Origin of the sequence: Mesorhizobium sp. 2RAF45 (assembly GCF_052115225.1) — a bacterium.
GTDB lineage: Bacteria > Pseudomonadota > Alphaproteobacteria > Rhizobiales > Rhizobiaceae > Mesorhizobium > Mesorhizobium jarvisii.
Map to the genome: position 1 here is coordinate 1 of NZ_JBFRGG010000002.1, position 900,796 is coordinate 900,796.

Annotated in this window: 895 protein-coding genes, 4 tRNA genes and 14 pseudogenes (1 of these 913 cut by a window edge); 498 read left to right on the forward strand and 415 right to left on the reverse strand. The window is 62.9% G+C overall.

Translation table 11 applies throughout. The features are described from left to right. The 9 genes and pseudogenes from AB4Z43_RS04660 to arcC all read left to right on the forward strand — a co-directional run. Window positions 1–170: pseudogene (locus AB4Z43_RS04660) on the forward strand (5-aminolevulinate synthase); the annotation flags it as partial. A 46-nt stretch (window positions 171–216) separates the two neighbouring features. Then, entirely contained in the window at window positions 217–681 is a 465-nt protein-coding gene (locus AB4Z43_RS04665; RefSeq protein ID WP_441936172.1) for a DUF2267 domain-containing protein, read from the forward strand. Window positions 682–684: 3 nt separating this feature from the next. Beyond that, window positions 685–1,398: a phosphoribosyltransferase gene (locus tag AB4Z43_RS04670; protein WP_441936173.1), complete on the forward strand. Its 714-nt coding sequence runs from the start codon at window positions 685–687 to the stop codon at window positions 1,396–1,398. An 11-nt stretch (window positions 1,399–1,409) separates the two neighbouring features. After that, window positions 1,410–1,859, forward strand: coding sequence for a pyridoxamine 5'-phosphate oxidase family protein (locus AB4Z43_RS04675; RefSeq protein ID WP_038648680.1), 450 nt, complete (start codon window positions 1,410–1,412; stop codon window positions 1,857–1,859). A gap of 93 nt (window positions 1,860–1,952) precedes the next feature. Next, window positions 1,953–3,197 carry an MgtC/SapB family protein gene (locus AB4Z43_RS04680; RefSeq protein ID WP_441937052.1) on the forward strand — a complete coding sequence of 415 codons (1,245 nt, stop codon included), beginning with the start codon at window positions 1,953–1,955 and terminating at the stop codon, window positions 3,195–3,197. A gap of 112 nt (window positions 3,198–3,309) precedes the next feature. Then, entirely contained in the window at window positions 3,310–4,779 is a 1,470-nt protein-coding gene (gene arcD / locus AB4Z43_RS04685) for an arginine-ornithine antiporter (protein WP_441936175.1), read from the forward strand. A gap of 10 nt (window positions 4,780–4,789) precedes the next feature. Next, on the forward strand, window positions 4,790–6,004 hold the full coding sequence (locus AB4Z43_RS04690; RefSeq protein WP_019859862.1) for an arginine deiminase: 1,215 nt from the start codon (window positions 4,790–4,792) through the stop codon (window positions 6,002–6,004). An 11-nt stretch (window positions 6,005–6,015) separates the two neighbouring features. Then, window positions 6,016–7,017, forward strand: coding sequence for an ornithine carbamoyltransferase (gene argF, locus AB4Z43_RS04695; protein WP_019859864.1), 1,002 nt, complete (start codon window positions 6,016–6,018; stop codon window positions 7,015–7,017). A 1-nt stretch (window position 7,018) separates the two neighbouring features. Further along, window positions 7,019–7,921: a carbamate kinase gene (arcC, locus tag AB4Z43_RS04700; RefSeq protein ID WP_441936178.1), complete on the forward strand. Its 903-nt coding sequence runs from the start codon at window positions 7,019–7,021 to the stop codon at window positions 7,919–7,921. A gap of 11 nt (window positions 7,922–7,932) precedes the next feature. On the opposite strand, the gene AB4Z43_RS04705 is transcribed toward arcC, so the two are convergent. From AB4Z43_RS04705 to AB4Z43_RS04720, 4 genes are all read right to left on the reverse strand, one after another. After that, on the reverse strand, window positions 7,933–8,442 hold the full coding sequence (locus AB4Z43_RS04705; RefSeq protein WP_441936180.1) for a hydrolase: 510 nt from the start codon (window positions 8,440–8,442) through the stop codon (window positions 7,933–7,935). 90 nt (window positions 8,443–8,532) lie between these two features. Beyond that, on the reverse strand, window positions 8,533–8,835 hold the full coding sequence (locus AB4Z43_RS04710) for a hypothetical protein (RefSeq protein WP_441936182.1): 303 nt from the start codon (window positions 8,833–8,835) through the stop codon (window positions 8,533–8,535). 81 nt (window positions 8,836–8,916) lie between these two features. Beyond that, window positions 8,917–9,249 carry a c-type cytochrome gene (locus tag AB4Z43_RS04715; protein WP_027047154.1) on the reverse strand — a complete coding sequence of 111 codons (333 nt, stop codon included), beginning with the start codon at window positions 9,247–9,249 and terminating at the stop codon, window positions 8,917–8,919. A gap of 144 nt (window positions 9,250–9,393) precedes the next feature. Beyond that, window positions 9,394–9,804, reverse strand: coding sequence for a hypothetical protein (locus AB4Z43_RS04720; protein ID WP_019859869.1), 411 nt, complete (start codon window positions 9,802–9,804; stop codon window positions 9,394–9,396). 384 nt (window positions 9,805–10,188) lie between these two features. Here AB4Z43_RS04720 and AB4Z43_RS04725 point away from each other — a divergent pair, with 384 nt between their 5' ends. Further along, window positions 10,189–10,722, forward strand: a complete 534-nt coding sequence (locus tag AB4Z43_RS04725; RefSeq protein ID WP_019859870.1) for a flavin reductase family protein — start codon at window positions 10,189–10,191, stop codon at window positions 10,720–10,722. An 87-nt stretch (window positions 10,723–10,809) separates the two neighbouring features. After that, entirely contained in the window at window positions 10,810–11,634 is an 825-nt protein-coding gene (locus AB4Z43_RS04730; protein ID WP_441936184.1) for a universal stress protein, read from the forward strand. A 292-nt stretch (window positions 11,635–11,926) separates the two neighbouring features. Here the strand turns inward: AB4Z43_RS04730 and AB4Z43_RS04735 are convergent, their stop codons facing one another. The 4 genes from AB4Z43_RS04735 to AB4Z43_RS04750 form a co-directional block, all read right to left on the reverse strand. Continuing rightward, window positions 11,927–12,325 (reverse strand): host attachment family protein, encoded by a 399-nt coding sequence (locus AB4Z43_RS04735; protein WP_420871208.1) that lies wholly within the window; start codon window positions 12,323–12,325, stop codon window positions 11,927–11,929. A 152-nt stretch (window positions 12,326–12,477) separates the two neighbouring features. Further along, complete coding sequence (locus AB4Z43_RS04740) at window positions 12,478–13,125, reverse strand: BON domain-containing protein (RefSeq protein ID WP_240565268.1); 648 nt, start codon at window positions 13,123–13,125, stop codon at window positions 12,478–12,480. A gap of 163 nt (window positions 13,126–13,288) precedes the next feature. Next, window positions 13,289–13,462, reverse strand: coding sequence for a hypothetical protein (locus AB4Z43_RS04745; protein ID WP_240565261.1), 174 nt, complete (start codon window positions 13,460–13,462; stop codon window positions 13,289–13,291). Beyond that, window positions 13,459–14,736 carry an NRAMP family divalent metal transporter gene (locus AB4Z43_RS04750; RefSeq protein ID WP_441936186.1) on the reverse strand — a complete coding sequence of 426 codons (1,278 nt, stop codon included), beginning with the start codon at window positions 14,734–14,736 and terminating at the stop codon, window positions 13,459–13,461. Before AB4Z43_RS04750 ends, AB4Z43_RS04745 begins: the two co-directional genes overlap by 4 nt. A gap of 252 nt (window positions 14,737–14,988) precedes the next feature. Between AB4Z43_RS04750 and AB4Z43_RS04755 the strand changes: the two genes are divergently transcribed. The 3 genes from AB4Z43_RS04755 (at window position 14,989) to AB4Z43_RS04765 (ending at window position 17,191) form a co-directional block, all read left to right on the forward strand. Further along, window positions 14,989–15,852 carry a DNA-binding protein gene (locus AB4Z43_RS04755; protein WP_441936188.1) on the forward strand — a complete coding sequence of 288 codons (864 nt, stop codon included), beginning with the start codon at window positions 14,989–14,991 and terminating at the stop codon, window positions 15,850–15,852. Then, window positions 15,849–16,295 (forward strand): DUF3775 domain-containing protein, encoded by a 447-nt coding sequence (locus tag AB4Z43_RS04760; RefSeq protein ID WP_441936190.1) that lies wholly within the window; start codon window positions 15,849–15,851, stop codon window positions 16,293–16,295. The genes AB4Z43_RS04755 and AB4Z43_RS04760 overlap by 4 nt, the downstream gene beginning before the upstream one ends. 356 nt (window positions 16,296–16,651) lie before the next feature. Beyond that, window positions 16,652–17,191 carry an Hsp20/alpha crystallin family protein gene (locus tag AB4Z43_RS04765; protein WP_064982158.1) on the forward strand — a complete coding sequence of 180 codons (540 nt, stop codon included), beginning with the start codon at window positions 16,652–16,654 and terminating at the stop codon, window positions 17,189–17,191. Between the two features lie 143 nt (window positions 17,192–17,334). Here the strand turns inward: AB4Z43_RS04765 and AB4Z43_RS04770 are convergent, their stop codons facing one another. Beyond that, window positions 17,335–17,532, reverse strand: a complete 198-nt coding sequence (locus AB4Z43_RS04770) for a hypothetical protein (protein ID WP_147377460.1) — start codon at window positions 17,530–17,532, stop codon at window positions 17,335–17,337. A 288-nt stretch (window positions 17,533–17,820) separates the two neighbouring features. On the opposite strand from AB4Z43_RS04770, the gene AB4Z43_RS04775 reads away from it, so the two are divergent. Further along, window positions 17,821–18,159, forward strand: a complete 339-nt coding sequence (locus AB4Z43_RS04775) for a hypothetical protein (protein ID WP_441936192.1) — start codon at window positions 17,821–17,823, stop codon at window positions 18,157–18,159. Window positions 18,160–18,177: 18 nt separating this feature from the next. Here the strand turns inward: AB4Z43_RS04775 and AB4Z43_RS04780 are convergent, their stop codons facing one another. Beyond that, a complete protein-coding gene (locus AB4Z43_RS04780) occupies window positions 18,178–18,348 on the reverse strand; it encodes a hypothetical protein (protein ID WP_155249125.1) in 171 nt (56 codons plus the stop codon). A 285-nt stretch (window positions 18,349–18,633) separates the two neighbouring features. Between AB4Z43_RS04780 and AB4Z43_RS04785 the strand changes: the two genes are divergently transcribed. The 5 genes from AB4Z43_RS04785 (at window position 18,634) to AB4Z43_RS04805 (ending at window position 24,519) form a co-directional block, all read left to right on the forward strand. Beyond that, window positions 18,634–19,188 carry a Spy/CpxP family protein refolding chaperone gene (locus AB4Z43_RS04785; RefSeq protein ID WP_441936194.1) on the forward strand — a complete coding sequence of 185 codons (555 nt, stop codon included), beginning with the start codon at window positions 18,634–18,636 and terminating at the stop codon, window positions 19,186–19,188. A 60-nt stretch (window positions 19,189–19,248) separates the two neighbouring features. Beyond that, a complete protein-coding gene (locus AB4Z43_RS04790; protein ID WP_019859884.1) occupies window positions 19,249–19,896 on the forward strand; it encodes a hypothetical protein in 648 nt (215 codons plus the stop codon). 346 nt (window positions 19,897–20,242) lie between these two features. Beyond that, the gene (locus tag AB4Z43_RS04795) at window positions 20,243–20,950 is read left to right on the forward strand and encodes an ABC transporter ATP-binding protein (RefSeq protein ID WP_441936196.1); all 708 of its coding nucleotides are present in this window, start codon (window positions 20,243–20,245) and stop codon (window positions 20,948–20,950) included. 4 nt (window positions 20,951–20,954) lie between these two features. Beyond that, complete coding sequence (locus tag AB4Z43_RS04800) at window positions 20,955–23,318, forward strand: FtsX-like permease family protein (RefSeq protein WP_441936198.1); 2,364 nt, start codon at window positions 20,955–20,957, stop codon at window positions 23,316–23,318. Between the two features lie 4 nt (window positions 23,319–23,322). Next, window positions 23,323–24,519, forward strand: a complete 1,197-nt coding sequence (locus AB4Z43_RS04805) for an efflux RND transporter periplasmic adaptor subunit (RefSeq protein WP_441936200.1) — start codon at window positions 23,323–23,325, stop codon at window positions 24,517–24,519. Between the two features lie 225 nt (window positions 24,520–24,744). Here AB4Z43_RS04805 and AB4Z43_RS04810 read toward each other — a convergent pair whose 3' ends face one another. Beyond that, window positions 24,745–25,581 (reverse strand): universal stress protein, encoded by an 837-nt coding sequence (locus AB4Z43_RS04810; RefSeq protein WP_069092820.1) that lies wholly within the window; start codon window positions 25,579–25,581, stop codon window positions 24,745–24,747. A gap of 163 nt (window positions 25,582–25,744) precedes the next feature. Here AB4Z43_RS04810 and AB4Z43_RS04815 point away from each other — a divergent pair, with 163 nt between their 5' ends. The 3 genes from AB4Z43_RS04815 (at window position 25,745) to AB4Z43_RS04825 (ending at window position 27,545) form a co-directional block, all read left to right on the forward strand. Further along, on the forward strand, window positions 25,745–26,143 hold the full coding sequence (locus AB4Z43_RS04815) for a c-type cytochrome (RefSeq protein ID WP_019859890.1): 399 nt from the start codon (window positions 25,745–25,747) through the stop codon (window positions 26,141–26,143). A 185-nt stretch (window positions 26,144–26,328) separates the two neighbouring features. Further along, on the forward strand, window positions 26,329–26,976 hold the full coding sequence (locus tag AB4Z43_RS04820; protein ID WP_019859891.1) for a helix-turn-helix domain-containing protein: 648 nt from the start codon (window positions 26,329–26,331) through the stop codon (window positions 26,974–26,976). Between the two features lie 53 nt (window positions 26,977–27,029). After that, window positions 27,030–27,545 carry a GNAT family N-acetyltransferase gene (locus AB4Z43_RS04825; RefSeq protein ID WP_019859892.1) on the forward strand — a complete coding sequence of 172 codons (516 nt, stop codon included), beginning with the start codon at window positions 27,030–27,032 and terminating at the stop codon, window positions 27,543–27,545. Here the strand turns inward: AB4Z43_RS04825 and AB4Z43_RS04830 are convergent. The 3 genes from AB4Z43_RS04830 to AB4Z43_RS04840 all read right to left on the reverse strand — a co-directional run bounded on the left by AB4Z43_RS04830 (window position 27,542) and on the right by AB4Z43_RS04840 (window position 29,910). Next, the gene (locus AB4Z43_RS04830; RefSeq protein WP_441937055.1) at window positions 27,542–27,730 is read right to left on the reverse strand and encodes a hypothetical protein; all 189 of its coding nucleotides are present in this window, start codon (window positions 27,728–27,730) and stop codon (window positions 27,542–27,544) included. The genes AB4Z43_RS04825 and AB4Z43_RS04830 overlap by 4 nt on opposite strands. Before the next feature lie 729 nt (window positions 27,731–28,459). Further along, window positions 28,460–28,882, reverse strand: a complete 423-nt coding sequence (locus tag AB4Z43_RS04835) for a hypothetical protein (RefSeq protein ID WP_441936203.1) — start codon at window positions 28,880–28,882, stop codon at window positions 28,460–28,462. Beyond that, window positions 28,879–29,910: an NADP-dependent oxidoreductase gene (locus AB4Z43_RS04840; RefSeq protein WP_441936205.1), complete on the reverse strand. Its 1,032-nt coding sequence runs from the start codon at window positions 29,908–29,910 to the stop codon at window positions 28,879–28,881. The genes AB4Z43_RS04835 and AB4Z43_RS04840 overlap by 4 nt, the downstream gene beginning before the upstream one ends. 91 nt (window positions 29,911–30,001) lie before the next feature. Here AB4Z43_RS04840 and AB4Z43_RS04845 point away from each other — a divergent pair, with 91 nt between their 5' ends. The 5 genes from AB4Z43_RS04845 to AB4Z43_RS04865 all read left to right on the forward strand — a co-directional run bounded on the left by AB4Z43_RS04845 (window position 30,002) and on the right by AB4Z43_RS04865 (window position 36,093). Next, complete coding sequence (locus AB4Z43_RS04845) at window positions 30,002–30,922, forward strand: LysR substrate-binding domain-containing protein (RefSeq protein WP_441936207.1); 921 nt, start codon at window positions 30,002–30,004, stop codon at window positions 30,920–30,922. Window positions 30,923–31,729: 807 nt separating this feature from the next. Continuing rightward, a complete protein-coding gene (locus tag AB4Z43_RS04850; protein ID WP_441936209.1) occupies window positions 31,730–33,379 on the forward strand; it encodes an alpha/beta fold hydrolase in 1,650 nt (549 codons plus the stop codon). Window positions 33,380–33,827: 448 nt separating this feature from the next. Further along, window positions 33,828–34,202 carry a DUF2147 domain-containing protein gene (locus AB4Z43_RS04855; RefSeq protein ID WP_064982223.1) on the forward strand — a complete coding sequence of 125 codons (375 nt, stop codon included), beginning with the start codon at window positions 33,828–33,830 and terminating at the stop codon, window positions 34,200–34,202. A 13-nt stretch (window positions 34,203–34,215) separates the two neighbouring features. Beyond that, the gene (locus tag AB4Z43_RS04860; RefSeq protein WP_441936211.1) at window positions 34,216–35,649 is read left to right on the forward strand and encodes a cryptochrome/photolyase family protein; all 1,434 of its coding nucleotides are present in this window, start codon (window positions 34,216–34,218) and stop codon (window positions 35,647–35,649) included. Window positions 35,650–35,682: 33 nt separating this feature from the next. Then, a complete protein-coding gene (locus tag AB4Z43_RS04865; protein ID WP_441936213.1) occupies window positions 35,683–36,093 on the forward strand; it encodes a DUF2177 family protein in 411 nt (136 codons plus the stop codon). Here the strand turns inward: AB4Z43_RS04865 and AB4Z43_RS04870 are convergent. The 5 genes from AB4Z43_RS04870 to AB4Z43_RS04890 all read right to left on the reverse strand — a co-directional run bounded on the left by AB4Z43_RS04870 (window position 36,075) and on the right by AB4Z43_RS04890 (window position 39,832). Beyond that, on the reverse strand, window positions 36,075–36,605 hold the full coding sequence (locus tag AB4Z43_RS04870; protein ID WP_441936215.1) for a hypothetical protein: 531 nt from the start codon (window positions 36,603–36,605) through the stop codon (window positions 36,075–36,077). The two genes, AB4Z43_RS04865 and AB4Z43_RS04870, sit on opposite strands and share 19 nt — an antisense overlap. A gap of 61 nt (window positions 36,606–36,666) precedes the next feature. Then, entirely contained in the window at window positions 36,667–37,695 is a 1,029-nt protein-coding gene (locus AB4Z43_RS04875; protein WP_069093496.1) for an SAM-dependent methyltransferase, read from the reverse strand. 2 nt (window positions 37,696–37,697) lie between these two features. After that, window positions 37,698–38,522 carry a DUF1295 domain-containing protein gene (locus AB4Z43_RS04880; protein WP_038648736.1) on the reverse strand — a complete coding sequence of 275 codons (825 nt, stop codon included), beginning with the start codon at window positions 38,520–38,522 and terminating at the stop codon, window positions 37,698–37,700. 9 nt (window positions 38,523–38,531) lie between these two features. Next, entirely contained in the window at window positions 38,532–39,185 is a 654-nt protein-coding gene (locus tag AB4Z43_RS04885; protein ID WP_038648739.1) for a ChrR family anti-sigma-E factor, read from the reverse strand. Further along, window positions 39,182–39,832 carry a sigma-70 family RNA polymerase sigma factor gene (locus AB4Z43_RS04890; RefSeq protein WP_120145501.1) on the reverse strand — a complete coding sequence of 217 codons (651 nt, stop codon included), beginning with the start codon at window positions 39,830–39,832 and terminating at the stop codon, window positions 39,182–39,184. The genes AB4Z43_RS04885 and AB4Z43_RS04890 overlap by 4 nt, the downstream gene beginning before the upstream one ends. A 145-nt stretch (window positions 39,833–39,977) precedes the next feature. Between AB4Z43_RS04890 and AB4Z43_RS04895 the strand changes: the two genes are divergently transcribed. From AB4Z43_RS04895 to AB4Z43_RS04910, 4 genes are all read left to right on the forward strand, one after another. Then, window positions 39,978–41,324 carry an NAD(P)/FAD-dependent oxidoreductase gene (locus AB4Z43_RS04895; protein WP_441936218.1) on the forward strand — a complete coding sequence of 449 codons (1,347 nt, stop codon included), beginning with the start codon at window positions 39,978–39,980 and terminating at the stop codon, window positions 41,322–41,324. Then, the gene (locus AB4Z43_RS04900) at window positions 41,321–42,139 is read left to right on the forward strand and encodes a DUF1365 domain-containing protein (RefSeq protein ID WP_083246848.1); all 819 of its coding nucleotides are present in this window, start codon (window positions 41,321–41,323) and stop codon (window positions 42,137–42,139) included. Before AB4Z43_RS04895 ends, AB4Z43_RS04900 begins: the two co-directional genes overlap by 4 nt. Before the next feature lie 191 nt (window positions 42,140–42,330). Continuing rightward, window positions 42,331–42,555 carry a hypothetical protein gene (locus tag AB4Z43_RS04905; RefSeq protein ID WP_441936220.1) on the forward strand — a complete coding sequence of 75 codons (225 nt, stop codon included), beginning with the start codon at window positions 42,331–42,333 and terminating at the stop codon, window positions 42,553–42,555. Further along, complete coding sequence (locus AB4Z43_RS04910) at window positions 42,513–42,701, forward strand: baeRF12 domain-containing protein (RefSeq protein WP_080643791.1); 189 nt, start codon at window positions 42,513–42,515, stop codon at window positions 42,699–42,701. The genes AB4Z43_RS04905 and AB4Z43_RS04910 overlap by 43 nt, the downstream gene beginning before the upstream one ends. A gap of 161 nt (window positions 42,702–42,862) precedes the next feature. Here AB4Z43_RS04910 and AB4Z43_RS04915 read toward each other — a convergent pair whose 3' ends face one another. The 3 genes from AB4Z43_RS04915 to AB4Z43_RS04925 all read right to left on the reverse strand — a co-directional run bounded on the left by AB4Z43_RS04915 (window position 42,863) and on the right by AB4Z43_RS04925 (window position 46,551). Continuing rightward, window positions 42,863–43,939: a histidine kinase dimerization/phosphoacceptor domain -containing protein gene (locus AB4Z43_RS04915; RefSeq protein WP_064982178.1), complete on the reverse strand. Its 1,077-nt coding sequence runs from the start codon at window positions 43,937–43,939 to the stop codon at window positions 42,863–42,865. An 87-nt stretch (window positions 43,940–44,026) separates the two neighbouring features. Further along, window positions 44,027–45,067: a sensor histidine kinase gene (locus AB4Z43_RS04920; protein ID WP_441936223.1), complete on the reverse strand. Its 1,041-nt coding sequence runs from the start codon at window positions 45,065–45,067 to the stop codon at window positions 44,027–44,029. Then, on the reverse strand, window positions 45,064–46,551 hold the full coding sequence (locus AB4Z43_RS04925; RefSeq protein ID WP_441937056.1) for an ATPase domain-containing protein: 1,488 nt from the start codon (window positions 46,549–46,551) through the stop codon (window positions 45,064–45,066). The genes AB4Z43_RS04920 and AB4Z43_RS04925 overlap by 4 nt, the downstream gene beginning before the upstream one ends. Window positions 46,552–46,759: 208 nt before the next feature. On the opposite strand from AB4Z43_RS04925, the gene AB4Z43_RS04930 reads away from it, so the two are divergent. Genes AB4Z43_RS04930 through AB4Z43_RS04940 form a run of 3 tightly spaced genes read left to right on the forward strand, consistent with a single transcriptional unit; the run spans window position 46,760 to window position 49,220 of the window. Further along, window positions 46,760–47,464 carry a phosphatase PAP2 family protein gene (locus AB4Z43_RS04930; protein WP_240565270.1) on the forward strand — a complete coding sequence of 235 codons (705 nt, stop codon included), beginning with the start codon at window positions 46,760–46,762 and terminating at the stop codon, window positions 47,462–47,464. A gap of 13 nt (window positions 47,465–47,477) precedes the next feature. Next, window positions 47,478–48,395: a diacylglycerol/lipid kinase family protein gene (locus AB4Z43_RS04935; RefSeq protein ID WP_441937058.1), complete on the forward strand. Its 918-nt coding sequence runs from the start codon at window positions 47,478–47,480 to the stop codon at window positions 48,393–48,395. A gap of 15 nt (window positions 48,396–48,410) precedes the next feature. Beyond that, window positions 48,411–49,220 (forward strand): metallophosphoesterase family protein, encoded by an 810-nt coding sequence (locus AB4Z43_RS04940; RefSeq protein ID WP_038648749.1) that lies wholly within the window; start codon window positions 48,411–48,413, stop codon window positions 49,218–49,220. A 49-nt stretch (window positions 49,221–49,269) separates the two neighbouring features. Here the strand turns inward: AB4Z43_RS04940 and AB4Z43_RS04945 are convergent, their stop codons facing one another. Both AB4Z43_RS04945 and AB4Z43_RS04950 read right to left on the reverse strand, forming a co-directional pair. Beyond that, a complete protein-coding gene (locus tag AB4Z43_RS04945) occupies window positions 49,270–50,670 on the reverse strand; it encodes a phospholipase D family protein (RefSeq protein WP_441936226.1) in 1,401 nt (466 codons plus the stop codon). 123 nt (window positions 50,671–50,793) lie between these two features. Next, window positions 50,794–51,138: a low affinity iron permease family protein gene (locus tag AB4Z43_RS04950; RefSeq protein ID WP_010915342.1), complete on the reverse strand. Its 345-nt coding sequence runs from the start codon at window positions 51,136–51,138 to the stop codon at window positions 50,794–50,796. A gap of 615 nt (window positions 51,139–51,753) precedes the next feature. Here AB4Z43_RS04950 and AB4Z43_RS04955 point away from each other — a divergent pair. Continuing rightward, window positions 51,754–52,053, forward strand: a complete 300-nt coding sequence (locus tag AB4Z43_RS04955) for a DUF1236 domain-containing protein (RefSeq protein ID WP_038648754.1) — start codon at window positions 51,754–51,756, stop codon at window positions 52,051–52,053. Between the two features lie 306 nt (window positions 52,054–52,359). Next, entirely contained in the window at window positions 52,360–52,563 is a 204-nt protein-coding gene (locus AB4Z43_RS04960) for a hypothetical protein (RefSeq protein WP_441936228.1), read from the forward strand. A 53-nt stretch (window positions 52,564–52,616) separates the two neighbouring features. Here AB4Z43_RS04960 and AB4Z43_RS04965 read toward each other — a convergent pair whose 3' ends face one another. From AB4Z43_RS04965 to AB4Z43_RS04975, 3 genes are all read right to left on the reverse strand, one after another. After that, window positions 52,617–52,826 (reverse strand): hypothetical protein, encoded by a 210-nt coding sequence (locus AB4Z43_RS04965; protein WP_019859928.1) that lies wholly within the window; start codon window positions 52,824–52,826, stop codon window positions 52,617–52,619. A 192-nt stretch (window positions 52,827–53,018) separates the two neighbouring features. Next, window positions 53,019–53,240, reverse strand: coding sequence for a DUF768 domain-containing protein (locus AB4Z43_RS04970; RefSeq protein ID WP_441936230.1), 222 nt, complete (start codon window positions 53,238–53,240; stop codon window positions 53,019–53,021). Window positions 53,241–53,283: 43 nt separating this feature from the next. Continuing rightward, window positions 53,284–53,496, reverse strand: a complete 213-nt coding sequence (locus tag AB4Z43_RS04975; RefSeq protein ID WP_317452354.1) for a hypothetical protein — start codon at window positions 53,494–53,496, stop codon at window positions 53,284–53,286. A 663-nt stretch (window positions 53,497–54,159) separates the two neighbouring features. Between AB4Z43_RS04975 and AB4Z43_RS04980 the strand changes: the two genes are divergently transcribed. The 3 genes from AB4Z43_RS04980 (at window position 54,160) to AB4Z43_RS04990 (ending at window position 60,031) form a co-directional block, all read left to right on the forward strand. After that, window positions 54,160–54,342: a hypothetical protein gene (locus AB4Z43_RS04980; protein WP_010915337.1), complete on the forward strand. Its 183-nt coding sequence runs from the start codon at window positions 54,160–54,162 to the stop codon at window positions 54,340–54,342. A gap of 356 nt (window positions 54,343–54,698) precedes the next feature. Then, the gene (locus tag AB4Z43_RS04985; RefSeq protein WP_019859932.1) at window positions 54,699–55,760 is read left to right on the forward strand and encodes a YihY/virulence factor BrkB family protein; all 1,062 of its coding nucleotides are present in this window, start codon (window positions 54,699–54,701) and stop codon (window positions 55,758–55,760) included. Window positions 55,761–55,870: 110 nt separating this feature from the next. Then, window positions 55,871–60,031: a GAF domain-containing protein gene (locus AB4Z43_RS04990; RefSeq protein ID WP_441936233.1), complete on the forward strand. Its 4,161-nt coding sequence runs from the start codon at window positions 55,871–55,873 to the stop codon at window positions 60,029–60,031. Here AB4Z43_RS04990 and AB4Z43_RS04995 read toward each other — a convergent pair. Continuing rightward, entirely contained in the window at window positions 60,026–60,202 is a 177-nt protein-coding gene (locus AB4Z43_RS04995; RefSeq protein WP_171903309.1) for a hypothetical protein, read from the reverse strand. The genes AB4Z43_RS04990 and AB4Z43_RS04995 overlap by 6 nt on opposite strands. Before the next feature lie 410 nt (window positions 60,203–60,612). Further along, complete coding sequence (locus AB4Z43_RS05000; RefSeq protein ID WP_032920686.1) at window positions 60,613–60,900, reverse strand: hypothetical protein; 288 nt, start codon at window positions 60,898–60,900, stop codon at window positions 60,613–60,615. A gap of 350 nt (window positions 60,901–61,250) precedes the next feature. Here AB4Z43_RS05000 and AB4Z43_RS05005 point away from each other — a divergent pair, with 350 nt between their 5' ends. Further along, a complete protein-coding gene (locus AB4Z43_RS05005) occupies window positions 61,251–61,883 on the forward strand; it encodes an outer-membrane lipoprotein carrier protein LolA (protein WP_441936236.1) in 633 nt (210 codons plus the stop codon). 126 nt (window positions 61,884–62,009) lie between these two features. Further along, window positions 62,010–63,026: an ATP-dependent DNA ligase gene (locus tag AB4Z43_RS05010; protein ID WP_441936238.1), complete on the forward strand. Its 1,017-nt coding sequence runs from the start codon at window positions 62,010–62,012 to the stop codon at window positions 63,024–63,026. 27 nt (window positions 63,027–63,053) lie between these two features. Here the strand turns inward: AB4Z43_RS05010 and AB4Z43_RS05015 are convergent, their stop codons facing one another. Next, window positions 63,054–63,185 (reverse strand): hypothetical protein, encoded by a 132-nt coding sequence (locus AB4Z43_RS05015; protein WP_020628965.1) that lies wholly within the window; start codon window positions 63,183–63,185, stop codon window positions 63,054–63,056. Between the two features lie 144 nt (window positions 63,186–63,329). Here AB4Z43_RS05015 and AB4Z43_RS05020 point away from each other — a divergent pair, with 144 nt between their 5' ends. From AB4Z43_RS05020 to AB4Z43_RS05035, 4 genes are all read left to right on the forward strand, one after another. Further along, window positions 63,330–63,434 (forward strand): SOS response-associated peptidase family protein, encoded by a 105-nt coding sequence (locus tag AB4Z43_RS05020; RefSeq protein ID WP_244748379.1) that lies wholly within the window; start codon window positions 63,330–63,332, stop codon window positions 63,432–63,434. Window positions 63,435–63,609: 175 nt separating this feature from the next. Continuing rightward, window positions 63,610–63,801 carry a hypothetical protein gene (locus tag AB4Z43_RS05025; protein WP_244748429.1) on the forward strand — a complete coding sequence of 64 codons (192 nt, stop codon included), beginning with the start codon at window positions 63,610–63,612 and terminating at the stop codon, window positions 63,799–63,801. Window positions 63,802–63,985: 184 nt separating this feature from the next. Beyond that, window positions 63,986–64,201 (forward strand): hypothetical protein, encoded by a 216-nt coding sequence (locus tag AB4Z43_RS05030; protein ID WP_064982228.1) that lies wholly within the window; start codon window positions 63,986–63,988, stop codon window positions 64,199–64,201. A 376-nt stretch (window positions 64,202–64,577) separates the two neighbouring features. After that, window positions 64,578–64,778, forward strand: coding sequence for a hypothetical protein (locus AB4Z43_RS05035; protein WP_147377461.1), 201 nt, complete (start codon window positions 64,578–64,580; stop codon window positions 64,776–64,778). A 1,042-nt stretch (window positions 64,779–65,820) separates the two neighbouring features. On the opposite strand, the gene AB4Z43_RS05040 is transcribed toward AB4Z43_RS05035, so the two are convergent. Beyond that, window positions 65,821–66,102: a hypothetical protein gene (locus AB4Z43_RS05040; RefSeq protein WP_019859945.1), complete on the reverse strand. Its 282-nt coding sequence runs from the start codon at window positions 66,100–66,102 to the stop codon at window positions 65,821–65,823. Between the two features lie 526 nt (window positions 66,103–66,628). On the opposite strand from AB4Z43_RS05040, the gene AB4Z43_RS05045 reads away from it, so the two are divergent. Next, window positions 66,629–66,820, forward strand: coding sequence for a hypothetical protein (locus tag AB4Z43_RS05045; RefSeq protein WP_027047172.1), 192 nt, complete (start codon window positions 66,629–66,631; stop codon window positions 66,818–66,820). A gap of 632 nt (window positions 66,821–67,452) precedes the next feature. Here the strand turns inward: AB4Z43_RS05045 and AB4Z43_RS05050 are convergent. The 4 genes from AB4Z43_RS05050 to AB4Z43_RS05065 all read right to left on the reverse strand — a co-directional run bounded on the left by AB4Z43_RS05050 (window position 67,453) and on the right by AB4Z43_RS05065 (window position 69,266). Then, the gene (locus AB4Z43_RS05050) at window positions 67,453–67,677 is read right to left on the reverse strand and encodes a hypothetical protein (RefSeq protein ID WP_019859949.1); all 225 of its coding nucleotides are present in this window, start codon (window positions 67,675–67,677) and stop codon (window positions 67,453–67,455) included. 75 nt (window positions 67,678–67,752) lie between these two features. Further along, a complete protein-coding gene (locus AB4Z43_RS05055; protein WP_064982195.1) occupies window positions 67,753–67,974 on the reverse strand; it encodes a DUF768 domain-containing protein in 222 nt (73 codons plus the stop codon). A gap of 69 nt (window positions 67,975–68,043) precedes the next feature. Further along, entirely contained in the window at window positions 68,044–68,820 is a 777-nt protein-coding gene (locus tag AB4Z43_RS05060) for a class I SAM-dependent DNA methyltransferase (RefSeq protein ID WP_064982196.1), read from the reverse strand. A 221-nt stretch (window positions 68,821–69,041) separates the two neighbouring features. Next, window positions 69,042–69,266, reverse strand: a complete 225-nt coding sequence (locus AB4Z43_RS05065) for a hypothetical protein (RefSeq protein ID WP_441936243.1) — start codon at window positions 69,264–69,266, stop codon at window positions 69,042–69,044. Between the two features lie 112 nt (window positions 69,267–69,378). On the opposite strand from AB4Z43_RS05065, the gene AB4Z43_RS05070 reads away from it, so the two are divergent. Continuing rightward, window positions 69,379–69,543, forward strand: a complete 165-nt coding sequence (locus tag AB4Z43_RS05070) for a hypothetical protein (RefSeq protein WP_019859952.1) — start codon at window positions 69,379–69,381, stop codon at window positions 69,541–69,543. 210 nt (window positions 69,544–69,753) lie between these two features. Here the strand turns inward: AB4Z43_RS05070 and AB4Z43_RS05075 are convergent, their stop codons facing one another. After that, a complete protein-coding gene (locus tag AB4Z43_RS05075) occupies window positions 69,754–70,164 on the reverse strand; it encodes a hypothetical protein (RefSeq protein ID WP_019859953.1) in 411 nt (136 codons plus the stop codon). 645 nt (window positions 70,165–70,809) lie between these two features. Between AB4Z43_RS05075 and AB4Z43_RS05080 the strand changes: the two genes are divergently transcribed. Next, entirely contained in the window at window positions 70,810–71,031 is a 222-nt protein-coding gene (locus AB4Z43_RS05080; RefSeq protein ID WP_019859955.1) for a hypothetical protein, read from the forward strand. A gap of 491 nt (window positions 71,032–71,522) precedes the next feature. On the opposite strand, the gene AB4Z43_RS05085 is transcribed toward AB4Z43_RS05080, so the two are convergent. From AB4Z43_RS05085 to AB4Z43_RS05095, 3 genes are all read right to left on the reverse strand, one after another. Next, window positions 71,523–71,822 carry a DUF982 domain-containing protein gene (locus tag AB4Z43_RS05085; RefSeq protein ID WP_064982199.1) on the reverse strand — a complete coding sequence of 100 codons (300 nt, stop codon included), beginning with the start codon at window positions 71,820–71,822 and terminating at the stop codon, window positions 71,523–71,525. Between the two features lie 139 nt (window positions 71,823–71,961). Beyond that, window positions 71,962–72,471 (reverse strand): Hsp20/alpha crystallin family protein, encoded by a 510-nt coding sequence (locus AB4Z43_RS05090; protein ID WP_441936246.1) that lies wholly within the window; start codon window positions 72,469–72,471, stop codon window positions 71,962–71,964. Between the two features lie 79 nt (window positions 72,472–72,550). Next, a complete protein-coding gene (locus AB4Z43_RS05095) occupies window positions 72,551–73,018 on the reverse strand; it encodes an Hsp20 family protein (protein WP_441937059.1) in 468 nt (155 codons plus the stop codon). A 238-nt stretch (window positions 73,019–73,256) separates the two neighbouring features. On the opposite strand from AB4Z43_RS05095, the gene AB4Z43_RS05100 reads away from it, so the two are divergent. Continuing rightward, window positions 73,257–73,508, forward strand: a complete 252-nt coding sequence (locus AB4Z43_RS05100; protein ID WP_120145507.1) for a hypothetical protein — start codon at window positions 73,257–73,259, stop codon at window positions 73,506–73,508. 243 nt (window positions 73,509–73,751) lie between these two features. On the opposite strand, the gene AB4Z43_RS05105 is transcribed toward AB4Z43_RS05100, so the two are convergent. The 4 genes from AB4Z43_RS05105 to AB4Z43_RS05120 form a co-directional block, all read right to left on the reverse strand. Next, window positions 73,752–73,973, reverse strand: a complete 222-nt coding sequence (locus tag AB4Z43_RS05105) for a hypothetical protein (protein WP_064982205.1) — start codon at window positions 73,971–73,973, stop codon at window positions 73,752–73,754. Window positions 73,974–74,491: 518 nt separating this feature from the next. Further along, complete coding sequence (locus tag AB4Z43_RS05110; RefSeq protein ID WP_441936249.1) at window positions 74,492–74,800, reverse strand: DUF982 domain-containing protein; 309 nt, start codon at window positions 74,798–74,800, stop codon at window positions 74,492–74,494. Between the two features lie 223 nt (window positions 74,801–75,023). Further along, on the reverse strand, window positions 75,024–75,293 hold the full coding sequence (locus AB4Z43_RS05115) for an usg protein (RefSeq protein WP_019859963.1): 270 nt from the start codon (window positions 75,291–75,293) through the stop codon (window positions 75,024–75,026). A 23-nt stretch (window positions 75,294–75,316) separates the two neighbouring features. Then, the gene (locus AB4Z43_RS05120) at window positions 75,317–75,661 is read right to left on the reverse strand and encodes a hypothetical protein (RefSeq protein ID WP_020628966.1); all 345 of its coding nucleotides are present in this window, start codon (window positions 75,659–75,661) and stop codon (window positions 75,317–75,319) included. A gap of 340 nt (window positions 75,662–76,001) precedes the next feature. Here AB4Z43_RS05120 and AB4Z43_RS05125 point away from each other — a divergent pair, with 340 nt between their 5' ends. From AB4Z43_RS05125 to AB4Z43_RS05145, 5 genes are all read left to right on the forward strand, one after another. Continuing rightward, window positions 76,002–76,316 carry a co-chaperone GroES gene (locus AB4Z43_RS05125; protein ID WP_441936251.1) on the forward strand — a complete coding sequence of 105 codons (315 nt, stop codon included), beginning with the start codon at window positions 76,002–76,004 and terminating at the stop codon, window positions 76,314–76,316. 55 nt (window positions 76,317–76,371) lie between these two features. After that, complete coding sequence (groL, locus tag AB4Z43_RS05130) at window positions 76,372–78,000, forward strand: chaperonin GroEL (RefSeq protein WP_441936253.1); 1,629 nt, start codon at window positions 76,372–76,374, stop codon at window positions 77,998–78,000. A gap of 58 nt (window positions 78,001–78,058) precedes the next feature. Further along, entirely contained in the window at window positions 78,059–78,289 is a 231-nt protein-coding gene (locus AB4Z43_RS05135; protein ID WP_441936255.1) for a hypothetical protein, read from the forward strand. Window positions 78,290–78,373: 84 nt separating this feature from the next. Beyond that, entirely contained in the window at window positions 78,374–78,694 is a 321-nt protein-coding gene (locus AB4Z43_RS05140) for a DUF982 domain-containing protein (RefSeq protein ID WP_441937061.1), read from the forward strand. 25 nt (window positions 78,695–78,719) lie between these two features. After that, window positions 78,720–78,968, forward strand: a complete 249-nt coding sequence (locus AB4Z43_RS05145) for a DUF982 domain-containing protein (protein WP_081295965.1) — start codon at window positions 78,720–78,722, stop codon at window positions 78,966–78,968. On the opposite strand, the gene AB4Z43_RS05150 is transcribed toward AB4Z43_RS05145, so the two are convergent. Further along, window positions 78,963–79,238 (reverse strand): DUF6538 domain-containing protein, encoded by a 276-nt coding sequence (locus tag AB4Z43_RS05150; protein WP_441936257.1) that lies wholly within the window; start codon window positions 79,236–79,238, stop codon window positions 78,963–78,965. The two genes, AB4Z43_RS05145 and AB4Z43_RS05150, sit on opposite strands and share 6 nt — an antisense overlap. Before the next feature lie 915 nt (window positions 79,239–80,153). On the opposite strand from AB4Z43_RS05150, the gene AB4Z43_RS05155 reads away from it, so the two are divergent. The 5 genes from AB4Z43_RS05155 (at window position 80,154) to AB4Z43_RS05175 (ending at window position 84,924) form a co-directional block, all read left to right on the forward strand. After that, window positions 80,154–80,603 carry a DUF5681 domain-containing protein gene (locus AB4Z43_RS05155; protein ID WP_441936259.1) on the forward strand — a complete coding sequence of 150 codons (450 nt, stop codon included), beginning with the start codon at window positions 80,154–80,156 and terminating at the stop codon, window positions 80,601–80,603. Between the two features lie 224 nt (window positions 80,604–80,827). Beyond that, window positions 80,828–82,273: a site-specific DNA-methyltransferase gene (locus AB4Z43_RS05160; protein ID WP_441936261.1), complete on the forward strand. Its 1,446-nt coding sequence runs from the start codon at window positions 80,828–80,830 to the stop codon at window positions 82,271–82,273. A 380-nt stretch (window positions 82,274–82,653) separates the two neighbouring features. Then, complete coding sequence (locus AB4Z43_RS05165) at window positions 82,654–82,857, forward strand: CsbD family protein (protein ID WP_441936263.1); 204 nt, start codon at window positions 82,654–82,656, stop codon at window positions 82,855–82,857. Window positions 82,858–83,494: 637 nt separating this feature from the next. Further along, window positions 83,495–84,007: a hypothetical protein gene (locus tag AB4Z43_RS05170; protein WP_441936265.1), complete on the forward strand. Its 513-nt coding sequence runs from the start codon at window positions 83,495–83,497 to the stop codon at window positions 84,005–84,007. 677 nt (window positions 84,008–84,684) lie between these two features. Then, the gene (locus AB4Z43_RS05175; protein WP_441936267.1) at window positions 84,685–84,924 is read left to right on the forward strand and encodes a hypothetical protein; all 240 of its coding nucleotides are present in this window, start codon (window positions 84,685–84,687) and stop codon (window positions 84,922–84,924) included. A 140-nt stretch (window positions 84,925–85,064) separates the two neighbouring features. On the opposite strand, the gene AB4Z43_RS05180 is transcribed toward AB4Z43_RS05175, so the two are convergent. Together AB4Z43_RS05180 and AB4Z43_RS05185 are read right to left on the reverse strand one after the other, a co-directional pair. Next, entirely contained in the window at window positions 85,065–85,514 is a 450-nt protein-coding gene (locus tag AB4Z43_RS05180) for a hypothetical protein (RefSeq protein ID WP_441936268.1), read from the reverse strand. 227 nt (window positions 85,515–85,741) lie between these two features. Continuing rightward, entirely contained in the window at window positions 85,742–86,023 is a 282-nt protein-coding gene (locus tag AB4Z43_RS05185) for a hypothetical protein (RefSeq protein ID WP_441936270.1), read from the reverse strand. Between the two features lie 392 nt (window positions 86,024–86,415). On the opposite strand from AB4Z43_RS05185, the gene AB4Z43_RS05190 reads away from it, so the two are divergent. Further along, window positions 86,416–86,673: a helix-turn-helix domain-containing protein gene (locus tag AB4Z43_RS05190; protein WP_441936272.1), complete on the forward strand. Its 258-nt coding sequence runs from the start codon at window positions 86,416–86,418 to the stop codon at window positions 86,671–86,673. A 451-nt stretch (window positions 86,674–87,124) separates the two neighbouring features. On the opposite strand, the gene AB4Z43_RS05195 is transcribed toward AB4Z43_RS05190, so the two are convergent. Together AB4Z43_RS05195 and AB4Z43_RS05200 are read right to left on the reverse strand one after the other, a co-directional pair. Continuing rightward, window positions 87,125–87,328, reverse strand: a complete 204-nt coding sequence (locus AB4Z43_RS05195; protein ID WP_441936274.1) for a hypothetical protein — start codon at window positions 87,326–87,328, stop codon at window positions 87,125–87,127. Continuing rightward, on the reverse strand, window positions 87,325–88,185 hold the full coding sequence (locus tag AB4Z43_RS05200; protein ID WP_441936276.1) for an ATP-dependent DNA ligase: 861 nt from the start codon (window positions 88,183–88,185) through the stop codon (window positions 87,325–87,327). Before AB4Z43_RS05200 ends, AB4Z43_RS05195 begins: the two co-directional genes overlap by 4 nt. Window positions 88,186–88,313: 128 nt before the next feature. Between AB4Z43_RS05200 and AB4Z43_RS05205 the strand changes: the two genes are divergently transcribed. Next, window positions 88,314–88,502 carry a DUF3606 domain-containing protein gene (locus tag AB4Z43_RS05205; protein WP_441936278.1) on the forward strand — a complete coding sequence of 63 codons (189 nt, stop codon included), beginning with the start codon at window positions 88,314–88,316 and terminating at the stop codon, window positions 88,500–88,502. Window positions 88,503–89,006: 504 nt separating this feature from the next. Here the strand turns inward: AB4Z43_RS05205 and AB4Z43_RS05210 are convergent. The 11 genes and pseudogenes from AB4Z43_RS05210 to AB4Z43_RS05260 all read right to left on the reverse strand — a co-directional run. Beyond that, window positions 89,007–89,624 (reverse strand): DUF2062 domain-containing protein, encoded by a 618-nt coding sequence (locus AB4Z43_RS05210; RefSeq protein ID WP_441936280.1) that lies wholly within the window; start codon window positions 89,622–89,624, stop codon window positions 89,007–89,009. A 137-nt stretch (window positions 89,625–89,761) separates the two neighbouring features. Beyond that, window positions 89,762–90,616, reverse strand: a complete 855-nt coding sequence (locus tag AB4Z43_RS05215; protein WP_441936282.1) for a PRC-barrel domain-containing protein — start codon at window positions 90,614–90,616, stop codon at window positions 89,762–89,764. A gap of 365 nt (window positions 90,617–90,981) precedes the next feature. Next, window positions 90,982–91,530, reverse strand: a pseudogene (locus tag AB4Z43_RS05220) (OmpA family protein); the annotation flags it as partial. A gap of 614 nt (window positions 91,531–92,144) precedes the next feature. Next, window positions 92,145–92,621, reverse strand: coding sequence for a YciE/YciF ferroxidase family protein (locus AB4Z43_RS05225; RefSeq protein ID WP_441936284.1), 477 nt, complete (start codon window positions 92,619–92,621; stop codon window positions 92,145–92,147). A 411-nt stretch (window positions 92,622–93,032) separates the two neighbouring features. Next, window positions 93,033–93,284, reverse strand: coding sequence for a GlsB/YeaQ/YmgE family stress response membrane protein (locus AB4Z43_RS05230; RefSeq protein ID WP_025583718.1), 252 nt, complete (start codon window positions 93,282–93,284; stop codon window positions 93,033–93,035). A gap of 128 nt (window positions 93,285–93,412) precedes the next feature. Continuing rightward, window positions 93,413–93,742, reverse strand: coding sequence for a DUF4112 domain-containing protein (locus AB4Z43_RS05235; RefSeq protein ID WP_441936286.1), 330 nt, complete (start codon window positions 93,740–93,742; stop codon window positions 93,413–93,415). Window positions 93,743–93,822: 80 nt separating this feature from the next. Further along, window positions 93,823–94,320: a YidB family protein gene (locus AB4Z43_RS05240; protein WP_441936288.1), complete on the reverse strand. Its 498-nt coding sequence runs from the start codon at window positions 94,318–94,320 to the stop codon at window positions 93,823–93,825. A gap of 301 nt (window positions 94,321–94,621) precedes the next feature. Next, on the reverse strand, window positions 94,622–94,777 hold the full coding sequence (locus AB4Z43_RS05245; RefSeq protein WP_441937063.1) for a hypothetical protein: 156 nt from the start codon (window positions 94,775–94,777) through the stop codon (window positions 94,622–94,624). Between the two features lie 29 nt (window positions 94,778–94,806). Next, window positions 94,807–96,378, reverse strand: a complete 1,572-nt coding sequence (locus AB4Z43_RS05250; RefSeq protein ID WP_441936290.1) for a putative bifunctional diguanylate cyclase/phosphodiesterase — start codon at window positions 96,376–96,378, stop codon at window positions 94,807–94,809. Window positions 96,379–96,444: 66 nt separating this feature from the next. Beyond that, a complete protein-coding gene (locus AB4Z43_RS05255; RefSeq protein ID WP_441937065.1) occupies window positions 96,445–97,323 on the reverse strand; it encodes a GlxA family transcriptional regulator in 879 nt (292 codons plus the stop codon). A gap of 244 nt (window positions 97,324–97,567) precedes the next feature. Next, window positions 97,568–97,669 (reverse strand): annotated as a pseudogene (locus AB4Z43_RS05260) (integrase); the annotation flags it as partial. A 145-nt stretch (window positions 97,670–97,814) separates the two neighbouring features. Between AB4Z43_RS05260 and AB4Z43_RS05265 the strand changes: the two are divergent. Both AB4Z43_RS05265 and AB4Z43_RS05270 read left to right on the forward strand, forming a co-directional pair. Continuing rightward, complete coding sequence (locus AB4Z43_RS05265) at window positions 97,815–98,813, forward strand: L,D-transpeptidase family protein (RefSeq protein WP_441936292.1); 999 nt, start codon at window positions 97,815–97,817, stop codon at window positions 98,811–98,813. 396 nt (window positions 98,814–99,209) lie between these two features. Further along, complete coding sequence (locus tag AB4Z43_RS05270; protein ID WP_025583713.1) at window positions 99,210–99,563, forward strand: metalloregulator ArsR/SmtB family transcription factor; 354 nt, start codon at window positions 99,210–99,212, stop codon at window positions 99,561–99,563. A gap of 109 nt (window positions 99,564–99,672) precedes the next feature. Here the strand turns inward: AB4Z43_RS05270 and AB4Z43_RS05275 are convergent. The 11 genes and pseudogenes from AB4Z43_RS05275 to AB4Z43_RS05325 all read right to left on the reverse strand — a co-directional run bounded on the left by AB4Z43_RS05275 (window position 99,673) and on the right by AB4Z43_RS05325 (window position 110,315). Further along, window positions 99,673–100,307: pseudogene (locus tag AB4Z43_RS05275) on the reverse strand (outer-membrane lipoprotein carrier protein LolA). A 55-nt stretch (window positions 100,308–100,362) separates the two neighbouring features. Beyond that, window positions 100,363–100,626 carry a YMGG-like glycine zipper-containing protein gene (locus tag AB4Z43_RS05280; protein WP_025583709.1) on the reverse strand — a complete coding sequence of 88 codons (264 nt, stop codon included), beginning with the start codon at window positions 100,624–100,626 and terminating at the stop codon, window positions 100,363–100,365. Between the two features lie 138 nt (window positions 100,627–100,764). Then, window positions 100,765–101,067 carry a hypothetical protein gene (locus AB4Z43_RS05285; RefSeq protein ID WP_441936294.1) on the reverse strand — a complete coding sequence of 101 codons (303 nt, stop codon included), beginning with the start codon at window positions 101,065–101,067 and terminating at the stop codon, window positions 100,765–100,767. Continuing rightward, window positions 101,064–101,405, reverse strand: coding sequence for a low affinity iron permease family protein (locus AB4Z43_RS05290; protein ID WP_025583704.1), 342 nt, complete (start codon window positions 101,403–101,405; stop codon window positions 101,064–101,066). Before AB4Z43_RS05290 ends, AB4Z43_RS05285 begins: the two co-directional genes overlap by 4 nt. A gap of 463 nt (window positions 101,406–101,868) precedes the next feature. Beyond that, entirely contained in the window at window positions 101,869–103,944 is a 2,076-nt protein-coding gene (locus AB4Z43_RS05295; protein ID WP_441936296.1) for a response regulator, read from the reverse strand. Window positions 103,945–103,956: 12 nt separating this feature from the next. Then, window positions 103,957–104,664 (reverse strand): response regulator, encoded by a 708-nt coding sequence (locus AB4Z43_RS05300; protein ID WP_441936298.1) that lies wholly within the window; start codon window positions 104,662–104,664, stop codon window positions 103,957–103,959. Between the two features lie 118 nt (window positions 104,665–104,782). After that, window positions 104,783–107,810: pseudogene (locus AB4Z43_RS05305) on the reverse strand (HAMP domain-containing protein); the annotation flags it as partial. Window positions 107,811–108,166: 356 nt separating this feature from the next. Further along, window positions 108,167–108,679: a DUF6894 family protein gene (locus AB4Z43_RS05310; RefSeq protein WP_441936299.1), complete on the reverse strand. Its 513-nt coding sequence runs from the start codon at window positions 108,677–108,679 to the stop codon at window positions 108,167–108,169. 49 nt (window positions 108,680–108,728) lie between these two features. Further along, window positions 108,729–109,388: a hypothetical protein gene (locus AB4Z43_RS05315; protein WP_441936301.1), complete on the reverse strand. Its 660-nt coding sequence runs from the start codon at window positions 109,386–109,388 to the stop codon at window positions 108,729–108,731. Next, complete coding sequence (locus AB4Z43_RS05320) at window positions 109,372–109,782, reverse strand: phage holin family protein (RefSeq protein ID WP_025583697.1); 411 nt, start codon at window positions 109,780–109,782, stop codon at window positions 109,372–109,374. The genes AB4Z43_RS05315 and AB4Z43_RS05320 overlap by 17 nt, the downstream gene beginning before the upstream one ends. 17 nt (window positions 109,783–109,799) lie before the next feature. After that, entirely contained in the window at window positions 109,800–110,315 is a 516-nt protein-coding gene (locus AB4Z43_RS05325; RefSeq protein ID WP_025583696.1) for a hypothetical protein, read from the reverse strand. A gap of 229 nt (window positions 110,316–110,544) precedes the next feature. On the opposite strand from AB4Z43_RS05325, the gene AB4Z43_RS05330 reads away from it, so the two are divergent. The 4 genes from AB4Z43_RS05330 (at window position 110,545) to AB4Z43_RS05345 (ending at window position 112,471) form a co-directional block, all read left to right on the forward strand. Then, window positions 110,545–111,018 carry a VOC family protein gene (locus tag AB4Z43_RS05330; protein ID WP_441936303.1) on the forward strand — a complete coding sequence of 158 codons (474 nt, stop codon included), beginning with the start codon at window positions 110,545–110,547 and terminating at the stop codon, window positions 111,016–111,018. Between the two features lie 89 nt (window positions 111,019–111,107). Beyond that, on the forward strand, window positions 111,108–111,758 hold the full coding sequence (locus tag AB4Z43_RS05335) for a YihY/virulence factor BrkB family protein (RefSeq protein WP_441936305.1): 651 nt from the start codon (window positions 111,108–111,110) through the stop codon (window positions 111,756–111,758). After that, window positions 111,707–112,102, forward strand: coding sequence for a YihY/virulence factor BrkB family protein (locus tag AB4Z43_RS05340; RefSeq protein ID WP_441937067.1), 396 nt, complete (start codon window positions 111,707–111,709; stop codon window positions 112,100–112,102). Before AB4Z43_RS05335 ends, AB4Z43_RS05340 begins: the two co-directional genes overlap by 52 nt. Window positions 112,103–112,177: 75 nt before the next feature. Further along, complete coding sequence (locus AB4Z43_RS05345) at window positions 112,178–112,471, forward strand: hypothetical protein (RefSeq protein ID WP_441936307.1); 294 nt, start codon at window positions 112,178–112,180, stop codon at window positions 112,469–112,471. Between the two features lie 124 nt (window positions 112,472–112,595). On the opposite strand, the gene AB4Z43_RS05350 is transcribed toward AB4Z43_RS05345, so the two are convergent. Both AB4Z43_RS05350 and AB4Z43_RS05355 read right to left on the reverse strand, forming a co-directional pair. Then, window positions 112,596–112,997 carry a response regulator gene (locus tag AB4Z43_RS05350; RefSeq protein WP_441936309.1) on the reverse strand — a complete coding sequence of 134 codons (402 nt, stop codon included), beginning with the start codon at window positions 112,995–112,997 and terminating at the stop codon, window positions 112,596–112,598. A gap of 274 nt (window positions 112,998–113,271) precedes the next feature. Beyond that, the gene (locus AB4Z43_RS05355; RefSeq protein ID WP_441936311.1) at window positions 113,272–115,212 is read right to left on the reverse strand and encodes a PAS domain S-box protein; all 1,941 of its coding nucleotides are present in this window, start codon (window positions 115,210–115,212) and stop codon (window positions 113,272–113,274) included. A 381-nt stretch (window positions 115,213–115,593) separates the two neighbouring features. Between AB4Z43_RS05355 and AB4Z43_RS05360 the strand changes: the two genes are divergently transcribed. The 6 genes from AB4Z43_RS05360 (at window position 115,594) to AB4Z43_RS05385 (ending at window position 118,158) form a co-directional block, all read left to right on the forward strand. After that, window positions 115,594–115,779, forward strand: coding sequence for a hypothetical protein (locus tag AB4Z43_RS05360; RefSeq protein ID WP_441936313.1), 186 nt, complete (start codon window positions 115,594–115,596; stop codon window positions 115,777–115,779). A gap of 103 nt (window positions 115,780–115,882) precedes the next feature. Continuing rightward, entirely contained in the window at window positions 115,883–116,392 is a 510-nt protein-coding gene (locus tag AB4Z43_RS05365) for a pyridoxamine 5'-phosphate oxidase family protein (RefSeq protein WP_441936315.1), read from the forward strand. 26 nt (window positions 116,393–116,418) lie between these two features. After that, complete coding sequence (locus AB4Z43_RS05370) at window positions 116,419–117,294, forward strand: SDR family oxidoreductase (RefSeq protein ID WP_441936317.1); 876 nt, start codon at window positions 116,419–116,421, stop codon at window positions 117,292–117,294. A 93-nt stretch (window positions 117,295–117,387) separates the two neighbouring features. Continuing rightward, a complete protein-coding gene (locus AB4Z43_RS05375; protein WP_441936319.1) occupies window positions 117,388–117,600 on the forward strand; it encodes a hypothetical protein in 213 nt (70 codons plus the stop codon). A 15-nt stretch (window positions 117,601–117,615) separates the two neighbouring features. After that, window positions 117,616–117,822: a hypothetical protein gene (locus AB4Z43_RS05380; protein ID WP_441936321.1), complete on the forward strand. Its 207-nt coding sequence runs from the start codon at window positions 117,616–117,618 to the stop codon at window positions 117,820–117,822. Between the two features lie 30 nt (window positions 117,823–117,852). Continuing rightward, window positions 117,853–118,158: a helix-turn-helix domain-containing protein gene (locus tag AB4Z43_RS05385; RefSeq protein ID WP_441936323.1), complete on the forward strand. Its 306-nt coding sequence runs from the start codon at window positions 117,853–117,855 to the stop codon at window positions 118,156–118,158. 53 nt (window positions 118,159–118,211) lie between these two features. On the opposite strand, the gene AB4Z43_RS05390 is transcribed toward AB4Z43_RS05385, so the two are convergent. Next, window positions 118,212–118,439 carry a hypothetical protein gene (locus tag AB4Z43_RS05390; protein ID WP_441936325.1) on the reverse strand — a complete coding sequence of 76 codons (228 nt, stop codon included), beginning with the start codon at window positions 118,437–118,439 and terminating at the stop codon, window positions 118,212–118,214. A gap of 110 nt (window positions 118,440–118,549) precedes the next feature. Between AB4Z43_RS05390 and AB4Z43_RS05395 the strand changes: the two genes are divergently transcribed. Both AB4Z43_RS05395 and AB4Z43_RS05400 read left to right on the forward strand, forming a co-directional pair. Continuing rightward, entirely contained in the window at window positions 118,550–118,789 is a 240-nt protein-coding gene (locus tag AB4Z43_RS05395) for a hypothetical protein (protein ID WP_441936327.1), read from the forward strand. Window positions 118,790–118,943: 154 nt separating this feature from the next. After that, window positions 118,944–119,318, forward strand: a pseudogene (locus tag AB4Z43_RS05400) (GFA family protein); the annotation flags it as partial. 145 nt (window positions 119,319–119,463) lie between these two features. Here the strand turns inward: AB4Z43_RS05400 and AB4Z43_RS05405 are convergent. Next, entirely contained in the window at window positions 119,464–120,483 is a 1,020-nt protein-coding gene (locus tag AB4Z43_RS05405; protein WP_441936329.1) for an ATP-dependent DNA ligase, read from the reverse strand. After that, window positions 120,480–123,125 carry a DNA ligase D gene (ligD, locus tag AB4Z43_RS05410; protein WP_441936331.1) on the reverse strand — a complete coding sequence of 882 codons (2,646 nt, stop codon included), beginning with the start codon at window positions 123,123–123,125 and terminating at the stop codon, window positions 120,480–120,482. Before ligD ends, AB4Z43_RS05405 begins: the two co-directional genes overlap by 4 nt. 575 nt (window positions 123,126–123,700) lie before the next feature. Between ligD and AB4Z43_RS05415 the strand changes: the two genes are divergently transcribed. Beyond that, window positions 123,701–123,892 carry a hypothetical protein gene (locus AB4Z43_RS05415; protein WP_441936333.1) on the forward strand — a complete coding sequence of 64 codons (192 nt, stop codon included), beginning with the start codon at window positions 123,701–123,703 and terminating at the stop codon, window positions 123,890–123,892. 144 nt (window positions 123,893–124,036) lie between these two features. Here AB4Z43_RS05415 and AB4Z43_RS05420 read toward each other — a convergent pair whose 3' ends face one another. The 3 genes from AB4Z43_RS05420 to AB4Z43_RS05430 all read right to left on the reverse strand — a co-directional run bounded on the left by AB4Z43_RS05420 (window position 124,037) and on the right by AB4Z43_RS05430 (window position 127,011). Further along, a complete protein-coding gene (locus AB4Z43_RS05420; protein WP_441936335.1) occupies window positions 124,037–124,354 on the reverse strand; it encodes a hypothetical protein in 318 nt (105 codons plus the stop codon). Window positions 124,355–124,437: 83 nt separating this feature from the next. Then, a complete protein-coding gene (locus AB4Z43_RS05425) occupies window positions 124,438–125,307 on the reverse strand; it encodes a substrate-binding domain-containing protein (protein WP_441936337.1) in 870 nt (289 codons plus the stop codon). Between the two features lie 300 nt (window positions 125,308–125,607). Beyond that, window positions 125,608–127,011: an ROK family protein gene (locus tag AB4Z43_RS05430; RefSeq protein WP_441936338.1), complete on the reverse strand. Its 1,404-nt coding sequence runs from the start codon at window positions 127,009–127,011 to the stop codon at window positions 125,608–125,610. A gap of 133 nt (window positions 127,012–127,144) precedes the next feature. On the opposite strand from AB4Z43_RS05430, the gene AB4Z43_RS05435 reads away from it, so the two are divergent. The 11 genes from AB4Z43_RS05435 (at window position 127,145) to AB4Z43_RS05485 (ending at window position 140,651) form a co-directional block, all read left to right on the forward strand. After that, the gene (locus AB4Z43_RS05435; protein WP_441936340.1) at window positions 127,145–128,014 is read left to right on the forward strand and encodes a sugar phosphate isomerase/epimerase family protein; all 870 of its coding nucleotides are present in this window, start codon (window positions 127,145–127,147) and stop codon (window positions 128,012–128,014) included. A 41-nt stretch (window positions 128,015–128,055) separates the two neighbouring features. Continuing rightward, the gene (locus AB4Z43_RS05440; RefSeq protein ID WP_441936342.1) at window positions 128,056–129,180 is read left to right on the forward strand and encodes a substrate-binding domain-containing protein; all 1,125 of its coding nucleotides are present in this window, start codon (window positions 128,056–128,058) and stop codon (window positions 129,178–129,180) included. 163 nt (window positions 129,181–129,343) lie between these two features. After that, window positions 129,344–130,876, forward strand: coding sequence for a sugar ABC transporter ATP-binding protein (locus AB4Z43_RS05445; RefSeq protein ID WP_441936343.1), 1,533 nt, complete (start codon window positions 129,344–129,346; stop codon window positions 130,874–130,876). Continuing rightward, window positions 130,873–131,835: an ABC transporter permease gene (locus tag AB4Z43_RS05450; protein ID WP_441936345.1), complete on the forward strand. Its 963-nt coding sequence runs from the start codon at window positions 130,873–130,875 to the stop codon at window positions 131,833–131,835. The genes AB4Z43_RS05445 and AB4Z43_RS05450 overlap by 4 nt, the downstream gene beginning before the upstream one ends. Window positions 131,836–131,938: 103 nt before the next feature. Continuing rightward, entirely contained in the window at window positions 131,939–132,598 is a 660-nt protein-coding gene (locus AB4Z43_RS05455) for a gluconate 2-dehydrogenase subunit 3 family protein (RefSeq protein ID WP_441936347.1), read from the forward strand. Further along, window positions 132,588–134,228, forward strand: coding sequence for a GMC family oxidoreductase (locus AB4Z43_RS05460; protein ID WP_441936349.1), 1,641 nt, complete (start codon window positions 132,588–132,590; stop codon window positions 134,226–134,228). The genes AB4Z43_RS05455 and AB4Z43_RS05460 overlap by 11 nt, the downstream gene beginning before the upstream one ends. Window positions 134,229–134,295: 67 nt before the next feature. Continuing rightward, window positions 134,296–135,462, forward strand: a complete 1,167-nt coding sequence (locus AB4Z43_RS05465; protein ID WP_441936350.1) for a Gfo/Idh/MocA family protein — start codon at window positions 134,296–134,298, stop codon at window positions 135,460–135,462. A 769-nt stretch (window positions 135,463–136,231) separates the two neighbouring features. Continuing rightward, window positions 136,232–136,906, forward strand: a complete 675-nt coding sequence (locus AB4Z43_RS05470) for a helix-turn-helix domain-containing protein (protein WP_441936352.1) — start codon at window positions 136,232–136,234, stop codon at window positions 136,904–136,906. A 503-nt stretch (window positions 136,907–137,409) separates the two neighbouring features. Beyond that, complete coding sequence (locus AB4Z43_RS05475; protein WP_441936354.1) at window positions 137,410–138,078, forward strand: hypothetical protein; 669 nt, start codon at window positions 137,410–137,412, stop codon at window positions 138,076–138,078. 100 nt (window positions 138,079–138,178) lie between these two features. Beyond that, on the forward strand, window positions 138,179–140,098 hold the full coding sequence (gene dnaK / locus AB4Z43_RS05480; RefSeq protein WP_441936356.1) for a molecular chaperone DnaK: 1,920 nt from the start codon (window positions 138,179–138,181) through the stop codon (window positions 140,096–140,098). Then, complete coding sequence (locus tag AB4Z43_RS05485; RefSeq protein WP_441936358.1) at window positions 140,070–140,651, forward strand: nucleotide exchange factor GrpE; 582 nt, start codon at window positions 140,070–140,072, stop codon at window positions 140,649–140,651. Before dnaK ends, AB4Z43_RS05485 begins: the two co-directional genes overlap by 29 nt. Before the next feature lie 108 nt (window positions 140,652–140,759). Here the strand turns inward: AB4Z43_RS05485 and AB4Z43_RS05490 are convergent, their stop codons facing one another. Beyond that, window positions 140,760–141,071: a chaperone modulator CbpM gene (locus tag AB4Z43_RS05490; RefSeq protein ID WP_441936360.1), complete on the reverse strand. Its 312-nt coding sequence runs from the start codon at window positions 141,069–141,071 to the stop codon at window positions 140,760–140,762. Continuing rightward, window positions 141,072–141,983: a DnaJ C-terminal domain-containing protein gene (locus AB4Z43_RS05495; RefSeq protein ID WP_441937069.1), complete on the reverse strand. Its 912-nt coding sequence runs from the start codon at window positions 141,981–141,983 to the stop codon at window positions 141,072–141,074. A 341-nt stretch (window positions 141,984–142,324) separates the two neighbouring features. On the opposite strand from AB4Z43_RS05495, the gene AB4Z43_RS05500 reads away from it, so the two are divergent. The 10 genes and pseudogenes from AB4Z43_RS05500 to AB4Z43_RS05545 all read left to right on the forward strand — a co-directional run bounded on the left by AB4Z43_RS05500 (window position 142,325) and on the right by AB4Z43_RS05545 (window position 148,814). Further along, window positions 142,325–142,978: a BON domain-containing protein gene (locus AB4Z43_RS05500; RefSeq protein ID WP_441936362.1), complete on the forward strand. Its 654-nt coding sequence runs from the start codon at window positions 142,325–142,327 to the stop codon at window positions 142,976–142,978. 499 nt (window positions 142,979–143,477) lie between these two features. Beyond that, window positions 143,478–144,194: a type 1 glutamine amidotransferase domain-containing protein gene (locus tag AB4Z43_RS05505; RefSeq protein ID WP_441936364.1), complete on the forward strand. Its 717-nt coding sequence runs from the start codon at window positions 143,478–143,480 to the stop codon at window positions 144,192–144,194. A 28-nt stretch (window positions 144,195–144,222) separates the two neighbouring features. Then, the gene (locus AB4Z43_RS05510; protein ID WP_441936366.1) at window positions 144,223–144,627 is read left to right on the forward strand and encodes a GlcG/HbpS family heme-binding protein; all 405 of its coding nucleotides are present in this window, start codon (window positions 144,223–144,225) and stop codon (window positions 144,625–144,627) included. Between the two features lie 114 nt (window positions 144,628–144,741). Beyond that, window positions 144,742–145,587, forward strand: coding sequence for an aldo/keto reductase (locus AB4Z43_RS05515; protein WP_441936368.1), 846 nt, complete (start codon window positions 144,742–144,744; stop codon window positions 145,585–145,587). Window positions 145,588–145,762: 175 nt separating this feature from the next. Continuing rightward, window positions 145,763–145,957 (forward strand): annotated as a pseudogene (locus AB4Z43_RS05520) (transposase); the annotation flags it as partial. Window positions 145,958–146,203: 246 nt separating this feature from the next. Further along, entirely contained in the window at window positions 146,204–146,731 is a 528-nt protein-coding gene (locus AB4Z43_RS05525) for an HdeD family acid-resistance protein (protein ID WP_441936370.1), read from the forward strand. A 24-nt stretch (window positions 146,732–146,755) separates the two neighbouring features. After that, the gene (locus AB4Z43_RS05530; RefSeq protein ID WP_240565192.1) at window positions 146,756–147,268 is read left to right on the forward strand and encodes a redoxin domain-containing protein; all 513 of its coding nucleotides are present in this window, start codon (window positions 146,756–146,758) and stop codon (window positions 147,266–147,268) included. Then, window positions 147,234–147,776: a DsbA family protein gene (locus tag AB4Z43_RS05535; RefSeq protein WP_202358436.1), complete on the forward strand. Its 543-nt coding sequence runs from the start codon at window positions 147,234–147,236 to the stop codon at window positions 147,774–147,776. Before AB4Z43_RS05530 ends, AB4Z43_RS05535 begins: the two co-directional genes overlap by 35 nt. 124 nt (window positions 147,777–147,900) lie before the next feature. Continuing rightward, window positions 147,901–148,209, forward strand: a complete 309-nt coding sequence (locus AB4Z43_RS05540; RefSeq protein ID WP_202358435.1) for a putative quinol monooxygenase — start codon at window positions 147,901–147,903, stop codon at window positions 148,207–148,209. Between the two features lie 218 nt (window positions 148,210–148,427). Beyond that, on the forward strand, window positions 148,428–148,814 hold the full coding sequence (locus AB4Z43_RS05545; protein ID WP_240565193.1) for a PRC-barrel domain-containing protein: 387 nt from the start codon (window positions 148,428–148,430) through the stop codon (window positions 148,812–148,814). A 382-nt stretch (window positions 148,815–149,196) separates the two neighbouring features. Here the strand turns inward: AB4Z43_RS05545 and AB4Z43_RS05550 are convergent, their stop codons facing one another. Beyond that, complete coding sequence (locus AB4Z43_RS05550) at window positions 149,197–149,691, reverse strand: hypothetical protein (RefSeq protein ID WP_240565194.1); 495 nt, start codon at window positions 149,689–149,691, stop codon at window positions 149,197–149,199. 527 nt (window positions 149,692–150,218) lie between these two features. Here AB4Z43_RS05550 and AB4Z43_RS05555 point away from each other — a divergent pair. From AB4Z43_RS05555 to AB4Z43_RS05565, 3 genes are all read left to right on the forward strand, one after another. Then, the gene (locus AB4Z43_RS05555; protein WP_240565195.1) at window positions 150,219–150,800 is read left to right on the forward strand and encodes an NADPH-dependent FMN reductase; all 582 of its coding nucleotides are present in this window, start codon (window positions 150,219–150,221) and stop codon (window positions 150,798–150,800) included. A 174-nt stretch (window positions 150,801–150,974) separates the two neighbouring features. After that, entirely contained in the window at window positions 150,975–151,562 is a 588-nt protein-coding gene (locus tag AB4Z43_RS05560; protein WP_441936374.1) for a hypothetical protein, read from the forward strand. A 29-nt stretch (window positions 151,563–151,591) separates the two neighbouring features. Beyond that, complete coding sequence (locus tag AB4Z43_RS05565) at window positions 151,592–152,011, forward strand: DUF983 domain-containing protein (protein ID WP_240565197.1); 420 nt, start codon at window positions 151,592–151,594, stop codon at window positions 152,009–152,011. A gap of 231 nt (window positions 152,012–152,242) precedes the next feature. Here AB4Z43_RS05565 and AB4Z43_RS05570 read toward each other — a convergent pair whose 3' ends face one another. From AB4Z43_RS05570 to AB4Z43_RS05585, 4 genes are all read right to left on the reverse strand, one after another. Continuing rightward, entirely contained in the window at window positions 152,243–153,967 is a 1,725-nt protein-coding gene (locus tag AB4Z43_RS05570; RefSeq protein ID WP_240565198.1) for an FAD-dependent oxidoreductase, read from the reverse strand. A gap of 262 nt (window positions 153,968–154,229) precedes the next feature. Further along, window positions 154,230–156,812, reverse strand: a complete 2,583-nt coding sequence (locus AB4Z43_RS05575) for an excinuclease ABC subunit A (protein WP_441936377.1) — start codon at window positions 156,810–156,812, stop codon at window positions 154,230–154,232. Window positions 156,813–157,162: 350 nt separating this feature from the next. Then, on the reverse strand, window positions 157,163–157,810 hold the full coding sequence (locus AB4Z43_RS05580) for an MEDS domain-containing protein (protein WP_441936379.1): 648 nt from the start codon (window positions 157,808–157,810) through the stop codon (window positions 157,163–157,165). Window positions 157,811–157,937: 127 nt separating this feature from the next. Further along, entirely contained in the window at window positions 157,938–158,528 is a 591-nt protein-coding gene (locus AB4Z43_RS05585) for a GAF domain-containing protein (RefSeq protein ID WP_038655051.1), read from the reverse strand. A 503-nt stretch (window positions 158,529–159,031) separates the two neighbouring features. Here AB4Z43_RS05585 and AB4Z43_RS05590 point away from each other — a divergent pair. The 3 genes from AB4Z43_RS05590 (at window position 159,032) to AB4Z43_RS05600 (ending at window position 164,249) form a co-directional block, all read left to right on the forward strand. Continuing rightward, a complete protein-coding gene (locus AB4Z43_RS05590; RefSeq protein WP_051726998.1) occupies window positions 159,032–160,735 on the forward strand; it encodes a sensor histidine kinase in 1,704 nt (567 codons plus the stop codon). Window positions 160,736–160,741: 6 nt separating this feature from the next. Then, window positions 160,742–161,359, forward strand: a complete 618-nt coding sequence (locus AB4Z43_RS05595) for a response regulator transcription factor (protein WP_202358423.1) — start codon at window positions 160,742–160,744, stop codon at window positions 161,357–161,359. 364 nt (window positions 161,360–161,723) lie between these two features. After that, window positions 161,724–164,249: a sensor domain-containing protein gene (locus AB4Z43_RS05600; protein WP_441936382.1), complete on the forward strand. Its 2,526-nt coding sequence runs from the start codon at window positions 161,724–161,726 to the stop codon at window positions 164,247–164,249. 625 nt (window positions 164,250–164,874) lie between these two features. Here AB4Z43_RS05600 and AB4Z43_RS05605 read toward each other — a convergent pair. Continuing rightward, on the reverse strand, window positions 164,875–165,894 hold the full coding sequence (locus AB4Z43_RS05605; protein ID WP_441936384.1) for a 5'-nucleotidase: 1,020 nt from the start codon (window positions 165,892–165,894) through the stop codon (window positions 164,875–164,877). A gap of 237 nt (window positions 165,895–166,131) precedes the next feature. Between AB4Z43_RS05605 and AB4Z43_RS05610 the strand changes: the two genes are divergently transcribed. From AB4Z43_RS05610 to AB4Z43_RS05620, 3 genes are read left to right on the forward strand one after another with little or no spacing between them, the layout of a single operon-like run. Beyond that, entirely contained in the window at window positions 166,132–166,500 is a 369-nt protein-coding gene (locus AB4Z43_RS05610; protein ID WP_441936386.1) for a DUF3489 domain-containing protein, read from the forward strand. A 5-nt stretch (window positions 166,501–166,505) separates the two neighbouring features. Next, window positions 166,506–167,012, forward strand: a complete 507-nt coding sequence (locus AB4Z43_RS05615; protein ID WP_441936388.1) for a DUF2924 domain-containing protein — start codon at window positions 166,506–166,508, stop codon at window positions 167,010–167,012. Then, window positions 167,009–168,697 carry a recombinase family protein gene (locus AB4Z43_RS05620; protein WP_441936390.1) on the forward strand — a complete coding sequence of 563 codons (1,689 nt, stop codon included), beginning with the start codon at window positions 167,009–167,011 and terminating at the stop codon, window positions 168,695–168,697. The genes AB4Z43_RS05615 and AB4Z43_RS05620 overlap by 4 nt, the downstream gene beginning before the upstream one ends. Before the next feature lie 215 nt (window positions 168,698–168,912). On the opposite strand, the gene AB4Z43_RS05625 is transcribed toward AB4Z43_RS05620, so the two are convergent. Further along, a tRNA-Ile gene (locus AB4Z43_RS05625) sits at window positions 168,913–168,988 on the reverse strand. 135 nt (window positions 168,989–169,123) lie between these two features. On the opposite strand from AB4Z43_RS05625, the gene AB4Z43_RS05630 reads away from it, so the two are divergent. Beyond that, a complete protein-coding gene (locus tag AB4Z43_RS05630; protein ID WP_019860435.1) occupies window positions 169,124–169,834 on the forward strand; it encodes an SIMPL domain-containing protein in 711 nt (236 codons plus the stop codon). Between the two features lie 300 nt (window positions 169,835–170,134). Here the strand turns inward: AB4Z43_RS05630 and AB4Z43_RS05635 are convergent, their stop codons facing one another. Beyond that, complete coding sequence (locus tag AB4Z43_RS05635; protein ID WP_083246865.1) at window positions 170,135–170,521, reverse strand: hypothetical protein; 387 nt, start codon at window positions 170,519–170,521, stop codon at window positions 170,135–170,137. A gap of 205 nt (window positions 170,522–170,726) precedes the next feature. After that, the gene (locus AB4Z43_RS05640) at window positions 170,727–171,173 is read right to left on the reverse strand and encodes a YcgN family cysteine cluster protein (RefSeq protein ID WP_019860437.1); all 447 of its coding nucleotides are present in this window, start codon (window positions 171,171–171,173) and stop codon (window positions 170,727–170,729) included. A gap of 198 nt (window positions 171,174–171,371) precedes the next feature. Between AB4Z43_RS05640 and AB4Z43_RS05645 the strand changes: the two genes are divergently transcribed. Together AB4Z43_RS05645 and AB4Z43_RS05650 are read left to right on the forward strand one after the other, a co-directional pair. Beyond that, window positions 171,372–173,639 carry an OmpA family protein gene (locus AB4Z43_RS05645; protein ID WP_441936392.1) on the forward strand — a complete coding sequence of 756 codons (2,268 nt, stop codon included), beginning with the start codon at window positions 171,372–171,374 and terminating at the stop codon, window positions 173,637–173,639. Window positions 173,640–173,953: 314 nt separating this feature from the next. Further along, the gene (locus AB4Z43_RS05650; RefSeq protein ID WP_441936394.1) at window positions 173,954–174,472 is read left to right on the forward strand and encodes a TIGR00645 family protein; all 519 of its coding nucleotides are present in this window, start codon (window positions 173,954–173,956) and stop codon (window positions 174,470–174,472) included. Between the two features lie 82 nt (window positions 174,473–174,554). On the opposite strand, the gene AB4Z43_RS05655 is transcribed toward AB4Z43_RS05650, so the two are convergent. From AB4Z43_RS05655 to AB4Z43_RS05665, 3 genes are all read right to left on the reverse strand, one after another. Then, window positions 174,555–175,421, reverse strand: coding sequence for an SDR family oxidoreductase (locus AB4Z43_RS05655; protein WP_019860441.1), 867 nt, complete (start codon window positions 175,419–175,421; stop codon window positions 174,555–174,557). A gap of 101 nt (window positions 175,422–175,522) precedes the next feature. Next, entirely contained in the window at window positions 175,523–176,158 is a 636-nt protein-coding gene (locus AB4Z43_RS05660; RefSeq protein ID WP_038648811.1) for a helix-turn-helix transcriptional regulator, read from the reverse strand. A gap of 8 nt (window positions 176,159–176,166) precedes the next feature. Beyond that, window positions 176,167–177,039, reverse strand: a complete 873-nt coding sequence (locus AB4Z43_RS05665) for a S1C family serine protease (RefSeq protein WP_441936397.1) — start codon at window positions 177,037–177,039, stop codon at window positions 176,167–176,169. 225 nt (window positions 177,040–177,264) lie between these two features. Between AB4Z43_RS05665 and AB4Z43_RS05670 the strand changes: the two genes are divergently transcribed. Further along, a complete protein-coding gene (locus tag AB4Z43_RS05670; protein ID WP_441936399.1) occupies window positions 177,265–178,215 on the forward strand; it encodes a S1C family serine protease in 951 nt (316 codons plus the stop codon). Window positions 178,216–178,218: 3 nt separating this feature from the next. Here the strand turns inward: AB4Z43_RS05670 and AB4Z43_RS05675 are convergent, their stop codons facing one another. Next, the gene (locus AB4Z43_RS05675; protein ID WP_064980443.1) at window positions 178,219–178,644 is read right to left on the reverse strand and encodes a VOC family protein; all 426 of its coding nucleotides are present in this window, start codon (window positions 178,642–178,644) and stop codon (window positions 178,219–178,221) included. Window positions 178,645–178,710: 66 nt separating this feature from the next. Here AB4Z43_RS05675 and AB4Z43_RS05680 point away from each other — a divergent pair, with 66 nt between their 5' ends. After that, window positions 178,711–179,316 carry a TetR/AcrR family transcriptional regulator gene (locus tag AB4Z43_RS05680; RefSeq protein WP_027047256.1) on the forward strand — a complete coding sequence of 202 codons (606 nt, stop codon included), beginning with the start codon at window positions 178,711–178,713 and terminating at the stop codon, window positions 179,314–179,316. A gap of 73 nt (window positions 179,317–179,389) precedes the next feature. Here the strand turns inward: AB4Z43_RS05680 and AB4Z43_RS05685 are convergent, their stop codons facing one another. After that, complete coding sequence (locus tag AB4Z43_RS05685; RefSeq protein ID WP_441936402.1) at window positions 179,390–180,349, reverse strand: LysR family transcriptional regulator; 960 nt, start codon at window positions 180,347–180,349, stop codon at window positions 179,390–179,392. 109 nt (window positions 180,350–180,458) lie between these two features. On the opposite strand from AB4Z43_RS05685, the gene AB4Z43_RS05690 reads away from it, so the two are divergent. Beyond that, on the forward strand, window positions 180,459–181,091 hold the full coding sequence (locus tag AB4Z43_RS05690) for an FMN-dependent NADH-azoreductase (protein WP_441936404.1): 633 nt from the start codon (window positions 180,459–180,461) through the stop codon (window positions 181,089–181,091). A gap of 54 nt (window positions 181,092–181,145) precedes the next feature. Here AB4Z43_RS05690 and AB4Z43_RS05695 read toward each other — a convergent pair whose 3' ends face one another. Further along, window positions 181,146–181,445 carry an AzlD family protein gene (locus AB4Z43_RS05695; protein ID WP_441936406.1) on the reverse strand — a complete coding sequence of 100 codons (300 nt, stop codon included), beginning with the start codon at window positions 181,443–181,445 and terminating at the stop codon, window positions 181,146–181,148. After that, window positions 181,442–182,176 (reverse strand): AzlC family ABC transporter permease, encoded by a 735-nt coding sequence (locus tag AB4Z43_RS05700; RefSeq protein WP_019860450.1) that lies wholly within the window; start codon window positions 182,174–182,176, stop codon window positions 181,442–181,444. The genes AB4Z43_RS05695 and AB4Z43_RS05700 overlap by 4 nt, the downstream gene beginning before the upstream one ends. Before the next feature lie 170 nt (window positions 182,177–182,346). On the opposite strand from AB4Z43_RS05700, the gene AB4Z43_RS05705 reads away from it, so the two are divergent. Both AB4Z43_RS05705 and AB4Z43_RS05710 read left to right on the forward strand, forming a co-directional pair. Then, complete coding sequence (locus tag AB4Z43_RS05705; protein WP_064980448.1) at window positions 182,347–182,805, forward strand: Lrp/AsnC family transcriptional regulator; 459 nt, start codon at window positions 182,347–182,349, stop codon at window positions 182,803–182,805. Window positions 182,806–182,949: 144 nt separating this feature from the next. Then, complete coding sequence (locus AB4Z43_RS05710) at window positions 182,950–184,152, forward strand: MFS transporter (RefSeq protein ID WP_064980450.1); 1,203 nt, start codon at window positions 182,950–182,952, stop codon at window positions 184,150–184,152. Between the two features lie 53 nt (window positions 184,153–184,205). On the opposite strand, the gene AB4Z43_RS05715 is transcribed toward AB4Z43_RS05710, so the two are convergent. Both AB4Z43_RS05715 and AB4Z43_RS05720 read right to left on the reverse strand, forming a co-directional pair. After that, on the reverse strand, window positions 184,206–185,339 hold the full coding sequence (locus AB4Z43_RS05715; RefSeq protein WP_019860453.1) for an NAD(P)/FAD-dependent oxidoreductase: 1,134 nt from the start codon (window positions 185,337–185,339) through the stop codon (window positions 184,206–184,208). Window positions 185,340–185,376: 37 nt separating this feature from the next. Beyond that, window positions 185,377–186,045, reverse strand: coding sequence for a peroxiredoxin (locus AB4Z43_RS05720; protein WP_441936409.1), 669 nt, complete (start codon window positions 186,043–186,045; stop codon window positions 185,377–185,379). A 164-nt stretch (window positions 186,046–186,209) separates the two neighbouring features. Between AB4Z43_RS05720 and AB4Z43_RS05725 the strand changes: the two genes are divergently transcribed. Beyond that, entirely contained in the window at window positions 186,210–187,898 is a 1,689-nt protein-coding gene (locus AB4Z43_RS05725; RefSeq protein ID WP_441936411.1) for a BTAD domain-containing putative transcriptional regulator, read from the forward strand. A 49-nt stretch (window positions 187,899–187,947) separates the two neighbouring features. On the opposite strand, the gene mocR is transcribed toward AB4Z43_RS05725, so the two are convergent. After that, a complete protein-coding gene (mocR, locus tag AB4Z43_RS05730) occupies window positions 187,948–189,417 on the reverse strand; it encodes a rhizopine catabolism transcriptional regulator MocR (protein WP_441936413.1) in 1,470 nt (489 codons plus the stop codon). Between the two features lie 118 nt (window positions 189,418–189,535). Here mocR and AB4Z43_RS05735 point away from each other — a divergent pair, with 118 nt between their 5' ends. The 7 genes from AB4Z43_RS05735 to AB4Z43_RS05765 all read left to right on the forward strand — a co-directional run bounded on the left by AB4Z43_RS05735 (window position 189,536) and on the right by AB4Z43_RS05765 (window position 196,441). Beyond that, complete coding sequence (locus AB4Z43_RS05735) at window positions 189,536–190,633, forward strand: Gfo/Idh/MocA family protein (protein WP_441936415.1); 1,098 nt, start codon at window positions 189,536–189,538, stop codon at window positions 190,631–190,633. Further along, window positions 190,630–191,529 (forward strand): myo-inosose-2 dehydratase, encoded by a 900-nt coding sequence (iolE, locus tag AB4Z43_RS05740; RefSeq protein ID WP_019860459.1) that lies wholly within the window; start codon window positions 190,630–190,632, stop codon window positions 191,527–191,529. The genes AB4Z43_RS05735 and iolE overlap by 4 nt, the downstream gene beginning before the upstream one ends. Window positions 191,530–191,786: 257 nt before the next feature. Then, on the forward strand, window positions 191,787–192,743 hold the full coding sequence (locus AB4Z43_RS05745; protein ID WP_019860460.1) for a rhizopine catabolism ABC transporter substrate-binding protein: 957 nt from the start codon (window positions 191,787–191,789) through the stop codon (window positions 192,741–192,743). A gap of 155 nt (window positions 192,744–192,898) precedes the next feature. Continuing rightward, a complete protein-coding gene (locus AB4Z43_RS05750; protein WP_019860461.1) occupies window positions 192,899–193,996 on the forward strand; it encodes an ABC transporter permease in 1,098 nt (365 codons plus the stop codon). Then, entirely contained in the window at window positions 193,996–194,790 is a 795-nt protein-coding gene (locus AB4Z43_RS05755; RefSeq protein ID WP_019860462.1) for an ATP-binding cassette domain-containing protein, read from the forward strand. The genes AB4Z43_RS05750 and AB4Z43_RS05755 overlap by 1 nt, the downstream gene beginning before the upstream one ends. A 114-nt stretch (window positions 194,791–194,904) precedes the next feature. After that, window positions 194,905–195,138, forward strand: coding sequence for a hypothetical protein (locus tag AB4Z43_RS05760; RefSeq protein WP_027047260.1), 234 nt, complete (start codon window positions 194,905–194,907; stop codon window positions 195,136–195,138). Between the two features lie 136 nt (window positions 195,139–195,274). Further along, a complete protein-coding gene (locus AB4Z43_RS05765) occupies window positions 195,275–196,441 on the forward strand; it encodes an extracellular catalytic domain type 1 short-chain-length polyhydroxyalkanoate depolymerase (protein ID WP_441936417.1) in 1,167 nt (388 codons plus the stop codon). A gap of 53 nt (window positions 196,442–196,494) precedes the next feature. Here AB4Z43_RS05765 and AB4Z43_RS05770 read toward each other — a convergent pair whose 3' ends face one another. Then, entirely contained in the window at window positions 196,495–197,097 is a 603-nt protein-coding gene (locus AB4Z43_RS05770; protein WP_441936419.1) for a general stress protein, read from the reverse strand. A gap of 25 nt (window positions 197,098–197,122) precedes the next feature. Next, window positions 197,123–197,872 (reverse strand): DUF4142 domain-containing protein, encoded by a 750-nt coding sequence (locus AB4Z43_RS05775; RefSeq protein ID WP_038648856.1) that lies wholly within the window; start codon window positions 197,870–197,872, stop codon window positions 197,123–197,125. 430 nt (window positions 197,873–198,302) lie between these two features. On the opposite strand from AB4Z43_RS05775, the gene AB4Z43_RS05780 reads away from it, so the two are divergent. From AB4Z43_RS05780 to AB4Z43_RS05790, 3 genes are read left to right on the forward strand one after another with little or no spacing between them, the layout of a single operon-like run. Then, window positions 198,303–198,761 carry a (2Fe-2S)-binding protein gene (locus AB4Z43_RS05780; protein WP_019860467.1) on the forward strand — a complete coding sequence of 153 codons (459 nt, stop codon included), beginning with the start codon at window positions 198,303–198,305 and terminating at the stop codon, window positions 198,759–198,761. 2 nt (window positions 198,762–198,763) lie between these two features. Further along, on the forward strand, window positions 198,764–200,128 hold the full coding sequence (locus AB4Z43_RS05785) for a c-type cytochrome (protein ID WP_441936422.1): 1,365 nt from the start codon (window positions 198,764–198,766) through the stop codon (window positions 200,126–200,128). After that, window positions 200,121–202,415: a molybdopterin cofactor-binding domain-containing protein gene (locus AB4Z43_RS05790; protein ID WP_441936424.1), complete on the forward strand. Its 2,295-nt coding sequence runs from the start codon at window positions 200,121–200,123 to the stop codon at window positions 202,413–202,415. Before AB4Z43_RS05785 ends, AB4Z43_RS05790 begins: the two co-directional genes overlap by 8 nt. Window positions 202,416–202,441: 26 nt before the next feature. On the opposite strand, the gene AB4Z43_RS05795 is transcribed toward AB4Z43_RS05790, so the two are convergent. Both AB4Z43_RS05795 and AB4Z43_RS05800 read right to left on the reverse strand, forming a co-directional pair. After that, complete coding sequence (locus AB4Z43_RS05795; protein ID WP_441936426.1) at window positions 202,442–204,880, reverse strand: GcvT family protein; 2,439 nt, start codon at window positions 204,878–204,880, stop codon at window positions 202,442–202,444. A gap of 129 nt (window positions 204,881–205,009) precedes the next feature. Further along, window positions 205,010–205,300, reverse strand: coding sequence for an HlyU family transcriptional regulator (locus AB4Z43_RS05800; protein WP_019860471.1), 291 nt, complete (start codon window positions 205,298–205,300; stop codon window positions 205,010–205,012). Window positions 205,301–205,668: 368 nt separating this feature from the next. On the opposite strand from AB4Z43_RS05800, the gene AB4Z43_RS05805 reads away from it, so the two are divergent. After that, window positions 205,669–206,322, forward strand: a complete 654-nt coding sequence (locus AB4Z43_RS05805; protein ID WP_441936428.1) for a CmcI family methyltransferase — start codon at window positions 205,669–205,671, stop codon at window positions 206,320–206,322. Between the two features lie 6 nt (window positions 206,323–206,328). On the opposite strand, the gene AB4Z43_RS05810 is transcribed toward AB4Z43_RS05805, so the two are convergent. Together AB4Z43_RS05810 and AB4Z43_RS05815 are read right to left on the reverse strand one after the other, a co-directional pair. After that, window positions 206,329–207,159, reverse strand: coding sequence for a TylF/MycF/NovP-related O-methyltransferase (locus AB4Z43_RS05810; protein ID WP_441936430.1), 831 nt, complete (start codon window positions 207,157–207,159; stop codon window positions 206,329–206,331). Window positions 207,160–207,176: 17 nt separating this feature from the next. Further along, window positions 207,177–207,815: a TetR/AcrR family transcriptional regulator gene (locus tag AB4Z43_RS05815; protein ID WP_069092914.1), complete on the reverse strand. Its 639-nt coding sequence runs from the start codon at window positions 207,813–207,815 to the stop codon at window positions 207,177–207,179. Window positions 207,816–207,994: 179 nt separating this feature from the next. On the opposite strand from AB4Z43_RS05815, the gene AB4Z43_RS05820 reads away from it, so the two are divergent. Continuing rightward, a complete protein-coding gene (locus AB4Z43_RS05820; protein ID WP_069092915.1) occupies window positions 207,995–208,672 on the forward strand; it encodes a PspA/IM30 family protein in 678 nt (225 codons plus the stop codon). A 61-nt stretch (window positions 208,673–208,733) separates the two neighbouring features. After that, the gene (locus tag AB4Z43_RS05825) at window positions 208,734–208,994 is read left to right on the forward strand and encodes a YiaA/YiaB family inner membrane protein (protein WP_019860476.1); all 261 of its coding nucleotides are present in this window, start codon (window positions 208,734–208,736) and stop codon (window positions 208,992–208,994) included. 70 nt (window positions 208,995–209,064) lie between these two features. Here the strand turns inward: AB4Z43_RS05825 and AB4Z43_RS05830 are convergent, their stop codons facing one another. The 9 genes from AB4Z43_RS05830 to AB4Z43_RS05870 all read right to left on the reverse strand — a co-directional run bounded on the left by AB4Z43_RS05830 (window position 209,065) and on the right by AB4Z43_RS05870 (window position 217,850). After that, window positions 209,065–209,739 carry a PadR family transcriptional regulator gene (locus AB4Z43_RS05830; protein ID WP_064980470.1) on the reverse strand — a complete coding sequence of 225 codons (675 nt, stop codon included), beginning with the start codon at window positions 209,737–209,739 and terminating at the stop codon, window positions 209,065–209,067. 220 nt (window positions 209,740–209,959) lie between these two features. After that, window positions 209,960–210,574 carry a GyrI-like domain-containing protein gene (locus AB4Z43_RS05835; protein ID WP_441936433.1) on the reverse strand — a complete coding sequence of 205 codons (615 nt, stop codon included), beginning with the start codon at window positions 210,572–210,574 and terminating at the stop codon, window positions 209,960–209,962. A gap of 101 nt (window positions 210,575–210,675) precedes the next feature. Then, the gene (locus AB4Z43_RS05840) at window positions 210,676–211,068 is read right to left on the reverse strand and encodes a thiol-disulfide oxidoreductase DCC family protein (RefSeq protein WP_027047266.1); all 393 of its coding nucleotides are present in this window, start codon (window positions 211,066–211,068) and stop codon (window positions 210,676–210,678) included. Window positions 211,069–211,081: 13 nt separating this feature from the next. Then, a complete protein-coding gene (locus AB4Z43_RS05845; protein WP_064981625.1) occupies window positions 211,082–212,140 on the reverse strand; it encodes a DMT family transporter in 1,059 nt (352 codons plus the stop codon). Between the two features lie 26 nt (window positions 212,141–212,166). Beyond that, window positions 212,167–212,436: a putative hemolysin gene (locus AB4Z43_RS05850; protein WP_064980474.1), complete on the reverse strand. Its 270-nt coding sequence runs from the start codon at window positions 212,434–212,436 to the stop codon at window positions 212,167–212,169. 102 nt (window positions 212,437–212,538) lie between these two features. Beyond that, window positions 212,539–212,832: a GYD domain-containing protein gene (locus tag AB4Z43_RS05855; RefSeq protein WP_027047268.1), complete on the reverse strand. Its 294-nt coding sequence runs from the start codon at window positions 212,830–212,832 to the stop codon at window positions 212,539–212,541. 183 nt (window positions 212,833–213,015) lie between these two features. Continuing rightward, window positions 213,016–215,040: an RNA polymerase sigma factor RpoD gene (gene rpoD, locus AB4Z43_RS05860; protein WP_019860483.1), complete on the reverse strand. Its 2,025-nt coding sequence runs from the start codon at window positions 215,038–215,040 to the stop codon at window positions 213,016–213,018. A gap of 366 nt (window positions 215,041–215,406) precedes the next feature. Beyond that, window positions 215,407–217,341, reverse strand: a complete 1,935-nt coding sequence (gene dnaG, locus AB4Z43_RS05865; protein WP_027047269.1) for a DNA primase — start codon at window positions 217,339–217,341, stop codon at window positions 215,407–215,409. Window positions 217,342–217,481: 140 nt separating this feature from the next. Next, the gene (locus tag AB4Z43_RS05870) at window positions 217,482–217,850 is read right to left on the reverse strand and encodes an RcnB family protein (RefSeq protein ID WP_441936437.1); all 369 of its coding nucleotides are present in this window, start codon (window positions 217,848–217,850) and stop codon (window positions 217,482–217,484) included. A 387-nt stretch (window positions 217,851–218,237) separates the two neighbouring features. On the opposite strand from AB4Z43_RS05870, the gene AB4Z43_RS05875 reads away from it, so the two are divergent. The 3 genes from AB4Z43_RS05875 (at window position 218,238) to AB4Z43_RS05885 (ending at window position 221,581) form a co-directional block, all read left to right on the forward strand. Then, on the forward strand, window positions 218,238–219,902 hold the full coding sequence (locus AB4Z43_RS05875) for a Na/Pi cotransporter family protein (RefSeq protein WP_019860486.1): 1,665 nt from the start codon (window positions 218,238–218,240) through the stop codon (window positions 219,900–219,902). 131 nt (window positions 219,903–220,033) lie between these two features. After that, window positions 220,034–220,243: a DUF2061 domain-containing protein gene (locus tag AB4Z43_RS05880; protein ID WP_019860487.1), complete on the forward strand. Its 210-nt coding sequence runs from the start codon at window positions 220,034–220,036 to the stop codon at window positions 220,241–220,243. A gap of 153 nt (window positions 220,244–220,396) precedes the next feature. Continuing rightward, the gene (locus AB4Z43_RS05885; RefSeq protein WP_441936440.1) at window positions 220,397–221,581 is read left to right on the forward strand and encodes an MFS transporter; all 1,185 of its coding nucleotides are present in this window, start codon (window positions 220,397–220,399) and stop codon (window positions 221,579–221,581) included. A gap of 2 nt (window positions 221,582–221,583) precedes the next feature. On the opposite strand, the gene AB4Z43_RS05890 is transcribed toward AB4Z43_RS05885, so the two are convergent. After that, window positions 221,584–223,809 carry a heavy metal translocating P-type ATPase gene (locus AB4Z43_RS05890; RefSeq protein WP_441936442.1) on the reverse strand — a complete coding sequence of 742 codons (2,226 nt, stop codon included), beginning with the start codon at window positions 223,807–223,809 and terminating at the stop codon, window positions 221,584–221,586. A 112-nt stretch (window positions 223,810–223,921) separates the two neighbouring features. On the opposite strand from AB4Z43_RS05890, the gene AB4Z43_RS05895 reads away from it, so the two are divergent. After that, window positions 223,922–224,341, forward strand: coding sequence for a MerR family transcriptional regulator (locus AB4Z43_RS05895; RefSeq protein ID WP_019860490.1), 420 nt, complete (start codon window positions 223,922–223,924; stop codon window positions 224,339–224,341). Between the two features lie 62 nt (window positions 224,342–224,403). Continuing rightward, complete coding sequence (locus AB4Z43_RS05900; protein WP_441936445.1) at window positions 224,404–225,435, forward strand: DmpA family aminopeptidase; 1,032 nt, start codon at window positions 224,404–224,406, stop codon at window positions 225,433–225,435. 22 nt (window positions 225,436–225,457) lie between these two features. Here the strand turns inward: AB4Z43_RS05900 and AB4Z43_RS05905 are convergent, their stop codons facing one another. Then, window positions 225,458–226,015: a GNAT family N-acetyltransferase gene (locus AB4Z43_RS05905; protein WP_441936447.1), complete on the reverse strand. Its 558-nt coding sequence runs from the start codon at window positions 226,013–226,015 to the stop codon at window positions 225,458–225,460. Between the two features lie 46 nt (window positions 226,016–226,061). Next, window positions 226,062–226,772: a DNA helicase gene (locus AB4Z43_RS05910; RefSeq protein WP_202361888.1), complete on the reverse strand. Its 711-nt coding sequence runs from the start codon at window positions 226,770–226,772 to the stop codon at window positions 226,062–226,064. Window positions 226,773–227,137: 365 nt separating this feature from the next. Here AB4Z43_RS05910 and AB4Z43_RS05915 point away from each other — a divergent pair, with 365 nt between their 5' ends. Next, on the forward strand, window positions 227,138–228,136 hold the full coding sequence (locus AB4Z43_RS05915; protein WP_441936449.1) for a hypothetical protein: 999 nt from the start codon (window positions 227,138–227,140) through the stop codon (window positions 228,134–228,136). A 40-nt stretch (window positions 228,137–228,176) separates the two neighbouring features. Here AB4Z43_RS05915 and AB4Z43_RS05920 read toward each other — a convergent pair whose 3' ends face one another. Next, window positions 228,177–228,968, reverse strand: a complete 792-nt coding sequence (locus AB4Z43_RS05920) for an alpha/beta fold hydrolase (protein WP_441936451.1) — start codon at window positions 228,966–228,968, stop codon at window positions 228,177–228,179. Between the two features lie 101 nt (window positions 228,969–229,069). Here AB4Z43_RS05920 and AB4Z43_RS05925 point away from each other — a divergent pair, with 101 nt between their 5' ends. Further along, on the forward strand, window positions 229,070–229,993 hold the full coding sequence (locus AB4Z43_RS05925) for a LysR family transcriptional regulator (protein WP_038648900.1): 924 nt from the start codon (window positions 229,070–229,072) through the stop codon (window positions 229,991–229,993). An 83-nt stretch (window positions 229,994–230,076) separates the two neighbouring features. Here AB4Z43_RS05925 and AB4Z43_RS05930 read toward each other — a convergent pair whose 3' ends face one another. The 6 genes from AB4Z43_RS05930 to AB4Z43_RS05955 form a co-directional block, all read right to left on the reverse strand. Next, window positions 230,077–230,784, reverse strand: a complete 708-nt coding sequence (locus AB4Z43_RS05930) for a GIN domain-containing protein (protein WP_038648901.1) — start codon at window positions 230,782–230,784, stop codon at window positions 230,077–230,079. A 48-nt stretch (window positions 230,785–230,832) separates the two neighbouring features. Next, complete coding sequence (locus tag AB4Z43_RS05935; protein WP_441936453.1) at window positions 230,833–231,396, reverse strand: DUF1700 domain-containing protein; 564 nt, start codon at window positions 231,394–231,396, stop codon at window positions 230,833–230,835. Further along, entirely contained in the window at window positions 231,393–231,719 is a 327-nt protein-coding gene (locus AB4Z43_RS05940; RefSeq protein ID WP_027047270.1) for a PadR family transcriptional regulator, read from the reverse strand. Before AB4Z43_RS05940 ends, AB4Z43_RS05935 begins: the two co-directional genes overlap by 4 nt. A 177-nt stretch (window positions 231,720–231,896) precedes the next feature. Next, window positions 231,897–232,661, reverse strand: a complete 765-nt coding sequence (locus AB4Z43_RS05945) for an SDR family oxidoreductase (protein ID WP_441936455.1) — start codon at window positions 232,659–232,661, stop codon at window positions 231,897–231,899. Window positions 232,662–232,754: 93 nt separating this feature from the next. Further along, window positions 232,755–233,588, reverse strand: coding sequence for a helix-turn-helix domain-containing protein (locus AB4Z43_RS05950; RefSeq protein ID WP_441936457.1), 834 nt, complete (start codon window positions 233,586–233,588; stop codon window positions 232,755–232,757). A 31-nt stretch (window positions 233,589–233,619) separates the two neighbouring features. Next, window positions 233,620–234,069: a GatB/YqeY domain-containing protein gene (locus tag AB4Z43_RS05955; protein ID WP_019860500.1), complete on the reverse strand. Its 450-nt coding sequence runs from the start codon at window positions 234,067–234,069 to the stop codon at window positions 233,620–233,622. 271 nt (window positions 234,070–234,340) lie between these two features. On the opposite strand from AB4Z43_RS05955, the gene carA reads away from it, so the two are divergent. Continuing rightward, entirely contained in the window at window positions 234,341–235,546 is a 1,206-nt protein-coding gene (carA, locus tag AB4Z43_RS05960) for a glutamine-hydrolyzing carbamoyl-phosphate synthase small subunit (protein ID WP_441936459.1), read from the forward strand. 2 nt (window positions 235,547–235,548) lie between these two features. Here carA and AB4Z43_RS05965 read toward each other — a convergent pair whose 3' ends face one another. The 3 genes from AB4Z43_RS05965 to ypfJ form a co-directional block, all read right to left on the reverse strand. Next, entirely contained in the window at window positions 235,549–236,469 is a 921-nt protein-coding gene (locus tag AB4Z43_RS05965; protein WP_441936461.1) for an aldo/keto reductase, read from the reverse strand. Beyond that, window positions 236,466–237,731: a TCR/Tet family MFS transporter gene (locus AB4Z43_RS05970; RefSeq protein ID WP_202361879.1), complete on the reverse strand. Its 1,266-nt coding sequence runs from the start codon at window positions 237,729–237,731 to the stop codon at window positions 236,466–236,468. Before AB4Z43_RS05970 ends, AB4Z43_RS05965 begins: the two co-directional genes overlap by 4 nt. Window positions 237,732–237,886: 155 nt before the next feature. Further along, window positions 237,887–238,807: a KPN_02809 family neutral zinc metallopeptidase gene (gene ypfJ / locus AB4Z43_RS05975; RefSeq protein WP_069092933.1), complete on the reverse strand. Its 921-nt coding sequence runs from the start codon at window positions 238,805–238,807 to the stop codon at window positions 237,887–237,889. Window positions 238,808–238,987: 180 nt separating this feature from the next. On the opposite strand from ypfJ, the gene AB4Z43_RS05980 reads away from it, so the two are divergent. Continuing rightward, window positions 238,988–241,057, forward strand: coding sequence for a hypothetical protein (locus tag AB4Z43_RS05980; RefSeq protein ID WP_441936464.1), 2,070 nt, complete (start codon window positions 238,988–238,990; stop codon window positions 241,055–241,057). Window positions 241,058–241,189: 132 nt separating this feature from the next. Here AB4Z43_RS05980 and AB4Z43_RS05985 read toward each other — a convergent pair whose 3' ends face one another. Further along, window positions 241,190–241,378, reverse strand: a complete 189-nt coding sequence (locus AB4Z43_RS05985) for a hypothetical protein (protein ID WP_019860505.1) — start codon at window positions 241,376–241,378, stop codon at window positions 241,190–241,192. 90 nt (window positions 241,379–241,468) lie between these two features. After that, window positions 241,469–241,921 (reverse strand): manganese-binding transcriptional regulator MntR, encoded by a 453-nt coding sequence (gene mntR, locus AB4Z43_RS05990; RefSeq protein WP_019860506.1) that lies wholly within the window; start codon window positions 241,919–241,921, stop codon window positions 241,469–241,471. 229 nt (window positions 241,922–242,150) lie between these two features. On the opposite strand from mntR, the gene AB4Z43_RS05995 reads away from it, so the two are divergent. The 3 genes from AB4Z43_RS05995 (at window position 242,151) to AB4Z43_RS06005 (ending at window position 245,180) form a co-directional block, all read left to right on the forward strand. After that, window positions 242,151–243,515, forward strand: a complete 1,365-nt coding sequence (locus AB4Z43_RS05995) for an Nramp family divalent metal transporter (RefSeq protein ID WP_441936466.1) — start codon at window positions 242,151–242,153, stop codon at window positions 243,513–243,515. A 54-nt stretch (window positions 243,516–243,569) separates the two neighbouring features. Continuing rightward, complete coding sequence (locus AB4Z43_RS06000; protein WP_441936468.1) at window positions 243,570–244,412, forward strand: protein-L-isoaspartate O-methyltransferase family protein; 843 nt, start codon at window positions 243,570–243,572, stop codon at window positions 244,410–244,412. Window positions 244,413–244,529: 117 nt separating this feature from the next. After that, the gene (locus AB4Z43_RS06005; RefSeq protein ID WP_441936470.1) at window positions 244,530–245,180 is read left to right on the forward strand and encodes a dihydrofolate reductase family protein; all 651 of its coding nucleotides are present in this window, start codon (window positions 244,530–244,532) and stop codon (window positions 245,178–245,180) included. A gap of 60 nt (window positions 245,181–245,240) precedes the next feature. Here the strand turns inward: AB4Z43_RS06005 and AB4Z43_RS06010 are convergent, their stop codons facing one another. Then, a complete protein-coding gene (locus AB4Z43_RS06010; protein ID WP_441936472.1) occupies window positions 245,241–246,110 on the reverse strand; it encodes a LysR family transcriptional regulator in 870 nt (289 codons plus the stop codon). Window positions 246,111–246,204: 94 nt separating this feature from the next. On the opposite strand from AB4Z43_RS06010, the gene AB4Z43_RS06015 reads away from it, so the two are divergent. Beyond that, window positions 246,205–246,804: a LysE family translocator gene (locus AB4Z43_RS06015; RefSeq protein WP_441936474.1), complete on the forward strand. Its 600-nt coding sequence runs from the start codon at window positions 246,205–246,207 to the stop codon at window positions 246,802–246,804. A 214-nt stretch (window positions 246,805–247,018) separates the two neighbouring features. Here the strand turns inward: AB4Z43_RS06015 and AB4Z43_RS06020 are convergent, their stop codons facing one another. Beyond that, window positions 247,019–247,813 (reverse strand): SDR family NAD(P)-dependent oxidoreductase, encoded by a 795-nt coding sequence (locus AB4Z43_RS06020; RefSeq protein WP_441936476.1) that lies wholly within the window; start codon window positions 247,811–247,813, stop codon window positions 247,019–247,021. Window positions 247,814–248,024: 211 nt separating this feature from the next. Here AB4Z43_RS06020 and AB4Z43_RS06025 point away from each other — a divergent pair, with 211 nt between their 5' ends. Continuing rightward, window positions 248,025–248,480, forward strand: a complete 456-nt coding sequence (locus tag AB4Z43_RS06025; protein WP_019860514.1) for a MarR family winged helix-turn-helix transcriptional regulator — start codon at window positions 248,025–248,027, stop codon at window positions 248,478–248,480. A gap of 103 nt (window positions 248,481–248,583) precedes the next feature. On the opposite strand, the gene AB4Z43_RS06030 is transcribed toward AB4Z43_RS06025, so the two are convergent. Then, a complete protein-coding gene (locus AB4Z43_RS06030; protein ID WP_441936478.1) occupies window positions 248,584–249,762 on the reverse strand; it encodes an MFS transporter in 1,179 nt (392 codons plus the stop codon). Window positions 249,763–249,968: 206 nt separating this feature from the next. Between AB4Z43_RS06030 and AB4Z43_RS06035 the strand changes: the two genes are divergently transcribed. Next, complete coding sequence (locus AB4Z43_RS06035) at window positions 249,969–250,325, forward strand: ArsR/SmtB family transcription factor (RefSeq protein WP_038648931.1); 357 nt, start codon at window positions 249,969–249,971, stop codon at window positions 250,323–250,325. A 33-nt stretch (window positions 250,326–250,358) separates the two neighbouring features. Here AB4Z43_RS06035 and AB4Z43_RS06040 read toward each other — a convergent pair whose 3' ends face one another. Further along, a complete protein-coding gene (locus AB4Z43_RS06040; RefSeq protein ID WP_441936481.1) occupies window positions 250,359–250,829 on the reverse strand; it encodes a nucleoside deaminase in 471 nt (156 codons plus the stop codon). A 230-nt stretch (window positions 250,830–251,059) separates the two neighbouring features. Between AB4Z43_RS06040 and AB4Z43_RS06045 the strand changes: the two genes are divergently transcribed. The 3 genes from AB4Z43_RS06045 (at window position 251,060) to carB (ending at window position 256,732) form a co-directional block, all read left to right on the forward strand. Further along, on the forward strand, window positions 251,060–251,818 hold the full coding sequence (locus AB4Z43_RS06045; protein ID WP_441936483.1) for a metallophosphoesterase family protein: 759 nt from the start codon (window positions 251,060–251,062) through the stop codon (window positions 251,816–251,818). 182 nt (window positions 251,819–252,000) lie between these two features. Further along, window positions 252,001–252,978 carry an SH3 domain-containing protein gene (locus tag AB4Z43_RS06050; protein ID WP_441936485.1) on the forward strand — a complete coding sequence of 326 codons (978 nt, stop codon included), beginning with the start codon at window positions 252,001–252,003 and terminating at the stop codon, window positions 252,976–252,978. Between the two features lie 250 nt (window positions 252,979–253,228). Then, the gene (gene carB, locus AB4Z43_RS06055; protein ID WP_202361873.1) at window positions 253,229–256,732 is read left to right on the forward strand and encodes a carbamoyl-phosphate synthase large subunit; all 3,504 of its coding nucleotides are present in this window, start codon (window positions 253,229–253,231) and stop codon (window positions 256,730–256,732) included. A 92-nt stretch (window positions 256,733–256,824) separates the two neighbouring features. Here carB and AB4Z43_RS06060 read toward each other — a convergent pair whose 3' ends face one another. The 6 genes from AB4Z43_RS06060 to AB4Z43_RS06085 form a co-directional block, all read right to left on the reverse strand. Then, complete coding sequence (locus AB4Z43_RS06060; RefSeq protein ID WP_441936487.1) at window positions 256,825–257,613, reverse strand: hypothetical protein; 789 nt, start codon at window positions 257,611–257,613, stop codon at window positions 256,825–256,827. A 162-nt stretch (window positions 257,614–257,775) separates the two neighbouring features. After that, the gene (locus AB4Z43_RS06065) at window positions 257,776–258,168 is read right to left on the reverse strand and encodes a RidA family protein (RefSeq protein ID WP_441936489.1); all 393 of its coding nucleotides are present in this window, start codon (window positions 258,166–258,168) and stop codon (window positions 257,776–257,778) included. 175 nt (window positions 258,169–258,343) lie between these two features. Beyond that, window positions 258,344–258,736: a RidA family protein gene (locus tag AB4Z43_RS06070; RefSeq protein WP_032931345.1), complete on the reverse strand. Its 393-nt coding sequence runs from the start codon at window positions 258,734–258,736 to the stop codon at window positions 258,344–258,346. Between the two features lie 252 nt (window positions 258,737–258,988). Next, window positions 258,989–259,534 (reverse strand): DUF4142 domain-containing protein, encoded by a 546-nt coding sequence (locus AB4Z43_RS06075; RefSeq protein ID WP_038648947.1) that lies wholly within the window; start codon window positions 259,532–259,534, stop codon window positions 258,989–258,991. Between the two features lie 124 nt (window positions 259,535–259,658). Next, on the reverse strand, window positions 259,659–260,660 hold the full coding sequence (locus tag AB4Z43_RS06080) for a YihY/virulence factor BrkB family protein (RefSeq protein ID WP_441936492.1): 1,002 nt from the start codon (window positions 260,658–260,660) through the stop codon (window positions 259,659–259,661). Between the two features lie 174 nt (window positions 260,661–260,834). After that, the gene (locus AB4Z43_RS06085) at window positions 260,835–261,578 is read right to left on the reverse strand and encodes a DUF899 family protein (RefSeq protein WP_441936494.1); all 744 of its coding nucleotides are present in this window, start codon (window positions 261,576–261,578) and stop codon (window positions 260,835–260,837) included. A gap of 177 nt (window positions 261,579–261,755) precedes the next feature. Here AB4Z43_RS06085 and AB4Z43_RS06090 point away from each other — a divergent pair, with 177 nt between their 5' ends. Further along, complete coding sequence (locus tag AB4Z43_RS06090) at window positions 261,756–262,094, forward strand: hypothetical protein (protein ID WP_441936496.1); 339 nt, start codon at window positions 261,756–261,758, stop codon at window positions 262,092–262,094. 249 nt (window positions 262,095–262,343) lie between these two features. Here AB4Z43_RS06090 and AB4Z43_RS06095 read toward each other — a convergent pair whose 3' ends face one another. Both AB4Z43_RS06095 and AB4Z43_RS06100 read right to left on the reverse strand, forming a co-directional pair. Further along, window positions 262,344–262,832, reverse strand: coding sequence for a GNAT family N-acetyltransferase (locus AB4Z43_RS06095; RefSeq protein WP_441936498.1), 489 nt, complete (start codon window positions 262,830–262,832; stop codon window positions 262,344–262,346). 5 nt (window positions 262,833–262,837) lie between these two features. Next, complete coding sequence (locus AB4Z43_RS06100) at window positions 262,838–263,776, reverse strand: transglycosylase SLT domain-containing protein (protein WP_441936500.1); 939 nt, start codon at window positions 263,774–263,776, stop codon at window positions 262,838–262,840. A 181-nt stretch (window positions 263,777–263,957) separates the two neighbouring features. Between AB4Z43_RS06100 and AB4Z43_RS06105 the strand changes: the two genes are divergently transcribed. After that, on the forward strand, window positions 263,958–264,527 hold the full coding sequence (locus AB4Z43_RS06105) for a methylated-DNA--[protein]-cysteine S-methyltransferase (RefSeq protein ID WP_441936502.1): 570 nt from the start codon (window positions 263,958–263,960) through the stop codon (window positions 264,525–264,527). Between the two features lie 37 nt (window positions 264,528–264,564). On the opposite strand, the gene AB4Z43_RS06110 is transcribed toward AB4Z43_RS06105, so the two are convergent. Next, window positions 264,565–264,894, reverse strand: a complete 330-nt coding sequence (locus tag AB4Z43_RS06110; protein WP_441936504.1) for a hypothetical protein — start codon at window positions 264,892–264,894, stop codon at window positions 264,565–264,567. A gap of 274 nt (window positions 264,895–265,168) precedes the next feature. Between AB4Z43_RS06110 and AB4Z43_RS06115 the strand changes: the two genes are divergently transcribed. Beyond that, on the forward strand, window positions 265,169–265,381 hold the full coding sequence (locus AB4Z43_RS06115) for a cold-shock protein (protein ID WP_010910991.1): 213 nt from the start codon (window positions 265,169–265,171) through the stop codon (window positions 265,379–265,381). Window positions 265,382–265,855: 474 nt separating this feature from the next. On the opposite strand, the gene AB4Z43_RS06120 is transcribed toward AB4Z43_RS06115, so the two are convergent. From AB4Z43_RS06120 to AB4Z43_RS06130, 3 genes are all read right to left on the reverse strand, one after another. Then, window positions 265,856–266,464 (reverse strand): glutathione S-transferase family protein, encoded by a 609-nt coding sequence (locus AB4Z43_RS06120; RefSeq protein ID WP_038648957.1) that lies wholly within the window; start codon window positions 266,462–266,464, stop codon window positions 265,856–265,858. 168 nt (window positions 266,465–266,632) lie between these two features. Next, a complete protein-coding gene (locus AB4Z43_RS06125; protein WP_064980525.1) occupies window positions 266,633–267,481 on the reverse strand; it encodes an EAL domain-containing protein in 849 nt (282 codons plus the stop codon). Continuing rightward, a complete protein-coding gene (locus AB4Z43_RS06130) occupies window positions 267,478–268,371 on the reverse strand; it encodes an EAL domain-containing protein (RefSeq protein ID WP_038648962.1) in 894 nt (297 codons plus the stop codon). Before AB4Z43_RS06130 ends, AB4Z43_RS06125 begins: the two co-directional genes overlap by 4 nt. A gap of 221 nt (window positions 268,372–268,592) precedes the next feature. Here AB4Z43_RS06130 and AB4Z43_RS06135 point away from each other — a divergent pair, with 221 nt between their 5' ends. After that, on the forward strand, window positions 268,593–269,795 hold the full coding sequence (locus AB4Z43_RS06135; RefSeq protein WP_027047279.1) for a pyridoxal phosphate-dependent aminotransferase: 1,203 nt from the start codon (window positions 268,593–268,595) through the stop codon (window positions 269,793–269,795). 70 nt (window positions 269,796–269,865) lie between these two features. Here the strand turns inward: AB4Z43_RS06135 and AB4Z43_RS06140 are convergent, their stop codons facing one another. Further along, entirely contained in the window at window positions 269,866–271,383 is a 1,518-nt protein-coding gene (locus tag AB4Z43_RS06140) for an MFS transporter (protein ID WP_240564810.1), read from the reverse strand. A 118-nt stretch (window positions 271,384–271,501) separates the two neighbouring features. On the opposite strand from AB4Z43_RS06140, the gene AB4Z43_RS06145 reads away from it, so the two are divergent. Beyond that, a complete protein-coding gene (locus AB4Z43_RS06145) occupies window positions 271,502–272,161 on the forward strand; it encodes a TetR/AcrR family transcriptional regulator (RefSeq protein ID WP_081295864.1) in 660 nt (219 codons plus the stop codon). A gap of 26 nt (window positions 272,162–272,187) precedes the next feature. Here AB4Z43_RS06145 and AB4Z43_RS06150 read toward each other — a convergent pair whose 3' ends face one another. Continuing rightward, complete coding sequence (locus tag AB4Z43_RS06150) at window positions 272,188–272,583, reverse strand: (R)-mandelonitrile lyase (protein WP_019860539.1); 396 nt, start codon at window positions 272,581–272,583, stop codon at window positions 272,188–272,190. 247 nt (window positions 272,584–272,830) lie between these two features. On the opposite strand from AB4Z43_RS06150, the gene AB4Z43_RS06155 reads away from it, so the two are divergent. From AB4Z43_RS06155 to AB4Z43_RS06165, 3 genes are all read left to right on the forward strand, one after another. Then, a complete protein-coding gene (locus tag AB4Z43_RS06155) occupies window positions 272,831–274,360 on the forward strand; it encodes a putative bifunctional diguanylate cyclase/phosphodiesterase (RefSeq protein WP_441936508.1) in 1,530 nt (509 codons plus the stop codon). A 203-nt stretch (window positions 274,361–274,563) separates the two neighbouring features. Further along, window positions 274,564–276,615: an elongation factor G gene (locus tag AB4Z43_RS06160; protein ID WP_441936510.1), complete on the forward strand. Its 2,052-nt coding sequence runs from the start codon at window positions 274,564–274,566 to the stop codon at window positions 276,613–276,615. A gap of 730 nt (window positions 276,616–277,345) precedes the next feature. Further along, a complete protein-coding gene (locus tag AB4Z43_RS06165) occupies window positions 277,346–277,885 on the forward strand; it encodes a methyltransferase family protein (protein WP_019860542.1) in 540 nt (179 codons plus the stop codon). On the opposite strand, the gene AB4Z43_RS06170 is transcribed toward AB4Z43_RS06165, so the two are convergent. Together AB4Z43_RS06170 and trxB are read right to left on the reverse strand one after the other, a co-directional pair. Beyond that, window positions 277,877–278,773 carry a LysR family transcriptional regulator gene (locus AB4Z43_RS06170; protein WP_010911008.1) on the reverse strand — a complete coding sequence of 299 codons (897 nt, stop codon included), beginning with the start codon at window positions 278,771–278,773 and terminating at the stop codon, window positions 277,877–277,879. The two genes, AB4Z43_RS06165 and AB4Z43_RS06170, sit on opposite strands and share 9 nt — an antisense overlap. An 89-nt stretch (window positions 278,774–278,862) precedes the next feature. Further along, the gene (gene trxB / locus AB4Z43_RS06175) at window positions 278,863–279,837 is read right to left on the reverse strand and encodes a thioredoxin-disulfide reductase (protein WP_064980528.1); all 975 of its coding nucleotides are present in this window, start codon (window positions 279,835–279,837) and stop codon (window positions 278,863–278,865) included. A gap of 247 nt (window positions 279,838–280,084) precedes the next feature. On the opposite strand from trxB, the gene AB4Z43_RS06180 reads away from it, so the two are divergent. Further along, window positions 280,085–280,564: an Lrp/AsnC family transcriptional regulator gene (locus tag AB4Z43_RS06180; RefSeq protein ID WP_019860544.1), complete on the forward strand. Its 480-nt coding sequence runs from the start codon at window positions 280,085–280,087 to the stop codon at window positions 280,562–280,564. A gap of 245 nt (window positions 280,565–280,809) precedes the next feature. Further along, entirely contained in the window at window positions 280,810–281,604 is a 795-nt protein-coding gene (locus AB4Z43_RS06185) for a glycosyltransferase family 2 protein (RefSeq protein WP_441936514.1), read from the forward strand. 15 nt (window positions 281,605–281,619) lie between these two features. On the opposite strand, the gene gmhB is transcribed toward AB4Z43_RS06185, so the two are convergent. The 4 genes from gmhB to AB4Z43_RS06205 all read right to left on the reverse strand — a co-directional run bounded on the left by gmhB (window position 281,620) and on the right by AB4Z43_RS06205 (window position 285,083). After that, window positions 281,620–282,273, reverse strand: a complete 654-nt coding sequence (gene gmhB, locus AB4Z43_RS06190) for a D-glycero-beta-D-manno-heptose 1,7-bisphosphate 7-phosphatase (protein ID WP_019860546.1) — start codon at window positions 282,271–282,273, stop codon at window positions 281,620–281,622. After that, a complete protein-coding gene (locus tag AB4Z43_RS06195; RefSeq protein ID WP_064980533.1) occupies window positions 282,266–282,838 on the reverse strand; it encodes a D-sedoheptulose-7-phosphate isomerase in 573 nt (190 codons plus the stop codon). The genes gmhB and AB4Z43_RS06195 overlap by 8 nt, the downstream gene beginning before the upstream one ends. Window positions 282,839–282,845: 7 nt before the next feature. Beyond that, the gene (rfaE1, locus tag AB4Z43_RS06200) at window positions 282,846–284,336 is read right to left on the reverse strand and encodes a D-glycero-beta-D-manno-heptose-7-phosphate kinase (protein WP_441936517.1); all 1,491 of its coding nucleotides are present in this window, start codon (window positions 284,334–284,336) and stop codon (window positions 282,846–282,848) included. A 114-nt stretch (window positions 284,337–284,450) separates the two neighbouring features. Beyond that, the gene (locus AB4Z43_RS06205) at window positions 284,451–285,083 is read right to left on the reverse strand and encodes a LysE family translocator (protein ID WP_441936519.1); all 633 of its coding nucleotides are present in this window, start codon (window positions 285,081–285,083) and stop codon (window positions 284,451–284,453) included. Window positions 285,084–285,214: 131 nt separating this feature from the next. On the opposite strand from AB4Z43_RS06205, the gene rfaD reads away from it, so the two are divergent. From rfaD to waaC, 3 genes are read left to right on the forward strand one after another with little or no spacing between them, the layout of a single operon-like run. Next, the gene (gene rfaD, locus AB4Z43_RS06210; RefSeq protein WP_038648977.1) at window positions 285,215–286,165 is read left to right on the forward strand and encodes an ADP-glyceromanno-heptose 6-epimerase; all 951 of its coding nucleotides are present in this window, start codon (window positions 285,215–285,217) and stop codon (window positions 286,163–286,165) included. Then, window positions 286,138–287,145: a lipopolysaccharide heptosyltransferase II gene (gene waaF / locus AB4Z43_RS06215; RefSeq protein ID WP_069092956.1), complete on the forward strand. Its 1,008-nt coding sequence runs from the start codon at window positions 286,138–286,140 to the stop codon at window positions 287,143–287,145. Before rfaD ends, waaF begins: the two co-directional genes overlap by 28 nt. Then, on the forward strand, window positions 287,142–288,116 hold the full coding sequence (gene waaC, locus AB4Z43_RS06220) for a lipopolysaccharide heptosyltransferase I (RefSeq protein WP_019860551.1): 975 nt from the start codon (window positions 287,142–287,144) through the stop codon (window positions 288,114–288,116). The genes waaF and waaC overlap by 4 nt, the downstream gene beginning before the upstream one ends. Window positions 288,117–288,255: 139 nt before the next feature. Here the strand turns inward: waaC and greA are convergent, their stop codons facing one another. Beyond that, window positions 288,256–288,729: a transcription elongation factor GreA gene (greA, locus tag AB4Z43_RS06225; protein WP_008877613.1), complete on the reverse strand. Its 474-nt coding sequence runs from the start codon at window positions 288,727–288,729 to the stop codon at window positions 288,256–288,258. Window positions 288,730–288,998: 269 nt separating this feature from the next. Beyond that, window positions 288,999–289,535 carry a tetratricopeptide repeat protein gene (locus tag AB4Z43_RS06230; RefSeq protein WP_064980539.1) on the reverse strand — a complete coding sequence of 179 codons (537 nt, stop codon included), beginning with the start codon at window positions 289,533–289,535 and terminating at the stop codon, window positions 288,999–289,001. 142 nt (window positions 289,536–289,677) lie between these two features. Here AB4Z43_RS06230 and AB4Z43_RS06235 point away from each other — a divergent pair, with 142 nt between their 5' ends. The 3 genes from AB4Z43_RS06235 (at window position 289,678) to AB4Z43_RS06245 (ending at window position 292,352) form a co-directional block, all read left to right on the forward strand. Next, on the forward strand, window positions 289,678–290,103 hold the full coding sequence (locus tag AB4Z43_RS06235; protein ID WP_019860553.1) for a DUF3775 domain-containing protein: 426 nt from the start codon (window positions 289,678–289,680) through the stop codon (window positions 290,101–290,103). A 199-nt stretch (window positions 290,104–290,302) separates the two neighbouring features. Then, window positions 290,303–291,352, forward strand: coding sequence for an extensin family protein (locus AB4Z43_RS06240; protein WP_441936524.1), 1,050 nt, complete (start codon window positions 290,303–290,305; stop codon window positions 291,350–291,352). Between the two features lie 193 nt (window positions 291,353–291,545). Continuing rightward, window positions 291,546–292,352: an extensin-like domain-containing protein gene (locus AB4Z43_RS06245; RefSeq protein ID WP_019860555.1), complete on the forward strand. Its 807-nt coding sequence runs from the start codon at window positions 291,546–291,548 to the stop codon at window positions 292,350–292,352. A gap of 7 nt (window positions 292,353–292,359) precedes the next feature. On the opposite strand, the gene AB4Z43_RS06250 is transcribed toward AB4Z43_RS06245, so the two are convergent. Then, window positions 292,360–293,079, reverse strand: coding sequence for a gamma-glutamylcyclotransferase (locus AB4Z43_RS06250; protein WP_441936526.1), 720 nt, complete (start codon window positions 293,077–293,079; stop codon window positions 292,360–292,362). A gap of 110 nt (window positions 293,080–293,189) precedes the next feature. Here AB4Z43_RS06250 and AB4Z43_RS06255 point away from each other — a divergent pair, with 110 nt between their 5' ends. Beyond that, window positions 293,190–293,897: an LssY C-terminal domain-containing protein gene (locus AB4Z43_RS06255; RefSeq protein WP_441936527.1), complete on the forward strand. Its 708-nt coding sequence runs from the start codon at window positions 293,190–293,192 to the stop codon at window positions 293,895–293,897. A 158-nt stretch (window positions 293,898–294,055) separates the two neighbouring features. Further along, the gene (locus AB4Z43_RS06260) at window positions 294,056–295,366 is read left to right on the forward strand and encodes a hemolysin family protein (protein WP_019860558.1); all 1,311 of its coding nucleotides are present in this window, start codon (window positions 294,056–294,058) and stop codon (window positions 295,364–295,366) included. Between the two features lie 71 nt (window positions 295,367–295,437). Here AB4Z43_RS06260 and AB4Z43_RS06265 read toward each other — a convergent pair whose 3' ends face one another. From AB4Z43_RS06265 to AB4Z43_RS06280, 4 genes are all read right to left on the reverse strand, one after another. Beyond that, complete coding sequence (locus tag AB4Z43_RS06265) at window positions 295,438–296,757, reverse strand: HlyD family type I secretion periplasmic adaptor subunit (RefSeq protein ID WP_441937071.1); 1,320 nt, start codon at window positions 296,755–296,757, stop codon at window positions 295,438–295,440. 3 nt (window positions 296,758–296,760) lie between these two features. After that, window positions 296,761–298,506 carry a type I secretion system permease/ATPase gene (locus AB4Z43_RS06270; protein WP_441936529.1) on the reverse strand — a complete coding sequence of 582 codons (1,746 nt, stop codon included), beginning with the start codon at window positions 298,504–298,506 and terminating at the stop codon, window positions 296,761–296,763. 35 nt (window positions 298,507–298,541) lie between these two features. Continuing rightward, window positions 298,542–300,029 (reverse strand): family 16 glycosylhydrolase, encoded by a 1,488-nt coding sequence (locus AB4Z43_RS06275; protein ID WP_441936531.1) that lies wholly within the window; start codon window positions 300,027–300,029, stop codon window positions 298,542–298,544. A gap of 332 nt (window positions 300,030–300,361) precedes the next feature. Next, window positions 300,362–301,309, reverse strand: a complete 948-nt coding sequence (locus tag AB4Z43_RS06280; RefSeq protein WP_202379844.1) for a DMT family transporter — start codon at window positions 301,307–301,309, stop codon at window positions 300,362–300,364. A 235-nt stretch (window positions 301,310–301,544) separates the two neighbouring features. Between AB4Z43_RS06280 and AB4Z43_RS06285 the strand changes: the two genes are divergently transcribed. The 4 genes from AB4Z43_RS06285 (at window position 301,545) to AB4Z43_RS06300 (ending at window position 304,035) form a co-directional block, all read left to right on the forward strand. After that, on the forward strand, window positions 301,545–301,874 hold the full coding sequence (locus tag AB4Z43_RS06285) for a PadR family transcriptional regulator (RefSeq protein WP_441936533.1): 330 nt from the start codon (window positions 301,545–301,547) through the stop codon (window positions 301,872–301,874). A 2-nt stretch (window positions 301,875–301,876) separates the two neighbouring features. Beyond that, a complete protein-coding gene (locus tag AB4Z43_RS06290) occupies window positions 301,877–302,242 on the forward strand; it encodes a DUF1048 domain-containing protein (RefSeq protein ID WP_441936535.1) in 366 nt (121 codons plus the stop codon). Between the two features lie 150 nt (window positions 302,243–302,392). After that, window positions 302,393–302,797, forward strand: a complete 405-nt coding sequence (locus AB4Z43_RS06295; RefSeq protein ID WP_038649000.1) for a YciI family protein — start codon at window positions 302,393–302,395, stop codon at window positions 302,795–302,797. After that, window positions 302,794–304,035 carry an RNA polymerase sigma factor gene (locus AB4Z43_RS06300; protein WP_441936536.1) on the forward strand — a complete coding sequence of 414 codons (1,242 nt, stop codon included), beginning with the start codon at window positions 302,794–302,796 and terminating at the stop codon, window positions 304,033–304,035. The genes AB4Z43_RS06295 and AB4Z43_RS06300 overlap by 4 nt, the downstream gene beginning before the upstream one ends. Before the next feature lie 43 nt (window positions 304,036–304,078). Here AB4Z43_RS06300 and AB4Z43_RS06305 read toward each other — a convergent pair whose 3' ends face one another. From AB4Z43_RS06305 to AB4Z43_RS06320, 4 genes are all read right to left on the reverse strand, one after another. After that, entirely contained in the window at window positions 304,079–305,635 is a 1,557-nt protein-coding gene (locus tag AB4Z43_RS06305; protein WP_019860569.1) for a DHA2 family efflux MFS transporter permease subunit, read from the reverse strand. A 7-nt stretch (window positions 305,636–305,642) separates the two neighbouring features. After that, window positions 305,643–306,746 carry an HlyD family secretion protein gene (locus tag AB4Z43_RS06310; protein ID WP_441936539.1) on the reverse strand — a complete coding sequence of 368 codons (1,104 nt, stop codon included), beginning with the start codon at window positions 306,744–306,746 and terminating at the stop codon, window positions 305,643–305,645. Next, window positions 306,743–307,291 carry a winged helix-turn-helix transcriptional regulator gene (locus AB4Z43_RS06315; RefSeq protein ID WP_027047284.1) on the reverse strand — a complete coding sequence of 183 codons (549 nt, stop codon included), beginning with the start codon at window positions 307,289–307,291 and terminating at the stop codon, window positions 306,743–306,745. The genes AB4Z43_RS06310 and AB4Z43_RS06315 overlap by 4 nt, the downstream gene beginning before the upstream one ends. 244 nt (window positions 307,292–307,535) lie before the next feature. After that, on the reverse strand, window positions 307,536–308,516 hold the full coding sequence (locus AB4Z43_RS06320; protein ID WP_441936540.1) for a quinone oxidoreductase family protein: 981 nt from the start codon (window positions 308,514–308,516) through the stop codon (window positions 307,536–307,538). Window positions 308,517–308,613: 97 nt separating this feature from the next. On the opposite strand from AB4Z43_RS06320, the gene AB4Z43_RS06325 reads away from it, so the two are divergent. After that, window positions 308,614–309,021, forward strand: coding sequence for a winged helix-turn-helix transcriptional regulator (locus AB4Z43_RS06325; RefSeq protein WP_019860574.1), 408 nt, complete (start codon window positions 308,614–308,616; stop codon window positions 309,019–309,021). 70 nt (window positions 309,022–309,091) lie between these two features. After that, a complete protein-coding gene (locus AB4Z43_RS06330) occupies window positions 309,092–309,901 on the forward strand; it encodes an MBL fold metallo-hydrolase (protein ID WP_441936543.1) in 810 nt (269 codons plus the stop codon). On the opposite strand, the pseudogene AB4Z43_RS06335 reads toward AB4Z43_RS06330, so the two are convergent. The 3 genes and pseudogenes from AB4Z43_RS06335 to AB4Z43_RS06345 form a co-directional block, all read right to left on the reverse strand. Further along, a pseudogene (locus AB4Z43_RS06335) lies at window positions 309,902–310,105 on the reverse strand (FMN reductase); the annotation flags it as partial. It lies immediately after the preceding gene. Beyond that, window positions 310,102–311,256, reverse strand: coding sequence for a sulfite oxidase (locus AB4Z43_RS06340; protein WP_019860577.1), 1,155 nt, complete (start codon window positions 311,254–311,256; stop codon window positions 310,102–310,104). The pseudogene AB4Z43_RS06335 and the gene AB4Z43_RS06340, both read right to left, overlap by 4 nt. Before the next feature lie 505 nt (window positions 311,257–311,761). Continuing rightward, a complete protein-coding gene (locus AB4Z43_RS06345; protein ID WP_019860578.1) occupies window positions 311,762–312,367 on the reverse strand; it encodes an NADPH-dependent FMN reductase in 606 nt (201 codons plus the stop codon). 92 nt (window positions 312,368–312,459) lie between these two features. Between AB4Z43_RS06345 and AB4Z43_RS06350 the strand changes: the two genes are divergently transcribed. After that, the gene (locus AB4Z43_RS06350; protein WP_038653238.1) at window positions 312,460–312,828 is read left to right on the forward strand and encodes a winged helix-turn-helix transcriptional regulator; all 369 of its coding nucleotides are present in this window, start codon (window positions 312,460–312,462) and stop codon (window positions 312,826–312,828) included. A 208-nt stretch (window positions 312,829–313,036) separates the two neighbouring features. Here AB4Z43_RS06350 and AB4Z43_RS06355 read toward each other — a convergent pair whose 3' ends face one another. The 3 genes from AB4Z43_RS06355 to AB4Z43_RS06365 all read right to left on the reverse strand — a co-directional run bounded on the left by AB4Z43_RS06355 (window position 313,037) and on the right by AB4Z43_RS06365 (window position 314,771). Further along, window positions 313,037–313,201, reverse strand: coding sequence for a hypothetical protein (locus AB4Z43_RS06355; RefSeq protein WP_019860580.1), 165 nt, complete (start codon window positions 313,199–313,201; stop codon window positions 313,037–313,039). Window positions 313,202–313,328: 127 nt separating this feature from the next. Beyond that, window positions 313,329–313,724, reverse strand: coding sequence for an acyl-CoA thioesterase (locus AB4Z43_RS06360; protein ID WP_010911043.1), 396 nt, complete (start codon window positions 313,722–313,724; stop codon window positions 313,329–313,331). Window positions 313,725–313,829: 105 nt separating this feature from the next. Beyond that, entirely contained in the window at window positions 313,830–314,771 is a 942-nt protein-coding gene (locus tag AB4Z43_RS06365) for a phosphoribosylaminoimidazolesuccinocarboxamide synthase (RefSeq protein WP_441936545.1), read from the reverse strand. Between the two features lie 215 nt (window positions 314,772–314,986). On the opposite strand from AB4Z43_RS06365, the gene AB4Z43_RS06370 reads away from it, so the two are divergent. The 3 genes from AB4Z43_RS06370 to AB4Z43_RS06380 are packed head-to-tail and all read left to right on the forward strand — an operon-like array spanning window position 314,987 to window position 318,728. After that, entirely contained in the window at window positions 314,987–316,603 is a 1,617-nt protein-coding gene (locus AB4Z43_RS06370) for a GMC family oxidoreductase (RefSeq protein ID WP_441936547.1), read from the forward strand. After that, on the forward strand, window positions 316,600–317,814 hold the full coding sequence (locus AB4Z43_RS06375) for a mandelate racemase/muconate lactonizing enzyme family protein (protein WP_019860584.1): 1,215 nt from the start codon (window positions 316,600–316,602) through the stop codon (window positions 317,812–317,814). Before AB4Z43_RS06370 ends, AB4Z43_RS06375 begins: the two co-directional genes overlap by 4 nt. Beyond that, complete coding sequence (locus AB4Z43_RS06380) at window positions 317,811–318,728, forward strand: NAD(P)-dependent oxidoreductase (RefSeq protein ID WP_441936550.1); 918 nt, start codon at window positions 317,811–317,813, stop codon at window positions 318,726–318,728. Before AB4Z43_RS06375 ends, AB4Z43_RS06380 begins: the two co-directional genes overlap by 4 nt. A gap of 93 nt (window positions 318,729–318,821) precedes the next feature. On the opposite strand, the gene AB4Z43_RS06385 is transcribed toward AB4Z43_RS06380, so the two are convergent. Then, entirely contained in the window at window positions 318,822–319,760 is a 939-nt protein-coding gene (locus AB4Z43_RS06385) for a diacylglycerol/lipid kinase family protein (RefSeq protein WP_027047288.1), read from the reverse strand. A 738-nt stretch (window positions 319,761–320,498) separates the two neighbouring features. On the opposite strand from AB4Z43_RS06385, the gene AB4Z43_RS06390 reads away from it, so the two are divergent. The 3 genes from AB4Z43_RS06390 to AB4Z43_RS06400 all read left to right on the forward strand — a co-directional run bounded on the left by AB4Z43_RS06390 (window position 320,499) and on the right by AB4Z43_RS06400 (window position 322,755). Then, window positions 320,499–320,933 carry a membrane protein gene (locus AB4Z43_RS06390; RefSeq protein WP_032931388.1) on the forward strand — a complete coding sequence of 145 codons (435 nt, stop codon included), beginning with the start codon at window positions 320,499–320,501 and terminating at the stop codon, window positions 320,931–320,933. Window positions 320,934–320,939: 6 nt separating this feature from the next. Next, a complete protein-coding gene (locus tag AB4Z43_RS06395) occupies window positions 320,940–322,070 on the forward strand; it encodes a hypothetical protein (protein ID WP_019860589.1) in 1,131 nt (376 codons plus the stop codon). A 163-nt stretch (window positions 322,071–322,233) separates the two neighbouring features. After that, window positions 322,234–322,755: a hypothetical protein gene (locus AB4Z43_RS06400; protein WP_441936552.1), complete on the forward strand. Its 522-nt coding sequence runs from the start codon at window positions 322,234–322,236 to the stop codon at window positions 322,753–322,755. A 5-nt stretch (window positions 322,756–322,760) separates the two neighbouring features. Here the strand turns inward: AB4Z43_RS06400 and AB4Z43_RS06405 are convergent, their stop codons facing one another. The 3 genes from AB4Z43_RS06405 to AB4Z43_RS06415 all read right to left on the reverse strand — a co-directional run bounded on the left by AB4Z43_RS06405 (window position 322,761) and on the right by AB4Z43_RS06415 (window position 325,472). After that, window positions 322,761–323,384, reverse strand: coding sequence for a hypothetical protein (locus tag AB4Z43_RS06405; protein ID WP_019860592.1), 624 nt, complete (start codon window positions 323,382–323,384; stop codon window positions 322,761–322,763). Between the two features lie 18 nt (window positions 323,385–323,402). Beyond that, entirely contained in the window at window positions 323,403–325,025 is a 1,623-nt protein-coding gene (locus AB4Z43_RS06410) for an FAD-binding oxidoreductase (RefSeq protein WP_019860593.1), read from the reverse strand. 204 nt (window positions 325,026–325,229) lie between these two features. Next, window positions 325,230–325,472, reverse strand: a complete 243-nt coding sequence (locus AB4Z43_RS06415) for a DUF1344 domain-containing protein (RefSeq protein ID WP_027047290.1) — start codon at window positions 325,470–325,472, stop codon at window positions 325,230–325,232. A gap of 444 nt (window positions 325,473–325,916) precedes the next feature. On the opposite strand from AB4Z43_RS06415, the gene AB4Z43_RS06420 reads away from it, so the two are divergent. Next, window positions 325,917–326,411, forward strand: a complete 495-nt coding sequence (locus AB4Z43_RS06420) for a YegJ family protein (protein ID WP_064980576.1) — start codon at window positions 325,917–325,919, stop codon at window positions 326,409–326,411. 17 nt (window positions 326,412–326,428) lie between these two features. On the opposite strand, the gene AB4Z43_RS06425 is transcribed toward AB4Z43_RS06420, so the two are convergent. Continuing rightward, window positions 326,429–327,379 carry a DUF3137 domain-containing protein gene (locus AB4Z43_RS06425; RefSeq protein ID WP_167470427.1) on the reverse strand — a complete coding sequence of 317 codons (951 nt, stop codon included), beginning with the start codon at window positions 327,377–327,379 and terminating at the stop codon, window positions 326,429–326,431. A 311-nt stretch (window positions 327,380–327,690) separates the two neighbouring features. Beyond that, entirely contained in the window at window positions 327,691–328,716 is a 1,026-nt protein-coding gene (locus AB4Z43_RS06430) for a CapA family protein (RefSeq protein ID WP_441936556.1), read from the reverse strand. 169 nt (window positions 328,717–328,885) lie between these two features. Between AB4Z43_RS06430 and AB4Z43_RS06435 the strand changes: the two genes are divergently transcribed. Beyond that, window positions 328,886–330,142, forward strand: coding sequence for a hypothetical protein (locus AB4Z43_RS06435; RefSeq protein WP_441936558.1), 1,257 nt, complete (start codon window positions 328,886–328,888; stop codon window positions 330,140–330,142). 106 nt (window positions 330,143–330,248) lie between these two features. Here the strand turns inward: AB4Z43_RS06435 and AB4Z43_RS06440 are convergent, their stop codons facing one another. The 4 genes from AB4Z43_RS06440 to AB4Z43_RS06455 are packed head-to-tail and all read right to left on the reverse strand — an operon-like array spanning window position 330,249 to window position 335,140. Next, window positions 330,249–330,539 carry a hypothetical protein gene (locus tag AB4Z43_RS06440; RefSeq protein ID WP_019860599.1) on the reverse strand — a complete coding sequence of 97 codons (291 nt, stop codon included), beginning with the start codon at window positions 330,537–330,539 and terminating at the stop codon, window positions 330,249–330,251. 33 nt (window positions 330,540–330,572) lie between these two features. After that, window positions 330,573–331,508 carry a hypothetical protein gene (locus AB4Z43_RS06445; protein ID WP_064980582.1) on the reverse strand — a complete coding sequence of 312 codons (936 nt, stop codon included), beginning with the start codon at window positions 331,506–331,508 and terminating at the stop codon, window positions 330,573–330,575. Then, entirely contained in the window at window positions 331,508–334,216 is a 2,709-nt protein-coding gene (locus AB4Z43_RS06450; protein WP_441936560.1) for a hypothetical protein, read from the reverse strand. Before AB4Z43_RS06450 ends, AB4Z43_RS06445 begins: the two co-directional genes overlap by 1 nt. A 54-nt stretch (window positions 334,217–334,270) precedes the next feature. Further along, window positions 334,271–335,140, reverse strand: coding sequence for a protein-L-isoaspartate O-methyltransferase family protein (locus AB4Z43_RS06455; RefSeq protein ID WP_038649039.1), 870 nt, complete (start codon window positions 335,138–335,140; stop codon window positions 334,271–334,273). Window positions 335,141–335,241: 101 nt separating this feature from the next. Here AB4Z43_RS06455 and AB4Z43_RS06460 point away from each other — a divergent pair, with 101 nt between their 5' ends. From AB4Z43_RS06460 to AB4Z43_RS06505, 10 genes are all read left to right on the forward strand, one after another. Next, complete coding sequence (locus AB4Z43_RS06460) at window positions 335,242–335,445, forward strand: hypothetical protein (RefSeq protein WP_147377462.1); 204 nt, start codon at window positions 335,242–335,244, stop codon at window positions 335,443–335,445. Window positions 335,446–335,658: 213 nt separating this feature from the next. Continuing rightward, entirely contained in the window at window positions 335,659–337,287 is a 1,629-nt protein-coding gene (locus tag AB4Z43_RS06465; RefSeq protein WP_441936563.1) for a tlde1 domain-containing protein, read from the forward strand. A 126-nt stretch (window positions 337,288–337,413) separates the two neighbouring features. Then, on the forward strand, window positions 337,414–340,572 hold the full coding sequence (uvrB, locus tag AB4Z43_RS06470) for an excinuclease ABC subunit UvrB (RefSeq protein WP_441936565.1): 3,159 nt from the start codon (window positions 337,414–337,416) through the stop codon (window positions 340,570–340,572). A 312-nt stretch (window positions 340,573–340,884) separates the two neighbouring features. Beyond that, window positions 340,885–341,790, forward strand: coding sequence for a DMT family transporter (locus AB4Z43_RS06475; protein ID WP_441936567.1), 906 nt, complete (start codon window positions 340,885–340,887; stop codon window positions 341,788–341,790). Window positions 341,791–342,038: 248 nt separating this feature from the next. Continuing rightward, window positions 342,039–343,565, forward strand: a complete 1,527-nt coding sequence (locus AB4Z43_RS06480; protein ID WP_441936569.1) for an ABC-F family ATP-binding cassette domain-containing protein — start codon at window positions 342,039–342,041, stop codon at window positions 343,563–343,565. 117 nt (window positions 343,566–343,682) lie between these two features. After that, complete coding sequence (locus AB4Z43_RS06485) at window positions 343,683–343,964, forward strand: type II toxin-antitoxin system RelE/ParE family toxin (protein WP_441936571.1); 282 nt, start codon at window positions 343,683–343,685, stop codon at window positions 343,962–343,964. Window positions 343,965–343,976: 12 nt separating this feature from the next. After that, a complete protein-coding gene (locus tag AB4Z43_RS06490; RefSeq protein ID WP_019860611.1) occupies window positions 343,977–344,276 on the forward strand; it encodes a HigA family addiction module antitoxin in 300 nt (99 codons plus the stop codon). Window positions 344,277–344,409: 133 nt separating this feature from the next. Continuing rightward, complete coding sequence (locus tag AB4Z43_RS06495; protein ID WP_032920719.1) at window positions 344,410–344,592, forward strand: hypothetical protein; 183 nt, start codon at window positions 344,410–344,412, stop codon at window positions 344,590–344,592. A 160-nt stretch (window positions 344,593–344,752) separates the two neighbouring features. Next, window positions 344,753–345,175 (forward strand): VOC family protein, encoded by a 423-nt coding sequence (locus AB4Z43_RS06500; RefSeq protein WP_019860613.1) that lies wholly within the window; start codon window positions 344,753–344,755, stop codon window positions 345,173–345,175. Between the two features lie 91 nt (window positions 345,176–345,266). After that, window positions 345,267–345,620 carry a DUF1428 domain-containing protein gene (locus AB4Z43_RS06505; RefSeq protein WP_038649055.1) on the forward strand — a complete coding sequence of 118 codons (354 nt, stop codon included), beginning with the start codon at window positions 345,267–345,269 and terminating at the stop codon, window positions 345,618–345,620. A gap of 144 nt (window positions 345,621–345,764) precedes the next feature. Here the strand turns inward: AB4Z43_RS06505 and AB4Z43_RS06510 are convergent, their stop codons facing one another. Together AB4Z43_RS06510 and AB4Z43_RS06515 are read right to left on the reverse strand one after the other, a co-directional pair. Next, complete coding sequence (locus tag AB4Z43_RS06510) at window positions 345,765–347,399, reverse strand: tetratricopeptide repeat-containing sulfotransferase family protein (RefSeq protein WP_441936574.1); 1,635 nt, start codon at window positions 347,397–347,399, stop codon at window positions 345,765–345,767. 186 nt (window positions 347,400–347,585) lie between these two features. After that, window positions 347,586–347,810 (reverse strand): hypothetical protein, encoded by a 225-nt coding sequence (locus tag AB4Z43_RS06515; RefSeq protein ID WP_019860617.1) that lies wholly within the window; start codon window positions 347,808–347,810, stop codon window positions 347,586–347,588. 323 nt (window positions 347,811–348,133) lie between these two features. Between AB4Z43_RS06515 and AB4Z43_RS06520 the strand changes: the two genes are divergently transcribed. The 6 genes and pseudogenes from AB4Z43_RS06520 to AB4Z43_RS06545 form a co-directional block, all read left to right on the forward strand. After that, a complete protein-coding gene (locus tag AB4Z43_RS06520) occupies window positions 348,134–348,340 on the forward strand; it encodes a cold-shock protein (RefSeq protein WP_010911078.1) in 207 nt (68 codons plus the stop codon). A gap of 168 nt (window positions 348,341–348,508) precedes the next feature. Continuing rightward, complete coding sequence (locus tag AB4Z43_RS06525; RefSeq protein WP_199644013.1) at window positions 348,509–348,778, forward strand: hypothetical protein; 270 nt, start codon at window positions 348,509–348,511, stop codon at window positions 348,776–348,778. Continuing rightward, window positions 348,775–349,041 (forward strand): hypothetical protein, encoded by a 267-nt coding sequence (locus AB4Z43_RS06530; protein WP_441936577.1) that lies wholly within the window; start codon window positions 348,775–348,777, stop codon window positions 349,039–349,041. Before AB4Z43_RS06525 ends, AB4Z43_RS06530 begins: the two co-directional genes overlap by 4 nt. Window positions 349,042–349,080: 39 nt before the next feature. Continuing rightward, window positions 349,081–349,218, forward strand: coding sequence for a hypothetical protein (locus tag AB4Z43_RS06535; protein ID WP_019860621.1), 138 nt, complete (start codon window positions 349,081–349,083; stop codon window positions 349,216–349,218). Between the two features lie 94 nt (window positions 349,219–349,312). Then, window positions 349,313–349,531, forward strand: a complete 219-nt coding sequence (locus tag AB4Z43_RS06540) for a hypothetical protein (protein WP_441936579.1) — start codon at window positions 349,313–349,315, stop codon at window positions 349,529–349,531. A gap of 67 nt (window positions 349,532–349,598) precedes the next feature. Beyond that, window positions 349,599–350,240: pseudogene (locus tag AB4Z43_RS06545) on the forward strand (EAL domain-containing protein); the annotation flags it as partial. Between the two features lie 53 nt (window positions 350,241–350,293). Here AB4Z43_RS06545 and AB4Z43_RS06550 read toward each other — a convergent pair. Next, the gene (locus tag AB4Z43_RS06550) at window positions 350,294–350,704 is read right to left on the reverse strand and encodes a Kazal-type serine protease inhibitor family protein (protein ID WP_027047293.1); all 411 of its coding nucleotides are present in this window, start codon (window positions 350,702–350,704) and stop codon (window positions 350,294–350,296) included. 496 nt (window positions 350,705–351,200) lie between these two features. Here AB4Z43_RS06550 and AB4Z43_RS06555 point away from each other — a divergent pair, with 496 nt between their 5' ends. From AB4Z43_RS06555 to AB4Z43_RS06565, 3 genes are all read left to right on the forward strand, one after another. Beyond that, a complete protein-coding gene (locus AB4Z43_RS06555) occupies window positions 351,201–351,413 on the forward strand; it encodes a cold-shock protein (RefSeq protein ID WP_006202520.1) in 213 nt (70 codons plus the stop codon). 324 nt (window positions 351,414–351,737) lie between these two features. Continuing rightward, entirely contained in the window at window positions 351,738–351,950 is a 213-nt protein-coding gene (locus tag AB4Z43_RS06560; protein ID WP_008877668.1) for a cold-shock protein, read from the forward strand. 177 nt (window positions 351,951–352,127) lie between these two features. Next, on the forward strand, window positions 352,128–352,571 hold the full coding sequence (locus tag AB4Z43_RS06565) for a BA14K family protein (RefSeq protein ID WP_441936585.1): 444 nt from the start codon (window positions 352,128–352,130) through the stop codon (window positions 352,569–352,571). 88 nt (window positions 352,572–352,659) lie between these two features. Here the strand turns inward: AB4Z43_RS06565 and AB4Z43_RS06570 are convergent, their stop codons facing one another. The 3 genes from AB4Z43_RS06570 to AB4Z43_RS06580 all read right to left on the reverse strand — a co-directional run bounded on the left by AB4Z43_RS06570 (window position 352,660) and on the right by AB4Z43_RS06580 (window position 354,790). Next, window positions 352,660–353,298, reverse strand: coding sequence for an MBL fold metallo-hydrolase (locus tag AB4Z43_RS06570; protein ID WP_027047294.1), 639 nt, complete (start codon window positions 353,296–353,298; stop codon window positions 352,660–352,662). Between the two features lie 141 nt (window positions 353,299–353,439). Further along, a complete protein-coding gene (locus AB4Z43_RS06575; protein WP_019860630.1) occupies window positions 353,440–353,751 on the reverse strand; it encodes a hypothetical protein in 312 nt (103 codons plus the stop codon). Window positions 353,752–353,896: 145 nt separating this feature from the next. Next, on the reverse strand, window positions 353,897–354,790 hold the full coding sequence (locus tag AB4Z43_RS06580) for a branched-chain amino acid aminotransferase (protein ID WP_019860631.1): 894 nt from the start codon (window positions 354,788–354,790) through the stop codon (window positions 353,897–353,899). 261 nt (window positions 354,791–355,051) lie between these two features. Between AB4Z43_RS06580 and AB4Z43_RS06585 the strand changes: the two genes are divergently transcribed. From AB4Z43_RS06585 to AB4Z43_RS06600, 4 genes are all read left to right on the forward strand, one after another. Further along, entirely contained in the window at window positions 355,052–355,585 is a 534-nt protein-coding gene (locus AB4Z43_RS06585) for a MarR family winged helix-turn-helix transcriptional regulator (protein WP_027047295.1), read from the forward strand. Next, on the forward strand, window positions 355,572–356,291 hold the full coding sequence (locus AB4Z43_RS06590; protein ID WP_019860633.1) for a response regulator: 720 nt from the start codon (window positions 355,572–355,574) through the stop codon (window positions 356,289–356,291). Before AB4Z43_RS06585 ends, AB4Z43_RS06590 begins: the two co-directional genes overlap by 14 nt. Before the next feature lie 148 nt (window positions 356,292–356,439). Next, window positions 356,440–357,855, forward strand: a complete 1,416-nt coding sequence (locus AB4Z43_RS06595; protein WP_441936588.1) for an ATP-binding protein — start codon at window positions 356,440–356,442, stop codon at window positions 357,853–357,855. A gap of 255 nt (window positions 357,856–358,110) precedes the next feature. After that, window positions 358,111–359,133, forward strand: coding sequence for a glycosyltransferase family 4 protein (locus AB4Z43_RS06600; protein ID WP_038649071.1), 1,023 nt, complete (start codon window positions 358,111–358,113; stop codon window positions 359,131–359,133). Between the two features lie 181 nt (window positions 359,134–359,314). Here the strand turns inward: AB4Z43_RS06600 and AB4Z43_RS06605 are convergent, their stop codons facing one another. The 3 genes from AB4Z43_RS06605 to AB4Z43_RS06615 all read right to left on the reverse strand — a co-directional run bounded on the left by AB4Z43_RS06605 (window position 359,315) and on the right by AB4Z43_RS06615 (window position 360,847). Further along, window positions 359,315–359,674 carry a tRNA-binding protein gene (locus AB4Z43_RS06605; RefSeq protein ID WP_038649074.1) on the reverse strand — a complete coding sequence of 120 codons (360 nt, stop codon included), beginning with the start codon at window positions 359,672–359,674 and terminating at the stop codon, window positions 359,315–359,317. Window positions 359,675–359,699: 25 nt separating this feature from the next. After that, on the reverse strand, window positions 359,700–360,200 hold the full coding sequence (locus tag AB4Z43_RS06610) for a YbjN domain-containing protein (protein WP_013893499.1): 501 nt from the start codon (window positions 360,198–360,200) through the stop codon (window positions 359,700–359,702). Between the two features lie 344 nt (window positions 360,201–360,544). After that, window positions 360,545–360,847, reverse strand: coding sequence for an accessory factor UbiK family protein (locus AB4Z43_RS06615; protein ID WP_019860641.1), 303 nt, complete (start codon window positions 360,845–360,847; stop codon window positions 360,545–360,547). A gap of 170 nt (window positions 360,848–361,017) precedes the next feature. On the opposite strand from AB4Z43_RS06615, the gene AB4Z43_RS06620 reads away from it, so the two are divergent. The 10 genes and pseudogenes from AB4Z43_RS06620 (at window position 361,018) to AB4Z43_RS06665 (ending at window position 368,937) form a co-directional block, all read left to right on the forward strand. After that, on the forward strand, window positions 361,018–361,278 hold the full coding sequence (locus tag AB4Z43_RS06620; RefSeq protein ID WP_019860642.1) for a type II toxin-antitoxin system ParD family antitoxin: 261 nt from the start codon (window positions 361,018–361,020) through the stop codon (window positions 361,276–361,278). Continuing rightward, window positions 361,275–361,577: pseudogene (locus AB4Z43_RS06625) on the forward strand (type II toxin-antitoxin system RelE/ParE family toxin). The gene AB4Z43_RS06620 and the pseudogene AB4Z43_RS06625 overlap by 4 nt, the downstream one beginning before the upstream one ends. A gap of 102 nt (window positions 361,578–361,679) precedes the next feature. Beyond that, the gene (locus AB4Z43_RS06630) at window positions 361,680–361,913 is read left to right on the forward strand and encodes a BrnA antitoxin family protein (RefSeq protein WP_019860643.1); all 234 of its coding nucleotides are present in this window, start codon (window positions 361,680–361,682) and stop codon (window positions 361,911–361,913) included. A gap of 131 nt (window positions 361,914–362,044) precedes the next feature. Continuing rightward, window positions 362,045–362,905, forward strand: a complete 861-nt coding sequence (gene lgt, locus AB4Z43_RS06635) for a prolipoprotein diacylglyceryl transferase (RefSeq protein WP_019860644.1) — start codon at window positions 362,045–362,047, stop codon at window positions 362,903–362,905. Beyond that, window positions 362,902–363,990, forward strand: coding sequence for a class I SAM-dependent methyltransferase (locus AB4Z43_RS06640; RefSeq protein ID WP_441936593.1), 1,089 nt, complete (start codon window positions 362,902–362,904; stop codon window positions 363,988–363,990). The genes lgt and AB4Z43_RS06640 overlap by 4 nt, the downstream gene beginning before the upstream one ends. Before the next feature lie 116 nt (window positions 363,991–364,106). Continuing rightward, window positions 364,107–364,901: a peptidoglycan editing factor PgeF gene (gene pgeF, locus AB4Z43_RS06645; RefSeq protein WP_441936595.1), complete on the forward strand. Its 795-nt coding sequence runs from the start codon at window positions 364,107–364,109 to the stop codon at window positions 364,899–364,901. Further along, entirely contained in the window at window positions 364,901–366,052 is a 1,152-nt protein-coding gene (locus tag AB4Z43_RS06650) for a M24 family metallopeptidase (RefSeq protein WP_019860648.1), read from the forward strand. The genes pgeF and AB4Z43_RS06650 overlap by 1 nt, the downstream gene beginning before the upstream one ends. A 43-nt stretch (window positions 366,053–366,095) precedes the next feature. Further along, entirely contained in the window at window positions 366,096–366,710 is a 615-nt protein-coding gene (locus tag AB4Z43_RS06655; protein ID WP_019860649.1) for a hypothetical protein, read from the forward strand. A gap of 168 nt (window positions 366,711–366,878) precedes the next feature. Then, window positions 366,879–367,814: a ribose-phosphate pyrophosphokinase gene (locus tag AB4Z43_RS06660; protein ID WP_019860650.1), complete on the forward strand. Its 936-nt coding sequence runs from the start codon at window positions 366,879–366,881 to the stop codon at window positions 367,812–367,814. A 145-nt stretch (window positions 367,815–367,959) separates the two neighbouring features. Beyond that, the gene (locus tag AB4Z43_RS06665; RefSeq protein ID WP_441936597.1) at window positions 367,960–368,937 is read left to right on the forward strand and encodes a Bug family tripartite tricarboxylate transporter substrate binding protein; all 978 of its coding nucleotides are present in this window, start codon (window positions 367,960–367,962) and stop codon (window positions 368,935–368,937) included. A gap of 25 nt (window positions 368,938–368,962) precedes the next feature. Here AB4Z43_RS06665 and AB4Z43_RS06670 read toward each other — a convergent pair whose 3' ends face one another. After that, window positions 368,963–369,841, reverse strand: a complete 879-nt coding sequence (locus AB4Z43_RS06670) for an AraC family transcriptional regulator (RefSeq protein WP_441936599.1) — start codon at window positions 369,839–369,841, stop codon at window positions 368,963–368,965. A 151-nt stretch (window positions 369,842–369,992) separates the two neighbouring features. Here AB4Z43_RS06670 and AB4Z43_RS06675 point away from each other — a divergent pair, with 151 nt between their 5' ends. Next, on the forward strand, window positions 369,993–371,222 hold the full coding sequence (locus AB4Z43_RS06675; RefSeq protein WP_027047298.1) for an MFS transporter: 1,230 nt from the start codon (window positions 369,993–369,995) through the stop codon (window positions 371,220–371,222). Window positions 371,223–371,355: 133 nt separating this feature from the next. Here AB4Z43_RS06675 and AB4Z43_RS06680 read toward each other — a convergent pair whose 3' ends face one another. After that, window positions 371,356–371,700, reverse strand: a complete 345-nt coding sequence (locus AB4Z43_RS06680) for a nuclear transport factor 2 family protein (protein WP_441936602.1) — start codon at window positions 371,698–371,700, stop codon at window positions 371,356–371,358. Window positions 371,701–371,971: 271 nt separating this feature from the next. Further along, window positions 371,972–372,829 carry an alpha/beta fold hydrolase gene (locus AB4Z43_RS06685; protein WP_069092984.1) on the reverse strand — a complete coding sequence of 286 codons (858 nt, stop codon included), beginning with the start codon at window positions 372,827–372,829 and terminating at the stop codon, window positions 371,972–371,974. Window positions 372,830–372,978: 149 nt separating this feature from the next. On the opposite strand from AB4Z43_RS06685, the gene AB4Z43_RS06690 reads away from it, so the two are divergent. From AB4Z43_RS06690 to AB4Z43_RS06725, 8 genes are all read left to right on the forward strand, one after another. Continuing rightward, entirely contained in the window at window positions 372,979–373,407 is a 429-nt protein-coding gene (locus AB4Z43_RS06690) for a MarR family winged helix-turn-helix transcriptional regulator (protein ID WP_019860659.1), read from the forward strand. 288 nt (window positions 373,408–373,695) lie between these two features. Beyond that, the gene (locus AB4Z43_RS06695; RefSeq protein ID WP_069092985.1) at window positions 373,696–374,607 is read left to right on the forward strand and encodes a hypothetical protein; all 912 of its coding nucleotides are present in this window, start codon (window positions 373,696–373,698) and stop codon (window positions 374,605–374,607) included. Between the two features lie 321 nt (window positions 374,608–374,928). Further along, window positions 374,929–375,570: a 50S ribosomal protein L25/general stress protein Ctc gene (locus AB4Z43_RS06700; protein ID WP_019860662.1), complete on the forward strand. Its 642-nt coding sequence runs from the start codon at window positions 374,929–374,931 to the stop codon at window positions 375,568–375,570. Between the two features lie 22 nt (window positions 375,571–375,592). Further along, the gene (pth, locus tag AB4Z43_RS06705) at window positions 375,593–376,315 is read left to right on the forward strand and encodes an aminoacyl-tRNA hydrolase (protein ID WP_038649090.1); all 723 of its coding nucleotides are present in this window, start codon (window positions 375,593–375,595) and stop codon (window positions 376,313–376,315) included. 95 nt (window positions 376,316–376,410) lie between these two features. Continuing rightward, entirely contained in the window at window positions 376,411–377,514 is a 1,104-nt protein-coding gene (gene ychF / locus AB4Z43_RS06710; RefSeq protein ID WP_019860664.1) for a redox-regulated ATPase YchF, read from the forward strand. A gap of 305 nt (window positions 377,515–377,819) precedes the next feature. Next, entirely contained in the window at window positions 377,820–378,794 is a 975-nt protein-coding gene (gene corA, locus AB4Z43_RS06715; RefSeq protein WP_064980603.1) for a magnesium/cobalt transporter CorA, read from the forward strand. A gap of 114 nt (window positions 378,795–378,908) precedes the next feature. Beyond that, the gene (locus AB4Z43_RS06720) at window positions 378,909–379,379 is read left to right on the forward strand and encodes a MaoC family dehydratase (protein ID WP_019860666.1); all 471 of its coding nucleotides are present in this window, start codon (window positions 378,909–378,911) and stop codon (window positions 379,377–379,379) included. Continuing rightward, window positions 379,376–379,849: a MaoC family dehydratase gene (locus AB4Z43_RS06725; protein WP_064980604.1), complete on the forward strand. Its 474-nt coding sequence runs from the start codon at window positions 379,376–379,378 to the stop codon at window positions 379,847–379,849. The genes AB4Z43_RS06720 and AB4Z43_RS06725 overlap by 4 nt, the downstream gene beginning before the upstream one ends. 143 nt (window positions 379,850–379,992) lie before the next feature. Here the strand turns inward: AB4Z43_RS06725 and AB4Z43_RS06730 are convergent, their stop codons facing one another. From AB4Z43_RS06730 to petA, 6 genes are all read right to left on the reverse strand, one after another. Then, a complete protein-coding gene (locus AB4Z43_RS06730) occupies window positions 379,993–380,538 on the reverse strand; it encodes an adenine phosphoribosyltransferase (RefSeq protein ID WP_027047299.1) in 546 nt (181 codons plus the stop codon). A gap of 167 nt (window positions 380,539–380,705) precedes the next feature. Next, complete coding sequence (locus AB4Z43_RS06735; protein ID WP_441936608.1) at window positions 380,706–381,851, reverse strand: alpha-hydroxy acid oxidase; 1,146 nt, start codon at window positions 381,849–381,851, stop codon at window positions 380,706–380,708. A gap of 173 nt (window positions 381,852–382,024) precedes the next feature. Beyond that, complete coding sequence (locus AB4Z43_RS06740) at window positions 382,025–382,720, reverse strand: acid phosphatase (protein ID WP_202361832.1); 696 nt, start codon at window positions 382,718–382,720, stop codon at window positions 382,025–382,027. A 126-nt stretch (window positions 382,721–382,846) separates the two neighbouring features. Continuing rightward, window positions 382,847–383,704, reverse strand: a complete 858-nt coding sequence (locus AB4Z43_RS06745) for a cytochrome c1 (RefSeq protein ID WP_019860671.1) — start codon at window positions 383,702–383,704, stop codon at window positions 382,847–382,849. A 27-nt stretch (window positions 383,705–383,731) separates the two neighbouring features. Next, window positions 383,732–385,033 (reverse strand): cytochrome b, encoded by a 1,302-nt coding sequence (locus tag AB4Z43_RS06750; protein WP_019860673.1) that lies wholly within the window; start codon window positions 385,031–385,033, stop codon window positions 383,732–383,734. A 16-nt stretch (window positions 385,034–385,049) separates the two neighbouring features. After that, a complete protein-coding gene (gene petA, locus AB4Z43_RS06755; RefSeq protein ID WP_010911121.1) occupies window positions 385,050–385,610 on the reverse strand; it encodes a ubiquinol-cytochrome c reductase iron-sulfur subunit in 561 nt (186 codons plus the stop codon). Window positions 385,611–385,925: 315 nt separating this feature from the next. Between petA and AB4Z43_RS06760 the strand changes: the two genes are divergently transcribed. Both AB4Z43_RS06760 and AB4Z43_RS06765 read left to right on the forward strand, forming a co-directional pair. Next, window positions 385,926–386,270: a cupin domain-containing protein gene (locus AB4Z43_RS06760; RefSeq protein ID WP_019860674.1), complete on the forward strand. Its 345-nt coding sequence runs from the start codon at window positions 385,926–385,928 to the stop codon at window positions 386,268–386,270. A 71-nt stretch (window positions 386,271–386,341) separates the two neighbouring features. Next, window positions 386,342–387,226, forward strand: a complete 885-nt coding sequence (locus AB4Z43_RS06765; RefSeq protein WP_441936612.1) for an alpha/beta fold hydrolase — start codon at window positions 386,342–386,344, stop codon at window positions 387,224–387,226. Here the strand turns inward: AB4Z43_RS06765 and AB4Z43_RS06770 are convergent. From AB4Z43_RS06770 to AB4Z43_RS06790, 5 genes are read right to left on the reverse strand one after another with little or no spacing between them, the layout of a single operon-like run. After that, window positions 387,207–387,518, reverse strand: coding sequence for a DUF6665 family protein (locus AB4Z43_RS06770; protein WP_064980607.1), 312 nt, complete (start codon window positions 387,516–387,518; stop codon window positions 387,207–387,209). The two genes, AB4Z43_RS06765 and AB4Z43_RS06770, sit on opposite strands and share 20 nt — an antisense overlap. Window position 387,519: 1 nt before the next feature. Next, entirely contained in the window at window positions 387,520–387,987 is a 468-nt protein-coding gene (locus tag AB4Z43_RS06775) for a GNAT family N-acetyltransferase (protein ID WP_051726863.1), read from the reverse strand. A gap of 4 nt (window positions 387,988–387,991) precedes the next feature. Then, on the reverse strand, window positions 387,992–389,875 hold the full coding sequence (locus AB4Z43_RS06780; RefSeq protein WP_441936615.1) for an ABC transporter ATP-binding protein: 1,884 nt from the start codon (window positions 389,873–389,875) through the stop codon (window positions 387,992–387,994). Window positions 389,876–389,885: 10 nt separating this feature from the next. Further along, window positions 389,886–391,772: an ABC transporter ATP-binding protein gene (locus AB4Z43_RS06785; protein WP_441936616.1), complete on the reverse strand. Its 1,887-nt coding sequence runs from the start codon at window positions 391,770–391,772 to the stop codon at window positions 389,886–389,888. Between the two features lie 30 nt (window positions 391,773–391,802). After that, entirely contained in the window at window positions 391,803–392,198 is a 396-nt protein-coding gene (locus AB4Z43_RS06790) for a hypothetical protein (protein ID WP_080643980.1), read from the reverse strand. A 491-nt stretch (window positions 392,199–392,689) separates the two neighbouring features. On the opposite strand from AB4Z43_RS06790, the gene AB4Z43_RS06795 reads away from it, so the two are divergent. The 3 genes from AB4Z43_RS06795 (at window position 392,690) to AB4Z43_RS06805 (ending at window position 393,999) form a co-directional block, all read left to right on the forward strand. Continuing rightward, window positions 392,690–393,148 carry a tRNA (cytidine(34)-2'-O)-methyltransferase gene (locus AB4Z43_RS06795; RefSeq protein ID WP_038649114.1) on the forward strand — a complete coding sequence of 153 codons (459 nt, stop codon included), beginning with the start codon at window positions 392,690–392,692 and terminating at the stop codon, window positions 393,146–393,148. A 154-nt stretch (window positions 393,149–393,302) separates the two neighbouring features. After that, window positions 393,303–393,746, forward strand: coding sequence for a redox-sensitive transcriptional activator SoxR (gene soxR / locus AB4Z43_RS06800; RefSeq protein WP_019860684.1), 444 nt, complete (start codon window positions 393,303–393,305; stop codon window positions 393,744–393,746). Between the two features lie 43 nt (window positions 393,747–393,789). Continuing rightward, on the forward strand, window positions 393,790–393,999 hold the full coding sequence (locus tag AB4Z43_RS06805) for a hypothetical protein (RefSeq protein ID WP_019860686.1): 210 nt from the start codon (window positions 393,790–393,792) through the stop codon (window positions 393,997–393,999). Here the strand turns inward: AB4Z43_RS06805 and AB4Z43_RS06810 are convergent. Continuing rightward, window positions 393,996–394,253 carry a hypothetical protein gene (locus AB4Z43_RS06810; RefSeq protein WP_023770299.1) on the reverse strand — a complete coding sequence of 86 codons (258 nt, stop codon included), beginning with the start codon at window positions 394,251–394,253 and terminating at the stop codon, window positions 393,996–393,998. The two genes, AB4Z43_RS06805 and AB4Z43_RS06810, sit on opposite strands and share 4 nt — an antisense overlap. A gap of 171 nt (window positions 394,254–394,424) precedes the next feature. Between AB4Z43_RS06810 and hemF the strand changes: the two genes are divergently transcribed. The 4 genes from hemF (at window position 394,425) to AB4Z43_RS06830 (ending at window position 397,623) form a co-directional block, all read left to right on the forward strand. Beyond that, on the forward strand, window positions 394,425–395,339 hold the full coding sequence (gene hemF, locus AB4Z43_RS06815) for an oxygen-dependent coproporphyrinogen oxidase (protein ID WP_019860687.1): 915 nt from the start codon (window positions 394,425–394,427) through the stop codon (window positions 395,337–395,339). Between the two features lie 192 nt (window positions 395,340–395,531). After that, window positions 395,532–395,717: a DUF1059 domain-containing protein gene (locus AB4Z43_RS06820; RefSeq protein ID WP_027047304.1), complete on the forward strand. Its 186-nt coding sequence runs from the start codon at window positions 395,532–395,534 to the stop codon at window positions 395,715–395,717. Between the two features lie 260 nt (window positions 395,718–395,977). Beyond that, on the forward strand, window positions 395,978–396,556 hold the full coding sequence (locus AB4Z43_RS06825; protein WP_064980610.1) for a hypothetical protein: 579 nt from the start codon (window positions 395,978–395,980) through the stop codon (window positions 396,554–396,556). 86 nt (window positions 396,557–396,642) lie between these two features. Beyond that, window positions 396,643–397,623 carry a S8 family serine peptidase gene (locus tag AB4Z43_RS06830; protein ID WP_441936621.1) on the forward strand — a complete coding sequence of 327 codons (981 nt, stop codon included), beginning with the start codon at window positions 396,643–396,645 and terminating at the stop codon, window positions 397,621–397,623. 80 nt (window positions 397,624–397,703) lie between these two features. Here AB4Z43_RS06830 and AB4Z43_RS06835 read toward each other — a convergent pair whose 3' ends face one another. From AB4Z43_RS06835 to AB4Z43_RS06845, 3 genes are read right to left on the reverse strand one after another with little or no spacing between them, the layout of a single operon-like run. Continuing rightward, window positions 397,704–398,966: a CCA tRNA nucleotidyltransferase gene (locus tag AB4Z43_RS06835; RefSeq protein ID WP_441936623.1), complete on the reverse strand. Its 1,263-nt coding sequence runs from the start codon at window positions 398,964–398,966 to the stop codon at window positions 397,704–397,706. Continuing rightward, complete coding sequence (locus AB4Z43_RS06840; RefSeq protein WP_038653270.1) at window positions 398,963–399,595, reverse strand: CoA pyrophosphatase; 633 nt, start codon at window positions 399,593–399,595, stop codon at window positions 398,963–398,965. Before AB4Z43_RS06840 ends, AB4Z43_RS06835 begins: the two co-directional genes overlap by 4 nt. After that, window positions 399,595–400,224, reverse strand: a complete 630-nt coding sequence (locus AB4Z43_RS06845) for a DUF1285 domain-containing protein (RefSeq protein WP_019860693.1) — start codon at window positions 400,222–400,224, stop codon at window positions 399,595–399,597. The genes AB4Z43_RS06840 and AB4Z43_RS06845 overlap by 1 nt, the downstream gene beginning before the upstream one ends. Before the next feature lie 141 nt (window positions 400,225–400,365). On the opposite strand from AB4Z43_RS06845, the gene AB4Z43_RS06850 reads away from it, so the two are divergent. From AB4Z43_RS06850 to AB4Z43_RS06865, 4 genes are read left to right on the forward strand one after another with little or no spacing between them, the layout of a single operon-like run. After that, complete coding sequence (locus tag AB4Z43_RS06850) at window positions 400,366–401,370, forward strand: AAA family ATPase (protein WP_038649127.1); 1,005 nt, start codon at window positions 400,366–400,368, stop codon at window positions 401,368–401,370. After that, window positions 401,370–402,347, forward strand: a complete 978-nt coding sequence (locus AB4Z43_RS06855; RefSeq protein ID WP_038649130.1) for a DUF58 domain-containing protein — start codon at window positions 401,370–401,372, stop codon at window positions 402,345–402,347. Before AB4Z43_RS06850 ends, AB4Z43_RS06855 begins: the two co-directional genes overlap by 1 nt. Then, window positions 402,344–405,163, forward strand: coding sequence for a DUF4159 domain-containing protein (locus AB4Z43_RS06860; protein ID WP_240564788.1), 2,820 nt, complete (start codon window positions 402,344–402,346; stop codon window positions 405,161–405,163). The genes AB4Z43_RS06855 and AB4Z43_RS06860 overlap by 4 nt, the downstream gene beginning before the upstream one ends. Before the next feature lie 3 nt (window positions 405,164–405,166). After that, on the forward strand, window positions 405,167–407,245 hold the full coding sequence (locus AB4Z43_RS06865; protein WP_038649135.1) for a membrane protein: 2,079 nt from the start codon (window positions 405,167–405,169) through the stop codon (window positions 407,243–407,245). Window positions 407,246–407,422: 177 nt separating this feature from the next. On the opposite strand, the gene clpS is transcribed toward AB4Z43_RS06865, so the two are convergent. The 4 genes from clpS to AB4Z43_RS06885 all read right to left on the reverse strand — a co-directional run bounded on the left by clpS (window position 407,423) and on the right by AB4Z43_RS06885 (window position 408,934). Beyond that, window positions 407,423–407,728, reverse strand: a complete 306-nt coding sequence (gene clpS / locus AB4Z43_RS06870; RefSeq protein ID WP_010911143.1) for an ATP-dependent Clp protease adapter ClpS — start codon at window positions 407,726–407,728, stop codon at window positions 407,423–407,425. Between the two features lie 138 nt (window positions 407,729–407,866). Beyond that, window positions 407,867–408,181, reverse strand: a complete 315-nt coding sequence (locus AB4Z43_RS06875; RefSeq protein ID WP_032920723.1) for a hypothetical protein — start codon at window positions 408,179–408,181, stop codon at window positions 407,867–407,869. A 162-nt stretch (window positions 408,182–408,343) separates the two neighbouring features. Beyond that, window positions 408,344–408,598 carry a hypothetical protein gene (locus tag AB4Z43_RS06880; protein ID WP_019860699.1) on the reverse strand — a complete coding sequence of 85 codons (255 nt, stop codon included), beginning with the start codon at window positions 408,596–408,598 and terminating at the stop codon, window positions 408,344–408,346. Window positions 408,599–408,634: 36 nt separating this feature from the next. Further along, complete coding sequence (locus AB4Z43_RS06885) at window positions 408,635–408,934, reverse strand: hypothetical protein (protein WP_441936627.1); 300 nt, start codon at window positions 408,932–408,934, stop codon at window positions 408,635–408,637. Window positions 408,935–409,278: 344 nt separating this feature from the next. Here AB4Z43_RS06885 and AB4Z43_RS06890 point away from each other — a divergent pair, with 344 nt between their 5' ends. Both AB4Z43_RS06890 and AB4Z43_RS06895 read left to right on the forward strand, forming a co-directional pair. Then, window positions 409,279–409,995: a response regulator gene (locus tag AB4Z43_RS06890; RefSeq protein ID WP_027047307.1), complete on the forward strand. Its 717-nt coding sequence runs from the start codon at window positions 409,279–409,281 to the stop codon at window positions 409,993–409,995. Further along, entirely contained in the window at window positions 409,992–411,401 is a 1,410-nt protein-coding gene (locus AB4Z43_RS06895; RefSeq protein WP_019860702.1) for an ATP-binding protein, read from the forward strand. Before AB4Z43_RS06890 ends, AB4Z43_RS06895 begins: the two co-directional genes overlap by 4 nt. Before the next feature lie 6 nt (window positions 411,402–411,407). Here the strand turns inward: AB4Z43_RS06895 and choV are convergent, their stop codons facing one another. The 3 genes from choV to AB4Z43_RS06910 all read right to left on the reverse strand — a co-directional run bounded on the left by choV (window position 411,408) and on the right by AB4Z43_RS06910 (window position 414,513). Then, window positions 411,408–412,589 carry a choline ABC transporter ATP-binding protein gene (choV, locus tag AB4Z43_RS06900; RefSeq protein WP_019860704.1) on the reverse strand — a complete coding sequence of 394 codons (1,182 nt, stop codon included), beginning with the start codon at window positions 412,587–412,589 and terminating at the stop codon, window positions 411,408–411,410. Further along, window positions 412,586–413,440, reverse strand: coding sequence for a choline ABC transporter permease subunit (gene choW, locus AB4Z43_RS06905; RefSeq protein WP_441936630.1), 855 nt, complete (start codon window positions 413,438–413,440; stop codon window positions 412,586–412,588). Before choW ends, choV begins: the two co-directional genes overlap by 4 nt. Window positions 413,441–413,577: 137 nt before the next feature. Beyond that, window positions 413,578–414,513 carry a choline ABC transporter substrate-binding protein gene (locus AB4Z43_RS06910; protein ID WP_020629012.1) on the reverse strand — a complete coding sequence of 312 codons (936 nt, stop codon included), beginning with the start codon at window positions 414,511–414,513 and terminating at the stop codon, window positions 413,578–413,580. 257 nt (window positions 414,514–414,770) lie between these two features. On the opposite strand from AB4Z43_RS06910, the gene AB4Z43_RS06915 reads away from it, so the two are divergent. Continuing rightward, complete coding sequence (locus AB4Z43_RS06915; RefSeq protein WP_019860707.1) at window positions 414,771–415,382, forward strand: thymidine kinase; 612 nt, start codon at window positions 414,771–414,773, stop codon at window positions 415,380–415,382. A gap of 22 nt (window positions 415,383–415,404) precedes the next feature. Here AB4Z43_RS06915 and AB4Z43_RS06920 read toward each other — a convergent pair whose 3' ends face one another. Further along, the gene (locus tag AB4Z43_RS06920) at window positions 415,405–416,301 is read right to left on the reverse strand and encodes a DMT family transporter (RefSeq protein ID WP_441936632.1); all 897 of its coding nucleotides are present in this window, start codon (window positions 416,299–416,301) and stop codon (window positions 415,405–415,407) included. A 99-nt stretch (window positions 416,302–416,400) separates the two neighbouring features. Here AB4Z43_RS06920 and AB4Z43_RS06925 point away from each other — a divergent pair, with 99 nt between their 5' ends. From AB4Z43_RS06925 to AB4Z43_RS06960, 8 genes are all read left to right on the forward strand, one after another. Further along, window positions 416,401–417,258 carry a LysR substrate-binding domain-containing protein gene (locus AB4Z43_RS06925; RefSeq protein ID WP_010911153.1) on the forward strand — a complete coding sequence of 286 codons (858 nt, stop codon included), beginning with the start codon at window positions 416,401–416,403 and terminating at the stop codon, window positions 417,256–417,258. A 111-nt stretch (window positions 417,259–417,369) separates the two neighbouring features. Beyond that, window positions 417,370–417,759 carry a c-type cytochrome gene (locus AB4Z43_RS06930; RefSeq protein ID WP_038649146.1) on the forward strand — a complete coding sequence of 130 codons (390 nt, stop codon included), beginning with the start codon at window positions 417,370–417,372 and terminating at the stop codon, window positions 417,757–417,759. Between the two features lie 309 nt (window positions 417,760–418,068). Continuing rightward, a complete protein-coding gene (locus AB4Z43_RS06935) occupies window positions 418,069–419,157 on the forward strand; it encodes a hypothetical protein (protein WP_027047308.1) in 1,089 nt (362 codons plus the stop codon). Between the two features lie 40 nt (window positions 419,158–419,197). Continuing rightward, the gene (locus AB4Z43_RS06940) at window positions 419,198–420,343 is read left to right on the forward strand and encodes a hypothetical protein (RefSeq protein WP_038649149.1); all 1,146 of its coding nucleotides are present in this window, start codon (window positions 419,198–419,200) and stop codon (window positions 420,341–420,343) included. Window positions 420,344–420,367: 24 nt separating this feature from the next. After that, on the forward strand, window positions 420,368–422,278 hold the full coding sequence (locus tag AB4Z43_RS06945; protein ID WP_441936634.1) for an ATP-binding protein: 1,911 nt from the start codon (window positions 420,368–420,370) through the stop codon (window positions 422,276–422,278). Between the two features lie 45 nt (window positions 422,279–422,323). Next, window positions 422,324–423,631 (forward strand): DUF6638 family protein, encoded by a 1,308-nt coding sequence (locus tag AB4Z43_RS06950; RefSeq protein WP_038649155.1) that lies wholly within the window; start codon window positions 422,324–422,326, stop codon window positions 423,629–423,631. A 105-nt stretch (window positions 423,632–423,736) separates the two neighbouring features. Then, window positions 423,737–424,861, forward strand: coding sequence for a DUF2333 family protein (locus AB4Z43_RS06955; RefSeq protein ID WP_019860715.1), 1,125 nt, complete (start codon window positions 423,737–423,739; stop codon window positions 424,859–424,861). A 315-nt stretch (window positions 424,862–425,176) separates the two neighbouring features. After that, window positions 425,177–426,856 (forward strand): formate--tetrahydrofolate ligase, encoded by a 1,680-nt coding sequence (locus tag AB4Z43_RS06960; protein WP_064980621.1) that lies wholly within the window; start codon window positions 425,177–425,179, stop codon window positions 426,854–426,856. Between the two features lie 69 nt (window positions 426,857–426,925). On the opposite strand, the gene AB4Z43_RS06965 is transcribed toward AB4Z43_RS06960, so the two are convergent. After that, on the reverse strand, window positions 426,926–427,570 hold the full coding sequence (locus AB4Z43_RS06965) for a cysteine hydrolase family protein (protein ID WP_441936637.1): 645 nt from the start codon (window positions 427,568–427,570) through the stop codon (window positions 426,926–426,928). A gap of 125 nt (window positions 427,571–427,695) precedes the next feature. On the opposite strand from AB4Z43_RS06965, the gene AB4Z43_RS06970 reads away from it, so the two are divergent. Further along, a complete protein-coding gene (locus tag AB4Z43_RS06970; protein WP_441936639.1) occupies window positions 427,696–428,682 on the forward strand; it encodes a helix-turn-helix domain-containing protein in 987 nt (328 codons plus the stop codon). Between the two features lie 18 nt (window positions 428,683–428,700). Here AB4Z43_RS06970 and AB4Z43_RS06975 read toward each other — a convergent pair whose 3' ends face one another. Then, the gene (locus AB4Z43_RS06975) at window positions 428,701–429,258 is read right to left on the reverse strand and encodes a sugar O-acetyltransferase (RefSeq protein ID WP_441936641.1); all 558 of its coding nucleotides are present in this window, start codon (window positions 429,256–429,258) and stop codon (window positions 428,701–428,703) included. Window positions 429,259–429,397: 139 nt separating this feature from the next. Between AB4Z43_RS06975 and AB4Z43_RS06980 the strand changes: the two genes are divergently transcribed. The 4 genes from AB4Z43_RS06980 (at window position 429,398) to AB4Z43_RS06995 (ending at window position 433,686) form a co-directional block, all read left to right on the forward strand. Beyond that, window positions 429,398–429,859: a membrane protein gene (locus AB4Z43_RS06980; RefSeq protein ID WP_027047309.1), complete on the forward strand. Its 462-nt coding sequence runs from the start codon at window positions 429,398–429,400 to the stop codon at window positions 429,857–429,859. Continuing rightward, window positions 429,856–431,232, forward strand: coding sequence for an FAD-containing oxidoreductase (locus tag AB4Z43_RS06985; protein ID WP_069093004.1), 1,377 nt, complete (start codon window positions 429,856–429,858; stop codon window positions 431,230–431,232). Before AB4Z43_RS06980 ends, AB4Z43_RS06985 begins: the two co-directional genes overlap by 4 nt. 111 nt (window positions 431,233–431,343) lie before the next feature. After that, on the forward strand, window positions 431,344–432,519 hold the full coding sequence (locus AB4Z43_RS06990) for an MFS transporter (protein ID WP_441936643.1): 1,176 nt from the start codon (window positions 431,344–431,346) through the stop codon (window positions 432,517–432,519). Window positions 432,520–432,630: 111 nt separating this feature from the next. Continuing rightward, the gene (locus AB4Z43_RS06995; RefSeq protein WP_064980631.1) at window positions 432,631–433,686 is read left to right on the forward strand and encodes a succinylglutamate desuccinylase/aspartoacylase domain-containing protein; all 1,056 of its coding nucleotides are present in this window, start codon (window positions 432,631–432,633) and stop codon (window positions 433,684–433,686) included. A gap of 1 nt (window position 433,687) precedes the next feature. Here the strand turns inward: AB4Z43_RS06995 and AB4Z43_RS07000 are convergent, their stop codons facing one another. After that, window positions 433,688–434,458: an isocitrate lyase/PEP mutase family protein gene (locus AB4Z43_RS07000; RefSeq protein WP_064980633.1), complete on the reverse strand. Its 771-nt coding sequence runs from the start codon at window positions 434,456–434,458 to the stop codon at window positions 433,688–433,690. Between the two features lie 318 nt (window positions 434,459–434,776). Here AB4Z43_RS07000 and AB4Z43_RS07005 point away from each other — a divergent pair, with 318 nt between their 5' ends. Together AB4Z43_RS07005 and AB4Z43_RS07010 are read left to right on the forward strand one after the other, a co-directional pair. After that, a complete protein-coding gene (locus tag AB4Z43_RS07005; RefSeq protein ID WP_064981644.1) occupies window positions 434,777–436,966 on the forward strand; it encodes an anthranilate synthase in 2,190 nt (729 codons plus the stop codon). 5 nt (window positions 436,967–436,971) lie between these two features. Further along, window positions 436,972–437,919, forward strand: coding sequence for a cation diffusion facilitator family transporter (locus tag AB4Z43_RS07010; RefSeq protein ID WP_019860730.1), 948 nt, complete (start codon window positions 436,972–436,974; stop codon window positions 437,917–437,919). Window positions 437,920–438,162: 243 nt separating this feature from the next. Here the strand turns inward: AB4Z43_RS07010 and AB4Z43_RS07015 are convergent, their stop codons facing one another. After that, window positions 438,163–439,266 (reverse strand): hypothetical protein, encoded by a 1,104-nt coding sequence (locus AB4Z43_RS07015; RefSeq protein WP_441936646.1) that lies wholly within the window; start codon window positions 439,264–439,266, stop codon window positions 438,163–438,165. 95 nt (window positions 439,267–439,361) lie between these two features. Here AB4Z43_RS07015 and AB4Z43_RS07020 point away from each other — a divergent pair, with 95 nt between their 5' ends. The 4 genes from AB4Z43_RS07020 (at window position 439,362) to AB4Z43_RS07035 (ending at window position 442,181) form a co-directional block, all read left to right on the forward strand. After that, on the forward strand, window positions 439,362–439,799 hold the full coding sequence (locus AB4Z43_RS07020; protein WP_441936648.1) for a DsrE family protein: 438 nt from the start codon (window positions 439,362–439,364) through the stop codon (window positions 439,797–439,799). Between the two features lie 61 nt (window positions 439,800–439,860). Next, entirely contained in the window at window positions 439,861–440,643 is a 783-nt protein-coding gene (locus tag AB4Z43_RS07025; RefSeq protein ID WP_038649175.1) for an SDR family NAD(P)-dependent oxidoreductase, read from the forward strand. A 64-nt stretch (window positions 440,644–440,707) separates the two neighbouring features. Further along, window positions 440,708–441,016: a putative quinol monooxygenase gene (locus AB4Z43_RS07030; protein ID WP_019860734.1), complete on the forward strand. Its 309-nt coding sequence runs from the start codon at window positions 440,708–440,710 to the stop codon at window positions 441,014–441,016. A gap of 67 nt (window positions 441,017–441,083) precedes the next feature. After that, window positions 441,084–442,181, forward strand: coding sequence for an AbrB family transcriptional regulator (locus AB4Z43_RS07035; protein ID WP_064980636.1), 1,098 nt, complete (start codon window positions 441,084–441,086; stop codon window positions 442,179–442,181). Between the two features lie 29 nt (window positions 442,182–442,210). On the opposite strand, the pseudogene AB4Z43_RS07040 reads toward AB4Z43_RS07035, so the two are convergent. Then, a pseudogene (locus tag AB4Z43_RS07040) lies at window positions 442,211–443,111 on the reverse strand (LysR family transcriptional regulator). Between the two features lie 146 nt (window positions 443,112–443,257). Between AB4Z43_RS07040 and AB4Z43_RS07045 the strand changes: the two are divergent. Beyond that, on the forward strand, window positions 443,258–444,790 hold the full coding sequence (locus AB4Z43_RS07045; protein ID WP_441936651.1) for an MFS transporter: 1,533 nt from the start codon (window positions 443,258–443,260) through the stop codon (window positions 444,788–444,790). Between the two features lie 15 nt (window positions 444,791–444,805). On the opposite strand, the gene AB4Z43_RS07050 is transcribed toward AB4Z43_RS07045, so the two are convergent. From AB4Z43_RS07050 to AB4Z43_RS07065, 4 genes are read right to left on the reverse strand one after another with little or no spacing between them, the layout of a single operon-like run. Then, the gene (locus AB4Z43_RS07050; protein ID WP_441936653.1) at window positions 444,806–444,955 is read right to left on the reverse strand and encodes a hypothetical protein; all 150 of its coding nucleotides are present in this window, start codon (window positions 444,953–444,955) and stop codon (window positions 444,806–444,808) included. Beyond that, window positions 444,952–445,119 carry a nuclear transport factor 2 family protein gene (locus tag AB4Z43_RS07055; RefSeq protein ID WP_223217863.1) on the reverse strand — a complete coding sequence of 56 codons (168 nt, stop codon included), beginning with the start codon at window positions 445,117–445,119 and terminating at the stop codon, window positions 444,952–444,954. Before AB4Z43_RS07055 ends, AB4Z43_RS07050 begins: the two co-directional genes overlap by 4 nt. Next, window positions 445,119–445,895, reverse strand: coding sequence for an esterase family protein (locus tag AB4Z43_RS07060; protein ID WP_027047313.1), 777 nt, complete (start codon window positions 445,893–445,895; stop codon window positions 445,119–445,121). The genes AB4Z43_RS07055 and AB4Z43_RS07060 overlap by 1 nt, the downstream gene beginning before the upstream one ends. 4 nt (window positions 445,896–445,899) lie before the next feature. Next, the gene (locus tag AB4Z43_RS07065; RefSeq protein ID WP_027047314.1) at window positions 445,900–447,066 is read right to left on the reverse strand and encodes an ATP-grasp domain-containing protein; all 1,167 of its coding nucleotides are present in this window, start codon (window positions 447,064–447,066) and stop codon (window positions 445,900–445,902) included. A gap of 430 nt (window positions 447,067–447,496) precedes the next feature. Here AB4Z43_RS07065 and leuA point away from each other — a divergent pair, with 430 nt between their 5' ends. The 4 genes from leuA to AB4Z43_RS07085 all read left to right on the forward strand — a co-directional run bounded on the left by leuA (window position 447,497) and on the right by AB4Z43_RS07085 (window position 453,129). After that, the gene (leuA, locus tag AB4Z43_RS07070) at window positions 447,497–449,242 is read left to right on the forward strand and encodes a 2-isopropylmalate synthase (RefSeq protein ID WP_081295866.1); all 1,746 of its coding nucleotides are present in this window, start codon (window positions 447,497–447,499) and stop codon (window positions 449,240–449,242) included. Between the two features lie 253 nt (window positions 449,243–449,495). Next, window positions 449,496–451,271, forward strand: coding sequence for a tetratricopeptide repeat protein (locus AB4Z43_RS07075; RefSeq protein WP_019860741.1), 1,776 nt, complete (start codon window positions 449,496–449,498; stop codon window positions 451,269–451,271). A gap of 239 nt (window positions 451,272–451,510) precedes the next feature. Beyond that, window positions 451,511–452,314, forward strand: a complete 804-nt coding sequence (locus AB4Z43_RS07080; RefSeq protein ID WP_019860742.1) for an alpha/beta fold hydrolase — start codon at window positions 451,511–451,513, stop codon at window positions 452,312–452,314. Window positions 452,315–452,514: 200 nt separating this feature from the next. Then, the gene (locus AB4Z43_RS07085) at window positions 452,515–453,129 is read left to right on the forward strand and encodes a hypothetical protein (RefSeq protein ID WP_027047315.1); all 615 of its coding nucleotides are present in this window, start codon (window positions 452,515–452,517) and stop codon (window positions 453,127–453,129) included. Here AB4Z43_RS07085 and AB4Z43_RS07090 read toward each other — a convergent pair. Continuing rightward, a complete protein-coding gene (locus AB4Z43_RS07090; protein WP_081295907.1) occupies window positions 453,113–454,042 on the reverse strand; it encodes a metallophosphoesterase family protein in 930 nt (309 codons plus the stop codon). The genes AB4Z43_RS07085 and AB4Z43_RS07090 overlap by 17 nt on opposite strands. A 71-nt stretch (window positions 454,043–454,113) precedes the next feature. Here AB4Z43_RS07090 and AB4Z43_RS07095 point away from each other — a divergent pair, with 71 nt between their 5' ends. Then, window positions 454,114–454,608: an NUDIX domain-containing protein gene (locus tag AB4Z43_RS07095; RefSeq protein ID WP_064980641.1), complete on the forward strand. Its 495-nt coding sequence runs from the start codon at window positions 454,114–454,116 to the stop codon at window positions 454,606–454,608. A gap of 95 nt (window positions 454,609–454,703) precedes the next feature. Here AB4Z43_RS07095 and AB4Z43_RS07100 read toward each other — a convergent pair whose 3' ends face one another. After that, entirely contained in the window at window positions 454,704–455,687 is a 984-nt protein-coding gene (locus AB4Z43_RS07100) for a glutathione S-transferase family protein (RefSeq protein WP_441936657.1), read from the reverse strand. A 273-nt stretch (window positions 455,688–455,960) separates the two neighbouring features. Between AB4Z43_RS07100 and AB4Z43_RS07105 the strand changes: the two genes are divergently transcribed. The 5 genes from AB4Z43_RS07105 to AB4Z43_RS07125 all read left to right on the forward strand — a co-directional run bounded on the left by AB4Z43_RS07105 (window position 455,961) and on the right by AB4Z43_RS07125 (window position 459,670). Further along, entirely contained in the window at window positions 455,961–456,485 is a 525-nt protein-coding gene (locus AB4Z43_RS07105) for a GNAT family N-acetyltransferase (RefSeq protein WP_038653290.1), read from the forward strand. A gap of 129 nt (window positions 456,486–456,614) precedes the next feature. After that, complete coding sequence (locus AB4Z43_RS07110; RefSeq protein ID WP_441936659.1) at window positions 456,615–457,376, forward strand: 3-hydroxyacyl-CoA dehydrogenase; 762 nt, start codon at window positions 456,615–456,617, stop codon at window positions 457,374–457,376. A gap of 113 nt (window positions 457,377–457,489) precedes the next feature. Next, window positions 457,490–458,269, forward strand: a complete 780-nt coding sequence (locus AB4Z43_RS07115) for a HugZ family pyridoxamine 5'-phosphate oxidase (protein ID WP_441936661.1) — start codon at window positions 457,490–457,492, stop codon at window positions 458,267–458,269. 155 nt (window positions 458,270–458,424) lie between these two features. Continuing rightward, window positions 458,425–458,769 carry an ArsR/SmtB family transcription factor gene (locus AB4Z43_RS07120; RefSeq protein ID WP_027047319.1) on the forward strand — a complete coding sequence of 115 codons (345 nt, stop codon included), beginning with the start codon at window positions 458,425–458,427 and terminating at the stop codon, window positions 458,767–458,769. A gap of 103 nt (window positions 458,770–458,872) precedes the next feature. Then, window positions 458,873–459,670, forward strand: coding sequence for a TrmH family RNA methyltransferase (locus tag AB4Z43_RS07125; protein ID WP_441936663.1), 798 nt, complete (start codon window positions 458,873–458,875; stop codon window positions 459,668–459,670). A 28-nt stretch (window positions 459,671–459,698) separates the two neighbouring features. On the opposite strand, the gene AB4Z43_RS07130 is transcribed toward AB4Z43_RS07125, so the two are convergent. Together AB4Z43_RS07130 and AB4Z43_RS07135 are read right to left on the reverse strand one after the other, a co-directional pair. Beyond that, entirely contained in the window at window positions 459,699–460,850 is a 1,152-nt protein-coding gene (locus AB4Z43_RS07130) for a hypothetical protein (RefSeq protein ID WP_441936665.1), read from the reverse strand. Between the two features lie 159 nt (window positions 460,851–461,009). Beyond that, entirely contained in the window at window positions 461,010–461,546 is a 537-nt protein-coding gene (locus AB4Z43_RS07135; protein ID WP_223217862.1) for a DUF1134 domain-containing protein, read from the reverse strand. Between the two features lie 414 nt (window positions 461,547–461,960). Here AB4Z43_RS07135 and chpT point away from each other — a divergent pair, with 414 nt between their 5' ends. Together chpT and AB4Z43_RS07145 are read left to right on the forward strand one after the other, a co-directional pair. Next, entirely contained in the window at window positions 461,961–462,590 is a 630-nt protein-coding gene (gene chpT / locus AB4Z43_RS07140; protein WP_019860754.1) for a histidine phosphotransferase ChpT, read from the forward strand. A gap of 225 nt (window positions 462,591–462,815) precedes the next feature. Then, a complete protein-coding gene (locus tag AB4Z43_RS07145; protein ID WP_019860755.1) occupies window positions 462,816–463,184 on the forward strand; it encodes a response regulator in 369 nt (122 codons plus the stop codon). A gap of 100 nt (window positions 463,185–463,284) precedes the next feature. On the opposite strand, the gene ctrA is transcribed toward AB4Z43_RS07145, so the two are convergent. After that, window positions 463,285–463,980: a response regulator transcription factor CtrA gene (ctrA, locus tag AB4Z43_RS07150; RefSeq protein WP_006203583.1), complete on the reverse strand. Its 696-nt coding sequence runs from the start codon at window positions 463,978–463,980 to the stop codon at window positions 463,285–463,287. A 452-nt stretch (window positions 463,981–464,432) separates the two neighbouring features. On the opposite strand from ctrA, the gene AB4Z43_RS07155 reads away from it, so the two are divergent. Then, complete coding sequence (locus AB4Z43_RS07155; RefSeq protein ID WP_027047321.1) at window positions 464,433–464,810, forward strand: flagellar export protein FliJ; 378 nt, start codon at window positions 464,433–464,435, stop codon at window positions 464,808–464,810. Window positions 464,811–464,892: 82 nt separating this feature from the next. On the opposite strand, the gene AB4Z43_RS07160 is transcribed toward AB4Z43_RS07155, so the two are convergent. Further along, the gene (locus tag AB4Z43_RS07160; RefSeq protein WP_038649207.1) at window positions 464,893–465,291 is read right to left on the reverse strand and encodes a winged helix-turn-helix transcriptional regulator; all 399 of its coding nucleotides are present in this window, start codon (window positions 465,289–465,291) and stop codon (window positions 464,893–464,895) included. An 89-nt stretch (window positions 465,292–465,380) separates the two neighbouring features. Here AB4Z43_RS07160 and AB4Z43_RS07165 point away from each other — a divergent pair, with 89 nt between their 5' ends. Next, entirely contained in the window at window positions 465,381–466,307 is a 927-nt protein-coding gene (locus AB4Z43_RS07165) for an NADP-dependent oxidoreductase (protein ID WP_441936670.1), read from the forward strand. A gap of 70 nt (window positions 466,308–466,377) precedes the next feature. On the opposite strand, the gene sciP is transcribed toward AB4Z43_RS07165, so the two are convergent. Beyond that, entirely contained in the window at window positions 466,378–466,653 is a 276-nt protein-coding gene (sciP, locus tag AB4Z43_RS07170) for a CtrA inhibitor SciP (protein ID WP_006203587.1), read from the reverse strand. A 287-nt stretch (window positions 466,654–466,940) separates the two neighbouring features. Between sciP and mnmA the strand changes: the two genes are divergently transcribed. Next, window positions 466,941–468,131, forward strand: coding sequence for a tRNA 2-thiouridine(34) synthase MnmA (gene mnmA / locus AB4Z43_RS07175; RefSeq protein ID WP_019860759.1), 1,191 nt, complete (start codon window positions 466,941–466,943; stop codon window positions 468,129–468,131). A 179-nt stretch (window positions 468,132–468,310) separates the two neighbouring features. Here the strand turns inward: mnmA and AB4Z43_RS07180 are convergent, their stop codons facing one another. Next, complete coding sequence (locus AB4Z43_RS07180; RefSeq protein WP_019860760.1) at window positions 468,311–469,270, reverse strand: Gfo/Idh/MocA family protein; 960 nt, start codon at window positions 469,268–469,270, stop codon at window positions 468,311–468,313. Window positions 469,271–469,511: 241 nt separating this feature from the next. Here AB4Z43_RS07180 and AB4Z43_RS07185 point away from each other — a divergent pair. Further along, a tRNA-Met gene (locus tag AB4Z43_RS07185) sits at window positions 469,512–469,588 on the forward strand. A gap of 306 nt (window positions 469,589–469,894) precedes the next feature. Continuing rightward, a complete protein-coding gene (locus tag AB4Z43_RS07190; protein WP_038653297.1) occupies window positions 469,895–470,086 on the forward strand; it encodes a hypothetical protein in 192 nt (63 codons plus the stop codon). 601 nt (window positions 470,087–470,687) lie between these two features. On the opposite strand, the gene AB4Z43_RS07195 is transcribed toward AB4Z43_RS07190, so the two are convergent. The 8 genes from AB4Z43_RS07195 to AB4Z43_RS07230 all read right to left on the reverse strand — a co-directional run bounded on the left by AB4Z43_RS07195 (window position 470,688) and on the right by AB4Z43_RS07230 (window position 480,202). Next, window positions 470,688–471,236, reverse strand: coding sequence for an invasion associated locus B family protein (locus tag AB4Z43_RS07195; protein ID WP_069093022.1), 549 nt, complete (start codon window positions 471,234–471,236; stop codon window positions 470,688–470,690). Further along, a complete protein-coding gene (locus tag AB4Z43_RS07200; RefSeq protein ID WP_441936674.1) occupies window positions 471,221–471,682 on the reverse strand; it encodes a DUF4189 domain-containing protein in 462 nt (153 codons plus the stop codon). Before AB4Z43_RS07200 ends, AB4Z43_RS07195 begins: the two co-directional genes overlap by 16 nt. 36 nt (window positions 471,683–471,718) lie before the next feature. Then, window positions 471,719–472,387 carry a hypothetical protein gene (locus tag AB4Z43_RS07205; RefSeq protein ID WP_441936676.1) on the reverse strand — a complete coding sequence of 223 codons (669 nt, stop codon included), beginning with the start codon at window positions 472,385–472,387 and terminating at the stop codon, window positions 471,719–471,721. Between the two features lie 13 nt (window positions 472,388–472,400). Next, on the reverse strand, window positions 472,401–472,961 hold the full coding sequence (locus tag AB4Z43_RS07210) for an invasion associated locus B family protein (protein WP_019860888.1): 561 nt from the start codon (window positions 472,959–472,961) through the stop codon (window positions 472,401–472,403). Between the two features lie 7 nt (window positions 472,962–472,968). Continuing rightward, on the reverse strand, window positions 472,969–477,843 hold the full coding sequence (locus AB4Z43_RS07215; protein WP_441936678.1) for a beta strand repeat-containing protein: 4,875 nt from the start codon (window positions 477,841–477,843) through the stop codon (window positions 472,969–472,971). 197 nt (window positions 477,844–478,040) lie between these two features. Further along, window positions 478,041–478,559 (reverse strand): helix-turn-helix domain-containing protein, encoded by a 519-nt coding sequence (locus AB4Z43_RS07220; protein ID WP_019860890.1) that lies wholly within the window; start codon window positions 478,557–478,559, stop codon window positions 478,041–478,043. Between the two features lie 194 nt (window positions 478,560–478,753). Continuing rightward, entirely contained in the window at window positions 478,754–479,689 is a 936-nt protein-coding gene (locus AB4Z43_RS07225) for a helix-turn-helix domain-containing protein (RefSeq protein ID WP_027047349.1), read from the reverse strand. Between the two features lie 318 nt (window positions 479,690–480,007). Beyond that, the gene (locus AB4Z43_RS07230) at window positions 480,008–480,202 is read right to left on the reverse strand and encodes a hypothetical protein (protein WP_069093026.1); all 195 of its coding nucleotides are present in this window, start codon (window positions 480,200–480,202) and stop codon (window positions 480,008–480,010) included. A 304-nt stretch (window positions 480,203–480,506) separates the two neighbouring features. On the opposite strand from AB4Z43_RS07230, the gene AB4Z43_RS07235 reads away from it, so the two are divergent. The 16 genes from AB4Z43_RS07235 to AB4Z43_RS07310 all read left to right on the forward strand — a co-directional run bounded on the left by AB4Z43_RS07235 (window position 480,507) and on the right by AB4Z43_RS07310 (window position 504,042). Beyond that, the gene (locus AB4Z43_RS07235) at window positions 480,507–481,970 is read left to right on the forward strand and encodes a phospholipase D-like domain-containing protein (protein ID WP_441936681.1); all 1,464 of its coding nucleotides are present in this window, start codon (window positions 480,507–480,509) and stop codon (window positions 481,968–481,970) included. Window positions 481,971–482,089: 119 nt separating this feature from the next. Continuing rightward, window positions 482,090–482,890, forward strand: coding sequence for an endonuclease/exonuclease/phosphatase family protein (locus tag AB4Z43_RS07240; RefSeq protein WP_027047350.1), 801 nt, complete (start codon window positions 482,090–482,092; stop codon window positions 482,888–482,890). Between the two features lie 100 nt (window positions 482,891–482,990). Further along, window positions 482,991–483,320 carry a hypothetical protein gene (locus AB4Z43_RS07245; protein ID WP_038649225.1) on the forward strand — a complete coding sequence of 110 codons (330 nt, stop codon included), beginning with the start codon at window positions 482,991–482,993 and terminating at the stop codon, window positions 483,318–483,320. Between the two features lie 137 nt (window positions 483,321–483,457). After that, complete coding sequence (locus tag AB4Z43_RS07250) at window positions 483,458–484,060, forward strand: ANTAR domain-containing response regulator (protein ID WP_027047351.1); 603 nt, start codon at window positions 483,458–483,460, stop codon at window positions 484,058–484,060. Continuing rightward, complete coding sequence (locus tag AB4Z43_RS07255; RefSeq protein ID WP_441936684.1) at window positions 484,057–485,295, forward strand: CmpA/NrtA family ABC transporter substrate-binding protein; 1,239 nt, start codon at window positions 484,057–484,059, stop codon at window positions 485,293–485,295. The genes AB4Z43_RS07250 and AB4Z43_RS07255 overlap by 4 nt, the downstream gene beginning before the upstream one ends. Window positions 485,296–485,622: 327 nt before the next feature. Further along, the gene (locus AB4Z43_RS07260) at window positions 485,623–486,951 is read left to right on the forward strand and encodes a CmpA/NrtA family ABC transporter substrate-binding protein (RefSeq protein ID WP_441936686.1); all 1,329 of its coding nucleotides are present in this window, start codon (window positions 485,623–485,625) and stop codon (window positions 486,949–486,951) included. Window positions 486,952–487,017: 66 nt separating this feature from the next. Next, window positions 487,018–487,914, forward strand: a complete 897-nt coding sequence (ntrB, locus tag AB4Z43_RS07265; protein WP_441936687.1) for a nitrate ABC transporter permease — start codon at window positions 487,018–487,020, stop codon at window positions 487,912–487,914. Between the two features lie 10 nt (window positions 487,915–487,924). After that, the gene (locus AB4Z43_RS07270; protein ID WP_441936689.1) at window positions 487,925–488,722 is read left to right on the forward strand and encodes an ABC transporter ATP-binding protein; all 798 of its coding nucleotides are present in this window, start codon (window positions 487,925–487,927) and stop codon (window positions 488,720–488,722) included. 4 nt (window positions 488,723–488,726) lie between these two features. Beyond that, on the forward strand, window positions 488,727–491,177 hold the full coding sequence (gene nirB, locus AB4Z43_RS07275; protein WP_441936691.1) for a nitrite reductase large subunit NirB: 2,451 nt from the start codon (window positions 488,727–488,729) through the stop codon (window positions 491,175–491,177). Between the two features lie 5 nt (window positions 491,178–491,182). Next, window positions 491,183–491,512, forward strand: coding sequence for a nitrite reductase small subunit NirD (gene nirD, locus AB4Z43_RS07280; protein WP_019860900.1), 330 nt, complete (start codon window positions 491,183–491,185; stop codon window positions 491,510–491,512). A 2-nt stretch (window positions 491,513–491,514) separates the two neighbouring features. Continuing rightward, window positions 491,515–494,193, forward strand: a complete 2,679-nt coding sequence (locus AB4Z43_RS07285) for a nitrate reductase (RefSeq protein ID WP_441936693.1) — start codon at window positions 491,515–491,517, stop codon at window positions 494,191–494,193. A gap of 115 nt (window positions 494,194–494,308) precedes the next feature. Then, window positions 494,309–495,685 carry an efflux RND transporter periplasmic adaptor subunit gene (locus AB4Z43_RS07290; RefSeq protein ID WP_441936695.1) on the forward strand — a complete coding sequence of 459 codons (1,377 nt, stop codon included), beginning with the start codon at window positions 494,309–494,311 and terminating at the stop codon, window positions 495,683–495,685. Beyond that, complete coding sequence (locus AB4Z43_RS07295; protein ID WP_441936697.1) at window positions 495,682–498,816, forward strand: MdtB/MuxB family multidrug efflux RND transporter permease subunit; 3,135 nt, start codon at window positions 495,682–495,684, stop codon at window positions 498,814–498,816. The genes AB4Z43_RS07290 and AB4Z43_RS07295 overlap by 4 nt, the downstream gene beginning before the upstream one ends. After that, window positions 498,813–502,097 carry an efflux RND transporter permease subunit gene (locus tag AB4Z43_RS07300; protein WP_441936699.1) on the forward strand — a complete coding sequence of 1,095 codons (3,285 nt, stop codon included), beginning with the start codon at window positions 498,813–498,815 and terminating at the stop codon, window positions 502,095–502,097. Before AB4Z43_RS07295 ends, AB4Z43_RS07300 begins: the two co-directional genes overlap by 4 nt. A gap of 194 nt (window positions 502,098–502,291) precedes the next feature. Further along, on the forward strand, window positions 502,292–502,666 hold the full coding sequence (locus AB4Z43_RS07305; RefSeq protein ID WP_441936701.1) for a hypothetical protein: 375 nt from the start codon (window positions 502,292–502,294) through the stop codon (window positions 502,664–502,666). A gap of 647 nt (window positions 502,667–503,313) precedes the next feature. Beyond that, window positions 503,314–504,042: a hypothetical protein gene (locus tag AB4Z43_RS07310; protein WP_223217920.1), complete on the forward strand. Its 729-nt coding sequence runs from the start codon at window positions 503,314–503,316 to the stop codon at window positions 504,040–504,042. A gap of 379 nt (window positions 504,043–504,421) precedes the next feature. Here AB4Z43_RS07310 and amaB read toward each other — a convergent pair whose 3' ends face one another. The 9 genes from amaB to AB4Z43_RS07355 form a co-directional block, all read right to left on the reverse strand. Further along, window positions 504,422–505,936 carry an L-piperidine-6-carboxylate dehydrogenase gene (amaB, locus tag AB4Z43_RS07315; protein WP_064981659.1) on the reverse strand — a complete coding sequence of 505 codons (1,515 nt, stop codon included), beginning with the start codon at window positions 505,934–505,936 and terminating at the stop codon, window positions 504,422–504,424. A 187-nt stretch (window positions 505,937–506,123) separates the two neighbouring features. Continuing rightward, window positions 506,124–507,398, reverse strand: a complete 1,275-nt coding sequence (locus AB4Z43_RS07320) for an RNA polymerase sigma factor (RefSeq protein ID WP_064980704.1) — start codon at window positions 507,396–507,398, stop codon at window positions 506,124–506,126. Further along, window positions 507,395–507,769, reverse strand: a complete 375-nt coding sequence (locus AB4Z43_RS07325) for a YciI family protein (RefSeq protein ID WP_064980706.1) — start codon at window positions 507,767–507,769, stop codon at window positions 507,395–507,397. Before AB4Z43_RS07325 ends, AB4Z43_RS07320 begins: the two co-directional genes overlap by 4 nt. Window positions 507,770–507,868: 99 nt before the next feature. Next, entirely contained in the window at window positions 507,869–508,960 is a 1,092-nt protein-coding gene (locus AB4Z43_RS07330; protein WP_064980707.1) for a DNA topoisomerase IB, read from the reverse strand. Between the two features lie 104 nt (window positions 508,961–509,064). After that, window positions 509,065–510,003 carry a glycosyltransferase family A protein gene (locus AB4Z43_RS07335; RefSeq protein ID WP_019860912.1) on the reverse strand — a complete coding sequence of 313 codons (939 nt, stop codon included), beginning with the start codon at window positions 510,001–510,003 and terminating at the stop codon, window positions 509,065–509,067. 110 nt (window positions 510,004–510,113) lie between these two features. Beyond that, window positions 510,114–510,998: a transglutaminase family protein gene (locus AB4Z43_RS07340; protein WP_019860913.1), complete on the reverse strand. Its 885-nt coding sequence runs from the start codon at window positions 510,996–510,998 to the stop codon at window positions 510,114–510,116. A 67-nt stretch (window positions 510,999–511,065) separates the two neighbouring features. After that, a complete protein-coding gene (locus AB4Z43_RS07345; protein ID WP_019860914.1) occupies window positions 511,066–513,477 on the reverse strand; it encodes a circularly permuted type 2 ATP-grasp protein in 2,412 nt (803 codons plus the stop codon). A gap of 6 nt (window positions 513,478–513,483) precedes the next feature. Beyond that, window positions 513,484–516,843: a transglutaminase family protein gene (locus AB4Z43_RS07350; protein ID WP_441936706.1), complete on the reverse strand. Its 3,360-nt coding sequence runs from the start codon at window positions 516,841–516,843 to the stop codon at window positions 513,484–513,486. A gap of 124 nt (window positions 516,844–516,967) precedes the next feature. Further along, complete coding sequence (locus AB4Z43_RS07355; RefSeq protein WP_441936708.1) at window positions 516,968–518,164, reverse strand: acyl-CoA dehydrogenase; 1,197 nt, start codon at window positions 518,162–518,164, stop codon at window positions 516,968–516,970. Between the two features lie 102 nt (window positions 518,165–518,266). Here AB4Z43_RS07355 and AB4Z43_RS07360 point away from each other — a divergent pair, with 102 nt between their 5' ends. Beyond that, the gene (locus AB4Z43_RS07360) at window positions 518,267–519,178 is read left to right on the forward strand and encodes a LysR family transcriptional regulator (protein ID WP_441936709.1); all 912 of its coding nucleotides are present in this window, start codon (window positions 518,267–518,269) and stop codon (window positions 519,176–519,178) included. Here the strand turns inward: AB4Z43_RS07360 and AB4Z43_RS07365 are convergent, their stop codons facing one another. From AB4Z43_RS07365 to AB4Z43_RS07400, 8 genes are all read right to left on the reverse strand, one after another. Then, complete coding sequence (locus tag AB4Z43_RS07365) at window positions 519,179–521,503, reverse strand: Tex family protein (RefSeq protein WP_441936711.1); 2,325 nt, start codon at window positions 521,501–521,503, stop codon at window positions 519,179–519,181. Between the two features lie 128 nt (window positions 521,504–521,631). Next, window positions 521,632–522,813 (reverse strand): serine hydrolase domain-containing protein, encoded by a 1,182-nt coding sequence (locus AB4Z43_RS07370; RefSeq protein ID WP_441936713.1) that lies wholly within the window; start codon window positions 522,811–522,813, stop codon window positions 521,632–521,634. A gap of 33 nt (window positions 522,814–522,846) precedes the next feature. After that, a complete protein-coding gene (locus AB4Z43_RS07375) occupies window positions 522,847–524,043 on the reverse strand; it encodes a serine hydrolase domain-containing protein (protein ID WP_441936715.1) in 1,197 nt (398 codons plus the stop codon). 64 nt (window positions 524,044–524,107) lie between these two features. Next, on the reverse strand, window positions 524,108–525,142 hold the full coding sequence (locus AB4Z43_RS07380; RefSeq protein WP_019860923.1) for an ABC transporter substrate-binding protein: 1,035 nt from the start codon (window positions 525,140–525,142) through the stop codon (window positions 524,108–524,110). A gap of 23 nt (window positions 525,143–525,165) precedes the next feature. Next, entirely contained in the window at window positions 525,166–525,966 is an 801-nt protein-coding gene (locus AB4Z43_RS07385) for an ABC transporter permease (RefSeq protein WP_019860924.1), read from the reverse strand. Beyond that, window positions 525,959–526,879: an ABC transporter permease gene (locus AB4Z43_RS07390; RefSeq protein WP_019860925.1), complete on the reverse strand. Its 921-nt coding sequence runs from the start codon at window positions 526,877–526,879 to the stop codon at window positions 525,959–525,961. Before AB4Z43_RS07390 ends, AB4Z43_RS07385 begins: the two co-directional genes overlap by 8 nt. Beyond that, window positions 526,879–527,973, reverse strand: a complete 1,095-nt coding sequence (locus AB4Z43_RS07395) for an ABC transporter ATP-binding protein (protein WP_441936718.1) — start codon at window positions 527,971–527,973, stop codon at window positions 526,879–526,881. The genes AB4Z43_RS07390 and AB4Z43_RS07395 overlap by 1 nt, the downstream gene beginning before the upstream one ends. A 139-nt stretch (window positions 527,974–528,112) precedes the next feature. Then, window positions 528,113–529,792 (reverse strand): amidohydrolase, encoded by a 1,680-nt coding sequence (locus AB4Z43_RS07400; protein ID WP_441936720.1) that lies wholly within the window; start codon window positions 529,790–529,792, stop codon window positions 528,113–528,115. A 259-nt stretch (window positions 529,793–530,051) separates the two neighbouring features. On the opposite strand from AB4Z43_RS07400, the gene AB4Z43_RS07405 reads away from it, so the two are divergent. Then, window positions 530,052–530,705, forward strand: coding sequence for a TetR/AcrR family transcriptional regulator (locus AB4Z43_RS07405; RefSeq protein ID WP_019860928.1), 654 nt, complete (start codon window positions 530,052–530,054; stop codon window positions 530,703–530,705). 23 nt (window positions 530,706–530,728) lie between these two features. Next, window positions 530,729–531,760, forward strand: a complete 1,032-nt coding sequence (locus AB4Z43_RS07410; protein WP_064980712.1) for a histone deacetylase family protein — start codon at window positions 530,729–530,731, stop codon at window positions 531,758–531,760. A gap of 74 nt (window positions 531,761–531,834) precedes the next feature. Here AB4Z43_RS07410 and AB4Z43_RS07415 read toward each other — a convergent pair whose 3' ends face one another. Further along, the gene (locus AB4Z43_RS07415) at window positions 531,835–533,028 is read right to left on the reverse strand and encodes a TMEM43 family protein (protein WP_441936722.1); all 1,194 of its coding nucleotides are present in this window, start codon (window positions 533,026–533,028) and stop codon (window positions 531,835–531,837) included. 505 nt (window positions 533,029–533,533) lie between these two features. Here AB4Z43_RS07415 and AB4Z43_RS07420 point away from each other — a divergent pair. Continuing rightward, window positions 533,534–534,244, forward strand: a complete 711-nt coding sequence (locus AB4Z43_RS07420) for a helix-turn-helix transcriptional regulator (protein ID WP_441936724.1) — start codon at window positions 533,534–533,536, stop codon at window positions 534,242–534,244. Beyond that, window positions 534,241–535,011: a helix-turn-helix transcriptional regulator gene (locus AB4Z43_RS07425; RefSeq protein ID WP_019860934.1), complete on the forward strand. Its 771-nt coding sequence runs from the start codon at window positions 534,241–534,243 to the stop codon at window positions 535,009–535,011. Before AB4Z43_RS07420 ends, AB4Z43_RS07425 begins: the two co-directional genes overlap by 4 nt. A 184-nt stretch (window positions 535,012–535,195) precedes the next feature. On the opposite strand, the gene AB4Z43_RS07430 is transcribed toward AB4Z43_RS07425, so the two are convergent. Genes AB4Z43_RS07430 through motA form a run of 6 tightly spaced genes read right to left on the reverse strand, consistent with a single transcriptional unit; the run spans window position 535,196 to window position 540,029 of the window. Then, entirely contained in the window at window positions 535,196–535,630 is a 435-nt protein-coding gene (locus AB4Z43_RS07430; protein WP_064980716.1) for a hypothetical protein, read from the reverse strand. Beyond that, complete coding sequence (gene flhB, locus AB4Z43_RS07435) at window positions 535,627–536,709, reverse strand: flagellar biosynthesis protein FlhB (RefSeq protein WP_019860936.1); 1,083 nt, start codon at window positions 536,707–536,709, stop codon at window positions 535,627–535,629. The genes AB4Z43_RS07430 and flhB overlap by 4 nt, the downstream gene beginning before the upstream one ends. A gap of 3 nt (window positions 536,710–536,712) precedes the next feature. After that, a complete protein-coding gene (locus AB4Z43_RS07440; RefSeq protein ID WP_019860937.1) occupies window positions 536,713–537,723 on the reverse strand; it encodes a flagellar motor switch protein FliG in 1,011 nt (336 codons plus the stop codon). Window positions 537,724–537,769: 46 nt separating this feature from the next. After that, window positions 537,770–538,156 carry a flagellar motor switch protein FliN gene (gene fliN / locus AB4Z43_RS07445; RefSeq protein ID WP_019860938.1) on the reverse strand — a complete coding sequence of 129 codons (387 nt, stop codon included), beginning with the start codon at window positions 538,154–538,156 and terminating at the stop codon, window positions 537,770–537,772. Between the two features lie 17 nt (window positions 538,157–538,173). After that, a complete protein-coding gene (locus AB4Z43_RS07450; protein WP_020629030.1) occupies window positions 538,174–539,121 on the reverse strand; it encodes a FliM/FliN family flagellar motor switch protein in 948 nt (315 codons plus the stop codon). A 32-nt stretch (window positions 539,122–539,153) separates the two neighbouring features. After that, window positions 539,154–540,029 carry a flagellar motor stator protein MotA gene (gene motA, locus AB4Z43_RS07455; protein WP_019860941.1) on the reverse strand — a complete coding sequence of 292 codons (876 nt, stop codon included), beginning with the start codon at window positions 540,027–540,029 and terminating at the stop codon, window positions 539,154–539,156. Window positions 540,030–540,191: 162 nt separating this feature from the next. Here motA and AB4Z43_RS07460 point away from each other — a divergent pair, with 162 nt between their 5' ends. The 31 genes from AB4Z43_RS07460 (at window position 540,192) to AB4Z43_RS07610 (ending at window position 568,353) form a co-directional block, all read left to right on the forward strand. Next, window positions 540,192–541,313 carry a DUF1217 domain-containing protein gene (locus AB4Z43_RS07460; protein ID WP_038653309.1) on the forward strand — a complete coding sequence of 374 codons (1,122 nt, stop codon included), beginning with the start codon at window positions 540,192–540,194 and terminating at the stop codon, window positions 541,311–541,313. A 2-nt stretch (window positions 541,314–541,315) separates the two neighbouring features. Further along, the gene (gene flgF, locus AB4Z43_RS07465; protein ID WP_019860945.1) at window positions 541,316–542,041 is read left to right on the forward strand and encodes a flagellar basal-body rod protein FlgF; all 726 of its coding nucleotides are present in this window, start codon (window positions 541,316–541,318) and stop codon (window positions 542,039–542,041) included. 1 nt (window position 542,042) lies between these two features. Continuing rightward, on the forward strand, window positions 542,043–543,443 hold the full coding sequence (gene fliI, locus AB4Z43_RS07470) for a flagellar protein export ATPase FliI (protein ID WP_441936727.1): 1,401 nt from the start codon (window positions 542,043–542,045) through the stop codon (window positions 543,441–543,443). Continuing rightward, the gene (locus AB4Z43_RS07475) at window positions 543,424–544,257 is read left to right on the forward strand and encodes a hypothetical protein (protein WP_441936729.1); all 834 of its coding nucleotides are present in this window, start codon (window positions 543,424–543,426) and stop codon (window positions 544,255–544,257) included. Before fliI ends, AB4Z43_RS07475 begins: the two co-directional genes overlap by 20 nt. Window positions 544,258–544,322: 65 nt before the next feature. Next, window positions 544,323–544,703 (forward strand): flagellar basal body rod protein FlgB, encoded by a 381-nt coding sequence (flgB, locus tag AB4Z43_RS07480; protein ID WP_019860948.1) that lies wholly within the window; start codon window positions 544,323–544,325, stop codon window positions 544,701–544,703. 2 nt (window positions 544,704–544,705) lie between these two features. Further along, window positions 544,706–545,122 carry a flagellar basal body rod protein FlgC gene (flgC, locus tag AB4Z43_RS07485; RefSeq protein WP_010911274.1) on the forward strand — a complete coding sequence of 139 codons (417 nt, stop codon included), beginning with the start codon at window positions 544,706–544,708 and terminating at the stop codon, window positions 545,120–545,122. Further along, on the forward strand, window positions 545,119–545,442 hold the full coding sequence (locus tag AB4Z43_RS07490; protein WP_019860949.1) for a flagellar hook-basal body complex protein FliE: 324 nt from the start codon (window positions 545,119–545,121) through the stop codon (window positions 545,440–545,442). Before flgC ends, AB4Z43_RS07490 begins: the two co-directional genes overlap by 4 nt. Before the next feature lie 10 nt (window positions 545,443–545,452). Then, on the forward strand, window positions 545,453–546,241 hold the full coding sequence (gene flgG / locus AB4Z43_RS07495) for a flagellar basal-body rod protein FlgG (protein ID WP_019860950.1): 789 nt from the start codon (window positions 545,453–545,455) through the stop codon (window positions 546,239–546,241). Window positions 546,242–546,246: 5 nt separating this feature from the next. Further along, on the forward strand, window positions 546,247–546,783 hold the full coding sequence (flgA, locus tag AB4Z43_RS07500) for a flagellar basal body P-ring formation chaperone FlgA (RefSeq protein ID WP_441936732.1): 537 nt from the start codon (window positions 546,247–546,249) through the stop codon (window positions 546,781–546,783). Next, window positions 546,780–548,021 carry a flagellar basal body P-ring protein FlgI gene (locus AB4Z43_RS07505; RefSeq protein ID WP_019860952.1) on the forward strand — a complete coding sequence of 414 codons (1,242 nt, stop codon included), beginning with the start codon at window positions 546,780–546,782 and terminating at the stop codon, window positions 548,019–548,021. Before flgA ends, AB4Z43_RS07505 begins: the two co-directional genes overlap by 4 nt. Before the next feature lie 3 nt (window positions 548,022–548,024). Further along, complete coding sequence (locus AB4Z43_RS07510; protein WP_441936734.1) at window positions 548,025–548,612, forward strand: MotE family protein; 588 nt, start codon at window positions 548,025–548,027, stop codon at window positions 548,610–548,612. Next, a complete protein-coding gene (gene flgH, locus AB4Z43_RS07515; RefSeq protein WP_019860955.1) occupies window positions 548,609–549,316 on the forward strand; it encodes a flagellar basal body L-ring protein FlgH in 708 nt (235 codons plus the stop codon). The genes AB4Z43_RS07510 and flgH overlap by 4 nt, the downstream gene beginning before the upstream one ends. Window positions 549,317–549,337: 21 nt before the next feature. Then, window positions 549,338–549,832: a flagellar basal body-associated FliL family protein gene (locus tag AB4Z43_RS07520; RefSeq protein ID WP_064980728.1), complete on the forward strand. Its 495-nt coding sequence runs from the start codon at window positions 549,338–549,340 to the stop codon at window positions 549,830–549,832. Further along, entirely contained in the window at window positions 549,829–550,560 is a 732-nt protein-coding gene (gene fliP / locus AB4Z43_RS07525) for a flagellar type III secretion system pore protein FliP (RefSeq protein ID WP_019860957.1), read from the forward strand. The genes AB4Z43_RS07520 and fliP overlap by 4 nt, the downstream gene beginning before the upstream one ends. 244 nt (window positions 550,561–550,804) lie before the next feature. Continuing rightward, the gene (locus AB4Z43_RS07530) at window positions 550,805–551,797 is read left to right on the forward strand and encodes a flagellin N-terminal helical domain-containing protein (RefSeq protein WP_019860958.1); all 993 of its coding nucleotides are present in this window, start codon (window positions 550,805–550,807) and stop codon (window positions 551,795–551,797) included. Between the two features lie 280 nt (window positions 551,798–552,077). Next, complete coding sequence (locus AB4Z43_RS07535) at window positions 552,078–553,148, forward strand: flagellin N-terminal helical domain-containing protein (RefSeq protein WP_441936738.1); 1,071 nt, start codon at window positions 552,078–552,080, stop codon at window positions 553,146–553,148. Between the two features lie 131 nt (window positions 553,149–553,279). After that, on the forward strand, window positions 553,280–554,929 hold the full coding sequence (gene fliF / locus AB4Z43_RS07540; RefSeq protein WP_019860961.1) for a flagellar basal-body MS-ring/collar protein FliF: 1,650 nt from the start codon (window positions 553,280–553,282) through the stop codon (window positions 554,927–554,929). A gap of 3 nt (window positions 554,930–554,932) precedes the next feature. After that, window positions 554,933–555,553, forward strand: a complete 621-nt coding sequence (locus tag AB4Z43_RS07545; protein ID WP_441936741.1) for a hypothetical protein — start codon at window positions 554,933–554,935, stop codon at window positions 555,551–555,553. Beyond that, window positions 555,550–556,920 (forward strand): MotB family protein, encoded by a 1,371-nt coding sequence (locus AB4Z43_RS07550; RefSeq protein ID WP_027047355.1) that lies wholly within the window; start codon window positions 555,550–555,552, stop codon window positions 556,918–556,920. Before AB4Z43_RS07545 ends, AB4Z43_RS07550 begins: the two co-directional genes overlap by 4 nt. Continuing rightward, the gene (locus AB4Z43_RS07555; RefSeq protein ID WP_441936743.1) at window positions 556,917–558,290 is read left to right on the forward strand and encodes a chemotaxis protein MotC; all 1,374 of its coding nucleotides are present in this window, start codon (window positions 556,917–556,919) and stop codon (window positions 558,288–558,290) included. Before AB4Z43_RS07550 ends, AB4Z43_RS07555 begins: the two co-directional genes overlap by 4 nt. Window positions 558,291–558,562: 272 nt before the next feature. Next, the gene (gene fliK, locus AB4Z43_RS07560; protein ID WP_236952240.1) at window positions 558,563–559,666 is read left to right on the forward strand and encodes a flagellar hook-length control protein FliK; all 1,104 of its coding nucleotides are present in this window, start codon (window positions 558,563–558,565) and stop codon (window positions 559,664–559,666) included. Further along, the gene (locus tag AB4Z43_RS07565) at window positions 559,596–560,183 is read left to right on the forward strand and encodes a transglycosylase SLT domain-containing protein (RefSeq protein ID WP_019860966.1); all 588 of its coding nucleotides are present in this window, start codon (window positions 559,596–559,598) and stop codon (window positions 560,181–560,183) included. Before fliK ends, AB4Z43_RS07565 begins: the two co-directional genes overlap by 71 nt. Before the next feature lie 223 nt (window positions 560,184–560,406). Next, the gene (locus AB4Z43_RS07570; protein WP_010911291.1) at window positions 560,407–561,075 is read left to right on the forward strand and encodes a response regulator transcription factor; all 669 of its coding nucleotides are present in this window, start codon (window positions 560,407–560,409) and stop codon (window positions 561,073–561,075) included. A 79-nt stretch (window positions 561,076–561,154) separates the two neighbouring features. Beyond that, the gene (locus tag AB4Z43_RS07575) at window positions 561,155–562,411 is read left to right on the forward strand and encodes a flagellar hook protein FlgE (protein ID WP_019860969.1); all 1,257 of its coding nucleotides are present in this window, start codon (window positions 561,155–561,157) and stop codon (window positions 562,409–562,411) included. Between the two features lie 27 nt (window positions 562,412–562,438). Further along, window positions 562,439–563,893: a flagellar hook-associated protein FlgK gene (flgK, locus tag AB4Z43_RS07580; RefSeq protein WP_019860971.1), complete on the forward strand. Its 1,455-nt coding sequence runs from the start codon at window positions 562,439–562,441 to the stop codon at window positions 563,891–563,893. 3 nt (window positions 563,894–563,896) lie between these two features. Continuing rightward, complete coding sequence (locus AB4Z43_RS07585) at window positions 563,897–564,940, forward strand: flagellar hook-associated family protein (RefSeq protein WP_019860972.1); 1,044 nt, start codon at window positions 563,897–563,899, stop codon at window positions 564,938–564,940. A gap of 29 nt (window positions 564,941–564,969) precedes the next feature. After that, entirely contained in the window at window positions 564,970–565,317 is a 348-nt protein-coding gene (flaF, locus tag AB4Z43_RS07590) for a flagellar biosynthesis regulator FlaF (protein ID WP_019860973.1), read from the forward strand. After that, window positions 565,314–565,757 (forward strand): flagellar biosynthesis repressor FlbT, encoded by a 444-nt coding sequence (gene flbT, locus AB4Z43_RS07595; RefSeq protein ID WP_038649334.1) that lies wholly within the window; start codon window positions 565,314–565,316, stop codon window positions 565,755–565,757. Before flaF ends, flbT begins: the two co-directional genes overlap by 4 nt. After that, entirely contained in the window at window positions 565,757–566,164 is a 408-nt protein-coding gene (gene flgD / locus AB4Z43_RS07600) for a flagellar hook assembly protein FlgD (RefSeq protein WP_019860975.1), read from the forward strand. Before flbT ends, flgD begins: the two co-directional genes overlap by 1 nt. A gap of 13 nt (window positions 566,165–566,177) precedes the next feature. Further along, window positions 566,178–566,444, forward strand: a complete 267-nt coding sequence (gene fliQ, locus AB4Z43_RS07605) for a flagellar biosynthesis protein FliQ (RefSeq protein ID WP_010911298.1) — start codon at window positions 566,178–566,180, stop codon at window positions 566,442–566,444. Window positions 566,445–566,709: 265 nt separating this feature from the next. Next, window positions 566,710–568,353, forward strand: coding sequence for an MFS transporter (locus tag AB4Z43_RS07610; RefSeq protein ID WP_019860977.1), 1,644 nt, complete (start codon window positions 566,710–566,712; stop codon window positions 568,351–568,353). Window positions 568,354–568,377: 24 nt separating this feature from the next. Here AB4Z43_RS07610 and AB4Z43_RS07615 read toward each other — a convergent pair whose 3' ends face one another. The 10 genes from AB4Z43_RS07615 to AB4Z43_RS07660 all read right to left on the reverse strand — a co-directional run bounded on the left by AB4Z43_RS07615 (window position 568,378) and on the right by AB4Z43_RS07660 (window position 578,092). Beyond that, window positions 568,378–568,746 (reverse strand): cupin domain-containing protein, encoded by a 369-nt coding sequence (locus AB4Z43_RS07615; protein WP_019860978.1) that lies wholly within the window; start codon window positions 568,744–568,746, stop codon window positions 568,378–568,380. Window positions 568,747–568,749: 3 nt separating this feature from the next. Further along, window positions 568,750–570,135, reverse strand: coding sequence for an NAD(P)/FAD-dependent oxidoreductase (locus tag AB4Z43_RS07620; protein ID WP_019860980.1), 1,386 nt, complete (start codon window positions 570,133–570,135; stop codon window positions 568,750–568,752). Window positions 570,136–570,159: 24 nt separating this feature from the next. After that, window positions 570,160–571,275, reverse strand: coding sequence for an ABC transporter ATP-binding protein (locus tag AB4Z43_RS07625; RefSeq protein WP_441936749.1), 1,116 nt, complete (start codon window positions 571,273–571,275; stop codon window positions 570,160–570,162). Beyond that, window positions 571,272–572,069 (reverse strand): ABC transporter permease, encoded by a 798-nt coding sequence (locus tag AB4Z43_RS07630; protein WP_038649340.1) that lies wholly within the window; start codon window positions 572,067–572,069, stop codon window positions 571,272–571,274. The genes AB4Z43_RS07625 and AB4Z43_RS07630 overlap by 4 nt, the downstream gene beginning before the upstream one ends. Next, window positions 572,069–572,935: an ABC transporter permease gene (locus AB4Z43_RS07635; RefSeq protein ID WP_038649343.1), complete on the reverse strand. Its 867-nt coding sequence runs from the start codon at window positions 572,933–572,935 to the stop codon at window positions 572,069–572,071. Before AB4Z43_RS07635 ends, AB4Z43_RS07630 begins: the two co-directional genes overlap by 1 nt. A gap of 22 nt (window positions 572,936–572,957) precedes the next feature. After that, entirely contained in the window at window positions 572,958–574,034 is a 1,077-nt protein-coding gene (locus tag AB4Z43_RS07640) for an extracellular solute-binding protein (RefSeq protein ID WP_441936752.1), read from the reverse strand. A gap of 39 nt (window positions 574,035–574,073) precedes the next feature. Then, window positions 574,074–574,733, reverse strand: coding sequence for a helix-turn-helix domain-containing protein (locus tag AB4Z43_RS07645; RefSeq protein WP_019860989.1), 660 nt, complete (start codon window positions 574,731–574,733; stop codon window positions 574,074–574,076). A 165-nt stretch (window positions 574,734–574,898) separates the two neighbouring features. Further along, on the reverse strand, window positions 574,899–576,680 hold the full coding sequence (locus tag AB4Z43_RS07650) for a chloride channel protein (protein WP_019860990.1): 1,782 nt from the start codon (window positions 576,678–576,680) through the stop codon (window positions 574,899–574,901). A gap of 154 nt (window positions 576,681–576,834) precedes the next feature. Beyond that, window positions 576,835–577,347: a cupin domain-containing protein gene (locus tag AB4Z43_RS07655; RefSeq protein WP_019860991.1), complete on the reverse strand. Its 513-nt coding sequence runs from the start codon at window positions 577,345–577,347 to the stop codon at window positions 576,835–576,837. A gap of 16 nt (window positions 577,348–577,363) precedes the next feature. Next, the gene (locus AB4Z43_RS07660) at window positions 577,364–578,092 is read right to left on the reverse strand and encodes an NAD-dependent epimerase/dehydratase family protein (protein WP_019860992.1); all 729 of its coding nucleotides are present in this window, start codon (window positions 578,090–578,092) and stop codon (window positions 577,364–577,366) included. A 62-nt stretch (window positions 578,093–578,154) separates the two neighbouring features. On the opposite strand from AB4Z43_RS07660, the gene AB4Z43_RS07665 reads away from it, so the two are divergent. Continuing rightward, window positions 578,155–578,634, forward strand: coding sequence for a MarR family winged helix-turn-helix transcriptional regulator (locus AB4Z43_RS07665; RefSeq protein WP_019860993.1), 480 nt, complete (start codon window positions 578,155–578,157; stop codon window positions 578,632–578,634). Window positions 578,635–578,669: 35 nt separating this feature from the next. Here the strand turns inward: AB4Z43_RS07665 and AB4Z43_RS07670 are convergent, their stop codons facing one another. Beyond that, window positions 578,670–578,969, reverse strand: a complete 300-nt coding sequence (locus AB4Z43_RS07670) for a putative quinol monooxygenase (RefSeq protein ID WP_019860995.1) — start codon at window positions 578,967–578,969, stop codon at window positions 578,670–578,672. A 116-nt stretch (window positions 578,970–579,085) separates the two neighbouring features. Between AB4Z43_RS07670 and flhA the strand changes: the two genes are divergently transcribed. Genes flhA through AB4Z43_RS07685 form a run of 3 tightly spaced genes read left to right on the forward strand, consistent with a single transcriptional unit; the run spans window position 579,086 to window position 582,307 of the window. Then, window positions 579,086–581,173 (forward strand): flagellar biosynthesis protein FlhA, encoded by a 2,088-nt coding sequence (flhA, locus tag AB4Z43_RS07675; protein WP_019860996.1) that lies wholly within the window; start codon window positions 579,086–579,088, stop codon window positions 581,171–581,173. Further along, window positions 581,170–581,922, forward strand: coding sequence for a flagellar biosynthetic protein FliR (fliR, locus tag AB4Z43_RS07680; RefSeq protein WP_019860997.1), 753 nt, complete (start codon window positions 581,170–581,172; stop codon window positions 581,920–581,922). The genes flhA and fliR overlap by 4 nt, the downstream gene beginning before the upstream one ends. A 1-nt stretch (window position 581,923) precedes the next feature. Further along, complete coding sequence (locus AB4Z43_RS07685) at window positions 581,924–582,307, forward strand: hypothetical protein (RefSeq protein WP_064980747.1); 384 nt, start codon at window positions 581,924–581,926, stop codon at window positions 582,305–582,307. A 183-nt stretch (window positions 582,308–582,490) separates the two neighbouring features. On the opposite strand, the gene AB4Z43_RS07690 is transcribed toward AB4Z43_RS07685, so the two are convergent. Then, window positions 582,491–584,044, reverse strand: a complete 1,554-nt coding sequence (locus tag AB4Z43_RS07690; protein WP_032920738.1) for a peroxidase family protein — start codon at window positions 584,042–584,044, stop codon at window positions 582,491–582,493. A 508-nt stretch (window positions 584,045–584,552) separates the two neighbouring features. Here AB4Z43_RS07690 and AB4Z43_RS07695 point away from each other — a divergent pair. Next, on the forward strand, window positions 584,553–585,863 hold the full coding sequence (locus tag AB4Z43_RS07695; protein WP_441936756.1) for a YcaO-like family protein: 1,311 nt from the start codon (window positions 584,553–584,555) through the stop codon (window positions 585,861–585,863). Window positions 585,864–585,886: 23 nt separating this feature from the next. Beyond that, complete coding sequence (locus tag AB4Z43_RS07700; protein ID WP_202379807.1) at window positions 585,887–587,953, forward strand: AfsR/SARP family transcriptional regulator; 2,067 nt, start codon at window positions 585,887–585,889, stop codon at window positions 587,951–587,953. On the opposite strand, the gene AB4Z43_RS07705 is transcribed toward AB4Z43_RS07700, so the two are convergent. Then, window positions 587,915–588,316 carry a hypothetical protein gene (locus tag AB4Z43_RS07705; protein WP_038649365.1) on the reverse strand — a complete coding sequence of 134 codons (402 nt, stop codon included), beginning with the start codon at window positions 588,314–588,316 and terminating at the stop codon, window positions 587,915–587,917. The two genes, AB4Z43_RS07700 and AB4Z43_RS07705, sit on opposite strands and share 39 nt — an antisense overlap. A gap of 2 nt (window positions 588,317–588,318) precedes the next feature. Then, entirely contained in the window at window positions 588,319–590,058 is a 1,740-nt protein-coding gene (locus AB4Z43_RS07710) for a peroxidase family protein (RefSeq protein WP_038649367.1), read from the reverse strand. A 257-nt stretch (window positions 590,059–590,315) separates the two neighbouring features. On the opposite strand from AB4Z43_RS07710, the gene gloA2 reads away from it, so the two are divergent. After that, complete coding sequence (gene gloA2, locus AB4Z43_RS07715; RefSeq protein WP_084791672.1) at window positions 590,316–590,699, forward strand: SMU1112c/YaeR family gloxylase I-like metalloprotein; 384 nt, start codon at window positions 590,316–590,318, stop codon at window positions 590,697–590,699. A gap of 21 nt (window positions 590,700–590,720) precedes the next feature. After that, window positions 590,721–591,407 (forward strand): GNAT family N-acetyltransferase, encoded by a 687-nt coding sequence (locus AB4Z43_RS07720; RefSeq protein WP_441936760.1) that lies wholly within the window; start codon window positions 590,721–590,723, stop codon window positions 591,405–591,407. A gap of 17 nt (window positions 591,408–591,424) precedes the next feature. Here AB4Z43_RS07720 and AB4Z43_RS07725 read toward each other — a convergent pair whose 3' ends face one another. Further along, window positions 591,425–592,465 carry an aminopeptidase gene (locus AB4Z43_RS07725; protein ID WP_441936762.1) on the reverse strand — a complete coding sequence of 347 codons (1,041 nt, stop codon included), beginning with the start codon at window positions 592,463–592,465 and terminating at the stop codon, window positions 591,425–591,427. A gap of 258 nt (window positions 592,466–592,723) precedes the next feature. Here AB4Z43_RS07725 and AB4Z43_RS07730 point away from each other — a divergent pair, with 258 nt between their 5' ends. From AB4Z43_RS07730 to AB4Z43_RS07745, 4 genes are all read left to right on the forward strand, one after another. Continuing rightward, entirely contained in the window at window positions 592,724–593,353 is a 630-nt protein-coding gene (locus AB4Z43_RS07730; protein ID WP_019861006.1) for a rod-binding protein, read from the forward strand. 13 nt (window positions 593,354–593,366) lie between these two features. Further along, entirely contained in the window at window positions 593,367–593,792 is a 426-nt protein-coding gene (locus tag AB4Z43_RS07735; protein ID WP_027047362.1) for a hypothetical protein, read from the forward strand. 124 nt (window positions 593,793–593,916) lie between these two features. After that, entirely contained in the window at window positions 593,917–594,453 is a 537-nt protein-coding gene (locus AB4Z43_RS07740; protein ID WP_019861009.1) for a hypothetical protein, read from the forward strand. A 180-nt stretch (window positions 594,454–594,633) separates the two neighbouring features. Further along, window positions 594,634–594,918 (forward strand): SCP2 sterol-binding domain-containing protein, encoded by a 285-nt coding sequence (locus AB4Z43_RS07745; RefSeq protein ID WP_019861010.1) that lies wholly within the window; start codon window positions 594,634–594,636, stop codon window positions 594,916–594,918. Window positions 594,919–595,003: 85 nt separating this feature from the next. Here AB4Z43_RS07745 and AB4Z43_RS07750 read toward each other — a convergent pair whose 3' ends face one another. After that, a complete protein-coding gene (locus AB4Z43_RS07750) occupies window positions 595,004–595,573 on the reverse strand; it encodes a GNAT family N-acetyltransferase (protein ID WP_441936765.1) in 570 nt (189 codons plus the stop codon). Between the two features lie 97 nt (window positions 595,574–595,670). Then, the gene (gene odc2 / locus AB4Z43_RS07755) at window positions 595,671–596,804 is read right to left on the reverse strand and encodes an ornithine/lysine decarboxylase (RefSeq protein ID WP_064980756.1); all 1,134 of its coding nucleotides are present in this window, start codon (window positions 596,802–596,804) and stop codon (window positions 595,671–595,673) included. A gap of 542 nt (window positions 596,805–597,346) precedes the next feature. On the opposite strand from odc2, the gene AB4Z43_RS07760 reads away from it, so the two are divergent. The 4 genes from AB4Z43_RS07760 (at window position 597,347) to AB4Z43_RS07775 (ending at window position 601,550) form a co-directional block, all read left to right on the forward strand. Beyond that, entirely contained in the window at window positions 597,347–598,543 is a 1,197-nt protein-coding gene (locus AB4Z43_RS07760) for an amidase (RefSeq protein ID WP_019861013.1), read from the forward strand. A 3-nt stretch (window positions 598,544–598,546) separates the two neighbouring features. Continuing rightward, a complete protein-coding gene (locus tag AB4Z43_RS07765; protein ID WP_019861014.1) occupies window positions 598,547–599,446 on the forward strand; it encodes a LysR family transcriptional regulator in 900 nt (299 codons plus the stop codon). 200 nt (window positions 599,447–599,646) lie between these two features. Beyond that, the gene (locus AB4Z43_RS07770) at window positions 599,647–600,315 is read left to right on the forward strand and encodes a DUF1007 family protein (RefSeq protein WP_441936768.1); all 669 of its coding nucleotides are present in this window, start codon (window positions 599,647–599,649) and stop codon (window positions 600,313–600,315) included. Then, the gene (locus AB4Z43_RS07775) at window positions 600,312–601,550 is read left to right on the forward strand and encodes a nickel/cobalt transporter (RefSeq protein ID WP_441936770.1); all 1,239 of its coding nucleotides are present in this window, start codon (window positions 600,312–600,314) and stop codon (window positions 601,548–601,550) included. The genes AB4Z43_RS07770 and AB4Z43_RS07775 overlap by 4 nt, the downstream gene beginning before the upstream one ends. 36 nt (window positions 601,551–601,586) lie before the next feature. On the opposite strand, the gene denD is transcribed toward AB4Z43_RS07775, so the two are convergent. From denD to AB4Z43_RS07795, 4 genes are all read right to left on the reverse strand, one after another. Then, a complete protein-coding gene (gene denD / locus AB4Z43_RS07780) occupies window positions 601,587–602,564 on the reverse strand; it encodes a D-erythronate dehydrogenase (protein WP_441936772.1) in 978 nt (325 codons plus the stop codon). A gap of 12 nt (window positions 602,565–602,576) precedes the next feature. Beyond that, complete coding sequence (locus tag AB4Z43_RS07785; RefSeq protein WP_019861021.1) at window positions 602,577–602,789, reverse strand: hypothetical protein; 213 nt, start codon at window positions 602,787–602,789, stop codon at window positions 602,577–602,579. A gap of 82 nt (window positions 602,790–602,871) precedes the next feature. Then, window positions 602,872–603,843 (reverse strand): cation diffusion facilitator family transporter, encoded by a 972-nt coding sequence (locus tag AB4Z43_RS07790; RefSeq protein WP_441936774.1) that lies wholly within the window; start codon window positions 603,841–603,843, stop codon window positions 602,872–602,874. Between the two features lie 10 nt (window positions 603,844–603,853). Further along, window positions 603,854–604,540 carry a GNAT family N-acetyltransferase gene (locus AB4Z43_RS07795; RefSeq protein WP_027047365.1) on the reverse strand — a complete coding sequence of 229 codons (687 nt, stop codon included), beginning with the start codon at window positions 604,538–604,540 and terminating at the stop codon, window positions 603,854–603,856. Window positions 604,541–604,623: 83 nt separating this feature from the next. Here AB4Z43_RS07795 and AB4Z43_RS07800 point away from each other — a divergent pair, with 83 nt between their 5' ends. Together AB4Z43_RS07800 and AB4Z43_RS07805 are read left to right on the forward strand one after the other, a co-directional pair. Continuing rightward, on the forward strand, window positions 604,624–605,808 hold the full coding sequence (locus AB4Z43_RS07800; RefSeq protein ID WP_064980762.1) for a pyridoxal phosphate-dependent aminotransferase: 1,185 nt from the start codon (window positions 604,624–604,626) through the stop codon (window positions 605,806–605,808). A gap of 149 nt (window positions 605,809–605,957) precedes the next feature. Continuing rightward, the gene (locus AB4Z43_RS07805) at window positions 605,958–606,332 is read left to right on the forward strand and encodes a YciI family protein (protein WP_019861024.1); all 375 of its coding nucleotides are present in this window, start codon (window positions 605,958–605,960) and stop codon (window positions 606,330–606,332) included. 33 nt (window positions 606,333–606,365) lie between these two features. Here the strand turns inward: AB4Z43_RS07805 and AB4Z43_RS07810 are convergent, their stop codons facing one another. The 3 genes from AB4Z43_RS07810 to trhO form a co-directional block, all read right to left on the reverse strand. Then, window positions 606,366–607,121, reverse strand: coding sequence for an SDR family oxidoreductase (locus AB4Z43_RS07810; RefSeq protein WP_010911332.1), 756 nt, complete (start codon window positions 607,119–607,121; stop codon window positions 606,366–606,368). A gap of 300 nt (window positions 607,122–607,421) precedes the next feature. Then, on the reverse strand, window positions 607,422–608,162 hold the full coding sequence (locus AB4Z43_RS07815; RefSeq protein ID WP_019861027.1) for a tellurite resistance TerB family protein: 741 nt from the start codon (window positions 608,160–608,162) through the stop codon (window positions 607,422–607,424). 117 nt (window positions 608,163–608,279) lie between these two features. Further along, a complete protein-coding gene (gene trhO / locus AB4Z43_RS07820) occupies window positions 608,280–609,209 on the reverse strand; it encodes an oxygen-dependent tRNA uridine(34) hydroxylase TrhO (RefSeq protein WP_202361718.1) in 930 nt (309 codons plus the stop codon). A 191-nt stretch (window positions 609,210–609,400) separates the two neighbouring features. Between trhO and AB4Z43_RS07825 the strand changes: the two genes are divergently transcribed. After that, window positions 609,401–610,039, forward strand: coding sequence for a 2-dehydro-3-deoxy-phosphogluconate aldolase (locus tag AB4Z43_RS07825; protein WP_027047366.1), 639 nt, complete (start codon window positions 609,401–609,403; stop codon window positions 610,037–610,039). Between the two features lie 12 nt (window positions 610,040–610,051). Here the strand turns inward: AB4Z43_RS07825 and AB4Z43_RS07830 are convergent, their stop codons facing one another. After that, the gene (locus AB4Z43_RS07830; RefSeq protein ID WP_441936778.1) at window positions 610,052–610,798 is read right to left on the reverse strand and encodes an SDR family NAD(P)-dependent oxidoreductase; all 747 of its coding nucleotides are present in this window, start codon (window positions 610,796–610,798) and stop codon (window positions 610,052–610,054) included. Between the two features lie 130 nt (window positions 610,799–610,928). Between AB4Z43_RS07830 and AB4Z43_RS07835 the strand changes: the two genes are divergently transcribed. Continuing rightward, window positions 610,929–611,822, forward strand: coding sequence for an AraC family transcriptional regulator (locus tag AB4Z43_RS07835; RefSeq protein ID WP_202379802.1), 894 nt, complete (start codon window positions 610,929–610,931; stop codon window positions 611,820–611,822). Window positions 611,823–611,921: 99 nt separating this feature from the next. Here the strand turns inward: AB4Z43_RS07835 and AB4Z43_RS07840 are convergent, their stop codons facing one another. From AB4Z43_RS07840 to AB4Z43_RS07850, 3 genes are all read right to left on the reverse strand, one after another. Continuing rightward, window positions 611,922–612,098: a hypothetical protein gene (locus AB4Z43_RS07840; RefSeq protein WP_019861033.1), complete on the reverse strand. Its 177-nt coding sequence runs from the start codon at window positions 612,096–612,098 to the stop codon at window positions 611,922–611,924. A 178-nt stretch (window positions 612,099–612,276) separates the two neighbouring features. Then, window positions 612,277–614,115 (reverse strand): DUF882 domain-containing protein, encoded by a 1,839-nt coding sequence (locus AB4Z43_RS07845; protein WP_244748361.1) that lies wholly within the window; start codon window positions 614,113–614,115, stop codon window positions 612,277–612,279. Window positions 614,116–614,721: 606 nt separating this feature from the next. Beyond that, entirely contained in the window at window positions 614,722–616,257 is a 1,536-nt protein-coding gene (locus AB4Z43_RS07850) for a sigma-54-dependent transcriptional regulator (protein ID WP_069093528.1), read from the reverse strand. A gap of 159 nt (window positions 616,258–616,416) precedes the next feature. On the opposite strand from AB4Z43_RS07850, the gene AB4Z43_RS07855 reads away from it, so the two are divergent. The 6 genes from AB4Z43_RS07855 (at window position 616,417) to AB4Z43_RS07880 (ending at window position 622,540) form a co-directional block, all read left to right on the forward strand. Beyond that, entirely contained in the window at window positions 616,417–618,255 is a 1,839-nt protein-coding gene (locus AB4Z43_RS07855; RefSeq protein ID WP_441936781.1) for a M3 family oligoendopeptidase, read from the forward strand. Between the two features lie 360 nt (window positions 618,256–618,615). After that, window positions 618,616–619,383 carry an NADH dehydrogenase gene (locus AB4Z43_RS07860; RefSeq protein WP_038649407.1) on the forward strand — a complete coding sequence of 256 codons (768 nt, stop codon included), beginning with the start codon at window positions 618,616–618,618 and terminating at the stop codon, window positions 619,381–619,383. A gap of 157 nt (window positions 619,384–619,540) precedes the next feature. Next, entirely contained in the window at window positions 619,541–620,698 is a 1,158-nt protein-coding gene (locus tag AB4Z43_RS07865; protein WP_420871156.1) for an aminodeoxychorismate synthase component I, read from the forward strand. Continuing rightward, complete coding sequence (locus tag AB4Z43_RS07870; RefSeq protein WP_019861040.1) at window positions 620,647–621,309, forward strand: aminotransferase class IV family protein; 663 nt, start codon at window positions 620,647–620,649, stop codon at window positions 621,307–621,309. Before AB4Z43_RS07865 ends, AB4Z43_RS07870 begins: the two co-directional genes overlap by 52 nt. A gap of 14 nt (window positions 621,310–621,323) precedes the next feature. Then, window positions 621,324–621,611 (forward strand): YciI family protein, encoded by a 288-nt coding sequence (locus AB4Z43_RS07875; protein ID WP_441936784.1) that lies wholly within the window; start codon window positions 621,324–621,326, stop codon window positions 621,609–621,611. After that, window positions 621,608–622,540 (forward strand): heme-dependent oxidative N-demethylase family protein, encoded by a 933-nt coding sequence (locus AB4Z43_RS07880; protein WP_019861043.1) that lies wholly within the window; start codon window positions 621,608–621,610, stop codon window positions 622,538–622,540. The genes AB4Z43_RS07875 and AB4Z43_RS07880 overlap by 4 nt, the downstream gene beginning before the upstream one ends. 4 nt (window positions 622,541–622,544) lie before the next feature. Here the strand turns inward: AB4Z43_RS07880 and AB4Z43_RS07885 are convergent, their stop codons facing one another. Next, window positions 622,545–623,423: a LysR family transcriptional regulator gene (locus tag AB4Z43_RS07885; protein ID WP_019861044.1), complete on the reverse strand. Its 879-nt coding sequence runs from the start codon at window positions 623,421–623,423 to the stop codon at window positions 622,545–622,547. Between the two features lie 108 nt (window positions 623,424–623,531). Here AB4Z43_RS07885 and AB4Z43_RS07890 point away from each other — a divergent pair, with 108 nt between their 5' ends. The 8 genes from AB4Z43_RS07890 to AB4Z43_RS07925 all read left to right on the forward strand — a co-directional run bounded on the left by AB4Z43_RS07890 (window position 623,532) and on the right by AB4Z43_RS07925 (window position 632,911). After that, on the forward strand, window positions 623,532–624,278 hold the full coding sequence (locus AB4Z43_RS07890) for an SDR family NAD(P)-dependent oxidoreductase (protein ID WP_441936787.1): 747 nt from the start codon (window positions 623,532–623,534) through the stop codon (window positions 624,276–624,278). 185 nt (window positions 624,279–624,463) lie between these two features. Then, window positions 624,464–625,909, forward strand: coding sequence for a homospermidine synthase (locus tag AB4Z43_RS07895; RefSeq protein ID WP_027047369.1), 1,446 nt, complete (start codon window positions 624,464–624,466; stop codon window positions 625,907–625,909). A 182-nt stretch (window positions 625,910–626,091) separates the two neighbouring features. Beyond that, the gene (locus AB4Z43_RS07900; RefSeq protein WP_027047370.1) at window positions 626,092–626,469 is read left to right on the forward strand and encodes a hypothetical protein; all 378 of its coding nucleotides are present in this window, start codon (window positions 626,092–626,094) and stop codon (window positions 626,467–626,469) included. A 190-nt stretch (window positions 626,470–626,659) separates the two neighbouring features. Then, a complete protein-coding gene (locus tag AB4Z43_RS07905) occupies window positions 626,660–628,777 on the forward strand; it encodes a 5'-nucleotidase C-terminal domain-containing protein (protein ID WP_441936789.1) in 2,118 nt (705 codons plus the stop codon). A 146-nt stretch (window positions 628,778–628,923) separates the two neighbouring features. Further along, window positions 628,924–629,988: a ferrochelatase gene (gene hemH, locus AB4Z43_RS07910; RefSeq protein WP_441936791.1), complete on the forward strand. Its 1,065-nt coding sequence runs from the start codon at window positions 628,924–628,926 to the stop codon at window positions 629,986–629,988. A gap of 154 nt (window positions 629,989–630,142) precedes the next feature. Beyond that, window positions 630,143–631,354, forward strand: a complete 1,212-nt coding sequence (locus AB4Z43_RS07915; RefSeq protein ID WP_441936793.1) for an NAD(P)/FAD-dependent oxidoreductase — start codon at window positions 630,143–630,145, stop codon at window positions 631,352–631,354. 121 nt (window positions 631,355–631,475) lie between these two features. Continuing rightward, window positions 631,476–632,426 carry an SPFH domain-containing protein gene (locus AB4Z43_RS07920; RefSeq protein ID WP_019861051.1) on the forward strand — a complete coding sequence of 317 codons (951 nt, stop codon included), beginning with the start codon at window positions 631,476–631,478 and terminating at the stop codon, window positions 632,424–632,426. 20 nt (window positions 632,427–632,446) lie between these two features. Further along, entirely contained in the window at window positions 632,447–632,911 is a 465-nt protein-coding gene (locus AB4Z43_RS07925; RefSeq protein ID WP_019861052.1) for an NfeD family protein, read from the forward strand. Between the two features lie 68 nt (window positions 632,912–632,979). Here AB4Z43_RS07925 and AB4Z43_RS07930 read toward each other — a convergent pair whose 3' ends face one another. After that, entirely contained in the window at window positions 632,980–633,981 is a 1,002-nt protein-coding gene (locus AB4Z43_RS07930) for a KpsF/GutQ family sugar-phosphate isomerase (RefSeq protein WP_038649433.1), read from the reverse strand. Window positions 633,982–634,187: 206 nt separating this feature from the next. Here AB4Z43_RS07930 and AB4Z43_RS07935 point away from each other — a divergent pair, with 206 nt between their 5' ends. Beyond that, on the forward strand, window positions 634,188–635,972 hold the full coding sequence (locus tag AB4Z43_RS07935; protein ID WP_441936796.1) for an outer membrane beta-barrel protein: 1,785 nt from the start codon (window positions 634,188–634,190) through the stop codon (window positions 635,970–635,972). A 55-nt stretch (window positions 635,973–636,027) separates the two neighbouring features. Here AB4Z43_RS07935 and galU read toward each other — a convergent pair whose 3' ends face one another. Then, the gene (galU, locus tag AB4Z43_RS07940) at window positions 636,028–636,933 is read right to left on the reverse strand and encodes a UTP--glucose-1-phosphate uridylyltransferase GalU (protein ID WP_010911358.1); all 906 of its coding nucleotides are present in this window, start codon (window positions 636,931–636,933) and stop codon (window positions 636,028–636,030) included. 211 nt (window positions 636,934–637,144) lie between these two features. On the opposite strand from galU, the gene AB4Z43_RS07945 reads away from it, so the two are divergent. Further along, window positions 637,145–638,368: a lytic murein transglycosylase gene (locus AB4Z43_RS07945; protein WP_064981670.1), complete on the forward strand. Its 1,224-nt coding sequence runs from the start codon at window positions 637,145–637,147 to the stop codon at window positions 638,366–638,368. Between the two features lie 124 nt (window positions 638,369–638,492). Beyond that, window positions 638,493–639,722 carry an SGNH/GDSL hydrolase family protein gene (locus AB4Z43_RS07950; protein ID WP_069093082.1) on the forward strand — a complete coding sequence of 410 codons (1,230 nt, stop codon included), beginning with the start codon at window positions 638,493–638,495 and terminating at the stop codon, window positions 639,720–639,722. Window positions 639,723–639,751: 29 nt separating this feature from the next. Here the strand turns inward: AB4Z43_RS07950 and AB4Z43_RS07955 are convergent, their stop codons facing one another. Next, window positions 639,752–641,206, reverse strand: coding sequence for a glutamate synthase subunit beta (locus tag AB4Z43_RS07955; RefSeq protein WP_019861058.1), 1,455 nt, complete (start codon window positions 641,204–641,206; stop codon window positions 639,752–639,754). 143 nt (window positions 641,207–641,349) lie between these two features. Next, entirely contained in the window at window positions 641,350–646,095 is a 4,746-nt protein-coding gene (gene gltB, locus AB4Z43_RS07960) for a glutamate synthase large subunit (RefSeq protein WP_441936799.1), read from the reverse strand. Between the two features lie 497 nt (window positions 646,096–646,592). Here gltB and AB4Z43_RS07965 point away from each other — a divergent pair, with 497 nt between their 5' ends. Continuing rightward, complete coding sequence (locus tag AB4Z43_RS07965) at window positions 646,593–647,645, forward strand: threonine aldolase family protein (protein WP_019861060.1); 1,053 nt, start codon at window positions 646,593–646,595, stop codon at window positions 647,643–647,645. Between the two features lie 85 nt (window positions 647,646–647,730). Here AB4Z43_RS07965 and AB4Z43_RS07970 read toward each other — a convergent pair whose 3' ends face one another. After that, window positions 647,731–648,198 carry an Hsp20 family protein gene (locus AB4Z43_RS07970; RefSeq protein WP_010911365.1) on the reverse strand — a complete coding sequence of 156 codons (468 nt, stop codon included), beginning with the start codon at window positions 648,196–648,198 and terminating at the stop codon, window positions 647,731–647,733. Between the two features lie 481 nt (window positions 648,199–648,679). Here AB4Z43_RS07970 and AB4Z43_RS07975 point away from each other — a divergent pair, with 481 nt between their 5' ends. The 4 genes from AB4Z43_RS07975 to AB4Z43_RS07990 all read left to right on the forward strand — a co-directional run bounded on the left by AB4Z43_RS07975 (window position 648,680) and on the right by AB4Z43_RS07990 (window position 651,166). Then, window positions 648,680–649,657 carry an alpha/beta fold hydrolase gene (locus AB4Z43_RS07975; RefSeq protein ID WP_441936802.1) on the forward strand — a complete coding sequence of 326 codons (978 nt, stop codon included), beginning with the start codon at window positions 648,680–648,682 and terminating at the stop codon, window positions 649,655–649,657. 166 nt (window positions 649,658–649,823) lie between these two features. After that, window positions 649,824–649,979, forward strand: coding sequence for a hypothetical protein (locus AB4Z43_RS07980; RefSeq protein ID WP_019861062.1), 156 nt, complete (start codon window positions 649,824–649,826; stop codon window positions 649,977–649,979). Between the two features lie 3 nt (window positions 649,980–649,982). Then, a complete protein-coding gene (locus AB4Z43_RS07985) occupies window positions 649,983–650,228 on the forward strand; it encodes a DUF1127 domain-containing protein (RefSeq protein ID WP_019861063.1) in 246 nt (81 codons plus the stop codon). A 107-nt stretch (window positions 650,229–650,335) separates the two neighbouring features. Continuing rightward, complete coding sequence (locus tag AB4Z43_RS07990; protein ID WP_064980803.1) at window positions 650,336–651,166, forward strand: helix-turn-helix transcriptional regulator; 831 nt, start codon at window positions 650,336–650,338, stop codon at window positions 651,164–651,166. A gap of 30 nt (window positions 651,167–651,196) precedes the next feature. Here AB4Z43_RS07990 and hisN read toward each other — a convergent pair whose 3' ends face one another. Both hisN and AB4Z43_RS08000 read right to left on the reverse strand, forming a co-directional pair. Then, on the reverse strand, window positions 651,197–651,970 hold the full coding sequence (hisN, locus tag AB4Z43_RS07995; RefSeq protein ID WP_441936805.1) for a histidinol-phosphatase: 774 nt from the start codon (window positions 651,968–651,970) through the stop codon (window positions 651,197–651,199). Window positions 651,971–652,284: 314 nt separating this feature from the next. Then, window positions 652,285–653,226 (reverse strand): N-formylglutamate amidohydrolase, encoded by a 942-nt coding sequence (locus AB4Z43_RS08000; protein WP_441936808.1) that lies wholly within the window; start codon window positions 653,224–653,226, stop codon window positions 652,285–652,287. A 163-nt stretch (window positions 653,227–653,389) separates the two neighbouring features. Here AB4Z43_RS08000 and cpdR point away from each other — a divergent pair, with 163 nt between their 5' ends. Both cpdR and AB4Z43_RS08010 read left to right on the forward strand, forming a co-directional pair. After that, a complete protein-coding gene (cpdR, locus tag AB4Z43_RS08005; RefSeq protein ID WP_006199474.1) occupies window positions 653,390–653,752 on the forward strand; it encodes a cell cycle two-component system response regulator CpdR in 363 nt (120 codons plus the stop codon). A 116-nt stretch (window positions 653,753–653,868) separates the two neighbouring features. After that, window positions 653,869–653,943, forward strand: a tRNA-Val gene (locus AB4Z43_RS08010). A 102-nt stretch (window positions 653,944–654,045) separates the two neighbouring features. Here the strand turns inward: AB4Z43_RS08010 and AB4Z43_RS08015 are convergent. Continuing rightward, entirely contained in the window at window positions 654,046–655,200 is a 1,155-nt protein-coding gene (locus tag AB4Z43_RS08015) for a dihydrodipicolinate synthase family protein (protein ID WP_038649452.1), read from the reverse strand. Window positions 655,201–655,442: 242 nt separating this feature from the next. On the opposite strand from AB4Z43_RS08015, the gene AB4Z43_RS08020 reads away from it, so the two are divergent. The 14 genes and pseudogenes from AB4Z43_RS08020 to AB4Z43_RS08085 all read left to right on the forward strand — a co-directional run bounded on the left by AB4Z43_RS08020 (window position 655,443) and on the right by AB4Z43_RS08085 (window position 671,444). Continuing rightward, window positions 655,443–656,501, forward strand: a complete 1,059-nt coding sequence (locus AB4Z43_RS08020; RefSeq protein WP_441936812.1) for a LacI family DNA-binding transcriptional regulator — start codon at window positions 655,443–655,445, stop codon at window positions 656,499–656,501. Then, entirely contained in the window at window positions 656,498–657,514 is a 1,017-nt protein-coding gene (locus tag AB4Z43_RS08025) for a Gfo/Idh/MocA family protein (RefSeq protein ID WP_441936814.1), read from the forward strand. Before AB4Z43_RS08020 ends, AB4Z43_RS08025 begins: the two co-directional genes overlap by 4 nt. After that, window positions 657,511–659,112, forward strand: a complete 1,602-nt coding sequence (locus tag AB4Z43_RS08030) for an acyl CoA:acetate/3-ketoacid CoA transferase (RefSeq protein ID WP_069093083.1) — start codon at window positions 657,511–657,513, stop codon at window positions 659,110–659,112. Before AB4Z43_RS08025 ends, AB4Z43_RS08030 begins: the two co-directional genes overlap by 4 nt. Beyond that, entirely contained in the window at window positions 659,105–659,881 is a 777-nt protein-coding gene (locus AB4Z43_RS08035) for an enoyl-CoA hydratase/isomerase family protein (RefSeq protein ID WP_441936816.1), read from the forward strand. The genes AB4Z43_RS08030 and AB4Z43_RS08035 overlap by 8 nt, the downstream gene beginning before the upstream one ends. Window positions 659,882–659,895: 14 nt before the next feature. After that, a pseudogene (locus AB4Z43_RS08040) lies at window positions 659,896–661,406 on the forward strand (aldehyde dehydrogenase family protein). 58 nt (window positions 661,407–661,464) lie between these two features. Continuing rightward, the gene (locus AB4Z43_RS08045) at window positions 661,465–662,718 is read left to right on the forward strand and encodes an ABC transporter substrate-binding protein (RefSeq protein WP_027047380.1); all 1,254 of its coding nucleotides are present in this window, start codon (window positions 661,465–661,467) and stop codon (window positions 662,716–662,718) included. A 153-nt stretch (window positions 662,719–662,871) separates the two neighbouring features. Beyond that, window positions 662,872–663,822: a carbohydrate ABC transporter permease gene (locus AB4Z43_RS08050; protein ID WP_027047381.1), complete on the forward strand. Its 951-nt coding sequence runs from the start codon at window positions 662,872–662,874 to the stop codon at window positions 663,820–663,822. Next, window positions 663,819–664,763, forward strand: coding sequence for a carbohydrate ABC transporter permease (locus AB4Z43_RS08055; RefSeq protein ID WP_038649463.1), 945 nt, complete (start codon window positions 663,819–663,821; stop codon window positions 664,761–664,763). Before AB4Z43_RS08050 ends, AB4Z43_RS08055 begins: the two co-directional genes overlap by 4 nt. A 20-nt stretch (window positions 664,764–664,783) precedes the next feature. Beyond that, window positions 664,784–665,899 (forward strand): ABC transporter ATP-binding protein, encoded by a 1,116-nt coding sequence (locus AB4Z43_RS08060; RefSeq protein WP_019861075.1) that lies wholly within the window; start codon window positions 664,784–664,786, stop codon window positions 665,897–665,899. Between the two features lie 5 nt (window positions 665,900–665,904). Then, complete coding sequence (locus AB4Z43_RS08065; protein WP_019861076.1) at window positions 665,905–667,407, forward strand: FAD-dependent oxidoreductase; 1,503 nt, start codon at window positions 665,905–665,907, stop codon at window positions 667,405–667,407. Beyond that, entirely contained in the window at window positions 667,404–668,165 is a 762-nt protein-coding gene (locus AB4Z43_RS08070; protein WP_441936820.1) for a 3-ketoacyl-ACP reductase, read from the forward strand. The genes AB4Z43_RS08065 and AB4Z43_RS08070 overlap by 4 nt, the downstream gene beginning before the upstream one ends. Before the next feature lie 11 nt (window positions 668,166–668,176). Continuing rightward, window positions 668,177–669,805 carry a GMC family oxidoreductase gene (locus tag AB4Z43_RS08075; protein ID WP_202361700.1) on the forward strand — a complete coding sequence of 543 codons (1,629 nt, stop codon included), beginning with the start codon at window positions 668,177–668,179 and terminating at the stop codon, window positions 669,803–669,805. A 13-nt stretch (window positions 669,806–669,818) separates the two neighbouring features. Further along, window positions 669,819–670,136 (forward strand): Dabb family protein, encoded by a 318-nt coding sequence (locus AB4Z43_RS08080; RefSeq protein ID WP_038649472.1) that lies wholly within the window; start codon window positions 669,819–669,821, stop codon window positions 670,134–670,136. A gap of 90 nt (window positions 670,137–670,226) precedes the next feature. Then, window positions 670,227–671,444, forward strand: coding sequence for an MFS transporter (locus tag AB4Z43_RS08085; RefSeq protein ID WP_064980818.1), 1,218 nt, complete (start codon window positions 670,227–670,229; stop codon window positions 671,442–671,444). Window positions 671,445–671,451: 7 nt separating this feature from the next. Here the strand turns inward: AB4Z43_RS08085 and AB4Z43_RS08090 are convergent, their stop codons facing one another. The 12 genes from AB4Z43_RS08090 to AB4Z43_RS08145 all read right to left on the reverse strand — a co-directional run bounded on the left by AB4Z43_RS08090 (window position 671,452) and on the right by AB4Z43_RS08145 (window position 685,926). After that, the gene (locus AB4Z43_RS08090; RefSeq protein ID WP_019861084.1) at window positions 671,452–672,297 is read right to left on the reverse strand and encodes an EamA family transporter; all 846 of its coding nucleotides are present in this window, start codon (window positions 672,295–672,297) and stop codon (window positions 671,452–671,454) included. A gap of 6 nt (window positions 672,298–672,303) precedes the next feature. Beyond that, entirely contained in the window at window positions 672,304–673,212 is a 909-nt protein-coding gene (locus tag AB4Z43_RS08095; RefSeq protein ID WP_441936822.1) for an endonuclease/exonuclease/phosphatase family protein, read from the reverse strand. Between the two features lie 215 nt (window positions 673,213–673,427). Then, complete coding sequence (locus tag AB4Z43_RS08100) at window positions 673,428–674,981, reverse strand: cation:proton antiporter (RefSeq protein WP_441936824.1); 1,554 nt, start codon at window positions 674,979–674,981, stop codon at window positions 673,428–673,430. 228 nt (window positions 674,982–675,209) lie between these two features. Then, complete coding sequence (locus tag AB4Z43_RS08105; RefSeq protein ID WP_019861088.1) at window positions 675,210–676,274, reverse strand: ABC transporter ATP-binding protein; 1,065 nt, start codon at window positions 676,272–676,274, stop codon at window positions 675,210–675,212. 15 nt (window positions 676,275–676,289) lie between these two features. After that, window positions 676,290–677,081: an ABC transporter permease gene (locus AB4Z43_RS08110; protein ID WP_069093093.1), complete on the reverse strand. Its 792-nt coding sequence runs from the start codon at window positions 677,079–677,081 to the stop codon at window positions 676,290–676,292. After that, window positions 677,078–677,995, reverse strand: coding sequence for an ABC transporter permease (locus tag AB4Z43_RS08115; protein ID WP_019861091.1), 918 nt, complete (start codon window positions 677,993–677,995; stop codon window positions 677,078–677,080). Before AB4Z43_RS08115 ends, AB4Z43_RS08110 begins: the two co-directional genes overlap by 4 nt. 64 nt (window positions 677,996–678,059) lie before the next feature. Then, window positions 678,060–679,166: an ABC transporter substrate-binding protein gene (locus AB4Z43_RS08120; RefSeq protein ID WP_019861092.1), complete on the reverse strand. Its 1,107-nt coding sequence runs from the start codon at window positions 679,164–679,166 to the stop codon at window positions 678,060–678,062. Window positions 679,167–679,409: 243 nt separating this feature from the next. Further along, window positions 679,410–680,582, reverse strand: a complete 1,173-nt coding sequence (locus tag AB4Z43_RS08125) for an iron-containing alcohol dehydrogenase (RefSeq protein ID WP_019861093.1) — start codon at window positions 680,580–680,582, stop codon at window positions 679,410–679,412. A gap of 17 nt (window positions 680,583–680,599) precedes the next feature. Continuing rightward, entirely contained in the window at window positions 680,600–681,988 is a 1,389-nt protein-coding gene (locus AB4Z43_RS08130; RefSeq protein WP_441936828.1) for an aldehyde dehydrogenase family protein, read from the reverse strand. An 84-nt stretch (window positions 681,989–682,072) separates the two neighbouring features. Beyond that, complete coding sequence (locus AB4Z43_RS08135; protein WP_441936830.1) at window positions 682,073–683,443, reverse strand: glutamine synthetase family protein; 1,371 nt, start codon at window positions 683,441–683,443, stop codon at window positions 682,073–682,075. Between the two features lie 86 nt (window positions 683,444–683,529). Continuing rightward, on the reverse strand, window positions 683,530–685,086 hold the full coding sequence (locus AB4Z43_RS08140) for an amino acid permease (RefSeq protein ID WP_019861096.1): 1,557 nt from the start codon (window positions 685,084–685,086) through the stop codon (window positions 683,530–683,532). A gap of 21 nt (window positions 685,087–685,107) precedes the next feature. After that, window positions 685,108–685,926, reverse strand: coding sequence for an N-formylglutamate amidohydrolase (locus tag AB4Z43_RS08145; RefSeq protein ID WP_038649489.1), 819 nt, complete (start codon window positions 685,924–685,926; stop codon window positions 685,108–685,110). 136 nt (window positions 685,927–686,062) lie between these two features. On the opposite strand from AB4Z43_RS08145, the gene AB4Z43_RS08150 reads away from it, so the two are divergent. The 3 genes from AB4Z43_RS08150 to AB4Z43_RS08160 all read left to right on the forward strand — a co-directional run bounded on the left by AB4Z43_RS08150 (window position 686,063) and on the right by AB4Z43_RS08160 (window position 691,381). Further along, window positions 686,063–686,890: a MurR/RpiR family transcriptional regulator gene (locus AB4Z43_RS08150; protein ID WP_441936833.1), complete on the forward strand. Its 828-nt coding sequence runs from the start codon at window positions 686,063–686,065 to the stop codon at window positions 686,888–686,890. Window positions 686,891–687,092: 202 nt separating this feature from the next. Beyond that, complete coding sequence (locus AB4Z43_RS08155) at window positions 687,093–688,253, forward strand: efflux RND transporter periplasmic adaptor subunit (RefSeq protein WP_441936835.1); 1,161 nt, start codon at window positions 687,093–687,095, stop codon at window positions 688,251–688,253. Next, window positions 688,250–691,381 (forward strand): efflux RND transporter permease subunit, encoded by a 3,132-nt coding sequence (locus tag AB4Z43_RS08160; protein ID WP_441936836.1) that lies wholly within the window; start codon window positions 688,250–688,252, stop codon window positions 691,379–691,381. The genes AB4Z43_RS08155 and AB4Z43_RS08160 overlap by 4 nt, the downstream gene beginning before the upstream one ends. Window positions 691,382–691,384: 3 nt before the next feature. Here the strand turns inward: AB4Z43_RS08160 and AB4Z43_RS08165 are convergent, their stop codons facing one another. The 6 genes from AB4Z43_RS08165 to AB4Z43_RS08190 all read right to left on the reverse strand — a co-directional run bounded on the left by AB4Z43_RS08165 (window position 691,385) and on the right by AB4Z43_RS08190 (window position 697,296). After that, window positions 691,385–691,795, reverse strand: coding sequence for a GtrA family protein (locus tag AB4Z43_RS08165; protein ID WP_019861103.1), 411 nt, complete (start codon window positions 691,793–691,795; stop codon window positions 691,385–691,387). After that, entirely contained in the window at window positions 691,792–692,610 is an 819-nt protein-coding gene (locus tag AB4Z43_RS08170) for a ChbG/HpnK family deacetylase (RefSeq protein ID WP_441936838.1), read from the reverse strand. The genes AB4Z43_RS08165 and AB4Z43_RS08170 overlap by 4 nt, the downstream gene beginning before the upstream one ends. After that, window positions 692,607–693,587 carry a glycosyltransferase family 2 protein gene (locus tag AB4Z43_RS08175; protein WP_064980832.1) on the reverse strand — a complete coding sequence of 327 codons (981 nt, stop codon included), beginning with the start codon at window positions 693,585–693,587 and terminating at the stop codon, window positions 692,607–692,609. Before AB4Z43_RS08175 ends, AB4Z43_RS08170 begins: the two co-directional genes overlap by 4 nt. Continuing rightward, window positions 693,580–694,746 (reverse strand): glycosyltransferase family 87 protein, encoded by a 1,167-nt coding sequence (locus tag AB4Z43_RS08180; RefSeq protein ID WP_202361690.1) that lies wholly within the window; start codon window positions 694,744–694,746, stop codon window positions 693,580–693,582. Before AB4Z43_RS08180 ends, AB4Z43_RS08175 begins: the two co-directional genes overlap by 8 nt. A gap of 218 nt (window positions 694,747–694,964) precedes the next feature. Beyond that, window positions 694,965–696,002: a zinc-binding dehydrogenase gene (locus AB4Z43_RS08185; RefSeq protein WP_284277813.1), complete on the reverse strand. Its 1,038-nt coding sequence runs from the start codon at window positions 696,000–696,002 to the stop codon at window positions 694,965–694,967. A 52-nt stretch (window positions 696,003–696,054) separates the two neighbouring features. After that, complete coding sequence (locus AB4Z43_RS08190) at window positions 696,055–697,296, reverse strand: acyl-CoA dehydrogenase family protein (protein WP_441936841.1); 1,242 nt, start codon at window positions 697,294–697,296, stop codon at window positions 696,055–696,057. Window positions 697,297–697,410: 114 nt separating this feature from the next. Between AB4Z43_RS08190 and AB4Z43_RS08195 the strand changes: the two genes are divergently transcribed. The 6 genes from AB4Z43_RS08195 to AB4Z43_RS08220 all read left to right on the forward strand — a co-directional run bounded on the left by AB4Z43_RS08195 (window position 697,411) and on the right by AB4Z43_RS08220 (window position 701,741). Next, on the forward strand, window positions 697,411–698,226 hold the full coding sequence (locus tag AB4Z43_RS08195) for an SDR family oxidoreductase (protein WP_441936843.1): 816 nt from the start codon (window positions 697,411–697,413) through the stop codon (window positions 698,224–698,226). Between the two features lie 39 nt (window positions 698,227–698,265). Then, window positions 698,266–698,751 (forward strand): MaoC family dehydratase, encoded by a 486-nt coding sequence (locus AB4Z43_RS08200; protein ID WP_019861112.1) that lies wholly within the window; start codon window positions 698,266–698,268, stop codon window positions 698,749–698,751. Next, complete coding sequence (locus tag AB4Z43_RS08205; protein WP_441936845.1) at window positions 698,748–699,782, forward strand: phosphotransferase; 1,035 nt, start codon at window positions 698,748–698,750, stop codon at window positions 699,780–699,782. Before AB4Z43_RS08200 ends, AB4Z43_RS08205 begins: the two co-directional genes overlap by 4 nt. A 12-nt stretch (window positions 699,783–699,794) precedes the next feature. Beyond that, entirely contained in the window at window positions 699,795–700,571 is a 777-nt protein-coding gene (locus tag AB4Z43_RS08210) for an SDR family NAD(P)-dependent oxidoreductase (RefSeq protein ID WP_441936847.1), read from the forward strand. 96 nt (window positions 700,572–700,667) lie between these two features. After that, on the forward strand, window positions 700,668–701,312 hold the full coding sequence (locus tag AB4Z43_RS08215; RefSeq protein ID WP_019861116.1) for a TetR/AcrR family transcriptional regulator: 645 nt from the start codon (window positions 700,668–700,670) through the stop codon (window positions 701,310–701,312). Window positions 701,313–701,492: 180 nt separating this feature from the next. After that, the gene (locus AB4Z43_RS08220) at window positions 701,493–701,741 is read left to right on the forward strand and encodes a DUF680 domain-containing protein (RefSeq protein WP_441936849.1); all 249 of its coding nucleotides are present in this window, start codon (window positions 701,493–701,495) and stop codon (window positions 701,739–701,741) included. A gap of 48 nt (window positions 701,742–701,789) precedes the next feature. Here the strand turns inward: AB4Z43_RS08220 and AB4Z43_RS08225 are convergent, their stop codons facing one another. After that, window positions 701,790–702,704, reverse strand: coding sequence for an AraC family transcriptional regulator (locus AB4Z43_RS08225; protein WP_051726866.1), 915 nt, complete (start codon window positions 702,702–702,704; stop codon window positions 701,790–701,792). A 103-nt stretch (window positions 702,705–702,807) separates the two neighbouring features. Between AB4Z43_RS08225 and AB4Z43_RS08230 the strand changes: the two genes are divergently transcribed. Continuing rightward, window positions 702,808–703,656, forward strand: a complete 849-nt coding sequence (locus AB4Z43_RS08230; protein ID WP_069093106.1) for an SDR family oxidoreductase — start codon at window positions 702,808–702,810, stop codon at window positions 703,654–703,656. A 42-nt stretch (window positions 703,657–703,698) separates the two neighbouring features. On the opposite strand, the gene AB4Z43_RS08235 is transcribed toward AB4Z43_RS08230, so the two are convergent. The 8 genes from AB4Z43_RS08235 to AB4Z43_RS08270 form a co-directional block, all read right to left on the reverse strand. Beyond that, a complete protein-coding gene (locus AB4Z43_RS08235) occupies window positions 703,699–704,748 on the reverse strand; it encodes a Gfo/Idh/MocA family protein (RefSeq protein ID WP_019861120.1) in 1,050 nt (349 codons plus the stop codon). A 16-nt stretch (window positions 704,749–704,764) separates the two neighbouring features. Next, window positions 704,765–705,550: a ThuA domain-containing protein gene (locus tag AB4Z43_RS08240; protein WP_441936852.1), complete on the reverse strand. Its 786-nt coding sequence runs from the start codon at window positions 705,548–705,550 to the stop codon at window positions 704,765–704,767. 78 nt (window positions 705,551–705,628) lie between these two features. Beyond that, complete coding sequence (locus tag AB4Z43_RS08245; protein WP_027047386.1) at window positions 705,629–705,859, reverse strand: hypothetical protein; 231 nt, start codon at window positions 705,857–705,859, stop codon at window positions 705,629–705,631. Between the two features lie 59 nt (window positions 705,860–705,918). Then, the gene (locus AB4Z43_RS08250) at window positions 705,919–706,503 is read right to left on the reverse strand and encodes a sarcosine oxidase subunit gamma (protein ID WP_019861125.1); all 585 of its coding nucleotides are present in this window, start codon (window positions 706,501–706,503) and stop codon (window positions 705,919–705,921) included. Then, entirely contained in the window at window positions 706,496–709,489 is a 2,994-nt protein-coding gene (locus AB4Z43_RS08255) for a sarcosine oxidase subunit alpha (RefSeq protein WP_064980847.1), read from the reverse strand. The genes AB4Z43_RS08250 and AB4Z43_RS08255 overlap by 8 nt, the downstream gene beginning before the upstream one ends. Further along, a complete protein-coding gene (locus AB4Z43_RS08260; protein ID WP_019861127.1) occupies window positions 709,486–709,782 on the reverse strand; it encodes a sarcosine oxidase subunit delta in 297 nt (98 codons plus the stop codon). The genes AB4Z43_RS08255 and AB4Z43_RS08260 overlap by 4 nt, the downstream gene beginning before the upstream one ends. A gap of 11 nt (window positions 709,783–709,793) precedes the next feature. Next, entirely contained in the window at window positions 709,794–710,216 is a 423-nt protein-coding gene (locus tag AB4Z43_RS08265; protein ID WP_064981676.1) for a hypothetical protein, read from the reverse strand. Between the two features lie 2 nt (window positions 710,217–710,218). Further along, a complete protein-coding gene (locus AB4Z43_RS08270; protein WP_032931625.1) occupies window positions 710,219–711,472 on the reverse strand; it encodes a sarcosine oxidase subunit beta in 1,254 nt (417 codons plus the stop codon). A gap of 215 nt (window positions 711,473–711,687) precedes the next feature. On the opposite strand from AB4Z43_RS08270, the gene AB4Z43_RS08275 reads away from it, so the two are divergent. The 8 genes from AB4Z43_RS08275 to AB4Z43_RS08310 all read left to right on the forward strand — a co-directional run bounded on the left by AB4Z43_RS08275 (window position 711,688) and on the right by AB4Z43_RS08310 (window position 717,914). Further along, window positions 711,688–712,056 (forward strand): YrdB family protein, encoded by a 369-nt coding sequence (locus AB4Z43_RS08275; protein WP_027047387.1) that lies wholly within the window; start codon window positions 711,688–711,690, stop codon window positions 712,054–712,056. A 107-nt stretch (window positions 712,057–712,163) separates the two neighbouring features. Beyond that, on the forward strand, window positions 712,164–712,922 hold the full coding sequence (locus tag AB4Z43_RS08280; protein WP_441936856.1) for an SDR family oxidoreductase: 759 nt from the start codon (window positions 712,164–712,166) through the stop codon (window positions 712,920–712,922). A 111-nt stretch (window positions 712,923–713,033) separates the two neighbouring features. Then, window positions 713,034–713,420, forward strand: a complete 387-nt coding sequence (locus tag AB4Z43_RS08285; protein ID WP_027047389.1) for an SET domain-containing protein — start codon at window positions 713,034–713,036, stop codon at window positions 713,418–713,420. Window positions 713,421–713,596: 176 nt separating this feature from the next. Continuing rightward, window positions 713,597–713,863, forward strand: coding sequence for a 30S ribosomal protein S21 (gene rpsU / locus AB4Z43_RS08290; protein ID WP_010911429.1), 267 nt, complete (start codon window positions 713,597–713,599; stop codon window positions 713,861–713,863). 144 nt (window positions 713,864–714,007) lie between these two features. Continuing rightward, the gene (locus tag AB4Z43_RS08295) at window positions 714,008–714,850 is read left to right on the forward strand and encodes a tetratricopeptide repeat protein (RefSeq protein ID WP_019861133.1); all 843 of its coding nucleotides are present in this window, start codon (window positions 714,008–714,010) and stop codon (window positions 714,848–714,850) included. 208 nt (window positions 714,851–715,058) lie between these two features. Then, window positions 715,059–715,535, forward strand: coding sequence for a DUF992 domain-containing protein (locus AB4Z43_RS08300; protein ID WP_019861134.1), 477 nt, complete (start codon window positions 715,059–715,061; stop codon window positions 715,533–715,535). A gap of 87 nt (window positions 715,536–715,622) precedes the next feature. Next, window positions 715,623–716,108, forward strand: coding sequence for a DUF992 domain-containing protein (locus AB4Z43_RS08305; protein WP_032920750.1), 486 nt, complete (start codon window positions 715,623–715,625; stop codon window positions 716,106–716,108). A 369-nt stretch (window positions 716,109–716,477) separates the two neighbouring features. Beyond that, window positions 716,478–717,914, forward strand: coding sequence for an MFS transporter (locus AB4Z43_RS08310; protein WP_240564531.1), 1,437 nt, complete (start codon window positions 716,478–716,480; stop codon window positions 717,912–717,914). Window positions 717,915–717,936: 22 nt separating this feature from the next. On the opposite strand, the gene AB4Z43_RS08315 is transcribed toward AB4Z43_RS08310, so the two are convergent. Genes AB4Z43_RS08315 through kdpF form a run of 7 tightly spaced genes read right to left on the reverse strand, consistent with a single transcriptional unit; the run spans window position 717,937 to window position 726,105 of the window. Next, a complete protein-coding gene (locus AB4Z43_RS08315; protein ID WP_038649532.1) occupies window positions 717,937–718,626 on the reverse strand; it encodes a response regulator transcription factor in 690 nt (229 codons plus the stop codon). After that, window positions 718,623–721,352 carry a sensor histidine kinase gene (locus AB4Z43_RS08320; RefSeq protein WP_038649535.1) on the reverse strand — a complete coding sequence of 910 codons (2,730 nt, stop codon included), beginning with the start codon at window positions 721,350–721,352 and terminating at the stop codon, window positions 718,623–718,625. The genes AB4Z43_RS08315 and AB4Z43_RS08320 overlap by 4 nt, the downstream gene beginning before the upstream one ends. Before the next feature lie 57 nt (window positions 721,353–721,409). Beyond that, entirely contained in the window at window positions 721,410–721,973 is a 564-nt protein-coding gene (gene kdpC / locus AB4Z43_RS08325) for a potassium-transporting ATPase subunit KdpC (RefSeq protein ID WP_202361682.1), read from the reverse strand. Window positions 721,974–721,984: 11 nt separating this feature from the next. Then, the gene (gene kdpB, locus AB4Z43_RS08330; protein WP_019861141.1) at window positions 721,985–724,078 is read right to left on the reverse strand and encodes a potassium-transporting ATPase subunit KdpB; all 2,094 of its coding nucleotides are present in this window, start codon (window positions 724,076–724,078) and stop codon (window positions 721,985–721,987) included. After that, on the reverse strand, window positions 724,075–724,308 hold the full coding sequence (locus tag AB4Z43_RS08335; RefSeq protein WP_081295879.1) for a hypothetical protein: 234 nt from the start codon (window positions 724,306–724,308) through the stop codon (window positions 724,075–724,077). The genes kdpB and AB4Z43_RS08335 overlap by 4 nt, the downstream gene beginning before the upstream one ends. Then, entirely contained in the window at window positions 724,292–725,995 is a 1,704-nt protein-coding gene (gene kdpA, locus AB4Z43_RS08340; protein WP_441936861.1) for a potassium-transporting ATPase subunit KdpA, read from the reverse strand. The genes AB4Z43_RS08335 and kdpA overlap by 17 nt, the downstream gene beginning before the upstream one ends. Before the next feature lie 20 nt (window positions 725,996–726,015). Continuing rightward, complete coding sequence (gene kdpF / locus AB4Z43_RS08345; protein ID WP_019861144.1) at window positions 726,016–726,105, reverse strand: K(+)-transporting ATPase subunit F; 90 nt, start codon at window positions 726,103–726,105, stop codon at window positions 726,016–726,018. Window positions 726,106–726,537: 432 nt separating this feature from the next. Here kdpF and AB4Z43_RS08350 point away from each other — a divergent pair, with 432 nt between their 5' ends. Further along, the gene (locus tag AB4Z43_RS08350) at window positions 726,538–727,035 is read left to right on the forward strand and encodes a YciE/YciF ferroxidase family protein (protein ID WP_027047390.1); all 498 of its coding nucleotides are present in this window, start codon (window positions 726,538–726,540) and stop codon (window positions 727,033–727,035) included. A 174-nt stretch (window positions 727,036–727,209) separates the two neighbouring features. Here AB4Z43_RS08350 and AB4Z43_RS08355 read toward each other — a convergent pair whose 3' ends face one another. Continuing rightward, window positions 727,210–727,929, reverse strand: a complete 720-nt coding sequence (locus AB4Z43_RS08355) for a Crp/Fnr family transcriptional regulator (RefSeq protein WP_027047391.1) — start codon at window positions 727,927–727,929, stop codon at window positions 727,210–727,212. Between the two features lie 221 nt (window positions 727,930–728,150). On the opposite strand from AB4Z43_RS08355, the gene AB4Z43_RS08360 reads away from it, so the two are divergent. Further along, entirely contained in the window at window positions 728,151–728,387 is a 237-nt protein-coding gene (locus AB4Z43_RS08360; RefSeq protein WP_019861147.1) for a DUF6894 family protein, read from the forward strand. A gap of 155 nt (window positions 728,388–728,542) precedes the next feature. Next, the gene (locus AB4Z43_RS08365) at window positions 728,543–728,740 is read left to right on the forward strand and encodes a hypothetical protein (protein WP_038649543.1); all 198 of its coding nucleotides are present in this window, start codon (window positions 728,543–728,545) and stop codon (window positions 728,738–728,740) included. Between the two features lie 147 nt (window positions 728,741–728,887). On the opposite strand, the gene AB4Z43_RS08370 is transcribed toward AB4Z43_RS08365, so the two are convergent. The 4 genes from AB4Z43_RS08370 to AB4Z43_RS08385 form a co-directional block, all read right to left on the reverse strand. Next, entirely contained in the window at window positions 728,888–729,190 is a 303-nt protein-coding gene (locus AB4Z43_RS08370; protein WP_038649545.1) for a DUF982 domain-containing protein, read from the reverse strand. A gap of 194 nt (window positions 729,191–729,384) precedes the next feature. Next, window positions 729,385–730,659, reverse strand: a complete 1,275-nt coding sequence (locus tag AB4Z43_RS08375) for an acyltransferase family protein (RefSeq protein ID WP_441936866.1) — start codon at window positions 730,657–730,659, stop codon at window positions 729,385–729,387. Window positions 730,660–730,996: 337 nt separating this feature from the next. After that, the gene (locus AB4Z43_RS08380) at window positions 730,997–731,251 is read right to left on the reverse strand and encodes a hypothetical protein (RefSeq protein WP_038649551.1); all 255 of its coding nucleotides are present in this window, start codon (window positions 731,249–731,251) and stop codon (window positions 730,997–730,999) included. Between the two features lie 248 nt (window positions 731,252–731,499). After that, window positions 731,500–733,449 carry a UvrD-helicase domain-containing protein gene (locus AB4Z43_RS08385; protein WP_441936868.1) on the reverse strand — a complete coding sequence of 650 codons (1,950 nt, stop codon included), beginning with the start codon at window positions 733,447–733,449 and terminating at the stop codon, window positions 731,500–731,502. 240 nt (window positions 733,450–733,689) lie between these two features. On the opposite strand from AB4Z43_RS08385, the gene AB4Z43_RS08390 reads away from it, so the two are divergent. Beyond that, entirely contained in the window at window positions 733,690–734,304 is a 615-nt protein-coding gene (locus AB4Z43_RS08390) for an Abi-alpha family protein (protein ID WP_441936870.1), read from the forward strand. Window positions 734,305–735,003: 699 nt separating this feature from the next. After that, complete coding sequence (locus tag AB4Z43_RS08395) at window positions 735,004–735,864, forward strand: hypothetical protein (protein ID WP_441936872.1); 861 nt, start codon at window positions 735,004–735,006, stop codon at window positions 735,862–735,864. On the opposite strand, the gene AB4Z43_RS08400 is transcribed toward AB4Z43_RS08395, so the two are convergent. Both AB4Z43_RS08400 and AB4Z43_RS08405 read right to left on the reverse strand, forming a co-directional pair. Then, window positions 735,861–737,168 carry a DNA cytosine methyltransferase gene (locus AB4Z43_RS08400; RefSeq protein ID WP_441936874.1) on the reverse strand — a complete coding sequence of 436 codons (1,308 nt, stop codon included), beginning with the start codon at window positions 737,166–737,168 and terminating at the stop codon, window positions 735,861–735,863. The genes AB4Z43_RS08395 and AB4Z43_RS08400 overlap by 4 nt on opposite strands. 16 nt (window positions 737,169–737,184) lie before the next feature. Then, the gene (locus tag AB4Z43_RS08405) at window positions 737,185–737,637 is read right to left on the reverse strand and encodes a very short patch repair endonuclease (protein ID WP_441936876.1); all 453 of its coding nucleotides are present in this window, start codon (window positions 737,635–737,637) and stop codon (window positions 737,185–737,187) included. A gap of 467 nt (window positions 737,638–738,104) precedes the next feature. Between AB4Z43_RS08405 and AB4Z43_RS08410 the strand changes: the two genes are divergently transcribed. Both AB4Z43_RS08410 and AB4Z43_RS08415 read left to right on the forward strand, forming a co-directional pair. Further along, window positions 738,105–738,344: a helix-turn-helix transcriptional regulator gene (locus tag AB4Z43_RS08410; RefSeq protein WP_441936878.1), complete on the forward strand. Its 240-nt coding sequence runs from the start codon at window positions 738,105–738,107 to the stop codon at window positions 738,342–738,344. A 3-nt stretch (window positions 738,345–738,347) separates the two neighbouring features. Next, complete coding sequence (locus tag AB4Z43_RS08415; RefSeq protein WP_441936880.1) at window positions 738,348–739,766, forward strand: reverse transcriptase domain-containing protein; 1,419 nt, start codon at window positions 738,348–738,350, stop codon at window positions 739,764–739,766. Between the two features lie 216 nt (window positions 739,767–739,982). On the opposite strand, the gene AB4Z43_RS08420 is transcribed toward AB4Z43_RS08415, so the two are convergent. Both AB4Z43_RS08420 and AB4Z43_RS08425 read right to left on the reverse strand, forming a co-directional pair. After that, window positions 739,983–740,525, reverse strand: a complete 543-nt coding sequence (locus AB4Z43_RS08420) for a hypothetical protein (RefSeq protein WP_441936882.1) — start codon at window positions 740,523–740,525, stop codon at window positions 739,983–739,985. A 1-nt stretch (window position 740,526) separates the two neighbouring features. Continuing rightward, a complete protein-coding gene (locus AB4Z43_RS08425) occupies window positions 740,527–741,462 on the reverse strand; it encodes a hypothetical protein (protein ID WP_441936884.1) in 936 nt (311 codons plus the stop codon). 272 nt (window positions 741,463–741,734) lie between these two features. Here AB4Z43_RS08425 and AB4Z43_RS08430 point away from each other — a divergent pair. The 4 genes and pseudogenes from AB4Z43_RS08430 to AB4Z43_RS08445 form a co-directional block, all read left to right on the forward strand. Continuing rightward, window positions 741,735–742,058: pseudogene (locus AB4Z43_RS08430) on the forward strand (MrcB family domain-containing protein); the annotation flags it as partial. A gap of 39 nt (window positions 742,059–742,097) precedes the next feature. Next, window positions 742,098–742,778: a protein NO VEIN domain-containing protein gene (locus AB4Z43_RS08435; RefSeq protein ID WP_441937078.1), complete on the forward strand. Its 681-nt coding sequence runs from the start codon at window positions 742,098–742,100 to the stop codon at window positions 742,776–742,778. Between the two features lie 269 nt (window positions 742,779–743,047). Continuing rightward, window positions 743,048–743,701, forward strand: coding sequence for a DUF2726 domain-containing protein (locus AB4Z43_RS08440; RefSeq protein ID WP_441936886.1), 654 nt, complete (start codon window positions 743,048–743,050; stop codon window positions 743,699–743,701). A gap of 102 nt (window positions 743,702–743,803) precedes the next feature. Then, window positions 743,804–744,334 carry a hypothetical protein gene (locus AB4Z43_RS08445; RefSeq protein WP_441936888.1) on the forward strand — a complete coding sequence of 177 codons (531 nt, stop codon included), beginning with the start codon at window positions 743,804–743,806 and terminating at the stop codon, window positions 744,332–744,334. 263 nt (window positions 744,335–744,597) lie between these two features. Here AB4Z43_RS08445 and AB4Z43_RS08450 read toward each other — a convergent pair whose 3' ends face one another. The 3 genes from AB4Z43_RS08450 to AB4Z43_RS08460 form a co-directional block, all read right to left on the reverse strand. Continuing rightward, window positions 744,598–745,920 (reverse strand): hypothetical protein, encoded by a 1,323-nt coding sequence (locus AB4Z43_RS08450; protein ID WP_441936890.1) that lies wholly within the window; start codon window positions 745,918–745,920, stop codon window positions 744,598–744,600. 62 nt (window positions 745,921–745,982) lie between these two features. Then, window positions 745,983–746,948: a site-specific integrase gene (locus AB4Z43_RS08455; RefSeq protein ID WP_441936892.1), complete on the reverse strand. Its 966-nt coding sequence runs from the start codon at window positions 746,946–746,948 to the stop codon at window positions 745,983–745,985. Next, window positions 746,938–748,020 carry a hypothetical protein gene (locus AB4Z43_RS08460; RefSeq protein WP_441936894.1) on the reverse strand — a complete coding sequence of 361 codons (1,083 nt, stop codon included), beginning with the start codon at window positions 748,018–748,020 and terminating at the stop codon, window positions 746,938–746,940. The genes AB4Z43_RS08455 and AB4Z43_RS08460 overlap by 11 nt, the downstream gene beginning before the upstream one ends. Window positions 748,021–748,236: 216 nt before the next feature. Between AB4Z43_RS08460 and AB4Z43_RS08465 the strand changes: the two genes are divergently transcribed. Further along, window positions 748,237–748,989: a hypothetical protein gene (locus AB4Z43_RS08465; RefSeq protein ID WP_441936896.1), complete on the forward strand. Its 753-nt coding sequence runs from the start codon at window positions 748,237–748,239 to the stop codon at window positions 748,987–748,989. A gap of 242 nt (window positions 748,990–749,231) precedes the next feature. Here AB4Z43_RS08465 and AB4Z43_RS08470 read toward each other — a convergent pair whose 3' ends face one another. The 3 genes and pseudogenes from AB4Z43_RS08470 to AB4Z43_RS08480 form a co-directional block, all read right to left on the reverse strand. Beyond that, window positions 749,232–750,734 (reverse strand): site-specific integrase, encoded by a 1,503-nt coding sequence (locus AB4Z43_RS08470; RefSeq protein WP_441937080.1) that lies wholly within the window; start codon window positions 750,732–750,734, stop codon window positions 749,232–749,234. A 15-nt stretch (window positions 750,735–750,749) separates the two neighbouring features. Then, window positions 750,750–750,944, reverse strand: a pseudogene (locus tag AB4Z43_RS08475) (DUF6538 domain-containing protein); the annotation flags it as partial. Window positions 750,945–751,029: 85 nt separating this feature from the next. Then, window positions 751,030–751,119, reverse strand: a tRNA-Ser gene (locus tag AB4Z43_RS08480). A gap of 368 nt (window positions 751,120–751,487) precedes the next feature. Between AB4Z43_RS08480 and AB4Z43_RS08485 the strand changes: the two genes are divergently transcribed. The 3 genes from AB4Z43_RS08485 (at window position 751,488) to AB4Z43_RS08495 (ending at window position 753,872) form a co-directional block, all read left to right on the forward strand. Further along, on the forward strand, window positions 751,488–752,207 hold the full coding sequence (locus tag AB4Z43_RS08485; RefSeq protein ID WP_441936898.1) for a hypothetical protein: 720 nt from the start codon (window positions 751,488–751,490) through the stop codon (window positions 752,205–752,207). A gap of 132 nt (window positions 752,208–752,339) precedes the next feature. After that, window positions 752,340–752,663: a hypothetical protein gene (locus tag AB4Z43_RS08490; RefSeq protein ID WP_441936900.1), complete on the forward strand. Its 324-nt coding sequence runs from the start codon at window positions 752,340–752,342 to the stop codon at window positions 752,661–752,663. A 219-nt stretch (window positions 752,664–752,882) separates the two neighbouring features. Further along, window positions 752,883–753,872 carry a BMP family lipoprotein gene (locus AB4Z43_RS08495; RefSeq protein WP_010911449.1) on the forward strand — a complete coding sequence of 330 codons (990 nt, stop codon included), beginning with the start codon at window positions 752,883–752,885 and terminating at the stop codon, window positions 753,870–753,872. 56 nt (window positions 753,873–753,928) lie between these two features. Here the strand turns inward: AB4Z43_RS08495 and AB4Z43_RS08500 are convergent, their stop codons facing one another. Both AB4Z43_RS08500 and AB4Z43_RS08505 read right to left on the reverse strand, forming a co-directional pair. Then, entirely contained in the window at window positions 753,929–754,327 is a 399-nt protein-coding gene (locus AB4Z43_RS08500; protein ID WP_064980860.1) for a hypothetical protein, read from the reverse strand. A 22-nt stretch (window positions 754,328–754,349) separates the two neighbouring features. Continuing rightward, window positions 754,350–754,556, reverse strand: coding sequence for a SlyX family protein (locus AB4Z43_RS08505; protein ID WP_169627215.1), 207 nt, complete (start codon window positions 754,554–754,556; stop codon window positions 754,350–754,352). Between the two features lie 217 nt (window positions 754,557–754,773). Between AB4Z43_RS08505 and AB4Z43_RS08510 the strand changes: the two genes are divergently transcribed. The 6 genes from AB4Z43_RS08510 to deoA all read left to right on the forward strand — a co-directional run bounded on the left by AB4Z43_RS08510 (window position 754,774) and on the right by deoA (window position 761,135). Beyond that, window positions 754,774–756,306, forward strand: coding sequence for an ABC transporter ATP-binding protein (locus tag AB4Z43_RS08510; RefSeq protein WP_284277836.1), 1,533 nt, complete (start codon window positions 754,774–754,776; stop codon window positions 756,304–756,306). Then, window positions 756,303–757,442 (forward strand): ABC transporter permease, encoded by a 1,140-nt coding sequence (locus AB4Z43_RS08515; protein ID WP_038649596.1) that lies wholly within the window; start codon window positions 756,303–756,305, stop codon window positions 757,440–757,442. Before AB4Z43_RS08510 ends, AB4Z43_RS08515 begins: the two co-directional genes overlap by 4 nt. 1 nt (window position 757,443) lies before the next feature. Then, window positions 757,444–758,415 (forward strand): ABC transporter permease, encoded by a 972-nt coding sequence (locus AB4Z43_RS08520; RefSeq protein WP_010911455.1) that lies wholly within the window; start codon window positions 757,444–757,446, stop codon window positions 758,413–758,415. Between the two features lie 168 nt (window positions 758,416–758,583). After that, window positions 758,584–758,976, forward strand: a complete 393-nt coding sequence (gene cdd, locus AB4Z43_RS08525; protein WP_010911456.1) for a cytidine deaminase — start codon at window positions 758,584–758,586, stop codon at window positions 758,974–758,976. Window positions 758,977–759,006: 30 nt separating this feature from the next. Further along, the gene (locus tag AB4Z43_RS08530; RefSeq protein WP_019861159.1) at window positions 759,007–759,816 is read left to right on the forward strand and encodes a purine-nucleoside phosphorylase; all 810 of its coding nucleotides are present in this window, start codon (window positions 759,007–759,009) and stop codon (window positions 759,814–759,816) included. Next, complete coding sequence (gene deoA, locus AB4Z43_RS08535) at window positions 759,816–761,135, forward strand: thymidine phosphorylase (RefSeq protein ID WP_441936905.1); 1,320 nt, start codon at window positions 759,816–759,818, stop codon at window positions 761,133–761,135. The genes AB4Z43_RS08530 and deoA overlap by 1 nt, the downstream gene beginning before the upstream one ends. Here the strand turns inward: deoA and AB4Z43_RS08540 are convergent, their stop codons facing one another. From AB4Z43_RS08540 to AB4Z43_RS08550, 3 genes are all read right to left on the reverse strand, one after another. Beyond that, the gene (locus tag AB4Z43_RS08540) at window positions 761,136–761,699 is read right to left on the reverse strand and encodes a TIGR02281 family clan AA aspartic protease (protein ID WP_019861161.1); all 564 of its coding nucleotides are present in this window, start codon (window positions 761,697–761,699) and stop codon (window positions 761,136–761,138) included. Window positions 761,700–761,820: 121 nt separating this feature from the next. After that, window positions 761,821–762,450, reverse strand: coding sequence for a uracil phosphoribosyltransferase (gene upp, locus AB4Z43_RS08545; RefSeq protein WP_010911460.1), 630 nt, complete (start codon window positions 762,448–762,450; stop codon window positions 761,821–761,823). A 125-nt stretch (window positions 762,451–762,575) separates the two neighbouring features. Beyond that, entirely contained in the window at window positions 762,576–763,550 is a 975-nt protein-coding gene (locus AB4Z43_RS08550) for an adenosine deaminase (protein ID WP_064980866.1), read from the reverse strand. Window positions 763,551–763,684: 134 nt separating this feature from the next. On the opposite strand from AB4Z43_RS08550, the gene ubiE reads away from it, so the two are divergent. The 3 genes from ubiE (at window position 763,685) to coaBC (ending at window position 767,661) form a co-directional block, all read left to right on the forward strand. Further along, window positions 763,685–764,461, forward strand: a complete 777-nt coding sequence (gene ubiE / locus AB4Z43_RS08555) for a bifunctional demethylmenaquinone methyltransferase/2-methoxy-6-polyprenyl-1,4-benzoquinol methylase UbiE (protein ID WP_019861163.1) — start codon at window positions 763,685–763,687, stop codon at window positions 764,459–764,461. Between the two features lie 67 nt (window positions 764,462–764,528). Beyond that, the gene (gene ubiB, locus AB4Z43_RS08560) at window positions 764,529–766,103 is read left to right on the forward strand and encodes a 2-polyprenylphenol 6-hydroxylase (RefSeq protein WP_064981679.1); all 1,575 of its coding nucleotides are present in this window, start codon (window positions 764,529–764,531) and stop codon (window positions 766,101–766,103) included. 91 nt (window positions 766,104–766,194) lie between these two features. After that, complete coding sequence (gene coaBC, locus AB4Z43_RS08565; RefSeq protein WP_441936908.1) at window positions 766,195–767,661, forward strand: bifunctional phosphopantothenoylcysteine decarboxylase/phosphopantothenate--cysteine ligase CoaBC; 1,467 nt, start codon at window positions 766,195–766,197, stop codon at window positions 767,659–767,661. A gap of 115 nt (window positions 767,662–767,776) precedes the next feature. Here coaBC and AB4Z43_RS08570 read toward each other — a convergent pair whose 3' ends face one another. Then, entirely contained in the window at window positions 767,777–768,355 is a 579-nt protein-coding gene (locus tag AB4Z43_RS08570; protein ID WP_027047394.1) for an invasion associated locus B family protein, read from the reverse strand. A gap of 513 nt (window positions 768,356–768,868) precedes the next feature. Here AB4Z43_RS08570 and AB4Z43_RS08575 point away from each other — a divergent pair. Together AB4Z43_RS08575 and AB4Z43_RS08580 are read left to right on the forward strand one after the other, a co-directional pair. After that, on the forward strand, window positions 768,869–769,138 hold the full coding sequence (locus AB4Z43_RS08575; protein ID WP_394811834.1) for a hypothetical protein: 270 nt from the start codon (window positions 768,869–768,871) through the stop codon (window positions 769,136–769,138). A gap of 125 nt (window positions 769,139–769,263) precedes the next feature. Continuing rightward, window positions 769,264–769,740 (forward strand): NUDIX hydrolase, encoded by a 477-nt coding sequence (locus AB4Z43_RS08580; RefSeq protein ID WP_064980868.1) that lies wholly within the window; start codon window positions 769,264–769,266, stop codon window positions 769,738–769,740. An 89-nt stretch (window positions 769,741–769,829) separates the two neighbouring features. On the opposite strand, the gene AB4Z43_RS08585 is transcribed toward AB4Z43_RS08580, so the two are convergent. The 5 genes from AB4Z43_RS08585 to AB4Z43_RS08605 form a co-directional block, all read right to left on the reverse strand. Continuing rightward, the gene (locus AB4Z43_RS08585) at window positions 769,830–770,681 is read right to left on the reverse strand and encodes a citryl-CoA lyase (RefSeq protein WP_019861169.1); all 852 of its coding nucleotides are present in this window, start codon (window positions 770,679–770,681) and stop codon (window positions 769,830–769,832) included. Then, window positions 770,678–771,862: a CaiB/BaiF CoA transferase family protein gene (locus AB4Z43_RS08590; protein WP_441936911.1), complete on the reverse strand. Its 1,185-nt coding sequence runs from the start codon at window positions 771,860–771,862 to the stop codon at window positions 770,678–770,680. Before AB4Z43_RS08590 ends, AB4Z43_RS08585 begins: the two co-directional genes overlap by 4 nt. A 15-nt stretch (window positions 771,863–771,877) precedes the next feature. Then, the gene (locus AB4Z43_RS08595; RefSeq protein WP_441936913.1) at window positions 771,878–773,401 is read right to left on the reverse strand and encodes a tripartite tricarboxylate transporter permease; all 1,524 of its coding nucleotides are present in this window, start codon (window positions 773,399–773,401) and stop codon (window positions 771,878–771,880) included. A gap of 4 nt (window positions 773,402–773,405) precedes the next feature. Further along, the gene (locus AB4Z43_RS08600) at window positions 773,406–773,942 is read right to left on the reverse strand and encodes a tripartite tricarboxylate transporter TctB family protein (protein ID WP_038649623.1); all 537 of its coding nucleotides are present in this window, start codon (window positions 773,940–773,942) and stop codon (window positions 773,406–773,408) included. Window positions 773,943–774,079: 137 nt separating this feature from the next. Continuing rightward, a complete protein-coding gene (locus AB4Z43_RS08605) occupies window positions 774,080–775,057 on the reverse strand; it encodes a Bug family tripartite tricarboxylate transporter substrate binding protein (RefSeq protein WP_038649626.1) in 978 nt (325 codons plus the stop codon). A 181-nt stretch (window positions 775,058–775,238) separates the two neighbouring features. Here AB4Z43_RS08605 and AB4Z43_RS08610 point away from each other — a divergent pair, with 181 nt between their 5' ends. Both AB4Z43_RS08610 and AB4Z43_RS08615 read left to right on the forward strand, forming a co-directional pair. After that, window positions 775,239–776,009 carry an IclR family transcriptional regulator gene (locus AB4Z43_RS08610; RefSeq protein WP_038649629.1) on the forward strand — a complete coding sequence of 257 codons (771 nt, stop codon included), beginning with the start codon at window positions 775,239–775,241 and terminating at the stop codon, window positions 776,007–776,009. 281 nt (window positions 776,010–776,290) lie between these two features. Beyond that, complete coding sequence (locus AB4Z43_RS08615; RefSeq protein ID WP_038649632.1) at window positions 776,291–778,765, forward strand: EAL domain-containing protein; 2,475 nt, start codon at window positions 776,291–776,293, stop codon at window positions 778,763–778,765. A gap of 22 nt (window positions 778,766–778,787) precedes the next feature. Here the strand turns inward: AB4Z43_RS08615 and AB4Z43_RS08620 are convergent, their stop codons facing one another. Next, window positions 778,788–779,327, reverse strand: coding sequence for a GNAT family N-acetyltransferase (locus tag AB4Z43_RS08620; RefSeq protein WP_019861178.1), 540 nt, complete (start codon window positions 779,325–779,327; stop codon window positions 778,788–778,790). 316 nt (window positions 779,328–779,643) lie between these two features. On the opposite strand from AB4Z43_RS08620, the gene AB4Z43_RS08625 reads away from it, so the two are divergent. The 4 genes from AB4Z43_RS08625 to AB4Z43_RS08640 all read left to right on the forward strand — a co-directional run bounded on the left by AB4Z43_RS08625 (window position 779,644) and on the right by AB4Z43_RS08640 (window position 783,413). Then, the gene (locus tag AB4Z43_RS08625; protein WP_027047396.1) at window positions 779,644–780,102 is read left to right on the forward strand and encodes a DUF2214 family protein; all 459 of its coding nucleotides are present in this window, start codon (window positions 779,644–779,646) and stop codon (window positions 780,100–780,102) included. Between the two features lie 251 nt (window positions 780,103–780,353). After that, on the forward strand, window positions 780,354–781,331 hold the full coding sequence (locus AB4Z43_RS08630) for a tripartite tricarboxylate transporter substrate-binding protein (protein WP_441936916.1): 978 nt from the start codon (window positions 780,354–780,356) through the stop codon (window positions 781,329–781,331). A 90-nt stretch (window positions 781,332–781,421) separates the two neighbouring features. Beyond that, window positions 781,422–781,895 carry a tripartite tricarboxylate transporter TctB family protein gene (locus tag AB4Z43_RS08635; RefSeq protein WP_019861180.1) on the forward strand — a complete coding sequence of 158 codons (474 nt, stop codon included), beginning with the start codon at window positions 781,422–781,424 and terminating at the stop codon, window positions 781,893–781,895. Between the two features lie 9 nt (window positions 781,896–781,904). Then, complete coding sequence (locus AB4Z43_RS08640) at window positions 781,905–783,413, forward strand: tripartite tricarboxylate transporter permease (protein WP_441936919.1); 1,509 nt, start codon at window positions 781,905–781,907, stop codon at window positions 783,411–783,413. 12 nt (window positions 783,414–783,425) lie between these two features. On the opposite strand, the gene nth is transcribed toward AB4Z43_RS08640, so the two are convergent. After that, window positions 783,426–784,238, reverse strand: a complete 813-nt coding sequence (gene nth / locus AB4Z43_RS08645; RefSeq protein ID WP_441936921.1) for an endonuclease III — start codon at window positions 784,236–784,238, stop codon at window positions 783,426–783,428. Between the two features lie 22 nt (window positions 784,239–784,260). Between nth and AB4Z43_RS08650 the strand changes: the two genes are divergently transcribed. After that, entirely contained in the window at window positions 784,261–784,755 is a 495-nt protein-coding gene (locus AB4Z43_RS08650; protein ID WP_019861183.1) for a DUF2244 domain-containing protein, read from the forward strand. Between the two features lie 86 nt (window positions 784,756–784,841). Here AB4Z43_RS08650 and AB4Z43_RS08655 read toward each other — a convergent pair whose 3' ends face one another. Further along, entirely contained in the window at window positions 784,842–785,657 is an 816-nt protein-coding gene (locus AB4Z43_RS08655) for a class I SAM-dependent methyltransferase (RefSeq protein ID WP_019861184.1), read from the reverse strand. Between the two features lie 215 nt (window positions 785,658–785,872). Between AB4Z43_RS08655 and AB4Z43_RS08660 the strand changes: the two genes are divergently transcribed. From AB4Z43_RS08660 to AB4Z43_RS08695, 8 genes are all read left to right on the forward strand, one after another. Beyond that, the gene (locus AB4Z43_RS08660; RefSeq protein ID WP_441936923.1) at window positions 785,873–786,751 is read left to right on the forward strand and encodes a methylated-DNA--[protein]-cysteine S-methyltransferase; all 879 of its coding nucleotides are present in this window, start codon (window positions 785,873–785,875) and stop codon (window positions 786,749–786,751) included. Between the two features lie 218 nt (window positions 786,752–786,969). After that, window positions 786,970–787,440 (forward strand): hypothetical protein, encoded by a 471-nt coding sequence (locus AB4Z43_RS08665; protein WP_038649659.1) that lies wholly within the window; start codon window positions 786,970–786,972, stop codon window positions 787,438–787,440. 20 nt (window positions 787,441–787,460) lie between these two features. Then, a complete protein-coding gene (locus AB4Z43_RS08670) occupies window positions 787,461–787,853 on the forward strand; it encodes a hypothetical protein (protein ID WP_019861186.1) in 393 nt (130 codons plus the stop codon). Beyond that, window positions 787,820–788,341: a hypothetical protein gene (locus tag AB4Z43_RS08675; protein ID WP_064980880.1), complete on the forward strand. Its 522-nt coding sequence runs from the start codon at window positions 787,820–787,822 to the stop codon at window positions 788,339–788,341. Before AB4Z43_RS08670 ends, AB4Z43_RS08675 begins: the two co-directional genes overlap by 34 nt. Continuing rightward, on the forward strand, window positions 788,316–788,798 hold the full coding sequence (locus AB4Z43_RS08680) for a hypothetical protein (protein WP_441936926.1): 483 nt from the start codon (window positions 788,316–788,318) through the stop codon (window positions 788,796–788,798). The genes AB4Z43_RS08675 and AB4Z43_RS08680 overlap by 26 nt, the downstream gene beginning before the upstream one ends. Window positions 788,799–789,003: 205 nt before the next feature. Further along, window positions 789,004–789,909: a ribokinase gene (locus AB4Z43_RS08685; protein ID WP_027047399.1), complete on the forward strand. Its 906-nt coding sequence runs from the start codon at window positions 789,004–789,006 to the stop codon at window positions 789,907–789,909. 1 nt (window position 789,910) lies between these two features. Next, entirely contained in the window at window positions 789,911–791,356 is a 1,446-nt protein-coding gene (locus AB4Z43_RS08690; RefSeq protein ID WP_038649665.1) for an amidase, read from the forward strand. 107 nt (window positions 791,357–791,463) lie between these two features. Continuing rightward, entirely contained in the window at window positions 791,464–792,078 is a 615-nt protein-coding gene (locus AB4Z43_RS08695; RefSeq protein WP_019861191.1) for a LysE family translocator, read from the forward strand. 183 nt (window positions 792,079–792,261) lie between these two features. On the opposite strand, the gene AB4Z43_RS08700 is transcribed toward AB4Z43_RS08695, so the two are convergent. Next, entirely contained in the window at window positions 792,262–793,203 is a 942-nt protein-coding gene (locus AB4Z43_RS08700) for a nucleoside hydrolase (protein ID WP_019861192.1), read from the reverse strand. Between the two features lie 256 nt (window positions 793,204–793,459). On the opposite strand from AB4Z43_RS08700, the gene AB4Z43_RS08705 reads away from it, so the two are divergent. Together AB4Z43_RS08705 and AB4Z43_RS08710 are read left to right on the forward strand one after the other, a co-directional pair. Continuing rightward, a complete protein-coding gene (locus tag AB4Z43_RS08705; protein ID WP_013893014.1) occupies window positions 793,460–793,885 on the forward strand; it encodes an Hsp20 family protein in 426 nt (141 codons plus the stop codon). Between the two features lie 64 nt (window positions 793,886–793,949). Continuing rightward, a complete protein-coding gene (locus AB4Z43_RS08710; protein ID WP_032920755.1) occupies window positions 793,950–794,207 on the forward strand; it encodes a DUF1150 family protein in 258 nt (85 codons plus the stop codon). A 71-nt stretch (window positions 794,208–794,278) separates the two neighbouring features. Here AB4Z43_RS08710 and ptsN read toward each other — a convergent pair whose 3' ends face one another. From ptsN to lptC, 6 genes are all read right to left on the reverse strand, one after another. After that, window positions 794,279–794,743, reverse strand: a complete 465-nt coding sequence (gene ptsN / locus AB4Z43_RS08715; protein WP_019861194.1) for a PTS IIA-like nitrogen regulatory protein PtsN — start codon at window positions 794,741–794,743, stop codon at window positions 794,279–794,281. 59 nt (window positions 794,744–794,802) lie between these two features. Beyond that, a complete protein-coding gene (gene hpf, locus AB4Z43_RS08720; protein WP_019861195.1) occupies window positions 794,803–795,387 on the reverse strand; it encodes a ribosome hibernation-promoting factor, HPF/YfiA family in 585 nt (194 codons plus the stop codon). 266 nt (window positions 795,388–795,653) lie between these two features. Further along, window positions 795,654–797,180: an RNA polymerase factor sigma-54 gene (gene rpoN, locus AB4Z43_RS08725; protein ID WP_202361661.1), complete on the reverse strand. Its 1,527-nt coding sequence runs from the start codon at window positions 797,178–797,180 to the stop codon at window positions 795,654–795,656. A 251-nt stretch (window positions 797,181–797,431) separates the two neighbouring features. Continuing rightward, on the reverse strand, window positions 797,432–798,250 hold the full coding sequence (gene lptB / locus AB4Z43_RS08730) for an LPS export ABC transporter ATP-binding protein (RefSeq protein WP_019861197.1): 819 nt from the start codon (window positions 798,248–798,250) through the stop codon (window positions 797,432–797,434). Then, on the reverse strand, window positions 798,250–798,846 hold the full coding sequence (locus AB4Z43_RS08735) for an LptA/OstA family protein (RefSeq protein WP_019861198.1): 597 nt from the start codon (window positions 798,844–798,846) through the stop codon (window positions 798,250–798,252). Before AB4Z43_RS08735 ends, lptB begins: the two co-directional genes overlap by 1 nt. Beyond that, the gene (lptC, locus tag AB4Z43_RS08740; RefSeq protein ID WP_441936933.1) at window positions 798,833–799,546 is read right to left on the reverse strand and encodes an LPS export ABC transporter periplasmic protein LptC; all 714 of its coding nucleotides are present in this window, start codon (window positions 799,544–799,546) and stop codon (window positions 798,833–798,835) included. The genes AB4Z43_RS08735 and lptC overlap by 14 nt, the downstream gene beginning before the upstream one ends. A 357-nt stretch (window positions 799,547–799,903) precedes the next feature. On the opposite strand from lptC, the gene sppA reads away from it, so the two are divergent. The 4 genes from sppA to AB4Z43_RS08760 all read left to right on the forward strand — a co-directional run bounded on the left by sppA (window position 799,904) and on the right by AB4Z43_RS08760 (window position 802,621). Continuing rightward, window positions 799,904–800,860: a signal peptide peptidase SppA gene (gene sppA, locus AB4Z43_RS08745; RefSeq protein WP_441936935.1), complete on the forward strand. Its 957-nt coding sequence runs from the start codon at window positions 799,904–799,906 to the stop codon at window positions 800,858–800,860. Between the two features lie 80 nt (window positions 800,861–800,940). Beyond that, window positions 800,941–801,225 carry an integration host factor subunit beta gene (locus AB4Z43_RS08750; RefSeq protein ID WP_006200394.1) on the forward strand — a complete coding sequence of 95 codons (285 nt, stop codon included), beginning with the start codon at window positions 800,941–800,943 and terminating at the stop codon, window positions 801,223–801,225. Between the two features lie 36 nt (window positions 801,226–801,261). Then, window positions 801,262–801,618, forward strand: a complete 357-nt coding sequence (locus AB4Z43_RS08755; protein WP_019861201.1) for a DUF1049 domain-containing protein — start codon at window positions 801,262–801,264, stop codon at window positions 801,616–801,618. Window positions 801,619–801,655: 37 nt separating this feature from the next. Further along, entirely contained in the window at window positions 801,656–802,621 is a 966-nt protein-coding gene (locus AB4Z43_RS08760) for an ornithine cyclodeaminase family protein (protein WP_038649683.1), read from the forward strand. Here AB4Z43_RS08760 and AB4Z43_RS08765 read toward each other — a convergent pair. From AB4Z43_RS08765 to AB4Z43_RS08775, 3 genes are all read right to left on the reverse strand, one after another. Continuing rightward, window positions 802,618–803,055 (reverse strand): EVE domain-containing protein, encoded by a 438-nt coding sequence (locus AB4Z43_RS08765; protein ID WP_038649686.1) that lies wholly within the window; start codon window positions 803,053–803,055, stop codon window positions 802,618–802,620. The two genes, AB4Z43_RS08760 and AB4Z43_RS08765, sit on opposite strands and share 4 nt — an antisense overlap. Continuing rightward, a complete protein-coding gene (locus tag AB4Z43_RS08770; RefSeq protein WP_032921384.1) occupies window positions 803,052–803,447 on the reverse strand; it encodes a VOC family protein in 396 nt (131 codons plus the stop codon). Before AB4Z43_RS08770 ends, AB4Z43_RS08765 begins: the two co-directional genes overlap by 4 nt. Window positions 803,448–803,524: 77 nt before the next feature. Next, window positions 803,525–804,214, reverse strand: a complete 690-nt coding sequence (locus AB4Z43_RS08775) for a helix-turn-helix transcriptional regulator (RefSeq protein ID WP_038649691.1) — start codon at window positions 804,212–804,214, stop codon at window positions 803,525–803,527. A 135-nt stretch (window positions 804,215–804,349) separates the two neighbouring features. Between AB4Z43_RS08775 and AB4Z43_RS08780 the strand changes: the two genes are divergently transcribed. The 6 genes from AB4Z43_RS08780 to AB4Z43_RS08805 all read left to right on the forward strand — a co-directional run bounded on the left by AB4Z43_RS08780 (window position 804,350) and on the right by AB4Z43_RS08805 (window position 811,419). Then, window positions 804,350–805,429, forward strand: a complete 1,080-nt coding sequence (locus tag AB4Z43_RS08780; protein ID WP_038649694.1) for a class I SAM-dependent rRNA methyltransferase — start codon at window positions 804,350–804,352, stop codon at window positions 805,427–805,429. Further along, window positions 805,430–806,287: a TrmH family RNA methyltransferase gene (locus tag AB4Z43_RS08785; RefSeq protein WP_038649697.1), complete on the forward strand. Its 858-nt coding sequence runs from the start codon at window positions 805,430–805,432 to the stop codon at window positions 806,285–806,287. 13 nt (window positions 806,288–806,300) lie between these two features. Further along, window positions 806,301–806,792, forward strand: coding sequence for a signal peptidase II (lspA, locus tag AB4Z43_RS08790; RefSeq protein WP_064980890.1), 492 nt, complete (start codon window positions 806,301–806,303; stop codon window positions 806,790–806,792). 57 nt (window positions 806,793–806,849) lie between these two features. Beyond that, window positions 806,850–807,839 (forward strand): acrylyl-CoA reductase (NADPH), encoded by a 990-nt coding sequence (gene acuI / locus AB4Z43_RS08795; RefSeq protein WP_069093145.1) that lies wholly within the window; start codon window positions 806,850–806,852, stop codon window positions 807,837–807,839. Between the two features lie 130 nt (window positions 807,840–807,969). After that, on the forward strand, window positions 807,970–810,258 hold the full coding sequence (locus tag AB4Z43_RS08800; protein WP_441936940.1) for an ATP-binding protein: 2,289 nt from the start codon (window positions 807,970–807,972) through the stop codon (window positions 810,256–810,258). 285 nt (window positions 810,259–810,543) lie between these two features. Next, on the forward strand, window positions 810,544–811,419 hold the full coding sequence (locus AB4Z43_RS08805; protein ID WP_441937082.1) for a GNAT family N-acetyltransferase: 876 nt from the start codon (window positions 810,544–810,546) through the stop codon (window positions 811,417–811,419). A gap of 71 nt (window positions 811,420–811,490) precedes the next feature. Here the strand turns inward: AB4Z43_RS08805 and AB4Z43_RS08810 are convergent, their stop codons facing one another. Together AB4Z43_RS08810 and grpE are read right to left on the reverse strand one after the other, a co-directional pair. Next, window positions 811,491–812,123, reverse strand: a complete 633-nt coding sequence (locus AB4Z43_RS08810) for a trimeric intracellular cation channel family protein (RefSeq protein WP_441936942.1) — start codon at window positions 812,121–812,123, stop codon at window positions 811,491–811,493. 109 nt (window positions 812,124–812,232) lie between these two features. Further along, on the reverse strand, window positions 812,233–812,865 hold the full coding sequence (grpE, locus tag AB4Z43_RS08815; RefSeq protein ID WP_019861212.1) for a nucleotide exchange factor GrpE: 633 nt from the start codon (window positions 812,863–812,865) through the stop codon (window positions 812,233–812,235). A 238-nt stretch (window positions 812,866–813,103) separates the two neighbouring features. Between grpE and AB4Z43_RS08820 the strand changes: the two genes are divergently transcribed. Both AB4Z43_RS08820 and AB4Z43_RS08825 read left to right on the forward strand, forming a co-directional pair. Beyond that, window positions 813,104–813,304 carry a hypothetical protein gene (locus tag AB4Z43_RS08820; protein WP_019861213.1) on the forward strand — a complete coding sequence of 67 codons (201 nt, stop codon included), beginning with the start codon at window positions 813,104–813,106 and terminating at the stop codon, window positions 813,302–813,304. 89 nt (window positions 813,305–813,393) lie between these two features. Further along, complete coding sequence (locus AB4Z43_RS08825) at window positions 813,394–814,416, forward strand: fatty acid desaturase (RefSeq protein WP_441936945.1); 1,023 nt, start codon at window positions 813,394–813,396, stop codon at window positions 814,414–814,416. 170 nt (window positions 814,417–814,586) lie between these two features. Here the strand turns inward: AB4Z43_RS08825 and AB4Z43_RS08830 are convergent, their stop codons facing one another. The 7 genes from AB4Z43_RS08830 to cysG all read right to left on the reverse strand — a co-directional run bounded on the left by AB4Z43_RS08830 (window position 814,587) and on the right by cysG (window position 821,993). After that, on the reverse strand, window positions 814,587–815,207 hold the full coding sequence (locus AB4Z43_RS08830) for a DJ-1/PfpI family protein (RefSeq protein ID WP_010911510.1): 621 nt from the start codon (window positions 815,205–815,207) through the stop codon (window positions 814,587–814,589). A 184-nt stretch (window positions 815,208–815,391) separates the two neighbouring features. Continuing rightward, window positions 815,392–816,999 carry a GMC family oxidoreductase gene (locus tag AB4Z43_RS08835; protein WP_019861215.1) on the reverse strand — a complete coding sequence of 536 codons (1,608 nt, stop codon included), beginning with the start codon at window positions 816,997–816,999 and terminating at the stop codon, window positions 815,392–815,394. A gap of 96 nt (window positions 817,000–817,095) precedes the next feature. Then, on the reverse strand, window positions 817,096–817,626 hold the full coding sequence (locus AB4Z43_RS08840) for a DUF934 domain-containing protein (RefSeq protein ID WP_019861217.1): 531 nt from the start codon (window positions 817,624–817,626) through the stop codon (window positions 817,096–817,098). Between the two features lie 170 nt (window positions 817,627–817,796). Continuing rightward, window positions 817,797–818,561, reverse strand: coding sequence for a phosphoadenylyl-sulfate reductase (locus tag AB4Z43_RS08845; protein WP_019861218.1), 765 nt, complete (start codon window positions 818,559–818,561; stop codon window positions 817,797–817,799). Then, entirely contained in the window at window positions 818,536–820,206 is a 1,671-nt protein-coding gene (locus tag AB4Z43_RS08850; RefSeq protein WP_019861220.1) for a nitrite/sulfite reductase, read from the reverse strand. Before AB4Z43_RS08850 ends, AB4Z43_RS08845 begins: the two co-directional genes overlap by 26 nt. Before the next feature lie 45 nt (window positions 820,207–820,251). Next, complete coding sequence (locus tag AB4Z43_RS08855) at window positions 820,252–820,545, reverse strand: DUF2849 domain-containing protein (protein ID WP_019861221.1); 294 nt, start codon at window positions 820,543–820,545, stop codon at window positions 820,252–820,254. Beyond that, window positions 820,542–821,993: a siroheme synthase CysG gene (gene cysG, locus AB4Z43_RS08860; RefSeq protein ID WP_019861222.1), complete on the reverse strand. Its 1,452-nt coding sequence runs from the start codon at window positions 821,991–821,993 to the stop codon at window positions 820,542–820,544. Before cysG ends, AB4Z43_RS08855 begins: the two co-directional genes overlap by 4 nt. Before the next feature lie 383 nt (window positions 821,994–822,376). Between cysG and AB4Z43_RS08865 the strand changes: the two genes are divergently transcribed. Both AB4Z43_RS08865 and AB4Z43_RS08870 read left to right on the forward strand, forming a co-directional pair. Then, the gene (locus tag AB4Z43_RS08865) at window positions 822,377–822,826 is read left to right on the forward strand and encodes a baeRF12 domain-containing protein (protein WP_019861223.1); all 450 of its coding nucleotides are present in this window, start codon (window positions 822,377–822,379) and stop codon (window positions 822,824–822,826) included. Window positions 822,827–823,039: 213 nt separating this feature from the next. Next, window positions 823,040–824,821, forward strand: coding sequence for a cation:proton antiporter domain-containing protein (locus tag AB4Z43_RS08870; RefSeq protein ID WP_019861225.1), 1,782 nt, complete (start codon window positions 823,040–823,042; stop codon window positions 824,819–824,821). Here AB4Z43_RS08870 and AB4Z43_RS08875 read toward each other — a convergent pair whose 3' ends face one another. Next, entirely contained in the window at window positions 824,822–825,628 is an 807-nt protein-coding gene (locus AB4Z43_RS08875; RefSeq protein WP_019861226.1) for an AraC family transcriptional regulator, read from the reverse strand. Between the two features lie 102 nt (window positions 825,629–825,730). Between AB4Z43_RS08875 and AB4Z43_RS08880 the strand changes: the two genes are divergently transcribed. Beyond that, complete coding sequence (locus AB4Z43_RS08880) at window positions 825,731–826,651, forward strand: zinc-binding dehydrogenase (protein ID WP_020629043.1); 921 nt, start codon at window positions 825,731–825,733, stop codon at window positions 826,649–826,651. A 23-nt stretch (window positions 826,652–826,674) separates the two neighbouring features. On the opposite strand, the gene AB4Z43_RS08885 is transcribed toward AB4Z43_RS08880, so the two are convergent. From AB4Z43_RS08885 to AB4Z43_RS08920, 8 genes are all read right to left on the reverse strand, one after another. Beyond that, a complete protein-coding gene (locus AB4Z43_RS08885; protein WP_019861229.1) occupies window positions 826,675–827,427 on the reverse strand; it encodes an SDR family NAD(P)-dependent oxidoreductase in 753 nt (250 codons plus the stop codon). Window positions 827,428–827,516: 89 nt separating this feature from the next. After that, window positions 827,517–829,787, reverse strand: a complete 2,271-nt coding sequence (locus AB4Z43_RS08890) for a transglycosylase domain-containing protein (RefSeq protein WP_441936951.1) — start codon at window positions 829,785–829,787, stop codon at window positions 827,517–827,519. 355 nt (window positions 829,788–830,142) lie between these two features. Then, window positions 830,143–830,523 carry a hypothetical protein gene (locus AB4Z43_RS08895; RefSeq protein ID WP_441936953.1) on the reverse strand — a complete coding sequence of 127 codons (381 nt, stop codon included), beginning with the start codon at window positions 830,521–830,523 and terminating at the stop codon, window positions 830,143–830,145. A gap of 320 nt (window positions 830,524–830,843) precedes the next feature. Further along, on the reverse strand, window positions 830,844–830,990 hold the full coding sequence (locus AB4Z43_RS08900; RefSeq protein ID WP_019861232.1) for a hypothetical protein: 147 nt from the start codon (window positions 830,988–830,990) through the stop codon (window positions 830,844–830,846). A 25-nt stretch (window positions 830,991–831,015) separates the two neighbouring features. After that, window positions 831,016–831,270 carry a GlsB/YeaQ/YmgE family stress response membrane protein gene (locus AB4Z43_RS08905; protein WP_019861233.1) on the reverse strand — a complete coding sequence of 85 codons (255 nt, stop codon included), beginning with the start codon at window positions 831,268–831,270 and terminating at the stop codon, window positions 831,016–831,018. A gap of 108 nt (window positions 831,271–831,378) precedes the next feature. Beyond that, window positions 831,379–831,582, reverse strand: coding sequence for a hypothetical protein (locus AB4Z43_RS08910; protein ID WP_027047403.1), 204 nt, complete (start codon window positions 831,580–831,582; stop codon window positions 831,379–831,381). Between the two features lie 93 nt (window positions 831,583–831,675). After that, window positions 831,676–832,296: a ribonuclease D gene (locus AB4Z43_RS08915; protein WP_019861235.1), complete on the reverse strand. Its 621-nt coding sequence runs from the start codon at window positions 832,294–832,296 to the stop codon at window positions 831,676–831,678. A 77-nt stretch (window positions 832,297–832,373) separates the two neighbouring features. Further along, window positions 832,374–833,759, reverse strand: a complete 1,386-nt coding sequence (locus AB4Z43_RS08920) for a M20/M25/M40 family metallo-hydrolase (RefSeq protein WP_019861236.1) — start codon at window positions 833,757–833,759, stop codon at window positions 832,374–832,376. Between the two features lie 445 nt (window positions 833,760–834,204). Here AB4Z43_RS08920 and polA point away from each other — a divergent pair, with 445 nt between their 5' ends. Then, window positions 834,205–837,168: a DNA polymerase I gene (gene polA, locus AB4Z43_RS08925; protein ID WP_441936957.1), complete on the forward strand. Its 2,964-nt coding sequence runs from the start codon at window positions 834,205–834,207 to the stop codon at window positions 837,166–837,168. Between the two features lie 33 nt (window positions 837,169–837,201). On the opposite strand, the gene AB4Z43_RS08930 is transcribed toward polA, so the two are convergent. After that, complete coding sequence (locus tag AB4Z43_RS08930) at window positions 837,202–837,606, reverse strand: Fur family transcriptional regulator (RefSeq protein WP_027047405.1); 405 nt, start codon at window positions 837,604–837,606, stop codon at window positions 837,202–837,204. A 245-nt stretch (window positions 837,607–837,851) separates the two neighbouring features. On the opposite strand from AB4Z43_RS08930, the gene AB4Z43_RS08935 reads away from it, so the two are divergent. From AB4Z43_RS08935 to amrB, 5 genes are all read left to right on the forward strand, one after another. Then, window positions 837,852–840,053, forward strand: coding sequence for a caspase family protein (locus tag AB4Z43_RS08935; RefSeq protein WP_441936959.1), 2,202 nt, complete (start codon window positions 837,852–837,854; stop codon window positions 840,051–840,053). A gap of 119 nt (window positions 840,054–840,172) precedes the next feature. Then, window positions 840,173–840,553, forward strand: a complete 381-nt coding sequence (locus AB4Z43_RS08940; RefSeq protein ID WP_441936961.1) for a hypothetical protein — start codon at window positions 840,173–840,175, stop codon at window positions 840,551–840,553. Next, on the forward strand, window positions 840,550–841,257 hold the full coding sequence (locus tag AB4Z43_RS08945) for a DUF4760 domain-containing protein (RefSeq protein WP_019861242.1): 708 nt from the start codon (window positions 840,550–840,552) through the stop codon (window positions 841,255–841,257). The genes AB4Z43_RS08940 and AB4Z43_RS08945 overlap by 4 nt, the downstream gene beginning before the upstream one ends. A 68-nt stretch (window positions 841,258–841,325) precedes the next feature. After that, on the forward strand, window positions 841,326–844,292 hold the full coding sequence (locus AB4Z43_RS08950; RefSeq protein WP_441936963.1) for a caspase family protein: 2,967 nt from the start codon (window positions 841,326–841,328) through the stop codon (window positions 844,290–844,292). Next, window positions 844,289–845,974, forward strand: coding sequence for an AmmeMemoRadiSam system protein B (gene amrB / locus AB4Z43_RS08955; protein ID WP_441936965.1), 1,686 nt, complete (start codon window positions 844,289–844,291; stop codon window positions 845,972–845,974). Before AB4Z43_RS08950 ends, amrB begins: the two co-directional genes overlap by 4 nt. A 197-nt stretch (window positions 845,975–846,171) precedes the next feature. On the opposite strand, the gene AB4Z43_RS08960 is transcribed toward amrB, so the two are convergent. Both AB4Z43_RS08960 and AB4Z43_RS08965 read right to left on the reverse strand, forming a co-directional pair. Beyond that, entirely contained in the window at window positions 846,172–847,980 is a 1,809-nt protein-coding gene (locus AB4Z43_RS08960; RefSeq protein ID WP_441936967.1) for an MORN repeat-containing protein, read from the reverse strand. 170 nt (window positions 847,981–848,150) lie between these two features. Beyond that, a complete protein-coding gene (locus AB4Z43_RS08965) occupies window positions 848,151–849,245 on the reverse strand; it encodes a trypsin-like serine peptidase (protein WP_069093158.1) in 1,095 nt (364 codons plus the stop codon). A gap of 401 nt (window positions 849,246–849,646) precedes the next feature. Between AB4Z43_RS08965 and AB4Z43_RS08970 the strand changes: the two genes are divergently transcribed. Next, complete coding sequence (locus AB4Z43_RS08970; RefSeq protein ID WP_441936969.1) at window positions 849,647–850,744, forward strand: S1 family serine peptidase; 1,098 nt, start codon at window positions 849,647–849,649, stop codon at window positions 850,742–850,744. Between the two features lie 89 nt (window positions 850,745–850,833). Here AB4Z43_RS08970 and mgrA read toward each other — a convergent pair whose 3' ends face one another. The 7 genes from mgrA to AB4Z43_RS09005 form a co-directional block, all read right to left on the reverse strand. Next, a complete protein-coding gene (gene mgrA / locus AB4Z43_RS08975) occupies window positions 850,834–851,880 on the reverse strand; it encodes an L-glyceraldehyde 3-phosphate reductase (RefSeq protein WP_019861247.1) in 1,047 nt (348 codons plus the stop codon). A 132-nt stretch (window positions 851,881–852,012) separates the two neighbouring features. After that, entirely contained in the window at window positions 852,013–853,152 is a 1,140-nt protein-coding gene (locus AB4Z43_RS08980; RefSeq protein WP_019861248.1) for a Gfo/Idh/MocA family protein, read from the reverse strand. Window positions 853,153–853,163: 11 nt separating this feature from the next. Next, window positions 853,164–853,910 (reverse strand): sugar phosphate isomerase/epimerase family protein, encoded by a 747-nt coding sequence (locus tag AB4Z43_RS08985; RefSeq protein WP_441936972.1) that lies wholly within the window; start codon window positions 853,908–853,910, stop codon window positions 853,164–853,166. 54 nt (window positions 853,911–853,964) lie between these two features. Next, the gene (locus AB4Z43_RS08990) at window positions 853,965–855,068 is read right to left on the reverse strand and encodes an ABC transporter ATP-binding protein (protein ID WP_027047407.1); all 1,104 of its coding nucleotides are present in this window, start codon (window positions 855,066–855,068) and stop codon (window positions 853,965–853,967) included. A gap of 2 nt (window positions 855,069–855,070) precedes the next feature. Then, on the reverse strand, window positions 855,071–856,006 hold the full coding sequence (locus AB4Z43_RS08995; protein ID WP_019861251.1) for a carbohydrate ABC transporter permease: 936 nt from the start codon (window positions 856,004–856,006) through the stop codon (window positions 855,071–855,073). Further along, a complete protein-coding gene (locus AB4Z43_RS09000; RefSeq protein WP_027047408.1) occupies window positions 855,999–856,892 on the reverse strand; it encodes a carbohydrate ABC transporter permease in 894 nt (297 codons plus the stop codon). Before AB4Z43_RS09000 ends, AB4Z43_RS08995 begins: the two co-directional genes overlap by 8 nt. Before the next feature lie 87 nt (window positions 856,893–856,979). Beyond that, window positions 856,980–858,218 carry an ABC transporter substrate-binding protein gene (locus tag AB4Z43_RS09005; protein ID WP_441936975.1) on the reverse strand — a complete coding sequence of 413 codons (1,239 nt, stop codon included), beginning with the start codon at window positions 858,216–858,218 and terminating at the stop codon, window positions 856,980–856,982. 407 nt (window positions 858,219–858,625) lie between these two features. On the opposite strand from AB4Z43_RS09005, the gene AB4Z43_RS09010 reads away from it, so the two are divergent. Beyond that, a complete protein-coding gene (locus AB4Z43_RS09010; RefSeq protein WP_038649755.1) occupies window positions 858,626–859,678 on the forward strand; it encodes a LacI family transcriptional regulator in 1,053 nt (350 codons plus the stop codon). A 51-nt stretch (window positions 859,679–859,729) separates the two neighbouring features. On the opposite strand, the gene gndA is transcribed toward AB4Z43_RS09010, so the two are convergent. The 6 genes from gndA to AB4Z43_RS09040 form a co-directional block, all read right to left on the reverse strand. Next, window positions 859,730–861,157, reverse strand: a complete 1,428-nt coding sequence (gndA, locus tag AB4Z43_RS09015) for an NADP-dependent phosphogluconate dehydrogenase (RefSeq protein ID WP_441936978.1) — start codon at window positions 861,155–861,157, stop codon at window positions 859,730–859,732. Window positions 861,158–861,322: 165 nt separating this feature from the next. After that, window positions 861,323–862,957: a copper resistance CopC/CopD family protein gene (locus tag AB4Z43_RS09020; RefSeq protein ID WP_441936980.1), complete on the reverse strand. Its 1,635-nt coding sequence runs from the start codon at window positions 862,955–862,957 to the stop codon at window positions 861,323–861,325. Window positions 862,958–863,012: 55 nt separating this feature from the next. After that, on the reverse strand, window positions 863,013–863,531 hold the full coding sequence (locus AB4Z43_RS09025) for a YcnI family copper-binding membrane protein (RefSeq protein WP_441936981.1): 519 nt from the start codon (window positions 863,529–863,531) through the stop codon (window positions 863,013–863,015). 25 nt (window positions 863,532–863,556) lie between these two features. Continuing rightward, window positions 863,557–864,096, reverse strand: coding sequence for a copper chaperone PCu(A)C (locus AB4Z43_RS09030; RefSeq protein ID WP_038649764.1), 540 nt, complete (start codon window positions 864,094–864,096; stop codon window positions 863,557–863,559). A 97-nt stretch (window positions 864,097–864,193) separates the two neighbouring features. Next, window positions 864,194–864,550 (reverse strand): DUF2946 family protein, encoded by a 357-nt coding sequence (locus AB4Z43_RS09035; protein WP_038653373.1) that lies wholly within the window; start codon window positions 864,548–864,550, stop codon window positions 864,194–864,196. Between the two features lie 122 nt (window positions 864,551–864,672). Further along, window positions 864,673–865,575, reverse strand: coding sequence for a GntR family transcriptional regulator (locus AB4Z43_RS09040; RefSeq protein ID WP_019861262.1), 903 nt, complete (start codon window positions 865,573–865,575; stop codon window positions 864,673–864,675). A 253-nt stretch (window positions 865,576–865,828) separates the two neighbouring features. Between AB4Z43_RS09040 and AB4Z43_RS09045 the strand changes: the two genes are divergently transcribed. The 6 genes from AB4Z43_RS09045 to AB4Z43_RS09070 all read left to right on the forward strand — a co-directional run bounded on the left by AB4Z43_RS09045 (window position 865,829) and on the right by AB4Z43_RS09070 (window position 873,478). Further along, window positions 865,829–867,334, forward strand: a complete 1,506-nt coding sequence (locus AB4Z43_RS09045; RefSeq protein WP_064980915.1) for a UxaA family hydrolase — start codon at window positions 865,829–865,831, stop codon at window positions 867,332–867,334. A 62-nt stretch (window positions 867,335–867,396) separates the two neighbouring features. Further along, a complete protein-coding gene (locus AB4Z43_RS09050; protein WP_202361644.1) occupies window positions 867,397–868,395 on the forward strand; it encodes an aldo/keto reductase in 999 nt (332 codons plus the stop codon). Between the two features lie 330 nt (window positions 868,396–868,725). After that, on the forward strand, window positions 868,726–869,721 hold the full coding sequence (locus AB4Z43_RS09055) for an ABC transporter substrate-binding protein (RefSeq protein ID WP_019861265.1): 996 nt from the start codon (window positions 868,726–868,728) through the stop codon (window positions 869,719–869,721). A gap of 157 nt (window positions 869,722–869,878) precedes the next feature. Beyond that, window positions 869,879–871,432, forward strand: coding sequence for a sugar ABC transporter ATP-binding protein (locus tag AB4Z43_RS09060; RefSeq protein WP_069093166.1), 1,554 nt, complete (start codon window positions 869,879–869,881; stop codon window positions 871,430–871,432). Then, on the forward strand, window positions 871,429–872,397 hold the full coding sequence (locus AB4Z43_RS09065) for an ABC transporter permease (RefSeq protein WP_019861267.1): 969 nt from the start codon (window positions 871,429–871,431) through the stop codon (window positions 872,395–872,397). Before AB4Z43_RS09060 ends, AB4Z43_RS09065 begins: the two co-directional genes overlap by 4 nt. A 64-nt stretch (window positions 872,398–872,461) precedes the next feature. Next, a complete protein-coding gene (locus AB4Z43_RS09070) occupies window positions 872,462–873,478 on the forward strand; it encodes a zinc-binding alcohol dehydrogenase family protein (protein WP_019861268.1) in 1,017 nt (338 codons plus the stop codon). A gap of 15 nt (window positions 873,479–873,493) precedes the next feature. Here AB4Z43_RS09070 and phnF read toward each other — a convergent pair whose 3' ends face one another. Beyond that, window positions 873,494–874,243 (reverse strand): phosphonate metabolism transcriptional regulator PhnF, encoded by a 750-nt coding sequence (phnF, locus tag AB4Z43_RS09075; RefSeq protein ID WP_441936987.1) that lies wholly within the window; start codon window positions 874,241–874,243, stop codon window positions 873,494–873,496. A gap of 121 nt (window positions 874,244–874,364) precedes the next feature. Between phnF and phnG the strand changes: the two genes are divergently transcribed. From phnG to phnE (AB4Z43_RS09140), 13 genes are all read left to right on the forward strand, one after another. Further along, on the forward strand, window positions 874,365–874,826 hold the full coding sequence (gene phnG / locus AB4Z43_RS09080; RefSeq protein ID WP_441936988.1) for a phosphonate C-P lyase system protein PhnG: 462 nt from the start codon (window positions 874,365–874,367) through the stop codon (window positions 874,824–874,826). Further along, window positions 874,826–875,437: a phosphonate C-P lyase system protein PhnH gene (phnH, locus tag AB4Z43_RS09085; protein WP_441936990.1), complete on the forward strand. Its 612-nt coding sequence runs from the start codon at window positions 874,826–874,828 to the stop codon at window positions 875,435–875,437. The genes phnG and phnH overlap by 1 nt, the downstream gene beginning before the upstream one ends. Window position 875,438: 1 nt before the next feature. Further along, window positions 875,439–876,551, forward strand: coding sequence for a carbon-phosphorus lyase complex subunit PhnI (locus AB4Z43_RS09090; protein WP_441936992.1), 1,113 nt, complete (start codon window positions 875,439–875,441; stop codon window positions 876,549–876,551). Beyond that, window positions 876,548–876,964 (forward strand): FosX/FosE/FosI family fosfomycin resistance hydrolase, encoded by a 417-nt coding sequence (gene fosX, locus AB4Z43_RS09095; protein WP_441936994.1) that lies wholly within the window; start codon window positions 876,548–876,550, stop codon window positions 876,962–876,964. Before AB4Z43_RS09090 ends, fosX begins: the two co-directional genes overlap by 4 nt. A 274-nt stretch (window positions 876,965–877,238) precedes the next feature. Next, complete coding sequence (locus AB4Z43_RS09100) at window positions 877,239–878,138, forward strand: alpha-D-ribose 1-methylphosphonate 5-phosphate C-P-lyase PhnJ (RefSeq protein ID WP_441936996.1); 900 nt, start codon at window positions 877,239–877,241, stop codon at window positions 878,136–878,138. After that, window positions 878,135–878,911, forward strand: coding sequence for a phosphonate C-P lyase system protein PhnK (phnK, locus tag AB4Z43_RS09105; RefSeq protein ID WP_013892928.1), 777 nt, complete (start codon window positions 878,135–878,137; stop codon window positions 878,909–878,911). The genes AB4Z43_RS09100 and phnK overlap by 4 nt, the downstream gene beginning before the upstream one ends. Before the next feature lie 2 nt (window positions 878,912–878,913). After that, window positions 878,914–879,621 carry a phosphonate C-P lyase system protein PhnL gene (phnL, locus tag AB4Z43_RS09110; RefSeq protein ID WP_038649790.1) on the forward strand — a complete coding sequence of 236 codons (708 nt, stop codon included), beginning with the start codon at window positions 878,914–878,916 and terminating at the stop codon, window positions 879,619–879,621. Further along, entirely contained in the window at window positions 879,618–880,235 is a 618-nt protein-coding gene (locus AB4Z43_RS09115; RefSeq protein ID WP_069093172.1) for a DapH/DapD/GlmU-related protein, read from the forward strand. Before phnL ends, AB4Z43_RS09115 begins: the two co-directional genes overlap by 4 nt. 85 nt (window positions 880,236–880,320) lie before the next feature. Continuing rightward, window positions 880,321–881,031, forward strand: coding sequence for a DUF1868 domain-containing protein (locus AB4Z43_RS09120; RefSeq protein ID WP_027047412.1), 711 nt, complete (start codon window positions 880,321–880,323; stop codon window positions 881,029–881,031). 233 nt (window positions 881,032–881,264) lie between these two features. Next, on the forward strand, window positions 881,265–882,122 hold the full coding sequence (gene phnC / locus AB4Z43_RS09125) for a phosphonate ABC transporter ATP-binding protein (RefSeq protein WP_069093174.1): 858 nt from the start codon (window positions 881,265–881,267) through the stop codon (window positions 882,120–882,122). A 148-nt stretch (window positions 882,123–882,270) separates the two neighbouring features. Further along, window positions 882,271–883,179, forward strand: coding sequence for a phosphonate ABC transporter substrate-binding protein (gene phnD / locus AB4Z43_RS09130; protein WP_441936999.1), 909 nt, complete (start codon window positions 882,271–882,273; stop codon window positions 883,177–883,179). A gap of 55 nt (window positions 883,180–883,234) precedes the next feature. Next, on the forward strand, window positions 883,235–884,206 hold the full coding sequence (gene phnE / locus AB4Z43_RS09135) for a phosphonate ABC transporter, permease protein PhnE (RefSeq protein WP_038649796.1): 972 nt from the start codon (window positions 883,235–883,237) through the stop codon (window positions 884,204–884,206). Between the two features lie 3 nt (window positions 884,207–884,209). Next, window positions 884,210–885,577, forward strand: a complete 1,368-nt coding sequence (gene phnE, locus AB4Z43_RS09140) for a phosphonate ABC transporter, permease protein PhnE (protein WP_441937001.1) — start codon at window positions 884,210–884,212, stop codon at window positions 885,575–885,577. Window positions 885,578–885,625: 48 nt separating this feature from the next. On the opposite strand, the gene AB4Z43_RS09145 is transcribed toward phnE (AB4Z43_RS09140), so the two are convergent. From AB4Z43_RS09145 to AB4Z43_RS09155, 3 genes are read right to left on the reverse strand one after another with little or no spacing between them, the layout of a single operon-like run. Then, the gene (locus AB4Z43_RS09145; protein WP_038649802.1) at window positions 885,626–886,477 is read right to left on the reverse strand and encodes a sugar phosphate isomerase/epimerase family protein; all 852 of its coding nucleotides are present in this window, start codon (window positions 886,475–886,477) and stop codon (window positions 885,626–885,628) included. 42 nt (window positions 886,478–886,519) lie between these two features. Then, window positions 886,520–887,707: a Gfo/Idh/MocA family protein gene (locus tag AB4Z43_RS09150; protein WP_019861283.1), complete on the reverse strand. Its 1,188-nt coding sequence runs from the start codon at window positions 887,705–887,707 to the stop codon at window positions 886,520–886,522. A gap of 54 nt (window positions 887,708–887,761) precedes the next feature. Beyond that, entirely contained in the window at window positions 887,762–888,817 is a 1,056-nt protein-coding gene (locus AB4Z43_RS09155; protein ID WP_064981681.1) for a sugar phosphate isomerase/epimerase family protein, read from the reverse strand. Window positions 888,818–889,219: 402 nt separating this feature from the next. Between AB4Z43_RS09155 and AB4Z43_RS09160 the strand changes: the two genes are divergently transcribed. The 5 genes from AB4Z43_RS09160 to AB4Z43_RS09180 are packed head-to-tail and all read left to right on the forward strand — an operon-like array spanning window position 889,220 to window position 893,484. Next, window positions 889,220–890,107, forward strand: coding sequence for a sugar phosphate isomerase/epimerase family protein (locus tag AB4Z43_RS09160; protein ID WP_019861286.1), 888 nt, complete (start codon window positions 889,220–889,222; stop codon window positions 890,105–890,107). Between the two features lie 60 nt (window positions 890,108–890,167). Further along, complete coding sequence (locus AB4Z43_RS09165) at window positions 890,168–891,337, forward strand: mandelate racemase/muconate lactonizing enzyme family protein (RefSeq protein ID WP_064980927.1); 1,170 nt, start codon at window positions 890,168–890,170, stop codon at window positions 891,335–891,337. Between the two features lie 2 nt (window positions 891,338–891,339). Further along, window positions 891,340–892,059, forward strand: a complete 720-nt coding sequence (locus AB4Z43_RS09170; RefSeq protein WP_019861288.1) for a FadR/GntR family transcriptional regulator — start codon at window positions 891,340–891,342, stop codon at window positions 892,057–892,059. A gap of 2 nt (window positions 892,060–892,061) precedes the next feature. Then, entirely contained in the window at window positions 892,062–893,054 is a 993-nt protein-coding gene (locus tag AB4Z43_RS09175) for a hydroxyacid dehydrogenase (RefSeq protein ID WP_019861289.1), read from the forward strand. Window positions 893,055–893,094: 40 nt separating this feature from the next. Then, entirely contained in the window at window positions 893,095–893,484 is a 390-nt protein-coding gene (locus AB4Z43_RS09180; protein WP_019861290.1) for a hypothetical protein, read from the forward strand. A 15-nt stretch (window positions 893,485–893,499) separates the two neighbouring features. Here AB4Z43_RS09180 and AB4Z43_RS09185 read toward each other — a convergent pair whose 3' ends face one another. Further along, window positions 893,500–894,795: an amidase gene (locus AB4Z43_RS09185; protein ID WP_441937006.1), complete on the reverse strand. Its 1,296-nt coding sequence runs from the start codon at window positions 894,793–894,795 to the stop codon at window positions 893,500–893,502. Between the two features lie 116 nt (window positions 894,796–894,911). Between AB4Z43_RS09185 and AB4Z43_RS09190 the strand changes: the two genes are divergently transcribed. Continuing rightward, entirely contained in the window at window positions 894,912–895,259 is a 348-nt protein-coding gene (locus tag AB4Z43_RS09190) for a GFA family protein (protein ID WP_019861292.1), read from the forward strand. 17 nt (window positions 895,260–895,276) lie between these two features. Here the strand turns inward: AB4Z43_RS09190 and AB4Z43_RS09195 are convergent, their stop codons facing one another. Continuing rightward, entirely contained in the window at window positions 895,277–896,185 is a 909-nt protein-coding gene (locus AB4Z43_RS09195; RefSeq protein ID WP_441937008.1) for an SDR family oxidoreductase, read from the reverse strand. Between the two features lie 98 nt (window positions 896,186–896,283). On the opposite strand from AB4Z43_RS09195, the gene AB4Z43_RS09200 reads away from it, so the two are divergent. Further along, window positions 896,284–896,862, forward strand: a complete 579-nt coding sequence (locus tag AB4Z43_RS09200; protein ID WP_223217855.1) for a TetR/AcrR family transcriptional regulator — start codon at window positions 896,284–896,286, stop codon at window positions 896,860–896,862. Between the two features lie 37 nt (window positions 896,863–896,899). Here AB4Z43_RS09200 and AB4Z43_RS09205 read toward each other — a convergent pair whose 3' ends face one another. Further along, complete coding sequence (locus AB4Z43_RS09205; protein ID WP_441937011.1) at window positions 896,900–898,114, reverse strand: MFS transporter; 1,215 nt, start codon at window positions 898,112–898,114, stop codon at window positions 896,900–896,902. Window positions 898,115–898,297: 183 nt separating this feature from the next. On the opposite strand from AB4Z43_RS09205, the gene AB4Z43_RS09210 reads away from it, so the two are divergent. From AB4Z43_RS09210 to AB4Z43_RS09220, 3 genes are all read left to right on the forward strand, one after another. Further along, entirely contained in the window at window positions 898,298–899,284 is a 987-nt protein-coding gene (locus AB4Z43_RS09210; RefSeq protein ID WP_441937013.1) for an AraC family transcriptional regulator, read from the forward strand. Between the two features lie 47 nt (window positions 899,285–899,331). After that, window positions 899,332–900,303 carry an AraC family transcriptional regulator gene (locus AB4Z43_RS09215; protein WP_441937015.1) on the forward strand — a complete coding sequence of 324 codons (972 nt, stop codon included), beginning with the start codon at window positions 899,332–899,334 and terminating at the stop codon, window positions 900,301–900,303. Window positions 900,304–900,442: 139 nt separating this feature from the next. Then, on the forward strand, window positions 900,443–900,796 hold the 5' portion of the coding sequence (locus tag AB4Z43_RS09220) for a DUF4437 domain-containing protein (protein WP_441937017.1). It continues 78 nt past the right edge of the window; the window shows 354 of its 432 coding nt (coding positions 1–354); the start codon lies at window positions 900,443–900,445; its stop codon lies beyond the right edge, outside the window.

The following is a 900,796-nucleotide window of genomic DNA, read 5'->3' on the forward strand; positions in this document are numbered from 1 at the left end:
TGCGCATCACGCCGACGCCGTTCCATTCGGATGCGCTGATCGCTGGACTGCAGGACGCGCTGGTCGAGACATGGGACGCGCTCGGCATTCCCTACGGCTCGGCAGGACGGCCCTCGGTCGCCAAAAGCGACCGGATCGTTCCGCTGCTGACGGCAACGTCGGGCGGCTGAAATCGACGACGTCGAACTTTGGTCCAGCGCAATGCGCGAAGCTCCAATGGAGGAGAAGGAACCACGTTCAAGGATCGCAGCCATGACACATTCTGTTTCGCACGCTTCAATCACACATGCCGCCGAGCAGGCCCAGCAATGGGTAAACGAGCTCGCCAAGGATCTGGACTGGAACGAACAAAGCGCGTTCCGGCTGTTGAAGGCCGTCCTGCACACCTTGCGCGACTGGCTCTCGCCTGAAGAAATGGCCGATCTGTCCGCCCAGTTGCCGACGTTGATCAGAGGCATCTATTTCGAAGGGTGGCACCCGGCCGAACCGGCGTGGGAACGCAAGAAGCGCGACTTCGTCATTTGCGTTCGCGACAGCTTTGGCTACGAGCCGGAGATCGACGTCGACAAGGCTATTGGTGCGGTGTTCCGACTTCTCGACCGTCACATTTCGCATGGCGAAATCGTCCAGGTCCGAAACTCGATGAAGAAGTCGCTGCGCCAACTCTGGCCGGAGGGATGAGCGATGTTTCGCGATCGGCAGGATGCTGGACAGAAGCTCGGAGCCTCTTTGGAGGCGCTTCAGCTGAGGAATCCCATCGTGCTGGCCTTGCCACGCGGTGGCGTTCCCGTCGCCGCCGAGATTGCCAAGGTCTTGAAGGCACCGCTGGATCTGATGATCGTTCGAAAAGTCGGAGCACCTGGCAATCCGGAACTGGCCGTGGCCGCCATCGTGGACGGAGACCCGCCGGACGTCGTTCTTAACCGTGAGATCGTGGAGGCCTACGCTCTCGGCGACAGCGCATTACGTGTTTTGATCGCGCAGGAACGGCCGGAGTTGGAGCGGCGTCGGGAAATATTTCGCGGAAAAGAGCTGCCCCAGTCGGTGGCCGGCAAAACCGCGATTGTCGTTGACGACGGAGCGGCGACCGGAACGACGATGAAAGTGGCCGTCCGGGCGTTGAAGCGACGGTCGCCGCGACAGATCGTCGTCGCACTTCCTGTCGCGCCGCCGGAGACCGTGGAAGAGCTGGCGCAGGAAGCAGATTTGACGATCTGTCTCATTCAGCCTGCCCGATTTCGCGCGCTCGGCTATTATTATGGCAGCTTTCCGCAGCTCTCCGACAGCGAGGTCCTCGAGATGATGGCTATGGCGCGCGAGGATCGGCGCCATATTGCCGAAAGAAGACACTCCGGCGCAAACGCCGCGGGCAAATCGCGGCACAAAGCCGGCACTTAGGAGTTATACCGATGCAGATCCGCACGCTTTCGACTCTGGAATGCACGAAAATGCTGACGGCCAATCGCGTCGGCCGCCTTGCCTGCGCGAAGGACGGGCAACCCTATATCGTGCCCTTCTACTACGCCCATGCCGACAACCACCTCTATGCCTTTTCCATGCCGGGCAAGAAGATCGACTGGATGCGCGCCAATCCGCTCGTGTCCGTGCAGGTCGACGAACATGGCGCTGCCCGAGGTTGGAAGAGCGTCATCGTCAATGGCAGGTATGAGGAACTTCCGGACCGGATCGGTCACAAGGTGCAACTTGATCACGCATGGTCATTGCTGAGCAGGCACACCGACTGGTGGGAGCCTGGCGCGCTCAAGCCGGCTACGTCGTCGGTCGCCGAACATCTCCCGCATGTGTTCTTCAGGATATTCATCGTGGAAGTCTCGGGCCGTGAGGCGATGGAGGCTTGACTTGGCGCGGCGCGCATGGCGGAAAGCAGGCTGTATGACTGCTGGTCGACACCGGCTGGATGCATCCGCAATCCGGCCAAGGGCATGCCCACCATGGACTCTCTCATAGTCCAACTTGGCGTCGCTTTGGCGATCGGGTTGCTCGTCGGCCTGGAGCGCGGCTGGCAGGAGCGCGACGCGCCGGCTCATAGCCGCACGGCGGGTATTCGGACATTCGGCATTGCGGGACTTCTCGGCGGCATTATCGCGGCGTTGGCCGAAGCGCTCAATGCGATTTCCGTCTTGATCGCCGGCTTCCTCGCCTTCGCCGGGATCTTCGCTTGGTACAAGGCACGCGAAGCCGCGCACGATGAGGATTTCAGTGTCACGACCGTTATCGCGGGCCTGGCTGTGTTTGCCCTTGGCGCGCTCTGCGTGGCCGGCGATTTTCGCGTGGCCGCCGCGGGCGGCACGGCGCTGGCGACGTTACTCGCCAGCCGCGAAATCCTGCATGGGCTTTTGAAACGCCTGACCTGGATCGAGCTTCGCTCGGCATTGGTCCTGGCGGTGATGACCGCCATAATCCTGCCCCTGCTGCCGAACCGCACGTTTGACCCATGGGAAGGCTTCAACCCGCGGGAGATCTGGCTCCTGACTGTGCTGATGGCCTCAATTTCGTTCGCTGGTTACGTCGCCGTACGTGTCCTCGGAAACGCCCGCGGTTTGATTGTGAGCGCGCTTGCCGGTGCAGTCGTGTCATCAACTGCCGTCACCTTGTCACTGGCTCGTACTGCCAGCGCGTCGAACAATTCCTTGTCCCTGTCAGGCGCGGCCTCGCTGGCCGCGATGGTCTCGATCCTGCGTGTCTGCCTCGTGGTTCTGATACTGGCCCCGGGCGTGACCGCGTTCATCGCCTTACCCGCGCTCGCCGCGGCGCTGACATTCGGCGTCTGCGGAACAATCGCATTGGCACTCCCCGGGCAAAAACCGGAAAACCCTGGCGCGACGCGCAATCCATTCGAACTGATGCCGTTGCTGATCTTTGCACTCCTGTTCGCATTCGCCTCGACAGCGAGCGCCGCGTTGGCACTCCAATTCAAGGAACAGGGCCTGCTGGCGAGTTCCGCGATCGCGGGTGCATTTGATGTCGATGCCTCGGTGCTCAGCGCCTTGCGGCTGGCCAAGCACTCGATTTCCATCGAAACCATCGGGCAAGCCGTGCTGACGGCGCTGATGGCGAACGCCATTGGACGCCTGTGCCTGGCGATGTCCGCAGGGCCGGTGAAATTCTGGCTACCGCTGGCCGGCATGACCTTGACCGCTGCGACTGCGGGCTATTGCACCATGCGGTTCCTCTAGGGGGCGCGATTTGCGGTCGGCTCCGGGGCCAATCCAGATTTGACCGGCGTCAAGGCTGCCAGGCCCCATTCCTGTTGAACTGCTCCTATCATTACAAAGGTGGGAGGGCCTCATGGCCACAACAGACCTCGATATCCCTATGCGGGAAGAATCTGCCAGTCCGGCCACGACCAAGCTGCGACTGGGATCGCTAACCGCGCTCGTCATCGGCTCGATGGTAGGCTCGGGTGTGTTCAGCCTGCCCCAGAATATGGCGGCCGGCGCTGGTCCGCTTGCTATCCTGATCGGCTGGACCGTCACGGCCGCCGGCATGCTCGCGCTGGTATTCGTCTACCAGTCGCTGGCGGTGCGTCGGCCCGAACTCGATGCCGGCCCATACGCCTATGCCAAAGCCGGCTTCGGCCCCTTCATCGGCTTCAACAGCGCCTGGGGCTATTGGATCAGCGCATGGGTCGGCAATGTGTCCTACGCGGTAATCGTCTTCAGCGCGCTGTCCTATTTCTTCCCCGCTTTCGGTGACGGGAATACCTGGCAGGCGGTGCTCGGCGCATCGATCCTTTTGTGGATCATTCATTTCCTCGTTCTTGCAGGCATTCGCCAGGCTGCGATCGTCAACACTGTCGTGACCATCGCCAAGATTGCTCCTGTCGTCCTCTTTGTCGGCGTCGTCGCGGTAGCCTTCAAGCTCAATGTCTGGTCGCTCGACTTCACAGGGCTCGGCAACGCCTCTCTCGGTACGATCGCCGCTCAGGTGAAGAGCACGATGCTGGTGACGCTGTGGGTCTTCATCGGCATCGAGGGCGCCAGCGTGTTCTCAGCACGCGCAGAGCGCCGCAAGGACATCGCGACTGCGACGGTGCTCGGCTTCTTCACGTGTCTCGCGCTTTATGCGCTGGTATCGCTGCTTTCGCTCGGCATCCTCAGCCAACCCGAGTTGGCCGCCCTGAAGAACCCTTCGATGGCGGGCGTGCTGGAAGCGGTTGTCGGGCCCTGGGGCGCCGTGCTCATCAATCTTGCGCTGGTCGTCTCGGTCGTCGGCGCGTTCCTGAGCTGGACCCTGCTTGCCGCCGAGATTCCGCATGTCGCCGGCAAGGACGGTACAATGCCGAAATTCTTCGGCCATGAGAGCGAACGCGGCGTTCCCTCGACCTCCCTGCTGATCACCAACCTGCTTGTCCAGGCCTTCCTGGTGATCACACTCTTTGCCCAGAGCACCTACCAGGCGCTTTTCTACATCGCCTCGGCGGCAATTCTCGTCCCCTACATCTTCTCGGGCGCCTTTGCCGCCAAGTTGGCATTGACTGGGGAAAGCTATCAAAGCGGCGAAAGCCGAACGGGACCGCTCGTTGCCGGCGTTCTGGCCACTATCTACGGCCTGTGGCTCGTCTATGCCGCGGGACCGGCGTATCTGTTCATGTGCGCCATCCTCTATGCGCCGGGCATCATCTTCTACGTCTGGGCCCGTCGCGAGGCCAATCAGCGTGCCTTCCACCCGGTGGAGGCCGTCATCGCAGTCGCGCTCGTCGCTGTCGCAATCCTTGCCGTCTACGAGATGTGGACCGGCGCCGTCAGCGCGCTTTGAGAGCCGTCCCATGGCAAATCTGGGGGTTCATTCGGAAGTCGGTCGCCTGCGCGAGGTGATGGTCCACAGGCCGGATCTCAGCCTGCGCAGGCTGACGCCGGACAACTGCAAGTCGCTGCTGTTCGACGACGTGCTGTGGGTGAAGCGGGCGCGCCAGGAGCATGACGTCTTCGTCGATGCCTTGCGTGAGCGCGGCGTGGCGGTGCATTCGTTCGGCGAACTCCTCGCCGAGACGATGGGCATCGGCAAGGCCCGCGACTGGCTTCTCGATCGCCGGGTGCATGCCGGCGTGGTCGGCCTCGACATGGTCGACGAGATGCGGGGCTGGCTGGACGAGATGTCGGCCGGCCTGCTGGCAACCTGTCTGATAGGCGGCATCGCTCGCGCCGAGCTGCCGTTCGAGCCCAAGGGTTTGACTGGAAGAACGCTGGCGCCTCAGGACTTCGTCCTGCCGCCATTGCCCAACCAGCTCTTCACCCGCGACAGCTCCTGCTGGATCTACCGCTCTGTCTCCGTGAATGCCATGTACTGGCCTGCCAGGCGACCGGAAGCGGCCAACGTCGAGGCGGTCTACCGCTTCCACCCGCATTTCCGGGACGGCGGCATTCCGTTCGTATCGCCCCAGGCAGGAACAGGTATCAGCCTGGAAGGCGGCGACGTCATGCCCGTCGGCGGGGGCGTCGTTCTCGTCGGGATGGGAGAGCGCACCACCCCGCAGGCGGTCGGTGATCTGGCCCGCAGTCTGTTCGCAGCCGGCGAAGCCACGCATGTCATCGCGGCGCTGATGCCGCGCGACCGCTCCTTCATGCATCTCGACACCGTATTCACCTTCTGCGACCGGGACCTTGCCACCATGTATCCGCCCGTGGTCGACAGGCTGCGCACCTTCTCGATCCGGCCCGGAGACGGCGATGCGGCGGTCGAGGTCAGGGAAGAGAACGCCCCCTTCACAAAGGTTGTGGCGGAAGCGCTCGGCCTGAAATCGCTGCGCATCATCGCCACCGGCGGCGACCGCTACGAGGCCGAGCGCGAGCAGTGGGACGACGGCAACAACGTCGTCGCTGTCGAGCCGGGCGTCGTCATCGGCTACGACCGCAATGTCTACACCAACACGCTTCTGCGGCGCGCGGGTATCGAGGTGATCACCGTCGAGGGTGCCGAACTCAGCCGCGGCCGCGGCGGCGGTCATTGCATGACCTGCCCCATTGCACGCGACCCGATCTGAAAGGATATCCAATGTCGATCAACCTGCATGGCCGCTCGGTGCTTTCACTGGATGACCTTTCGGCCGAAGAAATCCGCTTCCTTCTGAAGTTGGCCGCCGATCTGAAGGCCGCCAAGCAGGCCGGGCATGAGATACCGCGCCTGGTTCGCAAGAACATCGCCCTCATCTTCGAAAAGGACTCGACGCGCACACGAACCGGCTTCGAGGTGGCGGCCTATGATCAGGGTGCCCACGTCACCTATTTCGGTCCGTCCGGTAGCCATATCGGGCACAAGGAATCCATGAAGGACACCGCCCGCGTGCTCGGGCGGATGTATGACGCCATCGAGTATCGCGGCTTTGCCCAGCACCAGGCCGAAATGCTGGCGGCGCACGCCGGCGTGCCCGTCTACAACGGCCTGACCGATGAAGCGCACCCGACGCAAATCCTCGCCGATTTCATGACGATGCGCGAGTTCACGCACAAGCATCTGTCGGACATGACCGTCGCTTTCGTCGGCGAGGGACGCGACAATGTCGCCCTTTCGCTGGCATTGGGAGCCGCCAAGGTCGGCATCGATATGCGCATCGCCTCGCCGAAGGAGCTCTGGCCCGACCAGGAATTCCGTGACCATGTCAAGGAACTCGCCGAGCGCAGCGGGGGCCGCTTCCGGCTCGATGAAGACATGAAGGGCTGCGTCCAGGATGCCGACTTCATCTACACCGACGTCTGGATGTCGATGGGCGAGGACAAGTCCGGCTGGCCGGAGCGCATCCGTCTTCTGACGCCCTACCGGGTGACGAAGGAAATGATGGCGGCCAGCGGCAATCCGCATGTGAAATTCATGCATTGCCTGCCGGCATTCCACGACACCGAGACCGAAGTCGGCGCCTATATCGCGCGCGAATTCGGCATCGACTGCATGGAGGTGACCGACGAGGTGTTCGAGTCCGGCGCCTCGATCGTCTTCGACCAGGCGGAGAACCGCATGCACACGATCAAGGCGTTGCTCGTCGCCACGATCGGCAACTGAGATGCTGATCGTTGCAGCGCTCGGCGGGAACGCGCTGTTGCGGCGCGGCGAACCGATGACCGCCGAAAATCAGCGCAAGAACGTGAAGCGTGCCGCCTCCGCCCTGGCCGCACTGATTGACGAGGGCCATTCGCTCGTGATCACGCATGGCAACGGTCCGCAGGTCGGCCTGCTTGCGCTCCAGTCGGCGGCCTCGCCTGGCGGCGCGTTCCCGCTCGATGTTCTCGGCGCGGAGAGCGCCGGCATGATCGGCTACATGATCGAACAGGAGCTCGCCAACCTCGCCTCTCACAGACTTTACGCTACACTGCTGACACAGGTGAAAGTCGACCCGTACGACCCTGCATTTTCCAGTCCGACAAAGCCGATCGGCCCGGTCTATGACGAAGCGACAGCGCGGCAGCTCGCAGCAGAGCGCGGCTGGTGCATAGCGCCCGATGGCGATAAATGGCGCCGGGTCGTGCCCTCGCCCCGCCCGATCGAGATTTTGGAGGCATCCGTCATCTCCTTCCTCGTCGACCATGGCGTCATCGTCGTCTGCACGGGCGGCGGCGGCGTGCCCGTTGTCGCGCGCGACGATGGCGCTATGGTCGGCGTCGAAGCCGTCATCGACAAGGACCTAGCCAGCTCGCTGCTGGCGCGCCAGTTGAACGCCGATATGCTGCTGATGCTCACGGATGTCGATGCGGTCTATGTGGGCTACGGCACGCCGGATGCCCGCGCACTGCGCAATGTCGGAGCAACTGAACTTTCGGGAAAGGATTTCCCCGCCGGCTCGATGGGACCCAAGATCGGTGCGGCAATCGAGTTCGTCCAGGCGACGGGCAATCCCTCGGCGATCGGCCGGCTCGAGGACGCGGCGGAGATCGTCAAGCGGCGTCAGGGCACCTGGTTCGAGCCCTAGCCTCGCCGGGCTCAGGAAATCTTGGCTACTCCGACAACGTAGTTCTTGCCGTACGCCGCGGCGCATTTCGGGCAGGTCGTGTAGAAGAAATACACGTCGCTGGCCTTGGGGTTGCGTTGGCGCGCGAGTTCAAGCATTTCCTCGTGCCAGCCCCTTACCTGCTCGAACGCCCCCTCGAACAATTTGGTGACGAAGTCGCCTGTCAGCCTGGTCATTTCCTCCTCGGGCACGGCTTTCGAAACCGAGAAAAGATGCTCGCTCGTCCACGGCGATAGATCGCGGCTTAGGACAATGTATTGACCTTCGGCAGAGGCGCCGGCGCCGTCGATATGCTCGCTGACACGGGCAAAGACGCTGCCCATGTTCACTGGAACATGCAGGACGCTATGGGTTGTCGCCCTCACGAACGGCTTGTCTTTGAAGTGCAACTCCTGATCGTCCCAGCCGCCCGGGTTGAATTTGGGGCAGCAACCCGTGGTGTTCACGCTGGCATCGTAATGCGGTGTTTCGTTGATGCGCATAGTGGTCTCCCGATGCGCGACAAAAGATCAGCCGAGCGCCCGAACGTCATTGATCACGATCAACGCTGCCAGATCTGCAATTGATGCGCATCAATGCCAGTCCGCGGCGGCCCGGCTAAACAGATTGACCATGTTGATATGGTCAGCGCGAAAGACGCTGAAAGGGCAGATCGCGATTGGCAGATCGCGCTGGTACGACAGGAGTCCAGGATGGCAAAGAGAACCGAAAAGATAGAGATTGGCATGGACCTCGCCGCAAGATGTCGCGTTACCGAGTCCTGGCAAGACGATTTCGGGGACCAATGGGTCAAGGTGCTCATCGAGGGCCATGACGTCCCGTTGACGTTGAAGGCGGCCCACTTCTATCCCTTTGACGATCACGACGTTGCGCATACATTCTGAGGAATCCTCGAGAACAAGCCCCTCGGATTGCCAGGACTGGTTTTCGGATTTCAGTCGAACGCGGCAGCCAAATCAACGGTCAAGCGTCCGGATGTAGGCGACGATCGCCCCGATCTGCTGGGGATCGGCGACAAACTCCGGCATGTCCGGGTGACCAGTCGAGATCCCCTCCGCCAGCGCCTCCTCCAAGTCTTCGATCGGGTAGCGCAGATGCAGCATGCGAAAAGGCGGTGCGTCCGGATGTGAGCTAACGCCAGTCCGACCGACTGCATGGCACCGTGCGCAGTTCGCTTCCACTATCCTCCGGCCATGGGAAACCTGGAGATTGTCGTTTGCCCAAGCTGCCGGCGTACCCGCGAGCATGGGCGCAACGATGAAAATCTTCAACAGCGTTTTGCGTTTCATAGTCGTCACATACAGCATCAAGATATGCAGCGCCTTGACTTGGCTCAAACGCCAATGAGCGCTTCCTCCACGATACGCAGACGACTGATAGGAACCTCAGTTCGTCCAGCTATCGATTTCGCCTTCTTGTTTGATTGCAACACTTCAGGGCGTCAGGGTTGCCGCTGCCATGTCGTCGATCGCCGTATCCGCCTCTTTACGGACTTGTCCGGCCGTCTCCATCGCGAGCTTGGCGCCGATGCACGCGAACTCGCCCACCTCCTTCAGATAGTCGGATGCGGCATTCTGCCAAAAATTGGCGAACACGTCGAAGCTATCGGCGAATTCATCGCTATCCCTCAGCGTTTCGATCAGCTTCAGATCGTCCCAAAATCGCCGGCGAAGAAAGGACGCAGCTTCAATCTGGCAGCGGAACAACGCTTTGATGGAATGCATCTGCAGCGCGGTGGTCGCCTCCAACAGCTTCTGCCCTGCCTTGACAGACAGGGACAATTCCGGCGCGCAGAATTCTTCCGCATTCCAAATCATGATGGCCTCCTCGATCTCGGCATTCACTGTCTCATCTTTGGATGGCGCGGCCTTGAGCGGCGGCCAAAGCCATGACTCACCGCACCGAGCTTGCGTCTCTTGGAAGACGCCATTTCGAAGTAGATGCCGACCCCGGCGATCCAAACGAGGCAAAGCAGGATGCCCCAAAAGAGAATGCCTCCAGCGGACATGAACTGATCCTCGTGTGGCTCTAATCGAACATCGCAAGGTCAATTCCGGCATGCATTGATCCCGATCAATCGCCCGCTAGGCGCAAACCTGCGTCGACCTCCTGGATTCCCCTTCTCGTCCCCGCTTCCCGCCTTTGACATTGATCAAGGCGACAAAGGGCATTGCCTGTCACGACATCGCCGGAACAATTGCCTTGTAAAAGGCAGAAACGAGGACGCGATGAAGGAACTGCCGCTTGCCGAAGTCTATCGGCTGATCGAGCCTGGTCCCGTTGTCCTCCTGACAACCAGGTCAAAACAGGGCCGCGCGAACGTCATGACCATGTCCTGGCACATGATGACGAGGATCGCGCCGCCGACCATGGCCTGCGTCGTATCGAGCGACGACTTCTCCTTCTTCGCCTTGCGTCAAACCAAGGAATGCGTGATCGCCATCCCTGCCATTGGCCTCGCAGAAAAAGTCGTCAAGGTTGGAAACTGCTCCGGACGCGAGATTGACAAGTTCGCGACAGCTTGGCTGACGCCGCTTCCCGCCGAGCGCGTTTCGGCTCCCCTGATCGCCGAATGCTTCGCCAATCTCGAATGCCGGGTCGTCGATACACGCCTGGTGAACAGATATAACCTGTTTGTCCTCGAGGTCCTGAAAGCCTGGATCGACCCGGTTCAACCGAAACCGAAGACGATCCATCACATCGGAAATGGCGCCTTCGTTGTGGACGGCGAAGTGGTCCATTTCGAATCCCGCATCCCCTGAGCCGCTACATTTTGATCGACATCAAGGTGAGAACGTTCCTGCAAAACTAGCTTCGGTGCACCGAAACTCTCGAACCGGAAGCGCCCGATGAGCTATAAATCCATTCTCTTGAACCTTGGCATTGATGGCTCAGTCGAACCGCTGACGCGGATCGGCATCGAACTTGCCGAACGTTTCGATGCAAAGCTGATTGGCTTCTGCGCCGCCGACGCTCCAATGCCGGTGACGATGGCGCCGGAGGGCGMAGCGATTGCCGCAGAGATTTGGGAGCAGTCGAGGAACGAGATCCGGCAAAGGCTGAATGATCGGCACTCCAAGTTCGACGAGCTCGTCGTCGGAACGGTCAAGGCGGAATGGCGTGAAACGGTCGAGAACCCAGATCACGTCCTCGCCAGAGCCTCTCTTCTTGCCGACCTTGTGGTCACTGGCGCCTCCTTGGGCGCATCTACGGGTGACGGCTACCGTATGGCTGATCCGGGCAGTTTGGTGCTGCGCGCCGGTAGACCTGTGCTGGTCGCCGCCCGTGGCGCGGCGAGCTTGCCACTTGGCCAGGTCGTCGTCGCCTGGAAGGACACGCGCGAAGCGAGGCGCGCCGTGGCGGATGCGGTGCCACTGATGGCCATAGCCAATGAAGTCACTGTGGTGGCGGTTGATACCAATCCGGATGATTGGATTGGAGACGGCATCAAGGACGTCTCCAGCTTCCTCGCTGGGCACGGCATAAAAGCGCGAACCGAAATTCTAAAGTCGGAAGAGGAAGGAAATCGACTCATAGACTTCTTGGCTTCCGTCAAAGCAGACCTAGTCGTGTCGGGCGCCTACGGGCATAGCCGACTAAGGGAATGGGTGTTTGGCGGAGTTACCCGTTCGCTGTTGGATGAGGTTTGGCTCAATCGGCTTATGTCGAACTGACGCCTAAGCGTAGCAACTTCCAGCGACGATGGTCCTGTACTGCGAATTCCCTTGATCACTGGACAGTTTCTCGTCTTCTTCGGGTCGGACTTCTCTCTCCTTTAGCGCAGGAGCTGTTGGCCATCGGGGCTCCGGCGCTACCGCGGCGCTCTTGACTGAAGATTTCGCGCTAGCACCACTGGCGACAATCTCGGCCGCCGCCGGCAGTGCCCTTCCCAACCAATCTTAGGCAGCGCGAGGCATCCATACCACCCGTGGCGGTCGTCGGTAGCAGCCTGGCTGTGCGGATTGCTCAAGCCGCCGCCAACGTATTTTCGATGGCTTCGACTGAGTGCTTCACGAGATCCTTGCCGAGTTCACCCGCCAGTTTCGCTTTCAGCGAAGGCTCGACGTGCTTGCGCAGTTCGCCCAGCGTGCGCGGATCGGCAACCACCACCACATGCTCGAACGCTCCCGCGAGCGCCTCGCGATTGAGATACTCGGCCACGGCAGCGGCAAAATCATCTTCCCGCAGACGAGAGTCGTCGGGATTGGCGGTGGAACTGCGGTGGCGACCGCCCGAGCCGGTGTTGGCCGCTTGAAGCGTCGGCTCGCCCAACTCAACCAGATCGATCTGGGGTTCGTGGCCCTTGTTGCGAAACAGGCGCAACTTCTCGCCGTCGGTTACCGCGACCAGCGTGCCAGTGGTCATAATCATGTTGTTTCTCCTTTGACATAGATCGAAGGCGTTGCCTCGCCATCATTGGCCGCGGTCTTCACCGCCAGTTGCACTTCGCGGTGGCGCGTGCCTCGGACTATCGACCCGGCGGCCGCTTGAGCCGCCGCGCCGACCATGTCGAACCATCAGACAATCGCAATCCGGTCTTCCACCATCCGGACGCCCGGCGTCGACCAGGCGGCACGTTCCGCTGCCTGGCGCTCGGACCAGGCCTTGACCTTGCCTTCAAGCGTCACCCTGCCATCCCGCACATTGACGCGGATCGCCTGGGCTTCGACTTCCGCATCACGTTTCAGCGCATCCTCGATGCGCTTCTTGACGTCGGGTACCGAGGCACGTGGGGTGATTTCGATCTGATTGGCCACGCCAACGACACCGGCCAGCCCGCGCACAGCCTCGGCCGCCGCGTTCTTCTGGTATTGCCATTCAACTTTCCCGGTCAGCGTGATCCAGCCGTCCTGGACCTTGACCTGCACCTTGTCCCTCGGGATGGACACATTCCAGGTGACCGCATCGACCGCACGCCTGGCGATCTCGTCGTCCGCAGTCCCCTTCTGTCCAATCAGCCGGACTTCGATTTCCTCGGCGATACCCTTCACGCCCTTGACTCGCTTGACCACATTTTCGGCGGTGGTCTTTTCCCAGTAGGAAGAAACATGTCCGGTGAGGGTGACGATGCCCTCTTCCACGGCGACGCCAATGTGGGCGGCGTCGATACTCGGCTCGAACTCCAACTCATCGAGAATGTTCTGACGCAATGTTAAATCCGTCATGATCCGTCTCCTTTTGTATGGGGGCTTTGCACCCCCACCCAAAACACAGCATCCTCGACAGAGCGACGCATTGATCTGGCTCAACAGTCGCCGACTTTCGCTCGCCCTGCTGTCTGCGACGGTGCCATCGGTTGGAGGCGTCGCTGCGCGCAGCCAGCTTTCATCAAGCGGGAACGGCTTTGCATTCAGCCACCGGCTTGCGAACGGGCTCAGAAAGATCAAGCATCATCTGTCCCTCGCGCTTGCCGGCCTTGAGGCTCGCGAAGATCGTATTGATGTCCTCAAGACGCACCTTGGTGATTTCGGCCTTTACCTTGCCTTCAGCGGCAATTGTCACAGCACGAAGAAGCCGATTGAGGCCAGGGCCATGACCGCCGTGGCGAGCGCTCCGCCGAAGACCATCCAGCGCGGCAATGTAAGGTGACCCATGATCCGGGGGTTCGTGGCAATCATCATCATGATTGCCATCAGTGGCGCGGCCAGAACCCCATTAACGACAGCGCTCCAGTAAAGTGCCCTTATGGGGTCCATGCCGACAAAAGTCAGGGACACTCCACCCAGCGTTGCGACCGCAATCGTGCCGTAGAAGGCCTTGGCATCTTGCGGGCGTCGATCGAGGCCTTCGGGCCAACGAAACATCTCGGCAACGGCATAGGCGGCGGAGCCGGCAAGCACGGGGATGGCAAGCATGCCCGTTCCGATGATGCCAATGGCGAAAACGGCAAAGGCAAACTCCCCGGCGATGGGCCTGAGCGCTTCGGCCGCCTGCGATGAGGTTTGGATCTGCGTCATCCCGTTGGCATGGAGCGTTGCCGCCGTGGCTATAATGATGACAATGGCCACCAGGTTGGAGAAGCCCATTCCGAAAAGTGTGTCGCCCCGGATGCGCGACAGCTCCGGCCCGGCAGCGTGAGAGTTGGCGCCCAGTCGTTGACGATGTTGCCGTTGCTGCTCCTCGACCTCCTCCCCGGCTTGCCAAAAGAAGAGGTAAGGACTGATTGTAGTGCCAAGAACGGCAACCAGCGCCATGGCGTGATCGCCGTCGAAGGCGATCTGCGGAACCAGCGTGCCATAGAGCGCCGTGCCCCACGGCACGTGAACCGACAGCACCACCGCGACATAGGCAAGCAAGGACAGGGTCAGCCATTTAAGCACCGTGACGTAGCGTCGGTAGCTCACGAAGACTTCTAGGAAGATGCACGCCAGCGCGAACAACACCGCATACAAATATTGCGGGCCACCTATGATCAATTCAAGCGCCGCTCCCATCGCGCCGAGGTCGGCGCCAATGTTGATAACGTTGGCGACAAGCAGCAGAAGGACGGCGAAACGCAGCAGCCAGGGAGAGTAGTGCCGACGCAGATTGCGCGCGATACCTTGGCCGGTTACCGCGCCGATCCCGGCACTGATCCCTTGAGTTACAGCCATCAGCGGATAGCTGAAGAGCATGGTCCATGCGAGCGAGTAGCCGAATTGCGCGCCCACCTGACTATAGGTGGCGATACCACTTGGATCGTCATCAGCCGCGCCCGTGATTAGGCCTGGGCCTAAGCTTCCGAGAAAGTTGTAGGGTCGGCGGCGTGTGGTAGCCGATGCGTCTGGCGGTTCCATCGAATGGTTCCCCTCACTCTTCTCGTCACGCGAACCGAACTCACCGTTGCCGCGCCGAGTTGCTCCGAACCTTCGAGCGCGAAGAACCATGTGTTTCTTCTATCCGGCTTCGAAGTCCGATGGATTGACGCCGGTCAAGGATACGAGCCAACGAATGGCCTAGGAGGATCGATCGACACTTGAACTCCTGCGCCGAGGAAAGTCATGCCGGAGCCTCTGCAGACCACTACGCCAGCCGCTGGCATGAAGCCAATGACGGCGATGGCGACGACACCACTTCCCGAGAACATCGGGGTCGCGGGAAAATTCCGGGATTTTGCCGATCTCCTCGACAGCCAGGGCGCGGATGGTTTCCGCGCACGGGCCTGCAGGAGGGCGGCGGAGGTCGTGTCCAGACTGGAACGGCCCGTGAGCGAAATCCTGGCAAGGGAGGGACGCGATGGCCTCGTCGTCCTTCCGGCAATCGGAACAGGCCTGGCCGGCGCGATTGCCGAGATCGTTGCGACCGGGCGCTGGTCCCAACTGGAGCGGCTGCGCGGCGAGATGGAGCCGGCGGCTCTGTTCCGCTCAATCCCCGGAATCGGACCACGATACGCGCACCGCCTCGCCGAGGACGGTCAACTCGAGACCCTCGAAGACCTGGAGAACGCGCTTCATAGCGGCGCACTTCATATCAAGGGTATCGGTCACAGGCGCAAGGAGATGCTGGCGGCAGCCCTCGCGGAGCGGCTGGGAAGAGTTCGCACAACAAGGGCCTATCAGTCCCACCCCCTGCCGCCAGTGTCGATGCTGCTCGAAGTCGATCACATGTATCGAGAAAAGGCAGCGGCTGGCGCGCTTCGCAAGATTGCACCGAAACGCTTCAACCCGAAAGGCGAGGCCTGGTTGCCGGTGCTGCATGCGCGCCATGACAACTGGCATTTCACCGCGTTCTTCTCGAACACCAGGCTGGCGCACGAACTGGCGAAGACGCGCGACTGGGTCGTGATCTATTTCCAGGCCGAAGGCCAGCCGGAAGGGCGCTGCACGGTCGTCACCGAGACACGTGGTCCGATGCTCGGCAAACGCGTCGTAAGGGGGCGCGAAAGTGACCAGCAACTGAAGGAAACGGCATGATGAAAAGAGCCGCGAAGAGCGTTGGCAATGGTGAAACGGAACTCGAAGTTCCCCTCTACACCGTATGCTTCATCATCATGAAGGCGCGCGAATTCGATGCCAAGGATCCGGTCACCGAACCCAACCCTGCCTCCAATCCTTCCGACGACCGGTCCGCAGCGATCCTGGAGGATCATGCCGACGACCCGGTTCTTGAAGAACTGCAGTCGCTGATTTCCGAGCTTTCGTTCGACGCACAGATCGACCTGGTCGCCCTGATGTGGCTGGGCCGCGACGACCATTCGGCCGATGAATGGCGAAGTGTTCGCCAGCAGGCAGTCCACGCTCATAATGCGCATGTAGCCGACTATCTCTGTGGGACGCCATTGCTCGCGGACCATCTTGCAGATGGACTGTCCGCACTCGGCTACTCCTGCGCCGAACTTGAGCGCCAGCACCTTTGATCATCGGGCTGCCGCGCGGTGCCGAGGGCGGTTTCAAATCGCCTCGGGATCTTTTGGTCGTCGCGCCTCTAAATTCGAGCTCCGGCGCACGGTTTTTCTCTCGCCATTGATCCCAATCAATGAGCCTCTCTTGTGCAGCGGCTTTGATGCAGTCCTCGTCAGGCTGAGCCGGACTTGGTGACGCGGGCGCGATAAATCGCGGCAAGACCGCGGGTTCGCGCAGCAATGGACCAGTTCGGCGACGACACCCGGCGAGCGGGTTCGTTGACCTCCAGCTCTAGCGCCTCATGGAGACCTAAAGGTGGAAGAGTGGAGGCGGCGATACCTGCCGATCAACTCACCAAAGGAGAAGAACCATGGCTGAAGCTGCCACCAAACTCCCCGTCAAGACAGAGAAGAGCACTGCCCCTGCCCGGTCCGACAACTGGACGGCACCGTTCGAAAGCCTGCGCCGCGAAATCGACCGACTGTTCGACGACTTCCACGCTTTCGATTTCCGGCTGCCCTCGACCCGCTCCCTTTTCGGTCGTGAACTGCCGTCGCTGCGTAGCGCGGACTGGCCGGTGGCGCCGGCGATGGACCTCGTCGAAAAGGACAAGGAGTATGAGATCACGGCCGAACTGCCCGGCATCGACGAGAAGAATGTCGAGATCAAGCTCTCCAACCACACGCTGACGATCAAGGGCGAGAAGAAGGAAGAAAAGGAAGAGAAGGACAAGGACTATTATCTGTCCGAGCGCCGCTACGGCTCCTTCCAGCGTTCCTTCCAGGTGCCTGAAGGCGTCGACACCGGCAAGATCGATGCAAGCTTCAGCAAGGGTGTGCTGACGGTTAAGCTGCCCAAGACCGCCGAAGCCCAGAAGGCCGAGAAGAAGATCACGGTCAAGGCCGCGTAACAGGCGTGGTGACCGCTTGTCTCAGCGCGTCTGTCCAGCGCGCTGAGACCTTCTGTAAAGGACGATATGCCAAGCTGCGTTTGGTTGGTACCTGGTCCGGGTACCGAGACTATTTCGACCCGGGGCCGGTTTGCCGCATCATATCAACGCGATTGTCGGGCGACACTTCCCGGTTTGCCGGCCGCACCGGACTGATCGCTAGCTTGGCTTTCGGCTCTCTCAAGCTTCTTCTGCTCCAACGCCAGCAAATTTTCGATGACACGCCTTTGTTCGGGGTCCGTCTCGCGCGCGAGCAGATCCTGAAAGTGGCCGATGTTGGCACGCGCAATAAAGCGGTCCATGACATTCCTCAATCGCCACGACAGCAACACTCTACACCCATATGCGGGCCGCTTAAAGCCACCGACGCCAACGCAGTTGCGCTGCGGCAAGGCTAGGTGAAATCCCGTAAGGACCAAACCGAATTTCGCAAGGGCAGACATTGCGCCATTGATGTCATCAGAGGCAGATCGTCGTTTCGATCTTGGTGAACCCAGCTCCACCACCGAGAGCATCCTCCAGCGCCTCTCAACGCCAAAGCAGGGAGCCACAATCAATGTGCCGGGCCTGCGTAGCAGGGAGATGATGAAATGGAACGTGGCAGCCCAACCACGGGAAGCGCGACTACTGATCGCGGTTTGGAAGGCATTCACGTGCCCGGCAAGCAAGATACCGGGTCTTTGGATTTGACCTGCGTCAAGGACGCTTTGGTCGTTCCTTCCAAAAATGAATCCATGTGGCAACCAATATCGACCGCCCCTTTTGATCGGGATTTGGAATTGGCCGTCCTGGATGGCGACGGCGTTCACGCCCTCGTTTTTCCCTGCAGGCGCATACTGGCAGGCTGGACCAAGTCGGCCACGAAGGAACGGCTGGACATCTCACCTACCCATTGGAGAACATGGAAACCTGACAAGACAGATGTCTAGCGGAATTGCCGCGTTTTTCTATTTGTTGCTGTGCCCGTTTGTTCCCTTGTCGGCCTCCTCGGCCTTTCGGAGCTTTTCTTCTTCTTTTTCCAGCAGATCAAGCAACGCCTTCCGCTTGAGTTGATCTTGCTCCTCTGCCAAGCGCTGGCGAAAATGCTCGATATTCAGGCGGGCGATCCGCTTATCCACTCATCACATAAGCAGCCGCAGCGGCTTCCCTGTTCGTCCGTGCACCCACATATCACAGCCAAATTGCCCGCGTCTAATCCAGCCGATGCGTCTGTCGCATAAAGGCGTGCTTCAGATGGCGCGGGACGTCCGTAGCTTCAAGCCACTCTCTTACTAAAGCTCTCCCGAGCAATCCACACCTACAGCTAGGGCCATATCGCCGGCGCCCATTGATGCAGGTCAAGGCCTTCAGCGCCGCCGTGTGATCTCTTTGACACTTCGAATCCGCTGTGAAGGAGACGACCGATGTTCGACTTGCGCAGTAGTGTTGCCGCCGGCCTGATGCTGAGCCTTGTCGCGATGCCTGTTGTGGCCGGGGCTGACGAGAACGATTCCGGTTGGTGGCCTCGCTGGGGCTTGGGCCGGATGATGATGGGTCAATGGGGCATGGGCGGCCCCATGGGTGGCTATGATTCAGACCAGATGCTCGATCGGGTCGATGGACGCCTCGCCTTCCTCAAGACGGAACTGAAGATCACCGAGGAGCAGATGCCGTCCTGGGATGAACTTGCCGGTGTCATCCGCAGCACGGCCGAGTCTCACAACGCGTTGATGCAGGACATGCTCAAGGAATTCCAGGACGGCGAGTTCGTGAAGAAACCCCTGCCTGAGCGACTGGCCTACCAACAGAGCCATCTCGAAGCGCGTCTGGAACAGGTGAAGGCCGTGAGGGCGGCAGTCGAGAAACTATACGCAAAGCTGAGCGATGAGCAGAGGCGGGCCGCCGACGATATCGTCCTGCCGATGATGGGCATGGGCATGGGGCGCTCGGGCTTCGGTCCTGGAATGATGTCCAGATAGCCTCCATTGCGTCCTGATCGCGGCGCCGGCTGAGCCGGATAGCGCGGAGAAATTGAACGCATGTTCGTCGCACTTCGCCTTTTGACCGCCTTAACTCTGCTCGGCGCCAGCCAGGGCGCCGGCTCGACGATCTTTCCGACGCGGGTGGCATACAGCAATTGGGCCGACGAGAGCGAAGAAGCACGGGTATGCGAGATCGTCCTAGACGTCAGCAACCCGCCATCGCGGGAAGCCGTCAAGTTCATAACGATTGCCGGTTACAACAAATTCGACGGAACGGTTCTGGCCGGCTTTCTGATGGGCGCGGCCGACCTCACCCCATCAGGCACATATCAAATAGTGCGGATTTCAGAAGCTGCCTTCAGCTCGCGCACATTCAATTCGCTCGGCCATTTGGACTACGAAAACTATGACGACGGTACCGTCATGGCGACGACACAAGACCCTCTTGTCGCCGCGGCTTTCATCAGGGCAGTGATTGCTGGGGTCTATGAGGTGCATTTTGCACGCCCAGATTCAAACACCGAAATGCGGACCTACAAGATTGCGTCCGCGCCAGGGGAATCCGTAATCAGCAATTTCATGCACTGCATGGATGGCCTCGCCGTCGAGTCCCACCGCACTCAATCAGATGCATCGACAAAAGGAAGCCCGCTGCCGGAGGGAGGTGGCAGCGGGCTCAGCATCGCGACTGATCAGGGAGGATAACCCATCGCTTCCCCATGTCAGGGGAGGACATGGGTGACCCGCATATAGGAAAAAAATATCCTATCAAACAAGGCACGGCCGTGAACTACGCAGCCGCGTTTGCAAAGTGCTCGGTTGGGAACCCGTGGAGCATGGACGACATCGTGCGCACGGCGTGGAGCTGGCGTCGACCGCGGCGGCGCGCTGAAGCGCAGACCTCCTCCCGCAGACGACCAAGCTCCCGGCCTGCTTGAGCTGCTCCAAATTCTGTTTTCCATCCGGCAGGCCGTCGGCAGGTTTGACGAGCATCAAGGTCTCCAGTCGCAAATGCCGCGACTGTCGGCGGGACACACAAGGCCCGGGAAGCATGCAGTCTCCGATTTTTTCTGCCCATGGGGTGACCAAGGTCTACCGCTCAGGCGAGGTCGAGGTGTTCGCCCTGCGCGGTGTCGATCTCGATCTCTATGAGGGAGAGATCGCGGTCCTGCTTGGACCATCAGGCAGTGGCAAGTCGACACTGCTCAACATCATGGGCGGGCTTGACCGCTCGACCGCAGGTGAGGTCCGCTTTCGCGGCCAGGATCTGACCGCGTTCTCCGAGAGGCAGTTCACCCGCTTCCGGCGTGACCATGTCGGCTTTGTGTTCCAGTTCTACAATTTGATCCCGAGCCTCACCGCCTGGGAGAACGTCGCACTGGTCACCGAGATCTCGTCCAATCCAATGAAGCCCGATGAGGCGCTGGAGATGGTCGGCCTCAGGAATCGCATGGCGCATTTCCCCGCCCAACTCTCCGGCGGCGAGCAGCAAAGGGTGGCGATTGCCCGTGCGATCGCCAAACGCCCGGAAGTCATGCTGTGCGACGAGCCGACCGGCGCCCTTGATTCGAAGACAGGCATTCTGGTCCTCGAAGCGCTGTCGCGGATCAATGAGGAGATGAAGACGACCATGGCGATCATCACGCACAATGCCGGCATCCGGCAGATCGCGCACCGCGTCTTCACTTTCAAGGACGGTCGCATTGCCGATGCCGCGGTCAACGACCAGCGGGCACGGCCCGCCGAAGTAAGCTGGTAGTGCCGTGGCGGTCCTCGATCGCAAGCTTCTGCGCGATATCCTGCGGATGTGGGCGCAGGTCCTCGCCATCGCGCTCGTCATGGCCTGCGGCGTTGCAACGATCGTCATCGCAGTCGGAGGCTATCGCTCGCTGGAGCAAACCCGCACCGCATTCTATGACCGCTACCGGTTTGCCACCGTCTTCTCGGGGCTGACGCGCGCGCCGCTTCACCTTCGCGCACGCATGGCATCGATCGCGGGGGTCAGCGGCCTCGAACTGCGCATCGTCAAGCCGGTTTTGCTGGATATGCCTGGCATGGCCGAACCGGCAACCGCAATCGCCGTCTCGATCCCCGACCGCGGCGTGCCCGCTGCCAACAGACTTTACCTACGCATCGGCCGGCTGCCTGAACCCGGACGCCCCGGCGAGGTAGCGGTCACTGAACGGTTCGCCACCGCACATCGCATGGCACCCGGCAGCACGTTCGACGCCATTCTGAACGGCCGAAAGCGGACGCTCACCGTCACCGGCATCGTACTCACGCCCGAATACATCTACGCGCTCGGCCCTGGCGACATGGTGCCGGACCCGCGGCGCTTCGGCGTCTTCTTCATGCCGCGAGCCGTGCTTGCCGGCATCTTCGACATGGATGGCGCATTCAACGATGTTGCCATACGCGCCCAGCGTAGTGCCGACGTCCAGGCGATCGAGGACGCGGTCGACCGTATCCTGAAGCCGTTCGGTGGAACCGGTGCGCACGGGCGCGCCGACCAGATATCCCACGCCTTCCTCGACAATGAGCTGATCCAGCTTCGCGCCATGGCCACCGTCATTCCACCGGTGTTCCTGTTTGTGTCGGCCTTCCTGGTCAACATGATCCTGTCGCGGTTGATCGTGCTCGAGCGCGAACAGATCGGGCTGATGAAGGCCGTTGGCTACGGAGCGGGGGCAATCGGCTGGCATTATGCCAAGCTGACGCTGGTGATCGCGTTGATCGGCATCGCCATCGGCGCCGGTGCCGGCAACTGGCTTGGCCACGGCCTCACCAGGCTCTATGCCCGGTTCTTCTCCTTTCCTTTCCTCATCTTCCAGCAAAGCCTCGATCTCTATGCCATCGCCGCCGCCACAAGCGCACTGGCAGCGTTGTTGGGCGCGGCGCGGGCGATCTGGATCGTCGTGACGCTTCCGCCGGCGGTCGCCATGCAACCGCCCGCCCCGGCCCGATACCGGGCCTTCCTCACGAGCGACGGAAATCTCCTGTCGGCTTTCTCGCAATTGACCATCATGGCGTTCAGGCATCTGGTGCGCTGGCCGGTGCGCTCGTTGCTGACGACATTGGGGACCTCGCTCGCCGTCGCTCTCCTGGTCACGGCGCTATTCTCCTTCGATTCCATAGCGTTCATGGTCGACACGGTTTTCTTCCGTGCCGAGCGACAGGATGCGACCTTGTCGTTCGGTGTCGAGCAACCGCCGCGCGCCCTGCAGTCTGTCGCAGCCATGCCGGGCGTGCTGCGCGCGGAGCCGTTCCGGGCAACGGCTGTGATCCTGCACCATGGCTATCGTGAGCGCCGGCTGGTGATCTCGAGTGTTCCCCGACAGGCGGACCTAGCGCGGGTTCTCGATCTCAATCTCGATCCAATCGACCCGCCGCCGGCCGGCCTCATGCTGTCCGAAAGGGTCGCCTCGCTGCTCCACCTGCGTATCGGTGATCTGGCCGAGGTCGAACTGCTCGAAAAGGCGCATCAAGTGGTCCGCGTTCCCGTGACCAGCATCGTCCAGAGCTATGTCGGGCTCGCCGTCTACATGCGCGCCGAGGCGCTCGACGGGCTGGTCGGCGGCGGACCCCGCATTTCCGGGGTCAGGGTAGCGATCGATCCGGCACGCCTCGGTGACCTCTACACAGCCATCAAGCAGACGCCCGTTATCGCTTCAATCGCGCTGCAGGGCATATCGCGCCAGCGCTTCCGCGAGACAATCGGAGAGAACATCACGATCATGACCAGCGTCTACACGGCACTTGCCGTCATCATTGCCTTCGGCGTCGTCTACAACTCCGCCCGTATCCAGCTTTCCGAGCGCGCCCGCGAACTCGCCGGCTTGCGCGTGCTCGGCTTCACCAGGAGTGAAGTGTCGAGTGTCCTGCTCATCGAACTGGCCAGCATTGTCGCTTTGGCGCAACCGCTTGGCTGGATCCTCGGCTATCTCTTCTCGTGGTCGGTCGTCAGGGGTTTCGAGAGCGACCTCTTCCGCATTCCGTTCGTGGTGAACCGGTCCACTTTCGCGGTTGCCAGCCTGGTCGTGCTCGCCGTGGCCACGCTTTCGGCGCTGATCGTTCGGCGTCGTATCGACAGCCTTGATCTCGTGCGTGTCCTCAAGACAAGGGATTAGTCCAATGAAGTCGATCTGGATCAAACGCGTCGGGCTTGCGCTCCTTGCCGTTGCGGTCGTCGCCGGCTTTGGTTGGGCTTTGCGCACGCGGCCGGCGTTGGTGGATTTGGCCGAAGTGACCGCAGCGCCGATGCGAGTCACGGTCCGTGAGGAAGGTATGACGCGCGTGCGCGACGTCTACACGGTATCGGCGCCGATTGCCGGTCATCTGACGCGCACGGTGGTGAACGAAGGCGACTTGGTGAGAGCGAACAATACCGTTGTTGCCGCCATCCATCCGCTCGACCCGCCACTGATCGACCGGCGCGCGGAAGCCGAACTGCTTGCCAGCCGAGACGCGGCGCGCGCTGGTGTCGGTGTTGCCGAGATCGACTTGCAGCGTGCGCAATCGGCATTGAAGCTGGCGGAGGACGAATTGGCTCGGACAATCAAATTGTTCGGGTCCGGTTTTGTCTCGGAGAGCGCCTTGCAGAGGCTCACCAACGAAGTCGACCTGCAAAAAGCCGCTGTCGACGCGGCGAAAGCGGTCATAGGACTCAGAAATGCGGAACTTGCGAACGCCGAGGCCCGCCTGTTGCAGCCCGATCCGGCGGACCCGACCGGTGAAAGCTGCTGCGTCAATCTTCTGGCTCCCATCGACGGAAACGTTCTCTCCGTCATGGCGAGGAGCGAACAAGCCGTGACGGCCGGCGCCAAGATCGCCGAAATCGGCAACGTCCACGATCTGGAAATCGCTGTCGACCTGCTGTCGACTGACGCGGTGCGCATCGCCCCTGGGACAAAGGCTGAGATCAGTGACTGGGGCGGGGATCATGCTTTGCATGCGAGAGTGAGACGCGTCGATCCGGCCGCATTCACCAAGGTTTCCGCGCTCGGCATCGAGGAGCAGAGGGTTACCGTCGTTCTGGATCTGGAAGATACGGATGTCCGGCTCGGCCACGGCTATCGGGTCTTCGTCGAAATGACCGTCTGGGATTGCGTCCGATGCATCCAGGTGCCGATCGGGGCGCTGTTCAGGAACGGCGACCGGTGGAACGTCTTCGTAGCCGATGGCGGCCGCGCCAAACAAACCGAAATTGGAATCGGGCATATGAATGACGATACTGCGGAAGTGCTGACGGGTCTGAAACCCGGCGCGAGCGTCGTCGTCCACCCATCCGACACCCTTGTCGACGATGGCCTGGTGGAGCGACGCGACTGAAGTCCGATGCCTGGCAAAACGGTCGAATGGATGCGGGGTCCCTTTGTGCCGTCCCGATCGACACGCTCGACGAGGGGCGCCAATGAGAAGGAACTGCTCTGGGTCGGATCAATCCCTTGCCGCTATCCTGCACTCGCCTGGTCCTGATGCGAGTAAGAAGAAAGCCGAGGCGGTTCATTGCCAGCAAACGATCCAAGAATGCAGCCGCGACGCCTCGGTCAGACTTCATCGCGCCATCAGGATCGGCAGCGACTGCTCCTCAAGCATCGACCTGGTCACGCCACCGAAGATGCGCTCGCGCAATCGCGAATGGCCATAGGCGCCCATCACCATCAGGTCGGCTGCGATATCGATCGCGTGCTGGCGAAGAACGTCGGCGATGGAATGGTTTGAACTCGGCAGCCGGTCGATCATAACCTTCACCCTGTGTCGCGCGAGATAGGCGGCGGCATCGGCACCGGGTTCCTGACCATGGTGATATTCGTCCTCAACCGGATCGACCATGACCAGGCGCACCTGGTCGGCGCCGATCAACATTTCGAGTGATTCACGGACGGCGCGCGATGCCTCCAGGCGGGCGTCCCACGCGACCAGCACCCGTTTCGGCTTCAGTGTCGCGCGACTCCCCGAGGGAACGATCAGCAGCGGCTTCCCGGACGAAAATAAGGCGCCCTCGATCACCTTGCCTTTCAACGTCTCGCCAGCGAGCAACTCCGGCCCGATCACCGTAATGTCGGCGTAGCGTGCACGACGACCGATTCTTTCGTCAGCCCCGCCAACCTCCGGATATTCGCTGGAGACATCGGCTGAAAGCGCCCTGCCGGCGAGAAAGGCCGACACGGCAGTCACTCGCTTCTTCAGGAGCGTCTCGTCGACCTGCCGCTCCTTCAGCCAGTCTTCCGAAACGATTGCCGCATACTCTCCGACCGGCGGCGGCGCGGCGATGGCAACAGCAAGAACGGCAAGATGGGCACCAATTTCGTCGCAAAGGTCGGCAGCGAGTTTGAGATCGTCGTCGCTCATATGCGGGCCCGTAACCGAAAGGATCGTCTTGAAAGCCATGGCAGTTGCTCCTGTTCTTGGCCAAATTCCGTGACGACGATAGCCAGACCGTTCGCCGCGCTCATTGCGCTGAATCAAGACCACGCGGACGCCCAGTTGATCCGGATCAACATGTCTGCGGATTTACGCGGTAGGCTCAGCCGATCAATCGGCGGATGCGCACATGAGATTTCTGATCGCAGCAGCCTTGGCGACCCTGGCCTGCGAAGCGTCCAGGTCGCAGGAGATGAGTTACGGCCAGGCAGAATATCTGAACTCCTGCGCCGTTTGTCACGGTATCGACGGCAAGGGTGACGGTCCCTTGCGCAACCTGCTGGTCAAGCGACCGGCCGACCTGACGCATCTTTCCCAACGGAATGGTGGGACGTTTCCCTATTCCAGGGTCTTTGCAACAATTGACGGTCGCTATGCCGTATCAAGCCATGGCAAACGCGAGATGCCTGTCTGGGGTCGGGTATTCCTTGAAGACGATGCCAAAACCTACGGCCCTAACGGCGGCGAGGTGGTGACCACCGAACGCATCCACAACCTGGCGGGTTACATCGCGACGCTGCAGCATTAGACCCAGGCACGATAGATCGCCGAAATGACTTGCGGCGCACGTTCGAAGGCATGCACCGGCCATTATCAACGTCTCCGCCTGCCGCCCGGGCCTGGCCTAGGTAGTTTCCCGTAGGGACATAACCGAATTTCGGCGCCCGTCGATTTGCGCGATTGCTGTGCCACGGATCAACCGGGAAGACAGCCATGCAAGCCTATACCTCCTCCAGGATTTCATTGTCGTCGCATCTTGCTCAGCCGGCTCTGCCAGCGACACTCGGTTCCGGGCCGGTCCAGCCGATCAGCTTCTTTCCAGCCGGTTCAGAAATCTATGCCCAGGGCGAGAAGGCTGGTGCCTTCTATCAAGTCGAATTCGGCGCCGTGCGCATCTACCGCCTGCTCGCTGACGGACGCCGGCAGATCAGCGCCTTCCATCTTGCTGGAGAGACATTCGGCTTCGAAGCCGGCGCGACGCACCACTTCTTCGCCGAAGCGATCAATGCCACCGGTGTTCGCGTTTTCCGCCTCAATGCTGGGGCGGACATGTCGCATCAGTTGCTGCCCTTGGCGCTCAAGGGGTTGACCAGAGCCCAGGAACACCTCCTCGTCCTGGGTCGCCAGAACGCCATCGAACGCGTGGCCGCCTTCCTGGTCGACATGGTGGAGCGCCAAGGCGGTCTGCGGCAGGTGGAGCTTCCGATGTCGCGCACGGACATCGGCGACTATCTCGGCCTCACCATTGAGACCGTGTCGCGGGTTTTCACCCGGCTGAAGGACAAGGGCGTGATCCGCCTGCTCAACCTGCGCAGCGTCGAAATCCTCAAGCAGGACGTGTTGCAGACCATGGGCGAATGAGCCCTCCCAAGCAGACAGCGTAACGTCAGCCTCAGATCAGGGACCCTATTGTCATGAACGATACACTTACCACCCACACCGGATTTCGCTTCGAAGTGCGTCGCGCCCGCCCTGAGGACGAGCCGACGCTGGCCGAGTTCTTCACGCATGTCACCCCGGAAGACCTGCGCTTCCGCTTTCTCGGCGCCGTGAAGGAAGTTTCGCATGAACGGCTGGCGGCGATGACGCGTTCAGACGATGCCCACATCCATAATTTCGTGGCGTTCTCGACCGACGGGATGTTGATCGCCGTTGCTACATTGGCAAGCGATCGCGCCGACCGAACCGGCGAGGTCGCGATCTGCATTCGCGCGGATCGCAAGCATCTGGGCGTTGGCTGGAACCTGCTCGCCCATATCTCGAAATATGCCGAAAAACTTGGCCTCGAAGCGATCGAGTCGATCGAGAGCCGTGAAAACCGTGCCGCGATAGAGGTCGAGCGCGACATGGGTTTCACGGTCACGACTGACCCCGACGATGCGACGCTCGTCCTGGTTCGGCGGGAACTAGGGGCGCGCGCAGCCGGTTAGAGGCCTGGTCCATCCTGATTCCACAGAGATCGCAAGATCGACATCTCCGCCGCGACAGCACGTTCCTCATCCGCTGGAATGACCAGGACATCGACGCTGGAATTGGGATTGCTGACAACTTCCTCGCCTCTTCGATTTCGCTCCTCGTCGAGGCCGACTCCAAGCCAGGGCGCGGCGGCGCCGATCCTTTACCGGACCAACGGCGCGTTTTCGCCAATGCCGGCCGTGAACACCAGCGTGTCCAGCGGGCGAAGGCCATCGGCGACGGTGGTCCATGCGCTGTATTCCAGGGCGAAACGAGGTCATGCATGCGGTCGCATCCTCCAGGCTGTAGATGGTTCAACGGGCGGCCGGCCCGGCAGGGCGCAAGGGACCTCTCGCTTACTGTCGAGAAGCCGGGCTTCTTGTCGCTGGCCGCACTTCCGCAGGCATCTGCCCTCGGCATATCCTTGTCCGGCCCAGACCAGCATCTGTGGTGGCCGCAGGTCTCAGAGCTACGTTGCAATCAGGTTCCAGAGACGGTCATCCTGCAATCGGCGCCGGCAGAGCGTCACAACCTGCAAAGTGTCTCGCGGACATAGGCTTCGGCGTCAGCGCACTCGCAACCCTCAATCAAATCCCTAGAATGCTTGAGCGCGGCAGGACAGTCGGCACCGCCTTCAGCCCGGGTTTCCCGCTCGTCCGCCCGCAGCTTGTGTGCCAGCCTGCGCTGAGGATGCGTAGGCCGGGTAATACCCGTCGAGCCGCAAAGCCATCGACGGGGTTTCCAGACGATTTGTGGGCATCCAAACGGGCCATGAACTCCAGCAGTTAGCGGCGTAACTTCGATGCGCAGTGTCTCCGAGGCAGGAAAAACAGCAACCGACCAAATTCGCCCAGCTGGCGCGTCGATTCGATCTTGTAGCCAACGTAACTCAGCTTGTGTGGTCAACGATTGGGTCGTGGAGTGCAGCGAGCCAATGGGCCATCGCACCAAGATCTCCATCGACCCGGATCCGGCCCTGGCGTATAGCCCGGTCGCGAAAAGCTTGATACGCCGGATCGGCGGCGTAAAGCAGGTTCAGCTCGCGGGCCGTAGCGGAGCATACCTCGATCGTCACGTCGCCCCGCTCGTCCTTGTCAACGCCTATTCGGAACGCTGGCACCCCGTTCACAATGTCAAAACGAATGCCTTGAATACGCCCGTCCGGCAGTGTCGCGCCGTCGACATAGCGCTCCACGAGCGACCAATTCAGGTCGGGCGCGAGGTCTGCTCGAGCTGTGGCGGCGCACATCAATGTGCCGACCATTTCGAACCATGCCATGGTGCCGTGAGAGAATTTCGGCGAGGCGCTCACGCCAGTTGACCGCGTGCCACCGTCAGGACGATCTTGCCGCGAATATGACCGGCAGCAGCGCGCTCGTGGGCCTTGCGGGCCTCGGCCAGGGTGAAGATGCTGTCGACTCCAACGCGGATCAGGCCGCTGTCCAGAAGCGGCACAATCTCTGCAAGCTGCGCGCCGTTAGAACGGACCTGAGTCGTCGAGACGGTGACGCCTCGCCGCTTGGCTTCGTCGCTGCCGTCGAAGCCAAGCGGGAAGATGGGGTAAAGAGCGCCGCCCCGTTTCAGCGTTGGCAGGAAGCGGGCCGTCGCTGGGCCGCCGACCGCATCGACGACGAGGTCCACGTCGCCCACCACTTCCTCGGGCTTGACCTTCCCATAGTCGATGAAATCATCGGCGCCGAGGTCGCGGAGGAACGTCTCGTGGATCCCCGACGCCACAGCAATCACTCGCGCTTCGCGCCATTTCGCTAGCTGTACCACAAGATGGCCGACTCCCCCTGCCGCGCCGTTGACCAGCACCGTCTTTCCCGCGAGCGGCACCGGCTCGTGCTGGTGCGGCTGGAGGGGATTGGGCTCGTTGTGCCCGAGGTCGATCAGAAACTGCCATGCGGTGAGCACCGACATCGGCGCGCCCGCCGCGTGAACATGGTCGATGCCGGAGGGCTTCAGAGCAAGTTCCGTCGCCGGCACTGCGACGTATTCCGCATAGGCGCTGCTCTTACCAGCCAGCCCGGCGGGGAAGCGCACCATCGCATAGACTTCGTCGCCGGCCGCGAAGCCCTGCACATCGTCGGCGACCGCGTCGACGACACCTGAGACATCGGTGCCGGGCACGATCGGGAACGAAACTTTGGGCTGCCATTCAGCCGGGAGCATCTTATAGCCCTCGCGCAGGTACCAGTCGGGCGGGTTGAGGCCGACGGCATGAACGCGGACGAGCACCTCTCCGGATTTGAGCGCCGGTTTTGGAGCATCCTCGTAGATCAGTTGTTCAGGGCCACCGAACGCGTGCAGGCGAACCGCTTTCATTATTTTGGTCATGGGAACTCTCCACCGAGTGCATTCACAGGACGTGGACATAGAGGCTCGACTCCAAGTTGATAATTGCCGCCCGATTTGATTTAATTGTTCCATGAAGGAACAAGTCGCACTGGATCGGCTGACGGGTTTGATTGCTTTCGCCCGGGCCGGATCGTTAGGGAGCTTCACGGCGGCTGCCCGCTCGCTTGGAATTTCCCCGTCCGCTGTCAGCAAGAGTGTCCAGCGCCTCGAACAGCAACTGGGCGTTTCCTTGTTTACCCGGACTACCCGGTCCCTCACGCTGACGCCCGAGGGCCGGGAGCTGCATGAGCGGGCTGTAAGGCTGTTGCGTGACGCGGAGGAGATCGAACAGGTCGCCAAAGCCGTTCGCGCTGAGCCGACCGGCACCTTGCGGATTGCAGTGTCGCTGCCGATCGGGCTCCATCTGGTCGCGCCCGCCTTGCCCGCCTTCCGCAAGCTTCACCCCAAGGTGAGCATCGACCTTCGAATTGACGACCGGCTGGTCGACATTGTCGAACAGGGCATTGATATCGCGGTTCGCATCGGAGAACTCGCGGACTCTCGTTTGTTATCGCGCCGGCTTTCCCCGTTGCGGCTTTGCGCGTACGCCGCGCCTGCCTATCTGGCGGCGCGGGGCACGCCTACGCATCCGGACGAATTGGCAGCACACGACACGGTCAATCTGAGGTATCAGAGCAGCGGCCAAGCCTTCCGCTGGCCCTTTCGGATTGGCGAGCGCGAAATTGAGATTGTGCCAACGTCAAGCATCATCGTCGACGCCAGCGAAGCGGTGATGGCAACCCTGGTCGCCGGCGGCGGTATCGGCATCAGCGCAACTTTCGTCGCCGCCCCTTACGTCGCGCGGGGTGAACTGGCCTTAGTACTCGGCGACTTTGCCGTTGAGCGCGACAACATCACCGCGCTGTGGCCGTCGAGCAGGCGAACCAACCCGGCCGTGCGGGCCTTCCTCGAGCATCTGCGCGAGACTGCAGGGGTCAGTCTTGCGGTGTAGCCGGCAATCACGCCATGGTGGGCGAGCTCATCCAAATCGCTGAGACGATCCCAGATCCTGCGATGGAAATCCAGGTCCATGCCGATTTGGGATGAGGAACTGTTTTGCAGCGGAAGTGACGGGCTTCGGCCCGGCCAACAACCTGCCCGCAAGGCCACAAGAGCGCCGAGGATCTCGGCAAAAATGAAGCCTCGGAGGTCGATCATTTCACCCAAAAGGCAGAGATTTACGCGACCACGCTCTATTAAAGATCGAAGAATTAAGCTTAAGCCACTGATTTGTAATAAGTTGGCAGGCCCGGAGGGTCGTCGCTTTCTACCGGAAATCAATACGTTAGCGGGTGGTTCGCCAGCCCATTTCCTTCGTATTCTCTCCGAACGGTGACAGGTCTTATGGCGGCGGGAGGGCTGTCCGTTTCAAGAAGCGGCCGACCCTCGATAGACGCAGGAGCGCCAGAGTGCCCAGACGTATCTGCGCATGTTGTCGAGATGCCATGATCGCTGCGCGATGGGCTTCTTGTTGTTCCAGGTAGCATGCCAGTGCAAGGTCATAACGGGATAACCGAATGTCGCCGGGGGGCTGTTCTACCGTTGACGATCTCCTGGATCGAATGGGCCAATCGGAAAGGCTGGGGCCAAGCATAGCGTTTCCCTTGCGAAGTGTTGATTTGAGAGCCTCTCCTATGGCCGTGAGGGATGCGTACGAAAAACTGTGATTGGTTCGTGAAAAGCGTCTGTCCAGCCAGATTGCAGTTGAAGTCGAACCAGGTCCGGGGAACAATCGAGTGTCCAACATGGCTTGCGAACGGTGGCGCAAACACAACTTCTGTTATTCGGCGGCTTCACTCTTGCTGGAGGCGAGCTTGCCAATGCAGCGCTGAGCCGCAAAGCGCGTGGTTTGGTGACTTATCTCGCACTCAATCCTGGACAGTCCCATGCGCGCGAGAAACTCGCCGCGCTTCTATGGGGCGATACTGGGGAGCCGCAGGCGCGAATGAACCTTAGACAGGCTCTGTCGGCGATCAGGAAGGCGTTGCCATCGGTCGACGGCCGACGCCTTTTGGCACACGGCGACAATGTCACCCTCAAGCTCGACGATCTTGAGATCGATGTGGCACGGTTCGAGCGCCTAGCGTCAGGTATAGCCCTCGAGCAGCTTGAGCAAGCCGTCGTTGTCTATCGCGGTGACTTGCTCGATGGCTTCGCCCTGAAGGAAGAACCGTTCAACGACTGGCTCAGGGTGGAACGTGAGAGATTGAGGACGATTTGGATCGGCGTTCTGGAAAAACTTCTCCATCACTATTCGGTCGAGAACAATCTGGCCGCATATGTCCAGGCAGCGAGGCGCTTGATCGGGTCTGATCCTCTTAGGGAAGACATCCACCGAGGCCTCATGCAAATCTACGCCCGCCAAGGCCGACTGAACATGGCACTGAGGCAGTATGCCCAATGCCGCGAGGTCCTTCGCAAGCACCTCCAGGTGGAACCGGAGAAGGAGACGCGTGAGCTGAACGACAGGCTCCGTGCTAGCCGTTTCGTACCGTCCAAACCGAGCCTAACACCGTGCTTAAGTTATGAGGGAAATCCAGTCGATAACCCGGTGCCAGCCTCGCTGCGCCCAGAAACACACTATGTAAAGTCGGGCGGGGTCAGCGTTGCCTATCAGGTAACCGGCGGGGGGCCGTTCGACCTCGTCTACGTACAGGGCTGGGTTTCCAACCTCGACTATGCCTGGGAATCTCCTCGGCTTACGCATGTGCTGCGGCGGCTTGGGTCATTTTGCCGGCTGGTCCGCATCGACAAGCGAGGCACTGGGCTTTCCGATCGCAACGTGGGCTTTCCAACGATGCAGGAGCGGGCGGACGATTTGCGGGCGGTACTCGATGCAATTGGATCGCGACGGACAGTCTTATTCGGCAGTTCCGAAGGGGGCGTCCTATGCATGCTTTTTGCGGCGACCTATCCCGAACGAACCGAGGCACTCATTCTTCACGGTGCTTATGCTCAAGGACTTTGGTCACCGGACTATCCTTGGGCAAAGACTAGAGAGGACATGGAAGAAGAACTGGCCGAAATCGAACGCAAGTGGGGAGAGCCTTGGGATTTGGGAAGAGGGGCGCCGAGCTTGGCGAACGATGCGCACGAGCAACAATGGTTTGCAGCCTATCTGAGGAATTCGGCGTCTCCTTCCGACGCGATCGCACTATGGCGCTGGGGCGCCGAAGTCGATGTCCGTAGTATCCTCCACGCGATTCATGTGCCCACTCTCATACTCCACAGGAAAGGCGATCGATGGGTCAAGGTCGAAGAAGCACTTTACCTGTCCGAGCGCATTGTTGGCGCCACGCTGATCGAGCTCCCGGGCGATGACCACCTGATCTGGGGCGCCGATTCGGACCGCCTCGTCGACACAATCCAACACTACCTCACCCGTACGTTTCCTTCTAAGGCCGGATAGAGCCGAAGGCTGAACTGTATTCCACCCGCTCATTGACATGGATCATGACGATCAGTTTCGGGAGGATCATTGAAGACCAGCGAAGAACTATGCTGAGTGATGCGCGGCGGCGCGGTGGCCCTCATCGGAAGCACTCACATCCCGGCAGAAGAAAATGCAAACCCGGTTGCTGGCCACGTCACCATTTAGGCCCGTGGCGAAGCTAATCTCTACCCGCGTTCATGGGGCGCTTGGCTAACCGACGGCTGTCGGGCCACAAGCGAAATGTCAGTTCGCAATGTCAGATTGCCGCTAATCTCTCGGCGCTGACCCGGTGAAGTTTCCACCTTTGCCGGAAATGAACCCCGGCGGTCCTTGGTCCCTGGCGCCGCCAATCGGGACCGGTGATCCAAACGTCCCGCAGCAGCGTAGAATCAACAGATCTAGCCAGTTAGTGGAGATTGGGACGATGCAAGGGACAATCGCATTCCTTTGTGCCGTGTTTCTCGGGTCGGCGGCACAAGCCGACGCATTCTCGGACAGCCGCGGCATATGGATGCGAGACGACGGCAACGCCAAGGTCTCAATCGCGCCTTGTGGACAGCAATTGTGCGCGACCAATCTGTGGGTCGGCGACACCAGCAAGGGTGAACAGGCCGGCGACAAGCTGATCATGACGCTAAGACCGGCGTCACAAGGCACGCTGGCCGGAAAGGCTTACGACCCCAAGCGAAACCGTACCTATTCAATGACGTTGACGGTGAAGAAAGGGGGCCTCACCACGCGGGGCTGCATAGGCGCAGGCTTGATTTGCAAGAACGTGCGCTGGACCCCGGCAAAATGATCTGCGAGACGGAATGAGCCGACAAGCCCAAGCTCCCACCATTGTGTTGTTCCGGCGCGACCTGCGCATTGGTGACAACGCCGCGCTCGCGGCGGCAGCCGATCGCGGCGCTCCCGTCGTGGCGCTCTATATCCTGGACGAGACAACCAAAGGTCTAAGGGCCATGGGAGCGGCCAGCCGCTGGTGGCTCCATCACTCGCTCGCGGCCCTTGGCGATCTGCTTCGCAAGGCTGGAGCGAATCTATTTCTGGCACATGGACGCACCGAAGACGCCGTCGCCAAGGCGATCGACGCCAGCGGCGCGAATTGCGTGTTCTGGAACAGGCGTTACGACCCCTCGGAGGCGGGGGTCGATGCCAGGCTGAAAGCCGCCCTGCGCGAAAAGGGGCTCACGGCACTCAGCTTCGATGGCGCGCTCCTGCATGAACCTTCGCTCCTCAAGACTGGCTCCGGCGGCTTCTACAAAGTCTATACGCCATTTTGGAAGGCGATGGCGTACAAGGTCGATGTTCGCGATCCGATCGATACCCCGGGACAGATTGATGGTTGGAGGGGTGAGCTTGGCGGCTTGCGCCTGGACGAGCTTGACTTGCTGCCTAGCAAACCCGACTGGGCGTATGGCTTGCGCGAGACTTGGACACCAGGCGAAAAAGGCGCTCAGGCCAGGCTTGGTCAATTCATTGAGCACGACCTGGCCAATTATGAACGCCAACGTGACTATCCTGGCCAGCCGTCAACATCGCGACTTTCCCCGCATCTGACCTTCGGCGAGATCACGCCATTCCAGATATTCGCCGCGTTGCGCAGATCGAAAAGCTCGGGAACTTCGAAGTTTCGTGCGGAGATCGGCTGGCGGGAATTTTCATATCATCTGCTGTTTCATAATCCCGATCTTTCAGGGCGCAACTTCCGGCCGGAGTTTGACGCAATGTCGTGGCGGGACGACATGCGGGCGCTTCGGACATGGCAGCGCGGCCTGACAGGGTATCCAATCGTGGATGCCGGGATGCGCGAATTGTGGCGAACGGGCTGGATGCACAACCGCGTGCGCATGATCGTGGCGTCCTTCCTCATCAAGGACCTCATGATCGACTGGCGCCACGGCGAAAAGTGGTTTTGGGACACTCTGGTCGACGCGGACGCCGCAAACAATCCGGCCAGCTGGCAGTGGGTGGCCGGATCCGGAGCTGATGCGGCGCCCTATTTTCGCATCTTCAACCCGGTGCTGCAGGGCGAAAAGTTCGACCCTCACGGCGACTACGTTCGTCAGCACGTCCCGGAAATCTCTGCATTGCCCGACCGCTATATTCATCGGCCATGGGAGGCTCCCGCTGCCGTGCTGAAGGACAAAGGCATCGTGCTCGGCAAGACCTACCCCAATCCGATCGTAGACCACGGTGCGGCACGAGAAAGGGCATTGATCGTCTATCAGTCCTTAAAGGATTGAGCCAGTGGATCAAACAACAACGGGAAGGTTTTCATGATGCGGTATGCCGTCGCCTACACAACCACTCTGATCGCTTTCCTGGCCATTGACGCGGTATGGCTCTCGACGATGTCGCAGCGCCTTTACCGCCGCTATGTCGGGGACATACTGGTTGACGTATTCAACCCTGTTCCTGCTGCGGCATTCTACCTGATCTATGTCGTGGGTCTCATAATCTTCGCAACGTCGCCGGCTTTTTCGAGCGGCAAATGGACAACGGCCGCGCTGAATGGCGCGCTCTATGGTTTCTTCACCTACGCGACCTACGATCTGACCAACCAGGCCACGATCCGCGGCTGGCCGACGATCATCACTGTGGCGGATATCTGCTGGGGTTCGCTGCTCAGCGCGGTTGCGGCCACTGTGGGCTTCCTGGTGACCCGCTACTATCTGCGCGGCGCCTGATCGCCAGGCTGTTGCGGGGCCGGCACAGCACCCGACAACAGCCAGCCGATGAAGACGATCAACGTCGCGGCGCTCAAGGCATTCAAGCCGGCCATGGCGCTGTTATCGGCGGCCGTGTAACCGGCCAGCGGCTCGCCGAAAAAGCGATGCGGGATGAAATAGGCCATCGCACTAAGCCCCACCACAAAGAGCCCGATCGCCCGCTCCGACGGCCTGAACAGCGCGGCGCCGATCAGTGCGCAGGGAACCAGGAAAATCTCCACGCCCGATCCAACGCCGAACGCCTTGGTGCTCACGATCTCGTTGGCGATGCCAGTCAGCGGCAGCAGGGCGCGGGCGGCCAGCGCATGCCGTTTGGCAACAGCCGGAACAGCCAGAAAGATCGGCGTTGACATGAACGTGAGAAACGAAGGAGCTATCTTGTCGGCGCCGACCGCCGCCCAAAGGTACAGCGGGTAGAACGGCTGGTTCCAGGCAACGACCAGTGCAATCCAGTTGGCCGCGCTGGTCAAGGGGTCGGGATGCGCCGCGTAACCGGCGACCCGGCGCCATAGCCGTGCAAGTCCTTCCATGTTACCAGGCCGGCCGCAGCAGATAGTGGCTGACGCCCCATTCCCTGCCCTGATCGTGACCGAACAGACCTTCGGTGGCCATATAGAACAGCCGCCAGCGCCGGCGCCAAAGCGCCGCATCCCGCCCGTAGACATCGGCAAGGATCTCGCCGATGCGCTTGTAATTGTCATCGAAGCGCGAAAGCCATTGCTGCGCGGTGCGCGCATAGTGCATGCCGTTCCAACGCCAGTCGCGTTCGATGGCGAAACAGTCCGCAAAGTGACCGATCAGCCCGTGACTCGGCATGATGCCGCCGGTGAAGAAATGCCGTGCGATCCAGTCGGCGTCGTCGCGATGATCGAAGCGGTAGGGACTGTGGCGGTGGCTGAAGACATGGACGAATAGCCTGCCTTCGGGCTCCAGCCAGCTTCGGATACGGGCAAGCAGGTCGCGCCAGTTGGACATATGCTCGAACATCTCGACCGACACGATGCGGTCGAAGCGCTCTCGCGGCTCGAAGCCGTTCATGTCGGCGGTGATGACCTCGACATTGCGCAGCCCGCGCGCCGCCGCTTCCGCTTCGATATGCATGCGCTGCGGCGTCGAATTCGACATCGCCACGATGCGGGCGGCCGGAAAACGCTTAGCCATGTACAGCGTCAGCGAACCCCAGCCGCAGCCAAGTTCGAGAATGGATTGGCCATCGCGAAGGCCGGCATGTTCGACAGTCTGCTCCAGCGCCGCGATCTCGGCCTCGGCCAAGGTCTCGTCCCCATTCGGATAGAGGCAGCAGGAGTATTTCCGATTGGGACCGAGCGTCAGCGCGAAGAATTCGGGCGGAAGTTCGTAGTGCTGCTCGTTTGCGGCTTGCGCGTGCTCGGCGATGGAATAGTCCGCCATGGCACAAGCAAACCGCTTCGCGTCGACCGACCCCGCCTTGGCAAGCCGCCGGCGCGTTTTTCCTACCAGGACGCCGATACCAAAGCGTGTGGCGGTATCGGGAATCGGCGTGCTCTCGACGGCACGGATTGCGGATGAGATCAGGCTCACTGTCATGTCCCTTCCCGGGTTGTTGCCGCCATCGGCACGCCCGGCCAGAACGCGTTTACGCGCTCCTGATAACGGCGGAACTGTACCCCACGCGAGCGCAGCATGTGTGCCTCCAATGGCGGGATGCCGGAGACATGGACCAGCAGCCAGTACATCAATATGGGGCCTGCAAGTGCGGCGAAGCCCCATGGATAGGCCGAGGGGGAGCCTATCGCGAAGGCCATGTATGCCAGCCAGCCCAGCCATTCGAAGAAGTAATTGGGATGCCTGGATAGGCGCCACAGGCCGACATCGCAGACCTTGCCCTTGTTGCGAGGATCGCCTCGAAAAGCATTCAGTTGCCTGTCCGCCAGCGCCTCGCCACCAATCGCCACCACCCAGATCGCAACTCCGATCCAGTCGCCGGGCCCCAGCCCCGGAGCCGGCTTGTGGGCGGCAGCCATGATCGACATTGCAAGCAGGAAAGCCGCGGCCGCCTGGACCTGAAGGAACCAGAACAGCCGGCTTGAGGAACTGGCGCCCCATTGCTGCTTGAGCTGGCGATAGCGCGGATCGTCGCGGCTGTCGCCCATCGTCCTGCCAGCGATGTGAACGCCGAGCCGCAGCGACCAGACCAGCGCCAAAAGCGCGACCAGCCATCGCCTATGATCGTTGTCGCCTTCAACAAATGGGACGAGCGCCAGGAAGGCACCGATGATGCCGACGGCGAAAGACCAGATCGCATCGACCCAGCCGGAGCTGCCAGTCCGTATCGCGACCAGCCAAGCCACCGCCATGGTGGCACAAAGAGCGACCGCCGCTAGAACGATAGCCGAGACGACGCTCATTGCCGGACCTCAGCCGCCGAACAGAGGCTGGATCAGCCTGCCGAAGAAGCCGCTCAGTTTCATCTGCCCTTCGAGCGCGGCAATGCAGATACATTCGCCGTCCTTGTCGACGATCGGCTGATGTTGAACGTCGTCATCGGCCTCGTCGAGATCCCCCGGGCCATAGCGGCCGCGCGCGTCCGAGAAGGCCCCTTTCAGTATGTGGGTGTATTCATAGCCCGCATGCGTGTGCTCCGGCAGCTTGCGGCCGGCCACGACCTTCAGCAGCATGACGTTGGCGCTGTCGTCATCAGGCAGCGTCACGCGGCTCCAGCGCACGCCCGGCCCGATCCAGCGCCATGGCCCGATGCCACAGTCGTCAAGCACCTCAGGCAAGCGGATGCCCACATCGGCGCGCGGAAGCCTCTGAGCCGGCGCGGCCTTGCCGCGACCGGCCTCACCGGTGTCGATCATCGCCATCACATGATCGAGGGCCCCAGCTTCCATGTCCTCCGGCTCGATATCGTGCAGAAGGGAGCCCCCAAGCGCTTCGAATCCGGCAATGCGCTCGGCGCAAGCCGTGCAGGCACCGACATGGACGGCCACGACGATGCGCGGCCCGGATTCGAGCGAGCCGTTGGCATAACGGAAGAGCGTCTCATCACTCGGATGATGCTTGATCATTTGAGATCGTCCAGGATTTGGCGCAGCCGGCCAAGGGCCAGCCGCACGCGTGATTTGACGGTGCCGAGGGGGATGCCGATCGCGTCGGCGATCTCGGATTGCGTTACCTCGCCAAAGAATGACATTTTCAGGATATCGGCCTGTTCCCGCGGCAGAAGATCGAGCGCCTCCCGCACCCGGTCCTCGCGCTCCACCGCGATGATCGCCTGCTCGCCCGAAACCGGCGCATCAGGCTGATCGGACGGATCAAAGGCTTCGGCAATGACCGCCGGCCGGCTTTCGCGGCGCAGCCGGTCGATGCGCGCGTTGCGGGCGATGGTGAAGATCCAGGTCGACACCCCGGCACGCGCGGGATCGAAATACGATGCCTTTTTCCAGACAAGCAGCATGGTTTCTTGCACGACGTCCTCCGCGGCGGACGGCGTCATCCCCGAACGCTTCAGGAAAGCCTTCAGCCGCGGCGCGTAGAAGCCGAACAGTGCCGCGAATGCCACTCGATCGCGGTTCGCCGCGACTGCCGCCATCAAACGGGTCGCTTCCGGCGCCGACAGGCTCCCCTCGTCGCGTATGGTCACCGCCAATCCGCTCTCCGCGAGATCGAAAGCAAGAAGCGCTTTGTCGGCAATGAAATGATGTCCTGCATTCATAAGCCCTGTTACGCGCGGCAATCCCTTTCGGATCACTGGCCGCGCAACGATTGCTGCACACGGTGATCCACAGCCCGCACCGCTGCGTAGAAATTAAACCTAGGGGAGGACGTCAGTCCCTTCCATAGCAAATCGGAGGGCACGAATGACGATCGGCGGCTATTTCGAAGCGGACAAGCCGATGGACATCGCCATCGTCGGCAGCGGCATCTCCGGCCTGTCCGCAGCATGGCTGCTTTCAACGCGCCACAAGGTTTCGCTATTCGAGGCGGACCGGCGGCTCGGCGGCCACAGCAATACCGTCGATGTCGGCGGCACACAGGTCGACACCGGTTTCATCGTCTATAACGAAGTAACCTATCCCAACCTGACGGCGCTGTTTTCGCATCTCGGCGTGCGCACTAAGGCGTCGGACATGTCGTTTGCCGTCTCGCTCGACGGCGGACGATTTGAGTATTCGGGAACCGGATTGGGCGGGCTGCTCGCACAGCCGTCCAATGTCGGTAGGCTGCGTTTTTGGCAAATGCTGAAGGAATTGCTGCGCTTCTATCGAGAGGCCCCCCACGACATCGCGCGTATCGGCGAGATCAGCTTGGCCGAATATCTCGATGCCAGGGGCTACAGTGCCGCATTCCGCGAGGATCATCTCTATCCTATGGCGGCAGCCATATGGTCGACTCCGGCGCTTGATGTCGGCAACTATCCAGCGACCGCCTTCATCCGGTTCTGCCAGAACCATGGCCTGCTGAAGCTGGCAGGCCGGCCAACCTGGCGCACAGTCGATGGCGGCAGCCGCAAATATGTCGAGCAACTGGCGAGGAGCGTCGCCGGCCGTTCATATGCCGGGCGCGGCGTGCGCTTGATTTCCAGGCGCGGGGGCGCGGCTTGGCTTACCGACTGCGAAGGCGTCGAGCACCGCTTCGACCACGTCGTTATCGCCACCCATGCCGACCAGGCGCTGCGCATTCTTGACGATCCGAGCCACGACGAGACGCGGCTGCTCGGCAGTTTTGGCTACAGCCGCAACGAGGCGGTGCTGCATGCAGATGCGCGCCTGATGCCGCGGCGTAAGCGCGCCTGGTCGAGTTGGAACTATTTGACACAGGGCCAGGGTGAAACCCGAAAACTGTCTGTTTCGTACTGGATGAACAGGCTTCAATCGTTGCCCGATGACCAGCAGCTCTTCGTCACCCTCAATCCTGTCGTGGAACCGGCGGCCAATACCGTTCTGCATCGCGAGACCTATGAACATCCGGCTTTCGACGCCGCAGCGATGCGCGCGCAGCAAAGGCTGTGGTCGCTGCAGGGCAGTCGAAGAACCTGGTTCTGCGGCTCCTATTTCGGCGCCGGCTTCCACGAGGACGGCCTGCAGGCCGGGCTTGCGGTGGCTGAGGCGCTTGGCGGTGTACGCCGGCCCTGGAGCGTCGCGAATGAGTCAGCGCGCATTCACATCATCGACGCCGTGGCGCGGCGCAACCTCGAGGCGGCGTGATGCCGGAGCTGAAATCGGCCCTCTACGCTGGCAAAGTAATGCACCAGCGGCTGAAGCCGCGGCGGCACCGCCTTTCCTACCGCATTTTCTTCCTTCTGCTCGACCTCGACGAGATCGATGCGATGAGCAAGCGGCTTCGCCTGTTGTCACACAACCGGTTTAATCTGTTTGGCTTCGCTGACGCGGATCACGGCGATGGCTCGGGCGGATCGCTGAAAGCCTATGTCGAAGATATGCTTGAGACGGCAGGGATCGAGACGGATGCGGGGCCAATCCGACTGCTCTCGATGCCGCGCACGCTCGGCTACGCTTTCAATCCGATCAGCATCTATTTCTGCCATAACCGGCAGGGCGACCTCGTCGCGATCCTCTACGAAGTCAACAACACCTTTGGGCAGCGCCACAGCTACCTGATCCCTGTCGGCGAGCGGCACGACGAGACTGTCAGGCAACATTGCGACAAGCGCTTCTACGTTTCGCCTTTCATGGCCATGGGATTGAACTATCGCTTCCGCATCGGCCTCCCCGGCGAAAACGTCGCGATACACATCACTGCCAGCGACGACCAAGGGCCGCTGATGGTGGCAAGCTTCGCCGGCAAGCGGCGGGCGCTGAGCGATGCCAGTCTGCTGCGCGCATTCATCTCGTATCCTCTGCTGACACTCAAGGTGACCGCCGGCATCCATTGGGAGGCGCTGCGGCTCTGGGCAAAGGGCATTCGGCTTCAGGAGCGCCCTGCCCCGCCCGACAACTCCATCACCCGCGTCGCCATGCATGGACGTTTACAGAGAAAGGCCGAGCCTGATGTCATTTGACACTGAGGCAAGGGCAAAGGTCGATCTGGTGCGGCATTTTCCTCGCTGCCAGGGAACGGACTGTAGAACAAAACAAGACCGGGCTGCCGTCGGAATGAAGGGTAGGACATTGAGTGGCGTTGTTGCCGGATCCGCGGAGGCCAAGGGCCTTCCCACAACACACAATCCACGACCGGTTGGAGTCAGGCCTCATGACCGCATCGAAGCGCCTCTATGACGACGACACCGAAATGTACCGGCTGTTCGAGAACGAACTCTTCGTCAGCGTAGTTGGTGACGTCATGGATACGATCGGGCTGCGGCATCAGTTCCTTCCGCCCGTGTTCAAGCCGGTGGACGAGAAGACGCGGCTTTTGCGGCCGGTACCGCCGATCTGCTCAATCGTCAGGTCCTCGGCGGTCAAATTGCCAATCTGATCGTCATCGCTGCCCCACGCACGCTTGGTGAACTTCGCAAGCATTACCACCAGAAACGTTCGGCCGTGCTGGTAGGCGAGATCCCAAAGGATCTTACGAGGCGTTCAGCACAAGAGATAGAAAATGTAGTGCCGCCACCTAGTTAGCCGCGGCCTGCAGCCGGAGCCACGATATTGACGTCAGGTCCAAGCATGACAGTCGCATGGACGAGCAAGTCGCCATGAAGAGAGCCGCCATCGAAATCGCCTTGCACGGTCGGCGTCTATTTGGGCCGCCCAAGCCACTCAAACCGCAGCATAGAACATCGTCAGCTCGTCGCTGCCGATCGCTTGAAAACGATGGTGACCCTGGTCCCTTCAGTGGCGCTGGATTTGACTTCGAATTGCGCTTTGGCGTTCTCGGTCAAGGAGCGCGCGATGAGAGCACCGAGCTTGCCGGGCTTCGGCCATGTCTCGCCCTCCGGCAAACCAACCCCGTCATCGGCGATGGTGATGCGGCATCCGTCGCCATCGACCACGCTGTGAAGCGTTATCGTGCCGCCTTCTCGTCCCTTGAAGCCGTGTTTGAGCGCATTGGTCAGCAATTCGTTCACAACCAGCCCCGTGGGCATCGCAACGTTAATCGACACGGGATAGGTATCCACCTTCATGTCCAGGCGTATGCCTTCCACCGCATGCGAAGCCATTACCGCGGATGCTATCTGGCTGAGATAGATACCAAGATCGACCTCATCCTTCTGCTCGTCGTTCGACAGCGCCTGGTAGAGTATCGCAAGAGCGTCGACGCGGCCGGCCAACCTCTCGAACCGTTTCTGGTCGGGCTCCGCCGCATTGCGGGTCTCCAGCCGGATGAGTGCGGTAATCATCTGGAGATTGTTTTTTACCCTGTGCTGCAGTTCCCGCAGCAATGTATCCTTTTCCCGGACACGCTCCTCTACCGAGGGCGCCTCCTCGCCGTGAGAGGATACGTCCACCAAGGCGACCAGCCGGAAACAAGTCTTGCCATCATCGTCCACAATCAAATTTGAGTAGGCGTCAACGACTGCCGGTCCCCCGACGCCGCGCTCCAGCCGGAAAGTGCCGACGAAATCCGTTTCATTGATAACGCTCTCGGCCAGCGCCCTGTCCTTCTGCTCACGGATCCCAGTCCCGGACAGCGCTGCCCAGTTTTTTCGCGCCAGGCTGGCGGCCTTCAGGCCGGAGAGTTTTTCGAATTCCGGATTGGCATAAACGACGCGCTCCGTTTCGATCAGGTCCGAAACGGCGATCGCAATAGGCACCTGATCGAGAAATTTCTTGAACTGTTCGCTCTCCAGCGCGGTCGCGAGTTCGGGCGTATCGAGCAGTTGCTCGACCGCCTCGGGCTTCCCTGTATCCGATATCATTTTACGCCTACGCTGTAAGGAAAGGTCATCAGTATCAGCGATGGAGCATATAGGCCACCACCGAAGCGGAGCGCCACCTTGCTGAGGTCAGTAGGCGGGGACAAGCCTCGTGTCGCGTAGCGTCAAGGCCATTGCGAACCGCAGACCGTCAGGATGATAGTTCAACTCAACCTTGGCTTGGCACTGCACGGCGACGACTTTCTCCAGCAACGTCGTACCGAAGCCGCGCCGTCTTGGTTGCTCGACCTTCGGCCCGCCCTTTTCAAGCCAATCCAGATTGAGCATTCGCTCGCCTTCCGAATTGCTCACCGACCACCGGACTTCGAGACGCCCTGTGGGGCGGGACAACGCGCCATATTTCGATGAGTTGGACGCGAGTTCATGAAACGCCATCCCGATCGGGATCGCGATATCGGCGACCAGCGCGACGTTCGGCCCTTCGAGCACTACGCGCGACTTGTCGGTCGTATCGTAGTGGCGCAGTTCCGACTCCAGCAACTTGTGCAAGGAAGCCATCTGCCAATAGTCATCGGTGAGCATCGAATGCGTGTCGGCGAGCGAGACGATCCTGGCAGAGAAATCGCGCACGAAATCATCCACGCTACCACTCGATTTGGCGGTTGCCCCCATCATCGCCCGGACATTTGCGAGCGTGTTTTTGACGCGGTGATGGAGTTCCCTGATCAGCAGCTTTTGACGGTCGGCGACCTCTTGCTTCTGTTCGATATATGACTTGACCTCGAGTTGACGGGCGCGGGCTCGCAAAGCCGAGCGCACCGAATTTGCAAGACTCGACGCCAGGAAAGGCCTCTCGAGAACGATCAGATAGCGATCCAGAAAGGCGAGTCGCTTGTCGATCTCCGTTCCTCGCATCGTCAGTAACACGATCGGAAAATCCGACCACGTCGGTTGATGATTGAGCCACGATGCAAACTGATTTCGATTGGAACTGATCAAGGCTTCTTCTGTAACCAAAAGGCAGTGAGCTTGGTCCAACAGCGGAACTGCTTCGTCGAGCGTGGCGCAGATGTGGGACTTGATGTCGTTCTCCGTGAGGATTGCAGACGCGACCTTCGCGTCGCGCCCGACCGGCGCCAGCACGAGCACACTGCGGTCTGAAGGCATCACGATGACTTGTCTTGCAGCAGGTTGCCTTGCTTACCCTCGTAGGTGGGCACGCCAGTCAGTATCCCTCGGAACTCCTCTAGTGGTTCGCCGACGGCCAGGCCGGTCGCGCTTATCTTGAATTCGCGAATGGTGTCCTCATGCGGCCCGACGCGTTTTTTGACCACGGAAATAGCTCGTCTCAGACGGCCGCCGCTTTCGAAGAAACGCAGCAGCATTACGGAATCGCAGAGATAGGTCATGTCGACGGGGGCTGACATCTGACCGATCAGCCCATGATTGGCCAACAGCAGGATCGTCACAACGCCCTTTTGATTAAGGTATGTCAGGATCTCGTGCATCTGCAGCACAAGATGCTGCTCCTCCGACATGGCATTGAGATACCCGGTCAGGCTGTCGATGACGACGATCCTTGCACTTGAGCGCTCCACAGCCGACTGGATGCGCGACGACAATTCACCAGGCGACAATTCTGCCGGATCCACCTGTTCCAGCAGCAAACTTCCATTGACGGCGAATGGCCCCAGATCCATGCCGAGGCCAGACGCGCGCGCCAGGAAAATCCGCTTGGTTTCATCGAACAGAAGCACCAGCACATGTTCGCCGCGCTTGAGAGCAGCATGGCAATAGCTGCACGCGATGGTCGACTTGCCGACACCAGAAGGTCCCATCAGGAGAGTGCTGGTGCCGCGGTCCAGCCCGCCACCCACGAGTGTGTCGACAGATCCATTACCGGTTGCCGGCGTTCCATGCTCGGCCATCTGATGTTCGGAGGCAACCAAGCGCGGAAACACCATCACGCCGCCCGGTCTAATGACGAAGTCGTGGAAGCCGCCGCGAATTTGAACGCCGCGCATCTTGATGATGCGCAGCCGCCGCCGCTCTCCGCCATAGATCGGTGAAAGCTGTTCCATCCGGATGACGCCATGACTGATCGAATGCAGGTTTAGATCGTCATGTTCAGCGGTGAGATCGTCGAGCAGAAGCACCGTTGCATTGTTGAGCAGGAAAAAGCTTTTCAAAGCCAGGACCTGCCGCCGATAGCGTAACGAGCCCTGCGACAAGAGGCGAATTTCCGACAGGGAATCGAACACCACGCGATCCGGCTTCATGCGCTCGATCTCGGCGAGCGCGGACTGCACGGTCTCACCGAGTTCAAGATCGGACGAATGAACCAGAGTCTGTAACTGCGATGGGTCGAGGCTCAACTCCGGTGGCACCAGCTCGAGGATTTCGATGCCGTCAAGAGAAAATCCATGCCGTTCCGCGACTGAGTGCAGTTCACGCTTGCTCTCGGACAGCGTTATATAGAGGCATTTCTCGCCATCCGACGCGCCTTTGATCAGAAACTGCAGACCAAGTGTGGTCTTACCTGAACCAGGCCTGCCCTCTACAAGATGTGAACGGAATTTTGCGTATCCGCCTCGCAGGACATAGTCGAGGCCTTCCACGCCAGATGATATTGGTGAAGCGTCGTCTTGATCCACGTTGCCCCGCTTGCTTTTCGTGAACACCTCAACGGATAGAATTTTCAATGGTTCCCTCTTGAAGTGAGGCTCTCACGGCCATTCCAACGACGTCGTGTCGGGGCTGTCGCGAAGCGCCGCCGCAGATTTCTGCCGTCCTGACCGCAGTGATGGCTGAGGGAACCTCGTACTCGCGACGCCGTTGTGCCTCACCAATGAGGTCCGGCGCTTGAGCGAACCAGTCCCAGATATCGAGCGCCGGCCCTTCGGGCGTTCTCCGCAAGGCAAGAACAGGCTCATCGTGGGGATGCTCGTTGCATGCCTCGTTCTCGGCTTCGGCGTGCTCGCCGAGGAGGTCCTGGAAGGCGATACGACCAAATTTGATCTGGCGATCATGTCGACCCTGCGTGGGGCCGATCAGGCCTACCCGATCGGTCCGCCATGGCTTCAGGAAGCGGCCAGAGATGTGACCTCGATCGGCAGCGTGGTGTTTCTTGGCTTCGTGTTGATGGCAGGGGTTGCCTATCTGCTTCTTGTCCACAAGCGGGCTCTGGCCATTTGGATGGCAGTGGCGGTGGCCGGCGGGGAACTGCTCGGCACGATCCTCAAGCTAAGCTTCAACCGCCCCAGGCCGGAGATTCCTCATGTCACGCGGGTGTTCACTGCAAGTTTCCCGAGTGGCCATGCTATGCTTTCGGCGATCACGTTTCTGACCGTGGGCGCCCTTCTTTCACACGCAAATCAGGATTTCCGCCTCAAAGTGTATTTCATGGCCCTCGCCGTCTTTCTGACGCTGGCCGTTGGCGTAAGCAGGGTCTATCTCGCGGTCCACTATCCGACGGATGTCTTGGCCGGATGGTGCATTGGTTCTGGCTGGGCGATCCTGTGTTGGATGGTCGCTTATGGTTTCAGGAATGGCCGGAGCGGAGACTGAAGACTTGAAGGTTGTGGCGCTCATCAACAAAAGTGCCGGCGCCGTGGCGCGCAAGGGCGACATCGAGAGAACCGTGCGGGATGGGTTCGCCGAACGTGGCGTCGAGGCCGATGTGCGACTGGTGGAAGGGCGTGAGATCGGAGAGTTCTCTCAGCGCTTCGTTGCCGAAAACAAGTCGAGGTCCGGCCATGGATCGATATTGGTGGTGGGCGGTGGCGACGGCACTCTCGGCAGCGCGGCCTCGGCGCTGGCGGGGACGGATGTGGTGCTTGGCGTCCTTCCGCTCGGCACATTGAACCACTTTGCCAAGGATTTGGGTGTGCCGCTCGACCTGACGGCGGCGATCGATACAATCGCGACCGGCAAGCCTGTCACGGTCGATGTCGCCGAGGTCAACGGCCGAGTCTTTCTCAACAATTCATCGATTGGGATCTATCCGTTCTTTGTTGCAAAGCGTTCAACCGAACAGCGCCGCCGCGGGTTCGGCAAGCTTGCCGCCATCGGACCCGCCCTGATGAGAACGTTGAGATCCGCCTCGTGGCAGGCTGTCCACGTCGCTGCCCAAGGCACCCGCGAGAGGCTGCGGACGCCTTGCGTGTTCGTCGGCAACAATTTCTACGACATCGCCGATCTTGGCCATCGCCGCAGCCTCTCGTCAAAGGAACTCTGCGTTTACGTCGTCAAGCAGCAGTCGTGGTTTGGGCTGGCATTGCTTCCTTTCAAAATCGCGTTCGGCATGATCGACGCGACCCGAGATCTTGAAATTTATCGCGCCAACTCGCTGCAAATCACATCGCATCGCCACGCCATGCTGGTTTCTCTGGACGGCGAAGCCGTCAGCATGGACACGCCCCTGAATTTTCAGGTTCGGCCGGCGGCCCTGAAAGTCATCGCACCAGCCAGAACGAACAAAACCGGCGACCGTAGCTGAAAGCGGAGAACTTCAGTGAGAACCCTGGTCCATCTTTCGGATTTGCACTTCGGAAAGACAGAGAGCCAGCTTGTGGACGCGATCACGGCAGAGGTTCTTGCAGTCGACTCTGATCTGCTCGTCGTTTCGGGGGATCTTACGCAGCGCGCCCGGAAAGACGAATTCCTGCAGGCGCGCGCCTTTCTCGATTCCCTCCCTGGCCCCCGCATCGTAGTGCCAGGCAATCACGACGTGCCGCTCTGGAATGTCTTCGCGCGTGCGGTGACGCCTCTGTCGCGTTACAGGCGCTACATCGAGGCGGACACGGACCCGTTCTACGCCGATAGCGAAGTCGCTGTGGTCGGGATAAACACAGCACGATCCCTGACGATCAAGGACGGCAGGATCAACGTCCGTCAACTCGAGGCGGCGACGGAAAAATTCGCACATATGTCCGATGACGTTACCCGGATAGTGGTCACGCATCATCCTTTCGAAGGGCTAGACCTGGAAAACGACGACGGCATCGTGGGCCGCGCCGATCTGGCAATGGATGCCTTCTCGCGCAACGGCGTAGATGTCATATTGTCTGGGCACCAGCATCTTCACCGCGCTGGTTCGAGCGCACGGCGCTACCTCATCGACGGCTATGCGGCGCTGCTTGTTCAAGCGGGGACGGCGGTTTCTTCGCGGGTACGACAAGCTGCAAATTCGTTTAACATCATTCGCATCGAGCACCCGAGGATCTCTATCGAATGTCGGGCATGGCAGTCTTTGCAGTCCGGGTTCGAAACCTCAGCCAGTTATTCCTTTCGGCAAGGTTCAGGCGGATGGGAACCCGCTTGAATTGCGTTGGGAGAGAGCGTCTACATTTCCAGAATCTGCCGACGTACGGCTAAAGCTGAGATTCGATGGGGAGGTGCCTGACCAGGGCGGCCAGGATGCGGCGGAACCATGCTGCCTCGGGTTCGCGCGTATAGGTTTGCAGTCTGCCTTCATCGCTGCCATGCCAGCGAAGAACCTCGTTCTTCAATTCGAGCCGGTAGCTCGCTTCCGGCGCTATCTCCGATTTGAACCTATGCTGCAGTTCCGCGACCAGATTTTCGTCTTCAAAAAGCACTCCCATTTCCGAATTCAGGGATACGGACCGAGGATCGAAGTTAAAAGATCCGACGAAACCGATCCTGTTGTCGACGCTGAACGCTTTGGTGTGCAGGCTGGCGCCCTTGGATCCAAATACGGAAATCTTGGGCTGCCGGCTAAAGGGTTGGAGCTCGAAAAGCTGCACGCCCATTCTCAGCAAGCGCTTGCGATAGTTGGCGTATGCCCCGTGGACCGCGGCGACATCGGTCGCGGCCAAGGAGTTGGTCAACACAGCGACCTGCACCCCGTCGTCGACGAGGTCGCCGAGGATTTTTGATCCCTTCTTGCCGGGGATAAAATACGGGGACACGATTTCCACACGCTTGCGCGCCGACTGAATGATTGGGAGCAACTCCTTCATCAGCCAACCGCGCGGTCTCCAGCCTCGGACCTTTTCCGGAGGGTCGGAGATCACGCGCACGCGCTCGACCCAATGTACGTTGCTGCTCGCCGATATGAACTCGGCGATGGAGCCCTTGTCCCTGACCCCGCTCAGAAGCGTCGACTCGGTTTTCTCCTCTCTTCCCTCGAAATAGGGGGTATGCGAGCCTGGAGCGGCTGCACCGAGTTCAGCTATTGGCTTCGCGTCCTGGCATACCCAGAAAGTTTGGAAGATCTGTGCGGTTTGCTGGACGGCGGGACCGAGAAGCAGCATGTCGAGGTCACGGAAATTCGTCTCCGCCGCGTCAAAATATGCATCGCCGATATTGCGCCCACCGACAATTGCGATGTTGTTGTCGGCAATCCACGCCTTGTTGTGCATCCGCCTTGTCAATGCAAAAAGCCGCAAGAGGACTTCCGCGCCGCGCATGAGGCCGCGCGCTCTGATGCCGCTCGGGTTGAACAATTTGAGTTCGATGTTTGGATGGTTGCTCAGCGCCAAATAGGCGGCATCGCTCTTGCGCGGATTGACGTCGTCGAGCAGCATTCTGACCCGTACGCCTCGCTGGGCCGCCCGGACAACTTCCTGCAAAAGCAAGCGCCCCGTGTGGTCGTCATGCCAGAGATAGTACATGAGATCGAGAGTGCGAGCCGCGCCCCTTGCCGCCAAAACACGCGCGGCGAACGCATCGTAATTGTCAGAAATCAGCAGCAGGCCGCTCTTACCTGCTTTGATTTTATCGGCCGATGTTTGCGTAATCGAGACGTCCATGAATTGACCGGTTTCGGAGGAGATCGAGGCGCCGTTTCATTAGGTCAAGAACCCGCGAGCGCCGATCTGGTTGCACGAGGGCCTTGAGCCTGCTGATAGTCGAAGAAAGCTGGCGTTTAATATTCAGGTGGCTCGCCCATTTCGTTGCGCTGCTTCTTGTTCGAGCATGGCAAGCTTTTCGCGGATCTCCTCCGGCTCGGCATGCTCCAGGCCGACCACGTCGTTTCTGGTCTCCCTAAGCGAAACGACGATCTCATCGAGCTTAGCGTGAATGGCCGCGGTATCGCGATAGCCCTGTATCAGGACAACACCAGTGATCACGATGGCGGCCACCGAAAGGACATAAGTGACCGCGTTGGTCAGTCCGAATGGCACCAGCGCGGTGCACAATACCATTGCGACCATCATGACGTAGAAGCCTGGCGGCCGGGAAAGGAAGTCGGCCGTCATAAACAGGATCCGGTTCATTCTAACGGCTCCATGATTGTGAAGCCGTGGCTCGTTCCTGCGCCAAACGCCGAAGTGGATACAACCACACCATCATATCCTGGCCAGAGCGAATACGGCTACCAGCGCGGTCAGAGCCACGCAAATGGGCACTGCCAGGAGGAAACCGGCCTCTATGAGGCGAGTCTTTTTGTCATTGAACATCCAACCACCCGTCGCTGGCTAAATTGAAGTTGACGGGTTCGCTCGCCACTAAAGCAGCGAGCGAACCGTTATCAACGCAGGAAGGGACATAGCTGCGCGGATTTTGAAATGTGGACTGTCCAGGTTCAGCCAAGGGATATTCCGATGACGAGCAGGGATATGACCAAGACGAAAACTGGCGCCAGCAACCAACGCGCTTGACCAACACTTCTGTCCATGAATTCTTTCCTTCAGTTCCGTGGCTGACAACTTCCGCGACAGATGACCGTTCCAAGCTGCACCGACGGCAAGACCATTGCGGAATTCGACCGGACTTTGGTCCAACCACCTCCTCCGACTGAAGTCCTCCCAAGGGAACGATTGCATCCACGCCAAGTTGGCAGCTGAGCTTCGACACCACCGATCGGAGCCAATCTCACGAGGAGTAAGATTATGAAATTGCATCTGTCTGCCGCAGCCGCGGCATTTTTTCTGCTCGCAGGCGTCGGCGTCGCGGCGGCCGAGGACATCATCATTCAGCCGGAGCAGGAAACGGTTATCCGTGAATATGTGAAGAAGCAGCCGCTTGCTTCGGTGAAGGTTCCCGGAGTGGAACTCAACATCGGCACGGCGCTGCCTGACACGGTCGAACTTCGCGAAGTTCCCAACGTCAAATACCGCTACGTCGTGATCGACAACCGGACCGTTCTGGTCGATCCAACCACCCACAAGATCATCAAAATCTACGACTGACCGGCCTTGCCGGCCAAAGCCCGTCGCCTCTCCCGGCGACGGGTTCCAACTGACGGTCATAAGATGCAATATCTCATCTTTGGAAACGCCTGCTGCAAAGCTGAGAACAAAGTTCACGGACGTGAACCTTACCGCGGCGACATGAAGGTGTTTCGAAAGGTCGCATCGGTGATGGCGGAGTCTGATTGACGGCGCCGACCTGATCGCCGCCTTTATCTTAATGGCGATTAGCCCATTCCTGGCCATTGGCCTAAGGTGATCCGGTCGCCAGCGGCTATGGCGTCGGGGTTGGAACAAGGAAACGCCATGACTTCGACAGCAGCGCTGATCTGGTATCTGGTAATTGCCGGCCCGCAGGGCGGCATGGCGGTGTTGCCGAGCACTTTCGACAAGCGGGAACGATGCACGGCCGCCATTGCCGAATACCAGAAGCAGCCAACGTCGACGGGCTGGACCCTGCAGTGCGTCCCCAGCGCTTCACCATTCACAATCAATGGATCCTCCGAGTAGCGCAAGGCGGTCAAGGCCGGGCATAGCAACGCCTCCTTTGGCGCGACCTCTGCTTAGGCCTTAGGATCGACGGCCGCTCCGAGCAGATTGATATGTTCGGTCGCAATTTTGAGCAGGGTTTCCGCAGTCTCTTGCGCTGTCCATCCCTGGGCCTCTGATTCAGCCACCAAGGCCGCGAACGCCGCTTCCAGGGCCACCTCACAGTTGACCGCCCGATCCGGACTTCCTTCCGGCAATATCGGCGGTTGAATGGTCTGGGACATGCGCGATCTCTTCCAAAAAGGGGAAGCCCGCGCCTTATCGAAGAATGCGGGCCGATCAAGGTTTCTGGCCCGATCTTCAGCAGTGGCGCGAGGGAGCGTTGCCTGCCGCAATCACCAACCCTCGGAAGTCACATATGTTCCAGACCAGCGGATCGAAAGTCGCACGCATCGACCGCTGCGAACCGTGACGGGTCACTTGGGAAAATCAGGCAAGGGATGCTCGATAGCATTGAGGATCGTGCGGTAAAGACTGTCGACCTCTTCATCGATTTCGGCCCGCTTGATCCCGAGCGACTTGGCGTCCGCTATTAGCTTGTGCGTGAGTTCATCGACCAGGAGGACATCTGCCTTCATCATCCTGGGGACATTGTTAGCGATCCATTGATCCAGAAAGTCGATTCCGCGTGCACTCATGGAGCGATAAGCTCGACCGCAAGGTTTAAGTTCCGCGTTTCCTCTAACGGCCCAACGGTCGCCTGGATAGCGAAACCAGCTCATCCTCATCGACGACGCCTGCCATGTAGTTGCCTATAATTCTGGAGGCGATTGCGTCACGCTCGTCGGGTGATTGATTTTCGAGCTTCAACTGCTCGAACACCCGGCCCAGCAGAGCCATTTCGGCCGGATCAAAAATACCAGCCTCAGTCGCCTTTCTCCGAATTGGCATCATTCTCCTCCCAATAACCCTGCAAGGAAGCGTGCCGCAAAACCTGTTCGCCACGCAAGTGTTTCACCAGAACATTCGCCCGCTGGTCCGCCAGTGTTGCATTGTGGATCCCACGCGACGATAGCCCGAAGCTCGGTCGACGCACGGGCAAATTGGGATTGCGCCCAGTCGCAGCATGAGCCGACATGACCCTCGCAGATCACCAAACCAATTTACGCTTCAGGATGCCGAAACCAGGATCGGTTGCCTCAAAGCTCCTCCCTCCTATGGACCGCTCCCCTGGAGAGCAACTCACGCACCGCTCGTATGTGATCCTAGTTCATAACTCACAGTCATTCCTGCCTGCCTTTGACTTCCCGTCAACCTAGCTGTCCGAAAGGCGCGTCGGTTGGATGGGCCGCTTCAACATCCTGACGTCGCTTTTTGGCTTTCATGCCGGAACCAGTCGGCAAGCGTGAAGTTCCTCCTGTGCCTTGATTGAGAAGGCAACAAACCAGGAGAAGAGGACGCACGTCGCGCTTACCAAGCTCGCGGAGTCGGCGGTCAACGTCGCAGCAGATGCGGCTTAACGGGTTCATCGCGTTGTAGAAGCCTCGGTCAATTGTTCGCCAGGCTCATCCGAACAATCAACGCATCGGCGTCTCAGGGCGCGAACAGGAGTATGACATGGGCTTTTTCAGCAGATTCTTCTCCGGCCTGGGTCGCAAGGCGCCAGCCGACAAATCGAGTGGAGACATGCGCAAGGCAACCGGCGCCGGCCCAGCTATCGCGGCTCATTCCAAGGACGCCAAGACGTCGGCGGCGACCGGTCAAAATCCAGCGGCGGCCAAGAAGAAGTCCGCCAACTGACCGCGGATGTTTCACGCGCCGAAAAAGTGAGCCGTTCGGTTGACGATCTGATCGGTAGCTTCCTCGAGCGCCGCCTCGATGTGAGATCGGCTTCACTCAACGCTTTCAACTTTTTATCCTCTGATGGGCACTTGTTCGAACGTCGATTTGTCTGAAAAAGATGCGCGCCTGCCGAAAATCATTCTGCAGCCCGACGACGTGGTCGCTCTTTGAGGCGTAGCGGGAACAGCTTTGCCGCTCACGACGTTGAGGACATGAGTCAGGGCATTAGGAGGCGAATTGGTGGAAGCGCTCGACCGCAACCCAGGCCCGGGTCGTGGCAGCCCACTGGTCGCTCGCCATCGAGTTCTGGCCGAATGTGGCGCAAAGTGAGGACAGCACCCGGCAATAATGCGTCGTTGATCGACGGAGAAGCCGCAAGTCGCGCTGCATCAACAACTGAACAGAGCAAGGCGGCTCTGAGATCAGAGGATGGCGATCGCGGGCGCGACGCGGCGTGGCCATCCCAGATACCAGCCCTAGGCTGGAAGGATATTTTCTGGCGCCTGTGGGAGGAATTCAACAAGGACCGGGTTCTGCTCGTCGCGGCCGGTGCCACGTTCTACTTGCTGCTGGCGCTCTTCCCGGCTTTGGCTGCGTTCATTTCAATTTATGGCTTTGTCGCGGACCCGGTTACGGTTGCGGACCATGTCGCATATCTCGGCGGATTGCTTCCGTCAGGGGGGCTGGACCTCATTCGAGGTCAGCTGCAAGCCTTGGCCATGCAGAAGCCCGGTGCTCTTGGCATAGGCTTCTTCATCGGCCTTGGTATCGCACTGTGGAGTTCCAACAGCGGCATGAAGGCCCTCTTTGATGCGATGAACATCGCCTATGAGGAACGGGAGAAACGCAGCTTCATCACGCTCAACCTGATGTCGATCCTGTTCACCGTCGGAGCGTTGCTTATCGGCATCGTGCTGCTCCTGACCGTGGGCGTCGTTCCCGCACTTTTGCGCTATTTCTATCTTGATGCGTGGACAGAGACGCTTGTCGCAGTATCCCGGTGGCCGATACTGGTCGCCGCGATGCTGACCGGAATATCCCTGCTTTATCGCTTCGGACCGAGCCGCGAACGCGCCAAGTGGCGCTGGCTGAGTTGGGGCGCCTTGATTGCGACCGCAGCATGGATCGCAGCGTCGTGGCTGTTCTCGTTCTATCTGCAGCATTTTGCCAACTACAACGCCACCTACGGGTCGCTCGGCGCTGTTGTCGGTTTGATGATGTGGACGTGGATTTCCGTCATCATCCTCATTGCTGGCGCAGCCATCAATGCCGAGATGGAGCACCAGACAGCGGTGGACTCGACCACCGGCCCTCCACTGCCCATGGGCAAGCGGGGTGCCGTGGTAGCGGACACTTTGGGCAAAACCGCAGACTGACTATCTAGCGAACACGCACTGTCAGCGAGAATGCGTGTTCGGGTCCTGTCAGCGCCTGGTCTGCTGGGGTCACCTGAGACAACGTGCTTTCAAGGAAAAATTGAACAGCGATGTCGATACCGCGTCTGCTTTCATGCGGCGCCCGCTGCCCTACCCCTTGCCGTGCAACCAAAACCGAGTTCCGCCGTTTTGTCCGGTTCGATATTTCGGGGGACATCTTGGGACCATCCAGCAAGGACAGGGCGAGCGCCGCGTTTCGCAGCGCCGGAGAAATGGCTGAGCGTATCGGTTCGTTTGGTTGGGGCGCTACATCTATCGGGCCGGTCTCTTCATGGCCCACAGAGCTGGAGACACTCGTCGATCTCATTCTAGGCTCTGCACAACCTATGTTTGTCGTCTGGGGCCAGGACCGCATCTGGCTCTACAACGATGCCTTCATCCCTATCCTTGGCCGCAAGCACCCGACCGCTCTCGGGCTGCCCAGCCAACAGGTCTGGGCAGAGGCATGGGAGACGATCGGCCCGATGTTTGATCTGGTTTACCAGGGCCAATCTGTACATATGGACGACATTGAGATCCGAATCGACAAGCACGGTGCGCCGGAAGAGACCCATTTCGCGTTCTCCTACAACCCCATAACGCAGCCGGAGACTGGGACGACCGGCGGTCTGTTTGGCGTCTGCACGGAAACCACGGATCGATTTCTGGCCGAAAAGCGCGAACGCCTCGCTGCTGAACGTCAGATCCATCTGTTCGAACAAGCACCAGGCTTCATCATTATCATGCGCGGTCGCGACCATGTCGTTGAATTCGTGAATGACGCCCATCGCCAGGTTTTCAACAGCGGTGATTGGCTCTCGAGACCCATTCGAGATGCCGTTCCCAGCCTGGAGGGACAAGGTTTCTTTGAACGCCTCGACGACGTCTTCCGCAGCGGTACGACGTTTGAAGCGCAGGGCCTTCCGGTCCGATTTCGCCGCTCGGCGGATAGTCCCGAGGAGACGCGCCACCTGACGTTTATCTACGCTCCCCTCTACGACGGCGGGAACCTCATCACAGGGATATTCTGCGAAGGGTTTGACGTCACCGAGACATTTCGTGCGAGAAAGCGGAGTGCTGCGCTCGCTGAGCTTGGGGACCTCGTGCGGCTGGTCGAAGACCCTGACGACCTGGCCTACGCCGCAGCCGAAATCATTGGGCGGGAACTGGATGTAAGCCGGGCCGGATATGGAACGATCGATCTCGCGAACGAGACCATCTCCATCGAACGCGACTGGAACGCCCCGGGGATCAAGAGTTTGGCCGGGGTGCTGCATTTCCGCGACTACGGCACGTATATCGATGACCTGAAGCGCGGCATCACTGTTGTCCTTGAGGATGCTGACACAGATCCGCGGACAAGCCAGAACCCTGAGGCACTGAAAGCGATCAGCGCTCAATCCCTGATCAACATGCCGGTCACCGAACGGGCTGGCTTTGTGGCCCTGCTCTACCTCAATCACAACAGGCCTAGATCCTGGTCGACAGAAGAGATCGAATTCGTTCGCGAGATGGCGGAGCGAACGCGTACCGCAGTCGAACGACGGCGCGCGCAGGCGGAGTTGCGACAGAATGAAGCTCGCTTGCGCTTCCTCGACGCACTGGGGAAAGAAACCTCGAAAAGTTCGGACGCGGACGCGGTGCTCGAGATCACGACTAGGATGCTTGGCGAGTATCTCGGCGTCGCAATCTGTGCCTATGCCGATATGGAGCCTGACCAGGACCACTTCACGATCCGGGGAGACTGGCACCGGCAAGGGTCTTCGAGCATCGTCGGCTACTACAGTCTTCGGGATTTTGGCCAGCTCGCCGTGGGCAAGCTCCATCAGGGCCTGCCTCTGATCGTCAACGACAATCACGTCGAGTTGCCGCTCGAAGAAGCTGCGACGTTCCAGGACATCGGCATCGCCGCCACCATCTGCATGCCCCTTGTCAAGGAGGGGCGCCTGACCGCGCTGATGGCGATCCACGACAGCGCTCCGCGGGTCTGGACTCAGAATGAGCTTGCACTTCTCACAGAGGTAACGGAGCGGTCGTGGGCGCATATAGAAAGGGTGAGGTCGGATCAGAGCGCTGCCGAGACCGCGGAACGCTTGAGCCTGGCTACCCAGGCGGCCGCAATCGGCATCTGGGATTACGACCCGGTCGCTGACCATTTGCGGTGGGACGCACAATGCCGGGCGTTGTTCGGCATTACGTCGGACGATGAGGTTACCTATGAGGGCTCCTTCATCGCCGGCCTCCATCCAGATGACCGTATCCGGGCAGATGAGGCGGTCCGGCGAGCAATCGCTCCAGACAGTCTTGAAGGATTTAACATCGAGTACCGAACAATTGGCCTGGAGGACAGGATAGAGCGTTGGGTGGCGGCGAGCGGCCATGCCATTTTCGAAGCCAGCAAGGCCGTTCGATTTATCGGCACGGTTATCGACATTTCGGATCGCAAAAAAGCAGAGCGCCACCTCAAGATCATGAACGATACCGGCGCGGCGGTCGCTGCGGAACTCGATCTCGACAAGATCGTGCAAATCACCACCGATGCCGGCGTCGAGCTTTCCGGAGCCCAGTTTGGGGCTTTCTTCTACAACGTGCTCGACGCTCAGGGCGGCAGCTACATGCTCTATGCCCTGTCAGGCGCTCCGCGCTCGGCCTTCCAGAATTACCCCATGCCACGTGCGACCGCGGTGTTCGAACCGACTTTCCTCGGGAAAGGCGTCGTTCGGTCGGACGATATCCTCAAGGATCGGCGGTACGGCAAGAATGCGCCGCACAAGGGCATGCCGGAAGGCCATCTCCCGGTTCGCTCCTATCTGGCCGTGCCAGTCGTGTCGAACTCCGGCGAAGTTCTAGGCGGTTTGTTCTTCGGACACGCGGAGACCGGCAAGTTTGGTCCTGAACACGAAAGTGCCCTTCTGGGCATCGCCGGCCATGCCGCAACCGCGATCGACAATGCCCGCCTCTTCCAGTCAGCCGAACGCGAGCTGTCTGAAAGGCGGCGTGCCGAGGCCGCACTGCAGACGCTCAACTCCACGCTGGAACAACGCGTCATCGACGAAGTGGCGGAACGTTCGAAGGCAGAGGAACAGCTGCGGCAGGTTCAAAAGATGGATGCGGTCGGTCAGTTGACAGGTGGCATTGCGCACGACTTCAACAACATGCTTGCCGTCATCATCGGTGGGCTCAATCTGCTTCAGCGCAAATTGTCCAAAGGTGAGACAGACGTCGGTCGGTTTGTCGAAGGCGCCATGGATGGGGCCCACCGCGCCGCCGCCCTCACCCAGCGGCTGCTGGCCTTCTCACGACAACAACCGCTCAAGCCGGAGCCTATCAACGCCAACCGCCTGGTCGGCGGAATGACCGAGCTGTTGATGCGCACACTTGGGGAAACGATCAAGGTCGAGACGGCGTTCGGAGCCGGCCTCTGGCAGGTCAAGGCCGATCCCAGTCAGCTTGAAAGTGCCCTGCTCAACCTGTCGGTCAACGCACGCGACGCCATGCCCAACGGCGGTAAGCTGACCATCGAGACGTCGAACGCCTATGTCGATGAGCGATACGCTCGTGAGTCCGCCATTGCGGCCGGACAATTCGTGCTGATTGCAGTTACCGATACCGGCACGGGTATGACCACGGACGTCCTCGCCAAGGCCTTCGATCCCTTCTACACGACCAAGGGCGTTGGCAAGGGCACCGGGCTTGGCCTGAGCCAGGTTTACGGTTTTGTCCGGCAATCGGGCGGCAACGTAAGAATATACTCCGAGCCCGGCGTTGGCACGACGATCAAGATCTATCTGCCACGGCATTATGGCGGCACCGAGCAGGATTCTCCCGAGCTCAAATCAAGGTCGATAGATGGCGGCGTGCCAAGCGAAATCGTCATGGTGGTTGAAGACGAGGATCGCGTCCGCGCAGTATCGGCCGAAGCATTGCGCGAACTTGGCTATACGGTCGTCGAAGCCAGTGGTCCTAACGAAGCGATCAAGATGATTGAAGCTGGACAGCAATTGTCCCTGCTCTTCACCGACGTGGTTATGCCGGAGATGTCCGGACGTCAGTTGGTGGATATCTTGCGCAGGGGCAATCCCAAGCTCAAGGTTCTCTACACCACGGGCTACACGCGCAACGCCATCGTTCACAACGGAATCCTCGATCCTGGAACGCAGCTTTTGCCTAAGCCTTTCAGCCTTGAAGACCTTGCCGAAAAGGTGAGGACGATTCTCGACGATCCTTCATAGTGCCCACCAGCCGAGCAGATCTCGAAGCTTGACGCGCTCGGCGCTTCCATGGCCGCCGGCGATCTCCCATTGCCCGAACAGTGCCGGATCGTGACCGAGGAAGCCTGGAAGCTGAGCCAGCTTCTGGAATGTTTGCACAACAGCTTTGATGTCTTGCCACGGGCCCTTCAAGATCTCTGCAAGGCAGTCCTCGTTTCCATCAACCAGTGATCTGGCACGAACGCCTCCGCGGCACCCCCGACGCCGAGTGCCTAATGTTGCAATATTTGAGTGGCCGGAATTGCGTGTGTGACTCGGATATAAAAGGCCGGTCTACGTGGCGGCTCTCCAACGATTTCTGCTGAAACGGTGATCCAAACTGATTGCCCTCGCTTCGGTGGGGGAATCGACAGGAATCTTTGTCTCGGCACAGTTACCGCAGACGGACTTTCGACGCTGCTGTTCATAAGTCAGCTTGTTAAGAGGCCTCCGCGTTTTGGCTCTCCATCATGAGCATCCAAAGTTCGGCAAGAACAGCCTGCGCACGCTTTTCATGTCGGAACCAAAGCGATCGCACAATGTTAAGCTGGCGAAGGGCCGTCTTAATTAGTTGAGGATCTTAAATGAAAGCCGTCATACTTGGTGCTTTGGCACTGTGCCTTCTCGTACCGTCCGTGGCCTCGGCCGACGCGATCGTAGTCCAGACTCATCGACATCACCGACACCATCACTGGAACAATGACCGCGTGGTTGTCTACCGTGAAGGACATCGTCTCCATCACCGCCGCCATGGGGATATTGCATTCTACGACCACGGCCGCCGTCATCACCGCTCCGACGCCGTCATTATCCGAGGGCCGATGGATAGATCGCACCATCGTCACCGCCACGTTGTCATTCAGCAGGAGGACAACAACGGATATTGACCGAAGCCTTTTGGCCCGGCTCTCAAACTGGAGAGCCGGGCATCACGCACGTACGATTTAGTGAGTGGAGCGGCCGCGAAAGCAGCACGAAACCGACTCCATGGCGCTGGTCACCATGTTCTTCGCCGGGAGCTTGGGTGCGCAGCAGGGCGGCGGCTCAATAGGCGGCGGTTGCTGGCGGAGCGGTCCGAGAGCCATCCAGCTGTCTTCGGCACGCCAGCGAAGCCGGGCATTGTATCGCAATCGGCAAGACCAGATTTGCGCTGGAGCCCCATCTGTTTCGATCAAGCACCCGCTTGAAGTTGGATACGTGAATGGAAAAGATCAGGAGATTGCTGGCTTTCTGCTTTGTGGTCGTCAGCGCTAGCGCGATAAATTTCGAACTTACCCCTGCGGTCTCGGCCGCGCCTGTAGATGCGGTGGCGATTGCCGACCACTTCTCATCCGTAAAATCCATGTCCGGGGACTTCGTCCAGTCTGACCCAAGAGGTGAAAAGACCAGCGGTAGATTTTTTCTCCAACGCCCGGGAAAGATTCGGTTCAATTATACCGGCCAATCAGGGATCAGCTTAATCGCAGATGGACAATCCGTCGTAGTCTATAACAAAAAGCTGAAGACATCGCGCCTCTATGCTCTTTCGAAGACGCCGCTCAAGCTTCTACTGGACGACAAGGTCAAATTCTCTGGCAATCGCCTCAAAGGCATCAAAGACGATGGCGCCCAAGTTACCATCAAGCTGGCCGACAAGTCGGCCTTCGGAAACTCGAACATCACTATGGTCTTCGATAGGAAATCACTCGATCTGCGCAGATGGAGCATCACCGACGAAAGAGGACAGAGCACGACAGTCACTCTCTCGAATGTGAGGGAAGGCGTTCGTGCCCCTCCAGGCACCTTCATGATCGACTACGCTGCAAATCGTGAATTCAACACCACAACGAAATAGCTGCTAGTCTTTTGCGCTTGTCACTCCACGTCGATCGAGGAGAGGCCCGCCGAAATCGCTCGACAGCCAGTCAATGGAACGAAAAGCGGGCGTCGGCAACCTGCCCCATCGCAATACGGAAGAGCAATGGTAACGGCATCTGACGTCGAGTTTCCCTTACCCTTGAACACGCAGCCTATGGAGGCACGCACGGCGGAGGCGTTGCCGCGAGAAGACGGTCTCTGGCAGTACGAACCGAAATGGGATGGCTTCCGCTGCATCGGCTTCAAGAGCGGCAAGGCTGTCGACCTCAGGGCAAAATCCGGCAAACCGCTCGGTCGCTATTTTCCAGAACTGATGGCGGCCTTGAGTGCGCTTGCGGCAACCGAATTCGTCATCGACGGTGAAATCATAGTGGAGATCGAGGACCGTGCCTCTTTCGACGCGCTGCAGATGCGGCTTCATCCCGCAGAGAGCCGCATCCGCAAGCTCAGTCGAGAAACTCCCGCGCAGCTGGTCGTCTTCGACATGCTTGTGGCCCCGGGAGGTCGGCTGCTGGTCGAACTGCCATTGCACGATCGGCGCGCAGAAGCTGAAGACTTGGTTGCCAAGGCAAAGACCAAGACCTTGCGGCTTTCGCCGGCCACCACGAGCCTGGCGACGGCGGACAAGTGGTTGAAGGGTGCTGGTACCGGCGGTGCCACGGACGGCGTCGTGGCCAAGCTGCTCAACGATCCCTACAAGCCGGGCGAACGTGCGATGGTGAAGGTAAAGCCCCTGCGCACAGCCGACTGCGTAGTGGGTGGGTTCCGCTATCAAAAGGGCAAACGACAGGTTGGATCGCTGCTGCTCGGGCTATACAATGGCGATGGTCTGCTCGACCATGTCGGCTTCACATCAACCATCGCCAATGACGAGCGTGCGGTGCTGACGCAAAGGCTGGGACATCTGCTTGGCGGATCCGGCTTCACCGGCAAGGCGCCGGGCGGCCCGAGCCGCTGGAGCACCGAGCGTAGTGGCGAATGGGAGCCGGTCAGACCGGAGCTGGTCGTGGAGGTTCGCTTCGACCAGGTCACCGGCAACCGCTTCCGGCATCTAACGAAGCTTTTGCGCTGGCGCCCGGACAAGGAGCCAAGCCAATGTACGTTTGGGCAGATAGAATAGTCGAAGCCTACTCGTGCGCCAGGTGCGCTATCGATGTGGCTGATCTTCGCGCATGGCGTTATAGACAAGCAGGCCCGCGGCTAATGACACGGCAGCGCCGACCATATCGCTGCCCGTCAGCCCTAAATAATAAACGAAAGCGAATGTCAGCTCGGCCATGGGTTCCACCAAAAGGGTTCTCCGAGACAACCCTTAAGGATCGCTAATGTTCCAATCGTTTGAGTCGAGGTCACCGCCGCCGAAAACGGCAGCCATAGCGTGTGCGAGGGCCGCTGGTGGCTTGTTCTGTTCTGGGCAAAGGAGATGCCTAAGGCGGCCATGTTCAACGCCAGGATTGAAGGCATCGATACCGCTGCGGCCTTCAAGTCGAAACGCTGCCTGATCCCTGCCGATGGCTTCTACGAATGAACGATCTCGTTGGCCGGCGGCAAGAAAGATCCTTGGCACATCTACCTGCCGGACTACGCGCCTTTTTCGTTCGTCGGGCTCTGGGCGTATAACACTAATCTCGATGTCGCCAGCTGCACAATCATCCCCAGCCGGCCGGCGAGCCGAATGAAAAACCCACGACCGGCAGCCGGCAATCCTCGACCAGGCCTATTACGACGCATGGCTCGACCCGGGGACGCCGAAGGAATATCTGAAAGATATCCTCAGCCACGACATCGACGGCCAGTTGCAGTTCAACCGAGTTGGGCGCGACGTCAATTCGACCGTCATAAACAGGCAGCCGAATGATCACCCTGCCCTGGTCGGACCGATCAATCCGCTATGAGCGACCCATCAAGCTTGCCGAAGGCATGACGGCGGCGCGGCAAAGTGGACGGATCGAAAATCATGTCTGCGAGTTTGACGTGTGCGGGAAGCGCGCGCCGTTCGGATTTGCAAAGCCGACAACCATCACATTGGTCTGTTTCGAACATCGCGAACACGGCGACAGCTATTTGGCGGGGGGTGAGATGATCAGTCGACCAAGAGAAGCGAACGATTATCCAGACCGAGTCATCGACTGCCAGGAGGCGATGGAGCCCGGCTTCCAGGCCATCGTTGATTGCATGCTGCGGTCACTGAAGCGGCTGATCGCAGCGGACAATATGACTCAGAAAGAGAACGCGAGGACGGAAACACAGCTCGCAATCGCTCGGGCCATGATGCGCGCCGGCAGGCCATTTTAGGGTCCTAATCGGGATTCCGATGAATGGCGGTGGTGCTGGGGTGAGGCTTAGGAAGGAGCCGGGCCACAAGCTTCCCGACGGTGAAGCAGGCATCATCGAAAAATGCGAGATGTAGGCTCGCCGAGAATAACCCCAACGAAATCTCAGCGAGCCAGCCGCCCCGGCATGAGGGACATAACAGGGCGACTAAATTGCTTTACGAGCCCGCCCTCCAAAAAGTTGCCTGAAATCGTCAAGCGCATCCGAAAGGGAGCCTTTAGCTTACCCCCTGGAACATTTCGACGCGTGCTGGATTAACACGGCATCCGTTGGTTGGTGGCAGGACCAGAGTGTGATTTCGATAACCCCCGATGGTTCAGAAGAGAAACCCCCACGGATGGGCATCCTTCCAATCATCGCGGCTACCGTTTTTGTTATGGCGGTGGGATGGTCTGTCTTTGAATTGTTCATCGAACTGCCAAAAACGCAATGGAACAGTCAGACGGAAGAAAGCCCCGGCTCGGCGTTCAATGGCGTACCAAGCGACCAAAACCCTAAGTTCGGCAAAAGTGCCCCTTCAAGGCTGGGCGGCGATTGAAGCTCTTGCCGACGCGGGTGGCCTCGGCCGCATCAGAAACCATACGCGGCGCCGAATGTTCCATCGCGCACCGTCAACGCTTCTTCGGCGTCGGCTTGATCTCCTCGACCCGCACCTGTCGCCGATCTACTTGGCTGGTGCGAGTGCTTGTACGAAAATTCTGATTCCGATGAAACCCATCGGCTCCTCCATTCGTTTTGAGCACCGGTTTTGCCCGAGTGGAAGAGACGAAGTGCCATGCCCTTGTCCGATGAACTGCGCGATGTAGCGATCGAGTTTCACTGTCCGGTCTGTTCATATCCGACGGTGAGAAAGGGATCCTGGCTGAGAACGGTCGGCAGCTTCAAATGCGAAAGCTGCGAGACGAAGGTGAGGATTGGCTACGAAGACAAGCTGGCGATTTTTGAGCGCCACCTGAGAAAACGATAAACCGCTGGTTCGTTGAGATGTTTCTCTGGTTGATTCCTGCTGATCGAAGCCTCCGGCAGTGGTTCGTCCGTGTGGTCGATGGCGACGAAGAACTGACCCGATCATTCGAATTGGATTCGTTCGCCCTGGCGTACGCCGAAGGCCAACGACGACGCCTCGGGCTTCCTGTCTCCGATCGGCTGTAGCCAACGTTGGGGAATGGCCGGTGCGGTGGGGGCGTTGGGGCACGACGGACACCGCACCGGCCATTGCGGTGGGGGCTCGGGTTCCTCCCCGCGTAATTGACTTACCCCTACGTAAGCCATCCCGCAATTAAGCCTGTTGACCTACGCCGCAGGCGGCCGCGCCAGGTCCTGTTCCCATTCCATCGGATGAACGGAGGATCGTCGCCGGTGATACCTTAGGCCGAACCGCCTCCAAACCAGTGAATGAACTCGACTTCCTTGCCGGTCACTTCTCGCACCGTCTTCAACAGAGTCTCATGCAGAACACGCGTTGCCCGGTAGTGATCACATGTAGGCGATATCAGCGGCTTCATGATGCTCTTGTGCAGCGCTTCCTCTGCTATTGCTCGAAGGCGGACCTTGGGCCCGCCTTCGACGTCCGGCTAGATTCAGCCGCCCATCTTCTTTGCCATGGCGCAGAAATCTGCGTGCGACTTGTTGAGCGTGGTATCGCCGCAATCTTTCAACACCGCTTTCTGTTCATCGGGTTTCATGGCCGCCCATGCGGTCTTGAAATCCTTTTCCGTCTTCAATGTTTTCATGCCGGCATCGGTGAAGAACGGCGACATCTTTGCCGGATCGTCGAGTGCAGATGTGTTGCCAGCGGCAAGAGCCGAACCGGTCATCATGGAAAGCGCAATCGCGCCCACTGTGAGCATCTTGATGTTCATCTGAGTATCCTCCTGTCACGATTCAACAAGACGTGACCTATAAAAGAAACGTCCATTTGCCCGAACCGGTTCCCGGCTGCGCCCTTACGAATTGGCAATTACTAATCGCGCCAACGCTTGCCGGTTGGTCGCCGCAGACAGCCGCCTTTAGGTGTCCCCTGTCAAAATCACGCTGAGTTCACGCCAGCGGGACGAAGCTTGATCGTGAAATCGGCCGGCCGGGCCTGCCTTAGAAGCCAGAACGAGCGAGCAGGTCGGATCGAGTGCCCTCGCCAAATGTGGGGTCGTTGAAGCGCGGCGCGTTGCTGGGGTGGAAACTCGCTAAGAAGGCAAAATGGCATGGTTGTCATAGAGAAGCAGTTAACAAGGTCTGGTGTTGCGGCTTTGGTTCCGAGGCGCTGGAACATTAGACCTCGCTAAAGGTTGCCAGAGCGGGCGGCGTTCCAACACTTCAGCAAGTCCCGCGATCCTTGGCCGTCTGCCGCTGCCGTAAAATGGGCGGCGGTTCGTCAATCGGAGAGATGCGATGCCCCTGTCCAATGAACTGCGCGACGTGGCGATAGAGTTTCAATGTCCGGCCTGTTCACACTCGACGAAAAAAATGGGTTCGTGGGTAACAACGATCGGCAGTTTCAAATGCGACGGCTGCAAGGCGAAGGTGCGCATTGGCTACGAATACAAGCTGGCGATGTTCGAACGCCACCTAAGACAACGGTGATTTCACGCCGCCGGAAGATCTTACCACCGCTTAGCCTAGCACTGCCCTGGGCTTCGACGTGATCTCCTGGACCCGCACCTTGTCGCCGATCTCCTTCGCCGTATCGAACGTTGCGGCTTGTCTTGTCGTTGCAGGCTTGTCGACCATCGCTGCCCCGTAACGTCGAAAGCCCGCACTCCTCTGGCGGAGAGAGCGCGGGCCGATCGGATACCGATCTTCGGCAAGAAGGCGATTGAGGGCACCCCACCTGCCGCGCTGATCAACTTTCAGAGACAGCTAATGTTCCCGGAGACGATAGCGCGCCTCATTCGCCAATATTCGAGGGTATGTGTGCCGTGCGAGGGTTCAACCTGCGACGGCTTATTCAGACTTTCTAATTTAATATTTGACCGTCGGCGCCAAGATCGTAGGCGCCACTGTCGTGCACCGAAGGAAAAGCCCGGTTGCGCCCCCCGCGCCGGGCTTTTTCCTCTATCCCCAGAAGAGCGGTGATCTATGGGCAAGACTAAGGTCTTGCTCCTTGCCCAGCGAAGGTCTGACGTTACCACTTTGGTTCCGGTAACATTCGTTGGACGTTCCGTATTTTAGCCAAAACTGATGTATTCTGATTCAAGTGGGCGGCGCTAAAACGCTTAGGCCGAGCCGCCCCCAAACCAGCGGACAAACTCGACTTCTTTCCCAGTCACTTCTCGCACCGTCTTCAACAGCACCTCATGCAGGGTTCGCGTTGCGCGGTAGTGATCGCATGTAGGTGAGATGAGCGGCTTCACGATGCTCTTGTGCAGCGCTTCCGCTGCTACCAGGAAGCTTTCGATTTCAGCTTGGGATAACTGCTTGGAAGGTTTGGTTCTGGCCATTGGCGATCTCCGTTTGAATGAAGGGTCGCCGCAACGGGAGGATTATATTCCTCTGATCGAGCTCTCTGACAAGGGCTAGTCCGTCAGGCCGGGGTCGTAATGCACAATCGCGTCGAGGATAGTGCGGTAGAGGCTGTCGACCTCTTCGTCGATCTCTGCCCGCTTGATGCCGAGCGCCTTAGCGTCGGCGATCAGCTTATTGGTCAGTTCGTCGACCGAGATGACGTCGGCCTTGGTCGTCTCAGGGACGTTGTTGGCCAGCCATTGATCTAGGAAGTTGATTCCGCGCGAGCTCATCGAGAATTAAGCTCGCGAGCGGTCTTCGGTTCCGTTAGTCGATTTCGATGATCTTCCTGGCGCGCTTCACTATCGTTTTCTGGCGACCACTAAGAAATTCTGAGCAAAGCGTGCTGGGACGCCAGCTCTCCTGCATATCGTCTCAACAGGCCCGACCAACATTTCGCAAAGCGTCGGCAACAGCCACCCGGGTCGCGGCAAAAACCCATAACCGATGACCCGTTCGACGACAAACCCGTTGGAAACGAGCATTTGGCGATATGCGTGGATGCTCAACGTACTGCGAACCACGCGCCCCTGAAATCGGTTGAGAAAGCGGTAGACCAGCCCCATCGGCGAGGTTGCGTTCATGTGGATGTTCGAAACCAGCAACCCACCGTCGTTCAAATGCTCATGAATTGCCGACAGTGCGTCCCGCTTAAGAGTGTCTTCAGCGTTCAAGAAGAATCGAAAAGCTGTAACCACGTCGAATCTTCTCGAAAGGGGGGCAACCGTCAGATCGGCTTTCACCAGCTTGACGTTGCCCGGGACCCGCGCGCAAGCAAGCATGGATTGAGAGACGTCAACGCCAACGACCTCACCGAACAATGGACCTGCAACAGCTGCGACGCGGCCCGTGCCGCACGCGAAGTCGAGGCAGCTGCGAACCGGCCCGCCAAGAGGGCTGAGAATGCCTTCCACCAGGGGGCGTTCGATCCGCGACCACAAGGCAGCATAGTAGCCGGAACGGAAGGTTTCGGCGTAATCGGTGCCGTAGCCTGGCTTCTGATGGCTCGATCGGTAATCGGTATAAGCGCTCCCCTCGAGTGACCGCTCGGTCAATACATCACCATGAGAACCGCCCATCACAACAACCTCCGTTTTGGGCTTGCTAATAGATTTCACTCGTCCTGATCGATCGTCATCCGTTCACATGACGCAGACCTTACAAAGATGTAAGGAAAGGGAGCAGAATTCCGACTATGGATGGTGGATCATTGCTACCTCGCGTGCTCATTCCTCCCGAAAGTCCTGCAGCGAGGCGTGGCGGAGGTCGTCTTCCCCCCGCAGATGCTTCACACGGCCGATCAACCCGGCTTAACCCACTGCGTCGCTGGCCGCTTCATGGCCTTTGGCGCCGGCCCTGCGTACTCCTGGACACGTTTCCACAGCCGCTCCCGGATGGCGCGGCTGGAGTTGATGAAAGCCGAGCCGACATAGCGGCCGGTCTTGCGATCGGCCATCAGGGCAAATGCCGGCTTGCCGGCCTCACGCTCGACGCCGAGCAGCTCGTATTCGTCGAGGGTCGGCATCAACGGCGGTATGAACTTCAGACGTATGCACTGACTCGTAAAAGCCGCGATTCAATTAGCATATGCTAAAATGATTCCGGAACTTTTATTGCGACACGAGGTTCGATCGGCCATGACGAAGCTATCAGACCTTGTGCCACTCATTCCCGGCCAGCTGCACGGTGGCGTCCTCATCCGCGAAGAGGGCCATTTCTACAACTGCCCGAACTGCGGCCAGAAGGTCGATCAGCGCGACTTACGCCAAGTCTTCTGGCATGAAGAGGGCACGAGCCTCTAGACCCCGAAACCGTTGCGACGATTCTCGAGTTTTCTCGGAAAAAGTAACAAGCCGGGTACCGCCGATCACAGGGCAAAGAAAGAGCCCGCCCGCAATGGGAACCGAGGGCGGGCCAACAGCTGGCTACGGATCAACCCATCATAGGTCAACGGGCAGCGAAGGGTTGGTTGCCAAAGGGTAGCATCGTCGCTCAAGCCGCTTCTGGCGACCTCAGCGGGTGGCTGGAGATAGCCCCGACACCGATCGCACGCTCGTGCTGGAGAAAACCACAAAGGCAAATATCAGCACAGCAGTAGCCACCATCAGCGAGCCGGCAGCGACGACCGGCTCAAGCGCTGAATACCCTCCATGCAGCATCAGATACAGCGCAGGCAGCATGATCACCAGTCCAACGTTATAGAGACCGTAGTGGATCATTGCGATTTTCCGCTCCGCCTTAGCCGGGTTGAGCGCGTAGTACCCACCGAATATAGCGCTGGTGACCCATCCGAGCAGATTGATGTGAGCATGGGCCGGGAAGGAACCGTGGTCGCCGGAGATTGCCATCTGCAAGCCGGCGCCGATCCCCAGGATAAGCCACACAACGGCCGTTTTAAAAAAGAGATTCGAAACCTTAGGCATGACACTTCTCCCCAAAAAGCGCTGAAAATCAACGCGCGATATTAAGGGGCTACTAAAATAGCAATGCAATCAAAAACAACGCCAATCCGGCGGTGCGTGCTGTTGCGCAACCGCGCCTAGGCCTGTCCAAGCCCCTTCCCTGGCTCGGATGGCTGGAGCAGAGCGCCACCATATTGCGTCCATAGATGTTCGCAGTCCCATACCCTCAAGCTAGGCGTTCCAGGTTCCCCGTACAGGACCATTGCACTGCGAACATCGTAGCCAAGCACGGACGCGTTGGCGACGAATTGGATAGCGCACCCCAAGCTGATGCCGCCGATCCGTGTTTCCTTTTTACTGGTGAGATCGATCACGCCGAAGATTTCCGCATCTGCTCCTTTGCCGGCCAATACAGCCGTCGATCTCGCGTCGTCCAAGGCAAGAAGCATCGCGGAATCCCCCGTAACTACCACCTCCTAACTTGTATGGGCGAAATTTGTTCCGCGCAGGGGTCAGGGGCATCCTCGGGCTCACTTGGTTGACCTGTTTCAGGCTCAAGTGCCACCGCTGGAAATACGCGGGTTTGAACAGCTCACAACGCCACAAATCAACGGAACTGGTTGCTCATAAGCGCGTTCCTCTGAGGGCCTAAACCGGAGAGTAAACATGGACGACGACCTGCGGCTGAAACTCAAGGACTTGAGTGCGAGCATGCAAAGCAGGGCTAGCGAACTAGCGTTGCCCGGTGGGAACACGGATATTTCCGCGCTGATGTCTGGAATCGCAGTCACATTGGAGGCGCTTGTGGTGATCGCCGAAGAAACGCGGGTTCCCCGTTCTGGGCCGAGTTTAGAGCCCGGCGAGGATGGCAAGGTGACTAAGCAATAGGACGAACACCGGTAGGGCGTCTCCTTCAAACACTATAAGCTTGGAATCGCATCCCTGATGGTTGCCGGAAGTCCGCCGATGGCGCTTCCATGAAAGCCATCGAAAGCCGATTGATTGCCGCCTAGTGCAGCCTGTACGACGCATTTCATGCAACAGATACGCAACGGATTGGCTGATTAGCGTTTAAAATCAAAGAATATCAAAACACTCTGACTTCTTAGTCCTGGTCGAATCCAGGTTCCCCAGACTAAATTACACCCAGGCGGTGGTCCTTTGAAACACAAAAACCGCCCCGGTTAGACCGGGACGGTTATAGATTTAGGATAGAATTGGTGGGCTCGGAGGACATATTAAGATCATTGATTTTATTGGCTTTTTCGTGGGCCAAAATCAGAAATCTTCCCGTATCGTTCCGTGTGATTCCGTTATCGACCTCGTCCAGTCTAATTTCACTGGCCTATACGCGCCCTAGAAAAGTCCTGAACAGAAGGTCAGAGACTGCGCCCAGAAACGGACAGCTTTTGATCAGCCCCGGCCAGTGGCGAAAAATCGGATCTGGCCAGCACCCCGGCTATCCTGGCAAAGCTGACAAATGCCTGTCGCGCCTCTTCGGTTGTCATCTGCTCGGCGATTGCGGCGTTGCAGCTCCTCACCGCGCAGTTGTATACCGGCCCCCGACGGGCCGTCGGCCATTGATTCAAGTATACGAGCGCCTCCCGCACCGATCCGATGTCGTGTATCACGTCAGCGGTCTTAACCTGCACGGGGGCAAGGAAAGCCAGACTGGTCATTTGTTAACTCCCTGGGGTTGCAAGGTTGATTCAGCATCCCATGACGGCTCCTTCATTTGAGGCTGTTGGACGTCATTTGACGTTCCTCGCCATCTGCGAGGACCGGGGCTCATCGAGCCCCGGCCTTGCTTCGCGACCGTCATTTGTTGCCGTTGATTGCGATGCGCTTGGTGTTTGCCTGCGCCTTTTTGGACTTGGGCAATGTCACGGTGAGCACACCGTTCTTGAACGTCGCCGCCACCTTGTCGTCTTCAACCTCACGGCCGAGACTAAAGCGCCGCTCAAAACGCCCATAATAGCGTTCGCTGAACTGGCGGTCCTTGTCCTCGGTCTCCGCCTTCTTCTCGCCGCGAAGTGTCAGAACACCATCATCCAGCATGACCTCGACGTCGTTTTCATCGAGGCCAGGGATTTCGGCCGTCACCCGGATTTCCTGATCGGTTTCCGAGAACTCCACGCTTGGCCAAGTGCCGTTGAGAGGGGCCATGGGGCCCAGCGCCGAAGGCGTGTCAAAACCGCGGAACACCTCGTCGAATAGCCGGTTGACATTGCGGTGCAACGACAGGAACGGATCCATGTCGTCACCGCGATAAATGCTCGGTGCCTGGCTGCCGCCACGGCTCCAGGGAATCAAGTCACGTACGCTCATTTGATCCTTCTCCTTTCCGTGTTGGGTCGCACCCGGACCCCACCCACGACAGGACGGGGTGCGGGCCGACCGCCAAAGATCAGGCCGCCGCGCTTTCAATGCGCTTGGACGCCGCCTTCTTGTCGGTCTCGACATTGATCGCGATGCGGCGCGGCTTCATCTCCTCGGGAATTTCTTTCTTGAGGTCGATGATCAGCAGACCGTTTTCGAGCTTTGCCCCGACAATGGTCACATGATCGGCTAGTTCGAAGCGGCGCGCGAACGACCTCAACGCCAAGCCATGATGGAGGTACTGAACCTCGTCGTCCTCTGTCTTGGCGCCCTCGATCACGAGCATATTTGGCTCCTGCGTGATCGTAAGCTCATCTTCCCCGAAGCCGGCGACCGCGAGGACAATGCGGTAGGTGTCTTCGCCGAGCTTGCCGATATCATAGGGCGGCCAGTTGTCCGCGTTCTGTGGCGGGCTGGCGTTTTCGAGCAGGTTGAAGATGCGGTCAAAGCCGATGCTCGACCGATAGAAGGGGGAAAAGTCCAGGTTCGTTCTCATAACTACATCCTCCTTGGAGCAACATAGGTACGAGGGAACGCCAAGAAGCATGGCGCTCCCTGACACATCGGCCCCTTGTGCGGCGACCGACGAGGAATGAGTTGGGAATTGACTTCCGCTGCGTCAAGAGGGACCGCCAAGGCAGTTTCGCGACCGCCTTCGAAATGGCTGGTGGCAAGCGCTCCATCGAATACCCATCTGCTTCGCTGGTATTTCGAACGGAGGAAAAAGGATGCCCATGACACGCCAAGACGTTGTCTCGGTTCTCGGACCCGTGGACAACGCGACGATTGCGGAAATCATCGCGTCCGGTGCCTCGCTTGAGGAGTTGAGAGAGGCATGGGCCTGGGCCTTCGGTGACGAGGCGTTGATGAGCCAGGGACGACCGCTGCCGGGAACACGGGTGGCAGCGCTAATCGACCTGATCGAGCCCGATGACGAAGGCGACGTGGCAGATCCGGCCCGGGCGCATCCGGGCGTCGGTAGTTGATCAGAGATGCATGGATCGCCGCGCTATTCCAACGATTCCAAGCGCGCCGTTTAAGGTCTTGAGGATGCTCGCAGATTTGGACGGCCTCGCCCGACAACGGTGTGTCGTTGGCATGACAGTTCGCGAGGCCGTCGCTGCAAGTGTCTTACCAGCCCTTATTCCTGAAAGACTGCGAAGACGACTATTGGCCGACAGTGTAGGCCGCCCAGGAGCAGGCCAGAGCGGCCCTCACTAGCCATCAGTTCATTTGCAAGCAGCCAGTTCCTTCAATGCCTTTTCGGCATCGGCCTTGCTTGTATACGTCTTATTGCCGGCATCGGTCAGTTTTGTGCCGTCCGGTTTTTTGGTCACCACCTCACACTTCTTGGTCGCCGCATCCTTAGCCACCCAGTACTCCGTGGCTGCAAATGCAGGGATGCTGAAAATGGCGACAAGAGCACTGGCGATTGCGACTTTGCGGATCATTGCTAACCTCCATTCAATGCCAGCCCAAAAAGGGCACATTGCATTTTGATCGCCAACGATTTTGGCGCCATTTTGACATCAAGACCCGACGCATCGCGCAGGCCTCAGGGAGGACACGCCTTGGGGCAACGACCGGAACCATCATGCGCTTCAACGGGAGCGTTTCATCCGTCGCCCTGCCGTGCTGTAGCAGTGGCCTGCCTCGATCCGGCTGGCACTTCAGCAGCAAGCACGATCGCAAGACCAGCTCCTAATCCTTGGTCGGGGGCAGCTTTGGCACACAGTCAACAGGTTCGCCGCAGCGCGAGGTATCGGGCAATGGCGTAGTCTCCGCTCGTGTTCATGAGGCGAAGGGCAAACTGCCGACGAGTTTGGCGAGTTCGCTCAGCTTTCGATGTCCAGCTTCCCTATCGATCGGAGATGCCCACAATCGTCCAGGATCCTGGTCGATTCCTCACCCCGTGGCACCGCTGACGTTATCGATCGGGTGCGCGGCACGACCGCCGCCGCACGCGAGATCAACCGTCAGCGCGATGGCCTGCACCGCCAATCTTGGGCCCTGTCATCCAAGGCGGCGCCGCGGGAACATCCTCAATGACACCGACCCTGCGTGCCCAAGTCGTAAATGTCTTGTGTGCCGCATCGACGGACTTTCGACCATCATATGCGGAGTAGCAAGTGTCACTCGCCGCTGCGTGAAGCAGGCCGCGCCTTTCGAGCGGCCATTCCTCAAGAAACTCTATCGCATCCATGACACAAGCGATCCTTCGGAGAGCGAAGCTATCATCTCGTACGAAGATCGCCTGTTTGAACATTCCATCTTCCATGGTGACCTCCCTTCAAACAGTGTGGCAACCGATCCTGCCTCGCCTCTGCGTGGCAAGGATCCGGCAAGTCGACGAGCTTGGACGCCATAGCAAACAAGACGGAATTCTGCCCGACATCCGCCAAGCTGCGCTCGACATAGAAAGAGATTGGAAAGACCTCTTTTGGGTTCAAGGGGTGTCGGCAGCCGGACGGGTGGCGCTGGTCGCCACTATTGGGCGCCGGCTATTGAATGGTAAAAATGCCGTCTACCGCCTGCCATTCGGAAGGCCGGATCAAGCGGTGATGGGCAACGCGCACGGAATGGAGCGCGCCTTCGAGTTCGCGCTCCCAGTAATTCAGAAACCCTTTCAGAGTGGGGAATTCCGGTGCGAGATCGTATTCCTGCCAAACGTAGAGCTGCAAAAGGCTTGGATGATCGGGGAGATGGTAGTGGATCTCCGCGGTTGTGAGACCGTAGCCCTCCATCTGCAGCCGGAATTCCCTGCTGACCATGCGTCTCTCCTTCCTTGTTGCATTCAGGCGTCAAGGTTTTGCGGGCGTTCTCGGTCCCGCCGTTCCTTGAAGTCACTGGCAAGCTCGGCGCGACTATCGTCCAGTCGGCGAAGTGCATCCATGACGGCGTCGAACGTCACCGGGCAAGGAGCACCCGGTGGCTTTCGCAGCGCGGGCATTGATTCGACAGCGCACGCATCCGATGCCCATGAGGCAAGAATGGCGCGCTTTTCCTGAGTGTCGAGCGTGCGGTCGTCCACCACCTCATCGGGGTGATTAAAGTGCCGCGCCGGAAACAGCAGGCGGTCAAGCGAAGGATCAGAGGCCTCAGGGGCGATCAAGGGCATTTTCGACAAGGTTCGTTCCATCGATGGTCTCCGTTTCCTGACAATCTCCTTGGCACCGTTGGTGTTGCAGTGATCCCTTTCGGGACTCCAACCGCAAAAAATTTCGATGAGTTCGGGTCGAATTTCAAGACCTGAAATCGCGCGTCCCAGAAAAAATAGCTTCATGAATTCATGTCCCTAGCACTCTCGAATGCAGAGCGCCAAAATTTTTCTGGCGAGCCCTTGAAACTCGAAAATTCCAAAACTAGCTCGATATGCGCGCGATGCCTGTGAAAGGGGTCGCGACGCCCTGCACCGGTCCGATATTGCCGGTCCGGTGTGGAGGAACCTCAAAAATCTGTTTGTCCTGAAGGAGAACGACATGACGTTCCGTCCATTGCACGATCGTATCCTGGTTCGCCGCATCGAGGCCGACGAGAAGACGGCCGGCGGTATCATCATCCCCGACACTGCCAAGGAGAAGCCGCAGGAGGGCGAAGTCATCGCCGTCGGCCCGGGTGCGCGCGACGAGAGCGGCAAGCTCACGCCGCTCGATGTCAAGGCCGGCGACCGCATCTTGTTCGGCAAATGGTCCGGCACCGAGATCAAGCTCAACGGCGAGGACCTGCTGATCATGAAGGAAAGCGACGTGATGGGCGTGATCGAGCAGATCGCGGCGGTCAAGAAGGCCGCCTGACCGAGGCTTCAACCGCAATCCAGTCAATGAAGCTGCCTATTGAAGGAGTGATCCAATGGCTGCCAAGGAAGTGAAATTTCATTCCGACGCCCGTGAGCGCATGCTGCGCGGCGTCAACATCCTCGCCGACGCGGTGAAGGTGACGCTCGGCCCCAAGGGCCGCAACGTCGTCATCGACAAGTCGTTCGGCGCCCCGCGCATCACCAAGGACGGCGTCACCGTCGCCAAGGAAATCGAGCTTGAGGACAAGTTCGAGAACATGGGCGCGCAGATGGTCCGCGAAGTCGCTTCGAAGACCAACGACATCGCCGGGGACGGCACCACGACCGCGACCGTTCTCGCGCAGGCGATCGTCAAGGAAGGCGCCAAGGCCGTTGCCTCGGAGATGAACCCGATGGACCTGAAGCGAGGCATCGACAAGGCCGTCGAGGCGATTGTCCAGGAGTTGAAGACCAACGCCCGCAAGGTGACCAGAAATGATGAGATCGCCCAGGTTGGCACCATCTCGGCCAATGGCGATGCCGAGATCGGCCGCTTCCTTGCGGAAGCGATGCAGAAGGTCGGCAATGAGGGCGTCATCACCGTCGAGGAAGCGAAAACCGCGGAAACTGAGCTGGAAGTCGTCGAAGGCATGCAGTTCGACCGTGGCTACCTCAGCCCCTACTTCATCACCAACCAGGACAAGATGCGCGTGGAGCTGGAAGAGCCCTATGTGCTGATCCACGAGAAGAAGCTGTCCAATCTGCAGGCGCTGCTTCCGGTGCTGGAGGCTGTTGTGCAGTCGTCCAAACCGCTGCTGATCATCGCCGAGGATGTCGAGGGCGAGGCGTTGGCGACGCTGGTCGTCAACAAGCTGCGCGGTGGCCTCAAAGTCGCCGCCGTCAAGGCGCCCGGCTTCGGCGACCGCCGCAAGGCGATGCTGGAGGACATTGCCATCCTAACCGGCGGCACCGCGATCTCGGAAGATCTCGGCATCAAGCTTGAGAATGTCACGCTCAACATGCTGGGCCGCGCCAGGAAGGTGTCGATCGAGAAGGAGAACACTACCATCGTCGACGGCGCCGGTTCGAAGGACGAGATCCAGGGCCGCGTCAGTCAGATCAAGGCGCAGATCGAGGAGACCACCTCCGACTACGACAAGGAAAAGCTGCAGGAGCGGCTGGCAAAGCTCGCCGGCGGCGTCGCCGTCATCCGAGTCGGCGGCTCGACCGAGGTCGAGGTAAAGGAACGCAAGGATCGCGTCGACGATGCCATGCATGCGACGCGCGCTGCGGTCGAGGAAGGTGTGTTGCCAGGTGGCGGCGTGGCGCTTCTGCGCGCCGCCAAGGCACTGGACGGCGTGCAGGCCGAGAATGAGGACCAGAAACACGGTATCGAGATCGTGCGCCGCGCGATCGAGGCGCCCGTGCGCCAGATCGCCGAGAACGCCGGCGCGGAAGGCTCGATCATCGTCGGCAAGCTGCGTGAGAAACCGGAGTTCGGCTGGGGCTGGAACGCGCAAACCAACGCCTTCGGCGACCTCTACAACGAGGGCGTCATCGATCCGGTGAAGGTGGTGCGGACCGCACTCCAGGATGCGGCATCGGTTGCCGGCCTGCTGGTAACGACGGAAGCAATGGTTGCCGAGAAGCCGAAGAAGGAACCCGCCGTTCCGGCAATGCCGGCTGGTGGCATGGACTTCTGATGGTAACGGCTGTGTCCGCGCCCGGTGGGCGCGGACACCCTGACAAATGGGTAGAGCCATGAACGTGATGAACTTGAACGTAATCCCCCCGCCGTCGCGTGCGGCCACCGATCTGAACTACGAAGCAGAGCTGAAGGTTGCGCTTGACCCGATACTGGTCGAGTTGCTCGACAGAGCAGAGGCCGCGGGTTGGGACCGGCGCAAAGCGGCATACACGGTGATGTTTCTGGCTGCGCGGAATCTTACCGACAGCAAAGGCCCTCCTGGAAACGGGAGTTCGACAGGCTAAGGCGCGACGCACGCAATCTATCGCGCACGCGCCGTGGGAACGGCTTCCGATCGACTGAGCCAATCACGTGAAACGGAGGAAAGCATGGAACACAATCAATTTCAGCATCCCGTGAGGGTGCTCGTGGGTCTTGGGTTTCCGACCAACATTCAAAGCGTAAAAGACGCCTTTGTCCTGCTGGATGAATGGCCGCCATCGAAGCGAAACCCTGCTCATGGCGTGGCGCTCAATGCCTGTCGGGCAGCCCTCGCCGGCGAGGTGGATGCCGAAACCGCTCGCAGCACTTTTATTGCCTTCGCCCGCCGCATGGATCTGCTTGTACCGGACGCAGGCGACATCGTCGCGGCCAAGGCGGTCGGCGCTTTCGGAGCCGCTTCGACAGGCCTCTACAACAAGTCGATGTAATCGGTCCGTGGGAACGGAGAAAGCTATGAGGGATATTCGATTTTCCGAACCAGTGAGACTGCGCGTGAGACCCTCAAGGGAGCGGGTGGTTGCCAGCAGTTGGGAAGCACTTGAGTGCCTTCATGACCAATGGCCAGAATGGGCGAGAGGACCAAGCTATCGAGCTGCCTGCCGCACTTGCCGCGACTCCTTGGACGGATGGCGGGCTCCGCAACAAGCAAGAAGGGCATTTTTGAAAGCGGCCCGTCGTGCAGGTTTGGTCCAGGCCTCATAGGTGCAGCCGGGCGGCATCGAAAAGCTGTTCGCGCGTGACGCCACGGCTTGCCGCCGCGCTTGGCGCTTTGCCCAGACGCGCATCCGCGAAAATCTTGTCCGTTTCCGCTGCCACCCTTCTCGCCCTGTCGGAAGCGACACGAAAGTCCGTGGTGTTGAGGCTGCGGGTTACCTGTTGCTTGCCGCCCAAGAGCGAACGGACCTCTTCGGGTATTCTGCGCACGTAAAAATAGGCGCTCTTCTTTCGTATCAGACCAGCGACTTTTGCCACCCAAAACCACCCAAATGTTGGAGCCGATGTTGGAACAATACAGGGCAGAAAGCGCTTTGAAAACAGGAGATTGAGGATTTTCAGTGGGTCTAGAGGACGATGGTGGTGGAGGCAGTCTGGAGCGAACCCGTCTCCGCCCAAATTCCCAGTTTTCCGGCCAAAACTGGGAATTTTGAGCCGTTTTCTCCCCTCTTCTTCTTGGTTAATGGCTTTCCACCTAATAAAATCAATAGCTTATGTGGAATGCGCGGCGCGCCAGGAACTGCGGAAACTTCCTTCCGAACTGTGGAAATAGTTTAACGCCATGGGAATTTGGGGCCCGAGGCTTCTCTCGGACTTGCAGAACTCAGATCATCTGATTCGCCAAGCGAGTGCTGAAATTTGCAGTAATGGCCATGTATTAGGAGTCTACAGCTCCAATTTGGCCTAATCCGCTTCATATTTTCTGCGGTGGGTGCGACAAAACGTCCACAATATTCAGTATTTCGGCGAGAAAATGAATATTATTGCGGTGTGTACATACGTTCTATTTGTAAACACTCCAGGCGGAATTCCTCGTTTGGGGACGATTTCGCGAACCAGAGCGAGAGCTGTTTCATGGCGTGGTCGGCTGGCGAACCTTTGTCCGAAAGCGGAAATAGCCTACCCTTTTCAACGGGTTCGATTGCTGGTGTTTCGATGACTGCAAGGGCGCGCTGACCTTGCGTTGCAGTGTGCTGCAATCCTTGACCGTCGGTTGTTCAAACGCTCATAAAAAACTCGCTCGGTGGCAGAAGATCTTCCCTTAGTCAACTGATTTCATTACGATTTTCCTTGCGCTAGTGCTCGACAACGGGATAGCCAGTTTGCGCCGAGGCCATCGCCAAAAGCGTAAGTATCCAACGCCTGCATCACATCGCAACAAGGAATAGAATCATGTCTAGTGACGACATCGCCCGACCCGCATCTTACGATGTCGGCTACGGCAAACCGCCCCGATCGGGCTGCTTCAAGAAGGGGCAACGCGCAAATCCTAGGGGCCGACCAAAGCGATCCAAAAACACGCTGGCCATGATCCAGGAAGAAGCCAACCGTCTGATAACGGTGCAGGAAAATGGCCGGACGCGAAAGATGCCCATACTTCAGGTTGGAGCCCGAGCCGCCTTTAGCAACTTGGTCAAGAAGCCTGACCTGAAGCTGATCATCCAGACCATGCAACTGATCATGTCTATCCAAGGGCCGAACGCCGACTCCGAAAAGGAGAAGATGCCCGGACAAGAGGAAGCCGAAATGCTCGCTGCGCTCATGGAGGAGTTCATGCGCGAGGTGGTTTCATTCGGCGGCGCTGCTGACGCCGGACAAGTGAAATTCCCACTCGATGAATGATTGGTGTCCCGCTGGAAGCCGAAGAATTTCGCTGGCCAACAAGTCCTAGACGACGACCTGTAGTCGTCTAGGGCTCGACGCCCAGTCAGCAGCAACGGCGCCCTGTACAGTCAGTCCATGCTTTTGATCACTGCCATTCAGAATTCGATGTCATCCCATTCGTTGTTCCCACCAACAATGTCCCAGCGGTGAGTGCCCGCGGACGAACCGCCGGAGGCCACCCAATGACAACGCTCGACCAGATCCCCCCTCGCAAACGGACACGGTCAGTCCAGGCCCCGCTTCCGGGTGTCCTCGAACCAGTGACGAAACTTGCAACTGCAATTGAACACCTCGCGATCGATGCGCTCACACCCTATGCAGGAAATGCCCGTAACCACGGCCAGGCCCAGATCACAAAACTGGCCGCGATAATCCGAAAGGTTGGTATGCAGGTTCCGCTGTTGATCGACGACAAGAACGAAATCATCGCCGGACACGGCCGTTTGCTCGCCGCCAAGCATATTGGCATGACCCATGTCCCGATCATTCGCATCAGCCATCTGTCGCCAGACCAGATCAAGGCCTTCCGAATTGCCGACAATCGGCTGGCAGAATTGAGCAGTTGGGACGACGAGGCGCTCGCGGTGGAGTTGAAGCATCTGGTGCTTTCGATCGAGGATCCGGAAATCATCGAGTTGACCAGTTTCGAAATCGGCGAGGTCGACGCCCGCATAGACATATTGGAGGAGGCGCCCAAACAAGACCCAGCCGATGAGATCGTCGCGCTCGCCGAAGGTCCCGCTGTTTCGAAGTTGGGAGATGTGTGGATACTAGGGAACCACCGACTGTTTTGCGGTTCGTCCCTGGAGGAAGCAAGCTACGGCCGTTTGCTTCAAGGGGCAAAGGTACGGGCCGTTTGGAGCGACCCTCCCTACAACGTGAAAATTCAGGGCCATGTCAGTGGTCTCGGCAAGGCTCAGCACCGGGAATTCGAAATGGCTTCCGGCGAAATGGACGAAGCCGGATTTACGGCTTTTCTGTTGCCCTACCTGGCATTGACCAAGGCTCACTCTTTGCCCGGTTCGCTCCATTATTCTTGTATGGACGCGCTCCACACTTTTGAGCTCTTAACCGCGGCACGCACAGCTGGTTTGCGCCTAAAGACGACGTGCACCTGGGCAAAGACCAATGCAGGCATGGGCAGCCTTTATAGGCAGCAGACCGAGTTCGTGCACGTTTTCAAAAACGGCGACGATTCGGTCCCCCATCTGAACAACATCCAGCTTGGACGCTACGGGCGCTACAGGACAACGCTCTGGACCTACGCTGGGGTCAACACCTTCCGACGGGGACGCGCAGACGATTTGCTTGCCCATCCGACCGTAAAACCTTGGGCTATGGTCGCCGACGCCATCAAGGATTGCACCGCTCATGGAGAGAGTGTTCTGGACGCATTCTGCGGATCCGGCACTACCATTATTGCTGCCGAGAAGGTCGGCAGAATCGCCTACGGAATCGAGCTTGACCCACTCTATGTGGATGTCGCGATCCGCCGTTGGCAAAAGCTGACGAAACGTCGTGCAATTCATGCGGAAACCGGCCAGACGTTCGCAGAGACAGAATGCCGAATGAGTGACATGACAACCTTCAAAGGCAAGTCCGCGGGTGAAATTAGCTTGACAGAGTAGCGGCTCGGAGGTTCGCGTCAGCGGATGACATACCAGTGTGAAGTCAGTAGATAGACTGGGTTCCCCTCGCCTTTGGTGAAACTTAATCTGACGCAACGATGACAGTGGCTTGTTTTGCGCCAAAAGCGGAACGTCCGTTTTCGGGATTCCTGAGCCCAATAGCGGCCCCCACGTTACGTTTGAAAGCCCGCGCCTCTTACGTTGCGGAAAGAAACGCGGGCCGATCGGAGGCCCGATCTTCGGCAGGCGATGGAGGGCACCACCTGCCGCACGGCTCAACATTTAGCGACAACTAATGTTCCTTCAGACCACAATCTCCCACCGGAACCTAGCCGGGCTGCAGACGTTTTAACTGCTGTGCAACCAAGGAGGCCAAGGCCATGGATTGGAACCGCGTTGAAGGTAACTGGAAGCAGGTCAAGGGCAAGGTCAAGGAACAGTGGGGCAAGCTAACTGACGACGATTTGGACCGCATCGCCGGCAAGCGCGATCAGCTTGAAGGAAAGATCCAGGAGAGATACGGCATCGAGAAGGACCGGGTCCGGCGAGACATCGATGACTGGTATTCGACGCAAGGGTGGTAGATCGGGTCAAATTCAAAAGCTGGATTTTGAACGGGCGCTTGATAGGCGCCCTTTCATAACGGCGCGGTTGACCCGCTTGCCATCCGTTCGGCCATATAGGATTATAGTCCTCGTTGCGGCGAACCCCTTCAGCGGAGATCGCCAATGGCCAGAACCATACCATCAAAGCAGCTAGCGCAGGCTGAAATCGAGCGCTTTCTGGCGGCTCAGAGGCGCTGCACAAGAGCATCGTCGGCCGCTCCCACTACCAACCGCTTCGTGAGGTCCGGACCTGTTAGTCGATCGAGACTAGCGGGCGCCGTTCATCCCGTGGCTGACTGGCCCTACAGAGCCTCCTGCTGCTGGCTAGCGCCTCTTGCCTTTGCCAGCCGGTTGAGAGCCGGCCTTTGACGGGCTGGCCTCTTTGAGAAACCTCAAGGCTTCCTCGCGAGTGAGGCCGCATCTGCGAGCGTAGAAGTCAGCCTCGGCCACTCTTTCGCGGTCGATTGGTTCTTCTCTGCGTTTTGCCTTCTTACCCACCAAGAGTTCGCCCTGTCTAAGTCCTAAATGATGTGTGACCGTTGCTTGCGGCGAATTCATCAGCTGGGTGAGAGCGCGGCCAGGGACATCGACAGCACAAGAGCAACGATGACAAGCGTTGCCAGAATCCCGGCAGCGATCCAGAACCTTTTGGACTTTGGCACGGTCAAGCACCCTCGCCGCCGGCACGGTTCCGCATTGCCTCGAGGATGACCTCGAAAACGCTTCCGACCTCCTCGCTGATTTCGTCGGCCGCTATGCCTTCCTTGTCGGCTGCCGTCATCGCCTGGTCGGCKAGATCGGTAATGGCCGCCGGATCATCGGTGAAGGCATTCGGCAGGTGCTCTGCCATCCATTTATCGAGGAAGTTGATGCCGCGTGCGCTCATAAGAAAATAAGCTCGCGGCGTTTATTAGGTTCCGCTGATGCGTTTCCCCTGCGTCATAAGGGCGGCATCTTGGTGCGTACAGTTCCGCACGATCCGTTCGAGCATTCCGGGGTCGACCTCATCCTGACCAGTCATCGACCGCACCATCAGCGCGGCGCTGTCACCCCATCTATGTTCTGGGATGTGGTCTTCTATGACCCAGGCTTTGAACGCCTTGCGGATCACATCGCAATCGAAGGCTGAAACGGACTCGCATAAGTGAGTTTGTGCCATAAATGCCCCCGCATTTTGGCGGGAGCACCTGAGGTGGCTACCAAGCGCCCGTTTGCCATTTAGAGGCGGGCGACAAGCGATCTTCCGCCTTCTTAAGGCGCGGCCAAATCACATATGTGAATCCGGACAGAAAAAGCCCGCTGCGGAGGGGCTGCAGCGGGCTTTTCAATGGGAGCGGCTAAATTCCGGGCTGAGGAATCGACCGCCGCAATTACAACCCACGACATGGGCAAAGGTTGCAAACTAAGTCTCCCGCGCCTGCATAGATTAGAAACCAGACTACGGCGTCGGCCGCTCCAGAGCGCTCGGCTCCGGGTTCGTTGGCGGGGGCCATCTTGGAATCCAGCCGAGTAACCCGCTGACTTTGGTCGGCGGGTTTTTTGGTGATGGCAGCGGAATGCCCGCGCTCGCCTCGTGCGAAGGCGGCGCGGGCCTGACCATGATGTTTGGGCATCTTTTGGTCGCCAGCACGGACCGCTGAAAGAACGCGCTGGCAGAGCCTAACCCTCTCAGGTGGAAAGACGTTCCGGTCTCATGCAAAAAAGCCCGCCACCGTCACGTGGCTACGGCAAATCTTTTTTCCTTCCGACACGGAAATTTATTCAGGCCGCCGCGTTGTGGGTGCGCGCGGACAAAGGGGGTTTAAGGTGCAGGTATTTGATAGGCTTGAAGCGTTACTGGATGCGGGCGATCCATCCGCCGCTCTGGAAGAGGCGCGAGCTTCGATGCTTCAGATTGAGGGGCGGTCAAATATAGTCTCGCGCGCGATCGACGATTTTTTGATCGACTTGATGACCCTGGCATTCGTCACCGAAGCCTTTGGCAACCATTTCGCAGATGGGCCCACAAACTCGCTCGGCGAAGGCTCTCAAAAGTCAGACTGCTGACTACCTGACGAGCGCCAGCGCGCGTTCAACCTTGCCCGCCGTTGTGAGCACCGTATGCGGGCCCGTGTGTCTCTTTGCGCCGCTGTGCCTGGAGGCTGCGTTTTTGAACACCATCCCTAAAACTTAGCAACCTTTCGCTTTCAGGGATCGCACCATCCGCACACAACCGGGTCATACGGGACTTTTTCCGACCTGCTGTAATTTATGGTGAAGAGTGCGGCACGGTCGCTGCATATCGCGATAGCGCGGACATATCGAATCTGGCCATTCATAATGCCCGAGTAACTGGCCCACCTCGGGGTGACGCGCCGATAAGTCAGCTTCCAACCAACCTTTTCGTCCTCAATCATGCGGTGCTCGATCTCGGCGGGGAAACTGGCGTTCCCGAGTCTGGCACCCCAGACAGCAAGGAACGCATCGTTTGGACCTTGAAAAGCCGCGCCCTGGTCCGAACGCTGTGTCAGCACAAAACCCGGCGGCACATCGAATGTGAAGCCGAACTGCCTGACACCGAACTGCTGCCACGCTTGGGCCTGAAGAAGCGTGCTGTAAAATAGGACCGGAACGAGGCTCAGCAGAAAACGTACCATGGCGGGAAAAGGGCAGCCCCGCGATTCCGTTCCATTAGCAACTAATTATATTACCAGAACCCTAGGACCGGATCGAGAGTGCGCCCCTAGCAGCCCAGCGACCGAGCTTGCGTCTAACCCTATTTTGCGTGAACCACGATTATTAGTCTGCGGCTCCCGCACCCGCCCTTGGCGCGCTCGAGATCGGACTTGTACCTTGGCTTGGGGGCTTTCCAAGAATTGACGATCTATCTCTTCATTTCACCCTGTGCCAACCCCAGCAGCTTTCCACTTTCTTTCGCGCTGAATCTGTTGGCCATCAGTTTCTTGTAATGCGCCAGCATCTCTGCCGGGACTGCGAAGCCACGCCGAAAGTCTGACGCGGCTTTCTGGGTGCGGGTGATGCCCAACTGGCTGGCCGTAGCCTTGACAGAAGCCACGCTACACCTAAGCCGTGTGGCTATCGCTTTCGGGCTCTCGTCGTTTGCATACCCTTCCTTGATTGCAATCCGCCGTTCTGTCATTTTCATCCGCACTTGCCCGTCTTCCAGTCCACGATCCGGCCGACCGGCCCGCCATACGGTCCCCAAAACCCGCCGCTCCATTCACGGCAGCGGCGGGTCCAGAAGATGCCGGGGGGTTGATGTGACCCGACGCAAACGAACGGTCGAGACGCTCAGATGTTCCGGCGGCTTGAATCCCCAAGGTCATGGGTACTTGCCCAACGCGCGTTCTGTGCTACCGCCCTTCCTACTCCGGCGAAGCGTCGGATGCGCTCCGGCGGCTCGCTGTGGCCTGCGGTTCTGAACCGCTCCCCCAAGAATAGATGAGTTCGCGCTGGACCTACGGCAGCGGCTGCCAATCGACCGGCGAGAAGAAAGGTCACCGGGAACATATTAGCCATATCGAATGTTGAGTGCTCATGAACAGCCGCAAACAGCTCTCAGCAGATGAATTAAGGGCAGCGCGATCCCTACTGAACTGGTCGCGAGTCCGACTTGGCGCAAAGGCCAATCTTAGCGAAATGACGATCAGCGATTTTGAGAACGGCGTTAGGAAACCGCGGCCCCACAACATCGAGGCTGTGCGCCAGGCGTTTGAGGACGCCGGCATTGTATTCACCGCAGAAGGTCCTCCATCGCTGGCCAAGTCTGAAGGTGATAGCGGCCTCGACGCCTGACAGTCGATGCCTCCACGGTCCAGATCGTGACGAAATACTGCCGACCGAGCGAAACGGAGCCGTTGCGGCAGAAGCCAGCATAGCGGGGATGTCGGGTCGCCTTCCCCAGGGTTCTATCGGATCTCGAGGAAGTCGATGCCGCGATTGCTTATCGAAGGAACCAAAAAACGAGCAGAGCGACGGAGGCAAGGAATAGAGTTCCGGCAGCTACCAACACCCCTTTGCTGGCCTCCCGCCGCGGCTTAGGGTCGGGGACGAGCTTTTTAGGATTCGGCTCTTCGTTCATGGGAGCTAAAGTTGCGGCAGCAAATTAGGTTCCGCTAATCCCTGACTGCCCAAGAACCCGCCGCCCCATTCACGGCAGCGGCGGGTCGATCCTGCTTTTTGGGCTGGACCTGCAGCAGGCGAATTTGAGGGAACTGCGCCTGCCGTCAGCACAAACCTTTGACGATCACTTACGTTCCGGATGCATAAGTTCTTGGAACATTGCGCCGATTTCTTCGTCGATCTCTTGGCCCGGAATGCCTTGGATTTCCGCTGCCCGTTTTGCGTCCACAACCATATCTATCATCAGCAGGACCGGGTCAGCGATCGGATCGTCGGGTAAATGGTCCGATACCCAATGGTAGAGAAAATCGCTGCCTCGCCTGCTCATTCCTCCCGAAAATCCTGAAGGGAAGCGTGCCGTAAGTCTGCCTCACCCCGCAGGTGCTTTACCCGGCCGATCAGGCCCGGCTTTACCCATTGGGTGGCCGGCCGCTTCATGCCCTTCGGCGCCGGCCCGGCGTGCTCCTGGACGCGCTTCCAGAGCCGGTCGCGGATTTCCCGGCTGGAGTTGATGAAGGCAGAGCCGACATAGCGACCGGTGCCGCGCTCGGCCATTAGGGCAAAGGCCGGTTGGCCGGGCTCGCGCTCGACGCCGAGCAGGTCGTATTCGCCGATGGTGTAACACTTCGCTTTCAACCAATTGCTCGATTGCCCGCTCCGGTAAACGCTGTCCCTGCGCTTCGAAACCATTCCTTCAAGTCCGGCCTGATCGACAAGATGGAATATTGCCACAGCATCGCCTGGGAGGGACTGGCTGAATTGGATGCGGCGACCCTCTTTGATCATTGCGGCCAATATCTCGCGCCGGTCCTCCAGCAGCATGTCTCGCAAATCGTGGCCGTTGAGGTGGAGTAGGTCGAAGGCGATAAAATACAGATCATGCTGCCGCTGGGTGATCGCCTTGCGCAACGCTGCGAAGTCGGACAGCCCAGCATCATTTAGAACCAATATCTCGCCGTCGATGATGGCGCTTTGCACCTCATCGAGTTCGCCGGCGGCTTTGGCTATGTCGCGATATTTCGCCGTCCAGTCGAGGCCACGGCGAGTGAAGACCCGTGTGCCTTTTTCGTCGATGATGATCTGCGATCGATAGCCGTCGAATTTGACTTCGTGAATCCAGTCGTCGCCTTCGGGAGGCGTGTCTACCAAGGTCGGCAACAAAGGATCGATAAACTTCAAACGCATGAACTATCACCCACAACCCCGGCGATTCAATAAGCTTGAGCTAAAATGGTTCCAAGTCGGAAATCGGCGGCCGATTGCAACAAAACGGCCAGCGTGACGTTGCGGATTCAGAAAACCGGAGGCGCATCATGGCGGACGACAAGAGCAAAACAGACAACAGGGATCGCAGTCAGGTCGCTGGAGACGAAGAGTACGAGGTCGGCTACCTCGCGAGCAAATTTGGCCTCAGCATCCCGGACGTACGCCAGCTCATAGCAAAGTACGGAAACCACCGCGACACTCTGGAGCGCGAGGCAAAGGCTCTCGGGAACAGGTAGCGGAGAAGCGCAATATGCCGGAGTACCAAGTAGAAGAATGGCGTGGAGCTGAGTGTGTGTCCGCTCTGGCCACGAGCGCCGATGATCCGTTATCGGCAGTACAAAAAGTCACGGGCCGACGAGTGTCACCCAGAGCCCTTCAGGAGCACTGGTTTCGTGTGGTCGATGAGGATGCGAGAATTACGCACGAATTCAGTCTTGAAGAACCGTCGGCGGGGATTTCGCAAAATGACCAAACTTAAAGCTCCTCCGCCCGGCCTTAGCTAGAAAGGTCACCCAATGTTTTCCTTTCTACGCGCGACGGCGACGACCTGATTGCGCATCGTTCCTCGCGGATCCTCTTGAATAGCCATACCAACAGGTGCGCAAGAGGCGCACGCTCAGGCCGAGATGCGGGGCCCGCGACCAAGGCGGGACGCGGTCCCGCCAAGTCTTGCGGGACCTTGGCAGCAGTGGGAATCGCTGCGTCCAAGTCCCACTGCAAGAAAAGGCCCCCGTCGCACTTCATCCGCCAGAACGGCGGTGTCGAACAGGCAGAGGGGGCGATAACGCGATGTCTTCCTGCTGAAGGGCCCGGCTCCCCTTTTCGGCCAGTCGCTTGCGCCTCTGTTCGCGGAAGACTGTCATGCCGTAGCGCGTGATACCGTAAAACAACAGGCCAAAAATCAGCCCTAGTGGCACCGCGCCGAACAGCATCGGCTTTAGCACCGGTTCCCACAGTTGCGAAATTGAAAGGGTTTGCAACATCTCACTCACATGGGCGGGCGGGCCGTGATTTCGCAGGTGGTTGTTCAAGATGATATTGCCGGTCTCCCAGGACGCTCCCACAACAAGTGGGAAGGTCAGGGGATTGCCAAAGACAAATGTTCCTAAACCTCCCGCCACCATGTTCCCCGCGATCAGCCAGCACACAAAGGCGGCAATGGCGAAATGGGATCCTATCGGAAAGAACGACGAGAAAACCCCAGCCGCTACCCCAGCCGCTACTGCGTGTGGAGTGGCATTCAGGCGCAGAATCCGCTTGGAGAAATATTGAAGCGAGCGTGAGAAAGAGCGGCGCGGCCACATATAAGTGCGTAAGCGCTCGAAGAGACGGTCAGGATTTCGGCGTCTAAAGAGCACTCTCTTGCTCCCTTACAACGCTGTCTGAAGTTGAACCGATTGATGTCGTGTCTTTCAAAACAAACGCAACCTGTGCCGCTCTTCAGGTACCACCCTGGTGGACGGCCCACGCCGGTTAGGGCGCGGGCCATTTCCAACTATTGACTGATAACAATCCGCTGTTTGTCACGGTTCTGGGCATAGGTGCCCTTGTCATAAGCGGTCTGCGCCTCAAGCTGGTCTTTGGTGAAATTGGTGTAGAGATAGCGATTGCCGTCCTTGTCGGTCATGAACTTCAGCTTCTCGAGGCCCACGGCCACCTGTTTTTCGCCCATGCCGAGGAAGCCGCCGACGTCGACGATCACGGCATCAACCTTCTTGTCTGTGCTTAGAACCACGTCGCCAATCTCGCCGACCTTCGCATCATCAGCGCCATAGACGGTGGTGCCGACAAAGTCATTGGTGCTGATCTTGTCCACAGGCAGCTCGGTCAGCGACGCCTTGTCGATAGCAGCTGTTGCTGTGTTGTCGGTCGTTGTAGCCGCAGGTTCGTTGTTGGCCGAGGCGGCGGCATTCGAAGCCGTCGTGTCGTAAGCCTTCAGGTCAAAATCGGGCTGCGCGGTGAGGTCTTCCTTGCTCGTCTTGGCGACCAGCCAGCGTTCACCCTTCTTCTCGACCCATTCGGCCTTGCTGAAATCGTAAGCGACGTTCTTTTCACCAATGCCCAGGAACCCGCCCACGCCAATGATGATGTACTTGGCTTTGCCGTCCTTGGAGAGGACGATATCTTTGACATCACCGATCTTCGCGGCGTCGTCAGCGGCACTGTCGTAGACGTCGGCGCCAATGATCTTGGTAACGAGGCTGCCGTCTGCAACGGCCGCCGGCGCGGTCGCCGCGGTGGTCGTAGCGGCGGCAGGTTTGGTGACATCTTCAGCCGCGGCCCCTGATACCCACAGGCCAGACGACAAGAGGGTTGCTAGTGCGGTGGTAGCCAAAAGTTTGTTGATCATGGTACGTTTCCTTGTGCGTTAAGTGTTGATGCACGCCGCGTTCGGCCGAACCGTTGCAGGGAGGCTGAGCGCGGCACAGTTTGCCATCTCACAACGGGCCGCACGATGCGAAGTTCCCCTTGGAATTTAGAAGGCGCCTGAGAGGCTAAACTGCTGCGATCGCGCATTTTTTCGAGCTTGCACGGCGGTGCTGCTGGAAGATGCCGAACCGCACTCGGCGCGAGCAGTCGGCTAAAAACCACACGGCAGCCCGCGGGGTCTGAAAGACATGTTTCATCGCTCAACAGCGAAGGCCGGGCCATTGGTATTGGGCTGGTGAGGTTCTCGCGATCCGGTGAGATTTACCGGATCGCGAGATGTCTCGGTCAGTTGGAACTGGCGACAGGCGCCACAAGCGGCGTGATGCGGCGAATGGCGACGCGGCGGTTCTGTCGTTCGGACCCCGTCGTGTTCACCTTAAGATAGCGCTCGCCGTAGCCTTGAGTCGTCAAGTTCTCTGGCGCGATGCCAAAGGCGTTGGTAAGGGCCTCGGCAACTGCCTCGGCTCGCTGGTCGGACAAGGCGAGGTTTGCATTGTCGCTACCGACGGCATCAGTGTGGCCTTCGATCAAGAATGTTTCCGCCGGGTTCTTCTTCAATAGCCGCTCCATTGCGTCCGCAACGCCCTGCAGCTTTTTGACTTCGCTGCCCGAGATCGTCGCCGAGCCGGACTCGAAATTCAGCGTGTCCAGATCCACACGCCGGGCGATGTCGCGCACACGCGCCGAGCGCTTGACCTCGTCGACCGAGTAGAGGCGCTGGACCTTTTCCACCGGCGGTTGCTCGAGGAAGGTGTAATAATCCCCAGCATCCTCTACCAGATCGGACTCCAAGATGTATTGCTTGCGAGGGATGTTGAGCCGCATCGGTGGCAAGTGCAGATTATTCGGAGGAAACCCCCGCAAAACGCGCCTTGCCGAAGCCGCCCGCTGATTGCCCCTGAGTCTTCTTGGTGCCTTGCTAGAACGGAGACCGTAGGAGTGCCCTACGTCACCGGTGACAGCGCGCAGCCTGCGATGCGGGCCCGCGACCAAGGCAGGACGCGGGCCCGGCCAAGTTATGCGGACCTTGGCCAGCAGCAGTGCTGCTGTGTGATCAACCGATGGCCTTATATGCAGTTCCGCTAACACAACAAAAAACCCGCCGGGTGTGAGCGGGCAGTTTGGTCGGTGGTAGCCGGAATCAACCGGCGCGTGTCAACGAACGTTGAAGATGTGATGTCGGTTGGTAGAGAACCTCAGAATGCGCTTTCCGTCGATGCCAAGGGTGGCCATAAAAAAATTTCGACATGCTCTCATGGAGGACGGCATTGAGTCTGCGCCTTCGAGGAAGCGGAGTCCGCACCACGTCTAAAAACCGAGGCGGCCGCCATGACCGGTGGCCGCCTTCCTAGCTGTGGCTTAAAAGGGCGTCTCAACGCGGGTTCACCCCTTGGTCCGCCGTTCAGTACGGTATTGGCCCGTGCGCCTCCAGGCGGCTCGCCGGGGGATCAATTTGTCCTGTTAATCGACGTAACCGCAAGGTTCGTCAGCTTGTTGTTGGTGGCTTTTTCCTGGTCGAGGATCTCGCTGAGCAACTTGTGCGCCTCATCATGCCCAAGATCCTTTGCCCATTCCCGCAGCGAGCCGTACCGGGAGATCTCATAGTGCTCGACTGTCTGACAAGCCGCTAGCAGGCCGGAATCGAGGGCGGTTCCTGACGCTTCCTCCATCAGTCCGTCAGCTTCCTTGATGAGGCCCTCTATCGCGTCGCACTTCTCGCCAGACGCCTTCTTGCCTATCGACTTGAACACCTGCTCGAGCTTCTTGATTTGTCCCTTCGTCTCCTCGAGATGGTCCTCGGCCGCTTTCTTTAGCTTGGCGTCCTTCACGGCCGCAGCCACCTTCGGCAAGGCCTTGGTAATCGCGTTCTCCGCGTAATACATGTCTTGCAGGGTATGCTCGAAAATATCGGCTAGAGTTTTCATTACAATGCTCCGTGCCCGAATTGGCTTCGAGTGAAAGAGCGGGCGAGGCGAAAGGTTCCGTGCCTTTCACTTGGCGTTGGCACGTCTTGCCTAGGTGTCATGCTGGCTTATAGGAGAATCGCGAAAGCTGACCGCGTGGTCAGCGGCGAAGACCTAGCAAACATAAATGCGGTCAGCGCTGCGCTCGCGGGTGTACCGCAACCAGCACAACAACTCCACCAAGGTGAGACTTGGCCCTGCGCGAGCGAGCTACAGGAGGGGCTTAAAAAGCTGGCTCGGACAGCTCAGGAGGACTGCGAAGTCGGCCTCAACCCGAGGGATTGAGCGTCGCAAGAGCGTTGTGAAAAACGCGTGATCCGCAGGACCACGCGCCTCAATCACGAGTAAGAACGGGCAAGCTCGATTATTGGTTCAGCGTCTGATCATTCGGGCCACGGCAATTAAAATGCATGCACCGATGAAGCCGGCGACAAGATAGCCAAGCCAGCCGGCCAACGATACGCCCAGCAGACCGAGAAGGACGTTGGCAACGATGGCGCCAACGATCCCCAGAATGATGTTCATGAGCACGCCCATATTGCTTTTCATGAACATCTCGGCGAGCCAGCCGGCGATACCGCCGATGACGATAGCCGCTATCCACCCGACACCTGGATTTTCCATAGTTTCCCCTTTCCTTGAACCTAAATTGGTTCGGCGAGAAAACGTGCCGGAAGCCCATTAAGTTCCGCGGGTGAATGCTGAGCTGCACTGAGGCGAGTCGCGTCACCGGCCGGCTGCTGGACTCCGGCCTATCGGTGGAGGTGGCGGCGAAGCAGTCTGATGTTGCGATTGTTGGCTTTAAAATAAACATCGAAGATTGAGCCCAGAATAGGGATGCTTCCTACAACGGTATCAAGCAATACGTTTCCCAACATTCTGGCGACCAAGGTCTTCCCAGCACCGCAACTTCGGGCTCGCAATACGATATAAACCGAAACGATGCCTGTGGCCGCATCTCCGAGTACGGGCACCAGGCCCACCAGGGCGTCCAGTCCAAAACGGATTGATGTTCCTGGAATGCGCCAGCGGGAATCAAGCAACGCGGCCAATAAATCCAACTCGACTATTGCTCTTGCCACCTCAGAATCGCGACGGCTCTGCCGGCTCGTGCCAGGCGCCGGGCGTGTGCGGTTTATCAAATCGCCCCGGCCCAGTGGCTCTAGACATCGCTCTGGCCAGTTGAATTCTTGGCATGTGGCCAACGCGTGGGCACGTCATCAAGCAGGGTCGTCTCATTCGAGTCTTGCGTCGGATCAGCGGGCAATTTTCCATCTGGCGTCATCTTGTTGACTGCCTCGGGCAAATCCCGGCTGATCCTGCTGATGAGTTCCTCGCGCGAAAGGCCGGTCTGCATTGAGAGGGACGTCAGCGTGTCTTCGTCTATTGCCGCTTCCACGTCGCTCGGCTGGATTGGTTGGTTGGGCCCGGTGCCAACCCAAGAGTCGACCTTCGATCCCGCCCCTGCCCCCCTGAATCGGTCCAGTATGTCACCGAGGGCTGTCCCCGAGACGCCTTTCGATATCTGATCCAGAATCCCGCCTTGCGGGTCGTTTGGACTACGATTTCCCGCCCCACGGATCATGTCGCCGATCTTGTCGCGATTCTGGTATGCTAGGACGCCAAGCATCGCGATTGCCAGTCTTCCGAGATTCGCCATTGATACCTCCAACGTTCAAAAGGAGAAGGGCTCAACCTCACAAAGGTTCCCCCAGGACGACTAATGCTTGTGATGTGTTGGTGTGTTGGTGAGATCCGCCAAACGGAAACCCATGCAGCGGCCATCGCAACCATTCGCCGACAATTCGTTCGGTGCCAGGCCCTCAAATAGCGATTACCGGGGTTGTGGCCCCGCCGCGCTGGCGCGCCTATGGGAAGCCCGATGGACAGCAGCAGAACTCGTTTATCGGGCCGACAAAGACAAATCTGCTTTTTGACTGAACAGCTAGGGTACCTGCCTTTCAATTGCATCCGCTAGGCCGCTCCCTCATCCGGTTCAGGTTCGCAGCAAAGCTTTCTTCATCGGCGGGAAACCCGAAGAGGTAGCCCTGACCAATAGGACATCCCATGCCGGTCAGTAGAGCACGCTGGGCCTCGGTCTCCACTCCCTCTGCCACAACGGCAAGACCCAACGCGCGCCCGAGGTCTATGACCGCGCGGACGATGACATCTTCGAAGGACTCGCGGAGAGTTCGGCGACGAAGCTCCGGTCGATCTTGATTTCGGTCACCGGAAACGTTTCGAGTAGACGGAGGCTCGAATAACCGGTGCCGAAGTCGTCGACAGCGAGGCCAATGCCGAGATCGCGCAACCGCCGGAACGCCTCCAGCACGCCGGGCGTCTCGTTGAGAAGCATGCTCTCGGTGATCTCCAGGGTCAGCCAGGCCGGTTCAGCACCGGTCTGCTGCAGGACGCGATCCACTATTTCCGCCATGTTGCGGTGCAGGAATTCGGTGGCGGACACGTTCACCGAAAAGCGCAACGGCCGGTCGCGGTGCTCGTTGACGCGCCGGGCGAAGTTCATGACCGTGCAGAGGCCGCGTTCGCCAAGGTCCAGGAGCAAACCGGTCCGCTCGGCCGCTTCCATGAATCTGGCCGGCGGCTGGCTGCCGAACAGGGGATGGTTCCACCGTATCAGCGCTTCCGCGCCCACCCATTCGCCGGTCGAGAGGTCGATCTGGGGCTGGAAGTGGTGGTCGAACTCGTCATTTGCTATGGCGACCTTCAGTTCGCGCGTCAAGCGGACGCGGAGGCGAGCCTCCTGTTGGTCGCGGCCCCGAAACCGGCGAGGCCCGCCAAGCTGATCGGACTTGGCCGCCTGCAGCGCGGTGCCGGCATTTCGCACCAGGGCAATTGTACTACCGCTGGGTTCGCCGATTGCATAGCCGATTGCGAAGCGCAGCGAGACTCTTGCCCCCGGGACCACGAAGTCTTGCTCAAGCGCAACAGAAATGCACCTCACAATGAGCTCGGCGCTCGCTTCATCCGGCAGTTCGAAAGCTAGCGCGAACTCGTTTGCTCCCATCCGGGCGACCGTCGCCGCCCCGGTCTCCCGCAGCCGGCGGCCGGTCTCAAGCAGAAGGGCGTCGCCGACCTCGAAGCCGTATCCGGCGTTAATGTCATGAAAGCCGATGATGTCGAGCTTCACGATAAGCGCCCGGCCGGCAAGCGTGGCGAAGCGTCTTTCCGTCGCGACAATGAACGACTGGCGGTTGAGGCACCCCGTTGCGATGTCAACGTGGGCTGCGCGGTCAAGGTCGATCTCCGTCTGCCGAATGGCCGACACGTCCCGAAGAATGCCGAGGTAAAGCGGTTCCCCCATGAACGCGATGGGTCGGAGGCTGAGGCAGTTCCAGAAGGCCGAGCCGTCCTTCCGATAGTTTCGCAGTGTGACGTCCACCGGCTCGCCGGCGGCAATGGCTTTGCGAATGCGGGCAACTTCCGGCTGGTCGCGATTGTTTCCTTGCAGGTAGCGGCAGTCCTTGCCGAGCACCTCGTGCCTCTCGTATCCCGTCAGCCGTTCGAAAGCCTTGTTGACATAAAGAAGAGGCGAATTTCCTCCTGAAACACGGGCGATGGCGATGCCGTCAGTCAGTTCCTCGACCAGCTTCCGGACGACCAGCCGAAGTACGGCGTCGGATACGGGATCCGCCTGGTTGCCGACCGGCTGCTTGAAGTTCGTGAAATCCGCTGGTGTGAGTTCCCTGAAGTCTTTCATGCCACTAGCAATGAGCCGGTCTCAGCAGCGTGGCAATCTGCGGCTACGACCGTATCGAGACAACCTTCAGTCGTTATCGGACAAACCGGGCCTCGACCCGTCTCCGGACGTTCGGAAGCGTTCCCGGTAGTCGGACGGAATGGCGCCGAGATGCGCGAGAAAAGCACGGCGCATCGCGCGCGCCGAAGCGAAGCCCGCCTTCGTCGCGATCGAATCGATGGGCAGCCGACCGCCTTCAAGGAGGTAGCGGGCGACGTCGATGCGTGTCAGGTCGACGTAGTCGGACGGCGAAATCCCCACGTCCTGCGTGAAGACCCGCGTGAAGTTGCGTCGGCTCATTGCCGCGATCTTCGCCAGGGCATCGACGGACAGATCCGCGGTCGGATGATTCAGGATGTATTGCTGGACGTTGTAGAGCCTGCTGCGGTCCGCAGTTTGCGCGGCCAGATGCACGCTGAACTGCGACTGATCCCCCGGTCTCTTCAGGAACACGACGAGACGGCGTGCGACGTAGAGGGCCACTTCACGGCCGAGGTCCTCCTCAACGAGCGAGAGACCGAGATCGATCGCCGCGCTCGATCCCGCGGATGTGACAAGGGCGCCGTCCCGAACGAAGACCCGGTCGCCTTCCACCATCGCTTCGGGAAAGCGTTCGGCGAGCAGCGGGGCAAACTGCCAGTGCGTCGCCACCCGGCGGCCGCCGAGGAGTCCGGCGGTGCCAAGCAGGAAGGCCCCCGTGCAGACCGAGCCGTAGCGCCGCGTCTGCGGCGCCATCAGGCTTAGCCAGTCAATGACGCCCTTGCCCGGCGCATCGGGGACGCCCACGCTTCCGGCAACTAGAAGCGTGTCTGGGCCGTTCACGATCGCCAGATAGGCCGAGTCCGGCAGGACTCTCAGCCCCGAACTGCAAAGGATGTGGCGGTCTATGTGGAACCTCCAGCTCAGGGCGCGGTAGCCCTATTAACTGTATCACCCAGCCGGCTCAGGACAATCAATGGGCGAGGTCAAACAGGCGGCGAATAGCGCCGTACACATCGAGATGCTCGGGCGCCAGTAATGCGGGCGCCCGCCACAATCTTGTATTTTTGACCAAGAGAACTCAGAGCGGAGCCCAGCCAGCCCAATCCTGCAGATCCGCCGCGCACCGTGGCCATATGGACTTCAATCGTCGCAACGAATGGCGCGAAGGGATCGACGCTTTGGTACGCCGCAGCGAATGCGTGAGATATTCCTGAGGTCGAAGTCCGATCGCAACGACCCATTCATCCACAAGGCGGGCATACCGCCTCGTTTTCGGCCGTCGTCCGATTGAGATGTGGCGGCGGCTACGAGGCTACGTGCTCTAAAACCTTGTATCCCAATGCCTTGCGCCGAGTTTACGGAACCTACTAGGCGGTGGCGCGTCATATAGGCAGGTCCCATCCGGAGTGAACTCGATGATCAGGCTCCTTGTTGTCGCGGCGGCGTTCCTCCTCGCTTGTGGGGGAGCCGAAGCGGCGAAGCAGGATATGGCCGACGTCAACCAGGCGCAATTTGCATCCGACACCCCAAAGGGTTTCAGCCCAGTCGTTCTGAAGGCACAGATTCTCTTGGACCGTGCGCGCTTCTCTCCAGGCCTGATCGACGGCCACCTTGGAGAGAGCTTCACCAAGGCGATCAGCGCCTTCCAGACGGCGAACGGTTTCCCGTCCGATGGCAAGCTCACCCAGGAAACCTGGGACAAGCTTCTGGCTACCTCCGCGAGCCCGGTCCTGATCACCTATGAACTGACACGCAAGGATGTGCGCGGACCTTTTACAAAGCGAATTCCGGCTCGACTGGAGCGCATGGCCCGGCTGTCGAGGCTCGGCTATCACAATGCGGCCGAGAAGCTGGCGGAGCGCTTCCACATCAGCGAACCCCTGTTGCAAAGGCTCAATCCCGGCATCGGCTTGAAAAAGGCCGGCACTAAGTTGCTGGTCCCAGATATTGGTCGGGGCGATCCTGCCGCCGCCATTGCCGAGCTTGAGGTCGACAAGGAGGCTCGGGTGCTACGCGCGCTTGATCCGTCCGGTAAAGCGCTCGCTGTCTACCCTGCCTCGATCGGAAGCGACGAAAAGCCGGCGCCGAGTGGCCAGGCAGAGGTCAAACGCGTGGTGCACAATCCGACCTATCACTACGATCCCCACTTCGCTTTCAAGGGCGTCAAGACCAAGCGGCCCTTCACCATTGCTGCCGGCCCTAACAATCCGGTGGGGTCTATATGGATCGATCTGTCGATCGAAAGCTACGGCATTCACGGCACGCCCGAACCCGGCAAGATCGGCAAGACTTTCTCGCATGGCTGCATTAGGCTGACGAACTGGGATGCCGAAGACCTCGCCTCGATGGTACGAAAGGGCACGAAAGTTACCTTCAAAGGCGAAATGGCCGACCCTAGCGACAAACCTAAGTAGGCACCCACCAATCTTGTCGTTGGCGGATGCGCGGATGGGCGAATCCCGGTTACTTCGCAGACGCTTTGTTGAGCTGCCTGTCCTTGGGTGGCAACCATTTCTGAAACAACTAATCCCACGAGCTATCGGGTGTTGCCTGACGTCCCCGAGCGGCTGCTGAAGACGATCACGAAAGCGCCTTTCATCCAATGGAGTACGACAGGGCCGGTCAAATCCTTGATCCGGTCAATGCCAAGTCGCCTTCGTTGGGCCCTCGGTAAAGTGGCGCAGTCAGCACCACATCCGAGTGTTGCCCTCAAAAGCAAAATCATCGCAGCGGTGCAGCCAAAGTGTTGCTATCGCGTTGGCCTACGGTCCCGCATGAGCGTGACGCGAACGCAAGAGTTTCTCGACTCCATGATTTCAAAAAAGCTTGCAGCCGATGCCGGAGCTGTTGCGGACTTTCTTACCATGATGGGAAATGAGAAGCGGCTTTTGATCATGAACCAGCTGGCCGGCGGCGAACTTTCGGTCGGAATGCTTGCCGGAAAGGTTCTGCTGAGCCAATCAGCTCTTTCCCAGCATCTTGCCAAGCTCCGCGCGTTCGGCCTTGTCGACGCTCGTCGTGACGGCAAGATGGTCTACTATTTCTGCTCGTCTAGCGCGGCACGTGAGCTGCTCGCCATGCTGGATGGCTTCCTGATGACCGAAAGGCTGGGAGCAGGGCCGCAATACGTCGCCGACAGACTGCGCCGGTTGCGAACAGTCTGAGCACTTTGACGCCGACTACATGTGGGTGCCGGGCGACGGCATAGACTTCGGCTCTTACGAAACCGGGCAGCTACCCAAAGTCACCCAAAGGCTGGACGGCGGACGCCCGCTATTTCGCAGGCGTGTTAAATTCACGGTTTGCCGTGTAATCGATCGCGAAGGTCCCCGCGGCCGCGCGAACGCCTTGCTTAACATTCGATATCGTGACCGTTGTAGTCAGCCCTTTGTCGTCGGTAAGAGTCCACCTGCGCAAGTCGAGCGATTGCCTGTCGAACACCATGGAAATGTTCGAATTACCGAAGGCTGACTTATCTGCCAGTTTGATGATTATGTGGGTGCCATCGTCCCTGATGCTTTTCACGCGATTGCCAGAGAAGTCTACCCTATTGTCGAGTAGGAGCCTGAGCGGCGTTTTCGATAGAGCATAGAGGCGCGATGTCTTGAGCTTCCTATTATAAACGACCAACGATTTGCCATCCGAAATTACGCTGACCCCCGATTTGCCTGTATAGTTGAATCGGATCTTACCCGGGCGTTGAAGAAAAAACTTACCGGCGGTCTTTTCCCCTTTGCACCCACCTGAACAAAGTCTCCGGTCATGGACTTTACCGATGAGAAATGCTCGGCAATCGCTTGGGCTTCGACAGGCGCGGCTGAGATCGCGGTCGTAAGTTCGAAGTTTACCGCCATGGCGCCAGCTAGAGCGCACCAGAAAACAAGCAGTCTTGTGACCGTAAATGGCATCTGATTATCCGCATATGAAAAGGCGCGTGATCATACGGGACCACGCGCCTCTGGATCAGTAGCCGTCCGGGCACCGAGCCACGTAAACTCTGCCATTCGCATCGCGATATCTGCACTGGCCGGCTTCGCTGGCATGCCCGATGACCGCCCCGGCTATCGCGCCGACTGCGCCGCCGACAACCGCGCCCTTCACCGGGTCGCCGGCCACCGCGGCGCCTACCGCTGCGCCGCCCAACCCGCCGACAGCAGCACCCTGTTCGGTGCGCGAACATGCTGCGAGCGGGATGAGCAGGCTCAAAATGAGAAGTGTCTTTTTCATTGGGTTTCTCCGTAGGCCATTATTAGCCATAGCTTAAATGCACGACTGGATGTTTTGATCCACCGACACCCACCCCCGGCAAGCGAACCCTGATCAGACACGGAGGTGCCACACTGGGATGCGCAAATGCCGCCTTCGTCAGTCATTTGGGAGGGGTGATTTCATTCGTCTCGCGGCGTCCACCAAGGCGGCGCCGTCTCGTTCGATGGTATCGACAAGTTCGCGGGCCCGATCGGGGTCGATGCCTGTTTCCCTTGACAGGAATAAAACACGAAAAGACTTCTCTTCGGACGGAACAGGCGCAACGAACTCGCGCCTCCCGTCGTATCGATCCTCAGGCCGCCGGTTGGCGCGCTTCCGCGCCGTGCGCTTCTTTTGATCACATGCCATGAGTGGCTCGAGCGACATGGCCTCGTCATCTGCTGAGCCAGAAGCGCTCATGATCGCTGTCCTCGGTTTGCCGCTTCCTCTTCGAGCACGGCAAGCTTTTCCCGGATCTCCTCCGGCTCGGCATGCTCCAAGCCGACAACATCGTTTCTGGTTTCGTGCAATGAAACGATGATCTCATCGAGTTTGGCGTGGATGGCGGCTGTGTCTCGATAGCCCTGTATAAGGACGATTCCCGTGATCACGATGGCCGCGACTGAAAGCGCGTAGGTGACCGCATTTGTCATGCCAAAGGGCACCAGGGCGGTGCATGCCACCATGGCTACCATCAGGACGTAGAAACCCGGGGGCCGCGAAAGAAAATCGGCAGCCACGAAAAGGATGCGGTTCATATCAAGGCCACAGTCAACAAAGCAACTCTCTCAGCGCAGCAAGAGGTCAAGCAGATGTTTGGATCGTCAGCCAAGAGAGACTCCAATCATCAGGAAAGTGATCGCCACCGCAAAAATCGGGGCAAGCAGCCAGCGCGCTTGGCCAACACTTCTATCCATTAACTTCCTCCTGCAATCTGCATCGAACAACGAGCGCAGGCAGTGGCTGTTCCGAGCAGCTTTATCCGCAAGACCATTGCGTCTTGCGGTCGGACCTTGGTCCTAGGTGGCCGACCGAAACCTATGTCTGGGAACGTTTGCAAATCTGACAAAGTTGGATGGGCCAGGCGCCGACGACGAGGGTCGAAGGTTCTCGTTGGATCCGGGCACGGCAAAATCGACGAGGTCTATGACTGAGTATGGCCGGTCGCCTCCCGAAGAGGATCGCGTCTTTCGCTGTCAACCGGTCGGCATTGCCATGGCGCTAGCCCGCCTTGATCTTCTGGGGCTCTGCATTGGCAATAGCGAGGAAGATGCTGTCGAGCAGATCCTTGTCGCGGAAGGGCTTACCGAGCAAGGGCACGTCCGCTGGCCGGTCGGCGATGTCGTCCGCGTCGGCATAGCCCGTGATGATAACCGCCGGCCAATCGGAGCGCAGATTGCGTGCGAAGCGGATGACATCCACGCCGGTTACCAGGGGCATTGCGAAGTCGGTAACGATGACGTCGAACTGACCGGGAGTACGTTCGATCATGGCCAGCGCTTCCGCTCCTCCTCCCGCACACGTAACCTCGAACCCACGTTGGCGAAGCGACTCGGCTGTCAGCTGCCGCAACACGTTGCTGTCATCAATCAGAAGGATCGACGGGCGGCCTGCGGAGGCGTCTGGAAGCGTGTGCCCAATGTCGGCTTCGAGCGAAGGACTGGCCGGCTCTTCGACCGAGCGCGGCAACCACAGCTGCATGGCCGTTCCACGATCGACGGCGCTCTCGATGCGCAGCGTCCCGCCCGACTGCTTCATGAAGCCGTAGACGGTGCTGAGACCGAGCCCCGTTCCCTTCCCCACCGGCTTTGTGGTGAAGAACGGTTCGACAACCTTCGCAAGAATGTCGGGCGCGATGCCGGAGCCCGTGTCCTTGACCGTCACAACGACATAGTCTCCCGCGGGCACGTCTTCCGATTGGCTTCCTACTGTATGGTTTTGCGCCTGGACCGTTATTGTGCCGCCGGAGGGCATGGCGTCGCGCGCATTGAAAACCAGATTCATCAAGGCAAGCTCCAGCTGTCCGGCGTCGACATGCACGGGCCACACCGCGTCATCGATCTGCCAGTCGAAGCGTATAAGCCCTCCCAATACCGGTGCGACCAAGCCGTTCATGGTGTCGCCAAGGGCAGCAAGGCGCATCGCTTCCGGCCTCAGGGTCTGACGCCGCGAGAAGGCAAGCATTCGCGTGACCAAGTCGGCACCTTGTTTGGCAGAACGCCGCATCAGGTCGACAACCTGTCGTGCCTGATCGTCCAGCGTCCCGCGGCGTTCAAGCAATCCCAATCCGCTGAGAATGGCGGCGAGCAAATTGTTGAAATCATGGGCTAGGCCACCCGTCAGCTTGCCGATAGCGTCCAGACGTTGCGATTGCAGCAGCTGATCCTCGAGGCCGCGCCGCTCGGTAACGTCAAGCAGTGTCCCCAGTATCTCTGGTTTGTTGCCATCAGACCCGTCCGACATCACACCTTGGTCAAGAAAGATGCGATACTCCCCGTCGGCGCACATCCAGCGGAATTCGCAGGTGTAGAAGCCGGTATTTTTTGCCTGCAGCAGTGCTTGCTCCAACCTTGAGCGGTCTTCAGGGTGGACCCGGCTAAGGCCGAAGGCCGGATCCGAGGTCAAATCGTCAGGCGAAAAGCCGGTCAGGCGCTCGACGCCTTTGGTTACAAAGCGAGCGGCGAAGGGCGGTTCGGCGGCCCGCGCATGGAAACACACCGGCAGAGACCTCAAAATGGCATCCTGCCGCTCCTCTGAGCTACGCAAGGCCCGTTCCGCTTCAAGCTTGTCCTTCTGCGCCTGGAGCGCCTGCGCCAGCAGTCCCTGCTCGGCCGCCGCCTTTCGCTGGATTTCCAGCGTCTTCTCGTGGAGCTCGACGAACACCGCGACTTTCGAGCGCAGCATGATCGGATCGAAGGGCTTGAAGACATAGTCGACCGCGCCGGCATCGTAGCCGCGCAGCATATGGGCTTCCTCCTTGTTGATGGCGGTGAGAAAAATGATCGGCGTGCGCTTGGATTGTTCGCGCTGGCGGATGAGCGAGGCCGTTTCATAGCCGTCTATGCCCGGCATAAGCACATCCAGCAGAATGACGGCGAAATCCTCCTTCAACAGATAGCGCAGAGCCTCTTCGCCCGATTGGGCGCAGATGACATCGCCGGTTGTGGCCAGCACCTCGCTGATCGCCAGAAGATTGCGTTCATCATCGTCAACGGCGAGTATGCGTGCCCTTGCCGGTGCTTGGGCCGATTGCACGACCTCAAGTTTTCTTGCTCTGTTTCGCGGCAGCTTTTGCATGAGGCCCCGCCGTCAGTTCGCTGCCACGAGTATCTTTTCCGGACTCTCAGCGCGTGATCGGGAACGACCGATCCACACACGAAGCAATGCCAGCAGCAGATCAAGATCGACAGGCTTGGCGATGTAGTCGGACGCACCGGCATCCAGACATTTTTGCCGGTCGCCCTTCATCGCTTTGGCTGTCACCGAAATCAGCGGGATGTGAGCGATAGCGGCCGTGCCGCGGATACGCCGCATCGTCTCGTAGCCATCCATCTCCGGCATCATGATATCGATCAAGGCCGCGTCGACATCGGGCGTCTGTTCCAGGAGCGCGATGCCATCACGGCCGCGCTCAGCATGCAGAACCTGTATGCCGTAAGTCTCCAGGACGCTGGTGAGCGAGTAGATGTTGCGGATATCATCGTCGACGATGAGAACCTTGGCTCCCGCCAGATCCGACCTGCCGGTCTGTTCGGTTTCGGTCTCGCGCGCTTCGCGTCCTTCTCCCGGCAGCGTCGCCGAGATATGAAGCGCCAATTGAGCAAAATTCTCCGCACGCGGCGCACTCGCAAGCGCTGGATTCAGCGCCAGCACCTGCTCAAGCGCATCCGGATGGGGGGCAAAAAACAGCAGTTGCGGCAACGCTTCACCGAACTGGCCAGTGAGTTCGTCCAGCACTTGCGCGTTCTCCTTCGCTGAGCGGCCGAAGCCGAGCACGATGGCATCATAAGAGGCCATGCCGACGTCGTCGGCGTTTGCCGCAAACCGACCGACCGCTGTCACCGAGGTGACGCCGTCGCGGATCGCTTCGACGAGCGATAGCCGACGCTCCGGATCGGGGTCGGCGACCAGAACGCGACACCGTAGCGAGATCGCGCTCGCCTTGCAGCATACGCGAAAACCGGGCGAGATTGGTCTTCAACCAGTCCTGCTCGGCATTCTTCAGCGTTTGATCCTTCAGATTGCGGATCATTTCGTTGATGTTGTCTTTGAGCGCCGCGACCTCCCCTGAGGCCTCGACGCTGATGGAGCGCGTCAGATCACCCTTGGTGACTGCGGTCGAGACCTCGGCGATCGCGCGGACCTGGGTGGTCAGATTGGCAGCGAGCTGGTTGACATTGTCGGTCAGGTCGCGCCACAGGCCGGCCGCACCCGGCACACGCGCCTGTCCGCCAAGTTTGCCCTCGATGCCGACTTCGCGGGCGACATTGGTCACTTGGTCGGCAAAGGTCGCAAGCGTCTCGATCATGCCGTTGATGGTGTCGGCCAGAGAGGCGATTTCGCCCTTCGCGTCGACTGTCAGTTTGCGCTTCAGATTGCCTTGCGCGACCGCTGTCACCACGTCGGCGATGCCACGCACCTGATTGGTCAGGTTTGTCGCCATCAGGTTGACGTTGTCGGTCAGATCCTTCCAGGTGCCTGCGACGCCTTCGACCCGCGCCTGACCGCCAAGTTTGCCCTCTGTGCCGACCTCGCGCGCCACGCGGGTCACCTCGCCGGCAAAGGAGTTGAGCTGGTCCACCATGGTGTTGATGGTCGATTTGAGCTCGAGGATTTCGCCCTTCACGTCGACCGTGATCTTCTTGGACAGGTCACCGCGCGCAACGGCGGTCGTCACTTCAGCGATGTTGCGCACCTGGCCGGTCAGGTTCTCGGCCATGGAGTTCACGTTGTCGGTCAGGTCTTTCCACGTGCCGGCGACGCCGCGCACCTGCGCCTGGCCGCCAAGCTTGCCTTCCGTACCGACCTCGCGTGCCACGCGCGTCACTTCCGACGCGAATGAGTTTAGCTGGTCCACCATCGTGTTGATTGTGTCCTTGAGCTCGAGAATCTCGCCGCGGACATCGACGGTGATTTTCTTCGACAGGTCGCCGAGCGCCACGGCCGTGGTCACTTCGGCGATGTTGCGCACCTGGCCGGTCAGGTTGGCGGCCATGGCATTGACGTTGTCGGTCAGGTCTTTCCATGTGCCAGCGACGCCACGCACCTGCGCCTGTCCACCCAACTTGCCGTCGGAGCCGACCTCACGCGCCACACGCGTCACTTCCGACGCGAAGGAATTCAGCTGGTCGACCATCGTGTTGATGACGTCCTTGATCTGCAAGATCTCGCCCAGTGCATCGACCGTGATCTTCTGTGTCAGGTCACCGGTCGCAATGGCCGTTGCAACCTTGGACACGTCGCGCAATTGCACCGTCAGGTTGCCCGCCATGGCGTTGACGTTGTCGGTCAAATCCTTCCACGTACCGCCGACGCCTTCGACATGAGCCTGGCCGCCAAGCTTGCCTTCCGAGCCCACTTCACGGGCCACGCGCGTGACTTCGGAGGCGAAGGAATTCAGCTGATCGACCATCGTGTTGACGGTCTTTGAGTTCCAGGATTTCGCCTTTGACGTCGACGGTGATCTTCTTCGACAGGTCGCCACGCGCCACGGCCGTCGTCACCTCGGCGATGTTGCGCACTTGCCCGGTCAGATTGGCGGCCATCAGGTTGACGTTGTCGGTCAGATCCTTCCACGTACCGCCTACGCCCTTCACCTCGGCCTGGCCGCCGAGCTTACCTTCGGTGCCGACCTCGCGCGCCACGCGCGTCACTTCCGAGGCGAAGGAGTTCAGCTGATCGACCATCGTGTTGATGGTGTCCTTCAACTCAAGGATTTCGCCTTGCACGGCGACCGTAATTTTCTTCGACAGGTCGCCCGAAGCGACCGCCGTCGTCACCTCGGCAATGTTACGCACCTGCCCCGTCAGGTTTTCTGCCATAGAGTTGACGTTGTCGGTGAGGTCCTTCCACGTGCCGGCGACGCCCCGCACCTGTGCCTGGCCGCCAAGCTTGCCTTCGGTGCCAACCTCACGGGCGACGCGTGTCACCTCGCCGGCGAATGAATTGAGCTGGTCGACCATGGTGTTGATGGTCGATTTCAGCTCGAGAATTTCGCCCTTCACGTCGACCGTAATCTTCTTAGACAGGTCGCCCAAAGCCACGGCGGTGGTCACCTCGGCGATATTGCGCACTTGACCCGTGAGGTTCTCGGCCATCGAATTCACATTGTCGGTCAGATCCTTCCATGTGCCGCCGACACCCTCGACGCGCGCCTGGCCGCCGAGCTTGCCCTCCGTGCCGACCTCTCGGGCCACGCGGGTCACTTCCGACGCGAAGGAATTGAGCTGGTCCACCATCGTGTTGATGGTGTTCTTCAGTTCGAGGATTTCGCCTTTGACGTCGACGGTGATCTTCTTCGACAGATCGCCCGACGCGACTGCGGTTGTAACCTCCGCGATGTTGCGCACCTGCCCGGTCAGGTTCGTCGCCATTGCGTTGACGTTGTCGGTCAGGTCTTTCCACGTGCCGGCAACGCCTTTCACCCGCGCCTGACCGCCGAGCTTTCCTTCGGTGCCGACCTCACGCGCCACGCGCGTCACTTCCGAGGCGAACGAGGCCAACTGGCCAACCATGGTGTTCACGATCTTGCCGATACGCAGGAACTCACCGCGCAGTGGTCGGCCGTCGATTTCGACCATCATGGTTTGCGACAGGTCACCCTTGGCCACGGCGCCGATGACGCGGGCCACCTCGGCGGTCGGCTGGACCATGTCTTCAATGAGGTCGTTGACAGATCGGACACTGGATTCCCAACTGCCGGTGGCGTTTCGAACGCGGCCGCGTTCGCCAATCCGCCCTTCCTTGCCGACCACTCTGCTCAGGCGTTCGAATTCACGCGTGACATGATGGATGAGATCGACGATCTCATTGAAGGTATCGGCGATCTCGGAATCGACCCCTTCATAAACATTGTCGATACGGACTGAAAAATCACCGCGCCGAAAAGCCCTTAGAGAATTGAGAATGCTTCGACGGTCCAATTGTTTCTTGGATGCCTGCACGGTCAAAGCGCCCCTCCCACCTCAATGGAATATGCTTGAAACTGCCCCTGCGGGCTGAATGATACATCCCCCCGCAATCCCGAAACGCCGCATTTGAAGTTTCGTTCCATAGGACGCTGCGCCAGAGCGGCCCCAATCAAGGAGATCAAACCTGGTTTTGAAGCAGAGCGAAGATTTACCCTAGCGTGGGGTTGCCTGGCGGATCTGACCGCAGAGGGCTCATGCCAAATTAAGGAAATATGCGCCAAAGGTCGTCGGCCAACGGGCCAACGCAAAGCCTGCCGCCATTGCGCGATCATTAGCCATCCGATCCCGCGCATGGCCAGCGCTCAGTCCGACCGCAACTGCCGATTACATCAAAGCGGCGTGTTGTCATTGGCCTGCCGGGCGGCTTCGGCCTCGGCAACGTCGATCGAGCAAAGCTCGTTGCCTGCATGGTCGCGCACGCGTATCAGCCATCCGGTCAGATCGTCAGCGCCGGGCTGCAGATCGACCAGCATGTCGATCGCGCAACGAATCGCTTCGGCGCGAGCGGCCTCAAAACTTGGCATCTCGGCAGGTGGAACCTGCCGAGTCTGGTCTCCATCGCGATATTCGAATGTGTAAATATTGCTCTCCGCGGCGTGGACATCGCCGCGTTCCTCAGAACTACCCGGCACGTCGTTACCGTCGACTGGCATCTCGAACGTTGCGGTCTGGACAAGCAGAGCCTTTGCACGCTCGATTGCGCTGAGGGCGCCGTCGGCGTCTTCCCCTCGGGCCATTTCAACGGCGACAGATTCCCCGCCCTCACCTTCAAACACCACTCGAACGAGAGGCAGGCCAGAGGGCGCCGCCGCAGGTCCAATGTTGATCCCAACAATCTGCATGAGAATTCTTTCAATTGTTCAGAAACGGCCAGGCTCTCGCAACTGCCGATCAGCGATTTGGCTGATCGTGGTCTTCATCGGCGCGGCCGAGGTAGTCGCTGGCTGCCGTCAATACGGCCAGGAACGCAGCGGCGTATCTGGCAAACCCGAAGGCCTGTGCAGCGGCCAATTTCGCACCGCGCGCATGTTCAGCGATAAACTTGTCTGCGGTATCCTGAGCTTCAGCTCCAGCCTTGCCAAACAGAGCGCGCTCTTTTGCCGTTGGCTCAAACGCCTTGCCGATAATGTGGCCAAGCAACAAGCCTCCCGCAGATCCAGCAAGCACCTTCGCACGCGCTGAGTTTGTGAGCGCCTTGCGCGTATGGGCTTCATAGCGAATTGACGGCGCGTCCGAATGCGTGGCGTCGGCAGCCAGGTCGACAGCGTCATGATCGGAGCTTGCTGGGCTGCGGGAACTTCGCCTGCCGGCGTCAAACACCGCGATTGCGCCCAACGCGACCGCTGCGGCGGCGCCGCCATTATCCTTCACCGCGTCGGACACACCGCCAAACACCTTCGCAACCTTCCGCTTCGCGTATCGGGTCGACGCATCGACCAGATTTCGGGGCTGCAGCCGCCGGCTTATTTCGCTGACAGGCTCAAACAAGGCCTGCCGTTCTGCTCGGCTTTGCAGCATGATCTCTCGCATCTCTTCACTGGGTTGAGCCAAAACGCATCCCCTGTTTGAGTGCTGCGATATCGGTGCGCACCTGATTGACGGTCTCGACCGGTGTGATGGTCCATCCCACAAGCGCTCGCTTGGCAAGGTAGAGCAACAGCACTCCACCCACCCCCAGCAAGATGGCAACGATAAGACAAGCGATCATCGGACTTACTTCGAAGTGGATCATAGCGAGGATCAGGAACTGGACCATCGCGAACGCTGCCAGAACAAAGAGCGCTAATGCGGCGATGCCGCACGCGCCTGACGACACAATCGTCGACGTCTTGACCTTCATCTCCGCCTGCAGAAGGCGAAGATCGAGGCGCATCAGCGAAGCGAAATGGCTCAGCCCTTCGCTTAACACGCTCCCCAAGGGCCGGCGATCGAAACCATCATCCATTTGGAGTGCTCTTCTTCTCAGGACCGATCTGAGCTTCGCATGATGCGGGTGAGGACCACGCCGGCCAGGATGCCGACGCCGAAAAAGGCGGCCGGTTGGCGCTGCGCGAATTTCGTCACCGAGTCGAGCAATTCGCCCACGTTGCGATCCCTGATATCCGACGAGATCCGTTCCACACCTTCGGCTGCGCTGCGAACCATGCCAGCAACCTGTGGGGATTGTTTCTCTATGCCGTCGGCGGCTTCTTTGACGGAATGGGCGATATTGGCGATCGCGTCGGCGCCAGCGGTCTTGTTCGTCTCTACCGCTTCCTTGAATGCTCCAGCAGCATCCGATGCCACTGAGCCGGCATAATTTTTCGCGTCAGTCGACACGGAGGCGGCGGCGGTTTTGAGATGCCCTGCCGTTTCGGCCGCGCTCGACTTCAACTTGCCGAGTGCTTCCTTGCTGCCGGCCACCTCGGCTTCGGATGTGTGCAACCATCCAAGCTCTGCTGGAGATTCCTGTTGGTCGTTGTTGATTGGCGTGTTCACGGCTTTTCACTCCTGTTGTTGTAAAGTGAACTCTGGGAACAGCGACCAGTTCCTGCCGCCAACGAATTTATCCTGAGCCCCGATTGGTCCCCGGACCGGAGGCGCCCTCAGCTAACTCTGACTTCGTCTCGCCCATGGACAAGCCCGTCGCCCGCCACAAGTATCAAATCCTAGATTGCCATGATGGAAGCGCTCGTCTGCAATTGGGTTCAATCGGAGGGAGCAAGCAATGCCAAAAAATACGATTTGCCTGTGGTATGACAAGGACGCGGAGGCTGCGGCCCGGTTCTACGCGGAGACCTTTCCCGATAGCGCGGTAGGTGCTGTTCATCGTGCACCGAGTGACTTTCCGTCCGGAAAGAAGGGCGACGTGTTGACGGTCGAATTTAGCATCGCTGGCGTTGAATGTATCGGTCTCAACGGAGGCCTAGCTTTCAAACAGAGCGAAGCTTTCTCATTCCAGATCGCCACCGACGATCAGGACGAGACGGACCGCTACTGGAATGCAATTGTCGGTAACGGCGGCCAGGAAAGCGCCTGTGGTTGGTGCAAGGACAAGTGGGGCGTGTCTTGGCAAATTACGCCGCGCACACTGACCGAGGCGATGGCGGCCGGCGGCGACGAGGCCAGGCGCGCGTTTGACGCGATGATGGACATGAAGAAGATCGATGTTGCAGTGATCGAGGCGGCGCGTCGCGGCTGAGGCTGCATCGCGCAGCAACATTGCCAAAGTGCGGGCTCGTTTTCCTCGTCCACAGCACTAGGTTCCCATTTAGGCAAAAGGGGTACCCAATGCGAGTGGCACGCGAAGCCTGGCTTCTTGGCAAGGAGAGCATCCTCGGCTTCATCAACGACAATGCCCTCAGCCACGGTGCGGCCATGGCATTCTATGCCGTTACGTCCCTGGCCCCCATCCTGTTGATCGTTGTTGCGATTGCCGGACTTGTCTTCGGGCATGAAGCGGCGCAATTGGCCTTGTCAGCCGAAATTGCAGGCGTGATGGGCACGCAAACCGGTGACCTTCTGCGCACCACCATTGAAAGCGCGTCTCAAAGGACAGCCGGCACACTTGCCACCCTGGTGGGCATCGCCACGCTCTTCGTTACAGCTTCAGGAGTGTTTGGCGAAATGCAGCTTTCGCTCAACACGATCTGGAAGATTGAGCCTCCAGCAATGTCCCTCTCCCGGTTGGTGCGGGCGCGAGCAGCGAGCCTGGGCCTTGTGGCCGCGCTGGGATTTCTGCTGCTTGTGTCGTTGGCGGCAAGCACTGCCATTTCCGCGCTTGGCGCTGTTATCAATGACCATCTGCCGTTCGGCACGTTCATCCTCGCATCGATAAACGGCATCGTATCGTTCGTGCTGATTCCGCTCTCTTTGCCGCAATCTTCAAAATCCTCCCGGACAGGTCCCTCGAGTGGCGCGATGTCGGAATTGGCGCGGTAGTGACCGCCTTGCTCTTCACGATCGGCAAGTCGCTGATTGGCTGGTACATCGGAACCAGTGCGATCGCATCCTCCTACGGCGCGGCGGGCGCGCTGCTGATCGTGCTGCTTTGGGTTTACTATTCGTCGGAGATTTTCCTGCTCGGCGCCGAGTTGACGCGAGCCTATTCGGTGCGTCTCGGCAGTCGATCGGACCTTCAGCCAATAGTGGAGGCAGGGAAGGCTCCGCCGCAACAGATGTCGAATCCCGCGGCAACTACCGAACACGAGGTCCAGGCCTGGATCGTGATCACGGGTTTGCTGACCGCTGTGGCGACAAGGCTTTTGCAATCGCGGCGGTCTTGATTGCTTTCGCACCAATTCTGTTTCCCTTGGAACGCAAGCCGGACGCGGACATTGCATAGGAAAAGGAGGTTTCCCATGCCGAAATTCCGCTTTGAGACTACAACATCTGGCCAGACTACCGCATTCGAGGAAGAGCTGGACAGCCCGGAGATGGCGAGTCCGAGAGCGATCGAAAAGGCACGCGCAGCAATGGTTGCGGACGGGTCTGATACCGAGCAATCAGGATCGGTTACCAGAGTCTATGATGAAGCCGGATATCTGGTCGCCACCGTCAATTTTTCCGATGTGTTGCCGATTGGCCCGGACGCCGCTCAGCAAGGCATTGGCGATCCGCCTGCCGAAGAGCCAGGCGTAATGCGATCAGGCTGATGGATGCTGATCAACGTTGACGTTCGCGGCGCCACTCACTGCCGATTTCACGTCGCGACTGCCTTCTGGACTTTGCCCTTCGCTTCCCGCTGGCCGCGCGATGCCTGCCATTAAGGTGGCAGGCCTAGTCCTCGGGATCGTTGGTGCTAGGGGCGGGCTGCGCATTCATCAGCGTAGATAGGGCGGTGATGATCTGGGGTAGGAAGAATGGCTTGGTGATCATAACGCTCTCGGGGACGCCCTCAGCGCCCCAATGGATAGCACTATCGCCGCTCATGTAGATCACAGGGATGGTTGAGTTGGCTTGGCGCAAATGCCTGGCTATTTCCCAGCCGGATCTGCCACTACCCAGGCGGATGTCCGTAACAAGACCCTTGAACTTGGTTGGATCCGCGTCGAAGGCCGCCAACGCCTGTTCGGCGTCTTTTACGGCCACGACTTCGAATCCCGCTTCCTGCAACGCAGTCTCAACGTCGAGCAAAATTAGCGGCTCGTCTTCAACGACCAAAACCGCACTGACACTCATTTGTTAAACGCCCCCATTGCGCACCACTACGGTTTAGGCGGGGTTTGGTTCCACAAAGCACACGACATGATCCTCTCCACTGACGTTTGCCAGCTGCATATCCGCAACAAGACCCAAGGAGCGCCCCGCAAAGTACGGCCACGGGTTCACGTTTCGGTTCAGGGGCTAATAGAGCCGCTAGCATGGCGACGACGCTCACGCGTGTCTCGGGGGCTCGCTGACCGCAGCCTCTGACCGCCCGAGTGGGAGCCTTCACTATTGAAGGGAGGGGCTTTCACCGCCGAAGGGCGATATCCATCGCCTTTTCCAGGTCGTCATCAAAGAAAGGCTTAGCCAAGCGGGTGGCAGTTGTCTGTGAGTCGGATGGAAGTTCGGCATAGCCCGTGGCTAGAATCGCAGGAAGATGGGGGCGCTCAGCCCTAGCCAGTTCTATGAGCTCGGCCCCTGTCATGCCTGGCATCGCGTGATCCGTTATCAGCAAGTCCAGCTTCGCTTCACCCTTCAAGATCTCAAGCGCCCGCGTGCCAGAGCTTGCCTCCAACACCGCATGGCCCAGATCCTCCAGCATTGCGACCGTGTTCATCAGGACAAGCGGGTCATCGTCGACAGCCAAGATTGATATCGCATGCCGGTTTGACGTGTCTGGTGGTGGCGTCTGGGCCTTTTCGACCTGAGGCTGAGATGCCATAGCCGCGGGAAGCCAAATCTCAACCGTCGTCCCGGCGCCGAGTTGACTGTGAACGACAAGGCGGCCTCCTGACTGCTCTGCAAACCCCTGCGCCATCGCGAGACCCAAACCCGTCCCTTTGCCGACGCCTTTAGTTGTAAAGAAGGGCTCAGTCGCCCGTGCCAACGTTTCAGCGTCCATGCCTTGGCCCACGTCTTTCACCGAGAAACGGACATAGCGGCCTGCTTTGAGCCTGTGAGGATTGAAAACGTCCAACTCCTCCGCCTCAGCGCTAATGACGAGTGGCCCGCCAGAGGGCATCGCATCTCGCGCATTGACCGCAAGATTCAAAAGCACCGACTCCAGCTGGTTGGGATCAGTCACGACGCTGGGAAGCGACAGGGGAAATTGGGTCAAAACAGGGATAGACGGACCGATAGCCCGTTCAAGCATATCCGTCATGCCACGCACGAGTTCAGGAACAGAGACCGTTTGTTGATCAAGCTCTTGGCGACGTGCAAATGCCAACATTCGCTGGGTTAGCGAAGAGCCCCTCTCCGCAGCGTGCAAAGCGTTGTCCAAAAGCGACACCAGTTTCGGATCGTTGGATAGGCGCCTCCGTATCATCGAGAGGCTGCTCTGGATCACCATCAAAAGATTGTTGAAGTCGTGCGCGACCCCACCGGTGAGCTGACCTATGGCTTCCAGCTTTTGGATTTGGAAGAGTTGTTCGCGGGTTTGCTCCAGCTCTTTCTGAGCCTTGCTGCGTTCGGTCACATCGCGGGTGATTTTGGCAAAGCCAATCAGTTCCCCGCTGTCATTTCGGATTGCATCGATGATCACATGGGCGAGAAACGTCGTTCCGTCCTTGCGCAAACGCCAAGCTTCCCGTTCGAAGCGACCTTCCTTGGCGGCGATCGCAAGGCTCTCTTTCGGAAGTCCAGCTTTTCGGTCAGCCTCAAGATAGAAGCGCGAAAAATGTTCGCCCAGAATCTCGTCGGCCTTGTAGCCTTTGATCCGCTCCGCCCCCAGGTTCCAGCTGGTTACAAATCCCTTCGGATCCAACATGTAAATGGCGTAATCGGCTACGCTCTGAACCAAAATTCGAAACTGTTCTTCGCTGCTTTTCAGTGCCTGTTGAGCGCTTTGTCTTTCAGTCAAGTCGCGGGTGATTTTGGCAAATCCGACCACTGAGCCGTCGGCGCCACGCACGGGATCGATAACCACGTGCGTCCAATACTCCGTGCCGTCCTTGCGAACGCGCCACCCTTCGGCCTCGAACCGTCCCTCGACCGCGGCCGTTTTCAGCGCACGCTCGGGCAACCCTGAGGCTCTGTCCCCATGCCTGTAGAAGACCGAGAAATGTTGGCCGATGATCTCGACTGCGCTGTACCCCATAGATTTTTGCGCGCCCGGGCTCCAGCTGCCGACGATCCCGTTTGCATCCAGAAGGTACACTGCATAATCGGTAATAGAATCGATGAGCACGCGATAGCGGTCCTCAACAGGAAGCGATGAGGTTGGCTGCTCGATTGACAATTTTTGCAAAGTTCCTGCTCCCGTAACAGGTAGAAACGCCAGCACAAACCCTTGGTTCCGCTCTCTCAAGGGTGGCCTATCTTTTGATAGGTTTGGCCGCCGTCGGAAGGTTCGCCATACATCTCGGCGATACCCCAAGCGATGGCCACGAGCGCGCCCAACAAGACGCCCATAACAGGCCGCCCCAATGCGCCCAGGTGGTCTGGAATGTCGTTCGTCTAAAACGCACCTTGGGAGGGGGATGCCCGTGCGTGCTGTCAATGAGGTGGGACCTGCCGGTCAAATACAAAAAAGGGCCGTCGGTGGTCGCGAAAGGAATCAGCTTTGCCGGGGAACGAGATCCTAGGGCAGAAGTTAACCGGCATCGCGGATACGGCAAGGGAGTAAAAAATGGGATTCTTTGGCAAATACTTCTCCGGCCTCGGCCGTAAAAAGCCTGACGACAAGCAACAGAGCGGCGACATGCGCAAGGCTACGGGTGCTGGCACGGCTCTCGCTGCGCATTCAAAGGACGCCACGAGTTCGGCGGCCACGGGACAGAACCCGGCGGCGGCAAAGAAGAAATCGGACACCTGAGCTTGGAGAGCGTCAGGCCCACCTGCGAGAGGATCTTCCGGTGGGAACGTCGCGACGCGACACGAGTTGTGAGCGAACGCATTCAATCGCTGGAGGACACCTGATGGCCAAGCGTCGAGAGCAAGACACCGATCTCACCCCCGCCGAGGCGACGGCTCGTATCTGGGAGCTCGCCAAGCAGATCGATGTCTGCATGTTCGTCACATGGGACGGCGAGTACAACCGAGCTCGGCCGCTTTCTGCGCGCGTGCACCGCGACGAAAACGCGATCTATTTCCTCGTCAATGACGACAGCGCGAAGACCAGGCAGCTGTCGAACTATCCGAAGGTGACGTTGGCCTGGAGTGACAGCAGCCACTACAAATACGTCACCATATCTGGTCCGGCTGCGGTGACCAATGACAGGGGAAAAATTGGCGAGCTGTGGGAAAAGACCGACGCGGCATGGTGGGACAATGCCGATGATCCCGAGATCCGTCTGATAACTGTGAAGCCGGACGAAGGCGAATTGTGGGACAGCCCCGGTCTGGTTGTCGCGACCGCAAAGATGGCCTTGGCTGCCGTGACCGGCGCAAAGCCGAATATCGGCGAAAACGCAAAAGTCGACCTCTGAGTCCTTCTGCATTGCGGAGAAAACAAATGACCAATCCCGCGACCAAATACACCAGCGAGCCGTTCAAGGAGCAGCGCCAACAATGGCCGGCTCTTCAGCGCGACATGGATCCCGTTCCTGACTGCGGTCAGACAAGCTATCGAGGCTCAAACCGGCTGGCTGGCCGCAAGGCTCTGGTTACCAGCGGCGACTCAGGAATCGGACGCGCCGCGGTAATTGCCTTCGCGCGCGAAGGCGCCGATGTGGCGATCAATTACTTCCCCAGCGAAGAGCCGGACGCGCAAGATGTGGCGGACCTGATCCGCGCGGAGGGCCGCAAGGCCATCCTCATCCCGAGAGACCTGACAGACCAAAAATTCTGCATTGAACTGGTCGAGACGGCCCATCGAGAACTCGGCGGCATCGACATTCTGGTCAACAACGCGGCCTATCAGCAGTCAAAGGCTTCCATTGCGGACATCAGCTTCGAGCAGTTTGACCGCACCTTGAAAACCAATCTCTACGCAATGTTCTGGATTACGAAGACCGCCTTGCCGCTGATGAAGCCAGGCGCGGCTATCATCAACACCGCCTCTGTCAACTCATTCAACCCTGGAGAGGAATTGCTCGACTACGCCACGACGAAAGGCGGCATCGCAATCTTCACGAAAGGCCTGGCAAAGCAGGTCGCCAAACGGGGCATACGCGTCAACGCCGTCGCGCCTGGGCCGGTGTGGACGCCATTGCAGGTTGCGGGTGGACAGTTGCCGGGGACATTGCACGAATTCGGGCAAGACACCCCCATCGGTCGCGCTGGCCAGCCGGCGGAACTGGCACCCCTTTTCGTCCTCCTTGCCTCGGGTGAAATCACTTACACCGATGGAAGCGTCTTTGGCGCCAACGGGGGTACGGGCGTCATATGAGGTTGCATTGCCAACCCTTGTCTCTAAACGCGGCCATTCGGAACAAAACGCAGTCTCACCTATTGATGCGTAGCATTCAGTGGGTGACGACAGATGGCGGATAACACAGCACCGGCAGATAGAGGGCATAGAGGGCCGAAGACATTCCTGGGGCGCCTGACCCGGGTTTCCGTGCCCCGTCACGAACTGGAATTCATCAGCAAAGTGGGCCGCCTCAATCGCGAGGAGGCTGTTGCTCTTTTGCACAAGCATATGGGCGATCGCGAGGCCGTCTTCCGGGAGCTGGCATCGCGTCGCAAGGTCTGACCCTCGGAGGACAGCATGGACGATGATTTAAGACAGAGACTGATCGACCACAGCGCCCGCATGCGCACCAGGGCAGCCGAGTTGGCGCTGCCTGACGGCAACAGCGATATCTCCGCACTGATGTCGGGCATTGCATTGACGCTCGAAGCCATGCTGGTCATAGCCGAAGAGACCAAGACGCCACGATCCGGACCAACGGTATACCCCTCCGAACGCCCCTAAAATTAGCCCTGACAGGATGAGGAGGAGTCTGTGGTCCGACTGACTCGCGAACAATGCCGTGCGGCGAGAGGGTTGCTGGACTGGCCACAGGTCAGGCTGGGCGCGAAGTCGAATGTAAGTGAGGGAACAGTTCGTGATTTCGAGAACGGCAAGCGCGTCCCCACTGTCGACAAGCTGATCGCAATGCAATCGGCGTTGGAAGCGGCAGGCGTCGCCTTACTGGGCGATGGCGAGACATCGGAGGGCGGACCAGGAGTTCGGCTCAGGGAGCTACCTGCCTCGCGACCGGTCATTCGAGATGGTGAAGCCGGCATCATCGACAACAGCGAAATGTAAGGATCCGGCGACACGCGACCGCCTTCATCGGGCCTGCTGACGATCGGCGACATTCATGGCCGAGTATCCTTTCCATCGGTCGGCGACGCCTGACTTGGATTTTGACCATCTGACTGGTGCGTCTTGTCATCGACGTCGTTTACAGGACGCGTCAGCCCAATCCCGTCTTTAGGCTTCTTGTTGCCAGCCGCGTCCTGCGAGAACGCGTCCGAAGGGTCCGGGCCGGTCCGGGCCGGATATTTCCTTGCTCCGGTTTCGCGATGGTTTTCGTTGTCGGGCATTGTGATCCTCCTGGCTGATGGATCGATAACCACGCCAGGCGCCAAGGAGTTCCGCGCCTCATGGAACATTCCTCCCGGCCGGTCGTTGGCCAGCAAAGGAGATCGTTGGAATGGCCAGCATCAAAAACCTCAACAAGGCGATCATCAAGGAACCTGAAAGCGCCGGCGCCGAGATCGAACGCAAGAATCCGGGCGACAATGATACCGGCGAAGCTGCGGTTGCCGCCAAGACGGTGAGTGCCCCGAACGGGAAGGCAAGCTCATCTGCCGATCCATTCTCAAACAGGCGCAGCGATGCACGGCCGGTAAGCGGCAAGACACCGCGCCCAACCGAGAAGCCCGGAGAATAGTGATGCCGCCCAAACCAGAGCCGACTGACGACCCGCCGGTAGACGCACCAACCTGGACGCCGGACGTGCATGAACCTGATCCCGATCTTCTTCCAGATGAGCTGCCCGTCCCAAACCCCGATGAAAACCGTGACCCACCAAAGCGAGCTATGACATGACCGGCGATGGCATACACACTGGTGGTTGCCTTTGCGGGGCGGTTCGCTTCTCGGTCAAAGGCGCTCCGCTTCGCGCCGGTCTCTGTCACTGCCAGGATTGTCGGCGCATGAGCGGCAGCGCTTTCAATTTTTTCGGCGTCTGGTCGAGATCTGATTATGACGGAGCGGGAGAGCTCAAGACATTTGAAGGCCGGAGCTTCTGCTCTGTTTGCGGATCCCGTGTCGCATCGCTACGCGATGACGAGGCGGAGATCATGCTCGGCGCTCTCGACCTTGCTCCCAGCGATATCATCCCGGGCTACGAACTCTGGACCGGGCGGCGGGAGCCGTGGCTGATGGACCTGCCATGGGCCGAACAGTATCAACACGATCGCGAGCCGCGCACCATCGATGCTGCGCCAATCGAACCTGACATTCCAGCGCCGGCGCAACAGCCTGAGACTTAGCGTCGTCCTAAGCGGTTGCGGCGGCGCCCTGAGCAGGGACCCGTTTTTCGAGGGGCGACCGGGAGAGGGTTCATGTTTTCAATATTTGCTCGAACGTACACTGCTGTGGGCTCTTGTCAGGGCGCCACCGCATAAGTTTTGTACCATGCCGAAATCGATCGCCCGTGACGTGGTCGAAGCGGACCTCCACTACGAGTTCTGGACGAACGGGCTCCCACTGTCCGCTCCTCTCCGTGCTCCACCGGCTCGGGCCGCCGGGGGCTTTGCCGGTAAATCCCGGAGGTGATCGCAGCGCTTCGAGTTCCCGTGTCAGCTTTGAACGATCTTCCCGGGCGATCGTCGATGTAAATCCCACGTGGTCGAGTTTGCCTTGGTCGTTGTAGAGGCCAAGCAGCAAGGAGCCGACCTCGCGAGAATTGGCCAGATAGCGGAACCCGCCGACCACACAATCGGCGGTGCGCAGCCGCTTGACCTTGACCATGGCGCGCTCGCCGGGCCGATATTCGTCGTTGAGAAGCTTGGCGACAACGCCATCCGTTGAACCCTGACCGGATTCGCTGAGCCACTTCATTGCAGCCGCCAAACTCTTGGTACAGCGCGACAGCTCAAGTCCGCTTTCCGGTTCTGCCCTGATTAAGGCTTCCAGCGCCGCGCGTCGTGCCGACAGCGGTTGATCTATCAAGCTGGCATCGACACTCGCCAGCATGTCGAAGAGGATTAATTTGGCCGGTGTCTCGGCCGACAGTTTCCGAATCCTGCTTTCCGCTGGGTGCAGCCGCATCTGCAGTGCGTCAAACGAAAGGGAGCCGTCGACTTCGATTGTGATCTCACCATCGACCACAAATGCTTGCGCATTCAGGTCGCGCAACATCGCAACTACCTCAGGAAAGTATCGGCCAAGTGGCTTGCCGGATTTCGCCCTTAATTCCACCTCGTCGCCGGCTTTGAACGCCAGGCAGCGAAACCCGTCCCATTTGGGTTCGTACTGCCATTGGCTGCTGTCATCAGGCAGCGCGTCCGCCGACTTTGCCTCCATGGGTTCAGTGTCCAACGGAAGGCCAAAGGACGGTTTCACAAGCGTCGATGTCATGCGGCCAGCTTTGCTGAACCCAGCCGCTTGATGGCGATGGCGATCGACCGTTCGCCATCGTCATAGTCGGTCCAGGCGACGGTCTTTTTCAGGAGGCCGGGCACGGTTCGGACCGTGTATTTCTTCGGATCGAGGTCCGCCTTCACCTGCCCCCATGTCAGCGGCATGGAGACGGTCGCGCCTTCCCTTGCCCGCGGCGACAGCGGCGCAACGGCCGTCGCCATGCGATCGTTTCGGAGGTAGTCGAGAAAGATGCGTGACGTCCGCAGCTTCTTGGCCATGTTGACAAGGTAGAGATCGGGTCGCTCAGCCGCCATCTGCATGCAGACAGCTTTGGCGAAGGCTTTGGCCTCGGGCCATGTCGTCTTGTTACGCTGGCCGGCCAAAGGTGTGACGACATGCAAGCCTTTGCCGCCCGTCGTCTTGCAAAAACTCACCAGGCCCAGGTCTTCGAGGCGATCGCGCATTTCCTTGGCTGCAGTCACCACCTCGGCAAAGGAGACTTCAGGACCAGGGTCCAGATCGAAGACGAGCCGGCCGGGCACCTCCGGATGACCGGGCTGGCAATTCCAGGGATGCAGCTCAAGGCCGCCTATTTGGGCGATCGCTGCCAGACCCTCAACGCGGTCAATCTGCAGATATGGCTTGTGGTCGCCGAAGACTTTCACCAGTTCCAGCAGATTGGACGTGCCCGGCATCGCATGGCGCTGGAAGAACTGCTCGCCCGCGTAGCCATCAGGGGCTCGCACAAGCGAACAGGGGCGCCCTTTGAGATGTTTGATCATCCAAGGCCCCACGGCCGCAAAGTATTCTGCAAGATCGAGCTTGGTGACAGCCTTCCCGTCGCCCGCATTCGGCCACAGCGGCTTGTCGGGTTTGGAAATGAGGACGCCCATGACCACTGGGCTTTTCCCCGTTTTGCCAGTCACCTTGGCGGGGTTGGCAATCTCCGTCTCCTGGGGATCGGCCGGGCGCTCGGCCTCAACCTCTTTAGCCGGCTTGTCTTCGCGCAGGCCCTTGAAGACTGCCTGCCTGACATTGCCGCCACCGGTCCAGCCGGCGAACTCGATTTCCGCAACCAGCTCAGGCTTGGCCCAGAACACGGCCGCATCTTTTTTCGGTGCGCCATCGCCGGTGAATGGCGACTTCGCAGCCTTCATCTCCTTTAGCCTTGGCAGCAGCTGCTTGACCTTCGCCTCGCTGTAGCCGGTCCCGACACGGCCGATATAGGCGAAATGCTCGCCGCGGTTGACACCGACCAGCAAAGACCGGAACTTGCCGTTAGTCGTCGACCAGCCGCCGATGACCACCTCGTGCCCAGCGCGGCATTTCGATTTTGCCCAAGTGTCGGTCCTTCCCGAGACATAGGTTGCATCAGCCTTTTTGGAGATGATGCCTTCAAGCGCAAGTCGGCAGGCGGACTGTAGCACCGCGTCGCCGCCGTTGGTGAAATGCTCGACATAGCGGATGAGATTTTCGTCGCCGCGGTCGACCTCGCCGAGCATCTCCCTGAGCCGCTCCTTGCGCTCAGTGAGAGGCAGTTTTCGCAGATCAACGCCGTTTGCGAAGAGCAGATCAAAAGCGAAGAAAATCAGATCCTTTGTCCGGCGTTCCGAGAGCGCAGCTTGCATTGCGGCAAAATCGGGTGCCCCGTTTTCGCCAAGCGCCACGATCTCGCCGTCGACGATGACGTTGGGAAGGCTTGCAGCCTCGTTCGCGATAGCGCCGAATTTCTCCGTCCAGTCCAGGCCCTTCCGCGTCCTCAGCGTGGCAGCGCCATCTTCGACACGCATCTGGACGCGATAGCCATCGAATTTGATTTCGTGGACCCAGTTCGAGCTGGCCGGCGGCCGGGAGAGCGTCGCGCAAAGTTGTGGCGCGATGAATTCGGGCATCGTCACTGCCGATGCCCGAACGGCTCGCTTTGGAGGTTGAGACGGTTTTGAAGCTTTGGCGGAACGCTCGTCGGCAGCATGACCGCGATTGCTGTCCCACACGGCATCTGCATCGGCCACCGAGGTGCCTTGCAGCATGAAGGGCTTGGGTCCGGCGCCCTTGCCCGCGGCGATCTTATCCATGCTTCGCCCTGAGGCGACAGATCGGTCCTGCGCCAGCACCGCGTCGCCATTGCCATCTGTCGCGTATTTGTCGCGGTGTTTGATCAAAAGCCAGTTGGTTCGCTTCCCGCCATTGCGGTAATGTTTCATCCGCACCAGGACGAAACTGCCGTGCAGGCGCTTGCCGTCGAGCGTGAACTTCAGATCGCCTTTTTCCAGAGCCTGTTCCGGCGACAGTGCGCCTTCCGGCTCCCAATAGCCGCGATCCCAAAGCTGCACGGTGCCGCCGCCATACTGGCCCTTGGGGATCGTGCCTTCGAAGTCGCCATAGTCCAGCGGATGGTCTTCGACCTCGACCGCCAGGCGCTTGTCCTGGGGATCCAGTGATGGACCTTTCGTGACGGCCCACGATTTGAAGACACCTCCGAGCTCCAGGCGCAGGTCGTAGTGCAGACGGGTGGCATCGTGTTTCTGGATCACAAACCGAAGCCGGTCCGAACTCGAGATCGACGTCTCTCCGCTGGGCTCATTTGTCTGCGAAAAATCCCGCTTAGCCCGGTAGGTTGAAAGCTCGCCCTTGCTCATGAAAGTGCCCCGGCTGATCACGCAACGCGCGACTCAACGCCGAGGAGGTCATTCGGTTCATCTCTTGAACAGAAAGCGATGATCGTGTTGCGTGACGGCGCACGTGAGCGCGCACGCCCGCTGCCGGCCGGGTTTCCTCATGGATGGTATGCCTTGAAGCAACCTCAACATTTCAATCGGCAAAAGTGTGCACGCAGCGGAAGAAGCGGTCCGCGAAACGCCCGCGTCAACGATCGAACCACCCCCTAGGGGGTATCCGGTTATCTAGGCTAGGCGGTAGAATACCGCATTCGGCCGAAGCGCGTGCAGCCGCAATTCAAACGTTGACCCTCGCGCGCGCGCTTGCGCGTGCGCCTACTGCGCGAGCGCGCAAATCTGTATTAGCGATAACCGGTAGACTTGGCAGCCGTTGCGGCATATCAATCACCCAGAGATCGGGCATCCTCACGCGTCTGAGGGCACTGGCGGTATGTAGAGTCGACTGGCACAGGTCTTGGTAAGCCCCGAGGGGCAAAAGTGATTTTGTTGTCAGCACCAGGCGGGCTACGTTGCGTCATCCACGAGTGGAGATGACGATGAAAACACTCCTCGCAATAGCCACAATGTTAGGCCTGTCCGTATTCGCCGCCTATGCTGATTGCCCATATCACGAGAAGGTACACGCATCGGTCGACTCGCAGAAAACAGCCAGCGTCGACAAGGTCGATATGTCGAACGCTGCGGACACTCAACCAATAAAGAAAGAAGTGCCGCCAAAGACGGAATAACGGCGTGCTACCGATCCCACGCCCCTGTGCGTATGCTCCGGAAGTGACGTAACATTCTCTGTCGCTGACTAGTAGAGTCTGAAATGGGCCGACTTCAGACGGACGGCTTTTGGCTAGGTCGCTTAGAAAGCCGCCGCGGGCATATTAGGGCCAGCGGCGCTCAGAGTAGCCCGCACTGATGCGGCTGACCTGTTCCGCACTCATCGCTAGTATGGCCGAGAAGACCTCGTGCCTGATCTGGTTCAGGCCATCATTGGGCGCCAGTACGGAAACAATGGGTGCGTTCGGGAACTCGCCGTCACCGGGGAACTTGCGATCATAGCAACTTGCCTTGACGGGTACACTAGGCTGCAGTTCAAGCGGCCCGTCGTAGATGGCCCGAATGGATCCAGTGCCGCGAAATTGTTCTCGACACCCAAGGTCGGATTTGCTCCCGACGAAGTGCCAGACGTCGAAAACCATTCAACCGCGCCTGCATCAAGATGATCTTTCAGGCCATCGACAGGCTTGCATGAGGCGTTCGTTTAACCTCTCGTAACGTCGGCTCAATAGAAATTGGGAGCGCCGCCAACATGCTTGTAGACTTCTGCGACATTACCTGCGGTCACTGCTACCCCCGGCAGCACAATCCACGGCGGCACAGCATTGCCGGTCAGCCCGACAATCGCGGCCGTTGCAGCGATCTCGCCCTGTTCGAAAGGCCGTTGCGCGGCAACACCCTTGACGATCGTTCCTTCAAGAAGGGCCTCAGCGATAGCGCTACCGAGATCCACCGTGGTCATTACCGGAATCCGTGAGCGGCCAGAAAAAGCTGGCAGCGATGCGACTGCTGGCTCGTCCCAGACGACAAACAGTCCATCCAGATCAGGATTGGCATCGAGGTAGAGACCAACCGCGGTGCCGGCATTTGCTGGCACTTCGAATTTCAGCTGCGTCATTGTGATGTCCGGGCGCTCGTGCCGCATCCACTTGCCGAATGCGATCTCGCGCTGCGCCGTCGCGAAGAAGTCGACATTGTAGGCAGCCACGCAGACTGTGCCGTTCTGCCGAATGTGCGGCGAAATTAGACTGGCGGCGATCTGGCCAAGGCCGAAATTGTCCGACGATATGACGCTTACATAGTCGGTCTCTTGAAGGAGGCCGGAAGGCGCGTTGTCGAGTAGGACGAGCTTGATCCCGGCGACCGCCAGTTTGCGGAAAGCTGCAGCCACGGCCGTGCTTCCGACGGGGATGCTGATCACGGCATCGGGCTTCGATTGCACCAGCCGTTCGATCGCCGCGATCTGGGTGGCCGCGTCGTAGCCGCAATCGACGATGTCGACGACGACGGCGCCCGCCTGCTCCAACCCGGCCTTGATGCCCGCGATCTGACGCTGCGCCCAGTCCGAAGCGGTCGTGTGCAGCACGATCGCCACGCGGAAGGCTCGTGCCCTAGCGCGCTCCAGCATCTCGGCAGACGGGCGCAGCAATTCGGGAGATGCCGGCCGTTCGCCATGTGGCCCCAGACCTGCAACCGGTGGACGCGCGACGGACGAAACCGGCAACGCACATCCAGGTGGCATTGCTGCATCAGCTCTCTGCATCCCGTTGTCCCTCCCGCCCGCCACCTCTGCGGGGCAGCTTTATTGGATCAAACCTACCGCAGGGGTCTGGGTTTGCAAGCGCCACGGCTGACCGCGGCGACTTCGCGACGGCCGGTCGGGCGGGCTCCACGCTCAACCCCCTGTCATCGCCGTCTTCTCGGCAACGGCCAACAAATCGGTAACACCGGCGTGGGCAAGCGGCGTGCCAGATACGATCCATTCGCTGAGGAACGCTGGTGCGAAAAGTTCAGTCACGGCGACGGTTGCGGCGCCGACAAGTCCAGCCGACCGCCCCATGCGCGAATGGACAATACTGATATCGCGGCTGATGAGCGGCTGCGCGTGCCGGTAGATACCCTCGCGGATCGCCGCCAGGCAGATTTCCCCCGTTTGGGACAGTTCGCCGCCGAGAACGATCATCGACGGGTTGAGCATATTGGCCAGCGTCGCCAGGACGGTCCCGATCAGCCGTCCGGACTGCGCCAGCAGGTCGGCCGAGAACGGGTCGCCGAGGCGGGCCGCCGTGCCAATGTCGGCCGCAGTCACAGTTCCGGTCGCGGCGAGCGTTTCGCCGAGAAGGCGGCTTCGCCCCTCATGTGCCGCGCGTAGGCCGGCCTGAGCGATGGCATCGCAGCCGGCGACGGTTTGCAGGCAGCCAACATTGCCGCAACCGCAGATGCGCTTGTGCGGCTCGCCGGCGTAAACATGCCCTATCTGTCCTGCTATGCCTTGCGCGCCACGATGCAGGCGCCCGTCGACGACGATGCCGGCGGTGATATCCGAGCCAAGGTCGACGTAGAGCATGTCGCGGCTGGCCTCTGCTGACAAGGCGCTTAATTCACCCATCGTTTCCATCTGCACGGCGCCCCGCACCCAGACTGGCGCTTGGAAACGATGTATCAGTCGTTCCAGAAGTTTCGCCTCGTCCCAAGCAGGCATCGCGCTGAGCTTAGGGATCGCCGGGCTTTTCGAGTCCTTCTGCTCGACCGCGCCCGGCGCTCCCAGACCAATCGCCCACACCGGAGCACCATCCTTGCCGAGCGACCAGTTGAACAGCGCCTCGAGCCGATCGAACAGTGCCTGCGCTGGGGAAGCGGCGTCGAAATCCTCGTAGTGCTCAAGGATGAGCCGCCCGTCCAGATCGGCGAGACCAAGGCCGATGGTGTCGCCGTCGATGTTGGCAACCAGAATGCGCGCGGCCTCCGATCGGAACCGCACCAGACGCGGCGCGCGCCCGCCTATGGAGCGCCCGACACCGCCTTCATCGACAAGGCCGAAGGCAGCAAGCGTCGACAGCCGGTCCGTGACCACGGCGCGGCCGAGCCGGGCCTCTCGTTCGAGGTCTAGACGCGTGCAAGGTTCACTGGAGCGCAGAATGTTAAGAAGCGAAACAAGACTCTGGCGTTCGGCTTCAAGGGCCCTCACGCGGTCGGCCGCCGCTGGAGAACCCGTCTCCCCGGATCGATCTGCAACCGCAACTGCGGTGCCTCCCAAACCAGTCCTTGCCACGGCCGATTGCTCCTTCTTGTCCACCATGGACGAGCGTTTTCGGAAGACGCAATGCCTATTTTGTCGCTGACACAGAAAACTTAATTGACTTTTGCATTTTATCAACTAAAGATGCGTTTGCAAATACAAAAGCGTTTGGGCCGTGTCGGGAGGAGACGCCATGACTGCTTGGAAACTGGCCTATCACGCCAATTGCTGGGGCCCGCTTGGGGGCGACGCCGTTGGTGTGACGTCCATCAACCGTTTGGCCTACCGGACCTTCGGGGACATGGCCGAGGCCGCGCGCGATATCGCAGCAGCGGGCTACGACGGCATTGAGCTCTTCGACGGCAATGTCGTGGAAAGCGAAGGCGACGATTACGCCGCCATGCGCAAGATCCTCGCCGACACGGGCCTGTCGCTGGTCTCGGTCTATGCCGGCGGCAACTTCATCTTCACGGACATCCTTGACGAAGAACTGGCGCGCGTCACCAAGGCAGCGGACGCAGCGCGGGCGCTCGGCGCCGAGCACCTGGTTGTTGGCGGCGGCGCGCGGCGCCACGACGGGACGCGCCAAAGCGACTACGATGCCTTGGCTTTTGCGCTCGACAAGGTGATGGCAATCGCTGCGCAGCACGGCCTGAAAGCTCACTATCACCCCCACCTTTCCACCATCGTCGAGAACCCGGACGAGGTTCGGACGATCTTCGGCAAGACCGCGATCGGGTTCTGTCCGGACACCGCGCATCTGGCCGCTGCCGGAGGCGACGTGGCAGCTATGGTGCGCGAGCACGCGTCACGCATTTCCTACGTCCACCTCAAGGGATGGCAGCGCGATCCGTTCGCCTTCGTGCCGGTCGGCCGGGGCGATTGCGACAACGGCGCCGTGATCCGGGCCCTGAAAGACATCAGTTTCACGGGTTGGATCTGCAACGAACTCGACGCCTGGGCTGATCCCGCCGCCGGGGCGCGGGAAAGCCTCGCCTTTGTCCAGGCAGAACTAGCGAGTCTGAATTTACCGACCGGCATTGACGCCGGGAGGCGCCTGTAGCTGCAACAACGAAAACCAAACAACATCAGGGAGAAACCACCATGCGCATGAAAACCTTGCTTCGTTCGACGGCTATCTGTCTGACGCTCGGCCTCGGCCTTGTCTCGAACGTCGCCTATGCCATCGATCCCGCCCAGGCGCTGACCGAGATCGGCCAGCATGTGATGAGCCTCGGACCGAACGGCGAGAAACCGGAAGCCGCCTCGAGCGTCAAGCTCACCGATGAGGAACTGGCCAAGATCAAGGAGATGCATGCCAAGGCCGCCATAGTCATGCACTATGCTGGCAACGACTGGTCGCAGGCGCAGATCGAAGGCCTCAAGGCGCAGTTCGCCGCCATGGGGATCGAAGTCGTCGCCGTCACCGACGCAGGCTTCAAGCCCGACAAGCAGGTGTCCGACCTCGAGACCGTAATGGCGCAGAAGCCCAACATCATTGTGTCGATCCCGACCGACCCGGTCGCGACCGCAGCAGCCTACAAGGCGGCCGCCGACGCCGGCGCCAAGCTCGTGTTCATGGACAACGTGCCGAAAGGCTTCGTGGCCGGCAAGGACTACGTTAGCTCGGTCTCGGCTGACAACTACGGAAATGGCGTGGCAACAGCGCACCTCCTGGCGCAGGCACTGGGCGGCAAGGGCGATGTCGGACTGATCTTCCACGCAGCCGACTTCTTCGTCACCAAGCAGCGCTACGACGCCGTCAAGAAGACGCTGGCAGAGAACTATCCGGACATCCACGTCGTCGCAGAGCAAGGCATCGGGGGGCCCGACTTCTCAGGCGATGCCGAGAAGGCCGCTGGTGCCCTGCTCGTCGCCCATCCCAGCATCAAGGGTATCTGGGCGGTGTGGGATGTGCCCGCGGAAGGCGTCATCTCCGCCGCGCTCACCAATGGTCGGGACGACCTGGTGATCGTCAATTGCGACCTCGGCGAAAACGTCGCCATCAACATGGCAAGCGACGGCCCGGTAAAGGGCCTGTCGGCGCAGCGGCCCTACGACCAAGGCGTGACCGAGGCCATGCTGGCCGGCTACGGCTTGCTTGGCAAGCAGGCGCCGGCCTATGTCGCGCTGCCGGCACTGCCGGTAACCAAGGCCAGTCTCGCCGATGCCTGGCAGCAGGTCTACCACAAGCCGGTCACCGACAAGATCAAGCAAAGTATGCAGTAGACCTCGCACACAGGTCCTCCCGGTGGCGATGGTTCGGCCGAGTTCGAGCAGAAGCGCAGCGTTTCTGTCCGACAGGCCGAACCATTCCCCCTACCCGACGCAAACCTTTGTTTTCCCTATAGGTGTTGTCATGAACACTGCCAACGCAGCCGAAGCCGTCCGAATGCGAAACGTCAGCATGCGTTTCGGCGGTGTCCGGGCGCTCGACGACGTTCATCTCGACGTTAGCCCGGGCCAAGTGCACGCACTGCTCGGGGAGAATGGCGCGGGCAAGTCGACAATCCTCAAAATTCTCCGCGGCGTACAGCCGCCAACCTCCGGCACGGTCGAGATCGGCGGCGTGCCGCTAGCCACCTTCACCGCCGAGGCCGCGCGCAATGCCGGTGTCGCTATGGCGTTCCAGGAAATGAGCCTGATTCCGACGCTGACGGTGGCGCAGAACGTCTTCCTCAACCGTGAGATCATGACCAGTTCCGGGCTCATCGACGACAGAACCGCGGTGGCCGAATCGCGAAAGCTTTTCGCGCGCATGGGCGTCGAGATCGACCCCACCGCCAAGGTCTCCGACATTCCGGCTGGACACCGACAGCTCACCGAGATCGTCAAGGCGACCTCGCAACCGTGCAAGGTTTTGGTGCTGGACGAGCCAACCACGGCGCTGTCGCAGAACGAGGTCGAGCGGCTGTTCGACTATGTGCGCCAGCTTCGCGGCGAGGGCGTCGCCATCGTCTATGTCTCGCACCGTATGGACGAGATCTTCCGCATTGCCGACCGCGCTACCATCTTGCGCGATGGCAAGCACATCATCACCGCGCCGATGTCAGAATTCACGCTCGAATCGATGATCGCCCATATCATCGGCCGACGCTCTCGCGGCTTCTCCGACGTGGTGCGCGAGACGGCGACTATCGGCGAAGTGCTGCTCGAAACACGCGGCCTTTCGGGCTCTGGCAAGCCTATCGGTATCGATCTGACGCTTCGCCGCGGTGAAGTAGTCGGCGTCGCTGGCCTGCTGGGCAGTGGCCGCTCGTCGTTGGCGCGCGTGCTGGCCGGGGTCCAGCCGATGACTAGTGGCGAGATCCGGATCAAAGGCAAGGTGGTTTCGATCGCTAGGCCGCGAGATGCCATCGACTCCGGCCTTGCGCTGGTGCCGGAAGATCGCGCACGGCAGGGGTTCGTCGCCTTCCATTCGGTGGAAAGCAACATCGACCTGCCCAACCTTGATCGCCTTTCGACGAAGACATGGGTCGATCGCGGCAAGTCGGCGGCACTGGCCGAAAGCTCGATCCAGCGCCTGCGCATCAAGACTGACTCGCGCAAGGCGACCATCAGGACGCTGTCGGGCGGCAATGCGCAGAAGGTGGTCATCGCCAAATGGCTGGCGACCGAACCGGAGGTGCTGATCCTGGACGAACCAACCGCCGGCATCGACATCGGTTCGAAATCGGAAATCGTGACGCTGATCCGCAACCTCGCCAAATCGGGCAAGGCAATCCTGGTGCTGTCGTCGGAGCTGCAGGAACTGCTCGCCGCTTGCGATCGCATCCTGGTGATGTCGGAAGGCCGCATCGTGCGCGACATCGCCCGTCACGACCTCGATGACGCCCCCAAGGCGGACTCGATCGACAGCCTTCAGCACGCCGAACAGAAACTCAACAAATTCATGCAGGAAGCCCGCGGAGGAACCATCCAATGACCGACACGGCCGCATCAGCGAGCAAATTCTCGGCACTGGCCAACTGGCGTGAATACATCATCTATATCGGCTTTGTGGTTATCTTCCTCGTCTTTGCCGCGACGCTGAACGACAGGGGCTTTCTCGACCCCAACAACCTGCTGAACATTATCCGTCAGACCGCGATCATCGCCGTGGTCTCGGTGACGATGACCTTTGTGCTCAGCACTGGCGAGATCGACTTGTCGGTCGGTGCTGTCGCGGGCCTCGCTTCCGTCGCCACGGCAATGGGCATCGACCAATTCGGCATCGCCGGCGGAATCCTTTACGGCTTGGGCACCGGCGTCGTCGTCGGCGCCGTCAACGGCTGGCTGACCACCGGCATCGGCATACCTTCGTTCTTGACCACGCTTGCCATGATGGGCATCGCACGCGGCGTCGCCATGTGGATCAGCGGCACGGCGGCGATCCCCATACTGAGCAAGCCCTACGCGGCGATCTTCGGCGCCGGTAACCTCGGCCCGATACCAAGCCTGTTGATCTGGGTGGCAATCATCGGCATCGCCGGCCACATCGTGCTTCGCCGCACCACGTTCGGGCGGCGCGTGCTGGCCACCGGCGGCAACGAGACATCGGCACGCTACTCCGGGGTCAACACCGCCTCTATCAAGTTCCGCGTGCTGATGCTGTCGTCCGTGGCGGCCGCCTTTGCCGGCATGCTCTATGCGGGCCGTCTCCATTCCGGCCGCTTCCAGTTCGGCGAAGGCGACGAGCTTTCGGTGATCGCCGCGGCCGTGCTTGGCGGCACCAGCCTGTTCGGTGGTGCCGGCACAGTGGTCGGCTCTATCATGGGCGCGCTGATGATCGGCCTGATCAACAACGGCCTCGTGCTGATGGGACTGGAATTCAGCCAACAGCTGATCGCTCGCGGCGCCATCATCATCATCGCAGTCGCCATCAGCCAAACGCGCAAGCGTTAGGCAGAGCGCAGAAGAACAAAGGCGGGGCTTTGCCAGGCATCAAGCTTGCGGCGCGCTGGCTCAACGCGTCGACCCGAAAGATAATTGCAGCAAGGGACATGCCATGTCTGACACCTTCTTCAATCCGCATCAGCGCGCCACGGTGGAAGCCGCGATGGCCCGCATCATCCCAACCGACGACACGCCGGGCGCACGCGAAGCAGGCTGCGTGGACTTCGTCGACCGCTATCTCTCGGGTATCGGTTACATCTTCGCAAAGCCCGACGGCTCCGGCTTCGAAGTTCTCGATGGCGCATCGGCCAAGGCCTGGATGCAGCGCATCGAAATCATGCGCGACCGGTATGTCGCCGGACTGCTCGACCTCGACGCCCGCGCCCGCGAGAGGTTTTCGTCCGACTTCGTGGCACTGGCCCCACACCAGCAGGACGAGATCCTTCACGAGTTGGAGCAGGCCGGCACGGGTGCGCCGACGACGCTCGCCGTCGACGACGCGCTCGCTGGCCCGGTTTCGCCCCAACCCGCGCTGCAGCAGACGTCTACGGAGGTCGATCTCGATTTTCTGCCGCTGCTGATCACCCACACACGCCAGGGTTTTTATGCCGACCCCATCTATGGCGGTAACAGGGACCGGGTCGGCTGGGAGGTGATCGGCTTCCCAGGCCCTGCCTCGCTAAAGGATGTCCACACCGGCCGATACACTACGCTGCAGTATTTCGCCGAGGGCGAAGCCGACAAGGTCAGGGAGTTCCACGATGGCCTATAAGACCAAACCCGCGAGAACCGACGTCGTCATCATTGGTGCCGGCGCGTCCGGCGCCGCCGCCGCAAAGGTGCTTTGCGAGGCTGGCGTCAAGGTCGTGGCCCTCGAAAAGGGGCCGTGGCGGAAGAAGGAAAGCTTTGGCGGCGACGAACTCGCCAACATCAATCGCTACAATCTGTGGCCGGACCCGATCCTCAATCCGCGCACCTGGCGCGAGACTGCCGCCGACGACGCGCGTTCCGAAATGTTCTGCCCGGTGCCGCAGATGGTCGGCGGTGGCACCGTCCACTGGCAGGGCTGGTTGCCGCGCTTCACCGAGAATGATTTCCGCCTGCGCACCGTGGCCGGCGACCTGCCGGGCACCAGCCTTGCCGACTGGCCGATCACCTATGACGAGCTAGAGCCATACTACCTCAAAGTCGAATGGGCGTTCGGGGTATCGGGTCAGCCTGGCGCCAACAAATTCGAGTCACGCCGCTCAGGCGGCTACCCATGTCCGCCTATGCCGATTTCACGCTATGCGCAGAAGTTTATTAAGGGCTGCGACGCGCTAGGTTGGAACGCCTTCCCCACTCCGCAGGCCGCATTGTCGCGCCCTTTCAATGGTCGCAAGGCGACGGTGGTCAGCGCGTTTGCGCAGCAGCACGGCGACCCTACCGGAACGCGCTCGTCGGCACTCAACGTCTTTATCCCGGACGCGGTCGCAACCGGAAATTTTGAGCTGCGACCCAGCTGCGTGGTTCGCGAACTCGTTCTGGACAGCCAAGGCAATATCAAGGCCGCGATCTACTTGGACGCCGACGGCGACGCCATAGAGCAGGAGGCCGATCTGTTCATCCTTGCCTGCGGCGCTATGGAAACGGCACGCCTCATGCTGCTGTCGAAGTCCGGTCGCTTCCCGAAGGGCGTAGCCAATGGGAGTGACATGGTCGGGCGCAATGTTACCTTTCACGAATATTCGGCGGCGGTCGGCACCTATGACGATCCGGTCTATGCCTGGGCCGGCGGCGGGTATGTCAGCGCTTCGACCTTCCAACATTACGAACATGACGCATCGCGCGGCTTCGTCTCCGGCGGGCACATCGCGGTGGCGGGCGTCGGCATCCCGCTGCCCATCAACTGGCGCATGCCGGGCACGCCTTCTTGGGGCGCCGAGGCTAAGAAGAACGACCGCGACCACTTCAGCCATTCGCTGGCGATTGCCATGGTGCTGCACGACATGCCCCAGCACGACAACCGCATAGACCTCGACGAAACGGTGGTCGACGCCTGGGGACTGCCGGTCGCGCGCGTGACACTGAAGCCGCACCAGAACGATCTCGACCAGGGACGCTACCTGATCGATCGCGGGGCCGACATTCTGGAGGCCAGCGGCGCTTTGACCATTCGCAAGGTCTATGCCGACCGCGTCACCGGCAATTGCTCGCACCAGCACGGCACGGCACGGATGGGCGACGACGGGGCGACCTCGGTGCTCAACAGATGGTGCCGGGCGCACGAAGTCGAGAACCTCTACGCAGTCGACGGATCGCCTTTCCCGACCGGCACCGGCGCCAACCCGACGCTCACCATCATGGCCAATGCCTGGCGCGTCGCCGAAAAGATCATCGCCGAACGCGGGGCGGCAGCGTAATGGCGGGCGGGACGCCGAGGTCTGCCGCCCGCAACGTCCCCGATCGATCGCAGCAATGGAGAGCGCCATGAGCGGCAACCGTTTCGCTGGAAGGCGTGGCCGCATTCGTCTCGGGATGGTAGGCGGTGGCGAAGGAGCCTTTATCGGTGCGGTGCACCGCATCGCCGCTCGGCTCGACGACCGCTACGACCTGGTTGCGGGAGCCTTGTCCTCGGACGCGGCGCGCGCAGCGCGATCCGCTGCGCTACTCGGTCTCGACCCGGCCCGCAGCTACGCCGATTTCACTGACATGGCGCGCAGCGAAACCGTCCGCCCCGACGGCATCGAAGCGGTTTCCATTGTCACCCCCAACCACATGCACGCGCCGGCCATCCGCGCCTTTCTCGACGCCGGCATCCATGTCATTTGTGACAAGCCGCTGACGACGACGCTGGCCGAGGCGCTGTCGCTACGGGAGGCCGCGCGGGTTTCTGGGCTGGTCGTGGCGCTGACCCATACCTATATCGGTTATCCGATGCTCCGGCAGGCCCGTGCCATGGTCCGCAACGGCGACCTGGGCGAGATCCGCATCGTCCAGGTCGAATACGCGCAGGACTGGCTGGCGACGAAACTCGAGGACGGCGGCAACAAGCAGGCCGAGTGGCGCTCGGATCCAGCACGATCGGGCGCGGGCGGCTCAATTGGCGACATTGGCACCCATGCTTTCAATCTTGCCGGTTTCGTCACCGGGCTCGAGCCTGACGCACTATGTGCCGAGCTTACCACCTTCGTGGAAGGACGGCGGCTTGACGATAACGTCCAGATAATGCTGCGCTATGAAAACGGCGCGCGCGGCAGTCTCTGGTGCAGCCAGGTCGCCATCGGCAACGAGAATGAGGTCAGTCTTCGCGTCTATGGCTCGAAGGGAGCGCTGGAATGGACGCAGCGCGACGCAAACCAGTTGGTCTGGTCGTCGCTCGACCAGAACCGACAAATCATTACCCGCAACGGCGCCGGCGCGGATGAATCAAACAGACTTGCCTCGCGCGTTCCGGCTGGCCACCCGGAAGGTTACCTTGAAGCCTTCGCCACTCTTTATCATGACGTCGCTGAGGCGATTGTCGCCTTGCGCCTGGGTAGGCCGCTTACGCCCCAAACGCTGTTCCCAACCGTCGACGACGGCGTCAAGGGCCTGGCTTTCATCGAAGCCGCCATTCGTTCGTCGATTGCAGGAGGCGTCTGGACAAGATTGTGATGAGTGCCCTGCGCATCACGGTCAATCAGCGCCATGCTGTAAGAACTAACGGGCCTCCACCGGCTTTCAATCTTCAGAAACCCATATCACGATGTCCGGTTCGGGATTGGGCAGATCGTCCTGACTATGACCGACTTGAGGCGCATTGTGGTTTGGAGGCGTCCGGGCCGTAAGCGGACCGGACGCGTTGGGGCCGATCGTCAGGTAGGGACCTGCCAGCTTGTGGCTGCCAAGAAGCGGCGGCGCGTTCCAGCGAAAGGAACGGTAGTGCAATTGCTTGGCCGCAACGTCTTCAGCACCAGCTCGGTGCCGGCCTACGCTGCACCGCGCCACAGATGGCCAAAGCCGATCATCTTGCGGTCGAGGGTGACCACGCAACGCTGATGGCATGCCGGACTTCCTTGCAATTGGACGTGCCTCAGATTGCGGGTGCCGCGCTCCCGAGCCGCTGCCATCGATAGCCTGAAACTAATCGATGTCGAGCCCAGCAAGCTGGCGACGGTCGCTGACGTTGCAAAATGCGCAGCGACGCCGCCTTGCCGACGAAACCGCCCTTTCGCGAAATGTGCCGCGAAGGAGCATGTTGTTATCTTAGGGACCAATCGCGAGGAGTCCTTGACCGGCGTTCGTGCCGGAGGACAGCGGGGCGCTCGCCTCGGATTAAGGGATATTACGATACGGGAAGTCCCCGAATTTCCTTTGTAAAGATTATTGCCGATCGTGATGCTTCTTTGAGGGTCGCAGGGCCAAGCACAAAGGGACTCGCGCAATGCTTGAGCACCAAAATTCGGAATACACTGGACAGTCACTCGCTTGGCGGGAGCAGCAGCAGAACGACGCTGGCGAGCCGGAGGCGCTTCCTTCCATCGCCCGCGTACGGAGATTTGGGCGCGAGCAGGAAATCTACAGTCAGGAAGATAGGAGCGACACCTGGTACCGCATCGTGTCTGGAGCGGCCCGAAAATATATCATACACGCCAACGGACGCAGGCAAATCGTCGATATCCACCTGCCGGGCGACTTCTTCGGCTTCACCCCCCACAACCGTCATCGGTTCGGGGTCCAGTCCGTAATCGACGGAACATCAATAGAGTGCTATCCGCGCCAGCGTCTCGAGGCGCTAGCCGATGCGAATCCCGCTCTAGCGCGTGAGCTTCGGATGCGCAGTTTCGAAGCAATCGAGAGGCTCCAGGAGCAGATGCTGATCGTCGGCACGATGACCGCCAAGGAAAAGGTGCGCGCCTTTCTCATCTATTTCTGCGAACGGATTTCCAAGGCCCAGAACGAAGGGGTTGCGCTTCCGATCTCGCGCTACGACATGGCGGATCTGCTTGGAATCTCCGTCGAAACGGTGTGTCGTGTTTTTACGGAGCTACAGCAGCGTGGTGCCATTTCCTTGCAAGGCCCGAGGCGGGTGAGACTGACCCGGCGCGTCGATCGGTGATCAGTTGTTCTGCTGCCGATAAAACGAATCTTAACGCTATTCGTCGCCTCGGAACCGGGCCAGCACCAGAAGGGTCACTGCCTGCGGCCAGACTACGCACGCGCAGCCGGCGCATCATGTGAGCGGTGAACTTCGACCATACGCACGCTGATACTAGGTTTTAGGCGATCCGTTTTGGGATGGCGGTGGCAAGCGGCTGTTCGAACGTCGCGCTCGCGCGGGCTCAGCGCTGCGATCTTCGCCGAAGCCTTTCCCATATCGCTATTTGCCAATCTTTGAATCGGCCGCTCCGCGTAGCCGCGAACAGAGCAACCCCCGGTGGACCGGCGACCGTCCATCCGAAGGTCTTCCGCTTATCGCCGAAGTCCCAGGAGTCCTTCGATAGATTTGGGACAATTTTGCATAAGCAAAATGACGACCGTCAAAGCGCGCCGCGCGCTGCTGCCGGAATCTCCTTCGCTAGTTTTACTCAGCAGTCCGCCGATTGATTGGGAGACGCCGCCATGGATCCAAACGACGATGTCATCGCACAACACAAGGTCCGGGAGGTGGCAGCGGTCTTCCAGAGCCAGGAAACACTGGAAAACGCAATCGAGGCATTGCTCCAAGCCGGGTTCGACCGCGGTGATATCGACGTCATGGGCGATATCGAAACCGTTCGGAAGCGACTGGGCTCAGTTTATGTGCCGTCTAACGAAATCGCCGACGTTCCAGGAACGCCGCGGCGCGCCTATATCGCCCGCGACGATATCACGACCGCGACCGCCGGCGTCGCCGGCATTCTGTTCTATCTAGGCGCTGCAAGCGCCGCTATGAGCGTGATCGCCTCGGGGGGCAGCCTGGCGCTCGTCGCCGCTGCAGCAGTCGCAGCCGGGACCATCGGCGCGGGATTCGGCGCGACGGCCATACACCTGCTTGGAAGGAAGCAGGCCGAAGACTTGGAACTGCAGCTTATGTCAGGCGGTATCGTCCTGTGGGTGCGCGTGCGCAACCCCGAAAGAGAGACCGAAGCACAGGACATACTGGCAAAGTTCGGTGGCGAGGGAATCCGCGTGCACGAAATTGAAATCGACAAGCGGCTGGACGACCTGCCGCTCTCGAAATTCAAACCCGACCCGTGGCTTGGCGGCGAACCGTTGGCGCACACTGAGCAAAACCGCATCCGAAACTGACGATCGTCAAGGCCGACATCCGACACGACAGGCAAGAATCTGGATGAAGGCGCGGCAGTCACGCTTGTGCCGAACGACGAGATCCAGACGGAGGCTTGACATGGCAAGCAAAGTAATCGGCATCGATCTTGGAACGACCAATTCGTGTGTCGCGGTAATGGAGGGGACGCAGGTCAAGGTCATCGAGAACGCTGAAGGCGGGCGCACAACCCCCTCCGTCGTGGCGTTCACAAAGGGCGGGGAAATCCTTGTCGGTCAGCCCGCCAAGCGCCAGGCTGTGACCAACCCCGAAAACACACTGTTCGCCATCAAGCGCCTGATCGGMCGCCGCTACGACGATCCGGTCGTGGAGAAGGACAAGAATCTCGTCCCCTACAAGATCGTCAAGGGCGACAATGGCGACGCCTGGGTCGAGGTTCTTGGCAACAAGTACAGCCCAGGCCAGATCAGTTCCTTTGTGCTGGTAAAGATGAAGGAGACGGCAGAAGCCTATCTCGGCGAGAAGGTCAGCGAGGCAGTAATCACCGTGCCGGCCTATTTCAACGACAGCCAGCGGCAGGCGACAAAGGACGCAGGCAAGATTGCGGGGCTCGATGTGCTGCGCATCATTAACGAGCCTACGGCCGCTGCGCTCGCCTACGGTCTCGACAAGAAAAAGGCTGGAACGATCGCGGTCTACGATCTCGGCGGCGGCACCTTCGACATCTCGCTCCTCGACATCGGCGATGGCGTCTTCGAGGTCAAGGCGACCAACGGTGACACGTTTCTTGGTGGCGAGGATTTCGACAAGCGGATCGTCGACTGGCTTGCCGAGGAATTCAAGAAGGAGCAGGGCATCGATCTTCGCAACGACCGCCTTGCAGTTCAGCGCCTCCGCGAGGCCGCCGAAAAGGCCAAGATCGAGCTCTCCTCATCGCTGGAAACGACCGTCAGCCTGCCCTTCATCACGGCCGACCAGAACGGACCAAAGCATCTTGAAATCAAGTTGAGGCGCGCCAAGCTGGAGGATCTGGTCGACGATCTGATCGGCCGGACGGAAAAACCCTGCAAGGACGCGATGAAGGACGCCAAGGTCAAGCCGGATAACATCGACGAGGCGATTGTCGTTGGCGGCATGACGCGCATGCCCAAGGTGCAGGAGACCGTCGCCGAAATCTTCGGCAAGGAGCCCAACAAGAGCGTCAACCCCGACGAAGTGGTCGCGATCGGCGCTGCCATCCAGGCCGGCGTGCTGCAAGGCGACGTCAAGGATGTGCTGCTGCTTGACGTGACGCCGTTGTCGCTCGGCATTGAGACGCTCGGCGGCGTGTTCACCCGGTTGATCGAGCGCAACACGACCATTCCCGCTAAAAAGAGCCAGACGTTCTCGACGGCTGAGGACAACCAGAGCGCCGTCACCATCCGCGTCTTCCAGGGCGAGCGCGAAATGGCTGCCGACAACAAGCTGCTCGGCCAATTTGACCTCGTCGGCATCCCGCCGGCACCACGGGGCGCACCGCAGATCGAGGTGACCTTTGATATCGATGCGAACGGCATCGTCAACGTCACCGCCAAGGATATGGCGACCGGCAAGGAGCAACAGATCAAGATCCAGGCGTCCGGCGGACTGTCGCAATCGGATATCGATCGAATGGTGAAGGAAGCCGAGGCAAATGCGGAGGCCGACAAGAAAAGACGCGCCTTGGTTGAGGCGCGCAATCAGGCCGATGCGCAGATCGGCACCAGCCAAAGGGCGATCGACGACGCGAAGGACAAGGCTCCGACCGTAGACAAGACATCCGTCGAAAAGGCTATCGGGGATCTCAAGTCGGCAATGGCCGGGGAATCTTTGGACGAGATCGAAGCAAAGACGAAGGCGCTGCAGATCGCTTCAGTGAACCTTGGCGCCAAGGTGCATGAAGCGACCGTCGGCCCGGCCGCGTCAGCGGCGCAAGAACCGTCACATGCTTCGTCCGGCGACGATGTCGTCGACGCGGAGTTCGAGGAGATCGATGACCAGGACGGACAGCGCCATGGATAATGCGGGAAATCGGAACGCGGCCGGGATCGAGCACACGGGAGGCAAACCCGATGCGGGTGCCCCGGGCGTTGAAGCCACGAGGAGCGATCAGCCCCGGCAGCGCGTGGAAGCGGAACTCGCGGACACTACGGAAAAGCTGCTGCGTGCACTGGCCGAGCAGCAGAATATCCGGCGGCAGATGCAGCGCGAGCGTGACGAAGCCGTGAGATTTGCCAGCGCGCGGCTGGCCGAAGATCTGCTCAACACGCTCGACAATTTGCGCCGTGCAATCGAGAGCGTCCCGGTGGAAGCTTCGGACCACACGGTGGTGAAGCCGCTTTTGGCCGGCGTAGAAGCGACCGAGCGCAATCTTCTGGAAACGCTTGCCCGGCATGGCGTGCAAAAAATCGACCCGTCCGGCTCGGCGTTCGACCCGCATCACCATCACGCGATTTTCCAGCGCCCCGACGCAACAGCCGCGGAAGGCACTGTCATCGAGGTGCTGCAGCCGGGTTACACGCTCCACGGGCGACTTCTACGGCCGGCGATGGTCGGCGTCGCAGTTCCCGAATAGCACAATAGGTGGTCTGGCCGCACGATGAATTGGCTCTTCTGATTTCCAACGATCAAGGCAGGAAGAGAAGTCGCCTAAGCGGAGGTTTCTTGCAGGCAAGAAGGGTCGTCACCCGCCTTCATCATCATCATAGGGCAGCGCCACCTGCGGCTGAACCTCCAACGCGTCGATCAAGGTGCCAAAGGCAAGGCGCAGGCCGTAAAGTTGGTCGAGCAACTCCAGCACAACGTCGACGCCTTCATCGTTGATGCCCAGTTCGTTGGTGAGATCGGCTACCAGGTTGGCGCGCGCCATGTCGACGTCGCGGAACACCGGGTGGCCGTCGATCACCTGCGGCGATATCCAACCCCGGTCGATGAGAAACCGCAGCCTTTTTGTTTCGATATGAGCAAGTCGGGCAAACTTTCGATAGCCGAGCATTTATACCCCCATCGCTTGCCGTGGATTGTATGACTTGCCGGCCGTCCAGCCGGTAACGAATGCCTTCAGATCAGGATCCGGCTTTTCCGGAAGCACGATCTTTAGGGTGGCAAAGACGTCACCGCGGCCCCCGTTTCGCCGGGCCACACCCTTTCCCTTCAGGCGCAGCGTCCTCCCGCTCGACGAATTTTCGGGCACATTCGCGACCACGGGCCCAGCGGGCGTCGGCACCCTGATCTTGCCACCGAGCACCGCTTCGGTAAGCGAGATCGGCAGGTCGAAGCGGATGTCGTCACCTTCGCGCCGGTAGAAGGGATGAACGCGCACATGGAGCTCGATCAGAGCATCGCCCGTCTGCGCGCCGCCTTCGCCGGCGCCGCCCTTCCCGCGCAGCCTGAGCGTCTGCCCGTCGCGTGCGCCGGGTGGAATGCGGATGTCCAGCGCCTTGCCGTGGGGTAGCGTCACCTGGCGCGTGCCGCCGTTTACCGCGTCGAGGAAGTCGATCTCCATCGAATACCGTACGTCGGCGCCACGCGTGCGGAAATCTTTTCGCCCGCGCTGGGAAAAGAATTGCGTGAAGATGTCGTCGGCGCCGAGATCCGCGAAGCCCGCGCTGTTTTCGTAAGCTCCCGGGTCTGTTCCGGCATCAGCAAAGTCCCGATAATAGCGGCGCTGGGGCTTTTCGGCACCCGTCGCGTTTATCTCGCCGCGATCGAAACGGTCGCGTTTTTCCTCATCGCGCAGAATTTCGTAGGCCGCGGATAGGTCCTTGAAATCCTGTTCCGCCAGCTTGTTACCGGGATTGAGATCAGGGTGGGATTTCTTTGCCCGACGACGATAGGCCGCCTGGATTTCCTTCTGCGAGGCATCGCGTTTGACGCCAAGGAGTTCGTAGGGATCGCCGCCACTCATCGGGATTTCCGCCGGCCCCCTTTTTGAGAGCGCCCCGGAGGTGAAGGCCATTCGAATGGCATCGGAACGCCAACAGGAATTAGCCGAATTCCGTCGACCTCAAACTGACGGTCATCAATGCGCCCACAGCATGTGGATACGTCATCAATAGCACATTGCTTTCCCCTGCCCGCCGCTTCCTACAGCGACGGGCTTTTTCTTCCTAGACGCCCAATGCGACGAACCAGTGAAACTGACAGCCGTCAACGCACGCACCTACACCGGAGATATTCTAGCCGAACTGCGCCAAGCGGATTTGCTTCACGCAGACAGCCCATCAGCCCACAACGGAGGATTGCGACATGAGACTGGATAGCGACATCAAGCATGATGTGGAAAGTGAACTCAAATGGGATCCCGACCTCGACGCCTCCGATGTCGGCGTCGCAGTAAAAAGTGGCGTTGTCACGCTGAGTGGCTTTGTCCGCAGCTACAGCCAGAAATACCAAGCCGAAAAGGCAACCAAGCGCGTCAAGGGCGTGCTCGGCGTTGCCAATGACATCGAGGTTCGGCTGCCGTCCGGCAACGGGCGGACCGATCCGGAGATAGCCCGCGCCGCGGTCGAGGCTATCAAGGACGAGCTTCCCTATTCCCACGAGAATATCAAGGTCGTTGTGAAGAACGGCTGGCTCACACTCGAAGGTAATGCCGAGTGGGAATATCAGCGCACTCGAGCCGAGGCGGCCGTACGGAAGATCAAGGGCGTCACGGGTATCTCGAACCTGGTGATCCTGAAACCGCGCGTCACTCCTTCCGAGATCAAGGCCAAGATCGAGGATGCACTGGAGCGGATGGCGCAAGTCGACGCGGGTCGCGTTACCGTTTCCGCGAGCGGCGGCGAGGTGGTCCTGTCCGGCACGGTGCGTTCCTGGGCGGAACGACAGGAAGCCGAGCGCGCCGCATGGCGGGCGCCCGGCGTCACCAAGGTTGAAAACCGGATCACCATCTCTCCGTGACCCGGAGAAGCCGTCGCGGGCGGCCGGACTGTACTACGGTCCGGCCGGCTCTCGACGAAGGAGAACGCAGCTTGGACCGGAAGACGAGGCAGGATCGAGGTCAGCCAGAAGCCAGGGATGTTGACTTGGTGGCGTTGGCCGGCATGGAGTCCTTCCCAGCGAGTGATCCGCCCTCGTGGACTCCGGTGCGTCTCGGTCGGGCACAAGAAGTGCCCGCAAAGTCAGCGTCCGGGAAAACTGATCCGCCGACCAACGGGTCGTCAGGCCCCGGCCCCACGCTTGATCCAGATACGCCTGACCGCGCGCTCGTCAGAGACGGGCTCGATAAGAATGGATGATATCCTGCTTGCCCAAACTTTGATCCTCGTCGGCGCATAGTGCCAAGTGCGGCATTGTTGGCCTTCTGATGAAACCTACCGCAAGCAACAGGACAGTGGGCAGAAAGATATCTGTCGAGTTTGTCCTGGCGACCCAGGTGATACAACCAATCGAGGTTCCGATGAACATCCTTATGGTTTTGACGTCGCACGACCGGCTTGGCGACACGGGAAAGAAAACCGGCTTCTGGCTTGAAGAGTTCGCCGCTCCATACTACGTCTTCAAGGACGTCGGCGCCAACATCACGCTCGCATCGCCAAACGGCGGACAGCCCCCGCTCGATCCCAAAAGCGATGACCCGGATGCGCAAACGGCGGCCACAGCCCGCTTCAAGCTCGATCAGGCGGCCCAGAACGCTCTGGCCAACACGGTCCGGCTGTCAACCGTCACCGCTGGCGACTACGACGCCGTCTTCTATCCCGGCGGCCACGGCCCGCTGTGGGATTTGGCCGAGGATCAAGACTCGATACGACTGGTCGAGGTCATGTTCGGCATTGGCAAGCCGGTCGCCGCCGTCTGCCACGCGCCAGGCGTCTTCCGTCATGCGCGAGGCCCTGATGGCTCCGCGCTCGTCAAGGGCAAGTCCGTGACGGGCTTCGCCAACACCGAGGAAAAAGCGGTTGGGCTGACGCACGTTGTGCCGTTCCTAGTGGAAGATTCGCTCAAGCAGAACGGCGGCGTCTATTCCAAGACGCATGACTGGCAGCCTTACGTCGTCGTCGACGGCAATCTGATCACCGGTCAGAACCCCGCTTCGTCGGAGGCTGGCGCGAAGGCCCTCCTCAACCGACTCACAGCGTATGACGAAGCGGCCAAGCCGCTCCCGTCGGCGCAGTAAAAACAAAACCCGATAGAAGGAACATCCTATGATCACTCTGAACGAAGCACGCTCAATCATTACCGCAGCGGAAGCGAAGGCCGGTGAGCTCGGCCAGCCCATGAACGTCGCAGTGGCCGACGGCGGTGGGCACCTGATAGCGCACGTTCGGATGGACGGAGCGTGGTTGGGGAGCGTCGATATATCGATCAAGAAGGCGTTCACGGCGCGCGCCTTCGACATTTCGACGCGCGATCTTGCGAAGCTCGCACAGAACGGGGGAGATTTCTTTGGAATAAATACCTCCAACGAGGGCCGCGTGATGATCTTCGCCGGCGGCATTCCTCTTTACCGGGAAGGCCGTGTTGTCGGCGCCATCGGGGTGAGCGGCGGCTCGGGTGCCCAGGATCAGGCGGTCGCCGAAGCGGGCGCCGCGTACTACGCCGCACGCTAGGCTACTTGCGGGAGACCGAGCCCCCTGTCTGGCTCGTCGAGCGCCTCGCCAGACGTGCGGACTAGCCTGCCCGATAGGATCACATCGATTTGCTAGAGCTGGGAAGGAAGCCTTATGCCCTCGATCCTCCGGACGACGCGATTATCAACCGGCGACGAGGTCCCAATTCTCGGCCAGGGTACCTGGGGTATGGGCGAGAAGCCGAATCGTCGCGCCGACGAAGTGGCAGCGCTCAGACTTGGTCTCGAACTCGGCATGTCGCTCATCGACACAGCCGAGATGTATGGCGACGGCGGCGCGGAGGAAATTGTCGGCGAGGCCGTTGCCGGACGACGCGACGAAGTCTTTATCGTCAGCAAGGTTTTACCAACACATGCCTCGCGCCTCGGCGTGGCGACCGCGTGCGCCAACAGCCTGAAACGACTGCGCACGGACCGGATCGACCTGTACCTCCTGCATTGGCGTCTCGGCACTCCTCTTGCCGAGACCGTTGCGGCTTTCGAGTTGCTCAAAGCAGCGGGGAAGATCCGGCATTGGGGTGTCAGCAATTTTGATATAGCCGATATGATCGAATTGGCCGGCGTTGCTAAAGGGAACAGCGTGCAGACCAATCAGGTTCTCTACAACCTTATGAGGCGAGGCATCGAGTATGATCTTCTGCCCTGGTGTCGTCAGCACGGGATTCCGATCATGGCCTATTCGCCTGTGGAACATGGCGTCCTGGCTGAGGACGGGCGCCTCGCAAAGGTGGCCAAGCGGTACGGCGTGAGCCGGTCGCAGATCGCGCTTGCCTGGGTGCTGCGCCAAGAGGGCGTCATCGCCATTCCGAAAGCGAGAAAGCTGGAGCATGTACGGGAAAATCGTGCCGCGCTTGATATTCGACTCATACCCGCGGACCTGCAGGATCTTGATCATGCCTTCCCACCGCCGACGGTGAAGCGCACGCTCGAAATGCTTTAGAGCACGAGCTCGACCTTTTCGAGATTGCGAAAGGCACTCCGAATACCCCGACGAGGATTAACGTTCGGGCAAGCAGGATATCATCCATTCTTATCGCGCCCGTGTTTGACGAGCGCGCGGTCAGGCGTGTCGGGATCAAGCGTGGGCCGGGGCCTGACGACCCGTTGGTCGGCGGATCAGTTTTCCGGGGCGCGGCCTCAAGGGCGTCGAACTGGTCGTGTCCAACGATCACGCGGGCTTGGTCGAGGCGATCGGTGAGTGATCCCGGAAGCGGCCTGGCAGCGCTGCTACCTGCACTTCCTCAGGAACGCGCGATCACTTGCCCAGGATGCACGGCGACGACTGCCTGCAAGAACTGCGCTGGCGCTATCGGACAGCCTGGTCCGCAAAACTGACGGTCATCAACGCCGGGGGAGCGAAGCCTTCCTAACGTTTACCTAAGGCTGCCGGTCCTGACGCAGGACTTGGTCTTCGGCGACGAGCCCAGAAAGGGAGCGGTACGTGATGGGCCGAACGGAAGCAGCCGATTGAGCGGTCTGGCGCGCCTTCAGTCACATAAAGTCGACCATCCCATTGCCGTCGAACGTTGGCAATCAAAGTCCGAAAGGAGAGCACAATGACGATCTCATCGAGCGACAATACGAGAACCGAGGCGATGAACGACGTAGTCACAATGCTATCGCTGGTCGTGGTCTTTGCCGCCTTCAGTTTGATCGACGGCATCTTCGGGATCATCATGGCAGTGCGCGGAGCACGCAGAGGAGAGCATTGGGTTTGGCTGCTCCTCAACGGCATCCTTGGCATCGTTTCCTGCGCCGTCGCCGTCTTATGGCCGGGCATCACAGTGCTTGCCTTCGTCTTTCTTGTCGCGGCCTGGGCGCTTGTCTCAGGCATATTCATGCTGATCTCTGCGTTCCGGCTCAAGATCGACCATGGCCGCATCTGGCTGGCGATCGCCGGCGTCGCAAGCATACTTCTCGGAATAGTACTCACAATCTCGCCGTTTGTCGGTGCGCTGGTCCTCACCTTCTGGGTCGGAGCTCACGCTCTGGTTCTGGGCGTGACGCTGCTGATGCTGGCCTACAAATTGCGTTCGCAACGCACCTCCCGCCCTAGCAATCTGGCTGCCGCCAACGCCGCTTAGATCAATCTTCGAAGGAGCGAACCCATGCCATCAATCCTCGCACCTGCAACGAAGGCACCAGACTTCAATCTTCATGTGACGCCCGGCCAGACCCTATCGCTGTCAGAATTTGCGGGCAGGCGCGTGATCCTGGCGTTCTATCCGGCCGACTGGAGCCCAGTCTGCGGCGATCAGATGACGCTCTACAACCACGTGCTTTCAGAATTCCGCAAAAGGGGTGCCGAGTTAGTGGGAATCTCCGTGGACGGAGCATGGTGCCACCAAGCCTTTGCAAGAGACCGAAACATCCATTTTCCTTTGCTGGCGGATTTCCATCCCAAGGGAGAAATCTCACGCGCCTATGGAGTCTATCGCGACGAGGTCGGTGAGAGCGCCCGCGCACTTTTTATCGTCGACGAAAAGGGCGCCATCGCCTGGAGTTATCTCTCGCCGATCGCAGTCAATCCCGGGGCTGACGGCATTTTGGACGCCCTGGATCAAATGCCAAGTCTGGAGAAGAAAAATGTCGACCCTAAGAGCGCCCGTCAATCAGCGTGACCACGCGCGCGGCGCGCAGAATGCCATCGTTACCCTTGTGGAATATGGCGACTATCAATGCCCTCATTGCGCTGCCGCCAATCCGGTGATGCATTTCCTGGAGGGCCGGTACGGCCAGGCGCTGCGCATTGTCTTCCGGCACTTTCCCCTGGCGGAAATTCATCCTGTCGCTCCGATCGCGGCGGAAGCCGCGGAATATGCCGCCGATCATGGTCTGTTCTGGGAAATGCACGACGCCATTTTTGCAAACCAGCATCAGCTCAGCGTCCGGTTCCTGTTCACCTTGGCCGGGTCCCTGAAACTGCCGCAAATGGGGCTTCGAGATTCGATTGCACGGTCGCTCCACCGCGACAAAATACAGGCCGACTTTATCGGCGGCGTCCGCAGCGGCGTCAACGGGACCCCGACCTTCTTTGTCAACGGGTTGCGCTACAATGGCGGCTACAGCGCACCAGAACTCTCGGCATCGATCCAGACTGTGATGGATGCTCTTGCCCCGGTGCGTTGATCGGAAACATATGGCGCGAAACTGATGGGCGTCAACGCGCCGAGACCAACGGCAATCGACGATCACGGAGCTTGCGAGGCCGAGCAACCCAAATCATCTGCGAACATACCAACAGGAGACCACAATGACAAAGTTTGCGCTGTACGTTCCGATTGTAGCCAAGCCCGGCAAGGAGGAAGAGGTTGCGAACTTCCTGCGATCGGCGGTTCCGCTGGTCAACGCCGAACCAGGAACCATCTCATGGTATGCCATCCAGGGAGGACCCGCCTCTTTCGCGATATTCGATACATTCGACGACGAAGCTGGACGTGACGCGCATCTCAACGGAAAGGTTGCAGCCGCATTGATGGAGAAGATCAAGGCAGGCGACATGTTCGCAGAGCCACCCGAAATTCATAAATTGGTTATCATCGCTGACAAGCCGGCGAAGTGAAGACCCTGCGGCCACTCCCCCTGCTGCCTTGACCAGCAAGGATGGCGCGAAACTTATAGGCGTCAACGCGCCAAGGCAAACGGCAATCGACGATCACGGAGCCTGCGAGGCTGAGGCGGGGGGCATCGTCCCATCGACCGCCAGCGTCGCCTTCCCAAGTCCAGAGGATTCGTCATGAACCAGAAAGCACTTCCGACAAATATTGCGGCCTTCGCCTCATGCTGGCACTCGGCGCGAGCACGCTCCTCACCACCGCCATCTTCCTGCCTTCAGCAACACGGCCGGCTCTCTCGCAGAATGTCGTTGTCTTGGACGTCGATGTAAAGGCAGTGGCGAAAGGCTACCGGGCCTCCGAACTTGTCGGCGCCAAGGTCCAAAACCAGAAAGGCGAGAAGATCGGCAAGATCGACGATCTTCTCGTCGACCGCGAGAAGGTCTTGTTCGCGATCGTCCAGGTCGGCGGCTTTCTCGGTCTCGGGGGCTACCTCGTCGCCATTCCTTACAACGCCTTGGACATTAGCGCTGATGGCTCGAAGATCGAGCTCGCACAAGGCAGCAAGGACGAATTGCAGAAAATGCCGGAGTTCAAATACCAACAGAAATGATTGCCGAAATGCTCCTCGTCCACGCCCCGCTGTCGGCGGGGCGTGCGTTTGTTCGGACAGAAGTCTTTCGAAGAATGCTGAGACCAGTACCGGCATGAGCCTGCTGTCGCCAGTTTTAGACTGACGGTTGTCAAGGCCCGCAGCGTTGCTCCGGCTAGAGTTGCAATCGTGCCGCGCACTGCAGACCCGACCAGGTGAAACCACCGGTTTGTTCCCTCCCCACTTGGCCGGCTCCTGTAAGAGGCGATGACCAGCCTGCGATTCGCGGCTTATTACGGCTACAAAAGCCGCATCAACCTGCAGCCGCTGCCGTCATCGCGACTACACTAGCGCGCGTTCGGTAACGACGATGCCTGAGGATCTTCCCGGCGTATGTGGATTGTCAGTGCAGATACTTCCGGTCGGCCCCCGACTGGACGACGAGGGATCTGTAAAGCAAAGCAAAGCCTTGCATTACAAGCAAATAATCCTGATGCCGCGAAGCGAAGCCATGCGCCATCTGCATGAGCTCCGGATTGGTGCGTTCCAGATCTTCAATGGCTTGCAGTGTAAACCGTTCGGAGCCCTCTTCGTCGATTTCGCGCACGAGCGAAGCGCGCGTTTTCGCCGTCACGCGGGGCAATGGATGCATGATTTGCTTCTGGTTTGTGTCGGACGACGCCGAAACCATGAGCTGATAGAACATGCCAAAGCCAACCATGACTTTCGGGCCGTTGTCGACATCGGCAGCGCACTTGCGCGCCATGTCCAGGAGCTCCGGGTTTTCGCGCGTCAGGCACTCGGTGATTTCTGCCAGGCATGCCTCCGGCCCGAGATCATCAAATTGCCTTGATACAAACTCTCGGGTCCATTCGGTCACACGAGGAAGAGAGCTCATCGGCAGCGTTTCCTTCTGGGACGATTTGGTTTTGAACGGAAACATAGGTGGTGCTGGGTGCAAAAGCAAAATTAAGGATTTGTAACAGGAAAGACCCCGAAGGCGGTCCCGACAACACGCCCGGGACTTTGAGAACGGAAATTCACCACCGTCAACGCGGTGCCGGCGGCACGATGTAAACAGAGTGCTCTACGAAGAACTCCCGTCCTGGGATTTTCTCCCCAAGGAGCAAGGCATGAGCATCAAAAGCATCGTCACGATAGCATCCTCGCGCTCGGTCTCAGCATGAAAGCCGCATCAAGGAGTTCGGCGTTGACATCAGCGGCGCCGGGACCAGCCAAGAAGAGAGCAACGTTGCGAGAGAACCGCGTCCGCAGCACGCCAATGACGCCTTTTGCTTCCACCGCGCAGCCTCCGGGGCGACGCAGGCGACGCCGCGGCCGTTGGACTTTGCAGGCGGTGTCTTTGCCTTTCGCGGTCTTCGCCAGATCGGCATATCGGATGAACGTCCAGGAAAGAGGTGTCCCATGACCGCATATAAGGTTGGCTACTTTATAGGAAGCCTGGCTTCGGCCTCCATCAATCGCAAGCTAGCCCGGGCACTGGTGGCTCTCGCTCCGCCGGAACTCGAAATGGAGGAAATTTCCTTCAGGGACCTACCGCTTTACAGCTACGACTACGACGCCAATTTTCCCCCACCTGCCAAAGCCTTCAAGCATGCCATCGCAGCGGTCGACGCGGTGCTGTTCGTGACACCGGAGTACAACCGTTCAATCCCTGGCGGTCTGAAAAACGCCATCGACTGGGCAAGTCGTCCCTACGGGACAAACTCGTTCGCGCGCAAACCATCAGCAGTAATCGGGACGTCGCCGGGCGCGATCGGCACTGCAGTGGCCCAGCAAAGCCTGCGCAGCGTACTTAGCTTCTGCAATTCACCGCAGATGAATGCACCGGAAGCCTACATCCAGTTCAAGCCTGGCCTCATCACCGATGAAGGCGAAGTTACTGACGAGACGACGGCCGATTTCCTTCGCAGCTACATGGCGGAATTCCAGGCATTTATCACTCGCGTCTACACGGTATTGCCAAGGCCAAGGCTGAACTCTTGATGGAATTGCCACCGAGGCGACGATGTCGTCCTGGTGGACGAATGCGCAAATGAGATCGAAGCGTCGTCTCCGTAGTGCGCCTGTCAATCAGTAAACTCCAACAGGCGGGAAACGGGGCGTACGCACGGAAGGTCGGTCGTGTCACCTGAATGGGTTTCCGCTTGGGCCAATCTAATGACCGGCATGGCGGCCCTTCTGGCTGGCTGGGCCGGGATGCGCGGGCTCAATGCATGGCGGGCCGAAACGGTCGGCAGGCGGAAGGCCGAACTTGCAGAAGAGGTTTTGGCTGGGTTTTATCGGACCAGGGATATTTTGACATGGGCGCGGTTTCCCGCCTCGGATGCCGATCAAGGTGAAACTGTTCGGCCCGAAATCGGCCAGGACGATGATGGGCCCGAAAAGAGCGAGATCATCGCCCCCGTGGACCGCTTGACAAAGGAAAGCCAGGTGTTCTCCGAGCTCCGCGCGAGCCGTTACCGCTTCATGGCTTACTTTGGGGAAGAGGCTGCACGCCCGTTCGATGAGATAAAGGCAATTCACAACGAAATTGTCGATTCAGCCCGCAATTTGGTCCGGACCCACGGCGATGAGTCAGCCGGACGAGAACAGGAACGCGATCAATGGGAGGCCGCGATCGGTTGGGGGGGAACGGAGGGAGACGCTCTGAGGAAGCGGCTTGACCTTGCAGTAAAGGCAGTCGAGCAGACCTGCCGCCCCCTAATCGAGGAACGGCACAAGGCCCGCCGCGACAGTATCTTCTGATGATTTTGATTGCGCCATGGGGTCCGGTCATGACTGAATATAACGAAACCACGAATCCGATCCTGACCGGCTTCAAGGGTCAGTGCCCCAGATGTCAGCAGGGACACCTGTTCGCAGGCTACCTGAAACTTGCTCCAAGTTGTGATGTCTGTGGACTGGATTTTTCTTTCGCCGATCCCGCTGACGGGCCTGCATTCTTCTCAATGTCGATTGTTGCGTTCCCAGCCCTTGCGTTTGCTCTTTGGTTGCAGTTGCGGTTTGAGCCACCTTTCTGGATTCACATTCTCACAAGCCTGCCTCTGACCATCGGGGCATGCATAGTGTTGCTCCGACCTCTTAAAGGATGGCTCGTCTGTTCTCAGTATTTCCATAAGGCAGCGGAAGGTTCGATCGATCGAGATTGGCATGCCGCTGAAGCCGAGCGCCAAAAGCAAGAACCGCATGAATAACGAGATCAGCATCGGTTCATTTCTATACCTAACGCTCGCGTCGGATAGGCGCTGCCGCTCTGGCGCTGACATCAGTCGTTGGTTGCGCTCATGCCGGGCTATCTGCGATGCCAACTGCACGGGTAACTCGCTTCCGTCTCTTTGAGACCCATTGCCAGATCGTATTGCCAGTCGAAGAAACGAACGTGCGTTACCTGGCCTTGATGCGTAAGGCCGCGACAAGTCCGACCATCACCTTGTTGAAGGCGAAGAGACGGGCGGAAGCTCGGTGGCGGACGGGGCGTGAACGGCGGCGCCCTTCGCTATGCTGGCGAGATAGGTATGGAGCTGGGCCACCACTTCGGCTCCTTCGCCGATCGCAGCGCCGACGCGTTTGACAGAACCGGAGCGCACGTCCCCGACCGCAAAGACGCCAGGGATGCTGGATTGCAGTGACAGCGGTTCTGCCCCGTCGATGGCGGTGCGTGTCGCCTGCACGCTCGCACCCGTCTGCACGAAGCCTTTGGCGTCGAGAGAAACGCAGCCGTGCAGCCACCCAGACTCCGGCTCGGCTCCGATGAACAAAAACAGATGCCGAGTCGACCTGTCCGTTTCCTCGCCTGAAACCCGGTTGCGCCACCGGATGCGCTGAAGCTGTCCTTGCGGTGAGCCGGACAGCGCAACCACCTCCGTATTGGTCACCACTTCGATGGTGCTGGTCGCATAGATCCGGTCAATGAGATATTGTGACATGCTTTCGGACAGGCTTGGCCCACGCACGACCAGCGAGATCTTGGCGGCGTAGTCTCGCAAGAACACGGCAGCCTGTCCCGCGGAGTTGCCGCCTCCGACAAGGACGATTTCCTCGCGCTGGCAAAGCCGCGCCTCGATGGGCGAGGCCCAATACCACACGCCTCGCCCTTCGAACTCGCTAAGATTGGGGACGTCAAGCCGACGGTAGCGTGCGCCGGACGCAATGACAACGGACGAAACCTTGGTGCGATCTCCGTCAGCGAGTTCCAGCATCAGCGGATTTTGACCGCAGTCCAGGCGCGCGATGCCGGACGGAATCGCCATTTCTGCGCCGAATTTCTGCGCCTGCACATAGGCACGCCCGGTGAGGTCGCGGCCAGATATGCCAGTTGGGAATCCGAGGTAGTTCTCGATCCGCGCGCTCGCGCCGGCCTGTCCTCCGAACGCGTGTGCGTCGAAGACCACGATCGAAAGCCCCTCGGACGCCGCATAGACCGCGGTGGCAAGACCCGCGGGGCCGGCCCCCACGATGGCGACATCGTACGTCCGATCTCGACCGTCCCTCCGCACCATTCCAAGGGCGCGTGCCAGGTCTGACTCACTGGGATTCTTCAAAATGGTGCCCTTGGGACACACCGCCAGGGGAAGGTCGCTCGCATCCGGCGCATATTTGTTGACGAGATCCGCGGCATCGCGATCACTCGCAGGATCGAGCACCTCAAATGGATAGGCGTTCCGGGCGAGGAAGCCTTGCAGCCGCACGACATCGGGAGCGTCCTCGGGTCCGATAAGCACCGGTCCGCCGGCGCCCGCTTCAATCAGGGAGATGCGTCGCAGAATCAACGCGCGCATGATGCGGTCGCCAATCTCGGGCTCCGCGATCATGACCCTGCGCAGGTCCTCAGCCCGAATGAGAATGGCCTCGATATCGTCGACCGCGTGAACGTCGACCAGCGCCGGCCGACCGGAAAGCTGTTCCACTTCGGCGACGAAATCGCCTGCAGTCACTTCCACGATCGGAGTGAGATGTCCCAGCGGGTCGCGCCGCGTGACCTGGGCGCGACCGCTCTTGAGCACAAACATACCAGGCGCGATCTCTCCCGTCACGAATAGCGGCTGGCCCTTGCTGTAACGCTGGCGGTGGCCGAAGCGACAAAGCCGATCGATTTCCGCCGCCGAGAATTTCGGAAACATCCTCTCATTGCTCGGATCGATCTTCGGCATCAGATATCCTCACGGGTTCTTCTCACGGCCTCGATCGCGCGACCTCTGTGCGACAAGCATTTCGCGAACTTGTCTGCCGTGAGAGCGCCTTGTCGCGAGCATAGTGGAAGCCCACCATTAAGCGCCCGCTGAGCCTTGTCATTGACGACCGTCAACTCGGCAATTACGCAGATCGCCAACGTCGAGCCTCTGGATGTGTCGTGCACGCCGTCCGTGTGCTGCTCATGTTGACAGCCGAGCGCTTGAGCGGATCCCCGCGATTCTACCGAAGTGCTTCAAGGCGATTGGGCGCGAGCCGAGCCCTGAACCGCGACAGATATGGCGCCGTGCGGCTTATGGACGATCCCGCGACCTCGGCTGGCCTGCCGAACGCGACCACACGACCGCCTTCGTCACCTGCCCCAGGGCCAATGTCCATGACCCAGTCGCTGCCGGCGGCGACACGCATGTCGTGCTCCACCACGATGACGGTATTGCCGGATTCGACAAGCCCATCGAGTTGCGCGATGAGCCTCTCGACGTCAGCCGGGTGTAGTCCCGTAGTGGGCTCGTCAAGGATGTAGAGCGTATCGCCGCGCTGCGGCCGCTGGAGCTCGGAGGCAAGCTTGATCCGCTGGGCCTCACCGCCGGAAAGCTCCGTCGCCGGCTGGCCAAGCCGCAGATAGCCGAGGCCAACCTGCCGCAGCACATCGAGGGATCGGCGCACCGTCGGCTCCTCGGTAAAAAAGGCGAAGGCGTCATCGACCGTCATTCCCAGGACCGCGGCGATGTTCTTGTTGCGGTATTCTATCTCCAGGGTTTGCGGATTGAAGCGCGCGCCATGACAACTTGGACATGGCGCATAGACGCTGGGCAGGAACAGCAGTTCGACGCAAACAAAGCCTTCGCCTTCGCAGGTCGCGCAGCGGCCCTTGGCAACATTGAAGGAAAAGCGCCCAGCGTCATAGTGGCGGGCGCGCGCCGACTTTGTGGCCGCGAAAATTTTGCGAACGTGGTCGAACAGCCCCGTATACGTGGCGAGATTGGACCGTGGTGTGCGTCCGATCGCTTTCTGGTCTACGACCACCAGGCGCTTGACGTCCTGCGCCCCGGCCGCGATCCGACCGCCCCGTGTCGTCACTACGGTCCGCTCGAGTTCGTCGCCCTCATCATCGATCGAGGGGATGGGATGGCCGAGCTGCTTTGCAATCAATTCCACCAGGACCTGGCTCACCAAGCTCGACTTGCCCGAACCGGAAACGCCAGTCACGGTTGTAAATCCTCCCAGCGGAAAATCGACATCAAGCCCATGGATGTTATTCCGGCTGACCCCGCGCAGCCGCAACCAGCCCTTGGGCGGGCGCGGCGTTCGATCTGACACGATCGTATCGCCGAACAGGTACCGGCGGGTCTGCGATTGCTCTGCCTGCTCGAACCCTTGCAGCGGACCGCTGTAGAGCACATGGCCGCCTAGATCGCCGGCACCTGGGCCGACGTCGACGATCCAATCCGCATGGCGGATCACATCGATATCGTGTTCGACGACAAACAGCGAATTGCCTGAGAGTTTCAATCGGTCGAGCGCCGTCAACAGCGCCTCCGTATCCGCAGGATGAAGTCCGGCGGAGGGCTCATCTAGCACATAGACGACGCCGAACAGATTGGAACGCACTTGGGTTGCAAGTCGCAGGCGCTGAAGTTCCCCCGGTGACAGCGTCGGGGTGCTTCGCTCCAGTGAAAGATAGCCAAGCCCGAGGTCGAGCAGAACCTTCAGCCGGCCGCTGAGGTCCTCGGCGATCCGCTGCACTACCAACGCCTTCTCCGGATGCCGCGTCTTAAGCTTGGTCAAGGTGGCAGCGGTGGCTTCCGCATAGGGGCGCAAGAGATCAGCGAGTCTTGCCAGCGGGATCCTCGATATATCGGCAATATCGAAACCGGCGAACTTGACGGACAGCGCTTCGCGGCGAAGCCGCTTGCCGTCACAGAGCGGGCACTCGGTGCTCACCATGTAGCGTGCCACCCGCTTCTTGATCGACGCGCTTTCAGTGGTGGCAAAGGTGTTCAGCACATATCGCCTGGCGCTGGAGAAATTGCCGCGGTAACTCGGCTCCTCCTTGCGCCTGATCGCGCGTCGCGCCTCGTCCCGGTCATACCCGATATAGACCGGGACCACCGGCTGCTCGTCGGTGTACAGGATCCAGTCGCGGGCTTCTTTCGGCAGCTCTCGCCAGGGGCGATCGACGTCGTAGCCTAGACTAGTCAGCATGTCGCGCAGGTTGCCGCCATGCCAGGCAGGCGGCCAGGCGGCAATGGCGCGCTCGCGAATGCTTTTGGAATCATCCGGCACCATCGAGCGTTCGGTCGCCTCGTAGACCCGACCGAGCCCATGGCATTGGGGACAGGCTCCCGCCGGCGTGTTGGGCGAGAAAGCCTCGGCATCGAGATGCGCTTGGTGCCGTGGATAGTCGCCGGCGCGCGAGTACACCATCCGCAGGAGGTTGGACAGTGTCGTCACGCTACCGACGGAAGAGCGCGTGGAAGGCGAGCCGCGTTGCTGCTGCAAGGCCACGGCCGGCGGCAGACCGTCGATTTCGTCCACCTCGGGAACCGCCATCTGATGAAACAAACGCCGCGCATAGGGAGACACCGATTCGAGGTAACGCCGCTGCGCCTCCGCGTAGAGCGTGCCGAAGGCCAGCGACGACTTTCCCGAACCGGACACACCGGTAAACACCACAAGGGCATCGCGGGGAATGACGAGATCGATGTTCTTCAAATTATGCTCGCGCGCTCCACGCATGCGAACGAAGCCTTGCGGACGCTCTTCTGCCGCTGCTTGAAATGGAGGCTTGTTGATTTCCAGCATGTGCTTAGACCGGCCAGGTAGAACCCATTGCGGCAGAGCGCCGTCGCGACCACAATGATCGCTATCGATTTGTCCAGCGATCCACCCAGCGCCGGGATCGTACGGGCTGCCCTGTGCCAGCTCACGGCCGGGCAGGCAGAAACATTGGGGGCGATGCGATCCGCATCAATTGATGCCCGTCAATTTGCTGTTAGGTTAGAGCGTCGCCAAAGGCCCACCTTGGCAAAAATTCATCTGAGCCCGCTCGCGTGACCGCCGCTACCTTTCTCTGGAACGCGCCCCGACACCTTCAGCCTGCAGACAGATTCTGATGTCGCGCCGGCATTTAATGGGCTTGGAGCTTCGAAGGGCTATCCCATATAGGATCGCCTCGGTTCGGTTCGCGACTGCACCTCGCGGATGAAGTCCTGCGGGCGCGTAAAGAAGCTATTCTCGACCAGAACGCCCCCGATGATGACCATCGGATGCGTGCGAAGAATATCGAAGGCATGCGGCGCCGTGAGCAGATTGGCGTCGAAGGTGCAAATTACCGGGTCGTCGTAGTTCGGCAGCACGCTATTGAGTCGCATCTCGTATTCAACCCATTCATTGCTGCTCTTCCAGTCGTCTACGGCCGCTTCGGCGTGCGCGATCATCCGCGTCAAAGGGAAGCCGAGCTCGGAGCCGGCCTTCAAGCCCTCTTGGATGAGGACGAGCATCGCGTCCTTGTTGAAGCGTCCGGTCTCGAGATAGGTGTCCTCCGGTAACGCGACTTCGAGTTGGCGGCTTTTCATCGCCTTCTCGACGTCGATGCCGGCGTTGCGCAACCGCTGGAAGTGATCCTCCTTGTGCCTATCAGGGAGGACATGATAGGCGCGCTGGCCGCAGTTGATGCCGTCGCAGATGAACGGCAGCAACGTGTCGTACTCCTCCGCCGCCGAATTGAAGAATGCGCAGACATGCCTGTGCTCACGCAACATGGATCCGCCAAAAGGAATAGGCTGGGTCGTTGATTTCATGTCAGTCCCCAGATCCGATCTTCTGTGCTTTCGTTATCTCAGGCGATTGTCCGCTCATTTCTTTTAGGAGTCCATTCGTCATTCAGCGCAAAAGGCCCTCGATTGCGTTCCGGTGTTGCAGCCATAGTCAGTCTCGCGGTTGAGAGTCCTTTGGGAATTGCCTGCCGTGAAAGCGCCGGCTCGACACCAGGCCCTCTCGTTGCTCCAGGCTGTCCGCGATCTGGGCGGCGAGCCTGTCCAGCGGAGCATGATCGAACTCGCGCTTTGTCTGCGGTTTGCGAAAGTGCGTTGTTAACACTCCCCAGAGGCGGCCGTGGCTGCTGATCAGCGGCGTCGACTGTGCCGCCGCAATGCCGCCGGCACGCAACATATCGAGCTCGCGCGTGCCCACAAAGAGGTAGCTCGTCGTCACATCTTCGACGAACACACGCATGCGCCGCGTCAGCGCGACAGCACAAGTGGTGTTGGTATCGCGACGCACGGTGCCGAAAAAGCTCAGGGCTTCGCTTGAGAACCCGCGGCTGGCAACAATTGTCAGGCAGTCGGTTCTTGCGTCGAAGCGCTGCAGCGTGCCCATGTCCGCGCCGATCATGTCGATCGCGATATCGAGAGCCTGCAGCAGGCCCGCGCCGACATCCGGGGAATCTCTTAGCCCCAGCAGGATAGCGTCGATTTGTTGCCCAGTTGTGGCGTCGAGCGGTTCTGTGAGTTTTGCCATCGATGTGCCCCAGCGCGCCGTAACACGCCAAAATTGTCGCGGCCGAGCGATAGCTGAAATTATAATGGGAGATTGCTGGCGGGCGGATTACGGAATTTTACGCAATCGACTTTTTCGTCACGCCAGCCGGCAACACGTGACTGCAGTGAATGCATTTGCGCGACGTGGCTGTGCCCCCTGCAAGGAGCACTCGCTGGCAACTAAAGACATCTGATAAGCCATTAGCCCGTGCCGGATATGGTTCCTGGGCGCCAGATCGGATTGATCGGATCGGAAATCCGATCTTGGACGGCATTATCGCTGCCCCGAAATCGAGGGTTCCAAACGTTTGAATCAATCCGCTAGGCAATTGGCATAGGTAGTGTATGGTTTTGCTCGGGATGCGGCTGCTACGTGGTCGCAAACGGTCGTCGCCGCGCGGCAACTGCGAAGATGAGCCGCTGCTTCGGCGTTGAGGACAAGCGCTGAAGATCCGATGTACATTATGTATTGGATCAGGCGACATGCCTTGGGTCGATGAGCTTTCTGAGCCGCAAGAGCTCAGGCACTGCATCCGCGATCTTGTCGCGCTTTCGACGCTGCCAGCAATCTGGAAAGACTACAATTTGTGGCAAATCGCCGACAGTGTGGCGGCAGGATTGATTTCGATGCTCAATGCAGACGTCATTTACGTGTCTGCACCGAGGGTGCCAGACGAAGCTGCGGTCGACGTGATGCGCACGAGCCAGGCGGTATCCGCTGGATCCCCTGGTCGCATCGAACGCATCATTCGTGCTGCGTGGCTCGATAGCCGCGAGCAGACATTCGCGATCGACAACCCGTTTGGGAAGGGAGCGTTACAGATCGCTGCCGTACCAATGGGCTTTGGCGGCGACGCCGGAATTATCGCAGGTTCCGTCAACCCGAAATTTCCAAGCGAGACGCATCGACTGGTTCTTGGAATTGCGGCGAGCCACGCAACGCTCGCCATGCAACGCTGGCACGCGGAGGCCCAGCACCGGCGTCTGGTGAGCCTGATAGAGCGCTCGTCCGAGCTCGTTGGTTTCGCCCGATTAGACGGCACGCCGCAATATCTCAACAAGGCTGGCTGCGAGCTACTAGGGCTTTCCGGCATTGAGGAGGTGGAGCGGCTTAACATCGTCGATTTCCTGGCTCCCGATGAGCGGACCCGGGCGCATCGCGAGTTGATCCCACTGGTAATGGGGACCGGACGCTGGCTCGGCGAGCTCAATCTGCGACACTTCAAAACTGGAGAAGACATTCCGTTCCTCGTCGATTGGTTCCGCATCGACGATTTGCGCACGGGTCGCCCTATGAACATGGCGACCGTCAGCCGCGATCTGAGGGGGCAGAAACAACTTGAAGAGAGCCTTCGACGCCTCAACGAATCGCTGGAGCAGCGGGTGGCAGAACGCACATCGGAATTGGCGGACGCGCTCCAGCGGCTGACGCTCGAAGCCGAGGAGCGCATGCAAGCGGATGTCCGATCGCAAGAGCTGCAACTCGAGCTGCTTCATGCGTCGCGGCTGAGCGCAGCGGGTCAGATGGCTGGCGCGTTGGCGCATGAATTGAACCAACCGCTGACCGCGTTCACGAATTCGGTCAACGCTGGGCGCCTGATGATCGCAAGCGGCGCGCATAGCGTCGACACCGTACGCGATGTTCTCGACGAAGCCGCCGACCAGGCGCTCCGCGCCGGCGAGATCATTCGGCGTCTGCGACAGTTCGTTTTGCGTGGCGAGACGGAAATGCGGATCGAAAAACTGCCCGACTTGATCCGCGAGGCCAGTGCTCTTGCCTCCGCGGGAACCGGAGCGCACGGCGTGCGGGTCCGGCTGAGCTTCGATCCGCGCGCCGAAGCAGTGTTTGGGAACCGAATTCAACTGCATCAGGTCTTGCTCAACCTGATACGCAATGCGCATGAGGCGATGGCAGAGACTGAGCGGCGTGAGTTGTACGTGGCCACCGCGCGGCTCGATGAAGAGTTGATTGAGATCGCTGTAGCAGATCGTGGTTCGGGCCTGCCGGACGATATGGCCGACCACCTCTTCGAGCCATTTCACACCACAAAAAGCAATGGCATGGGATTAGGCCTCTCGATCTGCCGCTCGATTGTGGAGGCCCACGGCGGCAAGCTGCGATATGAGCCAAATTGCGGCGGTGGAGCAATCTTTCGCGTGACGCTGCCTGTCCCGTTGGAGCGATGAGCGAAGATGGGCGCCGACCGATGCATTTATATTGTTGATGACGACCAAGCGATCCGCCGGTCGTTGGAGCGGCTACTGGACGCGATCGGTTTCAATGTGGTGTCGTATGCCTCGCCGAAGGCATTCCTCGGCGTCGCGGGCGACTTGGCCGCGGGCTGCGTTCTGCTGGATCTTCGCATGCCGGAGATGGACGGCTTTGAGGTTCAGGCTCGCCTTCAGCTGAAAAACCCGGACTTGCCGGTTATTGTGATAACGGCTCAAGGCGACGTACAGACCGCGGTCCGAGCGATGAAGGCAGGAGCTGTGGACTTCATTGAAAAGCCATATAGCCACGACGCCTTGGTAGCGGCGATTGAGTCCGCGCTGAAGACCGGCACGGCGAAGGGTCGAACCGATGAAATTGCTGGTGCGAAAGCGCTGATCGATACGCTCAGTCCACGCGAGCGCCAGGTTCTCGAGGCGCTGGTAGCCGGGCAGCCAAACAAGATCATTGCCTTCGATCTCGGTATCAGTGTGCGCACTGTCGAGGTTCATCGCTCGCGTATGATGGACCGCCTAGGCGTGCACCAGCTGGGCCAAGCGGTCAGGCTTTCTGTTCTCGCGAGCCTCGCAGAGGCTAGGTGAGCGGGTTCTTGCTGGAGGTGTCTGCTCCAGTACATCGTCACGCTCGATTTGGATGACGTAAGTTCCGGGAAACCGGCGCTCACGACTTCAACCGAGACGGCCAGATGGTCCGCAAAGCGAAAGGCAATAAATACGAGAGAGTTGGCGTTTGGGCGTGCCGGTCCGCCCGGCCATATTTGCCACGCACCTCCCCGAGCCAAGGTCTCGGCGCATGCGGGTGACCTAAGCTCGGCGGGTACCTGGCGCGTTGCTTCAGCGATGGCCCAATTGCATCGCTTCCATCGGGCATTGATGCAACTTGCACGGAATGTCGAACCTTTCGTTAAGCCATGGCGCTCACTGTCCATTCTGTCTGCGAGCAGCGATGAGTATCACGATGGATCACCTCCGGGCCGTTTCTCACAATCAGCTTTCGGCTGTCTTTGAAGACTTGGCCGACCACGCGTTGGTCGGCATGACGATCGTGCTCGACACCCGGTTTCTCTATGCCAACCAGAAATGCTGCGAGCTGTTCGGCTACTTAGAAGAAGAATTCATCCAGCTCTCCCCCTTCGACCTCGTCGTCGATACCGATAGGGAGATGGTTCGGAACCGGATGAACGAGCGCCTCAGCCGCGAGACAACTACCTCGGAATATTCGTTTCGCGGCGTTCGGAAAGACGGCTCGATCATCGATCTGGAGGTGCGGGGATCGACAATCGCCATCGACGGCCGGCCGGCCCTCGCCACTTCTTTTGTCGAGATGACCGACACACGCCGGGCGATCCAGGAGCGTGAACACCAGCGGACGATGGCCGCCCACATCGCCCGTGAACGAGACACCGCCCAGCGATATCTCGATGTAGCTGGGGTAATGATGATGGTCTTCGCGGCCGACGAGACGATTTCGCTCGTCAACCGGCAGGGGTGCGAGGTGCTCGGCTATCGAGCCGCCAACGAACTCCTCGGCCGGAACTGGATCGACGTGTTCATTCCCGCGCCGAAGCGATTAGGTATGCGAGCCGCATTCCATTCGTTTCTCGACGGCACCACGCCGGCTGTCGAGCATTTCCAGAATGAGATCGTTACCCAGAGCGGGGAAGAACGGATCATCAGCTGGCACAACCAGCTCCTTATCGATGAAAGCGGCAAGGCCACTGGTATCCTCAGCTCCGGCGAAGACATCACCGAACGGTGCCGGGCCGAGGAGTCGCTTCGGATCAGCGAGTTGCGCTTCCGCCAGATCGCAGAGAACCTTAGCGAGGTCTTCTGGATCACGAATGCGGACAAGACGAAGGTCGAATATATCAGCCCCGCCTATGAGACCGTTTGGGGGCGGACCGTTGAGGAGGTCTACGAGCGGCCAGTCGCGTACCTCGAAGCGATCGTGCCCGAGGACCGCGAGGCAACGGAAAGGCGGGTTAAGCAGCAGGCCGAGGTCGGCTACGATGTAGAATACAGGATCACACGGCCTGACGGCGCGACTCGCTGGATTCACGACCGAAGCGTTGCGATCAGGGACGAAGCAGACTGCGTCTACCGACTGATCGGCGTCGCCGAGGACATCACGGAGCGAAAAGCTGCCGAGAACCGCCTTTTCGAACTCGCCCATTTCGACCAGCTCACCGGCATCACCAATCGGCTGTATTTCGGCGAGATCGTCGATGCGGCGATCAGACGGAAGGCGGCTGGTGCGGTGATCCTTCTCGACCTTGACGGGTTTAAGAAGGTGAATGATTCCGCCGGCCACGCGGTCGGCGACCTGCTGCTCCGCGCGACGGCGAAAAGGCTGGCAGAGGTGGCCCCTCCAGACGCGACCGTCTCTCGTTGGGGTGGTGACGAGTTTGCTGTCTTCGTACCTGAGGGATCGACGACGGGTTCGCTCGCTGAGTTCATCGGCCGCATCCGGGAAGTGTGCGCAGAGCCTTTTCTTCTGCCGCGGCGAAAGGTGTTCCTGACCGCAAGCATCGGTATCGCCCGGTCCCCGGACCACGGAAGTTCAGCCGCCGAGCTAATGGCCCACGCCGATCTCGCGATGTATCGGGCGAAGGCGGAGCAGCCGGGAACGGAAAGATTCTTTACCCCCGGAATGAAAGAAGAAGTTCAGCGGGAGATCGACCTCGAGGCCGAGCTACGCCGAGCCTTTGCCAACGCCGAGTTCGAGCTGCACTACCAGCCACAGGTCGACCTCGCCACCGGCTGCCTGGTCGGTGCCGAGGCACTCCTGCGCTGGCGGCATCCAGAAAGGGGACTTCTGCAGCCGGCGGAATTTCTCTCGGTGCTGAAGCCGAGTCCGGTGGCGGCGGCGGTCGGTGATTGGACGATCGCCACCGCGTCAGCAGTTGCGTCGCGGCTCCATCGCGCCGGTCGCCCCCTGCGGATCGGCGTCAATCTATTCTCGGCCCAGATGAAGGCCGGAGGATTGACAGAGACGATCGCGAGGCAGCTCCAGGAAAACGAGCTGCCTCCAGAACTGCTGGAGATCGAGATAACCGAGAAGATAATCCTCAACCAAGACCCGTCGACGCTCGTGACGCTAACTAACATTCGTGAACTCGGCGTCGGCATGGCCTTCGACGACTATGGCACCGGCTATGCCTCGCTTAGCATGCTCACCGAGTACCCCCTTACGCGCCTCAAGATCGATCGCGCCTTTGTCGACCGAATGGCAACCAGCGTCGGCGACGCAGCCATCGTCAAGGCAATCGTTGGCCTCGGTCTGGGCTTTGGGCTCAAACTTGTCGCCGAGGGAATTGAGTGCGAAGAGCAGGCAGCGACCCTTCGTCTTCTCGGCTGTCACGAAGGCCAAGGCTACCTGTTTGGCCGGGCTATGCCCACCAACGAACTTCTGATGGCGGTTGAGCGGGCGGCGGGCTGCACCCCATCACCAGGGTTTGTACCGGCGGCATAGGGCGGGGCTTCGGCGGCTGGCGCGCCACAGGACATCGTCAGCGGCCCGGAACGACAGTGAACGTGATCACGCCGCGGAGCGCGACGACTCGACGATTGTTTGCCATATTCGAAATCGGCACCCACGGCATCCTATCGCTTTTTGTTCCCTCTGCACATGCAGACGCCCGGCAGTGCAGGCGTGTGACAGCTTGCCCAGACGCCTTCACGATGGAAGGAGTGGCCCTCCACGCCGACGCAGGGCTCAGGAGGCTGAGCCCGTCGCGAGGCGAACAAGACAAAAAAGGCGCCCCCACACATGCGGCAACTTGGTTTCGACTGAGCTCGTCAGCCGCGCTCCGACTGCTACCCGCTGAACCCGCGCCCATGACTTCGGCAAGTGTGCAGCGGGCGCCGCAATCGCATCGGATCGAACGATAAAGGCTTCCTGGCGCTCCGCCCGTCTCCGGTTATGGCGAAACCGCGAGCTACAGCGTGTTCGCCGACGATGTCTGCTTCTGGGATACGGGAAAGCTGATCGCTACGGCCGATATGAAGGCGCAAAGCCGCCATTCGGCTTTTCATCATGCCTGATCGCTTGCCGTCAGGCTCAGACGTCAAATCGACCGAGATCTAATCCCGAAGAGTCATCTGGCTGGGATTACTGGCGCAGACGGATCGTGAGGTCCGGGAACATGGCCGGCAGGAACCACTGCCGACGCCCCGAGGACGTGCTTCTCTTGGTCATCAAAGAAAATGTGAGCCCCGAGCGCTTTTAGGATGGGTGCTTTCTCACGGCTGCCTACGAAGTGCGCCTCGTCAGCCGGCGTTCCCCATGCTCTCAGCGTCCGAATTACGCGCTCATGCGCAGGGGCGTTCCGGGCAGTCACAAGTGCGATGCGGACCTTACTCACGTTGCCCTCATTAAGGAAAACTCGGCGCAATGCGGATAATTTGTGAAGGAAATTACCAAACGGGCCCCGCGCCATTGGATTGCTTGCGTTCGCGGTCTCATGAGCAAGGAACGCCTCCAGCCCCTTTTCTTTGTAGATTTCATCGGACTCAGGGCCAAACACTACAGCATCGCCGTCGAACGCGACCCGGACCTCGCCCTGGGGTGTTTCTGCACGGTCCTTGGGTGCCAAGCCAAGCCGCGCAGCCGCTGCTCCGCCGTCCACCGCTCCTTTTACGTCCGTGTCCGCGTTTGAGAGAAATAGGTCGATGCCCCACGCAGGGACAAAAGGAGCAAGCGACCGCCCGCTAGTAAAACTGCCTGTCTTGACGACAAGCCCATAGTGATCGATCGACTTGAACGCCCGGAGGGAGAGGTCGGGCGAGTTTTGCGACAGAAGGATCACTTCAACGTACGGAGCAGCCTCAGGATCGTTGAGCGCGAGTAACCGCTCGACTACCTCAAAGCCAGCACCCCTGCGGAGGATCACGTCCTCGCGTTCGAGTTGCATGGCCGCATACGCCATGACGCCGTACCTCTCGAATATACGATGTTCCTCCTCCAAATCAAAAAGAGCGCGCGTGGAGATTCCGATGCGGAGCGGGCTAGCCCTTAGCGTAGACCCTGGATTGCCATTCTCTTCGGCTGCAACCGAGGTTTCCGCGATTTCCATTTGCCCCTCCTCCGATATTAGGCACTCGTAGGCAATGCCCATTCTATATTTGCACAATTTTGGAAGAATTGGAGATCTGCGGTTCATTGCAGATCGGTGTCATTTCATCGCGAAACGATATTCGACTGGACTTCATACGACAACGAAGCATTGGTGTTCCCAGCGCAGCAGAAGTGCAGAGGATTAGGACCAAGCAGAATCTCCAGCCCGCAGGGACAGCGGGCTTCGGTCAGTACTAGCGCCGGAATGGTCCGGGCTTCGAACTGACGGAGATTTGAAATGTCTATCCTCAACAACACCATTGTGAAGGCCGACAATGCGGAAGCCGCTGATCCGGCGTCCACCGTCGACAACAGCACCCCAACCCGGAAGCTCCGCCCAAAATCGGGGGCGACCATCTCGGTCAAGAAAGCCAAGGACGAGGTCCCGGCGGCGGCTACCAAAACCGATATCGTCCTCAAGAAGCTGAAGTCGGCCAAGGGTGTAACCATCGAAGTCTTGATGGATGCGACGGGGTGGCAGGCGCACTCGGTTCGCGGCTTTCTCTCCGGCACCGTCAAGAAGAAGCTCTGCCACGAAGTTCTCAGCGAAACAGGCAAGGACGGACAACGGCGATACCGCATTGTCGAGGCGAAGACCGCCGGTTGACCTCGATGCGCAAGCGGCTCGATCTAGATAGTGAGATCGCCGGGGTCGGCGATCTCACGCGCGACGAACTATCTGCGGCCTGGGCAAAGGCCTATGGCTGTCTCCCACCCAAAGGGGTCAAACGCGGTTTGCTTGAACGATCGGCTGCCTGGCATCTCCAGGCCAAGCGTTTGGGTGGTTTGACTTCGACCGTTAAGAAGACACTGGGGACAGGTAACGCACGAAGGACCAACGTGAATGCTATCCATCCGGGCAATACTGGGTCGGATCGCCAGGACGGAGTTCAATCAGCCCGGCCAACGTCATCGGACAAGGTAGTGGCGTCGCCGCCGCGACCTATTTCACCCAAGGCCGGCTCGCGCCTAATGCGAGAATGGAATGGCCGGACGCACATCGTCGAAGTCGTCGACGACGGCTTCGTGCTCGATGGCAAGACGTACGGATCGCTGTCGGCGGTCGCCCGCCGCATCACAGGCGCCCATTGGTCTGGCCCGAGGTTCTTTGGGCTATGACGGTGACCCCTCGCCTCAACTGCGCCATCTACACTCGCAAGTCGACTGAAGAGGGATTGGAACAGGAGTTCAATTCGCTCGATGCACAGCGCGAAGCTTGTGCGGCCTTCATCGCATCGCAGGTCGGTCTAGGCTGGAAGCTGGTGCCGGGCCACTACGATGACGGCGGGATCTCGGGCGGCACGATGGAGCGCCCTGCCCTGCAGCGTCTCCTACAGGACATCCGGGACAAAAAGGTCGATGTGGTGGTTGTCTACAAGATCGACCGCCTCACCCGGTCGCTGATGGATTTTTCCAAAATCGTCGAGATCTTCGATGCCAGCTCCGTCTCGTTTGTCTCGGTGACCCAGCAGTTCAACACCACGACCTCAATGGGCAGGCTGACTCTCAACGTGCTTTTGTCCTTCGCGCAGTTCGAGCGGGAGGTCACGGCCGAGCGTATCCGTGACAAGATCGCCGCGTCGAAGAAGAAAGGCATGTGGATGGGCGGCGTGGTACCACTGGGCTATCGCGTCGAGTACCGCAAGCTGGTGATTGACGAGACTGAAGCGCAAACAGTCAGACACTTGTTCGACCGCTATCTCACCCTGAAGTCGGTCAGGGATCTCGTTGACGAGGCTGCGAGCGAGGGACTCTCGACACGATCGCGGCAGCGCAAAGACGGATCCGTTGCCGTCACCATGCCGTTTGGTCGCGGCAACCTCTATCACCTTCTTTCGAACCCGGTCTACGTCGGCAAGGTCAGGCACAAGGATCAGGTCTACGATGGAGAACACGAGCCGATTGTCACGTCGGTCACGTTTGAGGAGGCCCAGGCACTTCTCGCCACGCAGGCGCCGCGGCGGCGAAGCCAGTCGAATGGCACGCAAGCCCATTTGCTCACCGGTTTGCTCTTCGATGAAGCCGGCGAGAAACTGCGATCGGTTCATGCCAACAAGCAAGGTGTTCGCTACCGCTACTATGTCTCAAAGCAATTCGTCGACCAGCGCCGAAACGGGTCCGAGGGCTGGCGTCTTCCCGCACCTGCACTTGAATCAGTTGTTGAGCATCGCCTGAATCGGATTCTCAGCGATCAAGCCCAACTGTCTGATTGGATTCGGCAATGGGTAGACGCTGGCGAAATCCAGTCGGCGATGCGGGGAGCCGAAGAGTTGCGGTCGCGCTGGGCTTCAGACACTGCAGACGCGAAGCGATCCATGCTTCAAAAGATCGTTCGCAAGATCACCCTCAAGCCCGGATCATTGACCATCGACCTGGATCGCCGCTCGCTGTCGGAATTGCTTCTCGACCAGATTCTTCCGCCCAACGATGGCGCCTCGGTAGCCTCCATCGAATGTCCCATCGGTATGAAGCGGCGCGGCGTCGAAACGCGGATCTTGCTTACAGACGGATCCAACAGCAGCCAAGAACCCGATGGCGCTTTGATCGACCTTCTGCGTCGAGCCCACTTGTACCTCGGCCAACTTACCGACGGAACTCACCGAAGCCTCACGGACGTTGCCATGCTCAACGGCACCGATACATCCGAGGTCAGCCGCCTCCTGCCCTTCGCATTCCTTGCTCCGAAAATTGCGGCCAACATCGTTGCAGGTGATCAACCTGTTGAACTAACGGCGCACCGGCTATCCCGATTGTCGGACCTCCCCCTTGCCTGGGCTGACCAGGCTTCACTCCTCGGCTTCTAACCATCCGGCGAGCATCTCGCTGATCAGTCGACCATCACTTTGGCAAACACTTGGCTGCGGAACTCGCCCGAAAGAGACGGACGACCAAACGTCAGGTGTTTTGGGCGCTCACTGCGTCGTCTCAGCCAAGTGTTGCCCGCTACCGGGCGCTAACCCACGGAAATGTCGGAGCTATTCTGAGACGGGTGGAAAACCCGGAAATCGGGTGGAATGGATGGTGGGCCCGGAGGGACTCGAACCCCCAACCAAGCGGTTATGAGCCGCCGGCTCTAACCATTGAGCTACAGGCCCCACGTGGGCTGGATTAATGTCTTTCGCTTTCCGGCACAAGGCTTTCCCGACGGGCTTTCGCGGAACGCCCAAATCAACCCATAATCGCGCTCTACGCGAGCTCTTGCGACTGGATCGCAGACCAAGGAGATTTTCATGACCAGACATCTTTTGCCCCTCGCGCTCGCCGCTGCAATCGCTTTTCCGGCGATGGCTGGAGCCGCCGATTCGCCGACGCCCGCCCGCATCATTGTTTCGGGTGAAGGCGAAGCGACCACCCCTCCCGACCTGGCTTTGCTGTCGCTCAGCGTGATGCGCGAAGCCAAGACGGCGCGGGCCGCACTCGATGCCAACAACGACGCCATGGCCGCCGTGATCGCGGCGATGAAGGCGGCAGGCATCAAGGATCGCGACCTGCAGACGGCGGGCATCCAGATCAACCCGCGCTACAACTACACCAACAAACCCGATGGCAGCCAGGAAGGCGAGCTCGTCGCCTACCAGGTGACCAACACGCTTTCGGTCCGCGTGCGCGACATCGACAAGACGGGCGAGATCCTCGACAAGGCTGTTTCGCTCGGTGTCAACCAGGGCGGCGGCATCGCCTTCACCAATGACGATCCGGCGGCCACCGTCACCGAGGCGCGCAAGAAAGCGGTGGCCGACGCCGTGGCCAAGGCCAAGACGCTTGCCGCGGCGGCCGGCGTCAGCCTCGGCAAGGTGCTCGAGATCACGGATCAGAACATCAGGCCGGCACCGATGCCGATCAACGCCAAGGCTTTCGACGCCGCGGCAGGCGCCGCGCCGGTGCAGGCCGGCGAGAACGCCTATAACGTCCAGGTGACCGTCACCTTCGAACTGAAGTAACCAGCTTCGACAATCCATGGCCGGGCTCTTCGCCCAGCCGTGGATTGTCCGCCGGCGCATCCATGAAAAACCCCGCGGGATCGCTCCCGCGGGGTTTTTTCGAGCCGCACCCGCCCGATGGGACAGGGGGCTCCGCTAGTCCAAACTGACCCCGTAGGGGTCATGTCTCCAGGCTCATCTTCGAAGAGATGATGCCTCCAGACCGACCTTCATAGAAGGTCGTGTCTCCAGACTGACCCCGTAGGGATCACGTCTCCAGGCTCATCTTCGAAGAAGATGATGCCACTCCGATTTGCAGCCTCAGCGATAGATAACCGGGCAACCGCGTTGGTTGGCGAACACGACGACGACGCGGTCGCCGTCCTGGCGGCCCATGACCTTGACCACGCGGCGGTTGACGTCGACGATGCGGGCTCGGTAGAGGCCCATGCGCTCCGCCTTGTCGAGGGCGCGATCCGGCGAACAGCCGCGGCGCCAGCCGTCGCGGCGCCAATCGTCACCGCGCCAGTCGTCACGGCGCTCATCGCGGCGATGCCGATAGCCGTCGTCGCCGGCGTAGACGCCGAAGCGCGGATCCTGGTTGTTGCCGAAGCCGAGATAGAGGCTGTCGGCATGGGCGGGAATGGCTGTCAGCGCGCTGAGGCCGACCAGGGCCGAGAGGGCTGCCGTTTTCACCGTGTTGAACATGGTCTTCTCTCCTTGTTGCGGGCTTGTGCCCGTCCTCTTGAAAGCGATGATGGGAGAATGCACCAGCCTGTCTGAACTGTTTACGAACCCGCCGTTCATCTGCGGTTCATATGGCGGGAAAAAGAAATCTTCGCCAGGTTTCGAGCAATGCGCGCTCAAAACGTTGTTGCTCGTATTCCTTGTTCGGAGCTGTGCGGAACGGACCTCAAGGCTCGTGGTCGAGCATATAATCAAAATAATCTTCAGGCTCGGCCAGGTCGGTCTCGCTCGCCTTCACCCGGCCGCGCATCGAGATGCCGGCCTCGTGTACGGTCTCGGCGCTGCCCGACACCAGCCGGTGCCACCAATAGAGATCGCGGCCCTCGGCCACCAGCCGGTAGGCGCAGGTGCTTGGCAACCAGCTGATGGTGCGCACATTCTGCGGCGTCAGCCCAACGCAATCGGGGACGCGCGCCAGCCGGTTGGCGTAGTCTGAACAGCGGCAGGTCTGCGCGTCGAACAGCCGGCAGCCGACGCTGGTCCAGTAAATCTCGCCGGTGTCCTCGTCCTCGAGCTTCGACAGGCAGCATTTGCCGCAGCCATCGCACAGCGATTCCCACTCGGCCGGGCTCATCTGCTCCAGCGTCTTTGTTTTCCAGAACGGCGTTTCCATTTTGGGGATGTGGCCCCAGCCATCGCCAAGGTCAAGCGCGACAACGGTTGAAATGCGGCCGCAACCGGGCCGAATGACACGAAGTTGCCTTCAAAAGGCCGGCCAAACGCCCTTTACGGCGTCTATCCCCGCCAAACTGGAACCAATCGGGCTAAGATCGGTTTCGGCAAGGATGGGACCCCACAAGGAGAGTTTTCGATGAAACGCCAACCACGGATTCTGGCAGGCACCGCACTTGGCCTGTTGATGGCATCCGCGCCGTTGGGCGCGTTCCCGCTTCAGGGAAGTGCCGCGTTCGACCCCACGCAAGGCGGTGGAACGCCGCTGATCCTGGCACAGGACGCACCGACCGACGAGGCACAGCCGACCGACCAGGAGCAGCCGCGCAAGAAGAAGCGCGATCAGCAGGCCCAACAGGCGCCGGCCGAGCAGGCAGCCCCGGCTGCCGAACAGCCTGCTCCACCCGCCGAGGAGCAGCAGCCCCGCAAGAAGAAGCACGAACAGCAGCAACAGGCCGAACAGGCGCCGGCCGAACAGGCAGCCCCCGCCGAAGAGCAGCAGCCACGCAGGAAGAAGCGCGACCAGCAGCAGCAGACAGAGCAGGCGCCGGCCGAACAGGCGGCACCCGCAGAAGAGCAGCAGCCGCGCAAGAAGAAGCGCGACCAGCAGCAACAGACCGAGCAGGCGCCGGCCGAACAGGCGGCACCCGCAGAAGAGCAGCAGCCGCGCAGGAAGAAGCGCGACCAGCAGCAGCAGACCGAGCAGGCGCCGGCCGAACAGGCGGCACCCGCAGAAGAGCAGCAGCCGCGCAAGAAGAAGCGCGATCAGCAGCAGCAGACCGAGCAGGCGCCAGCCGAACAGGCTCCGGCTGGTGAGACACAGCCCGCCAACGACAACCAGCCAGTCAAGCCCGGCAAGAAACACAAGCAGGAGCAGCAGAAGGAGGCGCCTACTGCCCCGGCGGTGACGCCGGAAGCCGCACCCACGCCGAAGGAAGCTCCGGCCGGCCAAGCCGTGACGCCGAAGGTTGAACCCGCGCCTGCCGGCGAACAGCCCGCGACCCAGGGCGAGCAGCCCCAGGACAAGACAAAGAACCACGGCAGGAAGCCCGCGGGCGAACAGCCCGCCAATGGCGAGCAGCCGGCGACAGGCGAACAACCGCAGACGGGCAAGCAGCCCGCGACGGGCGAGCAACCGGCCAATGGCGTGAAGCCGGCAACCGGTGAACAGCCCGCCAATGGCAACACGGCCGCGCCTGCCCAGGGGGAAAACCCCGTGCAGGGCGAAGCGCCCGCCGACAAGAACGCTGCACCCATCCTCGACAGCCAGAAGGATGCCCAGCGCAAGGGCGGCGGCCGCAAGCATGGCGACCAGAACGGCCAGCAGAATGGCGAACAGCAGAATGGTGGCCAGAACGCCCAGCAAGGCGGCGACCAGGGCCAGAAGCCGGTGGTTGCTCCTGTCGACCAGGGTCCGCCTCCAACCGACGACAAGGCAGCCCAGCAGGAGATCAAGCCTGAAAAGCTCGTCCCGGTAACGGAAGAGAAGGGCAAGCGCCTCGACCGGGCGCCCGACGAGAACATCCGCGACCGCCGTCGTCCCAAGGGCGTCGACGTGCTCAAGGAGATTGGCGACCGCGTCATCATCCAGCTCGGCGGCCAGACGATCGTCCAGAGCAATGAGGGCTCGCGGATGAACCGCGGCGCCAAGGACGTCTATTACGAGGATCTGTCGCAGGGCCGTACACGCGAGACGGTCCAACGCGACAATGGCGTCCAGATCGTCACCATCCGCAACCGTTACGGCGATGTCATCCAGCGTTCGCGCATCACGCCGGATGGGCGCGAATATGTGCTGAGCTATGTCGACGAGCGGAACTATCAGGATGACGGCGACTGGCGCGATCCCGGCGACGACCTGCCGCCGATGCGGCTCAACATCCCACGCCGGCAGTACATCCTCGATTCCGAGGATGTCCAAAGCGATGACGACTACTACACCTTCCTCGACCAGCCGCCAGTGGAGAGGGTCCAGCGTCTCTATTCGATCGACGAGGTCAAGCGTTCGGCCCGCGTGCGCGACATCGCACGCCGCGTCGACCTCGACACGCTGAACTTCGAATTCGGCTCCTCCTCGATCTCCGACACCGAGGTGCAGAAGCTCGAGGGCGTCGCTAGCGCCATGGAGAAACTGCTGAAGAAGAACCCGGCCGAGACCTTCCTGATCGAGGGCCACACCGACGCCGTCGGCACGCCGGAAGCCAACCTTGCCCTGTCGGACCGCCGCGCCGAAGCGGTTGCCGAAGCGCTGACCAATGCCTTCGGCATCCCACCGGAGAACCTGACGACGCAGGGCTATGGCGAGCAGTATCTGAAGGTCAACACCTCGGCGCCCAACCGCGAGAACCGGCGCGTCGCCATCCGCCGCATCACCTCGCTGGTGGCACCGGTCGCCAGCAACAATTAGGTCATGATTTCAAAACCATGACCTGGTTTGCGGACTCAAGGCGAGAAGCACCCATCCCCGACTCGATCGGGGATGGGAGAGCTTCGGATCCCGGCACCGGGCTCAAGAAGATTTGTACCGGCATCGGAACCGGCTCATTGAATCACAGACTTGCTGACCCCAGATTCAGGGCTGGGCGTTCCCTGCCCCGTCCCGACTCCAGCGGGACGCATTGAGCCCCGCCGGCCCTCTCCGGCGGGGTTTTTTGCTATCTTGCAAAAAGCATCGGCCTGGCCGAAATACAGCCACCGACCAGGGAACAACCGGAACCATTCATGAAGCGTCTCGAACTCGCCATCGAATCGATCATCCTCGCCTCGCGCTGGCTGCTGGTCGCCTTCTATATCGGGCTCGGCCTGGCACTGGCCGTCTATGCCTTGTCCTTCGGCAAGAAGCTCTACGAATTCATCACCACGGTATTCATGCTCGGCGACACCGACACCATCCTGAAGATGCTCGGCCTGATCGATGCCGCCCTGGTCGCCTCGCTGGTGGTGATGGTCATCATCTCGGGCTACGAAAACTTCGTCAGCCGCTTCGACGACCAGGACGGCGGCGGCGTGCACTGGCTGGGCACGATCGATGTCGGCTCGCTGAAGGTCAAGGTCGCCTCGACCATCGTCCCGATCTCCTCCATTCACCTCCTGCAGGTGTTCCTCAACTCATCCTCCTATTCGACCGACCAGCTGATGTGGCTGACCATCATCCACCTTGCCTTCGTCGTCTCGGCGCTGATGCTGGCCTATATCGACAGGCTGATGGGTTTGAGCAAAGGCAAGAAGGAAGAGGTGTGAGGCTCCCTTCTCGCCCGTCACTATACGGAGTGAAGGTGCCGGCAGGCGGATGAAGGGCAGCGCCGGCAGGGCGTGGTTCCAGTCAGTAAATGCTTCTGACCTTCGTCTCCGAATTCGCAAACACCTCGTCCGGCACGAAAAAGTCACCGGCCAGCGGTCCGGTCGCGCCGGGCGCATAGATTGCAAAGTCGCTGACGCCCTCGGCGCGCAGCACCTCTTCGTCGATGTAGAAATTGCCTGATGTCTCACGCGAGGGCCGCATGAAGATGGCATGCGCGGCGTCGGCCATAATGTCGGGCGAACGGCTCATCGCCGCGACCGTCGCACCGCCGAGCAGGTTGCGCACCGCCGCCGTGTCGATGGTCGAGATCGGCCACAGCGAATTGACCGCGATGCCGTCCTTGGCGAACTCCGCACTCATCCCGAGCGTGCACATCGACATGCCGAACTTGGCCATGGTGTAGGCGACATGGTTCTTGAACCACTTGGCCTTCATGTCGAGCGGCGGCGCCAGATTCAGGATGTGAGGATTGTCGGCTAACTTCAGGTGTGGAATGCACATTTTGGAGACCAGGAAGGTGCCGCGCGTGTTGATCTGGTGCATCAGGTCGTAGCGCTTCATGTCGGTCTCCAGCGTGCCGGTGAGCTGGATGGCGCTGGCATTGTTGACGCAGATATCGATGCCGCCGAATTTCTCGACCGTCTTTGCAACAGCCTCGGCCACCTGCGCCTCCTCGCGGATGTCGCAAAGCACAGGCAGCGCCTTGCCGCCGGCCTGCTCGATCTCCCGCGCCGCACTGTAGATCGTGCCCGGCAGCTTGGGATGCGGTTCGGCGGTCTTGGCGGCGATCGTCACATTGGCGCCGTCGCGCGCCGCCCGCAGCGCGATCGCCAGCCCGATGCCGCGCGACCCGCCGGAGATGAACAGCGTCTTTCCCTTGAGCGACATTCCTTGCGCCTCCCTTGCAACATGGCAGGCGCGAACCTTTGCGCGGCGGGCGACCACAGCGCAAGGCCCGAGATGCCCGGATGTGGGTTACGCAGCGGAGGCTAAACCAGCACCAGCCCCTGCCGCATCGCAATGGCGATGGCGTCGGTGCGGTTGGCCGCCCCCAGCTTGATCAGGATCGCCGCGACATGGAATTTCGCCGTGTGCACGGAAATGTTGAGCCGCCGAGCGATCACCTTGTTGGGCGCGCCTTCGGCGAGCAACGCCAGCACTTCGGCCTCGCGCGGCGACAGCGCTGGACGGGCGGCATGCTCGTCCAGGACCTCATCCTCGAACGGCTCGTCCTGGCCGGCATGGAAATCCTCATGGCGCCCGCTTCTGCCCTCGCCCGTGACGCGATAGCCGGCCGCCGCCAGCCGCACCGCCGCGGCGATCAGCAGATCGTCGGCGCTCGCGGGCATGACCGCGAACACCTCGCCGGCGGGCCGCTCGCCGCCGGTGCGTCCTGACAGCAGCACGCGCGGTATGGAGGCCGGCGCGGCATCTCCGCTCCTGTCATCGATGATGGCGACATCGGCCCTGCCGCCGCCGGCCACCACTGGCAGCAGGTCGTCGCTGGCGGCAAGCGTGGCGGCCAGGCGCTCGGCGCGCGCGGCATCGCCGAGCGCAACCAGTACCACCAGCCGCCGCGAAGCGGCGCTGTTGCTCACGATCCGGTCGCCGGCGAGCGTTTCCATCGATCCTCTCAGCTCAGCGGCTTTTCGCCGATGGTCAATGTCACATCGCGCTGTTCACCGCCACGCACAACGCCAAGCGTCACGGAAGCACCGGCGCTGTCAGGGCCGAGCCGACGGATCAGGTCGCGCGGGCCATGCACGGCCTCGCCGTTCCATGCCACGATGATGTCGCCCAGCGACAGGCCGGCGGCCTTGGCCGGACCGGCGTCGTCGAGGCTCATCACCATCGCACCATGGGCGTCGCGGTCGCGCACCGGATGTAGGCCGGCGCCGAGATAGCCGCGCGCGACATGGCCCTTTTCGCGCAATGTCGCCACTGCCCGCTCGATCGTCTCATAGGGCATGACCAGCGCACGGCCGCGCGGCCCGAATAACAGCATGCCGATCAGCGCGCCCTTGGCGTCCAGCACCGGGCCGCCCTCGAAGCGGCCGCCGGCGCCGACAGCCAGATGTATGCGGCGGTCGATCGTGCCGCCGCGCATCGAGCGCCAGGCCGGGCCGACTTCGCCGACCGAGCCCGACACCGCCAGCGCGGAACCCTGGCTGTTGCCGATGGCAATGGCGATGTTACCCGGCCGAACGGCATCCGCCCTGGTAAGGACAGGCGCGCCGGCCGAATCTGCGGGCTTCAACAAGGCAACGCCCGTCGACGGATCCCGACCGACCAGTTCGGCCTTCACCGTCCCGCCCAAAGCCAGCGTCAGCTCGATCTCCTCGCCGGCCTCGACAGCCTCCTCGGCGGTGACGAAATAACCGTCGCTCCAGTGGAAGGCGCTTGCCGTGCGATGGTGATGGGTGGCGAAGCTCGCCATTGCCGGCGCAGCCTTCCCGGCAAGGTCGGCAACGGCTTGCGAAAACGCATTCAGATTGAAATCACTCATGGATGTCTCCTGGGGTTCGTCATGTCCCAGATATCGCCCGACGGCGCCCCTGGAGGTACTCGCCTGACGGCTAGTTGGCGGTTTGACTGGCCATCTGGTCAGGTCGCGGCGGTTCCGGCCGCTCCGCACATATAGTGCGTGCCACCCAAAAGTGCTCAGCGGTTTTGGGATAACGGCACGAACAGGAAAAAATCACGATCAAGCCTGAAAACACGGAGCCCATCCATGGCCCTCGCCGCCGCCAAATTTCAATCTGACGAGACGTTGCTCGACGCCTATTCGATGACGGTCGCCGACGCAGTCGACCGCATCGGTCCGGCCGTCTGCCGCATCGAGCGCATTGGCGGCCAGGGTGGACATGGCTCGGGCTTCGTCATCGCGCCGGACGGGCTGGTCGTCACCAATTTCCATGTCGTCGGCGATGCCAGGACGGTACGCGTGTCGATGCCGGACGGCGCCTCAAGCGAGGGCCGCGTGCTCGGCCGCGATCCCGACACCGATATCGCGCTGGTGCGCGCCGATGGCAGCTTCACTGACGTCGCGCCGCTCGGCGATTCCAAGCGGCTGCGGCGCGGCCAGATCGCCATCGCCATCGGCAATCCGCTCGGCTTCGAATGGACGGTCACCTCGGGTGTCGTCTCGGCGCTCGGCCGCTCGATGCGCGCTTCGACGGGCCGGCTGATAGACGACGTCATCCAGACCGATGCCGCGCTCAATCCCGGCAATTCCGGCGGGCCGCTGGTGTCGTCGGCCGGCGAGGTCATCGGCGTCAACACCGCCATGATCCACGGCGCGCAAGGCATTGCCTTCGCGGTCGCCTCCAACACCGCCAATTTCGTCATTTCGGAGATCATCCGCTTCGGCCGCGTGCGGCGCGCCTTCATCGGCGTCTCGGCCGACACCACCAATCTGCCGCGCCGCGCGGCGCTGTTGTCGCAAGTATCGACCAGCACGGCCGTGCGGCTGCGCAGCGTCGAAAAGAACGGCCCGGCGGCCAAGGCCGGCCTCAAGGAAGGTGATGTCATCGCGGCTATCGACGGGCGCCCGGTCACCGGCGTCGACGACCTCGTGCGCATGCTCGACGCCGAGCGCATCGGCCGCGAAACGCTGTGCACGGTGGTACGCCGCACCGGCGTCAGCCAGGTGGCGGTGACGCCGGTGGCAAGGGCGGGCTGAGGGTCAAACCCCCGCTGCGCCCTCGGCATATTGCGCCAGAAATTCCTCGCTGGGCGGGATCGGCTTGATGACATCGATCAGCACGCCGTTGGGGTCCCGGGTGATGAAATGGCGCTGGCCGAAGGGCTCGTCACGCAGCGCTCGCAGGATCGGCAGACCAGCGGCGAGGATCCGCTCATAGACCGGATCGGGGTCGCGGACCTCGAAATTGATCAACAGGCCCGAACTGCGCCCCCGCCCCTCCTCCGGGATCGTCTCGTGGTCGCCCTGGACGATGCCGAGATTGACGCGTTTATTATCCACCGATTGCAGGTGCACATACCAGTCGCTTTCGAACAACGGCCGGAAGCCGAAATGCTCGACATAGAAGGCCGCCGTCCCGGCGACGTCGCCGGTCATCAGCACGGGGTAATAGCTCGTGGTCTTCATCTTTCCTTCTCCCTGGACATAACATACAGTCTGCATGTAAATCGAAATAACATACAGGCTGCATGTATGCAACAGGAATCCGCGCGCCGTTCCAACCGCGACCGCACCGAGGCGACGCGCGCCGATTTGATCGCGGCGGCGCGAAAGCTGTTCACGGAAAAATCCTATGCCGAGACCGGCACGCCGGAGATCGTCACCGCGGCAGGCGTGACGCGCGGCGCGCTCTACCACCACTTCGCCGACAAGCAGGCGCTGTTCGCCGCCGTGGTGGAGCAGGAGGCGCAGGCGGTGGCGCAAGAAATCGACCGCGCTTCGCCACCTTCGCTCGAGGCCCGCGATGCGCTGATCGCCGGCTCCGACGCCTATCTTGCCGCCATGCGCGCGCCCGGCCGCACGCGGCTGCTGCTGCTTGATGGCCCGGCCGTGCTTGGCCGTGCCGCCATGGATGCGATCGACAGCCGCCATGGCAACCGCTCGCTGCGCGAGGGCCTCGTCGCGGCGATGCGGGCCAACACGATGACGAGATTGCCGGTGGATGCATTGACCGCGCTGCTTGCCTCCGCCTTCGACCGCGCCGCACTTGCCATCGAGGCCGGCGCCGCGGCGCAGGATTACCGCGCCGTGCTTATGGCGCTGATTGATGGATTGTCTCCGGCTCGTCCCAGCGCATGACCCCGAACCAAAGGTTCGCATCAGCAAAAATCGGAATCGACGTTCGCTGGAGATCATGCGCAAAATCAAGGTTCTACAGCGTCCTTTGCGCGTCCCCAGGGACGCGCGGCGCTGTAGGCACCTCGCCCGGCTTGAACTCGTTGAAGCAGCCGAGTTCGCTTTTGAACCGTTCTATCAGCCAGGCGGCGGCCGGTTTCGGGCTGCGATCGTTGCGATGCATGGCAAACAGTGGCGAACTAATTTCCTCGTAGGGTTCGAGATCAAGTTCCACCAAACGGCCGGTGGCCAGATCGTCGGCGATCAGCCAGCGCGGCAGTCCACCCCAGCCCAGCCCCTCGCGCATCAGCGTATGCTTGGTGCGCATGTCCGTCAGCCGCCAGGTGCGGTAGGCAAACACGCCATAGTCGCGCCCCTTTGTGCGTTCGGACTGATCGGTGACGACAAGTTGCGTGTGCTCGCGCACATCCTCGATCTTCACCGGCTTCGACAGCAGCGCCAGGGGATGGCCGGGGGCCGCCGCCGGCACCATCGACATGAAGCCGATGCGCACGAGATGGACGTCGACCTCGCCCAGCAGACCGCCAATGCCGAGATCGGCCTGTCCATTGACGACGTGGTCCGGGATCAATCCAAGCGAGCCTATATGCAGGCGCATCATCACGGTCGGAAACTGCGCCTCGAACGCCTTCAGCGCCCGCACCAGCACGGGCGATGGCAACGTCGCGTCGACCGACAGCGCCACTTCGGCCTCCAGTCCATGATGATGGCCATCGACGCGCGACCGCATACGCTGCAGCACCCCGATCATGCGCCTTGCATCCTCAAGCATCGACCGACCGATCTCGGTCAGTTGCGGCTCGCGCGTGCCCTCGCGTTCGAACAGCTTCAGCCCCAGCTGCGCCTCGAGATTGGCGATGCCATAACTTATGACGGATTGCGCCCGGTTGAGCCTGCGGCCGGCCGCCGAGAAACTCCCGCTGTCGGCGACGGCAACGAATATCTGAAGCTGGTCGAGTGTCGGGTTGGGCTGCATCGCTGTATCTATTTTGTGGATGGATCGTATATAAAATATACCAGTTTATCTGATGGATGGATATCCCATATCTAGCGGGACAATTCATTTTCCACTGGAGAAACCCGCTATGTCCATTCTTCTCGTTACCTCGAGCCCGCGCGGCGCCGCCTCGCACTCGACCCGCATCGCCACCGAATTCGCCGAAAAGCTCCTCGCCGCCGATCCGTCGAACACGCTTGTCGTGCGTGACCTCGTCGCCAACCCGCTGCCGCATATCGATGCCGACTACGCGACCGGCATCTACACGCCGGTTGAAGGGCGCACCCCGCGCCAGGCGGAAGTCGTCGGCGTCTCCGACGTCGTGCTCGACGAACTGTTCGCCGCCGACACGGTGATCCTCGCCACCGGCTTCATCAACTTCAACATCTCCTCGACGCTGAAGTCCTGGGTCGACCACATCGCCCGCTCCGGCCGGAGCTTTGCCTATGGCGAGAACGGCCCCAAGGGCCTCGTCACCGGCAAGAAGGTCTATATCGTGCTGGCTTCGGGCGGCATCTATTCGGAAGGTGCGGCCGTTCAGTTCGATCACGCCATTCCCTATCTGCGCGGCGTGCTCGGCTTCCTCGGCATGACCGATGTCGACGTCATCCGCATCGAAGGCGTCGGCATGGGTCCTGACGCGGTCACCGCGGCGCTCGCCAAGGCGACCGCCAAGGTCGACGCCGTGGTCGCCAGCCAGCAGGCCGCAGTTGCCGCGTAAGGCTCTCGATCATTTGAACTCGAAAGGCAGGCGTTCGCGCCTGCCTTTTTCATTTTAGCCGATGAAATGCCTGAGCAGCCCCGCCGAAGCGATGCCGATCAGCACGGTCGGCAGCATGGGAAGCCGCGTCGCCGCGATGAAGGTGATGGCCAGCGCCAGAAGGTCGGCGGGATTGCGCGACACGAAGGCCGGCGCGATGACCGAGATCAGCACGCAACCGGGCGCCGCCTCCATCACCGCGGTCGCACGCGCGCTGAGCACGCGGTTGCGCAGCACGACATAGCCGCCGATCCGCGTGAGATAGGTGACGCCGGCCATCAGCACGATGGTGAAAAGCGTTGCCACGTCGATCATGCGTCACCTGCCATCAGCCAGGCGGCAAGCAGCCCCGACACCGCGCCCGCTGCGACATACCAGGCACCAGGAATGAAGAGATAGACAAGGGCAGCAATGACCAGGCTGACCAGCCAGGGCCGCGCCGCCGAAACACTTTTCCACATGCCGCGCATCAGCACCAGGAAGACGGCTGGAAACGCCATGTCGAAACCATAGGTCTCGACATGACCGAGCATCGGGCCGAGCAAGGCGCCAAGCGTGGTGAAGGAAAACCATGTCAGGTACATCGCCAGTGCCGCGCCCATATAGTAGCGCGGGCTGAAGGCCGGCGTGATGCCCGCCGCGGCGCGCTGTTTGGCATCGGCCAGGCCCAGCGCCCAGCTTTCGTCGCACAGGACGAAAAGTGCTGGAAACACCTTGCGTCGCGGCAGATCGCGCAGGAACGGCGCAAGTGCTGCTCCCATCAGCAGATGGCGGCTGTTGACCAGGAAGGTGATGGCGACGATGAGCAGGATATGCGGCGGCGCTGTCCACAACTGGATCGCAGCGAATTCCGAGCCGCCAGCGAAGTTCAGCCCCGTCATCATGGACAGTTCGAGCGTGCTCAACCCTTTCTGGGTTGCCTGCGCGCCAAGCACGAGCGCATAGGGGATGGTGCCCAACAGCACCGGCGCGCAGGACGCCACGCCCCGGCGGAACTCGGATCCCGAACCATCGCCCGCCGCTTCGACTGCCTGTGAAATGCTCATGCTCTGCCGCGGCCGGCCTCGCGGCCGCCGCTTCCCTGGGTTTTTAACTCTCATGATACCGGCGGCAAACATACCCCCACCTCTCCGCAATTTGGTTGCGAAGATTGTTGCAATTCATCCATTTTTGGCACTGAATGTCACATATTATCAAAAATATGGAATCTAGAGCCATGAAACTCGACGACATCGACAGGCGCATCCTGCGGGCGCTGCAACGCAACGGCCGCATGGCCAACAACGATTTGGCCAACGAGGTTGGCCTGTCGCCCTCGCCTTGCCTGCGTCGTGTCAAGCTGCTGGAGGAGGCCGGCGTCATCGACCGCTATGTCGCCGTGCTCAACCCGGCCAGCATCGACAAGGGCCTCACCTTCTTCACCCGCATCTGGCTGAAGACGCAGGACGAGGACACGATCCAGCACTTCGCCACCGAAGTGGCCAAGCTGCCGCAGGTCATGGAATGCTACCTGATGCTCGGCGACTGCGATGCCCTGGTGCGCGTGGTGGCGGCCGACGTCAACGACTATCGCCGCTTCCAGTCGGAGCATCTGAGCCGCATCAAGGGCGTCCAGAACGTCAAGACCGACGTGCCGAGCTGGACGATCAAGTACACGTCGGAACTGCCGATCTGACTGGTGCCACAGAGCGGCCCGCATGCCTGGAGCAGCGTTTCGGACTGGATAAAAAATGCAACCAGATTGTAGGATCGGTTTCGGTGCCATCGTCCTTCGGACGCAAGCAGCGCGCAGCGCTGCCCTCTGGCATGGGAGATTTGCATGGAACTTTCCTATCGTTGGGTCATCGTCGCGGCAGGCGCGCTGATGTCCTGTGTCGCCATCGGCACGATGTTTTCGCTGGCGATCTTTCTCGAACCGATGGCGATCGACACGCAGTGGTCGCGCGCCGGCATTTCGAGCGCCATGACGCTCAACTTCCTGGTCATGGGCCTCGGCGGTTTCGCCTGGGGCGCGCTGTCCGACCGCTTCGGCGCCCGCATCGTCGTGGCGATCGGTGCCGTGCTGCTCGGCCTGGCACTTGTGGTGGCGAGCCGCGCCGGCTCGCTGCTGACCTTCCAGATCAGCTATGGCGTCCTCGTCGGGCTTGCCGCCAGCGCCTTCTTCGCACCGATGATCGCGCTGACCACGGCCTGGTTCGACACCAACCGCGGCCTTGCGGTTTCGCTGGTCTCGGCCGGCATGGGCGTTGCCCCGATGACGATCTCGCCTTTCGCCCGCTGGCTGATCTCGGCCTATGAATGGCGCACCGCCATGTTCGACATCGGCATCATGGCCTGGGTGCTGCTGCTGCCGGCGGTGCTTCTGGTGCGTCAGCCGCCAAAGCCCGCTGTGGCGGGCGGGGCTTCCGCGCCGGTCGCCGAGGGCACCGGCATGAGCGTGGCCCAGGCACTGCGCTCGCCGCAATTCATCGTGCTCGGGCTGACCTTTTTTGCCTGTTGTGCCGCCCATTCCGGGCCGATCTTCCACATGGTCAGCTACGCCATGCTGTGCGGCGTCGCCCCCATGGCGGCCGTCACAATCTATAGTGTCGAGGGCCTCGCTGGCTTGGGCGGCCGGCTTCTCTACGGCGTGCTGGCCGATAGGCTCGGCGTCAAGCCGGTGCTGATCGCGGGTCTGGTAATCCAGGCGATCGTCATTGCCGCCTATCTCTCGGTCAGCCAGCTCGACCAGTTCTATGTGCTGGCCGTCATCTTCGGCGCCACCTATGGCGGCGTCATGCCGCTCTATGCCGTGCTGGCGCGCGAATATTTCGGCCAGCGCATCCTCGGCACCGTGTTCGGCGCCGCCACCATGCTGTCCAGCCTCGGCATGGCGCTCGGCCCGCTCGCCGGCGGCATGGTGTTCGACGCCTATGCCAGCTACCATTGGCTGTTCATCGGCTCGGCCCTTATCGGCCTGGGCGCCGCGGGCATAGCGATCGCCTTCCCACCCCTGCCGCGCAGGCAGTTGCAGTTGGCCTGAAGCGGATGGACGGGCGCTGGTGACAATTCTCCGGCGCCCGCTTTTGTCGAAGCTCAATGCCCGAACCAGCGGGCCTTGCGGCTGGAGCCGAAATTCACCTTGTCGACCCGCAAAGCCTCAGACGGTTCATAGAAAGCACCGGTGGGTTTTGGGCCGGAGAAGAAATCCACATCCACCCTGGCGATCCGGTTGGCACCAAACTCGATGTAGCAGGATCCTGCCCCCGGGTTCTTGGCAGTCGGTTCCTCATGGCGGAGCCTGGCGATCAGGTTCGCAGCAACGGTGCGTGCGGCGCCCTCGGCAAAGACGCCCGCCTTCGGCGCACCCGTATTGGCCAGATCCCCCAGCGCGTAGACGCCGGGAAAGCGGGTTTCGAGTGTGCGCGGATCGATTGTGACCCAGCCACCCTCCGTGATGCCGGCCTCGACGACGACATCGGGCGCGCGGTTCCGGGGCACGCCCAGGAACAGATCGCAGGGCAGTTCGCCGCCATTGTCGAGCGTCACAACCTTGCGGCCCTCGTCCACGGAAACCACCCGGGTGCTGGGGATGAAGGTGATGGCGCGCTCGGCGAAGGCGGCCAGAAGCGCCTTCGACGTTTCGGGAGAAGGCGGCACCGGGCTCGACATTGAGTTCACATAGGTGATCTGGCAGTCGCCCCGGACGCCCCTCTCGGTCAGGTAGTCATGCAGCATCAAGGCGCATTCGCTGGGCGCGGGCGGGCATTTGTAAGGCGCGCCGCAGACGCCGATCACGGCATGACCGTGGGTGAAACCGGGCAGCACCTTGGCCATATGGGCGGCGCCCGGAACCGAGTAGAATTCGTTGCGGCCGAGCGTGATGCCTGGTGTGGCCGAGACATCATAGTCGGCGCCGAGAGCGATCACCAATATGTCCGCCTCATGCACACCTTTATCCGTCGTCACGCGCCGCCGTTCCGGGTCGATGGCGGTGACGGTCTCGCGCTTCATCGTGACGCCAGCCTTGGCATAGTCGGCGTAGGGCAGCCGCACAGCCGCTTCGGTTGCGCGGCCGAACATCAGGTCAAGCTTGGCAAAGCCGAACACGAAGGAATCCGACTTGTCGATCAGGGTGACAGCAATGCTGTCACCCAAAGCTTCGGACAAGGACGTGCTGAGCTCGAGCCCGCCGAAACCGGCGCCGAGGATAAGGATACGGGTTTTCATACTGTCACCTCCTGTTGCCTGATGTCTTTGGCAACGCTCAGGCGTTGCTGTGAGGCTGCGGCACGATGCGGATATAAGGCTTGGGCTGCTTCCAGCCCTCGGGATAGAGCACCTTGGCTTCGTCGTTCGATACCGAACCCGCGATGATCACGTCGTCGCCCTGCCGCCAGTTCACCGGCGTGGCGACGCGATGCTTGGCGGTAAGTTGCATGGAGTCCACCACACGCAGGATCTCGTCGAAGTTCCGGCCGGTGGTCATCGGATAGGCGATCATCAGCTTGATCTTCTTGTCGGGCCCGATGACGTAGACATGGCGCACCGTCTGGTTGTCGGCCGCCGTACGCCCCTCGGCGCTGTCGCCGGCCGTGGCGGGCAGCATATCGTAGAGCTTGGCAATGGCCAGCATCGGGTCGCCGATCATCGGGAAATTCGGCGCGTGTCCCTGGGTCTCGGCAATGTCATCAGCCCATCCGGCATGACGCTCGACCGGATCAACGGAAAGCCCAATGATCTTGACGTTACGCTTGTCGAACTCGGGCTTCAGCTTGGCCATGTAACCGAGTTCAGTGGTGCAGACGGGGGTAAAATCCTTGGGATGAGAAAACAGGATGCCCCATGAATTGCCCAGCCAGTCGTGGAAGCTGATTGCGCCGTGGGTGGTTTCGGCGGTGAAGTCGGGCGCGATGTCGGCGATACGAAGAGACATTTGATCCTCCTGTGAGAGACGGTTGGAATTGACTACGGGTGCAGACTAGGCAACCTATGTTCCGCCAGCGTTCCCCGCCGCGCAGGTGTTTGTGACGGCCGGATTTCGGGCACGCGCGGGCCTCGCATCCTGAAAGGGCCTTTCGATTGCGTGTCCGAATTCAATTGCTTGGCGGCTTCAGCGTCAGTCTGGACGATCAGGTCGTAGCGGCCGCGGCGTGGCGCCGGGATCGAGGCGCCGCGCTGGTGAAGCTGCTGGCCGTCGCCCGCTCCCACCGTATCCACCGCGAACAGGTCATGGAGGCCTTTTGGCCCGATCTCGATCCGGAGGCCGCGGGCGCCAATCTGCGCAAGGCCATCCACTTTGCCCGCCGCGCGCTGGGCGCCCATGACCTCATCGAGCAGGCGGCCGATATCATTGCCCTCGCCCCGGCCGCCGACCTCGAGATCGACGTCGAGACCTTCGAGGCCGCCGCCAGGCTTGCCTTGCGCGGCGAAGATCCCGCCGCCTGTGAGGCGGCCGCCGATCTCTACACGGGAGACCTGCTGCCGGACGACCCCTATGTCGACTGGTTCGAAACGCCCCGCCAGTCCCTGCGGCAGCGCTATGCCGAGGTGCTGCGGGCCGGCAAGCTCTGGCAGCGCCTGATCGCGCTGGACCCGGCCGACGAGCAGGCACAATGCGCCCTGATGCAATCGGCGCTCGACGCCGGCAACCGCGCCGAGGCGATCCGGCTGTTCAACCAGCTGAGCGAAAGCCTGCGGATCGACCTCGGCGTCGGCCCGGGCGCCGAAACCGTGAAGCTGTACGAAAAGGCGCTGGCCGTGCCCTCTGTGGACCCCGTCGGCTTGAGCGACCGCATCCGCGCCTCGCTGGCCTGGGGCCTGCTGCACCTGCAAAGCGGCGACTTCGCCAAGGCCGGCCAGGTTGGCCGGGAAACCCGCGAACTGGCCATGGGCGCGGGGTTGGCCCGCGAGGTTGGCGAGGCCAGCGCCCTGATCGGCCTGGTGGCGCACATGCAGGGCCAGTGGCGCGAACTGTTCAGGGCGGAGTTCATCGAATGGGTCCGCTCCAAGCCAGCCTTCGTCTCCAACGTTTTTGACGGGCATCTGTGCCTGGCCGAATTCTGCCTCTGCAGTGCCAAGGGCCACCACGACATAGCCGCCTCTGCACGAGAGCTCCTGTCGGTGGCCGAAGGCGCCGGCTCGGTCGCCGGGCGCGGCCTGGCCTCGCTCGTGCTGGGCGAGGCAGCGCTCTTCTCGGGCCAACTGGCCGAGGCCGAACGCATGTTGACCGACGCCGAAAGACTCTACGCGCAGGTGGGAACCGTGGCCGGCCGCGTAATGGCGCTCCAGCGCCTGACGGAACTCGCGCTTGCCCGCCACCAGAAATGGCAGGCGGGACGGTTGATCCACCGCGCCACCACCCTTGCCCGTTCTTCCTGGCTGGCGCCGCACCTGCTGATCAGCCTGAAAGGGCTTGAGGTGCGCGCCGCCGCCACCTCCGAGAGGATCGCCGAGACCATTCGCGAAGGTGACCGTATGCTGTCATCGGGCTGCAATTGCCAGCCTTGCTCGATGACCTTCCGTACGGCGGCTGCCGTTGCCCTGGCCGAGGCGGGCGAGATCGAACAGGTCAATCGCCGGCTCGACGAGGCTGAGCGGGTCGCCGGCATGTGGAACGGCGGCCCCTGGGTGGCGGCCGTCTGGGAAGCACGCGGCGTGCAGCGCCGGGCCGAGCGTAACAAAACCCGGGCCGTCGCGGCGTTCGAGGAAGCAGCCACACGCTTCGCTGCGCTTGGCAGGCCGATCGACGAGGTGCGCTGTCGGGAACGGATGGCAGATCTAGGCTAGCACCGCCAGCAGCACGATGCAGGCTTAAAAAGCCCATAATCTCAATTTCTTATCTTGAATTGTTCATTCGCGAAAAATGGCTTTGCAGCACGGTGCGAAACTTTTGCATCGTCTTTTCGGTCGTCTGCGCATCGGCGGCCGCGAAGCCCATGACAAGGCCGTTCTGCTGCGTGCCGTGGCGGTACTGGATCGACAGGGCCGACACGTTGATGCCTTGCTGGAGCGCCGCCTCGGCGACCGCCCTGTCGCTGCATGTGTCGCGGAAAATGCCGACGACCTGGATGCCGGATTCGGTCGCGTGGAAATCCAGCCATTCTCCGAGGTGCCGTTGCGCGCTTTCCAGGAAGGACTGCCGTCTCTCCGCATAGAGCCGCCGCATCCGCCTGAGATGGCGGGTGAAGTGCCCCTCATTCATGAAGTCCGCCAGCGCGGCCTGGGTCAGCAAGGGGGCGAACTGGCCGCTCACGCTCAGCGCCGAGACGATCGTATGGTCGATCGCCTTGGGTGCCACCATGAAGCCCAGACGCATGGCCGGGAAAAGGATCTTGGCGAAAGTGCCGACATAGACCACGCGGTTCGACGCGCCGATGCCCTGCAGTGCCGGAATGGGCTGGCCCTGAAAACGATATTCGCCGTCGTAATCATCCTCGATGATCCACGAGCGCCAGGTCTCGGCCATGTGCAGCAGGTTGAGCCGCTGCTCCATCGGCATGGTTATGCCGAGCGGGTGATGGCAGGAGGGCGTCACGAAGATCATGCGGGGCACGACATCAGGCGGATCGAGATCCCAGCCGGCATTGCTGACACGCAGCGGCGCCAGTTTCGCCCCGGCTGAGACGAAGGCCGAGCCGGCGCCGTAGTAGCCAGGCTCCTCCATCCACACCGTGTCGCCATCATCGATCAGCAGCCGGGCCAGGAGATCGAAAGCCGACTGCGCGCCATTGGTCACGACGATCTGCTCGGCGGTGCACTTCACGCCGCGCGAGGCAGTGAGATAGCGCGCTATGGCTTCGCAAAGCGGCGGATAGCCCTTGACGTGATAGGTGCCAAAAAGATCGATATGGGCGAACTTGGCGCGGCGGCTGAGCAGTTTCGACCAGGTGTTGAACGGAAAATTGTCCGGATCCGGCATGCCGGGATGGAAGGCAAGCATACCCGGCCGGCCATGATGATAGGGTTGGGCAAGCATGGTCTGCCCGCGCCGCGATAGCGGATTGGCGTCCTCGACCGACATTTGTTCCGCAACTGCCGAACGCGTCGGTAGGTCCATCACCACTGAGGGTCTGCGCGGACGTATCGCCAGATAGCCCTCCAGCGCCAGTTGGTCGCAAGCGGCAATCACCGTGTTACGCCCGACATTCAGATCCCGCGCCATGACCCGTGTCGAGGGCAGTGCGTGGCCGCTCGGCAGCACGCGCCGTTCGATCAGGCCGCGTAACTGGACATAGAGCTGCCGGTGCAGATTGGCGGGGCTGTCGCGATCCAGGGCGATGCCGTCGACGGGAAAGCTGGTCTTCATCTGGTTCCCGAAAATCAATAGAATCTGGTTCTAACAATGGAACCAAAGGAGGCCTACCCTCAAGAAAAAAGCGTTCGGGTTCAGATGGGGCTGGCCGATGCAGTGCATAAGGGTGGGAGTGATCGGGGCAGGCGGCGTCGCCCAGGTCGAGCACATTCCGAACCTGCTCAAGCTGCACCGGCAGTTCAAGATCCTTGGCGTCTACGATCCGTCGCGAAAAGTCCGCGCTTTCGTCGCACAGGAATTCGGCCTCGAAACATTTTCCGATCTCGACGCGCTGCTCGCCATGCCGCTTGACGCCGTGGTCATCGCCTCGCCGGATGCGCTGCACCGCGAACAGAGCCTCGCTGCCTTTGCCAGGGGCCTGCATGTCTTCTGCGAAAAGCCGCTTTGCTACGGCGCGCAGGACATCGACGAATTGATCGCCGCCAGGGATCGCGCCGGAAAGGTGCTCCAGGTCGGCTACATGAAGCGTTTCGACCCGAGCTACGAGGCGGCGCTGAACATGCTGCCCGGCACGGCGCGGACGCTTCGCTCCGTTTCGGTCGAGGTCAACGATCCCGACGCCTGGCCCTTCATCCGGCACGCCTCCACTTGCCGGGGTGACGACGTCGCGCCGGAACTGATTGCCTCGACCGAAGCCAGGCAGCGCGAGCAGGTCGACCGCGCGGTGCCCGGGATCGACGATCCCCACGCCTTTCGCGGCTTTGTCGGCGCCTATTCCTCGTCGATCGTGCACGACGTCAACGCCGTCCATGGCTTGCTCGATGCGCTCGGCGTCGCCGATGGCGAAATCGTCGGTGCCTCGCTCTTCGCCAAAGGCGAAGCTGGCCAGGGCACTGTCCGGCTGCTCGGCGGCCAGGCATTGTGGACCATGGCGCATATCGCCACTCCGGGCCTGCCCGATTACCGCGAGCGCATCACGCTCCATTTCGACGACGCCTCGCTCGAACTGGAATTTCCCTCGCCCTATCTCAACCACCAGCCGACGCGGCTGACCGTCCGCACCGGCGACGGCCACACGCTTTCCAGCCGCGACATCCGCAGCGGCTATGAAGAGGCTTTCGTCGAGGAGCTGAAGGGTTTCTGGTCGGCAATCGTCGAGGGTACGCCGGTGCGCAACACCGCCGAGCATGCGCGCCGCGACATGACGCTGCTGGCTGGGCTGACCCGCCACCACCTCGCCCAATCGAAGCAATCAGGAGTTCGCCCGTGACGGTTCGCATCGGCATCAATCCGATCACCTGGACCAATGACGACGTGCCGGAACTCGGCGGCGATACGCCGCTTGAAGTCTGCCTCAGCGAAACCAGGCAGGCCGGCTATGCCGGCACCGAACTTGGCGGCAAGTTTCCGCGCCGCTCGGCCGAGCTGAAGCCGATCATGGACCGCTATGGCCTCGCGGTGATTTCCGGCTGGTATGATGGCCGCTGCGACGAGAAGGACGTCAGCGCGGAAATGGATGCGATCACGCCGCATCTCCAGCTCTTGAAGGATATGGGCTCTACCCATGTCGTCTATGCCGACACCTCGCGCGGGCGCCACAACGCCATCTGGGGACCGATCTCGCAACGCCCGGCCCTGAGCCCGGAAGAATGGCCGGCCTATGGCCGCAAGCTGACGGCACTCGCCGAAAGGATGGCGGATTTCGGCGTGCGCATGGCCTTTCATCATCATATGGGAACCATCGTCGAGACCGATGCCGAGGTTGGCCTGCTGATGCGGCATACCGGCGAGGCGGTCGGTCTGCTCTACGACACCGGCCATTCGATCTTCTCGGGCGGCGACCCGCTCGCCCTGATCAAGGCGCAGGTCAAACGCGTCGTGCATGTGCATTGCAAGGACGCGCGCAAACCCGTGCTCGAGCGTGCCCGCGCCGAGGACATGAGTTTCATGGGCGCCGTCATGGAAGGGATCTTCACCGTCCCTGGCGACGGCTTCATCGACTATCCCGCCATTTTGCGCGTGCTGGCCGATAATGGTTACAGCGGCTGGCTGGTCGTCGAGGCCGAGCAGGACCCCAACAAGGCCAACCCGCTGACCTATGCGACGATGGGATTTAAGAACCTGTCGCGCATGGCGAGGCAAGCCGGATTTACCGTCATGGAATGATCGAGGCCACTATTCGGCCTCCAGGGAACCAGTGCTGAGGAATGAAACAGGAAAAGGTGTGTTGAGATTCAGGTCAGGCCGAGCCGAAAATGACGGCTTTCGAGAACCGGAGCGGAGCGGACATTAGGTCCGTGAGCACCGGAAGCGCAGAAAGCTGCCATTTGCAGGCCGGCATCAGCTGAATATCAACACAGCTTAAAGGGGCAACTGGACTGCCGACCGTAATTGCGGCGGCGGAAAACAAACAGGAGGTTGTTATGTCTGTGCTTGCGAAATTAATAAAGCCTGCGCTCGGCCTGCTGGCCGGCTTCACGATGATGGCGGCGGCCACGACCCTTGCGGCCGCCGACCAAACGCGGGTGGTGTTCGTCACCCATGGCCAGAGCGGCGATCCCTACTGGTCGGTCGTCAAGAACGGCATGGACGATGCCGCCAAGACGCTCGGCGTCAAGGCCGAATATCTGGCGCCCGAGACCTTCGACATGGCCAAGATGGGGCAGATGATCGACGCCATCGCGGCCTCGAAGCCCGACGGCTTGGTCGTCTCGATCCCCGACGCGGCCGCTCTTACAACCCCGGTCAAGAACGCCGTCGCCGCCGGCATCCCGGTGATCGTCATCGATTCCGGCGGCTCGAAGCTCACCCACGACCTTGGCGGCCTGCTGTTCATGGGGCAGGATGAATTCCAGGCGGGCGTCATGGCCGGCGAGCGCATCAAGGCGCTCGGCCTCACCAAGGCGGTCTGCGCCAACCACGAGGTCGGCAATTCGAGCCTTGACGACCGCTGCGCCGGCTTTGCCAAGGGACTGGGCGTCGACGTGCCGGTGATGAACGGCGTCATCGACCCGACCGAAATGAAGAACCGCGTGATCGCCTACATGACCGCTCATGCCGATACACAATTCATCCTCGCCGTCGGCGCCAGCGGCGCCGAACCGACGCTGGCCGCGCTTGATGAATTGGGCCTGTCGGGCAAGGTGAAGACCGGCACGTTCGATCTTTCGCCCACGATCCTGCAGGCCGTCGTCGGCGGCAAGATGGAATGGGGCATCGACGCCCAGCAATATGCCATGGGCTATATCCCGGTCGCGATGTTCGATCTCTGGAAGAAGTACAAGATCATGCCGATCGCCGACTATCCGACCGGCCCAGGCTTCGTCACCAAGGACACCGCCGCCTCGGTCATCGAGCTGTCGAAACAAGGCAAGCGCTAACACAGACGGCCGGGTCCCGCCCCGGCCGTCTCATCAGAGCAATTCCAAGAAAAGTGTGAACGGTTTTCCGTCCGGAATTGCGTCAATGCAAGGAGATAGTCCTGTTCGGCGTTTCCGTGAAACGGTGAACGGCTCTATGTGAAGGGCAAGCAGCCATGGTTTCAGAGATTCGCGACGAGCGGGTCCGGTCCGTCTCACGCCTCAGCCGCCTGCTGAGCAGGCCGGAGCTTGGCGCGGCCGCCGGCACCGTGCTGGTCTTCGTGTTCTTCGCCATCACGGCGGGAAACACGGGACTGTTCAGCGCCAAGGGCATCGTCAACTTCCTCGAAGTCTCGGCCCAGCTTGGCATTCTCGCCGCACCCGTGGCCTTGCTGATGATCGCCGGCGAGTTCGATCTGTCGGTCGGCTCGATGATCGGTTTTGCCGGCATCCTCATCGCCATCCCCGCCGTGTTCTGGGGCTGGCCGATCTGGCTTTCGCTGCTGTTCACCTTCGCCGTCTGCGGCGGCATCGGCGCTCTGAACGGACTCGCCGTCGTCAGGACCGGACTGCCCTCCTTCATCGTGACGCTTGGCAGCCTGTTCATGCTGCGCGGCCTCACTCTTGGCCTCACGCGCGGCATTTCAGGGCGGACCCAGGTGTCGGGCGTGCACGAGCTGGCGCAGAACGATCCGCTCAACAGCCTGTTCTCTGGCCAGGTATTCTCAGGCCTGATCGCCTGGTTGGCCGACCTCGGCCTGATCGGCAAGCGGGCGGACGGAATGCCGTCGATATCAGGCATTCCGGTGTCGATCGTGTGGTGGATCGTGCTGACACTGGCCTGCACCTGGCTCTTGACGCGGAGCCGCTTCGGCAACTGGATTTTCGCCGCCGGCGGCGAAGCCAATGCCGCGCGCAATCTCGGCGTGCCGGTGGCGCGCACCAAGATCACGCTGTTCGTCATGACGGCACTCGCGGCCGCCCTGTTCGCGGCGATCCAGGTGCTGGTCACCGGCTCCGCCGACACGCTGCGCGGCACGCAAAAGGAATTCGAGGCCATCATCGCCGTCGTCATCGGCGGCACGCTGCTCACCGGTGGCTACGGGTCAGCCATCGGCGCCATGTTCGGCGCCCTCATCTTCGGCGTGGTTCAGATGGGCATCTTCTACACCGGCATCGACACCGACTGGTTCAAGCTGTTCATGGGCGCCATGATGGTCATCGCGGTACTGTTCAACAGCTATGTGCGCAACCGCGCCATGAGGAGCCGGTGATGGCCGAGCCCTATGTCGAACTGAAATCGGTCAGCAAATATTTCGGCTCAGTCGTGGCGCTGAAGGACGTGTCCTTCGATGTCTGCCCCGGCGAGGTGCATTGCCTGCTCGGCGACAATGGCGCCGGCAAGTCGACGCTGATCAAGACCCTGTCGGGCGTCTACACGCCGGACGAAGGCGAAATCCGCGTGCAGGGCAAGCCGACGCGGTTCGCCTCGCCCGCCGATACGCGCGACAGCGGCATCGCGACCGTCTACCAGGACCTGGCGCTGGTGCCGCTGATGAGCGTGGCGCGCAACTTCTTCCTCGGGCGCGAGCCGATGCGCAAATTCGGGCCGATCAGCCAGTTCGACGCCGAATTCGCCAACCGCACCGCCTATGACGAAATGTCGGCGATGGGCATCCAACTGCGCGACCCCGAACAGCCGGTCGGCACGCTGTCGGGCGGTGAACGGCAATGCCTGGCTATAGCGCGCGCCGTCTATTTCGGCGCCAAGGTGCTGATCCTGGACGAGCCGACCTCGGCGCTGGGTGTCCACCAGGCATCGGTGGTGCTGAAGCTCATCGTGCAGTCCAAGGCGCGCGGTATCGGCGTCATCTTCATTTCCCACAACGTCCATCACGCCTATGTCGTCGGCGACCGCTTCACGCTGTTGAAGCGAGGTCGGAGCACCGGCACCTACGCCAAGGGCGAAATCACCCGCGACCAGCTGCTCAACCTGATGGCAGGCGGCAAGGAACTGGTGGATCTGGAGCAGGAACTGGCCAAATCGGCCAGGAGCAGCCCGGCCTAGGGCGCGGCGCCGATCGGATCCGTGTGGCTGACCAGTCTGGCCGCTACGCATCGGTATCGGCGGCGCCGCGAATCTGTGCTAAGCCGCCGCCCAATCAACAAGAGGACGACAGCTGTGAGCGAACTGACCGTGGCCGAGGCGACCGAGAATATCTATGCATCGCTTCGGGCGGACAATGCCGACATCGACGCACATATCGCGACACTCAAGGCCGCGCTGACACGCGAGGGGATGAAACAGGCTGTGTTCGATCCGGCCAAGTTGGCGCAAAACAACCGCTCGGGCCGCAAATTGATGCAGGCCTATTTTCGCCAGCGCGGCGTGAGCGTGAGTTTTTCGGACCAGTAGAATCGGAACGGCCTCGAACGGAGCATCCGCCTCTCACCTACCCCTGCGTAAGCTTGTTATTGTGCAGTGCAGCAACGATGTTGCTGCAAGTGCATTGTGCTCGGGCTTCCGCCACTCCGGCGGCTAGGATTTCGATTTGCGGAATATCTCAGATACGATCGCTCGCCTTTCGGCCATGCGAGGCAGGACGGCATTTTCCCAACAAAACCACCCCGACAGTCTGTCCGATCTCGCCGAGTTCGGATCCAATCCGGGTGCCCTGCGGGCGCGTTTGTACGCACCCGAGGACTTGCCGAGGGGAGCAGCCTTGGTTGTCGTCCTGCACGGCTGCACGCAGACCGCGGCGGGCTACGATCACAGCGCTGGCTGGTCGCGCCTGGCGGCCGAAGAAGGGTTTGCGGTGTTGTTCCCCGAACAGCAGCGAGCCAACAATGCCAATCTCTGCTTCAACTGGTTCGTGCCCGAAGATGTAACCCGCGATCGCGGTGAAGCGCTTTCCATCCGCCGGATGATCGAAGCCATGGTGACGAAGCATGGCCTGGACCGAGAGCGCATTTTCATCACCGGTCTTTCAGCGGGCGGCGCCATGGCAGCGGCAATGCTGGCAACCTATCCGGACGTGTTCGCCGGCGGCGCGATCATTGCGGGCCTTGCCTATGGCAGCGCATCGACGATTCCGGAAGCGTTCGATCGCATGCGCGGGCATGGTGGCCCGACTAAGTCGGAACTCCAGCGGCGCCTGGTGCAGGCGTCATCGCACAAAGGGCGTTGGCCGAAGATTTCGATCTGGCAGGGCACGGCCGATCGCACGGTGGCGCCGTCCAACGCGGATGCCCTTGTCGCCCAATGGCAAGGCGTTCACCGCGTCGATGCGGGCCATGGTCGAACGGAGACTGTCGACGGGCAAACGCGACAGGTCTGGTGCGACGCCGATGGCAATGAGGTGATCGAAAAATACACCATTGCCGGCATGGGCCATGGCACCCCCTTGAACACGGTGGGACCGGACGGTTTGGGCCACGCAGCGCCGTTCATGCTGGATGTTGGAATATCGTCGACGAGACGCATGGCGGCTTTTTGGAATCTCGCAGGCGCCGATGCCCGAAGCGAGGCGACGGTTGACGCTACGGCGACGCATCCCACGGCAGCTGCGGCCTTGCGCACCTATGTTGCGCCGGAAAGGCCGAGGCCAGCGCGTGTGGAACCTGTCGAACAACCGGAGGCCGATGGTTCACGCGCTTCTGCTACAGGCGTTGGCAAGGTCATTGAAGATGCGCTTCGTGCGGCCGGCTTGATGCGCTAACCCAAGCTTCGGCAGAAAGGCCCCGCCGCCTTTCGGCAGCGAGGCCCTGTCGATCAAACTCGGTTCACGTCGCGAGCGCCGTCGCGGCCGATTTCATTCGAGCGGTAATTCTCCGCGTCCGGATCGAAGCCGGTCCAACCGTCGGCCTGGTATTCGCCACGCCGTTCCTGGAGGTTGACGGACTTAGCCTGGCCCAGGATCCTTTCGGCCGCCGGCACCAGCTGATCATCGACCCTGGCAGTGACCAGCGTGCCGCCGCGACGCACGCTCTCGGCGTAGACGTGGGCATCATTCTCGGGGATACCGGAATCGGTGAGCGCCCCGACGATGCCGCCAGCCGCGCCGCCAACCACCGCGCCGCCAACGGCTCCAACCGCAGTGGCAGCCAGCCATCCGGCAGCCACCACGGGACCAACGCCGGGAATAGCCATCAGGCCAAGTCCGGCGAGCAGTCCACCGGCACCGCCGATCGCTGCTCCCAGTCCTGCGCCGCCGGCGGCGTCATCCACGGCCTTGGAGCCGTCATCGTCGTGCTGATTGTCGGCATTGCTGGAAACAATGCTGATATCGTCATGCGGCACACCGCTGGCTTCCAATTCACCGACGGCGTCGGAAGCATCGTCATAATTGTCGAACAGTCCGGTTACGGTCTTCATGATTTCGATCTCCTGGATCTTAGTTTCAGTTGGTGCCGGCAACGACGTTGCCCTTGTAGTCCAGCGCCACGGTGGTGTTCTTGCCGTCCTTGTTGGCCTGGCCACGCCAGATGCCCTGGTCGTCCTTGGTCAGCTTTGACACATCGGCGAAACCGGCATCCTGGATGCGGCCCTTCGCCTGGTCTTCGGTGAAGCTGTTTGCACCGGGAAGCGGAGGAGCTTGCTCGGGCTTGTCACCAACCGTGACCTTTGGCGTCTGCGAGCTTGACGACTGGGTGCCCATGGTCGCCGCGATCTTTTCGATCATCTCCTGGTGCATCTTGAGCGTCGGCACGGTCTGCTGGGCGAATGTCTTCAGCTCGACGTTGTCGCCGTCCTTGGCGTAACTCTCGAACAGCTTGACGGCATCGGCATGCGCGTCGCGCTGCATCTGCACATAGGGGCCGTCGATCGGATCCTTGCCGTTCTGCAGAGTGTCGACGTCACCCTTGTGCTTGGCATCCAGCTCCTTCGGAACCGTCAGCTTCTGCTCGCCGGCGATTGTTTCCAACTTTGCGTTGGCGGTGCCGTGATCGTCGATCATCTTGCGGGCGAAATCCTTGACGCTCTTATCCTGCACCTTGCTTTCGGCAAGCTTGCTGGAATCGACCTCGAACATGCCGCCGGCCGCGGCCTTGTCGACGAAGTCCTGTGCGCTGTCGGCGGCAAGCGCGGGCAAGGCAAAAGCCATGGCTGTAGCTGTGGCCAGTGAGGCCAGAAGTAGGCGCGTTTTCATGGGAAGGATCCTTTCATGCACACATGTGCTGGGGACCTAACCTGCGCCAGTCAGCTTTGTTCCGGGCGACCGGAGATTATCCGGCGGTGGCCGGCTTTGGTTTTATCTAACGAGGGCGCGGGGCACTGAAATTGACGTGTGCGAAACTGGTTGGCGCACGATTTTTACTAACGGTCCCCTTCTTGCATTGGTATCAGCTCTGATGGGCCTGGAACGGGAACTGGCGAAGTGGGCCGGAGACGCGCGGCACGGGATAGCAAAAGAACCGCGACTGACGAAGCCAACCCCTCTGCTTCTGCTCGGCCGCCCGGCAGCGGCGATGCCGGAAATGTGTACGATCCGTTCCCTACTTGCCGGCCATCCCTCCCCTATCATTTTGACGAGCAAATCTGTCGTTCGATCGATTACGCCGTCAGCCAGGGATGGACACATGCTCACGCTTACAATCAACGGACAGTCGCGAGACGTCGATGTGCCGGAAGACATGCCGCTTCTGTGGGTGCTGCGCGACCATCTCAGCCTCGTCGGCACCAAATATGGCTGCGGCATCGCCCAATGCGGCGTGTGCACGGTGCATGTGGCCGGCAAGCCGGTGCGCTCCTGCCAGTTGACCGTCGGCGATGTCGGCACCCGCGCCATCGTCACGATAGAAGGGATCGGCAGCACGCCCAACGGCGCCAAGGTGCAGAAGGCCTGGATGGAAGCCGCGGTTCCGCAATGCGGCTATTGCCAGGCCGGCCAGATCATGTCGGCCACGGCGCTGCTGGACGCGAACCCGCAGCCCGACGATGCCGACATCGACGCCGCCATGGCGGGCAATCTCTGCCGCTGCGGGACCTATATCCGCATCCGCCGGGCCATCAAGAACGCCGCCGCCAAGTCGGCCTGACCATGAAGAAAATCATCGGCATCATCGTTGCGGTCATCGTCGTCGTCGCACTTGGTTTCGCGGGCTGGCTTTATCTCGGCCGCGATCCGATGTCCTTTGCCGGCGGCTCGACCGTGGCGTTGGCGGACTACCATGGCGCCGATGTCACCGGCGTCCCGGCTCAGCTTGCCAGCGCCGATCTGGTGAAGCGCGGCGAATATCTGACTCATGCGGCGGACTGCCAGGCCTGCCATACCGCTCCGGGCGGCGCGCCCTTTGCGGGCGGGTTCGCCTTCAACATGCCGTTCGGCACGATCTATTCGACCAACATCACGCCGGACAAGCAGACCGGCATCGGCAAGTATACTGACACCCAGTTTCTCGCGGCCGTGCACAAGGGCATTCGCGCCGACGGCGCGAAACTCTATCCCGCCATGCCCTACAGCTCCTACACCTACATGACGGATGCCGACGCGCTGGCCATCAAGGCCTATCTCTTCACGCTGGCGCCGGTGAATGCCCCGGCCAGGCAAAACCAGCTTTCCTGGCCCTTCAGCCAGCGCAGCCTGCTGGCGCTCTGGAACGTCATGTTCAATCCCGATGAACGCTTCCGCCCCAACACCAGTGAGAGCCCGCAATGGAACCGGGGCGCCTATCTTGCCGAAGCGATGGGCCATTGCGGCGACTGCCATACTCCGCGCAATTTGGCCTTTGCGCTGGACAATCATGGCAAATTCGCCGGCACCCTTACCGCCGGCTGGCGCGCTTACAACATCACCGGCGACAACGTTTCCGGCCTCGGCGACTGGAGCGACGAGGATCTCACTTCCTATCTGTCCACCGGTCATGCCAATGGTCATGGCGGCGCCGCCGGCCCGATGGGTGAAGCCGCCGACGACAGTCTGAGCTATCTCGTGCCGGACGACACCCGTGCCCTGGCGACCTATCTGCGCAGCATCCCCGCCCATGCGAGCGACCTGCCGCGCACCGTCACCACCGCAGCACCTGCCTCGTACAGGGAAGGCGTGGCGGCGGATGCCAATTCGCGGGGCGAAAAGATCTTCGCCGGCGCCTGCGCCTCCTGCCACGACTGGACCGGTGTCAGCCCGGTCACCGGCTTTGCCACGCTGACCGGCGTGCGCGCGGTGAACGACCCCAGCGCCACCAATGTGGCGCAGACCGTCATCAACGGCGTCAACCGCAAGACCACCGACGGCAGGATCTTCATGCCGGCCTTTGGCGCTGGCTATTCGGACGACGACATCGCGGCGGTGGCCAACTACGTCACCGCTCGGTTCGGCGCCAAAGGCGCTGACTTAACAGGCAAGGATGTGAGCGCTTTGCGACAGCAGGCGGCGCAGCAATCCAAGGAGGCACCCAATGGCTGACACACAGTTTGCCCAATCCGACGCCTACCTCTCGGCACTGATACGCGAGGTCCGTTCGGTGCCGCCAGCCGGGGTGTCGCTGACCATGGGACGGCGCACCTTCTTCAAGCTGGCCGGCGCAAGCGCCGCAGGGCTGGTGCTGGGGTTCCGTCTGGGAGGTACAGCGTTCGCCGCCGAAACGGCGAACGTCGATGAGCCTGATGGCAAGGACCAGGCGATGAACGCCTTCATCCGTATCGCTCCGGACAACACGATCACCATCTATTCCAAATGCCCGGAGATCGGCCAGGGCATCAAGACCTCTTTCGGCGTGATCATTGCCGACGAACTCGACGCCGACTGGAACCATGTCGTCATGGAACAGGCCGATATCAATCCCAAGGTCTATGGCAGCCAGGGCGCTGGCGGCTCGACCTCCATCCCGCATGCATGGGACCAGCTGCGCCAGGCCGGTGCCGGTGCCAAGGCGATGCTGGTCGCCGTGGCCGCCGGGCAATGGGCGGTGGATTCCTCGCAGATTACCGCCAGGGATTCCGTCTTGACCCATGCCGCCAGCGGCAGGTCCGCGACCTATGGGTCGCTTGCCGTCGCCGCCGCGAAAATGCCCGTGCCCGATCCCAAGAGCCTGAAGCTTAAGAGCCGCGCAGACTACCGCCTGATCGGCAAGCGCTATCGCGGCGTCGACGATCCCAAGGTGGTCAGCGGCCAGCCGTTGTTCGGTATCGATGTCCAGCTTACCGGCATGGTCTATGCCACCTACACCAAATGTCCGGCTGCCGGCGGCAAGGTCAGGTCCTTCAATGCGAACGAGATCAAGGCCCTGCACGGCGTCCTCGACGCTTTCGCTGTGGACGGCACCGGCATGATGGTCGAAGTGATGCCGGGCGTCGCCATCATCGCCAGGGATACCTGGAGCGCGTTCCAGGCCAAGGACAAGCTTCAGGTGGATTGGGATCTGAGCGAAGCTTCAAGGGACTCAACGTCGCAATTCTCTGCCGAGGCCAGAAAGCAGGCGGCCAATTTCCCGCAAAAGCCCGACGACAACATCGGTGACGTCGACAAATCCTTCGCCAATGCCGCCAAGACCGTGGAGGCCTACTACGAATATCCCTTCGCCGCGCATGTGCCTCTGGAGCCGATGAACACCACCGCGCATTGGCATGACGGGGTGATGGAAATGTGGGTGCCCACCCAGCAACCCGATCGGGGCTTGCCGATAGTCGCCAAGGTGGCAGGCATTGCGCCGGAAAAAGTGGTGATGCACCAGACCCGGGTCGGTGGCGGTTTCGGGCGGCGGCTGGTCAACGACTATGCCTGCGAGGCAGCAGCCATCGCCAAAAGGGTCAAGGACCCGGTCAAGCTGCAGTGGACCCGGGAAGACGATTTCGCCCACGACTTCTACCGGCCCGCCGGTTACCACCAGTTCAAGGGCGCGATCGACAAGGGGGGCAGGCTCGACGCCTGGCAGGAACACTTCATCACCTTCACCGCCGACGGGAAGAAAGAGGCTTCAGGCGCCAACCTTACCGACAATCTGAGATACTCGATCAAGGCGCCGAACCTGCGCCGCGCCAAGACCATGTTCCCGCTGAGGATCCCCACCGGCGCCTGGCGCGCGCCGGGCGACAATGCCCAGGTCTTCGCCGCGCAAAGCTTCATGCATGAACTGTCGCTTGCATCGGGTCGCGACCATGTCGAATTCCTTCTCGACGCGGTGAACCGCGACGTGCCTGAACTGGTGCCCAAGGACAGAACCGTCAACTTCAGCCCCAGCCGGGCCACCGGCGTGATCAAGATGTGCGCCGACAAGGCTGGCTGGGGCAAGACGCTGCCGAAGGGCAGCGGACTGGGCCTGGCCTGGTGTTATTCCCATGCCGGCCATGTCGCGCAGGCGGTCGAACTCAGCGTGGACGCCAACAAGCGGATCAAGATCGCACGCATCCTGGTGGTGCTCGATGTCGGCCCGATCATCGACATGGCCGGATCCGAAGCCCAGGCGCAGGGCGCGTCGACCGACGCGCTCTCGACCGCCATGGGGCTCAAGATCAACATCGAAAATGGCCTGATACAGGAGCAGAACTACAACGCCTATCCGATCCTGCGCATGCCCTTCGCGCCGATGACCATCGATCCTTATTTCATCCAGTCGGACAATCCGCCGACCGGCATGGGCGAACCCGCCTTCCCGGCGCTGGCGCCAGCCCTTGGCAACGCCATCTTCGCCGCCACCGGAGAACGCGTGCGCCAGCTGCCATTGCGCGATCTGGGCTATTCGCTGGCGGTTTGAGGCATCAACGCTTCAGGGCGGGCGCGCTACATCCGCGCCCTGGCCGAGGTGGGATCATAGGGCGAATCCGCGATGACCTCAGCGGTCTTCCATTCTCCCAGGATCGCGACGTCGAGCCTCGTGCCGGGCGTGCCGAGACGTTCCGGCAGCAGCGCCAGCGCCACATCATGTCCGAGCGTGTAGCCATAGCCGCCCGACGTGATGCGCCCGACCAGCTCGCCGCCGATGTACAGACCTTCGGAAGCGAGCGTGCTGGCGCCGTCGGTCTCTATTCTGAGCGTCACCGATCTGCGCTGATCGTTCCTCGCCTTGTATTTCAGGACCGCGTCGCGGCCGACGAAATCGCCCTTGTCGAGACGGATGAAGCGTTCAAGCCCGCTCTCCAGCGCGTTGAGCTCGGGATTCATGTCGCGATACATGGCGCGGTAGGATTTCTCCAGCCGCAGCGATTCCAGCGCATGCAGGCCGACGAGGCGCATGCCATGTTTCTCGCCCTCTCCCAGCATCGCGTCGAGCAATTGCCGCTGGTAGGCCATGGGATGATAGAGTTCCCAGCCGAGCTCGCCTTCGTAGTTGACGCGCAACAGCCGCACGTCGCTGGCAAGCGCCACGCTGCCGCTCTTCACGCCGAACCAGGGAAAGCCCGCATTCGACAGGTCGATCTCGGTCAGCGGCTGTAGAACTTCGCGTGCCTTTGGCCCAACGACCGTGAAGCAGCCGCGCTCGTTGGTGACGTTCTTCAGGCTGACGCTGCCATCGGCGGGAAGCAGTTTTGTGAGATCGTCGAAATTCCAGCGCTCGGCGCGCGGCGTCGAAATCAGGTAGAAACTATCGTCGCTAAGCCGCGCCACCATATATTCCGCCTGCACGCCACCGGCGGCGGTGAGGTGATGCGCCAGAACGGCCCGTCCGGTCGCAGGCAACCGGTTGGCGAGAATCCTGTCGAGCCAGGCGGCCGCACCTGGCCCCGACACTTCGAACTTGGTCATCGGCGTCATCTCGACCAGGCCGACGGCGTTGCGCACGGCCTGCACCTCCTCGCCGACGAACACGCCCTTTTCGGTCCAGCGCCAGCTGTACTGGTCCTTGGCCTCGACGCCCTTGGGCGCGAACCAGTTGGGCATTTCCCAGCCGTTGAGCACGCCCCAGACCGCACCCAGTTCGGTCAGCCGCGCATAGGACGGTGCGGTCTTCTGCGGTCGGGCGGCGGGCATGTCCTGTCCCGGATATTTCTGCTCCGCATGCGTGCCCCAGGCCTCGCGCACCTTTTCGCGCGTCCAGGCCTTGTTGGCGTAGTCGCCGAAGCGGCGCGGATCGAGATCGGAGATGTCGAGGCTGTTGCCGCCCTCGACGATCCGCTCCGACAGATAATAACCGATCGTGCCGCCCCACAATATGCCGCCCGGCACGCCCTCGGCCAGCCAGACATTGGGCAGGCCCCAGGCCGGTCCCATCAGGGGAAGCTCATCCGCCGTCATCTGGAAGGGGCCACGGACATTGGCCTTGATCCCGGCGCGTCCCAGCGCCGGCACGAGCTGCGTTGCCTGCTCCCAGTTCCACGACACCGCCTCGAAATCCTCTTCGACGAGATCGGCGCCGAACCAGGCTGGAACGCCATCCTCGGCAAACAGCTTGAGGTGTTCGGTGCGCTCGTAGGGCCCGAACATGAAGCCGTCGCCCTCCTCGCGCAGATAGCCTTCGAAACCCTCGTCGCGCAGGATCGGCATTTCCGCGCGTCCCTGCTTTTTGCGCTCGACGATCTCCGGCACGGGCTCGGTGATCCAGTACTGGTGCAGGATCGGGATGGCGGGGATGTCGAGGCCGAGCAGCGCGCCGGTCTGGCGCGCGTAATTGCCGGTCGCGCAGACCACATGCTCGCAGATGATGTCGCCCTTGTTCGTCTGGACCCGCCATTCGCCGCCGGCGGTTCGCTGAAAGCCGGTGACCTCGGTGTTCAGATAAATCTTGGCGCCCAGATCCCGCGCGCCCTTGGCCATGGCATGGGTCACGTCGGCCGGCGCGATGTGGCCGTCATCGGGATGATAGAGCCCGCCCAGCATCTGCTTGTTGTCGAGAAGCGGGCAGAGCGCCCTCGCCTCCGCCGGCGACAGCAAATGCGCCCGCATGCCCTGAACCTCGGCCACGCTCATATAGCTCTTGTATTCGTCGAGCCGGTCCCTGGAATTGGCAATGCGCAGCTGGCCGCATTTGTGCCAGCCGACCGGCTGCCCGGTCTCGGCCTCGAGCCCTTCATAGATCTCGATGGTCTTGTTGATCATCCGGCCAATATTGATGTTGCGGGCATAGGACGGGACGAGGCCGGCCGCATGCCAGGTCGAGCCGGCCGTCAGCTGCGTGCGTTCGAGCAGCGCGATGTCGGTCCAGCCGCGCTTCGCCAGACCGTAGAGGATGCCCGCGCCGACGCACCCGCCGCCAACAATCACCACCCGCGCATGTGTCTGCATCGACCCACCAAATCCCAGTCATTTCCCATCTGTAGCGTCGAAGCTACAGATGGCGAAAGACACTGTAACGTCTTCAAAAACTAGGGGTGATGATAAGCTGGATTTATGCTGGCGGCACGTGGCCGAGCCCTAGCCGAACATCCGCTCGCCCTGTTCATCGACCAGCTGGATGCCCTTCTTGATCGAGATGTCGACGGCGTCGTCGAGGCCGGCGAAGCGGTCGGCGCGGATGAATTTGTGCTCTTTCACCACGCCGTCGATCTCCTTGGAGACGATGCCGCACGTCTGGTACTGGCCATCGTTCTTGTAGGGCGTGGCGCTGATCAGGAAACCCTTGTGCTCGACCTGCTTGGCGGGTGCCGCACTCTTGGGCTCGGCCGCTTCACCGCCGCCGCCGAAAAGACGTTTCAAAAAAGACATCGCTCAAATCTCCTTGTTCGCCCTGCAATCGCGGCCTGCCCAGTTCGCGATTCACGGCGCTGTTGTTCCAGCATGCGCGAATGTGCCGCCGCGTTCCAGCCCCCTCTCACTGTTCCGCCCCTGTCCTGGTGACCGGTGTGGGTTGCGGGGGGCGCATGGGAATTCAATCGCGATCGGCAATATACCGCTGCCTGCCATGAATGTCCTTGAATATGGGTGACGATATTTCGTACCAGTAAGCCGTTCATGGCCAACGAGTTTCTTCCGCAACTGCCTTCTGAACCGCCAATCGAAGAGTGTCCCGCTCACGCTTTTTCTCGGCGGCATACCGGATAATCGGGTTTGACGTCGGCTTGAAGGACAACCGTATGATTGAACGTATTGCCACCGGAAGTGCATTGCTTGGTGCACCGCTTGCGCGCATTCAAGACGGCGCGATGCGCTACACTTACAAGGGCGTGCCCACCTACAAAAATCCATTCGATCTGGCGCTGTACCAAATGCTGCTTTGGCAGCAGAAGCCCCGGACATTGATCGAGATCGGCTCCAAATGGGGCGGCAGCGCGCTCTGGTTTGCCGATATCCTGCGCAGCTTCGGGGTCGACTGCGTCATTCACTCGATCGACATCACGCCGCCCTCGATCAGCGTGCCGGACGTGACGTTTCATCGTGGCGACGGTCGCAACCTGGCGGCAACCTTACCGGCGGATCTGATGGAGAACCTCCCCAGACCGATGTTCGTCATCGAGGACGCGGACCATCATTGCGAGACGACGCTCGCCGTGCTCCGCTTCTTCGATCGTTGGTTGGTTACCGGAGAGTATATTGTCGTCGAGGACGGTATTGTCGACGATCTTTATGGCCCTGAATATGTCGCCAGGCTGATGGGCGGCCCGCGCCGTGCGGTCGAGCTGTTCTTGCGCGATCGTGGACAGAACTATGAAATCGATACCGGCCTTTGCGACCACTTCGGCACCAATGTGACGTGGAACGTCAACGGCTATCTCCGTCGCGTTCGCTAACAACTTTCATTCCTTGCGCCACCAGGATCCGGTCCAGTCGACCTCCTGCATCGGTGCCGTGATGCCGTGTCGATCGCGAAAATCGATCACCGCGCGCTGGCATGGATCGAGGGCGCGATCGTCGATGATGACAACACCGCCCCGGGACAATTTGGGGTAAAGGGAATTCAGCGCCACAATGGTCGACTCGTACAGATCGCCATCGAGCCGCAGCAGCGCGAACGGCCCGGCCGACAGCGACGGCAGCGTGTCGCTGAACATCCCTTCCACGAACACGACCTGCTCGTCGAGCAGCCCATAACGTGAGAAATTGTCCTTGACCGTCTCCAGCGAGACTGCCAGCTCCTTGAACACGTTAAGGTTCCATCCGGCATCTCGGGGATAGAGCTCTTCGTTTGGCGCCGGCAGGCCGGCGAACGAGTCCGCGACATAGACCTTGCGGTCATGGATCTGGTTCGCGGCAAGAACCCCGCGCATCAGGATGCAGCAGCCACCGCGCCAGACGCCCGTTTCGATGAAGTCGCCAACGATGCCGTCGTCCAGCACCTGCTGCGATAGATTGCGCAAGCTCTCGAGGCGAGCCTGGCCGACCATCGTGTGAGCCTGGGTTGGCCAATCCTTGCCGATCGCGCGGGTTTTCGGGTTGAACGGCTCGACCACCATCGGACGGACCCCCGGGTTGATGGCGGGATCCTGGTAAATGGTGTTGAGCAATATCCTGACCAGGAGATCAAGATATAATTCCCGCGCTGCTGGGGTAGAATCGTTGACTGTCGTCATCATCCGGCTCTTCATTGCCCCGCTCTGCCACGTTCGCGAATCCGAGCGACGCGTCAACCCTCGACGTCAAGCCACTACGCTGTTGTCCCAGCATGCGCGAATGCGCCGCCGTGCTCCAGCCCCCTGATGAAGACGGCGACCAGCAGCTCGATCTGCTGGTCGATCTCGTCGGCCTGCCGGCGAACGGACCTGCCGGCATAGCCGCTGGTGACGATGCCATGCACGCTTGACCACAATGTGCGGGCCGCGATCCGGCGCGTGTGGTCGTCGAGGTCGAAGTCGCCGCCGGCGAGCACGCCGGCGATGATCTCGAACAGCTGGTCGAGCCGCGCCTCATAGGCATCCGGCTCGGTCAGCGTCGGACGGCGCCTGTTGAAGGCGAGCAGCGCCGGCCAGCTGCCCGGATGCGCCTCGACGAAACGCACATAGGCGCTGGCCAGTGCCAGCAGGCGCTGGCGCACATCGGTGATGCCGCGCTGGGAAAGATCGGCCATCGCCGCCGCCCCTGCCGCGCCCAACCGGTCGAGTAGCCGCATGTTGACGGCACGATGCACTCCGTCGAGGTCGGAAAACAGATTGTAGACCGAGCCGACCGAAATGCCCGCCTGCTCGGCGATGGTCCTGGCCTTCAGATTGTCCATGCCGCCCTCGTTGAGCAGCACCTCGGCAATCGCCAGCACCCGCTCGCCTATTTCTTCCCTGTCCAGTGCCATGCTTGTCCTTATGGATGCCCTTGCCCTCGAACCGGGCTGTTCGAACCACGATCGCCCCTCCGTTTACCACATCCGGGATTTCGTGAACAGCGTTCAAAAATCATCTTGAACAATGTTCATTTCCTGCTACGTTGGCTTCGTGAACATTGTTCACGGCAACACTCGAAGGGAGAAGAACCATGCTTAGCCTGATCAGAACATTGCTCGACGGCGCCAGCGCACGGGCCGAGGACGGCTTGAAGGATCGCTTCGCCATCGACCTTCTGGCGCAACGCATCCGCGACGCCGAGACGGGCCTTGCCGCCGCCAAGCAGACACTCGCCACGCTGATCGTTCGCCAGCGCGCCGAGCAGGCCGGTCTCGACCAGCTCGAACGACGCCACGCCGATCTCGAAAGCCGCACGCTCAGCGCGCTGGCCGCCGGCAACACCGGGCTCGCCGAAAGCGGTGCCGCGGCCATCGCCGAACTGGAGAATGAGCGCGAAGTCCGCCGCGCCACGGTGCAGAGCCTTGGCGAAAAGACGTTACGGATGCGCGTTTCGGTGGAGCGGGCGCATCGCCGCATCATCGACTTGAACCAGGGTATGATCTCGGCCCGCGCCATCGATGCCGAGCGCAAGGCGCAGTCACGCCTCGTCAGGTCGATCGGCCATTCGGCAAGCCTCAACGACGCCGAGGAATTGCTCGCCCGCATCAAGGCAGCCAGCGATCCGTTCGAGGAGGCAGGCATTCTCGACGAGGTCGACGGCGAACTGCGTCACGAAGCGATCCGCGATCGCCTTGCCGATGCTGGACACGGTCCGGCGGTGAGGGTGCGCGCCAGGGACGTGCTCGAGCGCCTGAAGACCATCAACTGAAACCGGTCTTCGCAGACCTGACTCCATCAACCCAACACCATCGAACCCACGGACAACTCCAATGAACGCCAATCAGACCTACATCATGTTCAACACCGCCTCGGTCGGAGCCGCCTATTTCATGCTCGGCCTGTCGCTGTGGCTGGCGCCAGTCGACCTGTCGACCAAGGGCTACTGGGCCATGGGCATCCTTCTGCTCACGGGCAGCCTCGTGAACCTGGTCAAGTACCGCACCGATGAGCGCCTGTCGGCCGAGATGACCGCCAAGATCGAGAAGGCCCGCAACGAAAAGCTGATCAGCGAATATGTCGGCAAGGAATGATCCGCATCTGCGCTGACGCAAAAAAGCCCGGGTCGCCCCGGGCTTTTTTCATGCGTTTGTTGCGCCTGGATCAGCGGTGCGTCAGCGCTTCCAGCGCTTCCGCCGCGGCTTCGAGAATGGCGATCGCCTCGGCCTGCTTTTCGGCCGGGGCATCGACGATGTCGCCCAGCGCAGCGCGCAGGCGGTGGCGGATGGCGCGGAATTCGTCGCGCGTCTCCGAACGCTCGCCACGGCCGCCCCGGCCGCCGCGGCGGTCCTCGCCATCATCGTTCCAGCCGAACCAATCGCGCGCCTTGGCCATCTTGCGGCCAAAGCGCTCGAGGTGGTCGAGCACGCCGTCGATCATCTCGCGATTGTCGGCAAGATGCGCCTGTCCGGCCTCGGTGATGGAAAACACCTTCTTGTTGCCTTCGCTCGACGAGACGGCATAGCCGGCCTCTTCCAGGAAGGTTAGCGTCGGGTAGACCACTCCCGGGCTCGGGCTGTAGATGCCGCTGGTGCGCTCTTCCAGTGCCTTGATGATGTCGTAGCCATGGCGCGGCGCCTCGGCCAGCAGCGACAGCGTGATCAGCTTGAGGTCGCCGTCGGCCAGCATGCGGCCGGCGCGGAACATGTCGCCCGGACCACCGCGTCCGCCGCCACGACCGCCATGGCCGAACGGACCAAAGCCGCCGCCCCCTCTGCCACCGAATTTGCCGGCCATGTGCATGAACATGCGTTCGCCGAAATGACTATGTCTGTGCATGATTGCTCCTTGAGTTCTATCTTACGATATATCTTAATTAAGCAGCTGCCCTCTCGGAGTCAAGATATATCTTACGATGTATCGAGGCATGGAACCAGAGGCTTGCTTTCGCCGGACACGCGGCTAGAAGGCGCTTCGCGGGTCGACGACCATTGCGCGAGCGTCTGACATCGGGCTCGAAGGTACCTTCGGGCCCCTTCGACCTGCGGTGTCGTCAGGTCTATCGTTTCTTGACCGGCTGGCGGATCACCGTTTTCAGTTTTTCTGGTGCCGCCTTGCGGGGGTCACCCAGGTAGATCTCGTGGTGCTTTCCGCTTTCGACGAGACCGTTGGCGGGCAGGAATTCCTCATGCAGGCGCAGGATCGTAGGCCCTTCCGCGCTATAGGGTCCGATATGCATGATCTGCACCGCCAGCCCTTCGTGAAAGGACTGCAATCTGAGACTTTCGGGCGGCTGGCCGAGCTTCGCGCGCGCCTTTTCGAGAGCCGCCTCGAACATTTCGGCTGGGATCCAGTCCGGCTGCATGATCATCATGGTCCACGACCAGAGATCCTTGTCGCCCGTCAGGAAGCTCGACATGTCCTCGGCCCACCAGAGGCCTTCCAACGGGGCCACGCCATAATCCTTGCCGAGTTCCTTTTTCGACATGAACTTCAGTGGATAGCTCACCGAGTAGAGCCATTCGATCGCATGCCGGTATTCTTCGGAGGTATTCGGGTCACCCTTGCCGTCGATCATCACAAACTGCAGCTTGGGAACATCGACCAGGGAAAACACACCGGCAGGAGGCTGCCAGAACGCCTTCATGATTTTTTTGAAGTCGATCTTCTCCATCCCAGACCCTCATCAAAAGTGATGGTTCCATAGTCGGTGCTATCGAGCGGGGCAGCATTGATTGAAGTCAACGCTGCGAGAGGCGACAGGCAAGACAAGGATTACCAGCGGCCCTTGCGCCGGTTCCAGGCGTAGAGCAGGTCGGCGAAGCGATCATAGGCAAGGCGTGTCAGCGGCAAGGCCATCGGATTGCCGAAAAGCGTGGCCAGCCAGCCCTCGCCCGGTGTCGCCCGCCATATGGCAATCGCGACATCGGCGCCGACCAGCAGCCGGCCGGCCGCGTCGGTGGCGTGCAGCCGGCGGCGGATGTCTTCCAGCGAGGCGCCAAAACGGCCAAGCGCCGCCGGCTCCAGATTGATGTCGCGAAACTCGATCCGCCCGGCCTTGACCGCTTCGATCAGCCGCCGCTTTTGCCAGATGATGCCCGCATCGCAGACAGGGCAACGCGTGTTGTACCAGACGGTCAGTTCAGGCTTGGGTGTTTGCTTGAGCATGATCTTGGCATGCTCAGCCGTGGCTATGCCGATGATGCAGGTCCGGATAATGCGGATGCCGGTGGCGCATCGGCGCATGCCGGTGCCAATGCGAATGCGGCTCACTCACAGGCCCGTCATGATCGTGCTGGTGGTGCTCGTCATGCACATGGCTGTGCTCGTGTTCCAGCGCCTCATGGTCATGCTCATGGTCGTGGCGTTCCGACAGATGCAGCCACAGGCCGACGCCCATCAGAAGCCCCGCGATCCCCAGCTTGAGTGTGACGGCATCGCCCAGCATGGCGATGGCCAGCAGCGCACCAATGAACGGAGCCAGCGAATAATAGGCGCCTGTGCGGGCCGTCCCGAGATGGCGCAGCGCCAGGATGAACATCACCAGGCTGACGCCGATGCCGAGGAAGCCGACCGCGGCCGTGGCCGCGACAATGGGCGTCGTGGGAAACGACGCCCCGGAAGCCAGCCCCAACCCGACATTGGCTGCACCCGCCACCAGGCCTTTCAGCATGGCGATCACCACGGGGTCGGTGGCTGAAATCCTACGCGTGAAATTGTTGTCCAGCCCCCAGGCCACGCAAGCCCCCGCCACCAGCAGGGCGCCCGGGTTGAAGGCAACGCCGCCGCCGTCCCACGACAACAGCACCGCGCCCGCCAGGATGGCGAAGGCGCCGAAAAGCAGGCGCCGGTCGACATTCTCGCGGTAGACGAGCCAGGCGATCGCCATCGTCGCCAACCCTTCCAGGTTGAGCAGCAGCGCTGAACTGGATGCCGTGTTGAGGCTGAGGCCGAACATCAACAGCACCGGCGCGAGGATGCCACCCATGCCGATTGCAAGCGCCAGCCAAGGGATATCCCGGGCGGCCAGTTGCGGTTCGCCAGCCGCCGCCTGCTTGCCGCGAAGCAAGCGATAGAGAGCGAGGCCGAGACCGGCGCCGAGATAGAGCAGGCCAGCCAGCATGAAGGGGTTCACGGCATCGAGCAGCAGCTTGGAAAGCGGCGGCGTCGCGCCGAACAGAGCGGCCGAGCCAAGGGCGAGCGGCACGCCGGGCCAAAGATGCGAATGTGTTTCGGACATCATCTCACCCTATGACAGCGCGCATTTCATTTGCCGCCCATCGCCGCCTTTGGCCCGATGCATTTGTTGTCACGAAACAGCGCCCACTCTTCGCACAGGCGCCCTTTGGGGAGCCGGCAAAACCCGTATTCGTTGCCGGCTCTGTCCTTCCTGATCACCAGGCGCCCGCCGATCTCGCCGCAATGGGCGGATGCCGGATTGGCCATGCCGACCGGTTTTTGCGCGGCAGCACCTGCGGCGAAAGGCATCGACGATATCAAGGCAAGGCTGGCAGCCAGTATCGAGACTTTCTTCATCGCGTTCCCCTGGCCGCAGTCTATCACGGCGAAGCGTCCTGTCCTGCGGCAAAGCGCCGTCAGGCCGGATACCCTTGTCATCGCCTTCAAACCTGCCGCTTGCTATCCAAGCGACGAGATGATCTCGCGGTAGGCGAATTCGGGAAAGGCTTTCAGCGTCCGCGTCCGTATGTTGCCGGCCGCCGCAAGCATCAGCGAGAAACGTGCCAGGACGGCATCGTCGGGTGCTTCGACCACCGCCACCATGTCGTATTCACCCATCGTCAGGTAGAACGCCTTGAACGAGCCGCCCATGTCGCCCAGCTGCTTCCTGGCGGCATCGAGCCGCTTCGGCGAATCGCGCACGTTCTTCGCGCCCTGCTCCGTCCAGTTCATCAGCACGATGTAGCTTGTCATGGCACACCTCCCTCCGGGGCCACGGAGCACGGCATCTTCGCCGGGGCGGGCATCCGGGTTGTCGCCCAGAAAATGCATCCGACCTGGAAATTATCCTCCCGAAGGCTGCGAGCTGCAAGAGCGCGCGCCACAAACGAAAAAGGGCGCCAGTGGCGCCCTTTTAGATTTTGCTGTCGGTCTGTCTCAGCTGTCGAGGAAGCTGCGCAGCTTGCGCGACCGGCTCGGGTGCTTGAGCTTGCGCAGCGCCTTGGCTTCGATCTGGCGGATACGCTCGCGGGTGACCGAGAACTGCTGGCCGACTTCTTCCAGCGTGTGGTCGGTGTTCATGCCGATGCCGAAGCGCATGCGCAGCACACGCTCCTCGCGCGGTGTCAGCGAGGCGAGAACCCGCGTGGTGGTCTCGCGCAGATTGGCCTGGATCGCCGCGTCGATCGGGAGGATCGCCATCTTGTCCTCGATGAAATCGCCCAGATGCGAATCCTCCTCGTCGCCGACCGGCGTTTCGAGCGAGATCGGCTCCTTGGCGATCTTCAGCACCTTGCGCACTTTTTCGAGCGGCATGGCGAGCTTTTCGGCCAGCTCTTCCGGCGTCGGCTCGCGGCCGATCTCGTGCAGCATCTGGCGCGAGGTGCGCACAATCTTGTTGATCGTCTCGATCATATGCACCGGGATGCGGATGGTGCGCGCCTGGTCGGCGATCGAACGCGTGATCGCCTGCCGGATCCACCATGTCGCGTAGGTCGAGAACTTGTAGCCGCGGCGGTATTCGAACTTATCGACCGCCTTCATCAGGCCGATATTGCCTTCCTGGATCAGGTCGAGGAACTGCAGGCCGCGATTGGTGTATTTCTTGGCGATGGAGATGACGAGGCGCAGATTGGCCTCGACCATTTCCTTCTTGGCGATCGCGGCTTCGCGCTCGCCCTTTTGCACCTGGTTGACGATCTTGCGGAATTCCAGGATCGAGATCGCCGTTTCGGTGGCCAGGTGCTGGATCTCGGCGCGCAGGTCCTTGATCGCATCCTTCTCGTTCTTGGTGAATTCCTTCCAGCCGCGCGAGGTCAGATTGCCAATCGCGCGCGTCCAGTTGGGATCGAGCTCGGAACCCTGGTATTCCTTCAGGAACTCCTCGCGGCGCACACCATAGCTTTCGGCGAGGCGCAACAGCTTGCCCTCGTTCTGCACCAGGCGTTTGTTGATGTCGTAAAGCTGCTCGACCAGCGCCTCGATGCGCGCCGTGTTGAGCGACAGCGACTTCACCGCCTTGATCAGCTGGTCCTTCAACTCCTTCAGCCGGCGGTCCTGGCTGGGCGACAGCGTGCCGGCGGCGGCCAGACGGTTCTCGACCTGCTGGTCCTGCAGCTTGCGCAGCTTCTTGTAGGTGTCGGCGATGACGTCGAGCGTCTCCATCACCTGCGGACGCAGTTCGGCTTCCATCGCCGCCAGTGACAGGCTCGCCTCGTCCTCGTCTTCCTCGTCATCGTCCCCGATGCCGCGCGTATCGGCGCCGACATTGGTGATGTCGTCTTCATCGTCACGCCCGCGGCGCGGCTTTTCCTCGGCCTTCGGCGCTTCCTCGATGCGCTCGACCACCGGCGCCTGCTTGGCTTCCGGGCCGGCATAGGTCGCTTCGAGATCGATGATCTCGCGCAGCAGGATCTTGGATTCGTTGAGCTCGTCGCGCCAGATGATGATGGCCTGGAAGGTCAGCGGGCTTTCGCACAGGCCCGCGATCATCGTCTCGCGACCGGCCTCGATGCGCTTGGCAATGGCGATTTCGCCCTCGCGCGACAGCAGCTCGACCGAGCCCATTTCGCGCAGATACATGCGCACCGGATCGTCGGTGCGGTCGGTCGGCTCTTTCTTGGTGGTGGTGGCGGCGACCGCCGTGCCGGTCTGTTCGGCCAGCTCGTTGGCGTCTTCCTCGGCGTCAGCCGCGGTGTCGCCGGCCTCGGCCTCTTCGCCCTGCTCGTCATCCTCGACGACGTTGATGCCCATGTCGGACAGCATCGCCATCGTGTCCTCGATCTGCTCGGAGGTCACTTCCTCGGAAGGCAGCACCGAATTCAGCTCGTCCATCGTGACATAGCCGCGCTTCTTGGCGGCCTTGATCATCTTCTTGACAGCATCATCGGAAAGGTCGAGCAGAGGGCCATCGGTGGCGCCTTCGCGTTCGGTCTCGACCTCTTCCTTTTCCTTAGTCGCCATAATTTTTATCTTCTCCTAGCGGCCGGGCATCGGGGCCGCGTAAGCTGTCGGACCAGTCAAATCGGATAGGCTCGTTTCGAAACGCGCTTCACCGGGCCACTAACTTCATTGATCGTTAAGTCCAGATTAACCCTGATATCTGTGGCAGGCGGCCTGCCTGTCCAGTGACCAGTACCTCACATCGCTCATTTCCCGTCGGCGCGGGTGCGGGTTAACGTTTCGAATCGTCCTGATTCCGCCATTCTGTCTGAAGGTCAAGCGCCTCTGGCATGATTCGCATGAAAAAAGCGAATCAATTACCCGACTTAGCGCGCCTTGCTCCCCTGGGAAGCCCGGCCACGCTCTCATTCCTGCACTCAGTTGCACTTAGGCTCGCCCAGCCCTGCCCGACGAAACGCCGAATCCTTCGATCAGCGCTTCCGTCGCCTGTACATCCTGAAATTGCGCCTGAATTTCGATCAGATGGCGGAAGTTTTCGTCCGATGGATCTGCTTCGAGCGCCGCTTCCGCCTGTTTCAGCTCCTTATGTAAGGTGCGCGCGCTGCGCTGCAAGTGCAGCGCCTGGTTCAGAGCGTCGCGGGCGTCGTCGAGTGCTGCCGTCTCCAGCGCCGGCCATTGCCGTGCCCGCCGGATCAGGCCGACGGCGCGCTCCCAGATCTCGGCGCAGCCGGCACGCTCGATCGTCGCCACCACGGCGTGGCGGTCATTGGCCATGTCATGCGCCATCGCGTCGAGGATGGCGGCGTGCAGCCGCTGCAGCTCGGAATTGGCGAGGTCGAGAAATTCTACATGGGCGAAATTCTCGTCGATCAGCGCCGGATGGTTGACCAGCGCCACGATGATCGTCGCCTCGCGCACCGACATGCCCTCGCTGCCGCGCTTGACCAGCGCCGACTGGCCGAGGCTTTCGGTGATCGCCATGCGGCCGCCACCAGGCTTGGCGAACTGCCCACCGGGTGCGGCTGCCTTGCCCTGCCCCGGTTTCCAGTCCTGGCGCCCTTGCCGTGTATCGCGCTGCGAGCCGAAGAAGCTCTTTTCCCGCTCACGCATTTCCTGCTGATAGTGATAGCGCGTGCTTTCGTCGCGGATGCGGCTGGTCAACTCCCGCAGCGTCTTTCCCAGTTCCGCCCGGCGCTCCGGCGTGTCGAAGACACCGCCCGCGGTCTCCCGCATCCACAACAGGTCGACCAGCGGCCGCGCGTCGGCGAGCACGGCGCGGAACGCGTCCGGCCCTTCGGCCTTGACCAGGTCGTCGGGATCCTTGCCCTCCGGCAGCAGCGCAAAACGTGCCGAGCGCCCGGCCTGCACCGACGGTAATGCCAGATCTGCGGCACGCCATGCCGCCTTCAGCCCGGCCTTGTCGCCGTCGAAGCACAGCATCGGCTCCGGCGCCATGCGCCACAACAGTTCGAGCTGGTTTTCGGTGAGCGCGGTGCCGAGCGGCGCCACGGCATTCTCGAACCCGGCCTGCGCCAGCGCGATGACGTCCATATAGCCTTCGACGGCAATGACCGTGCCATCCTTGGCGAGCGCCTTGCGCGCCCGGGCGAAATTGTAAAGCACGTTGCCCTTGTGGAAGAGCTCGGTATCGGGCGAGTTCATGTACTTGGCCAGCGCATCGGGCGCCAGCGCCCGGCCGCCAAAAGCGATGATCTTGCCGCGCGAATCCGGGATCGGGAACATGATGCGGTCGCGGAACCAGTCATAGGAGACCGGAATGTCGTCGCCGTGCCGCACCAGCCCGCAGGCTTCGATATCGGCCTTCGGCACGCCCTTGGCGGCAAGATGTTCCTTGAGCGCGTTGCGGCTGTCCGGGGCGTAGCCCAGCCGGAACGACTGCTGCGTCGCCGGCGTCAGCCCGCGGTCCCTGAGATAGGCGCGGGCCTTTGCCCCCTCAGGCCCCTGCAGCCGCTCCTGGAAGAAGGTGGTCGCCATCTCCATGACGTCGGTCAGGCTGGCGCGTTCCTTCTCGCGCCGCTCTTCCTGGGCGTCGCGCACCGGCATCGGCACGCCTGCCATGTCGGCGATCTTCTCGACCGCTTCGGGGAAACTCATTCCGTCGAGTTCGGTCAGGAATTTGAAATGATCGCCCGAGACCGAGCAGCCGAAACAATGGTAGCGGCCCTTCTTGTCCTCGCAGTGGAAAGACGGGCTCTTCTCGCCATGGAACGGGCAGCAGGCCCAAAAGTCGCCACGCGACGCGTTGGTCTTCCTGCGATCCCACGCGACGCGCTGGCCGATAACCGATGAAATCGGCACGCGGTCGCGGATCTCGTCGAGAAAGGCGGGCGGAAAGCGCATTGAGGGAACTCGTTTCCCCACCATATAATCATGCCAGCGAAATCCGACGACCCCCAATACCGGCCATACCCGGTTTCCACAGGGCAAAAAGAAAGGCGGCCGTTGCGGGCCGCCCTCTTTTCCAGGCCAATGCTGGAAGCTTAATGCGCGGCGATCGCGCCGAAGATGATGCCGGATAGGACACTCACCAGCACATAGTCGTTGCCGACGCGGATCCATTCCTGGCCGCGGCCGGGACGATGCAGGCCGTAGCGGCCATAGTCGCGGATCGGCTGGTGCTGCCTCCAGCCCGAATATTTCTGGCCGTTGCGCCAGTGGTTCCGCTTCACGACGACCTTCTTCTTGAAGACGCGCTTCCTCACATCATTGTGGTGGCCCGGCTTCTGCCAGTCGACCGTGGTGTAATTCGACTGCGGCGCGACCGGCGCGTTCATCGGCGCGGCCTGGCCGGCAAGTGAGGTGGCGGCTAGCATCGAGACGGCGAGGACAGAAAGAACAATGCGCTTCATGAGAAATCTCCTTGGTTGTCGATGCCCGAGGAATAGCGGCCGACGGATGAACTGAAACTGAACGCCGGCATTACAATTGTGTAATGAAATCTTCTGCTTATTGCAGATATTTGAACATCATCGCAAAGACGAGTGTCGGCCACTCGGCAAAAGCAGCCGTTCTCCGGATCGGCCAAAGCCCGGCTGTGCAACCATTTGCGTACCCGTCCATTTCCCGACACGGCCTGTCGCCACGCGGCGGCCTCTTGAAATCGACAAAGTTTTATTATCCGGCTAAAATATTCCCGCTATTGTTCACAGTGTCATGATCATGATTCGAACCCTTGCTTTTCCGCCTGTTCGCCGCGCCGCCCGCACTGCGTGCCCTGTCCTCATGCAGGCGCCGAAATGAGCGGCTCCGTCGTCCTTCTGCATCTGGCCGGCGCCGTGGCGCTGATGCTGTTTGCCACCCGCATGGTGAAGACCGGCGTCGAGCGCGCCTATGGCGATGTGCTGCGCCACAGGCTGCGCGCCACCATGCGCAATCCGATCATGGCGGTGCTGGCCGGCACCGGCCTTGCCATCGCCCTGCAGAGTTCGACTGCCGTGACGCTTTTGGTCGGCTCCTTCGCCGGTTCTGGTATCGTCTCGGGCGCCGCCGGCCAATTGGCCGTGCGCGGCGCCGAGATCGGCTCGGCGCTGGTGGTCAAGCTGCTGACTTTCGACCTCACGCTGCTGGTGCCGCTCTGCCTGATCACCGGCACGGTGATGTTTATGGCCACCGAGCGTCGCGACTGGCGCCAGACCGGCCGCATCCTGGTCGGCATCGGCCTCTTGATCCTGTCGCTGGAAATGATCGGCCAGGCGTCGGAGCCGCTGCGCAACAGCCAGCTCATGCCGGTCATCATCAATTACTTCTCCAGCGATTCCATCACCGCCTATCTCTTGGCGGCGCTGATCACCTGGCTGTTCCAGTCCAGCATCGCCGCGGTGCTTTTGATGGCGACCCTGGCCGGCCGCGGCCTGATCAGCCCTGAACTCGGCGTCGTCCTCATCCTCGGCGTCAATCTCGGCTCTTCCATCATCGCCCCGATGCTGACCCGGTCAGCCGGGCCCGCTGTGCGCGTCGTGCCGATCGGCAATCTGCTGATGCGCGGGCTGGGCTCGCTGGTCATGCTGGTCCTGTTCATGATCGTCCGGCCGCATGTCGGCTTCCTCGGCGCGACGGCGGCCGACCAGATAGTCAACGCCCACATCCTGTTCAACGTCATCATCCTGCTGGCCGGCCTACCGCTGGCCGGCTTCGTCTACCGCGCCTCGGAGAAGATCGTCGCGCTCGGCACCAAGGCAGCGCCGGCCGCCTCGCTCGACGTCATCGAATTGTCCGCTCTCAACGAGAGCGCGCTGGATGTGCCGAGCCAGGCGCTGGCCAATGCGACGCGCGAGGTGGTGCGGGTCTGCGAAACAGTCGAGATCATGCTGAAGCGCATCATCGAGCTCTACGAGAGTGCCGACACCGATAAGATCAAGGCGTTGGCCGCCCTCGACGACCGTGTCGACCGCAAGCATGCGGCGATCAAACTCTACCTCGCCAAGGTCACCAAGAACCCGCTGACCGAGGACGAGGCGCTGCGCTGCCAGGAACTGATCGGCGCCTGCGTCAAGCTCGAGCAGGTCGGCGACATCATCGTGCGCAACATGCTGGTGCACGTGAAGAAGAAGGTCGATCGCGGGCTGGAGTTCACCGACGAGGGCTGGAGCGAATTGTGCGCCTTCCACGGCTCGGTGCTGGCCAATGCAAGGCTTGCCTTCAACGTGCTGGTCTCGCGCGACCCCGAAACGGCGCGTCAGCTGGTGCTGGAGAAGGACCAACTGCGCGACCGCGAGAAGGAAACCAGCGCCAGCCATTTCCTGCGGCTGCGCGAAGGCACCGCCAAAAGCGTCGAGACCAGCTCGATCCACCTCGACACCATCCGCGACCTGAAGCAGATCAATTCACTGCTGGCCTCGATGGCCTATCCGGTGCTCGAAGAGCGCGGCCTTCTCACAGGATCACGACTGAAGGCCAGCTAACGAGAAGGGATTTGCCACGGCGGCGTCAATTTGGGAACAAGCTTGCGTCGTTCCGGCTCGAACGGCAAAATTAGTCTTTGCTCACCCTCCCGCCCGTCGGCTAAGCATCTGATGCCCCCGGGAGGAAATCGATGGACACCCATTCGCGCAGTTTCGCCAAGGCGCTTTCCTGGCGCATAACCGGCACCATCGACACGATGATCATCTCGCTTGTGGTGACTGGTAGCATCAAGCTGGCGGCCGCCATCGGCGTGACGGAGGTCTTCACCAAGTCGCTGCTCTACTATTTTCATGAGCGCGCATGGCTGAAGATCCCTTACGGGCGCAGGACCCCGGTCTAGCAGCTTGCCCGCTGCCGGCATGCACTGCCGATTGCCAAGCCAGCGGCTGACGCGAGGGAATTCGGTCAAGAAAACCTAAAGTCGCGACAAAAATTTCTGGATTGCCCGCGCCGCCCATCCGTGGTTTGACGCCGTTCCAGCCAAGGCTTTCCCATGTCGCTTCCGCTCATTGCCCTGTTCATCGCCGCTTTCGCTTTCGGCACCACCGAATTCGTCATTGCCGGCGTGCTGCCGCAAGTGGCGGAAGGGCTCGGCGTTTCGGTTCCATCCGCCGGCTATCTCGTCTCCGGCTATGCCTGCGGCATCGCCATTGGCGGCCCGCTGCTGGCGCTCGCCACCAAATCCCTACCGCGCAAGACCTTGCTGCTCGGCCTCGCCATCGTCTTCACCATCGGCCAGGCGGCCTGCGCGCTGGCGCCCAACTTTACCTCGATGCTGCTGCTGCGCATCGCCGTGGCAGTCGCGCACGGCGCCTATTTCGGCGTCGCCATGGTGGTCGCCGTCGGCCTGGTTCCCGAGGACAAACGCGGCATGGCGGTCGCGGTCATCCTGTCCGGCCTCACCGTCTCCAACGTCATCGGCGTGCCGGCGGGCACCGCCATCGGCAACATCTGGGGCTGGCGCGCCACCTTCTGGGTGATGTGTGCGCTCGGCGTGGCAGCAACGGTCGCGATGACTGCCCTTCTGCCGCGCACCGCCGGGTATCAGGCCAAGCCCGCCGGCCTGGCGCGTGAGGTCCGCGTGCTGGCGCGCCAGCAGGTCTGGACCTCGCTGATCCTGATGCTCATGCTGATGCTCGGCCAGTTCTGCCTGTTCACCTACATCACGCCGACCTTGCTTGAGGTCACCGGGCTCGACGAAGACCTGGTGCCCTGGGTGCTGCTGCTCAACGGCGTCGGCGCGACGCTTGGCGTCTTCCTCGGCGGCAAGCTGTCGGACTGGAAGCTGATGCCGTCGCTCATCACCATGCTGGCCCTGCAAGCGGTGACGCTGGCGGTCATCTATGCCGTCAGCCCCTACCCCGTGCCGATGATCGTGGCGATCGTCATCTGGGGCGGCCTCAACTTCGCCATCGGCACGCCGATCCAGACCCGCATCCTGGCCTGGACGGCCGACGCGTCCAATCTTGCCTCATCACTGATCCCGTCCGGCTTCAATGTCGGCATCGCGCTGGCCGCGTCGCTGGGCGCCGCCATGCTCAATGCCGGCTACGGCTACCGCAGCTTGCCCGTGGTGGGCGCTTTCGCCATGCTGGTCGCCGTGGTGGTGGCTGCCATCTCCCAGGTCTGGGAAGCGCGCAGCAACGCCACGCCGCCGCTGACGGCACCGGCGGAGTAGCCTCACCCGCGCCAGCGCAACAGACGCATGGCGTTGGCGGTGACCAGCACGGTGGCGCCGGTGTCGGCCAGGATCGCCGGCCACAGGCCGGTAATGCCTGAAATGGTGGTGACCAGAAACACCGCCTTCAGTCCCAGCGCCACGGTGATGTTCTGGCCGATATTGGCCATCACCGCCCGCGACAGCCGCACCATGCGGGCAACGTCCAGGACGCGGCCATGCAGGATCGCCGCGTCCGCCGTCTCCAGCGCCACGTCGGTGCCGCCGCCCATGGCGATGCCGATGTCGGCTGCGGCGAGCGCCGGCGCGTCGTTGATGCCATCACCGACCTTGGCCACCTTCAGCCCCTCGCGCTGCAATTCGCCGACGATGCGCTGCTTGTCCTGCGGCAGCAGTTCCGTCCGCGCCTCGATGCCGAGCGAAGCGGCGATGGCTTGCGCCGTGCGGCGATTGTCGCCGGTCAGCATCACCGCGCGGATGCCCTCCGCCTTGAGCGCCGCAATGCCAGCCGCCGCATCCGGCCGTGGCTCGTCACGCATGGCGATCAGCCCGGCCACCACGCCATCGGCGACCAGCACCGACACGGTCTTGCCCTGGCCGTTGAGGCTGTCGATGGCAAGGCGCTGTGCTTCCGTAATATCTGCGCGTTCGCCCGCCGCCGGGCCTGATCCGAGGAAGACAGCCACGCCGCCGACACTGCCCTCAACCCCCTTGCCCGAGATCGCTCTGGCGGCCAGCGCCGGCGGCACCGGCACCGGCGCCTTGGCGGCGCTGGCCCTGTCCAGGATCGCCACCGCCAGCGGATGGCTGGAGCCTTGTTCGAGCGCCGCCGCCAGCGCCAGCACGCTGCGCTCATCGCGGCCATAGGCAACGATGTCGGTAATGGCAGGCTTGCCCGCGGTCAGCGTGCCGGTCTTGTCGAAGGCCACCGCCGTGATCCGGCGAAAGCCTTCCAGCACCGCGCCACCCTTCATCAGCAGGCCGCGCCGCGCCCCGGTCGCCAGACCGGCGGCGATCGCGGCGGGCGTCGAGATGACCAGCGCGCAGGGGCAGCCGATTAAGAGGATCGCCAGGCTCTTGTAGATCCATTCGCTCCAGTCGCCGCCGGCGATGAGCGGCGGCAGCACGGCCACCAACGCGCCGACCGCCAGCACGCCCGGGGTATAGTATCGCGAGAAGCGATCGATGAAGCGCTCGGTCGGCGCCTTGGCCTCCTGCGCCTCCTCGACCAGGCGCACGACGCGGGCGATGGTGTTGTCGGAAGCCGCCGCTGTCACGCGCACTTTCAGCACGCCATCGCTGTTGATCGTGCCGGCGAAGACGGGTTCCGCGACACCCTTGCGCTTCGGCGTGCTTTCGCCGGTCACCGGCGCCTCGTCAATGTCGCTCGAGCCTTCCACAATCTCGCCATCGGCCGGGATGCGGTCGCCCGGCCGCACCACGATGACGTGGCCCACGGCGAGCTGTTCGGCGGGAACTTCGACCGTGCCGCCTCCCCGCTCGACCAGCGCCGTCTTGGGCACCAGATCGGCCAGGCCCTGTATGCTGGCCCGCGCCCGGCCGGCGGCGACCCCTTCCAGAAGCTCGCCGATCAGGAACAGCACCACCACGGCGGCGGCTTCTTCCGTGGCATTGATCATCACCGCACCAGCAGCGGCAATGGTCATCAGCATCTCGATCGAGAACGGCGTTCCGGCCAAGGCAGCCATCAGCGCGCGCCGCGCGATCGGCACGAGACCGACCAGCAACGCCGCCAGGAAAGCCCAGCGCTCGGCCGAAGGAAACAGATGGCCGATGCCATAGGCGGCGAGCACCGCTGCGGCACAAGCCAGCGTCAGCGCCGCACGGCGGGTACGCCACCAAGCCTGCCCCGGTGCGGGGTGGCTGTGCAGATGGGACGACCCGGCGGCCTCTTTGGTGATTTGTTGGCCGCCGCCATGGTCATGGCCTTCGTGATCATGAGCGGCATAATCATGCGCCCTGGTCTCCGGCCCATCGGTCCTAGCCTCCGCCTTGACGATGCCGTAGCCCAGCCGCGCCACCTGCCGCAGCACCTTGTCGTCGTTGAGCGGCCCGCCATGGCTGACCGTCATGCTGGCGCCGGTCACCGAAACCGAGACATCCGCGACACCGTCGAGACGGCGCACCGCCGTGTCGATCTTGGCCGCGCAGGACGCGCAATCCATGCCGCCGATCTTGAACCGTGTCTGCGTTAGAGGAGAAGTCATGCCATCACCCGTCTGCTTTCTCACCCACGCGGCGTGCCGCCGCACGGGTCTTGAACCCTGATGCCAGCCACTGTAATTGCTCTAGTCACTAGAGCTTCAAGAGGCAAAATGCATGTTTTCGATCGGTGATCTCTCCCGCCGCACCGGGGTCAAGGTGCCGACCATCCGCTATTACGAGCAGATGGGCCTGGTCGCGGCGGCCGAGCGCTCGGAAGGCAACCAGCGCCGCTACTCCCGGCACGAGCTGGAACGGCTGGCCTTCATCCGCCACGCCCGCGACCTCGGCTTCGCCGTCGAAGACATCCGCGCCCTGATCGATCTCAGCGGTCATCCCGAGCAGCCCTGCGGCCATGCCGACAAGATCGCGCAGGAACAGCTGATTTCGGTGCGCGAAAAGATCGCCCAACTGAAGCGGCTGGAAACCGAGCTGGAGCGCATCGCCTCCTGCTGCGACGGCAAGACGGTCGGCGACTGCTACGTCATTCGCGCGCTGTCCGACCATGCGCTGTGTGCGGACGAGCACGTCTCATAGCGAAATCCGGTCCGGCGCGGACCTCGGCTTGGGCGCGTGCGCTCGTGTGACCAGGAGCAGACATGGCGAGCACTGTCAGCGATTTCGGCCTGAGCTGCGGCATCTTGCCGGGGGGCGCGCGCAATGCGATCACCGATGTGCCCGGTATACGCGTCGGCCATTGCACGCTGCGCAACGGCGACACCAACACCGGCGTGACCGCGATCCTGCCGCATGGCGGAAATCTGTTTCGCAAGAAGGTGACGGCAGCAAGCCATGTCATCAACGGCTTCGGCAAGACCATCGGCCTGACGCAAGTGCAGGAGCTTGGCACCATCGAAACGCCTGTTCTCTTGACCAACACGCTCTCGGTCGGCACCTGCGCCACGGCGCTGATCCGCGACGCCATCCGCCAGAACCCGGATATCGGCCGCTCCACCGGAACCGTCAATCCGCTGGTCGGCGAATGCAATGACGGTCCGCTGAACGACATCCAGGCTCTGGCGATATCAGAGGAACACGCCCTCGCCGCGCTGGCGGACGCGCATGAGGGCGAAGTCGAACAAGGCAATGTCGGCGCCGGAACGGGAATGACTTGCTTCGGCTTCAAGGGCGGCATCGGCTCGGCGTCCAGAAGAATCGCGCTCGGCGGCGGCCATCACCTCGGTGTTCTCGTTCTGTCGAATTTCGGCAGACCCGGAGACCTCGTTCTGCCCGATGGGCGCCGGCCGGACCCCGGACAACCGGCCGGGGTCGAGCGCGGTTCGGTCATGATCGTGCTGGCAACCGATGTGCCGCTCGAACACCGCCAGCTTGAAAGAGTGGCGCGCCGCGCCGGAGCCGGCATCGCCAGGCTCGGCTCCTTCTGGGGCCATGGCAGTGGTGACATCGCCATCGCCTTCAGCACCGGCAATCTGGTCGACCACGATGAAAGCCGCGATCTGGTGCCCCTGCTCGCGCTCAATGAGGCGCGCATCGACATCCTTTTTCGCGCGGCGGCGGAAGCCACGCACGAGGCGGTGTTGAACTCCATGCTGTCCGCCGGGGCCTTCACCGGCAGGGCCGGCAAGCATCGCGCATCGCTGGCCGACTGGCTGCGCGGTCAGCAACGCTAGCTAATGTCGCCCAGAAGGCGACCTACAGCTCGATCCGGAACCGCAAACTCTCCACCCCGCCATAGGCGGCGTCCTCGAAGAAGCGCTCGACCAGCCTGCCGCCATTGGCCAGGATCACCTTGTGCGACGCCGGATTGCCCGGCTTGGCGGTGATCTCGACATAGGGCAGGCCGACCGCCCTCGCCTCGTCCAGCATCTGCCGCAAGGCTTCGGTGGCATAGCCGCGCCGTCGCTTCCACGGCACCACCGCATAGCCGATATGGCCAAGCACATGCGAGGGCAGTTCCGCCGTGCCCTTCTGCCAGCGAAAGCCGATCGAGCCCGATGCCTCGCCATCCCAGATCCAGCGGCGGAAGCCCGGCAGGCGCGGCACTTGCGTGCCGTCGGGCAAGGTGATCGGGCCACCCCTGGCCTCGGCATCGTCGAGGCTGGCCAGAAAGGCGACCGGATCCTGCTCTATCGCCGCCAACTGCTCGCGCGCCGCCTCCTGGAGCCGGACATTATCCGGCGACCAGCCGCGCTCGAGCGCCGCCTTGTAGGACGGCAGATGTTCAAGCGCGGGTTTGACGATCTCGATCATGGTCCATACTCCCTGGCGGCAGGCATAGCCGTGGCCAGCGCTGTGCTCAAGCCGCCTGAAAGCGGATCTCGCCCTTGTTCAGGAAGCAGGTCTTGTCGAACAGCGACAGATCGAGCGGGTTGGGCAACCTGATGTCGCCGATATCGGGAACCGGCTTGGTCTCGGGATTGTAGGATCGGTCGATCTGCGAGATGAAAACCAGGATGACGCCGCTGTCGCGCGCGAAAGCCTTCAGTGTGCACACCTGTTCCATCAGGCCGGGGTTCTCACGTCTTTGGTCGAGCAATTGCAGGTAGTCGATGACCGCCAGCGTGCCGCGTGGCGCCGATCGCAAGATCCTGACGATGTAGTCGGCGCTGATGGCATCGGAAGTGTCGAATTCGAACAACTGGTCGAACCGGGCCGGCTCGACGCCGATGGCGCGAAACCGGTCCAGCACATCGCGTTGCGTATATTCCAGCGTGAAGAACACGCTGCGATGGCCTGACTTCATCGCCTCGACCGCGAGTTCGAGGCTCATCAGCGTTTTGCCGTGGCCGGGTCGCGCGCCGACCAGGACCAGGTCGCCGGGTCTCAGTTGCTCGAACAATCCGCCGGCGGGCGCTGCCTCGGACAGTTTGGCCGCCAACAGGCTCCAGCTGGTAAAACCTTGCTGCGCTGCAACGCGATCAAGCGCCTGGTGGAGCGGAATTCCTGCCTGGCGCGACAACAGCCTGGCCTGACGTTTCAGATGGTAGATGGGCGCGGATAGTTTCATGGCAAACCTCCCGATGCGAGCCGTTTTCGCAACCCCTCCTTATGCCTTGCGCTCGAACAGTCGGTTCGGTGATGAGAGTGCCCCGCATGAACTGATGCTTCCCATTGGAGGGAGGAGGCGTGGGCCACGCCAGAATCACATCATAGCTCAACCCTTGCGGATCGAAAATCGCGCATGTCGGTGGAGCCGCAAGCCTTGGACCAGCATCCCGGCCTATGGGCGGTGCGCGCCGGCCCCGGTTCTTCGTGCGGACTTGCGGCGCGCTAAACAAGATGTGTTTCGCCGATTGCCGCGAGACATTTTATGATTGATTGCGGATATAACACCGCAGGGATTCGCATGGCCTCGGCAGGAGACTTGAACCGGTGCGGTTGAGATTTTTCCCTCTGGGTGTGGTCGTCACCCTCAGCTTTCTCGTCATCGTCATTGCCCTGACCGCGACGGCCCGGTCCATTGCCGCGCCCTCGGCCATCCCGGCCTGGTTGCAGGCCCATGTCGGCGACAATGACGGCCAGATCTCGACCGTGGTGCTGGAGCGGGCACGCGCGCTCTACCTGAAAAAGGTGGCGCAAGGGGCGGTCAGGAACGCCTGTTACTTCGCCATGGATGCGACGCGTCCCGGCGACATGGGCAATGGCGTGCTCGGGCGCCGGTACTACGTCATTTGCGAGGCCAGCCAGTCGTTTCACGCCATCTCGTCAGGTCACGGCGGCGGCCGGAATCTGAAAGGCACGGTCGATTTTTCGAACGGCAGGCGGTGCTCCAAGAACTTCGGCAATGCCATGGATTCCGAACTGACCGCCGGCGGCGCCTACATGACCAGCGAGGCGAAAACATCCTTCAAGGGTTTTTATCGCACCGGTGCGAAACAGGACGTGGCTTTCCAGCGCACCTTCATCCAGTTCGACGGCGAAGGCGAAGCCGCCAATGCCAGGCAGCGGGTGATCGGCGGCCATGCGGCGCAGGTGCTGCGCGGCATGTGCATGCGCAAAAGCCCCAACAGCTCCTACGCCGACCATGACGGCCTGGTGCCGTTCGGCAAGCTGGTGGACTATGCCGGCGGCCGCAGCAATGGCTGCACCAGCTGGTCGCCAACGGATGCGCAGCAGATCATCGCGATGGTCAAGGACAATCCGACGACGCTCTACATCTATCCGGAATCACGCGACATCGCCGCCGTCGCGCAGGCGGCAAAAAGCCATTCGCGGTCCGGCGAGGCACCCTATTGGAACGCATCCTGCCTGAAGGAAATCGGCGCGCCGAAATTTTGGCCGCGCAAAACCCTCGAACCGATCATCGCCCAATACAAGCAGGACCACCCGGCATCGCCACCGCAGCCGGTGCCGATGTGCAAGGGGCCGTGAGGTCCGCTCCACAGCAGACCCCACGGGAGTAGACTCTCGGTCAGCGCAGAAAACCGAGCACGGCCTCCATGAACTCCGCCGGATACTCCACATTCGACAGGTGGACCGCCGGCAGCACAATCAGCTTCGCGCCGGGCACGGCCGCTGCGATCAGTTCGCTGTGGCTGGCAGCCGTCACCGTGTCATGCTCGCCGGCGATCACCAGCGTCGGCCGGTTGATCAGCGCCACCGTGCGGCGAAGGTCGGCATCGCGAACGGCGGCGAACAGGCCAGCCAGGCCTTGCCGGTCGATAGCGAGCAGCATCGTGCGAAATTCCTCGATGACCGGTTCGTTGGCCGCCACCATCCGCGCGGGGAACCAGTTGTTGAGGAACATTTCGGCGGTTTCAGCCATGTCGGGCGCCTGTCGGACAACGGCAATCCGCTCGTCGAAATAGCTTGCCGGCGCCAGATGCGACGAGGTGTTGCTCAGGATCAGCCTGTCGATCCGCTCCGGCGCATGGATGCCAAGCCACTGCCCGACGAAGCCGCCGAGCGACAGTCCGAGGAAATGCACCCGCCCAAGACCGAGCGCGTCGAGCAGTTCGATCACGTCGCGGCCAAGCCGGTCGAGCGAATAGGCACCAACCGGGGCGCTTGACCCGCCATGGCCGCGAAAGTCGTAGCGCAGAACACGGAAATGCCTGGACAACTCGCCAGCCTGCCCGTCCCACATGTGCAGCGTGGTGCCGATGGAGTTCGACAGCACCAGCACCGGCTTTGCGGCATCGCCATCGAAGCGATAGGCGATGCGCGTGCGGTCGCCGACAGTCACGAAATTCAGCTCACTCATGATGAAGAGTCCTTCTGGAAGGTTGAATGAGGCGGAACGTAGTCGTGGCGGGCTTTTGTTGATATTACAAAGATAGGACAAACTCTGTAGTTGAATCTGACATGGCCGAATTCACCTTGCACGATTTGCAGTGCTTCGATGCGGTGATCCGCACCGGCGGCTTTCAGCCTGCGGCGGCACTGCTGCATCGCTCGCACCCGGCGGTGTTCGCCGCCGTCGCCAAGCTCGAACGACAGCTCGACCTCGTTCTGCTCGATCGCACCGGCTATCGCGTGCGCCCGACCGAGGCGGGACTGTCGTTCCACCGCCGGGCGCAATCGCTGCTGCGCGAACTGGAAGGCCTGCGCGTCCATGCCGCCCAGCTCTCGATGGGCGAGGAAAGCGAGATCCATGTCGTGATCGGCGACCTCTGCCCGCGGCCGCAGGTGCTGGGCATGCTCGGACGGTTCTTCGCCCAATGCCCGGGCACGCGGCTGCATCTGCATTTCGAAGCCGTCGGCGGCCCTTGGGAGCGGCTTTTCGATGACGAGGCCGATCTGATCCTGCACTGGATCGACAAGGGCGACGCGCGGGTGGAATGGATCGATCTGTGCAAGGTGCCGTTCATTCCGGTGGTGGCGCCGGGCTTCCTGCCCGAGCGCCTCACGCAGCCGATCACACTGGACCAGATGCGGGCGCTCACCCAATGCGTCATGCGCGACACCGCCCGCCATTCGCCACGGCAGGACTACTTCATGGTCGAAGGCGCGCCGCAATGCCTGGTGCCTGACCAGGGCATGAAGAAGGAGATTATCCTGCAGGGCCTTGGCTGGGGCCACTTGCCCCGCTTCCTGATCGAGGACGAATTACACGACGGACGCCTGCGCTCCATTGCCGGCCGCCATATGCCGGGCCGCACCGACGAACTGGTGGTGGCGCGCCGCCGCGACCGGCCGCACGGGCCGGTCGCCAACCGGCTATGGGATCACATCCAGCAGGAAGCGCCGGCCTTGCGCCGCGCATTGGAGCCTCGGAAAATCCCCTGAGAGATGCCGAGCGCTCCCCGGGCCGGGCCCGCAAGCCCTAAAGCCTGTCACGATCCAGCCTTTCGAGGATTGCAGGCCGCCGGCTACGGCACCTGCGTGATGCTGCCGCTGCCTCTGACCTGCGACCGCCGCATGGTCGGGTGCCCATAGAGATCGACGTCACCGCTGCCGGAAATCGAGACATCCGCATCCGCCTGTGCGGTAACCTCCGCGTCGCCGCTGCCGCGGATCTCGACCTGCGCGGATTGGGCGATCAGGTCCTTGAGCCGCCCCGAGCCCGAACCGGAGATCTCAAGATCGACCGCTTGGGTGCTGCCATTGGCAACCACGCTGCCGCTGCCGCGAATTTTCAGCCGCAGCTCGGGCTGGTTGACCTGCGACAGGGTTAGCTCGCCACTGCCGACCAGCCGCCAGTCCGAAATCGCCGGTCCCGAAACGGTGACGTCGAGCCGGGGCGAAAACCAGCCCGTCTCACAATCCAGGCTGAGCTGGCTGCCCTCCATGCGCACATGATCGATCAGCGTGGAATCGCCGCTGACGACAGCTTCGGCCTTGTCGCCCAGCTGGTAGCGGACCGAAGCCGGCAAGGCGATGGTGAAGCTGTCATTGGCGCTGAACGGCAGCGTAACTTGCTTTCTGACGGACGTGATCGCGCCGCAGGTGGATTGGCCGCTGATCCACGATCCTCCCGCGTTGACCCAATCCGGTCCTGCAAGCCCGATGCCAACGGCCAAGAACAGGGCTGCGCCGACCAACCCGGCAGTTGCGACAAGTGCCAGTTTTCCAGTCATGATCCGTTTCCTTCAACGTGATGACGAATTGCAAGCGCTTGGCGGCGCTCAAACGGAGCGGTCTGGCTGGACAATGCGGGAATGCAGCCGGGCACAGCGCCCGACAACCCGTATGCCCGCGCCCATGCCCTCCAGCAGCAAGGCGCCGCCGCCAAGGAAGCCGCTCACCAGTCCAGCGCCGATGAAGAGGCGTCCCAGTGTGAGCGAGAAGGCAGTGCCCGGCTCGAACATCAGCGTGGTGAGAATGATCTTGATGCCGAGCACGCCGATGGCAACGAGCGTGATACCAAGCCCGAGCGCAAGCACGACCGCCGTGATGAGCAACGGCAACAGGAAGACGATGTCGACGAAGGCAAGGCCGGCCAGGGCGATTGTCGCCGCCAGCATGTTCGACACGCTCCAATGCGCTTCGAAACGGCGCAGGCCGGCCTCGGCGCGCAGCTCGCGGGCGATCCTTGTCGGATCACCCAGGGCCGCCGCGACCTCCGCTTCGCCGCGGCCCGAAGCATCGGCGAAATGGGCGGCATAGTCCCCAACGATATCCTCGATCTCCTGCGGCGGCAGGCCGGCGAGTCCCTGTCTCAGCGTGCGCAAGAAGGCATCCCTGGTCATGGCAAATCCTCGAGAAGTTTGTCGACGGCCCCCGCGAAGGATCGCCAGTCGCGGCGGTGAGCTTCGAAAGCCTGCTGGCCGAGTAGCGTGAGCCGGTAATATTTGCGCGGCGGCCCGCTGCTCGACTCGACGATGCGGGTGGCGACCAGCCCGTCATTCTGCATCCGGCGCATCAGGGGATAGATCGTGCCTTCCCCCATGTTCACCGCGGCAACCAGCGTGCTGGCGATTTCATAGCCATAGCTCTCACCCCGCGACAGCACGGCCAGGACGCACAGATCAAGCGCGCCTTTTCGCAACTGGACGAGGATGGAGTCGGTCATGGCAGGCCTCGAATTCGCGACCTGTATATAGCACGCTACCTGTTTATGCAAGGTAGCGTGAAAACACCTATTTGGCCCCGCAACCCTTGTGTGAGGCGGCGAGAGCCAAAGTCATGGTAAGGACAGTCCCTATCGCCGCCGGCGCGGCCGGACAGTACGCATTTCGGCCTGCTGACCCTATCGGGCCAGGTAACCACCATTGATGAAAAGGGTCTGCGCCGTGATCCATTGCGATTGTGGCGAAGCCAGGAACTCGATCAGCGGAACAATGTCTTCGACATGCCCCAGTCGGCCGGCAACGCTGGCGGTCGTTGCCCGGGCAACCGACTCCGGCGTTTCGGCACCGTGATAGAAGGGGTCGTTGATCGGCCCGGGCGCGACCACATTGACGGTGACGCCCCTGCCGCCGATTTCCTTGGCCAGCGCACGGGTGAAATCTTCGAGCGCGGCCTTCGCCCCGGCATAGACCGAATAGAAGGGAATGGTCGCGCCCAGGATGGTCGTGCCCATGTTGATGATGCGGCCATTATCGGCGATGCAGCGTGCTGCCTCCTGCATGACGAAGAAGGCGGCCTTGGCGTTGATGCCGAAGGAGCGGTCGAATTCGGCCTCGCTGATGTCGGTGAACGGCTTCTTGATCACCAGCCCGGCATTGTTGATGACGATATCGACGCGGCCAAACGCGCCGAGGGTCGCCTCGAACAAGTGCTTGACGACCTTGGTGTCGGACAGGTCCCCGTCGACGATGATGGCGCGCGTGCCTTGCTCGCGCACCAGCCGTGCCGTTTCCTCAGCGTCGCTCTTTGAAGCGGTCCCATGGTGATGAACGGATATGTCCGCCCCGAGCCCCGCCAGCGCGACGGCGAAAGCGCGCCCCATATTGCGCGCGCTGCCGGTGATAGCAGCCACCTTGCCTGAAAGGGGAGCATTTGTCGTTGCCATGAGCCAACCCCGGTTCGCGTTGCCAGAATGAATTGCAAGGCACGGTAGGGCGATCGGGCGGACGGCGAACAGGTCGAATCTTGCTGTTTTGAACTAGCTCACGACCTCACTGGGCAGGACGCCCAACCGCGAGCGCATCAGCCCTCGGAAATGGCTGAGATTGGTGAAGCCGCAGCGGTAGGCGATGGACTCCACCGTCGACCTGTTCCCTTCCAACAACAGCGCCCGTGCATGCTCGAGCCGTCTGGCCATCACATATTGGTGCGGCGACCATCCCGTCGTCAGCTTGAACGAGCGCGCGAAGTGAAACGGGCTGTAGGCGGCAACGGCGGCGAGCGATGCTATGCTCAAGCTCGCATCGACATGCGCCTCGATGAATTCCAGCGTGCGACCGAGCCGGCGGCCGTCCAGCGGCGATCCGCGCCAGGCGTCGGCGCGACCGCCAAACTTTGCGCAGTAGACCCTGTTATAAAGCTGCCGCACAAGGCCATCGCGCTCGACATCGGACAAGGCAAGCCGATTTCGTGCAGCGGCGCGAAACCGGTCGAGGATCGCCCATGCATGATGGTCCGCCCAGCCGTGCATGTCGGCAAGATCGGCATGGTTGCCGACACCCAACGCCGTCGCGATCTCGCACCGCAACTCCGGCGATGCGCTGATCTCCAGGATTTCCGCGGACCGCTGCGTTCGCAGCCAGTAGATGGGCTCTGCGCCCGTCAGCCCGATCGTGCCGCGCGGTATTGTGCGGGCGACGGTCCTGCCGTTGGCCAATTGGACCACCGCCTGGCGCTGGCCATTGTAGCCTGTCGCTATCGCGCCCGGCTCCGAAGCCGGAACGAGTTCATGCGCCTGCGAAGGCGGCAGCCGGCAATGCGCGATGCGCACACCGTCCCAGTTCAGGCGGGCGATGTCGACCTCTTTGAACATGGTTCGACGGTTGGATCGTGTCGGCGACGCCCTACTGCAGCAGCCCTTTGACAATGCCGCTGGCCTTGCCGAAATCCATCTGGCCGGCATATTTCTGCTTCAGCGCGGCGATCACCTTGCCCATGTCTTTCTGGCTGGCGGCACCCGTCGCCGCGATCGCCTCTCGGGCCGCGGCCGTGATCGCTGCATCGTCAAGCTGCGTCGGCAGGAAGCCGCGGATGATCTCCATCTCGCCACGCTCCTGTGCGGCCAGTTCCGGGCGCTTGCCGTCCTCGAATGCCTTCGCCGATTCCTCGCGCTGCTTCACCATCTTGGCCAGGATCTGCAGGATCTCCTCATCGCTGGCGGGATCCTTGCCCGACCCGCGATTGGCGATGTCGCGGTCGTGGATGGCGGCCTGGATCAGCCGCAATGTCGGCAGCCGGTGCTTGTCCTGCGCCTTCATCGCGCTCTTCAGGGATTCGGCGATCTTTCCGCGCATCGTGCTCTTCTCCTACAAACGGCGCGGACCATAACCTCGCCGGGAGCACAAGGCAAATCTTGAACTGACCGACAAACCACTGATATTGTTCGACGAAATAAATCGATGCGGGGCCTTGGCTGCATTATTGACCGTTCTGGCACCTTCCCCTATGTACTCGGCCTTGCATAAGACAATGAATTGACGTGCTGAGGCTCGAGAAATCGCTGCCACGCCGTTTGCTGCGCGGATGGTCCGTCATCGAAGCGCACAGCCAGATAGGAGTGCCGCCATGGCCGAGATGACGCCCGCCTGGGCCACCGAAAAGCCGACCGCCCTTCTGGTGCTGGCCGACGGCACCGTCATCAAGGGCCGCGGCCTGGGCGCCACCGGCTCCGCCGTCGCCGAAGTCTGCTTCAACACCGCGCTCACCGGCTACCAGGAAATCCTCACCGATCCGTCCTATGCCGGCCAGATCGTCACCTTCACCTTCCCGCATATCGGCAATATCGGCACCAATGGCGAGGACATCGAGGACCTCAATCCGGCCGCCCGCGCCGGCGCAGTCGGGGCCGTGTTCAAGGCCGATGTCACCAACCCGTCCAACTACCGCGCCGCCGGCCACCTCGACCAGTGGCTGAAGAAGCGCGGCATCGTCGCGCTCTCGGGCATCGACACCCGCGCGCTGACCGCGCTGATCCGCGAAAAGGGCATGCCCAATGCCGTCATCGCGCATGCGCCGGACGGCGTGTTCGACCTCGACGATCTGAAGCAACGCGCCGCCGCATGGTCGGGCCTGATCGGGCTCGACCTCGCCAAGGAAGTCACCTCGGGCCAGTCCTCGGTCTGGCGCGAGACGCCTTGGGTGTGGAACGAAGGCTTTGGCGAACAGGCCGAGCCATCGCTGCACGTCGTGGCCATCGACTACGGCGTCAAGCGCAACATATTGCGCCTGCTTGCCGGCCTCGGCGCCAAGGTGACTGTCGTTCCGGCAAACACCGGTTCGGAAGAAATCCTCGCGATGCAGCCGGACGGCATCTTCCTCTCCAACGGCCCCGGCGATCCGGAAGCCACCGGCGACTATGCCGTGCCGGTCATCCAGGATCTGCTGAAGACCGACATTCCGGTGTTCGGCATCTGCCTCGGCCACCAGATGCTGGCGCTGGCGCTCGGCGGCAGGACGGCCAAGATGCACCAGGGCCATCACGGCGCCAACCATCCGGTCAAGGACCACACCACCGGCAAGGTCGAGATCGTCTCGATGAACCACGGTTTTGCCGTCGACGCGGACTCGCTGCCCGAGGGCGTCGAGGAAACCCACGTCTCGCTGTTCGACGGCTCGAACTGCGGCATCGCACTCACCGGCCGTCCGGTGTTCTCGGTCCAGCATCATCCTGAAGCCTCGCCCGGCCCGCAGGACTCGCACTATCTGTTCCGCCGCTTCGTCAACCTGATCCGGCAAAAGCGCGGCGAGGAATTGCTGGCCGAACGGGCCTGATCCTAAGCCACCGGCCGCCCCTCGCTCGCCTCCAATATGGCGAACCATTGCTGGCGGTCGAGATTGATCTCCAGCGCCTTGACCATGGCCGCCAGCCGTTCCGGCTTCATCGACCCCAGCACCGGCACCAGCCGGGCCGGATGCCGCAGCAGCCAGGCGATGGCGACGGCGGCTAGATCGCCGGCGCCGACCTCGGCGGCGACCGCCGCGAGCGCCGCCCGCACCCTTGCCTCCCGGCCTTCCTTGCCGGTGAACAGCGAGCCGCCGCCGAGCGGCGACCAGATCATCGGCGCGTAGGCCAGGCGCTGCGCGTGGTCGAGGCTGCCGTCGGCCAGTGCGGACGTCTTCAGCACCGACATCTCGATCTGGTTGGTGACGAGCGCGAACGGCAGCCGCGAGGCCAGGAGATCGAATTGCGACGGCGTGAAATTGGAAACGCCGACCGCCCTCGCCTTGCCTGATTTGACCAGCCCGGCCAATGCCGCCGCCGTCTCATCGGCATCCATCAGCGGATCCGGCCGATGCAGCAGCAACAGGTCGAGATAGTCGGTACCGAGATTGGCGAGCGAACGGTCGACCGACGCGGTGATGTGGGCGGCGCTGGTGTCATAATGCTTCAGCCGGTTCTGCGGCCGGTTGGCCGAGGCCAGCATGATGTCGCATTTCGAGATCAGCTCGATCTGATCGCGCTTGCCCTTCCAGCGCGACAGCCCGGCGCCGAACGCCGCCTCCACTTCGTAGTTCCCATAGATATCGGCATGGTCGAAACTGGTCAGGCCTAGATCGACGGCGGTGCCGATCAGCCGCGCGACCTGATCGGCATCCGGGCGGGCGCCGCCGTCGAGCAGGCGCCAGGCGCCGAAGACCAGCCGCGACAGCGATACCCCGTCCCTGGTCAGCGCGATGCGGCCGTCATGGCTCATGCCTGCGCTCCATCTTCCGCGACGACGGTCGTGGCGTTTGTCATCGTCGCCGGCCTCGCCACCTTGGTGACGAAGACGATGAGCGCCAGCACCAGGAAGCACGCACCGACCAGATAGGGCGCGCCGCCGAAAGTCACGGGCGCGCTTGGCCCGGTGAACCAGGAGAAGATCGCCGTGTAGAGCAGCGGCGTGATGATCGAGGTGATCGAGAAGAGCGAGGTCATCGCGCCCTGCAGCTCGCCTTGTGCAGAAGGCGGAACCTTGGCGGCGGCGAGGCTTCTCAGCGGCGGGTCGGCCAGCGCTTCCAGGCAGCCGACGACGATCACCGCATAGATCATCCATCCCTGCGAAGCGAAGGCATAGCCGAAGGCGCTCACCGCCGTGAACGTCAGGCCGATGACCGCCGTCTTCCATTCGCCGAGCCAGGGGATCACACGCGGCAACACGACAGCCATGACGATCGCGCCGCACAGGCCGAAGGCGCCGAGCGAAAAGCCGATCTGCTGCTCGCTCCAGCCGTAGCGGTAGCTGGAGACGAACGACCACACCGCCGGATACATCATGTGCCCGAGCGTCATCAGGAAGAAGACCAGGCCGATCCAGCCGATGCCTTTGTATTGGCGCATCTGCAGCAGCGTGCCGACCGGGTTGGCGCGTTTCCACTCGAAGCGGCGGCGATGCTTTTCATCCAGCGTTTCGGGCAGGAAGACCATCGCGATCAGGAAGTTCACCAAGGCGAGCCCGGCGGCGAAAAAGAACGGCACGCGCGGCCCGAACGTGCCGAGCAGCCCGCCCAGCACCGGGCCGATGACGAAGCCGACGCCAAAGGCGATGCCGAGCAGGCCGAAATTCTTCGCCCGGTTCTCGTCGTTCGAGATGTCGGCGATGAAGGCCGACGTCGTCGAATAGCTGGCGCCCGAAATGCCGGCCAGCACACGGCCGATGAAAAGCATCGGATAGGACCAGGCGACGGCACAGATCAGATTGTCGATGGAGAAGGTCAGCACCGAGGCAAGCAGGATCGGCCGCCGCCCGAACCGGTCGCTCAACCCGCCCATGATTGGCGCGAAGAAGAACTGCATGGCCGCATAGACAAAGAACAGCCAGCCGCCTTCGATCGCCGCGCCGCTGATGCTGACACCGGACAATTCCTGCAAATAGGCCGGCAGCACCGGCATGATGATGCCGAAGCCGATAATATCCAGCAGCAGCGTGGTGAAAACCAGCGCGAGGCCCCGCCTGGCGGTTTTGGGGTCGATCATGATGGGTCAGGCTCCTCTGGTCGCCCGGGGCGCAGGCGGACGAACCTTATAGGCGAGCGCGCAAAAAGGAACAATGCGAGAACAGCCAGGAATCGTTGATCCTGACTCTCCCTGACGACGACTTCGTCGTTAGGCCAGCCCCGTGAGGCGAGTGCCTAGATCGGGCCGCTCAGCGTGTTGCAGTCCGAAAGCTTGCCGCTCTTGTAGCCGCGCGCCAGCCAGGTCTGCCGCTGTTGCGAAGTGCCGTGGTTGAAGCTTTCCGGCACGACATAGCCCTGCGTCCTCTTCTGCAGCGTGTCGTCGCCGATCTGCTTGGCGGCGTTGAGCGCGCTTTCGATGTCGCCCTGCTCCAATATGCCCTTCTGCGCCGTGTAATGTGCCCACACGCCGGCGAAGCAGTCGGCCTGCAGTTCGATGCGCACCGAAAGCTGGTTGGCATCGGCCTCGCTCATGCCTTGCCGCATCTGGTTGAACTTGGACATGATGCCGGTGAGGTTCTGCACGTGGTGACCGACCTCATGCGCGACGACATAGGCCCGCGCGAACTCGCCCGAGGCACCAAATTGCTGGTCGAGTTGCTGGAAGAAGGTCATGTCGAGATAGACCTTGTGGTCGCCCGGACAATAGAACGGCCCGGCCGCCGCAGAGGCAAAGCCGCAAGCCGAGCGAACCTGGCCGGAAAACAGCACCAGCTTGGGGTCCTCATAGGTCAGGCCTTGCGACTTGAAGATACCAGTCCAGGTGTCTTCGGTTTCGGCCAGTACGGTCGCGACGAATTGCTTCATCTCGTCATTGGCGGGTGCCGTGCCGCCGCCCTGGCCGCCGCTATTGTCCGATATCTGGCCACCGCCACCCGGCAGTAGGCCGCCATCGCCACCGCCCAGGATCGCCGAGGGATCGAAGCCGAAATACCATCCCGCGATCACCACCAGGATGACGAGGAGGATGCTGCCGCCGCCACCGGTCCGGCCGCCGATAGGAATTTGGAACCCGCCGCCGCCGCCGATCCCACCACCGCCGCTGTCGCTGCGGTCGTCCTCGATATTGTCACTCTGACGACGGCCTCTCCAGAGCATGGCAACTCCCCGTGATGAACTTCCTCGTTGCTCCGGCAAGGCCGGCTCAACCCAACAAACAATTATCCCAATGGTTGCGCCAAGTCACAGTGTTTTTCGATGCCGGTACCACATGGACATCGCTCTGGCCCCGCGCGCTTAAGGTCTGTAGCATCGTCCACATGGGGGGATGAGCGAGACTTGAGGACGATCGGCCAATTCCTGTCGCTGCTTGCATCGCTGCTTTGCCTTGGCCTCGGGCCGGCCGGCGCCGTGACGCTTGATTCCAGCGTCGCCGTCACCGATCCGGCCACCTTGCAGGCGCTGGAGCGCGGCGGGCTGTCGATCAGCCGCCTGCTCGGCCCCGCGCTCGGCCTCACCCGCGACGTCGACAATCGCGGCCTGTTTTCCGTGCCGGCGCTGGCCACGGTGCGCGACACGGTCAAGCAGGAGATATCGGACGAGCCGAAGACCAGCCCCGACCCCTATGTCGCTGCCATGGCCAAATCGAACGACACCAGCCAGAAATTCAACCCGAAATACATCGACGACGACGGCTCGACGCTGGACCTGACCGGCGTCGTCAACCGCATGGATCGCGGCTATCTCGGCCACACCGAATGCGGCGAGATCAGGCTGATCTACCGCTTCCACTATTCGGTCACCGAAAAGCCGGCCAAGGGCAAGGTGGCGCAGCGCATCTCCTCGCGCCTGCCGCTGACCATGAGCCTGGTCTTCAACGCCAAGCCGAGGCGTGTGCAGGCGCGTGCCTCGAAGGATCTGCCAAGTGCCACCGACGTATCCTGCGCCGACGTCGCCCAACGCTGGCTCGCCGCCGGCCAGAAGGACCTGCCGCCCGAGCAACTGGCCGCCTGGCTGCGCTCCGACGAAGGCCCGCTGTCCGGCGCCATGCTCAATTCCTCGCAGATCATGCGGCTCGAACTCAACATGCAGGTGCTGCGGCTGTCGGCTTCGACACGGCGCGATTTCGGCGGCCATGCCGAATATCTCCTGAAGATCTTCAAATGGGATCCGGCGACCTCGAGCTTCTACGAAGCGAAGATGGAGAACCAGATCGACCGCGCCACGGTGCTGGCCGACGGCAAGTCCTTCGCCAAATGGCTGCTCACCGACCGCAACATCTACGATCTCGACCATGGCCGGCTCGTCATTGACGAAAAATTCCTGGCCAAGAACGCCGTTTCCGTCGCGCCCGGCGGCCTGAGCCGCTCGCAGAACAACATCGCCTATGGGCTGCTCGACGACGCCGACATCGACAAGGCGCTGAAGGACTATGTCGCCAAGGGCAATACCCTGGCCACCATCAAGTCGGTCGCCGGCTTCAATTTGCGGCTGAACGAAATGAGCTGCACCGGCTGCCATCAGACGCATGGCATTGCCGGCTTCCACTACACCGGCGCCGACCCGGCCAGCGAACCGCGCCGCAACGCCGTCTTCGTGCCGGGCTCGGCTGTGTTCTTCGCCGACCTGCCGCGCCGCCGCGCCATCGTCGAACAATTCGCCGCCGGCGGCCATCCCGATTTCACCAGAGGTTTCGCCGCCCGCCCGGACCAGAAATATGCTGAAGCGCTGAACGGCACGGATCTCTACAATGGCTGGGGCTCGATCTGCTATCGCGGTGACGACGCAAGCTTCAAGGACTGGACCTGCGGTGCCGGCCTGCGTTGCGCCGGCGTCCACGAAAGCGCCATCCATCCGGGCTTCGGCACCTGCGTCAGCGAGAAGGGCACCGCGGTCGGCGATCCCGTCGAATTCGGCGAGATCAGAATGTCGTCATGGGGCAACGACCAGTATTGCCGCCTGTCGCCGGCCACCGCCAAGGCCTGCGCCATCGATCCCGCGCGGGACAAGAAACCACTGGTCAAACTCGCCGGCTATGGCGCGGCGCGCCAGCGCTACGACAATCCTGATCAGAAGACCGGCGGCTTTCCCGGCGGCATGCTGCGCAAGGCGAGCTGCGACAAGCTTCCCGACGAGGCGACCTGCGGCCGTCTCGCCAAGACCGGCTTCAACGACTGCATCGCCTCGGGCAAGGACCACAAATTCTGCACCAGGGAATTCACCAAGACCGCCGGCCTGCGCGCCTGCGACAAGGCGCATCCCTGCCGCGAGGACTATATCTGCACCGCCGGCTATGACGATTTACCCCAGGCCAAGCCTGGCGAAGGCACCTGCATCCCGCCCTATTTCATCTTCCAGTTCCGCGTCGACGGCCACCCTAGAAGCTGGGTGCAGGATGTCCGCGAGTGAGGGAACGGTTCGCCGCAGGCAAATTGAAAGGTCCACTGGACCTTTCAAAGGGCTAGAGCATCCGGAGCCATAGCGGAAGGCAACCGGCAGCTGAACAGACGGCTTCCGCCTGCCGCCGACGTCGGCGCGGCCTCAGCTTTTCTGCTTGGCGCCTGCGCTCTTGCCATCGGAGCTTTTCGAGCGCTCCTCGAAACGCGCCGCACCCTTCTTCAGGGGATGGCCGGTCTCGGCTTCGGTCTTGCGCTCGTCCTTCGCCGCGGCCTGCTTCAATCCCTTGGCGGCCTGCTTGCCCTTAGCGGTTGGTGCTTGTTCGACGCCCATTTCTTCCTCCCTTGGTGCGATATCGCGCTATGTCAGGAGCAACGTGCGCAAGGGGCTGCGGTTCCACCTTCCCAGGAACGATCGGGCGCCTCAGCGCAGCGCCGTCATCGCCTTGCGGAACGCTTCCAGCGTCTCGGCACTGACATGGTGCTCGATGCCCTCGGCATCGATGCGCGCGGTCTCGGCGCTGACGCCGAGCGAGCGCAGGAAAGCCTCCACCGTCTGGTGACGGATGCGGCTTTCCTCCGCGACCTTGCGGCCGGCCTCGGTCAGGAACACGCCGCGATAGGGTTTTCTCGACACCAGCCCGTCGGCGCAAAGGCGCGTCAGCATCTTGGCCACCGTCGGCTGCGCGACGCCGAGACGCGCTGCGATGTCGACCTGGCGTGCCTCGTTGCCGTCCTCGATCAAATCGGCGATCAGCTCGACATAATCTTCGACCAGCGCGCTGCGGCGCGCTTGGCGCTGCTGCCGGAACCCTTCCGAATGGACATCGGCGTCGGGCAATGGCTCACGCGGGACAGGTCTGTTCTTCAGCGCCAATGCGCTCCTCCTCGGGAGTTTAGCCGTTCCTGCTTTATAGCACGGGCTCTGATTCTTCAGGCCGTTTATTTGCATTCCCCCACAGGCGCAACCGGCGTTTCCGATTGCGGTTTCGCAAACCCGGCCGAACGTCCGGCAAAAAGCACAAACAATGAAATATAGCATATTGCATAATGTTGAGCCATGGCATAGCTTATGGATATCCCCGGAAGTCTCGGAAAGCCTTTTCATGTCAGACGCAGAAGCCACAGCCCCTCGATCCTCATGGCGGTTCGCCGGACGGGACGAGGACGATCAGCCCAGCCTGCGCGAAGTCAATTCCACCATCGCCGTGCCGAGCTCGGGCGTCTGGTTCCGCCGGCTGTTCGCCTTCATGGGCCCGGGCTACATGGTTTCGGTCGGCTATATGGACCCGGGCAACTGGGCGACCGACCTCGCCGGCGGCGCCCAGTTCGGCTACACGCTGCTGTTCATCATCATGCTGTCCAACCTGATGGCGATCCTGCTGCAGGCGCTGGCCGCCCGGCTTGGCATCGCCACCGGCCGCGACCTCGCCCAGGCCTGCCGCGCCTATTATCCGCGCCCGGTCAATTTCGTGCTGTGGATCGCCTGCGAACTCGCCATCATCGCCTGCGACCTCGCCGAAGTCATCGGCACCGCGATCGCATTGAAGCTTCTGTTCGGCATTCCGCTGATCGGCGGCGCGATCCTCACCGCGCTCGACGCCTTCCTGGTGCTCATGTTGATGAACAAGGGGTTCCGCTATCTCGAAGCCTTCGTCATCGCGCTTTTGATCATCATCTTCAGCTGCTTTGCCATCCAGATCTTCGTTGCCGCGCCGCCGGCCGGCACGATCCTGCACTCGATGTTCGTGCCGTCCTCGGAGATCGTCACCAATCCGGCGATGCTCTACATCGCCATCGGCATCATCGGCGCCACGGTCATGCCGCACAATCTCTATCTGCACTCCTCGATCGTGCAGACCCGCGCCTATGAGCGCACCGAAAAGGGCAAGCGCGACGCCATCAAATGGGCGACGGCGGACTCCACCATCGCCCTGATGCTGGCTCTGTTCGTCAACGCCGCTATCCTGATCGTCTCGGCTGTCGCCTTCCACAACACCGGCCACCAGGATGTGGCCGAGATCGACCAGGCCTTCGAGCTGCTGTCACCGCTGCTCGGCCTCAGCATTGCCTCGATCCTGTTTGCCGTGGCGCTGCTTGCTTCCGGCCTGAATTCGACAGTGACGGCGACGCTTGCCGGCCAGATCGTCATGGAAGGGTTCCTGCGCCTGCGCATCCCCAACTGGGCGCGCCGGCTTCTGACGCGTGGCCTGGCCATCATTCCCGTGGTGGTTGTGACCGCGCTCTATGGCGAGAAGGGTACCGGCCAGCTGCTGGTGTTCAGCCAGGTGATCCTGTCGATGCAATTGCCCTTCGCGGTGGTGCCGCTGGTGCAGTTCGTCTCCGACAAGAAGAAGATGGGCAACCTCGCCATTCCGCGCGGCGTGGCCGCACTCGCCTGGGTGGTCGCGGCGATCATCCTCGTGCTCAACTTCAAGCTGCTCTACGACACGCTGTTCGGGGTCAGCTAGAATTCCGCCAGACAGCGCGACAAACCGCCAAATCGCGCTATCTTTGCTGGCGTCATGAGCAGCATTGAAGACATCAGGAAATTCTACGCCCGGCTGATGGCGGCCAATGCCGCCTCATCGGATCCACGCCTGGAGGAGGTCTTCGCCACTGTTCCGCGCGAAGCCTTTCTTGGCCCGGGACCATGGACGATCGTCGCCGGGAGCGGCAAGGTCACCACGCCGAGCGCCGACCCGGCGCATATCTACCAGAACGTGCTCGTGGCGCTCGATGCCGACAAGGGCATCAACAATGGCGAGCCGTTCCTGCACGCCATGTGGATCGGGAAACTGGCGCCGAAACCCGGCGAGGCCGTCACGCATATCGGCGCTGGCACCGGCTACTACTCCGCCGTGCTGGCCAGGCTGGTTTCACCTCGCGGCACCGTCACCGCCTTCGAGCTCGACGGCAGGCTGGCCGAGCTGGCGCGCAAGAATCTCGAAATCTACGGCAATGCGACGGTGGTCCATGGCGACGCCGTGACCACGCCCTTGCCGCCATCCGACATCATCTATGTCAACGCCGGCGTCGTCGCCCCGCCGGTCGGATGGCTGAAGGCGTTGCGCCCCGGCGGTCGCATGATCTTCCCCTGGCGCCCGTCCGAACGCGTCCCGCTGGCGGTGATGGTGACCCGCACCGAGAAGGGCTTTGCCTGTGATCCCTTCATGCGCTCCTGGTTCATCCCCTGCATCGGTGCCTCGGTTGCGGATCTTGCGGCAAAGATCCCGACACGCGAGCAAGCCATGCGCAGCCGCTCGATCTGGCTGACGGGCGACAAGGCGCCGGATCGCACCGCCACGGCGATCTTCGGCGACGTCTGGTTCTCGACGAAAGACGTCCGTGCCAAACCCGGCAGCTGAGGCATCGATGCGCGGATTTGGCCAAAATTTCTCAGGCCCTGTCGGGGTGGGTGCGGGCCAGCCGTCCTTGGGCCACAATCCGCCCGCGACGGCGTGGATGGAACAAGGGAGAGACCCATGAGAAAGATCATCGCCGCCACCTTCGTCAGCCTCGACGGTGTTATGCAGGCCCCCGGCGGGCCGGAAGAGGATCCGGTCGGCGGCTTCAAGTTCGGCGGCTGGACCTTCCATTACTTTGACGAGGTGGGCGGCGCGGCAATGGATGAACTCTTCTCCAAACCTTTCGCCCTGCTGCTCGGCCGCAGAACCTACGACATCTTCAACGCCTATTGGCCGTACCAGAAGGATCCTATCGCCGATGCCTTCAACCCCGCGACCAAATATGTGGCCACGCATCGGCCTGACACACTCACCTGGCAGAACACGCAATGGCTTGGGGAAGATATCGTCGCGGCGTTGCGCCGCCTCAAGCAGCAGGATGGACCCGACCTGCTCATCCAGGGATCGGCCAACCTGATCCAGACCTTGCTCGCCAACGGGCTGATCGACGAGATCCGGCTGATGATCTTCCCGCTGTTGCTGGGCAAGGGCAAGCGGCTGTTCGGCGATGACGCGATGCCGGCCGCATTCAAGCTTGTGAAGTCGCAGACGTCCAGCACCGGCGTAATCATCGCGACCTACGAACGATCCGGCGAAATCGAGGTCGGCTCCTTTGTCACGGGCGAACCGTCCGTCGCCGAGCTGGAGCGGCGCAGGAACTGGAAGTAGCGGACGGCCTTGGGACCTTTCCTCTCCCTCCGGAGGGAGGAACCCAAGTTCTGCTTGGTCTCAAGCCGCCGCCGGCCGCCGCGCCAGCCCATCCCTGATATGCCGCGCGAACTCCTGCGCGGCCGGGCCGACGCCGTGGCGCGGCAGATGCAAATTAATGGCAAAATTCGGCAGTGGCGGCAGCCCGACATCGAACGGCAAGATGTCGAGATCGGCCGGCACGGTGGAGGCCAGCCAGGTGGTGACGGCAAGATCGGAGCGCACCGTCGCCGTCGTGGCGTCGATGTTGCCGTTCTCGAACACGGTGCGCCATTCCATCCCATGCTCGTTGAGCGCCGCAAGCACCACCGGGCGGAAGGCGCAGGTGTCGGCGACGATCGACACCGGCAGCGGGCGCTTGGCGCGGGCAGTCCCGCCTCTGGCGCCGACCCAGACCAGCCGGTCGATGGCCAGGCATTCGCCCGATGTCGGGCCGACCCGCTCCTCGATCACCGCAAGGTCGATGGTTCCGGCCGCAAGCGCTGACGCCAATTCCGGCGATGACGCGCAGACCAGCGAGATCTCGACCTGCGGATAGGTTTCCGCATAGGTCTTCAGCACCGGCGCCAGCAAGGTGCCGACCAGATCGTACGGCACGCCGAGCCGCACCTGGCCGGCCACGGCCGAGCCCGCCATCTCGGCCCAGATCTCGTCATTCAGGCTGAGCAGGCGCTTGGCCTTGTCGAACAGCCGCTCGCCGGACCGCGTTAGGCGCAGGCCGCGCCGGTCACGCTCGAACAGGCTGCAGCCGAGCGTCTCCTCCAGCCTTTTGACCTGCTGGCTGACGGCGCCTTGCGTCAGATGCAGCGCGTTGGCGGCAGCCGTCATGCTGGCCTTGTCGGCGACGGTGACGAAGGTGCGCAGCAGCGCCGTATCGAGGTTGCGGATCATCTTAGCATTATAGATGCTAATGCCGAATATCGCAAACATTGCATTTACTGATGCCAGAACGGGCCTACCATGGAGCTACGACAAAGGACGCCCCATGCTCCAGCCTATCCTGCCGCTCATCCTGTTTGCCTTCGTGGCCACCGCCACGCCCGGCATCGCCACGACCTTGTCGACCGCCTCGGGCGCGCAGTTTGGTTTTCGCCGTTCGGTTCCGCTGATGATCGGCAGCGCCGCCGGCCTCGCTACGGTGACGGCTGCCGCCGCGGCCGGGCTTGCGGGCCTGCTGCTTGCGGTGCCGTCCCTGCAACTGGCGATGAAGGTGATTGGCTCGCTCTATCTCCTGTGGCTGGCCGTAAAGATCGGCCGTGCCGGGCCACCCAATCTCGACGTGACGATGGCCAAACCGAACAGCTTTCTCGGCGGCGCCGGCATCCAGTGGATGAACCCCAAGGGTTGGGCGATGGGGCTGGGCGCGGCGGCGTCGTTCGCCGCACTGGCCGATGGGCCGGGACAACTCGCTCTGCTGCTCGGCTCGACCTTCGGCCTCACCGCCGCCATCTCTCTGTCCGTCTGGTGCATGGCCGGCATGGTGCTGGCCCGGCTGCTGAAGACCGAATGGCAATGGCGCGCCCTCAACATCGTGCTGGCGCTGGTGCTGGCCGCGTCGATCATCCCGATGTGGCGGTCGGCTTAGAACACCGTCCTAGCAGGACCTGGGCTCCTCGCCCCCGCTAGAGCGGGGAAGAGGTGGCCGCGAAGCTGTCGGAGAGGGGGCGCCAGCGGCTGGAAGGGGCTTCTTGAAGCCAATTCACGGACAGGATTGCGCCAATCCCCCTCTCCGTCTCGGCTTCGCCGAGCCACCTCTCCCCCACATTCGTGGGGGCGAGGAACCCAAGCATGGATAGCCCTCAAGCCGCGTAGCGCGCCGCCGGCTTGTCGGCGTGCAGGCTGCCGTAGAAGGCTTGGCGGGCGCCGAGGAACGTGTCCAGCTTGGCGGCATCGGCAAGTGCCGGTACGGTCACGGCTTCGCCCCTGGCCAGGCCGACAAGCGCGGCATCGACCATATCGTCGGCGGACATGACGATTTCCTTGGGAAGCTGGTCGATATCGCTGCCGGCCAGTTCCCAGAAATCGGTCCGGGTGGCGCCCGGCAGCACCACCTGCACCTTCACACCCGTGCCCGCGACCTCGCGCTGCAGCGCTTCGGTGAAGTTGACGACATAGGCCTTGGTGCCGCTGTAGATGCCGCCGAACGACGTTTCATAGGCGAGCACCGAGGCTATGTTGACGATGGCGCCGCGGTTGCGCGCGAGAAGCCCCGGCAGCACGGCACGGGTCAGGCGGGTCAAGGCGATGACATTGACCTTGATCATGCGTTCGGCCGCATCGGCGTCGGCCGTTGCCACCACCTGCTGGCCGCCAAGGCCGGCATTGTTGACCAGCAGCGTCACGCTGTCGTCGGCCGATATCGCCTGCTCGACGCGGCGCACATCGTCGTCGTCGGACAGATCGGCTGCGATGAAGCTGACCTTGCGATCGTAGGCGTAACGCAGCTTCTCGGCCAGTTCCTCGAGCCGGTCGGCGCGCCGCGCCACCAGCACGAGATCATAGCCCTGCCCGGCCAGCCGGTCCGCATAGACCGCGCCGATGCCCGACGACGCGCCGGTGACGACCGCCGTGCCCTTGTTTGCCTGTCCACTCATTGTCCTGTTCCTTCTATCTCTGTTCGCTTCGACCTGGCCGCCGGCACCGCAGGCATTCGCCTCGGCGCGCCGACATGCCGCCCGATTGATTTAGTGGCATATACCACTTTCGACGAAGTAGGCATATGCCACTATCTTGTCAATGAGTGCGTTCGGGATTATTTGTCGGGCAGCGGCCGGACAGGATTTTCTCCGGCGCCGAGGAACCACCATGCCGAAAGACACCCTGCCCGGGCTGACAGCCTGCAACTACGCCATGCTGCGGCGAGCAACGCGCAAGCTCGGCCAGTTCTATGATGACGTGCAGGCCCCGTCCGGCCTCAAGGCCACGCAGCAGGGCCTGCTCTACCAGATCCACATCGGCGACGAACCGGCCATGGGCGCCATTGCCGCTGCCCTGGTCATGGACCTTTCGGCGCTCGGCCACACGCTGAAGCCGCTGATCCGCGACGGTTTTGTCGAGACCTTCGCCGATCCGGACGACCGCCGCATCAAGCGGGTGCGGCTGACCCAGCAAGGGCGGACCAAGCTCGATGAGGCGATGAAGCTGTGGCAAGCCGCCCAGCAGCGCTTCGAGGATGTGGTGGGCAAGGAAAAGGCGGAACGCCTGCGCGCGGTGCTGGATGACATCAGCGCGCTGGATTTTGATTTGCCGCCGGCTACCTAAGCAATTCCAGGAAAGTGTGAAACGGTTTTCCCGGGAAAGCGCGTAGCGCTTTCCCTTGGGAATTGCGTCAAAATGGATTGGCCGCCGACGGCTTTCGAAGAGACTATTCGGCCGGCATCGCGACCGGCCGTGTCGCCCAGCGGCCGGCCAGCACGATACCCAGCCCGACGATCGGGAAGGCCGCGGCAACCAGGCCGAGATCGACCGGCGAGCCGTAGCGCAGCACGCCACCGCCCACCACCGCGCCCAGCGCCACGCCGAGATAGAGCGCCGAACCGTTGAGCGACAGCACGATCGGCGCGGCATCGGGCGCCAGCTTGATGATGCGGCTGGCCTGCGCCGGCGGGAACGCCCAACCGACGATGCCCCACGGCACCATCATCGCCATCAGCGCCGGACCGGCAATGTGCTGCGGCAGGAAGGCCGGCACGACCGACAGCATCACCAGCATGGCGGCGCTCAGCGTCAGCGACCAGCCGACGGTGCGGGTGGCGCCGAAGCGGTCGGCCGCCTGGCCGCCGGCAATGTTGCCGATGACGGCGCCGACGCCGAAGGCGAGCAGCATGCCGGGCAGCGCGATCTGGCTGAGCCCGGCGCCCTCGATGGCGAGCGGCGCGACATAGGCAAAGACGGTGAACGCGCCGGTCAGCGCCAGCAATGTCGTCACCAGGATCGGCATCACGCCGGGCCGCATGGCGGCCGCCAGCCGGCGCTTCAGCGGCAGCCTTGTGCCGACGATGCCGCGCGGCAGCCGGTACCACAGGATGGCGCCGGCAAGCGCGCCGAGCCCGGCGATTGCATAGAAGGTGCCGCGCCAACCGGCGATCGTCGCGACCAGCGCGCCGAGCGGCGCCCCGACGGCGACGGCCACCGTGGTGCCGCCGACGACGACGGCGATGGCGCGTGCCCGGTGATGGTCATCGACCAGCGCCACCGCAGTGCCCTGCGCGGTCGCGGCGAACAGCCCCGACGACAGCGCCATGATGATGCGCGCGATCAGAAGCACTTCGAAGGAGGAACTCAGGGCGGCGGCGATGTTGCCGATGACGAAGAACACCAGCGTCCACAGGATGACGCGGCGCCGGTCCCATTCGCCGGTCAGCGTCGCCAGGATCGGCGTGCCGATGGCGTAGGCGAGCGCGAAGGCGGTGATCAGCGTGCCGGCGAGTGGAATGGAAATGCCGGCATCCCTGGCGATGTCGGGCAGAAGGCTGGAGATGACGAAGCCTTCGGTCGAGATCGCAAACGATCCGAGCGCAAGCYAGAAGATCCGCTTGTCCATAGCAGGTGTCCTTAGTTCAAAAGTTATTGAACAATTGGACATAGCAGGGCATGATGTCAATGAAGCCAGGGCAAAATAGCTGAACCATCCTGACAGCCCTGTGTCAGCACGGTCGTTCGGCACGGATCGAAATGGAGAAACAGTGTGTACGGGCCAGCGAGGACGGATGCGTTGAAATCGGCCCGAACTGCGCTTAGGTTCCAGCCATGACGCTACCTCATCCCAATACGGACCAGATCAGCCTGCCGATCGTGCTTGGCGTGCTCGGCGATCCGACACGGCTCGCCATCGTGCGCTATCTCGCCAGCAAGGAAGGCGTGGCGCTGAACTGCAGCCAGTTCCTCGATCTCGGCTCCAAGACCAATCTCAGCTACCACCTCGCCAAGCTGCGCGAGGCCGGCGTCACCCGCGCCGAAGTGGTCGGCACCAACCGCATGATCACGCTGCGCCGCGCCGACCTCGACGCCCGCTTCCCCGGCCTGCTCGACAGCGTCATCGCCGCCGCCGTCGACGACCCCGCTCTGCCGGCGGTCGGCGGCCACGATATTGAGGTGCCGGCCTAGATCTGCAGGTTCCAAGCTAAAGCTCTGTCGCCGCTAGCGCTGCCAGAAACCGATATGCGGGGCGAGAAGTTCCTCCTCCATCTCCGGGATGGGGCCGTGGACCTCGACCGGCTTCTGCCCGGAGCCGAGGACCGTGCGTGACGAGAGGTTCATCGTCGGATTCTCGGCGTGGTCGCCAGTCAGCGCGAGAAGCTTCTTCTCTTCGAAGCCGTAGACCAGCCGGCCGATATTTGCCCAGTAGAGCGTTCCGGTGCACATCGCGCAGGGCTCGCCAGTTGTGACCAACGTGCAGGACCAGAGGAAATCCGGCGGATAGGCGTCCGCGGCACGCCGGCTGAGCTCGGTTTCGGCGTGGCGCACGGTGTTGATGTTGCCTTGCCGCATCAGGATGCGATCATCGGGGCCGACGAGCACACAGCCGAAAGGATGGTGCCCGTGCGCGGCGGCCTCGCGCGCCACGTCATTGGCGGCGCGGAGGTGAGCGAACATCTGGTCACGGGTCATCGCCTGTGCCTTCCGGAGCTGTCTACGTAGATAGATGAACTGGGACGGCGTGGACGGTAGCAGATGGAGTGCTACCGCGATAGCCGTGGGCGGGCCGCGCGGGTGCCCCGCTTGCCCCGAACCGTCTCAACGACTTGATGACGAAAGCGGGGACTTGATAACAAAGGCGGCGGGTTGATAACGAAGACGGGCCGGAGTCCCGATGGGGCCGCACCATGGGAGCCCGCCGCATGCGCATAGCCGTCCTCGCCGATATCCACGGCAACGTCCTGGCACTCGACGCCGTGCTCGAGGATCTGCGTGAGCGCGGCGGCGCTGAGCTCACCATCAATCTCGGCGACAGCGTTTCAGGCCCGCTCTGGCCGCGCGAGACGTTTGAGCGCCTGGAAGCGCTGAACCTGCCGACGGTGCGCGGCAACCATGACCGCCGCGTCGCGGTCGATCCGGCCGATGAGACCATGTGGGCGTCCGACGTCTATGCGCAGGAGCGGCTGACGCAGGCGCAGCGCCAGGTGCTGTTCGCGCAGCCGCTGACGCTGGAGATCGCGCCCGGCATCGTCGCCTTCCATGCCCGCCCCGACCATGACGAGAAATATCTGCTCGACGCGGTCGTCGATGGCCAATTGGTGCGCGCGCCGCTGGCGGCGATCAGGCGGCGGCTGAAGGCGCTCGACCCGGCCTGCCGCATCGCGCTGTGCGGCCACAGCCACCGTCCGGAACTGGTCCGCATCCCCGACGGTCCCGTCATCTTCAATCCGGGCAGCATCGGCTGCCCCGCTTATGACGATTCCACCCCGCCGGCGCATGTTTCCGAACAGGGTTCGCCGCATGCGCGCTACGGCATCGTCACCTTGGGCGGCGAAGGCCGGCCCGACCGCTTCGAGACGATCGCCGTCGACTACGACCACGAAGCGGCGGCACGACAGGCCGAACAGGCGGGAAGGCCGGAATGGGCCCATGGGCTCAGGACTGGGTTCATGCCGGGCTGAGCGAAGCTCGTGCCCCAGCGGAATGCCTTGCATGCAGCTCCCCGGCCGAGGGCCGCCTGAAACGCCTTCGCGGCCACACTCAAGGCGTAAAACATCTCGCTTGTAGACACGGCGGCGCAGCGTCGCTTATAAAACCGGCTTCGCGTGCGGCAGCGTTTTGGGTTCTGGCGGTGCCTTTGGGAATGCAATTGATCGCCGACAGCCAAGTGACGAGGCGCCGAATTACGCTGCGGACAACGCTGTTGGCGCTGATGGCCGCTCCGCTGCTGATGGCGGCGTGGTCCACCGTTGTCCCGGCCCATGCCGAAGAGACGCCCTTCATCTCCGTCGTCACTGGCCTCGCGCCTGACGACCTGCTCAATATCCGCGCCAACCCGTCGGCGATCGGCAAGACCGAGGCGCGTCTGGCCGCCGGCGCCAACGTCAGGAACCTCGGCTGCAACGACATTGACGGACACCCCTGGTGCAAGGTCGAGTCTGACAATCCCAAAGCCATCGGCTGGGCTCCGGCGCGCTATCTGGTTCCCCTCAACCCGGCGACGGTGCCCCTCGACCAGGCGGATGCCGGCGATGCGGCGACGCCGCCGGCGGCGGCACAGCCCGACCTGACGGCGCGGCTTGGCGGCGCGGCCCACCCCGTCGCGCCCGAAGCCCCGATGAAATCCACCGCCGAGATCGCCATGCAGGATGCCTATGGCCTGGCGCTGGTGGCGAATGAAACGCCGTCGACTGGAGAAATCCCCACCCTCGCCCAGGATGCGGCCGCGGATAGCAGCTCGGCGGCGGGATCGCTTCCCGTTCCCACGCCGCGTCCCGACGGCGCAGCGCCCGCCGTCGACACGCAGACCGTCGCCGAACTGCCGCCGCAGCCGACCTCCCTTGCCCAGGGCGGTGGCGTCGAAATCCCCTGCGCCCGCTATGTCGGCCAGCCGATGCAGCGCTGCGCGGCAGCCATCGTGCACAAAGGCGCCGACAAGGCCGATATCACCGTGACCTGGCCCGACGGCGGCACGCGCCTCATCTCCTTCTATGCCGGCCTGCCGGCCGGCTCGGACGGCGAGAGCGATTTCCGCTTCACCCGCGAGGGCAGCCTGAGCATGATCCGCATTGGCGTCTCCGAACGCTTCGAGATCACCGACACGGTGGCGTTTGGACGCTAGGGATTAGGCAGTAGGCAGTAGGGAATAGGCAGTAGGGGCGTACGTCCAAGGCGCTTGAAAAGCCCAACTGCCTCCTGCCCAACCCCTACTGCCTATTTCCTGCTGCCTAATCCCGCATTTTCGGGGTTACATCCGCCAAAACTCTTCCCTATAAGGCCCACCTAGCCTGATACCAGAATCGCGAGCACAACCGGCCGGGTCTTCCCGTCCCGGTTTTTTGTGCAAGCCGCCCGCCGAACGGACCTATGACATGCCAAGACGCACCGACATCAAGTCGATCCTGATCATCGGGGCCGGCCCCATCGTCATAGGCCAGGCCTGCGAATTCGACTATTCCGGTACCCAGGCCTGCAAGGCGCTGAAGGAGGAAGGCTTCCGCGTCATCCTGGTCAATTCCAACCCGGCCACCATCATGACCGACCCGGAACTCGCCGACGCCACCTATATCGAGCCGATCACGCCGGAAGTCGTCGCCAAGATCATCGCCAAGGAGCGGCCGGACGCGCTGCTGCCGACCATGGGCGGCCAGACCGCGCTCAACACCGCTTTGTCGCTGCGCCGCATGGGTGTGCTCGACCGCTACAATGTCGAGATGATCGGCGCCGACGCCACCGCCATCGACAAGGCCGAGGACCGCGCGCTGTTTCGCGAGGCGATGAGCAAGATCGGCCTGGAAACGCCGAAGTCGATGCTGGCCAACGCCACCGACGTCAAGAACGCCGACCGCAAGACGCATGAGGCAGAGCGCGCCGCACTGAAGGCCGAGAAGCCGGAAAATCTCGACGCCGAACTCGACGCGCTGGAAACCCGCTGGAACCTCGGCGAAGGCGACCGCAAGCAGCGCTACATCAGCCATGCCATGGCGATCGCCGCCCAGGCGCTCGACCATGTCGGTCTGCCCGCCATCATCCGCCCGTCCTTCACCATGGGCGGCACCGGCGGCGGCATCGCCTACAACAGGGCCGAATTCTACGACATCGTCCAGTCCGGCCTCGACGCCTCGCCGACCACCGAAGTGCTGATCGAGGAGAGCGTGCTCGGCTGGAAGGAGTATGAGATGGAGGTCGTCCGCGACAAGGCGGACAATTGCATCATCGTCTGCTCGATCGAAAACATCGACCCGATGGGCGTGCATACGGGTGACTCGATCACCGTCGCCCCGGCGCTGACCCTCACGGACAAAGAATACCAGATGATGCGCAACGCCTCGATCGCGGTGCTGCGCGAGATCGGCGTCGAGACCGGCGGCTCCAACGTGCAGTTCGCCGTCAATCCGGCCGATGGCCGCCTCGTCGTCATCGAGATGAACCCGCGCGTCTCGCGCTCCTCCGCGCTCGCCTCCAAGGCGACCGGCTTCCCCATCGCCAAGATCGCCGCCAAGCTTGCCGTCGGCTACACGCTGGACGAGTTGGAGAACGACATCACCGGCGGCGCGACGCCCGCCTCGTTCGAGCCGTCGATCGACTACGTCGTCACCAAAATCCCGCGCTTTGCCTTCGAAAAATTCCCCGGCGCCGAGCCGGTGCTGACGACCGCCATGAAGTCGGTCGGCGAAGTCATGGCCATCGGCCGCACCTTCCAGGAGTCTTTGCAGAAGGCGCTGCGCGGGCTGGAAACCGGCCTGACCGGCCTCGACGAGATCGAAATCCCCGGCCTCGGCCATGGGGCGACGGTTGCCAACCACGCCGACGACCGCAACGCCATCCGTGCCGCGCTCGGCACGCCGACGCCCGACAGGCTGCGCATGGTGGCGCAGGCGATCCGCATGGGCACCTCGCTGGAAGACGTGCACGCAATGTGCAAGATCGACCCGTGGTTCCTCGAACAGATCGCCGGCATCCTGGCCATGGAAGCCCGCATCCGCGAGCACGGCATTCCGCAGGATGCCGTCAACCTGCGCATGCTGAAGGCCATGGGTTTCTCCGACGCCCGCCTGGCGTCGCTGACCAGGACCGACGCCGAAGTGGTCACGAAGATCCGCGAAAAACTCGACGTTCATCCCGTCTACAAGCGCATCGACACGTGTGCCGCCGAGTTCGCCTCGCCCACCGCCTACATGTACTCGACCTATGAAGTGCCGTTCGCAGGCAGCCTCGCCAACGAGGCGCAGGTCTCGTCGCGCAAGAAGGTGGTTATCCTCGGCGGCGGACCGAACCGCATCGGCCAGGGCATCGAATTCGACTATTGCTGCTGCCATGCCGCCTTCGCCCTGCGCGATGCCGGCTATGAAGCGATCATGATCAACTGCAACCCGGAGACGGTGTCGACCGACTACGACACGTCGGACCGGCTCTATTTCGATCCGCTGACGGCGGAGGACGTGCTGGAGATCCTGCGCGCCGAGCAGGCCTCGGGCGAACTGGTCGGCGTCATCGTCCAGTTCGGCGGCCAGACGCCGCTGAAGCTGGCGGATGCGCTGGAGAAGGCCGGCATCCCGATCCTCGGCACCTCGCCCGACATGATCGACCTGGCCGAAGACCGCGACCGCTTCCAGAAGCTCCTGCACAAGCTCGGCCTCAGCCAGCCGAAGAACGGCATCGCCTATTCGGTCGAACAGGCCCGCCTCGTCGCCGGCGAGCTCGGTTTCCCCTTGGTGGTGCGCCCGTCCTATGTGCTGGGCGGCCGCGCCATGCAGATCATCCATGACGAGAGCATGCTGCAGAGCTACCTGCTCGACACCGTGCCCGGCCTGGTGCCGGAGGACATCAAGCAGAAATACCCCAACGACAAGACCGGCCAGATCAACACACTGCTGGGCAAGAACCCGCTTTTGTTCGACACCTATCTCTCAGGCGCCATCGAGGTCGATGTCGACTGCCTCTGCGACGGCAAGGCGACCTTTGTGTCGGGCATTCTAGAACACATCGAGGAGGCCGGCATCCATTCTGGCGACAGTGCTTGCTCGCTGCCCGTGCACTCGCTGCCTTCGGAGCTGGTCGACGAGCTTGAGCGCCAGACGGCGGCCCTCGCCCGCGCGCTCAATGTCGGCGGGCTGATGAACGTGCAGTACGCGATCAAGGACGGCACGGTCTATGTGCTGGAGGTCAACCCGCGCGCGTCACGCACGGTCCCCTTCGTCGCCAAGACCATCGGTCGTCCCATCGCGAAAATCGCCGCCCGCATCATGGCCGGCGAAACGCTGGAAGACGCCTTCGCCCATTACGGCGCCATGCCCGACCCCAGAAATCCCGGCCACATCGCGGTCAAGGAAGCCGTCTTCCCCTTCGCCCGCTTCCCCGGCGTCGACATCCTGCTCGGCCCGGAAATGCGCTCGACCGGTGAGGTCATGGGCCTCGACCGCGATTTTGCCCTCGCCTTCGCCAAGAGCCAGCTCGGCGCCGGCGTCGACCTGCCACGCTCCGGCACGCTGTTCGTCTCGGTGCGCGACGAGGACAAGAAAGGCATATTGCCGGCGGTCAAGCGCCTCGCCGGCCTCGGCTTCAAGGTGCTGGCGACCTCAGGCACGCAGCGCTTCCTCGCCGAAAACGGCGTCGTGGCCGAAAAGATCAACAAGGTCCTCGAAGGCCGCCCCCACATCGAAGACGCCATCCGCAACCGCCAGGTCCAGATCGTCTTCAACACCACGGACGGCCAGAAGGCGGTGTCGGACTCCAAGTCGCTGCGCCGGGCGACGCTGATGCAGAAAGTGCCGTACTACACGACGCTGTCAGGTGCGGCGGCCGTGGCCGAGGCGATCGCGGCGCTGAAGGCGGGGAGTTTGGAAGTCAGGCCGTTGCAGGAGTATTTTGCTTAGGGCGACTAGCTCCCTTCTCCCCGTTCAACGGGGAGAAGGTGCCGGCAGGCGGATGAGCGGCGGCGCTCACATCTCAAATTGGATTGGCGAGCCTAGCTCGCAACGTCGGCGACAACTGCTTTCGCAGCCTTGTTCTTAGTCCGTTCCAATTTGTTCAGTGCCTTTCGCATTCTAGCGACGGCCTCCTTTGCCTTGTCGCCTTCGATCGTATCCCGCTTGATTACTTCGTTCTCAATCAACTGAGATAGGTTCTCATTGCCGACCTTGATGTCGGGAAACAGCTTCCGGATTTCGCGACGCACCACCGAAATTACAGCTTCGGAACGGATGATCGCCGAAACCGTAAACTTGTTGAACAACTGGGCCTGCTGATGAAAGGCATCCATCGCATCGGTCGTCAGCCCCTCCTTGGCGTATAGGAAGAGGCACTGCAGATGATCCTCATTCTTGGGATTCATGTCGGCGAGGACGATGCGGCAAACTTCTTCGTGGCTGATCTGATTTGCCACATAGATACGGACCAGTCGCCATTCGACTGCATTGGTCAGGATGACCCAGTGAATGCCTTGGTGAGCCCCGTAGTCGATAACTTGCCTCAGGTGATTATCAGCCAGGCTGCTGCCTGCTGATTTCACTTCGACAAGCAATCGCAGTTTTCCCGCGATCTTGATCGCGAGATCACAGTATGTCGCCTTGATCTGATGTTCCGACGTTAGTTCGTCATATTTATCGTAACCGAAAATGTCGGCCAAGATATCCTTGACCAAGGTAACCGTGTCGGCCTCCGCGACATCGGATTTTTGCTGCGCCAGCGTGATCCGCTGATACTTCTTGAGATTCGACGCAACTCGCTCAATAAATTTCTTCGGTAATTTGTTCAATGACTCGCCCTCCCTATCCCGGAGAGAGTTGAGAGCGAGTTTACTTGAAAGACAAGCAAAAACTTATGTTAGGACGCACCGACCTTCGCAGGCTCAGGGCATTCGAAGCTCGAAAAGCCAAGCAATTGGCCTTTCGTCCGCTGCGCTGACCGCCTCTCACTCTCACCCCACCGCCACACACTCGATCTCGATATCAAACTCCATCGGCCATGACGCCACTGGCACAAACGTCCGCGATGGCGCGTTTTCGGGGAAATACCTGGCATAGACCCGGTTGATCGCGTTGTAGAAGCCGGCATTGACGGCGTAGATGCGCACCATCACCACATTGTCGAGCGAGGTGCCGGCTGCTTCCAGGCAATGTTTCAGCGCCTTCAGCGACGCCTCGGTCTGTACCTCGATGTCGCCCTTGACCAGCCTGCCGGTCAAGAGATCGAGCGGTGGCGTGCCGGAGACGAAGACCAGCCCGGCGGCCCTGGTCACCAGCGACAACGGCACGCCCAGCGCGCGCACCGCCGCCGACAGCACCGACACTTCGACGATTTCCTTGGTCATGACGATCTCCCTGTGGTTACGGCGAGCTTATCTCGCTTCCGGCTGAACACCAGCGCTCGGCATTGTCGTCGGCAAGTCGCCGCTCAATGGAAGCCACGCGTCACCATGAAGCGGCGTTTGCTGGCCCAAAATTTCAGGAAACAACCAGCATGGATGCCGGTTCGAGAGGGAAGACTCACGCCACCGCCACGCACTCGATCTCGATATCGAATTCCATCGGCCACGACGCCACCGGCACAAAACTCCGCGCCGGCGGGTTGGTGGAGAAATACTTGGCGTAAACCCGGTTGATGGCGTTGTAGAAGCCGGAATTGACGGCGTAGATGCGCACCATCACCACATTGTCCAGCGAAGTGCCGGCCGCTTCCAGGCAGTGTTTCAGCGCCTTCAGCGACGCCTCAGTCTGCGTTTCGATGTCGCCGCGCACCATCTCGCCGGTCACCATGTCCACCGGCGGCGTCGCCGAGATGAAAACGAAGCCATTGGCCTTCACCGCCGTCGAACAGGGCAGGCCGAGCGAGCGCACCTTGTCCGACATGACAGGTACTTCGATGACTTGCTTTTTCATGGTGATGCTCCCTGGGTTGGGGGGAGCTTATCGTGGCGGCCAGCGAACGCCAGCGTCGTTCTTCCTTCTCCTCCTTGTGGGGTGAGCAGCCGGATCGCGAAGCGAATTCATCGTGCCAGTGGCACGATGAAAGGCCGGCGAACGCCGGGACGCTGCGAAGCAGCGGGGACCCGGCAGGTGGATCAGCCTCCCCCGGCCCTTCGCATGGCTCAGGGCGTTCGAAGCTCGAAAAGCCAAGGGTCAAGCCGCGCTCTAATGCACCGCCGCCAAATCCTTCAAATGCATCTCGTGCATCTTCAGCGTTTCCAGCGTCTTCTTGGCGAATTCCTTCAGCGCCGGGTCGTCGCCGGATTGCGCATAGGTGGAAACCATCGCCACGGCCTGCTTGTGTGCCTGCGTCTGCAAGGTGATGTATTTGGCCTGGAAGGCGTCGCCGTCGAGCGCCTTGAGTTGGTCGAGCATCGCCTGGTCGTTCGGCTGCAACGGCGGGCCTTGCGGGGTGACGGACGCCGTGGTCTGGCTCTTATCAAGCGCCGCCTTGAAATCTTCGCCGGCCTTGGTGTGATCCTTGACCATCAGTGCGGCGAAATCCTTCACATCGGCCGCGACGGCTTTTTTCTCGGCCAGCTTGCCGCTTTCGATCTCGAAGCGGTTGGCGCTGGCCAGGGTCCTGGTGAAGGTTTCGGTGTCGACCTTGTTCTCAGAAACGGGCGGCACGTCGCTGGACGGCTGTTGGGAAAAGGCTGAAGGCGTTCCGGCGAGAAGGGCCAGCATGGCGGTGGCGAGATGCGGTTTCATCGAAGCGCTCCGTGAGAGGTGTCCTCGAAGGCCCAACGCGGCAGAGGCGGTGAGGTTGCCGACGCGCCGCTTCTCCAGTCCGAAGGATGAAAAGCGGCCTCACGATTGCAGCGTGACCCCTGCTCTACGGGCGACGAGGCCCCAGCAGGAAGGCCGTCATGGTTGCGCTCACGCACGCCACCGCCAACAACGCAACGACGCCCGAAGCTCCGGCCCTGCGGCGAATTGAAACAAGGTTGTCTGAAGCGGGAGCATTGTGAACCAGTCCGTACAAGTCGGACCTGCTGCCATGCCGAACGGAATAGGCGCGGGTCAACTCCGCACCGAGTAGAAAGATTTCTGATGAATAGTAGACCCAGAGCAGTATGACGAGCAGCCCTCCGGCCGCGCCATATGAGGAAGCGATTGCACTTGTGCCGATATACCAACCGATAAGCGACTTCCCCAACGTGAACAGAGCGGCGGTGACGACAGCGCCGATCCAGACATCCCGCCATTCCAAGGCACGGTCCGGCAGGACTTTGTAGATCGCGGCAAACATCACGGTGATCAGGGAAAAGGATATCAGGGTGTTGATCGCGCTCAGAACAAATTCGCCGAACGGCAATTGAGCGCTGATCAAATTGCCCAAAGCCGAGATCGCCGCGCTCGCCACCAAAGAGACCAGCAACATAAAGCCGAGGGCGGCGACCAGGCCAAGACTTGCCGCACGGGCGCGCAAGAGCCGCGACAGCGAACTCCCTTTCGCTTCAACCTTCCATATTGCATTCAGGGCCTGCTGCATCTCGCCAAACACCGCGGAGGCGGTGACGAGCAAAGTGGCCATGCCGATGATGGCCGCCAGGGTCCCCGATGATTTGCTGGATGCCCCTTCGAGCGCGGTTTGAAGGACCGCCGCGCTGTCCGAACCCATCAGCCCCGAGATCTGAGCAGACAAAGCCAATTGCGCTGCGTCATGCCCAAACGCAATGCCTGCTATCGCGACGACAATTATCAGAACCGGGGCCAGCGACGTGGCGGCATAAAAGGCCATCGCCGCGCCGTGGCTAAGGGCATTGTCGTTGACAAAGCCAACCAGGCTTTCTCGCACCAAGTCCCGCAGGCTGCTGACTGTTGTCGGTCGCATTTCGAATCCGTGAAGGGGGTCGAAACCGTCTCCTATCAATGCGGCGGGCCTTCCGATGTTCCGGCCGAAGCAGGCACCAGCCCCGCCTGGCTCGTCGAGCAGGTGGGATAGCGACCACTTGCCGAAAGCCATTCCAAGATGAAGCGCGGCGACTGAAGCCGAAACGTCCTGATGTCAGTGACAGCACGCCTCGCCATACTGCAGCTGCTCGTGCCAATCCGGCCGGCCCTGCGGCGTGAAATCCATCAGGTTCCACAGGATCTCGCAGGTGCCGATGGCGCGCGGGTCCTGGCCGGGCTCCGGCGGCGCGAAGCCGAGCTCGGACGACCAGAAATGGCGGATAGCGTCGCCGTCGCGGTGAAACACCGACAGCAGCGGGATCTGCGCGCCATCGGCGTCCTCGGCATTGTAGTCGCGCTTGAAGCTGTTGGCGGCCGACGACACCAGCCGCATGTTCTTCCAGCCACGATCGCGGCTGAGCGTAACGAGATTTTCCAGCGCGGTTTTCGCCACAACCGCAAAATTGAAGCCGGCGGCTTCGAGATGGCCGACGGCCCCGTCCCACTGGTCGAGCAGCGCCGTGCAGGACGGGCATGGCTGGTCCGGCCGGGCGAGCTTGGCCGTGCCGCCGCTCGCCGCCACGTCGCGCGTTTCCTGGGGATGGCGCGGAAACATCATCTGGTAGAGGATGAGCGAATCCTTGCCCGGCGCGAACAGTTCCGACAGTTTTGTCTTCGCCGGCCTTCCGTCGGCACCGAGCGCATCGAAGACATAGTCCTGGCGGATCAGCCCGCCCGGCGGCAGCGCGCGCCGCGCCTCGGCCACGGCTTCCATGGCGCGGCGCAGCTCGATTTCCTTCTTCAGAAGCTTTTCGCGGGCGGTGCGATATTTCGCGGATTCGTTGGGAAAGGTGATCATGATCGGCTCCCTTAAGTCGGCGCCGGCGTCCCGGCGCTGTTGTTCTGCGACCCAAGGACGTTTGGCGACGACCGGTTCCCGACATTTCTTCGGATGGCGCGGCGATTCATTGCAAGGGAACCTCCCAGGCTTCCCGGCATTCTCACGGCAAGGTAAAGCGAGCCGTGGGGGGACAAAATGCACGAAGCCGACGAGATCGACCTGCGCTGCCCGCAAGTGGTGGCCGACAATGCCGCCAAGGGCTTGCGGCTGCGCGGAGAGTTCAGCCGTGGCGGCACCGAGATCGGCGTGGCGCGGGCGACCGAACTGAAGAACCGCGAGAAGCTCGCGCCGTCCACCATCCGCCGCATGGTCAGCTACTTTGCCCGCCACGAGATTGACAAGCGCGGCAAGAATTACGGCAATGAGGACAACCCGTCGGCCGGCTATATCGCCTGGCTGCTGTGGGGTGGCGATGAGGGCCGCGCCTGGGCGCTGGAGATCAAGCAGAAGATCGGCAACGCGCCGGATATTTAGGGAGAAGATCGCGCATGAAGGCAGGCCCCGAAACCCCAGCGCGGGACCTGCCTTGGAGGCGCCGACACATGCCGGTGCGGCTTCCTCCTGTGCCCAGCTGATCGACGATCCAGATCAGCCGTTTGGCGTCATGACGCTTCGTTAGCATGGACCGACGGCCGCTTATGTGAAGCTGTTCACATTGCGCCGGGTTTTCCGCTCGGCGGCGGGAAAATCGGCCGGCACCAACCGGCAGGAAGCGATCGGCCCTTAGCCTTCCCATGCTACGGGCATCATCCCCGTCCGCTCGTAGAGCCGCACGGCGGCGGCATTCTCGACCGTGTTGGTCTTGAGGTCGACATGGGCCGCACCGCGGTCGCGAAAGGTGGCGAAGGCTTGCCACATCAACGCCTCGCCGATGCCCTTGCCGCGCGCCTCGGGGTGAACGGCGAGATCCTTGATGAAAGCAGACGTCCAGCACAGCGCCGCTGCCGCCAGCCGGCCCTTGCCGTCGATGACGAGGAAGCACAGCGCCGGGTCGAATTCGGGATCATCCGATATGCGTGGCCACCATTCGTCGAACGGGCCGTCGGCGCCGTCGTCGAACACCTCGCTCAGCAGCGCATGAAGGGGTCGTGCGTCGCCTGGCTCGAAGCAGCGCATGGCAAAACCTTCCGGCCAGTGCGGTGCAACGAGCGTCTCGTCGAGGATCTTGCGCAGCCGGATGTCGTTGAGGGCCGGCGGGCGCGGTTCAGGCATCGCGCTCAGGCGTCGGGCTGCGGACGTCGCTTGCGGTCGACACCGAGGCCGGTCGCCTCGAGCAGGCCCTTGCGCTTGGCGTCGAAATAATAGCCGGTCTGGTAGAGCCAGTCGGCCTTCTTGGCGTTGCCGCCGGCCACCAGCCAGGCGCCGCGCAGATATTTGACCGCGTATTTCAGATTGGTCTCGGCGTCGAACAGGCCCTTGGCCGGGCCGTCATAGCCCATGCCGCGCGCCGTCGCGTGCTTGATCTGCATCAGCCCCCAATGGCCATTGTTGTAAGCCTTGGGATTGAAGGTGCTCTCGCGGTTGACGACATGGCGCACCAGATCCACCGGCACCTGGTAGAGCGCGGCGTATTTGACGATCAGACGGTCGACATCGCCACGCATGCCCGTGTGCTCTTCCTGCGCCGGGCCAAGCGGCGCGGAGGGGAACTGCACCAGGGAAGCCGGGTTCTGCGGCACCACATAGGCGACCTGCTGCACCCCTGGCAGTTTCTGGCCGCTGCCGGCGACCGCCGGCACAATGAGCCCGGCGGTGGTGTAGGTCTGAGCCGCCTGAGCCGCCTTGACGGGCTTACCCGCCCTGGCCGGCGGCGGCGCCTGCCAGGCGTTGGCGGTCATGACAGCGGGCACGGCGGGTGCGGCCGGCGTGGAGCCGGCAAAGGCGGCGGTCGCCATGGCCGGCTGGGCGGCGGGATCAAGCGCCGGCGCGGTCGCCGGCGTCAATTCGGCGGTCTGGACGGGCGGAATACCCGAGGATTGCGGCAGCACCGAAACCGTCTCAGGCAGCGCTATGGTGAAGCCGGCATCGCTGCCGGCAACGGTCGCGGTTTCGGTCAGGGACGGCGCAGGCTTCATCTGCGACGTCGAGGTGCAGCCGCTGATGCCGGCTGCCGCCACGATCACGCCGATCGCGATAAGGGTTTGTTTTGCTGGCAAGCCGCGCTCGGGTCCGGTTCGTCGGGGTGTTAAGAAATCCCTTACACCAGCGATTCCAGGGTAGCAATCGGGGCCATCCGGTGGTTTTCGGGTGGCGAGACGCGGGCGGTGATGCCATATTGTTCCTGATATGTACCGGCAGGAATCCCGGATTTCGCCACTTTGCGGAAAGGAGCGCATCATGGAAACGACACCGTCGATCACAGCTGGCCACGAAGTGTTAGAAACAGTGATCGGTTTCATGGGCATCGCCTGGAGCGAAAAGGGCCTGATCCGGCTCTGCCTGCCCGAACGCAGCCGTGAATCGGTGGAACGGCGGCTGATGCGCCATAGCGGTGTTTCCGCCTCCACGGCGCAGCCGCCATGGGTGGTCGAACTCATTGCTTCGATCAAGGCTTACGCCGCCGGCGAGGACGTCGATTTCTCCAATGTTCCGGTCGATCTCGACGGCGTCGACGACTTCCGCCTGGCCATCTACGACGCGGCACGCAAACTCAGCTATGGCGAGACCACCACCTATGGCGAACTCGCCAAGCGCGCCGGTCATGCCGGCCTGCCGCGCGAAACCGGTGCGGCCCTCGGCGCCAATCCGGTGCCGCTGGTCATCCCCTGCCACCGCATCCTGGCGGCCGGCGGCAAGATCGGCGGCTTCTCGGCGCCCGGCGGCTCCGTCACCAAGGAAAAGATGCTGGCCATGGAAGGCGTGCGCGTCGGCCCGCCGCCACCGGCGCAGGTATCCTTCGGCTTCTGAGCCGCCGGCGCGGACGCTGCCCCTACTTGGCGTCGCCCTAATTGTTGTGGAAAAATCGCCGGCGGAAATGCCGGTCATTGTCCGGCCGCTTGCAGTTGTAGACCGGGCAGGACTTGTTGTCGGCGCTCGGCACATAGGCGCGCGTCCGCACCTCGCCCATGGTGCAGAATTGCTGGCTCTGCACATAGCGGTCGTAGAGCGGCAGCCCAGGCACGCGTTTCGACTGGTAGCGCAGGATGACCGCGCCTTGCCTGGCGATCGTCGACTGCAGCTTGCCGCAGCTCATATGCGTCGGGTCATAGCGCGAGATCGCCTGCGCCTCGGCGGCCACCAGCGTCAGACAGGCGGCAAGCACTATGGTTTTCATGGTTTCCTCCCCTGATCCGCCGCCCACGGACAGCGCGATCCGCCGCGACGGTTCCACCAGATTGGGGCGGCCGTTGGGCAGGCCTTCAATCACAGCTTTCTCACGCAGTCTTGTTTTTGGAACGAAAGCAGCCTATATCAGCCCCATTGATATTTCGGCCGATCGATCCGGGCCTCGCGATCTTCGCGTTTGCTGACGTCTATCTCCAAAATCTCGATGCACACCGGCTGGACTTCGGTCCGGTCAAACCAAAGCAAATGCAAGGACTATTTTTATGGCAACTGGAACGGTCAAGTGGTTCAACGCCACCAAGGGCTTCGGCTTCATCCAGCCTGACGCGGGCGGCGCGGACGTTTTCGTCCACATCTCCGCTGTCGAGCGCGCTGGACTGTCGACCCTGGTCGAAGGCCAGAAGATCAACTTCGAGATCGAGCAGGACCGCCGCACTGGCAAGTCGTCCGCTGGATCTCTGAGCAAGGCAGCCTGATTTTGCGAATGGCGCGCGCCGGGCGAGAGCTCGGGGCGCGCGGCAAGTCACGGATGTACTGACGGTCGCGCGAGAAGCGGGCCCGGAGCGGAAAGACCCGACAAGCTGGAACAGCAGATAGCTGCCAGCCCGGACCGGACGCTCCCAATCAGGCTACCAAGCATGGGAAGGCGGGATTTATCCCGCCTTTTTGTTTGTCTGGGTTCAGCCATTTAACTTTGCAACCCCGATGATCGAGGCCGATGCAAAGGCAGGTCGACTGGACGAGTTTGCCAAAAAGGCGTTGGCCGAAGTTCGAGCCGGAAACTTTCGACGTCTTTAGCCGCAGCGCCGAGGCCTTTTCAAGAATTCGCTCTGGCGAGTCAGATAGCGTGGTTTTCGAAAACGGGGGCGGAGCGTACGTTTAAGACGTGAGCACCGGAAGCGCAGAAAACCGCGCTAGGTGGCCGCCGGAGTAGAATAATTGAGAAGGTCTCAACCCACCCACTCGATTGGCACGTGCCCCGGATCCGCCTCGACGCGGCCAAGCCAGGCCACGACAGCCGGATAGGCGTCGAGCTGGAAGCCGCCCTGCTCGGCCGTGTGCGTGTAGGCATAGAGCGCGATGTCGGCGACGCTGAAGGCAGTGCCGGCGAAGAAGGCGTTGTTCTCCAGATATCTGTTCATCACGCCGAGCGCCTTGTGGCCGCGCTCCAGCGTCATCGCCAGCCGCTCGGGCGTCGCATCCCTGGCGCGTTCGGGAAAGGTCAGGAGGGCCTTGCGCACGGCGATATAGGGCTCGTGGCTGTATTGCTCGAAGAACAGCCATTGATAGGCGAGCCCACGTTCATACTTGTCCGCCGGCAGGAAGCGCGTGCCTTCGGCGAGATAGAGCAGGATGGCGTTGGACTCGGCCAGCCGGCGGCCGTCGTCGAGTTCGAGCAGCGGCACCATGGCATTCGGGTTCTTGGCAACGAAATCGGCTTTGCGCGTGTCGCCGGTATGCGAACTCACCTCGATCGTGGTGAAGGCGAGGCCAAGCTTGGCCATCAGCAGGCGCGGCTTGTAGCAATTGCCGCTGTCGATCATGCTGTAGAGTATCATGGATCGGTCCCCAGAGCTGCCCTGACCAGGCGATTATCGCAGCCGCCGTGCCTTCAACCAATGATTTGTTTTGGTGGGACAATCAGCGGCGCTGATGAGAGCATCCTTCTCCCCGTAGAACGGGGAGAAGGACGCTGTGGCACCGCTTTCGCCAGTCGCCGAAGTCGCTTAGCCGAACAGCGGCACGACATTGTTCTCCCTGCCCAGCAGCGCATCGATAACGAGCGGTTCTTCGTTGAAGATGGTGCCGGCCAGCGCCGGCCGTGCGAGAAGATAGCCCTGCAGCAGGTCGACGCCGCCGTCGAGCGCGACGCGCAGATGGACGGGCTGCTCGATGCCTTCGACAAGCACCCTGGCGCCGCGGTCATGCAGGCTGGAGACCAGCGGGCGGAAGAAGCGTTCGGCGGCGGCATGGCGGCAGAATTCCGCGAACCAGCCGCCATCGATCTTGACGATGTCGGGCTGAAGCAGGCTCACCCGCTCCTCGGTCGAATGGCCGGTACCGAAATCGTCGATGGCGATGCGGATGCCGTCGCGCCGCATTTCACGCACCAGGTGGGCCAGAAGCGCTTCGTCCGCCGCCTGTTCGGTGATTTCGCAGACCAGCATGCCGGGGGCGAGGCCGAGTTCGCCGAGATGCCGGCTCATCAGCCTGATCTCGGCCAGCGCCCGCCCGGAATGGTCGTTGACCATCGGATTGTAGTTGAAGAACAGATCGAGCCCGTCGACGCCGATATTGTGGAAATTCCTGAGATGCAGCACCCGGCACATGGTCTCGACAAACACCCGGTCCTCCGGGGCAACGCTTTCGAAGAACGCCCGCGCCGACCCTGCCCTGCCGGCGCGGTGCGGCTCGATCAGGCCCTCGACCGCCACTGCGTGCAGCGAACGCCCAAGCGGCGCGAAGATCGGCTGGTAGGCGCTGCGCAGGCGGAACTCGCCATGGACGCCGTATTCGATGCCGATCTCGTCAACGAAGATCGCCTCGCCGACATTGCGCCGCCGCTCGATCCTCATGGCGCGACCCTGCGCCCGAAGGCTTTTGCCGGCCGCGCCGTACGCGGAGCGACGGTGGAGGCAGTGGACGCATCACTTGCGGCGGCAACCGGGTCCGGAGTTTTCCCGAAAACACGGAAACTCGTCGGCGCCAGTTCCGGCCGCGCCAGCACGAAACCTTGGACCATGGAAGCGCCGGACTTTTCGGCGAGCTCCAGCTGCCACCCTTCCTCGATGCCCTCGAACACCGTGCGGATGCCCTGTTCTTCGAAGCTTTTGACCATCGTCGTCAACAGCGCGAAGCCGGCGCCGGACTCCATCAGCTGCGTGATCCAGGTGGCGTCGAACTTGACGATGTCGGGCCGCAACTCCTTGATGCGGTTGATGTCGGAATCGTCGGCGCCATAGTCATCGACGGCGATGCGAAACCCGTTGCCCTTGAGTGCGGCGACGAAGCTGTGCAGGGTCTCCTGCGATGCCGATCTCTGCTCGGTCACCTCGCACACGACACGGCCCGGATCGATGCCGGCCTCGTGCAGCACCAGCCGCATTTCGCGCAGGGCATTGTCGGCGATCGACCGCTCGGTGAACACCGACGGGTCGAAATTGACGAAGATCGACGCCTCCTGCGGCAGGCAGGCGCCGGCATTGAGCAGATGCAATGTCCTGGTCAGCGCCTCGACATGCAGGCGGTCGGCGGCCGGACAGGTCGAGAAGAAGGCCATCGGCGATTGCGGCTCGCCGTCGCGAAACGGCCGGATCAGCCCTTCGAAGGCGGCAACCGACAGCTTGCCCTCCTTGAACGCGAAGATCGGCTGGAAGGCGCTTTGCAGCGTGTAGATGCCCCAGACACCTGACGAGGTGCCGTCATCATGACGGATGATATGGGCAAGCCCGATGCTGCGCGACAAGGGTTCCCTCGCTCCGCGAAATGGCGGAATGGATTGCGATCCTGCCACTCAAGCCCTTACCGCCCGTTAATGAATTTTTTGTTGCCGCCTACAGGTGGCAATCACGGCTCGGTGAGGCCTGGATCAGCCGACAATGCTTGCACTGAGCGAAATCATGCGACATGAGAAGCGCCGCGGCCGCTCCTGGCCGCGCCGATCTTCCCAAGGAGAGATATCTGGTCATGGCCTTTCTTGCCGACACCCTTTCCCGCGTAAAGCCTTCCGCCACCATCGCGGTGACGCAGAAAGCGCGCGAGCTGAAAAATGCCGGCCGTGACATTATCGGCCTCGGCGCCGGCGAACCGGATTTCGACACGCCCGACAACATCAAGAATGCGGCGATCGAAGCCATCCGCCGTGGCGAAACCAAGTACCCGCCGGTTTCGGGCATTGTGCCGCTGCGCGAGGCGATCGCAAAAAAATTCAAGCGCGAGAACAATCTCGACTACAAGCCCGAGCAGACCATTGTCGGCACCGGCGGCAAGCAGATCCTGTTCAACGCCTTCATGGCGACGCTGAACCCCGGCGACGAGGTCATCATCCCCCGCCCCTACTGGGTCAGCTACCCCGAAATGGTGGCGATCTGCGGCGGCACGTCGGTGTTCGCCGACACCTCGATCGACAATGGCTTCAAGCTGACGGCCGAAGTGCTGGAGAAGGCGATCACGCCGAAGACCAAATGGCTGCTGATGAACTCGCCGTCCAACCCGTCGGGCGCGGCCTACACGCAAGCCGAACTGCGCGCGCTGGCCGACGTGCTGTTGAAGCATCCGCATGTCTGGACGCTGACCGACGACATGTACGAGCACCTGACCTATGGCGACTTCGTCTTCAAGACCATCGCCGAAGTCGAGCCGAAGCTCTATGAGCGCACGCTGACCATGAACGGCGTGTCGAAAGCCTATGCCATGACCGGCTGGCGCATCGGCTATGCAGCCGGTCCGGTCCAGCTGATCAAGGCGATGGACATGATCCAGGGCCAGCAGACCTCGGGCGCCTGCACCATCGCCCAATGGGCTTCCGTCGAGGCGCTCAACGGCCCACAGGACTTCATCGCGAAGAACAAGGCGATCTTCCAGGGGCGGCGCGACCTCGTCGTCTCGATGCTCAACCAGGCCCGCGGCATCACGTGCCCGTCGCCGGAAGGCGCCTTCTATGTCTATCCGTCCTGTGCCCAGCTGATCGGCAAGAAGACCAAGGCCGGCAAGGTGATCGACACCGACGAGGCCTTCTGTTCGGAACTGCTCGAGGCGGAAGGTGTTGCGGTGGTGTTCGGCTCGGCCTTCGGCCTCGGCCCCAACTTCCGCATCTCCTATGCGACCTCGGAGTCGCTGCTGGAGGAAGCCTGCACGCGCATCCAGCGCTTCACGGCATCGCTGACCTGATCGGATCGATCTGGCGACAAAAGAAACCCGGCGCCATCATCGCTGGGTTTTTGTTGGGAGGCGAGGCTGCTTACGCCTGTTGCTTTGCTTGCCTGGCCGAACGCGCCTCGGCCGGCGCTAGGACCATGATCAGCAGAGCGGCGGTGAGGAAGGCGGCAATCGCCGCCGTCAGCATCGCGGCGTGGAAGCCGCCGGCATAGGCGGTGGCGAACAGCCGATGCACGCCACCCGCGCCGATTGCCGCGTCGGTTGCGAAATCATGCCGTGATATGGCGGCACGAGCCACCGCTTCGGCATTGCCGACACCGGCATCGCGGAGATATCCGGTCAACAGGCTCGTCGCCCGCATGCTCATCAAGGCGCCAAGCAGCGCGATGCCGATGGCCAGCCCGCTCTGGCGGGTGGCGTTGATGACGGCCGACACCATTCCGGAGCGCTCGCGTGGCGCGTAGGACATGGCGGCGGCACTGCCGGTCGGGATCGCCAGCGAATTGCCGAGACCGTTGATGATGAACAGGGCGCAGAGCAACGCGTATGGCGTCGACGGCCCGGCCCAGCACATGCCGAGCATAGAAAGCCCGATCAGCACATAGCCCGCCGTCATCAAGAGCGAATGCCCATAGCGGCCGCTCAGCCGGCCGATCCAGGGTGACACGACAATCTGGACAAGGAAGGCCGGCGCCATGCGCAGGCCGGTCTGCGTCGGCGACCAGCCCTGCACCTGCTGCAGGAACATCGAGAAGAAGAAGACGCAGCTGTAGGAGGTGAAGCCGAGTGCGAACGAGGCGACGTTGGCGACGGCAAAGCGCACGTCGCGGAACAGGCCGAGCGGCAGCATGGGCCGTGGCGTGCGCGCCTCGAAGCCAAGGAAGGCCGCCAGGCCAACGACACCGGCAATGATGGCCGTGATGGTCCAGGCATCGCCCCAGCCGTTCTCGCCGCCAGAGATCAGGCCGAAGGTCAGCGCGCCGAGCCACAGGATCGAGAGCGCCAAGCCGACAAGGTCGAGATGGGCATGTTCGGGATGCGCCGTCTCCTCGATCGACACGGCGCCCAGCGTGATGGTGAAAAGGCCGAGCGGCAGATTGATCAGGAAGATGCTCTGCCAGCCGACTGTCTGCACCAGAATGCCGCCCAGCACCGGGCCGACGACCAGAGAAACGGCGGCGAACGCGGCCCAGCCGCCGATGACGCCGGCCCGCTCGCGTGGATCGGAAAAAGCCTGCGTCAGGATCGACAGCGCGCCAGGAATAAGCAGCGAGCCGGCAATGCCTTGCACCACGCGGCCGGCGAGCAGCGCCGGCAAATTGGGCGCGACGGCACAGATCAGCGAACCGGCAACGAAGATGCCGACGCCCGCCAGCCATGAGCGCTTGCGGCCATAGCGGTCACCGATCAGCCCCGACGACAGCATGAAGGCCGACAGGCACAGCGTGTAGGAATCGACCACCCATTGCATGCCGCCGAAATCGGTGTGCAGCGCCTGTTGGATGGTCGGCAGCGCGACATTGACGATGCTGACGTCGAGCAAGGCGACAAACGTGCCGAGATAGACGGCGGCGACGAGCGGCAGGCGGTTCTTCGGCATGGTCTATCCCAACATGAAACATGCAGCCATCTATGCCACTGACCGACGGTCAGTCAATATGGATAAGTTACTTTGGAATCATTATAAAAAGCTTGTCTCGACCGTTAGAAGCAGGTTAATGAAAATCGATAAGCCAGTGCTGCGGAAAGACCCGAACGGTGAGCCGAACCCTATGCCTGTCATTGCCAGGAAGGCACTGAAACCACGCACCAAGCCAGCCGAGGTGCGCCGTGACGATATCTTGCGGGCCGCCACGTCGCTGTTCGTTGCCAAGGGCGTCGGCACCACGACGATCGACGAGATCGCCACCAGGGCCGAAGTCGCCAAAGGCACCTTCTATCTCTACTTCACCTCCAAGGAGGATGTCGTTGCCGCCCTGCGCGAGCGGTTCGTGGCGGGGTTTCGCGCCCGCATCCTGAGCGCCATGGAGGCCTGCCCGACTGATGACTGGACCGGGCGCCTGAAGAGCTTCGTCAGCGCCGGCATCGAGGCCTATCTCGATGACCATCGGCTGCACGACGTCGTCTTCCACGACCATCGCCCCGACCAGCGGCAGATGAAAGGCGACAACCCGCTGCTCGGCGATCTCTCTGCCTTGCTGGCGGCCGGCACGAAAGCCGGCGCCTGGTCCGTCGACGACCAGGACCTCGCCGCGATCGTCCTGTTCAACGGGCTGCACGGCGCAGTCGATCACGCCATCGAAGGTGGCGTGCGCGACGGCAGCGAACTCGCGGCAAACCTTTCCGCGCTGTTCCTGAGCATGGTGCGACCCAAATAGGCCCGCCGTCCGCGGCTGGTCAGGTCTTAGCTGCCATATTGCTCGCCGGAAACCGCCTCCAGCCAGTCGGCATGGACGCCGTCGAGCGCTTCCTGCATGGCAATATGCGCCATCGCCGTCTTCGGCCCGGCACCATGCCAGTGCTTCTCACCGGGCGCGAACCAGATCACGTCGCCTGCCCTGATCTCCTGGACCGGGCCGCCCCATGTCTGGGCAAGCCCGGCGCCCGAGGTGACATAAAGCGTCTGGCCGAGCGGATGTGTGTGCCAGTGGGTGCGCGCCCCCGGTTCGAAGCTGACCAGTGTCGCTCTCAGCCGCGCCGGCGCCTCCGCCTCGATGATCGGCGTCTGCAGAACCCGGCCGGTGAAGTATTTCTCCGGCGCTATGATGGTCGGCACGCTGCCGCAAGCAATGATCTTCATCGTCTGATCCTGAAACTGGTGGTGAAGCGACCGGCGGTAAACGCCGCTGCTCGTCGAGGCAAAAGCATTGTCCGCCGATATCGCCCGAGGCGCAACCGGCCGTTTCGGCTGTCTGGAGGAAGAAGCGGTTTTCTCTCCTTAACCATGAACCTTTCGCGCATGACGGCACGGGGCGAAGCAACGGCGAATTCAATGTCTTCTTAACGGCTCGCCACTAGCCGTGAGCCTGCATTGCGGGGGCCGTCGGATGAGCATACTGGCGACGATCAAGGACCATAGCGGCCGGATCTATCGCGGCATCCAGGCCCTGCTTTTGCTGAGCATCGGCGCCGCCGCATTCGGCGCTTTCGACATCTCGCGCAACCTGCCCTCGGGCGGCGCCTTCGCCGTCTCGAGCCTGGCCACCGGCCTTGCCTTGCTGGCACTGATGTACATGCGCAGCAGCGTCGTCCATCGCTTGCGCTCGGCGGAAGCGGCGGAAGCAGAAAAACATCATTTCCTGACCAGGGACGCCATGACCGGGGCGATGACCAGGCGCTACTTTCTCGAAGCGCTGCGCGATAGCTTGGGCACCATGCGCGACCGGCGCGAGGCGACTTTGCTGTTGATCGATGTCGATCATTTCAAGCAGCTCAACGACACGTTCGGGCACCAGTTCGGTGACCTGGCCCTGGTGCACCTGGTCAAGACGTCGGAACGCGTCTTTGCCGGTGGCATGGTCGGACGGTTGGGCGGCGACGAATTCGGCGTCATCATTCCGCATGGCGACCTCGCCGCCATCAACAAGGACATCAGGCAATTGCTCGATACGATGCGGGCCGGCAAATCGCATGAAGGCAAGACCATTCCGCTCTCCATCTCGGTCGGCGTGGCACTGGCGCCGGCTCATGCCTCCAACACGGCGGAACTGATGCTGGTTGCCGACCTGGCGCTCTACGAAAGCAAGGCGGCCGGCCGTGGCCGCGTCACCGTATTCGATGAGGAGATGCTGTCCGACAAGCGCTACCGGCTCCTGGTCGAGCGGGAGTTGCGCGCGGCGGTCTATCTGGGCGAACTCGAACTGCACTACCAGCCGATCGTCAATCCGGACGGGTCCGCTTATGCTCTCGAAGGGCTGATCCGCTGGCGTCATCCGGTTCGCGGGCTGATCTCGCCGGCCGAGTTCATCCCCATCGCCGAACGCTCGACCCTGATCGACATGCTCGGCGAATGGGTGTTTAAGCGGGCTTGCACCGATGTCGGCCATTTCCCCGGGCGCCGCATCTCCATCAATGTTTCGGGCGAGCAACTGAAGCGCGACGAGATCGTCACCATGTGCGACCGCGTGCTGAAGGAAACCGGTTGCTCGGCGACGCAGTTCATCATCGAGATCACCGAGACCGTGGCGACCGCCGCCACGCCCGAAATCCTGCGGCGCCTCGAAGTGTTGCGCGGCCTCGGCTTCCACATTGCGCTCGACGATTTCGGCACCGGCCATTGCGGCTTCAACTATCTGAAAACCCTGCCCATCGATAGCATCAAGATCGACCGCTCCTACATACACAGCCTTGCCCATGACCAAGTGGCGCAGATCTTCGTTTCGGCGCTGGCGCAGATCGCGCGCATCCAGGACGTCACCATCGTGGCGGAAGGTGTCGAGACGCAGGAAGAGTTCGCGCTGGCCAAGGCCGCCGGCTGCAACCGTTTCCAGGGCTACTTCTTCGGCAGGCCGGCGCCCCGCGACAAGGTGGCGCCCTTGCGCGCCATCGATGCCGAACCCTTGGCGCTGAGCGCCTGAGACCCCCACCGCACGGCAGCGGATTTCTATTTCCCTTGCCCTGCCGGCAAACAAGTGGGACGATGCTTCAGGGCAGGTGGCAACAGGAAAAGAACCCCGCCCGCGACGGTCGAACAGGCCGGCCGCCGCTCAGGACCGATTGACCACGCCTGAACCATGCATGCCAGTCGGTCCCTAGGGAAACGCCTGAGTGGAGGTCAGCCATGGGTACTCGCGCCGGAGGACGACGCACGGGACCGAAATGCATTGCCATAGTCGGTCCCTTTGCAAGCGGTAAGACGACACTTCTCGAAGCCATATTGGCCCGTACGGGCGCCATCCCCCGACAAAATCCCGTCTCATCAGGCAGCACCGTCTCGGATCATTCGCCGGAGGCGCGCGCCCACGCCATGAGCGTCGAGGCGACGATCGCAACCACCGAATTCATGGGCGAGCAGATCACCTTCGTCGATTGTCCCGGCTCGATCGAATTCTCCTTCGAGGCCGAGCCGGTGCTGGCCGCCTGCGACCTCGCGGTGGTCGTGGCCGAGGCGGACGAAAAGAAGATTCCTGCCCTGCAGCTCATCATGCGCAAGCTCGACGATCTCGGCGTGCCGCGCATCCTCTTCCTCAACAAGGTCGACAAGGCGATATCAGGCGTGCGCGACACGCTGAAGATGCTGCAACCGGCAAGCTCGGTGCCGCTCCTGCTGCGCCAGATTCCGCTGCGCAAGGACGGCGTCGTCATCGGCTCGATCGACCTGGCGCTGGAGCGTGCCTACATCTACCGCGAATATGCCGAAAGCGAAGTGGCTCAGATACCGGGCGACGATAAGGCGCGGGAACTGGAAGCGCGCTTCTCGATGCTGGAAACCCTGGCCGACCATGACGACCAGTTGATGGAACAGTTGCTCGAGGAGATCGAGCCGCCGAAGGACGCGATCTTCGATGATCTCGCCGCTGACCTGCGCGAAGGCGTGGTGACGCCGGTGCTGATCGGCACCGCCGAGAGGGGCAACGGCGTGCTGCGCCTCTTGAAGGCGATCCGCCACGACGCGCCCGACATCGAGGCGACCCGCAAGCGGCTTGGTGCCTCGGACGGCGGCGCCACCGTGGTCCAGGTGATGAAGACCATCCACACGCCGCATGGCGGCAAGCTGTCGGCGTCGCGCATCCTGTCCGGCCAGGTCGCCGATGGCTCCGAGCTGTGGCTGCCCGGCGGCGACACCGCCAAGGTTTCCGGCATCTACAAGATGCTCGGCAAGGACCAGTCCAAGCTCGCCGCCGCCAAGGCCGGTGACACGGTGGCGCTGGGCAAGCTGGACGAGGTCAAGACCGGCCAGACGCTGACCTCGGCCAAGGGCGGCACCAAGCAGCTGTTTACGTTCGAGCCGCCGCAGCCTGTCTTCGCCTTCGCGCTGCGGCCGAAGGAACGCAAGGACGAGGTCAAGATGTCGGCCGCCATCCAGCGGCTGGCCGAGGAAGATCCCTCGCTCAGCCTGCGCCACAACCAGGACTCGGCCGAGACGGTGCTGTCAGGCCATGGCGAAATGCATCTGCGCGTCGTGCGCGAGCGGCTGGAGGGCAAGAACCAGATCCCGGTCGAAGGCCACGCGCCGGCGGTGCCCTATCGCGAGACGATCCGCAAATCGGCGCAGCAGCGTGGCCGCCACAAGAAGCAGTCGGGCGGCCATGGCCAGTTCGGCGATGTGGTGATCGAGATCAAGCCGCTGCCGCGCGGCTCCGGCTTCCAGTTCACCGACACCATCACCGGCGGCGTCGTGCCGAAGACCTACATCCAGTCGGTCGAGACAGGCATACGCGATTACCTGAAGAACGGCCCGCTGGGCTTCCCCGTCGTCGACGTCGCCGTCAACCTGTCGGACGGCTCCTACCATGCGGTCGATTCTTCCGACATGGCCTTCCAGATGGCGGCCAAGCTCGCGATGAAGGAAGGCATGGCCGCCTGCTCGCCGGTGCTGCTGGAGCCGGTGATGAAGGTCGAGATCGTCACGCCGTCCGACGCGACGTCGAAGATCATCGCGCTGATCCCGCAGCGGCGCGGGCAGATCCTCGGCTATGATGCGCGGCCGGGATGGCCGGGATGGGATGTCGTCGAGGCGACCATGCCGCAGGCCGAGATCGGCGACCTGATCATCGAACTGCGCTCGGCGACCGCGGGCGTCGCCAGCTATCGCGCCGTCTTCGACCATATGGCCGAACTCACCGGCCGTCTCGCCGACGAAGCGATGAATACCAACGGCAAGGCAGCCTGATCCTGATCTTGACGCACCATCCCCTCGAACCCTTGTTCGAGGGGACAAAAACCAAAAACGACGCCCGGGAAGCCGGACGCCGTTTTGTTTGCGGACCGTTTTCTTGGGAGGGGAAACGGCAGGTCCGCCGCATGTACAGTCGCCGCTTTCGGCGGAAAGGGGTTGGGACGCGGTAGCCGCCTGAGCCCGGGCCGTACGAGTGATGCCCCCATCTCCCGTTCGAACCACACCGCGTCCTGCGCCCTTCATAGCAGCAGAAGCCATCGTTGTCATGTTACCAGAGGTTACATGACACTGTTACGCGGCAACTCTCGTGAAATTCTCAGCCATCCCGGCAGGGTCCGGGCAACAAAAAAGCCGGATCAATGAAGATCCGGCTGAGTTTGATTGGAAGTGCCTGTTAAGGCTAACCTCCAGAGGGGAACACTCGAGGGCGCTAATGGGAGGAGAACGCGCCCAGGAGATGATCTATATATGTGCTCAACATGCCCAAGAAACAAGCATCTATTTTGCAACACACGCATGCAAAAAGACATAGGCTGTGGTCCAACCCACTCCAGAAGCCAATAGGACCAGCAGAATCTTCAAAAATGGGGCGCTCAACCACGCAATCGTCACTACAGAAGCGTGAATCGCGGCCGGTTTTCGCCCCAAGCCACCAAAACTACGCAATGATGTCGAAGCAGGCAGCAGACGTTCATTTCTGAGGCAATCGGAGAGAAAGCAGCCAATGCGGACGTTTTCGGCGATTGCCGGCAGCATGGCCTTCTTCATCGTGGCACCCGGCGTGGTCGCCGGGCTGGTTCCCTGGCTGCTCAGCGATCATTATCGCTTGCCGTGGTCCACCGTGCCGGGCTTTGTTCCTGCCGGCGGCGTCCTCATCGCCGCTGCTGCCGCCGTTCTGCTGCATGCTTTCGCCCGTTTCGCGCTCGAGGGGCTGGGCACGCCGGCCCCGGTCGCGCCGACGGAGAAGCTCGTGATCGGCGGCATCTACCGCCATGTCCGCAACCCCATGTATGTCGCCGTGCTGTCGATCATCCTCGGCCAGGCGCTGCTGTTCTCGAGCTGGACGCTTGTCGCCTATGCCGTCATCGGCGCTGTTGTTATGGGCTCCTTTGTCAAATTCTACGAGGAGCCGACGCTCGCCCGCCGCTACGGCGCCGACTATGAAACCTACCGCCGCAACGTCCCCGGCTGGCTGCCGCGCCTGACGCCCTGGCGGGGCGAACAGATCACCAGTGCCGCCGATCGTCCGCTAGGGCTAGAATGACCAACTGCGCGCTTTCGCGATAATGAAGTCGCGGAACACGTGCAGCTTGGCCTGGTTCTTCATCGCGTCGGGATAGGCGAAATAGGTGTCGAAGGACGGCACCTCGGTTTCCGGCAAAAGCTGCACCAGGCCGGAGTCCTTGTTGATGACATAGTCGGGCAGCATGGCGATGCCGGCGCCACCCTGCACGGCGCGCTTGATCGACAAGATGTCGTTGATCTGCAGCGACGGCACGCGCTGGCCGCCTTCGAAATCGCCGACCGTCTCCAGCCAGTTCAACTCCGACAGATGCGACGGCACCGGCAGGCCGAAGGTGACGATGCGATGGTTTCTCAGCTCCGAGACCGAGGCCGGCTTGCCATGCTTGGCGACATAGGAAGGGGCCGCATAGAGATGGAAATGCACGGTGAACAGGCGGCGCTGGATCAGGTCCGGCTGCTGTGGCTGGCGCAGCCGGATGGCGCAATCGGCCTGACGCATGGTGAGGTCGAGTTCCTCATTGGCGAGGATCAGCTGCAGGCTGATTTCCGGATAAAGCTCGATGAACTCCTGCACCCGTTCGGTCAGCCAGCCGGCGCCGAGGCCAACGGTCGTCGTCACGCGAAGCACGCCGGAGGGCCGGTCCTTGGTCTCGGTCAGGCGCGATTTGATGGTCTCGAGCTTCATCAGCACGTCATGCGCCGTGCGGAACAGCATCTCGCCCTGTTCGGTCAGCACCAGGCCGCGCGCATGGCGGTTGAACAGCGGCACGCCGACATCGTGCTCGAGCGCACTGACCTGCCGCGAGATCGCCGATTGCGACAGGTGCAATGTCTCGGCCGCGTGCGTAAACGACCCCGCTTCCGCCGCAGCGTGAAACACGCGTAGCTTGTCCCAGTCCAACGCCATGATTCCCCTCGTTCTGTTGGCGTCTGAATGAAAAATCAGGCTTTTACACGGCGTTTCTAAGCCGTTTTTTTAACAGTTCAAAGCGGCCGCTATTCGGCTGCTTCGCGATGCACCTCGATGCCGGCCAGATACTTTTCCGCCTCGAGTGCCGCCATGCAGCCGAGCCCCGCCGCCGTCACCGCCTGGCGGTAGACATCGTCGGTCACGTCGCCGGCCGCGAACACGCCAGGCACGTCGGTGCGGGTCGAATTCGGGGCCGTCCACAAGTAACCGTTCGGCTTCTGCTTCAGCTTGCCCACGAACAGCTCGACCGCCGGCGCATGGCCGATCGCCACGAACACGCCGTCGACCTTGAGATGGCTTTCGACACCGGTCACCGCATGCTTGAGCTTCAGCCCTTCGACCGACGGCGGCAGCGGCGCCTTGCCGGGGCGACCGGTGATCTCGTCGACCACGGTGTCCCAGATGACGCGGACATTGTCCTTCTGCAGCAGCCGCTCACGCAGGATGCGCTCGGCGCGGAAGTCGCTGCGCCGATGGATGACCGTGACGCTCTTCGCGAGGTTCGACAGATAGAGCGCCTCCTCCACCGCCGAATTGCCGCCGCCCACCACCGCGACATCCTTGCCGCGATAGAAGAAGCCGTCACAGGTGGCGCAGGCCGAGACACCGAAGCCCATGAAATCCTGCTCGGTCGGAATGCCCAGCCACTTGGCCTGCGCGCCGGTGGCGATGATCAGCGCGTCGGCGGTGTAGGTTGTGCCGGAATCGCCCTTGGCGCGGAACGGCCGCACGTTGAGGTCGACCTCGGTGATGATGTCGTTAATGATGTCGGTGCCGACATGCTCGGCCTGCTTCAGCATCTGTTCCATCAGCCACGGTCCCTGGATGGGATCGGCGAAGCCGGGATAGTTTTCGACATCGGTGGTGATCATCAGCTGGCCGCCCTGCTGCAGGCCGGCAACCAGCATCGGCTTCAGCATGGCGCGAGCGGCGTAGACCGCCGCAGTATAGCCGGCGGGGCCGGAACCGATGATGAGAACGGGCGCGTGCTTGGTGGTCATCTAAAACCTCTGCGGGGCAGACAGTGCCGTGGGAAAAGACTTGGAATTCGCGCTTAATGTAAGGGTTGCCAACCACGCCAGCAAGACGAACGGGCCGTCGTCCCCGGAAAGCTTCGGCCCAAGCGGTTATTCGCGTCATTGCCGCTTTCGTTACCGTTCAAAAATCGCGTTGATGAGGGCTGGCGCCAACACAAAAGTCGTTTAATTACAAAATCGCGAAAGATTCTTGCGCCGAGCTGAGACCGCCATGCCCCTGAAAGCCGACCTCGACGCCATCGACTGGAAGATCCTGCGCGAGTTGCAGGCGGATGGGCGCATGACCAATGTCGAGCTGTCGAACCGCGTCGGCATTTCGGCCCCGCCCTGCCTGCGGCGGGTCAAGCGGCTGGAGGAGGCCGGCATCATCCGCGGCTACCGCGCGCTGCTCAATGCCCCGGCGCTTGGCCTCGATGTCGTCGCCTTCTGCCTGGTCGGCCTGCATCACCAGGCCGATGCCGAACTGCGCACCTTCGCCGAGCGCACGCGCGGCTGGCCGATCGTGCGCGATGCCTGGATGGTCTCGGGCGAATCCGATTTCCTGCTGCACTGCGTGGCAAGCGACCTCGGCGCCTTCCAGACCTTCGTCATCGAGGAGCTGACCTCGACCCCTAATGTCGACACGGTGCGCACCGCGCTCACCATCCGCAGGGTCAAGGATGAAGGCCTGGTTTCCTTCGAGCGTCCCTGAGGTCTGACGAACGCCTGCGCCGGTGAATTCCTGGCCTTCGCCACACCGACACCGCGTTGGTATTCGACAGACGCTGATGTACAAGGCTGGACGGCTCTGCCGGACTTCGTCGCTTGACTGACCGCTTGATTGGTTTCTCAAACGATTCCAGGAAAAGTGTGTAACGGTTTTCCGCGCGGATTTGCTTGGGTACAGATGGCGAAAGCAGCGTTGCTCTGGGGGCGGCCCGCCATTGGAAGGGGACCATGACTCGATTTGCAAGCCCGGTCTCGGCGCTTATCATCTGTGTGAACGAGGCCGATATGATCGGCCCGTGCCTGGAAAGCATCGACTTCTGCGCCGAGATCATCATCGTCGATTCCGGTTCGACGGATGGCACGATTGAATGCGTGAAAAGCTATATCGCCAAGGGCTACCCGATAAGGCTCTTGCACAATGACTGGCCGGGTTTTCCCCGTCAGCGGCAATTCTCGCTCGACCACGCGACCCAGCCCTGGTGCCTTTCGATCGACCCGGACGAGCGCGTCGACGACCAGTTGCGGCAGTCGATCGTGGCCATCACTCAGGCCGCCGACGACAAGATCCGCGGCTGGTACATCCGCCGCCGCGATTGGCTGAAGGGCTACGGCTATGCGCACCGCTGGGTGCTGCACAACAGGCTGATGCGGCTTTTCCGCCGGGAAGGCGCCACCATCGATCTCACCGCGCGGGTGCACGAAGCCTTCCAGGTGCCCGACGAGACCGGCACGATCGAAGAGGGTGTCCTGCTGCATCGCCGTGAAATATCGGTCGAGGAGGATCTTGCCCGGGCCAACGCCTATTCCAGCCTCAAGGCCGTCACGCTGGTCGAGAAGGGCAAGAAGCCCGGCCTGGTGCGGCTGGTGCTGTCGCCGTTCGGCAACTTCCTGAAATTCTACCTGGCCAAGCGCTATTTCCTGTGCGGCCGGCATGGCTTCGTCTACTCGATGTCGGTGATGATCTATTCCTTCGCCACGGAGGCAAAGCTCTACGAAGCCTCGGAACGCAACGATCCCGTCTGAGCAGTCAGGCCTGGATCAGGACCTGTTGTCCCGGCCTTGCGTTTCAATGGCTGCGAGCAGGTCACCGAGGTCGCTGCTGTCCCGCAAGGGCCTGATGGCGAAGCCGGGCTGGACCGCCGCCTCGCCGTCGACCAGCCAGCCCCGTGCCAGACCGGCGCGCTCTCCCGCCTGCATGTCGGCTGGCTTGTCGCCGACGATCAGCGAGCGCTGGAGATCGAGAGCAAGGCGTTTGCCCGCCTCGACCAGCATGCCCGGATTGGGCTTGCGCATCGGATGATCGGGAATGGCAAGTGGTCCGACACCGGCCTCGTGGTAGGCGCAGGCAAGCACCATGTCGACGAACATGCCCTGATCGCGCAACAGGTCGAGCACGCGGCCATTCACCGCCGCAAAGACGCTCCAGCCGAAATAGCCGCGCGCAATGCCGGACTGGTTGGTGACCACGACAACCGGGATTCCCGCCCGGTTGGCGGCCGCGATCGCCGGCAGCATCTGCGGCCTGAGCTCGATCTCGGCCGGGTCGCTGGGATAGTCGGTATCGACGTTGATGGTGCCGTCGCGGTCGAGGAACAGCGCCGGCAGATGCGGCGGGAAAACCCGGTCTCCAATCCGCTCGATCCACACGCCCGGCTCGGTCAGCGGATGTGGCGTGGCCGTCCTGTCAGCCATTGCTGAGACGCGCTTCGACCACTTCGCAGAGATGATGGTAGAGGCACAGATGCCCTTGCTGGATGACCGGCGTTGAGGTCGAGGGCACGTTGAGCAGGATGTCGCACAGCGGCTTGAGCTTGCCGCCGGTGTCGCCGGTCAGGCCGATCACCGTCATGTCCATCATCCGCGCCTGTTCGGCGGCGGCCAGGATGCTCGGCGAATTGCCGCTGGTCGAGATCGCCAGAAGCACGCCTCCGGCCGCGCCATGCGCCTCGACCTGGCGCGAGAACACCGTGTCGAAGCCGTAATCATTGCCCCAGGCCGTCAGCACCGCTGCATTGGCCGGCAGCGCGATGACATTGTAGGCTTTGCGCTCCTTGAGGAAGCGGCCGACCAGTTCGCCGGCTATGTGGATGGCGTCGCTCGCCGAACCGCCATTGCCGGCGATCAACAAGGCCTTGCCCGACGAGAGCGCCGTCACCACGGCGTTCGCCGCCCGCTCCATCTCGCCGGTCAGGTCACGCTCGACCATCGCCGTGATCGCGGCCGCCGAGCGGACCAGATAGTCGTTCAGTTCAGACATCAAAACCTCAGCTTGTAGAGCCGGCGCGCAATTTGCCGATGGTGCCGGTGGTGCTCTTGCCGGCGACGAGATCGACCAGCACGACGCGCCCGCCGGCCTTTTGCACCACATCGGCGCCGACCACGGTGTCGATCGTATAATCCGCGCCCTTGACCAGGATATCGGGCAGCAGCGCCTCGATCAGCGCCAGCGGCGTGTCCTCCTCGAAGACAACGACGGCATCGACCGAGGCAAGGGCGGCAAGCACGCAGGCGCGGTCATGCTGGTCGTTGACCGGGCGGCCCTGCCCTTTCAGCCGCCGCACCGAAGCATCGCTGTTGAGGCCGAGCACCAGCCGGTCGCACTGGCTGCGCGCCGCGTGCAGCAGGCTGACATGGCCGGCATGCAGAATATCGAAGCAGCCATTGGTGAAGCCGACGCTCAGGCCCTCTTCCTTCCAGGCCGCCACCATGCGCGCGGCCGACGAGGCATCGAGGATGGCATCCTTGTGGGAGGTCGGTCCGTGCGAGCGAAACAGCGCGCCCGTAAGCTCCTCGACCGTCAGCCGCGCGGTGCCGCGCTTTCCCACCACGACGCCGCCGGCTGCATTGGCGATCGAGGCCGCCGCGACCGGATCAGCCCCCGATGCAAGCGCCAGCGCGAACGTCGCGATCACCGTATCGCCGGCGCCCGAGACATCGAACACTTCGCGCGCCTGGGTAGCGATATGGCGCGCCTCGTCCGGGCCCACCACGCTCATGCCCTTTTCGCTGCGCGTGGCGACGACGAAGTCGAAACCATGCGCCGAAATCAGTTCGCGCGCCGCAGCCACGATCTCGTCATCGGCGAACACCGCATGGCCGACGGCCTCGCCAAGCTCCTTGCGGTTGGGGGTGATGGCGGTCGCGCCGGCATAGCGCGCATAGTCGCGGCCCTTGGGATCGACCAGCACCGGCTTGCCGGCCTGGCGGCAGATGGCGATGAGTTCGGCGGCGACGCCGTCGAGCAGGATGCCCTTGCCGTAATCGGACAGGATGACGATGTCGGCCCCCGTCAGTGCCGCGCGGAAATGCCGGATCAGCCCTGTCCGCTCTGTCTCGTGCAGCGGCTTGATCTCTTCCTCGTCGAAGCGCAGCACCTGCTGGTTGAGCGCGCTGAAGCGACTCTTCGACGAGGTCATGCGGCCGCGCTGCTGCGAAAGTCCCGCTGTCTCGGCGCCAAGCTCGCCGAGCATGCGCACCAGGCTGTCGCCGGCGGTGTCCGTGCCGATCACCGAAACCGGGATGGCCCGCGCGCCAAGCGAGACGATGTTGGCCACGACATTGCCGGCGCCGCCCATGGCCGAGGTCTCGCCGCGCCCATGCAGCACGGGAATCGGCGCCTCCGGCGAAATCCGCTCGATGACGCCGTTGACGAAGCGGTCGAGGATAAGGTCGCCGACCACCAGCACGGTGACGCCGCCAAAGCGGGCAATGGCTCGATGCAAGGGTTCGGGAGAAGGCGGATTGTGCTTGATCATATCACTGGCAACGCGCGGGGAAAAACAGTCGCTGAAACATATAGGGTGTCGGCTGGCGGTCGTTCATGCCTGCCGATATACCGCAATTCGAACCGGCGCAACGGCGGCGCCGCGTCAGGTCTTCTGCAGGGCAACGTGGACGCCGAGCCCGACCAGCACGGCCCCACCAGCCCGCTGCATCAGCCGCTGCGCCCGGCTCGATCGCCGCAGCCGGCCGATGACGAGGCCGGCCAGGAACACGCAGACGATGTCGGCAGAGGAGAACATCAGGTTGACGATGGTGCCCAGAACCACGAATTGCAGCCACACCGGCAAGGCCGCCGAGGCATCGATGAACTGCGGCAGGAACGCCATGAAGAAGATCGCGGTTTTCGGATTGAGCACCTCGACGGTGATGCTCTCGAAAAAGGCGCGGCGGGCCGATTTGCGCTCGATGGCGGGCAGCGCCACGTCGCCCTCAACACGCTTGCGAAACAGCGAGACACCGAGCCAGATCAGATAAATCGCGCCGACCAGCTTGACCGCCATGTAGAGCGGCGGCACGGCATGGAACAGCACCGACAGGCCCGCGGCGGCGGCAAAGACATGGACATAACCGCCGAGATGGATGCCAAGTGCCGCCGTCAGGCCCGACCAGCGCCCGCGCGCCATCGTCTGCGCCGCCGCATAAAGCATGGCCGGACCGGGGATGTAGGCGAAGATCGCCGTGGTGGCGAAGAACGCGATGAGCAGTTCGGTCGACGGCATTTTTGTCCCTCATGATCGGTGCTGACTGAGCGGAAGCTTTGCGGCGCCACTGTGACGCCTGCACCTGCTTTGTCGACAGCCCGGCTGGCCTCCCTTATAAGGACCGGAATCGCAAGCAACCAGAGGCCTTCATGATCATCGTCACGGGCGGCGCCGGCATGATCGGCTCCAACATCGTCGCCGCGCTCAATGCCGAAGGCCATGACGACATCCTCGTCGTCGACGATCTCACCGACGGCCACAAGATCGCCAATCTCGCCGATTTGAAAATAGCCGACTATCTCGACAAGGATGACTTCCTGCCGCGCATCGAGGCCGGGTCGCTCGGCCGCGTCGAGGCCGTGTTCCACCAAGGTGCTTGCTCGACCACCACCGAGTGGAACGGCAAGTTCATGATGGAGGTGAATTTTGCTTATTCGAAGCGGCTGCTGCATGCCTGCCAGGCGTTGCGCGTGCCTTTCCTCTACGCCTCCTCGGCTTCCGTCTATGGCGGCGGTTCCGAGTTTCGCGAGGATCCGGCGCTGGAGCGGCCGCTCAATGTCTATGCCTATTCGAAGAAACTGTTCGACGACTATGTCAGGCGCACCGTCTTCGACACCGATCATTCGCAGGTCGCCGGCCTGCGCTATTTCAACGTCTATGGCCCGCGCGAGGCGCACAAGGGCGTCATGGCCTCGGTCGCTTTCCATCTGTTCAACCAGGTCGAGCGCGGCGAGAATCCGAAACTGTTCGGCGCCTATGACGGTTTCGGCCCCGGCGAACAGAGCCGCGACTTCATCCATGTCGGCGATGTCGCCGACGTCAATCTGTGGCTGTGGAAGCGAGGCGCGAACGGCATCTTCAACTGCGGCACCGGCCACGCCCAGCCGTTCCGCGCTATCGCCGAAACCGTCATCGACACGTTGGGCAAGGGCGAGATCGAGTTCATCCCCTTTCCCGACCACCTCAAGGGCAGCTACCAGAGCTTCACGCAAGCTGATATGTCCCGTTTGCGCGCGGCCGGTTACAACGGCCAGTTCCGGACAGTGGAAACCGGTGTCAGAGACTATGTCGAATGGCTGAAAGCCCAACGATCCTCGTGATCGGCCCACGCTGGGTGGGCGACATGGTGATGGCGCAGTGCCTGTTTTCGGCGCTGAAAGAGCTCCATCCCAACGCCGCGATCGACGTGCTGGCGCCGGCCTGGGCGGCACCGCTGGTCAAGCGCATGCCCGAGATCCGCCAGCAGATCGATTTCCCGCTGAAGCCCGGCGCGCTCGAATTCACCCATCGCCGCCGCTTCGGCCGCCTGCTGCGCGGTCGCTACGACATGGCTTATATCCTGCCCGGCAGCTGGAAATCGGCGCTGATCCCCTTCTTTGCCCGCATTCCGCGCCGTGTCGGCCATCTGCGCGAGATGCGCTATGGCCTTTTGACCGACATCGTGCCGCTGCCGGATGCCGTGAAACGGCGCACCGCGCAGGCCTATTTCAGCCTCGCCAAGGGCGGCAGTTTCCGCGCGCCGCATCTGACCGTGGATGCCGGCAACCAGGCCGCCTTGCTCGACCGTTTCGGGCTGGCGCCGCAGAAATTCGCGGCCCTGATGCCTGGCGCCGAATTCGGCCCGGCCAAGCGCTGGCCGAGCGAAAGCTATGCCGGCCTTGCCCGCGAATTCATGGATAAGGGATTGAAGGTCGCCCTGTTCGGTTCGAAGAACGACCGCGACGTCACCGCCGAGATCGCGGCCCTTGCTCGCGGCGTCGTCGACCTCGCCGGCCAGACGCGTCTGGAGGATGCCATCGACCTGATCGCAGCGGCAAGGCTGGCGGTCTCCAACGACAGCGGGCTGATGCATGTCGCGGCGGGCGTCGGCACGCCGATCGTCGCCGTCTACGGCTCGACCTCGCCCGAAAACACGCCGCCGCTGGCGGAGCGGCGCGAGCTGGTCTGGTTGCACCTCTCCTGCTCGCCCTGCCACCAGAAAATCTGCCCACTCGGCCATCTCAACTGCCTGAAGACATTGGAAGTAGGCCAGGTCGCGGCGGCGGCGTGGCGGCTGCTGGAATTCCCGGCCGCGGCATGAAGGTTCTGATCGTCAAGACATCGTCCATGGGCGATGTCATCCATACCTTTCCGGCCGTCGAGGATGCCAGCCTGCACCGGCCCGACGTATCCTTCGACTGGTGCGTCGAGGAGGCGTTTACCGGCATCGTCGCCCTGCACCCGGCGATCGGCAGGATCCACACGGTGGCCATCCGGCGCTGGCGCAAGGCGCTGTTGAAGGGCAGCACCTGGCGCGAGGCTGCCGCGCTGCGCCGAACCTTGCGCGAATGCCGCTATGATCTGGTCATCGACGCACAGGGCCTGTTGAAATCGGCCCTGGTGGCGCGCCAGGCGCGCGCACCGATCGCCGGCTTCGACCGGTCGAGCGCGCGCGAACCCTCGGCCACGCTGTTCTACGACGTCACCTACGGCGTGCCGCGCGACCTGCACGCCATCGAACGGACGCGGCGGCTGTTCGGACTGGCACTGGGCTACCAGCCCGATCTGTCGACGCTCGCTTCAGGCATCGTGCCGCCACCCGGTGCTCTCGCCGCCATCACCGGAAAGACCGCCTTCCTGCTGCACGGCACCAGCCGCGAGGACAAGAAATGGCCTGTAGAAGACTGGATCGGAACCGCCCGCCTGCTGATCAAGCGCGGCATGACACCGGTCACCACCTGGTCGAACGAACGTGAGAAGTCTGTCGCCGAAGCCATCGCCAGGGCCGTGCCGTCCACGGTCGTGGTGCCGAAATCGCCGCTGGCCGACATCGCCGCCATCCTTGGCCGCTCGACGCTGGTCATCGGCGCCGACACCGGCCTGACCCACCTGGCCAGCGCCTTCGGCCTGCCGACGGTCGCGGTGTTTTTGGCGACGGAGCCGGGTTTGACAGGCCCGCGCGGGCAGTTTGCCATGACACTGCTGGCCGCGCCTGGTGAGCGTCTGACGCCGGCTGAGGTAGTGGCGGAGGCGGACAGGCTGCTTAATCTTAAATTACAAGCGCCAGCCTAGGACCTTTTCAGAATTCGCTCTGGTGAGCCGAATAGCGGGGTTTTCGAGAACCGGAGCGGAGCGTACTTTAAAGTACGTGAGCACCGGAAGCTCAGAAAACCGCGCTAGTCGGCCGCCAGAGTAGAATTATCAAAAGGTCCTAAATAAACTGCACCTGGACGATCTCATACCCCCTGGCACCGCCGGGCGCATTGACCTCAATGGCGTCGCCGACTTCCTTGCCGATCAATGCGCGCGCGATCGGCGAGGAGATCGAGATGCGGCCGGACTTCACGTCGGCTTCCTGGTCGCCGACGATCTGGTAGGTCTTCTTTTCCTCGGTGTCCTCGTCGACCAGCACGACGGTGGCGCCGAACTTGACCTTGTCGCCGCTGAGCTTGGTGACGTCGATCACCTCGGCGCGCGCGATCAGGTCCTCAAGTTCGTTGACACGGCCCTCATTGAGGCTCTGCGCCTCCTTGGCGGCGTGGTATTCGGCATTTTCGGACAGGTCGCCATGCGAGCGCGCCTCGGAGATCGCCTCGATGATGCGCGGCCGCTCTTCCTGCTGGCGCCAACGCAGTTCTTCCTTCAATGACGCGAACCCCTCGCCTGTCATCGGGACCTTGTTCATGATGCCTGACCTTTCCTGCCGCCGCCCCCGCGTTTCGGGGGAGGCCTTGTCGTTGGGTACAAAAAGAAAACGGTCCGGCAGCCTCGGGCTAACGGAACCGTTTCACCGCAATTTGCCCTAATATAGCAATCTTCGCGGGTTTTTCACGCCCAAAAATCGGTTTTGCAAAAATCATCCCCGCCTTCACCTGAGGAAGCGGCTAACGAGGCGGGAGGCGACAAAACGGCCGCGATCGCTCGCGGCCGCTTCGGTAACTCTTTTGGGGCTGATCAGCTCCGCATGAAATGCTCGATCTGTTCGGACAGCATGTCGTATTCGCGCGAACCCTTGCCCGTGCGCTTCTCGATTTCCATCAGTTGCTGCTGGGCGCCGGCCAGGTCGCCGATCTGCAGATGCGCCTCGCCGAGATATTCGCGCACCAGCGTGTAGTTCGGGTCGATGCGCAACGCTTCCTCGTAGTAGCCGAGGCCGACGGTGACACGTCCGGAATGGCGGTGCGAATAGCCGAGATAGTTGAGAATGCGCGGATCCTGCTTGTTGGCGGCAAGGGTGAGCACCGAGATCGCCTCGTCATAGCGTCCGGCCATCGCCAGCGCATGGCCGGCATCATAGATGCTGTCGTCATCCAGCATGCCTTCCTGGGGTGCGACGCACTTTTTCTTCTTCTTGTCCCAGACCTCTCCCTTCTTGCACTGGGTGACAGTCTGGTCGCTGCCACCGCTACTGCCCGCCGCGAATACCGGGACAGCGAAGAACTGCAGCGCGACAAGGGCAGTCGCGGCCTGGATCAGCATTCTTTTGTGCATCGAAGCCTCCTTGAGGGGTGAGAATGCAACACTAACGCTAAGCGTCCCGCGTTTCATCCCGGAAAAATTCACGTGGAGAACATCAGGTGACGGATGCCTGAAATCCGCTATCATCCGGGCAAACGACTGACGGAGACGGCCCGTGCAGCGGCGGCTTGAAAAGGACTGGGAACTCTCGATCGGCCCCGACACCGTGCGCCTGTTCATCCTCAAGGCCAAGGCGTTGAGTGCCGCCGTCAACGAGGACTATGCCGACGGCGCCGAACACGAGATCGAGTTCGACGGCGATACGCACGACAATCATCACCATGACGGCCTTGCCGAGGAAAGCTCGGAAAACCTGACCGAAGAGGAACTGCGCGAGCTGATCAACGACCTCAATGTCGATGAAGCCGCCGAACTGGTCGCGCTCGCCTGGGTCGGCCGCGGCGACTACGACGCCTCGGAATGGGTGGATGCCGTGACGGCGGCGCGCGAACGTGCCAACAAGCGCACGGCCAAGTACCTGCTTGGCATGCCGCTGCTCGCCGACTGGCTGGAGGAAGGCCTCGAAGCGATCGGCGCGTAACGCCGCGGTAACTGATTGTGATCGACGGAAAGCGTCCGTCCAGGCAACTTCAGCATGCCGGCGCCGTTTCGGAGCGATGGCAACGCTGAGCTTTTCCCGACTTTGCACCTTGGCGCTGCCTCTGGCGGCCGCGGTTCTGCTGGCAGCGCCGGCCGACGCCAGACATCGTCACAGGCATTACCAGCCGCTGTCCCCTCGGATGGATCAATCGTTGACGCAGCGTCTGGACCAGCCATTGAGGCCGAAAAGCAAGCACCGCGGCAGATCACGCGGAAAGCAGCAGATCGCGCCAAAGCAGACGCCGCAGGAAACGCAGGAGCAGCAGGCCTCGCCCGCCCAGGTGCCAGTGCCCGAGCCGCGTCCCACGGACGCGCCAAAGGCCGACGCCGCACCGGCGCAAGGGCAAAAGACGGAAGTTCCAAAGGCCCCGGACGCCTCCAACCAGCTCAATGAGGAAAAGTCCCGTCAGGCAAAGCAGGCACATACCGAGCCGTCAGCCCCCGAACCTTCGTCCCGAGAGCCGTCAACGGAAAGCGAGCCGGAGCCGCCAGCCGAGGTGCCGATCCCGACACAAAGGCCCGAAACTACGGAACCAGAGGTTGGGCCTCCTGCCGTAGCCCCGCAGCCGCCGCCAAAACCGGCGGATGCCGGCGATGAGAAAATGCTTCCCGATCCGCGCTCGGCCGACCGGCCCGGAGAAAAGATGCCCGCCGAGGAAGTCGCCTGCCGCGATCGGCTGAAGACGCTCGGCGTCGAATTCGAGGAGCACAGTGCGGAAAGCAATCCCGAAATCGGCTGCTCCATCCCCTACCCCCTGGTGCTGAAGCGCCTTGGCAAGTCGATCGCCATCGCCCCCGGCACCGAGCTCAACTGCCCGATGGCCGAAGCGGCGGCGCGATTTGCCGCCGACGTCATCCAGCCGGCGGCGAAAACCGAACTCGGCGCCGACCTCAAATCGATCGGCCAGGCATCGGCCTTCGTCTGCCGTCCGCGCCACGGCACCAGGAAACTGTCCGAGCACGCCTTCGGCAATGCGCTCGACATCGCCAGCTTCACCTTGTCCGATGGCAGAAAGGTCGAGGTCGGCCCAACGCCGCCTGAAAAGGACGCCAAATTCCTCAACGCGGTGCGCAAGGCCGCCTGCGGTCCATTCAAGACCGTGCTCGGACCGGGCGCCGACGCCGACCACGCCTTGCACTTCCACCTCGATCTCGAACCGCGCAGGCATGGCGGCACGTTCTGCCAGTAGGTCCTCAAGGATCGCCGCCGCATTTCCGCCGCAGACGTGAACGCGGTCGCTGAGTTTTCCTTTACCCTTGATCGTTAAAATGCCGAATATCCGACCATGATCCTGAAAAGTGGAAACCGGTTTTCGGAAAAGATCATGGTCAGGCAAAAGGTAGAACCTGATCGGGATCAGGTTCGGGGACAGGATTCCGCCAATGGCCGGCAAATTTCGCGCCGTGTTTTTCGCCACCGCGCGCCGATCGAAACCCGCGACGCTGCTGGCCGCCGGCCTTACCCTCGCGGCGGTTTCGGCCTGCAACACCGGCAGCGTGCTGTCGCTTCAGCCGGCGGTCGATGTCGGCGCGCAAACCGCGGCCGTGCCGCAATATACCGGCATGCAGCGGCTTGTACCGTCCAATCCCTACATGACGCAGGCCGCCTATCCGCGCATGGATGAGCCGATGTCGCCGGTCGAGCAGATACCGGCCAGCGAAGTCGACTGCCGCCAGCAGTTGAAGCGCCTCGATGTCGCCTATACCGACCTCGCGCCGATCCGTGAAGGCCAGTGCGGCATCGACTATCCCGTAAAAGTCACGGCCATCGGCAGTGTCGAGATGAAGCCCGCCGCGACGCTGACCTGCGACATGGCCGCCACCTTCGCCGCCTGGACGAAGAACGAACTCGTTCCCTCCGCCCGCTGGCGCTACTTCTCCGGGGTCAAGACCATCCACCAGGGCTCGAGCTATTCCTGCCGCAACATCGCCGGCGAAGGTGTTTTGTCCGAGCACGGCAAGGGCAACGCGCTCGACGTGATGAGCATCGAGCTCAACAATGGCGACGACATCGACGTGCGCAAGCCCGGCCTGTTCGCCTTCCGCACGCGCGGTTTCCTCAACAATGTGCGCGCCGACGGCTGCCAGTATTTCACCACCGTGCTCGGCCCCGGCTACAATTACGACCACCGCAACCATTTCCACTTCGACATCAAGAACCGCAGGAACGGTTACCGCGCCTGTCGGTAGCAAATGATCAGGCGGGTCCTGCGCCAGCGGTGGAAGAAATGATTTGCCGTGCCACCAGATCCTGGACGCGCCAGAGGTTCCGGTCGTGGATACCGCTTTCCTCCAGCTTGCTGACGGTCCGGAAGAGATACTGCGCCGACGAACCCCAATGTCCGGCGGCCCGCGCCAGTGTGTCCGCGACCTGCTCCGGCGGCAGCCGTCCGGCATAGGCCCTGCCATCTGGCGCGGCGACGAAGGCCAGGGCGCGCAGCGGACCGTCCCTCGTCCGGACCTTGATCCAGCGCGGCACGTTGGTTGGCGGGTTGGCATCGATCTCGCGGCGCATCAACTGGCCGAGTTGCCCGAAATGATCTTCCACCGGCAGCCGGTAAACAATGCCGTTGCAACTGCCACCACGGTCGAGAGCCAGCATCAAGGCAGGCAACTCGCGGGTCCCACGCCAGCGGGTCAGTTTCAGACAGAATGAGCGGTGCCACCCTGGCGCCGTGGCCGGGCGCTGCTCGACAGGAACGAATTCAGGATTCCAGATCAGCGAGCCGTAGGCAAACACCCACAGCGCTTCAGGCCGGTATTGCGACAGGAGTTGCTCGACAAGGCCGTCGAACTCCGCGTCGGTATGCTCGGCTGTTCCAGGCTCGGGGCCGGGATCCGGTTCGATGCGCTCGACCCTCGCGACAAGGTCGGCGGTCAACGCCATCGGTCCGCGGCTTGTCGGTTTCCCCTTCATTCCTGCCCCCGCGCAAAAACGATGGCTGATGATAGACCGGCTGCGCATTCCTGGCCATTGATTTCCAAGGGCTGTCAGGCAACAGATACCGTACGGATCGAGCCTTCTTCATGAGCCAACGAAGCCTTCGGCGACGCGCGACAATCTGGCTGGCGTCCTTGCTGGCCGCTTATCTGGCGCTTGCCTATGTCGCGGCGCCGGAATTCTGGACATTCCGGGAGCGCGGCTTTCGCGACCAGCGCTTCGAAATGGTGACGCACACGCCGCAAGGCATTCCCGGCGACCCGATCAATGTCGGCCTTGTCGGCACCGAGAGGGAGGTGGTCCATGCCTTCGCCATTGCCGGTTGGGACACTGCTGACGCCGTCACCTTGAGAACGGCGATCGACATCGGCGAAAGTGTGTTGTTTTCCCGCCCCTATCCCGATGCGCCGATGAGCCGCCTGCTGTTCGAGGGACGCGCCCAGGATCTCGCTTTCGAAAAGCCGGTGGGCGACAGCGCCGACCGGCGCCATCACGTCCGTTTCTGGCAGACCGATACGGTCGGCGACGATGGCCGCCCGCTCTGGCTGGGTGCCGCCAGCTTCGATCGCGGCGTCGGCCTCAGCCGCGACACTGGTGCCATCACCCATCATATCGGTCCCGATATCGACGCCGAACGCGACTTCCTGATCGGCGACCTCAAAGCTGCCGGCCAGCTGGCATCGACCAGCGACATGGCCGGGATCGGCGCCACCAGGACCGGCCGCAACGGCGGCGGCGACCCCTATTTCACCGACGGCAAGGCAATCATCGGCGTGCTGAAGCAGCCGCAGTGAAATGTACCTTAAGAGAGGGCCGTGGTCGGAAGCGGTCTAACAATGCATGGTCCGTGCGACGCCGCGTAACCGTACCGCTTCATCAGCCCGAACTGTCATTTTCTAAAAATGCTGCCGGACTATTTTCGAGCGACCCGTCGCAATGCTATTGAGCCCTCATGCTATACGTCGAAATCGCTATCGTGGTCGTCCTCATTTGTGTGAACGGCCTTCTGGCAATGTCCGAACTCGCCATCGTTTCATCGCGCCCGGCACGGCTCAAGGCGATGATCGACCGTGGTGTCAACGGCGCCGGCCGGGCGCTGGATCTTGGCTCCAATCCCGGCAAGTTCCTGTCCTCGGTGCAGATCGGCATCACGCTGGTCGGCGTGCTTTCCGGCGCCTTTTCCGGCGCCACGCTGGGCGACCGGCTGTCCGTGTTCCTGGCCACGACCGGCATGCGCGAAAGTGTCGCCGATCCGCTCGGCGTCGGCATCGTCGTTGCCATCATCACCTATTTCTCGCTGATCGTCGGCGAACTGGTGCCCAAGCAGATCGCGCTACGCGATCCCGAGCGCGTCGCCGCCCGCGCTGCCCCGGCCATGACCATCCTCGCCACCGTCTCGGCGCCCCTGGTGTTCCTGCTCGACATTTCCGGCCGCGCCATATTGTGGCTGCTCGGCCAGCGCGGCGAAAGCGAGGAGAAGGTCACCGACGAGGAGATCAAGATGCTGGTCGCCGAGGCCGAGCATCACGGCACCATCGAATCCGACGAGCGGCGCATGATCGCCGGGGTCATGCGGCTTGGCGACCGCGCCGTGCGCGCGGTGATGACGCCGCGCACCGAGGTCGACTGGATCAACCTGCAGTCCGACGACACGACGATCCGCAAGCTCCTCATGGAAACCCAGCATTCGCGCCTGCCGGCGGGTGACGGCGGCGTCGATGTGATGGTCGGCGTCGTCCAGACGCGCGACGTGCTGGCCGCGATCCTTGCCGGCCGCACGCTCGACCCGCGCAAGCATGTGCGCGCCGCGCCCATCGTCTACGACCAGGCCGACGCGCTCGACGTGCTGCACAAACTCAAGGAATCCGACGTGCCGATGGCGCTGGTGCATGACGAATACGGCCATTTCGAAGGCATCGTCACGCCGGCCGATATTCTCGAAGCCATCACCGGCGTGTTCCGCGCCGACCTCGATGCCGGTGACGAGGAAAACGCCGTCAAGCGCGAGGACGGCTCATGGCTGCTCGCCGGCTATATGCAGGCCGACGAGATGGCCGAGATACTGGGCTTCGACCTGCCCGAAAACCGCGACTACGAGACCGTTGCCGGCTATGTGCTGTCGCATATGCACCACCTGCCGGCGACAGGCGAATGCGTCGACGCGCAAGGCTGGCGCTTCGAGGTGGTCGACCTCGACGGCCGCCGCATCGACAAGCTGATCGCCACCCGCCTGCCCGGCACCCACCGCGAGGCGGTGCGGTGATTGTCTGAATGTCGGCTTTGCGTCCTGGCGGTCATTGACGGTTGGCCGGCGGATTGCGCGGCCGGCTGCAACTACCGTTCCGTGAACGCGCGAGCGAAGGAATCGAGCATCGGCCGCGCCAGATACTCGAAGAAAGTCCGGTCGCCAGTGCTGATGAACGCCTCGACCGGCGTTCCGGGATAGAGCTGCTCGGGCTTCACGCCGGGCGGCAGGTCGGCGGCAATCCTGAGTTTGACGCGGAAATAGGGCTCGTGCGTGGCCTCGTCGATGAGCCGGTCCGCGGAAATTTGTGCCACGGTGGCTGAAACCTCGGGGGTGAGCCGCATGTTCAAGGCGGACAATCGCAGTTTCGCCGGCTGGCCGACACGGACCTGATCGACGTCTTTCGGCCGCAGCCTTGCATCGACAATCAGACCCGGTGCCGTAGGCAGGATCTCCATGATCTTCTCACCGCGGGCAATCACGCTGCCCTTGGCATTGTAGGTCGAGGACACCACGATGCCCGCGGCCGGTGCCTTGATCGTCGTCCGCCGCAGCACCGCCTCGGCCGCCCTGATCTGTTCCTCGATGTCGGCCAGGTTGGAACGAACCTCGTCCAGCTTCGTCAGCGCCTCCTCCACGCGTTGCGTGGTCAGGCGCTCGATCTGCTCCTGGGCTTCGACGATCTGGGTGTTGACCGCCGCCAGATTGGCTTCCAGCGCCCCGGCCTGCCCGACGAGATCGGCCTCGCTGCGCAAAAGCTGCGAGTATTCGGTACGATTGGTGAGGCCCTTGTCCAGCAGGCTTGTCTTGATGCCGAGTTCCTTCTTAACGATTTCGGCTTGTTGCCGAACGGCCTCTTTCTGGGACTGCAATCCCACCACGGACTGCCGATGCATCGCCAGTCGTTGGGCGAGGATCGATTGTTCCGATCGGAAGCGGGCGAGTCTGGCGTCGAATTCCTTTTGCTGTTCTCGGATCAGGGCTGCGAAATCGGCCTGGAGCGATGCCGGCGCCGGTTTGGTGATCGGCGCGAGCCTGTCCAACCCGTCGCGTTCCGCCTCCAGCCGCGCCGCAGCCGCCCTGAGCGCGATCGACTGTCTCGTCAGCCGGTTGAGCTCGGCCTGCGCGGCTGTCGGATCCAGCACGATCAGATCCTGGGCCTGTTGCACGCGATCGCCATCATGGACCAGCAACGCCTCGATGATGCCGCCGTCTGGATGCTGGATCAGTATGTTGCCGCCGGTCGCCGAGATCGTGCCTTGCGTCATCACCGCTCCGGATAAGGGTGCGCTGACGGCCCAATAGCCAAAGCAACCCACCAACAGCGCCGTTGCCGCGTATCCGGCGAATGCCACGCGTCTTATGTTGGTACGCGGGCTGCCCTCCCAGGCGAGGCTCTGCACCACCATCATCTACGACCCAAAACGGATGTTATGCGTGCGGATCGTCGTGGCGAATGACCCTGTCACCACCGTATTCGGCTGCGTGGGAAGGCCCTTGCCAACGACCGAATGCCGCAGCACCTCGCTGCTTGGGCCGAAGGCTTCGATCGTGCCGCCGCGCAGAAGCATCACGCGGTCGCAGGACGCGGCAATCGAAGGGCGATGCGTGATCACGACCATCGTGACGCCGGCCGCCTTCGCGGCGGCGAGTACCGCCTCGAGCGCCGCCTCGCCGGTGCCGTCGAGATGAGTGCTGGGCTCGTCCAGGACGAGAATTCTGGGATTGCCGTAGAAGGCGCGCGCCAGCCCGATCCTCTGGCGTTCACCGCCCGACAGCGTTCTGTCCGACGGGCCTATCAATGTCTGGTAGCCGTCCCGCTGCGCCAGGATCAGCTCATGCGCCTCAGCCCGCCCTGCTGCCTCGATGATCGCGGCGTCATCCGCATCGGGGTCGAAGCGGGCGACGTTTTGCGCGATCGATCCTGGAAAGAGCTCGACTACCTGCGCGACGTAGCCGACATGCTTTCCGAGCTGGTTTTCGTCCCAGGTCCTGAGGTCGGCGCCGTCGATCCTGACGGCACCGCCGGTCGGCCGGGCAGCACCGACAAGCAACCGCGCCAGCGTCGATTTGCCGGCGCCGCTCGGGCCGACGATGGCCAACGCTTCGCCGGCGCCGATTTGGAAGTTCAGCCGCTTGAGGATGGGTTCGGTGCCGGGCTGCGCATTCGGCGCCATGAAGAAGACGTCCTGCACGGAAATCGCGCCTGCCGGATCGGGCAGGAGCAGTTTGCGCGCTTCAGCCGGACGCGCCGCAAACGCCGTCTCAAGCCGTTTCCACGCCCGCCGGGCGTCGGCGATCTGCCGCCAGGCGCCGATCAACTGGTCGAGCGGCTGCAGCGCGCGCGACGACACCAGCGAGGAGGCGAAGATCATGCCTGCCGTCATCTGCCCCTTGAGCACCAGCCATGCGCCGGCGCCCAGGATCGCCAGTTGCAGCATCATGCGCAGCGCCCGCGAGGCGCCGCTGAAGATCGCATTGGCACTCGAGGAACGGTCATGCAAGGTGAGCGCTGCCGCCACGTGCCGTCCCCAGACCCGCGCGGCGTTCTCCACCATGCCCATGGCGCGCAGCGTCTCCGCATTGCGGGCAAATGCCTGTTCCGCCTGGCTGGCCAAGGCCGAACGCTCCGCGGACAAAGCGTCGTTCCTGCCGATGGCAAGCTGGTTGGCCACGACCAGCAAAAGCAGAAGCGCCGCGCCGGCGACCGTCACCCAGAACAGCACCGGATGGATGAGATAGAGCAAGGCGAGGAAGACAGGGGCGAAAGGCAGGTCGAACAACACCGCCACGCCGCGCGACCTGATGAAGGCGCAGACCGAGGCGAGGTCGCGCAGCGGCGACAGGCCGCCGGCATATTTCGCGCCAAGCGAAACGGCGAATGTGCTGGCGCCCAGTTTCTGGTCGAGGGTCGCCGCAACGCGTTGCGTGTAAACGGCGCGGATCGCGTCCAGAAGCCCGAGGAAAGCGAGCGTGAGAACCGCAATGGCCGAAAGATAGACAAGCGTCTCGACGCTAGAGGACGGTAGCACGCGGTCATAGACCTGCAGCAGGTAGAGCGGAATCACCAACAGCAGGACGTTGATCAACAGCGAGAAGACGCCGACATCGGCGATGGCGCGCATGAAGACCGGACGCAGGCCAGCCGGTCCAGTCATTTCCACATTCCCCGACACTGCATGTTCCCGAGACCTTACGCGTGGCCCCCGAACTCGGAGCCGCCGTGCGCCAAGCTGTTGCTGTGCGTTGCAGTGCTGTGCTGGGCGGTGCTGGTGATGTTCAGGGCGTTTGCCGGCGCATTGTCCAGCGTATAGGCGCGGACATAGTCGATCTTCATCTCGGCCGGCGTGGCCAGATGATCCGGAGGGGTGCCGGCCAAGCCGCCGACCGCAAGATCGACCAGCATGTACATGGGCTTGTTCATGTCGGACGGCGTCGCCGTTTCCGCGACCTGCACGCCGTCATAGGTCCAGACGAGCTTGTCCGGCGTCCAGAGCAGGCCATAGGTGTGGAAGCCGTCGGGGTTCGAGACACTCACTATCGACGTGACCTTGGTGTGCGTCCCCGTTTCATTCGAGTGCGCCGTCATGATCAATGAGTTCGGGGTCTGGCCGATCGTCTCCACGACATCGAGTTCCGGCGGCCACGAACCGTCTTCCGGAAGCAGCCAGAAGGCCGGCCAAGCGCCGGCATGCTCTGGCAGGTCGGCCCGTATTTCGAAATAGCCATAGGTCTGCGAGAAGGAATCGTGGGTCGTCAGGATGCCGGAGGTGTATTCGTAATTGTTAATCAGCGGCTTGATGTCTGCCGGCGCCTGCGCCGCGGTGATGGTGAGCACGCCGTTGTTCACGCTGAACGGATGGACGGAACTCGTCGGTGCGTAGTTGGCGTCGATATACCATTGCAGCTCGTTGTTGCTGCTCAAGGTGCTGCCATTCGGCGCTCCCCACCAGAAGTTGGAATCCCACGTGCCGCCCTGGCTATTGTGAAGGTTCAGCGTGTTGAAATCGTCGCTGAAGGAGAGCTGCATCCCGGATTTGTCGATCGGCAATTCGAACTGGCTGGGCTGCAGCTTGTCGATGGTCGTGTCCTTGAACGCGAGGATCTCGCCGGACCCGAGGTTCAACAGCACGTTCGATCCCGCCTGGATCATGCTTGAGTGTATGGCGTCGAACGATGTGAACCCATAGCCATTAAGGCGGACCGTATCGGTGGCGGCAAAATTCGCTATCAGGTCGCTTCCGTTGCCTTTCGAGACGATGAAAGTGTCGTAACCGCCGCCACCATCGATCAGCACATCGTTTCCCGCGCCGCCGTCTAGAGTCTGGTGCCCGGCCTTGGCGGTGATGATGTTGTCCAACCCATTTCCGAAAGCATAGTTGTTGGCGTTTGTGACGACGAGATTCTCGACATTGTCGGGGAGCTTATAGCTCATCCATGTGCTGATCGTGTCGATGCCTGCCCCAGCGGCCTCCGCCACCTTGTTGCCCGCCGCATAGAGGTAATAGATGTCATCGCCTGTGCCTCCGTGCATGGTGACGTTGACACCGGATGCTCCGTAGAATGAGTCGTTTCCGGAGCTGCCGTACAGGTCCGGCCCGGACCCTGCCGCAGAGTACCAATGGTTGGAAGCGCCGCTATAGGGAAGAGGAACGCCTAGGGCATTGACGAAGAAGCTCATCGGATAAATCCTCCTCGTGATGCCTGGCCTGCTCGGATCGCTCGATACGAGTTCCAGGCGACCGCATCCGGACCAAAATTGCCATGCACGATACCGTTCCAGGAACTTGCCACATAGTTCACCATGACATCGACCGTTGAGTGACGTTTTCCGGGACTGGAAGCACAACAACCCGACGAATGGTCTACAGGCCGTAATTCGACCGGCGAAATATTTAATAAAATTTTACAATAGGCGCGGATCTACTTGCAAAAGCGCTCCCTGCTTTTGACAGGGTCGTGCGATTTCCGCTTTGGCGACAATGCGACGACACGCCGGGATGGCACTTCCCCTCAAACCGCGACTTCGATCGGCTCGGCAAGTCTGGGGTTGGAGCGCGCGGCGATCAGGCAACTGGCCACGATGAGGCCGGCTCCCGCCAGCGTGGTCCAGGTCACCGCCTCGTCGAAGAAGAACCATCCGAGCGCGATCGCCCAGATGAAGGCCGAATATTCGGTCGGGATCAGATATTGCGCTTCGGCCCGGGCATAGGCCCAGCTCATCAGGAACTGGCCGGCGAGCGACAGAGCCGTCACCCCGGCGAGCGGAAGCCAAAGATTGCTGGGCAACGCAATAGCGAGCCAGGGCGCGGCAAGACCAAGCATGACCGCGACACAAAGGTTCTGGAACAGCATGATCTCGATTGGCTTGGCCAGCATCGCCTGTCGCCGCGCGAGGATCAGATTGTAGGCATAGAACACCGTCGAGACCAGCACCGCAGCGGTGCCGAGCAGCGCATCGCCGGCATAGGTCTTCTGCCCGAACTGGCCCGCCACGATGATTGCGACGCCAGCAATGCCGGCGAGCGACGCCCAGATCGCCTTGCGCTGTATCCTTTCGCCCAGAAGCAGCGCGGCCAGCAGGAGCGCGAACAGCGGCGCCACGAAACTGAGCCCGACCGCCTCCGCCAGCGGCAGCCTTGCAAGCCCCCAGAAGAATGACAGCAGGACAATACCGACAACCACCGCGCGCAGCGCATGCAGCCTCAGCACCGAGGCGGCGGGAAGCGAGCGCGGTCCCGCCAGCCAGCCAGTGCCGGCGACCAATGTCGCCAGCATGCTGCGCCACAGCACCGTGTTGTAAACGCCGACCGCGATGACCAGCACCTTCATCGCCGCATCCATGCCGGACAAAAGGAAGATGCCGAAGGCGCAGACGAGCACCGGGATCGTGGGGGAAACGGCGCCGGCCAGGCTGGATGATTTCACGCGGGCTTTCTCGATGACGGATGCAGCTGACATATCAGGGCAAAAGGACGGGGCCAGATGGCAGCCCCGCCCATATGGCGGTCCAACCGGTCACCCAAGGCAGCCCTTTCAACTTGTCCGGTCCTGCCGCCGGCTCCGACCGGTCGAGCCGCAAAGTGAACATGCCGACATCCTGCTTTGTCATTGTCATTGCAGGGCTTGACGATCACTAATAAGCGATGCTAAGTACCAGTACTCATCAACACTGAGTAGCATGAAGAGGTATTCCATGGGCAAGCAGATGACGGAGATGCTCAAGGGCACGCTGGAGGGGATCATTCTCGCGATCCTGTCCGCGCGGCGCGCCTATGGCTACGAGATCACGGCGCTGTTGCGAAATCAGGGCTTCTCGGACATCGCCGAAGGCACCGTCTACGCCCTGCTCGTCAGGATCGAGCAAAAGGGCCTCGTCGACGTGGAGAAGATCCCGTCCGAGAAGGGCCCGCCCCGCAAGGTGTACTCGATCAACGCCCGGGGACGGGACTACCTCGAAGAGTTCTGGAGGACGTGGACCTTCCTCGCGGAACGGCTCGAACAGCTCAACACGAAAAGGAAATAGACATGGTCACAGGATGGATCGAGAAGATCACAGGGTCGATCGAGCAGAAGAAGCGCTACCGGCAGTACAAGGCGCGCACGGAAAAGCTTCCGGCGTACTATCGCGCGGCGATCGAGGCGCTGGACCGGTACCTCATGTATTTCGGGGCGATCACGGACGGGGACACCATGGTGTCGATGCTGGAGGATCTCGCCGACCTCTTCGAGCAGAGCGCGGCGCACGGAACCCCGATCCGCGCGATCGTCGGCGACAACCCCGTCGAGTTTGTCGAAACGTTTCTCCAGAACTACGCAGAGGGCCAGTGGATCAACAAGGAGCGGAAACGGCTGATCGACGCCATTGACCGCATCGCCGACAATGCGCCGTGACGGGCATCCGCCAACGAGAGGCCGGGGAGCCGAAGCCCCGGAGCGTCTTCGGCCGACGATCAGGGATTCGAACTTTTCTTCGCACCCCTGTCGATTCCGCCGCCCTTCGTTCGTCGTATCATCGAACCAACCCAACCAAGGAGAGAGACCATGCGGTTCATGATGCTGATGATCCCCGGCGGCTACGCAGAGGCGGCGCCGGACGTCAGGCCCGACGCCAAGGGGGTGGAGGGGATGATGAAATACAATGAGGAGCTCAAGAAGGCCGGCGTGTTGCTGGCGCTCGATGGGCTGCATCCGCCGTCATCGGGCGCGCGGGTCAGCTTCAAGGGCGGCAAGCCCGTCGTCACCGACGGGCCGTTCGCTGAGGTCAAGGAAGTGCTGGGGGGCTATTGGGTCATCGACGTGCGCTCACGTGAGGAAGCCATCGAATGGGCCCGCCGCTGCCCCGCAGGGGAAAATGAGGTGATCGAGGTTCGACGCGTCTTTGAGATGAGCGATTTCCCCGAGGACGTCCAGAAGGTGGTGGAAGGCTTCAGCGAGCTGAAGGGTTGACGGCCAATAGTGCCATCGAAGCGGTTTGGCGCATCGAGCAGCCGAAGCTCACCGCCAGGCTTGCCCGCTATCTCAGGGATATCGGGCTGGCCGAGGAGGTCGCCGGCGATGCCTTCCTGCTGGCGCTGGAGCGCTGGCCCCGGGACGGCATCCCGCGCAACCCGGCGGCCTGGCTGACTGAGGTCGCCAGGAACCGGGCGCTCGACCGGCTGCGCCGCACCACCATGATCGACGGCAAGCACCGCGAACTCGCCATCGACCTCGCCGAGCTGGAGCGCGAGATGCCCGACATCGAGGCGGCGCTCGACGAGGATATCGACGATGACCTTTTGCGGCTGATCTTCACCGCTTGCCATCCCGTACTGCCGGCCGAGCAGCGCGCAGCCCTCGCCCTGCGCCTGTTGGGCGGGCTGTCGACGCTTGAGATCGCCCGCGCCTTCCTGGTGCCCGAAGCCACCGCCGCCCAGCGCATCGTGCGCGCCAAGCGGGCACTTCGCGATGCCGCCATCGCGTTCGAGACGCCGCGCGGGCAAGAGCGGCGCGAACGCCTCGCCGCGGTCCTGGAGGTGGTCTATCTCATCTTCAACGAAGGCTATGTGGCGACCGCTGGACCGGACTGGCTGCGTGCCGATCTCTGTGGCGAGGCGCTGCGCCTTGGTCGTTCCCTGGCGGCGCTGATGCCTGATGAGCCCGAGGTGCAGGGGGTGGTGTCGCTGATGGAACTCAACGCCTCGCGTTTCCCTGCCCGCACCGGCCGGGCGGGTGAGCCGATCCTGCTGCTCGACCAGGACCGCACGCGCTGGAACTGGTCGCTTATCCGGCGCGGCCTCGACGGCCTGAACCGCGCCATGACCCTGACATCGACACCAGGCCCTTATCTCTTGCAGGCGATGATCGCCGCCTGCCATGCCCGCGCCGCGACATCAGCCGACACCGACTGGATTGCAATATCAGCCTATTATCAGGCCCTTGCCTTGGCGGCCCCCTCGCCCATCGTCGAAATCAACCGGACGGTGGCCGTTGGCATGGCGTTCGGGCCTGCGCAGGGCCTCGCCATCGTCGAGGCGCTGAAGGACGAGCCGCGCCTGAAGGACTCGCATCTTCTGCCCACGGTGCGCGGCGATCTTCTGGAGAAACTCGGACATCAGGCGGAAGCCCGTGCCGCGTTCCGCCAGGCTGCAGAATTGACCGGCAATGACAGGGAGCGCGCGCTGCTGCTCGCCCGCGCGGGCGACTAGCTCATAGGCCTGCATCCACCGCAAGCCGATGCGGTGGTCCACCTCAATGGGCGTCTGGCGGCGGTGCCTTCGGCGTGACGTTACGCAGGAACGGCACCAGCGCGGTCGCGATGACGAAGGCGGCCATGATCACCAGGAATGCATCGGCATAGGCCATGGTCGATGCCTCGCGATAGGCGAGAGCCCACAGCTGCTTCAGCGAGGCGGTATGGCCATCGGCGACAGCGCCGGGTAGTTGGCCATAGCGCAGCGCGACGTTGTCGACGAGCCGCATCGCGGCCTCGTTCTGCGGCGTCAGATGCGAGGCGATCGTCAGGAAATGGAAGTTGGTGCGGTCGTTCAGGATCGCGCCGCAAATGGCGATGCCGACCGCGCCGCCGAGATTGCGCATCGTGTTGAACAGGCCGCTGGCGTATTTCAGCCGCTCGGGCGGCAGGCTGCCGAGGCCGAGATTGACGCTCGGCGCCACCGCGAAGACCTGCGGGAAGCCACGGAACAGCTGCGGGATCAGCAGTTCGGCCGCGCCCCACTGGCTGGTGATGGCACTGAAACTCCACATCGACGCGCCGAAGGAGGCCAGACCGAACATCATCAGCCAGCGCGTATCGAAGCGCTTGGCGAGAAAGATGTAGACGGGAACGCCGATCATCGAGGCGACGCCGGTGGAGAACACGGCGAGCCCGGTCTGCAAGGCGTCGTAGCCCCTGACATAGCCAAGGAACAGCGGTGTCAGATAGATCGTGGCGAAGATGCCGATGCCGGTGACGAAAGACAGGAAACAGCCGATGGCGAAATTACGGTTGCCGAAGGCGCGGAAATCGACGACCGGCTGCGAATAGGTCAGGCTGCGGATGACGAACAGAACCATGGTGATGCCGGCGACGATAGCGCCATTGCGGATGGTCGCGTCGTCGAACCAGTTCCAGCGCGAGCCCTCCTCCAGGACGTATTCCGCCGTGCCCAGGCTGACCGCCATCAGCACGATGCCGATATAGTCCGCGCCCTTCAGCAGCGACGGATCGGCCTTGTCGATCTTGACCAGAGCCGCAACCAGGATGGTGATGATGGTGCCCGGAATGACGTTGACATAGAACAGCCAGTGCCAGTTGAGCGTATCGGTGATCCAGCCGCCGATGACGGGCCCGAGCGTCGGCGCGATCGAGGCGATGCTGCCGACCACCGCGGCCGCATAGACCCGCCTCGGCCCCTGGAAATAGTGAAACGACGAGGTGAACACGGTTGGGATCATCGACGCGCCGAGCAGCCCCTGCAGCGCGCGGAACACGATCATGCTTTCGATGCTCCAGGCGAAACCGCACAGCATGCTGGCAAGCGTGAAGCCGGCCGCCGAGATGGTGAACAGCCAGCGTGTCGAAAACACCCGTGTCAGCCAGCCCGACAGCGGGATGACGATGATCTCCGCCACCAGATAGGAGGTCTGCACCCAGCCGATCTGGTCCTGCGCCGCCGACAGGCCGCCGCCAATGTCCTGCAGCGACGACGCGACGATCTGGATGTCGAGCAGCGCGATGAACATCCCCACGCACATCACCATGAACGGCAGGATGCTGGCGAAGAAGGATTGCGGGCGCTCCGACATGATGCCCTCAGTGCGCGCCGGTATCGACCGTCACGACGGTGGAGAGGCCCGGCCGCAGCGCGACCTTGTGCGCCTGGTCCGGGTCGATGGTGATGCGGACGGGAACACGCTGGACGATCTTGGTGAAATTGCCGGTCGCGTTCTGCGCCGGGATCACGCTGAAGATCGCGCCCGTCGCCGGCCCCAGGCTGCTGACATGGCCCTTGAGCGGCTGGTCGGGCGCGATGTCGGTATAGACCGTCGCCGCCTGTCCATCCGCCATGCGCCGCAACTGATCTTCCTTGAAATTGGCATCGACCCACAACCCGCTCTGCGGGACGATCGTCAGCAGATAGCTCCCCGGCGAGACATAGGTGCCGACCTGCGCCAGCCTGTTACCGATGATACCGTCGATGGGAGCGCGGATCTGCGTGAAGCCGAGATCGAGTTCAGCCGTGTCGAGATCCGCCTTTGCGGCCAGAACGGCGGCGGTCGCTTCCGATATCTGCGTGTTCAGCACGTCGAGCTGTTGCCTGGCGGCGGCAAGCCCGGCACGCGAGGCGGCGACGGAAGCCTTGGCCTGACCATCGGCGGCAAGGCTTCTCTGGGCGTCCTGCTGCGAGCCGGCCCTGGTGTTGGCCAGCACCTCATAGCGCTTGGCGTCCTGTGCGGTGAACGTCGCGGCGGCACTCTTGGCCTCCAGATCGGCCTGCGCCTGTTCGATCAGCGAATTCTGCAGCGAGACCTGGGCGCGAAGATTGTCGAGCGCCGATTGCTGCTGCTGGACGGAAGCCTGCGCACGCTCCACCGCCGCCTTGAACGGCCGGTCGTCGATGCGGATGATGAGCTGGCCGGCGGCGACATGCTGGTTGTCCTCGACGAGGATCTGATCGATATGCCCGGCGACACGTGGCGCCAGCGGCGTGACGTTGCCGCCGACATAGGCGTCGTCGGTGGAGACGAGGAAACGGCCGGCCTGCCACCACTGAAAACCATACCAGCCGGCAATGCCGATGGCGATCGCGGCGCCCAGCATGACGAACGGCTTGCGGCGGCTTTTGGCGGGCGCGGGGATCTGGACGGCGGATGGCTGCGCCGGCTGCAACTCGGCGGCGGAGAGAACCTTGTTCATTTGCCCCGCGCCTCTTCACGGCTTTGATCGACATTGTCGATGAGCGGCAGGCCCGAACCCTCCGTGCTGAAGCGATAGCGCTGCCGCATGCGGTCGGTGGCCCGGGGGGCTGTCGCCATGGTGAAGCCCTCGCCGTCGAGTTCTCGACCGGTCTGGCGGTCGACCAGCACGGGCTCGGCCCAGCGCCCGTCCGCCCTGTCCACCACCACAAGGCTCGGGCCTTCGGGCGCCAGATGCTTGTTGCCCCAGGCGAGCAGCGAAAGCAGCACCGGTCGGAAATCGCGCGCCTTGGCGGTTAGCACATATTCATGGCGCAGCGGCCGCTCGCAGTAGGCGCGCTTTTCGAACAGGCCGCGCTCGACCAGGCTGTTCAGCCGGCGCGTGAGAATGTTGGGCGCGATCTCCAGGCTCTTCTGAAATTGGTCGAAGCGCGTCAGCCCCTGGAACGCGTCCCTGAGCAACAGGATGCTCCACCATTCGCCCACATCGTCGAGACTACGCGCTATGGGGCACGGGCGAGTTTCGAAGCTTGTTTTTGCAACCATGGCCGGAAGTCTCTTTCAAAATGAAAGTGACACATAGCCAAGTTAGTTGCATTATGCAAGTCACTCGGGCGTGATCGGGGGAACGAGTGCAGATCGGGGAAATGAGATAGGCCCAAGGGGTAGTGGCGCCGCCGCCAAATCATGGCTGCGGCGCTGGAGAACGCAGCGCGACGTGCCGTCGGGGTGAGTTGATAAAGTCCTCTCCCGCTTGGCTGCTCGATGGCCTCTCCAGGGAATAATACCGTCAGGGCACCAGCACGACCTTGCCGGTCGAGCGTCGCTCATCCAGCAGCCGGTGCGCCTCGCCGGCATGGCCGAGCGGGAACCGGCCACCGATCGCGACCCGCAACCGGTCGCTCGCCGCCAGCTGGAACAGTTCCGACAGGCTCGCCCGCAACACCTGCGGCGACAGCAGCGGCAGCAGCGCGAAACCCCTCAGCGACTGGTTACGGCCGATCATGGCTTCCAGATCGGAAGGTTCGAGCCCATAGCGGCCGAGTGCAGCGAACACCAGTTCGCCGCCGGGCGCCAAAGCCTGCAGTGACAAAGCCGTCAGCGCGCCGCCAACCGTGTCGTAGATGATGTCTGCACCCTCCCCGCCTGTCAGCGCGCGGACGCGCGCGGGCCAGTCCGATCCGATGTAATCGACGGCGGCATCGGCGCCGAGCGACAGAGCAAGCTCGATCTTGCCCGCGCCGCCGGCGGCCGCGATCACCTTGGCCGCGCCCTTTGCCCTAGCAAGCTGGACAAGCAGCGATCCGACGCCACCGGCAGCGGCAGGCACCAGCACCGTCCTGCCCTCAGGCGGGCTCTGGCGCGGCAAATGCAGTGCCGTCAGCCCCTGCACCATCAGCGCTGTCGCTTCCTCGAAAGAGACGTCATCCGGCAGCGGCACGGTCAGATCGGCTGATATCGTGACCTGCTCGGCATAGCCGCCATAAGGGCGCTGCGAGGCAAACAGCGGCGCCGCGACACGTCTCCCCAGAAGCGCAGCATCCACGCCTTCGCCGACGGCCTCGACGATACCAGCCACTTCCACGCCGGGAAACATCGGCAGTTGCGGCGTCACCGCGTAGCGGTCCGCGCGCATCAGCACCTCGAAGAAGTTGATGCCGGCGGCGTGAACGCGGACCAGCACCTCGCCGGCCTGCGGGACCGGCGCCGGCAGCTCGACGATCTCGAGCACCTCGGGGCCGCCGAAGCGGCTGAATTGAACGGCTTTCATGGCAAACTCCGATCGCACTGGCATCGGCGGTGGTTTGCCACTATCTGCGAGGCCGCGACTACACACTCATTTCTCCCCTGCTGACCAGGAGGTGACCATGGCCGGCCCAGCCAGCAAGATGCCGATCAAGCGACTGCCGATGCTGCCGGCGGAGCGCGCGCTGAAGGTGATCGCCGGGCGTTGGAAGGCGGTCATCCTCTACCATCTCTTCGATGGTCCAAGGCGGCTGTCGGCGCTGAAGGCGATGATGCCTGGCATCACCCAGAAAGTGCTGATCCAGCAGCTGCGCGAAATGGAGGAGCATGGCCTCGTCAGCCGCGAGATCTTCGCCGAAGTGCCCGCCCGCGTCGAATATTCGGCGACCAGCCTCGGCCTCAGCCTCGAGCCGATCCTGCTGGCGCTCTGCCAATGGGGCCAGCACCATGCTGATGCGCTGGACGAGAAGCATCGTCTCGCCGACTGCATCATCCGGCCGCGGCAGGCGCAGCACGCGCTTATGGCCTAGATCGAATTGACTTGCCGGGTTGCCGACGCCGGCTGCCCGTCACAGATTGTCTGCAGAAACGGATCGGCAAATGCACCGCATAGCTTCGGGCGAACTTTATCGGACCTACACTCTTGGTGACCTGCGCATCACCGCCTTGCGCGATGGCTACGTCGACATGCCGGTCGGGCGGCTTCGGCAACGCGGCGACAAGCCGTTTGGCGATGAGTTGCCCGAACAAGTCGCGTTGGTTGGCGGCCAACTCAGGCTTTCCGTCAACGCCTTCGCGATTGACGATGGACATGAGATAACACTGATCGATACCGGCGCTGCGAATGCCTGGCACCCGACCATGGGCCGGCTTCCCCAGGCGCTGGACGAAGCCGGCATCGATGTCGAAAAAGTCCGTACCGTCTGCTTCACCCATACGCATCTCGACCACATCCAGGGTCTTGTGCTTGCCGACGGCCGGGACGCTTTTCCGCGCCTGGTGCGCCTGCTCGTTCCCAGGCAGGAACTCGACCTCTTCCGCACCGAAGCGCGGCTCGAGCGGTTTCACGACATGGCGGAACCGTTCGAGGCCGGAGACCGTCTCGGGACCCATGTCGACATTATCGGCGCTCACGGCCATGAAGTGGGTCACAGCTGCTTTCGCGCTTCGAGCGGCGGCGAGAGCATTTTGATCTGGGGCGATACCTTTCACGTCCCATCGCTGCAGTTCGATCGGCCCGAGGTGACGTGGGAATTCGATACGGATCAGGACCAGGCGCGCGAGAGCCGGTTGCGGCTGCTGGCGCTTGCGGCGGACGATCATTACCTCGTTGCCGGCGCGCATTTGGACTCGCCCGGCATTGGCCGCGTCGTCCGGTCGGGCGGCAGCTTTCGATTTGAGCCGCTATAACTAGAAGGGCGGCGCAAACGCCGCCCCGTATCCCTTGGCATTGCGCGCCTTCTTCAGCGCCTTGCCCACCAGGCGAAATCATTGACCAACGCCGTGGCCGCCTGGTTTAGGTGCTCAAGGTCTTCGAGCTTCTTCTCGCCCTGATGGACGGCCAGGAAGTCGCGCCAGGATATGGACGGCGGACTTGCCCGGCGCAACCGTCAACCGATCTGAATGCGGCGCGTCACCTGTCCGTTGCTCTCCCAGTAGGTGTGTTTCTTGGCGATCCACGGATCACTCATCGCCGGCTGGATGTTGCCGCTCGTATCGATCGCGCGTGAGGTGACAGTGTGCTCCCCGGCGGAAGGTTTGGGCCAATCGAGAGACCACATCTTCCAGGCGAACTCCGCCTTGTCGGCGTCGTCGATGGTCGCCGGCATCCACGGCCCATCGTCGATCTTCACCTCGACCCGGTCGACTGGCGCGCCCCAGGCGGCTCCGACGATTCGGTAGTCGTTGCCGATATGGGTAACCCTGGCCGGTGCCGATTTGAGCCTTGCCCGTCCGACGGAGGTTTCCGCCCACACGGTCTCGCCATTATGGTCTTCCTCGCGGACCGTGACGTAGTCGCGTCCCATGAACCGGCTCTCGAAGCGCTGGTCGCGCACGTCGATGCGCTTGAGCCATTTCGCGTTCGCGATCCCGTACCAGCCCGGCGCTATCAGCCGCAGCGGGAAGCCGTTGTCGGGCGGCAAAGGAGCGCCGTTCATCTCGTAGCAAAGGATGTTTTTTGGATCCATTGCTTCGGCGAGCGACATGCTGCGCGCGAAATTCTGCTTGAACGTGACCTCGTCGGCGCGTTTGATCTCACCTTCGTCGGCGCCCCAGAAGACAACCTCGATGCCGCTGTCGTGAACCCCGGCCTCCTTCAGGATCGGAGCGAGCGGCGTACCCGCCCAGCGGGCATTGCCGATTCCGCCGTTGAAAAACGGCAGGCCGGTATTGCCCGAACATTCGATCGTGAAGGTGACTTCCTCGCGCGGCCGGGACTTGATGTCGGCAAGCGTCAGGGCCATCGGCTTTTTGACCAGCCCGCCGATTTCCAGCTTCCACGTGCTTTCCTCGATGACCGGCCGGTTGAAGTGCGCGATCGAAAAGAATTTGTCGTTGGGCGTTACCCAGGCATCGAGATCCTCCCAGACGAGCTGGTTCTTGATGACCTGCGGAACCGGATTCGGCGGCAGTTGATCGAGCCATTTGACGACTTCCTCGCCGGGCCGTGTCGGAAAAGCGTAAGCCCGCGAGGCATGGAGAGCCGCGATTGCGGCAACGGCCACGCTTCCCTGGATAAGTTCTCTGCGTTGAAGATGAGGCATGCTGTTTCCCTCCCAGTTGATCCGGAACGGGCTGCAGCGTGCTATTTGGGCCGTAGCCTGATCTCGGACAGGCGCACAAAGAAACGACTTCCACCCGGAAATATCCGGATGGGTCATGCAATCAGCGACGCGTCTCAAGCATGTGAGGCATTGGGCGAAACTCTTGCTTGGGTTTCGTGCTTGAAGAGTGCGCCCTGAAAAAGGATGTGTCCACAACTTGGACGGGATATGATGACCTTGCGGCCGATTTACGCTCGTTGCGGCTCGGGACCCGCTTCTGGCGCGATGTGTTCGCTCTGACGGTGCCGGTCTAGCTAGGGGGCACTAAGGCCTCTCACCGCCCGCCCTTGGCCTTGCCCATAGGCGTTCGGGCTGGTGTCGGGCGTGTGGCAATCGGATTGCTAGCGGCTACCGGCAACCGGCAACCGGCAACAAGCGTTTCACAATTGAAAAGGGCGGCGCAAGCGCCGCCCCATATCCCTTGGGAGGACAATTCGACCGGCGATCAGGCCGCCTTGATTTCCTCGTCGACCACGTCGGCATCGCGCGCCTTCTTCAGCGCCTTGGCCCACCAGGCGACGTCGTTGACCAGCGCGGTGGCGGCCTGGTTCAGGTGGTCGAGGTCTTCGAGCTTCTTCTCGCCCTGGCGCACGGCGAGGAAGTCGCCCCAGGCGATATGGACGGCCGACTTGACCGGCGCCATCTGCAGTTCGACGGCATGGAGGCGGAGCTGCTCGACGGCGCGGGCGCCGCCGACGCTGCCATAGCCGACGAAGCCGGCCGGCTTCTTGTTCCACTCGTTGGCGGCGTAGTCGATGGCGTTCTTCAGCACGGCCGTCGGGCCGTGATTGTATTCGGCGGCGGTGAAGATGAAGCCGTCATATTCGGCGACCTTCTTCTGCCAGCGCTGCGCCACTTCGTTGGTCGACGGTACCCATGCGGAAGAGGCGACTTCGTCGAAGAAGGGCAGCGGGAAATCTCTGAGGTCGACGACCTCGACATCGATGTCGGCATGCGACTTGGCGATCTTGGCGATCCATTGCGTGGGCACATCGGCGAAGCGCGCGGCGCGCGTCGAACCGACGATGATGGCGATTTTCGGCTTTGACATGGGGGGCTCTCCATTCCGGTAATAAGCTGGTATCATTTAGATACCGGCGCTATATGAGATACTGTCAACTGCCGACGCAAGGAGGCACCGTTTTGTTACTGAGGCACCCGCACAACACCGAAGACTGTCGCGCGATTTCGGAAATCCTGCAGCGCGTCGGCGACAAATGGACCGTGCTCGTGGTCGGCAAGCTTGGCCACGGACCACTGCGTTTCAACGAGCTGCGTGCCGCTGTCGGCGGCATCTCGCAGAAGATGCTGACCACCACCTTGCGCGGCCTGGAACGCGACGGCTTCGTCACCCGCACCGTGTTTCCGACCATTCCGCCGCGCGTCGACTACGAACTGACCGAGCTCGGTCACGAACTGTTGATCCCGGTCAGCGCGCTTGGCGAATGGGCACGCAGGAACACGCAGCGTGTGCGGGAGGCACGCGAAAAATTCGACGACATGCATGGCTGAAACCCTTGCACGGCAAGGGATCCGGTGCCTTCGCGTTAAGTGAAATTGCCTGACGGCGGGGAAGTCGTGGTCCTCTTGACGCGGGCTCGCAACTTTGTCCTAGGGCGCCGGTGGCAGACCAGCACACACGCTACTTTGACGACGACAATCGCGGACCAAAAGGAACTCCTTCAGCTTCTCGGCGCCAAGCCATCGCAGGGCGCCGTGCTCAGGGCACGCATGTCGCGGCCGGCTTCCGGTCACCCTTGTCGCCTTGCGGGCAGGCGATGGGCCGAAGGTCGTTTTTGACTTCGGCGTAGGCGGTTACGCCGAGCAGGCAGACCAAAGCGACAAGGGCTGCCACGAGCCAGCTGTTCAGTATGTGTTGACGCATTGTCTCTCCCCCAACGCCGGCACGATCGGGCGTGAAAGCAACCATTGGATGTCGCGGAGCGCATCGCCGGAACGGGCAATGTTACAATTGCCCTGCGCCGGAAAAACGGGGCGCAAGAATGGGCTCGTCAACCCTCGGCCGGAACGGCCTTCGGCTTGCCCTCGCCGTCCAAAGCCACCATGACGAAATCGGCGTGGGTGACCTTTTCCATCAAATCGGAGAGATAGCGCTGCGCCCAGGCTTCGACCTTGAGCGTCATCGAGGTGCGGCCGACGCGTTCGACATGGGTATAGATGCACAGCGTGTCGCCGATCTTCATCGGCTTGGCGAAGGACATCTCCTTGACCGCCGCCGTCACCACGCGGCCCCTGGCGCGCTCGGCGGCGCGGATGCCGCAGGCAAGGTCCATCTGCGCCATCACCCAGCCGCCGAAGATGTCGCCGGCGGCGTTGGCGTCCGAAGGCATGGCCAGCGTGCGCAATGTGAGGTCTCCGATCGGCCGTCCGTCCGCGTAGTGCACCATGCGAGAAATCCCCCGAGGTCGAAGGCTTGAGATCGACTGCCCTCGATCCCGTAGCGTCATGGCGCGGACGCGTCAACGCGCGCCGGGCAAAGCTTCGCCTGGCTGCTAGAAGTAGCGCACCAGGTTCGAACGGATGCGATCGAGAACCGTGTCCCCGGAAAGATCGGGAACGAATGCTTTGCCCGTGATCGCCTCGTAGGCTTGGGCATAGATGCGCGAGGCCTGTTCGACGATCTCGTCTGGAATCCTGGGGATCGGGTCCTTGTAAGGATCGCAGCGCGCCGCCACCCAGGAGCGGATGAAATCCTTGTCGAAACTGTCCGGCCGCGTGCCGCTGGCCAGCGCCTGTTCATAGCTCGCCGCGATCCAGTACCGGCTGCTGTCGGKCGTATGGATTTCATCGGCCAGGATGATGGTGCCGCTTCTGTCTGTGCCGAATTCGTATTTGGTGTCGGCAAGGATCAGGCCGCGCTCGGCGGCACGCGCCTGGCCGCGCGCGAACAGCTTCAAGGCGTAATCCGAGACGGTGTCCCATTGCGCCTGCGTGAGCAGTCCCTGTTCGAGGATCTCCGCCCTGGACAGCGGCTCGTCATGGCCGCCATCCGCCGCCTTGCTTGTCGGCGTGATGACCGGCGCGGCCAGCTTCTCATTGTCGCGCAAACCGTCCGGCAGGCGCATGCCGTACATGTCGCGCTCGCCACGCTTGTAGCGGGTCAGGATCGACGTGCTCGTGGTTCCGGCCAGATAGCCGCGCACGACGATCTCGACCGGCAGGATGTCGAGCCTTGTACCGACGACGACATTCGGGTCGGGATATTCGAGCACATGGTTCGGACAGATATCGGCGGTTTCCTCGAACCAGTAGCGCGCCGTCTGGGTGAGGATCTCGCCCTTGAACGGGATCGAGGTCAGGATGATGTCGAAGGCGCTGAGACGGTCGGTGGCGATGATGATGCGCCGCCCGTCGGCCAGATCGTAATTTTCCCGGACCTTGCCCTTGTAGTAACCCGGCAGTTCGGGAATGAACGCATCCGACAGGGTCCGCATATGATTTCCTGCCTTCCGCAGAGTGGCCAGAGCAAACGAATGCCCTCGCATAGGCTGTCGACCCCATGCTTATCAAGCGCGATTGTCGATATTCCCCGCAACTCGACCTCGCATTCCAGTCGCATTTTTCACAACGCATGCCGGAAGGCCCGGCGACGCGGCGAACCCCTCGCGTCTAGGCTGCGGCCAGATTTCCGGAGCCGCCCGTTTCAATCATGCAGACTTTTGACTTCATCATCGTCGGCTCCGGCTCGGCCGGCTCCGTGCTCGCCGACAGACTGTCGGCCTCGGGCCGCTTCTCAGTTCTGGTGCTGGAGGCCGGCGGCACGGACCAGCGCTTCTACGTGCAGATGCCGCTCGGCTACGGCAAGACGTTCTTCGATCCGGCGGTCAACTGGAACTACAAGACGGAAGCCGACCCCGGCCTCGGCGGCAATGTCGACCACTGGCCGCGCGGCAAGCTGCTCGGCGGCTCGAGCTCGATCAACGCCATGGTCTGGATCCGGGGTGCGCGCGAGGATTTCGACGATTGGCGCGCCGCCGGCAATCCCGGCTGGAGCTATGACGAGCTGTTGCCGATCTTCAAGGCGCTCGAGGACAATGAGGCCGGCGCCAACAGATGGCGCGGCACCGGTGGCCCCTTGCACATCAGCGACACGGCCAACGCCGTCCACCCGCTGACCAAGCGCTATCTTGCCGCCGGCCAGCAGGCCGGCCTGCCGCTCAACCCCGATTTCAACGGTGTTGCCCAGGAAGGCGTCGGCACCTACCAGATCTCGACCAAGAACGGCCGCCGCATGTCGGCGGCGCGCGCCTTCCTGCGCCCGGCGATGAAGCGCTCCAATGTCCGCGTCGAGACCAACGCGCTGGCCAGCCGCATCCTGTTCGAAGGCAAACGCGCCGTCGGCATCGAGTATCTGCAGAACGGTCAGACGAAGACGGCGCGGGCCGGCCGCGAGGTGATCCTCTCCGCCGGCTCGATCAACTCGCCGCAGCTGCTGCAATTGTCGGGCGTCGGCCCCTCGGCGCTTCTGAAAGGGCTGGGCATCGCTGTCGTCCACGCCAACGAGAATGTCGGCGCCAATCTGCAGGACCATGTCGGCATCAACTACACCTTCAAGGGCAAGGTGCCGACGCTCAACCAGATCCTGCGTCCCTGGTGGGGCAAGCTGCTGGTCGGCATGCAGTACATACTGACGCGCTCGGGGCCGCTGTCGCTGTCGATGAACCATGGCGGCGGTTTCTTCCGCACCGACCCGGCGTTCTCGCGCCCCAACATGCAGCTCTATTTCCAGGCCTTCTCGACCGTCATCCCGAAGAGCGGCGAACGGCCGATCCTGACGCCCGACCCCTGGCCGGGCTTCTCCATCGGCCTGTCCAATTGCCGCCCGTCGAGCCGGGGCGAGATCATGATCCGCTCCAGCAATCCGCTGGACTATCCGAAGATCACCGCCAACGCCTATTCCACCAATGCCGATGTCGAGGAGATGCTGGCGGCGGTGAAGTTCGTGCGCAAGATCGCCTCGATGCCTGCAATGGCCGAAATCATCAGGGAAGAAGTCCTGCCCGGCCCGTCGATCCAGTCCGACGCCGACCTGATCACGGATTTCAGGAAACGCTCCGGCACTGTCTATCACCCGGTTTCGACCTGCCGCATGGGCCCCGATCCCGCGCGCGCCGTGGTCGATCCGCGCCTGAAAGTGCACGGGCTTGAGGGCTTGCGCGTCATCGACGCCTCGATCTTTCCCGACAACATCACCGGCAACACCAACGCCGCCTCGGTCATGACCGGGTGGAAGGGCGCCGAACTGGTTCTGGAGGACCAAAAATGAAGATCACCGACGTCAAGACCTGGGTTGTCGGCAACCCGCCGCCCGGCATCGGCGGCAAGTATTTCATCTTCGTCAAGCTGACCACCGATGGCGGCGTGGTCGGTTATGGCGAAGCCTACAACGCCACCTTCTCGGCCCATGTCACGGCGAAAATGGTCGAGGACATGGCCGAGCGCTATCTCGTCGGCCGCGATCCGCACGACATCGAGAACTTCTTCCGCCGCGCCTATTCCTCCGGCTTCACCCAGCGCCCCGATGTTTCCGGCATGGGCTGTTTTTCGGCGCTCGAAATGGCCTGCTGGGACATTATCGGCAAGGAGGCCAACAAGCCGGTCTACAAACTGCTCGGCGGTCAGGTGCATGAGACGCTGCGCTCCTACACCTACCTCTACCCGCACACCGGCAGTGTCCATTCCGAGGACGCGCCGGACGGCAGGAATGTCTACAACGACCCCGAAATGGCGGCGGCCTGCGCGCTCGAATATGTCGAGCAGGGTTTCAATGCCGTCAAGCTCGACCCGGCCGGTCCCTACACCGCCTTCGACGGCCATCAGCCGCGCCTCATCGACATCGACGTCTCCACCCGCATGGTCAAGGCGATCCGCGAGGCGGTGGGCAACCGCGCCGACATCCTCTTCGGCACGCACGGCCAGTTCACCGCGTCGGGCGCGCTGCGCATGGCCCGCGCCATCGAGCCCTACGATCCCTTGTGGTTCGAGGAGCCGGTGCCGCCCGACATGCCCGAAGTGATGGCGCAGGTCGCCCGCGCGACCTCGATCCCGATCGCCACCGGCGAGCGGCTGACGACCAAGTTCGAATTCGCCCGCGTCATCGAAAACCGCGCCGCGACCATATTGCAGCCGGATCTCGGCCGCTCCGGCGGCATTCTCGAAACCAAGAAGATCGCGGCGATGGCCGAGGCCTATCACATTCAGGTCGCGCCACACTGCTATTGCGGGCCGATCGTCGGTGCGGCCAACATCCAGCTGGCGGTGACGTTGCCCAACTTCCTCATCCTGGAATCGCTGAAGCAGTGGGACGGCTTCCACGCCACGCTCCTGAAGAAGAAGATCGAGTGGCAGGACGGCAACGTCATCCCCTCGAAGGAACCGGGGCTGGGCGTCGAGCTCAACGAAGCGGTCTGCGATGCGCATCCCTACACCGGCAAAGATCTGCATCTGCAGATGATGCAGACCCCGTTGATGCCGTGAGCGAGAGCTACGCCTTCATCGGCCTCGGCCATCTCGGCGGCAACCTTGCCGCCAGCCTGATCCGCAACGGCTTTGCGGTCACTGTCTTCGACCGCGACCCGGCTGCCGTCGAGCGCCTCGTGGCGCTCGGCGCCACCGCAGCCGACAGCGCTGCCGACGCGGCGGCGCGGGCCGGCAACGCCATCACTTGCCTGCCCTCGCCCAAGGTCAGCGAAGCGGTGCTTGCCGGACCCGGCGGCTTGCTCGAGGGCTTGCCCAAGGGCGGCACCTGGATCGAGATGTCGACCAATGGCCGCGACGAGATCGTGCGGCTTGCCGCCCTCGCCTCGGCCAAGGGTGTCGAGACGCTGGAGTGCCCGGTCACCGGCGGCGTGCATCTGGCGGCGGCCGGCAAAATCACCGCCCTGGTCGGCGGCGATGCAGCCCTTTACGAACGCCATCGCGCGGCCATCGAAGCAATGTGCGCACGTTCCTTCCTGATGGGGTCGATCGGCTCGGCAGCGGTGATCAAGGTGATCACCAACATGCTGGCTTTCATCCACCTCGTCGCCGCCGGCGAAGCGCTGATGCTGGCCAAGCAGGGCGGGCTCGACCTCGCCCAATCCTACCACGCCATCGTTGCCTCCTCCGGCAACAGCTTCGTCCACGAGACCGAAAGCCAGCTCGTCCTCAACGGCTCCTATGACATCGGCTTCACCATGGACCTGGCGCTGAAGGACCTCGGTTTTGCGTTGGGCATGGGCAAGGATTTCGGCGTGCCGCTGGAGCTGGCATCCCGCGTCAATGCGATTTTCGAACAGGGCAAGGCGGCCTATGGCGGCAGCGCCTGGTCGACCCAGATCGTCAAATTGCTCGAAGATGCCGTCGGCACCGACCTGCGCGCGCCTGGTTTTCCAGCCAGACTGGAAATCTGACCGGAGACCGGAAAACCAAGCAATTTCATCTGCTTGAATCGATAGCCGGATTCAGTTTCGAAGAGACTTGAATCAATCTGGCAACGCCTTGATTCAATATCTGAGCGTCAACGCGCCAGGCAGGATCTCGAAGGTCGCCGGTATGCGTCCGGGCGACTCACCGTCTATGTCGACCAGCGCGCCGTTCTTTTCCACATCGTCGAGCGGTTCGACAACCACTTTCTTGCCGCGCAGGATCGTGATCGCCGGATGGTTGCGGTGCCGGCCGCCATAGAGCAGGCGGATATCCCAGATCAGCTTCAGCTTGCCAGCCGCGCGCAGGATGACGATGTCGAACTCTCCGTCGGTGAGCTCGGCATCCGGCGCGATCATCATGCCGCCGCCGAAGAACTTGCCGTTCGCCACCGCCACCAGCGCCATGCGCGCCTCGACCGGCGCGCCGTCGTCGACGGTGATCCGCACATGCTGGAAGCGGTAGCGGATGAACTCGACCACGGTGCGCCACAGGAACAGCGCCTTGGCCGACATCTTGCCCTTGCGCTTGTCGGCATTGACGGCGCGGTCAGTGGCGCCCGACAGGCCAAGGCTTGCGATGTTGATGAAGTGGCGGCTGGCCAGTGCGCCATGGTCGTCGATGTAGCAGATGCGCCCGGCATCGACCTTGCGGCCCTCTGCCCCGGCGATCCGCTTCAAGGTCGCGTCCACCGCTTTCGGCAGGCCAAGACCGCGTGCGAAATCGATGCCTGTGCCGCATGGCAGCAGGCCAAGCTCGGTCGTCCTGCCGCTCTCCTCGAATGCCTGCAGCAGCCCGTCGGCCACTTCGCTGGCGGTGCCGTCGCCACCGGCGGCGATCACCAGGTCGAAGCCGTTTGCCGCGAGGTCGATGGCCAACCGTTCGGCATCGCCCTCGGCCTGTGTCTCGCGCAGCTCGAAATCGCCGAAGTGCTTTTTCAGCGAGGCGGCAACCTCAGGCCAATGCCGCTTCAGCCAGCCGCCACCGGCTATCGGATTGAGAACCACCCCGACTTTCAATACGCACCCTCCCCGGCGCCGGACATCCATGTCCGATCGTTTGCCGGCATTGAAGCCCGCGCCCGGCGGCGGAGCAAGGGGCGCTGTCGATCCGAGCGCCGAAAAGAGGGGACGGCTGTTTAAGGCAGCAGGCACCGAAGGTCCCGGGCCCTCGCCAAACGGTCCCCGATAATCCCGCTATCCACAGGCCCATGGCCATTCCCCAGGCCCCTTACCCGGCGTACGTTAAACCCATCTCAGGCGGCCACCGATCGCCAAGCCGAAAGGCGAAAGTGAAAGGCGGATTTCCTGAGGCCCGTACGGCCCGGAGCGAGAGCAGGCTTGCCTGTTTCGAGGGACGGTAGCCGAGACCTACGGGGCCGCGGAAAGCGTGCCAACGCCGACGGCGGACCGATGCTGCCATGAAGGACGGCAAAAACCTTCGATGGCACGCAGGGCAAAGCCCGCAAGGGCCAAGACCAGCGTGGTCTGGAACGGACACTGCCTTGGGGTGGTGGCTGGCAGGACCGTCAAAATCAAGGCCGGCATGGCGCGACGACTTTACGGAAGTTGCTGCCGCGACCGTGTCCTGATCTGACAGGGAGGCGCTGGGAGAAATCCCGGCGCCGACTGTCGTTTTGGCCCTCGATCTCCTTTGCTGGCGATCTTGCGGGCGCCGCTTCACCGCGCGCTAAAATCGGTTAGTATCCCAACGTCGTCAGAGTCCGTTTTAACGGGCTCGTAGGAGGGGGATACTTCATGACGCTGATCCAGAAGCTTGCCGTTGCCTATGCTTTCCTGTTCTTCGCGGTCGTCGCCATCGGCTACATACCGGCGTTCAACGATGCCAACGGCAATCTGTTCGGCCTGTTCTCGCTGCAATGGTATGACGACCTGCTGCACGCCTTCTCCGGCGTCTGGGCGCTGGCCGCCGCCTTCATCTCGCATCGCCAGGCAGTGTTCTATTTCAAGCTGTTTGGATCGGTCTATCTGTTCGACGGGGTGCTCGGGCTGATCACCGGCTCAGGCTGCCTCGATGCCGGCATCTTCATCAACGGTTTCCGCTCCCTCAACGACATCGAGTTCCCTACCCGCTTCTTCGCCAACCTGCCGCATCTCGTCATCGGCGGCTTCGCCGTCTATGTCGGCTTCTGGCTGTCGAAGCGCATACACGACCACTTCGCCACGGCCTGACCGGCCATGTTGCTGTTCCGCTGGCTGAAGCGCGTCATCAAGACGATCGTCTGGCTGATCGTCATCATCATCCTCATCCCGATCGTCGGGCTGAGCTACGGTTTCCTGACGACGCCGTCGCTCGACAAGACGCCGCTGCCCGGCATTGCCGATGGCGCGCCGCCCAAGGCGCTGGCCGACAAGGTCCGCGCCGAAATCCCCGGCTACCAACGGCCTGAGGAATCGACCTTCCTCACCTATCCCGAATGGGCGATCGTCTACGCCGCGCGCGAATATGCCGGCTTCGTCGCCAAGGACCAGCCGAGCGGATTTCCCTATTGGTCCTATGTCGGCCGCTTCTGGCAGGACTACGCCACCGTGATCCGCGCCAGTTCCCCATACAAGTTCAACTATGCCAACCACCAGATGCTGGTCATCATCGGCACCAGCCACTCGATCGAGCACATATTGCAATGGGCCTATGAGAACACGGTCGGCCGCGTCACCGAGGCGACATCGGCCAAGCGCACCGCCGCCGACATCTACCAGGCCAAGGTGGCGGCCGAATACGCAGGCTTTCTCGACCAGGTGCCGTGGTACCAGTTCGCCTATGCCGAAAAGCGCGCCGGCCTGTTTGCCGTGCAGCCGGCGCCGGGCGACAGCTCCGTCCGCACCAGCGAACGCAAGCTCGCCTTCGGCCTCGCCGACACCATCAAGCAGGGCTATGCCGACCTGATCAAAAAGGCGCTCGCCGCGACCTCCGACCCGGCCTTCCTCGACATCCATGTCTGGGCCAAGGGCCCGGTCGGCGAAGCCACCCGCAACGAGCCCGACACCTTGCTGGAGCGCGACCTGGGTCCTGACGGCACCATCTTCGTCACCAAGCGCTATCAGGTCTTCACCGACATGATCCCGCGGCTGATCGACAAGGGCGTCTCCTTCGTCGAGATCGGCGGCAATGACGAGATCATGGTCACCATGCTGTCGACCGACTCGATCGCCGTCCCCGAAGGCATGCGCATCCTGTTCAGCTATCCGCTGCCGGCCGATCCTTCGACGCGCCGCACCGGCATGGTCGTGGCCGTGCGCAAGCTGCATCTGGTGCTATCGTCGCTGATGAAGGCCGGCGCCAAGCTCGAACACGTCTACGATTATTGAGGCCTTTCGGCCACGCCCGGCCAAGATCAGACGCGCGGCCATGCTCATTCCACAATCGCGGCCAAATCCCGCCTTGTTCGCGCGCGATGGAATGGTGCACGTTGCCTGACGGGCGACATGCACCTGAATGGGCTGCCGGGGGGCATCTCGAAGGGACAAGACAGTGATCAAGACCGCCCTTGTCGCCATGACCATTGTCGGCTGCGACTGCGACGCCAAATTGTGTGAATATATCGGCGAGACGCCTGCCAAGTGGTCGACTATCGCCGAATGCGAAGCCGCGATGAAGAGCCAGATCCTGCACCAGCGCAATTTCGACTATCCGCTGGTGTCCGGCATCTGCCGCCCCAAGGGTTCGTCATCCTCCTCGCAACTGGCCGCCACCGCATCCCGCCCGGAACTCAAGCCCGCCAGCAGGTTCGTGCGAACGGAAAGCCCGCTGCCTCCGGAACTGAGCCATCGGCCGAGCGTGCCCGTCGGCTCGCCGACGACGACCGTCGACGCGGATGCCGCCCGGCCCGTCGCCTATGAACAGGTGGTCGATGGCGGAACCGGCGTGCTCTACCGCACCAAGAACGGCTATGCCGTGGTCAAGACCGATCTTGGCCGTGCAGCTTCCGCGACCGCCGATGCAGCCAAACGCTCAGTGAACTGGCTGGCCGGCCTGGTGCCAACGGGGCTTTAGTCCCTTTACATCTTGAGCTTCAGGCTCTCCCAGAATTTGTCGATCAGCGGCTGTTCGGTGGCCAGATCCCCGCTGCCGACGCGCGTGACGAACAACAGCCCCCGATCGGCCAGGCCGTAGCCGACGATCTCGAAATACGCGGTGTCGGTGCGCGTCTTCACCTCGGCGCGGATGCCGGTGAGTTCCTTGCCGTCGGCGAGCTTGCGCGTCGTCGGCTGCTGCGTCAGCGTCGCACCGGCCTGCACCGATTCCCTGGTCATCTCCTGCAGCATCAGCTGGTTGAGCGACACCGGATTCATCTTGCCGTATTCCTGCACGACGACGATCGTGCCCAGCGCCGAAGCCATCAGATATTGCGTGATGTTCTCGCCGAGATCGGTCTTGGTCACCGAAATGCCGGTCGGATGGACGAAGGAGAAGCTACCGCCTGAAAAGGTGGCGAAGTCGTTGCGCTCGAGCGTCACCTTGCTCTGCTTGCCGCCGGGCAGCGTGATGGTCGTGCTCTCGCCGGGATCGATATCGACCGCCACGCCGTCGATGGTCAGCTTGAAGGCCTTGAGGTCCTCGGCCCCGGCCGGTCCAGCGCACAGCGCGATGAGAGTAAGGGCTGCCGCCGATAGCATGCGCATCGATTGTTCTCCTGCTTCCTACGCCACCCCGCTCAGCGCCTTGATGGCACGGTAGAAGGTCGAGGAAAACAGTTCCGTCGGGTCATAGTGCCGCTTCGCCGCAAGGAAGGCCGGCAGTTCGGGATAGGAGGCCAGCAACTCCTTGCCCGTATAATGTAGCTGGTAAGGTAGGAAGAAGCGCCCGCCATGCTTGATCGTCACGTCGATCAGCGCCCGCGTCAGCGCCCGCATCTTCGCATTGCCGTCGGTATCGGTCGGCTGGTTGATGTAGAGCACCAGCGAATAGGCCGGCTCCGGCGCATAGGTCAGCGCCACATCCTCCTTATGGACGATGCGCACCGAGGCATTGAGCACCGGCAGGGACTGGTTGCGCAGGATCTCGCGCGCTTCGGTGATGAACTCGACATAGGCGGCGCGCGGAATGAAATATTCGTGCAGTATGTCGGTCTCGTCGTTTAGATCGTTGAACAGATACGGCACCGAATCGTGCATCGGGTTGTTGCGGGTGACGAGGCAGGCCTCGCCTTGCGCCATTGCTGTCGTGCGCGCCACGGTGCAGTTCTCGAATTTCGGCTCAAGCGTCTTTTCGGTGAACCACTTCAGCTCCTGGAACACGCTGCCCCATTTCGCCAGATTGATGATCACCCGCTTCAGCCCGACCGAGCCCGGCTCGCCGATATCAGGCTGGTCGGCCGGCGGCTCTTCGGCCACCTTGTCGTAGCGATAGACGATCATGTCCTCGAGGAAATTGCCCGGTGCCGTCGACAGATGGCCGTAGAACAGGCCGATATCCTTGTTCGGCTCCAGCACATCGGCAAAAAACTTTGGGAAATCGTCGGATTTGATGATTTCGCGCGAAGTGCGGTAGACGGCATTGTCGACGATATCGAGCGTTGCCTCCACCACCACGCCGAACAGGCCGTAGCCGCCGACGACATGGCGGAACAGCTCGCTGTTCTGCGTGGCCGAGCAGGTCGTCACCGACCCGTCGGCCAGCATCATCCGCATCGAGCGGATCGAGCCGGCAACCGAACCCGCCTGGTGGTCCATGCCATGCGCGTTGACCGACAGCGAGCCGCCGACCGAAAAAATGTCGGTCGACTGCATCGCCTTTACCGCGAAGCGCGGATGCAGCAGGTTCTGGATGTCGTGCCAGCGCGCGCCGGGCTGCAGCGTCATGGTCCTGGCCGCCGCATCGACGCTGACCTTGTTGAATTTCTTGAGGTCGAGCACCAGCGCATTGTCATCGAAGGCATGGCCGCCCATCGAATGACGGACAGCCGCCAGCGACACTTTCAGCCCGTTGGCACGGGCAAAGGCCAGCGCCTTGGCGATATGGTCCTCCTCGCTGATCTCGACCACGCCATAGACCGGCGTCCGCGACAGGCCGCTGGCATCGTTGATGTCGCCGCCCTTGGCCGACCAGGGCAGCGAAGGATCAAAGGCCGGCGGGCTGGCGATCGGTTTCAGCGGCAGGGCAATGCCATCGATGTCGGCGATGCGCCCGGCATTCTTCGGCCCCGACGGTCCGCGTGCCAGCCGCGCCATTGTTGTTCCGCCCCACAGCACCGCGCCGCCGACGACAGCCGCGCCGAGCACCAGCCGGCGCGACAGGCGAAACCCCTTCTGTTCGTCAGCCATGCGGATCCCCCGTTGGCCAAGGGATAGCGCGGCTCTTTGGCAAAAACCATAGGGGCGCCGTCGGGGCAGCGTTCCGCCACCCTGGCCGCCTGGCGGTGAGTGACCAAGAGCACGAAAATGGCCGATCCCCGAAGGAACCGGCCAAGATTGGAGCAGGGGCTGAAAAGTACGGTCAGCAGGTCTGCCGACGCATGACGCTCGCGGCTACGAAGCCTTCTTGATCGAGGTCACCATGCCGGTCTTGTCATCGACGGTTACCGCCACCTTGGCGCCGACCTTCAGTTTGCCGATCTTCGCTTCCGGCGACAGCTGGTAGATCTTGCCGTCGTCGAGCGTAATCGACTTGGTCGTCGGATCGACCGCCTGGATGGTGCCCTGAACGGACGCGGCATAGGCCGTACCAAGGAAGGCGAGCAGAGCGGCGGTGGTTGCGAGGGTCTTCTTCATCGATAGCACTCCGTGCTGTTTCACTTTTCCGGGGCCGCCGCGTTGGGCAACGACAGCACCGAACGAGCCGACACTGGGCCTGAAAGTCTGCTGGCCGCAAATCACATTGAGTGACTTTTCGCAAAGGAAATCATAGGCTTAATTCTGACACATTGCTTGCGGCTGACGCGGTTTCCAGCCGTTTCGTTTGCCTCGACGAGCGCTGTTCGCCCACGAAAAGAATCGTTTAGGCGATTGCGGCGGGTGCATCGAGGCCATCACGCAGCCGCCATAATCCGCCCCGGATTGCATCACGCAACAGCCCGCTGACCTTCGGTTGATACAAATTTTGTTTCATGGACCAGCTCAACCGCCACCGCAAAAGCGGACAAAACTCGCGCCGTGGTTGCAAATTCGAAATGGATACAGGATCATTGCAACCGCTACGACGAGGGGGAACTCACCATGAAACTGGCAGTCCGAACCATGATATCCCTGATGCTGGCGCTGGCGCCGGGATTGGCCGGCGCACAAGGCGCTGAGCCAGGCGGCGATAAAACGGTTATGTTTGCTAGGGACGATCCCGAGATGGCGGTAGCGATTGCGAAGGCGCGTGCCAGCTTGGATGAGTTCCTGGCCCTGACCGAAGCGCCGCCCTCGGGGACGGACAGGTTCAAATTAAAGGTCGAGGTGCACGATGGGGATATCAGCGAGCACTTCTGGGTCATCCCGTTCCGACGCAACGAAACCGGCTTCGTCGGCATATTGGCAAACGAACCGGTAGCAGTGCGCAATGTCGTCCTCGGCCAGAACATAGAATTCACCAGGGACGATATTTCCGACTGGGGATACAGACGCGACGGGCGTCAAGTCGGCAGCTTCACCGTCTGCGTGATGTTCAAGAGAATGTCGAAGGAAGAAGCAGACACCATGCACGAGGAATCCGGTTACGATTGTTGATCTTATGCCCGGTCCGATTAGCTTGCCTCGTCCTTCGCCCCGATCTTGCGCACCAGCGCCGCCGTCGCCAGCATGGCGCCCATGTCGGAAATCATCGGCGCGACATGCCTGGTGTAGTCGAGAGGCACTGAAATCTCCGGCAGCTCGAAGAAGTTCTTCGCCTGCGGCAACAGCAGGAAACCGTCGCCGCCGTTGAGCGCGACGCGGGCCGGATCGTCGGGCCAGGTCTCGCCGAGCCATTTCAGCGCCTGCGCCAGACGGCCGGTCACCAGCGGCCGCGCCGCCTCGACATTGTCGGTGCGGAATTCGTAGGCCGCGTCGAGAAATGGCTCGCCCGACGACAGTTCCTGCAGCTTGGACCCGAACAGGCCGCGGAAAAAGCCGACGACCGCATTGGTCCGCCGCGTCGCCACCAGGATTCCCGGGAACGGCTCGACCGCTTCGAAGGCGACGATGACACCCTTGAAGGCCGTCGATGAGCCCTTGCCGGTGCCTTCCCGCAGTTCGGCCTCGTAGAGCTCGAATGGAAACCCTTCGTAGTGGCCGGAAACGACATCGTCGAAGGCTTGCCGGTTGAAGGGCCCGACCGCCTCGCGCGGCAGCCGGTCGAACGAGTTCGGTCTGCCGCCATGCTGGTAGCCGATGTCACGGATGAAACCGAAGATGATCGGCAGCAGCGTGTCGCGGAACGATTGCTGCAGCCGCGTCGCCGGCTTCATGGCCTGGAAATACAGCAGGATCGAAGCGGCAAAGCCGATGAAATAGAGGAATACATGCGGCGTCGAGAACCATTGCTCGTTGGGGTCGGCGACCTTGTTGAACAGCCAGGCGATCACCGCCACGGCCACCAGCACCAGGCCGACGAACAGCGGCACCCGCCAGCGCACCTGCCGCACCGCCGAAGCCCGCGCCGCCTCATAGGCCTCGATGTTTTTCCGGATGCCGGCGATGACAGCCTCATCAGGCATGAAATCCGCTGCTTCCACCGCCACCCCCGTCGCCTCGACAAGTTCATGATAGCTGGTTTTGTCGGATGTATCGACTGCGGTGCCTCCTCAACAGATGCTCGCGCTGCCCCTCATCGCCCTGCCGGGCACTTTTCCCCGCAAACGGGGCGAAGGACGCCATCATCGATGGTCTCGCCAATTGCCAGCGTTGCAAGTGGAGCGCCGCCGGCACGGCTAAACTCCCTTCTCCCCGTCACTATACGGGGAGAAGGTGCCGGCAGGCGGATGAGGGGCAGCACGACGCTTGTAGAATAGTCTCGCCGCTTGCAGCTCTAAGGAAAGATTGCTCTCAACCGTCTTTCAATCTTTCCCCTCATCGCACCGTCCAACGCCTCCACCGGCACAAGCCGCTCATGATCTCCGTCCCGCAGCCGCAGGAACGGATGCACCTGGTAAGCCGCAACAGCACCGCGCGTCCCCTCCTCCGCGCTGACATCAGCGACAAAAATCCCGCCAATGCGCCCCGGCCATGGCTGGCGGGCGAGCGCAGTGCCGAGGAAATCGCCGAGCCCATAGGCGACGACAGTCTCGCCGATCCGTTCCACCGGCTGCACCACATGGGCGTGATGGCCGGCGATCAGCCCGACGCCCTGCCCGGCCAGGCGCCTCGCCAGCGCCTTGGTCCCGGCCTGCGGAAAATGCCGGAACTCCCAGTCCCAATGCGGCACTGCGCAAATAAGGTCGAACCCGCGCGGCCAGCGCTCTGCATCGCTGCCCATCGACACACGCCCGGCAAACAGGCTCTCATCTGCATTGCACCATAGCGTGAAGGCCGCGAAGCCGACATTCAACAGCCCGACCTTGACCGGCTGCACCGAGCCATCGGCGGCAAGGCCTATGCTGCGGATGCCGAGCCGCTTCAGCGCCGCCACCGTCTCGTCGAAACCGGCGACGCCCTGGTCGAGCACGTGATTGTTGGCCAGCGACAGCACCAGTCTTTCGTGCGAGATGCCGGCCGCAGCGAGCGCCTCGGCCAGAAACCGCTCACTCATCGCATGATGCGTGCCGAGCTTCGTGCCGAGCACCGCGCTCGGCCTGCCCACGACAGGGCTTTCGCAATTGCCGATCACCAGATCGGCAGCGCCAAGCAAGGCCTTGATCGCCGGATCGCAGTGCGGCGCCCGGCGGTTGGCCACGGCCGAGATATCCCCGATGAAGGCCAGCCGCACCGTCCGCTTTGGCGGCGGCTCCATCAACCTCCCCGCCATCGGCGCAAACCCGTTGCCGTCACCGCCAAGCGACGGCTTCAGAAAACGCGGCAGCCAGGACAGTTTGTAGGAGAGCGGATAATTCGACACGCGACGCCCAATCGTTTGCCTTCTGTAAACCGTCCGCCGGGCGGGTTGAAGCGCATCCCTCGACAATCATGCAACGATGTGGACAGCGCATCGGCGCTGACGGGCGCGACGCCGCAAATAGCCGCAAATCTGTGTATGGTCGTCGGCGACAAATGCTTGGGAGGGAAAGATGACACGAATAGCAAGCCTGATGGCATCCGCATTCATTCTGCTTGTGCCGCTGTCTTCGACGCAAGCCGCCATGCCCGAAGCGGCAACCGCGCTTTTCGAGGCGAAGACCGTCGCCGCACGCGACAGCGCCCTGTCGACGCTGGAGGCGGCCGCACCGAAAGATCCGGCATCGGCCTATGCCGCCGGCGCCGGTGAGTTCTTCACCGCACTGGAACTGCTCGCCAGCGGCCTGCACCGCCACGGTTTCGAAAGCCCGCAATCCTTCATGCTGCCGCTGATGCAGTTGCCGGTGCCCTCCAATCCCAATCCCGAGCCGCTGACCTACGAAGAGTTCCGCGCCATACTGGTCGCGTTCCGCGACAGGCTGGCAAAATCCGCCGCGACGCTGGGCTCGGTGCCGGCCGATGCCGATATCGGCATGGTCATCGATCTCACCCATGTCGGCATCGACCTCAACGAGGACGGCATGATCGCACCGGACGAAAGCATGGCGGCCATCATGGCCGCGCTGTCGCACGGCAGCATTTCGCAGGGCGATAGCGCACCGGTGCTGACCTTCCGTTTCGACCGCGCCGACGGCTATTGGCTGCAAGGCTATGCCGAGTTCCTGATGGCGCAGGCCGATTTCTGGCTGGCGCATGATTTCAGAACCACTTTCGACGGCTCCTTTCACATGCTGTTCCCGCGCGCCAAACTGCCATTGCAGGACATCCTGGTGCCGCCGCCCAGCGAGATGGGCTCGAGCATCTTCTCCTCGGAGTGGCGCATCGCCGATTTCATCTCGATGGTGCACATGATCAACTGGCCGGTGGTCGAGCCGGAGCGCCGCAAGGCCGCACGCCAGGAATTGCTCGAAATGATCCGGCTGTCGCGCGAAGACTGGAAGGCAATCCGCGCCGAGACCGACAATGACCGCGAATGGCTGCCCGGGCCGCAGCAGAAGGGCGAGAACCCGCTAACCGGCCTCGAAGTCGGCGAGGAGCAGGTGCAGGCCTGGCTGGCCACCTTGAGCATGGCGGAGGACCTGCTCGAAGGCCGCGCGCTGCTGCCGCATTTCCGCATCACCGGCAAAGGCATCAACATGAAGCGCTTCTTCGACGAGCCGAAGCCTTTCGACCTGGTGCTGTCGATCACCGGCCCTGGCATCGCGCCCTATCTGGAAAACGGCAGGATCCTGACCAGCGAGGATTTCGACCAGATCCAGCGCGAATTCGGCGGCGGCGGGTTTTTGACGTTCGCGCTGTGGTTTAACTGAGAACCTGGGTCCCTGCCCTCGCCAAGTGGTGAAAGGAACCCAGTATCCGCCGGGTCCGCCAGCAATTGCGGGAAAATCGTGAAACGGTTTTCCCGCAGAAATTACGTCAAACAAAAAGCTGGAAAAGCCATCGCTGGAGCCGCAGCAACCCGGCCATGGCGGCTACTATCAGTGCGTTCGATATCACGCCGATCGCGGTGGTCGTCCAGGCAATGTCGCCGGATTGGCCAAGGACAACGAACGGAAATGCAGCGGCGATGACGACAATCGCCGCGCACAATCCCAGCCAGGCCACGCCCGGCCGCTTAACCGACCGGCTGAGGAAATAGGCGATCCCGACCAGCAGGATCCGCAGCGGATCCAACATCTGGGCGATGACAATAGCAATCAGAAGCATGGATAAGAACTGGGACTGGAGTGCCAAAAGGTCTTAGCGCGGGAACCCGTGCAACCGGGCGAGCAGCCACTGCAGCGGATTGCCGACGAAGGCACGGGTGACGAACGTGTCATGGGCGGCATCGGATGCAAGCAAGGCGATGGTGCCGGCTTCGAGGCGGCGCGGCGGATCGGGACTGGCGGCGATGCCCTGGCCCGCCAGCAACTGCCGGATTTCGGCATTGCCGGAGGCCGAGGATTTGCCATAGGCGCTGACGAAGAAGCTCTGCCGGTGCTGCGCGATCCAGCTGGCGAAAATGTCGGCCTCGTCGAAGACGGCGTCGAGCAGGACGACGCCGAGCAGGCGTCCACCGATGTCGCCGTTCCTGAGAATGGAAGCGGCCGGATTGTAGCCGCCGCTATAGGCCACCAGCACCACCGCCATGGCGTCGAACTTTGCCGCCTTGGCGCCGGTCAGCCTGGCCATACTTTGCGCAGCCTCGGCCATGAATTTGGCAAAATAGCCCGGCGTCCAGAAATTACCGGCGCTGGAATCCTGCGCGTTGCTGGCGAATTGCGGCGCCACCAGCACGGCATTGAGGCCCGACGCCTCGACCTGCGCGACCACTCGCTGGCGGCCGACCACGTCGCGCTGCAAGGTGGCGCCATTGCCGTGGAAGAACACCACGATGACCGCCGGCTTGGCCGGATCGAACCCTTTCGGCACGGCCAGCAGCGTCGAGCGGTCGGAATAGGTCTCGTCTTCCCAATAAATGCCGCCGCGCGGCGAGGTGTGGCCGCGCCTTCCGTCCGCCGCCATGACGTCGAGAAACGGCGCGGAGCCGTCGGGCAGCTTGCCCCAGTAGGGAAAGGGCGATGCCTTGAACGGCACGATGGTGGAGATGGCCTTGCGCAAGCGCGCCCCCTGGCTGGCCACCGGAAACATCGCCGTGGCCAGCAATCCGGCGACGATGGCGCGCCGGTCCGGCATCAGGCCGCCACCAGCCGGATGGACGGCGCCTTCGACGGCAACAGCACGGCGAAGAAGGCCGGAATGGCGATGAGATAGGCAATCGCCGCCCATTGCAGCACGGCGCTTAAGCCGAAGCTGGTGGCGACGATCGGCACGGCGGCCGAGCCGATGACAGAGAAACAGCCATTGATGCCCCAGGCCCAGACGAAAAGATGCTCCTTGCCGAGCCGCGCCAGCCAGGTCATGGCGGTGGCCATCGGCATGCCCATCAGGAAGGCCGGCGGCGACACCAGGAGAAAGCAGAGCAGCAGGCGCACCGTATAGGGATAGGCGCCGATCCGGTCGAGCACCGGCGACAGATAGAAGCCATAGGCGAGCAGCAGCCCGCACACCGCCAGCAGCACGAGCGGCAACATTGTCCTGGCGCGGTCGAAGATGCGCTCGGCAAACAGGCTGCCGAGGCCGGAAAACACCAGCATAGAGGAGATCAGCACCGAGGCCGACACCGTCGGGTTGGCCAGCGCGACGGTGAAGCGGCTGATCAGCCCGACCTCGACCATGATGTAGCCGAGGCCGAGACAGGCGAAATAGAGGATGGTGCCGAGCTTGCCGCGCGAGCGCGAGAACACGATGCGCCAGCCGAAGATGACCGGCAGCAGCACCAACGACGCCGCCGTAATGCAGGCAATGCCGAGCGTCGCCCAGATCAACAGATAGCCCCAATCGTCCTGGAACAGGTCGAGCCGGTCAAGCGTGCGCGGCAAATCGGCGACCTTCACATAGGCGGCGAAATAGGGCTGGTCGTTGCTCAGCGCCCGCGCGTCGAAGACGTAGTCGCCGGCAAGTTTTTCCCAGCCGCCTGTCAAAAGCGCGTGCCAGCTCATGCGCTGCAGTTCCGTCGCCGGCAGCATTTGCGGGCCGGCATCGCCGCCGGCCCCCGCGCAGGCGTCGAGCGTCGGATCGGCCGGCGCCGTCGGGTCGCAATCGGGATTTGCCGGTGCGGTCGGGTCGGCCGGTGCGGTCGCGCCAGCGGCCGGCTGCTGCGTCAGCGTCGCGTCCTGTCCGCTGCCGAAGATCGAGGCGCGGTAATCGTCGAGTACCTTTCGCGCGCCCGAACCGTCATAGATCATTCCTGGATAATAGACTTCCTCCCACGACATCGACTTGGTGTAGTCGCGCAGCGTCTTGATTTCGGCCTCGGAGAAGCCGCCGCGCTTGAACAGCACGGTCGTGGTCGAGAGATAGCTCGACACGGCGAAGATGTCGTTGGCGGCACCCTGCGGGTCGAAGGTTTTCGCCGCCTCGGCGACGGTCGAATAGAGCTTCAGAACCGATTTCGGCGGCTCTTCCTTGTTCCACAAGGTGATCGACAGCACGCCGCCATCGGCCAGTGCGTGCATGTAGCTCAGCATCGCTTCGCGCGTGTAGGCGTATTTCTCCGAGATGGCGAAGCCGCCGGGATTGGACAGGCCGACACTGTCGGCAAGGCTGAGGTCGATGACGTCGTACCGCTCGCTCGTGTTGGCGAGGAACAGCCGTCCGTCATAATCGATGACCTTGAGCCGCGGCTCGGCCAGGATATCGCCGGTGACGTCCTTCAGCACCGGGTCGCGGAACGCCCGCAATGTCATCGGATTGCTCTCGGCGACGGTCACCGAGGTCGAACCGGCATTGAGCGCGGCCTGCGTGGAGATGCCGCCGCCGAACTGCACGACGAATGTCTTGGGCTTATCCTTGATGACATAGGGATAATGCATCGGCAGATAGCGGAAATAGACCTGCTCGGCCGGCGCCAGGTTGCGCATGATGCCTTCCGGCCCGTCGCCGTCGCGATACATGCCGACATAGGTGTTGGCCGGCACTTCAGGCATGCCGAAGGCGGCATTGTCGCTCAGGCCCGGCGCGAAATGCATGTAGGAACTGGCATAGACCTGCAGGTCGCCGAAGGGTGAGACGCTGCGGTAGATGCGCTTGCCGTCCGGAAAGTTGCGGGCATAGGCGACGCCCTTGTATTGCGACACGGCAATGTCGGGGATGCCGAGCAGGTTGGGCAGCATGAGATAGCCTGATATCGACAGCGCCGCCACGGCCACGCCGGCGACGACGCTCTTCCAGGCGCCGAATGCGAAGAACCACAGCAGCGAGCCGGCTGCCCACAACAGCAGCGGCACGACGATGATGGTTTCCGGCGCGAACAGATAGAGCGACACCAGCACGGCGAGGCCGGCGAGCCCCGAACCGGTGAGGTCGGCGAAATAGACGCGGCCGAAGGCGGTGCGGCCTTTCAGGAAGACGATGCCGAGGAAGAACGCGCCGGCCAGGAACGGCAGGAGATAGAGCAGAAAATTGGCGAGCAGCCGCCATTTCTGCGCCGGGTCGGACACCAGGAAGATGGCGTTGAACGGCACCGTCTGGGCGACCAGGTTGGAGCCCACGGCGAGCGGGCCGATCAGCAGCAGGGCCGCGGTGGCGGCACCTTGCCAGTGGCGGTCGAACCAGCCCTTGCCGGCGAAGATGACGACGCTGGACAGCGAAAAGCCGAGCATGGCAAGGCTGACCACCAGCGAACCGAAATGCGACCAGCTGCCGACGGCGAACACGCGCATGACAGCGATCTGCAGCGCGATGATGGCGCCGGCGTTCAGCCCGACAGCGAGGTAATGCGCGAGCCGTGGCGCCTCCAGCGAGGCGATGCTAGGTCGAGAGGTCGATACAACAGCCGTCATTCAGGCCCCTTGATGCGGCAGTTTAGCCCGACAGGCTTGGACCGGCACGGCAACTTAGCCGTTATGCGTGCCGACGATCTGGTCGCCTTCCAGCTTGGTGAACGGCACGAACGGCACCACCTTGCCATTGTAGATGTCTGAGCGGACGATGTTGAACGTGCCGTCGGCGAGCTGCTGCTTGGTCACCTTGAGCACGTGCTGCGCGCCCGGCGGGCCGACCGGAATGACCATCACGCCATTGGGCTTCAGCTGCTGCAGCAGCGACGGCGGGATGTGGTCGATGCCGCAGGTGACGATGATCTTGTCGAACGGGCCGACGCTGTCCCAGCCATAATAGCCGTCGGCATTGCGGCTGGTGACCGAACCGAACTCACTGTAGCCGCGCTCGACCAGCCCGTCATAGGTGCGCCGCGTGCGCTGCGCCAGCGGATTGATGATCTCGATCGTGTGCACCTTGTCGGTAAGGTTGGCGAGATAGGCCGACTGGTAGCCCGAGCCAGTGCCGATCTCGAGCACCGCCTCGCCGAACTGCACGTCGATCGACGTCGTCATCCGCCCGACCAGGTGCGGACCCGAAATCGTCACGCCATAGCCGATGTCGAGGAAGGCATGGTCGTAGGCGCGGCCCAGATTCTGCGGCAGCACGAATTCCTCGCGCGGTGTCAAAAGAAAGGCGCGCTTGTTGCGATCGTCCAGCACGTCCTTGTTGTAGACCATGATCTGGAAGCGATCGAATCGCTGCGCCAAGAACTTCGGATCCTCGCCGCGATTGGCCACCATCCAGTCGATGAACGATTTTTTGTCGTTGAACGGCACTTCGGCGTTGCGGTCGTAGGGCACAGGCACGTTGGCCCTGACCGTGGCTGGAAGAATGGAGAACGCCGCCGCACCCGCCGACAGCGTCAAGAAATCCCGACGCTTCATGGAAAAAGCCTCCAAAAGTGGCCTTTGCCACCCCAAAACCAAGCACTTCAACCCGATTGCACTGCCTCCCACAACGAGTCAATGGGCGTCGAGGGGCGACCGTGCAGGCCGAAAAAATGTGGCAAGCGGGCAACAGTTTTGTCGATGCCATCGGCTTTTTCAGGACCGAGGAACGGCGCGCCGCATTGCCGCAGGGCTCGCCGGGGCGGCGTTGTCTTATATTAGCAATGGCTGTTTTGCTTGACTCGGTCGGCAAAAACAGGCAGCAAACCAGTATCGGAAGGGCTGAAATACCGCGTGCATGATCGTGGACGAGCCTTTTTTGGCACAAAGTCCACGTCTCTCGGTTGGTTTTGAGAGGGATTGGTTAACCAACTTTGTCCATATTTTGAAGCAATCGGCAATCAACGACAGGCGCGGCAAACGCGTCGGGGACCACCCTGGGATCACTCGCAGAATGGTCGTCGCGGCTGACAAGGCCACGTACGGGGAAAACCGATTGGAGCGAGATTGGTTGCATGGCGTTGTCGAGTAAACACAAAATAATCCGGGACCAGCGCGAGGGCGGCGAGTTCGTCGATGCGCAGCGCACCCCTTCCTTCAACCCGAAACGGATCGTCCGCTGGATCGCGGTGCCCGGTGCCAGCGCCGCCGTCGGCCTCTGGCTGATCGGCACCATGGCCGGCCTCAGTTCCGTCGGCGCCTCGCTGTCGGCGACATCGAGCGGCCTGCCCCAGACCCTGGCCATGCCGGGCTCGCTGGCGATGGCCGATCCGCTGAAACAGCATTTCCTGAGGTCTTCGGCGCCGTTCGCGCTGGCCAATGCCCATGGCGGCGCCCAGGCCCTGCATGACCATGCCGTGCAATGCGGCGCTAGCTGTTTCAAGCTGGCCCGTGTGAGCCCGCTGGGTGAGAAATCCGCGCGCCTCACGATCCATGCAAGACCCGAACAGCCAATCTTGAAGTCGAAGGCGCAGGAGCGCTTCGACCGCATGGAGGCGTCGCTGTCGCCGACCAAGCTCGCCGCCGCCTTTGCCAGCGCCGGCAAGCCCGTGGCCACGGCCGGCGCCCGCCCGGTGATTTCCCAGGCCGCGCCGCAGATTGCCGAGGCGTCGCTTATTCCGTCGGTCCAAGTGATGGCCAGCCTGTCGAGCGACATGCCGGCTCCGGCGGCGGAACGCTTTGCCCGTGCCGATACCGGCGTCGTCCAGACCGCGCCGGCGCCGATGGGCCTCGCCCAGTCGCAGACGCCTGACAACACGCAGCTGGCGCTGGCCCTCGTCCAGTCGCTGCCGGTCGAGGACGAAGCATTCGCCTCGCCGCTGCCGATGACCGAATCCTCCGCCGATGTCGCGATTGCACCTGCCGAGACCCAGCCGCAACAGCCCGGCGACGCCGCTTCGCTGCCGGATGCGCTGACCGACGACGTGCCGCTGCCGACCCGCCGCCCGCAATACGACGCGCCGCGGCAGCCAAAGGCCGTGGTGGAACAGGATGAGCCGGCGCCGCAGCCCAAGTTTGCTCAGCCCAAGATCGCGCAGCAGAAGCCGGCGCCGCAGGCAAAGCCGGTCCAGCAAGCCCAGCCCACAAGGCCTGCCCGGGCCGGCCGGTCTGGCGAGGGCGGCGATGTGCTGGCCTATGCCAAGCCGGATACGCCGTCGGGCGGCCTTGGCCAGGCGTTCAGGAATCTTTTCAACGGACCAAGCGGCGGAAGCGGAGCCGGCCACGGCGTCGCCGTCTATGACATCAGCGCCAAGACCGTCTACATGCCGGACGGTCAGCGGCTCGAGGCGCATTCCGGCCTCGGCGCCATGGTCGACCAGCCGCGCTATGTCCACGTGAAGGATCGTGGCCCGACGCCGCCCAACACCTACAATCTGTCGCTGCGTGAATCGCGCTTCCATGGCGTCGAGGCCCTGCGCCTGACTCCGGTCGGCGGTGGCAACAAATACAACCGCGACGGCCTGCTCGCCCATACCTACATGCTGCGCGGCGGCCGCGCCGAGTCCAATGGCTGCGTCGTCTTCAGGGACTATGCCCGCTTCCTCGCCGCCTTCAAGAAGGGCAAGGTCACACGTCTCGTCGTGGTCCCGCGCCTCAACGGATCGCCGACCCAGGTGGCGACGGACAACGCCCGCGGCGCCTGACCGCGGGCAGGTACCCCCTCGGCAATTGCCTTCTCCTGACAGCCTTCTGTCAGGAGCAGCATCGAGGCATGCGCCCCACCGCATCGCGCTCTTTCCATTTTCGCCAAGACCTCCCATATTCGGGGCATGGCCAAATCCCCCGAGAAAAGAACGCCGCCGACGGCGAATGACGACCGCGCCGCGCCGAAGCGGCGCAGCCCGCTGACCGATTTCCTCGACGCCTCGGAACCGCTGCACAGAGGCGGCTTCGCCGAGATGCCGGAGGCCGAACTGTCGGGCACGCCGCTGACCGGTTCGATCGCCGACTGGGCCGAGCAGATCGAGCAGGAGGCGGAGCGCGAAGGGCGCCAGGCCGGCAAGGGCGACGGCGGCAAAGCGCCGAAGGCGGCGAAAAAGATTCCCGAGCGCTCGACCTCCCCCGGCCGCACCGCGCGCGGCACCTCGATGGGTGGCGCGGCGACAGCCAGGGAGCGCACCGCAGCCGGCCTCAATCCGGTCGCCGGCCTCGACATCTCGCTGGAAGAAGCCGAGACGATGACCTCCAGTGGCGTCACCGCCACGGTGGCCGCCCTGTCGGCGCTGATCGAATCCGGCAATCCGCTGCACAAGGACGGCGTGTTGTGGACGCCGCACCGCCCTGCCCGGCCGGAAAAGTCGGAAGGCGGCATCGCCATCAAGATGGTGTCGGACTTCGAGCCGGCCGGCGACCAGCCGACCGCCATCAAGGACCTTGTCGAAGGCGTCGACAACAATGACCGCACCCAGGTGCTTCTCGGCGTCACCGGCTCGGGAAAAACCTTCACCATGGCCAAGGTGATCGAGGAGACGCAGCGTCCTGCCCTGATCCTGGCGCCGAACAAGACGCTGGCCGCGCAGCTCTATTCCGAGTTCAAGAAATTCTTCCCCGACAATGCGGTGGAGTATTTCGTCTCCTACTACGACTACTACCAGCCGGAAGCCTATGTTCCGCGCACCGACACCTTCATCGAGAAGGAATCCTCGATCAACGAACAGATCGACCGCATGCGCCATTCGGCGACGCGCTCGCTGCTCGAACGCGACGACGTCATCATCGTCGCCTCGGTGTCCTGCATCTACGGTATCGGTTCGGTCGAGACCTATACGGCGATGACCTTCCAGATGCAGATCGGCGACCGGCTCGACCAGCGCGCTCTGCTCGCCGACCTCGTCGCCCAGCAATACAAGCGGCAGGACATCAATTTCGTGCGCGGCTCGTTCCGCGTGCGCGGCGACACGATCGAGATCTTCCCGGCCCACCTTGAAGACCGCGCCTGGCGGATCTCGATGTTCGGCGACGAGATCGAGCAGATCACCGAATTCGATCCGCTGACCGGCCAGAAGACCGGCGAGCTGAAGAGCGTCAAGATCTACGCCAACTCGCACTATGTGACGCCGCGCCCGACGCTGAACCAGGCGATCAAGTCGATCAAGGAAGAGCTCAAGCAGCGTCTGGTGGAACTGGAGCGTGCCGGCCGCCTGCTGGAAGCGCAGCGGCTGGAACAGCGCACCCGCTTCGACCTCGAAATGCTGGAAGCCACCGGCTCCTGCGCCGGCATCGAGAACTATTCGCGTTATCTCACCGGCCGCCAGCCGGGCGATCCGCCGCCGACCTTGTTCGAATATATTCCCGACAATGCGCTGGTGTTCATCGACGAAAGCCACGTCACCGTGCCGCAGATCGGCGGCATGTATCGCGGCGACTTCAGGCGCAAGGCGACGCTGGCCGAGTACGGCTTCCGGCTGCCTTCCTGCATGGACAACCGGCCGCTGCGCTTCGAGGAATGGGACGCCATGCGTCCGCTCTCCGTCGCCGTTTCGGCGACGCCGGGCGGCTGGGAAATGGAACAGTCCGGCGGCGTCTTCGCCGAGCAGGTCATCCGCCCGACCGGCTTGATCGACCCGCCGGTCGAGGTGCGCCCGGCCAAAAGCCAGGTCGACGATGTCGTCGGCGAGATCCGCGAAACAACCAAGGCCGGCTACCGCACGCTGGTCACCGTGCTGACCAAGCGCATGGCCGAGGACCTGACCGAATATCTGCACGAGCAGGGCGTGCGCGTGCGCTACATGCACTCCGACATCGACACGCTGGAGCGCATCGAGATCCTGCGCGATTTGCGCCTCGGCGCTTTCGACGTGCTGGTCGGCATCAACCTTTTGCGTGAAGGCCTCGACATTCCCGAATGCGGCTTCGTCGCCATTCTCGATGCCGACAAGGAAGGGTTCCTGCGCTCGGAAACCTCGCTGATCCAGACCATCGGCCGCGCTGCCCGTAACGTTGACGGCAAGGTCATCCTCTATGCCGACCAGGTCACCGGTTCGATGGAGCGGGCGATGGCCGAGACCAACCGCCGCCGCGAAAAGCAGATGGAATGGAACGCCGCCAATGGCATCACGCCGGAATCGGTGAAGTCGCGCATCTCCGACATTCTCGACTCGGTCTACGAGAAGGACCATGTCCGCGCCGACATCTCGCAGTTCACCGACAGCGCCGGCGCCATGATGGGCAATAACCTCAAGGCGCATCTCGACGCGATGGAGAAACAGATGCGCGACGCCGCCGCCAATCTCGACTTCGAGAAGGCTGCCCGCATCCGCGACGAGATCAAGCGGCTGCGCGAGATGGAACTGTCCATCTCCGAAGACCCGCTGGCCAAATACGCCGACATGGAAAGCCCGGTCTCGGGCCGCGAAAAGGGCAAGCACAACAAGGGTGTGGCCAAGCATCGCACGGCGGAGGAACAGGAGCGTTTCCGCAAGCTCGACGAGGCACGTGCCGCCGAAGAGGCCGCCAGAGCTGCCCGGCCCAACCTCTTCCGCAAGCCTGATCTCGACGAGATGGGTGCCGACAGCGCCGTGCCGGTGAAGAAACCGCTGTTCGCCAAACCCTCGATCGACGACATGGGGCCTGGCACCGACATGCCGACACCGGCAGGTGCGGTGTCGCGCTCGCTGTTCAAGAAGCAGTCGGCGTCCGAAGCGCACGGCTCCGACTTCGGCATTCCCGGCGAGCCGGTCAAGCCGCTGTTCAAGAAGAACTCGCTCGACGAGATGACCGTGAGGCGTACGGAAAAACCGGTCGAGGGAAAAGTGCCGGCGAAGCCCCAGCCGATCTCCCCCCCTGTGGGCGCCGGCAGGATAGACGCGAAGGATCGCGACGAAAAACCGATCATCCGCCAGCGCACCGGCATCGGCTCCTACGAGGACCCAGGCGACGCGCGTCGGGAGAAGCGCCGGCCCGGGAAAACGGGCAGGCCGGGGAAGTAGCGGCCTCTTCCTTCTCCCCCCCTGTGGGAGAAGGTGGATCGGCGCGCCAGCGCCGAGACGGTTGAGAGGTGTTCCAGCAGAATGAGGCGTTGGTGTTCCCTGGATCACCCCTCGTCCGACCTCGCTTCGCGAGGCCACCTTCTCCCACAAGGGGAGAAGGAAAGCGCTCCATCGGCGCACCTTGAGCCATCGGCGCACCTTGAGTCGGAACAGCCTCTGGACTATGCGCTCACGCTTGCCGCCAGGCGGTGGAAGCGATAGCACGGCTGCAATCCTGCCTCTGCCAGCAAAGCTCCCATCCGCCCCCAGCTCATGAAACCCAGGGACATCGCCGCCTACGCCTTCCTTGCCGTCACCTGGGGCCTGTCGTTCCTCGTGCTGCTCAAGGTGGTGCACGCATTCGGCTGGGTCGGCGCGGTGACCTTGCGCTCGCTGATCGCCGGCATCACGCTCTTCCTGCTGGCGGCGGCAACGCGGCGACGGCTCGATTTCAGCGCCGGCTGCGGGCACTTCGCCATGGTCGGCGCGACGACCGTCGCGGCGCAGCTGATCGGCTTATCCTACGCCACGCCGCGTATCGGCACGGCGATGGCGGCCATCCTCGTTGCCGCGATCCCGCTGTTCTCGATGATCCTTGGCCAGTTATGGGGGCTCGAGCGCATCACCGTTCGCGGGCTTGCCGGCTTGCTGCTCGGCGCCGCGGGTATCGTGGTCTTGGTCGGCTTCCCTTCGGTGCCGATCACGCCGTCCTTCGCATTCGGCTGCGTCGCCTCGCTGTTCAGCTCCTTCTCCGCCGCCTTCGGCAGCAACTACGCCAATCGCCATCTGCGCTCGGCCGGCTCGTTCGAACTCACCGGCGCCGCCTTCCTGTTCGGCGGGCTGATGACGCTGCCGTTGCTGCTGGCCGTGCCGGTGCCGGCCATGCCGCGTCCTGTCGATTTCCTCTATCTCGTCCTTCTCGCTTGCGTGATGAGCGCGCTGACCTATGTCGTCTATTTCCGGCTGGTGGCCAGCATCGGCGCGACCAGGACGATCAGCGTCGAATTCGCAGTGACCACGATCGCCGTACTGGTTGGCACCATCATGCTTGGCGAGTCGCTGACAATCATCCAGGCCTTCGGCGCGGTGGCGATCATCGGCGGCTGCATATTGGTGCTGGATCCGTTCCCGCGCCGGGCGAAAGCGGCCGCCTTGCCATCCGCCCCGCCTTTGGTGTAATCGCTTCGCACACTCGAACGTCTTGAAAGGAGGGCTCACGTGTTCACGTTTCATCGTCACCATCGTCAGCGTGGCCCGATTTCTGCCCTGCAAGCCAGCTTGCAGGGCTGACCAGGGACGGTCCGGGTTTTTCCCGCTTCGATTTTTTGGTCTGCCCTTCGTGGTGCCGCAACGCCGAGCCTGATGGCCAGCACGCGCACCGTCAAAGTGCATCCGGAGTTGTTTCCGGCAAGACCAGAGAAATCCAAATGGCCCTGATCAGCCTCAAATCCCTCGGCGTCACCATGAGTGCGCCGCTCTTCGCAAACCTCGACCTCACCATCGGCGCCGGCGACCGTCTCGGTATCGTTGCCGCCAATGGCCGCGGCAAGTCGACCCTGCTCAAATGCCTGACCGGCGAGATGGAGCCGACATCAGGCGACATCACCCGCACGCGCGGCTTGCGCGTCGGCCATGTCGAGCAATCGGTTCCCCCTGCCCTTCTCGGCCGCACCTTTCATCAGGTGGTGGCCGACGCCTTGCCGCCGGAGCAGGCCGAAAGCGAGATGTGGCGCGTCGACGTAGTGCTGGATTCTCTCGACGTGCCCGAGACGATGCGCGAGCGGGAAATGCAGGCGCTGAGCGGCGGCTGGCAGCGGCTGGCGCTGATCGCCCGTGTCTGGGTGACCGATCCCGACGTGCTGCTGCTCGACGAGCCGACCAACCATCTCGACCTTGCCCGCATCAGCCAGCTGGAAAGTTGGCTGAATGCGCTGCCGCGCGACGTGCCCGTCGTCATCGCCAGCCATGACCGCGCCTTCCTCGACGCCACCACCAACAGGACGCTGTTCCTGCGCCCGGAACAATCGCCGGTGTTTGCGCTGCCCTACTCCCGCGCCAGGCAGGCGCTCGACGAGGTCGACGCCTCGACAGCGCGAAAATTCGAGCGCGACATGAAGATCGCCCAGCAGCTGCGAAAGCAGGCCGCCAAGCTCAACAATATCGGCATCAATTCCGGCAGCGACCTTTTGGTGGTGAAAACCAAGCAGCTCAGGGAACGGGCGGAGAAACTCGAAGAGGCAGCGGTATCGGCACATCGCGAGAAGTCGGCCGGAGCGATCCGGCTTGCCAATCGCGGCACCCACGCCAAGGTGCTGATCACGCTCGACGACCTGGCGGTGGAAACGCCCGACGGCACGCTGCTGTTCAGGACCGGCAAGCGCCATATCTGCCAGGGCGACCGCATCGTGCTGCTCGGCCGCAATGGTGTCGGCAAGTCGCGCTTCGTCAGCATGATCCGCAACGCCATCGCCGAACCCGAAACGATCGCGAATGTGAAGGTGACGCCATCGACGGTGCTCGGCTACAGCGATCAGGCGCTGTCGGGCATCAGCGGCGACGACACGCCGCTGGCGATGGTCTCGTGCCGCTACGAGGTCGGCGAACAGCGCGCCCGCTCGCTGCTTGCCGGCGCCGGCGTGGTCATCGAGATGCAGGAGAAAAGGATCGGCGTGCTGTCCGGCGGCCAGAAGGCGCGGCTGATGATGCTGGCGCTCAGGCTCGCCAACCCCAACTTCTATCTGCTCGACGAGCCGACCAACCATCTCGACATCGATGGCCAGGAAGCGCTGGAGGAGGAATTGCTGAAGCACCAGGCAAGCTGCGTGCTCGCCTCGCACGACCGCTCCTTCATCCGCGCCATAGGCAACCGCTTCTGGCTGATCGAGAAGCGGAAGCTGACGGAGGTCGAGGACCCTGAGGGCTTTTTCCGCGAGGTGGCCGAAGGCGGCGGCTGAGCGGCGAGACAGAATTCCGGCTTGCCGTCGGCAGGCCAGAATTTCGTATCATTTCATGAGACGTATCGTTGACTCCCGAAACGTATCATGCCATGGTACGTTTCTTGGATTCGACTGATGATACGCTCGTTCAAGGACAAGACCAGCGAGGCCATTTCGAATGGCAAGTCTCCAAAGGGCTTCCCGTCGGACCTTGTTCGATCGGCCCAGCGGAAACTGTTCATGATCGACAACGCGACAGAGTTGTCGGACCTGAAGACTCCCCCAGGCAACAGGCTCGAGCCCTTGAAGGGCAACCGTGCCGGTCAGCATTCGATCCGCATCAACGACCAGTTTCGCATCTGCTTTCGCTGGGTGGACGGGCAGGCTGAGGATGTCGAAATAACTGACTACCATTGAAGGAGGTCTCAAATGCTGAACATCAACCCTCCCATTCATCCCGGAGAAATCCTTCGAGAGGAATACCTCGTCCCGCTTGGCCTGAAGCCTTACACGCTAGCCAAAAAGCTGCATGTGCCGCGCACGCGCATCGAGCGCCTGGCAAGCGAGGCGACACCGGTAACGCCCGACACCGCGCTACGCCTTGCCAAGTTTTTCGGAACCACGCCGCAATTCTGGATGAACATGCAGGCGAGCTACGACCTTGCCGTAGAGGGAGAGGCCAAGAAAGCCGACCTTGAAACGATCGAGCGCTTGGACACAGCGGCCTGAATTAAACCGCGCTGGAACAGCCGGTCTCAAGCTGCCCGAAAAAAGATCCAGCGCTCTGTCGGATCGCCTGAACCTGCCGCGTCCTTGGGATGCCGACACGATGATGCCGGCTTCAACCCAGGGAGAGAACATCATGTCGGTCCTTTCATCCATCGGTCGCATCGCAACCCAATATGCGGCAGCACGTGCCCGCCATCGCAGTGAGCGCATCCTGCTCTCGCTGCCAGCCGAATTGCGCAAGGACATCGGCTTCCCGGAACTCTTTGACGCGCAGAACAGCCGCCGTGCAACAACCTTCTCGGCCAAGGTCATATGACCGCGACCAGCCTGTCCATGCGATTGCCCCTCAAACTCGCCGGCTGCCCGGTCCGTCCGGGCCCGGCCCGCAAAAAAAATTGCGCGGCCATGTAGGATTGCCGTCACCTCGTGCGTCCTGTGGTTCGCTAGGCCAAGCCGAACGCAAAGAGGAGCGAGACATGACTGACCAGACCCCCATTCAGCCCAGGGCAGAAGTGCTCGGCGGATTGACGCCTTATCTGCAGGTGGACGGCGCCTTCAAGGCCGCCGATTTCTACAAGAAGGCCTTTGGCGCCAAGCAGGTCTTTGCCTACCCGGCCGACGAGCAGGGCCGTACCATGCACATTCATCTCCACGTCAACGGCTCGACGCTGATGCTTTGCGATGCCTATCCCGAGCACGGCCATCCGCATAAGGCGGCGCAGGGCTACACGCTGCAGCTCCATCTCGACGATGGCGACATCGAGACCTGGTGGCAGCGCGCCGTCGACGCCGGCTGCGAAGTGGTCACGCCGCTGCAGGTGATGTTCTGGGGCGACCGCTGGGGCCAGCTGAATGATCCGTTCGGCGTCGCCTGGGCGATGAACGCGCCGGTGAAGTAGCGAGCAGGCGTCGCCCGCCAGGGTTGATGCGCTCACCGCGCCGGGTCGCATCCCCGCCGACCCGGCGCTCGTTTTCAGCAAAGGAGTTCACATGTCCTATGTCGACGGTTTCGTGCTTGCCGTGCCAAAGGCCAAACTCGACGACTACAAGAAGCTGGCCAACCTCGCAGGCCCCATTTGGATGGAACACGGCGCGCTCGCCTATGTCGAATGCATCGGCGACGACGTGCCCCATGGCGAACTGACCTCGTTTCCGCGTGCCGTTCAGGCAAAGGACGACGAGATCGTCGTCTTCGCCTGGGCGCTCTATGAATCCAGGCAGAGCCGCGACGCGGTTATGGCCAAGGTGATGGCCGATCCGCGTTTGACACCCGATTTGGGACCCATGCCCTTCGATATGAAGCGCATGATCTTCGGCGGCTTCCAGCCCTTCATCGAGCTTTGAATTGCTCTGCCCCAAGATTGGTTGAGATTGAGGTCAGGCCGAGCCGAGAATGGTGGTTTCCGAGAACCGGAACGGAACGTACTTAAGTACGTGAGTACCGGAAGCGCAGGGAACCGCCGTTCGCAGGCCGGCCTCACCTCAATCTCAGTCCAGCTTGTCGAGCAGCGGCTTCAGCCGGTCCCCATAGCGCTTCCACAGGTCGACCGAGCCTTGATACATCGGCTGGCGCACCTGCGCGGCGGAAGCCGTGCGCACCGGCCGGTCGGTCTCGTGGAACGACAGCACGGCATCGTTCCACGGCAGGCCGAGATACTCGATCAGCGCCCGGCTCTGCCCTTCCTGGTCGGCGACGAAATCCTCGTAGCGCACATCATGCACGACGCCGGGCAGCACCTTGTGCCAATGCGCCATGATGTCGGTGTAGAGATTGTGGAAGTCGGCGAGCTCGCCGAGATCGTAGCCGTAGCGGTGGCTGTCGCCGCGGAAATGCACCTTGTAGATCGACAGGCAGGTTGCCGCCGCATCGCGGGCGCAGTGGATGATCTTGGCCTTCGGCATCATCATGTGGATGAAGCCGACAAGCAGGAAGTTGCCCGGCATCTTGTCGGTGACGTGGCTGATATGCGGATAGCGGGCATGCAGCATGTCGAGATAGGCCTGGCCCGCCTCGGCGAAATCCGCATCGTCCGTATCCTTTACGCCCCACGGAAAGCCACCCGGCATGGTCGCTGGGAACTGCTTGCCGACCGCGTTCTTCAGGATGCTGAGCTCGCCCGCGCCATAGACCTGCGGATGGCTGGCGATGATCTGCTCGACCAGCGTCGTGCCCGAACGCGGCATGCCGACGACGAAGATCGGCGCGTCATCGGTGATCGGGCTCGGTCTGTGCCTTTCGAAGAAGCCGGCATCGAACACCGTCTTCATCGCCGCGAATTCCTCGCGCGTCCTGACGGGATCATAGTTGATCCCCTTGCGGCGAATGGCGTTGCCTTCGGCAAAATAGTCGAAGGCCTTCTCATAGTCCTTCAGATCGTCATTGGCCTTGCCGAGGCCGAACGACAGTTGCATGCGCGCCAGGCTGTCTTGCGGCGCCTTGGCGTGCTGGGCTTCCATGCCGGACAATTCGGCGTCGCGCTCCTTCTGGCGCTTGACCTGCGTCAGCATCAGCCACGCCGTTGCCATGCCCGGGTTGACCGCCAGCGCCTGCCGGAACAGCTCGGCCGCCTCGTCGAGCTTGCCCTTTTCCATCATTCCGACGCCCAGCCCATGCAGCAGGTCGGCATCCTTGGGGCGGATGGTCAGTGACTCGCGGAAGACAGCCAGCGCCTCGTCCAGCCGTCCGGCTTCCTGCAGGGTTTCGGCAAGCCCGATGCGGGCGCGCACATGGAAGGGATTGCGAACGACCGTGCCGCGATAGATCTCTTCGGCCTCCTCGAACCGGCCGAGCTGCTTCAGCGACGAGCCGAGATTGTCGCGCGCGGCGAGCTGCTCCGGCCGCAGATCCACCGCGCCGCGGAAAAAGTCGATTGCCGCGGCCACGCGGCCGAGATCGCGCATCACCGTACCGAAATTGTTGAGGAAATCGGCATTCGTCGGCTGCAGGCTCACCGACCGCTCGATGAGATCCAACCCTTCTTCGCTGCGCCCGGTCTGGTGCAGCAGCAGCCCCAGGAAATGCGCGGCCGCCGCGTGTTTGGGCTGGCGCGCCAAGACTTGCCGGTAGATCGATTCTGCCTCTTGCCGGCGCCCGGCCTGGTGCAGTTGCAGGGCCTGCTGCACATACTGGTCGAGACCCAGCGGCGGCTGTCCGCCCGCGCCTGGCCTGGTTCCCGCACCCGCCGCTCGTCTTTGATCTCTGTTAATGGGAAACCTGCCGTGTTTGTCCGCCTGCCGCGATCTAGGCCATTGGCGCTGCAGGTTCAAGTCTTCGCGGGCTTCCGAGCTCTTTTGGGATGCCTTGAGCGATTAGATCAGGCGGTTGGTCTCGGCAACCTGCCTCGCCCGCCTCACCGTGCCATCGGTATCGGAGATCGTCCGCCTTGCCGCCTCATCGCTTCTGATCGTCAGCCGTGCCGACTTGACGATCATCGGCTGGCCGGTCGGGCCAACGGCAATGGCGTGGATGGCGATTGGCTTGATGATCGGATTGACCGCGACGGTCTTCCCCCTTGAGCCTCTTGTGGAAACCATGGTTTTATCCTCGTTCCGGAGTAAATAAAAAATACCGAGCCGGAGAAAAATTCCGACACGCTCTCAAGAATTTTTTAGAAATATGCTGAACCATAGCAGAAATATCGGAGCGCCTATAGCCATCTATTTTTCACTTTGAGCGGGTTTAATTTCCAAATCGTCTTGAATATCCGCGCCAATCGATCTACATAAGATGGATCGTTTTGGCCAGAATTGGCATCTCGCGGCGTCAGAGGTTCTCGACCCGCCAATCTCATTCCAAATCGTCGATGACGCACGGCACATTCGCCCTGCGACGATCTTTCAATCCGCGAAAGACAGATATGACCACGGGAATCGTGAAATTCTACAATGGCCAGAAGGGTTTTGGCTTCATTCAACCAGCTGACGGCGGCAAGGACGTTTTCGTCCATGTCAGTGCGCTGGAGCGCGCCGGCTTTCCCGGCCTCGCCGAAGGCCAGAAGCTGCAGTTCGACCTGGAGCGTGACGGCAAGGGCCGCGAGTCGGCCGCCAATCTGCAACTGATCTGATCCGGCCGAATTCGATGAACGCTGACCACGGATGTACTGGCAGCTCTCGAAAGCGGCTTATTTCCAGCGATGGCCGGAAATAGAAAAGCGGGGCTCGTCCCCGCTTTTTTGCGTTCAGGCCGCTGTTTTTACGTGACGCCCAAGGCGTCAACCAACAAGGCCAGGACAATGCCGGACCGCACCACCCATTCCATCGCCCATTTCACGGCATCCTTCATGCTCGGAGGCCTGGAAGGACCGTTGCCGGCCGGCGACTACGACATCGATCATGATGAAGAGCTGATCGAGGGCATGTCACGCATCGCCTGGCGCCGCGTCGCCACCTTCATCCACCTGCCGGCAAGGGCGGTAAAGAACCCCACGACCAGCCAGCTTGTCGCCATCGACCACCTCGAACTCGAATCCGCGCTGAAGCGCGACCGGGAGAATGCAGCATGATCCGTTTCCAGCAGAATGCGCGTCCGCGCAACGACACGCCCTCGCACCTTTTCGCCATCGGCCAGACGGTGCGCATGAAGAGCCGCACCGGCCTCGTCCAGAAGACGGCGGAACTGTTCGAGATCAAGAGCAGGCTGCCGGTCAAGGACGGCTCGCCGCAATACCGTATCCGCAGTGAGCAGGAGACCCACGAGCGGGTCACCACGGAAGACAATCTCGAACCGGCCGACAATCCGGCTGTCGCCAACAATCCAGCGGCCTGAGATCCCGAACCGCCAACCAAAACGCACAAGGAGCAGTCCATGTCCAAAGGTCAACAGCGAAGCAATCGCGAAGCGCGCAAGCCGAAGAAGGACAAGGTCCTGGCCAAGCCCGCCTCCCCGTTCGGTTCGGCGGTCAAACAGGCGGAGAGCGGCCTGAAGCCGAAGTCCAAGGGCTGACAGCCTTGGGATGCTTCGCATGCGCCCCATCCCCTGCCTGGGCAGGCGATGAACTGACAACAGGCCCATGCCAAGTCCTGCCACGGAGGCTTGCTTGAACTTCGTCATCGAGTTCTACCGGTCACGCGACGCCGAGGAGGCAACGCTCGACAAGGTGTCGCTGGAAGCGCCGACCTTGCGCGCCGCCCTGCAGGGCGCCGCAGCGCTCTTCCACACGCTCGCGATGCCGCAAATCCCTGACCGTGTACGCATTTCCGATGAGCACGGCAGCGAGCTCTATGCCGGGCCGGCCGATGGGGCGTATCCATCCTAGCCGGCTGTCGAAGAAGCCGTGCTTGCCGCGGGGCCATTAAAGTTCGTGTAAGGACGAGACAATAAGATCCCTGGTCCAGCCCGATCATTTCATTCCACTTGCCGAAGAGAGCGGACTGATCACGGCGATCACCGATCAGGTCATTGCGCTCGTCGTGTCCGACCTCAACAGCCTTCTGGTTGCCGATCGCTCCCTTCATATCGCCATCAACCTCAGCGCCGCCGACGTCGGCACGGAGCGGGTTCTGCCGGTTATCGCAAGGGCATTGCAGCATACGGGAATCCAGCCAAGACAGATCTGGCTCGAGGCAACGGAGCGCGGCTTCGTGGATATCGAGGCGGCGCGATCGACGCTCACGCGTGCCCGCGAACTTGGCCATGCGGTGGCGATCGACGATTTCGGCACCGGCTATTCCAGCCTGTTCTATCTCGAAGGGCTGCCGCTGGATGCGCTCAAGATCGACAAGTCGTTCATCAACACGATCAGCACGAATTCCGCCACCAGTTCGGTCACGCCGCACATTATCGAGATGGCCAAGACGCTGAAGCTGAAGATTGTCGCCGAAGGCGTCGAAATGCAGGCCCAGGCCGACTACCTCTTGGAACGCGATGTCGACTATGGCCAGGGCTGGCTATTCGCCAGGCCCATGCCCGCAGCCGACTTCATTGCCTATTGCCGCCGGGCGAAAGTGCCGTCTGGCAAGGTCTAACTCTTGTTCTAAGCAGCATCCACCTTCTCCCGGGAGAAGGCGGACCTGCCCTCTCAGCACGGGCCATCGCCGACGATGCGGTAGTCCGCGGCGCGGGCTTCGCAGGCATTGGGAAAGCTGCGCATCTCGCCATGGCGGCGGGCGCAGACGGGCGCGTATTCGCGGGTGCAGAACGTCTGCTCTTCGCCACCACCATCGCCGCCGTCGCCGCGGCAGGGGCCGTCGCGCACGATGCGGTAGCCGGCGCGGTCGGCAAGGCAGGCATTGGCGAAGGTCTGGCGGTCGCCGCCGCGCCGGGCACAAACGGGCTCGTATTGCCTGGTGCAGAATTCCGGTTCGGGACGCGGCGGCCGCGGGCGTGGTCCTGGCCCATCATCGACGACCACGGTGCAGGCGGCCAGAAGCGCCGACAGGAACAGGACGGCAAACCCTTGCCGCGAAAAAACCGACGCCAGGAATTTCATGCTGATTTCTCCCTCGATCCCATCCCCGATCACGATCCTCGCCATTCCCCCTGTCAAATGCAACCCTGTCGGATGCAACCGCGTTCGCGGGGGCGGAAACGGCCATGGCCGGCATCCGCCGGCAACACTGGCCCATGCGCGATCCTCTCTGTGGGTCAATGACCGGCCCGGCAACGAGGCCTATTTGCGGCCCGTCGACGCTCAGATCGGTCGATTCTTGCGTCGGGATGCGCTCTGTGTGGCGGCCCGCGGCGCTATCTTGCAACCTTCACGTTTCCGTGCGATAAATTCCGTGTTCGGGCATTTGCGACCCGGAGAGCGGAACGTTTTGGACGACCTTTCCCCGATACTGTGAATCTCTGACGGCCCCGTTTTTCGGCGGGGGGTTTGACCATGCGCCAATGCATGACTGCCGAAAGCAACCACCGGGAACTGCCCTCGACGCCAGGTGGCGGGCAGGACCACCAAAGACTGAACGGGTGAAGGAGTTTCCCCAATGGCCCAGACCGGCACCGTTAAATTCTTCAACGCGACCAAAGGCTTCGGTTTCATCACGCCCGACGGCGGCGCCAAGGACGTGTTCGTCCATATTTCCGCGATCGAGGCATCGGGCCTGCGCACGCTCGTCGACGGCCAGAAGGTCACCTTCGACGTCGAGCCGGACCGCATGGGCAAAGGCCCGAAGGCGGTCAACCTCCGCGCTGCCTGAACCATCGGCGCCGCGCGTCCCTGACGGCGGGCGAACGAGGGTTTGAAGCTTGCCCAGCCTGTGGGCATGCAGACAGATTTTTTAAAAAGGCGCGGCGATTTTCGTCGCGCCTTTTTCATGTCCGTGGCGCAGCATAAGTGCATGTCGGCCAGAAGTGGATCCTGCTCCGTGTCAACGACATGCATCATAACAAGGGCTTAAAGCTGACGCGCTTTAAGTGCCCACAAAACTTTCTCTTGCCGATGACGCTAAAATAAAGGACAAATTTCCTCTCGGGCATTTGCCGGCCCGAGACTGGAGTTTATGGGATCAAAGGAGCTTCCCATGCCGCAGACCGGCACCGTCAAATTCTTCAATCATGCCAAAGGCTTCGGCTTCATCACGCCGGACGATGGCGCGAAGGATGTCTTCGTCCATATTTCGGCCGTGCAGGCGTCGGGTCTTCCCGGTCTCGAAGATGGGCAGAAAGTAACATTCGACACCGAGCCGGACAAGCGCGGCAAGGGACCCAAGGCCGTCAACCTGTCGGTCGGCTGAGACTGTCGGCTCCAGCAGCGCAGCCAGCTCGATCAGAGCCTGGTTTTTGACGCCTCTCTTGGATCGGCAGGTCGAAATCCGTTCAGCCTCCGTTCAGCCACGGTCGCATATTAGTCTTGGGTAAAGCCGGACCGCATCCCCTGCAAAACTGCACGGCCCGGTACGAAGGAGACCAAGATGAACAGAATTTTCAAGACAGCCGTGCTGTCCGCCGCCATGGCGGCCACCATGCTTGTGGCCTTGCCCGCGGCCAAGGCCGATGAATGGCGCCATCACCGCCACCACGGCAATGGCGACGCCATTGCCGCCGGTGTGCTTGGCCTCGCCGCCGGCGCCCTGATCGGTGGCGCACTGGCCAATGACCAGCCACCGCCTGATGCTAACCGCTACTACGATGACGGCTACTACAATGACGGTTACTACGATCGTGACGTGCGGATCCGCCCGGCACCGGTTCGCCGCTACTTTGTCGAACCGCGGGTGGTCTATGCGAATCGCTATGCCGAGCCGTGGACGCGTGACTGGTACGAATACTGCTCGGACCGCTATCGCAGCTTCAACTCCCGCACCGGCACCTTCACCGGCAATGACGGCGAGCAGCATTTTTGCACTGCAAACTGAGGCTTCCCTGCCCCAAACAAAAGAGCGCTGACCGCAAGGCCAGCGCTCCTTTGTTTTGACTCTACGACCTCGAGTGGAGGCGCTGATCTCAGACCAGGAACGGATTGGTCCGCCGCTCCTCGCCAAAACGGCCGCCAGGGCCGTGGCCGCAGATGAAGCCGATATCGTCGCCGAGCGGCAAGAGCTTGTCCTTGATCGAGGCGATCAGCGTTGCGTGGTCACCGCCGGGCAGGTCGGTGCGACCGACCGAGCCACGAAACAGCACATCGCCGACATGGGCGAACTTGGCCGCGCGGTTGTAATAGACGACGTGGCCGGGCGCATGGCCCGGGCAATGCAGCACCTCGAATACGTGGCCGCCGAACGACACGGTCTCACCTTCGGTGAGGAACCGGTCGGGCACGCAGTTGCGCGCGCCGGCAATACCGTAGAGCCTGCCCTGTTTCTCCAGATTGTCGAGCAAAGGCTTGTCGGCTGCATGCGGGCCGATGATGTCGAGGCCGAGCGCTTCCTTCAGCTCCATGGCGCCGCCGGCATGGTCGATATGGCCGTGCGTGATCCAGATCGCCTCGGCTGTGATCGCATTGTCCTTCAGCACCGCCAGCACCTTGTCGATGTCGCCGCCCGGATCGACGACGACGCCGTGCTTGTCGTCCATGTCAAACAGGATGGTGCAGTTCTGCTGAAACGGTGTGACCGGCACGATGCCGGCATTGAGCTGACCCATGATCGTCCTTTCGATGTTCACGCGGTGATGTAGAGGCGCGAATGAAGGGCGTCCACCCTCGAAAGACGAACAGTCAGTCGTTGCACAAACAGAAATGGGCGGCCGAAGCCGCCCATTTGAACAAACCCGAGACCGTCAGACTTACTTCTTCATGGCGCCCATGACGGCGCCGATGATGCCGGTCAGGATCGCGCCGCCGCCGGCGCCACCGATGATGTTGTCGAGGTTGAGCGCACTGCCGAGACCGCTCGTCGCTGCAGCAGCCGCCGCCGGATCGACCGCGCCGTGGCCAAGCAGGCTGCCGAGGATTGCCGCGCCGCCGACGCCGCCAATGGCGCCACCCAGAATCTTGGGAAGCTGGCCCATCGCCGCGTTCTTGAGTGCAACACCGACCGCCTGACCACCGATGATACCCGTAATCACCTGTACAATGATCGGAAGAAGCGTTTCCATATGATTAGTCCCTCCATAGCTGCCAGCCTCCCGGGCCGACACCATCATGAGACGCCGAATTGACTGAAAGTCAAATGCAGAAACGCTGAAATAAAAGGGGCGGCCCGAAAACCACCCCTGCTTGCGCGAAAAGCTGTGACTATCGTTATTCTGCGGCGATCGCGTGCTTCGGCTGAACCGCGGCAGAATAGTCATTCATGAGATTCTTGGCGATTTCGCCAACCTCGAATCGGTAAGGTCCGACCTCCGAAACCGGCGTTACTTCCGCCGCTGTTCCGGTCAGGAAGCATTGTTCGAAGCCTTCGAGTTCTTCCGGCAGGATGGCGCGTTCGATCACTTCCAGGCCACGGTCCCTGGCGAGCCCAATGACCGTGCGGCGGGTGATGCCGTCGAGGAAGCAATCGGGCTTGGGTGTATGGATCTTGCCGTCCTTGACGAAGAAGATGTTGGCGCCGGTTGCCTCGGCGACCTGGCCGCGCCAGTCGAGCATCATGGCGTCGGCATAGCCTTTTGCTTCGGCGGCGTGCTTGGACATGGTGCAGATCATGTAAAGGCCGGCGGCCTTCGACTTCGACGGCGCCGTGCGCGGGTCGGGCCGGCGCCATTCCGCGACATCGAGGCGGATGCCCTTCAGCTTCTGCGCCGGATCGAAATAGCTCGGCCACTGCCAGATGGCGATGGCGACGTTGATGCGGTTGTTCTGCGCCGAAACGCCCATCTGCTCGCTGCCGCGCCAGGCGATCGGCCGGACATAGGCGTCCTGGAACCCTTGCTTCTTCAACAGCGTGGTCGAGGCGTCGTTGAGCTCGGCGACCGAATAGGGAATCTTGAAGCCGAGCAGGCGCGCCGATTCATGCAGGCGCTCGGTGTGCTCGTTGAGCTTGAAGATCTCGCCGCCATAGGCGCGCTCGCCCTCGAAGACTGCGCTGGCGTAGTGCAGACCGTGGGTCAGAACATGGATCTTGGCGTCGCCCCACGCAACGAATTCGCCATTCATCCAGATGAAGCCGTCCAGTTGATCGAAGGGAACGGATGCCATGGTAACCTCCCGCGGGTCGCGGCCCGCATATCCTTAGTGTCGTAGCGTGTTCTTTTTGGCCGCGCCGTGTGATTGGAGACGCCGGCCGGTGTTGCGAAGCGTAGGCGGATAATCGCGCTCTGGCAAACTCAGGAAGTTCCGGAAAAACCGGCCTGCCTTGCCTTTTCGTTCGCAATCCGCCCAAAAGCTTGTCAAAAATTACCATTGCAGGGAAATTACGTCAATAGTACTGACATAATCTCCCGTTCCCATGGAGAAATGATGACGGATCGAAGCCCAGCCGCCGGAAAGCCGATCAGGACCGCGATGTCAATCGAGGACGGCATAGACTTCGCCATCATCGAACTGTTCTTCTTTGCCTATCGCGACTTCACCTCCGATCCCGATCAGATCCTGGCTGACTATGGCTTCGGTCGCGCCCACCATAGGGTGCTGCATTTCGTCAACCGCCGGCCGGGCCTGACGGTCGCCGAACTGCTCGACGTGCTGAAGATCACCAAGCAGAGCCTGGCGCGCGTGCTCAAGCAGCTCATCGACACCGACCATGTCGTGCAATTGCAAGGTCCGCGCGACCGCCGCCAGCGCGAACTCTATCCCACCGCCAAGGGCCGCGCGCTGGCGCTGGCCCTGGCGCGGCCACAGTCACGCCGCATCCGTGCTGCATTGGAAGATTCCGGCGCCACCGAACGGGCCTTGGTGGAACGCTTCCTCGAAGCGATGGTCAATCCGGAACTGAGAGCTCAGATCGACGTTGGGTCCGCAAAAATGTCAGGAAAAAGCCATGGAGAGCACTGAGAGGGTCGATCAGGCGGCCGCACCGGACGACGACGCGCCGCATCTGCTTGTGGTCGACGACGACACCCGCATCCGCAATCTTCTCAAACAGTATCTGACTGAAAACGGCTTTCGCGTCACCGTCGCCGGCAATGCCGGCGAGGCCAGGCGCAAGCTCGCCGGCCTCGACTTCGACCTGCTTGTGCTCGACGTCATGATGCCCGGCGAAAGCGGCGTCGATCTCACCAAATCGCTGCGCGCCGAAAAGAACGTGCCGATCCTGATGCTGACCGCGCTTTCGGAAACCGACAGCCGCATCTTGGGGCTCGAGGCCGGCGCCGACGACTATCTGCCAAAACCCTTCGACCCGCGGGAACTGATCCTGCGCATCAACAACATCCTGCGCCGCGGCGGCCCGGCGACCACGCCCAAGGTCGAACAGCTGGTCTTCGGCCCCTACACGTTCCAGATCGCCAGGCGTGAACTGAAGCGCGGCGGCGAGGCGCTGAAACTGACCGACCGCGAGCAGGAGATCCTGGCCATCTTTGCCGCGCGGGCCGGCGAGACCATCCCGCGCCACGAACTGGTCGGCGACGATTCGGAGGTCGGCGAGCGCACCATCGACGTGCAGATCAACCGGCTGCGCCGCAAGATCGAGCGCGATCCGTCCAATCCTGTCTGGCTGCAGACCGTGCGCGGTATTGGGTATCGGCTCAGCGTGGAATAGAATACCGGCCGCTGCTCTGGAGCATGATCCCGAAAAGTGGGAACCGGTTTTCGGAAAAGATTATGCTCCAACAAAGAGTTAGATCAGGAAGACGATTTAACGGAATCGTCTTCCTGGTCGAGGGCCGCGGGCGAAATGAAAAGAGCCAATGGCAACGACGGAACTGGAAGGGCCGGGACCTGACGGCTTGAGCGCACGCGCTACGCGAACGCTCAAGGCGGTGCCGCGCATCTGGAACCGCTTCTGGCGGCTCGTTTCGCTTTACATGCCCAAGCGCCTTTACGCGCGCTCGCTGATCATCGTCATCGCGCCGATGATCCTGCTGCAATCGGTGGTCGCCTTCGTCTTCATGGAGCGCCATTGGGCAACGGTGACGCAGCGCCTGTCGCAGGCCACCGTGCGCGACATCGCCGCCATCATCGACCTGATCGAGACCTATCCGCACGACGCCGACTACGCCAACGTCATCCGCATCGCCCAGGACCGCATGCAGCTGAAGGTTGACCTGTTGCCGCCGGATCCCTTGCCGCCGCCCGGTCCCAAACCGTTCTTCTCGATCCTCGACGACGTTCTCTCGTCCGAGATCACCCGCCAGATCAACCGGCCGTTCTGGATCGACACGGTCGGCAATTCCAACATCGTCGAGGTGCGCCTCCAGCTCGAGAACAAGGTGCTGCGCGTCTTCGTGCGCCGCAGCCAGGCCTATGCCTCCAACACCCACATCTTCCTGATCTGGATGGTCGGCACCTCGCTGGTGCTGCTGATGATCGCCATCCCCTTCCTGCGCAACCAGATCCGACCGATCCTGACGCTTGCCGAGGCCGCCGAAAGCTTCGGCAAGGGCCGGCCGATGCCGCGCGATTTTCGCCCGCGCGGCGCCGAGGAGGTGCGCCGCGCCGGCTTTGCCTTCATCCAGATGCGCGAGCGCATCGAGCGCCAGATCGACCAGCGCACCGCCATGCTGACCGGCGTCAGCCATGATCTCAGGACCATCCTCACCCGCTTCAAGCTGCAGCTGGCGCTGGCCGGCGGCAAGGCCGAGACCAAGGCGGCGCTCAACCAGGACATCGACGACATGCAGTCGATGCTGGAAGGCTATCTCGCCTTTGCCCGCGGCGAAGCCTCGGAGGACCCGGGACGTTTCGATCTCGAAGCCTATTTCCAGAAGCTCAGCGACGAGGCCGCCTTGCGCAAATGCAAGCTGTCGACGACGCTTTCCGGTGATCCGACCGTGCATGTGCGGCCGAACGCCTTCGCGCGGCTGTTGTCCAACGTCATCGGCAATGCCTTCCGCTATGCCAAGACGGTGGAGGTCAGCGCCGATCACAGCCGTGGCTCGCTCGTGGTCACCGTCGACGACAATGGTCCCGGCATTCCGGCCGACAGGCGCGAGGACGTGTTCAAACCCTTCGTGCGGCTCGACGAAGCCCGCAACCTCGATGCCAGCGGCACAGGGCTCGGCCTGTCGATCGCCCGCGACATCGCCCGCAGCCATGGCGGCGACATCACCCTCGACGACAGCCCGCTCGGCGGCCTGCGCGCGGTGATCAAGGTTCCAGCCTAGGCGGAGCATGATCCCGAAAAGTGGAAACCGGTTTTCGGATAAGATCATGCTCCCAGAAGGACTGCTTCATCCGCCCGTCATGAAATCATGGTGAAGAGCGCGCATGAAACGCGCGACTTCACTTGATTCGGCCTTGCCGCCTCGCTTCGATCCCGTCCCCGCCCGGGTGCGCTGGAGCGAAGCGAGGGCTGGCGGCTGGTCGCCGTTCCGGCATCGTCTCAAGGCAACCGTCGACCTTTCCAGCAAAGGGCCGCCATGCGCATATTGATGGTCACCGACGCCTGGCGCCCGCAGGTCAACGGCGTCGTCCACACGCTGGAGCGGCTCACCGAAACGCTGAAGTCCTTCGACGTCGCGGTGGATTTCCTGACACCCAACATCTTTCGCACGCTCCCCCTGCCGACCTACCCCGACATCAGGCTGGCGCTGACCACGCCAGGCCATGTCGCGCGCCTGATCGACGCCTACAAGGCCGACCATATCCACATCGTCACCGAAGGGCCGCTCGGCATCATGGCGCGGCGCTATTGCCGCAATGCCGGCCGGCCGTTCACCACCAGCTATCACACGCGCTTTCCCGAATATCTCAGCGCCCGCCTGCCGGTGCCGGAAAGCTGGGCCTATCGCTGGCTGCGCGACTTCCACAATTCCGGCCAGGGCACGCTGGTCGCCACCCAGTCGCTCGCCGATGACCTTTCGGCGCGCGGCTTCAACAAGCTGAGGCCATGGACGCGCGGCGTCGACACCGACCATTTCCGCCCGGACAAGCGCAAGGACCTCGGCCTCCCCGGCCCGGTGTTCCTCTGCGTCGGCCGCGTCGCCATCGAGAAGAACCTCTCCGCCTTCCTCGACCTCGACCTGCCCGGCAGCAAGGTGATCGTCGGCGAAGGTCCGGAGCTTGCCAAGCTCAAGTCCCGCTACCCCAACGCGCATTTCCTCGGCCATCGTCCCAATGACGAGTTGGCGGAGATCTATGCCTCGGCCGATGTCTTCGTCTTCCCCAGCCGCACCGACACCTTCGGCAATGTCATCATCGAGGCGCTGGCCAGCGGCACGCCGGTCGCCGCCTATCCGGTGACCGGGCCAATCGACATTGTCGGCGACGGCTTTGGCGGCGCGGTCTCCAACGATTTGCGCGAAGCCGCGCTCGCCGCGCTCGGGGTCGACCGTGCGCAGGCACGAGAACGCGCCATGCGCTACAGCTGGAAAGCCTGTGCGGAAATGTTTCTCGACACGGTCGAGGAAGCGCTCGGCAGGACGCGCAAGCTGGCGGCCTAAGGACATCGCGGCCTGGGATGTGTTGAGATTCAGGTCAGGCCGAGCCGAGATTGGTGCTCTCCGGGAACCGGGGACGAGCGTACTTTTGGTACGTGAGCTCAGTTCTACTGCGACGCAGTAGAACGGGGAAGCGCAGGAGACCGCCGTTCGCAGGTCGGCATCACCTGAATATCAACGCATCCTAAAACAGCCGCCCGCCGTCCGGCACCTTGCGCTCGATGGCGCCAAGCACCACGGCGCCCTCCTCATCGGGAAAACCCAGCGTCAGCACTTCCGACATGAACGGCCCGATTTGGCGCGGCGGAAAATTGACCACGGCGAACACCTGCCGGCCGACCAGCGTCTCCGGCGCATAGTATTTGGTGATCTGCGCCGACGATTTCTTGATGCCGATGTGGGGTCCGAAATCGATCTTAAGCTTGAAGGCAGGCTTGCGCGCTTCCGGAAACGGTTCGGCCTCGACGATCGTGCCGGCGCGGATGTCGACACGATCGAAATCGGCAAAACTGATCTCAGGCTTACGCTCGCTGCTCGAACTCATCTCGTCTTGTCTGCCTCGCCGCCGCTCAAGCGTTGCCGTAGGTCTCGAACAGCACGCCGGCCAGCGCATCCTTGGCCGAGGTTCCCGACCAGACGACGAACTGGAAAGCCTGGAAATAGCATTCGCAGGCTTCCAGCGCCGAGGACAAAAGCACCTCCACCTGCTGGCTCGACGGCTCGACCCCGCCGGCCAAAAGCAGCGACTGACGGAACATGATCGCGCCTTCCTGCTCCCAGAGGTCGAAATGCCCGAACAGCATCTGCTCGTTGATCAGCGACAACAGCCGCATCACTTCCAGCGCCCGGGTCTCCGGCACCTTGATATCGAAGGCGCAGGCCAGATGCAGCGCCTCGAAATCCTCCATCCAGGAGAAGGAGACGTGATAGTCGGTCCAGCTGCCTGCGACCGAGATCGAAATTTCATCGTCGCCGGCCCGTTCGAAGGACCAGTCATTGTTGTGGGCCACCTGCTCGATAACATCCACCGGATGGATTTCGCGGGAGAATTCGAGTTCGAGAAGTTCCATGGAATGCTTCCTGTCGTTCTGAGGAGCGCCGCCACACGCTCCGCGGGAGGGCACACACAACGAACAATCTGATCTAGAACTCGGACGGCCAGGACTTTCTTCGCGCCAAAGACTACTTCTCGACGCAAAGACCCCAGACCGGACCCCACCGCCCGGCCGCATGACCCTGCTCCGAATCATGCAACAAATTCAGTCTATTGATCGGGAGTCGCGTGAACAGCCCAATTTTTCGCACTGCGTCATTCGCATGTGGAAAGGCGCTGTCACAAAGATTCATGCAATGCCGTTAAGCGATTCACGGCAAAGCGATTTTCAGGATCGGACTATGTGGAAAAGTTTAACGATTATTTTTTTGCGCGGGGCTTCGCCGCCGCCGCTGGTGCGGCATCGCCGGCGAATTCGGCGAGCTTGGCCTCGAGCGCTTCGATGCGGGCGGCAAGCCTTGCATTCTCGTCCCTGGCCTTGGCGGCCATCTCGCGCGCGGCCTCGAATTCCTCGCGCTGCACCACGTCCATCGAATTGAGGATGCGCTCCGCCTGGCCCTTGAAGGCGGTCTCGACCTCGCGGCGCACGCCCTGCGCGGCACCCGCTGCATCAGTCATCAGCTTGGCGAATTCATCGAGAATGCGGTTCGGTCCGGTCGACATGGCAAATCCTCGCTTTGCTCGAAATGACGTAGTGGCGCGGAGCGCCGAATGCAAGAACGTTGAGGGCCGGTGCGGCATCAAGTCGGATCCCTCACCAAATCACTGGCAAAATCACTGGCAAACTCGATCAATAACTATTATTGTTCTAGGATGTTTTTAGGAGCGCCGTCATGGCCATCAGCGCAGACTTGGGCAGCCGTCTCGAAGATGTCGTGAACCAGCTCGTCAGCACGGGCCGCTACAATTCGAAGAGCGAAGTGCTGCGTGAGGGCGTTCGCCTCGTCGAAGAGCGGGAGAAGCGCCTCGCCGCCCTCGATGCAGCCCTCACCAAAGGCATCGCAGATGCCAATGCAGGCAGAGTTAAGCCTGGTGACGAGGTACTGAACAGGCTTGAAGCCAAATACAGGGCAATGGCAGAGAAGACCAAGTGAGGCAATTGGTCTTCACAGATCAAGCCGAGGCAGACCTTGAAGCCATTGGTGATTACATCGCGCTCAACAGTCCATTCCGGGCCATAACGTTTATCCAGGAATTGCGCCGCGATTGTATGGAGCCGTGCACCATGCCGGAGCGCTATCCGCTCCTTGAGCGGCATTGATCGCCAGGCATCCGGCGACGCGTCCACGGCAACTATCTGATTTTCTATCGCGTTGGCACCGACACAGTGGAGGTACTGCACATAATACATGGTGCGATGGACATCGAGACGATCTTGTTTCCGGAAAATTGACAACATGAAGGCGCACTATACGGGCTGGCGCTAAGTCGCCTATTGTGGCGTTTTCATCGCGACTTCCGCCAAGCACGAGTCACCTCCAGTCAGGGTCACCCAATGGCAACGCCCCCACGCCGACCGACAAATCCGTTCGCGGCCGCCGAAGCGGCCTTCAAGCCGGTCAAGAAACCGGCAGCGCCCGTTCGCGAACCCTCGACCGCCCCGAATGTGCGCGAGCTTGTTTCGATCCGCATCGACCGGGCCGTGCTCGACCATTTCCAGGAAGACGGTCCAGGCTGGCAGGACAGGATCAACGACGCATTGCGGCAATGGGTGGCCGCAAAGGGTTGAGCGCACCACCCCCACGGCGCGATGGCTGGCAATGGTGTCGCGACACTTGACGGCGACCAGCTTGCCTTGACCCTGCCAAAACCCTGCCGCATGGTCCGCGCCCGAATGCGACCGCAACCGAGAGCTCCCCGTTGAACGAATATTTCCTGCTGCCGCTGGCCTCGTTGCCCTTCCCAAACATCAACCCGATCCTCATCCAGATCGGGCCGCTGGCGGTGCACTGGTACGGCGTCGGCTACATCGTCGGCATCCTCTTTGCCTGGTGGTATGCCAAGCGGCTCGCCGCCAATCCGAAGCTTTGGCCCGACGGTATCCTGCCTATGAAGCCGGAGGATCTCGACGATTTCATCGTCTGGGCGGCCATCGGAGTCGTCCTCGGCGGTCGCACCGGCTATGTGCTGTTTTACGACCTGGCGCGCTATATCGCGCACCCGCTCGACATCTTCGCCGTCTGGCAAGGCGGCATGTCGTTCCATGGCGGCCTGCTTGGCGTCATCCTCGCCATGACGCTGTTTTCCATCAAGCGCGGCATCCGCACTTGGTCGCTGTTCGATGTCGTGGCCGCCGGCGTGCCGGTTGGGCTCGGTCTGGTGCGCGTCGCCAACTTCATCAATTCCGAGCTCTGGGGCCGGCCGACGGATGTGCCCTGGGCAATAGAATTCCCCAATGGCGGGCCGTTCACCCGCCATCCGAGCCAGCTCTACGAGGCCCTGCTCGAGGGCCTGGTTCTGTTCCTGGTCCTGCGCATCCTCACCCATTCGCGCCTCAAGCTGAAGACGCCGCGCTTCGTCGGCGGCGCCTTCATCTGCGGCTATGGCCTGTCGCGCATCTTCGTCGAGTTCTTCCGCGAACCCGACCAGCAGCTCGGCTACCTCCTCGGCACCAACTGGCTGACAATGGGCATGATCTTGTCGACGCCGATGGTGTTGGCCGGCATCTGGGCGATGGCCACAGCCAAGCCGGTGAAGCAAGCACAGCCGCAGGCGACATGACGCGGCTGAAGACCCGCATCGTTGACCTGATCGAGGCGCTCGGCCCCCTTCCCGTCAACGAATACATGGCCATGTGCCTGTTCGACCCCGCGGACGGCTACTACACGACACGCGAGCCCTTCGGCGCCGCTGGCGACTTCGTCACCGCGCCGGAGATCAGCCAGATGTTCGGCGAACTCGTCGCGGTCTGGCTTTATCAAGCTTGGACAGCGATTGGCCGGCCGATGCCAGTGACCATCGCCGAGATCGGCCCCGGTCGCGGCACGCTGATGAAGGACATGCTGCGCACCCTGTCGCGGCTCGATCCTGATCTGGCCAATGGCGCCGCCTTCGCCATGATCGAGACCAGCCCGCGCCTGACTGAAATCCAGAAGCAGACGCTCGACGTGACACCTTTCGCGGTTCGTTGGCACGAGACCATCGACACCCTGCCCGATCAGCCGCTGCTCATCGTCGGCAATGAATTGTTCGACGCCGTGCCGGTCCGCCAGTTCGTCCGCGCCGGCACGGGCTGGCGCGAGCGCATGGTCGGCCTCGACGACGAGGAGACGCTCTGTTTCTTCGCCGGCGCCGGCTCGGTCGACCCGACGCTGCTGCCCCCCGACGCCGCTGAAGCGCCGCAGGGCGCGATCGTCGAAGTGGCACCGGCTCGCACCGCGCTGATGGCCGCCATTGCCGGCCGCATGGCCCCAAACGGCGGCGCCGGCCTGTTTCTCGACTATGGCCATCTGCAGCCGGGGGTCGGCGACACGCTGCAGGCTCTGCGCCAGCACAATTACGAAGATGTGCTTGCCAACCCCGGCGAGGCCGATCTCACCTCGCATGTCGATTTCGCCGCCCTTGCCGCCACCGTGCGCGCATATGGTCTCGACGCCCATCTGTCGACGCAAGGCGATTTCCTGCTCGGCATGGGCATTCTCGAGCGCGCCGGCCGGCTTGGCGCCGATGGCGACCAGGCGGCCCGCGACAAGATATCAGGCGATGTCGAGCGTCTCGCCGGGCCGCAGGCCATGGGCGAACTGTTCAAGGTGCTTGCCGTCCTGCCGCGCGGAGTGCCGATCCGGCCCTTTTCGACGGCGGATTGACTTTTCACCGCTACCCCTCCCAATCTCGCGTCCGGTAAAAGAGCGGCCGAACCGCCGGCCGTCTCGCTTCCCGACTTTTTCTTGACGAAACCGCCCACACGGACAACAACGCCCGCATGCTGAATCAGACCAAACCGGATCCCGTTCGGTCACCGCTGCTGGACAAGGCGCAGGCACAAGGCATCCGCCATGGCTATTTCACCCGCACGGGTGGGGTCTCGACCGGCATCTACCAGGGGCTCAACATCGGCACCGGGTCGGATGACGACAAGGCGCTGGTGGCCGAGAATCGCGCCCGCGTCGCCGCCTGGATGGGCGTGCCGGCAAGCCATCTGCTGACCGCCTGGCAGGTCCATTCGCCCGACGTCATTATCGCCAGGGAACCCTTTGCCGGCGAACGGCCCAAGGCCGATGCCATCGTCACCGACCGCCCGGGCATCGCCATCGGCGCCTCGACCGCCGACTGTGGCCCGGTGCTGTTTGCCGATTCCGGCGCACGCATCATCGGCGCGGCGCATGCCGGCTGGAAAGGCGCTTTTACGGGCGTGCTGGAAAACACCATTGCCGCCATGGAAAGCCTGGGCGCCCGGCGCGAAAACATCGTCGCCGTGCTCGGCCCCTCGATCGGCCCCGCCAATTACGAAGTCGGGCCGGAATTCGTCGCCCGCTTCGTCGAGGCCGACGCGGAAAACATCGGCTATTTCGCGCCCTCCGCCACATCAGGCCATGCCATGTTCGACCTCGTCAGCTACACGGTCGACCGGCTCATTAGGGCCGGCGTGACCGCTGAAGGCCTCGGCCGCTGCACCTATGCCGAGGAAGATTTGTTTTACTCCTACCGGCGCACCACGCACCGCAAGGAACCCGATTACGKCCGGCAGGTTTCGGCCATCGTTTTGGAGAGTGAATAATGGCGCTGCATTTTGAACGATCGGAATTTGACGCGCGGCGCGACCGGCTGATGATCGAGATGGCCGAGAAGAAGCTCGACGCCATCCTGCTGTTCGCGCAGGAAAGCATGTACTGGCTGACCGGCTACGACACGTTCGGCTTCTGCTTCTTCCAGTGCCTGGTGGTGAAGGCCGACGGCTCGATGGTGCTCTTGACCCGCTCGGCCGACCTGCGCCAGGCGCGCCACACCTCGATCATCGACAACATCGTGCTGTGGACCGACCGCAACGGCGCCAACCCGGCGGTCGACCTGCGCAACCTGCTCAACGACCTCGACCTGCTTGGCGCCCGTATTGGGGTCGAATACGACACCCATGGCCTGACCGCCTACAATGGCCGCCGGCTGGACGAGCAGTTACAGACCTTCGGCCAGATCGCCGACGCATCCGGCATTGTCGGCCGGCTGCGACTGTTCAAGAGCCCGGCCGAGATCGCCAAGGCCGAGAAGGCCGCCAATCTCTCCGACGACGCGCTGGACGCGGCACTGCCGCTGATCAAGCAGGGCGGCGACGAGGCGCTGATCCTGGCCGCCATGCAGGGCGCGATCTTTGCCGGCGGCGGCGACTATCCCGCCAATGAGTTCATCATCGGTTCGGGCGTCGATGCGCTGCTGTGCCGCTACAAGGCCGGCCGCCGCAAGCTCACCAAGAACGACCAGCTGACGCTCGAATGGGCCGGTGTCTTCCATCACTACCATGCGCCGATGATGCGCACGGTGCTGACCGGCAAGGTGTCGAAGCGCCATCAGGAGCTGTTCGACGCCGCGCGTGCCGCCCTTCTCGCGGTGGAAAAGGCGATGACGCCGGGCAATACGTTCGGCGACGTCTTCGACGCCCACGCCCGCACCATGGAGGCGCACGGCCTGACCAAGCACCGGCTGAACGCCTGCGGCTACTCCGTCGGCGCCCGCTTCACGCCGTCCTGGATGGACATGCCGATGTTCTACCAGGGCAATCCCGAGCCGATCGCGCCGCACATGACGCTGTTCGCCCACATGATCATCATGGATTCCGAGACCGAGACGGCGATGACGCTTGGCCGCACCTACCTGACCACCGAATCCCAGCCGAAGCCGCTTTCCCGCCATGATCTCGACTTGATCGTACAGTGAATCCATAATGGGAGGCGTTCTTCGCCAAGGAGTTAGAAGGCAAATGAGACGATCGCATGTGACGACCGTGTCATTGCTTGTGGCATTGGCTCTGGCTGCCTGCACCAACGCAAAGGACGTTCTCGAACCTTCCGCCATCACCCCTCCGGCGACTTCGGGGCCGGTTGCGCCGGGAGCCCAGGGCAGCACGACGGCCACCGTTGCAGTTGCGTCACCCACCGCGCCTGCTGCAACCACCACCACGCCGCTCACCTCGGCGCAAAGTGCTGCCATCCTGTCGAAGACACGGCTGCAGATCGCGCCGATCGTCGGTGCTTCGGTCGAGGCCGCGACCCCGCTGACGGCGGAACTGCAGACGCGCGCCAGGCAGCGTGGAATTACGCTCGCCGGCAGCGCCGACCAGACCGCGACCCATGTGCTGAAAGGCTATTTCTCGGCGATTTCGGAGGGCAAGGACACCACCGTCATCTATGTCTGGGACGTCTACGACCCCTCGGGCAACCGCTTGCACCGCATCAACGGCCAGATGAAGGCGCCTTCGGTCAGCTCCGGCACGGGCGCCGACAGCTGGAAGGGCGTCTCTCCGGCCACCATGCAGGCGATCGCCGACCAGACCATCGACCAGTTCGCGGCATTCCTGGGTGGCAAGGCTGGCTAGCAAGGCATGCTTGAGTGTTGCCTCTCGGCGATGGCACGAACCTTTCTTCAGCTTAGCCGGCGGATTCCCGATCTCGGCGCTTGCAATACCAGCGCGGGCCGCTAAAAGCCCGATTAAAAGGTCCGGGAGAGTCTGTCAGGCCTTCCCATCCTCCACCAGGAACGGTGCATGAAACTCTTCGCGGGCAATTCCAACAGGGTGCTGGCCGAAGCGGTCGCCCGCTATCTCAACATCCCGCTGGGGAAGGCCAGTGTCAGGCGCTTCGCCGACCAGGAAATCTTCGTCGAAATCCAGGAAAACGTGCGCGGCGAGGATGTTTTCATCCTGCAGTCGACCTCCTTCCCGACCAACGATCATTTGATGGAACTGCTCATCATGATCGACGCCTTCATGCGCTCCTCGGCCAAGCGCATCACGGCGGTGATTCCCTATTTCGGCTATGCCAGGCAGGACCGCCGGGCGTCGGGCCGCACACCGATCTCGGCCAAGCTGGTTGCCAACATGATCACCCGCGCCGGCGTCGACCGCGTTTTGACGCTCGACCTGCATGCCGGCCAGATCCAGGGCTTCTTCGACATCCCGACCGACAATCTGTTCTCGGTGCCGGTGATGGCGCGCGACGTGAAGGCGAAATACAAGCAGCTCGGCAATGTCGTGGTGGTGTCGCCCGACATTGGCGGCGTGGTGCGGGCACGTGCGCTGGCCAAGCGCTTCGACGCGCAGCTCGCCATCGTCGACAAGCGCCGTGAGCGCCCGGGCGAATCGGAAGTCATGAACATCATCGGCGCGGTCGCCGGCAAGGATTGCCTGCTGATCGACGACATCGTCGATTCCGGCGGCACGCTGTGCAATGCCGCCGATGCACTCTTGGCCAACGGCGCCACCAGCGTCACCGCCTATATCACCCATGGCGTGCTGTCGGGCGGCGCAGTCGCGCGCATCAGCGGCTCGAAGCTGCAGGAACTGGTGATCACCGATTCCATCCAGCCGACGCAAGGCGTGCTCGACGCCCCCAACATCCGCGTCATCTCGATCGCCGACCTGATGGGCGAAGCGATTTCGCGCACAGCGACCGAGGAATCGGTGTCGAGCCTGTTCGACTAACCCCCCCCCGCGATAGACGAAACGTCGACCGGGCGGAGCGTACGCCCCTACCGTCGGCTCCTTGTCTGCGCCCCTCGCGAGCAGACATTTCTCCTGGCGCGCCCGCCGTGGCATACTGCCCCCGTAGACAATGGAGGAGTAGCATATGCCAATCCGGCGAAGGACTTTGCTCGGGCTTGCCGTTTCCGTCGCGGCTCTCTTTTCGGCGCCGACGGCTTGGGCCGCCGATTTCCCGGACCGGACCATCACGATGGTTGTTCCCTTTTCCGCGGGCGGCTCCACGGACCTGGTCGCTCGCCTCGTCGCCAACAAGATGTCCGAAAACCTCGGCCAGCAGATTGTCGTTGAAAATGTCGGCGGCGCCGGCGGCAGCATCGGCGCGGCCCAGGTCGCCCGGGCGGATCCGGACGGCTACACGATTCTGATGGGCACGGTTGCGACACACGCACTCAACCCGCTCATCCTCAAGACCAAGCCCTACGATGCGGAGAAGGATTTTGCTCCGATATCGCTGCTTGTGCTGGTACCGAACGTCCTGGTCGTGAACCCTCAATTTCCAGCCAAGGACGTCAAGGAACTGATCGACCTATTGAAGAAGGACCCGGACAAATACGCCTACGCTTCATCGGGCAACGGCACCCCGCTGCATCTCTCGGGCGAGCTTTTCAAGACGATGGCCGGCGTGAGCATGCAGCACATACCCTATAAGGGCGCCGGGCCGGCCCTGAACGACGTCATCGCCAATCAGGTGCCGATGATGTTCGACAACCTGCCGTCTTCATCGGGGCATATCAAGGGCGGGACGCTGAGGGCCCTGGGCGTCACCACCAAGGAGCGCGTTCCCTCCTTCCCTGACGTGCCGGCAATCGCCGAAACCATTCCTGGCTATGAAACCTACAGCTGGAACGCCCTGTTCGCGCCCGCCGGCACCCCGGCGGACGCGATCGAGGTTCTTCACAAGGCAGCAGCCAAGGCGCTGCAGGATCCCGATGTGATTGCGCGCATGGGCCAATTCAGCGCCACGATCGTGGCCTCCACCCCGGAAGAGTTGGCAACGCATGTGAAGGCTGAACTCGCCAAGTGGGAGCCGATCGTCAAGGCGAGCGGCGTTCAGATGGACTAGGCGTCAGTGCGCTCGGCGCCGCTTATTATGGCGCAGGAGCCTCAAGGCGAGGCGGGGCTCGCCTTATGCCTTCGCCATTGTCTCGCGCGCCGCGCATATAGCCGCGCGGCGACGAGCCCAGCATGCGCTTGAACATGGTGATGAAGGCCGGCACGCTGTCATAGCCCAGATCGAGCGCCACCCGGGTGATCGGCTCGCCATCGGCGAGCCGCGGCAGCGCCGCGAACAGGCAGGCCTGCTGGCGCCATGTCGACAGCGACAGGCCGGTCTGGCGCTGGAAGGCGCGCGTGAAGGAGCGCCGGCTCATGCCGGCGGCATCGGCCCATTCGTCGATCGTCGCATGCGGTGAAGGTGCGGCGACGAAGCGGCGGCACAGCGCCACCAGCCTTGCATCGGACGGGAATGGCAGACCGAGCGGCCGTTCCGGCAAGGTCGGGATCTCATGCAGCAACAGCTTCATGATCAACCCGCCGCGTCCTTCCAGTTCGCCGCCTTGCGGCAGCTTCTCTGATTCCACGATAAGGCTGTGCATCAACGCGGTGACGCCGACGACGCGCAAGCCTTCCGGCAGCCCCGGGATCGCGCCCGGCATGACATAGACCGAGCGCATCGAGACATCGCCCAGCATCTCGACGGAATGCTCGATGCCGGCCGGAATCCACATCGCATGGTCTGGCGGTACCATCCAGCGCCCATGCCGCGTCGTCACCAGCACGACGCCGACCAGCGCGTGCAGCAACTGGCTGCGCCTGTGGCGGTGTTGCGGCACGTGGTAGCCGTCGGGATATTCGGTCGGCAATGCCACCGCCGGTCCGGCGACTTCCTCCAGCCATTGCCAGCGGCTCTGGTGCAATTGGCCGAGATCGGCATTGCCGGCGCGGAAGATTTCCCTGCCATGCGGCATCTTGTATGGCCCACTTGCGAAACTATTGGACCAAACCACGAAAGAAGTCGCGCGGCAAGCGGCCTATAAGGCAACCGTCCCTAAGGTGGCCGCGGGAGCGTCCGCCAGATTGCCTGCGGGCGTGCCCGCCAAAAAGACCACGGAGCCTGCCTTGACCGATACGACAGCCGCCAGCGTCGCGTCACCAGCGACCGCCAGTCACGCCTCAGCCCAGGCGACGGCCTTCACCGTCATCCTGGCGGTGAGCTTCTGCCATTGCATCAACGACATCATGCAATCGCTGCTATCGGCTATTTATCCGCTTCTGAAACAGAATTACGGCCTCGATTTCTGGCAGATCGGCCTGCTGACCTTCACCTTCCAGGTGACGGCGTCCTTGCTGCAGCCGGTGATCGGCATGATCACCGACAAGCGGCCGATGCCCTATTCCCTGCCCTACGGCATGGCCTCGTCGCTGATCGGCCTGGTCGTGCTGGCCTATGCTGGGCACTATTATCTGCTCTTGATCGGCGCCTCGCTGATCGGCATCGGCTCGGCGATCTTCCATCCCGAATCCTCGCGCATCGCGCGTTTCGCCTCGGGCGGCCGGTTTGGCCTGGCGCAGTCGCTATTCCAGGTCGGCGGCAATTTCGGCCAGTCGATGGGGCCGCTGCTGGCGGCCTTCATCGTCGTGCCGTTCGGACAGACCAGCATCTCCTGGTTCGCCGTCGGCTCGCTGATCGGCATCGTCGTTTTGTGGCAGGTCGGCGGCTGGTACAGCCGCTTGCGCGCCGCGCAAGGCACCCGCAAGGCGGCAAGCTTCGTCTCGCCCTTCCCGCGCCGCAAGGTTATGAGCGCACTGGTCGTGCTGACGCTGCTGGTGCTGAGCAAGAACGCCTACATCGCCAGCCTTGCCAGCTACTACACCTTCTACTCCATCCATAAGTTCGGAGTGTCGGTGCAGATGAGCCAGGTGATGCTGTTCCTGTTCCTCGGCGCCTCGGCGCTGGGCATCCTGCTCGGCGGCCCGTTCGGCGATCGCTACGGACAGAAGGCGATGATCTGGTTCTCGATCGTCGGCGTGCTGCCCTTCACGCTGGCGCTCCCCTACGCCAATCTGGAATGGACGATGGTTCTGACCGTTCTGATCGGCCTCATCCTCTCGTCGGCCTTCTCCAACATCGTCGTCTTTGCCCAGGAACTGGTGCCGGGCCGCGTCGGCATGATCGCCGGCATCTTCTTCGGCTTCGCCTTCGGCATGGGCGGCATTGCCGCCGCCGTGCTCGGCGTCGTCGCCGACATGAAGGGCATCGATTTCGTCTTCCAGATCTGCTCGTATCTGCCGTTCCTGGGCCTGCTGACGGTGTTCCTGCCCAACATGAAGGAAGCAAGAAAAGCCTAGACAGTCGTTGCTAAAGACGGAGGCAGCGTGGGCGTGGATAAGATCATACGCCGCGTTGCCCTCCTTCTCACGCGGCGAAGCAAGGCTCCAAGGCCGGTTTCGGGCATGGCAACTCGTTCAGTGAACGGGCGTATCAGGTGCCGGCGGGATCGAGAAAAACAAAAAGAGAGTGGATAAGGTTGCCGTGCAAATGCGCGACATCGATCCCGGTGACGGCGACAGGGCCGTTGAGCGGCCCGGACTGCCATTGCAGCCGCCCGACGCCGTGATGGCCGACGGCAGGGCCCGTCGCCGTGAAGGCGAACGTCGGCGGTAGGCTCGACAGCAGCTTACTCACCGCATGATTGATGGCGGCATGGCCCGTCGCCGAAGCATCCGGCTCGTAAAGCACGGCATCGCCGGCGTAAAGTTCGCGGATCGCCACAAGGCGCCGGTCGGCATCGCGTTCGCCGAATACTCGCGCAAGGTTAGCCTGCATCAGGCCGTTTTAGTCGATCGATTCCGCGTTCATTTTCCACCCTCCGGATCACGAATGCCGGAGGAGGCGGAGGGCGCAAAAACGCACGATCCGATGTCTCACGCCTGTCCGGTCAAGAAACTATCGTTCACGGCCGCGCGCAATGCAACGCCCGGCTGAAGTGCGACCGCGACAGGCCGCCAGCGCTGCCAGGCGCGTCCGATGGGCATCGTCTGGAGCCGACCGAAGCACCCGCCGCAATGGCGGGTGCCGCTGTTGTGCCGGGTGCGACCTATGCCTTGAAGAAGGCCAAAAGGTCGGCGTTGATGACATCGGCGTGGGTTGTCGCCATGCCGTGCGGGAAACCCTTGTAGACCTTGAGCTCGCCCTTCTTGAGCAGCTTGATCGACAGCAGCGCCGAGTCGGCGATCGGGACGATCTGGTCGTCGTCGCCATGCATGACCAGCACCGGCACGTCGATCGCCTTCAGATCCTCGGTGAAGTCGGTTTCCGAGAAAGCCTTGATGCAATCGTAATGCGCCTTGGTGCCGCCCATCATGCCCTGGCGCCACCAATTGTCGACGACGCCTTGCGAAACCTCGGCGCCCGGACGGTTGAAGCCATAGAACGGACCGGCAGGAACGTCGCGGAAGAACTGGGCGCGGTTGGCAGCCTGGGCAGCGCGGAAACCGTCGAAGACCTCGATCGGCAGGCCGCCGGGATTGGCAGCCGTCTTGAGCATGATTGGCGGCACCGCGCCGATCAGCACCGCCTTGGCGACGCGGCCGCCCGAGCCGTACTTCGCGACATAGCGCGCCACCTCGCCGCCGCCGGTCGAATGGCCGACATGGATAGCGTTCTTGAGGTCGAGATGCGCGGCAAGTTCAGCGACATCGGCGGCGTAGGTATCCATCTCGTTGCCGATATCCGTCTGCGTCGAGCGGCCATGGCCGCGCCGGTCATGGGCGATGACGCGGTAGCCTTGTGCCAGGAAGAACAGCATCTGTGCGTCCCAGTCGTCGCTGCTCAACGGCCAGCCATGATGGAAGACGATGGGCTGACCGGTTCCCCAGTCCTTGTAGAAAATCTGCGTGCCGTCCTTGGTGGTGATCGTGCCGCTGCCGGAACCGGATTTTGCCTGCGAAGCCATCTCAATCTCCTTTGATTGTTTTTCGCGATAAACAATATCGCGATATCTATATGGCTAGCGCAGCGCGGAAGCCATGTCCACAAAAATATGTATCGCGATATCATTTTTCGTGGTACATATTTCGTGATTAATCGGCAAAGGAATGCGTCGTGCCCCTCCCGTTGGACAATCAGCTCTGCTTCACGCTCTACGCCACCTCGATGGCGATCAACCGCACTTACAAGCCGATGCTGGACGAGATGGGGATCACCTATCCGCAATATCTCGTGCTCAACGCGCTGGGCGAGGCCGATGGCATGTCGGTCGGCGGGGTCGCCCATCGGCTCGCTTTGGAATCGAGCACCGTCACCCCGCTGGTGAAGCGCATGGAACAGGCCGGGTTGGTCACCCGCCAGCGCAGCCAGGCGGACGAGCGCCAGGTCCAGGTCGACCTGACATCGGCCGGGCGCGCGCTGCTCGTCCAGTGCAACTGCCTCAACGAGACCTTGATCGAGCGCTCGGGCATGACGCTGGCTGAGCTCGATACGCTGAACCGGCAAATCCAGGCGCTGCGCGATACGTTGAGCGGCGATCGGTAGCCACCGGCTGACTCTTGACTGCCTCGGCGCGGCTTGACCGCGCTCGCACGGCATCGAAATGCTCCCTAGTTCGCTTCTCGTGCCCAGGCTGGCATGAAACGAAATTCGAGCATGCCGAGTCGCGGGGAATTGACCCACAGGCTCTCGATTCTGCTATAGGGAATGCCGCGGCGAAGATGAGATGAATGGGTGTCATCAGCCCCAGGATAAGTGGCTTCGTCATGACCTGCGGCAGCGGAGAAATTCCCAAGACTTGCTTGCGTTCTCTGCGCTTTTTCTGGATTCGCCATGCACGCCCAGCCGCTTCGTGTTTTGACCCTTCTGGTGCGTCACGGCACCGAAAAATATCCGACCGCATGGCAGGACTTGCGAGCTATGTTCGCCCGCCAGATGCCGGACGTTGAGCATCGCATGCTCGTGATCGACAATTCGCTGCCAGTCGGTCATGGCTCTGATTTGGACCGCGGGGTCGAACTGATCGGCGGGTCGAATGAAGATTGGGAATTCTCCGCGTGGGACTGCGGCATCAATCATACCGGCGCCAAACTTCATCAGTATGATCTGGTCCACTTGGCCACTTCTGCTTTCGCGGCATCAGCACCTGATCATCTCAAATTGATTGATGGTGGCTCGTTGCGGTCGTTGCTTGGTTTGCAGGGAGCGCTGGGTTGCATTGATTCTCGCCGCGAGGCCTTCTCGATTTTCGGAATCCGCTCGCAGGCATGGCTCCGCAGTTCGTTCATCCTGATGAACCCGCGGCAACTCAGCAGCCTGGGATCCCTGGTAAGCGTCGGCAGGGACGCGCCGATCTTCACCGGCAACCCTCGACAGCCCTTCCGTGATGACGCACCGATCTCGCGAGCATATCAGCAGTCTTTGCTGCATTGGCTCACCGGCGACGGAGCTGGCGAGGGAGTAATCTGGCATTCAAGGTTCGATCTTACACCTGAAACGCTACCGTTTTTCGAAAGCAAGGCTCGGGCTATTCTCAATGAGCTGATGCTCACCAACCGGTTGCTAGCCAATGGATACGCGCTCGTCGACATGACATGGCTGGCGCAGAAGGTTCGGGCGGGGAGCACGGAATCCGAGAATGTTATTCCGGACTGGCGCGTGCAGATCAGCTCCCGAGCGCGAGTCAGACGCACTTTGATCCAAAAGCTTCGCCGCTGGTTGTCTAAACATATGCCGCGGCAATGATGACTGCCATCGCTGTTTGTCCGCCGCAGGCATGGCAAGCGCTGGCGGACTGTCAGACGAAGATCGACCCTCGAACGGCTCTTCATGCCTTCCAGCCCAACCGCTTGCGCCTCTCGCCACCTTCCGCTATAGAGCCGCCACCCGCGTAGACACCCTTGGAGGCAACGCGGCGGAAGGCTGCCTTCCCTTGTGATCCCGAACAAAGCTCCGTCTCAAAACGGGTGCCCGCATTCGGACATCGAGGTCTGGCGGCTTTCGACGTTTACGGCTTGGGCAAATTGCCTTCCCGCAAACGCTCCATAACACGCGAAAGGAAAAGCCATGAGCCACGATACTTACGAGCTCAAGGCCGAAGCGCGCGAACAGGTCGGTAAGGGGTCCGCCCGTGCAGTTCGCCGCAACGGTAAAGTGCCTGCAGTAATCTACGGTGACAAGCAGCCTCCCCTGGCGATCGCTCTCACCTACAAGGACATCTACTACAAGATCCATGGCGGCGGGTTCCTGACCACGATCGCCACGATCGATGTCGACGGCAAGAAGATCCAGGTCCTGCCCAAGGACTTCCAGCTCGACCCGGTCAAGGATTTCCCTGTCCATGTCGACTTCCTGCGCATCGGCAAGGACACCGAGGTCAATGTCGACGTGCCTGTCCACTTCATCAATGAGGACAAGTCGCCCGGCATCAAGCGCGGCGGCGTGCTCAACATCGTGCGTCACGAAGTCGAGTTCCACTGCCCGGCCAACGCGATCCCGGAATTCATCACCATCGATCTCACCGGCACCAACATCGGCGACTCGATCCACATCTCGGCGGTCAAGCTGCCGGCCGGTGTCAAGCCGGTCATCTCCGACCGCGACTTCACCATCGCGACCATTGCCGGTTCGTCGGCGATGAAGCCGGAGACGGAAGAGACGGCTGAAGTGGCTGCACCTGAAGCAGCTCCTGCCGCCGAAGAGAAGTAACTCTTTCCGCCCGGAGCAGACGATGCTGCTATTTGCAGGTCTCGGCAATCCGGGCGCGAAATACGCAGATAACCGGCACAATGTCGGCTTCATGGCGGCGGACGCAATCGCCCGCCGCCATTCCTTTTCGCCCTGGTCGAAGAAATTCCAGGGCCTGATCGCCGAGGGCACGATTGCCGGCGAAAAGATCATCCTGATCAAGCCGCAGACCTTCATGAACCTGTCCGGCCAGTCGGTCGGCGAGGCGCTGCGCTTCTACAAGCTCGAGCTTTCCGCGCTCACCGTCTTCTATGACGAGATCGACCTTGCCGAAGGCAAGCTGCGCATCAAGACCGGCGGCGGCGCCGGCGGCCACAACGGCATCCGCTCGATCGACGGCCATGTCGGCAACGCCTACCGTCGCGTGCGCATCGGTGTCGGCCATCCCGGCGTCAAGGAAATGGTCCAGCACCATGTGCTCGGCGATTTCGCCAAGGCCGACCGCGAATGGCTCGATCCCCTGCTCGACGCGATCGCCGACAACGCCGCCATGATCGTCAAGGGCGACGAATCCGGCTTCATGAACAAGGCCGCCCTTGCCGTCCAGGGCAAGGCGATAGCCGAGCTGGAAAAGCCGGCGCAGAAGCAGCAGCCTAAACAACAAAGCCACATCCGCCAGGCGCGGTCGCAACAAGCACCCGCCAAACTGCCGGAGACCGGCCCGATGGCTGCCATGCTGAAGAAACTCTTCGGCAACAAGGACTGAGCGGGCACGCATGCGGCCTTACGGGGCTTGACGTTGATCACCCCTATCGCCCATAGCCCTCATCAAATTTCGCTTTTTCGATAGGACTGGACAAAATGGGTTTCAAATGCGGCATCGTTGGCTTGCCCAACGTCGGCAAGTCGACGCTCTTCAACGCGCTGACCAGGACGGCGGCGGCGCAGGCCGCCAACTATCCCTTCTGCACCATCGAACCGAACACCGGCGAGGTGGCGGTGCCCGACCCGCGCCTGCAGAAGATCGCGGCCATCGGCAAGTCCAAGGAGATCATCCCGACCCGCATCTCCTTCGTCGACATTGCTGGCCTGGTGCGCGGCGCCTCGAAGGGCGAAGGGCTAGGCAACCAGTTCCTCGCCAACATCCGCGAGGTCGACGCCATCGTGCATGTGTTGCGCTGCTTCGAGGATGACGACATCACCCATGTCGAGGGCCGCATCGACCCCGTCGCCGACGCCGAGACGGTCGAGACCGAGCTGATGCTCGCCGACCTCGACAGCCTCGAGCGCCGCATCGTCCAGATCCGTAAGCGCGCCGGCAGCAAGGACAAGGAAGCAACGACCGTGCTGCCGATGATGGAGGCGGCACTCGAACTGCTGCAGGCCGGCAAGCCGACCCGCATCCTGCTCAAGGGCATCTCGGCCGAGGATTTGCGCATCCTGCAGGGCTTGAACCTGCTGACCTCGCACCCCGTGCTCTATGTCTGCAATGTCGCCGAGGCCGATGCCGCGACCGGCAACGAGCACACCAGGGCCGTGGAAAAGATGGCCGCCGCGCAAGGCGCCGGCACCGTGGTGATCTCGGCCGCGATCGAGGCCGAAGTCGCCCAGCTCTCCGACGAGGAAGAGATGGAATTCCTGTCCTCGCTCGGCCTCGACGAGCCGGGGCTCAACAAGGTCATCCGCGCCGGTTATGAGCTTTTGCATCTCATCACCTATTTCACCGTCGGGCCGAAGGAGACGCGCGCCTGGACCATCCACAAGGGCGACAAGGCCCCGCAGGCGGCCGGCGTCATCCACACCGATTTCGAACGCGGCTTCATCCGCGCCCAGACCATCGCCTATAACGACTTCGTCACGCTGGGCGGCGAAGTGGCGGCCAAGGAAGCCGGCAAGGCGCGCGACGAAGGCAAGGAATATGTCGTCCAGGACGGCGACATCATGCTGTTCAAGTTCAATACCTGACGCCTGGCGGATCGCCACCAGGATCTGGCGCTCGCCTGCCGGAGCATCCGCTACAATCTCGCAGAGGCCTGGATAGTGCCTCTTCTCCAACGGTACGGGCCGCCGGAAACCGAGCCGGCGAAGCTTTCCTGGTATCGGCTGCTCGACGAGTTCTTCTGAGCGGCCGATCCCGGCCCGGCTCCAGGGCTTGTCTTGATTTTGTCATGGCACGGGTCTAAGCGGCTGCCACACGGTCGCGCACACGACGAAGAGCCGTGCAATCCGACACGACGCGCAATCCGAACCTTCGCAGGGGAGATCTGGCGATGATCAAGGCATTTGTCGTGGACAATGATCGCTTGCGCGTCGTCGACAACCTGCTGGCCGATGGCGACAGGGTCGTCTGGGCCGACCTGATCAGTCCGACCAAGGAAGAAGAAGCCACCATCGAGAGCTGGCTCGGCGTCGCCATCCCGACCCGCGAGGAGATGGAGGAGATCGAGATTTCCAGCCGTCTCTACATCGAGGATGGCGCCTACTTCATGACCGCCACTTTGCCTGCCCAGACCGAGGTCGACGATCCCCTGATGTCGCCGGTCACCTTCGCGCTTGCCGGCAAAAGGCTGATCACCATTCGCTACCATGAGCCGAAGGCCTTCAAGACCTTCCCGCTGCGAGCCGAGAAAGTGGCGACCGGCTGCACCAGTGGCGACACCATCCTGATCGGCCTGCTGGAGGCGATCGTCGACCGTCTCGCCGACATCCTCGAACGCGCCGGCCGCGACATCGAGGCGATTTCGCGCGACATTTTCGAGGCACGCTCGACCAAGGTGTCGAAGCGCAACCGCGACTTCCAGGAGCTCTTGAAGGCCATCGGCCGCAAGGAAGACATCGCCTCGTCCGTGCGCGACAGCCTGATCTCGCTGCAGCGCCTTGCCGGCTTCCTCGCCCATGTCGCGACCCAGACCAAGATGAGCAAGGATGTCCGCGCCCGCATCAAGACCCTGTCGCGCGACGTGCTGTCGCTCGCCGACCACGCCACCTTCCTGTCGCAGAAGATCTCCTTCCTGCTCGACGCCACGCTCGGCATGATCTCGATCGAGCAGAACGCCATCATCAAGATCTTCTCGGTCGCCGCCGTCATCTTCCTGCCGCCGACACTGGTCGCCTCGATCTACGGCATGAACTTCGACGTTATTCCCGAGCTGAAATGGGAGCTTGGCTATCCCTTCGCCATCGGCCTGATGATCCTGTCGGCGATCCTGCCCTTCTGGTATTTCCGCCGCCGCGGCTGGCTCTGAGCGCCGCGACGGGCAGCCGCGCCCTCGGCCTGGCTCACCAGAAAGGACTTGACCAAATCGCTGCCGGCCTGCATCCGGGTTGCCCGATCCTTGGGATTTAGCCGGATTCCCGACATGACCGCAAAGACATGGGCCTATGAGGATTTCGTCGAGGGCGCCTCGTTCGACCTCGGCACGAAACAGGTGAGCGCGGCCGAGATCATCGAGTTCGCCAGTGAATTCGATGCCCAGCCGATGCATCTCGACGAGGAAGCCGGCAAGGCCAGCATCCTCGGCGGCCTCTCGGCTTCGGGCTGGCACACCTGCGCCATGTTCATGCGCATGTTGTGCGATGCCTTCCTCCTGGACTCCACCTGCCAGGGCGCGCCCGGCGTCGACCAGGTCAAGTGGAAGAAACCGGTCTTGGCCGGCGATACGCTCAGAGGCAATTTGGTTGTCCTGGCCAAACGCCTGTCGCGATCGAAACCGCAACTGGGCTTCATCACCATGCGCAGCGAGCTGGTCAACCAGCGCGGCGAAAGCGTCTTCGAGCTTGAGAATTCCGTCATGTTCCTGACGCGCGATGCCGCGGGGTATCAGGCATGACCTTGGATGAATTCTTCCGCATCGGCACCACGGTGACGCTGGGCTCGCACACATTCGAACCCGAGGCGATCAAGGCGTTCGCCCGCAAATACGACCCGCAGATCTTCCATATCGACGAGGAGGCTGCCAGGAAGAGCGTGCTCGGCGGGCTCTGCGCCTCCGGCTGGCACACCTCCGCCACCTGGATGAAGCTCAACCTCGAAGCGAGCATGGATGCCGAGGGGGCCAGCTGGAACGGCCCCGGCCCGGTCCCGGAATTCGGCCCCTCGCCCGGTTTCAAAAACCTTAAGTGGCTGAAGCCGGTCCATGCCGGCGAGACCATCACCTTCAGCCGCACCGCGCTGTCCCATCGCGCCATCGCCTCGCGCCCCGGCTGGCGAATGCTGTCGCTGCGCGCGGAAGCGTTCGATTCGACCGGCGACAAGGTGCTGGAGTTTGAAAGCGCCGTGCTGGTGAAGGTGGGTGAGTAGCCGGTTCGCGTAAGCGAATTCATCGTGCCAGTGGCACGATGAAAGGCTGACGAACGCGGGGACGCTGCGAAGCAGCGGGGACCCGGCAGGCCGCGGACATCAAGCTCGACCCCGTACTTGTCTCCGTGCAGTATTTTGCTGCCTCAATGCCCCTCGAACCCGATCAGCGTCCTTACCGGCACGCCAAGCGCCTCGAGCTTGGCGCGACCGCCGAGGTCCGGCAGGTCAATGACGAAGCAGGCGGCAAGGATATCGGCGCCGATCTGGCGCAGCAGCTTCACCGCCGCTTCCGCGGTGCCGCCAGTGGCGATCAGGTCGTCGACCAGGATCACCTTTTCGCCAGGGGAAATGCCGTCCTTGTGCATCTCCATTTCGTCCAGCCCGTATTCCAGGCTGTAGGCGACGCGCACCGTCTCGAAAGGCAGCTTGCCCTTCTTGCGGATCGGCACGAAGCCGGCTGAAAGCTGGTGAGCGACGGCGCCACCCAGGATAAAGCCGCGCGCCTCGATACCGGCGATCTTGTCGACCTTCTGGCCGGCATAGGGATGCACCAGTTCGTCGATAGCGCGCCGGAAGGCGCGCGCATTGCCGAGCAGCGTGGTGATGTCGCGAAACAGGATGCCGGGCTTGGGATAATCCGGGATGGTGCGGATCGCGGCCAGCAGCGTGTCTTCGAGCGAAGGTTTCATGAGGCGGCTCCGGATGATCCAGCTGACAGGTTTGAAACGTGCGGGAGGCAGATCGTAGCCCGCCGCGACCGACAACGGCTAGCGCGATGTGGCGGCCGAGACAAGCGCGTCCGGCAAAGGATTGGCCTGGACCGGCGCAGTGACCGTCCGCGCCGATGCTCTCCTGGTCACCGGAAGCGCAGGTTCTCGCGCGACAATTGTCCGATCGAACTGCAGCCCATCAGCTTCATGCCGCGTTCGATCTCGACCCGCATCTGTTCAAGCGCCCGTTCGACACCCGGCTGGCCGGCCGCCGCCAGCGGAAACAGATAGTAACGGCCGATGCCAACCGCCTTGGCGCCGAGCGACAGCGCCTTCAGCACATGCGTGCCGCGCTGCACGCCGCCATCCATGATGACGTCGATCCGGTCGCCGACGGCATCGACGATCTCGGCCAACTGGTCGAATGCCGCCCGCGAGCCATCCAGCTGCCGGCCGCCATGATTGGAAAGCACAATGCCGCTGCAGCCGATCTCGACGGCGCGTTTGGCGTCCTCGACCGACATGACGCCCTTGAGGCAGAACGGCCCCGACCACTGCCTGACCATCTCGGCGACATCGTCCCAGGTCATCGACGGGTCGAGCATTTCGGTGAAATAGCGGCTGATCGACATCGTGCCGCCGCCCATGTCGACATGCTCGTCGAGCTGCGGCAGCTTGAACCCCTCATGGGTGAAATAATTGATCGCCCAGGCCGGCTTGAGCGCGAACTGCGCCATCCCCGCGAGGTTGAGCTTGAAGGGAATGGCAAAGCCGGTGCGCTTGTCGCGCTCGCGATTGCCCCCGGTGATGCTGTCGACGGTCAGCATCATCACCTCGACGCCAACTTGCTTCGCCCGCTGCATCATCGCCCGGTTGAGGCCGCGATCCCGGTGGAAATAGAACTGGTAGACCTGCGGACTGGCGCTGATCCCGCGCGCTTCCTCGAGGCTGACGGTGCCAAGCGAAGAAACACCGAACATGGTGCCGTATTTGGCGGCGGCCTTGGCCACCGCGCGCTCGCCCTGATGGTGGAACAGTCGCTGCAGGGCGGTCGGCGAGCAATAGAACGGCATCGCCAGCTTCTGCCCCATCACCGTCACCGACATGTCGATCTCGCCCACCCCGCGCAGCACGTTGCGAACGAGGTCGCAGGTCTCGAAGCTTTCGGTGTTGCGGCGATAGGTGACCTCATCGTCGGCCGCGCCATCGATGTAGTCGAAGATCGGGCCCGGCAGCCTTCGCTGCGCCATGCGGCGGAAATCGGAAAAGTTATGACAGTCGTTGAGTCGCATCATCGATTTCCAAGGCCGTGGCGGGCCAACATTCGCCGCCTTTCGATGCCTCGAATATCAATCCGATGCAGCCCTGCCAACGGACTAATTGCTGAACTGCCGCCGAGCATGGCCGTGAGAAGAAAAGGGGCGCCTGAAGCGCCCCTCGCATCGAAGCCGACTGCTGACGAAGATTACATGCCGAGATCGGAACGAAGCTCTGCCCTGGCCACTTCATATTCGGCCTTGAAGTCGTCGCGGTTGAGCAGGACCGCGGCAATGACGCTGCCGGAAATCTTGCCCATTTCTACGTCGGACGCATAGTGGATACCGCCAACCTCACGGTTGTGGGCGTATTCGGCCGCGCGCGCCATGATCCCGGCGCGCTTCTCCGGAACCATGTCGGCCAGGATGATGCCCATCATGGTGCCGACGGTGGCGTGGCCGGACGGCCACGAGCCGGAGCTCGACAGCTTGACCGCCGGCTTGACGAGATCGCTGAGCTGATGCGGACGCGGCCGCTTCCAGACATCCTTGGCCGGATCGACGACAGCGCCTTCGGTCTCGACCACGCGATCGAAGAAGGCGCTGAATTTCGGCAGCTTCTCCTTGTTGAAATTCGGCCCCATCACATTGGCGAAGCGCCAGACATTCTCCTCGGAGTCGGCAACGGCGCTGGCTGCCATCTCGGGCGTGCGCGTCACCTGCAGCGTCAGCACCTCGCCGAGTTCGGCCTTGGTCTGCGCCGAATCGTTTGCCGGTGGCGGCGGCAGGATCATCGTTAAGTCGATGTCTTTGTTCGTGACGAAGGGTTTTGCGTCTTCGGCCCGGGCGGCCGAGCCGATGACCAGCAACAGCAGACCGGCGGTCAGCGATGCGAATTTCTTCATGGGTGCGATCCTTTGTTGGGAATGGCGCAGGATCGCCGTTGGCGGTGACGGCCATGTGACACAACCTGTCGCCGGAAATGCAAAAAGGCGCCTTTCGGCGCCTTTCTTGGTCGTTGGTTGCGCGGCTTAGTGGGCCACGCCTTCCCACACCTTGCGCTTGGTCAGGTAGACCAGCGCGCCGAAGAGCAGCAGGAACACCAGCACGCGGAAGCCCGTCTTCTTGCGGTCTTCCATGTGCGGCTCGGCGGCCCAGGTCAGGAAGGCAGCCACGTCGCGCGAATACTGGTCGACGGTCTGCGGCGAGCCGTCGTCATAGGTCACCTGGCCGTCGGAGAGCGGCTTGGGCATCTTCAGCGACACACCCGACATGAAGTACGGGTTGTAGTGCGTGCCCTCGGGAATGACCATTCCGGCCGGCGGCGTCTGGTCGTAGCCGGTCAGCAGCGAATGGATGTAGTCGGGCCCGCCCGCGTCATACTGGGTGAAGATATCGAAGACGAACTGCGGAAAGCCACGCTCGACGCCGCGCGCCTTGGCCAGCAGCGACATGTCGGGCGGGGCGGCGCCACCATTGGAGGCAGCCGCGGCTTCCTCATTGGCGAACGGCGCCGGGAAATGGTCGGACGGCTTGCCGGGACGGTCGAACATGTCGCCGGCGTCGTTGGGGCCGTCATGGATGGTGTATTCGGCGGCCAGCGTCTTGATCTGGGCGTCGTTGTAGCCGAGGTCCGACAGCGTGCGGAACGCCACCAGGTTCATCGAATGGCAGGCCGAGCAGACTTCCTTGTAGACCTTCAGACCGCGCTGCAGCTGCGCCTTGTCATAGGTGCCGAACGGGCCGGTGAAGCTCCAGCTCATTTCCTTCGGCTCGTTGATCGGGAAATGCGTGGGTGCCGCCGCATTGTGCGCCTCTTCGGCCGCGAACGCTGCGGTACCGGCAGCCACAAGGCCGACCAGCGCCAGCGAGGTGAGAATCTTTTTCATGCCAAATCCCCTTAGATTCTCTACCGCTCAGCCCTTGGTCTCTGGCGCGGCCGTGGCGCCCGCCGGATGCCCGCTGCCGCCCTTGTTCTTTTCGAGCACCGCCTCGGTGATCGAGTTCGGCAGCCTGCGGGGCGTCTCGATCAGGCCAAGCACCGGCAGCGCGACCAGGAAGAAGGCGAAGTAGAACAGCGTCGCCATCTGCGCCATGAACACATAGCTGCCTTCCGCCGGTTGCGAGCCCAGCCAGCCCAGCAGGATGGCATCGGCCACGAACAGCCAGAAGAACAGCTTGTACCAGGGCCGGTAGACCGCCGAGCGCACCTTGGAGGTGTCGAGCCACGGCACCAGAAACAGCATGACGATGGCGCCGAACATGCACAGCACGCCGCCGAGCTTGGAATTGATCGGCCCGATGTTGAAGGTGATGGCGCGCAGGATCGCGTAGAACGGCAGGAAGTACCATTCCGGAACGATATGGGCCGGGGTCTTCAGCGGGTTGGCGACCGTGTAATTGTCCGGATGGCCGAGATAGTTCGGCAGGTAGAAGACGAAATAGGCGAAGAAGAACAGGAACACGATCATGCCGAACGCGTCCTTGATGGTCGCGTAGGGCGTGAAGGCGACGGTGTCGGTCTTCGACTTGACCTCGATGCCGGTCGGGTTCGACTGGCCCACCACATGCAGTGCCCAGACGTGCAGCACGACGACGCCGGCAATCATGAACGGCAAGAGGTAGTGCAGCGCGAAGAAGCGGTTCAGCGTCGGGTTGTCGACGGCAAAGCCGCCGAGCAGCAGCTGCTGGATCCAGTCGCCGACCAGCGGAATGGCGCTGAAGAAGCCGGTGATGACGGTGGCGCCCCAGAAGCTCATCTGCCCCCATGGCAGCACATAGCCCATGAAGCCGGTCGCCATCATCAGGAGATAGATGATGCAGCCCAGGATCCACAGCAACTCGCGCGGCGCCTTGTAGGAGCCGTAATAGAGGCCACGGAAGATGTGGATGTAGACAGCGATGAAGAAGAACGAGGCGCCGTTGGCATGCATATAGCGCAACAGCCAGCCGGAGTTGACGTCACGCATGATCTTTTCGACGGAGCCGAAGGCGAGATTGGTGTCGGCCGTGTAGTGCATGGCCAGCACGATGCCGGTCAGGATCTGCGCCACCAGCATGATCGCCAGGATGCCGCCAAAGGTCCACGCATAGTTGAGGTTGCGCGGCACCGGATAGGCGATGAAGCTGTCGTAGACCATCCGCGGCAGCGGCATGCGGGCGTCGAACCACCGTTCGATACCGGTCTTGGGCGTATAGGTCGAGTGTCCCTCGCTCATCGAAATATCCCCTGCCTCAACCGATAAGGATCTTGGTATCGGAAATGAATTTGAATACCGGCACAGCCATGTTCTCGGGCGCCGGGCCTTTGCGGATGCGGCCGGCCGTGTCGTACTGCGAACCGTGGCACGGGCAGAACCAGCCGCCGAAATCGCCTTCCTGGCCGAGCGGGATGCAGCCCAGATGCGTGCAGACCTGAACCATCACCATCCAGGCTTCCTTGCCGGGCGTGGTGCGGTTGGCGTCGGTCGCCGGCGCATCGGCCGGCAGATTGGCGTTGCGGGCGATCGGATCCTTGAGATCGGAGAGGTTGACGGCCTCGCCGTCCTTCATTTCCTTTTCGGTGCGGTTGCGCACCACGACCGGCTTGCCGCGCCACTTGACGATCAGCGACATGCCAGGCGTCAGCGAGGCGACATCGACTTCCACCGAGGCGAGCGCCAGCGTCGAGGCATCGGGGCGCATCTGGTCGATGAAAGGCCAGGCGACGGCGCCGGCCCCGACCACGGCAGCCATGCCCGTGGCGACATAAAGAAAATCTCGACGATTGGGATCGTGGATATCGGTTGCGCTCACGGGTGCCTGATCCTTTCGCCTCTTCCGCGCCGGTGGCCGAGCCTTGTTCCCCGCTCAATCACGCCAACCCGACAGCGCATGGCGAACAGGCTAGCGAATTCCTCCGGCATTTGGACTTCGGTTTATGCGTGAAGCCCGTTTTTGTCCAGACGGGTCAAGGCACAAGGGCAGATTGTCGCGGGGACAAAATCCCCTATTGTCCGGCGGGACGGCGAATGGCCGCAAAAGGCGGCTAAACAACCGGGAAACAACCGTAAATCCAAGGGCTCCAGCTTGCCTCGACACAGGGCGCCGGTGTGATCTATCCTCCCGGGCATGGCACACGTCATAGACCGTGAGGAATGGGCGGTTCGCTCCGACCACTGGAAGGGCGAGCTGCAAGGCGGCGCCTACGGCTCCAACTCCTGCCTGATCTTCAACTACCTGCCTGATGAAGGCGGCGGCCCGCGGCTGCATTCCCACCCTTACAGCGAGATCTTCATCATCCGCCAGGGCACTGGCCTGTTTACCGTGGGCGACAAGGAAATCGAGGCTTCCGCCGGCCAGATTGTCATCGTGCCACCCCACACGCCGCACAAATTCACCAATCTCGGTCCGGGTCCGCTGGAAACGACCGACATTCACGAGAACGGCACGTTCATCACGAAGTGGCTCGAGTGACGGTTGATAGCCCTGTCGATTTCCCGATTGCCGACTAGATCTATGGCATAGGCAGTCGGCAGGATCAGGACATGCAAATCTCGACCGTCGAAATCGAAGGGCTGAGCATTGCCATCCGCGAGGCGGGTCCGCCCGAAGCGCCGGCATTCCTCCTGCTGCATGGATGGCCGCAAAGCTCCTACGCGTTCGAACGGGTGATCAGCCGGCTGGCAGCCGACTACCGGGTCGTCGCCCCCGACCTGCCCTGCATCGGTGGCTCGCAAGGCATGCCCCGGGCCGGCGACAAGCGGACCCTGGCAAGGCTGATGAGAGGCGTCGCCGAAGCTTGCGGGCTGCGGCACCTGGTGGTTGCCGGCCATGATGTCGGCGGCCAGATCGTATTCGCCCTGTTGCGCGACCATCCGGAGATTCTGTCCGGCGCGGTGATCATGGATGTCGTCATTCCAGGCGTAGCGCCATGGGAGAAGGTCATTCGCAATCCGCGGATCTGGCACTTTGCATTCCATGCCGTTCCAGCCTTGCCGGAAACGCTGGTGAGCGGCCATCAGAGCGCCTATTTCGACTTCTTCTTCAATGTGCTTTCGAAGGACGGGGCCTCGATCGCTGACGATGCCAGGGAAATCTACGCAAGGGCCTATTCCCGGTCCGAAAGCCTCCAGGCCGGTTTCGGCTGGTATCGCGCCTTCCCCGAGGATGCCGAGGCCAATGCCAAGTGGGCCGGCAAGCCGATCGCGGTTCCGGTGCTGTATCTGAGGGGTGCGGCCGAGCCCGGCGAGATCGGCGACTATGTCGATGGCCTGCGGGCGGCCGGGCTTTCAAAAGTCGTGGGCGACATCATCGCCGACAGCGGGCACTTCGTCGCCGACGAGAATCCCGAAGCGCTCGCCATCCGCCTGGCGCGATTCCATAGGGAAATCAGCGCCGCAAGCTCCGAGCCTACCGGGCGCCGAGCCTGACCAGCACAGCCCTGGGGATGTCGTATTCGCGGATGACGCCATCGTGCTTGCGCAAGCCGCACAGCTCGCGCTGGATGAAATAGCCGTGCACCGCCTCGGCGGCCTCCTTGAGAAGCCTGGGGCGCAACTCCTCATCTGCATTGTCGCGCAACCTGGCCAGCGTTTCCTCGACCTTTTGGCCGGCACGGCCAAGTGCGGCCGCCTTTTCGGCCAGGATTTCGTGGCCAAGCGCGCCAAAGGCCGCTTCAGCGGCTGAAGAGCCGGCAAGATGGGATGGTGGACGCAAGGACATTTCAGTTCCCCTTCCCGAAACGCATGCGGTGGGTGACGAATTCTTCGCCTTCCACGCGCCGGAAGCCAAGCCTTTCATAAAAGCCGAAGGCGTCCTGCGGCGCGCGGGTGTTCAACGCAGTGAAATAGCGGCGTGCCCGATCGATGACGGTCTCGACCAGCATGCGGCCGAGGCCGGCGCGGCGGTGAGGCGCGCTGACGAACAGGTGCCGGACCCGCCCCTGGTCCCTGCCCTCGACATAGGGATCGATGTTCAGCCCGCATACACCGGCAAGTTCGGCGCCATGCCACGCCCCGAACAACGCCTCGCCCCGCTTCAGGAACTTGTTGCGGCCGCTTGCCCAACCATCCGCCAGGCGCACCAGCATCCAGTAGCCTTCCAGCCGGCTCTCATCCTTCAGCCTGTCGAAGGCCGGCGTGGTCGGCCGCAGCCGCTTGAGCACATAACCGACTTCCGGCGTTCCGCCCATGCGCCTACTCCGCCGGCCGCGTCTCTTCGAGCACGCTTTCCTCGTGATAGAGGAAGCCGCCGGACTGCCGCTTCCACAGCCGCGCATAAAGCCCGTCGAGCGCCACCAGTTCGTCATGCGTGCCTTGCTCGACGATGCGGCCGCCGTCCAGCACCACAAGACGGTCGAGCGCGGCGATGGTCGACAGCCGGTGGGCGATGGCGATAACCGTCTTGTCCTCCATCAGCCGAGCGAGATTCTCCTGGATCGCCGCCTCGATGTCGGAATCGAGCGCCGAGGTCGCCTCGTCGAGGATCAGGATCGGCGCGTCCTTCAGAAAGACACGGGCGATCGCCACGCGCTGGCGCTGGCCGCCCGACAGTTTCACGCCGCGCTCGCCGACAAAGGCCTCGTAGCCGGCTCGGTCCCGGTTGTCGCGCAGGCCCAGGATGAAGTCGTGCGCCTCGGCCTTTTTTGCCGCGGCGATCACCTCGGCGTCGGTTGCGTCAGGCATGCCGAGCTTGATGTTGTCGCGCAGCGAACGGTGGAAGAGCGCGGTGTCCTGGCTGACGACGCCGATATTGGCGCGCAGTGAATTCTGCGTCACGTCGGAAACATTCTGGCCATCGATGGTGATCGACCCGCCCTCCAGGTCGTAGAGCCGCAGGATCAGATTGGCAAGCGTGGTCTTGCCGGCACCCGATGGCCCGACCAGTCCGACCTTTTCGCCCGGCTTGACGACGAGGTCGATGCCGTTCAGCACGCCGAACCCCTTGCCGTAGTGGAACTCGACCCCTTTTACGTCGATGCGACCGCCGGCCACGACAAGCTCCCTGGCGTCGGGCGCATCGACAAGCCCGAGCGGCTGCGAGATCAGCGCCTTGGAATTCTCCAGCACACCGAGATTGCGCAGAATGCTGTTGAGCTGCATCATCAGCCGGCCAAGCAGCATGTTGAGCCGCAGCACCAGCGACAGCGTGAAGGCGACCGCACCGACGGTGATCGAGCCCTCGACCCAGAGATAGACGGCAAAACAACCGATCGCCGTGATCATGATGCCCGACAGCGTCGTCAGCGCCATGCGCACGCCGGTCAGCCGGCGGGTGAAGGGGCGCAGCGCGTCGAGATAAATGTCGAAGCCGTTCCGGATGTAGCGATCGTCGCCGTCGGCCGTGAACAGTTTCAGCGTCTGCACGTTGGAATAGGAATCGACGATGCGGCCATTGATCATCGAGCCGGCCTCGGCGGTCGCCTCGGCATGTTTGCGGATCGCAGGCAGATAGAGCTTTGCCAGCCAGCCGAAGGCGGAGATCCAGATCACCACCAGCACCGCCAGTCTGAGATCCAGTCCGGCGACCAGCGCCAGCGTCGTCACCGTGTAGACGACCATGAACCAGACGACTTCGATGAAACTCTCCATCAGGTCGCCGGTCGCTTGCCCCGCCTGCCAGACTTTCGTCGCGATACGGCCGGCGAAATCGTTCTGGAAGAAGGCATAGGACTGGCGCGACACATGCCGGTGCGCCTGCCAGCGCACCAGATTGTAGAAGCCGGGCGTGATCGTCTGCTCGTCGACCAGTGCCGACAGGCCGACGACGATGGTGCGGATGACCAGCACGACCGCGATCATGAACACCAGCTCGGGGCCGGCGGCGGTCCACAGCGCGTGCCAGCTGCGCTCGCCGGGAAGCTGGTCGAGTATATCGACCAGCCGCCCGACGAAGTAGAACAGGCCGGCCTCGACCAGCGGCGCGATGCCGCCAATGACCAGCATGGCAAAGAAGGCGAACTTCGCCTGGCCGACATAGTGCCAGAGAAAGCCGCCGACGCTCGACGGTGGCCGAAGATTCGCCGGCTCCCTGAACGGATAGACCCAGTTCTCGAACCAGCGATAGATGGCTGTCATCATGCGGCGGCCATCATTCTGCGGCTTGCCCCTTCGCGATCACGTCATTGGCGATTTCGGCCGGTATGTCCTCGAGCAGGAACCCGCCCGACTGGCGTTGCCAGAGCTGCGCGTAGAGCCCGCCCTTGGCGACCAGTTCGTCATGCGAACCTTCCTCGATGACACGGCCCTGATCCATCACCACAAGCCTGTCCATCGCCGCGATTGTCGACAGCCGGTGGGCGATGGCGATGACGGTCTTGCCCTGCATGAGCTTGTAGAGGTTCTCCTGGATGGCCGCTTCCGCCTCGGAATCCAGCGCCGACGTCGCCTCGTCAAGGATAAGTATAGGCGCATCCTTCAACATAACGCGAGCAATGGCGATGCGTTGCCGCTGGCCGCCGGACAATTTGACGCCGCGGTCGCCGACATAGGCGTCGAACCCCTTGCGGCCCTTGTGATCGGCGAGCCCGCCAATGAAGTCCAGCGCCTCGGCCCGCCGAGCCGCCTCGACAAGCATCTCGTCCGAAGCATCAGGCCGGCCGTAGAGGATGTTCTCGCGCACCGACCGATGCAGCAGCGAGGTGTCCTGCGTGACCATGCCGATCTGGGCGCGCAGCGAATCCTGCTTCACGCCGGCGATCTCCTGGCCGTCGATCAGGATCTTGCCACTTTCCAGATCGTAGAAGCGCAACAGCAGATTGACCAGCGTCGACTTGCCGGCGCCCGAGCGGCCGACAATGCCGACCTTCTCGCCCGGCTTCACCGTCAGCGACAGGTTTTCGATCACGCCCTTCTGATTGCCATAGTGGAAGCGGATATCCTCGAAGCGGATCTCGCCCCTGGAAACGGCGATCTCCTTCGCGTCCGGCCTGTCCTCGACAAGGCGCGGCAGCGAGATCGAGGCGATGCCGTCCTGCACGGTGCCGATGTTCTCGAACAGGCCCGACATCTCCCACATGATCCACTGCGACATGCCCCACATCCGCAGCACCAGGCCGATGACCACGGCGACCGCGCCGATCGTCACCACTTGCCCCATCCACAGCCACAGCGAAATGGCGGTGACCGAGAACAGCAGCAGGGCGTTCAGGATGTAGAGCGTGCCGAAAAGCACCGTCACCAGCCGCATCGACCGGTAGACCGTGTCGAGGAAGCCCATCATGCCTTCCCTGGCGAAAGTCGCCTCGCGCTTGGCATGACTGAACAGCTTGACCGTCTGGATGTTGGAGTAGCTGTCGACGACGCGACCGGTCATGACCGAGCGCGCATTGGCCTGCTCCTCGCCGACCTTGCCCAGGCGGGGGATGAAGTAACGCAGCAACAGGATGTAGCCGACCAGCCAGACGCCCAGCGGCGCGGCCAGCCGCCAGTCGGCGGAGCCGACGATCAACAGCATGCCCAGGAAATAGACGATGACGTAGTTGAGCACGTCGATCACCTTGATGACGCATTCGCGCACGGCGAGCGCGGTCTGCATCAGCTTGGTGGCGATGCGGCCGGCGAACTCGTCCTGGTAGAAGCTCATCGACTGGTTGAGCAAGTAGCGGTGCACCTGCCAGCGGATGCGCATGGGATAGTTGCCCATCAGCGTCTGCTGGTTGAGCAGCGAATGCACCCATACCGTGCTCGGCAGTGCGAACAGCACGATGAAGGCCATGGCGGCAAGCTTCCAGCCTTCCGTTTGAAGGAAGGTTTCGCGATTCTGCCCCGACAGCCAGTCGACGATGCGGCCAAGGAAGCCGAACATCCACACTTCCGCGATGGCGATGGCCGCGACCAGCACCGCGTCGACAAGGATATAGGGCCAGGCGCCGCGCGTATAATGCAGGCAGAAGGCCACCAGAGTCTTGGGCGGCTCGACCGGTTCCGCCGCGGGGAACGGATCGAGCCTTCTTTCAAACCAGCTGAACAACAACATAGGTCATGCCTGTGAAAATCTGTTTTCCGCTTACGCGGCGCGTGAACGTACGAAGTCCTCGGACCGTGTGGCGCCGAGGGCCGACGGTCCGGAATCATCCGGACCGTCGGCCCTGCTTCGCGCTATATAGGGGTTCGCGGGCTTTTCGCCGACAGGCTCGTTTGCTGATCCTGACGGCGCGGTGTCGACAAGCCGGATTTTCGCGCCCGGCCGGATCAGCCGGATGATCCGGCGCACCAGCGAAGGCCGGCTGGGGTCCGGAACAGCGTGCGAGAAATCGACATCCGGCAGCATGCCGCGATGCGGCCGGCGCCGGACTTCGGCATGGACCGCCGACGAATGGGTCTCGCCGATCAGCAGTGCCCAGGTCGGCAGTCGGTGGATATGCAGGCTCCTCGAGCCCGGTATTCTGTAGGGATCGAACATCGGTCCGTCCTCCGTATGAAAATAGAGATGAAAAGGCCAAGCAACATCGTCCGCCGGCATTCGGCCGGAGGCACGGATTGCCTCGGTCCGCAACCGACGCTCGGCATCGGTCTGGACACGACAAGTGTCGGTCCGGACGCGACTGAACGAGTCGGTCCGGACATGTTCAGGTGGGGCGTTCAGCCCTTTTGACTTTTTGAAAAACATCGCAGGATTCCTTCGAGAGCCGAAAAATCGTTTCGGCGGGAATCGGTGCGATCAAGTCTTAGAGAGTCAGGAGAATCGTCGAACCGAAGCCGCCGGCAGGCGTACAAGCCCACGAGAGGGGCGCTGGATGTGCATGGTCATCATGAGTGTCCCCTCCATCGGTTCGGGTTGACAATGCGACTGACATACCCGACTTCGCAGAAAATGGCCACCCGCAGGTCCAGGAATTTCCAAAACCGGGAAACTCCTGTGGCCGATCTGCCACTTATTAGAAGGATGCGGAAATGAACTGTCGTCTCCGCATCGCGCTCTACCAGCCGGACATTGCCGGCAATACCGGGACAATCCTGCGCTTCGCCGCTTGTCTCGGCCTTGGCGTCGACATCATCGAGCCGGCCGGCTTTCCGCTTTCCGACAAGGCGCTCAAGCGCGCCGGCATGGACTACCTCGAAATGGCTGCCCTGACCCGGCATGTCGACTGGAACGCCTTCGAGGACCGGCGCAAGAAGGACGGGCGCCGGCTGGTGCTTCTGTCGACCAAGGCGGCGACCCCCTACACCAACTTCAGCTTTGCCGACGGCGACATGCTTCTGTTCGGCCGCGAATCCGCGGGCGTGCCGGATCCTGTCCATCAGGCGGCGGATGCGCGGCTGACCATCCCCATGCAGGGCAGCGCGCGCAGCATCAATGTCGCGCTGTCCGTCGCCATGGTGGCGGGCGAAGCCGTCCGGCAGCTCGGATAGGATCGGCGGCCCATCGATGGCCTCGTCGTCGCCGACGACAGCGGTTTCTCCGGTCATTCTCACCCAGGCGCACATCGCCTTCTCCTGTCATTGCCCAATCAACATTTCTTCGCTACAAGCTCAACTTAACTTGAGGTCAAGCGGAAAGTGAGAAATGGCACCGGTAACGGAATTGACGGTCGGCCAGGTGGCCATGCGCAGCGGCGTCGCGGTGTCGGCGCTGCATTTTTATGAGACGCGCGGGCTGATCCGCAGCCACCGCACGTCAGGCAACCAGAGGCGTTATGGCCGCGACGTGCTGCGGCGGGTGGCAATCATCAAGGTCGCGCAGGAGGTCGGCATCTCGCTGGCCGAAATCGGCGAGGCGCTGGCCTCCCTGCCGGAAGGCCGCACGCCGACGCGCGACGACTGGGGATTGCTTTCGACCGCCTGGCGCGACGCGCTCGACCACAAGATCGCCCAGCTGAAGAAACTGCGCGACGGGCTGACCGACTGCATCGGCTGCGGCTGCATGTCGATCGACAAATGCCCGCTCAGGAACAAGGGCGACCGGCTGGCGAAGGAAGGCACTGGGGCGAGAAGGTTGGTTGCAACCTGAATGAAAGCAATGCGACTATGAGGCGATACGGAAGGAACCGTCAGTGCTGGGACATCTAATCCAACCTGAAGAAGAGACACAACTCATTACGATCTACCGGGTGGACTCCGGCGGCATGCCAACGCTCTTTACGTCCCTGAGCTTCGACGAGGCGCGGAAAATGGGCTTTGAAAAATTCGGCAAGCTACTTGGCGAGAACCTGATCCTGGATTCTCCAAAATTGCGCGACCTATTTTCTCGTGACGTTCTTTAGTCCGCCGCCGGCAACCGCCTGATCGTGAACTCGATCAGGTCGCCCGGGCGTTCGAACCAGCTTTCGATCTCGGTCCAGTAGGCTTGCTTGGGAAAGCGCTCGAACCACTCCTTGGCCTTGAGCCGCGCATCGGAGCGCGGCAGGACGAAGGTCTCACGCAGAAAACCGTCGCGCGGCATGCGTGCGCGCTCAGCCCGGCTTTGATCGAGCCTTTTCTTCAGGCCATCCAGCGGCGGTCTTGCCGGGGTGCGCACCAAACAACTCCCTGCGCCTGGCGCATGACCCGAAAATCGGAATCCGAGTTTCGGAAAGGATCATGCGCAAAAGCAAAGTGACTTGACCCTGTTCCCTAAGAGATTAGGGATCGCGCCGGCAAAAGACGAGTCATTTGTAGGGGCGGTCGCCCCGCAACCGGAGACGGCATTTTGGAACGACCTGAAATACTGGTAGGCCTGCCCGCCGACATCGAAGAAAAGAAGATGAAGGCGCGCCTGTGGTTCGAGGCGCTGCGCGAACGCATCTGCGGCGCTTTCGAGCAGATCGAGCAGGATCTCCAGGGCCCTCTCGCCTCATGGTCGCCGGGCCGCTTTGAAAAGACACCCTGGGAACGTGATGCCGGCAAGGGTGGCGGCGGCACCATGTCGATGATGCATGGCCGTGTCTTCGAGAAGGTCGGCGTCCACACTTCGACCGTTTACGGCGAGTTCTCGCCCGAATTCAGGAAGCAGATGCCCGGCGCCGAGGAAGACCCGCGTTTTTGGGCCTCCGGCATCTCGCTGATCGCGCACCCCTGGAACCCCAACGTTCCGGCCGTGCACATGAACACACGCATGGTGGTCACCTCGAGGCAATGGTTCGGTGGCGGCGCCGATCTGACGCCGGTGCTCGACCGCCGCCGCACCCAGGACGACCCCGACACTGTCGCCTTCCACCGCGCCATGCAGTTCGCATGCGAGAAGAACGCCGCCATTGCCGACCACCCGAAATTCAAGGCCTGGTGCGACGAGTATTTCTTCCTGCCGCACCGCAACGAGCCGCGCGGCGTTGGCGGGATTTTCTTCGACTGGCTGCATTCTGGCGAGGACAAGGGCGGCTGGAACGCCGACTTCAACTTCGTCCAGGACGTCGGACGCTCCTTCCTCGTCGTCTACGGCCACCTCGTGCGCGCCAATTTCAACGAAAACTGGACAGACGGCGACCGCGACGAACAGCTCATCCGCCGTGGTCGCTATGTCGAATTCAACCTGCTTCACGATCGCGGCACCATCTTCGGCCTGAAGACCGGCGGCAACGTCGCCTCGATCCTGTCCAGCCTGCCGCCGGAGGTGCGCTGGCCGTAGGATCAGCCGGAGCAATTCCGTCCGGAATCGCGTCAAGTCGAGGAGACAGGGCGGGTGGCGCACGATGCTTTGATGCAACCAGACCGCCCCTCCCGTGTTATAGTTCTCGCCCCGTCCACGTCCGGGAATGGACCGTGGGCCAAAAAAGTGGCGGAGCCTCGACCGGCTCCCTGGAGGAAAAGGAGAAATCCGATGAAGCAATTCCACTGCGGCTCGCTTGTTCCCGGCTGTGAGTGGCACACCCGTGCCGACGAGGAAGCCGAAGTGATGCGCCGTGCCGTCGAGCATATGCGCGAGACGCATGGCGAGACGACAATCCGCGAAACTATGATCGAAGCGATCCGCTCGCGCATAGAGAAGGTGCGCGACGCCGCCTAGGCTTTGCCCTGGCCAGGAGCCGTCGGCAACGGAAAAACAGCCGCGTTGGCGCTTCGAGATTGAATGGAAGCGCCATCGCGGACGCCGAGCGAGCCAGACCCCGCAGGGTCAAAAAATCATATTTGCCTCAGCTAAAATAAACCACGCGGTAACCGAACCCGTGCCACTGTCGGTCGGATAATCCGGCTACAGTGGGCTGCCAGAGAAGCCCTTCGCCACCAGGCACTGGTCCGGAATCAGTGGGGCGAGGTGTTTCGCGCATGCGCGAAAAGTCCGGCAGTCGAGTGAGGTTCGGCACGATGGTGTTCCTGCTGGGCGCGCTCATCGGGGCGTCCCCGGCTGCTGCCCAGGACATGACGACATCGTTGGTCGACATACATCAGGGCTCGCCGCTCAGTGATCGCGCGAGAAGCCTGGGCAATGGCGGCTACGAACTGCAGAACGGGACCTTTGTCTCATTCAACCAATGGTACCGGGCAAGCTGGGTCGACATGCATGTGGACCTGCTCACCCAGATCACGGAGGATACCGGCATCCTTTGGGGATTTGGGACCGGCGAACAGGGCGAGAAGTATCGGATCGAGCCCAGCCTCAAGCTTGGCTTCCTCACTCAGATGCATCCGAACCCGAACAGCACCCTTTCCCTTTCACTCACCACGACCATCGGCGGCAAGCTCACCGAAAAGTCCTGCGAAGCCGACTACGGTGATTTTGGCACCTACAGCGTCAATTGCCGGCTCGCGGCCAGCCAGATGGCGCCTGAGGAAACCTTGAAATATCTGGTTAACGCTAAACCGGAGAGCCAGCACATCTGGCTGAATTACCGTGTTACTTTCTGATCGCCGGGAGGATGTAAATGAGAAAATCATCTCGCCCCGAAATTCGCGATCACCCGTCTTGGTTCTTGTCTGAACGGAGTAAGAGCATGTCCCGGAGTTGCCTGAAATTCGGTATCGCCACGGCTCTCGCCATCCTGTCGGCGCCGATGGCGTCGGCACAGGAGGCGGTCAGTGCGGACGAGATGGCCGCGCTGTGCCACGGCGGCGGCCTGTCCACATGCGTGAGCGCAACGATCCCGGCCGCGGGCACGCCAACAGTGCAGCGGTGGATGAGCCCCGACGTAGGCGCCGCTTGGGCGGCGGGATACAAGGGCAAGGGCGTCACGATCACGATAGTCGACGATTTCTCCAGCACATCGCGCTTCTCCGGCAATTTCGGTGTCGGGGTTCAAACCCAGCGCCACGGTGAATGGACGCGTGAGGAAGCCGGCATGATCGCGCCCTTGGCGACCATCAGGTCGAAGGACTTCTCAACCGGTTCCGCCGTCGGCCTGGCGCCCGGCCTGAACGTGCTCAATCTGAGCTACGGCATGTACGCCAGGGCGGGCTACAGCTCGAACCAGATCGGCTGGGCCCCGGAAGAGGCCTCCATCATCTCCTATGCCACCAGGGGAACGGCTGTTGTTTCGAAGGCCGCAGGCAACGATTCGGTTGCCGTGGGTGGGATCACGAACGGCCAGCAGGACTATCTCGACCTTGCCCTGATTAGAAAACCATCCGCGATCTTCGTCGGTGCGCTGTCCACCAACGGCACAACGTCCAGCAAGGCCCAGCTTGCCTGGTATTCCAACACCGCCGGCTCCAATCCGCTGGTGCAAAGCCACTTCCTCGTTGTTGGTGTCGATGGAAGCAAGACAGGCCTTTATGGCACCTCCTTCGCCGCACCGATCATTTCAGGATATGCGGCGATCATCGGCAGCAAATTCACCAGCGCCACGCCAATCCAGATCACCAACGATCTGCTCAACACGGCTCGTACCGACACGCTGGTCAACTACAACGCCTCCGTCTACGGCAAGGGCGAGGCAAGCCTTTCGCGCGCGCTGGCTCCCACGGCGATCAGGTAGGAAAGCGACGCTTCGCCCGGTCAAATCGTCGCCTCGGTTATGGCTTTTCTTTCGGCACGGTCGTCCGGCCAGGCTCAAGTCTAAGCTTCAAGCGCCTTCGCGGCGCGTTCGAGCAGCGCGCCGCGATCGGGGGCAAATCCCGCCTCGATCCATTCCGTCTCGAGGTTCTTGAGGATTTCGCCCAGCTTCGGCCCCGGCGTGGCGCCGAGCGCCGTCAGGTCGGCGCCTTTCAGCGGAAACACCGGTTTTTCCCATTTGAGCGCGAAGGCCAGCAGGCGCGAAAAGCCGCCGGCTTCGAGCAGCGCGTTATTGTCCTCGACAGCGCGCACCCGGGCTCCGGCAAGCGACAGCCGCAGGCGGTCGACAACCCCTTGCCGGTCGCCGCGATAGAGCCTTTTCGCCAGTTCGCCCTCGGTCGTCTTCGGCTCAACGGTCGTGGAGATCGCCCAGTAGCGCAAACGGTCTGATTCCGCGGTCGAAAACCTCAGCCGCTCGGCCAGCGTCTTCATGCGCGCGGCATCCGGCGGCACGATCGCCTCCAGCCGCAGCATCGGATCGGCCCCCCAGCCCAGATCCTTCTCGGCCTTGGTCAGCCCGTGGATCGCGTCGATGCCCCATTTCTCGCTTTCCGGCAGCGCGGCGGTCAAAACGCCAGCCTGTCGCATCCACAGCAGCGCCCGCGACGGATCAGGCGCCGAAAGCAGTTTCTTCAGCTCGGACCAGACGCGCTCCGCCGAAAGTTGCGCCAGGCCATCCTTCAGCCGGGCGCAGGCCTTCAGCCCCTCGGCGTCAGGCCGGCCTTCGCCATACCAGGCGAAAAAGCGGAAAAAGCGCAGGATGCGCAGATAATCCTCGCGGATGCGTGCCTCCGCATCACCGATGAAGCGCAGCCGCCGCGCCTCAATATCGGCGATGCCGCCGACCAGGTCGACGACGGAGCCATCCGCGTCCGCGTAGAGGGCGTTGATGGTGAAGTCGCGCCGCTCGGCATCGAGTTTCCAGTCGCGCCCGAACGACACCTTGGCGCGGCGGCCGTCGGTCTCGACATCGGCGCGCAAAGTGGTGATTTCATAGGGCTTACCGCCGGCGACCACCGTGACGGTACCATGCTCGATACCGGTCGGCACCGGCTTGAAACCCTCCGTCTCGGCGCGGCGGATGATTTCCTCCGGCAAACAGGTGGTGGCGATGTCGACATCGGCGACCGGCTGGCCCATCAGCGTGTTGCGCACGGCGCCGCCGGCGACACGGGCCTCCTCGCCGCCTTCTGCCAGGGCGGCAAGCAGGCGCTGCAAATGCTTGTCGGCAAGCCAGTCGGCCCTGCCCGCGATCGAAACACTCACGCATAGAGCCTTTCATAGAGCGTGCGGATGATGCCGGCGGTGACGCCCCAGATGCGGCGGTCGCCATAGGGCATGTCGTAGAAGAACCATTCGAGATCGTTCCACATGCGGCTGTCGCGCTTGTGATTCACCGGATCCATCAGAAAGCGCAGCGGCACTTCGAAGGCGGCATCGACCTCGTCGGCATTCAAGTCGAGCTGGAAGCCGGGCCGCACGATGCCCAGCACCGGCGCGATGCGATAGCCGCTGCCGGCGACATAGTCGGGCATGCGGCCGATGATCTCGATGCGGTCCTGATCGAGGCCGATCTCCTCGAAGGTTTCGCGCAGCGCCGCCGCCTCCGGGCTGGCATCGGTCGCATCGATGGTGCCTCCGGGAAAGGCCACCTGCCCCGAATGGTTGCGCAGCTTTTCGGCCCGCTTGGTCAGCAAAACCGTCGCTTCGTCTTCGTGATCGACCACGGGGATCAGCACCGCCGCATTGCGCAGCGGCTTGCCCGGGTTCAGCCGCGGATGGCCCGGATTGAAGCGATGGTCGCCATAATCGTCGCCGGCATGGGCATCCGGCTGGGCGGCGAAGCGCGCGCGAAAATCCGCCGATGAAAACGGCATCAGTGACACGCGGTCCATCATGCGCTGAGCCGTTTCAACTGGTCCGCCGGCATGATCGGGAACACCGCGCCCTTTGAGCGCACGGCAAACATCGCCTTGCCGCCGATCTCGATCTCCTCGCCATGCCCGACCAGCTCGTACATGACAGGCCGCCCGACCAGCGCTTCCAGCCTGCCGCGCACCAACACATAGGGCTTCAGGCCCCCGGTCTCGTTCTCGTCGATGAAACGCAGCGGCCGTTCCGGCCCCGCCTCGACCACGTCGCCGACATTGGTGCGGAAGGTGATGATCTGTTCGTCGCCACTGCCCGAAACATCCATTTCGACGGCGATGAACGGCGCATCGGCGACGCGGATGCCGACCTTTTCCACAGGCGTGACCAGATAAGTCCTTCCGTCCGCGTCCTTGCGCAGCACCGAGGAAAAAAGCTGCACCAGCGGCATGCGGCCGATCGGCGTGCCGAGATAGAACCAGGTGCCGTCGGCCTTGATCTCCATGTCGAGATCGCCGCAAAAGTCGGGATTCCAGCGCTCGACGGGCGCCGCACCCTTGCCGGCACGCGCCGCGCGCGAGATCAGCGCTTCCAGGCCGCGCGCCTCGGTTGCCTGCGTAAGGCTTTGTTGGCGATGTTCGTCGTGTTCCGTCATCGTCACGAAATAGTCACTGTTGTTCCGCTTGTCAGCCTAAGTCTGTGATTTAAGTTCGACCATAGGCGCTACGCGAGGCCGAATCGCGGCAACCTATGATATGGTGCGGGCCGGTATTTCCAACCAAAGGGATCGAGCCGAATGAGCGTGATGGTCAAGGAAAGCCCGATCAGCGAAACGGATATGATCGCCGAGGCCGAAAAGGCGCTGGCCGACATTTCCAGAATCCGCGACGGGGTCGGCCGGGTGATATTCGGCCAGGAGAGTGTTATCGAGCGGACGCTCGTGGCGCTGCTGGCCGGTGGCCATGCGCTGCTGGTCGGTGTTCCCGGCCTCGCCAAGACCAAGCTGGTCGAAACGCTGGGAATCGTGCTCGGCCTCGATTCGCGCCGCATCCAGTTTACGCCCGACCTGATGCCGTCCGACATCCTCGGTTCCGAGGTGATGGAGCAGGACGAGACCGGCAAACGTTCCTTCCGCTTTATCCCCGGGCCGATCTTCGCCCAGCTGCTGATGGCCGACGAGATCAACCGCGCCTCGCCGCGCACCCAGTCGGCGCTGCTGCAGGCCATGCAGGAATACCACGTCACCATTGCCGGCGCCCGCTATGACCTGCCCGCCCCCTTCCATGTGCTGGCCACGCAGAACCCGCTGGAGCAGGAAGGCACCTATCCGTTGCCGGAAGCCCAGCTCGACCGCTTCCTGATGCAGGTCGATATCCTCTACCCCGAAATCGAGGCCGAGCGCCGCATCCTCCTGGAAACCACAGGCATCGAGGACGCCAAGGCGCAGAACGTGCTGCAGCCGGCGCGATTGAAGGAGATCCAGACGCTCATCCGCCGCATGCCGGTGCCCGAAAGCGTCGTCGAGGCGATCCTCACTCTGGTGCGTTCGGCGCGTCCGGGCCAAGGCAATGCCGAGACCGACAAGCATGTCGCCTGGGGTCCCGGCCCGCGCGCCAGCCAGGCGCTGATGCTGTGCACGAGGGCGCGCGCGCTCTACGATGGGCGGCTGGCGCCCTCGGTCGACGACGTGCGGGCGCTGGCCGAGCCGGTGCTGCAGCACCGCATGGCGCTGACCTTCGCCGCCCGCGCCGAGGGCACCAGCGTACGTGACGTGGTGGCGAAACTCGTGAAAGGGATTTGATGGCGCGTATCGGCGAGGTCCAGGCTCCGGCAGCGACGCGCGATGCGCTCGCCCGCGGCCGGTTGCGGGCTTCGCTGGTGCCCGACCTGCTGGTCGAGGCGCGGCGCATCGTCAACACCGTGATCGCCGGCTGGCATGGCCGCCGCAAACGCGGCATCGGCGAGAATTTCTGGCAGTTCCGGCCCTATGTCGAGGGCGACTCCTCACGCATCGACTGGCGCCGCTCGGCGCGCGACGACCACACCTATGTGCGCGACCGCGAATGGGAAGCCGCCCATACGGTATGGCTGTGGGCCGACCCCTCGCCGTCCATGCTCTACAAATCGACCGGCGCCAGCGTCTCCAAGCAGTCGCGCGCGCTGGTGCTGGCGCTGGCCATGGCCGAATTGTTGTCGCGCAGCGGCGAGCGCATCGCCTGGCCGGGCCTGACCGATCCGTTCACCGCCCGCAACGGCGCCGAGCGCATCGCCGCCCAGCTGATGCATGCCGGCGACTTGCCGGCGAAGCCTGACCTCACCGACATCAGGCGCTTCTGCGACATCGTCATCGCCAGCGATTTCCTCGACCCGGTCGAGGAGACGATGGAATGGCTCGACGTGCTCGCCCGCCATGGCGTGCGAGCCCATCTGATCGAGGTTGCCGACCCGGCCGAGGAAACCTTCCCCTATGCCGGCCGCACCGAGTTCACCGACCCCGAGACCGGCGAAAAGCTGACCGCCGGACGCGCCGAAATGCTCGGTGACGAATACCGCCTGCTCTACACCGCCCGCCGCCAGGAGCTGGCCGGCTGGTGCAAGCGGCTCGGCTGGAGTTTTACCGTCAACCACACCGATCGGCTCGCGTCCGACGCGCTGGTGCGCCTGCACATGGCCATGACCGCCGATGGGGGTTATGCCGGGCCTAGCGCCGGCGGCCGCGCTGGTCAATTCGGGCCGACCGCCGCTGGCGGTCAACCTGGAAAGGTGGTTGGCGCATGAGCTGGCTGCCGCTCTCCTTTGGCGCTCCCATGGTGCTGTGGGGCCTGCTGGCGCTGCCGGTGATCTGGTGGCTGCTCAGGCTGACGCCGCCCAAGCCGCAGGCCGAGATCTTCCCGCCGCTGAAGATCCTGGCGCGCGTCTTGAAGCGCGAGGAGACGCCGCATCAAAGCCCCTGGTGGCTGACGCTGCTCAGGCTGCTGATGGCGGGCCTCATCGTCGCGGCCCTGGCCGAACCGGTCTTCAACCCGCGCGAAAAACTGCCGGCCGAGGGTGCGGCCCTTGCACTGGTCATCGACAATGACTGGGCGAGTGCCGCCGACTGGAACAAGCGCGTCGCCACCGCCGAGCGGCTCATCAAGGATGCCGGCTCGAACGGCGTGCCGGTCATCATCGCCTTCACCGCCGAAAAGGCCAATGCGGAGATCGGCCCCTTCGATGCCGCCGCCGCACTCGACCGGCTGCGCGCCGCCAAGCCGCGGCCGATCCCGACCGACCGGCCCGCCGTCTATGCCCGCGTCGCCGGCGTGCTGCAGACCTTGCCCGGCGCCAGTGTCGCCGTGCTGGCCGACGGCCTCGCGGCCAAGGGCGACGAGGCCGCCTTCAACACGCTGTTGTCGAAGAATGCGGCACGCGTGGTTTGGGCAACGGCCGACCGGCTTTCGCTGACCGGCCTCACCGCCGCGGACAACCAGGTCGACGGTTTCGCGCTCACCGCCATCCGCGCGCCGGGTGACCCGGCACCGGCGCAGGTCACCGCCGGCGCCTTCGACGACAAGGGCCGCCGTATCGCCGATGCGACGTTGACCTTCACGCCCGGCGAAGCCACCGCCACCGGCACCATGGCGGTGCCGTTCGAGCTGCGCAACGACTTCGCTTCGATCGCCCTCGACGGCGAACGCCAGGCGGGTGCGGTGCGCGTGCTCGACGAAAGCTCCAAGCGCCGCCGCGTCGGGCTCTTATCGCAGGCCGAGGCCGACCAGGCGCAGCCGCTTCTGTCACCGCTCTACTATATCAGGCGCGCGCTGCAGCCCTTCGCCGATCTGGTCGAACCCTCCAGCGCCGATCTCGCCGACGCCATCCCGCAGATCCTCGACCAGAAGCCGGCGATGATCATCATGGCCGACATCGGCACCATTCCGGCGCAGGTCCGGCAGCGATTGGTCGACTGGGTCGACAATGGCGGTACGCTGGTGCGTTTCGCCGGCTCGCGGCTGGCCGCCGCCGGCAATGACGACGATCTGCTGCCGGTTCGCCTGCGCACCGGCGAGCGTTCGCTCGGTGGCGCGCTGTCCTGGACCTCGCCGCAGCCGGTCACCGAATTCCCCAAGGCCGGTCCCTTCGCCGATCTGGCGCCGCCCACTGAAGTCACCGTGAGCAGGCAGGTGCTGGCCGAACCGACGCCCGATATCGTCGAGCGCACCTGGGCCGCTCTTGCCGACGGCACGCCGCTGGTCACCGGGCTGAAGAAGGGCAAGGGCACGCTGGTGCTGTTCCACGTCACGCCCGAGGCAACATGGTCGAACCTGCCGATCTCGGGCAGCTTCGTCGAGATGCTGCGCCGCATCGTGCAGCTGTCGCGCAACCAGGGCGCGGCGATCGCCAATGCCGAAGCCGCCGCCACATCGCTGGCACCCTACCGCATGATCGCGGCCGACGGCTCGCTGGTCCCGCCGACGCCGGACGCACGGCCGCTGGTGCCGAGCGCCGGCGCGCGGGTGACCTTCGAGAACCCGCCCGGCCTTTACGGCTCGGATACCGGCGTCTTCGCCCACAACCTGCTCGACGCCGCAAGCACGTTCGTGCCGCTGGCGCGCCCGCAACTCACTGTTCCGGTCACATCAATCCAGTACGCCTTCGATGAATCCCGCAATCTGAAAGGTCCGCTGGTCACATCAGCCCTGGTGCTGATGCTGCTCGACACGCTGGCCGTGTTCTGGATGGGCGGGCTGTTCTCGCGCCGGCGGCGCCGTGCCGGCGCTGTGGCCACCACCGCGGCGGTCGTGATCGCGCTTGGCGCGCTGTTCGGCCATGCCGATTTCGCCCGCGCCGACGATGCCAAGCCGGGCGACGAGGCGGCCATCACGGCGATTTCGAAGACCCGCATCGCCTATGTGCTGACCGGCGTGCCGGGCGACGATTCGATCAGCCGCGCCGGGCTCGAGGGCCTGACCCGCTTCCTGATCGAAAAGACCGCGCTGGAACCCGGCGCGCCTGCCGGTGTCGACATTGCGAAGGACGAACTGTCCTTCTATCCGCTGATCTACTGGCCGATCGATCCGGCCGCCCCGATGCCGAGCCAGGCCGCGATCGCCCGCATCGACGCCTATATGCAACAGGGCGGCACGGTGCTGTTCGACACGCGCGACCAGTTCGCCAACGGCATCGGCGCCGATTCGACCAGCCCGGCGACAGAGCGGCTGCGCGACATCCTCGCCAACCTCAACGTGCCGCCGCTGGAGCCCGTGCCGTCGGACCACGTGCTGACCAAGTCCTTCTTCATCCTGCCGGAGTTCCCCGGCCGCTTCGCCGGCAGCCCGCTCTGGGTCGAGGCCTCGCTCGACGCCAGCAACGCCGACAACCGGCCGGTGCGCACCGGCGACGGCGTCTCGCCGATCATGATCACCGCCAATGATTTCGCCGGCGCCTGGGCGGTCGACGAGAATGGCGACCCGCTGCTGCCGACCGTGCCAGCCGACCCTATGCAGCGCGTCTACGCGCTGCGCGCCGGCGTCAACATCATGATGTATATGCTGACCGGCAACTACAAATCCGACCAGGTGCATGTCCCCATTCTGCTCGAACGGCTGGGGCAGTAACCAATGAACTGGTCGATCTCCTTCGAACCGCTGATCTCATGGCCATTGCTGGCCCTCGTGCTGGTGCCGCTGGCGCTGCTGGCGCTTGTCGGCTTGTGGTTCCGCCAGCGCGGCGGTGTCCTGCGCTTCGTCGCCCTGCTGGCGCTGGCCGCCGCCCTGTTCAACCCGGTGTTCCTCAATGAGGAGCGCGAGCCGCTGAAGAGCGTCGTCGCGCTGATCGTCGACCGCAGCCAGAGCCAGGACATCGGCGACCGTACCAAGCAGACCGATGAAGCGCTCGCCGGACTGCAGCAGCGTCTAGGCCGCTTCAAGCAGTTCGACGTCCGCGTCGTCGAGGCCGGCAAGTCCGATGCCGCCGAGGAGCGTACCGAAACACGGCTGTTCGGCGCGCTGGAAGGCGCCTTCCGCGACGTGCCGCCGTCGCGCATCGGCGGCGCCATCATGATCACCGATGGTGAGGTGCATGACGCGCCCCCGGGTGCGCCCGACTTCAACGCGCCGCTGCACGCCTTGATCACCGGCAACGACCACGAAAAGGACCGCCGCATCCGCTTCGAGAACGCGCCGCGTTTCGGCATCGTCGGCAAGCCGCTCGACATGACCTACCGCGTCATCTCGACTGAAAACGAAGCCGCCCCGGTCGATGTGCGCGTCTCGGTCAATGGCGAGCAGGTCTCGGTCGAGCATGCCACCGTCGGCCAGGCCATGCCGCTGCAGGTGACCATCCCCGGCGCCGGTCGCAACATCATCGAACTCGCCATCGACCGCGAACCCGGAGAACTGACCGACACCAACAACCGCGCCATCGCGCTGGTCGACGGCATCCGCGAGAATTTGCGCGTGCTGCTCGTTTCGGGCGAACCGCATGCGGGCGAGCGCACCTGGCGCAATCTGTTGAAATCCGACGCCTCGGTCGATCTCGTCCACTTCACCATTCTGCGGCCGCCGGAAAAGCAGGACGGCACGCCGATCAACGAATTATCGCTGATCGCCTTCCCGACGCGCGAACTGTTCGTCGAGAAGATCAAGGATTTCGACCTCATCATCTTCGACCGCTACCAGCACCGCGACGTGCTGCCGATCCTCTACTACGACTACATCTCCGAATATGTCGAAAAGGGCGGCGCGCTGCTGATCGCCGCCGGCCCCGAATATGCCGGCGAGGCTTCGATCGCGCGCACGCCGCTGATGTCAGCGCTGCCGGCCATGCCCACCGGCGAAGTGGTGGAAAAGGCCTTCTATCCGCGCCTGACCGACCTCGGCCAGCGTCACCCGGTGACGCGCGGTCTCGATGGTTCGGCCACCGAGCCGCCGCACTGGAGCCGCTGGTTCCGCACCATCGGCGTGCAGAATCCGCAAGGCGAGGTGGTGATGAAGGGCGCCGACAACCGGCCCCTGCTGCTGCTCGACCGCAAGGGCGAAGGCCGCGTCGGCATGCTTCTGTCCGACCAGGGCTGGCTGTGGGCGCGCGGCTTCGAGGGCGGTGGTCCGCATGTCCAGCTCTACAGGCGCATCGCCCACTGGCTGATGAAGGAGCCCGAACTCGAGGAAGAGCGGCTGACCGCCGAGGGACGCGGCATGGTGCTGGAGATCCGCCGCCAGACCATGGCCGACGATCCAGGCTCCGCGCAGATCATCACGCCCTCAGGCAAGACAGTGACCGTCAAGCTCGATAAATCCGAGCCCGGCGTTTTCCTCGGCAGCGTCCAGACCAATGAGATCGGCCTCTTCCAGGTCGCTAATGGCGATCTCACCGCGCTCGCCCATGTCGGACCGGTCAACGCGCCGGAATTCGCCGACGTCGTCTCCACCGAAAACCGGCTGAAGCCACCGGCGGAAGCCACCGGCGGCAGCGTGCGCCGGCTGGCGTCATCGACGGCGCTGGGCAGCGACGTGACCCTGCCGTCCATCGTGCCGGTGCGCTCGGCCGGCGATGCCTCCGGCAGCGACTGGATCGGCCTGCGCACCACCGACGATAGCGTCTTGAAGGCCGTCTCGCGCGTGCCGCTGTTCGGCGGCTTCCTCGGCCTCGGCCTGCTGCTCCTGGCCATGGGCTCGATGTGGTACCGCGAGGGGCGGTAGCGCAGCGCCTCTTCCTTCTCCCCTTGTGGGAGAAGGTGGATCGGCGCGCAGCGCCGAGACGGTTGAGGGCTGTTACAGCGGAGTGAGGCGTTGGTGTTCGCTGGAACACCCCTCATCCGACCTCGCTTCGCGAGGCCACCTTCTCCCACAAGGGGAGAAGGAAGAGGCGCCACTCCTCTACTCCTCCGGCTCGGTCGTGAACAGCAGCGGGTAGCCCTTGGCCTTGCCGGCGTCGGTGGCACGCGTCGCCTTGGTCTCGGCGACATCCTTGGTGAAGACCGCGACCACGCAGACGCCACGCCGATGCGCGGTGATCATGATGCGGTGCGCTTGGTCCTCGCTGAGCTTGAACTCGCCCTTGAGCACCGTGACGACGAATTCCCGCGGCGTGAAATCGTCATTGATGAGGATGACCTTGTAGAGCTTCGGCCGCTCGGTCTGCGGCTTGACCTTGGTTCGCGGTTTTGTGGTGATTTCTGGCATCGGAACCGACAGTTTCGCGATCGGGCTTTACCCGGTATTTTGCCACGGGCGGCAGCGATCGTCCATTTTGATTGGCATGCGGGCGGCCGGCGGGCCGGCCCGGTATTCACAATCATGTGGGAAATTGTCGGGCGCGGTTCAACGGCCCTGGCGGCCGAAGATACGGCGGTTGGCACCGGCATCCGCCCGGCGTTCCATCCAGGCCGCGATCGGCCATCCGACGACGCAGACCAGCGTCACGGCAAGCAACACGATCAGCAGCCACGCCTGGACAGGTGTGATGTAGTCCCAGTTGCTGGAAATTATCGGCGCGAACAGCGAGGGCTCGGTGCGGCCACTGGCAGGATCGGGCACGGGGCTGGCGGTGAGCAGAATCAGCACCCTGGCGACACCGGTGGCAACCAGGCCGCCAATCACCATCGAACGCAAAATGGACGAAAGCCGCTTCTTCATGCGGATTGTCCTACATGGCCGGCGTTGAAAACGGGTTAAGTCAGATCGAGGTGGCCGGCTGCAAGCCACCGGTATTCAGCCGCTCGATCAGGTGCCTGGCAGAAGGCCGCCCCAGCCGGCTACGGCTGGAACGGCCTTGATAGAAACTGGCTTCGGAGCCGATCAGGGCTTCTTCGGAGCAGCCTTGTCCGTCGCCTTCTTCACAACCTTCTTGGCCGGAGCCTTCTTGTGCTTGACCTTCTTGACGACCTTCTTCACCGGGGGCTTGGCGGTGGCGTCAGCAGCCGGGGCCGGGGTGGTCGTGGTGGCAGCAGCAGCCGGAGCAGCGGTCGTGGTGGCAGCGGCGTTGCCAAGAGCGGGCATCGCGAAAGCCAGAGCGACGGCGAGACCGGTGGCGGAGAGGATGGACTTCTTCATGGCTTCATTTCCTTTTTATGCGGGTCAAGTTGAGTGTCACTGGACCGGGTCGTTCGGTGTCACTCCAAGCAGCTTCAAAGCGTTGGCGAGCATCCGGATGCCCTGTGCCTGTTTCTTGGCGGCGCAGTACCGGTTGCCCTTTCTCTGAAGTGCCTTTGCCGCGGTGACCTGCGTTGCCGTGGCATGGGTTTCGAGGGCTTCATCAAATTGGTGGCTGAGATTGGCGCACCGTTCGCTCCGGGTGAGCGGCGCCTTTGCGTCCGATTGTCCAACAGTGGCAGTGACCAGGCCAAGGCCCAGCAACGCACCCAACAAACTGATCGACAAGCTTGGCATCGGTTTTTCCGTGAACCCGGAGATTTTGCGTCGCAGCCGGTAATCTGACCGCCACGGCTCCGTTATGCCGCCCTACCTTTTCAGGAGTTTTTCCCAATTGTAGAATTTTGTTTCTGGATTGTGTCTGGCCCGCCCGCCCCATGCGTATCGTCCAAATCGGTCCCGGTTTTGGGAACCGCACGCATGGAAACAAAGAGCTTCTGCACGGCCATCGCTTTCCATGTGGAGAAGGCCGAATTCGTTCTCCCTTGAAAAGCAAGGCACTGGCCAACATATGGCCCGAATTCTATCGTGTGGCTCACCTGCCAGGAATGACTTGGCTGGCAATCGAGACAGGGCACCTCGTGAAATCCGACGCACACATACTGATCGTCGACGACGACAAGGGCATCCGCGACCTGCTTCAGGAGTTCTTCCAGAAGCGGGGCCTGCACACTTCGGTTGCCGCCGACGGTACCGAGATGGAGGCTGTCCTGCGCCGCGCGCAGGTGGACCTCATCGTGCTCGACGTGATGTTGCCCGGCAAGAGCGGGCTGGAACTGTGCCGCGACCTGCGCGCCCAGTACTCGACGCCGATCATCATGCTGACCGCCGTCACCGAGACCACCGACCGCGTCGTCGGCCTGGAGATGGGCGCCGACGATTATGTGCCCAAGCCCTTCGATCCGCGCGAACTCCTGGCGCGCATCCGTGCCGTGCTGCGGCGCAATGGTACTTCCGAACCGAAACGCGCCACAACCAAGCAGATCTACCATTTCGCCGGCTGGACGATGGACTGTTCGCGGCGCCGGCTGACGGCGCCCGACGATGTCAGGGTCGAGCTGACCATGGCCGAGTTCAACCTGCTGCAGACCTTCGTCAAGAGCGCCCAGCGCGTGCTGACCCGCGACCAGCTCATCGAGCTTTCCGGCGGCGACAGCGACTATTCCTTCGACCGCAGCATCGACATCCTGGTCAGCCGGCTGCGGCGCAAGATGGAAGATGATCCGAAAACGCCGAAACTGATCCTGACGGTGCGCAGCGGCGGCTACCAGTTCCTGCCCGAGACGACCTCCGAATGAGACGTTTCCTGCCGCAGACCTTGCCTGTCTGGGTGCTGCTGATCGTCATTGCCGGCCTTCTGATCAGCCAGGTCGCGACCCTCTATATCGTGTCGCGCGACCGCGCCGCCGCCAACGACGTGGTCGACCTCTACCGGCTCAACGACCGCGCCTTCTCCTTGGTGCAGCTGATGAGCGGCGCCACGCCCGAGGAGCGCAAGGCAACCGCGGCGGGCCTGTTCAACTCGACTTACGCCCTTACCGTCTCGGACACGCCCGCCGTCACCTCCTCGATCGCCGGTGACGACGAACTGGCCGAACTCGAGGATATTCTCGTCGGCCGGCTGTCGAAGTTCGGCATCACCGATGCGCGCGTGCGGCGCGATCCGGCAACGCGTGAGGCCGACGACGCCAGCGGCACAGCATCCGGCCCCGATATCGGCCAGGTCGAGCGCGACCTTCTGGTGCTCGCCGCCGATTTCGCCCAGAGCGACAAGCTGACGGCCTCCTTGCGCTTCGCCGACGGCCAGTGGCTGAACTTCACCGAGCCGATCACGCCGGTCGGCCCGATCCTGAGCTTCGACAGCCTGCCGCTCTATTCGCTGATCGCCGGCCTGGTGGTGATCATGTCGATCTGGTCGCTGCGCCGGCTGACCGCGCCCTACCGGATGATGGAAACCGCCGTGAACCGGATCGGCAAGGACCTGAAAAGCCCGCCGATCGCCGAGTCGGGCAGCCGCGAGGTGCGGGCCGCCGCCAGGGCGATCAACGCCATGCAGAAGAGGCTGCGCGAATATGTCGAGGACCGCGAACATCTCGCCGCGGCGCTTGCGCATGATTTGCGCACGCCGATGACGCGCATGCGGCTGCGGCTCGAACTGTTGCGCAAATCGGCGGTTCGCGAGGCGCTGGCCCATGATCTCGCCGATGTCGAAAGCATCGCCAGTTCCGTGATCGACTTCGCCACTTTCGAGGTGAACGAGGAGAAGGCCGAGCGCATCGACTTCTGGTCACTCGTGGAATCGATCGCCGACCCCTATCCGGAGGTCTCGTTCGACAATGACGACACCCGTTCGCGCGGCCTGATCTGCATTGCGCGGCCGGTGGCGCTCAAACGCTGCGTAACCAATCTGGTGCAGAACGCCGTCACCTACGGCAAGAAGGCACATCTCAGCCTGCACCGCTCGGACGGCACGATCACGCTCACCATCCGCGACGAAGGGCCTGGCATACCGCAGGCGCAGATCGATGCCGTCTTCGGCTCCTTCGTGCGCCTCGAACAGTCCCGCAACCGCCAGACCGGGGGCCTCGGCCTGGGACTCACCATCGCCCGCAACATCGCGCGCGCCGCCGGCGGCGAGATCCGCCTGTCCAATCATCCGGACGGTGGGCTGGTAACGGAGCTGCGCCTGCCGCAGGCGACCTGAACCGCTCTATCTTCTCAACACCGCGCTCAGCACATCCCTGATGCCGATGGCGCCGACGAAGCGCGACTGGTCGTCGAACAGCGCCACGGGGGCCGTCTGCGAGCGGTGCATGGCCAGCATCACGGTTTTCAGCGACGTGCCGGGATTGGCCCAGAACACTTGCGCAGCTTCCTCCGACTGGGCCTCGACATCGGCGCAGGACACCCAGACCGCCGGCTTGCCGTCGCGTTCGGCCGCCGCCACCAGGCCGTGATCGTCGATCTTGAAGCGCGTCGTCTTGCGCCGGTCGAGCCACACCCAGCCATTGTCGCCGTGCTCGAGGTCGCGGCGGTCGCGCATCACATTCCAGGCGGTCAGCACCGAGAGCGGATTCACATTGGCGATGAAGTCGCGGACATAGTCGTTGGCGGGTCGCAGCACGATGTCTTCCGGCGCGCCGGTCTGGACGATGCGCCCGCCCTCCATGATGGTGATGTGGCTGCCGATCTTCAGCGCCTCTTCCAGGTCGTGGCTGACGAAGATGATGGTTTTCTTCAGCTCGGCCTGCAGCTGCAGCAATTCGTCCTGCAGCTTGGTGCGGATCAGCGGGTCGAGCGCCGAGAACGGCTCGTCCATCAACAGGATCGGCGCCTCGGTGGCGAAGGCCCGCGCCAGGCCGACGCGCTGCTGCATGCCGCCCGACAGCTCGTGCGCGTATTTCTTCGACCACTGGTCGAGATTGACCAGCTTGAGCTGCTTGTGAACGCGCTCCTTGCGCTCGGCGTCCGGCACGCCGGCAAGTTCGAGGCCGAGCCCGACATTTTCCTCCACCGTGCGCCACGGCAGCAGACCGAACTGCTGGAACACCATCGCCACCTGCTTCTGGCGCAAGCGCCGCAAGGTCGGCTCGTCGCAGGTGACGACGTCGACAATCTTGTCGCCGTCCTTGACCAGCACCTGGCCGCGCGACACCACATTGAGCCTGTTGACGGCCCGAAGCAGGGTCGACTTGCCGGAACCCGACAGGCCCATCAGCACCGAGATCTCGCCTTCATGCACGGTAAGGCTGGCGTCGGCGCAGCCCAGCACATTGCCGGTTTTCTCCAGGATTTCGGCGCGTGTAGCGCCCTTGTCGATCATCGCAAGCGAACCGGCCTGGTCGGCGCCGAAGACGATATCGACGTTCTTGAAATCGACGGCGACGGTCATTTCTTGCCTCCAACGCCAATGCGGGTCATTCGGTCGAGCACGATGGCCAGCACGACGATGGCGAGGCCCGCCTCAAGCCCGAGATCGATGCGGCGCGAGCCGAGCGCGCGGTTGATCTCCGTGCCCAGCCCACCGGCGCCGATGAGGGCCGCGAACACCACCATCGACAGCGACAGCATGATCGACTGCGTCAGACCCGCCATGATGGTGGGCAACGCCGATGGCAGTTCCACCTTCCACAACAGCTGGTTCTTGGTGGCGCCGAACGCCTCGCCGGCCTCGATGATCGACTTCGGCACCGAGACGACGCCCAGATGCGTGAGCCTGACCGCGGTCGGGATGACGAAGATGATGGTGACGATGAGGCCGGGCGCGTTACCAAGGCCGAACAGGGTCAAGACCGGGATCAGGTAGACGAAGGTCGGCAGCGTCTGCATCAGATCGAGCACCGGCAGCATGATGCGGTAGACCTTCGGCTTGTGCGCCGCCCAGATGCCGAGCGGCACGCCGATGGCCATGGCCATGGCTGCGGCAGCGACGACCAGCACCAGCGTCTGCACGGTCTGCTTCCACAGGTTCTGGTTGATGATGAAGATCAGGCCGAGGAAGACGCCGATGGCGAGTGGCCGCGAGCGCTGCAGCAACCAGGCGATGACGGCGATAACCAGCGCCAGCAGCACCGGCGGCACCATCAGCAGGAGGTCGACCAGCCCGTCGAGAATGAAATTCAGACCGTTGGAGAAGGCTCTGAAGATGGTGTCGAAATTATCGGTCAGGAACCCGAAAAAGGACTTTCCCCAGGCGCCGATCGGGATCTTGTGATCGACCATGAATTTGGAAATCGGATCCATCTCACCCCTCTTCCACCAGGGCTCTGCCTTCGGCCCCGCGCTGTCGCAACGTCATCTTGTCACAGGATGTGAAAAAGGGCAGCCCTTTGTCAAACGGCTGCCCATCTTCATCCGGTCATGCCGGATGCGAAGTCGGCTCAGCTTCCGAGCGCTGTCTTGACCGCCGCCGCGGCGTCACCGCCGTCGAAGGTGGTCACGCCGGCGATCCATGGCTTGACCGCGTCCGGGTTCTTCTTCAGCCAGTCGGTGGCGACCGTCTGGGCGTCACCGCCCTTGAGGATCGCGTCCATCATCTGGCCTTCCATGTCCAGATTGAACTTCAGGTTGGCGATGAACTTGCCCGCATTCGGGCACTCGGTGGTGTAGCCCTTGCGCACATTGGTGAACACGGTGGCCGCGCCGAAACCGCTATCGCCCATGCCGTCGAGATAGGTGATCTTCATGGCGCCCATCACCGGATGCGGCGTCCAGCCGAGGAAGGCGATCCACTCATTGTTCTTCATCGACTGCTCGGCCTGCGTCAGCATGCCGGCCTCCGAGGATTCGACCAACTCGAAGCCCTCGAGATTGTCCTTCGGGTTCTTGATCATGTCGAGGATGATGCGGTTGCCGTCATTGCCGGCTTCGATACCGTAGATCTTGCCGTTGAACTTGTCCTTGAACTTGCCAAGGTCGGTCAGCGACTTGACGCCGGCGTCCGCGACATAGGTCGGCACGACGATGCCGTAGCCGGCGCCGGTCAGGTTCGTGCTGATGGTCTCGACCGAGCCATCGGCGGTGTAATCCTTGATGTCGTTGGTCATCGACGGCATCCAGTTGCCGAGGAAGACGTCAAGGTCCTTGTTCTTCAGGGAAGCCATGGTCACCGGCACCGACAGCTGGATCACCTTCGGCTCGTAGCCGAGCGCGGTGAGCAGCACCGAAGCGAGACCGGTGGTCGCCTGAATGTCGGTCCAGCCGACATCGGAAAGACGCACGGTCTTGCAGCTTTCGGCATCACCGGCGAAGGCGGCGCTCGTGGACAACAAAGCCGCCAGGCCGAGGCCGGCGACGAAGGAATTCATACGCGACATAGACAGTCTCCCATTGTGATTCTTTGGCGAAGCGTGGAAACGGTTTCTCTGCCCGCCTTGTTTCGTCAGCCAAACACCATTCTGGTGTAGTTTCAAGCGTTAAGGCAATCACGATCAACGGCGCGGACTGGCCAATCAGCGACACGGCTGACGCTTTTGTCACGCCGCTTATCTTTTTCAGCGGCGAGCCGGCTTTTTCAGGGGAATGCGCCAGCGGCCCCTCCCCGCTTTGGGCCAAGTCGGCTTAAAAGAGCGGCATGGCCAAGCTCTACTTCAACTACGCGACGATGAATGCCGGCAAGACGACGATGCTCTTGCAGGCCTCGTATAATTATCGCGAACGCGGCATGACGACGATGCTGTTCGTCGCCGGCCATTACCGCAAGGGCGACAGCGGCCTGATCTCGTCGCGCATCGGGCTGGAGACTGAAGCCGAGATGTTCCGCGACGGCGACGACCTGTTCGCCCGCGTCGCCGAACATCACGACCATACGACCGTGCACTGCGTCTTCGTCGATGAGGCGCAGTTCCTCGACGAAGAGCAGGTCTGGCAATTGGCCCGCATCGCCGACCGGTTGAACATCCCGGTCATGTGTTACGGCCTGCGCACCGATTTCCAGGGCAAGCTGTTTTCCGGCTCGCGCGCGCTGCTGGCGATCGCCGATGATCTGCGCGAGGTGCGCACCATTTGCCGCTGCGGCCGCAAGGCCACGATGGTCGTGCGCCTCGGCCCGGACGGCAAGGTGGCCCACCGGGGCGAACAGGTGGCGATCGGCAAGGATGTCTATGTCTCGCTCTGCCGCCGTCACTGGGAAGAAGAAATGGGCCGCGCCGCGCCCGACGATTTCATCGGCTTCATGAAATCCTGACCCTGCTTCCCTGCGACTCGCGTCAGGCCGCAGAGACGCGCCTCAGCGGAAACCGCCAGCCCAGCCGGACACCGAGTGTCGCCACGGCGATCAGCGCCATGCCGGCGGCCTGCGCCTGCCCGAGCGGATGCCCGTAGATCGCCCAGTCGATGATGATGGCAACGACCGGATAGATGAAGGTGATGATGCCGATCACCGGCGTCGTCAGGCGCGGAAAGGCCGAGTTCATCAGCACATAGGCAATGCCGGTGTGCAGCACGCCGATGCTGGCCAGCCAGCCCCATGCATGCACGGGAACATGCTGGCCGATATCGGCGAAGGGCGCGAGCATGACGATCCCGACGATCGTCTGGCAAAGCACGGTGACCTCCGAGCGCTGCCGGCCCAGGCCCTTGGCGAGGATCGTCGCCACCGCATAGAGCAGCGCGGCGACCAGCGTCAGCGCGATGCCCAGCGCCCATGCCGTGCTGGCCTGCGCATGCGAAACCACCAGCCCGCTGGCCAGCACGACGCCAAGGAACGCGCCAAGCATCCACAGCATCTGGTCGAGCGAGATACGCTCCTTGAGGAAGACCACCCTGATGATGACCACGAAGAACGGCTGCACGTGATAGACGATCGTCGTCGTGGCGATCGACGTCATGGCGAAGCCGGCGAAGAAAGCCGTCCAGCTCAGCACCATGCCGGCGCCGGCAAGTGCAGCCAGCGCGAGGCGGGACGGCGACAGCGTCCTGTCCGGCAGATAGCCCCGCAGCAGGCACCATGCGCCGAGGAACATGGCGCCGAACACGCAGCGCCAGAACACGATCGTCACGGGATGAAGCCCCGCTTCCGTGACAAAGGCGCCAACCGTGCCGGCTATCGTCATCGCCAAGGCCAGGCTCGCGGCCGGAAAACGGGAAGTTGGCAGGTCCTTCATCGAAAATCCCTCAGACGGGCGAAACCCATCTGGCCACCAGTATAGCTTTCACACAAGCGAATAGATTTGGAGCAAGCTATTCGATATGCTGATAGCGCCATGGCTGCTCCGCTTGACCTCAACCTCCTGAAAACCTTCGTCGCCGTCGTCGAGAGCGGCAGCCTGTCCAATGCGGCGCCCCGGGTCGGCCGCAGCCAGTCGGCGGTCAGCATGCAGATGCAGCGGCTGGAGGAGATGGTGGGCAACCAGCTTCTGGTGCGCGGACCGAGAACGGTTACCCCCAACGCCATCGGCGAGGATTTTCTCATCTATGCGCGCCGGCTGCTGAAGCTGTCGGATGAGGCCTGGGCGAGCGTCACGCGGCCGAAGGAGACGGGCAGCGTGCGTCTTGGCGTGCCGGACGATTACGCTGCCTTCCTTCTGCCACCTGTCCTATCGCGTTTTGCCGAGGATCACCCGCTGGTGACGGTGGAACTGATCTGCGAACAGTCGACCGCGCTGGTGAAAACCCTGGCGGAAGGACGGCTCGACCTGGCGATCGTCACTCGCTTGCCGGACCAGCCGCTCGACGTCATCCGGCTTGAGCGTTTCGTCTGGGTCGCCTCGCCGAACCATGTCGCCTGGCAGACCGATCCCTTGCCTGTCGCCCTGTTCGAGCCCGGCTGTGCCGCCAGGATGAATGTCCTGCAGGCGCTTGGCGAAGCTGACCGGTCTTACCGTTGCACCTATTCCAGCGCCTCCCTGCTTGGCCTGATCGCGGTCGTGCAGGCCGGGCTCGCCGTCGCCGGCCTGGCGCAGCGCAGCGTACCGCCATCGCTGCGCATCATCGGCGGCAATGAAGGGCTTCCCGTGCTGCCGGATCTCGAGATCGGCATCCTGCGCAACCCGCTGTCGAGCACGCCGGCGGTCGATCGGCTGCATGATTTCCTGCGCCGCGACCTCGCACAGCAAGCCTGAGATCATCGTCTCCGCACGGGATTGGGTGCGACCGGCCCACTCGCCGCGGTGCAGCGTTTGTTAAGGCCTTGGTCCTATAAGGCCGTCAGCCAGAGCTCTCCGGGGTCAGCCATGCTTCGAGCCGTTTCCTCAGCCAGCCTTCTTCTCATTGCCACCTCCATTGCCGCCCATGCCGGCGGCGACCCGGTGCAGGGCAAGCACGTCTTCAACCGCTGCATGGCCTGCCATGAGGCGGCCACCGACCGCGACAAGGTTGGCCCGCATCTCAAGGGTGTCGTCGGCCGCACCGCGGGCACCGCGGAAAGCTTCCTTGGCCATTATTCCGAAGCCATGAAGAGTGCGGGCGCTGCCGGTCTCGTCTGGGACGAGGCAAATCTCACCGAGTATCTCAAGGCCCCTAAGCTCAAAGTTCCCGGCAACAAAATGGCTTTTGGTGGTCTGACGAATGATGACGACGTCGCCAATGTCATCGCCTATCTGAAGGCCGATCCGAAGCCCTGAGTGCGCGTCGGTGCGGTGCGGCCGCACTGATATGTTTGCCTGCAACCGGTTCAATCCCCTGCCGAATTCAGCATTTCCGCGTCGGCCGGGGCTGACTGTCTTGCCGGCATGAAAGTTCAATGACAGCTGAACTAGTCCCGACTGACCGGCTAATCACGCCATGACCACACCTGCATTGTCTTTCAAGGCCTTGGCGGATTCTTTTGTTTTCACACGACCCTTGTCTTCACGTCTTTCAATCCCCGGATGCCCCACATATATTCGCCGCTGTTCGCAATCAGCGACCGGAAGCCGAAGCGGGAGGCCCCTATGGCGACATTGCAGAATTTCGACGCCGAAATTGCCAAGACCAAGCAGGTCGTCCAGGACATGCGCACCAAGATCGAGCAGTCCGGCACCGTGCTCGACACGCTTGCCACCGCTGACAAGAAGATCGGCGACGCCAATTTCGACATCGAGAACGCCCGCATCGAGGACGTGCTGAAGCAGCAGAAGGTGATGGAAGGCAACATTGCCGACCTGATCATCGGCCTCGAGGACGCCACCAACGTCTTCGGCGCCGAGTTCGAGAGCATGAAGAACTACACCGGCTGGGAAAACTTCGTCGGTGTCTTCTCTAGCCAGCGCAAGCAGCGTATGCGCACCGACCGCGTCCGCAACATGTCGCTGGCCGGCAATCTGCAGGAACTTCTGGCCAAGTCCGACACCATCGTCGGCATCTTGAAGGCGCAGAAGGAGGTCCTCGACCAGCGCTACAAGACCTCCGAGACCAGCCTGTCGCAGGTGATCGAGCGCCGCAAGACCACCATGTCGAACCTCGAAGCCGTGCAGAAACGCATCGAGGAACTCAACCCGATGCTGCTCGACATCGAAAACAAGATCGCCGCCTCGACCAGCCAGAAGGACCGCACCCAACTTGAGGGCGAACGCTCCAAGCTCGCCACCGAATACAACGAGAAGCAGGCCAAGGAGCAGGAACTGCTGGCCGAAAGCCAGACGCTCGAGCGCTACACCTCGATGTTCCAGACCTTCGTCGATTCGCTCAACAACCAGATCGCCGCGCAGTCGACGCTGATCAACAAGCTGACCATCGATACCGAGCAGCGCATCGTGCTCTACAAGGCGCTGGAAGATTCGCTGAAGACCGCCGCGCAGCAGGACGTCGCCCACAAGATCAACACGCTGGGCAGCCAGGTCGACAACACGGCGGAAGAAACCATGGCCGGCATCGGCGCCGCTTCGCAGAAGCACATTGGCGACCTGCTCGAAATGCACGAGAAGAACATGGTCGCCAGCGCCGATATCCAGCGCCGCAAGAAGCTCGCCGACGATGCCTTTGCCCGGCGCTTCGACGAGGTGCTGAAGAAGCACAATTCGGCCAACTACGTGCAGTCATAATTGCCGCGCGCACCGGTGCGACAATCCCAGGGCTGACAGAATGACCCCCGAAAACGACGCGGCGGCGCGGTATTTCTCGGCAATCACGGCCGCGCTCAGCGGCCTTGAAGTGTTCATGCGCGACGACCGCTCGCCGCTTTACCGGCACGGCATCGTCGCAAAGATCGTTGCCGAGTACATCGCCCGGCTCGACAAGTCCTTTGGCTGCTGGCGCAACCGGCTGGGCTTCATGGACACGTTCCGCATTTCGCGCGCCGAAAGCGGTTTTCCGGTGTTCCAGAACCTGCTCGAACTGGAAAACGACCGCCGCCAGGCCGACAGCCGGCTCGCCAACATCCCGCTGGCCGGAGAGCTGCGCGAGGAGATGGCCGACTTCATCCTGCGCCACAAGGAGTTCCCCGAGGCGCTGCAGAAGTCGATGGCCGAGCGTCTCTATCTCGAGGACGTCAAGAGCGAGCAGACTTTCGGGCCGTTCACGCTGGCGCAGACGGCCAAGGTGTCGGTCAATCCGAAGACGGCGTTGCCCTACTATCTCGTCCATTGGGCGACCTTCGACGGCAGCGCCAACTTGCCGCTGGTCTACATGGTGACGGTGGAGGATTCCTCCGAGAACATGGTCCGCCAGCTCGTCGACCGGAACGGCAAGCTCAACGACAAGGTCGACATCCCGCTGCCGGTCGACGGCCTGCTCAATCCCGAGCTCGCCCACCGTTTCGACGATTTCACCGAGAAGAACTCCGCCTACACGCTTTCGCCGGCGACGATTGCCGTAAACCTAGACAAGGATTTCGAGCCGCTGCACCCCAAGCAGTTGCGCCGCGTCGTGCTTGGCCCGTTCTATTCCGCGGGCATTACCGACAACAATTCGACGGTGACCGAAGTGCTGGCCAAGGTGCGCAAGCCGGAAAACGCCTGGCTGCTGACCTGGACCATCCAGGAGGTCTATTCCAAGGGCGAGAAGCCCGGCCGGAAGGGGCTGTTTTCCAGCGAGAAGACGACGCAGGAATTCTTCATCAACACCGACGACCTGGAAGCCGCGCGCCAGGGCGTGTCGAGCTACGAAAACCACGCACTGATCCCGCACGAGGCCTACCAGGCGCTCTACGCCGCCGGCGAAGCACAGAAGATCTTTGGCGGCTACAAGGTCCACATCCTGTCGAACGGACAGGTCATTTCAGACGTCTGACCGTAACACCACGGAGCATCCTTCATGGACACCGGCCTGACCACCATCCCGGAAGCGGCGATCGAGAAGCACCGCGCCACCGCGCAGAGCTTCATCACCCGCATCGTCGTGCTGGAGGACCCGTCGCGCGAATCCGGCACGGCGCTGGCCGGCACCAACCGCCGCTTCGTCTCCACCGTCTCGGTCGGCTCGGTGCGCCGCACGCGCGAGGTAGAGCTGTCGAGGACCGTCGGCGCCGTCCATCCCGACGACCAGCTGCTGACCATCCCGCAGCACACGCTTCTGTTTCGTGCCCGGCGCGGTACGGCGATTGCGCTCGCCATATCGGATGTCTTCGCCGAAGGCTCCGACCTCGAAAGCCTGCAGGCGAAGAACGCCCGCGCCCCGCTGGAGGGCGACGAGGCGTCGACCTTCAAGAAGCTGCTCTCAGCGTCGGCCTACATCTCGGCCTTCAGCCTGGCATCCTACCTGTTCCAGCTGATCGACAGCGACGGCGAGGCGCCCAACGACATCCCCGAACCCGACTTCCTTTTCGACACGCCGCAGGATGCGGTGAAGTCGATCCTCGCGCGCCTCGACAAGGCGATCGCGGGCTCGAAGGACGATGCCGACCTGGCGACCAGGGCACGCGCCTTCGCCCGCGTCGCCATTGACGGACTGCTGGCCAGAAAAGGCCGCTTCGACGGCATCGGCCCGTTCGAGAACGCCCATATCCGCATCGATGCCGACGACTTCACCCTCGACGGCTTCGACGTCGCGCCCCGCAAGCGGTCGAAGCCGCTGGTGATGACCTTCAAGAAGCCGGAAGAAGTCGTCGGCAACCACATCGCCAAATACCAGTCGGTCAAGCTCGCCAAGATGCTGATGGCCTATGATTTCGAGCGCGAGCTGAACCCGTTCGTCGAACTCGGCGGCTTCCTGTTCACCTTCATCGGCGACGGTGCGCCCGGCACCGGCAAGACGACGCTGATCCAGATGATCGCCGGCCTGGTCAACGGCTACTGCCAGGTCGCCGGCTATCCCTTCGCCTACGAGAATTTCGGCGTCGACCAGATCTCGTCCTATCAGGGCAAATCGGGTCAGAACTGCCGCCAGTTCATCAACAATGTGCTCAACCCGCGCGTCATCGGCTTCGGCACCATCGACGATATCGACCAGGTGGCGGCGCGCCGCTCCGACGACCGCGCCTCTGCCGGCCAGCAGGAAATCACCGGCGTCCTGATGGATGCCTTCGCCGGCGCTTCAACCGTGGTGCGCGGCAACTGCTCGTTCGGCATGTTCTCCAACTATCCCGAAAATGTCGACGACGCGCTGCGCCAGCGCGCCGGCGCCCGCTGGCTGGTCGACGGCCCGCAGACCCGCGACGACTATATCGACATCTTCGTGCTGCTCGCCGGCAAGAACCACGAAATCCCTCTGGGCAAGCACGAGCTCTACGCCGCGCAGGAAATCCAGCGCGCCGTGACCGAAGCCTATGAGGAGCATGAGAAGCCGCAGGAAGACGGCCTGATGAAGGTCTACGAGCGCTACATGAAGGACAATGGCGCGCCCAAGACCTTGGCCGACATCGGCACCTACCTGCACCTGATCAAGGACGCCGAGCCGCGCTTCACCGGCCGCGCCATCAAGAACGTTACCGACGCCATCAAGATGCGCGCCATGGACATTGAGCTTCCCGACGACTGGTTCGAGAAGCCGGAAGCCTTCATGCACAAGAGCTATGACGAGAAGAAAGCCATGATCGAGGAACTGCGCGGTCCGTTCTCGATGGACATGGTCATGCAGGAGATCAACCGCTACGCCGATTCCGAGTTCCGCTATTCCGACAAGTCCGACGACGCCGCCGTGGAAAAGCTGCTGCGCGACGCGCGGCTACGCGAGCGGGCGGCGCGCGAGATGGAGGAGATGAAGAAGAAGGGGCTTTGGAATGCGTGAGCCACACCGGCCTTTCCTTCTCCCCGCGAACGGGGAGAAGGAAAGATGAGCCACCCCGCCAAAAAACCCGACCTCTTGCGCGACAACGAGCTCATCTACGGCCGGCTGCTCACCGTCGACGAGCCGCATCTCATCCAGCGTTACAACAAGGCGCTGGCCGCCTTCGGCCTGCCTCCCACCAAGCTGAAGAGCTTCCAGATCGACCGCACCGGCTTCTCGCCCGAGATCGCCGACGAATGCGGCGACCCCGACTATCTCGACCCCAACGAGGTCAATCGCCGTTTCATCATCCTGACGCCGTCGCAGATCGACCTGCCGGTGGTGCACACGGCCTTCTCCAACACCTCGCAGCTGATGTTCGAGTTCATGTCCAAGAACCAGCGCGCCATCGACGCGCTGACGATCAAGGATGTCATCTACGGCGAGATCGAGGATTCCGTTCCCAAGGTCAACGACATCGAAGACCTGCTGTCGATCAACCAGGTTGAGTTCAAGGTGCTGTCAGCCGAGGACGTGCTGGGTAAGGCCGCTGAACTCGGCAAGCTTGTCGACCGGCTGAGGCAGGAGCCCGACGCCTGGCGCGACAACGCCATGCTGACCCGCATGGTGGAGCTGGCGAAAATCTGCGGCGACATCCGCGAGAACGCGCTGGTGCCCGACCAGGTGATCTTCCGCCACAATGCCTACTGGACCAGCCATTTCGGCGGGCTCTACGTGTTCGTCGATCCCGACATGACGACGGTGATCAGCGATCCGGCGGCCCCGGGCTTTCGCCGCTCGCGGCCGTGGCAGGTGAGCTATCTCTCGATCAACGACGCCGACAAGGTCTTCAAGTTCCTGGCCAGCACCGGCCGCATCGAACTGCCGCGCGCCTCCTGGATCGAAGCGTCCGGCTATCTCGAGCACCGCGCCGAGATGGTGGTGCGCGCGCTGATCCGCGACGCCGAGCCAAACCGCAACCTGACCGATGTCGACAAGGTCTGGCTACAGACTTGGATCCAGAGCCATGCCGACCTGATCACCAAGGACGGCAATTTCCCTTTCCTCAACGCCGCCAAGCGCGAAATCGCCCAGCTTGGCCATCTCAAGATCGAGGATGTGTTCCCGCAGCAGCGCTTCCTTGTGGTCCGCGCCAAGCCGGACCATCCCGACGCCTGGCTGACCAACCGGCTGATCTCGGATTTCGTGCCGAGCGACTTTGTCTCGCGCTACATCTTCAACAAGCAGGGCTTCTACAAGGACTATGACGGCTTCAGCGACGCCTGGAGATCGCATGTTGTGGACGTTCTGAAAACCACATATTTGAAGGACAAGGTGGCGTTTCGCACACGCCTCTACGGCCTGACTGACTAGAACGAAATGAGCTGTCATTTCGTTCTAACTTGTTGTTTTGGCGCATGATGTTATCCAAAAAGTCTGCAACTTTTTGGCATCATGCTTTGAGGGGGTGACACAGCCATGCTCGATCCGATCGTCAATTTCTTCACCCGGATTTTCCAGTGGATCGGCCGCGGCATTGGCCTTCTGATTGGCGCCATCCTGTGGCCGTTCCTATGGGCCGGCCGCTGGTACACGCAGCGTGGCTGGATCCTCAAGGCCGTGCTCGGCCTGGCCCTGTTGGTGCTGATCGGCCTCTACGCCAACTTCTTCTATGCCACCCAGTGGTGGAACAATTTCAACCCGAACTATCCGGACACCTACACGTTCGAGAAGCGCAATGTTTCCGCCGGCGAGCAGGTGGCCGCCGGCACCGGCACCGACACGGCCAAGACCTGCGGCAACTCCGGCATTGCCCAGATCGCGGCCGATCTGACCGACTTCAACGTCAACCAGAATGCCTGGATCTCGTCGATGATCCTCTACAAGCTCGGCCTGTTCGGCATCGACTGGGACAACACGCCGTGGATGGACAACAAGGCGTCGTTCCAGCGCGGCATCAACCAGGCGGTGCGGCGCACGGCGACCGAACTCGCCGACAATCTCGGCCGCGTGCGCACGACCTCGCAGATCGATGCCGATCTGCAGGATGCGCGCGGCAATCTGCAGTTCGACGAATACACCTGGTATTTCGGCGTAAGCCCGTTCGGCCCGAAGACGCCGACCCCGAGCTACTATCGCGACGCCGTGCGCAAGCTGCGCTCATTCAATGCCCGCCTCGCCACCTGCCAGGCCACTTTCGATGCCCGCGCCGACAATCTGAAGCAATATATCGACCGCATCGCATCGGACATTGGCTCGACCTCCGCCATCCTCAAGGAGCGTGCCGAGAACCACAACAATGGCTGGTTCGATACGCGCGCCGACGACCGCTACTGGTTCGCCTATGGCCAGCTCTATGCCTATTATGGCCTGATGAAGGGCGCGCAGGCCGACTTCGAGGACGTCATCAAGGAAAAGCACCTGCAGAGCCTGTGGGACACGATGGACGCGCAATTTGTCTCGGCCCTGCGCATACAGCCGTTCATCATCGCCAATGGCCGCGAGGATGGCTGGCTGCTGCCGACGCATCTGACGACGATGGGCTTCTACATCCTGCGCGTGCGCTCCAACATGGTCGAAATCAGCAACGTCCTGACGCAGTAGCGTTCGGTTGTCGCGGTTCCAGCGATGGCGAATTTGCGCCGTCGCCTCTGTCGCATTCCGTGCATTGTGCGGCTGTTTTGAGACGGCGGAAACGCCGCCGCTCTGGCTTCTATACGGCGCGGCAAGCGGAGCCAGAAAGAACCGAGGACAGGTCGGCCGGCCGCACAAGAATTTTCTCTATAGGAAACATAGTTGCATGGAAGTTGACGCCACGGCAGCGACAGGGTTAGAACATGCCCGCGCGCCCGGTTCCAACCTGCATGCGATAGAGATCAACCCCGTCCCCTCCACCGTTCAATCCAGAGGAAAGCCGTCATGGCCGAAGTGAAGTCCGACATCGAGATCGCGCGCGCCGCCAAGAAAAAGCAGATCCAGGAGATCGGCCAGAAGATCGGCATCCCGACCGAACATCTGCTGCCCTATGGCCACGACAAGGCCAAGATCTCGGCCGAGTTCATCAAATCGGTGAAGGGCAACAAGGACGGCAAGCTGATCCTGGTCACCGCCATCAACCCGACGCCTGCCGGTGAAGGCAAGACCACCACCACCGTCGGCCTCGGCGATGGCCTCAACCGCATCGGCAAGAAGGCGATCGTCTGCATCCGCGAAGCCTCGCTCGGCCCGAATTTCGGCGTCAAGGGCGGTGCTGCCGGCGGCGGCTACGCACAGGTCGTGCCGATGGAGGACATGAACCTCCACTTCACCGGCGACTTCCACGCCATCACCACCGCCCACAATCTGCTTTCGGCCCTGATCGACAACCACATCTACTGGGGCAATGAGCTCGGCATCGACACCCGCCGCGTGGTGTGGCGCCGCGTCATGGACATGAACGACCGGGCGCTGCGCGAAATCATCTGCTCGCTCGGCGGCGTCGCCAACGGCTTCCCGCGCGAGGCCGGCTTCGACATCACCGTCGCCTCGGAAGTCATGGCCATCCTGTGCCTTGCCACCGACCTGAAGGATCTGGAAAAGCGCCTCGGCGACATCATCGTCGCCTACCGCCGTGACAAGTCGCCGGTCTATGCCCGTGACCTCAAGGCCGACGGCGCCATGGCCGTGCTGCTGAAGGACGCCATGCAGCCCAACCTGGTGCAGACGCTGGAGAACAACCCGGCCTTCGTCCATGGCGGCCCGTTCGCCAACATCGCGCATGGCTGCAACTCGGTCGTTGCCACCACCACGGCGCTGAAGCTCGCCGACTATGTCGTCACCGAAGCCGGTTTCGGCGCCGACCTCGGTGCCGAGAAATTCTTCGACATCAAGTGCCGCAAGGCGGGCCTCAAGCCGGCGGCCGCCGTCATCGTCGCCACCGTGCGCGCCATGAAGATGAATGGCGGCGTCAAGAAGGAAGACCTCGGCAAGGAAAACGTCGAGGCGGTGAAGAAGGGCTGCGCCAATCTCGGCCGCCACATCGAAAACATCAGGCAGTTCGGCGTACCGGCGGTGGTCGCCATCAACCACTTCTATTCCGACACCGACGCCGAAATCCAGGCGATGAAGGACTATGTCGCCTCGATGGGCGAAGAGGCGGTCTTGTGCAAGCACTGGGCCAAGGGCTCGGCCGGCATCGAGGAGCTCGCCAACAAGGTGGTGGCGCTGGCCGAATCCGGCGCCTCGCAATTCGCGCCGCTCTATCCCGACGCCATGCCGCTGTTCGAGAAGATCAACACCATCGTCCAGCGCATCTATCGCGGCTCGGAAGCGATTGCCGACAAGTCGGTGCGCGACCAGTTGCACGCCTGGGAGCAGGCGGGCTACGGCAACCTCCCGGTCTGCATGGCCAAGACCCAGTACTCCTTCTCGACCGACCCGAACCTGCGCGGCGCGCCGACCGGCCACACCGTGCCGGTGCGCGAGGTCAGGCTTTCGGCGGGCGCCGGCTTCGTCGTCATCATCTGCGGCGAGGTCATGACCATGCCCGGCCTGCCCAAGGCGCCGTCCTCGGAAAAGATCTTCCTCAACGAGATGGGCCAGATCGAAGGCCTGTTCTAGAACCCTTCAAAATCGCAAATGCCAAAGGGCGCCGCAGCGATGCGGCGCCCTTTTTGTTTGCAGAACGGCCTAAGCCGCGTTGCGCGCCAGCGCCCGCTGGTTGGAGGCGTAGATCGTGTCGCGCTCCGGCAAGGCGCCGGTCTTCAGGCATTCCGTCCATTCGGCGGTCTTCAGCACCGCGGCGAAGCGCGACTGCAGGATGATCGTGACCACGCGGTGGATCTCCTCGGCCGAGGCATAGCCGGCGCTGTTGGCATAGGGCACCGAGCCGGTCGCGTCGGACAGGAACTCGACGGCAAAGCCCATATGCATGGCATGGATAATGGTCGACAGGTCGCAATTATGCGTCATGTAGCCGACCACCGTGAGCGTATCGATGGCGTTGGCGCGCAGCCACGCCTCGAGGTCGGTGCCGGTGAAGGCCGAGGGCAGCATCTTCTCTACATAGTGGTCGCGGCCGCGCCTGGCGATTTCGGGATGCAATTCACCGCCGTGACTGCCCTTGGCGAAGATCGGCGAGGTCTCGGGCGCCATCTGCTTGACGACCACGACCTTGATGCCGGCGGCCGTCGCAGCGTCCATGGCACGTGCCACATTGACGACGCTGTCGCGGAACGGCGGATGCTGGATGGCCAGATTGCCGCCATCATAGTCGTTCTGGACGTCGATGACGATGAGCGCGCGGCGCGGTGTGGTGTTGGCGGGGGCAGACATGGTGTTTTCCTTCCGGCTTGAATGCGATGGGCCGAAAATAAGCCATTCGATGAGCAGCCAAAAGTGGCCCGATTGACATCATTCGAAAGAATTGGGACAATCCAGCTTCCGAACCGGAAACGCCCATGACCGCCCCGATCATTGCCGCCCTCGCCTTCGATGGCATCAGCCCGTTTCATCTCTCCGTGCCTTGCCTGGTGTTCGGCGCCGATCGCACGAGGCTCGGCCTGCCGCGCTTCGACTTCCGTGTCTGCGGGGTCGAGCAAGGCATGATCCGGACCGACGCCGGGCTGAGCATCCTTGTCCCGCATGGGCTGTCCGCGCTCGACGATGCCGACATCATCATCATCCCGAGCTGGAAGGATCTCGAAGCCCCCCTTGCCAGGCCGCTCAACGAAGCGCTCGGCCGCGCGCACCGGCGCGGGGCGCTGATTGTCGGCCTGTGCCTCGGCACCTTTGCCATTGCCGCCGCCGGCCTGCTTTCGGGACGGAAGGCGACCACGCATTGGGCCTATACGGACCAGCTGCGTGTCCTGCATCCCGACATTTCGGTCGATGCCGACGTGCTTTATGTCGATGATGGCGACATCGTCACCTCCGCCGGCGTCGCCGCCGGGCTGGACTGCTGCCTGCATATCGTGCGCGCCCGTTATGGCGCCGAAGCGGCACTGCGGCTCGCGCGGCACGTCGTGCTCTCACCGCACAGGCAGGGCGGGCAGGCGCAGTTCATCGAACGCCCCGTGGCAAAGAGCGCGGATGCCGACCGCTTCACCCAGGCGCTGGACGCGGTCCGGACGACACTCAACGAGGCGCACAGCCTGGACAGCGTCGCCGAGGCCGCCGGTCTGACACGGCGCACCTTTACCCGCCGCTTCCAGAAATCGATCGGCACCAGTTTTGGCGACTGGCTGACCAGCCAGCGCATCGAACTGGCGCAACGCCTGCTGGAAGCGACGGAAAAATCGATGGACATCGTGGCCTTCGAGGCCGGCTTCGGCAGCGCCACCTCGCTGCGCCAGCATTTCGCCGCGCGGCTCCGGACATCGCCGGCGCAATATCGGCGCGAATTCTCCCGGCGGGTAGATTGGGACGAACGGGTGGCGCAGGCCTGACCGCATTGCGCCAGATCGTCAACCGCGCTTGACCGGTCGCGCCGGATTGCCGATCACCGTCTCGTTTGCAGGCACATCGCGCGTCACCACAGCGCCGGCGCCGACTATGGCGCCCTCGCCGATGCTGACGCCGCCAAGGATGATGGCGCTGCCGCCGATCCAGGCATGGGCGCCGATCTCGACCGGCCTGGCGATCTCCAGCCCCGCCTGTCGCCCGGCAGCTTCCTTGTGGTGTTCGGCGCAATAGATCTGCACATTGGGGCCAAGCAGCGTTCCCTTGCCGATGCGCACGGCTGCCGTGTCGAGGATGGTGCAGCCGGCGTTGAGGAAGACGCCATCGCCGAGAAGAATGTTGAAGCCGTAGGCGCAGTGGAACGGCGCCTCGATGCGGGCGCCCTCGCCCACGCCGCCGAGCAATGCCTTCAGGCCCGGCCCGAGATTTCCGCGCTGCCTTGGCGGCAGGCAATTGTGCTCGAACAGCGCGTCGCGCGCGAGGGCACGCAGCGCCTCCAGCTCGTCATCCAGGCAAGTGTACCATTCGCCGGCCGCCATCTTCGCGCGCTCGCTTCCAGCCATGGCGGGTCTCCGATTGACGTCCTTGCAAAGCATAGTTGCGGCCAGCAGAAAAGCGCCAAGCCAAGTACTGGTCAAATATTGGACCTATGGTAGCCTGCCGTCTCAAGGCCGTCCTGGCCTGGTGATCGAGGGGATCAACATGCTCTATCTTCTTGCACTTCTCATCGGCGTCATCGCCGGCCTGCGCGCCATGACCGCGCCTGCCGCGGTCGCCTGGGGCGCCTATCTGGGCTGGCTGCCGGTTGCCGGCACCTGGGCAAGCTTCATGGGCCATTGGGCCGCCGTCGGCATCTTCACGATCCTGGCCATCGTCGAGCTCGTCACCGACCAGCTGCCGTCGACGCCAAGCCGTAAAGTGCCGCAACAGTTCGGCGCCCGCATCATCATGGGCGCCTTCACCGGCGCGGTAATCGGCGCGACCGGTGGTGCCACAATAGGCGGCCTGATCGCCGGCGCCATCGGCGCAGTCATCGGCACGTTGGGCGGCGCCGAAGCGCGCGGCCGGCTGGCGGCCGCCTTCGGCAAGGATCCGCCCGCTGCCTTCATCGAGGACGCGGTGGCGATCATCGGCGGCCTGCTGATCGTGGCGGCGGTGGCATGACGGCAAAAACTTTCGACGCCATCATCATCGGCGCCGGCCAGGCCGGCACACCGCTCGCCGGAAGGCTGAACGCAGCCGGCATGAGCGTGGCGCTGATCGAGCGCAAGCTGGTCGGCGGTACCTGCGTCAACACCGGCTGCATCCCGACCAAAACGATGGTGGCGAGCGCCTATGCCGCGCATCTGGCGCGGCGTGCCGCCGACTATGGCGTGACGCTCAGTGGCCCTGTAGGCGTCGACTATGCCAAGATCAAGGCGCGCAAGGACAAGGTTTCGGGCGCCTCCCGCACGGGGCTGGAAAGCTGGATCGCCGGCATGGACAAATGCACGCTCTATCGCGGCCATGCGCGCTTGGAATCCGCCAATACGGTGCGCGTTGGCGACGACCTCCTGACCGCCGGAAAGATCTTCCTCAACACCGGCGGCCGCGCTTCCGTGCCCGATTTGCCCGGCATCCACGACATCGACTATCTGACCAATTCCTCGATGATGGATCTCGAGGTCCTGCCGCGCCATCTGATCGTCGTCGGCGGCAGCTACATCTCGCTCGAATTCGCGCAGATGTTCCGCCGTTTCGGCTCGGACGTCACCGTCATCGAGAAGAGTCCGCGCCTGACCGGCCGCGAGGACGAGGACGTCTCGGCCACCATCCTGTCCATCCTCGAAAATGAAGGCATCACAGTCCATGTCGGCGCCGACGACATCGGCTTCGCCAAACAGGGCGACGATATCGCCGTGACCTTCTCGGCCGGCAAGCCGCCCGCCGTCGGTTCTCATGTGTTGCTGGCGCTCGGCCGAACGCTCAACACCGACGATCTCGGCCTCGACAGAGCCGGCGTGGCCCTCGACAAGCGTGGCGCCGTTATCGTGGACGACCAACTGCGCACCAGCGTGCCCGGCATCTGGGCGATGGGCGACTGCAACGGCAAGGGCGCTTTCACCCACACCTCCTACAATGACTACGAGATCGTCGCCGCCAACCTGCTCGACAACGACCCACGCAAGGTCAGCGACCGCATCGAGGCCTATGCGCTCTACATCGACCCGCCACTCGGCCGCTGCGGCATGACCGAGGCGGCGGTGAAGAAATCCGGACGCCGCGCGCTGGTCGGCCAGCGGCCGATGACACGTGTCGGCCGCGCCGTCGAAAAGGGCGAGACGCAAGGCTTCATGAAGATCCTCGTCGATGCCGACACCAGGGAAATCCTTGGCTGTTCGGTGCTCGGTCCCGGCGGCGACGAAGCGGTGCATTGTGTGCTCGATCTGATGTACGCCAAGGCACCGGTAGACACGCTGGCGCGCGCGACGCACATCCACCCCACGGTCTCGGAACTGCTGCCGACGATTGCCCAGGAACTGAAGCCGCTGGCGTGAAACGCTTCGAGCTGGGGACTTTCTGCATCGGTGCATTGCAGCAATGTGCATTGCGCATAGCTCGTGTCCTCGTTCAATCTCCGGATTGAACCGATTCAGTCTGGACGCCCCATGCCTCTGCCGATCCTTGCGCTTGCCATTGCGTCCTTCTGCATCGGCACCACCGAATTCGTCATCATGGGCCTGCTGCCGGAGGTCGCCGCCGACCTTCGCGTGTCGATCCCTTCGGCCGGCCTGCTTGTCACCGGCTATGCGCTGGGCGTCGTCTTCGGCGCCCCGATCGTCGCGATGGCCACCGCGCATCTGCCGCGCAAGCCGGTGCTGGTGGGGCTGGCCGCTTCGTTCGTCGTCGGCAATCTGTTCTGCGCCATCGCGCCTGACTATTGGACACTTATGGCGGCGCGTGTCTTCACCGCTTTTGGCCACGGCGCTTTCTTCGGCATCGGCTCGGTCGTTGCCGCCAGCCTGGTGCCGCGCAACAAACGCGCCAGCGCCATGGCCCTGATGTTTGCCGGCCTGACGCTTTCCAACATTCTGGGCGTTCCAGCCGGTACTGCACTTGGCGAAGCTTTCGGCTGGCGCTCCACATTCATCGCCGTGGTCGGCATCGGCTTGATCTCGGTCGCTGCCATCGCCTGGCTGGTGCCGTCGGATGTCGCCGAACCGAGCGGCGGCGGCCTGCGCGGCGAGTTGCGGGTGCTGGGCAGGCTACAGGTCTGGCTGGCGATGCTGATCGCCTCGCTGGCCTCGGCCAGCCTGTTTGCCGTTTTCACCTATATAAAACCCTACCTCACTGAAGTGTCCGGCCTGTCGACGTCTGCAGTCACCTGGGTGCTCCTGTTGTTCGGCGCCGGCATGACCATCGGCAACATCATCGGCGGGCGGCTGGCGGACTGGAAGCTGATGCCGACCGTCATCGGCACGCTGTTGTTGATGGCAGTGCTGTTCGTCGGCTTCATGCAGTTCGGCGCGATTGCCAGCGTCGCCATCGGCATTGTCTTCCTCTGGGGACTGCTCATCTTCGTCGTCGTGCCGCCGCTGCAGATCCGCGTCGTCGAGGCCGCTTCCGAAGGACCGAACCTTGCCGCCACGCTGAACCAGGGCGCCTTCAATGTCGGCAATGCCGGAGGCGCCTGGACCGGCGGCGTGGCGCTTTCGGCGGGCGTCTCCTACGCCCAACTGCCGCTGGTCGGCGCGATGCTCGCCTTGCTGGCGGTCACCGTCGCGGTGCTGTCGCAAGCGCTGGACCGGCGCGCGCCTGTCCCGCTCCAGGCTGCCGCCGAATAGACGTCGATTCGCCAAAGCGACGGAAATCTTGCGCCCATAGCGCGGCCGACTGGACCAATCGACAGCGATCCCTCAAATGGGCATGTCTTCTCGCTCTAACTGGAGAAAGTCATGCAGAAATCGATCGAACGCATCGCCGGCGACAGCGAGGGCGTTTCCTACGAATTTCCGGTGTTTCGCTTCGCCGGCGCCGACAAGGCGGCGCTATCGGCCTATCTGCAGGCCGCCCTCCATGCCGGCGAGTTGCCGGGGGTCGTCGCCATCGACGCGCTGATGCCGGCGCTGAACAAGGCCGCTGCCGAAGGCCGCATCAAGGGCGACATCACCATCGTGCCCTGGGCCAACCCGATCGGCCGCGCGCAATATCATTTCGGCGAGCATCAGGGCCGCTTTCATTTGGGCACCCGCACCAATTTCAACCGTGCTTTTCCGCTGCTCGCCGCGCCCGACGCCAAGCTCTTGCCCGACACCAGCTTTGGCGGCGCCGACCAGCGGCTGAAGTCCCGCCTGGTGCAGCTGTCGCTCGGCCACGACATCGTGCTCGACCTGCATTGCGACGATGAGGGCCTTGCCTATCTCTACATCCACACCAGCCTGTGGCCGGCCATGGCCGATTGCGCCGCCGCCATGGGCGTCGATGCGGTGGTGCTGTGGAGCGAGGACACCGACGGCACCTTCGAGGGCGCCTCGATCATGCCCTACCAGAACGTTCCTGCCGACGTGGCGAAGTTCGACCGCCGTGTCGCCACCACGGTCGAATATCGCGGCATCCTCGATGTCGATGGCGCCCTGGCCAAAGCCGACGCCGAAGGGCTCTACCGGCTGCTGGTGGCACGCGGCGTGGTCGTCGACGGCGCGCTGCCTGCGCCCGGCCCATTCAAGGGCGTCGTCGCGCCGTTGGAAAACATCGACATGATGCCCGCCCCCCGAGCTGGCGCTGTGCTCTATGACGTGAAGCCCGGCGACCGTGTCGTCAGGGGCGATCGGCTCGCCACCATCGTCCACGCGCCGGGCGAAACCGATGGCCGCGCGGAAGTGTTCGCGCCGCAGGACGGCATCATCCTGACCCGCCGCTCGCGTCGCATCATCCGCGCCGGCGAGGATCTGCTGAAGCTGGTCGGCGACAGGAAAAGCGCCGATGCCAGGTCGGGTACGCTCGAGGACTGACCTAGCCCGAAATCGCCAACCGCGCCTTGGCCTCCAGCCATTCCGCCATTTGCCGATACGGCACCGGACCGTGGCTGATGCGGGCAACGCCGAGTTCGGCCAGCCGCTGGCGCGGCGGCACATGCGCCAATGCGATGATGTTGACCGGCAGTCCTGTTGCCCTGCACAGCGCCTCGATGAGACCCTCGTCGCCAAGGCCCGGCGCAAAGAAACCACTCGCTCCGGCCTTTTCATAGGCATGCGCCCGCTCGATCGCCTGCTCGAGCAGCGTCTTGTCATGCGCATCGGGCTTCGCCTTGAGGAAGATGTCGGTGCGGGCGTTGAGGAAGGCCGGTATACCCGAGGCCTTGACGGCGGCCGCGGCCGCTTCGACCCGCTTCACCTGGACGGTGATGTCGTGCAGGCCGGTGCCGCCGACGATCTGGTCCTCGAAATTGAAGCCGATAGCGCCGGCCTGCAAGGCGCGCGTCACCGTCTGGGCGACGACTTCCGGCTCGACGCCGTAGCCGCCCTCGAGGTCCATGGTCACCGGCAGGTCGACCGCCTGCACGATGCGCCTGATGTTGTCGAGCGCCAGCTCCAGCGGGATTTTCTCGCCATCGGCATAGCCGAAGGCGGCCGCGACCGGCCAGCTTCCGGTGGCGATGGCCTTGGCGCCGGCCTTCTCGACGATCTTGGCCGAGCCCGGATCCCAGGCATTGTAAAGAACGATCGGGTTGCCCTTGATGTGAAGGGAATGGAACGTCCGCGCGCGCTCGGCCTGGTCGGTCATGGGTGTTTCCCGTCTTGGTATTGTCGGAAGTCCAGCCTAGCCGGGACCGCCGGCCCTGGCGATGTGCCATGAGCCCCTGAAGCGGCGGCCACCGGACAGACGTTTCAAACCTGTTGCGCATCCGGTTTTTCGCCGCTATGGATTTCGCCATGAACATGCGTTCGACCAAGACCATTTGGTGGTGGGCCTGCTGACAGCGGCCTGTTCGAACGCGCGTGCGTGAAAAGAGAGGGTGGCCGCAACGGAAAGTCCGGGCGGCCATTTGTTTTTCCAAGCCAGTCCCGGGTCCGTTGCCCCAACAAGCTGATGGAGACGGCAATGACGATGAAGGTTCTGGAAAACGGCGCTGAAAGCTTCGTGACCGCGGGTGGCATCACCATCACGCGTGAGCGCCACGACCGGCCGTATGCGGGAGCGATCGACGCCTATGTCGATGGCCTGAACTCGCGCCGGGGCGCGGTGTTTTCCTCGAATTACGAATATCCCGGCCGTTACACGCGCTGGGACACCGCCATCATCGATCCGCCGCTGGTCATTTCCGCCCGGGGCCGCGCCATGCGCATCGAGGCGCTGAACCGCCGCGGCGAGGCTCTGTTGCCGGTCATCGGCAAGACGCTGGGCGGCCTTGCCGACATCACCATCGCCGAGACGACGAAGACGCTGATCCGCCTCGACGTCGCCAAACCCGGCCGCGTCTTCACCGAGGAAGAGCGCAGCCGCGTGCCCTCGGTCTTCACCGTGCTGCGCGCCATCACCGCTTTGTTCAAAACCGACGAAGACGCCAATCTCGGCCTCTATGGCGCCTTCGGCTACGACCTCTCCTTCCAGTTCGACCCGGTCGACTACAAGCTCGAGCGCAAGCCCAGCCAGCGCGACCTCGTGCTGTTCCTGCCCGACGAGATCCTGGTCGTCGACCATTATTCCGCCAAGGCCTGGACCGACCGCTACGACTATTCGGGCGAAGGATTTTCGACGGAAGGCTTAGCCCGCGACGCAATCGCCGAGCCGTTCAAGACCGCAGACCGCATCCCGCCGCGCGGCGACCATGAGCCGGGCGAATATGCCAATCTGGTGCGGCGCGCCATGGACTCGTTCAAGCGCGGCGACCTGTTCGAGGTCGTGCCCGGCCAGATGTTCTACGAGCGCTGCGAGACGCAGCCCTCCGACATTTCGCGCAAGCTGAAATCGATCAACCCCTCGCCCTATTCCTTCTTCATCAATCTCGGCGAAAACGAATATCTGATCGGCGCTTCGCCCGAAATGTTCGTGCGCGTCAACGGCCGCCGCGTCGAAACCTGCCCGATTTCGGGCACCATCAAGCGCGGCGACGACGCGATCTCGGATAGCGAGCAGATCCTGAAACTGCTCAATTCGAAGAAGGACGAGTCCGAGCTCACTATGTGCTCGGATGTCGACCGCAACGACAAGTCGCGGGTCTGTGAGCCCGGTTCGGTGCGCGTCATCGGTCGCCGCCAGATCGAGATGTATTCGCGCCTGATCCACACCGTCGACCACATCGAAGGCCGGCTGCGCGAAGGCATGGACGCCTTCGACGCCTTCCTGTCCCATGCCTGGGCGGTCACCGTCACCGGCGCGCCGAAACTGTGGGCCATGCGCTTCATCGAGCAGAACGAAAAGAGCCCGCGCGCCTGGTATGGCGGGGCGATCGGCATGGTCAATTTCAACGGCGACATGAACACCGGCCTGACGCTGCGCACCATCCGCATCAAGGACGGCATCGCCGAGGTGCGCGCCGGCGCCACATTGCTGTTCGACAGCATCCCCGAGGAAGAAGAAGCCGAAACCGAACTGAAGGCATCCGCCATGCTCTCCGCCATCCGCGACGCCAAGACCGGCAACTCCGCCAGCACCGAGCGCACCACCGCGCGGGTCGGCGACGGTGTCAACATCCTGCTCGTTGACCACGAGGACTCTTTCGTCCACACGCTGGCCAACTACTTCCGCCAGACCGGTGCCAATGTCTCGACCGTGCGCACGCCGGTGCCGGAGGAAGTGTTCGAGCGGCTGAAGCCGGACCTGGTCGTGCTCTCGCCCGGACCGGGCACGCCGAAGGATTTCGATTGCGCCGCGACCATCAGGCGAGCGCGCGCCCGCGACCTGCCGATCTTCGGCGTCTGCCTGGGCCTGCAGGCGCTGGCCGAGGCCTATGGCGGCGAACTCAGGCAACTGCATATTCCCATGCACGGCAAGCCCTCGCGCATCCGCGTCTCCAAGCCGGGCATCATCTTCTCCGGCCTGCCCAAGGAAGTCACTGTCGGCCGCTATCACTCGATCTTCGCCGATCCGGTGCGCTTGCCCGATGATTTCATCGTCACGGCAGAGACGGAGGACGGCATTATCATGGCTTTCGAGCACCGCAAGGAGCCGATCGCGGCGGTGCAGTTCCATCCGGAATCGATCATGACGCTCGGCCACAATGCCGGCATGCGCATCATCGAGAACATCGTCGCCCATTTGCCGCGCAAGGCGAAGGAAAAGGCAGCCTGACCTCGATGGCCGAAGCCGAGAACACGATGGCGATCGCAGCCAAGGCGGCCGCGAAGCGCAGGGTCGCCAACCTTGCCTTCTGGTCGATCGTGGTCGCCTTTGTCGTGCTCGCGCTGAAGTTGGCCGCCTGGTACATTACCGGCTCCGTCGCACTTTATTCGGACGCTCTGGAATCGATCGTCAACGTCATTGCCTCGGTCGCCGCCTTGTGGGCGATCCAGGTCAGTTACAAGCCGGCCGACCAGGATCATCCATTCGGCCATCACAAGGCGGAATATTTCTCGGCGGTGCTCGAAGGCGTGCTGATCGTCGTTGCCGCGCTGTTGATCCTCAACGAGGTCTGGCGGAGCTGGCAGACGCCAGCACCACTCGAACAGCCCTGGAAAGGTCTTGCCGTCAACGGCGTCGCCACCGTCATCAATGCCTTCTGGGCCTGGATGCTGATCCGCGTCGGCCGGGCGGAGAAATCGCCGGCGCTCGTCGCCGACGGCAACCACATCATGACCGACGTCGTCACCTCGGTGGGCGTCTTCGGCGGTCTGGTCGGGGCAATCCTGACCGGCTGGCATATCCTCGATCCGGCGCTTGCCGTCATCGTCGCGCTCAACATCCTGTGGCAGGGCTGGCACGTCATCGGCTCGTCGATGAACGGCCTGATGGACCGTGCCGTCGACACGCAGGAACACATGCGCATCCGCGACGTCATCTCGGCCAATTGCAAGGGCGCGCTGGAGGTGCACGACCTGAAAACCCGCATCGCCGGCCGCGCCACCTTCATCGAGTTCCATCTGGTCGTCGACGCCGACATGTCGGTCGGCGCCAGCCACGTCATCTGCGACCGCATCGAAGACGCGCTGAAAGCCGAAATCCCCTCGGTGCGCGTCACCATCCATGTCGAGCCCGACGACGAGGCCAAGCTGCCGAAAGGCACGACGGCCGTACCGTTTGCGTGAGGCGGTTCGCCGGCGCGACCTTGGAAAATTAGTCGAAGCCTCTCGACTTCGTCATCCACGGGCGGAGCAGGAGCGAAGCTCCGTCGCGGAGACCCGAGGATCCATGCCGCGACCTAGGATGAAGCACACGGCGGAAGACAATTCTGCACCGCAGCAGCGCTCAGGAGTCCCGGCATGGATCCTATGGTCTACGCCGCGTCGCTTCGCTCCTTGCTACGCCATAGGATGACCACGCGCTGGTATTCAAGGCGCACAGGCCGATTGCGGCATTGGCACCAGCCGATAGACCTTGTCGTCCGACTTCGTCTTGCCGTCCGCTGCCTTCGAGCAGAGATCGACGATCGCCAGGCTGTTGTTGGGATTGGCCAGCATCATCGTGCCGTTAGCGCCGCGCTTGAGGAAGATTTCCTTCTGCGCGATGTCGCAGGAGAAATCGCTCATCTTCGAACTTGCGGCGCAGCGCCACTGGTCGGCTTCGCCCTGGCAGGAATAGGTCTGCGTGACCTTTCCCGACTTCAGCCTGGTGGTCACCGAAACGGCGATGTCCGCGCCGTCAGGCCAGTTGGCGACGTCACCGCCCGACGCGAAGGACGCCAGTTCCACCGGCCCGCGGAAAACCCGGATCGACTGCGTCCGCTGGTCGGGATGCGAGGCCAGATGCGCCGCGTCATAGTCGCGGCCGTAGCAGAAGGCCTGGTCGGGCTTCAGCCGCTCGCGCAGCGGGAGGCCGAGCGCCGGATCGATCGGATCGATGCGCGCGAACTCGGCCTTGCAGGTCGCGGCCGGCATCGGGTCGAGGCGGAAATTGTCGTCCTCTGTGCCCAGCGCCTGCCTGTCATATTCGGCCTTGCCGAGTTCCTCTTCCGATCCGGCATCGAGATAAAGGTCGGCCGAGACATCGGTGACAACCAGACGGCCTTTGTCATCGACCTTCAGCGAGGCCATGGTGCGGTCGCAGTCCATGCCGCAACGGATCGGCCCTGATGTGCCATCCTCGGATTCATGGTTACACCAGCCGCCGGCCCATTGCGGCGCCTTGGCGCCACGCAACGTCGTGGTGAGAAAGCCATTATAGGATGTGTCGGCGTTTGCCGTGGGCTCTTCGTTCGGCCGGCTGACCGGATCATGGCCATAGTAGAAGAAGATCCGTGCCACCTTCTGCTTCGGATGCGCCTTAAGATGGGCTGCGTCATAGACCCGGCCGAAACAGACGTCCGCCCCGCTCGGGCTGAGTTCCCTGAGCTTGAGCGTGTCGTCAGCGACGGCTGTGCCTGTCAGCAAGCCAAGCAGCGCGGCACCAAATCCGGCGCCCGCGATTGTCTTCCATTCCCTTGCCCCGAACGTCATGTGACCTCTCCTCGCATCGACAGGACGTAGCGTCAACTTATGCTAGTATTGCGGCCGCAGCCACGCAAATAGCGGTGAAATCTGAGGAGGATGCCATGCGCAGACGCGACATGTTCCGCGCGGTTCTTGCCGGAACCGGGACGTTTCTTGGCCTGCGGGCCGCGCAGGCCGCGGCGACGGAAACCCCACGGCTGAAGGTTGCCTATCATCTGAGCGATGTGGACAAGGTCAACTTCGTGCTCGGCAACATCAAGAACCACTATGAGGGCACCGGCGGCAATGCCGACATCGTGCTGGTCGTGCATGGCCCGGCCCTGGCGAGCTTCAAGTCGAAGGGCATTTCGGCCGCTATCTCCGGCCGCTTCGCCGGCCTGGTGCAGCAAGGGCTCGAGCCGCAAGCCTGCGGCAACACCATGCGGGGCATGGATATTTCGCTCGCCGACCTGCTCGATGGCTTCCATGCCGCCGACAAGGGTGGCGTCGTGAAGCTCGCGGAACTGCAAAGCCAGGGCTATGTCTATCTGCGCCCCTGAGGCTTGAACACCGGGGTGGCAAAGGCCTACGAAGGGCGGCAGACATCCCGGAGGAACAACAGTGCCAGCCACCAATACACTCAGCATTCCCGATCTCGCCGGCAAGGCGGTGCTGGTCACCGGTGCCTCGACCGGTATCGGCGCGGCCCTCGCGCTGGCCTATGCCGCGCAGAAATCCAGGGTGGCGCTGCATTACAATTCGAGCCAGGAGGCCGCCGAGAAACTCGCCAAGACCATTCGTGACAGCGGCGGCGAGGTGTTCCTCGTCCAGGGCGACTTCTCCGTTCCCGCCGACGTCGAGCGCGTCGTCGAGGACAGCGCCCAGCATTTCGGCCGCCTCGACGGGCTGGTCAACAATGCCGGCGGCATGCTCGGCCGCATACCCTACGCCGAACAGACCGAAGCGCATTACGACGCTGTGATGGACCTCAACGCGCGTTCGGTGCTGACCGCCTCGCGCAAGGCGATGCCCTGGCTGAAGAAGCAGGGCGGCTTCATCGTCAACACCTCGTCAATTGCCGCGCGCAACGGTGCCGGCGGCGGCGCCGGCCTCTACGGCTCGGCCAAGGCCTTCGTCTCCAATGTCACACGCGGCATGGCCAAGGAACTGATCGGCTTCGGCATCCGCGTCAACGCCGTGGCGCCCGGCACGATTCTCACCCCTTTCCATGAGCGCTATTCGACCGAGGAGCAGATCAAGGGCATGGTCGCCACCATTCCGCAGGGCCGCGCCGGCACGGCGGAAGACTGCGTCGGCGCTTACCTGTTCCTCTCGTCGGACCTGCTGAGCGGCTACATCACCGGCCAGGTGATCGAGGTGAATGGCGGCCAGTTGATGCCGTGACCGGCTATCTGCATACTGACGGTCCGCATACTCTTGTCGAAGACTTTGAAGGGGAGACAGCTGAATGTACGGACTGATCGGCAAGATGCGGGCGGCGCGCGGCCAGCGCGACTCGGTCATGGACGTGCTGCGCGCCAGCACCGGCGCCCTGCCGGGCTGCCTGAGCTATATCGTCGCCACCGACCCGGCCGACGCCGATGCGATCTGGGTGACCGAAGTGTGGACGGACCAGGCAAGCCACAAGGCCTCGCTGCAACTTCCGGAAGTTCAGGCGGCCATCGCCAAGGCGCGCCCCTTCATCGCCGGCTTCGAGTTCCAGGTGGAGACCCATCCGGTCGGCGGCTTCGGGTTGCCTGACGGCAAGACGGGCTGAGGCCTTCGGGCAGTTTTTTCAGCACGGCGGGGTTCGCATCGCCGTACTTGGCGTCTAAGACCGAAACATGGATTCCTCGGCGCAGCCTCCCGACCAGCTTGCCACCGAGCGCATAGCGCGTATGGGCAAGCCCTGGCAATGGCTGGTCCTGCTCACCATCTCGGCCCTGTTCGCCAGCGCGCTCGAACTGGCCGCTCTGCCGGCGGCGCTGCTGATCGGACCGATGCTGGCGGCGATCGTCGCCGGCACCAATGGCGCCACGGTGCGGGTGCCGCGCCTGCTGTTCGGCTCCGCCCAGGCCATTGTCGGCTGTCTCGTCGCCGCGTCGATCTCGGCCGACATCTTTCCCGTCTTCTATGCCGAGTGGCCGCTGTTCCTGGGCGTGGTGATTGCGACAGTCGCGGCCTCCAGCCTGCTTGGCTGGCTGATCAGCCGCTGGCGCATCCTGCCCGGCACCACCGCCGTCTGGGGCTCTTCGCCTGGCGCCGCCACCGCCATGGTGCTGATGGCCGGCGCTTTCGGCGCCGACCAACGCCTCGTCGCCTTCATGCAGTATCTGCGGGTCATCTTCGTTTCGATGACGGCGGCGATCGTCGCCAAGATGTGGATCGACACATCGGGCATCGAAGTCCCGCCCATCATCTGGTTTCCGCCTATCGATGCCCAAGCCTTCGCCGCCACGTCAGGTATCGCGCTGGTCGGCGGCCTTGCGGGGAAGCTGTGCCGGCTGCCCTCGCCCTTCTTTCTCGGCACCTTCATCTTCGGCACCGTCGTCCATCTCGGCCTTGGCGTCGAGATGCAGCTGCCGCCCTGGCTGCTGGCAATCAGCTACGCCATGGTCGGCTGGTCGATCGGGCTGAACTTCACCAGGCCGATCCTGCGCCATGCGACGCGTGCTCTGCCGCAGATCATCGCCTCGATCGTGGCGCTGATCGCCTTTTGCGGCGGGCTCGCCTTCCTGATCAGCCATCTCCTGGGCATCGATCCGCTGACTGCCTATCTGGCGACCAGTCCCGGCGGCATGGACAGCGTCGTCATCATCGCTGCCGCGGCGCAGAACGTCGACATCTCCTTCGTCATGGCGCTGCAATCGGCCCGGTTCCTGGTCGTGCTGCTCGTCGGCCCGAGCGTCGCCCGGCTGGTTGCCAGAAGCATCCGGGACTGACAGGCTGCAGCGCTTTCGGTGCCCACTCTTCACCCCCACCGGCCGGCAGCCGCCGCAAGCCGCTCGGGAAGGAAATCGACAAAGACCCGCACCTTTGGCGACAGATGGCGATTGGAGGGCCACAGCATCCGGAACTGGCCACGGCCGTCGATATAATCGTCCAGCACGGTGCGCAGCCTTCCGTCCAGCAACGCCTCGCGGACCAGGAAATCGGGCATGCAGGCGATGCCGAGCCCGGCGACCGTGGCACCCTTCAAGGCCTCCATATTGTTGCAGGTCAGCTTCGAGCGGGTCTGCGGTTCGGCGCTTCCGGTCGTGAATGGCCACTCCAGCAGCCTGCCGCTGTTGAGAAAGCGAAAGTTTATGCCGAAATGCCTGGTGAGATCCGCCGGTTTGTCGGGCGTGCCATGGCGCTCGAGATAGGAAGGCGCCGCGCACAAAAGCATACGAAAGGGTCCAACGGGTCTCGACACCAGTCGTGAATCGGGCAGCTCGCCGCTGCGGATCGCGACGTCGATACCTTCCTCGATGACGTCGACCACGCGGTCGTTGAAATCGATGTCGAGTTCGATCTCGGGATAGCGGGACATGAACTCCGACAGCACCGGCAAAAGCAGATGATAGGTGACAATCGGGGTCGAGACGCGCAGCCGTCCGTGCGGCGTTTCCCGCGTCCGCGACAGCATCGCCTCGGCATCGTCGATGTCGTCGAGGATGCGGCGCACCCGCTCATTGAACAGCCTGCCCCTCTTCCGTCAGGCCGACGCGCCGCGTGCTGCGCTGCAGGAGCCGCACGCCGAGCTCCTGTTCGAGCCTTGCGACGCTCTTGCCGACGGCGGAAGCCGAAATGCCGAGCGCCCGGCCAGCAGCGATGAAACTGCCAAACTCGGCGGTGCGGGCGAAGGCCAACAGGCCACTGAGACGATCCATCGTAATCTTCCATTCGAGCGTTTCAGTCCGGTATATCAGGAGATATAATACCATTTTTCCGGAAAGGCTGCTGACCTATCTTGTCGTTGCGACGGCGCCGCGACCCACGCGCATGCCGACGGATGCTGCTTCAGATAGGAAAATTCATGACCTCGAAGACCACAACCGGCCCAGCCGAGCGATGGCTCGTGCTCTTGTCGGTATGCCTTGCCGCGATGACCATGCCCTTGACCTTCACCGGCCCGGCCGTCGCACTCTCACGCATCGCGGCCGATCTCGGCGGCAGCCCGATCGCGCTCAACTGGGTGACGAACGCCTTCATGCTGACCTTCGGCGCCAGCCTGATGGCGGCTGGAGCGCTGGCCGACAACCACGGCCGCAAGCGCATCTTCCTCGCCGGCCTCTGCCTCTATGTCCTGGCGTCGCTCGGCGCGATGCTGGCGCCCGGCATCGTCTGGTTCGACATGTTCAGGGCCGCGCAAGGCATCGGCGGTGCCTTGGCCTTCGCCGGCGGCGCCTCCGCACTTGCCCAGGAATTCGAAGGGCCGCTGCGGCTGCGCGCCTTCTCCTTCCTCGGCACAAGTTTCGGCATCGGCCTCGCCTTCGGTCCGATCGCCTCGGGCTTGCTCATCTCCGCATTCGGCTGGCGGTCGATCTTTGTTCTGGTGGCAGTGCTGGCGATTGCCTCGGCGGTGCTTGGCATGCGCACTATCCGGGAATCGCGCGACCCGGATGCGACCGGCCTCGACTGGGCGGGAGCCGGCACTTTCACGACAGCACTGGCCTTGCTGACCTATGGTGTATTGCAGGCGCCGCAGAGCGGCTGGACCGATCCCCTGGTCGTCACGCTGCTCGCCGCGGCAGCCCTCTTCTTCGCCGCTTTTATTATCGTCGAGCGACGCGTGCGCCGGCCAATGCTCGACCTCACGCTGTTTCGCTTCCCCCGCTTCGTCGGCGTCCAGTTCCTGGCGGCGGCGCCCGCCTATGGCTTCGTCGTCCTGCTGGTGCTTCTGCCGATCCGCTTCATCGGCATTGAAGGGATGAGCGAGATCGAGGCCGGGCAATTGATGATCTGCCTTTCGGGGCCGTTGCTGATCCTGCCCTTGCTTGCCGGCCAGCTGGCGCGCTGGATCGCTCCGGCCACGATCTGCGGCGCTGGCCTGCTCATCACCGCCGCCGGCCTCCTCTGGCTGAGCCTGACGCCGCCGGTCGCCGTCGCGCTTGTGGCGCCGCTGGTGCTGATCGGTATCGGCATCGCTTTGCCCTGGGGACTGATGGACGGGCTCGCCGTCAGCGTCGTGCCGCGCGAGCGCGCCGGCATGGCGGTCGGCATCTTCAACACCACGCGTGTCGCTTGCGAGGGCGTGGCGGTGGCCATTGTCATGGCGACCCTGTCAGGCTTCACCGCGGCGCAACTCGCTACTCGAGGAGCATCTTCCAGGGATGCGGCCGCCGCGGCGCAGCTGTTGGTGACCGGCAATGTCGGTGAAACGGCGCAGCATCTGCCAACGGCCAACGCCGCAACCCTGGTCCAGGCCTATGAGACGGCCTTCGACAGGCTGCTGATCGTGCTGGCGGCAATCACCATCGTCACCGCCCTCGTCGTCTTCCTCGGCCTGCGTCGCGGATCGGCGGCGCAGCACGAGCCTGTTTCTGTGCCGGTTTGCCAGGAAGGATAGCTGGCTCAGCCTTTGTCAGGTGATGACAAGGCTCGCTATACGGTCGCCATCCAGCGTGAAGGTCATGTCGCCCTCGCCGTTGAAGCCCTTGCCCTCGACGGCGATGCGACCGCGATAGACGCCTTCCGTCGGCGTGATGCCGACGACGCTCAGGTTCGACTTCACGCCGATATTGTCGGACTGGTTCCGCGGGCGATCTGCTCGCGCCCCTGGAACGATCGTCCCCAGTCGCTCAAGAATGCGTCGTCGGCAAAGGTGTTGAGAAAGGCTTCGGTATCACCTTCATTGGTGGCCTCGACAAAGCGACGGATGGGGTCGGGGGTCGTCATCAATCGAGCCTGTGCATCAGATCATCATCCAGCCAGCGGCCGAAGAAATAGACCAGCTGCTTGTGCCACCATGGCCAGTCATGGCTGACGTCGCCGCCCCAATAGTCGACCCAGGCGGGAATGGATTTGTCGCGCAGGATCTGTTCCAGCTGGCGCGTCTCGACCAGCATGCGCTCTTCCCAGGCGCCCTGCCCGCAGCAGAAGATCAGCCGCAGCGCCTTCAGCCGCGCCAAAAGCTTCGGATCGACGATGCCGGGCAGGTAATCGAGCGGCGAGTTGTAGAAGATGTCGCCCTCCAGCGCCTTGCCGAAGAAGTCGCGAGCCGAATAGACCCCCGACAGCGAGATGACGCCACTGGCGAGTTCGGGAAAGCGGAAGACGAAATTCGACGAATGGTAGCCGCCCATCGAACAGCCTGAAAACAACGGCTTCAGTCTGCGCCCGCCATTGGCAGCCGATGCGGCGGACAGGATTTCCGGCAGCGCCTCCTCGCGCATATAGCGGAAATAGGCCTCGTGGCGGCCGATGCGATGCGCGGCGTCGGCATGCTTGTCGAAGAAGGATTCCGAATCGATGCCGTCGACCGTGAACAGCTGGATGCGGCCGGTATCGATGAACTCGGCCAAAGCGCCCACCCCGCCGGAATCCTCGAACTGGTAGAACCGCCCCTGCGAGGTCGGGAACACCACCACGGGCCGGCCGGCATGACCGTAGCGCTTGTATTCCATGTCGCGGCCGAGCTTGCCGGAGAAATGCTTGTGATAGGAGATGTCCATCGCCTCAGGCCTTTTCCGCATGGATATAGGCGACCGCCTCGCGCAGCGCCGCCTGATCCTTCGAGCGCATCTGATAGGCGTAATTTCCCATGGCGCGGCTGAAAACCTCTTCGATGGCCTGATGGTGGACGATCTTGTCGCGGTGCGCCGCTAGCACGTCCTCATGGCTGTGCAAATAGTGGAGGTGCCGCTTGCGACTGGCATAGGCGGTGAAATACTTGCCCTCATATGGCCCGCCGGCGGCGTCCTTGACCACCATGTCGGCCCATGCCGCGTAGACGTCGATGTCGAACGTGTAGTTGATGGCGTCGGTCATCCAGGCGCCGGGCGGCCGCATGTTGACCTCCAGCGCGATGATCCGGTCGTCCCTGGTCTCGAACAGCTCGATGTGGAAGAAGCGCTCGCGCACGTCGAACGCCTTCAGGATCTTGCGGCCGGCCTCCTCGACCGCTGGCCTGATATGGGGAAAGCAGGTGTAGCTCATATGGCGGTCCTTGTTGACCACCTCCATGACGCTCTGGTCGTAGCGGTGGCTGGCCGCCAGCACCACCTCGCCGTCGCGGTTGACCAGCCCGTCATAGGTCACCACCAGCCCCTCGATGAATTGCTCCATGACGAAGGTCACGTCCTCGGGCTTGTCCCGGAAGAACTGGTCGAGCTCCCCTGTGTTGGAGATCTTAAAAGTGTTGGAAGCGCCAGAGCCGCTGTCGGGCTTCACCACCACGGGATAGCCGACGCGGCGGATGAAAGTCATGGCGCCGGCGCGGTCGGAGCATTTGCGCTGCGCGATGGTCTCGACGCCGCTCTTGCGGAAAAAGGCGCGCATGCGGCTCTTGCGCTTCAGGTTCTTCACGAAATCGAGCTTGGTGCCGTAGATGTTGAAGTCGGTGCGGATGTTGGCTTCCAGCTCTAGCCAGTGTTCGTTGAGCGATTCGAACCGGTCGACGCGGCCCCATTTGTGGATGAAATGCCCCATCGCCCGGAACACCGGATCGTAGTCCTCCATGTCGGCGACGCGGTAATATTCCGAAAGCGCTGCCTTCAGCCTGCCGTCAAGCGCGTCATAGGGCGCATCGCCAATGCCGAGCACGGTGGCTCCGGCCTTCTTCAGCCGGTCGCAGAAATCGGCGCCGTTGGTCGGAAAATGCGGCGAAAAGAACACGAAATTCATCGACAACCACCTCCCGGTGACAGGGCACCGCAGCCCCGTCGGCATCCAAGTCTGGCGCATTTGCGGCGCCTGGGGAAGAGCACCGGCATTTGGGATAATGTTCAACGGATTCAGCCCCCGCTTGCCTCTGCCGGGGCGCTCCTGTATGAGAACCGGCATGAACACGCGCGCCACCATCGCTTCCCGTCAGACCGGCTTTGCCGGCGAGACCGTGCGCGCGCTTGCCTCGACCCTGCTTCTTCTCGGCCTTATCGGCGATCGCCGGGTTCGCTGAAGGAGCGCCCGGCGGTCGAACCGCCGCGCAAGCGCATGCTCCTTAGCCAGTCTCAAAATTGGCAGTCACATCAAGCGAACGAAAAAATCTGGTAAAGGCGCCACTCGCCAGCCATCCGTCCGAGACGGATCCGAGGGCCGCCGGGAGAACAAGACGATGAACGCACGAGAACAGATCCGCCCTGATGCCGCTGTAGCAGGCAAGCATGTCGAACCAGCCCGCGGCATGCCCGACGCGGCCCGCAAATACCAACCCTATCCGACCGTTGGCCTCACCGACCGGACCTGGCCCTCGAAGGTCATCGACAAGGCGCCGATCTGGTGTTCGGTCGACCTGCGCGACGGCAACCAGGCACTGATCGACCCGATGGGCCATGAGCGCAAGGCGCGCATGTTCGGCCTGCTGCTCGACATGGGATTCAAGGAGATCGAGATCGGCTTCCCCTCGGCCTCGCAGACCGATTTCGACTTCGCCCGCTGGTGCATCGAGGAAGGCAACGTGCCCGCCGATGTGTCGCTGCAGGTGCTGGTGCAGTGCCGGCCCGAGCTGATCACGCGCACCTTCGAGGCGCTGAAGGGCGCCACCAACCCGATCGTGCATTTCTACAATTCGACCAGCGAATTGCAGCGCCGCGTCGTCTTCGAAAAGGATGTCGGCGGCATCAAGCGCATCGCCACCGACGCGGCCAAGATGATCACCGACATGGCGGCCAAGGCCGGCGGCGGCTATCGCTTCGAATACTCGCCGGAAAGCTTTACCGGCACCGAGCTCGAAGTCGCGCTGGAGATCTGCAACGCCGTCACCGAGATCGTCAGGCCGACGCCGGACAACAAGCTGATCATCAACCTGCCGTCGACGGTCGAGATGTCGACGCCCAACATCTATGCCGACCGCATCGAATGGATGTGCCGCAATCTGGACGCCAGAGAGAACCTGATCATCTCGCTGCATCCGCACAATGACCGCGGCACCGGCATCGCCACCACCGAACTCGGCTTGATGGCGGGCGCGGACCGCGTCGAAGGCACGCTGTTCGGCAATGGCGAGCGCACCGGCAATGTCGACATCGTCACGCTGGCGCTCAACATGTACACACAAGGCGTCGATCCGGGCATCGACTGCTCCGACATCAACCGGATGAAGGACGTCTATGAATATTCGAACCAGTTGAAGATCCCCGAGCGTCACCCCTATGTCGGCGAACTCGTCTACACCGCCTTTTCCGGCTCGCACCAGGACGCCATCAACAAGGGCATGAAGGCGCTGAAAAAGGCCAACACCAGCCTCTGGGAAGTGCCGTATCTGCCGATCGACCCGGCCGATGTCGGCCGCAGCTACGAGGCGATCATCCGCATCAACTCGCAGTCCGGCAAGGGCGGCATCGCCTATGTGCTGCAGGCCGATTACGGCCTCAATCTGCCGCGCAACCTGCAGATCGAATTCAGCCAGGCGATCCAGGCGATCACCGATGCCGAGGGCAAGGAAGTGCCGGCCAAGCGCATCTATGAGCGCTTTCTCGAAACCTATGTCGACCAGCCGGGCGCGCGCCTGAAATTCCTCGACCACCACACCTATCCCGATACAGTGGTCAAGGGCCGGCGCGTGGTCGAGGCAGTGATCCTCGACAAGGGCAAGGAAGTGACCATATCAGGCACCGGCACAGGCCCGATCGACGGCTTCGTCGATGCACTGTCACGCCATGTCGGCGTCGAGATGTCGGTGCTCGATTATTCCGAACACTCGATGCAGCGTGGCTCCAATGCATCCGCCATTTCCTATGTCGAAATGGAATATCCCGGCGGCAAGCTGTTCGGCGCCGGCATCAACACCAACATCGTCGCCGCCTCGCTGGAAGCGGTGACGTCGGCAGCCAACCGCATCGTCGGCCGCAAGCCGCGGTAGCATCTACCGACGATTGGCGCGAGAGATCACAGCCACTCTCGCGCCAGCCATTTTTTCAAGCCGAACAAGGCCTTGGCCTCAAACGGCTGACACCGGCGGCACACCAATCCTGTAGCCGGCATCGGCAGCGTCATTAACCACCGGAAAATTATCCGGTGAGGTATGCGATCGCATAACGGGTGTATACTTGTGTGGTGGTGCGAGCCCTATATGATCGCGCCTCAACCTGTGCCGACTTCGAGAGGATCGACACTTGCAGCATGCCACGCCTGCCGCCCCCGCAGTGCGCGAGACACTGGAGCGACTGCTTGCCAGCGAAACGTTCGGACGGTCCGAGCGCGCGCGCAAGCTGATCCGTTATCTCGTCGAACGCGAGCAGGCCGGCGAAGCCGACAGGCTCAAGGGCTTTTCCATCGCCATGGACGTCTTCGGCAAGGACGGCGATTTCGATCCGTCGACCGATGCCGTGGTGCGGGTGCAGGCAGGCCGGCTGCGCGAATTGCTGCAGCAGTATTTCGCCAATGAAGGCATCGCCGAGCCCGTCCGCATCGCCATCCCACGCGGCGGCTACGTGCCGGCCTATGAGCTCAACGCGATCCGTCTGCCGGAAGTGGCCAAACCCGCCGAGCAGGCGCCAGCGGCAGCAGCTCCAGCCGAGCACCCCAATACTGCCGACGAGGCCGTTGCGCCCGCCGCGTTGCTGGCGCCGGCGGCGGCACCCGCGCCCTCTGTGGCGCGCCATCTCACGTTCTTCTGGATGGCGATCGTTGTGGTCATCGCCATGCTCGGCGTCCTGATCCTGCGCCAGGGCGGCGGCGCGCTGCTCGCCGGCGGCGATCTGCCGGCGACGTTCGAGAGCGCCGGCCTGACCAGCAGCATCGCGCCGTCCCCGGCCAGCGAGGCCCTGCCGCTCGTCTACATCGCCGTCAAGGCCAGCGGCGCGGACGCCAGCCGCGTCGCCGCGTCGTTGCGTGCCGGCCTGAGCGGCTTCGATACCATCGACTTTATCGGCCGCGACACGGTCGACAAGACCGACCCGGTCGCCAGTGCAACGAGCTTCATGTTCGATGTCCTGCCTGGACCGGGCGCGGGCGAGATCACCATCGAGCTGCAGAGCGTGGCGACCGGACGTGTGCTTTTGTCGCGCAACCTGACAGCCGCCGACAGCGCGCCATCGGCCGTCGAGGACCGTATCGCCGGCATCCTGAGTTCGGCACTGCCCGCGTCCGGCACGATCTACAACTATATCGAGCAGAGCGGCATTCAGAACGGCCTGACGCAGTGCCTGCTGCTCAACGGCAAATACTATCTCGATCAGAACGCCAGAACCCACGAGGCCGCCTATCGCTGCCTCGAAACCCTTGCCGAGAACGGCGCAAAATCGTCGCTTGTTTACTCCGAGCTCGCCTCGCTGCACCTCGAGGCCGTGAACGACCATTACGCCTATCCGCCGGATGCGACGATCGAGAAGGCGATGACATTCGCCCATCGCGCCGTGCAGATGGGCCCGACCAGTCCCTATGCGCATCGTTCCTACGGCTACATCAATTCGCGTCTTGGCAATGCCGACGAGGCGCTGCGTTGGATGCGCAAGGCCCATGATCTCAACCCCTATGACGTCTCCATGGCGGCCGCCTATGGTTATGGGTTGGTCTTCGCCGGCCGCTACGCCGAGGGAACACCCCTTCTGGCTCATGCGGTGGATGCCTCCAGCGGCCATCCGACATGGTGGGATTTCGGGCTTTTCGCCGGCGAGTTGATGCTCGGCGACACGAGCAAGGCCGCGATCGCCAGCTCCGCACTGAGAACCACGGCAACGAAATCGCACTATCTTGCCGCCCGGCTGATCGGCGCCAGGATCTCCGGTCAGGACAGCCTGGCACGCAAGCTGCTCGATGAACTCACCGCCAAATTCCCCAAATTCGCCGCCAATCCGCGCGCGACCTTCATCGACCGAAAATATCCGGCCGACCTGACCGAGCGGCTGGTCGGCGCCTTGCGCGCCGCCGGGCTCGGCGACGCCAGCTGAAGTTGAACAAACACCGGCCGTTGGACCAATGGAATTGCCGGGCGGTCGCGCACGGAGAACAAGGGCCCCCAATCGGGCTGATTTGCCGGCTTCCGCTGGACAAACCCCATTGAATTACAGGCTCGCCTTCGCGAACAATCGCGAAAATTTTACTGGCTATGACGCTGGGTGAAGCGCAATCCAGCCGCATTTGGTGTCAGGTCCGCGCTTTTCACAATCTGCAACAAGCTCCCACCTTCATGATTTCATCGCTCTATGCCGCCGAACAAGGATCTGGTTCGAAGACCATCGTCCTGCTGCACGGTTTTGGCGGTAGCCACAACGTCTGGCGCGACGTGATCGCCTCGCTCGCCCCTTCCGCGTGCACGCTTGCCTATGACCTGCCGGGACATGGCCTGTCGTTCGACTTTGCCGGTGCCGGGCCCGCAAAGGTGGCAGCAAGGGCGGTTCTTGCCGACCTTGCGGCACGCAAGGTCAAACGCATCCATCTCGTTGGTCATTCGATGGGCGGAGCGGTGGCGACCTTGATGGCTCTGGCCGAGCCAGAGAAGGTGGCCTCGCTGACGCTTCTGGCGCCTGGCGGCTTCGGCCCGGAGATCAACGGGCCGCTGTTGCGCCGCTATGCCGCCGCACGGAGCCCATCCGAGATCCTCGCCTGTCTTGCCGCTATGTCGGGTCCACTGGCGCGACCTTTTGATCACATCGCCGATATGCTCTGCGAGATGCGCAAGCGGCCCGGACAATCGGAAAAACTCGTCGAGATCGCCGCCGCCATGACCAGGGACGACCGCCAAGGCGTCATCCCGCGTGAACTGTTGGACAGGCTGGCCATACCGGTGATGGTGGTATGGGGCAGTGATGACGCGGTGCTGCCCTTCACCCAGGCCGACGACCTGCCGGCGCGCTTTCATGTGCATCACGTGCTGGAGGCCGGCCATATGCTGATCGAGGAAGCGCCCGATCTGATCGCCAGCATCATCCGGCGCAATATGAACCGTCGCGCCAGGCCCGTTCGCCCCAAACTCGCCGCGGCGGCCAGTTGAGTTGCTTAATGCATGTCGCCCAAAAGTGACCTCGGTTTTGGGAGAACGACGTGCATGAAACAAAGATCTGAAGCGCGTCGCGCAACGCGACGCGCTTCAGCGCAACATCCCAGACCGCCTCTGTCCGCTTCATCTCGCCAGTGCATTTTGCCGGCGTCTGTGTTAACCCCGTGTTAACCAAACCCGCGAGGCAGACGCCGATGAAGGACGCAGGCGAAAAGATCGATCCGTCAAGAAAACTGTCCGATGCCATCCGTGATGTGAAGAACGCCTTCGCTGACCGCGACGATGTCGTCGTCGACATGCGCGAGGCGCATCGCATGCGCCTCGATCTCCTGGCCGCCGAACTCGCACCCGTCTTTGCCGATGTGCCCGCCGACATGGACAATTTCGACTTCGTCGTTTCGTCAGGGCTGCAGCCGCGCCTGTGGATCGATGCCGTCAGCCATGTCGCTATGGGGCGCGACCGCCGCACCTACCGCTTCCTCAAGGACACCCGCATCGGCCGTGTGGTGCTTGCCGAATCGACCGAGATGAAGCCAGTTGCCGATTCCGTGACCCGCTATGTCGCCGAGCGCATCGTCGAGCGCCAGAGGATGATGGAGGGCGGGGTCGAGCCGGCCGTCGCCGCCATGAGGCGCGCCGAGGTGGCTGAGGCCGAGCCGCCGCTGCGGTCGCCGCAACGCGGCAAGGGCTGGTCGGCCTTCCTGTCAGGCCTTGGCCTGGTCGCCGCCGGCGCGCTGGTCGGCCTGGCGGTGTCGGTCGCCTTGTTCTGGGACCGCCTCGTGGCGATGGTTTTCAGCCTGCGGCCATAGAAGCGCTGGCCTCCACACCCAGTTCCAAGGTCTGCAGATCGGCGGGCGGTATCGCCGGCCCGGTCAGGCCGCGCCGCGTCAGGCGGATGCGCCAATTGCCCTTTTCGCCATCGATATCGAACAGATTGTACTGTGCGGCCGGATGCTTGCCACCCGGCGCCTGGCCAGCGGCGGCGACACCGACCACTGGAACCTTGGTGCCGCGCAGCCCGATCTGGAACAACGACGGCAGATGCGAATGACCGTGCAGGACGAGCTCCGCACCGTTCTTGCGAATGACCTTGTGGAAGCGGGCGATGCCGAACAGCCGCTTGTGCTGCGAAACGGCGCCGCGCACCGGCGGATGGTGGATCATGATCGCGCGAAACAGGCCTTGCCCGGCCGTATCGCGCAGGATCTTGCCGAGCCGGTCCGCCTGCCCTTCCATGAAGAAGCCATTGGCCATGAAGGGGGCCGTGGCGCGCGCCGTCGAGACGCCGATCAGCGCGACATTGCCGCGCACGCGCAGATAGGGGAACGCGTTGCGGTCGACCGGCGTGTTGACGCCGTCGCCGCTCATCCAGGCCGCCCATGAGCGGCAGACCTTGTCGAAGGCGCCGGGCACATAGGCGTCGTGGTTTCCCGGAACCACGGAAACGTCGTTCGGCGATCCCAGCGTCTCCAGCCAGTGCTTGGCCATCTCGATCTCGCCGTCGAGCGCCAAATTGACGAGGTCGCCGGTGACGGCGAGGTGGTCGGGGTTCTGCGCCTTGATGTCGGCGGTGATGGCGTCGATGACGGCGTCATGCATATGGCGCCGGCGATTGCGTTGCCAGTTGACGTAGCCGAGCACGCGCTTGGAGGCGAGATCGCGATAGGATACATCGGGGAGCGGCCCCAGATGGACATCTGAAATATGCGCGAGCCTGAACATCCATCCCTCATAGGCGACCAGCGCCCCGCTTTCCACTCAAGGTTTCCTTATCACCCACGGTTTCGCACCTGATGGCAAATCCGGACGACATCTTCCGCCAGACCGGCTGGTCGGGTTTGCGGGCCAGGTTGTTCCATCTCTATTTCGTACTGCGGCGGCCAATGACACTCGGCGTGCGCGGCCTCGTCCATGATACCGCGACGAATTCCGTTTTCCTGATCCGCCATACCTATGTGCCCGGCTGGCAGCTTCCCGGTGGGGGCGTCGAGGTCGGAGAAACGCTGGCCGAGGCGCTGGTGCGCGAACTCGCCGAGGAAGGCAACATCGCGCTGAACGCGCCGGCGGTGCTGAAGTCGATGCACTTCAACCGCCGCTCCAGCCGCCGCGACCATGTCGGCTTTTACGTCATCGAGCACTTCAGTCAGACGATACCGAAGCTGCCGGACCACGAGATCGCCGAGGCCGGCTTCTTCCCGCTCGATGGTTTGCCGGAGGGAACGACGCCGGCAACGCTGCGACGTATCGCCGAGGTTTTTGAGGAGGAACCCGCGTCGCCCTATTGGTAAGCATCCCTTTCCTGAAGGCCGAGCTTGACAGACAGGCTCGCATCAACACGGAAACCTTCCGATAGCGACGATCCCCGCCGCGGGGACTGCAGATCTCAGGTGGCGAACCTTGCCCGGTCATGCGGCGCGCCATAGTCCAGTTCCGGCCCCACCGGCACGATCCGTGTCGGATTGATCGTTTCGTGGCTGCCGTAATAATGCGCCTTGATATGATGGAGGTTCACGGTCGCGGCGACACCTGGCACCTGGTAGAGATCGCGCAAATAGTTCGACAGGTTCGGATAGTCGGCGATGCGCCGCAAATTGCATTTGAAATGGCCGACATAGACCGGATCGAAGCGCACCAGCGTGGTGAACAGCCGCCAGTCGGCCTCGGTGATGCGGTCGCCGACGAGATAGCGCTGTTTTGACAGCCGTTCCTCCAACGTATCCAGCGCCGCGAACAATTCGCCGAACGCCTCCTCATAGGCACGCTGCGTGGTGGCGAAGCCGGCGCGGTAGACGCCGTTGTTGACCGCGGGATAGACCAACGCGTTGACGCGGTCGATCTCATTGCGCAGATCCTCGGGATAGAAATCAACGCTTGCATCGCCCCATGCGTCGAACGCCGAATTGAGCATGCGGATGATCTCTGAAGACTCGTTGGAGACGATGGTCTGCTCCTTCTTGTCCCAAAGCACCGGCACGGTCACCCGGCCGGAATAGGCGGGATCGGCCTTGGCATAGATCTGGTGCAGGAAATCCAAGCCGTAAAGCGTGTCGCCCGTGGCGCCGTCCTCGGCCAGGAATGTCCAGCCGTTGGCGCCCATGAAATGATGCACGACCGAGACGGAGATGATGCCTTCGAGCCTCTTCAGCGCGCGAAAAATCAGCGTCCGATGCGCCCACGGGCAAGCGAGCGAGACATAGAGATGGTAACGGCCCGGCTCGGCCTTGAAGCCGCGCCTCCGGCCTTCGGCCGGCGCCCCGTCGACGGTGATCCAGTCACGCCATTGCGACTGCGTTCGCACGAACCTGCCGCCATTGTCCGCCGTATCGTACCAACGATCCTGCCACCTGCCCTCGACCAGCAATCCCATGCGAATCTCCTTGCGTCCTTTCACATTATCTAGGCGCAAGCTTGCCCCGCCGAAGACATCAGGCGCTGAACAGACCGTCACTTGACGGAGACGGCGAACACATCAGGCCAATTGCGGCGGCCGAAAATTGATGCTAGCGGACACTCCGCATGTTCGACTTTGCTTTGATCCGGTTTGACCGACGACGAAAGGGCGCCCGCGCTTGATGAAGCGCTGACTGGCGAACGCTGCCGTTTGCAGCAACCTTTCCTCCTCTACCGGAACGCAAAGACCATGAGCCTTGCCGACGTGAAATACCTGCCGGAAACTCCGGCGCACGACCCCGAAATCGAAGCCATCAATGACGAGGCCTTCGGGCCCGGCCGCTTCGTGCTGGCCGCCTACAAGATCCGCGAAGCCGGCGGCCACGAGCGTGCGCTGTCCTTTGTGGCGGTCGATGGCGATCTCGTCGTCGCCTCGGTGCGCATGACCCGCATCGCCGCCGGCGCCGGCCGCGCGCTGATGCTCGGGCCGCTCGCGGTGCGGCCAGCCTTCAAGAATCTCGGCATCGGCCGTCGGCTGGTGGCGATCGCACTCGAAGCGGCTGCAAAGGCCGGCGCGCCCGCCGTCATACTGGTCGGCGACGAGCCCTATTATGGGCCGCTCGGCTTCAAGCGCATCCCGCGCGGCCAGATCTCGATGCCGCGCCCTGTCGATCTCGACCGCCTTTTGTCGCACGAGATCACGCCGGGCGCGGTGGCCAGGCTCACGGGCGAGGTCGGCCATGCCACCCAGGCCAGGGTCGCCGAGCACGTCTAGGCGATGGCTTGACCTTGACCGTCGATCCGGGCCTGATCCGTCCCTGTTTTCTTGGAGCAGTTCCAGGAAAATGTGAAACGGTTCGGCGCTTTCGTGAAATAATGAAATGCTCCGGGAGAGGATGACGCCATGAACCCGAACGGCCAGATCGCAATCGTCACCGGCGGCGGCTCCGGGCTTGGCGAGGCAACTGCGCGTGCCCTTGCCGCCAAGGGTGCCCGCGTCGCCATCTTCGATGTCGGCATCGACCGCGCCGCCAAGGTCGCGGCCGAAATCGGCGGCATTGCCGTGCAATGCGACGTCAGCAGCGCCGACAGTGGCGCCGCCGCCGTCGTCGAGACGGAGAGCAAGCTTGGCGAGCCGCGCCTCCTGGTCAATTGCGCCGGCATCGCCATTGGTATGAAGACCATCGGCAAGGACGGGCCGCACCCGCTCGATCAATACCGCAAGGTGATCGAGGTCAATCTGATCGGCACATTCAACATGATCCGCCTGGTCGCCGACCGCGCCGCCAGGCTCGAGCCGCTGCAGGGCGGCGAACGTGGCGTCATCGTCAACACCGCTTCGGTCGCCGCCTATGACGGCCAGATCGGCCAGGCCGCCTATTCCGCTTCGAAGGGCGGCGTGGTCGGCATGACCCTGCCGGTGGCGCGCGACCTCGCCCGTTCCGGCATCCGCGTCTGCACCATCGCACCCGGCATCTTCAAGACACCGATGATGGCCGGCATGCCGCAGGAGGTGCAGGATTCGCTCGGCGCCGCCGTGCCCTTCCCGTCCCGCCTCGGCGAACCGTCCGAATATGCCGCACTTGCCCTGCACGTCATCGAAAACCAGATGCTGAACGGCGAAACCATCCGCCTCGACGGCGCCATCCGCATGGCGCCGAAGTAGTATAAGTCCAGAAGTGCGATGCGGTTTTGGGCGGCTTGCATAGAACGCTTGCCAAAACCGGCATCATCGTCTGATAAGTGGAATAGGAAAATCAACTTAGCAGGACGAGACCCTTGGACGATCGAAAGAAGGACGTGATCCGCCAGACCGACGCCGAGGCGATCCGCTTGGCGAAGACGCTCCTGCGCAGCGCCCGCTTCGGCGCCCTCGCGGTGCTGGAGCCGCAGACCGGGTCGCCGCTGGCGAGCCGGGTTGGTGTTGCCACCGATATCGACGGCGCGCCGCTGATCCTGGTCTCGATGCTCTCGGCGCACACGCCCGCCATGCTTGCCGATCCACGCTGTTCCCTGCTGCTCGGCGAGCCCGGCAAGGGCGACCCGCTGGCATATCCGCGCCTGACGCTGATCTGCCAGGCGTCGCGGCTCGAGCGTGGCTCTGACACGCACGCCCGCGCCGAGCGCCGCTATCTCAACCGCAATCCCAAGGCGAGCCTCTATGCCGGGCTCGGCGACTTCTCGATCTTTCGCCTCGAGCCCCAGCGCGCCAGCCTCAATGGCGGTTTCGGCAAGGCCTATCTGCTCGATCGCTCCGATCTCGTCACCGTCGGACCCATCGTCCAAGAGCTTGCGGCGGGCGAACAATCCGCCGTCGAGCACATGAACGCGGACCATCTGGACGCGGTCGCCGTTTACGCGCATCATTACGCTGGGGCATCTGGCGACGGCTGGAGCATTGCCGGTTTGGACGTTGATGGCATGGATCTGGTGTCGGGAGACAATGTTTGCCGCGTATTCTTCCCACAACCGCTGGTATCAGCGCGGGAATTGCGACCCGTTCTGGTCGAAATGGCCAGGGGCGGCCGGGCGGCCGGGCAGGCAAATAATGAAACTTAATTGCATTTGATCAAAAGCAACACTTGAGATTTGAAAGAAATGTTCTACCCTCCAGAGAGGGCGCTGACTCGTCGGTGGCCTTTCGCAAGTGAATTTATGGATTCAGGCACCATTGCCCCCATGGCGCCTCGATGAGCAAACAGCATGGGGCATTCATGGTCTCGACAAAGCTAATCGCAAACGCCGAATCTGCTGCCGAATTTTTGATGCTCATGGGCAACGAAAAGCGGCTGTTGATTATGAGCTATCTGATCGACGGTGAAATGTCGGTCGGCGCCATCGCCGACAAGGTGATGCTCAGCCAATCCGCGCTCTCGCAGCATCTGGCCAAGCTGCGGGCGCTTGACCTCGTGGAAACCCGCCGCGACCGTCAGATGATCTACTACTCCTGCAAATCCGACGCGGTGCGCGAACTGCTTGTCGTGCTGGATGGTATTTTCGGCACCGGCAAGGAGGACCTGTCCCAGATGGCGCAGAGATTGCGCCGCGCCGGGACTTGACCGGACGCTCCTGCGCCCGCTTACCTCGCTGACGATTTCCGGAGCGTGGCTTGTGCGTCTCTCCCGACGCGCGGACCACGCTCTCGATATTTGAGCGCAGGACATGGACCCAATTCGCATCGACGACCCACGGGATTCACGCGTCGCCGCCTATCTCGATATCCGCGAGCGCGATCTTGCCGGCCGGCAAGGCCGTTTCGTCGCCGAAGGCAAAGTGGTCCTCGACCTGCTTCTGTCGTCCGGCCGCTTCGGCGCCGAATCCATTCTTGTCCTGGAAAACCGGCTCGACGGCCTGGAGGACATCCTGCACAAGGCGCCGGCGGACCTGCCGGTCTACATCGTCACCAGCGCGGTGATGGATGCGATCGCCGGCTTCCACATGCATCGCGGCATCCTGGCCATCGGCCGCAAGGAGACGCCGCAAGCGGCCGGACCGTTGCTGGATGCCCTGTCCGGCCAGGCCCTGGTGGTGGTGCTCGTCGGCATCGCCAACCAGGACAATATGGGGTCGATCTTCCGCAACGCCGCCGCCTTCGGCGCCGATGCGGTGCTGATGGATGCGACATGCTGCGATCCGCTTTACCGCAAGGCGATCCGTGTTTCCGTCGGCGCCGCGCTCAAGATCCCGTTTGCGTCCTTCACCGACACGTCAGGCTTTACGGCGACGCTCGCCGAACGGGGTTTTGAACAATTCGCCCTATCGCCGCGCGGAAATACCGACATACGCGACGCAAGGCCGGCCCAGCGCCTGGCGCTCTATCTCGGCACCGAGGGCGAAGGCCTGCCAGAAAGCCTGCTGGCGCGCCTGCAAACCGTGCGGATCACCATGTCGAAAGGCTTCGACAGCCTGAATGTCGCCGCCGCGTCAGCCATTGCCCTGCATCACTTCTCGAATCGTTGAGCAAGGGCGGCGGCGGGGCACCGCCGTTTCAGTTCGCGTCCGCCTTCTGCAAGGCCCGCACGCGGTCGGCGAGGCTGCGGTCGCCGCCGCTGGATCGGCTGTCCTGCGGCGCCGCCAGCGCCTTGGCGATCGGGGAATCGGGCCCCTCGAGCTTGGCCGTCAGGTGGACGACTTCAGCCGCCAGCTCGTTCATCTGCTCGCGCAGCGCGGCACTGGCATTCGCCGTGCCGGACGATGCCGCGGCGCCGAGATCCGCCTTGAGCCGCTTGTTCTCGCGCGCCAGTGCCGTCAGCCTGGCCTCCAGCCGCTCGCGGTCGCTATCGAGCTTGGCGATCGCCTGGTCCAGATCATCGCGCTGTTTGGCATCGTCATGCCTGCCCGCTTCATCCGGCTTGCCGACCAGCCGCAAGGCCGGTGCGCCATCCTCGGCCTTCGCCTTTTCGCGCAGCCGCGCCAGCTCCTTTTCGCGGCGGTCGAGCTTGTCCTCGCGATCGGCGAGCGTCGCCAGCAGCCGTTCGACCTTCTTGTCGAGTTCGGCCACCCTTTTCTTCTCCGCCTTCAGCGCGTCGCGCGCGGCCTTGCTTTCGGCCGCGATCTCCTGCTGGCGCCGGTCCGCTTCCTTGCGCTGGCCGCGCAGCAGCGCGATATCGCTGGCCAGCTTCTGCAATTCGGACTCCCGCGCCACGAGCTCGATCTGGCGGCTGGAGGAGGAAAAACTGGCATCGTCATACATGCGCTCCAGCTTTTCGAGCTCAAGCGCCCGCTTCTCCAGCTTGCGTTCGGTTTCCTTGAGCAGCTCCGAAAGCCGGTGCAGTTCCTCTTCGCGCTGCCGCAGCGCCTCGTTCTTGGCGCCGAGTTCGGCAAGTGCGTGGTTCTTGTCCGTGCGCTCGATCGCCAACCCCTTCAACGCCTCGTGGCCACGACTGATCTCGACGAGCTGTTCGGCCGCTTTCTCGCGCAGCGCCTTGACGTTCATTTCGAGGCGGCGGTTTGCCATGGCGTATTCCGCCCGGATGCGGTCCTTGTCTGCCTGGATTTCGGTCTGCGTGAGCGGGATAGAGGCCTCGATGCGCCTGCGGGTCAACGCGACGGCACGGCGCCAGACAGCCGGAGCCACCATCAGCGCCAGGAAGCCGGCGCAGAGAAAGCCGAGGGCAAAGAACAGGACCGACTGAACCAAAGGACTACCCGCTATCGGCGGCAACCGCCGGAACTGGACCGCATCACACTGGCATGGCGGAAATCCGGCGCTGCGGCAAGAGCTTGCCACAGCGTGTGGAGGGTCAAAGGGCTACAATTCCCATCGAAAACTTGGCATTGAGGTCATGACGGGTGGACTTTAGAACGGATTCCAGGTTGCCCGCTCGGTCAGTTTTAGATAGCCGAGATTGACGCCGAGCCGGGCGCCGACGCCGGTGCGGATCGGCACCAGGAGCACATTGTTGTTCTTCAGCACATTGAAGCCGACGCCCGCCACCACATAGGCCGAACCGGCGACGCCGCCATAGCGGTTGTAGAGGTTGCTGACATCGTCGAGATTGTAGACCAGCATCATCACCCGGGACCCCTCGCCGCCGAAATCCCAACCCAGCGACGGGCCTTGCCAGAACACTTTGTGGTCGCCGGCATTCTTGGTGTAGAGTGTGCCTTCGCCGTAGGTCAGGCCGCCGATCAGCGCGCCCGACCCCTCTTCACCGAGCAGATAGCCATTGGGCAGGCCGTAGGAGGCGAAGATCTTCTCGACGACGGTGGCGAGCCCACCCGATGTCGCGCCGAAGAACTTGTGACCGGAATCGACAATCTCCTGAGCGGTGTACTCCTGGGCCCTCAGGGCTGAAGTCGAGAAGACGAGGACGCCCATGAGCGTGATCGCCATTGAGCAGACACGGAGAAACTTCCGGCCTGAGATGACACGGAGGAAACTCCGGTCGTAGAATCGGGAAAACATGCTTCCAATCTCCGTCATGGAGCACTTTCGCCGACGCCTCGCATCCGGTCCGGCTCTTTAGGCGGCCGTTAAGGATGACTGTTAGGGGCAAACTATGCCGTAATCCTTTTTCAACCATTAACTCCCACAGGAAGATGGCGGTTCGAAGGCTAGCTTTTGGGGTCGCGCGGCGCTGAAAGTCTGCGCAAACGCGCCATTTGCCGACGACAATTTTGGATTTGTTGCTGTACGTACGGGTGCTGTGTATTCAGAAAGCCTCGGGTTGAGGCGTGATTCGTGTGGGCAGGCGCGACGATCAATCGCTCGGCCAGGAATTGTGGAATTTTGCAGGGATTTTCACCGATGGCCGATCTGTTCACCCTTTCCGCGCCTGACCTCGCGGCGCTTCTGTGCAGCCGCGTCTGTCACGACATTATCTCGCCGGTCGGCGCGATCAACAATGGGCTTGAACTGCTTGACGAGGGCGGCGCCGACGAAGACGCCATGCGGCTCATCCGCCAGAGCGCCAAGAACGCCTCGGCCCGGTTGCAGTTCGCCCGCATCGCCTTCGGCGCGGCAGGCTCCGCTGGCATGCTTATAGACACCGGCGACGCCGAAGCGGTGGCGATCGCCTTCCTCAAGAACGAAAAGCCGGAACTGACCTGGAACGGGGCGCGCGCGCTGCTGCCCAAGAACAAGGTCAAGTTGCTGCTCAACCTGATCCTCGTCGCCAACGCCGCCATTCCACGTGGCGGCAAGCTGGTCGTCACCCTCGAGAATCTCGAAACCGAGCCGCGCATTTCCCTTTCGGCAAGCGGTCCGATGCTGCGCGTGCCACCGAAATTCCTCGAACTGCATTCCGGTCACAAGCCGGAAGAGCCGATCGATGCGCATTCGGTGCAGCCCTACTACACGCTGCTGCTGGCCCGCGAGGCCGGGATGACGATATCGATCCATGCGACGGCGGAAGAAATCGTGCTTTCGGCAGCCTGAGCGTCCGGCCGGCTTGCCGGGAGAACAAAGTATTTCAACGGCGTAATATTGCCGTGACGGCTCAATCCGCAGCGGCAGCGAAGCATTCGTGAAGAAAAGCCTCTCGGGCGGCATCTTTCCAAAAATTTTACCTAAAGACTTTTCGGGTTCTTTACCAGATCGGCCTAGGGTGGTCGCCAGATGCCCCGCACGACCGGATTGCCCCAAGGCAAAGAGGACCCGGAAATGAAACGCTGCATGTTCGTCGACGATTCAAGCGTCATCAGGAAGGTTGCAAAACGCATCCTGGGTGGCTCCGACATGGTGGTCATCGAAGCAGCCAGCGGGCTTGACGCACTGGAGATGTGCGCCGCCGACATGCCCGACATCATCGTCGTCGACGGTGCCCTGCCGGACGTGCAGGCGGTTGACCTCATCCGCCGCGTGCGCGCCATGGAAAGCCCGATAAGGCCGCAGATCCTGATCTCGCTGGTCGAGCTCGACATCGCCTCGATCATGCGGGCCAAGCGCGCCGGCGCCCAGGGCTATCTCCTGAAGCCGTTCAATCGCCCGCAATTGCTCGAGCGCTTTCGCAACCTGAAAATCGCCGCTTGAGGCGGCACAGGCCGCTCATCGCTGATCCATGACGCAAAAAGCCCGGCCGAAGCCGGGTTTTTTGTTGAAGATGAAAAATGATTCGGGCGGCGCTTACCGCTCAGGCGCTGACGCGGATGTCTTCGGGTTCGCGCAGCACGTAGCCGCGGCCCCAGACCGTCTCGATGTAGTTCTGGCCACCGGATGCCGCGTCGAGCTTCTTGCGCAGCTTGCAGATGAAGACGTCGATGATCTTCAATTCCGGCTCATCCATGCCGCCATAGAGGTGGTTGAGGAACATTTCCTTGGTCAGCGTGGTGCCCTTGCGCAGCGAGAGCAGCTCCAGCATCTGGTATTCCTTGCCGGTGAGGTGCACGCGCTGGCCGCCGACCTCGACGGTCTTGGCGTCGAGGTTGACCACCAGGTCACCGGTGGTGATGACCGACTGGGCGTGGCCCTTGGAGCGCCGCACGATGGCATGGATGCGCGCCACCAGCTCGTCCTTGTGGAACGGCTTGGTCATGTAGTCGTCAGCGCCGAAACCGAGGCCGCGCACCTTGTCCTCGATACCGGCCATGCCGGACAGGATCAGGATCGGCGTCTTTACCTTGGACAGGCGAAGCGTTCTCAAGACCTCGTAGCCGGACATGTCGGGCAGGTTGAGATCGAGAAGGATGATATCGTAGTCGTAGAGTTTGCCCAGATCGACACCCTCTTCGCCGAGGTCCGTCGTATAGACATTGAAACTTTCCGATTTCAGCATCAGTTCGATGCTTTGTGCGGTTGCACTGTCATCTTCTATCAGCAGAACACGCATTTCATTCCCCTTTTCTGCTGCCGGACCATTTCACGACCCGTCCTGCCCCGGAGCAGTGGTTGCCTTGTGCAGAGGCTGCCATTGAATGGTTAACAAAACCTAATTTCCCGTCCATGACGGTATCAGATTTTTTAACCCCTATCTACACCCTCTTGAATCTAATAACGAATCTCATACCCAAATTCCTAATGCAACACATTAACAACCTGGACTAAGCGACTCCAGGGACTCATCGACGCGCCTTCGCTTCGGCGACCGGAATTTTTACCCGGCCTTAAGTCCTGACCCGTATGATTAACAATGCCCGTAAACGAATGGTTACCGCCGGCAAAAAACTTTAGGGTTTTGTTTCCCATAGTTCGGGAGATGCCGGTGGACACCGGGCAATGCCTGGGCCTTTCCAGGTGGTTTGGACGATATGTGCGGGTGTGCGTTTCCGGGAGTACCGAATCATGAAGTCACGTGAAAACCTCGTTCGGCTGAAACAGTTTCAGGTGAATGAGAAGCGGCGGCAACTGCTGCAGCTCGACATGATGATCGCCGAGTTCGAACGCATGGCCGTCGAACTGGAGCTTCAGATCACCGCCGAGGAAAAGAAAGCCGGCATCACCGACATCAATCATTTCGCCTATCCGACCTTCGCCAAGGCGGCGCGCTTGCGCCGCGACAACCTCAGAAATTCGCAAAGCGACCTCGCCCAACAGCGAAGCACTGCCGAATCATTACTCGGCGAAGCTGAAGCGGAGCTTTCCAAAGCTGAAATGCTGGAATCGCGCGACACCAAGGTCCGCGAAGCCGAAACCGGCGGCCGCAGCGCCATGATCGGCTGACCCGGCGAGATCGGCACCGGCGCGGGCGGGGAGCTCATCGGGCCATCGGCCCGAGCCACCCACTTGCCGCGAGATCCCCGCTCTAGGCGGCCCAATCCCCTTCATTGACGGCGATCGCCCTGGCACGGGCATCCTTGATGTCAGGCGCGTGCTGCTCCGCCCATCCCCTGATCTGGGTAAGCAGCTCCCCTAGATTATGGCCGAGCTCGGTCAATTCATATTCGACGCGCGGCGGAATGACCGGAAAGATCTCACGCCGCACCAGGCCATCGCGCTCGAGCACGCGCAATGTCTGCGCCAGCATCTTGGGCGTGATGCCTTCGAGCTTGCGGGCAAGCTCTCCATTGCGCAGCCGGCCTTTGCGCAGCGCGCAAACCACCAGATAGACCCATTTGCTGGCCAGCATCTCGAGCACGGTGTGGGAAGGACACGTCCGCCGGAACGCATCATAGCCGAAGGGGGAGTCGTCATTACTATCCATGAGGTGCGTATATATCAAAAAGGTACATACTGGACAAGGGAATATTACTATCCAAATGATAGCGACACCAACCAAGCAGGAGAGATACCATGCGTGCCGTTATCCAGAATTCCTTCGGCGGACCCGAAGTCCTTGTCATCGCCAACCAGATCGATCCCTCTCCCAAGGCCGGCGAAGTGCTGGTCCGCGTCAAGGCAGCCGGCATCAACCCGGTCGACGGCGCCGTCCGCTCTGGTCACTATAAGCTTCTCGGAGAGCCGCCCTTCATCCTCGGCTGGGATATTTCGGGAACCGTCGAGGCGCTCGGCGCCGGCGTCATCGGCCTCAAGGTCGGCGACGAGGTGTTCGGCATGCCACGCTTCCCCAAGCAGGCGGCGGCTTACGCCGAGCTTACAGCAGTGCCGGCCGACGAGATCGCGCCGAAGCCGAAGGCGGCGGACTATGTCCAGGCAGGCGCGCTGCCGCTGGCCGGCCTGACCGCCTGGCAGGGCCTTGTCCGCCATGGCGCCTTGAAATCGGGCCAGCGCGTGCTGGTGCATGCGGCGGCCGGCGGCGTCGGCCACCTGGCGGTGCAGATCGCCAAGGCGCGCGGCGCTTACGTCATCGCCACCGCCAGCCCCAACAAGCTCGATTTCGTCCGCGAGCTCGGCGCCGACGACGTCATCGACTATACCCAAGGCGATTTTACCGGCCGGGTCAGCGAGATCGATCTGGTGCTGGACCCAATCGGCGGCGATCATGCCGAACGCTCGCTGAAGGTCATCAGGAACGGCGGCGTGCTGGTGTCCTTGCTGAACCTGAACGACACCACCAAGGCGCTGGCCAGCGCGCGCGACATCCGCGTCGAGCGCATGTCTGTCGTGCCTGACCGCGATGGCCTGGTGGAACTTGGCCGGTTGATCGACGCGAACAAGCTCTCCGACCATGTGGCCAAGAGCTTCCCGCTCGAAGAGGCCGGGGCCGCCCACGCCTTTCTCGCCACCAAGCCGATTGGCAAGGTGGTGCTGACGGTTTGAACAACGAAAGACACGACCTAAAAGCAAAAGGGCGCGGAATGCCGCGCCCTTTTGTCTCTTCAGCCCGACCCTAGTGCCGGTATTGCTGGATGCGCGTGGTGCGCAGCCCGGCAAGGCCATATTCGTCGATCGACGCCTGCCAGGACAGGAATTCCTCGGTGGTCAGCTTGTAGCGCTGGCATGCCTCTTCGAGGCTCAAAAGCCCGCCGCGCACCGCCGCGACCACTTCCGCCTTGCGCCGGATAACCCAGCGACGCGTGTTGGTCGGCGGCAGATCGGCAATCGTGAGAGGGCTGCCGTCAGGCCCGATAACATACTTAACTCTAGGTCTAACCAGATCGGTCATCGTACTCTCTACAAAAAACTCAAAGACCCAATCCCCGCCACGTTACCGCCACAGCTTTAAAAATTGCCTAAGCAGACCCTAATGACTAGGTAAGGATCGTGAACGCCGCGTTAGTCTTTTCGCAGGCATTTGAAACATCCGGCTGGAAGCCTTGAATTGGTTGGAAAAAATCCGGCCGATCGCGGATCGCCCGCAAACCGTCGATCGCCTTGCAAGCTGGCGCCGGCGGAAAGCTTGACCTATATTCTCGACATTGGCATTCAGACGCCGCTCAGAATGAAAGCATCATGAACAGTCTCGACCTTCCCGGACGTCCCGAAAACACCCGCATCGTCGTCGCCATGTCGGGCGGCGTGGATTCGTCCGTGGTCGCCGGCCTGTTGAAGCGCGAAGGTTATGATGTCGTCGGCGTCACCCTGCAGCTTTACGATCACGGCGCGGCCACGCACCGGGCCGGTTCATGCTGCGCCGGACAGGACATTGACGATGCCCGCCGCGTTTCCGAGACGCTTGGCATTCCCCACTACGTGCTCGATTACGAGGAGCGCTTCCGCAAGGCGGTTATCGACCCCTTCGCCGAGAGCTATGTCGCCGGCGAGACCCCCATTCCTTGCGTCTCCTGCAACCAGACTGTGAAGTTCGCCGATCTGCTGGCCACCGCCAAGGAACTGGGCGCCGATGCGCTCGCCACCGGCCACTACATTCGCTCCGGTGCCAATGGCACCCACCGCGCGCTCTACCGGCCGGTCGATGCCGATCGCGACCAGAGCTATTTCCTGTTCGCCACCACGCAGGCGCAGATCGACTATCTGCGCTTTCCCCTGGGCGGCCTGTCGAAGCCGCAGGTTCGCGCCATGGCCGAGGAGATGGGGCTGACCGTGGCGGCCAAGCAGGACAGCCAGGACATCTGCTTCGTGCCGCAGGGCAAATATTCCGACATCATCGCCAAGCTGAAGCCGGCCGCCGCCAATCCGGGCGACATCGTCCATATCGACGGCCGCGTGCTCGGCCGCCACGAGGGCATATTGCGCTACACGATCGGCCAGCGCCGCGGCATCGGCATCGCGTCGGGCGAGCCGCTCTATGTCGTCCATCTCGATGCCGAACGGGCCCGCGTCATCGTCGGCCCGCGCGAGGCGCTGGAGACGCACAAGATCTATCTGCGCAACATGAACTGGCTTGGCGACGGACCGCTCGACGATATTCCCGAAGGCGGCCTCGAACTGTTCGCCAAGGTGCGCTCGACCAGGCCGCCGCGTCCGGCGGTGCTGCGCCACGTCGCGGGCGTGACGTCCGTCGAACTGGCCGACGGCGAGTCCGGCATCGCGCCCGGCCAGGCCTGCGTGCTCTATTCCGACGACGGTAACGAAGCGCGCGTCTTCGGCGGCGGCTTCATCGAGCGCTCCGAGCGCGGCGCCGAGGCCGAAGCCATGCTGACGAAGCTTGCAGCAAGGCCGGCGCAAATTCCCGCCGAATAAACACTACCCTCTCAGAGACCGTTTCGAAATTCGCTCTGGCGAGTCATATGGTGGTGGTTTCGAGAACCGGAGCGCAGCGGACATTCGGGTCCGTGAGCTCAGGTCTACTGCACGCAGTAGAACGGGGAAGCGCAGAAAACGCCATCAGATGGCCGCCAGAGTAGAATCTCCAAACGGTCTCAGGACTTGGTGTGGGTGACCGTCCCCGCCGTCAGGATGCGCAGCACCCTGATTGCTTCCTCGCCGCTGGTGCGCGGCTCGGCCCGTGTCTCGATGCAGTGGATGAAATGCTCAAGCTCGCGCGTCAGCGGCATGCCTTGCGCAACCGCGACATAGGACGGCTCGTTGGTGGTGAAGGCCCATTGGCCGCTGTCCTGCCAGACCGCATGGCGGTAGACGGCAAGCTTGCGCTCCCACGGCTCGACATCGTCGAACACCGCCATCGCCTTGGTGCCGACCACGGTCAGCCGCCTTTCGCGATAGGGGTTGAGCCGCGACGTGAAAAGATGGCTGCGCAGGCCGTTGGGAAAGCGCATGTGCAGATGCGCGAAGTCGCTGAGATTGTCGAGGAGTGCCGCACCCTCGCCGCGCACCTCGATCGGCTCGGTACCGGTGATGGCCAGGATCATCGACAGATCGTGCGGCGCCAGGTCCCACAGCGCATCATTCTCGGTATGGAACTTGCCAAGGCCAAGCCGGTGCGAGTGGATGTAACGAACCTCGCCAAGCTCGCCATTGTCGATCAGCCCCTTCAGCGTCTCGAAGGCGGGATGAAAACGCAGGACATGGCCGACCATGAAGACGCGGCCATTGTCCTTGGCCGCCTGCACCGAGCGCTCGGCATCCGGCACGGTCAGTGCGATCGGCTTTTCCACCAGCACGTCCTTGCCGCTCTCGACGGCGCGCACGGAGAGGTCGGCATGATATTGTGGCGGCAAGGCCATGACGATGGCGTCGATGTCGTCCCGGCCGAACAGTTGGTCCGGCTCGATCGCCAGGCAATCCTGTTCGCTGGCAAAGCCTTCGGCACGCGCCCGGTTGGCGTCGGAAACCGCGTGCAGCGCGCCAAGCGCCTTGAGGGTGCGGATATGGTTGCTGCCCCAGTATCCGCAACCGAGGACTGCAATGCGCGGCTTCATCTGTTTCAAACTCTAAAAACTCGTGGCCGAGACATAGCGACGTGCCCCTTCGAACTCAACCCCGGCGGTTGCAACCAAATGTCCATGCGGCAAAGCTTTTTTCGGCAATGAGAATATGCGGCGATATGGAATGTTTCGAAGCTTGACAGGCTCGCCCTCCCAACCTTATATCCGCGCGACCTTGGCGAACGCCTCGAAATGCCTTTTGATTTAAGGAGGATTTCGGGCCTTTCGCCGCCCTGGCGGGGTAGCTCAGTTGGTTAGAGCACGGGAATCATAATCCTGGGGTCGGGGGTTCAAGTCCCTCTCCCGCTACCAAATTCTTCAAATAAGAATCAGCTACCTGGATCCCCTCAACTGCATCCGGGTGGATGATTTCAAGTCGCGTCCGGAGCCAACGCCTCCTGATGTCGCTGAAGAGGCGGTTTAAAGCCCGCGCTCTCAGACAGAGGCGTGCGTGCCGATCGGGGGGCCTGATCTTCGGCTGAGGATGGAGGGCACCGTCCTGCCGCGCGGATAAATTCCTAGAGACAACGAATGTCCCGATACACATTTGATATTGAAAACGGATTCGGACGACCGTTATAAAATCGACGTTCACCATTGCTTTCTAAGGAGCTTGCGATGGATAGCGTGGCGCGTGACAGCGAGGTCAATCCTTGCGTTGAAGTGATCGAAGCCTGCGGGGAGTGGTTCGTCCGTGTGGTCGATGGCGACGAAGAACTAACCCGAGCATTCGAACAGGAGTCGTTTGCCCTGGCATATGCAGAGGGTCAGCGAAGACGTCTCGGGCTCGCTGATTTCGATCGGCTGTAGGCTAACCGTGGGGAATGGCCGGTGCGGGTGGGCTTTGGGGCGCGACGGACGCCGCACCGGCCATTGCGGTGAGTTTTCGGGTTCCTCCCCGCTCCAATGAGTTTGTCCGTATATTAGCAAATTTGCAACTAAGCCTGTTGGGCTACCCAGCAGTAGGAGGCTGTACCGGCCGCGGGGCGCTTCATCCGATAAACTCGACTTCCTTGCCGGTGACATGTCGCACGGCCTTCAGCCGGCTTTGACTTCCTTCATTCGCATGTTTCGCGGATATCAATAGGAGTGCATATTCCCGCCAGCCGGCGCCGCCCGTCCTCAAGGCCCCTGTCGGTCAGGCCCAGCGGCCTTCCGCTGCCAGTCCCCCTAGCAACCCCAGGCGCTGGGCCGTTGCCGACGATCACGGCCTGCGGCCTTTGAGTCCGAGCACCCGAGGATCCTCAAAGATCCTGATGCATCGGAGTGTGCTCAAAGGCTCTCGCCGCGACGGAGATTCCGACCTGCTGCCATGCGGGCGCCCGTGTGGCACCGGGGACGGCCTCGGCACGCCAACGTTCCACGGAACCCGGCGAAGGCCAGTTGGCATCACAGGCCGCCGCCCTTGTCCCTACCGTGCGCTCAATGCGACCATGCGGTCGAGCGCCGCGGTCAGGCCGTGCAGCGACACTGGGAATGTCAGCGGCGTCTCTGCATCTGTCGTGACATTGAGCTTCAGCACCTCGCCTACCCTCAGCTTTCCGAGCACGGATCGGTCAATGGAAAACACCGCGATGCAGCCTGTCGGCAAGCAGGTCCTGAAGCGCTGCGGGGACAATGGCGGCTGATCGTCGATCTGGGGCGTCACCCCCGGATCGAGCAAGATGCCGAAGGGCAGAAGCAGGGTGGCCATCGTCGACCCGTCCGCGCGCCTTTGTATCTCCATGGCAAGCAGCCTTTGGCCGTTCTGCTGGACCTGGTCCTGCGAAAGCGTACAGACCCTCGCATTCTCCTGGACAGAGCAAGCCACGCTCCAGTCCTGATAGACTTCGCGCAGCGATGACGGCCCATTTGGAGCAGTCGCAGTCTGCTGTTCAGCCGACGCTGGCGGCATCAACGAGAATGCGATTGCCCCGTATGCGCAGGCGGCCTTGAGGCCACGCTTCATGTGCAGACCCATTCACGGATCTTGCATTTGGCCCCTGACGCCTCGCAGGCCTGCAAGGCGAGGTTTTCGGCCTCCCGGCGGGTCTCTGCCGAGTTCACGCCCCAGGGCGTGAAACGGTTCTCGACCTTGTCGGCCATGGCCAGCGCGCCGCAGTGCTTGTAGGGAAAGCCGGTTTCGTCGTCGTCAGTCCAATGGCGATGGTTGCGGAAGACGGAGACGACGTTGCACGCCTTGCCGCCGGCGTTCTCGCAATGTTTCTGCGCGATGTCCTTCGCCTCCTGCCGCTTGTTCGCCCCCCAGAAGAAGCCGTATTTGCTGTCGGACTGCGAATAGGCGATGGCCGCCCAGATGCCTTTTTCCTCCTGCTGCGGCTCCGACGGCGCCACCAGGTCGGCCGAGACGACGTGTCCGCTCCACAACAAGGTCAAGCCCAAAACTGCCAAAGCCCGCAATCTCATGGTCGGCACCCCTTTCCTTGATCCTGGTCGCTTCGCCTACTTCGCCGCTGAAGCGACGGAGATCACCACGCAGCTTTTGCCTGTCGGCAAGAGAAGGGCCTCACCGGCATTGCCGCCGAGCTCGTACACCTCCACCTGCCCGAGATGGTCGGTGATCTTGCTGCCTTGCGGAAGAATGGACGGGATGTCGGCGCACGGGCTGGCGAACGGCGCCACCCGCACCATCGTCCCTTCGCAACCCGAAGCGGTGGGCGATGCGAAAACGACGCCGGCGGCAGGCCCGCTATAGCGTTCCGTCGCATAGTCCATGCCGACGAAGGCCTGGACCGCATGCTTGTCGGCGGCGTGGTCGTTCCATAAGGATTTGACGCTGTATTTCGTGCCTGTCGTCAAGATCTGCCCGAGCACCGGATAGATGGTCGAACAGGCCTGGACCCCGGCCTGCTTGACATGCTCGAGAAAGGGCGTGTCCGGAAGCGCCGGGTTGGCCGTCTCGGGCTGTGCGGCCGTCGCGCTGCCGACCAGATTGGCGATCGCGGCATAGTTCCCGGCGGCGAAGCCAAGGCCGGCCACGACGAGCCCCAACAATGAAAATCCGACGACGCGCGACCATCGCCGCCGCGTCGGTTCGACGAGCTTCTGCCGATCCGCCTCGACGGCCGGGCTGCTGCGTTTTGCGGACATGAACTGGTCCTGCTGGCTCATTGTGCTGCCCCGGTCATTTGAGTGGCGAAAGGGCTGCCGTCAGCCCCTTGAGTGTTGCTGCGGTCACGGTGATCGTCTTGCCGTCGACGGTCGGATAGGAAATCGCCGGCGTGGCGTTCTGCGATATCTGCTGGCGCATGACGGGGCCGACCGGCAGCATGCCGACGCAGACCACTTCATTGCAGCCGTTCAGGTGGACGTCGATCGCCTGGTCCCGCCCGTCGAACTTCAGCGACACCAGGCCGTCGCTCCTGGCGTTCGGCGCGGTGCGGACGATCATGTAGGGCTTGCCGTCCTGCGTAGCGGCCAGCGACCAGCTGAAGGCCATGTTGCCCGAGGAGTCCTCGATCACCTGCGAGACATTGCAGACCTTCTTGCGCGCCTTGAGGTTCTCGTCGCAGATCAGCGTCCAGTTTTCGAAGGGACGGATCGTGCGCTGATAGGTTCCCAGTTTCACGTCGGGCGGCAGCACCACATCCGAAGGCTTGATCCTGTAGGGCGACGCAACCTGCCCCGCGGCCGGCGCGAGGCCGCCGCAGAGCGCCAGGCAAGTCAGTACGACAAGTCCTTTCATTCCTGCCTCAGTTCAAGGTGAAGCTGATGCCGGCGCCGACGCCGACATGACCGCCAGCGGCCGTGCCCGACACGTTGCCGCGGATGCGGCCGTCCTCGCTCGTGTAGCCCGCACCGAAGGCCAAGGCGCTCGAATCCCGCCAGAAGCCGCCGCCGGCCGCGACGCTCAGCTTGCCGGGACGGTCGTCGTAGCGCAGCGAGGCAGCCGCAAGGCCGATCGCCGCCGCCTGGCGGGCTTCGTCGCGTATGCCGCCCAAGTCGCTGTTGAGCTGGCTGAGCTTCTGGTCGGTATAGTTGTTGGCCTGCTGCAAGGTCGTGGCGGCCACCTTGTCTGTGTAGCTGTTGGACGTGTTGATGGCGTAATCGACACGGTTGTTCATCTGGGTGACGTTGACCGCATCGGTGCCGGCAACACCCGGGCCGACATTGGAGATGACCACCGGCGCGTTGACGTCGCCACCCTGCAGCGTGATGCTGTTCTTCTTGCTGCCGTCCGGATTGGTGTCATAGGTGACGGCATTCTGGGTGAGCGATCCAAGGCCCGATTTCAAATCCTCGACCGCCGTGTTGGTGGCGTAGAGCTGCGAGCCGTTTATCGCGTCGGTGCTGCCGGCGTTGACCCGTCCGGCGGCGACATTGGTGATCGTGCGCGCGGCGCCTGCGTCGCCGACGCTGACGGTCCCGATCGGGGTGGTGCCAGCGAAGGCGTAGGTCTTGCCGTTGATGACGGTGCTGGAGGTGCCGACCGCGGTCTGCGTCACCGAGCCCGAACCCAACGCCACGTCATTGGCGTTGTTGGCTTTGGCGCCCTGGCCGAGCGCCACCGCGCCTTGGCCCGTGGCCGTCGAGCCATTGCCGGCGGCAAGGCTGTTGGTGCCGCTGGCCACGCTGGCCGGCCCTATCGCCACGCTGTCTGTGCCGCTGGCGGTGGAGTCGGCCAGCGTCGAATTGGCGTGGAAATACTTGATGCCGCCGCCATTGCTGATGTTGGTCAGCGCGTTGTTGACGGCCGTGAACCCCTCATAGACGGTCGAGTAAGTGTTGCCCTGGATGGTATAGGTCGGTCCGGTGATAGACCCGTCGGGATTGACCGTGGTGCTGCCGCCGAACAGATTGGCGACGTTTTGCGACACGCCCTTAAGCTGGGAGACGTTGACCGCATCGGTATTGGCCGAGCCCGCCGCGACATTGGTGAGCTTGCGTTCGGCTCCCGCGGCGCCGATCGACACTTCGCCGAACGAGGTCTGTGGGGCGGTGAGTGCAAAGGCCGTGTAGCCGGCCTGGGCGCCGACCGTGGTGATGGACTGCGAGCCCAGCGCGACGCTGTTGATGAAGGTGCTTTGGGCGCCGGCGCCAAACGCCACCGACTGGATGCCGGACGCCAGCGAATTGGTGCCGAGGGCCAGTCCGTCGGCCAGCATGACATGGGCGTTCTGGCCGATGGCCGTGCCGCCCGGTGCTGTCTGGTCGACAATGGCGCCGTTGCCGATGCCGACGCCATTGTCGCCGTTGACGACCGTCGTCGGGCCGACAGCGACCGACTCGGCACCCACCGCGAGCGAGTCGCCGGCCGCCGAATTGGCGTGGAAATACTTGGTCGACGTCGCCGAGACAGAGGCGATCACACCCTGCAGCTGGCGCACGGTGACGGCATCCTGCGCCTGCGTGCCGTCAGCCACATTGGTGATCTGGCGGTAGGACGTGGCGGTGCCGACCGACACGGCGCCGAGCAGCGTCTTGTCGGTGGTGTTGTACTGGATGAAGTTGGAAGGACCGGCCGCGATCTGGCCGGTTGCGGGCGCCACGGCCCGGTCGGACACGGAACCCGAACCAAGCGCCACGCTGCCGTCAATGCTGGCCAGTGTGTCGCGGCCGAGCGCCAGCCCGCTGACTCCGGTCGCGGTCGCCTGGTAGCCGACGGCGGTGGAGCCTACCCCTTGCGCGAAGGAATCGGTTTGCGCCAGCCCGGCCTCGTTGGTGCGGGCGTAGCGGATGCCTATGCCATTGGCGTCGGTATAGGCGGTCGAGGTGTCGCCGGCGATGTTGTTGATCGTGTTGCCAAGATTGGTGACACCACTGCCGATATTGGCGATGGCTGTGGTGTTGGCGGTCACCTGCTGGTTGGTGGCGAAGAGCTGCGAGCCGTTGACCGCGTCGGTCGAGCCGCCATTCAACTGTCCGGCCGCGACGTTCTGGATCTGACGCTCGGCGCCGGCCGACCCGACCGAGAAGGCGCCCGCCGGCGTGCCGCCGGCGAAGGTGTAGTTCACGCCGCCGATCGTGGCTCCGCCGACATTGGTCGTTGCTCCTGACGTCGAATTCAGGCCGATCGCGACGTCACCAGCATTGTTGGCCACGGCGTTGGGTCCGACAGCGACGGAATTCGTTCCAAGGGCCTGGGAATCCGGCAGGGCCGAATTGGCGTGGAAATACTTGATGCCGCCGCCGACATTGATGTTGTTGAGCGTGGTGCCGATGGCATCGACCGCCTGGTTGGTGGCGAAGAGCTGCGAGCCGTTGACCGCATCGGTCGAGGACCCGCTGATCCGCCCCGCCGCCAGATTGGTGAGCGTGCGCTCCGCACCCGGCGCGCCGATGCTGACCGTCGAGGTCGGATTGATGCCCTGGAAGGCATAGGTCGTGCCGTTGATCACGGCATTGGGCGTGCCCACCGCTGCGACGGTCACCGAGCCAGAGCCAAGCGCCACATCGCCGGAGCTCGCAGCAGCCGTCGCGCCATTGCCCAGCGCGACATTGCCCGCAAGGCCGGCAGCACCAGCAGTCGAGCCATTGCCCAGGGCAACGGAGCCCTGCCCGATCGCCTTGTTGTTGTTGCCGATGGCGACAGCGCCCGCCGCCATATTGGCCGCGGTGGCGCTCGCCGTGCCATCGCTGTTGGCGATGTTGTTGGCGCCGCCGGTAAAGGCGCCGGTACCGCTGGCATAACTCGGATCGCCGATTGCGACTGCGCCGTCGCCAAAGGCTGTGTTGCCGGCGCCGATGGCCACGGCCTTGCCGCCATCGGTAGTCGCGCCCGTGCCGATGGCGACGGAGTCGGCGGAGAGCGCGGCGGACTGTAGACCGACAGCGATGGCGTTGGTTGCCGTCGCCTGGCTGTCGCGCCCCATTGCAATGGCGTCGTCCTCAGACGCCGTCACGTCCGTGCCGATGCCGATGGCGTTGTCTCCACTGGCGCTCGTTGCAAAAGTGCTTGAGCCGACATAGACGGCGCCTATCCCGGTCGCCCTCGTCCCAGCGCCGAGAGAGATGGAGTTCACGGCGCTGCTTTGGGCGCCGCGGCCGAGTGCGGTACTGTTGAGTCCGGTGGCGCGGGCTTCACGTCCGACGGCAGTGGAATTGTCGGCGCTGGCTACGGTTCCGATGCCGAGAGCGGTGCTGTCGAGTCCGCCGGCGTTGGCGCTGACGCCGGCAGCGAGGGAATTGTCTCCTGTGGCATTCGCGCCGGACCCGAACGAGGAGGCGTTCGCGCCGCTGGCGACGGCGACGTTGCCAACCGCTGTGCTGGCGGTGCCACTCGCAATTGAGGTGGTGCCTATGGCGATGGCGTCTTGCGCGCTCGCATTGGCCTGCTTGCCGATCGCCGTGCCGTCTACGCCGCCCGCAGTGGCGCCCAATCCCAGCGCACTTGCGTTCGCAGCGGTCGCCGCGGCGTTGTTGCCGAGTGCGGTGGCGGACACGCCCGTGGCCTGGGCTCCTGAGCCCGCCGCGACGGAGCCTACTCCGCTCGACACGGCCGAATTGCCGAGCGCCAGCGCGAAGTTGCCCGAAGCATTGGCGACGTTGCCGAGAGCTTGCGAGTTCAACCCTCCGGCGCTGGCCTGGTTGCCAACCGAAACGGCATTCGTCCCGGCGGCTTTGGCCAGGTAACCCATCGCCGTGGTCCCGACACCGGAGGCGGCCGCCCCGTTACCGATTGCCGTGGACTGGTTCGCCGACGCTGTGGCGGAGGTTCCGAACGCGCTGGACCCGGTCCCGGTCGCGGATGCGCTCGAGCCTACCGCGGCCGACCATGCCCCCGTTGCGGTTGAAGCTGTGCCGAGCGCGACGGCCTCGAACGTGAAGCCGGCAGGAGCGGTGCCGCTTGCATTGGCATTCGTGCCGATGGAAACGGGAGAACCGCCGCCCGCTCCAGCGTTTGCCTTGGCGCCGACGCCCATGGCTATGGCTGAACCGTTTGCCGATGAGGCGTTGGAGGACAATCCAATCGCCACCGAGGCGCCACCCGAAGCGCTGGCCGTTGAGCCGAGGGCGACGGCGTTCGCCCCATTTGCGGTGCTGTTGACGCCAAAGGCTGATGCTCCATCCACGAGTGCGCGGGCGTTCCCGCCTACGGCAAGAGCATTGACGCCGGTCGCGTTCGCGAAGACACCTATGCCTATGGCGTTGAGGCCATTGGCACCCATCGCATAGCCAATGGCGATCGAAGCATCGCCTGTAGCGGTGATACCGGTGCCCAACGCCACGCCGTTATTGCCATTCACGTGGGCGTTATTGCCAACGGCGGTTGAGGCGGCGCCGGGGGCGGTGTTGCCACAACCGATCGCTATGCTTTGCACCCCTGCTGAGGGGTTCGTGCAGTTCGCGGCGTTTGTCAGAACCCCGTTGCCAATGACAACTTGCGCGAGCGCCGCCTGCGGGATCATGATCCCCACCACAGCCCCGAGCGCCCCACCGGCGCCCAGCGCTCCCAGGCCCAGGCGCTTGCGGCGCATGCCGAGCACGCTATGCGCCATGCGCAGGACCGCCATCAGCCGGCGGCGAACCGAGCGAGAGCGGGGATCAGCCCCGGCAATCCAATGCCTGGCGAAATGCGCCGCGCGATGCTGAACAAACGAGCCACTCGAAATCTGATTGTCGGTCATGGTCCTCTCCGTTCGCCAGCCGCCAGGAAATGTCTGACAAATTCCAGCACTCGCAGAAAGCCACGATTCTGGTTTGCCGTATTTCAGGAAATTGCTGTTTTGTCAGAAAAACTGCGGCAACTTCGCGGGAGTTAACGGATAGTTACTTTAGTTCGTGCTTTAATAAGGCAAAGTAAAACAATCAAGCGATCAATATATCACCTAAGCTTCGAATTAAGCTTGCCGAAGCGGGCCTGCAATGGCGTCAATCGCCGGTATTTCTTCATTACGGTAGTAAAATGGCTCTGGCTCGAAAAGCCGCTCAAATGCGCGATATCGGCGATCGTCATGCCGCTTTCGGCAAGCAGCCGCTCAGCGAAGTCCAGCCGCAGATCAAGCACATATTGATGCGGCGGCACCCGGAACGTCCGGGAGAAAGCCCGCACGAAATGATAGGATGAAAGCCCGCAAACCGCCGCCATCTCTGCAAGCGCTATCTTGCGCGTAAAATTCTGATCCAGGAATTCCTGCACCTTGCGCGCGCTGTGGGCGGAAAGGCCGCCTTTCACGTTCAGCGCCGGCAGTCGCGCGGGACCGGGTCCGGACGCCGATCCCGGAGGGCCATCTTCAGACCGCATCTTTCGGTCCCTTGATATCTCGCAGATGCACTTCAACCCGAGACCGCCCTCCCCGTTCCCCCCAAAAACAGTTCGTGATTGATCGAGCTGTTGCTGCATTGTCGCTCCGGTTCATTCGATCAGTCCGGCCAGATGGCGAATAATGCACAGGCTCCATGCTATTTCGAATGACTCCGGTAATGCCTGGGGCATAGTCGTGACGGACGTATTTTGGAAAACTCCGGAAGCCGTGTAGGAAATTCCGGTCTTGGATTATCGGAGGGCAGGTGTTGCCACTTTGCCATCCCAGGCTTTCAGTTTCTGCCCGGCGCATATCCGGTCATGGTCGGTGTTCTGCCCCTGTATTTCTTCATGGTTGCGGCCAGATGAATCTGATCCGAAAACCCGGCGAGGTAGGCGATTTCGGCGATTGCTAGCTCGCCGTCAACGAGTAACTTTTCGGCGAAGTCCAGGCGCAGGTTGATCAGGTAGCGATGCGGCGGAATGCCGAACGTGCTGGCGAACCTTGCTATGAAATGATTGGAGGAAACCCCGGCGACCGACGCCAGTTCGGCGACCATGACCTTTCGCACGAAATTCTCGTCGAGGTACTCGCGCACGCGCCGAGCACCAGCGGCGGAGAGCCCGCCTTTGGCCGACGCCGCCGGCCGGCTGCGGCCGGTGTAGGTGCGCAGCAGATGGACGCCGAACACGGTGAGCAGCGAGTCCAGATAGAGATCGTTCGGCGGCAGCTTGCCGGTCAGCTCGGCGGTGATCATCTGGGGAATGGTGATCATCTGGGGAATATTGAGCGCCTTCAGGTCGACCTTGCCGAACGCAGGCGGTTCAAGTTCCACATCGGAACGATCGAATTCGTGCGCAGCCAACTCCGACAGTGCTTCGGGAGAGATGGAAACGACGGCGTTTTCCCTGGTCTGCGACCAGGTGAGGCTGCTGTCGACTCCAGCGGGATTGATGACAAGGCATCCGACCGGCGCATCGTATTCCGTGATCTTGTCGCTGCCGAGCGAGGCTCTGAATTTGCGTCCGGGCTTCAGCACGATGCCCGTGGAATGTTCCTTGGCCAGGAACGTCTGCGACCCGGGACCGCGGACGGAATGGATGACGCTGCCACGTGCGGTGGCTCTTCTGGGACCGGCACTTTCTGGAATGATGTCCAGGACATATCGGGCTACCCGATCGACGCCTCGGGAAACGCCGCTTTCCCGAGCTTCGCCCGCATTTTTCATTCGCGTCGCCTCAGCCGCCTTGCCGCCGCCTGAAATCCCCTTTGCCCGAACCCGGAACCAACGTAACGCAGGCGTCCCGGCTAGGGAAGAACTCCCATGCGCAAAGAAAAATTCTTATTCGCGAAAAGACAGAAAAAATGACCGACCGAAGAAGTTGACGAGCATTCCATTCCACGGGAACGGCAGGTGTTCGCCATGCCCGAGTTTCGTTTATCAGCCGTGGCGAGGCTTCCGAGAATCCATTGCTTCGTTTTTTTTGGCACCGAAATCGGCGGCTAGGCAAGATGGGGCGCCGAGCCAACAGGTCACGAGCGGCGGCTACGGATCACCGCGACGCTTCTCGTACAGATCCCAGGTGAGTTCGACAAAGGCCAGGAGGACATCGTCCCGATTCCAGCCGGCCGCGACCGCCGCCTGGACGATTTCCTGGACGAAAGGCAGCAACTGGCCCTGGCACTGGACCGACATTTCGGCATCCCCCACGGGAGGCCCCTTGAAGTTGAATCTCATCATTCGGCGCTCCCCCCGCCTCCAATTAAAGTGTTATACCGCTAATTTCGTTCCCCCTGATATACAACAGATGTGGTACCAAAGTACAGGAAGCCCTGGACGACCAGGACGATGCCGGACCAGGCCATCTCTATGCTTTCCCTCGCGTTAAGTTGGTTTTCCCAGGCGGGAGTTCAGAGGAACTTCATCGGTTCAAACTCTGCCTGGGACTAGATCTCCCCACCCAGGTCGCGACCGCCACCCGGCGAATGCGCGGCATGAACCGGCCGCATTGCCTTCTGCAACCGCTCGCTGGATAGTCCCGGCAATGTTCGAGACCATTGCGACTCATTGGACCCAAATCCTGGCGATCATCTCGGTGGTCATGGCGACCGTCGGCATTGCCCATGCCGTCATGACCAAGGAGGATGTGCGCGCAGCCACCGGCTGGGTCGGCGTGATGGTGCTGTCACCGATCCTCGGCGTGCTGATCTATGCCGTCGCCGGCATCAACCGCATCCGTCGCGCCACGATCACCGCGCAGCGCCCGCTTGCCGGCGACGCGGTATCCTCCAAGCATGAGCGCGACATCGCCGCAGAAGAAGCCTTGATCGTCGAGCGCTACGGTCAGCGCTTCACCGGCCTGCGGACGCTGGGCGACAGGGTGGCGCGGCGCGCGCTCAACCCGGGCAACGCCATCGACGTGCTGGAGACCGGCGACGAGGCCTATGCCGCCATGTGCGCGGCGATCGATGGCGCCGAGCGCAGCGTCCTGCTCGAGACCTATATTTTCGACAATGACGCCGTCGGCCTGCTTTTCGTCGAATCGCTGGCCGGTGCCGTCGTGCGCGGCGTTACCGTTCGCGTGCTGATCGACGCCGTCGGTGCCCGTTACTCCGTTCCCAGCATCCTCGGCCATCTGCGCCGCGCCAACATCCCCGCCGATGTCTTCAACGGCAATATCGTCATGGGCCTGCGCCTGCCCTACGCCAATCTCAGAACCCATCGGAAGATCCTGGTGGTCGACGGCACAATTGTCTTCACCGGCGGCATGAACATCCGCAAGGGATTTTCGGCTGAGTTCGCAGGCTCCAACAGCGCCAGGGACACGCATTTCAAGGTCACCGGACCTGTCGTCGCCGACCTGTTCTCGGTCGCTGCCGAAGACTGGCGCTTCGCCACCAACGAAGCGTTGAAGGGCGATGCCTGGCGAATTGCCCCGCTGTCGCCGGCCCCCGGCCAGCCGATGCTGGTGCGGGCGGTCGCATCCGGGCCGGATGCCAGCAACGAGACCAATCACAAGCTGCTGATCGGCGCCTTCTCGGTGGCGCGCAAGTCGATCCGTTTGATGTCGCCCTATTTCCTGCCGGACCGCGAACTGATAAGCGCCTTGATCACCGCCGCCCGGCGCGGCGTCGAGATCGATGTAGTGGTGCCGGCGGTCAACAATCTCTTCCTCGTCGACCGCGCCATGACCGCGCAATTCGACCAGATCCTGAAGAATTATTGCCGCATATGGCGCACGGAAGGCCCATTCGACCATTCCAAGCTGCTTTCGATCGACGGCGTGTGGGCCTATGTCGGCTCTTCCAACCTCGATGCCCGGTCGCTGCGGTTGAACTTCGAGATCGATCTGGAGGTCCTCGACGCAGGCTTTGCCCGCGAGATCGAAGCCCGGATCGGATCGGCGATCGAAGCGGCCGTTCCCGTCACGCTGGACTCCTTGCGGGCTCGGCCATTCATCATCCGGCTGTTCGATCGTATTCTGTGGCTGGGATCGCCCTATCTCTAGAACCCCTGGCTTTAATAGAAAGACGTGTTTGCCGAATAGTTTGACGTCGGTCATGGAACATAGACGCAAAGGCTCTATTTGAGGTGTGTGGTGAGAGCGGCTGAAATGGCGAACATGTGATGCGGATGAGCGGGCGTAGCCTCCCGGCGAGCATGCTTTTGACCATTCGCGACAGGCGGATGCGCAAGGCAAACGCGGCTGCGCACAAGGCGACCGCCGCCACTGGAACGCTGGTCGCCTCCTACAACGTCCACAAATGCATCGGCGTCGATCGCAAGTTCGATCCAGAGCGCACCAGCCGCGTCATTCGCGAAATCGACCCCGACGTGATCGCGCTACAAGAGGCGGACAACCGTTTCGGCGACCGTGATGGCCTGCTGGATCTGCCTCGCCTCGAGCGGGAAACCGGCTTGGTGCCGGTGCCGATTTCGGCCACCGGCAAGGGCCATGGCTGGCACGGCAATGTCCTCCTGTTCAAGAAGGGCGTCGTCCGCGACGTGCATCAGATCAGGCTTCCGGGCCTGGAGCCGCGCGGTGCGGTGGTGGCGGAGATCGAATTGAACGGGAGCGAGACGCTGCGCATTATCGCCGCCCATCTCGGCCTGCTGCGCCATTCGCGCTCGCAGCAGGCCCGTGTCGTGCTCGATCTCATGAGCAGCCCGGACGAAAAGCCGACCTTGCTGCTTGGCGACCTCAATGAATGGCGGCTCGGCAACCGCTCGGCGCTCAACACGCTGCACGCGACGTTCGGGCCGCAGCCACCGGCGGTTCCCACCTTCCCCTCGAACCTGCCGCTTTTGGCGCTCGACAGGATCATGACCAACCGGCACGGGATGATCGCAGCCGTGGAAGCGCACGACACGCCGCTTTCGCGCGTCGCCTCCGACCATCTCCCGCTCACGGCCTTCGTTCGCCTGTAGAACCGACTTGTCGTCCCGGCTTCGAAAAGCGCCGCGATTCATTTTGGAACGCTAATTCTCTCCGCGAGTTGATACGCATTGAACCACAGGAGGACGAGACGTGAAAAAGCTATTTCTGGCTTCCATGGTGGCATTGGCCGCCACAGCCGCAGTCATTGCGCCGACACAAGCCGCAAGCGTGATTATCCAATCCGACGATGGCAACCAATATTCATCGGACGATCAGTCCGACAACGGCCAGATTGTCGTTCGCCGCCATCACCGGCAGAATTACGACAACCAGTATGGCGACGACCAGAACGTGCAGTATGATGGCAACTACAATGGCGACTATCGACGCCACCACCGCCATCACCGCTGCCATATCGAACTGGTCAAGCACTGGCGCCACCACCACAAGGTGATCGAGCAGGTCCGCGTCTGCGGCTGATCTACCCATGAAATAAAAGCGCCGCGCCGTTTTCACAGGCGATCCAGCGGCAAGCGATAGTGCGGCATAGCCACGCTCCTTCAACCGACGTGCTATGCCGCATTGCACAATTTCTCGGCCTTGCCCACAATGCAGGCATGGTCCGATCCTCCCTAGCCGTCCTGGTGATCGATGAAAATCGCATCCGCGCCTCGATCATCGAGGCCGGCCTGCGCGAGGCCGGCCATCAGCTTGTCACTGTCATCCATGACGTGACCGGCATTGCCCGGCGGATTGCCGAGATCGAACCCGACGTCATCGTCATCGATCTCGAAAACCCCAACCGCGATATGCTCGAAAACATGTTCCAGCTGTCGCGCGCCGTGAAGCGCCCGATCGCCATGTTCGTCGACCGCTCCGACCAGGCCTCGATCGAGGCCGCGGTCGATGCCGGCGTGTCCGCCTATGTCGTTGACGGTCTGCGGCAAGAGCGCGTCAAGCCGATCCTCGACATGGCGGTGAGCCGCTTCAATGCCTTCTCGCGCATGGCGCGCGAACTGGAAGAGGCGCGCAGTGAACTTGAGGGCCGCAAGGTCATCGATCGCGCCAAGGGCATTCTGATGAAGTCGCGCGGCCTCTCCGAAGAGGCCGCCTACACGCTGCTGCGCAAGACGGCGATGAACCAGAACCGCAAGATCAGCGACATCGCCCAGAGCCTGGTGACGGCGGCCGGGCTGCTGGGGCCGGCGGAGGACGAATGAGCATGAGGCACCAGATCACCGCCGGCTTCATGCCGCTTTTCGACAGCGCCGTGCTGGTCGCCGCCAGCGAGCTTGGTTTCGTCGCCCGCGAAGGCATTGGGCTGACGCTGCACCGCGAAACCTCCTGGGCCAACATCCGCGACCGCATCGCCATCGGCCACTTCGATCTCGCGCATATGCTGGGGCCTATGCCGCTCGCCTGCAATCTCGGGCTGACGCCGCTCGCTTCCGAGACCATCGTGCCGTTCTCGCTCGGGCTCGGCGGCAATTGCGTCACCGTCTCCAACGCTGTCTGGGCCGGCATGGCGGCGCATGGTGCCGAAGCCGATCTCGATCCCGCGCGCGCGGGCGCGGCACTGCGCGCATTTATTCGCGATCGGGCGGTCGCGGGCCGCGAACCGCTGCGCTTTGCCGTCGTGCATCCGCATTCCGGGCACAATTACGAACTGCGCTACTGGCTGGCCGCTTGCGGCATCGACCCAGACCGCGAAATCGAGATCGTCATTGTGCCGCCGCCCTTCATGGCCGATGCGCTGGCCACCGGGCGCATCGACGGCTACTGCGTCGGCGAGCCCTGGAACAGCGCCGCGGTCGCCGCCGGCACCGGCCATATCGTCACCGTCAAGGCGCAGATATGGCGCAACAGCCCGGAGAAGGTGATCGGCGTGCGCAAGGCCTGGGCCGACGAGAATCCCGAGGCGCTGGCGGCGCTGCTGCGCGCGCTGCACCATTCGGCGCGCTGGTGCCAGGATCCGGCCAACCACGCCGAATTGGCCGCGGTGATGGCGCAGCCCGGCTTCCTCGGCCAGCCGCCGGCGGTGCAGATGCCGATCCTGACCGGCCATCTGCAATTGGGCGGCGGGGCGGAGCGAGATATCGACGACTTCTTCCTGCCTTTCGACAAGGCGGCGAACTTTCCGTGGAAGAGCCATGCGCTGTGGTTCTACACCCAGATGGTGCGCTGGGGACATGTCGCCCACACGCCCGGCAATCTCGCCATAGCGCGCGACTGCTACCGGCCCGACCTCTACCGCTCGGCGCTGAAGCCGCTTGGCGTTGCATTGCCCGGCGCCAATGCAAAGGTCGAGGGCGCGCTCAAGGTCGCAACCGCGGTCGGCGCGACCGGCGCCGGCCTGGTGCTCGGCCCGGACGGTTTTTTCGACGGGCAGATCTTCGATCCCGACGAGATCGACGCCTATATAGCGCGCCAGAAATCGGTCCGCACGGAAGCCTGATCATTTCCGCGCCATTCTTGTGCATTGCACAAAAATTGTGCGCGCAATGGTCCTAATGAACAATCTTTGGCCTGCTCGCCATATTGCCCGGCAGGCCGTCGACGGACATGAATCGCTGATTTCATTGATGTTTTTCCTTTCATCCGAAACTGGCACGGTTCCTGCATTGAAATAACCAGGCCCTTCATGGGTCACGGAACAGGCGTCCAATGGCGGGCGCCACAGGCAAAGCTGCCGCTCAGGTCAAAACGCGCTCCCGGTCTCTCGGGCGCGAAGACCTGGCCGGCGGCTTTTTTGTTTTGGAATCGCGTTCAACCGGAGACGACGATGAAGAAGACGATGAAGAACTGGATCGGGACGGGAACATCGCCAAAGGATGTGACGCGTCGCGATTTTCTGGTCAGCAGCGCCATGACGGTCGGCCTGTTCATGGCGGCCCGCAAGCTCTTTCCATCCGGCGCCTATGCCGCCACCGCCGCGCCGGAAGTCACCGGCGCCAAGCTCGGCTTCATCGCGCTGACCGATGCCGCACCCCTGATGATCGCCAAGGAGAAGGGCCTGTTCGCCAAATTCGGCATGCCCGATGTCGAGGTGCTGAAGCAGGCTTCCTGGGGCGCGACGCGCGACAATCTGATGCTTGGCGGTGCCGCAAACGGCATCGACGGCGCCCACATACTGACGCCGCTGCCTTATCTCATGCACACCGGCAAGGTGACGCAGAACAACCAGCCGCTGCCGATGGCGATCGTGGCGCGGCTCAACTACGACTGCCAGGGCATTTCGGTCGCCCAGGAATATGCCGGCACCGGCGTCGGTCTCGACGCCTCCAAGCTGAAGGACGCCTTCGCCGCCAAGAAGGCAGCCGGCAAGGAGGTCAAGGCCGCCATGACCTTCCCGGGCGGCACGCATGACCTCTGGCTGCGCTACTGGCTGGCCGCCGGCGGCATCGATCCCGACAAGGACGTCTCGACCATCGTCGTGCCGCCGCCGCAGATGGTGGCCAACATGAAGGTCGGCAACATGGACGTCTTCTGCGTCGGCGAGCCGTGGAACGAGCAGCTCGTCCACCAGGGCGTCGGCTTTACCGCCGCCACCACGGGCGAATTGTGGAAGGGTCATCCGGAAAAGGCGCTCGGTCTGCGCGCCGAATTCATCGAGAAGAACCCGAACGCCACCAAGGCGATCCTGATGGCCGTCATGGAAGCCCAGCAGTGGTGCGAGGCCAAGGAGAACAAGGACGAGATGGCCGCCATCATCGGCAAGCGGCAATGGATGAACGTGCCGGTCGCCGACATCCTCGGCCGCCTCAAGGGCGACATCAACTACGGCAATGGCCGCGTCGCCAACGGCACCGATTTCTACATGAAGTTCTGGAAGGGCGGCGTTTCCTACCCCTTCAAGAGCCATGATGCCTGGTTCCTCGCCGAGAACATCCGCTGGGGCAAATTCGCGCCGACCACGGACGTCAAGGCGCTGGTCGACCAGGTCAACCGCGAGGATCTGTGGCGCGAGGCGGCGAAGGATCTCGGGGTGGCGGCGGCCGACATTCCGGCCTCCACGTCGCGAGGCGTCGAGACCTTCTTCGACGGCAAGACCTTCGATCCGGCCAACCCGTCCGCCTATCTCGACAGCCTGAAGATCAAGGCGTCGGCTTGACCCAAGCGCAATGGCGCCTCTTGCGCCGTTGTCGCCCCTACCTGCCCCCAAGGAGCTTTCCAAAAGATGTCCATCCAAGCCATCGAGGACACCAAGGTGAAGGCGTTTCCCGCGCCGGCCAAACCGGCCGAGGTGATCGCCTTCGCCGCCAAGGCGCGGCGCCGCTTCGACCCGCTCGCCATCGCCGGCAAGCTGGCGAGCACGCTGGTGCCGCCCGTCATCGTCATCGCTCTGATGCTCGTCGTCTGGCAGGTCGCCTGCTCGTCGCCCACATCGAGCCTGCCGCCGCCGAGCCAGGTGTGGAACGAGGCCTACGATCTCATCGCGCATCCGTTCTTCGACAATGGCCCGCAGGACATCGGGCTGGCCTGGCGGGTGCTGATCTCGTTGCAGCGCGTCGCCATCGGCTTTGGCCTGGCGGCGATCGTCGGCGTCGCGCTCGGCGCGCTGGTCGGCCAGTCGATCTGGGCGATGCGCGGCCTCGATCCGGTGTTCCAGATCCTGCGCACCGTGCCGCCGCTCGCATGGCTGCCGCTGTCGCTGGCGGCGTTCCGCGATTCCAGCCCGTCGGCGCTGTTCGTCATCTTCATCACCTCAATCTGGCCGATCATCATCAACACCGCCGTCGGCGTGCGCAACATCCCGCAGGATTACCGCAACGTCGCGCGCATCCTGCGGCTCAACCCGTTCGAGTTCTTCGTCAAGATCATGGTGCCGGCCGCCGCGCCCTACATCTTCACCGGTCTGCGCATCGGCATCGGCCTGTCCTGGCTCGCCATCGTCGCCGCCGAAATGCTGACCGGCGGCGTCGGCATCGGCTTCTTCATCTGGGACGCGTGGAACTCATCGCGGCTGCCCGACATCATCGTCGCGCTCGCCTATATCGGCGTCACCGGCTTCTACCTCGACCGCCTGGTCGCCGGCGTCGGCGTCTTCGTCACCCGCGGCACAACGGCAAAGTGAGGACAGTGCGATGACCGCCTATCTGAAACTCGACCATATCGACAAATCCTTCGTCCGCGGCGGCCAGGTCAGCGAGGTTCTGAGGGATATCAGGCTGACCATCGACAAGGGCGAATTCGTCTCCATCATCGGCCACTCCGGCTGCGGCAAGTCGACCTTGCTCAACCTGATCGCCGGCCTGACCAAGGTTTCCGCCGGGGCGGTGCTGCTCGAGAACAGGGAAGTCGACAGCCCCGGTCCCGAACGCGCCGTGGTGTTCCAGAACCACTCGCTGCTGCCCTGGCTAACCGTCTACGAAAACATCGACCTGGCGGTCTCGAAAGTCTTCGGCCGTTCGAAGAGCAAGGCCGAGCGGCATGACTGGATCATGCGCAATCTCGACCTCGTGCAGATGGCGCATGCCAGGGACAAGCGCCCGGCCGAGATCTCGGGCGGCATGAAACAGCGCGTCGGCATTGCCCGCGCGCTCGCCATGGAGCCGAAGATCCTGCTGCTCGACGAGCCTTTCGGCGCGCTCGACGCGCTGACGCGCGCACATCTGCAGGATGCGGTGATGGACATCCATTCCAGGCTCGGCTCGACGACGATCATGATCACCCATGATGTCGACGAGGCGGTGCTCTTGTCCGACCGCATCGTCATGATGACCAACGGTCCTGCAGCGACCATCGGCGAGGTGCTGCCCGTGCCGCTGGCAAGGCCGCGCCGGCGCATCGAACTCGCCTCCGACCCCACCTTCCTGCGCTGCCGCGAGGCCGTGCTGAAATTCCTCTACGAACGCCACCGCTTCGTCGAAGCCGCGGAGTAGCATCATGACAGAAAGATTAGTCATCATCGGCAACGGCATGGCCCCCGGGCGCATGCTGGAGCACCTGCTGGAACAGGCGCCGGGCCGCTACAGCGTCACCATCTTCAACGCCGAACCGCGCGTCAATTACGACCGCATCATGCTGTCGCCGGTGCTGTCGGGCGAAAAGGCCTATGAGGAAATCATCATCCATGGCGACGGCTGGTACATCGCCAACAACATCACCCTCTACAAGGGCCACAAGATCGTCGCCATCGACCGGGCAGCGAAGACCGTCACCTCCGATCATGGGGTCGCCGAGCCCTACGACAAGCTGGTCATCGCCACCGGCTCGGTGCCGTTCATCATTCCTGTACCCGGCCACAACCTGCCCGGCGTGCTGACCTATCGCGACCTGGACGACGTACAGGCGATGATGCTGGCCGCCCAGTCGCGCGCCAAGGCCGTGGTGATCGGTGGCGGCCTGCTCGGGCTGGAAGCGGCGGCGGGTCTCAACGCGCAAGGCATGGACGTCACCGTGCTGCATGTCATGCCGACACTGATGGAGCGCCAGCTCGATCCGGCCGCCGGCTACCTGCTGCAGCGCGCCGTCGAACAACGCGGCATCAAGGTCATCACCAAGGCCAACACGCAAGCAATCACGGGCAATGGCAAGGTCGAGCAGGTGGAACTCGCGGACGGAACCGTTATCCCGGCGACGCTGGTGGTCATGGCCGTCGGCATAAGGCCGAATGCGGCGCTGGCGAAAGAGGCGGGCATCGCCGTCAACAGAGGCATCGTCGTCGATGCCGGCATGCGCAGCAACGACCCCGACATCTACGCGCTCGGCGAATGCGCCGAGGTCAACGGCGTGGTCTATGGCCTGGTGGCGCCGCTCTACGAGATGGCGCGCGTTGCGGCGAGCCAGCTTGCCGGCGACGAGGCTGCTGCCTTCGTCCATTCGGACACGCCGACCAAGCTTAAGGTCACCGGCATCGAGCTGTTCTCGCTCGGCGACTTCGCCGATGGCGACGACCGCCAGGAGATCGTGCTGCGCGACGCCTCGGCCGGCGTCTACAAGCGGCTGGTGCTCAAGGACGACCGCATCATCGGCACCGTGCTCTATGGCGAGACGGCCGATGGCGCCTGGTTCAACGATCTCAAGAAGAAGCAGACCGATATTTCGCAAATGCGCGATACGTTGATCTTCGGCCAGTCATACCAGGGGGGTGCCCCGCTGGACCCTATGGCGGCCGTTGCAGCCTTGCCGGATGATGCGGAAATCTGCGGCTGCAACGGCGTTTGCAAGGGAAAGATCACCGGCGCGATCACGGCCAAGGGCCTGACCTCGCTCGACGATGTGCGCGCCCACACCAAGGCGTCGGCCTCCTGCGGCTCCTGCACCGGGCTGGTCGAGAAGCTGATGGTGCTGACCCTCGGCGACGCCTACAACCCTGCGGCCGTGCAACCGATGTGCGGCTGCACCACGCTCGGCCACGACGAGGTGCGCCGGCTGATCAAGGCCAAGCACCTGAAGACCATTCCCGCCGTCATGCAGGAGCTGGAATGGAAGACCTCCTGCGGCTGCGCCAAATGCCGGCCGGCGCTCAACTACTATCTCGTCTGCGATTGGCCGGACGACTATGCCGACGACTACCAGTCGCGCTTCATCAATGAGCGGGTGCATGCCAACATCCAGAAGGACGGCACCTATTCGGTGGTGCCGCGCATGTGGGGCGGCGTCACCAATGCCGCCGAACTGCGCGCCATCGCCGATGTCGTCGACAAGTTCGAGATCCCGATGGTCAAGGTCACCGGCGGCCAGCGCATCGACATGCTGGGCATCCGCAAGGAAGATTTGCCGGCGGTGTGGGCCGATCTCGGCCAGGCCGGCTTCGTCTCCGGCCATGCCTATGCCAAGGGCCTGCGCACGGTGAAGACCTGCGTCGGCTCCGACTGGTGCCGCTTCGGCACGCAGGATTCGACGGGGCTGGGCATTCGCATCGAGAAATTCATGTGGGGGTCGTGGACCCCGGCCAAGGTCAAGATGGCGGTGTCCGGTTGTCCGAGGAACTGCGCCGAGGCGACTTGCAAGGATGTCGGCGTCATCTGCGTCGACTCAGGCTACGAGATTCATTTCGCCGGTGCCGCCGGCCTCGACATCAAGGGCACCGAAGTGCTCGGCCTTGTGAAGACAGAAGACGAGGCGCTGGAGCACATCGTGGCGCTGACGCAGATGTACCGTGAGCAAGGCCGATATCTCGAACGCATCTACAAATGGGCTAAACGCATCGGCATCCCCGAGATCAAGCGCCAGATCATGGACGACGATGCCAAGCGCAAAGCCTACTACGACCGCTTCGTCTTCAGCCAGAAATTCGCCCAGGTCGATCCATGGTCGGAACGCGTCTCCGGCAAGGACAAGCACGAATTCCGGCCGATGGCTTCGGTCGGGTTTGCGCAGGCGGCGGAGTGAGCCCAATGAACTGGATCGCCATCGGCTCCCTCTCCGACATCCCCCGCCGTGGTGCGCGCTGTGTCGCCACCCCGCAAGGCAAGGTCGCGGTCTTCCGCACCCAGGACGATCAGGTCTATGCCATCGACGACCATTGCCCGCACAAGGGCGGGCCGCTGAGCCAAGGCATCGTCCATGGCGCGGCGGTAACCTGCCCCTTGCACAATTGGGTGATCTCGCTGGAGACAGGCAAGGCGCTCGGCGCCGATGAGGGCGCGGTGCGCACCATCCCAGTCAAGGTCGAGGGCGAGCGCCTGTTCCTGGCGCTGGAAGCGCTGGCGAGCTGCGCCGCCTGACCATGGAGATCGACGCAGCACGCGAGGTGAGGACCACCTGCCCCTATTGCGGGGTGGGCTGCGGCGTGCTGGCGAAGGTCGCCGCGGACGGGCAAGTGTCCGTCCGCGGCGACCCCGATCATCCCGCGAATTTCGGCCGGCTCTGCTCCAAGGGCTCGGCACTGGCCGAGACCGTCGGCCTCGACGGCAGGCTGCTTCATCCCGAAATCCACGGCCGCCGGACAGGCTGGAACGAGGCGCTCGACCACGTCGCTTCGACCTTCTCGCAAACCATCGCCGAGCACGGACCGGATGCGGTCGCCTTCTATGTCTCGGGTCAGCTGCTGACCGAGGATTACTACCTCGCCAACAAGCTGATGAAGGGTTTCGTCGGCTCGGCAAACATCGACACCAATTCGCGGCTGTGCATGGCCTCGTCCGTCGCCGGCCACCGCCGCGCCTTCGGCTCCGACACGGTGCCGGGAACCTATGAGGATCTGGCACGCGCCGACCTCATCGTGCTGGTCGGCTCCAACCTCGCCTGGTGCCACCCCGTGCTCTACCAGCGCATCGCCGCTGCCCGAGAAAAGCGGCCGGAGATGAAGATCGTGCTGGTCGATCCGCGCCGCACCATGACATCTGATATCGCCGACATGCATTTGGCGATCGCGCCCGATGGCGATGTCGCTCTGTTCACCGGCCTGCTCGCCTGGCTCGGCCAGCACAATGCACTCGACCGCGCCTATATCACGGCGCACACGACCGGCTTCGGGCAAGCTCTTTTCGCCGCATCGGCGCTTGACCTTGCCGGGGTTGCCGCTGCCACAGGCCTCAGCGAAGACGAGCTCGGCGGTTTCTACAGCCTGTTCGCCGCGACCGCGAAGACGGTCACCGTCTACAGCCAGGGCGTGAACCAGTCGTCGTCCGGCACCGACAAGGTCAACGCCATCATCAACTGCCATCTCGCCACCGGCCGCATAGGCAAACCGGGAGCCGGCCCGTTCTCGGTGACCGGCCAGCCCAACGCCATGGGCGGCCGCGAGGTCGGTGGCATGGCCAACATGCTCGCCGCCCATATGGAGATCGAAAATCCCGAACACCGCGACCGCGTCCAGCGCTTCTGGAATGCGCCCGGCATCGCGCAAAAGCCCGGGCTGAAGGCCGTCGAGATGTTTCAAGGCGTGGCCGACGGGCGCATCAAGGCGCTGTGGGTCATGGCCACCAACCCGGTCGATTCGATGCCGGACGCGGACGCCGTCGAAGCAGCAATCAAGGCTTGCCCGTTCGTCGTGGTTTCGGATGTCCTGGCCAGCACCGACACAGTGCGTCACGCCCATGTCCGGCTGCCCGCCGCCGCCTGGGGCGAAAAGGACGGCACCGTCACCAACTCCGAGCGCCGCATCTCGCGCCAGCGGTCGTTTCTGTCGGCGCCCGGCGAGGCGAAGCCCGACTGGTGGATCATCGCGGAGGTGGCGCGGCGGATGGGTTTTGGCGAGGCGTTCGCGCACGAGACGCCGGCGGAGATCTTTGGCGAGCACGCCGCGCTGTCGGGGTTCGAGAATGATGGTGGGCGGGACTTCGATATTGGGGCTTATGCCGGAATTGATGCTGAGGGCTATGCAAGGCTGGCGCCGTTCCAATGGCCAGCGCCGAGCCCAGGAGGCGGCACGACAGAGCAGCACCCCACCCGTTTCTTCGCCAACGGCCATTTCTACACAGCCGACCGCAAAGCCCGCTTCATCGCCATCCGTCCCACGACGGAAACCCGCACCACCCCCGACTTCCCGCTCATCCTCAACACCGGCCGCATCCGCGACCATTGGCACACGATGACGCGCACCGGCAAAAGCCCGCGCCTGTCCCAGCACATCGCCGAGCCCTTTGTCGAAATCCATCCCCTGGACGCGCAGCACCACGGCATCGGCGACGCCGACATCGTGCGTATCTCCAGCCCGCGCGGCGACGTACTGGTCCGCGCCCTGATCACGCCACGCCAGCGCCAAGGCAGCGTCTTCGCACCGATGCACTGGACCGATCAGTTCGCGGCAAAAGGCCGGCTCGACGCATTGACCGCACCGCTCATCGATCCGGTCTCAGGCCAGCCGGCGCTGAAACATGTCGCGGCCCGCCTCGAGAAATTTGTCGCAAAGGCCTTTGCGTTCGCCGTGATGCGCCGCCGTCCCGAGGCGATTGCCGCTGACTACTGGGCGGTTGCCAGGTGCCGGGGCGGATGGCGGGTTGAACTTGCCTTTGCCAACGACGACGCCGACTGGACAGCCTTCGCCGGCTCGCTCTTCGAGGCCCCCTCGGCCGAAATGCTCGCCTATCACGACCGCGACGCCGGCCAGCACCGCATCGCCGCCTTCGACGGTGAGCACCTCACGGGTGCTTTGTTCGTCGCCCGGGGCCCGGTCGCGGTATCGCGCGGCTGGGCGGCCGAACAGCTCGAAGAGGTCCACGCCAGCCGGCGCGAGCGCTTCAGGATCGTCGCCGGTCGTGCCGGTGCCGAACGGCCGGACGCGGGCGCGACCGTCTGCTCCTGTTTCAGCGTCGGAGCCAACCAGATCGTGGCGGCAGTGGCAGCCGGCTGCACCACCGTCGAAGCCATCGGCGGCGCGCTGAAGGCCGGCACCAATTGCGGCTCCTGCCGGTCGGAGATCCGCGCCCTCATCCAGGCGAGCCGCGTTCAAGCGGCCGAGTGAGCCGCAATCCCGTGTGATTGAGCGGTCCGCGAGGCCGCGCCAAACCTGTCCAACTGTTAATTCGACTTCGTCAGGCTTCGGCCATATTGGTGGATGGGGGTGAAAGAATGCCGCCATGGACCAGCAATTGGAAATGCCCCTGCAGACGACCGTCGCGCCACGCCGATCGCGTCGCTGGATCCCGTGGCTGATCTTCATTGCCATTGTCGCCGCAACCGCCGCCTATCTCTATCAGCGTCCGCATGTCGAGGCGAGGCAACCCGGCGGCAGACGCGGCGCGCAGCCGACGACGATCGGCTCCGCCGCCGTCGAAAAGGGCACGATAGACGTTACCCTCAATGCGCTCGGCACGGTGACCTCGCTCTCCACCGTCACCGTCAAGCCGCAGGTCACCGGCCCGCTCATCCAGGTGAATTTCAAGGAGGGCCAGGACGTCAAGAAGGGCGACCTGCTGGCCGAGATCGATCCCCGCCCCTATCAGGCGGCGCTCGCCCAGGCCCAGGGCCAGCTGGTGCGCGACCAGGCCATGCTCAGGGATGCCCAGCTCGACCTCGTCCGCGACCAGAAACTGGTGGCGCAGGGGACGGCGACACCGCAGACCCTCGACGCGCAGGTCGCCCTTGTCGCGCAGGACCAGGGTTCCGTCCAGGTCGACCAGGCGATGATACAGACCGCCACCCTCAATCTGGATTATTGCCGCATCCTGGCTCCCGTCGACGGACGGGCCGGGCTGCGCCAGGTCGATCAGGGCAACTACGTCACCCCTGGCGATGCCAACGGCATCGTCATCATCACGCAAGTCCAGCCGATCAGTGTGTTGTTCACCGTGCCCGAGGATGAATTGCCCGCGATCGCGCAGCGCATGCAGCAGGGAGCCACTTTGCCCACATCGGCTTTCGACCGCGCCGGAGACAAGAAGCTCGCCGACGGCCAGCTCGAAACCTTCGACAGCCAGATAGACCCGAGCACCGGCACCATCAAGCTGCGGGCGGGCTTCGCCAACGAGACGCGCGTCCTCTACCCGAACCAGTTCGTCAACGTCGCGCTTCTCGTCGACGAGCACAAGGACGTGGCGATCGCCCCGATCGCGGCGATCCAGCGCGGCTTGCCCGGCACCTTCGTCTATCTGGTCAACCCCGACAGCACGGTCGCCGTGCGCAAGGTCACGCTTGGCGTCACCAATGGCGAACACGTCGAGATCCTCGCCGGCCTGAACCCCGGCGACCGTGTCGTCGTCGACGGCGCCGACAAGCTCCGCGACGGCGCCCATGTCAACCTTCAGCAGGATGCGCCGGCCCCGGCACAGCCCTCGGCACCGGTCTCGGCGCAGTCACCTCCGGCATCGGCTGCCACGCCCGCCGGGACAGCGCCTCAGTCACAGGCGTCGGCGCCGGACCAGCCCGCATCGGATGCGCCAAAGCCGGATGACACGGGCAAGCGCAAGGGCCAGGGCCGCAAGCATCGTCACGCGGAGTCCGGGCAGCAGCAATGAGCCCGTCGCGCGCCTTCATCCTGCGGCCGGTGGCGACATCGCTGTTCATGGTCGCCATCATGCTGTCGGGCCTGCTGGCCTATCGTTATCTGCCCGTCTCGGCCCTGCCCGAGGTCGACTACCCCACCATCCAGGTGCAGACCTTCTATCCCGGCGCCAGCCCTGACGTCATGACGTCCTCGGTCACGGCACCGCTGGAAGTCCAGCTCGGCCAGATCGCCAACCTCAACCAGATGAACTCCGTCAGTTCGGCCGGATCCTCGGTCATCACGCTGCAGTTCAGCCTGGCGATATCGCTCGATGTCGCCGAGCAGGAGGTTCAGGCGGCCATAAACGCGGCCGGTAATCTTTTGCCGGCAGACCTGCCGGCGCCGCCCATCTACGCCAAGGTCAATCCGGCCGACGCGCCGGTGCTCACCCTCGGCCTGACCTCGGCCACCATGCCGCTGCGCGACGTGCAGCAGCTTGCCGACACCAGGCTGGCGCAGAAGGTATCGCAGCTGCCGGGCGTCGGCCTGGTCAGCCTCAGCGGCGGCCAGCGGCCGGCGGTGCGTGTCCAGGCCGATCCGCGCAAGCTCGCCGCCTATGGCCTCAACCTCGACGATTTGCGCACCACTTTGGGCAGCGCCAACGTCAACACGCCGAAGGGCAATTTCGACGGGCCGTCGCGCGCCTACACCATCAATGCCAACGACCAGCTGAAGAGCGCCGACGAATACCGTTCGCTGATCGTCGCCTACAAGGACGGCGCACCGGTGCGGCTAAGCGATGTGGCCGACGTGGTCGACGCCACCGAGAACAACCGACTTGCCGCCTGGATGAACAGCACGCCGGCGATCATCCTCAACATCCAGCGCCAGCCCGGCGCCAATGTCATCGACGTGGTCGACCGCATCAAGGCGCTGCTGCCGCAGCTCCAGGCCTCGCTGCCGAACGCCGTCGACGTGAAGGTGCTGACCGACCGCACCACGACCATCCGCGCCTCCGTGCGCGACGTCGAATACGAGCTGACGCTCTCGATCATCCTCGTTGTGCTGGTCATTTTCGTCTTCCTGCGCAGCGCGCGCGCCACGCTGATCCCGAGCCTGTCGGTTCCCCTGTCGTTGGTTGGCACACTGGGCGTCATGTACCTGTTCGGCTTCAGCCTCGACAATCTTTCGCTGATGGCGCTAACCATCGCCACCGGCTTCGTCGTCGACGACGCCATCGTCGTCATCGAGAACGTCGCCCGCTATGTCGAGGAGGGCGCTACGCCGCTGCAGGCGGCGCTGAAAGGGTCGCAGCAGATCGGCTTTACAATCATCTCGCTGACCGTTTCGCTGATCGCGGTGCTGATTCCCCTTCTGTTCATGGGCGATGTCGTCGGCCGGCTGTTTCGCGAATTCTCCATCACGCTTGCCACCACCATCCTGATCTCGGCGGTGGTGTCGCTGACGCTGGTGCCGATGGCCTGCGCCAAGCTGCTCAAACCGGTGGCGGCGGTGCGCGAAAACGCCCTGCAGCGCGCCAGCCGCGACTTCTTCGACTGGGTGATCCGCGGCTACGGCCGGGCGCTGACCTGGGTACTCGACCGGCAGACGCTGATGCTCGTGGTGGCGGCGGCCACCCTGGTGCTGACGGCGGCCCTCTACGTGGTCATCCCCAAGGGGTTCTTCCCCGTGCAGGACACCGGCGTCATCCAGGCCATATCAGAGGCGCCACAGTCGATCTCCTATGCCGCCATGGCCGACCGGCAGCAGCAGCTGGCCGCCATCATCCTTAGGGATCCCGACGTCGACAGCCTATCGTCCTTCATCGGCGTCGACGGCACCAACACGACGATGAATGTCGGCCGCATCCTGATCAACCTCAAGCCGCATGAAGCGCGCACCGCTGATATCACGCAGGTCATCGCGCGGCTGAAACAGGAAGCCGGCGCCGTGCCCGGTGTCATGCTCTATATGCAGCCGGTTCAGGACCTGACCATCGACGGCCAGGTCAGCCGCACCCAGTACCAATTCGTGCTCCAGGACGCCAATGCCGATGAGCTGGGAGAATGGACGCCGAAGCTGCTTGCCAGGCTGAACACGCTGCCGCAGCTCGCCGACGTCGCCAGCGACCTATCGAACAGCGGCCTTGCCGTCTTTGTCGATATCGACCGCGACCAGGCCGCGCGCTTCGGCATCACGCCGGCGACCGTCGACAATGCGCTCTACGATGCTTTCGGCCAGCGTATGGTGTCGACCATCTACACCACGTCAAGCCAGTCCCGGGTCATTCTCGAGGCCGCCCCTTCAGAGCAGGATTCGCTCAAGGCGATCTCTTCCGTCTACCTGCCCTCCTCGACTGGCGGCGCCCCGGTGCCGCTATCGGTGGTGGCAGCCACCCATATCGCCACCACGCCGCTGCAGATCACCCATATGGGGCAATTCCCCGCCACCACCGTCTCGTTCAACCTGGCGCCAGGTGTGTCGCTCGGCGAGGCGGTCACCGCGATCCAGCAGGCGCAGGCCGACATCGGCATGCCGCTCAGCATCATCACCAGCTTCCAGGGTGCGGCGCGCGCCTTCCAGGCTTCGCTCGACAACACACTGTTCCTGATCCTGGCGGCGGTGGTCACCGTCTACATCGTGCTCGGCGTGCTCTATGAGAGCTTCATCCACCCGATCACCATCCTGTCGACGCTACCTTCGGCCGGCATCGGCGCGTTGCTGGCGCTGATGATCGCCGGCCAGGACCTGACCATCATCTCGATCATCGGCATCATCCTCCTGATCGGCGTGGTCAAGAAGAACGCCATCATGATGATCGACTTCGCGCTCGACGCGCAGCGCCATGAAGGCAAGACGCCGCGCGAGGCCATCTACCAGGCCTGCCTGCTGCGCTTCCGCCCGATCCTGATGACGACGCTGGCGGCGATGCTGGGCGCCTTGCCGCTTATGCTCGGCACCGGCGTCGGCTCGGAACTGCGCCATCCCCTGGGCGTCTCCATCGTCGGCGGCCTGCTGCTCAGCCAGTTGCTGACGCTGTTCACCACGCCGGTGATCTATCTCTGGTTTGATCGTCTCTCGGCTCGTCTCAGAGGCATCGAACCCAACCTTGCCCGTGCCCCCAATCTTCCTCGCACCAATGGTGCGGACGCCGGGCCATGAACCTGTCGGTTCCCTTCATTCGACGGCCGGTGGCAACGACGCTGCTGACTTTCGGCCTGCTGGCGGCCGGGCTGGTGGCGTATCCGCAATTGCCGGTGGCGCCGCTGCCGGCGGTCGACTACCCCGTCATCTCGGTGACGGCCTCGCTGCCCGGCGCCAGCCCCCAGGTGGTGGCCAACACCGTCGCCAGCCCACTCGAGCGGCATCTCGGCGAAATCGCCGACGTCAACGAAATGACCTCGTCGAGCAGCGTCGGCAGCGCGCGCATCACCTTGCAGTTCGGGCTGGACCGCGACATTGACGGCGCCGCGCGTGACGTCCAGGCGGCGATCAACGCCGCGCGCGCCGACCTGCCGTCCAGCCTGCGTTCCAACCCGACCTATCGCAAGGTCAATCCCGCCGACGCCCCGATCCTCGTCCTGTCGATGACATCGGACACTCTGTCCAAGGGTCAGCTCTTCGATGCCGCCAGCACCGTGCTGGCGCAGAAACTCTCGCAGGTCGACGGCATCGGCGAGGTGTCGGTCGGCGGCAGCTCGCTGCCGGCGGTGCGCGTCGAGCTCAACCCGCAGGTGCTCTACGATTACGGCATCGGGCTGGAGGATGTGCGCGCCGCACTCGCCTCGGCCAACGCCCACAGCCCCAAGGGCGCCGTCGATGTCGGCGGCCAGCGCTACCAGATCTACGCCAACGACCAGGCCAACCAGGCCGAAGCTTACCGTTCCCTCATCGTCGCTTACCGCAATGGCGCGCCGGTCAGGCTTTCCGACGTCGGCCAGGTCAATGATTCCGTCGAGAACATTCGCAATGCCGGTCTTGCCAACGGCAAGCCGGGCGTGCTGATTATCCTCAACCGCTCGCCCAACGCCAACATCATCGCGACGGTGGACCGGGTAAAGGCGTTGCTGCCGGCGCTGCGCGCCTCGATCTCGCCGGCCATCGACCTGTCGCTGGCGGTCGATCGCTCGACAACCATCCGCGCTTCGCTGAGCGAGGTCGCGCAGACGCTGATGATCGCCATCGGCCTGGTGATCCTCGTCGTCTTCGCCTTCCTGCGCGACGTGCGTTCGGCGCTGGTGCCGATCGTGGCCGTGCCGGTGTCCCTGGTCGGTACACTGGGTGTCATGTATCTGCTCGGCTTCAGCATCGACAATCTGTCGCTGATGGCGATGACGGTGGCCACCGGCTTCGTCGTCGACGACGCCATCGTCGTGCTGGAGAACATCGCCCGCCACACCGCTTCCGGCATGGGCCGCATGGAAGCGGCGATCAAGGGCTCCCAGGAAGTCGGCTTCACCGTGCTGTCGATGAGCCTGTCGCTGATCGCCGTCTTCATCCCGATCCTGCTGATGGGCGGCATCGTCGGCCGGCTGTTCCGCGAATTCGCCGTCACGCTGTCGGCGGCGATCCTGGTCTCGCTCGCAATATCGCTCACCACCACGCCGATGATGTGCTCGATCCTGCTGCGCCCCGAGGGAGAACGCGAACACGGCCGGCTCTACCGCTTCAGCGAGCGCATCTTCGAGGCCATGCTGAGCTTCTATCGCCGGTCGTTGTCCTGGGCACTCGACAATCCGCTGCTGATCATGGCGGTGCTCGCGGCCACACTGTGCCTGAATGGCTATCTCTATGTCACCATTCCCAAGGGCTTTTTCCCGCAGCAGGACACCGGACGGCTGACCGGCTCGATCCAGGCCGACCAGGCGACCTCCTTCCAGTCGATGTCGCAAAAGCTCAGCCAGTTCGCCGGCATCGTCAGCAAGGATCCGGCGGTCGACGCCGCGGTCGGCTTCACCGGCGGCGGTCAGACCAATTCCGGCTTCATGTTCGTGTCGCTGAAGCCGTTGGCCGAGCGCAAGATCTCGGCCGACCAGGTCATCGCCCGGCTGCGGCCCAAACTGGCTGGTGTGCCTGGCGCCACGCTTTTCCTGCAGGCGGTGCAGGATATACGCGTCGGCGGGCGGCAATCGAACGCGCAGTACCAGTACACCTTGCAAGGCGACAGTTTCGATGAGCTGGCGGAATGGGCGCCGAAGCTCGCCGCCGCGCTGCAGACGGAACCCAGGCTCACCGACGTCAACTCCGACCAGCAGAACAAGGGCCTGGAAGCCGACGTCACCATCGACCGCGACACGGCAAAGCGCCTCGGCATATCGGCCAGCGAGATCGACAACACGCTCTACGACGCCTTCGGCCAGCGCCAGGTGTCCACCATCTATGTCCAGCGCAACCAGTACCACGTGATCATGGAAGTGGCGCCGCAATACTGGCAAAACCCGGATGCGCTGAAAAAAGTCTATGTCAGCACATCGGGCGGTTCGGTTGGAGGATCGCAGGCGAGCAATGCGGTTGCCGGCACATTCGTCGCACCAGGCCGGTCCACCAGCGCCCAGACGGTCGCCGCCGACGCGGCGCGCAACCAGGCCAACAATTCCATCACAAGCACCGGCAGGACGGCCGCCTCGACCGGCTCGGCGGTCAGCACCGGAGCCGAGATCATGGTGCCGCTGTCGGCCGTCGCGCATTATGGCCCCGGCAGCACGCCGCTGTCGGTCAACCACCAGGGCCTCTTCGTCGCCACCACCCTGTCGTTCAACCTGGCGCCGGGCGTCGCGCTCAGCGAAGGCGTCGCGGCCATCAACGCGGCGGCCGACCGCATCGGCATGCCGGCCACCATCCATGGCAGTTTCCAGGGCACAGCGCGCGTCTTCCAGGACTCCCTCTCCGATCAGCCGCTGCTGATCCTCGCCGCGCTGATCGCCGTCTATGTCGTGCTCGGCATTCTCTACGAAAGCTACGCGCACCCGCTGACCATTCTGTCGACCTTGCCCTCGGCCGGCGTCGGCGCCTTGCTGGCGCTGACCCTGTTCAAAATCGAGTTCTCGATCATGGCGCTGATCGGCATCATCCTCTTGATCGGCATCGTCAAGAAGAACGCGATCATGATGATCGACTTCGCACTGGCCGCGGAGCGCAACGAGAACAAATCGGCGCATGACGCCATCTACCAGGCATGCCTGCTGCGCTTCCGCCCGATCATGATGACGACCATGGCAGCACTGTTCGGCGCCGTGCCGCTGGCGATCGGCCTTGGCGAGGGCGCGGAACTGCGCCAGCCGCTCGGCATCGCCATCGTCGGCGGCCTGATCCTGAGCCAGATCCTGACCCTCTACACGACGCCGGTCATCTACATCTATATCGACCGTTTTGGTCGCTGGTGCCGGCGATTGCCGTCGCGGACCCGGTACTCCTGGCAGGCAGGCATACAACCGGGAGAGTGAGCCGGCTCTCCGCCGATCACAAACTGTCAACTTTGCGTTCCTTGCCGTCCAGCGGTTTGGAACGCCCCTATATCGATGGGTACGGGCCACGAACCGCCGGCGATGAGAGGATCATCGCGACGCGACGGGAGCAGATTGCCCGCGATCGGAAAGCGATAGCCTTACCGCTTTTCCCGTTGAAGGGAGGCGCAACCATGCGCAATTTTACACCGAAGGTCATAGCAATCGCATCGCTTCTGGCGGCGGTGCCACTATCGAGCGCCTACGCGGTGCATCGCCATCGGGTCGAACCGGGCGGCATGTCCGTCGAGGCAAGTGCGGTCCTGGACCAGTTGCAGGGCGTCAGGCAGGGGATCGTCGAGGCCATGGATGCAAGGGCGATCACCCCTCAGCAGGAGCACGATCTGATGATGCAGGCCGACAGCATTCACCGCTCGGCCACGGGTGGCGGCGCATATCGAGCTTTGCTCGGCCAGATAGAGAAGCTGGACCAGCAACTGCAGGTCGATACGAGCGGCGGCACATACATGGGCGACGGCTCCGATGGCGGCTATTACCCGAATGGCTGACGCGGACCGCTTATGATCGCTCGGCGCCCCAGACAGATTTCGGGGGCGCCGGTTTTTCACTCGGCCATCGCACAGTGGTGCAAGCAAGGCGGGAAGCCTACTAGACCGAGGCGATGGTGCAGATGGAAGCGTCGCCAAGGCCCTGGCAGTGGCGGGAATTGCGATACTCTTTCGATAATCCACTCAGCCACTCGCATTTCAAAGTAGAACGCGGCAAAGCTTCGCCGCCGCGCGATGTATTATCGCTCGTCAAAACCACGGCTGGTCTGCATTCATGTCCGAAAGGCGTGCGCCCCGCCGCTCGGATGAGACAGAAACTATGCCTGGCCTGATGAAGGTCAATTCAACGGGCAGCCGTTCGGCTGTTATCCAAGCCATAACCCGTCACTGTCGATCCATGCCTCGGCTGGCCCTGTTGTCCGCAAATGGTACGTCTGGACACAGGTGTTGAAGGCTGAAAAATAGGGAACGTGACTTCGCTATCCCAGTTGATTCAAGAGATCGGGAGATCCGCGCTGAATCTGGAAGACATAGCCGCCCATCCGGCCTTGCACCGCTACGTACAGGAACAGTCGCAGTCCCTGATCCGCATCTATGAGGAAACCCCGCGACTGGCTTCAATCTTTGCCACGCAGCAGCGCTGGCTGATGGCCCATGTCGGCCTTGCCATGCACTTCCGGCGGGACCCGAACGACCGCCGCAAGGAACTGACCGTATCGCGTTTTATCGAGGTCGTGCACAAGAACGCCGTGGCCAGCCGCAATACGGCGGATGCATTCATCAAGGAGATGCTGCACTACAACATCGCCGAGTATGTGGCTGGCGGGGACGGCCGCACGCATCCCCTGCAACCGACGGCCGCCACCATCGAGAGGTTCACCGGCTGGGTGACCGCCCATCTGCGCACGCTTGACCATATCGATGGCGGCGACCGGCTGGGCAGATATCTGGAACGGCCCGACATGCTTGCCACACTGCAGCCGCTGATCGCTGACGGCCTGCTGACCTCAAAGCCGGTGCGCGAACCCAACCAGACCTTTTCCCTTTTCATCTGGCTCAACAATGGCGGCATCGTCATGGACTGGCTGATGTCCGGCATCGATCCGGACCACGCCGGCCTGGAGCGGATTCCGACCAGTGTGGTTTCGATCGGCGATTTCGCCAAATGGCTCAAGCTGTCGCGGACCCATCTCGGCCGCAAACTGCGCACCGCCGAGGAACTCGGCAGCATTGGCTGGCTCGGCCAACGCGGCCATTCGGTGATGTGGGTGTCGCACGGGTTCTACGAGGAATACATGACCGTGCAGGCCGCCAAGCTGGCTGTCGTCGACAATGCCTTCAAGGCTTGTTTTCCGCCATCGCAAGGCGGTGACTGAGCAGCGCCCTGCACAAGGGCTGATTTTGGGGAAAGCGTAAGGCGGATTTCCGTCCGCAATCAGGTCGGACAAGAAGAGATACCGATTTTGCGCTTCCGCGTAGCAATGAAGCTGCGTCCGTGATTGTGGCCACTGTACACATTCACCCACTATTGATGGCCAGCGTTGCCGCTCATCCGGCATTGCATCGCTGTGCCCGCGCCCAAGCTTCGCCGAAGCCTTTGGTCCGACGACCGGCCCGCTGATCGGAGCGGTATCCGAAGGGCCGATGCTGGACAAGCGTCAGAAGCTGTCCAGCATTACAGCGACGTGTACGCCCTGTGTCGATTGATGCTCGCCGAGCATCACCGACACTGATCTTGGGCAGACCTCGGCGTTCTCAATCGATGTCGAACGAGACGCCCTGGGCAAGCGGCAGCGCCTTGGAATAGTTCACCGTGTTGGTGGCGCGCCGCATATAGGCCTTCCACGCATCGGAGCCGCTTTCGCGGCCGCCGCCGGTCTCCTTTTCGCCGCCGAAGGCGCCGCCGATCTCGGCTCCTGACGTGCCGATGTTGACATTGGCGATGCCGCAGTCCGAACCGTCGACACCGAGGAACCGCTCGGATTCCTGCAGATCGCGCGTGAAGATCGACGATGACAGGCCAGCACCCACCGCATTGTGCTCGTCAAGCACGGCGTCGAAATCGGAATATTTCATCACGTAGAGGATGGGCGCGAAGGTTTCTTCCGTCACCGGCGAGACTTGGCTTTGCATCTCGACCAGCGCCGGATGCACATAATAGGCATCCGGGTGGCCATTTTCGACGCGCGTACCGCCGGTCACCTTGCCGCCATGGGCCGTGGCTTCCGTCAATGCCCTCTGCATGGCGTCAAAGGCCGCCTTGTCGATCAGCGGCCCGACCAGCGAAGAGGTCTCCAGCGGATTGCCGACAGACACGCTCTGATAGGCCTTCTTCAGCCGCGGCACCAAGGCATCGTAGACGCTCTCATGCACGAACAGGCGCCGCAGCGTCGTGCAGCGCTGGCCGGCGGTGCCCATGGCGCCGAAGGCAATCGCCCGCAGCGCCATGTCGAGATCGGCGGTCGGGCAGACGATGCCGGCATTGTTGCCGCCGAGCTCCAGCACCGCGCGGGCAAAGCGCTTGGCCAGACGCGGGCCGACGTCCCGGCCCATGCGGGTCGAGCCGGTGGCCGAGACCAGCGGCACCTTGGGATGGTCGACCAGGATTTCGCCGACGGCGCGGTCGCCGATCAGCACCGGCGCCAGCCCCTGCGGCGCGTCGGCGCCGAAACGCTTGACCGCGCGCTTGAAGATCGCCTCGCAGGCAAGTGCGGTCAGCGGCGTCTTTTCCGAGGGCTTCCACACCACCGCGTCGCCGCAGACGAGCGCCAGCGCCGCATTCCACGACCATACCGCGACCGGGAAGTTGAAGGCGGAAATAACGCCGACCACGCCCAGCGGATGCCAGGTTTCCATCATGCGATGGCCCGGACGCTCGGTGGCGATGGTCAGGCCGTACAATTGCCTGGACAGGCCGACGGCGAAATCGCAGATGTCGATCATCTCCTGCACTTCGCCCAAGCCTTCGGACGGGATCTTGCCGACCTCGATCGATACCAGCCGGCCAAGCTCGGCCTTGTGCGCACGCAACTCCTCACCGAGCAGCCGCACCAGTTCGCCGCGCTTCGGGCCGGGCACCAGCCGCCAGGACTGGAACGCCTTGTGGGCGGCATCGATGGTCTTGGCCGCATCGGCCGGCGAGATGGTCTTCAGGGCCGCGATCTGTTCGCCCGTCACCGGGCTGTGCACGATCAGGTCGCCGCCGACTAGCGCGTCCTTGGCCACACCCAGTTTCGCCAGAAGCTCGGCCGTTTCCTTCGCTATGGTCATTTTTGTCCCTTTCAGATCCGTCGTCATCATATGGCGTCGGGTCAAAGCCTCGCGCCATCTCGCCCGCGTACCGAAAAGGCACTTCAGGCACAGTCATGGCGTGGCCTTACTCGTTTCGAGGGAAAATCGCCACCCCGGCATGGTCTAAGCCCGGGCGACACGATTGAGCCAGATGGGCAAACGCGGCTCAGTTGGCCTTTTTCGCCGGCACGCGCACGGCGCCGTCCTTCATCAAACGGTCGATATGCATGCGGATATGGGCTGCTTCCGCCGCCGTGTTGGCCAGCGCGATGGCGCGGTCGAAGGCGACCCGCGCCTCCTCACCCCGGTCGAGCTGCATCAGCAGCCCGCCCTTGAGGCCGAAGAAGTGGAAATAGCCGGAAAGCCTTTCTTCCAGCGGCTCAATCATCGCAAGGGCGGCTTCCGGGCCGCGTATTTTCGAGACCGCCACCGCGCGGTTGAGCGTGATGACGGGCGACGGCTGCATCTGCTCGAGCAGGCCGTAGAGCAGGTCGATCTCCACCCAGTCGGTGTCCTCGGCCTTCTCTGCCCGGGCATGCAAAGCGGCGATCGCGGCCTGCACCTGGTAGGGACCGGGCTTGCGATGGCGCAACGCCTTGTCGACCAGCGCCAGCCCCTCGTCGATCATCTTGCGGCTCCACAGGCTGCGATCCTGGTCCTCGAGCAGCACGATCTCGCCGTCCGCGTCGAAGCGGGCCGGCGCGCGCGCATGCTGCAGCAAAAGCAGCGCCGTCAGCCCCATGATCTCCGGCTCGGTCTGGAACAGCCGCAGCAACAGCCGGGCGAGCCGGATCGCCTCCTCGCACAGCGGCGCGCGGGCCGGCGCCTCGCCGCTGTTGGTCGAATAGCCTTCGTTGAAGATCAGGTAGACCATCGCCGCCACCGCGGCGAGCCGCTCGGAGCGCTCGGCAGCGCCCGGCGTCTCGAACGGCACGCCTGCGTCGGCGATGCGCGCCTTGGCGCGGGTGATGCGCTGCTCCATGGCGCTCTCGCCGACCAGGAAGGCGCGAGCGATCTGCTTGACGGTGAGACCGGAGACGATACGCAGTGCGACCGCGATCTGCTGCGTTGCCGGAAGGTCAGGATGGCAGCAGATGAAGAGCAGCCGCAATATGTCGTCGCGATAGTGCGCGCCGTCCAGCCGCTCGGCGATGTCGCTCTCGGCGTCCTCCAGATCGGAGATCTGGTCCTCTTCCGGCATCGGCGCCTGCTTGGCGCGCTTGCGCACCGCGTCGATACCGCTGTTGCGGCCGACGAAGATCAGCCAGGCCGCCGGGTCGCGCGGCGGCCCGTTCTGCGGCCAGTTCTTCAACGCCCGGAGACAGGCATCCTGGAAAGCTTCCTCCGCCGTATCGAGATCGCGGAAATAGCGCAGCAGCGCGCCCATTGCCTGCGGGCGAGCAGCGCTGATCGCGGAGCTGATCCAGGCAAGTTCGGTCATACGACCACCTTAGTGGGATTGAACACCGAGACCGGCCGGATCTCATAGGATCCGCCGCTCGGGTTGACCTCGGAGAGCTCACGGGCGAATTCGACGGCCTCGTCGAGATCGGCGCATTCGAGCGTGTAGAAACCGAGGAACTGCTCCTTGGTCTCGGCGAACGGCCCATCGATGACGACCGATTCGCCTTTCACTTTCCGCAGCGTCGTCGCCGCTGTCGTCGGCAAAAGCCGCGCCACCGGGCCAAGCCGGCCAGCCTTGGCGTACTTGTCCTGAACGTTGATGAGATTGGCCATGACTTCGTCGTCCTGCGCCTTGCTCCAGGAGCTGACGACGTCTTCGGAGGCATAGCAGAGTATGGCGTAGAGCATGGTCGGTCCTTTTCTGTATCAAAGGACGAAACAGTATGACCGATCCCGACACGACGTCGATAAAAAAAGACGGATAGAGCGACCGTCAATTGCCGCCAGTCACCGTTCGTGCGTCTTCAACCATCTCAGCACGAGCGCTTCCTCGTCATCGAGACCCTCCATGGGCCGCTTGCGCTTGTTGGCTTCCGCCATTTCTGCCAGCAGCCGTCCCTGCGACCAGGCTTCGAAAACCTGCGGATGAATATAGCACTTGCGGCAGACAGCGCGCGTGTTGCCCAGCCGCTCGGCCACCTTGTCGATGACGCTGTTCATCACCCGCTTTTGCTGGGCCTTGGCTTCGGGCAGCTCCGTCTGCGCAAACAGCGACGCGGCATGGATGGTGCCGCCCCAGGTGCGAAAATGCTTGGAGCTGAACGCATCGCCGGCGGCGTCCCTGATGTAGCGGTTGACGTCGTCGGAGCGGACCGGGCGCCTGTTGCCTTCCTCGTCGAGATACTGGAACAGTTTCTGGCCCGGCAGGTCCTGCGCACCCCGCACGATGCCGGCGATACGGCGATCGACCAGCTTCAGTTTCCATTCCTTGCCGGACTTGCCCTTGAAGGCGAAGCGCAGGCTCGATCCCTTGATATCGACATGGCGGTCGCGCAACGTCGTAAGGCCGAAGCTCTTGTTGTCGCGCGCATAGGCGGCATTGCCGACGCGGATCATCGTATTGTCGAGCAGCCAGACGACCGCGGCGACGACGCGCTCGAACGGCAGGCCGTGGCGGCGCAAATCACCGTCGATCGTGCGCCTCAGCTTGGCCAGGCTTTCGGCGAAGGCAACGAGGCTCGAATATTTGGCGCCGTCGCGCTCTTCGGCCCATTGCGGATGATAGCGATACTGCTTGCGCCCCCGCTGATCCCTGCCGGTCGCCTGGATGTGCCCGTCGGCATCCGGCGATATCCACACATCCGTCCATGCCGGCGGAATAACGATCGCCTCGATACGCGCCCTGGCGGCATCCGAGACCGCTTTCCCGTCCGGTCCCTTGTAGGTAAATCCCTTGCCGGTCTTCAGCCGGCGGATGCCGGGCTCGGCATCGCTGACATAGGTCAGCGCGGCGTGCTCAGCCGCGCTTTGCGCCCCGTTCTTCGGGGCAACGGCGCCGTCGGTTGGCCGGCCGTGCGGCAATCCGGATGTCTGCAGCATGTAAGCTCCACGCAAATATGCGTAGATAAGCTGTTGGCCGACAGCTGGTTCCACGCCGCGCGAAAGTCGGCTGGCCGCGATAAGCGAATGGCGGAACCTTACGACTACAAGACGCCCTGCAGTTCTACCCGCGGCGCCGACAGCCGGCGTCGCACCGCGAGCTTGAGCCTGTAACGCAGGCAGCGCCAGGCTTCTGACCGCCGCTTTGGCGCGGCCGCGGCCACTGCCAGGAAGCGCGCGGCGACGTCGAGGTCGCCACGTGCGTAGTGGACGCGGGCGATCTTGAGGGCGACAAGCCCTTCCCTGGTCTTGAGCGCCGAGACCGGGATGCCGCAATCGGTGAGCGTACGCAATTCCCGGCGCCACTCCAGGAAGCGCCGCACCGGGTTGATTGCGAAGCGGTCGTCGGAACGAGCCGGCGAAACCTCATAGACCATGACGGGTTGCGGAATCATGGCCAGCGAAGCCTTGCTCATCAGCCGCGCCCAGAACAGCGTGTCCTCGTCATAGGCAAGGCCCACCGGAAACCGTGTATCGCCGATCAGTTGCCGGGACGCCAGCACGCTGCCCACGGCGACGGAGCGTATGTCGCCTTTCACATAGGCCGAAGCATTTGCCAGGCACGCAGCCTGATAGCCGTTCGGCACCTTGATCTGCCGATCCTGCCCGTTCACCCGCCGCCGGTAGGCGCCGACGATCATGCCGGCTTTCGGCTGGTTCTCCGCCTGCCGCAGCAGCGCGCGCAATCCGCCCTGAAGATGCAAATCGTCGGCGTCGATCAGATACACCCAGGGATGGAGCGCCTGCGCCAGCGCCACGTTACGGGCGCCGCCGGCGTCGCGGCATTCAGCCGGCAGCACACGCAGCGGCAAAGACAATTGCGCCGCTGCCTGCCGTGCCACATCAGCCGTGTTGTCAGTCGATGCATCGTCGACCAGCAGGATCTCGCCGATGACCTCGGCCTCACTGCCAAGCGACGCCAGCGTTGTCGCGATCGTGGCCGCCGCATTGTAAGCAGGGATGACGACGCTGACCGCTTTCAATTACAAGACCCCGCGCCCGCGCCGAAACGAACAGAGATTAGCGGCCCCTTGGATGTTTGAGAAGTCGCTTCGTCCACGCAGCGGAACGCTTCGCGCTTCTCAGCGCGCTTTCATACCTTCTCGAGCGCAACCGGAATAACGTCGACGGCCTGCTCGCCGACCTGTCCGCCAGTGGTCTTCAGCACGCCGACGATCGGCGCGACGTCGGAATAGTCGCGGCCGTAGCCGACGGTGATATGGTCGTTGCTGGCCCGCATGCCGTTGGTCGGGTCGAACTCCTGCCAGCCGGCGTCACGCCCGCACCAGACCTTGACCCAGGCATGCATGGCGTCGGCGCCTTCCAGCCGCGGCTTGCCCTTGGGCGGGATGGTGCGCAGGAAGCCGCTGACATAACCGGCCGGAATGCCGAGGCCGCGCAAGCCCGCGATCATGATGTGCGAAAAATCCTGGCAGACGCCGCGCTTCAGCCTGAAGGCATCGCTGGCGCGGGTCCGCACCGTGGTCGCCTCGCCGTCATAGGTGAAATCCCGATGGATGCGGTTGCACAGATCCATTGCCGTGCCGGCGGCCGAGGTGCCGACGCTGTCCTGCGCATAGGAAGTGATCGCCGCATCGATGCCGGAGTGAGCGCTTCCCGCCAGAAAATGGTGCGGCGAGTCAGACGCCAGCGACCGCACCGCGGCCAGTTCCTGCCGCAGCCGCCCGATATCGGGCGACACGTCGAGCCCCGGCTCCGGCCGCGACACCGAAACGCGTGCACTCATCCTGATGTCGAGCGCGTCATGCGCGTCGCGAAAGGCAATCGAAGTGACGTTGTTGCCGAAGAAATCCGAGAAATCCGACCGTTCATTGGGCGCCGGGGCAAAAGACAGGGAAGCGGCAATGACGCGCTGCACGCCCGATATCGTCGATGGCAGCACGCGGATCTGGTGGCGACCGCCGCCCGCCGCCGCTGCATAGTCGTAATGGAGATGAAGCCTGATGTCGTAAAGCATGGACTACTTTTCTTGTTTTGCCGCAGGTTCTTGCCGCAAAACCGTGAGACACTTTTGCGGAACCTGCTTAGCCGAAATAGGCTTTGGCGAGGCTGTTGTAGAGACCGCCGATTTCATAGGCGAGTTCGTCCAGCGCCTTTGCCGTCATGTCCGAAGGCTCCTTGATGGCTATGGCCGTGTTGAGCTGCAGGATCTCCTTCGCCGCCGGCGACATGTGCCCCTCGCCGCCGACCGACGGCAACAGGCCGATCTCGGCCTTCAGCCTTTCCAACTGGAACAGGATCGAGCGGGGATTGAGCGGGTCGAGCGCCAGAAGATCGATCACCGTGCGCCGGCCGGCCTGCACCGGATATTGCCGGCGATGGGTCATGACGCTGTCGCCGATCTCCAGCATCATGTCGAGCGCGCCGTCCGGCGCCTTGGGGCTGGTCAGCCGGGACAGCGTGCGGGCGATCTGGATGCCGCGTTCCAGCCGCCGGCCGATCTCAAGGAACCGCCAACCGGCGAAGCGGTACATGTTCTCATGCAGCAGGCCGGAGAAACCGGCGAGCTTGCGCAGGATCACCGTCATGGCCCGCGTCGCGTCATCGCCCGGCGCCACCGTCGTCGCGAACTGGTGGATGGTCTTCGACAGGTCCTTGAGCGCCAGCCAGCCGTCGGGGGAAAACCGGTCGCGGATCTGGCCCGCGCTATAGACGGCGCTGTCGAGCGTGCCGATCAGCCCTGACGGGATCGCCGTCTCGACGTCGATGCCGAACGGTTCGAGATAGTCCCTGACGTCGGCCAGCAACGGCATGTCTGGATCGGAGGTCTCGGCCAGCCGCACGTGATAGGCGCGCAGGATGCGCACCGTGTCTTCCGAACGCTCGATATAGCGGCCGAGCCAGGTGAGGTTTTCCGCAGCGCGGCTGGGCAGGCTGCCCGGCCTGGTGCGCGTGAAGCTGTCGCCCTCTTGCGGCAGCAGCGTCTCGCGCTCGACGGGCCTGTCGCTGACCACCCAGACGTCGGCCGCCTGGCCGCCGCGCTGCATGGCGATCGCCGTCGGATCGAGCGACAGCCCGACGCGGGCGAACCCGCCTGGCATGACCGTCCAGCCCTCGGGCGTGCGCGCCAGATAAACGCGCAGGCTCGCCGGCCGCGGCTCCAGCCAGCCGCCGACAAAGACCGGTGTCGTCGACAGCGTCACCGCTTCCTGGCCGACAAAGGCGCCGCCATCGCGTTCGATGCGCGCCACCAGCTCGGCCCGCTCCCCGGCCGACAGCGTCGAGCCGAGCGTGGTCTGGCCATCATCCTCGAAGGCGAGTCTCGTCGACAGCGCCGGGCCGACCACCATGCGGTCGATATTGGCAAGCACATGGGCGCGTTCGGTCGCCTGCCCGCACCACCATGTCGCGACGCTCGGCAAGAGCAGCTCCTCGCCACGCAATTCGCGCGCGATCTTGGGCAGGAAGGCCAGCAGCGCCCGTGTTTCCATCAGCCCTGAGCCGAGCGCATTGACGGTCGCAACCGCGCCCCGGCGGATGGCTTCCACCAGCCCCGGCGTGCCGATCTGCGAATCCGACCGCAATTCGAGCGGATCGGCGAAGGCGGCATCGAGGCGTCGCCACAACACGCTGATCGGCATCAGGCCTGAAACGGTGCGCACCATCAGCCTGCCGCCGGAGACGGTCAGGTCCTCGCCTTCGAGCAGCATGATGCCGAGATAGCGGGCGATATAGGCGTGTTCGTAGTAGGTTTCGTTGAGCGGCCCCGGCGTCAATATGGCGACGCGGCCTTCGCTTTCCCTGGCCATGCCGATCAGCGCATCGCGGAAACGGCGGAAGAAGCCGGCCAGGCGATGCACATGCATCTCGCCATAGATATCGGACAGCGCGCGCGTCGTGGCGACGCGGTTCTCCAGGGCAAAGCCGGCGCCCGACGGCGCCTGCGTACGGTCGCCCAGCACCCACCACTGGCCGTCAGGCCCACGGCCGAGCTCGAAGGCGCAGAAATGCAGGTAATGGCCGCCGGCCGGCGTGGTACCCACGACAGGCCGCAAATATTCGGGGCTGGCCGCGATCAATCCCGCCGGCAGGATGCCTTTTTCGATCAGCCGGTTGCGTCCATAGATATCGGCGATGGTTTCCTCGAACAACTCGGCGCGCTGCACGAGACCGGCGCTGATCGCGGCCCATTCGCTGTCCTCGATAAGCAGCGGCACATGCGCCAGCGGCCATTCGCGCTCATTGGCGCCGGCCTTGTCGTAGACGCGGTAATAGACGCCGGCATCGCGCAGATACTGGTCGGCACGGGCGAAACGCTGGCCGAGCTTCTCGGCACCGAGATCGTCGAGCGCCTCGATGAAATGCTTCCAGACCGGACGGGGATTGCCTGCGGCGTCGACCATCTCGTCGACGACGCCGTCGATGGGCTGGTAGTGCTCCAGCAGGCTATGGATCTGCGGCTTGCCGCGTATCCTCTTGTGATTCCCCTTTGCCATCGCTGATCAGAGTCTTGCCGGTCGCCTGAGGTCAAGGGTCATCGGGAAATCTTCCGCCGGTTGTTCCTCGCGCAGCACATAGGCCGATGGTGTATGGCCGCGCGGTTCGAAGCGGGCGAGCCGCCGCGCCTCCGCCTCGTTGCCGTTGACCGGGAAGGTGTCGTAATTGCGGCCGCCGGGATGCGCGACATGGTAGACGCAGCCGCCGATCGCCCTTCCCGACCAGCGGTCATAGATGTCGAACACCAGCGGCGTGTTGACCGGCAGCGCCGGATGCAGCCCCGAAGCCGGCTGCCAGGCTTTGAAGCGCACGCCGGCGACCGCGACCTCGCGGTTATCGGTCACCTTCATCGGCACGATACGGCCGTTGCAGACGATGGTATGGCGTTCCGGGTTGAGGCCTTCGGTCTTGACCTGCAGCCGCTCGACCGAGGAATCGACGAAGCGCACGGTGCCGCCGATCGCGCCCTGTTCGCCCATGACATGCCATGGCTCCAGCGCCTGCCGCAGCTCGAGCTTGATGCCGGCATGCTGGACCTCGCCGCAGAACGGGAACCGGAATTCGAGCTGCGCATCGAACCATTCGGGACGGAACTCGAAGCCGTTGAGCTTGAGGTCGTCGAGCACATCGAGGAAGTCAGCCCAGACATGATGCGGCAGCATGAAACGGTCGTGCAGAGAAGTGCCCCAGCGTACGAAGCGGCCGTCGAGCGGGTTTTTCCACGCACGTGCGATAATGGCGCGAACCAGAAGCTGCTGCGCGAGGCTCATGCGCGCATTGGGCGGCATCTCGAAGCCGCGGAACTCGACCAGTCCCAGCCGGCCGGTCGGGCCATCCGGCGAGAACAGCTTGTCGATGCAGATTTCCGAGCGGTGGGTATTGCCGGTGACGTCGGTCAGCAAATTGCGGAACAGCCGGTCGACCAGCCATGGCAAGGGGGCCGCGCCCTGGTTCGGATGCGGCACCTGCGCCATGGCGATTTCGAGTTCGTAAAGCGAATCGTGGCGCGCTTCGTCGAAACGCGGCGCCTGGCTGGTCGGGCCGATGAACAGGCCGGAGAACAGATAGGACAGCGACGGATGCCGCTGCCATTGCAGCACCAGGCTCTTCAACAGATCAGGCCGGCGTAGGAACGGGCTGTCATTGGGCGTCGCACCGCCGACCACGACATGGTTGCCGCCGCCTGTGCCGGTGTGGCGGCCATCGATCATGAACTTGTCGGCGCCAAGCCGCGTCAGCCGCGCCTCCTCATAGATCGCCGTGGTCGTCGCCACGCAATCCTGCCAGTTGTAAGCCGGATGGATGTTGACCTCGATGACGCCGGGGTCGGGCGCCACACGGATGACGTTGAGACGCGGATCGTGCGGCGGCCCATAGCCCTCGATATGCACGGGAAGACCGATGGCACGCGCCGCGTTCTCGGCGGCAGCGACCAGTTCGAGATAATCCTCCAGCGCCTCGACTGGTGGCATGAACACACACAGCCGGCCGTCGCGCGGCTCGACGGAGAGCGCGGTGCGCACCGCGCCGCCGATCTCGGTGATCTCCTGTTCGACCCGGTCCTGCTGGCCGGTCGCGGCGGTGAACGACGCCGCCTGCTGGCGGCGCGCCATCTCGTCGGCGCCTTCCAGTTCGGCCGGCGCCGCAGCGGGCAGGATCGCCTCGCGCGCCGGCAATGGGCCGCGCGGCAGCGACGGGTCGACCGGCACGATGTAGGGGAATTGCGCCGGCGGCACATAGGGCAGTGTGCCCAAGGGCAAGCGGTAGCCGACCGGTGAATCACCGGGCACCAGGAACAGCCGCCCGCGTCGCGTCTTCCATTTCTCCGAACGCCAGCGCGGTCCCGACGCCTGGCTGTTCCAGCGCTGCACGGGCAGCACATAGCCCGACGGTTTGGTCAGCCCGCGCTCGAACACTCTTGCCATGCGGCTGCGCTCTTCCGGGTCCTCGAGCTTCGAATTTGACGGATCGACATTTTCGGGCAGCTTCCCTTCCTTGAGCAGCCACTCGGCCGGATCCTCATAGGCTTCGCTGACCATGGCCTTGTCGATGCCGAGCTCGCCGGCAATCGCAGTCAGCAGGCTTTCGGCCTGTTTCGGGCCGACATCCGCCGAACTCTTCTCCCGCGCGATCAGCGACGGATCGCTCCACACCGGCTGACCGTCGGCACGCCAGTAGAGCGAGAAAGTCCAGCGCGGCAGGCTCTCACCAGGATACCATTTGCCTTGTCCGTAGTGGAGGAAGCCGCCCGGCGCGAAGCGTTCGCGCAGCCTGCGGATCAGCGCATCGGCTTTTTCGCGCTTGGTCGGACCGACAGCGGCGGTGTTCCATTCGGCGGACTCGAAATCGTCGATCGACACGAAGGTCGGCTCGCCCCCCATCGTCAGCCGCACATCGCCTTCGCCAAGTGCCGCATCGACCTTGTTGCCGAGTGCGTCGAGCGCCTGCCAGCTTTCGTCGGAGAATGGCTTGGTGATGCGCGGATGCTCGGCGATGCGGTCGACCCGCATGTCGAAGCCGAACTCGACATTGGCAAAGCTCGCCATGCCGGAAATCGGTGCAGCGTTGCGGAAATGCGGGGTTGCGGCAAGCGGCACATGGCTTTCGCCGGTGAGCAGGCCCGAGGTCGGGTCGAAGCCGATCCAGCCGGCACCTGGAAGATAGACCTCGCACCAGGCATGCAGATCGGTGAAATCGACCGATGTGCCGGCCGGACCGTCCAGCGCGATGAGATCGGGCTTCAGCTGGATCAGGTAGCCGGAGACGAAACGCGCGGCGATGCCGAGATTGCGCAGGATCTGCACCAGCAGCCAGCTCGAATCCCGGCACGAGCCCTTGCCGGCGGCCAGCGTTTCCTCCGGCGAGAACACGCCGGTCTCCATGCGCACGATATAGGCGATCTCGCGCTGCAGGCGCGCATTGAGGTCGACGAGAAAATTGACGGTGTTTTTCGCGCTGGTGTCGATGGTTCTCAGGAAGGCCGAAAGCAGCGGCCCTGCCGGCTCAGGCGTCCGGTAGATCGCGAGATCGTCCCTGATCTCTTCCGGATATTCGAACGGGAACGTCTCGGCCGACGGCTCGACGAAGAAATCGAACGGATTGTAGACCGTCATGTCGGCGACGAGATCGACCTCGATCTTCAATTCCGTCACCGGCTCGGGGAAGACGAAGCGGGCAAGGAAGTTGCCGTAAGGATCCTGCTGCAGATTGACGAAATGGTTCGCCGGCTCGACCTTGAGCGAATGGCTCAACACCTTTGTCCGGGAATGCGGCGCCGGCTGCAGCCTGATGATCTGAGGCCCGAGAACCACCGGCCGGTCGTATTTGTAATGGGTCAGATGGTAGACGGCTGCCAGAATTGCCATGGGGCCCCGGAGATCGGCGTTTCAAACGAATTCGCCGAACCCTGACACATCTGCTGGCCATTCTCCAAGCACAGATGTTGCGGTGCACCTAATTTAAGCAGCTGAAACCAGCTTGAGGCATGACTTAGAAGAACGCCTGAATGCCCGTCTGCGCCCTTCCCAGGATCAAGGCATGCACGTCATGCGTGCCCTCATAGGTGTTGACCGTCTCCAAATTCTGCGCGTGGCGCATGACGTGGTACCCGATCTGGATGCCGTTGCCGCCATGCATGTCGCGGGCCTGGCGGGCGATGTCGAGCGCCTTGCCGCAATTGTTGCGCTTGACGATCGAGATCATTTCCGGCGCCATCTTGCCTGCATCGAGCAGCCGCCCGACGCGCAAGGATGCCTGCAATCCCAGCGCGATCTCGGTCTGCATGTCGGCGAGCTTCTTCTGGTAAAGCTGCGTGCCGGCCAGCGGCTTGCCGAACTGCTTGCGGTCGAGACCATATTGGCGGGCGCGGTGCCAGCAATCTTCCGCCGCACCCATCGAGCCCCAGGAGATGCCGTAGCGAGCCCGGTTGAGACAGCCGAACGGGCCGCCAAGGCCCTTGGCGTTCGGCAGCAGCGCGTCCTCGCCGACCTCGACGCCTTCCAACACCACTTCACCGGTGATCGACGCGCGCAGCGACAGCTTGCCGCCGATCTTCGGCGCCGACAGCCCCTTCATGCCCTTTTCCAGCACGAAGCCGCGGATCTCGTCCTTGCCGTTCTCGCCCTTCAGCTTCGCCCAGACGACGAACACGTCTGCGATCGGCGCGTTGGAAATCCACATCTTCGAGCCGCTGAGCTTGTAGCCGTTCGCCGTCTTCTCGGCGCGTGTCTTCATGCCGCCCGGGTCGGAGCCGGCATCCGGCTCGGTCAGGCCGAAACAGCCGATCCACTCACCGCTGGCAAGCTTGGGCAAGTACTTCTTGCGCTGCTCTTCCGAGCCATAGGCGTGGATCGGATACATTACCAGCGACGATTGCACCGACATCATCGAGCGATAGCCGGAATCGACGCGTTCAACCTCCCGCGCGACCAGCCCGTAGGTCACATAATTGGCGCCGAGGCCGCCATACTCTTCCGGGATGGTAATGCCGAGCAAGCCGGCCTCGCCCATCTCGCGAAAGATGCCGGCATCCGTCTTTTCATTGAGATAGGCATCCTCGATGCGCGGCGCGAGCTTGTCGGCGGCGAAGGCCGCCGCGCCGTCGCGCACCATGCGCTCTTCTTCCGAAAGCTGGTCCTCGATCAGGAAAGGGTCTTCCCAGACGAATGCATTCTTGTCGGCGGCCATGACTTGTCGATCCTCAAACGGGTGAAGCCCGGCTTATCGGCCCGCAGCCTTAAAAAATCAAACGAAATTGATTCACGGATCAATGAGCTTTAGGAATAGATCATGAGTGTCCAGCGCCGCCTCCTGCCCAATATCAGTGCCCTCGCCGCCTTCGAGGCGGTGGCCAGGCTTGGGTCTTTTACTGCCGCTGCTCAAGAGCTGGATCTGACCCAGGGCGCGGTCAGCCGGCAGATCAGGTTGCTCGAAGACCAGTTCGGCCGCCGCCTGTTCGAGCGCGACAGCCGCAATGTCCGGCTGTCGACGGCTGGGGAAATCTACGCCGAAGCAGTGCGTTCGGCGCTTGGCCAATTGCGCGACGCGGCCCTTGGATTGATGAGCAATCGGCATAGTGGCATCCTGAACCTTGCCATTTTGCCGACCTTCGGCACGCGCTGGCTGATGCCGATGATCCCCGATTTCGTCGAGAGCAATCCCGACATCACCATCAACTTCGTCACCCGCGTCGGCCGCTTCGACTTCGCCAGGGAAAGGCTGGACGCTGCCATCCATTACGGCCTGCCGGACTGGCCGGAGGCCGATTCGACACTGCTGGTGCGCGAAACCGTCGCGCCGGTGGCGTCGCCCGAATTCCTCGCAGGCCGCGCCATCGCCACGCCGGCCGATATTGGCCGCCTGCCGCTGTTGCACATGGCGACGCGACCCGGCGCCTGGACCGAATGGTTCGAGCATCAGGGCCTGAGCGCGCCGGCCGGACCAGGCATGCAGTTCGAACAATTCGGCACCGCCGCCCAGGCCTGCTCGGCGGGGCTTGGCATCGCGCTGCTGCCGCTGCTCCTGATCGCGGGCGAATTGCAGCGCGGCCAGTTGGTGCCGGCGCCCGGCCAGCCCATGCAAAGCCGTAGCGCCTATTACCTCGTCGTCCCGCACGACAAGCGCGACCATCCCCCCGTCGCCAGCTTTCGCGACTGGCTGCTGGAGCAGGTTGAGAAGGAGCCGGCTGTTCTGGCCTGGTAGCTACTTGCGCTTCAGCGCATCCGCCAGCGCCGCACCGAAGGCCCCCTGCTGGGCCGGCCGTTCCGGTTGGCGTTGCGGCGCTGGCGTGCGCGGCGTCGGCCTACCGCCACCATTGTCGCGCGGCCCACCACGCGACGCACCACCCTCGCCGCCATCCTTGCGCATGGAGAGCGCGATGCGCTTGCGCTTGATATCGACGTCGACGACGCGCACCTTGACCACATCGCCGGCCTTGACCACTTCATGCGCGTCCTTGATGAAACGGTCGGCCAGTTGCGAGACATGCACCAGCCCATCTTGATGGACGCCGATATCGACAAAGGCGCCGAAGGCCGCGACATTGGTCACGGTGCCTTCCAGCAGCATACCGGGCTTCAAATCCTTGATGTCGTCGACGCCGTCGGCGAAGGTCGCCGTCTTGAAGCCGGGGCGCGGGTCGCGGCCGGGCTTTTCGAGTTCGGCCAGAATGTCGCGCACCGTCGGCAGGCCGAAACGCTCGTCGACGAAGACACGCGGATCGAGCGCCTTGAGCGCGGCACTGTCGCCCATCAGCGAGCGCACATCGCGGCCGCAGGCGGCGACGATCTTCTTGGCCACGCCATAGGCTTCCGGATGCACCGATGAGGCATCGAGCGGCTCGCTGCCATTGGCGATGCGCAGGAAGCCGGCGGATTGTTCGAACGCGCGCGGTCCCAGCCGCGGCACCTTCAGAAGGTCCTTGCGGCTGGCGAAGGGGCCGGTCGCATCGCGATGCGCGACGATGGCGTCGGCGAGCGATGCGCCAAGGCCCGAAACCCGCGCCAAGAGCGGCGCCGAGGCGGTGTTGAGATCGACGCCGACCGCGTTGACCGCGTCCTCGACCACCGCTTCCAGCGAGCGGCCGAGCCGGTACTGGTCGACATCGTGCTGGTACTGGCCGACGCCGATCGATTTGGGTTCGATCTTGACCAGTTCGGCCAGCGGATCCTGCAGGCGGCGCGCAATCGACACCGCGCCGCGCAGTGACACGTCGAGGCCGGGGAATTCGGCCGCCGCCGTCGCCGACGCCGAATAGACCGAGGCGCCTGCCTCGCTGACGATCACCTTGAGCGGCTTCGGTCCGCCGTCGGGAGGCATGTCGGAGAGCATGTCCGCCACCAGCTTCTCCGTCTCGCGGCTGCCGGTGCCGTTGCCGATCGAAATCAGCTCGACCCTGTGCAGGCGGATGAGCTTGGCGAGTTCGGCCTGCGTGCCGCGCACATCGTTCTTGGGCGGAAAGGGATAGACCGTCGTCGTCGCCACCAGCTTGCCGGTGCCGTCGACCACGGCCACCTTGACGCCGGTGCGGATGCCGGGATCGAGCCCCATCGTCGGCCGCGATCCGGCCGGCGCGGCCAGCAGCAAATCCTTCAGATTGCGGGCGAAGACATGGATCGCCTCTTCCTCGGCCCGCTCGCGCAGGTCGCGCATCAGATCGAGCGTCAGGTGCAGCGAAAGCTTGATGCGCCAGGTCCAGCCGGCGACCTCCATCAGCCAGCGGTCGCCGGGCAGGCTGGCGCCGATCGCATAGGCGTTGGCGATCATCCGTTCGACCGGTTTCACCGGCGACGCATCGTCGGCATCGACCTCGATGTCGAGCGACAGCACCTCTTCGTTGCGGCCGCGCAGCATGGCCAGCGCGCGATGGCTCGGCACGTTTGCCCAGCGCTCGACATGGTCGAAATAGTCGGAGAATTTGGCGCCGGCCTCCTGCTTGCCGTCGACCACCCGGGCGCGCATGAAGGCACGGTCCTTCATGTAGGTGCGCAGTTTGCCGACCAGATCGGCATTCTCGGCGAACTGCTCCGACAGGATGTCGCGCGCGCCTTCAAGGGCTGCCTTCGCGTCGGCGACCTCCTCGGTGACATAGGCCAGCGCCAGTTCGGCGGGCACCAGCGCGCGGTTCGCAAGGATGGCCTCGGCCAGCGGTCCCAGCCCACGCTCGCGGGCGATCTCGGCCTTGGTGCGGCGCTTCGGCTTGTAGGGCAGATAGATGTCTTCGAGTTCCGCCTTGGTGGCGGCGGCAGCGATCTTGGTTTCCAGGTCCTCGGTCAGCTTGCCCTGCTCACGGATTGAGCCGAGGATGGTGTCGCGGCGGGCGTCGAGCTCGCGCAGATAGGCGAGCCGCTCGGCAAGGTCGCGCAACTGCGTGTCATCGAGCCCGCCGGTCACCTCCTTGCGGTAGCGCGCCACGAACGGCACCGTCGCGCCCTCGTCGAGCAATTCGATCGCCGCCGCCGCCTGCTCGGGCCGCGCCTTGATCTCTGCCGCGATAATGGCTGCGATGCGCTTGATGTCGGATGCCATGTCGTTCCTGCTCTCATCAAAAGAGCGGCGACCATAGGCGCAGACGCCTGTCTCGCCAACCGCGACGTTTTCAACCGTCGCGGGCGGTCCACAGGAAAGCATGCGGCAACGAAGCCGCGCCCGACGGGTCAGACCAGTTGGGTCAGCGCTTCGAAGAACGCTACAATCTCGGCATCGAGCGGATCGTCGACCGGCACCGGCTGCGACGACATCTTGGCGATGACCACCTCCGCCTTCGGATCGACATAGAGCCATTGGCCATGAATGCCGATGCCGCAATAGGCGCCGCTCGGCTTGCCTGTCTGGTACCATTTGTTGCGATAGCGGCCATGGGGGAACAGGAAAGCCATCGTGCCACGCTGCCAGGCCTCCGCACTGCCGCCGGTGCTGACGGTATCGCGCACCCAGGCCTCCGGCACGATGCGGCGGCCATTGGCGGTACCGCCTTGCCGCATCATCTCGCCGATGCGCGCCAGGTCGCGCGGCGTCACCGAAATGCCGCCGGCGGTGCGCGCCGTGCCTTCCATGTCGACGCCGATCGAGGCCTCGCTGACAGCGCCAAGCGGCAGCCACAGCTTCTCGCGCATCAGGTCGCTGAAGCGCTGGCAGGACGCGCGCTCCAGCAGCAGGCCGAGCAGGTCGGAATTGGGCGAGCGGTAGCGAAAAGTCTGGCCGTGCGGCTCGGCAAGTCGCTGCAAGGACAGGATGAATTCGCGCAGGCTTTCCGTGCCGCCACCCGGGTTCCATAGCGTGGCGCGGCGATAGCGGGCAAAGGCGCTTTCCGGATCGAGATAGGCCTCTTCGAAATCGAGGCTGACGCTCATGTCGAGCACATGGCGCGTGCTCGCATCGCCATGGGCCGAGCCAGCGGCTTCGGGAATGTAGGTCGTCACCGGCGCTTCCGGATCGAACGCCCCCTCGCCTTCCAATATGCCGGCTATAATCGCGGTCACCGACTTGCTGATCGAGAAGATGATGTGGCGGGCGCCGAAATCCATGTGCGGCGCGAACCAGTCGCCGATCACCTTGCCGCCTTTCATCACCGTCAGCGCGTCGGTGGTGGAGCGTATGAGGAATTCGGCGACCGTCTCCGGCGCGCTGGCAACCGAAACCTTTTCGCCGAGCAAACCACCGAAATCCATCGCTTGTGCCTCGGCACCAGCCGACGCCGCGGCCACGCGTGCCGTCGGCACCAGTTCGCCAAGGTTCTGGAACGACCATCGGTTGAACGGGCTTTCGCGCCAGTTGGAAAGCAGCACCTCGTTGCGGCGGAAGCCGTAGCGAATCTCGAACGCGGTCTTGCCGGTCATGGCGTTTCCTTCAACGTCGTTTCTTGTGGGGGCTTAGAGCAGCGCGGCGGCGATGGCGTGCACGGCCTTCAGCGTCGCCGTGGAGTAGGCGAGATTGCTGAAATCCGGCCAGGTCGAAAGCTTCACCACGACCATTCCCGTGTTCCAGTCGATATGGATCATCTGCCCGAACACGCCCCGGCACATCAGCGCGCGCGAGGCGGGGTTCTCGATCCAGAACTGGTTGCGGTAGCTGCCCTGCGGCAGGCTGGCGGAGAAATCAGGGCCATGCCTGCCATTGCGTGTCGCCTCGATCCAGTCGGCCGGCACGATGCCGCCGCCATTGTCGAGGATCATCTGGCCGAAGCGGCCGTAGTCGCGCAGCGTCGCGTTGAAGCCGCCATCGGCCAGCGCATAGCCGGCGCTGTCGACGGTGAAACAGGCGCTTTCGTCGGCGCCGAGCTTTTGCCAGAGTTCCTCCGACACCAGCTGCGCCAGCCGCTTGCCCGTCACCCGCTCCATGATGAAGGCGAGCACGTCGGTCTCGATCGAGCGGTATTCGAACGCCGCACCATGCTGGCGGATCGTGTCCTTCAAGCCCAGGATCAGCTCGAACATATGCGAGGGCCAGCGGAAGTCCGGATCGCTGCCCGGCGGCACCGGCTTCCAGCCGGTGGCGACATCGACCTGGCCGATGTCGGAATAGCGGTCGGTATACTCTTCGGAAAAACGCACGCCCGTCGTCATGTCGAGCACATGCTGAACGCTGGCGCCGGCCCAGCCTGTGGCGCCGAGTTCCGGCAAATAGTCGGTCACCGGCCTGGCCGGATCGATCAGGCCTCGCCCGGCCAATATGCCGAACACCGAGCCGGTGATGGACTTGGCCATCGACTGCGACAGATGCAGCGTGCGCACGTCCATGCCGTTGAAATAGCGCTCATAGGCGATCCTGCCGTGCTTGAGCACGAGGAAACCATCCGTATAGGTCTCGTCCAGCAACCCGGAGAGCGTCGAGGGCCTGCCCTCGCTGTCCTCGACCGGCAGCCCGTCGAGATCGACCTCGGCGCGTTCGAGCCGATGGCGATGGCCATTGCCGCGCCAGACTTCGGCGGTGGGCAGAATTTCCCTGATGTGCTGGAACGCCCAGCGGTTCCACGGCGGCCGGTCCCAGTCGAGCTTCGGCGGCACCATGACTGGCGGCGAGCCCTGCATGATCGGCGGCCGCGGATCGCTGTTGCGATAGGAGTCCATGAAAGGCCATTCCCGGAAAAGAAAAGACCCGGCGGTGTGTGCCGCCGGGTCTGGCATGCAGTGATTATTTCTGCAGTTCGGTCCAGATCTTGGTGTAGAGTTCCTGCGTTTCCGGCGCGCACATCTTCTGGAATTCGCCTTTCGGCTTGGCGTCGGCCGGAATGACGACTTCCGGCGCGTCCTTCATGTCAGCCGGCATGTATTTGTCCGAGCCGGTGATGGCGTTGGCGTAACGGTGGAAGGCCGAGAGGCCAGCCGCGTTTTCCGGATCCATAATGAAGTTCTGGAACAGCTTGGCGTTCTCGACGTTCTTGGCTTCCTTCAAGACGACGACATTGTCGCTCCACAGGCCAAAGCCTTCCTTCGGATAGTTGTAATGGATGGCCGCATTGGCCAGACGCTGGCGCAGCGCCGAGCCGTTCCAGTCGCTGGTTGCCTTGAAGTCGCCGGCACCCATCTTTTCGATGGTGTTGTATTCCATCGCGATCCAGTTCGGCTTGGCCGCCACCAAAAGGTCGCGCACCTTCTTCAGCACCGCCTTGTCGTCGGTGCATTGCTGGCCGCCGACATATTTGATCGCCGCAAAGATGACGTCATTCATCTCGGGAACGACGTTGACCTTGCCCTTCAGCTCGTCGGGCGTGTTGAAGACGATGCCCCACGTATCGGCCGGCCCCTTGTAGGCATCGGTGTTGACGACGACGCCGATCGTGCCCCAGGCCCACGGCACCGAATATTTGCGGCCCGGATCGAATTCGGGATTGGCCCATTCCGGCGCAACATTCTTGAAGTTCTCCATCTTGCCCGGATCGGTCTCGAGCAGGAGGCCTTCCTTGATCCAGATCGGGACGTAGGTCTGCGACGGCACGGCGATGTCGAAGCCGGTGCCGCCCTGCCGGATCTTGGCAAGCGCGGTGTCGTTGGAATCGTAGTCGGTGATGGTCACCTTGATCTTGTATTTGTCTTCGAACTTCTTGATCACGTCGGGGCTGGTGTAGTTGCCCCAATTGTAGATGTTGAGCACGCCCTCGGCGCGGGCGAGGCCCGTCGAAGCGAGCAGCGCCAACCCCATGGCGGTCGCCGTTGTCTTCCAGTTCATCGTTCTAACTCCCATTTTCAGGTTCAGTCTCGTTTCCTGCTGACGAAGAAAAACAACGTGACGATCGCGACCGAAAGCAGCAGGAAGGCGGTCGATATCGCGTTGATCTCGGGTGTGACGCCACGGCGGATCTGGCCGAGCATGTAGGTGGGCAGCGTGTCCTGGCCGCCCGATTTGACGAACTCGGTGATGACGACGTCATCGAGCGAGATGACGAAGGCCAGCATCAGGCCGGCAAGGATACCGGGCCACAAAAGCGGCAGCGTGATACGGCGGAAGGTCTTCCACGGGGTCGCGTAGAGATCGGCCGCGGCGCGCTCGAGCGTCAGGTCCATATTCTCCAGCCGCGCCCGGATCGGCAGATAGGCGAACGGAATGCAGAACGCCGTATGCGCGGCGATCAGGTAACCGAGACCGGAATAGCCGGTGAAGATCTTGATGCGCGAGAAGAAGATCAGCAGCGCCACGCCGGTGACGATCTCGGGCACCATCAGCGGCTGGTTGATTGCCGCATATTTGAAGGTGAGTCCGGGATAGGGGGCGGTGCGCGTGGTGGCGAGTGCCGCCATCGTGGCGAAGATGGTCGACAGCACCGCCGCGATGGCACCGATCTGGAACGAGCGCAGCGTTGCGTCGATGACCTGCGTGTTCTGGTAGGCCGACTGGAACCATCTCAGCGAAAAGCCGCCCCATTCGGATGTCGAGCTCGCCGCGTTGAAGGCGTAGAGGACCAGCACGATGATCGGCAAATAGAGCACGACGAAGCAGGTCGCCGCGATCGCCGTGAAGCCCGGCTGGTGCTTGATGGAGAAGTTGCTAGCCATGACGCACCCCTGACTTGCCGGCGTTGCGCACATAGGCAAGCAACGCCAGCATGACGATGACCATCACCGTGATCGACAGCGCCGAGCCAAGCGGCCAGTTGCGTCCTTGTCCAAACTGCAATTCGATCAGGTTGGACAGCATCATGTTCTTGCCGCCGCCCAGCACGACCGGCGTCACATAGGCGCCGAGTGCCGGAATGAAGACCAGGATCGAGCCGGCAATGACGCCGGGCTTGACCAGCGGGAAAATGATCTTCCGCAGCACTTTGAAGCGTGTCGCGTAGAGATCATAGCCGGCCTCGACCAGGCGGAAATCGAGCTTCTCCATGCTGGCGTAGATCGGCAGCACCATCAGCGGCAGGTAGACATAGGCCATGCCGATCAGGATCGCGGTGTCGGTGTAGAGGATCTGGATCGGCGCCGAGATGATGCCGAGCTTGAGCAGGATCGTGTTGATGATGCCTTCGTTGCGGATGATCTGCAGCACCGCGAAAGTCCGGATCAGGAGGTTGGTCCAGAACGGGATGGTGATCAGGAACAGCCAGAGATCCCTGGTCTTCTCGCTGCGCGTCGCCATGAAATAGGCGGTCGGGAAACCGAGCGCCAAGGTCGCCAGCGTCGTCACCACCGCAAGCTTGATCGAGCGCCAGAAGATGGTGACATGCGCCGCCGCAAGCGAAAGCGTGTCGTCGAAAATGTCACGTTCCATGAACACCGACACCCAGGCATCGGGTGAAAACTGCCATTTCACGTCGCCATAGGCGCCGGGCGTCAGGAACGAGTAGACGAGCACGATCAGCAACGGGCCGGTCGCGGCGAGCAGGATGACCAGCAGCGCCGGTGCTGACAAAAGCCAGCGGTCACGGACATCACGCCGTTCCGCTGCCTTGGCGACTTCTTCCGCGGTGGCCATCAGTCCCTCAGCACTTGCGCGGCGTCGTTGCCGATCAGGATGCCGACCTTGTCGCCGCGCTCGAAACCGCAGCCTGCGCTGCGTGTGTTCTGCTGGCGCACGGTGAAGGCCTCGCCGCTGTCGAGCTGGACATGGATATGCGTGTCGGTGCCGAAATAGACGATGTTCTCGACCGTACCAGACAGGTCTCCCTTGTCCTTGGTCAGCTTGGCATGCTCGGGCCGCACCACCACCGTGGCGTTGTCCTTCGGCTGGAACCCTTCGGCAACGGTCGCCTCGATGGTCGTCCCGGATTTGAGCGTCGCGCGTGTCTTGCCGTTGCTGGTGCCCGATATGGCGGCGGTGAGGAAGTTGGTCTCGCCGATGAAGTCGGCGACGAAGCGCTCCGCCGGCTTGTCGTATATATCCCAGGGCGAGCCAACCTGCAGTATCTTGCCCGACGACATCACCGCGATGCGGTCCGACATGGTCAGCGCTTCTTCCTGATCATGGGTGACGAAGATGAAGGTGATGCCGGTCTCGTGCTGCAGCCGCTTCAACTCGATCTGCATCTCCTTGCGCAGCTTGTAGTCGAGTGCCGAGAGCGGTTCGTCGAGCAATAGCACTTTCGGCTGCGGCGCGAGCGCCCGGGCCAGCGCCACGCGCTGCTGCTGGCCACCGGAAATCTGGGCCGTGCGGCGGCCGGCCAGCGCTTCCATCTTGACCAGCTTGAGCATCTCGGCGATGCGCGCCTTGATCTCGCCCTTCGGCTTGCCGAGCATCTCCAGGCCGAAGCCGATATTGTCGGCAACCGTCATATGCGGGAACAGCGCGTAGGACTGGAAGACGGTGTTGACCGGCCGCTTGAAGGGCGGCAGCGGCGCGATGTCCTGACCGTAGAGCAGGATTTCACCGGCGGTTGGAAAGTCGAAGCCGGCGATCAGTCGCAGAAGGGTCGTCTTGCCGCAGCCGGACGGTCCCAGCAGCGTGAAGAACTCGTTCTCGCGAATGGATACCGACACCTTGTCGAGGGCGGCGACCTGCCCCTCACCCGATCCGAAAATTTTACTGACGTTTACTACTTCAATCGCATTCCGATCCGGTTTGTCCGGCACGATTACGCCTCACTGTTGACCCCGCTCTTGCTGGCGGAGCTGTTCCCCTGTTCGATGTGACCACACGCCCGGTAGGTTGGCAAGCCCGGCATTGAATCACAGTTCAGTCCGTCTTTAGCCAGCAAGCCTCATGCCATTGTCAGGCCTGATAGGTCACCTTGCCGCCGCAAATCGTCGTCACCGGGCGCACCTTGTGCAGATCGGCCGGCGCCGTCCTTTCCATATCGGCCGACAGCACCACCAGGTCGGCCATATAGCCTGATTTCAGCGTGCCTTTGCGGTGTTCGGCGAATTCGGCATAGGCGCCCTCGACCGTGTAGGCGGCGAGCGATTCCTGCAGCGAAAAACTCTGGTCCGGGTCGCTGTCTGCCCATGGTTTGCGCATCACTGCCGCCTGAATGCCCAGGATCGGGTCGATCGGCGACACCGGCCAATCCGAGGCGAAGACGATATGCGCGCCGGCATTCTTCAGGGTTCGCCAGGCATAGCTCAATGGCCAGCGGGCCGGCCCGATGCGCGACACGGTCGGCTCGAGCGGGAAATCCATGGCGCCGGGCGGGTGCGGCGGCTGCATCGAGGCGATGACGCCGAGTTCGGCGAAGCGCGGCACGTCCGCCGTGGTGGTGACCTCGATGTGTTCGATGCGATGGCGACTGTCGCGCTTGCCATTGGCCTTTTGCGCCGCCTCGTAGCCGTCGAGCACCGCGCGCACTGCGCCATCACCGATCGAGTGCACCGCGATCTGCAGTCTACGCCTGTCGACGGCAACGGCGAGATCGATGAATTGCTGCGGTGTGAAAAGCGGCTCGCCCACCCAGTCGGGACGGTCGGCATACGGCTCGACCATGACAGCCGTCCAGGAATCGAGCACACCGTCATAGAACACCTTGACCATGCCCGACGACAGCCACTCGCTGTTGTAGCGCTCGGTCATGACGGATGCCTTGTCGAGCATGTCGAGCGTCATGAAATTCTTGTAGTGGAAGGGTATCTGCACACGGCAGGGCAACCCCTCCTCGGCCTCGATTTCGGCCAGCAGCTCGAGCTGGTAGAGATTGCCGTCCATGTTCTGGATGGAGGTGATGCCGTGACGCGCGCACCAGGCCAGGCCGCGCCGCATGATGTCGCGGTCGGCGGCGCGTTCGGCCGCGGATGGCATTGGATCCGGCTCGCCGCCGGTCGCCAGCCCCAGCCGCACCCGGCCCTCGCCGGCAAGATCGAGCACCGGGCCGAAGGCCTCGCCCTCGCGCAGTTCGCCGGCTGCCAGGCCATCCTCGCCCATGACGATTTCATTGCCCGGACCAAGCGCGCGACCCTGCAGGATGCCGGCCATCTCCAGCGCCTTGGTGTTGGCCCACATCGTGTGATGATCGGGCGCCGCCATGCAGAACGGGCGATTCGGCAGGATCGCATCGAGATGGTGGCGCGTCACCCGCTCGTCGCCGAGCACCGTGTAGTCGACGCCCTGCCCGACCAGCATTTTTGCGTCGGGCTTGGTCGATGCATAGTCGCGGATCGCCTTTTGCAGCGCTTCGAAGCCATGGACACCGCCAAGCTGAAGATGCGCGAGCTCAGCCCCTCCCGAGAACAGATGCATATGGGCTTCGATGAAGCCGGGCAGGACCGAACCGCCCTTGGCGTCGATCACCTGCGTGGCCGTTCCCTTGAGTTCTTCGATGGCGACCCGGCTGCCAACGGCGATGATGGCGCCATCCTTGACGGCAACGGCCTCGGCTACGGGATTGCCACCGTCCATGGTCAGCACACGACCATTGATGACGATCAGATCCGCATTGTGACCCGTACCCGTAGCAGACATCGCGACTCCGCGCTTTTGATGACCGACTGAGACCGACAGCCCTGCGCTCAACGACCTGCCACTCCACCGGAGCGGCGCCACGGAACAAAAAACGATGCCAGTCCGCTGCCTTCGAAATTCCCCTTGTTATCCCTAGGGACAGCGTGGATAAAGAATGCGACTGATTATTCGCGTTTGTCAACATGCGGAATTTAGAATGTATTGCGGACAGCACCCTGCGCTCGTGTTGGGACCAGGCGGGGAACGAGGACATAGAGCAGTGAAGCGCAGTCTCGACCGCAAAACCAGGATAGCGCTCGAGCCGCGCAAGCAGCCTCGGCAGCAACGGTCGAGCAAGGTGGTCGACCGCATTCTCGACGCGGCGCTGATCTTGACGCGGGAGCAAGGAACCAGGACGCCGACGACGCTCGCCATTGCGCAGCGCGCGGGCCTGTCGGTCGGCTCGGTCTATCAATACTTTCCCAACAAGGAAGCCATTCTTCTGGACCTCGCCCGGCGCTGGCTGTCCTCCTTTCCCGAAGTGATCGAGAAGCGCATCAAGGTCCCCCGGCCCACCAACCGCGACGAATTTCGGCGCGAAGTGCGCAAGCTCTTCATCGACACGTCCAGTATCTATCTCGAAAACGCGACCCTGATGCCGGTGATCGAGGCCATATCCGGCAACGCCGATCTCAGGCCTATCCAGGACGAATATGATCAGCAGATCATCGCGCTTTACGCCGCCTGGCTGCGGCATGTGAATCCGGCTCTCGAAGACAAGATCGCCAAACGGCTTGGCCTGGTGATGATGGAGGTCGGGCACGCCTGCCGGCTGGTCGGACTGAAGAGAGATCGCAGGACATACGACCTCATCGAGGACGATGTGGAAACCATGTGGCTCGCTCTGGTGAGCCCCTATCTCAACCTTGACTGATTTCGCATTTCGAGAGGAATTTCATGAAGACTGTCTATTCGCCGCTTCATGCTGGCCATGCCGGCCAGATGGAACTGGTCACCTCGGCGATCGTGCCGGGTTTTGAAAAACCCTCGCGGGCGGAATTCATCAAGGCACGGGTCGAAAGCGAGAAGCTCGGTCCGATCGTCCTGCCGCTCGAGCACGATCTTGCCGCCGCCAAGCGCATCCACAAATCAGACTATATCGACTTCCTGCCGACGGTCTGGCCGCAATGGGTAGCCTCCGGCCACGAGGGCACGGCCATGCCCTTCACCTGGCCGACGCGCGGCCTGCGTGGCGACGTGCCGCCGAAGCGTGTCGATGCCCTGCTCGGCTACTATTCCTTCGATGCCGGCGCCACCTTCGTCGAAGGCACCTGGGCCGCGATCAAATCGTCCTATGACGTGGCGCTGACCGCGGCCGGCCTGGTCAAGGGCGGCGAGAGGTCGGCCTTCGCGCTCTGCCGCCCGCCAGGCCACCATGCCGGCGCCGGCTTCATGGGCGGCTATTGCTACATCAACAACGCCGCGGTCGCCGCGCAGTGGTTCCTCGACCAGGGCGCCAAACGCATCTCCATCCTCGACGTCGACTACCACCATGGCAACGGCACGCAGGAAATCTTCTACGACCGCGCCGACGTGCAGGTCCTCAACCTGCATGGCGATCCGATGGTCGAATACCCGTTCTTCCTCGGCCATGCCGATGAACGCGGCGCGGGCGCGGGCGAAGGCTTCAACATCAACTATCCCATGCCGTTCGGCACCGGCTGGGACGCCTGGAACGCCTCGCTTGAGGATGCCTGCGCCAAGCTCGCCGCCTATGCGCCCGACATCGTCATCATTTCGCTCGGCGTCGACACTTTCGAGAAGGACCCGATTAGCCAGTTCAAGCTGACAAGCCCCGACTATCCCAAGATCGGTCGCCGCATCGCCAGGCTCGGCCTTCCCACCTTGTTCGTCATGGAAGGCGGCTATGCCGTCGAGGAGATCGGCATCAACGCCGTCGGCGTGCTGACCGGTTTCGAGGACCGCTAAGCCTGCCCACAAACCCGGAGCGGACAATAAGAGGTACGACGAAAAAGGGCGGCATATCAGCCCTTTTTTGCAAGCTACGTTGCGGTACCTGTGCTCGGCGTGGCCATTGGCGCGGCAACCTTGCGTGAACGGCCGAGATAATAGACCGCCGCCGCCGCGATGACGCCGGCCGCCAGTATGCCTGCCGCCAGAACCGGCCGATACCAGAACCAGGCAATCGCGATCGTCGTCGTGCCGACCAGGATCGCCAGGAAGAAGGCGATGATGCCGGTTCCCATCCGCGCCATGCTGCCGAGGAACGGGATGACGTCGAGGATCACGCCGATCGGGCCGAGGAACAGGGCAAAGCCGATGGTCAGCAGCAAAAGACCGGCGCCGCGCAGCAGCCAGGTGATCAGCGTGTTGGCGCTCACCGCCTCGGCGAACATCTTGTCGGCCGGCACGTTGCCGGTATCGACCATCAGCAGCGCATCGCCCGCTTGCGTCTGGTACGGCTCCAAGCGGCTGCCGGCCTGCCGCGCCACAATGCTGACCACGCCGAGCGGCGCCAGTTCGTAGCCGATGCGGTAGTCGCCCAATGCGGGCGTCGTGTTGTCGCTGCCGAGATAGATCTTGCCATCAACGACGCTGAGCGGCTTCGTGCCGGAATAGGCGGCCTTGATCGCCGCCGACTGGCTGGCCGACAGCGAATACGCCTTGTCGCCGTCGATGCGGTCGAGCACCGGCGTGTCCAGATCGAAGGCGACGAGCTTGCCTTCAGGGATCTGGAAGGCGCGGCTGTGGATCGCCATTGGCGGGTTCTGATGGCCGTCCTGCTTCTTGAAGTCCGAAGAGTCGATCTGGCTGTCGTCCCACACTTTCGAATAGCTGTAGGTGGTCTCCGTCTCCTCGCCGCCGCCAAGCTTCTTGGTGGTCTCGGATTTGGACTCTTCCTTCCACTGATACATCTCGACGCTGCGCGACAGCCGCAGTCCTTGCGCGGCGATGCCGAAATCCGGATCCGACAGGCCGCTATCGGCCGTCACCGGCCCGCTGACATGCACCAGTCTGCCGTCATTGCCGGCATCGACCCTGTCGGCGCCGATCGAGACCACGGCGCCGGCGCCTTCGGCCAGCGAGCGCGCCGTCTGCACCGCGCGGCCCTCGTTCCAGAACAGCCCGATCACCATCAGCACGATCAAGAGCAGGCCGAAGATAACCCCACCGACCGCGCGCTTGATCCGTCCGAACCACGAGACGGAAGTAACTTCCCGAAATGAATCGCTCATCGTTTCCCCCGAAACAAAAGATGCCGGGAGCCCGCATGGCACCGCTGCCAACGACCGCGGCCGTAACGCAGCTACGAACTCCATTGCCGAAGGTGCCCACCCCTTCGGCGCTTGCGAATCTATCGCATCGGACGGAGCGCGGATATGGCCGGCTTGCGCAGTCCCGGCATTTTCGCACGCTCGAAGGCCGCGAAAGTCGACCTCTGAGTCGCATGTGAGTCCGTCGGATTCGATTTTGTCAAATCGCGTTTGATGTCGGATTCATCTGCGGGTAGATTAGACCCGAATCAGCCGGTCCTTGGGGGGCGCGGCGACCACCCAAAGTCTCACGTTCCGGAATCTTCCGGCGCCAGACGCGGATGTCTTCGCGTTCCCTGAATGGATTCCGTCTGGTTGGGCGCGGCCCCGCGCCTCGTGTGTGTCTCGTAAAAGTAACGCGTTTTCGGGTTCGGCGGCTGGCCTCCAGCATCCGGACGGCAGAAACGATTCCGGCCAAAAGCAACAAATGAGCAGTCCCGCCGCGCTTCTTCAATCCGACACATTGGGCTCGCGCCTGACGTCGCGCGGTGATCTGACCAGCTTTTTCATGGAGCTGATCGCCGAGATCGGCGCCGACAGCTACATGCTGATCGCCATCGTCCATGACCAGGACCGCAACGACGCGCGCATCGTCGCCTCGAACTGGATCTTCGACGCCATCGAACTGATCGGCAAGCGGCTGATCGCCAGCCTTGCCCAAGGGGCCCTCACGGTCGCGCCCGGCATCCGGCCTAGACCGCTGGTGGCCGCCGAGGCGCCCGATGCCGACGGGCTGGTCTCCGGCGAAGAGGCCCGCCTTCTCGACGTGCTCGGCCATGCCGAGATCTACTCGCTGCGGCTGAATGTCGGCCGCAAGCGTCTGTTCGCCCTGTTCTCGGCGGCGACATCAGGCCATATCGACCAGCCGGCGCTGATGAAGGCGCAGTTGAAATGCTGCTACGCGCTCTCGCATATCCCGCAGCTGATCGCCGCCGCCGCCATGCAGGATCCGCTCTCCGATCGCGAGCGCGAATGCCTGTTCTGGGTCTCGGAGGGCAAGACCACCGATGAGGTGGCGGTCATCCTTGGCGTCTCCTCCAACACCGTCAACAGCTACATCACCCACGCCATCCAGAAATTCGCGGCCTCGAACCGTGCGATGGCCATCGCCACGGCGATCAGGAGTGGCATCATTTGAAACACGCCGACATCAAGGACGCCGCGGAGGCCCTTTTCAACGAGCAGCGCAGCCCCTTCGGCGCCTTCTCGCTCAGCTCCGAGACACATCACGCCGTCACCATTCCCGATGCCGTGCGCCGCTGTCGCTGGATATCGGTCGACATCAACGCCTCGGCCTTCGGCCTGTACTTCGTCAGCCCGTCGCCGGAACGGGCGCGGCTGGTGCCGTGCTTCGATTCCGACTATCCCGGCATTGCCGTGGCGACGAAGTTCATCTCGGGCGCCAATGGCGAGGAGATCGTGCGCCACACCCACAACTCGACGGAGCCACGCTGGTGGACGGATGACGGCGTCGCGGCCATGGCCGAAATGTTCGGCAACCTTGCCTGGACCGCGCAGATATCTCCCCTGGCGCCCGGCACCAGCGGCATTGCCTTTCCCGTCCACGCCGATCGCGGTCAGTGCGGCCTTGTCGTCTTCCTGGGATCGGAGATCGCGCTGCCGCAGGATGCGCTCTACGAAATCCACGCCCGCTGTTTTTCCCTCTTCGCCGCTGTCGCGCGTATCCGTCCGAGCGATGCCGGCAGGATGCGAGCCATCTCCAAGCGCGAACTGGAATGCCTGAAGCTGACCGCCAACGGCAACACCAGCGAGGAGATCGCGCGGCTCCTGAAGCTGTCGGTGCATACCGCCAACCAGTACCTGACCCAGTCGACCCAGAAGCTCAACGCCGTCAACCGCAACCAGGCGGTCGCCAAGGCGCTGCGGTTGGGCCTGATCGAGTAATCGCGGATAAGGCGCTCAGGTCTGTTGAGATTCAGGTCAGGCTGAGCCGAAAATGGTTGATACCGAGAACCGGAGCGGAGCGTACTTTTGGGTACGTGAGCTCCGTTCTACTGCGACGCAGTAGAACGGGGAAGCGCAGGGAGCCTCCATTTGCAGGCCGGCCTCACCTGAATATCAACAGACCTCAGAAGGCCAGCGGCTCGACCCTGCGGATCCGGGCCTGTTCGATCACCGCCTCCAGCAGCGCCGTATTGTGCTCGGGGTCCTCGCCGGGCTTTTCGAACGACACGTAATTGACCGCGACCGAATTGCCGGCCTCGCTCAGCGTCAGCTGGAAATAGACGGTCACACCGGGTGGCCTGAGTTCCAGGTCGAGCACGATGCGCGGACTGCCGCTCCAGTCGACATGCGCCTCGCCGCCATGACCCAGTTTGAGCGTGCCCGGCATGAAGAACAGCTCCACTGCTGAATCGACCAGATCCGAAAGGCAGGCGAAATGCTCCAGCCGGATGAAGGCGATGTAGTCGGCGACATCGATCAATCTCAGTTCGCCGACCACCTGCTCGATGGCGCTGGCGACGATGATCTCGCGGGATTTTGCGTGTGGTTGGCGGTTCATGAAATCTGTCTGCGCTCAGCCTTTTTCGAGTAGACGATCCGCACCAGTTCGGCGACGGCCTGGTAGAATTGCGACGGGATCACATTATCGACCGAAACTTGCTTGTACATGGAGCGGGCGAGCGTCACGTCCTCGAAGATCGGGATGTTGTGCTCCTTCGCGATCTCGCGGATTTTCAACGCCACCAGATCCTGCCCCTTGGCCACCACGAGCGGCGCCGAATCCTCGTCGCGCACATATTTCAACGCAATCGAGAAGTGGGTCGGGTTGGCGATGATCAGCGTCGCGCGCGGCACCGCCGTCATCATCCGCTTGCGCGCGCGGTCACGTGCCAGCGAGCGCAGCCGCGACTTGACGATCGGGTCGCCTTCGGACTGCTTGAACTCGTCCTTCACCTCCTGCTTGGTCATGCGCAGGTCCTGCTTCCAGTGGAAGCGCGACCAGACGATATCGATCGCCGCGATCAGCCCCATGACGAAGACGATCGCCACCAATATGTCGACCGCGATGCCGCGGATGACGAGGCCGAAAGCGACCGGATTGGTGATCATCCCGGCAAGCAGCTTGCGGTGATCCTCCGACAGCGTGAAGGTGAGCACGGCAATGGCGAAGCCGACCTTTGCCAGGGATTTCAGGAACTCGACCCAGCCCTGGGCACCGAACATCCGGTTCCAGCCCTTGGTGATCGAAATGCGCGACAGCTGCGGCCTGATCCGCTCGCCGACGAATTGCGGCATGTTCTGGAGCACCGAGGCGCCGATGCCGGCGACGGTCAAAAGCACCAGCAGGCTGACGACGGCGCGGCCCACTTCCAGCATGACGATCTTGTAGAGATCGATGACATCGGTCTCGGTGTTCATCGGCCAGGCCTCGGGCTTCTCGAGGAACATCGACAGGAACATGCCGAGGTTGATGACCGCGTCCTTGGCATAGAAGACGGTGAAGACCAGTATGGCGACGAAGGAGGCGAGGATCGCGGTTTCCCTCGAATGGGGCAGCTTGCCCTGTTCGATGGTGTCGCGGACTTTCTTTTCCGTCGCCTCTTCGGTTTTGGAGTCCTTGTCGGCGGCGTCGGACATGCCTTAGGCGGCGTTCTGCGTCGCGGGAAGTTCGAATGCGCCCTCGCGCGACAGCCGGATGGTCGTCGTCACGATGGTCTTGCGCGCCGCCAGTATGTCGGCAGCCGGAACTCCCTCCGACCCTTGTCCAAGTTCGGCTTCGATCATGCGCCGTGACCGTGCGCCGATTGCCGAGAGTACCGCTTCGGCGAGTGCCGCCGATGTACCGCGCAGCGCCAGCGTGACAAGCTCGGTCGACAGTCCGTCGAACAGAAGCACGCGCGCCTTCTGGGTGAGCAGCGGCAGGTCGTCGAAGGCAAAGAGCCTTGCCCTCACACCGTCGAGGTCGGGCGTGCCGGCGGCTTCCAGGTCCTGCATGACCTCCTCGAGCAGCGGCTTGTCCAGCTCGTTGAGCACGCTGGCGACGCGCGCCTGTCCGGCCGAAGTGTCCTTGGTCGAGGTTTCCGACAGCACGCTGGTGCGCAACCGGTTTTCGACGATCCTGGTGGCGGCCGCCGGAACATTGGCCATCGTCACCATGCGCTTGATGATTTCGCCGCGCATCTCCTTCGTCAGCGTCAAAAGCACGCTCGCCGCCGCCTGCGGCGCCAGCTTCGACAGCACCATGGCCGCCGTCTGCGGATGTTCGCCGGCCAGGAAGGTGCCCAGCCGCGAAGGTTCGAGTTTTTCGAGATCGGGCCAGATCGGTGGCGGCCCTTCGGGCGCCGCCTCCGGCTTCTTGTTGCCCATGATGGCGTTCATTTCTTCGGGCGACAGCGATTCGTTGAGGATGGTGTCCATCCTGTCGGCGGAATCGAGCAGGCCGGCACCCTCGGTGAATTCGGCCTCGAACTCGGCGACGATGCGCTCGAGATCGCTCTGCGGAATGGTCCTGAGCAGCCGCGCGCCCTCGATCAGCGCCTTGAGCTCTTCCTGCTTGAAGAATTTCAACAGGCGGCTCGCGGACGGCTTGCCCATCGCCACCAATATGGCGGCCGCCTTCTGCGCGCGCGTCAAGGTCGTCAGCGGCGTCATGCTGCCTCTCGCCTCCGCTGCAACCGGCAAGCCCCACCAGCCATGTCTAGGCGCCCTTCGTGCCGGCGATGATTTCGGTCAGCCTGATGCCGAAGCGCGAGGGATCGCTTTCGAGCACCGTGATCTCGCCGCGGGCGATCTTGCGGCCGTTGACCACGACGTCGACCGGTTCGCCGATGCGGCGGTTGAGCGCCACCGTCGAGCCCTTCTGCAGCGCCATCAGGTCGGCCACCGCCATCTCGGTGCTGCCGAGGATGATCTGGACATCGACGGGGATGTTCATGATGACGTTCGAATTGGCGCCCGCGGCGGCCCTGAAAGCCGCATCTGGGCGTTGCTCCTCTTCATGCAGGACCCCGCGCAATTCCTCGATGGCGCGGTCTAGCTGCTCGTCCGGCTGGTCGAGTTCTGCTTCCACTTTGGTCTTGGCCATGCGTTGTCTCCAAAAGCTCAGGCGCGCCCGGCACCGGCCGGCATGAGCCCATCGATGAAATCCTGCCCGGCATCGAAGGGATGCTTGATTCGGACGGTGTAATTCTGCCCCAGTTTGCCGAACTCGCATACGAACAGCGTCTGGCCGCGCGCGCTGAGGCGAGCTCGTGATTGCGCCGTTTCGTCGAAGTCGATGACCTGGCCCACTTGGAGATTGGCGAGGTCGCCAAGCGTCAGCCGCGTCAGCGGCATGGTGGCTTCGAGCGCCACCGTCGAGCGCATCACCTCTTCCGAAAAGCGTGCGCGCCAACTACTGCCATGATCGTCTTCGCTGAGGCCGGCGGTGCCGTCGCGGCCGGCAAGGACGACACGCTGCGGCATGGTCACCGTGATGGAGCCGCTGTCGACCGGCGTCGAGATGCCAAGGACGATGCGGATGGCAGCGCCGTCGCGCAGCACATGCCGTTTCGCCTCGGTACCCGACATCGCCCGCGGCACGGGCAGACGCAGGTCGAGCGAGCGCCGCCCGGATCCGTTCAGCGCCTGCGCCACCTCCTGGAAAACCATGGTCGAGACATCGGCCTCGATCGGCGACAGATCGCGCTCGATCGGCGACGCCGGCATATCCGGATCGCCGCCAAACAGCGTCGAGACCATGATCGCGATCGCGGCAGCGTCGATGACGAGCGTCATCGCATCAGAGGATGCCGGCGAACCGACGACTGTCATGGCGAAATTGTCGCCGGCGCGCGAGCGCGCCTCGGGGACGCGGCTGACCTCGACGGCCTTGAGGTCGACGATGACGGGAACGCCGAGCTCGTCCGAAAGGCCCTTCTGCAGCAGCGGCACGGCGCGTTCGGCCATGGCGCGGCCGGCGTCGATGACCTGATCGGCCTCGCCGCTGTCGCCGACCAGGCGCTCGATGATCAGCGAGCGCGCTTGCGCGGGGCTGCCTGGGCTGGTCATGACCGTGTCGGCACCGATCTGTCGTGCATTGCTCAAGCGGCCTTCTTCTCGGCGCCGCCGGTGTTCATCGTGCTCTGCTCGACGGCGTCGATGGTCGGCCGCTCATAGGACGAGATCGTCTTGCGGCCGAATTCGATCGCCACCTGCGGCAGCGCGCCGTTCATGTAGGCGAGCAGCGTCTGCTTGACGATGATGTAGAGGCGGTTCTTCTTCTCGCGCACCGTCTTGATCTTGGTGGCGACGGGCCCGACCACGGCATAGGACAGGAAGATGCCGAGGAATGTGCCGACAAGCGCGGCGCCGATCAGGCCGCCTAGGATTTCCGGCGACTGGTCGAGTGCGCCCATCGCCTTGACCACGCCAAGCACGGCGGCGACGATGCCCAGCGCCGGCAGGCCGTCGCCGACAGCGACCAGCGCGTGATAGGCCTTCATCTTGTCGGACTTGATGGTCTGGATCTCCTCGTCCATCAGCGCCTCGATCTCGTGCGAGCGGGCATTGCCGATGATGATGATGCGGCAGTAGTCGCAGATGAAATTCATCAGATCGTGATTCTTGAGCACCGTCGGAAAGGCCTGGAAGATCGCTGATTCTTCCGGATTGTCGATATGCGCCTCGACCTCGCTGCGCGACTTCGAGCGCAATTCGCGCATCAGGCTGTGCAGCACGCCGAGCGTTTCCAGATAGTCCTGTTCTTTCGGCACCGCCTGCTTGAACGCCTCGAGAATGCCCCTGCCGGTATCCTTGACCGTCTTCATCGGGTTGGCGACGAGGAACGTCCCCAGTGCGGCGCCACAGATGACCACGGCTTCCCACGGCTGGACCAGCACGTGCAGATGCCCGCCCATGGCCATGAAGCCGCCAAGGACGCAGCCGAGCGTCACCACAAGTCCAATCAGAATGCCCACGACAGGTCCTTCCGCATTTCACAACAGGTCCAAGGGATAGTCCCCGTGCCTTGTGTGAGGCTTGAATCCGGGCTGCCACGGAACCGAATGTTGGGCGATTCAGTTTCGCGCAAGGAAGTGAGGTTATTGTCGCGACATTAAGCTTCGGCCGGAGGCATGACGTTGCTCAATACCTTTACCAGCTACCAGTTGATCACCAAGGACATAAACAAGTCGATCGACCGCATCGAGCAGCAGCCGACTGTCGACCGCGATACCAAATATTACCTGGCCAACATAACCAAGGTGAAATCGATCGACGATTTCGTCAACAATGACCGGCTTTTCAAATTTGCCATGAAGGCCTACGGGCTGGAGGACATGGACTACGCCAAGGCCTTCATGGTCAAGGCGCTCAAGGAAGGCGTCACCGACCCTAACAGTTTCGCCAACAAGCTGACCGACAAGCGCTATGCCCAATTCGTCAGCGCCTTCAACTTCGCCGCCAATGGCGCCGACGCCACCATCTACAACAAGGCGCAGCAGCTGGTGACGAAGAATTACGCCACGCAGGCGCAGATCGCCGGCCTGGATCCGAATTCGGACTACGTGAAGGGCGAGACGACCTACTATCTCGCCAACATCACCAAGGTGAAATCGGTCGACGACCTGATGTCGAACAGCCGGCTCTACACTTACGCGCTGGCCGCGTTCGGTCTCGATTCGGCGACGGAGAACAAGGACCTCATCAAACAGGTCCTGCAGGGTGGCGTGCGCGACCCCAACAGCGTCGCCAACAAACAGAAAAACCCGGCCTACGCGGCATTGGCCTCGGCCTTCAACTTCGAGCAGTACGGCGAAGCCGCCACCACCATCAATCCGGCGCAGCAGCCGACTGTCGACAAGTATATGCGCCAGACGCTCGAGGAGGATGCCGGCAAGACCAATGAGGGCGTGCGGCTGGCGCTTTATTTCCAGCGCAAGGCGCCCGACATCACCAGCTGGTACGATGTGCTCGCCGACACTGCCCTTGCGAGCGTCGTGCGCACTGCGCTGGGGCTCCCCGATTCCTTCGCCACTGCCGACATCGACAAGCAGGCGCAGCTCTTCGAACAGAAGCTCGACATCTCGGATTTCACCGACCCCGTGAAACTCGGCAAGTTCCTGACCCGCTTCACCAGCATGTACGAGATCAACAATCCGACCTCGACGGCCGTGACGTCAGTCAGCGTGCTCTTTGCCCAACCGGTCACGGCGGGCATCTCCACCGACCTGATGATGGCCATGCAGAAGTTGAAGTTCTGATCATGCAGGATAGTCTTTACGTCGCCCTTTCCGCGCAGATGGCGCTCGAGCGCCGGCTCGACACCATCGCCGACAATGTCGCCAACGCCAACACTGTCGGCTTTCGCGCCACCGGCGTGAAATTCGAGGACATGGTGTCGGGCACTGGGCAGAAATCAGTGTCCTTCGCCTCGTCGGGCAAGACCTATCTTTCGGGCGCCCACGGTTCGCTGACCGAGACCGGCAATCCGTTCGATTTCGCCATCCAGGGCGACGCCTGGTTCGCCATCGACACACCGGCCGGCACCGTCATGACCCGCGACGGCCGCTTCTCGATGAACGAGAATGGCGAGCTGATGTCGATCGAAGGCCATCCGGTGCTCGACGCCGGCGGCGCGCCGATCCAGCTCGACCCCCGCAACGGTCCGCCCAAGGCCGGCGCCGACGGCTCGCTGCGCCAGAACGACCAGCTTGTCGGCTCGATCGGCCTCTACAATTTCGACCCGGGCGAGAATTTCGTGCGCTACGGCAATTCCGGCATCGTGCCGGCGCGCACCCCCGAGCCGGTCACCGACCGCTCCGATGTCGGCATCGCCCAGGGCTTCGTCGAAGAATCCAACGTCAATCCGGTGCTGGAGATGACCCGCCTGATCATGGTCCAGCGCGCCTTCGAGAACACTGCCGCCCTGATGCGGCAGACGGATTCTTCCACTGACGAGGCGATCAAGACGCTCGGCTCGAAGTCATAGTATGTCGCTCGACCGGTCCTCCATCCGCGCACCCGAAAGGCAGTTGCAGCCGGCGCCCGAAGATCGGCTCGCCGCACTGGAACGGGTTATCAGGCGTTTCGGCAACGCCGACGGGCTGGTCAAGCGTGGCGGTCTCGTCACCGAAGTCACGTCCACGCACTACAAGGTGCGCGGCCTTTCCGATTTCGCCAGGCTGGGCGACATCGTCGAGCAGCGCGGCCAGTCCGGCGCGCGCCGCGGCGAGATCGTCAAGATCAGCCGCGACGAAGTCGTCGTCGCTCCCTTCGAACGCAGCGCCGATGCCGGTATCGGCGATGCGGTGTTCCGCAGGGGTCCGCTGGCGGTGGCGCCGCATGATTCATGGCGCGGCCGCACCATCGACGCGCTTACCCGGGCCATCGATGGCGGTCCGCCGCTGATCAGGGGCGAAGACCTGTCGGGCGGCGCCACGACGCCAGGCGCAATGGCGCGGCAGCGCGTCGGTACCGCCTTCATGACCGGCGTCAAGGTCATCGACATCTTCACGCCGCTGTGCTTCGGCCAGCGCATGGGCGTCTTCGCTGGTTCGGGCGTCGGCAAGTCGACGCTGCTCGCGATGCTCGCCGGCGCCGACGCGTTCGACACCGTCGTCGTGGCGCTGATCGGCGAACGCGGCCGCGAGGTTCGCGAATTCCTCGAGGACACGATCGGCGACAGCATGGCCAAGACCGTGGCCGTCGTCGCCACCAGCGACGAGAGCGCCATGATGCGCCGGCGCGCGCCCGACACCGCCATGTGCGTCGCCGAGTACTTTCGCGACCAGGGCCACCGTGTGCTCCTGGTGCTGGATTCGATCACCCGCTTCGCCCATGCGTTGCGCGAGGTGGCGACGGGAACCGGCGAGCCGCCGGTCGCCCGCGGCTATCCCGCCTCGGTTTTCACCGAACTTCCCAAATTGCTTGAGCGCGCCGGACCGGGGGCCGAAGGCAAGGGGTCGATTACCGCCATCATTTCCGTGCTGGTCGACGGCGACGACCACAATGATCCGGTCGCCGATTCCGTGCGCGGCATCCTCGACGGCCATGTCGTGCTCGACCGCGCGATCGCCGAACAGGGTCGCTATCCGCCGGTCAATCCGCTGTCGTCCATATCGCGCCTGGCCGGCAAGGCCTGGAGCGTCGAACAGCGCGCTTTGGTGACGCGGCTGAAGTCGATGATCGCCCGCTTCGAGGACACGCGCGACATCCGCCTGCTCGGGGCCTATCAGGGTGGCGCCGACGCCGAGCTCGACATCGCCGTGCGCCAGGTGCCGCTGATCTACGAGGCGCTGACGCAATCACCCAGGGACCGCCCATCCGCCGATCCGTTCTCCGATCTCGCCCGCCATCTCAAGGGAAAGCTGAATGCCGAATCAGGAGACTGAACGCCAGTACACCGAGCGCATCCTGAATGAGATGATCGCCGCGGCGAACGCCGCCGAGGAAGCTCGAGCCGAGGAGGAGAGGAGGGCCAAGGCAAAGGCCGCCAGCGCCATCGCGGCCAAGACCGCGGCTGTTCTGGCCAGAGCCGTCAAGCCGGTCCTACCCCGATCCGAACCCGTGGCTCGGGCTGCCGCGCCCGTCGCGCCTGTGGTTTCCCGCGTCGAGCCTGCCGAGATGACGCAGGCTAGCCGCGAATCGCTGATCGACGGCCTGTTTCCCGTCACCGAATGGCCGCAGCCGCCAAAGGCGCAATTTCCAAAATTGAGCAAGAAGGCGGACCGGCGCAGCGACTTCGTCATCGCCGCGCTCGGCGTCACGCTCGGCCTGATCTGCGCCCTGTTTCCCTGGTATATCTTCTTCAATCAGGAGCAGTTCGGCGTTCAGGCGATCAAGTTTGGCGGCACCGGCACCAATTCGGGACGCGAGGGTGGCGGCGTGGTGACCTCGCGCAGCGCGCCGCTGACGGCCAAGGACCTTCCCAACACCAGCATCGACCTGCTCGCCACCGGGACGGTGCAGGATGAGGCCACCCCGGCGCAGCCGCCCGGCGACCAGCCCTTCCCGGCCGATGTCGCGAAATTCCGCATGGTTCATGTCGCCAACGGCCGCGCCATGATCGAGGACGACACCGGCCTGTGGATCGTCCAGCGCGGCTCGATACTGCCGGACTCCAGCACGGTCTCGTCGATCGAGCAGCGCAACGGCAAATGGGTCATGCTGACCAGCACCAACCGGTTGATCCAGCTTTCCAGGTAGCGGCTGCCCGCAAGGTCCGCGCAAGACTGGCGGCCTAGTCTTTGGGCACATGCCCGGAGATTCCCATGGAGCCCGTTTCCCTTTTCGATCTCGCCGCCAAGCAAGCGCAGTGGCTTTCCGTGCGCCAGTCGGCGATCGCCGGCAACATCGCCAACGCCAACACGCCGGGCTACACGGCAAACGATGTCGAGCCCTTCGAGAAGGTGCTCGACCGCACGGCTGTGTCGTTGCAGACCACCGAGGCCGGCCATCTCGGCAGCGCGGCGACCAATGCCGGCTTCACCATCAAGCCGCAGGAAGATGACGGCGTGGTCATGCCGTCCAAGAACACCGTCGTGCTTGAGGACCAGCTCCTCAAGGCCGGCGAGGTGCGCCGTTCCTTCGAGCTCAACACGGCGATCGTCAAGGCTTTCCACTCGATGATGATGATGGCGGTGAAGAGCTGACCATGGACGCACTGACCGCAGCCCTGAAAGTCGCAGCATCCGGCCTCGGCGCCCAGTCCGAGCGCCTGCGCGTGGTTTCTGAAAACCTCGCCAATGCCCAGTCGACCGGCACCACGCCCGGCGCCGACCCCTATCGCCGCAAGACCATCAGCTTCGTCTCCGAGCTTGACCGGGCTTCCGGCGCCTCGACGGTTGAAGTGAACTCGATCGACCGCGATCCGAGTGTCTTCCCCGTTGAATTCCAGCCCGGCAACGAGGCCGCCGACGAGAAGGGCTACGTCAAGATGCCCAATGTCAACGTGCTGATCGAAATGGCCGACATGACCGAGGCCAACCGCTCCTACGAGGCCAACCTGCAAGTCGTGAAGCAGGCGCGCGACCTCATTTCAATGACCATCGACCTGATGAGGAACCAATGATCGTGAACGGCATCGGCGCGCTCAACCTGAAGCCCGGGCTGGGCGATACGGCGACCGACCTGCTTCAGGGCGGTGTCGCGCCGGCGACATCGGGCAACCTTGGCACCTCCTTTGCCGAAGCGGTGAGCCAGGCAGCCTCCAAGACCGTCAACACGCTGCAGAATGCCGAACAGGTGTCGCTCCAGGCGCTCAAGGGCGATGCCGACACCCGCCAGGTCGTCGATGCCGTGATGAGCGCGCAGCAGGCGCTTCAGACCGCCGTCGCCATCCGCGACAAGGTCGTTTCGGCCTACCTCGAAGTCAGTCGCATGGGTATCTGAGGAGCAGGTCATGAAAGCACTTTCCATCGCCGCCACCGGCATGAATGCCCAGCAGACAAATCTGGAAGTCATCGCCAACAACATCGCCAACATCAACACCACCGGCTACAAGCGGGCGCGCGCCGAATTCTCCGACCTGCTCTATCAGGTCGACCGCACGCAAGGCGTACCCAATCGCTCCAACGCCTCGCTGGTGCCGGAAGGCGTTTCGATCGGTCTCGGCGTCAAGACGACGGCCGTGCGCAACGTGCACACCCAGGGCGAACTGACCAGCACCGGCAACAGTTTCGACATGGCGCTGACCGGCAGGGGCTGGTTCCAGATCGAGGGCGCCGATGGGGGCACGCTCTACACCCGCGCCGGCGCCTTCAACACCAACGCCACCGGCCAGCTGGTGACGGTGGATGGCGCCAATGTCATTCCGGCCATCACCGTGCCGACCGATGCGGTCGAGGTGATCGTCAACAAGACCGGTCAGGTCTTTGCCCGCATCGACGGCCAGACCGACCTGCAGAATCTCGGCCAGCTCCAGATCGTCAACTTCGCCAACGAGGCGGGCCTCGCGCCGCTCGGCGACAATCTGTTCCAGGAAACGACGGCCTCCGGCCCGGCCAATGCCGGCGTGCCCGGCGATCCCGGCTTCGCCACCATCCAGCAGGGCTATCTCGAGGCCTCCAACGTCGACCCGGTCAAGGAAATCACCGAGCTGATCTCGGCGCAGCGCGCCTATGAGATGAATTCCAAGGTGATCCAGGCCGCCGACGACATGGCCTCGGTCGTCTCCAAGAACATCAGGTAGGGATGATGGCCATGCCGATCTCCTGCTCCGCATTCCGCCGCACCGCGCTGGTCCTTGCGCTGGTGGCCGGCGGCTTGCCGGCTTTCGCCCAGGAATCGACAAATCAATCGGCAAATCAATCGGCAACGCAGATCGCCAGCAATCAGCCTGCCGGCGAGGTCGTGCTGATCCCCAGCCGCGTCATCTACCCCGGCGAGACCATCGAACTCGCCGCCCTGAAACAGGTGACCCTCATCCCCGGCAAGCACAAGCCCGATGCGATGGCGACCCGCGCCGAGGAGCTTCAAGGCAAGATCGCCAAGCGCACGCTGCTGCCCGGTCGCTACATCCCGACCGCCGCCATCCGCGAGGCCTGGCTGGTCGAACAGGGTGCTGCCGTGCAGGTCTTCTTCATCGCCGGCGGACTGACGATATCGGCCACCGCGGTAACCTTGCAACCAGGTTCGGCCGGCGACCTCATCAAGGTTCGCAACAGCGATAGCGGCAAGATCCTCTCCGGCACGGTGATGGCCGACGGAACCATCCAGGTCAGCGCTTCATGATGCGCCCGTTTGCCCTTCTGCTCGCTGCCACGCTCGGCCTGCAGCCGGCGCTGGCCGACGGCCTGACGCCCAAGGCCAAGCGCGAACTCGCCGCCAAGAACGGCGGCGTCTACGACGATCCGGAATATGATCCGGCGACCACTACCCGCATGTTCCGCGTTTCGCCCGGGCCAAGCTCGCTGCCGCCCGGCCAGGTCGCCTCGCGCATCAAGGACATCGCCCAGTTGCAGAGTTCGCGCGACAACCAGCTGGTCGGCTACGGCCTGGTCATCGGCCTCGCCGGCTCGGGCGACAGCCTGCGCAATTCGCCGTTCACCGAGCAGTCGATCCGCGCCATGCTGGAAAATCTCGGCATCGCCACCGAAGGTGGCAGCGCGCGCGCCAAGAACGTCGCCGCCGTCATCGTCACCGCCAACATGCCCCCCTATGTGCAATCGGGCGCCCGCATCGACATCGACGTCTCCTCGATGGGTGACGCCACCTCGCTGGCCGGCGGCACGCTGATCATGACGCCGCTGAAGGCGGCGGATGGCGAGATCTACGCCGTTGGCCAGGGCGCGGTCATCGTTTCGGGCTTCACCGCACAGGGCCAGGCCGAACAATTGACGCAAGGCGTGCCGACCGCCGGCCGGGTGCCGAACGGCGCCATCGTCGAGCGTTCGGTGAAGGCCGAATTCGACGACCAGTCGACGCTGACGCTGCAATTGCGCAATCCCGATTTCTCGACCGCCATCCGCATCGCCGACGCGATCAACGACTATACCAGCCAGCGCTTCGGCATGCGCGTCGCGGGTGAGCGCGATTCCCGCACCGTGCAGATCAGAAGGCCAAAGGGCGTTTCGGCCGCGCGCTTCTATGCCGAGATCGAAAACCTCGTGGTCGAATCCGATACCCCGGCCCGCGTCGTCATCGACGAGCGCACCGGCACCATCGTCATTGGCAACGACGTCAAGATCTCGCGCGTCGCCATCAGCCACGGCACGCTGACGGTGCGCATCACCGAAGCGCCGCGCGTCGTGCAGCCCGAACCCTTCTCCAAGGGCGAAACCGCTGTCGAGCCGTTCACCGCCATCGACGCCAGCCGGCCCGATGCCCGCGTCGCGGTGCTCGATGGACCCGACCTGCAAACCCTCGTTTCCGGCCTCAACCGCCTCGGCGTCAAGCCGGACGGCATCATTGCCATCCTGCAAGGCATCAAGTCGGCCGGCGCCCTGCAAGCCGATCTGGTTCTTCAATAGGCGATGCCGATGATCCCCGCCCTCCCATCCCACGAAAGACGCTCCTCCCGCGCAATCCTGTTCGCGACCGCGGCTCTCGCGGCCATGGCCGTTGCCAGTGGCGGCGCGCATGGCGAGGATGTCGTTCGCCAGGTTCTGCCCGGAGCGCAGCCCGCGGTGGCGCCGCAGCAACTGGCGCGGGAGAAGGCGCCCGACCAGAGCGAGATCGAGCGCTTCTGCTCCAACATCGCCGACGCCGCCCGCGACCGCCGCTATGCCTTGCAGGCCGAGGAATTGAAGCAGCTGCAGGCCGGCATCGACGAGCGCATGAAAGCGCTGGACGCAAAGAAAGCCGAATACGAGACCTGGCTGAAGCGGCGTGAAGTGTTCCTGGCCCGGGCCGAGGACGGCGTCGTGAAGATCTATGCCGGCATGAAGCCCGATGCGGCGGCCGAACGCCTGGCGATTGTCAACGCCGACCTGGCCGCGGCCATCCTGATGAAGCTCGATTCACGCAAGGCCGGCGTCATTCTCAACGAAATGGACCAGAAGGCGGCGGCGACGCTCACCGGCATCATGGCCAGCGCAGCCCGAAGGGTAGATCCGTCATGATCCTCAGAACGCTCATCCTGTGCGCGGTGGCAGCGCTGTCCGGCTGCGGCACCAACCTCAGGGAAGTCGGCAAGGAACCGTCGCTGTCGCCGGTTGGCTCGGGCATTGACGGCGGCAACACGTCTTCCCTGTATAAATACCCCGAGCCACCCCGGGCACCGGTGAAGAAGTTCTCGCTGTGGGACGATCGCCAGAGCCGCCTCTTCACCGATCCCCGGGCGCTCTCGCAGGGCGACATCCTGACCGTCAAGATCAAGATCAACGACCGCGCCAATTTCAAGAACCAGAACGACAGAAGCCGCACCGCCAACCGCAAGCTCGGCTTCGACCTCAGCGCGCAATGGGATAAGTGGAGCACCGCCGGCAAGGGTGCTGGCACGCTCAACTCCGCCACGGACACGACGGCCGATGGCGAGATCAAGCGATCGGAAACGCTTGAACTCAATGTCGCGGCGATCGTCACCGATGTCTTGCCGAACGGCAATCTGATGATCACGGGGTCGCAGGAAGTGCGCGTCAACGCCGAACTGAGGGTGCTGACCATCGCCGGCATTGTGCGGCCGGCCGATATCGGCGCCGAGAACACGATCCCCTACGAACGCATCGCCGAGGCGCGCATTTCGTATGGCGGGCGCGGCCGTATCACCGAGATCCAGCAGCCGGCCTACGGCCAGCAGGTTCTCGACCAGGTTCTTCCGTTCTAAGGGATTGGAGAACAAAGCGCCGTGGCCAATGTCGAACAACTCCAGCCTCGCAAGGGTCCATCCCTTGTGGTTCAGGGCGCCATGCTGCTGGTGGTGACGGTCGCAGCCATCGGCATGGGCTGGATGTCCGGCGGCTATCTCAAGGGTGCCGGCGCACCATCATCGGTGCCGGCTGCACCTGAAAATGAGGGCAAGATCGCCGAACCCGCTGCCGCGCAACAGCCTGGCACGGGACTGACGCTTGTCGCGCTGGCGCCGATCACCACCAATATCGCCTCCCCCGCCGACACCTGGATCAGGATGGAAGTATCCGTGGTCTACGACGCGCCGCAGCCGCCGGCGATGACGGAGGACATCCATCAGGACCTTCTGGCCTTCGTGCGCACGCTGAAGATGCATCAGGTCGAGGGCGCCAGCGGTTACCAGCACCTGAAAGCCGATATCGAGGAACGTGCCTCGATCCGCAGCCAGGGGCACGCCAAACAGGTTCTCATCAGGACGTTGCTGCTCGAATGAAGAAGTTCCTTCTCGCCGCGGCGCTGATCGGCGCCGCCACCTCCGTCGCGGCGGCGCAACAGCTGGACCTGGGCGGCATCGGCAAGGCCGACGGCACCACCGTCGGCTACATCATCCAGATGTTCGGCCTGCTGACGGTGCTGTCGGTGGCGCCCGGGCTGCTGATCATGGTGACGAGCTTCACCCGTTTCGTCATCGCCTTCTCGATCCTGCGCGCCGGCATCGGCCTGCAGTCGACGCCGGCGAACCTGATCCTCATTTCACTGTCGCTGTTCATGACCTTCTATGTCATGGCGCCGACCTTCGATCAGGCCTGGAACACCGGCGTCAAGCCGTTGATGGACAACCAGATCAGCCAGACCGAGGCCTTCGAGAAGATTTCGGATCCGTTCCGCACCTTCATGCTGCACAATGTGCGCGACAAGGATTTCGACCTTTTCGCCGACCTCGCCCGCGAGCGCGGCCAGGTCGTTGCCAAGGAGACGGTCGACCTGCGCATCCTGGTGCCCGCCTTCATGATCTCCGAGATCCGCCGCGGCTTCGAGATCGGCTTCCTGATCGTGCTGCCATTCCTGGTCATCGACCTGATCGTCGCCACCATCACCATGGCGATGGGCATGATGATGCTGCCCCCCACTGTGGTGTCGCTGCCGTTCAAGATCCTGTTCTTCGTCCTGATCGATGGCTGGAACCTGCTCGTCGGCAGCCTGGTGCGCTCCTTCACCTGACGTCACGATCCCGGCCCGAAGCCGCGTCCGCCGACAGTACCGGGCAGTGCGCCGGACATCGTCGTTTTCTTCTCGAATTATTTTCGATTAACCGTCCGATTTAGCCCTTTGGTAGGAACTCGCCGCCATAGTCGCTCGCAGATGGCGGGTGATCTCTCGACGATCATTGGCATGATGCCGCTCCGTCATACCGGAAAAGCCGGTATGTCAAAAAAACACCTGTAAAAACAAGGTACGAGTAGCCATGGCCAGTATCATGACGAACAGCGCTGCATTGACGGCGCTGCAGAGCCTTAACGCCACCCAGAAGAGCCTCGACACCACCCAGTCCCGCATCTCGACGGGCTATCGTGTCTCCCAGGCTTCGGACAACGCCGCCTACTGGTCGATCGCGACCACGATGCGCTCCGACAACCAGGCCATGTCCACCGTTTCGGACTCGCTCGGCCTCGGCGCCTCCAAGGTTGACACCGCCTACACCGGCATGAGCAGCGCGATCACCACCATCAACGCGATCCAGCAGAAGCTGACCGCGTCCTACGGTCAGACCGACGCCGCCAAGGAAAAGACCCAGGTCGAAATTGCCGCTCTTCAGGCACAGCTGAAGGGTTACGCCGACTCCGCCACCTTCTCCGGCACCAACATGCTGTCGGTGAACAGCGGCGCGACGGCCACCACCGCCGCTGACGTCAAGGTCGTTTCGGCTTTCAACCGCACCTCCGCTGGCGCGGTTTCGATCTCGACGATCGACGTCAACGTGGAAAGCATCAAGCTGTATGAAGCCGGCACCGCTGCGACGTCGAAGGGCATCCTGGACGCCAATCGTCTCGGCGTCTCTGGCGCCGAGACTGCCACGGCTTCGGCTCCGACGCTGGGCGCTGCGGCTGCGGCCACCGATACCTATTCGGTCGCCAGCCTGGCCATCTTCTCTGGTACCACGGCCGCCAGCGACAGTCAGATCTCGCAGATGATGACCGTTGTCGACGCCGCGCTCAAGGATATGACGACCGCCGCCACCAAGCTCGGCGCCGCCAAGAGCTCGATCGACCTGCAGAAGACCTTCACGCAGAGCCTGATGGACTCCATCGACCGCGGTGTCGGCCAGCTCGTCGATGCCGACATGAACAAGGAATCGACCCGCCTCCAGGCGCTGCAGGTCCAGCAGCAGCTCGGCGTCCAGGCGCTGTCGATCGCCAACGGCTCGTCGCAGTCGATCCTGTCGCTCTTCCGCGGCTGATCGCTCTAGCAGCAGACCAAACCAGGCAAACGGGCCGCGCCAAAAGCGCGGCCCGTTTTGCGTTTGCTCCAGCCCCGCACAACCCTCGTTTCTTAACCCTCGAAAGCGGGCCTTTAACAGGCCGTTAACCATAACGCGTTAGTCATGGTTAACCATAGCTTACAGCGGATTGGCGAATCGGCCCGGTCGGGGCGACGGCAATCGACGGGCGGGCCACCGGCTCGCGAGGGCAATGCCGGTTTTTTGAGAAAGACCGGCCTGGGAAAAAGGAGCGAGTTTCTTGGCGAGCATCATGACAAACGCTGCGGCGTTGACCGCACTTCAAAGCCTCAACGCCACCAACAAATCGCTTGAGCATACACAGTCGCGAATCTCGACGGGCTACAGGGTCTCCGAGGCCTCCGACAACGCCGCCTACTGGTCGATCGCCACGACGATGCGTTCGGACAACCAGGCGCTGTCGACGGTGCAGGATGCGCTCGGCCTCGGCGCCTCGAAGGTCGACACCGCCTACACCGGCATGAACAATGTCCTGACGTCGATCGGCCAGCTCAAGACCAAGCTGCTTTCCACCGTCGGCCAGACGGATGCCGCAAAGGCAAAGACGCAGACGGAAATCACCACGCTCCAGGCGCAGATGAAGTCCTTTGCCGATGCCGCCACCTTCTCGGGTTCGAATTTCCTTTCGGTGACATCGGCGCAGGTCGCAGCCCCCAATGACGGCGTCCAACCCGACGCCAAAATCGTCGCGTCCTTCAATCGCTCCTCCTCCGGCGCCATCTCGCTCGGAACGATCGACATCAATGTCGAGAGCACGAAACTGTTCGACAGCGGTCTTTCCACCGCCGTCAAGAACCAGGGCACGCTCGACCGCAAGACTTCCGTATACGCGACAGCAGCCGCCCAGAACCTCTACGACACCGCCTACGCGGCTGCGATCGCCGGCGGTGGCACGGACATCGCCGCCAACACCGCTGGCCAGACGGCCGCGGGCGCGGTGGTCCCCAGGATCGACAATGTTTCCGCCTTCAATCTCGACATCACGGCGGCGGGCGTGACCGACGACATCATCACCCAGATGATCGGCAAGATCGACAAGGTCATGAGCCAGCTGACCGACCAGGCCACCATCCTGGGCGCCGCCAAGAGCTCCATCGACCTGCAGAAAACCTTCACGCAGAGCCTGATGGACTCCATCGACCGCGGCGTCGGCCAGCTCGTCGATGCCGACATGAACAAGGAATCGACCCGCCTGCAGGCCCTGCAGGTGCAGCAGCAGCTCGGCATCCAGTCGCTGTCGATCGCCAACAGCTCCTCGCAGTCGATCCTGTCGCTGTTCAAGAACGGCTGATCCGGCCGTAGCTGGCAGACACTGCTCCCTCCAATTCAAGGGCCGCGCCGCAAGCGCGGCCCGATTTCATTTTCGCACAAGCTTCGAGGGTTAGTGTTCCGGCGGACAATCATGCTGGGAGTCGCTCTATCGTGCCGGAACAGATCCAGAGCATCATCTCGAATCTCCGTGGTTTTGGTGTGAAGCGCCTCGCCATGCTGGCGGGCATCGCCGTTCTGGTGATGGGCGTCATCGGCATCGCCTCGGTCTACCTCAATCGCCCGGCCTACGACACGCTCTATGTCGGGCTCGACCGCTCCGACGTGAACCAGATCGGCCTGGTGCTGGGCGAGGCGGGCATCGGCTTCGACGTCGGCGCCGACGGAACCTCGGTTCTGGTGCCGGCCGGCACCACGGCGCAGGCGCGCATGCTGCTTGCCGAAAAGGGTCTGCCGACCAGCGCCAATGCCGGCTACGAGTTGTTCGATAATGTCGGTGCGATGGGCCTGACCTCGTTCATGCAGCAGATCACCCGCGTGCGTGCGCTGGAAGGCGAGATCGCCCGCACCATCCAGTCCATATCAGGCATCAAGGCGGCTCGCGTCCACATTGTCATGTCCGAGCGCGCCAACTTCCGCCGCGACGAACAGCAGCCCTCGGCATCGGTGGTCATCCGCTATGCCGGCATCGACGCAGAGAAAAGCGCCCAGTCGATCCGCCATCTCGTCGCCGCCGCCGTGCCTGGCCTGTCGGCCGACAAGGTGACGGTGCTCGATTCCAACGGCAATCTGCTGGCCGCCGGCGATGATCCCTCCAACACCAGTGCGGCGCGCACACTCGGCGTCGAGCAGACGGTCGAGGCGCAGATCGGCGACAACATCCGCCGCGCGCTGGCGCCATACCTCGGCCCTGACAATTTCCGCGCCAGCGTCAAGGCCGAGGTCAACACCGACACCCGCCAGACGGAAGAAACCATTTTCGATCCGAATTCGCGTGTCGAGCGCTCGGTGCAGTCGGTGCGCGCCAATGAGAACAGCAATCAGAAGCAGGCTTCGACCCCGGCGAGCGTCGAACAGAACCTGCCGGAGACCCAGGCGGCCAGCACCGAGGGTCCGCAAACGACCTCGGCGAACGACCGCAAGGAAGAGATCACCAATTACGAGATCAACTCCAAGAAGATTGCCACCGTCTCCAACGGCTACACCGTCACCAAGATGTCGATCGCCGTCGTCGTCAACCAGGACCGGCTGAAGGCGATCCTGGGCAAGGACGCGACCCCGGAGCAGATCGCCAAGCGCGTCGCCGAGATCCAGAAGATGGTCACGTCGGCCACCGGCCTCGACGACAAGCGTGGCGACGTCATCGACGTCTCGGCGGTCGAATTCATCGACGGGCTCGACGGCGAAGCGATCCCGCAGGCTGGAATGCTGGATTCCATCGGCCAGCACGCCGGCACGCTGATCAACGCCGGCGCTTTCATCGTCGTGGTGTTCCTGGTGGCCTTCTTCGGTCTGCGGCCGATGGCGGCAGCGCTGACGGCAAAAGCGGCGCCCGCTTTGTCGGGCCCGAACTTCGATGAAGTCCAGCGGTCGCTGCCGACACCCGAGGCGGCTGCTTCCGCCGATGCGGGTGCCGCCATCGGCGCCTTGCCTAGCTCTCGGCCGGGCACCAATCCACTCGATGATCTTCGCCAGAAGATCAGGCCGGCGCCTCAGGAGCGGCTTGCCCGCATGGTCGATCTTAACGAGGAGCGCACAGCGCAGATCCTGCGCAAATGGGCGGCCCAGGAAGTCGCGGCGTAAACCATGGCCTCCGCAGCCCTTTTCGATCTTCTCCCTGATTTCGGTACGCGCACGCCGCGCGTCAGCCAGCCCCAGGCCGCATCCGAGCACAGGCCGGAAGCATCCGCACCGCAGGCCGATATCGGCACGCTGATCGCCGAGGCGGTTGCCCAGGCGGAGGCAACGCTGGCGGAACGGCTTGTCGCTGCCAATGACGCGGCGCTGGAAGCGGAGCGCCAGGCGCATGCCGAGGAAGCGAGGGTTTTCCTCGAAAGCTTCGGCGGCGATATCGGCAAGGCGGTCTCGCTGCGCATCGACGCCATGGAGGCACGCGTAACGGATCTTGTCACCGCCACGGTCGCCCGCATCATCGGCGCCATTGTCAGCGACGATCTGCAGAAGCGCTCGCTTGAAGCGCTCGCCGGCGCGGTTCGCGAAGCCGTCGGCGATGGTGAAGCGGTGCGCATCGCCGTCCGCGGGCCACTGTCGCTGTTCGAAACGCTGAAGGCATCTCTTGGACCACGCGCTTCAAATCTCGACTTCGTCGAGGCGCCAGGTTTCGACCTGACCGTGACCATTGACGAGGCCGTGTTCGAGACACGCATGGCCGAATGGTCGACAACCCTTTCCGAGGTCTTGTCATGAGTGTCGCCGAGGCCGATCATGGCAGGCACGAGATCATCATCGTGCGGCGGGGTCATGACGACCACGATGAGGCCCATCATGGCGGCGTCTGGAAGATCGCCTTCGCCGACTTCATGACCGCCATGATGTGCTTCTTCCTGGTCATGTGGCTCATCAACGCCGCCAATGAACAGACCAAGGCGGCCGTCGCCAGCTACTTCAACCCGGTCAAGCTGGTCGACCGCAATTCGAGTCGCAAGGGGCTGGAGGATCTGGGCGACGGGCCAAGCGCCATTGGCTCGACGGCCGACAAACCGCAGCAGACGAAAGCCAAACCCGGCCAGGCTGGCAGCGGTGACGCGGGCTCATCCGACGCCAAGAAGGACAAGCAACAGCCGCAACAAACCGACGATCACCTCTTCGCCGACCCCTATGCGGTGCTCTCCGAAATCGCCACCGACACCGGCGTCATGCAGAATGTCAGCCAGAAGGGCGACGGCGGCGCGCAAAGCGCCGGGCCGGCGACGGGCGCCTCGGGCGGCGCATCCTACCGCGATCCCTTCGAGCCGGACTTCTGGTCGCAGCAGGTGGCCACACCCGCCGCCGAGGCGAGCGCCCAACGCCCCAAGATCGAGGGCGATCCGCTCAAGCCAGGCGACAAGGCCGCCGAAACGCAGGTCGCCAAGGTCAAGGCCGTGCCGCCGGCGCCGCCCGTCAAGGATGCCCCGCTCGAGCCCCTGGCCGAGGATGGCAAGGACGCCGCCGCGACGATGGCCAAGGCTGGCGAAACCAAGGCCGGCGGTGCCAATGCCGGTGATGCCAAGGCGGGCGACAGCAAGGCCGTGGCTGCCGCCAAGGCGGATAGTGCAGCCGCCGTGCAAGAGACGACCGCGCCTGAAGCCGGGGAGAAGCAGCCGACCGCCGCTGCCGTGAAGGCCGCGGCCGACGTCAAGCAACAGCTGGCCGAAGCCTTCAAGCCTGGCGACAAGCTGCACGACGGCGTCTCGGTCGAAGCCACCGACAAGGGCGTCGTCATCTCGATCACCGACCAGCTCGACTTCGGCATGTTCGAAGTCGGATCGGCGGTGCCGAGCCGCGAACTGGTGCTGGCGATGGAAAAGATCGGCCGCATCGTCAACAGCCAGAAGGGCACGATCAGCATCAACGGCCACACCGATGCGCGCCCCTTCCGCAGCGCCAGCTACGACAATTGGCGGCTGTCGACGGCGCGCGCGCATTCCGCCTACTACATGCTCGTGCGCGGCGGCGTCGACGAACGCCGCATCACCGAGGTCGCCGGCTTCGCCGACCGCCAGCCGAAGGATCCGGCCGATCCCCTGTCGGCGGCCAACCGCCGCATCGAGATCCTGATGGCGACCGGCGGATGAAGCGGGCGGCCGTCACCAGCCGGCTGATGGGCCTGTTGCTGCTGGCAGCCGGATATCCGTCGGCCGGCTTTGCCCAGGACACGCTGCAGCCCTACCAGCTGGTGCGCTCGCTGCAGCTGGTCCAGGACCGCATCGCCGCCGGCGATCACGCCGCGATGCCGATGCAGGCCAAGATGCTCGAGATGATTGATACCCGGCTGCGCGAAGCGGATGCGGCGGACTTCAAGGACCCCAAGAATTTTCGCGCGCTGCTGGTCTACGGCATGAGCGGCGGCAATCCCGTGACCGTCGAGGCGGCGGTTTCTCGTGCCAAGGCCGTCGATGCCCAAGACCTCTCAATCGCCAAGGGCGTCATAAACTATCTGGTTGGCCGACCCACCGGTGCGATCGAAGTCCTGAGGCCAATCGATCCTATGACGCTGCCCAGCGACCTCGGCGCTTTTCTTGCCTTGGTCAAAGGGTCGCTGATGGCGACGGACGACCCGGTGATGGCGCTCACGCTGCTCGATGAGGCCAAGCTGCTCAGCCCCGGCACACTGGTCGAGGAAGCGGCCCTGCGGCGTTCGGTCGGCATCGCCGTTACCAGAGGCGACGCAGCACGGTTCGCGCGTGCCTCCACCCAATATGTCGAGCGCTATCTCTATTCACCCTATGCCAGCCAGTTCGCCGATTCCTTCGTCTCCGGCGTCATTACCCTGCACATGTCGATCAGCCAGGACAAGCTCGCCGACATCACCTCGATGATGGATCCCGAGCGCGAGAAGGTGATCTATCTGCGTATCGCCCGCCGCGCCGCGATCGACGGCCTCAGCGAATTGTCGGCCTTTGCCTCCGCGCGGGCCGAGCAGGGCCGCGACGGCAACACCAATCAGGGCGATCCGCGCGCCGAGCTTTACTCGAGCCTGTCCACGGTGACTTCCGGTACGATCGAGGATGTGCGCACCAAGCTCGGCAAGATCGACCGCAGCAAGCTGTCGGACGGTGACCGTGCCCTGCTCGACGCCGCACAGGCGATCGCCGGTGAGGTGGTGGCGCCGCCTGCTTCCCTTCCGGCGGCAACTCCGGCGTCTGCACCCCTTGCACCGCAGCCCAAATCCGAGGTCGCCGCCACACAGGCCACCGACGCGGCCGGATTGCCGCCCGTCGAAGGTGCCGTCTCCGAACAGCCCGCCGCCTCGCCATCCGGCGGGACGGTGGCCCCCGCACCGAGCGCGCCGGCGCCTTCAGCCGATTCGGCGACGGTCCTGCCGGCATCGGCGCCGGCAGCTTCTGCCGGTCCCGACACGACCGATCCGACCGACGCCGCCATGATGAAAACCCGTCGACAGCTCGACCTGATCGACCAGATGCTTGGAGCCGCCCCGAAATGACCCCCAGTCTCGGCCCGGCCCTGCCAGGATTTACCGCCGCGCGCACGGCGGAGCAGCCGGCCGCCCCCGGCACGAAGGATGATGCTGGTTTCGGCAAGATGGTGCATGGCAGCGCGGGCCAGGCGGAAAAGCAGCCGACGACCGAGGGACGCGCGCGCGACCCGCGCTGGAGCAAGCTTGCCGCCAGCCTTGCGGCACAGGCAGGCGAGGACGAGGCAAAGCCGGCCGGCAGGGCGAGGACCACGCCCACCGGATCGACGGCAGCGAAATCCGTGAAGGACGCCAAGGGCGTCGAGGCGGACAAGGACGCCGATACCGAAACGCCAGCGACCGAAGCCAGCGCAATGCCGCTCGACGATCATCTGCCTTTGCTGATGGCATTTCATGACCTGCGCCATTTCTCGACATCGGCCAAGTCAGCCGACGCAAGCGAGGCCGGACAGGAACCGGCGCTCGACGGGCAGCTCCTGTCAAAAGCCTATCGGGCGACATCCGCCGCCGGGCACGACGACCTCGAACCGATGCCGAAGCCCGAGCAGGTCTCACTCGTGGACGGGCCGTTGAAGAAGCTCGACGGCCAATCCGGCCGCGACGCGAGCGCCGGCACTGGCGCGCCACGGCGTGACAATGCAATGGCCGCCGGCCCGCTGCCCGAGACCACAACCGCCGATGTGCCAGGCGTCGAACAGAAGCAGGCGGCGCCGCAGCTGAAGTCCATCGCCGACGTCCAGTCCTCGTTGCGGTCGGAGCCAGGAAAACAGCTCTCGGCCCAGGCGCGCGTCGACGTGGTTTCCGAGCGCAGCTTCCCTGCTCCGCCGCAGGCGTCGATGAGCCAGGCAGCACTCAACGTAATCAACGCCGTAGCGGCCGATGTTGGTCCGCAGCAGGCGTTTTCGACCGCCGCCGCGACCACCCAGATGGCCGGCTCTGTTGCCGTTCCGACACATGTGTTGAAGATCGAACTTCACCCGGCCGAACTGGGCATGGTCACCGCCCATCTTCGCCTCTCGGGAGAACAACTCTCGATTGAATTGAAGCCCGAAACACACGACGCCTACCGCCGGCTTTCCAGCGACAGCGAGGCAATCGTCAAGTCGCTGCGCGGGCTGGGCTTAGAGGTTGATAAGGTCACCATCATGCAACCTTCGGTGGCAGTTCCGGCTACGACCCGGACGGATGCAACCGCCCCGCTCACCGCCGCGCCTGGCCGCGACCAATCCGCCTTTCAACCCGGAAACTCCAGTGGCGGCAACGGTGGAGCCGGCGGCCAGCAACCGGGCCAGCAGTCCGCAAGGGGTAATCATGATGACGCGCAAGCCCACGGCCGCGCCGCTTCGCCATCTCGCGAGCGCGCTGGCGGCGATATGTTTATCTAGCCTCGCCAACGCCGCCCTCGCCGCTACCAATCCCTGCGAGCCCGAGATCCTGCGCGCCGCTGATCGCTATGGCGTGCCCGCCGGCATCCTCTATGCCGTCGGCTTGACCGAGACGGGCAAGAAAGGCAGCCTTCAGCCTAACGCATTGAATATAGAAGGAAAAGCGATCTTCCCCAGGAGCCGGGCGGAAGCGCTTGCCACCTTCGCCAATGCCCAGCGCGAGGGCAAGACGCTGATCGATCTCGGCTGCATGCAGATCAACCACCACTATCATTCCTCGCACTTCCGCAGCGTCGAGGACATGCTCGACCCGCGCCAGAACGTCGACTATGCAGCGCGTTTCCTGGCCAGTCTCCATGCCCGCCACGAGACCTGGTCGATGGCCGTCGCCCGCTACCATGCCGGCCCCGACAACGACCCGGCGCAGAAGGTCTATGTCTGCAGGGTGATCGCCAATATGGTCGCCACCGGTTTCGGCAAATGGACAACCAACGCCCGCACCTTCTGCAACCCTTAAGCGTATCTTCTGCCCCTAATACGCCCGTAGCACTGCTCAGGGCTTGCCGTTTTGACTTACCCAGAACTTCCCCCCGCAAGCATATCTGGTTGCACGCTAATGCAACCGGCACGATTCCAGACTCCCAAGAAACTAGTTACAAGAAATGACGGTTGTTCAGGATTCCCGCCAACGGTTAGGCCTTTTCCCACGGGGCAAATGTGCTGATTCGGAGGCGGGGCCGATGATCGTGATCGTTGACGAGCGAGAGCTCGTAACTGAGGGATACAATTCACTTTTTGATCGCGAGGGCGTCGCCTGCGCGGGCTTCGCGCCCGGCGAATTCGGCGAGTGGGTCAACTCGGCCGCCGACACCGACCTGCGATCGGTGCGGGCCTTCCTGATCGGCGACTGCCGCGACGGCGCCATCTCTCCGCGCCAGATCCGCGACCGCACCGGCGCTCCGGTCATTGCGCTCAGCGAGCAGCATTCCCTGGAAAACACGCTGCGGTTGTTCGAGAGCGGCGTCGACGACGTCATCCGCAAGCCCGTCCATATCAGAGAGATCCTGGCCCGCATCACCGCCATCCGCCGGCGCGCCCATGAGGATGTCGCCTACACCGAGATCGGCGCCATGCGCATCTTCATGGACGGCCGCGACCCGGAGATCGATGGCCAGCCGCTGCCCCTGCCGCGCCGCGAACGCCGCATCCTCGAATATCTGGCGAGCAACCGCGGCCGCCGCGTCACCAAGACCCAGGTCTTCAACGCCATCTACGGCATCTTCGACGAAGAGGTCGAGGAGAACGTGGTGGAAAGCCACATCAGCAAATTGCGCAAGAAGCTGCGCGAGAAGCTGGGCACCGACCCGATCGATTCCAAACGCTTCCTCGGCTACCGGCTCGTCTTCTGATGCCGCGCCGCGCCAGCCTCGCGCAAGACAGGACGCGTAGCCTCGCCACCAGTGGCATGGATATTGCGGAGACATCTCGATGAGCCTCTACGGAATGATGCGGACCGGCGTTTCCGGCATGAACGCCCAGGCCAACCGCCTGTCGACAACCGCCGACAACATCGCGAATTCCGACACCACCGGCTACAAGCGGTCCTCGGCCGAATTCTCGACCCTGATCATGCCGTCGACGGGCGGCGCCTATAATTCCGGCGGCGTCACCACGACGATCCGGCAGGCGGTGAGCGATCCGGGCGTGCTGCAGTACACGACCTCTGTCTCCGACCTTGCCGTCAGCGGCGATGGTTTCTTCGTCGTCCAGGATCCGAGCGGCACGCCTTTCCTGACCCGCGCCGGCGCCTTCGTCCCCGACGCACAGGGCAGGCTGGTCAACGCGGCCGGCTTCCAGCTGATGGCTTACAGCTACGCCAATGGCACCCCGGCGGCGACGGTGAACGGCTTCGAAGGCCTGGAGCCGGTCGTCATCTCCGACCAGGGCCTAACCGCGACACCAAGCACCCAGGGTACTTACAGCGGCAATCTGCCAGCGGGTGCGACGCCGGTCGTCGCCGCCAACCTGCCCGGCGCCAACGCCGCCACGGCGCAGTACACCTCGAAATCGTCGATGGTCGCCTATGACAACCTCGGCAACAAAAAACTGCTCGACGTCTATTTCACCAATACCGGTGCCGGCACTTGGCAGGTGGCGGTTTTCGATCAGTCGAAGGCGACGCCAGGAACATCGTTCCCCTACACCGGCGGCGCCCTCGGCACGGCCAACCTGACCTTCGACACCACGACCGGCAAGCTCACCGGCGCGACCACCGGCGTTTCATTCACCGTGCCGGGTGGCGCGAGCCTCAATCTCGACCTGTCGAAGCTGACGCAGCTCGGCACAGGCTTCACGGTCTCCGACGCCCAGGTCAATGGCAACGCGCCCAGCACCATCGACAAGGTCCAGATCAGCAAGGACGGCACCATCTACGCCCAGTACAAGGACGGTTCCACCAAGCCGCTCTACAAGATCCCTCTGGCCGACGTGCAAAGCCCGGACCAGCTCAAGGCCCTGCCCGGCAATGTCTATGCGCAAGGCACCGATTCCGGCGCGATCCGTGTCGGCTTCGCCAATGAGGGCAAGGCCGGTTCAATCATCTCCGGCGCGCTCGAGAATTCAAACGTCGATATCGCCGAGGAATTGACTGACATGATCGCGGCGCAGCGCAGCTACACCGCCAATTCGAAAGTCTTCCAGACCGGTTCCGACCTGATGGACGTCCTTGTCAACCTGAAGAGATAAACCGGGCGTGGCCCGTGAAAGACCAGCATGTCGTTATCTTCCGCATTGAGCATCGCCCAATCGGCGCTTATGAGTACCGCGCGTCAGACCAGCGTTGTCACGCGCAACGTCTCGGACGCCTCCAATCCGGATTATGCGCGCCGCATCGCCGTCGTCACCAGTACGGCGCCCGGCGCGCGTTCGGTTGATATCCAGCGCGTCGCCAACGACCTGCTCTTCCGGCAGAATCTCGGTGCCTTGTCGGCTTATAGCGGCCAGAACGCGCTCTACAGCGGCATGGATCAGCTGGACGTTTCGGTCAACGGCGTCGACAATGCCTCCTCGCCCTCGACGGCCATCGCCAATCTGCAGCAGGCGCTGCAGCTCTACGCCACCTCGCCGTCCAACCAGAATCTCGGCTCCAGCGTCATCGACACGGCCAAGCAGGTCGTGCGCTCCCTGAATGAAGGCTCCAAGGCCATTCAGGATTTCCGCACCCAGACCGACGGCCAGATCGACACGGCGGTCAAGGACCTCAACTCGCTGCTCGGCCAGTTCCAGGACGCCAACCAGGCGGTCATATCCGGAACCCGTTCCGGCACCGATGTTTCCGATGCGCTCGACCAGCGCGACGCGCTGCTGAAGAAGATCGCGGACTATGTTCCGATATCGACCTTCACGCGCGGCGACAACGACATGGTCATCACCACGGGTGACGGCACCACGCTGTTCGAGACGATACCGCGCACGGTGAGCTTCACGCCGGCGGCCGGCTATGCCGCCGGTGCCCCCGGCAACACCATCTATATCGACAATGTGCCGGTCTCGGCGGGAAGCGGCGGCAACACCACCGCCAGCGGCAAGCTTGCCGGCCTGCTGCAGCTGCGCGACGGCGTCGCCTCGACCATGCAGGGCCAGCTCGACGAGACCGCGCGCGGCCTGATCACGGCCTTTGCCGAGACCGCGCCCTCGATGCCCAACGCCGCCGGCCTGTTCACCTGGTCCGGCGCGCCGGCGGTGCCGGCTGCGGGCACGCTGGTCAATGGCCTGGCCGGCACGATCAGCATCAATGCGGCGATGGATCCGAGCGCCGGCGGCAATCCGACATTGCTGCGCGACGGCGGCGCCAACGGTGCGGCCTATGTCGCCAACACCAGCGGCGGCGCTTCCTATTCCAGCCTTCTGATTGCCTATGGCGACCGGCTCGACCAGCCGATGACGTTCGACCCCGCCGCCGGCATTTCGGCAACATCAAGCGTTTCCGACTACGCCGCCAATTCGATCGGCTGGCTGCAGGGCATGCGCCAGCAGGCTTCGACCGCCGCCGACGCGAAGGAAGCGCTGGCACAGCGCAGCTCCGAGGCGCTATCCAATGCGACCGGCGTCAATGTCGACCAGGAAATGTCGCTGATGCTCGACCTCGAACATACCTATCAGGCATCGGCCCGGATGATGAAGACCGTCGACGACATGATGACGGCCCTGTTGAACGCGGTGGGATAACCCATGACTTCAGTCTCTTCGGCCGCCCTCACCAACGCCATGCGCTATCAACAGATGCGCATGCAGGCCGACCTCGTTAAAGCCACGAAAGAATCCTCGACCGGCAGGGTCGCCGATGTCGGCCTGGCATTGGGCGGACGCACCGCCCAGTCCGTCACCTTTTCACGCGACCTCGACCGGCTGAACGTGATCGTCGATTCCAACGGGCTGGTCACCGCAAGGCTTGCGTCGACGCAGACGTCGCTCGGCCAGCTCTCCGGCGTGGCGCAGACCTTCCTTTCCGCCCTGACCACCGCATCATCGGGCGACAACTCCAACAGCCTGACGCAGTCGACCGGCCAGACGACCCTCCAGCAGCTGACCTCGATCCTCAACACCAGCGTCAACGGCGAATATCTGTTTGCCGGCACCAACACCGACGTCAAGCCGATCAACGATTTCACGGCCGCCGGCTCACCGGCCAAGGCCGCCTTCGACGCCTCCTTCGTCGCCAAATTCGGCTTCACGCCCAACGATCCTGCAGCGGCCAACATCACCGCCGCCCAGATGGACGATTTCATCACCAACGACGTTGCGCCGCAGTTCCTCGGCGCCGGCTGGCAGACCAATATGTCAAACGCCACCGACCAGCAGATCGTCAGCCGCATCGCGCTCAACGAAACCACCGAGACCTCGACCAGCGCCAACAGCGACGGCATCAGGAAGCTCGCCATGGCCGCGGCAATGGTCTCCAGCCTGATGTCCAGCAACATCAGCCGGGCGGCGAAGGACAGCATCGTCACCCACTCGCAGACACTGGTCGGCGAGGCGCTGAGCGGCATCGCCCAGGTCCAGTCGGAGACCGGTATCGTGCAGAAGCGCGTCTCCGATGCCAGCGACCGCATGAAGACGCAGATCGATCTGTTCGAACGCCATATCCTTGATCTCGAAGCCGTCGACCCGGCCACGGCCGCCACCAGAGTCGCGGATCTGACTCAGCATATCGAGACGTCCTTCGCCCTGACAGCGCGTCTGCAGCAGCTCAGCCTGTTGAATTACCTGACCTGACAACTTCCAGCGGAACGGTAGAGCCGACGATGTATCAATTCTCCTACGCCGATGTCCAAAGCACCTCCGTCTCGGACGCCAAGGACCGTGAGCGCGAACTCCTGACTCGCTCGATCGACATGCTGTCGGCGGCCGCCACGGCCGGCCAGGATTCGATGGAGGCGATCGAGGCGCTGAATTTCACCAACCGCGTCTGGACAATCTTCGTCGAGGATCTTGGCTCCAGCGACAATGCGCTTCCCAAGGAATTGCGTGCCAACCTGATTTCCATCGGCCTTTGGCTGCTGCGCGAGGCGGAGGACATCCGCCAGGGCCGCACAAACAATTTCGAAGGGCTGATCGAAGTGTCCCAGATCATCCGCGACGGCATTCAATGACCAACACGCTGAAGATATCGCTGAAGCCCAACGAGAAGATCTACATCAACGGCGCGGTCATCCGCGTCGACCGTAAGGTCACCATTGAACTGATGAACGACGTGCAGTTCCTGCTCGAAGGTCATGTGATCCAGGCCGACCAGGCGTCGACGCCGCTCAGGCAGCTTTACTTCATCGTGCAGGTCATGCTGATCAACCCGGCCGGCGCTGATGACGCCCGCGAAATGTTCCGCCGCTCGCTGCCGTTGCTCATCGCAAGTTTCGAGGACGCTGATATCTGCAGCGCACTGAAGCAGATCGACCGTATGGTCGGCGAGGATCATATTTACGAGGCATTGAAGGCGATCCGTTCGCTCTATCCTCTCGAACGCCGCGCGCTTGGCGGCAATGACGATGTTCCGGGCGAACCGCGCCCGCTGGCCGTGGGAGCACGCTACTGATGACCGTGGACATGACGACGACGATACCGGTTGGCGCCAATTCGACCACCACGTCGACCTCGAAGACGGCGGTCGACTACCAGTCCTTCCTGAAGCTTCTGATTGCCGAGATGAAGAACCAGGATCCGACCAAGCCGATGGATTCGACGCAGTACGTCGCCCAGCTCGCCACCTTCTCGCAGGTCGAGCAATCGGTGCAGACCAACACCAAGCTCGACCAGATCATGCAGTCCTCGGCGCTGTCGCAGGCCGATGCGATCATCGGCCGCTCGATCACGTCGGCCGACGGCAAGACCACCGGAACAGTGGCTTCGGTGACGCTCGCCAGCAGCGGACTGATCGCGGTGCTGCAAGATGGCACCAAGGTCCCCGTCGGCCCGGGCGTCTCGATCAAGCCGGCAAGCTAGGCCAACCGCCCGCATGAACGAGGCCGACGCCCTCGACATCGTCCAGTACGCGGTGTGGACGGTGCTGACCGCGTCCGCTCCGGTGGTGCTGGTCGCCATGGCGGTCGGCATCGGCATCGCCCTCATCCAGGCGCTGACCCAGATCCAGGAAATCACCCTGACTTTCGTGCCGAAGATTGTCGCCATCATGCTGGTGGTGGCGCTCACAGGCCCGTTCATTGGCGGCCAGATATCGGCCTTCACCAACGTCATCTTCCAGCGCATCCAGAACGGGTTCTGAAGAAGTCGCGGAAAAGCACATTCCGCTTCAGAACATGAAGGCGCGAAAGAACGGCTCCAGCTATCGGCCGATTTCATCGCGGCATGCAAGGCATGCTGCGCGCGGATGAACCCGGCCCCTCACAGCAAAGCTGGCCCTCCTCTATCCCCTTGTTGGACCATGATCTTCCGCGCATGACGTTCGCCCTTTGCGGCGCAATGCCATAGTTTCGGCAAACGATGCGGAGAAACCGCAAGGATCAGCACGCTCTGGCAGGAACCCATCCATGATTGACGAGAAACCGGACAGCGAAGGCGTTTCGGCGCTGGCGCCGTTCCGGCATGGCATTTTCCGCGCCGTCTGGTCGGCAAGTCTCGTTTCCAATTTCGGTGGCCTGATCCAGGGCGTCGGCGCAGCCTGGATGATGACCACGATCGCCACCTCGCCCTATCAGGTCGCCCTGGTCCAGGCCTCGACGACCTTGCCGATCATGTTGTTCGCGCTTGTCGCCGGCGCCATCGCCGACAGCTTCGACCGGCGCAAGGTGATGCTGGTGGCGCAGACCTTCATGCTGGTCGTTTCGGTGCTTCTGACGGTGTTCACCTATTACAATTTGCTCACGCCCTGGACGCTGCTTGCCTTCACTTTCCTGATCGACAGCGGCACGGCGCTCAACAGCCCGTCCTGGCAGGCGTCAGTCGGTGACATGGTTCCCCGCAACAAGGTGCCCGCGGCCGTTGCGCTGAACTCCATGGGCTTCAACCTGACACGCAGCGTCGGCCCGGCGATCGGCGGCATCATCGTCGCGGCTGCCGGCGCCGCGGCCGCCTTCGCGGCGAACGCGGTGAGCTATATCGGCCTCATCATCGTGATGGCCCGCTGGAAGCCGGATGTGCCGGTGTCGACCTTGCCGCGCGAGTCGCTGGGCGCTGCCATGGGTGCCGGCCTGCGCTATGTCGCCATGTCCCCCAATATCGGCAAGGTGCTGGTCAGGGGCGCAGCCTTCGGCTTCTCCGCCGGCGCCGTCCTGGCACTCTTGCCGCTGGTGGCACGCGACGTCGTCAAGGGCGATGCCTTGACCTACGGCATCATGCTGGGCGCCTTCGGCATCGGCGCCGTCGGCGGCGCGCTGATCAGCGTGCGGCTGCGGCAGCTGCTCTCCAGCGAGACGATGGTGCGCTGTGCCTTCGCCGGCTTCGCCGTCTGCGCCTTCAATGGCGCGCTCAGCCATCACGCCTGGCAGACGTCGCTCGGCCTGCTGGTCGGCGGTGCCTGCTGGGTGATCGCGCTCTCGCACTTCAACGTCACCGTGCAGATGGCGACGCCGCGCTGGGTGGTCGGCCGGGTGCTGTCGGTCTACCAGACCGCGACCTTCGGTGGCATCGCGCTGGGCAGCTGGATCTGGGGCGTCGTCGCCGATGCGCATGGCGCCGAGACGGCGCTGATCGCCGCCGCCATCGCCATGCTGGCGGGCGGCGCCATCGGCCTTGTCCTGCCGCTGCCGCAGCAGCAGGTGCTGAACCTCGACCCGCTCAACCGCTTCAAGGAGCCGCATCTGGCGCTCGACCTGAAGCCGCGCAGCGGCCCCATCGCCATCATGATCGAATACATCATCCGCCACGAAGACGAGGCGGAATTCCTCGCCACCATGGCCGAACGCGGCCGCATCCGCCGCCGCGACGGCGCCCGCAACTGGACACTGGCGCGCGATCTCGAAAATCCCTCAATATGGATCGAGCACTACCACACGCCGACCTGGCTCGAATATGTGCGCCACAATGGCCGCATCACCCATGCCGACGCCATGGTCGGCGAGCGCTTGCGGGCGCTGCACAGCGGCGACGAGCCGCCGCGCGTGCGTCGCGTCATCGAGCGTCCGACCACCGCCGGCACAGCACTGGTGATGGCCAAGGGGCCGATCGAGCACTGACCCCGCCTAGCTGATATCAGCCGATCAGCCGGCCGACTGGATCATGTAGAGCTTGCGCGTGGTCTCGCGGATGCGCCATTCGCCCTTCCATCCCCGCGGCAGCACGAGAAGGTCGCCTGGCCCCAGTTCACGCGCCTCGCCGTCGGCGCGGCTCACCTCGACCCGCCCCGAAATGATATGGCATATCTCCGACGAACCCGTGCGGTCGGCGGTGAAGCGGCCGGGCGTGCATTCCCAGATGCCGATGTCGACGGTCCCGTCCGGCGATTGGAAAAGCGAGCGCACCGCCTCGACCTGGTCCCCCTCGATGGAGGTGGGCTTGGGTGAGAACGCGCCGATGTCGGCCTTGGCGAGATCGTGGAAGGTCGAAAGGTCGATCAAACTGGTCTCCATCAGTCAGTGGCCGGTAATGCCGTCGGCGAGCGCGGCCAGTTTCGACGTATGCGCAAGCCCGGCGGCCTCGCGCCCGTCGGCGATGCGATAAAGCTGGTACATCGAATGCACGCCGAGCCAGCGGAACGGCTCCGGCTCCCATGGCCTGACCTTGCGGTTGACCCAGGGCAGCTTTGTAAGCTCGGTGTCCTGGCCGAGGATCAGGTCGGCGAGCGTGCGACCCGAAAGATTGGAGCTCGACACGCCAAGCCCGACATAGCCACCGGCCCAGCCGATGCGGGTCGCGGTATCGAGCCCGACGGTCGTGCACCAGTCGCGCGGCACGCCGAGCACGCCGCACCAGGCGTGCTCGATGCGGCAGCTCGCCGTCTGCGGCAACAGCGTCGTCAGGATCTGATGCAGCTGGTCGATCGTAGCCTGCTGCGTCTGCCCATTGACGTCGGTGCGCGAGCCGTAGCGATAGGGCACGCCGCGCCCGCCCATGGTGATGCGCCCCTCGCGCGTGCGCTGGGCATAGCAATAGGCGTGGGCGGCATTGCCGAGAAGCTCGTGACCCTCCCAGCCGATCTGGCGCCAAAGCGCCTCGGACAGCGGTTCGGTGACGATCTGCGCGCTGTTGAGCGCCAGCCAGGTCCGCTCTTCGCCGGGAATGCCCGCGGTAAAACCTTCTGTCGCGCGGATGATGGTTTCCGCCCGCACCGTGCCGCGGTTCGTCGTCACGCTGCCCTTGGCGATGGCCGTCACCGTCGTCTGTTCGTAGATCGCCACACCCAGGCGCTCGACGGCGGCGGCAAGTCCACGCACCAGCTTGGCCGGCTGCACCCGCGCCTGGCCGTGGACGACGAAGCCGCCCATGACATTGCGGATGTTGATGCGCGCCCGCGTCGCCGCTTGATCCAGCATCTCGACGCGGGTCGGGTCGAAATCCCAGGCGCGGATCGTTTCGCACTCCGCGCGCGCGCGTTCGAGCTGCGCCGGGTTGGTGGCCACCGTCAGGTTGTCGACGCGGCGGATATCGGCATCGATCCCTTCCGCGCTCGCCACCCGGATCACCTCGTCGACGCAGCCCGCCATGGCCGCCTGCATGGCGCTGACACCTTGCCGGGTCGAGGTCTTGAGATATTTTTCGCGCGACCAGGAGAAGCCGCCCGACAGCCAGCCGCCATTGCGGCCCGAAGCGCCGAAACCGGCAAACTCGCGCTCGATCAGCGCGATGCGCAGCGAGGGCCTCGCCTTCTTCAGATAATAGGCGGTCCACAGGCCGGTATAGCCGGCACCGACGATCGCGACATCTGCCTCGATATCACCGGGCAAGGGTGGCCGGGGCGCGGGAACCCCTCCCAGGTCCGCATACCAGAACGATATGTCGCCGTTGCGCTTGGCTTGCATGGGATGACTTTCGAATTGATTGGATCAGGTCAGCGTCGCGTCGGCCGAGCTGTCGTCGGCCAGAAGCTTGGCGTCGGCACCGTCGAAGCAGAGCTCCACCTTGTCGCCAAGGCCGAAGCTGTCGCCGGTCAGCGGTGAGCGCACAATCGCCACGGAGCCGTCGGCGAGCCTGACTTCGTATTTCGATCCCGAGCCGAGATAGATGGCCTCCGCGATCGTCCCCGGCAGCCGGTTGGTGGTGCCTGCCGCGTCCTGGCCGGACCGGCGGATGGCGAGCTTTTCGGGGCGCAGCAACATGACCGGGCTGGCTTCGCCGGCGATCCGGCGCGGTGCCGTCACCGTCTCGCCGGCAATGCGCAGCGCCGTGCTCGTGCCGTCGCTTCGCGCCTCTCCGCGCAGCACCGTGGAGTCGCCGATGAAGCGGCCGACGAACAGCGTCGCCGGTTCGTCGTAGAGTTCGCGGCCGGTGCCGACCTGCTCGATGCGCCCGCGATTGAACACGGCGATGCGGTCCGACAGAACCAGCGCCTCCTCCTGGTCGTGCGTCACATAGACGAAGGTGGTGCCGAGCTCGCGGTGAATGCGCTTGATCTCGAGCTGCAGCCATTCGCGCAGCTTCTTGTCGAGCGCGCCGAGCGGCTCGTCCATCAGCAACAGCGGTGGGTCGAAGACGATGGCGCGGGCCAGCGCCACGCGCTGTTGCTGTCCGCCCGACAATTCGCTGGGATAGCGATGCGCGAAGTCGCCCATCTTGACCATGTCGAGCGCCCTTGCCACGCGCGCCTTTCGCTCTGCCTGATCGACGCCGCGCAGCGTCAGCGGATAGGCGACGTTGCGGCCGACGCTCATATGCGGGAACAGCGCGTAGTACTGGAAGACGACACCGATGTTGCGCTTGTGCGCCGGCACGCCGACGACGTTCCTGCCGCCGACCAGCAGCTTGCCGCTCGTCAGATCGGTGAAGCCGGCCACGACATTCAGCGTCGTGGTCTTGCCGGAACCGCTCGGGCCGAGCAGCGTCATGAACTCGCCGGGCTCGATGCGCAGCGACACGCCGTCCAACGCCTTGAAGCCGCCATACGCCTTGCTGATCGATTCGAGATCGATCGCCGCGCCCTTGCTCTCCTGTCCCGGCTTCATAGGGGTCCTTTCCGCTCGCGGCCAAGAAGAAGCATGCCGCCGCCGATCAGGATCGTGGTGGCCAAAAGCAGGATCGTCCCGACGGCGGCAACCGTCGGGTCGGCGTCGCGGGTAATGGAAGAGAATATCTGCACGGGCAAGGTCTTGAGGTAGGGGTTGGTGATGAACAGCGACACGACGATCTCGTCGAAGGAGGTGGCGAAGGCAAAGAGCAGGCCGGACAGGATGCCCGGCAGGATCAGCGGCAAGGTCACCGTGCGGAACGCGGTCAGCGCTCCCGCGCCGAGGCTCGCCGCCGCCGTCTCGAGGCGCCGGTCGAACACTTCGAGGCTGGCGGAGACCGCGATCAGCACGAAGGGAAGCGCAAGGATGGTGTGGGCGAGGACAAAGCCAGTCAGCGTTCCGACGAGATGGGCGTCGAGATAAACGGCGTAGATTCCAATGGCCAGCACAACGCCGGGGACCACCATAGGCGTCAGCATGAGCATGCGCAGGAGGTTGGCCGGCCGCGCTTTCATGCGGTCGAGGCCGAAGGCGGCAAGCGTGCCGAGCACTGTCGCCAGCGCCGCCACGATCGAGGCGACCTTCACCGAGTTCAGGAAGCTCGACATCCAGTCCGGATTGGTGAAGAAGTTCTGGTACCATTGCCAGGAGAAACCCTGCGGCGGGAAGGCGAGCGACTTGTTCTCGTTGAACGACATCGGCACGACGACCAGCGTCGGCGCGACAAGCCATATCGCCACCAGCAGGCAGACGAGGCCGAGGATGACGCGTGTGAGCGGCTTCATTTCCATCAGCGCCGCCCCGCTTCCCGGTACCTGGACCGCATCACCGGCGCCGCAAGCGCCAGGAGCACGAAGGTGGTGACCAAAAGCACCACGCCCATGGCACCGCCGCGGCCCCATTGCAAAAGGCTCAGCACCTGGGTCTGCACCAGCGTCGACAGCATGGTCGAGCGCGGGCCGCCGAGCAGTGCCGGCGTGATGTAGAAGCCCAGCGCCAGGATGAAGACGATGATCGCGCCGGCATAGACGCCCGGCAGCGACAGCGGCAGGTACACCGTAAAGAACGCGCGCGAAGGCCGGGCGCCCAGGCTTTGCGCCGCCCGCATCAGCCTGAGGTCGATGCCTTTCATCACCGAATAGAGCGGCAGGATCATGAAGGGCAACAGCACCTGCGCCATGCCGATGACCACGCCGGTCTGGGTGCGGATCAGACGGATGCCGTCGAACCCGGCCGCGCGCAGCAGCGAATTGATGACACCCGAATCCTGCAAGAGGATAACCCAGGAGAGCGTGCGAACCACCCCGCTCACCCAGAACGGGATGAGCACGCAGAGCACCAGGACGAGCCGCGCACGTGGCCCGACGGCGGTCATCAGATAGGCATAAGGATAGGCGCAGACCACGCAGACGATCGTAACCCATGCCGAGATGACAAAGGTGCGTTGGAGCACCGTGAGATTGACGGGCGCACCGAAGAACCAGAGGTAATTCTGCACGCCCCATTGCGGCTCCGAGAGGCTGCGCAACACGATGGTGAGCAGCGGATAGCCGATGACGGCTGCCAGCAGAATCAGCGCCGGCAGCGTGAGAGCGAACGGCCGCGATAGCCAACCCCGTTTCAGGACGGAAGGCGTTGTCGGTTCGAGCGCGCTCACGGGCTTTGCCTCCGCCAGCCGGTCAGTTGCCGGCCATCAGCGCCGACCACTTTTCCTGCGCCACCGCGAAGTTCGGAACCCAGAACTTGAAATTCTGCTTGTAGCCCTGCTTCTGGCGCTCCGGCGTGTTGGTCAGGAAGGCGGAGACGGAAGCGTCGACCTTGGGCTGCGCGTCGCTGTTGATCGGCGTGTAGGACGTCTGCTCCGCCAGAACCTCCTGTGCATGCTTGCCGAGATAGGCATTGAGCAGCGCGTAGGATGCGTCCGTATCCTTGACGCCGACCGGGATCGTCATCTGGTCCATCACCACCAGCCAATCCTGCCAGGCCGGCGCGTATTTGGCGCCGTTCTTGACCGCGGTCATGGCGCGGCCGGTCCACATCATCAGCATGTCGGCCTCGCCGGACTCCGCCAGCTGCTGCGATTCAGCACCCGTCTTCCAGAAGATGGTATCGGGGCCGAGCTTGCGGACCACATCGATGGCCTTGTCGATATCGGCCCCCGTCATCGCCTTCGGATCGCCGCCGGCGACCTTAAGCGCCTGTTCGAGCAAGCCGCCCGTCGGGCTGCCGGAGCCGTCGATCCCGCGCACGCCCGGGAACTTTGCCGTATCGAAGAAGTCTGCCCAGCTCTTGGGCGGGTTATCCTTGTACTTCTCCTTGTTGTACATCAGCACGACGCCATAGTTCATCGCCGGCACCGAGCACTCGCCGACCTGGCCTTCCGGGATTTTCGAGACGTCGAGCTTCGTCAGATCCAGCTTCTGGAACAGCTTGCCGCAATAGACGTAAGGTGGCAGGTCGTCGGTATCCACAACATCCCAGGTGACATTGCCGGACTCGACCTGCGCCTGCAGCTTGGCGATCTCGGTCGGACCGTCATTGAGCAGCTTGACGCCGGACTTGTCGACGAACTCCTTCAGCGCGGCCGCCTGGCCGTCCTGGTAGATGCCGCCATAGGAGACGAACGTCAGGGTCTTGCCCTTCAGCGACCCCTCCTTGACCTCACCCGCAACCGGCTTCTCCTGTGCGAACGCTGCGGTTGCCAGCACGCCAAGCGCCATCACGGCGCTGAGATACAAAGCTTTCGTTTTCTGCATGATTGTCATTCTCCCATTGATGCCCGCATTGGATTGGACCTACCTGGCCGCGAGCGGTTTCCAGGCCGTGTATTGATCAAGCTCGGCGCGCACCGAGGTCGGCGGCGCGATGATCCACATCACTTCGGCTCGGCCACTGCCGATGTTCTCTGAGCGATGCGGTGTCGAAGTCGTGTATTCGATGCTGTCGCCCTCCTCGAGGACGTGACGGGCGTCGCCGAGCGAGACCTCGACGACCCCGCGCAGCACGACGAGCATCTCCTGCGCGTCGCCGTGGGTGTAACGATCGGGCCCGGTCGAGCCGCCAATGTCGAATTCCCCGACATAGACCTCCATATCGCTCAGCGGCGGGCGCGACAGCAGCATCTTGCGGCAGCCGTCGCTGGGCGGCAGGCTCGGCCGCTCGCTTCGTCTCAGAACGCCATGGTTTTGCGCCGTGCTTTCCTCGAACAGCATGGCGACGCTGACGCCGAGCGCCGAGGCCATCTGGTTGAGCGAGGCGGTGCTGGCCCCTGTCAGGCCGCGTTCGAGCTGGCTGATGAAACTGGCGCTCGTCCCGGTTGCTTCCGCAAGCTCCCGCAGGGACAGCCTGCGGGCGAGGCGAAGGCTCTTGAGGCGCATGCCCAGCACTTGGTGGGCGTGCGTCGCGGCCGGTGTCTCGCCCGTTTTCGCCGAAGCCTTGTCCGACCCCTTGCTCATGCCGTCTCCTCACCGCACTTAACACTATGTACAGTACCACTGTACAACTGACAAGCCATCCATGGGCGCCAGCACGGCGCCACTAGCTGGGCCAGCCTGCAAGTCGGAGAGGTCGCATGAGTAAGCCGCGCAGCCGATTGACAAGGGGACGCGTAGGGAGAAGCCTTATCCTTCGCCCGAAAGGTCCCGGCGTGCCTTTTCGAGTTCCTCGGCATAGCGCCGCATCAGGTGGCCCTCGGTGAGCAGACCGAGCACGATGTGGTCGGTGAAATCCTCGACGACGGCCAGTTCCTCGGCGCCGGCGCGCTGGAACGTCTCGGCGGCGGTCTGCACGTTCATGCTGGGCACCAGGACGGCATCCTTGTACTGCGCGAGATCGCGCACCGGCACCTCGCCGCCGGCGGGATCGCTATGCAGTTCGGCTACGATCAGCACGCCGACATACTGGTCGCCCGGGTCGACGGCGATGACGCGCTGCGCCGAACCAAGCGGGATCTGCTTGCGGAAGTCCGCCAGCGTCGTCGCGGCATCGATGGTCTTGATGTCCTTGCGCATCATCGAGCCGACGGTCAGGCTGCGCATCCAACCGACATCGTGGGCGCTGCGGATCGTCTCGCCGCGCAGATGGAAGCGCCATGTCGAGAATGAATAGCCGAAGGTTTCGCGCACCAGGATCGCCGCCATGATCGAGGCGGCCAGCACGACCCCGGTAAGCGTCAGGTCGCGGGTCGATTCCAGCGCCAGGAAGGTCATCGTCAGCGGGCCGCCGACGACACCGACGGCAAGCGAGGTCATGCCGACGACGGCGGCAACCGAAGGGTCGATACCGGTCGCCGGGGAAACCAACGCCATCACCCCGGCGAATGCCTTGCCGAGCAGCGCGCCGAGGAACAGCGAGGCGAAGAACAGGCCGCCGCGAAAGCCGGAGCCCAGCGAGATGGCCGACGCCGCCAATTTCAGCACGAAGACGCTGGCCACCACGGTCAGCCCATAGTTCATGGCGAATTCGCGGTGCAGCGCGCCATGGCCGCTGGACAGCACCTGCGGCGTGATCAGCCCCAGCAGGCCGACGATGACACCGCCGACGACGGGGCGCAGCGAGGCATCGACCGACAGCCTGTTGAAACCGCGCTCGATCAGCGTCACCAGTTGCATGATGGCGATCGAGGCCGCGCCGCCCAGCAGCCCGAGCAGCAGGAACGGCACATATTGGCTGGCGGTCAGTTGCGGCAGCCCAGAAAGCTCCAACGGAAACGGCACGCCGCCGAACATTTCCGCGGTCAGCGAGGCGGAGATCGCGGCCGTCATGACAGGTGCGACATTGGCGACCGAGTAGATGCCGATGACCAGTTCGAAACCGTAGAAGGCGCCGGTCAGCGGCGCGTCGAACGCGGCGGCGATGGCCCCGGCCGCACCGCAGCCGACAAGGACGCGGACATCGTTGCGGCGCAGCCTGAAGATGCGCGCCAGCCGCGACGCCAGGCCGGAGCCGACCTGCGTGTAGCCGGCTTCCAGGCCGACCGAAGCGCCGAAGCCGCTGGAGATCATCGTCTGGCCGGCGATGATGAAGGTGTCGGTCAGCGACATGCGACCGCCATAGAGCGCGTTGGCCTCGATCGGATCGACCGGGGTGCGGAATTTGCGCAGCCGCAGCCATATCACCGTCAACCCAAGCAGGGCGCCGCCGATCGCCGGGATCAGAGCCTGCATGGGATTGGCGAGCGAGAACATGCCGGAAAGCCGGCCGCCGGGCTGAACGCCGAACAACAGCCCGTGTAGATCCTGCACGATCTGGCTCATCGCCGTGACCAGTATGCCCGCCATGACGCCGACGACGCCCGCCAGCATGACCACGGCGATGCCGCGCGCCTCGAGCAGCGGAATTGATCGCAGAAGCACCGCGCGCAGCCGGCGGGCATAGACTTGTGGCTGGTTTCTGGAAAGCACTCGGGCGGCTCGCCGATATCAAAGGGCAGACCTGCCTGATACGCCGGGTGGCACGGCATGACAACCACAATGGCGACATCAAAGGCGCCATTATGGCCGTGAAACCGGCTGACGAGGTCTTCCCGCTATAATCGGGAGGCAATCGGTTCTGTCGTCAGTCCGGTATGGTCAGCGCCCCGCAATCATCGTCGGCGATGAATGTCGCCAGCAATTCGGCGGGCTCGGTGGTGCTGGCATTCTCGGCGAAGAGATGGACGGTGCCAGGCGGCTCGAACCATGTCTGCCCCGCGCTGTAGGTACCGGCGGGACTCCCTTGTAGCTGTGAGCGCAACGTGCCCTTCAGGACGAAGGCGCTTACCGAGCCCGGATGCCGGTGGCGAGGCGTGAAACCGTTTGGCGGAAACGCCACGATCGCGGTGGTGATCGACTTGCCCGGCACGTTGGGCAGTCTCTCGCAGGAGATCGGCGTCACGACCGTCTTCGGCCGTGCCCGGGCGGTGTCGTCCGCATCGGCGTTTGCCATATGTATGTGCGTTTCCATGCCGTCAGGCACGACGCCTGTGAAACCCGGGCCGGCCCACTTTGCCGCAAGCGCGAACAGGACCGCTACGGCGCTGATGGCGATAAGAGATTGGCCGGTGCGCAAGCGACCTTGATTGCCGATCATATCGATGTCTCCGAATTCAGGCAGGCAAACGGAAGTCCGGGCGCCAGCCGAGTTCATCGACCGCTTTCTGCGTCGAGACCGCCGGGTTGGGTTCCGCCACGTTGAAGGCGCCCGGCGCACCCTTGTCGAGCGCGAGCAGCGCGGCATAGGCGGCGGCATCGACATGCACCGGCGATGCGCCGGCGGCCGTATCGGTTCCTGTTCCCGGCCCATAGAGCTGGCCATATCGCAGCACGACGCCGGCGAATGGCGCGTTGAGAACGGCTTTTTCCAGGGCAATGACGCCACCGACGCTGATGCCGCGATTGCCGCTCGCGCCGCCATCCAACGGGTCGGCTTCGTCATGCGGTTCCGGGCCTGGTGCATAGGCCCAGGCGATGCTTTGCGCCACCATGCGCCGGACACCGGACGCGACGGCGGCCGCGACCAGATTGCGCGTGCCTTCGTCGCGGATGCGGGCATTGCGCACGACCGCCTCGCCCATCCGGCTCGGATCCAGCCCTGGCGGCAGGTCGGTCAGTTGATGGACGACGATATCAGGCTTGGCGGCGAGCATCGCGCGCGAGAGCGCCTCGGCATCGAAGACGTCCACGACGACCGGCCCGACTCCGAGGGCGCGCAATATCGCGGCCTTGTCCGCGTTGCGCGTCGTGCCCGTCACCTGATGGCCGGCGGCCAGAAGTTGCGGGATCAGTCGCTGGCCGATGGCGCCGGAGGCGCCGGCAAGAAAGATCCGATGACCCATCGTCAGGGACTCCTTAATGTCCTAATATCAGTGCACGAACAACATATAAGAGCTCTTACATTATGCGCAAGCCGAATCCGCACGCATCGATACCCGCCCCCGGCGAAGGCAAACGCGGCGAGGAAGGCTATCTCGGCTATCTCCTGCGCCAGGCCGCCGGCGCGCATCGGCTCAGGATGGACAGGGCACTGGGCGATCTCGGCGTGACGCAGCCGCAATTTGCCACGCTGACCATGCTTGCGGCCTATCCTGGCCTCTCCAATGCCGATCTGGCCCGGATGGCGCTGCTCACCCCGCAAACGCTCAGCGTCATCGTCGCCAATCTCGAACGGGCCGGCTCGCTGGTGCGCAAGCCGCATGCCGTGCATGGCCGCATCCAGCACATCGATCTCAGCGACAGCGGTCGCGCACTGCTGCACGCCTGCCGTCTGCGCGTGCAGGCGATCGAGAGCGAGCTGACGCAGGGGCTGTCGGAAGCGGAAGAACGCGCCGTCAGGCGCTGGCTGGTCGGCGTCGCCACAGCCGCCACAGCCAAGTCCTGATTGCCCCCGGTTGCTGTCCAGCCGAGAGCGGTCGATCAGGTCGGCATGGGCTCACCGGCTTCATACAGCACGAGATTGCGCTCGCCGATACCAAGCGCCGGCCAGCTCGCGCGCCACTCGGCGATGTGCGGCGAGCGGAAATGCGCATCGAGCGCCGCCCTGTCGCGCCACACCTCGGTGACCCGGATCAGCCCCGCATCGAGCACGTCGCGCGCATAGGAATATTCCAGGCAGCCATCCTCGGCGCGGCTGCCCGAGATCATGCGCTCCATCACCGGCCTTGCTTCCTCCAGCTTTCCGGCAGGCAAACGGATCGTGCCGATGATCAGAAGCATGGGTCTTCCTTCTTGCGGGATCGTCGATCTAGCCACTCTCCCACCCTCGCGCAAGCTTGGCCAACTACCCTCGCCGGGCTGTCCCATGCGCGGCAGCCTATGGTTCGAGGACTTACATGGCGATCAGCGAAAGCATCCAGCCCGGCGCGGTGGCCAAGAATGGCCGCGACATCTTCTTCGCGCTCGGCATCGTCATCATCCTGGCCGTGCTGTTCCTGCCGATCCCGGCCTTCCTCATCGACATCGGCCTCGCCTTCTCGATCGCGCTTTCGGTGCTGATCCTGATGGTGGCGCTGTGGATCCAGCGGCCGCTCGATTTCTCCTCGTTCCCGACCGTGCTGCTCATCGCCACGATGCTGCGGCTATCCCTCAACATCGCCACCACGCGCATGATCCTGTCGCATGGCAATGAGGGCACGCACGCCGCAGGCTATGTCATCGCCGGTTTCTCCAAGCTGGTGATGGCCAGCGACTTCGTCATCGGCCTCATCGTCTTCATGATCCTGATCGTGGTGAACTTCATCGTCATCACCAAGGGCGCAACGCGTATCGCCGAAGTCGGCGCCCGCTTCACCCTCGACGCCATCCCCGGCAAGCAGATGTCGATCGACGCCGACCTTTCCGCCGGCATGATCGACGACAAGACCGCGCAGTTGCGCCGCCGCGAACTGGAAGAAGAAAGCTCCTTCTTCGGCTCGATGGACGGCGCCTCGAAATTCGTGCGCGGCGACGCCATCGCCGGCCTCATCATCACCGCCATCAACATCGTCGGCGGCATCGCCATTGGCTACATCAGGCACGGCATGGGCATGGGCCAGGCCGCCGACGTGTTCATCAAGCTGTCGGTCGGCGACGGTCTGGTCACCCAGATCCCGGCGCTGATCGTTTCGCTCGCCGCCGGCCTGCTGGTTTCCAAGGGCGGCACCCGCGGCTCGACCAACCAGGCCGTGTTCGGCCAGCTCGGCGCCCATCCGCGTGCGCTTTACGTGGCGGCGGCGCTGCTGGTGCTGCTCGGCCTGATGCCCGGCCTGCCGCTGTTCCCCTTTTTCGCGCTGGCCGGCGGCATGGCCGGCCTCGGCTACATCATCCCGATGCGCGCCAACCGCGTCCTCGCCGAGGCCGAGGCGCTGAAGACGCAGGAAAAGGCGACCAAGGCCGAGGAAGAGAAGAACTCGGTCAAGGCCTCGCTCGCCACCGCCGAGATCGAACTGCTGATCGGCAAGCAGCTGTCGACCCGGCTTCTGGTCTCGCATCAGGAGCTGGTCTTCCGCATGGCCAAGATGCGCAAGAAATTCGCCCAGCAATACGGCTTCGTCGTGCCGGAAGTGCGTGTCGCCGACGATTTCGCCATCCCGCCGAAGAGCTATCAGATCAAGGTGCACGGCACGGTGGTCGCCGAATATTCGATGCGCGTCGGCGAGATCATGGTTCTGCTCGGCAGCCGCGACGTACCCGAAATCCCCGGCGAAGAGATCCGCGAACCGGCCTTCGGCATGCGCGCCTATTCCGTCATGGAAACCTTCGCCGAGGATTTGAAGCGCGAGAACTACACTTTTGCCGACAACATGTCCGTGCTGCTCACCCATCTCTCGGAAGTCATCCGCAACAACCTGCCGCAGCTTCTGTCCTACAAGGACATGAAGGCGCTGCTCGAACGCCAGGACCAGGAATACCGCAAGCTCGCCGACGAAATCTGCACCACGCACATCTCCTATCCCGGCCTGCAGGCGGTGCTGAAGCTGTTGCTAGCCGAGCGCGTCTCGATCCGCAATCTGCATCTGATCATCGAGGCCATCGCCGAGATCGCGCCGCATGTGCGCCGCACCGAGCAGATCGTCGAGCACGTCCGCATCCGCATGGCCCAGCAGATCTGCGGCGATCTTTCGGAAGGCGGCGTGCTCAAGGTGCTGCGCCTCGGCAACCGCTGGGATCTCGCCTTCCATCAAAGCCTCAAGCGCGACGCCAAGGGCGAGGTGCGCGAGTTCGACATCGACCCGCGCCAGCTCGAGGAATTCGGCCAGGACGCCACCAAGGCGATCAAGAAATTCCTCGAGGCCGGCGAGCGCTTCGTTCTGGTCACCGCGCCGGACGCCCGCCCCTATGTGCGCATGATCATCGAGCGGCTGTTCACCACGCTGCCGGTGCTCTCGCATGTCGAAATCGCCAAGGGCGTCGAGATCAGGGTGCTCGGGACCATATCGTGAGCGTTCTTTCGCAGAGCGTCGTCATCGCGGCGTTCCTCGCCTTCTGCCGGATCGGCGCCTGCTTCATGCTGATGCCGGGCCTGTCCAGCGCCCGCGTGCCGGTGCAGGTCAGGCTGTTCGTGGCGGTCGCCGCCACCGGCGGCCTGCTCGCGTTCCTGTGGGACCGCATCATTCCCTTCGTCGATCCGCGCCCGCAGATCCTGGTGCCGATGATCATATCGGAACTGCTGGTCGGTGGGCTGATCGGCGCCATGACCAGGCTCTACATGGAGGCATTGCGCTTCATGGGCTCGGCCATCGCCATGCTGATCGGCTATGGCGGCTCGGGCGGGCCGGCGATCGAGGAATCGGAACCGCAGGCGGCGCTCGCCGCCATCATCTCGTTCTCGGCGCTGTTGATGCTGTTCGTCTTCGACTTCGACCACGAAATCGTCCGCGCTTTGGTGGCGTCCTACACGGTCGCGCCGGTCAACGTCTTCTTCAACCCGCAGGCCGCCCTGGTCGACATCACCGACACCGTGTCGGACACCTTCTTCCTGGTCATCCGCCTCGGCAGCCCGTTCGTCGCCTATGCCATTCTGGTCAATCTGACGATCGGCTTCGTCAACAAGCTGACGCCGCAGATCCCGATCTATTTCATCTCCCAGCCCTTCGTCATCGCCGGCGGCATGATCATCTTCTATTTCGCCATCGGCACCATGCTGTCGCTGTTCGTCGACGGCTTCGTCGACCTGACTTTGGCGAGGTGAGATGAGCACGCGCAAGGACCGCTTGAAGAAACTGGTCAAGGTGCAGGAACAGCTGAAGGCGCTCCACGAGACCCGTCACGCCACTTTCCTGGCCGCGGCTAACGCGGCGGAAGCCGAGGCCAGGGAATTGATCGGCCATTTTGACCAGGACAATTCGCTCTCCGGCCTGTTCCCCGATCTCTATCACCGCCGCATCGCCCAGGCGGTGGTACGCCAGGAGACGAGTCTGGAAAGCGCCAGGCAGGAGGCCGGCCTCATCGCCACGGCAAATGCCCGCACCAACATGGTCGAGCGCGCCTACAAGGACGTGCGCAACCGCGACGAGCGCGAACGCTCCGACCGCGAACGGCTGGACCTGATCGCGCAGAAGCGGAGCGAGGAATAGCTGCGGGAATTTGGTCACCGCCCGTTGCGGACGCACGCCCTGAACGACGGGAACGGCCGCTTTGTGCCGCATCTCGGTCACTTGGTCGGCTATTGCCGGCCTTCAAAAGCAGATATCGCCGCTGAACGCAGGGCCGATCGCATGAGATCGGCCACGGCGGTCTATTTTGCAACGAGCGCTGTCTCACCGGTAGTGAAGCGACGGCCCCATGCCGAGCCCGTAGGAGACCAGATCCTTCAGTCTGAAGCCTGCCCCGCTCACAGGCTTCCACAAAGGATCGAGCGACAGGTAGGACATGCCGTCGCCGAACAGCAATCCCAGGAACACCTCAGCCACAATATGGCCGCCCACCGGTCCAAGCTGCGGCGTGGAACGTGTGCCGCCTCCTGTAATCGGGATAGCCATGTTGGTCTTGTTTGTTGCCGCTTCGGCAAGGACATAGGTCCAAAGTGGGCAGTTGTCGGCGAAGGCCTTGCCGTCGCCACCCTTGGCTGTGACGGCATCGATGATCGGGCCTACGACATCACCATCCTCGGGAGCATCCACAGCCTTGCCGATTATGATGTCCGCATCGGCCAGGGGCTCGATGGCCATGGCACGTGCGACGCTCTGGCCGGACGGCAGGCCGAGAAGCCAGCCCCTCAAGAGATTGCGCTCGCCGAGGGAGGCCGGCGGGTCGCCCGCCACGGCTTTCGGCAGATCGTGCAGGAAACCGACGAGGGATGTATCGATCCTGTAGGCAAATTGCAGCCGACGCACATTGGCAGGATCTCCAGTCTCGGGATCCGATCCACCTGCGCGCTTGTCAATGTCGATAAATCGACCCCAGTCCAGAGCGCGACCCGGCTTCATCGTCTGGAAGCCGGTAAGCGCCTCCTCATGCGGCTTGCCGGCGCGTGGGAAGATCGGCAGCAGCTTGTCGTCGTTCAGCCGATAACCGGGCCTTACCATCGAATGGCCAAGTCTGTAGGCGGCGACCGAAAACTCTACTGGCATGAACGGCAAGTTGCGCCAGTGGAAGTACCGCAATCGCTTTTGATCGAAGCGGCCGTCCGTCTTAAGTGCGTCTAGGATCGGTTGCGAAACGATCCTGGAGAGGAAGTCATTCACGACAACATACTGGTAGTGGAAGCGGACGAGCTGCTGGACCGCTTCAAAACCCAGGCCCGGATTGTCATCGACCATCCGGTTGTGCACGTTGAGCATCAGCCCTTGCAGCTGCGACACCAGACTGTTTTCATCGTTGCGGGGGTCGCCGATGATTGCTCGTCCGGCGAAGCGCGGCAGATCGTGGCCGGGCTGGCCACCGGCCCCTGTCATTGCATCGCCGTGGCGGAAGCGGCCTTCCTTCGTATACATGTAAGGCTGGTCGGCTGGACCCCGGCCATAGACATTATCCAGATTAAAGCTCGGCGTGCGGAAATCCACGAGCCCATCGGGATCCAGCGATTTACGCAAGGTGCTGACGGGATCGAATGTGATGTCGTGATCAACGAACTGGCCAAAATAGGTATAGAGGGCAGGAATCCCGCTTTCCTCGGCATCGAGCCCATCTTTCGGCTCGTCAATGTCAGCAGACATGGCGGCGCCGAGCGCCTTGAGGTTGCGTCGGTTGTCCTGGTCGTTTGCCCCGAACGTTGCGGGTGCCAGATTTCGGAACATGCGACCGAAGCGGCCTTCGAACAACGGCGATCGTGTCGCATCAATGCCACGGGGCGGGGTGCCATGCGCTGCCATTTTTGATCTCCTGTGTTGTCGAATTTCTTGATCCGAGGATGGGCTTGTGTCGAAGAAGCCAATTCGCCCTTCCGAGTGGGCCGCGAGGCACAGACCGGCCCCATCCGGTATGGCCCCGCGGCGCCGCTCCCGGGAGGAAACCCAGAATGGCCTTGTGTCGAAGAAGCCGCTTCGCCCTTCCCAGTGGGCCGCGAGGCACAGACCGGCCCCATCCGGTCATGGCCCCGCGGCGCCGCTCCCGGGAGGAAAATGAATTGGCGCCGATCTTCCATCGTCTCGATGGGTCCGGTTCGGGTCGTTCAGCTCCGGGGCAGTCGAGATGACGCCTCGGAAACAACCATTAGACCAGCTAGCGTGAAATCAGCGTGAGATGACGGCCATCTTTAGCTCCGTGTCTTTGCCGAGCTTGGGTCGCCTCGCACGCAACGTTTTGTTGACCCGATCAAGATCGTAGGGCGAAAGTGGCAGACAATAGGGAAAGGGTTTCTTCAACAGCGAGGATTGTGGATTGACCGCCGCAAACGCGTTTGAACTGGCAGCGCGATTTTGTTCACGGCCGCAAGATCTAGCGCCTGAACAGGCTGCAATGGCACGCGGGTTGCTCGGTGCGCTCGGCTACCTTGACTCTGGTGATACAGATCCCGGCTTGATAGCGACAAATAACCGCCAAGGACTACTCTCAGCTGCGGCAAACTTTGGCAATCTGTTCCGCTTGCACGCCCGCTACGCACCGGGGCTGCACTTCTTTGGTGCGCAGGTACACCGCAGTTGGGGAGATTCGGCCTCACCCGCTTCTGCCAGCTTCAGTGGTGTCGGCCTCACCCTGGGGCGCGCATTCGAGGCCTGCATCGGCGAGGGCATCGAATATCATAGCGAATGGCAAGTGCCGCACGGGACGATGAACCGCACGATGGTAGATGGTGTAGGCCATTGGCAGGACGTTCGGCTGGCTGAACACCTCGATGATTTCCGGGTGCAGTCCGGTTTCGGTGAAAGTGACCGATGGGTGCCCGTGCGCCGGCTGGACGACGGTCGGCAGGGCTATTTGCCCGAGACACTTTTCATTCGCAGCGCCAACCGGAGCGCCTGGGTGACCAGTTGCGGATGCGCCGCAGGGATAACCCACGAGGCTGCCCTGACCTCGGCGCTGCTGGAAGCAATCGAGCGAGATGCGGCTGCCGCCTGGTGGCGCAGCAGGCGCGGCGGCCGGTTGATCGGACTGGAAGCGCTTGCCGGCGCGGGCGTGCTCGATCTGCTTGCGCGGATAAGGCAGGAGAAGCTCGGCAGATGCACCCAGTTTCTCGACATATCGGGTGAGTTTCCCGCGCCTGTAATCGCGGCGCTATCCTTCGACGCGGATGGTCGCGGTCTGGTAGTCGGGCTGGCTTGCAGGCTGGACGCGGGCAACGCCCTGAGGGCGGCGCTGCTGGAAATGTGCCAGATGGAATTGGCTCTCGATGTGGCGGCAATGAAACGCGCAGAACAGGGAGTTGAGAGGCTCGACGAGCTCGACAGCCGGCAGGAGGAGCGCCCCGAGACCCCTGGCGCAATCGACACGGACCTCATCTCACACCTGTCCAGTAGCCTGCTGATGCACAAAAATGCCGAAAAGGGCTTGAATTTCGTATCCTTGGTTGGCGAAATGCTTAAAAAGCAATACCGCATATACGCAGCAGATCTGACCACGCCGATGTTTGACATTCCCGTCGCCAAAGTCTTCGTCCCAGGGCTGCAACCTCTTGCGTCGCCGTTCCAGTCGCGTCGGCTTCGTTCCCTCATTGACCAGGCCGGCCCGAGCGGCCGCGCCGATCTTATGTAGACGGAGGCAGTTGCGGGACAACGATGATCGGGCACAACTCCCCAACGAGGACTGCGCCGCTGATCCGTGTCACGACGCTTGACAAGGTAGCGCTGAGCCAATCTGGGCGAGACATCGCCGTGAGAAACCGCAAATCGCGTGCCGTCCTTGCTTATCTTGCACTCAGCCCTCATGGTTTTGAAACCCGCGAGCGCATCTGCGGTTTGCTCTGGAGTGAATCGGACGAGGCACGAGCGAGGGCCTCGCTCAGGCAAACCGTAGTCGATCTCAAGACCTGCCTGGCTGAAGTCGAAGGGGTCTTCCTCGGAGACCGGCTCAACGTGACGCTGAAGCAGTCGCTCGTCACAGTGGATGTGAGTGAGATCAGGCACGATCTGAAAGCTGGAAGGATTCCGCCCGTCCTTCTGGAGAGGCAGCGTGTCGCCGAAAGCTTTCTCAATGGCCTGGACGACATCGACCCCTCGTTTCGGAATTGGGTCCTCGTCCAGCGGCAATGCCTTCAGGATGAATTTATCTCGTGTCTGGAAGCGATGGCCAAGGCTGCGGCAGACTGGCCAGCGCTAAAGCGAGCCGGACAAGCCCTGCTCAATCTCGATCCGACCAACGAGATCGGGTGCCGCGCAGTCATGGAAGCGTCGGCTCGGATGGGCGACCAAGCAACGGCCTTGAGGGCCTATAAGGGGCTTTGGGACCTGCTTGAAACAGAGTTCGACAGCGAACCTTCAGCCGCCACGCAGGCACTGGTCAGTGACATCAAGCTTGGTACGATCGGGGCCACGGACAGGGGGGCGGTGACCGCAATCGCCGCCGAGGCGTTCGGGTCCCAGGCGCAACGGCTGCAAGAGCCCGCCGCCGGCGTGCTGCTGTTCGTGCGGGAGTTCGAATTGGTGAGCGGTTCCGTCCGCGCGCGGAACGCCGTGCAAATCTTCCGCAGTGAACTGGTCGCGTCCCTGGTGCGATTCCGCGACTGGGCGGTAATGGAATGGGAAGGGCATCCCCCCCGCTTCACCGAGAATGCCTATTGCATCGAGGCGACCGGATTTATCGACGGGCCGACATTGCGTCTCAGCATGACGCTTAAGCAGCTTGCATCGGGGCGCTACATCTGGAGTGAGCAGTTTGTCATCGAAAACAGCCAGTGGTACCAGACCCAGCAGAGGCTCATCCGCCGCATCGCCGTCGCGCTGGGAGTCAGCATGTCGTCCGAACGGCTGGTTCAGATCGCCAGCATCCCGGACCTGTCGCTGGAGCAGTTCGACCGCTGGCTGAGGGCGCAGGAGCTGATCTTTCAATGGCGCCCGGAGTCAGAGGAGAGGGCCGAGGCTCTGTTCAGATCAATCATCGCAGAGTCACCACGGTTCGCTGCCGCCTACGCCGGGTTGGCCGGCATCATCAATTCACGGCATTTGATCTTCCCCGGCATCGGCCGGCGACGCGAACGCCACGCCGAAGCGCTGACGTTTGCCAAGCAGGCGACCCAGATCGATCCGATCGATTCCCGAAGCCAACTGCATCTGGCGTGGTCCTACGCCATGAACGGCATCCCGCAGCAGGCAGCCATCAGCTTCCTTCTGGCCTGCGAACTCAATGGCAACGACCCCTGGACCTTGGTCTCCGCGTCTCTCGGGCTTGCCTATTGCGATGATCGCGAGAACGCGCGGCGTATTGCCACTCTGGCGCTGCAGACCGGACTCGGCGTTTCACGCCTGCAATGGAGCTATCAGGCGGGCGTGCGGTTCCTGCTTGGCGACTATGCCGGTTGCGTCGAAGCGGCCGAGCGCGCCGCCGATAGTGTGTCGTACATCGGCGGCTGGAAGGCTGCGGCGCTCGCCTTGCTCGGCAACGAGAAAGCGGCGCATGAAGAGGCCGACCGATTTTTAGCGCAGCTGAAGACGACGTGGTTTGGAAATGAGTCACCGGAGCCGGGCAACGTCGGCACATGGCTCATGGACAGCTTTCCGATCTACAGTCCAGATGCCCTCGAGGCACTGCGCCAAGGGCTGGCCGGGGCCGGCATTGTCGTCAGCCATATGCCTTTGCCAGAGCCCGTTCTATCGGCAGCCCCGAATGGTGTAGTCCGCAATGCGTGAGTAGAAGAAACTGTCGCGGTTGAACGGCACCTTTTCGAGAATGGCATCGAAATAGAATTCCGGAATGCCATAGTCGGCCATGCCACCTTGTTCGGCCTGGAGCTTCTTTTGCGATTGCGTCACTTGGTTGTTGGGCGGTAACCGCAGGAAGAAGACGTGGTCGTATCCCTGCACGATCTGGATTTCCTTGTAGCGGTCCGGCACGACGACGAGTCCATCGAGTTGCGCCTTGAACTCGGCCAAGTCGCGCGGACGCGTGCTGGGATCCTGTGCCCATTGCACCACCTTGCGGCCGGTCGCCTCGAAGTTAAGGGTTTGGATCGGTTCGGGAAAGGCGTCCAGATTGTCGACGGGGTCAGCCATGGTTAAGCTCCAGGAGTTGTAGGCGGGGTGATAAACCGGGGCCAGGCGTCGCCCAGATTGAGCGCGCTGGCGACGAAAAGGATCAGGTCGGCCATTGTTCGCGGGATGCCGGTGGGAAACAGTCTGGCGACGAGGTCTTGCGTAATTGGGTCGTCTTCGATCATGGCGCGCGAGGCCGCGAACCTTGCCATGAAGACATCCCCTACAATCACCGATCCGATGGTACCGAAACACAGCCCGTCCTGTTCGATCGCGGCCTCCAACAACAGCCAGAACAGCAACGGTGGATTTTCTGCCAGCTCAGTCGCCTCGGCCGCGGTGAAGGCAACGGTCGAACCTTGAAGCCAGGATCGAATAGCCTGGTCACGCTTCCCGGCATCACCGAGTAACGGCGCGGTCGCGAGAGCGGCCTGAGGCAATTGTTCGATCAAGGCATCGAGCCTGAGCAGGCCACCAATGGTTCCTCGGACCAAATCGCTGAACAGAAGTCCCGACGCATTCGGATCGGGTAGTGCAGCCCTGTCTGCCTCGCTCAACAGACCCGCCGTGGCGGGGTCAAGTGGCTTTGAATCGGGGCCGACGCACAGGATCGGCATGCTGTAGGCACTCAGCAGCACTTCGTTGACCGTTGGTCCGATACGCCGACTGAACTGCGGCGTCGAGCCGGCGATCTGGAAGAAATGCGACCAATCGGCGATCCAGTGTTCGGAGACCGGGAATCTATGCGGGCGTGATGAGGAGCGGTTGAGCAACACGTTTTCCAGCCCTTCGCCTTCCGGATGCTGGTCATTGAAGACATAGGAAAGCCTGACCATGGAATGGCCCAAGCGGTATGCCGCGTGGGAAAACTCAATCGGGACACCTTGCGGCATGTCGACCAGTGGTCTGAACCCGTTCGCGTTGTAGAGGTCCCATATCGGCTTGGCGATGAGGCGCGGCAGCAAATCATTTTGCAGCACATTCCGGTAGATCGCCGTCGTGACGCGGCGTGTCCGGTCGAAAAGATACGCACCTGCCGGCAGTTCGACGTCTTTCTTGGGTATTCCGCTGCTGCTCAGCGCACCGGCCACGGCATTGTGCAGATGCAGGAAAAGCGCCGTCATTTGCGCAATGTTGGCGTTGTCGTCGCTACGCTGGTCTGCGACCAAGACATCCGTCCGACCACTTTCGAATCCATCGCTCAGATCGGCTTGCTGAAAGCGTGGCAAGTCGCGTATGGCAAAGGGACAGGCGCCTGCGGGCATCGCCATGGCGTTCGGTGACGGCGGTGCCATTGGCCCGGTACGCATGAGCGACCTGACAACTTCACCCGGCTTGGCCACTACATACAAACCAGGGTCCGAGAACGGTCCGCCGCCGTAAAGCACGTCGAGCAGGAGCGCCTCCTCGCGTTCGTTGCGGCGCTCTGCCTCGTGGGCCGCCAACAAGGGACTGAGAGAGGAATTGCGGATAATGTCGTGTGCGGCGAACTGGGCAAGATAGGTGTATCCTGCCGGAATCCGCTCGTTGGTTTTATTGCCACCTCCGGCGGATGCCGCACTCATCCTGCGCAGCAGCTTGGCAAACAGGCACTGAGTGGCCCAAGGCGTCTCCAGGCCATGATAGAGCTTGGCTTCGTCCGCGCCGGCAACATTGCCAAAGTTGCGAAACTGCACCTGACGCGGATCGACAATGCCGGCGATGCCTTGAACACCGCCCGACACGGCCAGCCCGGCGGTAGTCGTGCCGCGATGAGCGTTCATTCCGGTTCTCCCCGTCCCTTGGACCGTATTCCATACGTGTCGTGAAACCAGCGTGAAATGCTACTAATTTCGCGGCGCGCCAGGAAAGTTGACGGCTCAAAATCTGCCGGTCAGCAATGCGCCGCATGGTCGCCGTCCGCCGATCCCCGCCAAGCCTGGAAGCTGCCGTACTGTATCTTTGAGTGGCGACATAACAAAGTGCTTCGTGCCCGCTGGTGACCTTGGCCTCAAATCCAAGCTTCGCTAGAGTTCACAACATGCTGAACGCCATTCACCACGTCGCGCTCATCTGCACCGACTACGACCGGTCGCGATGGTTCTATGTCGAACTCCTCGGCCTCGATCTGATCCGGGAGGTCTATCGGGAGGAGCGACAGTCATGGAAGGCCGATCTGCGGATCGGGTCCGTCCAGCTGGAATTGTTCTCCTTCCCCGCCCCAGCGACGAGGCCGTCCTATCCAGAGGCGACAGGCCTGAGGCATCTGGCATTTGCCGTGGCCAATCTTGATCCCGTGATCATGCGCCTGGAAGCCGCCGGCGTCGCCGTTGAGCCAATCCGCATCGACCCATATACAGATCAACGGTTTACCTTCTTCAACGACCCAGATGGATTGCCGCTGGAACTCTACGAAGTCCCATAGGAACGGTACGCTTTCGCGACCATGCTGGTTGCGGCTGAATGGCTGGTTCCGGACGCAAGCGGGGCCGTCATTTCCAGCTGGCGGACGCGGCCTGCCCGCGCCGTTGCATTGGCGCCGCCTCGGGTCGAAAATGCCCTCATGGAAGCAGTCCGATTTCCCAAACTCATGACACCACGGCTCGTGCTTCGGGCGCCCAGCGAACGGGATATCCCGGCATGGTTTGCGCGCGCGACGGATGTCGAATCCGCCTCCCTTGCCGGTGATCACATTCCCAGCGACATAGGAGCGGGCGAGCGATGGTTGGCCCGCTCGCGTCAGCGGTTCGCCGACGGTAGGGCGATCCAGTGGTCCATAGACCAGGCGGGAGTATCGGACGCGATCGGGACGATAACCCTGTCCTTCGGCACAACCGACGCCAAGGCAGCCGCATTGGGATTTGTGCTGGCGCGCGCGCATTGGGGGCACGGAATGGGCAGCGAGGCGGCGCGCGAAGTCCTGCGCTACGCCTTTGAAACCCTGGCGCTTGAACAGGTGACGGCCGAGGCAGCGGCGCGCAATTTCGCGTCGCTGCGTATATTGGCGAAGCTCGGCTTCAAGCACATCGAGAGCTTCATCGATGTGTCCGACGGCGAGCGCTGCGAGCGCTTCGCGCTCGACGCCGACATTGGATCGTCACTGTTGACGAGCAATGCGACGCCAGGCTGCTAGGTCCGTGCTTGCCCAAGTCAATTGCAGGTATCCGCGGCCTTAAGCGCTTCGGCGCGGGAAGGTTCCCGCAAATCCGCGATCCGGCGAACAGCAGCGTAGAAGCTTGGATAATCGCCGGAACACAAATCGAACAGATGAAGGAACGCTGGAACCTGTTCACCGTAGACGGCAGTCGCGGCGAGCTTTGCATTGTTGATCGGGGCATCGAACCAGGCATCGTATCCCCGGTATCCGGCCCAGCTTTTGTCGCGCATCTGCCGATAGCGCACCCGCAGCCTGTCGATCGTGGCGGCCTTGGCAATCGCCATCTGCTCACGGGCGCGGGGACTTCCATAGACCTGCCGCAACTCATCGCGCGTTTTCGCTATCAGTCCGAGAAAATCCGCCCGGCGGTTGCGATCGGCTTCGTAGCGGCGCAATCCGGCGCGATTGCCGGTAGCTCGGAGCCATCTCCTCACACCGCTGGTTTCGACGGCGACCGCGAAAGCCTCGTTGAACGCGGAGTCGTTGTTCACATAGATCTTCTGATGCGCCAGCTCATGAAAGATAAGGCTGGCGATGTAGGTGTCGTCCTGACGCAGCATGGTGCTGAGCAGCGGGTCGCTGAACCAGCCCAGCGTGGAGTAGGCGGTGACGCCTGACACATAAACGTCCAGTCCTTGCCGCTGCAGTTCGGCGACGCTTTCAGCCGCTGATTTCCGGGAAAAGTAACCCCGGTACGGAACGCAACCGAAGACCGGAAAGCACCAGGTTATCGGCGTAAGCGAGAATTGCGGCGCGGCAAAAACGGCAAGGGTCACATCGGCCCGACCGATGTCGACATAGCTGCGATAGCTGCTGTTGTCGGGCAGCGCCAGTTCTTCCGTGGCAAAGCGGCGTATGGCGCTGGCCGACGTCAATTTTGCGCGCAATGCCTCGGGCGTCGAGGGATCGCGGATAAGCCTTCCGACATTTTTCCGCGCGGCCATGATCTGCACGTGGCCCTCCACAGACTGCGCGTAGTAGGAAATGCTGGTGCACCCGGCCAGGCCGGACGCCACAATCACGGCGGCAAGCATTCGAAGAACGCGCTTCACTGTTTGCCCACCGCTTGCCCGTCTCCCATCCAGCGAATGTCTCGCCCCCCGTTCTCAAACAGGCACGCCAATTCCCGTCAAGACCTGTAGAGGCAGCGGAGCGACTTTCGACGTTGGCAGGGCACTCCGGCCATCCGCCTACCGCCGCAGGCAAGGTCGGCGAGAACCCGAAGCAGCCGCTCAATCCCCACAGTCCGCCCTCCTCCCCCTCGCGCAAGCCTGCCACAAGCTTGTTGAGGCATGGTCTGGCTAAGGAAACCCGGTAAAAGGCGGACTTTCTTGGCGATTTCTCCACCCAGCGACATCGTTATGGATGTCGCCCGAGCTGCCGATCCGATGGATATCGAGGCTGCCCGCGCCGCGCTGACCAAGCGCGCGGGCGCCGCTGCCGGTGCCTTTTCGGTCGACACCCCCGGTTCGCTAGATACCGCGGCGTCTGTCGATGCCGGCTCGATCCTGTCGCGCGCCACGGCCGACAAGGCGGCGGCGACAGCCGATCCGGCCAAAAAATTCAAGAAGTTCGAGGCGATGGTCTTGCAGACCTTCATCCAGAACATGCTGCCCAAGGACACAGAGGGCGTCTATGGCACGGGTCTGGCCGGCGACATGTGGAAGTCGCAGCTCGCCGAGCGCGTCGCCGACGTCATGGCCGAGCGCGGCGGCATCGGCATCGCCAAGTCGCTGCTTGCCGACCACTATATGGACGGCAAGCGCAAGGTGCCGATCGGCCCGGTGTCAAACGGACCGGAAAAGACCGAGATCGATCAGCAGACCCGTCTGTCCACCTCGCTCGTCCAGGAATTGCAGCGCAAGGCCGCCAGATCGATGACCGGCGACGAGACAACCATAAAAACAGACATCAAGATCTAGACTGGGAAACACCATGGCCGATTCTTCCGAATTCACTGCCAACCTGCCGGCCCGCACGACTGCGTCGGAGGCTCCGATCCCGTTCGCGCGGCCCGGAAACCTTGCCGCCATCATCGGCCGCATCGAGGAGGTGGTCGAGGAAGAGACTGCCGGCATCCGCAGCGATACCGGCTATGATCTCAAGGCGTCGAACGCCCGCAAGAGCCGCTATCTCTATGAGCTGACCCGCGCCATGAAGGGCGGCAGCGAAGCCGAGTTCCTCGAACAGCACCGCGAGGGCCTGACCCGGCTGCGCCAGAAACTGGCGAAGAACGAGGCGGCGATCCTGGCGCATCTGAGCGCCGTCAACGAGGTCGCCAGCCTGCTGCGCAGCGCCATCCAGCGCGCCGAAACCGACGGCACCTACTCCGCCGGCGAGTTCGGCCGGATGAAAGGCTAGAGCATGATCCCGAAAAATGGATGCCGGTTTTTGGAAAAGATCATGCTCAAACAAAGAGATAGAGCACCATCCCGATTGAATTGGGATGGAACAGGCTCGAGAGCGCGATGATGTCGGGCTCTGAATGATCAAGATCATCGCCATCGCGGTCTGGGTCTGCGCCGCCACGCTCGGCGCCGTCTTCTATTCGTTCCAGGCAGCCGGTGAACGCGGCGTCGGCGAGAAACCCAAGCCGATGCTGGGCGGGCTGGACTACGTCAAGACCGACGTCATTTCGGTGCCGCTGATCCGCGATTCCAAGATCGGCGGCTATTTCCTGGCCAAGCTCGTCTACACCGTCGAACCGGAGCAGATAAAGAAACTGTCGATTCCGGCCGAAGCGCTCATCACCGACCAGGTCTACAGCTACCTCTACGCCAATCCCCAGATCGACTTCACCAAAAAGGCGACGATCGATCTCGATTCCTTTCGCGCCGCCATCCGCGACACCGTCAACACCCGCGTCGGCACGAACCTGGTGCATGAGGTTCTGATCGATCAGGTCAATTTCCTGAGCAAGGACGAGATCCGCGACAACTGGCTACGCCGTCGGCAGGATTCCGACACCGCGGCTGCCGGGACCGCGAAGCCTGCCGAAGCGGAAGCGCCGCCGGCCCACTGACCACTGGTGCCCGACAGGCTATTGATGCGGCGACAGGAACCAGTCTCCAGGATTTGCGTTGACGTAAACGTCAACCAGAAGCTATATGCGGCAGCGACCGTGATCGCCAGAGATGCCGCATGGGCTTCGGCCGGACCGAAATGCCCTGCGCGACAGGTACAACCAGACAGGGAGAACAGCGTGAGCGTTCAGGAGATTGCCGAGAAGATCAAGTCGCGCGTGGCCAGCAGCGGGTTTGATCGTTCCGTGAAGTTCGACACCGGCGGCGACGGCGTCATCGTCATCGACGGCGCAACCGTCTCGAACACCGATGCCCCCACCGACTGCACCATAAAGCTCTCGCTCGACGATCTCGATTCGCTGATCGCCGGCGACCTGAACCCGACCATGGCGTTCATGACCGGCAAGATCAAAGTCGAAGGCGACATGACGGTGGCCATGGCGCTCAGCCAGTTGATCGGCTGAGCACGCACGATTACCCGATGGGTCAATGAATCAAAACGCCGCCTTTTCAGGCGGCGTTTGTTAGAGGAATAGCGGGGTCGATGCCTCATGCGGCCAGTGGCGGCGCCTGGGCCTTCAGCTTGCGGCCGCAAGCCTTCAGCGTGCCGTGCACGCCGTCGAGCGCGCCGTCCACCAGTTCCAGCGCCAGCAGGCGATGCCGCTCATAGGGGCCTGGCATCGCCAGCCGGCCCGTCTTGTCGGCCGAGAAGCCGAAGCGTCCGTAGTAGGGCGCATCGCCGACCAGCAGGATCGCCGCGTGGCCGAGACGCGCCGCCTCGGCCACGGCGTGGCGCATCAGCGCCGAGCCAATGCCGGCATTCTTGAGCGACGGATCGACGGCGAGCGGGCCAAGCAGCAATGCCGCCGGGCCGCCCTCACCCAGCCTGACGTCCCACAGCCGCACCGTGCCGGCGACGCCGCCCGAGGCATCGCGCGCGACGAAAGCCAGGCCTTCCGAAGGCCGGCGGCCCCGCCGCAGCTTCTCCGACGATTTTTTCCGCCGCATCGGCCCCATGGCACGATCGAGCAAGGCTTCGCGTGCCGCGACGTCGGCGACGGTTTCGGCGACCATCGAGAAGGCCGGCGCATGAGCTACGATTTCAACTGACATTTCCATTTCCGCAATCCCTGGCGAGCGGAGATCTGTTCCACAAGCGAGCCCGGGCGGGCGGCAAGCGCCCGTCCGGGATGATCTGATCAGTTCTTTCGAACCGTCAGATCACGTAGGATCGGAGAGGCTCGAAGCCGTTGAAGGCGACCGCCGAGTAGGTGGTCGTGTAGGCGCCGGTGCCTTCGATCAGCACCTCGTCGCCGATCGTCAGCGACAGAGGCAGCGGATACGGCGTCTTCTCGTACATCACGTCGGCCGAATCGCAGGTCGGGCCGGCGAGCACGCAAGGCGCGGTCTCCGAGCCATCGTGGCGGGTGACGAGGGGATAGCGGATCGCCTCGTCCATCGTCTCGGCCAGACCGCCGAACTTGCCGATGTCGAGGAACACCCAGCGCACATTGTCATTGTCGGCCTTCTTCGAGATCAGCACGACTTCCGACTTGATGACGCCGGCATTGCCGACCATGCCGCGGCCCGGCTCGATGATGGTTTCGGGAATGGCATTGCCGAAATGCTTGCGCAGCGCCGAGAAGATCGCCTGGCCATAGGCCTGGGCCGCCGGCACGTCGCGCAAATAGCGCGTCGGGAAACCGCCGCCCATGTTGACCATCTTCAAGACGATGCCTTCCTCGGCGAGCGTGGCGAACACCTTCTTGGCGTCGGCCAGGGCACGGTCCCAGGCGGTCAGGTCGGTCTGCTGCGAGCCGACATGGAACGACACGCCATAGGCGTCGAGGCCGAGGCTCTTGGCATGACGCAGCACGTCGACGGCCATGGCCGGCACGCAGCCGAACTTGCGCGACAGCGGCCATTCGGCGCCTTCGCCGTCGGTCAGCACGCGGCAGAACACGCGCGCGCCGGGAGCGACGCGGGCGATCTTCTCGACCTCCTCGACGCAATCGACCGCGAACAGCTTGATACCGAGCTGGTAGGCGCGTGCGATGTCACGCTCCTTCTTGATGGTGTTGCCGAAGGAGATGCGGTCCGCGGGCGCACCCGCGTCCATCGCCATCTCGACTTCGGCAACGGAAGCGGTGTCGAAGGACGAGCCCATCGCAGCAAGGAGGCGCAGGATTTCCGGCGCTGGGTTTGCTTTCACCGCATAGTAGATCTTGGAGTCGGGCAGCGCCTTCTCGAAGGCGCGAAAATTGTCGCGCACGACATCGAGGTCGACGACGAGGCAAGGGCCGGACGGACGTCGGGTGGCGAGGAAATCGAGGATGCGCTGGGTAGCCATCGGGTTTCTCCAAACACGCCTTTCGGCGCGCACAAGGGTGCGGACGCGGGCTGTCGGCCTCGCGAACACGCGGTGGACAAAGGCGGGACGGAAAATCCATGGAACCAGCCGGTGGAGACCCCGGAACCATGAAACGCCGTCTCGCGGCGATGAACCTCGGCCTTGCCCGGCTTCGGTCCGCTTTGTCTGCCTTGGCTTGGATTGGGAGAACCCCGTTCCGCACTGCCGGCAATGAAGGTGTGCCTCTTCAGTAACCCCGGTCTTTGGACAACCGGCAGAGAACCAGAAAGGCCCGCACCGTCGTTGCTTCAAGGTGTCCTCGGGCTGGCGGTTGGCCGCTAGACCGACTGGAGGGGTTGGCTCCAGTTACCTTACCGATTTCCCTCACCATTCGAGGATCGGCGGACACCCACAGGCACGTGCGACTTTGGGCAAGCGCGATATAGGGGCGAAGGATTTCACAATCAATAAAAATCGTATCGCAGGTTGTAAAATTTCCGGCATCGAACAATGTACATGCAACCGTATCCGGATATCGAACGATGACAGGCACGCACGGCCCCTACAACGCCTTCCTCGATCTTCGCCAGGTGCCCGTGGCTCATGCCGAACTCGGCCCGCTCGCGGGCCTGCGGCTGGCTGTCAAGGACATCTACGACGTCGCCGGCTACCGCACCGGCTGTGGCAATTCCAGGAAATTCGCCGAAGGCAATGCCGCCTCGCGCACGGCGCCGGCCGTGCAGGCGATTCTCGATGCCGGCGCCCGCTTCGTCGGCAAGACGCAGACCGACGAGCTGGCCTTCGCGCTGTTCGGCCAGAACGCGCATCTTCCGTTTCCGGTGAACCCTGCGGCGCCCGACCGCGTCACCGGCGGCTCGTCGTCCGGATCGGCATCGGCGGTGGCGGGCAGGCTGGCCGACATCGCGACCGGTTCCGACACCGGCGGCTCGATCCGCGCGCCGGCAAGTTTTTGCGGCCTGATCGGGCTGCGCACCACACATGGCCGCATTTCACTCGACGGCACCATGAAGCTGGCACCGAGCTTCGACACGTTCGGCTGGTTCGCCGACGACATCGAGACCTATGAGACCGTCGGCAAGCTGCTGCTCGGCCGCGACCCGCACCAGCATTCGCTGGACCGCCCGATATCGCTCACCTGGCTGGACGAGATGGTCGCCCGCCCCGCACTTGCCGGATATGCCGCAATGAAGGCGCTGGTGGGCACGGTTTTCGGTGCTCCGGCGACCTCGACCGAGCACTTCAGCTCTTCCTCTGATGAACTCTACTGGTGCTTTCGCCGGCTGCAGGCCAAGGAAGCCTGGGGCGTGCATGGCGAATGGATCACCAGCGGCGAGCGCGACCTTGGTCCCGGCGTCGAGGAGCGTTTCGGCTTCGGCCGCGCCGTCGATGACCGCACGGCGCAGGCCGAAAAAGTGCGCCGCCTGACCTTTCGTGGCGAGCTGAGCGCCCTGCTCGGCAAGGACGGCTTCCTTGTCCTGCCGACGGTGCCGGGCCCGGCGCCCTATGTCGACTCGACGCCGGAGGAGTTCCAGGCCTATCGCGAGCGCGCCTTGCATCTTCTGTGCCTCGCCGGGCTTTCCGGCTTTCCACAGATCACCTTGCCCATCGGCTCGGTCGCCGGCGCACCGTTCGGGCTTTCGCTGTTAGGCCCTTCCGGCAGCGACATTGCCCTGATACGGCTCGGCCGAAAACTTCTCGACGCAGCACAAAGGGCCTGAACCATGGACACACTGACCCGCATGCGCGCCTTCATCGACGTCGTCGAGGCCGAGGGCTTTTCGGCGGCGGCGCGCAAGATCGGCCGCTCCAAGGCGCTGCTGTCGAAATATGTGCGCGAGCTGGAGGACGAACTCGGCGCGCTGCTGCTGAACCGCACGACGCGCCAATTCTCGATGACCGAGGCCGGCCACACCTATTACCGGCGCGCCTCGGAGATCGTACGCGAGGTCGACAGCCTGGCGGACGCCGTGCGAGAATCCTCCGGCGACGTGCGCGGCAGGATCAAACTGTCGGCGCCGCGCACCTTCGCCGATGCGCCGATCGGCCAATCGCTGATCGACTTTGCCAAGCAGCACCCCGACATCGTGCTCGACATCCAGCTCGACGACCGCTTCGTCGACCTGGTCGAGGAGGGCTTCGATCTCGCCGTGCGCATCTCGCGCCTGGAGAATTCGTCGCTGATCGCGAGACGCCTGGCGCCGTTTTCGGTGAAACTCTGCGCCTCGCCCGAACTGATCGCCAAGCATGGCATGCCGACGCGGCCGCAGGATCTCGGCCACATGCCCTGCATCGTCGACACCAACGGCCGCGGGCTGAACAACTGGGCGTTCAAGGGCGACAACAACGATCAGCTGAGCGTCGCCGTATCAGGCCCGATCGAGGTCAACAGCCCGATGGCGGCGCGGGCCGCGGCCCTGTCGGGACTCGGATTTTGTATCCTCCCGGATTTCATCGCCTCGCCGGATCTCAAGAGCGGCCAGCTGGTGACGGCACTCGACGACCGCATCCTGTCGGGCGGCGGCATCTTCGCCGTCTACCCGCATCGCCGCTATCTGCCGGCCAAGGTCCGTGTTTTCGTCGACTTCCTGGTGCAGTGGTTCAGGACGCGTGAGGTCGCTTGACCTGCCCCAGGTTCCTGTGGCGTGCGTGTCGTGGTCCCAAAACCGCTGCGCACTTTTGGGTGACACGCTCTGAGTTTTGTGCGTGTCATGATCCCAAAACCGCTGCGCACTTTTGGGTGACGCGCACTGGCGGTCCCAATTTCGCCCCCTTTCTGGTAACCTTCGGTTTCTCTCCAAAGCCAAGGGAATCGCGACCGGGAATGCACCTCAAACGGCACGCAATCATACTGGCTTCGGCCCTGGCGGCGACCCTTGCCGCGACGGGACCGGCTTACGTGCATCCGCACGTCTTTGCCGAGGCACGCCTGGACGTGATCCTCTCTCCGGATCACCAAAGTGTGAAAGCGCTGCGTCATCTCTGGCGCTTCGACGACCTGTTTTCGAGTACGGTGATGATGGAGTTCGACAAGAACTCCGACCTGAAGCTTGACGACAAGGAGCTGAAGGAGGTCGCCGACACCGTTCATGCCTCGCTGGCCGAATTCAACTATTTCCAGCTCGTCACGCAGAACGGCAAGGACGTGACGATGGTGCCGCCTCCACATCTGATGGCCAATTTCGACAACGACCAGCTGATCATCCTGTTCGAGTCGGAACCCAAGGAGCCGATCAAGCTGACCGGCACGATCGACATCGGCGTCTACGACCCGACCTTCTACACGGCGATCGACTTCACCGAGGATTCCAACATCACCGTTGCAGGCCTGCCGTCGAATTGCACCAGCAAGGTGATCCGTCCGGATCCGGATGAAGCCATCAAGGAAAACCAGAAGACCCTGACGGATGCCTTCTTCAACGACCCGACAGGCACCGACATGAGCAAGATCTTTGCCACCAAGCTCGAACTGACCTGTCAGCCAGAAGGATGAAGCCGGTGACGAAACCGTCCCTGCGTTTGGCATTCGGCCTGTTGGCCCTCGCCTTTGCCGCAATGCATTTCGCCAATGCCGCGCACGCCCAGTCTTCGCTCGGCATCGGCGTGAATGACGGCATGGCGCCCACCACCGGTCCGTTCGCCCACATCCTGATGTGGATCAACCTGCGCCAGCAGGAATTCTATCGCGCGCTGGCGACAGCCATGAAGGCGATGCGCCAGGACAACAGCAAGCTCTGGGTGCTCATCGGCCTGTCCTTCGCCTATGGCATTTTCCATGCCGCCGGTCCCGGCCACGGCAAGGCGGTGATCTCCTCCTATATGGTGGCCAATGAAGTGGCGCTCAAGCGCGGCATCCTGTTGTCCTTCGTCTCCGCCCTGCTGCAGGGTCTGACGGCGATCGCCGTCATGCTGCTTGCCTATTTCGTCCTGCGCGGCACAACCATCTCGATGACCGACGCGGCCTGGTTCATGGAGATCATGAGCTTTGCCCTCGTCACCCTGTTCGGCGCCTGGCTGCTGTGGCGCAAGCTCGGCCCGTCCATCCTGCGCCTGTTCGGCAGGGCGCCTGCCTACAGTCTCTCGGCGGCGCACGCCGGCCATTCGCATGGGGGTCGCTCGCACGCTGGGCACTCTCACGCGGGTCATTCCCACGCCGGCCATTCGCATGCCGCGCACAGCCTTTCGGCGCATGCCCATTCGCACGCACTGCAGGGGCATGGCGACCATGACCATGACCATTCGCACAGCCATCACGAGCACGCCGCGCATGACCACCATCACGACCATGGCGCGCACGATCACGCGCATCATGACCATGCGCATCACGATCACGCGGTGGGCGAGGTCTGCGAAAACTGCGGCCACTCGCATGCGCCCGATCCAGCGCTGCTGTCGGGCGATCGCTTCGACTGGCGCACCGCCTGGTCGGCGGTGGCGGCCGTCGGCATCCGCCCCTGCTCCGGCGCACTGATCGTGCTGAGCTTCGCGCTGCTCAACGGGCTCTGGATCGGCGGCCTGCTGTCGGTGCTGGCAATGTCGTTAGGCACCGCCATCACCGTCTCGGCGCTGGCAACGCTTGCCGTGACCGCCAAGAATTGGGCGGTGTATTTCGCCGGCGACGGCCGCATGGGCAACCGCATCCACTCGATCGTCGAGATCGGCGGCGCCGCCTTCGTCTTCCTGTTCGGATTGTTGCTGCTGTCGGCCAGCCTGACGGGCAGCGTCTAGGCCCTTCCCCATCTCATCGAAATGGGATGGCAACTCCTACCCAGGAATCTGGCCGCCCAGCTCATCCTCGATGTGGGCGCGGATGATCTCGTCAAAACTCTTCTCGGCGCTGAAGCCGAGCTCCCGTGACCGCTTCGCCTCGAAGCGGGTCGGCCAGCCCTTGACGATCGCCCAGATCGTCTCGTCCGGTACCTCGCGGATCAGCTTTACCACTCTCGGCCCGGCAATACGCTCCAGCGCCTCGATCTGCTCGCCGACGGTGACGGCGACGCCAGGCATCGTCAGATTGCGGCGCGGCCCGACCACGGCACTGTCGATCTCCGCCGCATGGATCAGGAAGTTCACCGCGGAGCGCGGGCTGGCATGGGTGTGCACAACCGAGCGCGGCACCGGCAGGATCGCCTCTTGCCCGCTTAAGGGCTCGCGGATGATGCCGGAGAAGAAGCCGGAGGCCGCTTTGTTCGGCTTGCCGGGCCGCACGCAGATGGTCGGCAGGCGGATGCCGATGCCGTCGAAGAAGCCGCGCCTGGAATAGTCGGCAAGCAGCGCCTCGCTCATCTGCTTCTGCGTGCCATAGGAGGTCAGCGGCGTTGGGTGGAAGTCATCGGGGATGATATCCGGGAACGGCGCGCCGAACACCGCGATCGACGAGGTGAAGACGACGCGCGGCGCAAAATCCGCCAGGCGAATCGCATCGAACAAAGCCCGCGTGCCGTCGAGATTGACGCGGTAGCCGAGGTCGAAATTCGCTTCCGCCTCGCCCGACACGATGCCGGCGAGATGGAAGATGACATCCGGCCGCGACGCGACAAGGCTTTCGGCAGCGCCCGCTTCCGCAAGGTCGCCGGTATGGGTGCTGATGCTGACGCCCTCCATGGCCGGGGCCTGCGGCGGCACGATATCGTGCAGGTCGAGCGCGGCGATCTTTTTGCCGCGCAGCGTGCCGTCCTTGGCCAGCCGGGCGATGAGCTTGCGGCCGACCATGCCCGCGGCGCCAGTGATCAGAATGCGCATGTCAAAATTCCCTTACTTGTCCTGATTTTTGCGCTGGCTGCGCGCGCGCAGCCAGAAGACGAGGAAAAACGCCAGCACGAAGACGATGCCGAATATACCGGCGAGCACGGTTGAGAGACTGCCGAGTGCCAGCATCACGGTTGGCAGGTAGAAGGCGGCAATGCCGAACAGCAGCATGATCCACAGCGCGGCAATAGCGGCATTCCTGGTGTCGCGGTCCATCATGCAGCACCGGGGCAGCGGGCATTCGTCAAGCTGGCTTTCAAAGCTGTGGAACTCCTGAGGCGGGGCCGGTTACCGACCGGGCTTAGTGATGGTGGCTGTGATGCGCGGCCGCATCGTGCTCATGCTCATGATCGTGGTCGTCGGCCTCGTCGGCGCATTGGCCGAATTCCGGTTCCACGGTGGCATGGCTGATGCCATGCTGGCTGGCAAGCCGCTTCTTGATGGCGCTGACGGCCTGATGGGCGTCGAGGCCCTCGTCGAGGCAGGCATGCAGCGTCGCCATGGTGCTTGTCCCGTCCAGCGACCAGATATGCATATGATGCACCTCGCGCACGCCCTTGACCGCGCTCTGGATGTCCGTGGCGATCAGATCCCGGTCGAGGGTTGGCGGCACGCCTTCGAGCAGCACATGGGCTGCGGCGCGCATCAGCGACCAGGCCGTCGACAGGATCAGCAGCGAGACCAGCACCGACAGGATCGGGTCGATCGGCGTCCAGCCGGTCGCCAGGATGACCAGGGCCGCCACGATTGCCGCTGCCGAGCCGAGCAGGTCGCCCAGCACATGCAGGATGGCGCCGCGCATGTTGAGGCTTTCGCGGTCGCCGCCATGCAGCACCAGGAAGGAGCTGATATTGACCAGCAGGCCGAGGATCGCCACCACGAGCGTCGGTCCGCCCAGCACCGGCGCCGGTGTGAGCAGGCGCTGCCAGGCCTCGTAGACGATCCACAGCGCGATGGCGAAGATGGCGATGCCGTTGGTGTAGGCGACCAATGTCTTTACCCGGCCGAAGCCATAGGTGAGCTGCCCGGTCGCCGGGCGCCCGGCAAGATGGAAGGCATACCAGGCAAGGCCGAGTGCGATGGCGTCGGCGAGCATGTGGCCGGCATCGGCCAGCAGCGCCAGCGATCCGGTGAACAGGCCGCCAAGCGCTTCCGCCACCATGAAGCCCGCCGTCAGGCAGGCGGCGATCAGCACGCGCTTCTTGTCGGTCGCGCCATGCATATGGCCGGCACCGCCGTGATCATGGCCGCTATGGTCGTGGGAATGCGCCAATGGCAAACTCCTAGGCGCCGAAATCCGCGCGAAAATCCTCGAGCCGTCGCTTTTGCTGGCCGGCGCTGTCGAAATTGGCCGGATCGAGCCACGCTGCATAGGCTTTGCGCAGGGCCGGCCATTCCTTGTCGATGATCGAATACCATGCGGTATCGCGGTTTTCACCCTTGACGATGAGGTGTTGGCGGAAAATGCCTTCGAACTTGAAGCCGAACCGTTCCGCGGCCCGCTTCGACGGTTCGTTGCGGTTGTTGCACTTCCATTCGTAGCGGCGGTAACCCAGTTCGTCGAAGATGTATTTCATGAACAGGAACTGCGCTTCCGTCGCGCCCGGTTTGCGCGAGATCAGCGGCCCCCAATAGATGTTGCCGATCTCGATGACGCCGTAGGCGGGATCGATGCGCATCAATGTCTGGCGACCGGCGACCTTGCCGCTGGCCTTGTCGATGACGGCGAAGAACAGCGGGTCTTCGCTCGCCTCGACCTTGTCCAGCCAGGGCTGGAAGGCGGCGCGGGTTTCCGGCGGATAGTCGGGCAGCCAGGCGAAGCGGCCGTCGACATCGGACACGGAAGACGCTTCATAGAGCCCGTCACCGTGCTTTGAGGCGCTCAGCGGTTCGAGCCTGACATAGCGGCCGTCGATCGCCTTGCGCTCGGGTCGCGGGCGCGGTTGCCAATCTTTGAGATTTTCCGACACCGAAGACTCCAATCCGTTTGACTTTTGCGGGCCGAAGCTCACAAAAACGCAACCCCACAGTAAGAACCACACGGACGGGAAAAATGCTCCACACGATTTCGGCCTTCGACCGTCTCGGCGAGGAAAATGCCTTCGCGGTGCTCGCGAGGGCGACTGCTCTGGCCCAACAGGGTCGCGACATCGTCAATCTCGGCATCGGCCAGCCTGACTTCAAGACGCCGCAGCACATCGTCGAGGCCGCGATCAAGGCGCTGCGTGACGGCCACCACGGCTACACGCCCGCCAACGGGCTTCTGGCAACGCGCGAGGCGGTGGTGCGGCGCACGCTGACCACCACCGGCGTCGAGGTCTCGCCCGAGACGGTGATGATCCTGCCGGGCGGCAAGCCGACCATGTTCGCCGCCATCCTGATGTTCGGTGAACCCGGCGCCGAGATCCTCTATCCCGACCCCGGCTTTCCCATCTACCGCTCGATGATCGAATTCACCGGCGCGGCCCCCATTCCCGTGCCGATGCGAGAGGAAAACGGCTTTGCCTTTTCGGCAGAAGAGACGCTGGCGCTGATCACCCCCAAGACCAGGCTCTTGATCCTCAACTCGCCGGCCAACCCGACCGGCGGCGTCACGCCGCGCGCCGAAATCGAGAAGCTGGTCAAGGGGCTGGAGAAGCACCCCGATGTCGCCATCCTCTCCGACGAGATCTACGACGTCATGACCTATGACGGCGAGACGCATTGCTCGCTGCTCGGCTTCCCCGAAATCCGCGACCGGCTGATCGTGCTCAATGGCTGGTCCAAGACCTGGGCGATGACCGGCTGGCGCATGGGCTGGTCGATCTGGCCGAACGGCGACAAGGGTGCCCATCTCTACGACAAGGTGCGCAAGCTGGCGGTCAATTGCTGGTCCTGCGTCAACGCGCCGAGCCAGTTCGCCGGCATCGCGGCCATCGATGGCCCGCAGGACGATGTCGACACGATGATGCGCGCCTTCGACCGCCGCAGGAAGGTCGTGGTCGAGGGGCTGAACGCCTTGCCCAACATTTCCTGCATCACGCCCAAGGGCGCGTTCTACGCCTTCCCCAATGTCTCGAAGACCGGCTGGAAGGCAAAGAAGCTCGCCTCCGCGCTGCTCGACGACGCCGGCGTGGCGCTGATCGGCGGCCCCGATTTCGGCATTCTCGGCGAAGGCTATGTCAGGCTCTCCTACGCCAACTCCGAGGAGAACATCTTGCGCGCGCTGGAACGGATCGGGGCGTTCCTCGCCAAGTGAGGCTTGGCGTCTGCCGCGCGGGTCGGGATGGTTTGTGGCCGGCTGCCATGGCGGTGTCATGAGCCGTCCGCAGGCAAGCGGCCAAGACTGGGCGTGCATCTCGAGAACGGCTACGGTCCTCGGATAAGGATCGAAGTGAGGTTCCTCGTATGTTTTATGCAATCCTTGCCTATCACGTGGAAGACGCGATCAAGGCGCTGACGCCGCAGGAAGATGCGGCACTGATGGCCGAGTTGCTGAAGATCAACACAAGGCTTCGTGAGGAAGGCACGCTTGGACCGTCTGCGCGTCTGGGGGCGACACAGGATGCCTTCACCTTGCGCGGTCCGGGCGACGGCGTGGTCATCGACGGTCCTTTCGCCGAGACCAAGGAACAATTGCTCGGCCTCTATGTCGTCGACTGCGCCACGCGGGACGAGGCCATCGCGATCGCCCGCGACCTTCGCCGTGTCAATCCGACCGCCGTTTACGAGATCAGGCCCATTCTGCTTTTCAAGCCCGGCGCGCCGCTGGCGGGCAAATGAGCCGGCGGCGGAGGCCCTGCCAGCGTCCGCTGCTCACCCACGCCCGACGAACGGCATCTTGGTTGCCATCACGGTCATGAACAGTACGTTCGCCTCGAGCGGCAGGCTGGCCATGTGGACGACGGCATCGGCGACGTGCTGGACATCCATCACCGCTTCGGCGGCGATGGAGCCATTGGCCTGTGGCACGCCGACGGTCATCGGCTGCGCCATGTCGGTCAGCGCATTGCCGATGTCGATCTGGCCGCAGGCGATGTCGTAGGGCCGGCCGTCGAGCGCCAGCGTCTTGGTCAGGCCGGTGATGGCATGCTTGGTCGCCGTATAGGGCACCGAGCCCGGGCGCGGCGCATAGGCCGACACCGAACCATTGTTGATGATGCGCCCACCCATCGGCCGCTGCTTGCGCATGGCACCGAAGGCGGCACGGGCGCACAGGAACGAACCGGTGAGATTGACGCCGACAATATCGTTCCACACTTCGACCGGGATCTCGTCGATCGGCGTCGACTTGTAACCCATGCCGGCATTGTTGAAGAGCAGGTCGACGCGGCCAAAGGCTTCCGCCACCGTCTCGAACAGATCGTCGACCTCGCCGGCCTTGCTGATGTCGCAGGCAACCGCCAATGCCTTGGCCTCGGTCCGGCCGGCCTCGACGATCGCGGCATCCAGCACCGCCTTGCGGCGGCCGCAGAACACCGTGTTCCAACCGGCCTTGAGCAGCGCCGTGGCGACGCTCTTGCCGATGCCTGTGCCGGCGCCGGTGACGATGGCGGTTCTTTCTTCGGTCATGGCTGATGTCCTCCGGCAGCGCCGAGCGTGCCCGACTGATTTTCAGGATCTGGCTCGGCAGAAGGCATCGCAAATGACGGCAGCGATGGCAAGCGGACCTGCGCGAGCATGCCCTCGAAAAATCATGTCCGGTTTTCGGAGAAAGCCCCGGCATGGGCCGACAAAAAGGGCGGTCATTGGCGACCGCCCTGATCTGAACCGGGCTTGGGAGGAGGAAAAGCCGATCCGACTGTGTAGAATCATGCGCTTCCTGAGTTAACGAAAGGTTAACGCGGAAAGACGGCCTGTCCCGATCTGACCCTACCAGCGTGGATTGGGCGAAGTCCCGGCCTTAGTTGCGGGCACCTTGGCCGCCGAAACCGTCGCCTCGACATGGTCGACCAGCGCGTCCGGCAGGCCAAGCCGGCCGGCAAGCAGGTCGAGATAGCCGCGCTCGGCGCGCGTGTCGGGATCGATGGTGAGACGCGATGCCGTGTAGAGTTCGAGCTTCTGCGCGTCGGTCTTGGCCTCCGCCACCAGCGTGTCGAGGTCGAGCGGCCGCTCCAGCTCCGCCATCAGGAATTTCTCGGCATCGGCGTCGATCCCCGAAAGGCTGAGCTTGCCGGCGATCTTCTTGCGCTCCTCGTCGTCGACATGGCCGTCGGCCTTGGCCGCCGAGATCATCGCCCGCACCAGGGTCAGCGTGAATTCATCCTCGCCCTGCGGCGCCTGCGACGGATGGAAGGCGGTGTCCTTGGGCGGCGGCAGCAATTCCGGTTCGCCGGCGGCGGGCGCCTGCTCCGGGGCGTTGCCGGCCTTGTAGTTCTGGTAGGCCTTGTAGGCGAGGCCGCCGATCGCGGCCAATCCACCCAGCTTCACCGCGGCACCGGTCACCTCGCGGCCGGCCCCTGTTCCAAGCAGCACGGCGGCCAGCGCACCGGCGGCCAGTGGGTTGTCCTTGGCCATCTGCACCGCCTGGCCCGCCTTGTCGCGGACGGTGCCGCTGGTGCCGGGAATTTGCGAGCCGAGCAGATCGTCGAGAAGCTTCTTGGGATCGAACATTCAGTGCCTCCAGCTTTTGCCCGGCCGAACGGGCAGGTTTCGAACGCCGAAGACGTAGGTCCCGAAACCTGACATTGCAATGACAGGCCGCCGCTTTGCCGGGCTCCCTCGCCCGGATCAGGACCCGATATGCGGCCCCTTGCCCCGCGCCTGCGCAAGCTCGACCTGCCGCTGGCGCTCGGCGTAGCGCTGACGGTCCTCGTCGGTGCGGGCGTCGAAGCAATGCGGGCAAGAAATGCCTGCGGCATATCTGGGCGATGCCAACTCACTCGCCGTCAGCGGATGGCGGCAGGCACGGCAGAGTTGCGCGTCACCCTCGGCGAGACCGTGCGACACCGAAACTCGTTCATCGAAGACGAAGCACTCGCCTTGCCACAGGCTCTGCTCCGCCGGAACCTCCTCGAGGTACTTGAGGATGCCGCCCTTGAGATGGAACACATCCTTGAAGCCGAGCGACTTGACATAGGCGGTCGCCTTTTCGCAGCGTATGCCGCCGGTGCAGAACATCGCCACCTTGCGGCCCTCGAGCTCCTCCCGGTGCGCTTCCACCCAGGCCGGGAACTCGCGAAAGCTCGCGGTCGCCGGATCGACCGCGCCCTTGAACGTGCCGATCGAAACCTCGTAGGCATTGCGCGTGTCGATGACGATCGTGTCGGGCTCGGAAATCAGCGCGTTCCAGTCGGCGGGCGCGACATAGGTGCCGGCACTCGCCACCGGGTCGATATCTTCGACGCCCATGGTAACGATCTCGCGCTTCAGCCGCACCTTCATGCGGTGGAACGGCATGTCCGCGGCACTGCTGAACTTGACCTCCAGGCCGGCCAACCCGTCGATGGCTTCGATGCAGTCGATGAGCTCGGCGATCGCTTCTTCGCTGCCGGCGACGGTGCCGTTGATGCCTTCATGCGCAAGGAGCAGCGTGCCCTTGATGCCGCGTCCGCAGCAGAAGGCCGCGAGCGGCGCGCGCAGCGTCTCGAAGGCGTCGAGCCGGGCAAACCGGTAGAGCGCGGCGACGCGGACGGGCTGGGAAGGGTCGGACGGTGTCATTGCCAGAGCAACTAGACGCTCGTAAAAGCCGATTCAAGGCGAAACGGACTTGGGTATCTTTCATGGCCCTGTCGGGATGGAGCCCGTAAGCTGCCTGGCGGCGCGTGACATCGCGACGCGACCGGTTTCGTGGACAGGCAAACACCCGTCTGCTAATCGGTTGAAATCACCCCTTGGCTATGGAGAGGCAGATGCCCAGCAAGACCGAAAAACTCCTGTCGCTCCTCAACGGCCAGCCGGTCATCCCGGTGCTGAAGATCGATGATGTCGCCAACGCCGTGCCGTTGGCCCGTGCCCTGGCACGCGGCGGCCTGCCGGCGATCGAGATCACGCTGCGGACCGCCGACGCGCTGGAAGCGATCCGGCGGGTGGCGGCCGAGGTCGAGGAAGCCATTGTCGGCGCCGGCACCATTCTGGACAGCAGGCAGTTCGACGAGGCGGCCAGAGCCGGCTCGCGCTTCATCGTCAGCCCCGGCATCACCCGCGAGCTTCTGGCGGCCGCCGCCGACAGCGAGGTTCCGCTGCTGCCCGGCGCCATCACGCCCGGCGAGATCATGGCCGCGCGCGAGGCGGGTCTGCGCTTCCTGAAATTCTTCCCGGCCGAGCAGTCCGGCGGCATCGCCTCGCTGAAGGCTTTCGCCTCGCCGTTGGCCGACGTGAAATTCTGCCCGACCGGCGGCATCACCGGCAAGAACGCCGCCGACTACCTCAGCCTGCCCAACGTCATCTGCGTCGGCGGCTCCTGGGTCGCGCCCGACGACATGGTCAAGGCCGGCAAATGGGACGAGATCGAAGCGCTCGCACGCGCTGCCAGCCAGCTCAGGAAATAGCCTGGCCCTCACTCACCAGGGCAACGGACCGTTCTCGTCGAAATAGCCGCCGGTCGGCCCGCCAGCCTCTTGCGTCGCCAGATGCACGATGACCCCGGCGGCCTGCTGCACCGTACGGCCGCCTCTGTGCGCATTGAGGTCCGTCGCGGTGTAGCCGGGAGCGGCGGCGTTGACCATGATGCCGCGCGGCGAAAGCTCCCTGGCAAACGCCACGGTGATGGCGTTGAGGGCGGTCTTCGAGCTGCCGTAGCCCATGACATTGGGCGACTGGATGTTGCCGGCGGCGCGCGCGATCGAGCCGAGATAGCTGACCATGACGATACGGGCGGCCGGCGCAGCCAGGAGCAGCGGCAGGAAGGCCTGGGTGACGCGAACCGGGCCGAAGACGTTGACGTCATAGGTGGCCTGCATGTCGGCGACATCCTCGCGGCTTGGCGGCCGTTCGTAGCGGCCGTCAGGTCCGAGCGCGTCGACATAGCCTGGGGCAATGCCGGCATTGTTGACCAGCACGTCGAGGCTGGAGACCTGCGCCGTCAAGTTTCTGGCCGCCGCCGCGACGCTGTCGTCGCTGGCGACGTCGAGCGCGAGCCATTCGACGTCGAGCCCTTCATTGCGCAACACCCTTGCCGCAGCCTCCCCGCGCTCGGCATCGCGGGCGCCGAGCCAGACCTTGAACCCCATGGCCGCCAGCCGGCGGGCGGTTTCGAGGCCGATGCCCTTGTTGGCCCCGGTGATCAGCGCATTCGTTTTCGTCGTCATGTCCACATCTCCTTCTTTGAAACCCAGACATGACGTGCGCCGGCCGATTTGGCGCGCCGGATACTCGCGTCCTCTTGCCTAATCCTCTCAACCGGTTGCGCGGCCTGCATGGATCGGCAATGCTGAAGACATGGAAGACGCCCTGCAGGAACTGATCGCGATCGCCGGCCGCCATGCGCATGGGCGGCGCACAAAGACGGCCATCCCGCGGGTTACGATCGGCCGCAGCGCGGTTCCGACCCCGCCGCTGCCCGAGCTTTGCCAACCGACGGTGCTGTTCGTGCTGCAAGGTGCGAAGACTGTGCTGATCGGCGACCGCACGCTTCGCTACGGCGCCGGCAGCTATTTCGTCTATGCGGTGGAGACGCCCGCCACCAGCCAGCTGATCGAGGCGAGCAGCGCCCGTCCTTACATGGCCATCGCCTTCGCCCTCGATGTCGAGCTGATCGCCAGCCTGCTTATCGACCACAAGCCGGCGGTCGACGGCGACAGCTTCGTGACCAACCGGCTGGATGACGAACTGCTCGATGCCTGGCGCCGCATGCTGCGGCTGCTCGACCGTCCGTCCGAAATTCCGGTGCTGGCGTCCATGCTCGAACGCGAGATCGCGTTTCGCTTGCTGCAGGGGCCGCAAGGCGCCAAGCTGCGTCAGCTCGCGCGCGCTGACGGCCGCCTGTCGCAGATCCGCCGCGCCACCGCCTGGATACGATCGCACTACAACGAGCCTATCGATGTGACGGAACTGGCCGCGCTGGCCCATATGAGCAACGCTTCGTTCCACCGCCACTTCAAGGCGGCGACGGCCATGAGCCCGATCCAGTACCAGAAGCAGGTCCGGCTGCTGGAGGCGCGTCATCTGCTGATAGCAGAACCGGGCAGCGCCGCGCGTGTCGCCTTTGCCGTCGGCTATGAAAGCGCATCCCAGTTCAGCCGGGAATATGCGCGCCATTTCGGATTGCCGCCGGCGCGTGACGCCGCACGGCTTCTGGCCAGAGGCGAGGCAGCCACGCTGGAAATCGACTAAGGCTCGCAACCAGACCTACGTGCTGCATCAGCTGGCACGAAAAGGCCCGGCCGACTCCCGCCGACCGGGCCAATTCTCCCGGATCCTATCGGTTCCGGATCAGTGGCAGACCCTGACCTTCTCGGTCACCCTGTGATGGTGCACCCAATGCGTGACCAGCCTGGTCCTGCAGTGATGCTTGCCATTCTTGATGATCACGGTTTCGGCTTGCGATGGAGCGATCGCGGCAGATGCTGCAACCAATGCCAGAACTGACGCCAGTAGAATCTTCTTCATGAATATCCTCAGGTTGGAACGCACACACACTAACCCGGAAATGAGGGTGCCGTTCCGGCCTCACGAGAAGTTCAGCCGCGTGTGATGCCCAGCATCACGGCATCGCATCTGCCGCAACCTGAAAAGCAAAAAGCCGCGCCGGTTGCCCAGCGCGGCTTCTGTTTTATCTGGCCAGCAGCTACTTCGTCTGGAAGCGGGCGACCGACAGGAACTTGACGGCGTTGCCGGTGAAGCGGCTGGGATCTGGCGCCTGGGCGTCGGTCTGGAAGCCGGCCGTATAGACCTCGCTCGGCGGCGTATGCACGATGTTGTAGGCATAGCCCGGCGCCGTCGTCGCGCTCGAAACGGTGGCGACGTTGTCGCCGCTGGTCAGCGCCCAGCGGGCGGCCTGGGGCGCCGCGGCGACCACCATGGCCCTGGGGCCCGGCTTCTGGTCGCGAGCGGTGGCCCTGGCTTCCTTGCGGGTTGTCTTCACGCCGGCGCCGATCGCTGCGGCCGGATCGGAACCGGCCGGACGGGCGGCAACGGCCTGGCGCGGCGAGGCGACATCGACGTAAGACGGATCGTTGAAGGCCGAGCGCGGCTCTTCGGAGAGCGACGCAACCTTGTATTCGTCCGCATTGCCGACCTGCTTGTATTCGTCGGCATTGCCGACCTGGGCGTTGGCCTCGTCGAGCACGGCCTTGACGGCGTCCGGCTTGGCCGGCTCGGGCCGCGCAGAGGGTAGCACCGAGAACGCATCCGTCGCGGTCTTGCCCTTTTCGGCCGTATCCGCCAGCGCCATCAGCACATCCTTGCTGGGCGGCGGCGCGAGATCCGCCGGCAGCGTGCGTTCAGGACGCCATGTCGGCACGGGGATATTGTTGACGGCAACCTGCGCCGGATCGGCGGCAGCTGCCGCCGCGAGCGCTGCGGGGTCAGCCTTGCCGAACGGCATGTTCGCCGGCGCCTGCGCGGTCGCCACGGCCTGTTCGGTGGTAGCCGTCGCGTCCGCCATGGCGAACGGAACGTTCTCAGGCTGCGCGCCGACATCGGCCTTCGGCCGCGGCGCGAAATCGGGCAGCGGAATCTCCTTGGCCGGCAGCGCGGCGATGATCGTTTCCGGCGTATCCTTTTCCGGTTCCGGCGCCTGCTCGTCGGCAATCTGCGGAACGTTGGCGCGCTGCGCATTCTCGGGCGCCACGATGGCGATACCCGGCAGGTTGCCGCTCTTGGCGGTCGCGGCCGGCTTCAGGTTTCTGGGCTTGGGCGCAGGGGCGGCCGAAGCGGTCTCGACATCGGCGCTGTCGTCGGCTTCGTCGTCGCCGCCACCGCCGAACAAAGCGGAAAGGAAGCCACCGGATTTCTTGCCGCTGCCGCCAGCACTCGCAAGCTCGACATTGGGCGTACCAGCACCCTTGCGTGCCTTGTAGGCGGCCATCGCCTGCTCATAGCCGGGAAGCGGACGGCCGTCGCTCGGCACATGCAGCGTCTTGCCGTTGGGGAATAGGCTGACCAGTTCCTGGCGGCTGATGCCGGGCCAGTGGCGCACATTGCCGACATCCATATGGACGAACGGCGAACCGGAGGTCGGGTAGTAACCGACGCCACCGCCCTGCATCTTCAGGCCGATGTTGCGCAGCTTCTTCAGCGGCACGCCGGGAATATAGAAATCCATCGCCTTGCCGAGCATATGCTGGCTCTTCTCGGCGACACCGCGGCTGCGGCTGCGCAGCATCGAATTGGTCGCCGGCGAACGGTAGCCGCACACAACCTGGATATAGTCGGTGGCGCCGCTTTCGCGATAGGCCTCCCAGACCAGGTCCAGCAAGCGTGGATCCATCTTGGTCGGTTCATTGCGGCGCCAGTCGCGCAGGATGATGTTGATCTTGCGCAGGCCCTCGGGAACGTAGCGGCCGTTGCGCTTGTAGACGATCTCGGCCTTTTCGTGCGTGTGCAGGTGATAAAGCTTCAGCGTACGTGTTTCGGCGCTGGCGCCGGTGGCCGCCGCGGCAACAAAACCAAAAGCGACAATCACCGCTGCCAGCCATCTCGGCCAGACGCTCAAATGATCATGACGCCCGTTTTTGAGTCGTTCGATTCTGTTCAAATCAAAAGGCCTTGCAGGCTGCCGTTTGTCCCCGGATTTGCCCAAACGGATGTGTCGTTTTCACATCCGAATATCGATCCTAATGGTTAATCATCGCTTATTGAAGCCGAAATGCGGTAACACCATGGCGATATCCCGTCAAAAATTGTTCACAAGGTTTCTTGGTAAACCGCTGGTTTAGATCAGGATTCCGGCTTTGGCCGAACACGATCTGTTACCGTTAGCGTTAATGCGTGAACAGAGCTGTCCACAGGCATGCCATATTCCAGACGAAACCCCGATAGAGGGCCAATCCTGCCATTGCAAGCTGGTCCCGGCCTTGTGCCGGAAACGCGAACCTGGTTTTTGGAAGAGATCCAGCGCTCCCAAGTTGTGTTGAGATCCAGGTCAGGCCGAGCCGAAAACGGTTGATACCGAGAACCGGAGCGGAGCATACTTTTCGTAGGTGAGCACAGTTCTACTGCGACGCAGTAGAACGGGGAAGCGCAGGAAGCCGCCGTTTGCAGGCCGGCCTCACCTGAATATCAACGCACCTTAGGAAGCGAGGCGGTCGACACGACCCGTCTCCGGGTCGATGCCGTATTCCTTGAGCTTGCGGTACAGCGTCGAGCGTCCGATGCCGAGGCGGCGGGCGACTTCACTCATCTGACCGTTGTAGTGGTCGATGGCGAGCTTGATCATCTCGAGTTCGACATCGGCCAGCGCCCGCACATTGCCGCGTTCGTCGAGCGCCCGCAGCGTGCCGAATCTGGGCTGAAGCAGGGTCGGCCGATCCTGCTCGGCGGCTGGAGCGGCATCGCCGACCAGGTCCCCCTCATCGCGGAGTTCCGGAGGCGATGACAGGCGAGGTGCCGTGTCGTCCGTTTCGAGATTGACCGTGCCTTCCACCTGCGCGCGGATCTGCGGAAAATCATCGACATCGAGCACATCGCCTTCACACAGCACCGAGGCGCGGAAGACGGCGTTTTCGAGCTGCCTTATGTTGCCGGGCCAGTCATAGGCCTCCAGCACGGCAAGCGCTGCCGGCGAAATGCCTTGCAGGCGATGGCGCGGGTCGGCGGGCGCCACCTTTTCCATGAAATGCGTGACCAGATGCGGAATGTCGTCGCGGCGGTCGCGCAGCGGCGGCACGAAGATCGGGTAGACGTTGAGCCGGTAGAACAGGTCCTCGCGGAACTTGCCGTCCTTGACCTGCTGCAGGAGGTTGCGATGCGTCGCCGATATCAGCCTGATATCGACCTTGACGGTCGAACGGCCGCCGACCGGATCGACCTCGCCCTCCTGCACGGCGCGCAACAGCTTGACCTGCACGTCGAGCGGCAGGTCGCCGATCTCGTCGAGAAACAGCGTGCCCGAATGCGCTTCGACGAACTTGCCGGTGTGCTTGTCGGTGGCACCGGTGAAGGAGCCCCTCTCGTGGCCGAACAGGATCGATTCGACCAGATTGTCGGGAATGGCGCCGCAATTGACGGTGACGAAGGGTTTCGAGCGGCGGTCGCCGCTGCCCTGAATGGCGCGCGCCACCAATTCCTTGCCGACGCCGGATTCGCCTTCGATCAGGATCGGGATGTTGGATCCGGCCGCTTTCTGTCCGAGGCGTATCACCCTGTCCATGGCCGGGCTGTGGGTGATCATGTCCCTGAACGTCAGCAATCCGCCGCGCTTGCGCGACGTGCGCTTGACCTCGCCCTCGACCGCTTCGACTTTCAGTGCATTGGCGATCGAGGCCTGAAGCCTGTCGGGTGACGCCGGCTTGACGACGAAATCGAAGGCGCCGTGGCGCATCGCCGACACCACGGTGTCGATGCCGCCCTGGGCGGTCTGCACGATGACCGGGACGGTGATGTCGCGTTCGCGCATCGCTTTCAGCACGCCGATGCCGTCGAGACCGGGCATGACCAGGTCGAGAATGACCACGCAGATGTCGCGGGCGCCAGGCCCGTCGAGCGCATCGAGGCCAGCCTCGCCGCCGTCGACGACGATTGCCGTGTGGCCGAACCGCGTCACCGCCGCCTCGAGCAGCCGGCGCTGCACGGGATCGTCATCGACTATGAGTATGGAACCTGTCATGACTGTCTTGAACTGCCCGCGCCCGAAATCCCCATGGATCATCTTGGCACAGGGTTCTAAATAAGGTTTCAAAAAACCCGGTGAACGAATTCCTTACGATTTGACCGGCTTGCCTGATCCCCTTGATTCTGACCTCATATTTCACAGAAGGTATTGTCGATGCGCATGATGTTTGGTCGGCGGCTTGCGGCACCGGCGTCCGGTCAGGGCGCGGCCGAGCTTGGCGATCTGCCGGAATGGAACCTTGCCGACCTCTATGCCGGCATGGAAGCCCCGGAACTGAAGCGTGACATCGCCAGGGCAGCCGCCGACGCGATCGCTTTCGAGACCCGCTGGAAGGGCACGCTCGCCGCCGAGGCCGGGCGCGGCGGCGCCGGCAAGCTGGGCGAGGCGCTGGTCGCCTACGAGGCGCTGGAGGAGCTGATCGGCCGCATCGTCTCCTATGCCGGCCTCGTCTATGCCGGCAACACCGCCGATCCGCAGCGTGCCAAGCTCTATGGCGACATCCAGGAGAAGATGACCGACGCCAGCGCGCATCTCCTGTTCTTCGCGCTTGAACTGAACCTGATCGACGACGACGCGATCGAAAGCGCGCTCACCAGCGATCCCGCTTTCGGCCACTACCGGCCCTGGGTGCTCGACCTCAGAATGGACAAACCCTACCAGCTCGAGGACCGCGTCGAGCAGCTTTTCCACGAGAAGTCGATCACCGGGCGCGGCGCCTGGAACCGCCTGTTCGACGAGACGATGACCGACCTTCGCTTCGACGTCGACGGCGAGGAACTGACGCTGGAGCCAGCCCTCAATCGCCTGCAGGATGCCGATGGCGAGGTGCGCCGCCGCGCCTCCGAGGCGCTGGCCGCGACCTTCCGCAGGAATTTGCGCACCTTCACCCTGATCACCAACACGCTGGCCAAGGACAAGGAAATTTCCGACCGCTGGCGCGGCTTCGAGGACATTGCCGGTTCCCGCCATCTCGCCAACCGCGTCGAGCGCGGCGTGGTCGACGCCCTCGCCACCGCGGTGCGCGAGGCCTATCCGCGCCTGTCGCATCGCTACTACGCGATGAAGGCGCGCTGGCTCGGCATGGACGTGATGAACCACTGGGACCGCAACGCGCCGCTGCCGGAGACGCCGCAATCCGTGATCGGCTGGGACGAAGCACGCAACACCGTGCTGTCCGCCTATCAGCGCTTCTCGCCCGAGATGGCCGAGATCGCGCGCACCTTCTTCGACCGCAACTGGATCGACGCGCCGGTGCGCCCGGGCAAGTCGCCAGGTGCCTTTGCCCATCCGACCGTGCCGTCGGCCCATCCCTATGTGCTGCTCAACTACATGGGCAAGCCGCGCGACGTGATGACGCTGGCGCATGAACTCGGCCACGGCGTGCACCAGGTGCTGGCCGCCGGCCAGGGCGCGCTGATGGCCTCGACGCCGCTGACGCTGGCCGAGACGGCGTCGGTCTTCGGCGAGATGCTGACCTTCCGCTCGCTGCTCGAGCAGACCACCGACCGGCGCGAGCGCAAGGCCATGCTCGCCCAGAAGGTCGAGGACATGATCAACACGGTGGTGCGCCAGATCGCCTTCTACGAATTCGAGCGCAAGGTGCATGCCGAGCGCCGCAACGGCGAACTGACATCCGACAGGCTCGGCCAGTTCTGGCTGGAAGTGCAGGCCGAAAGCCTCGGCCCGGCGATCAAGCTGCGCGAGGGTTACGAGGTGTTTTGGACCTACATCCCGCACTTCATTCATTCGCCGTTCTACGTCTATGCCTATGCGTTCGGCGACTGCCTGGTGAACTCGCTCTACGCCGTCTACCAGAACGCCGAGCGCGGTTTTCAGGACAAGTATTTCGAGATGCTGCGCGCCGGCGGCACCAAGCATCATTCGCAGCTTCTGGCGCCCTTTGGCCTCGACGCCACCGATCCCGCCTTCTGGCAGATCGGGCTCGGTGTCATCAGCGGCCTGATCGATGAACTGGAAATGCTCGACGGCTGAGACGCTCTCGCTTGCAAAGAACAGTTTAGCCGGAATGCATGTTGGAACGGCACTGTTCTTTCGCTAAATATTTGTTCTTGAAGAACTCTAGGCGGAAGTTTTTCCCATAGCTTTCCACAAGCTCTATGATAGCCTTCGCCGCAAGCTCAGCCGGAGCCTATGCGGATCGGCGAGGGAGAATCTCAGCCGGTCCTGACGCTCAGGCGAACGCGACAACGGCCGTTGGCCATGGGCTGGAGAAGCCGATCGCCGACAGCTCGAACCGAAGCCGGCTGTTCTGCGAACCCGCGGAACCATCACCGAGTAGTCCATCGCCGAAGGTCATGACCCACGGCAGACGGATCTGACTGGAGAGAGACAATGGGCACTTTTTTCTACGTGGTCCTGGCGTTCCTTGTAGGCGTTTTGGTTGGCTGGTTCATCTGGGGTCGCCTGCGTGGTGAGCTCGACAGTTTGCGCGGCGACCTCGACCGCACCCGCGGCGAGCGCGACAAGCTGCGTGCCGACAGCGATCGCCTGACCGGCGAACTCAATGCATGCGGCAAGACCCGCGCCGACCTCGAGCGCCAGTTGCGCGACGCGCAGACGGGTGGAGCAAAGGCCGCCAGTCAGCCGCCGGCCGCCCTGATGTCAACGCCGGCGGCAGCCAAATCCGCTCCGGCGGCGGCCAAGGCTGCGCCTGCCAAACCAGCCGCGAAGGCGGCGCCGGCGAAGGCTGCCGCCGCCAAGTCGGCTGCACCGAAGCCCGCGGCCGCCAAGCCCGCCGCGAGCAAACCTGCTGCCTCCACGGCTTCGGCAGCAAAGAGTTCGGCCGCGCCCAAGCCGGCAGCCGCCAAGAAGGCCGCCCCGGCGGCAGCCAAGCCTGCGGCTGGCAAGCCCGACAATCTGCGCCGGCTGATCGGGATCGGCCCGGTCAACGAGAAGCTGCTCAAGGCGCAGGGCGTCACCACCTTCGCCCAGATCGCCGCCTGGACCGCAGCCGACATCAAGCGGATCGAGGACGTGATGAACTTCGACGGCCGCATCGCCCGCGAACGCTGGATCGACCAAGCCAAGCTGCTCGCGGCCGGCGACGAGAAGGAATTCGCCAAGCAGTTTCCGACAGCCGGAACCGCCAGCAACACCTGAGCGGCAAAGGCAGATCATCAAGCCGGCGGGGCCACAGGCCCCGCTGATTTCTTTTTGGCAGGCAAGGTCGCCACGAGGTCGGCTTTGAGGGGCAAGGTGCCGTTCCCTCGATTGCACGCGAGCGGCCCCCCATATAGAGCGATCGACGGCTTCATCGATCCTGGTCCCCATGTCCCTGCCCGCCGCCATTTTCCGCAACGACGAAAGCGCGCGTCAGCTCGTATTCGACCGGCCGGCCGATATCATCGTGGCGCATGAGGCCCGGGATTTCCAGGCGGCGCTGGAAGCAGCGCAGGCCGCGCACGACGCCGGCAAATGGCTGGCCGGCTATTTCTCCTACGAGGCCGGTTATCTGCTCGAGCCGAAACTCGTTCCGTTGCTGCCCAAGGGGCGTCGCGCGCCGCTGATCTGCCTCGGTGCTTTCGATGCTCCGGTCGAAGAAGCGGTGCCGCCACGCAACGCAGCAGCCCCGAACGGCCCGATCTTCGATGCGCGGGCGGCCTGGTCATTCGAGGACTATGAGAAACGCTTCTCGCGGCTGCACCAGCACATCAGGCAAGGCGATTGCTACCAGGGCAACCTGACCTTTCCGGTGCAGGCGCAATGGTCGGGCGACCCGCTTGCCGCCTTCGATGCGCTGACCGAACGCCAGCCGGTGAAGTACGGCGCGCTGGTGACGCTGGGCGATCCCATCGTGCTGTCGCGCTCGCCCGAACTGTTCTTCGAGATCAATGCGGCCGGGATGATCGAAACGCATCCGATGAAAGGCACGGCCCCGCGCGGCGCGACCAAGACCGAGGACGAGCGGCAGAAGACCTTCCTGCGCAACGATGAGAAGAACCAGGCCGAGAACCGGATGATCGTCGACCTCCTGCGCAACGATATCTCGCTGATCAGCGAGGTCGGCACGCTGGAAGTGCCGGAACTGTTCCGCATCGAGAGCTTCCCGACCGTCCACCAGATGGTGAGCGACGTCAGGGCGAAGCTGCTGCCGGGTCTCACCATTCGCCAGGTGTTTGCAGCACTGTTTCCCTGCGGCTCGATCACCGGCGCGCCGAAGATTCGCGCTATGGAGATCCTGCACGATCTGGAGAGCACGCCGCGCGACGTCTATTGCGGCGCCATCGGCTGGATCGCACCGGGGGGCACGATGCGCTTTTCCGTGGCGATCCGTACCATCTCGCTCTTTGCCAGCGGCGAGGCCGTCTACAATGTCGGCGGCGGCATCGTCTTCGATTCGACGCCCGAGGAGGAGTATCAGGAGTGTCTGCTCAAAGCCCGCTTCGCGACGGGGACACCGCCGATTTCGAGCTGATCGAAACCATGCGCTGGCAGCCCGGGACGGGCTTCCTGCGCTTCGATCGCCACCTTGCACGCCTCTATGGCTCGGCGGCGGAGCTCGGCTTCGCCTGCGATCCGCAACGGATAGCCGAGGTGTTGAGCGACGCCCTTGATGGCGCCCGAACCGCCATGCGCACGCGGCTCGCTTTGGCGCGCAACGGCGACGCGACGGCCTCGGCACAGCCCTACGAACCGCTCGCCGCCGACAAGGTCTGGGTGCTGCGGCTGGCGCGGACGCGGCTCGACTCAGGCAATACGCTGCTGCGCCACAAGACCAGCCGGCGCCAGCTCTACACCCATGCCCGTTCCGAGTATCTCGTCACCCAGGCCGACGAGGTGATCCTGGTCAATGAGCGCGGCGAAATCTGCGAAGGCACCATCACCAATGTCTTCGCCGATTTCGGCAACGGCGTGCTGGCAACGCCCCGGCTCGATTGCGGCCTGCTGCCTGGCGTATTGCGCGCCGAGCTTCTGGATGAAGGCCGGGCGGAAGAAGCAATCTACAGCTACGACGATCTGAAGTCGGCCAAGGCACTCTTTGTCGGCAATTCGCTGCGCGGCTTGATTCCCGCAAAGCTTGTGTGAACCAGGATAACGCCATGTTCGTCGTTTCGCTGAACTACAAAGTGCCCCTGACCGAGATCGACCGCTTGCAGGCGGCGCATATCGAATGGCTGAAGGGCTGCTATTCGGATGGTATATTCGTCGCCTCCGGGCCGAAGAAACCGCGGACCGGCGGCATCATTATCGCGCAATGCCCGCGCGAGATCCTCGATGCCAGGCTGGCTGCCGACCCCTTCGCCAAGGCCGGCGCCGCGGACTACGAGGTCACCGAATTCCTGGCCAGGATGACCGCCACCAGTCTCGACGCTCTTAAGGAAGCATGAGTTTGGTCGAGGCCCTGCCCACTCATACCCCTTATGACGGCTCGTCGAAGCTGTTCAACATCGGGCTGAAGCCGCTCGAGCCGGCAAACTGGATCGAGGTCGACGGCCATCTTCTGCCTTATCTCGCCGAGAAGCGCCGGCTTTATGCTGAAATCCCCGACCGGGTTTTCGTCGAGGAGGACGGCACGCGGGATGCCCAGCGGGAAGTGCTCGACTTGCTCGGCGCGTATTTGCCGGAGCGATTTCCGCGCACCCATCGCCGCACCGATGCGGGCATCGCGGTGGTGGGCGCCGCGAACCACCCTGCTCTGCCTTCGGATCTTGCCGACGCGCCGCTGGTCGCGGCCTCGCTGCTGGTCCAGGAAGACCTGATCCTGATGCGCCGCGACGACAGCGGCTGGCGGCTCGCCGCCGGCTCGCTGTGCTTTCCTTCGTCCTGGTCGCTGCTCGAAAAATTCGGCAAGCCGCTGCAGCAAATCCACGAGCCCGTGCCCGGTTTCGGTCCGGGCACGCGTCCCGCCGAACTGATCAACCGCATGTTCGACGGCCTGCAGGGACAGGCGGTCGAGCGCTTCAACTGGTCGATCCAGGCCGACAATGCGCTCTACCATCCGCTGTCCAATGTCGAGCGCATCGACCGCGCCACCAACCGGCCGACACGCTTCCCCGACGGTGACGTCGAGGCGCACGCCTTCATCCGCGTCGAGCGGCAGACGCTGCGCAAGCTGCCGTCCTCACGCGACATCCTGTTCACCATCCGCATCCATCTCGACCCGCTCGCCGTGCTGGCGCGGCACCCGGACCGGGCGACGCTCGCACTGTCCTTTGCCGCCCAGCTCGAAGCGCTCGATCTCGATCAGCTCGACTATAAGGGCCTGACATCGGACCGCGACCGGCTGATCGAACATCTGAAGACGATGACGCGCTAAGCCGCTACAGGCTGCTGGCCAGGAACTCGACGAATGTCCTTGCCCTGACGCTGGCCTTGCGTCCGGCTGGAAACAGCGCCCACAATTCAACAGGCGGCAGCGCCCAGTCCACCAGGATCGGCCGTACCGCACCGCTGCGCAGTTCCGCGTCGAACATCCATTCGGAGCCGACCGTGAAGCCGATGCCGGCAAGTACTGCCTCACGTATCCCTTCGGCGGAAGTCACGCGCAGCCGCCCTTGGCCGGCAAGCGAAACCTCTTCGGCGCCTCGCCGGAATGTCCAGCGATTGGAAGTGCCTGCCCGGACGAAAAGGATCGCCTCGTGCCGCGACAGCTCATCCGGCGCGATGGGTTCGCCCTCGCGTGCCAGGTAGGAAGGTGCCGCCACCACGAGACGACGACAGGTGGCGATCTTGCGCCCGATATGAGCGGGAGCGAAGCTTTCACCCAGTCGCAGCATGACATCCACCCCTTCCTCGACGAGGTCGACGTTCCTGTCGTCCATCGCCACCTCGACGTCGAGCCTCGGGTGAGCATCCAGGAAGGCTTTCAGCCTCGGCACGACATGCAGGCGGCCGAAGGTCACCGACGTACCGATGCGCAGCAACCCGGTAAGCGCCGCCGCAGTGCCACGCGCCGTGTTCTCGGCTTCGTCGGCCTCGTCGACCGCGCGCTTGGCGCCTTCATAGAAGCTGACGCCGGCATCGGTCGGCGAGAGACCTCGGGTGGTGCGCGACAGCAGGCGAACGCCGAGCCGTTCCTCGAGCTGCGCGATGGCCTTCGAGACGGCTGGCTGCCCGACGCGCAAATGCCGCGCGGCCGCCGAGAACGAACCGGTTTCGATGACCCTTATAAAGGTGTTCATCGCCATAAGCCTGTCCATCTATTCCACCCTGGAATTAGTTATATGGTGAAATTCACTCTACCTGACCCGTTTGGGAATAGCCAATTGGCTTGATGTCAAATCCATCCATCCATTCGGAGAACCAAAATGGGCAAGCTCAACAACAAGGTCGCCATCGTCACCGGTGCCGCGCGAGGCATCGGTGCCGGCATCGCCAAACGGCTGGCGGCGGAAGGCGCCGCCGTCGTCGTCAACTACGCCTCCAGCCGTGAGGCTGCAGAACGCACGGTCAAGGAGATCGTCGCCGCCGGCGGCAAGGCGACCGCGGTTCAGGGTGACGTGGCCGAGGCCGCCGAAGTCGAGAAGATGTTCGAGGCCGCCGAGATCGCATTCGGCAAGCCAAGCATTCTGGTCAACAACGCCGCGACCGCCAGCTTCGGCACTTTCGAGGAAACCAGTGAGGCGGATTATCGGCGGCTGTTCGACACCAATGTGCTGGGCACGATCTTGACCACCAAGGCGGCCATGCGCCACTTCCCCGAGACCGGCGGCAGCATCGTCAACATCGGCACGATCTCGAGCTGGAACCCGGTGCCGAACACCAGCCTCTATTCCGCCAGCAAAGCCGCGATCGATACGCTGACGCTCAGCCTGTCGAGAGAACTCGGAGCCCGCAACATCCGTGTCAACATCGTGGCGCCTGGCTATACCCATACCGAAATGACCGAAGGCATGGTCGGCACCGATTTCGGCAATATGCTGATCGCTGGCGTCCCCCTCGGCCAGCGCTTCGGCAAGCCGGACGACATCGCCCCGACCGTGGCCTTCCTCGCCTCGGACGAGGCAGCGTGGCTTACCGGCGAACGCATCAACGCGTCCGGCGGCGCTCGCTGATACGACGCCGGCTCAACATCCGCCATCGGGCAGGCCATCGCCTCCCGGTGGCATCGCCGAGCACTTCCACAGCTGCGTTCCCAGGCGTTTCGCTGCTTTTCCCTTTATTGTGACAATGATCTATGGTTTGTCGCGCCGCGGCCAAGCGGCTGTTCCGGAGTGTTTTTTGAGGAGTGCTCGATAAAATGGCGAATGAAAACTGGCCCGTTTACGGTGAGATCACCGGCCCTGTTGTGATGATCGGCTTCGGCTCGATCGGACGGGGGACGCTGCCGCTCATCGAACGCCATTTCAAGTTCGACAAGTCGCGCATGACGGTACTCGACCCACGCGACACCGACCGCAAGCTGCTCGACGAGCGCGGCATCGCTTTCGTCCAGGAAGCGGTGACCGAGAAGAACTACAAGAAACTTTTGACGCCGCTTTTGACCAATGGCGGCGGCCAGGGCTTTTGCGTCAATTTGTCGGTCGATACCGGCTCGGTGGACCTGATGCGGCTCTGCCGCAAGCTCGGCGTGCTCTACATCGACACCGTCGTCGAGCCGTGGCTCGGCTTCTATTTCGACGCCAAGGCCGACAATGCCAGCCGCACGAACTATGCGCTGCGCGAGGCGATGATCCAGGAGAAGCAGGACAAGCCCGGTGGTGCTACCGCCGTCTCCACCTGCGGTGCCAATCCCGGCATGGTCTCGTGGTTCGTCAAGCAGGCGCTGGTCAACCTCGCCACCGATCTTGGCCTCGAGTTCTCGGAGCCGGCGCAGGAAGACCGCGAGGGCTGGGCCAAGCTGATGAAGAAGGCCGGCGTCAAGGGTATCCATATCGCCGAGCGCGACACCCAGCGCACCAAGAAGCCGAAGCCGATGGATGTGTTCTGGAACACCTGGTCGGTCGAGGGCTTCATTTCCGAAGGCCTGCAGCCCGCCGAGCTCGGCTGGGGCACGCATGAGAAATGGATGCCGAAGAACGCCAAGAAGCATAAGCACGGCTCCAAGGCCGCGATCTACCTGGAGCAGCCCGGCGCCAACACGCGCGTGCGCTCGTGGTGCCCGACGCCGGGCGCGCAATACGGCCTGCTGGTGACGCACAACGAGTCGATCTCGATCGCCGATTTCTTCACCGTTCGCTCAAAGAAGGGCAAGGTCCAGTACCGGCCGACCTGCCACTACGCCTACCATCCCTGCAATGACGCGATCCTGTCGCTGGACGAGATGTTCGGCGCCGCCGGCAAGCCTCAGCCGGTGCACCATGTGCTCGACGAGAACGAACTGGTCGACGGCGTCGACGAACTCGGTGTCCTGCTCTACGGCCACGACAAGAACGCCTACTGGTATGGCTCGCACCTGTCGCTGGCCGAGGCGCGCAAGCTGGCGCCCTATCAGAACGCCACCGGCCTTCAGGTCACCTCGGCGGTTCTGGCCGGCATGGTCTGGGCACTGGAAAATCCCGATGCCGGCATCGTCGAAGCCGACGAGATGGACTACAAGCGCTGCCTGGAAGTCCAGTCGCCCTATCTCGGACCGGTCGAAGGCCATTACACCGACTGGACGCCGCTCGACCGACGCCCGGGCCTCTTCCCGGAGGACCTCGACCGCAGCGATCCGTGGCAATTCCGCAACATCCTCGTCCGATAGCACCCTGCGCACCATGCGCCATTGCCTTGCAATCGCCCGGAAATCGGGCGATTGAAGAGATGCGGCCTGGGGCAGCGCGCGTCTTGCGGGACGCACGCCCGTTCCAGCACTTTGGACGTTCGCATCGTGCCTGCCAAAATCGAAACCGATTTTTGGGCCGATGCGTTTGGAGAGGATTTCAGATGACTATTGCGCGCAAAGTTCTTTCGATCGGCGTGGCGGGTTCCTTTGCCATGATGCTTGCCGCCTGTACCACAAGCGGTCCCGACGCACCGCCGATGGCGGCCGCGCCGAAAGGCGTCGAGGGCTCGTGGATCGATGCCAAGGGCACCGGCCTGTCGACCTTCACCGGCGGCAAGTTCACGACCGTCGCCACCGACACCGGCCAGAAGCTGGCTGATGGCAGCTACACGATGACCGGCGCCACTTCGGTCGAGATCAACGGGACGTCGCTGATCCGCCAGACGCCAGTCAGCTTCAACTGCCTGCTGATCTCCACCAGCCAGTTGAACTGCACCAGTTCGTCCGGCCAGAACTTCGTGCTGACGCGACGCGCCTGAACCGGCAAACACAGGACACATTGGGGACGGCGGCCGATTGGCCGCCGCCCTTTTTTGCGCCTGCAAAAAGTGGCGGCATTTCCGCTTGCGTCGGCCGGAACGCGATGGGAACATGGTCAAAACGCTGGCTGTTATACCCCAGTCAAGCAAGGGCGTTAAACGCCTCCGATCAGCCCACCGGGAGACGAAGATGAAAAAGCTTGCCGCCATTGCCGCCCTGTCCGCATCGACGCTTGGCCTGTCGGCCGGCGCATCCTTTGCCGACTACACATTGAATATCCTGCATTTCAATGACTGGCACAGCCGCATCGAAGGCAACAACAAATATGAGTCTACCTGTTCGGCCGACGAGGAGACCAAGGGCGAATGCATCGGCGGCGCCGGCCGGTTGATCACGGCGATCGCCCAGGAGCGCAAGAAGCTCGAAGGCCAGAACGTGCTGCTGCTCAATGCGGGTGACAGCTTCCAAGGATCGCTGTTTTACACCACCTACAAGGGCACCGTGGAGGAGGAATTCCTCAATCAGATGAAACCCGACGCGGTGACCCTCGGCAACCATGAATTCGACGATGGCGAGAGCGCGCTGGTGCCTTACCTCGACAAGGCAAAATTCCCGATCGTCAGTGCCAATGTCGTGCCCAACGACAAGTCCGGCGCGGCCGGCAAGATCAAGCCGTCGATCGTCGTGGAGGTCGGTGGGCAGAAGATCGGCATTGTCGGCGCCGTCACCAACGACACGCCCGAACTCGCCTCGCCCGGTCCCAACATCGCAATCGCGGACGACGTCAAATCGATTACCGCCGAGGTCCAGAAGCTGAAGGCGCAAGGCGTCAACAAGATCATCGCCGTGACCCATATCGGCTACAACAGGGAACGCGACATCATCGCCAAGATCCCGGGCATCGACGTGGTTGTCGGCGGCCACAGCCATACGCTCTTGTCGAACACCGATCCGAAGGCGGCGGGCCCCTACCCGACGATGGTCGACAACCCCGGCGGCTACAAGGTGCCGGTGGTGCAGGCGGCCTCCTATTCGAAATATCTCGGCGAGTTCAAGGTGGTGTTCGACGACAGTGGCGTCGTCAAGTCGGCGAGCGGCGACCCGATCTTTCTCGACAAGTCGATCACGCCCGATCCCGCCGTGCTCGCCCGTATCAAGGAACTCGGCGCGCCGATCGAGGCTTTGAAGAACAAGGAAGTGGCAGAGACCACCGACGTCATCGACGGCAGCCGCGAGAATTGCCGCGCCAAGGAATGCGCGATGGGCAACCTTGTCTCCGACGCCATCCTCGACCGCGTCAAGGGACAGGGCGTCGAGATCGTCATCTCCAATGGCGGCGGCCTGCGCGCCTCGATAGACAAGGGCACCGTCACCATGGGTGAGGTGCTGACCGTGCTGCCGTTCCAGAACACGCTAGCGACCTTCCAGATTTCGGGCAAGGACCTGGTCGTCGGCCTCGAAAGCGGCCTCAGCCAGATCGAGGACGGCGCCGGCCGCTTCCCACAGGTGGCTGGCCTCAAATACGCCTTCGACAAATCGGTCGCGCCCAATGCCGGCCGCGTCAAATCCGTCGAGGTCATGGAGAACGGCGCCTGGACGCCGATCAAGCCCGACAAGGACTATCTCGTCGCCACCAACAATTACGTGCGCCAGGGCGGCGACGGCTACAAGGTCTTCGCCGAAAAGGCCAAGAATGCTTACGACTACGGCCCCGGTCTCGAACAGGTCGTGGCCGACTATCTCGGCGCCCACCGGCCCTACACGCCCAAGCTCGACGGCCGCATCACCGAGATCGCCGCGACCGTCGCGGCGGCCCCGGCAGCGGAACCGGCCAAGCCTGCAGAGCCGGCAAAGCCTGCCCCCGCGCCAGCAGAACCTGCCAAGCCCGCCGAGGCCGCAAAGCCCGCCGAAGCGGCACCGGCAATGCCCGAACTGCCCGCCAATTCGGGCAATATCGCCAACACGCCGCCTGCCATATCGACGGAGAATGCACCTGCGCCACCGGCCGCGCCGGCTCCCGCGGCTCCAGCACCCGCACCAGCCGAGCCGGCAAAGCCTGCCGAGGCCACCCCTGCACCGGCAGCACCGGCGCCGGCGGAACCCGCCAAGCCGGCAGAACCGGCAAAGCCCGCTGAAGCCGCACCGGCAACAGGCAGCCATGTCATCGTTACCGGCGACACCTATTGGGATCTGGCCAAGAAGGCCTATGGCGACGCCACCAAGTGGAAACTCATCTACGAGGCCAACAAGGGTCAAAGGCCGCACCGGCTGATGCCCGGCGCGACGCTGACCATCCCGGCGAAGTAACGCCACTTCGCCTCTTGCCATTCAACACCCGCCTGGGAAACCGGGCGGGTGTTCTGTTTTCAGCTGGACACGCGTTAAGGTGCGGCCAGACGCGACATTGAAAGCCCGCGCAGGATGATTAGGTTCGCGCCTCCTGGAGAACCCCTATGACGCTCACAATCGCTGTCGATCCCAAAGCCGCGAAGGCCCTTGGCCCACTGCCGGCCGGGCATCCGCCGGTCAAGACCGGCAAGGTCGGTGTCATGCTGATCAATCTCGGCACGCCTGACGGCACCGACTTCAACCCGATGTGGCGTTATCTCAGGGAATTCCTGTCCGATCCGCGCGTCATCGAACTCAACAGGGCGATCTGGTATCCGATCCTCTATGGCCTGGTGCTCACCACCCGGCCGAAGAAGTCCGGCGCCAACTACGCCCGGATATGGAACCAGGAAAGGAACGAGTCGCCGCTGCGCACTTACACCCGCGCCCAGGGCGAAAAGCTGGCCGAGGCGTTGCGTGACCTGCCCAATGTCGTCGTCGACTGGGCGATGCGCTACGGCAATCCTTCGACCGCGAGTGTCGCCGAAAGGCTGGTCGCACAGGGTTGCGACCGCATTCTTTCGTTCCCGCTCTACCCGCAATACTCCGCGACGACGACGGCCACCGCCAATGATCAGCTGTTTCGCGCCTTGATGAAGATGCGCGCGGCCCCCGCCATCCGCAGTGTGCCGCCTTACTATGACGAGCCGGTCTATATCGAGGCGCTGGCGCGTTCGATCGAGCAGAATCTCGCGACGCTGGATTTCGAGCCGGAAGTGGTCCTCGCCTCATATCACGGCATCCCAAGACCCTATTTCGAAAAGGGCGACCCCTATCATTGCCACTGCCTCAAGACGACCCGGCTGTTGCGCGACAGGCTCGGCTGGGACGAAAAGAAGCTGATAACCACTTTCCAGTCCCGCTTCGGCGCCCAGGAATGGCTGCAGCCCTACACTGACAAGACGGTGGAGAAACTGGGCAAGGACGGCGTCAAATCCATCGCCATCGTCAATCCCGGCTTTTCCGTCGACTGCATCGAGACGCTGGACGAGATCGGCCGCGAGGCAGCCGAGACTTTTCATCACGCCGGCGGCAAGAACTTCGCCCATATCCCTTGCCTCAATGACAGTGCCGAGGGCATGGCGGTGATCGAGGCGATGGTGCGGCGCGAACTGTCCGGCTGGGTCTAGGAGAAATTCCAGGAAAAATGTGAAACGGTTTTGCGGGAAAAGCGCATAGCGCTTTCCCTTGGGAATTTCGTCAACCAGAGAGTTAGAGCGGCTCGCCGCTCTAACCGGAACAAGGGCCACTGCGGGGCGTTGAGGCGCACCTTCGGAGAATTCGATGCCCCGCAAACTCGACCTCAGAACTGGCCGGCCCGTCTGGTCCGCCTATCGGGCGCCTGCCGTGCCGGCGTCGGCGCTGACCCGCGACGTCAAGGCCGATGTCCTGATTATCGGTATGGGCATCAGCGGCGCCATGATGGCCGAGGCGCTGACGGCGGACGGGCATCAGGTGATCTGCATCGACCGGCGCGGGCCGCTGAAAGGCTCGACCGCTGCGACCACGGCACTGGTCCAGTTTGAAATCGATCAGCCGCTTTCAACGCTCTCGAAGATGATCGGCAAGGCCAAGGCACAGCAGGCCTGGCGCCGCTCGCGCCTCGCCGTTTCCAACCTCGCTGGCCGTATCGAGGATCTCGCAATCGATTGTCGCCGGCGCCGCACCCAGTCGCTCTATCTGGCCGGCACGGTGCTCGGCCCGTCGGAGCTGCGCGAGGAAGCCGAAGCGCGGCGGCAGGCGGGCATTGCCGCAACCTATCTGACGCCGCAGCCGCTGACGGACACATTCGGCATCAACCGCGGCGGCGCCATCCTCAGCCACGGCAACATCGCGCTCGACCCGCGCAAGCTGACGGCCGGCTTGCTGCTCAAGGCGCTGGAGCGCAAGGCCCGCTTCCTCGCTCCCGTCGAGGCGACGGTGATCGAAGACAGTGCCGACGAGGTGATCGTGGCCACGAAAGACGGTCCCAGCATCACGGCACGGCATGTCGTTCTGGCCACCGGCTACGAACTGGTCGACATCGTGCCTGCGGCGGCCCACCGGATCATCTCGACCTGGGCGATCGCGACGCGCCCGCAACCGCGAAAACTCTGGCCGGGTCCGGCGTTTATCTGGGAAGCGTCGGACCCATATCTCTATATGCGCTCGACGGCCGACGGCAGGGTCATATGCGGCGGCGAGGACGAGGACTTTGTCGACGAGACGCGGCGCGACGAACTGATCGCCGACAAGAGTGCCCGAATTGCCGACAAGCTGGGCCAGTTGTTCCCGCACCTCGACGTCAGGCCTGAATTCGCCTGGACCGGCTCCTTCGGCACAACCAGCACCGGCCTGCCCTATATCGGCGCCGTCCCCCGCCATCCGCGCATCCATGCCGTCATGGGTTACGGCGGCAACGGCATCACCTTCTCGCGCATCGCTTCCGAAATTGTTTCGGCTTCGATCAAGGGACTCGCCGACATGGATGCGGAGCTGTTTGCCTTCAACCGGTGAGTGCAGACCCACAAACAATCCTTCATCACCTGATTGTAACGCTCCTGAAACACACTTAAGTCTTTGGCGAAGTCGGCTGCGCGGGAATGGCTCTCGCGGCCCGCTTCTGAGGGAGAGCCAAATGGATTTCAGTGGTTTCGATATTGCGGTCGTTGTTCTTGTCGCGCTTGTCGTGCTGGTGCTGTTCAAAGGCATCAAGACAGTTCCCCAAGGCTACAACTATACGGTCGAACGTTTTGGCCGTTACACCAGGACACTGAGCCCCGGCCTCAACATCATCACGCCGTTCGTCGACCGCATTGGCGCCAAGATGAACATGATGGAGCAGGTGCTCGACGTGCCGAGCCAGGAAATCATCACCCGCGACAACGCCATCGTCGGTGTCGACGGGATCGCCTTCTACCAGATTCTCAATGCTGCACAGGCCGCCTACCAGGTTGCCGGCCTGCAGAACGCCATCCTCAACCTGACGATGACCAACATCCGTACCGTCATGGGCTCGATGGACCTCGACGAGCTGTTGTCCAACCGCGACGCCATCAACGAGCGCCTGCTGCGCGTCGTCGACGAGGCGGCGCATCCGTGGGGCATCAAGATCACCCGCGTCGAGATCAAGGACATCAACCCGCCGGCCAACCTCATCGAATCGATGGGCCGCCAGATGACCGCCGAGCGTAACAAGCGTGCGCAGATCCTGGCCGCCGAAGGCCTCAAGCAGTCGCAGATCCTCGAGGCCGAAGGCCGCAAGGAAGCCGCGTTCCGCGACGCCGAGGCGCGCGAACGCTCGGCCGAAGCCGAAGCCCGCGCCACCCAGGTGGTTTCGGAAGCGATTTCCAAGGGCGACGTGCAGGCGCTGAACTACTTCGTCGCGCAGAAATACACCGAGGCGCTGGGCAAGATCGGCACCGCCACCAACAGCAAGATCGTGCTGATGCCTTTCGAGGCGTCGTCGCTGATCGGCTCGCTCGGCGGCATCGGCGAGATCGCCAAGGAAGTCTTCCGCAGCGAGGGCACGACCGGCGCACAGCGCCAAGCCGCCCGCCCCCCGGTCGTGCGCCCGAGCGACAACTGAGTTCGTAGGAGGTCACTCTTATGTTCGATCGCATCATTTCCGAACTCGGCCCGTGGAACTGGATGGTCCTGGGCTTCGTGCTGCTGGTCGTAGAGGTCATCGCGCCTGGCTTCTTCATGCTATGGATCGGCATCGCCGCGCTCATCATCGGCGCGGTGTCGCTGCTGATCTGGGATGCGGCGATCTGGAGCTGGCAGGTCCAGGTCCTTGCCTTCCTGGCGCTGTCGCTGGTCTCAGCCTTCGTCGGCAAGAAACTCATGGGCGGGCGCGACCAGCCAACCGACCAGCCGCTGCTCAACCGGCGCGGCGCCCAGATGGTCGGCCGCATGGCGACGCTTGCCGAGCCGATCAAGGACGGCCGCGGCCGCATCAAGCTCGGCGACACGCTGTGGCGAGTCTCCGGGCCTGACCTGCCGGCCGGTACACAGGTACGGGTGACGGGTGCCGCGGATACAGACCTGGAGCTTACAGTGGAACGCGTCTGAATTTTCAGACCGGGCGCCGCCGCGCAAGATGTGTTGAGATTCAGTCAGGCCCTGAATATCAGCGCACCTTAAGCGGCGCCGATGCGCAGCAGGTCGTGGAAATGCACCACGCCCAGCGGCATGTTGTTCCTGGTCACCACCAGCGCGCCGATATTGTGCTCGTTGAGCAGCGCGATCGCCGTGCCGGCAAGCGTCTGCGGATCGACCGTCTTGGGCGTGCGGGTCATCACCTCGTCGACGATGACGTCGGCCAGATTGCGGTGCAAATTGCGCGCGACATCGCCGTCGGTGATGATCCCGGCCAGTTCGCCATTGGCGTCGACGATCAGGACGCAGCCGACCTTCTTCTGCGACAGCGTCATCACCGCTTCCGGCATCTTGGTGCCGAGCACGGCCAGCGGCATCTGGTCGCCGACCCGCATGATCTCGGAGACCATGGTCAAATTGGCGCCGAGCTGGCCGCCGGGATGGAAGGTGCGGAAATGGTCCGGTGTGAAGCCACGCGCCTCGAGCAGAGCGATCGCCAGCGCATCGCCGATGACCAGCTGCAGCAGCGTCGACGTCGTCGGCGCCAACCCGTGCGGGCAGGCCTCGGGGGTGCGCGGCAAAAGCAGCACCACGTCGGCCGCGCGCGCCAGCGCCGATGTCTCGCCCGATGTGACGGCGATGAGCGGGATGGAAAAACGCCTGGAATAGGCGACGATGCCGAGCATCTCCTTGCTCTCGCCCGACCATGAGATGGCGATGATGGCGTCATCCCTGGCGATCATGCCGAGATCGCCATGATTGGCCTCGACGGGATGGACGAAGAAGGCCGGCGTGCCGGTCGAAGCCAGCGTCGCCGCGATCTTCGAGCCGATATGGCCGCTTTTGCCGACGCCGGTGACGATCAGCCGGCCTTCGATCTTCGAAATCATGTCGACGGCCTGCGCGAAAGGCGCGGCCAGTCCGTTCTCGAGCGCCTCGGCAAGGGCGGCGATGCCGGCCTGCTCGGTCGCCACCGTTCTCAGTGCCGAATCGATCGACGCTTGCCTGTCCAGGGGCTTCTTATCGAGGGGTCTGCCATGCATGGATGATGCGATTAGCGCGTTGCCGCCCGCCTGTCCAACAGAAATGGCGCTGGCGCCAGGCGGCGGAGGCTTCGGACAGGTCACAGGACCCGCAAACAGCGGCACTTTAACCGGGCGAACGATCGCCGCCTCAACCCTCCGTTAACCATCCCCATTTACGGTTCGGTAAGTATGGCGCGCACAGCGCCGCGCAAGCAGTGGTGGCGATGTCCGGGGCCCAGCCAGAAAAATCAAGAGGACGACAGGGCAAGGCGGTCTGCGCCTTGCTGCTGGCAACCAGTGTGCTCGCTTTGCTGCGCCCGGCACCTCTCCACGCCCAGGAAACGGAGCTGCGCGGCGAGGTTTCCGAATCGGCGATCCTGTCCGACCAGCAGCGCAAGGCAAGGCAGCTCGCCCTTGCCACCCAGGGCCAGCAACAGTCGGCCAACACCGCGCAGGACGATGCGCCGCCGCGCACCTATTTGCCGGCCAGCGCCGGCGCTGTCCCCGACGACACGGGCACGGATGCCGCCACCGGCAGCATTTTCGATCCGCCGCAGGCGACCGACGACACGGCCACCGACAATCCGACGCCGCCCAAGCCTCGCCGCCGTCCGTCAAGCGCCGGCCAGAACGCGGCGGATCAGGACAAGACCAAAACGGGCACCAAGACGGCCGACAAGTCGAAGAAGAAGAAGGCGGCGACCGCGACCACGGACACCACTCAAGCCGCGACCGACGATACCGACAGCGCCACGACAGACCAGGAAGCGGCTAACCGCCGTGCTCTCACCGTCGACAGCGCCGATAGGCAAAAACTCGACCCCGGCGCCGAGCGTACCGCCGCCATCGAGGGCCAGAACAAGAAAGCCGAGGACGACCCCTTCGCGCCCACCGGCGTCAAATGGGGTTCCTTCGTCATCCGGCCATCGATCGAACAGGGGTTGACCGCCACCACAAACGGCGATTCGAGCAGTGCCGGCACCTCGGCGCTGCTGTCTGAGACAGCGTTGCGCTTTACCGCCGTCTCCGACTGGCGCGAAAACTCCGCCACCATCGACGGCTATGGCCTGTTCCGCGAGACGGTGTCGGGTTACCGGGTTCACGATGCGCAGGGCCGCATCGAAGGCCAGCTCAATGTCGACCTCGACAACGAGCTGCGCGCCATCGCCAAGCTCGGCTACGAAGCCGTGCCGGAAACGGCGTCCTCGCCCAACGCCATTGCCGGCGTCAGTACCCAGCCGCTGCGGCAGACGATCGACGGCAGCCTTGGCGTCGAAAAAGCGGTCGGCAAGATGCAATACACGTTGACCGGCGCGGTCTCGCACGACTTCTACGGCGACGCCGAGCTTTCGGACGGCACCACGCTGTCGCAGAAGGATCAGGACAACACGCTCTACACGGCAACCTTGCGCACCGGCTACGAAATCTCTCCAGCCCTCACCCCGTTCACCGAAATCGAGGTCGGCCGCCGGGCCTACGATCAGCGCATCGACAATGAAGGCTTCGAGCGTTCCTCGACCCGCCTTGGCGCTCGCGCCGGCCTGCAACTCGACATGGGTGAGAAGCTCTCCGGCGAGTTCTCGGCCGGCTGGCTGCGGGAAGCGATCGACGACAAGAGCCTGGAGGCAATTTCCGGCGCCACCGTCAACGCCGATCTCAAATGGTCGCCGGAGCGCGGAACGACGATCGGCCTGACCGGCAAGACCACTGTCGAGACCACCACCACGGCGGGTGAAAGCGGCGATATCCTCTATTCCGGCCGCTTGACGGCCGAACGGCAGATCCGCGCCAACCTTACAGCGAATGCGGCCCTGGGCCTCGACTGGCGCGACTATGTCGGCATCGACGGCCATGACAGGATCTTGAGCGCAGAGACCGGGCTGACCTGGTGGCTGAACCGCTATGCAGGCCTCACCAGCCGGGTGAGAACCGAAAAGCTGACCAGCAACCTGCCCGGCCGCGACTACACTGCCAACAGCATCTACCTCGGCCTGAAAGTGCAGCGCTGAAACACGCGTGCGCAGGAGGGGCGGTCAGCCGCTCGCGCTGGCATTACCCATCCAGCTAAGATACCGCGACTCGCCGCTCCGATGGCGTCATCTCGTCGAGAAGCGTGCGTATGACGCCGGCCATGTTCTCCTTCATGTCGCTGCGCCACAGCGCGAAGGCGACATTGGCCTCGACGAAACCTTCCGGGGAACCGCAGTCGAAGGTGCGGCCCTGATAGTGGTAGCCGTAGAAAGCCTGCTGCTTCTCCAGCTTCAGCATCGCGTCGGTGAGCTGGATTTCGTTGCCGGCGCCCTTTTCCTGGCCTTCGAGGATCTTGAAGATCTCGGGCTGCAGGATGTAGCGGCCGTTGATGTAGAGGTTGGAGGGCGCCGTGCCGGTCTTCGGCTTCTCCACCATCTCGGTGATGCGGAAGCCGTGATGCGTATCCTCGCCACGGCCGACAATGCCGTATTTGTGGGCCTCCGCCGGGTCGCATTCCTGCACGGCAATGATGTTGTTGCCGGTTTCCTCGTAAAGCTCGACCATCGACTTCATGCAGCTCTTTTCCGACTGCATGATCATGTCGGGCAACAACAGCGCGAACGGCTCGTCGCCGACCAGTTCGCGCGCGCACCAGACGGCATGGCCGAGGCCCATCGGCACCTGCTGGCGGGTGAAACTGGTCTGCCCCGGCGCCGGCTGCAGGCGCTGCAGGCGGGCAAGCTGCTCGTCCTTGCCGCGCTGGGCCAGCGTGTCATAGAGCTCGAACTGGATATCGAAATGGTCCTCGATGACCGCCTTGTTGCGGCCGGTCACGAAAATGAAATGCTCGATGCCCGCCTCGCGCGCCTCGTCCACCACATACTGGATGACCGGCCGGTCGACGACGGTCAGCATTTCCTTGGGAACGGCCTTGGTGGCCGGGAGGAACCGCGTGCCGAGACCGGCGACCGGGAAAACTGCCTTGCGAACTCTCTTCATGCTTTCAATTATCCGTTTGCTGGCCGGCTCCGCAATCCCTGTCCCGCGACATTTTCACGCCGGAATTGAAGATTAGTGGGGCGGGTGAGGGAAACTTCCACCGGTTAAAGCATCGAGGTGTCTTTTCGTTCCAAGCGGCACCTATGGTAAACTAATTCCTAACCCGGTTCGGCGATGAATGGTCTTTCCTGAGACAGAGAAGGAGGAAAACATGTCCGTTCGCAATGCCGCAAAACGTTTCACCAGCGTCATGACGGCCGCCAGCCTCTCGCTCGCTCTGCTGATGCCTGCCGGACCCGCTTTCGCCGATGCCGGTTTCCGGCAATGGGTCGCCAGCTTCCGCGCCACTGCCGTCGCCGGTGGCGTTTCCGGCGCTGTCTACGACCAGGCTTTCAGGGACATCAAAGAGCCCGATCCGGTGGTGCTGGAGAAGGCGCGCACCCAGCCTGAATTCACCGCGCCCGCCTGGGATTATTTCGATAATCGCGTCCACGACCAGTCTGTCGCCGTCGGGCAGCAGATGGCGAAGAAGTGGAAGCCGTGGCTGGACAGGATCGAGGCGCGGTTCGGCGTCGATCGCTACATTCTGCTGGCCATCTGGTCGATGGAATCGAACTATGGCGAGATCCTCAAGCGCGACGACATCATGCGCAACGTCATCCGGTCGCTGGCGACTTTGGGTTATGGCGACCCGAAGCGGTCGAAATATGCCCGCACCCAGCTGGTCGCGGCCCTGAAAATTCTGCAGACCGGCGACATCGATGAAAGCCATCTGATGGGCTCCTGGGCCGGCGCCATGGGCCAGACCCAGTTCATCCCCACCAGCTACCAGCACTATGCCGTCGACATGGATGGCAACGGCAAGCGCGACATCTGGAATTCCATCCCCGATGCGCTGGCGACATCAGCCAATCTGTTGAAGAAGAATGGCTGGCAGGCCGGCAAGACCTGGGGCTACGAAGTCACGATACCGGCCGGCAAGCTGCCGGGCGGATCGAAGACGCTGGCGCAATGGCAGGCGCTTGGCGTCGTCAGGGCCAGCGGCAAGCCGTTCAAGAACCTCACCGACAAGGCGACGCTGAAAGTGCCGGACGGCCGTGGCGGGCCGGCTTTCCTGATGATCCGGAATTTCTCGGTCATCAAGGCCTACAACAATGCCGACAAATATGCCCTGGCCGTTGGCCTTCTTGCCGACGAAATCGCCGGTGGCAACGGCCTTGTCCAGGACTGGAAGCGGCCCTTCACCAAGCTCACCTTCGAGGAACGGCAGGAGCTGCAGAAGCGGCTTTCGCAGCACGGGCTTTACGACGGGAAGTTCGACGGCAAGATCGGTGACGGCTCAAAGACCGCCATCATGGCCTATCAGGCAAAGGTCGGCTTGACCCAGGACGGCTACCCGAGCATGGAAGTGCTCAAATGGCTCAGGCAAAAATAGAGCCGGCCACAGCGCCGCGCGCATTTTGGGCGCGCATATCAGGCGCCATGGCAATTTGAACTTGCGCCCGGCCGCAAAACCGGCTCCGGTTTGCGGAATCAGGCGCAAGGGGATGGAGGAGTGATTGGTTTCGGCCGCGCGTATCGCGATCCTTGCTCGTCGCACGCCGATCCTTTTTCTGGCGATCGTCCTGCTGGCGATCGGCGCCGCCGGCGCCTTCCATGTACCGGCCATGGCGCAGGAGCAGCCGCAGCAAGATCGCGGATGGTCGTTGCGCGACCTTCTCTTTCCGCGCCGCAGCGAGCGGGTCGAGCCGCCGCTCGACATCCAGAAGGCAAAACCAAAGCCGCGTAAACCAAGGGTTCCGCGTGCGCCGGTCGAGCCACAAACACCGATAGCGGAAAAGGCGCCAGACGCCCGCATCGTCCTGGTCGTCGGCGACTTCATGGCGTCGGGCCTCGCCGAAGGCCTGGACATAGCCTTTGCCGACAACCCAGCCGTTAGGATCGTCGCGCGCTCCAATGGTTCATCCGGCTTCGTGCGCGATGATTTCTACAACTGGCCCGAACAGATCAAATCGCTGATCGAGACCGAGAAACCGACCGCCGTGGTCGTCATGCTGGGCTCCAACGACCGCCAGCAGATGAAGGTGGGGGACGTGCGCGAGCAGCCCCGGTCCGAGAACTGGACCAAGGAATATGAGCGCCGCACCGACGAACTGGGCAAGGCCATCGCCACCGCCAAGGTGCCCTTCCTGTGGGTCGGCATGCCGGCCTTCCGGGTGCCGAAGATGACCTCCGACATGCTGGCCTTCAACGACATCTACCATCAGGCCGCCGAAAACCATGGCGGCGAATTCGTCGATGTCTGGGACGGCTTCGTCGATGAGAACGGCGCCTTCGTCACCAACGGCCCCGACATGAACGGCCAGCCGGTGCGGCTGCGCGCCGATGACGGCATCAACGTCTCCAAGGCCGGCAAGCGCAAGCTCGCCTTCTACACCGAAAAGCCGCTGATGAAGATCCTAGGCCTGGCCACACCCGGCAGCGTGGCCCCGGCGACAGCACCTGCGGGCGCGCCCGTCGAGGCACCGGCGCCGGCCGCGGCACCCATTGTCATCGACCGCACCGCACCCATGCTGCTCAGCGACCCGGCGCTCGACGGCGGCACCGAGTTGCTCGGCGCCGCCCCGCCGGCAAACGCCAATCCGGCTCTTCCCGGGGAGCGGCTGGTGATCGAAGGCAAGGCGCCGGAGGCCGCGCCCGGCCGCGCCGACGATTTCTCATGGCCGCCGAAAGCCGAGCCGCCGGCGACAGCCGCGGCGACCGACACGACGACGGCGATCACCCCTTAATCACTCGGAGCTTCCGAGATCAAGCGGTCTCAGCGCGGCAGGACGCTCGCCCCCATCAACGCCTCGTCGATCGAGCGCGCCGCCTGGCGGCCTTCGCGGATCGCCCAGACGACCAGCGACTGGCCACGGCGCACGTCGCCCGCCGCATAGAGCCGGTCGACGCTGGTCCTGTAGTCGCGGTCATTGGCCTCGACATTCCGCGAGCGGCGGCTGTCTGTGACGATTTTCATCTCACCCTCGAGTTCCTTCGCCACGCCCACCATCGCCGGTCCGGCAAAGCCGATCGCGATGAAGGCGAGATCGGCGCGGATGACGAATTCGGTGCCGGCGATCGGCTTGCGCTTCTCGTCGACCTCACAGCATTTGACGCCGGTCAGCTGGCCGTCCTCGCCGATGAATTCGAGCGTTGCCACCTGGAATTCGCGTTCCGCACCCTCGGCCTGCGAGGACGAGGTGCGCATCTTGGTCGCCCAGTAGGGCCACACCGCGAGCTTGTCTTCCTTCTCGGGCGGCTGCGGGCGGATGTCGAGCTGGGTGACGCGCACCGCGCCCTGGCGGAAGGCGGTGCCGACGCAGTCGGAGGCGGTATCACCGCCGCCTACGACGACGACATGCTGCCCGCCGGCGATGATCGGGTGCGACGGCCATGCCACGGACTGGATCGGCTCGCCACCGACGCGGCGGTTCTGCTGCACCAGATAGGGCATGGCGTCATGCACGCCGCCGAGATCGTCGCCCGGAATGTTGGCCGCACGCGGCGTTTCCGAGCCGCCGCAATAGAGCACCGCGTCATGTTCGGCGAGCAGTTCGGCGACGGGCTTGTCGACACCGACATTGACGCCGCAATGGAAGGTCACGCCCTCGCCCTGCATCTGCTCGATGCGCCGGTCGATATAGTGCTTCTCGATCTTGAAGTCGGGAATGCCGTAACGCATCAGCCCGCCCGGGCGGCTCTCGCGCTCATAGACATGGACGTCATGGCCGGCGCGGCCGAGCTGCTGTGCGGCTGCCATGCCGGCCGGGCCGGAGCCGATGATGGCGACCCGCTTGCCGGTCTTCTTCTCCGGCGGATAGGGCCTGATGTGGCCGGTCTCGTAAGCCTTGTCGGCGATCGCCTGTTCCACCGTCTTGATGGCGACCGGAATGTCCTCGAGGTTCAGCGTGCAGGCTTCCTCGCAAGGGGCGGGACAGATGCGGCCGGTGAACTCAGGGAAATTGTTGGTCGAGTGCAGGTTGCGGATCGCGTTGTCCCAGTCCCTGTTGTAGACGAGGTCGTTCCAGTCCGGGATCTGGTTGTGGATCGGGCAACCGGTCGGCCCGTGACAGAACGGAATGCCGCAGTCCATGCAGCGCGCGGCCTGTTTCTCGACCTCCTTATCCGACATCGGCAGCGTGAACTCGCGGAAGTGCCGGATGCGGTCGGAGGCCGGCTGGTACTTGTGCACCTGCCGGTCGATTTCGAGAAAGCCTGTTACCTTGCCCATAGTCCAGTTCCTGCTGTCCAGATGGTGCGGTTTTCGCCGCACCCGTTAACCTCTTGAGGCAGCCATGGCAACCTTGCGCCCGAGGTCAAACTGTCGATGAAAGGGGCCGGGAAGCCTGGGCTCCCCGGCAATTCTCTTAAAATCTATTCGGCCGCGACGCCCATGCGCATGCGTTCCATCTCGATCAGCGCGCGGCGGTATTCGACCGGCATGATCTTGCGGAATTTCGGCCGGAACGTCGTCCAGTCGTCGAGGATTTCGCGGCCGCGCACCGAACCCGTATAGTGCACATGGTTCGAGATCAGCTGGTAGAGGCGTTCCTCGTCATGGCTGGTCATGTCGCCCGACACGTCGACGCGGCCCTTGTGGTCGAGATCGCCGCCATGATGCAGCAGCCTTTCCATCAGGTCGTCTTCTTCCGGCACCGGCTCCAGTTCGACCATGGCCATGTTGCAGCGCTCGGCGAAATCGCCGGCCTCGTCCAGCACGTAGGCGACGCCGCCCGACATGCCGGCGGCGAAGTTGCGGCCGGTCTTGCCGATGACGACGACGACACCGCCGGTCATGTATTCGCAGCCATGGTCGCCGACGCCTTCGACGACGGCCGCGACGCCCGAATTGCGCACCGCGAAGCGTTCGCCGGCGACACCGGCGAAATAGGCTTCGCCCTCGGTGGCGCCGTAGAGCACCGTGTTGCCGACGATGATGGAGTCGGCCGCCACGATCCTCGCCTCTTCCGGCGGCCGGATGACAATGCGCCCGCCCGACAAGCCCTTGCCGACATAGTCATTGCCGGCGCCGACAAGCTCGAACGAGACCCCGCGCGCCAGGAAGGCGCCGAAGGACTGGCCGGCGGTACCGGTCAGCTTCACCTGGATCGTGTCTTCGCGCAGGCCCTTGTGCTTGAAGCGCTTGGCGACTTCACCCGATAGCATCGCGCCGGTCGAACGGTCGACATTGCGGATGTCCACCTCGATCTTGACCGGCTGCTTGGCCTCCAGTGCGGGCTTGGCCAGTTCAATCAGCTTGCGGTCGAGCACGTCGTCGATCGGGTGCTTCTGCCGCTCGGTCCAGTGCACCGCTTCGTGCGGCGCATCGGGCTTGTAGAACATCTTCGAGAAGTCGAGGCCGCGCGCCTTCCAGTGCTGGACCACGTCGCGCTTTTCCAGAAGATCGCTGTCGCCGATAATCTGGTCGATATGGGTGTAGCCCATCTCGGCCAGCAGCGCCCTCACCTCTTCCGCCACGTAGAAGAAGAAGTTGATGACATGCTCGGGCGTGCCCTTGAAGCGCTTGCGCAGCACCGGGTCCTGGGTGGCGACGCCAACCGGACAGGTGTTCAAGTGGCACTTGCGCATCATGATGCAGCCAGCCGCGATCAGCGGCGCGGTCGAGAAGCCGAACTCGTCGGCGCCGAGCAGCGCGCCGATGATGACGTCACGCCCGGTGCGCAAGCCGCCGTCGACCTGCAGCGCAACGCGCGAACGCAAGCCGTTCAGCACCAGCGTCTGGTGGGTCTCGGCCAGGCCCATTTCCCAAGGGCTGCCGGCATGCTTGAGCGAGGTCAGCGGCGAGGCACCGGTGCCGCCATCATAGCCCGAAATGGTGATGTGGTCGGCGCGCGCCTTGGCGACGCCGGCCGCGACCGTGCCGACACCGACTTCCGACACCAGCTTGACCGACACGTCGGCCGCCGGGTTGACGTTCTTCAGATCATAGATCAGCTGCGCCAGATCCTCGATCGAATAGATGTCGTGATGCGGCGGCGGCGAGATCAGGCCGACGCCCGGCGTCGAATGCCGGACCTTGGCGATGGTCGCATCGACCTTGTGGCCGGGCAGCTGGCCTCCCTCGCCGGGCTTGGCGCCCTGCGCCACCTTGATCTGCATGACATCGGAATTGACAAGATATTCGGCCGTCACGCCGAACCGCCCCGAGGCGACCTGCTTGATCGCCGAGCGCTCCGGGTTCTTGCCGCCGCCGGGCAGCGGCAAATAGCGGTCGGCCTCTTCGCCGCCCTCGCCGGTGTTCGACTTGCCGCCGATCTGGTTCATGGCGCGCGCCAGCGTGGTGTGCGCTTCCCTGGAGATCGAGCCGAACGACATCGCCCCGGTCGAGAAGCGCTTGACGATCTCGGCCGCCGGCATGACGTCGTCGAGCGCGACCTTCTTGCGGCCGGTCTCCTCCGCCAGCCTGATCTTGAACAGGCCACGTATGGTCTGCGCGCGGGCAGTCTCGCTGTCGATCTGCGCCGAATACTCCTTGAAGGTTTCCCACGAGCCCTGGCGCACGGCGTGCTGCAAGGTGGCGACCGCGTCGGGCGACCACATATGCGCCTCGCCGCGCATGCGGAAGAGATATTCGCCGCCGACTTCGAGGCTGTTGCGCAGCACCGGATCATTGCCGAAACCGTCCGTGTGGCGGCTGACGGTTTCGCCCGCGACCTCGTCCAGCCCAACGCCTTCGATCAGCGTCGCCGTGCCGGTGAAATACTTCTCGACGAAATCGGTCTTCAGCCCGATGGCGTCGAAGATCTGCGCGCCGCAATAGGACTGATAGGTCGAGATGCCCATCTTGGACATCACCTTGAGGATGCCCTTGCCGATCGACTTGATGTAGCGCGACACGACCTCGTAGGCGTCGACCTCTTCCGGCAGCTCACCGCGCGTGTGCATGTCGGTGAGCGTGTCGAAGGCGAGATAGGGGTTGATCGCTTCGGCGCCATAGCCGGCAAGGCAGCAGAAATGATGCACTTCGCGCGGCTCGCCGGATTCCACGACCAGGCCGACGGAGGTGCGCAGCCCCTTGCGGATCAGGTGATGGTGCACCGCAGCCGTCGCCAGCAGCGCCGGGATGGCGATGCGGTCCGGGCCGAGCTGGCGGTCGGACAGGATGATGATGTTGTAACCGCCGGCGACTGCCGCCTCGGCGCGTTCGCACAGGCGGTCGATAGCGCCCTGCATGCCGGCAGCGCCCTCGTTCGAGCCATAGGTGATGTCGATGGTCTTGGTGTCGAAACGGTCCTCGGTATGCCCGATGGAGCGGATCTTCTCCAGATCGCCATTGGTCAGGATCGGCTGGCGCACTTCGAGCCGCTTGCGGCGCGAATTGCCGACCAGGTCGAAGATGTTCGGCCGCGGCCCGATGAAGGACACCAGGCTCATCACCAGCTCCTCGCGGATCGGGTCGATCGGCGGGTTGGTGACCTGGGCGAAGTTCTGCTTGAAATAGGTGTAGAGCAGCTTCGACTTGTCCGACATCGCCGAGATCGGCGTGTCGGTGCCCATCGAACCAACGGCTTCCTGGCCGGTGGTCGCCATCGGCGACATCAACAACTTGGTGTCTTCCTGGGTGTAGCCGAACGCCTGCTGGCGATCGAGCAGGCTGACATCCTTGCGCAGCGCGCGCGGCTCGACCGGCTTCAGATCTTCCAGGATGAGCTGCGTGTTGGCGAGCCAGGTCTTGTAGGGATGCCTGGTGGCGATCTCCGACTTGATCTCCTCATCGGGCACGATGCGGCCCTTGGCAAGGTCGATCAGAAGCATGCGGCCGGGCTGCAGCCGCCACTTCTGCACGATCTTCTCCTCCGGCACCGGCAGCACGCCGGCTTCGGAAGCCATGATGACGCGGTCATCGTCGGTGACGATGTAGCGTGCGGGGCGCAGGCCGTTGCGGTCGAGCGTAGCGCCGATCTGGCGGCCATCGGTGAAGGCGACCGCGGCCGGCCCGTCCCACGGCTCCATCAGGGCGGCATGGTATTCGTAGAAAGCCTTGCGGTCGGCATCCATGAGCTTGTTGCCGGCCCAGGCTTCCGGGATCAGCATCATCATGGCGTGGCTGAGGCTGTACCCGCCCTGGAACAGGAATTCGAGCGCATTGTCGAAGCACGCCGTGTCGGACTGGCCGTCATAGGAGATCGGCCACAGCTTCGAGATGTTGTTGCCGAACAGCTCGGAATCGACCGAGGCCTGGCGCGCCGCCATCCAGTTGTTGTTGCCGCGCACCGTGTTGATCTCGCCATTGTGCGCGACCATGCGGTAGGGATGCGCCAGCTTCCATGACGGGAAGGTGTTGGTCGAGAAACGCTGGTGGACGAGAATCAGCGCAGTCTCGAAGCGCGGGTCCTTGAGATCCCTGTAATAGGCGCCGACCTGATAGGCCAGGAACATGCCCTTGTAGACGATGGTGCGCGCCGACAGCGACACGCAATAGGCGCCGATGTCCTTGTTGTCGTTCTCGGCATAGATACGGCCCGAGATGACCTTGCGCAGCAGATAGAGCCGGGCCTCGTATTCCTCGTCATCGGGAATATCTGATGTGCGGCCGATGAAGACCTGGCGATGGAACGGCTCGGACGCGACGATGTCGGGTGCCTTCGACAGCGACGAATTGTCGACGGGCACGTCGCGGAAGCCGATGAGCGGCAGCCCTTCGGACTGCGCCGATTCGGCGATGATGTCCTCGATATGGGCGCGAAGTGCTGCGTCCTGCGGCATGAACCAGTGTCCGACGCCATATTGGCCCGCCGGCGGCAATTCGATGCCCTGGGCCGCCATCTCCTCACGGAAGAACTGGTCCGGAAGCTGCACCAGCACGCCGGCGCCGTCGCCGACCAGCGGGTCGGCGCCGACGGCGCCGCGATGCGTCAGGTTTTCGAGCACGGCAAGGCCGTCCTTGACGATCTGATGCGACTTCACGCCCTTCATGTTGACGATGAAACCGACGCCGCAGGCATCATGTTCGTTGCGCGGATCGTAGAGGCCCCGAGGGGCAAACCCGGTTCGGCCAATATCAGTTCGGCCAATGTCGGTTCGCGGCGTATTTTTGACGGCAGCCGCTTTCGTCTGCGCGGCCTGGCCGTTCGTCGCAGAGAGCGTCATGTCCGTCATTGTCCTGTCCTCCGTTCCAGCCCTTCAGGCGCTGGTTTGCCTCGGCAAGCGCTTGGCTCACCCTGATCCTTGCGGCACGTCTTGCGAAATCCTTGCCGAACCAGGCGGCTTTCCGCATGGTTCGCGTCTGGTATCGTACAGGCCAGAGTCTGGCCGTCCACCTGTCGCTCGCAGCAACAGCCGGAGAGGCCAATATGTTACGCCAATCCAGCCTGTTTTGTGCGACAAAATAAGACAGCACTACTGTCCTAAATTTTTATGGCAGAATTCCCCGACGCACACAAGACCGATTCACAAAAAACTTGAGCGTTCCGCGACATAAAATTACGTGACGTTGAGGAAAAACGTAAGCTTCAGTCGCCGATCCCTGCCCTGTCGGCTTGGCTGGCTTTAACGGTTTTCGGGCATCTGGCCCCTTGCGATCGGCTAGCGAAACCGGTCAACTCCGCGCCGATTTCCCCAAAACCCCAATCTCCCCCAAAGACATAGGCAGATGCATGTTCTTCGCTTCCGACAATTGGGCAGGCGCCCATCCCAATATCGTTGCCGGCCTGTCGGCCGCGGCCGGCGGCTTTGCCACCGCCTATGGCGACGGCGCGCTCGACCAGGCGGTCTACATCAGGTTCAATGAGATTTTCGAACGCGAGGTCGCGGTGTTCTTCGTAGCGACCGGCACCGCCGCCAACGCGCTGTCGTTGACCACCTTCAACAAACCCGGCGGCATTTCCTTTGCCCACCGCGAATCGCATGTCATCGAAGACGAATGCGGCGCGCCGGAGTATTTTTCCGGCGGCGCGCGCTTGCACGCCGTCGACGGCGCACTGGGCAAGATCGACGCGCACAATCTGGAGCGGACCATTGGCCGCTTCGCGCCCGAAATCGTCCACTGGGGACGGCCAATGGCGGTTTCGATCACCCAGTCGACCGAGGTCGGCACTATCTACGGCCTGAATGAGATCGAGACGATTTCGGCCATCGCAAAACGGCATTCCGTGCCGCTGCACATGGATGGCGCCCGCTTTGCCAATGCGCTGGTCGCGCTCGACACGACGCCGGCCGAAATGACCTGGAAGCGCGGTGTCGACATCCTGTCCTTCGGCGGCACCAAGAATGGCTGCTGGTGCGCCGAAGCGATCGTGCTGTTCGACCTCGACCGCGCCAAGGAATTGGCCTTCCTGCGCAAGCGCGCCGCCCAGCTGTTTTCGAAGTCGCGCTTCGTCGCCGCTCAGTTCGAAGCCTATTTCAAGGACGGTCTGTGGCTCGACACAGCGCGCCACGCCAACGCCATGGCCGCCCGCCTCGCGGCGGCGATCGAGGATTCGGCCCACGCGAAGCTGGCCTGGCTGCCGCAGGCCAACGAGGTGTTCGCCGTGATCAAGAAGACCGAGGCCGAGAGGCTGCAGGCTGCCGGCGCCGCCTTCTACGACTGGCACAAGCCGCACGGCTTTGACGGCCATATCGGCGAGGACGAGCTGCTCTATCGTTTCGTCACCAGCTTCGCGACGTCAGCCGAGGAAGTCGACCGCTTTGGCAAGTTGATCGCCGGATAACAATCCATCTGCCGATCAACAAAAAAGCGGCGCCTCTCGGCGCCGCTTTCGTCTCGGGAGGAGACGGTTCTATTCCTAAGCTACATTACGCAGCGGTCTTGGCCTCGATCTGCTTGGCCTTGGCCGGGGCCGAGGTGATCGCGATCTTGCGCGGCTTCAGTTCCTCGGGAATGTTGCGCTTGAGGTCGACGAAGAGCAGGCCGTTCTTCAGCGTGGCGCCGACGACTTCAACGTGGTCGGCAAGCTGGAAGCGGCGCTCGAAGGCCCTGGAGGCAATGCCGCGATAGAGCAGCTCGGAGCCTTCACCGTTGCCCTCGTCCTTGCGCTCACCCTTCACGGTCAGCACGTTGCGGTGAGCTTCGATCGAGATTTCCTCGTCCGAGAAGCCGGCAACCGCCATGGAAATCCGGTAGGAATCCTCACCGGTGCGCTCGATATTGTAGGGCGGATAGGTCTGCGCGCCATCGGGCTGCGCAAGCGAATCCAGCATGGTGAAGAGACGGTCGAAGCCGACGGTCGAACGGTAAAGCGGGGAAAAATCAACGTGACGCATGAGGTGTTCTCCTGTTGAGCAACATGGTTTGCGTATGGCCGGTGCGAAACCCGTAAGCGGCGTTTCGGCAGGACCAGCGGCCCCGACATTGGCGACCGCATTCCACATTTGGGGAGCGCCCCAATGCATTTCAAGATTTCGCCCGGCGGCAAAAACTGGATGGGTTGCCCCTTGATGAACGGCAGATGAACCGGCGCTTCGGCGCCCGTTCAGACAGCCGCCGCTAAAGTGGCACCAAGATCAAGGATTGGCGGCGCCGGGTTTTACAAAGGTGCCGCAACGAGGCCGAACCGGGTGTTAACGTCCCTTCCTCCCGGATCGACAGGGGCCGGAAGCACGCCTTCGAGCGGCTTCCGGCCTTCCCCGTTACGATCCCGGCACAAGCCGGATTTGCTTTGCTTTTGATGCATTGGCGTCTATCACCTTGACGAGGCCAGCCGCGACAGGCTGGCACCTGAAGACGCCGAGCACAAAGCGCCGCATGACGGACCTTCTCCAAGACACGCCGCTTTTCCACGAATCCGAGGACAATCCGCGGCCAGAAAACGCCACCGGAGGCTTTTTCGTCACCCGCGACCGCAAGAAGATCCGCTATGGCCTGTTCGCGGCGGTGGCGCGCCCGATGCGGGGCACGGTGGTGCTGCTGTCTGGCCGCAACGAGTGCATCGAGAAATATTTCGAAACCATCCGCGACCTTGCCGCCCGCGGCTTTGGCGTCGCCACGCTCGATTGGCGCGGCCAGGGCGATTCCGACCGGCTGATCCGTGATCGCCAGCGCGGCTATGTCAGGTCCTTCCGCGACTACACGGCCGACCTGGAGCAGTTCTTCGAGGAGATCGTGCTGCCCGATTGCCGCGGGCCGTATTACATCCTCGCCCATTCAGCCGGCGCCGTGATCGCGCTTCTTGCCGCGCCGTCCATGGTCAATCGCGTGCGGCGCATGGTGCTGATCGCGCCGTTCCTGACCCTGCCCGACCTGCCGGTCTCGATCCGGACGGTCCGCCGTGTCTGTTCGGTCCTCTGCATTCTGGGCCTTGGCCGACTCTATGCCGCCTGGGGTCCGCGGCCCAGACACACGCTGCCTTTCGAGGCCAATAAGGTAACGTCGGATCCGCGCCGCTATCGCCGCAACACGCGCATCTACGAAGAGTATCCGCGAATGGCGCTTGGCGGTCCGACGATCCGCTGGCTGCAGGCAGCGGCAAAGGCGTCGGAAGCGGTGAGCGACCCCGACTTCATGGCGCGGATACAGGTGCCTCTGCTGATCATCGCCGCTGGCGCCGACCAGGTCGTCTCGACCCGGGCGGTCGAGGCCTACGCCAGAAGCCTGAGGCTCGGCTCGCTGCTGATGATCGACGGCTCCAAGCACGAGATCCTGCAGGAGGTCGACCTCTACCGCGAACAATTCCTCGCTGCATTCGACGCTTTCATTCCTGGCTCGGACGATCCGACGGCCTGACCGGCACCGCGGTTCCTTCGAAGGCCGGCATAGCTGACACACCGTTGTCAGGATAATCGGCCAGCCGCCCCTCGCGGCGGGCAAACCGCTAAAGATTATGACAGCCCGCCCCCACCCCGAAATGCTCATCTCAATGCGTCGAATTGAACGCCATGGAGATGAGATCATGACCGAGAAAACCTGCGCCGCTTGCGATTGCCAGCTGGATGCCAACCCGATCCGCGTCAAGGTCGGCGGCAAGACCGTCGAGGTCTGCTGCGAGGAATGCGCGACGGCGCTGAACGAGGCCGGCGCCTCGGCGGCCGGCGTGAGCGAGGAATGAGCCATGCGCACCGATCACGCAGCGGCACAACGCCTGGCTGGCCAGGCCCAGGTGCCGCCAGTCCACACCGTAACCACCCTGCACGCCTTGCACGCCCAATGCATCGCGGCGGCGAGATGGCTCGCCCGCCAGATGGAGAAGCGCCGAAGCCGGCTTGCCTTGCTGGAAATGACCGACGAACAGCTCAAGGACATCGGTCTGTCACGCGGCCAAGCCTATTCGGAGTTCAGGCGCCGCTCATGGGATTGAGCAGCCCCAGCGAGAAAGTCTCCTGACAAGATTGGGCAGGCCGCTTGCCTAAAGTGCCATCGCAATGCCGGAATCAGTTTCTGGCACGAGGGATGAGCGCAACGGCCATGTCGCAATTCAAGGTTCAGCTCCTTATGGACACCGGCACTGTCAGGGTGCGAGATGTCGTCTGCAGCGGCGAATGCCGTCACAGGAGCGATGAGGAGTGCACGTCGGCGACGCATCTGGTGTTTGCCTATCGCGGCGTCTTCGTGCGCCATGTCGGCCGCAATGATGCGGTCGCGGAAGCCAACCAGCTGCTATTCTTCAACGAGGCCGAGGCCTACCAGATCAGCCACCCTGTCGAAGGCGGCGATGCCTGCCTCGACCTTGTCATCGAGGAAGGCCACTTGCGGGAACTGGCGCCGCAGGAGCAGTTGCGCGCCGGTGGTGTCCTGGCGTTTCGCCGCCAGCGCCGGCGCATCGATCCGCGCGCGCAGGCCTTGGTGGCGCTGTTGCGCCACAGCCTGAGCCGCAATGTCGCCGAAACGCTGGAGGCCGAGACGCTGGCGCTAACGCTGGTGCGGCGCTCGCTCGGCGAGCGCACTTCGCACGTCGCGGGCGCCAGCCCCGGACGGCAGAAGCTGGTCGACCGCGCCAAGCTGGTGCTGGCGTCGGATCTGTCGCGGCGCTGGACGCTGGCCGAGATTGCCGCCGAGGTCGGAGTCTCACCGGTCTATCTGACGCAAATATTCCAGCAGGTCGAGGCCATCCCGCTCTATCGCTATCATCTGCGCCTGCGGCTGGCGCGCGCGCTCGACCTGCTTGGCCGCTACGACAATCTGACCGCTTTGGGCATGGACCTCGGCTTTTCCAGCCACAGCCATTTCAGCGCGTCGTTCAGACAGGCCTATGGACGCACACCGGCGGAATTCCAGCGCTCGATCAGATCGCGCTGAAGCAACGGCTTCACAGAAAGCGCGGAGATATCAGCCGCGCAGGGCAGCCATGGCCGCCGCGTGAAGCTCCGGCGTCGCCGCCGCTAGCACATCGCCGCCCTTTTCCGCCGGTCCGCCATCGAAGGTGGTGACGACGCCGCCCGCCTTCTCGATGATCGGGATCAGCGCAACGATGTCGTAGGGCTTCAGGCCGGGATCGGCGACGATGTCGACGCTCCCCGAGGCGATCATGGCGAAGGCATAGCAATCGGCGCCGTAGCGGGCCAGCTGCACCTTTTTCTCGAACGCGTCATAGCGCGTGCGCGCCTCGCCCTTGAACAGTGCCGGCGTGGTGGTGAACAGCGTCGCCTCATCGAGCCTTGTCGTCTTGCGGGTCGAAAGCTTGCGCGGACCGCCCGGCCCCTCATAGTGCGAGCCCGAGGCGTTGGCGTAGAACAGCTCGCCGGTGAAAGGCTGCGCCATCATGCCGGCGACCGCGTCGCCGTCGACGGTCAGCCCGACCAGCGTCCCCCACACCGGCAGGCCGGAGATGAAGGCGCGCGTGCCGTCGATCGGATCGATCACCCAGACATGCCGGCTGGAGGTGTTTTCGCTGCCATGCTCCTCGCCGAGAATGCCATGGTCGGGATACTGCGCCGATATCAGCGCCCGGATGGCGCGTTCGGTCTCGCGGTCGGCTTCCGTGACCGGGTCGAAACTGCCTTTTTCCTTGTTGGCGACGGCACCCTGGGCGCGAAAGCGCGGCAAGGTCTCGACCGCTGCCGCCTGCGCGATGCGGCGCATGAAATCGATGCTGATGTCCAACTGATTCTCCCGCATTGCCGAGTGCCTCACCGGGCTCTGCCGACACTTTCCCGCCAAAACAAGCCTGTTTATCGATTTATTCGCGGCGACATCTGTTGCCCGAATGTCACATCTGCGTCATCGAAACGCAATTTCCACATCACTCTGAATTAAAAAAGCCTGAAGATCGCTTGACATTTGTGCACCGCACAATACCCTCAACCTCGGACAGGGTTTCCTGTCCATGCCCTCCTTGGGCGTTTCCTCCCTAGACTTCGACCGTATCGTGCAAACGATGCGGTCTTTTTTTACGCCTGCGCCTCGGGCCGGCTATTTCACTCCGCGGCCAGCGGCAGGTCGATGAAGTGATGGTCGGGCATCGCCATCAGATCCGCTGAAAATCGCGTCAGATCATCGGCCAGCGCGTCGAAGCCGGCAGTCTTCTCGAACGTCCGTTCATTCATGTAGAGCCCGCGATTGACCTCGATCTGCAGCGCATGCAGATGACGCGCCGGGCGGCCATAATGCTCCGTGATGAAGCCGCCGGCATAGGGCTTGTTGTGGGCAACGGTATAGCCCATCGCGGTCAACAGGCCGATCGCCGTCTCGGTCAGGGCAGCGGTGGCCGAGATGCCGAAACGGTCGCCGATGATGAAGTCCGGCCGCAGACCGCCGTCGCCGACACGGATGCTTGCCGGCATCGAATGGCAGTCGATCAGCACGGCAAAGCCGAAACGGGCATGGGTCCTGGTCAAAAGCCGCTTCAGCGTTTCATGATAGGGCTTGTAAACGGCCTCGATGCGGGCGACGGCTTCGGCGAGCGGCAGGCGACCGGAATAGATGTCGAGCCCCTCGCCCACCAGCTTCGGCACCGTGCCAAGTCCGCCGGCCACCCGCGCCGAGCGGATGTTGCAGAAGGACGGCACCGGCTCGGCGAACATGCGCGGGTCGAGTTCCCAAGGCTCGCGATTGACGTCGAGATAGGCGCGCGGGAAATTCGCCGCCAGCATCGGCGCGCCAAGCGCCACGGCGCCGCCGAACAATTCATCGACGTAGCAATCTTCCGAGCGGCGGATGGCGTTGCGGTCGAGCCTCGCCATGGCGAGGAAGCGTTCCGGATAGTAGCGGCCGCTATGTGGTGAGTTGAACAGGAAGGGGACGCGCTGTTCGACGCCCGATCGGATTTCGAAGGGTTGAACGACCGAAAAATCCTCGGCTGCCGTCTTCAATTTGCACGAACCCGAAAACACCGATGCATCATGATATGAAAGTGCCACCTTGCTGGCCGCATGTCCAGCATTTCGCCATCCGCATCGCCCCGCCGAATGCGGATAATGCTTCGCAGCATTCACTTGATGTTTACCGTCACCGCCTCATATACAGGATGGTTAACGGGCTGCCTGGGCGGCAGTCTCGGGCGGGTGATTCGGACGGGATATCATGGCACGCATTCTTCTGGCGGAAGACGACGACGATATGCGTCGTTTCCTCGTCAAGGCGCTGGAACGCGCCGGCTACCAGGTCAGCGATTTCGACAATGGCGCCAGCGCCTATGAGCGGCTGCGCGAGGAGCCGTTCTCGCTGCTGTTGACCGACATCGTCATGCCGGAGATGGACGGCATCGAACTGGCGCGTCGCGCCACCGAGATCGATCCCGACCTCAAGGTCATGTTCATCACCGGTTTCGCCGCCGTTGCGCTGAACCCGGATTCCAAGGCGCCGAAAGACGCCAAGGTGCTGTCGAAGCCCTTCCACCTGCGCGATCTCGTCAACGAGGTCGAGAAGATGCTGCAGGCGGCCTGAGCCGCCTTCAACCGAGGCATCGGCATCTGTTTGCCGGTGCGGCGAGACGACGCCTTCTTTCCTTTTTCTCGCTATTGACGCGCCCGACCAAAAATGGTGTATGCGCGGCTTCGGATGGGCGTGTAGCTCAGCGGGAGAGCACTGCATTGACATTGCAGGGGTCACAGGTTCAATCCCTGTCACGCCCACCATCCAATCTCAGACTTTCGGTATCACGCACGCAACTGCGGCTCCCCCGCAGCGCCACGTAGCTCTGCCTTCGCTCGATGGTGATCGAAAACGTCTCGTTCGGCTTAGATGCCTGCGACGACACACAGGTTCTTCATCCGTGATACGGCAAGGTCAGGATCGGCCAGCAGGCCTGCCTGGTCGGCAAGGCGAAAGATTTCGGCGTAGTGGCGGATGCCGCGCGCCGACTGCATGCCCCCGACCATGGTGAAATGGTCCTGGTGGCCGTTCAACCAGGCCATGAAGACGATGCCGGCCTTGTAATATTCGGTCGGCGCCTCGAAGATTTTTCGCGATAGCGGCACCGTCGGCGCCATCAACGCGTCATAGCCGGCGCGGTCGCCCTCGGCGAGCCTTGCCAGGGCGGCGTTGGCGACCGGCGCGATGGCGTCGAAAATGCCAAGCAGCGCGTGCGAATGCCTGTTGCCGTCGCCGGCGATCAGTTCGGGGTAGTTGAAGTCGTCACCGGTGAACATCACGACGCCGTCCGGCAACCGGTTACGCAGCGCGACTTCCTTGCCGGCATCGAGAAGCGATATCTTTATGCCCTCGACCTTGTCTGCGTGGCGTTCGATGATGGCGACCACCGTATCGAGCGCGGTCTCGAAATCGCGGCTGCCCCAATAGCCCTTCAAGGCAGGGTCGAACATGTCACCCAGCCAGTGCAGGATGACCTTGCCGGAGGCCTGGCTCAAGATGCGGTCATAGACGCGCGCATAATCGTCCGGAGCCTTCGCGACAGCCGCCAATGCGCGGCTGGCCATCATGATCGCCTTGCCGCCCTGCCCTTCGATGAAGGCGAACTGCTCGTCATAGGCCGCGATCACATCGTCGAGCGTCCCGGCAGCGGCCGGCGCCAGATGATCGGTTCCCGCACCCGAGGCAAGATCGGCGCCTTCGACGGTGCGCGCCTCGGCGATCGAGCGGCGGATCAATTCCTTCGCATTGGCCCAGTCGAAACCCATGCCGCGCTGCGAGGTGTCCATCGCCTCGGCAATGCGGAAGCCGAGCCGCCACAAATGATGGCGGAACGCCATTGTGCTGTCCCAGTCGACCGCGGGCCGCGACCATGGATCGGTCATTTCGAGGGGATCGGCAACGACATGCGCGGCGGCATAGGCGACGCGTGAAAACCGTGCGCCGATCGCCGGCTGCACCGGCTGTCCAACAAGCGCGTAGCGGGCGTTGCGGCCACCTTCGGCAGGCAAGACAATATCCATCGACCTCTCCCTTCGCAGCGCCTATTAAATGGAACGTTCCAATAAATCAAGAACCTTTAAGATTCGGAGCGAAGTTGGCGGCAAATGCTGCGCTGCAGCACACGAAGCCTTTCCTGATGGGCCATTTGAGTACGAACAATCAGTTTTTGCGGCTGAGAAAAATTCGCGATTGACTCAAGATTGAACCAGTGATTAGAACGTTCCAATAAATTCGATTGGGAAAACTGGGAGGACGCATCGAGATGGCCAGCCGGGCCAAGGCCACGATATTCGACATTGCCCGCGAGGCGGGCGTGTCCAAATCGACGGTATCGCTCGTGCTCCAGGGCAGCGGGCTGATCCGGCCTGAAACCGCGGTCAAGGTGCGCAAGGCGATCGAGGATGTAGGCTATGTCTACAACCGCGGCGCCGCCAATCTGCGCAAGGCCCATTCCAACGTCATCGGCATGGTCATCAACGACCTCACCAACCCATTCTTCGCCGAACTGGCCGTCGGCATGGAACGCGTCTTCCAGTCGGCCGGCATCGTGCCATTCATCGCCAATACGGCGGAGAATCCGGTGCGCCAGGAAGAGGTGCTGAAGTCGCTGATGGAACAAGGCGTCGCCGGGCTCATCGTGTCACCGGCGCGCGGCACCACGCCAGGCGCTTTCCGGCGGCTGGAATTGGCGGGCGTGCCGGTGGTCTTCGCCATGCGCCGCCTGCCCGAAAGCCGCATCCCTGTGATCGCGCCCGACAATCATCGCGGTGCCTATCTTGCCGCGGCTCATCTGATCGCCAAAGGACATCGCCGGCTCGCCTTCTTCGGCGGCACCTCGGATCTGGTGGTTTATCAGGAACGGCTGGGCGGCTTTCGCGAGGCCTGCGAGACGCTGGGCATCTCCGCCCGCGACGTGCTGGTCGTCGAGGGCGAAACCAACCGCAGAGGCGGCCTCGCCTGCCTGGACACCGCTCTCACGATGGCTGAACCGCCGACCGCGGCTCTCTGCTTCAACGACGCCGTCGCCTTTGGCGTGATGCTGGCGTTGCGCAAGCGCCGGCTTGAGCCGGGACCGGATTTCGCCGTCGTCGGCTTCGACGACGTGGTCGAGGCCGAACACTACATGCCGGCGCTAACCAGCGTCGCGGTGGACACAGCCGGCCTCGGCGAGCGCGCCGCTCACGTCATGCTCAAGCTGATCCAGTCGCGCACCACGCGGGCCGAAGACCATGTCGGCGCGGTCAATCTCGTGGTCAGGGAAAGCTGCGGTCCGGATCTCCGCACGCGAAACAGGCCGACGGGAACGGGAGGCGCCGCGTGAGTGTCAAATGGGGGTTGATCGGCGCCAGCACGATCGCCAGGCAGTTCATGATCAACGCCATCCGCGCGCAAGAGGGTGGCGAGATCGCGGCGGTGATGAGTTCCAATCCGGAACGCGCCACGGCCTATGCCAGGGAAAACGGGATTCCATCCGCCGTGTCGACCTTGGACGCCTTGCTGAAGTCCGACATCGACGCGGTCTACATCTCGACCACCAACGAGCTGCACCTCGACCAGGCGCTAGCCGCCATCAAGGCGGGCAAGCATGTGCTGTGCGAGAAGCCGCTGGCGCTGACCAGCGCCGACGCCCGAAAAATGGTGGCGGCAGCCAGGGCGGCCGGCATCGTGCTCGGCACCAACCATCATCTGCGCAACGCCGGCGCGCATCGCGCCATGCGTGAGGCCATCGCATCGGGGCGCATCGGCAAGCCGATCGCCGCACGCGTCTTCCATTCCGTCTATCTGCCGGAGACCCTGCAGGGCTGGCGCATCACCAAGCCGGAAGCCGGCGGCGGCGTGGTGCTCGACATCACGGTGCACGATGCCGACACGCTGCGCTTCGTGCTCGGCGACGATCCGGTCGAGGTCTCGGCCTTCACGCAATCGGCCGGCATGGCCGGCGGCGGACTGGAAGACGGCGCCATGTGCATCTGGCGCTTCAAGTCGGGCCTCATCGCTCAGTCGCATGAAGGCTTCACCACCAAATTCGCCGGCACCGGCTTCGAGGTGCATGGTTCGGAAGGCTCGCTGATCGCCAGCGATGTGATGACCCAGAAGCCCGACGGCTCGGTGCTGCTGCGCACCGCCAAGGGTGAGGAGCAATTGAGCTTCGATCGCGAGAATCTCTACGTCAGATCGGTGCGTCAGTTGCATGCCGCGATCCTCGGCAAAGGCCAGCCTGCCGCCACCGGCGAGGACGGCGTCTGGTCGCTCACTGCAGCCGAGGCGGCATTGCAATCGGCCAGCTCCGGCAAGGCCGTCAAGATCGACCCGAAACTCGGGAGCATGAAGTGAGCAAGGTCGTTTCCGCAGCGCAGGCAGCCAGCCTGATCAAGGATGGCATGACGGTATCCGTGTCGTCGTCGAGCGGGCTCGGCTGTCCGGACGCGGTGCTGGCCGCCATCGGCGAGCGCTTCGATAGCGAAGGTCATCCCAAGAACATCACCACGCTGCACCCGATCGCCGCCGGCGACATGTACGGCATCAAGGGCATCGATCATCTGGCCAAGCCCGGCCTGTTGAAGCGCACGCTGTGCGGTTCCTACCCGTCCGGCCCCTCCTCCGCCGAGCCGCCGCAGATCTGGAAGATGATCGGCGACAATTCGGTCGCCGCCTACAACGTGCCGTCCGGCATCCTGTTCGACATGCACCGCGAGGCCGCCGCCAAACGGCCGGGCGTGCTGACCAAGGTCGGTCTCGACACCTTCGCCGACCCGCGCCATCAGGGCTGCGCCATGAACGCGGCGGCCAGCGAGCCGATCGTCTCGGTACAGCAGTTTGACGGCGAGGAATGGCTCTATTTCCGCTCGATCGTGCCCAACATTTCGATCATCCGCGCCACCACGGCGGACGAGCGCGGCAACCTCACCTATGAACATGAAGGCGCCTATCTCGGCGGCCTCGAACAGGCGCTTGCGGCCCGCAACAATGGCGGCGTCGTCATCGCACAGGTCAAGCGCGTCGTCGAGAACGGCACGCTAAAGCCGCATGATGTGCGCGTGCCCGGCGTGCTGGTCGACCATATCGTTGTCGCGCCCGACCAGTTGCAGACGACGCTGACGCCTTACGACCCGGCGATTTCGGGCGAGATCTTCCGGCCGCTGTCGACCTTCCGCAACGCCGAGATGAACGTGCAGAAGGTGATCGCGCGCCGCGTCGCCATGGAATTGCGCGACGGCATGGCCGTCAACATCGGCTTCGGCATCTCGGCCAACGTGCCGCGCATCCTTCTGGAAGAGGGCCAGCACGGCAAGGTCACCTGGGTGATCGAGCAGGGCGCGGTCGGCGGCGTGCCGCTGCTCGACTTCAAGTTCGGCTGCGCCTCCAACGCCGAGGCGATCATGCCCTCACCGCACCAGTTCATCTATTTCCAGGCCGGTGGTTTCGACGCCTCGCTGCTGTCCTTCCTGCAAATCGACCGCCACGGCTCGGTCAATGTGTCGAAACTGTCGGCGCGGCCGCATGTCACCGCCGGCGCCGGCGGCTTTGTCGACATAACCGCGCGGGCGAAGAAGATCGTCTTCTCCGGCTTCTTCAATGCCGGCGCCAAGCTTTCGCTGGCCGATGGCGGCATCCGCATCGACCAGGAGGGCAAGGTCAAGAAGGTGGTCAACGAGGTCGAGCACATCTCGTTTTCCGGCAAGCGCGCCGTCGCCCAAGGCCAGGACATCACCTATGTTACAGAGCGCTGCGTGATGAAGCTGACGCCCGACGGCCTGATGGTCACCGAGCTGGCGCCGGGCATCGACCTCGAGCGCGATGTCCTGGCGCAGGCCGAGATGCCGCTCGGTGTCGCCAACGACCTCAAGGTAACGCCGGCGGCACTCTACCAGGATCGGCCGATCGGCCTGTCGCTGAATGGCGGCGCCTCGCTCGGAGACGCGCATGGCTGAGCGCCTCGTCATATTCGAAAGGGACGGCGCCATGGGCATCGTCACGCTGCGCCGCCCGGAAAAGTTCAACGCGCTGGACATTCCGATGCTGAGGGCGCTGGAAGCCGCGCTCGACGAGGCAGAGAAGGCCGAAGGCGTGCGCGTCGTGCTCTTGCGCGGCGAAGGCAAGGGCTTTTGCGCCGGCGGCGATGTCGAGGCCTGGGGTGCGATGAGCGCCGCCGATTTCCAGGTGCAATGGGTGCGCTATGGTCACCGCGTGTTCGACCGGCTGGCGCGGCTGCGGCAACCGACGATCGCCGTGCTGTCCGGTCATGCGCTGGGCGGCGGGCTGGAACTGGCGGTCGCCTGCGATTTCCGGGTCGCCGAGGCGCATGTGAAATTAGGCCTCCCCGAAACCTCGATCGGCGTCGTCCCCGGCTGGTCCGGAACGCAGCGCGCCGTGCGCCGCTTCGGCACGCAGACGGTGCGGCGCATGGCCTTGGGTGGTGAGATACTCCTCGCTCCCGAAGCGCTGGCCCTTGGCGTGGTGGATCGGGTGACCGAAACCGGCAGCGGCTTGGCAGAAGCCAAGGCGTGGGCCGAAAAAATCGCCGAGCGTGGCCCGCTAGCGACGGAAGCGGCCAAGCTGATGATCGCGGTGGCCGAGGGCGAGGAAAGTGCGGCCGCCACCGAAGCGCTGGCCAGCGGCTTTATCGCGCTCACCGGCGACCTCAAGGCCGGCGTCGACGCCTTCAAGGCCAAGCAGAAGCCAGTATTTTCAAGAAGCTAGAGAAAACAGTCCTGATGAACGCACCCCTCAACATCGCCATGCCCGCCGAGGCCTCAGCCGCGCCGAAAAATTATCGGCTGCTGATCGACGGCAAGCACGTCGATGCTCGCGACGGCCGCACGCTGGAACGCAAGAGCCCCGGCCACGGCTTCACCGTTTCGCGCTATGCGCAGGCCGGCGAGGCCGAGGTCGAAACGGCCGTGCAGGCCGCGCACAAGGCGTTCGAGACCGGCCCATGGCCACGCATGAAGGCCGGCGAGCGCGCCGCGATCCTTTTCAAGGCGGCCGACCTGATCGAGACACGGCTGGAAGACATCGCCCGGCTCGACGCGCTCGAATCCGGCAAGCCGATCGCCCAGGCGCGCGGTGAGATCGGCGGCGCCGTCGACATCTGGCGCTATGCCGCCTCGCTTGCACGCACGCTGCATGGCGAGAGCTACGCCAATCTCGGCGATGCGATGCTGGGCGTGGTCGTGCGCGAGCCGATCGGCGTCGTGTCGATCATCACGCCGTGGAATTTCCCGTTCCTCATCGTCAGCCAGAAACTGCCTTTCGCGCTCGCCGCCGGCTGCACGGCGGTGGTCAAGCCGAGCGAAATGACCTCGGCCTCGACCTTCGTGCTGGGCGACATCCTGCTCGAAGCCGGCCTGCCCGCCGGCGTCGTCAACATCCTCGCCGGTCTGGGCGCCGATGTCGGCGCGCCGATGGTCAGCCACCCCTGGTCGAGATGGTGTCGTTCACCGGCTCGACCCGCGTCGGCAAGATGACCATGGCGTCCGCCGCGCAGTGGCTGAAGAAGGTCTCGATGGAGCTTGGCGGCAAGAACGGCCAGATCGTCTTTCCCGATGCCGACCTCGAGGCCGCCGCCGACGCGGCCGTGTTCGGTGGCTTCTTCAATGCCGGCGAATGCTGCAATGCCGGCAGCCGGCTGATCGTGCACGAGGCGATCGCCGACGATTTTCTCAATGCCGTCAAGGCGCTCACAGCCAAGGTGAAAGTCGGCGACCCGCTCGACGAGCAAACCAAGGTCGGCGCAATGATCTCGTCCGACCATCTGGCCAAGGTGACGGATTACGTTACGGCAGCGGCAGGCAAAGGCAGCAATGTCTTCAGGGGCGGCAAGCAGCTGGCCTCTAGTGCCGGCCAATATCTCGACCCGACCATCATGCGTGGCGTCACAGAGGACATGGCCATTGCGCGTGAGGAAGTGTTCGGGCCGGTGCTCTCCGTGCTCACTTTTGAATCGATTGAAAAGGCGTTGCACATCGCCAACAACACGCCCTATGGTCTGTCTGCAGGCGTGTGGAGCGCCAGCATCGACACTTGCATGTCGGTGGCGCGTGGGGTGCGTTCGGGGACGGTTTGGGTGAACACATTCATGGAAGGTTATCCCGAGCTGCCTTTCGGGGGCTACAAGCAGTCCGGTCTCGGACGCGAACTCGGCAAACGCGCCGTCGAGGACTATACCGAGGAAAAGACAATCCAGTTTCATCGCGGCCAGCGCACCGGATGGTGGGTCGGCTGAGTTGGGAAGAACCCGGTGGGCTTCCACCGGTCGTGTAATGCAACAAGGGAGGAAGTACATGTTGCGCAAACTGCTTATCGGAACGGCTCTTGCGACGAGCTTTGCCTTCTCGGCGCACGCCGCGGACGTCAAGGAAGTGCAGATGCTGCATTGGTGGACGTCGGGCGGCGAAGCGGCTGCCCTCAACGTGCTGAAGGGCGACCTGGCCAAGGAAGGCTATGCCTGGAAGGACGTTCCTGTCGCCGGCGGCGGCGGTGATGCTGCCATGACCGCGCTGAAGGCGATGGTCGCGGCCGGCAACTATCCGACCGCCTCGCAGATGCTCGGCTACACCGTGCTCGATTATGCCGCGGCCGGCGTCATGGGCGACCTGACCGAGACGGCGAAGAAGGAAGGCTGGGACAAGTCGGTTCCGGCGGCCCTGCAGAAATTCTCGGTCTATGACGGCAAATGGGTCGCGGCTCCGGTCAACGTCCACTCGGTCAACTGGCTGTGGATCAACAAGGCCGTCATGGACAAGATCGGCGGCACCGAGCCGAAGACCTTCGACGACTTCGTCGCCCTGCTCGACAAGGCCAAGGCCGCGGGTGTGATCCCGCTCGCTCTCGGCGGCCAGAACTGGCAGGAAGCCACCATGTTCGATTCGGTCGTCCTGTCGACCGGCGGACCCGAGTTCTACAAAAAGGCCTTCAACGACCTCGACGACGCTTCGCTCAAGTCCGACACGATGAAGAAGTCGTTCGACAACCTCGCCAAGCTCGTCACCTATGTCGACCCGAACTTCTCGGGCCGCGACTGGAACCTTGCCACCGCCATGGTCATCAAGGGCGATGCCCTGGTGCAGGTCATGGGCGACTGGGCCAAGGGTGAATTCCACGCCGCTAAGAAGACCCCGGGCACCGACTTCCTGTGCTATCGCTTCCCGGGCACCGACGGCTCCGTGATCTACAACTCCGACATGTTCGGCATGTTCAACGTTCCGGACGATCGTAAGGCCGCCCAGGTCGCATTGGCCACCGCCACCCTGTCGAAGAGCTTCCAGTCGGCCTTCAACGTCGTCAAGGGTTCGGTTCCGGCCCGTACCGACGTTCCGGACACCGACTTCGACGCTTGCGGCAAGAAGGGCATCGCCGACCTGAAGAAGGCCAATGAAGGCGGCACGCTGTTCGGCTCGCTGGCCCAGGGCTATGGCGCCCCGCCGGCTGTCGCCAATGCCTACAAGGACGTGGTCTCGAAGTTCGTCCATGGTCAGATCAAGACCTCGGACGAGGCCGTGACCGAACTGGTCAAGGCGATCGACGACGCCAAGTAAGCGCAACGCTCGAAATCACCTTCCCCGCCTCGGCGGGGAAGGTTTTATCTCAGGATTGGCCGGCTCGACACCATGCCGACCCAAGACCCGTATACACGGGGCCGCCTTGCCGCCTGACGGCGCAGCACGGACGACCCGAAACGGGAGGAGCTCATGAGCACAGTAGCAACAAGCCAGATCAAGCTGACGCCGGAGCGGTCACGCACCTCTGTGCGCTCGCGCCTGCAGGACGCCTTGCCGAAGATCGTTCTGGCGCCGAGCTTCGCCATCACCATCGTCTTCGTCTACGGCTTCATCCTGTGGACGATCTATCTGTCCTTCACCAATTCCAAGACCTTCCCGTCCTACGTCATCACAGGTTCGCGCGCCTATCAGCGGCTGTGGGGCTGGACCTTCGACACCGACCCGCCATCGAGCTGGTACACGTCGATAACCAATATGGGTATTTTCGGCTTTCTCTACATCCTGATCTGCCTGGCGCTCGGCCTGTTCCTGGCCATCCTGCTCGACCAGAAGATCCGCGGTGAAGGCGTGCTGCGGCCGATCTACCTCTATCCGATGGCGCTGTCCTTCATCGTCACCGGCGTCGCCTGGAAATGGTTCCTCGATCCCGGTCTCGGCCTCGAGCAGACGCTGCATCAATGGGGATGGACGAGCTTCCATTTCGACTGGATCAAGAACAAGGATTTCGTCATCTACACGGTGGTCATCGCCGGCGTCTGGCAGGCCTCCGGCTTCATCATGGCGATGTTCCTGGCCGGCCTGCGCGGCATTGACGGCGAGATCATGAAGGCAGCGCAGATCGACGGCGCCACAACCTTCCAGCTCTACCGCCGCATCGTCATCCCGCTGCTGCGGCCAATCTTCCTGTCGGCCTTCATCGTGCTCGCCCACCTCGCCATCAAGTCCTACGACCTTGTCGTGGCGCTGACCTCCGGCGGCCCCGGCGGCTCGGCCTGGCTGCCTTCGAATTTCATGTACGAATACACCTTCAAGCGCAACGAGATGGCTGTCGGATCGGCCAGTGCGGTGATCATGCTGATGACCATCGTCGCCATCATCGTGCCCTATCTCTATTCGGAACTCAGGGAGAAGCCGCGATGAGCGCTGTCGCCACCCCTGCCCGCCAGGCCTCCGGCGGCATCAACACCAAGCTCGTCAATCGTGTTGTCATCTACGGGCTTCTGGCGCTCTTCGCGCTGTTCTACCTGATGCCGCTGTTCGTCATGCTGGTCACCTCGTTCAAGACCATGGACGAGATCCAGAACGGCAACATGCTGGCGCTGCCCCAGGCGCCGACCTTCGACCCGTGGCTGAAGGCCTGGGGCGAGACCTGCGTCGGCCTCACCTGCGCCGGCATCAAGGGCTATTTCTGGAACTCCATCAAGATGGTGGTTCCGGCCGTGCTGATCTCGACCATGCTCGGCGCCCTCAACGGCTACGTGCTGACCAAATGGCGCTTTCGCGGCGCGACGCTGGTGTTCGGGCTGATGCTGTTCGCCTGCTTCATTCCGTTCCAGTCGGTGCTGCTGCCGATGGCGACGATCCTTGGCAGCGTCGGCCGCTTCGGGGTGACCTTGCAGAACTCGGTCGGAACCAGCTTCGGCCTCGGCAATTCGACGGTCAATCTCGTCTTCGTCCACGTCGTCTACGGCATCGGCTTCACCACGCTGTTCTTCCGCAACTATTACGAGGCCTTCCCCACCGAATTGATCAAGGCGGCACAGGTCGACGGCGCCTCCTTCTTCCAGATCTTCCGCCGCATCATGCTGCCGAACTCTATGCCGATCTTCGTCGTCACGGTGATCTACCAGTTCACCAACATCTGGAACGACTTCCTGTTCGCTTCGGCCTATGCCGGCACCGGCGACGCGATGCCGATGACGGTGGCGCTGAACAATGTCGTCAACACCTCGACCGGCGTCGTCGAATACAACGTCAATATGGCGGCCGCGATGATCGCGGCTCTGCCCACCCTGATCGTCTATGTCGTCGCCGGCCGCTATTTCGTGCGCGGGCTGATGGCGGGCGCGGTCAAAGGCTGACCAATTCAGAAGGAACGACCATGGCTTTTCTGGAAATTGATGGGCTGAAGAAGCGCTTCGGGAATGTTGAGATCCTGAAGGGCATCGATGTCGAGCTCGAAAAGGGCGGCTTCCTGGTGCTGGTCGGTCCGTCCGGCTGCGGCAAGTCCACCCTGCTCAACACCATCGCCGGACTGGAGCAGATCACCGAGGGCGAGATTCGCGTCGACGGCCGCGCCATCAACGATCTGCACCCTTCGAAGCGCGACATCGCCATGGTGTTCCAGAGCTACGCGCTGTACCCCAACATGACGGTGGCCGGGAACATCTCCTTCGGCATGGAAATGCGCGGTGTGCCGGCCGACGAGCGCCAGAAGGCGATCGACAAGGTGGCCAAGGTCCTGCAGATCGGCCATCTCCTGCAGCGCAAGCCTAGCCAGCTTTCGGGCGGCCAGCGCCAGCGCGTCGCCATGGGCCGGGCGCTGGTGCGCGACCCCAAACTCTTCCTGTTCGACGAGCCTTTGTCCAACCTCGACGCCAAGCTGCGCGTCGACATGCGCATTGAGATCAAGCGCCTGCACGCCACGACCGGCACCACCATCGTTTACGTCACCCACGACCAGATCGAGGCGATGACGCTGGCGACCAAGATCGCCGTCATGCGCGACGGCGAGGTGCAGCAGTTCGGCACCCCGGCCGAGATCTACAACAACCCCACCAACCTGTTCGTCGCCGACTTCATGGGCTCGCCGGCCATGAACCTGATCCCGGCGACCATCGCCACATCGGGCAATGCGCTGTCTGTCGTGCTGCAGCGCGAGGCGCGCGAGCCGATCACGCTGCCGATGGCCAATGCGCCGGCGGGTCTCTCGGCATTCCAGGGCAAGCCGATCATTTTCGGCGTGCGGCCGGAAGCGTTGACCGATCCGGAGGGCGCCGAACGCAACGCCTCGAACATCGCCACCGCCGACCTGCATATCGAGGTCGTCGAGCCGGCAGGTTCCGACACCTTCGCCGTCACCAATCTCGGCGGCAAGGGCGTGGTGGCGCGGCTGCGGGCCGACGCCAACATCCAGCCTGGCACCAGCACGCCGCTCGCCTTCAACCTGACCAAGGCGGTGTTCTTCGATCCGGCGACCGAGAACCGCATCCGCTGACGGCCATGGCAAATCCGGACATCGTCATCATCGGCTCCGGCATTGGCGGCGCCACGATCGCCTCCGGCCTGGCCGGCGGCGGCGCCTCGATCCTGATGCTGGAGCGTGGCGAGCCCTTGCCGGCAACCCCGCATGCCCGCGACACCCGCTCGATCTTCGTCGACGGCCACTACCGGCCGAAGGAGATGTGGCGCGAAGCCGGCGGTGCAGCCTTCAATCCCGGCAACTACTACTATGTCGGCGGCAATTCGAAATTCTACGGCGCGGTGCTGATCCGCTACCGCAGGCAAGATTTTTCCGCCATGGAGCATTTCGGCGGCGTCTCGCCCGCCTGGCCGTTTTCCTATGATGCGTTCGAGCCCTGGTATTCCAAGGCGGAGCAGCTGTTTCGCGTGCGCGGCGCGCTGGGCGAGGACCCGACCGAACCATTCCACTCGATCCCCTACGCCTTCAAGCCGGTGCCCGACGAAGCGCCGATCGCGCGCGCGCGCGCTGAACTGAAGGGCCTCGGCCTGCATCCGGCCTCACTGCCGCTCGGCGTCGACATCGATACCTGGCTGAAGGAAGGCAGAACCGGCTGGGACGCTTTCCCCAACACCGGCCAAGGCAAGATGGACGCCCAGACAGCGCCACTGGCGGCGGCGCTTAGGGATAGCAACATCCGGCTCGAGACCGGCTGCTACGTCGAGTATCTCGAGGCGGCACCCGATGGCAAAAGCATCGTCGCGATCCACTACCGGCAGAACGGCGAGGCGAAGAAAGTGTCGCCGAAGCTGGTCATCCTCTCCGCCGGCGCGGTCAATTCCGCCGTCATCCTGCTGCGCTCGCCCTCACCCGATGGCAAGGGCCTCGCCAACCGCTCGGACCAGGTCGGACGCAATTTCATGAACCACAATTCCAGCGCMATGCTGGCCATCGATCCGCGCCGCAGGAACGATGCCGTCTACCAGAAGACGCTGATGCTGAACGACTATTATCTCTCGGACGGCAAGGGCGGCAAGCCGCTTGGCAATGTCCAACTGCTCGGCAAGATCGACGGCAACATGCTCAAGGCCAATGTGAAGACGATGCCCAAATTCGCGCTCGATTACATGGCCGGCCACGCCGTCGACTGGTACCTGATGTGCGAGGACCTGCCCGATCCCGAAAGCCGCATCATGGTCGACGGCAAGGATATCGTCATGCAGTGGCGGCGCTCCAACATGCAGTCGCTCGACGGCCTGACCAAGGTGATGCGCGAAAACTTCCGCGCCTGCGGCTACCCCATCGTGCTGTCACGTCCCTTCGACAAGCGCACGCCATCGCACCAATGCGGCACGGTGAAGATGGGTGACGATCCGGCGACATCGCCGCTCGACCCGTTCTGCCGGTCGTTCGACCACCGGAACCTGTTCGTCGTCGACGGCAGTTTTTTGCCGAACTCGGCTGCGGTGAATCCCGCGCTGTCGATCGCCGCTCAGGCGTTGCGGGTGGCTGACCATATCCGCACGGTGGAGCTTGCCGCATGACCCGCCCCGCGGCCATCGTCACCGGCGGCGCGCGCGGCATTGGGCTGGCCTGCGCCGAGGCTTTAGCCGATGCCGGCTTTGACATCCTGGTTGCCGACGTTGCCGAACAGGCGCCTGACGGGCTCGACGCAGACATCTCGGCGCGCGGCGCAAAACTCGCCTATGTCAGTTGTGACGTCGCCAACCTCGACAGCCACGCCGTGTTGATCGATGCCGCGATGCGCGTCTTCGGCCGCATCGACTGCCTCGTTAACAATGCAGGCGTCGGCGCCGTGGTGCGCGGCGATCTGCTGGAACTGAAGCCCGAAAATTTCGACCGCACGCTGGGCATCAACCTGCGCGGCACGGTCTTCCTCAGCCAGGCCGTCGCCAAGGCAATGCTGGCCACACCCGGCGGCCACACAAGATCGATCATCACCGTCACCTCGGTCAGTGCCGAGATGGCTTCGCCGGAGCGCTCCGAATACTGCATATCGAAGGCCGGGCTTTCCATGTGGGTGAAGAACCTGGCGCTCAGGCTCGCGCCCGAGAACATCGGCGTGTTCGAGTTGCGTCCAGGCATCATCCGCTCCGACATGACGGCAGGCGTGACCGCCAAATACGATGCCTTGATCGACAGCGGGCTGGTGCCGGCCAAACGCTGGGGCGAAGCGTCAGACATAGGCGCGGTGGTGGCGACGCTTGCCGCCGGCAGGCTCGGCTTTTCGACCGGCTCGATCATCAATGTCGACGGCGCGCTCTCCGTGCCGCGGCTATAGGTGGAAACGACATGACCGACTACATCATCGTGGGCGCCGGCCCGGCCGGCTGTGTTCTGGCCAACCGGCTGAGCGAGGATCCCTTGAATTCCGTGCTGCTGCTGGAAGCCGGCGGCAAGGACTGGCATCCCTACATCCATATGCCGGCGGGCTTCGCCAAGATGACCAAGGGCATTGCGTCCTGGGGCTGGTCCACCGTGCCGCAGAAAAACATGAAGGACCGCGTCTTCTGGTACACGCAGGCCAAGGTGGTCGGCGGCGGCTCCTCCATCAACGCCCAGATCTACACGCGCGGCAATGCCCGCGACTACGACGCTTGGGAGAAGGAAGAGGGTCTCGCCGGCTGGGGCTATCGCGACGTGCTGCCCTATTTCAAGCGCGCCGAGAACAACCAGCGTTTCGCCAACGATTTTCACGGCGACCAGGGGCCGCTCGGCGTGTCGAACCCGATCTCGCCGCTACCGATCTGCGAAGCCTATTTCCGTGCCGGCCAGGAGATGGGCATCCCCTTCAACCCGGACTTCAACGGCGCCAACCAGGAAGGCGTCGGCTATTACCAGCTCACCCAGAAGGACGCCCGCCGCTCCTCGGCCTCGGTGGCCTATCTCAAGCCGATCCGCCCGCGCAAGAACCTGACGGTCAGAACCGATGTGCTGGTGACCCGCATCCTCGTCGAGAAAGGCCGCGCCGTCGGCGTTGAAGTCGTTGACCGGCCGGGCGGCGAGAAGAATATCCTGCGCGCCGGGCGCGAGGTGATCGTCTCGTCCGGCGCCATCGGCTCGCCGAAGCTTTTGATGCAATCGGGCATCGGTCCGGCCGACCACCTGAAATCGGTGGGCGTCACACCAGTGCATGACCTGCCCGGCGTCGGCTCCAACATGCAGGACCATCTCGATCTGTTCGTCATCGCCGAATGCACCGGCGACCACACCTATGACAACTACGCCAAGCTGCACCGCACGGCCTGGGCCGGCCTGCAATATCTGCTTTTGAAGAAGGGGCCGGTGGCCTCCAGCCTGTTCGAGACCGGAGGCTTCTGGTACGCCGACCCGACCGCCGCCTCGCCGGACATCCAGTTCCATCTCGGCCTGGGCTCAGGCATCGAGGCCGGCGTCGAGAAGCTGAACAATCCGGGCGTCACCTTGAACTCGGCCTTCCTGCGGCCGCGCTCGCGCGGCACGGTGCGGCTGAAGAGCGCCGACCCGGCCGACCACCCGCTGATCGATCCCAACTACTGGTCCGATCCCTACGATCGCGCCATGTCGATCAAGGGGTTGCGGCTGGCGCGCGAAATCATGCGGCAGAAGGCCCTTGCCCCTTACGTGCTGCGCGAAGTGCTGCCCGGCCCGTCGCTGGCGACCGACGACGAACTGTTCGACTACGCCTGCCGCAGCGCAAAGACCGATCACCATCCTGTCGGCACCTGCCGCATGGGCCATGACGAGATGGCCGTCGTGACGCCGGATTTGCGGCTGCGCGGCATTGAGGGCTTGCGCGTCTGCGACGCCTCGGTGATGCCGCGCGTGCCCTCCTCCAACACCAATGCACCGACCATTATGGTTGGTGAAAAGGGTGCCGACCTGATCCTCGGCCGTGAACCGCTGCCGCCGGCGGTGTTTTCCGGCAACCGGGCTGCTTGAAGGGGATGAAAGAATGATCAGGCACTGTGTGTTCGCCCGGTTTCGCGGCGATGTCCCCGAAAGCGAGCGCGCGGCGATCCATGCCGACCTTGAGGCGCTTCGAAAGGTGATCGACGGCATGGACACCGTCCACTTCAGTGCCAATGTCAGTCCCGAGCCTTTCGCGCGCGGCTTCGGCCATGGCTTCACCATCGATTTCCGCGATGCCGCCGCCCGCGACGCCTATCTCGTCCATGAAGCTCATCAGCGCGCCGGCGCCCGGCTGGTCGCCGCACTCGAGGGCGGCACGGACGGATTGATGGTCTTCGACCTCGACCTTACGAAAAAGTGACCGCCGGTTCTTCGAAAGCCGGCTGATCGCTGTTCTCTTTTGCGAGCGGGGCGACATATCGTTCCTTTGGGGGCACCAAAGGAGGACGCCTTGAATCTCACCGTCGAGCAGAAGAAAACCGTTCTGGCATCATTCCTGGGCTGGACGCTCGATGCTTTTGATTTCTTCCTTCTGACATTCCTGCTCACCGATATTGCGAGTGAATTCCACACCGATGTCCCGGCAGTCTCAAAGGCACTGTTCCTGACCTTGGCAACGCGCTTCATCGGCGCGTTTTTCTTTGGCATGCTCGCCGACAAATATGGGCGCAAGCCCATCCTCATGCTCAACATCGTCAGCTATTCGGTGATCGGCGCGCTTGCCGCCTTCTCGCCCAATCTCGGCATTTTCCTCGCCCTGCGCGCTTTGTTCGGCATAGCCATGGGCGGCGAATGGGGGCTTGGCAGTTCGCTCGCCATGGAATCCATCCCGCCCAGCGCGCGCGGCTTCGTATCGGGCATCCTGCAATGCGGCTATCCCGCAGGCTACCTGCTGGCAGCGGTGGTCTACGGCCTGCTCTACCAGCAGACGATCGGCGGCTACACGATCGGCTGGCGCGCCATGTTCCTGCTCTCCTTCGTGCCGGCGCTGATCGTGCTCTTCATCCGCTCGCACGTGCCGGAATCGCCGGCCTTCGTCGAGGCGCGGAAATCTGTCAGACCGGGGCTCCTGGAAACGCTGCAGAAGCACTGGGGCGTCGCGCTCTACGCGGTCGTGCTGATGATGTTCTTCAATTTCTTCAGCCATGGCACGCAGGACCTCTACCCGACCTTTCTGAAGAAGCAGCATGGCTTCGATCCGCACACGGTGAGCTGGATCACCATCGTCGCCAATATCGGCGCCATCGTCGGCGGCCTGGCCTTCGGCGCGCTGTCGGAGAGGATCGGCCGCGTCAACGCCATCACACTTGCCTGCCTGATCGCCCTGCCGTCGATCCCGCTATGGGCCTACAGCACCACGCCCTTCATGTTGGCCATCGGCGCTTTCGTCATGCAGGTGGCCGTCCAGGGTGCCTGGGGCGTCATCCCGGTTCATCTCAACGAACTGTCGCCGGGTGCGGTCCGCGCGACCTTGCCCGGCTTCATCTATCAGGCCGGCAACCTTGCCGCATCCTATGGCGGACCGTATCAGGCGGGCATAGCGGAGGCGGCCGGAGGCAGCTACGGCTATGCGCTGGCGCTTTTCGCCGGCGTGGTCGCCGTCTGCATCATCGTCGTCATCCGCTTCAGCCCGGAACGACGCGGCCAGGTGATGACAGTCCTGGGTTGAGTGCGGCCTAACCCAGCCGGAGCGCGATAACCCCGGCAACGATGCTGAGCGCGGCAGCGCCGCGCCAGCCCGTCATCTTCTCGCCAAGCGCATAGACCGAGATCAGCATGGCGAACAGGATCGAGGTTTCGCGCAGCGATGCCACCGAGGCGATCGGCGCCTTGGTCATCGCCCACATCACGATCCAGTAGGCCGCGCCGCTGAGCACGCCGGTGAACAGCCCGGCCTTCCAGTCGCGCGCCAGCACGGGCAGTGACTGCGGCCCGCGGAAGATGAGGCACAGCACCAGCGCCCATGTCGCGTCGCAGACGAACAGCCAGGCCGCGTAGCTTTGCGCCGTCGCCGCCAGCCGCGCGCCGCTGCCGTCCGACAGTGTGTAGCTGGCAATGAAGATCGACGTGCCGAGTGCAAAACCGACGGCGCGCAGGTTGAGCTTCTCCAGATGCGCGCCGCCGCGAAACGACATCACCAGCGTGCCGGCCGACAAAAGCAGGATGCCGAGAATGGCAAACGGTGCCGGCACCTCCTGCACCACCACGATGCCACCAAGTGCTGCCAGCAGCGGTGCCGTGCCGCGCGCCAGAGGATAGGTCTGGGCGAAATCGCCGGCCTTGTAGGCGCCGATCAGGAAGGTTCGGTAGCCCATGTGGAAGACCACCGAAGCGAGAATGAATGGCCAGACCTCGGCCTTCGGGAATTCGACGAAAGGGAGCACGAACAGCGCGGCAAACCCCATGCCCAATGTCATCAGCGTGATCGACAGGAAGCGGTCGAGATGCACCTTGACCAGCGCGTTCCAGATCGCGTGCATGGCGGCTGCGGCAAGCACCGCGAAGAAGACGAAAAGCGTCATTCGGGTCTATCGACCTCCCAAGCCGAGCGGCGTTTCGAGATCGATGTCGACTCGGACCGGGAAATGGTCGGACGCCACTTCGCCTATGTCGGATGCGACCGAGCGGACCCGCCCCGCGAACATCCCGCCGACGAAACAGTGGTCGAGCCGGCGCTTTGCCAGCCTGCCGTCGATGATCTTCTCATGCGTGTGGAAGTCATCAGCGGGTTCGATCGCCACGACGGCGGCATCGACGAAGCCGTCGAGATAGGCAGCACCCCGATGATAGGGCGTGCTGCCGACGATGCGGCGGTATTCGGCGCTGCCCGGCTCCATGTTGAAATCGCCCATCCAGATCGCCGCCAGCGGATTTTCCGGCTCGGCTTCGCCGCTGGTCCAGTTGCGCGAAGGCTCGTCATCGATACCGCTCCACGGCCCGCTGTCTGACGGCGCACGGCGGTGCTCGGCCAGCAGATAGTCGATCTGCTCCAGCCGCTCCTCGGCGGCGATATGGGCGAGATGCAAGGACAGTACCCGCACCGGGCCGACCGGCGTACGGATCATGCATTCGAGCGCCGCGTTGCGTGTGTTGAGCGGCCTGAGCGTCCGGTGCATCGGCAGCACATGCAGGCGCGACCAGACGATCGGCAGTTTCGACAGAACCATGGTGCCGAACTGCCGGCGCCGATTGACCAGGCGACCATCCCGTCGCTCGCTGGCGTTCATGTCGAAGGCCGGGCCGTAGACCCAGTGATAGTCCGGCAGCAGGCGCGACAGCAGCTCCGGCTGGTCGTCGAAATGGCTGCGCTGCCAGTGCCGCTCGACCTCCTGCAAGGCAATGATGTCGGCGCCGTCGACGATGCGCGCCGCGCGCGAAAGATCGTAGCGGCCGTCGCTGCCGAACCCGTACTGGATGTTGTAGCTGACCAGCTTCATTGCTTACCCGGCTCACCTTCGGTGATGGCAGTAGCCGCTCAGTGGATTGCTTGCAATGTGCAGGAGAATGCAAGCGGCTTGTGCCAGAAGCGTCCCCCATGCCCCGCCGCGCGATCATGCACCGATTCCGGACCGCTCCGGTATCCTCCGCCCGCCGGAAAACGCCGCGAGGCATCCAACCAACGCAAGCGGTTCAGCTCCGTCGCAGAACCGTCCTAATCGGTGGTCAATGGCTGGAATCGGCCCGCTGGCGATGCCGCCAGTTCCGCCCAGTCGATCTCTTCCTCCAGCCGGTGATAGGCTTCGTCGCCGATCGTGCCGTTGCTGCGCAATTCCTCCAGCGTGTCGCGCTGGCGGTTGATGGCGTAGAGGCGCAGCCGGTCGTATTCGGTTGCCGCCTGTGCGTCTTCCGGGTTTTCCGCGATCACGCGCTCAGCCTCGTACTGCTCGCGCACGACAGCCGCCGCGGCCGATGTCTTGCGGCTCAGCACGTCGAGTGCGGCCTGCATGACGGCAACGCGCGCCTGCGCAACCTCATTGTCGACGGTTCTGTCGGGATCGAAGTTGAGTATCCGCAGCAGAGGCTTCAGCGTCATCCCCTGCAGCACCAGCGTGCCCAGAACCACCGCGAAGGCGGCAAGCACGATCGGGTCGCGTTCGGGAAAGCCGGCCGGCAGGGCAATGGCCACCACCAGCGTCACCAGCCCCCGCATGCCGCACCAGCCGACCAGCACGGCGCCGCCAAATGTCGGCAAATCCCGCTTGCTGTCTTCGCCGCCGAGACGGGCAAACCATCGGATGATCGCAACATAACTCGCCACCCAGACGAGGCGCGCCACGATGACGACAACCAGCACCGTAGCGGCAAACAGAAAGGCTTCGCCTTGCCCCTCGCCGGAGAGCCGGCCGACGATCGACCGTGCCTGCAGGCCCATCAGCACGAAAGCCAGCACGTTGAGAACGAACACCGCCGACTCCCAGACCGAATAGGTGCTGACACGACGTCTCGCCGACATGCGGCGCGGCGCCATGCGCGCAATCGTGATGGCGTAGACGACGATGGTGATGATGGCGGAAAGACCGAGCTTGTCGGCGAGTATCCACACGCCGAACGTCCCGGCGAACTGCACCACGGTGCTGCTCGCCGCATCCTCGATACGGGTTAGCGTCAGCAGCGAGAGGCGGCCAAGCAGATAACCGGCTATCAGGCTGCCGATCGTCGACAGCAGGATCACCGGAATGGCGTTGCTCAGCATGATGGAGCCGAGTGCCGCCGAAACCGCCAGCCGGTAGATCAAGAGCGCGGTGGCATCGTTGAGCAGGCTTTCGCCTTGCAGGATGGCGGTGATGCGGTGCGGCACCTTGAATTGCCCGAGAACGGCACTCGCCGCCACCGCATCCGGCGGCGCGACGATGGCGCCGAGCGCGATCGCCGCCGCGATCGGCAAGCCGGCCATCTTCCAGCCGACGAAGGCAACCACGACAGTGGTGAAGATGACGGCGCCAAGCGCCAAGAGCAGCAGCGACAGCCGGTAGCGCTTCAGGTCGCGCAGCGACGTGTCATAGGCTGCATCGAGAAGCACCGGCGCGATGAACAGGGCAAGCGCCAGTTCCGGATCGATCTCGATCATCGGTGCGCCAGGCACGAAGGCGATGCCAACCCCGGCCAGTGCCAGCAGCGACGGATAGGGGACCTCCAGCCGCCGCGACAGCGCCGTCAGCGCGACAGCCGTCAAAAGCAGGACAAGGGTGAGTTCAAAAAGAGCCATGGCTCATCGTAGCGGTGAAGAGCGACGGTTGGCAGTACCCCGAGGCAGGATACTGTTGATTGTCGAAGCCTTGGCCTGCCCAGGGATTTAAAAGTGACCAACTGAGGGGCGGTGCCGACGGTTGGTTATGACAGACACCGAACCCACGGCATCGAGGGTTGCGAGCATCGACGATCAAGATGCGTTGTTCGGCGCATCAGAGACCGCCGCGGAATGACGTTCGCTCCGCTAGTGCAAGACCAGCATGTCGCCCGATGAGAACGAAATCTCGGCCTTCTCGCCGACCGCCGGTGGCGGCGTGGCCGAGTTGTTGAATGTGTCGAGCGACACTGTGTTGCCGCCGATGCCGACGCGGACCCGGATCACCGAGCCGAGGAAGTGCACTTCGGATATCTCTCCGGTCAGGCTGGAGTCACGGCCGGGCTGGCGGCCGAGCGAAATCGCCTCGGGCCGCAGCGCCAGCGACAGCGTGTCGCCGGACTTCGAGCCGTTGAGCTTGCCCTTGAGCGAGACTTCCTGCGTGTTGACCTGAACCGTGCCGGCCGCGGCATCGGTGACCTTGCCTTCGAGCACGTTGAGCGTGCCGACGAAATTGGCGACGAATTTGGTCGCCGGCCGGTTGTAGATCTCGAACGGCGTGGCGACCTGCTCGGCCTTGCCGCCATACATGACGGCGATGCGGTCGGAGATCGACAGCGCCTCTTCCTGGTCGTGCGTGACGAAGATGGTGGTGATGCCGAGCTTCTTCTGGATCGAACGGATTTCCTCGCGCAGCGACACGCGCACCTTGGCATCCAGCGCCGACAGCGGCTCGTCGAGCAAAAGCAGCTTCGGCTTCGGCGCGATCGCACGCGCCAGCGCGATGCGCTGCTGCTGGCCGCCCGAGAGCTGGTAGGGATAGCGGTCGGCCATCTGCGGCAGCTTGATCATGTCGAGCATCTCGGCGACGCGCTTGTCGGCATCGGCCTTGTTCATGCCGGCAACCTTCAGCCCGAAGGCGATGTTCTGCGCCACGGTCAGGTTGGGAAACAGCGCGTAGGCCTGGAAGACCATGCCGACATTGCGCTGGTTGGGCTTCAGCCGCGTAATGTCCTTGCCGGCGACGACGATCTTGCCGGCCGACGGATCCTCGAAGCCGGCAACCATGCGCAGGACGGTGGTCTTGCCGCAACCGGACGGTCCGAGGAACGAGACGAACTCGCCCGGCTCGACATCGAGGCTGAAGTCCTGGACCACGGTGTTGGAACCGTAGGACTTTCGCACGTGCTGGATGGACAGGAATGGCTCGGCCATGGCTTTTCTCTCAGGTCAATTCGGGCGGTTCGACGACTTCGGCGCGAACCGGGACAGGATCTGGATGAGCGACATACAGCCCCAGGTAATGGCGAAGGCGATGATGGCAAGGGCTGCCGGTTCATAGGCGCGGTTCGCGCCGATGTTCTGCAGGTACGGCCCAAAGGCCGGGCGGTTCAGCAGGCTGGCCATGGTGAACTCGCCGATGACGATGGCGAAGGTCAGGAAGGCACCCGACAGCACGGCGATCAGCACATTGGGCAGGATAACGCGGCCGATGATCGTGCCCCAGCCGGCGCCCAGGATCTGCGCTGCTTCCGTCAAGGTCCGCACGTCGATGGTGCGCAGCCCGGTATCGACGGCACGATACATGTAAGGCAGTGCCAGCGTTGCATAGCCGATCACCAGCAAGGCATTGGCGCCCATGTTGCTGCCAAGGAACGGCAGCGGCGAATTCGAGCCGTACATCCTGATATAGCCGAAAACGATGACGATGGCCGGAATGACCAGCGGCAAGAGCGTGATGAATTCGACGATCGGCCTGAGCTGCGGCAGACGCAGCCGGATCCAGTAGGCCGCCGGCACGACGACCAGCACACCAAGGATGATGGTGAAGATCGCGGCGACCACCGAATACAGGAAGGTCGACTGGAAGCGCGCGTCGCCCAGCACGATCTGATAGGCATCGAAGGAATGGACGCCGCGGCGCATGCGCAGCGAGAATTCGACCGTCGCCGCCAGCGGGATGAAGAAATACGCCGCACCAACGATGAAGACGACCCAGGCCCAGAATTTTCCCGACTTCATTTCAGCCACCTTTCGGAGCGAGTCCGGAACCAGATATAGAAGACATTGGCCAGGCCGGTGATGACGATCATGCCGAAGGCGATGGCGTAGCCGAGCTGCGGATTGTGCAACACGTCGCCATTGATCTGCGAGTAGAGCTTGATGGGGACGATGTTGAGCGCCGGGCCGGCAAACGCGTAGGCCGTGGCAATGGCGCCAAAGGCATTGGCGAAGAGAAGAATGACGGTGCCGAGGAAGCTCGGCCATATCACCGGGATGACCACCATGCGCCAATACTGCGCCTGCGTGGCGCCGAGCGTGGCCGCCGCCTCGCCCCATTCCTTCTTCAACCCGTCGATGGCCGGCACGATGATGACCACCATCAGCGGGATCTGGAAGAACAGGTAGACCGCGATCAGGCCCGATGTGGTGAGGAAATTGAAGCCCATTGCGTAGATGTTGATGTTGAGGACATCACGCAGAAGCGTCGTGACGATGCCGACGCGGCCGAGCGTGGCCAGGAAGGCGAAGGCCAGCGGCAGGCCGGCGAAATTCGAGGCGACTCCGGAGAAAGTCAGGGTCGCGGAGCGCGTCCAGCTTGGCAGTCCGCCGCGCACGATGGCGATGGCTATTGCCAGCCCGGCAAACGCGCCGATGATGGCCGACCAGAAACTGATCTTGATCGAAACCCAGTAGGAACTGCTGATCGACGGATCGCTGACCAGCTGCAGAATGTTGTCGAACGTAAGCTGACCATCACTGTTCTGGAAAGCCCCGATCACGAGATAGATCGTGGGCAGGATCAGGAACATCAGCGCGAAGATGAAGAAGGGCGCCACGCCGATCCATTGCGTCGGCAGGCGAAATGCGGTCGCCTCGTTGGGCGGCGCGGGCTTGGAGGCAATCGTTCGATTTGAAAGCGTAAGATCGGTCATGCGCCGGCTACCGTCTTCGAGGAAAGGCCGGGCGGCCTTGCGACCGCCCGGTGGATTTCAAGTGCTACTTGACGTTGGCGCCGACAACGGCGTCCCAGTTCTTGCTGATGGCTTCCTTGGCCTTGCCCTGCTCGTCGAGCGTCGGGAACGCGGCGGCGGCATAGGATTCCGCCGGCGGCAGCTTGGCCAGCACATCCGCCGGGATCTTGCCGTTCTTGGCGAGATCGTTGAAGCGGATCGGGTGGCAATAGCCCTTCAGCCAGCCGATCTGGCCTTCGTCGGAATAGAGGTATTCCATCCACAGCTTGGCAGCGTTCGGGTGCGGCGCGAAGGCGCTGATCGCCTGCACGTAGACACCGGCGACGACGCCCGTCTTCGGCACGATGACGTCGACGGGCGGGTTGCCCTTCAGCGTGTCGCGGCCAGCAAGCGCGTTGTAGTCCCAGTTGATCAGGATCGGCGTCTGGCCCTGGGCGAGTGTTGCCGGCTTGCCGACGACCGGGACGAAGTTACCGGCGGCGTTGAGCTTCTTGAAGAAGTCGAGGCCAGCCTTGCCGGCGGCTTCACCGGCAGCGGCGCCCGTCGACAGGCCGGAGGCGTACACCGCCTGGATGGCCTGGTTCGAAGCACGCGGATCACCGGCGACGGCTACGGCGTTGGCGAATTCCGGCTTCAGGAGATCGGCCCAGTCCTTCGGCGATTCCTTGATCAGGTCCTTGTTCACCATGAACGACAGAACGCCGTAATAGTCGCCGTACCAGGCGCCATCGGCATCCTTGGCGCTGTCTGGGATCGAGTCCCAGGTCGACACCTTGTAAGGCATCAGCAGGCCGTCGGCCTTGGCGGTCGGGCCGAAGGACAGGCCGACGTCGATGACGTCGGGAGCCTGCGGGCCCTTGTTGTCCTTGTTGGCCTTGATCGCCTCGACCTCGTCGCCGGAGCCGGCATCGGGGTTGAGCTCGTTGATGGTGATTTCCGGATACTTCGCCTTGAAGCCGGCGATGACGTCGCCGTAACCGCACCAGTCATGCGGCAGCGCGATGGTGGTGAGCTGGCCTTCAGCCTTCGCGGCCTTGACGAGATCGTCCAGCGAAGCCGCGGACGAAATCACCGACGACACCATAAGGGTCGCGGCCGAGAGGGAAAGCACCTTCCCCGTGAATTTGAACATGTGTTCTCTCCGTTGAACTGACGCCGTTGGACGCCTGCGATGCGGTATCGTTTTCATGTGACAGCCAGATGAAAGCTTTATGAAACCATTGGCCGGCAGCAGAAAAAGTTAACTCTATTTAACGGGCTGTAGCAATTAGCCATCACTTATTTTTCCGGCTAATCACTTTCCGCCTTGCGTTTCATCCTTTCCCCCTTGGTTAGCCCTGAATTTCCAGATCAATTTTCGGCAATGACGATGCCGTCAGATCGTGCCGGCGATAGCGTTTTCCAGCAGCGTCAGCGCTGCCTTCTTGGTCAGCTTGACCGGGTTGCCGCCAGCCGTCGGATCGACCACCGCCATGTCGGCGATCAGCGCCTTGCGCTTCTTGTCCATGTCGAGCCCCTTGATCAGGCCCGGCAGCGCGTGCGGCACCTTCAACTCCTTGCGCAGCTTGATGATCGCCTTGGCGAACCCGTCGAAGCCGCCCTTGATGCCGCAATAGGCGGCGAGCCGGGCGATACGCTCCTCGATGGAGTCACGGTTGAAGGCGAGCACATAGGGCATGAACACCGCGTTGGTCATGCCGTGATGGGTGTCGTAGAGCGCGCCGATCGGATGCGACAGCGAGTGGATGGCACCCAGCCCCTTCTGGAAAGCGGCGGCGCCCATGGCGGCCGCGCTCATCATATGGGCGCGCGCGACCAGGTCCTTGCCGTTGGCATAGGCCTTCGGCAGGTTCTCGAACACCAGCCGGATGCCCTCCACCGCGATGCCGTCAGCCATCGGATGGTAACCCGGCGCGCAATAGGCCTCGAGGCAGTGGGCAAGCGCATCCATGCCGGTGCCGGCGGTGATGAAGGCGGGCATGCCGACCGACAGTTCCGGATCGGCGATGACGATCGCCGGCAGGAGCTTCGGATGGAAGATGACCTTCTTGGTGTGCGTCTCCTCATTGGTGATGACGCCGGCGCGGCCGACTTCCGAGCCGGTGCCGGCCGTGGTCGGCACGGCGATGATCGGCGCGATCGCATCCGAATTGGCGCGCGTCCACCAGTCGCCGACATCCTCGAAATCCCACACCGGCCGCGTCTGGCCGGCCTGGAAGGCGATCAGCTTGCCGAGATCGAGCGCCGAGCCGCCGCCGAAGGCGATGACGCCGTCATGCTTGCCCTTCTTGTACACGGCGATGCCGGCGGTGAGGTTGGAATCGACCGGGTTGGGCTTCACCTCGGAAAACACGCCGTAAGGCACCTTGGCATCGTCGAGGATTTTCAGCGTCGAAGCGACGACCGGCAGTTTCGCCAGGCCCGGATCGGTGACGAAGAGCGGCCGCTTGATACCGGTGGCCGCGAGCACCTCAGGCAGTTCCTGAATGCGCCCGGCGCCGAAGCGGACGGTGGTGGGGTAGTTCCATTTGGAGATGAGCTTGGACATTTTTGTCTTTCGATAAATCAGATGGCTTCGCGCAGGTGGAAGGATTTCGGCCGGGTCAGATTGTCATAGCCGATGGCCGACAGTCCCGCGCCCTTGCCGGTGTCCTTGACGCCGGTCCAGACCAGCGCCGGATCGAGATAGTCGCAGCGGTTCATGAACACCGTGCCGGTTTCGACGCGGTTGCCGATCGCCACCGCGTGTTCGGTATCGCGGGTCCAGATCGAGGCGGTCAACCCATAGGCGCTGTCGTTCATCAGCGCGATCGCCTCCTCGTCATTGCGCACCTTCATGATGCCGACGATCGGGCCAAAGCTTTCCTCGCGCATGACGCTCATCTGGTGGTCGACTTCGGTCAGCACTTCCGGCGCGAGATAGGGCGAACCGGCCTTGTCGTCAGCCACCTTCATGTTGATGTGCGCCTTGGCGCCCTTGCGCAGCGCTTCGGCCTTTTGCTCGCGGATCAGGTCGGCAAAGCGCGCCTGCGCCATCGGCCCCATCGTCGTTGCCTGTTCCAGCGGATTACCGACGACATAGTTCTTCGTCTCGGCGATGAAGCCTTCGACGAATTCGTCATAGACCTTCTCGTGCACATAGACGCGTTCGATGCCGCAACAGCACTGGCCGGAATTGTAGAAGGCACCGTCGACCAGATTGGGAACCGCATGGTCCATCTTGGCGTCGGGCAGCACATAGGCCGGGTCCTTGCCGCCAAGCTCGAGGCCGAGCGTCATGAAAGTGCCTGCCGCCGCCTTTTCGATGGCGCGGCCCCCGCCGACCGAACCGGTAAAGTTCACATGGTCGATCTTGCCGGAACCGAGCAGCTTTTCGGTCTGCGCATGGTTGAGCACGACATTCTGGAACACGCCCTTTGGCAGGCCCGCTTTGTCGAAGGCCTGTTGAAAACGCTCGCCGACGAGCAGCGTCTGCGCCGCGTGCTTGAGGATGACGGCGTTGCCGGCCATCAGCGCCGGCACGATGGTGTTGACGGCGGTCAGGTAAGGATAATTCCACGGCGCGATCACCATGACGACGCCGAGCGGATCCTTCTTCACATAGCGGCGAAACCCATCCTTCGGGTTTGAGGCCGGCACGGATTTCAGCGCCTGTTCGGCGATCTCGACCATGTAATTGGTACGTTCCTTGACGCCGCCGAACTCGCCGCCATAGCGCACCGGCCGCCCCATCTGCCAGGCGATCTCCGGCACGATCTCGTCGGTCATCGCCACCAGCGCTTCGAGCATCGCGAGCATGTACTTGCCGCGCTCGACGATCGGTACCTGCGCCCACTTCTCCTGCGCCGCCTTGGCGCGCTCGACCGCGGCATTGACCGCCTGGTCCGTTGCCACGGGCCGCTCGGCGTAGATCGAGCCGTCGATGGGGGATTTCAACTTGACCGTTTCGGTCATTCCTTCAGTCCTCGCACTTCATGAAATCTTGGTTTTGACGCCGCCCGCCATCCTGCGATGGCCAGGGGGCGGCGCCGACACTGCTTAGTACCGCTCAAACCCCCTGTGCAGTTCCCAATCCGTAATGCGGCGGTCGTATTCGAACTGCTCCCATTTGGCGGTGTGGACATAATGCTCGAGCACGTCCTCGCCGAGCGCCTGTTTCAGCATCCTCGACTTGGCCAGCGTCTCGGTGGCGTCGCGCAGCGTCTTCGGAATCTCAGGCAGACGAGACGCCTGGTAGGCATCGCCGACGAACGGCTTTTGCAGTTCGAGCTTCTCGTCGATGCCTGCGAGCCCGGCGGCGATCAGCGCCGCGAAGGCGAGATAGGGGTTGAGGTCGGCGCCGCCGATGCGGCATTCCATGCGGATGCCCTTGGTGCCCTCGCCGCAGAGGCGGAAGCCGGCGGTGCGGTTGTCCTCGCTCCACATGATCTTGGTCGGCGCGAAGGTGCCGGCCTGGAAGCGCTTGTAGGAATTGATGTAGGGCGCCAGGAACCAGGTGAACTCCTTGGCGTATTTCAACTGCCCCGCCGCCCATTGCTGGCCGAGCGTCGACAGCGTCCAGTCCGCCTTCTTGTCGAAGAACAATGGCGTCTTGCCGTCGGCGCTCCACAGCGAATTGTGGATGTGGCTGGAGTTGCCGGCGAGCCCGTAATTGTATTTGGACATGAAGGAGATCGCCTTGCCTTCGGACTCGGCGATTTCCTTGGCGCCGTTCTTCAGGATGACGTGGCGGTCGGCCATGTCGAGCGCCTCGGCATAGCGCACATTGATCTCTTCCTGGCCCGGGCCCCATTCGCCCTTGGAATTCTCGATCGGGATGCCGGCGGCTTCCATCTCGTTGCGAAGCCGGCGCATGACGCCTTCTTCCTTGGTAGTGATGCCGATCTGATAGTCGCCGATATAGGGCGAGGCGGTATCTAGGCCCTGCCAGTGCTTCTTGCGGGCGGAATCATAGGTCTCGTTGAACAGGTAGAATTCGAGTTCGGAAGCGAAATAGCCGATATAGCCGCGCTCGGAGAGCCGCTTGACCTGCTTCTTCAGGATGGCGCGCGGCGAATGCGGCAGGTCGTCATGGGTGTGGTGATCGAGCACGTCGCAGATCACGAGCGCTGTCTTCTCCAGCCACGGAATGCGCCGCAGCGTCGCCAGATCCGGCTTCATGACGAAGTCGCCATAGCCCTTCGACCAGCTTGCCGCCTTGTAGCCGGGCACCGGTTCCATATCGATGTCGGCGGCCAGCAGATAGTTGCAGCCATGCGTTTCGTCATGCGCGGAATCGACGAAGTACTGCGCCAGGAACCGCTTTCCCGCCAGCCGCCCCTGCATGTCGACGATGCAGGCCAGCACCGTGTCGATCTCACCGCTGGAGACCGCCTTCTTCAACTGATCGAACGAGAAATTTCCGGCCATTCCTGTGGCACTCCAGCGCTTGGTCATTGAAAGGGATAAATGAAACCATGGCCGGCACGTGCCGGCCATGGCCTTGATGGGAGATGTCAGTGGCCGGTTTCGCCGACCGCCTGTTCCGCTGCCTTGATCGCTGCCTGGCGTGCCGCGATGATGTCGCCGAGCGGCGGGCCCTGGAAGCGGTTGCGCTCGAAGCCGAACCAGACGATCGCCGTCAGGATGAAGAAGCCGACGGTGATGTAGAGCGCCCAGTCGTTCGGCGGCTGGATACCGATGACGAAGATCAGGATCATCGACACGATCGACAGGAAGGCAAACAGCATGAACACGCCGCGCCCCATGTTCCACGGCCCCATCTTGTCCCACTTCGGCGTGCCCCAGGCCAGCATGCCGAGCACGATCGGCACGGTGAAGGAAAGGAACAGGAAGATGACGGTGCAGGACACCACGATGGTGTAGGCCGAGGTACCGGCGACCGAAACCAGCGTCGAGCCCCAGACGAACAGCACCGACAGGATCGACGCCGTCCAGATCGCCGCCACCGGCGTGCGATAGGTCGGGCTGACCTTGGCGAGTGCCGCCGAGCCGGGCAGGCCGCCGTCACGCGAGAAGGCGAAGATCATGCGCGATGCCGACGTCACCGTGGCCAGACCGCACAGCAACTGCGACACGAACACGACGAGATAGACGAATTCCTTGACGCCGGGGCTGACGCGCTGGTCGAAAGCCCAGAAGAACACGTTCCAGCCCTGCTTGGCGGCGTCGTCCATGTTCGGGATCATCAGCACGAAAGCGACCAGGAACAGATAGCCGAAGAGCGCCGACCAGACGACCGACATCACCATGGCGCGCGGCACGGAAGACGCCGCCTTGATGGTTTCTTCGGACGTGTGTGCCGAAGCGTCGTAGCCGGTGATCGTATAGATCGGCAGCAACAGGCCAAGTGCGAACACCCAGGCATTCGAAACCGACGGCCAGACACCGCCGCCTGCGTCACCCGAGTAGTTGTGGAACGTGAACAGGCGGCTAAAATCCCAATGTTCGGCCGAAATCAGGCAGACCACCGCGATCAGGATCGCGCCGAAGAAGATCAAATAACCCGAGAAGTCGGTCAGCTTTGCCGTCAGCTTGATGCCGAGATGATTGATCAGCGCCTGCAGGCCGGTGACCACGACCAGGAAGATCATCTGGTTGGTCAGCGTGCCCTCGATGCCGAGTGCCGGCCCGAAGGCGCCGACGAAGAACGTCCAGGTGCCGACGTTGATGGCGCCGAGCACGGTGATCAGGCCGAGCAGGTTGAGCCAGGCCGTCACCCAGCCGGTGCCGCGGTTGCCGAGGATCGAACCCCAGTGATAGAGGCCGCCGGCCGTCGGATAGGCCGAGCTGATCTGCGACATGGCAACAGCGAAGGTCAGTGACACGAAGCAGCCGACCAGCCAGCCGATGCCGATGCCGATGCCGCCCGCGCCCGACGTGCCTTGCGCCAGCGAATTGATGCCGCCCGACAGGATGCAGATGATCGAGAAGGAAACCGCGAAATTCGAAAAGCGGCTGAGACGCCGCTCCAGTTCCTGGGCATAGCCCATGCTGTGGAGGTGCTTTACGTCCTCCGCCTTGTCAACGTCTGTATAACCCGGTGCTGCCATTGGAAGTCCCCTGTTTGTTTCTCAGCTGGCCGATTGGACTGACTTTCTGACTGAATGCGATCTGGGCCGCGTGGCCTCCTCTGGTTCCAGATCCGAAAAAATGCCTGTGAGCAGATCCGCCCATTTCCGCTGCCCGGTCTCACCGGAGATTTCATCGTTGCGGATTTCGATCATCGCGCAGGGCAACCCGCGCGAGCGCGCATGCCGCTCCAGCGTGAAATAGACGCGATCGGCCGGCGAATAGGGTTCGTTGACACCGACGGTGATGCCGGCAAGTCGCTTGAGCGCCGATATCAGCGGCGACGCCAGCCGGCGATCCTCGTCATGGATGATGCCGATATGCCAGGGCCGGTCGTGACCCTTGTAGACCGGCGTGAAAGAATGCACGGACACCAGCCGGGTCTCCTGGCCGCGCGCCAGCCGTTCCTCGACGATGCGTTCGATGGTGCCGTGAAACGGCTGCCATGACAGGGCGATCCGTTCCGCGCGCTGCTTTTCCGACAGGCCGGCATTGCCCGGTATGGATGTCGTCTCGCTGATCGGCGGCACGAGGTCCGGCGCGTCGAGCGGCCGGTTGCAGTCGATGACGAGGCGCGAAATGCGGGTTTCGACCAGCGTCGCATCGAGCGCTTGCGCCATGCGCGTTGCCACCGGCAGCGCGCCTGGATCCCAGGCGATGTGGCGGGACAGGTCTTCGGCGGCAAGGCCGAGCGTGCCGAATTCGGCGGGCAGGAAATTGGAGGCGTGGTCGCAGGTCAGCACGAAAGGGCTCGATCCGCCCGGGTTCGTCACCCTCACGGTATCGGACGATGCAAGGCTGGCGGGCCGTGCTTTCTCCATAGTCTGCCGTCCCCGGGGAGCGCTGTATCGTATGTTACGTATTTTGCCTCATTGCGTCCCTATGGATGATTTCATACAGTTTACCCGGCTTTGTCAAATGCGATCTCATGGGCCAAGCCAAGGGGTGGGGGAAAAGATGATTTCCAGCATTGCCGAACTGATCGCCGACCGCATCGGCACGATGCCGGCCGGCGAGCGGCGAGCGGCGCAGACGCTGATCGCCAGCTATCCGATGATCGGCCTGAAGACGGTCGCCGAATTCTCGACCGCGGCCGGGGTCTCCTCGCCAACGATCCTGCGCTTCGTGGCCCGGCTCGGCTTCCAGAACTATCCGGAGTTCCAGTCGAGCCTGCAGGACGAATTGGCGGCGCAGCTGCAGTCTCCGGCCGTACGAACGCTCAACCCGCCCTCGCCCGGCGGCGGCACGGTCTCGCCAATGCTGGAAGCGACGCTCGACAATATGCGCGAGACCTTCCGCCACCTCTCCGACAAGCAGCTGACGGACATCGCGGCACGGCTTGCCGACCGGCGTGGCAAGACATTCCTCATCGGCGGCCGCTTCACCGATCCGCTGGCGCGCTACATGGCCGCCCACCTTGCCGTCATCCAGCCCGATGTCTTTCACCTCGCCGGCCAGGAGAGCATGTGGCGCGACCGGCTGATCGACATGGGCAAGCGCGACGTACTGGTGATCTTCGATATCCGGCGCTACCAGGACAGCCTCGTCCGTTTCGCCGAGAAGGCGCATCAGCGCGGCGTCCAGATCGTGCTGTTCACCGACCAGTGGCTTTCGCCGATCGCCCGGTTTGCCCGCCATGTCATCGCCGGACGAACCGCGGTGCCGTCCGCGTGGGATTCCTCGGCCGCGCTCTTCGTCGTCGTCGAAACGCTGATCGGCGCCGTCACCAGACAGCTCGAGGCCGACGGCGCCCGGCGCATCCGTGAAATGGAAGGCCTGCGCTAGCAAGGTCACCAGCCAATCGCATCCGGGCCAGGCGGGCATCTCGAATTCACGTTACCGAGATTTAATGTGCACGATTGCGTGATAATTGCCATAAACCGGTGATACCGGGATGTGGCGTGGCCGGTTTTCGCCGCCAGCCCGTATCGTCGCTGCATCCGCTTCCACCTGGAACCGGCGGGCGATTCTTGCCGCTGGAGTGTCGATGCCGAGCTGGAAACAGATTGTCCTTGCGTTTGTGATCGTGGTCGCAGCCACGGCGGCGTGGGCGCGCTTCTACCCTGGCGCTCCGCAAGTGCTGGCGCGCTGGGGCATCGACTGGGCCTATGGCGCCACACCTTTTGCCAAGGACACGGCGGCGGCTGGCTCCCGTCAGGCGGCGCGCAACGGCGCCCGGATTGCCACCATCGTTGCATCGCCGGCCGCCTCGGCTGTCATCAACGACCGCCTCCAGGCGATCGGCACTGGCCGCGCCAACGCTTCCGTGACCGTCAATCCCTACAGTTCCGGCCGCCTTGCCGAATTGCTGGTCGAATCCGGCAGCCATATCGACAAGGGACAGATCATTGCGACGCTCGATTCCGAGACCGAAATCATCGCGCAGAACCGGGCCAAGCTCGCTTTGCAGGATGCGCAGTCCAAGCTCGACCGCGTCAAATCGCTGCGCGCCTCCAATGCCGCGACGCCGGTAGCGGTGGCCGATGCAGAGGTGGTTCTGGCGGGCGCCAAGCTGGCGCTGCAGGACGCCGAGCTTGCGCTGCAGCGCCGGTCGATCCTGGCACCGATATCAGGCACTGTCGGCATCCTGCCGATCTCCGCCGGCAACTATGTGACAAACCAGTCGGCCATCGCCACGCTCGATGACCGCTCCTCGATCCTGGTTGATTTCCAGGTGCCCGAGCGCTTTGCCGCCGCCGTCAAGGTCGGCGCGCAACTGACGGCGACGCCGATCGCCAATCCGAGCAGCTCATATACCGGCACGGTGTCGGCCATCGACAATCACATCGACGAGAAGAGCCGCACGCTGCTGGTCAAGGCCAAGATCGCCAATCCCGCCGATTCGCTGCGCGCCGGCATGTCGTTCTCCATCACCATGAAATTCCCCGGCGAGACCTATCCCGCCGTCAGCCCGCTGGCGATCCTGTGGGGCTCGGACGGCGCCTATGTCTGGCAGATCGAGGACGGCAAGGCCAAGCGCGTGCCGGTGCGCATCATCCAGCGCAACACCGAGACCGTGCTGATCGATGCCGAGATCGACAGCGGCGACATGGTGGTCACCGAAGGCACGCAGAGCGTCAGCGAGGGCGGCGAGGTCCGCATCGCCGGCCAGGAGCAGCGCGCCGCCAACACCGCCGAAGGCTCATGACCGGATCCGTCAACGCCGCCAGCGATACCGGCTTCACCGCGCTGTTCATCCGCAGGCCGGTCATGGCCTTCGTGCTCAACGTCCTCATCGCGGTTGCCGGCCTCGCCGCCTTCTACGGCGTCGAGATCCGCGAACTTCCGGACGTCGACCGCGCCGTGGTCACCGTTTCCACCACGTTCCAGGGCGCCGCGGCCGAAACCGTCGACCGCGAGCTGACCGACACGATCGAAGGTGCGGTGGCACGCGTCTCCGGCGTCAAGTCGATCTCGTCTTCCTCCTCCTTCGGCCAGAGCCGCGTCACCATCGAGTTCAACGACGGCGTCGACCTCAACGTCGCGGCCTCCGACGTGCGCGATGCCGTCGGCCGCGTCGCCAACCAGATACCGGACACCGCCGATCCGCCGCGCATCGTCAAGGCCGATGCCAATTCCGATGCGGTGATGCGGCTGGCTGTGACGTCCGACAACATGTCGGTCCAGGACATGACCGTGGTGGTGCAGGACCAGATCGAGGACGAACTGGCAGCCGTGCCCGGCGTCGCCGACGTTCAGGTCTATGGCGACCGCGACAAGATCTTCCGCATCGACGTCGACCAGAACAAGCTCGCCAGCCTCGGCTTCACCGTGGCCGACCTCAGGACAGCCCTGGCCTCGGTCGCCTTCGATTCCCCTGCCGGGTCGATCACCACGACCAACCAGGACTTGATCGTCCGCACCACGGCCGACGTGACCACGCCCGAGGAGTTCGAAAACATCATCATCGGCGGCACGACGCGCATACGCGACGTCGCCACCGTCACGCTCGGTCCCGATGTCGGCCAGACCACGCTGCGCTCCGATGGCAAGACCGGCATCGGCATCGGCATCATCCGCCAGGCGGAATCCAACACGCTTGATATTTCGACCGGCGTTCAGGCCGCCGTCGCCAAACTGCAGGAAAACCTGCCCAAGGGCATGGCGATCAAGATCACCAGCGACGACGCCGTCTTCGTCAAGGGCGCGGTCCACGAGGTCGAGATCGCGCTCGGCCTGTCGGTGACCATGGTGCTGATCGTCATCTACATCTTCCTGCTCGACTGGCGCGCCACGCTGATCCCGGGCCTGTCGATGCCGGTCGCCATGATCGGCACCATCGCCGCCATCTATCTGGCCGGCTTCTCCGTCAACATCCTGACGCTGCTTGCCATGGTGCTGGCGACGGGCCTTGTCGTCGACGACGCCATCGTGGTGCTTGAAAACATCGTGCGACGGCGCAACGAGGGCATGGGGCCGCGTGCGGCCGCCGTGCTCGGCGCGCAGGAAGTGTTCTTCGCCGTCGTCGCCACGACGCTGACGCTGGTCGCCGTCTTCGTGCCGATCTCCTTCCTGCCCGGCCAGACCGGCGGCCTGTTCCGCGAATTCGGCTTCGTGCTTGCCATGTCGGTGCTGCTGTCCTGCGTGGTGGCGCTTACGCTATGCCCGATGCTCGCCTCGCGCATGCTGACCGGCGCCTCGCTTCACCACGAGGGCGGCCACGGCATCGGCGCCCGTATCGGCGGCGTCCTGAATACCGCGTACAAGCGCGCCCTGCACGCATGCCTCGATGCGCCCTGGATCGTGGTTCTGGTCGCGGTGCTGTTTGCCGGCACCGCCTTCACCCTGTTCGGCACCATCCGCCAGGAACTGACGCCGACCGAGGACCGCGCGGCCGTGCTGTTGCGCATCAATGCGCCGCAAGGCGTCAGCCTCGACTATACGACGCAGCAGATGCAGAAGATCGAGAAGCTGATCCAGCCGATGCGCGATTCCGGCGAGATCCGCTCGACCTTCGAGAATGCCGGCCAGAACGGCTCCTACAATTCCGGCTTCATGGTGATGACGCTGGCGCCCTGGAACGAGCGCAGCCGCAGCCAGCAGGAGATCATGGCCGAGATCAGCCAGCTCACCAAGCAGGTGCCGAGTGTGCGCATCTTCCCGGTGCAGCCCAACAGCCTCGGCATCCGTGGCGCCGGCAACGGCCTGCAATTCGCGCTGGTCGGCAACGACCGCAAGGCGCTCGGCGACGCGGCGGTGAAGATCATCGCCGAGATGCAGAAGGACCCGCGCTTCCAGACGCCGCGCCTGTCGATCGACCCGACGCAGCCGCAGCTGGCCGTCGCCATCGACCGCGAGCGCGCCTCCGACCTCGGCATCGACATCACGGGGCTCGCCAACACCATGCAGGCCATGCTCGACGGCAACGATGTCGTCGACGTCTACATCGCCGACCGCAGCTATGGCGTGAAACTGGTCTCGACCACCAATCCGATCAACGATCCGACCGATCTGGAAAACGTCTTCCTGAAGACGGGAGACGGCCGCTTCGTGCCGATGTCGACCATAGCCACGCTCACGGAACGCGCCGTGCCGCCGTCGCTGTCGCGCGAACAGCAGCAGCCATCGGTGGCCATCACCTCCAACCTCTCAGGCAATTTCGCGCTTGGCGACGCGCTGAGCCGCGCCGAGGAGATCGCCACGCCGTTCCTGCCGCCGGGCAGCCGCATCCTGCCGCTGGCCGAAGCCGCGACACTGGGCGAAACCAACAGCGCCATGATCACCATCTTCGGCTTCGCGCTGGTCATCATCCTCCTGGTGCTGGCCGCCCAGTTCGAAAGCTTCGCCAGCGCCGTCATCATCATGGCGACGGTGCCGCTCGGGCTGGCCTGCGCCATCTTTGCCTTGCTGCTGTCAGGCACCAGCCTCAATGCCTACAGCCAGATCGGCCTGGTGCTGCTGGTCGGCGTCATGGCCAAGAACGGCATCCTGATCGTCGAGTTTGCCAACCAGCTGCGCGATCGCGGGCTTGGCGTGCGCGAGGCGATCGAGCAGGCCTCGACCATCCGCCTGCGGCCGGTGATGATGACGATGATCTGCACCATCCTTGGCGGCGTGCCGCTAGTGCTGGCGGCGGGCGCGGGAGCCGAGGCACGCGTGGCGCTCGGCTGGGTCATCGTCGGCGGACTGGGGCTGGCCACCGTCTCGACACTGTTCCTGACGCCGGTCGCCTATCTCCTGCTTGGCCGCTTCGTCACCCCGAAGACCCATGAGGAAACACGCCTCAAGCGTGAGCTCGAGGAAGCCGCCTATGTCGGTGTGGAGCCGGCGCAGTAGCTGCTATTTCAGCAACCGGCCTTCGATCGACCAGCGCGCGGCAAGGAAATTCAGCACCGCCGCCACGATGACACCGCCGATCTTCGCCGGCCACACGCCGGCAACACCGGCGAACAGCGCGATCGACAGGCTGGAGACGCCGAGCGAAATCAACGCCCCAAGCGAGACGAAACGCAGGAAGGCGTCATGCAGCCGGATGGCCTGGTTGCGCTCGAACGACCAGAAGCCATTCGCCACGAAAGAGAAGATGACGGCGATCGACCATGAGATGACGTTGGCCGGCAGCGGCGCAACATGCAGCTTGAGCAGCAGGAAAAAGCCAGCGAGGTCGATGGCCGTGTTCGCCAGCCCGACTATGGCGAAGCGCACGATCTTGCTGCCGGTCGAACGGCGAGGCTGGTCGGCGCCGCTCATCCCTTGCCGTCCATGATCTCGACGCCGGCGCGGGCGAGGCTTGCACCAAACGCGTCGGAGGCCAGCACCGCGTATTCCACCTCGCGCACGCCTTGCATCGGGTCGCGCGCCCGCAGCGTGTCGTCGACATGGCCGGGATGGCACATGAACAGGCCTCGTTCCGGCAGTGTCTCGACTGCGGCCTGCAGAACCGGCGCGAACCGTTCGGGCTGCCGCCAGTCATAGATGCCGGCGAGCGGCTCGAAAAGAGTGAAGCCGACGCGCGCCATAGAGCGGTTGAAGCCGGCGGCCACGGCGGCAATTGCCGCGACCTTCGGCGCGACGACGGCATCGCCCAACGCCGGAGCGCCACGCAACGCCGGCTGGCCGCCGGCTTCGGAAAAATGCGCCCGCAGCCATGTGCGCACGACAGGCAGGAAATGCACGTGCTGGTGCCCATCGATGAAGTCAGGTCGGCGGCCAAGCGCCTTGACGAAGCGGCTGTACTGCGCGTCGAGCTCGGCACGGACATCCCGCTCGTCAATGCTGCCGCGCAGGACCGGCAGTGCCAGCGAACGCAGCGGCGGCAGCCGGCCTTGCGGCGCCAGGCTCGACCGGCCGGTGACGGCCGGCTGGTCGGTGAGGGTCAGGTGCAGCCCCACCGCCGCGCGGCCGCATAGCGGCTTGATACGCGCCGCCGCATCGGGCCATTCCGGAAAGCCGGTCATGCAGCTTGTGCCGGTCAGGCGGCCGCGATCGAGCAAGTCGAGAATTCCAGCGGAAACCCCGGGCGCCAGGCCGTAATCGTCGGCGATCAGGCGAATGCGCCGCGTCATGCGCCGGATGCGCCTGGCGGCCTGTCCGAAACGCCGCGCACGACGTCGCGCACGATATACACAGGCCGATCCTTGCTTTCCGAAAGCGTGACCCAGACATATTCACCGATCAGGCCAAGCAAGGTGAGATTGAGGCCGCCGAGGAGGACCACGGCGACCATGAGGCTGGGATAGCCGGGAACGGCGATGCCGTAGAACAGCACCTCGAAGAACACCTTGGCTCCGTAGAAGATGCCCGCCAACGCCGCCAGCATCCCGCTCAGGCTGATGATGCGCAGCGGGATGACGGAGAAGGACGTAAACCCTTCCAGCGAGAACGCGATCAGGTTGAGCCGGCTCCATTTCGACTTGCCGGTGACACGGTTCTCCGGTGAATAGGCTATGGCTTTCTGGCGGAAGCCGGCCCAGGCGAACAGGCCCTTGTTGAAGCGCCTTTTGTCACGCAGGCTGGTCAGCGCGCGCACCACGGCGCCGCGCATGACGCGGAAGTCGCCGGCATTTTCTGGGATGTCGAACCGCTGGCTGCTGTTGATCAGGCTGTAGAACAGCTTCGCCAGCTGGCTGCGCCGCCAACTGGCTTCGCGGCGGTCGTTCTGTGCGTAGACGACATCGATATCGGGATTTTCCACCAGTTCGGCGATCATCTTCAGGCTGGTGTCCATGGAATGCTGGAGGTCGGCGTCCATGACCAGCGCCATGTCGCCGCGCGACTGGTCGAGACCGGCGAGCACTGCGACCTCCTTGCCGAAATTGCGGCTGAGCCGCACGATCTCCCAGGAACCCGACAGCGCCTGTGAAAACCGCTCGGCGCCATTGTCGCTGCTGCCATCATCCACGAGGATCTTGTGGACTTCCATGCCGAAGCGCTGCGACACCTCGGCTTCGAGCTTGTCAAGCAATGCGGCAAAGGCCGATGCGGACTGCGCCTCGTTCAAGAACGGCGCGACAATATCGAGAACGGGCCGCGACTCAGCCATTTGCGACAGGCCTTTCATTCATGACCTTGCCTCCCGCCTTGGCCCAGAACCACCAGATCAGGAAGCCAGCGATAACGGTGACCGCAATCGGCCGGAACCAGGGGTACGTTAAATCTTGGATATGACGCTCGACTCCGGTCAATCCTGTCAGGAACAGCATCACGGACAGCACCGAAGCCAGGACACCGCCTCGTTCCTCGCGCCACAACAAGGCAATAGCGAGACCGGCAGGCACGGCGATCATGGCATAGGTGTTGGGCTCGACGCGCGGGTTGAAGACGCACATGTAAAATGTCGCCGTCAGGAAGATGGCGAGACCAGCCGTCCCGCGTTCAAGCTTGCGATCGAACCAGATGACGAATGAAAGCGTGAACAGGGCCATGACCATGCGCACGATGGTTGCGCCGGATTCCGGCATGGGGAGCCCGATTTTGGTGAAGGGGGCCGTGAAATCGGTGGGAACAAAGTGGCTGGTGTTGTCGACGGCCATCGAGGTCAGCATCCCGCCAAAAACACGATACTGGTCGTTGAGATAGCTAGCGGGTGCGAACGCATAGGGCAAGGCGAGCACGAACAGCACCGCCAGCACCAGCACCGGTATCAGCCGCAGGCGCAGGGCGCCGACCAACAAAAGCATGATGATCGCGGTCGGCTTGGCGATGATGGCGACCGAGGCCCAGAAGAAGGTTTCGGCACGCCGTCCTTCGAGCGCCGACAAGGTGAGAAGCCAGCAGGCGCCAGTCAAAAGGATCGTCGCCTGGCCGTTGCGGATCGCCGCCAAAGCCATCGGCAGGGCGAGGAACAGCCCAAAGGAAAGCAGCCACGGCAATTCCCCGCCGCCGAGCTTGCGCACCTGCCGTATCGCGGCAAAGGTCAGCACCGCGAAGCCGATAGTATGCCATACCAGGCCGCCCAGATGCGGACCGAGTTTCACCAACGGAACGTAGAGCGCCGCAAAGGCCGGCGCGTAGAGATATCCCATCTCGGACTGAATATTGTAGAGCGGCTGTCGGGCCAGCAACGCCTCGCTGCCGTCTATGTAGGCTTGCCAGACCGTCCGCGTGTGGGGAGACCACAAGACCAGGACAAGGACGATCAGGAACGCCCCTATCCACAGGCCAAATCCCAAACGGTCGAAAACCGGCTTGGATATCGTCATCAAGACACCCCACAACACCCGGAACAGGCTCAGTCCAGCACCGTCCCGGCATTCGATGGCGGCGGCATATCACGGACAAAGCGGCGAGGCATAGGGGGCTGAAGAGCGCGATTGTGATCTCGGCGGGCCGCTGCGGATGGCCGGACGCGCGGGCGTCCTAACAGGAAAGACGCGCCGAAAGCCTCGTATTCGGGCTTCCGGCGTGGCTTCGAATAGCATCAAGGCCGGATGAAAACCTTGCCGTTGGGCTTGGCCAGTTCCGCCGGCACCCGCGCGATCGCCTCGGCGAGCGGCACGACGGCCGTCACGTCGGTCGACCAGCGCCCATCGGAAAAGCGCTTCTGCGCTTCAAGGATCGCCGGACCGCGCCGCTCCCTAGATTGCCGCATCCATTCGCTCAGCCAGAAACCCTCTATATGCTTGTGTTGGAAGATCAGTTGGCCGGGCTCGCGGATGATGGTGGCGTCAGGGTCGAGCCGGCCATAGATGATCCAGCGCGCCCGTTTCGGCATCGCATTGAAAATGGCCGAGGCCAGCGGCCCGGTGACCGCATCGAGGAAGATGCGCGGTTGCTCCGCCTTCATCACCTCGCGCAGCGTGACCTCGAAATCCGGCGCCTTCTCGTTGAGCACATGGGCAGCGCCGATCTCCTTCAGCAGCGCGATCTGCTCATCGCGGCGCACGGTGACGATAGGCCGGTACCCTTCCTCCTTGGCCAGGCCGATGATCAGCTTGCAAAGCTGACTGGCGCCGGCGGTCATGACGAAGGCCTTTTCGCCGTCCTGCTTGACGATGTCGAACATGGCGATGGCGGTAATCGGATTGACGATCATCGCCGCGCCGTCCTCGTCGCGCACCGTATCGAGCAGCGGAATGCAGGCTGCCGCCTCGGCGACGGCATATTCAGCCCACGAGCCCCAATTGCTGAGGCCGGTGGCGAAGGCGACGCGCTTGCCGACGAGGCTCTTGGCATAGGGCTCGTCACCGCCGGCGACGATCGTGCCGACACCCTCGAAGCCGGCCGGCCGGCCTTTGGCGCGCGGCTGGCCGTACTGACCCTTGATGAAGGCGACATCGGAGGGGTTGATCGAGGCCAGGCTGACCTTGATCAGCACCTGGCTCGGTCCGGGCACCGGCACCGCGATGCGGCCCGGCACGAGATAGGGCTCCATCGCCTCGAGCGCACTGCCGCTTGGCGTCTTGGTGTAGCCGTCGCCGACCAGGAGCAACGCGTTCATTTCGGAGGGAATGGTCATCGGCGACACTCCTTGGTTGTTGACAGAACACTCATGGTCTAGCGGCTGCTGCTCACAGCTTCTCCTGCGTGTACTTTTTCAGCTCCGACCGCGCCACCTGCCGGCGATGCACGGCGTCAGGGCCGTCGGCAAGGCGCAATGTCCTCAGATGCGTCCACGACCGCGCCAGCGGCGTGTCCTGGCTGATGCCTTGCGCGCCGAACATCTGTACCGCCTCGTCGGTGATCCTCAGCGCGACGCGCGGCGCGATGACCTTGATCTGGCTGATCCAGGGCGCAGCGGCGCGCGCATCGCCCTGGTCGATCATCCACGCCGCCTTGAGGCAGAGCAGCCGGGCCATCTCGATCTCCATGCGGCATTCGGCGATGATGTCGAAATTAGCGCCGAGTTTCGCCAGCTTCTGGCCGAAGGCCTCGCGGCGCACGGAGCGCTGGCACAGCATCTCCAGCGCCATCTCTGCCTGGCCTATGGCACGCATGCAGTGATGGATGCGGCCGGGACCGAGCCGCCCTTGCGCGATCTCGAACCCCCTGCCCTCGCCAAGGATCAGGTTCGCTGCCGGTACCCTGACATTGTCGAAGCGCAGGTGCATATGGCCATGCGGCGCGTCGTCGTCGCCATAGACCTGCATGGCGCGGACCTTGGTCGCGCCCTTTGTGTCGGAAGGCACCAGGATCATCGAATGGCGGCGGTGCTGAGGCTCGTCGTCGCCGCCGGTCCGCACCATGACGATGTAGATAGCGCAGCGCGGGTCGCCGGCGCCCGAGGCCCACCATTTCTCGCCGTTGAGCACATAATCGTCGCCCTGCCTCTCGCAGCGCATCGAAATGTTGGTGGCGTCGGACGAGGCGACATCAGGCTCGGTCATCAGATAGGCCGAGCGGATTTTTCCATCCAAAAGCGGCTCGAGCCACACCTTCTTGTGGTCGGCCGAGCCGTAGCGCTCCAGCACCTCCATATTGCCGGTGTCCGGCGCCGAGCAATTGAAGGTTTCGGCGCCGAGATGCGCCTTGCCCATCTCCTCCGCCAGATAAGCGTATTCGACGGTGGACAGGCCGTAGCCTCGTTCCGAGCCTGTCAGCCAGAAATTCCACAGACCGCGCTCCCTGGCGGTCTTCTTCAATCCTTCGAGGATTTCGCTCTGGCGTGGGCTGTAGACCCAGCGGTCGCCCGCCTTGCCCACCTCGCCCAAGAATTCCTTGTCGAGCGGCATGATCTCGTCGCGCACCATGGCCGCGACGCGCGCGTGGATCGGCTTCAGCCGCTCGGTCATGCCGAGATTCATCTCCGTCATCGGTCGCTAACCCTTCATAGAGGCCCGGCAATTTACCCGTGGCAAGGATGACCGTACTTCGGATAGCCTTGTCAACGCGAACTCTTTGCCCAGGGCAAAGCGTGGAGGACTGGAATGGCCTATCTCGACGAGCTGTTTTCGGTGGCCGGCAAGACCGCGCTGGTGACGGGCGCGGCGACCGGTATCGGCCGCATGGCGGCGACAGCGCTGGTCAAGGCCGGCGCCGGCGTCATGATCGCTTCGCGTAAGGGCGAGGATTGCATCCAGGTCGCCAATGCGTTGAACGGGCTCGGCGCCCCTGGCCGGGCCGAGGGCTTTGCCGGCGACGTCTCCAGCGAGGCCGGCATCGCCGCGCTCGTCGCCGAGGTCAAGGCGCGGACCGGAAAACTCGATATCCTGATCAACAATGCCGGCGTTTCCTGGGGCGCGCCGCTGGAGAGTTTTCCCTATTCGGCATGGGCCAAGGTGTTCGGCGTCAATGTCACCGCCGTCTTCCACCTGACCCGCGAATTGCTGCCGCTGCTCGAAGCCGCCGCCAGCGACGCCGATCCGGCCCGGGTGATCAACCTGGGTTCGGTGATGGGCACGCAGCCATTGGCCGACGACGCCTATTCCTACACGGCGTCCAAAGCCGCGGTGCATCATCTGACGCGTACGCTCGCACTCGAATTCGCCGCCTGCCGCATCACCGTCAACGCCTTTGCCCCCGGCCCTTTCCAAAGCCGCATGACGGCCTTTGCCACCGGTACCGATGAGCAGGCCAAACATGTCGGCGGCCATGTTCCGATCGGCCGTATCGGCGCACCGGATGACATTGCCGGCGCAACGCTCTATTTGTGCAGCCGTGCAGGCAGCTATGTCACCGGCGCCATCCTGCCGATCGACGGCGGGCAGTCGGTGCAGCATGGATTGACCTTGTTCAAGGAATGACATTTTCCGGCCATAGAAGCCGGAGGTGAACTGGAGGACATGAGCGTGGAACCGATCAGTCTCGATGTGCTTCTGGCCAGTGTCGGCAAGGAGGTTGGCGTTTCGCCGTGGCGGGTGGTGACGCAGCGGATGATCGACCAGTTCGCCGACGCCACCGACGATCACCAGTTCATCCATTGCGATCCCGAGCGGGCCAAGCGCGAGACGCCCTTCGGCGGCACCATCGCGCATGGTTTCCTGTCGCTGTCGCTGCTGTCGGCAATGACCTTCGAGACCATGCCGCCGCTGGAAAACGGCAAGATGGGCGTCAATCACGGCTTCGATTCGCTGCGCTTCCTGGCGCCGGTGAAGACCGGCGCGCGCATCCGCACCCGCTTCGTGCTGGCCGATGTCAAGGTGAGACCCTCGGGCTGGGTGCAGACGGCGCACGACGTGACGATCGAGATCGAGGGCTCGAAGAAACCGGCTCTGACCGCCCGCTGGCTGACGCTGACGCTGATCGAACGCCAGCCCGAGACCGCATGAACGACCCCAACGCGCTCGACCAGGCAGCGCTTGCGCCTTACCTCGAGGCGGAAATCCCCGGCTTTTCCGGGCTTGCTTCAATCGAAAAATTCAAATCCGGCCAGTCCAACCCGACCTATCTCATCACGGCGGCCAGCGGCCGCTATGTGCTGCGCGCCAAGCCGCCGGGGCAGTTGCTGAAGTCGGCGCATCAGGTCGACCGCGAATTCCGCGTGATGAAGGCGCTTGCCGGCACCTCCGTGCCAGTGCCCGAAATGCTGCATCTGTCGGCCGAGGACTCGCCCATCGGCCGCATGTTCTATGTCATGGATTTCCTCGACGGCCGTATCTTCTGGGATCCGGCATTGCCCGAGGCACGTGACAACGATGAACGCGCCGCCATCTACGACGCCATGAACGGCACGCTCGCGGCCCTGCACGATGTCGATGTCGACGCGGTGGGTCTTTCCGATTTCGGCCGGCCGGGCAATTATTTCGAACGGCAGCTGGCACGCTGGACCAGCCAGTACCGCGCCTCCGAAACCGGCATAATCGCCGACATGGACCGACTGATCGCCTGGCTGGAAACGCACCTGCCCGCGGATGACGGCCTGGTATCGCTGGTGCATGGCGACTACCGGCTGGACAATCTGATCTTCGCGCCGGACCGGCCAAGGGTCATCGCGGTGCTCGACTGGGAACTGTCGACATCAGGCCACCCCGTCGCCGACATCGCCTATCAATGCATGCAATGGCGCCTGCCGCATGCTTCCGGCTTTCGCGGCCTCGGCGGCGTCGACCGCGCCGCGCTCGGCCTGCCTTCCGAGGAAGACTATATCGCTGCCTATTGCCGGCGGCGCGGGCTCGGCGGCATCGGCAACTGGACCTTCTTCCTCGCCTTCTCCTTCTTCCGGTTAGCGGCGATCTGCCAGGGTGTCTACAAGCGCGCGCTGGACGGCAATGCCTCCAATCCCGAAAAGGCCAGGACCTATGGCGAGGCCGTGAAGCTGCTGTCGCATCTCGCCGCCAGACTGATCGACAAGCAGACATGACGGGGAGCAATTATGGGCCGCTTTGACGGAGCAACGGTGCTGATCACAGGTGCCGCCGGCGGCCTCGGCCAGGGTGCCGCGAAAGGCTTTGCCACCGAGGGCGCGCGGCTGGTGCTGTCGGACATCGACGACAAGGCGCTCGCCGATCTCGCCGCAACCTTGCCCACAGAGACGGCGATCCTGGCCGGCAACGTAGCCGACGAAAAACTGTCCGAGGATCTGGTCCGGCTTGCGGTCGAAAGATTCGGCAGGCTGGATGTCGCCGTCAACAATGCCGGCATCGTCCAGAGTTTCGTGCGCCTGCCGCAGGTTCCGTCGGACGAGGCCCGCCGCGTGCTTGAGATCGACCTGCTTGGCGTCTTCTATGCCATGAAGCACCAGATCCCGCAGATGGAGCGGCAGTTCAAGGCGACGGCCAGGGGCGGCGCCATCGTCAACATCGCCTCGGTTGCCGGACTGGTCGGCGCGCCGAAACTCTCGGTCTATGCCGCCGCCAAGCATGGCGTCGTCGGGCTGACCAAATCGGCGGCCGCCGAATATGCGACCAAGGGTGTGCGCATCAACGCCATCTGCCCGGCCCACACCAGGACGGCAATGGTGGACAGTTTCGTGCGCGCCTCCGCTATGCAGGAGGCAGAGGCGTTGGCCGAACTGACACGCGGTGTGCCGATGAAACGCGTGGCGGAAGTCGATGAAGTCACCGCCGCCATCCTGTTCGCCGCCGACCCGGCCAACTCCTTCATGACCGGCCATGCGCTGGCCATAGACGGCGGCGTCGGCGCCATCTGAGCCATGCCGTTTGGGAACTTCCCGTGCCCTTGTCCGTTTCCGTACAGCGTATATAATATAGCCAGATACCCCAGACACGACCGAAAGGCACCGGATTTGCCGCTGAGCGTGCAGAAACGCCGCGAGAAACAGAAGGCCGAACTGCGTTCCGAACTGGTCGCGGCCGCGCATAAGCTCGTTCAGGAAGAAGGCTATGAGGGCCTGACCATCCGCAAACTGGCCAAGCGGGTCGGCTACGCGCCAATGTCGGTCTATTCCTATTTCGCCGACAAGCAGGACATTCTGTTCGCGTTGGCCGAGGACGCTTTCGAAACGCTTGCCCGCCGTATCGAGGAGCATCCGTCCGACGATCCGGTCGAGGCCTTGCAGGCCGTGATGACCGAATATGCCGCCTTCGGCCTCGGCAATCCCAATGAATACCGCACCGTTTTCATGACCGAAAAGACCAGGCCGCCGGAAGGTCGGAGTTTTCAAGAAATGCACGAGGCCAACCCGGCGATGAAGGTGCTGATCACGCGGGTCGAAGCCTGCGTCGCCGCCGGAAAATTGCAAGGCGATCCGCGCGCCATCGCCACCATGTTGTGGGCGGTCGGCCACGGCACGATCTCGCTGCTGATCACCTTTCCCTTCTACCCCTTCGGCGACCCGCAGGCATTCGTGAAACGCATGTGCGATTTCCAACTGGCCGCACTGAGCACCCAGAACGTACCGCCATTGACCGATACACTGGTCAACTGCTGAACGACATCTCCTTCGTTTCCAGCCACCCCTTCGGACCAAACCGAGGGCAAATTCTTGGTTAACAAAAAAGTTTATCGTACGCGTACGATCTTGACTTGAACTTCGCGATCGGCAGTCGTATTTGTACGTAGCACCGTACATGTACGGAAGAAATTCACCCGTCGAAAACGGAGACTGACGATGAAAAAGACACTCCTCGCCCTCGCCGCCGTGGTGGCACTTTCCGGTTCGGTCTTCGCCGCCGGCACCACCCAGCCGGTCAAGCACCTGCCGGCCGCGACCTGCGTCGACACCAAGACCAATGTGAAGCTGGATTGCGCCTCGACCGGCTCGGTCGAGAAGAAGGGCACCGCGGAAAATACCGCTGAAGGCAAGGGCCCGCGCCTTGGCATCAGCATCAATCCCTGGATCCTGCCAAGCGCGTTCTAAGATCGACCGCATCCCCGCCCGGGGTTTCCCCGGGCATGGACGAGATAGCTACCCCAGGTTCTGCGCCTGATATTGAGTTGGTGCGCAGCCAACCTTGCCGCTGAAGGCGGTGCTGAAGGCACTAGCCGATTGATAGCCAACATCGGCGGCGATCTGGCTGAGCGGTTTGTGGCTATGCAGCAAGGCATCCTTGGCCAGCGCCATGCGCCACGCCAGCAGATATTCGACCGGTGCTGCCCCGACGATATCGGTGAACCGCCGCGCAAAGCGCGAGCGTGACATACCGGCACTTCTGGCGAGTTCGGCGACCGTCCACGCTCTGCCGACATCCGCATGGATGTGGGCGAGCGCCCTCGCCAGCTTCGGATCCGCAAGGCCGCCAAGCAGTCCCTGAGGCTGTAACGCGCGCCGCGCGCCATCCCGCCGCAGCGTTTCGATCAGCATCACCTCGATCAGCCTCGACAGCACCATGTCCCTGGCCGGCCGTGCAGCGTTTGTCTCATCGACGATGATGCGCATCAGGTTTCCCAGCCTTTCCCCGACTTCCTCCGCCGCCCGTATATGGGTGAAGCGTGGCAGCAGACCGAACAGCAGATCGGCATTGGCCGGGTCGCACAGGATCAGGCCGCCAAGGATGCGCGTCGTCGGGCCTTCCGCTAGTGTGCCGACCCTGAGCTCATTGTTGACCGTATTGCGTTGCTTGAACTCGGTGTCGGACAGGACGAGCTTGGCGCCGGGGTGGCTGACGAAGCACACCGAAGACGGCTGCGCGGCCAGGAGGTAATCCCCCGCGCACAGCCGCACCGCCTCGGCATAGTCTGGCTCGAACCAGCATTCACCTTCGGTCACCAGATAGAAGGTGGGGTCGGTCTGGTATGGCGAGCGGATGCCCCACTCACCGGTTGCTGCGAGATTGCCAAGCAGCAGCGTCCTTGGGCGCAACAGGGCGATGATATCGGTCAAGGGGTCCAAATGAGACGATCCGTAATTTAACTGGCATTTTCCATTATAGATCAGCCCAAACGTTTTACCTAGATCACCCGCATAACCTCAAGGAGTTATGTGAATGACCAAGACCGTCCTCATCACCGGCTGTTCCTCCGGACTGGGCAAGACCACGGCGAGGCACTTCGCGGCCCAAGGCTGGAACGTCATCGCCACGATGCGCAAGCCGGACCAGAGCCTCGCCGCCGGCTATCCCGAGCAAATGCTTGTCTTGCCTCTCGACGTCACCAACCCAGCCAGCATAGAGAGCGCCATTGCCGCCGGGATCGCGCGATTTGGGCATATCGACACCGTCGTCAACAATGCCGGCATCAGCGTCGTTTCGATCTTCGAGGCGACCGCGAAGGAGACGATCCGCGGCATTTTCGAGACCAATGTTTTCGGGGTGATGAATGTCATGCAGGCCGTCATCCCGCATCTGCGTGATCATGGCGGCGGCACGATCGTCAACATCACCTCCGGCGTCGGGCTGGCGGCCGTACCACTGCTGGCGCTGTACACCGCGACCAAGCATGCCGTCGAAGGCCTGTCGGAATCGCTGTCCTACGAACTTGAATCGCAGAACATCCTGGTCAAGCTGGTCGAACCCGGCGCCATGCGCACCACCAGTTTCACCGCCAACACCATGGAGGCGTCACAGGCCGTTTCCGTGCCGGCAGAATACAAGCCCTACTTCGACCACATGATGCGGTCGATGATGAACTACCCGCTCCCGGATGCGGATGAAGAACAGGTCGTTGCGACAATCCATGCGGCGGCGACCGATCCATCAAACCGCCTGCGCTATCTCGCCGGTCCGGACACCGAGGAAATGGCGAGGTTGCGTTGGTCGACCTCGGAAGACGAGTATCTGTCGACCATGAACCGGTTGATGGGGCAGACCGCCTGGCGCGACGGCAATCCTGGCTGATCGCTTTGCGCCAAGGCTGCCAACCGCTGCGATGGCCGGATGTCAGCCGACCGAGATCGGCAGCCTGCTCGCCGAACTCTCAAAGGCGGCGTCGATCAACTTCTGCATGTCGGCGGCGCGCCGGAAGGACGGGGCACCATTCTGCCCGGCATCCAGCGCGTCGACAAACCGCCGGGCGTTGCGCTTGACATCCGGCAGGGCCAGCTCGCGCCAGAGCTGAACATCGACGTCCTCTCCCAGGCACGCCGACAGCCGCGCTGCCTTGCCATCGGTCTCGACCTTGAGCGCTCCCTTGGTGCCATGCAGCGCCAGCGACAGGTCATTGCCATGGCCGGTCGTGTAGCGGCTCGCCATGATCGTCGCCAGTGCGCCGGATGCCAGCCGTGCCGTCATCGCCACGCTGTCATTGGCGTCCAGCACATAGTCGCCGATCCGGTTGCCCTCGGCCTTCGGAAACGTCACCAGATCGGCGTGCAGGCTGACAATATCCTGGGCCGCGCCATAGGTGGCGAAGTCCAGGATGTGGATGCCGACATCGCCCAGAACCCCGGTCGACCCGTGCCGGGTCGACAGCCGCCACAGCCATTTGTCCTCGAGGCGCCAGTCGCCCCAGGATTTGCTGACCAGCCAGCTCTGCTTGTAGCTCGCCTCGACATGGCGCAATTCGCCGATCGCGCCCGCCAACACCAGACGCCGTGCTTCCTGGATCGCCGGTGAATTGCGGTAGGTGAGATTGACCATGTTGACGAGGCCGGCGGCCTCGGCCGCTTCGGTCATGGCAAGCGCATCGGCATGGTTCGGCGCGAGCGGCTTTTCGCAAAAGACATGTTTTCCCGCGGCAAGCAGCGCCAGCGTCGTCGCCTTATGCACACCGTCCGGAGTGGCGTTGATGGCGGCGTCGAAATCGCCCCAGGCGATCGCCGCTTCAAGGCTCTCGAAAGAAGCGCCGATCTCGTTGGCAGCGGCAAACGCCGCCGCGCGGCCAGGCAGCTGATCGACACAGGCGACAATGCTGCAGCCAGGAACCTTTGCGAACTCTTCGACATGATGTCCGGCGATCCAGCCGGTGCCGAGCAAGAGCAGGCGATGCATCAGATCAGGTCCCCCATCAACTCAAACCCTTGTCGCCATCGGCATGCAGGCGCAGGCCCTTCTGCACGATCTTCTCCTTGGCCTTGTCCGTCGGCACGTTCGGCGCATTGGTGATGCCGGACCATGCGGGCGCCGGATTGTGCGCCCAGTGCACGGCATTGCGCAGCACCTGCTGCACGCCCTCATTGTGATAGATCGGATAGGTCTCGTGGCCGGGCGAGAAATAGAAGATGCGGCCCGCGCCACGCTGGTAGGTCAGCCCGGAACGGAACACCTCGCCGCCCTCGTACCAGGAGACGAACACCGTCTCCAGCGGCTCCGGCACGGCGAAGGGCTCGCCATACATTTCCGTCTCGCCGATCTCCAGGCATTCGCCGATGCCTTGCGCGATCGGGTGGCCGCGGTTGATCGCCCAGACCCGCTCGCGCTCACCCGCCTCGCGCCATTTCAGCGAACAGGGCGTGCCCATCAGCCGCTTGAATATCTTCGAGTAATGGCCGGAATGCAGCACGATCAGCCCCATGCCTTCCCAGATCCGCTTCTGCACGCGCTCGACGATCTCGTCCTTGACCTCGCCATGCGCGGCATGGCCCCACCACAAAAGCACGTCGGTGGCGGCCAGGCGCTTCTCGCTCAGCCCGTGCTCGGGTTCCTGCAAGGTGGCGGTCGTCGCCTCGATGCCCTTGTCCTGGTTGAGTGCCGCGGCGATCGTGCCATGCATGGTCAAGGGATAGAGGTCGCGGACGGCGGCATTGGTCTGTTCATGGACGTTCTCGCCCCAGACAACAGCTTCTATCGGCATTTTTCCTCCTCCAAAGCGCTTTGAATATCCCATCTGGCGATACCTTGGAAAGATGCCTTCGGCCAAAATTGCGGAAAATCAGGGCTTGCGGGATTTTCGACCAGGAACGGTCTTGGCCTTGCCCGGCTTGGCGGGCGCGCCGGGGATCGCCGAACTGGTGATGGACACCGGATCGCTGGCCGGGAACGTGTCCTCGAGGCCCTCCTCGAGCTCCTCTTCCGCGCTTGACGCTTCGTGTTGCTCGTGCTCAAGCGAGCGGACGGCCGACGTCTTCTTGAGTGGCAACCTCGGCACGGACTTCGACGGCATCGACACTTCTCCCTCGACCTGTTGCCGCACAACGAACGCGGGCGGCAAAACGTTCCGGGTCAGCCAGCCGCGTCGCGGGCTCCCTCGGACAGGAAAGTAAAGACATAGTCCGAGAACGAACGCCAGCACTCGACCCGGAAGGCGTCGTTCGACGTGCGCAACAGCACGATCTCGGCCTTGCCGAGGATGGTGCGCGAAGCCGCGCCCGCCGGGAAGGCGTCGAGCGACAGGTCCTGCGGGCAGCCCGAATTGATCGCGGCTTCGGCCGCCGGACCGGTGACGGAGATCGCGATGTTACGGTGTGAAATGCCGACCGCCGAATGAAGCGCGGCGACCGTCGCACAATCGGCGAGTGGATCGTTTCCGCCCTCGTCGATGACGAGCCACTCGTCGGGGCCGAGCCACAGAGCGGTGCGCCCGCCCTTCGACGCGGAAGTCTTCGGCTTCTTCGGCAAGGTCAGGCCAAGCGCCTTCGACAGCGCCGCGACCGAAGCCTCCGGCGCGCGCAGCGAGATGCGCTCGGCTGGCGGCAGCACTTCAACCTTTACGCCGGTCGCCGTCGTAGTGCGTCCAGCCAATGCCGGACGGCGGTCGACTGAAGGCGATGCGGCCGCAGCCGTCTTCTTTGCAGCAGCCTTAGCCATTGAGGCGGCCTCCCGTCTCGTCAAAGAACACCATGCCGGTAACCTCCACTTCGATCACCCCGTTCGGCATTGGCACATAGAGGGTGTCGCCCATCCGGTCGCGGCCGCCGGCAACCAGCGCCAGCGCGATCGAACGGCCGCAATTCTGCGACCAGTAGCTGGACGTCACGTGGCCGATCATCTTCATCGGGATTGCCTGCTTCGGATCCTCGACGATCTGCGCGCCTTCCTCCAGCACCACCTTCGGGTCCTTGGTCTTGAGACCGACCAATTGCTTGCGGCCCTTGGCGACCAGGTCCGGCCGTGCCATGCCGCGGATGCCGACGAAATCGGTCTTCTTCTTGCCGACCGCCCAGTCGAGACCGGCATCGTTCGGCGTCACCGTGCCGTCCGTGTCCTGGCCGACGATGATGTAGCCCTTTTCGGCGCGCAGCACGTGCATGGTTTCAGTGCCGTAGGCGGTGGCGCCATGCTTCTGGCCTTCGGCCCACAGTGCTTCCCAGACGGCCTGGCCGTAATCGGCCGGCACGTTGACCTCGAAGCCGCGCTCACCGGTGAACGACATGCGGAACAGCCTTGTCGGCACGCCGCAGATCTTGCCTTCGCGCACCGACATGTGCGGCAGCGCCTCATCCGACATGTCGATGCCTTCGACAAGCGGTGCGATGATGTCGCGCGATTTCGGCCCCTGCACCGCGATGACCGCCCACTGTTCGGTGATCGAGGTCAGCCAGACATTGAGATGCGGAAACTCCGTCTGGAGATAGTCTTCCATATGGTTCATGACACGCGGCGCGCCGCCGGTCGTCGTCGTTACATGGAAACGGTCCGGCGCCAGACGGCCGACGACGCCGTCATCATAGATGAAGCCGTCCTCACGCAGCATGATGCCATAGCGGCAACGGCCGGGCTCCAGCTTCTCCCACGGATTGGTGTAGAGCAGCTCCATGAACTTGGCCGCATCCGGCCCGACCACCTCGATCTTGCCGAGCGTCGAGGCATCGAACAGGCCGGCGGTCTTGCGCACCGCGACGCATTCGCGGTCGACCGCCGCGTGCATGTCTTCGCCGGCCCTGGGGAAATACCAGGCGCGCTTCCACTGGCCAACATCCTCGAACACGGCACCTTGGGCCTCCGCCCACGGATGGATCGCCGTCTTGCGCGTCGGGTCGAACAGCGGGCCGCGCGCATGGCTGACGATCGCCCCGAAGGTGACCGGCGTGTAGGGCGCGCGGAACGTGGTCAGGCCGACTTCCGGGATCGGCTTTCCGAGCGTCTCCGCCGCGATCGCCAGGCCGTGCATGTTGGAGGTCTTGCCCTGGTCGGTCGCCATGCCGTTGGTGGTGAAGCGCTTGACGTGCTCGATCGAGCGCATGCCTTCATGCACCGCCTGGCGGATGTCCTTGGCGGTAACGTCGTTCTGGAAATCGACGAAGGCCTTCACCGTCGTGTCCGGCCCGGCGCCAGGCGCCGCGCCCAGCATACCGCGCGACCAGCTTTCGGAGGCGTCGACCTTAGGCTTTGTGCCCTTGGCGGTCTTCGCGCCGGAATCCTTGGCTGCCATGGCGCCAGCCGCATAGGCTTCGTCCACCGTGGCCGACAAGCCGTCGGTGCCGTTGCAGGCGCCGACCGAAACGCAATCCTGTGCATAGGTGCCCGGCACGAAACGCTTGGTTTCGTCGTTGAAGGCGACCTTGCCGCGTGACTGTGAGAACAGATGCACCGACGGTGTCCAGCCGGCCGACATCAGGATCGCATCGACGGAAATGGTGCGCTCGCCGCCGCCATTCTTCGGCTGCACGGTCATCGAGGACACGCGCAATTTGCCGCCGGCACGGATCACCGCGCGGCCGAAATTGATCTCGATGCCGAGCGCCCGCGCCTCGTCGATCACCGGTCCCGTCGGGTTGTCGCGCAGATCGACGATCGCCGCGATGTTGACGCCGGCCTTCTTCAGGTCGATCGCCGCCGCATAGGCTGAATCATTGGCGGTGTAGACGCCGACATTCCTGCCGACCGCCACGCCATAGTGGTTGAGGAAGGTACGCGCCGCGCCCGCCAGCATGATGCCCGGCCGGTCGTTGTTGGCGAACACCATGTGGCGCTCGATGGCGCCAGACGCCAGCACCACGCGCTTGGCGCGTACTTGCCAAAGCCGCTCGCGCGGCAACTCGTGGCCGGGAGCCTTCAAATGGTCGCTGACGCGCTCGACCAGCCCGACGAAATTCTGCGCGTAATAGCCGAAGGCCGTGGTGCGCGAGAGCACACGGACATTATCCATGGCTGTGAGCTTAGCGATCGCCGCTTGCGCCCAGACGAAACCGTCTTGGCCGTCGATTTTCGCCCCTGTCTCGAAACGCAGGCTGCCGCCGAATTCGGCCTGCTCGTCGGCGAGGATGACGCGCACGCCGGTTTCCGCTGCCGCTAAGGCCGCCGCGAGGCCGGCCGCACCACCGCCCAGCACCAGCACGTCGCAATGCGCGTAGCGCGACGAATAATGGTCGGGATCGGGCTTGTCGGGCGAGACGCCAAGGCCGGCCGCTTCGCGGATCTTCGGCTCGTAAAGGCTTTTCCAGGCCGCCTTCGGCCACATGAAGGTCTTGTAGTAGAAGCCGGCCGAAAACAGCGGTGATGCCAGGTCGTTGACCGCGCCGACGTCGAAGGACAGCGACGGCCAGCGGTTCTGCGAATTGGCGGCGAGCCCGTCATAGAGCTCCTGCACGGTGGCGCGCACATTCGGCGTCTTGCGCGCGTCGTCACGCACGATCTGCACCAGCGCATTGGGTTCTTCCGCGCCGGCCGACAGGAAGCCGCGCGGCCGGTGGTACTTGAACGAGCGGCCGACCAGATGCACGCCATTGGCAAGCAGTGCGGAGGCCAGCGTGTCGCCCTCGATGCCGGTATAGGACTGGCCGTCGAAGCTGAACCGCGCGGTCTTGGCCTGGCTGAGGCGACCGGCTCTCGGAATGCGGAACGCGCCGCTCATTTGGCAACTCCCGGGAGCTTGGCGGGTTTGGGTTCGCCGGCCTTGTAGGTCATGACGAACTTGTCGGTGACGGTGTCGCGCACAGCGTTGAAGAAGCGCGCACAGCCATGCATGTGCCGCCAGCGCTCATAGATGATGCCCTTGGGGTTCGAGCGGATGAAGAAGAACTTCTCGAAATCGTCGTCGCTCTCGCCCGCCATGTTGGCCGAGCGCGCAATATGCGCCTCGCCGGCGTTGCGGAATTCGAGTTCCGGGCGCTCTTCCTCGCAATAGGGGCAGCGGATGAGAAGCATTCTGTTTGTTCCTACAATTCGCCGTGGCCGACGCGGGCGCCGGGGGGTTGGTCGCAAAGCTTCTGGCCCATAGCCGCAAACGGCGCGACGAGCCGGATACGCTCCTCGACACTTGCGGCCGGACGAAACAGGTCGCGATACGCCATGTTGCCGATGGTGAGTTGCATCGGATCGGTCGTGACGATCACGCGGCGTGGGTCGAATGGATCGTCCTCGTCCAGATCGGAAGGTCTGTTCTCCACGAACATCACCACCTTCTGGCCGCCGCTCCACACGCAAGCCAATATGCCGTCGTCAACGGAAAACGGCCAGTTGGCCTCGTTTCCGGCGCGGCTGATCGGTTGCGTGCGGACTTCGTCCGCCGAGGGCAAATGGAACATGCCTTGTTCCCCCGCCAGCATCAGCGGCATGGCGACAGCCATCTCGGCCATCATCATCAGTGCGCCACCGCCGCCGCCGCCGCCTCGTCGATGAGGCGGCCGGTGCGGAAGCGCTCGATGGTGAAGGGCGCGTTGATCGGATGCGGATCGTCCCTGGCGATGGTGTGGGCAAAGACGTGGCCCGAACCAGGCGTCGCCTTGAAGCCGCCCGTGCCCCAGCCGCAATTGACGTAGAGTCCCGGCACCGGCGTCTTGGCCAGGATCGGTGAGCGGTCGGGCGTCACGTCGACGATGCCGCCCCAGGAGCGCAGCATCTTCATGCGCGTGAAGATCGGGAACATCTCGCAGATGGCGTCCAGCGTATGCTGCAATATGTGCAGGCCGCCGGTCTGCGAATAGGAGACATACTGGTCGGTGCCGGCGCCGATCACCAGCTCGCCCTTGTCGGACTGCGAGATATAGGCGTGCACCGTGTTCGACATCACCACGCAAGGCACGACCGGCTTGACCGGCTCCGACACCAGCGCCTGCAGCGGATAGCTTTCCAGCGGCATGCGCACGCCGGCCATGTTCATGATGACCGAGGAATGGCCGGCGGCAACCACGCCGACCTTCTTGGCACCGATGAAGCCGCGCGTCGTGTCGACGCCCATGACCGCGCCGTTGGCGGCGCGCTTGACGCCGGTGACCTCGCAATTCTGGATGATGTGGACGCCGCGCGCCGAAGCGCCGCGTGCATAGCCCCAGGCGACCGCGTCATGGCGCGCCGTGCCGCCGCGCCGCTGCAGCGCGGCACCGACGACCGGATAGCGCGCATCCCTGGAGATGTTGAGCGGCGGGCAGAATTCCTTCGCCTGCTCCGGCGACAGCCATTCATTGTCGATGCCGTTCAGCCGGTTGGCGTGGACATGGCGTTTCAGCACCTGGATGTCGTGCACATTGTGCGCCAGCATCATGACGCCGCGCGCCGAATACATGACGTTGTAGTTGAGCTCCTGGGAGAGCCCGTCCCACAGCTTCAGCGCATGGTCGTAAATGCCGGCGCTCTCGTCATAGAGGTAATTGGAGCGGATGATGGTGGTGTTGCGGCCGGTGTTGCCGCCACCCAGCCAGCCCTTTTCCAGCACCGCGACATTGGTGATGCCATGCACAGTGGCAAGATAGTAGGCGGTGGCCAACCCATGGCCGCCGGCGCCGACGATGATGACGTCGTATTCCTTCTTGGGCTCAGGCGAGGACCATTGTTCCTCCCAGCCCTTGTGGCCACGCATGGCCTCGCGGGCGATGGCGAATACCGAATATTTTTTCAACGTCCCAGCCTCGCGCCAACAGATCTCGCGGATTGCAGCCGGGCTTTTGTTCGGCCCGGCGCGCGAGGTGTATCACTAGCGAAACAGCGCTTCCACCCTTGCGCTGTTTGCGACGGCGCTTGCCGTTTTGCGCCACGACGAAAAAGACCCGTGCGGGCTGGCTGCCGTGGGTGCATTCAGCCACATTGTCCGTCGCGCGATTCTGGAGGACGAAAATGGGCAATGCCTGGTGGAATCTGACATTGCGCTTCCTGCTGGAGCTTGCCGCCCTGCTCGGCCTCGGCATTGCCGGCTGGCACCTTTCCCAGGGATGGTGGCGCTGGGTCCTCGCTTTCGCCTTGCCGCTCGTTGCGGCCGTGCTGTGGGGTACTTTCGCGGTGCTCAACGACCCAAGCCGGTCGGGCCGCGCACCGGTGCCGGTGCCAGGCACGGTGCGGCTGGCGCTCGAACTCGTCATCCTGTTCGGCGGTGCTGCCGGATTCTATGGCGCGGGTCACACGACCACGGGCATCGTCGTCGCCCTGCTCATCGCCATCAGCTACGCATTTTCGCTCGACCGGCTGGGCTGGCTGCTGAAGCAATAGCTCAGGACGGCGCTCCTTGGCAGGTATCGGGTGGCTCCGACCTGCCCCATCTGCGACCAAGCATCCCGATTGCCGGCGAGACCGGCGCGAAAAACAGGATGCCCAAAATGCTCGCACTCGCCAACAAGATCGCCATCGTCACCGGCGCCAGTTCCGGCATCGGCCGCGCCACGGCAAAACTCTTCGCCGAGGAAGGTGCAAAGCTTGTCGTCGCGGCCCGTCGTCAGGCCGAGCTCGATACGCTTGTCGCCGAAATATCGGGCGCGGACGGCACGGCCATCGCGCTTGCCGGCGACGTCAGGGACGAAGCCTATGCGAAGGCGCTTGTCGATCTGGCAGTCGAAAGCTTCGGCGGCCTCGACATCGCCTTCAACAATGCCGGCGCCGTCGGCTTGATGGCGCCCCTGCCCGACATGATGCCGGCGGCATGGCACGAGACGATGGACATCAATCTGACCAGCGCCTTTCTCGGCGCGAAGTATCAGATACCGGCCATGCTGGAGCGCGGCGGCGGCTCGCTGATCTTCACCTCGAGCTTTGTCGGCTACACCGCAGGCATGCCGGGCATGGCCGCCTACGCCGCCGCCAAGGCCGGCCTGATCGGCCTGACACAGGTTCTGGCCGCCGAATACGGCCCGAAAGGCCTGCGCGTCAACGCATTGCTGCCGGGCGGCACCGACACACCGGGCGCGACGACAACGACGCCCGAAGCCCGCGCTTTCGTCGAAGGCATCCATGCGTTGAAACGCATGGCGCAGCCGGAAGAGATTGCCCGCTCGGCGCTTTACCTCGCCTCCGATGCTTCGAGCTTCACCACGGGAACCGCGCTGTTTGCCGACGGCGGGGTCTCGATCAACCGGACGTGAAGGTTTTTTTGCGGCGAACAGGCCGGTTCGCCGCTTTGACGCAGGCAGCCGGTCTTGCTTTTTCCGCGCGATTTGGCGATTCCGTTTCCTGTCGAAACGGGTCCCGAAACCATGATGCTGATCCGAACCTATGTGGCCGCCAGCGCAATCGAGGGCGTCGGCATGTTCGCCGCCGAGCCGATCCGGAAGGGCGCCTCGATCTGGCGGCTTGATCCGGATTTCGACCGGCTGATCCCGATGGACAAATACGAGGCCGCACCCCAGCCTCTGAAGGAATTGCTCGACCGCTATGCCTATCCGAGCCCGGATCGGCCGGGCTTCATGGTCTATGAGGTCGACAATGGCCGCTTCATGAACCATTCGGCGACGCCGAACACAGATTTTTCGCGATATGGTGGCGCGACAGCGACACGCGACATCGCCGCCGGCGAAGAGATCACTTGTGACTACGGCGAATTCTTCGAGGATTTCGAGCGGCTGCACCTGGCCACGGCGTAGTTGGAGCCCTATCTCGGGGCGACCGTGGCAATTTGGCTGTCGTCCTGCATTTCGACTGTGGACAGCGCGGCCTGATTCTGCTATCAGCCGCCACAATTCGTGGTGTCGACCGCCGCGGAGGCTAGTGGCTATGGCTACTTGCCTGTTGATATCAAACCCGAAAGACAGGATTGCCCGTGCAGGTACTCGTCCGCGACAATAACGTTGATCAGGCGCTTCGCGCGCTCAAGAAGAAGATGCAGCGCGAAGGCATTTTCCGCGAAATGAAGATGCGCGGTCACTACGAGAAGCCGTCCGAGAAGCGCGCTCGCGAAAAGGCAGAAGCCGTGCGCCGCGCCCGCAAGCTGGCCCGCAAGCGCGCCCAGCGCGAAGGCCTGCTGCCGATGACGCCGCGTCCGGTGGCTGCCGGTGGTGCTGCTGGCGCAGCGCGTCCGCCGCGCTGATCATCGCCAATATTTCGTCCTTTTCGAAGGATACCAAGGTGGCGCGATGCGGAATCGCCGCCACCTTTTTATTTTGATTGTGACCCGGCCCGGAGGGGGGATCCGGACCTGAGCGACGCGGATTGAAGTGAGGACAGGGCAGACATGAACGCAATGAGCGTGGAGCGCGGGACCGCATTGCGTGGTTTCGCCCTGACGGCAGCCCTGCTTTCCGGATTGGTGCTGGCCGGCTGCCAGACGTCGGGCCCGACCGGCGAGTTCAACAACATCGACAAGGCGCAGGGGTCGAGCGAGAACATCTCCTCGCTGTCGGCGGTCATCCAGCGCAATCCGCAGGATCCCGAAGGCTACAATGTGCGCGGCTCGGCCTATGGCCGCGGCGGCCAGTATCAGGCGGCGCTCAAGGACTTCAACCAGGCCATCCAGCTCAATCCGAATTTCTACCAGGCCTATTCCAACCGCGCGCTCATCCAGCGCTTCCTCGGCAATCAGGCGGCCGCGCTCGACGACTACAACAAGTCGATCCAGATCAACGGCAATTATGACGCCGCCTATATCGGCCGCGGCAATCTCTACCGCAAAGCGGGCCGCACCCAGGACGCCTTCAACGACTTCCAGAAGGCGATCCAACTCGACACGACGGACGCCCGCGCCTACCACAATCGCGGCCTGATCTATCAAAGCCAGGGCCAGCACAAATTCGCCATCGAGGATTTCTCGACCGCCATCTCGCTGGCACCGGATGCGGCCGAGCCCTATAACGGCCGGGGCCTTTCCTATCTGGCGACGGGCGACGAGGACAACGCCTTCTCCGACTTCAACATGGCCATCAAGCTCGACGGCCAGAACGCCGAGGCCTGGGCCAACCAGGCGCTCATCTACGAGCGGCGCGGCGACAAGGCAAAGGCGGCGAAATCCTATAAGGAAGCCGTCCGCCTCAACCCCAGCTACCAGCCGGCCAAGGACGGCCTCGCCCGCGTCAGCTGATATCGGCTTTAGCAGATCCGGCTAAGCATTGTGGGGAAGTCTGCGTGTCCGAAAGGACACGCAGGGCTGAAGATCGCCGCCGATCCGGCAACCGCGCGTTAACCCCCGCATTAAGCCGTCAATCCTTGCCTTGTTCGCGCCAAGTTTTCGGCGGAACGGTCTGGTCACTCAAGCCGTTATTCCAAGCGACTTGCGAAAGGACCCTCCCATGATCAAGAAACTCGTCTGCGCCGCTGCCCTTGCAACGACCGTGTTCGCTGCCGCTCCGGCCAGCGCCGGAAAGCTGCAGCTCGGCACGCTCGACTGCACCATCGACGGCGGCACCGCCTACATTGTCGCCTCCAACAAGGGCGTGTCCTGCGTCTTCCGTCCCTACCACCACGGCCCGTCGGAGATTTACACCGGCGTCATCTCCAAGATCGGTGTCGATCTGGGCCAGACGCATCAGGGCCAGCTTGTCTGGGCGGTTCTTGCCGCGACCCGTGACCGCGATGCGGGCGACCTTGCCGGCAGCTATTATGGCGTCAACGCCGAGGCGAGCGTCGTCACCGGCGGTGGCGCCAACCTGCTGGTCGGCGGCTTCGACGGCGCCTTCATGCTGGAGCCACTCAGCGTCCAGGCGCAGACCGGCGTCAACCTCGCCGTGGCCGTGACCTCGCTTCAGCTGATCCACTCGCTCAAGTGATCGAACGGAGCCACGCGCTCCTCTCTACCTTGCGGCGCGGAACCATATAGGATGGTTCCGCGCCGTTTTGATTTTGGGGGGACCGCCATGCCGAAGACAGCCATCGCCGCTGCCGTGATCGCACTCGTGCTCGGCGCGACACAGACGCAGGCGCAGGACCGAGGCATCGAACTCGGTACCCTTGAATGCGCCATAGGCGGCGGCACCGGCTTCATCTTCGGCTCGACCAAGGATCTGAGTTGCACCTTCACCCCGACCGACAAGAGCTTCGCGCCGGAGGCCTATTTCGGCGCCGTCAACAAATACGGCCTCGACATCGGCACGACAAAACAGGCGGTGATGGGCTGGCTGGTGCTGACGCCGCTGAAGAACATCTACGCGCCGGGTGCGCTGGCGGGCGACTATATCGGCGCCAGCGCCGAGGTCACGGCGGCCGTCGGCGCAGGCGCCAATCTCCTGGTCGGCGGCTCCTCGCAGGCCTTCACCCTTCAGCCGCTCAGCCTGCAGACGCAGACCGGCATCAATCTCGCCATCGGCGTCAGCCAGTTCCAGCTGCGCAGCACCGAGAATTGATCGCAAGACGAAGGTGCTCGCTCACCAAGGGATCCATGCCGGGGACTGCGCGCCGCCACAGTCCAGAATTCTGCACCGCTGCACTCCACGACCAAGGTCACGGAATGGATCCCAGGCTCTCCGCGACGGAGCTTCGCTCCTGCTTCGCCCAGGGATGACGAAGTTGGGAGGCTTCGGCCAATCTCGACCGTTGCGATGGTCCACCGAAACGAACCGCTTGAGCTCAACCGCGGTTGAGGTCCTACAAGCCTGCCCAGACGGGGACAGCGCGTCTATGAGGCGCGCAGTCCTGATGCGTATGGTCCTGCCGGAAAGCCTTGCTGGCTTCTGGTGCCGTGCGCTGGCATCGAGATATGCAAAAGGGTAGACATGACTGAAATCAGCACAAACAGGGTCGACTGGCGCGCATTGTGGGCGAGCGGCGACCTGGCGCGCTTCTGCTTCATCAGCCTCGGCATCCTGCTGCACGCCACCAACGAGACGATGGTGGCAACCGTCATGCCGGCCATGGTCGGCGAACTGGCCGGGGTGCAACTCGTCGGCTGGTCATTGGCGATCTACGAGCTCGGCGCCATCGTCGCCGGTGCCGCCGCCGGGCGGCTGGTGAGCTATGTGGCGCTGCGCACCAATATGGTGGTCGCGGCCCTGCTTTACGCCGCAGGAGCGCTGATCTGCGCCACCTCGCCTTCCATGCAGTTGTTCCTCGCCGGCCGGCTGATCGAGGGGCTGGGCGGCGGCGCGCTGGTATCGCTGGCCTTCGTTTCGGTCGAGCGGCTGTTTTCGCGGGCCATCTGGCCGCAGCTCTTCGGCATCATGTCGGCGATCTGGGGCGTCGCGGCGTTCAGCGGCCCTTTGCTGGGCGCGATCATGACCGAATTCCTGTCGTGGCGCTGGGCCTTCGGTGTCTTCACCCTCGGCGGCACCGCCATGGCGCTGGCAAGCTTCCTGGTGCTGAACACGCCGGAGGCGAAGAAACCCAGCACGAGCGCCGGCAAGGCCCCGCCTTTCCCCTTCGCCGCCCTTGCCTGCCTTGCCGTCGCCGTGGTGCTGATCGCCTCGGCCGGCGTCGACATCGCCCTGCTGCGCTCTTCGCTGCTGATCGTTCTGGGCCTCGCCGGGCTCGCGCTGTTCTTCACCATCGACGCGCTGAAGCCGCGCTCGCGGCTGTTCCCGGCGCGGCTGTTTTCGTGGCGCACGCCGGTCGGTGCCGGCATGACCATGGTCGCCGCCTTTTCCGTCGCGACCTGCTCCTTCGGCGTCTATGGGCCGCTGCTTTTGACCAGCCTGCACGACATTCCGCTTTTGACCACCGGCTACATCATCGCCGCCGAATCGATCGCCTGGTCGATCCTGTCGATCCTCGTCGCCAACGCGCCGCAGCAGCGTGAACGGCTGATCATTGTCACCGGCGCGCTGATGATCGCGGCGGGCATCGCCGGCTTTGCCTATACGATACCCCTGGGCTCCATCCCGCTGATCCTTATTTGCGCCTTGTTGCAGGGCGGCGGCTTCGGCATTGCCTGGCCGTTCCTGACCCGCGTCATCGTCGCCTCCGCCCCGGTTGACGAGCAGACCATTGCTTCCGCCGCGGTGCCGACCATGCAGCGCATCGGCTACGCCGTGGGGGCGGCCCTTGCCGGCATCGTCGCCAATGCCAGCGGCTTTTCGCAAGGCTTGAACCACGACGCCGCGGCCAATGTCGCGAGCTGGCTTTTCCTTGCTTTCGTGCCGCTTGGCATCCTCGGCTGTCTCGCCGCCTTGCGAACGTCGGCGGCCGCAAACCGGCCGCTGGAAGCCATCGGCTGACACAGGTTCAATTCGAGCTGTCTCAATCGACACGCAGCCGATAGCCGACACCGGTCTCGGTGGTGATGTAGCGCGGCTGATCGGGGATCTTCTCGATCTTCTGCCGGAGCTGCCGGACATAGACCCGGAGATACTGCACGTCGGTCGAATCATCCCAGATCTGCTTCAGGATGAAATGGTGGGTCAGCACCTTGCCGGCATGCTGCACCAGGATGCGCAATATGTCGTATTCCTTCGGCGAGAGTTTTATCTCCTTGCCCTCGACCTTGACGATGCGCTTGACCAGGTCGACGCTGAGATCGCCGCTCTGGAAGACAGGCTTCTCGCCCTGCTGCTGGAACTTGTGCCGCAACGCGACGCGGATGCGCGCCACCAGTTCGTTCATGCCGAACGGCTTGGTGACATAATCGTCGGCGCCGAGTTCGAGCGCATTGACGATGCCGGCCTCGTCGGTGCGGCTGGAGAGGATGACGACGGGAATGTCGAGACCCTCGTCACGCCATTTGCGCAGGAGCTCATGGCCGCCCATGCCAGGCAGGCCGAGGTCGAGCAGCACCAGATCCGGCTTTTCCTGTTCCATCAGCTCGATCGCCACCTTGGCGTTCGGCGCCTCGCTGATGGCATAGCCCTGGCTGCCGAGGCCGACCCGAAGCAGCTTGCGGATCGGCGGCTCGTCATCGACGACCAGTATCCTGACATTCGAATTTGTCATGAAGGCCGATCCATGCTGGTCTCGCCGCGATTGCCGACATCGGACGCTTCGGTCGGCACCGGCATCCTGATGGTGAACGCGGCCCCTGGGCGGTCGGTCCGGTTGGCGGCCGAGATGGTGCCGCCCATCGATTCGACAAAGCCGCGGCAGATCGACAGGCCAAGGCCCGTGCCGGCGCGCACCTGATCGCCCTTGCGCACCCGGTAAAACGTGTCGAACACACGTTCCAAATCATGCGCCGGAATGCCCGGCCCCTCATCCATGATCTGCACGATGACGGATCCATTGTCGGCCCATCCCTGCACGCGGATCGTCGAGCCGGACGGCGAATATTTCGACGCATTGTCGAGAAGGTTGAACAGAACCTGCTCGAACAGCACGGGATCGAGCTTCAGCATCGGCAATTCGGGCGGAATATCGACCTCGATCTTGTGTTCGCTGGTGATCTTGCGGGCGCGGTTGAGCGCCGTGCCGACAATATCGCCGACATAGTGCAAGGCATAGTTCGGCTCCATCGCCCCGGACTCGATCTTGGTCATGTCGAGCAGATTGGCGATGAAGCGGTTCAGCCGTTCCGATTCGTCGATCACCGTCGACAGCAGCTCCGCACGGTCCTGCTCGGGCAGATCCGGCGCGAATTCCTTGAGCGTGCCCGCCGCTCCCATGATCGCCGAGAGCGGCGTTTTCAGATCATGCGAAATCGAGGTCAGCAGGGCAGAGCGCAGGCGGTCGGCTTCGGCCGCGAGCTTGGCGCGGTCGACATCGGCGACCAATTGGATGCGTTCGATCGCCACCGCCGCCTGGTCGGCCAGCGCGTCGAGCAGGCGCTGCTGCTCGGGCGTCAGCAGCGGGCCCTGCTTGTCATTGTCGAGGCCGACGACACCGATCGCGGTGCGTCCGGTCCGCAAAGGCAGATAAAGACGCTTGGCGCCAGGCAGCGTGTCGGCGCCGCGCCCGGCGGCGCGGTTGTGTTCCCAGGCCCAGCGGGCTGCAGCGATGTCGGCCTCGGCCAGCGTGTCGTCCGGCGGATAGCCTGCCTTGACGGTGATGGTGCCGTCTTCGGGCAGCAGCAGCACGACGCGCAGCTTCAGCATCGAGGCGATCTGGAAGGCGGTGGCCCACAGCACGTCGTCGAGTGTGCCGGCGCCGGCGAGCTTCTTGGAGAAGAGGTAGATATCCTCGGTGGCCCGTGCCCGCGAGCGGGCGGCGACGGCCTGGCGCTGCATGCGCGCGGCGAGATTGCTGGCGATCACCGCCACGGCAAGGAAGACGGCGAGCGCCACGATGCTCTCGGGATCCCGGATCGTCAGCGTGTAGCGCGGCTCGAGGAAGAAATAATTGAAGGCAAGGGCGCTGAGGAAGCATGCATAGAGCGCCGGCCAAAGACCGCCGGCCACCGCCGATGTCAGCACCGCCAGGAGGAAGACGATCGCCAGATTGCGGACGTCGAGAAACTGGTCGAGGACGGCGCTGACGGCCAATGAACCCGCGACATAGGTGGTGGCGAGCAGGTAGGGCCAGATCTGGAATTGCTTCTGCTCGGCCGCCGCCTTGACCCTTCTGGAGGTCGCCTCGGCATCCCGCTCGGTCCCCGAAATGACGTGGACGCTGATATCGCCGGCATTGCGGATCAAATCATAGGTGAGCGAGCCCTCGATCAGTTCGCGCCAGCGCGACCGGGTCGGCCGGCCGACCACGATATGGGTGAAATTGTTCGCCGTTGCATGGCGCACGATGTCCTGCGCGACATTCTGGCCGGGAATGGTCGTCACCTCGGCGCCGAGCTGCTCGGCAAGGCGCATCAGCGTGGCGAGCCGGTCCTTGTCTTCCTCGGACATGCCGGCCGAGCGCGGCGTATCGACATGCAGCGCCGTCCATGGCGCGCGAAGCCGGTCGGCCAGCCTGCGCGCGTAGCGGATGCGGGCCGCACCGCCCGGACGCGCGTCGACGCAGACGAGCACTCTCTCTCCGGCCGCCCACGGGCCCTGGATGGCATGCGACTGCATGTGATTGAGCAATTGCTCGTCGACCCGCTGGGCGGTGCGGCGCAGCGCCAGTTCGCGCAGCGCCGTCAGATTGCCCGACGAGAAATAGTTCTCGATGGCGCGCTGCGCCGTGTTGGGGAAATAGACCTTTCCCTCTTCCAGCCGCTTGATCAGGTCGTCGGGCGTCAGGTCGATGATCTCGACATCGTCGGCCTGGTCGATGATGGAATCGGGAACCGTCTCGCGCACCCTGACCCGCGTGATCTGCGCGACGACGTCGTTCAAGCTTTCGACATGCTGGATGTTGAGCGTCGTGTAGACGTCGATGCCGCGCGCCAGGATCTCCTGGACGTCGAGATAGCGCTTGGGATGGCGGCTGCCGGGCGCGTTGGTGTGGGCAAGTTCGTCGACGAGAACCAATGCGGGGCGCCGGGCGAGGATGGCGTCGATGTCCATCTCGTCGAGGGCGCGTCCTTTGTAGTCGACCTTGCGGCGGGGGATGACTTCGTAGCCCTCGACCAGCGCCTGGGTTTCCCGGCGGCCATGCGTCTCGACAACGCCGATCACCACATCGATGCCGTCGGCCAGCCTGGCTCGGCCCGACATCAGCATTTCGTACGTCTTGCCGACACCGGGGGCGGCGCCGAGGAATATCCGCAGACGGCCGCGTCCCTCCCGCTCGGCATGCTCGAGCAGCGCGTCGGGGGAAGGTCGGTTTTCGTTGCTTCTGTCGTCCGGCATCAGGATCGATCATGGAGAGGTCCGGGGATGCTGTCGATCCCCGGCCCTCGCCATCACCTATTTGGCGGCGTCCAGCGCCAGGTTGAGCGCCAGCACGTTGACAACAGGCTCTCCCATGAAGCCGAGTTCCCTGCTCTCGACCTGGCCGTCGACAAGCGCCTTGACCTTGGCTTCGTCGATGCCCCTTGCCCTGGCGACGCGCGGAACCTGGAAATAGGCGGCTTCCGGGCTGATCTGCGGATCAAGGCCGCTGCCCGACGTCGTCACCAGGTCCATCGGCACAGGCTGGTTCGGATTCTCCGCCTTCAGCTTCTCGGCGTCGCCTTTGATGCGGTCGATCAGCTTGAGGTTGGTCGGGCCGAGATTGCTGCCGCCGGAGGCCGCGGCGTCGTAACCATTGCCCGCCGCCGAAGGCCGGCCGTGGAAATACTTGTCGCTGGCGAAGGCCTGGCCGATCAACTCGGAGCCGATGACCTTGCCGTCCTTCTCGATCAGGCTGCCATTGGCCTGACGCGGGAACAGCGCCTGCGCTATGCCGGTCATGCCCAGCGGATAGACCAGGCCGGTCAGCACGGTGAAGAAGACGATCATGACGATCGCGGGTCTGATTTGCTTGAGCATCGGAATGATCCTTATGCAAGGCCAAGGGCCGTGACGGCCATGTCGATTATCTTGATGCCGACGAACGGCACGATGATGCCACCCAGGCCGTAGACGAGAAGGTTGCGGCTGAGCAGCGCACCGGCGCCGATCGCCCGGTATTTGACGCCGCGCAGCGACAGCGGGATCAGCGCGATGATGATGAGCGCGTTGAAGATGATGGCCGACAGGATGGCGCTCTGCGGCGTCGCCAGATGCATGATGTTGAGCGCCTGCAGCGGACCGGTGGTCTGGCCCGGCGCGACGTAGAAGACGGCGAACATGGCCGGGATGATGGCGAAATACTTGGCCACGTCGTTGGCGATCGAGAAGGTGGTCAGCGAGCCGCGCGTCATCAGCAGCGCCTTGCCGATCTCGACGATCTCGATGAGCTTGGTCGGGTCGCTGTCGAGATCGACCATGTTGCCGGCTTCGCGCGCGGCGACCGTGCCGGTGTTCATGGCGACGCCGACATCGGCCTGCGCGAGCGCCGGCGCATCGTTGGTGCCGTCGCCGCACATGGCGACCAGCTTGCCCTTGGCCTGCTCGTCGCGGATCAGCTTGAGCTTGTCCTCGGGCGTGGCCTGGGCCAGGAAATCGTCGACGCCGGCTTCCGCCGCGATGGCCGCCGCCGTCATCGGATTGTCGCCGGTGATCATCACCGTGCGGATGCCCATCTTGCGCAGCTCGGCAAAACGCTCGCGGATGCCGCCCTTGACGATGTCCTTGAGGTGGACGATGCCGAGCAGCCGCCCGTCGCGCTCCACCGCCAGCGGCGTGCCGCCGGACTTGGCGACCTCGTCGGCGATCGCCTGCAGATCCCGAACCGAGTCGCTGTTCGGCCGTGTCGCGTGGCTGGCCACGGTCGTCTGGTTGACATGGGCGAGCACGGAATCGACCGCGCCCTTGCGCACCGAGGAACCGTCAATGTCGACGCCGCTCATGCGGGTCTGCGCGGTGAAGGGTACGAAGGTGGCGTGCAATGTCGCCATGTCGCGGGCACGGATGCCGTATTTCTCCTTGGCCAGCACGACGATCGAACGGCCCTCCGGCGTTTCGTCGGCGAGCGAAGCGAGCTGGGCCGCGTCGGCCAGTTCCTGTTCGGTGACGCCCTTGACCGGGCGGAACTCGGTCGCCTGGCGGTTGCCGAGCGTGATCGTGCCGGTCTTGTCGAGCAGCAGCGTGTCGACGTCACCGGCGGCCTCGACGGCACGGCCCGACATGGCCAGCACATTGAAGCGCACCAGGCGGTCCATGCCGGCGATGCCGATGGCCGACAGCAGCGCGCCGATGGTGGTCGGGATCAGGGTGACGAACAGGGCGACGAGCACGGTCACCGAGATGTAGCCGCCGGAATAGGACGCAAAGCTCGGGATGGTGGCCGTGGCCAGCACGAAGATCAGCGTCATGCCGACCAGCAGGATGTTGAGCGCGATCTCGTTCGGCGTCTTCTGGCGCTCGGCGCCTTCGACCAGGGAGATCATGCGGTCGAGGAAAGTGTGGCCGGCGGCGGCGGTGATGCGCACGCGGATCCAGTCGGACAGCACCTGCGTGCCGCCGGTCACCGCCGAGCGGTCGCCGCCGGATTCGCGGATCACCGGCGCGGATTCGCCTGTTATGGCCGCCTCGTTGACCGAGGCCACACCCTCCACCACCTCGCCGTCGGACGGGATGATGTCGCCGGCTTCGACCAGGACGATGTCGCCGACCTTCAGGCTGGTGCCGGGCACCAGCTTGAACTTGCTCCTGTCCTCGCCGGCCAGGAGCTTGGCCTGGGTCTCGGTGCGCGCCTTGCGCAGCGAATCCGCCTGCGCCTTGCCGCGCCCCTCGGCGACGGCCTCGGCGAAATTGGCGAACAGCACCGTGAACCACAGCCAGATGATGATCTGCAATGTGAAGCGCAGGTCGCCGCCGCCGGTGATGAGGTCCCTGACGAACAGCACCGTCGTCAGCGCCGAGACGATGGCGACAACGAACATCACCGGGTTGCGGGCCAGCGTGCGCGGGTCGAGTTTGCGGAAGGCACCGCCAATGGCGGGCCACAGGATGCGGGCATCCATGATCGCGGTTGATTTTAACTGGCTCATTTTGAAGCTCCGGCTTCAGTGTTGTTGGGCGGCACCGGGTGATTGGATGCCGAAAAGGGTGGGCCATAGACCAGCAGCCAGATCACGATCATGACGGCCGCAATGCCCAGGAACGTAGACACGGTCGGGAAGGGAGGAGGCTTTGCCTCCCCCTCGCTGCCGGCCGGCGGCCGGGTCTTGCGACGCTTGCTGCTGAACAAGGGCATGGTCGCCTCAGAAGGTTTGCCCATGGATCATCGCCAGGTGCTCGATGATCGGCCCGACGGCGAGCGCCGGGAAGAAGGTGAGACCGCCGACGATGACGATGACGCCGATCAGCAGCCCGACGAACAGCGGCCCATCGGTTGGGAAGGTGCCGGCCGAAGCCGGAACGGTCTTCTTCGCCGCCAGCGAGCCAGCGATGGCGAGCGCCGGGATGATGACCAGGAAGCGGCCCATCAACATGCCGATGCCGATGGTGATGTTGTACCAGGGCGTGTTGCCGCTGAGGCCGCCAAAGGCTGAACCGTTGTTCGCCGCCGCCGAAGTGTAGGCATAGAGCACCTCGGAGAAGCCGTGCGGACCGCCATTGGCCATCGAGGCCACGGCGCTCGGCAGGACAACGGCGATCGCCGTGAAGATCAGCATGGCGAGCGGCAGGCACAGGATGGCCAGCATCGCCATCTTGACCTCCTTGGCCTCGATCTTCTTGCCGAGATATTCGGGCGTGCGGCCAACCATCAGGCCGGCGACGAAGACGGCAACGACGATGAACATCAGGATGCCGTAGAAGCCGGCGCCGACGCCGCCGACGATGACCTCGCCAAGCTGCATGTTGATGAGCGGGATCATGCCGCCGAGCGCGGTGAAACTGTCATGCATGGCGTTGACGGCACCACAGGAAGCGGCCGTCGTGATGACCGCGAACAGCGCCGACAGGGCGATGCCGAAGCGAGTTTCCTTGCCTTCCATATTGCCGCCGTCGATGCCCAGCGCATGGACCAGCGGATTGCCCACGGCCTCCGCCCAGTAGCAGACGGCGACGCCGGCGATGAACAGCACGCCCATCGACGCCAGGATCGCCCAGCCCTGGCGCTGGTTTCCGACCATGCGGCCGAAGACGTTGGTCAGCGCAGCACCCAGCGCGAAGATCGTCACCATCTGGATCAGGTTCGAGATGGCGTCGGGATTTTCGAACGGATGCGCGGCATTGGCATTGAAGAAGCCGCCGCCATTGGTGCCAAGCATCTTGATGGCGACCTGCGAGGCGACCGGGCCAAGCGCGATGGTCTGCTTGGCGCCTTCCAGCGTGGTGGCGTCGACGTAAGGCCCAATCGTCTGCGGTATGCCGAGCCAGACATAGACCAGGGTGAGCACGATGCAGAGCGGCAGGAGCACGTAGAGCGTGCAGCGGGTCATATCGACCCAGAAATTGCCGATCGATTTGCCCGAGGCGCGGGCAAAGCCGCGGATCAGTGCGATGGCGATGGCAATGCCGGTGGCCGCCGAAACGAAATTCTGGACAGTCAGCCCGGCCATCTGCAGGAGATAGGACATCGTGCTTTCGCCGCCGTAGTTCTGCCAGTTGGTGTTCGTCACGAAACTGGCGGCGGTGTTGAAGGCGAGCGCCGGGTCGACCGCGCCCATGCCGGCGGGATTGTAGGGCAGACTGCCCTGCAGGCGCTGCAGGCCATAAAGCACCAGGAACCCGGCAAGGTTGAAGAGCAGCAAAGCCACCGCATAGGCGGTCCAGTGCTGTTCCTCGCGTTCGCTGGTGCCGCAAATGCGGTAGAGCCCGCGCTCGAGCGGGCCGAAGATCGGTGCAAGCAGCGTGCGATCGCCGTTGAAGACGCGGTGCATGTAGAAGCCAAGCGGCTTCGTCAGCAAAACGATGATCCCGCAGAAGACAAGGATCTGTATCCAACCGTTCAGTGTCATGGCTGTGGCTTTCCGTGCCTTCAGAAGCGTTCTGGACGAACGAGGGCGTATGTGAGGTAGGCGAGCAGGAACAAGGTCACGCCGCCGCCGAGGATGTAATCGAAAAGCATGGCTCGATCCTTCAGCTCAAATTCTGTCGCAGGCTTTGACGTAGGCCAAGGATAGGGCAAAAAACAAAACCCCTATCCCGAGAACAATGATGTCCATTGTGCTTGTTCCTTGCTTTGATTTTTCTAATCGGCATCTGCCGGAGCAGACCTGCAATTACGTGAAAACGGCGCGCCGCATTCCGATTGGCGGCGTCCGACGTTTTTCTCATGCGGAATATGGACCCGATCGCCATAAAGGTTCGAGACGGCGCGGGGCGGAAAGAAATAGGAATTTTATAAAGGTTTTTGCCGGCCCGTCGGGGTCGAGGGAGATGGCGTCCCGATGAGGATTTGTCGGGTTGGACCGCTCGACCGCGCTATGCGGCGTGGATGGAACGAATCATCCTGCGGGAGATTGTCGGCCTGAGGGTTCACGCATCAGAGGATATGACGATGGCAAAGCAGAAAATGCTCGACGACCTGTTTCATGACACGCTGAAGGACATCTATTTCGCCGAAAAGAAGATATTGGCGACACTGCCGAAAATGGCCAAGGCCGCGCAAAGCGCCGAGCTGAAGGCCGCCTTCGAAAAGCACCGCACCGAGACCGAGGGCCACGTCGCGAGACTGGAGAAAGTCTTCGGCGTGATCGGCAAGAAGCCGGTCGGCAAGACCTGTGCGGCCATCATGGGTATCACCGAAGAGGGCGCCGAGATCATGGACGAGTACAAGGGATCTCCCGCGCTCGATGCCGGTCTGCTGGCCGCCGCGCAGGCGGTCGAGCACTACGAGATCTCACGCTATGGCACGCTGAGGACGTGGGCCGGCGAACTCGGCCTGAACGAAGCCGTGACGCTTCTCGAAGCAACGCTGAAGGAAGAGAAGGCCACGGACGAGGCCCTGACCAAGATCGCGGAGTCGGCGGTCAACGTAGCAGCCGAAGCAGCATAAATCTGCAAGATCGGAGGGCGCACTGATCGGCCCAAGGTGTGTCGAGATTCAGGTCAGGTCGCGGCGAAAACGATGGCTTTCGAGAACCGGAGCGGAGCGTACTTAAGTACGTGAGCACTGGAAGCGCAGAAAGCTATCGTTTGCAGCCCGACCTCAACTGAATATCGATATACCTTAGCGCGGCTCCCGCATCATGCTGAGATAGGTGGGATCGAACTCGGCGATTTCCTGCAGCCGGTGCCAATCCAGGATGGTCACGGTGTGGTTTGCCCAGTTGACGACTCCGACCTTGCGCAAGGCGCCGATAACCCGGTTCATGTGCACCACCGACAGGCCGAGCACATCGGCCAGTTCAGCCTGCGAGAGCGGCAGGTGAAAGCTCATGCCGTTGGTCCGCTGCACCACCTGCAGCCGCACGAAGAGCTCACAGACGAGGTGGGCCAGATGCGAGGTCTTGGAGCGCCGCCCCATGGCGACGATCCACTCGCGGTGGATGGCGCCGTCGACCAGCGTGTCCAGCCACAGCAGCCGGGTCAGGTGCGGCGCCTGCTCGGTGATCGTGCGAAGCCGGCTATGGTCCGCGAACATGACATGACAGGGCGACAGAGCGACGATGCCGTGATCCATGGTCTTGAGCAGGAAAGCGTGGAGATCGACGAAATCGCCGGACACCTGCAAAGAGGTGAACTGCCGGCCGCCATTCTCCAGCACCTTGTAGCGCGCCGCCAGCCCGTCGAGGATCAGCGTCGAATAGGTCGGCCGCGACCCCGATGCGACGATGTCCTGGCCGGTGGCGAAATGCCTCTCGAACGTCATGGCGCCGGCTAGCAGCGCCTTCTCGGCGTCTGACAGCGCGTCATGCTGCCCCAGGTTCAGATAGAGGGATTCAAGCACCGCAATCTCCGGCGAAAGGGCTTCGGCAGCCGATCGCCATCTTGTTCTGTCGGAAGCAAAGGCGGCTTCGGCTGCACTAAGCCTTTCGCCGCTGACAGGCATTAACATTTGTTAGGGCTGCTTGTTCCACCGCAAATGCCGCCTCTGATGGAACAACTGGCTGGTCCGCGAATTGTCGGTTGAACATCTCGCCATTTCATCAGTCTGAGGTTCAGCCCATCATGCCTCGATATTATCTTGACCTCTACAATGGCGACGGTCTGACGGTCGATGATGACGGCCAGGTCTTCGAGACGCGCGAACGCCTAAGGCGCGAAGCGATCCGTATTCTGCCCGACATCGTCCGCGACGAGATCATCGAAAACGACCACACCGCCATCACCGTCAAGGTACGCGACGAGGACGGACACCAGGTATTCGAGGCATCGCTCGTTGTCTCATCAGGCTGGTGTGACTGACATCTCTCTATCCCGGAACATCGATGACAAAAGTTTTCCAACCATCATTTGTAATCGCCGCCCCTGCGGCAACGCTGCACCATGCGGGGCCGGAAGATGGTGGAGGCGGCGATTTGTTCCAAACCAACGCCGGCTCGTAATGGAGTTAGCAGCACATGGTCCGTGCAAAAGTCGACACCCAGCGCGATGAGCGCGCCAAGCGTGAATCGCAGATCGTGATCGATGCCGAGCGGGCGGCCCGCGAGGAAAAAACAGCCAGGCTGAGAGAGCTGCGCCTCGCAGCGCAGTCATCGCAAGAGCCCGATCCGACGAGGCCCAAGCCGACGCGTCGGCGCGCGCATTCGAAAGGTTGATCGCCTACACCGCTGGGCAAACATCATTGGTGGACAACGGCGATCCTTGTGATCGTCTTGCAATAAAGCGAAGCCCGGCTCGGGAAGGCCAAGCCGGGCTTTCGGTGGTGGCGGCGTTAGTCGTCACGCCGGGAGGTGGCCTCAAACTCAGGCGGCGTAGCCGCCATAGCCGCGCGCGACGGCGCGCGCCACGATGACCGGCTCGATCTCGGGCCAGAGGATGCCGGTTGCTTGTGCGAATTCGACCAGCGCATGGCGCGCCTCGTCCCTGGTGATACAGCCTTCCAGCGCAAGGCCACACGCCTCGACGGCATTGCGGTAAAGGGGACCACGGCGCGAGGTCGTCCAATCGGTCAGGAAATCGTGCATTTCGGCCAGCGAGGCAATCTCGCGCTTGAAGCCGAGGCCCACGGTCACTGCGACCGGTGAATGAAACAGCTTGTCGTGCATGAAGCAGGCTCCTGATTATAAGCAGCGCCAGGAGAAATATCCGGGCTGGTCCACGGACGGGACGCCGTGAAACGCGCTGCGGGCCAAGAGGTTCCAGGCCGGGAGCTTTCATATGAAATGCGGCGGTCGTGCTCTGATCGCCATGCCCACACAACCCATCGTTCACGCCAGCCCAGGCCAATCAGGCTGGGCGGTCAAATGGCCAGGGAATCATCGCTCCTGGGCTTATGCGCGGCCTGCAGACTGTCTTGCGAAACGTCCCGGATGCGCCAGGGCTGCCCTGCGTCAGCGGCTGTCGTCTCACGCACCTCGCGCTGCGTCGACAGGCGAAGAACTGCCGCAAGACGGTTTCCCAGCGAGACGCCCGGCTTTTCGACCACAAGATGCGCGACCAGCGCCATGAGGACCAGAAGCACCATCGCAATCAACATCACGAGCCAATATTGGGCGGCGTTGTCCATGGCGAAGGCCCGCAGGGGCGCGATGGAGAATGTCGAGACGAAGGCAAGCCCTTGCAAGAGATAGATGCCAAAGCTGATCTCACCCAGCCGCACTGAGCGGGAGGCCGTCAGCAGACCGAAGAAATCAGCGCCCGTCACGACCAGGAAGAAGGTGGCAATACACAGCAGCATCGGCCCCGGCGCATAGGCGGTCTTGTAGATGACGAAGATACCCACCAGCATCGCCAGGGCGACGGCGGACAAGGCGTGCCGATGCCATTTCACCAGCAGGCCGTGTGCTTCAAGCGTTGCGCACAACATTCCGCCCGCGAAAAGTCCCAGATAGCCGTAGGCGGGGCTGCCTCCGTTCACTGACATGAGAATTGAAAAAGCCAGGAGAACGACTGGCAAGCCTATGCGGGCCACCGGATGCCGGCTGAATATCGCCGCGATCGGCAGGCTGAAATAGAACAGCCATTCATAGGGCAAGGTCCAGGTTACGCAGGCCAATACGCAGATGCGGGAACTCGAAAGCGGAACGTAGCCGAAGACACCGAACAGCAGATTGAAAAATGCCCGCTCGTAAGTCGCGAAGGCCGAATAGTCGATCGCGCCATCGGCGACCTCCAAAGCCATCGCCGTGCCGACGGCCACAACATAGAGAGGCCCGATCCTGAAAGCCCGCTTGAGCAACAGCGTCGGAAATTCCACGGGGGACTTTGCCGACAGCAGTTTCCCCCAGAACAGATAGGCCGAGATGATGAAGAACAAGGATACGCCCACCTGTCCCAGCGGGCCATAGAAAGCCGATGGCGGATACTTCCATGCGCCGGTCACCAGCATTTCATGGTAGATGACGGCGTGGTGAAGCACGACGGCAAGCGCCAGATAGCCTCGCATTCCGTCTATTGCCCGCACCCTGGAGGAGTTCGATCCGAAACCTACCCGCTGAAACAGCGGCATGCCCGCAAGCGGCCAAAGCAGCGCGACGACCACAAAAGCGGGCCAGATGTCATAAAGTCCAACCACGATTGCTCCGAGCCGATGCGCACAGCGCGCTGAGTCGCGTTGTTGGACTATGCAACCTTGCCCGGAGCCGGCACAAGCGCTCGCCACCATCCGCCAACCGAACAATCATTGGCCCTGCGAAGACTTGTCGAGCAAAAGGCCGTGCACAATGCGCAGCGCTTACTGGTCGCCGCGCTTACTTCGGCATGGTTACTGCGGTGCTGGAGCGGGAATTGTGGAGGCGGAAGACGGCGACGACAACCAGTATGGAGAAGATCACAATCTCAGTGACTGCGCCGACCGTGGCGCACACGGCGCTACTCCTGAGCCGAACGAATCCCAAATCATGTAGACCAAATCATGTAGAATTGGAGTTCGCGAGTGGATCGATCTTCGTCAGGCGCTCTCTGGCCTCGATGACACGCCGCTGAGCGGCTCTTATCCTGCCGCAGAGCGCAATATTGATTCCCACCCCGCAATCTTCGTCCAGCATTTCCTTGGCGCGCCTGAGGGTGACCTCCGCCCGCTTGACTCGCTGTCTGGCCTTGGCCAGTTCCAAGATCATGAGATCGGCCATCGCACCGCGCCCGTTATGCTCCAGGGTGTACATCATGAAGTGCTAACTCATAACGTAGCGGATCGTTCCCCTTAAGGCCTTGGGGGTACCCTCTAGGTCGCAGACCCTTGGATCGCTTGTGGCTGACACCGAGATCAATCAGCGATTGGAACGCTGGCGGAGAGAGCGTCCGACAGTACAATTATTTGCTACAGCAATTTCAATGTGTTAGATCGCGACAGCGAGCAAGAAGCAGAGCAAAAACCAGAGCAAAAAGCCAGACGGCGGACGCTTCCATTTATTGCCTATCCCGCAATTGGATGAGGCGCTGCCGGGCCTAACTCGCCTATAAACTGACTAGCATGCAAGGTTGCAACCCCATACTGCATTTGAGCGGGAGTAATTCCCGCAGCAAGCGCGGATGCTACAGGCATGCTTTGTGAATATGTTAGGATCAAGGTTCCGGGTTTGCCGACCTCTGGTGCCGCCTTCACACGCGTAATGCCGACATAGAAGAGTCGGCGCTGCTCTTCCATTTCCTGCGCCTGTTGGGCGTCCGGAATGTTAGCGTCAGGTCGCTTAGGGAGTAACCCTTGCACGCACCCAGATATGATGGTGACTGGTGCACTTAGGCCTTTGCTCTTGTGTAGGCTCATAATTCGCACTTCGTGAACTTCCGATGGAATGTCCGGCTGGTTGATTGCCTCTTGGAGCCGCGCGAGAAATTCTTCGCGATCGTAGTCGCCCTCGTCTTCATCCTCCTCGTCCATAGTCGCGAGAATGTTGATCGACAGTTGCCGTACGTCGCGGGTGGATTCTTGCCCATTTGGAAATAGAGCATCTACTACCGATGCAAGATCGGGGAGGACGTCCAGAGCGTTGAGTTCCCCCACTAGACTGTTGTATGCGGCAACAATGCCACCCGTGTGGGGCAGAGCCAGATTGCCAGCGGCTAACTCAGTAAGGGCCTGCCATGGAGTTTGCCCAGATTGCTCGCAGTGATCTCGGACGCGCTTGTAACCTGCTGCATGCCAATTCGGACCATCAATTCCCACGAGCCAGCGAAGCGCCACGCGGTCGTCGCGGGTAACAAACAACTTGAGAATCGCAAACGCACGTCGGGCATCGGGTGCGTCAAGCTCTGCCTCGGCATAGTAAGATCGCACCGGTATCTCACGGGCCACAAGCGCCTCATAGATCGGAGTACCGATCACTCCTCTCTGCGCAAGCACCAATATATCGCCAGGAGGCGTCCCATTTGCGACCATCTCTGCGATGATGTTCGCAACGCCATTCACCTCGTTAGACAACCCCGGATATTGAATGATTCTGACATCTCCCGCTCCATTCGCCTGCATGGGTACAAGGGTGCGCGGCACCGGTCGAATCTGATTGTTTGCTATGAGACTGTTGGCCATCTGCACGACGCGAGTGGGGCAGCGCCGACAATCATCTAGACCCACATCGACCGCGCCTGCGTTTGCGAGAAGCCATTCGCGTATTCCATCGGGATGCGCATGCTTGAAGCTGTAGATGGATTGATCATCGTCACCGACGACGCACACGTGCGCATCGTCAGACAATAGCTCGATGACCGTTTGTTCCGCTCTATTTAGGTCTTGATACTCGTCGACCAATATGTGCAAGAACTCGCTCCGTTCCTGAGCAGCGGGGTTGTTCCGCAAATATTGGTAGAGTTGCGGAATCACTTCGCCGATCAGCATGCAACGGTGAAATCCGAGCCACCGCAGGAGGTCCGTCTGGAAGGCCGCGTCTACCGCGTTCACCACATGGCCCGGCTGTTCGTGTTGCAAACGAGACCATGCCGCCTCGTAAGCCTGTTTGAGTTTTCTAACTGCCTTCTTACCCCCATGGACAGCCATCAAATCGCTGACAAGGGGTTCAAGTTCGAACTCGTTTAGGGTTCTTGGAATCCGTCCAGTTGCCCCAAGCACATGACCCCGCATCAATATACGCATCGCCAAGCTGTGAAGCGTCATACCGCGCAGGTTCGCACTACCCGCCACATCCATGCTCACTAGTTCGCGGTGCAGGTCTTCTGCGGCAATGCGGGTGAACGTGACCGGCAAAATCGTTGTGGGTTCTACGGCTTCCTCAAGAAGCCGGGCCACACGCCGTTTCATCGCAAATGATTTTCCAGTACCCGGCCCAGCAACTACCCTGATCCGTGCATTGGTGGATGACGCGATAGCATACGCGGGACTTCCAACGGCAAGTCCATCTGACCAAGGCATCTTTTCCCCCCAACAATTTGCGCGTTGGCAATAAAGGCTAAGTTTAATCGATTACCAAGATTTGCGACTGCCTCCATCGCCATTGAATCGCATATCTTGCACCACCGCCATAGCAGAGCGCGATGTCACAATGCCAGACCTCTGTGCCGAAGTTCATCCTTCCTTCGACGCTCAACGCGACTATTTTCCCTTTACGTCATTGAATAGAATGACTCCATTGCGAACGGGAGGAACAAAGAGTTGGCCAAGGGCGGCGGCACGAAGATCGTGCTTTTTGAGAGCGAGCTAGAGAAGGAAGCAGCGAAGGTTGCAGGCGCAGTGATCGGTCGTGCGGCTGGTGGCGTGATGGACATGGTCAGCGACCTATTCGGCGGACTTATCGGCGACGCGATCAAGGAATGGCGAAAGCGAAACCTGATCGCTCTTTTGGCGCGCACGGCCGATATGTTGAAGTCGAAAGGAGTGGCGCTTGATAAAGCGAAGGCGCTGCCAATGGGTGAAGCCTACGCCATGTTTGAGGAGGGGTCGAAGCAAGATGACCCTTTACTCAAGGAGATGTGGGCAGCACTTCTTGCCAACGCAATGGATGAGCAAACCGGCGTGACAATCGATCCGGCTTTCGTAGCGGTTTTGCGCGTTATAAGCGGCGTTGAGGCACACGTCCTAATGCTGATTCATAGCTTTAAATCTGCGCGCGCCCGCGTCATAAAACAGGTCGTGTCCTCTAGTAAATGGGGACCTCCCATGACTATTGGAATGCGTGAAGATGCCCAAAAACTGCTTCAAGGTGACATAGAGAAATTTAGAGTAAAAACTGCGTCTATAGGCCCTCAAGGCGGCTTGAAATCGCCCTAGCGAATCTTGTCAGAGAGCGGTGCTTATACGTTCCCGCTCCATCCTACTCGGACAGAAAGCTTACCGAACAAGCATATGCTATTGACGGGCGGCTGGAGATAGTCAGCGAACCCAAGGTACTGGATGCTCTCGGGGATCTGTCTTGGGCGATTGATGGACAAAGTGGGAGAGCCGACGATAGCCAACTTCTGGAAACACCCGACACGACCCCGGTCGATTTGAGCTACGATGTGACCGAGTTCGGGTTGCGGCTCCTTAAGGCTTGTGAGCCAGGCTGACGCAGTCGACGTTTGTCGAGGGGGGCACGGACACCCCAGCCCCTCGTTTTTTGTGGCTTTAGGAGCCTTCCGCGCGACGGTGGGCCATCAGTATTCAGTCCATCAGATACGCGAGGAATGCACCAAGACCATTCAGACCTTTTCAGTAGATGCGTTTGTAGTGGTTGCCGTACGCGCGATACGCCGTCCTCGCTAGAAGTTGGCGGAGAGAGCGGGAGAAGTTCCCACTTTTGCCAGAGAGGGATTTTCAATGCCTTAGGCTGAGAACTCCTGCTGCTGTTGACAACGGATGTACCACTTTGATGTCACAGGCGACAACAAGGTTCCTCGGCGCAGGGGGATCACCGCATTTCGCACGACCATGCATGTTCCCGAACTCGATATTCTCCGGTATCTATCTGACGTTGGAGGTGGGGGGCGCATGGCGAAGCGGAAAATCGGGGTTGGATCGCAGAAGACAAAGGTGATCGAACACCTGTTCTTCAAGCACTGGGATGAACAAAGCCAGACGCTCCAGCAAAGTCTGATGAGCCTCGACGATGTGGCCGATGCGATCCGAGACTGTAACAAGAGCTATGGCTCCAACTTGAGCGCCAAGAACCCGGCGAATTTCATGAAGGACCTGATGCGGGGGGTCAACGCCTCCGCGAACTGGCCTGAGGCAGTTGCCAAGATGAGATACACCGCTGTCCAACGCACAGGCTCAGGCGATGTCTTTGAGTTCATCCCCTATCTCGCAGGACAGAGTGAACCCTTCCCCGATGCCTTCAAGCTCACCGACACTGCCCCCCGTTATCCCGTTCAGTCGATCAGTCTCCCGTTGGTGACGAAGATGTTGGGGCGGTCGGACGAAGCGTGGCTCATTCAAACAGCCGTAAATCTCCGCGTGGTGGAAACCCATTTTGCAGTGGGATCGGCGTTGCCGATTTTAGAGCTTTCGCACCTCCAAATGTCGATCAAGTTGCGCCAGACTGAGATCGACGCGCTGTTCTTTGGATTGATGGACACTGACGAAGGCCCGACCCACGTGATCGTTACCTGTGAGGCGAAACACTACCGGGACCCGTTCATTCCGCAGCAGATTGTCAATCAGGTTCAGGCTGCGTTCGGCGCTACAGATGTCCAGATTGTCATTCCCATTGGCCTAAAAGCTATCAAGAATACTGGCTTCTATGTGACCGAATTCGAGGCTGTGAAACGAGCCGACGCTGCGAAGATGTCCGACCTGACGTTGGCCAGCCACGCGATCTACGAACTGAAACCGCCAGTTAAGGGCATCTAGCCCACCTGCGTGGCCTCGATTTCGTGCTGCTTCCGCTTCGTCGCGCCGCTCTTGCGATCCCTGCGACCGATAGGATTGCCTATGTTCCAGAACTCGGCGGCTTGGGACATATCCATGCGCAATAGCGCGGCGTCACCGAGTTCGATGGGCATTGTTGGTCTTGTCGGCTCCACACCAATTGCGGATATAATCTCTCCAGCAATCGCTCGCGCCATCGGCGGGGGGACTGCGTTTCCAATCTGTCTTGCGCCATGCCATTTTGTAACGTGGAACCTGAACCAGTCAGGAAAGCCGTGGAGGCGGGCCATTTCCCTCACCGTGATGCAACGGGGATGTTTGAAGTGGATCGGCCTCGGACTAGTGAACGCCCCGCGAGCGGCATCGGTGCCCGCTCTAAGCGTATTTGACACACCATCGGGTGGTAGCTTGAAGAACCGCGAGATTGGCTCCACTTTTCCGGGCTGAGTTTTCGCAAATCGGCGTCGGGAAATCTCGGTGTGATCAGTACGCATGCTTGAGGTCAGAACTTTCGGGTCCCAAATTCGGGGGTGTCCGAAGTGCCATGCGTCATTTCCAATGCAACGAAGCCCCCGTGCGTATTGGCTTGGTTTGCCCCAATTGCTGACCTTTACCTCGTCGTTAGCCAGTAAAGATGAAAAGCGTTCGGCGTCCGGGAGATCAGCCAGCGCATCATAACATGACGGACCAATGTTGCTGCCGCAGTTTGTGGTTCCCGCGGCATGAGAAATCGGAGCAGGGTACTCGGGCAAATGACCATCGCCGCGCGCTCCCATCAAGATGAAACGCTGACGATCTTGCGGAACACCGTAGTGCGTGGCGTTCAAGACCTGCCATTCTTTACGGACCGTGTAGCCGCATGTCTCGAATGCCTCGATGAGTTCTGAAAGGAACTTTCGATGACGTCCGACCGTCAGCCCCTTAACATTCTCGAAAACAAAACATTTTGCGTCCAATTCATCGACAATTCGGACGAAATCCCGCACCAGCGAATTTCGAGGATCGTCAAGGGCGCGCTGCCCGATCATCGAAAATCCCTGACACGGCGCGCCGCCGAACACGACTTCAACCTCTCGGTTCCCAATGCCCGATAGTCGTCGAATTTCTGCTCCAGTGAGGTCTGTGACGGACTGGGGAATGACGGTACAATGGGGGAAGTTGAACTTGTGGATCGCTGCATGGATGGGGTCGATCTCGACAGCGGCAACCACATCGAAACCTGCCTGTTCGAACCCGAGGCTCATGCCTCCGGCCCCTGCAAACAGGTCAATACCTATCGGGCGCATTCGAAAGACCTTCCAACTACGTCGTAGCCAAATCAGTTTCCCGACCCTCGCCTACCGAGCCGTAACCGTCAAGGAATGCGACAGCCTTTTCCAACGAGGTATCAGGGTCTCGCAACGCGCACTGCCAAATTACATGCGATAGCCATCCAGCTTCGCCCAGCGCAGCCAGATTTCTCAGATCGCGTTCTCGGTTGGCCTCGATCTTTGGCTGCCAGTAGTCGGGCCGACTTTTTGGCAAATGCCCCCATCGACAATTATGGCCATGCCAAAAACAGCCGTGCACAAAGATGACCTTGCGCCGTGCGGGAAAAACGAGGTCGGGTGATCCGGGAAGGTCGCGTCGGTGCAGGCGGAACCTATATCCGAGGCGATGAAGCGCCTGTCTAACCATCAACTCGGGCTTCGTGTTTCGCGTGCCGACCTGCGACATGATGTAGGAGCGGCGCTCTGGGGAAACATGGTCGGGCATGCGAAGACAATAGGCCGGTGCCCGCGATCCTCAAGCCCAATGCCTTCTAAAGTGAGCAGGGACAAAATTTCGGTGATGACGTTGGCTACTCGCCTCTGCCTTTCCGACGGTATTGCCAGAAGCTTCGAAAATCCGCCGTGCTCTGGGCAATGATGAACCAGCCGTTTTCTGTGACCCACAACGGGAACTGTTTCCAAAGCCAACGCCAACGATAGCATTTGGCAAAACGATTGAAACCGACTTCAAAAAATTCTGTGCGACAACTTATCCACAGGTCTAAGCGCCTGAAAATTTGACCATTTTGACGCATCTTGAGATAGGCTGATTGTCTCCGATTGACTTTGGCGTCCTATCTCAACATGCTGGGACCACACTTTGATCGAGCCATAAATCGGAGCGGTAGTTCATCCGCATCATCGTGTTTCGTTTGAACGTGCGCACTGCGCACAGGCAATTGGAGCACAAAGATGCCGATAAGAAAGTTGAGTGCGAATTTTATTGCGGCTGAGCAAAAAGTCGCGGCACGCAAAGCCGAACTGCAAGCCAACCCCCTGCTAACAGTTCCGCAAGCCGCCCAGTGGCTAGGCGTAAGCGTATCTACGCTAAACCGCTGGCGTTCTCTCGGTCGTGGACCAGCTTCCGAGAAGCTCGGGGGGAAAGTCTTCTATCCACTGTCAGACCTGCAAGCGTTTTGTTCCAAGGCATAACAGATGGAAAGCGTTCTTTGCGGTCAGGCTGAATTTCCGGTTTCCCATTTCGGCAAGATGTTCGAGGAAGATGCCCTAGCTGAATATGCGACGTGCCTGAAAAAGGAACGCAAGCTCTACGGTCGGCTGACGAAGGCCAAAACTCCATTGGAGCTTGCTATACGGACGAAAGAATACCTCAGCTCGCAATCGTGCAAATTCGTGGCGATGGTCGATCAGGCTATGAGCCGGCCTTGGCCCGTGCGCCAACCGATCTCAGCGTACAGAACACTTGCAAAAGCGCTTTCGCTGTTTTCACCGATCTTGGAAGTCGTTGAGTTCTGGGACAAGCCGAAAGGCGGGAACAAAGGGAGCCGCAGGCTCCTCGATTTCGGTCCTATGAACCGCGCGGCCCAGCTGATGGTGAAGCGTGTTTTGAGCGCAAAATGGAACCGCAAACCCTTTCAATTTGGCGTTCAGCGCTTTGGGCAGGCGGCGGCTATTTCGCTCGTTCGATCCAAGATCCTCGACGGGTACGTTCACGTGTCAAAACTCGACTGCAAAAATTTCTTCGGCAGCTTTTCGCGGGAGGGAGTTGCTAAAATCCTTCCGCTTCCCGAAGCCGTTGTCGCGAATGTGGCGATGCCGGACAATCTCCAACTCAAGCCCAAGAAAGGAGAAAAGAAAGGTCCAGCGGACCTACTGTGTGTAACCGGGTGTGCTTCTACTCCACCACCACATCCCATCCCCGGCCAGTCCGCGTTGCCGCAAGGTGCGCTGTGCTCCAACATCATCGCCGACTACGTCATATCACAGCTCGACATTTCAATGCCGACTGGAGTGGCTCTAGTCATGTTCGTGGATGACATCCTCATCATGGCAAAGAAGGCAAGCGATCTTGAGCCAGCGAAGAATGCCTTGCTTCTCGCATTCGCTGAGAGCGCGGCTGGCGATTTTGTTTTCGAAGTGTCCGAGGAAACTCTCCAAGACGCAAACCTAAGTTTCCTCGGATACCTTCTTTGGATCATCCCCGGCGGGAAATTGTCGATAGGCCCTAGCTTCCAAAATCGTTGGAAGTTCACGGACCAGATAAAAAAGCGCGAGCGCCGGCTCGCGCGCATCCACAAGAAAAAGGCGTCACCCGAACCCCTAATCGAAGCGATTGGCGACTACTACATCTATCGCCTTTCGTGGGTGATGGCGTTCAGCGCATCTAATTTTTATTCTGAAATGGTGGTAGCTGCCGTGCAGCGGCTGGCACAGCTTTGCAATAAGTATGCCGTGAATTTGTCCGACCTGCACAAGCTCGTGGGGGCCATCGCTCAGCAGAGCGTGATCAAGACGCCGAAGGTAGCCGGCGGTTACAGTGAAACGATCACCATTGTTGATTTTGGAGAGCTGATCGGTGAGAGCGCAGCGGCGGCGAGCGATATTCAGCAATGAAACGGGACCACCTCGAACCAAAACAATATTCTTTAGAGGGCTCCGATGCGCGCCTTCTATCTGCAACTGGTTTCACGGGATTTCCCAAATGCTACCAACCTTTGCCAGCCAGCGAGCACAGGGTAGATGAATACACTTGGTAGGCCGCATCCTGTGCGGTCGATAGGAAGCGGCAGCCCAAGGGTCAAAGATGTGCGTTGAAATCCGTAGCCCACGCTAGGATCGTATCTTTTGGCCCTTGTCCAACGACGCCTTCGCGTCCTTCACCACCTGAGGCTTTGTGCTTTCGAGAGCGGCCTCGTACCGCTCCATCTGTATTTTCATTAGTGAGCCGGGAAGCGTGAACGAAGCTAATAAGACAAACGTGGCGAGGCTCAGGAAACCCGTCCGCAGCCACCAAAGTACTTCGGTGCTGGAACTGGGAACTAGGAACATCGCAAGGGCTGTTCCAAGCGTGACGAGATAGAGGAAAAAAAGAACTTTCTGACGGAACAGCTGCCTTTGGATGGTCGCTTTCATCAACTGCAACTCCTGCCAATCTTTGGCCTGCTGCAATGTAGGCTCAGCAATGAAAGTGATGACGGCGATCAAGAACCCTGCAAGGATTGAAAAGATCGTGACGACCGTGTTTACGGCATCTGCGTTGTTCGCGATGGAAGGCCCGAAAAGGTAACCCACCAACCCAGATGTCAGCAACGCCAGAACAATCTTGATCGTCMTGCCCCAGTCTATACCGGGCCCATCACGCCGAAGTTGCACCTCAAGCCTCCAGTTGACCGTTCGCTGCCAACTCCTGCATATACTGCCGCATCTTCGTCCATGCTTCGTCAGCGCTGACCGAATTGGCTATGGCGTCAACGCTGACCCGCTTTCTTACGGCCACCTCGTCAGGGCTGATGCTTTGGCCGTCCCTCAGTTGGATCAGAAAGTCGTCCGCTTCCTCATCCTCGGCAACCTCATAGCCCAGATGGTCGAGGCCCGTCTTTGCTGCGAGCAGATCGCCCTTTTTTATATTGATCGAAACTGTAACCGTCCCGGCCTCAGCTTCCCTTATCCGAGCAAGCTGATCGTCCTGCGCGATAAGAGCCCCTAATGTCGAAGCCGCAGCTCGTTTTGCTCGGTTCCAGATGGTGTCAGGGCCAGCACCGTCGATCAATTCTACGGCAGATGCCTCTGCAATGTCCACGCGAAGCGCCACGGCCTTGACGCCGATGTTTTCAATCATCGCCAACTTGTCTAAGTCTCCGACCCGCGACAGCTCGAACTGCGTGGTGTGGTTCGGCAAACCGGCGCTGTTGAACAGCCCTCTGAGGTAGTTGCCGAGCGCAGCTGCGTTTCTCCCTGCGTTCATTACAATGACGTGATTGCCGCGCACGAGTGCCATGAAATCGGCGTTCAAAAAGTTCTCGTCAGCGTCTGGCGGGCGCTCACCGACTTCGGCGTCGGGCGCTGGAACCATGGACAGAACGCCAATCGACTGATTTGCGGTGTAGCGCGCGCATTGGATTGCAAAACCGTCAGCGTCGTATTGTCTTGATCGAAGACCACAGACGGAGGAACCATCGGCTTTCACGACGGTGCGCTGATGCTGTGTCGGAAAATGACCCCAAGCCTGCCGTAGGAACTGCTCGAGGCTATGACCTGCCGCCAACCATCTGACCCGGCGATACTCCAGCGTCCTACCAACCTTCGGCATTTACTTCCCCGGTGTTTTGCCGAATGTGGAAGCATCGGCTGAAAACTTCATACGCAAGTATCGCCAGCAACCTTGCTCGAACCTGAGTGCCGTCGAGCACGAAAGAAGGAGGCTGTATCAATGTTGGAGGATCGGTGATCCTAGGCTGTTTCATACGTTAGACGATAAGCCTATGGTCGGGGCAAGCACAAGCGAAGGGAGAAGCTGTGCACGACATATTGGAGCGCATCTGTGAACTTCAACCTCAGTACTCAGCTGAAAATACGCCTGCTATGCAGGAACGGGGTCGGTTGGTCAGGCGCAATCTCAAGACGGAACTTGCTGGGCTTCGTCCTCGGTTGGCTACGGCTTTGGGTTCTTTTGGCGGTGACGTTCTAGTAGAAGCCTCAGATGGGATTGGGCGGAAGACGGAGCTTCCTTGGGTAAGGTTCTGCTCTCGCGACATGTCGCCGAACCCAACAGAGGGCTTCTACTGCGTGACGCATTTCTCAACCGATGGGTCTGCCGTGCACGTAACAGTCGGGTGCGGTTCGTCCCGCTTCCACAAGGGAAGCTCGGTCCCGCTCCCTGATCACGAACTCGACGCACAAACTGATTGGGCACGGCGAGTTGTCATCGAGGAATTTGGAACCTTGGTGCCGTTTGACCATCTCGCCGATTTTGGCGCCAAACGCGCGCTGCCGATTTCATTCCAGCGCGCTACAGCCATGTCCCATCGCGTTGCATACTCCGACATCCGCGTCACTGACTTTGGCGAACTATTCGATCAGGCCGCACGACGTCTCCGGCCTATCTACGCAGCCCAAGCTATCGGACGCGATCTCACCGATGCCGATCAACGTGAGCTAGAAATTGCTTCCGCTCTGCACCCCTTAAATCGGACGTCAGGTAGACAGGGATATGGCCTGCCGGCACCAGCTAGGAGGGCCGTTGAGAAACGAGCGATGGACGTAGCTTCGCAGTTCTTACGCTCCAATGGATATGGAGTTCGAGACACGTCGGCCTCAAGCCCTTTCGACTTCGAAGCCACGTTGAGCACGACACGAATAAAGGTTGAGGTCAAAGGCACCACAAGTGATCGCGCTGACGGCATTCTGATGACTGCTAATGAAGTCAAGCTTCATCGGACAGAGAAGGGAAAGACAGCCCTTATAATTGTGTCGAGCATCCGACTGTCCGAGAAGGACGGTGACTATTCCGGGTCCGGTGGCACGGTTGAGTGGCTGCTTGGGTGGGACATCGATGAATGGCTACATGAGCCGACGGCCTTTCGTATGACCCGGCCCGCGATGACGAAGAACCTCCCTGCTTCCTAAAAGAGCCGCCCGGTGCACTAGAGTGAACATATCGCCGTCGCGTGTGCTGTGGGCTTGCAGGCTGTACTGCTCATCCTTGGGCTAAGGACAAATTCCACCACTCCCTATGGCTACTGGCCACGAGACTAATGACGGCATCGCAAGAGGCTTCCAAAATCCGCCAATCGGCCCGTCGAAAGCAGATCAAAGTGCTACCCCATTGGCATTGCTGACGGTCGGCCCCTTTACTGTTATAGTCGAGGTCCGATGCCAATGAGGTATCTTCCTGTATGCCCCCAGAGCTTGGTGAGCAAGCGCAGCAAATCTTTCCACTCTTTTGCGTCCTGCTGGCTGGCGTCCTCGCTGGGATGGGCATGGAGCGTTTCCTATCGAGGAAGCGGAGGCAGGCATGGAGGGAAAGGAACCGCTTGCGCTGGGCGAGAGAGCGCAGTGGGGACGACATCCTTAGCGGCCTGTGGGTTACCCCGAAGCCTGTTTCCGCGCCACCGAGACTAACTGATCCTGCTGACCAGTTGCGGATTGTCATGGGTGCGAACTTCACTGTTCAACCGCTCCTCAACAAGAGCGAAGTGCGCGTCTTCAAGGAACTTGATCGCATGGTGATCGGCTGCAATCCGGGATGGCAGGTGATGGCCCAAGTGTCACTGGGCGAAATTCTGCGTAGCGCCAACGCCGACGCCTACAGCTGCATCAACTCGAAACGGGTGGACCTTCTTTTGGTGGACGAGAACTGTCTGCCGCGACATGCACTCGAATACCAAGGTCATGGGCATCACCAAGGCACAGCAGCAGCACGTGATGCGGTCAAAAAGGAGGCACTGCGACGGGCTGGCATCAGTTACCATGAGATCGTCGGCGGTCACACAACACCATCTGAACTCAGACGACTAGTCGAAAAACTCGTGGAGAGGCCCAACGTCTAAGACGGCAAGTGCGGCCCGTCTCCAAGGCTGGCATATGGCTGGTCTTCTTGGGCACTCCGCGTGGCAACAGCGGGAGATTAATTTTCTAAGTGGGGAATGCCGATGAGCGAGGATGAACAAAAGCTGCGCGAGGTCTATTCTCGCTGGGCGCAAGAAACTTGGCTGCTCACTAAGCTCGCAGTTCGGAAATTCGTCAGAACGAAGCCCGGCGTAGTGGTCTTTATCTGTATTTTTATCCTAATCCCGGCTGTTGGTGTTGCTGTGTATTTTGGGGCGAGTGCGGCTCTCGACCGATGGAACCAGTATCATAACGACAGGGTCATGATGCAACGCCGACAAGCTGAGCTAGATCGTCTAAACACTGAAATCGATCAACAAGACAAGCGCCTGCATCAGATTTGCGTTGGCTACTATGACGCAAACGCATTGGCTGCCAATGGCAGCTTCGGGGGGCAGCGATATGCCAACTGCCGAAAGGCAGAAATGGACAGAGAAGACCCTGCAACTGCTCATATTCCCGACGTATGCGAGCAGAAAGTAGGACAGCAAAACACCGACGCTTTCGCTCAATGCCTCTTTGAAGAGGGCATTAAAATTTCTTTGGACCTTAAGGGATTATCCAATCGCCAATAGGCGCAACGTGCTCGGAGACGGCAAAGAACCGCTCCTTGTCGCGGATATAGCGAGCGAGCATGGTTTGCGTCTCAATCAAACCAGCGCGGGCTATAACTGCCCATCGTTGGGCCAAGGACAAAAATCCAAAATACTCCCTAGCTACTCGCTCCTGTCGTGACACGGGCATCGCTAGGGGCTTCCAAAATCCGCTAGTCTATCTCGCTTTCGGTGCCCGCTCTTGGCTCTAGTTAATTGAAGTTATCCCGGTTGATGCTCGCCTCCTAACTAACTCCTCGGCATGATTGGAGAAAGTTTCGGGTAAACCCGCTTAGGCGCAGTTCGGCAAGATGCATGGCCTCTGGATCATAGCGTCTGGGGTCTAGGCTCTGCTGTCCGATCTGAAAGAGGTTGCCGTTGCTGTCGAACATGGGCGGATGAGGTCCGGCGTCCATCCTAATGGGGTCAAACGGCTCATCACCACGGAGGGCACCGCTACGGTCCAAAAAACGTTTGCGACCAACTTCGAGCAGATAGTCACGAACTCCATCATGAGCTGTTCTCACCGGGAGATTGCGCCCCAGGGTCTCAAGCTCGTTATAAGCCGCGTGTAGCATCGCGGGCCAGTCCGGCAAACCTGCTCGGTTGAGTACTTCCAGTAGCCAGGCCAAGCTTCCCTTCTTAGCATCAACCTCCGCTGCATGCCGTGCTAACGCGGCGAAAGCGTATCCTCTGTTGTGGGCCTTAAGGAAAGCATCGCGACGAAGCCCGAATGGGGCAAACGCATCTGGGTGTCGTAGACTTTCAAAATGTTGCTTCGTCATGTTGAGCACTACGTTGGCCAGAATAGCGCCCCGCTCGTAAGCCCAAATGAAGTCTCCAACCCCGGAAAATTTCGCCAGCATATGAACCGGAGCGGTATATACCGTTAAATCCGACTGATAGAGAGCAGCAAGTCGCTCGTTCCTCCACAGGGCGCGTTCAACGACCGCTTCTTCATCGCCCAAGCTGTTAATGAGCGACATGCCAGCCATCAACTCTGCCCACGTCGCCGTCGTTTCGAGGAGCGACCCAATAGTGATTGGTTGCCGAGCCACTCGACTTCCATCTGCGCTGTCTGAAAAGACCACAAAAAAGATCGGGCGAGCTTCATCAATTGCCCCATACGCGTCGAACTCCTGACCTGCAGTAAATTCGATCCGCCACGGCATCTTGTGGCTGTGCGGACGCGGTGCACTAGCGACCACATGGTAGTAAAGGGGGAACAAGATGCGTCGCTGCTCGTCCTGTAACGTGACGACGCTCTTAAATAGCTCTTCCTGGTTTGCATTCGCTGCGTGGTAGGCATCGAATGCCGTAGTTATGTATTGCTGCCCCCAAAGCGAACTAATTTGATCTGACCAATGTGTCAGTTCGTGAGCGACGACCTCAACCTTTGGCCGATCCGCTGGGGTTGGCTTCCTTGATCGAATTTCTGCATAGCCCTCGCGGTCTAGGTAGTGGAAATGGATCGTAAGTGAGTTTGGGCGAAACTCTGCAATCGACGTCGCATTAGGGTAAAAGCTCGGAAACTCGCGGAGTGCCGCTGCGACGTCTTTGTAAGTCATTCCATCATCGTAAGCCATGCGCTCAGGACTGCCGATCAGCCAAGGTTAGGTGCCTACCTGGTCTATAGGACCCTTGCCGTTGCGATGTCATCGAATAAATCGACGGTGCGTAGATAAGGCGCGAGACCGGCCTCGCTCCGGTGCCCAGTCACCTGCCTGATCTTATAGCTTGTAGCGCCCGCCATCGCTGCGGAGGTTGCGAAGCCGCTGCGCAGGGAGTGAGCGGAGAAGACGGCAGGATCATAACCTGCCGAGCTGACGCGGACCTTGACGACATCACTGACGGCCTCGCCGGAAATGCGCTCGGGAATGATGTGGCCGTGCTTGTCCATGCCTAGGAAGATCGGCCCGGCCTCGATCCTCGCGATCTCCAGCCAGCGTTTCACAGCGGCAATAGGGCAGTGCCGGGTGCGCCCGAACGGCATAGCAATTTCGCGTCCCGCCCCCTCTTGGTCGGTCTTGCTCTTGCGGATCGTTACCAACGCGCCTTGGCCAGTGAACGAGATATCCCCCGCATCCAGGGCGACCAATTCGGAGCGGCGCAGGGCACAGGCCCAACCCAATAACAGCATGGCGCGGTCCCTGACATCCTTCGTGCGGTCTCCGAGCCGGTCGAGGATGGCGAACAGGTCATCGCGGAGAAGGGCCTGCGCCTGCCGTTGCTTAACCCCAAGGGTTCGGCGCACGCCGCGCAATGTTGCGCGCACCAACTCGCTTTTGGTCGGGTCATCGGCATTGATGGCTCGATGGGCTTTGCTGATTGAGGCCAGCCGCCGCTGTAAGGTCGCCACAGCATAGGTCTGTGCACCCTCCGCCAGGTACGCCGCGACCGCTTCCGGGGTCGCGGGGAACCGCCTACCGGTTGCCTCGAAATGGGCAATGTCCAGCCGGTAGGCTCTCTTGCTCGCATCAGCCAGCGAGGCGGTGACGAGGCGCTGCACATCGGCAGGCAGCACATCCGCCAACGCGTCGTAGCCCATCGAGACGCGTGTCAGGTTTCCAGTATCAGTGAGACGCTCAGCGAACATCGGCGCGTTCCTCGTCCAGCGTGGGGAGTTCACCTCGAACCATGTCGAGAAAGGCAGCGGGATCGGGTAGCTTCATGCCGTGGTAGCCATGGTCGGCCAGCCGCCGTAGCGTGGCGGCGCATGGCCATTGGACACGCTGTCGAACCGGTCCGCCTTCGATACGAAAGATCGCGCCATGCAAAACCGCCACACGGCGCTCGGCGGTGACGTGCTTGCGAAGCCAGCGGGTGCTTACGGTATCCCGGCGAAGGAACCGCCCCAGTGCCGCCTTGCCCTCGTAGCTGAACCCGTCAAGGCAATAGGTAGGCACCCCGTTCCGAGCAATCATGACCGACGGAAACTCATCATCGGCGACGGGAAGTACCCCGGCAGGACGGGCGCGACTGACGAGGGGCAGCAGAATAGGCAATGCCTCCCGCGTCCGCTTCCAACCCTGCTCGGCCAGCATGACAATGTCGTGGTCGATGCCAGCGGACCGCATAGCGGCGAACAGTGCCTTGGGGTTGGCGGCGGCTCCCGCGACCTGTCCATTCCATCGTGTGCCGGAGGCGTGTAGCGCGGCCAGGGAAGCCCCCAGGAGGGCACCACGGCCTTCGACGCGGGACAGATGCTCAGGGAGAGTTTCGCGCGCCATGTCGCCCCGTAGGGCTTCAAGCTCGTGGCGATGGGAGACGGCTATCAGGAGATCGTCGGCGGCTCTGCACTTTGGGGCGGCACACATCCGGGCGACAACTAGACTGGCTACTCTGTGCTCCCCGCCAAAGTCACGACGGAAGGTCCTGCCAGCCGTTGCGGCCATGACCAGCTTGACGCATTCAAGGTCGGCCAGGCCGATGTCCTCGACCACTATCCCCGCGATCCTGCGCCATAGCTTTGCCGGATCGAACTTCAACAGGGTCGCGACGGCTCGGGTAGCCAGATCGACATTACCCCGACGAATGCCCTTCTGCATCGCAGACATAGCGACCCATGGCGACGCGTGCAGGGGCTCGGGAGCTGGGCCTTTGTAGTCCGACGTCAGCACTCGGAAAATTGGATCGGCGGGGTCAAGCAGCGGCAGAGGTTGGAACATCTTGGGTCTCCCGGTTTCGAGGGAGGACCACAACCTGTTTCCCACCATTAGGCATGGCAGACCAGCACGATACATTCCAACAAAATCGGCACGCGAAAAAAGACGGACCAGTTGCGGTGTTACTTTTGAGCGCTTGATCCTCGATGCCGTGCTGATTTGAGGGTTAGCGTGGATTTTGTGATAGCCTCAGGACGGAAACCCGGGCCGATAATAACCATGCAGTCAAATCGTCATCTCTATCCAATTATCAATCGCGCCATATCGAACGCCGAGAGGCTAGTGCAATCATCTCTGCTATCAATCTACGAGGACAGCTATGTAGGTGACTACAAGGTAAAGCAGATTGGAACGGCGTTTATCGTATCTTGGACACGAAGGCCCCTTGTCGTGACTGCGCGCCATTGCTTGTTCGGCCACAACGACGATGAAAGCCCGGAAGTGAAAAGCATTTTTTTGGGGGGGCGTTTGCAGCGCATCGCTGCTGTTCGGTCGGGCGTCATCATGTCAGTGCCGGAATTCGACATTGCTGCATTCTTTGTGGATGGCATTCCTCAAAGCAGGTGCCTCCCACAATCAGCGTTAGATCACTCCGGTGGAATTCCGCACGTAGCGAGTTTGTTTGGCTTCCTTTCAAAGGACTTCAATCGCACTGCGTCAACGGGGGAGCTCAAACCAACACCGTACTTTATTACGTTGACCAACCCGAAAGATCGGCGTCCCGGCTATATTGAGTACCCGTACAATATTCGCAAGGGGATCGACGCTCAGAGCGGATTGCGGATAATGAAACCTGTCCCAAAGGGCTTGTCCGGTAGCCCAATGCTCGACACTGCAGACCTTTGGAGAGGGCGCGTGAAAGTCGCAGGAGTGTTGACCGAGTATCGTACTTCGGGCTTGGTGGTAGGCGAGGACGTCAAAAAGGTCTGCGAGCTCGTACGTGACCAGAGCTTTGGGCAACCCGCGACATAGTACTCCAGCTGAGCATCGCTAAAGCGCAGCCTAGCGCACGGGACCTAAGGCTCATGTCGCTCCAGTTAGGCGGGTTCGATTGTCACTCAGCGACTACCTAGACCGCTACATCCCTACGCCGAGCACTGCCTTGCAAACCATGAGGTTTCGGTCGCGAAATCGACATCGCCAAGCAGGGTGTCGTTAGTGTCCCGCGTGCATACACAGCGACATGTGTGATGTCCCTGCAGATTGGGCTTTCCTTATCGAAATGGGATTAGATGCGTCAGATCAAGATCGTATTGCACGCGATCAATGGCAGCCTTCAAATTCGATAGCGGCAAGCCTCTGCCATATTCTCCATGAGGGGTTCGGTCGGCATGGCCCATCAACTGGCGAGCTGCCGTTTCAGAGACCTCTCCGGCGTAAAGCGCATCTTTGAAATTGTGACGGAAGCTGTGAAAAACCGTCTCGCTGGTGTGGAATTTTACTGCTCGCGCATACCGGCCCCACCACTTGGAAAAGGTGTGGCTCCAGTAGCCTCCCGCGCCGGCCTCTATGTCCGGGAACAAGCGCTTCGTGCCACTGAGCTTCAAGGACGCCACATGGTCGCCGAACCCGATTTCCAACAACTTTGAATGGACGGGGATTTTGCGCAGGCTGGCGCTTGTTTTTAGCGTCTTATCCTCACTCCTGTTGACGTCGAAATAGAGCACGCCGTTGTCGGTGCCTATGTCAGCAACAAGCAGCTGCGCGATCTCGCCCAACCGCATACCGCTGTAAACCGCGATCAGCGGTATCCAGAACTTGCTATCCCGAAGGACCAAAGAACCGGGGAGGGCGCGTCTGGCGTCAGACTTAGAGCCAGTGAAAACGGGCGATTTGAAAATTGCTCGAAGCTGATCCGGCGAGTACGGGACACGACCATCGTCTTCGTCAATTTGAGCCTTTCCCACAACTTTGACCCCCGCACCGACCATCTTGGGTAGCAATTCTTCTTGCACCGCCCAGATCAGAAATCCCCGGAACATGGCGAAGTATTTGCGTTGAGTGCGCACGGATATCAGTTGGCCGGGATCATCGTCGCGGATGAGGTCGCCGAGCGAACGTCCCGCGTTTGAACTGAACTTGGTCGCGTTCTTCGGCAGCCGAGCAAGCCCGTCGCGGACCGCCTTTACGTCCTGACCCGAAAGTAGCGCGAATGTCTTCTTCCGACCGATAACTTCGCAAGCCAAATTCATGACACGTTGGTTGTCGTTGCGTGTTTTGTTGACCCAAACGTCGAACCGGGATGCCATGAATGTCTCGCAAGCTTCGCCTAGTGCGAGAGCTGATCCTTTGCCAGGAACCTCCATTGAGAGATCGGCCAATTCGGTGGGCATCATCCCCGCGAATATTGGGTCTTGTACAGCGGTCGAAGCGTAGTCCGCAGTTAGTGAACCGATCAGGAAGCGAAGCTGCTCGACGTTGGCGCGAGCAATGGCTTCTCGCATCAACATGCTGGTTGTTGCATCGGCTGTCTGCCCGGCTGGCAATTGGTCCGCGAGCAGTTGATCGGCTTTGGCGCTAACAGCTGGGCCAAATTGCTTCTTCATCAATTCGTGGCGCGTAGAGCTGAGGCCGGAAGCAAGCAGGTCAATCTCACGGTCGAGGTCGGAACCATCACGAGGAAGGTCGAAACTCCATTCAAGAGCTTGGTTCAGACAACGTTGAAAATATTCGCGAGCTATTGCGTGGATTTCGGCGGGCGACAGGGATTGGAGCATCTCGATACTCGCGACAAACTGATCGAAGCGGTTGCTAAGGTGTCTGCACCTCAGCACGGCTACCGATCTTATCGAGGTTGAGAGGGAAAACCTAAGCTCCCGCCGCTGTAGCGGCTCTTGCAATTTCAAGGGGATAACGCCCCTGAAATAAAAAATCTCTCCGCGCCTTTGGAGGCGTTCCAACTTTCGACGTACCAAATCGACCCCCACTGTCCCACGAAAGTGTCACAGGGCAGAAAACCTCAGGTCTAACGTTCTTGAAAAATCCAGCCTTCTCAGAAAGGTGGCTGGAAACTGGCGGAGAGAGCGGGATTCGAACCCGCGTTACGGTCTCCCGTAAACACACTTTCCAGGCGTGCGCCTTCAACCACTCGGCCACCTCTCCGTCCTTGCCTTCGCGCCAGCCGGTTTCGCCGCGCGGGTTGGGGAGATGCATCTCCTTGGGGGCGCGGCGCGGAGTGTCCGCGCCATGGACGCCGCCCAACCAGCGGACATCCTTCCCCGGCACCTGAGCCGTCGAAGCAACAGGCGCGGGGCTCATCTAGTCGATCCCGCGCCGAATGCCAAGCCATAACGGCACTCTATTCGCTTTGCCGGCCACTTGGCGGTTCGCGATGCGGTCGCCGCACCGGTTTCCGGGGGCGCCGGCGCCGAATGATGTGCACAGGCAAGGCCGCAAGAGCCGCCGCGCTTGACTTCGCCGCCGGCCGCCTGTCGAGTGAGGCAGAGGCTTTGCGGGGGCATAGTCCGGACATGACATCGAGCAGCGAACAACCGGACAAAGGGCAGGCGCCGGCCGGCCGCCGGGGCGGCGACCTTTTTTACGTCCCGGTGGGCTGGCTCATCTTCGTCATGGCGTGGTCGGTCTATGGCCTGGCGTCGGCATGGTGGCTGGTCGGCAATTCCGGCCTGCCCGACAAGATCTTCTATTTCCTCGTTGGCGGGCTCGTCGCCAATGTCATCACCATCCTGTGGGGGCTTTATCTGCTCGGCCTCGCCTTTGGCCGTTCAGGGCGTTTCCCCCACCATTTCACCATCTGGCAGATCGCCACCATCGTCTGGGTGCTGGCGAGACAGGCCTATGTGCTGACCGTGCCGGAATTCGTCTTCTCCGCCAGGAGCCTCGGCATCACCGCCATCGAGATCGGCATCGGCCTGCTTTGCATCTACCTGCTGCGCCCCGGCTCCGGCGCCGGGACCGTCTACGCCAGGCCGCAAACCGAAGCGCCGCCGGTCTTCGTTTCCATCATTGCCGCCTTGCTGGGCATCATTCTCGGCGCAGTCATCGGTGCCCTGGTCGGCTTCTTCGCCGGCTCGGTGATCGCCGATGTCGCCCAGGTAAGCTGCTTCGAAGGCGGCTGCGGCTATTTCGCCGCCTTCATCGGCCTGGCCGGGCTGGTGGTCGGCGCCATTGCCGGCGGCATTCTCGCCGTCTGGCTCGTCCATCGGCGCAGGCGCAAGCCTGTGGCCTAGGGACAGAAAAGCGCGGGCCTTCAAATTCGCGTATCGCGGTTGCGGGCGGGCCAGACAAATTCTATTTCTCGTTTCGGGACACGTGCCGGAGATCCCTTGGAAAGCACCAGGATCGGCCGGGGGAGAGACTGGATGTTTCGCTTCATTTTCCGCCTTGCCGCGATGGTCGCGCTGTCGGTCTCAGTCATCATGGCGGTGATCGACACGACGCGCACGGTGGCGGCTTCGGCGCTCGTGCTGACCCCGCTCAATGCCAGCTGGCTGGCAGTCTCGCCGGACACGCGGGCGGCCTTCGAAACCTTTGTCCGCGCCAAGGCCAGTCCGCTTTTGTGGGATGGCATCATCGCTCGGGTGCTCGACCAGCCGGGATTTGCCGTGTTCGCGGTGCTGGCCTTCCTGCTCTACGCCATCGGCTACAGGCGCCAGCGGCGCACCGGCCAATTCGCCGCCAACTGATCGGCAAAGGCCGCTCGGCAAAGATCGAGCTGCGGCGCGGGCTGCCCCTGGCACGCTTTTCCAAAAGGTCAAAATTCCGCGTGAATTTTGTTTCGGGCCGTGCCAGATTGCCGCCGAGCGGGAGGGGAATACACTCCTGGCTGACGTCGCATGCCTGCCGCAGAACCGGGCAGGCAGGCGGGGCGTAACGGAAAAAATAACCGACAGGGTGTGGATCACATGAAACGTATCGTTCTCGGCCTCCTGGCCGCAACCGCAATGGTTCTTCCGGCTTTCGCCGCGGATGTCCAGCCGGCCATCCTCTATGATCTGGGCGGCAAGTTCGACAAATCCTTCAACGAGGCTGCCTTCCATGGCGCCGAGAAGTTCAAGACCGAAACCGGCACGCCCTATGTCGAGTTCGAAGTGTCCAACGCCTCGCAGCGCGAGCAGGCGCTGCGCCGCTTCGCCGAGGACGGCCACAACCCGATCGTCATGGCCGGCTTCGCCTGGGAGGATGCGCTGAAGAAGGTCGCGGCCGAATATCCCGATCTCAACTTCGCCATCATCGACGACGCCGTCGACCTGCCCAATGTCCGCTCGCTGGTGTTCAAGGAGAATGAAGGCTCCTACCTCGTCGGCATCATGGCCGCGATGGCATCGAAGTCGAAGAAGGTCTCCTTCATCGGCGGCATGGACATCCCGCTCATCCGCAAGTTCGAATGCGGCTATGTCGGCGGTGCCAAGTCGGCCGGCGCGACCGACGTCATCCAGAACATGACCGGCGACACGCCGGCTGCCTGGAACGATCCGGCCAAGGGCGGCGAAATCGCCAAGACGCAGATCGACCAGGGCTCCGACGTGGTCTACGCCGCGGCCGGCGGCACCGGCGTCGGCGTGCTGCAGGCGGCGGCTGATGCCGGCAAGCTCGGCATCGGCGTCGATTCCAACCAGAACGGCCTGCAGCCCGGCAAGGTGCTGACCTCGATGATGAAGCGCGTCGACGTTGCCGTCTACACCGCCTTCATGGATGGAAAGAACGGCACCTTCAAGGGTGGCGTCGAGAATCTCGGCCTCAAGGAAGGCGGCGTCGACTACGCCATGGACGACAACAACAAGGCGCTGGTGACCGACGAGATGAAGGCTGCCGTGGAAAAGGCCAAGGCCGACATCATCGCCGGCAAGATCCAGGTGCACGACTACACGACCGACAACGCCTGCCCCTATTGATCGGCAGACACCGATTTGCGAACCGCCGGGTGAAAACCCGGCGGTTTTGCGTTGGCCTATAGTTTTCCGACGAAATAGCCGAGCGCGAACACCGCGATCAGCACGATAGCGATGACGGCGCCGCGCCGGCCGCCAAGTGAATGCACGCCGACGCCGTATGGTGACCGGGACAGGCTTCGGATCACGGTTCGCGGTTTGGCATCATTGCCGAGCCCAACGCTGCGCATCTGTGGCAATTCGGCGAGGCGTTGCGTAACCAGCGCCCAATGATTGGCAGGCAAGGCAGGTTTCTCGGCGCGGTCGAAAACATGCATGCGTTCGGCAAGCTGCAGCACCGCGTCACGGAAGGCAGGGTCTATCTCCAGATCGCGCTCGGCCCGTTCGCGATCGGTATCGTTCATCAGGCCGAGCACGTAGTCGCCGGCTCGCGCGATACGATCCCTTTCACCGACCATGGCTTGTACCCTCCCCTCGTCCTCACCAATGCGGCGGCTTGGTCACCGGCACGTCGGGCGCCGCCTGCTCCTCCAGCGCCAGGAAGCGATCGGTCAGCGCGTCGAGCTTGCGCTGCATGCGCTCGATCACCGTCCACTGCTCGGCGATCTGTCCCGACAGTTCCTCGATGGTCCTTTCCTGCTCGGCGGCGCGGATTTCCAGCGTCGTCAGCCGGTCGGCGGGCATGATCATTCGCAGTCCCTGAACTTGCACCACAATGCCTTGCGTCGTGATGCGATTTCGACGTCGCCATATTAGCGAATATGAAGCCTGCGGACACGTTGGAAATTGACAAGCGCACCGGGATTTGCCGAGAGTGGATACTGCTCCGGCCAATTGGCACGGACGGGGCGTCATGCTAGGCATTTTGACCAAGCGATAAAAAAATAAGAGTGGGACTGGCTGCATGGCGCAAGCCGCAATCGAACTGATCGGCATCAACAAGAGTTTTGGCGCCGTGCGCGCAAACCGCGACATCAATCTGGAGATCGCGCGCGGCACCATCCACGGTATCGTCGGCGAGAACGGCGCCGGCAAGTCGACGCTGATGTCGATCCTCTACGGCTTCTACCAGGCCGACAGCGGCGAAATCCGCGTCGGCGGCAAGCCGGCATCGATCAAGACCCCCAATGACGCGATCGCGCTCGGCATCGGCATGGTGCACCAGCATTTCATGCTGGTCGACAATTTCTCGGTGCTGGAAAACATCATTCTCGGCGCCGAAAGCGATGCGCTCTTGAAAAGCAGCATCGCCAAGGCACGCTCCGAACTCGACCGCCTCGAAAGGGAGTATGGGCTCGAAGTCGACCCCGACGCCATCATCGAGGAACTGCCGGTCGGCCTGCAGCAGCGCGTCGAAATCCTCAAGGCGCTCTATCGCGGCGCCGAGATCCTCATTCTCGACGAGCCGACGGGCGTCTTGACGCCGGCCGAGGCCGACCACCTCTTCCGCATCCTCAAGCAATTGAAGGAACAGGGTAAGACGGTGGTGCTGATCACCCACAAGCTGCGCGAGATCATGGCCATCACCGACAATGTCTCGGTCATGCGCCAGGGCACGATGGTGGCGACGCGCGAAACCAGCAAGACGACGGTGGGCGAACTGGCCGAACTGATGGTCGGGCGCCGGGTGCTTCTGAGGGTCGAAAAGGGCGAAGCGGAAGCCGGGGCCGTCAAGCTCGCGGTCAAGAACCTGACGGTGAAGGATTCGCGCGGCGTCACCATGGTCGACGACATCTCTTTCGACCTGCGCGCCGGCGAGATCGTCGGCATTGCTGGCGTCGCCGGCAACGGCCAATCCGAACTTCTCGAGGCGATTTCCGGCATCAGGCATGCCGTTTCAGGCTCGGTCATGCTCGACGGCAAGCCGATCGACCTGACGGGTGCCGCCGATCCCGGCGAATTGCGCGACCGAGGGCTGGCGCACGTGCCGGAGGACCGGCACCATGTCGGGCTGGTGCTGGCCTTCGAGGAGAACGAGAATTCCATCCTCGGCTATCACGACGACCCCCGCTATCTCAAAGGGCCATTCCTCAACGTCGATGCCATCATGGCCGACGCCAAGGACAAGATCGAGAAATACGATATCCGGCCCGGCAATCCGCGCCTGAAGACGGCGAACTTCTCCGGCGGCAACCAGCAGAAGATCGTTCTGGCGCGGGAGATGGAGCAGGATCCAGGCGTGCTGATCGTCGGCCAGCCGACGCGCGGCGTCGATGTCGGCGCCATCGAATTCATCCACAAGCGCCTGATCGCCATGCGCGACCAGGGCAAGGCCGTGCTGGTGGTCTCGGTCGAGCTCGACGAGATCCGCTCGCTCTCCGACCGCATCCTGGTGATGTTTGCCGGCCGCATCGTCGGGGAGCGCGGTCCGGAAGCGACCGAGGGCGAGCTTGGCCTGCTGATGGCGGGCGTCGAGCGCCAGGAGGCAGCACTTTGAGCACGCCATACGCCAAACTGCCGGCCTGGGCCGACTATGGGCTGATCCCGCTGATCAACCTGGCAGTGGCCTTCATCGTCGCCGGCTTCGTCGTGCTCCTGGTCGGCGAGAACCCGTTCCGCGCCGCCGTCATCCTGGTCGAGGGCGCCTTCGGCAAGGGGACCGGCATCGCCTTCACCCTCTTCTATGCCACCACCTTCATCTTCACCGGGCTTTCGGTGGCGGTGGCGGCGCATTGCGGCCTGTTCAACATCGGTACCGAGGGACAGGCCTATATTGCGGGCTTGGGCATCGCCATCGTCTGCCTGTCGTTCGACAGCGTGCTGCCCTGGTGGCTGACATTTCCGATGGCCATCGTCGCTTCGGCGCTTGTGGGCGCTTTGTGGGCGCTGATCCCCGCCTATCTGCAGGCCAAGCGGGGCTCGCACATCGTCATCACCACCATCATGTTCAACTTCATCGCCGCCTCGATCATGGTGTATCTGCTGGTCGGACCGCTGAAGCCGGCGGGGTCGCAGGCACCGCAGACCCGCAACTTCCTTGCCGGCGCCGAACTGCCGAAACTCAACTGGATCATCGAGCTGTTCGGCGCCAAGATCCGCTCGGCGCCGCTCAACGTCACCTTCCTGCTGGCGCTGCTCATGGCCTTCCTGGTCTGGCTGCTGATCTGGCGCACCAAGCTCGGCTATGAGATGCGCACCTATGGCCACAGCCCCAAGGCGGCGCGCTATGCCGGCATTTCGGAAACCCGCATCATCATCACCGCGATGATGATCTCGGGCGCGCTGGCCGGCATGATGGCGCTCAATCCGGTGATGGGCGATCAGCACAATGTCGCGATCGACTTCGTCTCCGGCGCCGGCTTCGTCGGCATCGCCGTGGCGCTGATGGGGCGCCTGCATCCGGTCGGCATCGTGCTGGCGGCGGTCCTGTTCGGCATGCTCTATCAGGGCGGCGCCGAACTTGCCTTCGAAATGCCGGCGATCAGCCGCGACATGATCGTCATCATCCAGGGCCTGGTGATCCTGTTCGCCGGCGCGCTCGAACACATGTTCAGGCCTTACATCCAGGCGCTGTTCGCCTCGTTCAGTCCGAGGTCGATGGGCATGGAAGCGGTCAAGGGAAAGGGCGCCTGAGATGGATGTCTTTATCGCCATCGTGCAGATACTGGACTCGACGATCCGCCTGTCGGTTCCACTGCTGCTCGCCTGTCTCGCCGGCCTCTTTTCCGAGCGTTCCGGCATCTTCGACATCGGGCTGGAAGGCAAGATGCTGGTCGGCGCCTTCGCCGGCGCCGCCGCTGCTTCCGTGTTCCATTCGGCCTTTATCGGCCTCGGCATGGCGATCCTGATTTCGGTCGCCTTCGCCATGGTGCACGGCTTTGCCTCGATCACCCACCGCGGCAACCAGATCGTTTCCGGCGTGGCGATCAATTTCATCGCCGCCGGATCGACCATCATCCTCGGTCAGGCCTGGTTCCAGCAGGGCGGGCGCACGCCGGCGCTGCAGCCAGGCGAGCGGTTCGACGCGATTGTCTGGCCCGGCGCCGAGGCGGTCAGGGACGTGCCGATCATCGGGCCGATCTATGCGGAACTGATATCGGGCCATTCGCTGCTGGTCTACCTCGCCTTCCTGATGGTGCCGTTCACGTGGTGGGTGCTGTTCCGCACCCGCTTTGGCCTCAGATTGCGCGCCGTCGGCGAGAACCCGGCCGCTGTCGACACCGCGGGCATTTCGGTCGCCTGGCTGCGCTACCGGGCCCTGATCTGCACCGGCATTCTCACCGGCGTCGCCGGCGCCTATCTGTCGATGGTGCAGAATGGCGGCTTCGTGAAGGACATGACCGCCGGCAAGGGCTATATCGCGCTGGCGGCACTGATCTTCGCCAAATGGAAGCCGGTCAACGCCATGTTCGCCTGCCTGCTGTTCGGCTTCCTCGACGCGGCGGCGATCCGCCTGCAGGGATCACCGCTGCCGATCATCGGCAAGGTGCCGGTGCAGTTCATGCAGGCGCTGCCCTATATCCTCACCGTCATCCTGCTCGCCGGCTTCATCGGCAAGGCCATCCCGCCGCGCGCCGGCGGCGTGCCCTACGTCAAGGAACGCTGATGCATGTCGCCCAAAAGTGACCTCGGTTTTGGGAGAACGACATGCATAAAACAAAGAGTTAAAGCGCGTCGCCTGAATCCGTTTCGACGCGACGCGCTTTAAGGTTTGACGGCCCGGCGTGTGCCTCGCGCCGGGTTTTGGACACGATCATCGGAGAGAACAACTGAAATGTCGCATGATCTGTTCGAAGCGGCCAGGACCGCCATGGCCAAGGCCTATGCGCCCTACTCGAAATTTCCGGTGGGCGCCGCCTTGCGCACCGAGGACGGACGCGTCTTCACCGGCGCCAACATCGAAGTCGCCTCCTATCCCGAGGGCTGGTGCGCCGAGACCACCGCGCTTGGCCACTACATCATGGGCGGCGGTGGCAAGATCGTCGAAATCGCTGTCCTTGCCGAACGCATGGCCAAATGCTCGCCTTGCGGTGGGTGCCGCCAGCGGCTGGCCGAATTCTGCCAACCGGACACGAAACTCTACCTCTGCGACAATACGGGTGTGGCCGAGACCGTGACCATGGGCGACATGCTGCCCTATGGTTTCCGCGGCGACATCCTGAAATGAGGAATTGGCTCAAATGAAGAGCGGGCTGCAATGACCGAAAAGGCTGTGGACCATCTGATCGAAAGGCTGGACGGCATGGCGCCGTCGACGGCGCTGGTGCTGGGGTCGGGCCTCGGCGTCCTTGTCGACCGGATCGAGCACCCAATCCGCGTCCCCTATGCCGACCTGCCCGGTTTCCCCAGGAGCGGCGTCAGCGGCCATGCCGGCGAAGTGGTGGCGGGCCTGTTTGCCGGCACGCCGGTGCTGATGCTGTCCGGCCGCGCCCATTACTATGAGCATGGCAACGCGGCAGCGATGCGCCCGGTGCTGGAAGTGCTCGCCGGCATCGGCATCACCAAACTGATCCTCACCAACGCCGCCGGTTCGGTCGACCCGGACATGCCGCCGGGCTCGGTGATGATGCTCACCGACCATATCAATTTCTCCGGCAGCAATCCGCTGATCGGCGAGCCCAGCGACCGCCGCTTCGTCGGCCTGACCGAAGCCTACGATGCCGGCATCCGCAAGGCGATCGAACGCGCCGCCAAGGCGACCGGCACCGCGCTGCACAAGGGCGTCTATATGTGGTTTTCCGGCCCGTGCTTCGAAACGCCGGCCGAAATCCGCATGGCGCGCATCATGGGCGCCAACGCCGTCGGCATGTCGACCGTGCCGGAAGTCATTCTCGCCCGCTTCCTCGGCCTGCGCGTCGCCGCCTGCTCGGTCATCACCAATCTGGCGGCCGGCATGACCGGAGCCGAGCTTTCGCATCAGGAGACCAAGGACATGGCGCCAGTCGGCGGGTCGCGGCTGGCAACGGTCCTGTACAGAATGTTCCGCGACGGACTGCTGGAGAGCTGATGCTTCCGCAGGAAATCATCCGCCACAAGCGAGACGGCCACAGGCTCTCGGCCGGTGAAATCGCTGCCTTCATCGGCGGCGTGACCTCGGGCGCCGTCACCGATGGCCAGGCCGCGGCTTTCGCCATGGCGGTGTTCTTCAACGGCATGAACCGCGACGAGGCCGTGGCCTTGACGCTGGCCATGCGCGATTCCGGCGATGTCCTCGACTGGTCGGACCTGCCCGGCCCGGTCACCGACAAGCATTCGACCGGCGGTGTCGGCGACAATGTCTCGCTGATGCTGGCGCCGATCGTCGCCGCCTGCGGCGCCTATGTGCCGATGATTTCGGGCCGTGGCCTCGGTCATACCGGCGGCACGCTGGACAAGATGGATGCGATCCCCGGCTACATCAGCCAGCCCGATATCGCGTTGTTTCGTCAGTCGGTGCTGGAAACCGGCTGCGCCATCATCGGCCAGACCGCCGATCTGGCGCCGGCCGACCGCCGGCTCTATGCCATCCGTGACGTCACCGGCACCGTGGAATCGGTGCCGCTGATCACCGCCTCGATCCTGTCGAAGAAGCTGGCCGCCGGCCTGGGCTCGCTGGTGCTCGACGTCAAGGTCGGCAATGGCGCCTTCATGGAGAAGTCGCGCGACGCAACCGCGCTCGCCAACAGCCTGGTCGAGGTCGCCAGCGGCGCCGGACTGAAGGTCTCGGCACTGATCACCGGCATGAACGAGCCGCTGGCCTCGGCCGCCGGCAATGCCGTCGAGGTGCGCAACGCCGTCGATTTCCTCACCGGCCGCCTGCGCGACCGGCGGCTGGAAGATGTGACGCTGGCGCTGGCCGCCGAAATGCTGCAGTCGGCGGGACTGGTGTCGTCCAACCAGGACGGCTTGCGGCGCGCCACAGAGACGCTCACCAGCGGCCGCGCCGCCGCCACCTTCGCGCGCATGGTGGCGGTGCTCGGCGGCCCGGCGGATTTCATCGAGAAGCCGGAGAAATATTTGGCCGCGGCGCCAACGGAATTGGTGGTGAGGGCGACGACGGACGGCTTCGTCTCCGGCATCGCAACCCGCGACATCGGCCTTGCGGTGGTAGGCCTGGGCGGCGGGCGCACGAGGCCCGACGACAAGATCGATCCCAGCGTCGGTATCACCAGGCTGCTGCCCATAGGCGCTGAAGTCCGTGCCGGAGACGCACTGGCACTGATCCACGCCCGCTTGCCCGCCGATGCCGAGGCGGCGGCCGCGACTGTGCTTTCGGCTTATGCGATCGGCGCCTCGAAACCACCGGCGGACAAAACCGTCATGCGGCGGATCCTGCCGCGCGGTTGACTACTGGACAAGCAGCAACGTACCGTTTTCGGCCTGATATTTGCCAAGCCGGTTGAGGAAGCTCATGCCGATCAGGTTGGTGCTGAGCGCCCTGTCGTCGAGCACGATGGCCTGCACATCTTCGACGCTGATGCTGCCGATCTGCAGCCGGTCGATCATCACCACGGCCGCCTTGATCGAGCCGTTGGCGGTGTTGACCTCATGGCTGAAATCGGACGGATTGAGCGACAGCCCGATCCTGCGCGCCGTCGACGTATTGACCGCGACCAGCGTCGCGCCGGTGTCGATCATGCCGTCGACCTGACGGCCGTTGAGTTTGAAGGTGGTCGAGAAATGTCCGCGCCCGTCCGCTGTGACGGCGACCTTGCGGCCGGTCGGCAGCGGCGCGGCCGGCTTGTCGGGAACCGACGCCAGGCTGACCTGCGGTTGTGCCTCGACCTCGGGCCTGGCCGTCACCGTCGATTTCAGCAGGTTTTCGAATATCTGCGGATTCGACTGATAGATGACCGGGATCGATGCCGATGTCCCGGCAAAGACGCTGAGGATGAGAAGCTTGCGCAGCATGGATCGGCCTTTGTGAGAGCCGATTCATTATCGCCGGATGGTGTTCGCCGCTTTAACGGGCGCCGAAACCATGTCTTTGCGTAAACGCTTGGTAAATCGTACCAGGCAACTTTGCCTGATACTACTTCGTCCCGTACATGCGGTCGCCGGCGTCGCCCAGGCCGGGCATGATGTAGCCCTTCTCGTTGAGCTGGCGGTCGATGGACGCGGTGAAGACTGGAACGTCCGGATGCGCCTTGGTGAAGCGCTCGATGCCCTCGGGCGCCGCCAAAAGGCAGAGGAAGCGGATATTTGTGGCGCCGCGCCCTTTCAGCTTGTCGATCGCCGCGATCGCCGAATTGGCCGTCGCCAGCATCGGGTCGACGACGATCACCAGCCGGTCGGCGAGATCGCTCGGCGCCTTGAAGAAATATTCGACCGCTTCCAGCGTTTCGTGGTCGCGATAGAGGCCGATATGGGCGACGCGCGCCGCCGGCACCAGGTCGAGCAGGCCTTCCAGCAGACCGTTGCCGGCGCGAAGCACCGAAGCGAACACCAGCTTCTTGCCCTCCAGCGTCGGCGCTTCCATGGTCTCGATCGGCGTTTCGATGGTCGTCGTGGTCAGCTCGAGATTGCGCGTGACCTCGTAGCCGAGCAGCAGCGATATCTCGCGCAACAGCCGCCTGAAACCGGCCGTGGACGTCTCCTTCTTACGCATGATGGTCAGCTTGTGCTGGACAAGCGGGTGGTCGACGACGGTGACGCCCTTCATGATGTTCTCCTGATGCGTGTCGCCCGGCGCGCGGACGCGCTTCAGGCAGCTGGAAGGACCCTAGCGACTATGGACCGGCCAAGGAACCGCTTGGCCCCATCGACCACAGCTTTGTCGGAAGAAAATCAGCGCGCCGCTCCGTTCAGCCGGGCAAGAAGTGCCGCCTTGGTCTTTCTGTCGACAAAGGCGGCTTCGATGGCGGTTTTGGTGACGGCGGCAAGCGCCTTTTCGCTCATCGCAAAATGCTCCGCCGCGAGATCATACTCGCGCTTCAGCGAGGTCCAGAAATAGGGCGGATCGTCGGAGTTGAGCGTCACCTTGCAGCCGGCGGCCTGCAAGGCGGGAAACGGATGGTCGGCAAAACTGTCGAACACTTTGAGCGCGATGTTGGAGCCGGGGCAGCACTCCAGAACGATGCCTTCGTCGGCGATGCGGCGGACAAGGTCCGGGTTCTCGATGGCGCGCACGCCGTGGCCGATGCGCGAGGGGCGGATATGGTCAAGCGCCGCCTGGACCGTCTCCCAGCCCGTCAGTTCGCCGGCATGGATGGTGATGCCGAGCCCGGCCTCGCGGGCGATCTCGAAAGCCCGGACATAGTCCTCCATCTCGCCCATGCGCTCGTCGCCGGCAACGCCGAAGCCGGTGACCAGCGGATTCCCGCAGCGCGCCGCGAAGCGTGCCGCCCGTTCGATCGATTCCACGCCGACATGGCGCACGCCGGTGACGATCATGCGGCCCTCTATGCCGGTCTTGGCCTTGGCGCGCAGCATGCCTTCGCCCAGCGCGTCGGTATAGGCCTTGGGCGAGAGCCCGGCTTTCGTCGCATGGTCCGGCGAGGTGAAGACTTCAGAATAGATGGCGCCATCGCGTGCAAGGCTGGTCAGATAGTGGTCGGCCAGCCGGGCGTAATCCTCTTCGGTGCGGAACAGATCGGCGGAAAAGTCGTAAGCCGCGAGAAACGACGTAAAATCGTGCCAGACGAAGGAACCGTTCTGGATATAGGGCGCGGTATCCTTGCCGTATTTCTGCGCCTGGCGGATGACGAGCTCAGGCGCCGCTGCCCCTTCAATGTGGCAGTGCAGTTCCGCTTTCAAAGGCATTCAAACATCCCGTCGGTCAGTCCAGGTCTTGAAAACCCACCACCTGGAAGCGCGGCTGAACACCGCGCCTTAAACAATAGCGCCCACAGCATCGATCGGCTATGGTCCCGCCGGTTTTATGACGGATCAAAAAAATGTCAGTTGAGAGAACCACGGCCGCGGGCGGCATGGAAACCTCCTATGGTTTTAAGCGTGTGGGGGAAGGCGAGAAGCAGTCCTTGGTCAACGATGTTTTCCACAAGGTCGCCAATCGCTACGACCTGATGAACGACCTGATGTCGGCCGGCCTGCACCGGCTGTGGAAGGATGCCATGGTCACCTGGCTCAATCCGCCGAAGCGGCAGGGCTGGAAGGTCCTGGACGTGGCCGGCGGCACTGGCGACATCGCCTTCCGCATCGTCGATGCCAGCCATGGCAACGCCCACGCCACCGTGCTCGACATCAACGGCTCGATGCTCGGTGTCGGCCGCGACCGCGCCGAAAAGAAGGGCCTGTCCGGCAACACCGATTTCGTCGAGGCCAATGCCGAGGAACTGCCCTTCACTGACGCCACCTTCGACGCCTACACCATCGCATTCGGCATCCGCAACGTGCCGCGCATCGATGTCGCGCTCGCAGAAGCGTTCCGCGTGCTGAAGCCCGGCGGCCGGTTCCTGTGCCTGGAATTTTCCGAGGTCGAGATGCCGCTGCTCGACAAGGCCTATGAAGCCTGGTCGTTCAACGCCATCCCCAAGATCGGCAAGATGGTCACCGGCGACGGCGAGCCCTATTCCTATCTGGTTGAATCGATCGCGAAATTCCCCAACCAGCAGAATTTTGCGGCAATGATTTCCCGCGCCGGTTTCGACCGCGTTTCCTTCCGCAATTATTCCGGCGGTATTGCCGCGCTTCATTCGGGCTGGAAGCTTTGATTCTGGCCCGCATTTCTCATCCCCGATATGGCTCATGCCGGTCGCAAGGACCGGCCCGGGTGCGGCCATGAGCAGCGTCGGCGCCGGTTTCAGGCTCGCGCGGGCCGGCTGGGTGCTGGTGCGCGAGGGCGTCATCGCCGCCCTGCCGGGCGAGGAACTCTCCGGCCTGCCGAAATTCGGGTGGCGGCTGGCGCGGCTGTTCACCCGCCGCCGCGCGCTCGCCTATGAGCGCAGCGACCGGCTGGCCAAGGCGGTGGTCCGGCTCGGCCCGTCCTATGTCAAGCTCGGCCAGTTCCTGGCGACGCGGCCCGACGTCGTCGGCAACGACATGGCGCTCGATCTCGCCATGTTGCAGGACAAGATGCATACCTTCCCGAAGGTCGAGGCGGTCGCGGCCATCGAAGCCTCGCTCGGGCGCAAGGTGGGCGATCTCTACGCCGAGTTCGGCGACCCCGTCGCCGCCGCTTCGATCGCCCAGGTCCATGCCGCCGAAGCCATTCATGACGGCGCTGCCACCAAAGTCGCGGTGAAGGTCATCCGGCCCGGCGTGCGCCGCCGCTTCTTCCAGGATCTCGAGAGTTATTTCCTTGCCGCCCACCTGCAGGAGAAATATATCCCCTCCTCGCGCCGGTTGCGGCCTGTCGAGGTGACCGAGACGCTGGCGCAGACCACCAAGATCGAGATGGATTTGCGCCTCGAGGCGGCGGCACTCTCCGAACTTGGGGAGAACACCAAGGACGATCCGGGCTTTCGCGTGCCATCCGTCGACTGGGAACGCACCGGCCGTGACGTGCTGACCATGGAATGGGTCGACGGCGTCAAGATGAACAACATCGCAGGCCTGGAGGAGGCCGGCCACGATCTGAAGGCGATCGCCGCCAATCTCATCCAGTCGTTCCTGCGCCACACGCTGCGCGACGGCTTCTTCCACGCCGACATGCATCCGGGAAACCTGTTCGTCGAGGCCAACGGCACCATCGTCGCCGTCGATCTCGGCATAGCCGGACGTCTTGGCAAGAAAGAGCGCCGCTTCCTCGCCGAAATCCTCTACGGCTTCATCACGCGCGACTATCTGCGCGTCGCCGAAGTGCATTTCGAGGCCGGCTACGTGCCGCGCCAGCACAATGTCGCGGCCTTCGCGCAAGCGATCCGCGCCATTGGCGAACCGATCCACGGCCAGCCGGCCGAGACCATTTCCATGGCCAAGCTCCTGACGCTGCTGTTCGAGGTGACCGAACTCTTCGACATGGCGACACGGCCGGAGCTGATCCTGCTGCAGAAGACCATGGTCGTGGTCGAAGGCGTGGCGCGCACACTCGATCCGGCCTTCAACATGTGGAAAACCGCCGAGCCGGTGGTCGGCGGCTGGATCGCCGGAAACCTTGGCCCGCGGAGCATGATGATCGATGCGCGCGACGGCGCCAAGGCGCTGCTGACACTGGCCCGCCAAGCGCCGGAGCTTGCCGCGCGCACCGACCGGCTGTCGCGCGAGATCGACCTGATGGCCGAGCACGGCCTGCGTTTCGACGAGACCACGGCGCGTGCCATCGGCAAGGCCGAGGCGCGCTACAGCCGCTCCGGCCGCGTCGCGCTATGGGTGATCGCATTGACGCTGGTCTATATCGCCTGGAAGATTCTTTAGGCCTGGAAATCGAAGCTCGAGCTCACAACTTGCGGCGAGTTGATTGCATTGCTATCATTGCCGTCGGTCGGCATGAGCAAAGTGCAATCACATGGCAAGCATCACGATCCGCAACCTTGACGATGAGGTCAAGGAGTTGCTGCGCCGGTTGGCGGCGGAAAACAACCGTTCCATGGAAGAACAGGCGCGGGTGATGATCCGGGCCGCTGTCGACGGCCAGATCGGGCCTGCCCGCATAGACCAGATCGAAAAGACCTTGCGCGAACTGACCAGCACGCACAATGCGGCAACCCCGGTTGCGGCCCCTGCGGGCATCCTTCCGCGGGGAACGCTTTCCGGCAAGCGCATCCTGCTCATCATTGGCGGTGGCATCGCCGCCTACAAGGCGCTGGACCTGATCCGCCGGTTGCGTGAGCGCGGAGCGGCGGTTCGGGTGGTGATGACAGCGGCTGCACAGGAATTCGTCACCACCCTGTCGGTTGGCGCGCTGTCGGCCGATCACGTTTTCACCGAACTGTTCGATCGCAATGACGAGCATGATGTCGGCCATATCAGGCTGTCGCGCCAGGCTGATCTTCTGGTCGTGGCGCCCGCCACCGCCGATCTGATGGCCAAGCTCGCCAACGGCCATGCCAATGATCTGGCCTCCACCGTGCTGCTGGCCACCGACAAGCCGGTGCTGATGGCGCCGGCGATGAACCCGAAAATGTGGTGGCATGCCGCGACCCGCCGCAACCGTGCGACCTTGGGCAAGGACGGCGTCACTTTCGTCGGCCCGGCCAGAGGCGAAATGGCCGAAAGCAATGAAGCCGGTGAAGGCCGCATGGCCGAGCCGCTGGAGATCGTCGCCGCGGTCGAAGCGCGGCTCGATACCGGCCCCAGGCCTCTGGCAGGTCGCAAGATCATCGTCACCTCAGGCCCGACGCATGAGCCGATCGACCCGGTGCGCTATATCGCCAACCGTTCCTCCGGCAAGCAGGGCCACGCCATCGCCGCCGCATTGGCAAGGCTTGGCGCCGATGTGCGCCTTGTCTCCGGCCCAGTGAGCATTGCCGATCCAGCCGGTGTGAAAACCATCCATGTCGAGCGCGCGCAAGAGATGCGCGATGCGGTCGAACAGCTTTTGCCCGCCGATGCCGCGGTGTTCGTGGCCGCCGTCGCCGACTGGCGCAGCGAGAATTCGGCCGGCGAAAAGATCAAGAAGGTGGCGGGCGAAGGACCGCCGGTGCTGCGCATGGTCGAGAACCCCGACATCCTTGCCGGCGTCGGCCACCACAGCCAGCGACCCGGTTTGGTCGTCGGCTTTGCCGCCGAGACGCAGGATCTTTTGCGCAACGCAGAGGCAAAGCTCGCGAAGAAAGGCGCCGATCTGATCGTCGCCAACGATGTGTCGCACGAAAGCGGCATCGGCCCTTCAGGCGTCATGGGTGGCGATCGCAACCGGGTGCGGATCGTGTCGAAGGCCGGCGTCGAGGAATGGCCCGAAATGACCAAGGACGAGGTGGCGGCGCGGCTCGCCACCCTCATTGCCGAGCGGCTGAAAACAACAGTCGTTTGACGTGTATTGGAGCAATTCCGGGAAGGCGCGCAGCGCTTTCCCTAGGGAATTGCGAACAGCAAAGACTACATGCGGCGCCAGTTGGACGCCGCGCATCCGATTCCGGACTGAGCCGTCAGTTTGACAAGAGCTCCGCCGTGCGGGCGAGCGCGCCGCCGAAACCGTTGAGCGGAATGGAAAAGCTCACCGCTTGTCCCGTATCCGCCGCGAAGGCGTCGATCTTCAGCGTCGTGCCGTTCTTGAGCAGCGGCGCGACATTGGCGTCAAACGCCACCGGCACCAGGCAGCCGACGGCCTGGCAAGTGTTGAATGCCAGGCTGCCGTCCAGCTTCTGGTCATCGATGGTCAGGGTGACGCCCTTGGCGAGCGCCAGCCCAAACGGCAGGGCAAGAGTGCCTGTCGCGTCATCGCCGGTCTTGCTCGACAGTTCGATCGCCAGCAGCCGTTGGTTGCTTTGCTTGTTGAACTGTTGGTGCGACAGGCTGCAGACCTTGTTCGTGCCCGATATCTGGCAATTGACCGTCCAGTCGCCATGGGTTTCGGACAAGGCCGATGCCCCGCCCGGCAGTTGTGGCGCATCGGCTGCGGCGGGCGGAGCCGCCACCTTGTCGCCTTTGGTCTGCGCGGCCACTGCCGGCACACCGGCGATGCAGGCCGCACCCAGCATCGCAACCAAATACGCGTATTTCCTCATCAAGACCTCTCCCGCCCGGCTCCGCCTCGAGCCAGCCTGGAAACTGACTTTGAGAGACGGCTGACTGTATTCTGTTGACCGTTTCCCCGAAGGCGCCATTGTACCTGACGGACATGCGGGCGCCATTCAGCCCGAGGCCGGCGCCGACCCGATAGAGCGGCGAATCGATCGCTTCCGTCAAGTGCAATGCGAGGTTGCCGGGCAGAATCTGCGCCGCCGCGAAGCGACCTTCGATCTCCCGCTTCTTGTGTTGGAGAACTCCACTCCCGGCCTTCCATAGAGGCAACGCTGGCAATCTCACTAAATGCGATGTCCGTTCCGGTCTCCAGCGCTGGCGTTGCCTGTAATCCGTGGCCGCAGGCCGGACGGCGGGGTCGCGATTGATTTCAAGGTAACAGATGGACCAGCCATGGCATCGCCGGACAAACACCCTATATTGCGGGAATGAACAGGATTTTTCGCGGGAATATGCCGACGTCGGCGCGTCGACTATCGATGAGATTTGCATCGGCGGTGCTGGCCGCGACTTTTGTGGCCGGCTTTGCGCTGCCCGCTTCCGCGCAGGTGGCCAATCCCGCGATCAACAGCAACGCGCTGATCCAGCAGAACGATCTGCAGGCCTTGCAGAGCCGCATTCAGCGGCAGCAATTCCAGTTGCAGCAACAGCAGTACCGCGACCAGGACCGCGTAATCGTCCAGCAGCCACCGCCGGTCGTGCCGCGGGTCAGGCCGGGCTGCCAGACGCAGATCATCGGCAACACGGCCGTGAGCACCTGCCGCTGACAGGCGGGCTTCTTTTATTTAGCCGACTTACATGGTAGGGGACCTTGAGGGTGCCCCTGCGGCAGTTTGGGTTTGCAAAGGCGCCACGTCACGCTATGGGGCACTGACCGACTGGACTATTGCAGATGACAACCACGAAGAAAAAGGCCGTACGCCGGGCCAAGAAAGGGGAAAGAATCCGCCAAGTGGCGGCGATCCCCTTTCGCTTGACCGCGGATGGGAGTTTCGAGGTGATGCTGGTCACGTCGAGAACGACGAGACGCTTCATCGTCCCCAAGGGGTGGCCGATGAAAGGCAAGAACGGACGCAAGGCCGCGACCATCGAGGCGATGGAAGAAGCCGGCGTGCTTGGCAAGACCCTGAAGCAGCCGGCCGGCACCTATTCCTATTGGAAGCGGTTGGCCAACCGCTTTGTCCATGTCGACGTCATCGTCTACCTGCTTGAAGTGACCGAGGAACTGGCCAACTGGCAGGAGGCCAAGCGGCGACAGCGGGCCTGGCTGACGCCGGCCGACGCGGCGATGTTGATCGACGAACCGGATCTTTCGACGCTGGTGAAGACCCTGACACTTCCCCAGCCCACGCCGACCGACGCGACCTAAAGCAATTCCAGAAAAAGTGTGAACGGTTTTCAAGGGAAAGCGCGTAGCGCTTTCCCTTGGGAATTGCGTCAAAACAACAGGACAATTCCTCAGCCGCTCGTACCGCCCTCTTCGGGAAGAGGGCGTACCGGCATGCCGGTATAGGCCCACAACCATTCGCGCGGCAGCGGCCCCTTGTTGCGCTCGCTCTGCTGCGACTGCTCCCAGGCGTGCGCCAGGATGCCGACGGAGCGTGACAGCACGAAGAGCCCGCGCGTCAGCGGCGGCGGGAAGCCGAGTTCGCCATAGATGACGGCCGTGGCGCCATCGATGTTGAGCGGTATCCTCTTGCCCTTGCGGCGTGCGACCTCCGCCTCGATCACCTTGGCGATGTCGGCGAACCGTCCATTGACGACGCCACGCGCGGCAAATTCGCGGGTCAGTTCCAACAGGCGCGGCGCGCGCGGATCGACCGGGTGAAAGCGGTGGCCGAGCCCCGGCACATAACCCTTTTCCTCGACGAAGAACCGGTCGAGCCGTACCGAGACCGCCTCCCCCAGCGCCATCCCGCCATCGATCGCCACAGCGATATCCCCGTAGAAGGACAGCGCTTGTTCGCCGGCGCCGCCATGCACGTCGCCGAGCACATTGATGGCCGAGGCCATGGCGCTGTTGATGCCGACACCACAGGTTGCCGCCATGCGGGCGATGGCGATCGACGGCGCCTGCGGCCCATGGTCGACCGCCGCGCCCAGCGCGATGCCGAGCAGTGCCGCCTGGTCTTCGCTGGGCAATTCACCACGCAACATCAGCCAGATCATCGCCGGGAAGGAGACACGGCCGATCAGGTCCTGGATTTCATAGCCGCGCAGCCGGATGACGCCGGGGCTCATCTCGATGATGCCAGTCTGCCACCATTCCTCGCCGCGCTCACGGCCTGACTTCTTCTCCGCGTCGCTCATGCCCGTGCCTTTGCCTTGGCGCGCGGCGACAGGCCGGCGAAAATCTCATCCATATGCTCGCCGATCGCCGGTGGCGGCTTCGTCGGCAACGGCGCCGCGCCATCGACCATGAAGCCGCCGCGCAGAACGGTCAGCGGCCTGTCCATCCCGGCGACATCGTCAAAATTGGCGGTCACCTGGCGTTCGAGCACTTGCGGCTCGGCCAGCACTTGCGGGATCGTCAGCACCCGGCCCGCCGGCACGCCTGCCCGGTTCAATCTTTCCTCCCAGGCGGCCGCCGGAGCATCTGTCAGGGCGTCCTCGATCTCGGTTTTCAGCGCCGCACGGTTCTTCTTGCGCGTCTCGCGCTCCGCGAAGCGAGGATCGGACGCCAGTTCCGGCCGTCCAATCAGCCGGCAAAGCGTCACGAACTGCTCCTGCTTGTTGGCGGCGATGTTGAGCAATCCATCGCCGGTACGAAAGGCGCCGGAAGGTGCCGCCGTCATGTTCTCATTGCCCATCGGCCTGGGATCGACCCCTGCCGTCAGATAGTTCGACACCGGCCAGCCAAGCGCGGAAAGCGTGCATTCGAGCATCGAGACGTCGAGGAAGGCGCCCTCGCCCGTTGTCTTCTGCCTGACCAACGCCGATGCGATCGCGAACGCGCCGACTAGCCCGCCCAGCGTATCGGCGACCGGATAGCCGACGCGCAGCGGCGCCGTTTCCGGCGTGCCGGTGATGCTCATGATGCCCGACAGGCCCTGGATGATCTGGTCGTAGGCGGGATTGTCGCGCATCGGCCCGGTCTGGCCGAAACCCGATATCGCGCAATAGACGAGACCGGGGCGGACAGCCTTCAGCGCCTCATGGCCGAGGCCAAGCCGATCCATCACGCCGGGGCGGAAATTCTCCACCAGCGCGTCGGCACTGGCGACCAGATCGAGGAAACGCTCGCGATCGGCTTCTGTCTTCAGATCGAGCATGACAGATCGTTTGCCGGCGTTCTGCGCCAGGAACGAGGCGCCCATACCGGCTTGGTTGAGCCTTGGCGAACCGCCGAGCTGACGCGCCAGGTCGCCGCCTTGCGGTCCCTCGACTTTGATCACGTCGGCCCCCAGCAGCGCCAGCTGATAGGCACAATAGGGCCCGGCCAGAACATTGGTCAGGTCAAGGACGCGGATACCGGAAAGCAGGTCTGTCATATCGTCTCAAATCGATCAGGCATCGCCCGGCACATGCTCCGGCCCAAGCCGCCGGCGGTGCTCGATGAAGGCCCAGATATGCGGCCCGACCAGGCCGATGAAGGCGAGCGTCAGCAGCGTCAGCGACAGCGGATGCTTGTAGAACACCGACCAATCGCCATTCGAGATGGTCATCGCCCGGCGGAACTGGGTTTCGGCGAGCGGTCCCAGGATCATGCCGATGATCACAGGCGCGGTCGGGAAATCGAAGCGCCGCATCAGGAAGCCCGCCGCCCCCAGGAGATAGAGGATCACGAGATCGATGGGCGATTGCGAGATGCCGTAGGTGCCAACGGTCGCGAACACCAGGATGCCGGCATAGAGCTGCGGAGCCGGGATCTTCAGCAGCCGCACCCACAGTCCGATCAGCGGCAAATTGAGGATGACGAGGATGACGTTGGCGATGAACAGGCTGGCGATCAGGCCCCAGACCAAATTGGCCTGCGTCGTCAGGAGCAGCGGCCCGGGATTGATGCCGTAGCTCTGGAACGCCGACAGCATGATCGCCGCCGTCGCCGAGGTCGGCAGGCCGAGCGTCAGCATCGGCACCAGCACGCCGGCGGCCGACGCATTGTTGGCGGCCTCCGGACCGGCAACGCCCTCGATGGCGCCGACCGTGCCGAATTCCTCCTTGTGCTTCGACAGCTTCTTCTCGATGGCATAGGACAGGAAGGTCGGGATTTCGGCGCCACCGGCCGGCATGGCGCCGATCGGGAAGCCGATCGCCGCACCGCGCAGCCAGGCCTTCCACGAGCGGCCCCATTCGGCCGCGGTCATGTAGAGCGAGCCTTTCAGCGGCACGATCTCGTCCTTGCCGGCATAGCGGCGCGAGGCCATGTAGAGCGTCTCGCCGACCGCGAACAGGCCGACGGCGGCGATGATGACGTCGACGCCGTCGAGCAGTTCGGTCGTGCCGAAGGTGAAGCGCGGCTGGCCAGTCTGCAGGTCGACGCCGATCATGCCGATAACGAAGCCGGCAAACAGGCTGGTGAGCCCGCGCACGGAGGACGAGCCGAGCACGGCCGAAACCGTGATGAAGGCCAGCACCATCAGCGAGAAATATTCGGCCGGCCCGAAGGCCAGCGCGAACTTGACCACCACCGGCGCCAGGAAGGCGACACCCAGCGTGCCGAGCGTGCCGGCAACGAACGAACCGATAGCCGAGGTGGCAAGGGCAGCACCCCCACGGCCGGACCGCGCCATCTTGTTGCCCTCCAGCGCGGTGACGATGGTGGCGCTTTCACCTGGCGTGTTGAGCAGGATCGACGTCGTCGAGCCGCCATACATGGCGCCGTAATAGATGCCGGCGAACAGGATGAAGGACGCTTCCGGCGCCACCTGATAAGTGATCGGCAGAAGCAGCGCGATGGTCAGCGCCGGCCCGAGGCCAGGCAGCACGCCGATGGCGGTGCCGAGCGTGGTGCCGAGCAGGCACCACAGAAGATTGACCGGGGTGAAGGCGACCGAGAAGCCGTGGGCGAGTTGTTCGAGCGTGTTCATGGTCTCACGCCCCAAACGCGCCGGCAATCGCGTCGATCACCGTGTTCAGCTGGTTCTCGATGAAGCCGGCACCGATGTTGACGCCGAGCGCCCTGGCGAAGCCGAAATAGGCGGCCAGCGCCAGGACAAGGCCGGTGAGCGCGTCGCGCAGCGTATGCCTGCTGCCGAAGCCGTAGCAGACGAGAACGAACATGATCACCGATGCCGCCGTGAAGCCGAGCGGCCGGATGAGCAGCAGGTTGGCCAGAAGGCCGATGACGACAAAGCCCATCGCCCTCCAATCGGTCGGCGTTTCCTTTTCCTCCTCCGGCTGCCATCCGCCGCGAAACGCGGCGAGGATGAGCAGCAGCGCAAGCACCATCAGGCCGACCATGGTGAGGTAGGGAAAGACGGTCGGGCCGACCTTGGAGTAGAGCGGCGACACCGGGATCGCCAGCGTCTGCCAGGCGACAGCGCCGGCACAGGCGAGAAGCCCGATGCCAACAAGCAATTCCGGCACGGCAAGGCGCGAGGGCGCCGTCGGCTGGTTGATGGTGCTCATGGAATGTCCTCCCCAGGATTACGGGCCAAGACGGCTGTCATCGGCCTTCATGCTGTCAGTCCATGACCGATCTCATCTGCGATGCGATCGGCGGACTTGAGAAAATAAGGGACGGCTCGCGCCGTCCCCTGGGGAAATCAGGCGAGGCCGAGATCCTTGAGGATGGCTTCGATACGCGCCGAATCCTCGGCAACGAATTTCGCATAGTCGTCGCCGGTGAGCAGGATGCGCGTCCAGTTGCGGTTCTTGCATTCGGTCGCCCAGGCATCGCTCTTGGCCATGGTCTCCACCAGCGTGATCATCGCCGCCTTGTCGGCGTCGGACACGCCAGGGGGCGCGAAGACGCCGCGCCAGTTGAACAGTTCGACATCGATGCCGGCTTCCTTCAGCGTCGGCGCGTCGATGCCGTCCTGGCGCTTGTCGGCCGAGATGGCGAGCAGCCTGAGCGCGCCGGCCTTGACCTGTTCGGAGAATTCGCCAAAGCCGGAAATGCCGGCCGCCACCTGATTGCCGAGCAGCGCCGACAAGGCCTCGCCGCCGCCGGCGAACGGCACATAGGAAAGATTGGTCGCCGGAACGCCTACCGTCTTGGCGATCAGGCCGAACAGGATGTGGTCGGAGCCACCGGCCGAACCACCGGCGACGGGAACCTTCGTCGGATCGGCCTTCAGCGCGGCGACGAAATCGGCGGCCGTCTTGAAGGGCGACTCCGCCGGCACCACCAGGGCCTCGAATTCGCCGGTGAGACGGGCGATCGGCGTGACTTGCGTCAGATTGTTGGCGGCCTTGTTGGCGATGATGGCGCCGACCATGACCATGCCGGCCACCATCAGCGAATTGCCCTTGCCGTTCCACTGGCTGATGAATTGCGGCAGCCCGACCGTGCCGCCGGCGCCGCCGACATTGGTGATCTGCGAGCCGGAGATCAGCTTCTCTGCGCGCATCACCTGATCCATCGTGCGCCCCGTCTGGTCCCAGCCGCCGCCGGGCGCCGCCGGAACGAATATCTGGATCTGCGGTGCCCCTTCGGCGAAAGCGGGCGTGAGATGAAGTCCTGCAAGGCCGGCAGCGCCTGCAGCCGCCGTGCTCATCAAAAATCTGCGTCTGTTCAGCATGGGATTCCTCCAGATCGCGACACCTCCTCCGGTGCCTGCCAAACGCGCCTGCATTCACAGACCCGTGATCGAGTTCAAGCAGATGTTACCGAGTTCTGTCAACGGGAACGATATTCTTCTGGACAGAACGCCCCGGCAGCGCGACAGACTGGCCCTCGGGCATCTCGGGGTTGGAACCACAATGGACTCACCAAGCAGATCAACTGATGCTGTAAGCCGGCGCGCGTCCGCCGAAGGTGTCGCGGCCCTTGATCGGGCGATTGCCATCCTCGATGCCTTCACCACGGCCGACCGCTCGCTCAGCCTGGCGGAAATCGCGGCGCGCACCGGTCTTTACAAGAGCACGATCCTGCGGCTGGCCAGTTCGCTGCTGCGTGGGCAACTGCTCGAGCGGCTGGACGACGGGCGCTATCGTGTCGGGCCTGCAACCTTCCGGCTGGGCACGCTCTATCAGCGTTCGGTCGTGGCGGTCGACATCCTGCTGCCGATCATGCGCGACCTTTCCGAGCGCAGCTGGGAGAGCGTTGCCTTCTATGTCCGCTCGGGCGACGTCCGCACCTGTCTTTACCGCGTCGAATCCAAGCATCCGATCCGCTACACGATCCGCGAGGGTGACGTATTGCCTTTGCTTCTCGGCTCCGGCGGCCGCGTGCTTGCGGCGTTTTCCGGCCAGCCGGGCGAACCCTATGAGACCATACGCCGGACCTGCAACTGCCTCGCCGTCGGCGATCGGGATCCCGAAACGGCGGGCATCTCGGCACCGGTATTCGGACCGGGGCGTGTGCTGCTCGGCGCGCTGACGCTGGCTGGTCCCAGCACGCGCGTCGATGCCGCCTTCCTCGAGCGCATGAAACGGCCTCTGCTCGAGGCGGCAGCCCGTGCCACCCGTGCCTTTGGCGAGGATGCCTCGATGCTCGAACAGGCAAGTCTCGCAACGGAGACTGTGCGCTAGCCGCGCGGTTGCGGCCCGGAAAAGGACCGATAAGCTTCGAATACAACCCGATTCAACTCGAAGCAGTCACTTGACGTGGCGTAATATTCGGCTACCCAAATCAAGAAAAGGCTTCATAGAGGACGGAACTATTTATTTGCTGTTAAGTCCCGCGTGATACCCGCTTGTTGTCGCCATTTGAGCGACATGAGAGAAGGAAATCGTCTCAACCGACGGGTGAAACAGTCGGACAGACGCGCTGACAGGATCATGGCACGTCCGTGGATTCTAAGCCGTCATCGATGGACGCCAGCCCCCGTCTTCTCGGGCTCGTCTGGCCGTTCATCGCCGTCGTCCTCATCCAGGCGCTGGTCGCCAGCCTCAGCCTACACACCCTTTCGGCGGTTCGCGCCTATGTCGGCGGCGAAAGCCAGTGGTCCAAGGGGCAAAAGCACGCCATCTATTTCCTCAGCCTCTATGCGGACACCGGCAATGAGGAGTTCTTCGGCGAGTATCGCGAAGCGATCGCCGTTCCGCTGGCCGACCGTTCGGCCCGCCTGGCGCTGGAGCAGCCCGAGCCCGATACAGAGGCCGCGCGGGCAGGCTTCCTGCAAGGCAGAAACCACCCGGACGACGTCGCCGGGATGATCTGGCTTTTCCAGAATTTCCGGAACTTCAGCTATCTCGACACCGCCATTCGGGACTGGGCAGCGGCCGACACGATGATCCTCGCCATCCAGCGGCTCGGCGATACGATGCATGCGACGCTGGGCAAGGGGCCGGCGTCGGCAGCCGAGATCGGCGCCTGGAAAGCGGAAATCCATCGGCTCGATCATCAGGTCACCCCGTTGTCCAAGGCTTTCTCGGACAGTCTCGGCGAAGGATCGCGCTTCATCCGGATGCTGCTTACCTTCGCCAATCTCGTCACGGCCGCATCGTTGATCCTGCTTGCCGTGTGGCGTACGCGCAAGCTCCTGGCGCAGCGCCAGGCCTTCCAGTTGGCGCTCAATGCCGAGCGCGAGCGCGCCCAGATCACGCTGGCTTCGATCGGCCAGGCCGTCGTCTGCACCGGCCGCGACGGGCGGCTCGACTACATGAATGCGGTTGCCGAGAAGCTGCTGGCATGCCCGCTCGGCACTGCCAGGGGCAAACCCATCGCAGCGTTCTTTCGCCTCGTCGACAAGGACACCGGCGTTGAAGAAACGCAGTTGGTCGAGCGTCTCCTGGCCGGCGAAGCGCGCCGGTCCAGCGCCCGTCCACAATTGCTGCAGCGGCCGGACGGCTCTGTTGTTCCCGTCGCATTGACCGGCGCACCGCTGCTCGTTTCCGGTGAGGTCGTCGGTGCCGTGCTCGCCTTCCACGACATGACGCGCGAAGAGGATTATATCGAGCGGCTTTCGTGGCAGGCTTCGCATGATGCGTTGACCGGGCTCGCCAACCGGCGCGATTTCGAAAGCCGGTTGGAAAGGACCATCGTCGAATTGCAGGGCCAGCCCCGGCAACACGCCTTGATGTATCTCGATCTCGATCAGTTCAAGCTGGTCAACGATACGTGCGGCCATGCGGCGGGCGACCAGTTGCTGCGCCAGATCTCGGCGCTGCTGACCTGCGATTTGCGGCCGGGCGACGTGCTGGCACGGTTGGGCGGCGATGAGTTCGGCGTGCTGCTCGTCGATTGTGGAGCCAACGAAGCGTGCGACATCGCCGAACGGCTGCGCGCGGCGGTGCAGAACCTGCATTTCGTCTGGGATGGCAGGCCGTTCAACACCAGCGTCAGTGTCGGCATGGTGGAGATCGCCAATGCGCAGGTGACGATCGAGGAAACGCTACGGGCCGCCGACGTCGCCTGCTACATGGCCAAGGAAAAGGGCCGCAACCGCGTCCAGATCCACAGCGATGGCGACGTCGACTTGCGCGAGCGTTTTGGCGAGATGGCCTGGGTGCAGCGCCTGCACGCCGCGCTGGAGCAAGACCGTTTCCGGCTTCATGCTCAGGAAATCTGGCCGCTCAACGACGACGTCGTCGAGGCTGGAGCGCATATAGAGATCCTGTTGCGGCTGACCGACGAAGATGGCAGCTTCGTCACCCCGCAGAGTTTCATTCCCGCGGCCGAGCGCTACGGCCTGATGCCGTCGATCGACCGCTGGGTGGTGCGCAACACCTTCCGCATCCTGGCCGCCCGGCAGGCCGATCCGCGCACGCCGCCCATCGCAACATGCGCCATCAATCTTTCCGGCGCGACTTTCGGCGACGAAAGCTTTCTCGGCTTCCTGCGCGAGCAATTCCTCATCCATGGCATTTCGCCTGCCATGATCTGCCTGGAGATCACCGAAACCAGCGCTATCGCCAATCTCACCAACGCCATGCGCTTCATTGCCGATCTGCGCGGCCTGGGCTGCCGCTTCGCGCTCGACGATTTCGGCTCCGGCATGTCGTCTTTCGCGTATCTGAAGCACCTGCCGGTCGACTACCTCAAGATCGACGGCAGCTTCGTCAAGGACATGCTGGACGACCGCATCGACCGCGCCATGGTCGAGATGATCCACCACATCGGCAAGGTCATGGGCAAGCGCACCATCGCCGAGTTCGTCGAGAGCGACGGTATCGCCGCCGCGCTGAAGACCATCGGCGTCGACTATGCCCAGGGCTATGGGATCGCCAGACCGACGCCGTTCGATGCCTCGACGGTGCTGCTAGGCCGAGGCGTCACGCCGGCCGTCGAAAGCGTCGATCCATGGGCCGATCTGGCGCGGAAGCTGCGCCGCAAGGCGGGCTAGTCTACCGGAGCTGCAATGCCGTTCAGGACAGCCGCTCCAGCAGCACGGTCGGCGCGTCATGATAGGTGGTCCGCAACACCTCGCGATAGCCGACCTTGTCAGCGACATTCAACGAGGCGGTATTCTCGGGATCGATGATGCAGACGGTTTTCACCCGTCCGAAGGTTTCTTCGCCCCAGGCCAGGACACGGCCGACGACCTCTGTGGCGAGGCCTGCCCCGTGCACTTCCGGCGCCAGCGCCCATCCGGCCTCGGGAATGCCTTCGATCGACGGCTCCATGTCGCGCTTCAGGTCGTGAAACCCGGCCTCGCCGACGAAGCGGCCCGTCGCCTTCTCCTCGATCGCCCAGAAGCCGTAGCCGAGCAGCGACCACAGGCCGGCATGACGCAGGAAGCGCATCCAGCTTTCCTCGCGCGTGCGCGGCTTGCCGCCAATGAAGCGGGTAACGGCCGGGTCGGCCCACATTGTTGCATAGGCGTCGAAATCCTCCAGCCGGTGCGCCCGCAGAATGGTTCGCTGCGTCTCGATGACGGGAGCGACGGTCACTTTGCGGTTGTTCATGGGATTTGCCTCGCTGATCTTGTCCGCGCTTAGCAAATTGCCCCTGCGGTGCAAGGGCCAGCGGACGACTCGCCATCATCCAGAATAGCAGCCCGAAGCAGATCTTCAGCCGCGCCAGGCCATCGGATACAGGGGGCGTTCCAGACCGGTCATGCCTGCGAACCTAACGTGCCTGGACCGAGCGTCAACGCCGCCTAAGACCAGGAATTCAGCTTCTATGGGAATTCTGCCCGACGGTGTTAATTTCCCGGCAGGCTGATTCAGCACATTTGCGGCGCGACCTTTTCAGACGCGTGCTCAACCCAAGGGAAGAAACATGGACACTACCGACCTTGTGCTTGCCATTATCCATCATCTGCTGGTGTTTTCCCTGGCAGGGATCATCGGCGCCGAATTCGTGCTGATCCGCGGCGACCTGCCCGCCGTAACCCTTAAGCGACTCGCCGGCATCGACCGCCACTATGGCATCATCGCCTCACTCATCATCATCGTCGGCATCGGCCGTGTCTTCTGGGGCCTCAAGGGTTGGGAGTTCTACGTCTACAACTGGATGTTCTGGGCCAAGATGGCGGCTTTCGGCATTGTCGGCCTGCTGTCGATCATCCCGACCGTGCGCTTCATTTCCTGGAACCGGCAGGCCAGCGCCAATCCCACCTTCGCCGTGCCGGCGGGCGAACTGGCCTCGGTGAAGACCTATATCCGCGCCGAGGCCTTCGTCTTCCTGCTGATCCCGGTCTTCGCGGCGGCGATGGCGCGCGGTTACGGCTACCAATAGATCTGGAATAGAACGTGAGCGAGTAGGGTCTGCAATCGGCATTTGCCGAAGCCGGTCGACTATCGACCGTTTTGGATCCCGCCTTGTGGTTCGAACATCTATCCGTTGCGTGCCGGCTGCCGCGGATATCCCAGTTTGCCATTTGAGTCCGATTGCAATCTATTGGCCTGCGCTGGTTGTTGTTTCATCCGCGGCCGGCATTGAGAGGAGTTCCGCGCAGCGGTTTATTCATATCCCGGAGGAGAATTACGATGCGAAAATTTGTTGCCGCTCTGGCCGCCGCCGCGGCCGTCACGCTTTATTCGTTCGCCGCCAACGCACAATCCTATCCCGAACGCACCATCACCGTTGTCGTGCCGTTTGCGGCAGGCGGTCCGACCGACACCGTCACCCGGCTCGTCGCGGAAGCCATGTCGAAGGATCTCGGCCAACAGGTCATCGTCGAGAATGTCGGCGGCGCCGGCGGCACGCTCGGCGCGGGCCGCGTCGCCAATGCCGATCCCGATGGCTACACGCTGCTCCTCCATCACATCGGCATGGCGACGAGTGCGACGCTCTACAGAAAACTGGCCTACGACACGCTGAACGCCTTTGAATATGTCGGCCTGGTGACCGAAGTGCCGATGACCATCATCGGCCGCAAGGATCTTCCGCCGACCGATCTGAAAGGGCTTGTCGACTGCGCCAACGCCAACAAGGACAGCATCACCGTCGCCAATGCCGGTATCGGTGCGGCCTCGCATCTGTGCGGCATGCTGTTCATGAGCGCCATCGGCACGCCGCTGGTCACCGTGCCCTACAAGGGCACCGGCCCGGCCATGACCGATCTTCTCGGCGGCCAGGTCGACATTATGTGCGACCAGACCACCAACACCACCAAGCAGATCCAGGGCGGCACGATCAAGGCCTATGCCGTCACCTCGCCGGAGCGCCTCGACGTGCTGAAGGATGTGCCGACGACGATCGAAGCCGGCCTCCCCGCGGTGCAGGTCGGCATCTGGCACGGCCTCTATGCGCCGAAGGGCACGCCGGCCGAGATCACCGACCGCCTGTCGAAATCGCTCCAGGTCGCCTTGAAGGACCCGAACGTCATCGCCCGCTTCGCCGAACTCGGCACCAGGCCGTCATCGGAGGCCGACGCGACGCCGGCGGCGCTGAAGGCCAAGCTGGAAAGCGAGATCGCGCGCTGGAAGCCGATCATCGAAGCCGCCGGCCAGTACGCCGACTGATGGCTTGAAACGGGGCGCCCGCGGCGCCCCGTTCGCTTCGATCCGATTTCCCATTTGCAACGGCAGGCCCCAGCGCCTGGGAGGACCGTCATGAAACCTTTCGCAATCGACAGGACCAACGGCCTGTGCGCCGCGCTGTTCATCTTTTTCGGTGCGTTCTTCGCGCTGCAGTCGCTCAGCCTCGAAATCGGCACGGCGTTGCGCATGGGGCCGGGCTATTTCCCGCTGGTCCTGGCGATCGTGCTGATCCTGCTAGGCGCCATCATCCTCGTCCAGGCGATACGCGTCGAGGGTGAGCCGATCGGCCCAGTGGCGTGGCGCGGCATGTTGTTCATCCTGCCGGCGCCGATCTTCTTCGGCCTGACGGTGCGCGGCCTCGGCTTCGTGCCGTCGATCTTCCTGACGGCGCTGATCGCCGCCTTCGCCAGCGGCCGCATGAAGCCGCTCACTGCGCTCGTGCTGTCGGCTGGCCTGACGCTGTTCTCGGTCCTCGTCTTCAGCTACGCGCTCGGCCTGCCGTTCCAGCGCTTCGGCCCCTGGCTGCCCTCATGGCTGGCATTGTGAGGCGCTGACATGGACTTGCTCAACAATCTCGCGCTCGGCTTTTCGACCGCCTCGACGCCGGCCAATCTCGGCTTCTGCCTGATCGGCGTCCTGCTCGGCACGCTGATCGGCGTCCTGCCCGGCATCGGCGCCACCGCAACCATCGCCATGCTGTTGCCGATCACCTTCCAGATCGGGGACCCGGTTTCTTCCCTCATCATGCTTGCCGGCATCTACTACGGCGCCCAGTATGGCGGCTCGACCACCGCCATTCTCATCAACATGCCCGGTGAATCCTCGTCGGCCGTCACCGCCATCGACGGCTATCAGATGGCCCGCCAGGGCCGCGCCGGGGCGGCATTGGCGATCGCCGCGATCGGCTCGTTCTTCGCCGGCACGGTGTCGACCTTCCTCGTCGCCGTCTTTGCCCCGCCGTTGACGGCGATAGCCCTGCAGTTCGGCGCGGCGGAGTATTTTTCGTTGATGATCGTCGGCCTCGTCTCGTCCATCGCGCTCGCCCATGGCTCGATCGTCAAGGCGCTGGCGATGGTCGTGCTCGGCCTGCTGCTTGGCATCGTCGGCACCGACATCTATACCGGCGCGCCGCGCTTCACCCTTGGCATCCGCGAATATGCCGACGGGCTGAATTTCGTCGCGGTGGCGGTCGGCGTCTTCGGCGTCGCCGAGATCCTGCGCAACCTTGAAAACGAGCATGAGCGCTCGGTGCTGATCAGCAAGGTCTCCGGCCTGATGCCGACCCGCGACGACTTCAAGCGTATGGCAGCACCCATCGTGCGCGGAACCATCATCGGTTCGGCGCTCGGCATTCTGCCCGGCGGTGGTGCGGTGCTTGCGGCCTTTGCCTCCTATTCGGTCGAGAAACGCGTGTCGAAAACACCGCAGGAATTCGGCAAGGGCGCCATCGCCGGCGTCGCCGGACCGGAATCGGCCAACAATGCCGGCGCCCAGACCTCCTTCATCCCGATGCTGACGCTGGGCATTCCGGCCAATCCTGTCATGGCGCTGATGATCGGCGCCATGATCATCCAGGGCATCGTGCCCGGCCCCAATGTCGCCACCGAGCAGCCGGCGCTGTTCTGGGGCATCATCGCATCGATGTGGATCGGCAATCTGATGCTGATCATCCTCAACCTGCCGCTGATCGGCCTTTGGGTGAAGCTGCTGACGATCCCCTATTACGTGCTCTTCCCGATCATCATGGCGTTCTGCTCGATCGGCGTTTACAGCGTCAACACCAATGCTTTCGATCTCTATGCCGTCGCCTTCTTCGGCCTGCTCGGCTATGTCCTGACCAAGCTACGCTGCGAACCGGCGCCATTGCTGCTCGGCTTCGTGCTCGGCCCGCTGCTCGAGGAAAACCTGCGCCGCGCCATGATCCTGTCGCGCGGCGACCCCTCAACCTTCGTGACGCGGCCGATCAGCGCCGGCCTGCTGCTGGTGGCGCTGGCCGTGCTCGTCATCGTCTTCCTACCCTCGGTCAAGAAGAAGCGCGAAGAGGTGTTCGTGGAGGAGAGTTGAAGCCCGGGCCAGTCAGCCTTGGCTCTGAACCTCGTCCACCGGATCGAGCGGAGCGATCGGCACCAGGGGCGCCGGAATGCTGGTCGTCTTCTCCTCAGCCTTGCAGATATCGGCGATGACGCAGGCCGGGCAATCCGGCTTGCGCGCCTTGCAGACATAGCGCCCATGCAGGATCAGCCAGTGATGCGCATGGCGCATATATTCGTCCGGGATGATTTTCAGCAGCCCTTGCTCGACCTGTTCGGGCGTCTTGCCGGGCGCCAGGCCAAGCCGGTTGCCAATCCGGAAAATATGCGTGTCGACCGCCATCGTATGCTGGCCGAAGGCCATGTTGAGCACGACATTGGCGGTCTTGCGCCCGACGCCTGGCAGCTTGACCAGCTCGTCGCGGTTGTCGGGCACTTCCCCGCCGTGGTCGCGGATCAGCGCTTCCGACAGCGCGATGACGTTCTTGGCCTTGTTGCGCCACAGACCGATGGTCCTGATATAGTCGCCGACCTTGGCCTCGCCCAGCGCCAGCATCTTCCGCGGCGTGTCGGCGGCTTTGAACAAGGCCCTTGTCACTTTGTTGACGCCGGCATCGGTCGCCTGCGCCGAAAGCACCACCGCCACCAAGAGCGTAAACGCGTTGACATGTTCGAGCTCACCCTTCGGCTCCGGCCGCTGGACGGAAAACCGGCGGAAGATCTCGTGCACTTCCGCCGGACTGTAGCGCGACGTCCGCCGCACCGGCCGTGGGCGCGGCTTGGCATTGGAACCATCGCGCCGTCCTGGCGGCAATTCTTTTTCGGGCATGGAAGAATCTTTGGACTTGGGGCTCGCCATTTCCCTCCTATAATATCCTGTCATGAGCGACACAAACGCCTCGTTCCAGGCCGACGAGCCCTTCTTTCACGCATTGCTGACCCCACACCGGTCGCTTGGCAGGACAGGCTTCCTGGTCCTGATGGGCGCTTTGTCGTTCGGCTGGCTGGCGACCGGCGCGTTCTTCCTGTCGCGCGGCGCCTGGCCGGTATTCGGCTTCTTCGGTCTCGACGTGGTCGCCCTCTACATCGCCTTCCGCGTCAACTACCGCGCCGCCCGCGCCCGCGAGGAGGTATCGGTCTCGCGTACCACCCTCGACATCCGCAAGACGGCCCCTTCGGGAAAATCGGAAGCCCACCGCTTCAACCCGTTCTGGGCCCGGTTTTCGGTCGCCCGTCACTCCGAGATCGGCATCACCAAAATGACGGTTGAAGGCCAAGGCCAGAACGTGCCGATCGGCGGCTTCCTCGACCCCGAGTCCCGCGAGAGCTTTGCGACAGCCTTTTCGCGCGCGCTGGCGACCGCCAAGGCGCGCTAAACGGCTCTTTGTTTTGACGCAATTCCCTAGGGAAAGCGCTACGCGCTTTTCCCGGGAAAACCGTTCACACTTTTCCTGGAATTGCTCTAGAACCGATAGCGCAGAAGCCTGCCGACCTTGCGCAGCGCCGGAATGTGTTTCCAAAGGCGAACGAAGAGTTTGGCGGGCCAGCCCATGCGGGCGGCGTGTTCGGGCATGTAGGCGGAAATATCCTCGACGAACCGCAGTTTCGGAACCGCCAGCTCCAGCTCGTGCGGATCATCGATCGCCCAGTGAACCTCGGCGCCAGTCGCCTTGATGGTGGGATTGAGACGAAGCAGCGTCAGGCCGAAACGGCTGTAGGCGTCGAACATCAGCTCGCCGCCGGCAAGATGCGAGACAAGCCGCGAAACCAGGCGCAGCCCCTCATCGGCGGGAAGATAGGGCGTCAGCCCTTCCGCCACCACGATGGCTGGGCGGTTGTGCGGCACTTCGGCCAGCCAGCCGGGCTCGGTCACCGACGAAGCGATGAGATGATGACGGTCGCGTGACGGGTAAAGTCTTCGCCTGAGTTCGATGACCTGGGGATAGTCGACATCGAACCAGTCCACGCCTGGTGGCGGATCGACACGGAAGATGCGCGTATCGAGCCCGCAGCCCAGATGCAGCACGATGGCGCCGGGATTTCTGGCCAGAAAATCCTCTACACGAACGTCCAGTGTCTTGGCCCGGATCGCCAGGCCGATGCCGAGATTCTCGTCGACCTTGAGCCTGGAGAAGTCATAGTCGATCTTGCGCACCGCCTCGTCGGCGAAATGATCCCCAAGCAGCGAATGGGGCAACCGGCTCTCCAGCGCCTTGCCGTACAGCGTCATCAGCAAGGTTTCCTTTGCCCCGGTCAGATGCACTTTCTCGCCAGCCATGAGCGACTCCTGGCAGGAGCATGATCCCGAAAAGTGGATACCGGTTTTCGGAAAACATCATGCTCGAACACAAAGAGAGAGCCCCATCCCGACCCATCGGGATGGAACAGGCTCTCGAAACCCCGAGTCTATCTGGGTATGCGCGGCAAGAAGGCAAGTTTCGGGTGGCGATCGCCGCCCCAAGGGGCGATATTCCTGGCCAAGGAGACAGTTCGATGACCACACAGACAGCCGTCCTCAAAAAGGACATCACGCCGCAAGGCAGCGACTACGAGATCGTGCGCCGCGCCATCGAGAAGATCAGCCTCGACTATCGCGATCAGCCTTCGCTCGAGGAGCTTGCCGAGGAAGTCGGCGAGACGCCAACCGGCCTGCAAAAACTCTTCACCCGCTGGGCCGGCCTGTCGCCCAAAGCCTTCCTGCAGGCGGTGACGCTCGACCACGCCCGCCGGTTGCTCGATTCCGGCATGCCGCTGCTCGAAACCTCGTTCGAACTGGGCATGTCCGGCCCTGGCCGGCTGCATGACCTGTTCGTCACCCATGAGGCAATGTCGCCGGGCGACTACAAGACGCGCGGCGCCGGCCTCACCATCCGCTACGGCTACCATCCCTCGCCCTTCGGCACCGCCCTGATCATGGCCACCGACCGCGGGCTTGCCGGCCTCGCCTTCAGCGACCCCGGCGAGGAGCGCGCCGCCTTCGCCGACATGTCCAGCCGCTGGCCGAACGCCATCTATGTCGAGGACCTGGCCGCGACCGGTCCTTACGCCGCGCGCATCTTCGACCCGACGCTGTGGCGCCCCGACCAGCCGCTGCATGTCGTCATGATCGGCACCGACTTCCAGGTTCGCGTCTGGGAGGCGCTGCTGCAGATCCCGATGGGCAAGGCTCGCACCTATTCCTCGATCGCCGCCAGCATCGGCGCGCCAAGCGCCAGCCGCGCGGTCGGCGCCGCCAATGGCGCCAACCCGCTCTCCTTCGTGGTGCCTTGCCATCGCGCCATCGGCAAGTCCGGCGACCTCACCGGCTACCACTGGGGCCTGACCCGCAAGCGCGCCATCCTTGGCTGGGAGGCAGGTCAAGTGTCATCATAAATATCGTTTTTCCAGTTTTCGGCGAAGAAATTTACAGATCTTGGAAAGCGGAAAGTATTACTTGGGCTCTATCGGAAATTCACGATACAACCGGGGACAACCTTCGGTTTTTATAAGATGTTATTTCCGCGAATTATTTTAGTTTACGCTAAATTAACCACGATAAAGCGATCATGACTCCTGTTAATTCGGGCGATCCGACTTAATAGGAGGTCTCGATGAAGTTGTTTCGCACCGCCTTCGGTGCAACCTTGCTGGTCGCGTGTCTGGGCCAGCCTGCATTGGCTGCGACGCAAAATGTCATTTTCAATGGCACGATCACCCCGACCTGCACGCTTGTCATTGCCACCAACGGCACGATGACGGTCAGTCCCGACCTCCAGACACTCAGTTCCCACAACAGCGGCGGCTCTGCCGGAACCGTCACGCTGACGACGACAGGCGGCGTGTCGGTGAGCGTCGATCCGGTTACCGCCACGACGGTGCCGTCGGCCGACACGACATCGACCACCTGGACACCAACCTACTCTTCCGCCGGTGCGCACTCCATCGTCGAGACCGGTTCCGCGACCGCCATCAGCACACCCGGCGCCGACCTCGTTTCGGTCCATCTCGCCGGCACGAAGGGCGGCAGCAACCGCTTCGCCAACGGCAACTATCAGGCAACGGTAACGCTGCGCTGCGAGTAGCGCCCGGGAAGGAGGCATCCTTGAAATTTTTTGGACCCCTGGCGACGGCGCTGGCCGTCGGCCTGATCCCCGCTGCCGCTGCGGCCCAGTCGATGTCGCCGATGCGCGGCGAGGTCAACAGTTTCACCGACGTCTTCGCGGTTCGTGTCTTCCCGGCCAATCCATACGACCAGAAGATCAAGATCGAAATCCACGTCTACGATCAGGATTTTCAGCCGGTGGACGCCAGGATATCACCGGCTGCCTTCCAGCTCGGTGCCCAGGCTTCCCGTCCGGTCCTTGTGGTCGTGCCCTTCGGCGGCGCTGCCGAGCGTAAAGTGCGTATCTGTACCGAAAGCATCCCCTTCCCCAACCAGCAGACGCAGATAAGGGCGCAGATATGCGGAAAGTTTTTTGGGCACCGCAAGTCCTGACGCTGGCACTCGCGGCTGCTGTGGCAGGCACCGCTCCAACCCAGGCCCAGGACCAGATCTACAATCTCAACCAGAACGAGAACGGCTTCAATTTGCCCGGCGTCACCTTGCCCCAGGGCCAGGACGAGGTCCATGCCTCGGACGGCACCACTTGCCGTTCCGCCGTTTCCGGTTCCGGTGCCTATGTCGATCTCGGCGTGATCAGAGGCAACAACCAGACGGACAATGGCGTCGCGACCTATGGCCGGGTGGTGATCCCGATCGGGCGCACACCGAAACGCCTCGATTGCAGCCGCCTCTACGAACTGGAAGTCCAGCGCCTGCAACTGGAGCTGAAACTGCTCAAAATGGGCCTCGGCGGCGACGGCCCGACGGGAAGCGTGGCCACCAGCGCTCCCGCCACCGCGGCCGCGTCACCTGGATGGGCCAACGAAGGCTGGACCATCAGGACCGGAAACAGCGATGGCAAGAAAAAGAAAAAGAAATAGTCGCGCGCTGCTTACGATGGCAGCCCTTGCCGGCTTCTGCCTTCCCGCGCAAGCTGTGATCATCGGCACCTGCACAATCATGGTCGGGGCATCGGGGACGATGACCGCAAATCCGGCCATCAGCATACTGGGCTCCAAACAGGCAGGCGGATCGAGCGCCAGCGCCACCGTGGTGGCGAGCTCCCTATTGTGCTCCATCCTCAACTTGCTCGACTGCTATTCGGTTTCGGCGCCGACGCCTGCCGCATTCTCGTCCGTGCCGAGCGGCGGCGGCACCAACGTCACTTTCGCCTCTGTCTTCCGGCTCGATGGCTCGGGGGTCGACATCAACGGAAGCGTGCCGCAAAGGGTCACCAACGGCACCCACGCCCTGCAGGTCGATCTCACCGCCACCAAGTCGAGCGGCATCTTTCCCGCCGGCAGCTATCAGGGCACCGTCACCGTGCGCTGCGAGTGAGGCGACAAATCGCTTTTTGACATCCACATGGTCTGGCAACTCATCGCATGACGCGCTAGCTTCCCCCGCACCGGGGTGACGGCGCATAGATACGGATGCACCGGCGCACCTCGCCATCTCGATCCACATTGTGGGTCTCGATCCACATCGTGCTTTCCGAAAGTCGATCCTGATTTCCGGCCAGCGCTGGCAGGGAGGCACTTTCTTGATAGTCGTCATCGGCTCGATCAATCTCGACCTTATCGCCAAAGTCGACCGCTTGCCGAGCCCCGGCGAAACGGTGAGCGGTTCCGGTTTCGCCACGGCGCCCGGCGGCAAGGGCGCCAACCAGGCGCTTGCCGCCGCGCGCGCCGGTGTCCCGGTGCGCATGGTCGGCGCCGTCGGCAAGGACAGTTTCGCCGGCGAGGCGCTGGCATTGCTGCGCGAGGCCATGGTCGACCTGTCGGGCGTGGGCGAAACCTTTGCCTCGACCGGAACGGCACTGATCATGGTCGGTGCCGATGGCGAGAACATCATCGCCGTGGTTCCCGGCGCCAATGCTTCGGTGGTGCCCGGCGACCTCTCCAAGGCCTTCCTGAAAAAGGGCGATGTCGTGCTGCTCCAGCACGAGATCCCGCTGGCGACCGTCGATGCGGCACTCGAACAGGCACGGGCCGCCGGCGCCATCACCGTGCTCAACACCGCTCCTTTCCAGGGCGACGCGGCGGCTTTCCTCGGCAAGGCCGATTATGCCGTCGCAAACGAGACCGAGTTCGACCTCTATGGCGAGGCGCTGGCGCTGAACGGCCGCGACCGTGCGGCACGCATGCGCGACTTTGCCGCGAAAACCGGCCGCACCATCGTCGTCACCCTCGGCGGCGATGGCGTCATGGCGGCGACGCCGAGCGATTTCCTCACCGTTGCGGCCATGAAGATCACGCCTGTCGACACAGTCGCCGCCGGCGACACCTTCTGCGGCTACTTCGCTGCCGGCCTGTCGTCCGGCCTTGCGCTCGACAAGGCGCTGGCGCGAGCCGGTGCGGCGGGCTCGCTCGCATGTCTCAAGCCCGGCGCCCAGCCGTCGATCCCGCTGGCCAGGGATGTCGATCAAGCCTTGCAGGACGTCAGCTGAAATGATGCGCCCTGAGACGAAACACGCTGTGCCGCCGGCCGGCGATATCTGCCGCCTGTCCGCTATCGAGCTTGCCGGCGCCATCCGTCGCAAGAAACTGTCCGTACGCGAGGTGGTGACGGCCTTCCTCGACCGCATCGAAGCGGTTAACCCGCAGGTCAACGCCATCGTATCGTTGCGCGATCGCGGCGATATCCTGCGCGAGGCCGATGCAGCCGATGCCAGGCAGGCGAGCGAAACCGGGACACTCTTCGGCCTGCCGATCGCCATCAAGGACCTCGCCTCGACGACTGGCCTCAGAACCTCCTTCGGCTCGCCGATCTTCGCCGATTTCGTGCCGCAGGAAGACGATTTCTTCGTCGAGCGCATCCGCAACGCCGGCGCCATCATCATCGGCAAGACCAATGTCCCCGAATTCGGGCTCGGCTCCAACACCTACAACAACGTCTTCGGGCCGACGCTGAACGCCTTCGATCCGGCGCTCACCGCCGGCGGCTCGAGCGGTGGCGCGGCGGTGGCGCTGGCGCTCGACATGGTGCCCGTCGCCGATGGCAGCGACTTCGGCGGCTCGCTGCGCAATCCGGCAGGCTGGAACAATGTCTACGGTTTCCGGCCGTCGCAAGGGCTTGTTCCCGCCGGACCCGATCTTGAGGTCTTCCACGCGCAGATGGGTGTCGAAGGCCCGATGGGCCGCAACGTCGCCGACATGGCGCTGCTGCTCGACGTGCAGGCGGGCTACCATCCGCAGGCGCCCCTGTCTTATGAGAAACCGGGTTCGTTCCTCGAAGGGCTTGCACCGCCCTCGACCGGCGGCCGCGTCGCCTGGTTCGGCGACCTCGGCGGCCATCTGCCGATCGAGGCCGGCATTCTCGATCTGTGCGAGGCGGCTCTCGGCCGGTTCGCGGATGCATCCTTCCCAGCGGAGCCCTTGCTGCCGGATTTCGACTTCGAGGCGCTCTGGCAGGCCTTCGTGACGCTGCGCCAGGCCAGCAGCGGTTGCGCCCTCAAGGTCCACTATGACGATCCATCCAGACGAGGCTTGCTGAAGCCGGAAGCCATATGGGAAATCGAGAACGCCATGCGGCTGACGGCGCCGCAGATCCGCGCGGCCTCGGTCGTGCGCACCTCCTGGCATCGGATGCTGCTGTCGATCTTCGACCGCTTCGACCTCATCGCCCTGCCCACCGCGCAGGTCTTCCCCTTCGACGTCGGCATGCACTGGCCCAGTGAGGTCGCGGGACGGCCGATGGACAGCTATCACCGCTGGATGCAGGTTTCAGCCTTCGCCACGCTTGGCGGCTGCCCGGCGGTCAACGTGCCGGTCGGCTTCGACGACAAGGGTCGGCCAATGGGCATGCAGCTGATAGGCCGGCCGCGTGGCGATCTCGCTGTGCTGAGGGCGGCGGCGGCCTATGAGGCGACACTGCCTTGGCCTGCCGGCGCCTGACGCGCATACGACGGCGAGGTGCTTCTCGGACGTCTTGCGTGGAGGCTGCGGCCATGCATTGATTGTCCCAGTCGCGCCGCGTCGGCGGCACTCCGAGGGAAAAATACATGTCGCTGGAACTCTACGCCGCCTATGTTCTCGCCTGCATCGTCATCATCCTGGTGCCGGGACCGACGGTCACGCTGATCATCGCCAACAGCATCCGCCATGGAACCCGCGCCGGTCTGGCCAACGTCGCCGGCACGCAGGCCGGGCTTGCCATCATGATCGCCATTGTCGGCATCGGCCTCAACACGCTGATCGCGGGCATGGGCCACTGGTTCGAATGGGTCAGGCTGATCGGCGCCGCCTACCTGATCTGGATGGGCGTGCAGATGTTCCGCTCCAAGGGCACGCTGAACGCCGACGGAACGGCGAGAAAGCCGCGCGGCGGCTTCTTCCTGCAGGGCCTGCTGGTGGCGCTGAGCAATCCCAAGACGCTGGTGTTCTTCGGCGCCTTCTTTCCGCAGTTCATCGCGCCGCAAGGCAACTACTCGCTGCAGATCATCGTCATGGGCCTGACCGCCATGATCTTCGCCGCCATGTCAGATTCGACCTACGCACTCGCCGCAGGGCGCGCCGGGCGCCTGCTGTCGGCCAGCCGCATCAAGCTCATGTCCAGGATCAGCGGCAGTTTTCTGGTCGGCGGCGGCCTGTGGCTGGCGTTTTCGAGGTCGAAGTAGAAACTCCCTTCCCTCGCCCCGATCACGGGGGACGGGCGAGACAGGCGGCTCGCCCCGGTATGGTGGTCGCGTACTGATCGGGTGAGGGCAGCGCCGAGGCTGCGGGTAAAATATCAACGTCTGCGCCGCCCCTGATCCCCCTGCCGGGACCTTCTCCCCGTGAACGGGGAGAAGGGAGCTTTTTTAAAGCCGCCCCAGCCGCTCGACCAGCAGCGCGAAGAAGCCGTCATGGTCTATGTCGCGCATCACCATGGCGTTCTTTTCCCGCTTGGTGACGCCCCACCAGTCGATCACCGTCATGCCCATGGTCAGTTCCGAGGCGGTCTCCACGCTGACGTTGCAGTTGCGGCCCTTGAACAACTCCGGCTTCAGGAGGTAGGCGATCACGCAGGGGTCGTGCAGCGGGCCGCCATCGGTGCCGTATTTGCCCTCGTCGTAGCGCTCGAAGAATTCCAGCATCTCGGCGGTCGCGATGCCGACCTTGGTGCCGAGCGCGCGGAAAGCCTGGATGCGCTTGGTGGTGGTCAGCGCCTTGTGGGTGACGTCGAGCGGCATCATCACGATCGGGATGCCGGACTTGAACACCAGATCGGCGGCCTGCGGATCGACATAGATGTTGAATTCGGCCGCGGGCGTGACGTTGCCGCCCTCGAAGAAGCCGCCGCCCATCAGCACGATTTCCTTGATGCGCGGCGCGATCCGCGGTTCGCGGATCAGTGCCAGGGCGATGTTGGTCAACGGCCCCAGCGGGCAGAGCGTGATGGTGCCGCTCTCTTCCTTCATCAGCGTCTCGACGATGAAATCGACGGCATACTGCTCCTGCAGTTTCATCGTCGGTTCGGGCAATTGCGGGCCGTTGAGGCCGGTTTTGCCATGCACTTCCTCGGCGGTGACCAGTGTGCGCGCCAAAGGACGGATGGCGCCGGCATAGACCTTGACCTCCGGGCGGCCGGCCAGTTCGCAGATCTTGCGGGCATTCTTCTCGGTAAGCTTCAGCGGCACGTTGCCGGCAACGGCTGATATGCCGACGATCTCCAGTTCGCTGCTGCCGAGCGCCAAGAGAATGGCGACGGCATCGTCCTGGCCGGGATCGGTGTCGATGATGATCTTGCGGGATTGGGGCATTTCAATTCCTTGTTTGGGAGGCCGTGAGCTCACCGGATCGATCGCACGCCTGAAGGACGACCGCAGCGCTTCTCTTTGCATCCGCGCGTCGTTTCAAGCGCCATGTCGATTATTCCTGTGAGTCCAAGGCTTGGTCTTTTTGGGCGGGTCTTGTGATGGCTTGAACTTGGTCGCGGGGCGGACCATATCAAGGCCATCGGGAAAAATGCCATCCGGGTTTTTCCAGTTTATGTCGCTCTTGAGAGGACAGTGTAACATGAGCCGAATGACGCCTTTCTCCAGCCCGCTTCTCCTTGGTTTCGACGCCATGGAAAAGACCTTGGAGCGTCTGGCGAAGTCCGGTGACAGCTACCCTCCCTACAACATCGAGCGCCTCAGCGGTGCCGACGGCAAGGCCGAAAGGCTGCGCATAACGCTCGCCGTCGCCGGTTTCGCCGAAAGCGATCTCGATGTGACAACGGAGGAAAACCAGCTGGTCGTGCGCGGCCGTCAGACCGACGACACCGAGCGCGAATTCCTTCATCGCGGCATAGCCGCGCGCCAGTTCCAGCGCTGTTTCGTGCTGGCCGACGGCATGCGCGTGATCGCGGCGGAGCTGAAGAACGGCCTTTTGTCGATCGACCTCGATCGGCCGGAATCCGAACGGCTGGTACGGAAAATAAATATATCGGTGAAAGACTGATCTTCACCGATGGCTCTCATGCGGGATGGCCTTGAGCGGCGTCCTCGCGCCAAGGAGGCTTGAAATGACCAGAACTGACGAGAATATCACCATGACCAGCGGTGAATTCGCCCATCTCGGCGAAGGCTCGGTCGCTTATCTGCGCAAGGTCTCAAGCGATGAATTGCTCGGCCGCTTCCCCAACATCGGCGAAATTGCGCCCGGCCTGGAACTATGGGCGCTGTTTGCCGCCAATGGCCAGCCGATCCTGCTTTCCGACGCGCGTGACCGCGCACTGGCCGGCGCCATGGAAAACGACCTGACCACCGTCGCCATCCACTAAGAGCGACCGGTTGGCTGAAACGAAAAGGGCCGCTCGCGGCGGCCCTTGGCAGCCTTTTTCAAAATCCAGATTCAGGCGGCGTGCGAGGCCTGCGTGTCCGACAACAGCGCGTGGATCGCCGCGGCATCGCGCGTCCCCCTGATCTTGGCCACCGTGTCGGCGTCGCGCAGCACGCGTGCGATGCGCGACAAGGCCTTCAGATGATCGGCGCCCGCCCCTTCCGGCGCCAGCAGCAGAAACACCAGATCGACAGGCTGGTCGTCCAGCGACTCAAAATCGACTGGCGTTTCCAGCCGGGCGAAAACACCGGCGATGCGCTTCACGCCGGCGAGCTTGCCGTGCGGAATGGCGATGCCATTGCCGACGCCCGTCGAGCCCAGCCGCTCACGCTGCAGGATGGTGTCGAACACTTCCCTCTCCGGAATACCCGAAATCGCCGCCGCCCGTTCGGAAAGCAATTGCAGAAGCTGCTTCTTGGAGTTCGCCTTCAACGCCGGCAAAATCGCCGGAACGCTGATAAGATCGCTCAGATCCATGCTTGAAAATCCCTTGTTCGCCTGCCGTGGCCAGTCCCCACCCCTCGTGCGGCTGGCTTTTATCCCTGTGCGACCTTGGTCGTGGACGGGTCGATCCAGCCAATGTTTCCGTCGGGCCGGCGATAGACGATATTGAGATGATCGGTTCCGGCGTTGCGGAAAACGAACACCGGACTGTCCTTGGTATCGAGCTCGATGACCGCGGAGGCCACAGACATGGTCTTCAGCGTCATGGTTGATTCGGCGACGATGGCCGGCGCGAAATCCTCCGGGATCTCCTCGTCGTCATCGGCGAGCGGCGCCATCACCGTATAGGCGATGTCGGTCAGTTCGCCATTGGCGTTGCCCGAATTGTGCGATTTGAGACGGCGCTTGTAGCGCCGAAGCCGGGTCTCCAGCCGATCGGCCGCGGCCTCGAAGGCCAGCGTCGGATCCTGGGCATCGCCCGTGGCCTGCAGCGAGGCGCCGGAATCCAGCCGGATCATGCAATCCGCCGAATAGCGCGAGCCCGATTTGATGACGGTGACGTGCCCCGCAAAGCCGCGATCGAAATATTTGCCGATCGCTTCGCCGACACGATCGTTGATGCGTGTGCGGAACGCATCGCCGATATCCATGTGTTTTCCCGATATGCGCAGATTCATCTGAAAACTGACCTTCCTTGCTCAGGCTTCAAACTGGCCCGAGTTTATACTCGTGATCCGTGCGCACAAGCTTTGCGGCGTCACTCGCGCCGATTTAAATCCGAACTTTCCGGTTGATCACAAGCCGCCTTTTTGACCGTCCCGAGGCCATTGTCGTGACGGACCATCCGCTAGCGGGCATCGGGCCCGTCTCATGCGGGCGGGCTTCTAGCCACTTCCCCGCGGCTTGTCAATGAAGCTCGAAAGCTGTGGAAAATCGTAGGCGCCTAACGCCCGGCGCTGGCGAGCGCCCGCTTCTCGCGCCGGCGCTGCACCGACGACGGAATATTCATGCCTTCCCGATACTTGGCGACCGTGCGCCGGGCAATATCGACGCCGCTCTCCTTGAGCATGTCGACGATCGCGTCATCCGAAAGGACATCGACGGGTTTCTCCTCGTCGATCATCTGCTTGATGCGGTCACGCACCGCTTCCGAGGAATGCGCGTCGCCGCCGCCCGATGCGGCGATCGAGGCGGTGAAGAAATAGCGCAGTTCGAACACGCCGCGCGGGGTCAGCATGTATTTGTTGGCGGTGACGCGGCTGACGGTCGATTCGTGCATGCCGATGGCGTCGGCCACCGTGCGCAAATTGAGCGGCTTCAGCTGGCGCACGCCGTGGACCAGGAACGCATCCTGCTGGCGCACGATTTCCGAGGCCACTTTGAGGATCGTCTTTGCCCGCTGGTCGAGGCTGCGCGTCAGCCAGTTGGCGTTCTGCAGGCATTCGGCCAGGAAATCCTTTTCCGCCTGGTTCTTCGCATGCGGCGACACCTGGGCGAAATAGATATGGTCGACCAGCACGCGCGGCAGCGTTTCGGCGTTGAGTTCGACGGTCCAGCTGCCGTCATTGGCGGCGCGCACCTCGACATCGGCGACGATGGCGTCGCTGGCGCCACCCGAAAACGCCATGCCCGGGCGCGGATCGAGTGCCCGGATTTCGGCCAGCATGTCGAGCAGATCCTCCTCGTCGACGCCGCAGATCCGCTTCAGCGTCTGGAAATCACGCCGCGCCAAAAGCTCGAGATTGGCGACCAGGGCCTTCATCGCCGGGTCGAGACGGTCGCGCGCCGCAAGCTGTAGCGAAACACATTCGGCAAGGTCGCGGGCGAACAGGCCGGTCGGTTCGAAACTCTGGCACACCGCCAGCACCTTGGCCACGCTCGCTGCATCGGTGCCCAGACGCATGGCGATCTCCTCGAGATCGGCCCTGACATAGCCGGTCTCGTCGAGGCCATCGGCGAGTTCGCCTGCGATCAGCCGCGCCGCGGGATCGACGAAGGCGAGGGCGATCTGCTCGCCGACATGGTCGCGCAAGGTGATGGCGCTCGCCGCCATATCGCCGGCGTCGAGCCCCTCGGATGAAGAGCCGCCGCCATTGCCGGAAGCCGATTTCCATTGCGCCGTCAGGTCGGGTCCGAGCCGCTCGCTGGTGCCGGGATCGTCAGGAAACAGGTTCTCCAGCGACGTATCGAGTTTTTCCGAGATCGCCTCGGCGCTCCACCCAGCCTCGTTCTCGAACCAGTCGCCCTCGGCGGCCGCTTGCGGCTCGGCCTCGATCTTCTGCATCTGGTCGCTCGCGGCGTCATCCTGCGGCTCGGCGCGCTCCAGAAGCGGGTTGCGCTCGATCTCCTCGTCGATGAAGTGCTCAAGCTCGACATGGGTGAACTGCAGCAGCCGAATCGACTGCATCAGCTGCGGCGTCATCACCAGCGACTGGGACTGTCTGAGCTGTAGTTTCGCCGCCAACGCCATGGTTCGGTTTCAAACGCCTCCTCTACGCGTCCGCGCCTCCCGAAATGAATTCGGCAGCCGGCCATAGAAACTGGCCCGGCTTTTGCTTGTCAAGGCAAAGCCTAGCAAAAGCCGCTTACCGGAGCGTTATCTCGGAGCAAAATCGCGAAAAATCAGCCCGCGGCACGCAAAAAATCGTGTCAGGAAACAAATTCACGCCTAAGGCAAATTTCCGGAAACGATGGTCCGCCCGGAATTGCATGAGAAAAAGGTCAGAGCGTAAAGCCCTCGCCGAGGTAAAGCCGCCGCACATCCGGGTTCGCCACCACCTCGTCGGCACGGCCATGGGTCAGCACCTGGCCGGCATGGATGATGTAGGCACGGTCGATCAACCCGAGCGTCTCGCGCACATTGTGGTCGGTGATGAGGACGCCGATGCCGCGCGCCGTCAAATGGCGCACCAGCTGCTGGATATCGGCGACGGCGATCGGATCGATGCCGGCAAAGGGCTCGTCGAGCAGCATGTAGGCCGGGCGTGTCGCCAGCGCGCGTGCGATTTCCAGGCGCCGCCGCTCGCCGCCGGAGAGCGACATGGATGGCGCCTTGCGCAGATGGCTGATGTGGAATTCCTCGAGCAGTTCGTCGAGATTGCGCTCGCGCACCTTGCGGTCCTTTTCGACCACTTCGAGCACCGCGCGGATATTCTGCTCGACGTTGAGGCCTCGGAAGATCGACGCCTCCTGCGGCAGATAGCCGATGCCGAGGCGGGCGCGACGATACATCGGCATCGAGGTGACGTCGAAGCCGTCGATCTCGATCGTGCCTTCATCCACCGGCACGAGGCCGGTGACCATGTAGAAACAGGTCGTCTTGCCGGCGCCGTTGGGGCCGAGCAGCCCGACGGCCTCGCCGGCGCGCACGCCGAGCGTGACCCCGCTGACCACCTTGCGGCCCTTGTAGCTCTTGGTCAGGCCCTTGGCGATCAAGGTTCCCTTGAACTTCGCCTTGTCGACGGTGATCGTGGCCGGAGCCGAAACCTTGGCTGCGGCGCGTCCCGGAAGACGCGCCGTCAGCGATGACAGGCTGGCCATCAGGGGTTCGTCGCTCCCGCCTTTGGCGCATCCGATTTCGGCGGCGTCATCGACATGATGACACGTCCCCCGCAACCGTCGACGTTGGCTAGGCCAGTCTTCATTTGCACGGTCAGCTTGCAGCCCTTGAGCACGTTGGGGCCTTGCGACAGCACCACTTCCTTGCCGGACAGGACCAGCACCTGCGTCTTCATGTCGAAGGTGCCATTGTCGCCCGTCGCAACCTGATCATCCGACTTGATGTAGACCTTGCTGCTGACTTCGAGGTGATCGATGTTGGCGGAGCCGGTCATTGCGGCACCCGCCGCTTCGGTGCCCTTGGCGGCCGCGTTGGGATCCTTGACATAATAGACCGTCATCTTGCCGGCCTTGAGCAGGGTTGGCCCCTGGACGACGGTGACGTTGCCGGTGAACACGGCGACGTTCTCGGCCTGCCGCACCTCCAGCTTGTCGCTTTCGATCTGGATTGGCTTGTCGCCGGACAATTTGAGCCCGGACTGGCTGCTGGCACCCGACTGCGCCAGCGACGGCACAAGGCCCAGCAGAAGCAGCGCCGAAGTTGCGGCCGCAAGCCGTGTCGAACTATTGTGCCACATTCGATTCTTCGCCCTTTGCCTCAGCCGCCTTCACGCTGGCGGGGTCGATGTTGACGCGCACCCTCTTCTCGAACACCAGGATCTTGCCATTGTCCTGGACCGACAGGGAATCCGCTGTGATCTGCGACCCGCCACTGCTGACGTCGACGGGGTCGTCCGTCTTCATAGTGCCTTTGCCCATGTCGAGGAAGACCGATTTGAACTTGGCTTGCATGCCGTCTGTCGTGGTGATCATGACGTCGCTGGTCATTTTCATCGTATTGCCGTCGCGATCGTAGATACCGTGCGAGGCTTTGATGGCAGCGACATTGTCCGGCCCGACCGGCACCTTGGCGTCTATGCCTTCGAGCTCGATGATGCCTTGCGTATTGACATCCTGGATCGCCCGCAGGGCTGTCATCGAATAGGGCTGCTTCTGCTTGGTGAAACCGTTGAGCTTGGGATTGGCCATCACCAGCTTGCCATTGGAAAAGGCCGCACCTTCCGACTGCACCGCGACCGAGACGGGGGCGGCCAGATAGGAATAGATCGGGAAGGCGACGGCGATCAGCGCCGCGGCCAGGGGCACGGCAAATTTGAGCACGCGCACGCGGCGCGAATGACGCTGGGCGCGGTCGAACGCTTCGCCCCGCGTCCAGCCATCCACCGGGGGAGCCAACGCCGTCTCGGGGCTGGTCGATTCATTCGATCGCGCTAACATGACTGCTTTCTTCTAGACCCTGCCCGCCAAGGAACACCGCCTATAGGTGGGGGGCCGGCACTCTCAAGCAAGCACAAGCCCACGAAAACCGCAAAAATGTGACAACTGTAGTTGTACAAACGAAAACGAGGTCGGCACAACAGCCGGTACTTCATAGCAGAAATGGGCGCGCCTGCGCCTTTTTTCATCACCGCTGCTCCTCCCCTTTACCTCGCGCCCCTTGCACAGGCCAGTCACAAAAAGACAGTGTTGGGGTCACCGCGGGCGGATTGCCGCGCCATAGGCAAGACGGAACTGCTTCCCGATGAAGACATCATGGTCTAAAAGCGTCTCTTCCCGCCGACTGTGAGGCTGACCATGGCATTGAGAGCCGACGACCTGATCGACCGCCGCCGTTTGCGGCGCAAGCTGACATTCTGGCGTGTTGCGGCCATCGGCATCGTCGCCCTCGGAGTGATCGCGCTGTCGGCCTGGTTCTATCGCGACGATCTCGGCGGCTCGGCTGTCGACCATATCGCCAAGGTCAGGATCGAAGGCACGATCACCGAGGACGAGGAACTGATCAAGCGTCTGGAAGACATCCGCAAGTCGTCGAAGGTGAAGGGCGTGATCCTGGCGATCGATTCACCCGGCGGCACCACCGTCGGCGGTGAATCGATCTACGAGGAAGTGCGCAAGGTGGCAGCCGACAAGCCGGTTGTGGCCGAAGTCGGCACGCTCGCCGCATCGGCGGGCTATATGATCGCAAGTGCGGCCGACCACATTGTCGCCCGCAAGACCTCGATCGTCGGTTCGATCGGCGTGCTGATCCAGTATCCCGACGTCAGCGGCCTGATGGACAAGCTCGGCATCAAGCTGGAGGAAGTGAAATCCTCGCCGCTCAAGGCTTCGCCCTCTCCTTTCAAGCCGACCAATGACGACGAGCGCGCCATGGTCCGCAAGCTCATCCTCGACAGCTACGACTGGTTTGTCGGCATCGTCGCCGAACGCCGCAAGATGACCCACGAACAGGCGCTGGCGCTTGCCGACGGATCGATCTTCACCGGCCGCCAGGGTGTCGCCAACGGGCTGATCGACGCCGTCGGCGGCGAAACCGAGGCGATCGACTGGCTGGCGACCAAGGGCGTTGACGCCAAGCTCAAGGTGGTCGAATGGAAGGACACGGAGCGGCGCGACAGCTTCCTGTGGTCAAAAGCCATGGTGAAAACGCTGGGCAGCGCACTCGGCCTGCCGGACTACAGCAGTGATGTCATCCACGAACTTGGCGCCGACCGCTTGTTTCTTGACGGCCTCGTTTCTGTCTGGCACCCTTGAGCGCCGTTTGGAACAGCTGAAAAAGCCAATAAAATCATCCTCATAATTTTGACCGAACTGCTTTCACGGGGACCCGTCTGATGATCAAGTCCGAACTTGTGCAGATTATTGCTACGCGCAATCCGCATCTTTTCCTGCGCGACGTCGAAAACATCGTCGGCGCGATCTTCGACGAGATCACCGACGCTCTCGCTGAAGGCAACCGGGTCGAGTTGCGCGGATTCGGTGCCTTTTCGGTGAAAAACCGCCCCGCCCGCACCGGCCGCAACCCGCGCACAGGCGAATCCGTCGAGGTCGAGGAGAAGTGGGTGCCGTTCTTCAAGACCGGCAAGGAACTGCGCGAAAGGCTGAACGGCGGCAAGTAGGCGCGGCTACAGCGCCAGCTGCCGACGGAAAACATAATGCTCAATCGTTTCATGCTCATCGTGGTCTTCGTGCCCCTGGCGATCATCCTGATCGCGCTGGCCGTCGCCAACCGCGAACTCGTCGCCTTCACGCTGGACCCGTTCAATCCCGGCAATCCGAAGCTGACGCTCACCTTGCCGCTGTTCATTTTCCTGTTCCTGGCGCTTGCCATCGGCATGATCGTCGGCAGCCTGGCGACCTGGGTCAAGCAGGGCCGCTACCGCAAACTGGCGCGCCAGCGCGGCGTCGAGGCGGAAAACCTGCGCCAGGCGGTCAGCCGCGCGCCATCAGTGCCGCAAGGATCAACCCAGGGATCGGCCCAAGGATCGGCATTGCCAAAGCCGACCAATTAAGCCGTCCCCCGGTGCCTTTCGTTCCACGGAGCCTTTCATGCTGACCATTTCGGCCGCCGAGGTCGATCGTGCACTGACCTTTCCTGGACTGGTCGAGACGTTGCGCACGGCATTCCGCGAGGGTGCGGTGCAGCCGGTCAGGCATCATCACGCGGTCGAACGACCCGATGGTGCGGCCTCGACCTTGCTGCTGATGCCGGCATGGACCGATTTCAACGCCGCCGGCACGTCTTCCGGTGGTCATATCGGCGTCAAGATCGTCACCGTCTCGCCCGACAACAACGCCATCGGCAAGCCCGCCGTGATGGGGCTCTATCTGCTGCTCGATGGCGCAACCGGCGAACCGGAAGCCCTGATCGACGGCCAGCGGCTGACGCAGTGGCGCACCGCCTGCGCCTCGGCACTGGCGGCGTCCTACCTTGCCCGCGATGACGCCTCGCGGCTGCTTGTGGTCGGCGCGGGCGCCCTGTCGCCGTTCCTGGCCAAGGCGCATTCGGCCGTGCGGCCGATCAAAACCATCCGCATCTGGAACCGCACCCCGGCAAACGCCGAGAAGGTCGCGGCCGATTTGCGCGCCGACGGCTTTGCGGCCAGTGCCGCGACCGACCTCGATGCCGAACTTGGCGAGGCCGATATCGTTTCCTCGGCGACGATCACCACCACGCCGCTGATCAAGGGCGCTCTGCTGCGGCCAGGCACCCATGTCGACCTGGTCGGCGGCTTCACCCCGACGATGCGTGAAAGTGATGACGACGCCATCGCCCGCGCCCGCGTCTATGTCGACACCCGCGCCGGCGCCACCAAGGAAGCCGGCGACATCGTCCAGCCGCTGGCCTCCGGCGTGCTGAAGCCGGGCGCGATCGTCGCCGATTTGCACGAACTGGCGCGCGGCCAGAGGAAGGGCCGCCAGAGCGCTGACGAGATCACGCTGTTCAAGTCGGTTGGCGCGGCACTCGAGGACCTCGCCGCCGGCATTGCCGTTTATAACGCGCTGAAGGCCTAGCTCACTGCTCCGTGCGTTTCGGCACCCATCGCCTCTGCGATCAGACGAGAATCGTGATCGGTGATTTCGAACAGGCCGAAGCGCAGCTGATATCCCCAATTCGACTTGCCGGCGGTGAAGTCCAGCCGTTCGAGCAACGGCTTGATCGGCGCTTCTTCAGCCGTCGCCCATTCGACATCGCGCCGGAACGGCGTGAAGCCGCCGCCCATTTCGCCTTGATAGGGTTCGCCCTCCCGCACCGTGCCGATTGCCGTGAAAGCCTGCAGGCCGTCTTTTTCGCGCAAAATTGTGGTCGGCGAATAGTAGACGATGCCGTCGCCGGGTTTGACGCGACGCAGCGGCGCCGCCTTGCCGTGGTTGACCTGCATGAAACCGTCCTTGCGGCCGCGCCGGACATGTTCGGCCGACGCCACGGCGATCCAATAGGCGCTCATTTTTGTTCTCCATCGGCCTGTTGTCCGTCGGACAGCCAGTAGACGCGCAGGCGGTGGTTGTCGGGATCGAGCGCAACGAAAGTGCGGCCGAAATCCAGGTCGGTCGGCGTCTGCAGGATCTTCAAGCCGCGCCTTGACCAGTCGGCATGGGTAGCGTCGACCGCGTCCGGCGTCTCCAGCGCAAACACGATCTCGCCGCAGCCACCGGACGCAGCCGCCGCCGGCTCGACCGTATGGCGCGACCAGAGGCCGAGCTTGAAGCCGTTGTCGAGCACGAACAGCACGAAGGTCGGCGCGCTTTCGACCGGCTCGCGACCCAGCAGCGCGCTGTAGAAGGCGCCGCTCTTGAGCGGCTGGTCGACATAGAGGATGACGAAATTCGGGGTGGCCATATCTGTTCTCCAAGCTGTTTCAACGTTTCGACTTGGCTGATATAGAATAGGCTACTGTCAGATTTTGGCAGTAGCCTTCATGGGCCGCGTGGCTTGTCGAGCGTCGCCCGCCACTCCTTGAGCAGCGCCTGGCGGCGACGCGGATAGCGCGCATCGATGGCGTCGAGGCCGGATATGCGATCGGTGCGAAAATGCCGGAAATCCTGCCGCATCTCGCACCACGCCACCACCACCCGCACCTTGTCGAAGAAGCCGAGCGCGAACGGCCAGACCACACGTTGCGAAGCAGCACCCCCGGCATCGCGATAAAGAAAGCCGAGTTTGCGCTCGTTGCGGATGGCTTGCCGCACGACGCCGAGGTCTATGCCTTCAATCGCCGTCATCGGCGGCCCGACCAACAGGGTCGAGGCATCGAGATCCTCGCGCAGATCGTCCGGCAGCACGGCCGCGATCTTGGCAAGCGCATTGGCGGCAGCGGCTGAGAGACGCTGGTCCGGCTGCTTGGCAACCCAGCGCGAACCGAGCACAATGGCTTCGATCTCCTCGTCGGTGAACATCAGCGGCGGCAGCATGAAGCCGGGTTTTAGCACATAGCCCAACCCTGCCTCGCCGTCGATCGGCGCGCCCTGCCCCTGCAGCGTGGCAATGTCGCGGTAGAGCGTGCGGATCGAAACCCCGAGCTCATCGGCCAGCACCTGCCCGCTCACCGGCCGGCGGTGCCGGCGCAGGCACTGTATGAGGTCGAGGAGGCGTTCGGAGCGGGACATGCGGCAGATTTGCCTGTTTCTTTGACATTGGTCCATCGCTGGCCGACATGAACAGCAGCGGTGGCTGTGGCAGACTTGGTTGCACCGCCGCTGTCCTCATGCCAAAAGCGGCACGCCGCTCGGAGATGCTCCCGCTTGAAGTCTTTTCGCGACAAACGCCGCGACAACCGCCCGACCGCGAAAAGCGGAACCGGAGAGGTGCGTCCGCACGAGACGCGTGGTCGGCCAGACCCCAGGCCGCGCGAACCGCGTGACGCGAAACCGGACAGCCAGTCCGCACCGAATTCAGCCCCGCGCATCCTTGCCCGCCGTGACGGCGCCCTGCCCGCCGAGCAGCTTCCGCTGATTCTAGAAGTGGCGCCGAATGCCGATTATGCGCTGCTCGACAGCGGCGCCGGCCAGAAACTCGAACAATACGGCCCCTATCGCATCGTGCGGCCCGAGGGCCAGGCGATCTGGCAGAAGGCCTTGCCGGCGAGGGACTGGGAGCGTGCCGACGCCATCTTCACCGGCGACACCGACGAAGAGGGCATCGGCCGCTGGCGTTTCCCGAAGATGCCGCTCGGCGAGACCTGGCCGATGAAGCATGACGGCATCGATTATCTCGGCCGTTTCACCTCGTTTCGCCATGTCGGCGTCTTTCCCGAGCAGGCCTCGCACTGGGACCACATGGCCGGGCTGATCGCAGCCGCCAAACGGCCGGTCAAAGTATTGAATCTGTTCGGCTATACCGGTCTCGCCTCGCTGGTGGCGGCCCGCGCCGGCGCCGAGGTCACCCATGTCGACGCCTCGAAGAAGGCGATCGGTTGGGCTCGCGAGAACCAGGAGATGGCCGGGCTGGGCAGCAAGCCGATCCGCTGGATCGTCGACGATGCGGTGAAATTCGCCGAGCGCGAGGAACGCCGCGGCAGCCGCTACGACATCATCCTGTTCGACCCGCCGGCCTATGGCCGCGGCCCCAAGGGCGAGGTCTGGCAATTGTTCGAGGATTTGCCTGCCCTGACCGATCTCTGCCGCGCGATCCTGACGCCGAAGCCGCTTGCCGTGGTGTTGACCGCCTATTCGATCCGCGCCTCCTTCTTCGCCATCCACGCGTTGATGCGCGACACCTTCGCCGGCATGGGCGGCAGGGTTGAATCGGGTGAGCTGATCATCCGCGAAAAGTCCGCCGGCAGGGCGCTTTCGACCTCATTGTTTTCGCGTTGGGTGGCCTGAATGAACGAACGGCATGTGGGCGCACCCGGCCAGGTGAAGGAAGTCACCAGCCTCGCCAATCCGCTGATCAAGGACATCAAGGCACTCGCTCTGAAGAAATTCCGCGACCAGCAGAACGCCTTCATGGCGGAGGGGCTGAAGCTGGTCATCGATGCGCTCGACCTGGGCTGGCAGATCAGGACGCTTGTGTTCGCCAAGGCCGGGCGCGGCAACCCTGCGGTGGAAAAGGTCGCGGCGCGCACGGTTGCCGCCGGCGGCACGGTGCTCGAAGTGTCGGAAAAGGTGCTTGTCGCCATCACCCGCCGCGACAATCCGCAAATGGTGGTCGGCGTTTTTTCGCAGAGATTCCTCGCCCTGAAGGACATCCGCGCCGACAATGGCGATGTCTGGGTGGCGCTCGATCGGGTGCGCGATCCCGGCAATCTCGGCACCGTCATCCGCACCGTCGATGCCGTCGGCGCCAAGGGTGTCATCCTGGTCGGCGACACCACGGATCCATTTTCCGTGGAGACGGTGCGCGCCACCATGGGTTCGATCTTCGCTGTTCCGGTGGCGAAGGCAACGACCGAGGCCTTCCTTGCCTGGCGCGGCGGCTTTTCGGGCCTTGTCGCCGGCACGCATCTGAAAGGTGCGGTCGACTATCGCTCGGTCGATTTTTCCCGTGGGCCCGTGCTGCTGATGATGGGCAATGAGCAACAGGGACTGCCCGAAAGCCTCGCGGCGAGTTGCGACCGTCTGCTCAGGATCCCGCAAGCGGGCCGCGCCGATTCGCTCAATCTCGCCGTCGCCACCGGCATCATGCTGTTCGAGATCCGGCGCGGCGCGCTGAAGCTCGAACCAATCGCCGACCAGCAATGAAGGTTGCCCGCCCGTGAGATCATGGTCCCCCTACGCGCTGCTCGTCGTCGCGGCCATCGCGCTCGATCAGTGGATCAAGCATCTGGTCGAGACCGGCCTGCCATTCCAGGAAAAGCTCGATCTGGTGCCGTTCCTGGCGCTGTTTCGCACCTACAACACCGGCATCGCCTTCTCGATGTTCTCCTCCTTCGGCGATACCGGCCTGGTGGTCATCGCCGTCCTGGTCGTGGCTTTCGTGCTCTACCTCGCCACCCGCACGCCATCGGGCCATGTCGTCGCCCGCACCGGATTTGCCCTGATCATCGGCGGCGCACTGGGCAATCTGATCGATCGCGCCGTCTACGGCCACGTCATCGACTACATCCTGTTCCACACGCCGGTCTGGTCCTTTGCCGTCTTCAACCTCGCCGACGCCTTCATTTCCGTGGGCGCGGCACTGGTCGTCTTCGACGAACTCATCGGCTGGCGCCGCGAGCCTTCGAACACCAAGCCTTCCAAAGATTGACCCGACGCGGCCATCGCCGCACAGTCCAGGACGCCAAGCAAGCGCGCGGAGAAAAAGATGTCCGAAACATTCAAAGCCATCCTCGTCTCGCGCGACGCCGACAAGAAACAGTCGGTCGCCGTGACGGACCTCACCGAGGCCGACCTGATGGAGGGTGACGTCACCGTCGCGGTCGAGGCGACGACGGTGAACTACAAGGATGGGCTGGCCATTACCGGCAAGGCGCCGGTGATCCGCCGCTGGCCGCTGGTTCCGGGCATCGACTTCGCCGGCACGGTCATCTCGTCCTCCAATCCCGACTGGCGTAAGGGAGACAAGGTCATCCTGAATGGCTGGGGTGTCGGTGAAACGCATTTCGGCGCCTATGCCGGGCGCGCCCGAGTCAAGGGCGATTGGTTGGTGCCGCTGCCGGAAGGCATCAGCGCCCATGACGCGATGGCGGTCGGCACCGCCGGCTATACCGCCATGCTCTGCGTCATGGCGCTGGAGCGGCACGGCATCCTGCCCGATCGCGGCCCGGTGGTGGTGACAGGTGCCGCCGGCGGCGTCGGCTCGGTCGCGGTCTCCATCCTGTCCAGCCTGGGTTACCACGTCATTGCGTCGACCGGACGCAATGCCGAAAGCCCCTATCTGATCGATCTCGGCGCCGCCGAGGTGATCTCGCGCGACGAGCTCAGCCAGCCCGCCAAGCCGCTGGCCAAGGAACGCTGGGCCGGCGGCATCGATTCGGTCGGCAGCCACACGCTGGCCAATGTGCTGTCGATGACTTCCTATGGCGGCGCCGTCGCGGCTTGCGGCCTGGCCGGCGGCATGGACCTGCCGTCGAGCGTCGCCCCCTTCATCCTGCGCGGCGTCTCGCTGCTCGGCATCGATTCGGTGATGGCGCCGAAGGCCGTGCGCCTCGAGGCCTGGCGGCGCATCGGCGCCGATCTCGACCTGCAAAAGCTCGCCAGCCTGTCCACGACCATCGGCTTCGACAACATCATGGATGCCGCGCGCGACATCGTCGACGGCAAGATCCGCGGTCGCGTCGTCGTCGACATGTAAGCCCGCCTCGCGGGCTCCAGCCAGCGGACGGATCGCCTAATCCGCTGCTGTCGGGACAAAAACGCCTATCCACTAAAATTCGAACGATCCGCCGCAATTTTCCATAATCTCTGTCTGGCAAGGGTTTCGCATGATCGCGGAATCCGACAGCCAACAGGCGAACAAGGGCGACGATGTCGATGCGGTTGCGGCGCCAGCGGCGGCGCGGCGGTTCATCGCCGCGCCGCCGCTGGTGCCCGAGCAGCAATTGGTCAGGCGGGAAGGCCTGCCGCTGCTCACCTTCGTTGCCATCCTGGTCCTGGCGGGCCTCGCGCATCTGACGGGGGCGCCGATCTTTATCAGCCTCGCCTTGCTGGCAACCGGCCTCGCCGGCCTGGCCATGCATTTCCATGCCAGACGCAGCGTCCACCGTACCGTGATACTGCTGGACGAGACCACCGCCCGAAGCCTCGCCGAGATCGAGACGCTGGCCGACCGCATGTGGGAAATGCAGGAAAGCGAGGAGCGCTTTCGCGGTCTCATCGATGCGCTGGGCGACCTCGTCATCCATCGCGATCGCGACGGCCACATTGTCTATGCCAACAAGGTGTTCGCCGATCTGGTCGAAGCCGATCAGCGCGATCTTGCCGGCAAGACCCTGGCCGAACTTGGCATCGAGGTCGGCATCGTCCCCGATGCCGCCTTTTCCGACCATGAGTGCCTCAGTTCCACCGACGTCGCCATCCGCACGCCAAGCGGCCCGCGCTGGTTCTCCTGGATCGAACTGTCGGTGCGCGACAAGGACAGCGGCACGGCATCGCATCGCGCCATCGCCCGCGACATCACTGCCCGCAAGCGCGCCGAATCCTCGCTCATCACCGCGCGTGAGCGCGCCGAATACGCAAGCCAGGCCAAATCGCGCTTCCTCGCCACGGTCAGCCATGAAATCCGCACGCCGATGAACGGCATCATGGGCATGGCCAGGCTGCTCGCCGATACCAGCCTGTCGCCGGAACAGCAGACCTATGTCGGCGCAATCTCGACCTCGGCCAGCGCCCTGCTCGCCCTGATCGAGGACCTGCTCGACTATTCCAAGATCGAGGCCGGTCGCTTCGATCCGGAACCGCAGCCCATGTCGGTGCGCGAGATCGCCGACAACATTATCGAATTGCTCGCCGCGCGCGCCTTCGCGAAGGGTATTGGGCTCGGCTGCCACGTCGAACCGGATGTACCGCAATTGATCACAGCCGATCCAGGCCGGGTCAGGCAGGTGCTGCTCAATCTGATCGGCAACGCCATCAAGTTCACCGACGGCGGCGGCGTGCTGGTCAGCATCGCGCGCGCCCGCACCGAGACCAGCGACCGCATCTGCTTCACCATCACCGACACCGGTCCCGGCCTGCGCGAAGAGGACATGGAGCGTATCTTCGAGGAGTTCGAACAGGCCGACGGCACCTCGACACGCGCACATGGCGGAGCGGGGCTCGGACTTGCTATCTCCAAGCGGCTGGTGACTGCCATGGGCGGCACGATTTCGGTCTCCAGCCGGCTTGGCCAAGGGTCGGACTTCGTCTTCGAAATCCCGGCGACGGAGGCCACCGAGGCGCCTCAGGGCCGGCAGAACGTGCTTGCCGGCAGGCGCGCGGTGATCCTGTCCAGAAACGCCGTCGAGGCCGACGCCATCGCCCGCACCATCCGCGCCAATGGCGGCACGGCCGGTATCGCCACGACCGTGGCTCAGGCCGTGCCCCTGGCCGAGGGCTGCGACGTGCTTCTCGTCGACGCGGCCATGGAGGAGAGCGATGGGAGAGTGCTCAAGCGGTTGCGCCAAGGCGGCTTTTCCGATTGCGAAGCCATCACGCTGATCGCGCCGACCGACCGAGGCATGCTTGGCGAGTTTCGCGCCAGCGGCTACGCGACCTTCCTGGCCCGGCCGGTGCGCGGTGGAACACTTTTGCGTGTTCTTTTGACCAGCCATGCGCCGGCTCTTGCCCAGCCGCAGCCGGAAAAGCGCCGCACCCCGGCGCTGCGCGCTTCAAGCGACCGCCAGTTGGGCTTGTCCGTGCTGATCGCCGAGGACAACGACATCAATGCCATGCTGGCCCGCGCCACGCTGTTGAAGGCGGGACACCGCGTCAAGGTAGTCGGCAATGGCAAGGCCGCGGTCGAGGCCGTCACCAGCGCCGGACACAAGCACCGCTTCGACGTGGTGCTGATGGACCTGCATATGCCGGTCATGGACGGGCTGGACGCCATTGCCGCGATCCGCCGCCATGAGGAAGAGACATCGGCGCCGCCCGTGCCGATCATGGTGCTGTCGGCCGACAGCCAGGAAAAGACCCGCCATGCGGTGCTTGCCCACGGCGCCAGCGGCTTCGTCACCAAGCCGCTCGACCCGGATGCGCTTGTCAACGCCGTCGAGGGCCAGGTTGCTGCTTGATCTGCTTTTTTCCAGCCGCGGCTGATGCATGCCAACCCAAAGTGGCCCCGATTTCCCGAGGGCGACATCCATGAAAACAAGGGTTTGAGGCGCGGCGACTTGATCCGTGCACACCAGACGCACCTCGCCTCTCCTCCCCTAACGTAGCCGGTTGACCGTTTTCGCCAGCCGACGAAGTATTGCCCGCGACGCCTTATCACGGTACTGTCACAATCCTGTTGCACCTACACCGTATCCCCGTGCCAAGAGGGATGGCTCGAAGGAGAATCACTCGTGCATACAGTTATGCCGGAATGTGACACTCGGCCGAACGCCAGCAGCGCCTTGCTCGCTGGGCGTAATGTCGATTCCGTCATAAAGGGCGCGGCACTCGGCCGTATCGGCAATCTCGAAGTGCGGCTCGCCCGCAACGACGCCGAGATCGCGGCCGCGCAGGAAGTGCGCTACCGCGTATTCTACGACGAGCTTGGCGCCCGCAAGGACCTGTTCCAGGTCCAGGACCGCCGCGACGCCGACCGGTTCGATCCGCTCTGCGATCATCTGCTCGTCTTCGACAATTCGATTTCCGGCCCCGAACACCGCCGCATCGTCGGCACTTACCGGCTGCTGCGGCAAGAAATCGCGGCCGCCGCCGGGGGCTTCTATTCCGAAGGCGAATTCGAGCTGACCAAGCTCATCGCCCGCCATCCCGGCCAGCGTTTCCTCGAGCTCGGCCGATCCTGCGTTCTGCCGGAATACCGCTCGAAGCGCACCATCGAGGCGCTGTGGCAAGGCATCTGGGCCTACATCAATCACTACGAAATCGGCGTGATGACCGGCTGCGCTTCCTTCCACGGCACTGTGCCGGCGGCGCATGCCGAGGCGCTCACCTATCTCGCCCATCACTGCCGCACGAATTCGGCCTGGGATGTGCGCGCGGTGTCCGGGCGCTATTGCTCCATGGACCTGATGCCGATCGAGGCGGTCAACACCAAGGCGGCGATCGCGACGATGCCGCCTCTGGTGAAGGGCTATCTGAGGGTCGGCGCCCGCATCGGCGACGGCTGCGTCATCGACCGCGAATTCTCGACCGTCGACGTCTTCGTGGTGATGCCGGTCAAGGAGATCGGCGCCCGCTACGTCAACTACTATGGCGGGGAAGCGCAACGCTTTGCGGCGTAAGGGCAGTAGGCAAGACGCTACGATACACGCTTCGCTGACCACTCACTACTGACTATTCCCTATCCCCCTCCTTACGGAATATCCTCCGGCCGCCTTCCCGGCCGGCTCCTGTACGACGGAAACGACCAGCCGAAACGCAGCGCGCCGCCGCGTACGGCGAGCGCCACGACGAAGCCGGCCATCCCCGAGACGATCTGCGGCAATCCGGCGACGTCACCCAATGTGAAGATGGCGGCGCCCGCCAGAGCGGCCGTGACGTAGATCTCCGGCCTCAGCAGCACCGATGGTTCGCCGGCAAGCAGATCGCGCAATATGCCGCCGAAGGTCGCGGTCAGCATGCCGGTGATGATCGAAACCACCGGCGAACCGGTGATGGCCAGCCCCTTGGCCGCGCCCATCACCGAAAACGCGGCCAGCCCGATGGCGTCGAGCCACAGCAACAGCTTGTAGCGGGATTCGACGCGATGCGCGGTGAAGAAGACCAGGACCGCCACCACGGCGCAGATCAGCACATAGTCGCGGTTTCCCACCCAGAAGACCGGCACATTGAGGATGAGGTCGCGAAACGTGCCGCCGCCGATGCCGGTGACGCTGGCCAGGAACAGGAAACCGATAATGTCGAGTTGCTTTCGCGAAGCAGCCAACGCCCCGGTCGCCGCAAAGACGGCGACGCCGGCATAATCGAGAAGGGCGATGGGATTCATGGCGGTAAGGGAGTAGGCAGTAGGGATTAGGGACTGCGCATGAATAGCACGAAGCCGCACGATTGATACGGCTGCCTTATTCCCTACTGCCCTACCGCCTAACCCCTAGCTACGCATCCTTCTCCGCCTGCTCATTCACCGGCCCCGGCTCGACCGGCGCCTCGGCGGCAATCTTCGGGCCGCCCTTGGCGACGCCGACCATGGCCGGACGCAGCACGCGCTCGCCGATCGAATAGCCCGGCTGGACGACCTGGACCACGGTGTTGGCCGGGACATCGGGATTGGGCACTTCGAACATGGCCTGATGGAAATTGGGATCGAACTTCTCGCCTTCCGGCGCGAGCTTCTTGACCCCATGCCGTTCCAGCGCCGACAGCATGGCGCGCTCGGTCAGGTCGACGCCTTCGATCAGCGCCTTGAAGCCGGCGTCGCCCGAGGCCTTGGCCTCCGCCGGAATGGCGTCCAGCGCGCGGCGCAGATTGTCCGACACCGACAGCATGTCGCGGGCGAAATTCGCAACCGCATAGGTACGCGCGTCATGCACGTCGCGCGCGGTGCGGCGGCGCAGGTTCTCCATCTCGGCCGCGACGCGCAGCGCGCGGTCCTTCAGCTCTTCATTTTCCTTCAGCAGTCGCACAAGCGCTTCGTAGTCGCCGTCAATGCTGCCTTCCGTGCGCTCGGCATTGGCCTCGACCGCCTCGGCTTCACTGGGCGCGCGTTCGTCTTTTGCCTGGTCGCTCATCGCCGTTTCCCGTCAATCTCGAATGGTATGGATTTTGTGCCCGATATCGAGGTTTGGCAGCCAAAAATCAAGGGGTAAGCGACCATTGAGCCTTTGGCCGGACCTGGGCGGTGATCAATGGCGATGCTTATATTTTAATTCAAAGTTTACTGTACTTGCCGGCTTGGCTTGCCACGGAAGCGTGATGCGGGAACCATTCCCCTACTGCAGGAGTTTCGGAGCCGACACAGGATTTGAAATGATGACCCGGAACAAGGCTGAAAAGGGAGAAAGGCTCGCCGCAGAAGTCCGGCGCCAGTTCGGTGCCGAGGCGATGACGCGTTTTCTGCGTACCTTGCCGGCTTTCCGCATCGAAACCGATACTCACGACCGCTTCAGGCAATTGCTCGACCGCCTCGATCGGGTCGAGGATGGCGGTACCAGATTGCGGCGGCAATAGCTCTCGCCGCTCTTTACGCGACAATTACGCACAGTAATTTTGCGTGATGGCTGCCTTGCGGTAGCCACATGCCGCGCCTATGCTTCCTGATGAACATGATTTACCCCGATGCGGCCGCCAATAGCAAGCGTGCCTGGTTGAAGATCTTGGCGCGCTACAAGAAGCCGGACCGGCGACGCAGCGCCGTCGAACTCGCCATCACCCTCATTCCCTTCGCCACGCTGTGGGCGCTCTCCTCGGCCGCCTATGCCTATGGCCATTGGTGGGGGCTGATCCTGATCCTCCCGGCCGCCGGGTTCCTGGTGCGCATCTTCATGATCCAGCATGATTGCGGCCATGGCTCCTTCTTCGCCAACCGCTATGCCGACGACTGGATCGGCCGCGCGCTCGGCGTCCTGACGCTGACGCCCTACGATTGCTGGCGGCGCGCCCACGCGACACATCATGCCAGCGCCGGCAATCTCGACGAGCGCGGCATGGGCGACATCACGACGCTGACCGTTGCCGAATACCGGCAATTGTCCTGGCGCGGGCGCCTCGCCTATCGGCTCTATCGCCATCCGCTGGTGATGTTTGGGCTTGGGCCCATCTGGCTGTTCATCTTCTCGCAAAGGCTGCCCATCGGCATGATGCGCGGCGGCCTGACGCCGTGGGTGTCGTCGATGACCACCAATCTCGCCATCGCGCTTGCGGCGGCCCTGCTTATCTGGACCGTCGGTCCCGGTGCGTTCCTGGTCGTCCATCTGCCGATCGTCATTCTCGCCGGCTCGGCAGGCATCTGGCTGTTCTACGTCCAGCACCAGTTCGAGGAGACGGAGTGGGCAAAGGATGACGACTGGGAGTTCCAGCATGCCGCCTTGCACGGCTCGTCCTATTACGACCTGCCGCCGGTGCTGAACTGGTTCACCGGCAATATCGGCGTCCATCACGTCCACCATCTCTCCGCCAAGGTGCCGGGCTACCGGCTGCAGGAAGTGCTGCGCGATTATCCGGAACTGCGCGGCATCGGTCGCGTCACGCTGCTCGACAGCCTGCGCTGCGTCAAACTGGCATTGTGGGACGAGAACCGCCGCAAGCTGGTGTCGTTCCGCGAGGCACGGGCGACGATGTAGAGCAATTCCAGGAAAAGTGTGAGCGGTTTCCCGGGAGAAGCGCATGGCGCTTTCCCTTGGGAATTGCGTCAAAACATAGAGTTAGAGCGGTTCGCCGTTTCCGTGAAACGGGGAAACGCCCTAGAACGACGACCGCCGCGCCGTGGCGCGGCGGCGGAAGCAAACCCTGTTCAGGCGGCTTGGCGCTCTTCGCGCATCAGGATCTCGCCATGCCGGATTTCGGTGCCAAGCACCTTCAGGCACTCACGGATGAAGTTGGACAGGCCCGGCCAGCCCTTGGCTGACACCAGATTGCCATCGACATGGGCGCCGGTCGGCGCGACGTCGATGTAGATGCCGCCGGCCAACGTCACTTCCGGCTCGCAATAGTGGAGTGCCGCCACTTCCCTGCCCCGCACGACACCATCGACCGCGATCAGGATCTGCACGCCATGGCAGATGGTGAAGATCGGCTTGCCGGCCTCGTGGAAATGCCGCACCAGCGCCTGCACCCGCTTGTCGATGCGGATGTATTCGGGACCGCGCCCGCCCGCCGCGTAGACGGCGTCATACTTGGCCGGGTCCACCTCGGAAAACGTCTTGTTGAGGATGTAGTCGTGGCCGAGCTTTTCCGTGTAGGTCTGGTGGCCTTCAAAGTCGTGCAGAGATGTCTTGAGGACATCGCCGGCCTTCTTGTCCGGGCAGACGACATGCACGGTGTGGCCGACGGCATGCATGGCCTGTTCAAAGACGAAAATCTCATACTCCTCGCTGAACTCGCCAACGAGCATCAATATCTTCTTGCCAGCCATTCTCGGTTCCTCCCTTGCGGCCATATTTATTTCGGGTCGTGAAATAATATTGCCTATCCTAAGGACAGCAGGGTCAAAGGGAAAGCGCAAATCGCCAAATTGGTATGACCAGTTTTCCGCCTTCTCGACAGAAGGCGCTTCTCGGCAGACGAAAATAGCTTCGCTGGTTCGACCAGAGCCGCAGTCAGGCCGCCGCCTTGATCATGTCCGCCGCCTTCTCGGCAATCATGATGGTCGGAGCGTTGGTGTTGCCGCCGATCAGCGTAGGCATCACCGAGGCGTCGACGACCCGCAAGGCCTTGAGCCCGTGCACCCGCAGTTGCGGATCGACCACCGCCAGCTCGTCGACGCCCATTTTGCAGGTGCCGGCCGGGTGATAGATCGTGTCGGCGCGGGCACGGATGTGGGACATCAGTTCCGCGTCGCTCGAAACACCGGCGGTGTAGATCTCCTTGTGGCGATATCTGGCCAGCGCCGGCGCCTCCAGGATACCGCGCATCATCCTGACCCCCTTGAGCAAAAGCCCGGCATCGCGTTCGTCCGAAAGAAAGCGCGGATCGATGCGCGGCGGTGCCATGGGATCATGAGTCGACAACCCGACCTCGCCGCGCGAATGCGGCCGCAGCACGCATACATGGCAGGAAAAGCCATATCCCATATGCAGCTTCCGGCCATGATCATCCACGATCGCGATGCAGAAATGCAGTTGCAGGTCGGGCCGTTCGATCGCCGGATCGGATTTGAGGAAGGCACCGCCTTCGGCATAGGGCGTGGCGATCATGCCGCCGCCATCTTTCCGCCAGCGCAGCATGTGCCGCAGCAGGCCAGGTAGGCCGCGCAGGCCGATGCCCATCATGTCGGCATCCCTAGACGTCCAGCCCATGATGAAATCGAGGTGATCTTGCAGGTTCTTGCCAACACCGGGCAGTTCATGCCTGACCGGAATGCCATGCACGGCGAGCTCGGCAGCCGGGCCAATGCCTGACAGCAACAGGAGCTGAGGCGAACCGAAGGCGCCACCACAGACGATCACCTCGCGCCTGGCTTTCGCGACGGCTTCGCCCTTCCCCGCGCGATACCGCACGCCGGTGGCGCGCTTGCCATCGAGGATGACCGCCGTGGCATGCGCTCCGGTGATGACGGTAAGGTTCGACCTGTTCATGGCCGGTTGCAGATAGGCAGCGGCCGCCGAGCAGCGCTCGCCATTGCGGCGTTCGCCCCAGAATTGCGTCACCTGATAAAGCCCGGCACCCTCCTGTTCGACGCCGTTGAAATCATCGTTGCGGCGGATCTGGTTTTCGCCGCAGGCCTCGACAAAGGCCCGGGAGAGCGGACGTGGCTCTTGCTGCTCGGCAACCCGCAGCGGCCCGTCACCGCCATGCAGGGCATCGGCGCCGCGTTGATTGCCTTCCGCCCGCCGGAAATAGGGCAGCACCTCGTCCCATGACCAGCCGTCGCAGCCGAGATCGGCCCATTCGTCATAGTCGCCGCGGTGCCCGCGCGTGTAGAGCATGGCGTTGATGGCGCTGGATCCGCCCAGCGCCTTGCCGCGCGGCTGGTAGCCCTTGCGGCCGCCAAGACCCTGCTGCGGCACAGTCTCGAACGCCCAGTTGTTGATCTTCGGCCGACCCGGCAACAGTGCGATGATGCCTGCCGGCGCGCGGATAAGCAGGTTGCTGCCCGCGCCGCCGGCTTCGATCAGGCAGACTGTTTTCGATGGATCTTCGGACAGCCGCGCGGCAAGCGTGCAGCCGGCGGACCCGCCACCGGCGATGACATAGTCGAAATCCATGACTTCCTCCCTCGTACCCGGCGGATCTTTCCGTCCGGATGACCAAGAGAAGGCTCGATTTCGGCCTATGTAAAGATGGGTGGAATTACCCCTACGTCAGCTGCGAACGCGCCGCCAGGAATACTTCGGGCCCTTGGGCTCCGGCACGGCGGCTGGCTGATAGTAAAGCCCCAAGCCGCCGGTGCGGTCCTCTTCCAGGCGCTTCAGCAGCACCGGGTTGGAAATCTCGAACTCGTCGAAGCCGAGACGCAGCATGTGCGGCAACGGATCGACCAGCACCTGGCCGGTGGCGCGAACTGCACCCTCGAAGTGGTAGCGGCTGCGCAGCAGTTCGGCCTTGGAGAAGGAGCGCCCATCGCTGAAGGCCGGGAAGACCAGCGCCACCAGCGACAGCTGGTCGAGCAGGTCGGCTATCTTCTCGAGTTGATCGCCGGGCTGCAGCACCACGCCGAGCCGCTCTTTGGCGGACCGGCGCACCTCCGGATCAAGGTCGAGGAACGCCTGCAGCGGCAGGATGAAGCGGCCATTGCCGGACAGCGCGTCGGCACTTTCGGCATGAGCCCACTCGTCCTCACGAAAACCCTGCGGGGTCCAGAGCCGGGTCTCCGGTGTCGTCGTTTCGGTCATCAAAATTCCCAAATATTCAAACGAGCCAAGGATGTGTTGAGATTCAGGTCAGGCTGCGCCTAAAATGGCGGCTTCCGAGAACCGGAGCGGAGCGTACTTGAAGTACGTGAGCACCGGAAGCGCAGGAAGCTGCCGTTTGCAGGCCAGCCTCACCTGAATATCAGCACATCCTATAGTGATGCGTCGGTCAGCGACACTTCCAGCCCCGACAGGTGAATGCCGCACTCGGTCTTGGCATGACCGGCCCAGCGGCCGCTGCGCGCATCCTCGCCCGGCTGCACCGGTTGCGTGCAGGGGAAACAGCCGATCGACAGATAGCCATAGGCGACCAGCGGATTCTCGCGCAGCGCGTGCGCCCGCATGTAGTCGGCCTGGTCCGATGTCGTCCAGTGCGCCAGCGGATTGATGCGGATGCGCGCGCCGACCGCCTCGAACACCGGCAGCGCTGCCCGTGTCGAGGCCTGGAAGCGCTTGCGGCCGGTGAACCAGGCACGAAACGGCGCCACGCCACGCGCCAGCGGCTCTACCTTGCGCACGTCGCAGCAGGCATCGGTGTTGCTTTGGTGCAGATTGCCCGTCGGATCGATCCGCGCGAGCGCCGCTTCCTCGGGTTTGATGACCTGGATGTTGGTCAGGCCGAAATCGGCGACAAGCGCGTCGCGATAGCCGAACGTCTCCTCGAAATGCTTGCCGGTGTCGAGGAAGATGACCGGCAGCGTGCGGTCGATCTCCGCGATCATGTGCAGCAGCACCGCCGAATCCGCCCCGAAGGACGACACGGCAGCGATCTCGTCGTGAAACAGTTCGCGGGCCGAGCGCTCGATGATCTCGATCGGCTTCAGATGGCCATAGAGCGCGTCAAATCCCGCCGCCTTGGCGGCGACGCCGTCATCGGCATCGGCGATGTGGTCAAGCGGCCTTGGTTTCGCCAGCATAGAGCGCCTCCTTGAACGGCGCGGGACCGACACGGCGGTAGGCGTCGATGAATTTTTCTTGAGGGTTGAGCCGAAGGCCGAGATAGGTCTCGACGATCTGCTCGATGGCGTCGGTGATCTCTTCCGACGAGAAGCCGCGGCCGATGATTTCGCCGACCGAGGTGTTCTCGTCGGCCGAACCGCCCAGCGTCACCTGATAGAGCTCGGAGCCCTTTTTCTCGACGCCGAGGATGCCGATATGGCCGACATGGTGATGGCCGCAGGCATTGATGCAGCCGGAGATCTTCAGCTTCAGTTCGCCGATCTCGCGCTGCCGCTCCAGCGAGGCGAAGCGTTGCGAGATTTCCTGCGCGATCGGGATCGAGCGTGCGGTGGCCAGCGCGCAATAGTCGAGGCCGGGGCACGAGATGATGTCCGATATCAAATTGGAGTTGGCCGTCGCCAGCCCGATATCGACCAGCGCGTCATAGACCGCCTTGAGGTCGGCGCGCGCCACATGCGGCAGGATCAAGTTCTGCTCATGGCTGACACGCAGCTCGTCGAAAGCGTATGTCTCGGCGATGTCGGCGACCGCCTCCATCTGGCTGTCGGAAGCATCGCCCGGCACCTCGCCGATGCCCTTGAGCGAAATCGTCACCGCCGCGTAGTCGGGATGGCGATGCGTCACCACATTCTGGTCGAGCCACTCCGAGAAGCCTTTGGAATCGAGACGCGCCAGCTTGACCGCCTGGTCGCCTTCCGGCCGATCAGTGAGCGCCGGCGGCGCGAAATAGGCTTGGATGGCCCGGATATCGGCATCCGGCAGCCTCAGCTCGGCGTCCTTCAATTCCTGCCACTCGGCCTCGACCTGGCGGGTGATTTCCTCGACGCCGGTCTCGTGCACCAGGATCTTGATGCGCGCCTTGTACTTGTTGTCGCGGCGGCCATAGAGGTTGTAAACGCGCAGGATCGCCGTGCAGTAGGACAGAAGATCGGCTTCCGGCAGGAAATCGCGGATCTTTCGTGCCACCATCGGCGTACGGCCCTGGCCGCCGCCGACATAGACGGCAAAGCCAAGCTCGCCCGCGGCGTTCTTCTTCAGGTGCAGGCCGATATCGTGCGTCTGGATAGCAGCGCGGTCGCGCTCTGCCCCGGTCACCGCGATCTTGAATTTCCTGGGCAGGAACGAGAATTCCGGATGCACCGAGGACCATTGCCGCAGGATCTCCGCATAGGGACGCGGATCGGCGACCTCGTCGGCGGCGGCACCGGCAAAGTGGTCGGCGGTGACGTTGCGGATGCAGTTGCCGCTGGTCTGGATGGCGTGCATCTCCACACTTGCCAGATCGGCCAGGATCGCCGGAATGTCCGACAGCGCCGGCCAGTTGAACTGGATGTTCTGGCGCGTGGTGAAATGGCCGTAGCCCTTGTCGTATTTGCGGGCGATATGGCCGAGCATGCGCAGCTGCTTGCCGTTCAGCGTGCCGTAGGGCACCGCGATGCGCAGCATATAGGCGTGCAGCTGCAAATAGACGCCGTTCATCAGCCTCAGCGGCCGGAACTGGTCCTCCGATATCTCGCCGGACAGCCGGCGCTGGACCTGGTCGCTGAACTCGGCGACGCGGGCCTGGACAAAATCGTGGTCGAACTCATCGTAACGGTACATGCTTCGTCTTTCAGGGCGCGTCCGCCCGTTTCACTCAAAACCTGGCTACGCCGCCCGCTCGGCCTGCTTGCCGAGATCGCCGCGGATGGTCGGGCCGGCGGCGCGGATCTTTTCACGCAGCCGCACCGGCTCGACGACACCGTCGACGACTTCCGCGTCGATCAGATTGACGTCGACCACTTCATTGTCGGCATAGGCCTTGGCGCCGATCGCCTCAAGGCGATCCTCGGCCGCCTTGTCATGGGCAAGATCGGCCTGGCCCACCGTCTCAACCCAGCCGCCATCGGCGTACCAGACGGCGATGCCATCCGTCAGGCGGTTGGCGGTCAGTATCTTCATGGCTGAACTCTCTCTGCGGCGGCTTTGGCCGCGCCTTCATTCCTATGTGCCGCAAGCGGCTCGGACCGTTCAAAATTGGCGCCGGCGACAGCATCGCCGATAATGGTCATGACCGGCCCGGAAAGATCGCCACGCGCTTCCAGCGACGGCAGGTCAGCCAGCGTGCCGTGGAAACGGCGCCGGTTGGCCAGGCTGGCATTCTCGACCACGGCCACCGCCGTGTCCGGCGACAGGCCTGCTTCGATCAGTCGGCCGGCGACTTCGGCCGCCACCGAGCGGCCCATATAGACGGCGACGGTGGCGCCGGAAATCGCGAGCTTGGCCCAGTCGGGCAATGAATTGCCCTTGAGGTCGTGGCCGGTGGTGAACACCATGGATGAGGAGACGCCGCGCAAGGTCAGCGGCAGTTCGAAATCGGCCGCCGCGGCAAAGGCCGCGGTGACGCCCGGAACCACCTCATAGGCGATACCGGCATCACGCAGTGCCGCCATTTCCTCGCCGGCGCGGCCGAACACCAGCGGATCGCCCGACTTCAGCCGCACCACGCGCTTGCCCTGCTGACCAAGCTCCACCAGCAGCGCGTTGATTTCGGCCTGGCTCTTGCTGTGGCAGCCCTTGCGTTTGCCAACCGGCAGACGCTCGGCATCGCGGCGGCCCATGGCGACGACCGCCTCCGGCACCAGCGCGTCATGGACGATGACGTCGGCTTCCATCAGCAGGCGATGCGCACGCAACGTCAGCAGATCCTCGGCGCCCGGACCAGCGCCAACCAACGCGATGTGGCCCGAAGCGGGTGCGTTCGACAACAGCAGATCGACGGCAGCGTCATGGGCCTGCGACAGCTGGCCGGCTTCCACGGCATGGGCAGGTGCACCTTGGAAAAAACTGTTCCAGAAGCGGCGGCGGGCATTGCCTTTCGGCAGCAATTTCTCGGCTGCCCCACGCAGCGAAGCGGCGAGCGTCGCCAGCGAACCGAGCGATGGCGACAGCATCTGATCGATGCGGCCCCGCAGCATCTGGGCCAGCACCGGGCCGGCACCTTCGGTTCCGATGGCAATGGCGACCGGCGCGCGGTTGACCAGCGCCGGGGTGAAGAAGTCGCAGAGTTCCGGCCGATCGACTGCATTGACCGGAATGCCCAGCTCGCGCGCGTCCGCCGCGACGCGGCGGTCGAGCGTCTCATCGCCGCTGGCGGCAAACACCATGACCGCGCCTTCCAGCTGCGAGGCGTCATAAGCTGCCGCGACATGGCTGGCGCCGGACTGAGCGATGAAGGCAAGCAGCTCCGGCTCGGCATTTTGAGCGATGATGCGCAGCACCGCGCTCGACTGTCCGATCAACCGCGCCTTGGCCAGGGCTTCGTCGCCACCGCCGACAATGGCCACGGCTTCGCCCTCGACCCGCACAAAGACGGGGAAGGCATTGAGCTTGGCATTGGCCTGCGGCATGGGAAAAGCAATCCGAGAACAGTGTCGCAGTTTTACGCCCGGGCGCGAAAAACCAGAAGCAAAGCACTCGCGCATCCTGTGATGGCAGGCAATCGCTTTTTCGCAACTGCGAAAGGCAGGAGAAAAATATTCCACATCCGGGGTGCGGGCGGATTCAAGCCGCTGAAGCGAGCCTTGATTTCAGGTCTTTTTAGCCACCTGCCCCTATCTGGCAAAACAGTTTTTTCTAATTTCTACCAATTTAGTAGATTAATGTCGCCCACTTACCGATCGCCTGTTCAACCGCCGGCGGCGCCGCCGTCGCTTTGCGGCAGAGGGGTTGGAACGTTGCCGGGTTGATACGCGTTCCGCAGCGTAGCCATTCATCAAAAAGGAGCGCTTTCATGGACACAATCAAACTGAGGCACGGCATCTGGGTCCTGGTGGCCGACGGTGAAAAAGCGCTCTTGCTCAAGAATGCCGGCGACAACAAGTTTCCAAATCTCGAAGTCGTGCAGGTGATGGAACAGGAGAACCCGCCCACCCGTGAACAGGGAAGCGACAGCCCCGGCCGTTATAATGACGGCCCGTCCGTGCACCGCAGCGCTGTCGAGGATACCGACTGGCACCGTATCGGCAAGGAACGCTTCGCGGAAGAGATCGCGGCCCGCCTGTACAAACTCGCCCATGGTGGTGAGTTCGACAGCATCGTGCTTGTCGCCCCGCCGGTGATGCTCGGCGCCATGCGCAAGAAGCTGCACAAGGCGGTCGGTGACAAGGTGACGGCTGAAATTCCAAAAACCATGACCAACCACGCCATCTCCGAGATCGAGGCCATGCTGCAGGCAGCCTGACCGCAGGCGATGGATCCCAAAGCCAATGCCACAGTGAGCGCGAAACGGACCGGCGGCCTCTCTGCCGCCGGTCGAGCATTTTGCCGCCGCACCGTCGATTTTCGCACCCTGCGGGTTGCATCACCGTCACCCCTTCCACCATATTGCAAAACAGGCGGCGGCTCAGGGCGGCGCACATCCGACATCGCAAACTTGAAAGGCGCTCCATAGACAATGCCGCATGACACGCCCCTTATCGCCACCATCGTCGCCGGTCTGGGGCTGGCTTTCGTCTTCGGGGCTCTCGCCAACCGTTTCCGCATTCCGCCGCTGGTCGGCTATCTCGTAGCCGGCGTCCTGGTCGGGCCGAATACGCCCGGTTTCGTCGCCGATGCCGGCCTGGCCAACGAACTGGCCGAAATCGGCGTCATCCTCTTGATGTTCGGCGTCGGCCTGCATTTCTCGCTGAAGGACCTGCTGTCGGTCCGCGCCATCGCCGTGCCCGGCGCCATCGTCCAGATCGGCTTTGCCACGGCACTCGGCGCCGGACTGTCCTGGATGCTCGGCTGGTCGATGGGCGCGGGGCTGGTGTTCGGCCTGGCGCTGTCGGTCGCCTCGACCGTGGTGCTGCTGCGCGCGCTTCAGGAACGCCGGCTGATCGAGACCGAACGCGGCCGCATCGCCGTCGGCTGGCTGATCGTCGAGGATCTGGCCATGGTGCTGGCGCTGGTGCTGCTGCCAGCCCTTGCCGGCGTGCTGGGTGGCCAGGAACAGGCGGATGTGCATTCGAGCGGCCTGCTGTCGCTGCCGGCCAGCTACGGCATCTGGGGCGTCGTCGGCATCACGCTCGCCAAGGTCGCCGCCTTCGTCGTCGTCATGCTGGTGGTCGGCCGCCGGGTCATTCCGTGGATTCTGCACTACGTCGCCCATACCGGGTCACGCGAACTGTTTCGTCTCTCAGTGCTCGCCATTGCGCTCGGCGTCGCCTTCGGCGCGGCGAAACTGTTCGGCGTCTCGCTGGCGCTCGGCGCCTTCTTCGCCGGCATGATCATGAGCGAATCCGAGCTTAGCCATCGCGCGGCCGAAGAATCGCTGCCGCTGCGCGACGCCTTCTCGGTGCTGTTCTTCGTCTCGGTCGGCATGCTGTTCGACCCGTTCAGCCTGCTCAGCAACGGCCTGCCGATCCTGGCGACACTGGCCATCATCGTCATCGGCAAGTCGCTGGCGGCGTTCGTCATCGTCGTCGCCTTCGGCTATCCCCTGGCGACCGCCCTCATGATTTCGGCCAGCCTTGCCCAGATCGGCGAATTCTCCTTCATCCTGGCCGAACTCGGCGTCGGGCTGAAACTTCTGCCAGAACAGGGCCGCGACCTGATCCTGGCCGGCGCCATCTTGTCGATCGTGCTCAACCCACTGATGTTCCTGGTCATCGACTGGATGAAGCCATGGCTGGAGGCCCGTGCCGCCAGGACGGCGCCGCCGGCCGACGCCAAGCCGGTCGGTCCGGCGACCGAACCGGGCCAGGTCGCCTCGGTCGCCGCGACCAAAAAGGAAGACGGCCCGCCGCCGAAGACGGCGCTTACCGGCCATGCCATTCTGATCGGTTATGGCCGTGTCGGCGGCCTTGTCGGGGCGGCGCTGAAAGAAGCAGCGCTGCCCTTCCTCGTCATCGAGGACGCAGACAAGACACTGGCCAAGCTGAAGGCCGATGGCGTCGAGAGCGTCGCCGGCAATGCCGCCAACGCCGAAGTGTTCGCCGCCGCCAATCCCGAAGGCGCCAGCCGGCTGATCCTCGCCATCCCCAATGCGTTCGAAGCCGGCCAGATCGTGCTCAGGGCGCGCACCGCCAATCCCGGCATCAACGTCGTCGCCCGCGCCCATTCCGATGCCGAGGTCGAGCATCTCAAGGGGCTCGGCGCCGACACGGTGATCATGGGCGAGCGCGAAATCGCGCGCGGCATCGTCGAGGAGGTGCTCGGTCACAAGCCATCTGCGACCGAACCGTCCGCCGCGTGATCACGCCACGAAGGCAGAACCGCCATTGCGTGCGATGCTGCTGAGATATTGCGCGGGAGGCTTGCCGAGCGCCTTCTTGAACATGGTGATGAAGGCCGTGACGGACTCATAGCCGAGATCACCCGAAACCCGCTGAACGGTGGCACCCGAAGCCAGTTCCCTTATCGCAACGATCAAGTGCAATTGCTGGCGCCAGCGGCCGAAGCTCAAGCCGGTTTCCTTGACGACGAGACGAGCAAGACTGCTCTCGCTGAGCGCCACGCGTTTTCCCCATTCGGCCAACGTGCTGCGGTCGGCAGGATCGTTCGCCAGCGATTCGGCGATCCGCTTCAGGCGCGGCTCGGAGGAGAACGGCAGATGCAATTGCTGGAGAGGCATATCAGGCAGTTCGGCAAGCAGGACGCTTCCCAGGAAAGCGCACCGCGCGTCATCAGGCGCGCAGTCCGACAGTTCGATGATAAGCTCGCGCAGCAGCGGCGAGATCGAAAGCGTGCAGCACCGATCCGGCAGCGCAGCCGCGCCCGGCTCGATGTAGACGAAGAAAATCCGCGCATTGGCCGTCGCGATGTTGCTGTGCTGCATGCGGCTCGGCACCCACACGCCACAATGCGGCGGCACCATCCAGAGGCCGCTGGGAACGCGGCAGGTGACGCCGCCGCTGAGCGCGAAGACGAGTTGCCCTTTGCGGTGCCAATGCTGCGACACCTCGGCCTTGGTCTCGGTGACGTCGACGCGCACGGCAATCGCCGGAGCAACGATGTCATCGACGTCGAAATCGAGCCATGGGTAACGGAGCGGCTGTCTCATGATTGACAGATTTTAGCGATGAATTGCCTTTATATCTAGATTATTCGTCAGCATAAATCGGTAGGCTCGAGCCGTTCTCGCCAATTGGCCAAGGTGTACTCCATGCTCGCGCTCACCATCTCTTCCGACAATGCCGTCAGACTGAAACTCGCCGAGGTGGACGAGCCACAGCCTTGCGCGAACGAGGCTCTGGTCGCCGTCCGCGCAACCTCGTTGAACCGCGGCGAACTGCGCCTGCTCACCATACGTGCGGACGGCTGGATACCCGGCCAGGACATTGTCGGGATCGTCGAACGGGCGGCAGCGGATGGCTCCGGGCCAGCCCAGGGCGCGCGGGTCGTGGCTTTGGTCGACGAGGCCGGCTGGGCCGAACGCGTCGCCGTTCCGACCGCCCGTCTCGCCGTCCTGCCGGATGAGGTCGGCTTCGTTTCCGCCGCCACGCTCCCCGTGGCGGGCACGACGGCGATGAGGACGTTGCGCCATGGCGGTGACCTGGCCGGCCAAAAGGTGCTGATCACCGGCGCGAGCGGCGCAGTCGGCCGTTTCCAGATCCAGATCGCCCGCGAACAACGTGCCTTGGTGACCGCGGTCGCCGCCGCCCGGCATGCCGGGGATCTCCGCGATCTCGGAGCCGAGCAGGTGGTCGAGGCGATCGAGCTGGCCGAGGGACCATTTTCGCTGATCACCGAGTCGGTCGGCGGCGAAAGCCTCGCCCGCGCGATCGAACGCGTCGCGCCCGGCGGGACCATCGTCATGTTCGGTTCAAGCAGTGGCGAGCTCACGCCCATTGGCTTCCGCCAGTTCGTTCCGGGCCATGAGGGAGCGAGGCTTCAGACCTTCGCCTACTACACGTCCGGCTCAGGCATTGGCGCCGACATTGCCGCGCTGCTCGCCCTGGTCGCGGCCGGCCGGCTTGAAACCCGCGTCGCCTTGACCGTGCCATGGACGGACATCGCCCAGGCCCTGGACGCCATGCGGCAGCGCAGCTTCAGCGGCAAGGCTGTTCTCACGGTCGCCGGATGAGCAACCCCCGCCGAAGTCCTCACTCACACGTGCTGGCCGCCGTTGATGTGGATTTCCGAGCCGGTCACATAGGAGGCCTGCTGCGAGCACAGGAAGAAGATGATGTCGGCGACCTCGGCGGTGGTACCGAGGCGCCTGAGCGGGATCGTCTCGACGATCTTTTCCGTGCCCGGCGACAGGATCGCCGTGTCGATTTCGCCTGGCGCGATGGCGTTGACCCGGATGCCATGCGGACCAAAGTCATGCGCCATCTCGCGCGTTAGCGAGCCGAGAGCCGCCTTCGATGTCGCATAGGCGGTGCCGGCGAAGGGATGCACGCGGGTGCCGGCGATCGAGGTGACGTTGACGATCGAGCCCTTGGCCGTCGCCAGCTCCTTGAACAGGCCGCGCGCCAGCATGATTGGCGCGAAGAAATTGACCTGGAACACGTCGCGCCAGACATGCATCGGCGTGTCGATCGAGTTCATGCGGCTGTTGCCGTCCTTGAGCTTGGGCGAAATGCCGGCATTGTTGACCAGCGCATTGAGCTGGCCGCCATGTGCTTCGAGCCGATGGCGGATTTCCGAGACGGCGATGCCGACATCTTCCTGATCGGCAAGATCGACCTTGATATGGTCTTCCGGGCCGGCCGGCCACGGGCAATCCTCGGCGAAAGCCTGGCGCGAACAGGTGATGACGCGCCAGCCCTCGCGTGAAAAGCGCTTGACCGTGGCATGGCCGATGCCGCGGCTGGCGCCGGTCAGCACGATGGTTTTTCGGGTGTCGAGTTCAGCCATGTCGCGGTCTCCGGCCGGAGGTGTAGCCGAACACCGTGGCGCTGGCGAGAGGCGGATTGACGCCGCTGCGAACTGCCGGAGCGTCCGCCTCAGCCGCCGCCCAGAATATCCAGGATCGAGGTCTGCTTCCTCTTCTTAAGCGGACCGCCAACATTGCCCGGCGGCACCGGATGGCCGACCGAAGCGGTGGTGCCGTCGTCCGCCGGCATGTTGAAGCCATCGGCATCGACGGTCTGGGCAGGCCGCGCCACGCGGGCTGGCGCTGCCGCCTGGGTCGGCTGTGCCGACGGCGCCTGCTGGCCAACTGACGCGGACGGGACCGGCGCTGGCTGGTTGTTGTCGGCCGAAGGTATGTCGTCGGGCACGATCGTGTCGGCCGGCGTCGACTTCCAGGTGCCGGGCAGCGGCCGCACCGGCACGCCCTCGTGTGCGGCGACCATGAATTCGTGCCAGGCCTGCGCCGGCAGCGCTCCACCGGTGACCTTCTTCATCCCCGTGCCGTCATCATTGCCGAACCACACACCAGTGGTGAGATTGGCGGTGTAGCCGACGAACCAGGCATCGCGCGAATTCTGGCTGGTGCCGGTCTTGCCGGCCGACGGCCAAGCGAAGGCCGCCTTCTTGGCCGTGCCGACCTCGACGGTTCCAGTCATCATCGAATTCATCATGCCGACGATCTCGGGTTTCACCACACGCGGCGCGCTGCCGCCACTGCTGTCGTAGAGCACTTTGCCCTCGGTTGTCGTGATGCGGCGGATGAAGTGGATATCGGGCTTGTAGCCGCCATTGGCGAACGGCACATAGGCCGAGGTCAGCTCCAGCGGCGTCACTTCCGAGGTGCCGAGCGCGATCGAGGTGTTGGCCTGCAGTTCGGACTGGATGCCCATGCGGTGCGCCGCTTCCACCACCGCGTTCGGCCCGACCTCCATGGTCAGCTGCGCGGCGACCGAGTTCAGCGACTTGGCCAGCGCCGTCGCCAGCGTGACCTTGCCAAAATACTTGCCGCCGTAATTGTCGGGCGTCCAGTTGCCGATCTTGATCGGCGCGTCGTTGCGGATGCTGTCTGGCGTGCGGCCGGCTTCCAGTGCCGCCATATAAACGAACGGCTTGAACGCCGAGCCCGGCTGCCGGCGCGCTTCGGAAGCGCGGTCGAACTGGCTGGTCGAATAGTCGTAGCCGCCGACCATGGCGCGCACCGCGCCGGAATCGTCGATCGACACCAGCGCGCCCTGGGTGACGTTGAGCTTCTTGCCGCTTTCGTCGATCAGCCGGCGGATCGACTGCTCGGCGAGCTTCTGCAGGTTCAGGTCGACGGTGGAGTCGATGACGATGTCGCCGCGCACGTCGCCGATCAGGTCGGGCAGTTCTTCCATGATCGTGTCGGCGACATAGTTTTCCGAGCCGGTCCAGTAGGACGGCGCGCGCGTCGCTGGCGCGCTGAGCGCTGTCTTCAGCTCCTTGTCGCTGATCTTGCCTTCTTCACGCATGGCCGCGAGCACGAGCTGTGAACGCTCCTCCGCGGCCTTTGGGTCGCGCGCCGGCGACAGCCGCGACGGCGCTTTCAGCAAGCCCGCAAGCAGCGCTGCTTCCGAGAGCGTGACGTCACGCGCGCTCTTGCCGAAATAACGCCGCGAAGCCGCCTCGACACCAAAGGCGCCGGAGCCGAAATAGACCCGGTTGAGGTACATTTCGAGAATCTGGTCCTTGGTGTGCTTGTGCTCCAGCCACAGCGCCAGCAGCACCTCCTGCACCTTGCGCTCCAGCGTGCGGTCAGGCTTCAGGAACAGATTCTTGGCCAATTGCTGCGTCAGCGTCGAACCGCCCTGCGAGAAATGCCCGCCGATGAGGTTGGTCACCATGGCGCGTGACAGGCCGATCGGATCGACGCCGAAATGCGAATAGAACCGGCGGTCCTCGATGGCGATGACGGCTTCGGGAATGTAAGGCGACATTTCGTGCAGGCCGACGGCTTCGCCGCCACTCATGCCGCGATTGGCGAGCAACTGGCCATCGGCCGAGACGATCTTGATGTTGGGGGCGCGGTCGGGGATCGACCAGGTGGTGGCCGCCGGCATCTTGGCACCGTAATAGACGACGACGCCCGCCACCGCGATGCCGCCCCAGATGGCAAGCACGAAGCACCAGTAGAACAGGCGGCCGAGCACGCCGAACAGGCCGCGCCGGCTCCTGCCACGCCCGCCGCGCGACGATTTCGCCTTCGACGATTTGCGCCTTGCGGAGGCTTTGCGGTTGCTCGGCACGACGCGGTCCTCCTCGCTCACCGAAAGACCAGGCTGGGATCGCGCCTGTGGCGGTCCCTCGAAACTGGGCTCGATGCGGCTATCTTTGCGGTTCGCCATGCCTGCGCTTGCTGTCCCCGGTGCCTATGGCGCTCCGGTTGCAGAGTAGATGCGGCGATTTAAGGGCGGGTTAAGTCGGAAAAATTCAAAGCGATTGATAATCAAATGCCTGGGGTCCGGCAGTGATCGCGCTATTCGAGCCCTGATTTTGGCGCCAGCAAACGGTCGCGCCCGCCGCGATGGAACAATCCTCGCTTAGCATTTTGTCCGGGCGCCAAGGCCCAGCCATTCCTCGCCGCGACCCAGGCGGTCGCGGACATGTTCCGTGTTGGGGCGCGATCGCAAATGGTCGCAGCCTCGCGTTCGACCGCGTCCCAAATCACTCGTCACCAGGCGATCACCTGGTGGGCACGCGTCAGCCGATCGCCGCACGAACCGAGAGCGCTGCCCTCGACGATTGCATGACCTCGCCGACATGGCAGTAGCAGACGATCTCGTGCAGTTGATGGTCGGTCAGCTCGAAGAAGCGCTTGGCTTCGCCATAGCTGTCGTCTTTCAGACCCTCGTCGTGCAATATGGGGTCTGTGAAGGCAACCGCTATCGGCGAGCCATCGCCTCGCATGACATCGCGTTCCGCCGGCGCACGGTATTCAGTCCCGGCAAGCGCGGTCAGGAGCCGGCTGGGCTCACGTTCAAGAAGCTCGGCCCAACGCATCAGACGTTGGATTCGGCTCATCACCGGCTGTATGTTGACCTCGGCCACTGCATGCAGTTGGTCTAGTGTTTGGTGTTTCATGACAACCTCCTAGCAATAGGTTGGTTGATCCCAAACGCCCTGTGTTGACATTATAGCGCCGGAGCGCCGATCCGTCATTCTAATTCCATGCCGGGACAATCGCTCGTCCGGCACTACGCCGATGCAATGGCCCCGTCCTGCCGGCAATTTCCAACTCCTCCGAGTATCGACGACAGCGCCAAAAGGGCCAGCGTCTGGTCCTCGCAGGTCACCGCCACGATGCTGTTCGACCGGTCGATATCAAGGCCTTCGGGCCGACTTCCGCAGGACTGGCCTGCCGCACAGGACGGCCGGCGCCGCGCCGCCGGTCGACGGCAGGCTCAATTCTGCTGGATCGAAATGCCCTTGTCGTCAATCTTGAGCTCGACACCCTTCGGCTTGGTCTGCTCGCGGTAGACATAGACGCCGAGCGCGATGACCACGACGACGAGCGCGCCAATGATGAGATAGAGCGTATTCTGCTTCATGGCGCGCCCTTTGTCGTTTCGAGCCTCAGGCTCGTTTCAGTACCTTGACCAGCACCAGAAGGATGATGGCGCCGATCGTGGCGTGGATGATGGAAGCAATGATGCCGCCGCCGATGGAGAAGCCGATCCGCGGCAACAGCCAGCCGGCGATGAACGCGCCGACGATGCCGACGATGATGTTGCCGATCAGGCCGAAGCCGAAACCGGAAACGATGAGACCGGCAAGCCAGCCGGCGATGGCACCGATGATGATGAAGACGAGAAGGCTTTCTACGCCCATGCCGATTTCCTCCGAGCAAGGGGGCGAGCGCGGAGCGGAAGGCTCCGAATCGGCCCCGATATCAACGGCTTCAGGCTATTCGAAAGCAGCTGGCCCCGCCAGCGGCGCTCATTGATCGTCGTCGTCGCCGGAAGCGGGCCGCCAGCTGGTCGGCTCGACCTTCTTTTGCGTGTGGCTGTCGGTGTAGACCCACCAGCCATCATCACGGTATTGCCCGATGGATTCGTTGATGACGCCGTCCCCGTCCTGCCACATGATGGAGACCTTGGAGCCATCGGTCGGAGCTGTCGATATCGGCTTTCGGTCGGCCATCCTATCCCCCATTTAGCCGTTGAACTGCGCCGACAAAACGCGGCGGTCAGCGTCTGGTTCCAGTCGGCCACCGGCCAGCAGGCTCTCAAGTCGTCAGCTGTGCGCGAAGATATCCTCTTCGTCCCAGCCCATCAGGTCAAGCTTGGCCCTCGTCGGCAGGAAGCGGAAGCAGGCATCGGCCTCCTTGGTCCGCCCCTCGCGCGCCAGCCGCCCGGCCAGCACATCCCGCAGCCGGTGCAGATAGAGCACGTCGGAGGCGGCATATTCGAGCTGCTCGGGCGACAGCGTTTCGGCCGCCCAGTCCGATGATTGCTGCGCCTTGGACAGACCGACGCCGAGAAGCTCGAAGCAGATGTCCTTCAACCCGTGCCTGTCGGTATAGGTGCGGGTCAGCCGCGAAGCGATCTTGGTGCAGAACACCGGCTCAGGCATCACCCCGAAGGCGTTGTAGAGCACGGCAATGTCGAAGCGTCCGAAATGGAACAGCTTCGTCACGTTGCGGTTCTTCAGCAGGCTGACGAGGTTCGGCGCCTTCTTCTGGCCCGGTGCGATCTGGATGACGTCGGCGCTGCCGTCGCCAGGCGATATCTGCACCACGCACAACCGGTCGCGATGCGGGTTCAGACCCAGCGTCTCGGTGTCGATGGCTACCGCCCCGACGTTGTAATGCGAAAGGTCGGGCAAATCATGCTTGTGGAAACGGATGTCGGCCATGGTCTTCTCCGGTCGCGGCGTTCCCCGTCCTCGCCGCGATCCGGTGAAAAATCAACAGGAAAACGACTTTCCGCCGCTCAGCGCGTCAGCGCATCGAGAATGCGCGCCCAGGAGCGCTGGCCCTTGTGGAAGGACGACAGCTCGTATTTCTCGTTGGGAGAGTGGATGCGGTCGTCGTCGAGGCCGAAGCCGACCAGCAGGGACTCGATACCGAGATAGGTCTGGAAATCGCCGACAACCGGGATTGATCCGCCACTGCCGGTCGTGACCGCCTGTTTCTCCCATTCGTCCGACAGCGCGTCCTTGGCCTTGGCCAGGAACGGCGAGTCATAGGAAAGCTGGATTGCCGGCGAGCCGCCATGCGGGTGAAATTCGACGGAACAGTCGGCCGGAATGCGCTCCTTGACGAATTTCTGGAAGGCAGCGCGGATTTTCTTTGGATCCTGCTTGTGAACGAGGCGGAACGACACCTTGGCCGAGGCTTCCGCCGCGATCACCGTCTTGAAGCCTTTTCCAGTGTAGCCGCCGATGATGCCGTTGAACTCGGCGGTCGGCCGTGCCCAGGTCAGTTCCAGCACCGAGCGGCCTTTTTCGCCCGAAGGGATCGACAAGCCGACAGGGCCGAGAAAAGTCTCGGCCGTCTCGCCGAGACTTTCCCAAGACTTCAGCACCTGTGTTGGTGTTTCCTCGACACCGTCATAAAAGCCGGGAATGGTGATGTGGCCATCCTTGTCGTGGATGTCAGCCAGCACCTTGGCCAGAATACGGATCGGATTGGCAGCGGCACCTCCATAAAGCCCCGAATGCAGGTCGCGGTCAGCCGCCTTGACCGTCACCTCTTCGCCAACCATCCCGCGCAACGAAACGCAGATGGACGGCGTCTCGCGGTCCCACATGCCGGTATCGCAGACAAGCGCGAAATCGGTACTGAGCTCGTCGGCATTGGCCTCGAGGAACGGCTTCAGCGAAGGCGAGCCGGACTCCTCCTCGCCTTCGAACAGGATGGTGACGCGGCATGGCAAATTGCCATGCACCTGCTTCCAGGCGCGGCAAGCCTCGACGAAGGTCATCAGCTGGCCCTTGTCGTCGGCAGAGCCACGCCCGGTGATCACCTTGTGGTCAGGCCCAACCTCCTTCACCGCTGGTGCGAACGGATCGTTTTCCCACAATTCGATCGGGTCGACCGGCTGCACGTCGTAATGGCCATAGAACAGCACATGTGGGGCGCCTGCCGGCCCCTCATGATGCGCAACCACCATCGGGTGGCCCGGCGTGTCGCGCACGCTGGCATCGAAGCCGATCAGCTTCAGCTCCGCCACCAGCCATTCCGCCGCCTTGCGGCAGTCGGCGGCATAGGCCGGATCGGTGGAGATCGACTTGATCCTGAGCAGGCCGAACAGGCGCTCCAGGCTCTGGTCGAGATTCTTGTCGAGGCGGTCGAGGACGGGGGAAACTGCGGACATTTGTGAAGCCTTTCGATTCAGTGCCGGAACCGTAAAGGCAGAGCGGCGAAACGAAAAGCCCGGGAGTGTTGGACCGCGGCGCCAGTCGGCCGCCGCAGGCCAAAAAAGTCCGCTGCCGCGGGCCAAAAAAAGACCGCCGTGGTGGAGGGGGAACCACGGCGGCCTCATACTCGAAACGATGCGGCAGCCCGGAGAGGGGGGATAGGCTGCCGCAGTTGTCCGGGATAGGCGGGGGACGGGCCTTGCTCCGGACTTCGGCGAAAACTGCCGATGACATGTATTTGGGTCTCTGAACGTGGCGATTCAAGGGCACCAACGTTACACTTTTGTAACGTGCCCGTGATCGGGCTTGCACGCCCCCGATCTGTCAGGGTGTTGACGGAACCGATATCTGGCGATGTGTTTGGCATGGACCAAGCCACCGCGCCGCGCTATCCCTGCCGGCATGAAAAAAGGCGATCATCTCTTCCTCATCGACGGCTCGGGCTACATCTTCCGGGCCTATCACGCACTGCCGCCGCTGACGCGCAAATCCGACGGCCTGCCTGTCGGTGCTGTTTCCGGTTTCTGCAACATGCTGTGGAAGCTGATGCAGGATGCCCGCAACACCGACGTAGGCATTGTGCCGACGCATTTCGCGGTCATCTTCGACTATTCCTCGAAAACTTTCCGCAACGACCTCTACCCCGAATACAAGGCCAACCGTTCGGCGCCGCCTGAAGACCTGATCCCGCAATTCGGCCTGATCCGACAGGCGACCAAGGCCTTCAACCTGCCTTGCATCGAGATGGAAGGCTTCGAGGCCGACGATCTCATCGCCACCTATTGCCGGCTGGCCCGCGAAGCCGGCGGCGACACCACCATCATCTCCTCCGACAAGGATCTGATGCAGCTGGTCGGCGATACGGTCGGCATGTACGACCCGATGAAGGACCGCCAGATCGGCATTCCCGAGGTCATCGAGAAATGGGGCGTGCCGCCGGAGAAGATGGTCGATCTGCAGGCGCTGACCGGCGATTCCGTCGACAATGTGCCCGGCGTGCCCGGCATCGGCCCGAAGACGGCGGCGCAACTGCTGGAGCAATTTGGCGACCTTGACGGGCTGCTCGCCCGCGCCGGCGAGATCAAGCAGGACAAGAGGCGCGAATCGATCATCGCCAACACCGACAAGGCGCTGATCTCGCGCCAGCTGGTGACGCTGAAGAACGACGTGCCGGTGGCCGAGGGGCTGGACGACTTCGTGCTGCATGCCCCGGACGGGCCGAAGCTGATCGGCTTCTTGAAGACCATGGAATTCACCTCGCTGACCCGCCGCGTGGCGGAAGCCACGAGCACCGAGGCCAGCGACGTCCAGGCCGTCGCGGTGATCGTCGAGCGCGCCGACCATGCCCACGGCCCCGATGTCGGCGCCGGAGCGCCGGCTGTGGCCCGCAGCGGTGCCGAGGCAGGCCAGGCCAACGGTGATGCGACCACTACACCGACGGTGGACGCCGCCAAGCAAGGCGATACCCCTTCCCTGCTCTCGGCCATGCGGCTGGAGCGCGCGGCGACTGGCAGGATCGACACGGCGGCCTATCTCTGCATTCGCGATATCGCGACCTTGAAAGTCTGGGTCGCCGAGGCGCGGGAGGCTGGCGTCACCGCCTTCGACGTCAGGGCGACATCCGGCGATCCGATGCAGGCCGAACTGATCGGCATGGCGATAGCCACGGCGCCCGGCCGCGCCGGCTATATTCCCTTTGCCCACAAGAGCGGCAATGGCGACCTGCTCGGCGGCGGCGCGCTCGAGAACCAGATACCTCTCCGCGAGGCGCTGGCGGAGCTGAAACCGCTGCTCGAGGACAAATCCGTCCTCAAGATCGCGCAGAACCTGAAATACGATCTCGTCATCATGAGCCGTTACGGCATCGATGTCGCGCCCTTCGACGACACCATGCTGATCTCCTACGTGCTCGATGCCGGTACCCCGCACGGTCACGGCATGGACCAGCTTGCCGAGAAATGGCTTGGCCATACCCCGCTCCAGCTCAAGGACGTAACCGGCTCCGGCAAGAGCTCGGTCGGTTTCGACCAGGTGGACATCGACAAGGCGACGGCGCACGCCGCCGAAGACGCCGATATCACGTTGCGTCTGTGGCTGGTGCTGAAGCCACGGCTTGCCGCCAAGGGCCTGGTCTCGGTCTATGAGCGGCTGGAACGGCCGCTGGTGCCGGTTCTGGCGCGCATGGAACAGCGCGGCATTTCGGTCGACCGGCAGATCCTGTCCAGGCTTTCGGGCGAACTCGCGCAGGGTGCCGCCCGGCTGGAAGAGGAGATCTACCAGCTCATCGGCGAGCGCATCAACATCGGCTCGCCCAAGCAACTCGGCGATATCCTGTTCGGCCGTATGGGCCTGCCCGGCGGCTCCAAGACCAAGACCGGCCAATGGTCGACCTCGGCACAGCTTTTGGAAGACCTCGCCGCCGAAGGCCACGAACTGCCGCGCAAGATCGTCGACTGGCGCCAGTTGACCAAGCTGAAATCGACCTACACCGATGCGCTGCCCGGCTTCATCCATCCCGACACCAGGCGCGTGCACACCTCCTACGCGCTGGCCGCGACGACGACAGGCCGGCTGTCGTCCTCCGACCCGAACCTGCAGAACATTCCGGTGCGCACCGCCGAAGGCCGCAAGATCAGGACCGCCTTCATCGCCGACAAGGGCAACCGGCTGGTCTCGGCCGACTACAGCCAGATCGAACTGCGCGTGCTCGCCCATGTCGCCGAGATTCCGCAACTGCGGCAGGCTTTCGCCGACGGCGCCGACATCCACGCCATCACCGCGTCGGAAATGTTCAATGTCCCCGTGCAGGGCATGCCTTCGGAAGTCCGCCGTCGCGCCAAGGCGATCAATTTCGGCATCATCTATGGCATTTCCGCCTTCGGCCTTGCCAACCAGCTGTCGATTCCGCGCGAGGAAGCGAGCAACTACATCAAGAAATACTTCGAGCGGTTCCCCGGCATCCGCGACTACATCGAAGAGACCAAGGCCTATGCCCGCGAGAATGGCTTTGTCGAAACCATCTTCGGCCGCCGCATCCACTACCCGGATATCCGCTCCTCGAACCCGTCGCTGCGCGCGTTCAACGAGCGCGCCTCGATCAACGCCCGCCTGCAAGGCACCGCCGCCGACATCATCCGCCGCGCCATGGTGCGCATGGAGGAAGCGCTGGACAAGGCGAAACTGTCGGCCCGCATGCTGCTGCAGGTGCACGACGAGCTGATCTTCGAGACGGTCGAGGCCGAAGTCGAAGCGACGATCCCAGTCGTGCGCCACGTCATGGAAAACGCAGCGATGCCGGCGGTCTCAATGTCGGTGCCGCTCCATGTCGACGCGCGAGCCGCGAACAACTGGGATGAGGCGCATTAGCGCCAACGCTTCGTCATCCTACGAAGAGAAGACCTAAGCGGCCACAGCCCGGCACTTCGCGCACGTCCCGCGAAATTCTATGACCGCCTTCTTGGCGGCGAAGCCGGTCGAATGGACCCATTCGTTCAGCCGGTGGTCGACATCATGGTCCGACATCTCGGTCACCTGCCCGCATGTGTCGCAGATGGCGAAGGCGGTCATCGAATGGCTGTGGTCATGCGGCTCGGCGCAGGCGACGAAGGAGTTGATGCTTTCCAGCCGGTGCACGAAGCCGGACTTCACCAGCGTGTCGAGCGCACGATACACCTGCAGCGGCGCGCGAAAACCGCGTTCGCGCAACTGGTCGAGCAAGGTGTAGGCGCTGAGCGGTCCGCTCGCGGTCTCGAGCTTCTCGAGCACGCACAACTGGTTCTTCGTCAGCACATCCCTTGCCGCCATGGTCCGGTTCCAACTTGTCCTGCGCCATCTGCAGGCTGTTTGCCCGCGCAAACCGCCTGATCCCATTCAGATAGCGACGAACCGTCGTCTTTGCTACTCTTCTGTTGTTGTCCTGGACCGATCGATAACGTGCCGGCGCATTTGATGACGGCAGGCTTGATGGCGCAGCGACGTTCAAAATACTGACAAAATCCTCGACGAGGGTGGTTTCGCTTGGGAAATTCGATCGGGCTTGGGGAAGCAATATGATCAAATTGACACGCCGGACGCTGCTTGTCGGCACGTCCGCGCTCGTGGCGGCCGGTGCGCTCTCGTTCCGGGCGCTGGCGGCATCGCGCACCTATCACGCGCTGCTGGTCGCCTGCACCGAATATCCTGCCCTGCCGCAAAGGAACTGGCTGATCGGGCCGAAGAACGATGCCGGCCTGGTGCACGAATACCTGCTGAAGAACGTACCCGACCCGGTACGCTTCGCGCCCGAAAACGTCACGCTGCTCGCCAAGGACGTGCCCGGTGCCAAAGGCTTGCCGACCCATGCGGCGATCAAGGCGGCACTCGCCGACCTTGCCGCCAAGGTTCAGCGCGACGATTTCGTCTATCTGCATCTGTCCGGCCACGGCGCCCAGCAGCCCGAAAGGGTCAAGGGCGACGAGACCGACGGGCTAGACGAGATCTTCCTGCCCGTCGACATCGAGAAATGGATCAATCGCGATGCCGGCGTGCCGAACGCGCTGGTCGACAATGAGATCGGCGACGCGCTCGACGCGATCCGCAACAAAGGCGCCTTTGTCTGGGCGGTCTTCGACTGCTGCCATTCCGGCACCGCGACGCGCGCCGTCGAAGTCGACGACGAACTGGAGCGCAAGGTCGAATTCGCCGACCTGGTGGGCGGCGACGAGGCTGCAAGGGCGGCGACCCTCAAGGCCTATGAGGACACGGTCGCAAGCGCCTCGCGCGGCCTCGACGAGAATGGCGCGCGCAAGCCCGCCTTCAACCTGACGCCGACCGGCGGCGAACCCATCACCAAGGGCAAGCTGGTCGCCTTCTATGCGGCCCAGACGGTGGAGACGACGCCGGAGATGCCGCTGCCCAAGGGCACGGCGGATGCGCCGCGCTTCGGCCTCTTCACCTTCACCATCCTGTCGAAGCTCGCCGAAAACCCCAACATTACCTATCGCCAGCTCGGCCAGGCCGTGCTGCAGCAATATTCAGCCGACAGCCGCACCCGGCCAACGCCGCTGTTCGAGGGCGAACTCGACGCCCGCGTCTTCGGCACCGACAAGACCGACGCCGTCATGCAGTGGCCCATCGTCGTCAAGGACGGCGAGGCGACGATCGGTGCGGGCCTGCTGCATCGCCTCACGCCTGGCAGCAAGCTTGCCATCCTGCCGTCGGCGCTGTCGTCGCTATCCGACGCGGTCGGCTACGTCGAGGTGCAGTCGGCCAAGAACCTGGAAAGCCGCGTCAAGCCGGTCGAGTTCGAGAAAAAGCCGGCACTCAAACTCGCCGATATTCCTGCCAACGCCTATGCGCGGGTGGCGGAGATCGCCGTCGACTACAGGCTCACGGTCGCTCGGCCGGCCGCGACGAAGGGGCTGGAGAAAGAAGCCGAGCTCGTCAATTCGGTTCTCGACGAACTGGCCACGGCCAAGGAAACCGGCTTCAACATCGAACTGGTCGACCCGGGCAAGAGCGCCGAGCTGCGCTTTGCCGTGATGCGCGAGAATGCCATTGCCGGCGCCGGCAAGGACGCGTCAGACAAGCCGGCGCTGTGGTTCCTGCCGGCGTCGGGTGACGTGACGCTGAAGGACGGCAGCAAGCCGCCGCTGATCATTATCCATCTAGATGACCGCCAGAAGCTGGTCGACGCCACGACCAGGAATTTGCGCACCATCTTCCGCGCCACCGGGCTGTCGCGTCTGGCGGCCGCCTCCGACTACAAGCCCGAGGATGTCGACGTCCAGTTCCAGGTCAAGCGCCGCGACAAGGATGGTCTCGAGCCCCTGCAGGCTTCCGCGGTGCCGCGTGTCTCGCCGGGCGACGAGGTGCATGTGCTGGCCAAGAACAGCTCGGACCAGCTGGTCGACATCAACGTGCTCTATGTCGGCAGCGACTATTCGATCACCCACATCGTCGCCGAACGCCTGGCACCGCAGGCCACGCTGGAGGAAGGGCTGCTCGCCTTCACCGACAACAGCTTCGGCATGGAACGGATGATCGCGGTGCTGACCGAGGCGCCGCCGGAAAGCGAGAAGGAGGATTTGAGCTTCCTGGCGCAGGACGGCGTCGCGGCGATGACGCGCGGCCTCGGCCCCGCCAGCTTCTCCGACATGCTCGCCGATATCGGCATGGCGCCGCCGACCCGCTCGGTGATGCGGCTTGCCGACAAGAGCGGCCCGAAGGGGGCGGTGATGATCTTCCCGATGGAGACGGTGCCGCGCGCCTGAACTCCGGCTCCAAGGCCGCACGGCCTAGTATATCAGGCTCTTGCGCGATCGGCGCGATATGAGAACATCCCCAGCCGCGGCCAAGGGTTCAGCGACTGACGAAGCAGATAGGATCGATTGTGAAGAAGCCTTTTTTCTCCTGGCGCACGACGGTTGCCGGACTTGCCGGCGGCCTGTTGCTGATCGTCAACGCGTCTGCGCAGGACACGTGCGGCCTTTGCGCCAAGCAGGTGGTCATCAATTCGGAACTGGCGACGTGCTTCCTCGATCAGTACGACCAGTTCGCCAAGACCAGCAGTGACGCGGTGGTGGTCGACCTCTCGAGCTGCGCCTCGCGCGGCGTGGTCGAGGCCTTGCCGTCGCCGAACAAGGCGCCGGCGGAGCCGGACATGCAGTTCATTGTTTCGCGCCCGCAGCTGGCATGTCTGAAAAAGCAGCTTGAAGCGCCGGGCGTGGTGCTTGATCCCTCCGCCACCATCGAACTGGACAGTTGCAAATGAAGAAGCCGGGGGGCACGACAAAGCAGACACCGGTGGCCGCGCCCGCAAAGGCGCCGGCGGCGAAGGAGACGCTGCCGGAAACCACCGAAGGTTTTCCTTGGCCGAGCAGCCATGAGATCAAGAAGGAGAGCAATCCCTTCACCGATCGCGACTGGCGCATGCTGGTCTATGCCTGGTCGGGCATGCTGGTGCGTTTCGCCATCATCTTCACCCTGGCATTCTCGGTCTATCAATTCCTGGCGAACCAGGAGCAGAAGCGCGTCGAGCAGACCATGTCCCTGGTCGAGCTCTGGGAAACCAAGGACTATCAGCAGGCACAACGGGCGTTGAAGGATCGCCTTGCCGCCCTCAACGCCAAATACGACAATCTGCTCAGCGCCAATCCTTCGCCGACCGAGGAACAGGTGTTCCGCCAGCGCATCGGCATCGAGGCGATGAGCGCCTCCGGCGGCGACATGCCGCTCGCCGACTTCAGCGAGAATTTCGACCGCATTGTCTATTTCCTCAACCGGCTGTCCTTCTGCGTCGACGGCGACCTGTGCTCACGCAAGGTGACCGATGCCTATTTCCGCGACTACGCCGTCTCCTTCTGGAGCTATTTTGCCGGCTATGTCGACAAGCAGCGCAAGGCGGGTTCGCCGACTTTTGCCACGGCGATCGAGGCCTATGTTGGCAACGGGCAACCAGCGGGCGAAGCCAAATAGCGATGGGGAAACCCGGAATCACCTTGTGCCTCATGCGTGCCTGCCGCTGGCTGGCCATGGCTGGAGCCTTGATCACGTCCTCTGCCGCCCGCGCCGAGGACGCCCCGGATTTCCATCTCGACCTCGACACCGGAGGCCATACCGCACGGATTGCCGACCTCGCCTTCACCCCCGATGGCGAGGACGTTGTCTCGGCATCCGATGACAAGACCATCCGCATCTGGGACTGGCAGAGCGGCGTGACGCTACGCACCATTCGCGGCTATCTCGGCAATGGCAGCGACGGCAAGATCTTCGCGGTCACGGTCTCGCCGGACGGCAAGACGATCGCCGCCGGCGGCTATTTCGGCGCCGGTCTCGGCGACAAGCCGCCCTATGGCGACATCAGGCTGTTCGACTTCGCCACCGGCAAGATGAAGGCCGTTCTCAAGGCCGCCGACTACGCGACCTACGACCTCGCCTTCTCTCCAGATGGCAAGATACTGGCTGCCGGCGGCGGCGACGGCATAGTCTATCTCTGGCGGCTCGACGACAAATCAGCGACGGGCTGGACGCTGGACAAGAAGCTCGACGCCGATTCCTGGCACATCGACAAGCTGGCTTTCGCCGCCGCGGGAACCCGGCTGGCGGCGACCACGACCGACAATGGCATCCGGTTGTGGGATGTCGCCAAGGGCGACGAGATCGCCTTGCCCGCTGACACAGAGCCGTTGCGGGACGTCAGTGTGCTGGCGCTGGCGATCTCGCAGGACGGCAGCCTGTTTGCCACCGGCAGCAAGGAGGGCCAGGTCCAGCTCAGGCGCGCGGCCGACGGGACGCTGGTGCGCGCCATGCCCAAGCAGGATTTCCTCATCGGCTCGCTGACCTTCGCCAAGGGATCGCGGCTGGTCGCCTCCTGCGGCTATCGCTGCGCCGACAAGCACCGCTCCGTCGTCTGGAACACCGACAGCGGCGAGAAGCTGCTCGACTACAGCGGCCATGACGGCACGGTCTATGCCAGCGCCGCCAATGCCGGCGGCTCGCTGGTGGCGACGGCCGGCGGCACCCGCAACGCCATCCAAGTCTGGGACCCGGCGACCGGCGAACGCAAGGCCTTGCTCCAAGGAGTGGGCGAACCGGTGACCGCTATCGGCATCGATCCGGCAAACGGCATCATCGCCTGGGGCAACGCCAACCCCTGCCCCGAGCGCGTGGCTTGCCCGGAACAATTGGGCGCATTGGACAAGAGGCTGGAGTTGCCCACAACCGAGCGGTTCTTCGATGACCCGCAGCCGCTGACCGAGCCGGCCTCGTTTGCCCGCGCCGCGCTGAGCGATGGCGAGTGGTCCCTGCACGCCACGGTGGGCGGCAAGGACGCGCTGGAGAACGCGTTGCTGGAGATCGCCAATGGCGGCAAGGTGGTGCGCTCGATCGAGAACGACGCCACCAACGGCTTTGCCCATTCCGCCTTCACGCTGATCGACAACGGGCTTGGCCTGATCACCGGCGGCAATGACGGCACGCTGCTGGAATACAAGGCCGCGACCGCCAGGGTCTCCGGCGAATTCACCGGCCACACCGGCGAAATCAACGCCATGGTCGCCTCGGAGAAAGCCGGCCTGCTGGTCACCGGCAGCGCCGACCAGACCGTGAGGCTGTGGAACCTGAAGACGCACGAGCTGATCGTGTCGATGTTCTTTGCCGGCTCACAATGGATCGCCTGGATGCCGCAAGGCTACTATTATTCCTCCGACGAGGGAGACAAGCTGATGGGCTGGCACGTCAACCAGGACCGTGACCATGAAGGCCGCTTCATCCGCGCCGGCCAGTTGAAGAAATACCTCTGGAGCCCGGAAATGGTGCGCCGCGCCATCATCCTGCGCAGCGCCAAACAGGCAGTCCAGGAGATGCGGCCGGGCGTCGACAACGAGTTGCAGAAGCTCTTGCAGCGCAAGCCGCCGGAATTCGGCATTCGCCTCGCCGACGACCAGAGCAACGTCCGCGACGGTTATGTCGCCGTCGAAATCACAGGCACCAAGGAAGCCGGAGCCGATGCCGCCGGCTTCTCGATCCTGTCGAACAGCCGCAATGTCGGCGACATCGCGACGCGCTCGGTCGACGGCAACAAGACAACAGTCGAGGTGCCGGTCGAGGATGGTCAAAACACTATCCGCATCACCGGCATCAACGATTATGGCTATCTGACCGAGCGCAGCGTGACGGCGCTGGCAAGGAAGACTGAAAAGGCCGAGGCCAAGGGCAAGCTCTATGTCGCGGTGATCGGCGTCGACAAATATCCGTTCCTGACCGACGCCTGTTCCGGCCATGCCTGCGATTTGCGCTACCCCGTCGACGACGCCACCGAGTTCCTCAAGGTGGTTGCGCAGAAATCGGCACCTTTGTTCTCGTCGATGGAGACGCTGGTTCTGGTCAACCGCGAGGCGCTCGACGAAAGCCCCGACAAGGCGCAACAGACCTACACCGTCGCCAGCGCCGACAACATCATGGAGCCGGACTCGCACACGATCGACGACCAGCTTGCCGATTTCCTCGACAGGCCTGGCGAACACGACACCACCATTGTTTTCGTCGCCGGCCATGGCATCAACATCGACGAGGATTACTATTTCATCCCGACCGATGGCCGCAAACAGGATGCCGACCGCTGGAAGCGCTCTTCGCTTGTCGATTGGGGTGACGTCCAGAAATCGGTCGAGCGGGCCAAGGGCATGCGCTTCATGCTGCTCGACACCTGCCATGCCGCCAACGCCTTCAATCCGCGCCTGGAAAAGGACGCGCAGGACGCGCGCATCGTCGTGTTTTCGGCGACCGCGGCCAACAACACCGCCGCCGAATTGCCGGAGCTCGGGCACGGCGTCTTCACCTATTCGATACTCGAAGGCCTGCGCGGCAAGGCGAAGACCTCGGATGGCGGCGTCACGCTGTTCGGGCTCGCCGATTTCATTTCGCACGAAGTGGTGCGGCTGACGGCGTCGAAGCAGAAGCCGTTCTACTATGTCGGCGGCGTGGAGAACATCGTGTTGGCCGAGCCGTGATAGCCCGCCTGCTGACGGTCATCATGTTCGCCCTGGTTCTCGGCGGCACGGCACAGGCCGCCCCGATCGCCTGCCCGCCCGGAACCGAAAACTTCCCGACGTTCTACGACGACGCCACGCTGTTCAAGGACGCCATCGCCAGCGTCGCTACTGTCCGGCCCTCCAACCAGCGGCTGACCGGCATCACCGTGCCGCATCACCTGCTGGCCGCCGACCTCGTGGCACTGGGTTTTCATGCAGCGTCCGGCTTTCGCTACAAGCGCATCGTCATCCTGTCGCCGGACCATTTCCACAAGACGCACAAGCTCTACGCCACCACGGCGCGCGGCTTCGACACCGTGCTTGGTCCGGTGGCCGCCGACACCGATGCCGTGCGCCTTCTGGAAGCCCACGGCGACATGCTCGAGGAATCCTGCCTGTTCGACAAGGAACATGGCGTACGCGCCATGCTGCCCTTCCTGCATCACTACTTCCCCGAGGCGAAGATCGTGCCGGTGGCGATGTCGGTGAAGGCGAAGCGCGGCGACTGGGACCGGCTGGCCGAGGCGCTGAAACCGCTCRTCGACCAGGACACGCTGATCGTCGAATCCACCGACTTCTCGCACTATCTGCCCCAGCATGATTCCAGGCGTTTCGACCAGCAGACGCTGAACATGCTGGCCGCCGGATCGCTCGACGGCATAGCGGCCCTGCGTCAGCCCGATCATGCCGATTCCGTCGGCGCGCTCTACATCCAGACCCGGCTGCAGCGCGAATTGTTCGGCGCCCAGCCGCTGGTGGTCGCCAACGAGAACTCGCAGGAACACACGTCCGACTATGTCGAGCGCACCACCAGCTATGTCGTGGCGCTGTTCGGCGCCTTCGGTCCCGGCTTCAACAACCCGGCGCGGCCAAAGGACAGGATTTATTATCTCGCTGGTGACGTGAATTTCGGTCGTGCCATGAAGAAGATCCTGGTCCGCGACGGCGTTGCCGACAAGATCGTCGACAGCATCCTTTCGCTGACCGGAGCGCGGCCGCTGATCGTCAATCTCGAAGGCGTCATCCTGCCCAACGTGCCGGAAGCGATTGACGACATGACGCTGGCCATGCCGGAAGACCTCGCCGTCAGCATGCTGAAGCGGTTGCATGTCGCCGGCGTCAGTCTCGCCAACAATCACGCCTATGATCTCGGCCCGTCCGGCTATGCCGAGACGCTGCGCGCGCTGGACGAAGCCGGCATCCCGCATTTCGGCCAGGGCGAGACGCTGGCGCTGGCCGATGTCGACCTTGTCGGCCTGACCGACATCGACACCAACGGTTCGAAGAACACCGACCTGCTCACCTCCGCCTTGCTCGACCGGCTGCTGCACGAAAATGCGCAGCGCCCGGTCGTCGCCTTCGTCCATTGGGGCCGCGAGTACAAGACCGAACCGTCGGCGCGCGAAGAGATGCTTGCCGATGGGATGCGGCTGCGCGGCGTCTCGGCCATTGTCGGCGGCCATCCGCATGTCTCGAGTGAGGCGATCGTCCCGGTTGCCGGCGGCGATGTGGCAGAGGTCTATTCGCTCGGCAATTTCCTGTTCGACCAGAGTGCGCAACGCTCCTCAGGTTCGATGCTGGAATTGCGTGTCTTTTCCCAAGGCACGATCTTTGCCAGGCTCATCCCACTGCCCAACTATTTCGAGATGGGTCGCAAATAGGCGACTGCCGTTTTCGACGTGAAGAACCTGAATGTGTGTTGAGATTCAGGTCAGGCCGAGTCGAAAACGGCTGACACCGAGAACCGGAGCGGAGCGTACTTTTCGTACGTGAGCACAGTTCTACTGCGACGCAGTATAACGGGGAAGCGCAGGTATCAGCCGTTTGCAGACCGGCCTCACCTGAATATCGACATACCTTAGCCGCAGCCCATCATCTGGCGGGGTAGATAGCACGCCGCCGGTTCGGTCCTGGTCTCGAACAGCGATTGCTTCGGCCGGAAATAGAAGAAGGTCACCGGCTTGCTCTCGCGCACGCTGCCGTCGGCGAAATGCGCGGCGATGCTGAAACTGTGGATCGACGACATCGCCGACCACATCTTCAGCCGCGCCGTATAGGCGCTGACAGTCTTGTTGCCGCGCACCGGCATGGCGATCGTGTAGTCGTGCTTGCCGATCGGGAATTCGATGTTCTGGTAGCGCATCGCTTCCGGGCTGCCGCCACCGCCATCGCCGCATTCGGCCATCGATTCGGGAGTCTCGAAGACCGCCATGGTCATCTGGGCGCGGAAGGGCTCGCTCTGCTGGTAGACATTGCCCTGATCGTCCGCCCAGGAATAGTCCAACTTGCCGATCGCGTTCAGCGTCATCGCCTGGTTGAAATTGCCAAGATAGTCGCCGACCTCACCGAACTTGATCTTGTTGGTGAGCTGGCTGCGGCAGACATTGAGGCTATCGACCGAGGGACAGGGGAAACGCCCGGTCTCAAGGCTTGCCGTGTCGACGCCGGCCTCGTCGAGCACGCTCTTGATCGACACGTCGACGCCATCGCTGAAACCGCCGATGTCTTTGGTGAACATGCGGCTTGGCTGCCCGGTCGGATTGCCTTCTTCGTCCACCGTGGTGAACTGGACCGACATCTTCATGTCCTTGGCGTCGCCCCAGCCATTGTTGACGATGGAGAAATCGGGCCGGAAGCCGATGCAGCCGAAATGCTCCGAGATCGACAACATCGGTTTGCGGTAGGCGTCGCTGGCAGCGACCTTCATTTCCAGGCTGTCGAGCTTGACCCTGAACTCGTCCGTCGTCGTCAGGTCGACCTCGGCAAAGGCCGGCGTGTCCTCCCAGGTCGCACCTTCATAGACATTGGTGGTATTGACCGTTCCGGTGCCGTTCCAGGCGTCGTTGTAGAGGGTGTCTTCCGGATAGATCGCGATGTCCTCGTCGCGCACCAGGTGCTGGTATTTCATGTCGGCCTGCTGGGTCATGCGCTGGTCAACGATGACGCCGATCTCGACTTTGCCTGCATCGCCGCCGCTGGCCTGCGCCTTGAGGAGGCCTCCGACCTTGGCATCGGCCAGAACGTCTGGACGCGTGCCGCCGACCTCCTTGCCCATCACCCACTGCGATTCATAGACCGTGCCGCCGGGGAGCCGCGTGGTGCCTTTGCCGTTCTTCAACCCGCCGACAAAAGAGCCGGCAAAGATCTCGCCTGTCTTCGACAGCAACCGGCCCTCGCCATTCGGAATGCCGTCTACGAACTGCCCCTCATAGCGGTTGCCTTCGGCATCGACATGGATACCTTCGCCGTTGAGTTCTCCGCCAAGCCAATGCCCGTCGAAAATCTCGCCTGAGCGCAATTCGAGCCGGCCTTGCCCGTCGGGCCGGCCGTTCCTGACATCGCCGAAATAGCTGGAGTAGACCGTCTTCGGGTCATAGCTTGCCGAGCCGCGCACCCGCCACACCAGCCTGCCCTTGCCGTTGATGGTGCCGTCCTCGGCGATCGTCCTGTCGGGCGAGCGGCCCGCGGCCGGCTCCCAGACGAAGTCGAGGTTCTTCTCGGGATGGAAATCCCACACACGCACGGTCCTGCGCAGCACTGAGCGTGTGTCGGCCTGATAGAGGATCTGCACGCGCTCCGCCCAGGCGCCGCCGACAGGGGCGGGATCGGCAAAAGCCGGTGAAAGCATCATCGCGCCCAGCATCGATGCGGCCGCGACCCCGAACACTGCCCTTGTCCGCCCCATCCCTCAAGCCCCCTGGACGCCTCGCCCCTTTGGCAAGGCAAGCGTAGTCGGGGCGCCGGCCTCGTGCAAGGGAAGCCATGAGGGAAGGATCGGCACGAAAAAGGCGGCAGGATCGACCCGCCGCCTCTGCCTTCACCGCGAACGCGCAGTGCCTATTTGTACAGGCTGTTGATCCACTGGACGTTGGCGGCGTTCAGGCGCACCGCGGTGTTCGCCTCGGGGCTTTCCGCCACGTTGACGCCGGTGATGATGCGCTGCTTGGACTTGGTGTCGTAGGCATAGACCGAGCTGCCGCTCGACCCCGGGAACGTATCGCAATCATACTGGAAATATTCCGGCGCGATGTTCTCGGCATGCACTTCGCAGCTCGCCTTCCACATCGTGCCCATCGGCTTGTCGCCGGGATAGCCGACGAGGTTGGCGGTGAAGTCGCCGAGATCGTCATAATTGGCGTAGCCCAGCCAGCCGAGGTTGGTGCCGACATCCTGCTTTAGCGTGATGATGCCGAGATCCCACGGGATCACCGAGCCGTAGTAACCCTGGTAGTTGTCGATGAAGCCCTGCAGCACATAGGCGCTTTCATAGGCGAAGGCGCCGAACGGTGCGTCGTCGGCAGTGCTGCCGTTGAGGCCTGGCACGAACAGATATTCCGAGAGCCAGTCCTTGTCCTCATGGCTGTAGAGGCAATGCGCCGCGGTGAGCACCGTGCGCGGGCCGATCAGCGTTGCCGAGCAGCTGCCATAGCTGCCCGTCTTCGCCGATTTGGCTTCCAGATAGCCGATGGCCGAGAACGGATAGGTCTTGGTGTTCCTGACCTGCTCACGATCGTCGGGACCGAAAACCTGACGCCCGGCTTCGCCTTCGCCGAGCCCAGGGTCCTCGGTCTTGCGCTCAGCCCCATCCGCGCCATTGGCCGGCGCATTCAGTTCCTTGATGATGAGCTCGCGCAGTGCTTCGCTCGGCTCGATCTTGATCTCCTTGCCATCGGCGGAACGCCCGACGATGCCATAGGATTTGACTGCCGCCTTCTCGTCGGTGAGCGGCGCGGCACGGCTGTCTTCATCAGTAAGCTTTGGTGTCGTGATCGGCTTTGCCCGGCCGGCCTTGAAGTCGCCTGAAGTAACGTCCCGCATGCTTTCGCCATTGCCGGCACTGGCGGACCCAGGGTCGGCGGCGAAAACCGGGACCGTCCACATTGCGGTGGAAAGCAAAGCGGACGCAATAAGTGCGTTTGTCAGTTTTGTCATGGTGAGACTCTCCCAAAAGTCAGCAAGGACTGGATCAAAATAGAGAAATATTGTCGAGATCGTGGTGACGCCGAAAAATGAGTCTGCTCGCCGGCATTCCCCGCGAGCGTTGTTCTAGGCTGTCATTTTCAAGGCCCCCGCCAAAAAAACTCTGCAACGGTATACTGCCTAAAATAATCCAAGATTGGCAATGATAAATCGCTTCCACCTAGCCCGTGGGGGGCTATAGGATTTTGTGCGGGTTCTGCTCGCGGGCACGGTTAGCAAAAGTGGGATTCGGTTTTGTGACCGATCGCGCGCCGTTTTCGATACGGCACGCGTGCGGATCGCCGGACCGGCGACACCTCCTTGCACAATGCCCGGCGTCGATCCGCGCGGGAAAATTGTCTGAGGAGGTTCAGGTGCACATCACAAATCGGTTCGGACCAATCGTTGCCGCATCGCTGCTTGGCATTGCCGCCGCCTTTGTATCGATCAACCCCGGCCGGGCGGATGAAAGCGCCGCAAGGCCCGAAGCGGCGGTCTCGCCGATGCAGCGGGTGACCGAGGCCAGGGCCAAGGCAGCCGCTGAGAACCCTGACGGCGCCGACCGGGTCTATGGCGGCAACCAGGCCGAAAAGGGCGCCTATCCGTTCCAGGTCGCGCTGCTCACCACCGCCAGGCTGGACGAGAACCCGGCCTCGCAGGCCAATGCACAATTCTGCGGCGGCAGCCTGATCGCCCCGCAATGGGTTCTGACGGCGGCACACTGCCTCAACGACAAGGGCAAGCCGATCTCACCGGATTCGGTTACCGTGCTGACGGGTGCCACCGACCTCGGCGAAGGCAAGCGCCACAAGGTGGTGGAGGTCATCGTCAACGAAGGCTACAGCGAGCAGACGCTCGACAACGACCTCGGCCTGCTCCGGCTTGCCGAGCCGGCCGATGCGCCGACCATCAAGCTTACCCGCCAGGCGACCCCTGACACCGGCAAGACCACCGTCACCGGCTGGGGCAAGATGCAGGACGGAACGTTCCCGACCACGCTGATGGTCGCCGACCTCGATCTGCAGCCGAACAGCGCCTGCAACACTGGCATCAAGGCCATCTATGCGCACGACCTGAAGGCCGCGCTCGGCGATCTGTCCCACCGCATGCGCTATTCGGAAAAGGGCATCGATGCCGCCGCCAATGCGATTGCCGCCGACATGACCGATCCGCTGACCAGCAACATGATCTGCGCCGGCACCGCCAGCGGCGTACGCGATGCCTGCAATGGCGACAGCGGCGGCCCGCTGTTCATGACCGGCGCCGACGGCCCGGTTCAGGTCGGCGTCGTCAGCTGGGGCGAAGGCCCCGCCGACGGCAGCGCGGCTTGCGGCCACAAGGACGCCTATGGCATCTACACGCGGCTGGCCAACTACGGCGGCTGGATCGAGGCGAAGATGAAGGGCCCTGCTCCTGCGCCGGAAAAGCCGAAAGCCGGGCTGGGCACGGCCCAGAAGCCGAAGACGCCCTGAGGCCCAGCCATCTTGCCCGACATTTTGCTTGCCATGAAAACGGCGGGAAGGGTTCCCGCCGTTGTCGTTTGCCGGCTTGTCCGACAGCTTTATTTCCTCGGCGGGCCTTTGCGCTCGGCTGAGGCCGCCCACAGATTGATGTCGGATTCGCGCGCGTAGCTATCGATCTCGGCCAATTCGGCATCGCTGAAGTCGAGCACCTTCAGGGCGCCGACGCAGTCCTCGACCTGCTCCGGCCGGCTGGCGCCGATCAGCGCCGACGTCACCTTGCCCTTGCGCAGCACCCAGGCCAGCGCCATCTGCGCCAGCGTCTGGCCGCGCTTGCCGGCGATGGCGTTGAGCGCCTTGATGTTGGCGATGGTGCGGTCGTTGATGAAGGCCGACTTCAGCGACTTGCCCTGCGAGGCGCGGCTGCCTTCGGGGATGCCGCCAAGATATTTGTCGGTCAGCATGCCCTGGGCCAGCGGCGAGAACACGATCGAGCCGACGCCGAGCCCTTCCAGCGTGTCGAGCAGGCCGTCTTCCTCGACCCAGCGGTTCAGCATCGAATAGCTCGGCTGGTGGATGATGCAGGGCGTGCCGAGCTGCCGCAATATGTCGGCGGCCTCGCGGGTGCGCTGCGAGTTGTAGGACGAAATGCCGGCATAGAGCGCCTTGCCCGAGCGCACCGCATGGTCGAGCGCACCCATGGTTTCTTCCAGCGGCGTGTCGGGGTCGAAGCGGTGTGAGTAGAAGATGTCGACATAGTCGAGCCCCATCCGCTTCAGGCTCTGGTCGAGGCTGGCCAGCATGTATTTGCGCCCGCCCCATTCACCGTAAGGGCCAGCCCACATTTCATAGCCGGCCTTGGTCGAGATGATCAGCTCGTCGCGATAGGCGGAAAAATCGGTGCGCAGGATCTCGCCGAAAGCGGTTTCGGCCGAGCCGGGCGGCGGCCCGTAATTGTTGGCGAGGTCGAAATGGGTGATGCCGAGGTCGAACGCCTTGCGCACGATCGCCTGCTTGGTCTTGTGCGGCGTGTCGTTACCGAAATTGTGCCACAGGCCGAGCGAGATCGCCGGCAGCTTGAGGCCGGAGCGCCCACAGCGATTGTAGATCATTTTTTCGTAGCGATTTTCGGCGGCGACATAGGGCATTGGGAAAGATCCTCGAATGTGAACAGACCGGGCAGCTTCATCGCAAAGCGGTGAGCCGGCCCGGCGCCCTTTTACCCTCTCCCCGGCCGAACGGGGAGAGGGGCAAGTCAACATTATCGATAATCTTTGCGCCTACTTCTTCGCCAGCAGTTCCTTGGCCGCCTTGACGCCAAGTGCCGCCGGCCGCTCGCAAGTGGTCTGCATGGCGACGAACTTGCCGGTTTCGCCGGAGCGCAGGATGCCGGTCATGACATCGACGGCATGCAGCGCCAACTCCATCGAGCAACGATGCGGCCGCCCCTCGACTATCGCCAACGCCATGTCGGCGAGACCTGCCGTGCGGTAGTTGGCCATCATGCCCTGGCCGTGCATTTCATTGGGCACGCCAAGCGGGTGCTTCCATTTCGGCAGCTTCTTGACCGGCTTGCCCTCTTCGGTGAAGCGCACGTCGCCGCCGAAGAAATTCGGATCCGGCACGAACACCGTGCCCGCTTCGCCATAGAGTTCCATCGGCGCATGGCCGTGAGCCCAGACATCCCAGCTGGTGTTCAACGTCACCACGGCGCCGTTCTCGAATTCCAGCAGGCCATGGATGGTGGTTGGCGTGTTGACCGGGATTTTTTCGCCCGCACGCGGTTTCGACGAAATCGTCCGCTCCTTGGCCGGGGTCGTCGCAAAGGCCGCCACCTGTTTCACCGGCCCGATCAGCTGGATCAGATTGGTGATGTAATACGGCCCGATGTCGAGCACCGGTCCGGCGCCCGGCTGGAAGAAGAAATCCGGATTCGGGTGCCAGTGCTCCATGCCGTGACCCATGACATGGCAGGTGCCGCTGGTGATCTTGCCGAGCTTCCCCTCGTCGATCAGTTCACGCACCAGTTGGTGCGCGCCGCCGAGGAACGTGTCGGGCGCCGAGCCGATGCGCAACCCCTTCTTTTCAGCCCGGGCCTTGAGGTCCTGGCCCTCTTGGAGCGAGAGCACGAACGGCTTTTCCGAATAGACGTGCTTGCCGGCATCGAGCACGCGTTTGGACACCTCGTAATGCACCGCCGGTATCGTCAGGTTGACGATGATGTCGATGTCATCGGCCTTGAGCAGGTCCTCGACGGTCTCGGCGCGCAGCTTGAACTCCTTCGCCCGCGCCCTGGCCGCGTCCATGTCGATGTCGGCGCAGGCGCGCATCTCGATGCCGCGAAACAGCGGTGCCAGCGAGAAATACGCCTTCGAGATGTTGCCGCAGCCGATGACGCCAATACCCAGTTTCTTTGCCATGATGATTGTTCCTAGTAAGCCTTGACGGATGCGATCGAGCGACGAGCGAAGCGCTCGATGTCGTTGGGGTTGTCCTGCTCCATGACAAAGTATTTTGCCGCGCTCTTGGTCCGCAACACCTTGATCAGGTTGGCCCAGTCGATCGTGCCATGGCCGACATCCGACCAGCCATCCTCGTCCAGTCCCTCGCCCGGCTTGGCGATGTCTTTGACATGCACGGCGACGATGCGCTTGCCGTGCTTTTCGATCCAGGGCAGCGGATCGGCGCCGCCGCGCACCACCCAGGCAAGGTCCATCTCCCAGCCGATATCGGGAGCGGACGACAGGATGTGATCCTGCGGCACCGAACCGTCGGCGAGTGCCTTGAACTCGAAATCATGGTTGTGCCAGGCAAAGCCGTAGCCGGCCTTCGAGGCGACCTCGCCAACCTTGGCCAGTCGCTCGCCAAAGCCGCGCCAGCCGGCGGCGTCTGACGGCCTGTCCTCGGCCATCAGATAGGGACACATCAGAAGCTTGATGCCGAGCGCTTCGGCCGTTTTGCGCACGCCGTCGAAATCCTTCTCCAACGCATCGATGGAGAAATGCCCGGTCGGCATCGAAAGCCCGTTCTTGTCGAGTTCCGCGCGGAAGGCCTTGGGATTTTCATAGACGCCACCGAAACCTTCGACTTGCGCGTAGCCGAGCTTGCCGAGCGAGGCGAGCACGCCCTCCCAAGGTTGAAAATTGCGGGCGCTGTAAAGTTGGAATGACCAGTTCATCGTCTCTGTCCGTTCTGCTTGGTAGGGTGGGTTCTTGGGAGGAGGGCTTGGGAGCTATAGGCGGTTGCCGGATGGGGTGTCGAAAAGCGAGGCGCGGGCTGGGTCAAAGCCGATCCGTATTGGATCGCCGGTGCGCAGCGTCTTTTCCGCCTCGACGCGGAAGGAAAAATTGCGGCCGCCGAGCTTGGTCCACACCAGCGTGTCGGAGCCCATCGGCTCGACGATCTCGACGGCTGACTCGGCGGTGAACGGCATGGCCTTGGCCGCATCTCCAAAGGCGACGTGCTCGGGCCTGATGCCGAACACACAGGGCTTGCCCGCGCTGCCGCGATCCTTGTCGAACTCATAGCGGTCGAGCGGTATCGAAACCCCGTCGGCGGTGAACGCCGCGGCATCGCCGGCTTCCAGTTGACCCTCGATGAAATTCATCGCCGGCGAACCGAGGAATCCGGCGACAAAGCGATTGACCGGACGGTTGTAGATGGTTTGCGGGGCGTCGAGCTGTTGGATGACGCCGCCCTTCATCACCGCGATCCGGTCGGCGAGCGTCATCGCCTCGATCTGGTCGTGGGTGACGTAGATCATGGTGTTCTGCAATCTGCGATGCAGCAGCTTGATCTCGACGCGCAATTCCGATCGCAGCTTGGCGTCAAGATTGGACAGCGGTTCGTCGAACAGGAAAACGTCGACATCGCGCACCAGCGCCCGCCCGATCGCCACGCGCTGGCGCTGGCCGCCGGACAGTGCGGAGGGCTTGCGTTGCAGCAGCGGTTCGATCTGCAGGATCTCCGCGGCGCGCGCGATACGCTTGGCGATTTCGTCCTTGGGCAGGCCCGCGACGCGCAGGCCGAAGGACAGGTTCTTCTCCACCGTCATCTGCGGATAGAGCGCATAGGACTGGAATACCATGCCGATGCCGCGATCCTTGGGCTCCTCCCAGGTGACGTTCTTGCCCTTGATGAAGATGCGGCCCTTCGAAATGTCGAGCAGCCCGGCAATGCAGTTGAGCAAGGTCGACTTGCCACAGCCGGAGGGCCCCAGGAGCACGATGAACTCGCCCTCGGCGATATCGAGATTGAGTGTCTGCAGAACCGACACCGCGCCATAGTTCAGCGACAGGTTCTGGATCGATACGCTGGGGTTCGCGATTTCTGCCATCATCACCCTTTCACCGCGCCGGCAGCGATGCCACGCACAAAAAGCCTGCCGGAAATGAAATAGATAACGAGCGGCACCAGCCCGGTCAGGATGGTCGCCGCCATATTGACGTTGTATTCCTTCACGCCCTGCACGGAGTTGACGATGTTGTTGAGCTGCACCGTCATCGGATAGGTGTCGGGGCGCGTGTAGACGACGCCGAACAGGAAGTCGTTCCAAATGCCTGTCACCTGCAGGATGACGGCGACGACGAAGATCGGCAGCGACATCGGCAGCATGATGCGCAGATAGATGCCCCAGAAGCCGGCGCCGTCGACGCGCGCCGCCCGGAACAATTCCTCCGGCATGGAGGTGAAATAGTTGCGGAACAAAAGTGTCAGGATCGGCATGCCGAAAATGGAATGGACGACCACCAGGCCGCTCAGGCTGCCATAGAGGCCGATCTCGCGCAGGATGATGACGATCGGATAGATCATCACCTGATAGGGGATGAAGGCACCGACGATCAGGATGATGAAGAACGTGTCGGCGCCCTTGAAGCGCCAGTTGGCCAGCGCATAGCCGTTTACGGAGGCGATCGCGATCGACAAGATCACCGAAGGTACGGTGATACGAACGGAGTTCCAGAAGCCGCGCGAGAGTCCGTCGCAATTGAGGCCGGTGCAGGCCGTCGACCACGCCTTGACCCAGGGCTCGAACGTGATCTCGAGCGGTGGCGAGAAGATGTTGCCGAGGCGGATTTCCGGCATGCCCTTGAGCGAGGTGACGATCATCACATAGAGCGGCAGGAGGTAGTAGAGCGCCGCCACGATGAGCGTGCCATAGAGGAAGATGTTGCGGCGCGAGAAAATGTGACGCGGCTTCGGTCCGCTCGGCCCCGAGGCATCGGCATGGCCGGCGCCGGACGGCGCGGACAAGGAGACGGCTTGGTCAGACACGCTTCCTGCCTCCGAATTCGAGATAAGCCCACGGCACGATGACAATCATCACCGAGAGCAGCATCATGGTCGAGGCCGCGAAACCCTGGCCGAGATTCTGGGCGAAGAACATGTAGTCGTAGACATATTTTGCCGGCACTTCGGAGGCGATGCCCGGCCCGCCGCTGGTCTGGGCGACGACGAGGTCGTAGACCTTGACGATGCCGGACGCGATGATGACGAGCGTGGTGATGAAGACCGGCCGCATCATCGGGATGATGATGAACAGATAGGTCTTCCACATCGGGATCCCGTCCACCCGCGCTGCCTTCCAGATATCCTCGTCTATGCCGCGCAGGCCGGCCAGCATCAGGCACATGATCAGCCCGGTGCCCTGCCAGAGCGCGGCGATCGATATGCCGTAGATGACGATGCTGGAATTGTAGAGCGGATCGAAAGCGAAGCTCGTCCAGCCAAGGTTTCGTATCACGCCCTGGATGCCGAAGTCAGGATTGAGCAGCCATTGCCAGACAAGGCCGGTGACGATGAAGGAGAGTGCGAAGGGATAGAGAAAGATCGTGCGGAACGTATCCTCGAAACGGATCTTCTGGTCGAGCAGGGCAGCGAGGATGAAACCGATCACCAGCGAGAAAACCAGCGAGATCACGCCGTAGATCAGCAGGTTCTCGATCGAGATCAGCCAGCGCGGGGTCGCCCACAACCGGTAATACTGGTCGAGGCCGACGAAATTCAGCCGCGGCAACAGCTTCGAATTGGTGAAGGAATAGAGCACCGTCCACGCCGTGCCGCCGACGAAAACCACCAGCGCGGTGAGGATCATGGGGATCGACGCGACCTTCGCATTGAGATTGCGAAACAGTCGGCTGGGGCGTTCGCTCTTGCTCATCGGTGCAGCCATGCTGGATCGGGTAAGGGCGCGCCCTCCCGGCCTGGAGTTCACCGGACCGGGAGGAATGGGACTTTGCCGGCGGTATCAGTCCGCCGTGGCGATGATGTCGGCGAAGCGCTTCTGCGCCTCTTCCACGGTCATCTCGGGCTTGGCGAAGAACTCGGAGAACAGGTCCTCCTTCTGCTTCTGGCTGTCTTGCGAAAGCAGCTGATCGGTCCATGGGATGACGGCGCCCTTGGCTAGGATGGCGAGCCCCTTCTTCATGCAGTCATTGGCAGCGTTAAGGTCGACGTCGCCACGCACCGGCAGCGAGCCCTTCTTGAGATTGAAGGCGACCTGGGTCTTGGGATCGAGCAAGGTTTCGGCCAGGACTTCCTGCGCCTTGGACTTGTCGGCATCCTTGAGCACCGGGAAATAGAAGGCATCACCACCCGTGGCAATGACCTCGTTCAGGCCAAGGCCGGGAAGACAGGTATAGTCCTTGCCGGCGGTCTTGCCGGCAACCTGGAACTCGCCCTGCGCCCAGTCACCCATGATCTGGCCGCCGGCCTTGCCGGTGATGACCATGTTGGTGGCCTGGTTCCAGTCCTGCACATTGGTGTTCTTGGCCATCTTGCGCGCATCGTCGGCCGCCTTGAACACCTTGGCGACTTCAGGACCGGCCGCGAACTTGGCGTCCTTGTCCTTGTAGACCTTGAGGAAGGTGTCGGTGCCGCCAACCGCTGCAAGCAGCACGTCGAAGGCGCCGGACGACTGCCAGGCTTGCCCGCCCACCGCCAGCGGGACGATGCCTGCCTTCTCGAGCGCCGGGGCGGCGGCCACATACTCATTCCAGTCCTTTGGCACCGGCACGCCAGCCTTCTGGAAGGCGTCGTTCGAGAGCCACAGCCACTGCCAGGAGTGGATGTTGACTGGCACGCAATAAATCTTGCCGCCGATGGTGCAGCTGTCGAGCAGGCTCTTCGGCCGCACGACCTCTGTCCACTTGCCCTTGGTGGCGACATCGGTCAGGTCGCGCATCAGGCCGGCCTGCACCAGCTCTTCCGCTTGCCGGCCGTGATTGAACTGGGTGGCGCCCATCGGGTCGCCGCCGGTGATCCGGCTGATCATGATCGGCCGTGCCGTGCCGCCGGAGCCGGCAATGGCGCCGTCGACCCAGTGATTGCCGGTGGCGTCGAATGCCTTGGCGAGTTCCGCGACCGCCGCCGCCTCGCCGCCGGAAGTCCACCAATGAGTGACTTCCAGGTCCGTCGCGGTGGCCGGGCCGGCGAACTGCAGCGCGGCCGTGGCCGCAAGGGCAGCGATCAAAAGCTTGTATCGCATTTCGGTTCCTCCCAGAATCTGAAACGTTACAGATTTTCGATACGGCAATTGCGTGGATGGCGCAACCCCAGGCGTGGAGACCGTTCGATATTTTTTCGAGTCGCGAATAAAATCTATCGACCGGCCTTGCCGTTGTGCGCCGCAATATGAGCAATTGCAGTGCAAAATAAGAAAAGGTCCATGAAAGCCGGCATAGAGCGTCGCCAGGACGGCGTTTCGCTCTGGATTCTCAAGGGAATTCGCGGCTCCATGTCGTCCTGCGAATTCGCCCGCCAGCGCAGTGCGATTGGCAATCTGTAACGTTTCAGTATATTGACGGATTGCCGGGCTTGAAATCATGCGACGCCGCCAATCACGGCGATTGCCGACCCGGCCTGCGGCTGCTATGCGCCTGACGGGCGGGACGAATGGACAGACGGCATACGGAAAAGAACGAGGAAGCGTCGGCGCAAGAGCGACCAACGCTGAAGACGCTTGCCTTCATGACCGGGCTCGGCGTCACCACCGTGTCGCGCGCCTTGAAGGATGCCCCCGAGATCGGCGCCGAAACCAGGCGCCGCGTCCAGCTCGTCGCCAAGCAGATCGGCTACCGCCCGAACCGCGCCGGCGTCAGGCTCAGAACCGGCAAGACCAATGTCATCAGCCTCGTGCTCAACACCGACCGCGAGATCATGAGCTTCGTCTCAGACATCATCTACGGTGTCTCGGAAGTCATTGCCGACACGCCCTACCACCTGATCGTCACGCCCTATTCGCGCTCGCAGGATCCGCTCGACCCCATACGCTACCTGGTCGAGACCGGTTCCGCCGACGGCGTCATCATTTCACGCACGCAGCCGAACGATGCTAGGGCCCGCTATATGCTGGAGCATGGCATTCCTTTTGCCACGCATGGCCGCACTGATATGGGGCTGGTCCACCCCTATCATGATTTCGACAATCATGCCTTCGCGGTCGAAGCCGTACGGCGCCTTGCGAGCATGGGACGCCGCAAGCTCGCTCTGCTGACGCCACCCGTCGGCCTGACCTATTACGGCCATACGGTCAACGGCTTTGCCGATGCGCTGAGCGAGGTCGGCGCCAGCGAGATCCCGTTCAGTACCGTATCGATCGACCATTCGATCGAGCAGATCCGGACGAGGACCGCGCAACTGATGCGCCGCGACATCAGGCCGGACGGCTTTGTCAGCAGCGCCGCCGCCGCCACGCTTGCGCTCGTCGCCGGCATCGAGGATGCCGGCCTCAAGCTTGGCCGCGACGTCGACATCGTCTCCAAGCAGTCATCGGACCTTTTGCATCTGTTCAGGCCCGAACTGCTGATCGTCAACGAGAACTTCCGGCTGGCGGGCTCGGAGCTCGCCCGCTCCGTGCTTGGCTGGATCGGCGGCGCCGCACCCGGCTCGCTGCAAAGTCTCAGCGTGCCGGGCGAGGTTCTGGCCTACCAGCGCGCTGACGACTGAGCTAAACGCAACTCCAGACGGAAAACCGCTCACACTTTTCCTGGAATTGCTCTAAGCCGCCGCGCCGCTGCCCCACGGACCGTGGAAGGCACCCTGCTCGCCGATGCGTTCGAAGCCATGCGCGCCGAAGAAGTCACGCTGCGCCTGGATCAGGTTCGAGGTGCAGCGGCCCTGGCGATAGCTGTCGAAATAGGCAAGTGCCGAAGACAGCGCCGGCACCGGCGCGCCGGCCTCGGAAGCCCTCGCCACGATGCGCCGCAGCGACGGATGCGCTTCCTGCATCAAGCTGATGAAAGCCGGCGCCATCAAAAGATTGGTCGAAGCGCCGCCGCTGCTGAAGGCCTCGGCCATCGTATCCAGCATCTGCGAGCGGATGATACAGCCGGCGCGCCAGATCCTGGCGATGGTCGGCATCGGCAGGTTCCAGTTGAACTCCTTCGAGGCGCCGCTCATCACCGCGAAACCCTGAGCGTAAGCCGCGATCTTGCCGGCGAAAAGCGCCAGTTCGAGATCTTTCAGCAGCGCATCCTTGTCGCCGGAAATCTTCGACACGCCGATAGCGCCATAGGCCTGTTCCGCCGCCAGCCGCTCGTCCTTGATCGACGACAGAACACGGGCCGCCACGGCCGCCTCGATCGCGGTCGCCGGAATGCCGAGTTGCTGCGCCTCGATGACCGACCATTTGCCGGTGCCCTTCTGGCCTGCCCGGTCGAGGATGATGTCGACAACCGGCTTGCCGGTCTTGGGATCGTCGGCGGCAAGCACCTTGGCGGTGATCTCGATCAGGTAGGAGTTGAGCCGGCCCTTGTTCCAGTTGGAGAACACCGTGCCGATGTCCTTCGGCCCCATGCCGAGGCCATCACGCAAGATGCCGTAGATCTCGGCGATCATCTGCATGTCGGCATATTCGATGCCGTTGTGGATGGTCTTGACGAAGTGGCCGGCGCCATCGGTGCCGAGCCAGGCGGCACAGGGCTCGTCCTTGAACTTTGCGGAGATGGCGGTCAGCACCTTCTCGACACGCTTCCAGCTATCTTCCGTGCCGCCGACCATGATCGACGGGCCGTGGCGCGCGCCCTCCTCGCCGCCGGACACGCCCATGCCGATGAAGGTCAGGCCCGAGCCGGACAGTTCGGAGAAGCGCCGCATCGTATCGCGAAAATTGGCGTTGCCGGCATCGATGACGATGTCGTTGTCGGACAGCACGCCGCGCAAGGCTTCCATCTGTTCATCCACCGGCTTGCCGGCCAGCACCATGATGATGATCGGGCGCGGCGGCCGGATCGCGGCGGCAAGTTCTTCCAGACTGTAGCAGGGCACAACCATGTCCTTCAGCGCGCCGGCATTCTCGACGAAGGCGTCGGTGCGTGCCCTTGTGCGGTTGAAGACGGCGATGCGGTGCCCGTGCTCGGCGATGTTCAGCGCCAGGTTGGAGCCCATCGTACCAAGGCCGATCAGGCCGATTTCGGCTTTTTCCATCGTTTCTTCCCTGCTTTCGGATCTTGTTGGTTGGAGCCCGCGATTTTGCCGGATGCCCGTTCTTCCCGGGATGATTGACGGGCCTTTCGGGCCGCGTCAACCGCCTCGCCGAATTGTGTTGCAGTTGCACAATGCAAGCCGTTCGACAACGATCCCATCTGTCGGTTACGGCCGGACGTCCACAGGCGCTTCGATCTTCACCATCTTGAAATCCGAGACCAGGATGTCGATGCGCACCGTCCAGCGCCCGGGAACCGGAATGACGAGGTTGTCGACACGCCAGCTGCCGTCGCCGGGCTTGGTCGCCGCGCGCTTCAGCGGCTCGATGCCTGAATCGGGCTTCGACAGCACCACCGTCACCTCCTTGGCGTCGAGTGGCCCGAAATCACCGGTCATGATGATCATCGAGGCGGCGACAGGCCCGGCATGACCTGGCGTGATGCTGAGATCGGCCATCGCCTCCAACGCGTGGATGTGGACCGAGACCGGCTGCGCCGCCGCGATCGCCAGGACCCGTGGCGGCGGCGTGAAGCGCCAGCCCGCGGCAACGCCGAAGATCGCCAGCACGATCAGCATTTCAACACCGATCGAGCGGGTGAGCCTGCGCTGCACCTCCGTGGCGCCCGCCTCGGCGGAAGCAGTGAGTTTCCAGCGATTGACCGCGGCCAACGTGAACAGGAAGACCAGCAGCGCCAGCTTGACCAGCAGCAGCCGGCCATAGGCGGTGCCGGCCAGCGCCGAGGGCGTCTGCACCTGGATGACGGCAAGCACGATGCCGGCCGCGGCAAGCACGGCCACCACAGGCAGGATCGCGCAGGAGAAGCGGCGCAGGAAGGCGACGGCGCCAGCCGTCTGGCGCTTCAGCGCGAGACCTAGCGGCATCAGCGCGCCGGCCCAGAAGGCAATGCCGATACCGTGCACGAACACCAGCGGCCGCGTCAGCCATTGCGGTTCGGCCGCGCTGGCGTGGCCGCTGGCGGCAAGCGCGACGCCGACGCCAGCCAGGCCGGCGAGCGCCAATGGCCTGGCGAGCACACGCGGTCCGGCCAGCGACAGCAAACCGAGCCCCAGCGCGGTCAGGGCGGCCAGCACCGTCCAGCCGAAGGAGGTGCCCAGCCCGGTCCGCCAGATCACCGGCTGTGCCAGATGGGAGAGCGGCGCTCCGAGCGCGTCGAGCCCCTGAAAGCCGAGCGACAGGGGTGCCGCCACCAGGCCGCACAGGATCGCGGCCGTGACAAAACGCTGACCGGCACGTCCCTCACCGGCCAGCCAGGCAAGGGCGAAGGCGCCGCCGACACCGAGGAAAAGACCGATGTAAAGAAAGACCTTGCCGATCCAGATCGCCGACCGCGACGGCCAGTCGACGGCTTCGGACACGACGGGCGGCTCGGTCGGCGCACCGATGGAAAACAGCAGCGAGCCGCCGACCGGATGGCCGTCGGCGGAAATGACGCGCCAGCTCAGCACATGCGTGCCGGATTTGAGCGCTTGCGGATTGTCGATCTCGAGCGTCTGGTCGGTGAGGCGGAAGGATGTCAGCGCAACCGGAGTGCCGTCCGGCTTCACCAGCGTCAGCACCAAGGGCGAAACCGGTTCGCTGAAGGTCAGCGAGAACTGGGTTGGCGTCTGGGCCAGCACGGCACCATCGGCCGGGTCGGTCTTGATCAGCGCGGCATGGGCAAAAGCCTGACTGGTCGAGGCCATGACGACAAGCGCCATGAGCAAGCCCAACAGCCCGCCGGCAATCCGGCCGACGCGCTTGCTGTTGGTATCGACCATCCGAGAGGGTATTGCGGTCATGCCATGCCACGAGGATGCGGCGCGCTCCGGCAAGCAGAGCGCGCCAAGGGAGAACCTATTTCTTCGGTGTGAGCTTGATGCCGGGCGCCGGGGTCTCCAGCGTGTCTTCATCCTGCCCCGCCGCCGGGATCTCGATCCAGCGGTCGACGGCATCGCCGCATTCCTGCACCACCGGGAAATAGAGCTTTTGGCCGACGGGCAGGTCCGCCGTCAGCATGGCCCGAAAGACGAACTCGTCGTAGAATTCATCCGGCAGATTGCCGCCGCTCCAGTCGACTTCCTTGACGCCGTCGGTCACCGCCTGGCCATAGAGCTGATAGGATTTTTCATATTTGCCCTTCTTGGTCTGCAGCGTCCAGCCGGGTTTCGGCATCGGCTTCACTGCGATCACCCCTTCCGGAATCTGCACCCGCACGGCGGTCGTCGCTTTGCCGTCGCAACCATGCGGCACCCGCAGCACTGCCTTGTAAGTCGAGCCGACCGCCGCCTCCTGGGTTTCGATCGTGATGTGCGCGAAGGCGGCATTTGTCCCCAGCACCAGAAGTGCTGCCGCCGACAAAAGATACTTGTTCATGATGCCCCTCGGTACTATGGCCAGTTCAGTCGTTGTCTTCTTGAGGCGCCGCGCTGCCCATGGCCTGCACGGCGAATTTGATCGTCACCGTCCCGGCCTTTTCGAAGGTCAGCGTGGCGGCGAACATCTCGCCTTGCTTGGGTGGCTGCTTCAAATCCATGAACATCACGTGATAGCTGCCGGGACCCAAAACGACCTTGCCGCCGGCTGGAATCTCCAGGCCGCCGACAACGGGCCGCATGGTCATGACGCCGTCCTTGACGCCCATCTCATGCAGCTCGGCCTTTTCGGAGATATCGGAGGAAATCGACAGCAGCCGGTCCGGCGCGCTGCCGTTGTTTGTAATGGTAAAATAGCCGCCGGCCACCTTGGCGCCGGCCGGCGTGGCGCGTGACCAGGGGTGGCCGATCTCGATATCGCCGACCTTGAACTCATGCGCCAGGACGGATTGAGCGCCGGCGAGCATGATCGCCAAAGCAAGCACGGCAGTGCCGAGACGCTCCTGGACGTGGGACAGAATGCGGCTGAACAGAGTGCCCGCCGCTATATCGGAAAAATGGGACATGGTTGCTCCATGAAGTGATGATCGCGCCGTCACCGGTCGCGAGCTGTTTGGTCGTTGGATGGGTGCGCCCACGAAAGGTTCCGCTGGGCGAGCAAGCTCAGGCCGCCAGCGGCGGCGCGCGCGGGTTCGACGGCGAGCGTTCACGCGCGAAGCCGAGGTAAATGCTCGCCGGAAAAACGAAGGCGACCGCTTCAAACGAAAGGCTGGCCACGGCCAGCCCGGCGTCGGGCGGCGGCGCAAACGCGGATGAAAACATGCTGCAGCCAAGCGTGCAGCAGGCCGGCAGATGCGATGGGTGCTGGTCACCGCCGGGAAGCTGGGTGGCACCGTCGCGGGTACAGATGACATTGCCGAAGGCGTCGAGTTGCGCGGCATTCGGCCCGGTAGCGAAAGCGAAGGCGCCGAGCGTCGACTGGAGCAGCAGCAGGCAGGCCGCGACAAGCGCGGTCGGCAAGCTCCAGCGTTTGCCCCGGCGGTTCAAGCCATCTGCCTCTTCAAGCAACTCCTGGAAAGATACCTATCATGGCAGCGGCAGGTCGAAAATCGCCAATTCGATGCTGCGGCAACGCGGCGCGATCAGGATTTCTGCAAGGACCGGCTTTCGGGGATGGAGGTCAAAAGCGTCTGGCGCGCCGACTTCAGGTGCTTGCGGCAGGCGGCGTCGACCTTGCCGAGGTCGCGCGATTTGAGCGCCTCGATATAGGCAAGGTGCTCGCCGACCGCGACTTCGTTGCGCTCGCGCTCCTGCGCCTTGTTCCACTGGTAGTGGTAATGGAAGATCATGGCGATGACGTCGTAGAAATCGACGATGAAACGGTTGTGCGAGGCCCGGTGGATGAGCCGGTGGAAGCGCTCGTCCAGCTCGGAAAACGCGTTGAAGCGCGTGGCGATCTCTTGTGCCAGCAGGCGATGTTCGTCCTCCAGGCGGTCGAGATCGGCCCAGACCGGGCTGTCCTGCGGCAGGGCGGCGAAGGCAGCCGCCGAACGCAGTTCGAACATCTCGCGGATCTCGGTCAGTTCGAGCGCGAAAGCCCGCGTAAAACCCTTCAGCACCCAATGGCTGTTGCGGCGCTTCTCGATCAGGCCGAAGCGCGAGAAGCGGATCAGGAACTCGCGCACGCTGGTGGTGCCGACACCAATCTCGCGCGCCAGTTCAAGCTCGTTGATCTGCATGCCGGCCTCGGCGCCGCCGGCGAGCAGGCGCCGCATGAACGACCGCTCGATGATCTCGGCCAGTGTGTCTGTCTCTTCCTCAGGGAAAAAATCGTCGGGTCGCGGATCGCGCAGCACCGTCTTGGCACGCTTGTTCCAGGCGATCAGGCCGGTTTCCTCCATGCGCGCCAGGATGCTGCGCACGGTCGTGCGGCTGACGCCGAGCAGCGTGCCCAGTTCCGGTTCCGACGGCAGGCTGCGCGTTTCGTCGAGCAGCCGGAGGCACCTGTTATAGGCGTCCTTGTAGACGTTGTTGCTCTTGGACATCCCCTGACCCATTCATGCCAGCGCTTGCGGCGGCCGGCTTGAAGCGCAATATGACGTTCCCATGACCCTGGAAAGCAGGAATTGCTTTCGCCAGGGCACGGTCCATTGTTTGCAGCACCGCCGCTAGCCAGAGGCGTGCGGAGCGCCTGCGAAAAAACAATTGACGCAAAACTGTTTTTTCACGATAAAAGACATTAACTCTTAACAAGCGCGTGTCAATCCGCGCATCCCAGGATCACCCAGGAAACCGCCCGTGAACGTCTCGAACACCATTCTTCTGTCCTCCGCCGACAATGTCGCCGTTGCCAATGGCCGCATCGAGATCGGCACGGCCCTGCCGGGCGGCGCGCTTGCCACCGCCGTTATCGAGCCCGGCCACAAGGTGGCGATCAAGCCGATTGCCGCCGGTGAAGCCGTGGTCAAATACGCCCAGGCGATCGGCCGCGCCACACAGGACATCGCACCGGGCGAGCATGTCCATTCGCACAATCTGGTGTTCGAGGCCGGCCGCCTGCCGGTGGTGCCGCCGAGCGAGGCCGAGCACGCGACAACGGCCGACCGCGCCCGCACCTTCATGGGGTATCGCCGCGCCGATGGCCGCGCCGGCACGCGCAACTTCATCGGCATCATCGCCAGCGTCAATTGCTCGGCCACGGTCTGCCATTCCATCGCCGACACCGCCAACCGGACCTTGCTGCCGAAATATCCCGGCATCGACGGTTTCGTGCCGATCGTCCACGGTCAGGGCTGCGGCATGAGCGGCACTGGCGACGGCATGATGGTGCTGCACCGCACGCTTGCCGGCTATGCCCGCCACCCGAATTTCGGCGGCGTGCTGATGGTCGGCCTGGGGTGCGAGGTCAACCAGCTCACCCTCTATGGCCAGAAGGGCGCCGCCGCCGGAAAACGCCATTTCAACATCCAGGACGCCGGCGGATCGCGCAAATCGGTGGAAAAGGCGATGGGCGTGCTAGCCGAGATCGCCGAGGAAGTCGGTCAGTTGAAGCGCGAGCCGATCCCGGTCAGCGAGATCGTCGTCGGCCTGCAATGCGGCGGCTCCGACGGCATGTCGGGCATCACCGCCAATCCGGCTCTGGGGGCGGCCGTTGACATTCTGGCCGGCGTCGGCGGCATCGGCATCCTCTCCGAGACCACGGAAATCTACGGCGCCGAGCATCTGCTCGCCTACCGCGCCGCGACGCCCGAGATCGCCAAGAAGCTCGATGGATATGTCAAATGGTGGGAAGATCACGTCGCCAAGCATGGCGCCTCGATCGACAACAACCCCTCGCCTGGAAACAAGCGCGGCGGCCTCACCACCATCCTGGAAAAGTCGCTGGGCGCGGTCGCCAAGGGCGGACAGACGCCGCTCAATGGTGTGTTCGGCTATGCCGAGAAGGTCACCGGCAACGGACTGGTGTTCATGGACACGCCCGGCTACGACCCGGTCTCGGCCACCGGCCAGGTCGCTGGCGGCGCCAATGTCATCGTCTTCACCACCGGCCGCGGTTCCTGCTTCGGCTGCCGGCCGACACCGTCGATCAAGATCGCCACCAACTCGACCATGTATAACCAGATGGAAGAGGACATGGACGTCAATTGCGGCGTCATCGCCTCGGGCGAAAAGACCATCGCCGGCATGGGCCGCGAGATCTTCGAACTCATCGTCGAGACGGCTTCCGGCCGCAAGACCAAGAGCGAGGATTTCGGCTATGGCGACAACGAGTTCGTGCCCTGGCATCTCGGCGCGACGCTCTGAATTCAACTGAAATGTGGTAGAACTGCCGGGCTGGACAACGGCCGGCAACGGGGAGGGTTTGCATGAAAAAACGCCGCATCGGCAAGACGGCGCTCGAGGTCACCGAAGTCAGCTTCGGCGGCGCCGCGATCGGCGGCCTGTACCGCGCCTGTCCACGCGAGGCGGCGATGGAAACGCTGCAAGGCGCCTGGGACGCGGGCTTGCGCTATTTCGACACCGCGCCCTTCTATGGTTTCGGCCTTTCGGAACGGCGCTTTGGCGATTTCCTGCGCTACAAGCCGCGTGATTCCTACGTGCTGTCCACCAAGGTCGGACGCCTGTTCCGCCCGGTGCCTGAAGACCAGGTGCCCGATCACTCCTATGTCGATCCGCTGCCCTTCGCGCTCGACTACGATTATTCCTATGACGGCATCATGCGGTCGGTCGACTTCAGCTATGCGCGGCTTGGGCTGAACAAGATCGATATCCTGTATGTGCACGACATTGGCGCCTACACGCATGGCGTCGAGAAGAACAAGCTGCACTTTCGCCAGTTGATGGATGGCGGGCTTAAGGCGCTCGAGGAGTTGAAGCGGGCCGGCACGATTTCCGCCTACGGTCTCGGCGTCAACGAAGTCCAGATCTGCCTCGACGTGATGCGCCAGGCCCCACTCGACTGCATCCTGCTCGCCAGCCGCTATTCCTTGCTCGACCGCAGCGCCGAAGCCGAACTGCTGCCGCTGTGCCGGGAGCAGCAGACATCGCTGGTGATCGGCGGCGTGTTCAACTCCGGCATATTGGCGACCGGGCCGGTGCAAGGAGCGCATTTCGATTACCAGCCCGCCGGCCGCGATATACTCGATCGGGTCGACGCCATGGAAAAGATCGCCGGCGAAGGCGGTTACCCGCTGGCCGCTGCTGCCTTTCAGTTTCCCCTGCACGAGCCGACGGTCGCCACCGTGCTGACCGGCACCGCCAAACTGGCAAACCTGACACGCAACCTCGAACTGCTCGACACCGACGTGCCAGGGGCGGAATACGCCAAATATCGTCCCTACACGGTGGTGCAGAGCCTGGCGTGAAACCGGCGTCCACCAGCCTTGACGGGGGAGGCTCGACTTCACAAACGCGCGACTCCGCGGAAAGAATGAATGTTCCATATTGACTAATACATGGAATTAATATTCCATGTATTCACTAAACGGGAGCGTTCGGCTGCGTCCAGGGAGGAGCGGCGCGTGAATGTGTCCGTGCCTGACATGGGAATCAGGTGCGAAACACCGCTTGCATCGTCCAGATCGATGCACTATCAAAACAGCGTAAATGTTTTTTATTGATAAAGTTCTGTTTGGGCCACGCCTATCCGAACGGAGCTTCCGTAACGTTCACCGGGCGACTTAGGGAGGAATCCTATGAAATTCGTGACCAGCATTCTCAACCGCCGCGCCGTCATGGCCCTGGCAGCAGCGTCGATGCTCGCCGGCGTCATGCACTCGGCGCCGGTTTCGGCGGCGGATGTGACTATTCCGATCATCGTCAAGGACACCACGTCCTTCTACTGGCAGATCGTGCTCGCCGGCGCCCGCAAGGCCGGCAAGGATCTCGGCGTCAACGTGCCGGAACTCGGCGCCCAGGCTGAAACCGACGTCAACGGCCAGATCTCCATCCTCGAGAACGCCGTCGCCGGCAACCCGGCCGCCGTCGTCATCGCGCCGACCGAAGCCAAGGCGCTCGGCAAGCCGATCGACGAGGCAGCGGCCAAGGTCAAGGTCATCGGCATCGACTCCGGCGCCGACTCCAAGGCCTTCACCTCGTTCCTGACCACCGACAACGTCCAGGGCGGCCGCGTCGCCGCGGACGGTCTTGCAGCAGCCATCGGTGCGGCCAATGGCGGCAAGGTCGAAGGCAAGGTTGCCCTCATCACCGCACTCCCTGGCGCCGGCTCGCTCGAGCAGCGCGCCCAGGGCTTCAAGGAACAGCTCAAGGCCAAGTATCCCGGCCTCGAACTGATCGCCGACAAATATGCCGACGGTCAGGCCACCACCGGCCTCAACATCGCGACCGACCTGATCACCGCCAATCCGGATCTGAAGGGCATCTTCGCCTCCAACCTGATCATGGCGCAGGGCGTCGGCCAGGCGATCGCCGAGAACAAGCTTGCCGGCAAGGTCGGCCTGATCGGCTTCGACAGCGACGAGAAGCTGATCAAGTTCCTGAATGACGGCGTCATTTCCGGCCTCGTCGTCCAGGACCCCTACCGGATGGGCTATGACGGCATCAAGACCGCGCTCGCCGCCTCGAAGGGCGAGAAGGTCGAGGCCAATGTCGACACCGGCGCCAACCTCGTCACCAAGGCGAATATGAAAGAACCCAAGATCGACGCGCTGCTCAACCCGAAGCTCAACTGAGCCTTAGGCGCAACCGCACAGTTTCCGGGGCCTCGCGCCCCGGAAACGACAGTCATATCGCTTGGAAATCCGCCAGCCTGGGCTAGGTTGCTCTGGATGGCATTTCAAAGCCTCGCCGCATGCCAAATCGTGAGGCCAATCTGGGAGGAGGATTGTCATGACATCGACGGCGCAAGAGCTGCACCCCGCCCCTGTGCTCGAGCCCGGCAGGACGATCCTCGAACTGCGTGGCCTCGAGAAGAAATATCCGGGCACCCATGCGCTGAAGCCGGTGACGCTGGCCTTCAAGTCGGGCGAAATCCACGCCATCGTCGGCGAGAACGGTGCCGGCAAATCCACTCTGATCAAGCTTCTGACCGGCGTCATGCCGCGTACCTCCGGCGATGTCATCTGGGAAGGCAAGCCCGCGCCGCTGGCGACCCCGCATGAGGCGATGGCGCTCGGCATCAACGCCGTGCACCAGGAAGTCGTGCTTTGCCGGCATTTGACGGTTGCCGCCAACATGTTCCTCGGCGAGGAGAATTCGCGCTTCGGCATCCTGCAGCAGCGCGCCATGGTCAAGGAAGCGCAGAAGATCATCGACGATCTTGGCTTCGATCTGCCGGCGCATGTCGTGCTCGGCGACCTCACCATCGGCCAGCAGCAGCTGATCGCCGCCGCCCGCGCCACCGTGCGTGGTACCAAATTCCTGATCTTCGACGAGCCGACCGCCTACCTCACCCGCAAGGAGGCCGACCAGCTCTTCACCCTGATCCGCCGCCTGAAGTCCGAGGGCGTGACCATCATCTACATCAGCCACCGCATGGAGGAAGTCTTCGAGCTCGCCGATCGCGTCTCCGTGCTGCGCGACGGCACGCTGGTCGGCACCAGAAACATCGCCGAGACCAACGATGCCGAACTGGTCAAGCTGATGATCAACCGCTCGATCGAGCAGGTCTATCACAAGGAGCACTTCACGCCGGGTGTCGCGATCGTGGAAACCAGGAACCTGTCGGGCAAGGGCTTCGAAAATGTCTCGATGACGGTCCGCGCCGGCGAGATCGTCGGGCTCTACGGGCTGATCGGCGCCGGGCGCAGCGAATTCGTCACCACGCTCTACGGCCGCCATCGCAAATCGGCCGGCCAGATCCTGTGGGAAGGCAAGCCGGTCCAGGTCAATTCGGAGCATGACGCGATCAAGCTCGGCATGGCGCTGGCGCCGGAAAGCCGCCGCGACCAGGGCCTTTGCCTCAATTTGCCGGTCGGCCTCAATCTCAACCTGCCGATCTACAAGCGCATCTCCAAAAACATGTTGATCTCCGGCGCGCAGGAGAAGACCCAGGCCGACCGCCAGATCGCCGATCTCCGCATCAAGACGCCGACACGCCACGCGCTGGCCTCCAGCCTGTCGGGCGGCAATCAGCAGAAGATCGTCATCGGCAAATGGCTGGCGCATGGCGCCAAGCTGTTCATCTTCGACGAGCCGACAGTCGGCGTCGATGTCGGCACCAAGGCCGAGATCTACCGGCTGTTCGGCGCGCTCTTGTCGAAGGGCGCCGGCATCATCCTGATCTCGTCCTATCTGCCGGAAGTCTATGAGCTGGCCGACACGCTGCATGTGTTCCGCCGCGGCAAGCTGGTGGCGACACACGGATTCCGCACCGCCGATCACGAGGAAATTCTCACACAGGCGCTCGCCGAGAAACAAGAAAAGCTGGGAGGAAAGATATGAGCACCGAGGCGATTCCTGCCGAAAAACCCAAGCGCAATTACAACGCCCTGTTCGGGCTGACGCTGCTGGCGCTGCTGGTGCTGCTCTGGGTCATCCTGTCGCTGTCGACATCGAGCTTCGCCTCGGCCAACAACATTTCGAACCTTCTGCGTCAGGGTTCGATGATCGCCATCCTGGCGGTCGGCCAGACCTTCGTCATCATCACCGGCGGCATCGATCTGTCCGTCGGTGCGGTGGTCGGCTTCGCCACCGTCATTGCGGCGATGCTGATCAATGCCGGCATACCAGTCTTCCTTGCCATCCTGATCACGCTGCTGGTCGGCGTTGCCATCGGCCTGTTCCACGGCTTCGGCATCGTCAAGATGGGCCTGCCGCCCTTCATCATCACGCTGGCGACGCTGACCTCGCTGCGCGGCATCGGCCTTCTGATGACCAACGGCAACTCGATCTCCATCAACAATGATGCCTTCCAGGAATTCTCGCGCAACTCCTTCCTCGGCGTGCCCAATCTGTTCTGGATGGTGATCCTGGTCGGCATCCCGGCCTACATCTTCCTGCATCACAGCCGCTGGGGCCGCTATCTCTTCTCGGTCGGCTCCAACGCCGAGGCGTCGCGCCTCTCCGGCGTCAATGTCCAGCGCACCATCTACATGGCCTACACGCTGTCGGGCCTGTGCGCGGCCTTTGTCGGCGTGCTCCTGGCCTCGCGCATCGGCATCGGCAACCCGACCCAGGCCGAGGGCTGGGAACTGCAGGCGATCGCGTCCTCGGTCATCGGCGGCACTTCGCTGTTCGGCGCGGTCGGCTCGGTGCACGGCCCGCTGCTCGGCGCCTTCATTCTCGCCACCATCAACAACGGCGCCAACTTGCTCAACGTCAACGCCTTCTGGCAGCGCATCATCACCGGCGTGCTGATCATCGTCATCGTCTATTTCGACGGTCTGCGCCGCCGCGGCGGCAAGTGACCACTGCTGAAATCGATCTGCGGCCCGGCATGAAGACGGGTCGGAAACCCAACTGGACTGAAACATGAAAGCCGTTATCTGCCGCTCGCCCGGGGAGCTCGTCCTGGAAGATCGCCCCGCGCCCGGTGCCCCCCCTGCCGGCTGGGCACTGGTCGCGGTCAGCCATGTCGGCATCTGCGGCACTGACTACCACATTTTCGAGGGCAAGCACCCGTTCCTCGCCTACCCCCGCATCATGGGCCATGAAGTCTCCGGCACCGTCATCGAGACTGGCGAGGGCGTCGACCTTGCCATTGGCGAACCGGTCGTCATCAACCCCTACCTCTCCTGCGGCAAGTGCATCGCCTGCCGGCATGGCAAGCCGAATTGCTGCGTCAAGATCGAGGTGCTCGGCGTCCATCGCGACGGCGCGATGTGCGAACGCATTCTTGTCCCGGCGCAGAATCTCTATCCGGCCAATGGCCTGTCGCTGGCCGACGCAGCCGCCGTCGAATTCCTGGCCATCGGCGCGCACGCCGTACGTCGCGCCCGCGCCGATCCCGGCGCCCGCGCGCTGGTCATCGGCGCCGGCCCGATCGGGCTCGGCAACGCCATCTTCGCCCGCATCGCCGGGCTCGACGTGACGCTGCTCGACATGAGCAGTGAACGCCTCGCTTTCGCCGAAAACGAACTTGGTTTCAGTATCCTCGACGGCTCGCGCGGAGCGGTGCCGGACCTGGTCAAGGAAGCGACATCAGGCGAAGGCTTCGACGTGGTCTTCGACGCCACCGGCAACACCCGGTCGGTGCAGTCGGCCTTCGCCCATGTCGCGCATGGCGGCACACTGGTGCTCGTCAGCGTCGTCAAGGACGACATCGTCTTCTCCGATCCGGAATTCCACAAACGCGAAATGACGCTGGTCGGCAGCCGCAATGCCTTGCGTGCCGATTTCGATCATGTCGCGGCCTCGATCGGCAACGGCGCCGTGCCCCTGGCCAAGCTCGTCACCCACCGCACCACGCTTGCCGATACGCCGGGCGATCTCGCCCGCTGGGCGCACGAGAAATCCGGCCTGATCAAAGCGGTGATCGAGGTCGGATAGTCGGCAGAATCCGGCTCACAGCGCCGACAGCTTCAGTTCCACCCGTTCCGCCGGAAAGCGTGACTCCGAAAACTGGATCGGTCGGCCGTCCGGCGTGATGTTGACGGCCACCGTGACCAGCACGATGGCGCCTGGCTGAAGGTCGAGGTCGCCGAGATCGGCCGCATCGGCATGGCGCGCCGACAGCACGGTCGACTGCCTGAGATAATCGTCTATGCCGAAGCGGGCCAGCGATGCGGTGATCGAGCCAGTCTCTGCCATCGCCTTGTCGATGCCGGCAAAGCGCCTGGCATCGAACCAGCCGGCAGCGCGCGACACAGGCCGTCCATCGGCTTCACCGCGTGTCTCCAATCTGATCACCTCGGTCGCCCTGGCCAGTCCAAGACCCTCGGCGACACGCTGACTGGCCGGCTCGACCGATGAGGAAAGCAGCACGATGTGGCGTTCCGAGGTCTGCCCTTGCAGGCCTGTTGAAAAGCGTGTGCGCGCGCCGATCGGATAGGACAGTCGCTTGCGCGACAGCACGAAGGTGCCACGCCCCTGCTCTGCCCGCAGCACTCCTTCCTGCACAAGTGCGGATATGGCGCTGCGCACCGTGTGACGGTTGACGCCATAACGCTCGGCGAGCGTCACCTCCGGCGGCAGCGCGGCATTCTCGGCGAAATCGCCGGTGGCGATCGCCTGCAGGATCCTGTCGGCGATCTGCCGCCACAGCGAGACGCCGCTGCGCCGCTCGATACTGTCGGCTTCCTGTCGCCCGATCATGAATTGCCCCCAGCCATCTATCCCCTGTCATCCACCCGTCATGGACTCGCGCTAGGTAATATGTATAATTTGTATAGTTGTCTATATCAATAGACAAATTTAGCAAAGAGGAATACTGCCGATGCGAGGACAGGAAGCCCGCGACCAGGCCGAGCGCAAGGCCGCCATGGCGACGCTGGCGCAGTCGAATGGCGACGACATCGTCCGGCTCTGGAACGAAGCCGGTCTGCCTTCGCAAGCCGAGCTGCTGCGCGGTCCCGAGACCGGACTGGTGACGCTGCGCGGCCGCATCGGCGGCGGCGGCGCGCCGTTTAATGTCGGCGAGGCGACCGTCACCCGCGCCACCGTCAGGCTGCCGTCCGGACAGGTCGGCCATTGCTACGCGCTTGGCCGCGACAAGCAGAAGGCGAAGCTCGCGGCGATCGCCGACGCGCTCTGGCAGGACCCTGCCCGCCGGACCGAGGTCGAGACCAGGCTGATCGGGCCTTTGAGGTCGGCGCTCGCCACTGCCCAGGAAAAACGCCGTGCCGAGACGGCGGCAACGAAGGTGGATTTCTTCACCATGGTTCGCGGAGAAGACTGATGGATATCGCAGCGCAATCGATCGAGGGCGGCTTTGCCGATCCGGTGTTCAACGCCCAGACGGTGTTTCGCGCGGTCATGGACGCGATGGCACGGCCGGGCAGCGTGCAGCCTTTGCCGGCCCTGGCCCGCCCGCCGGCGCCACTCTCGGCAACCGCTGGCGCCGTGGCACTGGCGTTGTGCGACAACGACACGCCGCTCTGGCTCGACCCCGCCTTGCACGTCTCCGCCGCGATCGGTTCCTGGCTTGGTTTCCACACCGGCGCGCCGCTCGCCAACACGCCTGCCGACGCGCATTTCGCCTTGGTCGCCACGCCGGCCGAGATGATGGCGCTCGACGGCTTTGCGCAGGGAACGCAGGACTATCCCGACCGGTCGACCACCCTGATCCTGCAGGTCAGCGACCTCACCTCAGGCACTCCGTTGCTGCTGGAAGGGCCTGGCATCGAAACCAGCGCCACGATCGCGCCGGCGCAGATGCCGCGTCATTTCATCGAGCAGTGGAAGCAGAATATCCAGCGCTTTCCGCGCGGCGTCGACATCATCCTCGCCACCGCTGAAGGCATAGCCTGCCTGCCGCGTACCACGCGCATCAAGACGATGGAGGCATAGGATGTATGTCGCGGTAAAAGGCGGCGAAGCCGCTATTCGTAACGCCCACAGCCTGCTTGCCGATCGCCGGCGCGGCGACCGTTCGGTTCCGGCCCTGCGCCTCGACCAGATCGTCGAGCAGCTGGCGCTCGGCGTCGACCGGGTGATGAGCGAAGGCTCGCTCTATGACCGTGAACTCGCCGCGCTCGCCATCGTCCAGGCGCGTGGCGACATGATCGAGGCGATCTTCCTGGTGCGCGCCTATCGCACGACGCTGCCGCGCTTCGGCTACAGCAGGCCGATCGACACCGGCGCCATGCTAGTCGAGCGGCGCGTCTCGGCGACCTACAAGGACCTGCCTGGCGGCCAGTTGCTCGGCCCGACCTTCGACTACACGCACCGGCTGCTCGATCCCGAGCTTGCAGCCGGCTCTGATGTCGCCCAACCGCTGCAGCGTGAGAGCGAAGCGCAAGCGATGCCACGCGTCTCGGCGATCTTGGCCCGCGAAGGCTTGATCGAACCGGATGGCGACATGCCGCAGGACCATGTCCCCGGCGACATCACCCGCGAACCGCTGGAATTTCCGATGGCGCGCGACATCCGCCTACAGGCGCTGTCTCGCGGCGATGAGGGTTTCCTGCTTGCGCTCGGCTATTCCACCCAGCGCGGCTATGCCCGCAACCATCCCTTTGTCGGTGAAATCCGCATCGGCGAGGTCGAGCTGGAACTCGACGCTCCCGAACTGCCCTTCGCAGCCCCGCTCGGCACGGTGCGGGTCACCGAATGCCAGATGGTCAACCAGTTCAAGGGCTCGGCCAAGGCGCCGCCGCAGTTCACCCGCGGCTACGGCCTGGTCTTTGGCCAGAGCGAGCGTAAGGCGATGGCCATGGCGCTCTGCGACCGCGCGCTGCGCGCCTCCGAGCTTGGCGAGGACATCATCGCCGCCGCCCAGGACGAGGAATTCGTCATCTCGCATTCCGACAATGTCCAGGCGACCGGCTTCGTCGAGCATCTGAAGCTGCCGCACTATGTCGACTTCCAGGCCGAGTTGGACCTCGTGCGCCGCATGCGCGCCGAACATGAGGCCCGTAAGAACCCCGCCAAGGTCGACGAAAAGCGGGAGGCCGCGGAATGATCGAAGGCCTGTCCCACATGACCTTCATCGTCCGCGACCTTGAGCAGATGACAAGGATACTCGAGGGCGTCTTCGACGCCCGCGAGGTCTTTGCCAGCGACGCCGCGCAGTTTTCGCTGTCGCGCGAAAAATTCTTCCTGATCGGCGACATCTGGATCGCCATCATGCAAGGCGAGAAGCTGGCCGAGCGCAGCTACAACCACATCGCCTTCAAGATCGATGACGACGATTTCGACCGCTACGCCGAGCGCGTCGGCAGACTAGGCCTCGACATGCGCCCGCCGCGCCCACGCGTCGAGGGCGAAGGCCGCTCGATCTATTTCTACGACGACAACCACATGTTCGAACTGCATACCGGCACGCTCACCGAGCGGCTGGCGCGCTATGCCAAGGGGTTGGAGGCTGCGCAATGAACTTAGTGCCCGCCCCCGTGGCCGCCACCGTCGTGAGAATGACCGCCATAGCTATCATACCCGGAGTAGCCGCCACCTCCGACGCCCATGGATTCACCTTGAGAGCCCTCTTTGGGAGCGGGAAAACCCATGCGCCGAAGGAAAAAGAGAACGACGCCGGCGAACACCACCAGCACAATTCCGAGATGCATCCATCCGGTCGAGTTCATCTGAATTCGCCCCTGTTTCCGCGTCCTGGACGCCAATTCGATAGCACAAAGCGGATGTGATCACCATGACCGACATCGCCACCTACAACTTCGCCTATCTCGACGAACAGACCAAGCGGATGATCCGCCGGGCGATCCTCAAAGGCATCGCCATTCCCGGCTACCAGGTGCCCTTCGCCTCGCGCGAAATGCCGATGCCCTATGGCTGGGGCACCGGCGGCGTCCAGGTCACCGCCTCCATCCTCGGCCCCGATGACGTGCTGAAGGTTATCGACCAGGGCGCCGACGACACCACCAACGCGGTATCGATCCGCGCCTTCTTCAAGAAGGTCGCCAATGTCGCTGTCACCACCGATACCGCCGGCGCCACCATCATCCAGACCCGCCACCGCATCCCCGAACATCCGCTGACCGCGGGCCAGGTGCTGGTCTACCAGGTGCCGATCCCCGAGCCGCTGCGCTTCCTCGAACCGCGCGAGACCGAGACGCGCAAAATGCATGCGCTGGAGGAGTATGGCCTCATGCATGTGAAGCTCTATGAGGACATCGCCAAGCACGGCCGCATCGCCACGACCTATGCCTATCCGGTCAAGGTCGAGGGCCGCTATGTGATGGACCCCTCACCGACGCCGAAATTCGACAATCCCAAGATGCACCGCTCGCCGGCGCTGCAGCTGTTCGGCGCCGGACGCGAGAAGCGCATCTATGCGGTGCCCCCCTTCACCGATGTCGTCAGCCTCGACTTCGAGGACCATCCGTTCGAGGTGCAGACCTTCGACCAGCCCTGCGCACTGTGCGCGGCCGAAAATGTCTATCTCGACGAGGTCATCCTCGACGACCATGGCGGCCACATGTTCGTCTGCTCCGACACCGACCATTGCGAGAAGCGGCGTGAAGAGGGCCATCGCGGCCATCTTGCTCCGGAAATCCATCTTGCTTCCGAAAAAATGGAGCCGGCACAATGACCGACGAACCGCTGCTGCGCGTCTCGGCGCTCTCCAAATTCTACGGTTCGCGCGTCGGCTGCGACAACGTCTCCTTCGACCTGTGGCCGGGCGAAGTCCTGGCAGTCGTCGGCGAATCCGGTTCCGGCAAGACGACGCTGCTCAATTGCCTGTCGACGCGGCTCTTACCGTCTTCCGGCACCGCCAGCTACCGCATGCGCGACGGCCAGTTCCGCGAGCTCTACCGCATGAGCGAGGCCGAGCGCCGCTTCCTGATGCGCACCGACTGGGGCTTTGTCCACCAGAACCCGGCCGACGGCCTGCGCATGACGGTGTCTGCCGGCGCCAATGTCGGCGAACGGCTGATGGCGGTGGGCGACCGCCACTATGGCAAGATCCGCGCCACGGCGGTCGACTGGCTGTCGCGCGTCGAGATTGAGCAAGACCGTATCGACGACGAGCCACGCGCCTTTTCCGGCGGCATGCGCCAGCGCCTGCAGATCGCCCGCAACCTCGTCACCGGCCCACGGCTGGTGTTCATGGACGAGCCAACCGGCGGCCTCGACGTCTCGGTGCAGGCCCGCCTGCTCGACCTGTTGCGTGGACTGGTCACCGATCTCGGCCTCGCGGCCATCGTCGTCACCCACGATCTCGCCGTGGCGCGCCTGCTGTCGCAGCGCATGATGGTGATGAAGGACGGCCGCGTCGTCGAAAGCGGCCTCACTGACCGCGTGCTCGACGATCCGCGCGCGCCCTACACGCAGCTTCTCGTTTCTTCCATTTTGCAGGTGTAACGATGCCAACCCCGCTCGTTGTTTCCGACGTCGCCAAGAGCTTCACCATGCATCTGCGCGATGGCATCAAACTGCCTGTCGTCGCCGGTGTCTCGTTCTCGATCAGGGCGGGCGAATGCACCGTGCTCGGCGGCCCATCGGGCGCCGGCAAGAGCTCGATCCTGAAGATGCTCTACGGCAACTATGCCGTCGACGAGGGCCAGATCATCGTCAGGCACGAGGACGGACTGATCGATCTTGCCAACGCCAGCCCGCGCACCGTGCTTGCCGTTCGCCGGCAAACGATCGGCTATGTCAGCCAGTTCCTGCGCACCGTGCCGCGCGTCTCGGCGCTCGACGTCGTCGCCGAACCGCTGGTCGAGCGCGGCGAGGAACGCGAGGTTGCACGCGGCAAGGCACGCGCCCTGCTGGCGCAGCTCAATTTGCCGGAAAAACTCTGGGCGCTGCCGCCGGCGACCTTCTCCGGCGGCGAGCAGCAGCGCGTCAACATCGCGCGCGGCTTCATCACCGAGCACCCTATCCTGCTGCTCGACGAGCCGACCGCCTCGCTCGATGCTACCAACCGCAACGTGGTGATCGAACTCATCGCCGCCAAAAAGGCGGCGGGCGTCGCCCTGCTTGGCATCTTCCACGATCATGATGTTCGCGAGGCGGTTGCCGACCGCATCATCGACGTCACCGCTTTTGCTCCAGGAAAACTCGCCGCATGACCAGGAAATTGTCGGAGACGCCGCTGGTTCACCCGACGGCGGAGGTACACAATTCGACGCTTGGCCGCTGGACCGAGATCGCCGACCGCAGCCGGGTTTCGGAGAGCGAACTCGGCGACTATTCCTACATGATGCAGGATTGCTCTGTCTGGTGCGCGACGATCGGCAAGTTCGCCAACATCGCGGCAAGCGTGCGCCTCAACGCCACCAACCACCCGACCTGGCGGCCGACGCTGCATCATTTCACCTACCGCGCCTCGGACTATTGGGACGACGCCGAGCACGAGAGCGAATTCTTCGCCCAGCGCCGCGCCAAACGCGTCACCATCGGCCACGATACCTGGCTCGGCCACGGCTCGACCGTCCTGCCCGGCGTCACTGTCGGCGATGGCGCGGCGGTCGGCGCCGGCGCGGTCGTCTCGAAGGATGTCGCGCCCTACACCATAGTCGCCGGCGTGCCGGCCAAGCCGATCCGCGAGCGCTTCGACCGCCGCACCGCCGAACGCTATCAGGCGCTTGCCTGGTGGGACTGGGACCACGCGCGGCTGCGCATTTCGCTCGATGATTTTCGCGAGCTGTCGGCCGAGGCATTCCTGGAGAAATACGAGGGATAGTTCCTCACATTGCCGTCATGAGGGGGCCTGTTCATATCTCTGACACAGGACTCGGACAGGACGCCATCTCCCCAAGGAGATTGCCATGCTCGACACCGTCAGACCCTCGCTTTTCGGATTCTTTGCCGGCACCAACCCGACCCCGCCGGCGCATCTCGGCACGCGCTACGACACCTCGGGCAATTTCCTGACCGAGCCCGGCAACACCGTCGTCAGCCATCTCGTCAGCGGATCGCCTTCCGAAGCCGCCGTGCTTGCGGTGCGCGAGAAGATGCTGGCGATGCCCGACGCCGACCGGCTCGCCTTCACGCCCGTTTCCAGCCTGCATATGACGCTGTTCCAGGGCATCATCGAATATCGCCGCCGCTTGCCTTACTGGCCGCAGGACGTACCGCTCGACACCAGCATCGACGCCATGACCCGCCTCTATCTGGAGCACCTGAAGGGCTTCGAGGGCTTCGGTCCTTTCAACATCAAGGTGATCGAGGTCGTGCCGACCGGTCTCACCGTTGCCGGCGCGACCGACGAGGACGTGCGCATCATGCGTCAATGGCGCGATGCGTTGGCGGTGCCGTTCGGCTACCGGCACCCCGATCATGACGCCTACGTCTTCCACATCACCTTCGCGTATCAGATCCGGCGTCTTGCCGACGACCGTGCGGCAGCATGGCAGGCTCTGTTCGACGATTGCCTGACGCTTTTGACAAGGCAGGCTCCGGTGATCGAGATCAAGGCGCCCGCCTTCTGCGCCTTTCGCGACATGAAGCACTTCGAGGAATTGCTGGTGCTTGGCTGATCGCCGGTCACGCGCCAATGCATGTCGCCCGAAAGCGGCCCCGGTTTTGGGCGAACGACATGCATAAAAACAAAGACCCGAAGCGCGCCGCGTGAATTCGTTTCAGCGCGACGCGCTTCAGCCGTCGCGCCTGTGGAGCGTAACAAAACTGACATGCTGGCGACACGGCAGGTTCATGTGGCTGCGCTAGGCGAGAGCCTGACGATCAACAAGGTCCGGACTGGAACCTGCTCATGTCAGCAAGCTCTGCCACACTCGAAATCCGTGGTGTCAGCCGACGATTTGGCAAGAACACCGCCGTCAGCGACGTCAACATCTCGATCCCGCAGGGTCAGATGGTTGGCGTCATCGGCCGTTCGGGCGCTGGCAAGTCGACCCTTCTTCGCATGATCAACCGACTTGTCGACCCCAGCCAGGGGTCGATTTTTTTTGACGGCGCCGAGGTCTCCCGGTTGCGCGGCTCGCCGCTGAGGCGCTGGCAGCGCGACTGCGCCATGATCTTCCAGCAGTTCAACCTGGTGCCGCGCCTCGACGTGCTGACCAACGTCCTGCTCGGCAAATTGAACCATCGCTCGACCCTGTCCAACCTTCTCGGCATGTTCTCTCGCGCCGAATGCGCCGAGGCGGTCGCCGCGCTCGAGCGGCTCGACATCGCCCGCACCGCGCTTCAGCCCGCCGGCACCTTGTCTGGCGGACAGCAGCAGCGTGTCGCCATCGCCCGCGCCATGATGCAGCAGCCCAAAGTGATCCTCGCCGACGAGCCGATCGCCTCGCTCGACCCGCTCAACGCCAAGGTGGTGATGGATTCGCTGCGGGACATCAATCTGCGCGAGGGCATCACCGTCGTCACCAATCTGCACACGCTCGACACCGCCCGCGCCTATTGCAACCGCATCATCGGCATGGCCGCCGGCAAGGTCGTCTTCGACGGCCCGCCCGAGGAGCTCAACCGTGAGGCCGTGCGCCTCGTCTATGGCGCCGACAGCAATGGTGCCGAAATATCGGAGGCCATCACCTCCACCAGCGTTGCCTTCAAGCAGAAGATCGCAGCATCCGCCGGACCGCTCGAACCCGCATTCCCGGGTTACTGAGCCCATGATCCCGAAAAGTGGAATCCGGTTTTCGGGAAAGATCATGGGCCAAGAAAGGGCGGTTGGGATCGTCCGCCCGCGTCAAGGGCACTTGTCAAGATCAAGAACGCTGCCGGCGCGGGGCCGGAACTTACAGGAGAGACATCAAATGTTCAGGAAGATGGTTTTCAGCGCCGTTTCGGTGCTTGCCATGGCAACCAGCATCGCCCACGCCGCCGACATGAAGGAATTCCGCGTCGGCATTCTGGGCGGTGAAAACGAGACCGACCGGCTGCGCAACTACCAATGCCTGGCCGATCATCTGAAGGCCGAATTCGGCTTCGAGAAGGTCTCGCTGTTTCCTGCCGCCGACTATGACGGCGTCATCCAGGGCCTGCTCGGCGGCACGCTCGACTTCGCAGAACTCGGCGCCTCCGGCTACGCCAGCGTCTATCTCAAGGACCCGAAGGCGGTGACCCCGATCCTCACCACCAAGCAGACCGACGGTTCCACCGGCTATTATTCGATCGGCCTGGCTCTGAAGACCTCGGGCATCACCGACATCAAGTCGGCCAAGGGCAAGAAGCTCGGCTACGCCGATCCGGACTCCACCTCGGGGTACCTGATCCCGCTGACCCAGATTCCGAAGGACACCGGCGCCTCGAACGAAACCTTCTTCGCCTCGACCCAGTTCAACGGCGGCCATGAGAACAACATCCTGGCCGTGCGCGACGGCAAGGTCGATGTCGCGGTCGATGATTCCTCCGGCATCGGCGACTTCAAGAACGGCTTCACGTCCGGCACCTTCCACAAGGTCGTCGCCAAGGGCGCCGTCGACCCGAACGACTTCGTCGAAGTCTGGCGCTCGGGCCTGATCCCGAACGGCCCGCTGGTCGTGCGCACCGCGCTCGGTGACGAGATGACCGCCAAGCTCGCCGCCTTCTTCACCGAGCTGCCGACGAAGGACAAGGCTTGCTTCGAGGGCGTCGAAGGTGGCGATTTCACCGGCTACGTTCCGGTCAAGCCAGACTTCTACAACGTCATCGTCGAAGCCCGTAAGGCAGCCATCGGCGGCTAACGGCGAAATCGGAAAGGGCGGTGCCGAAAGCACCGCCCTTTTTGCATCTCCGATCATGACCCTTTCCGTGACAGCCCCCTCATTGACAGCCTCTTCTGGCGCCCCCCAGCAGATGGCCGATGCCTGGCGACGCCAGACGTCGCTGCGCCGGTTCTATACAGTGCTCGGCGTCGGCCTGCTGCTCGCCGCGCTGCTCGCCAGCATGTGGTTCGCCGACGAAGCCAATGCCGGGCACTTTTTCGACCGGCTGCCGCATATTCTGGATTTTCTGAGCTGGTTGGTCCCAAAGGATTGGAACGACGTCTGGCGGGCACTGTTCGACATCGCCTCGCCGCATGACACCGGCACCCAGGAATACAATTTCCCGCTCGGCCGGATCTATGTCTGGGGCGGTTTCTACATTCCCGAATATTTCGAGCTGATGATCACGACGGTCAATGTAGCCCTGGTCTCGACCTTCGTCGGTTTCATCTTCGCCGTGCCGTTTTCCTTCATCGCCGCCCGCAACCTGACGCCCCATCCGGCGCTGCGGCTGATCGTCAAGCGCTTTATGGAGCTGCTGCGCGCCTTCCCTGAGATCGTCATTGCCGGCCTTTTCGCGGCAATCGTCTCCATCGGCCCGATCGCCGCCATCATCGCCATCGGCCTGCATTCGATCGGCGCGCTCGGCAAGCTGTTCTACGAGATCAACGAGAACATCGACATGCGTGCCGAGGAAGGCCTGCGCGCGGTCGGAGCCAACTGGTTCGAGCGCGTGCGCTTCGCCGACCTGCCGCAGGTCCTGCCCAATTTCATGTCCTACACACTGCTGCGCGTCGAGATCAATGTCCGCGCCTCGACCATCATCGGCGCCGTCGGCGGCGGCGGCATCGGCGAGGAGTTGAAGCTCTCCATCTCGCGCGGCTTCGGCGCCAAGACGCTGGCGCTGGTGCTGCTCTTGTTCACGACCATCTTCATCATCGACCAGTTCTCCGCCTGGCTGCGCCGCAAGCTGGTCGGCGAGCAAGCTTTCATGATGGGGGCGTGAATCATGGCGACCATGACGGCCGAGGAGATACTGTCGATCGAGGAGCGCTATCCGCAAGTGTTCCGGCGGCCGCTGTACAAGCGCTTCGCTCCGCTGTTCCTGTTCATCGGCATCCTGACCTATCTCATCTATGTCCTGTGGTTCTTCAGCCTGCCGCAAGTGCTGCGGGAATCGCACTGGGAGCGTCTGCCGCTGTTCCTGACACAATGGATCAGCTACGACCTGCAACCGGAATTCCGCCTCGACCAGCCTGAGATCACGCCAAAATACCCGCGCTTTTCCGCGCTTGGCGAGAACCCGAACCCCGACTGGGTGATCAAGAATCCGGACGGCACCTTCACCGTGCTGATCGACGGCCCGGCGAAATCCGTGACTTTCGGCAAGGCGCAGGCAACGATCGTGGCCAACGGCCAGACCGTGCCGGTTTCGCTGACCAGCGGCAAGCCGGTGATATCAGGCCCGGTGCCGGACTGGATCGCCGCGCATGACGACGAGGTGGTTGCCAAGATGGGCTTCGTCGGCGAAGTGCGCGTCACCGTCGATCGCGTCAAGGTGCGCAAGCGCTTCCTCGGCTGGGCGAATTTCGTCTTCGACACACGCTCGCCCTTCTTCGGCAAATCGTCGGGAGAGGTGATCTCGCTGATCGTGTCCGGGCCTGATTTGAAGCCGGGCACCTCGAACCTGGCGCTGGCGGGCGACAACATCTGGAACAACGCCCAGTGGCAGCACGGTGACGTCTGGACGAAGCTGCTGCAGACCATCGTCATGGCGTTCCTGGGCACCCTGCTTGGCGGTATCGTCGCCTTCCCGCTTGCCTTCTTCGCCGCCCGCAACATCACGCCGAGCGGTGTGCTCAGCCAGGTCCTGAAACGCTTCTTCGACTTCATGCGCTCGGTCGACATGCTGATCTGCGCGCTGTTCTTCACCCGCGCCTTCGGCCCTGGTCCGCTTGCGGGCAGTGCCGCGATCTTCTTCACCGAGATCGGCACGCTCGGCAAAACCTATTCCGAGGCGCTGGAGAACATCGACGACAAGCCGCGCGAAGGTGTGCTGTCGACCGGCGCCAACGGTCTCCTGGTGCAGCGCTACGGCGTCATGCCGGAAGTCATTCCGGTCTTCATCAGCCAGACGCTCTACCAGTGGGAATCCAACACACGCGGCGCTACCATCATCGGCGCCGTCGGCGCCGGCGGCATCGGCCTGAAACTGTGGGAAGCGATGCGCACCAATTCCAACTGGGCCAACGTCTTCTACATGGTGCTGCTGATCCTGCTGGTCGTCTTCATCTTCGACAACATCTCGAATTTCCTGCGCCGCCGGCTGAGCCGCACCATCCACGACTACAACAGGATCCAGGTCGAGCAGGGGTGATAGGCCTGGATGCCATGGTTGGCGGCTGCATCTCGCGAAGAGAGGAGCCTAAGCCGCCTTCTTCCACCCATTCCTGATATGCTTATACCCGTCGCGATAGACAGCTTCCGGGCTCTCGGAAAAATCGCGCCAAACCTTGGTCGCCGCAGCCAGGTCCTTCAGCGACCGCCCGAACGCCTCGATTGTCAGCCAGTCGTCATAGCCGCTCTTGCGGATCGCCGCGAACGTCTCTTTCCACGGGATGTTGCCGCGCCCCGGCACGCCGCGATCGTTTTCCGATATGTGGATATGCACGACATTCCGGCGATGCTTCGTATAGGCGCCAATCGGGTCGGCCTCCTCGATATTGGCATGAAAGGTGTCGTACATCGCCTTGATGTGCGGACGGCCGACGGCATCGATGTGCTCCGAGAGGTCCGCCATCGTGTTGAAAAGATAACATTCGAAGCGGTTCAGCGCCTCCAGCCCGATGGTGACGTTGCGCGTGCCGGCATGGTCGCCGATGGCGCGCTGCGAGGCGATGGAACGGTTCTTCTCGGCGGGGGTCGGCCCGCTGCCGGAAAAGGCGCCGAGCGTCGAATGCAGCGGCCCGCTGAGCGTTCTGGCGCCAAGCGCATCGGCGCAATCAACAGCCCATTTCATGTAAGCGATACCGGCCTTGCGCGTTGCCGCATCGGCCGAGATCAGGTTCATCGAGGGATCGCCCATCGCCGAGACCGCGGTCCGCTCCAGCCCGATGCGATCGAGCAGGTCGCCGAGCTTTTTATAATCGTCCGGCATGCCGGCGAAGATCGGTATCTCAACACCGTCGAAGCCCGTCGCCTTGATGTCGCGAAGCAGAGGCTCATGCTTCTTCGACACCGCCGTCGTCCACAAGAACATGCACATGCCGATTTTCATCGACGCCCTCCCCCCGTTTAATCCCCCCGGATCATTTTTGTTTTAGAGCTTGGTCCACGCGCCATTCTTCTTCGACGATTTCACACAGGCCTCGATGAAGGCCATGCCTTCGACGCCGTCCTGGATGGTCGGGAAGACGACATCCTTTGCCGGCTTGCCACCCTTCTTGCGCGCAGCGCGGATGGCGCGCGCCGCCTCCTGATAGATGTTGGCGAAGCCTTCGAGATAGCCCTCCGGATGGCCTGACGGCACGCGGCTGACACGGCCCGCCACCGGCAGCGCGCCGGCGCCGTTGCGGGTGATCAACTGCTTGGGCTGGCCGAATGGGGTGTACCAGAGATAGTTGGGATCGGCCTGCACCCATTCCAGCCCACCCTTCGAGCCATAGATGCGCAGCTTCAGCCCGTTCTCATGGCCGGGCGCCACCTGGCTCGCCCAGATCATGCCCTTGGCAGGATGCGTCTTGCCGGTGGGCTTGAAGCGCAGCATGACGTTGACATTGTCGTCGAGCAGCCGCCCCGGCACGAAGGCATCGAGATCGGCCGACAGCGAATCCAGCTCTAGCCCGGAGACGAAGCGGGCAAGATTGTAGGCATGGGTGCCGATGTCGCCCAGCGCACCGCCGGCGCCCGCCTGCTTGGGGTCGCCGCGCCATGATGCCTGCTTCTGGCCGGTGGCGGCGAGGTCCTCGGTCAGCCAGTCCTGCGGATATTCCGACTGCACGATGCGGATGTCGCCGAGCACGCCCTTGGCCACCATTTCGCGCGCCTGCCGCACCATCGGATAGGCGGTGTAATTGTGGGTGAGCACGAACACCTTGCCGGTCTTCTCGACGATCGCCGCGAGCTTTTTTGCCTCGGCCAGTGTCGTCGCCAGCGGCTTGTCGCAGATCACGTGGATGCCGGCCTCGAGAAACGCCTTGGCTGCCGGCACATGGACATTGTTGGGCGTCACGATGGCCACCGCCTCGATGCCGTCGGGGCGCTTGGCCTCGGCCTTGGCCATCTCGGCATAGGAAGCGTAGCTGCGATCCGGATCGAGCCCGAGTTCGGCGGCCGAAGCCTTGGCGCGCTCGGGGTTCGCCGACAGCGCACCAGCCACCAGCACGAATTCATTGTCCAGGCGCGCCGCTATGCGGTGCACCGCGCCGATGAAGGCGCCTTGCCCGCCGCCGACCATGCCATAGCGGATCGGGCCGCCTCCCGTTTCCGATTTCGATGCGCCGACCATGTTTTGTCCCTCGTGTCTTGGATACTTCTCCCCTCCGGGGAAGGGAAAGCCGTGTCAGATTCCCATCATCGCGCGCAGCACTTTCTTGTCCGTAGCGCCACCGGCGAAGTCGTCGAATGCCTTCTCCGTCACGCGGATGATGTGGTGCTGGATGAAAGGCGCCCCTTCGGCAGCTCCATCCTCGGGGTGCTTCAGGCAGCACTCCCATTCCAGCACCGCCCAGGAATCATAATTGTACTGCGTCAACTTGGAGAAGATGCCGCCGAAATCCACCTGCCCGTCGCCGAGCGAGCGGAAGCGTCCTGCGCGGTTGGTCCAGCTCTGATAGCCGGAATAGACGCCTTGCCGGCCGGTCGGGTTGAACTCGGCATCCTTGACGTGGAAGGCCTTGATGCGCTCGTGGTAGATGTCGATGAATTCGAGATAGTCGAGTTGCTGCAGCAGGAAGTGCGACGGGTCGTAGTTGATGTTGCAGCGCTTGTGGCCACCGACCGCCTCGAGGAACATCTCGAAGGTGGCGCCGTCGAACACGTCCTCGCCGGGATGGATTTCGTAGCCGACATCGACACCATTGTCCTCATAGACGTCGAGGATCGGCTTCCAGCGCTTGCCGAGTTCGGCGAAGGCCTCCTCGATCAGACCGGCCGGCCGCTGCGGCCAGGGGTAGAGGTAGGGGAAGGCCAGCGCACCGGAGAAGGACACCGAAGCCTTGAGGCCGAGATTCTTCGAGGCCTTGGCGCCGAACTTCATCTGTTCGACCGCCCATTTCTGCCGCGCCTTGGGATTGTTGTGGACCGAGGCCGGCGCGAAGCCGTCGAACTGCGCGTCATAGGCCGGATGCACCGCCACCAACTGACCCTGCAGATGCGTCGACAGTTCGGTGATCTCGACGCCGGCATCGGCGCAAATGCCCTTCACCTCGTCGCAATAGGTCTTGGAAGACGCCGCTTTCTCGAGATCGAACAGGCGCGCGTCCCAGGTCGGGATCTGCACGCCCTTATAGCCGAGACCGGCGGCCCATTTGGTGATCGCGGCCAGCGAATTGAATGGCGCTGCGTCACCCGCGAACTGCGCCAGAAACAGTCCAGGGCCCTTCATTGTCGTCGGCATCGGCATCCTCCCTCATTGTGTCGCGACCAAGCATAGCGCCGATTGGAAGCAGGGCCAGCCATTTTGGTCTTTTTGCATCGGGCGCTTTGCAGGCACTGCCATTCTGGTATTACCAAATAGGGGAATTTGGTCAAGCCTGGCAATGCATCGATCGAGATCTGCAAATGTCCAAAGCATCGGCATATATCACAATATAATCAACGGAATAATTCGCACAGCAAGTTGCGCATCCGCGCTTCTTGCCGTTCCAGGCAATTTGCTGTAGACCTCACTTCAGGCCCAATTGGTCGAACCAGTTTGCAGGAAAAAGGCTGGGGATGCCTTGGGGAGGAACCCTTGCGCCGTCTTTCGGCGGTGCATGTCGAAGGCAAACGATACGGACGAATTTGGGAAGGACAGACCATGCATCTTTCGACGCACAACTGGATGCGGGCGGAACCATTGGAGACGACGCTCAAGCGCATCAAGAAGTTCGGCTATGAGTCGATCGAGATTTCCGGCGAGCCCGAGCAGTACAAGACCAAGGAGACGCGGGCGCTGTTGAAGGAGCATGGCATTCGCTGCTGGGGCGCGGTGACCCTGATGCTGGGCGAACGCAACCTTGCCGCCAAGAACCAGGGTCAGCGCGAGCGCTCGGTGCAGTACGTCAAGGACGTGCTGACCATGGTCAGCGAGCTCGATGGCGAGATCATCACGCTCGTCCCCGCGACGGTCGGCAAGGTCGTGCCGGACGGCACCGAGGAAGAGGAATGGAAATGGGTGGTCGACGCGACCCGCGAATGCTTCACCCATGCCAAGAAGGTCGGCGTCAAGATCGCCGTCGAGCCGCTCAACCGCTTCGAGACCTACCTGTTCAATCGCGGCGCCCAGGCGCTGGCGCTGGCCGACGCGGTCAGCCCCGAATGCGGCGTCTGCCTCGACGCCTACCACATCCATATGGAGGAATTTAACGTCTACGACGCCATCCGTCAGGTCGGAAAGCGCCTGTTCGACTTCCACGTCGCCGACAACAACCGCTTCGCAGCCGGCCTCGGCCAGATCGACTGGCCGAAGATCGTCGCCACCTTGAAGGAGGTCGGCTACGACGGCGCGCTGACCAACGAATTCGTCGCCCCGGTCGACCGCACGCCGGCGGCACCCTATCCCGAAATGGTCGAGCGCCACCCGGTCGATATCTCGCCTGAGCAGCTGAAGTTCATCCAGGACCACGGCTCCAGCGTGCTGACCGAGAAATTCTACACCGACCAGATGCGCATCACCGCCGAAACGCTGCTGCCGCTGATCAAGTAGTCGACGACTGTTGGGAAATTCGCCCTTTCGCCCTGACCGGCGGCGGGGCTGGGGAAAGACATGCGCATCAAGACCGTCCAAGCCTGGTGGGTCCGCATCCCGATCGAAGCCGCTCGGCAGCACCGAAGCGACTTCGGCCAGGTGACGACCTTCGACGCCGCCATCCTGCGCATCGAAACCGATGACGGACTGGTCGGCTGGGGCGAAGGCAAGAACGCTGCCGGCAGCGCCGGCAGCTACGGCGCCCTCGTCCACATGCTGAACCAGGAGGTCGGGCCGCAGCTGATCGGCCGCGATCCGGCCGACATCGGCATCATCTGGGAAATGCTCTACAACGGCGTGCGCCACGACAGTGCCGCCCGCGCCGGCCACGCCATGCCGCAACTGGCGCGGCGCGGCATGAGCATCGCTGCCATCAGCGCCGTCGACATCGCGCTTTGGGACATCCTGGGCAAGTCACTCGGCCAGCCGGTCTGGCGGCTGCTCGGCGGCCGCAAGATCGACCGCATGCAGGCCTATGCCTCGGGCGGCTGGGCGTCCGCCGACGCCATCGGCGAGCAGTTGAAATCCTACATCGCCCGGGGCGGCTTCAAGGCGCTGAAGATGCGGGTCGGCGCCATGGATGGCGCCGCGCACATCTCGGCGGCCCGCGTCCGCGCCGCGCGCCAGGCGCTCGGCCCCGATGTTGAGCTGATGGTCGACGCCCACGGCACCTATACGGTGGCGGAGGCCAAACGCTTCATCCACCTCGTCAACGACCTCGATCTTGCCTGGTTCGAGGAACCGGTGATCGCCGACGACAAGCCGGGCATGGCGGAAGTGCGCGCCTCCGGCGCCGTGCCGATCGCCACTGGCGAAAGCGAGGCGACGCGCTATGCCTTCCGCGACCTCGCCGTGCTCAAGGCCGCCGACATCTTCCAGCCCGATCCCGCCTTTTGCGGCGGCATCAGCGAAGCGATGAAGATCGGCACCATCGCCAGCGCCTTCAATCTGCGCTTTGCGCCGCATCTGTGGGCCGGCGCGCCCTGCTTCTTCGCCGGGCTGCATGTCTGCGCCGCCTCGCCGTCGAGTTTCACCGTCGAATATTCACTCGGCGCCAACCCGATGATCCACGATCTGATCGAAGAGACTGTCGAAGCACAGGACGGTATGATAGCGATCCCGGAAAAGCCCGGATTGGGATTCACCGTTTCTGAGCGATTCCTGGAGGCGCACGCGCAACGCAATTGACGATGAAAGAAAAGAACCTTCTCGCGGAACTCGCAGCCTATCTGTTCTCCCACTCGGACAAGGAGAGCGGCCGCACCCCATCCGAACGTGAGCTGGCGGAGCATTTCGCCGTCAGCCGCGGCCAGATCCGCGAGGCGCTGGCCATCCTCGAAGCCATGCGCATCGTCGAGCGGCGCGCCAAATCCGGCATCTACATCGACACCAAGCAGGCGAGCGTCGAGGCGCTGGCGCTGTTCGCGCGCGCCGGCCTGCCGCTCGATCCCTTGCAGATCTACGAGACGGTCGAGTTGCGCAAGATCCACGAGATCAAGGCCGCCGAACTTGCCTGCTCGCGCGCCACCGAGGAGAATTTCGAGCGACTGCGCGAGATCCTCAAGGCTTCCGAGGAACGCATCGCTGCCGGCGAAGGTCTGGCCAAAGAGGACCGCGAGTTCCACCTGGAGATTGTGCGCGCCACCAAGAACAGCGTCTTCCACAACATCTGCAGCGTCTACTATCTGATGGGCGAGCAGCGCCTGCCGATCTATTTCAACGATCCCGAACGCAGCGTGCGTTCGCATGCCGAGCATGTGCAGATCTACGAGGCGCTGCTGCGCCGTGACGGCAATCTCGCCCAGGCACTGATGAGCGCCCATCTGCAAGGGGCGGAGAGCTACTGGAAGGGCCTGATCGAGGGCGGCAATGCGGCTACGCCCGCGAGCCCGGCGCTCGAAAAGGCCTGAGCGTGGCCCAGACCGTGCCAAAGATCCTGTCGACCCATCCGCTGCATCCGCGCGCTTCGGCCAAGCTCGCGGGCGCCGGCCAGCTCGTCATCGCATCGGCGCTCGATCCCGCCACCTTGACCCGGGAGGCCAAGGACGCGGACATCGTCATCGTGCGTGCACCGCTGCCGCCGGCGCTGTTCGAGGGCGCCTGGAAGCTGAGGGCTGCCATCCGCCATGGCGCCGGGCTCGACATGATCCCGATGGAGGCGGCGACGGCGGCCGGCGTGCTGGTGGCCAATGTGCCGGCGGTCAATGCCCGTTCGGTGGCGGAACACGTCATGTTCACCGCACTTGCGCTGCTGCGGCAATTCCGCAGGGTCGACCGCGACCTGCGCGCCAAAGGCTGGCTCGCCGGGCGCGAGCACGCCAATTCCAACATCGAGCTTGCCGGCAAGACCATCGGCATTGTCGGCCTCGGCGCCGTCGGGCAAGCCGTCGGCCATATCGCCGCGCACGGTTTCGACCTGAAGGTGGTGGCAACGACGCGCAGCATGCAGCCGGCGCCCGAGAAAGTCGGCTTCCTGTCGATCGACGCGCTGGTCGAACAGAGCGACATCATCGTGCTCTGCTGTCCGCTGACGCCGGAGACGCGCGGCCTGATCAGCCGCGAGCGCATCGCCCGCATGAAACCCAATGCGCTCTTGATCAACGTTTCGCGTGGGCCGGTCGTCGATGACGACGCCCTGATCGAGGCCTTGCGGGAACGCCGCATCGGCGGTGCGGCACTCGATGTGTTTTCGACGCAGCCGCTGCCGTCCAATCATCCCTATTTCGGCTTCGACAACGTCATCATCACCCCGCATATGGCAGGCATTACCGAGGAATCGATGATGCGCATGGGCATCGGCGCGGCGGGCGAAGCCTTGCTGGTGCTGGACGGCAAGCTGCCGGTCAATCTGCGCAATCCGGAAGCGGTCGATCACTACCGGCGGCGCTTTCCGCTCGACCTATAGCAATCGCTGTTTCGCCCCAATTTTCGGCGACGTTGCAGCCATGTCCAGTCTTCGCCTCGCATTTCTGATTGCCGCAGCCTCGTCCATCTTCGCCCTGCCGGCATTCGCGGCGGCCGAAAGCAGCTATGTCTATTGCGACAATGGGCTGCGCTGCCTCAAGGCGCCCTGCCCGTCGAACAGCGCTCTCGACCTTGCCACAGGCAAGATCATCAAGGGTGTATTGATCGACGCCAGCGGATTACCGCAGGCCGACAAGGCGATAACGGATCAGTCCGACGTGCTCTACTCGGGGAGGATCGTCGTCAGGGGCTCGATCGAGCAGCGTACCCAGACCATCACCGGCAAGGATTACAGTCTGCCCTGGCTGGTCGCGACACGCATCGTGCGCACCGCCCAGGACAGCGAACGCAAGCACTGTTCCTCGCGCTGATCGGCCAATTGCCGGTCAGCCGCCCAGCAGCCGCTCCGTTTCGGCGGCTATCCGCAGCAGATGCCGGTCGTGGCCGTTGCGCGCGACCAGCATCAGTCCGGCCGGTAGCGCCATGTCGGGCATCGGCAGCGAGATCGCACAGAGGTCGAACTGGTTGGCCACCTGCGTGTTGCGCAGCAGCAGGCCTTCGACGCGGTCCCGCAGTTCGGCATCCTCGGCCATGGAAACGATGGTCGGCGCCATCACCGGCGTGGTCGGCAGGGCCAGCACATCGACCGATGCCAGCCGCTCGTCCATGGCGGCAATGAGAGCGCTGCGGCGGCGCAGGACCCTGATATAGACGGGCGCCGGCAGCATCGCCGCCCGCGACAAAGGTCCGCTGACATGCGGGTCGACCGGTACCGATGCACCTGTCGCCAGCCAGTCGGCATGCACTTCGGCCCCTTCCATGGCAGCGATCGAGCCACGCTTGGTGGCGGTCCTGAACTCCGCGATCATGTCGTCGATCACCAGATCGGCCATGCGCGCGCCCGCCTTTTCTATCTTGCCGAGACAATGCTCGAACGCCCCGGCAACTTCACCTTCCGTGTCGCCAAAAAGAACACCGCGCGGCACACCGACGCGAAGTCCCGCGAGCGATATGGCCGCCAGTTCGGTCGGCACCTCGCCGGCCATCACCGCGTCTGTGGCGGCACATTGCGCAACGGTTCGGGCAAGCGGCCCGATCGAGTCCAAGGTGCCAGACAGCGGAAAGGCGCCGGTCAGCGGCACCCGCCGCGCTGTCGGCTTGAAACCAACGACACCATTGAGCGCCGCCGGAATGCGGATGGAGCCGCCGGTATCGGATCCGATGGAGATATCGCTCGTCCCCTCGCCGATGGAAACGCCGGCGCCGGAGGACGAACCACCAGGAATTAGGCTGGCATCGACGGCATTGCCTGGCGTGCCGTAGTGCATGTTGTCGCCGATCGCCGTGAAGGCGAATTCGGTCATGTTGGTCTTGCCGATGAGGACCGCACCGGCTTGCCGAAGCCGGCTGATGATGGCGGCGTCGCACGCGGCGGGCGTAGCGGTCTTTCGCATCAGCGAGCCGGCCGTGGTTGGTTCACCGGCAACGTCGAACAGATCCTTGATCGAGACGATGACGCCGTCGAGCGGTCCGAGCGTCACGCCGGCTCGGCCGCGGGCGTCGCTGGCATCAGCCGCCGCCCGCGCGGCCTCGATATAGAGCTTGGTAAAGACCTTTTCGTCGGCCGCACGATTGGCAAGGCGTGACAGGATGATTTCGAGACGGTCGCGGATGGATTGCATGTCGATGTCGGACTCCGCCAGGATGCAACGTCTTTAAGGCAGGCAGCCGGTTGGGCCTGCGAAAGGGATAACCCGGCCAGCGTGCCTTTGCACCTGTCAGCGATAGGAAGATACTGATGCTCTACAAAGGCAGCTGTCATTGCGGCAAGATCGCCTTCCAATTCAAGGCGGAACTGACCGGCGCCGTGCGGTGCAATTGTTCGATCTGCTCGCGCAAGGGCGCGCTCCTATGTGCCATCCCGCATGGGAGCCTGACGGTCCTGGCCTGGGGCGACGATCTGGGCACCTATACGTTCGGCAACCACGCCATGGCGCACCGCTTCTGCCGCACCTGCGGCATCCATCCTTTCGCCGAGGACGTCCGGGAAGGCGATGAGCGCAGCGCCTATGTCAACCTCAACTGCGTCGCCGATATCGAGCCGTCCACCTTGCCGATCTTCGACTTCGACGGACGCTCGCTGTGAAGCGATTCCGGATTGCCTTACCGGTAACCCGTTGCATCGGCGGGTTTGCCGGCGTCCTGAACCTCCGGTAGATAACGCCAGGCATCGGGCCGCGAACCATCGAGATCGGTAAAGCCGTAGACCTGCGCCAGTCCGCCGCTGGACAGCGACTGCCCGTTCCAGCGCGAGCGGTCCGTGTCCGCCGCCAAAGCGGCAACGGCACGGCCGATGAAGCGCGGTGTCTCCGAAATAATGAAATGCGGCACCTTTGCCGTGGCATCGCGCCAATTCACCTCGCGCACGCCAAAGGCCTCCAGCATCATCTCCGACCGCAGCCAGCCTGGCGTCAAAGAGACCGAGGTGGCGCCGTGTTTCGAAAGATCCTTGGCATGAGCCCACGCCATGCGATTCACCGCGACCTTGGCAAGATCGTAGAAGGGTGACAGCCGGTAGTGCTCGGCATTGTACTCGGCCGTGCCGTCGGTGACTTCCACCAGCAGTCCGCCCGGCTGCTCGATCATGAGCGGCAGCGCGTGGTGGGCGGTGATCAGATGGGTGTCGATGGCCAGACGCAGCATACGCAAGCCATTGTCCAGATTGTGCTCCCAGACCGGCTTGTCCCATTCGAACAGCTTTTCGCCACCCCAGATGTCGTTGACCAGTATATCGAGGCGGCCCTGTTCCTTGCGGATGCGCTCGACCAGCCCGCGCACATCATCGGCCACGAGGTGATCGACCTGGACGGCGATGCCGTTGCCGCCGTTGGCCGTGACCAGTTCCGCCGTCTCCTCGATTGTTTCGGGCCGGGCATATTCGGATTGCTGGGCACGCGTGCTCCGCCCCGTGACATAGACCGTTGCGCCGGCGGCGCCGAGTTCGACCGCTATGCCGCGTCCGGCGCCTCGTGTGCCGCCGGCGACCAGGGCAACTTTTCCTTGCAACATCATTGAACTCTCCCAAAAACGGCACCATCGATGAAAGCCGGGCTGGCTCGCGCCGCTCGCATCATATATAAATGATCATTCGGTTATATCAGGATGTCAAGATGACCCGGCCCAAAACCCAGTCCGACGAGCAGGTGCTGGAAGCCGCATTGCGATTGATCCACGAGCACGGCCCGGAAGCGCTCACCTTCGAGCGCCTGGCAAAAGCCTGTGGCCTCTCCGGTGCAACCCTGGTGCAGCGCTTCGGGAACAAGGCTCGGTTGAAGCAGCGCACCTTGCTGCACGCCTGGGACGGTCTTGACGACAAGACCAGGACGTTGGCGGCCGCCGTTCCCAGAACGCCTGCCGGCGCGGTCGAATTGCTGGTCGCGCTGTCGCAGGGCTATGGCGGCATCGAATCCTATGCCGAGGGCCTGCTTGTCCTGCGCGAGGATCTGCGTGACCCCATGCTCAGGACGCGCGGTGCCGCCTGGAAAACAACCCTGTGCAATGCCCTCGCGCCTTGCTTTGCCGGAACGCCCGGCTCACCGCAGGACATCGGCCTGCTGATGGCGTCGCATTGGCAGGGATCGTTGCTGTGGTGGAGTTTCGATCCGACGATTGAAGTCGCCGTCTACGTCGAGGACAGCCTCAACCGTTTCGTTGCCGCCATCACGACGGCAGCGGCCCGAAAACCATGATGGTTCTCGGGCCGCTGGATGAGGCGGAGATGAGAGCTTATTCGGCCTGCTTCGGGCCGCGCAGGAACACCACGATGGCCGCCAGCAGCGTTGCGATGCCGCAATAGGCGAAGGCGCTGGCCACGCCGGCATGATCGACCAGCAGGCCGCCGAGGAAGGCCCCCAGCGCAATCGCCACCTGGAAAGTCGCCACCATCAAGCCGCCGGCGCTTTCGGCCTGGTCGGGTGCCGCCCGCACCAGCCAGCTCTGCAGTCCGACCGGAACCGCGCCGAAGGCAAAGCCCCAGGCGGCGACGGCAACCGCAGCGATCGTCGGCGAGGTGCCGAAGATCAGCATCGAGGCGGCTGCCAGGGCGATCAGCAGGGGCGCCAGCGCCACGGCTATCTTGAGGTTGCGTTCGGCCAGGAAGCCACCGGCGACATTGCCGAAGAAACCGCCAATGCCATAGGCCAGAAGCACCAATGAGATCGTCTCGATGTGGAGCATCGGCACATTTTCGAGGAAGGGGCGCACATAGGTGAAGCCGGCGAAATGCCCCGACGCGACCAGCAGCACCACCAGCAGGGCCACCCGGATCGACGGCCGTTCCAGCACATAGAGCAAGGTGCGGAAGCTCGCGACACCCACCGGCGGCAGCTTCGGAATGGTGACCAACTGCACCAGCAGCGCCAGGGCACCGACGATGGTCGCGACCATGAACGCCGTGCGCCAGCCCCAGATGTCGCCGACATAGGCGCCGACAGGAGCGGCGGTGACGGTGGCCAGTGAAACACCGGTCAGGATGATCGACATGGCGCGCGGCATCAGCCGCATCGGCACCAGCCGCAGCGCCATGGCCGCCGACATTGCCCAGAAGCCGCCCAGCGCCACCCCGAGCACGACGCGGGCCAACAGAAGCATGGGCAGCGACGCGGCAAAGGTGGCGAGAAGGTTGGACAGGATGAGGAACGAGGTCAGCATCCACATCACCAGCCTGCGGTCCATGCGCCTTGTGATGATCGCCATGGTGGGCGCGGCAATGGCGCCGACGATGGCGGTTGCCGTCACCGCTTGTCCTGCCACGCCCTCGGTGACGCCGAGATCGCGCGCCATCGGCGTCAGCAGGCTGGCGGGCAGGAATTCGGCGGTCACGAGACCGAAAACGCCAAGTGCCAGCGAACCCACGGCGCCCCAGGCCGGCTCGGTTCGTTCATCGGTGTCTGCGGGGTTCAGAAGTGTGGCGTCGATGACATCAGTTGCGGGTTCGGCCATGGTCAGTCTCCGATCTGTTGCAGCGCCACATAAGAAACGACCGCCCGGGGCTTCCCCCCGTTCCATGCCTTGCCGTCACGGCTTGGCCATGGGGCCGGTCTGCGATTTGTTTGCGGCGCAACATTTGGCTGCAGTGCAACATAGGAAGTGACGCCCTGGAGTTTCCATGCTAAAAACCCCATTATGCTTGACCATTCGTCCAAAATTCCAATCACGGGCGACCCGCTGACGGACATATTGCGCGGCCTGCGCCTCGATGGCGTCGAGTATGGCCGCTGCGAGATGAAAGAGCCTTGGGGCATCCAGTTCCCGGCTCAGCCAGGGGCGCGATTTCATTTCATCGGCCGCAAGGGCTGCTGGCTGAAGCAGCCCTCCGGCGAATGGGTGGAGCTTAATGCCGGCGATGCGGTGCTGCTGCCGCGCGGCGAGGCCCATGTACTGGCCAGCGAACCCGGGGCGAAGGCCTGGCCGATCCATGGCTACAAGCTCGAGGAAGTCTGCAAGGACGTCTATTGCACGTCGAACGCGGAGATGTGCGACAAGAATTGCCAGCCGGGAACGCTGCTGTTCTGCGCCGCGATGTATTTCAACATCGACGGCCTGCACCCGCTGCTCGGCATGATGCCGGACGTGGTGCGCTCGCATGAGCTGGAAGCCTATGAGCCGGGCATTCCGCATCTGTTGGAATCCATGGCGCGCGAAGTGACGATGGAGCGCGTCGGCTCCGGCGGCATCCTGGCGCGGCTGGCCGATGTGGTCGCCGCCACCGTCATCCGCTCATGGGTCGAGCGTGGCTGCGGCGATTCCTCCGGCTGGATCGCCGCTGTCCGGGACCGCGACATCGGCCGCGTGTTGGCCGCCATCCATCTCGAACCCGACCATGACTGGACGGTCGAGTCGCTGGCCAGGATGATGGGTGCTTCGCGTTCGGGCTTTGCCGAGCGCTTCGCCACCATCGTCGGCGAAACGCCGGCAAAATATGTCACCCAGGTCAGGATGCATCAGGCGCGGCAGTGGCTGGTCCGCGACCGGATGAAGATCTCGGTCGTTGCCGCACGCCTCGGCTATGAATCGGACGCGGCCTTCAGCCGTGCCTTCAAGCGCGTCATCGGTTCGGCGCCCAGCCATCTGCGCGCAAAGGAGCAGGCCGACATCCGCCAGGCCGGGTAACGCATCTCGGCCGTGACGGACTGACGATTCCGCGCTAGAACCCGGGCATGGATTTCACATCATCCGAGGGTGTCTCGCCGGCTTCAGGCGGTCCGCTGACCGACATGCTGCGAGGATTGCGGCTTGATGGCGTCGATTACGGCCGCTGCGAACTTGGCGAGCCGTGGGCCGTGCTCTTTCCAGCCCAGGAGGCGGCGCGTTTCCACTTCATCGGCCGGCACCGATGCTGGCTGTTTTCGCCATCCCGGCAATGGTCGGAGCTGAAAGCCGGCGATGCGCTGCTGTTGCCGCGTGGCGCCGAGCACATCCTTGCCAGCGCGCCGGACGTCCATGCCGTGCCGATCGAAAGCTACAGCATCGAGCCTTTGCAGGATAATGTCTACGCCGTCTCGAACGGCGGCCATGGCGCCAAAACCCTGCTGTTTTGCGGCAGCATGCACTTCAATCTGGGTGGATCGCATCCTGTGCTCGCCATGATGCCGGACATGATGCGCGCCCGCGACTTGATGGCGGATGAGCCCGGCATTCCGCACCTTCTGGAAGCCATGGCCAGCGAAGTGACCGGCAATCGCGCCGGCTCTGGCGGCATGCTGGCGCGGCTGGCCGACGTATTGGCCGCAAGCATCATCCGTTCATGGGTGGAGAACGGTGGCGACGGCACCACCGGCTGGACCGCGGCGATAAGGGATCGCGACATCGGCCGCGTGCTGGCGGCCATTCATCGCCAGCCCGACCGGAACTGGACCGTCGAAGCCCTCGCCCGCGAAATGGGCGCCTCACGTTCGGCCTTCGCCGAACGGTTCACGGCAATCGCCGGCGAAACACCGGCGCGATATGTCGCCCGGCTGCGCATGCACCAGGCGCGGCAGTGGCTGATCGAAGACCGGATGCGGGTGTCGGTGGTGGCCGCCCGACTGGGCTACGAGTCCGAAGCTTCGTTCAGCCGGGCGTTCAAGCGGATCGTCGGCACGGCGCCCAGCCATCTGCGCACCGTCAACGGCACCTCCGAGGAACGCTAGACTAACGCCGCACGGACCTTGCCGTGTTGGATGGCTGGATGAATTGCCAAGTCTTCCGGACGCTGTGTCATTGCCGGGCCGGCTGCATGCAATAGCTTGCCGTTGCCAGCCGTGAGCGGGCCGATTCAAGGAGAAAGCCATGCCAGATCATCTGAGGGTCCTGACGCTCGCCACCATGCTCGTGGTCTCCGGCCAGGCTTTCGCCCTTGAGGACAGCTATCTTCCGGCCAACAAGATCCCCTATGTCGCCGAGGCGCCAGACCAGCCGCAGCGCCTCGGACCGCTGTGGGGCGAAAGGGCCAAGGGCCCCGCGGGAACGCTGCTGAAAGTCCCAGGCAACTGGCGCGCTCCGGTTCACGCGCACACCGCCGACTACCGTGCGGTGGTCATAAAGGGGCTGTGGGCGCATTGGCAGATGCAAGGCGGCGAAGCGACCAAGGTCGAACTGCCTCCGGGATCCTACTGGACCCAGAAGGCCAACGAGATGCATGAC

Coding starts and splice junctions, on each gene's coding strand:
- AB4Z43_RS05375 (WP_441936319.1), top strand. CDS start 117,388: ATGGCGGATAACACAGCACCGGCAGATAGAGGGCATAGAGGGCCGAAG.
- AB4Z43_RS07000 (WP_064980633.1), bottom strand. CDS start 434,458: ATGACCGACCAGGCCGAGCGCGCGCGGACGTTCCATTCCCTTCACATC.
- AB4Z43_RS09205 (WP_441937011.1), bottom strand. CDS start 898,114: ATGGCCGAACCCGCAACTGATGTCATCGACGCCACACTTCTGAACCCC.
- AB4Z43_RS07255 (WP_441936684.1), top strand. CDS start 484,057: ATGAGCATGAGGCACCAGATCACCGCCGGCTTCATGCCGCTTTTCGAC.
- AB4Z43_RS04840 (WP_441936205.1), bottom strand. CDS start 29,910: ATGACCAAAATAATGAAAGCGGTTCGCCTGCACGCGTTCGGTGGCCCT.
- AB4Z43_RS08595 (WP_441936913.1), bottom strand. CDS start 773,401: ATGAACACGCTCGAACAACTCGCCCACGGCTTCTCGGTCGCCTTCACC.
- AB4Z43_RS06075 (WP_038648947.1), bottom strand. CDS start 259,534: ATGAAACCGCATCTCGCCACCGCCATGCTGGCCCTTCTCGCCGGAACG.
- AB4Z43_RS06820 (WP_027047304.1), top strand. CDS start 395,532: ATGAAGCAATTCCACTGCGGCTCGCTTGTTCCCGGCTGTGAGTGGCAC.
- AB4Z43_RS06720 (WP_019860666.1), top strand. CDS start 378,909: ATGACCGCAAAGACATGGGCCTATGAGGATTTCGTCGAGGGCGCCTCG.
- AB4Z43_RS08665 (WP_038649659.1), top strand. CDS start 786,970: ATGAAGTTGTTTCGCACCGCCTTCGGTGCAACCTTGCTGGTCGCGTGT.
- AB4Z43_RS07610 (WP_019860977.1), top strand. CDS start 566,710: ATGATTGACGAGAAACCGGACAGCGAAGGCGTTTCGGCGCTGGCGCCG.
- AB4Z43_RS06950 (WP_038649155.1), top strand. CDS start 422,324: ATGAGCCACCCCGCCAAAAAACCCGACCTCTTGCGCGACAACGAGCTC.
- AB4Z43_RS06930 (WP_038649146.1), top strand. CDS start 417,370: ATGCTTCGAGCCGTTTCCTCAGCCAGCCTTCTTCTCATTGCCACCTCC.
- AB4Z43_RS07615 (WP_019860978.1), bottom strand. CDS start 568,746: ATGGAGACCAGTTTGATCGACCTTTCGACCTTCCACGATCTCGCCAAG.
- AB4Z43_RS05530 (WP_240565192.1), top strand. CDS start 146,756: ATGCCATCAATCCTCGCACCTGCAACGAAGGCACCAGACTTCAATCTT.
- AB4Z43_RS07895 (WP_027047369.1), top strand. CDS start 624,464: ATGGCGAATGAAAACTGGCCCGTTTACGGTGAGATCACCGGCCCTGTT.
- AB4Z43_RS08460 (WP_441936894.1), bottom strand. CDS start 748,020: ATGTTCCAACCTCTGCCGCTGCTTGACCCCGCCGATCCAATTTTCCGA.
- AB4Z43_RS05165 (WP_441936263.1), top strand. CDS start 82,654: ATGGATTGGAACCGCGTTGAAGGTAACTGGAAGCAGGTCAAGGGCAAG.
- AB4Z43_RS07810 (WP_010911332.1), bottom strand. CDS start 607,121: ATGACCGAAGAAAGAACCGCCATCGTCACCGGCGCCGGCACAGGCATC.
- AB4Z43_RS05565 (WP_240565197.1), top strand. CDS start 151,592: ATGACTGAATATAACGAAACCACGAATCCGATCCTGACCGGCTTCAAG.
- AB4Z43_RS07060 (WP_027047313.1), bottom strand. CDS start 445,895: ATGGACATCTCCTATCACAAGCATTTCTCCGGCAAGCTCGGCCGCGAC.
- AB4Z43_RS06640 (WP_441936593.1), top strand. CDS start 362,902: ATGACGCGGCTGAAGACCCGCATCGTTGACCTGATCGAGGCGCTCGGC.
- AB4Z43_RS04905 (WP_441936220.1), top strand. CDS start 42,331: ATGACCGCATCGAAGCGCCTCTATGACGACGACACCGAAATGTACCGG.
- AB4Z43_RS06180 (WP_019860544.1), top strand. CDS start 280,085: ATGCCCCTGAAAGCCGACCTCGACGCCATCGACTGGAAGATCCTGCGC.
- AB4Z43_RS09055 (WP_019861265.1), top strand. CDS start 868,726: ATGAAATTCGTGACCAGCATTCTCAACCGCCGCGCCGTCATGGCCCTG.
- AB4Z43_RS08150 (WP_441936833.1), top strand. CDS start 686,063: ATGATTTCCAGCATTGCCGAACTGATCGCCGACCGCATCGGCACGATG.
- rpoD (WP_019860483.1), bottom strand. CDS start 215,040: ATGGCGACTAAGGAAAAGGAAGAGGTCGAGACCGAACGCGAAGGCGCC.
- AB4Z43_RS08335 (WP_081295879.1), bottom strand. CDS start 724,308: ATGGGCAAACCTTCTGAGGCGACCATGCCCTTGTTCAGCAGCAAGCGT.
- AB4Z43_RS06555 (WP_006202520.1), top strand. CDS start 351,201: ATGGCCCAGACCGGCACCGTTAAATTCTTCAACGCGACCAAAGGCTTC.
- AB4Z43_RS05005 (WP_441936236.1), top strand. CDS start 61,251: ATGGAAAAGATCAGGAGATTGCTGGCTTTCTGCTTTGTGGTCGTCAGC.
- AB4Z43_RS04805 (WP_441936200.1), top strand. CDS start 23,323: ATGAAGTCGATCTGGATCAAACGCGTCGGGCTTGCGCTCCTTGCCGTT.
- AB4Z43_RS08110 (WP_069093093.1), bottom strand. CDS start 677,081: ATGAAGTCGGGAAAATTCTGGGCCTGGGTCGTCTTCATCGTTGGTGCG.
- AB4Z43_RS09010 (WP_038649755.1), top strand. CDS start 858,626: ATGGACAGACGGCATACGGAAAAGAACGAGGAAGCGTCGGCGCAAGAG.
- AB4Z43_RS05070 (WP_019859952.1), top strand. CDS start 69,379: ATGACGAAGCTATCAGACCTTGTGCCACTCATTCCCGGCCAGCTGCAC.
- AB4Z43_RS08365 (WP_038649543.1), top strand. CDS start 728,543: ATGGTCCGTGCAAAAGTCGACACCCAGCGCGATGAGCGCGCCAAGCGT.
- AB4Z43_RS08060 (WP_019861075.1), top strand. CDS start 664,784: ATGGCTTTTCTGGAAATTGATGGGCTGAAGAAGCGCTTCGGGAATGTT.
- AB4Z43_RS06830 (WP_441936621.1), top strand. CDS start 396,643: ATGTCCCGGAGTTGCCTGAAATTCGGTATCGCCACGGCTCTCGCCATC.
- AB4Z43_RS07565 (WP_019860966.1), top strand. CDS start 559,596: ATGACGCGCAAGCCCACGGCCGCGCCGCTTCGCCATCTCGCGAGCGCG.
- AB4Z43_RS06340 (WP_019860577.1), bottom strand. CDS start 311,256: ATGCCTCATCTTCAACGCAGAGAACTTATCCAGGGAAGCGTGGCCGTT.
- AB4Z43_RS06040 (WP_441936481.1), bottom strand. CDS start 250,829: ATGACCCGTGACCAGATGTTCGCTCACCTCCGCGCCGCCAATGACGTG.
- AB4Z43_RS06435 (WP_441936558.1), top strand. CDS start 328,886: ATGACACGAATAGCAAGCCTGATGGCATCCGCATTCATTCTGCTTGTG.
- AB4Z43_RS06615 (WP_019860641.1), bottom strand. CDS start 360,847: ATGTCGACCGGACCGAACCGCATTCTCGATGAATTCGCCAAGCTGATG.
- AB4Z43_RS07875 (WP_441936784.1), top strand. CDS start 621,324: ATGTTCGTCGTTTCGCTGAACTACAAAGTGCCCCTGACCGAGATCGAC.
- gndA (WP_441936978.1), bottom strand. CDS start 861,157: ATGGAAAAAGCCGAAATCGGCCTGATCGGCCTTGGTACGATGGGCTCC.
- AB4Z43_RS08905 (WP_019861233.1), bottom strand. CDS start 831,270: ATGGGCGTAGAAAGCCTTCTCGTCTTCATCATCATCGGTGCCATCGCC.
- AB4Z43_RS08830 (WP_010911510.1), bottom strand. CDS start 815,207: ATGGCTGGCAAGAAGATATTGATGCTCGTTGGCGAGTTCAGCGAGGAG.
- AB4Z43_RS07215 (WP_441936678.1), bottom strand. CDS start 477,843: ATGACCGACAATCAGATTTCGAGTGGCTCGTTTGTTCAGCATCGCGCG.
- AB4Z43_RS06065 (WP_441936489.1), bottom strand. CDS start 258,168: ATGACCAAGGAAATCGTCGAAGTGTCGGTGCTGTCGGCGGCGGTGCGC.
- AB4Z43_RS05265 (WP_441936292.1), top strand. CDS start 97,815: ATGATCAGGCTCCTTGTTGTCGCGGCGGCGTTCCTCCTCGCTTGTGGG.
- AB4Z43_RS06895 (WP_019860702.1), top strand. CDS start 409,992: ATGAGACGTTTCCTGCCGCAGACCTTGCCTGTCTGGGTGCTGCTGATC.
- corA (WP_064980603.1), top strand. CDS start 377,820: ATGATCAAGGCATTTGTCGTGGACAATGATCGCTTGCGCGTCGTCGAC.
- AB4Z43_RS05855 (WP_027047268.1), bottom strand. CDS start 212,832: ATGACAAGCTACATCGTGCTGATGAACTGGACGGAGCAGGGCGCGAAG.
- AB4Z43_RS06170 (WP_010911008.1), bottom strand. CDS start 278,773: ATGGCGTTGGACTGGGACAAGCTACGCGTGTTTCACGCTGCGGCGGAA.
- AB4Z43_RS09215 (WP_441937015.1), top strand. CDS start 899,332: ATGGATTTCACATCATCCGAGGGTGTCTCGCCGGCTTCAGGCGGTCCG.
- AB4Z43_RS06370 (WP_441936547.1), top strand. CDS start 314,987: ATGCAGACTTTTGACTTCATCATCGTCGGCTCCGGCTCGGCCGGCTCC.
- AB4Z43_RS06440 (WP_019860599.1), bottom strand. CDS start 330,539: ATGCTTCTGATTGCTATTGTCATCGCCCAGATGTTGGATCCGCTGCGG.
- choV (WP_019860704.1), bottom strand. CDS start 412,589: ATGACCGTCGCCGTCGATTTCAAGAACGTCGATATCGTCTTCGGCGCC.
- AB4Z43_RS07990 (WP_064980803.1), top strand. CDS start 650,336: ATGTCGCAATTCAAGGTTCAGCTCCTTATGGACACCGGCACTGTCAGG.
- AB4Z43_RS05205 (WP_441936278.1), top strand. CDS start 88,314: ATGGCGGACGACAAGAGCAAAACAGACAACAGGGATCGCAGTCAGGTC.
- AB4Z43_RS09040 (WP_019861262.1), bottom strand. CDS start 865,575: ATGTCCAAGAGCAACAACGTCTACAAGGACGCCTATAACAGGTGCCTC.
- AB4Z43_RS06920 (WP_441936632.1), bottom strand. CDS start 416,301: ATGAAGGACCTGCCAACTTCCCGTTTTCCGGCCGCGAGCCTGGCCTTG.
- AB4Z43_RS07390 (WP_019860925.1), bottom strand. CDS start 526,879: ATGGCCACCGCGGAAGAAGTCGCCAAGGCAGCGGAACGGCGTGATGTC.
- AB4Z43_RS04810 (WP_069092820.1), bottom strand. CDS start 25,581: ATGGCTTTCAAGACGATCCTTTCGGTTACGGGCCCGCATATGAGCGAC.
- uvrB (WP_441936565.1), top strand. CDS start 337,414: ATGGCCAAATCCCCCGAGAAAAGAACGCCGCCGACGGCGAATGACGAC.
- AB4Z43_RS08315 (WP_038649532.1), bottom strand. CDS start 718,626: ATGACAAATTCGAATGTCAGGATACTGGTCGTCGATGACGAGCCGCCG.
- AB4Z43_RS06195 (WP_064980533.1), bottom strand. CDS start 282,838: ATGTCTGAACTGAACGACTATCTGGTCCGCTCGGCGGCCGCGATCACG.
- AB4Z43_RS05365 (WP_441936315.1), top strand. CDS start 115,883: ATGGCCAAGCGTCGAGAGCAAGACACCGATCTCACCCCCGCCGAGGCG.
- AB4Z43_RS06205 (WP_441936519.1), bottom strand. CDS start 285,083: ATGCCGTCGACCGAACTGCTCATCGCGTTCTTCGCCACCACGGCGATC.
- AB4Z43_RS06320 (WP_441936540.1), bottom strand. CDS start 308,516: ATGAAAGCCGTTCAATTCAGCCGCTTCGGCGGCCCCGAGGTGCTCGAG.
- AB4Z43_RS06390 (WP_032931388.1), top strand. CDS start 320,499: ATGACGCTGATCCAGAAGCTTGCCGTTGCCTATGCTTTCCTGTTCTTC.
- AB4Z43_RS06395 (WP_019860589.1), top strand. CDS start 320,940: ATGTTGCTGTTCCGCTGGCTGAAGCGCGTCATCAAGACGATCGTCTGG.
- AB4Z43_RS07740 (WP_019861009.1), top strand. CDS start 593,917: ATGATCAAGATCATCGCCATCGCGGTCTGGGTCTGCGCCGCCACGCTC.
- AB4Z43_RS05125 (WP_441936251.1), top strand. CDS start 76,002: ATGACGTTCCGTCCATTGCACGATCGTATCCTGGTTCGCCGCATCGAG.
- AB4Z43_RS08755 (WP_019861201.1), top strand. CDS start 801,262: ATGCTCAATCGTTTCATGCTCATCGTGGTCTTCGTGCCCCTGGCGATC.
- AB4Z43_RS09030 (WP_038649764.1), bottom strand. CDS start 864,096: ATGTCCCATTTTTCCGATATAGCGGCGGGCACTCTGTTCAGCCGCATT.
- AB4Z43_RS07180 (WP_019860760.1), bottom strand. CDS start 469,270: ATGAAGCCGCGCATTGCAGTCCTCGGTTGCGGATACTGGGGCAGCAAC.
- AB4Z43_RS06275 (WP_441936531.1), bottom strand. CDS start 300,029: ATGAGCTTCTTCGTCAATGCCCTAGGCGTTCCTCTTCCCTATAGCGGC.
- AB4Z43_RS06230 (WP_064980539.1), bottom strand. CDS start 289,535: ATGCACAAAAGAATGCTGATCCAGGCCGCGACTGCCCTTGTCGCGCTG.
- AB4Z43_RS05030 (WP_064982228.1), top strand. CDS start 63,986: ATGATCAGTCGACCAAGAGAAGCGAACGATTATCCAGACCGAGTCATC.
- AB4Z43_RS08590 (WP_441936911.1), bottom strand. CDS start 771,862: ATGACAGACCTGCTTTCCGGTATCCGCGTCCTTGACCTGACCAATGTT.
- AB4Z43_RS09145 (WP_038649802.1), bottom strand. CDS start 886,477: ATGAAAATCGGCATGTGCATGTTCTTGTGGACGACGGCGGTGTCGAAG.
- AB4Z43_RS06150 (WP_019860539.1), bottom strand. CDS start 272,583: ATGAAGATCATTGCTTGCGGCAGCGTGCCGACCATCATAGCGCCGGAG.
- sciP (WP_006203587.1), bottom strand. CDS start 466,653: ATGACCGATCTGGTTAGACCTAGAGTTAAGTATGTTATCGGGCCTGAC.
- AB4Z43_RS07765 (WP_019861014.1), top strand. CDS start 598,547: ATGGACACACTGACCCGCATGCGCGCCTTCATCGACGTCGTCGAGGCC.
- AB4Z43_RS07210 (WP_019860888.1), bottom strand. CDS start 472,961: ATGAAAGGACTTGTCGTACTGACTTGCCTGGCGCTCTGCGGCGGCCTC.
- AB4Z43_RS06240 (WP_441936524.1), top strand. CDS start 290,303: ATGGATCAATCGTTGACGCAGCGTCTGGACCAGCCATTGAGGCCGAAA.
- AB4Z43_RS04670 (WP_441936173.1), top strand. CDS start 685: ATGTTTCGCGATCGGCAGGATGCTGGACAGAAGCTCGGAGCCTCTTTG.
- AB4Z43_RS09200 (WP_223217855.1), top strand. CDS start 896,284: ATGACCCGGCCCAAAACCCAGTCCGACGAGCAGGTGCTGGAAGCCGCA.
- AB4Z43_RS07300 (WP_441936699.1), top strand. CDS start 498,813: ATGAACCTGTCGGTTCCCTTCATTCGACGGCCGGTGGCAACGACGCTG.
- AB4Z43_RS05195 (WP_441936274.1), bottom strand. CDS start 87,328: ATGAGCAGGCGAGGCAGCGATTTTCTCTACCATTGGGTATCGGACCAT.
- AB4Z43_RS04880 (WP_038648736.1), bottom strand. CDS start 38,522: ATGAGCGTCGTCTCGGCTATCGTTCTAGCGGCGGTCGCTCTTTGTGCC.
- AB4Z43_RS08700 (WP_019861192.1), bottom strand. CDS start 793,203: ATGCCCCAATCCCGCAAGATCATCATCGACACCGATCCCGGCCAGGAC.
- AB4Z43_RS08295 (WP_019861133.1), top strand. CDS start 714,008: ATGAACGCAATGAGCGTGGAGCGCGGGACCGCATTGCGTGGTTTCGCC.
- AB4Z43_RS04740 (WP_240565268.1), bottom strand. CDS start 13,125: ATGACGGATTTAACATTGCGTCAGAACATTCTCGATGAGTTGGAGTTC.
- kdpC (WP_202361682.1), bottom strand. CDS start 721,973: ATGCTCAAGCAAATCAGACCCGCGATCGTCATGATCGTCTTCTTCACC.
- galU (WP_010911358.1), bottom strand. CDS start 636,933: ATGAAGAGAGTTCGCAAGGCAGTTTTCCCGGTCGCCGGTCTCGGCACG.
- AB4Z43_RS07625 (WP_441936749.1), bottom strand. CDS start 571,275: ATGAAGCCGGGACAGGAGAGCAAGGGCGCGGCGATCGATCTCGAATCG.
- AB4Z43_RS05890 (WP_441936442.1), bottom strand. CDS start 223,809: ATGACTTCTCCTCTAACGCAGACACGGTTCAAGATCGGCGGCATGGAT.
- AB4Z43_RS07035 (WP_064980636.1), top strand. CDS start 441,084: ATGGATTCCTCGGCGCAGCCTCCCGACCAGCTTGCCACCGAGCGCATA.
- AB4Z43_RS06685 (WP_069092984.1), bottom strand. CDS start 372,829: ATGGCTTCGCAGGCAAAATCCGGTTCCGGCAGCGGCACGATCACCACC.
- AB4Z43_RS08075 (WP_202361700.1), top strand. CDS start 668,177: ATGACCGACTACATCATCGTGGGCGCCGGCCCGGCCGGCTGTGTTCTG.
- AB4Z43_RS04725 (WP_019859870.1), top strand. CDS start 10,189: ATGAAGGAACTGCCGCTTGCCGAAGTCTATCGGCTGATCGAGCCTGGT.
- AB4Z43_RS09060 (WP_069093166.1), top strand. CDS start 869,879: ATGACATCGACGGCGCAAGAGCTGCACCCCGCCCCTGTGCTCGAGCCC.
- AB4Z43_RS08310 (WP_240564531.1), top strand. CDS start 716,478: ATGACTGAAATCAGCACAAACAGGGTCGACTGGCGCGCATTGTGGGCG.
- AB4Z43_RS05605 (WP_441936384.1), bottom strand. CDS start 165,894: ATGGGCATTGCCTACGAGTGCCTAATATCGGAGGAGGGGCAAATGGAA.
- AB4Z43_RS06945 (WP_441936634.1), top strand. CDS start 420,368: ATGGACACCGGCCTGACCACCATCCCGGAAGCGGCGATCGAGAAGCAC.
- AB4Z43_RS06600 (WP_038649071.1), top strand. CDS start 358,111: ATGCGCATATTGATGGTCACCGACGCCTGGCGCCCGCAGGTCAACGGC.
- AB4Z43_RS08850 (WP_019861220.1), bottom strand. CDS start 820,206: ATGTACCGTTACGATGAGTTCGACCACGATTTTGTCCAGGCCCGCGTC.
- AB4Z43_RS08540 (WP_019861161.1), bottom strand. CDS start 761,699: ATGCTGCGCAAGCTTCTCATCCTCAGCGTCTTTGCCGGGACATCGGCA.
- AB4Z43_RS05770 (WP_441936419.1), bottom strand. CDS start 197,097: ATGAAGACCGTAACCGGACTGTTCGACAATTATGACGATGCTTCCGAC.
- AB4Z43_RS07155 (WP_027047321.1), top strand. CDS start 464,433: ATGAAGTCACGTGAAAACCTCGTTCGGCTGAAACAGTTTCAGGTGAAT.
- deoA (WP_441936905.1), top strand. CDS start 759,816: ATGCTTCCGCAGGAAATCATCCGCCACAAGCGAGACGGCCACAGGCTC.
- AB4Z43_RS05515 (WP_441936368.1), top strand. CDS start 144,742: ATGCCCTCGATCCTCCGGACGACGCGATTATCAACCGGCGACGAGGTC.
- AB4Z43_RS06355 (WP_019860580.1), bottom strand. CDS start 313,201: ATGCGTCAACACATACTGAACAGCTGGCTCGTGGCAGCCCTTGTCGCT.
- AB4Z43_RS07750 (WP_441936765.1), bottom strand. CDS start 595,573: ATGGAAATGTCAGTTGAAATCGTAGCTCATGCGCCGGCCTTCTCGATG.
- AB4Z43_RS04965 (WP_019859928.1), bottom strand. CDS start 52,826: ATGTCCCAGACCATTCAACCGCCGATATTGCCGGAAGGAAGTCCGGAT.
- AB4Z43_RS07055 (WP_223217863.1), bottom strand. CDS start 445,119: ATGACGACCCCCGACCCCATCCGTCGCTTTGTCGAGGCCACCAATGAA.
- AB4Z43_RS04895 (WP_441936218.1), top strand. CDS start 39,978: ATGACGATCGGCGGCTATTTCGAAGCGGACAAGCCGATGGACATCGCC.
- AB4Z43_RS07380 (WP_019860923.1), bottom strand. CDS start 525,142: ATGAACTGGAAGACAACGGCGACCGCCATGGGGTTGGCGCTGCTCGCT.
- AB4Z43_RS08520 (WP_010911455.1), top strand. CDS start 757,444: ATGGATGTCTTTATCGCCATCGTGCAGATACTGGACTCGACGATCCGC.
- AB4Z43_RS06970 (WP_441936639.1), top strand. CDS start 427,696: ATGACCGCCCCGATCATTGCCGCCCTCGCCTTCGATGGCATCAGCCCG.
- AB4Z43_RS05225 (WP_441936284.1), bottom strand. CDS start 92,621: ATGAAAACTCTAGCCGATATTTTCGAGCATACCCTGCAAGACATGTAT.
- AB4Z43_RS09000 (WP_027047408.1), bottom strand. CDS start 856,892: ATGAGCAAGAGCGAACGCCCCAGCCGACTGTTTCGCAATCTCAATGCG.
- AB4Z43_RS07095 (WP_064980641.1), top strand. CDS start 454,114: ATGGCAAATCCGGACGACATCTTCCGCCAGACCGGCTGGTCGGGTTTG.
- AB4Z43_RS05140 (WP_441937061.1), top strand. CDS start 78,374: ATGGAACACAATCAATTTCAGCATCCCGTGAGGGTGCTCGTGGGTCTT.
- AB4Z43_RS05250 (WP_441936290.1), bottom strand. CDS start 96,378: ATGAAAGACTTCAGGGAACTCACACCAGCGGATTTCACGAACTTCAAG.
- AB4Z43_RS04950 (WP_010915342.1), bottom strand. CDS start 51,138: ATGAACCGGATCCTGTTTATGACGGCCGACTTCCTTTCCCGGCCGCCA.
- AB4Z43_RS07355 (WP_441936708.1), bottom strand. CDS start 518,164: ATGGCCGCCGACAAGAATGCATTCGTCTGGGAAGACCCTTTCCTGATC.
- AB4Z43_RS08980 (WP_019861248.1), bottom strand. CDS start 853,152: ATGGCAAAGAAACTGGGTATTGGCGTCATCGGCTGCGGCAACATCTCG.
- AB4Z43_RS07660 (WP_019860992.1), bottom strand. CDS start 578,092: ATGGGTCATCGGATCTTTCTTGCCGGCGCCTCCGGCGCCATCGGCCAG.
- fliI (WP_441936727.1), top strand. CDS start 542,043: ATGTCGCTCGACCGGTCCTCCATCCGCGCACCCGAAAGGCAGTTGCAG.
- AB4Z43_RS05080 (WP_019859955.1), top strand. CDS start 70,810: ATGGACGACGACCTGCGGCTGAAACTCAAGGACTTGAGTGCGAGCATG.
- fliP (WP_019860957.1), top strand. CDS start 549,829: ATGAAGAAGTTCCTTCTCGCCGCGGCGCTGATCGGCGCCGCCACCTCC.
- AB4Z43_RS08400 (WP_441936874.1), bottom strand. CDS start 737,168: ATGCGCCCGATAGGTATTGACCTGTTTGCAGGGGCCGGAGGCATGAGC.
- AB4Z43_RS07915 (WP_441936793.1), top strand. CDS start 630,143: ATGCCCCGCAAACTCGACCTCAGAACTGGCCGGCCCGTCTGGTCCGCC.
- ptsN (WP_019861194.1), bottom strand. CDS start 794,743: ATGGATCTGAGCGATCTTATCAGCGTTCCGGCGATTTTGCCGGCGTTG.
- AB4Z43_RS04675 (WP_038648680.1), top strand. CDS start 1,410: ATGCAGATCCGCACGCTTTCGACTCTGGAATGCACGAAAATGCTGACG.
- AB4Z43_RS06450 (WP_441936560.1), bottom strand. CDS start 334,216: ATGACGGCTGTTGTATCGACCTCTCGACCTAGCATCGCCTCGCTGGAG.
- AB4Z43_RS06610 (WP_013893499.1), bottom strand. CDS start 360,200: ATGGAACTTCTCGAACTCGAATTCTCCCGCGAAATCCATCCGGTGGAT.
- AB4Z43_RS05010 (WP_441936238.1), top strand. CDS start 62,010: ATGGTAACGGCATCTGACGTCGAGTTTCCCTTACCCTTGAACACGCAG.
- mnmA (WP_019860759.1), top strand. CDS start 466,941: ATGAACAGTCTCGACCTTCCCGGACGTCCCGAAAACACCCGCATCGTC.
- AB4Z43_RS06050 (WP_441936485.1), top strand. CDS start 252,001: ATGCAATTGATCGCCGACAGCCAAGTGACGAGGCGCCGAATTACGCTG.
- AB4Z43_RS06515 (WP_019860617.1), bottom strand. CDS start 347,810: ATGGTTTCCACAAGAGGCTCAAGGGGGAAGACCGTCGCGGTCAATCCG.
- AB4Z43_RS08930 (WP_027047405.1), bottom strand. CDS start 837,606: ATGGCGGCAAGGGATGTGCTGACGAAGAACCAGTTGTGCGTGCTCGAG.
- AB4Z43_RS05800 (WP_019860471.1), bottom strand. CDS start 205,300: ATGTCTTTTTTGAAACGTCTTTTCGGCGGCGGCGGTGAAGCGGCCGAG.
- AB4Z43_RS08835 (WP_019861215.1), bottom strand. CDS start 816,999: ATGGATTTCGACTATGTCATCGCCGGTGGCGGGTCCGCCGGCTGCACG.
- AB4Z43_RS07120 (WP_027047319.1), top strand. CDS start 458,425: ATGGTCTCGACAAAGCTAATCGCAAACGCCGAATCTGCTGCCGAATTT.
- AB4Z43_RS05285 (WP_441936294.1), bottom strand. CDS start 101,067: ATGAGCGCTTCTGGCTCAGCAGATGACGAGGCCATGTCGCTCGAGCCA.
- AB4Z43_RS05970 (WP_202361879.1), bottom strand. CDS start 237,731: ATGATCGACCCCAAAACCGCCAGGCGGGGCCTCGCGCTGGTTTTCACC.
- AB4Z43_RS06565 (WP_441936585.1), top strand. CDS start 352,128: ATGAACAGAATTTTCAAGACAGCCGTGCTGTCCGCCGCCATGGCGGCC.
- AB4Z43_RS06280 (WP_202379844.1), bottom strand. CDS start 301,309: ATGTCAGCTGCATCCGTCATCGAGAAAGCCCGCGTGAAATCATCCAGC.
- AB4Z43_RS05420 (WP_441936335.1), bottom strand. CDS start 124,354: ATGGTTTTCGACGTCTGGCACTTCGTCGGGAGCAAATCCGACCTTGGG.
- AB4Z43_RS05720 (WP_441936409.1), bottom strand. CDS start 186,045: ATGTCTCTTCGTATCGCCGACATCGCGCCCGACTTCACCGCCGAAACC.
- AB4Z43_RS04915 (WP_064982178.1), bottom strand. CDS start 43,939: ATGATATCGGATACAGGGAAGCCCGAGGCGGTCGAGCAACTGCTCGAT.
- AB4Z43_RS04755 (WP_441936188.1), top strand. CDS start 14,989: ATGACGGCGATGGCGACGACACCACTTCCCGAGAACATCGGGGTCGCG.
- AB4Z43_RS05470 (WP_441936352.1), top strand. CDS start 136,232: ATGCTTGAGCACCAAAATTCGGAATACACTGGACAGTCACTCGCTTGG.
- AB4Z43_RS06940 (WP_038649149.1), top strand. CDS start 419,198: ATGACCCCCGAAAACGACGCGGCGGCGCGGTATTTCTCGGCAATCACG.
- AB4Z43_RS05560 (WP_441936374.1), top strand. CDS start 150,975: ATGACCGGCATGGCGGCCCTTCTGGCTGGCTGGGCCGGGATGCGCGGG.
- AB4Z43_RS07735 (WP_027047362.1), top strand. CDS start 593,367: ATGGCCGATTCTTCCGAATTCACTGCCAACCTGCCGGCCCGCACGACT.
- AB4Z43_RS08890 (WP_441936951.1), bottom strand. CDS start 829,787: ATGGCGAACCGCAAAGATAGCCGCATCGAGCCCAGTTTCGAGGGACCG.
- AB4Z43_RS06480 (WP_441936569.1), top strand. CDS start 342,039: ATGGCCCTGATCAGCCTCAAATCCCTCGGCGTCACCATGAGTGCGCCG.
- AB4Z43_RS08095 (WP_441936822.1), bottom strand. CDS start 673,212: ATGAAGCTGGTCAGCTACAACATCCAGTACGGGTTCGGCAGCGACGGC.
- AB4Z43_RS06085 (WP_441936494.1), bottom strand. CDS start 261,578: ATGATCACCTTTCCCAACGAATCCGCGAAATATCGCACCGCCCGCGAA.
- fliQ (WP_010911298.1), top strand. CDS start 566,178: ATGAACGAGGCCGACGCCCTCGACATCGTCCAGTACGCGGTGTGGACG.
- rfaE1 (WP_441936517.1), bottom strand. CDS start 284,336: ATGATCAAGCACAATCCGCCTTCTCCCGAACCCTTGCATCGAGCCATT.
- rpoN (WP_202361661.1), bottom strand. CDS start 797,180: ATGGCGTTGGCGGCGAAACTACAGCTCAGACAGTCCCAGTCGCTGGTG.
- AB4Z43_RS05690 (WP_441936404.1), top strand. CDS start 180,459: ATGTCCATTCTTCTCGTTACCTCGAGCCCGCGCGGCGCCGCCTCGCAC.
- AB4Z43_RS06750 (WP_019860673.1), bottom strand. CDS start 385,033: ATGAGCGAGGGACACTCGACCTATACGCCCAAGACCGGTATCGAACGG.
- AB4Z43_RS05015 (WP_020628965.1), bottom strand. CDS start 63,185: ATGGCCGAGCTGACATTCGCTTTCGTTTATTATTTAGGGCTGACGGGC.
- AB4Z43_RS06935 (WP_027047308.1), top strand. CDS start 418,069: ATGGCGACATTGCAGAATTTCGACGCCGAAATTGCCAAGACCAAGCAG.
- AB4Z43_RS06165 (WP_019860542.1), top strand. CDS start 277,346: ATGCGGACGTTTTCGGCGATTGCCGGCAGCATGGCCTTCTTCATCGTG.
- AB4Z43_RS07510 (WP_441936734.1), top strand. CDS start 548,025: ATGCCGATGATCCCCGCCCTCCCATCCCACGAAAGACGCTCCTCCCGC.
- flgG (WP_019860950.1), top strand. CDS start 545,453: ATGAAAGCACTTTCCATCGCCGCCACCGGCATGAATGCCCAGCAGACA.
- AB4Z43_RS05405 (WP_441936329.1), bottom strand. CDS start 120,483: ATGACATCGACGCTTGTGAAACCGTCCTTTGGCCTTCCGTTGGACACT.
- AB4Z43_RS05135 (WP_441936255.1), top strand. CDS start 78,059: ATGAACGTGATGAACTTGAACGTAATCCCCCCGCCGTCGCGTGCGGCC.
- AB4Z43_RS04680 (WP_441937052.1), top strand. CDS start 1,953: ATGGACTCTCTCATAGTCCAACTTGGCGTCGCTTTGGCGATCGGGTTG.
- AB4Z43_RS06790 (WP_080643980.1), bottom strand. CDS start 392,198: ATGTTCGATCCCTACAGAATACCGGGCTCGAGGAGCCTGCATATCCAC.
- AB4Z43_RS06290 (WP_441936535.1), top strand. CDS start 301,877: ATGGTCACAGGATGGATCGAGAAGATCACAGGGTCGATCGAGCAGAAG.
- AB4Z43_RS05185 (WP_441936270.1), bottom strand. CDS start 86,023: ATGAAAATGACAGAACGGCGGATTGCAATCAAGGAAGGGTATGCAAAC.
- coaBC (WP_441936908.1), top strand. CDS start 766,195: ATGGCAAGCATCACGATCCGCAACCTTGACGATGAGGTCAAGGAGTTG.
- AB4Z43_RS07505 (WP_019860952.1), top strand. CDS start 546,780: ATGATGCGCCCGTTTGCCCTTCTGCTCGCTGCCACGCTCGGCCTGCAG.
- AB4Z43_RS08605 (WP_038649626.1), bottom strand. CDS start 775,057: ATGCTGAACAGACGCAGATTTTTGATGAGCACGGCGGCTGCAGGCGCT.
- AB4Z43_RS07710 (WP_038649367.1), bottom strand. CDS start 590,058: ATGAACGCTCATCGCGGCACGACTACCGCCGGGCTGGCCGTGTCGGGC.
- AB4Z43_RS08115 (WP_019861091.1), bottom strand. CDS start 677,995: ATGACCGATCTTACGCTTTCAAATCGAACGATTGCCTCCAAGCCCGCG.
- AB4Z43_RS05100 (WP_120145507.1), top strand. CDS start 73,257: ATGACACGCCAAGACGTTGTCTCGGTTCTCGGACCCGTGGACAACGCG.
- AB4Z43_RS07955 (WP_019861058.1), bottom strand. CDS start 641,206: ATGGGCAAGGTAACAGGCTTTCTCGAAATCGACCGGCAGGTGCACAAG.
- AB4Z43_RS05035 (WP_147377461.1), top strand. CDS start 64,578: ATGGGCATCCTTCCAATCATCGCGGCTACCGTTTTTGTTATGGCGGTG.
- AB4Z43_RS04865 (WP_441936213.1), top strand. CDS start 35,683: ATGATGCGGTATGCCGTCGCCTACACAACCACTCTGATCGCTTTCCTG.
- AB4Z43_RS08020 (WP_441936812.1), top strand. CDS start 655,443: ATGGCCAGCCGGGCCAAGGCCACGATATTCGACATTGCCCGCGAGGCG.
- AB4Z43_RS06005 (WP_441936470.1), top strand. CDS start 244,530: ATGAGAAAGATCATCGCCGCCACCTTCGTCAGCCTCGACGGTGTTATG.
- AB4Z43_RS06660 (WP_019860650.1), top strand. CDS start 366,879: ATGAAACTCTTCGCGGGCAATTCCAACAGGGTGCTGGCCGAAGCGGTC.
- AB4Z43_RS06985 (WP_069093004.1), top strand. CDS start 429,856: ATGACGGCAAAAACTTTCGACGCCATCATCATCGGCGCCGGCCAGGCC.
- AB4Z43_RS08155 (WP_441936835.1), top strand. CDS start 687,093: ATGCCGAGCTGGAAACAGATTGTCCTTGCGTTTGTGATCGTGGTCGCA.
- AB4Z43_RS05065 (WP_441936243.1), bottom strand. CDS start 69,266: ATGCCGACCCTCGACGAATACGAGCTGCTCGGCGTCGAGCGTGAGGCC.
- AB4Z43_RS08320 (WP_038649535.1), bottom strand. CDS start 721,352: ATGCCGGACGACAGAAGCAACGAAAACCGACCTTCCCCCGACGCGCTG.
- AB4Z43_RS05875 (WP_019860486.1), top strand. CDS start 218,238: ATGAGCGGCTCCGTCGTCCTTCTGCATCTGGCCGGCGCCGTGGCGCTG.
- AB4Z43_RS06025 (WP_019860514.1), top strand. CDS start 248,025: ATGCCGAAAGACACCCTGCCCGGGCTGACAGCCTGCAACTACGCCATG.
- AB4Z43_RS04990 (WP_441936233.1), top strand. CDS start 55,871: ATGTCGATACCGCGTCTGCTTTCATGCGGCGCCCGCTGCCCTACCCCT.
- AB4Z43_RS06725 (WP_064980604.1), top strand. CDS start 379,376: ATGACCTTGGATGAATTCTTCCGCATCGGCACCACGGTGACGCTGGGC.
- AB4Z43_RS07345 (WP_019860914.1), bottom strand. CDS start 513,477: ATGGCAAAGGGGAATCACAAGAGGATACGCGGCAAGCCGCAGATCCAT.
- rfaD (WP_038648977.1), top strand. CDS start 285,215: ATGATCATCGTCACGGGCGGCGCCGGCATGATCGGCTCCAACATCGTC.
- AB4Z43_RS07240 (WP_027047350.1), top strand. CDS start 482,090: ATGCGGATGAGCGGGCGTAGCCTCCCGGCGAGCATGCTTTTGACCATT.
- AB4Z43_RS05595 (WP_202358423.1), top strand. CDS start 160,742: ATGGGCGCCGACCGATGCATTTATATTGTTGATGACGACCAAGCGATC.
- AB4Z43_RS08350 (WP_027047390.1), top strand. CDS start 726,538: ATGGCAAAGCAGAAAATGCTCGACGACCTGTTTCATGACACGCTGAAG.
- AB4Z43_RS08220 (WP_441936849.1), top strand. CDS start 701,493: ATGAAAAAGACACTCCTCGCCCTCGCCGCCGTGGTGGCACTTTCCGGT.
- ypfJ (WP_069092933.1), bottom strand. CDS start 238,807: ATGCTCTGGAGAGGCCGTCGTCAGAGTGACAATATCGAGGACGACCGC.
- acuI (WP_069093145.1), top strand. CDS start 806,850: ATGTCCGAAACATTCAAAGCCATCCTCGTCTCGCGCGACGCCGACAAG.
- AB4Z43_RS08275 (WP_027047387.1), top strand. CDS start 711,688: ATGGGCAATGCCTGGTGGAATCTGACATTGCGCTTCCTGCTGGAGCTT.
- AB4Z43_RS05695 (WP_441936406.1), bottom strand. CDS start 181,445: ATGATCGACGTGGCAACGCTTTTCACCATCGTGCTGATGGCCGGCGTC.
- AB4Z43_RS06850 (WP_038649127.1), top strand. CDS start 400,366: ATGAGCGTGATGGTCAAGGAAAGCCCGATCAGCGAAACGGATATGATC.
- AB4Z43_RS06670 (WP_441936599.1), bottom strand. CDS start 369,841: ATGCCGCATGGCAGGGAAATCTTCCGCGCCGGCAATGCCGATCTCGGC.
- AB4Z43_RS08985 (WP_441936972.1), bottom strand. CDS start 853,910: ATGAACTGGTCATTCCAACTTTACAGCGCCCGCAATTTTCAACCTTGG.
- AB4Z43_RS07935 (WP_441936796.1), top strand. CDS start 634,188: ATGTCCGGGGCCCAGCCAGAAAAATCAAGAGGACGACAGGGCAAGGCG.
- AB4Z43_RS05575 (WP_441936377.1), bottom strand. CDS start 156,812: ATGCTGGAAATCAACAAGCCTCCATTTCAAGCAGCGGCAGAAGAGCGT.
- AB4Z43_RS08785 (WP_038649697.1), top strand. CDS start 805,430: ATGAACGAACGGCATGTGGGCGCACCCGGCCAGGTGAAGGAAGTCACC.
- AB4Z43_RS04825 (WP_019859892.1), top strand. CDS start 27,030: ATGAACGATACACTTACCACCCACACCGGATTTCGCTTCGAAGTGCGT.
- AB4Z43_RS06965 (WP_441936637.1), bottom strand. CDS start 427,570: ATGTCTGCCCCCGCCAACACCACACCGCGCCGCGCGCTCATCGTCATC.
- AB4Z43_RS08690 (WP_038649665.1), top strand. CDS start 789,911: ATGATGCGCCCTGAGACGAAACACGCTGTGCCGCCGGCCGGCGATATC.
- phnL (WP_038649790.1), top strand. CDS start 878,914: ATGCCAACCCCGCTCGTTGTTTCCGACGTCGCCAAGAGCTTCACCATG.
- AB4Z43_RS05805 (WP_441936428.1), top strand. CDS start 205,669: ATGATTGAACGTATTGCCACCGGAAGTGCATTGCTTGGTGCACCGCTT.
- AB4Z43_RS08765 (WP_038649686.1), bottom strand. CDS start 803,055: ATGAGCGCCTATTGGATCGCCGTGGCGTCGGCCGAACATGTCCGGCGC.
- AB4Z43_RS09150 (WP_019861283.1), bottom strand. CDS start 887,707: ATGGTCGGCGCATCGAAATCGGAAACGGGAGGCGGCCCGATCCGCTAT.
- AB4Z43_RS08395 (WP_441936872.1), top strand. CDS start 735,004: ATGGCGAAGCGGAAAATCGGGGTTGGATCGCAGAAGACAAAGGTGATC.
- AB4Z43_RS08445 (WP_441936888.1), top strand. CDS start 743,804: ATGAGCGAGGATGAACAAAAGCTGCGCGAGGTCTATTCTCGCTGGGCG.
- AB4Z43_RS05390 (WP_441936325.1), bottom strand. CDS start 118,439: ATGCCCGACAACGAAAACCATCGCGAAACCGGAGCAAGGAAATATCCG.
- AB4Z43_RS04765 (WP_064982158.1), top strand. CDS start 16,652: ATGGCTGAAGCTGCCACCAAACTCCCCGTCAAGACAGAGAAGAGCACT.
- AB4Z43_RS06155 (WP_441936508.1), top strand. CDS start 272,831: ATGAGCATACTGGCGACGATCAAGGACCATAGCGGCCGGATCTATCGC.
- phnK (WP_013892928.1), top strand. CDS start 878,135: ATGACCGACGAACCGCTGCTGCGCGTCTCGGCGCTCTCCAAATTCTAC.
- AB4Z43_RS05580 (WP_441936379.1), bottom strand. CDS start 157,810: ATGAAATCAACGACCCAGCCTATTCCTTTTGGCGGATCCATGTTGCGT.
- AB4Z43_RS06105 (WP_441936502.1), top strand. CDS start 263,958: ATGGAAACGACACCGTCGATCACAGCTGGCCACGAAGTGTTAGAAACA.
- AB4Z43_RS05160 (WP_441936261.1), top strand. CDS start 80,828: ATGACAACGCTCGACCAGATCCCCCCTCGCAAACGGACACGGTCAGTC.
- AB4Z43_RS04710 (WP_441936182.1), bottom strand. CDS start 8,835: ATGCGCAACGTCGTGATCGTCAAAGGGATAGAAGTGGGCCGCCTTCAA.
- AB4Z43_RS08635 (WP_019861180.1), top strand. CDS start 781,422: ATGAAACCTTTCGCAATCGACAGGACCAACGGCCTGTGCGCCGCGCTG.
- AB4Z43_RS07880 (WP_019861043.1), top strand. CDS start 621,608: ATGAGTTTGGTCGAGGCCCTGCCCACTCATACCCCTTATGACGGCTCG.
- AB4Z43_RS09020 (WP_441936980.1), bottom strand. CDS start 862,957: ATGACCGCAATACCCTCTCGGATGGTCGATACCAACAGCAAGCGCGTC.
- AB4Z43_RS06490 (WP_019860611.1), top strand. CDS start 343,977: ATGCTGAACATCAACCCTCCCATTCATCCCGGAGAAATCCTTCGAGAG.
- AB4Z43_RS07260 (WP_441936686.1), top strand. CDS start 485,623: ATGAAGAAGACGATGAAGAACTGGATCGGGACGGGAACATCGCCAAAG.
- AB4Z43_RS07330 (WP_064980707.1), bottom strand. CDS start 508,960: ATGCTGCAGACATCCGGATTGCCGCACGGCCGGCCAACCGACGGCGCC.
- AB4Z43_RS05545 (WP_240565193.1), top strand. CDS start 148,428: ATGCTGGCACTCGGCGCGAGCACGCTCCTCACCACCGCCATCTTCCTG.
- AB4Z43_RS07475 (WP_441936729.1), top strand. CDS start 543,424: ATGCCGAATCAGGAGACTGAACGCCAGTACACCGAGCGCATCCTGAAT.
- AB4Z43_RS06585 (WP_027047295.1), top strand. CDS start 355,052: ATGACGGATCGAAGCCCAGCCGCCGGAAAGCCGATCAGGACCGCGATG.
- AB4Z43_RS07985 (WP_019861063.1), top strand. CDS start 649,983: ATGCGCACCGATCACGCAGCGGCACAACGCCTGGCTGGCCAGGCCCAG.
- AB4Z43_RS08750 (WP_006200394.1), top strand. CDS start 800,941: ATGATCAAGTCCGAACTTGTGCAGATTATTGCTACGCGCAATCCGCAT.
- AB4Z43_RS05950 (WP_441936457.1), bottom strand. CDS start 233,588: ATGTTCAAAGAGGTCGACATCGCCCGCCTGAACTGGGACGGTGTGCGC.
- AB4Z43_RS06695 (WP_069092985.1), top strand. CDS start 373,696: ATGCACGCCCAGCCGCTTCGTGTTTTGACCCTTCTGGTGCGTCACGGC.
- AB4Z43_RS05835 (WP_441936433.1), bottom strand. CDS start 210,574: ATGGAGAAGATCGACTTCAAAAAAATCATGAAGGCGTTCTGGCAGCCT.
- AB4Z43_RS07705 (WP_038649365.1), bottom strand. CDS start 588,316: ATGGCTGACCCCGTCGACAATCTGGACGCCTTTCCCGAACCGATCCAA.
- AB4Z43_RS07080 (WP_019860742.1), top strand. CDS start 451,511: ATGATTTCATCGCTCTATGCCGCCGAACAAGGATCTGGTTCGAAGACC.
- AB4Z43_RS07230 (WP_069093026.1), bottom strand. CDS start 480,202: ATGATGAGATTCAACTTCAAGGGGCCTCCCGTGGGGGATGCCGAAATG.
- AB4Z43_RS08170 (WP_441936838.1), bottom strand. CDS start 692,610: ATGACGCGGCGCATTCGCCTGATCGCCGACGATTACGGCCTGGCGCCC.
- AB4Z43_RS06955 (WP_019860715.1), top strand. CDS start 423,737: ATGCTCGATCCGATCGTCAATTTCTTCACCCGGATTTTCCAGTGGATC.
- AB4Z43_RS05295 (WP_441936296.1), bottom strand. CDS start 103,944: ATGCAAAAGCTGCCGCGAAACAGAGCAAGAAAACTTGAGGTCGTGCAA.
- AB4Z43_RS08280 (WP_441936856.1), top strand. CDS start 712,164: ATGCTCGCACTCGCCAACAAGATCGCCATCGTCACCGGCGCCAGTTCC.
- AB4Z43_RS07585 (WP_019860972.1), top strand. CDS start 563,897: ATGACTTCAGTCTCTTCGGCCGCCCTCACCAACGCCATGCGCTATCAA.
- trxB (WP_064980528.1), bottom strand. CDS start 279,837: ATGACCACCAAGCACGCGCCCGTTCTCATCATCGGTTCCGGCCCCGCC.
- AB4Z43_RS04775 (WP_441936192.1), top strand. CDS start 17,821: ATGGAACGTGGCAGCCCAACCACGGGAAGCGCGACTACTGATCGCGGT.
- AB4Z43_RS08455 (WP_441936892.1), bottom strand. CDS start 746,948: ATGTTCGCTGAGCGTCTCACTGATACTGGAAACCTGACACGCGTCTCG.
- AB4Z43_RS05335 (WP_441936305.1), top strand. CDS start 111,108: ATGCGAGTGGCACGCGAAGCCTGGCTTCTTGGCAAGGAGAGCATCCTC.
- AB4Z43_RS08600 (WP_038649623.1), bottom strand. CDS start 773,942: ATGAGCACCATCAACCAGCCGACGGCGCCCTCGCGCCTTGCCGTGCCG.
- AB4Z43_RS07620 (WP_019860980.1), bottom strand. CDS start 570,135: ATGCAAGCCAAGCGCAACGGCGACATATCGTTCTGGTATGCGGACCTG.
- AB4Z43_RS08250 (WP_019861125.1), bottom strand. CDS start 706,503: ATGGCTAAGGCTGCTGCAAAGAAGACGGCTGCGGCCGCATCGCCTTCA.
- AB4Z43_RS08760 (WP_038649683.1), top strand. CDS start 801,656: ATGCTGACCATTTCGGCCGCCGAGGTCGATCGTGCACTGACCTTTCCT.
- dnaG (WP_027047269.1), bottom strand. CDS start 217,341: ATGCGCTTTCCGCCCGCCTTTCTCGACGAGATCCGCGACCGCGTGCCG.
- AB4Z43_RS05840 (WP_027047266.1), bottom strand. CDS start 211,068: ATGCTCAAGCAAACACCCAAGCCTGAACTGACCGTCTGGTACAACACG.
- AB4Z43_RS07640 (WP_441936752.1), bottom strand. CDS start 574,034: ATGCAGAAAACGAAAGCTTTGTATCTCAGCGCCGTGATGGCGCTTGGC.
- phnH (WP_441936990.1), top strand. CDS start 874,826: ATGGATATCGCAGCGCAATCGATCGAGGGCGGCTTTGCCGATCCGGTG.
- AB4Z43_RS05050 (WP_019859949.1), bottom strand. CDS start 67,677: ATGGCCAGAACCAAACCTTCCAAGCAGTTATCCCAAGCTGAAATCGAA.
- nth (WP_441936921.1), bottom strand. CDS start 784,238: ATGGCGAGCCCCAAGTCCAAAGATTCTTCCATGCCCGAAAAAGAATTG.
- AB4Z43_RS05670 (WP_441936399.1), top strand. CDS start 177,265: ATGGCCCTCGCCGCCGCCAAATTTCAATCTGACGAGACGTTGCTCGAC.
- AB4Z43_RS06330 (WP_441936543.1), top strand. CDS start 309,092: ATGCACCGCATAGCTTCGGGCGAACTTTATCGGACCTACACTCTTGGT.
- AB4Z43_RS06780 (WP_441936615.1), bottom strand. CDS start 389,875: ATGATGACAGCCATCTATCGCTGGTTCGAGAACTGGGTCTATCCGTTC.
- AB4Z43_RS08640 (WP_441936919.1), top strand. CDS start 781,905: ATGGACTTGCTCAACAATCTCGCGCTCGGCTTTTCGACCGCCTCGACG.
- AB4Z43_RS08235 (WP_019861120.1), bottom strand. CDS start 704,748: ATGCATCGCCTGCTCTTGCTCGGCACCGGCTGGATCGCCGGACATCAT.
- AB4Z43_RS08240 (WP_441936852.1), bottom strand. CDS start 705,550: ATGCCGATAGAAGCTGTTGTCTGGGGCGAGAACGTCCATGAACAGACC.
- AB4Z43_RS06045 (WP_441936483.1), top strand. CDS start 251,060: ATGCGCATAGCCGTCCTCGCCGATATCCACGGCAACGTCCTGGCACTC.
- AB4Z43_RS04980 (WP_010915337.1), top strand. CDS start 54,160: ATGGGCTTTTTCAGCAGATTCTTCTCCGGCCTGGGTCGCAAGGCGCCA.
- AB4Z43_RS06305 (WP_019860569.1), bottom strand. CDS start 305,635: ATGTCGGAGCGCCCGCAATCCTTCTTCGCCAGCATCCTGCCGTTCATG.
- AB4Z43_RS08130 (WP_441936828.1), bottom strand. CDS start 681,988: ATGACCGAAACGGTCAAGTTGAAATCCCCCATCGACGGCTCGATCTAC.
- AB4Z43_RS08165 (WP_019861103.1), bottom strand. CDS start 691,795: ATGAGCGGCGCCGACCAGCCTCGCCGTTCGACCGGCAGCAAGATCGTG.
- AB4Z43_RS06265 (WP_441937071.1), bottom strand. CDS start 296,757: ATGGTGGTGCAGAGCCTCGCCTGGGAGGGCAGCCCGCGTACCAACATA.
- AB4Z43_RS05685 (WP_441936402.1), bottom strand. CDS start 180,349: ATGCAGCCCAACCCGACACTCGACCAGCTTCAGATATTCGTTGCCGTC.
- AB4Z43_RS05105 (WP_064982205.1), bottom strand. CDS start 73,973: ATGATCCGCAAAGTCGCAATCGCCAGTGCTCTTGTCGCCATTTTCAGC.
- AB4Z43_RS06915 (WP_019860707.1), top strand. CDS start 414,771: ATGGCCAAGCTCTACTTCAACTACGCGACGATGAATGCCGGCAAGACG.
- AB4Z43_RS07655 (WP_019860991.1), bottom strand. CDS start 577,347: ATGATCGGCAATCAAGGTCGCTTGCGCACCGGCCAATCTCTTATCGCC.
- AB4Z43_RS07325 (WP_064980706.1), bottom strand. CDS start 507,769: ATGCTCTACGCCATACTCTGCTATGCCTCCGAAGACGTCGTCAGCTCC.
- AB4Z43_RS08485 (WP_441936898.1), top strand. CDS start 751,488: ATGACATCGAGCAGCGAACAACCGGACAAAGGGCAGGCGCCGGCCGGC.
- AB4Z43_RS05785 (WP_441936422.1), top strand. CDS start 198,764: ATGAAGAAAATCATCGGCATCATCGTTGCGGTCATCGTCGTCGTCGCA.
- AB4Z43_RS06735 (WP_441936608.1), bottom strand. CDS start 381,851: ATGCGACTCAACGACTGTCATAACTTTTCCGATTTCCGCCGCATGGCG.
- amaB (WP_064981659.1), bottom strand. CDS start 505,936: ATGACCATAGCGAAGGAAACGGCCGAGCTTCTGGCGAAACTGGGTGTG.
- AB4Z43_RS05630 (WP_019860435.1), top strand. CDS start 169,124: ATGACCAGACATCTTTTGCCCCTCGCGCTCGCCGCTGCAATCGCTTTT.
- AB4Z43_RS06775 (WP_051726863.1), bottom strand. CDS start 387,987: ATGGGCGGAACGCCGGAAGTCGGTTATGTGCTCAAGCGGCTGCGGCCG.
- AB4Z43_RS06580 (WP_019860631.1), bottom strand. CDS start 354,790: ATGGCATCCGTTCCCTTCGATCAACTGGACGGCTTCATCTGGATGAAT.
- AB4Z43_RS05750 (WP_019860461.1), top strand. CDS start 192,899: ATGGTTTCAGAGATTCGCGACGAGCGGGTCCGGTCCGTCTCACGCCTC.
- AB4Z43_RS08205 (WP_441936845.1), top strand. CDS start 698,748: ATGAACGACCCCAACGCGCTCGACCAGGCAGCGCTTGCGCCTTACCTC.
- AB4Z43_RS08200 (WP_019861112.1), top strand. CDS start 698,266: ATGAGCGTGGAACCGATCAGTCTCGATGTGCTTCTGGCCAGTGTCGGC.
- AB4Z43_RS06535 (WP_019860621.1), top strand. CDS start 349,081: ATGTCCAAAGGTCAACAGCGAAGCAATCGCGAAGCGCGCAAGCCGAAG.
- AB4Z43_RS05615 (WP_441936388.1), top strand. CDS start 166,506: ATGCGCAAGCGGCTCGATCTAGATAGTGAGATCGCCGGGGTCGGCGAT.
- AB4Z43_RS06740 (WP_202361832.1), bottom strand. CDS start 382,720: ATGAAGAAATTCGCATCGCTGACCGCCGGTCTGCTGTTGCTGGTCATC.
- AB4Z43_RS07145 (WP_019860755.1), top strand. CDS start 462,816: ATGAAACGCTGCATGTTCGTCGACGATTCAAGCGTCATCAGGAAGGTT.
- AB4Z43_RS07370 (WP_441936713.1), bottom strand. CDS start 522,813: ATGACCGGCAAGACCGCGTTCGAGATTCGCTACGGCTTCCGCCGCAAC.
- AB4Z43_RS08865 (WP_019861223.1), top strand. CDS start 822,377: ATGGACACAATCAAACTGAGGCACGGCATCTGGGTCCTGGTGGCCGAC.
- AB4Z43_RS05465 (WP_441936350.1), top strand. CDS start 134,296: ATGAGCGGCAACCGTTTCGCTGGAAGGCGTGGCCGCATTCGTCTCGGG.
- clpS (WP_010911143.1), bottom strand. CDS start 407,728: ATGCCAGAAATCACCACAAAACCGCGAACCAAGGTCAAGCCGCAGACC.
- AB4Z43_RS05895 (WP_019860490.1), top strand. CDS start 223,922: ATGTTTTCGATCGGTGATCTCTCCCGCCGCACCGGGGTCAAGGTGCCG.
- AB4Z43_RS07920 (WP_019861051.1), top strand. CDS start 631,476: ATGGATTTCAGTGGTTTCGATATTGCGGTCGTTGTTCTTGTCGCGCTT.
- AB4Z43_RS08015 (WP_038649452.1), bottom strand. CDS start 655,200: ATGGATATTGTCTTGCCTGCCGAAGGTGGCCGCAACGCCCGCTACGCG.
- AB4Z43_RS08825 (WP_441936945.1), top strand. CDS start 813,394: ATGAACATGATTTACCCCGATGCGGCCGCCAATAGCAAGCGTGCCTGG.
- AB4Z43_RS06980 (WP_027047309.1), top strand. CDS start 429,398: ATGCTCTATCTTCTTGCACTTCTCATCGGCGTCATCGCCGGCCTGCGC.
- sppA (WP_441936935.1), top strand. CDS start 799,904: ATGGCATTGAGAGCCGACGACCTGATCGACCGCCGCCGTTTGCGGCGC.
- AB4Z43_RS04705 (WP_441936180.1), bottom strand. CDS start 8,442: ATGCGCATCAACGAAACACCGCATTACGATGCCAGCGTGAACACCACG.
- AB4Z43_RS05795 (WP_441936426.1), bottom strand. CDS start 204,880: ATGCAGACACATGCGCGGGTGGTGATTGTTGGCGGCGGGTGCGTCGGC.
- AB4Z43_RS06590 (WP_019860633.1), top strand. CDS start 355,572: ATGGAGAGCACTGAGAGGGTCGATCAGGCGGCCGCACCGGACGACGAC.
- AB4Z43_RS06855 (WP_038649130.1), top strand. CDS start 401,370: ATGGCGCGTATCGGCGAGGTCCAGGCTCCGGCAGCGACGCGCGATGCG.
- AB4Z43_RS08230 (WP_069093106.1), top strand. CDS start 702,808: ATGACCAAGACCGTCCTCATCACCGGCTGTTCCTCCGGACTGGGCAAG.
- AB4Z43_RS06975 (WP_441936641.1), bottom strand. CDS start 429,258: ATGGCTGGAAGCGAGCGCGCGAAGATGGCGGCCGGCGAATGGTACACT.
- AB4Z43_RS05635 (WP_083246865.1), bottom strand. CDS start 170,521: ATGTTCAACACGGTGAAAACGGCAGCCCTCTCGGCCCTGGTCGGCCTC.
- AB4Z43_RS08945 (WP_019861242.1), top strand. CDS start 840,550: ATGAAGAAGCCGGGGGGCACGACAAAGCAGACACCGGTGGCCGCGCCC.
- AB4Z43_RS07830 (WP_441936778.1), bottom strand. CDS start 610,798: ATGACGACGAAAACGAATGCGCTGATCACCGGGGCCAACAAGGGCATC.
- AB4Z43_RS08185 (WP_284277813.1), bottom strand. CDS start 696,002: ATGACCATTCCCTCCGAAATGAACGCGTTGCTCCTGGTCGGCGACGGC.
- AB4Z43_RS08450 (WP_441936890.1), bottom strand. CDS start 745,920: ATGACTTACAAAGACGTCGCAGCGGCACTCCGCGAGTTTCCGAGCTTT.
- AB4Z43_RS06375 (WP_019860584.1), top strand. CDS start 316,600: ATGAAGATCACCGACGTCAAGACCTGGGTTGTCGGCAACCCGCCGCCC.
- AB4Z43_RS06575 (WP_019860630.1), bottom strand. CDS start 353,751: ATGGAAACGCTTCTTCCGATCATTGTACAGGTGATTACGGGTATCATC.
- AB4Z43_RS07860 (WP_038649407.1), top strand. CDS start 618,616: ATGGGCACTTTTTTCTACGTGGTCCTGGCGTTCCTTGTAGGCGTTTTG.
- AB4Z43_RS06090 (WP_441936496.1), top strand. CDS start 261,756: ATGCACGAAGCCGACGAGATCGACCTGCGCTGCCCGCAAGTGGTGGCC.
- AB4Z43_RS06485 (WP_441936571.1), top strand. CDS start 343,683: ATGATACGCTCGTTCAAGGACAAGACCAGCGAGGCCATTTCGAATGGC.
- AB4Z43_RS08650 (WP_019861183.1), top strand. CDS start 784,261: ATGAGCGACACAAACGCCTCGTTCCAGGCCGACGAGCCCTTCTTTCAC.
- groL (WP_441936253.1), top strand. CDS start 76,372: ATGGCTGCCAAGGAAGTGAAATTTCATTCCGACGCCCGTGAGCGCATG.
- AB4Z43_RS05540 (WP_202358435.1), top strand. CDS start 147,901: ATGACAAAGTTTGCGCTGTACGTTCCGATTGTAGCCAAGCCCGGCAAG.
- AB4Z43_RS08585 (WP_019861169.1), bottom strand. CDS start 770,681: ATGAGCGACGCGGAGAAGAAGTCAGGCCGTGAGCGCGGCGAGGAATGG.
- AB4Z43_RS07110 (WP_441936659.1), top strand. CDS start 456,615: ATGAACCCGAACGGCCAGATCGCAATCGTCACCGGCGGCGGCTCCGGG.
- hemH (WP_441936791.1), top strand. CDS start 628,924: ATGACGCTCACAATCGCTGTCGATCCCAAAGCCGCGAAGGCCCTTGGC.
- AB4Z43_RS07010 (WP_019860730.1), top strand. CDS start 436,972: ATGGCCGAAGCCGAGAACACGATGGCGATCGCAGCCAAGGCGGCCGCG.
- AB4Z43_RS07020 (WP_441936648.1), top strand. CDS start 439,362: ATGCGCAGACGCGACATGTTCCGCGCGGTTCTTGCCGGAACCGGGACG.
- AB4Z43_RS06605 (WP_038649074.1), bottom strand. CDS start 359,674: ATGAGTTCGAGCAGCGAGCGTAAGCCTGAGATCAGTTTTGCCGATTTC.
- flhA (WP_019860996.1), top strand. CDS start 579,086: ATGGCGATCAGCGAAAGCATCCAGCCCGGCGCGGTGGCCAAGAATGGC.
- AB4Z43_RS04820 (WP_019859891.1), top strand. CDS start 26,329: ATGCAAGCCTATACCTCCTCCAGGATTTCATTGTCGTCGCATCTTGCT.
- AB4Z43_RS06730 (WP_027047299.1), bottom strand. CDS start 380,538: ATGAAACCTTCGCTCGAAGACACGCTGCTGGCCGCGATCCGCACCATC.
- AB4Z43_RS07980 (WP_019861062.1), top strand. CDS start 649,824: ATGACCGAGAAAACCTGCGCCGCTTGCGATTGCCAGCTGGATGCCAAC.
- AB4Z43_RS09180 (WP_019861290.1), top strand. CDS start 893,095: ATGTCCAGTCTTCGCCTCGCATTTCTGATTGCCGCAGCCTCGTCCATC.
- gltB (WP_441936799.1), bottom strand. CDS start 646,095: ATGACGGACATGACGCTCTCTGCGACGAACGGCCAGGCCGCGCAGACG.
- gmhB (WP_019860546.1), bottom strand. CDS start 282,273: ATGGCTGACAGGACGGCCACGCCACATCCGCTGACCGAGCCGGGCGTG.
- flbT (WP_038649334.1), top strand. CDS start 565,314: ATGACCAACACGCTGAAGATATCGCTGAAGCCCAACGAGAAGATCTAC.
- AB4Z43_RS05820 (WP_069092915.1), top strand. CDS start 207,995: ATGCTTAGCCTGATCAGAACATTGCTCGACGGCGCCAGCGCACGGGCC.
- AB4Z43_RS08465 (WP_441936896.1), top strand. CDS start 748,237: ATGCAGTCAAATCGTCATCTCTATCCAATTATCAATCGCGCCATATCG.
- AB4Z43_RS07295 (WP_441936697.1), top strand. CDS start 495,682: ATGAGCCCGTCGCGCGCCTTCATCCTGCGGCCGGTGGCGACATCGCTG.
- AB4Z43_RS06475 (WP_441936567.1), top strand. CDS start 340,885: ATGAAACCCAGGGACATCGCCGCCTACGCCTTCCTTGCCGTCACCTGG.
- AB4Z43_RS06620 (WP_019860642.1), top strand. CDS start 361,018: ATGGCCATCAGCGCAGACTTGGGCAGCCGTCTCGAAGATGTCGTGAAC.
- flgC (WP_010911274.1), top strand. CDS start 544,706: ATGGACGCACTGACCGCAGCCCTGAAAGTCGCAGCATCCGGCCTCGGC.
- flgH (WP_019860955.1), top strand. CDS start 548,609: ATGATCCTCAGAACGCTCATCCTGTGCGCGGTGGCAGCGCTGTCCGGC.
- AB4Z43_RS07970 (WP_010911365.1), bottom strand. CDS start 648,198: ATGCGTCACGTTGATTTTTCCCCGCTTTACCGTTCGACCGTCGGCTTC.
- AB4Z43_RS08100 (WP_441936824.1), bottom strand. CDS start 674,981: ATGGCTCTTTTTGAACTCACCCTTGTCCTGCTTTTGACGGCTGTCGCG.
- AB4Z43_RS06445 (WP_064980582.1), bottom strand. CDS start 331,508: ATGCCGGACCGGCGCGCCATCGTCGCCGGATTGCTGGCCACGGCGATG.
- AB4Z43_RS05345 (WP_441936307.1), top strand. CDS start 112,178: ATGCCGAAATTCCGCTTTGAGACTACAACATCTGGCCAGACTACCGCA.
- AB4Z43_RS08675 (WP_064980880.1), top strand. CDS start 787,820: ATGCGGAAAGTTTTTTGGGCACCGCAAGTCCTGACGCTGGCACTCGCG.
- waaF (WP_069092956.1), top strand. CDS start 286,138: ATGGCTGAAAGCCCAACGATCCTCGTGATCGGCCCACGCTGGGTGGGC.
- AB4Z43_RS07205 (WP_441936676.1), bottom strand. CDS start 472,387: ATGAGCCAGCAGGACCAGTTCATGTCCGCAAAACGCAGCAGCCCGGCC.
- AB4Z43_RS08425 (WP_441936884.1), bottom strand. CDS start 741,462: ATGCCGAAGGTTGGTAGGACGCTGGAGTATCGCCGGGTCAGATGGTTG.
- AB4Z43_RS07250 (WP_027047351.1), top strand. CDS start 483,458: ATGGTCCGATCCTCCCTAGCCGTCCTGGTGATCGATGAAAATCGCATC.
- AB4Z43_RS07065 (WP_027047314.1), bottom strand. CDS start 447,066: ATGAATTTCGTGTTCTTTTCGCCGCATTTTCCGACCAACGGCGCCGAT.
- soxR (WP_019860684.1), top strand. CDS start 393,303: ATGGCACCGGTAACGGAATTGACGGTCGGCCAGGTGGCCATGCGCAGC.
- AB4Z43_RS06680 (WP_441936602.1), bottom strand. CDS start 371,700: ATGCAGGCTAACCTTGCGCGAGTATTCGGCGAACGCGATGCCGACCGG.
- AB4Z43_RS04970 (WP_441936230.1), bottom strand. CDS start 53,240: ATGAGTGCACGCGGAATCGACTTTCTGGATCAATGGATCGCTAACAAT.
- AB4Z43_RS07785 (WP_019861021.1), bottom strand. CDS start 602,789: ATGATGGACCGCGACACCAGGAATGCCGCTATTGCCGCGCTGTGGATC.
- AB4Z43_RS04855 (WP_064982223.1), top strand. CDS start 33,828: ATGCAAGGGACAATCGCATTCCTTTGTGCCGTGTTTCTCGGGTCGGCG.
- AB4Z43_RS05755 (WP_019860462.1), top strand. CDS start 193,996: ATGGCCGAGCCCTATGTCGAACTGAAATCGGTCAGCAAATATTTCGGC.
- AB4Z43_RS05230 (WP_025583718.1), bottom strand. CDS start 93,284: ATGGAAAATCCAGGTGTCGGGTGGATAGCGGCTATCGTCATCGGCGGT.
- AB4Z43_RS07855 (WP_441936781.1), top strand. CDS start 616,417: ATGCGCATGATGTTTGGTCGGCGGCTTGCGGCACCGGCGTCCGGTCAG.
- AB4Z43_RS07965 (WP_019861060.1), top strand. CDS start 646,593: ATGTTCTTCGCTTCCGACAATTGGGCAGGCGCCCATCCCAATATCGTT.
- AB4Z43_RS06880 (WP_019860699.1), bottom strand. CDS start 408,598: ATGAAGAAGTCCATCCTCTCCGCCACCGGTCTCGCCGTCGCTCTGGCT.
- AB4Z43_RS08380 (WP_038649551.1), bottom strand. CDS start 731,251: ATGATGTACACCCTGGAGCATAACGGGCGCGGTGCGATGGCCGATCTC.
- AB4Z43_RS07400 (WP_441936720.1), bottom strand. CDS start 529,792: ATGTCTGCTACGGGTACGGGTCACAATGCGGATCTGATCGTCATCAAT.
- AB4Z43_RS05360 (WP_441936313.1), top strand. CDS start 115,594: ATGGGATTCTTTGGCAAATACTTCTCCGGCCTCGGCCGTAAAAAGCCT.
- AB4Z43_RS05550 (WP_240565194.1), bottom strand. CDS start 149,691: ATGAGCTCTCTTCCTCGTGTGACCGAATGGACCCGAGAGTTTGTATCA.
- AB4Z43_RS07450 (WP_020629030.1), bottom strand. CDS start 539,121: ATGACCAGCCCAGGCAGCCCCGCGCAAGCGCGCTCGCTGATCATCGAG.
- AB4Z43_RS08910 (WP_027047403.1), bottom strand. CDS start 831,582: ATGGCCGACCGAAAGCCGATATCGACAGCTCCGACCGATGGCTCCAAG.
- AB4Z43_RS09025 (WP_441936981.1), bottom strand. CDS start 863,531: ATGAACAAGTATCTTTTGTCGGCGGCAGCACTTCTGGTGCTGGGGACA.
- AB4Z43_RS05115 (WP_019859963.1), bottom strand. CDS start 75,293: ATGGTCAGCAGGGAATTCCGGCTGCAGATGGAGGGCTACGGTCTCACA.
- AB4Z43_RS09120 (WP_027047412.1), top strand. CDS start 880,321: ATGCTCGACACCGTCAGACCCTCGCTTTTCGGATTCTTTGCCGGCACC.
- AB4Z43_RS06110 (WP_441936504.1), bottom strand. CDS start 264,894: ATGAAAACCATAGTGCTTGCCGCCTGTCTGACGCTGGTGGCCGCCGAG.
- AB4Z43_RS06245 (WP_019860555.1), top strand. CDS start 291,546: ATGGCCGGCAAATTTCGCGCCGTGTTTTTCGCCACCGCGCGCCGATCG.
- AB4Z43_RS08145 (WP_038649489.1), bottom strand. CDS start 685,926: ATGGAGAAAGCACGGCCCGCCAGCCTTGCATCGTCCGATACCGTGAGG.
- AB4Z43_RS08045 (WP_027047380.1), top strand. CDS start 661,465: ATGTTGCGCAAACTGCTTATCGGAACGGCTCTTGCGACGAGCTTTGCC.
- AB4Z43_RS06760 (WP_019860674.1), top strand. CDS start 385,926: ATGGCACACGTCATAGACCGTGAGGAATGGGCGGTTCGCTCCGACCAC.
- AB4Z43_RS06140 (WP_240564810.1), bottom strand. CDS start 271,383: ATGCCGAAGAACCGCCTGCCGCTCGTCGCCGCCGTCTATCTCGGCACG.
- AB4Z43_RS05020 (WP_244748379.1), top strand. CDS start 63,330: ATGCCTAAGGCGGCCATGTTCAACGCCAGGATTGAAGGCATCGATACC.
- ychF (WP_019860664.1), top strand. CDS start 376,411: ATGGGTTTCAAATGCGGCATCGTTGGCTTGCCCAACGTCGGCAAGTCG.
- AB4Z43_RS05845 (WP_064981625.1), bottom strand. CDS start 212,140: ATGTCCGAAACACATTCGCATCTTTGGCCCGGCGTGCCGCTCGCCCTT.
- AB4Z43_RS05780 (WP_019860467.1), top strand. CDS start 198,303: ATGCTCACGCTTACAATCAACGGACAGTCGCGAGACGTCGATGTGCCG.
- AB4Z43_RS07700 (WP_202379807.1), top strand. CDS start 585,887: ATGATCGGGCACAACTCCCCAACGAGGACTGCGCCGCTGATCCGTGTC.
- AB4Z43_RS05040 (WP_019859945.1), bottom strand. CDS start 66,102: ATGAACATCAAGATGCTCACAGTGGGCGCGATTGCGCTTTCCATGATG.
- flgF (WP_019860945.1), top strand. CDS start 541,316: ATGCAGGATAGTCTTTACGTCGCCCTTTCCGCGCAGATGGCGCTCGAG.
- AB4Z43_RS08550 (WP_064980866.1), bottom strand. CDS start 763,550: ATGCCTTTGAAAGCGGAACTGCACTGCCACATTGAAGGGGCAGCGGCG.
- AB4Z43_RS07690 (WP_032920738.1), bottom strand. CDS start 584,044: ATGGCAGCGCATGGCACCCCGCCCCGTGGCATTGATGCGACACGATCG.
- AB4Z43_RS05110 (WP_441936249.1), bottom strand. CDS start 74,800: ATGGAAGATGGAATGTTCAAACAGGCGATCTTCGTACGAGATGATAGC.
- AB4Z43_RS05510 (WP_441936366.1), top strand. CDS start 144,223: ATGATCACTCTGAACGAAGCACGCTCAATCATTACCGCAGCGGAAGCG.
- AB4Z43_RS06310 (WP_441936539.1), bottom strand. CDS start 306,746: ATGAACAAGGTTCTCTCCGCCGCCGAGTTGCAGCCGGCGCAGCCATCC.
- AB4Z43_RS06425 (WP_167470427.1), bottom strand. CDS start 327,379: ATGCCTGATGAGGCTGTCATCGCCGGCATCCGGAAAAACATCGAGGCC.
- AB4Z43_RS07945 (WP_064981670.1), top strand. CDS start 637,145: ATGTCCGTTCGCAATGCCGCAAAACGTTTCACCAGCGTCATGACGGCC.
- AB4Z43_RS04945 (WP_441936226.1), bottom strand. CDS start 50,670: ATGGACGTCTCGATTACGCAAACATCGGCCGATAAAATCAAAGCAGGT.
- phnE (WP_441937001.1), top strand. CDS start 884,210: ATGGCGACCATGACGGCCGAGGAGATACTGTCGATCGAGGAGCGCTAT.
- mgrA (WP_019861247.1), bottom strand. CDS start 851,880: ATGCCCTATGTCGCCGCCGAAAATCGCTACGAAAAAATGATCTACAAT.
- cpdR (WP_006199474.1), top strand. CDS start 653,390: ATGGCACGCATTCTTCTGGCGGAAGACGACGACGATATGCGTCGTTTC.
- AB4Z43_RS05675 (WP_064980443.1), bottom strand. CDS start 178,644: ATGAAGACCACGAGCTATTACCCCGTGCTGATGACCGGCGACGTCGCC.
- ctrA (WP_006203583.1), bottom strand. CDS start 463,980: ATGCGTGTTCTGCTGATAGAAGATGACAGTGCAACCGCACAAAGCATC.
- fliN (WP_019860938.1), bottom strand. CDS start 538,156: ATGGCCAAGACCAAAGTGGAAGCAGAACTCGACCAGCCGGACGAGCAG.
- AB4Z43_RS05280 (WP_025583709.1), bottom strand. CDS start 100,626: ATGAAAAAGACACTTCTCATTTTGAGCCTGCTCATCCCGCTCGCAGCA.
- AB4Z43_RS05955 (WP_019860500.1), bottom strand. CDS start 234,069: ATGCGCGGAAAGATCGCCGAATCCCTGAAGAGCGCGATGAAGGCGCAG.
- AB4Z43_RS08260 (WP_019861127.1), bottom strand. CDS start 709,782: ATGCTTCTCATCCGCTGCCCCTATTGCGAGGAAGAGCGCCCGGAACTC.
- AB4Z43_RS07015 (WP_441936646.1), bottom strand. CDS start 439,266: ATGACGTTCGGGGCAAGGGAATGGAAGACAATCGCGGGCGCCGGATTT.
- AB4Z43_RS08035 (WP_441936816.1), top strand. CDS start 659,105: ATGGCTGAGCGCCTCGTCATATTCGAAAGGGACGGCGCCATGGGCATC.
- odc2 (WP_064980756.1), bottom strand. CDS start 596,804: ATGGCTACCCAGCGCATCCTCGATTTCCTCGCCACCCGACGTCCGTCC.
- AB4Z43_RS06825 (WP_064980610.1), top strand. CDS start 395,978: ATGCGCGAAAAGTCCGGCAGTCGAGTGAGGTTCGGCACGATGGTGTTC.
- AB4Z43_RS08175 (WP_064980832.1), bottom strand. CDS start 693,587: ATGGCTGAGTCGCGGCCCGTTCTCGATATTGTCGCGCCGTTCTTGAAC.
- grpE (WP_019861212.1), bottom strand. CDS start 812,865: ATGAGCGACCAGGCAAAAGACGAACGCGCGCCCAGTGAAGCCGAGGCG.
- AB4Z43_RS07630 (WP_038649340.1), bottom strand. CDS start 572,069: ATGGAAATGAAGCCGCTCACACGCGTCATCCTCGGCCTCGTCTGCCTG.
- AB4Z43_RS07885 (WP_019861044.1), bottom strand. CDS start 623,423: ATGGACAGGCTTATGGCGATGAACACCTTTATAAGGGTCATCGAAACC.
- AB4Z43_RS05930 (WP_038648901.1), bottom strand. CDS start 230,784: ATGACTGGAAAACTGGCACTTGTCGCAACTGCCGGGTTGGTCGGCGCA.
- AB4Z43_RS05485 (WP_441936358.1), top strand. CDS start 140,070: ATGACCAGGACGGACAGCGCCATGGATAATGCGGGAAATCGGAACGCG.
- AB4Z43_RS04770 (WP_147377460.1), bottom strand. CDS start 17,532: ATGGACCGCTTTATTGCGCGTGCCAACATCGGCCACTTTCAGGATCTG.
- AB4Z43_RS06255 (WP_441936527.1), top strand. CDS start 293,190: ATGAGCCAACGAAGCCTTCGGCGACGCGCGACAATCTGGCTGGCGTCC.
- AB4Z43_RS04975 (WP_317452354.1), bottom strand. CDS start 53,496: ATGATGCCAATTCGGAGAAAGGCGACTGAGGCTGGTATTTTTGATCCG.
- AB4Z43_RS08840 (WP_019861217.1), bottom strand. CDS start 817,626: ATGACCGAAACGACGACACCGGAGACCCGGCTCTGGACCCCGCAGGGT.
- AB4Z43_RS07165 (WP_441936670.1), top strand. CDS start 465,381: ATGCGTGCCGTTATCCAGAATTCCTTCGGCGGACCCGAAGTCCTTGTC.
- AB4Z43_RS04860 (WP_441936211.1), top strand. CDS start 34,216: ATGAGCCGACAAGCCCAAGCTCCCACCATTGTGTTGTTCCGGCGCGAC.
- carB (WP_202361873.1), top strand. CDS start 253,229: ATGCCAAGACGCACCGACATCAAGTCGATCCTGATCATCGGGGCCGGC.
- AB4Z43_RS06410 (WP_019860593.1), bottom strand. CDS start 325,025: ATGGCTGACGAACAGAAGGGGTTTCGCCTGTCGCGCCGGCTGGTGCTC.
- AB4Z43_RS08920 (WP_019861236.1), bottom strand. CDS start 833,759: ATGTCCGCAGTTTCCCCCGTCCTCGACCGCCTCGACAAGAATCTCGAC.
- AB4Z43_RS08415 (WP_441936880.1), top strand. CDS start 738,348: ATGGAAAGCGTTCTTTGCGGTCAGGCTGAATTTCCGGTTTCCCATTTC.
- mocR (WP_441936413.1), bottom strand. CDS start 189,417: ATGAAGACCAGCTTTCCCGTCGACGGCATCGCCCTGGATCGCGACAGC.
- AB4Z43_RS08305 (WP_032920750.1), top strand. CDS start 715,623: ATGCCGAAGACAGCCATCGCCGCTGCCGTGATCGCACTCGTGCTCGGC.
- AB4Z43_RS08855 (WP_019861221.1), bottom strand. CDS start 820,545: ATGAAGATACTGACCGCCAACCGCCTGACGGATGGCATCGCCGTCTGG.
- AB4Z43_RS05240 (WP_441936288.1), bottom strand. CDS start 94,320: ATGGCGAATCTCGGAAGACTGGCAATCGCGATGCTTGGCGTCCTAGCA.
- AB4Z43_RS05905 (WP_441936447.1), bottom strand. CDS start 226,015: ATGATCGAGATCGTCAAACCCGCGCTTGAACATCTGCCGTCCTACAAG.
- AB4Z43_RS08405 (WP_441936876.1), bottom strand. CDS start 737,637: ATGCCCGACCATGTTTCCCCAGAGCGCCGCTCCTACATCATGTCGCAG.
- AB4Z43_RS05700 (WP_019860450.1), bottom strand. CDS start 182,176: ATGAGCATTTCACAGGCAGTCGAAGCGGCGGGCGATGGTTCGGGATCC.
- phnD (WP_441936999.1), top strand. CDS start 882,271: ATGTTCAGGAAGATGGTTTTCAGCGCCGTTTCGGTGCTTGCCATGGCA.
- AB4Z43_RS05985 (WP_019860505.1), bottom strand. CDS start 241,378: ATGGGCGTCGAACAAGCACCAACCGCTAAGGGCAAGCAGGCCGCCAAG.
- AB4Z43_RS07900 (WP_027047370.1), top strand. CDS start 626,092: ATGACTATTGCGCGCAAAGTTCTTTCGATCGGCGTGGCGGGTTCCTTT.
- AB4Z43_RS06745 (WP_019860671.1), bottom strand. CDS start 383,704: ATGAAAAAGATTCTCACCTCGCTGGCGCTGGTCGGCCTTGTGGCTGCC.
- AB4Z43_RS06080 (WP_441936492.1), bottom strand. CDS start 260,660: ATGCGACCGACAACAGTCAGCAGCCTGCGGGACTTGGTGCGAGAAAGC.
- AB4Z43_RS05180 (WP_441936268.1), bottom strand. CDS start 85,514: ATGGTACGTTTTCTGCTGAGCCTCGTTCCGGTCCTATTTTACAGCACG.
- AB4Z43_RS06405 (WP_019860592.1), bottom strand. CDS start 323,384: ATGCGCATGCTATCGGCGGCAGCCCTTACTCTCATCGCGCTGTGCGCT.
- AB4Z43_RS05645 (WP_441936392.1), top strand. CDS start 171,372: ATGAAACGCCAACCACGGATTCTGGCAGGCACCGCACTTGGCCTGTTG.
- AB4Z43_RS05935 (WP_441936453.1), bottom strand. CDS start 231,396: ATGACCAGGGATGCCTTCTTGCGCACGCTGAGACAGGGACTCGCCGGC.
- AB4Z43_RS05715 (WP_019860453.1), bottom strand. CDS start 185,339: ATGAAAACCCGTATCCTTATCCTCGGCGCCGGTTTCGGCGGGCTCGAG.
- AB4Z43_RS05450 (WP_441936345.1), top strand. CDS start 130,873: ATGACCGACACGGCCGCATCAGCGAGCAAATTCTCGGCACTGGCCAAC.
- AB4Z43_RS05610 (WP_441936386.1), top strand. CDS start 166,132: ATGTCTATCCTCAACAACACCATTGTGAAGGCCGACAATGCGGAAGCC.
- AB4Z43_RS09165 (WP_064980927.1), top strand. CDS start 890,168: ATGCGCATCAAGACCGTCCAAGCCTGGTGGGTCCGCATCCCGATCGAA.
- AB4Z43_RS06415 (WP_027047290.1), bottom strand. CDS start 325,472: ATGAAGAAGACCCTCGCAACCACCGCCGCTCTGCTCGCCTTCCTTGGT.
- AB4Z43_RS05060 (WP_064982196.1), bottom strand. CDS start 68,820: ATGGGCGGTTCTCATGGTGATGTATTGACCGAGCGGTCACTCGAGGGG.
- AB4Z43_RS07545 (WP_441936741.1), top strand. CDS start 554,933: ATGGCCTCCGCAGCCCTTTTCGATCTTCTCCCTGATTTCGGTACGCGC.
- AB4Z43_RS07270 (WP_441936689.1), top strand. CDS start 487,925: ATGACCGCCTATCTGAAACTCGACCATATCGACAAATCCTTCGTCCGC.
- AB4Z43_RS09005 (WP_441936975.1), bottom strand. CDS start 858,218: ATGCGATACAAGCTTTTGATCGCTGCCCTTGCGGCCACGGCCGCGCTG.
- AB4Z43_RS08875 (WP_019861226.1), bottom strand. CDS start 825,628: ATGAGACAGCCGCTCCGTTACCCATGGCTCGATTTCGACGTCGATGAC.
- AB4Z43_RS06285 (WP_441936533.1), top strand. CDS start 301,545: ATGGGCAAGCAGATGACGGAGATGCTCAAGGGCACGCTGGAGGGGATC.
- AB4Z43_RS07410 (WP_064980712.1), top strand. CDS start 530,729: ATGAAGACTGTCTATTCGCCGCTTCATGCTGGCCATGCCGGCCAGATG.
- AB4Z43_RS07760 (WP_019861013.1), top strand. CDS start 597,347: ATGACAGGCACGCACGGCCCCTACAACGCCTTCCTCGATCTTCGCCAG.
- AB4Z43_RS08050 (WP_027047381.1), top strand. CDS start 662,872: ATGAGCACAGTAGCAACAAGCCAGATCAAGCTGACGCCGGAGCGGTCA.
- AB4Z43_RS05270 (WP_025583713.1), top strand. CDS start 99,210: ATGATTTCAAAAAAGCTTGCAGCCGATGCCGGAGCTGTTGCGGACTTT.
- waaC (WP_019860551.1), top strand. CDS start 287,142: ATGAAGGTTCTGATCGTCAAGACATCGTCCATGGGCGATGTCATCCAT.
- AB4Z43_RS05680 (WP_027047256.1), top strand. CDS start 178,711: ATGCAACAGGAATCCGCGCGCCGTTCCAACCGCGACCGCACCGAGGCG.
- AB4Z43_RS07365 (WP_441936711.1), bottom strand. CDS start 521,503: ATGGCATCCGACATCAAGCGCATCGCAGCCATTATCGCGGCAGAGATC.
- AB4Z43_RS05440 (WP_441936342.1), top strand. CDS start 128,056: ATGCGCATGAAAACCTTGCTTCGTTCGACGGCTATCTGTCTGACGCTC.
- AB4Z43_RS05505 (WP_441936364.1), top strand. CDS start 143,478: ATGAACATCCTTATGGTTTTGACGTCGCACGACCGGCTTGGCGACACG.
- AB4Z43_RS07975 (WP_441936802.1), top strand. CDS start 648,680: ATGACGGACCTTCTCCAAGACACGCCGCTTTTCCACGAATCCGAGGAC.
- AB4Z43_RS07385 (WP_019860924.1), bottom strand. CDS start 525,966: ATGGCTAGCAACTTCTCCATCAAGCACCAGCCGGGCTTCACGGCGATC.
- kdpF (WP_019861144.1), bottom strand. CDS start 726,105: ATGCTTTTCGATTACATCCTCGGCGGCGGCGTGACCTTGTTCCTGCTC.
- AB4Z43_RS07905 (WP_441936789.1), top strand. CDS start 626,660: ATGAAAAAGCTTGCCGCCATTGCCGCCCTGTCCGCATCGACGCTTGGC.
- AB4Z43_RS06095 (WP_441936498.1), bottom strand. CDS start 262,832: ATGCCTGAACCGCGCCCGCCGGCCCTCAACGACATCCGGCTGCGCAAG.
- AB4Z43_RS05705 (WP_064980448.1), top strand. CDS start 182,347: ATGAAACTCGACGACATCGACAGGCGCATCCTGCGGGCGCTGCAACGC.
- AB4Z43_RS06925 (WP_010911153.1), top strand. CDS start 416,401: ATGGCTGCTCCGCTTGACCTCAACCTCCTGAAAACCTTCGTCGCCGTC.
- AB4Z43_RS05120 (WP_020628966.1), bottom strand. CDS start 75,661: ATGGAACGAACCTTGTCGAAAATGCCCTTGATCGCCCCTGAGGCCTCT.
- AB4Z43_RS06000 (WP_441936468.1), top strand. CDS start 243,570: ATGAGCAGCATTGAAGACATCAGGAAATTCTACGCCCGGCTGATGGCG.
- AB4Z43_RS04735 (WP_420871208.1), bottom strand. CDS start 12,325: ATGACCACTGGCACGCTGGTCGCGGTAACCGACGGCGAGAAGTTGCGC.
- AB4Z43_RS05090 (WP_441936246.1), bottom strand. CDS start 72,471: ATGAGCGTACGTGACTTGATTCCCTGGAGCCGTGGCGGCAGCCAGGCA.
- AB4Z43_RS05045 (WP_027047172.1), top strand. CDS start 66,629: ATGCCCCTGTCCAATGAACTGCGCGACGTGGCGATAGAGTTTCAATGT.
- AB4Z43_RS06845 (WP_019860693.1), bottom strand. CDS start 400,224: ATGACGGAACACGACGAACATCGCCAACAAAGCCTTACGCAGGCAACC.
- phnC (WP_069093174.1), top strand. CDS start 881,265: ATGTCAGCAAGCTCTGCCACACTCGAAATCCGTGGTGTCAGCCGACGA.
- AB4Z43_RS07135 (WP_223217862.1), bottom strand. CDS start 461,546: ATGGCGATCACGCTCATGGGCGTCCTCGTCTTCTCGACTTCAGCCCTG.
- AB4Z43_RS06465 (WP_441936563.1), top strand. CDS start 335,659: ATGGCGTTGTCGAGTAAACACAAAATAATCCGGGACCAGCGCGAGGGC.
- AB4Z43_RS05500 (WP_441936362.1), top strand. CDS start 142,325: ATGAGACTGGATAGCGACATCAAGCATGATGTGGAAAGTGAACTCAAA.
- AB4Z43_RS07430 (WP_064980716.1), bottom strand. CDS start 535,630: ATGAACCGCCAACCACACGCAAAATCCCGCGAGATCATCGTCGCCAGC.
- AB4Z43_RS05745 (WP_019860460.1), top strand. CDS start 191,787: ATGTCTGTGCTTGCGAAATTAATAAAGCCTGCGCTCGGCCTGCTGGCC.
- AB4Z43_RS05815 (WP_069092914.1), bottom strand. CDS start 207,815: ATGGCACTGGACAGGGAAGAAATAGGCGAGCGGGTGCTGGCGATTGCC.
- argF (WP_019859864.1), top strand. CDS start 6,016: ATGTCGATCAACCTGCATGGCCGCTCGGTGCTTTCACTGGATGACCTT.
- AB4Z43_RS07825 (WP_027047366.1), top strand. CDS start 609,401: ATGCCCAGCAAGACCGAAAAACTCCTGTCGCTCCTCAACGGCCAGCCG.
- AB4Z43_RS07045 (WP_441936651.1), top strand. CDS start 443,258: ATGACCTCGAAGACCACAACCGGCCCAGCCGAGCGATGGCTCGTGCTC.
- AB4Z43_RS07930 (WP_038649433.1), bottom strand. CDS start 633,981: ATGCATGGCAGACCCCTCGATAAGAAGCCCCTGGACAGGCAAGCGTCG.
- AB4Z43_RS08810 (WP_441936942.1), bottom strand. CDS start 812,123: ATGAATCCCATCGCCCTTCTCGATTATGCCGGCGTCGCCGTCTTTGCG.
- AB4Z43_RS05330 (WP_441936303.1), top strand. CDS start 110,545: ATGCCAAAAAATACGATTTGCCTGTGGTATGACAAGGACGCGGAGGCT.
- AB4Z43_RS08615 (WP_038649632.1), top strand. CDS start 776,291: ATGGACGCCAGCCCCCGTCTTCTCGGGCTCGTCTGGCCGTTCATCGCC.
- AB4Z43_RS05320 (WP_025583697.1), bottom strand. CDS start 109,782: ATGGATGATGGTTTCGATCGCCGGCCCTTGGGGAGCGTGTTAAGCGAA.
- gloA2 (WP_084791672.1), top strand. CDS start 590,316: ATGCTGAACGCCATTCACCACGTCGCGCTCATCTGCACCGACTACGAC.
- AB4Z43_RS06665 (WP_441936597.1), top strand. CDS start 367,960: ATGCCAATCCGGCGAAGGACTTTGCTCGGGCTTGCCGTTTCCGTCGCG.
- AB4Z43_RS06865 (WP_038649135.1), top strand. CDS start 405,167: ATGAACTGGTCGATCTCCTTCGAACCGCTGATCTCATGGCCATTGCTG.
- AB4Z43_RS09050 (WP_202361644.1), top strand. CDS start 867,397: ATGAAAAAACGCCGCATCGGCAAGACGGCGCTCGAGGTCACCGAAGTC.
- AB4Z43_RS07360 (WP_441936709.1), top strand. CDS start 518,267: ATGAGTGTCCAGCGCCGCCTCCTGCCCAATATCAGTGCCCTCGCCGCC.
- AB4Z43_RS06875 (WP_032920723.1), bottom strand. CDS start 408,181: ATGAAGAAGCGGCTTTCGTCCATTTTGCGTTCGATGGTGATTGGCGGC.
- AB4Z43_RS04955 (WP_038648754.1), top strand. CDS start 51,754: ATGAAATTGCATCTGTCTGCCGCAGCCGCGGCATTTTTTCTGCTCGCA.
- AB4Z43_RS08820 (WP_019861213.1), top strand. CDS start 813,104: ATGATGACCCGGAACAAGGCTGAAAAGGGAGAAAGGCTCGCCGCAGAA.
- phnG (WP_441936988.1), top strand. CDS start 874,365: ATGCGAGGACAGGAAGCCCGCGACCAGGCCGAGCGCAAGGCCGCCATG.
- AB4Z43_RS08500 (WP_064980860.1), bottom strand. CDS start 754,327: ATGGTCGGTGAAAGGGATCGTATCGCGCGAGCCGGCGACTACGTGCTC.
- AB4Z43_RS06655 (WP_019860649.1), top strand. CDS start 366,096: ATGAGACGATCGCATGTGACGACCGTGTCATTGCTTGTGGCATTGGCT.
- AB4Z43_RS08495 (WP_010911449.1), top strand. CDS start 752,883: ATGAAACGTATCGTTCTCGGCCTCCTGGCCGCAACCGCAATGGTTCTT.
- AB4Z43_RS07685 (WP_064980747.1), top strand. CDS start 581,924: ATGAGCACGCGCAAGGACCGCTTGAAGAAACTGGTCAAGGTGCAGGAA.
- AB4Z43_RS04760 (WP_441936190.1), top strand. CDS start 15,849: ATGATGAAAAGAGCCGCGAAGAGCGTTGGCAATGGTGAAACGGAACTC.
- AB4Z43_RS06015 (WP_441936474.1), top strand. CDS start 246,205: ATGCTCCAGCCTATCCTGCCGCTCATCCTGTTTGCCTTCGTGGCCACC.
- arcD (WP_441936175.1), top strand. CDS start 3,310: ATGGCCACAACAGACCTCGATATCCCTATGCGGGAAGAATCTGCCAGT.
- AB4Z43_RS06070 (WP_032931345.1), bottom strand. CDS start 258,736: ATGAAAAAGCAAGTCATCGAAGTACCTGTCATGTCGGACAAGGTGCGC.
- AB4Z43_RS06860 (WP_240564788.1), top strand. CDS start 402,344: ATGAGCTGGCTGCCGCTCTCCTTTGGCGCTCCCATGGTGCTGTGGGGC.
- AB4Z43_RS08735 (WP_019861198.1), bottom strand. CDS start 798,846: ATGTGGCACAATAGTTCGACACGGCTTGCGGCCGCAACTTCGGCGCTG.
- AB4Z43_RS08580 (WP_064980868.1), top strand. CDS start 769,264: ATGACAACCACGAAGAAAAAGGCCGTACGCCGGGCCAAGAAAGGGGAA.
- AB4Z43_RS08990 (WP_027047407.1), bottom strand. CDS start 855,068: ATGGCAGAAATCGCGAACCCCAGCGTATCGATCCAGAACCTGTCGCTG.
- AB4Z43_RS07665 (WP_019860993.1), top strand. CDS start 578,155: ATGCGCAAGCCGAATCCGCACGCATCGATACCCGCCCCCGGCGAAGGC.
- AB4Z43_RS06995 (WP_064980631.1), top strand. CDS start 432,631: ATGCAGAAATCGATCGAACGCATCGCCGGCGACAGCGAGGGCGTTTCC.
- flgA (WP_441936732.1), top strand. CDS start 546,247: ATGGCCATGCCGATCTCCTGCTCCGCATTCCGCCGCACCGCGCTGGTC.
- AB4Z43_RS07925 (WP_019861052.1), top strand. CDS start 632,447: ATGTTCGATCGCATCATTTCCGAACTCGGCCCGTGGAACTGGATGGTC.
- AB4Z43_RS08895 (WP_441936953.1), bottom strand. CDS start 830,523: ATGAAACACCAAACACTAGACCAACTGCATGCAGTGGCCGAGGTCAAC.
- nirB (WP_441936691.1), top strand. CDS start 488,727: ATGACAGAAAGATTAGTCATCATCGGCAACGGCATGGCCCCCGGGCGC.
- AB4Z43_RS08870 (WP_019861225.1), top strand. CDS start 823,040: ATGCCGCATGACACGCCCCTTATCGCCACCATCGTCGCCGGTCTGGGG.
- AB4Z43_RS05525 (WP_441936370.1), top strand. CDS start 146,204: ATGACGATCTCATCGAGCGACAATACGAGAACCGAGGCGATGAACGAC.
- polA (WP_441936957.1), top strand. CDS start 834,205: ATGAAAAAAGGCGATCATCTCTTCCTCATCGACGGCTCGGGCTACATC.
- lptB (WP_019861197.1), bottom strand. CDS start 798,250: ATGGCCAGCCTGTCATCGCTGACGGCGCGTCTTCCGGGACGCGCCGCA.
- AB4Z43_RS05885 (WP_441936440.1), top strand. CDS start 220,397: ATGTCGCTTCCGCTCATTGCCCTGTTCATCGCCGCTTTCGCTTTCGGC.
- AB4Z43_RS07835 (WP_202379802.1), top strand. CDS start 610,929: ATGGAAGACGCCCTGCAGGAACTGATCGCGATCGCCGGCCGCCATGCG.
- AB4Z43_RS07005 (WP_064981644.1), top strand. CDS start 434,777: ATGACGATGAAGGTTCTGGAAAACGGCGCTGAAAGCTTCGTGACCGCG.
- AB4Z43_RS06260 (WP_019860558.1), top strand. CDS start 294,056: ATGCTATACGTCGAAATCGCTATCGTGGTCGTCCTCATTTGTGTGAAC.
- AB4Z43_RS07570 (WP_010911291.1), top strand. CDS start 560,407: ATGATCGTGATCGTTGACGAGCGAGAGCTCGTAACTGAGGGATACAAT.
- AB4Z43_RS05555 (WP_240565195.1), top strand. CDS start 150,219: ATGACCGCATATAAGGTTGGCTACTTTATAGGAAGCCTGGCTTCGGCC.
- AB4Z43_RS06570 (WP_027047294.1), bottom strand. CDS start 353,298: ATGGGTCAGCTCAATGCCGGCATCGTGCCGGTCACACCGTTTCAGCAG.
- AB4Z43_RS08070 (WP_441936820.1), top strand. CDS start 667,404: ATGACCCGCCCCGCGGCCATCGTCACCGGCGGCGCGCGCGGCATTGGG.
- AB4Z43_RS06270 (WP_441936529.1), bottom strand. CDS start 298,506: ATGACTGGACCGGCTGGCCTGCGTCCGGTCTTCATGCGCGCCATCGCC.
- AB4Z43_RS06115 (WP_010910991.1), top strand. CDS start 265,169: ATGGCAACTGGAACGGTCAAGTGGTTCAACGCCACCAAGGGCTTCGGC.
- AB4Z43_RS06960 (WP_064980621.1), top strand. CDS start 425,177: ATGGCCGAAGTGAAGTCCGACATCGAGATCGCGCGCGCCGCCAAGAAA.
- AB4Z43_RS08245 (WP_027047386.1), bottom strand. CDS start 705,859: ATGCCGTCGAAGTCCGTGCCGAGGTTGCCACTCAAGAAGACGTCGGCC.
- AB4Z43_RS05095 (WP_441937059.1), bottom strand. CDS start 73,018: ATGAGAACGAACCTGGACTTTTCCCCCTTCTATCGGTCGAGCATCGGC.
- AB4Z43_RS05460 (WP_441936349.1), top strand. CDS start 132,588: ATGGCCTATAAGACCAAACCCGCGAGAACCGACGTCGTCATCATTGGT.
- AB4Z43_RS07575 (WP_019860969.1), top strand. CDS start 561,155: ATGAGCCTCTACGGAATGATGCGGACCGGCGTTTCCGGCATGAACGCC.
- pth (WP_038649090.1), top strand. CDS start 375,593: ATGCTGCTATTTGCAGGTCTCGGCAATCCGGGCGCGAAATACGCAGAT.
- AB4Z43_RS04890 (WP_120145501.1), bottom strand. CDS start 39,832: ATGAATGCAGGACATCATTTCATTGCCGACAAAGCGCTTCTTGCTTTC.
- AB4Z43_RS06910 (WP_020629012.1), bottom strand. CDS start 414,513: ATGTCGCGTATGAATTCCTTCGTCGCCGGCCTCGGCCTGGCGGCTTTG.
- trhO (WP_202361718.1), bottom strand. CDS start 609,209: ATGACACCGTCCGACCCTTCCCAGCCCGTCCGCGTCGCCGCGCTCTAC.
- AB4Z43_RS05380 (WP_441936321.1), top strand. CDS start 117,616: ATGGACGATGATTTAAGACAGAGACTGATCGACCACAGCGCCCGCATG.
- AB4Z43_RS07125 (WP_441936663.1), top strand. CDS start 458,873: ATGGACCCAATTCGCATCGACGACCCACGGGATTCACGCGTCGCCGCC.
- AB4Z43_RS04845 (WP_441936207.1), top strand. CDS start 30,002: ATGAAGGAACAAGTCGCACTGGATCGGCTGACGGGTTTGATTGCTTTC.
- AB4Z43_RS05215 (WP_441936282.1), bottom strand. CDS start 90,616: ATGATCAACAAACTTTTGGCTACCACCGCACTAGCAACCCTCTTGTCG.
- AB4Z43_RS06505 (WP_038649055.1), top strand. CDS start 345,267: ATGTCCTATGTCGACGGTTTCGTGCTTGCCGTGCCAAAGGCCAAACTC.
- AB4Z43_RS05085 (WP_064982199.1), bottom strand. CDS start 71,822: ATGACCAGTCTGGCTTTCCTTGCCCCCGTGCAGGTTAAGACCGCTGAC.
- AB4Z43_RS07550 (WP_027047355.1), top strand. CDS start 555,550: ATGAGTGTCGCCGAGGCCGATCATGGCAGGCACGAGATCATCATCGTG.
- AB4Z43_RS04690 (WP_019859862.1), top strand. CDS start 4,790: ATGGCAAATCTGGGGGTTCATTCGGAAGTCGGTCGCCTGCGCGAGGTG.
- AB4Z43_RS07350 (WP_441936706.1), bottom strand. CDS start 516,843: ATGGCAATTCTGGCAGCCGTCTACCATCTGACCCATTACAAATACGAC.
- AB4Z43_RS05900 (WP_441936445.1), top strand. CDS start 224,404: ATGGCGAGCACTGTCAGCGATTTCGGCCTGAGCTGCGGCATCTTGCCG.
- AB4Z43_RS07415 (WP_441936722.1), bottom strand. CDS start 533,028: ATGAGCGATTCATTTCGGGAAGTTACTTCCGTCTCGTGGTTCGGACGG.
- ubiE (WP_019861163.1), top strand. CDS start 763,685: ATGTCAGTTGAGAGAACCACGGCCGCGGGCGGCATGGAAACCTCCTAT.
- AB4Z43_RS04790 (WP_019859884.1), top strand. CDS start 19,249: ATGTTCGTCGCACTTCGCCTTTTGACCGCCTTAACTCTGCTCGGCGCC.
- AB4Z43_RS06020 (WP_441936476.1), bottom strand. CDS start 247,813: ATGAGTGGACAGGCAAACAAGGGCACGGCGGTCGTCACCGGCGCGTCG.
- greA (WP_008877613.1), bottom strand. CDS start 288,729: ATGAACAAGGTCCCGATGACAGGCGAGGGGTTCGCGTCATTGAAGGAA.
- AB4Z43_RS08105 (WP_019861088.1), bottom strand. CDS start 676,274: ATGGCCGAGCCATTCCTGTCCATCCAGCACGTGCGAAAGTCCTACGGT.
- AB4Z43_RS08385 (WP_441936868.1), bottom strand. CDS start 733,449: ATGCCTTGGTCAGATGGACTTGCCGTTGGAAGTCCCGCGTATGCTATC.
- AB4Z43_RS08800 (WP_441936940.1), top strand. CDS start 807,970: ATGATCGCGGAATCCGACAGCCAACAGGCGAACAAGGGCGACGATGTC.
- AB4Z43_RS06010 (WP_441936472.1), bottom strand. CDS start 246,110: ATGATCCGCAACCTCGATACGGCGCTGCTGCGCACCTTCGTCACCGTC.
- AB4Z43_RS06160 (WP_441936510.1), top strand. CDS start 274,564: ATGGGTACTCGCGCCGGAGGACGACGCACGGGACCGAAATGCATTGCC.
- AB4Z43_RS05640 (WP_019860437.1), bottom strand. CDS start 171,173: ATGGAAACGCCGTTCTGGAAAACAAAGACGCTGGAGCAGATGAGCCCG.
- AB4Z43_RS08370 (WP_038649545.1), bottom strand. CDS start 729,190: ATGCACGACAAGCTGTTTCATTCACCGGTCGCAGTGACCGTGGGCCTC.
- AB4Z43_RS08660 (WP_441936923.1), top strand. CDS start 785,873: ATGACCACACAGACAGCCGTCCTCAAAAAGGACATCACGCCGCAAGGC.
- AB4Z43_RS08630 (WP_441936916.1), top strand. CDS start 780,354: ATGCGAAAATTTGTTGCCGCTCTGGCCGCCGCCGCGGCCGTCACGCTT.
- AB4Z43_RS08140 (WP_019861096.1), bottom strand. CDS start 685,086: ATGGCAGCACCGGGTTATACAGACGTTGACAAGGCGGAGGACGTAAAG.
- AB4Z43_RS06420 (WP_064980576.1), top strand. CDS start 325,917: ATGAAACTGGCAGTCCGAACCATGATATCCCTGATGCTGGCGCTGGCG.
- AB4Z43_RS06250 (WP_441936526.1), bottom strand. CDS start 293,079: ATGAAGGGGAAACCGACAAGCCGCGGACCGATGGCGTTGACCGCCGAC.
- AB4Z43_RS05370 (WP_441936317.1), top strand. CDS start 116,419: ATGACCAATCCCGCGACCAAATACACCAGCGAGCCGTTCAAGGAGCAG.
- AB4Z43_RS08625 (WP_027047396.1), top strand. CDS start 779,644: ATGGACACTACCGACCTTGTGCTTGCCATTATCCATCATCTGCTGGTG.
- AB4Z43_RS07815 (WP_019861027.1), bottom strand. CDS start 608,162: ATGTTCGATCCCAAGAAGCTTCTCGACGATCTGCTCGGCTCGCAAATT.
- AB4Z43_RS08845 (WP_019861218.1), bottom strand. CDS start 818,561: ATGCTGGCGAAACCAAGGCCGCTTGACCACATCGCCGATGCCGATGAC.
- AB4Z43_RS08620 (WP_019861178.1), bottom strand. CDS start 779,327: ATGAACAACCGCAAAGTGACCGTCGCTCCCGTCATCGAGACGCAGCGA.
- AB4Z43_RS05775 (WP_038648856.1), bottom strand. CDS start 197,872: ATGAAAACGCGCCTACTTCTGGCCTCACTGGCCACAGCTACAGCCATG.
- cdd (WP_010911456.1), top strand. CDS start 758,584: ATGTCGCATGATCTGTTCGAAGCGGCCAGGACCGCCATGGCCAAGGCC.
- AB4Z43_RS08770 (WP_032921384.1), bottom strand. CDS start 803,447: ATGGCCACCCCGAATTTCGTCATCCTCTATGTCGACCAGCCGCTCAAG.
- AB4Z43_RS08080 (WP_038649472.1), top strand. CDS start 669,819: ATGATCAGGCACTGTGTGTTCGCCCGGTTTCGCGGCGATGTCCCCGAA.
- AB4Z43_RS04815 (WP_019859890.1), top strand. CDS start 25,745: ATGAGATTTCTGATCGCAGCAGCCTTGGCGACCCTGGCCTGCGAAGCG.
- AB4Z43_RS07840 (WP_019861033.1), bottom strand. CDS start 612,098: ATGAAGAAGATTCTACTGGCGTCAGTTCTGGCATTGGTTGCAGCATCT.
- AB4Z43_RS09100 (WP_441936996.1), top strand. CDS start 877,239: ATGACCGACATCGCCACCTACAACTTCGCCTATCTCGACGAACAGACC.
- AB4Z43_RS05650 (WP_441936394.1), top strand. CDS start 173,954: ATGAAGCGTCTCGAACTCGCCATCGAATCGATCATCCTCGCCTCGCGC.
- AB4Z43_RS05965 (WP_441936461.1), bottom strand. CDS start 236,469: ATGAGCCATGACGGCCGCATCGCGCTGACCAGGGACGGGGTATCGCTG.
- AB4Z43_RS05145 (WP_081295965.1), top strand. CDS start 78,720: ATGAGGGATATTCGATTTTCCGAACCAGTGAGACTGCGCGTGAGACCC.
- AB4Z43_RS05300 (WP_441936298.1), bottom strand. CDS start 104,664: ATGGCCTCTTATGATGCCATCGTGCTCGGCTTCGGCCGCTCAGCGAAG.
- AB4Z43_RS05660 (WP_038648811.1), bottom strand. CDS start 176,158: ATGGAAACGCTCGCCGGCGACCGGATCGTGAGCAACAGCGCCGCTTCG.
- AB4Z43_RS07850 (WP_069093528.1), bottom strand. CDS start 616,257: ATGACAGGTTCCATACTCATAGTCGATGACGATCCCGTGCAGCGCCGG.
- AB4Z43_RS04985 (WP_019859932.1), top strand. CDS start 54,699: ATGTGGCGCAAAGTGAGGACAGCACCCGGCAATAATGCGTCGTTGATC.
- AB4Z43_RS06795 (WP_038649114.1), top strand. CDS start 392,690: ATGAACTGTCGTCTCCGCATCGCGCTCTACCAGCCGGACATTGCCGGC.
- denD (WP_441936772.1), bottom strand. CDS start 602,564: ATGCGCATTCTGATCACTGGCGCCGCGGGCATGGTCGGCCGCAAGCTC.
- AB4Z43_RS06770 (WP_064980607.1), bottom strand. CDS start 387,518: ATGTCCTTGCGTCCACCATCCCATCTTGCCGGCTCTTCAGCCGCTGAA.
- AB4Z43_RS05590 (WP_051726998.1), top strand. CDS start 159,032: ATGCCTTGGGTCGATGAGCTTTCTGAGCCGCAAGAGCTCAGGCACTGC.
- AB4Z43_RS09115 (WP_069093172.1), top strand. CDS start 879,618: ATGACCAGGAAATTGTCGGAGACGCCGCTGGTTCACCCGACGGCGGAG.
- AB4Z43_RS05655 (WP_019860441.1), bottom strand. CDS start 175,421: ATGTCGCTCAAGGGAAAGACGCTGTTCATCTCCGGCGGGTCGCGCGGC.
- AB4Z43_RS04715 (WP_027047154.1), bottom strand. CDS start 9,249: ATGAAACGCAAAACGCTGTTGAAGATTTTCATCGTTGCGCCCATGCTC.
- AB4Z43_RS07420 (WP_441936724.1), top strand. CDS start 533,534: ATGAGCAGTCCCGCCGCGCTTCTTCAATCCGACACATTGGGCTCGCGC.
- AB4Z43_RS06990 (WP_441936643.1), top strand. CDS start 431,344: ATGCCTCTGCCGATCCTTGCGCTTGCCATTGCGTCCTTCTGCATCGGC.
- AB4Z43_RS06530 (WP_441936577.1), top strand. CDS start 348,775: ATGATCCGTTTCCAGCAGAATGCGCGTCCGCGCAACGACACGCCCTCG.
- AB4Z43_RS08885 (WP_019861229.1), bottom strand. CDS start 827,427: ATGGCTGAACTCGACACCCGAAAAACCATCGTGCTGACCGGCGCCAGC.
- AB4Z43_RS08510 (WP_284277836.1), top strand. CDS start 754,774: ATGGCGCAAGCCGCAATCGAACTGATCGGCATCAACAAGAGTTTTGGC.
- AB4Z43_RS05830 (WP_064980470.1), bottom strand. CDS start 209,739: ATGCACAGACATAGTCATTTCGGCGAACGCATGTTCATGCACATGGCC.
- AB4Z43_RS07530 (WP_019860958.1), top strand. CDS start 550,805: ATGGCCAGTATCATGACGAACAGCGCTGCATTGACGGCGCTGCAGAGC.
- AB4Z43_RS07200 (WP_441936674.1), bottom strand. CDS start 471,682: ATGAGATTGCGGGCTTTGGCAGTTTTGGGCTTGACCTTGTTGTGGAGC.
- AB4Z43_RS08490 (WP_441936900.1), top strand. CDS start 752,340: ATGTTTCGCTTCATTTTCCGCCTTGCCGCGATGGTCGCGCTGTCGGTC.
- AB4Z43_RS09195 (WP_441937008.1), bottom strand. CDS start 896,185: ATGATGTTGCAAGGAAAAGTTGCCCTGGTCGCCGGCGGCACACGAGGC.
- AB4Z43_RS08055 (WP_038649463.1), top strand. CDS start 663,819: ATGAGCGCTGTCGCCACCCCTGCCCGCCAGGCCTCCGGCGGCATCAAC.
- AB4Z43_RS07160 (WP_038649207.1), bottom strand. CDS start 465,291: ATGGATAGTAATGACGACTCCCCCTTCGGCTATGATGCGTTCCGGCGG.
- AB4Z43_RS05190 (WP_441936272.1), top strand. CDS start 86,416: ATGAACAGCCGCAAACAGCTCTCAGCAGATGAATTAAGGGCAGCGCGA.
- AB4Z43_RS06120 (WP_038648957.1), bottom strand. CDS start 266,464: ATGATACTCTACAGCATGATCGACAGCGGCAATTGCTACAAGCCGCGC.
- AB4Z43_RS09185 (WP_441937006.1), bottom strand. CDS start 894,795: ATGCAATCCATCCGCGACCGTCTCGAAATCATCCTGTCACGCCTTGCC.
- AB4Z43_RS07890 (WP_441936787.1), top strand. CDS start 623,532: ATGGGCAAGCTCAACAACAAGGTCGCCATCGTCACCGGTGCCGCGCGA.
- AB4Z43_RS06185 (WP_441936514.1), top strand. CDS start 280,810: ATGACTCGATTTGCAAGCCCGGTCTCGGCGCTTATCATCTGTGTGAAC.
- AB4Z43_RS05490 (WP_441936360.1), bottom strand. CDS start 141,071: ATGCTCGGCTATCGAAAGTTTGCCCGACTTGCTCATATCGAAACAAAA.
- AB4Z43_RS05790 (WP_441936424.1), top strand. CDS start 200,121: ATGGCTGACACACAGTTTGCCCAATCCGACGCCTACCTCTCGGCACTG.
- AB4Z43_RS05455 (WP_441936347.1), top strand. CDS start 131,939: ATGTCTGACACCTTCTTCAATCCGCATCAGCGCGCCACGGTGGAAGCC.
- AB4Z43_RS09070 (WP_019861268.1), top strand. CDS start 872,462: ATGAAAGCCGTTATCTGCCGCTCGCCCGGGGAGCTCGTCCTGGAAGAT.
- AB4Z43_RS07645 (WP_019860989.1), bottom strand. CDS start 574,733: ATGAGCAAGGGGTCGGACAAGGCTTCGGCGAAAACGGGCGAGACACCG.
- AB4Z43_RS07555 (WP_441936743.1), top strand. CDS start 556,917: ATGAAGCGGGCGGCCGTCACCAGCCGGCTGATGGGCCTGTTGCTGCTG.
- AB4Z43_RS07800 (WP_064980762.1), top strand. CDS start 604,624: ATGCTCCACACGATTTCGGCCTTCGACCGTCTCGGCGAGGAAAATGCC.
- flhB (WP_019860936.1), bottom strand. CDS start 536,709: ATGTCCGACGCCGCCGACAAGGACTCCAAAACCGAAGAGGCGACGGAA.
- AB4Z43_RS07225 (WP_027047349.1), bottom strand. CDS start 479,689: ATGAAAAATGCGGGCGAAGCTCGGGAAAGCGGCGTTTCCCGAGGCGTC.
- kdpB (WP_019861141.1), bottom strand. CDS start 724,078: ATGAGCCAGTTAAAATCAACCGCGATCATGGATGCCCGCATCCTGTGG.
- kdpA (WP_441936861.1), bottom strand. CDS start 725,995: ATGACACTGAACGGTTGGATACAGATCCTTGTCTTCTGCGGGATCATC.
- AB4Z43_RS05495 (WP_441937069.1), bottom strand. CDS start 141,983: ATGAGTGGCGGCGATCCCTACGAACTCCTTGGCGTCAAACGCGATGCC.
- AB4Z43_RS05415 (WP_441936333.1), top strand. CDS start 123,701: ATGAAAACACTCCTCGCAATAGCCACAATGTTAGGCCTGTCCGTATTC.
- AB4Z43_RS05995 (WP_441936466.1), top strand. CDS start 242,151: ATGTCAGACGCAGAAGCCACAGCCCCTCGATCCTCATGGCGGTTCGCC.
- AB4Z43_RS06135 (WP_027047279.1), top strand. CDS start 268,593: ATGGCCTTTCTTGCCGACACCCTTTCCCGCGTAAAGCCTTCCGCCACC.
- AB4Z43_RS09090 (WP_441936992.1), top strand. CDS start 875,439: ATGTATGTCGCGGTAAAAGGCGGCGAAGCCGCTATTCGTAACGCCCAC.
- AB4Z43_RS06650 (WP_019860648.1), top strand. CDS start 364,901: ATGGCGCTGCATTTTGAACGATCGGAATTTGACGCGCGGCGCGACCGG.
- AB4Z43_RS08125 (WP_019861093.1), bottom strand. CDS start 680,582: ATGTCCAAGCTCATCTCCAAATGGAACTACCCCACCACCGTCCGCTTC.
- AB4Z43_RS08695 (WP_019861191.1), top strand. CDS start 791,464: ATGTCGCTGGAACTCTACGCCGCCTATGTTCTCGCCTGCATCGTCATC.
- AB4Z43_RS05665 (WP_441936397.1), bottom strand. CDS start 177,039: ATGAGTGATTTCAATCTGAATGCGTTTTCGCAAGCCGTTGCCGACCTT.
- chpT (WP_019860754.1), top strand. CDS start 461,961: ATGGCCGATCTGTTCACCCTTTCCGCGCCTGACCTCGCGGCGCTTCTG.
- AB4Z43_RS07375 (WP_441936715.1), bottom strand. CDS start 524,043: ATGGACTCCTATCGCAACAGCGATCCGCGGCCGCCGATCATGCAGGGC.
- AB4Z43_RS08285 (WP_027047389.1), top strand. CDS start 713,034: ATGATGCTGATCCGAACCTATGTGGCCGCCAGCGCAATCGAGGGCGTC.
- AB4Z43_RS05155 (WP_441936259.1), top strand. CDS start 80,154: ATGTCTAGTGACGACATCGCCCGACCCGCATCTTACGATGTCGGCTAC.
- upp (WP_010911460.1), bottom strand. CDS start 762,450: ATGAAGGGCGTCACCGTCGTCGACCACCCGCTTGTCCAGCACAAGCTG.
- AB4Z43_RS07720 (WP_441936760.1), top strand. CDS start 590,721: ATGCTGGTTGCGGCTGAATGGCTGGTTCCGGACGCAAGCGGGGCCGTC.
- AB4Z43_RS08805 (WP_441937082.1), top strand. CDS start 810,544: ATGCCGGAATGTGACACTCGGCCGAACGCCAGCAGCGCCTTGCTCGCT.
- flgB (WP_019860948.1), top strand. CDS start 544,323: ATGGAGCCCGTTTCCCTTTTCGATCTCGCCGCCAAGCAAGCGCAGTGG.
- AB4Z43_RS08300 (WP_019861134.1), top strand. CDS start 715,059: ATGATCAAGAAACTCGTCTGCGCCGCTGCCCTTGCAACGACCGTGTTC.
- AB4Z43_RS06765 (WP_441936612.1), top strand. CDS start 386,342: ATGCAAATCTCGACCGTCGAAATCGAAGGGCTGAGCATTGCCATCCGC.
- AB4Z43_RS06785 (WP_441936616.1), bottom strand. CDS start 391,772: ATGTTGTTGTTCAGCTGGTTTGAAAGAAGGCTCGATCCGTTCCCCGCG.
- AB4Z43_RS09160 (WP_019861286.1), top strand. CDS start 889,220: ATGCATCTTTCGACGCACAACTGGATGCGGGCGGAACCATTGGAGACG.
- hpf (WP_019861195.1), bottom strand. CDS start 795,387: ATGAATCTGCGCATATCGGGAAAACACATGGATATCGGCGATGCGTTC.
- AB4Z43_RS05435 (WP_441936340.1), top strand. CDS start 127,145: ATGACTGCTTGGAAACTGGCCTATCACGCCAATTGCTGGGGCCCGCTT.
- AB4Z43_RS08935 (WP_441936959.1), top strand. CDS start 837,852: ATGATCAAATTGACACGCCGGACGCTGCTTGTCGGCACGTCCGCGCTC.
- choW (WP_441936630.1), bottom strand. CDS start 413,440: ATGGATCCGATTTCCAAATTCATGGTCGATCACAAGATCCCGATCGGC.
- AB4Z43_RS09190 (WP_019861292.1), top strand. CDS start 894,912: ATGCTCTACAAAGGCAGCTGTCATTGCGGCAAGATCGCCTTCCAATTC.
- AB4Z43_RS08710 (WP_032920755.1), top strand. CDS start 793,950: ATGACCAGAACTGACGAGAATATCACCATGACCAGCGGTGAATTCGCC.
- AB4Z43_RS07310 (WP_223217920.1), top strand. CDS start 503,314: ATGGCCCATGTCGGCCTTGCCATGCACTTCCGGCGGGACCCGAACGAC.
- AB4Z43_RS05200 (WP_441936276.1), bottom strand. CDS start 88,185: ATGCGTTTGAAGTTTATCGATCCTTTGTTGCCGACCTTGGTAGACACG.
- AB4Z43_RS05350 (WP_441936309.1), bottom strand. CDS start 112,997: ATGAGTGTCAGTGCGGTTTTGGTCGTTGAAGACGAGCCGCTAATTTTG.
- AB4Z43_RS05535 (WP_202358436.1), top strand. CDS start 147,234: ATGTCGACCCTAAGAGCGCCCGTCAATCAGCGTGACCACGCGCGCGGC.
- flgD (WP_019860975.1), top strand. CDS start 565,757: ATGACCGTGGACATGACGACGACGATACCGGTTGGCGCCAATTCGACC.
- AB4Z43_RS05600 (WP_441936382.1), top strand. CDS start 161,724: ATGAGTATCACGATGGATCACCTCCGGGCCGTTTCTCACAATCAGCTT.
- lptC (WP_441936933.1), bottom strand. CDS start 799,546: ATGTTAGCGCGATCGAATGAATCGACCAGCCCCGAGACGGCGTTGGCT.
- AB4Z43_RS08655 (WP_019861184.1), bottom strand. CDS start 785,657: ATGGCTGGCGAGAAAGTGCATCTGACCGGGGCAAAGGAAACCTTGCTG.
- AB4Z43_RS07085 (WP_027047315.1), top strand. CDS start 452,515: ATGAAGGACGCAGGCGAAAAGATCGATCCGTCAAGAAAACTGTCCGAT.
- AB4Z43_RS08965 (WP_069093158.1), bottom strand. CDS start 849,245: ATGACAAAACTGACAAACGCACTTATTGCGTCCGCTTTGCTTTCCACC.
- AB4Z43_RS07090 (WP_081295907.1), bottom strand. CDS start 454,042: ATGTTCAGGCTCGCGCATATTTCAGATGTCCATCTGGGGCCGCTCCCC.
- AB4Z43_RS08265 (WP_064981676.1), bottom strand. CDS start 710,216: ATGATGGCCGAGATGGCTGTCGCCATGCCGCTGATGCTGGCGGGGGAA.
- AB4Z43_RS08705 (WP_013893014.1), top strand. CDS start 793,460: ATGAGCCGAATGACGCCTTTCTCCAGCCCGCTTCTCCTTGGTTTCGAC.
- arcC (WP_441936178.1), top strand. CDS start 7,019: ATGCTGATCGTTGCAGCGCTCGGCGGGAACGCGCTGTTGCGGCGCGGC.
- AB4Z43_RS07725 (WP_441936762.1), bottom strand. CDS start 592,465: ATGCTTGCCGCCGTGATTGTGGCGTCCGGCCTGGCCGGGTGCACCAGC.
- AB4Z43_RS07100 (WP_441936657.1), bottom strand. CDS start 455,687: ATGGGATTGCTGGTCGAGGGCAGGTGGCAGGATCGTTGGTACGATACG.
- phnE (WP_038649796.1), top strand. CDS start 883,235: ATGACCCTTTCCGTGACAGCCCCCTCATTGACAGCCTCTTCTGGCGCC.
- AB4Z43_RS08570 (WP_027047394.1), bottom strand. CDS start 768,355: ATGAGGAAATACGCGTATTTGGTTGCGATGCTGGGTGCGGCCTGCATC.
- AB4Z43_RS05940 (WP_027047270.1), bottom strand. CDS start 231,719: ATGACCGACTCCATCCTCGTCCAGTTGCGAAAAGGCGCGCTTGATCTG.
- AB4Z43_RS08440 (WP_441936886.1), top strand. CDS start 743,048: ATGCCCCCAGAGCTTGGTGAGCAAGCGCAGCAAATCTTTCCACTCTTT.
- AB4Z43_RS05445 (WP_441936343.1), top strand. CDS start 129,344: ATGCGAAACGTCAGCATGCGTTTCGGCGGTGTCCGGGCGCTCGACGAC.
- AB4Z43_RS08680 (WP_441936926.1), top strand. CDS start 788,316: ATGGCAAGAAAAAGAAAAAGAAATAGTCGCGCGCTGCTTACGATGGCA.
- AB4Z43_RS05290 (WP_025583704.1), bottom strand. CDS start 101,405: ATGAACCGCATCCTTTTCGTGGCTGCCGATTTTCTTTCGCGGCCCCCG.
- AB4Z43_RS06295 (WP_038649000.1), top strand. CDS start 302,393: ATGCGGTTCATGATGCTGATGATCCCCGGCGGCTACGCAGAGGCGGCG.
- AB4Z43_RS08775 (WP_038649691.1), bottom strand. CDS start 804,214: ATGTCCCGCTCCGAACGCCTCCTCGACCTCATACAGTGCCTGCGCCGG.
- AB4Z43_RS05395 (WP_441936327.1), top strand. CDS start 118,550: ATGGCCAGCATCAAAAACCTCAACAAGGCGATCATCAAGGAACCTGAA.
- AB4Z43_RS05920 (WP_441936451.1), bottom strand. CDS start 228,968: ATGAGTGAGCTGAATTTCGTGACTGTCGGCGACCGCACGCGCATCGCC.
- AB4Z43_RS08190 (WP_441936841.1), bottom strand. CDS start 697,296: ATGACGGAGATGAATCTCGGCATGACCGAGCGGCTGAAGCCGATCCAC.
- AB4Z43_RS06145 (WP_081295864.1), top strand. CDS start 271,502: ATGAAAATCGATAAGCCAGTGCTGCGGAAAGACCCGAACGGTGAGCCG.
- ligD (WP_441936331.1), bottom strand. CDS start 123,125: ATGAGCAAGGGCGAGCTTTCAACCTACCGGGCTAAGCGGGATTTTTCG.
- AB4Z43_RS06550 (WP_027047293.1), bottom strand. CDS start 350,704: ATGAAATTCCTGGCGTCGGTTTTTTCGCGGCAAGGGTTTGCCGTCCTG.
- AB4Z43_RS09170 (WP_019861288.1), top strand. CDS start 891,340: ATGAAAGAAAAGAACCTTCTCGCGGAACTCGCAGCCTATCTGTTCTCC.
- AB4Z43_RS06560 (WP_008877668.1), top strand. CDS start 351,738: ATGCCGCAGACCGGCACCGTCAAATTCTTCAATCATGCCAAAGGCTTC.
- AB4Z43_RS06500 (WP_019860613.1), top strand. CDS start 344,753: ATGACTGACCAGACCCCCATTCAGCCCAGGGCAGAAGTGCTCGGCGGA.
- AB4Z43_RS05825 (WP_019860476.1), top strand. CDS start 208,734: ATGAACGCCAATCAGACCTACATCATGTTCAACACCGCCTCGGTCGGA.
- AB4Z43_RS05570 (WP_240565198.1), bottom strand. CDS start 153,967: ATGCCGAAGATCGATCCGAGCAATGAGAGGATGTTTCCGAAATTCTCG.
- AB4Z43_RS05870 (WP_441936437.1), bottom strand. CDS start 217,850: ATGAAGCGCATTGTTCTTTCTGTCCTCGCCGTCTCGATGCTAGCCGCC.
- AB4Z43_RS06840 (WP_038653270.1), bottom strand. CDS start 399,595: ATGGACCGCGTGTCACTGATGCCGTTTTCATCGGCGGATTTTCGCGCG.
- AB4Z43_RS08610 (WP_038649629.1), top strand. CDS start 775,239: ATGGACTCACCAAGCAGATCAACTGATGCTGTAAGCCGGCGCGCGTCC.
- AB4Z43_RS05475 (WP_441936354.1), top strand. CDS start 137,410: ATGGATCCAAACGACGATGTCATCGCACAACACAAGGTCCGGGAGGTG.
- AB4Z43_RS07220 (WP_019860890.1), bottom strand. CDS start 478,559: ATGCAGCAACAGCTCGATCAATCACGAACTGTTTTTGGGGGGAACGGG.
- AB4Z43_RS08160 (WP_441936836.1), top strand. CDS start 688,250: ATGACCGGATCCGTCAACGCCGCCAGCGATACCGGCTTCACCGCGCTG.
- AB4Z43_RS07305 (WP_441936701.1), top strand. CDS start 502,292: ATGCGCAATTTTACACCGAAGGTCATAGCAATCGCATCGCTTCTGGCG.
- AB4Z43_RS06520 (WP_010911078.1), top strand. CDS start 348,134: ATGACCACGGGAATCGTGAAATTCTACAATGGCCAGAAGGGTTTTGGC.
- AB4Z43_RS07490 (WP_019860949.1), top strand. CDS start 545,119: ATGATCGTGAACGGCATCGGCGCGCTCAACCTGAAGCCCGGGCTGGGC.
- AB4Z43_RS05620 (WP_441936390.1), top strand. CDS start 167,009: ATGACGGTGACCCCTCGCCTCAACTGCGCCATCTACACTCGCAAGTCG.
- nirD (WP_019860900.1), top strand. CDS start 491,183: ATGAACTGGATCGCCATCGGCTCCCTCTCCGACATCCCCCGCCGTGGT.
- AB4Z43_RS07320 (WP_064980704.1), bottom strand. CDS start 507,398: ATGACCGAACTTGCCTGGATCAGCTCCGCGATCAGCGCTGCTCGCCCG.
- carA (WP_441936459.1), top strand. CDS start 234,341: ATGGCCGAGATGACGCCCGCCTGGGCCACCGAAAAGCCGACCGCCCTT.
- AB4Z43_RS08410 (WP_441936878.1), top strand. CDS start 738,105: ATGCCGATAAGAAAGTTGAGTGCGAATTTTATTGCGGCTGAGCAAAAA.
- AB4Z43_RS06325 (WP_019860574.1), top strand. CDS start 308,614: ATGGCCGGCCCAGCCAGCAAGATGCCGATCAAGCGACTGCCGATGCTG.
- AB4Z43_RS08090 (WP_019861084.1), bottom strand. CDS start 672,297: ATGACGCTTTTCGTCTTCTTCGCGGTGCTTGCCGCAGCCGCCATGCAC.
- AB4Z43_RS08195 (WP_441936843.1), top strand. CDS start 697,411: ATGGCCTATCTCGACGAGCTGTTTTCGGTGGCCGGCAAGACCGCGCTG.
- AB4Z43_RS06495 (WP_032920719.1), top strand. CDS start 344,410: ATGTCGGTCCTTTCATCCATCGGTCGCATCGCAACCCAATATGCGGCA.
- AB4Z43_RS06595 (WP_441936588.1), top strand. CDS start 356,440: ATGGCAACGACGGAACTGGAAGGGCCGGGACCTGACGGCTTGAGCGCA.
- AB4Z43_RS06125 (WP_064980525.1), bottom strand. CDS start 267,481: ATGAGGATCGAGCGGCGGCGCAATGTCGGCGAGGCGATCTTCGTTGAC.
- AB4Z43_RS05075 (WP_019859953.1), bottom strand. CDS start 70,164: ATGCCTAAGGTTTCGAATCTCTTTTTTAAAACGGCCGTTGTGTGGCTT.
- AB4Z43_RS08360 (WP_019861147.1), top strand. CDS start 728,151: ATGCCTCGATATTATCTTGACCTCTACAATGGCGACGGTCTGACGGTC.
- ubiB (WP_064981679.1), top strand. CDS start 764,529: ATGAGCAGCGTCGGCGCCGGTTTCAGGCTCGCGCGGGCCGGCTGGGTG.
- AB4Z43_RS08880 (WP_020629043.1), top strand. CDS start 825,731: ATGCTCGCGCTCACCATCTCTTCCGACAATGCCGTCAGACTGAAACTC.
- flgK (WP_019860971.1), top strand. CDS start 562,439: ATGTCGTTATCTTCCGCATTGAGCATCGCCCAATCGGCGCTTATGAGT.
- AB4Z43_RS07440 (WP_019860937.1), bottom strand. CDS start 537,723: ATGACGCCGCTGACGACCTTGACGCGCGCGCAGAAGGCGGCCGCCATA.
- AB4Z43_RS04795 (WP_441936196.1), top strand. CDS start 20,243: ATGCAGTCTCCGATTTTTTCTGCCCATGGGGTGACCAAGGTCTACCGC.
- AB4Z43_RS07805 (WP_019861024.1), top strand. CDS start 605,958: ATGTTTTATGCAATCCTTGCCTATCACGTGGAAGACGCGATCAAGGCG.
- AB4Z43_RS06700 (WP_019860662.1), top strand. CDS start 374,929: ATGAGCCACGATACTTACGAGCTCAAGGCCGAAGCGCGCGAACAGGTC.
- AB4Z43_RS08120 (WP_019861092.1), bottom strand. CDS start 679,166: ATGTTCAAATTCACGGGGAAGGTGCTTTCCCTCTCGGCCGCGACCCTT.
- AB4Z43_RS08470 (WP_441937080.1), bottom strand. CDS start 750,734: ATGCTCCAATCCCTGTCGCCCGCCGAAATCCACGCAATAGCTCGCGAA.
- AB4Z43_RS07775 (WP_441936770.1), top strand. CDS start 600,312: ATGAAGCCGGTGACGAAACCGTCCCTGCGTTTGGCATTCGGCCTGTTG.
- AB4Z43_RS07190 (WP_038653297.1), top strand. CDS start 469,895: ATGGATAGCGTGGCGCGTGACAGCGAGGTCAATCCTTGCGTTGAAGTG.
- AB4Z43_RS05055 (WP_064982195.1), bottom strand. CDS start 67,974: ATGAGCTCGCGCGGAATCAACTTCCTAGATCAATGGCTGGCCAACAAC.
- AB4Z43_RS09155 (WP_064981681.1), bottom strand. CDS start 888,817: ATGCCGACGACAATGAAGGGCCCTGGACTGTTTCTGGCGCAGTTCGCG.
- AB4Z43_RS07670 (WP_019860995.1), bottom strand. CDS start 578,969: ATGCTTCTGATCATCGGCACGATCCGTTTGCCTGCCGGAAAGCTGGAG.
- flaF (WP_019860973.1), top strand. CDS start 564,970: ATGTATCAATTCTCCTACGCCGATGTCCAAAGCACCTCCGTCTCGGAC.
- AB4Z43_RS05710 (WP_064980450.1), top strand. CDS start 182,950: ATGGAACTTTCCTATCGTTGGGTCATCGTCGCGGCAGGCGCGCTGATG.
- AB4Z43_RS07285 (WP_441936693.1), top strand. CDS start 491,515: ATGGAGATCGACGCAGCACGCGAGGTGAGGACCACCTGCCCCTATTGC.
- AB4Z43_RS04885 (WP_038648739.1), bottom strand. CDS start 39,185: ATGATCAAGCATCATCCGAGTGATGAGACGCTCTTCCGTTATGCCAAC.
- fosX (WP_441936994.1), top strand. CDS start 876,548: ATGATCGAAGGCCTGTCCCACATGACCTTCATCGTCCGCGACCTTGAG.
- AB4Z43_RS07290 (WP_441936695.1), top strand. CDS start 494,309: ATGGACCAGCAATTGGAAATGCCCCTGCAGACGACCGTCGCGCCACGC.
- leuA (WP_081295866.1), top strand. CDS start 447,497: ATGAACGCACGAGAACAGATCCGCCCTGATGCCGCTGTAGCAGGCAAG.
- AB4Z43_RS07235 (WP_441936681.1), top strand. CDS start 480,507: ATGTTCGAGACCATTGCGACTCATTGGACCCAAATCCTGGCGATCATC.
- AB4Z43_RS08900 (WP_019861232.1), bottom strand. CDS start 830,990: ATGAAGCAGAATACGCTCTATCTCATCATTGGCGCGCTCGTCGTCGTG.
- AB4Z43_RS07105 (WP_038653290.1), top strand. CDS start 455,961: ATGAGCCTTGCCGACGTGAAATACCTGCCGGAAACTCCGGCGCACGAC.
- AB4Z43_RS04750 (WP_441936186.1), bottom strand. CDS start 14,736: ATGGAACCGCCAGACGCATCGGCTACCACACGCCGCCGACCCTACAAC.
- phnF (WP_441936987.1), bottom strand. CDS start 874,243: ATGATCGGGCGACAGGAAGCCGACAGTATCGAGCGGCGCAGCGGCGTC.
- AB4Z43_RS08915 (WP_019861235.1), bottom strand. CDS start 832,296: ATGGCCGACATCCGTTTCCACAAGCATGATTTGCCCGACCTTTCGCAT.
- AB4Z43_RS06360 (WP_010911043.1), bottom strand. CDS start 313,724: ATGGTGCACTACGCGGACGGACGGCCGATCGGAGACCTCACATTGCGC.
- AB4Z43_RS08180 (WP_202361690.1), bottom strand. CDS start 694,746: ATGACGATATCCAAGCCGGTTTTCGACCGTTTGGGATTTGGCCTGTGG.
- AB4Z43_RS05910 (WP_202361888.1), bottom strand. CDS start 226,772: ATGAAACTATCCGCGCCCATCTACCATCTGAAACGTCAGGCCAGGCTG.
- AB4Z43_RS09210 (WP_441937013.1), top strand. CDS start 898,298: ATGCTTGACCATTCGTCCAAAATTCCAATCACGGGCGACCCGCTGACG.
- AB4Z43_RS05310 (WP_441936299.1), bottom strand. CDS start 108,679: ATGCAGATTGTTGGGATCAACATTGGACCTGCGGCGGCGCCCTCTGGC.
- AB4Z43_RS05880 (WP_019860487.1), top strand. CDS start 220,034: ATGGACACCCATTCGCGCAGTTTCGCCAAGGCGCTTTCCTGGCGCATA.
- AB4Z43_RS07030 (WP_019860734.1), top strand. CDS start 440,708: ATGTACGGACTGATCGGCAAGATGCGGGCGGCGCGCGGCCAGCGCGAC.
- AB4Z43_RS06315 (WP_027047284.1), bottom strand. CDS start 307,291: ATGGTTGCAAAAACAAGCTTCGAAACTCGCCCGTGCCCCATAGCGCGT.
- AB4Z43_RS05850 (WP_064980474.1), bottom strand. CDS start 212,436: ATGAAGAAAGTCTCGATACTGGCTGCCAGCCTTGCCTTGATATCGTCG.
- cysG (WP_019861222.1), bottom strand. CDS start 821,993: ATGCCGCAGGCCAATGCCAAGCTCAATGCCTTCCCCGTCTTTGTGCGG.
- ntrB (WP_441936687.1), top strand. CDS start 487,018: ATGTCCATCCAAGCCATCGAGGACACCAAGGTGAAGGCGTTTCCCGCG.
- AB4Z43_RS06885 (WP_441936627.1), bottom strand. CDS start 408,934: ATGCCAAGCTTGTCGATCAGTTTGTTGGGTGCGTTGCTGGGCCTTGGC.
- AB4Z43_RS07340 (WP_019860913.1), bottom strand. CDS start 510,998: ATGCTTTACGACATCAGGCTTCATCTCCATTACGACTATGCAGCGGCG.
- AB4Z43_RS06525 (WP_199644013.1), top strand. CDS start 348,509: ATGCCGGACCGCACCACCCATTCCATCGCCCATTTCACGGCATCCTTC.
- AB4Z43_RS08530 (WP_019861159.1), top strand. CDS start 759,007: ATGACCGAAAAGGCTGTGGACCATCTGATCGAAAGGCTGGACGGCATG.
- AB4Z43_RS06455 (WP_038649039.1), bottom strand. CDS start 335,140: ATGAAGCGTCGGGATTTCTTGACGCTGTCGGCGGGTGCGGCGGCGTTC.
- AB4Z43_RS07730 (WP_019861006.1), top strand. CDS start 592,724: ATGGTCTGGCTAAGGAAACCCGGTAAAAGGCGGACTTTCTTGGCGATT.
- AB4Z43_RS07770 (WP_441936768.1), top strand. CDS start 599,647: ATGCACCTCAAACGGCACGCAATCATACTGGCTTCGGCCCTGGCGGCG.
- AB4Z43_RS09065 (WP_019861267.1), top strand. CDS start 871,429: ATGAGCACCGAGGCGATTCCTGCCGAAAAACCCAAGCGCAATTACAAC.
- AB4Z43_RS04785 (WP_441936194.1), top strand. CDS start 18,634: ATGTTCGACTTGCGCAGTAGTGTTGCCGCCGGCCTGATGCTGAGCCTT.
- AB4Z43_RS05585 (WP_038655051.1), bottom strand. CDS start 158,528: ATGGCAAAACTCACAGAACCGCTCGACGCCACAACTGGGCAACAAATC.
- AB4Z43_RS08210 (WP_441936847.1), top strand. CDS start 699,795: ATGGGCCGCTTTGACGGAGCAACGGTGCTGATCACAGGTGCCGCCGGC.
- AB4Z43_RS07195 (WP_069093022.1), bottom strand. CDS start 471,236: ATGGGTCTGCACATGAAGCGTGGCCTCAAGGCCGCCTGCGCATACGGG.
- AB4Z43_RS06035 (WP_038648931.1), top strand. CDS start 249,969: ATGACGCTACCTCATCCCAATACGGACCAGATCAGCCTGCCGATCGTG.
- AB4Z43_RS08255 (WP_064980847.1), bottom strand. CDS start 709,489: ATGAGCGGCGCGTTCCGCATTCCGAGAGCCGGTCGCCTCAGCCAGGCC.
- AB4Z43_RS04665 (WP_441936172.1), top strand. CDS start 217: ATGGAGGAGAAGGAACCACGTTCAAGGATCGCAGCCATGACACATTCT.
- AB4Z43_RS04960 (WP_441936228.1), top strand. CDS start 52,360: ATGACTTCGACAGCAGCGCTGATCTGGTATCTGGTAATTGCCGGCCCG.
- AB4Z43_RS05925 (WP_038648900.1), top strand. CDS start 229,070: ATGGCCGAATTCACCTTGCACGATTTGCAGTGCTTCGATGCGGTGATC.
- AB4Z43_RS05430 (WP_441936338.1), bottom strand. CDS start 127,011: ATGGTGGACAAGAAGGAGCAATCGGCCGTGGCAAGGACTGGTTTGGGA.
- AB4Z43_RS06345 (WP_019860578.1), bottom strand. CDS start 312,367: ATGTCAAAGCCGAAAATCGCCATCATCGTCGGTTCGACGCGCGCCGCG.
- AB4Z43_RS08135 (WP_441936830.1), bottom strand. CDS start 683,443: ATGGCCGGAAATTTCTCGTTCGATCAGTTGAAGAAGGCGGTCTCCAGC.
- AB4Z43_RS05945 (WP_441936455.1), bottom strand. CDS start 232,661: ATGGCAACGACAAATGCTCCCCTTTCAGGCAAGGTGGCTGCTATCACC.
- AB4Z43_RS06630 (WP_019860643.1), top strand. CDS start 361,680: ATGGCAACGCCCCCACGCCGACCGACAAATCCGTTCGCGGCCGCCGAA.